At 65.4% G+C, this 655,834-nt stretch carries 586 protein-coding genes, 5 tRNA genes, 1 other RNA gene, 3 pseudogenes and 1 CRISPR repeat array; of the genes and pseudogenes, 279 read left to right on the top strand and 316 right to left on the bottom strand.

The window, feature by feature from the left end; all coding sequences use genetic code 11:
* Positions 1 to 79: 79 nt before the first annotated feature.
* The 7 genes and pseudogenes from G7Y82_RS06165 to G7Y82_RS06135 form a co-directional block, all read left to right on the top strand.
* Positions 80 to 322 (top strand): annotated as a pseudogene (locus G7Y82_RS06165) (cupin domain-containing protein); the annotation flags it as partial.
* A gap of 36 nt (positions 323 to 358) precedes the next feature.
* Positions 359 to 1,501: a glycosyltransferase family 4 protein gene (locus G7Y82_RS06160; RefSeq protein WP_168147117.1), complete on the top strand. Its 1,143-nt coding sequence runs from the start codon at positions 359 to 361 to the stop codon at positions 1,499 to 1,501.
* Between the two features lie 168 nt (positions 1,502 to 1,669).
* Positions 1,670 to 2,212: a serine O-acetyltransferase EpsC gene (epsC, locus tag G7Y82_RS21870; RefSeq protein WP_206370367.1), complete on the top strand. Its 543-nt coding sequence runs from the start codon at positions 1,670 to 1,672 to the stop codon at positions 2,210 to 2,212.
* Between the two features lie 49 nt (positions 2,213 to 2,261).
* On the top strand, positions 2,262 to 3,542 hold the full coding sequence (locus G7Y82_RS06150; RefSeq protein WP_168147116.1) for an oligosaccharide flippase family protein: 1,281 nt from the start codon (positions 2,262 to 2,264) through the stop codon (positions 3,540 to 3,542).
* Positions 3,543 to 3,867: 325 nt separating this feature from the next.
* Positions 3,868 to 5,049, top strand: coding sequence for a glycosyltransferase family 4 protein (locus G7Y82_RS06145; protein WP_168147115.1), 1,182 nt, complete (start codon positions 3,868 to 3,870; stop codon positions 5,047 to 5,049).
* Complete coding sequence (locus tag G7Y82_RS06140; RefSeq protein ID WP_168147114.1) at positions 5,046 to 5,534, top strand: LbetaH domain-containing protein; 489 nt, start codon at positions 5,046 to 5,048, stop codon at positions 5,532 to 5,534. The genes G7Y82_RS06145 and G7Y82_RS06140 overlap by 4 nt, the downstream gene beginning before the upstream one ends.
* Positions 5,535 to 5,571: 37 nt before the next feature.
* The gene (locus G7Y82_RS06135) at positions 5,572 to 6,567 is read left to right on the top strand and encodes a glycosyltransferase family 4 protein (RefSeq protein ID WP_168147113.1); all 996 of its coding nucleotides are present in this window, start codon (positions 5,572 to 5,574) and stop codon (positions 6,565 to 6,567) included.
* Here G7Y82_RS06135 and G7Y82_RS06130 read toward each other — a convergent pair.
* From G7Y82_RS06130 to yajC, 10 genes are all read right to left on the bottom strand, one after another.
* Positions 6,560 to 8,101: a hypothetical protein gene (locus tag G7Y82_RS06130; RefSeq protein WP_168147112.1), complete on the bottom strand. Its 1,542-nt coding sequence runs from the start codon at positions 8,099 to 8,101 to the stop codon at positions 6,560 to 6,562. The two genes, G7Y82_RS06135 and G7Y82_RS06130, sit on opposite strands and share 8 nt — an antisense overlap.
* Before the next feature lie 33 nt (positions 8,102 to 8,134).
* The gene (locus G7Y82_RS06125) at positions 8,135 to 9,499 is read right to left on the bottom strand and encodes an O-antigen ligase family protein (protein WP_168147111.1); all 1,365 of its coding nucleotides are present in this window, start codon (positions 9,497 to 9,499) and stop codon (positions 8,135 to 8,137) included.
* Positions 9,500 to 9,602: 103 nt separating this feature from the next.
* Entirely contained in the window at positions 9,603 to 11,864 is a 2,262-nt protein-coding gene (locus tag G7Y82_RS06120) for a polysaccharide biosynthesis tyrosine autokinase (protein WP_168147110.1), read from the bottom strand.
* Between the two features lie 438 nt (positions 11,865 to 12,302).
* Positions 12,303 to 13,805, bottom strand: coding sequence for a lipopolysaccharide biosynthesis protein (locus G7Y82_RS06115; protein ID WP_168147109.1), 1,503 nt, complete (start codon positions 13,803 to 13,805; stop codon positions 12,303 to 12,305).
* A 99-nt stretch (positions 13,806 to 13,904) separates the two neighbouring features.
* On the bottom strand, positions 13,905 to 16,157 hold the full coding sequence (locus G7Y82_RS06110) for a polysaccharide biosynthesis tyrosine autokinase (protein ID WP_168147108.1): 2,253 nt from the start codon (positions 16,155 to 16,157) through the stop codon (positions 13,905 to 13,907).
* Positions 16,158 to 16,169: 12 nt separating this feature from the next.
* Positions 16,170 to 17,276: a polysaccharide biosynthesis/export family protein gene (locus G7Y82_RS06105; protein ID WP_168147107.1), complete on the bottom strand. Its 1,107-nt coding sequence runs from the start codon at positions 17,274 to 17,276 to the stop codon at positions 16,170 to 16,172.
* Positions 17,277 to 17,375: 99 nt separating this feature from the next.
* Positions 17,376 to 18,149: a sugar transferase gene (locus G7Y82_RS06100; protein WP_168147106.1), complete on the bottom strand. Its 774-nt coding sequence runs from the start codon at positions 18,147 to 18,149 to the stop codon at positions 17,376 to 17,378.
* Positions 18,150 to 18,950: 801 nt separating this feature from the next.
* A complete protein-coding gene (secF, locus tag G7Y82_RS06095; RefSeq protein ID WP_168147105.1) occupies positions 18,951 to 19,880 on the bottom strand; it encodes a protein translocase subunit SecF in 930 nt (309 codons plus the stop codon).
* A 916-nt stretch (positions 19,881 to 20,796) separates the two neighbouring features.
* Complete coding sequence (gene secD / locus G7Y82_RS06090; RefSeq protein WP_168147104.1) at positions 20,797 to 22,650, bottom strand: protein translocase subunit SecD; 1,854 nt, start codon at positions 22,648 to 22,650, stop codon at positions 20,797 to 20,799.
* A 45-nt stretch (positions 22,651 to 22,695) separates the two neighbouring features.
* Positions 22,696 to 23,043 carry a preprotein translocase subunit YajC gene (yajC, locus tag G7Y82_RS06085; protein ID WP_366515621.1) on the bottom strand — a complete coding sequence of 116 codons (348 nt, stop codon included), beginning with the start codon at positions 23,041 to 23,043 and terminating at the stop codon, positions 22,696 to 22,698.
* Positions 23,044 to 23,220: 177 nt separating this feature from the next.
* Here yajC and G7Y82_RS06080 point away from each other — a divergent pair, with 177 nt between their 5' ends.
* Positions 23,221 to 23,592: an endonuclease domain-containing protein gene (locus G7Y82_RS06080; RefSeq protein ID WP_168147102.1), complete on the top strand. Its 372-nt coding sequence runs from the start codon at positions 23,221 to 23,223 to the stop codon at positions 23,590 to 23,592.
* Positions 23,593 to 24,368: 776 nt separating this feature from the next.
* Here G7Y82_RS06080 and G7Y82_RS06075 read toward each other — a convergent pair.
* Positions 24,369 to 25,700, bottom strand: a complete 1,332-nt coding sequence (locus G7Y82_RS06075) for a UDP-glucose dehydrogenase family protein (protein ID WP_168147101.1) — start codon at positions 25,698 to 25,700, stop codon at positions 24,369 to 24,371.
* Between the two features lie 825 nt (positions 25,701 to 26,525).
* Between G7Y82_RS06075 and G7Y82_RS06070 the strand changes: the two genes are divergently transcribed.
* The 3 genes from G7Y82_RS06070 to G7Y82_RS06060 all read left to right on the top strand — a co-directional run bounded on the left by G7Y82_RS06070 (position 26,526) and on the right by G7Y82_RS06060 (position 30,236).
* Positions 26,526 to 28,268, top strand: a complete 1,743-nt coding sequence (locus G7Y82_RS06070) for an acyl-CoA dehydrogenase family protein (RefSeq protein ID WP_168147100.1) — start codon at positions 26,526 to 26,528, stop codon at positions 28,266 to 28,268.
* 1,196 nt (positions 28,269 to 29,464) lie between these two features.
* The gene (locus tag G7Y82_RS06065; protein ID WP_168147099.1) at positions 29,465 to 29,944 is read left to right on the top strand and encodes a glutathione peroxidase; all 480 of its coding nucleotides are present in this window, start codon (positions 29,465 to 29,467) and stop codon (positions 29,942 to 29,944) included.
* Positions 29,945 to 29,948: 4 nt separating this feature from the next.
* Positions 29,949 to 30,236 carry a GIY-YIG nuclease family protein gene (locus tag G7Y82_RS06060; protein WP_168147098.1) on the top strand — a complete coding sequence of 96 codons (288 nt, stop codon included), beginning with the start codon at positions 29,949 to 29,951 and terminating at the stop codon, positions 30,234 to 30,236.
* Positions 30,237 to 30,798: 562 nt separating this feature from the next.
* On the opposite strand, the gene ypfJ is transcribed toward G7Y82_RS06060, so the two are convergent.
* On the bottom strand, positions 30,799 to 31,638 hold the full coding sequence (gene ypfJ / locus G7Y82_RS06055; RefSeq protein WP_168147097.1) for a KPN_02809 family neutral zinc metallopeptidase: 840 nt from the start codon (positions 31,636 to 31,638) through the stop codon (positions 30,799 to 30,801).
* 415 nt (positions 31,639 to 32,053) lie between these two features.
* Here ypfJ and ggpS point away from each other — a divergent pair, with 415 nt between their 5' ends.
* Together ggpS and G7Y82_RS06045 are read left to right on the top strand one after the other, a co-directional pair.
* Positions 32,054 to 34,303 (top strand): glucosylglycerol-phosphate synthase, encoded by a 2,250-nt coding sequence (ggpS, locus tag G7Y82_RS06050; protein ID WP_168147096.1) that lies wholly within the window; start codon positions 32,054 to 32,056, stop codon positions 34,301 to 34,303.
* A gap of 699 nt (positions 34,304 to 35,002) precedes the next feature.
* A complete protein-coding gene (locus G7Y82_RS06045) occupies positions 35,003 to 36,259 on the top strand; it encodes an MFS transporter (RefSeq protein WP_240954120.1) in 1,257 nt (418 codons plus the stop codon).
* Between the two features lie 482 nt (positions 36,260 to 36,741).
* Here G7Y82_RS06045 and tgt read toward each other — a convergent pair whose 3' ends face one another.
* Positions 36,742 to 37,950, bottom strand: coding sequence for a tRNA guanosine(34) transglycosylase Tgt (tgt, locus tag G7Y82_RS06040; protein ID WP_168147095.1), 1,209 nt, complete (start codon positions 37,948 to 37,950; stop codon positions 36,742 to 36,744).
* A gap of 1,075 nt (positions 37,951 to 39,025) precedes the next feature.
* Here tgt and G7Y82_RS06035 point away from each other — a divergent pair.
* Positions 39,026 to 39,640, top strand: coding sequence for a DUF2937 family protein (locus G7Y82_RS06035; protein ID WP_168147094.1), 615 nt, complete (start codon positions 39,026 to 39,028; stop codon positions 39,638 to 39,640).
* Here G7Y82_RS06035 and queA read toward each other — a convergent pair.
* The gene (queA, locus tag G7Y82_RS06030) at positions 39,630 to 40,673 is read right to left on the bottom strand and encodes a tRNA preQ1(34) S-adenosylmethionine ribosyltransferase-isomerase QueA (RefSeq protein WP_168147093.1); all 1,044 of its coding nucleotides are present in this window, start codon (positions 40,671 to 40,673) and stop codon (positions 39,630 to 39,632) included. The two genes, G7Y82_RS06035 and queA, sit on opposite strands and share 11 nt — an antisense overlap.
* 183 nt (positions 40,674 to 40,856) lie before the next feature.
* Here queA and G7Y82_RS06025 point away from each other — a divergent pair, with 183 nt between their 5' ends.
* On the top strand, positions 40,857 to 43,562 hold the full coding sequence (locus G7Y82_RS06025) for a winged helix-turn-helix domain-containing protein (protein WP_168147092.1): 2,706 nt from the start codon (positions 40,857 to 40,859) through the stop codon (positions 43,560 to 43,562).
* Between the two features lie 57 nt (positions 43,563 to 43,619).
* Here G7Y82_RS06025 and G7Y82_RS06020 read toward each other — a convergent pair whose 3' ends face one another.
* The 15 genes from G7Y82_RS06020 to G7Y82_RS05950 all read right to left on the bottom strand — a co-directional run bounded on the left by G7Y82_RS06020 (position 43,620) and on the right by G7Y82_RS05950 (position 63,664).
* Positions 43,620 to 44,801, bottom strand: a complete 1,182-nt coding sequence (locus G7Y82_RS06020) for a lipid-transfer protein (protein ID WP_168147091.1) — start codon at positions 44,799 to 44,801, stop codon at positions 43,620 to 43,622.
* 9 nt (positions 44,802 to 44,810) lie between these two features.
* The gene (locus tag G7Y82_RS06015; protein WP_168147090.1) at positions 44,811 to 45,632 is read right to left on the bottom strand and encodes an SDR family oxidoreductase; all 822 of its coding nucleotides are present in this window, start codon (positions 45,630 to 45,632) and stop codon (positions 44,811 to 44,813) included.
* A gap of 35 nt (positions 45,633 to 45,667) precedes the next feature.
* Complete coding sequence (locus tag G7Y82_RS06010) at positions 45,668 to 47,467, bottom strand: acyl-CoA dehydrogenase family protein (RefSeq protein ID WP_168147089.1); 1,800 nt, start codon at positions 47,465 to 47,467, stop codon at positions 45,668 to 45,670.
* Positions 47,468 to 47,507: 40 nt separating this feature from the next.
* Positions 47,508 to 49,532: an acetoacetate--CoA ligase gene (locus tag G7Y82_RS06005; RefSeq protein ID WP_168147088.1), complete on the bottom strand. Its 2,025-nt coding sequence runs from the start codon at positions 49,530 to 49,532 to the stop codon at positions 47,508 to 47,510.
* Between the two features lie 13 nt (positions 49,533 to 49,545).
* Positions 49,546 to 50,682, bottom strand: coding sequence for a DUF5938 domain-containing protein (locus tag G7Y82_RS06000; RefSeq protein ID WP_168147087.1), 1,137 nt, complete (start codon positions 50,680 to 50,682; stop codon positions 49,546 to 49,548).
* 45 nt (positions 50,683 to 50,727) lie between these two features.
* Positions 50,728 to 51,489 carry a glucose 1-dehydrogenase gene (locus G7Y82_RS05995; protein WP_168147086.1) on the bottom strand — a complete coding sequence of 254 codons (762 nt, stop codon included), beginning with the start codon at positions 51,487 to 51,489 and terminating at the stop codon, positions 50,728 to 50,730.
* Positions 51,490 to 51,504: 15 nt separating this feature from the next.
* Entirely contained in the window at positions 51,505 to 53,544 is a 2,040-nt protein-coding gene (locus tag G7Y82_RS05990; RefSeq protein ID WP_168147165.1) for an acetoacetate--CoA ligase, read from the bottom strand.
* A gap of 26 nt (positions 53,545 to 53,570) precedes the next feature.
* Positions 53,571 to 54,041: a DUF3237 domain-containing protein gene (locus tag G7Y82_RS05985; protein ID WP_168147085.1), complete on the bottom strand. Its 471-nt coding sequence runs from the start codon at positions 54,039 to 54,041 to the stop codon at positions 53,571 to 53,573.
* On the bottom strand, positions 54,038 to 54,958 hold the full coding sequence (locus tag G7Y82_RS05980; protein ID WP_168147084.1) for an alpha/beta hydrolase: 921 nt from the start codon (positions 54,956 to 54,958) through the stop codon (positions 54,038 to 54,040). The genes G7Y82_RS05985 and G7Y82_RS05980 overlap by 4 nt, the downstream gene beginning before the upstream one ends.
* Before the next feature lie 13 nt (positions 54,959 to 54,971).
* Positions 54,972 to 55,796 carry a hypothetical protein gene (locus G7Y82_RS05975; RefSeq protein WP_168147083.1) on the bottom strand — a complete coding sequence of 275 codons (825 nt, stop codon included), beginning with the start codon at positions 55,794 to 55,796 and terminating at the stop codon, positions 54,972 to 54,974.
* A gap of 10 nt (positions 55,797 to 55,806) precedes the next feature.
* On the bottom strand, positions 55,807 to 56,619 hold the full coding sequence (locus tag G7Y82_RS05970; protein WP_168147082.1) for a glucose 1-dehydrogenase: 813 nt from the start codon (positions 56,617 to 56,619) through the stop codon (positions 55,807 to 55,809).
* 51 nt (positions 56,620 to 56,670) lie between these two features.
* Positions 56,671 to 58,947 carry a hydantoinase B/oxoprolinase family protein gene (locus G7Y82_RS05965; protein WP_168147081.1) on the bottom strand — a complete coding sequence of 759 codons (2,277 nt, stop codon included), beginning with the start codon at positions 58,945 to 58,947 and terminating at the stop codon, positions 56,671 to 56,673.
* A 26-nt stretch (positions 58,948 to 58,973) separates the two neighbouring features.
* On the bottom strand, positions 58,974 to 61,103 hold the full coding sequence (locus G7Y82_RS05960) for a hydantoinase/oxoprolinase family protein (RefSeq protein WP_168147080.1): 2,130 nt from the start codon (positions 61,101 to 61,103) through the stop codon (positions 58,974 to 58,976).
* Between the two features lie 132 nt (positions 61,104 to 61,235).
* Entirely contained in the window at positions 61,236 to 61,673 is a 438-nt protein-coding gene (locus G7Y82_RS05955) for an acetone carboxylase subunit gamma (RefSeq protein WP_168147079.1), read from the bottom strand.
* A 20-nt stretch (positions 61,674 to 61,693) separates the two neighbouring features.
* Positions 61,694 to 63,664 (bottom strand): hydantoinase/oxoprolinase family protein, encoded by a 1,971-nt coding sequence (locus tag G7Y82_RS05950; RefSeq protein WP_168147078.1) that lies wholly within the window; start codon positions 63,662 to 63,664, stop codon positions 61,694 to 61,696.
* Between the two features lie 311 nt (positions 63,665 to 63,975).
* Between G7Y82_RS05950 and G7Y82_RS05945 the strand changes: the two genes are divergently transcribed.
* Positions 63,976 to 65,970 carry an acetoacetate--CoA ligase gene (locus tag G7Y82_RS05945; protein ID WP_168147077.1) on the top strand — a complete coding sequence of 665 codons (1,995 nt, stop codon included), beginning with the start codon at positions 63,976 to 63,978 and terminating at the stop codon, positions 65,968 to 65,970.
* Positions 65,971 to 66,032: 62 nt separating this feature from the next.
* Here the strand turns inward: G7Y82_RS05945 and G7Y82_RS05940 are convergent, their stop codons facing one another.
* The 5 genes from G7Y82_RS05940 to G7Y82_RS05920 form a co-directional block, all read right to left on the bottom strand.
* A complete protein-coding gene (locus tag G7Y82_RS05940; RefSeq protein WP_240954088.1) occupies positions 66,033 to 68,282 on the bottom strand; it encodes a hydantoinase B/oxoprolinase family protein in 2,250 nt (749 codons plus the stop codon).
* A gap of 14 nt (positions 68,283 to 68,296) precedes the next feature.
* Positions 68,297 to 70,429: a hydantoinase/oxoprolinase family protein gene (locus tag G7Y82_RS05935; RefSeq protein WP_168147076.1), complete on the bottom strand. Its 2,133-nt coding sequence runs from the start codon at positions 70,427 to 70,429 to the stop codon at positions 68,297 to 68,299.
* A 10-nt stretch (positions 70,430 to 70,439) separates the two neighbouring features.
* Positions 70,440 to 70,844, bottom strand: coding sequence for an acetone carboxylase subunit gamma (locus G7Y82_RS05930; protein WP_168147075.1), 405 nt, complete (start codon positions 70,842 to 70,844; stop codon positions 70,440 to 70,442).
* A 231-nt stretch (positions 70,845 to 71,075) separates the two neighbouring features.
* Positions 71,076 to 73,811: a LuxR C-terminal-related transcriptional regulator gene (locus G7Y82_RS21865; protein WP_168147074.1), complete on the bottom strand. Its 2,736-nt coding sequence runs from the start codon at positions 73,809 to 73,811 to the stop codon at positions 71,076 to 71,078.
* Positions 73,808 to 74,827, bottom strand: a complete 1,020-nt coding sequence (locus G7Y82_RS05920; RefSeq protein ID WP_168147073.1) for an NADP-dependent oxidoreductase — start codon at positions 74,825 to 74,827, stop codon at positions 73,808 to 73,810. The genes G7Y82_RS21865 and G7Y82_RS05920 overlap by 4 nt, the downstream gene beginning before the upstream one ends.
* 199 nt (positions 74,828 to 75,026) lie before the next feature.
* Between G7Y82_RS05920 and G7Y82_RS05915 the strand changes: the two genes are divergently transcribed.
* On the top strand, positions 75,027 to 76,205 hold the full coding sequence (locus tag G7Y82_RS05915; protein WP_168147072.1) for a lipid-transfer protein: 1,179 nt from the start codon (positions 75,027 to 75,029) through the stop codon (positions 76,203 to 76,205).
* 9 nt (positions 76,206 to 76,214) lie between these two features.
* Here G7Y82_RS05915 and G7Y82_RS05910 read toward each other — a convergent pair whose 3' ends face one another.
* The 7 genes from G7Y82_RS05910 to G7Y82_RS05880 form a co-directional block, all read right to left on the bottom strand.
* Positions 76,215 to 77,588 carry a DUF1329 domain-containing protein gene (locus G7Y82_RS05910; RefSeq protein WP_240954087.1) on the bottom strand — a complete coding sequence of 458 codons (1,374 nt, stop codon included), beginning with the start codon at positions 77,586 to 77,588 and terminating at the stop codon, positions 76,215 to 76,217.
* Between the two features lie 81 nt (positions 77,589 to 77,669).
* Entirely contained in the window at positions 77,670 to 79,730 is a 2,061-nt protein-coding gene (locus tag G7Y82_RS05905; RefSeq protein WP_168147071.1) for a DUF1302 family protein, read from the bottom strand.
* 60 nt (positions 79,731 to 79,790) lie between these two features.
* Positions 79,791 to 80,738, bottom strand: coding sequence for a WD40/YVTN/BNR-like repeat-containing protein (locus G7Y82_RS05900; protein WP_168147070.1), 948 nt, complete (start codon positions 80,736 to 80,738; stop codon positions 79,791 to 79,793).
* Between the two features lie 4 nt (positions 80,739 to 80,742).
* Positions 80,743 to 82,128, bottom strand: coding sequence for a DUF1329 domain-containing protein (locus G7Y82_RS05895; protein ID WP_168147069.1), 1,386 nt, complete (start codon positions 82,126 to 82,128; stop codon positions 80,743 to 80,745).
* A 65-nt stretch (positions 82,129 to 82,193) separates the two neighbouring features.
* Positions 82,194 to 84,638, bottom strand: a complete 2,445-nt coding sequence (locus G7Y82_RS05890) for an efflux RND transporter permease subunit (protein WP_168147068.1) — start codon at positions 84,636 to 84,638, stop codon at positions 82,194 to 82,196.
* Between the two features lie 621 nt (positions 84,639 to 85,259).
* A tRNA-Leu gene (locus G7Y82_RS05885) sits at positions 85,260 to 85,346 on the bottom strand.
* 411 nt (positions 85,347 to 85,757) lie between these two features.
* Complete coding sequence (locus tag G7Y82_RS05880) at positions 85,758 to 86,291, bottom strand: outer membrane beta-barrel protein (RefSeq protein ID WP_168147067.1); 534 nt, start codon at positions 86,289 to 86,291, stop codon at positions 85,758 to 85,760.
* A 292-nt stretch (positions 86,292 to 86,583) separates the two neighbouring features.
* On the opposite strand from G7Y82_RS05880, the gene G7Y82_RS05875 reads away from it, so the two are divergent.
* Together G7Y82_RS05875 and fdxA are read left to right on the top strand one after the other, a co-directional pair.
* Positions 86,584 to 87,180, top strand: coding sequence for an NUDIX hydrolase (locus G7Y82_RS05875; protein ID WP_206370361.1), 597 nt, complete (start codon positions 86,584 to 86,586; stop codon positions 87,178 to 87,180).
* Positions 87,181 to 87,311: 131 nt separating this feature from the next.
* Positions 87,312 to 87,635: a ferredoxin FdxA gene (fdxA, locus tag G7Y82_RS05870; protein WP_168147066.1), complete on the top strand. Its 324-nt coding sequence runs from the start codon at positions 87,312 to 87,314 to the stop codon at positions 87,633 to 87,635.
* 410 nt (positions 87,636 to 88,045) lie between these two features.
* On the opposite strand, the gene G7Y82_RS05865 is transcribed toward fdxA, so the two are convergent.
* Positions 88,046 to 91,426 (bottom strand): UvrD-helicase domain-containing protein, encoded by a 3,381-nt coding sequence (locus tag G7Y82_RS05865; protein ID WP_206370359.1) that lies wholly within the window; start codon positions 91,424 to 91,426, stop codon positions 88,046 to 88,048.
* Positions 91,423 to 94,134, bottom strand: a complete 2,712-nt coding sequence (locus G7Y82_RS21185) for a PD-(D/E)XK nuclease family protein (protein WP_206370357.1) — start codon at positions 94,132 to 94,134, stop codon at positions 91,423 to 91,425. Before G7Y82_RS21185 ends, G7Y82_RS05865 begins: the two co-directional genes overlap by 4 nt.
* 147 nt (positions 94,135 to 94,281) lie before the next feature.
* Between G7Y82_RS21185 and G7Y82_RS05860 the strand changes: the two genes are divergently transcribed.
* Genes G7Y82_RS05860 through G7Y82_RS05845 form a run of 4 tightly spaced genes read left to right on the top strand, consistent with a single transcriptional unit; the run spans position 94,282 to position 99,039 of the window.
* Entirely contained in the window at positions 94,282 to 95,799 is a 1,518-nt protein-coding gene (locus tag G7Y82_RS05860) for a TolC family protein (RefSeq protein ID WP_168147064.1), read from the top strand.
* The gene (locus G7Y82_RS05855) at positions 95,796 to 96,782 is read left to right on the top strand and encodes an HlyD family secretion protein (RefSeq protein ID WP_206370356.1); all 987 of its coding nucleotides are present in this window, start codon (positions 95,796 to 95,798) and stop codon (positions 96,780 to 96,782) included. The genes G7Y82_RS05860 and G7Y82_RS05855 overlap by 4 nt, the downstream gene beginning before the upstream one ends.
* Positions 96,779 to 97,939 carry an ABC transporter permease gene (locus tag G7Y82_RS05850; RefSeq protein WP_168147063.1) on the top strand — a complete coding sequence of 387 codons (1,161 nt, stop codon included), beginning with the start codon at positions 96,779 to 96,781 and terminating at the stop codon, positions 97,937 to 97,939. The genes G7Y82_RS05855 and G7Y82_RS05850 overlap by 4 nt, the downstream gene beginning before the upstream one ends.
* Positions 97,936 to 99,039, top strand: a complete 1,104-nt coding sequence (locus G7Y82_RS05845; RefSeq protein ID WP_168147062.1) for an ABC transporter permease — start codon at positions 97,936 to 97,938, stop codon at positions 99,037 to 99,039. Before G7Y82_RS05850 ends, G7Y82_RS05845 begins: the two co-directional genes overlap by 4 nt.
* Here the strand turns inward: G7Y82_RS05845 and G7Y82_RS05840 are convergent.
* The 5 genes from G7Y82_RS05840 to G7Y82_RS05820 all read right to left on the bottom strand — a co-directional run bounded on the left by G7Y82_RS05840 (position 99,026) and on the right by G7Y82_RS05820 (position 106,833).
* On the bottom strand, positions 99,026 to 101,383 hold the full coding sequence (locus G7Y82_RS05840; RefSeq protein WP_168147061.1) for a penicillin acylase family protein: 2,358 nt from the start codon (positions 101,381 to 101,383) through the stop codon (positions 99,026 to 99,028). The two genes, G7Y82_RS05845 and G7Y82_RS05840, sit on opposite strands and share 14 nt — an antisense overlap.
* 86 nt (positions 101,384 to 101,469) lie before the next feature.
* Positions 101,470 to 101,883: a response regulator gene (locus G7Y82_RS05835; RefSeq protein ID WP_168147060.1), complete on the bottom strand. Its 414-nt coding sequence runs from the start codon at positions 101,881 to 101,883 to the stop codon at positions 101,470 to 101,472.
* Positions 101,884 to 101,923: 40 nt separating this feature from the next.
* Entirely contained in the window at positions 101,924 to 106,066 is a 4,143-nt protein-coding gene (locus G7Y82_RS05830) for a response regulator (RefSeq protein WP_168147059.1), read from the bottom strand.
* 214 nt (positions 106,067 to 106,280) lie between these two features.
* A tRNA-Ala gene (locus G7Y82_RS05825) sits at positions 106,281 to 106,356 on the bottom strand.
* 51 nt (positions 106,357 to 106,407) lie between these two features.
* Positions 106,408 to 106,833, bottom strand: coding sequence for a secondary thiamine-phosphate synthase enzyme YjbQ (locus G7Y82_RS05820; RefSeq protein ID WP_168147058.1), 426 nt, complete (start codon positions 106,831 to 106,833; stop codon positions 106,408 to 106,410).
* A gap of 173 nt (positions 106,834 to 107,006) precedes the next feature.
* On the opposite strand from G7Y82_RS05820, the gene G7Y82_RS05815 reads away from it, so the two are divergent.
* Positions 107,007 to 107,228, top strand: coding sequence for a hypothetical protein (locus tag G7Y82_RS05815; protein ID WP_168147057.1), 222 nt, complete (start codon positions 107,007 to 107,009; stop codon positions 107,226 to 107,228).
* Between the two features lie 20 nt (positions 107,229 to 107,248).
* Here the strand turns inward: G7Y82_RS05815 and G7Y82_RS05810 are convergent, their stop codons facing one another.
* The 3 genes from G7Y82_RS05810 to G7Y82_RS05800 all read right to left on the bottom strand — a co-directional run bounded on the left by G7Y82_RS05810 (position 107,249) and on the right by G7Y82_RS05800 (position 111,029).
* Positions 107,249 to 107,983 (bottom strand): LOG family protein, encoded by a 735-nt coding sequence (locus G7Y82_RS05810; protein WP_168147056.1) that lies wholly within the window; start codon positions 107,981 to 107,983, stop codon positions 107,249 to 107,251.
* 156 nt (positions 107,984 to 108,139) lie between these two features.
* Entirely contained in the window at positions 108,140 to 110,338 is a 2,199-nt protein-coding gene (locus tag G7Y82_RS05805) for a DUF1631 family protein (RefSeq protein WP_168147055.1), read from the bottom strand.
* 127 nt (positions 110,339 to 110,465) lie between these two features.
* Positions 110,466 to 111,029, bottom strand: coding sequence for an HNH endonuclease (locus G7Y82_RS05800; protein ID WP_168147054.1), 564 nt, complete (start codon positions 111,027 to 111,029; stop codon positions 110,466 to 110,468).
* Positions 111,030 to 111,282: 253 nt separating this feature from the next.
* Here G7Y82_RS05800 and clpB point away from each other — a divergent pair, with 253 nt between their 5' ends.
* From clpB to G7Y82_RS05775, 5 genes are all read left to right on the top strand, one after another.
* Positions 111,283 to 113,883: an ATP-dependent chaperone ClpB gene (gene clpB, locus G7Y82_RS05795; protein ID WP_168147053.1), complete on the top strand. Its 2,601-nt coding sequence runs from the start codon at positions 111,283 to 111,285 to the stop codon at positions 113,881 to 113,883.
* A 211-nt stretch (positions 113,884 to 114,094) separates the two neighbouring features.
* Positions 114,095 to 116,539 (top strand): TonB-dependent receptor, encoded by a 2,445-nt coding sequence (locus G7Y82_RS05790; protein WP_168147052.1) that lies wholly within the window; start codon positions 114,095 to 114,097, stop codon positions 116,537 to 116,539.
* A gap of 90 nt (positions 116,540 to 116,629) precedes the next feature.
* Positions 116,630 to 116,872, top strand: a complete 243-nt coding sequence (locus tag G7Y82_RS05785) for a FeoA family protein (RefSeq protein ID WP_168147051.1) — start codon at positions 116,630 to 116,632, stop codon at positions 116,870 to 116,872.
* A complete protein-coding gene (gene feoB, locus G7Y82_RS05780; RefSeq protein ID WP_168147050.1) occupies positions 116,869 to 118,707 on the top strand; it encodes a ferrous iron transporter B in 1,839 nt (612 codons plus the stop codon). The genes G7Y82_RS05785 and feoB overlap by 4 nt, the downstream gene beginning before the upstream one ends.
* The gene (locus G7Y82_RS05775; protein ID WP_168146584.1) at positions 118,704 to 118,910 is read left to right on the top strand and encodes a hypothetical protein; all 207 of its coding nucleotides are present in this window, start codon (positions 118,704 to 118,706) and stop codon (positions 118,908 to 118,910) included. The genes feoB and G7Y82_RS05775 overlap by 4 nt, the downstream gene beginning before the upstream one ends.
* A gap of 233 nt (positions 118,911 to 119,143) precedes the next feature.
* Here G7Y82_RS05775 and G7Y82_RS05770 read toward each other — a convergent pair whose 3' ends face one another.
* Positions 119,144 to 120,529 carry a M20/M25/M40 family metallo-hydrolase gene (locus tag G7Y82_RS05770; RefSeq protein WP_168147049.1) on the bottom strand — a complete coding sequence of 462 codons (1,386 nt, stop codon included), beginning with the start codon at positions 120,527 to 120,529 and terminating at the stop codon, positions 119,144 to 119,146.
* Positions 120,530 to 120,674: 145 nt separating this feature from the next.
* Here G7Y82_RS05770 and mfd point away from each other — a divergent pair, with 145 nt between their 5' ends.
* From mfd to G7Y82_RS05750, 4 genes are all read left to right on the top strand, one after another.
* Positions 120,675 to 124,094: a transcription-repair coupling factor gene (mfd, locus tag G7Y82_RS05765; protein ID WP_168147048.1), complete on the top strand. Its 3,420-nt coding sequence runs from the start codon at positions 120,675 to 120,677 to the stop codon at positions 124,092 to 124,094.
* Between the two features lie 139 nt (positions 124,095 to 124,233).
* The gene (locus G7Y82_RS05760) at positions 124,234 to 124,815 is read left to right on the top strand and encodes a CsiV family protein (protein ID WP_168147047.1); all 582 of its coding nucleotides are present in this window, start codon (positions 124,234 to 124,236) and stop codon (positions 124,813 to 124,815) included.
* A complete protein-coding gene (locus G7Y82_RS05755) occupies positions 124,812 to 125,369 on the top strand; it encodes a hypothetical protein (protein WP_168147046.1) in 558 nt (185 codons plus the stop codon). Before G7Y82_RS05760 ends, G7Y82_RS05755 begins: the two co-directional genes overlap by 4 nt.
* 179 nt (positions 125,370 to 125,548) lie before the next feature.
* Positions 125,549 to 125,965 (top strand): GlcG/HbpS family heme-binding protein, encoded by a 417-nt coding sequence (locus G7Y82_RS05750; protein WP_168147045.1) that lies wholly within the window; start codon positions 125,549 to 125,551, stop codon positions 125,963 to 125,965.
* A 54-nt stretch (positions 125,966 to 126,019) separates the two neighbouring features.
* On the opposite strand, the gene G7Y82_RS05745 is transcribed toward G7Y82_RS05750, so the two are convergent.
* From G7Y82_RS05745 to cysM, 8 genes are all read right to left on the bottom strand, one after another.
* On the bottom strand, positions 126,020 to 126,763 hold the full coding sequence (locus tag G7Y82_RS05745; RefSeq protein ID WP_168147160.1) for an S-methyl-5'-thioinosine phosphorylase: 744 nt from the start codon (positions 126,761 to 126,763) through the stop codon (positions 126,020 to 126,022).
* Positions 126,764 to 126,804: 41 nt separating this feature from the next.
* The gene (locus G7Y82_RS05740; RefSeq protein WP_168147044.1) at positions 126,805 to 127,365 is read right to left on the bottom strand and encodes a hypoxanthine-guanine phosphoribosyltransferase; all 561 of its coding nucleotides are present in this window, start codon (positions 127,363 to 127,365) and stop codon (positions 126,805 to 126,807) included.
* A complete protein-coding gene (nagZ, locus tag G7Y82_RS05735) occupies positions 127,362 to 128,363 on the bottom strand; it encodes a beta-N-acetylhexosaminidase (RefSeq protein WP_240954086.1) in 1,002 nt (333 codons plus the stop codon). Before nagZ ends, G7Y82_RS05740 begins: the two co-directional genes overlap by 4 nt.
* Positions 128,347 to 128,823: a L,D-transpeptidase gene (locus G7Y82_RS05730; RefSeq protein ID WP_168147043.1), complete on the bottom strand. Its 477-nt coding sequence runs from the start codon at positions 128,821 to 128,823 to the stop codon at positions 128,347 to 128,349. The genes nagZ and G7Y82_RS05730 overlap by 17 nt, the downstream gene beginning before the upstream one ends.
* Positions 128,820 to 129,314 carry a CYTH domain-containing protein gene (locus G7Y82_RS05725; RefSeq protein WP_168147042.1) on the bottom strand — a complete coding sequence of 165 codons (495 nt, stop codon included), beginning with the start codon at positions 129,312 to 129,314 and terminating at the stop codon, positions 128,820 to 128,822. Before G7Y82_RS05725 ends, G7Y82_RS05730 begins: the two co-directional genes overlap by 4 nt.
* Positions 129,315 to 129,951: 637 nt before the next feature.
* Positions 129,952 to 131,271, bottom strand: coding sequence for a 23S rRNA (uracil(1939)-C(5))-methyltransferase RlmD (rlmD, locus tag G7Y82_RS05720; RefSeq protein ID WP_168147041.1), 1,320 nt, complete (start codon positions 131,269 to 131,271; stop codon positions 129,952 to 129,954).
* Between the two features lies 1 nt (position 131,272).
* The gene (locus tag G7Y82_RS05715) at positions 131,273 to 132,055 is read right to left on the bottom strand and encodes a 3'-5' exonuclease (protein WP_168147158.1); all 783 of its coding nucleotides are present in this window, start codon (positions 132,053 to 132,055) and stop codon (positions 131,273 to 131,275) included.
* Positions 132,056 to 132,063: 8 nt separating this feature from the next.
* Positions 132,064 to 132,954, bottom strand: coding sequence for a cysteine synthase CysM (gene cysM / locus G7Y82_RS05710; protein ID WP_206370352.1), 891 nt, complete (start codon positions 132,952 to 132,954; stop codon positions 132,064 to 132,066).
* 29 nt (positions 132,955 to 132,983) lie between these two features.
* Between cysM and G7Y82_RS05705 the strand changes: the two genes are divergently transcribed.
* The 3 genes from G7Y82_RS05705 to G7Y82_RS05695 all read left to right on the top strand — a co-directional run bounded on the left by G7Y82_RS05705 (position 132,984) and on the right by G7Y82_RS05695 (position 136,414).
* A complete protein-coding gene (locus G7Y82_RS05705) occupies positions 132,984 to 135,251 on the top strand; it encodes a hybrid sensor histidine kinase/response regulator (protein ID WP_168147040.1) in 2,268 nt (755 codons plus the stop codon).
* Positions 135,252 to 135,461: 210 nt separating this feature from the next.
* Positions 135,462 to 135,914, top strand: a complete 453-nt coding sequence (locus G7Y82_RS05700) for a PA2169 family four-helix-bundle protein (RefSeq protein WP_168147039.1) — start codon at positions 135,462 to 135,464, stop codon at positions 135,912 to 135,914.
* A gap of 23 nt (positions 135,915 to 135,937) precedes the next feature.
* On the top strand, positions 135,938 to 136,414 hold the full coding sequence (locus G7Y82_RS05695) for a pyridoxamine 5'-phosphate oxidase family protein (protein ID WP_168147038.1): 477 nt from the start codon (positions 135,938 to 135,940) through the stop codon (positions 136,412 to 136,414).
* A gap of 3 nt (positions 136,415 to 136,417) precedes the next feature.
* Here the strand turns inward: G7Y82_RS05695 and acpS are convergent, their stop codons facing one another.
* The 13 genes from acpS to rpoE all read right to left on the bottom strand — a co-directional run bounded on the left by acpS (position 136,418) and on the right by rpoE (position 147,585).
* Positions 136,418 to 136,846 (bottom strand): holo-ACP synthase, encoded by a 429-nt coding sequence (gene acpS, locus G7Y82_RS05690; RefSeq protein ID WP_168147037.1) that lies wholly within the window; start codon positions 136,844 to 136,846, stop codon positions 136,418 to 136,420.
* A gap of 37 nt (positions 136,847 to 136,883) precedes the next feature.
* Positions 136,884 to 137,633, bottom strand: coding sequence for a pyridoxine 5'-phosphate synthase (locus G7Y82_RS05685; RefSeq protein ID WP_168147036.1), 750 nt, complete (start codon positions 137,631 to 137,633; stop codon positions 136,884 to 136,886).
* A 63-nt stretch (positions 137,634 to 137,696) separates the two neighbouring features.
* Complete coding sequence (gene recO / locus G7Y82_RS05680; RefSeq protein ID WP_168147035.1) at positions 137,697 to 138,413, bottom strand: DNA repair protein RecO; 717 nt, start codon at positions 138,411 to 138,413, stop codon at positions 137,697 to 137,699.
* Between the two features lie 43 nt (positions 138,414 to 138,456).
* On the bottom strand, positions 138,457 to 139,401 hold the full coding sequence (gene era / locus G7Y82_RS05675; RefSeq protein ID WP_168147034.1) for a GTPase Era: 945 nt from the start codon (positions 139,399 to 139,401) through the stop codon (positions 138,457 to 138,459).
* 147 nt (positions 139,402 to 139,548) lie between these two features.
* Positions 139,549 to 140,232, bottom strand: coding sequence for a ribonuclease III (gene rnc / locus G7Y82_RS05670; protein WP_168147033.1), 684 nt, complete (start codon positions 140,230 to 140,232; stop codon positions 139,549 to 139,551).
* Positions 140,229 to 140,612 (bottom strand): DUF4845 domain-containing protein, encoded by a 384-nt coding sequence (locus tag G7Y82_RS05665; RefSeq protein ID WP_168147032.1) that lies wholly within the window; start codon positions 140,610 to 140,612, stop codon positions 140,229 to 140,231. Before G7Y82_RS05665 ends, rnc begins: the two co-directional genes overlap by 4 nt.
* 33 nt (positions 140,613 to 140,645) lie before the next feature.
* The gene (gene lepB / locus G7Y82_RS05660; RefSeq protein WP_168147031.1) at positions 140,646 to 141,440 is read right to left on the bottom strand and encodes a signal peptidase I; all 795 of its coding nucleotides are present in this window, start codon (positions 141,438 to 141,440) and stop codon (positions 140,646 to 140,648) included.
* Between the two features lie 27 nt (positions 141,441 to 141,467).
* Positions 141,468 to 143,273 (bottom strand): translation elongation factor 4, encoded by a 1,806-nt coding sequence (gene lepA, locus G7Y82_RS05655; RefSeq protein WP_366515616.1) that lies wholly within the window; start codon positions 143,271 to 143,273, stop codon positions 141,468 to 141,470.
* 148 nt (positions 143,274 to 143,421) lie between these two features.
* Positions 143,422 to 143,670 carry a glutaredoxin family protein gene (locus G7Y82_RS05650; RefSeq protein WP_168147029.1) on the bottom strand — a complete coding sequence of 83 codons (249 nt, stop codon included), beginning with the start codon at positions 143,668 to 143,670 and terminating at the stop codon, positions 143,422 to 143,424.
* Positions 143,671 to 143,679: 9 nt separating this feature from the next.
* Positions 143,680 to 145,179, bottom strand: coding sequence for a Do family serine endopeptidase (locus G7Y82_RS05645; protein WP_168147028.1), 1,500 nt, complete (start codon positions 145,177 to 145,179; stop codon positions 143,680 to 143,682).
* Positions 145,180 to 145,274: 95 nt separating this feature from the next.
* On the bottom strand, positions 145,275 to 146,291 hold the full coding sequence (locus tag G7Y82_RS05640) for a MucB/RseB C-terminal domain-containing protein (protein WP_168147027.1): 1,017 nt from the start codon (positions 146,289 to 146,291) through the stop codon (positions 145,275 to 145,277).
* Complete coding sequence (locus G7Y82_RS05635; protein WP_168147026.1) at positions 146,291 to 146,926, bottom strand: sigma-E factor negative regulatory protein; 636 nt, start codon at positions 146,924 to 146,926, stop codon at positions 146,291 to 146,293. Before G7Y82_RS05635 ends, G7Y82_RS05640 begins: the two co-directional genes overlap by 1 nt.
* An 83-nt stretch (positions 146,927 to 147,009) precedes the next feature.
* Positions 147,010 to 147,585 carry an RNA polymerase sigma factor RpoE gene (gene rpoE / locus G7Y82_RS05630; protein ID WP_168147025.1) on the bottom strand — a complete coding sequence of 192 codons (576 nt, stop codon included), beginning with the start codon at positions 147,583 to 147,585 and terminating at the stop codon, positions 147,010 to 147,012.
* 173 nt (positions 147,586 to 147,758) lie between these two features.
* Here rpoE and nadB point away from each other — a divergent pair, with 173 nt between their 5' ends.
* On the top strand, positions 147,759 to 149,363 hold the full coding sequence (nadB, locus tag G7Y82_RS05625) for an L-aspartate oxidase (RefSeq protein WP_168147024.1): 1,605 nt from the start codon (positions 147,759 to 147,761) through the stop codon (positions 149,361 to 149,363).
* 9 nt (positions 149,364 to 149,372) lie between these two features.
* Here the strand turns inward: nadB and G7Y82_RS05620 are convergent, their stop codons facing one another.
* The 8 genes from G7Y82_RS05620 to G7Y82_RS21180 form a co-directional block, all read right to left on the bottom strand.
* A complete protein-coding gene (locus G7Y82_RS05620) occupies positions 149,373 to 150,047 on the bottom strand; it encodes a flagellar brake protein (RefSeq protein WP_168147023.1) in 675 nt (224 codons plus the stop codon).
* A 69-nt stretch (positions 150,048 to 150,116) separates the two neighbouring features.
* A complete protein-coding gene (locus G7Y82_RS05615; RefSeq protein WP_168147022.1) occupies positions 150,117 to 150,548 on the bottom strand; it encodes a protein YgfX in 432 nt (143 codons plus the stop codon).
* 30 nt (positions 150,549 to 150,578) lie between these two features.
* On the bottom strand, positions 150,579 to 150,815 hold the full coding sequence (locus tag G7Y82_RS05610; RefSeq protein ID WP_366515615.1) for an FAD assembly factor SdhE: 237 nt from the start codon (positions 150,813 to 150,815) through the stop codon (positions 150,579 to 150,581).
* Between the two features lie 63 nt (positions 150,816 to 150,878).
* Entirely contained in the window at positions 150,879 to 151,664 is a 786-nt protein-coding gene (locus G7Y82_RS05605; RefSeq protein WP_168147020.1) for a succinate dehydrogenase iron-sulfur subunit, read from the bottom strand.
* A gap of 26 nt (positions 151,665 to 151,690) precedes the next feature.
* A complete protein-coding gene (sdhA, locus tag G7Y82_RS05600) occupies positions 151,691 to 153,484 on the bottom strand; it encodes a succinate dehydrogenase flavoprotein subunit (protein ID WP_168147019.1) in 1,794 nt (597 codons plus the stop codon).
* Between the two features lie 37 nt (positions 153,485 to 153,521).
* Complete coding sequence (gene sdhD, locus G7Y82_RS05595) at positions 153,522 to 153,917, bottom strand: succinate dehydrogenase, hydrophobic membrane anchor protein (protein ID WP_168147018.1); 396 nt, start codon at positions 153,915 to 153,917, stop codon at positions 153,522 to 153,524.
* Between the two features lie 10 nt (positions 153,918 to 153,927).
* Positions 153,928 to 154,329, bottom strand: a complete 402-nt coding sequence (gene sdhC / locus G7Y82_RS05590) for a succinate dehydrogenase, cytochrome b556 subunit (RefSeq protein ID WP_168147017.1) — start codon at positions 154,327 to 154,329, stop codon at positions 153,928 to 153,930.
* 47 nt (positions 154,330 to 154,376) lie between these two features.
* On the bottom strand, positions 154,377 to 154,658 hold the full coding sequence (locus G7Y82_RS21180) for a DUF1674 domain-containing protein (protein WP_240954085.1): 282 nt from the start codon (positions 154,656 to 154,658) through the stop codon (positions 154,377 to 154,379).
* An 8-nt stretch (positions 154,659 to 154,666) separates the two neighbouring features.
* Here G7Y82_RS21180 and ygfZ point away from each other — a divergent pair, with 8 nt between their 5' ends.
* Together ygfZ and G7Y82_RS05575 are read left to right on the top strand one after the other, a co-directional pair.
* Positions 154,667 to 155,578: a CAF17-like 4Fe-4S cluster assembly/insertion protein YgfZ gene (gene ygfZ, locus G7Y82_RS05580; RefSeq protein ID WP_168147016.1), complete on the top strand. Its 912-nt coding sequence runs from the start codon at positions 154,667 to 154,669 to the stop codon at positions 155,576 to 155,578.
* 128 nt (positions 155,579 to 155,706) lie between these two features.
* Entirely contained in the window at positions 155,707 to 157,170 is a 1,464-nt protein-coding gene (locus tag G7Y82_RS05575) for a trypsin-like serine peptidase (protein WP_168147015.1), read from the top strand.
* Here the strand turns inward: G7Y82_RS05575 and G7Y82_RS05570 are convergent.
* The gene (locus G7Y82_RS05570) at positions 157,142 to 158,755 is read right to left on the bottom strand and encodes a peptide MFS transporter (protein ID WP_206370350.1); all 1,614 of its coding nucleotides are present in this window, start codon (positions 158,753 to 158,755) and stop codon (positions 157,142 to 157,144) included. The two genes, G7Y82_RS05575 and G7Y82_RS05570, sit on opposite strands and share 29 nt — an antisense overlap.
* A gap of 250 nt (positions 158,756 to 159,005) precedes the next feature.
* Between G7Y82_RS05570 and G7Y82_RS05565 the strand changes: the two genes are divergently transcribed.
* Together G7Y82_RS05565 and G7Y82_RS05560 are read left to right on the top strand one after the other, a co-directional pair.
* Complete coding sequence (locus tag G7Y82_RS05565; RefSeq protein WP_240954084.1) at positions 159,006 to 161,012, top strand: alpha/beta hydrolase family protein; 2,007 nt, start codon at positions 159,006 to 159,008, stop codon at positions 161,010 to 161,012.
* Between the two features lie 72 nt (positions 161,013 to 161,084).
* Complete coding sequence (locus G7Y82_RS05560) at positions 161,085 to 162,800, top strand: M28 family metallopeptidase (protein ID WP_240954083.1); 1,716 nt, start codon at positions 161,085 to 161,087, stop codon at positions 162,798 to 162,800.
* A 280-nt stretch (positions 162,801 to 163,080) separates the two neighbouring features.
* Here the strand turns inward: G7Y82_RS05560 and soxR are convergent, their stop codons facing one another.
* Positions 163,081 to 163,551: a redox-sensitive transcriptional activator SoxR gene (gene soxR, locus G7Y82_RS05555; protein WP_168147013.1), complete on the bottom strand. Its 471-nt coding sequence runs from the start codon at positions 163,549 to 163,551 to the stop codon at positions 163,081 to 163,083.
* A 75-nt stretch (positions 163,552 to 163,626) separates the two neighbouring features.
* Here soxR and G7Y82_RS05550 point away from each other — a divergent pair, with 75 nt between their 5' ends.
* From G7Y82_RS05550 to G7Y82_RS05535, 4 genes are all read left to right on the top strand, one after another.
* Entirely contained in the window at positions 163,627 to 164,001 is a 375-nt protein-coding gene (locus G7Y82_RS05550) for an antibiotic biosynthesis monooxygenase family protein (RefSeq protein WP_168147012.1), read from the top strand.
* Between the two features lie 81 nt (positions 164,002 to 164,082).
* Positions 164,083 to 164,949 carry a bifunctional methylenetetrahydrofolate dehydrogenase/methenyltetrahydrofolate cyclohydrolase FolD gene (folD, locus tag G7Y82_RS05545; protein ID WP_168147011.1) on the top strand — a complete coding sequence of 289 codons (867 nt, stop codon included), beginning with the start codon at positions 164,083 to 164,085 and terminating at the stop codon, positions 164,947 to 164,949.
* A 93-nt stretch (positions 164,950 to 165,042) separates the two neighbouring features.
* A complete protein-coding gene (locus tag G7Y82_RS05540) occupies positions 165,043 to 166,230 on the top strand; it encodes an acetyl-CoA C-acyltransferase family protein (RefSeq protein ID WP_168147010.1) in 1,188 nt (395 codons plus the stop codon).
* Positions 166,231 to 166,284: 54 nt separating this feature from the next.
* Positions 166,285 to 166,764: a GNAT family N-acetyltransferase gene (locus G7Y82_RS05535; protein ID WP_168147009.1), complete on the top strand. Its 480-nt coding sequence runs from the start codon at positions 166,285 to 166,287 to the stop codon at positions 166,762 to 166,764.
* Here G7Y82_RS05535 and fliD read toward each other — a convergent pair.
* From fliD to G7Y82_RS21675, 3 genes are all read right to left on the bottom strand, one after another.
* A complete protein-coding gene (fliD, locus tag G7Y82_RS05530) occupies positions 166,761 to 168,128 on the bottom strand; it encodes a flagellar filament capping protein FliD (protein ID WP_168147008.1) in 1,368 nt (455 codons plus the stop codon). The two genes, G7Y82_RS05535 and fliD, sit on opposite strands and share 4 nt — an antisense overlap.
* A 7-nt stretch (positions 168,129 to 168,135) precedes the next feature.
* Complete coding sequence (locus G7Y82_RS05525; protein WP_168147007.1) at positions 168,136 to 168,501, bottom strand: flagellar protein FlaG; 366 nt, start codon at positions 168,499 to 168,501, stop codon at positions 168,136 to 168,138.
* Between the two features lie 138 nt (positions 168,502 to 168,639).
* On the bottom strand, positions 168,640 to 169,794 hold the full coding sequence (locus G7Y82_RS21675; protein ID WP_168147006.1) for a flagellin N-terminal helical domain-containing protein: 1,155 nt from the start codon (positions 169,792 to 169,794) through the stop codon (positions 168,640 to 168,642).
* Between the two features lie 300 nt (positions 169,795 to 170,094).
* Between G7Y82_RS21675 and G7Y82_RS05515 the strand changes: the two genes are divergently transcribed.
* The gene (locus tag G7Y82_RS05515; RefSeq protein ID WP_168147005.1) at positions 170,095 to 170,643 is read left to right on the top strand and encodes a glutathione peroxidase; all 549 of its coding nucleotides are present in this window, start codon (positions 170,095 to 170,097) and stop codon (positions 170,641 to 170,643) included.
* 16 nt (positions 170,644 to 170,659) lie between these two features.
* Here G7Y82_RS05515 and G7Y82_RS05510 read toward each other — a convergent pair whose 3' ends face one another.
* A complete protein-coding gene (locus G7Y82_RS05510; RefSeq protein WP_168147004.1) occupies positions 170,660 to 171,754 on the bottom strand; it encodes an AraC family transcriptional regulator in 1,095 nt (364 codons plus the stop codon).
* A 180-nt stretch (positions 171,755 to 171,934) separates the two neighbouring features.
* Between G7Y82_RS05510 and G7Y82_RS05505 the strand changes: the two genes are divergently transcribed.
* The 6 genes from G7Y82_RS05505 to G7Y82_RS05480 all read left to right on the top strand — a co-directional run bounded on the left by G7Y82_RS05505 (position 171,935) and on the right by G7Y82_RS05480 (position 177,965).
* Positions 171,935 to 173,053 (top strand): SGNH/GDSL hydrolase family protein, encoded by a 1,119-nt coding sequence (locus G7Y82_RS05505; protein WP_168147003.1) that lies wholly within the window; start codon positions 171,935 to 171,937, stop codon positions 173,051 to 173,053.
* Between the two features lie 19 nt (positions 173,054 to 173,072).
* Positions 173,073 to 173,783, top strand: a complete 711-nt coding sequence (locus tag G7Y82_RS05500; RefSeq protein WP_168147002.1) for an OmpW/AlkL family protein — start codon at positions 173,073 to 173,075, stop codon at positions 173,781 to 173,783.
* A gap of 193 nt (positions 173,784 to 173,976) precedes the next feature.
* A complete protein-coding gene (locus G7Y82_RS05495; RefSeq protein ID WP_168147001.1) occupies positions 173,977 to 174,468 on the top strand; it encodes a Csu type fimbrial protein in 492 nt (163 codons plus the stop codon).
* An 11-nt stretch (positions 174,469 to 174,479) separates the two neighbouring features.
* A complete protein-coding gene (locus tag G7Y82_RS05490; protein ID WP_168147000.1) occupies positions 174,480 to 175,202 on the top strand; it encodes a fimbrial biogenesis chaperone in 723 nt (240 codons plus the stop codon).
* Positions 175,171 to 177,510, top strand: a complete 2,340-nt coding sequence (locus G7Y82_RS05485; RefSeq protein ID WP_168146999.1) for a fimbria/pilus outer membrane usher protein — start codon at positions 175,171 to 175,173, stop codon at positions 177,508 to 177,510. The genes G7Y82_RS05490 and G7Y82_RS05485 overlap by 32 nt, the downstream gene beginning before the upstream one ends.
* Before the next feature lie 8 nt (positions 177,511 to 177,518).
* The gene (locus tag G7Y82_RS05480; protein WP_168146998.1) at positions 177,519 to 177,965 is read left to right on the top strand and encodes a Csu type fimbrial protein; all 447 of its coding nucleotides are present in this window, start codon (positions 177,519 to 177,521) and stop codon (positions 177,963 to 177,965) included.
* A gap of 4 nt (positions 177,966 to 177,969) precedes the next feature.
* Here G7Y82_RS05480 and flgL read toward each other — a convergent pair whose 3' ends face one another.
* The 12 genes from flgL to G7Y82_RS05420 all read right to left on the bottom strand — a co-directional run bounded on the left by flgL (position 177,970) and on the right by G7Y82_RS05420 (position 189,725).
* Complete coding sequence (flgL, locus tag G7Y82_RS05475) at positions 177,970 to 179,166, bottom strand: flagellar hook-associated protein FlgL (RefSeq protein ID WP_168146997.1); 1,197 nt, start codon at positions 179,164 to 179,166, stop codon at positions 177,970 to 177,972.
* A 2-nt stretch (positions 179,167 to 179,168) separates the two neighbouring features.
* Complete coding sequence (flgK, locus tag G7Y82_RS05470) at positions 179,169 to 181,040, bottom strand: flagellar hook-associated protein FlgK (protein ID WP_168146996.1); 1,872 nt, start codon at positions 181,038 to 181,040, stop codon at positions 179,169 to 179,171.
* 21 nt (positions 181,041 to 181,061) lie between these two features.
* A complete protein-coding gene (flgJ, locus tag G7Y82_RS05465) occupies positions 181,062 to 182,021 on the bottom strand; it encodes a flagellar assembly peptidoglycan hydrolase FlgJ (protein WP_168146995.1) in 960 nt (319 codons plus the stop codon).
* A 229-nt stretch (positions 182,022 to 182,250) separates the two neighbouring features.
* On the bottom strand, positions 182,251 to 183,390 hold the full coding sequence (locus tag G7Y82_RS05460; protein WP_206370348.1) for a flagellar basal body P-ring protein FlgI: 1,140 nt from the start codon (positions 183,388 to 183,390) through the stop codon (positions 182,251 to 182,253).
* A gap of 11 nt (positions 183,391 to 183,401) precedes the next feature.
* The gene (gene flgH, locus G7Y82_RS05455) at positions 183,402 to 184,061 is read right to left on the bottom strand and encodes a flagellar basal body L-ring protein FlgH (RefSeq protein ID WP_168146994.1); all 660 of its coding nucleotides are present in this window, start codon (positions 184,059 to 184,061) and stop codon (positions 183,402 to 183,404) included.
* 8 nt (positions 184,062 to 184,069) lie between these two features.
* Entirely contained in the window at positions 184,070 to 184,855 is a 786-nt protein-coding gene (gene flgG / locus G7Y82_RS05450) for a flagellar basal-body rod protein FlgG (protein WP_168146993.1), read from the bottom strand.
* Between the two features lie 364 nt (positions 184,856 to 185,219).
* A complete protein-coding gene (locus tag G7Y82_RS05445) occupies positions 185,220 to 185,963 on the bottom strand; it encodes a flagellar basal body rod protein FlgF (RefSeq protein ID WP_168146992.1) in 744 nt (247 codons plus the stop codon).
* Between the two features lie 51 nt (positions 185,964 to 186,014).
* Complete coding sequence (gene flgE, locus G7Y82_RS05440) at positions 186,015 to 187,229, bottom strand: flagellar hook protein FlgE (protein ID WP_168146991.1); 1,215 nt, start codon at positions 187,227 to 187,229, stop codon at positions 186,015 to 186,017.
* 12 nt (positions 187,230 to 187,241) lie between these two features.
* Complete coding sequence (locus G7Y82_RS05435; RefSeq protein ID WP_168146990.1) at positions 187,242 to 187,922, bottom strand: flagellar hook assembly protein FlgD; 681 nt, start codon at positions 187,920 to 187,922, stop codon at positions 187,242 to 187,244.
* A gap of 7 nt (positions 187,923 to 187,929) precedes the next feature.
* Positions 187,930 to 188,337 carry a flagellar basal body rod protein FlgC gene (flgC, locus tag G7Y82_RS05430; protein WP_168146989.1) on the bottom strand — a complete coding sequence of 136 codons (408 nt, stop codon included), beginning with the start codon at positions 188,335 to 188,337 and terminating at the stop codon, positions 187,930 to 187,932.
* Between the two features lie 21 nt (positions 188,338 to 188,358).
* Positions 188,359 to 188,727, bottom strand: coding sequence for a flagellar basal body rod protein FlgB (gene flgB, locus G7Y82_RS05425; protein WP_168146988.1), 369 nt, complete (start codon positions 188,725 to 188,727; stop codon positions 188,359 to 188,361).
* A 68-nt stretch (positions 188,728 to 188,795) separates the two neighbouring features.
* Positions 188,796 to 189,725, bottom strand: a complete 930-nt coding sequence (locus tag G7Y82_RS05420) for a chemotaxis protein CheV (protein ID WP_168146987.1) — start codon at positions 189,723 to 189,725, stop codon at positions 188,796 to 188,798.
* Positions 189,726 to 189,816: 91 nt separating this feature from the next.
* Here G7Y82_RS05420 and flgA point away from each other — a divergent pair, with 91 nt between their 5' ends.
* The 10 genes from flgA (at position 189,817) to G7Y82_RS05370 (ending at position 198,432) form a co-directional block, all read left to right on the top strand.
* On the top strand, positions 189,817 to 190,500 hold the full coding sequence (gene flgA / locus G7Y82_RS05415; protein ID WP_168146986.1) for a flagellar basal body P-ring formation chaperone FlgA: 684 nt from the start codon (positions 189,817 to 189,819) through the stop codon (positions 190,498 to 190,500).
* A gap of 108 nt (positions 190,501 to 190,608) precedes the next feature.
* Positions 190,609 to 190,920 (top strand): flagellar biosynthesis anti-sigma factor FlgM, encoded by a 312-nt coding sequence (flgM, locus tag G7Y82_RS05410; protein WP_168146985.1) that lies wholly within the window; start codon positions 190,609 to 190,611, stop codon positions 190,918 to 190,920.
* Complete coding sequence (locus G7Y82_RS05405; RefSeq protein ID WP_168146984.1) at positions 190,917 to 191,393, top strand: flagella synthesis protein FlgN; 477 nt, start codon at positions 190,917 to 190,919, stop codon at positions 191,391 to 191,393. The genes flgM and G7Y82_RS05405 overlap by 4 nt, the downstream gene beginning before the upstream one ends.
* An 11-nt stretch (positions 191,394 to 191,404) precedes the next feature.
* Positions 191,405 to 192,121: a flagellar brake protein gene (locus G7Y82_RS05400; protein WP_168146983.1), complete on the top strand. Its 717-nt coding sequence runs from the start codon at positions 191,405 to 191,407 to the stop codon at positions 192,119 to 192,121.
* Between the two features lie 58 nt (positions 192,122 to 192,179).
* Positions 192,180 to 192,713, top strand: coding sequence for an O-acetyl-ADP-ribose deacetylase (locus tag G7Y82_RS05395; protein WP_168146982.1), 534 nt, complete (start codon positions 192,180 to 192,182; stop codon positions 192,711 to 192,713).
* Between the two features lie 66 nt (positions 192,714 to 192,779).
* The gene (rlmKL, locus tag G7Y82_RS05390; protein ID WP_168146981.1) at positions 192,780 to 195,071 is read left to right on the top strand and encodes a bifunctional 23S rRNA (guanine(2069)-N(7))-methyltransferase RlmK/23S rRNA (guanine(2445)-N(2))-methyltransferase RlmL; all 2,292 of its coding nucleotides are present in this window, start codon (positions 192,780 to 192,782) and stop codon (positions 195,069 to 195,071) included.
* Positions 195,072 to 195,156: 85 nt separating this feature from the next.
* Positions 195,157 to 196,494 carry a sensor histidine kinase gene (locus G7Y82_RS05385; protein ID WP_168146980.1) on the top strand — a complete coding sequence of 446 codons (1,338 nt, stop codon included), beginning with the start codon at positions 195,157 to 195,159 and terminating at the stop codon, positions 196,492 to 196,494.
* Positions 196,491 to 197,438 (top strand): response regulator, encoded by a 948-nt coding sequence (locus G7Y82_RS05380; protein WP_168146979.1) that lies wholly within the window; start codon positions 196,491 to 196,493, stop codon positions 197,436 to 197,438. The genes G7Y82_RS05385 and G7Y82_RS05380 overlap by 4 nt, the downstream gene beginning before the upstream one ends.
* Before the next feature lie 121 nt (positions 197,439 to 197,559).
* Complete coding sequence (locus G7Y82_RS05375; RefSeq protein WP_168146978.1) at positions 197,560 to 197,931, top strand: hypothetical protein; 372 nt, start codon at positions 197,560 to 197,562, stop codon at positions 197,929 to 197,931.
* A gap of 93 nt (positions 197,932 to 198,024) precedes the next feature.
* A complete protein-coding gene (locus G7Y82_RS05370; protein WP_168146977.1) occupies positions 198,025 to 198,432 on the top strand; it encodes a hypothetical protein in 408 nt (135 codons plus the stop codon).
* A gap of 47 nt (positions 198,433 to 198,479) precedes the next feature.
* Here G7Y82_RS05370 and G7Y82_RS05365 read toward each other — a convergent pair whose 3' ends face one another.
* The gene (locus G7Y82_RS05365) at positions 198,480 to 200,198 is read right to left on the bottom strand and encodes an alkyl sulfatase dimerization domain-containing protein (protein ID WP_168146976.1); all 1,719 of its coding nucleotides are present in this window, start codon (positions 200,196 to 200,198) and stop codon (positions 198,480 to 198,482) included.
* Positions 200,199 to 200,313: 115 nt separating this feature from the next.
* On the opposite strand from G7Y82_RS05365, the gene G7Y82_RS05360 reads away from it, so the two are divergent.
* Together G7Y82_RS05360 and G7Y82_RS05355 are read left to right on the top strand one after the other, a co-directional pair.
* Positions 200,314 to 201,315 carry an AraC family transcriptional regulator gene (locus G7Y82_RS05360; protein ID WP_168146975.1) on the top strand — a complete coding sequence of 334 codons (1,002 nt, stop codon included), beginning with the start codon at positions 200,314 to 200,316 and terminating at the stop codon, positions 201,313 to 201,315.
* Between the two features lie 142 nt (positions 201,316 to 201,457).
* Entirely contained in the window at positions 201,458 to 203,044 is a 1,587-nt protein-coding gene (locus G7Y82_RS05355; protein WP_168146974.1) for a hypothetical protein, read from the top strand.
* A 477-nt stretch (positions 203,045 to 203,521) separates the two neighbouring features.
* On the opposite strand, the gene dcd is transcribed toward G7Y82_RS05355, so the two are convergent.
* Both dcd and G7Y82_RS05345 read right to left on the bottom strand, forming a co-directional pair.
* A complete protein-coding gene (gene dcd / locus G7Y82_RS05350; RefSeq protein WP_168146973.1) occupies positions 203,522 to 204,085 on the bottom strand; it encodes a dCTP deaminase in 564 nt (187 codons plus the stop codon).
* A 68-nt stretch (positions 204,086 to 204,153) separates the two neighbouring features.
* Entirely contained in the window at positions 204,154 to 205,107 is a 954-nt protein-coding gene (locus G7Y82_RS05345) for a glycerophosphodiester phosphodiesterase (RefSeq protein ID WP_168146972.1), read from the bottom strand.
* A gap of 177 nt (positions 205,108 to 205,284) precedes the next feature.
* Here G7Y82_RS05345 and G7Y82_RS05340 point away from each other — a divergent pair, with 177 nt between their 5' ends.
* Entirely contained in the window at positions 205,285 to 205,794 is a 510-nt protein-coding gene (locus G7Y82_RS05340) for a GNAT family N-acetyltransferase (RefSeq protein ID WP_168146971.1), read from the top strand.
* A 32-nt stretch (positions 205,795 to 205,826) separates the two neighbouring features.
* Here G7Y82_RS05340 and G7Y82_RS05335 read toward each other — a convergent pair whose 3' ends face one another.
* The 5 genes from G7Y82_RS05335 to G7Y82_RS05315 form a co-directional block, all read right to left on the bottom strand.
* Positions 205,827 to 206,078 (bottom strand): hypothetical protein, encoded by a 252-nt coding sequence (locus G7Y82_RS05335; RefSeq protein ID WP_168146970.1) that lies wholly within the window; start codon positions 206,076 to 206,078, stop codon positions 205,827 to 205,829.
* 75 nt (positions 206,079 to 206,153) lie between these two features.
* On the bottom strand, positions 206,154 to 206,651 hold the full coding sequence (locus G7Y82_RS05330) for a protein-tyrosine phosphatase family protein (RefSeq protein WP_168146969.1): 498 nt from the start codon (positions 206,649 to 206,651) through the stop codon (positions 206,154 to 206,156).
* Positions 206,652 to 206,655: 4 nt separating this feature from the next.
* Entirely contained in the window at positions 206,656 to 207,165 is a 510-nt protein-coding gene (locus G7Y82_RS05325) for a hypothetical protein (protein WP_168146968.1), read from the bottom strand.
* 163 nt (positions 207,166 to 207,328) lie between these two features.
* Positions 207,329 to 207,619, bottom strand: a complete 291-nt coding sequence (locus tag G7Y82_RS05320; protein WP_168146967.1) for a hypothetical protein — start codon at positions 207,617 to 207,619, stop codon at positions 207,329 to 207,331.
* Between the two features lie 295 nt (positions 207,620 to 207,914).
* Positions 207,915 to 208,841 carry a glycerophosphodiester phosphodiesterase gene (locus tag G7Y82_RS05315; protein ID WP_168146966.1) on the bottom strand — a complete coding sequence of 309 codons (927 nt, stop codon included), beginning with the start codon at positions 208,839 to 208,841 and terminating at the stop codon, positions 207,915 to 207,917.
* Between the two features lie 87 nt (positions 208,842 to 208,928).
* Between G7Y82_RS05315 and G7Y82_RS05310 the strand changes: the two genes are divergently transcribed.
* Entirely contained in the window at positions 208,929 to 209,528 is a 600-nt protein-coding gene (locus G7Y82_RS05310) for a nitroreductase family protein (RefSeq protein ID WP_168146965.1), read from the top strand.
* 70 nt (positions 209,529 to 209,598) lie between these two features.
* On the opposite strand, the gene G7Y82_RS05305 is transcribed toward G7Y82_RS05310, so the two are convergent.
* Positions 209,599 to 210,153 carry a flavodoxin family protein gene (locus G7Y82_RS05305; RefSeq protein WP_168146964.1) on the bottom strand — a complete coding sequence of 185 codons (555 nt, stop codon included), beginning with the start codon at positions 210,151 to 210,153 and terminating at the stop codon, positions 209,599 to 209,601.
* A gap of 150 nt (positions 210,154 to 210,303) precedes the next feature.
* Between G7Y82_RS05305 and G7Y82_RS05300 the strand changes: the two genes are divergently transcribed.
* Entirely contained in the window at positions 210,304 to 210,684 is a 381-nt protein-coding gene (locus G7Y82_RS05300) for a winged helix-turn-helix transcriptional regulator (RefSeq protein WP_168147152.1), read from the top strand.
* Between the two features lie 36 nt (positions 210,685 to 210,720).
* On the opposite strand, the gene apbC is transcribed toward G7Y82_RS05300, so the two are convergent.
* The 38 genes from apbC to G7Y82_RS05110 form a co-directional block, all read right to left on the bottom strand.
* Positions 210,721 to 211,797 carry an iron-sulfur cluster carrier protein ApbC gene (apbC, locus tag G7Y82_RS05295; protein ID WP_240954082.1) on the bottom strand — a complete coding sequence of 359 codons (1,077 nt, stop codon included), beginning with the start codon at positions 211,795 to 211,797 and terminating at the stop codon, positions 210,721 to 210,723.
* Positions 211,798 to 211,879: 82 nt separating this feature from the next.
* Positions 211,880 to 213,019: a methyl-accepting chemotaxis protein gene (locus G7Y82_RS05290; protein ID WP_240954081.1), complete on the bottom strand. Its 1,140-nt coding sequence runs from the start codon at positions 213,017 to 213,019 to the stop codon at positions 211,880 to 211,882.
* A 73-nt stretch (positions 213,020 to 213,092) separates the two neighbouring features.
* Positions 213,093 to 214,121 (bottom strand): protein-glutamate methylesterase/protein-glutamine glutaminase, encoded by a 1,029-nt coding sequence (locus G7Y82_RS05285; RefSeq protein WP_168146961.1) that lies wholly within the window; start codon positions 214,119 to 214,121, stop codon positions 213,093 to 213,095.
* Between the two features lie 10 nt (positions 214,122 to 214,131).
* The gene (cheD, locus tag G7Y82_RS05280; protein ID WP_366515614.1) at positions 214,132 to 214,725 is read right to left on the bottom strand and encodes a chemoreceptor glutamine deamidase CheD; all 594 of its coding nucleotides are present in this window, start codon (positions 214,723 to 214,725) and stop codon (positions 214,132 to 214,134) included.
* A 9-nt stretch (positions 214,726 to 214,734) separates the two neighbouring features.
* Positions 214,735 to 215,586, bottom strand: a complete 852-nt coding sequence (locus G7Y82_RS05275) for a CheR family methyltransferase (RefSeq protein ID WP_168146959.1) — start codon at positions 215,584 to 215,586, stop codon at positions 214,735 to 214,737.
* Positions 215,587 to 215,608: 22 nt separating this feature from the next.
* Entirely contained in the window at positions 215,609 to 217,882 is a 2,274-nt protein-coding gene (locus tag G7Y82_RS05270; RefSeq protein WP_168146958.1) for a methyl-accepting chemotaxis protein, read from the bottom strand.
* Between the two features lie 178 nt (positions 217,883 to 218,060).
* Positions 218,061 to 220,574, bottom strand: a complete 2,514-nt coding sequence (locus tag G7Y82_RS21670; RefSeq protein WP_206370342.1) for a methyl-accepting chemotaxis protein — start codon at positions 220,572 to 220,574, stop codon at positions 218,061 to 218,063.
* Between the two features lie 109 nt (positions 220,575 to 220,683).
* On the bottom strand, positions 220,684 to 221,178 hold the full coding sequence (locus tag G7Y82_RS05260; protein WP_168146957.1) for a chemotaxis protein CheW: 495 nt from the start codon (positions 221,176 to 221,178) through the stop codon (positions 220,684 to 220,686).
* 18 nt (positions 221,179 to 221,196) lie between these two features.
* The gene (locus G7Y82_RS05255; protein WP_168146956.1) at positions 221,197 to 223,167 is read right to left on the bottom strand and encodes a chemotaxis protein CheA; all 1,971 of its coding nucleotides are present in this window, start codon (positions 223,165 to 223,167) and stop codon (positions 221,197 to 221,199) included.
* A 13-nt stretch (positions 223,168 to 223,180) separates the two neighbouring features.
* Positions 223,181 to 223,549: a response regulator gene (locus G7Y82_RS05250; RefSeq protein ID WP_168146955.1), complete on the bottom strand. Its 369-nt coding sequence runs from the start codon at positions 223,547 to 223,549 to the stop codon at positions 223,181 to 223,183.
* Complete coding sequence (locus G7Y82_RS05245) at positions 223,546 to 223,860, bottom strand: STAS domain-containing protein (protein WP_168146954.1); 315 nt, start codon at positions 223,858 to 223,860, stop codon at positions 223,546 to 223,548. Before G7Y82_RS05245 ends, G7Y82_RS05250 begins: the two co-directional genes overlap by 4 nt.
* Before the next feature lie 236 nt (positions 223,861 to 224,096).
* A complete protein-coding gene (locus G7Y82_RS21665) occupies positions 224,097 to 226,922 on the bottom strand; it encodes a methyl-accepting chemotaxis protein (protein WP_168146953.1) in 2,826 nt (941 codons plus the stop codon).
* Positions 226,923 to 227,043: 121 nt separating this feature from the next.
* Positions 227,044 to 227,517 (bottom strand): chemotaxis protein CheW, encoded by a 474-nt coding sequence (locus G7Y82_RS05235; RefSeq protein ID WP_168146952.1) that lies wholly within the window; start codon positions 227,515 to 227,517, stop codon positions 227,044 to 227,046.
* Entirely contained in the window at positions 227,517 to 228,461 is a 945-nt protein-coding gene (gene motD / locus G7Y82_RS05230; RefSeq protein WP_168146951.1) for a flagellar motor protein MotD, read from the bottom strand. Before motD ends, G7Y82_RS05235 begins: the two co-directional genes overlap by 1 nt.
* A complete protein-coding gene (locus G7Y82_RS05225; RefSeq protein ID WP_168146950.1) occupies positions 228,445 to 229,218 on the bottom strand; it encodes a flagellar motor protein in 774 nt (257 codons plus the stop codon). Before G7Y82_RS05225 ends, motD begins: the two co-directional genes overlap by 17 nt.
* Positions 229,211 to 230,983 (bottom strand): chemotaxis protein CheA, encoded by a 1,773-nt coding sequence (locus G7Y82_RS05220; protein WP_168146949.1) that lies wholly within the window; start codon positions 230,981 to 230,983, stop codon positions 229,211 to 229,213. Before G7Y82_RS05220 ends, G7Y82_RS05225 begins: the two co-directional genes overlap by 8 nt.
* A gap of 78 nt (positions 230,984 to 231,061) precedes the next feature.
* Complete coding sequence (locus G7Y82_RS05215) at positions 231,062 to 231,730, bottom strand: protein phosphatase CheZ (protein WP_168146948.1); 669 nt, start codon at positions 231,728 to 231,730, stop codon at positions 231,062 to 231,064.
* A 10-nt stretch (positions 231,731 to 231,740) separates the two neighbouring features.
* Positions 231,741 to 232,133, bottom strand: coding sequence for a chemotaxis response regulator CheY (gene cheY, locus G7Y82_RS05210; protein ID WP_168147150.1), 393 nt, complete (start codon positions 232,131 to 232,133; stop codon positions 231,741 to 231,743).
* A gap of 86 nt (positions 232,134 to 232,219) precedes the next feature.
* The gene (locus G7Y82_RS05205; protein WP_168146947.1) at positions 232,220 to 232,954 is read right to left on the bottom strand and encodes an RNA polymerase sigma factor FliA; all 735 of its coding nucleotides are present in this window, start codon (positions 232,952 to 232,954) and stop codon (positions 232,220 to 232,222) included.
* On the bottom strand, positions 232,951 to 233,862 hold the full coding sequence (locus G7Y82_RS05200; RefSeq protein ID WP_277346243.1) for a MinD/ParA family protein: 912 nt from the start codon (positions 233,860 to 233,862) through the stop codon (positions 232,951 to 232,953). Before G7Y82_RS05200 ends, G7Y82_RS05205 begins: the two co-directional genes overlap by 4 nt.
* Positions 233,849 to 235,033 carry a flagellar biosynthesis GTPase FlhF gene (gene flhF, locus G7Y82_RS05195; RefSeq protein WP_168146946.1) on the bottom strand — a complete coding sequence of 395 codons (1,185 nt, stop codon included), beginning with the start codon at positions 235,031 to 235,033 and terminating at the stop codon, positions 233,849 to 233,851. The genes G7Y82_RS05200 and flhF overlap by 14 nt, the downstream gene beginning before the upstream one ends.
* Positions 235,034 to 235,052: 19 nt before the next feature.
* Positions 235,053 to 237,107, bottom strand: a complete 2,055-nt coding sequence (gene flhA / locus G7Y82_RS05190; RefSeq protein WP_168146945.1) for a flagellar biosynthesis protein FlhA — start codon at positions 237,105 to 237,107, stop codon at positions 235,053 to 235,055.
* Between the two features lie 63 nt (positions 237,108 to 237,170).
* Positions 237,171 to 238,307, bottom strand: a complete 1,137-nt coding sequence (gene flhB, locus G7Y82_RS05185; RefSeq protein WP_168146944.1) for a flagellar biosynthesis protein FlhB — start codon at positions 238,305 to 238,307, stop codon at positions 237,171 to 237,173.
* A 707-nt stretch (positions 238,308 to 239,014) separates the two neighbouring features.
* Positions 239,015 to 239,794: a flagellar biosynthetic protein FliR gene (gene fliR / locus G7Y82_RS05180; protein ID WP_168146943.1), complete on the bottom strand. Its 780-nt coding sequence runs from the start codon at positions 239,792 to 239,794 to the stop codon at positions 239,015 to 239,017.
* A gap of 24 nt (positions 239,795 to 239,818) precedes the next feature.
* On the bottom strand, positions 239,819 to 240,088 hold the full coding sequence (gene fliQ / locus G7Y82_RS05175; RefSeq protein WP_168146942.1) for a flagellar biosynthesis protein FliQ: 270 nt from the start codon (positions 240,086 to 240,088) through the stop codon (positions 239,819 to 239,821).
* Between the two features lie 10 nt (positions 240,089 to 240,098).
* Positions 240,099 to 240,848, bottom strand: a complete 750-nt coding sequence (gene fliP / locus G7Y82_RS05170) for a flagellar type III secretion system pore protein FliP (protein WP_168146941.1) — start codon at positions 240,846 to 240,848, stop codon at positions 240,099 to 240,101.
* 10 nt (positions 240,849 to 240,858) lie between these two features.
* Positions 240,859 to 241,311: a flagellar biosynthetic protein FliO gene (gene fliO, locus G7Y82_RS05165; protein WP_168146940.1), complete on the bottom strand. Its 453-nt coding sequence runs from the start codon at positions 241,309 to 241,311 to the stop codon at positions 240,859 to 240,861.
* A 5-nt stretch (positions 241,312 to 241,316) separates the two neighbouring features.
* Positions 241,317 to 241,682: a flagellar motor switch protein FliN gene (gene fliN, locus G7Y82_RS05160; RefSeq protein ID WP_168146939.1), complete on the bottom strand. Its 366-nt coding sequence runs from the start codon at positions 241,680 to 241,682 to the stop codon at positions 241,317 to 241,319.
* Positions 241,679 to 242,680 carry a flagellar motor switch protein FliM gene (gene fliM, locus G7Y82_RS05155; RefSeq protein WP_168146938.1) on the bottom strand — a complete coding sequence of 334 codons (1,002 nt, stop codon included), beginning with the start codon at positions 242,678 to 242,680 and terminating at the stop codon, positions 241,679 to 241,681. Before fliM ends, fliN begins: the two co-directional genes overlap by 4 nt.
* Positions 242,677 to 243,207, bottom strand: coding sequence for a flagellar basal body-associated FliL family protein (locus G7Y82_RS05150; RefSeq protein ID WP_168146937.1), 531 nt, complete (start codon positions 243,205 to 243,207; stop codon positions 242,677 to 242,679). Before G7Y82_RS05150 ends, fliM begins: the two co-directional genes overlap by 4 nt.
* Positions 243,208 to 243,342: 135 nt before the next feature.
* The gene (locus tag G7Y82_RS05145; protein ID WP_168146936.1) at positions 243,343 to 244,608 is read right to left on the bottom strand and encodes a flagellar hook-length control protein FliK; all 1,266 of its coding nucleotides are present in this window, start codon (positions 244,606 to 244,608) and stop codon (positions 243,343 to 243,345) included.
* A complete protein-coding gene (gene fliJ, locus G7Y82_RS05140; protein ID WP_168146935.1) occupies positions 244,605 to 245,018 on the bottom strand; it encodes a flagellar export protein FliJ in 414 nt (137 codons plus the stop codon). The genes G7Y82_RS05145 and fliJ overlap by 4 nt, the downstream gene beginning before the upstream one ends.
* A 60-nt stretch (positions 245,019 to 245,078) precedes the next feature.
* Positions 245,079 to 246,443, bottom strand: coding sequence for a flagellar protein export ATPase FliI (gene fliI / locus G7Y82_RS05135; protein ID WP_168146934.1), 1,365 nt, complete (start codon positions 246,441 to 246,443; stop codon positions 245,079 to 245,081).
* Positions 246,440 to 247,057, bottom strand: a complete 618-nt coding sequence (locus tag G7Y82_RS05130; protein ID WP_168146933.1) for a FliH/SctL family protein — start codon at positions 247,055 to 247,057, stop codon at positions 246,440 to 246,442. Before G7Y82_RS05130 ends, fliI begins: the two co-directional genes overlap by 4 nt.
* Positions 247,057 to 248,067 (bottom strand): flagellar motor switch protein FliG, encoded by a 1,011-nt coding sequence (gene fliG, locus G7Y82_RS05125; RefSeq protein WP_168146932.1) that lies wholly within the window; start codon positions 248,065 to 248,067, stop codon positions 247,057 to 247,059. Before fliG ends, G7Y82_RS05130 begins: the two co-directional genes overlap by 1 nt.
* A 45-nt stretch (positions 248,068 to 248,112) precedes the next feature.
* Positions 248,113 to 249,744 carry a flagellar basal-body MS-ring/collar protein FliF gene (gene fliF / locus G7Y82_RS05120; protein ID WP_168146931.1) on the bottom strand — a complete coding sequence of 544 codons (1,632 nt, stop codon included), beginning with the start codon at positions 249,742 to 249,744 and terminating at the stop codon, positions 248,113 to 248,115.
* 14 nt (positions 249,745 to 249,758) lie between these two features.
* A complete protein-coding gene (gene fliE, locus G7Y82_RS05115) occupies positions 249,759 to 250,088 on the bottom strand; it encodes a flagellar hook-basal body complex protein FliE (RefSeq protein WP_168146930.1) in 330 nt (109 codons plus the stop codon).
* 134 nt (positions 250,089 to 250,222) lie between these two features.
* The gene (locus G7Y82_RS05110; RefSeq protein ID WP_206370338.1) at positions 250,223 to 251,782 is read right to left on the bottom strand and encodes a sigma-54 interaction domain-containing protein; all 1,560 of its coding nucleotides are present in this window, start codon (positions 251,780 to 251,782) and stop codon (positions 250,223 to 250,225) included.
* Between the two features lie 323 nt (positions 251,783 to 252,105).
* On the opposite strand from G7Y82_RS05110, the gene G7Y82_RS05105 reads away from it, so the two are divergent.
* The 10 genes from G7Y82_RS05105 to G7Y82_RS05060 all read left to right on the top strand — a co-directional run bounded on the left by G7Y82_RS05105 (position 252,106) and on the right by G7Y82_RS05060 (position 260,082).
* Positions 252,106 to 253,461, top strand: a complete 1,356-nt coding sequence (locus G7Y82_RS05105; protein ID WP_168146929.1) for an OprO/OprP family phosphate-selective porin — start codon at positions 252,106 to 252,108, stop codon at positions 253,459 to 253,461.
* Positions 253,462 to 253,484: 23 nt separating this feature from the next.
* The gene (locus G7Y82_RS05100; protein WP_168146928.1) at positions 253,485 to 254,480 is read left to right on the top strand and encodes a sulfate ABC transporter substrate-binding protein; all 996 of its coding nucleotides are present in this window, start codon (positions 253,485 to 253,487) and stop codon (positions 254,478 to 254,480) included.
* A gap of 86 nt (positions 254,481 to 254,566) precedes the next feature.
* Entirely contained in the window at positions 254,567 to 254,794 is a 228-nt protein-coding gene (locus G7Y82_RS05095) for a TOBE domain-containing protein (protein WP_168146927.1), read from the top strand.
* A 1-nt stretch (position 254,795) separates the two neighbouring features.
* On the top strand, positions 254,796 to 255,419 hold the full coding sequence (locus G7Y82_RS05090) for a class II glutamine amidotransferase (RefSeq protein WP_168146926.1): 624 nt from the start codon (positions 254,796 to 254,798) through the stop codon (positions 255,417 to 255,419).
* A gap of 29 nt (positions 255,420 to 255,448) precedes the next feature.
* Positions 255,449 to 256,441: a sulfate ABC transporter substrate-binding protein gene (locus tag G7Y82_RS05085; protein WP_168146925.1), complete on the top strand. Its 993-nt coding sequence runs from the start codon at positions 255,449 to 255,451 to the stop codon at positions 256,439 to 256,441.
* Positions 256,438 to 257,289 carry a sulfate ABC transporter permease subunit CysT gene (cysT, locus tag G7Y82_RS05080; RefSeq protein WP_168146924.1) on the top strand — a complete coding sequence of 284 codons (852 nt, stop codon included), beginning with the start codon at positions 256,438 to 256,440 and terminating at the stop codon, positions 257,287 to 257,289. The genes G7Y82_RS05085 and cysT overlap by 4 nt, the downstream gene beginning before the upstream one ends.
* Positions 257,290 to 257,306: 17 nt before the next feature.
* Positions 257,307 to 258,191, top strand: coding sequence for a sulfate ABC transporter permease subunit CysW (gene cysW, locus G7Y82_RS05075; protein ID WP_168146923.1), 885 nt, complete (start codon positions 257,307 to 257,309; stop codon positions 258,189 to 258,191).
* A gap of 35 nt (positions 258,192 to 258,226) precedes the next feature.
* Entirely contained in the window at positions 258,227 to 259,348 is a 1,122-nt protein-coding gene (locus tag G7Y82_RS05070; protein ID WP_168146922.1) for a sulfate/molybdate ABC transporter ATP-binding protein, read from the top strand.
* Positions 259,349 to 259,504: 156 nt separating this feature from the next.
* Complete coding sequence (locus tag G7Y82_RS05065) at positions 259,505 to 259,870, top strand: carboxymuconolactone decarboxylase family protein (RefSeq protein WP_168146921.1); 366 nt, start codon at positions 259,505 to 259,507, stop codon at positions 259,868 to 259,870.
* Entirely contained in the window at positions 259,867 to 260,082 is a 216-nt protein-coding gene (locus tag G7Y82_RS05060) for a YgaP family membrane protein (protein WP_206370336.1), read from the top strand. Before G7Y82_RS05065 ends, G7Y82_RS05060 begins: the two co-directional genes overlap by 4 nt.
* A 106-nt stretch (positions 260,083 to 260,188) precedes the next feature.
* Here the strand turns inward: G7Y82_RS05060 and G7Y82_RS05055 are convergent, their stop codons facing one another.
* From G7Y82_RS05055 to G7Y82_RS05000, 12 genes are all read right to left on the bottom strand, one after another.
* Entirely contained in the window at positions 260,189 to 261,202 is a 1,014-nt protein-coding gene (locus G7Y82_RS05055) for a helix-turn-helix transcriptional regulator (protein ID WP_168146920.1), read from the bottom strand.
* A gap of 247 nt (positions 261,203 to 261,449) precedes the next feature.
* Positions 261,450 to 262,673 (bottom strand): 2-oxoglutarate dehydrogenase complex dihydrolipoyllysine-residue succinyltransferase, encoded by a 1,224-nt coding sequence (odhB, locus tag G7Y82_RS05050; RefSeq protein ID WP_168146919.1) that lies wholly within the window; start codon positions 262,671 to 262,673, stop codon positions 261,450 to 261,452.
* A gap of 96 nt (positions 262,674 to 262,769) precedes the next feature.
* On the bottom strand, positions 262,770 to 265,622 hold the full coding sequence (locus tag G7Y82_RS05045) for a 2-oxoglutarate dehydrogenase E1 component (RefSeq protein WP_168146918.1): 2,853 nt from the start codon (positions 265,620 to 265,622) through the stop codon (positions 262,770 to 262,772).
* Between the two features lie 81 nt (positions 265,623 to 265,703).
* Positions 265,704 to 266,606 carry a UTP--glucose-1-phosphate uridylyltransferase GalU gene (galU, locus tag G7Y82_RS05040; RefSeq protein ID WP_168146917.1) on the bottom strand — a complete coding sequence of 301 codons (903 nt, stop codon included), beginning with the start codon at positions 266,604 to 266,606 and terminating at the stop codon, positions 265,704 to 265,706.
* A 25-nt stretch (positions 266,607 to 266,631) separates the two neighbouring features.
* Positions 266,632 to 267,501, bottom strand: coding sequence for a MaoC family dehydratase (locus G7Y82_RS05035; protein ID WP_168146916.1), 870 nt, complete (start codon positions 267,499 to 267,501; stop codon positions 266,632 to 266,634).
* A gap of 68 nt (positions 267,502 to 267,569) precedes the next feature.
* Positions 267,570 to 268,802 (bottom strand): c-type cytochrome biogenesis protein CcmI, encoded by a 1,233-nt coding sequence (ccmI, locus tag G7Y82_RS05030; RefSeq protein ID WP_168146915.1) that lies wholly within the window; start codon positions 268,800 to 268,802, stop codon positions 267,570 to 267,572.
* Positions 268,799 to 269,305, bottom strand: coding sequence for a cytochrome c-type biogenesis protein (locus G7Y82_RS05025; protein ID WP_168146914.1), 507 nt, complete (start codon positions 269,303 to 269,305; stop codon positions 268,799 to 268,801). Before G7Y82_RS05025 ends, ccmI begins: the two co-directional genes overlap by 4 nt.
* Positions 269,305 to 269,826, bottom strand: coding sequence for a DsbE family thiol:disulfide interchange protein (locus G7Y82_RS05020; protein WP_168146913.1), 522 nt, complete (start codon positions 269,824 to 269,826; stop codon positions 269,305 to 269,307). The genes G7Y82_RS05025 and G7Y82_RS05020 overlap by 1 nt, the downstream gene beginning before the upstream one ends.
* The gene (locus G7Y82_RS05015; RefSeq protein ID WP_168146912.1) at positions 269,826 to 271,805 is read right to left on the bottom strand and encodes a heme lyase CcmF/NrfE family subunit; all 1,980 of its coding nucleotides are present in this window, start codon (positions 271,803 to 271,805) and stop codon (positions 269,826 to 269,828) included. The genes G7Y82_RS05020 and G7Y82_RS05015 overlap by 1 nt, the downstream gene beginning before the upstream one ends.
* Entirely contained in the window at positions 271,802 to 272,305 is a 504-nt protein-coding gene (gene ccmE, locus G7Y82_RS05010) for a cytochrome c maturation protein CcmE (protein WP_168146911.1), read from the bottom strand. The genes G7Y82_RS05015 and ccmE overlap by 4 nt, the downstream gene beginning before the upstream one ends.
* Positions 272,302 to 272,457 carry a heme exporter protein CcmD gene (gene ccmD, locus G7Y82_RS05005; protein ID WP_240954078.1) on the bottom strand — a complete coding sequence of 52 codons (156 nt, stop codon included), beginning with the start codon at positions 272,455 to 272,457 and terminating at the stop codon, positions 272,302 to 272,304. Before ccmD ends, ccmE begins: the two co-directional genes overlap by 4 nt.
* A gap of 4 nt (positions 272,458 to 272,461) precedes the next feature.
* On the bottom strand, positions 272,462 to 273,214 hold the full coding sequence (locus G7Y82_RS05000) for a heme ABC transporter permease (protein WP_168146910.1): 753 nt from the start codon (positions 273,212 to 273,214) through the stop codon (positions 272,462 to 272,464).
* Positions 273,215 to 273,579: 365 nt separating this feature from the next.
* Between G7Y82_RS05000 and G7Y82_RS04995 the strand changes: the two genes are divergently transcribed.
* Positions 273,580 to 274,647: an ABC1 kinase family protein gene (locus G7Y82_RS04995; protein WP_168146909.1), complete on the top strand. Its 1,068-nt coding sequence runs from the start codon at positions 273,580 to 273,582 to the stop codon at positions 274,645 to 274,647.
* 15 nt (positions 274,648 to 274,662) lie between these two features.
* On the opposite strand, the gene ccmB is transcribed toward G7Y82_RS04995, so the two are convergent.
* From ccmB to G7Y82_RS04970, 5 genes are all read right to left on the bottom strand, one after another.
* A complete protein-coding gene (ccmB, locus tag G7Y82_RS04990) occupies positions 274,663 to 275,328 on the bottom strand; it encodes a heme exporter protein CcmB (protein ID WP_168146908.1) in 666 nt (221 codons plus the stop codon).
* Positions 275,325 to 275,909, bottom strand: coding sequence for a heme ABC exporter ATP-binding protein CcmA (gene ccmA / locus G7Y82_RS04985; protein ID WP_168146907.1), 585 nt, complete (start codon positions 275,907 to 275,909; stop codon positions 275,325 to 275,327). The genes ccmB and ccmA overlap by 4 nt, the downstream gene beginning before the upstream one ends.
* 74 nt (positions 275,910 to 275,983) lie before the next feature.
* Positions 275,984 to 276,838, bottom strand: coding sequence for an HDOD domain-containing protein (locus G7Y82_RS21350; RefSeq protein WP_168146906.1), 855 nt, complete (start codon positions 276,836 to 276,838; stop codon positions 275,984 to 275,986).
* Between the two features lie 91 nt (positions 276,839 to 276,929).
* Positions 276,930 to 278,354: a bifunctional D-glycero-beta-D-manno-heptose-7-phosphate kinase/D-glycero-beta-D-manno-heptose 1-phosphate adenylyltransferase HldE gene (hldE, locus tag G7Y82_RS04975; RefSeq protein ID WP_366515613.1), complete on the bottom strand. Its 1,425-nt coding sequence runs from the start codon at positions 278,352 to 278,354 to the stop codon at positions 276,930 to 276,932.
* A gap of 28 nt (positions 278,355 to 278,382) precedes the next feature.
* A complete protein-coding gene (locus G7Y82_RS04970) occupies positions 278,383 to 279,306 on the bottom strand; it encodes a branched-chain amino acid transaminase (protein ID WP_168146905.1) in 924 nt (307 codons plus the stop codon).
* 156 nt (positions 279,307 to 279,462) lie between these two features.
* Here G7Y82_RS04970 and waaF point away from each other — a divergent pair, with 156 nt between their 5' ends.
* Together waaF and G7Y82_RS04960 are read left to right on the top strand one after the other, a co-directional pair.
* Positions 279,463 to 280,521, top strand: a complete 1,059-nt coding sequence (gene waaF, locus G7Y82_RS04965; protein ID WP_366515612.1) for a lipopolysaccharide heptosyltransferase II — start codon at positions 279,463 to 279,465, stop codon at positions 280,519 to 280,521.
* A 121-nt stretch (positions 280,522 to 280,642) separates the two neighbouring features.
* The gene (locus G7Y82_RS04960; RefSeq protein WP_168146904.1) at positions 280,643 to 282,145 is read left to right on the top strand and encodes an alanine/glycine:cation symporter family protein; all 1,503 of its coding nucleotides are present in this window, start codon (positions 280,643 to 280,645) and stop codon (positions 282,143 to 282,145) included.
* 255 nt (positions 282,146 to 282,400) lie between these two features.
* Here the strand turns inward: G7Y82_RS04960 and kdoO are convergent, their stop codons facing one another.
* Positions 282,401 to 283,279, bottom strand: a complete 879-nt coding sequence (gene kdoO / locus G7Y82_RS04955; protein ID WP_168146903.1) for a Kdo hydroxylase KdoO — start codon at positions 283,277 to 283,279, stop codon at positions 282,401 to 282,403.
* Positions 283,280 to 283,352: 73 nt separating this feature from the next.
* Between kdoO and G7Y82_RS04950 the strand changes: the two genes are divergently transcribed.
* The 4 genes from G7Y82_RS04950 (at position 283,353) to G7Y82_RS04935 (ending at position 287,516) form a co-directional block, all read left to right on the top strand.
* Positions 283,353 to 284,444 (top strand): glycosyltransferase family 4 protein, encoded by a 1,092-nt coding sequence (locus G7Y82_RS04950; protein ID WP_168146902.1) that lies wholly within the window; start codon positions 283,353 to 283,355, stop codon positions 284,442 to 284,444.
* Complete coding sequence (locus tag G7Y82_RS04945; RefSeq protein ID WP_168146901.1) at positions 284,441 to 285,202, top strand: polysaccharide deacetylase family protein; 762 nt, start codon at positions 284,441 to 284,443, stop codon at positions 285,200 to 285,202. Before G7Y82_RS04950 ends, G7Y82_RS04945 begins: the two co-directional genes overlap by 4 nt.
* On the top strand, positions 285,199 to 286,206 hold the full coding sequence (locus G7Y82_RS04940; RefSeq protein ID WP_168146900.1) for an NAD-dependent epimerase: 1,008 nt from the start codon (positions 285,199 to 285,201) through the stop codon (positions 286,204 to 286,206). Before G7Y82_RS04945 ends, G7Y82_RS04940 begins: the two co-directional genes overlap by 4 nt.
* A gap of 215 nt (positions 286,207 to 286,421) precedes the next feature.
* On the top strand, positions 286,422 to 287,516 hold the full coding sequence (locus tag G7Y82_RS04935) for a glycosyltransferase family 4 protein (protein WP_240954106.1): 1,095 nt from the start codon (positions 286,422 to 286,424) through the stop codon (positions 287,514 to 287,516).
* Positions 287,517 to 287,527: 11 nt separating this feature from the next.
* On the opposite strand, the gene G7Y82_RS04930 is transcribed toward G7Y82_RS04935, so the two are convergent.
* From G7Y82_RS04930 to G7Y82_RS04915, 4 genes are all read right to left on the bottom strand, one after another.
* The gene (locus G7Y82_RS04930; protein ID WP_168146898.1) at positions 287,528 to 288,634 is read right to left on the bottom strand and encodes a glycosyltransferase; all 1,107 of its coding nucleotides are present in this window, start codon (positions 288,632 to 288,634) and stop codon (positions 287,528 to 287,530) included.
* Positions 288,635 to 288,636: 2 nt separating this feature from the next.
* On the bottom strand, positions 288,637 to 289,755 hold the full coding sequence (locus tag G7Y82_RS04925) for a glycosyltransferase (protein ID WP_168146897.1): 1,119 nt from the start codon (positions 289,753 to 289,755) through the stop codon (positions 288,637 to 288,639).
* Positions 289,746 to 291,563 carry an asparagine synthase (glutamine-hydrolyzing) gene (gene asnB, locus G7Y82_RS04920; RefSeq protein WP_168146896.1) on the bottom strand — a complete coding sequence of 606 codons (1,818 nt, stop codon included), beginning with the start codon at positions 291,561 to 291,563 and terminating at the stop codon, positions 289,746 to 289,748. The genes G7Y82_RS04925 and asnB overlap by 10 nt, the downstream gene beginning before the upstream one ends.
* Positions 291,564 to 291,668: 105 nt before the next feature.
* Positions 291,669 to 292,331, bottom strand: a complete 663-nt coding sequence (locus G7Y82_RS04915) for a sulfotransferase family 2 domain-containing protein (protein ID WP_168146895.1) — start codon at positions 292,329 to 292,331, stop codon at positions 291,669 to 291,671.
* A gap of 234 nt (positions 292,332 to 292,565) precedes the next feature.
* Between G7Y82_RS04915 and G7Y82_RS04910 the strand changes: the two genes are divergently transcribed.
* Positions 292,566 to 293,486 (top strand): hypothetical protein, encoded by a 921-nt coding sequence (locus G7Y82_RS04910; RefSeq protein ID WP_168146894.1) that lies wholly within the window; start codon positions 292,566 to 292,568, stop codon positions 293,484 to 293,486.
* 19 nt (positions 293,487 to 293,505) lie between these two features.
* Here the strand turns inward: G7Y82_RS04910 and G7Y82_RS04905 are convergent, their stop codons facing one another.
* The 10 genes and pseudogenes from G7Y82_RS04905 to G7Y82_RS04865 all read right to left on the bottom strand — a co-directional run bounded on the left by G7Y82_RS04905 (position 293,506) and on the right by G7Y82_RS04865 (position 303,072).
* Complete coding sequence (locus G7Y82_RS04905) at positions 293,506 to 294,225, bottom strand: sulfotransferase family 2 domain-containing protein (RefSeq protein ID WP_168146893.1); 720 nt, start codon at positions 294,223 to 294,225, stop codon at positions 293,506 to 293,508.
* Between the two features lie 104 nt (positions 294,226 to 294,329).
* Entirely contained in the window at positions 294,330 to 294,626 is a 297-nt protein-coding gene (locus G7Y82_RS21860) for a hypothetical protein (protein ID WP_366515620.1), read from the bottom strand.
* A gap of 218 nt (positions 294,627 to 294,844) precedes the next feature.
* Positions 294,845 to 295,399 (bottom strand): annotated as a pseudogene (locus G7Y82_RS04900) (polysaccharide pyruvyl transferase family protein); the annotation flags it as partial.
* Between the two features lie 26 nt (positions 295,400 to 295,425).
* The gene (gene glnE / locus G7Y82_RS04895) at positions 295,426 to 298,239 is read right to left on the bottom strand and encodes a bifunctional [glutamate--ammonia ligase]-adenylyl-L-tyrosine phosphorylase/[glutamate--ammonia-ligase] adenylyltransferase (protein WP_168146891.1); all 2,814 of its coding nucleotides are present in this window, start codon (positions 298,237 to 298,239) and stop codon (positions 295,426 to 295,428) included.
* A gap of 9 nt (positions 298,240 to 298,248) precedes the next feature.
* Positions 298,249 to 299,781, bottom strand: a complete 1,533-nt coding sequence (locus tag G7Y82_RS04890) for an amidase (protein ID WP_206370332.1) — start codon at positions 299,779 to 299,781, stop codon at positions 298,249 to 298,251.
* A 188-nt stretch (positions 299,782 to 299,969) separates the two neighbouring features.
* Positions 299,970 to 300,323, bottom strand: a complete 354-nt coding sequence (locus G7Y82_RS04885) for a DMT family protein (RefSeq protein ID WP_168146890.1) — start codon at positions 300,321 to 300,323, stop codon at positions 299,970 to 299,972.
* An 87-nt stretch (positions 300,324 to 300,410) separates the two neighbouring features.
* Positions 300,411 to 301,046: a DUF1134 domain-containing protein gene (locus G7Y82_RS04880; RefSeq protein ID WP_168146889.1), complete on the bottom strand. Its 636-nt coding sequence runs from the start codon at positions 301,044 to 301,046 to the stop codon at positions 300,411 to 300,413.
* Positions 301,047 to 301,130: 84 nt separating this feature from the next.
* Positions 301,131 to 301,562: a tellurite resistance TerB family protein gene (locus G7Y82_RS04875; protein ID WP_168146888.1), complete on the bottom strand. Its 432-nt coding sequence runs from the start codon at positions 301,560 to 301,562 to the stop codon at positions 301,131 to 301,133.
* A 15-nt stretch (positions 301,563 to 301,577) separates the two neighbouring features.
* The gene (locus tag G7Y82_RS04870) at positions 301,578 to 302,333 is read right to left on the bottom strand and encodes a DUF6588 family protein (protein WP_168146887.1); all 756 of its coding nucleotides are present in this window, start codon (positions 302,331 to 302,333) and stop codon (positions 301,578 to 301,580) included.
* A gap of 58 nt (positions 302,334 to 302,391) precedes the next feature.
* Positions 302,392 to 303,072 carry an alpha/beta hydrolase gene (locus tag G7Y82_RS04865; RefSeq protein ID WP_168146886.1) on the bottom strand — a complete coding sequence of 227 codons (681 nt, stop codon included), beginning with the start codon at positions 303,070 to 303,072 and terminating at the stop codon, positions 302,392 to 302,394.
* A 94-nt stretch (positions 303,073 to 303,166) separates the two neighbouring features.
* On the opposite strand from G7Y82_RS04865, the gene G7Y82_RS04860 reads away from it, so the two are divergent.
* Positions 303,167 to 305,002 carry an HTTM domain-containing protein gene (locus G7Y82_RS04860; protein ID WP_168146885.1) on the top strand — a complete coding sequence of 612 codons (1,836 nt, stop codon included), beginning with the start codon at positions 303,167 to 303,169 and terminating at the stop codon, positions 305,000 to 305,002.
* A gap of 60 nt (positions 305,003 to 305,062) precedes the next feature.
* Positions 305,063 to 305,863 carry a TatD family hydrolase gene (locus G7Y82_RS04855; protein ID WP_168146884.1) on the top strand — a complete coding sequence of 267 codons (801 nt, stop codon included), beginning with the start codon at positions 305,063 to 305,065 and terminating at the stop codon, positions 305,861 to 305,863.
* Between the two features lie 70 nt (positions 305,864 to 305,933).
* Here G7Y82_RS04855 and G7Y82_RS04850 read toward each other — a convergent pair whose 3' ends face one another.
* The 3 genes from G7Y82_RS04850 to G7Y82_RS04840 form a co-directional block, all read right to left on the bottom strand.
* Positions 305,934 to 306,560 carry a peroxiredoxin gene (locus G7Y82_RS04850; RefSeq protein ID WP_168146883.1) on the bottom strand — a complete coding sequence of 209 codons (627 nt, stop codon included), beginning with the start codon at positions 306,558 to 306,560 and terminating at the stop codon, positions 305,934 to 305,936.
* A 142-nt stretch (positions 306,561 to 306,702) separates the two neighbouring features.
* The gene (locus tag G7Y82_RS04845) at positions 306,703 to 308,622 is read right to left on the bottom strand and encodes a CocE/NonD family hydrolase (RefSeq protein ID WP_168146882.1); all 1,920 of its coding nucleotides are present in this window, start codon (positions 308,620 to 308,622) and stop codon (positions 306,703 to 306,705) included.
* Positions 308,623 to 308,713: 91 nt separating this feature from the next.
* The gene (locus G7Y82_RS04840; RefSeq protein ID WP_168146881.1) at positions 308,714 to 310,084 is read right to left on the bottom strand and encodes an MATE family efflux transporter; all 1,371 of its coding nucleotides are present in this window, start codon (positions 310,082 to 310,084) and stop codon (positions 308,714 to 308,716) included.
* A gap of 162 nt (positions 310,085 to 310,246) precedes the next feature.
* Between G7Y82_RS04840 and G7Y82_RS04835 the strand changes: the two genes are divergently transcribed.
* The 8 genes from G7Y82_RS04835 (at position 310,247) to G7Y82_RS04800 (ending at position 317,213) form a co-directional block, all read left to right on the top strand.
* Entirely contained in the window at positions 310,247 to 311,560 is a 1,314-nt protein-coding gene (locus tag G7Y82_RS04835) for an Nramp family divalent metal transporter (protein ID WP_168146880.1), read from the top strand.
* Between the two features lie 53 nt (positions 311,561 to 311,613).
* A complete protein-coding gene (gene cutA / locus G7Y82_RS04830) occupies positions 311,614 to 311,934 on the top strand; it encodes a divalent-cation tolerance protein CutA (protein ID WP_168146879.1) in 321 nt (106 codons plus the stop codon).
* The gene (locus G7Y82_RS04825) at positions 311,925 to 312,374 is read left to right on the top strand and encodes a protein-disulfide reductase DsbD domain-containing protein (RefSeq protein ID WP_168146878.1); all 450 of its coding nucleotides are present in this window, start codon (positions 311,925 to 311,927) and stop codon (positions 312,372 to 312,374) included. Before cutA ends, G7Y82_RS04825 begins: the two co-directional genes overlap by 10 nt.
* A gap of 27 nt (positions 312,375 to 312,401) precedes the next feature.
* Positions 312,402 to 312,926 (top strand): redoxin domain-containing protein, encoded by a 525-nt coding sequence (locus G7Y82_RS04820; protein WP_168146877.1) that lies wholly within the window; start codon positions 312,402 to 312,404, stop codon positions 312,924 to 312,926.
* Between the two features lie 275 nt (positions 312,927 to 313,201).
* Positions 313,202 to 313,645 carry a type II 3-dehydroquinate dehydratase gene (aroQ, locus tag G7Y82_RS04815; protein ID WP_168146876.1) on the top strand — a complete coding sequence of 148 codons (444 nt, stop codon included), beginning with the start codon at positions 313,202 to 313,204 and terminating at the stop codon, positions 313,643 to 313,645.
* Between the two features lie 23 nt (positions 313,646 to 313,668).
* Complete coding sequence (gene accB / locus G7Y82_RS04810) at positions 313,669 to 314,124, top strand: acetyl-CoA carboxylase biotin carboxyl carrier protein (protein ID WP_168146875.1); 456 nt, start codon at positions 313,669 to 313,671, stop codon at positions 314,122 to 314,124.
* 48 nt (positions 314,125 to 314,172) lie between these two features.
* Positions 314,173 to 315,534: an acetyl-CoA carboxylase biotin carboxylase subunit gene (gene accC, locus G7Y82_RS04805; protein WP_168146874.1), complete on the top strand. Its 1,362-nt coding sequence runs from the start codon at positions 314,173 to 314,175 to the stop codon at positions 315,532 to 315,534.
* Positions 315,535 to 315,923: 389 nt separating this feature from the next.
* Complete coding sequence (locus G7Y82_RS04800) at positions 315,924 to 317,213, top strand: acetyl-CoA C-acetyltransferase (protein ID WP_168146873.1); 1,290 nt, start codon at positions 315,924 to 315,926, stop codon at positions 317,211 to 317,213.
* 93 nt (positions 317,214 to 317,306) lie between these two features.
* Here G7Y82_RS04800 and G7Y82_RS04795 read toward each other — a convergent pair whose 3' ends face one another.
* A complete protein-coding gene (locus G7Y82_RS04795; RefSeq protein ID WP_206370330.1) occupies positions 317,307 to 318,548 on the bottom strand; it encodes an MFS transporter in 1,242 nt (413 codons plus the stop codon).
* 280 nt (positions 318,549 to 318,828) lie between these two features.
* Between G7Y82_RS04795 and G7Y82_RS04790 the strand changes: the two genes are divergently transcribed.
* A complete protein-coding gene (locus G7Y82_RS04790; RefSeq protein ID WP_168146872.1) occupies positions 318,829 to 320,238 on the top strand; it encodes an amino acid permease in 1,410 nt (469 codons plus the stop codon).
* Between the two features lie 59 nt (positions 320,239 to 320,297).
* Positions 320,298 to 321,377, top strand: a complete 1,080-nt coding sequence (gene hemH / locus G7Y82_RS04785) for a ferrochelatase (RefSeq protein ID WP_168146871.1) — start codon at positions 320,298 to 320,300, stop codon at positions 321,375 to 321,377.
* Positions 321,378 to 321,506: 129 nt separating this feature from the next.
* On the opposite strand, the gene G7Y82_RS04780 is transcribed toward hemH, so the two are convergent.
* A complete protein-coding gene (locus G7Y82_RS04780) occupies positions 321,507 to 322,697 on the bottom strand; it encodes an OmpA family protein (protein ID WP_168146870.1) in 1,191 nt (396 codons plus the stop codon).
* Between the two features lie 206 nt (positions 322,698 to 322,903).
* Between G7Y82_RS04780 and sohB the strand changes: the two genes are divergently transcribed.
* The 8 genes from sohB to G7Y82_RS04740 all read left to right on the top strand — a co-directional run bounded on the left by sohB (position 322,904) and on the right by G7Y82_RS04740 (position 328,001).
* The gene (gene sohB / locus G7Y82_RS04775) at positions 322,904 to 323,947 is read left to right on the top strand and encodes a protease SohB (RefSeq protein WP_168146869.1); all 1,044 of its coding nucleotides are present in this window, start codon (positions 322,904 to 322,906) and stop codon (positions 323,945 to 323,947) included.
* 38 nt (positions 323,948 to 323,985) lie between these two features.
* Positions 323,986 to 324,618, top strand: coding sequence for a YbhB/YbcL family Raf kinase inhibitor-like protein (locus tag G7Y82_RS04770; protein ID WP_168146868.1), 633 nt, complete (start codon positions 323,986 to 323,988; stop codon positions 324,616 to 324,618).
* A gap of 81 nt (positions 324,619 to 324,699) precedes the next feature.
* A complete protein-coding gene (locus G7Y82_RS04765) occupies positions 324,700 to 326,139 on the top strand; it encodes a DegQ family serine endoprotease (RefSeq protein WP_168146867.1) in 1,440 nt (479 codons plus the stop codon).
* Between the two features lie 93 nt (positions 326,140 to 326,232).
* A complete protein-coding gene (locus G7Y82_RS04760; protein ID WP_168146866.1) occupies positions 326,233 to 326,421 on the top strand; it encodes a hypothetical protein in 189 nt (62 codons plus the stop codon).
* 2 nt (positions 326,422 to 326,423) lie between these two features.
* Positions 326,424 to 326,744, top strand: coding sequence for a cell division protein ZapA (locus G7Y82_RS04755; protein WP_168146865.1), 321 nt, complete (start codon positions 326,424 to 326,426; stop codon positions 326,742 to 326,744).
* A 45-nt stretch (positions 326,745 to 326,789) separates the two neighbouring features.
* Positions 326,790 to 326,972, top strand: a non-coding RNA gene (gene ssrS, locus G7Y82_RS04750) — 6S RNA.
* 7 nt (positions 326,973 to 326,979) lie between these two features.
* Complete coding sequence (locus G7Y82_RS04745; protein ID WP_168147141.1) at positions 326,980 to 327,549, top strand: 5-formyltetrahydrofolate cyclo-ligase; 570 nt, start codon at positions 326,980 to 326,982, stop codon at positions 327,547 to 327,549.
* Positions 327,534 to 328,001, top strand: a complete 468-nt coding sequence (locus tag G7Y82_RS04740) for an EVE domain-containing protein (RefSeq protein WP_168146864.1) — start codon at positions 327,534 to 327,536, stop codon at positions 327,999 to 328,001. Before G7Y82_RS04745 ends, G7Y82_RS04740 begins: the two co-directional genes overlap by 16 nt.
* 14 nt (positions 328,002 to 328,015) lie before the next feature.
* Here G7Y82_RS04740 and ilvA read toward each other — a convergent pair whose 3' ends face one another.
* A complete protein-coding gene (gene ilvA, locus G7Y82_RS04735; RefSeq protein WP_240954103.1) occupies positions 328,016 to 329,533 on the bottom strand; it encodes a threonine ammonia-lyase, biosynthetic in 1,518 nt (505 codons plus the stop codon).
* 129 nt (positions 329,534 to 329,662) lie between these two features.
* Between ilvA and proC the strand changes: the two genes are divergently transcribed.
* From proC to metW, 4 genes are read left to right on the top strand one after another with little or no spacing between them, the layout of a single operon-like run.
* Positions 329,663 to 330,496, top strand: a complete 834-nt coding sequence (gene proC, locus G7Y82_RS04730; protein ID WP_168147140.1) for a pyrroline-5-carboxylate reductase — start codon at positions 329,663 to 329,665, stop codon at positions 330,494 to 330,496.
* Positions 330,497 to 331,054: a YggT family protein gene (locus G7Y82_RS04725; RefSeq protein ID WP_168146862.1), complete on the top strand. Its 558-nt coding sequence runs from the start codon at positions 330,497 to 330,499 to the stop codon at positions 331,052 to 331,054. It abuts the gene before it with no gap.
* Positions 331,055 to 331,061: 7 nt separating this feature from the next.
* On the top strand, positions 331,062 to 332,237 hold the full coding sequence (metX, locus tag G7Y82_RS04720) for a homoserine O-succinyltransferase MetX (protein ID WP_168146861.1): 1,176 nt from the start codon (positions 331,062 to 331,064) through the stop codon (positions 332,235 to 332,237).
* Positions 332,238 to 332,239: 2 nt separating this feature from the next.
* On the top strand, positions 332,240 to 332,839 hold the full coding sequence (gene metW / locus G7Y82_RS04715; RefSeq protein WP_366515619.1) for a methionine biosynthesis protein MetW: 600 nt from the start codon (positions 332,240 to 332,242) through the stop codon (positions 332,837 to 332,839).
* Positions 332,840 to 332,868: 29 nt separating this feature from the next.
* Here metW and yihG read toward each other — a convergent pair whose 3' ends face one another.
* From yihG to G7Y82_RS04700, 3 genes are all read right to left on the bottom strand, one after another.
* Positions 332,869 to 333,783, bottom strand: coding sequence for a 1-acylglycerol-3-phosphate O-acyltransferase, YihG family (yihG, locus tag G7Y82_RS04710; RefSeq protein ID WP_168146859.1), 915 nt, complete (start codon positions 333,781 to 333,783; stop codon positions 332,869 to 332,871).
* 91 nt (positions 333,784 to 333,874) lie between these two features.
* Positions 333,875 to 334,348 carry a nuclear transport factor 2 family protein gene (locus G7Y82_RS04705; RefSeq protein WP_168146858.1) on the bottom strand — a complete coding sequence of 158 codons (474 nt, stop codon included), beginning with the start codon at positions 334,346 to 334,348 and terminating at the stop codon, positions 333,875 to 333,877.
* On the bottom strand, positions 334,345 to 334,839 hold the full coding sequence (locus G7Y82_RS04700) for a protease complex subunit PrcB family protein (protein WP_168146857.1): 495 nt from the start codon (positions 334,837 to 334,839) through the stop codon (positions 334,345 to 334,347). Before G7Y82_RS04700 ends, G7Y82_RS04705 begins: the two co-directional genes overlap by 4 nt.
* A gap of 169 nt (positions 334,840 to 335,008) precedes the next feature.
* On the opposite strand from G7Y82_RS04700, the gene G7Y82_RS04695 reads away from it, so the two are divergent.
* Positions 335,009 to 335,908 carry a DnaJ C-terminal domain-containing protein gene (locus G7Y82_RS04695; protein WP_168146856.1) on the top strand — a complete coding sequence of 300 codons (900 nt, stop codon included), beginning with the start codon at positions 335,009 to 335,011 and terminating at the stop codon, positions 335,906 to 335,908.
* A 51-nt stretch (positions 335,909 to 335,959) separates the two neighbouring features.
* On the opposite strand, the gene G7Y82_RS04690 is transcribed toward G7Y82_RS04695, so the two are convergent.
* A complete protein-coding gene (locus G7Y82_RS04690) occupies positions 335,960 to 336,985 on the bottom strand; it encodes a class 1 fructose-bisphosphatase (RefSeq protein ID WP_168146855.1) in 1,026 nt (341 codons plus the stop codon).
* 293 nt (positions 336,986 to 337,278) lie between these two features.
* Positions 337,279 to 337,409 (bottom strand) — tRNA-OTHER (locus tag G7Y82_RS04685).
* Between the two features lie 180 nt (positions 337,410 to 337,589).
* On the opposite strand from G7Y82_RS04685, the gene G7Y82_RS04680 reads away from it, so the two are divergent.
* The 38 genes from G7Y82_RS04680 (at position 337,590) to G7Y82_RS04495 (ending at position 376,137) form a co-directional block, all read left to right on the top strand.
* A complete protein-coding gene (locus G7Y82_RS04680; protein WP_168146854.1) occupies positions 337,590 to 337,871 on the top strand; it encodes a hypothetical protein in 282 nt (93 codons plus the stop codon).
* A gap of 49 nt (positions 337,872 to 337,920) precedes the next feature.
* Positions 337,921 to 338,505 (top strand): hypothetical protein, encoded by a 585-nt coding sequence (locus G7Y82_RS21175; protein ID WP_206370325.1) that lies wholly within the window; start codon positions 337,921 to 337,923, stop codon positions 338,503 to 338,505.
* A gap of 140 nt (positions 338,506 to 338,645) precedes the next feature.
* Positions 338,646 to 339,401 (top strand): phage head spike fiber domain-containing protein, encoded by a 756-nt coding sequence (locus G7Y82_RS04670; RefSeq protein WP_168146853.1) that lies wholly within the window; start codon positions 338,646 to 338,648, stop codon positions 339,399 to 339,401.
* A complete protein-coding gene (locus tag G7Y82_RS04665; protein WP_168146852.1) occupies positions 339,398 to 339,706 on the top strand; it encodes a hypothetical protein in 309 nt (102 codons plus the stop codon). Before G7Y82_RS04670 ends, G7Y82_RS04665 begins: the two co-directional genes overlap by 4 nt.
* A 47-nt stretch (positions 339,707 to 339,753) precedes the next feature.
* Positions 339,754 to 340,314 (top strand): lysozyme, encoded by a 561-nt coding sequence (locus G7Y82_RS04660; protein WP_168146851.1) that lies wholly within the window; start codon positions 339,754 to 339,756, stop codon positions 340,312 to 340,314.
* Positions 340,311 to 340,784 carry a hypothetical protein gene (locus G7Y82_RS04655; RefSeq protein WP_168146850.1) on the top strand — a complete coding sequence of 158 codons (474 nt, stop codon included), beginning with the start codon at positions 340,311 to 340,313 and terminating at the stop codon, positions 340,782 to 340,784. The genes G7Y82_RS04660 and G7Y82_RS04655 overlap by 4 nt, the downstream gene beginning before the upstream one ends.
* Before the next feature lie 104 nt (positions 340,785 to 340,888).
* Complete coding sequence (locus G7Y82_RS04650; protein WP_168146849.1) at positions 340,889 to 341,137, top strand: hypothetical protein; 249 nt, start codon at positions 340,889 to 340,891, stop codon at positions 341,135 to 341,137.
* Positions 341,134 to 341,574, top strand: a complete 441-nt coding sequence (locus tag G7Y82_RS04645; protein ID WP_168146848.1) for a hypothetical protein — start codon at positions 341,134 to 341,136, stop codon at positions 341,572 to 341,574. Before G7Y82_RS04650 ends, G7Y82_RS04645 begins: the two co-directional genes overlap by 4 nt.
* Positions 341,571 to 341,984 carry a DUF1682 domain-containing protein gene (locus G7Y82_RS04640; RefSeq protein ID WP_168146847.1) on the top strand — a complete coding sequence of 138 codons (414 nt, stop codon included), beginning with the start codon at positions 341,571 to 341,573 and terminating at the stop codon, positions 341,982 to 341,984. The genes G7Y82_RS04645 and G7Y82_RS04640 overlap by 4 nt, the downstream gene beginning before the upstream one ends.
* Positions 341,985 to 342,145: 161 nt before the next feature.
* Positions 342,146 to 342,358, top strand: a complete 213-nt coding sequence (locus G7Y82_RS04635; protein ID WP_168146846.1) for a hypothetical protein — start codon at positions 342,146 to 342,148, stop codon at positions 342,356 to 342,358.
* Positions 342,355 to 342,615: a hypothetical protein gene (locus tag G7Y82_RS04630; RefSeq protein WP_168146583.1), complete on the top strand. Its 261-nt coding sequence runs from the start codon at positions 342,355 to 342,357 to the stop codon at positions 342,613 to 342,615. Before G7Y82_RS04635 ends, G7Y82_RS04630 begins: the two co-directional genes overlap by 4 nt.
* A complete protein-coding gene (locus G7Y82_RS04625) occupies positions 342,612 to 343,334 on the top strand; it encodes a metallophosphoesterase (RefSeq protein ID WP_206370323.1) in 723 nt (240 codons plus the stop codon). Before G7Y82_RS04630 ends, G7Y82_RS04625 begins: the two co-directional genes overlap by 4 nt.
* Positions 343,331 to 343,561, top strand: coding sequence for a hypothetical protein (locus G7Y82_RS04620; protein ID WP_168146845.1), 231 nt, complete (start codon positions 343,331 to 343,333; stop codon positions 343,559 to 343,561). Before G7Y82_RS04625 ends, G7Y82_RS04620 begins: the two co-directional genes overlap by 4 nt.
* On the top strand, positions 343,558 to 343,770 hold the full coding sequence (locus G7Y82_RS04615) for a hypothetical protein (protein ID WP_168146844.1): 213 nt from the start codon (positions 343,558 to 343,560) through the stop codon (positions 343,768 to 343,770). The genes G7Y82_RS04620 and G7Y82_RS04615 overlap by 4 nt, the downstream gene beginning before the upstream one ends.
* Complete coding sequence (locus G7Y82_RS04610; RefSeq protein ID WP_206370321.1) at positions 343,767 to 344,399, top strand: putative metallopeptidase; 633 nt, start codon at positions 343,767 to 343,769, stop codon at positions 344,397 to 344,399. Before G7Y82_RS04615 ends, G7Y82_RS04610 begins: the two co-directional genes overlap by 4 nt.
* 19 nt (positions 344,400 to 344,418) lie before the next feature.
* The gene (locus G7Y82_RS04605) at positions 344,419 to 344,862 is read left to right on the top strand and encodes a DUF2280 domain-containing protein (protein WP_168146843.1); all 444 of its coding nucleotides are present in this window, start codon (positions 344,419 to 344,421) and stop codon (positions 344,860 to 344,862) included.
* Positions 344,859 to 346,262: a terminase large subunit domain-containing protein gene (locus G7Y82_RS04600; protein WP_206370319.1), complete on the top strand. Its 1,404-nt coding sequence runs from the start codon at positions 344,859 to 344,861 to the stop codon at positions 346,260 to 346,262. The genes G7Y82_RS04605 and G7Y82_RS04600 overlap by 4 nt, the downstream gene beginning before the upstream one ends.
* A 13-nt stretch (positions 346,263 to 346,275) precedes the next feature.
* The gene (locus tag G7Y82_RS21170) at positions 346,276 to 346,581 is read left to right on the top strand and encodes an Acb2/Tad1 domain-containing protein (protein ID WP_206370317.1); all 306 of its coding nucleotides are present in this window, start codon (positions 346,276 to 346,278) and stop codon (positions 346,579 to 346,581) included.
* A gap of 10 nt (positions 346,582 to 346,591) precedes the next feature.
* Positions 346,592 to 347,269, top strand: a complete 678-nt coding sequence (locus G7Y82_RS04590) for a hypothetical protein (RefSeq protein WP_168146842.1) — start codon at positions 346,592 to 346,594, stop codon at positions 347,267 to 347,269.
* The gene (locus G7Y82_RS04585) at positions 347,266 to 347,547 is read left to right on the top strand and encodes a hypothetical protein (protein WP_168146841.1); all 282 of its coding nucleotides are present in this window, start codon (positions 347,266 to 347,268) and stop codon (positions 347,545 to 347,547) included. Before G7Y82_RS04590 ends, G7Y82_RS04585 begins: the two co-directional genes overlap by 4 nt.
* 1 nt (position 347,548) lies before the next feature.
* Positions 347,549 to 349,681 (top strand): portal protein, encoded by a 2,133-nt coding sequence (locus G7Y82_RS04580; RefSeq protein ID WP_168146840.1) that lies wholly within the window; start codon positions 347,549 to 347,551, stop codon positions 349,679 to 349,681.
* Complete coding sequence (locus G7Y82_RS04575; RefSeq protein WP_168146839.1) at positions 349,678 to 349,875, top strand: hypothetical protein; 198 nt, start codon at positions 349,678 to 349,680, stop codon at positions 349,873 to 349,875. The genes G7Y82_RS04580 and G7Y82_RS04575 overlap by 4 nt, the downstream gene beginning before the upstream one ends.
* Positions 349,868 to 350,101, top strand: coding sequence for a hypothetical protein (locus tag G7Y82_RS04570; RefSeq protein WP_168146838.1), 234 nt, complete (start codon positions 349,868 to 349,870; stop codon positions 350,099 to 350,101). The genes G7Y82_RS04575 and G7Y82_RS04570 overlap by 8 nt, the downstream gene beginning before the upstream one ends.
* A 20-nt stretch (positions 350,102 to 350,121) precedes the next feature.
* The gene (locus tag G7Y82_RS04565; RefSeq protein ID WP_168146837.1) at positions 350,122 to 351,060 is read left to right on the top strand and encodes a hypothetical protein; all 939 of its coding nucleotides are present in this window, start codon (positions 350,122 to 350,124) and stop codon (positions 351,058 to 351,060) included.
* A 334-nt stretch (positions 351,061 to 351,394) separates the two neighbouring features.
* Entirely contained in the window at positions 351,395 to 352,501 is a 1,107-nt protein-coding gene (locus tag G7Y82_RS04560) for a N4-gp56 family major capsid protein (RefSeq protein WP_168146836.1), read from the top strand.
* Positions 352,502 to 352,564: 63 nt separating this feature from the next.
* Positions 352,565 to 352,996, top strand: a complete 432-nt coding sequence (locus tag G7Y82_RS04555) for a hypothetical protein (protein WP_168146835.1) — start codon at positions 352,565 to 352,567, stop codon at positions 352,994 to 352,996.
* A gap of 84 nt (positions 352,997 to 353,080) precedes the next feature.
* Positions 353,081 to 353,425, top strand: a complete 345-nt coding sequence (locus tag G7Y82_RS04550) for a hypothetical protein (RefSeq protein WP_168146834.1) — start codon at positions 353,081 to 353,083, stop codon at positions 353,423 to 353,425.
* Positions 353,426 to 353,431: 6 nt separating this feature from the next.
* Positions 353,432 to 354,085 carry a phage adaptor protein gene (locus tag G7Y82_RS04545; protein ID WP_168146833.1) on the top strand — a complete coding sequence of 218 codons (654 nt, stop codon included), beginning with the start codon at positions 353,432 to 353,434 and terminating at the stop codon, positions 354,083 to 354,085.
* Positions 354,086 to 354,131: 46 nt separating this feature from the next.
* Complete coding sequence (locus G7Y82_RS04540) at positions 354,132 to 355,394, top strand: hypothetical protein (RefSeq protein ID WP_168146832.1); 1,263 nt, start codon at positions 354,132 to 354,134, stop codon at positions 355,392 to 355,394.
* The gene (locus G7Y82_RS04535; RefSeq protein WP_168146831.1) at positions 355,391 to 355,933 is read left to right on the top strand and encodes a hypothetical protein; all 543 of its coding nucleotides are present in this window, start codon (positions 355,391 to 355,393) and stop codon (positions 355,931 to 355,933) included. Before G7Y82_RS04540 ends, G7Y82_RS04535 begins: the two co-directional genes overlap by 4 nt.
* 16 nt (positions 355,934 to 355,949) lie before the next feature.
* On the top strand, positions 355,950 to 359,078 hold the full coding sequence (locus tag G7Y82_RS04530; RefSeq protein ID WP_168146830.1) for a hypothetical protein: 3,129 nt from the start codon (positions 355,950 to 355,952) through the stop codon (positions 359,076 to 359,078).
* Positions 359,078 to 360,007, top strand: a complete 930-nt coding sequence (locus tag G7Y82_RS04525; protein ID WP_168146829.1) for a hypothetical protein — start codon at positions 359,078 to 359,080, stop codon at positions 360,005 to 360,007. The genes G7Y82_RS04530 and G7Y82_RS04525 overlap by 1 nt, the downstream gene beginning before the upstream one ends.
* Positions 360,004 to 360,504: a hypothetical protein gene (locus G7Y82_RS04520; RefSeq protein WP_168146828.1), complete on the top strand. Its 501-nt coding sequence runs from the start codon at positions 360,004 to 360,006 to the stop codon at positions 360,502 to 360,504. The genes G7Y82_RS04525 and G7Y82_RS04520 overlap by 4 nt, the downstream gene beginning before the upstream one ends.
* A 195-nt stretch (positions 360,505 to 360,699) precedes the next feature.
* Positions 360,700 to 362,172: a hypothetical protein gene (locus G7Y82_RS04515; RefSeq protein ID WP_168146827.1), complete on the top strand. Its 1,473-nt coding sequence runs from the start codon at positions 360,700 to 360,702 to the stop codon at positions 362,170 to 362,172.
* A 71-nt stretch (positions 362,173 to 362,243) separates the two neighbouring features.
* Positions 362,244 to 362,696, top strand: coding sequence for a hypothetical protein (locus G7Y82_RS04510; RefSeq protein ID WP_168146826.1), 453 nt, complete (start codon positions 362,244 to 362,246; stop codon positions 362,694 to 362,696).
* 11 nt (positions 362,697 to 362,707) lie between these two features.
* On the top strand, positions 362,708 to 364,675 hold the full coding sequence (locus G7Y82_RS04505; protein WP_168146825.1) for a coiled-coil domain-containing protein: 1,968 nt from the start codon (positions 362,708 to 362,710) through the stop codon (positions 364,673 to 364,675).
* Positions 364,676 to 364,689: 14 nt separating this feature from the next.
* Positions 364,690 to 366,240, top strand: a complete 1,551-nt coding sequence (locus tag G7Y82_RS04500) for a hypothetical protein (protein ID WP_168146824.1) — start codon at positions 364,690 to 364,692, stop codon at positions 366,238 to 366,240.
* 3 nt (positions 366,241 to 366,243) lie between these two features.
* A complete protein-coding gene (locus tag G7Y82_RS04495; protein ID WP_168146823.1) occupies positions 366,244 to 376,137 on the top strand; it encodes a PLxRFG domain-containing protein in 9,894 nt (3,297 codons plus the stop codon).
* On the opposite strand, the gene G7Y82_RS04490 is transcribed toward G7Y82_RS04495, so the two are convergent.
* From G7Y82_RS04490 to G7Y82_RS04415, 16 genes are all read right to left on the bottom strand, one after another.
* Positions 376,118 to 376,447: a hypothetical protein gene (locus tag G7Y82_RS04490; RefSeq protein WP_168146822.1), complete on the bottom strand. Its 330-nt coding sequence runs from the start codon at positions 376,445 to 376,447 to the stop codon at positions 376,118 to 376,120. The genes G7Y82_RS04495 and G7Y82_RS04490 overlap by 20 nt on opposite strands.
* Positions 376,444 to 376,926 (bottom strand): hypothetical protein, encoded by a 483-nt coding sequence (locus G7Y82_RS04485; protein WP_168146821.1) that lies wholly within the window; start codon positions 376,924 to 376,926, stop codon positions 376,444 to 376,446. Before G7Y82_RS04485 ends, G7Y82_RS04490 begins: the two co-directional genes overlap by 4 nt.
* 261 nt (positions 376,927 to 377,187) lie before the next feature.
* The gene (locus G7Y82_RS04480) at positions 377,188 to 377,427 is read right to left on the bottom strand and encodes a hypothetical protein (protein ID WP_168146820.1); all 240 of its coding nucleotides are present in this window, start codon (positions 377,425 to 377,427) and stop codon (positions 377,188 to 377,190) included.
* A gap of 29 nt (positions 377,428 to 377,456) precedes the next feature.
* Entirely contained in the window at positions 377,457 to 377,705 is a 249-nt protein-coding gene (locus G7Y82_RS04475) for a hypothetical protein (RefSeq protein WP_168146819.1), read from the bottom strand.
* A gap of 9 nt (positions 377,706 to 377,714) precedes the next feature.
* On the bottom strand, positions 377,715 to 377,921 hold the full coding sequence (locus tag G7Y82_RS04470; protein WP_168146818.1) for a hypothetical protein: 207 nt from the start codon (positions 377,919 to 377,921) through the stop codon (positions 377,715 to 377,717).
* A gap of 10 nt (positions 377,922 to 377,931) precedes the next feature.
* Positions 377,932 to 378,201: a DUF4031 domain-containing protein gene (locus G7Y82_RS04465; RefSeq protein ID WP_168147134.1), complete on the bottom strand. Its 270-nt coding sequence runs from the start codon at positions 378,199 to 378,201 to the stop codon at positions 377,932 to 377,934.
* Between the two features lie 197 nt (positions 378,202 to 378,398).
* Positions 378,399 to 378,794, bottom strand: coding sequence for a hypothetical protein (locus G7Y82_RS04460; RefSeq protein WP_168146817.1), 396 nt, complete (start codon positions 378,792 to 378,794; stop codon positions 378,399 to 378,401).
* On the bottom strand, positions 378,778 to 379,386 hold the full coding sequence (locus G7Y82_RS04455) for a recombination protein NinG (protein WP_168146816.1): 609 nt from the start codon (positions 379,384 to 379,386) through the stop codon (positions 378,778 to 378,780). Before G7Y82_RS04455 ends, G7Y82_RS04460 begins: the two co-directional genes overlap by 17 nt.
* The gene (locus G7Y82_RS04450) at positions 379,383 to 379,877 is read right to left on the bottom strand and encodes a DUF1367 family protein (protein ID WP_168146815.1); all 495 of its coding nucleotides are present in this window, start codon (positions 379,875 to 379,877) and stop codon (positions 379,383 to 379,385) included. The genes G7Y82_RS04455 and G7Y82_RS04450 overlap by 4 nt, the downstream gene beginning before the upstream one ends.
* Positions 379,874 to 380,098 carry a hypothetical protein gene (locus G7Y82_RS04445; RefSeq protein WP_168146814.1) on the bottom strand — a complete coding sequence of 75 codons (225 nt, stop codon included), beginning with the start codon at positions 380,096 to 380,098 and terminating at the stop codon, positions 379,874 to 379,876. The genes G7Y82_RS04450 and G7Y82_RS04445 overlap by 4 nt, the downstream gene beginning before the upstream one ends.
* The gene (locus tag G7Y82_RS04440; RefSeq protein ID WP_168146813.1) at positions 380,095 to 380,700 is read right to left on the bottom strand and encodes a hypothetical protein; all 606 of its coding nucleotides are present in this window, start codon (positions 380,698 to 380,700) and stop codon (positions 380,095 to 380,097) included. Before G7Y82_RS04440 ends, G7Y82_RS04445 begins: the two co-directional genes overlap by 4 nt.
* A 17-nt stretch (positions 380,701 to 380,717) precedes the next feature.
* Positions 380,718 to 381,455, bottom strand: coding sequence for an ATP-binding protein (locus G7Y82_RS04435; protein ID WP_168146812.1), 738 nt, complete (start codon positions 381,453 to 381,455; stop codon positions 380,718 to 380,720).
* Positions 381,455 to 382,282: a hypothetical protein gene (locus tag G7Y82_RS04430; protein ID WP_168146811.1), complete on the bottom strand. Its 828-nt coding sequence runs from the start codon at positions 382,280 to 382,282 to the stop codon at positions 381,455 to 381,457. Before G7Y82_RS04430 ends, G7Y82_RS04435 begins: the two co-directional genes overlap by 1 nt.
* Entirely contained in the window at positions 382,282 to 383,232 is a 951-nt protein-coding gene (locus tag G7Y82_RS04425; protein WP_168146810.1) for a phosphoadenosine phosphosulfate reductase domain-containing protein, read from the bottom strand. Before G7Y82_RS04425 ends, G7Y82_RS04430 begins: the two co-directional genes overlap by 1 nt.
* A 7-nt stretch (positions 383,233 to 383,239) precedes the next feature.
* Entirely contained in the window at positions 383,240 to 383,467 is a 228-nt protein-coding gene (locus G7Y82_RS04420; protein WP_168146809.1) for a hypothetical protein, read from the bottom strand.
* Between the two features lie 16 nt (positions 383,468 to 383,483).
* The gene (locus G7Y82_RS04415) at positions 383,484 to 383,753 is read right to left on the bottom strand and encodes a hypothetical protein (protein WP_168146808.1); all 270 of its coding nucleotides are present in this window, start codon (positions 383,751 to 383,753) and stop codon (positions 383,484 to 383,486) included.
* Positions 383,754 to 383,869: 116 nt separating this feature from the next.
* Between G7Y82_RS04415 and G7Y82_RS04410 the strand changes: the two genes are divergently transcribed.
* Together G7Y82_RS04410 and G7Y82_RS04405 are read left to right on the top strand one after the other, a co-directional pair.
* Positions 383,870 to 384,592 (top strand): LexA family protein, encoded by a 723-nt coding sequence (locus G7Y82_RS04410; protein ID WP_168146807.1) that lies wholly within the window; start codon positions 383,870 to 383,872, stop codon positions 384,590 to 384,592.
* A gap of 4 nt (positions 384,593 to 384,596) precedes the next feature.
* Entirely contained in the window at positions 384,597 to 384,734 is a 138-nt protein-coding gene (locus tag G7Y82_RS04405; protein WP_168146806.1) for a hypothetical protein, read from the top strand.
* Positions 384,735 to 384,739: 5 nt separating this feature from the next.
* Here G7Y82_RS04405 and G7Y82_RS04400 read toward each other — a convergent pair whose 3' ends face one another.
* Both G7Y82_RS04400 and G7Y82_RS04395 read right to left on the bottom strand, forming a co-directional pair.
* Entirely contained in the window at positions 384,740 to 384,988 is a 249-nt protein-coding gene (locus G7Y82_RS04400; RefSeq protein ID WP_168146805.1) for a hypothetical protein, read from the bottom strand.
* Between the two features lie 83 nt (positions 384,989 to 385,071).
* On the bottom strand, positions 385,072 to 385,755 hold the full coding sequence (locus G7Y82_RS04395) for a DUF4124 domain-containing protein (RefSeq protein WP_168146804.1): 684 nt from the start codon (positions 385,753 to 385,755) through the stop codon (positions 385,072 to 385,074).
* Positions 385,756 to 385,920: 165 nt separating this feature from the next.
* On the opposite strand from G7Y82_RS04395, the gene G7Y82_RS04390 reads away from it, so the two are divergent.
* The 19 genes from G7Y82_RS04390 (at position 385,921) to G7Y82_RS04300 (ending at position 399,358) form a co-directional block, all read left to right on the top strand.
* Positions 385,921 to 386,097, top strand: coding sequence for a hypothetical protein (locus G7Y82_RS04390; RefSeq protein WP_168146803.1), 177 nt, complete (start codon positions 385,921 to 385,923; stop codon positions 386,095 to 386,097).
* A complete protein-coding gene (locus G7Y82_RS04385) occupies positions 386,097 to 386,423 on the top strand; it encodes a hypothetical protein (RefSeq protein WP_168146802.1) in 327 nt (108 codons plus the stop codon). Before G7Y82_RS04390 ends, G7Y82_RS04385 begins: the two co-directional genes overlap by 1 nt.
* Positions 386,420 to 386,734 carry a hypothetical protein gene (locus tag G7Y82_RS04380; protein ID WP_168146801.1) on the top strand — a complete coding sequence of 105 codons (315 nt, stop codon included), beginning with the start codon at positions 386,420 to 386,422 and terminating at the stop codon, positions 386,732 to 386,734. Before G7Y82_RS04385 ends, G7Y82_RS04380 begins: the two co-directional genes overlap by 4 nt.
* Positions 386,731 to 387,534: an ERF family protein gene (locus G7Y82_RS04375; RefSeq protein ID WP_206370313.1), complete on the top strand. Its 804-nt coding sequence runs from the start codon at positions 386,731 to 386,733 to the stop codon at positions 387,532 to 387,534. The genes G7Y82_RS04380 and G7Y82_RS04375 overlap by 4 nt, the downstream gene beginning before the upstream one ends.
* On the top strand, positions 387,527 to 389,335 hold the full coding sequence (locus G7Y82_RS04370) for a YqaJ viral recombinase family protein (protein WP_168146800.1): 1,809 nt from the start codon (positions 387,527 to 387,529) through the stop codon (positions 389,333 to 389,335). The genes G7Y82_RS04375 and G7Y82_RS04370 overlap by 8 nt, the downstream gene beginning before the upstream one ends.
* Positions 389,335 to 389,730, top strand: coding sequence for a hypothetical protein (locus G7Y82_RS04365; RefSeq protein WP_168146799.1), 396 nt, complete (start codon positions 389,335 to 389,337; stop codon positions 389,728 to 389,730). Before G7Y82_RS04370 ends, G7Y82_RS04365 begins: the two co-directional genes overlap by 1 nt.
* Positions 389,730 to 390,215 carry a single-stranded DNA-binding protein gene (ssb, locus tag G7Y82_RS04360; RefSeq protein ID WP_366515611.1) on the top strand — a complete coding sequence of 162 codons (486 nt, stop codon included), beginning with the start codon at positions 389,730 to 389,732 and terminating at the stop codon, positions 390,213 to 390,215. Before G7Y82_RS04365 ends, ssb begins: the two co-directional genes overlap by 1 nt.
* Positions 390,216 to 390,316: 101 nt before the next feature.
* Positions 390,317 to 391,204, top strand: coding sequence for a recombination-associated protein RdgC (locus tag G7Y82_RS04355; protein WP_168146798.1), 888 nt, complete (start codon positions 390,317 to 390,319; stop codon positions 391,202 to 391,204).
* A gap of 2 nt (positions 391,205 to 391,206) precedes the next feature.
* The gene (locus tag G7Y82_RS04350; RefSeq protein WP_168146797.1) at positions 391,207 to 391,944 is read left to right on the top strand and encodes a hypothetical protein; all 738 of its coding nucleotides are present in this window, start codon (positions 391,207 to 391,209) and stop codon (positions 391,942 to 391,944) included.
* 25 nt (positions 391,945 to 391,969) lie between these two features.
* Positions 391,970 to 392,443 carry a pyrophosphohydrolase domain-containing protein gene (locus G7Y82_RS04345; protein WP_168146796.1) on the top strand — a complete coding sequence of 158 codons (474 nt, stop codon included), beginning with the start codon at positions 391,970 to 391,972 and terminating at the stop codon, positions 392,441 to 392,443.
* Positions 392,440 to 392,661: a KTSC domain-containing protein gene (locus G7Y82_RS04340; RefSeq protein ID WP_168146795.1), complete on the top strand. Its 222-nt coding sequence runs from the start codon at positions 392,440 to 392,442 to the stop codon at positions 392,659 to 392,661. The genes G7Y82_RS04345 and G7Y82_RS04340 overlap by 4 nt, the downstream gene beginning before the upstream one ends.
* Positions 392,658 to 392,855 (top strand): hypothetical protein, encoded by a 198-nt coding sequence (locus G7Y82_RS04335; protein WP_168146794.1) that lies wholly within the window; start codon positions 392,658 to 392,660, stop codon positions 392,853 to 392,855. Before G7Y82_RS04340 ends, G7Y82_RS04335 begins: the two co-directional genes overlap by 4 nt.
* Positions 392,848 to 394,737 (top strand): DNA cytosine methyltransferase, encoded by a 1,890-nt coding sequence (locus G7Y82_RS04330; protein ID WP_168146793.1) that lies wholly within the window; start codon positions 392,848 to 392,850, stop codon positions 394,735 to 394,737. The genes G7Y82_RS04335 and G7Y82_RS04330 overlap by 8 nt, the downstream gene beginning before the upstream one ends.
* Positions 394,734 to 395,897: a phage Gp37/Gp68 family protein gene (locus tag G7Y82_RS04325; protein WP_168146792.1), complete on the top strand. Its 1,164-nt coding sequence runs from the start codon at positions 394,734 to 394,736 to the stop codon at positions 395,895 to 395,897. The genes G7Y82_RS04330 and G7Y82_RS04325 overlap by 4 nt, the downstream gene beginning before the upstream one ends.
* Positions 395,894 to 397,141, top strand: coding sequence for a DNA-methyltransferase (locus tag G7Y82_RS04320; RefSeq protein ID WP_168146791.1), 1,248 nt, complete (start codon positions 395,894 to 395,896; stop codon positions 397,139 to 397,141). Before G7Y82_RS04325 ends, G7Y82_RS04320 begins: the two co-directional genes overlap by 4 nt.
* A complete protein-coding gene (locus G7Y82_RS04315; RefSeq protein ID WP_168146790.1) occupies positions 397,141 to 397,488 on the top strand; it encodes a zinc finger domain-containing protein in 348 nt (115 codons plus the stop codon). Before G7Y82_RS04320 ends, G7Y82_RS04315 begins: the two co-directional genes overlap by 1 nt.
* Positions 397,489 to 397,520: 32 nt before the next feature.
* The gene (locus G7Y82_RS04310; protein ID WP_168146789.1) at positions 397,521 to 398,042 is read left to right on the top strand and encodes a hypothetical protein; all 522 of its coding nucleotides are present in this window, start codon (positions 397,521 to 397,523) and stop codon (positions 398,040 to 398,042) included.
* The gene (locus G7Y82_RS04305) at positions 398,042 to 398,254 is read left to right on the top strand and encodes a DUF4224 domain-containing protein (RefSeq protein ID WP_168146788.1); all 213 of its coding nucleotides are present in this window, start codon (positions 398,042 to 398,044) and stop codon (positions 398,252 to 398,254) included. The genes G7Y82_RS04310 and G7Y82_RS04305 overlap by 1 nt, the downstream gene beginning before the upstream one ends.
* A gap of 3 nt (positions 398,255 to 398,257) precedes the next feature.
* Entirely contained in the window at positions 398,258 to 399,358 is a 1,101-nt protein-coding gene (locus tag G7Y82_RS04300; protein ID WP_206370311.1) for a site-specific integrase, read from the top strand.
* Between the two features lie 53 nt (positions 399,359 to 399,411).
* Here G7Y82_RS04300 and G7Y82_RS04295 read toward each other — a convergent pair.
* The 5 genes from G7Y82_RS04295 to alaS form a co-directional block, all read right to left on the bottom strand.
* Positions 399,412 to 399,488: transfer RNA gene (locus G7Y82_RS04295), tRNA-Arg, on the bottom strand.
* Positions 399,489 to 399,619: 131 nt separating this feature from the next.
* Positions 399,620 to 399,711 (bottom strand) — tRNA-Ser (locus G7Y82_RS04290).
* Between the two features lie 162 nt (positions 399,712 to 399,873).
* Positions 399,874 to 400,068 (bottom strand): carbon storage regulator CsrA, encoded by a 195-nt coding sequence (csrA, locus tag G7Y82_RS04285; RefSeq protein WP_168146787.1) that lies wholly within the window; start codon positions 400,066 to 400,068, stop codon positions 399,874 to 399,876.
* Positions 400,069 to 400,154: 86 nt separating this feature from the next.
* Complete coding sequence (locus G7Y82_RS04280; RefSeq protein WP_168146786.1) at positions 400,155 to 401,387, bottom strand: aspartate kinase; 1,233 nt, start codon at positions 401,385 to 401,387, stop codon at positions 400,155 to 400,157.
* 43 nt (positions 401,388 to 401,430) lie between these two features.
* Positions 401,431 to 404,079, bottom strand: a complete 2,649-nt coding sequence (alaS, locus tag G7Y82_RS04275) for an alanine--tRNA ligase (RefSeq protein WP_168147130.1) — start codon at positions 404,077 to 404,079, stop codon at positions 401,431 to 401,433.
* A gap of 158 nt (positions 404,080 to 404,237) precedes the next feature.
* Here alaS and G7Y82_RS04270 point away from each other — a divergent pair, with 158 nt between their 5' ends.
* On the top strand, positions 404,238 to 405,218 hold the full coding sequence (locus tag G7Y82_RS04270) for a patatin-like phospholipase family protein (protein ID WP_168146785.1): 981 nt from the start codon (positions 404,238 to 404,240) through the stop codon (positions 405,216 to 405,218).
* Here G7Y82_RS04270 and G7Y82_RS04265 read toward each other — a convergent pair.
* Both G7Y82_RS04265 and recA read right to left on the bottom strand, forming a co-directional pair.
* Complete coding sequence (locus G7Y82_RS04265) at positions 405,166 to 405,708, bottom strand: regulatory protein RecX (protein WP_168146784.1); 543 nt, start codon at positions 405,706 to 405,708, stop codon at positions 405,166 to 405,168. The two genes, G7Y82_RS04270 and G7Y82_RS04265, sit on opposite strands and share 53 nt — an antisense overlap.
* A complete protein-coding gene (gene recA / locus G7Y82_RS04260; protein WP_168146783.1) occupies positions 405,683 to 406,723 on the bottom strand; it encodes a recombinase RecA in 1,041 nt (346 codons plus the stop codon). The genes G7Y82_RS04265 and recA overlap by 26 nt, the downstream gene beginning before the upstream one ends.
* A 235-nt stretch (positions 406,724 to 406,958) precedes the next feature.
* On the opposite strand from recA, the gene G7Y82_RS04255 reads away from it, so the two are divergent.
* On the top strand, positions 406,959 to 408,002 hold the full coding sequence (locus tag G7Y82_RS04255; protein WP_168146782.1) for a CE1 family esterase: 1,044 nt from the start codon (positions 406,959 to 406,961) through the stop codon (positions 408,000 to 408,002).
* Positions 408,003 to 408,030: 28 nt separating this feature from the next.
* On the opposite strand, the gene thpR is transcribed toward G7Y82_RS04255, so the two are convergent.
* The 3 genes from thpR to G7Y82_RS04240 all read right to left on the bottom strand — a co-directional run bounded on the left by thpR (position 408,031) and on the right by G7Y82_RS04240 (position 410,343).
* Positions 408,031 to 408,621, bottom strand: a complete 591-nt coding sequence (gene thpR / locus G7Y82_RS04250) for an RNA 2',3'-cyclic phosphodiesterase (RefSeq protein ID WP_168146781.1) — start codon at positions 408,619 to 408,621, stop codon at positions 408,031 to 408,033.
* A 74-nt stretch (positions 408,622 to 408,695) separates the two neighbouring features.
* Positions 408,696 to 409,181: a CinA family protein gene (locus G7Y82_RS04245; protein ID WP_168146780.1), complete on the bottom strand. Its 486-nt coding sequence runs from the start codon at positions 409,179 to 409,181 to the stop codon at positions 408,696 to 408,698.
* 106 nt (positions 409,182 to 409,287) lie between these two features.
* Positions 409,288 to 410,343, bottom strand: coding sequence for a Glu/Leu/Phe/Val dehydrogenase (locus G7Y82_RS04240; protein ID WP_168146779.1), 1,056 nt, complete (start codon positions 410,341 to 410,343; stop codon positions 409,288 to 409,290).
* Positions 410,344 to 410,551: 208 nt separating this feature from the next.
* Here G7Y82_RS04240 and G7Y82_RS04235 point away from each other — a divergent pair, with 208 nt between their 5' ends.
* Positions 410,552 to 411,742: an acetyl-CoA C-acyltransferase gene (locus G7Y82_RS04235; protein WP_168146778.1), complete on the top strand. Its 1,191-nt coding sequence runs from the start codon at positions 410,552 to 410,554 to the stop codon at positions 411,740 to 411,742.
* A 60-nt stretch (positions 411,743 to 411,802) separates the two neighbouring features.
* Here the strand turns inward: G7Y82_RS04235 and G7Y82_RS04230 are convergent, their stop codons facing one another.
* On the bottom strand, positions 411,803 to 412,528 hold the full coding sequence (locus tag G7Y82_RS04230) for a hypothetical protein (protein WP_168146777.1): 726 nt from the start codon (positions 412,526 to 412,528) through the stop codon (positions 411,803 to 411,805).
* Positions 412,529 to 412,674: 146 nt separating this feature from the next.
* Positions 412,675 to 414,684, bottom strand: coding sequence for a S46 family peptidase (locus G7Y82_RS04225; protein ID WP_366515610.1), 2,010 nt, complete (start codon positions 414,682 to 414,684; stop codon positions 412,675 to 412,677).
* 220 nt (positions 414,685 to 414,904) lie between these two features.
* Between G7Y82_RS04225 and G7Y82_RS04220 the strand changes: the two genes are divergently transcribed.
* Complete coding sequence (locus G7Y82_RS04220) at positions 414,905 to 415,369, top strand: DUF4442 domain-containing protein (RefSeq protein ID WP_168146776.1); 465 nt, start codon at positions 414,905 to 414,907, stop codon at positions 415,367 to 415,369.
* Positions 415,370 to 415,386: 17 nt separating this feature from the next.
* On the opposite strand, the gene G7Y82_RS04215 is transcribed toward G7Y82_RS04220, so the two are convergent.
* Positions 415,387 to 416,478: an alpha/beta fold hydrolase gene (locus tag G7Y82_RS04215; RefSeq protein WP_168146775.1), complete on the bottom strand. Its 1,092-nt coding sequence runs from the start codon at positions 416,476 to 416,478 to the stop codon at positions 415,387 to 415,389.
* 106 nt (positions 416,479 to 416,584) lie between these two features.
* Complete coding sequence (locus G7Y82_RS04210) at positions 416,585 to 417,829, bottom strand: TCR/Tet family MFS transporter (protein WP_168146774.1); 1,245 nt, start codon at positions 417,827 to 417,829, stop codon at positions 416,585 to 416,587.
* Positions 417,830 to 417,995: 166 nt separating this feature from the next.
* Here G7Y82_RS04210 and G7Y82_RS04205 point away from each other — a divergent pair, with 166 nt between their 5' ends.
* The 4 genes from G7Y82_RS04205 to G7Y82_RS04190 all read left to right on the top strand — a co-directional run bounded on the left by G7Y82_RS04205 (position 417,996) and on the right by G7Y82_RS04190 (position 423,051).
* Positions 417,996 to 418,544 (top strand): thioesterase family protein, encoded by a 549-nt coding sequence (locus G7Y82_RS04205; RefSeq protein ID WP_168146773.1) that lies wholly within the window; start codon positions 417,996 to 417,998, stop codon positions 418,542 to 418,544.
* Positions 418,545 to 418,582: 38 nt separating this feature from the next.
* Positions 418,583 to 420,631: an NADPH-dependent 2,4-dienoyl-CoA reductase gene (locus G7Y82_RS04200; RefSeq protein ID WP_168146772.1), complete on the top strand. Its 2,049-nt coding sequence runs from the start codon at positions 418,583 to 418,585 to the stop codon at positions 420,629 to 420,631.
* Positions 420,632 to 420,718: 87 nt separating this feature from the next.
* On the top strand, positions 420,719 to 421,522 hold the full coding sequence (locus G7Y82_RS04195; protein WP_168146771.1) for a class I SAM-dependent methyltransferase: 804 nt from the start codon (positions 420,719 to 420,721) through the stop codon (positions 421,520 to 421,522).
* Positions 421,523 to 421,950: 428 nt separating this feature from the next.
* On the top strand, positions 421,951 to 423,051 hold the full coding sequence (locus G7Y82_RS04190) for a hypothetical protein (protein WP_168146770.1): 1,101 nt from the start codon (positions 421,951 to 421,953) through the stop codon (positions 423,049 to 423,051).
* Positions 423,052 to 423,299: 248 nt separating this feature from the next.
* Here the strand turns inward: G7Y82_RS04190 and G7Y82_RS04185 are convergent, their stop codons facing one another.
* Positions 423,300 to 425,117 carry an acyl-CoA dehydrogenase C-terminal domain-containing protein gene (locus G7Y82_RS04185; protein WP_168146769.1) on the bottom strand — a complete coding sequence of 606 codons (1,818 nt, stop codon included), beginning with the start codon at positions 425,115 to 425,117 and terminating at the stop codon, positions 423,300 to 423,302.
* A gap of 179 nt (positions 425,118 to 425,296) precedes the next feature.
* On the opposite strand from G7Y82_RS04185, the gene G7Y82_RS04180 reads away from it, so the two are divergent.
* From G7Y82_RS04180 to G7Y82_RS04165, 4 genes are all read left to right on the top strand, one after another.
* Entirely contained in the window at positions 425,297 to 426,139 is an 843-nt protein-coding gene (locus tag G7Y82_RS04180; RefSeq protein WP_168146768.1) for a D-hexose-6-phosphate mutarotase, read from the top strand.
* Entirely contained in the window at positions 426,136 to 426,726 is a 591-nt protein-coding gene (locus G7Y82_RS04175; protein ID WP_366515609.1) for a 2-hydroxychromene-2-carboxylate isomerase, read from the top strand. The genes G7Y82_RS04180 and G7Y82_RS04175 overlap by 4 nt, the downstream gene beginning before the upstream one ends.
* A gap of 94 nt (positions 426,727 to 426,820) precedes the next feature.
* On the top strand, positions 426,821 to 427,849 hold the full coding sequence (locus G7Y82_RS04170; protein WP_168146766.1) for an AraC family transcriptional regulator: 1,029 nt from the start codon (positions 426,821 to 426,823) through the stop codon (positions 427,847 to 427,849).
* A gap of 366 nt (positions 427,850 to 428,215) precedes the next feature.
* Positions 428,216 to 428,710, top strand: coding sequence for an REP-associated tyrosine transposase (locus G7Y82_RS04165; protein WP_206370309.1), 495 nt, complete (start codon positions 428,216 to 428,218; stop codon positions 428,708 to 428,710).
* 204 nt (positions 428,711 to 428,914) lie between these two features.
* Here G7Y82_RS04165 and G7Y82_RS04160 read toward each other — a convergent pair whose 3' ends face one another.
* From G7Y82_RS04160 to cyoA, 7 genes are read right to left on the bottom strand one after another with little or no spacing between them, the layout of a single operon-like run.
* The gene (locus G7Y82_RS04160) at positions 428,915 to 429,457 is read right to left on the bottom strand and encodes a response regulator transcription factor (protein ID WP_168146765.1); all 543 of its coding nucleotides are present in this window, start codon (positions 429,455 to 429,457) and stop codon (positions 428,915 to 428,917) included.
* Positions 429,441 to 430,766, bottom strand: coding sequence for an ATP-binding protein (locus tag G7Y82_RS04155; RefSeq protein ID WP_240954076.1), 1,326 nt, complete (start codon positions 430,764 to 430,766; stop codon positions 429,441 to 429,443). Before G7Y82_RS04155 ends, G7Y82_RS04160 begins: the two co-directional genes overlap by 17 nt.
* 33 nt (positions 430,767 to 430,799) lie before the next feature.
* Positions 430,800 to 431,558, bottom strand: coding sequence for an SURF1 family protein (locus G7Y82_RS04150; protein ID WP_168146763.1), 759 nt, complete (start codon positions 431,556 to 431,558; stop codon positions 430,800 to 430,802).
* 29 nt (positions 431,559 to 431,587) lie between these two features.
* A complete protein-coding gene (gene cyoD / locus G7Y82_RS04145; protein ID WP_168146762.1) occupies positions 431,588 to 432,007 on the bottom strand; it encodes a cytochrome o ubiquinol oxidase subunit IV in 420 nt (139 codons plus the stop codon).
* Entirely contained in the window at positions 432,004 to 432,624 is a 621-nt protein-coding gene (gene cyoC, locus G7Y82_RS04140; protein WP_168146761.1) for a cytochrome o ubiquinol oxidase subunit III, read from the bottom strand. The genes cyoD and cyoC overlap by 4 nt, the downstream gene beginning before the upstream one ends.
* Before the next feature lie 4 nt (positions 432,625 to 432,628).
* Positions 432,629 to 434,629 (bottom strand): cytochrome o ubiquinol oxidase subunit I, encoded by a 2,001-nt coding sequence (gene cyoB / locus G7Y82_RS04135; RefSeq protein WP_168146760.1) that lies wholly within the window; start codon positions 434,627 to 434,629, stop codon positions 432,629 to 432,631.
* A 39-nt stretch (positions 434,630 to 434,668) separates the two neighbouring features.
* Positions 434,669 to 435,724, bottom strand: coding sequence for a ubiquinol oxidase subunit II (gene cyoA / locus G7Y82_RS04130; protein WP_168146759.1), 1,056 nt, complete (start codon positions 435,722 to 435,724; stop codon positions 434,669 to 434,671).
* 266 nt (positions 435,725 to 435,990) lie between these two features.
* On the opposite strand from cyoA, the gene G7Y82_RS04125 reads away from it, so the two are divergent.
* Entirely contained in the window at positions 435,991 to 437,259 is a 1,269-nt protein-coding gene (locus tag G7Y82_RS04125; protein ID WP_240954074.1) for an MFS transporter, read from the top strand.
* Positions 437,260 to 437,345: 86 nt separating this feature from the next.
* Positions 437,346 to 441,569: direct repeats of the CRISPR family, unit length 32 nt; unit sequence GTTTCGATCCACGCGCCCGTGATGGGCGCGAC.
* A gap of 182 nt (positions 441,570 to 441,751) precedes the next feature.
* On the opposite strand, the gene cas2 is transcribed toward G7Y82_RS04125, so the two are convergent.
* The 10 genes from cas2 to G7Y82_RS04070 form a co-directional block, all read right to left on the bottom strand.
* Positions 441,752 to 442,042 carry a CRISPR-associated endonuclease Cas2 gene (cas2, locus tag G7Y82_RS04120; RefSeq protein WP_168146757.1) on the bottom strand — a complete coding sequence of 97 codons (291 nt, stop codon included), beginning with the start codon at positions 442,040 to 442,042 and terminating at the stop codon, positions 441,752 to 441,754.
* Between the two features lie 5 nt (positions 442,043 to 442,047).
* Positions 442,048 to 443,085: a type I-C CRISPR-associated endonuclease Cas1c gene (cas1c, locus tag G7Y82_RS04115; RefSeq protein WP_168146756.1), complete on the bottom strand. Its 1,038-nt coding sequence runs from the start codon at positions 443,083 to 443,085 to the stop codon at positions 442,048 to 442,050.
* Entirely contained in the window at positions 443,085 to 443,720 is a 636-nt protein-coding gene (gene cas4, locus G7Y82_RS04110; protein ID WP_168146755.1) for a CRISPR-associated protein Cas4, read from the bottom strand. Before cas4 ends, cas1c begins: the two co-directional genes overlap by 1 nt.
* 23 nt (positions 443,721 to 443,743) lie before the next feature.
* Complete coding sequence (cas7c, locus tag G7Y82_RS04105) at positions 443,744 to 444,634, bottom strand: type I-C CRISPR-associated protein Cas7/Csd2 (RefSeq protein WP_168146754.1); 891 nt, start codon at positions 444,632 to 444,634, stop codon at positions 443,744 to 443,746.
* Positions 444,631 to 446,445: a type I-C CRISPR-associated protein Cas8c/Csd1 gene (cas8c, locus tag G7Y82_RS04100; RefSeq protein ID WP_168146753.1), complete on the bottom strand. Its 1,815-nt coding sequence runs from the start codon at positions 446,443 to 446,445 to the stop codon at positions 444,631 to 444,633. Before cas8c ends, cas7c begins: the two co-directional genes overlap by 4 nt.
* Positions 446,442 to 447,116, bottom strand: coding sequence for a type I-C CRISPR-associated protein Cas5c (gene cas5c, locus G7Y82_RS04095; protein ID WP_168146752.1), 675 nt, complete (start codon positions 447,114 to 447,116; stop codon positions 446,442 to 446,444). The genes cas8c and cas5c overlap by 4 nt, the downstream gene beginning before the upstream one ends.
* A 331-nt stretch (positions 447,117 to 447,447) precedes the next feature.
* The gene (locus tag G7Y82_RS04085) at positions 447,448 to 449,748 is read right to left on the bottom strand and encodes a CRISPR-associated endonuclease Cas3'' (RefSeq protein WP_168146750.1); all 2,301 of its coding nucleotides are present in this window, start codon (positions 449,746 to 449,748) and stop codon (positions 447,448 to 447,450) included.
* Between the two features lie 97 nt (positions 449,749 to 449,845).
* Positions 449,846 to 450,799, bottom strand: a complete 954-nt coding sequence (locus G7Y82_RS04080; RefSeq protein ID WP_168146749.1) for a helix-turn-helix transcriptional regulator — start codon at positions 450,797 to 450,799, stop codon at positions 449,846 to 449,848.
* Between the two features lie 1,096 nt (positions 450,800 to 451,895).
* The gene (gene groL, locus G7Y82_RS04075; RefSeq protein WP_168146748.1) at positions 451,896 to 453,539 is read right to left on the bottom strand and encodes a chaperonin GroEL; all 1,644 of its coding nucleotides are present in this window, start codon (positions 453,537 to 453,539) and stop codon (positions 451,896 to 451,898) included.
* Between the two features lie 33 nt (positions 453,540 to 453,572).
* Positions 453,573 to 453,860, bottom strand: coding sequence for a co-chaperone GroES (locus G7Y82_RS04070; RefSeq protein ID WP_168146747.1), 288 nt, complete (start codon positions 453,858 to 453,860; stop codon positions 453,573 to 453,575).
* A gap of 1,273 nt (positions 453,861 to 455,133) precedes the next feature.
* Between G7Y82_RS04070 and G7Y82_RS04065 the strand changes: the two genes are divergently transcribed.
* Positions 455,134 to 455,652, top strand: a complete 519-nt coding sequence (locus G7Y82_RS04065; RefSeq protein ID WP_168146746.1) for a gamma carbonic anhydrase family protein — start codon at positions 455,134 to 455,136, stop codon at positions 455,650 to 455,652.
* Between the two features lie 132 nt (positions 455,653 to 455,784).
* Positions 455,785 to 456,450: a Slp family lipoprotein gene (locus tag G7Y82_RS04060; protein ID WP_168146745.1), complete on the top strand. Its 666-nt coding sequence runs from the start codon at positions 455,785 to 455,787 to the stop codon at positions 456,448 to 456,450.
* Positions 456,451 to 456,860: 410 nt separating this feature from the next.
* Here the strand turns inward: G7Y82_RS04060 and aceB are convergent, their stop codons facing one another.
* Positions 456,861 to 458,459 (bottom strand): malate synthase A, encoded by a 1,599-nt coding sequence (gene aceB / locus G7Y82_RS04055; RefSeq protein WP_168146744.1) that lies wholly within the window; start codon positions 458,457 to 458,459, stop codon positions 456,861 to 456,863.
* Between the two features lie 437 nt (positions 458,460 to 458,896).
* Between aceB and G7Y82_RS04050 the strand changes: the two genes are divergently transcribed.
* The 3 genes from G7Y82_RS04050 to G7Y82_RS04040 all read left to right on the top strand — a co-directional run bounded on the left by G7Y82_RS04050 (position 458,897) and on the right by G7Y82_RS04040 (position 461,029).
* A complete protein-coding gene (locus G7Y82_RS04050) occupies positions 458,897 to 459,166 on the top strand; it encodes an EF-hand domain-containing protein (RefSeq protein ID WP_168147127.1) in 270 nt (89 codons plus the stop codon).
* A gap of 92 nt (positions 459,167 to 459,258) precedes the next feature.
* On the top strand, positions 459,259 to 460,047 hold the full coding sequence (locus tag G7Y82_RS04045; protein WP_168146743.1) for a MipA/OmpV family protein: 789 nt from the start codon (positions 459,259 to 459,261) through the stop codon (positions 460,045 to 460,047).
* 61 nt (positions 460,048 to 460,108) lie between these two features.
* Positions 460,109 to 461,029, top strand: a complete 921-nt coding sequence (locus tag G7Y82_RS04040) for a LysR family transcriptional regulator (protein ID WP_168146742.1) — start codon at positions 460,109 to 460,111, stop codon at positions 461,027 to 461,029.
* A 28-nt stretch (positions 461,030 to 461,057) separates the two neighbouring features.
* On the opposite strand, the gene G7Y82_RS04035 is transcribed toward G7Y82_RS04040, so the two are convergent.
* Positions 461,058 to 461,969 (bottom strand): AraC family transcriptional regulator, encoded by a 912-nt coding sequence (locus G7Y82_RS04035; RefSeq protein WP_168146741.1) that lies wholly within the window; start codon positions 461,967 to 461,969, stop codon positions 461,058 to 461,060.
* 161 nt (positions 461,970 to 462,130) lie between these two features.
* Between G7Y82_RS04035 and G7Y82_RS04030 the strand changes: the two genes are divergently transcribed.
* A complete protein-coding gene (locus tag G7Y82_RS04030) occupies positions 462,131 to 462,964 on the top strand; it encodes an oxidoreductase (RefSeq protein ID WP_168146740.1) in 834 nt (277 codons plus the stop codon).
* Positions 462,965 to 463,022: 58 nt separating this feature from the next.
* On the opposite strand, the gene G7Y82_RS04025 is transcribed toward G7Y82_RS04030, so the two are convergent.
* Both G7Y82_RS04025 and G7Y82_RS04020 read right to left on the bottom strand, forming a co-directional pair.
* Positions 463,023 to 463,448 (bottom strand): organic hydroperoxide resistance protein, encoded by a 426-nt coding sequence (locus G7Y82_RS04025; protein ID WP_168146739.1) that lies wholly within the window; start codon positions 463,446 to 463,448, stop codon positions 463,023 to 463,025.
* 34 nt (positions 463,449 to 463,482) lie between these two features.
* Positions 463,483 to 464,475, bottom strand: a complete 993-nt coding sequence (locus tag G7Y82_RS04020; RefSeq protein ID WP_168146738.1) for an alpha/beta hydrolase — start codon at positions 464,473 to 464,475, stop codon at positions 463,483 to 463,485.
* A 188-nt stretch (positions 464,476 to 464,663) separates the two neighbouring features.
* Here G7Y82_RS04020 and G7Y82_RS04015 point away from each other — a divergent pair, with 188 nt between their 5' ends.
* The gene (locus G7Y82_RS04015; RefSeq protein WP_168146737.1) at positions 464,664 to 465,122 is read left to right on the top strand and encodes a MarR family winged helix-turn-helix transcriptional regulator; all 459 of its coding nucleotides are present in this window, start codon (positions 464,664 to 464,666) and stop codon (positions 465,120 to 465,122) included.
* A 136-nt stretch (positions 465,123 to 465,258) separates the two neighbouring features.
* On the top strand, positions 465,259 to 467,397 hold the full coding sequence (locus G7Y82_RS04010) for a PQQ-dependent dehydrogenase, methanol/ethanol family (protein WP_168146736.1): 2,139 nt from the start codon (positions 465,259 to 465,261) through the stop codon (positions 467,395 to 467,397).
* Positions 467,398 to 467,414: 17 nt separating this feature from the next.
* Here the strand turns inward: G7Y82_RS04010 and G7Y82_RS04005 are convergent, their stop codons facing one another.
* Positions 467,415 to 467,849: a hypothetical protein gene (locus G7Y82_RS04005; protein WP_168146735.1), complete on the bottom strand. Its 435-nt coding sequence runs from the start codon at positions 467,847 to 467,849 to the stop codon at positions 467,415 to 467,417.
* A gap of 84 nt (positions 467,850 to 467,933) precedes the next feature.
* Between G7Y82_RS04005 and G7Y82_RS04000 the strand changes: the two genes are divergently transcribed.
* The 5 genes from G7Y82_RS04000 (at position 467,934) to G7Y82_RS03980 (ending at position 473,212) form a co-directional block, all read left to right on the top strand.
* A complete protein-coding gene (locus tag G7Y82_RS04000; RefSeq protein ID WP_168146734.1) occupies positions 467,934 to 468,626 on the top strand; it encodes a TerC family protein in 693 nt (230 codons plus the stop codon).
* A 154-nt stretch (positions 468,627 to 468,780) separates the two neighbouring features.
* Positions 468,781 to 469,806: an alpha/beta hydrolase gene (locus G7Y82_RS03995; protein ID WP_168146733.1), complete on the top strand. Its 1,026-nt coding sequence runs from the start codon at positions 468,781 to 468,783 to the stop codon at positions 469,804 to 469,806.
* Between the two features lie 42 nt (positions 469,807 to 469,848).
* Entirely contained in the window at positions 469,849 to 471,330 is a 1,482-nt protein-coding gene (locus G7Y82_RS03990; protein ID WP_168146732.1) for a porin, read from the top strand.
* A gap of 26 nt (positions 471,331 to 471,356) precedes the next feature.
* Complete coding sequence (locus G7Y82_RS03985; protein WP_168146731.1) at positions 471,357 to 472,484, top strand: hypothetical protein; 1,128 nt, start codon at positions 471,357 to 471,359, stop codon at positions 472,482 to 472,484.
* A gap of 59 nt (positions 472,485 to 472,543) precedes the next feature.
* Positions 472,544 to 473,212 (top strand): LuxR C-terminal-related transcriptional regulator, encoded by a 669-nt coding sequence (locus G7Y82_RS03980; protein ID WP_168146730.1) that lies wholly within the window; start codon positions 472,544 to 472,546, stop codon positions 473,210 to 473,212.
* A gap of 38 nt (positions 473,213 to 473,250) precedes the next feature.
* Here the strand turns inward: G7Y82_RS03980 and G7Y82_RS03975 are convergent, their stop codons facing one another.
* Together G7Y82_RS03975 and G7Y82_RS03970 are read right to left on the bottom strand one after the other, a co-directional pair.
* The gene (locus tag G7Y82_RS03975; protein WP_168146729.1) at positions 473,251 to 473,688 is read right to left on the bottom strand and encodes a hypothetical protein; all 438 of its coding nucleotides are present in this window, start codon (positions 473,686 to 473,688) and stop codon (positions 473,251 to 473,253) included.
* Between the two features lie 102 nt (positions 473,689 to 473,790).
* The gene (locus tag G7Y82_RS03970) at positions 473,791 to 476,451 is read right to left on the bottom strand and encodes a hybrid sensor histidine kinase/response regulator (RefSeq protein ID WP_206370307.1); all 2,661 of its coding nucleotides are present in this window, start codon (positions 476,449 to 476,451) and stop codon (positions 473,791 to 473,793) included.
* A 162-nt stretch (positions 476,452 to 476,613) separates the two neighbouring features.
* On the opposite strand from G7Y82_RS03970, the gene G7Y82_RS03965 reads away from it, so the two are divergent.
* Positions 476,614 to 477,909 (top strand): dicarboxylate/amino acid:cation symporter, encoded by a 1,296-nt coding sequence (locus G7Y82_RS03965; RefSeq protein WP_168146728.1) that lies wholly within the window; start codon positions 476,614 to 476,616, stop codon positions 477,907 to 477,909.
* Between the two features lie 71 nt (positions 477,910 to 477,980).
* On the opposite strand, the gene G7Y82_RS03960 is transcribed toward G7Y82_RS03965, so the two are convergent.
* Positions 477,981 to 479,252 carry an MFS transporter gene (locus G7Y82_RS03960; protein WP_206370379.1) on the bottom strand — a complete coding sequence of 424 codons (1,272 nt, stop codon included), beginning with the start codon at positions 479,250 to 479,252 and terminating at the stop codon, positions 477,981 to 477,983.
* Between the two features lie 153 nt (positions 479,253 to 479,405).
* On the opposite strand from G7Y82_RS03960, the gene G7Y82_RS03955 reads away from it, so the two are divergent.
* Positions 479,406 to 481,703 (top strand): NADP-dependent malic enzyme, encoded by a 2,298-nt coding sequence (locus G7Y82_RS03955; RefSeq protein ID WP_168146726.1) that lies wholly within the window; start codon positions 479,406 to 479,408, stop codon positions 481,701 to 481,703.
* A 212-nt stretch (positions 481,704 to 481,915) separates the two neighbouring features.
* Here the strand turns inward: G7Y82_RS03955 and G7Y82_RS03950 are convergent, their stop codons facing one another.
* Positions 481,916 to 482,389 (bottom strand): Mpo1 family 2-hydroxy fatty acid dioxygenase, encoded by a 474-nt coding sequence (locus G7Y82_RS03950; RefSeq protein ID WP_168146725.1) that lies wholly within the window; start codon positions 482,387 to 482,389, stop codon positions 481,916 to 481,918.
* Between the two features lie 128 nt (positions 482,390 to 482,517).
* On the opposite strand from G7Y82_RS03950, the gene G7Y82_RS03945 reads away from it, so the two are divergent.
* Genes G7Y82_RS03945 through G7Y82_RS03935 form a run of 3 tightly spaced genes read left to right on the top strand, consistent with a single transcriptional unit; the run spans position 482,518 to position 484,858 of the window.
* Positions 482,518 to 483,504, top strand: coding sequence for a helix-turn-helix transcriptional regulator (locus G7Y82_RS03945; RefSeq protein ID WP_168146724.1), 987 nt, complete (start codon positions 482,518 to 482,520; stop codon positions 483,502 to 483,504).
* Entirely contained in the window at positions 483,501 to 484,511 is a 1,011-nt protein-coding gene (locus G7Y82_RS03940; RefSeq protein ID WP_168146723.1) for a DUF5924 family protein, read from the top strand. Before G7Y82_RS03945 ends, G7Y82_RS03940 begins: the two co-directional genes overlap by 4 nt.
* Positions 484,512 to 484,543: 32 nt before the next feature.
* Positions 484,544 to 484,858: a rhodanese-like domain-containing protein gene (locus tag G7Y82_RS03935; protein WP_168146722.1), complete on the top strand. Its 315-nt coding sequence runs from the start codon at positions 484,544 to 484,546 to the stop codon at positions 484,856 to 484,858.
* Between the two features lie 34 nt (positions 484,859 to 484,892).
* On the opposite strand, the gene G7Y82_RS03930 is transcribed toward G7Y82_RS03935, so the two are convergent.
* A complete protein-coding gene (locus G7Y82_RS03930) occupies positions 484,893 to 487,019 on the bottom strand; it encodes a DUF1302 domain-containing protein (protein WP_168146721.1) in 2,127 nt (708 codons plus the stop codon).
* A gap of 282 nt (positions 487,020 to 487,301) precedes the next feature.
* Here G7Y82_RS03930 and G7Y82_RS03925 point away from each other — a divergent pair, with 282 nt between their 5' ends.
* From G7Y82_RS03925 to G7Y82_RS03910, 4 genes are all read left to right on the top strand, one after another.
* Positions 487,302 to 488,717: a DUF1329 domain-containing protein gene (locus tag G7Y82_RS03925; protein ID WP_168146720.1), complete on the top strand. Its 1,416-nt coding sequence runs from the start codon at positions 487,302 to 487,304 to the stop codon at positions 488,715 to 488,717.
* A gap of 79 nt (positions 488,718 to 488,796) precedes the next feature.
* The gene (locus G7Y82_RS03920; protein ID WP_168146719.1) at positions 488,797 to 489,027 is read left to right on the top strand and encodes a hypothetical protein; all 231 of its coding nucleotides are present in this window, start codon (positions 488,797 to 488,799) and stop codon (positions 489,025 to 489,027) included.
* Positions 489,024 to 489,965: a hypothetical protein gene (locus G7Y82_RS03915; RefSeq protein WP_168146718.1), complete on the top strand. Its 942-nt coding sequence runs from the start codon at positions 489,024 to 489,026 to the stop codon at positions 489,963 to 489,965. Before G7Y82_RS03920 ends, G7Y82_RS03915 begins: the two co-directional genes overlap by 4 nt.
* Positions 489,966 to 490,013: 48 nt before the next feature.
* Complete coding sequence (locus G7Y82_RS03910) at positions 490,014 to 491,069, top strand: lysophospholipid acyltransferase family protein (protein WP_240954071.1); 1,056 nt, start codon at positions 490,014 to 490,016, stop codon at positions 491,067 to 491,069.
* Between the two features lie 6 nt (positions 491,070 to 491,075).
* Here G7Y82_RS03910 and G7Y82_RS03905 read toward each other — a convergent pair whose 3' ends face one another.
* The 3 genes from G7Y82_RS03905 to prfB all read right to left on the bottom strand — a co-directional run bounded on the left by G7Y82_RS03905 (position 491,076) and on the right by prfB (position 495,101).
* Complete coding sequence (locus G7Y82_RS03905; protein WP_168146716.1) at positions 491,076 to 492,248, bottom strand: multidrug effflux MFS transporter; 1,173 nt, start codon at positions 492,246 to 492,248, stop codon at positions 491,076 to 491,078.
* A 177-nt stretch (positions 492,249 to 492,425) separates the two neighbouring features.
* Positions 492,426 to 493,925, bottom strand: a complete 1,500-nt coding sequence (gene lysS / locus G7Y82_RS03900) for a lysine--tRNA ligase (protein WP_168146715.1) — start codon at positions 493,923 to 493,925, stop codon at positions 492,426 to 492,428.
* Between the two features lie 80 nt (positions 493,926 to 494,005).
* Positions 494,006 to 495,101, bottom strand: a protein-coding gene (prfB, locus tag G7Y82_RS03895; RefSeq protein ID WP_168146714.1) for a peptide chain release factor 2 whose coding sequence is annotated in 2 segments (ribosomal slippage) — positions 494,006 to 495,028 and positions 495,030 to 495,101 — 1,095 coding nt in all. Because the reading frame shifts where the segments join, the coding sequence is not laid out codon by codon here.
* Between the two features lie 151 nt (positions 495,102 to 495,252).
* On the opposite strand from prfB, the gene G7Y82_RS03890 reads away from it, so the two are divergent.
* The 14 genes from G7Y82_RS03890 (at position 495,253) to G7Y82_RS03825 (ending at position 512,851) form a co-directional block, all read left to right on the top strand.
* Positions 495,253 to 496,137 (top strand): outer membrane beta-barrel protein, encoded by an 885-nt coding sequence (locus G7Y82_RS03890; protein ID WP_168146713.1) that lies wholly within the window; start codon positions 495,253 to 495,255, stop codon positions 496,135 to 496,137.
* An 87-nt stretch (positions 496,138 to 496,224) separates the two neighbouring features.
* On the top strand, positions 496,225 to 496,674 hold the full coding sequence (locus G7Y82_RS03885; protein WP_168146712.1) for an acyl-CoA thioesterase: 450 nt from the start codon (positions 496,225 to 496,227) through the stop codon (positions 496,672 to 496,674).
* Positions 496,671 to 497,813, top strand: coding sequence for a zinc-dependent alcohol dehydrogenase family protein (locus G7Y82_RS03880; protein ID WP_168146711.1), 1,143 nt, complete (start codon positions 496,671 to 496,673; stop codon positions 497,811 to 497,813). The genes G7Y82_RS03885 and G7Y82_RS03880 overlap by 4 nt, the downstream gene beginning before the upstream one ends.
* A 41-nt stretch (positions 497,814 to 497,854) precedes the next feature.
* Positions 497,855 to 499,129, top strand: coding sequence for a hypothetical protein (locus G7Y82_RS03875; RefSeq protein WP_168146710.1), 1,275 nt, complete (start codon positions 497,855 to 497,857; stop codon positions 499,127 to 499,129).
* Positions 499,119 to 499,970 (top strand): hypothetical protein, encoded by an 852-nt coding sequence (locus G7Y82_RS03870; RefSeq protein WP_366515607.1) that lies wholly within the window; start codon positions 499,119 to 499,121, stop codon positions 499,968 to 499,970. The genes G7Y82_RS03875 and G7Y82_RS03870 overlap by 11 nt, the downstream gene beginning before the upstream one ends.
* 9 nt (positions 499,971 to 499,979) lie before the next feature.
* Entirely contained in the window at positions 499,980 to 502,781 is a 2,802-nt protein-coding gene (locus tag G7Y82_RS03865; RefSeq protein ID WP_168146709.1) for an AAA family ATPase, read from the top strand.
* A gap of 818 nt (positions 502,782 to 503,599) precedes the next feature.
* Positions 503,600 to 504,106 (top strand): nuclear transport factor 2 family protein, encoded by a 507-nt coding sequence (locus tag G7Y82_RS03860; RefSeq protein ID WP_168146708.1) that lies wholly within the window; start codon positions 503,600 to 503,602, stop codon positions 504,104 to 504,106.
* Between the two features lie 76 nt (positions 504,107 to 504,182).
* Positions 504,183 to 505,043: an alpha/beta fold hydrolase gene (locus tag G7Y82_RS03855; RefSeq protein ID WP_168146707.1), complete on the top strand. Its 861-nt coding sequence runs from the start codon at positions 504,183 to 504,185 to the stop codon at positions 505,041 to 505,043.
* A 19-nt stretch (positions 505,044 to 505,062) separates the two neighbouring features.
* Positions 505,063 to 505,953, top strand: coding sequence for an alpha/beta fold hydrolase (locus G7Y82_RS03850; protein ID WP_168146706.1), 891 nt, complete (start codon positions 505,063 to 505,065; stop codon positions 505,951 to 505,953).
* Positions 505,954 to 506,095: 142 nt separating this feature from the next.
* On the top strand, positions 506,096 to 508,612 hold the full coding sequence (locus G7Y82_RS03845) for a DUF1302 domain-containing protein (RefSeq protein WP_168146705.1): 2,517 nt from the start codon (positions 506,096 to 506,098) through the stop codon (positions 508,610 to 508,612).
* 337 nt (positions 508,613 to 508,949) lie between these two features.
* Positions 508,950 to 510,074 (top strand): OmpA family protein, encoded by a 1,125-nt coding sequence (locus G7Y82_RS03840; RefSeq protein WP_168146704.1) that lies wholly within the window; start codon positions 508,950 to 508,952, stop codon positions 510,072 to 510,074.
* Positions 510,075 to 510,088: 14 nt separating this feature from the next.
* Positions 510,089 to 510,937 (top strand): hypothetical protein, encoded by an 849-nt coding sequence (locus G7Y82_RS03835; RefSeq protein ID WP_168146703.1) that lies wholly within the window; start codon positions 510,089 to 510,091, stop codon positions 510,935 to 510,937.
* A 134-nt stretch (positions 510,938 to 511,071) separates the two neighbouring features.
* On the top strand, positions 511,072 to 511,920 hold the full coding sequence (locus G7Y82_RS03830; RefSeq protein ID WP_168147125.1) for a UDP-2,3-diacylglucosamine diphosphatase: 849 nt from the start codon (positions 511,072 to 511,074) through the stop codon (positions 511,918 to 511,920).
* Positions 511,921 to 511,999: 79 nt separating this feature from the next.
* On the top strand, positions 512,000 to 512,851 hold the full coding sequence (locus G7Y82_RS03825; RefSeq protein ID WP_436286661.1) for a UDP-2,3-diacylglucosamine diphosphatase: 852 nt from the start codon (positions 512,000 to 512,002) through the stop codon (positions 512,849 to 512,851).
* A gap of 82 nt (positions 512,852 to 512,933) precedes the next feature.
* Here the strand turns inward: G7Y82_RS03825 and pmbA are convergent, their stop codons facing one another.
* From pmbA to G7Y82_RS03810, 3 genes are read right to left on the bottom strand one after another with little or no spacing between them, the layout of a single operon-like run.
* Entirely contained in the window at positions 512,934 to 514,295 is a 1,362-nt protein-coding gene (pmbA, locus tag G7Y82_RS03820) for a metalloprotease PmbA (protein ID WP_206370305.1), read from the bottom strand.
* 3 nt (positions 514,296 to 514,298) lie between these two features.
* Positions 514,299 to 515,003, bottom strand: a complete 705-nt coding sequence (gene murU / locus G7Y82_RS03815; protein WP_366515606.1) for an N-acetylmuramate alpha-1-phosphate uridylyltransferase MurU — start codon at positions 515,001 to 515,003, stop codon at positions 514,299 to 514,301.
* Positions 515,000 to 515,998 (bottom strand): aminoglycoside phosphotransferase family protein, encoded by a 999-nt coding sequence (locus G7Y82_RS03810; RefSeq protein WP_168146701.1) that lies wholly within the window; start codon positions 515,996 to 515,998, stop codon positions 515,000 to 515,002. Before G7Y82_RS03810 ends, murU begins: the two co-directional genes overlap by 4 nt.
* A 116-nt stretch (positions 515,999 to 516,114) precedes the next feature.
* On the opposite strand from G7Y82_RS03810, the gene G7Y82_RS03805 reads away from it, so the two are divergent.
* From G7Y82_RS03805 to G7Y82_RS03785, 5 genes are all read left to right on the top strand, one after another.
* The gene (locus G7Y82_RS03805) at positions 516,115 to 518,358 is read left to right on the top strand and encodes an LPS-assembly protein LptD (protein WP_206370303.1); all 2,244 of its coding nucleotides are present in this window, start codon (positions 516,115 to 516,117) and stop codon (positions 518,356 to 518,358) included.
* A gap of 75 nt (positions 518,359 to 518,433) precedes the next feature.
* Positions 518,434 to 519,783 carry a peptidylprolyl isomerase gene (locus G7Y82_RS03800; protein ID WP_168146700.1) on the top strand — a complete coding sequence of 450 codons (1,350 nt, stop codon included), beginning with the start codon at positions 518,434 to 518,436 and terminating at the stop codon, positions 519,781 to 519,783.
* A gap of 30 nt (positions 519,784 to 519,813) precedes the next feature.
* A complete protein-coding gene (gene pdxA / locus G7Y82_RS03795) occupies positions 519,814 to 520,797 on the top strand; it encodes a 4-hydroxythreonine-4-phosphate dehydrogenase PdxA (protein ID WP_168146699.1) in 984 nt (327 codons plus the stop codon).
* Positions 520,794 to 521,600, top strand: a complete 807-nt coding sequence (rsmA, locus tag G7Y82_RS03790; RefSeq protein WP_168146698.1) for a 16S rRNA (adenine(1518)-N(6)/adenine(1519)-N(6))-dimethyltransferase RsmA — start codon at positions 520,794 to 520,796, stop codon at positions 521,598 to 521,600. Before pdxA ends, rsmA begins: the two co-directional genes overlap by 4 nt.
* A 54-nt stretch (positions 521,601 to 521,654) precedes the next feature.
* Positions 521,655 to 522,086 (top strand): universal stress protein, encoded by a 432-nt coding sequence (locus G7Y82_RS03785; RefSeq protein ID WP_168146697.1) that lies wholly within the window; start codon positions 521,655 to 521,657, stop codon positions 522,084 to 522,086.
* Positions 522,087 to 522,107: 21 nt separating this feature from the next.
* On the opposite strand, the gene G7Y82_RS03780 is transcribed toward G7Y82_RS03785, so the two are convergent.
* The 12 genes from G7Y82_RS03780 to G7Y82_RS21655 all read right to left on the bottom strand — a co-directional run bounded on the left by G7Y82_RS03780 (position 522,108) and on the right by G7Y82_RS21655 (position 535,023).
* Positions 522,108 to 523,055: a fatty acid desaturase family protein gene (locus G7Y82_RS03780; RefSeq protein WP_168146696.1), complete on the bottom strand. Its 948-nt coding sequence runs from the start codon at positions 523,053 to 523,055 to the stop codon at positions 522,108 to 522,110.
* Between the two features lie 222 nt (positions 523,056 to 523,277).
* Entirely contained in the window at positions 523,278 to 526,250 is a 2,973-nt protein-coding gene (locus tag G7Y82_RS03775) for a sensor domain-containing protein (RefSeq protein ID WP_168146695.1), read from the bottom strand.
* Positions 526,251 to 526,355: 105 nt separating this feature from the next.
* A complete protein-coding gene (locus G7Y82_RS03770) occupies positions 526,356 to 526,646 on the bottom strand; it encodes a DUF3613 domain-containing protein (protein ID WP_168146694.1) in 291 nt (96 codons plus the stop codon).
* Positions 526,643 to 527,302 (bottom strand): tetratricopeptide repeat protein, encoded by a 660-nt coding sequence (locus G7Y82_RS21855; RefSeq protein WP_168146693.1) that lies wholly within the window; start codon positions 527,300 to 527,302, stop codon positions 526,643 to 526,645. The genes G7Y82_RS03770 and G7Y82_RS21855 overlap by 4 nt, the downstream gene beginning before the upstream one ends.
* 28 nt (positions 527,303 to 527,330) lie before the next feature.
* Entirely contained in the window at positions 527,331 to 528,275 is a 945-nt protein-coding gene (locus G7Y82_RS03760) for a type II secretion system F family protein (protein ID WP_168146692.1), read from the bottom strand.
* A complete protein-coding gene (locus G7Y82_RS03755) occupies positions 528,275 to 529,204 on the bottom strand; it encodes a type II secretion system F family protein (RefSeq protein ID WP_168146691.1) in 930 nt (309 codons plus the stop codon). Before G7Y82_RS03755 ends, G7Y82_RS03760 begins: the two co-directional genes overlap by 1 nt.
* Positions 529,201 to 530,427 carry a TadA family conjugal transfer-associated ATPase gene (locus G7Y82_RS03750; RefSeq protein WP_168146690.1) on the bottom strand — a complete coding sequence of 409 codons (1,227 nt, stop codon included), beginning with the start codon at positions 530,425 to 530,427 and terminating at the stop codon, positions 529,201 to 529,203. The genes G7Y82_RS03755 and G7Y82_RS03750 overlap by 4 nt, the downstream gene beginning before the upstream one ends.
* Before the next feature lie 33 nt (positions 530,428 to 530,460).
* Positions 530,461 to 531,648 carry a CpaE/TadZ family protein gene (locus G7Y82_RS03745; protein ID WP_168146689.1) on the bottom strand — a complete coding sequence of 396 codons (1,188 nt, stop codon included), beginning with the start codon at positions 531,646 to 531,648 and terminating at the stop codon, positions 530,461 to 530,463.
* 57 nt (positions 531,649 to 531,705) lie between these two features.
* Entirely contained in the window at positions 531,706 to 533,082 is a 1,377-nt protein-coding gene (locus G7Y82_RS03740; protein ID WP_240954069.1) for a type II and III secretion system protein family protein, read from the bottom strand.
* Between the two features lie 13 nt (positions 533,083 to 533,095).
* Positions 533,096 to 534,055 (bottom strand): Flp pilus assembly protein CpaB, encoded by a 960-nt coding sequence (gene cpaB / locus G7Y82_RS03735; RefSeq protein ID WP_168146688.1) that lies wholly within the window; start codon positions 534,053 to 534,055, stop codon positions 533,096 to 533,098.
* Positions 534,056 to 534,363: 308 nt separating this feature from the next.
* A complete protein-coding gene (locus G7Y82_RS03730; RefSeq protein ID WP_168146687.1) occupies positions 534,364 to 534,813 on the bottom strand; it encodes a prepilin peptidase in 450 nt (149 codons plus the stop codon).
* Positions 534,814 to 534,846: 33 nt separating this feature from the next.
* On the bottom strand, positions 534,847 to 535,023 hold the full coding sequence (locus tag G7Y82_RS21655; protein ID WP_168146686.1) for a Flp family type IVb pilin: 177 nt from the start codon (positions 535,021 to 535,023) through the stop codon (positions 534,847 to 534,849).
* 353 nt (positions 535,024 to 535,376) lie between these two features.
* Here G7Y82_RS21655 and G7Y82_RS03720 point away from each other — a divergent pair, with 353 nt between their 5' ends.
* From G7Y82_RS03720 to G7Y82_RS21650, 8 genes are all read left to right on the top strand, one after another.
* A complete protein-coding gene (locus G7Y82_RS03720; protein WP_168146685.1) occupies positions 535,377 to 536,216 on the top strand; it encodes a symmetrical bis(5'-nucleosyl)-tetraphosphatase in 840 nt (279 codons plus the stop codon).
* Between the two features lie 391 nt (positions 536,217 to 536,607).
* Complete coding sequence (locus tag G7Y82_RS03715; protein ID WP_168146684.1) at positions 536,608 to 537,423, top strand: sulfatase-like hydrolase/transferase; 816 nt, start codon at positions 536,608 to 536,610, stop codon at positions 537,421 to 537,423.
* A gap of 42 nt (positions 537,424 to 537,465) precedes the next feature.
* Entirely contained in the window at positions 537,466 to 546,534 is a 9,069-nt protein-coding gene (locus G7Y82_RS03710; RefSeq protein WP_240954068.1) for a type I polyketide synthase, read from the top strand.
* The gene (locus tag G7Y82_RS03705; protein ID WP_168146683.1) at positions 546,531 to 551,399 is read left to right on the top strand and encodes a type I polyketide synthase; all 4,869 of its coding nucleotides are present in this window, start codon (positions 546,531 to 546,533) and stop codon (positions 551,397 to 551,399) included. The genes G7Y82_RS03710 and G7Y82_RS03705 overlap by 4 nt, the downstream gene beginning before the upstream one ends.
* A 43-nt stretch (positions 551,400 to 551,442) precedes the next feature.
* Positions 551,443 to 553,062, top strand: a complete 1,620-nt coding sequence (locus G7Y82_RS03700; RefSeq protein WP_168146682.1) for an alkaline phosphatase family protein — start codon at positions 551,443 to 551,445, stop codon at positions 553,060 to 553,062.
* A gap of 110 nt (positions 553,063 to 553,172) precedes the next feature.
* Positions 553,173 to 554,003: an LbetaH domain-containing protein gene (locus tag G7Y82_RS03695; RefSeq protein WP_277346234.1), complete on the top strand. Its 831-nt coding sequence runs from the start codon at positions 553,173 to 553,175 to the stop codon at positions 554,001 to 554,003.
* Positions 553,933 to 554,226, top strand: coding sequence for an acyl carrier protein (locus G7Y82_RS03690; RefSeq protein ID WP_168146680.1), 294 nt, complete (start codon positions 553,933 to 553,935; stop codon positions 554,224 to 554,226). Before G7Y82_RS03695 ends, G7Y82_RS03690 begins: the two co-directional genes overlap by 71 nt.
* A 35-nt stretch (positions 554,227 to 554,261) precedes the next feature.
* Positions 554,262 to 555,056 (top strand): CatB-related O-acetyltransferase, encoded by a 795-nt coding sequence (locus tag G7Y82_RS21650; protein WP_168146679.1) that lies wholly within the window; start codon positions 554,262 to 554,264, stop codon positions 555,054 to 555,056.
* Between the two features lie 62 nt (positions 555,057 to 555,118).
* Here the strand turns inward: G7Y82_RS21650 and G7Y82_RS03680 are convergent, their stop codons facing one another.
* Positions 555,119 to 555,955, bottom strand: a complete 837-nt coding sequence (locus tag G7Y82_RS03680) for a class I SAM-dependent methyltransferase (protein WP_168146678.1) — start codon at positions 555,953 to 555,955, stop codon at positions 555,119 to 555,121.
* A gap of 89 nt (positions 555,956 to 556,044) precedes the next feature.
* Between G7Y82_RS03680 and G7Y82_RS03675 the strand changes: the two genes are divergently transcribed.
* The 3 genes from G7Y82_RS03675 (at position 556,045) to G7Y82_RS03665 (ending at position 560,318) form a co-directional block, all read left to right on the top strand.
* Complete coding sequence (locus tag G7Y82_RS03675) at positions 556,045 to 556,875, top strand: alpha/beta fold hydrolase (RefSeq protein WP_168146677.1); 831 nt, start codon at positions 556,045 to 556,047, stop codon at positions 556,873 to 556,875.
* Between the two features lie 51 nt (positions 556,876 to 556,926).
* Positions 556,927 to 559,257: a CaiB/BaiF CoA transferase family protein gene (locus tag G7Y82_RS03670; RefSeq protein WP_168146676.1), complete on the top strand. Its 2,331-nt coding sequence runs from the start codon at positions 556,927 to 556,929 to the stop codon at positions 559,255 to 559,257.
* 89 nt (positions 559,258 to 559,346) lie between these two features.
* Positions 559,347 to 560,318 carry a CE1 family esterase gene (locus G7Y82_RS03665; RefSeq protein WP_168146675.1) on the top strand — a complete coding sequence of 324 codons (972 nt, stop codon included), beginning with the start codon at positions 559,347 to 559,349 and terminating at the stop codon, positions 560,316 to 560,318.
* Here G7Y82_RS03665 and G7Y82_RS03660 read toward each other — a convergent pair.
* The 9 genes from G7Y82_RS03660 to rluD all read right to left on the bottom strand — a co-directional run bounded on the left by G7Y82_RS03660 (position 560,309) and on the right by rluD (position 573,937).
* Positions 560,309 to 561,214 (bottom strand): sulfotransferase, encoded by a 906-nt coding sequence (locus tag G7Y82_RS03660; protein WP_168146674.1) that lies wholly within the window; start codon positions 561,212 to 561,214, stop codon positions 560,309 to 560,311. The two genes, G7Y82_RS03665 and G7Y82_RS03660, sit on opposite strands and share 10 nt — an antisense overlap.
* Positions 561,211 to 562,686 (bottom strand): hypothetical protein, encoded by a 1,476-nt coding sequence (locus G7Y82_RS03655; RefSeq protein ID WP_168146673.1) that lies wholly within the window; start codon positions 562,684 to 562,686, stop codon positions 561,211 to 561,213. The genes G7Y82_RS03660 and G7Y82_RS03655 overlap by 4 nt, the downstream gene beginning before the upstream one ends.
* Positions 562,687 to 562,792: 106 nt before the next feature.
* Positions 562,793 to 565,117: an HlyD family secretion protein gene (locus G7Y82_RS03650; protein WP_168146672.1), complete on the bottom strand. Its 2,325-nt coding sequence runs from the start codon at positions 565,115 to 565,117 to the stop codon at positions 562,793 to 562,795.
* Positions 565,118 to 565,141: 24 nt separating this feature from the next.
* Positions 565,142 to 566,515, bottom strand: a complete 1,374-nt coding sequence (locus tag G7Y82_RS03645; protein ID WP_168146671.1) for a TolC family outer membrane protein — start codon at positions 566,513 to 566,515, stop codon at positions 565,142 to 565,144.
* 248 nt (positions 566,516 to 566,763) lie between these two features.
* The gene (locus G7Y82_RS03640; protein WP_168146670.1) at positions 566,764 to 569,589 is read right to left on the bottom strand and encodes an efflux RND transporter permease subunit; all 2,826 of its coding nucleotides are present in this window, start codon (positions 569,587 to 569,589) and stop codon (positions 566,764 to 566,766) included.
* Between the two features lie 12 nt (positions 569,590 to 569,601).
* Positions 569,602 to 570,609, bottom strand: a complete 1,008-nt coding sequence (locus tag G7Y82_RS03635) for a WD40/YVTN/BNR-like repeat-containing protein (RefSeq protein WP_168146669.1) — start codon at positions 570,607 to 570,609, stop codon at positions 569,602 to 569,604.
* A 67-nt stretch (positions 570,610 to 570,676) separates the two neighbouring features.
* Positions 570,677 to 572,050 carry a DUF1329 domain-containing protein gene (locus tag G7Y82_RS03630; protein ID WP_168146668.1) on the bottom strand — a complete coding sequence of 458 codons (1,374 nt, stop codon included), beginning with the start codon at positions 572,048 to 572,050 and terminating at the stop codon, positions 570,677 to 570,679.
* 157 nt (positions 572,051 to 572,207) lie between these two features.
* Entirely contained in the window at positions 572,208 to 572,960 is a 753-nt protein-coding gene (pgeF, locus tag G7Y82_RS03625) for a peptidoglycan editing factor PgeF (RefSeq protein ID WP_168146667.1), read from the bottom strand.
* Positions 572,957 to 573,937: a 23S rRNA pseudouridine(1911/1915/1917) synthase RluD gene (gene rluD / locus G7Y82_RS03620; protein WP_168146666.1), complete on the bottom strand. Its 981-nt coding sequence runs from the start codon at positions 573,935 to 573,937 to the stop codon at positions 572,957 to 572,959. The genes pgeF and rluD overlap by 4 nt, the downstream gene beginning before the upstream one ends.
* A gap of 38 nt (positions 573,938 to 573,975) precedes the next feature.
* On the opposite strand from rluD, the gene G7Y82_RS03615 reads away from it, so the two are divergent.
* The gene (locus tag G7Y82_RS03615; RefSeq protein ID WP_168146665.1) at positions 573,976 to 574,947 is read left to right on the top strand and encodes an outer membrane protein assembly factor BamD; all 972 of its coding nucleotides are present in this window, start codon (positions 573,976 to 573,978) and stop codon (positions 574,945 to 574,947) included.
* Positions 574,948 to 575,022: 75 nt separating this feature from the next.
* Here the strand turns inward: G7Y82_RS03615 and G7Y82_RS03610 are convergent, their stop codons facing one another.
* The 3 genes from G7Y82_RS03610 to sucC form a co-directional block, all read right to left on the bottom strand.
* Positions 575,023 to 576,672 carry an NAD+ synthase gene (locus tag G7Y82_RS03610; RefSeq protein WP_168146664.1) on the bottom strand — a complete coding sequence of 550 codons (1,650 nt, stop codon included), beginning with the start codon at positions 576,670 to 576,672 and terminating at the stop codon, positions 575,023 to 575,025.
* Between the two features lie 111 nt (positions 576,673 to 576,783).
* Positions 576,784 to 577,659: a succinate--CoA ligase subunit alpha gene (gene sucD, locus G7Y82_RS03605; RefSeq protein ID WP_168146663.1), complete on the bottom strand. Its 876-nt coding sequence runs from the start codon at positions 577,657 to 577,659 to the stop codon at positions 576,784 to 576,786.
* A 3-nt stretch (positions 577,660 to 577,662) separates the two neighbouring features.
* Positions 577,663 to 578,829 carry an ADP-forming succinate--CoA ligase subunit beta gene (gene sucC, locus G7Y82_RS03600; protein WP_168146662.1) on the bottom strand — a complete coding sequence of 389 codons (1,167 nt, stop codon included), beginning with the start codon at positions 578,827 to 578,829 and terminating at the stop codon, positions 577,663 to 577,665.
* Positions 578,830 to 578,982: 153 nt separating this feature from the next.
* On the opposite strand from sucC, the gene G7Y82_RS03595 reads away from it, so the two are divergent.
* The 11 genes from G7Y82_RS03595 to G7Y82_RS03545 all read left to right on the top strand — a co-directional run bounded on the left by G7Y82_RS03595 (position 578,983) and on the right by G7Y82_RS03545 (position 588,538).
* Positions 578,983 to 579,195: a PP0621 family protein gene (locus G7Y82_RS03595; protein WP_168146661.1), complete on the top strand. Its 213-nt coding sequence runs from the start codon at positions 578,983 to 578,985 to the stop codon at positions 579,193 to 579,195.
* A gap of 10 nt (positions 579,196 to 579,205) precedes the next feature.
* The gene (locus G7Y82_RS03590) at positions 579,206 to 580,813 is read left to right on the top strand and encodes a sensor histidine kinase (RefSeq protein WP_168146660.1); all 1,608 of its coding nucleotides are present in this window, start codon (positions 579,206 to 579,208) and stop codon (positions 580,811 to 580,813) included.
* Positions 580,810 to 582,147 carry a sigma-54-dependent transcriptional regulator gene (locus G7Y82_RS03585; protein WP_168146659.1) on the top strand — a complete coding sequence of 446 codons (1,338 nt, stop codon included), beginning with the start codon at positions 580,810 to 580,812 and terminating at the stop codon, positions 582,145 to 582,147. The genes G7Y82_RS03590 and G7Y82_RS03585 overlap by 4 nt, the downstream gene beginning before the upstream one ends.
* Before the next feature lie 264 nt (positions 582,148 to 582,411).
* Positions 582,412 to 582,945: a GAF domain-containing protein gene (locus G7Y82_RS03580; RefSeq protein ID WP_168146658.1), complete on the top strand. Its 534-nt coding sequence runs from the start codon at positions 582,412 to 582,414 to the stop codon at positions 582,943 to 582,945.
* A gap of 17 nt (positions 582,946 to 582,962) precedes the next feature.
* Positions 582,963 to 583,811 (top strand): sensor histidine kinase, encoded by an 849-nt coding sequence (locus G7Y82_RS03575; protein ID WP_240954067.1) that lies wholly within the window; start codon positions 582,963 to 582,965, stop codon positions 583,809 to 583,811.
* A complete protein-coding gene (locus G7Y82_RS03570) occupies positions 583,808 to 584,452 on the top strand; it encodes a response regulator (RefSeq protein WP_168146657.1) in 645 nt (214 codons plus the stop codon). Before G7Y82_RS03575 ends, G7Y82_RS03570 begins: the two co-directional genes overlap by 4 nt.
* A gap of 207 nt (positions 584,453 to 584,659) precedes the next feature.
* On the top strand, positions 584,660 to 585,256 hold the full coding sequence (petA, locus tag G7Y82_RS03565; protein ID WP_168146656.1) for a ubiquinol-cytochrome c reductase iron-sulfur subunit: 597 nt from the start codon (positions 584,660 to 584,662) through the stop codon (positions 585,254 to 585,256).
* Positions 585,256 to 586,515: a cytochrome b gene (locus G7Y82_RS03560; RefSeq protein WP_168146655.1), complete on the top strand. Its 1,260-nt coding sequence runs from the start codon at positions 585,256 to 585,258 to the stop codon at positions 586,513 to 586,515. The genes petA and G7Y82_RS03560 overlap by 1 nt, the downstream gene beginning before the upstream one ends.
* On the top strand, positions 586,505 to 587,260 hold the full coding sequence (locus G7Y82_RS03555; protein WP_168146654.1) for a cytochrome c1: 756 nt from the start codon (positions 586,505 to 586,507) through the stop codon (positions 587,258 to 587,260). The genes G7Y82_RS03560 and G7Y82_RS03555 overlap by 11 nt, the downstream gene beginning before the upstream one ends.
* Positions 587,261 to 587,466: 206 nt before the next feature.
* Positions 587,467 to 588,111, top strand: a complete 645-nt coding sequence (locus tag G7Y82_RS03550; protein WP_168146653.1) for a glutathione S-transferase N-terminal domain-containing protein — start codon at positions 587,467 to 587,469, stop codon at positions 588,109 to 588,111.
* 16 nt (positions 588,112 to 588,127) lie between these two features.
* Entirely contained in the window at positions 588,128 to 588,538 is a 411-nt protein-coding gene (locus G7Y82_RS03545; protein WP_168146652.1) for a ClpXP protease specificity-enhancing factor, read from the top strand.
* A gap of 99 nt (positions 588,539 to 588,637) precedes the next feature.
* Here G7Y82_RS03545 and G7Y82_RS03540 read toward each other — a convergent pair whose 3' ends face one another.
* The 4 genes from G7Y82_RS03540 to G7Y82_RS03525 form a co-directional block, all read right to left on the bottom strand.
* Positions 588,638 to 590,035 carry an FAD-binding oxidoreductase gene (locus tag G7Y82_RS03540; RefSeq protein ID WP_168146651.1) on the bottom strand — a complete coding sequence of 466 codons (1,398 nt, stop codon included), beginning with the start codon at positions 590,033 to 590,035 and terminating at the stop codon, positions 588,638 to 588,640.
* Positions 590,032 to 590,631 carry a phosphoheptose isomerase gene (locus G7Y82_RS03535; RefSeq protein WP_168146650.1) on the bottom strand — a complete coding sequence of 200 codons (600 nt, stop codon included), beginning with the start codon at positions 590,629 to 590,631 and terminating at the stop codon, positions 590,032 to 590,034. Before G7Y82_RS03535 ends, G7Y82_RS03540 begins: the two co-directional genes overlap by 4 nt.
* Before the next feature lie 83 nt (positions 590,632 to 590,714).
* A complete protein-coding gene (locus tag G7Y82_RS03530) occupies positions 590,715 to 591,095 on the bottom strand; it encodes a YraN family protein (protein ID WP_436286662.1) in 381 nt (126 codons plus the stop codon).
* The gene (locus G7Y82_RS03525) at positions 591,050 to 592,246 is read right to left on the bottom strand and encodes a penicillin-binding protein activator (protein WP_168146648.1); all 1,197 of its coding nucleotides are present in this window, start codon (positions 592,244 to 592,246) and stop codon (positions 591,050 to 591,052) included. The genes G7Y82_RS03530 and G7Y82_RS03525 overlap by 46 nt, the downstream gene beginning before the upstream one ends.
* 39 nt (positions 592,247 to 592,285) lie before the next feature.
* On the opposite strand from G7Y82_RS03525, the gene rsmI reads away from it, so the two are divergent.
* Positions 592,286 to 593,143 (top strand): 16S rRNA (cytidine(1402)-2'-O)-methyltransferase, encoded by an 858-nt coding sequence (gene rsmI / locus G7Y82_RS03520; RefSeq protein WP_168146647.1) that lies wholly within the window; start codon positions 592,286 to 592,288, stop codon positions 593,141 to 593,143.
* Positions 593,144 to 593,147: 4 nt separating this feature from the next.
* On the opposite strand, the gene G7Y82_RS03515 is transcribed toward rsmI, so the two are convergent.
* The 7 genes from G7Y82_RS03515 to holA all read right to left on the bottom strand — a co-directional run bounded on the left by G7Y82_RS03515 (position 593,148) and on the right by holA (position 599,121).
* Positions 593,148 to 593,747 (bottom strand): GDYXXLXY domain-containing protein, encoded by a 600-nt coding sequence (locus tag G7Y82_RS03515; RefSeq protein WP_168146646.1) that lies wholly within the window; start codon positions 593,745 to 593,747, stop codon positions 593,148 to 593,150.
* A complete protein-coding gene (locus tag G7Y82_RS03510; protein WP_168146645.1) occupies positions 593,720 to 594,997 on the bottom strand; it encodes a DUF2157 domain-containing protein in 1,278 nt (425 codons plus the stop codon). The genes G7Y82_RS03515 and G7Y82_RS03510 overlap by 28 nt, the downstream gene beginning before the upstream one ends.
* A gap of 10 nt (positions 594,998 to 595,007) precedes the next feature.
* Positions 595,008 to 595,478: a 23S rRNA (pseudouridine(1915)-N(3))-methyltransferase RlmH gene (gene rlmH, locus G7Y82_RS03505; protein ID WP_168146644.1), complete on the bottom strand. Its 471-nt coding sequence runs from the start codon at positions 595,476 to 595,478 to the stop codon at positions 595,008 to 595,010.
* A gap of 16 nt (positions 595,479 to 595,494) precedes the next feature.
* Positions 595,495 to 596,058 (bottom strand): ribosome silencing factor, encoded by a 564-nt coding sequence (rsfS, locus tag G7Y82_RS21850; RefSeq protein WP_168146643.1) that lies wholly within the window; start codon positions 596,056 to 596,058, stop codon positions 595,495 to 595,497.
* Positions 596,042 to 596,704, bottom strand: coding sequence for a nicotinate (nicotinamide) nucleotide adenylyltransferase (gene nadD / locus G7Y82_RS03495; protein ID WP_168146642.1), 663 nt, complete (start codon positions 596,702 to 596,704; stop codon positions 596,042 to 596,044). The genes rsfS and nadD overlap by 17 nt, the downstream gene beginning before the upstream one ends.
* Positions 596,705 to 596,812: 108 nt before the next feature.
* A complete protein-coding gene (locus tag G7Y82_RS03490) occupies positions 596,813 to 598,102 on the bottom strand; it encodes a glutamate-5-semialdehyde dehydrogenase (protein WP_168146641.1) in 1,290 nt (429 codons plus the stop codon).
* Complete coding sequence (holA, locus tag G7Y82_RS03485; protein WP_168146640.1) at positions 598,099 to 599,121, bottom strand: DNA polymerase III subunit delta; 1,023 nt, start codon at positions 599,119 to 599,121, stop codon at positions 598,099 to 598,101. The genes G7Y82_RS03490 and holA overlap by 4 nt, the downstream gene beginning before the upstream one ends.
* A gap of 67 nt (positions 599,122 to 599,188) precedes the next feature.
* Here holA and coq7 point away from each other — a divergent pair, with 67 nt between their 5' ends.
* Positions 599,189 to 599,878, top strand: a complete 690-nt coding sequence (gene coq7, locus G7Y82_RS03480; RefSeq protein ID WP_206370297.1) for a 2-polyprenyl-3-methyl-6-methoxy-1,4-benzoquinone monooxygenase — start codon at positions 599,189 to 599,191, stop codon at positions 599,876 to 599,878.
* 184 nt (positions 599,879 to 600,062) lie between these two features.
* Here the strand turns inward: coq7 and speD are convergent, their stop codons facing one another.
* Positions 600,063 to 600,878, bottom strand: coding sequence for an adenosylmethionine decarboxylase (speD, locus tag G7Y82_RS03475; protein WP_168146639.1), 816 nt, complete (start codon positions 600,876 to 600,878; stop codon positions 600,063 to 600,065).
* Between the two features lie 141 nt (positions 600,879 to 601,019).
* Positions 601,020 to 601,445: an OsmC family protein gene (locus G7Y82_RS03470; protein ID WP_168146638.1), complete on the bottom strand. Its 426-nt coding sequence runs from the start codon at positions 601,443 to 601,445 to the stop codon at positions 601,020 to 601,022.
* A gap of 92 nt (positions 601,446 to 601,537) precedes the next feature.
* On the opposite strand from G7Y82_RS03470, the gene G7Y82_RS03465 reads away from it, so the two are divergent.
* Positions 601,538 to 602,179, top strand: coding sequence for a cyclic nucleotide-binding domain-containing protein (locus tag G7Y82_RS03465; RefSeq protein ID WP_168146637.1), 642 nt, complete (start codon positions 601,538 to 601,540; stop codon positions 602,177 to 602,179).
* 13 nt (positions 602,180 to 602,192) lie between these two features.
* Here the strand turns inward: G7Y82_RS03465 and trpC are convergent, their stop codons facing one another.
* The 4 genes from trpC to G7Y82_RS03445 all read right to left on the bottom strand — a co-directional run bounded on the left by trpC (position 602,193) and on the right by G7Y82_RS03445 (position 605,425).
* Positions 602,193 to 602,993, bottom strand: a complete 801-nt coding sequence (gene trpC / locus G7Y82_RS03460; RefSeq protein ID WP_168146636.1) for an indole-3-glycerol phosphate synthase TrpC — start codon at positions 602,991 to 602,993, stop codon at positions 602,193 to 602,195.
* A gap of 12 nt (positions 602,994 to 603,005) precedes the next feature.
* Positions 603,006 to 604,043, bottom strand: coding sequence for an anthranilate phosphoribosyltransferase (gene trpD, locus G7Y82_RS03455; RefSeq protein WP_168146635.1), 1,038 nt, complete (start codon positions 604,041 to 604,043; stop codon positions 603,006 to 603,008).
* Positions 604,043 to 604,624 (bottom strand): aminodeoxychorismate/anthranilate synthase component II, encoded by a 582-nt coding sequence (locus G7Y82_RS03450; RefSeq protein WP_168146634.1) that lies wholly within the window; start codon positions 604,622 to 604,624, stop codon positions 604,043 to 604,045. The genes trpD and G7Y82_RS03450 overlap by 1 nt, the downstream gene beginning before the upstream one ends.
* A 186-nt stretch (positions 604,625 to 604,810) precedes the next feature.
* Entirely contained in the window at positions 604,811 to 605,425 is a 615-nt protein-coding gene (locus G7Y82_RS03445; protein ID WP_240954065.1) for a TetR/AcrR family transcriptional regulator, read from the bottom strand.
* 145 nt (positions 605,426 to 605,570) lie between these two features.
* Here G7Y82_RS03445 and G7Y82_RS03440 point away from each other — a divergent pair, with 145 nt between their 5' ends.
* Positions 605,571 to 606,707, top strand: coding sequence for a lipid A deacylase LpxR family protein (locus tag G7Y82_RS03440; RefSeq protein ID WP_168146632.1), 1,137 nt, complete (start codon positions 605,571 to 605,573; stop codon positions 606,705 to 606,707).
* Positions 606,708 to 606,796: 89 nt separating this feature from the next.
* Here G7Y82_RS03440 and G7Y82_RS03435 read toward each other — a convergent pair whose 3' ends face one another.
* A complete protein-coding gene (locus tag G7Y82_RS03435; protein ID WP_240954064.1) occupies positions 606,797 to 607,411 on the bottom strand; it encodes a TetR/AcrR family transcriptional regulator in 615 nt (204 codons plus the stop codon).
* Between the two features lie 254 nt (positions 607,412 to 607,665).
* Between G7Y82_RS03435 and G7Y82_RS03430 the strand changes: the two genes are divergently transcribed.
* The 12 genes from G7Y82_RS03430 to G7Y82_RS03375 all read left to right on the top strand — a co-directional run bounded on the left by G7Y82_RS03430 (position 607,666) and on the right by G7Y82_RS03375 (position 620,180).
* Positions 607,666 to 608,886: an efflux RND transporter periplasmic adaptor subunit gene (locus tag G7Y82_RS03430; RefSeq protein WP_168146630.1), complete on the top strand. Its 1,221-nt coding sequence runs from the start codon at positions 607,666 to 607,668 to the stop codon at positions 608,884 to 608,886.
* A gap of 17 nt (positions 608,887 to 608,903) precedes the next feature.
* Entirely contained in the window at positions 608,904 to 612,098 is a 3,195-nt protein-coding gene (locus tag G7Y82_RS03425) for an efflux RND transporter permease subunit (protein WP_168146629.1), read from the top strand.
* Positions 612,099 to 612,112: 14 nt separating this feature from the next.
* Complete coding sequence (locus tag G7Y82_RS03420) at positions 612,113 to 612,841, top strand: SDR family oxidoreductase (RefSeq protein ID WP_168146628.1); 729 nt, start codon at positions 612,113 to 612,115, stop codon at positions 612,839 to 612,841.
* Positions 612,842 to 612,879: 38 nt separating this feature from the next.
* Positions 612,880 to 613,158, top strand: a complete 279-nt coding sequence (locus G7Y82_RS03415; protein ID WP_168146627.1) for a Rossmann-fold NAD(P)-binding domain-containing protein — start codon at positions 612,880 to 612,882, stop codon at positions 613,156 to 613,158.
* A 25-nt stretch (positions 613,159 to 613,183) separates the two neighbouring features.
* Entirely contained in the window at positions 613,184 to 613,525 is a 342-nt protein-coding gene (gene trxA, locus G7Y82_RS03410; RefSeq protein WP_168146626.1) for a thioredoxin, read from the top strand.
* A 62-nt stretch (positions 613,526 to 613,587) separates the two neighbouring features.
* A complete protein-coding gene (locus tag G7Y82_RS03405; protein WP_168146625.1) occupies positions 613,588 to 614,670 on the top strand; it encodes an alkene reductase in 1,083 nt (360 codons plus the stop codon).
* On the top strand, positions 614,667 to 616,091 hold the full coding sequence (locus G7Y82_RS03400; RefSeq protein ID WP_168146624.1) for an efflux transporter outer membrane subunit: 1,425 nt from the start codon (positions 614,667 to 614,669) through the stop codon (positions 616,089 to 616,091). The genes G7Y82_RS03405 and G7Y82_RS03400 overlap by 4 nt, the downstream gene beginning before the upstream one ends.
* Before the next feature lie 115 nt (positions 616,092 to 616,206).
* Positions 616,207 to 616,827 (top strand): glutathione S-transferase family protein, encoded by a 621-nt coding sequence (locus tag G7Y82_RS03395; protein WP_168146623.1) that lies wholly within the window; start codon positions 616,207 to 616,209, stop codon positions 616,825 to 616,827.
* 22 nt (positions 616,828 to 616,849) lie between these two features.
* A complete protein-coding gene (locus G7Y82_RS03390) occupies positions 616,850 to 617,539 on the top strand; it encodes a glutathione S-transferase N-terminal domain-containing protein (protein WP_168146622.1) in 690 nt (229 codons plus the stop codon).
* 62 nt (positions 617,540 to 617,601) lie between these two features.
* Positions 617,602 to 618,141 (top strand): hypothetical protein, encoded by a 540-nt coding sequence (locus G7Y82_RS03385; protein ID WP_168146621.1) that lies wholly within the window; start codon positions 617,602 to 617,604, stop codon positions 618,139 to 618,141.
* 129 nt (positions 618,142 to 618,270) lie between these two features.
* Complete coding sequence (locus tag G7Y82_RS03380) at positions 618,271 to 619,689, top strand: M20/M25/M40 family metallo-hydrolase (protein WP_168146620.1); 1,419 nt, start codon at positions 618,271 to 618,273, stop codon at positions 619,687 to 619,689.
* Positions 619,686 to 620,180: a MaoC family dehydratase gene (locus tag G7Y82_RS03375; protein WP_168146619.1), complete on the top strand. Its 495-nt coding sequence runs from the start codon at positions 619,686 to 619,688 to the stop codon at positions 620,178 to 620,180. The genes G7Y82_RS03380 and G7Y82_RS03375 overlap by 4 nt, the downstream gene beginning before the upstream one ends.
* Positions 620,181 to 620,379: 199 nt before the next feature.
* Here the strand turns inward: G7Y82_RS03375 and G7Y82_RS03370 are convergent, their stop codons facing one another.
* A complete protein-coding gene (locus G7Y82_RS03370) occupies positions 620,380 to 620,808 on the bottom strand; it encodes a hypothetical protein (protein ID WP_168146618.1) in 429 nt (142 codons plus the stop codon).
* Between the two features lie 163 nt (positions 620,809 to 620,971).
* Complete coding sequence (gene trpE, locus G7Y82_RS03365) at positions 620,972 to 622,408, bottom strand: anthranilate synthase component I (protein WP_168146617.1); 1,437 nt, start codon at positions 622,406 to 622,408, stop codon at positions 620,972 to 620,974.
* Between the two features lie 300 nt (positions 622,409 to 622,708).
* Between trpE and G7Y82_RS03360 the strand changes: the two genes are divergently transcribed.
* Positions 622,709 to 623,884 (top strand): MFS transporter, encoded by a 1,176-nt coding sequence (locus G7Y82_RS03360; RefSeq protein WP_168146616.1) that lies wholly within the window; start codon positions 622,709 to 622,711, stop codon positions 623,882 to 623,884.
* Positions 623,885 to 623,894: 10 nt separating this feature from the next.
* Here the strand turns inward: G7Y82_RS03360 and G7Y82_RS03355 are convergent, their stop codons facing one another.
* Positions 623,895 to 624,368 carry a hypothetical protein gene (locus G7Y82_RS03355; protein ID WP_168146615.1) on the bottom strand — a complete coding sequence of 158 codons (474 nt, stop codon included), beginning with the start codon at positions 624,366 to 624,368 and terminating at the stop codon, positions 623,895 to 623,897.
* A gap of 151 nt (positions 624,369 to 624,519) precedes the next feature.
* On the bottom strand, positions 624,520 to 625,209 hold the full coding sequence (rpe, locus tag G7Y82_RS03350; protein ID WP_168146614.1) for a ribulose-phosphate 3-epimerase: 690 nt from the start codon (positions 625,207 to 625,209) through the stop codon (positions 624,520 to 624,522).
* Between the two features lie 147 nt (positions 625,210 to 625,356).
* Here rpe and G7Y82_RS03345 point away from each other — a divergent pair, with 147 nt between their 5' ends.
* The 5 genes from G7Y82_RS03345 (at position 625,357) to G7Y82_RS03325 (ending at position 628,315) form a co-directional block, all read left to right on the top strand.
* Positions 625,357 to 626,253 carry a phosphoribosylaminoimidazolesuccinocarboxamide synthase gene (locus G7Y82_RS03345; protein WP_168146613.1) on the top strand — a complete coding sequence of 299 codons (897 nt, stop codon included), beginning with the start codon at positions 625,357 to 625,359 and terminating at the stop codon, positions 626,251 to 626,253.
* A gap of 106 nt (positions 626,254 to 626,359) precedes the next feature.
* Positions 626,360 to 626,959, top strand: coding sequence for a MarC family protein (locus G7Y82_RS03340; RefSeq protein ID WP_168146612.1), 600 nt, complete (start codon positions 626,360 to 626,362; stop codon positions 626,957 to 626,959).
* Positions 626,956 to 627,456, top strand: a complete 501-nt coding sequence (locus G7Y82_RS03335; protein WP_168146611.1) for a GNAT family N-acetyltransferase — start codon at positions 626,956 to 626,958, stop codon at positions 627,454 to 627,456. The genes G7Y82_RS03340 and G7Y82_RS03335 overlap by 4 nt, the downstream gene beginning before the upstream one ends.
* 89 nt (positions 627,457 to 627,545) lie before the next feature.
* On the top strand, positions 627,546 to 627,929 hold the full coding sequence (locus tag G7Y82_RS03330) for an MAPEG family protein (protein WP_168146610.1): 384 nt from the start codon (positions 627,546 to 627,548) through the stop codon (positions 627,927 to 627,929).
* A 14-nt stretch (positions 627,930 to 627,943) separates the two neighbouring features.
* Positions 627,944 to 628,315 (top strand): DUF6489 family protein, encoded by a 372-nt coding sequence (locus G7Y82_RS03325; RefSeq protein ID WP_168146609.1) that lies wholly within the window; start codon positions 627,944 to 627,946, stop codon positions 628,313 to 628,315.
* Positions 628,316 to 628,334: 19 nt separating this feature from the next.
* On the opposite strand, the gene G7Y82_RS03320 is transcribed toward G7Y82_RS03325, so the two are convergent.
* Together G7Y82_RS03320 and G7Y82_RS03315 are read right to left on the bottom strand one after the other, a co-directional pair.
* Positions 628,335 to 628,601: a hypothetical protein gene (locus G7Y82_RS03320; protein WP_168146608.1), complete on the bottom strand. Its 267-nt coding sequence runs from the start codon at positions 628,599 to 628,601 to the stop codon at positions 628,335 to 628,337.
* Positions 628,602 to 628,701: 100 nt separating this feature from the next.
* Complete coding sequence (locus G7Y82_RS03315; RefSeq protein WP_168146607.1) at positions 628,702 to 629,169, bottom strand: phasin family protein; 468 nt, start codon at positions 629,167 to 629,169, stop codon at positions 628,702 to 628,704.
* Between the two features lie 189 nt (positions 629,170 to 629,358).
* Here G7Y82_RS03315 and G7Y82_RS03310 point away from each other — a divergent pair, with 189 nt between their 5' ends.
* Together G7Y82_RS03310 and G7Y82_RS03305 are read left to right on the top strand one after the other, a co-directional pair.
* Positions 629,359 to 630,666 carry a YihY/virulence factor BrkB family protein gene (locus tag G7Y82_RS03310; protein WP_168146606.1) on the top strand — a complete coding sequence of 436 codons (1,308 nt, stop codon included), beginning with the start codon at positions 629,359 to 629,361 and terminating at the stop codon, positions 630,664 to 630,666.
* A 72-nt stretch (positions 630,667 to 630,738) separates the two neighbouring features.
* Complete coding sequence (locus G7Y82_RS03305; protein WP_206370295.1) at positions 630,739 to 632,418, top strand: AMP-binding protein; 1,680 nt, start codon at positions 630,739 to 630,741, stop codon at positions 632,416 to 632,418.
* A gap of 375 nt (positions 632,419 to 632,793) precedes the next feature.
* Here the strand turns inward: G7Y82_RS03305 and G7Y82_RS03300 are convergent, their stop codons facing one another.
* The 4 genes from G7Y82_RS03300 to minC form a co-directional block, all read right to left on the bottom strand.
* Positions 632,794 to 633,570: a ferredoxin--NADP reductase gene (locus G7Y82_RS03300; protein WP_168146604.1), complete on the bottom strand. Its 777-nt coding sequence runs from the start codon at positions 633,568 to 633,570 to the stop codon at positions 632,794 to 632,796.
* A gap of 157 nt (positions 633,571 to 633,727) precedes the next feature.
* The gene (minE, locus tag G7Y82_RS03295; protein ID WP_168146603.1) at positions 633,728 to 633,985 is read right to left on the bottom strand and encodes a cell division topological specificity factor MinE; all 258 of its coding nucleotides are present in this window, start codon (positions 633,983 to 633,985) and stop codon (positions 633,728 to 633,730) included.
* Positions 633,986 to 633,995: 10 nt separating this feature from the next.
* Positions 633,996 to 634,805 carry a septum site-determining protein MinD gene (gene minD, locus G7Y82_RS03290; protein ID WP_168146602.1) on the bottom strand — a complete coding sequence of 270 codons (810 nt, stop codon included), beginning with the start codon at positions 634,803 to 634,805 and terminating at the stop codon, positions 633,996 to 633,998.
* A gap of 45 nt (positions 634,806 to 634,850) precedes the next feature.
* Positions 634,851 to 635,561, bottom strand: coding sequence for a septum site-determining protein MinC (gene minC / locus G7Y82_RS03285; RefSeq protein ID WP_168146601.1), 711 nt, complete (start codon positions 635,559 to 635,561; stop codon positions 634,851 to 634,853).
* A 128-nt stretch (positions 635,562 to 635,689) separates the two neighbouring features.
* Between minC and G7Y82_RS03280 the strand changes: the two genes are divergently transcribed.
* Positions 635,690 to 637,147, top strand: coding sequence for a circularly permuted type 2 ATP-grasp protein (locus G7Y82_RS03280; RefSeq protein ID WP_168146600.1), 1,458 nt, complete (start codon positions 635,690 to 635,692; stop codon positions 637,145 to 637,147).
* Positions 637,148 to 638,143, top strand: coding sequence for an alpha-E domain-containing protein (locus tag G7Y82_RS03275; protein ID WP_168146599.1), 996 nt, complete (start codon positions 637,148 to 637,150; stop codon positions 638,141 to 638,143). It abuts the gene before it with no gap.
* Positions 638,144 to 638,166: 23 nt separating this feature from the next.
* Here the strand turns inward: G7Y82_RS03275 and G7Y82_RS03270 are convergent, their stop codons facing one another.
* Positions 638,167 to 638,946: a proteasome-type protease gene (locus tag G7Y82_RS03270; RefSeq protein ID WP_168146598.1), complete on the bottom strand. Its 780-nt coding sequence runs from the start codon at positions 638,944 to 638,946 to the stop codon at positions 638,167 to 638,169.
* Between the two features lie 68 nt (positions 638,947 to 639,014).
* On the bottom strand, positions 639,015 to 642,332 hold the full coding sequence (locus G7Y82_RS03265; RefSeq protein WP_168146597.1) for a transglutaminase family protein: 3,318 nt from the start codon (positions 642,330 to 642,332) through the stop codon (positions 639,015 to 639,017).
* Positions 642,333 to 642,567: 235 nt separating this feature from the next.
* Here G7Y82_RS03265 and gcvA point away from each other — a divergent pair, with 235 nt between their 5' ends.
* Positions 642,568 to 643,563, top strand: a complete 996-nt coding sequence (gcvA, locus tag G7Y82_RS03260) for a transcriptional regulator GcvA (RefSeq protein WP_168146596.1) — start codon at positions 642,568 to 642,570, stop codon at positions 643,561 to 643,563.
* A 13-nt stretch (positions 643,564 to 643,576) separates the two neighbouring features.
* On the opposite strand, the gene G7Y82_RS03255 is transcribed toward gcvA, so the two are convergent.
* The 4 genes from G7Y82_RS03255 to G7Y82_RS03240 all read right to left on the bottom strand — a co-directional run bounded on the left by G7Y82_RS03255 (position 643,577) and on the right by G7Y82_RS03240 (position 645,925).
* Positions 643,577 to 644,089 (bottom strand): CC0125/CC1285 family lipoprotein, encoded by a 513-nt coding sequence (locus G7Y82_RS03255; protein ID WP_168146595.1) that lies wholly within the window; start codon positions 644,087 to 644,089, stop codon positions 643,577 to 643,579.
* Positions 644,089 to 644,496 carry a hypothetical protein gene (locus G7Y82_RS03250; RefSeq protein WP_168146594.1) on the bottom strand — a complete coding sequence of 136 codons (408 nt, stop codon included), beginning with the start codon at positions 644,494 to 644,496 and terminating at the stop codon, positions 644,089 to 644,091. Before G7Y82_RS03250 ends, G7Y82_RS03255 begins: the two co-directional genes overlap by 1 nt.
* Positions 644,497 to 644,708: 212 nt before the next feature.
* Entirely contained in the window at positions 644,709 to 645,119 is a 411-nt protein-coding gene (locus tag G7Y82_RS03245) for a DUF6491 family protein (protein WP_168146593.1), read from the bottom strand.
* On the bottom strand, positions 645,116 to 645,925 hold the full coding sequence (locus tag G7Y82_RS03240) for a DUF3014 domain-containing protein (protein WP_168146592.1): 810 nt from the start codon (positions 645,923 to 645,925) through the stop codon (positions 645,116 to 645,118). Before G7Y82_RS03240 ends, G7Y82_RS03245 begins: the two co-directional genes overlap by 4 nt.
* A gap of 201 nt (positions 645,926 to 646,126) precedes the next feature.
* Here G7Y82_RS03240 and G7Y82_RS03235 point away from each other — a divergent pair, with 201 nt between their 5' ends.
* Positions 646,127 to 647,494: a cytochrome P450 gene (locus G7Y82_RS03235; RefSeq protein ID WP_366515604.1), complete on the top strand. Its 1,368-nt coding sequence runs from the start codon at positions 646,127 to 646,129 to the stop codon at positions 647,492 to 647,494.
* On the opposite strand, the gene G7Y82_RS03230 is transcribed toward G7Y82_RS03235, so the two are convergent.
* A complete protein-coding gene (locus G7Y82_RS03230; RefSeq protein ID WP_168146590.1) occupies positions 647,463 to 648,506 on the bottom strand; it encodes a lysylphosphatidylglycerol synthase domain-containing protein in 1,044 nt (347 codons plus the stop codon). The two genes, G7Y82_RS03235 and G7Y82_RS03230, sit on opposite strands and share 32 nt — an antisense overlap.
* A gap of 175 nt (positions 648,507 to 648,681) precedes the next feature.
* Here G7Y82_RS03230 and G7Y82_RS03225 point away from each other — a divergent pair, with 175 nt between their 5' ends.
* The 5 genes from G7Y82_RS03225 to G7Y82_RS03205 all read left to right on the top strand — a co-directional run bounded on the left by G7Y82_RS03225 (position 648,682) and on the right by G7Y82_RS03205 (position 654,527).
* Positions 648,682 to 649,404 (top strand): pseudouridine synthase, encoded by a 723-nt coding sequence (locus G7Y82_RS03225; protein ID WP_168146589.1) that lies wholly within the window; start codon positions 648,682 to 648,684, stop codon positions 649,402 to 649,404.
* A gap of 124 nt (positions 649,405 to 649,528) precedes the next feature.
* Positions 649,529 to 651,514 carry a DEAD/DEAH box helicase gene (locus G7Y82_RS03220; protein WP_240954062.1) on the top strand — a complete coding sequence of 662 codons (1,986 nt, stop codon included), beginning with the start codon at positions 649,529 to 649,531 and terminating at the stop codon, positions 651,512 to 651,514.
* A 20-nt stretch (positions 651,515 to 651,534) separates the two neighbouring features.
* The gene (locus G7Y82_RS03215; RefSeq protein ID WP_168146587.1) at positions 651,535 to 652,713 is read left to right on the top strand and encodes a BaiN/RdsA family NAD(P)/FAD-dependent oxidoreductase; all 1,179 of its coding nucleotides are present in this window, start codon (positions 651,535 to 651,537) and stop codon (positions 652,711 to 652,713) included.
* Between the two features lie 192 nt (positions 652,714 to 652,905).
* On the top strand, positions 652,906 to 653,952 hold the full coding sequence (locus G7Y82_RS03210; RefSeq protein WP_168146586.1) for a hypothetical protein: 1,047 nt from the start codon (positions 652,906 to 652,908) through the stop codon (positions 653,950 to 653,952).
* The gene (locus G7Y82_RS03205) at positions 653,949 to 654,527 is read left to right on the top strand and encodes a tetratricopeptide repeat protein (RefSeq protein WP_168146585.1); all 579 of its coding nucleotides are present in this window, start codon (positions 653,949 to 653,951) and stop codon (positions 654,525 to 654,527) included. The genes G7Y82_RS03210 and G7Y82_RS03205 overlap by 4 nt, the downstream gene beginning before the upstream one ends.
* Positions 654,528 to 654,860: 333 nt before the next feature.
* On the opposite strand, the pseudogene G7Y82_RS03200 reads toward G7Y82_RS03205, so the two are convergent.
* Positions 654,861 to 655,757: pseudogene (locus tag G7Y82_RS03200) on the bottom strand (IS3 family transposase); the annotation flags it as partial.
* Positions 655,758 to 655,834: the final 77 nt, after the last annotated feature.

The raw sequence follows: 655,834 nt of genomic DNA, 5'->3' as shown, positions 1-655,834 counted from the left end.
GCAGACCCCGGAAGAGGCCATGGCCCAGGAAATGGCCGATTACGCAAAACGTGTTGCTCTTGATTCTTGAGACCGCTAGCTGTCGCTGCAAATGCACCACCACCGCGCCGAGCACTGGATTGTGGTGTCCGGCACTGCACGCGTGACGTGTGAGGACAAGGTTTTCTTGATGTCCGAAGACGAGTCGACGTATATCCCACTCGGGCATAAACATCGGCTTGACAATCCCGGAAAAATGCCACTTGAGCTTATCGAGGTGCAAACCGGCAGCTATCTTGGTGAGGATGACATCGTGCGGTTTGAGGATATTTACGGACGTTGAACGCTCATTAGTTCCAGCTCACTTTTAACTGAAGCAATGACTTTAAAAGTTGCCGTTGTACACGACTGGCTTGTGACTTACGCCGGAGCGGAGAAAGTACTAGAACAAATTCTTGCGTGTTACCCGCAAGCGGATTTGTTCTCTGTCATTGATTTCCTTGACGACGCCGCGAGGGCAAAGCTTGGGGGTAAACACGCAAAGACTACTTTCATCCAGCGGCTGCCCTGGGCCAAGACAAAATACAGGACATATTTGCCGTTGATGCCGATTGCAATTGAGCAGCTTGACCTCTCCGGCTACGACGTCGTCATTTCCAGTTCGCACGCAGTTGCAAAGGGCGTCATCACGGGACCGGATCAAACGCATGTCTGTTATATCCACTCCCCGATCCGCTATGCCTGGGACTTACAGCATCAGTATCTAAAGGAATCACACCTCGAAAAGGGCGTGATGAGCATACTGGCTCGATTTATACTTCATAAAATTAGAATATGGGACATTCGCTCAGCACATGGCGTCGACGTCTTTGTCAGTAATTCAAAATTCATTAGTCGGCGCGTAAAAAAGTTTTATGGCCGAAAAAGTTCCGTTATATACCCGCCGGTTGACACAGACAATTTCACTATAGAAAAAAACAAGAAGGATTACTTTCTAACAGCATCACGGATGGTGCCGTATAAGAAGATTCCCATGATTATAGAAGCTTTCTCCCTTCTTCCTGACAAACAACTCGTTGTCATTGGTGACGGCCCAGAAATGGAAAACGTCAAGAGCAAAGCGGGCAAGAATATTCATATTCTGGGATATCAACCATTCGATGTATTGCGACAGCACATGCAGGACGCTCGTGCCTTCGTATTTGCGGCTGAAGAAGATTTCGGCATTGTCCCTGTTGAAGCTCAGGCATGCGGCACTCCCGTCATCGCATTCGGCCGAGGCGGAGCTGTCGAAACGGTTGTGACTGGAGAGCAAAACCCAACCGGCGTGCTCTTCGAAGAGCAGACGGCCGAATCCCTTGCAGCGGCTATAGAGGCTTTTGATGCGAAGCGCCTTAGTTTTCTCCCTGAAAATTGCCGGCGGAATGCTGAACGCTTCTCAATTTCCGCTTTCAAACATAACCTAATAAACGCAATTAATGAGGCGATCGCTACTCGAAGCATTAACCCAAGCTCTGACTAGCTGTCACATCCCGGAGGCTTGCATAGATGCTAGACAGCCACGGCTCGCGTAGCGACGCGCGGCGCACGCGCGAAGAACCCCCAAGGCATCATCTCGGGAAACAGCACAGCCGAAAAACCTTTATGCTCCCAGCACCAGCCATCGCCATGCCTTTTGGAGATAATATTCGTGATTATAAATAAAAAAAAACTGCGATCCCTCACAAGAATTTTTGCAAAAAAATCCTACAGATTGGTTATGTTTCCAGGAGACAAAGCTCTCACATTGCATAAGATTACCACATTTTTCCACAATGCAAAAATGAAACGATTGGCACTATTTGTCAGTCAATTTTCAAGGTTCCTCACAGGAATCGAAATTGAGCCCGGCGCCATCGTCTCCGAAAAAACTATTTTTAGTCATGGAATGGGAGCCGTGATCGGTTTTAGCTCTATCATTGGGGATAATGTGATAATCCGTCACGGAGTGACTCTAGGCGCAGGAAAAATTCGCCCACTGGATGATAGGCGAATTCATCCAAAAATCGAGAGCTTCTGCTCAATAGGTGCTGGCGCAGTCATTCTTGGCCCCATAACCATTGGCCACCATTCGGTTATTGGCGCGAACTCCGTCGTAACTAAAGATGTCGCGCCCTATTCAGTTGTAGCAGGCGTCCCTGCAAAGTTCATACGATCCGTAGAAAATCCACAGAAAATGCCATGGGCATTCTAATTAAAAATAACCAAGGATGACAAATCTTTACAGCGCCATCGGAAAGAGCATGCTATCTCGCTATGTCGTTTATGCATGCAATGCAATTTCTTTGATGGTCCTTACTCGACTATTTAACCCTGAAATATTCGGAGTCGTTGCCGCCACGCTAACGATAGTTACTTTATTCCAAATGGTTGCAGAGGGCGGACTTAGCCCCACAATTATTAATTTGCAAGATTTAGAAGTTAGAAACCGCAATGGCATCTTTGGCTTAAGCTTGTTAATCGCTGGAGCACTAGCCATAACGATGCAGCTCTTGGCGCCAGCGCTTGCCCACTTCTACAACATGCCACAAGTTCGCCAAATCGTACCCTATGTCGCCTTTGCCCTCTTCGCCAACACCGCCGCCGTACTACCGCTTGCGCAATTACAACGCCAGCAATATTTCAAGCGGATCGCACAAGCCGGAATTATCGCCGAGATCGGCTCGTTGGGCTCGACACTAACTGCCTATTTCTACCTGCCAGCGCTCCATGCCTATGCACTATATTTTCCCAGTAAAGCTGCTCTAAATTTCTTGACGAATTGGTACTACAGCAAAGAAACCGAATTCGGCCGCCCTATTCCCGGGGCTCATTTCTCAGCCATCAAGCCACTACTCAACACCACAGGATTTCAACTAGGTTTCAATTTTGTAAACTACTTTTCAAGAAACTTAGACAGCATATTAGTAGGAAAATATTTGGGGGCGAACATGCTTGGCGTTTACGATAGATCATACAGACTTATGCGCTACCCTCTACTAATTCTGACCTTCGCAATGACTCCGGCGATACAGCCTGCATTGCGAGGCATCATTCATGATAAAAATACAGTGAGTCGACTGCATCGTGATTTAGCTTTCAAGCTTTCTGTCGCAGGATCTCTAGCCGCAGTCGGTGTATATTTTTTTGCGAAATACATTGTACTAATTGCCTTCGGAAATCAATGGCTATCCGTTGTCCCCATCGTAAAATTACTAGCACTCATAATTCCAGTGCAAACAATACTTTCCACTAGCGGCAGTTTTTTCCAAGCATTTAACCGCACTGATCTGATGTTTTCTACTGGCATCACATGGACTATATTTAATGTGGCCGCCATAACCTTTGGTATATGGAAAGGAAGTTTAGAAGCGCTTTGCTGGAGCTTATTTTTTTCATTTCACGTAAATTTTCTCCAAATCTACTATATAATGCATAAAAATATACTCGAAGGTAATTATATTTTATTCTTAAAAAGCGTCTGGCCATTCATTATCACCACATCTATCCTTGCTTCTATTTCAGCAATGAACTTTTCTTTCTAATACCTTCTCGTTTGCCGGAGCGATTCATTACTCAAAACAAGGAAACGTCGACAATCTACGTCCATTATTCGCAAGGTGCACCTCTAACGTTCGTCGCGACAAACCCCGCAAGGAGACCCCAAGGTGTGCCCGCCAAGAGATAAAATGAATCATTCGCCGAATGCGCGGCGTTGACCGCCCGTAGAACTTTCCATGGCCACAAAAATTAAGTGGTCACTGTAGATCAAGTACCGCAAAGATCCGCCCGCAGGGCCAAGCAAAAATCAGCTAATCCGAAAATTATGGCCTTATCAACACAAACCTCCCGCACGGCCCCTCTAGCGACATGAAGATCGCCATCCTAAACAACCTCTATGCCCCTTATCAGAAAGGAGGGGCGGAGCTTTCCGTCGAGATGTTGGCACGCGGACTTGTCCGGCACGGCGACGATGTTTCCGTCGTCACACTGCATGAGTCTGACCGCATTACGCAGGAGGAACGAGACGGAGTGTCTGTGTGGCGCTTACCGCTCCGCAATATTTACTGGCCGTTTGGAGATACCAAGGCCACACAGACTGAGCGTCTCCGCTGGCACCTGAGCGACATATACAATCGCACGGCAGCGCGAGACATCAATGAAGTGCTGAGCGCCATCTCACCGGACATTGTCCACACCAACAATCTCTCCGGCTTCTCCGTCTCTGCTTGGAAAGCTGCCAAGCATCGAAAGATCCCTCTGGTGCACACCGCGCGCGACTACTACCTGCTACACCCGAACTCGACACTATTTACGAACGGCACCATCCAAAATGAAGCCGGATTCACGGCCAGGGCATGGTCGCTCGTAAAAAAACTGAGGTCATCACACGTCGCCCATTTTGTAGGCATCAGCCAGTACGTGGTCGATATTCATCGCCGCAACGGTTATTTCCCAACCGCAAGCACGAGTGTGATCTTCAACTCGGTCGAGATGCCGGCTGCTGCGCCTAGATCCGCGTTCGTCGCCGGCACTCAACCGACCTACGGATATATCGGCCGGCTTGATCCATCCAAAGGCCTAGGAGTGCTACTCGATGCAATACGTCAGTTCCCCACCTCGCGTCTGTTGATTGCCGGCTCCGGCAATCCAGAATACGTATCTCATCTAAAAAACAGCCCGCCGGCCAATGTGGAGTTCTTGGGACGGAAAAGCCCCACAGATTTTTTCAGTATGATCGACATTCTTATCGTACCGTCCACGTGGGCCGAGCCGCTGGGCCGCGTGGTACTCGAAGCCTATGCTCACGGGGTCCCAGTTGTCGCCTCACGCATCGGAGGCCTCGCCGACGTGGTATGGGAAGGTGAAACCGGAGTTCAATTTGAACTCACAAGCACTCACTCCTCCAAATCGCTCTCTGATGGAATTAAAAGGATTGCCGCCATGGATTTCCCGGTGATGTCGCGGCTGTGCCTTAAGCATGCAGCGCTATTCACGATTGACGCCGTGTCTCAAAGCTATCAGCGAGTGTTTCAAGAGCTCGTTGAATGACATCGACCGCCAGCCTTTCAGGGAATCCTGTGAGTAAATTCATCTCAGCAATGAGACTTAAAGGCTTTCACGCCCGGATTATTCTTTCAATCCTCTACGGCGAAAAAGTATTCCCCATTTCATTTCCGTTCAAGATATTACGGAAACTTATCAACCAGGCTATTTACCATTGCGAAATACACCCTGACTCGTTCATCTCATCCGATGCCATTCTCACACTGCGCCTACCGCATCCATTTCTTATTATCGTGCACCGAAAAGTGCAAATTGGGCGCAATGTCACCTTGTTCCATAACGTGACGCTAGGCAACAGAGAGCATGGGCACTCTGGTTACCCTATCGTGGAGGACAACGCCTACGTGGGAACGGGAGCGGTTATTTTGGGCGCGGTAACTCTCGGCCATAGCGCAACTGTCGGCGCTATGGCACTCGTCTTGTCCGACGTAAACCCAGGGCAGCGCGCTGTAGGTCTTCACCGGCGCTGATGGATGATACCAAACCTATATAACTCGCAAAAATTAGATGACAATTTTCTTCGACCAACGTTGGGACGATGCAACGGGAATTGGCCGCTTTTGTCGCGAAGTTAAACAGCGTCTGCCGGAGCTAATCGACATGCCATTAACGGGCAATCCAGCTGCTCCTGCCGATGTTCTTCGCATGACTTGGTTTATGCTGCGACAGCCTGATAGCCTTGCCATATCTCCTGGCTACAATGCGCCATTCTTTTCACTGAATAGATACGTGCTGACAGTACATGATCTAAACCACTTAGACCTTCCCGATAACTCCGATTGGCGGAAACGCCTTTATTACCGCCTCATTCTCCGTCGTGCCTGTCGCAAAGCGGCAAAGGTACTCACTGTTTCCGAATTTTCGCGCCGGCGAATCATCGACTGGGCCGGCACCTCGGAAGATCAGGTAATCTGCGTCGGCAATGGTGTGTCGGAAATTTTTCTGCAAGGGGAACAGAATGACGTCTCTCGCCCTGCGGACGATGGCTTCCTTTTTTGTGTGGGAAATCGCAAAAAGCACAAAAATGAAAAGATGGCTATCGCAGCGCTGGCTGCACTACAAGAATATCCGCGATTGCAACTGATTTTCAGTGGCTCCCCGTCTGACGAATTGCTGCGCGAAGCCGTAAGGCTTAATGTTGCCCCTCGCATCCAGTTCACGGGAAAACTAAGCGAAGAGCAGCTACGAGATTATTACTGCCGAGCCGCGGTGCTTGTATTTCCTTCGCGCTACGAAGGCTTCGGGCTGCCCGCTGTTGAAGCTATGGCAGTAGGGTGCCCAGTCATTGCCTCGAACACAACGGCGCTGGGCGAAATAGTGGGGGGGGCCGGAGCTCTTATTCTACCGGATCAGCCATGGACGTTAGTAAGTAGTTTAAAAGTAATTCTAAATTCACCAGCACGAAGAAAGGAGCTTCAGTCCCTTGGGCACGACAGAGCAAGAAAATATTCCTGGGACAATGTCGCAGGCAGAATAAAAAAAGAACTAAGCGTGATCAATTAACACGCACCAGATAAACCGGCAGCGGCCCGACCTCCTGGGATAATTTCCCATTAACATATAGCTCAGAACGTCGACCGTCCCAATCATATTTAATATATTTCCCAGCAGGAACATCGATACGCTCATTAGCTTTTTCTGCCACAGCCCCTTCTCTCCAATATGCGAATACCTTCTCGCCCGTCTCGTGAGAATAAAATTCATCAAGATGAACGCCTGTCGAGCTAACAGAACCGTTCACCCAAATCTTGCTACCGATCATTCGGAGAAAAACTGCCAACGCAGCAAGGGAGGGCTTTGGCGAAACCGCAGCGGTGATTAGACCAAAATTTTGCTCCTTACTGTTTAAGTCCCTTCCATCATCCTGCAGGTCATACCAGTTTACTAGCCTTGCCAAATCGTATTTTTTTTCCATCAAATAAAAGTGGCTCAGCGCGACTGCCTGAAAAAGTCCGCTAGGCACCGATTTATATTTTGATATGGATGGCCAGCCAATCTCAGATATCCATAAATTAAGACCATCTTGCTTCACCCTTAATAATCTTTCACTCAAAGATTTTACGTTTACATAGTCGCTAGAATCAGTGTATTTCTTATGGTGATAACCAATTTCAGGCAACTCGAACCCCATATACGGATGAATACTAACTGCGTCTACAGGCACCCGTTTCTTTTGAATGGCATCAATACAATCACCTAAAACGCCCCCTGCCACCCACCCACCACCGCATCCTATCAGACTTACATTACCCGTTTGTAACTGTCTCGCCCGATCAGCGACTATTCTCAGAACACTCAAATAATCCGAGATGGTCATGCCTTTTATATTTTGTGGCTCATTAAGAATTTCCCAGGCATAAACCTCATTCTTATATTTTTTCACCGCCTCCTCAAGAAAATCCGAAAGCAGGCCCGCTTTTTCCTGACAACTCGGGCCCCAGCTATTCCTGCACCCTCCGGAAGCTGCAGGAGTGATGGTGGCAAGAACCTTAAGCCCTTCTCTGTGCGCTTTTTCTATATATTCCGACTTTATATTTTCCGCTTTCGGCTCGTCGCCTGAGTTCCAAATAATTTGATCTCGAATACCTGAGAATCCTATAAGCCTTGCAAGGCTAATTAAATAGTCAGTTCTGCCATTTTTCCTGAGATGTGTTTGTACAAAGTATTCCTTGGAAAATGCCGCTTCCTCAAGTTTCGGCAAGACAACCAAAGCGGCATCAATACTACTTGAAGCGGTGAATATGCGGGTCTTATAGTATCCAAAGTTTTCGAACGGGAGCGAGAGCAATATTCCACAGCCACTCTTTTTGGGTTTTATTTTTTTAATCCCCATTCCTTCTTCTTGCAGAGCGGCATTAAAATAGCTTATTTCCACCCGCAAAATTTCGGTCGACTTTTCACCGCAAATTACTATGTTTTTATTTCCCGTACCTTCGCTAATTAAATCGCTATCCGCATAAGAGACAGATGCCGCTTCAGCCATCATGTGATAGGAAATAAGAATTAATACTGCCGCCGAAACGAGCGCTTTCTTCATGAATTCCGCTCCAAATCATTGATTAACGCATTGCTACTTGCTGTTGCGCAAAAGTTGAAGGGAGCGCTCGATTTGAATCCGCCTCCGTGCGAAGCACACCCCCAGAGCAGGAAAGACCCATATAAACATAGAATATGCAGGCGCAACTGATAGCAACGCCGCCATAGTAAATAAGGTTCCCGTAAAGAAGGGAGATATGTCAGGATCAATCCGCTTTGCCTTTAAAATAATCCTGAATATGTATAAGAAAAGAAGCATCATTGAAATAAAACCAACCGCCCCTAAGTCTGACATCACAGAAACATAGGAATTCTGAGGAAAAGACCCAGGCCCAAGAGTTTCGCCGAAGACTCTGATTGGAATCTTGTACTCGTATGCGTGCATAAAGAATATGCTGGCGCCCGGGCCAACACCGGATATAGGGTAGTCTTTAAATATCTCTAACCCTAAAGCTGCTGTGTACGCCCGAAACTCACCGGAATCCAAGGTTGTATCGGGGACTGCGAAAAAATTTCCAATTTTATTAACGAACGCATACTGAACCACATCCCCGAGTCCAAAATATATTACAACCATTAAACATATAGCCGCCGCAAGAACTAGAACGAACAAGCTTCTTGCTCGAGAGATCATCCCCTTTCCCCATTGAGATGAAATTAAGGCTGCAATAAAAAACCCTACCAAGGCGCTAGAAAACGTTATAAGCAGACATATCGTCGAGAATGCAATGAGGTAACGGCCCAAGGCTTTTCCGAAATATCTTCGAAAGTGATAGGTAAAAAGCAGGACCCAGCCTTGGTAGAGTACGTAAAAGCTCGGCTCTTGACTAAAACCAGACGCTCTTAGTCCATATGTCATTTTTCCGACATTCTGAAGCCAAGACGGTAGGATCTGGACAGGCGTCGGAACATGAAAGATTCCGTTAAGGACTGATGCACATATCGCATACCAACCAACGATGTGCCCCATCCAAACGATCGACTTTATTACACGCTTTTTATTTTCATATAACCACAATGACTTTGATATTTCCGTAAAAGAAATCCAACACAACGCGAAATAAAGCAAGGGCACAGCGGTAGCGGCCTCGTAGCTGTATCGGAAGTCGCCCCTATTTCCGTAAATATCGTAATAGCCATGGATGTTATGTCGCCAGCCGATCCAAAAAAAAGAGAACGATATCATTGGGGCGGCAACGAAGAAAATTAAAGAATAAAGCTCCTTTTGCCTAAAAATCGATCCGTCGTAAAAGGCCAACAAAAAAAGCGCGATTGCAAGTAGCTCGTAGACCTTGAACGACCCACCAATTCTTATTACTGGAAACTGCTGAAATCCAATGAGCGCTACGATCAGTAAAATTAGCGTAGTCCTTATGCCCACCTGTCGTGCGCTTTGCATTTTAAATTTCTTTTTATTTCAAGTATCAGCGGACATATTGACCGGTCGATGGTGCTACGCAATGACTGGCGATTTCAGCCGGCCGAAATTTTATTCTTCGTTACTACCTAACTTCGGACTTATACCTGCTTTTATATGAATAACTATACGTATTGTAGTAGCTATAACCGCCGCCAGCGGCACCAACTTGATTAAATATGACTCCTCGGATTTGGACTCCCGCCTGACGGAACCTCCGCAATGATTCATCAATACTCCGCATCGGATGCTCTCCCTCCTTTAATATTAGGAAAACACAGCCGGCTGATCGACCAATAATGCTGGCATCAGCCACGGGCAGGATGGGCGGCGTATCGATAATAACGAGGTCGTATTCATGTGAAAGCTGCTGCAGCAACGCTGTGAAGCGATCATGCATCAGCAATTCGGCGGGATTCGGGGGAGTTGTCCCATTTGCCAGCAAGGTCAGGCCCTTCACCTGTGTTGGCTTGAGTACAGCAGGCAGCTCAACGTCTCCGGCAATGTAGTCACTCAGCCCTGGTGCGGCGGCAGCACCAACGTATTTATGCAGATGACCACGTCGCAAGTCACCGTCAATTACCACGACCCTTTTCCCGCCTTGCGCCAGCACGCAAGCCAAATTGATGGACACAAATGACTTGCCGAGACCGGGTGTTGGGCCAGACAGTGCAATCAAATTATTCCCTGCTTCCAGCAGTGCAAATTGCAGAGATGTCCGCAGACTGCGCAGCGCCTCGACAGCCACATTATCTGGTTCTAGCGCAGCCAGAATATGGCTTCCTGGAGCTTTGGCGCGCGCAGCTCGAGCCAAGCGCTTCTGGCCAGCCGAGTACGGCACGGCAGCATAGGTCGAAAGCCCAAGAGCGCGCTCGATCTCATCCGGGCGATCAACGCCGCGAAACAGTGCTCGTCTCAGGAATAGCCACGCCGTACCCAGTATCAGCCCCAAGACGATGCTTAATGCCACGACCAGCGTAAACTTTGGCTTTACCGGCTTGCGGGGTGTCAACGGCTCATCAATGATGCGCACATTGCCGACGGTACCCGCCTTCGCCACTTGAAGCTGCTGACTGGAGTTCAGTAGTGTCGTATAAAGCTGTTCGTTAACCTCCAAATCCCGCATCAGGCTCAGCACTTCCTGCTGTGTCGACGGCAGTGCCTGTGAGCGTTTCTTGATGTCCGCTTCTTCTGCATCCAGGTTCTTGATCTGGGCATCGAGCGCCTGAACTACGGGGTGCTGCGCCGTAAATCGCTGCAAGGCCTGTTCTTTCTGTGCAACCAGCTGCAGTCGTTGAGTTTCCAGATCCACGGCCTGCTGCAGGATAAGATCGGTTTCCTTCGTGACGTTGACCGATCCTCGCTGCACTTGGTAGGCATTCAATTTGGCTTGCGCTGCGTCTACTCGCTCCTTGATTTCCGGCAGCTGCTGCTTCAGGAAGTTGAGTGATTGCTGCGCTTCGGCAGAGCGGCGCTGCACGTTCTGCCGTACATAAGCGTCTTCAATCTGCTGGACGACGGCAGCCACGTAAGACGGAGAGGGGCCATCCGCAGTCAAGCCAATGATGCCGGACTGCTTCCCCTGTTCAACGATCTGCAGCTGATTCCGTAGATTTCGAAGCACGTCCTCCATCGCCCATTTGACGACGACAAAGCAGGTGTCCGGGCGCGCCCTTAAATCCTGCACAAAGATCTTCAGCGGGCCGTCCGCAGTTGGTGCCTGAGCCTCCACACCGACTCGACCATCCTTGATCACAATGTTGTCGTTAGCGTCGCGCAGCACGAACCTGTCCGCACCGATCGCCGTGAGCGTGAATTTCGCATCGAGCAGTGTCGCCGGCACGTCAAACTTCGTGACAGTGATCGATTCCCCGCCCCAGGCGTAGCTTTTTAGGCCCAATAGCGGCGCAACCGGTGCCTGCGCATTGGCGTGCTTTCTTGCCACGAACTGACCGAACAATGGCAAGTATTTCGGCTGGGCGTCGATTTCCAAGTTCAGCGCCTTGATGACCGCTCCCAGCACCATCTGGCTCTGCAGAATCTGAATTTCCGATTCTGTTTCGGTTGGCGCTCCGAGCATCGCGCTCAGGGTGCCCAAGGCAGCTGCGTCCGCGGTCGGACTCTGTGAGTCCTGCTCAACCTGTACCAGGCCGATAGTCTCGTAGACGGGAGCCGCGGCAATGTAGTACAGCGCTCCAAGTACAGCGAACGCGGCGACAAAAGCCGCCAGGATGTATCGCCCCGCCCATACGGAGGCCAGAAGCTGCGCTAAATCAACCTCATCTTCATCTCTAACGGAAGCGACAGGGTCCGTATAAGCAGCTGCTGAAGAACGCTCTAGGGTCATGGACGGTTACACCGCGGGAACATTTGAGGAAACGCAGAGGGTATCGGCACTGCGCGTAAAGTTCATGTCACTTCCAAAATTTTGAAGCCTTAATTTCACAGCTACCGCCATACGCCCTGGTTGTGCAAACAATAGTGCCGGAGGGAGAGGCCGCACATACCGCCTCAAAGCCTGCACAGTCCTGCGACATACCAATACCAGCTCACTGGCCATCATCGCGCTCGCGAGGCCAACCTACGATTCGCGGAGCATCGCGAATCTCTTCTCGGCATTGACGCAATTTCGCTGCCGGGCCACTCCAGCCTCCGCCCACGTCTGGCGCTCCCGCTCATTGAACGCCTGCGAGCGAATTCGCTATTCGCATGCCGCGCAGTCCCACCCTCATCACCAGATGACGCGCAATGCTTGGCGCGCCACCGGGATCGCATTGCCCAATAGCTAGTTCGGGGCCTCAGAAGGATTTGAATCATTTTTACGTCTGGCGTCCGCGATGATCGAACGGAAGGAGCGAAGCTCCCGTCTACCTTCTGGAATCCCAGCATAGATTGCAAAGAACGAAGCCGTAAATGCCAATGCGGAAACCAAGACCTTAAGCGCCGTGGCCGTCGTATCGGAAAGCAGCGCGACACTGCCGTAGCTGATGGCACCAGCGGCCAGACTGGTACAGGCCGGCATTGCAACTGAACGGAAGAAGTCACTCACACGGACCGGCGTTCCCCTGAACAGAAGGGCAAGGGAGAAGTACAGCAATGTGTAATTCACAATGGCGTATGCATATGCGACACCGATTGCTCCCCACCTCACGCCGATTGCAAACCCCACCACGACGCACGCGGCATTGACGATGCCCCAGTAGAAATATCGTCTTGAGTATCCGCTGCTGAGCAGTACGAGGCCACGTAAGCTGGCGACCGGCTGTATAAATGCGCTCAGGGCCAATGCCTGGAAGATCGGAGCGGCCCCCATCCATTGCTCTCCAAGCGCAAGACGGATGACGATATCGGAGTTGACGGCCATATAGGTCGTTAGTGGCATCGACAGAAATGCAAGCAACGACGCGATCTTGACGAAAAATCTCCGATAAGACACCGCGTCAGCGCGCAGGCGGCTTAGCGCCGGATAAGCAACTGCATTGATCGGGGTCCGAAGATTGGCGATCGGCAGCATCAGCAACTGATAGGCCCGGCTGTACAAACCGAGCGCATCGGCACCCCATACACGCCCGATCAGGATGTTGTCGAAATTACGATGAAAGTAATTAACAATTTCAAAGCCCGTTACATGTGCTCCGAAACCAACGATGGAGCGAATTTCAGCATCCCGGCGCGGCAAGCCTGGTCGAAACCCCGATGTCACGACGTATATTGCGGATGTCACCATCGCACCTGCAATCGTGCCAATGGCCAACGCCCAATAGCCAAAGCCCGCTAGTGCCAATACACAGGAAACAATGAGCGTTGTAACAACCCCGAGCACATCTGCAGTCACCTTGCTCGAGAAACGCATCTCCCTTTGAAGAAGCGCCGAGTGCTGCGCTCCGATGCTGCTGGCAAGAAATGTCAACGACAGGACTGCAGTCACCGCGCGCAGTTCCGGGCGTCCATAGAACCAGGCGACAAGTGGTGAAGCTGCCACGACAATCAAGCTCAATACCAACCCCGCCATCACGTTCAACCAGAAGAGGTTCGTCATCTGACCGTGGGTCAGACCCGCTCTCTGGATGGATGCAGCGGAAATCCCTAGATCGCGAAAAAGATTTGCAAATGCTGTAAATGCGAGCACCATGGAAATAACGCCGAAGTCCGTCGGCGACAATAGCCGCGACAAGATCAGCGTGGATGCCACATTCGCCAATAGCGAGATCGCCTGCCCGGACAGGGTAACCATGCCGCCGCGCACGGATTTGCGCTTGATATCGGCAACTTGATCGGCTGAGTTCATCAATTCGTTAGGCGAGAGTCTGCAAGCTCTTTTCAGGGAGCGGGGCGCTTTTACAAAGCGCTCTTTTTGGCAATTTTTGAGCGCCTAAACCGGTCTTTATCAGCGGGCGACAGACCGATATTGAGAATGATACGCATCACCGGCGGCGCCGTAATAGCCGGCCTTGCCGGATCGCGCTCCAACTTGGTTGAACACCACACCACGGATTTTGACGCCCGCCTGGACCAATCGACGAGTGGACTCTTCCACCACGCGCATCGGATGCTCGCCCTCTTTCAGCACGAGCAACGTCGATCCTGCCAAACGCCCGATCACGCTCGCGTCGGTGACTGGTAACACGGGCGGGGAGTCGATGATCACGATGTCGAACTGATTCGATGCTCGCTCTATCAATTCTGAAAAGCGCTCATGAAGCAGCAATTCCGATGGGTTCGGGGGCGTGGTCCCATTCGTAATAATCGTTAGTCCATCTACCGTCGTCGATCGGGCTAAGCTGTCCCACGAGGCGTCGCTCGCAATATAGTCGCTGAGTCCGGGCACGGCCTCTTGCCCGATGTACTGGTGGAGATAGCCTCGTCGTAAATCACCGTCGATGACCACCACCCGCTTGCCACTCATAGCCAATATTGCGCCGAGATTGATCGACACGAATGACTTGCCCAGTCCCGGTGTCGGCCCGGTGAACATCAGCACGTTATTCTGAGCTTCCAAAAGGGCGAACTGCAGCGAGGTCCGCAGGCTTCGAAGAGCTTCAATCGCCACATTCTCGGGCTCCAGCGCCGCGAGAATTCCGCCGGTTCCCTTTGTCCGACGCCTGCCGATGCCCATGCGTCGCTGGACGTCGGTATAGGGGATGGCCGCATATGTCACCAACCCCAACGCTTCCTCAACCTCACTCGGCTGACTGACGCCTGTCGACACCGCCATCCGGACGAGCAAATAGCCGCAGCCAAGAAATGCCCCGAGAAACGCGCAGATCGCCATGACCAAAGCCGGCTTGGGCTTGGCCGGCTGGTCGGGGGGCAGTGGATAATCGATGATGCGAGCACTGCCGACGGTGCCGGCCTTGGTGACCTGTAGCTCCTGCGTAGAGTTCAAGAGCGCCGTGTACAGCTGCGTATTGACGTTCAGATCGCGCATCAAGCTCAGAACTTCTTGCTGCGTCGACGGCAACCCTTCTGTTCGCCTTTTTATATTGGCCTGCTCTTTCTCAATACTCTTAATTTGAGCATCCAATGCCTGAACCGCCGGATGCTCTGGGGTAAAGCGATTTAGTGCCTCTTCCCGCTGGCCGATAAGCTCTAAACGCTTGGTCTCCAGGTCCACGGACTGCTGCAGGACCAGCTCGGTTTCTTTCGTTACATTTACCGAGCCCTTCTTCATCTGATAGGCATTCAATTTGGCCTGGGCGGCATCCACTCGGCCTTTCACCTCAGGTAATTGCTTCTTCAGGAAGTCGAGAGACTGTTGCGCCTCTGCCGAATGCTGCTCAACGTTCTGGCGCACATAAACATCTTCTATGTGTTGAACGATGGACGATACGTAGTGTGGACTCGGGCCTTCAACATCTAAGCCAATCATTCCAGACTGCTTTCCTTGCTCGCTGATTTCAATGTTGTTCAGCAAACGCTTCAGGACGTCCTGGAGTCGCCAATGAATCAGATCAAACCTGGCGCCAGGATTTGCCCGCAGCTCCTGAACGAATAATGTAATCAGCTCGCCGTTCAAACGGCCCTGAACCGCTGCGCCGACTTTACCGAGCAGGACTTTTTCTCCATCTGGCCCGATCAGCTGGAACTCATCGTTCCCCAACGCGCGCAGCGTAAATGACGCCCCCTTCATGTCCGCTGGAACATCAAACTGCGTCACAACGGCCCGCTCGCCGCCCCAAGCAAAGCTGTCAAGTCCGAAAAGTGGGGCCTCGAGTTCATCACCGTCGGTCCTTTGTCTTGCCACAAAGGCGCCGAAAAAAGGGAAGTAATGGGGCTGTACATCAATCTGCAACTTAAGCTGCTCGATTACCTTGGTCAGCACCATGCGACTCTGCAGAATCTGAATTTCTGCTTCGGTCTCCATAGGTGCGCCCAGCATGGAGCCAAACGCGCCCATCGCCGGCGCAATTCCGGCATTTCCGCCGTCCTGCTCTATCTGCACGAGGCCGTCTGCCTCGAATACGGGCGCAGCGCCGATGAGATACAGCACCCCGGCCAAGCATGCCGCCGCTATGGCCACTGCCAAAATATGCTTGCCCGACCATAGCAACGACAACAGCTCGGTCAGATCGATTTCATCCGTATCGTCATCACTGCTGGAGCGCGTACGAATGGCCGACAGACGATAATCTGTATTCATCCGACGCTTCGCTCAATCAGTCAGCCTATCGATTTGATAGACCGTTGAGATTGTCGGAAGCATCTGGTTAATGACCAGATTGTATTGGGCAAATTTCGTCGCCTTCACATACACGACATCGCGCGACTGCAGGTCAAACTCGCCCGCCAGCAGGAATCCCTGCGGTGAAGACAGATCGAGGGTGTAGATCTGAGCGGGGTCACCCACTTTCACGGGGCGGCGGAACACCAACACACCGGAGTCGTTCGCGGTGGTCTGCGCCAAGCCACCCGACTTGGTCAGCGCTTCCGTCAGCGTCATCTGCTGCTGCCCCAAAGGCAGTGCTCCGCGCTTGTCGACTTGTCCCAATACAAATACCTGATCGTTGTAACTGTCCGGAACCTGGACGATGTCGCCTGCCTCCAAAAGCGGGTTGATGGCGACATGGGAGCCGGAAAGCAGCGCCGCGAGATCAATGTGATAGGTCTGACCGTCGCGAATCAGGATGGCAGTCCGCCGGCTGGCCGTTTCAGCCAATCCCCCGCGCTCGTCAATCGCTTCCAGCAACCCCTTGACCGTGTCATCGATGGTCACCGTCCCAGGGTTCTTGACCTCGCCAGTCACCTGAATCCGGTCTGCGCGAAACGCCACGACGCGCACGTCAACTTGAGGGTTCGCGATATACGTTTTGAGCTTATCCGTCAGTTCGGCACGGACCTGCTCCGCCGTTTTTCCAGCGGCTTGGATAATCCCTGCATAAGGGTAGAACATCATGCCGTCGGCAGACACGAGCTGGCCGGCCGACACAGGATCACGCGTGACTGCGCCGATCGGATTTGTGAGCTCTGGATGGTCCCACACAATGATCTGCAGCACATCACCCGGCCCGATGACATATTTCGGCGGCGGCGCGGTGACATTAGCCGGCGTCAAGTCCGCGTATTCGGGGCGGCGAGTTGCCTGCTGAGTGGCCTGCTCGAGTATGGTTTCCGGCGTTACGGGAATCACCCGGTACGGCACCGCCACGTCCGGCTGGCTATCGCCCACACTGACATTCAGGCCAGGAACCAGGATACAGCCACTCAAGAGCACCGCCATTGCCGCAAACCCGCCATGCAGCGCGACCTTCATTAAACGCATTTAAGACCTCTGGATATTCGCGATTGCCAGGCGCAGCAATACGGCCACGCTCCCCGTGGCGCATTGTACATAGTCAGTGGGGAGTGTCAGCCGAAGCAGTTAGTACGCTTTCTTATCGCCCTGCAGCGCACGCATAACCGTCAGCACAATCAGCTTCAAGTCAAGCCAGAAACTGACGTTTCGGCAGTAGAAAAGATCGAAGCGGATACGGTGGTTCATTTCTCGAACCCGGCGGGTTTCACCCCGGCAGCCCGAAACCTGCGCCAAGCCCGAAACCCCAGGCTTCACTGCCGTGCGCTGGTCATATGCGGGAATCAGGTCGCGAAACATGGCGTCAAGCTCAGCCACGTGCGGACGAGGCCCGATGACAGACATGTTGCCGAGCAACACGTTGATGAATTGCGGGACTTCGTCCAAGTTGGTGCGGCGCAGTAGATTGCCGACGCGCGTGATGCGGCTGTCCCCTTTGGACGCCTGTACGAAGCCGGCATCCGGCCGGTGCTCCATTGTCCGGAACTTCCAACAGACGAAAGTCTTGCCTTCCAGGCCGACGCGACGCTGGCGAAAGAACACGGGGCCAGCACTATCAAGTCGGATCGCTAACCCAACGAGCGGATATAGCCAACTGCCCACTAGCGTAAGGAACGTCAACGAAAAGGCGATATCGAAGACGCGCTTGCCTGCACGCTCGTAAAAACGGGGCTCCGGAAGCGGCAGAGTCCGGCCTGCTGCTCCAATAGGAATGACATTGGCATGGCCTTCCGAGCGCGACGGCATGACCTGCACTGAAGCAGCCGCCGCGGTGGGCTGGAAGCTGCGCGGCTCCGCTGCCGCGCGCACTGAAAACCGATCAACCGCCGGGCCGCCTTTCATAACCCCCTTCCCTCTCGCAGCGTCCGATGGAACGAAGCTGCAGCCTTGATGAATTGTTTGCTGGGCATACTGCTCACTTTTGGTTCAACCAGCACGCAGCGCACCGTTAATGAGCGCGCACTTTATACCGGTTCCGTCATGGTGCAAAGCAGCATGAAGCGTGCCACAGATCGTTACATTTAAATGTGACGAACTGCTCAAACGCCCAGCTTTGAGGACAGATACCGACTCGCAGCTGAATATTTGCTTCGCCATCCTTAGCAATTACCCCTACAGAGCATCTTGCCGAGCAAGGGCGCGCTGCCCCACCCCCCAAATTAGGTGCGGTTGCACCGTCAATCGGTCGCTGTCGGGCATTGACGACTTAACGGAGCAGCAAGAGGCCTAGAGAAAAGCCGGCGCAGAGGCCGGCCAAACTCGCCCAGATCGCGAAGACATAGCGGCGCTTGATCCGCCATGAGCCAGCTTCATCGTCGTAGTACCTCATCGCAATCTCCGGCATTTTCAATTTGTGAGCAAATATTGGTCCAAAAGTCAATCAGCCAATACCTATGTATCGGTAGTCCATTTTCCTCTAAGTAGGGCGGCGATTGCCTCTAAGTGAGGCGGCTGTCACATCGAAGGACAATTCGCAGGCTGGAAAGCGCAGATAAGGATGAGTTCCGCTAGAGGCTGCCGCTAAAAAGACCGCGCAGCGCTTGCACTCAGCACCAGCACGCACGCCCTCATTGAGGCCAGCAATAAAGGCCGCCGGCCAGCAGCCCCGCTGGCGGCCTCAACACGAGAGGGCGAGACTTTGGGCTACGGCAGCTCGTCGATTTCCTTTTCCTTGGGCGGCAGCATGTCTTCACGAGAAATGCCCAAGGCGACGGCGATGTTGGTCGAGACGTAGATCGACGAGTAGGTGGCGACGATGACGCCCACAATCAGTGCAACAGAGAAGCTGTGCACGGTAGAGCCGCCGAGCGTGAGCAGCGCGGTCAGCACCAGCAGGGTCGTCATGTGGGTGATGACGGAGCGCAGCAGGGTCTGGTTGACTGAGAGGTTGACCACGTCCAGCACGTCGGCGCGGCGCTCGCCGATGAGGTTTTCGCGGATGCGGTCGAAGATGACGATGGTTTCGTTGTTGGAATAACCGATCAGCGCCAGGATGGCCGCCAGGGTCGTGACGTCGAATTCGACCTGAAAGACCGACAGGAAGCCCAGCACCATCAGGGCGTCATGCACCAGCGCGGCGATCGCGCCGATCGAGAACTTCCACTGGAAGCGGAACATGATGTAGGCGGCGATGCCCATGAACGCGAACAGCAGCGCCAAGCCGCCTTTGCTGAACAGTTCGTCGCCGATTTCAGGGCCGACGAAGTCGATGCGGCGCAGCGTGATGTTGTCGTTCGACGCATGCAGGGCGTCAATGATTTGCGTGCTGACTTGCGCGGTGGTTTCCTTGCCTGCAGGAGGCAGGCGGATCAGCACGACCGACGACGCACCAAAATATTGCACGACTGCCTTGTCGTAACCCGCGTCGCCGAGATCCTTGCGCACCGTGTCGAGTTCGACTGTCTTCGGGAAACCGACTTCGACGAGCACGCCGCCGGTGAAGTCGATGCCGAAGTTGAGGCCGCGAACCGCGACCAGGACGATCGCCGCAATGGTCAGGATGGTCGACGCCGTCAGGCCCACCTTGCGCTGGGCCATGAAGTTGATCTTGGGAACACGGGCGAAGAATTTCATCGGCGGATTCAGCCAGTCAGATTCGATTGTGCTGCGTCATGGCAGCGCGTGTGGTGTGTGCGTGCCTCGATACACCGCCTGCGGCGGCACTCGGCATGAACGGGGTGGTGGAAACCGCAAGCCAAAACGGCCCAGCCGTTCTCCCCGAGTGCGGGGCTGAAAGCCCCGTGTATCGAGGGGTCCCTGAAACTGCGGGGTTCGGGCATGCCTCGAGACACCGACTGCGGCGGCACTCCGCATGAACGGGATGGTGGAAACCGCAAGCCAAACCGGCCCAGCCGTTCTCCCCGAGTGCGGGACTGAAAGCCCCGTGTATCGAGGGGCCTCTGAAGCTGCGGGCTCCGAGCGTGCCTCGATACACCGCCTGCGGTGGTACTCGGCATGAACGGGGTGGTGGAAACCGCAAGCCAAGCCAGCCCTGCCGTTCTCCCCGAGTGCGGGGCTGAAAGCCCCGTGTATCGAGGGGTCTCTGAAGCTGCGGGGTTCGGGCGTGCCTCGATATACCGCGCGTTGCACGGCACTTGGCGTGAACGGTTTGGGGCGTGCTGAAGCCGAATGACCCGGGACTCGGCGCCGCTTTCCGGCACCCACCTCCCCCAACCCCTCCCCCGCACACGGGCGGAGGGGAGTAACGCTGCAAGGCCCGCTTCGCCATCAGGGCACAGCGGAGCAGCGCCCGCGCAAAGCCCTCTCCGCCGGCGGGGCGGAGAGGGTTGGGTGAGGTGGGGTGCGTGACGCTCCGGATACGGCTGGAAGGAAGGGCGACGCTTTCCGGCGCCCACCTCCCCCAGCCCCTCCCCCCGCACGCGGGCGGAGGGGAGTTGGCTCAGCGCAAAACCCGCAGTGCCGTGGCCCTCCGCGCCGGCGAGGCGGAGATGGTTGGGCAAGGTGCGGTGCGCAGCGGACAGCATCAGGCTCACCAGATCGGCACGTTCTTCAACGGGCGCTTGGCGAAGCACAGCTGCGCCAGCGCGCGCGAACCGACGATCGCGGTGAACTGCGAGGTGATGATGCCGATCGCCAGGGTTACGGCGAAGCCCTTGACAGGGCCGGCGCCGAGCGCGAACAGCACCACCGTGCCGATCAGCACTGTGACGTTGGCGTCGGCGATGGTCAGAAACGCTCGCTCGTAGCCCGCTTCAATGGCGCTGTGCGGCTTGGCGCCGTTACGCAATTCTTCGCGAATACGTTCGTAAATCAGCACGTTGGCGTCGACCGCGATGCCCATGTGCAGGACCACGCCGGCGATGCCCGGCATCGTCAGCGTCGCCTGGATCACCGACAGCACGGCAACCAGCAGCAGCAGGTTCAGCAGCAACGCGCTGACGGCGAACAGGCCGAAAACACGGTAGTACAGCACCATGAACACGGCGACCAACGCCAGGCCCAGTGCCGCGGCGGTGAAGCCCTGACGGATGTTGTCGGCGCCCAGGCTCGGGCCCACCGTACGTTCCTCGACGATGTCGACCGGTGCGGCCAGCGCGCCGGCCTTGAGCAGCAGCGCCAGCTTGTGCGCTTCCTGGCTGGTCAGGCCGGTGGTCTGGAAGCGCTTGCCGAACACGCCGCGAATGGTCGCAACGCTGATGACTTCCTCGACCTCGCGATGCTCGCGGATCGCCTCGCCCTTGGCGTTGTAGTTGGTGACGACCTGCCGCTCCTTGAACAGCACCGCCATCGGCTTACCGACGTTCTTCTGCGTGAACTCGAACATGCGCTTGGCGGCGCCGGCATCGAGCGTGACGCTGACCGCCGGGCTGCCATCCTGGTCGACCGTCGAGGCGGCATCGACCAGATTGTCGCCGCCGGCGATGACTTCGCGCTTGAGCAGCACCGGCTGGTGCGTATCACGCATATAAAACAGCTCCGTGCCCGCCGGCACGGCGCCGGTCGCGGCGGCCGTCTGTGCGTCGCCGTCCGCGACCGCGCGGTATTCCAGCGTTGCGGTCGCGCCAAGCAGGTCCTTGACGCGCGTGGTGTCCTGCACGCCGGGCAGCTGCACGACGATGCGATTCTGCCCCTGGCGCTGCACCAACGGCTCGGCAACACCAAGCTGATTGACGCGATTACGCAACGTCGTCAGGTTCTGCTGCACGGCGAAGTCGACGATGCGCTTGGCTTCCGCATCCGACAGCTGGATCTGCAGCTCCAGCGGATTGTCCGGCGGCGTCGTCAGCTTGTACTCGGTGAATTCCTTGCTGATGGCATTGCGCGCAGCGTCCAGGCGCTCGCTGTCGGCGAACGTCAGAATGCCGGCGGTGTCCGTCTCGCGACGACCCGTATAGCGGATGTCGTCCTTGCGCAGCAGCGCCGGCACGTCCTGCAGAATGCGGTCGACAGCCTTCTTGCGCACATCGTCGATGTCGACTTCCAGCAAGAAGTGCACACCACCACGCAGATCCAGGCCGAGGTTCATTGGCTTGGCGCCGATGTCACGCAGCCAAGTCGGCGTCTTCGACGCGAGGTTGAGCGCCACGACGTAGCTCGATCCCAGCGCCTGCTTCAGCTCGTCCGCAGCCTTGAGCTGCGTATCCGAAGACGGCATGCGAACCACCCACTGGCCGCCTTCGACCTCGCTCGACTTCGGCGTCAGATCGGCAGATTTGAGCGCCGCCGCCACCTTGTCGCCAAGGTCGCTCGGCAGCGGGTCACCGTTTTCCAGTGAGATCTGCACCGACGGGTCGTCGCCGTATAGGTTCGGCGCCGCGTACACGAGGCCAAACAGCAGCGCCACGATCAGCAGCGCATATTTCCAGGTCGAATAGGGTTTCATCGTCTTTTCGGGTCCCGTTCCGCGGGAGGCCAGAGCCGGCCAGCTTTACTGCGCTTTGAGCGTGCCCTTCGGCAGCACACCGGTGACGGCCGAACGCTGCACCTTGACCTGCACGTTGTCGGCAATCTCGATGGTCATGTAGTTCTCGCCCAGACCGACAACCTTGCCGGCCATGCCGCCGGTGGTCACGACTTCGTCGCCCTTGGCAATCTTGGCCAGCATCTCGCGATGCTCGCGATTGCGCTTGCTCTGCGGACGGATCAGCAGGAAGTAGAACAGCGGGATCATCACCAGCAACGGCCAGAATGCGCCCAGAAGGCTCTGCGGCGACGTCGGGCTTGCAGCGGTGCTCGCAGCCTGCGCGAAGGCGGGGCTGATCAGGAAATCCAACACGTAGAACTCCAATACGCGGCTAACGGAGCGCGCGATTATGCCGCATGTTCCGCGCGCCCGCCGCCGGCTGAGGAAATGCCCCGGCAATCGGCGGCGGCTGACAACGACCGACATGCGTCCCCGGCGTTTCTGACAGGCGGCACCGTCACGCAGTTCCCATATCGGCAAGATGTAGCCATGGGGATCAGCAAGCAGACGGAGCGTGCACGCGTAATGCGGCGCGAGATGACCGACGCGGAAAGGCGGCTGTGGCATGCGCTGCGCGGAGCCCGGTTGCCGTGGAAAGTGAGGCGCCAGCATCCGATTGGGGCACATATCGCGGACTTCGCGATCCCGGCGCGCAAGCTGATCATCGAGGTCGACGGTGGGCAACACGGCTGGCTTCGGAGTGAAGACGAGGCACGCAGTGCCGCATTGGCTGCGCGCGGCTATCGCGTCATTCGCTTCTGGAACGATCAGGTATTGCGGGAACTCGACAGCGTCATGGAGGAAATCGGGCGGGCACTCGGCGCGGATTGCACGGGCAGTGACAACGACACGGACGGCTAACGCTTTCCGGCGCCCACCTCCCCCAGCCCCTCCCCCCGCACGCGGGCGGAGGGAGTTTGACCCGTGAGGGCCGAGACGAAAGCCGGCAACTTCGATTCCGGGACACCGTCGAAAGGCCCTTTCCGCCAGCGGCGGTGGTGAGGGTTGGGTGACATGGGGGTGTGACGTTCCGGATGCAGCCGGAAGCATCGGTCACGCTTTCCGGCGCCCACCTCCCCTGGCCCCTCCCCCCGCAAGCGGGCGGAGGGGAGTTTGACCCGCGAGGGCCGAAACGAGAGCCGGCAACTTCGATTCCGGGATGCTGTCGAAGAGCCCTCTCCGCCAGCGGGGCGGTGAGGGTTGGGTGACATGGGGGTGTGACGTTCCGGATGCAGCCGGAAGCATCCGTCACGCTTTCCGGCGCCCACCTCCCCCAGCCCCTCCCCCCGCACGCGGGCGGAGGGGAGTTTGACCCGCGAGGGCCGAAACGAGAGCCAGCAACTTCGATTCCGGGATGCCGTCGAAAAGCCCTCTCCGCCAGCGGGGCGGAGAGGGTTTGGGTGAGGTGGGGTGCATGACGTTCCGGACGCAGCCGAAAGCATCGGTCACGCTTTCCGGCACCCACCTCCCCTGGCCCCTCCCCCCACAAGCGGGCGGAGGGGAGTTTGACCCGCGAGGGCCGAAACGAGAGCCAGCAACTTCGATTCCGGGATGCCGTCGAAGAGCCCTCTCCGCCAGCGGGGCGGAGAGGGTTGGGTGAGGTGGGGTGCGCGACGCGCGAGATGCGGCCGAAAACGTCAGCCGCCGACGGTCTTGCGCCCGATCGATTCGTAATAAAAGCCCGCGTCCGCCACCGCCTTCGGCGCATAGAGGTTGCGGCCGTCGAAGATTGCCGGCGTGCGCAGCAACTTCTTGATGGCGGCGAAGTCCGGGCTGCGGAACACCGCCCACTCGGTCACGATCGCCAGCACGTCGGCGCCCTCGCAGGCCACTTCCGGCGATGGGACCAGCGCCAGATCGTCGCGCTCGCCGTAGATCGCGCGCGTGGTTTCCATCGCCACCGGGTCATGCGCGCGCACCTTGCCGCCGGCGGCCCAGATGGCCTCCATCAGTACGCGGCTCGGCGCTTCGCGCATGTCGTCGGTATTCGGCTTGAAGGCCAATCCCCACAACGCAATGGTCTTGCCGGAAAGGTCGCCCAGATAGGCCTGGATCCGGTCGAAAAGAACATGTTTCTGATGGTCGTTTGCAGCCTCGACGGCCGTCAGCACCTGCAGCGTCTGACCGTATTCGTGACCGGTGCGCACCAGGGCCTTGACGTCCTTGGGAAAACACGAGCCGCCGTAACCACAGCCGGCGTACAGAAACTGGAAGCCGATGCGCGGGTCGGAACCGATGCCACGGCGCACGCTCTCGATGTCCGCACCGACCTTCTCGGCCAGCAGCGCCAGCTCGTTCATGAAGCTGATGCGCGTCGCCAGCATGGCGTTGGCGGCGTACTTGGTCAGTTCCGCCGACTGCACGTCCATCGCCATGACGCGGTCGTGATTGCGATTGAACGGCGCGTACAGCGCGCGCATCAGCTCGAGCGGACGCGGACTGTCGGTGCCGACGATGATGCGGTCCGGGCGCATGAAGTCCTCCACCGCCGCGCCTTCCTTGAGGAATTCGGGGTTGGAGACCACGTCGTACGGCACATCGACGCCACGGCCGGCGAGCGTGGAGCCGAGCGCCTCGCGCACCTTGGCCGAGGTGCCGACCGGCACCGTCGACTTGGTGCAGACCACGCGGTAATCGGTCATGTATTGGCCAATCGTGCGCGCCACCGCCAGCACGTACTGCAGGTCGGCCGAACCGTCCTCCTGCGGCGGGGTGCCAACCGCGATGAAGATGATCTCGCCATGGGCAACGCCGTCTGCGGCGCTGGTGGTGAAATCCAAACGTCCCGCTTTTGCGTTGCGCACCAGAAGGTCGTCAACGCCCGGCTCGTAGAACGGGCAGTGACCTGCCTTCAGTGTCTCGATTTTCTTGGCGTCCACGTCTACGCAGACGACGTGATTGCCGACATCCGCAAGACAAGCGGCCGTAACGAGGCCGACGTAACCCGAACCGAAAACGGTGACTTTCATAGAACCCGAAAAATTGTCTGAGCGTATGGAGGTCCGCAGCGCCCTGCCTGCGGCGCACCGGAGTGTAGCCGATGAATTCGATCCGCAATGGGAATCGCCGCACACAAGCGAAACCCGTGCCGCACCGGATACGTTCCGTCGCCGCCATGCCTGTAGATATACAAGGAACGGTGAAGGCGACAATGACGTATGGCTCGTGCCTAACGGCGCCTACCTCTCTCGCCCCCTCCCCGCAAGCGGGCGGAGGGGAGTTGGATTGTGCGTATGAAGCGAAAGCTACCGATTGAACGCCCGGCGCGCACTACCCGAAGAGCCCTCTCCGCCAGCGGGGCGGAGAGGGTTTGGGTGAGGTGGGGTACGTGACGGTCCGGATGTGACTGGAAGGCACAACGACACCTTCCGGCACCCACCTCCCCCGGCCCCTCCCCCCGCACGCGGGCGGAGGGGAGTTGGGTTGGTGCGTACCGAGGCGGAAGCTACCAATTCAACGCTGAGTGCGCACTACCCGAAAAGCCCTCTCCGCCAGCGGGGCGGAGAGGGTTGGGTGAGGTGGGGTACGTGACGGTCCGGATGTGGCTGGAAGGCACAGCGACACCTTCCGGCGCCCACCTCCCCCAGCCCCTCCCCCTGCGAGCGGGCAGAGGGGAGTTGGATTGGCGCGCGCCGGCGCGGGAAAGGAGAGGATCGACTCGACGAACGATCCGCCCGGCTCCGCTGTGCACTCGCAAAAAACGGCAGTTCCGGTGGGCGTTTCGGCCAACCGCCGTGCGCTTGGCGCATGCTAGCCTTGGCGCCCTCAAATTCTCGAACGATCCGGACTCCACCATGGCGAGCTATCAGGCGCCCCTCAAGGAAATCAATTTCGTACTGAATCAGGTTCTCGATGCCGGCCGGCTGGCGCAGCTGCCGGGCTATGAGGACGCCACCGCCGACACCCTGACCGGGCTGATCGACGAGGCGGCCAAGCTGATCGAGAACGAGCTGGCACCGCTGAACCCGAAGTCCGACGCGCAGGGCTGCGTCTACAACGGCGACAACACGGTCAAGGTGCCGGACGGCTTCGCCGAATTCTGGAAGGCCTACGCCGAGGCCGGCTGGGTCGGCATCATGCAGAAGCAGGACTACGGCGGCGCCGGCCTGCCCTACACGCTGGGCAAGGTCATCGAAGAGCTGCTGTGCTCGGCGAACGTGGCGTTCGCGCTGTATCCGGGCCTGACGCAGGGCTGCTTCGAGGCGATCGCCGCCAACGGCTCCGACGAGCAGAAGCAGACCTACCTGCCGAAGCTGGCGACCGGCGAATGGTCGGGCACCATGTGCATGACCGAGCCGCAGGCCGGCTCCGATCTCGCCGCGGTCAAGACCAAGGCGCACCCGCAGGATGACGGCTCCTTCCTGCTCGAAGGCAGCAAGATCTTCATCACCTCCGGCGAACACGAGATGGTCGACAACATCGTCCACTTCGTCCTCGCCCGCCTGCCGGACTCGCCGCCGGGCATCAAGGGCCTGTCGACCTTCGTCGTGCCGAAGTACCTCGTCAACGCCGACGGCTCGGTCGGCGAGCGCAATCCGGTCAAGTGCGTCTCGATCGAACACAAGATGGGTATCCACGGCTCGTGCACCTGCACGATGTCGTTCGAGAACGCCAAGGGCTGGATGATCGGCGCGCCGAACACCGGCATTCAGAACATGTTCGTGATGATGAATCTGGCGCGCATCATGGTCGGCTACCAGGGCCTGGGCCAGTGCGAACTCGCCACGCAGAACGCCATCCGCTACGCGCTCGAACGCAAGCAGGGCAAGGCGTTCAACGGTGGCGACGTCATCGCCCACCACCCGGACGTGCGCCGCATGCTGCTGCAGATGAAGGCCGTCACCGAAGGCGCGCGCGTGCTCTGCTATGAGACCGCCATGCACGTCGACGCCTCGCATCAGGCGGCCGACGCCGAAGCGCGCGAGATCGCGCAGGACTGGGTCGAACTGAACACACCGCTAGTCAAGGCGTTCTGCACCGATTCGGCCGTCGAACTGGCGTCGATGGCCGTGCAGGTCTACGGCGGCCATGGCTTCATCCGCGAGCACGGCATCGAGCAGATCGTCCGCGACTCGAAGATCCTCTGCCTCTACGAAGGCACCAACGGCATCCAGGCGATGGACCTGGTGCGACGCAAGCTGATGCTGCACGGCGGCCGCCTGCCGAAGCGCTTCTTCGAAGCTGTGCGCGCCGATCTGGACGCAGCGCCGGACGTCATTGCCGAGCCGCTGGCGAAGGCCTTGGCCGAGCTCGAGTCGACGACGCGCTGGGTGCAGGAGTCGTACAAGGTCTCGCCGGACGACGCGGCGTTCGGCTGCGTGGATTTCCTGCGCGCGTTCTCGCTGACCTATCTGGGCTGGAACTGGCTGCGCATGGTGCGTGCCGCCGAGGCCGGCGGCGACGCCGGTTTCGCCGCTGCCAAGCGCGCCACCGGGCAGTTCTTCGCTACACGCATGCTGACGCAGGTGCCGGCCCTACTCGCCAATGTGCGCGCCAGCGCAACGGATTTGATGGCGATGGACGTCGCCGGGCTGTAAACGTCACCTTCGGCGGTTCGCGGTCGCGGCTGGCGCCGTTGCTGCAGTTTCGGAGAGCCGGTCAAGGACGGCACCTCGGATATCCGTTCATGTCGAGTAGGCCCGCTGGGCCGTATCGGGACACGTCGCTGTTTGACGGCGCATCGTCTCCGCTCTGCGCATCAAGGGCTCGGAGCGTGCCTCGATACACCGCGCTACGCGCGGCACTCGGCATGAACGATTGGGGGAACCTCAACACGCCCGCCCCGCCGTTCGCCCCAAGTGCCAAGCCGCAGGCTTGGTGTATCGAAGGGTTTCTGCATCTGCCGCCCATTTGAACGCGCTCCGAGAGCCGCGTGCGCCTCGACACACCGTGCTGTGCGCCGCACTCAGCATGAACGGTTTGGGGAAACCTCAACACGCCCGCCCCGCCGTTCGCCCTGAGTGCCAAGCCGCAGGCTTGGTGTATCGAAGGGTTTCTGCACCTGCCCCCCAGTTGAACGCGCTTAGAAAGCCGCGCGCGCCTCGACACACCGCGCTACGCGCGGAACTTGGCATGAGCGGTTTGGGGAAACCTCAACACCCGCCCCGCCGTTCGCCCTGAGTGCCAAGCCGCAGGCTTGGTGTATCGAAGGGTCTCTGCATCTGCCGCCCAGTTGAACGCGCTCAGAAAGCCGCGCGCGCCTCGACACACCGCGCTACGCGCGGAACTTGGCATGAGCGGTTTGGGGGAACCTCAACACACCCGCCCCGCCGTTCGCCCTGAGTGCCAAGCCGCAGGCTTGGTGTATCGAAGGGTCTCTGCACCTGCCCCCCAGTTGAACGCGCTCAAAAAGCCGCGCGTGCCTTGATACCCCGCGCTGCGCGCCGCACTCGGCATAACGGTTTGGGGAAACCTCAACACCCGCCCCGCCGTTCGCCCTGAGTGCCAAGCCGCAGGCTTGGTGTATCGAAGGGTCTCTGCATCTGCCGCCCAGTTGAACGCGCTTAGAAAGCCGCGTGCGCCTTTATATCCCGCACTGCGCGCCGCGCTTGGCATGAACGGTTTGGGTGAATCGGTTATGCCAGCGCCGCTGTCAGTGTCCGAATCACCCAATATCGAGGAGCGCGGGCCAAAGCCATTTTTGGCGGCCATCCCGTGGTCTGCCGCGCCACGAGCTCCCCGATGCCCATACGACCTGCTAGGCTCAACACCCTATTTTCCGGGGGAGACAGACATGGGCACGGTCTACGAGTTCGAAGCCAAGACCATCGACGGCGCCGCGCAGAAGCTCGACACCTATCAGGGCCAGGTGCTGCTGATCGTCAACGTCGCCAGCAAGTGCGGCTTCACGCCGCAGTACAAGGGCCTGGAAGCCTTGTGGCGCAAGTACAAAGACCAGAATTTCGCGGTACTCGGCTTTCCCTGCGACCAGTTCGGTCACCAGGAGCCGGGCGATGAAAACGAGATCAAGAATTTCTGCTCACTGACCTATGACGTCGACTTTCCGATGTTCGCGAAGATCGACGTCAACGGCGCCAACGCCCACCCGCTCTACCAGTTCCTCAAGTCCTCGGCGCCCGGCATGCTCGGCACCGAAGGCATCAAGTGGAACTTCACCAAGTTCCTGATCGGCAAGGACGGCAAGGTCGTCAAGCGCTACGGCTCGATGGATACGCCGGAAAAGATCGACAAGGACATCGCCGCGCTGCTGTAGCGACATGTTTTACGTGTACCTGCTGCGATGCGCGGACGGCGCGTACTACGCGGGGCACACGGATGATCTGCCGCGGCGCCTGGCCGAACACGAGCAGGGGACGACCCCCGGCTACACGACCATGCGACGACCGGTGACGCTGGTATTTTCACAGGAACTGCCGAGCCGCGAGGAAGCCCTCGCCGCGGAACGACAAATCAAGCGCTGGAGCCGGCGCAAGAAGGAAGCATTGATTGCCGGGGACTGGAATCTGTTGAAAGCTGCGGCTCGCAAGGACTTCAGCTGCCGCTGATCTGACAGTCGCGCGTGCCTCGATACACCGCGCTACCGCGCGGCACTCGGCATGAACGGTTTGGGGAAACCTCAACACCCCCGCTCCGCCGTTCGCCCTGGGTGCCAAGCCGCAGGCTTGGCGTATCGAAGGGTCTCCGCACCTGCCGCTAATTTGAGCGCCTTCCGGAAACCGCGCGCGTGCCTCGGTATACCGCGCCACGCGCGGCACTCGGCATCAACGGGCTGAAAACCCTCAAGCCCCCACCCCCGCCGTTCGCCCTGAGTGCCAAGCCGCAGGCTTGGTGTATCGAAGGGTTTCTGCACTTACCGCTAATTTGAGCGCCTTGCGGAAACCGCGCGCGTGCCTCGATACACCGCGCTACCGCACGGCACTCGGCATCAACGGGCTGAAAAACCTCAAGCCTCCGCCTTTGCCGTTCGCCCTGAGTGCCAGGCCGAAGGCCTGGTGTATCGAAGGATCTCCGCACCTGCAGCGACGAAAGACTCGTTCGCGTCTGGAGACACCTCACGACGCGCTGCATTCGAGAAGAGCGGGATGCTGGACGCCCCTCAAACCACTCTCAAAGCGTCTTGGCGGAAAACGTATCGCACTGCCCGATTTCGCCGGTCGCGAAGCCACGCTTGAACCAGCGCACGCGCTGCTCGGACGTGCCGTGCGTGAACGAATCCGGTACGACTTCGCCCTGCGCCTGTTGCTGCAGGCGATCGTCACCGATCGCAGTCGCGGTGCTGAGGGCTTGCTCGATGTCGCCGCGCTCCAGCCATTTATGGCGTGCCTCGGCGCGGTTGGCCCAGACCCCGGCATAGCAATCGGCCTGCAGTTCCTCGCGCACCGACAGGCCGGTAGCTCCGTTCATTGGCACACCGCGCGCCTGTTCCGACTGGGCGCGCTTGAATACGCCGGTGAGGTTCTGCACGTGATGGCCGATCTCATGGGCAATCACGTAGGCGTACGCAAAGTCGCCGCCGCCGCCGAGCCTGGCCTTCATCTCGTCGAAGAAGCTCGTATCCAGATAAACCTGCTGGTCGCTGGGGCAATAGAACGGCCCGGTCGCCGAGCTGGCGCCGCCGCAGGCGGTCTGCACGCGGCCGGAGAACAGCACCAGCTTGGGAGGCACATAGCGCACGCCCGCACGATCGAGCACGGCGGTCCAGACGTCTTCGGTCTCGCCGAGGATGGCGCGCACGAAATCGGTGGTCTCGTCGTCAGCCGCGGGCCCTTGCGATGAAGCAGGTTGCTCGAGCTGCTGAATCACGCCGAGCATCTGCAGCGGGTCTTTGCCAAACAACAGCCCCAACACGATGACGATGGCAATACCGCCGATGCCGAGTTTGATCCCGCCGCCGCCACGGCGGCCGCCCACAACGTTGTCGCTGCGCCGCGCTTCGCGCCACTTCATGCCTGCTCTTCCGGGGAATGGGTCGGCCGGCATCGTCGCCGAGCAACGGCGACACCGCAAGCGATCGATGCCCGTCAGCGCCGTTCATGTCGTAGCCAAGCGGCCGTGGCATGCTGCAATCGGGAGGGTGACGGCGTCTCGATCGCAGGATTCGCACCGTTTCAGGCATGTCGGCACTCATTTCATTTACGGGGCACTGGACTATCCCACTCAAATTCATCATTGATTATTAACGTTTATCACGTTAAGCAGATGATTTTTAAATGAAATAAATTTCTCATTTTGAATTCAAAAAAGCGCGAAAAACCGACCGTTCTGGATGGTTATTTGATGAAATACGTGAATTCTGAGAGAATACCTACTCTTGTGCCGTTGTTCCGGCGCTCAATCCACCAGACTCAAAGGAAGAAAGCGCATGTTGCTTGCCACTGATCTCGATGGCACTTTCCTCGGCGGCAATCCTGAGGACCGCCAGCGCCTTTATCAGCTTGTTAGCCGGCACCCGGACATTCGTCTCGTTTTCGTCACCGGCCGTGGCCTCGAATCAGTGCTGCCGCTGCTTTCCGATCCGGCGATTCCAACGCCCGATTTCATCATCTGCGACGTTGGCGCCACGGTCGTCGATGCCCACACCCTGCAGCCGATCCAGCCGTTACAGTCCGAAATCGTCGAAAAATGGCCGGGCGACCCCGCGATCGCCGCCGCGCTCGAGCAATTCGACCTGCAGCGCCAGGACGTCCCTCAGGAACGTCGCTATTCGTTCTATTGCGGCGAACATGACGTCAGCGACGCACTGAAGGCCGCTGTCGACGGCCTGGGGTGTGACCTGCTCTACTCGGCCGGCCTGTACCTGGACATCCTGCCGCGCGGCGTCAACAAGGGCGCAACCCTTGCCAGACTGGTGGCGACGCTCGACATCGACCCCGAGCGCGTGCTGGTGGCCGGCGACACGCTCAACGATCTGGCGATGTTCCAGCAGCACTTCAAGGGCGTCTGCGTCGGCGAATCCGAGCGCGCACTGCTCGACGCCACACGTGGCGACACCCGCGTGCTGCACGCCGAGACCCCGGGCTGCGGCGGCATTCTCGAGGCCATCACGCATTTCGGCTTCCTCGGCACAGTCGGCATCGACGCGCACGCCAATCCCGCGCAGGAAACCGGCAAGTCGGACCTGGTCATCGTCTATCACCGCCTGCCCTACGAGGAGTTCGTCGAAAACGGCAAGCTCATCCGCCGCGCGCCGACCTCGCCGAACGGCATCCTGCCGACGCTGTTGAGCTTCTTCGGCGACGGGCGCCGGGGTGCCTGGGTCGCCTGGGCCGTCGACGACCCCAAGCGCGGTCCGTTCGAGATGAACACGCCGGTCGACCTCAAGCGCTATCCGCGCCTGACCGCGGCTCGCGTACCGCTGACCAAGCAGGACGTCGACGTCTTCTACCGGCACTTCTCCAAGGAAGCGTTCTGGCCGATGCTGCATACGTTCTGGGAGCGGGCACGCTTCCGCGAGGATCACTGGCAGATCTTCTGCCGCGTCAATCGCGCGTTTGCCGAACGCACCGCGACCGAAGCAGCCGAAGGCGCAATCGTCTGGATTCACGACTACAACCTGTGGATGGTGCCGGCCTACCTGCGTGAACTGCGGCCGGACCTGAAGATTGCGTTCTTTCATCACACCTATTTCCCGTCGGCCGACGTCTTCAACGTCGTACCGTGGCGCCGCGCCATCATCGGCAGCCTGTTGCAGTGCGACTACATCGGCTTCCACATTCCGCGTCAGGTCGAGAACTTCGTCGACGTGGTACGCGGCGCGGCGCCGGTCAAGATTGTCGACCAGCAAAGCTCGGCACCGCGCTTCGTGACCTACGGCTGCGCCGTCGGCATCGAGAACTACGTCACCGAAATCGCCGTCGGCGAGCATCACATCCGTCTCGGGGCGCATCCGGTCGGCATGGATCTCGGCCGCGTCTCGGAGGCGCTGGGCAAGCCTGATGTACAGAAGCGCATGGCGGAACTGCGTGCGTCACTCAAGGGCCAGCGCCTGATCCTGTCGATCGAGCGACTCGACTACACCAAGGGCACGCTGGAAAAGCTGCTGGCCTACGAACAGCTGCTCGACGAATACCCGGAACTGGTCGGCAAGGTCACCTTGATCACGGTCTGCGTGCCGGCGGCCAAGGAGATGACGGTCTACCGCCAGCTGTCGCGGCAGATCGAGGAAGCGGTGGGCCGCATCAACGGCCGCTTTTCGCGTGTCGGCTGGACGCCGGTGCAGTTCTTCGCCCGTGCCCTGCCGTTTCACGAAGTCGTCGCCTACTACGCGATGGCCGATCTGATGTGGATCACGCCGCTGCGTGACGGCCTCAATCTGGTGGCCAAGGAGTACGTCGTCGCACAGGGTCTATCCGGCGGACGCGGGGTGTTGGTGCTGTCGGAATTCGCCGGCGCCGCCGCCGAGCTCAAGGGCGCAATCCTGACCAACCCGCACGACATCGAAGACTTGAAGAACGGGTGCTACGTCGGCCTCAACATCGGCCAGGCCGAAGCCGAGGCGCGTCTGCGCCAGCTGTTCGACATCGTTCGCCACTACGACAACCGTCGCTGGGGCGAGGACTTCCTCGACGCGGTCATGCAGCACCAGCCAACCGAAACCGCCGTCTCGGCCTGAGCATATTTCCGTCGGCGCGGCGCAAGCCGCGACCGTCGAACGCTCGGGGCAGCCGTCCCGGCTCGCGCCGCCTTCCGGCACCCGCCTCCCCCGGCCCCTCCCCCCGCAAGCGGGCGGAGGGGAGTGAAAGCATGCGCGCCCATGGCGCCATCGAAGCCCTCTCTGCCAGCGGGGCGGAGAGGATTGGGTGAGGTGGGGTGTGTGAAGTTCCGGATGCGGCTGGAAGAAAAGGTGACGCTTTCCAGCGCCCACCTCCCCCAGCCCCTCCCCCCGCAAGCGGGCGGAGGGGGCAAGGCACGTTCGTGCCCACTGCACCATCAAAGCCCTCTACGCCAGCGGGGCGGAGAGGGTTGGGTAAGGTGGGGTGCGTGAAGTTCCGGATGCGACTGCAAGAAAAGATGACGCTTTCCAGCGCCCACCTCCCCAGCCCCTCCCCCCGCAAGCGGGCGGAGGGGGCAAGGCACGTTCGTGCCCACTGCACCATCAAAGCCCTCTCCGCCAGCGGGGCGGAGAGGTTGGGTGAGGTGGGGTGCGTGAAGTTCCGGATGCGGCTGGAAGGAATCGTGACGCCTTCCGGCTCCCACCTCCCCCTGCCCTCGCCCGCGAGCGCCGACGGTCGTGGCGCTGCTCCTGCAGTCCGTGCTCGATACGCCTCGCCATTCAGGCGCTGACGCAAGAAAGCGGGCAGACTTGCACGCCATGATCGCGCACCTGTTTTCCCTGTCTTCCCTGCTGCTCGGCGTCGCCTTTCTGCTGACCGGCACCGGACTGTTCAGCACCCTGCTCGCCGTGCGTGGCGGACTCGAGGGCTTTGCCCCGAACGTGCTCGGCCTGGTGATGTCGTGCTACTTCGTCGGCTACCTGGTCGGCACGTACATCAACCCGCGCATCATCCAGCGCGTCGGCCACATCCGCGCGTTTGCGATCTTCGCCGCACTCGCTTCCAGCACGGCCGTCATTCATTCGCTGTTCGTCTCACCGCTGGCCTGGGGCGCACTGCGCGTCATCACCGGCGCCTGCATGGTCGGCCTGTACACGGTCGTCGAAAGCTGGCTCAACACCCAGGCCGCGCCGGAGCAGCGCAGCCGCGTGTTCGCGAGCTACATGGTCGTCAACTTCTCGGCGCTGACGGTCGGCCAGTTCCTGCTGGCGCTCTACCCCGTCTCCGGCTTTCAGCTGTTCGGCATCGTCGCCATCCTGCTGTCGCTGTCGTTGGTGCCGGTGGCACTGACGTCGATCGCTCAGCCGCTCCCGGTGCACACGCCGCGTCTGAGCCTGCAGGCGCTGTATCGCAAGGCGCCGGTCGGCATTGCCGGCGCGTTCGGGTCCGGACTGGCGCTCGGCGCGTTCTGGGGGCTGGGCGCCGCGGCCGCGCAACGCTTCGGCTATGCCGAGGCCGGCGTCGCCCACTTCATGTCGGTCACCATCGTCGGCGGCGCGCTGCTGCAGTGGCCGATCGGTCGCTGGTCCGATGGCAGCCTCGATCGGCGCCGCGTGCTGTTCACGATCACGGCCGGCGCGGCGATGGCAGCACTGGCTGGCGCCATCTTCGGAGCGCTCTGGCAGCCACTGTTGTTACTGGTCATGTTTGCGTTCGGCGGCATGGCGTTCGCGATCTATCCGATCAGCATCGCGCTGACCAACGACCGCCTGACCCGCGAAGAAATCCAGCAAAGTTCGAGCAGCCTGCTGCTGCTCAACGGCGTCGGCGCCGCCATCGGCCCGGCAGTCGCCGGCGTCGTGATGAGCCACCTGGGGCCGCGCGCCTTGTTCGTGCACTTCGCCGTCGTGCTCGGCGCGCTGGCCGCTTACGCGTTATGGCGGCTGTCGACCTCGCCGGAAGCGCCGGCCGCCACTGCGACCTTCCAGGCCATGCTGCGCACGACGCCGGAGGCCGAGCACATGCTGGAAGACGACGAAGAACCGCCGGTCGAACAGGGCGGGCGCACGCTGTAGCGACTAGAGCGGCACAAACCTGGTGCGTGCCTCGATACGCCGCGAGATGCGCGGCACTCGGCATGAACGAGAAGATGGGAGGCGCCACAACAATCACCCGCCGTTCGCCCCGAGTGATCGCGCCAGCGATCGTATCGAGGGGTCTCTGCACTTCCACGTGACTCGCCCCGCTCCGAGACGCTGCGTGCCTCGATACACCGCGCTACGCGCGGCACTCGGCATGAACGGCATGGGAAAACTTCGAGAGTCCCGCTTTTGCCGTTCGCCCTGAGTGCCGGCCGCCAGGCCGGTGTATCGAAGGGCCTGTCCTGAGTGCCGCCGTAGGCGGTGTATCGAAGGGCCTGTCCTGAGTACCGCCGTAGGCGGTGTATCGAAGGGTCCCTGAAGCTGCAGAGTACGGGCGTGCCTCGATGCGCCACATGAACGGAAACGCTGGAACCTGCCAGAAAACCGGTTCCGTATTTCGTAGGTGCGGCGCCGGTTCAGGGAGCTGCGACCGGCGCCGCCGTCTTCGACTTCGCCGGCGCGCCTTCCGGCGATGCGAGGAACGCCTCGGCGAATGCCGCGTAACGGCCATCGTTGATCGCGGCGCGGATGCGCTCGGTCAGCTTCAGGTAGTAATGCAGATTGTGGATGGTGTTGAGCCGTGGCCCGAGCATTTCGTCGCAGCGGTCGAGGTGATGCAGATACGCACGCGAGTAGTTGCGGCAGGTGTAACAGTCGCAGATCGGGTCGAGCGGCCGCGGATCGTCGCGGTACTTGGCGTTGCGCAGCTTGACCACGCCTTCGCTGGTGAACAGGTGGCCGTTACGCGCATTGCGCGTCGGCATCACGCAGTCGAACATGTCGATGCCACGCGCCACGCCCTGCACCAGATCACGCGGCGTGCCGACTCCCATCAGGTAGTGCGGGCGATCAGCCGGCAGTTCGCCGCCGATCGCGTCGAGCACCTTGATGCGCTCATCTTCCGGCTCGCCGACCGACAGTCCGCCGATGGCATAACCGTCGAAACCGATGTCGCGCAGGCGCTGCAAGGACTCACGCCGCAACTCGCTATGCATGCCGCCCTGGACGATACCGAACAGCGCGCCGCTGCCCAGCACCGCGGGATCGCCTTCGCCGAAGCGCTGCAGCACCGGCAGGGTCGCGCGCTCGGCCGACAATTCCTGATGACGCGTCTTGCAGCGCGCCGCCCAGCGCGCCGACAGTTCCATCGACTTGCGCGCCTGCGGCTCGGTCGCCGGATACGGCGTGCACTCGTCGAACTGCATGATGATGTCCGAGCCGAGGCCGTGTTGGACTTCGATCGAACGTTCCGGCGACAGGAAGATGCGGTCACCATTGATCGGCGACGCGAACTTCACGCCCTCCTCGGTGATCTTGCGCAGGCCGGACAGGCTCCAGACCTGGAAGCCGCCGGAATCGGTGAGGATCGGTCCGTCCCAGCGCATGAAGCCATGCAGGCTGCCGAACTGCTGCTGGATCAACTGTTCGCCCGGCCGCAGCATCAAGTGAAAGGTGTTGCCCAGGATGATGCGGCTGTGCACCTCACGCAGCTCCTCCGGCGTCACGCTCTTGACCGTGCCGTAGGTGCCGACCGGCATGAAGATGGGCGTCTCGACGACGCCGCGGGCAAAGGTCAGGCGACCGCGGCGGGCGCCGCCGTCCTGTTTGAGCAATTCGAACTTCACGAGGCAGACATCGTCGATCAGGGAGCGTCGCGTATTGTCCCACGCCACCGCCGCCGCGATCCACGACCGGCGTCCGGCCGCCGGACAAGGCGTGCGCGCTGCGACGTACTTGCGCTGCATACAGAGGGGAATAAAAGCAAGATCGTGCCCCTTGCCCCATCAAAGCCCTCGCCGCCAGCTGGGCGGACAAGGTTGGGTGAGGTGGGGGCGCGACGCTCCGGATGCGGCTGGAAGAAACAGTGACGCCTTCCGGCGCCCACCTCCCCCAGCCCCTCCCCCCGCACGCGGGCGGAGGGGAGCAAAAGCACATTTGCACCAACTGCACCATCGAAGCCCTCTCCGCCGGCGGGGCGGAGAGGGTTGGGTGAGGTGGGGTGCGTGACGTTCCGGATGCGGCTGCAAGAAAAGGTGACGCTTTCCAGCGCCCACTCCCCCAGCCCCTCCCTCCGCAAACGGGCGGAGGGGAGTCAAAGCACATTTGCGTCAACCGCGCCATCAAAGCCCTCTCCGCCAGCGGGGCGGAGAGGGTTGGGTGAGGTGGGGTGCGTGATGTCCCGGATGCTGCTGGAAGAAACAGTGACGCCTTCCGGCACCCACCTCCCCCACCCCCTCCCCCCGCACGCGGGCGGAGGGGAGCAAAAGCACATTTGCGTCAACTGCACCATCAAAGCCCTCTCCGCCAGCGGGGCGGAGAGGGTTGGGTGAGGTGGGGGCGTGACGTTCCGGATGCGGCTGGAAGAAACAGTGACGCCTTCCGGCGCCCACCTCCCCCAGCCCCTCCCCCCGCACGCGGGCGGTGGGGAGCAAAAGCACATTTGCACCAACCGCACCATCAAAGCCCGCTCCGCCAGCGGGGCGCAGAGGGTTGGGTGAGGTGGGGTGCCTGCAGATCGCGATGTCGCTGCGGCGGACCGCCGATCCTTCAGGCGCGCGCTTCGATGCCGCCCCTTCGTCGGCACCCGCGGGCGCCGTGCCCCAAGGGCCCCAACAGCCGCGATTCAGGAACACCGTGCTGGACTTGCGTATCTGCCCCGAACGCCGGCACGCTGCCGCCGTCCCGCCGAGATTTCACGCCATGAGAATGCTGCTGGGCTTGATCGACCGCCTGCTGTTCGCTGCCGGCTTCGCGCTGGCGATGCAGCTGCCGCAGTTCGTCGACGCGTACACGCAACGCTACGGCGGCTATCACCAGGCGCTGGTCGACAGCATGGCCGAATACCAGCGCAACGCCGACGAGCACTACGGTGGCGACATCGACAAACTGATCGCCGACCTGCACGCCGCACCGGCGGCGGGCATTCACGATATCGGCGACAAGCTGCAGCGCGACCGCGCGCATGAACTGGAGATGCGCAACGGCCTGCAGATCCTCGAGCACGAAACGCTAGCACGGCGTCTCGTCTATCTGGCCGGCCACCTCGATGCCGACATCGCGCGCGCCGCCTGGGCGAGCTTCCAGCCCGGCCTGCCGCTGTCGTTCGATGCGCTGTTGTGTGGCTTGGTCGGCGCGGTGCTGTTCAGCGGCCTGTTCAATCTGCTGCGCTGGCCGTTCAGTCTCTGGCGCCGCCGCAATCGGCGATCATCAATGCCTGCCGCGGCCAAACCGGCACCGGCCGCGCCACCAGCACCACCGAAGACCTACAAGCCGACGCCGAAGCCGCCGGCCGAACGCAAGGCGCCTACCCTCTGACGACGCCCGGCGCCGGCTCGATCAGCATGGCGTCGCCATAGCTGAAGAAGCGATAGCGCTGTTCGACCGCGTGGCGGTAGGCCGCCATCATCCGTTCGTAGCCACCGTAGGCGCTGACCAGCATCAGCAGCGTGCTCTCCGGCAGATGGAAATTCGTCAGCAACCGGTCGATCACGCGGAAGCGGTAGCCCGGCGTGATGAACAGCTGCGTGTCGCCGCGCATCGGCGCCAGGGTGCCTTCGCGATCCTGGGCGACAGCGGCGGCTTCGAGCGCGCGCGTCACCGTCGTGCCGACCGCGACGACACGACCGCCGCGCGCCCGCGCCGCCTCGATCTGCGTGCACAGGTTCGCATCGATCGCATAGCGCTCGCCGTGCATGCGATGCTCGGACAGATCGTCGACCCGCACCGGCTGAAAGGTTCCGGCGCCGACGTGCAGCGTCAGCGTGCCGGTATCGATCCCGCGAGCCTTCAGCGCGTCGAGCAGCGGCTGGTCGAAATGCAGGCCGGCCGTCGGCGCGGCGACCGCACCCGGCTCGCGGGCGAATACCGTCTGATAGCGCTCGGCATCGACCGCATCGGGACTGTGCTCGATGTACGGCGGCAACGGCAGACGTCCGGCGCGCTCGAGGAACGCGAGCACGCCGTCGTCGCCCTCGTAGCGCAGATGGAACAGATCGTCGTCGCGATCGAGCATCGTCAGCCGGTCATTGCCGACCTCGATCACGCTACCGGCCTTCGGCTTCTTGCTGACGCCGAGCTGCGCCAGCAGCTCGCGATCGTCGAGCACACGCTCGACGAAGATCTCGACCTGTCCGCCGGTGGGCTTGCGCCCGAAGATTCGCGCCGGAATCACGCGCGTATCGTTGAAGATCACCAGATCGCCCGGGGCCAGCAGCTGCGGCAAATCGACGATGCGCCGATCGTCGAGCCCCGCGCCGATGTGCAGCAACCGGCTGGCCGAGCGCTGCGCGTTCGGATGTTGCGCGATCAATTCGGGTGGCAGCTCGTAGCGAAAATCAGTGCGGCGCATGGCGGGACAGGAATAAGCGGCGGCCTATTGTCGCAGATGCCAGCGCGATGATCGCAGCGGGCCACAGGGCGTGCTGCATAGCAGCAGCGCAGCATGGTCGCCGTCCTACAGAAACACTGAGTCCGCCTCACTACGCTATATTCAACAAAACGATTTTCGGCGATTGGGGGAGTAGCCGAAGACATGGATGCAAACGCACATCCAAGCGAAGTGTTCACGCACAAGTTTTTCGCGCCGCCCGCCTACCCGGGCGTCATTCAACGCGACCATCTGCTCGAGCGCATGTTCCGCTCGCCGCCATACGCGGTCGTCGTCGTCCAGGCACCCGCCGGCCACGGCAAATCGACGCTGCTGCAGCAAGCCAAGACCGCCGGCGAGAGCCATGCTGCGACCGGTGCGTGGCTGAGCTTCGATGAAGCGGACAACGACATGCGCCGGTTCAGCGGCCACCTGCAGGCGCTGATCGAATCGCTGGGGCGCCAGGATGTCGCGAGTGACGAAGGCGACAGCAGTGGCCGGCGGCGGCTCGCCGATTGGGCCGCCAGCCGTCTGGCACGCTTCGACACTCCGGTCCATCTGTTTCTCGACGAATTCCAGACGCTGAGCCATCGCAACGTGCTCGCGGTGTTCCGCGAACTGCTCGACCGCCTGCCCGATAACGTCACCGTTTTCATCGGCTCTCGCGCATTGCCGGAAATCGGCCTGGCGCGGCTCGTCGTCAACAATCAGGCGCTGGTGCTGCGCGCCGACGATCTGCGCTTCTCGCCGAGCGAGGCCGAGCAGTTCTTTCACCAGGCGCAGGACCTCGGCGTCAATCGTCAGGAACTCGATGCGATCTACCGCCAGACCGAGGGCTGGCCGGCTGCACTGCAGCTGTTCCGGCTCAGCCTGTCCAGTCCATCGGTGCGCCGCACGCTCAACGAGGCCGTGGCCCCGAAGCCCCGTGAGCTGGCCGAATATCTGGCCGACAACGTCCTGACCCTGCAGCCGCCGCGCATCCAGCAGTTCCTGCGCCAGACCTCGGTGCTGACGCGCCTCTCGGCCGGCCTGTGCGATCACGTCACCGGCTGGCAGGATTCGCAGAGCATCCTGCTGTTCCTCGAACGCTCGGGCCTGTTCCTGCGCTGTCTGGACTCGGACCTGAGCTGGTTCAAATATCACACGCTGTTCTCGTCGTTTCTCGCCGAGCAGACGCGCATCGAAGAACCCGAACTGCTCGAGACCGTGCACCATCGCGCCGCCGACTGGTTCCACCGGCATGGCATGCACGAGGACGCCGTTCATCACGCGATCGCCGCGCGCGATTACGCGCTGGCCGGCGACATCATGAGCACCTGGATCGATCGCCTGATCGCCGATGCCAATCTGGCCACCGTCGAGCGCTGGTCGGATGCCTTGCCGCTCGACGAGATCGCACGGCGGCCGGCACTGGCGGTGAAGATCGCCTGGGCCCTCGTCTTCCTGCGCCGTCATCACAAGCTGCGACCGCTGATGCCGACACTGGAAGCCGCCACGTCGCAGGGCGTCGATGCCAGTGTCGTCCGCTCGATGCTGGCCATGGTCGTCGACGATGTTCCGCTCGCTTTCGACATCGTGCAGTCGGTCGAGATTCGCGATGCCAAACCGGAAGGCTTTCGCGCATTCGAACTCGGCGCGGCCGCCAACCTCGTCGGCTACCGCTCGATGGCGGCCGGCGACTTCGACGCCGAGCGCGACATGCTGCAGCTGGCGCAGGCCTACAACCGCCGTGGCGACGCCGCATTCAGCGGCGGCTATTCGGTCGCCGTGCACGGCATCAGCCTGTTGATGCAGGGACGCCTGATCGACGCGCTGGCGCTGTATCGCACCGGACTTTCCGAACAGCAGCTCGACCTCGACAAGTCGTTTGCCGCCGCTTCGCTCGCCGCCTGCTATGTGCACGCACTCTACGAATGCGACGAACTCGACCTCGCCGAGTCGATGTTCCTGCAGTTCCACGATGTCATCGCCGACGCGGTACTGCTCGACTTCCTGGCGCTCTGCTACGTCGCGATGAGCCGCATCCAGGACGCGCGCGGCCGCGGCAATCGGGCCGACGAGGTGCTCAGCGAAGCCGAGCAGCTTGCGCACAGCGCCGGCTGGCCGCGCCTGCTGCGCATCGTCGCCTGGGAGCGGGTGCGCCGCGCACTGCTCTCCGGCGAAAGCGAGCGTGCGCAGGCGCTGGCCAGCCGCATTCCCAAGCAGCCGGAGTTCTCGCTGCCGGACGGCTGGATGATCTTTTCCGAAGCCGTCGACGGCGACACCATCGGCCACTTGCGCCTCGCCGTGCACGCCGGGCAGACCGAGCTTGCGCTGCCGAAGCTCGCCGACGAGATCGCGCTGGCGCACAAGCAGCGGCGGCAGTACCGTCTGATCAAGCTGTTGCTGCTGGAAGCGCTGGCCCTGCAGCGCCGCGGCAGCGACAACACCGCGCGCCGCAGCCTGCGCCGCGCGTTGCAGCTCGCGGCGCCGGAGAACTTCGTCCGGCTGGTGCTCGACGAGGGCGCTACCCTGCTGCCGATGCTCAAGGAAGAGCACGCGGCGCTGAGCCGCGAGGCGGTCGATGACCCCTTGCTGCAACCGCTGCAGGAGTTCGTCTCGCGGTTGTTGGCAGCGGCCGGCCACGCCGCGGATCCGGCGCGGGCCGCGCCGGCGATCGGCAGCTTCCAACCGCTGGAACCGCTGACCGATCGAGAGAAGGAAATTCTCGTCTATCTCGCCAACGGCGTCTCCGACAAGGAGATGGCGCGGCGCATCTTCGTGTCCGAGAACACGGTCAAATTCCACCTCAAGAACATCTATTCCAAGCTCGCCGTCAGCAGCCGGCTGCAGGCCATCAACGCCGCACGGCAGATGGCGCTGCTACGCTGAGCGCGATCCCGCACGCCGAGCGTTTCGGCGTGCGGCGGCGAGCGGCACGTCCCGCGCTCAGTCGCGACGGTACAAGGTGACGACGCAGGCGCCGCCCAGTCCCAGATTGTGCTGCAGGGCCACGCGCGCGCCATCGACCTGCCGCGGCCCGGCTTCGCCGCGCAACTGCCAGACCAGCTCGGCACATTGCGCCAGTCCGGTCGCACCGAGCGGATGGCCTTTCGACAGCAGGCCGCCTGACGGGTTGACGACGCAGCGGCCGCCGTAGGTGTTGTCGTCGTCGGCGACGTAGCGCTCCGCCTCGCCCTCGCCGCACAGCCCCAGACCTTCGTAACTGATGATCTCGTTGGCCGTGAAGCAATCGTGCAGCTCGACGACGTCGATGTCGTCGGGGCCGATGCCGGCCGCTTCATAGACCTGCCGCGCCGCCGCGCGCGTCAGCTCGCTGCCGACCATGCGCATCATCGAGGGGGGTTCGAAGGTGCTCGGATAATCGGTCGTCATCGCCTGTGCGGCGATCGTCACCGGGCGCGCGTCGCGCAGGCGTCGCAGAAAATCGTCGGAGCAGAGGACGGCCGCAGCAGCGCCGCAGGTCGGCGGACAGCACTGCAGGCGCGTCAGCGGATCGTAGATCGTCTCCGACGCCATGACCGCTTCAACATCGAGCGGTGTGCGGAACAGCGCGTTCGGGTTGTGACGCGCGTGGCGACGCGCCTTGACGGTGATCTTGGCGAACGTCTCGCGGCTGGCGCCATAACGCTCGCGGTATTCGCGGCCGGCACCGCCGAACATCTGCGCGACCATCGGCGCGGTCGACGGCGCCTGTGTCGCATGCATGGTCGCCATGTGCCGCCCCAGAGGCGCTTCGCGATCGGCATATTTCTCGCCAAGCGCACCGCGCTCCATCTTCTCGAAACCGATCGCCAGCACGCATTCGGCGAGTCCCCCCTCGATCGCCTGGCGTGCAAGATAGAGCGCACTCGATCCCGTCGAACAATTGTTGTTGACGTTGATGACCGGCACGCCGCTCAGGCCGAGTTCGTAAACGGCGCGCTGGCCGCTCGTGGAATCGCCATAGACATAGCCCGCGTAGACCTGCTCGATGTCGTCGTAGGCAATGCCGGCATCACCCAGCGCCGTGCGGCCGGCGACGCGCGCCATCTGCGGATAATCCGGGCTGGTGCCGGGCTTGACGAACGGCGTCATGCCGACGCCGATGACGTGAACGGGACGTTTCATGGAAAGCTCTCAGGCAGAGACGAACAGGTCCAGCGCCGGCGTCGTGCCGGGCCGGGCGAGATAGGCGGAGAAATCGTCGACGCCGGCGTCGCGCAACACCGTCTCGTCGAGGCAGGCATGGCCGCTGAAGCGACGCGCTGGACGGGTCACGATGCGATACGCCGCGTCGGCCATGATCTGCGGCGTGCGGCCATCGCCGGTGCCGTCGAGGCCGTCGACCTTCAACGCCGCCGTCTCGATCAAGGTGCGCGGCCATAGCGTGTTGACGGCGATGCCGTCGTCGCGCAGTTCGGCAGCGAGTCCTCGGCCCAGCAGACTCATCGCGTACTTCGACACCGTGTACGCGGCGTGGCGCGCAAACCAGCGCGGATCGATGTCGAGCGGCGGCGCCAGCAACAACACATGCGGATTGGCGGCGCGGCGCAGGTGCGGCAGGCAGGCCTGCGTGCAGACAAACGCGCCGCGCACGTTGATGTCCATCATCAGGTCATAGCGCTTCAGCGGCGTTTCGTCGGCGCGGGTCAGGCTGATGGCACTGGCGTTGTTGACGAGGATGTCGATACCGCCGAAGTGCTCGGCGGCTCGGGCCACCGCGGCCTGCACCTGCGCCTCATCGCGGATGTCGACCTGCAGGGGCAAAGCCTCGCCGCCGGCGGCGACGATCTCGGCGGCGGCGCTGTGTATGGTGCCGGGCAGGCGCGGATCGGGCGCGGCGGTCTTGGCGGCGACGACGACGCGCGCGCCATCACGCGCGGCACGCAAGGCGATCGCCTTGCCGATGCCACGGCTCGCGCCGGTAATGAATAAGGTTTTGCCAGACAGCCCGGACATGGTGCGTGCTCCGCTAGCGATCGAAGTGGGTGGATTCAGAAAGCGCCAGCGGCCAGCGCCAGTGCGCTGTTGCCGCCGTAGATGATGACGTCGCGCAGCCCCACGGCCGGCGCCACGATGTGCTCGGCATAAAAGCGCGCGGTAATGCGCTTGGCATCGAGAAAGTCCGTGTCGCCGCCATCGCCGGCACGACGTGTCGCCGCCAGCGCGCAGCGCGCCAGCAGGCCACCGGCGACCAGCCGCGCCGCCATCTGCAGGAAGGGCACGGCCGCCGCGTAGATCGCATTGACGTTGTCGTGCTGGCGGCCCAGCATGAATTCGACGGCGTCGAGAAACGCCAGGCGCAATCGTCGCAGCGGCGCGCGGATCGCAGCGTGATCGATGCCGCCGGCAGCGGCCAGACCGTGTTCGACCCGTTCGATGCGCGCCGCCATCCGCCGCGCGATATGCCCACCGTCGCGCAGCAGCTTGCGACCGATCAGGTCATTGGCCTGGATCGCCGTGGTGCCTTCGTAGATCGGCAGGATGCGGGCATCACGGTAGTGCTGGGCGGCGCCGGTCTCCTCGATGAAACCCATGCCGCCGTGAATCTGGATGCCGAGGCTAGTGACGTCGACACACATTTCGGTCGCATAGCCCTTCAGCAGGGGTACCAGGAACTCGTAGAGCGCACGTGCCTCGCCGTCGGGGTCAAGGCCGACTTCGGCAGCGTCGGCCAGGCTGGCGGCATGAATCGCCAGCGCACGCGTGGCCTCGATGTGCGCACGCATCGTCATCAGCATGCGGCGTACGTCCGGGTGCTCGACGATGGCCACGGCGTTTGGCCGTCGACCATCGACCGGCCGTGACTGCACGCGTTCGCGCGCGTAGCGAGCGGCCTTGCGATACGCGCGCTGCGCGACCCCGATGCCCTGAACGCCGACCCGGAAACGCGCGAGGTTCATCATCACGAACATCGCCTGCAGGCCTTCATGTTCGGCGCCCAGCAGATAGGCCACCGCGCCGCGGCCACCCTGCCCTTCACCTTCACCTTCACCGAACGCGAGCGTCGCGGTGGGGCTGGCGTGAATACCGAGCTTGTGCTCGATCGACACGCAGCGCACATCGTTGCGCGCGCCGATGCGCCCCTGATCGTCGACCAGGAACTTGGGCACGACGAACAGGCTGATCCCACGCACGCCCGGCGGCGCATCGGCGGTGCGCGCCAGCACCAGGTGAATGATGTTGTCGGTCAGGTCGTGGTCGCCGTAGGTAATGAAAATCTTCTGCCCGAACAGGCGGTAGCTGCCGTCCGCCTGCAACTCCGCACGCGCCTTGAGCAAGGCCAGGTCGGACCCGGCCTGAGGCTCGGTCAGATTCATCGTGCCAGTCCATTCACCGGAGACCAGGCGCGGCACATACAAGCGACACTGCGCCGCCGATCCGGCGGTCAGCAATGCTTCGATCGCACCGTCGGTCAGCAGCGGACACAGCGCAAAGCCGAGGTTGGCGGCATTGATGATCTCGGCGCAGGCGGCCGCGGTCGTCTGCGGCAGCGCCTGACCGCCGTAGACCGCCGGGTGCTGCAGTCCCTGCCAGCCGGCATCGACGTAACGCCGATAGGCATCGCGAAAGCCGGGCGGCATCCGCACCGAGCCGTCGCGCCACTGCGCGCCCAGGCGATCGCCGTCGGCATCGAGCGTTTCAAGCTCTTCCGTCGCGAAGCGCGCGCAGGCTTCGAGGACTGCGCGCGTCGTATCGTGGTCGACATCGCTCGCGGTCAGCGTGTCGTCGTCGAGCGAGCGCAGCTCCTCGATACAGAACATCAGATCGTCGATCGGCGCGCCGTCGCTCATCGCGGCAGCTCCGCAACGTGGAGGAGATTCGGCACGCCCATCAGCCGGTCAGCATCGCGTGATTGTCGGCCCGAAAGCGGACGAACCAATCGATCGCGGTCGGATCGAGCATCGCATCGCGGCTGGCGGCCTTCTCGAGCGGCCAGCCACTCAGCAGCTTGCGCACCGGCACTTCCATCTTCTTGCCGGTCAGCGTGTAGGGAATCTTGTCGACGCGATAAAGCTGGTCGGGCACATGCCGCGGGCTGCAGTCGGCGCGCAGTTGCCCGCGAATTCGCGCCCGCATCGCCTCGTCGAGTTCCAGGCCGGCGCGCAGCTTGACGAACATCGGCATGAAAAAGCGTCCGCCGGCGAGTTCGCAGCAGACGATGATGCTGTCGATCACATCGTCGATGCGCTCGACGCTGCGATAGATCTCGGCGGTGCCGATACAGACGCCGTAACGGTTCAGCGTCGAATCGCTGCGGCCGTAGACGTAGACGCCGCCGCGGTCATTGATCTTGGTCGAATCGCCATGCCGCCAGACACCCGGCCAGGTCTGGAAATACGTGTCGTGATACCGCGCGTTGCCGGCGTCGTTCCAGAAGCGCAACGGCATCGATGGAAACGGCTTGCGCACCACCAGTTCGCCGGTCTGATCGACGACCGGCTCACCCTGCTCGTTCCAGACGTCGACGTCCATGCCGAGCAAGCGCGTCTGAATCTCGCCGGCATAGACCGGCAGGCTCGGCACCGCACCGACGAAGGCCGAGGCGATCTCCGTGCCGCCGCTCTGCGAGGTGACCCACAGATCCGGCTTCACGTCCTCGTAAAACCACGCAAAGGTTTCCGGCATGGCCGGCGAACCGGCCAGCAGGATCATGTGCAGCGCCGACAGGTCGTAGCGCTCGCACGGACGCAGGCCGGCCTTCTGCATGATCTGCGCAAAGCTCGGGCTGGTGCCGAAATGCGTCACGCGCATGCGCTCGACCAGCTTCCACAGCACCTCGGGATCGGGGCCGATCGGGCAGCCGTCGTAGAGCACGGGTGTCGCGCCCTGCAGCAGGCTGGCGAGCAGCACGTTCCACATCATCCAGCCCGACGTCGAAAAATAGAACGGCCGCGACTCCGGCGTCAGGCCGACGTGAAACGCGGTCAGCTTGCAGTGCTCGACGAGAATGCCGACGTGGCTGTGGATGACCGCCTTCGGCAGGCCCGTGGTCCCCGACGAAAACAACACCCACAGCGGATGGTCATGCGCCACATACTCGTACTCGAACTGTGCCGGCTCGGCCGTCGCCAACAAATCGGCCCAGGCCATGGCACCGGGCTGCTGCGGCGCACGCTGCGGCACCAGGTATGGAAGACAGATCACGTGCTCGACACCGCCGAGCCCGGCGACGATCTCGGCCACCTGCTCACCGCGTTCGAAATCGACGCCATCGAAGCGATAGCCGTCGACGACGAACAACAGCTTCGGCGCGATTTGCGCGAAGCGCTCGATCACCGCTCTTGAACCAAACTCCGGCGACGCTGCGGCCCAGGTCGCACCGATCGCCGTCGTCGCCAGCATCGCCACCGCCGTTTCCGGGATGTTCGGCATGTAGGCGCCGACGCAGTCGCCGGGGCCAATACCCAGCTCGCGCAGACGCGTCGCCAGTGTCCTGACCTGACGGCCCAGTTCGCCCCAGCTCAGCTCGCCGCCGTCACGCAGTTCCGATGCGTGCAGCAACGCCGGCGCGTCCGGGTGTCGGCTTTCGCGGCGCAGCAGGTGTTCGGCGTAGTTGACCCGCGCGCCTTCGAACCAGACCGCGCCCGGCATGGTCCGCGCCGCCAGCACCCGCTCGTACGGTTGCGTCGCATGCACATCGAAGTACGCCCACACCGCCGCCCAGAAGGTCTCGACCTCGTCGACCGACCAGCGCCACAGTGCGTCGTAATCGCAGAGGTCCAGGCCATGGCGTGCATTGACCCAGTGCCGGAAGCGTTCGACCGCAGCGCCGCCTACCGCGTCGGGCGGCGGCGTCCATAGCCGCTCGCCCTCCGCGATCCGCGGCGTTGACGCTGCGATGCGCACGACGCTCATCGGCGGCGGCCGTTCAGCCGAGGCTGGCCGACGCCGAGTTGACCGTCAGCTCCGGCCGCGACACCAGACCGAAGCTCTGCAAGACACCGAGCAGCTCGCGGTGACCGAAGGCCTGACAGCCGGACGCGAAGCCGTAACGCTTCGGCGGCGCCTGCAGCAGGTGATACGCGACATAGGCCTGCAACAGCCCGGTCTGCTTGTAGTTGCAGACGCCGTGAATCACGCAATGCGCATGTCCGAGCGGGCCGCTGGCGTGGACCGAATCGACCGACGTGTTGAGGCGCGGATTCTCGCGCGGCGGCATGCCGGCCTGCAGCGACGCCGCCATCGCCGACAACTCCTTCTCCGCTTCGGCCTTCGGCAGCTTCTTGATCTTCTCCTCGACGACCGACGTGATCTGCACCACGCCTTCCATCACGGTGCGCTCGAACACACCGCCCATCGCCTTGCAGGTCGCGACGCGCGGATCGTTCTTGAACCACACCGGATGCGCGGTGCCGCCCCACGGCAGCGCCATCGCCGTCGCGTGCTGGCCGGGCACCATCGCCTCGATCTTCGCGTACGGCGACCACTGCACGTACTGGTTCTGCTCGAGGTAGAAGAAGTCGGACGTGAGGATGCTGAAGATCGTCTGCGTCGACGCATAGGTCGGGAAGCCACGCCACAGTACGAGGATGTCGAGCGTATCGAGTCCCGGCGTTTCGAGGCAGAGGTTGGCGGCGATCTCGCCGGTCGTATACATCTGCGCGATGCCCGGCGTCAGCAGCAGGTTCTTGTCGGCGAACTTCTGCCCCCACTTCTCCTCGGCGTGCATCATCCAGTTCTGCTCGCCGTTGGTATCGGTGTAATGCGCGCCGGCGTTGTAACAGGCTTCGACCGCCTCGTCGCCGTACTTCATGAACGGGCCGACCATGTTGCACATGACCTTGGCGCCCTTCATCAGCTGGGTCAACGCCTCGACGCTGTGCTCGACTTCGGCGATCTCGTAGTCGGCATTCTCGATGCCCGGCACCTTGTCGAGCACTTCCTTGATGCGCTTGGCGTCACGGCCAGCGGCGATGAACGGCGTACGGTATTCGCGCAGATACTCGGCGACGAGGCGGCCGGTGTAGCCGGTGACGCCATAGATGACGACGGGTTTCTTGCTCATGCTTCTCTCCTCGGGTTTTTGTTGTTGCTTCGACGGGGTGTCGCGTCAGGCCGTCATGCCGCCGTCGACCACCAGGTCGGCGCCGGTCACGTAGCTCGCTTCATCGGATGCCAGGAACAGCACACAGCGGGCGATTTCTTCGGGCCGCGCGAAGCGGCCAAGCGGAATGCGCGACAAGGTCTTCTCCGCAAACTGCTGGGCCAGTTCGGGCGTCAGCGTCGCCAATGCGCCGCTGACCATCTGCGTGTCGGCAAAGCCGGGGCATACGGTGTTGATGCGAATGCCGTAGCCAGCGCGTGCGCAATGAATGGCGGCGGAGCGCGTGAACAGACGCACACCGCCCTTGCTGGCGTTGTAGGCCGGCAGCATCGCCTCGCCGAGCAGGCCCTCGATCGACGCCATGTTGACGATCGCCCCGCCGTGTTCCTTCATGCGCGCGATGGCCGCCTGCGTGCCGAGATAGACGCCGCTCAGATTGATGTCGAGCGTGCGCCGCCACCCTTCCAGCGTCGATTGCTCGATGTCGGCGAGCAAGCCGATGCCGGCGTTGTTGACGAGCACGTCGAGCCGCCCCCAGCGCGTGATCGCCTCATCGAGCACCGCCGGCCAGCGCGCATCGTCGGTGACGTCCTGCATCACGAACGCCGCACGCGACCCGAGCCGCGCCGCGACCGCGGCACCGGCATCGCGATCGACGTCGGTGAGCAGCACGTACGCGCCTTCTTCGAGCAGCGCCTCGGCGGCAGCGAGGCCCAGGCCACGCGCGCCACCGGTCACGATGCAGACCTTGTCCTGTACACGTCCCATGTCCTGGCCTCCCGTTCAGGCGCGCGCGGACGTCGCCGCGTTGCCACGCCAGTCGTAGTCGCGGCTGTCCTGCGCAAAGCGGACGAACCAGTCGATCGCATCCGGATTCATCATCGCGTCGCGGCTCGCCGCCTTTTCCAGCGGCCAGCCCATCAGCAGCTTGCGCACCGGGATTTCCATCTTCTTGCCGGTCAGCGTGTACGGCACCGCAGTGACGGCGTAGATCCGATCCGGCACGTGGCGAGGACTGCAGTCCTCGCGCAGCTTGGTGTTGATGCGACGCACGAGGTTCTCGTCAAGTTCGGCATCAGGCTTGAGGCGCACGAACAGCGGCATGAAGAACTTGCCGCCCGGCAACTCGCAACAGACGATGAGGCTGTCGGCGATTTCCGGTACCTGCTCGACAGCGCGATAGATCTCCGCGGTGCCGATCCGCACCCCGAAGCGATTCAGCGTCGAATCCGATCGGCCGTAGATGTAGCAGCCGCCGCGCGCATTGACCTTGATGAAATCGCCATGCCGCCAGACGCCCGGCCGGATGGTCTCCATCGCCTCGAAATACGACTCGCGATAGCGCTTGCCGCCGTCGTCGTTCCAGAACTTGATCGGCATCGACGGAAACGGCGTGGTCACGACCAGCTCGCCGACTTCGTCGATCAGCTCATGGCCATCGTCGGTCCAGGCGTGCACGTCCATCCCCAGCAAGCGCGCCTGAATCTCGCCGGCATGCACGGGCAGCGTCGGTGATGCGCCGACGAAGCCGCTGCACAACTCGGTGCCGCCGGATTGCGAGGTCACCCACAGATCCGGCTTCACGCTGCGGTAGAACCAGGCGAAGGTCTCCGGCGTCGACGGTGCGCCGGCGACAACGATCGCCTCCAGCTTCGACAGATCGAAGCGCTGCCCCGGCACCAGACCGGCCTTTTCCATCATCTGCACATAGGTCGGGCTGGCACCGAAACTGGTCGTGCCGGTGTCGGCGGCGAGCTGCCAGAGAAAGTCCGGCGACGGGTGTGCGGGGTTGCCGTCGTAAAGCACGATCCCGCTCCCGGTCAGCAGCGCCGCCAGCAGCAGGTTCCACATCATCCAGCCGGTGGTGCTGTAGAAGAACATCACCGATTTCGGACCGAGATTCAGATGAAAGTGCATCAGCTTGAGGTGCTCGACGAGCGCCCCGACGTGGCTGTGCACGATCGCCTTCGGCAGACCGGTCGTGCCCGACGAGAACACCACCCACAGCGGATGATCGTAGGCGACGTGCTCGTAGCGGAACTGCTCTGGCGAGACATCAGGACCGCTGAGCAGATCGCCCCAACGGCGCATCTGCTTCCACGACGGCGGCGGCGCGGCCGGGTCCAGGTACGGCAGCCAGACCACGGTCTGCAACGACGGCAGCGCATCGACGATGCGGCGCACCTCGGCGTCGCGCACAAAGTCCTTGCCACCGAAGCGGTAGCCGTCGGCGGCGAACAACACCTTCGGTTCGATCTGCGAGAACCGTTCGATCACGGTCTTGACGCCGAACTCCGGTGCCGCCGATGACCACACCGCGCCGATCGCGGTCGTCGCCATCATCGCGATCGCCGTTTCCGGCACGTTGGGCATGTACGACACGACACGGTCGCCGGGCTGCACGCCGAGCGCGCGCAGCTCGGTGGCGAGGATGCGCACTTGGCGGCCCAGCTCGCGCCAGCTCATCTGCGCCAGCGGGCGCGTCTCCGACAGGTGATGGAAGACGGTTGCGTCCGGCGCGATCGCCTCTTGCCGCAAAAGGTGCTCGGCGTAATTGAGGCGCGAATCCTCGAACCACTTGCAGCCGGGCATCTGATGCGTATCGAGCACCCGCGAGTACGGCACCGACGACTGCACGTCGAAGTAATCCCAGATCGTCGCCCAGAACGCCTCGGGCTCGCGCACCGACCAGTTCCACAGCGTCGCGTAATCGGACGTTTCAACCCCGCGCTGCTCGCGCAGCCAGCGCTGGTAGCGGGCGATCTGCGAGCCTTGCGCGAACTCCGCTCGCGGCGTCCACAGCAACTCGCCTTCCTGCACCATGTCGTTCTCCTCGTTCTTGGTTTCGTTCACGGCAGTGCGTAGATGTCGTAGCGGACCTCGAAGGTCTGCAGATCGGCCTCGCCGATGCCAACGCAATACAGGCGATGCAGCCACTGATAGGCGGGATGGGCACTGCGCAGGCGCGGCCCGGTGCGCAGCGTCAGGCGCGGCGGCAGCGCGCCACCCACGACGTTCTCGTAAGCCCCCTCACCGGCATCCGCGAGTCCGGCGTAGTCGATCTGGATCAAGGCGCCATCGTCGGTCTCGATCGTGCCGCGCACATCGAGCTGGCCGACACCGTCGCGACGCAAGGTGAACCAGTCCGCGCCGCTGGCGCGCAAGCGGCCGCGCAGGCGCGGCCCATCGACGCGGCCGCCGGCGATGTAGAACGTCATGCGCAGCCCTTCAGGTACCGGCCCGATCACTTCCGGCGGGGCCTGCAATTGCGCGCGCAGCGCAAACAGATGCTCGCCGCGCAGGGCGAGGCCGGCGCTCATGCGGCACTCCTCCGCGCGCCTTCATCGTTCCAGGACACCCGGCAGAACGTGGCAATCTCGGCGACCGCCACACCGGCCTCCGGCAGCAAGCCAGCCTGCAGATGGAAGTCGTGCCAGAGCCCGGGGTATTCACGCAGCGTTACCGCGACGCCGGCGGCACGCGCCTTGGCGACCAGCCGCTGGGCATCGTCGTAGATGACCTCTTCACTGCCGACGTGCACCAACAATGGCGGCAAACCGGCGAGCCCGGCGTACAACGGCGAACAGCCCGGATCGTCGGCGCGCGCCGCGCCGCGATACAGCGCCGACCAGTGCGTGCCGCAGGCCGGCGTGATCAGCGGGTCACGCGCGGCACGGGCCTGCACGCTGTCGCCGGTCAGCGCCAGATCGACCCATGGCGAGATCGTCGCAACCGCCGTCGGCAGCGCTTCGCCGCGATCGCGCAAAGCCAAGACTAGCGACAAGGCCAGACCGCCGCCTGCCGAGTCGCCGGCAACGATGATGTCGTCAGCCGACCGCCCGCCGTCGCGCAGTGCACGCCAGACCTGCAGCGCATCGTCGAGTGCGGCGGGGTACGGATGTTCGGGCGCCAGCCGATAGTCCGGCACGATCACATCGGCATCGGTCTGCAGCGCCAGGCGCACCGTGACGGTCCGGTGCGTCGCCGGCGAGCCGATCACGTAGCCGCCGCCGTGCAGATAGAGAATGCAGCGGCGCGGCCGCGCGTCGCGACGACGCAGGCGCTCACAGCGCACACCGCCAAGGTTCTGCCATTCACGTGCCGCGCCGCGCGGCAGCGGCGTGGCGCAAAGCGCCGCTGCCGACAGCGCACGCTGTACCGCAACCGGCACCCGCGGCTGCAAGGCGAGCTTCAGCGCGCGCAAGGCGTAAGGGACAATGGCGGCCTGGAGGCTCATGGTCGGTAGCCCGTCAGCGCAGCGACGCGAGGCGCTGCAGCACGGCCTCGGGCTGTGCGTCACGTGGAATGCCGGCATAGCGAAAGCCGCCGGCCGGACAGTCCGGCACCGCCGCGCCCGTCCAGAACGCCGCGGGAATCTGTTGCGCGACGTAGCGGCGCTCAACCGCCTCGGGCGCGACCACGAAGTCCAGCGACGCATCCCCCTCGCAACGCCCGGCGGGCGTTGCCATGCCGACGATCCAGCGGTAATGCGCGGCCACATTCAGGACCGGCTGACAGCACGCTAGTGACGCGGCATCGGACGGCGCGCTGTCCAGCGACTCCTGCAGCAGCAGCACGTCGATGCCGATCTCGCCGAACAGGCGCAGAAAGTCGGCGAGATAGACGGCGGCGCTGTCGACATCGTCGTCGTCGAACTCCGGCACTTCGCCATGCGCGGCGCGATAACTTTCGAGCAGCCAGCGCCGCGGCGACGGACAGGCGATCGCCAGTGGCTGCGAGGCGAAGCTCGCGCGCAGGCCGCCGGCGAGTTCGGCCAGGTGATGGCGCAGATCGTCGTCGGCCAGCAGCGTGCGCAGCGGGTAACCGACGCGCCGCTTGGCGGCCATCGCGTCGCGCAGCGTGGCATGTGCGTCGAGCCAGGCGGCCGCCACCGCGCCGAGCGGCAGTTCGACGACATCGGAACGCAGCAGGCCCTGCGCCTTGCGTTGCCAGGCGACCAGCGCCGACACGTCCAGCCACGGCGCCTGCCCACCGGCGAGCAGCGCGCCGGCGTAATCGGCGTAGTCCAGCCAGAGGGGTCGCCGCGCGGCGATCAGTTCGTCGAAGCGGTTCATGGCGTGGCGCTCAGGCCGCCGTGTAGCCGCCATCGAGCACGAGCTCGGTGCCGGTCATCCACTGCGCCGCGTCCGACGCCAGGTAGACGACGGCACTGGCCACGTCGGCCGGCTCGCCGAAGCGCCCCAGCGGATGGGCGCCCTTGATCGCACCTTCAGCCGTCGCGTAGTCCGGTGCCAGACCGAGATCGACGAAATGCTGGATGAAGTTGGTGCCCATCTCGGTGGCAACGATCGCCGGATGCACGGAGTTCACGCGGATGCCGGTACCCAGCTGCGCACATTCGACCGCGGCCGCCTTGGTCAGCAGGCGCACCGCCCCTTTCGAGGTGTGATACGCCGCATGTCCGGTGGTACCGATCAGGCCGGCCACCGACGACAGGTTGATGATCGCGCCGCCCGCGCCCTGCGGCGCGGCCATCGCCCGGATCGCGTGCTTGACGCCCAGGAAGACGCCGGACACGTTGACGTCGAGCACCTGGCGGAAGTCCTCGAGCGTGCATTGCGACAACAGCGCCGCGGTCTCGATGCCGGCGTTGTTGACGACGATGTCGAGCCGGCCCATCGCCGACTGGGCCTTGGCAACCGCCGCTTCCCACTGCGCTTCGTCGGTGACGTCGTGCACGCAGGCTTCGGCCTTGCCGCCCATCTTGCGGATCGCCGCCACCGTGGCCTTGCCGCCACCGTCGGCGACATCGCTGACCAGCACCGCGGCACCGGCCTGTGCCAGCGCCATCGCGATCTCCGCGCCGATGCCGCGCGCCGCCCCCGTAACCAGGGCCACTTTGCCGTCGAGGCGGAACCGCTTGCCATAGTCGATCATCGAATCTCTCCCCTGTTATGAATATGGTTCAGCTGTTTTTCCGGCTGCGCTTCAGCGACCGGCTGCCTGGCAGGCTTCGAGTGCGGCCTGTGCCTTGGCAAGTTGTGCCTCGAGCGAGGCGATCTGCAGGTCCTTGGGATTCGGCATGTAGAAGCCCTGCAGCTGATCGGCGTTCATCACCACCTTCAGATTGATCGCCGGGTTCTGCGCATAGATGCGGCGGTTGTCGTCCCAGCTGCCGAAATACGGCAGATCGGCCGGCGGCTCGGCCGTGACCCAGTCCTTGCAGAAGGCATCGAACGGCTTGCCGCGCTGCAGGCGCTGGCGGCGATAGTCGTCACGCATCGCACGCGTCGCGTCCTCGTCGACGACCAGCGTGCGCTCGTCGAAGACCACCTTGTAGATCTCGCGCGCCAGATCGGCCGACAGCAGATCCTCCTCGATGTCCTTCATCACCAGCGCCGGATCGCGCTCGAGCACGTCGCCGTAGCCACCGCCCGAGCCCTGGCAGATCATGTAGATCTCGCCTTCGTCGCAGAGCTCGAAGGTCATGCCCATGTCGTTGCTGCTGTACTTGCCGCCGGCGAGCGGCCGTTCGTTCATCAGCTTGAGGATGTCGAACACCTCGATCGCCTTCGGATCGCGATTGAGCGTCTCGAAGATATTGACGCCCTTGATCTTCAGCAGTTGGTAGGCCGGGCACGAATAGCCGCCGAACAGACCCTGCGCCGACGGAAACTTCGAGCCCTCGCAGCCGGTCATGAAGCCCCACATGCCGGACCCGCGCGCGGTGGCGATCTGCTCGTAGCCCATGCCGCCGCGATACTTGCCGAAGCCGACGCGATCCTTGGCCAGACGCTGGGCGCCGAGGCGGATGATCGGCGTGTCTTCCTCGTTGATCTCGTGCTCGCCGGAATCGGCCATGAAGCCGAACACCGGCGACACCGAGTGCTCGCCGTCGGCGTGGCTGCGCGCGCCCTGCCCCATGCCGTTGATGTCGCCGCAGAAGTTGCCGGTGACGTCGCCGTGCTGCGTGAGGCCGCCGTAGATGAAAGTCGCCGCCTGATCGTATTGCGAGGCGATGATCGCCGAGTAACGCCGCGGCAGGCTGTAATTGAACTTGGCCATCGGCACCGTCCACGCGACGCAGGCCTTGAACAGCGGCATCAGGCTCATGGCCTGCGGCATCTCGCCTTCGGCGTCGATGATGGAGTTCGGGTCGGTGATCACCTCGATCGGCGACAGCACCGCCATCGTGTGCGGCAGATCAGGCCAGATGTTCTGCAGCAAGCCGGTCGCCAGCGCCGCCTTGAACGACGCCAGATTGGTGTTGACCGAACGGTTCATGAACTGCGGTGCGGTGCCGCGGAAGTCGCAGATCATGCGATCGCCCTTGACGGTGATCGCGACGCTGATCTTCTGCATGCAGTTTTCGCGCAGGCTCGAATCCATGAACTGCAACACACGCGTCGTCCCGTCCGGCAGCTCGCGAATGCGGCGTCGCACTTCGGTCTCGGTGTCTTCGAGATGCATGCGCATGGTCGCGATCAAGGCCTCGCGACCGAACTGATCGAGGATGGCGATGATGCGGTCGCGCAGACGCATCACCGCATGCAGCTTGACCTTCATGTCTTCGAGCTGCAGCTTCGGGTCACGCACCGAGTTCTGCAGGAAGGTCACCAGATCGCGCTTGATCTGGAAGTTCTCGACGACCTTGAACGGCGACATCTTGATGCCTTCGTCGTACTTGCTCTCGGCCGCCGCCGGCAAGCCGCCCGGCTCGCACGCACCGTTCTCGCCTTCGTGAATCGTGCTCGACAGCCAGCAGATCAGCTCGCCCTTGTAGTAGAGCGGCATCATCATCGACTGATCGGTGTTGTGGACGCCGCCGTAGCGCGCGTCGTTGTGAATGAAGCCGTCGCCGTCCTTGACGCCGACGGTCGGGTCGCTCACCCAGTTCTTGATGATGAAACGGATCGGATAGAACGCACAGGCGGCGAACGTGATGATGCCGTGCGGCGCGATCATCGCCAGGTTGCCTTCGGCGGTATAGATCGCCGTGACCAGATCGCCCCACTTGGCACCCGGCGCCGCGCCCATCTGGTTGACCATCGTGAACGCTTCGGACAAGGCGGCGTTGATCAGCCCGCGGATGTGATGCGCCTGATGCGTGTCGAAGCCCTGCTTCAAAACCGCTTCTTCGGCGGCCGAGCGCGGCGTCACCGTGTGATCGCGCATGATCTCGGGATCGGGGCCGAGAAACATCTTGTTGTCGGCGAGAAACTTGTCGAGCAGTGCCCGCTCTTCAGCGGAGATGTTGTCGTGCATGAGGTCGTGCTCCAGCAGAATGAACGTTATTCCTTGACGAACCAGACGCCGCCCTGAGCGGCCGCGCGGTAGGTCCAGCCCGGTTCGACCAGATAGGTCGTGGCCCGCGTCGTGACGATCGCCGGCCCTTCGATGCGCGTGCCCTCGGCCAGCGCCTGATCGTCATAGACCGGCGTCGGCAGCGGCTGGTCGTGACCGACGAAGTGGCAGTCACGCTGGACGACGGGCGACGGCGGCGCGACCGTCTTGTCGCCGAGCCGCAACTTGGCGAATGCCACCTTGGGCTGCTCGACGAACGCACAGACGCGAATGGTGTTGATGCGCACGCCGGTTTCCGGCGACTGGCTGCCGGCACCGAAGCGCGCGCCATAGCTTTCGTGGAACTGATCCATCAGCTTCAGCACGTCCTTTTGCGTGTGCAGCCGGTTGAGCTCGGTGACGACCGCGGTCTGCACGCGCTGGTTGCCGTAGCGCATGTCGAGTTCGAGGCGGTAGCGAATCTGCTGCTCGTCCATGCCCTGACGCAGCAGGTCCTCACGGCCGCGCCTTTCGAGCTCTTCGACGCTGCGGTTGAAGCCGTCGTAGTCGTTGAAGAAGCCGCGCGTCGCCGGATTGAACAGCACGGTCCAGGTGCTCATCTCATGGATGTGCATCTGGTTGACGTTGGCCGCGCCGCAGGCCGAGAACGTCGACGAGAACGGCGGCGCCAGAATGCGCGACACGCCCAGGGCGTTGGCGATGCCGCAGGCATGCAGCGGGCCATTGCCGCCATACGCGAGGATCGTGAAGTCCTTGGGCTCGTAGCCGCGCGTGCGCAGTTCGGTGGCGATGCCGTTGGCCATGCCGGCGTCGACATTGCGCTTGATCAGCTTCGCGGTGTCGGCAACGCTCAGGTCGAGCTCGTCGCAAAGATGATCTTCGACCGCCTGCCTGGCGCGCTTGGGGTTCAGCGGAATGCGGCCGTTGGCGTAATTCTTCGGATCGAGATAACCGAGCAGCAAATCGGCATCGGTCACGGTCGGCTTCAGACCGCCGCGGTCATAGCAGGCCGGCCCCGGATCCGAGCCCGCCGATTCGGGGCCGAGCTCGACCGAACCGAACATGCGGTCGTAGCGTGCGATCGAGCCGCCACCGGCGCCGAGCGTGACGAGATGCACCATCGGGATCGACACCAGCCAGCGGTCGATCACCGGATTGAAGTCGTAGTGCTTGACGCCGCTTTGATCGACGATGCCGATGTCGAAGCTGGTACCGCCCATGTCGGTGGCGACGACATTGCCGAGCTCGGCGGCGGCCGCCAGATGCTCGCTCGCGGCAATGCCGGACACCGGCCCGGAGTGCACGGTCTGCAAGGCATCGGTCGAGTTCAGCTGCGCCATGCCACCGGAGTTGTGGCTGACCAGCATCGGCTTGCTGTAACCCTGTGCGCGCAGGTTCAGTTCCAGCGTGCCGAGACCGTGGTACATCGTTTGATGCAGGAACGCGTCCATGATGGTCGACGTGCCGCGCGCGTATTCGCCCTTGCGGCCAGCGACCTGATGCGACAGCAGCATCGGAATCGCGCCGAGCAGATGCGCCGGATATTCCTCGAGGAAGATTTCCCGAACCCGCAGCTCGTGCTCGGGATTGACGACGCTGTTGGTGAACATCACCACTAACGCTTCGGCACCGGCATCGACCAGCTCACGAATGCGCAGGCGCACATCGTCCTCGTCCAGCGTCCAGAACACCTGTCCCAGATAATCGATGCGCTCGCGGACCTCGCGAATCATCGGAATCGGCACGATCGGCTGCGGCCGCTTCGCATTCGGAATGTCCATCTGCTCCGGCTCGGACAAGCCCTCGCCGTAGCCACGCGCACGCGACAGCGGAATCGTGCTCTTGAAGCCGGTCGTGACCAGAACACCGATGCGGGGGCCCTTGCGCTCGATCAAGGCATTGGTGCCGAGCGTCGTCGAGTAACGCACCGAATCGACTTCCGACAGCAGCAACGACGGATCGACCTTGAGCTGTTTGCAGGCATCGCCGAGCGACTCGTTGAAACCCAGCGCCAGGTTGTGGTGCGTGGTCAGCGCCTTGCCTTCGATGTACTGGTTGTCCCAGACCACGAAGGTGTCGGTGAAGGTGCCGCCGATATCCACGGATACTCGCTTCATTTCTCTCACTCCTGGCGTGCGGCCATGGGCGGCGCACCGCTGTTGTTGTTTTTGAACGCCGGCTTCGACGTTCGGCGAAACGCGGGATGCGATCGCGTCGGATTCCGATAAGGCCTTGCCGGTGAGGCCGGCTCAGTGCTGGTGTCCGTGGTGCATTTCGGCGTGCAGCGCGCGACCGTGCTTGACCTTCTCCAGCGCGAGGTCGGGGGCGATGCTCGGCTCGGTGACTTCCTTGCGATCCTTCCACTGCAGCTTCAGCGCATCGATGTCGAACTCGATGTCGTGCAGTGGCGGATGGCCGGGCGGCAGATACTCGGCCTCGACCATGGTTCCGCACGATGCGCAGTAGTACTCGAGAATCCGGCACCACTTCGGGTCCGGCGAGTACGTGCGTTCGTAGAGCTGGGTGTCGAGCAACGGCTTGTGGATCTCGCGCGGATCGCGGTCGTAAACCAGCAGGCCGTGTTTGTAGTTCTCGCGGGCGTTGCCGTGTTCGTGACCGCAGCGCCGGCACTCCCACTTCTCGGTATCGAGATTGATGCGCAGATATTCGGTAACCAGGACTTTCATGGGGTCTGCTCCAGATCGGCTCAGCCCTGCTTCGTCAGCAGGATGTCGCCGGATGCATTGATCTCGAAACGCCAGCCGGCATCGATGCGGGCGGTGAAGAACGCGTCTTCGAGCACGCACGGGCCTTGCGCCTGAACACCGGCGGACTGCTGCTCGGTCCGGTACAGCGGCAGCGCCTGTGCCTGGCCATCGATCCGGGCCTGGCGGGTACCGTCGGCGATCGCCGCCTGCTCGGCGCTGCCGAACTGACCGGCCAGCGTCGCGCGCGCGATGATGCGGGTCGCCTTCAGCAGCAGCGACGGCTTCGCGCCTTGCGGCAGCGATGGCAGCGCATCACCGAGCAGTGGCTGCAGCTCGTCGCCGACCTGCAGCCAGGTTTCGATGCGGCAATCGGCCAGATCGAAGCCTTCGGCGAACATGCCGCGGCGGGCACGCTCCAGAAGCTGCTCGCGCGTCGCCTTCAGCGTCGCCGCGTCAGTGGCGGTGAGTGGGGCTTCGTATTCGTGGGCGATGTCGGAAAAGCCGATGCCGAACGCCGAGAACACCGCGGCCAACCCCGGAATCAGAACCTGCTTGATGCCGGCGGCCTCGGCGATGCGCGTGGCCAGGAACGGACCGCCGCCGCCAAACGCCGCGAGCGTGGTGTCCGGCGTGATCGTCGTAAACGCCTTGAGCGCGTCGGCCACCTTCTGCACCCAGGCTTGTTCCATTGCCGCCGCTGCGTCTTCGACGGACAGCTTCAGTGGTTTGGCGATGCGTTCGTCGATGGCGGCACGGGCGCGCTCCACGTCGATCTTCAGCTCACCACCGAAATAGCTGACCGGGTCGAGCAGTCCCTGCACGAGGAAGGCGTCGGTGATCGTTGCCTCGGTGCCACCGAGTCCGAAACACGCCGGACCCGGTGCGCCGCCGACGCTCTCCGGCCCGACCTTGATGCGACCGTCGACGACCGACAGGATCGACGAGCCGCCGACACCGGCGCTGGTGACGTTGCACAGCGCCAGCGACGTCGCCACGCCCTCGATCCGGCCGCGGCGATCAGTGCGCACGGCACCGGCTTCGACCAGGCTGACGTCGGTCGTTGTGCCGCCGACATCCATGCCGAGCAGGCGCTCGAAACCATAGTGTGCGGCCAGCGCCTTGGCGCCTTCGGCGCCGCCGCGCGGCCCGGACGAATAAGTCTTGATCGCGGCCGTACGCGACACGCGTGCCGAGTCGCCGTCGTTACGGAAGATCAGCAACGGGTTCTTGGTCTTGTATTCGCGCAGACGATGCTCGGCGCTGTACAGGAAGCGCTCCATCGCCGGATGCAGGAACGCATTGAACAAGGCGGTCCAGACGCGGCGCACGTCGTCGTCGTCCTGTACCACCTCATGCGAATACAGCAACGGGATGGCGCCGAGCAGATGCGGCGGAAATTTCTTCAGCAGCATCTTCTTCAGGCGCGTCTCGCCGGCATCGCGCTGCGCACCGCCGACGCCGATGACGATGCGGTTGGCACCGGCCGACGCGAGGCGATTGATGGCCTGCGTCGCCGCGACTTCCAGCGCCGCCTCGTCGGTGCCCAGATCGAGCGTCTCGACGCGCGTGCCGACCAGCCCGCCGAACACGTCGCGCTGCTGTGCGTCCTGTTGCAGCGCCGCCGCATCGAGGCCGGACAGCAGCAGACCGAGCCGTGGCCCCTTGCGCTCGACCAGCGCATTGGTGCCCTGGGTCGTCGAGTAGCGAATGTGCGCCGTGGACAACAGCAGCTTGAGCAGGTCTTCCTCGCCGTAGATCACGCGGGAAATCTTGCGCAGGCCCTCGAACAGGCACTTCGACAGATCGTAGGGCGTGGTCAGCGTCTTGGTGCGCCAGACCTGCGCGCCCTCGATCACGCAGATGTCGGTCAACGTACCGCCGTTGTCGATATTGATCAGCTTGCCGGTGCCGGACGCCGGCGCTCGGCGCGCGCGATCAGCGTCCGTTACCTCATCGAGGACGATACTCATGAACGAATCTCCAGATTGAATGCGCGGAAAACATCGACGACGCCGCGGCGGGGCACGGGCGCTCTGCTCAACATGGCCGGTTCTCCTCCGGGCGGTTGCGGATCGAAGCGATAGGCAAGGCCCTCGCTTTCTGATGTGAAACCTTATCGGGCTCCTCGCACCGGGCCGCTACCCGAGTGGGTAGTTTTCGCGCTGGTCCTCCGAACCGGGGGCATCTCCATCCCTTCGGGCGGTTGGCGCGTGGCTGGGGCGCCGTACGATCGCCGCATCAGACAGGCGGCACCGACCGCCACACCGGAGGAGCAGCCCCCATGCCGCACACCGGCCCCGCCCTGTGGCAGCCGTCGGCCGAGCGCCGCCGTGACAGCAACCTCACGCACTACCTCGCCTGGCTGAAAGCGCACGGCCACCGCTTTGACGACTACGGCACGCTGCATCGCTGGTCGGTTCAAGACCCCGAGGCCTTCTGGGCATCAATCTGGCAATATTTCGGCGTCAAGAGCCGGACTCCGTATCGGCAGGTGCTCGAAAGCCGGCAGATGCCCGGGGCACGCTGGTTTGGCGGCGCGCGCGTCAACTTCGCCGAACACCTGTTGCGGGCAGGAAGCGGTTCGCGTCCCGCATTGTGGGCGGCGAGCGAAACCCAGCCCCTGCGATCATGGTCATGGGATCGCCTGCATGCCGAGGTGCGTGCCGCAGCCACCGCCCTGCGCCGACTCGGGGTGGAACCCGGCGATCGCGTCTGCTCGTGCCTGCCGAACATCCCGGAAGCAGCGATCGCCCTTCTCGCCAGCGCCAGCATCGGCGCGATCTGGTCGAGCTGTTCACCGGATTTCGGCGCCGCGACGATCACCGACCGTTTCAGTCAGATCACGCCGAAAGTCTTGCTGACCAGCGACGGCTACCATTACGGGGGGCAAGCGCACGACCGCCGCGACAGCGTCGCTGAACTGCTGCGACGCGTCCCGAGCATCGAGCACGTCGTCCATGTCCCGGGCCTGAGCGCCACGCTGCCGGATTGGCCGGTGACGTCGCTGCTTTCGTGGCCGGCGTGGCTCGCGGCGTCCGACGGGAGCACCGACTTCGTGTTCGCCGACACCGCATTCGATGACCCGCTATGGGTCGTCTATTCATCCGGAACGACTGGCCTGCCCAAGCCGTTCGTGCACGGACACGGCGGCATCCTGATCGAGTACCTGAAGTTTCATCACCTGCATTTCGACCTCAAGCCGAGCTCGACGCTGTTCTACTTCACCACCACCGGCTGGGTCATGTGGAACATGCTGATCGCGGGCTTGCTGACCGGCAGCGCCGTCGTCCTCTACGACGGCCACCCGATGAGCCCTCGCCCGGACGTGCTCTGGAAGCTTGCGCAGGACACCGGCACGACTTTTTTTGGCGCGAGCCCTTCATACATCGGTCAGCTGCAGAAGATGGGCCTGACACCGGCGCAGGACTACGACCTGTCGCGTTTGCGCAGCATGATGCTCGGCGGCGCCCCGGTGATGCCGGAGCACATGCAGTGGTGCTACACGCATATCAACGCCGATCTGTGGCTGACCTCGCAAAGCGGCGGCACCGATGTCGCGTCGGGATTCGTCGGCGGTGTGCCGACGCAACCGGTCTATCCCGGCGAGATACAGGCCCGCTGCCTGGGCGTCGACGTCGAGTCCTACGACGACGCCGGCCAGCCATGCCTCGACGCGGTCGGTGAGCTGGTCGTCCGCCAGCCGATGCCGTCGATGCCGCTGCGCTTCTGGAATGACGACGACGCAGAGCGCTATCGCCAGTCGTACTTCACGACCTGGCCCGGTGTCTGGCGACACGGCGACTACCTGCGCATCAACGCGCGCGGCGGCTGCCAGATACTCGGCCGTTCGGATTCGACGCTGAACCGCCATGGGGTGCGCATCGGCACGGCCGAAATCTACCGAACACTGGAGTCCGTCGCCGAGATCCGCGACAGCCTGATCGTCAATCTCGACCTGCCGGGCGGCGGCTTCTTCATGCCTCTGTTCGTGGTGTTGCGCGACGACGTCACCTTGGACAGCGCCCTGCAGGCTCATATCGCCGGCTTGCTGCGCACGCAAGGTTCGCCGCGCCATGTACCGGACGCGATCGTTGCCGCACCGGCCGTACCGTATACGCTGACGGGCAAGAAGATGGAGGTTCCGGTTCGCAAACTTCTGCTCGGCGCCGAACCCGACTCGGTCGCCAGCCGCGATGCCATGGCCAACCCACAAGCGCTCGATTGGTACGTCGGCTATGCACAGCGACGTGCGACAGACCCGACCCGCAGCAGCTGAGCAGGACCTGAGAACCAGCCTGCGGCGGCACCGGGCTCGAACGCTCGGCGCCGCCGCCTCGCTCAGTCAGCCGAACCCCGTGCCGCCAGCAACTCGGCTTCGAGCTGCGCGATGCGCACATCCTTGGGATTGAGCATGAACATACTCTCGAGTCCCGACGCCGGCATCGCCACACGCTGCCCCATGGTGACCCCGTAGACCTGCTGCGGATCGGACCAACTGCCAAAAAATGGCAGGCTCGCGGGCGGTTCCGGCGCCACCCAGTCGGCGACGAATTCATCGTAAGGTCGACCGCGGGCCAGGCGCTCGCGCCGCTCGGCGGCGCGCCATTCGGCGGTGGCGGCTTCGTCCACTACATGCGTGTCGGCGTCGAAGACCACCTTGTAGATGTCGCGCGCCGTCACGTCCGAGATCAGATCCTCGGCGACATCGAGCATGACCTGCGCCGGATCGCGCTGAAGGACATCGCCATATCCGCCGCCGGCCCCCTGGCACATCATGTACAGCTCCCCCGGCGCCGCAAGCTCGAAGGTCATCCCCATGTCGTGCGTCGAATAGCTGGCACCCGGGAACGGCTGGGTGTTCATCAGTTCGACGATGTCGAAGCGAAACGCCTCCGGTGTCTCACGCATCAGATCGAAGACATTGACGCCCTTGATCTTGCACAGCGGATAGGCGGGAGACGCGTAGCCGCCGAACAGCGGCAGCGCAGACGGAAACAGCGAGCCCGAGCAGCCGGTCATGAAACCCCACAGGCCGGTGCCGCGGAACGTCGCGATCTGCTCGTAGCCAAGACCACTGCGCTGCTTTCCGAAGCCGACCCGATCCTTGGCCAGCGTGAACGCCCCCAGGCGCACGATCGGAATATCTTCCTCCATCAGCTCGATCTCACCGAGGTCGCAGTGCGCCGCGAAGGGCGGCGAAACCGAATGCTCGCCATCCCGATGGGAGCGCCCGCCCTGCCCCATGCCGTTGATGTCCGCACAAAAGTTGCCGACCTGTTCACCGTGCTGGGTCAAGCCGCCATAGATCAGCGTCGCCGGTTGATCGTATTGCGGCGCGACCATCGCCGTGTAGCGATGCGGCAGCATGTAGTTGAACTTCGCCATCGGGATGCAGGCGATGGTCATCGCCTTGAACAACGGAATCAGGCTCATCGCCTGCGGCGTCTCGAACGAACCGTTCAGCAGCGAACGCTCGTCGAACACGAACTCCAGCGGCGTGAACACCGCCATGCACTGCGGCAGATCCGGCCAGATGTTCTGCAGGTAGCCGGTAAACAGCATCGTCTTGAACGAAGCCAGATTGGTGTTGATCGAGCGATTGATGATTTCCGGCGCCGAGCCGCGCATGTCGATCGTCATGCGCTCGCCCTGAACCGTAATGGCCATATTGAGCTTGAGCAGGGCGTTCTCGCGCAGCGTCGAGTCGGCAAACGAGACGACGCGAGTGGTGCCGTCCGGCAGCTCACGAATGCGCCGCTTGACCTCCTCGACGACATCTTCGAGATTCTTGCGCAGCGTCACGATCAGCGCTTCTTCGCCGTGCTCCTCGAGAATGCGCAGCACGCGTTCGCGAAGGCGCAGAACCGAGTGCAGTTTGACCTTCATGTCCTCGTACTGCAGCTTCGGATCGCGTACCGAATTCTGCAGGAAGGTCTGCAGGTCGCGGCGGATCTGGAAGTTCTCGACGACGCGAAACGGCGGCATCTTCAAACCTTCGTCGTACTTGCTCTCGGCCGCCGCCGGCATGCCGCCGGGCTCGCAAGAGCCATTCTCCCCCTCGTGCACGGTCGCCGACAGCCAGCAGATCAGCCGCCCTTTCCAGAACAGGGGCAAGATCATCGACTGGTCGGTATTGTGGATTCCGCCATAGCGCGCATCGTTGTGAATGAAGCCGTCACCGTCGCGCACGCCGACCGTCGGGTCGTGTTCCCAATACTTTCGGATGAACTTGATCGGGTAATGGCAGCAGGCGGCGAAGCCGACCACGCCATGCGGCGCGATCATCGAAAGATCGCCACTCGCGGTAAAGATGGCCGCCACCATGTCGCCCCACTTCGCCCCCGGCGCTGCGCCCATCTGCTCGATCATGGTGTTGCCTTCGTCGAGCGCCGCGAGAATCAGGCCGCGCACCTGATTGATGCGGTGCGGATCGACCTCCCCTTCGAGCAACGCCTGCTCGCGCGCATCACGGGGGCCGATCCGATGATCCTCCATGATGGCCGGGTCCGGCGCACAAAACAGGCGGTTTTCGCTGAGAAAGCGGTCGAGCACGCCCGATTCGTCGAGCGGTGTCTGCATGTCGTTCATGTTGTTGCTCCTGTTCAGTTGTCGCGCCGCATGAACCAGACGGCGTTTTGTGCGGCGGCCTGCAGACGCCAACCCGGCTCGACCAGATAAGTCGTGGCCCGGGTCACGACAATGGCCGGACCGTCGATGCTGGTACCAACCGCCAGCGCGGCGTCGTCGTAAACCGCCGTTTCCAGGCCTTGCGCATAACCCACGAAATGGCAGGTCCGCTTCCCGACCGGATCGGGCGGGGCCAAGGTCACCGCTGCCGGCAGGATGTCGCCGAATGCGACGCCGGCATGTTCGACATAAGCGCAGACGCGAATGGTATTGACGCGGACGCCAGCCTCCGGCGCCTGACTCCCCTTGCCGAAGCGCTCGCCGTAGCGCGTGTGGAATTGCTCGATGAGGCGCAAAACGTCCTGTGACGAGTGAATGCGATGCAAGTCCGTCACCACCGCGGTCTGCACGCGCTGGTTTCCGTAGCGCATGTCGAGTTCGAGCCGGTAGCGTATGTCCGTATCGCTGAAGCCCTGACGCAGCAGATCGTCGCGACCGCGCTGCTCGAGCGCCTCGACGCTGGCATTGAAGCGCGCGTAGTCCTCGAAGAAACGCTGCTGATTGGCGTCGAACAACACGGTCCAGCTGTTCATCTCGTGAATATGCAGCTGACTCATGTTGCCGCCGCCGACCGCGGAGAACACCGATGCGAACGGCGGCGCCAGAATGCGCGACACGCCCAGCGCCCTGGCAATGCCGCAGGCGTGTAGCGGACCATTGCCGCCGTAGGCAAGGATGGTGAATGCGCTGGGCTCGTACCCGCGGGTGCGCAACTCGGTGGCGATGCCGTTGGCCATGTTCGCGTCGACGGTCTGCCGGACCAGTTTGGCCACCTCGACCTCCGACATGTCCAGTGCGTCGGCGAGATCCTCATACGCCTGGCGCGCGCGCCGAACGTTGAGTTGAATGTGACCGCCGGCGTAGTTGCCGGGATCGAGATAGCCGAGCAGCAGGTCCGCGTCGGTCACCGTCGGCGCCAGCCCGCCGCGGTCGTAGCACGCCGGCCCCGGATCGGAGCCGGCACTGTCCGGCCCGACGCGAACCGTGCTGAACATGCGATCGTAGCTGCAGATCGAACCGCCGCCGGCACCGAGCGTGACCAGGTGCACCATCGGCACACTGACCATCCAGCGCTCGATCACCGGATTGAAGTCGTAGTGTTTGACGCCACCCTCGACGACGATACCGATGTCGAAGCTGGTTCCGCCCATATCGGTGGCGACGATGTTGCCGAGCGAAGTCTGCAGTGCCAGGTGTTCGCTTGCTGCAATGCCGGACACCGGTCCGGAGTGCATGGTCTGCAGCGCATCGGTGGAGTTCAGCTGCGCCATGCCGCCGCTGTTGTGATTGACCTGCATCGGCTTTTCGTAGCCGGCGTTGCGCAGGTTCAGCTCCAGCGTGCCGAGGCCGTGATACATCACCTGATGGAGGTAGCCGTCCATGATCGTCGACATGGCGCGCACGTACTCACCCTTGCGGCCCGCGACCTGATGAGACAGCAACATCGGAATCGCACCCAGCAGATGGGCCGGATATTCCTCGAGAAAAATCTCCCGGATCCTTTGTTCGTGTGCAGGGTTGACGACGCTGTTGGCGAGCACGACGACCAGCGTCTCGGCACCCTTGTCGACGAGCTGCCGCAGCTTGAGCCGCAGATCTTCTTCATCGAGCGGCATGACGATCTGGCCATCGAAGTCGATGCGCTCGCGGACTTCGAGAATCATCGGAATCGGCACCAGCGGTTCCGGCCGCTGCGCGTTCGGCACATCCATCTGCCGCTTGTGGTCCAAACCGGTGCCGTAGCCCTTGGCGCGCGACAGCGGCACCGATGCGCGGAAGCCTGCGGTCGTCAACAAGCCCAGACGCGGTCCCTTGCGCTGGATCAGCGCATTGGTCCCGAGCGTCGTCGCATAACGCACCGAGTCGACCTGCGACAGCAACTCGCGCTCACTGATCTCCAGTTCGCGACAGGCCGACTGCAAGGCTTCATTGAAGCCCAATGCCAGGTTGTGATGGGTGGTCAGCGCCTTGCTCTCGATATAGCGTTGATCCCAGGCGACGAAGCAGTCGGTGAAAGTGCCGCCGATATCCACTGAAACACGTTTCATGGCAGTGGCCTCAGTGTGCGTGCGAGTGACCGCGGCGGCGCGGCGGTTCACTGCCCACTGGCGCTTCGATGACTTCCTCGCGATCCGCCCATTGCCGCTTCAGCGCGTCGATATCGAAGTCGATGTCGCGGACCGGCGGATGGCCGGGCGGCAGGTACTCCGTCTCGATCATCGCCCCGCACTGGGGGCAGTAGTATTCGAGGATGCGACACCACTGCGGGTGCGGCGAATAGGTGCGCTCGTATTTGCGCGGATCGAGCAAGGGTTTGTGAATCTCACGCGGATCGCGGTCGTAGACCAGCAGGCCGCGCTTGTAGTTTTCGCGCGCGCCGATCAGTGCGGTCTCGCAGTGCCGGCATTCCCACAGCTCCTGCTCCAAATCAATCCGCAGGTTTTCGGTAACAAGGACTCTCATCGGCAGCTCCCTTCTCCTCGGCTTGTTTCGCATACCGCCGTATGAATCGCGGCGGGACAGACAAACGGAGGACGCGAGCGATGACGCGCTACGCCGCAGATGCCGACGACCAGGCGTTGCCCGGCGATCTCGCAGCGCTCTCCTCCGGGTTCCGTGTATCCGGAACTGATGACGGCAGACTAGGAGGTCGGCTGCTGGCTGTGCCCACTCCAAAGGGCTGCAGCGCGTAAATCAGTCGATGATGCCGAAACGTCGCGCCAAGGCGATCGCCTGAACGCGATTCTTGATTTGCAATTTCTCGAAGATATTGCGCAGGTGCCACTTCACCGTATTGGTCGACACCGATAAACGATCTGCCAGATCCTTATTGCTGAGCCCTCGCGCGAGGAACTGCAACAGGCGACGCTCCTTCTCGCTGAGGCTGGCCATCACCGAGGCGAGATCGACGTCCGCGCCGCGCGACGGCGCGCTCGGCGCCTGCTCGCCCGCCTCGGTGAGCAATCTTTGCAAATGCTCGACAGCGGCGTCGGGGCCTTCGAGGTTCGGCAATTGTGCGAATCCGCCATAGAGCGCCTTCAGCAGCACCAGCACGGCCTGCCGCTCATCGAGAAAACTGCGTACGAATCCACCGGCAGCACCGATTTCCAGCGCCTCGAGCAGGCTGCGACGCGCCAGCCCTCCATCGCCGCCCGCCTGTTGTGCAAGCGCGAGCATCACCAGCAGTTTCAACTCGCGGCGGCGCCGATGATGATGCCGCGCACGACGCAGCTCGCTGCCCAACAGCCGCGCCGCCGGTCCGTGTTGGCCTATCGCGATCAAGTGACGTCCCCAGCTGATCGTGCAGGCTTCCGTCTCTCCGGCATGGAACAGCAGTTGGTCAGCCGGCGCATCGGTCCACATCGCCGGCAGTTCGTGCAGCCATTTGGCCGCCGCATCGTGTTCACCATCAAAGGTCGCCTGCCGCGCCAGTTCTGCGCGTGCATAGATCGTCAGCCTCCCCAGGCTGTAGCGGTAACCGAGATAGAGCACCCGCTCGATCAATTCCTCGGCTTCGGCGCGTCGCTGCTGCAGATGCGCGATACGCGCCGCCGTCAACAGCATGCCGGCGACGGCATCGACGATGGTCTGCTGTTCGGCGAGCTGGGCGTAATCGCGAATCAGCGCCTGCGCGTCGTCGATGCGGTTCTGCTCGTAGCGGCCACAAGCCAGGTAGGCGGCGATCACCGAACCGGCGCCGATGCTGCCGACACTCCGTTCTTCAGTGCGTTTGAGCGCAGCAGCCAGCCCGCGTACCGCGTCGTCGATGCGACCCTGGCCACTGAGGCTCATGCTGTAGATCGCCTCCTGATAGGCTTGCCCGAACAGGTTGCCGTCTTCGTCGTGCAGCGGCCGCGCCTGCAGTAGCAACCCACGAGCTTCGTCGTAGGCGGCTTGGCCGACCAATAACATCGCACGCGCATTGAAGGTCACCGCATAGCGGAAACCCCTTCTCTCATCCAGCTGCTCGGCGCACTCGATCGCGGTGGCGCCAAGCTCATCGATGCGATCCTGCGCGGCCAGCACGAAGAGGCGGCTGACGTTGTGTGCGCCTACGGCGTGCGAGCCGGCCTTGCTCGTGGCCAGGCGGCGGCGGTGTTGCGAAATCAATGCCTCCGCCTTGTCGAAAGCGCGACGGAAGGCGTAAGCGATCACGGCGGCGTTGACCAGCGCATCGTGCTCGATCAGCACGTCGATCGGCAGCTGATCGGCGTAGCGTTCGATCAGGCCCAGCCGTTCGTGCGCGACCAGCGTGTCGATCTGCGCCAACAGCAGAGCCGCCGCCGTCGCATGCTCGCCGGCATGCAGTGCGTGCTGGATAGCCGCTTCGCCGTGGCCGTTGGCGGCATACCATTCGGCGGTGACGCGATGCCGCCGGCGCCGTTCCTCGGGCGCGATATCGCAGTTCATGCGGCTGAGCAGAAAGCGCCGGAACAGATTGTGGAAACGCACCCAGGTCCCGTCGAGATCGGTACGGCTGAGAAACAACCCGGCGCGTTCGATTTCGGCGAGACACTCGCTGCCGTCGGCCGCGGCACCGAGATGTTCGACCAATCCGGCGCACAGCTTGTCCGGCACCGCGAGCAGCAACAGTCGCTCGCGCATGCCGGCGTCAAGCCCCCCGAAACTCTCGGCCGCAAGAAATTCGATCAGCTCCGGCGTCATGCCCTTGCTGGCCAACGCCTCGACCCGCGAACGCCTGTCTCGCCGCAAACACAGGCGGAAACCTTGGAGCGCGGCAGGCCATCCGTTGGTTCGCTCGTGGATCTCCGCGATTTCCTCCGGCTGCAAGTCCCGGAACTCGGCGAAGAACGCCATCGTCTCTGCGACGCGAAAGCAGAGATCGTCGCCCCCGAGGCTGACGACGCCGTCGCCGATCTGCATGCGCGCCAGCATCGACCTGGGGAGCGCGCGCGTCCCGATGCACAATTGCACGCCGGCAGGCAAAGCGCGTACGGCCTGCGCCAGAACACCGCCGATCTCGTTGCTCGCCGCGACTTCGAAGTTGTCGACGACGATCAACACGGGACCGCCGGCGCGGCGCAGCAGCCGCACAAAATCCTGAATGCTCGACCGTCGCGGTGCGTCGGGATCGCGCTGGCGAGGTCGCACGAGGCTGTCGGCAGCCTCACACAGCAGGCTGAGGAATTCGGCCGGATCCGCCGAGTGCGCGTCCATGCGCACCCACGCCACCTTGTCGCCGGCCGCCGCTCGAAGGTCGCAGTACTGTCGCAGCAGGACCGATTTTCCGTAGCCCGCCGGCCCCTGCACGACCACCAGCCGCGGCCGCGGCGCAACGGCGAGTTGATCGAGCAAACGACGACGATGAACCTCCGTATTGGCCGCCGGCACGGCCGCCGCGACTTCGACTGCGCGGCCGCGCCGCGCCGTCACCCGTTGGGCGCGCATCTCCCGGGGCCGGCCGCTCACGTCACCGGCTCGGCACCGATCTGCAACATGACCTTGCCTTGGTTGCCACCGCTGTACAGCAACTTCAGGGTGTCGACGGCATTCTCGAGGCCGCGCTCGATATGCAAGCGATAGTGCAAGCGCCCCTCGAGCATCCATTGGGCAAGCTTCGCCTGAAACTCCGGATAGCGCTGCGCATAGTCGAGGATCACGAAGCCTTCGACGCGCAATCTGCGCATGATGAGGTTGCGGAACATGTACGGCCCCGGTACCGGGCCACTGCTGTTGTACGTCGAGATCAGGCCGCAAATGACGACGCTGCCAAAATTCTTCATGACGGTGAGACCGGCGTCGAGCATCTCACCGCCGACGTTCTCGAAGTGCACGTCGACACCATCCGGCGCGAGTTCGCGCAAACGGGCGATGACATCCTCGGACTTGTAATCGATCGCAGCGTCATAGCCGAACTGTTCGGTCAGCGAGCGGCACTTCGCGGCACCGCCGGCGATGCCGATGGTGCGGCATCCGTGGATCCTGGCGATCTGCCCGACCAGCATGCCGACGGCGCCGGCGGCCGCCGTCACCACGACGGTATCGCCGGGCTTCGGGCGACCGATCTCCATCAGACCGACGAGCGCGGTCGGCCCCGCGACCGCAAGGATGCCAAACGCGTCGGCGAGCTTCAGGCCGGGAATCATCGGCAGCGCCTGCACGCCCTCGCCGTTGCAGATGTTGTAGTCCGCCCATGGCAGGATGCCGGCAGCCAGACTGCCCACCGCGAAATCGGGATGGCGCGATTCCACGACTTCGCCGACCGTGAAGCCGACCATCGGCGCGCCCAGCGCGACCGGTTCCATGTACAAGTCCCAGTCACCGATCCACAGGCGGTTGGTGGCATCCATCGACAGGTACACGGACCGCAGCAGGAACTCGTTGTCACGTAGCGGTGGTCGTGACTCCTCACGCAGTTGCAGGGTATCGGCCTCGATCTCCCGCGTCGGCCTTTTGTTGAAATACCAGCGGCGCATCGTACCCATGATCGCTTCTCCTCTTGTCATTTCTCGTCATCGCAGTGTCCGCCGCCTGATGAGGTCATGACCCACCCAAAAGGGTGGGTGTCATCGAGGTTCGCGCCACGTTTTCCCTCCCTCCGAGTGGGTGATCCGCCGCTGCGCGCCCCTAAGCTCGCCTCCGGCACCCGCATGCCGCTTCCATCACCACTCGGAGGAGTTCCCCATGACCCGCAGCACGCTCGTCGTCGGTGTCGGCATGACACCGTTCACCAAGCCCGGACGCTCGGCCGCCTACGATGCGATGGCAGCCAGCGCCGTGCGCCAGGCCCTGGCCGATGCGGCCCTCGACTACAGCGATGTCGAACAAGCCTATGCAGGCTATGTCTACGGCGACAGCGCCTGCGGTCAGCGCGCGCTTTACCCGCTGGGCATGACCGGCATTCCGGTGCTCAACGTCAACAACAACTGTGCGAGCGGATCGAGCGCCCTGTTTCTTGCCCGCCAGGCCGTCGCCAGCGGCGCCGCCGATTGCGTACTGGCCTTCGGCTTCGAACAGATGGCACCCGGGGCGATCGGCAACGTCTACGACGACCGTCCCAGCCCGCTCGACCGCTTCACCGAACTGGCGCAGACCCTGCATCCCGCACCCGACGCCTATATGGCACCGCATATGTTCGGCGGCGCCGGCGCCGAGTACATCGAGCGCTACGGGGCCCGGCCGGCGACGTTCGCCAAGATCGCCGTCAAGGCGCGGCGCCACGCTGAGCACAATGAACGCGCGCTGTTTCGCGAGCCGGTCAGCGTCGAGCAGGTACTCGCCTCGCCCGTCATCTTCGGGCCGATGACACGCCTGCAGTGCTGCCCGCCAACCTGCGGTGCCGCCGCTGCGATCGTCGTCTCCGAAACCTATGCGCGCCGCCGTGGCCTCGAGGGTGTGCGCATTCTGGGCCAGGCGATGGCAACCGATTTTGCCTCGACCTTCGAGGCGCGCTCGATGATCAAGGCGGTCGGTTTCGATCTGAGCGCCTCGGCGGCGGCGACGGCCTACGAGCAGGCGGGCGTCGGCCCGCAAGACATCGATGTCTGCGAGCTGCATGACTGCTTCACCGCCAACGAGTTGCTGAGCTATGAAGCCCTGGGCCTGGCGCCGACCGGCGGCGCCGAGCAGTTCATCGAGGATGGCGACAACAGCTACGGAGGTCGCGTCGTCACCAATCCGTCCGGCGGCTTGATTTCCAAGGGTCACCCGCTCGGCGCAACCGGCCTCGCACAGTGCACGGAGCTCATCGAGCAGCTACGCGGCCGCAGCGGCCGCCGTCAGGTCGATGGCGCGCGACTGGCGCTGCAGCACAACTTCGGGCTCGGCGGTGCCTGCGTGGTCACCGTCTACGGCGCGGCCTGAGCCGGCGATTCAGGCGGCGCCCAGGCGCATCAGCGCGGCGTTGGTCAGATAGCGGTCGTAAATGCCGGCATCGTTGACGCTGGTGCGATGACCGCCGGAGACGCTGCGCACCTGTTCGAGCCGCGTCATGCGCCCGGTCTGGATATCGAATGCATGGACATGCGCCCACGACCAGTACGGGTGCTTGCCGTCCATGAACGCGCGATCGCCGTCCTGATACAGCGCGTAGGCGCCGTCGAATGAGCGGTACGGCTGGCCGCGACGGTCGTACGACACCATGGCGATCGGCAACTGCGTTCGTGCGTCGAACCAGACGCGCTTCTTGCTGACCGGCGCGCGTGGAAACCCGGTCGGCTCGGCTTCGACGATGATGGCTTCGGGCACCAGCTCGACGGTCGTGTCCCAGAAGGTCTTGCCCTTGGGGCCGCCATGCGTTCCGTGCTCCCAGTTCGGATGCGAGGCGTTCCAGCCGCCGGACACGGCGGCCAGCATCGGCCCGCGGCCGACGACGCGGTAGTTGCCCCAGGTGTAGAGCGGGTCGCCCGCCGCCCAGGCGTCGGACAGATAGAGCGTCGAGCCCGGCACCAGCGGCTCGAAGCGCTGATCGGTCGGGAACTGGCGAATCCGCTTGAACGCCGGCAGGTAGCCGTACAGATCCGGGAATTGGTGCTGATCGTAGGCCCAGACGTTCAGATACGACGTGCCGCGCACCCCGTCCGGCGCAACGAAGAACACCGTCTGGAAACGCAGCTTGTCTTCGTGCCCCGGCCAATACGGCTTCGGCTCGATGCTGACGCGGCCGATCGGCGACATCTCCGCCCACGCGCACTGGTAGTCGAAGGCAGGCTCGCCGGCCGGGTCGATGTCGACTTCCTTGATCGCATACAGCGATGCGTCATGCCGCCCCCAGCTCAGCGTCAGACCGGCCATCAGTTCCAGCGCATTGGCGCTACCTGGAAACGGATGGCCGCCGATCCACGGCTTGCCCTCGCGCGTCACGACATTGCCGCGTGCATCGAACATCGCCTGACCGCGATGGCGCACCGTCGCCTCGAGGTACTCCCAGGGCGACAGGCGCATGATGTCGATCGTCGTCGGCGCCAGCGTCAACCGCCGGCCGAGCGTCGCGATCTGCGCGTACTTGATCGGCTCGAGCAAATCCTTGACCGACTCGACGTTCGACGCGTCGATCTGATCGCCAGGCTTCAGGCGACCCTTGGTGTACGCCTCGATCGACAACAGCTCGTCGGGATAGGCGCGCGTGATCTCGCCGTTCTGCGCGATCGCGTCCCACAGCGGCATCAGCACGCCCGACAGCAGCGCGCCCTGCAGGAAGCGCCGGCGCGTCCAGCCACGATGCGGGATAACGGATCGAAATGGCATCGGCTTGCGGCTCAAAAAAGAACGGCGATCGGTAACGTCACCGATCGCCGGGCCCAGATCCAAATGGGCATGGGGAGGACTTTAGAACTGGTAGCCGACGCGCAGCGTGAACTCGTCGGCGAAGTCTGCGGTCGACAGCGCGTTCTTGTTCGGGTTACCACCGAGATGTCCGTTGATGTAGCTGTAGAACGCGTCGACGGTGATTGAACCGCGCGGCTTCCACTTGATGCCGGGCTGCACGAGGATGCCGCCACGCGGGTCGTACAGCGTCGCCAGCGACACCCGATAGATATCCTGCGGGAACGGCTGCTGCAAGGCGAACACCACGTAGTTGGCGCCGCCCTTGATGCCGGTCGCCGGCGAGTTCTCGTCGCCCCCGTAACCTTTCAGCGAACGACCGAATAAATCGTCCTTGGTGCGGTGCATGTACTGCAACACCATGTACGTCGCTGGGAACGCCTGCGTGAAGCGCTGATACTTCTCCAGTACCAGCGCACCGATGGTGTTGTTCTCGCGCAGGTAGTGACTCGACAGCGACGGCGCGGTGAAGACGCGATTCGGCGTATACGAAACTTCCAGATTGATGATCAACTGATCGAGCAGCGAACCCGGTTCACCGTCGGTGACGTAACTGGCGCCAAGGCCGAACACATTCTCGGCGAAATACTCGCGGGCGATGTGTCCGCGCAGCGCCCCACCCGCGGCCATGAAGAAGGTGTCGAGCTCGTTGTAGGCCGCGTCGACACTGCCGGCCGGCGACGCGAGCAGCGCCGTTGTCGACGGCGTGAACTCATTGATCGCCGAGTTCAGACCGTCAACGGCGTTGAGCCGTGCCATACCGGCATAGTGAAACCATTCACGCGCCGAGTAGACGCCGCCGGGGGCCGCCTCGAACGGCGTCTGCGCCAACAGCTCGCCGGTGGTCTGCGTGCCGGCGGCGCCACTGTGCAGCAGGTTCTCGGCGATGCCGAACAGGTTGTCGTTCGGCAGATTCTGGTTGACGCCCGACGCCGTCCAGCGGAACACGCCGTCCGGGTTGTAGCGCCGCACCGCCATCGCCTGGAAACCCCATTGCCCAAAATTGCCCTTCAGGCGCAGGCCGTAGCTGATCTTGTCGTCGTAGCCGCCGTCGGCATAACGATCGTGCACGGTGAACTGTGTCGGAATGACGTTGTATGGCGTATTCGGATTGCCATAGATCGACGGCTGGAACTTCTGCACGTAGGCATCGGCCAGCACCGCGTCATTGAACTGGTAGCCGAGCCGCAAGCCCAGCGCCGGCACGCGCTTGTCGGAGAACTCCTCCTGCGCGTTGTCGAGGATGGAGTGGCGGCGCAGATCGAGGCCGTCGACAACGTCGAGCACGCGGAAGAAGATCGCCTGGCCCCAGGCAATCTGCTGATTGCCGAGACGCGCCGTCAGCGGGCCATGGTTGTATTCGAAGAACAGTGCCGGGAAATAGACCTGGTACTGCTTGCCGTCCCATTCCAGCGGGTTCGGCGACGAGTCGCCCTCGACGCGATACTCGAACATATTCGGCTGATGGTGATAAAGCGCCGGATCGCCGCCGGCGATACCGCCCGCCGAATTCTCCAGCGTGCCGCCGTTGATGTCGTCGTAGACCGCCGGGTCGTAGATCGCACGCAGGCGTGCGACCAGCGACAGATCACTGCTGAAGCGGATGCCGGCTTCGAGTTCGCCGCGCACGATCAGCATGTTGAAGGTGTTGTCGGTCTTCGGCACCGGCCGCGCGATCGTGTCGGTGACCGGCAGTTGGCCGTTGACAACCGGAATCGCGTCGAGCAACGGGCCAAGGCCGAGATTGGTCAGCGTCGTCGTCAGTCCGGAGTTCGGCAGAATCGGCCCGAAGCCGGTCAGCGGATCGCCGGCGTGGCGCATGACCGGCACGCCATTGAAGACGTTGCCGCCCTGGTTGTACGGATTCTCGGACCCGGTGCTGATCGCGGTCTCGGGACGGATGAAGCCGCCCAGGCTGAAATCCATGCCGCTGAACAGCGAACTGAAGAATCCGCCGTCTTCACTATCGCTTTGTGCGGCCGCCGGCGCGCTGCTGAGCGCCGAGCCGAGGCCGAACAGTGCCGCTGCCGTCAGCAACCCGGCCGAATGCTTCCTCGTGTGCATGTCTGATCCCCTCGCTTTTCAGACTTCGTTGTTTTGGCTTGCCGTACCGCCTGCTGCCGCCTAGTTGCCCAATTCGACGATGCGTCCCACCTGGCCGACGATCAGCGCCGGTCCACCGCCGACGTAGCTGACGCCCTGGTTCCAGTACGCGACCGCTTCGGGTGATTCGATGTGCTGCCAGCTGCGGCCGTCGTCGCGGCTCTCCACGAGGTCACGGATCGCCGTCATGACGACGCGTCCGTCGGGTTGAGCACTGACGCCGAGCAGGATCGCCTGCGTGCCAACGTCGATCGGCGTCCAGCTCTGGCCACCGTCCGTGGTCTTCAGCGCGGTACCGCTCTGCCCGACCGCGTAGCCGCGTCCATCCTCGAGCAGATCGATCGCGAACAGCGATGCATCACCCTTGTGCAGGACCTGCCAGTTCGTGCCGCCGTCGGTCGAGCGCAGAATCAGGCCGAACTCGCCGCACATCGTGATCACGCCGCGATCGTCGAGCTTCACGTCATACAGATGCGGGTCTTCACCGTTCTCTGTGTAGTGGGCCCACTGCGGCGCGATCGTGTGCCAATGCAGGCCACCGTCGTCGGATTTCAGCGCCGTACCGAAGGCGCCGACCGCGACCGCCTCGCCGCGATCATTGAGTGCGACGCCGAACAAGCGCTCTTGCGTCGGCGCCTCGACCGGTTGCCAGCGCCCTTCGGTATCACGGCGCACGATCGCGCCCTGCTGCCCGACGGCAATCGCCCCGCTGCTCTTGATGGCCACCCCGAGCAGCGCCTTGGGCGTTGGCGCCGGCGCCGCTGCCCAGTGTTTGCCGGCGTCATCGGACTGCAGGATTTCGCCTGCGGCTCCGACCGCGACGCCGCGGCTGCCGTCGAACGCCAGCGAAAACAGAGCCTGATGCGCCGTCCCCGAGACGATGGTCTGCACCGCGTCGGGTGCAGCCATCGCCTGCGTGGCCGGGGCCAAGGCCCCGGCGAGTGCGACGAGTAGCGTTGCGCGCTTCATGGCGTCAGGCCGTACCGAGCCGCGCGATGGCCTGGTTCGTCAGGTACTTGTTGTAGACATCCTGCGAACCTTCGCCGTAGCCACTCTGGTAGCCGCCCTTCACTTCCTTGGCCTGCACGAAGCGCGTCATACGGTTGGCCTGCACATCGTGGCTGGCCGCCGCGACCCACGACCACGCCGGATGGCCCTGCGCATCCTTGATCGTGACCTTGTCGTTCGAGTACTGCGCATAAGCCGGCTCGAAGGACTTCCAGATCGCACCGCGGCGATCGTAGGTGACATAGGCGACGTACATGCCGTTGCGCACGTCGATCCAGATGCGCTTCTTGCCCACTGGCGCACGCGGATAGCCGGTCGGTTCGGCTTCGAGCACGATGCATTCCGGCACCAACTCCATCCACACATCGTGGAAGGTCTGGTTCTTCGGGCCACCGTGCACGGTGCGTTCGTAGTTGTCGTTGTAGCCGCCCATGAAATTGCGCGGACCGATCGCACCGAGCATCGGCTTGCGCTCGATGATCTTGTAGTTCCCCCAGGTCAGCATCGGATCGCCCGCGGCCCAGGCGTCGGACAGGAAGAACGTCACGCCCGGCACCAGCGGCTCGAAGCGCTGATTGGTCGGGAACTGGCGCACGCGGCGGAAGGCCGGCAGATAGCCGTAGAGATCCGGGAACTTGCGCTGGTCGTAATACCAGGTGTTCAGGTACGAGCTGCCGGCGGTGTCCTGCGGCGACGTGAACCACACCGACTGATAGCGCAGCAGATCCTTCTTGCCGTTCCAGACCTTGCCGTCGGCACGCGCCGTGGTGTTGAGTTCGGCCCAGACGAAGTCGTACTGGTAGGCGATCGAACCGTCCGGTGCGATGTCCCAGTCGCGCACCGCGTACATCGAATAATCGTGGCGTCCCCACGACAGCGTCAGGTTCGCCATCGCTTCGACGCCGTTCTGCGGATCGGTGAACGGGTTGCCACCAATCCACGGCTCGCCGTTGTCGGTGTAGACGTTGCCCACCGAATCGAGCTTGGCGCGGCCCTTGTTCTTCAGCGTCGCTTCCAGATACGACGCCGGGAACAGCTTGGTCACGTCCTTGGTCGACTCGACGATGTTGATCTTGCGGCCCATCGTCTTGACCTGCTGATAGGCGATGGGATCGAGCAGGTCCTTGACGGCCTCGACGTTGTTGGCGGTGATCACATCGCCGGGCTTGACCTTGCCCTTGGTGTAGGCCTCGATCGACAACAGCTCATCGGGATACGCCTTGGACGCATCGCCGGCCTTGGCGATCAATGGCCAGAGGGGCGCCAGCACGCCGGCGGCGGCCACGCCCTTGATGGTCTTCTCCAGCAGCATGCGACGGCCGTAGTCGAAGTCATACTTCTTGATCCACATGTTCTCTCTCCTCGCTTACTGTCGGCGCTGCAGCGCCTGGATGATGTGCGTGCGGTGCCGTGCCCTCAGGCCGGAGCCGAGCGCAGGGGTTTGATATGGGTATCGGCGGTGGCGATCGTCGACAGGTCGACGCTTTCACCGACCAGCAGGTCCTTGCGGCCGACGAAGCGCGGCTTGAGCAGCCAGACGATCAGCGGCAGCACGATCAGGGCGAGCACCATGTTGATCAGCATGATCAAGGTCAGCAGCAGGCCCATGTCCGCCATGAATTTCAGATCGGACAGGAAGTACCACGGCAGGATGCCGATCATCATGATCGATGCCGTGAACATGATCGCCTTGCCGGTCGTGGTCAGCGCCGCAACGATGGTCGCGCCCCAGTCATGCTCCTGCGCGTGGTATTCCTCGCAGATGCGCGACAGCAGATAGATGCCGTAGTCGATACCGACGCCGATACCGATCGCCGCGACCAGCATCGAATTGACGTCGAGGCCGATGCCCATCAGATGCATCGACGACAGCAGGATCACGTTCGACAGATTGACCGGCAGCAGCAGGATGATGCCGGCCAGCAGCGAGCGGTACGCGAGGCTGCAGCCGAGCAGGATGACGATGTTGAGGCAGCCGATGATCAGCCAGTGGAAACGGTCGACCACATTGTTGACCGCCTGCTGCAGGGCGATGGTGCCGGTGCCGAGGCGAATGCGGAACGCCGAGTGATCGACGCCGACCTTGGCGATCGCACGGCGCGCTTCATCGAGCGCCGCGTCGACCGTCTCCTGCTTGTTGTCCTTGTACCAGAGCGACACCGTGCCGTTCTGCTGCTCGAAGTCGATGACGTTCGAATACGCCTTCGGGCTGCTGCCGACCATCACCGCACCGGCGGCGGCGTTGACGGCGGAATCGGTCAGATCGAGTGGCGACCATTTGGGGTTACCGCCCGAGAACAGACGATTGGCCTCCATCAGGTAGTCGCCGAACGACAGCGTCGCGCGCGGTGGATTCGGCCCGCTTTCGATCTGGGCCTGCAGCGCCTGCATCGTGCCGATGGTGTCGGCCTGGTGCGTGACGCGATTCGGGTTCTTCTGATCCTTGGCCTCGAAGATCACTTCCAGCGTATTGACGCCGGGGAAGTTGCTGTTGATCTGCGCGACCGCCTCGTTGTATTCGGAATTCGGCCACAACAGATTGCTGCCTTCGACCGGATTGCCGATCTTGATCTGCAGCGCCATGTAAACCGCCGCGACTGCGGCCACCGCAACGATCGCCGTCGTCACGCGCGCGCGGCGGCCGTAGCTCAGCGACGCGATGCCGCGCAGCAACTGCGCGAAGCGCTTGTGCACACCGCTACCGCCTTCGCGCCCGACCAGCTTTTCGATGTTCTTCGGCGGCGGCAGCACCGACAGCAGCAAGGAGATCAAAAAGGTGCCGGTCGGAATCAGCCAGATCGCCCAGAAACCGCAGAACAGCGCGAAGCGCTCCATCGCCGGAATCGGCGCGATGGCGATCAGGAAGATGCCGACGATGTCGGTGAAGATGCCGAGCACGCTCGGCACCATCATCACGCCCATGGTGATTTCGGCCGCTTTCTCGCGATCGCGCAGGTGCGCGTAGATCTCGTAGTAGCGCTCGGTGAACTGCACGCAGTGCGAGAACGAGCGTGCGATCAGCAGCAGCGGCACGATCATCAGCAGCGGCTCGATCGGCGAGTGCAGCCAGCCGACGAAGCCGAAGCCCCAGATCGCCGCGACCGCACTGGTGACGATCGGCGTGACGACGCCGACCACATTGCGCATGTACAGCGACAGCGTGAGGATCAGCGCACCCAGCGTCACGGCGAAGATGCCGAACATCTGCGATTCGTAACGATAGACCCAGCCGGTCAGCGCCGGCTGTCCCGCCAGGTAGACGTTGTGATCGGCATCGCGCGCCTGCTCGACCAGATGCTGCATGTAGTTGAACGCCTGCCCGTAATCGAGCAGCCGCTCGATGAACGTCGCGTTGATCAGCGTCGCCGTTTCGTTCTGCGAGATCAGGAAGGTGCGCGCCCCCGGCGACTTGTCGACCCGTGCGCGAAAGTCCGCAATCTCCGCCGGCGTGGTCGGCGGGTGATCTTCCATCAGCGGCCGGACATCGATACCGAACGGCGTGGCTTCCGCGTAACGCGCTTTCTCGGTGGCGATCGACAGAATCTGATCGTGATCGACGCCCGGCGCCAGATCGACGTCGCGCGTCAGCTTCCAGACCTTGGCCAGCGTCTCGGCGTTGTAGATGTCGCCGTCCTTGCGCTGGATCATCAGCGTGAAGGTCAGCGGATTGCCGAAGTTCGGATGATCCTTGTAGACCTGCACGAAGGGATCATCCTTCGGCAGCAGATCCGAGAAGATGGTCTTGAGCTCGACGTTGCGCAGGCCGACGGCAAAGAAGGCCGTGACGACGACGAAGAGCAATGCGGTGATGCCGCGATGGCGCATCACCAGCGCCGCAAGCCGGAAGCGGAAGCTTTCCATGTGTAATCCGTCTAAGCCGGCCACGCCGGCGTGATCAGAATCAGCGGGTCAGCCGGCGGCCGAGCGCTGCGTCGTCGATGGAAATGCGAGGCGTGCGACCGGATACGCGTACGAGCGCGTTCGTCATGTGATGTTCTCCTCTCATGTCGTTATGGACTGCTCGGCGGGAGGTCCCGTCTCGGCGTCTTGCCCCCGTGGGGGTCATGGCAAAGTAAATTCGGACCTGCGCGCTGGCACTACACGAACGGGTAGTTTTCGGCGGGTGGGTAGGCGGCGCGTATAGGACCGCACTGCAGCATCGAGGCGTGTCACGCGGGTGCGGGTCGACGCCCCCTACACCGCCGGTGCGGTAGCGGGGCTGTCGCCGTTGCCGGACAGCGCGCGACTGCCGATGAGGTCGAGAGCTGGCGGCGGCCCGCGCCGACCATCACGGACGGATCGGTTTGCGCTTCAAAAACGCGCGGACGCGCGGCAGCCGCCGCGTCAGACGCGGGGCGAGAAGATCGATCGTGGAGCGGAAATCGCGCTGACGCGCCGCGGCGTCGATGCCGCGAAACACTGTCGGGCGCTGCCGACAGCGCGCTGAAATCCACGGATATTGATGGGATTTCAGCGATTTATTGGTGCCGAAGGAGAGACTCGAACTCTCACGATGTCGCCATCGGCGGATTTTGAGTCCGCTGCGTCTACCGGTTCCGCCACTTCGGCGCGGGGCCGGCGATTATAGCGAGCGCGAGACATCCTACAATCCATATCTTCACCTTGCCGATAAAAAAGGCCCGCGCCAGGGCGCGGGCCAGCTTCAGGTGAGACTGCGAAGCGGTGGAGCAATCCGGACCGCCACGGCAGGATAGAGACGCGCAGGCTCAGAACCCGAGCCTGCGCGCGTCGGCGCTGACATCCGCCGCAAATAGGTGAGCCCCGGGGGGACCGGGGCTCGGGGGATCGCCGTGAGCCGGATCAGGGGTAAGCTCGCGACGACAGGGACATCGTATCGCCGCCCCCGACCCCACGCGGTCACTGCAATGCGCGACTTTGTTTCAGTCTGTATGCCCGGCTGCCACAACGAAAAAGGGCGGCCCGCAGGCCGCCCTTTTCCACTGCTCGATTGCCGGGACCTCAGATCTTGAAGTCCATGCGAATGCCAGCCTGATAGCCGTAGGTCTGCGAATCGCGGCCGGCGTAGTAGACCGTGCCGCCGCTGCTGAGGCGAATATCCGGGATGCGGCTCTTGGCGTTGACGTAGATCGGCACCTCGAAATTGAGGCCGAAGCTCATGCCGTTGAGCTTGACACTGCCGTTGTCGTTCTCGAGCTTGGTATGCGCGTAACCGATGGGCGCCGACACTTCGAGGAAATGGAACAGATTGCCGGTCGGGACGATATAGATCCCGTACATCTGGTTGGTCTCGACCTTGTCGGTGCTGTTGCCGCTTTCGTTCTTGATGCCGAAACGGCCTTCGATGCTGATCTGCTTGAACAGGCGCGTGCCGACGCGCAGCAGATAGAAGTCCGAATCGAACTGATCGCCGCCCAGCGCATTCTTCATGCTGTCCTTGGACAGGCTGCTGCGCAGGAACGCGTAGTCAACCCCGGCATAGACGTAGTGCGGCGGGCTCGTCGCATCCTGTGCCTGCGCCGTTCCCGTCACCATGCATCCGAGCGCCACGGCTGCGAGTGGCAACCAAGCAAACTTGCTGCGCATCATCTCCCCTTCTCCCCGATGTTGTACGACGCAACGCGAGCGCCGAATTTGAACTCCGTTTCGATGTTCCCCGATTTGCCGTCGCAAATCCAGTAAAGCCGTGACGTCCAGCCGTGCGCTGCAGTCACTGCGGCGGAGTCGATTTCGTGCTAAGCGAAACGCATCCGCACGCCACCCTCCGTCCGGCCGAGGCGCGCATCGGCCGCTGCCTCTATAGTGACGGCTTCAACGGCTACGACTCATGCATCCCGATATCCGCCATTGCAATGCCTGCGGGCATGCCGTCGAGTTCCGGGTTCCGGACGGCGACCACCTGCCCCGGCACATCTGCCCGCATTGCGGCCACATTCAGTACATCAACCCCAAGGTCGTGGTCGGCGTCATTCCCGAGCATGCCGACGGCCGCGTGCTGATGTGCCGCCGCAATATCGAACCGCGCCTGGGCCTGTGGACCTTCCCCGCCGGCTACATGGAGGCCAGCGAAACGACCGCGCAGGGCGCCGCGCGCGAGGCGATGGAAGAAGCGCAGGTCGACGTGCACGTCGACGGTCTGCTGATGGTCATCAACGTGCCGTACGTCAGTCAGGTCTACATGATCTACCGCGGCACCATGCGCGGCGACCACTTCGGGCCGACCTTCGAAAGCTCGGAAGTACGGCTGATGCGCGAAGACGAGATTCCGTGGGACGACATCGCCTTTCCGACGATCTGGAACGGCCTGCGGCAGTTCTTCGACGACCGCGCCAAGGGTCGCTACGAGGTTCATAGCCTGGATCTGGCGTTCCGCCGCAAGCCGCCGCTGCGCGACGAGGTCGCCGGCGACGCCGCCACGCCCTGATGTGGAGGCGCGGGCCGGGTTTGACGCAGCACGGTACGCCGAACTCCCCCGTTCTGCCGAAGTCCATAGGGCGCTTTGGTTTACACTACGCGCCCGAAATTCCCTGACCGTTTTGTAGCCGCGAGCGCATCATGACTTTCGTCGTTACCGAGAATTGCATCAAGTGCAAGTACACCGATTGTGTGGAAGTTTGCCCGGTGGACTGCTTCCACGAGGGCCCGAACTTTCTCGTGATCGACCCTGAAGAGTGCATCGACTGCACGCTCTGCGAGCCGGAATGCCCGGCCAACGCGATCTTCGCCGAGGATGACTTGCCGGCCGAGCAGGCCGACTTCAAGGAACTGAACGCCGAGCTGACCAAGCTCTGGCCGGTCATTACCGAGAAGAAGGACATGCCGGCCGACGCCAAGGAGTGGGACGGCAAACCGAACAAGCGCGAGCTGATCGAGCGCTGATTCCGCCGCTGCCGCAGGCCGAACCGAGGCGGAACGGGCAACCGTTCCGCTTTTTTCGTGGGCGACCACCCGACCAGCGCGCAATCTTCGAACACGCCCCGTAGCACGGTGCGAGTCGCGGCCTGCGAACGCTCGGCGTCACTTTCTGCACTGTCCGTAACGCCTTCCGGCGCCACATACCCCACAACAGCCCCCGCACGCAGGTGGTGGGGAGCAAAAGGCAAAGCGGCGGCGGCCCGACGAACGCTCGCGTACGGAGCGGCGCCAGCCGCGCCCGAAGCGCGCGCCGCGAGTGGCGCGGCGGCGAATGCGCCGGGCCCCAGCGGCAGGGGCGAGCCCTCTCCTCACGGGAGGAGAGGATTGGGTGAGAAGGGCCGTGCGGCGCGCACCGCCGCCGCTGGACGCCGACTTCAGACGTCCAGCGGCTGCCAGCGCTGCGCCGGATCGTCGATCAGCGGCAGATACAGCGCCGCGCGCACCGGCTCGGGGCCATAGCGGCGCAGGATGCCGGCATAGGTCGCCAGCTGCGGCTCGTAGCGGCGGCGCTCCTCGGCAAGAAAGCGCGCCAGATCGCCGCCTTCGTGGCGGCTGGTCTTGAAGTCGACGATCCAGCGCGTGCCGTCGGCATCGACAAAGCTGCGGTCGATCTTGAACTGCCGCGGCATGCCGTCCAGCACCGCGGTCAATGCCCATTCGCTGCGCGCCTCGCGGTGACCGGGGTCGAACAGCCAGCGCCCGCGTGCGTCATCGAGCAGGCTGCGCATCGCCGCCTGCACCTGCGTCGCGGCAGCGTCGCAGCGCGCGCGCGGCACGCCGGCGGCGGCCAGTTCGAGCGGCAGCCGGCGTGCCAGCCCGTCCAGGCGATCCATGTCCCAGGCCGGCAGCCCGTCACGCGCCAGTTGCTCGACCCAGCGGTGAAATACGGTGCCGGTCGCGCGCGCGACCTCGCCGGCCCAGTCGAAGCGCGGCGTACTACCGACTGCGCTTCCCTCGCGCCCGCGCAAGCCCTCGGCCGGCGGCGGCGCACGCCAGCCGTCGGTCAGGCGCCGCAGCGGCGGCGGCGCGACGCGCTCGTCTTCGTTGGTCGCCGCTGCTGCGGTCGCCGTCGGCTGCGCTGCGGCGACGGCGACATACGCCGGCGCCACCGCCGGCCACAGCCGAGACAACAGGCTGCTCGGCGCCGGCGCCTTCGGCGCGCCGTCATCGTCGAGGCCCACCGCACCGAGCAGATGCAGGCGCCGCCGCGCGCGTGTGGCGGCGACGTAGAGCAAGCGGCCGTCCTCGAAGCGCTGCTTGTCGGCTTCCAGTTGGCGGATGAAACCGTAGATCGCATCGGCCTCGTCGCCGCGCGCGTGGATCGGCCCCAGCACCAGTTGCGGCTCGCCACGCGCATCGGTGCTGCGGCTGAAGATCACCGGCGGCGAGCTGTCGCCGCGCGTCGTGCGGCCCAGACCGGGCACGATCACCGTGTCGAATTCGAGGCCCTTGGACTTGTGGATGGTCATCAGCGCCAGCCGCGCATCGGCCTGCGGATCCGGCGCCGCGCGCAGATTGCGCAGCGTCAGATCCAGGGCGTCGAGATCGTCGAGCCGCGGACCGCGGGCCTGGGCTTCGAGCTTGGCGAAGAATTGCTGCGCATCAAGCAGGTCGCGCGGCTCGCGCACCACCGCCGGACCGCCGAGCGCCAGCCACGCCGCCTCGACCCAGCGCCGCAGCGGCTTGCGGCCGCGCTGCGCAAGCGTCGCGTCGAGCACCGCCAGGGTTCGCGCCAGGCGCGCCTGGCCGTCGGCGCTGAGTGCGGCAACGCGCGCCGGATCGCGCAAGGCCTCGAGCAGCGCGCGCTCCGGCGCGAAGCCGTCACAGAGCACATGCAAATCGGCGAGCCGCAGGCCGCACCACGGCGCGCGCAGCAGCGCCAGCCAGGCGACGCGATCGGCCGGGTGCAGCAGCGCGCGGGTCAGCGCCCGCAAATCCTCGATCACCGGTCGGTTGGCGAGACTGTCGAGGTCGATCGCCTGATAGCGCAGGCCGGCCGCGCGCAGCGCCGGCATCAGCTCGTCGAGATGCGTGCGGCTGCGCACCAGTACCGCGATGCTGCCGTCCGGATCGTCGGCCCGCGCCGCCTCGATCAGCGCGACAATCTGCCACGCCTCGTCGAGCGGATCGGCCTCGAACTGCGGGTGCACGCGCACCGCCGGCTGCGCCTCGGCATCGCGCGTCGCCACCGCGGCGCTGTACGGCACGGCGCTGCGGCCGGCGTCTTCGTCAGCCGGCAACACATGGCGGAACGCGGCATTGACCCAGTCGACGATGCCGGCGCGCGAGCGGAAATTGCTCTGCAGATGCAGCGCTTCGAGCGGCAACTGTGCGATGCCGGCACGGCGCGCGCGCAGGTAGAGGCCGACGTCCGCCTCGCGGAAGCGGTAGATGCTCTGCATCGGATCGCCGACCACGAACAGCGTGCGGCCGTCGCCGGCCTGCCAGCCGGCGGTGAGCCGCTTGAGCAGTTCGTATTGTGTGACTGACGTGTCCTGGAACTCGTCGATCAGCAGATGACGGATGCGGTAGTCGAAGGCCAGCGCCAGCTCGGTCGGCGCCTGCTCGTCGCCGAGCGCGGCGACCGCCTGTCCGGCGACTTCGGCGAAGTCGACCTCGCCATGCGCGGCAAACACCAGTCGCAGCTGCGCGGCGGCCAGACGCATCACATCGAGTAGCGCCTGCAGCACCGCCCATTGCGTGTCGTCATAGACCGGTGCCGGCAGCGTGCGCAGGCGCAGCAACAACTCGAGCACCGTATCGTGCTCGGCGAGCGCCGCGATCAGTTCGAGATGCGCGTCGCGCGCCGGCCCGAACTGCGCTTTCTCGGCCTTGGTCTTGCCGGCCGGAAAGCCGCTGCGCGCATCGAGCTTCTGCCGCCAGCCGCCGGCCTTGGTCAACACCAGCTCGGCGAGCGCCAGCCAGCGCGGTAACTGCGCGGCATCGGCCGTCGGCCAGACGCCGTCACGCAGCGCATGCAGATCCAGCTCGGGCTGTGCCGCGTACAACTGCGACGACGCATGCGCGGCCGATGCCAGCCAGACCTCGCGATGCGCGGGCGCGATCGCCGCATCGGCGGCCGTCAGCGCCGCACCGACGATGGCCTGCAGCACCGCTTCGAGACGCTCGCGGCTCAGGCGGCCCTGCTCGGTCGCCAGCGACAGCCACTGATCGCGCCGTGCCAACAGCGCCACCAACTGCGCCTCGACCAGGCCGCTGCGATTGTCGAAGTGGCGCAACACGCGCAGCAGCGCATCGCGATACGGCGACTCGACCTCGATCAGATCCAGCGTCGCGCGGGCCGCCTCGCGATACAGCGGCTCGGCTTCGCCTGCGATCTGTACGCGGCCGCCGAAACCGGCGGTCAACGGCATCTGCTGGGTGATCTGCATGCACAGCGCGTCGATCGTCATCACCCGCAGGCGCTGCGGGTTGTCGTCGAGCTGCCAGCCGCGCGCGCGTGAGCGTTCGAGCACCGCGCGTGCCAGCCGCCAGGTCTGCGCCTTGTGCGCGTCAACCGGTTCGGCGCTGGTCGCGGCGTCGCGGATCGCGCGAAACACGCGCGCGCGCATCTCCGCCGCCGCCTTGCGCGTGAAGGTGATCGCCACCACTTCCTCGGGCTCGTCGACACGCGCCAGCAGCACCAGCAAGCGCTGTGTCAGCAGCTCGGTCTTACCGGAGCCGGCCGGCGCCTGGACGATGAAACTGGTCTGCGGGTCGAGCGCGCGGGCGCGCGCGGCGGCATCGGCGATCACGTCGCCACCTCCTCGCCCTCGTCGAGCGAGACCTGCTCGCGAATCCGGCAGATCGCATGCAGGCCACAGTCGCGACAGCTTTGGCGCGGATGCTTGGGCGCCACCGCCGCCCAGCCCTGGCGCACCTCGGCGGCAACGCTCGCCAGCTCGCCGCGCCAACGGCCCAGCAGCGCGTCCCAGCTTTCAGCGTCGCGGGTCAACTTGTCGTCCGTGTACGCGACGATGCCCGGACCGAAACCGTCGTCGCGGGCGATGCCTTGCAGGCCGATGTCACCGACCGTGAGGCGCGCAAAGCTCAGTGCCGCGATCTGCGGTTCACTCAGTGCGTACAACAGCAGCTGCGGATCTTCCGGCCGGCCGTCGGTCCACGGCGCGGCCTTGCGCGCGCCGGTTTTGTAGTCGAGCACGATGCGGCGACCGTCGGCATCGACGTCGATGCGGTCGGCACGCAGGCGCAGCGCCAGCCCTTCGAAGGTCGTCAGTGTTTCGTCGGCTTCAGCGGCGCCCGGTGCGCGGCTTTCCAGGCGCAACACCGTGAACGGCGCACGCTCGCGCTCGACGGCAAGCCAGGCGGTCACCAGCGCCACCAGGCGTTGCGCTTCGAGGGCGCGCATCGTCGCGCGCAGCCGCTGCGGCGCACGCGCCTGCAGGTGTTCCAGCGCCGCGTCGACCGCATCGGCGATCTGTTGCTGCAGCGCCTCGTCATCCTGCGCCAGCAAGGCCGATTGCTCGCGCCAGCTCGACCACAAGCGTTCGAGCACTTCGTGTACGAGGTTGCCGCGGTCGTAGGCTTGCAGGCCGTGCGCCGGCGCTTCGAGCGGTCGCAGTTGCAAGCGGTGCAGCGCGAAACCGCGGAACGGACAGCGCGCCTGATTGCCGAGCACGCCGGTACCGCCGCGCAGCACCTCGCCCTCACGCGGCGGTGGCCCATAGGCGTCTTCGACACGCTCGAGTTGCGCCGTCGCGGCAAGCGCCTCCCAGGCAAGAGGCAGACGTGCCACCGTCGGCGACTCGAGCTGATCGAGCCATGGCGCCAGCAGCGGACTCGGCGCGCGCTCGTTGCCGTCGGCGCTGCGCGCGTGGCTGAGCACCAAGCGGCCGCTACGGCGCCGCCAGCCGTCGAGCTGCGCCTGCGCGTACGCCAGCTCGCGCTCGGCGCTGGCGTGCGGCAGGCGTCGCGCGCGCTGCAGCGCATGCGGGATGAACGGATGCGGCCGGCTCGCGGCCGGGAAGCCTTCGTCGTCGAGGCCGGTCACCCACAGCGCATCGAACGACAGCCCCTGCGCTTCGAGCACGCCCATGACCTGTACGCGCGTATCGCCGGACTGCGGCTGGAACAGCGTGCGTTCGGCCAGCTCGCGCAAGGCGCCGACCGCTGCCGACAGCGGAATGCGGCCGAGCACGCGTTCGAGCCGCGCGAAGTCGGCCAGCAATTCCTGCCAACGCGCCAACACCTGGAATTCCTCGCTGTCGATCGCCCGCGCGCCCGGCCAGCCGGCGAGCTCGAGAAAGCGCGTGATCGCCTCGTTCCATTCGTCCGGCGTCTGCCGCCGCGTCGGCAAGGCGTCGAGCAAGGGCTGCCAGCGCGCCTGCAGGCGCGGCGGCGCCAGGCGCTGCAGCGCAGCCAGATCGAGCGGCGCGTGACCGTCGCGGCGCAGACGCGCATCGAGCACCGCGCCGTCGAGGTGGTCGTCGGCGTCGCCCCAGTCGCTGCTGCACAACAACGCGCCGAGCGCCGCCGCGTCGAGCCCGGTCGACGCCAGCTGCAGCAGATGCAGTGCCGTCTGCACCAGACCGGCCTCGGCCAGCGGCATGCCCAGCGTCAGGTTGTACGGGCGCGCCGGACTGTGCACCTCGGGCGCGTCGAACTGGGGGCACAGCAGTTCGTCGAAGATGCGCTGCACGGCTTCGCGGCGCGCGCGCAGATCCGGGACCACGACGGCGACGCGGCGTTGCGGATCGTCGCGGGTCTGCGCCAGTGCCCATTGCGCGGCGGCGCGCAGCTCCAGCTCTTGATCGTCGGCCACGGCCAACTGCGGCGTCTGTGCATCGCCGGCGTCGTCGAGCCGCTGCACGGCCACGCCGCGCGCCTGTAATGCGGCGCACCAGTCGACGATACGCGGCGTCGGTTCGTCGAAGCCGACCAGCACGACCGCCGCCGGCAGCGCGAACGCGCCGTCGCGCAGGCGGTCGAGCAATTGCGGCTCGTACAGTGCGACGTCGAGCACGCCGAGCCGGTCGAGCTGACGCCGGTAGTCGGCGGCCCATTGATTGAAACGCTCGACGTCGGCCGCGCCCTGCGCGTCGAGCGGCAAACGCAGCCGGTATTCGTGACATAGCTGCCAGGCATCGGCCGCCAGTTGCGCGGCCTCACCCGCGCGCAGCAGCGGCTGCTGCTCGCGTGTGGCGTCGACGGCCAGCCGCCACAGCACGCGCGACTCGGCGGCGCTGAGCGGTGCCGGCAGCGGCTCGGCATCCGCCGTGTCGAGGTGACGGTCGCGCCAGACATCGAACGGCAAGACTTCCGGCGTCTCCCAGACCACGGCACCGGCCGCGATGCGCGATGCGGCGAACGCGGCCAGCAAGGCCTGCGCCTGCCGCGCGCTCGCGCACAACACCAGCGGCCGCGCATCGGCCTGCGCCAGCTGCGCAAACAAGGCCTCGCGCGTGCAACTGCCGAGGTGCAAATCCGTGTCGTTCGATTCCATGCGAGTGCACAGTATCGCCGACGCTCGGGCTCAGATCGCGAGCTCTCGCCGGTTTCCGCTGCATGAGCATCGCGAATCTTGATCTACGGCAAGTCGCGAAACGGCTGCGCTGTGCAGGATGCGTGCTTTATGCAGCCGACCGGCTCGATGCCACTTTTCCGTCCGTCCCGAGCCCGATGGGGGCTTTATCTGTCGCTCGTCGCGCTGTGCGCCGGCGGCGCCGATGCCCGCGCCGCGGACGCACCGGCGGCCGCGCAGGTGCTCGACTTCGACAGCGCCGAACAAACCCTGTTGAACGTCTCCGACAGCCTCGCCGCAGCCGACGCCAGTCGCCGCGCCAGCGTGCATGCTTCGCAGGCGCTGAAGTCGCTGCGCCTGCCGACGGTGACGCTCGACGTCCAGGAGATCCGCTATCGCAAGACGCTGGACCTGCCGTTGAGCCTGCTCAACCAGGGCGTCGAATCGGTCACCAGTCAGTTCATCGACAATCTGCCCGATACCCTGTCCGGCATCGCCGGCGCCTCGCAGCAGTTGATCGAACAGATCGCCAGCCGCCTGGAAGCGCGCTACCCGGCCATCGCCGATGCAGTGCCCGACTACGCGCGGGTGCAGTACGAGGACTCGCTGCTGAGGCCGACGGTCACCGCCGCGCTGCCGCTGTTCACCGGCGGCGCGATCTCGTCGCTGCAGGACGCGGCGGCGGCACGCGTCGACCTCGCCGACGCGCAATACGATTCATCGCGCAATCTGCTCGGCTTTCGTCTCGCGCAGGTCTATTTCGGCCAGCGCCTGGCCCGGCAAATCCTTACGTTCAGCACCCAGTTACGCGACGACTTCGAGGCGCATTTCGACAACGCCGTCAAACTCGAACAGCAAGGCATGCTCAGCCATGCGCGCCGGCTGCAGGTCGAAGTCGCGCGCAACGCGGCGCTGCGCCAGTACCAGCGCGCCGACAACGACGACCGCGCAGCGACCGACGCCCTGACCCGTCTGCTGCAATCCGAACGCCCGGTCGAGGCCAGCGAACCGCTGTTCGTGCTTTACGACCCGCTGCCGCCGCTGGAGCGCTTCAGCACACCGGCGCTCGACCAGCACCCGCAGGTGCGCGAGGTCGACGCCGGCCGCCGTATCGCGCAGCAGGGCCGCCGCCTGGCGCGTTCGCGGCTGTGGCCGCAGGTCTACGCGTTCGGCGAATACAACCTCGATCGTTCCGAAGAGTTGCCGATCGAGCCGGACTGGGTGGTCGGCATCGGCCTGCGCTATACGCTGATGTCGAACGTCGACCGCGTGCAGATGGACCGCGCCGCCAACGCCAAGGCGGACGCCGCCGAGAAACTGCTGCAGAGCACCCGCAACGAACTGCTGCGGACGATTTCGCGCAGCTACGATCTGGTCGACACGGCGCGCCGCCAGTTCCTGCTGCTGCAGGTCAATATCGACGCGGCCCGAGAGAACCAGCGCGTGCAAACGCTGGCGTTCCGCGAAGGCCAGGCGACCGCCACCGACCTGATCGACGCGCAGAACGCGTTGATGCTGGCACAGACGCAGCGCGCCACCGAAGCCTACGAGTATGACGTCGCCCTCGCCGCGCTGCTGACCGCCAGCGGCCGCGGCCAGGACTTCGGCGACTATGTTCGGCGTCGCGACCGCTGGACGGTACCGTGAACGACCACGCGCGCCGCTTCCTGATCGCGGCAGCCGTCGCTGCCGCCGCGCTGTTCATCGTCGTCGGCCTGTGGCTAGCCTGGCGGCCGCCGCCCGAGCAACTGCAGGGCATGGTCGATACCGACCAGATCAACGTCGCCACCAAGCTGCCGGCGCGCGTCCTGCAGATCGACGCGCACGAAGGCGACGCCGTGCACGCCGGGCAGTTGCTGGCGACGCTGAGCAGTCCGGAAGTGGATGCCAGCCGCCTGCAGGCGCAGGCCGGCCTCAGCGGCGCGCAGGCCCTGCAGACACGCGTCGACCACGGCACACGCGCCGAGAATCGCGCGTCGCTGGCGTCGATCTGGCGCGGCGCCGAAGCAGCCGCGACACTGGCTCGCAAGACCGCGCAGCGCGCCGAGAACCTGTACCGCGAGGGCGTGATCTCCGAGCAGCGCCGCGACGAGGCGGTCGCCGCCCGCGACGTTGCCGTCGGCAATGCCGACGCGGCACGCCAGCAGTACGAAAAGGCCCAGGCCGGCGCGCGTCCGGAGGATCGGCAACTGGCCAACGCACAGGTCGACATCGCCCGCGCCGGTGTCATGGAGACCGACGCGCTGCACGACGAAACGCGTGTCAGCGCACCGATCGACGGCGAGATCGCCAAGCGCCTGATCAATACTGGCGAGCTGGCGCTGCCGGGCGTGCCGCTGTTCACGATGATCGACCTGCACCGGCTCTGGGTTTCGGTAAACCTCCGCGAGGATCAGTTCCACGCGCTGAAGATGCATCAGGTGCTGTACGGCTCGGTGCCGGCGCTCGATGTGCGGCGCGCGGCGTTCGCGGTCACCTACATCGCACCGCAGGGGGAGTTCGCGACCTGGCGCGCCACGCGACAGTCGCGCGGCTTCGACGTGCGCAGCTTCGAGGTACGCCTGCGCCCCCAACAGCCGCTCGACGGCCTACGGCCCGGCATGAGCGTGCTGTTCGACTGGCCGCAATGAATGCCGGCCGCGCGCTGCGCCTCGCCTGGCGTCAGGAAATCGCCGTCCTGCGCGCCGACCGCTGGGAACGCGTACTGCTGTGGGTCATGCCGGGCATCGCCCTGCTGTTCATGGCCTGGATGTTCGCGCGCGGCACGCTCGACAACATTCCGATCGTGGTCGTCGATCTGGACCATTCGACGTTCAGCCGCCGCTTGACGCGCGAACTCGACGCCTCGCCGCGCCTCGACGTGTGCGCCCGCACCGAGGACATGGCGCAGGCCCAGTCGCTGATCCGCCGCGGCGACGCCTGGCTGATGCTCTACATTCCGCCCGGCACCGAGGCCGCCACCCAGCGCCGCCAGCCTGCGGCGATCTTCATCGACTACAACGCGTCCTATCTGACCCTGGGCTCGAATGCGCGGCTCGGCGCGATCGAAAGCGTCGCCGCCTCGCTGACCCAACTGATCGTCGACCGCGCCCGCGAGCGCGGTCTGCCGGCCGCGCATCTGGCCGGGCCGCGCGTGCAGACGCAAATCCTGTTCAACCCGTCGATGAACTTCGAGTTCTATCTCGAATCGCTGATCGACCCGGCCATCCTGCATCTGCTGCTGAGCAGCGCCTGCATCGCCGTCGCCGGCCGCCTGCTGCGCGAGGGTCGCATGCATGGGCGTCGCTGGTCGCGGCGCGAACTCGCCGCCCGCGCCGTCGGCCGACTCACGCCTTATGTGCTCGGATTCAGTGTCTGGGGCTGCGCCTGGGTCGCATGGCTGGCCGGCTGGCGTGGCTGGCCGGTGCAGGGCAGCCTGCCACTGCTGCTGTTCGGTCAATTCCTGCTGTTCACGACGACGGCCGCCGTCGCCGCGCTGATCATCGCCGTGGTTCGCGATGTCGACACCGGCTTTTCGATTTCGACCGTCTACGGCGGCTCGGCGCTCGCCTACTCGAACGGTTCGCTGCCGGTCGATCACGGCGCCTGGTTTGCACGAGTCTGGTCGCAGGCGCTGCCGTATACGCACTACTTCCGGTTGCAGGTCGATCAATGGACGATCGGCGCGCCGAGCAGCGTGTCGCTGCCGTCGCTGTGCGTGCTGCTGCTCTATACCGCGCTGCCGCTGGGCGCCGCGGTGCTATTGCTGCATCGTCACTTCCGCCATGCGACGGCGACGGCCGCATGAGCGCGCTGGCCAGTTACCGCTCGACCTTGCGCCGCATCTTCAGCGATCGCTCGCTGATCGCGACGATGATCGTCGCGGTGCTGTTCTATTCGTTCTACTACCCGGCCGCTTACTCGCATCAGCAGGTCATCAAGATGCCGATCGTGGTCGTCGACCAGGCCAGCACGCCGCTATCGCGCGAGATCATCCGCAAGCTCGACGCCACGCGCGAACTGCAGGTCTCGTGGCGCACGACCGACTTCGTACAAGCCGAATCGCTGGTGATGCGGCACCGTGCCGAAGCCATCGTGCTGCTGCCACACAGCCTCGATGCCAGCCTGCTGCGCGGCGGCGGCGACGCGATTAGCCTCTATCTCAACGGCGCGCTATTGGTGCGCACCGAGGCGATCGGCGAGGCCATCGCCGACGTGCTGGCAGGCGTTGCCGCCGCGCATGCGCCGGGCAACGCCGCACCGGCACTGCAACTGGTGCAGCGGCCGCTGTTCAACACTTCGTCCGGCTACGCCAGCTACGTGGTGCCGGCGGTCGCCGTCATCATCCTCCAGCAGACGCTGCTGTTCGGTGTGGTCATGCTGATCGGCGGCCGCCGCCGCCAGCAGCACTGGCAGGCGACGCCTGCCGACTTCTGGGGGATGGCTGCGGCGTTCCTGACGCTGGGCTGCGCGAACGCGCTGTACTTCTACGGCTTCGCATTCTGGTTTCAGGACTTTCCGCGGGCCGGCAATCCGCCGGGCCTGCTACTGGCCATTGTGTTGTTCATGATGGCGGTCGTGGCCTTGGCGCTGCTGCTCGGCAGCCTGTTCGACCGCCGCGAGCGCTCGGTCGAAATCCTCGCCGGCACCTCGATTCCTTTTTTCTTCCTCGGCGGCGTGACCTGGCCGCTCGAGGCGATGCCGACACCGTTGGCCTGGCTGGCGCGGCTGCTGCCGTCAACGTCGGCGATGCAGGCCTTGCTCAAGCTCAACGCACAGGGGGCGCGGCTCGACGAGGTCGGTACCGACCTCGTCAATCTGGCGCTGCTGATCGTGCTCTACGGTGCGCTGGCCTACTGGCGCTTCACGCGGCGGCACCCACCGCCGGCCACGATCACGACGGCGTAAGCGTCAGCGTGTAGCGCGTCGCGCCGGGCAGGAAGGGCACGACGCGGCCGTGTACCCAGTCCTCGTGCCCCGCGCCCCAGTAAGGCGACAGCGGATGACCGCTCTGACCACCCGGCATTTCGATGATGCCGTCGGCCTCGTGTCCGGGCGCCACCACCATGCGTTCCGAGGCGCCGAACGCCGGCGCGGCGACGCGCGGCATGTTGCTGTCACCCGGCAACGGATCGGCCGGCATGCACAGCAAGCGCTTGCCGAACCACGGGATCGCCGCCGCCAGCGGCTGACAGATCTTCGCGGTATTGCGCTCGCCCCACGTGCGTTCGCTGAGCGGCCCGAGCTTGGACAACTGATCGCCGACTTCCTTGGCGGCATCCTCGAACAGCGCGTCCCAACTCTGGTAGCGGCGCGGCAGCAGATGCAGCGGCTGCTGCGTGACCAACGGCCAGGCGACACCCTCGAACTGCGGCAGCTTGGGCAGCTCGAAGCGCGCGCCGAGCGCCACCTGCGCCGGCGCCGTCAGCCCGTCTTCGATGCGCGCCAGGACCGCCAGACGCCAGGCACGAACCAGGCGATAGGACACCGCATCGACGCCGGCATGACCGGTCCAGTCGGTGGCGGCCGCGGCCAAGGTCTTCAAGGCCGGCGTGTCGGCGCGTTGGGCGGTCGATAACAACAGCTCGTGCCAGCGCTGGAGGAACAGCGCACGATCGTCGAGCTGAATCTGCAGCAAGGCCTTTTCGTCGAAACGGTCGTGGGCACGCAGATCATCGCGAATCTGTGCGGCGCGCGCACCGAGCGCATAGCCGCCGTCGCCGCTTTGCGCCACCGTCGCGGCGTCGACGACACGCGCATTGGCGGTCCACAGCCGGCTGTCGGGCGGATCGACGAGCTTCGGCGGATCGGCCGTGGTGATCGTCCACGGCGCGCAATCCGCGCCTTCGACCAAATGCTCGGGTGCGCAACCGGCGCCGCGCTGCGCGCGCGCGCCGACCCAACGCCAAGCGATGCGCCCGGACGCGTCAGCCAGCAGCAGGTTCTGCACCGGCGTGGCGATATGATCGGCAGTTGCCAGCGCTTGATCGAGGTTACCGGCCCGCGCCAGATCGACGAGCCCGAAGTTCAGCGCGCCGGGCTGATCGGCGACCCAGCGCAGCGCCAGCGCGCTACCGTCGGCCTCGTGCTCGACGATCGGCCCCCAGGCCGTGTCCTCGACATCGAGCGTCACGTCCTGACCGCCGGCGACGGCGATGCGCTCGTGATGGACGGTGACCGGCGCACAGCCGGCGGCCGGCGCACCGCCGGCGTTGCAGGGCTGCACGCGCTTGAGATCAGCGGTGTCGACGTAGCCGTTGGTGAAGCCCCAGGCGACATGGCCGTTACTGCCGACGATGACCGCCGGTACACCGGGCAGCGTGAAGCCGTTGACGTCGACCTTGCCGTCCGGCGCCGCGGCGTCCGCGTAGCGCAGGCGCGCGCGGAACCAGATGTCCGGTGCGCGCAGCCCCAGATGCATGTCATCGGCGAGGATCGCGCGGCCATCCGCCGTCAGCGCGCCACCGACCGCAAAGTTGTTGCTGCCCACCGCCGGCTGTGGCGCCTCGCGCGTGCCTTGTGGGGCGTCCGGTGACGGTAGCTGGCGCAGATCGACAGTCGCCGCATCGGGCAGGCTCGCGTCGCCGAGTGGCGCGCCAAACAGCGGCGCGTCCCAACGGCTGCCGCCATGCGTCAGCAAGGCATACAGCGCTGTCGGCAGCACCTCACGTAGATGCCAGAGCGCCAGCTCGCGCTCGTCGTCCGAATCCTGAAGGTCGAAGTACATCGCGTAACCGGCGAGCGCCGTATCTTCGATGCGCCACGGCTGCGGTTTACGGCGCAGCATCAGATAGGGCCAGGGGCGCACACGCATCGCCGCCAGACCGGCGTTGACACCGTCGGTATAAGCCTCGAGCAGTGCGCGCTGGGCGCCGGCCATCTGGTCGAGATGGGCCTCGACCAGCGCACGCAGGCGATGGCGACGATGCGCACGGTCGACATCGAGCGCACGGGCGCCGAACAGCGCCGACAGCTCGCCGGCCGACGTGCGGCGCAGCAGGTCCATCTCGAAATAGCGCTCCTGCGCATGCACATAGCCCAGCGCACGCATCGCGTCGACCTGCGACGTTGCCTCGATGGTGACGACACCATGTGCATCACGATCAAGCGTCACCGCCGCCGTCAGGCCCGGTAGCGCATGCCGGCCACTCAGCTGCGGCAGGCTGCCCCGCAAGGTGACGCCGACTGCGACGATCCCGGCGACGATCAGCAGTACCAGCGTCCAGACGCCGCGCGACAGCCATTTCCACATACGATGTTCCCCGTGTTCCCCGCCGCCGATCGCGGCATCTGTTCTGCGCCAGTCAGTCGTGCGCGACGTGCACGCCGATCACGGCATCATGAGCCGGCGATTGCACGCAGGCGCCGGGTCTGCGCACCGAGCAGCAGATGCGTCGCAACCCGTGCTCGCACCAGACTCGGCTGTACCGGCTTGGTGATGAAGTCGACCGCGCCAGCGCGTAGGCCCGCAGCCGCCTCTTCCTCAGAGCTTTGCGCCGTCACGAAGATCACCGGCGGTGCCTCGAATGCCGGCATCGCCTGCAAGCGGCGACAGGTTTCCAGACCGTCCATGCCCGGCATCATGATGTCGAGCAGCACCAGCGCCGGGCGCTCGCGCCGGCAGACGTCCAGGGCCTCGGCGCCGCCGGTCGCCATCAGCAGCACGTAGTCGTCCTTGAGGATCTGGTGCAGCACGCGAATGTTGATCGCCTCGTCGTCGACGATCAGCAGTCGCGGCGTGTCGTTTGGCATCGTGTTCGATCTCCCGGTTCGGCTGGCGATGGCCGCGGCGTCAGCACGACGCCCCCGGCGCCGTGTCGCTCTGCGGCTCTTTTTCGAGCAGTGTAACGATCGCGGCGCAGGCCTGACGCGCCGCGGTGAAGTCCATGGCCTGCAGCGCCTCGCGCAGTGCCTGGCCACGACCGGCAGCCTGTACATCGAGCGCGACCGCCAGCGCCTCGCCGCGATCGAGAGCCGCCAGGTCGTTGTGCAACAGCAAATCCAATAACTGCCGCGCCGCCGGCAGCAAAGCGTCGACCGTCATCGGCGTCAGGGTCGGCGACGGCATCATGGCCTGATCCTCGGCCGCCTGTGTCAGCTGCGCCGCCGCGAGTGGCAACAGCTCGATGACATGCGCCAGCAAGGGTGCGATCTGCTGTTGCGGCGCCGCCTGCAGCAGCTGCGCCTCCAGCACCCCGGCGGCGGTGGCCAGGTCGTCTGCGCCCAGCGTGCCGGCTACGCCCTTGAGCGTGTGCAGTTGCGCTTGCAGATCGGCCAGGTCGTGCGCCGCGGCAGCCGCACGCCACTCGTCTGCCAGCGACACGCAGCGCGCAGCGAAGCGTCCGGCTTCGCGTGCGAACAGGTCGCGATTGCCGCCAAAGCGGGCAATCGCGCCGTCAAAGCCGGTCGGCGGCGGCGCGGGCGCCGGGCCGTCGGCCACCGGATCGCCGATCTGCGCCCGCAGCAGCGCCACCAGATCGTCCAGATGAAAGGGCTTGCCGATGTGCTCGTTCATGCCGGCCGCAAGGCAGGCGGCACGATCGGCCGGCATCGCATTGGCGGTCATCGCAATGATGGGCAGAGTCCGCATGCCAAGCTCGTCGCGAATGCGACGCGTCGCGCCATAACCGTCGAGGCCGGGCATATGGACGTCCATCAGCACGGCGTCATAGCCCGGTGTCTTGCGCCGCACGGCTTCGACGCCGGCTTCTCCATCCGCGGCGACATCGACCTGCGCACCTTCGCCGGCCAGCAACTCGCGCGCCACCTGTTGGTTGGTTGGATTGTCTTCGACGACCAGGATGCGCCGACCCCGCAGGCGAGCGCCGCCGCCCTGGGTGACACGCGGACCGGCCCACGGGCCACCGTGCCCCACTCGCGCGTCGGCGACAGCGTCGAGCAACATCGAGGCGGTGATCGGTTTGACCAGAAAGCCGTCGATCAGCGAGCGACCCGCCTCGGGCTGTTGCAACATGGCTTCGCGTCCGCGCGCGGTGACCATCAGGATCAGCTGCGCCGCGTCCCGGCTCTGCTCGCGGATTTGCTCGCTGGCACGCCAGCCGTCGACGTCCGGCATGCGCCAGTCGACCAGCACCACATCGAAGTGCTCGTCGCCGGCCAGCCGCTGCAGACCCTCGGCAGCGCTGACCGCCATGTCCGCGTGCCAGCCGAGCGAGTCGACGATGCCGGCCAGAATCCGCCGCGCCGCGGCGTTGTCGTCGATGATCAGTACCCGCAAGCCATGCAACTGCGGCACCGCGGACGCCGGTACGGCGGCAGGCGCTACTGCCGCCTGCACGACCGCATCGAAGCTGAAGACGCTGCCCTGCCCTGGCGTACTGTCGACGCGGATATCGCCGCCCATCATCTGCACGAAGCGCTGGCTGATCGCCAGGCCAAGACCGGTCCCGCCGAAGCGCCGCGAGGTCGACGATTGCGCCTGCTCGAAGCCTTCGAAGATTCGCGACATCTGCTCTCCGGTCATGCCGATACCGGTATCGCGAACCGTGAAGCCAAGTCTCAGCTGGGCCTCGTCGCGCGCCAGCAGACGGGCGCTGACGATGACCTCACCGCGCTCGGTGAACTTGATGGCATTGCCGGCCAGATTGAGCAGAACCTGCTGTAGACGCAGCGCATCACCGATCACATACGGCGGCAGGTCGGGTGCGATGTCGAACAGCAACTCGACATTTTTGTCGCCAATCGTCACGCCCAGGATGACCCCAAGCTCGCGCAGCAGGTTGTCGACATAGAACGGATGCGGATCAAGCGCCAGCTTGCCGGCCTCGATCTTCGAGAAATCGAGAATGTCGTCGATGATGCCAAGCAAGGTGCGCGCCGCCGATTCGGCCTTGGCCGTGTAATCGGCTTGCGCGAAATCCAGCGGCGTTCGTGACAGCAGCTGCAACATACCGAGCACCGCGTTCATCGGCGTGCGGATCTCGTGACTCATGTTGGCGAGAAAATGGCTCTTGGCCGTCGCCGCCGCTTCGGCCAGCTCGCGCGCTGCGACCAGTTCCTGCTCGCGCCGATGCAGATCGCTGAGATCGGCGGCGAGGCTCAAATGCCCGATCAGCTCGCCATCACCGGTGCGCAGCGTGGTCACCACCAGGCGCACCGGAATGCGGCTGCCGTCCTGATGCAGATAGGTCCAGTCGCGCTCATCAGGCCCACGCTCGAACGCCCGCGCAACGATGGCCTCGAAATCCGCCGCCACTGGATGCCCCAGCTCGGCCGTCAGCTCGCGGGCACGCGCTGCCAGCTCGCCCGCGTCGTGCAGGATGACCGGGCTCTGGCGGCCAACCATCGCGTCGTGGCGATAGCCGAGCATGCGCTCCGCGGCCGGATTGAACAGCGTGATGATGCCGCCGGGGTCGGTGGCGATCACCGCAAACCCGGCATGATCGAGGATGGCGCGCTGTAGCGACGCCACGCGTTCGAGCTCGGCCGTGCGTTGCCGCACTTCCTCCTCGAGCCGGTTGTTCAGTGCGGTCAGCGCATCGCGCGCTGCGCGAGCCTCGCTGACGTCTCGGAACTGTGCCGCCACTTCGATGATCTGCCCGTCGGCATCACGCACCGGCGACAGCCGTGATTCGACCCACAGCAGCTGATCGTCACGCCCGCTGCGGCGAAACTCGCGAACCGGCACCGCTTCGCCGCGCATCAGCCGTGGAATGTCATCAAGCTCCGTGGCGCGCCGGCCATCCGGGATAATCAGTGCGTCGAGCCACTGGCCGACGGCCGCTTCGGCGGCATGGCCGAACAACTGCTCGGCACCGCGATTCCACGACAACACCTGCCCATCCGGCCGCAGGGACACGATCGCGTCGGCGCTGTGCTCGACGATCGCCGCCAGACGCCCGCGCTGCTCCAGCGCCAGCCGGCCGCGCAGCCCCGCCAGCCAGTACAGATACAAGGGCAGCAATGCCGCCAGCCCAAACAGCAGCGACCATAGCGCGGTGCGCCCTTGAGAGGCCCACAGACCGGCGGTCAACGCCGACGCCGGAACCGTCGCCACGAAGCGCAGGTAACGCGACGGATCGTCGGGGTTGCGGCGCAGGCGGACTTCCTCGGCCAGCACCGGCCCCGACCGGCTGGCGAAACGCGCCATGCCACCCACACTGCCGTCGGGCTTGAAATCGTCCTGCCAGCGATAGCGATGTCCGAGATCGAAGCCGAAGCGCCGCGCGCGATCCGGATGGACCAGGTAGTCGCCGTCCTGGTTGAGCACGTACATGGTCCCGCCCGGTGGCGCGGCTTCGGCAAACCGCTCGATGCGCTGCGTCAGATCGACATTGATGATGACGATGCCGAAGATCTTGCTATCCGCGCCGTAGACCGGAATCGAGACCCGCGCGGTCGGGCGATGCGGCACTTCGAGCGCACCGTTTTCTCGGTTCAGATTGATCGCCGAGATGAATGGCGTCTCCACGGGCTGCGCCAGAGTCTCGGTGAAGTAAGGTCGATCGCCCTTGCGCTGCAACTGGTCGTCCGGCACGACGACAATGCGCGTGCCGTCGCGCTCGACACGAACGATCTCGCGCCCGCCATCGGCGACGCCGATCATGCGTGCCTGGTAGATGTCGTCGTTGGCCGCGAGAAAGCCGGAGAAAATCTGCGCCAGGCGGGTCCGCCAGCGATTCAGCGACGACTCGCCGACCGCGTCATAGCCTTGGTTGCCGGTCGCGCGGACAATCCCCTGGATCGGCGGCGTCGACGCCAGAAAGACGATGCTCTTGCGGCGGAATTGCAGGATCTCCTCGGTCGCCGATGCCAGCTGCGACGTCGCAGTCTGCAAACGCTCCGACTCGCGTGCCTCGGCGGCGGCCATCGAGCGTACGCCGTTCTGCAGCAGCAGCACGCCGGTCAGCACTGCGATCAGCAGCACGCCAACCAGGAACAGCCGGCTCGTCAGAAACATCCGCAACGATCGCATGCAGGATTCCGTCCGAAAGCAGGGCTCACGCCCGAGATCGACCGGCGGCGCGGTTCACGGGTCACGCCGCCGGCCGTGCGCATGGTCGCATGCCGATGCTCGTGCGGCACGCCGGTGGCGGGCGTGCGGCTTCGCTTGGCGGTCGATCGGCGCCGGCGACTGCGCCAACGAAAAAACCCGGCGCCGCAAGCGGCGCCGGGTTTGGCAATTCGTGTGGTGGAGCGGATGGGGATCGAACCCACGACCTTCGCATTGCGAACGCGACGCTCTCCCAGCTGAGCTACCGCCCCACACGAGGACGCGTATTGTACTGATCGGCCGGCAAAACACCAGCGCCGATTTCAGCGCGCGCGGCGCTCGCCGTGGACCGTGACGACCACGCTGCGCCGATGCGCGTCGTGCCGATGTTCCCAGACATAGATGCCCTGCCAGGTGCCCAGCAGCAGCGCGCCGTCGCGTATCGGCACCGTCAACTCGATGCCGGCGACAAGGCTGCGGATATGTGCCGGCATGTCGTCCGGCCCCTCGTCGTCGTGGCGGTAGCGCGAGTGGCTGTCTGGCGCCAGCTCGCCGGCCCAGGTCTCGAGGTCGACACGCACGGCCGGCGCCGCGTTCTCGGTGATGCACAGCGACGCCGAGGTATGACGCAGGAACAGGTGGCACAGACCGACGTCGGTGTCGCTGGCGGCGACGGCGCGCTGCACCGCTGCGGTGATCTCGACGAAGTCACGCCCGGCCGTTTCGATTTGCAGAATCTGCTGGTCCATCGCCGCCTCCACGGCCAAGTTTGCGCAGGGTCTGCGCCATGGCCGCCAAACTTGCCTTCAAGATATTGATTGGAAAAGAGTTGTTACGACCTCTTTTCGCCGTAAAAAAAGCCTGATAAAAACGCGCGCCAAGTGGTTGTGGATTTTCCTCAGGCTCTCAAGCCGAGACAGGTATGCCGCGCAAGCCGAAGAAACAAGCCTCACAGACCGAAGCTTCCAAGAGCAACTTCGATGAGTTCGTCGACGAAGGCGACGCCATCGAGGACGACAGCATTCCGCCGGACGCGGAACTGGCTGGCGGCTCGAAGTCCCGCGACTGGCGGGACGTCGAAAAGCTCCAGGAAGAACGCCGTCTGCGCAAGCTGATCGCCGACGATCTCGACTTCGATCTATAGGCCGCCGTCGCCCGTCCGGCTCAGGCCACGGCCTTGGAGACCGGCGGGTGCGGCTGCAGTTCGCGGCTGAGAATCGCAAACGCGCCGTCGACGTCGTCGACGAAGCGGAACAGCCCGGTGTCTTCCGGTGAAATCAGCCCCCGCGCGGCAAGCCGCTCGAAATCCACCAGCCCCTCCCAGAACTCCCGTCCGTACAGCAGGATCGGGATGTTGACGACCTTGCCGGTCTGCGTGAGCGTCAGCAGCTCGAACAGCTCGTCGAGCGTGCCGAAACCGCCGGGGAAGAAGATCGCGCCGCGCGCCAGCTTGACCAGCCAGAACTTGCGCATGAAAAAGTAGTGGAACTGGTAGGCGCGCTCGTCCTCGACATACGGATTCAGGTGCTGCTCGAACGGCAGCGAGATGTTGAGGCCGACGTTGAGCGCCGGATCGACGCGGGCACCACCGCAATGCGCCGCTTCCATGATGCCAGGGCCACCGCCGGTGCAGACGTAGAAGCGCTCGGCCACCGGATGCCGTTCACGCGTCCAATCGGCCAGGCGCTCGGCCAAGGCCGCCGCTTCGGCGTACCAGTCGTGCCCATCGGTGCCGATGCCCGGCTGCAGGCGCGCCGAGCCGAAGAACGCCACCGTGTTGCGCACGCCGGTGCGGCGAAAGCGATGGTCGGGTTCGACGTACTCGCAGAGGATGCGCACCGCGCGCGCCTCCTCGCTCATCAGAAATTCTTGGTTCTTGTAGGCCTTGACCGGCTGCACGGGAACTCCTCGACGTCCGGGGCGCCCGCCCCGATTTTTGTGGATGGGCAAAACAGCGGCTGCGCCGACGGCGCAGCGCCTCGCACTCGATGAAACAGGGATCACAGCGGGGCGCTATACGGTCCGGTTAGCGGCGCCATGGCGCGCCGTCAGGCTTCAGACGCTGCCCTGCACCCATTGCAAGGCGCCGAGCGGCTCGGCCTCGAACGGCAGCGTGACGATCCGCGCCAGCGCCTGCTGCAGGTCCGGCGACGGCTCGATCGCGGCGATACGCCCGGCAGCCAGCTCGGTGGCAAAGGCCGCGGTCCGCATCTTCACGTAACGCTCTTCCATGTAATGGCCGAGCAGCAACGAATGCTGCGTCGGGTAGTAGGCCTTCACGCGAACCCAGTGACGGGTCTGCGTACCGGCTTCGATGATCGTGTACCAGGCGCCCGGCAGCAGCACGATCGACAGCAGGCCCTGCAGCTCCTGCTCGGGAGACAGGCGCGGCGGCGGCTCGACTTCCACTTCGACGGCGGTTTCCGCCTCGAGCTCGTCGAAGTCAGCCAGCCGCGGCTTGCGACGCGGCTGCAGATAGGACTCGACGAGTCCAGCGATCACGTCCTCGAGCTTGGTCTTGGTAAAGCCGACTTCCGACAGGCGGCTGCTGACGGCGGCAACGATTTCCGCCTCCTCATGCGTGCGCTCCTCTTCCGGCAACGGCGTATCGAGGCTGGCCAGCACGCGCTCAACCAGCGCCATGCTCTGTTCCCAGCTCTGACCGCCGACGCCATCGCGGATGTAATCGACGCAGAGCCGCGGACCGAAACCGGCCAACATCAGGCGCATCACGGCGGTCGGCAGCTCGCGGTCGCCGATGCGCAGCTTCAGCTCATGCGCGACCAGACGGCGAACACGCTCGACCTGCTGGCGATTGCGCGCCTGCTGCGTGATGTCCTGCTCGTGCAGGAAGCGATCAGCCTGCTCGTCGTCGACCGTCTCCTCGGCGGCTGCGGCCTTGAGCCGCGTCGGGTCGAGTTCGAACGCGCGGGCAACCTCCTCGACCAGCGCCTCGAGGTCGCGTAGCGCCTGCTCGTTAGGCGTGCTGCCCAGCTGCAGGGCCAGCTCGTAGAGGCTGTTGCTGGCGCGCCGCGCGGGATGCGCGGTGTCGGTAAAGAAATGCGGATCGCTGAGCGCGGCCTTCATCACCGGCAGCTGCAAGCGTGCCAGCAGCGGCTTGAGCGCGTCCGGCATGCGTGGATCGCTGTAGTAGCCGTCGAACATGCGCGCCACCAGCCCGACCTGCTGCGGCGGCAACCAGGCCGGCGCCCGCGGCGCCTGCCCCTTGGAATAGGACTGCAGGATTTGCGCGATGTCGTGCGTCAGCCACGCATCGTCGTAGTTCGGCGGCGGCGCAGCCGGCGGCCCGCCATAGGCCGGCGCATAGGACGGCATATAGCTGGCGAATCCGCCGGCGGGCATCGGCATCACGGAGCCGCCGCCCGGTGCTGGCGGCGGCGCGGCGCCATAACCGGCCGCGCTCCAGGCATTCGACGGCGACTGCGGCGCCATGAACTGCGCGAAGCGCCCCCCGCTGGCCCAGGCCGGTGCGGCCCCGGCGCTGCCTGGCGACGCAGCACCGAAGCGCGGGTCGCCCTCCATCGGCGGCGGCTGAGCCGACGGCATCTGCCGCTGCGTTTCGGCCCCGTCCTTGGGATCGACGCCATGCCCGGCCAACAGCTGGTTGGCGTTGGCGAACATTTCCGACATGCCGCCGACGACGACACGGTCGAACAACTTGTAGATGACCAGCTTGATCGGAAAATCGACCTGCAGGTTCTGCACCGAACGCTGGAACGCGCGAATGATGCGCGCCGGCGAAATCGCTTCCGGCGACAGCCCGCCGCCGGTCAGGTCGGCGAGCCGCGCCAGGCGACGCTGCAATTCGACCAGCTCGTGAGCATGCAGCGAGGCCGCCTTGGTTTCCATGTTGGAGACGGCGATGCGCTCTTCGAGGACGTCGCCGTCCTGTAGCGACCACTGCGACATGTCGGCGACGTCATCGAGCCTGGCACTGCCGACCGGCTCGTCGCTGATCTGTGACAGCGCATGCTCCAGCGATTCGCGAAACGCCTTGAGAATTTTCGCGCGCTGCACGCGAACGATGCGCATGGTGTCCAGATACAGACGCTGCTCGTCGTTCGACTGCGCCTTCTCGGCAGAGTCGAAGAGGATATCGTCGGCCTTCTCGAACATCGCGCGCAGCTGATCACCGAGTACGGTGACCGCCATGTCGTGCAACGCGGAAACGATAGGGTTGAAGCGCCCGGCTTCGGGTTGGTCGTTGGGCGCGTGTGGGGATGAACTGGCCATGGGGTCAGCCCACGCGCGGCGCATACGTGGCCGACGCACCGCGCCCTGCTTCGAGCGCCGATGCGCTCGCCGTCAACTGCGGGTACCGCGCGCCCCTACCCTGTGCTTGCGCCATTCTGTCCGTGAATCATTGATGCCGCTGTCGCCTGCCGGCATGTGCCTGCAGGAATTCCATTTGATCGGCAAGAATCCGTCGATTGGAGAGTATCAGGTATTCGGCGAGGTTCGGGATATACGGCACGGCCAGGAGACGCATGTTCGCTTCCTCCGGGGTACGGTCGTCCTTGCGCTGGTTGCAGGTCCGGCAGGCGGTGACACAGTTTTCCCAGGCTGATGCCCCGCCGCGCGACGCCGGCACGACATGGTCGCGGGTCAGCAGATGCGTGGCGAAGTGCGACCCGCAATACAGGCACAGATTGCGGTCGCGCTGAAACAGAGTGCGATTGGTCAGCAGCGGCACGCCGCGAACATGGCGACGTGAACGGTCGGCGACCGCGATGATCGAGCCGATTTCGCAGGTCGACTGCAGACCGGTACGGGCATTGATGCCGCCGCGGATCAGGAAGCGTTCGGCGCCGGCTTCCCAGCGCACGAGCTCGCGGGCATAGAGCGTGACCGCCGTATGCCAGTGGATCCAGGCTACCGGCATGCCGCCGGCGTCGACCTTCAGGATGGCTGGGATGGTGTCCATCGTCGTTCGCGTTGACGTATCGCAATGCACGACGCAATTGCACACTGCGAAGATGACGCTATCAGGACGATATCTTGCTGGCGCAATAACAGCAAGGCTTCTCGCTCAATCACTTAGGAGACATTGCTGGCAAAGCCGCGAAGGCCGGACACGACCCTGCCAGCGCCGCCGGCCGCTTGAAAGGCCGGCGCGCGGCCGCATTTTGCAAGCAACTTCATTCACACATTCGAGACATCAGAGGTCCACATCCGCCATGCGCATGGACAAATTGACGAGCCGCTTTCAGGAGGCCCTGGCCGACGCGCAGTCGCTGGCCGTCGGCCGCGATCATCCGGCGATCGAGCCACTGCATCTGATGCAGGCACTGCTCGACCAGGATGGCGGCTCGACGCAGCCGCTGCTGCTCAACGCCGGCGTCAACAACGATCTGCTGCGCGACAAGCTGGCGCAGGCGATCGACCGCCTGCCGAAAATCGGGCAGGCCACCGGCGAGGTCAATGTCTCGCCTGACCTGGCCAAACTGCTCAATCTCACCGACAAGCTCGCTCAGCAAAAGAAGGATCAGTTCATTTCCACCGAGCTGTTCGTACTTGCCGCCATCGACGACAAGGGCGCGCTCGGCGACGCGCTGCGTGCCGCCGGCGCGCGCAAGGAACTGCTCGACAAGGCCATCGACACGGTCCGCGGCGGCGCCAAGGTCGATTCGGCGAATGCCGAGGAAAACCGCCAGGCGCTGGAGAAGTACACCATCGACCTGACCGCCCGCGCGCAGTCCGGCAAGCTCGATCCGGTGATCGGCCGCGACGAGGAAATCCGCCGCGTGATCCAGGTGCTGAGCCGCCGCACCAAGAACAATCCGGCGCTGATCGGCGAACCTGGCGTCGGCAAGACCGCGATCGCCGAGGGCCTCGCGCAACGCATCGTCAATGGCGAAGTCCCCGAATCGCTGAAGAGCAAGCGGCTGCTGTCGCTCGATCTCGGTTCGCTGATCGCCGGCGCCAAGTTCCGCGGCGAGTTCGAGGAGCGCCTGAAGGCGGTGCTGACCGATCTCGGCAAGCAGAACGGCCGGGTCATCCTGTTCATCGACGAGATTCATACGCTGGTCGGCGCCGGCAAGGCCGAGGGCGCGATGGACGCCGGCAACATGCTCAAGCCGGCGCTGGCGCGCGGCGAGCTGCACTGCGTCGGCGCCACCACGCTCGACGAATACCGCAAGTACATCGAAAAGGATGCGGCGCTGGAGCGGCGCTTTCAGAAAGTGCTGGTCGGCGAACCGAGCGTCGAGGACACGATCGCCATCCTGCGCGGCCTCAAGGAACGTTATGAGGTCCACCACGGCGTCGACATCACCGACGGCGCGCTGGTCGCCGCGGCCAAGCTGTCGCACCGCTACATCACTGATCGCAACCTGCCGGACAAGGCCATCGACCTCGTCGACGAGGCGGCGTCACGGATTTCGATCGAGATCGACTCCAAGCCGGAAGTGCTCGACCGTCTGCATCGGCGCCTGATCCAGCTCAAGATCGAGCGCGAGGCGCTGAAGAAGGAAGACGACGAAGGCGCGAAGAAGTCGCTGGCGGCGCTCGAGGAGGAAATCGCCAAACTCGAAAAGGAATACGCCGACCTCGAAGAAAAGTGGAAGGCGGAAAAGGCTTCCGTGGCCGGCAGCGCCGGTATCAAGGAGGAGCTGGACCGCGCTCGCATCGAGCTCGAAGGCGCACGTCGCGCCGGCGATCTGGCGCGTATGGCCGAGCTGCAGTACGGCAAGATTCCGGAGCTGGAGAAGAAGCTCGAACAGGCACCGTCGAGCAGCGCCGCGCCGCAGAAATTCGAATTGCTGCGCACCAGCGTCGGCGACGACGAGATCGCCGAGATCGTCGCGCGCTGGACCGGCATCCCGGTGTCGAAGCTGCTCGAAGGCGAGCGCGACAAACTGCTGCGCATGGAGCAGGCGCTGCACGAGCGCGTGATTTCGCAGGACGAGGCGATCAGCGCCGTGTCCAACGCGATCCGCCGTTCGCGCGCCGGCCTGTCCGACCCGAACCGGCCGATCGGCTCGTTCCTATTCCTCGGCCCCACCGGCGTCGGCAAGACCGAGTTGTGCAAAGCATTGGCAAACTTCATGTTCGACACCGAGGAAGCGATGGTGCGCGTCGACATGAGCGAATTCATGGAGCGCCATTCGGTGAGCCGCCTGATCGGCGCGCCGCCGGGCTATGTCGGCTACGACGAGGGCGGCTATCTGACCGAAGCCGTGCGCCGTCGGCCGTACTCGGTGATCCTGCTCGACGAGGTCGAGAAGGCGCATCCGGAAGTCTTCAACATCCTCCTGCAGGTACTCGACGATGGGCGTCTCACCGACGGCCAGGGCCGCACCGTGGACTTCCGCAACACGGTGGTGGTGATGACGTCGAATCTCGGCAGCGCGCTGATCCAGGACATGATGAGCAAGGACGCGTCGACGCCTTCGGATTACGCCGCGATCAAGGAAGCGGTGATGGGCGTGGTCGGTCAGCATTTCCGGCCGGAATTCATCAACCGCATCGACGAGGCCGTGGTCTTCCATCCGCTGGGTTCGACGCAGATCCGCTCGATCGCCAAGATCCAGACGCAAAACGTGGTCAAGCGGCTGGCTGAGCGCGGCATCGCGGTGATGTTTGCCGACGCAGCGCTCGACAAGCTGGCCGAGACCGGCTTCGATCCGGTCTACGGCGCACGACCGCTGAAGCGGGCGATCCAGGCGCTGGTCGAAAACCCGCTGGCGCGGCTGATCCTCGACGGCCAGTTCGGCGCTGGTGATCAGATCATCGTTGACGCACGCGATGGCGAGCTGACGTTCGAGCGAGACGCCTGAACCGGACACGCGCCGACGACACGTCGCGGGCCGCGCCGCCCTTATTAAAGACGGACCTCACGTCAGGGGCGGCGCGCGTCGCGACTTTTTGTGCACCTGGATCGTCGCAACGCACATCGCCGATGCGCCAGTGCAACGTGGACGATCAGGCATTTGCAGGCCCGGACGTGGGAGGCACAATGCCGGCCACACCGTGCACGATAAAAATAAGATGGCGAATCGATTGGGACCGAAGCCGCTCGCGGCGAAACTCGCCGTGGGCGCCGTTGCCGTGCTCGGCGCTTGGCAGATAAACGCGGCGGCCGCCACCGCCAGCAACGACGATGACGCGGCCTTGCCGACCGTCCTGCCGGAAATCATCGTCACCGCGCAGAAGCTTTCACAGAATCTCGAACAGGTGCCGGTCTCGGTCGGCACCATCGATGGCGCGCTGATGCAGCAAAGCGGCGCGACCGGCTTTCCCGACCTGCAGGGCTATCTGGGCAACGTCACGCTGGCGCTGTCGCCGACCGGCGGCGACTTCTTCATTCGCGGCTTCGGCACCTTGTCGACCAATGCGGGCTTCGAGCCGTCGGTCGCAACCGTCGTTGACGGCATCTACTACGGCCGCTCGAACTTTTTGTCGGTGTTCTTCAACGACGATCAGCGCATGGAAGTGCTTCGCGGCCCACAGGGCACGCTATTCGGCAAGAACAGCACGGCCGGCGTCTTCAATCTGGTGACGCGCGCGCCCGACGCCAACACCGGCATGGGTGGCGAACTGCTGCTCGGCAGCGACCAGCGCGCCGTGCGCCCGGTCTTCAATATCGCCCTCGGCGAGCACTGGGCGGCGCGCATCGCTGGCAATTTCTCACGCGACGACGGTCTGCTGCACAACACCGATCTCGACCGCCCGGAGGTGGATACGTCGCAGAACACAATCCGCGGCCGGCTGCGCTACACCCAAGGCCCGGCGCAGATCGATCTGGGCGCTTTCTACTCGCAGCAGTGGCTCAACGCCAACAACTTCCAGCTGATCAAGGTCACCGCGCCAACCGAAGCGCTGATGCGCGACTACGATCCGCAGTTCGAGGCGAACCTGGACTTCAAGAACTCGGCGAACGTGCCGTCGCGTGGCGAAACGCATTTCGCCGGCGCCAACGCCACCGTCGACTACACGCTCGACGGCCTCGCCGGCATCGATCAGTGGAAGCTGACGTCGGTGACGGGCTGGGCCAAGCAGACCCTCGAATCGCGCGACATCGACGGCGACTTCAGCCCGGTGCCGGTGGTGCGCGACACGCTGATCAAGCCGGCGCCGTACAAGCAGTTCAGCCAGGAAGTGCGGGTCGGCGGCCACGACGACAGCATTCTCGACTTCGGCCACGGCATCGACTTCGTTATCGGCGCCTACTACTTCGACTCGACCTTCGTCTCCAACGACCAGTATCAGCTCGAGGACCTGGGCGCGGCGCTGGCCTTCCTCACCGCCGCCGAAGCCGGCAATCCGGACGGCAATCCGGTACTGCGCCTGGGTGGCGTGCCGCTGGCGCAAACCGCCTACGGCCTCGGCCAGCTCGTCGATCTGCTGCAGCCGCTGATCGACCCGGCGATCGGCTCCGAACAGGTCGCACGCGTTTCGCTCGACCAGGAAACCAGCACCGCGGCGCTGTTCGGGCAGATGGAATATTTCGTCTTCGAGGACTGGTCGGTCATTCTCGGCGGCCGCGTCGGCCACGAGCACAAGAAGGGCCACTTCACCAGCTCGCACGAAGGCGTCTTCATTCCGCTGGTCGCCGGCCAGGAAGATTTCGACTCGACGATCAACCGCAGCGAGAACGAGTTCTCGCCGAAGGCCGGCCTCAAATGGCAGCCGCGGCCGAACGCCAACGTCTATCTGACCTGGACCCGCGGCTACAAGAGTGGCGGCTTCAATGCGCTGCCGCTGAATCCCGATCATCTGGAGTTCGAACCGGAGCGTGCGACCAGCCTCGAGCTCGGCGCCAAGGCTCGTCTGCTGCAGGGCTCGCTGCGCGTCAGCGCGGCGCTGTTCGACATGCGCTTCAGCAATCTGCAGGTGTCGACCTTCGAAGCCGGCAATGGCGGCGGCGCGGCGCCGGTCTTTCTCAATGCCGCATCGGCGCGCTCGCGCGGCGGCGAACTGGAGATCAACTGGCTGGCGCCACTACGTGGCCTGGCGTTCTACGGCTCGGCCGGTTACGCCGACGCCTATTACACGCACTACCCCGACGCGCCGGCTTGTGCGGTCCCCAGCGAGTGCCCGAACACCAATTCGGACGGCACGACCCAGGATCTGTCGGGCCGCACGCTGTCGAACGCGCCGCGCTGGACCGCGGCCGCCGTGCCGTCGTTCACCACGCTGGTGCCGGGCGGCGCGCTGGCCACCTTCGCGGTCGACGTGCTGTATCGCAGCGGCCGTTATGTCGATGTCGATCTGGCGCCGGAGAAATACCAGCCGGCCACCACCGAGCTGAATGCACGCGTCGTACTCGGCTCGCGGCAGGGCAACTGGATGCTGAGCCTGGCGGCACGCAATCTGACCCAGGAAAAGATCGTCGATCAGGTACTCGACGAGCCGCTGGCCCCCGGCAATTACGCGGCGTCGCGCTCGGACCGCGGCCGCGTATTCGCGGCCAATCTGATCTTCGATATCTGAGCCGCAGACCACCGAAAGTCGGCAGCGCCGAAGCTCGCGATATGACACGCACGTGATAAGATAACGATTCTCATCTTCACGAGCGTTCTCATGCGTCTGACCGAGCTTCCGAAGCATGTCGCCGCGACGGTCACCGCCGTCGAGGAACTCGTCGCCGCCGACCCGATCACGCGTCGGCTGCGCGACCTCGGCTTCGTCGCGGGAGAGCTCGTCGAGATCGTTGCGTATGGACCGGTGCAGCGCGATCCGCTGCTCGTGCAGATCGGCTACACCCGCTTCGCGCTGCGCCGCACCGAAGCGGCCCGCGTCAGCGTCGCCCAGGAGCCGGCATGAGCGAGGCGACGCTGCGCGTCGCACTGGTTGGCAACCCCAACTGCGGCAAGACGGCGCTTTTCAACCAGCTGACCGGCAGCCGGCAGAAGGTCGCCAACTACGCCGGCGTCACTGTCGAACGCAAGGAAGGTCGCGTCTACACGCCGGCCGGTCGCATCATCCAGCTACTCGATCTGCCCGGCGCCTACAGCTTCGACGCCGCCAGTCCCGACGAAGAAATCACCCGCGACATCTGCCACGGCCGCTATCCCGGCGAGGCTGCACCGGATCTGCTGGTCTGCGTCGCCGACGCGACCAACCTGCGCCTGCACCTGCGCTTCGTGCTCGAAGTCCAGCGCCTCGGCCGGCCGATGGTCGTCGCCCTGAACATGATGGATGCGGCCCGCAAGCGCGGCGTACGCATCGACATCGACGAGTTGCAGCGCCGCCTCGGCGTGCCGGTCATCGAAACCGTCGCCGTGCGCCGTAACGGCGCCGCCGATCTGGTCGCCAAGCTCGACAGCCACGAACTGCCGCCGGCGCCGCCCGCGCTTCCGGCCGACGCCGATCTGCACATCGCCGTGCGCGAAATACTGCTGGCGACGGTGTCGATGCCGAGCCGCACCGGCCGTATCGACGACGCGCTCGATCGCATCGTGCTGCACCCGGTCGCCGGCCTGGCGATCCTCGCGGTGCTGATGTTCCTGATCTTCCAGGCGGTGTTTTCGTGGGCGACGCCGCTGACGGACGGCATCGACGCCGGCATCACCGCGCTCGGAACGCTGGTCACGCAGTCGATGCCCGAGGGCGTGCTCAAAAGCCTGCTGGTCAACGGCGTGTTCGTCGGCCTCGGCACCGTGCTGGTGTTCCTGCCGCTGATCCTGATTCTGTTCTTCTTCATCCTCGTGCTCGAGGAATCCGGCTATCTGCCGCGCGCGGCGTTCCTGCTCGACCGCATGATGTACGGCGTCGGCCTCACCGGCCGTGCGTTCATTCCGCTGCTGTCGAGCTTCGCCTGCGCGATTCCGGGCATCATGGCCACGCGCAGCATCCAGGACCCGCGCGATCGTCTGACGACGATTCTCGTCGCGCCACTGATGACCTGCTCCGCGCGGCTGCCGGTTTATGCGCTGCTGATTGCCGCGTTCATTCCGCGTGAAACCGTGTGGGGCCTGTTCAACCTGCAGGGCATCGTGCTGTTCGCGCTGTACTTCGCCGGCATCATCTCGGCGCTGATCGTCGCAGCGGTCATGAAGTACGTACGTCGCGACAAGAGCGAACACACGCTGCTGATGGAGCTGCCGTCGTACCGCCTGCCGAACCCGCGCGACGTCGCGATCGGACTGAAGGACCGCGCGATGATCTTCCTCAAGCGCGTCGGCGGCATCATCTTCACGCTGATCGTGCTGCTGTGGGTGCTGTCGAGCTTCCCCGGCGCGCCGGAGGGCGCGACGCTGCCGCCGATCGACTACAGCCTGGCCGGCATGATCGGCCACTTCCTGCAGCCGCTGTTCGCGCCGATCGGTTTCGGTTGGCAGATCTGCGTCGCACTGATTCCGGGCCTCGCCGCCCGCGAGGTCGCGGTCTCGGCGCTCGGCACCGTCTATGCGATGTCCGGCCCCACCGACACCGTCAGCCTGCAGCTCGGCCACGTCATCGCCCAACAGTGGTCGCTGGCCACGGCGCTGTCGTTGCTCGCCTGGTATGTATTCGCCCCGCAGTGCCTGTCGACGCTGGCGATCATTCGTCGCGAGACCGGCTCGTGGAAAATCGTCGCGGTCGCCGCCGGCTATCTGTTCGCACTGGCCTACGCGGCCTCATTCATCACATTTCGCATTGCAGGAGCGCTGACATGACCGTTTATCACGTCACCGAATTCCTCGTCGTCGGCGCCATCGTCGGCTACAGCGCCTGGAACCTCGCACGGCGCTTCGCACCGAAGCGCGGCAGCAGCAACGCCGGTGGCTGTTCGAGTTGCGACAGTTGCGGAAGCTGCGATACGCCAGCGCCGAAGTCCAAGCCGTCGGCCGAGCATCGCGTGCGCTTTCATCGCGGCTGAGTCCTCGAAAAGACGCAACGGCTTTTAACCGCAGATCACGCAGATTTCGCGAAAACGGTAGGACGGTTCGTCTCGCGCCTCAATGAGCACCGCGCAAGCGTGCGTGGCGATTTTCCCTTTGCCGAACAGCGGTCGCGGCTGGCGCCGCTCCTACAAAAAAGCGCACGCTCCTGCGCGAGCGGCGCCAGCCGCGACCTGATGACCCGGATCGGTGCCCTGCGACGAGCCGATGATCACGGGGCCTTTTCAACCGGCAGCTTGCCCAGATCACCCTTCCAGTTCGCCGCCAGCCACGCGGCGGTGGCGTAGACCTGCACGTTCTGACGCAGGCCGGCGTGGTCGAGATGATCGAGGGTATCGGCCGTCGAATGATGCACATCGAAGTAGCGCACCGCGTCCTGCTGCGGACCGATGGTCGGCACCCCGGCAGCCGCAGTCAGCGCGTCGACGTCCGAGCCGCCGCCCGCATCGCGCGGACCATCGTAGACGCCGAGCGGCGCCAGCTCGACGAGCAACGCCTTGCGGAAATCCTCGGCGCTGTCCGGCAGATTCGTGCCGAGGCGCCAGACCGCACCGGAGCCCAGATCGGCCTCCATCGCCAACACGTGCTTGCCGAGTTCGTCGGCATGTTCGGCAACGTAGGCGCGCGAGCCGGACGAGTGAAACTCCTCGTCGGCGAACAGCACCACGCGAATCGTGCGCTGCGGCTGGCGGGCATATTTGTTGATCGCGCGCACCGCCGACAGCACGGTCGCAACACCGGCCGCGTCATCCTCGGCGCCCGGCGTGATGTCCCAGGAGTCGAGATGCGCCCCGAGCAGCACGATCTCATCGGTCTTGCCGGGCAGCTCGCCGACCACCTGCGAGCTGTTGACGGCACCGTATTCGCGCGCATCGAGCTTGACGCGGATCGTTGCGCTACCGGTGCGCGTGATCGCCGCCAGGCGATCGGCCGCGACGTTCGACAAGGCCAGCGCCGGAATCTTCGGCGCATCGCCGTAGCGGGTCACGCCGGTGTGCGGCACGTCGTCATCGGCCGTGCCGACGGTGCGAATCAGCGCCGCGACCGCACCCTTGCGGCCCGCTTCGGCCGGCCCCTGCACGCGGATTGCGACGTCCTCGGCGTAGCCGGTGACGTCTCGCGTGCGCTGCATGTGACGGTCGATGAAAACGATGCGCCCGCGGACGCGCGACACCGGCAACGCCTGCAGTTCGGCCAGCGAGGCGACGCGCACCACCTCGCCTGCGACGCCCTGCGGCTCGGTGCCGACGCTGCCGCCGAGCGCCACCGCCGCCAGCGGCTGTTCGTCGGTGCTCGACAGTTCCAGCAACACCTCGGTCTTGCCGCGCACCCAATGCGGCAGCGTCACCGGTTCGACGTGCACGTTCTTCAGGCCGGCGGCCTGCATCGCCTGCAACGCCCAGATCACCGCCGCGTCATAGCTGGCCGAGCCGGCGAAGCGCGGGCCGATGTTGCCGACCAGCGACGCCGCGACCTGCTCGGGAAAATCGTCGTGCGCGATCTTCTGCTGCAGCTTGTGAATCGTCGCGTCACCCGCGCTCGCGACCGTGCAAACCGACAGGCCCAGCGCCAACACAACGACCGGCAGGCATTTCATCGTCAGACTCCACGACGCGCTGCGGCCGCAAAAGCCGGCGCGCCGCCATGAGATAATGGGGGATTGCTGCGCACGCGCGCAGCGCCAGCCACTATAGCCCTGCGGCGCTGCAGCGTCGTGGGGAGTTTTGCTATTTGCCGTTTTCATGAGCCTTCCGAACGCCTGTTCCGCCCTTACGCCGGCCCTGCCCGAGACCGCCGTCTCCTGGACCGGCCTGCACGGCCCGGCCGCGGCGCTGGCCACCGCCCAGCTCGCCTGCCAACGTGACCGTCTGGTCGTTGCGCTCGCCGCCGACGAACAGCACGCCTACCGCCTCGAAGCGGAGCTGCGCTTCTTCCTTGGCGACGTGCCACTGGTGCATCTGCCCGACAGCGAGGTGCTGGCCTACGATCAGTTCTCGCCGCACCAGGACGTGCTGTCGCAGCGCTTGGCCGCCCTGCACCGCCTGCCGCAGATGCGGCGTGGCGTACTGCTGACGACAGCCGACCAACTGATGCAGCGCCTGCCGCCGACCGGCTGGCTGGGCGGGCGCGCGTTCGAGATCAAGGTCGGCGACAAGCTCGATCCGCAACGCTTCCGCGAGCGGCTGATCGCCGCCGGTTATCAGTCGGTGTCCGAGGTCCAGGCGCAAGGCGAGTTCGCGGTGCGCGGCGCGCTGCTCGACCTCTACCCGATGGGCGCACCGGACGCCTATCGCATCGACCTGTTCGACGACGAGATCGAAACGATCCGCACCTTCGATCCGGAAACGCAGCGCAGCGAGGACAAGGTCGACGAAATCCGCATGCTGCCGGCACGCGAATTCCCGACCGACAAGGACGGCATCGAGACCTTCCGCAAACGCTATCGCGAATACTTCCCCGGCGATCCGTCGCGCTCGCGCATCTACAGCGAAGTCAGCAAGGGTTTGATGCCGGGCGGCATCGAATCCTGGCTGCCGCTGTTCTTTGTCGACGGCACGTCGATGCTGACCGACTACCTGCCGGAAGACGCGATCATCGTCGCCGCCGGTGAGCTGGAGCACGCGCTCGACATCGACTGGCAGCAGATCGGCGAGCGCCACGAACGCTACAGCGGCGACATCGAACGGCCGCTGATGAAACCGGACGATCTGTTCGTGGCGCCAGCGGCGGTGATGAAGGCGCTGGGCCGCTTCGCGCGCGCGACGATCGGCGGCACGCTCGAACCGCGCCTGGGCTTTGCGATCGGCACCGCACACAAGGGTGCCGACGCGGTGCGCGCGCAGCTCGCGGCGCTGTCGCCCGACGAAAAAGTGCTGTTCGTCGCCGAATCGCCGGGCCGTCGCGAGGCGCTGCTCGGCTTTCTCAAGCCGCTCGGCATCCTGCCGCGCGAACACCGCAACTGGGGCGACTTCCTCGCCGACGGCCGCCGCATCGGCATCACACTCGGTCCGTTGCAGGAAGGCTTCCGCCTCGACGCCGACCAGCTCAGCGTCATCTCCGAAGCGCAGGTTTTCGGCCAGCGTGCGCCGGCCGCCGAGGTGCGGCGCAAGAGCCGCATCCGCGATCCGGAAACCGTACTGCGCGATCTGTCGGAAATCTCGCAGGGTTCGCCGGTCGTGCACGTACAGCACGGCGTCGGCCGCTACGTCGGCCTGCAGAAGCTCGACGCCGGCGGCATCGACACCGAGTATCTGGTGCTCGAATACGCCGGTGGCGGCAAGCTCTATGTGCCGGTCACGTCGCTGAACCTGATTCACCGCTACAGCGGCACCGAACCGGAACACGCGCCGCTGCACAGCCTCGGTTCGGAACGCTGGAGCAAGGCGCAGGCCAAGGCGCGCGAAAAAGCGCAGGACGTCGCCGCCGAGCTGTTGCAGATCCAGGCGCGTCGCGCCGCCAAGCCGGGCCTGCAGCTGGAGTTCGACGACGAGGACTACCGCCGCTTCTGTGACGGCTTTCCGTTCACGCCGACCACCGACCAGCAAAAGGCGATCGACGCCGTGCTCGACGACATGCGCTCGGAAAAGACCATGGATCGCGTGGTCTGCGGCGACGTCGGCTTCGGCAAGACCGAGGTCGCGCTGCGCGCCGCGTTCGTCGCCGCGCGCGGCGGCCGGCAGGTCTGCATGCTGGCGCCGACCACGCTGCTGGTCGAACAGCACGCCAAGAATTTCGCCGACCGTTTCGCCGACTTCCCGATCCGCGTCGCCAGTCTGTCGCGCCTGCGTTCGACCAAGGAACAGAACCAGACGCTCAAGGAACTGGCCGAGGGCAAGCTCGATGTCGTCATCGGCACGCATCGCCTGCTGCAGAACGACATCAAGTTCAAGGATCTGGGCCTGGTCATCGTCGACGAGGAACATCGCTTCGGCGTGCGCCACAAGGAGCGCCTGAAGAACCTGCGCGCCGAGGTCGACCTGCTGACGCTGACCGCCACGCCGATTCCGCGCACCCTGAACATGAGCCTGGCCGGCCTGCGCGATCTGTCGATCATCGCCACGCCGCCGGCCTCGCGTGTGGCGATCAAGACCTTCGTCTCCGAATGGTCCAATCCGCTGGTCTACGAAGCCTGTCTGCGCGAGCTCAAGCGCGGCGGCCAGATCTATTTCCTGCACAACGAAGTCAAGGACATCGAGAACTTCTCGCGCAAGATCCAGGAACTGGTGCCGGAAGGCCGCGTGCGCTACGCGCACGGCCAGATGCGCGAGCGCGAACTCGAACAGGTGATGCTCGACTTCTATCACCAGCGCTTCAACATCCTGGTCTGCACGACCATCATTGAATCCGGCATCGACGTGCCGAGCGCCAACACCATCCTGATCGACCGTGCCGACCAGCTCGGCCTCGCCCAGCTGCATCAGCTGCGCGGCCGCGTCGGTCGCTCGCACCACCGCGGCTATGCCTATTTCCTGGTGCCGTCGAAGCGCGCGCTGAACGCCGACGCCGAGAAACGCCTGGAAGCGATCGAAACGCTCGGCGACCTCGGTTCCGGCTTTGCGCTGGCCACGCACGATCTGGAAATCCGCGGCGCCGGCGAGCTGCTCGGGGCCGACCAGTCCGGGCAGATCGAGGAAGTCGGCTTCACGCTGTACGCCGAGCTGCTGGCGCGCGCGGTCAAGGCCATCCAGCGCGGCAAGCTCGACGACGCGCCGTTCGGCCACGCCGAATGCGAGATCGACCTTGGTGTCGCCAGCCTGATCCCGGACACCTATATCCCGGACGTGCATGCACGCCTGACGCTATACAAGCGCATCGCCGAGGCCGCCGACGAACACGCCCTGCATGAGCTGAAAGTCGAAATGATCGACCGCTTCGGCCTGTTGCCGCCGGCCGCCGAGCGCCTGTTCGATGCCTCGGCGCTGCGCATCAGCGCGCAGGCGCTGGGCATTACCCGGCTGCGCGCCGGCGCGCGCTCGATCACCGTCGACTTCTCGGACCGCCCGAACATCGAGCCGGTGAAACTGATCAAGCTGATCCAGACCCAGCCCAAGACCTACCGGCTCGAAGGCCAGAAGCGCCTGAACTGCTACGGCAACTTCGAGTCCGCCGAGGCGCGCATCCCGGCGGCAACCTTGTTGTTGGCGACGCTCGGCGGCTCATGATGCTGGCAGCCACGCTGCGGGCTGCATTCGCTAGAATGTGGCACCGTTTTTCGCTGCAATGCAGCATGCGGTCGCCGACGGGCGCGTCTCGCCGGCGCACGCCCATGTCCGCCCCGACCGGAACCCCAGACCGGAACCGATGAGTTCGATCGCTGCTTCTTTCCGCCGCTGGCCGGCGCTGATTGCGCTGCTGCTGTCCATGACGGCACTGTCGGCGCACGCCGAAACCTATCGCATGGACCTGATCGTGTTTCTCGATCGCTATGCGCCGACCGAAGCCGGCGTCGCCGGTCAGGCCGCCGACACCGGCACCGCCATCGATCCGGGTGACGCCGCGGCCTTGCAGGCGGCCGGCATCACGGTGCTGCCCGATGCTGCCTTCGGCCTGCAAACCGAGTGGCGTCGTCTGCAGAACTCCAAGCGCTTCGAACCGCTGGTGCACCTGTCGTGGACCCAACGCGATCCGCCGAGCCGCGACGGCCCGGCCATCCATGTGCGCTGGGGCCAGCCCGGGGCCGATGGCGTGTTTCCAGTCGACGGCCGCGTCAAGCTGCTGATCCCGGAACGCTATCTGACCCTGGACACCGATCTGCTCTACAGCTCCGGCGGCCGCAGCTGGCGGCTCGACACGCGGCGTCGCATGCGCCGCGACGAGCTGCATCACCTCGACAGCGCGCGCCTCGGCATCCTCGCCCGCGTCACCAAGGCGGACGGCCCGTGACGTCGCGCCGCGCCTGGCATGGCGCTCTGCTCACCCTGATCACGGCCGGCACGCTCAGCGCCTGCAAACTCTCAGACCTGCACGTGGGCGCCAGCACCCCGCCGCTGCCGGCGCCGCCGGTCTGCACGGTCGATCTGCGGACACCGGCACCGATCCTCAACCTGCCGCTGACCGACACGCCACGAGGGCCGGCCGGTGGCGACGACATCGACATCGCGCAAATCCACACCGTCAACCAGCCGCTGGCCGATATCGGCACCTGGAACGACGAGCCGGACGGCTGGTCGGTGCTGGCGCTGACGCTGGGCTCGCGTCGCGCGCGCTCGCTGGCGGTGCGCATGCGCGACGTCAAGCTGCCGAAGCAGGCGCAGGTCTGGCTGTGCGGCACCGGCGGCGGCAAATCGCGCCAGGGGCCATACACCAATGCGCCCGAGCATGAGATCTGGACGTCGCCGGTCAACGCGCCGATCGCGCGCATCGAAGTCTGGGTACCGACCGCCGAACGGCCGCACTTCGGCGCGACCCTGACCGACGTCTACGGCGGCTACCAGTAAGCCGCGCCGCTGGCGACGGTGACGCTGACAAAGTCGTCACCCTGCGGCACAGGCCAGCTCCCTACACTATTGCGCAACGGCGCTGCCGCTCGGCAGCGTCGCATTGCTGTGCCGTGCGCATCTGGCCGGGATCCGGGTGTGCACGACGACGGTCGACTCAACCTATCCATCAAGATCCCATGCCCACGTACAAAACCCGCGCTGTCCTGTCGCTCGCCGACGCCGAGCGCATCGTTGCGGCGGCCCGCGACGAAGCGCAGCGCAACAGCTGGAACGTCGCGATCAGCGTCGTCGACGAAGGCGGCCATCCGCTGTCGTCGGTTCGCCTCGACGGCTGTGCCGCAATCGGCGCCTACATCAGCTACGAAAAAGCCCGCAGCGCCGCCATCGGACGCCGCGAAACCAAAGGTTATGAAGACATGATCAATGGCGGCCGCAACGCCTTCCTGGCGGTCGCCGACATCAGTCGCGGCCTGCTCGAAGGCGGCATCCCGGTGATCGTCGATGGCGATTGCATCGGCGCCGTCGGCGTCTCCGGCGTCAAACCGGACCAGGATGCGCAGGTCGCGCGCGCCGGACTCGGCGCCCTGGCCTGATCGTCGACGCGGCGAGCGGGCCGTTGACCGGCCCGCTCGCCCGCCTAACGACAGTTACGGCAGCGCCTGCTGCAGAACGGCACGCACCTTGGCCATGCCGGATTCGATCGACTGCGCGATCTCGGCATGGATGTCGCCGAGGCCCTGCACGCCGGCGGCCCAGTTCACCGACACCGCGAGACAGGCGTAATCGAGCCCCAGCTCGCGGGCCAGCGCTGCTTCCGGCATGCCGGTCATGCCGACCATGTCGCAGCCGTCCTGCGCCAGCCGGCGGATCTCGGCCACCGTTTCCAGACGCGGCCCCTGGGTAACGGCCAGCACGCCCTCGCCAGCCAGCGGCGTACTGCTCGCGTCGGCGGCGGCAATCAGCCGACGGCGCAGCCCGGGCGCGTACGGCTCGGTGAACTCGACGTGGTGCAGCTCGGCGCCGGCACCTCCATCCGAATAGGTGTGCGCGCGGCCCCAGGTGTAGTCGATCAGATCGGCCGGCACGGCAATGTCGCCGGGCGCGAACCATGGCGCGATACCGCCGACCGCGGCAATCGCCACGACCTGCTTGACGCCAGCCTCGCGCAGCGCCCAAAGATTGGCGCGGTAGTTGATGCAGTGCGGCGGAATCTTGTGGCCTTCACCGTGACGCGCGAGAAAGATCGCGCGCGTGCCGTAGACACGCCCATCGAGCAGCGCCGCGCTCGGCAGGCCGTATGGCGTTTCGATTTCCAGCCGCTGTTCGATTTCCAGACCCGGCCACTGGTTCATGCCGGTGCCGCCGATCACGGCGACGAGGCCGCGATCCATTGCGCTGTTGCTCATCTGCAGGTCTGCCTCGACGCGTCCGCTCACAGGCCTTTGACGGCGTAGATGGCCGGCAGTTGGCGCCAGTATTCCTTGTAGTCCATGCCGCAACCGAAGACGTAGCGGTCACCGACTTCGAGGCCGATGTATTCGGCCTGTGCGCCCGGCGCACAGCGCTCGTGGCGCTTGCGCAGCAACACTGCGACGCCCAGCGACGCCGGCTCGAACTGCGACAGCGCACTGCGGATCGCCGCCAGCGTATGGCCTTCGTCGAGGATGTCGTCGATCACCAGCACATGTCGGCCGCTGACGCGCTCCGGCTTCGGCTGCACCTTCCAGACCAGGCCGCCGCCAGTGGTCGCGCCGCGGTAACGGCTGGCATGGAAGTAGTCCATCTCGAACGGAAAATCGAGGCGACGCGTGATTTCCGCCATCGCATACAGACCGCCATTCATGACGCAGTGAAACACCGGATTGAGGCCGGCGTACTTGGCGGTGATATCGGCAGCCAGACGATCGTAGGCCGCCTGCACCGCCTCGGCGCTGTGCAGGACATCGGCCTCGGCGAGGACTTGAATGGCTTCGCTGTGCAGTTCGGTCGTCATGGGTTCGGATGCTTTGCGTAAAGTTTCTTGAGGCGCGCCGAGCCGGCGCGATCGGGTTTGAGGTCCTTGCCGAGCGCGTCGATCAGCGCGATCGTCGCCGCACGGTCGTTGCAAACCGGCAGCATGTCGCAGCCGGCTTCGAGCGCGAGCCGCGCGCGAGCCTCCATGTCGCCGACGACGGCGGCGCCGCCCATCGACAGATCGTCGCAGAACACGGCGCCCTTGAAGCCCAGCTCCTGGCGCAGCACACCGTCGATCCAGTACGACGACAGCGACGCGATCTGCGGCTCGACGTTCAGATAGCGCACATGCGCCATCATCATCGACTCGATGCCGTCGTCGATCAGCGCCTTGAACGGCGCCAGGTCGGCGCGCACGTCCTCGACGCGACGACGATCAACGGGCAGCTCCAGATGCGAATCGGCAACCACCGCGCCGTGTCCGGGGAAGTGCTTGCCGGTCGCCGCCAGCCCCTGCGCATTGAGGCCGGCGCGAAACGCGCGCGCCAGTTCGACGGTGATGCCGACCTCGTCGGAGAACGCACGATCGCCGATCACCTGGCTGACGCCGTAGTCGAGGTCGAGCACCGGCGCGAAGCACAGGTCGATGCCGAACGCCGACAGTTCGCGGCCGATGGTCTCGCCCTGGGCGCGCGCTTCGGCCAGCGCCTTGGCGGCGTTCTCGTGATAGAGGTGACCGAAACTGCGCATCGCCGGAATACGCGTGAAGCCGACGCGGAAGCGCTGCACGCGACCGCCCTCGTGATCGACGGCCATCAGCAGACGCTCGCGCGGCAACGCCAGCACGTCGTCGCAGAGCTTCTTGAGCTGCTCCGGATCGCGGTAGTTGCGCGTGAACAGGATGAAGCCACCGACCAGCGGATGGCACAGCAGCTCGCGATCCTCGGCCGTCAGTTCCTGGCCGGGGATGTCGATCATCAATGGCCCCAGCAACTTGGTGCGGGCCTTGGAAGTCGTGGTGTTATTCGTGGAGCTCAACGTCGGTCCCTGCACAAACAAGATCGAACAATTCGATGACGTCTTCGTTGCGCATGCGCACGCAACCGTGTGACGCCGGCCGACCGAGCGCTGCGACGTCGGGCGTGCCGTGGATATAGACATAGCGACGGAAGGTGTCGACGCAGCCGAGCCGGTTACGTCCGGGTTCCGTGCCGGAAAGCCAGAGGATACGCGAGAGTATCCAGTCGCGGCCCGGATACCGCGCCCCCAGTTCGGGCGACCAGACCTCGCGCGTCCAGCGTCGCCCGCGCAACACCGCACCCAGCGGCAAGCCATCGCCCACTTTGGCGCGGATACGGTGCCGGCCGCGCGGCGTGCAGCCCGAGCCCTGGATTTCGCCGGGCCCGTTGGCCGCCGTGGAAATCACGTAGTCGCGCACGCAATGCCCGCCGTCGAACAGGCGCAGGTGCTGCGTCGCGATGTCGACGTCGATCTTCATCCGCGCTCGGTTTCCGGCCAGCTCGCGTACGGATGCAGCGCCAGATAATGGTTGTAATAGCGGCGGTCATCGGTCAGTTCGCGGCCCAGCCAAGCTGGCTGCTCGAACGCCGCGTCGGCCGCCTGCAGCTCGATCTCGGCGACCACCAGGCCGGCGTTGTCGCCGACGAACTCGTCGATCTCCCAGACCGCGCCATCGTGCGCGCCGTGCGCCGGCACGTAATGGCGTGTCTTCTCGACGCGACCGACGCACAGGGTCGCCAGCAATTCACGGCAGTCGGCCGGCGGAATGTCGTACTCGTATTCGGCGCGCGCGCTGCCGACCACCGCCGCCTTGATGTTGAGCTTCGCCGCCTCGCCTTCGAGGCGCACGCGCACCGACGCCTGGCCTTCGCGCGTCAGATAGCCCTGGCGCATCTCGACGCTGTGCGTGACGTGAGCGCGCCAAACGTCGTTGGCGACGAGGAATTTGCGTTCGATTTCCAGGGGCATCAGTGAAAACTCTCGACGAAAGCGATCTTTTGTACTCGAACCTGGGCGCGATGATTGAGCCTTTTGTTTCGCGCTGCGGCGCGAGTTTCTTTTCTTAGCTTGTCCAAAGAGAAGGGACCAAGAGAAAGGGCACCCCGAGTCGGCGCCGGCTGCGCCGGCCCCCGGCCGTTTGGCCGTGCTCGGGGCACGCGCCGACGCGACATCCTGTCGCGACGTTGCTCGCCCGGCCGTCCCTGGCCAGGCGAGCCCTGCGCGCGATCGAACGGCCGGCGCCTCCTAGGGGGCCCAACGTCAAAAGCCACAGCCAAAGCGGGGCATACCGTACGGACCCGCTGTTGCTTTTGGCTGTTCCGCTTCACCGGGTCCCCTTGGGCCGCACCGAGCAGCGCAGCGAGCGCAGGGAATGGCCGGCCAGGACGGCCGGCCAAGTCGTCGTCGCGACAGGGATGTCGCGTCGGCGACGGTCCCGAGCACGCGAGCAGCGCAGGCTCGCCCGCAAAGCGGGTGCGGCCCCAGGGGTGTCCTTTCTTTTGCCTACTTTTCTTTGGACAAGCAAAGATAAAGTAGGTCGCGCCGCAGCGCGAAACAAAAGGCTCGATCAAGTGACGGCTGTCGAGGTACATGAAGCCCCTCGCCTCTAGTCCCGAACGAACAACGCCATGCTCTCGACATGACTCGTATGCGGAAACATATCCATCACCCCCGCCCGCGCCAGCCGATAACCAAACTCCTGCACCAGCATCCCCGCATCGCGCGCCAGCGTACCCGGATGGCAGGACACGTAGACGATGCGTTTCGGCTTGCGCTTGGCGATGATCGGCAGGATTTCCTTGGCGCCGGCGCGCGGCGGGTCGAGCAGCACCTTGTCGAAGTCGGGCTGCAGCCACGACTCGTCGCCGGTCGCGGTGAACAGATCGGCTTTCTCGAAACGCACGTCCAGGCCATTGCGCGCGGCGTTGTCGCGAGCGCGCTGAACCAGGCCCTTTTCGCCTTCGACGGCGAGCACCTGCGCACCGCGCCGGGCCAACGGCAACGAGAAGTTGCCGAGGCCGCAGAACAGTTCGAGCACGCGCTCGCCCGCCGTCAGGTCCAGCCAGTCGAGCGCTTGGTTGACGGTGCGCTGGCTGATCGTGCCGTTGACCTGGATGAAGTCGGTCGGCTCGAAGCGCAACGTCAGGTCGGAGCCGTCCGGCGAATACTGCAACAGCTTGGCGTCGTCGAGCGGCCGGATGCTGTCCGGACCGCCGGTCTGCAGATAGATGTCGAAACCCTCAGCCACGGCGAACGCACGCAAGGCTTCGCGATCGGCGTCGGTCGGCGGCGCCAGCACGCGAAACACCAGCGCCACGACGTCGGTCGCGCAGGCCACTTCGATCTGCGGCACCTGACGGCGGATCGACAGGGCGCCGATCAGCGCGCCGAGTTCGCGCAGCTTCTCGCCGACGCGCGCGTCGACGACGTGGCAGCGCTCCAGCGTCGCGAGAAAGCTCGATTCACGTTCACGAAAGCCGACCAGCACGCCGCCCTTCTTCGGCACGTCCTTGGCGCCGAGCCGCGCGCGACGGCGGTAGCCCCAGACATCGCCGACGATCGGCGCCGCGACCTCGTCGGGCACGACCTTGCCGCTGCGTTCGAGCTGACCGAGCATCTGCTTCTGCTTGAAGGCGATCTGCTGATCCGGCGCGAGGTGCTGCATCGAGCAGCCGCCGCAGAGGCCAAAGTGCGCGCAGCGCGGTTCGACGCGATGCGGCGAGGCGGTTTCGACGGCGACGCACTGCCCTTCGTCGAAGTCGCGCGACGTGCGTAGATACTTGAAGCGGACGCGTTCGCCCGGCAAGGCATCGGCAATGAACGTCGCCTTGCCGTCGATGCGGGCAAACCCGCGTCCCTCGTGATCGAAATCGATGATGTCGGCCGTGAATTCGCCGGCCGGCGGCAGCTTCTTCCTGCGATGCAAGTCAGTTTGTCCAGGCTGCGGAAAATTCGGACCAGTGCGCGCCGTCGGCGCCGTCGAGGAATTCGCGCACGCGTGCTTCCTCGGCCTGGTGTTGTTCGGGACTCAGGCGCCCGCGCATGCGCTCGAAGCGCAGATAGACGAGCCAGGTGTTGAGCACGTCGGTTTCGCAATACGCGCGGATGCCGGCGAGGTCGCCGTCGCGGTAGGCGTCGAAGACCTTGGAGCCGTCCATGCCGAGCTTGCCCGGGAAGCCGAGCAGGATGGCGATCTCGTTGAGCGGCGCGTTCTGCCGGCCGCTGTACATCGCCAGCACGTCCATCAGGTCGGTGTGGCGGAACTGATAGCGGCCCAGGTAGTTGTCCCACTTGGCCTCGCGATCGAAATGCCCGGTGTCCCAGTAGCGCGGCGCGACGACATCGTGCAGCAGGCCGCGGTAATGCAGCACCGGCAGGTCGAAGCCGCCGCCGTTCCACGACACGATGATCGGCCGATACTTGTCGATGCCGTCGTAGAAGCGCTGGATCAGTTCGCCTTCCTCGGCCGATTCATCGCCGATCGACCAGCACTTGAAGCTGTCGCCCTGGCGCAGCGCCACCGAGATCGCAACCACACGTTGCAGATGCCCCGGCATGAAGTCGTTACCGCGTTCGGCCAGGCGCATGCTGCGCATCGCCGACCAGACCTCGGCATCGTTCATGCCATCGAGGCCCATGATGCGGCGGCCGCCGTCGAGATCGGGAATCGTCTCGATATCGAAGACCAGCACCGGCTCGCGCCACGACATGGCAGCGGTCACGAAGGAAAGACGCCCGTCGAAATGTAGCGGTCACCGCGATCGCAGACGATGGTGACGATGGTCGCGTTCTCGACCTCGCGGCACAACTGCAACGCCGCCCACAGCGCGCCGCCGGACGACGGCCCGCAGAACAGGCCTTCCTGGGTGCCGGCCAGGCGCATCGTGTCCTCGGCGTCCTGCGACGACACTTCGATGATGCGATCGATGCGCTCGCGGTCGAAGATGGTCGGCAGATAGGCTTCCGGCCACTTGCGGATGCCCGGGATCGACGATTCGCCGTCCGGCTGCACGCCGATCACCTGCACGTTCTGGTTCTGTTCCTTGAGGAAGCGCGAGCAGCCCATGATGGTGCCGGTGGTGCCCATCGACGAGACGAAGTGCGTGATACGCCCGGCCGTGCCCTTCCAGATTTCCGGCGCCGTACCTTCGTAGTGCGCGCGCGGATTGTCGGGGTTGGCAAACTGGTCGAGCACCCGGCCCTTGCCGTCGGCTTGCATCTTCAGCGCCAGGTCGCGCGCACCTTCCATGCCCTCTTCCTTGGACACCAGGATGACCTCGGCGCCGAAGGCCTTCATCACCGCACGACGCTCGACCGACAAGTGCGCCGGCATGATCAGCACCATGCGATAACCGCGCACGGTGGCCGCCATCGCCAGGGCGATGCCGGTGTTGCCGCTGGTGGCCTCGATCAGGGTGTCGCCCGGCTTGATCTCGCCGCGCTCCTCGGCGCGGCGAATCATCGAATACGCCGGTCGGTCCTTGACCGAGCCGGCCGGATTATTGCCTTCCAGCTTCACCAGCAGCGTATTGTTGCCGATACCCGGCAGACGCTTGAGCTGGGCAAGTGGGGTATTGCCGATAAAATCGGCGAGCGTTGGGTAAGTCATCAGCGAATTTTACGCGAGGGAACCCCGGTTTGGAGCCGCACCGCCAATACAGCCTGAGGTTGCTGCCAGGAGCCTGGGCATTCATCGTCCTGGCGCTGCTGGCGGCCGCGCTGGCCGCCGGCTTGTGGCTGCCGCCACTGATGCTGCCGCATGCGATGCGGGTGATGATCGGGGCCAGCCTGTTGATCGCCATCGCGGCACTGTCTTTCGCGTTCACGCGCACCGCGCGACCGGCCTTCAGCGCGCTCGGGCTGTCGCTGCGCGATCTGGCGGCCGGCCGCCTCGAAGTCCGCGCGCCGCCCCACCTGCCGGGCCTGGCCGGCGATCTCGGCCGCGACCTCAACCGCCTGGCCCAACAATACGGCGAGCTGCGCGGCGACTTTGACGAGCGCGTCGCGCAGCAATCCGCACGACTCAAGCGCGAGCGTGACGAGTTCGCCGCGCAATGCCAGCAGCTGCGCGTCACCGCCGCCCGCGAGCAGGAGGAAATGCGCGCGCAGAGCGAGCGGCTGTCGAGCATGTCGCACGAGCTGCGCACGCCGCTGTCGGGCATCCTCGGCTACGCCGATCTGCTACGCCGCACCTCGCTCGACGCCGATCAGCTCGAACACCTGGATACGCTCGACAAGTCGGCGCGCGCGCTGCTGACGATGATCAACGACCTGCTCGACTGGAGCCGCATCGAAGCCGGTCGGCTCAAGCTCGAAGAGCTGCGCTTCGATCTCTACGACACCGTCGAAAGCACCATCGCCCTGCTCGCGCCGCTGGCCTACGAAAAGAACCTGGAGCTGGTGCGCATCGTCTATCACGACGTGCCGCGCGAGCTGCGCGGCGACAGCCAGCGCCTGCGGCAGATCCTGACCAATCTGCTGTCGAACGCCATCAAGTACACGCCCAAGGGCGCGGTCGTGCTGCGCGTAATGGGCGAGCGCGAGGAATCGGGCCGTAGCTGGCTGCGCTTCGCGGTCTCCGATACCGGCATCGGCATCGCCCCCGAGCAACGCGAGCGCCTGTTCCAGCCGTTTCGCCAGATCGGCGGCACGCAGGTCGGCAGCAGCGGTCTGGGCCTGTCGATTTCGCGCAAGCTCGCCGAGCTGATGGGCGGCGAGATCAGCCTCGAGAGCGAGCTTGGCAAGGGCTCGACATTCAGTGTCTTGCTGCCGTTCAAGCTGATCGCCGCCGCCGAATCGGCGCCGCAGGAAGACGAGCCGCTCGGCAGCCACCGCGTCTGGCTCTATGAACCGCATCAGGCGGCGCGCCTGGCGTGGATGCACTGGCTCGAATTCTGGGGCCTGACGGTCGACAGCTTCGAATCGGCCGAAGCGCTGTCCGAGGCGCTGTTCAACACCGCCGGCGAACGCCGTCCGGCGCTGGTCATGCTCGGTCTGGCGCCGCTTGACGTCGATACGCCCGTAATCCAGGAGCTGCTGCAGCGCGAACGCGGCACCACAGCGATGGTCGTGCTCGTCAACTCGGTCGCGCCGCCCTTGCTCGAACACGTGCGCCGCAGCGGCGCCAGCCTCTGCCATCCGAAGTCGGTGACGCGTCGGCGCCTGTATCAGGATCTGGCGCGACTGCTGCGCATCAATGCCGGCGCCACGCTGCCGCTCGAAGGCCAGCAAGCCTTGATCGCCGACAACAACGCCGCCAATCGCCGTTATCTGGCGATGCTGTGTACGCATCTGGGCCTGGCAACCACAGAGGTTGCCGATGGTCGCGAGGCCTTCGATCGCTGGCTCGCGCAGCGACAGCCGATCGTGCTGCTCGACGCCCACATGCCGGAGCTGGACGGCCCCGGCTGCGCCAAACGCATTCGCGAAACCGAGAAAGGCGGCGAACGCTGCCGCATTCTCGCGATCAGCGCCCACCTCGACCCCGAGGAGCGGCAGGCGTTCATCGACGCCGGCGCCGACGCGGTGCTGATCAAGCCCTTCGACGACAGCCAGCTGCTCGCGGCACTGGAACCGAGCACGCGCCGTCAGGTGCACGCCGCGGCACGACTGGCGCGCGACCCGGAGCTGCTGTCGCTGCTGCGCGAGGAGCTGCCGCTGCAGTTCGCTGAACTGCAGAAGGCCTTCGACGGCGGCAAGCTCGAAGCGGCGCGCGAGGCCGCGCATACGCTGCGCGGTACCGCAGCCTTCTATCATCTGGCGCAGCTGCGTCAGACCACCTCGGCCGTCGAAGACTGGCTGCGCAGCACCGACCGCCTGCAGGACGGCCCCACGGCGCGGCGCGCGCTCGACGGCGTGCGCCGCGCCGTCGACGAAACCCTGTCGGCGATGCAGGAAGACGCCTAAGCGCCAGCGCGGCGGCGTTGCACCTGGCGGTGCCGCGCCTGGCACCCGCATCACGCCACATTCAGTCCGCCTTCATTGCGAATTGCCGGATCGGCGCAGCGCACGAAACTTCGTGCGTCAATCTAGAGTCGTTTGAGAACACACCGGCATCGGTGGCCGCAGCGCGGCGCCGGCGTCGCCATGAACTGAACGCATCGCGAAGGAGCCGAGATGAATCGCAATCGACAACTCGTCCGTCACCTGATCGAAGTGGCCAAGGACGGTGCACGCTTTTACGACGACGCCCTGCGCCACGTCGACGATCCCAATTTGCGCGCGACCTTCGAGGAGATGGCGGTCGCCAAACGCGAGCTGATCACCGGTCTGTCGGCACGCCTGCGCAGCGACGGCGTGGCACCGCCCATGCACGGGACCGTCACCGGCGCAGTACACAAGGTCTGCACTGACGTTGCCGCGCGGCTGTCGCCGCACCGCGAGGCGCAGATTTATGTTGCACAGCTCGAACGCGTCGAACAGCGACTCGTCGATGAGGTACGCGGCGCGATCACCGACACCGACGACCCGATGGTGCGGCACACGCTGGAAGCCTATTGGCCGCGCGTCGCACAGTCGCGCACCTGCATGCGCGAGCTGAAGCACTCGATGATGGCGCTGGCCGCCTGACACACTTGCCACGGAAGACCGACATGAATGCAGCCAGACTGTGGGACCTGATCGACGACGTCGAGGTGGCGATGATGACGACCAGCGGGCCATTCGGTGAATTGATGAGCCGGCCGCTGGTTGCGGCACGCGTCGATCACGCCGACGGCACCCTGTGGTTCTTCACGTCCACGCAGTCGCCGAAAGTCGCGCAGCTGCAGCGCGAGCAGCACGTCAACCTCGCGTACGCGACGCCGGAGCGACAAATCTACGTGTCGGTCTGCGGCCTCGCCTCGCTGAGCCGCGATGCCGACGCCCTCGATCGTCTGTGGTCGCCGGCCTACCACACCTGGTTTGCCGACGGCCGCGACGATCCGCATCTGGCACTGGTCTGCGTGCGGGTCGCGAGCGCGCAGTACTGGTCGCACGACAACGGCTGGGTCGCGACCACGATCGGTGCGCAACGGGTCCTGCCGCCGGCCGCCCAGGCCGCGATCGCCGCGACCATCCCGGTCCGCTGAGGCTCAGCTGCGCGGGCTGCGCCGACGCACGGTGGTCGGCGACGGCGGCGCGCGTTCCAGCACCACGTAGGCGCTGACCATGCCGCCGTCGTCGCTGAGCGAAATGTGCGCGGCACCGATGTTCTGACGCTTCATGCGCGCCTTCATGACGCGATCGAAGACCAGCACCGGACGGCCGTTGGCCTCGCGCACGACGCCGACTTCCTTCCAGCCGATGCCGTCGAAGCCGGTGCCCAGCGCCTTGACGAAGGCTTCCTTGGCGGCCCAACACATCGCCAACGCCCGCGCGCGGTTCTTGCGCGTGCGAACCTCGCGCTGCTCCTGCGCACAGAGCAGACGCGTCAACAGCTTGTCGCCATGCTTTTCGAGCAGCTTCTCCATGCGCTCGACGCGCAGGATGTCGATGCCGATGCCGTGCAGGGCCGCCGTCATCGGGGGGCTCGTGTCCGCCGTCACGTGCGCTGGCCGTTCAGCGCCCGCGGCCATCGTCGATCGCGCGGCGCATCTCGGCAATCGCCGTCGGCAGACCCACGAACAGCGAGCGCGCCACCAGGCTGTGGCCGATGTTGAGCTCGACGACCTCGCGGATCGCCGCGATCGACCCGACGTTGTCGGTCGTCAGACCATGGCCGGCGTGAACTTCGAAACCGGCCTTGTGCGCGGCGCGCGCGAATGCCGTAATGCGACGCAATTCGAGCGCCTGCTGCGGTCCCTGGTTGTCGGCATAGCGGCCCGTGTGAATTTCCAGATGCGGCGCACCGGTGGCGATCGCCGCCTTGAGCTGACGCGCGTCGGCGTCGATGAACAAGGCCGTGGCGATACCGGCCTTGGCCAGCTGCGCACAGGCTGCAGCGACCGCGTCGAGCTGACCGGCGACATCGAGCCCGCCTTCGGTCGTCAGCTCCTCGCGCTTCTCCGGCACCAGGCAGACATACGCCGGCTTCAGGCGGCAGGCCAGCGCCACCATCTCCGGCGTCACCGCCATTTCCAGATTGATCTGTGCGCGATGGCGCTTGACCAGCGCCACGACGTCGCGATCCTGGATATGACGCCGATCCTCGCGCAGATGCACGGTAATGCTGGCAGCGCCGGCGGCCAGCGCCAGCGTGCCGGCCTCGACCGGGTCCGGATACGGCGTGCCACGCGCCTGACGCACGGTCGCGACGTGATCGACGTTGACGCCGAGACGCAGCGGCGGCTTGCTGCGTCGCGCGCTCATTCAGGGCGGCGGCGCGATGCCGCGGAAAGACGGTTCGATGCCATGCGGATGAAGTCCGGCGCTTTATGAGTCGGGGATTTTATCGGCTTTGCTGCGCATCTCGCGCAGCAGCCGCGGCGTTTCCAGCGATCGGCCGCCGAGCAGCGGCGCGATCGCATCGCGCAGCAGGCGCCGCGCGTCGCCGCGCTCGCTCGCGTTGGCGAAGTGCTCGTCGCGCAGCGCGGCAAGACTGGCGCCGGCATAACTGCCCGGCTCCGGGCCTGGCACCGGACGCGCACCGCGCTCGCCGTCGTAGCGGTAGTGCGCTTGCGGGTCGATCCCGTCCGGCAGCAACAGTCCGTAGCCGAGTTCGGCCAGCAACGTCTTCTCGAAGATACGCAGCGCGTCCTGCGCCAGTTCGGCATCGTCCGGCAGCTGCTGCAGCGCCAGCGCGTAGGCCTCGAACAACGGCGGGTGCGGGTCGGCACGCGCGACCAGACGTATCAGAAGCTCGTTGAGATACCAACCGAAGAAGACGCGCTCGCCGCTCAGCGGCAACGGCGGCCCAACCGCCTCGGCGCCTTGCAGTGTGCCCAAATCGCCGCCCCCCGCCCAGCCGAGCAACAGCGGCGTGAACGGCTGCAGTACACCGCGCAGCTTGGATTTCGGTCCCCGCGCGCCGCGTGCCACGAGGCCAACGCGACCGTATTGGCGCGTATACGCTTCGAGCAACAGGCTGCTGTCCTGGTAGGGCCGGCGGTTCAGCAAATAGGCCGGCTCCAGCGTCACGCGCTCACGCATCAGCGGCTCCGGCTAGCGGCCATCGGACCGGGTTTCGCGCGGCCTATTCGCCCGTCAGGCCGAATTGCTTGAGCGCCTTCAGGTCGTCGCTCCAGTTCTCGCGCACGCGGCACCAGAGCTTGAGAAAGACCTTGCGCCCCATCAGGCGTTCAAGATCGCGGCGCGCGGACGTGCCGACCTGCTTGAGGGTGATGCCCTCTTCGCCGATGACGATCTTCTTCTGCCCTTCGCGCTCGACCCAGATCACCGCCTCGATGCGGTCGAGCTTGCCTTCGCGCTCGAAATGCTCGACGGAAACAGTCAGCGAATACGGCAGCTCCTGGTGCAGGTTGCGCGTCAGCTTCTCGCGGACGATCTCGGACACCAAGAAGCTGTCGTCGTAGCCGACGATCTGGTCTTCCGGATACAGCGGCGGGCCGTCCGGCAAGCGCGAGAACAGCTCGCTGAGCAACGCATCGGTATTGTTGCGCTTGAGCGCCGACAGCGGCACGACGAACGCGAAATCGCGCAGGCCGGCGAGCCGCTGCAGTTCCGGCAGCAGTGCCGATTTGTCTTCGATGCGGTCGATCTTGTTGACGACCAGGCCAATCGGCACGTCGAGGCCTTCGAGACGGCGCAGCACGGCCTGATCCTCGTCACTCCAACGACGCGCCTCGATGACGAAGACCAGTAGGTCGACGTCGTGGAAGCTCGCCATCGCCTGCTCGTTCATCGCCCGATTCAGACGCCGTGTCTCGCGATGATGCAGACCCGGCGTGTCGACGAAGACGATCTGCCCATCTTCACGATTGACGACGCCCTGAATACGGTGCCGGGTGGTCTGTGGCTTGTGCGAGACGATGCTGACCTTGCGCCCAACCAGTGCATTGAGCAACGAGCTTTTACCGACGTTGGGCCGCCCGACGATCGAAACGATGCCGCTATGCACGGTAGCTCCCTGGTTCCCGCCGCCGCGGCCCAACGTCGGAAAAAGCACCGACGCGTTCATCTGCGCAAGCGCCGAGCGCTTGCGGGGCGGACCGCCCGACGATCGAAACGATGCCGCTATGCACGATGAATCCTCATGTCGCAGCGCAGCGCCCGGACGCCCGAGGCGGCGCCGTGGGCGGGTACTGCTGGGGTGGCGACGATGCGTTTATGCATGTGCCGATTGTAGGGTCTGCAGCAGCTGCTGTGCGGCGTCCTGCTCGGCACCGCGGCGGCTGCTGCCGTGCGCTTCCGAGACCTCATCGCTGTCATCGAGCCAGGCACGCACATGAAAGCGCCGGCGGTGCGGCGGGCCGCTCTCGTCGATCACCTCATAGCGCGGCAGGGGCCGCCCACGCGCTTGCAACCATTCCTGCAGCCGGGTCTTGGCGTCCTTCAGGCTGTCCGGGTCCGGCAGGTCGCTGAGCAGCGCCGAAAACAGGTGCTCGCAGACCTGCCGAGCGGCGGCGAAGCCGCCATCCAGATAAACCGCGCCCAACACCGCTTCGAAGGCGTCGGCAAGGATCGAATCGCGGCGATAGCCGCCGGATTTGAGCTCGCTCTCGCCCAGTGTCAGGACGTCGCTGAGCGACAGCTCGCGAGCCAGTCGCGCGAGCGTCTCCTCGCGAACCAGGCTGGCACGCAGACGCGACAACGCGCCCTCTTCGGCGCGCACGCGCAAGCGATACAGCAAATCGGCGATGACGAAGTTGACGAGCGCATCCCCGAGAAATTCGAGGCGCTCGTTGTTGACGTAGCCCACGCTGCGATGGGTCAGGGCCTGCCGCAGCAGCTGCGCCTCGACAAAGTGGTAGCCGAGGCGCTGTTCCAGCTGTTCGATCTCGCGCGTCAAGACGAAGCGGAACCCGTCAACGGTACGTCGTCGGAGAACTCGATGACGACATAGATGTTGTAGAACAGATGTGCCCGCGCCTCGTAGTCATAGCTCAGCGAGCGGCCACGCTCGTCGCGGACGATGCTGACGTCGCGCGGCGACAGCGTGTCGATGCTGTCGATGTCCCAGTACTTCTGCAGTTCGCGACGCAGCGAGATGACGTCGGCGCGACCATTCTCCGGGTCGGCTGCAGTCTTGTGCACGGCCGACGCGATCTTCATCTGGTTGAGGTACAGCGGCATCGTCTTGACCGCGACGATGGCGATGAATCCGATCACGGCCAGCAGGCACAGCATGCCGAACCAGCCCAGGCCTTTCTGGCGACGCATCGAATACATGGCGCTGTCCTCTCCCCGTGGATGCCCGCTAGCTTAGTGGATGCCCTTGCCGATGCGCGAGAAGACCACCCGGTCGTTCTCCGAATCCCAGGACATCCAGATCATGAAGGCCTTACCGATCAAGTTCTTCTCGGGCACCGTGCCCCAACGACGGCTGTCGTCCGAGCCGTCGCGGTTATCGCCCATCGCGAAGTACTCGCCCGGCGGCACGATGAACTCGAAGTCGTCGGCCGGACGATCAGGATTGACGAGGATCTTGTGGTCCACCTTGCCCAGGTGCTCATCCATGCGATAGACGACGCCCGGCGGCGGCAGGCCCGGCGCGGTGTAGGCACCGTCGGCATCGAGCGTCGCCGGCTCGCCGTTGATGAACAGCTGCTTGTTGCGATAGACGATGTGATCGCCGGGGATGCCGACGATGCGCTTGATGAAGTCCTTGGACGGGTCGACCGGCCAGCGGAACACCACCACGTCACCGCGCTTGGGCTCGCCCATCTTGATGAACTTGTAGTGGAACACCGGATCGCGGAAGCCGTACGCGAACTTGTTGACGAGGATGAAGTCGCCAACCAGCAGCGTCGGAATCATCGAGCCGGACGGGATGCGGAACGGCTCGGCAACGAACGAGCGCAGCATCAGCACGACGAAGATCACCGGGAAGAACGACCGGCAGAAGTCGACGAACGCGCCCGGTTTGTCGACCGCGTCGACGCCCAGACTCGCGCGGCGGCGGGGGCCGAGCCAGACCTTGTCGAGCAGCCAGACGATGCCCGTGAAGAGCGTCAGAACCGTCAGGATGACGGCAAAGTCCCACTGGATGGCGTGCATGCCGAATCCTCGAGTATGTTCGAAAGCCTATTTCTTTTTGTCGACGCCGAGCACCGCCAGGAAGGCTTCCTGCGGAATCTCGACGGAACCCACCTGCTTCATGCGCTTCTTGCCCTCTTTCTGCTTTTCGAGGAGCTTGCGCTTGCGCGACGCGTCGCCACCGTAGCACTTGGCGGTCACGTCCTTGCGCAGCGCCTTGACGGTGCTGCGCGCAATGATCTTGGCGCCGATCGCAGCCTGGATGGCGATGTCGAACATCTGCCGATGAATGACGTCCTGCATGCGCTCGCAGAGGTCACGGCCACGCGGATAGGCGTTGTCGCGGTGGACGATGGTCGCCAGCGCATCGACCTTGTCGCCGTTGACCAGCACGTCGAGCTTGACCAGATCGGCGGCCTGGAAACGCACGAATTCGTATTCGAACGACGCATAGCCGCGCGACACGCTCTTCAGGCGGTCGAAGAAGTCGAGCACGACTTCGGCCATCGGCATTTCGACTTCCATCTGCACCTGGCTGCCGAGGTAGCGCAGGTTCTTCTGCACGCCGCGCTTTTCCATGCACAGCTGCATGACGGGGCCGACGCAGCTTTGCGGCATCAGCACGCGGGCCGAAATGATCGGCTCGCGCAGCTCGTCGATCGAACCGGGCTCTGGCAGTTCAGCCGGATTATCGACCTTGACGACATCGCCGTCGGTCCTCAGCACCTCGTAGACCACCGACGGCGCCGTGGTGATCAGGTTGAGGTTGTACTCGCGCTCCAGACGCTCCTGCACGATGTCCATGTGCAGCATGCCGAGGAAGCCGACGCGAAAGCCGAAGCCCAGTGCCGTTGAATTCTCCGGCTCGAACTGCAGCGCCGAATCGTTGAGGCGCAGCTTCTGCAGCGACTCGCGGAAATCCTCGAAGTCGTCGGCGTCGACCGGGAACATGCCGGCGAACACACGCGGCTGCACGGTGCGGAAGCCCGGCAACGCTTCGAGCCCCGCCGGATTACCGGCGGCCGTCAGTGTGTCGCCGACCGGCGCGCCGAAGATGTCCTTGATGCCGGCGACGATGAAGCCCACCTCGCCGCACTGCAGCTCGTCCTTGAACAAGCGCTTCGGCGCATTGACGCCGAGCATGGTGATTTCGTGGTCGCGGCCAGTCGACATCACGCGAATCTTCTGGCCCTTCTTCACCGAGCCGCTGGTGACACGCACGAGCGAGACGACACCGAGGTAGTTGTCGAACCACGAATCGACGATCAGCGCCTGTAGCGGGCCGTCCGGGTTGCCCTTCGGCGGCGGCAGGCGCAGCACCACTTCCTCGAGCACGTCGGCAACGCCGAGGCCGGTCTTGGCCGAGACCTTCAGCGCGTCGGCCGCGGAAATGCCGATGACCTGCTCGATCTCCTCGCGCACGCGATCCGGCTCGGCGTTCTGCAAGTCGATCTTGTTGAGGACCGGAATCACCTCGAGGTTCTGGTCCAGCGCCGTGTAGCAGTTCGCCACCGACTGCGCCTCGACGCCCTGCGAGGCGTCGACCACCAGCAGCGCCCCTTCGCAGGCTTCCAGGGAGCGGCTGACCTCGTAGCTGAAGTCGACGTGTCCCGGCGTGTCGATCAGATTGAACTGATAGCGCTCGCCGTTCCTAGCCGTGTAGTGCAGCTGCACCGACTGCGCCTTGATGGTGATGCCGCGTTCGCGCTCGATCGGATTGTTGTCGAGCACCTGCGCCTGCATCTCGCGTTCTTCGAGACCACCGGTCAGCTGGATGAAACGGTCCGCGAGCGTCGACTTGCCGTGGTCGATATGCGCGATGATGCAGAAATTGCGGATGTGATCGAGACGCACGAAGAAATCAGGTCGAAAAAAGGAATTTGTGCTGCACGGTCTGCGCCGCACCAGGCGGCCGGCAGTCCGTGGAACTGAGGCCCCACCAAGCGGCACCGGCCGTGACATGGATGTCAATCAAGTCGCGCAGTATACCGTCAGGCCGCCCTCAGCTGCGCAAATTTCGCTCGAAGGCGACCGCGTCGAAGCGCCCCTCGGCCAGCACCCGACCGTCGGCAGCGAGCAGCACCGGAATCCGCTGCCCGTAGCGCATGCGCCATTCGCCGCGGCTGTCGACGTCGGCGTGCCGCAAGACCACCTCCGCGCCGACATGTTCGCGCAGCGCCGCCTCGAACTCCTCGCACAGGTGGCAGTCCTGGCGCGACAACAGCATCCAGTTCTGACCGACCTCGCTCACGCCCACACCTCAGCTGTCGTTCGACGAGCCCGGCACATCGAGCATCAGGAACAAGGGCGAGCCGCGACGCTGCACGAGGACCTGCACGGTCGCACCTGGCGTCAGTCGCGACACGACCGTGGCCAGGCGGTCCGGGCTGTCGATTTCCTGGCCGGAGATCTGCAGCAACACGTCGCCGGCTCGAATGCCGGCGCGCGCCGCCGGGCCGTTGCCGACCGACGTCACCAGCACACCGCCACTGATGACCTGGGCGTGACTGCGTTCGCTGCTGTCCATGGCGCGCACGACCAGCCCCAAGGGACCGACCGGCGGCGGCTTCGGCGCATCCTGCAACTGCTGATCGGCATCGCCGTCGGCACCCGGCGCCAGCGCGCCGACGTCGACCTTGATGGTGATGGTCTTGCCGTCACGCAGCAGCTTCAGCGTCGCCAGCTGGCCGGGGTCGGTGATACCGACCATCGGCGGCAAGGCCACCGAGTTCGGCAGTTCCTTGCCGTCGTAGCTCAGAATGATGTCGCCGGCGCGCACGCCGGAGCGCGACGCCGGGCTGTCCGGCACCACGCGCGCCACCAGCGCACCACCCGGCTTGTCCATGTGCGCCTGTTGCGCCATGTCGCGGTCGACTTCCTGGACGACGACGCCAAGCCAGCCACGCGTCACGCGGCCCTGATCCTTGAGCTGGCGCGCGACCTTGGCAACGATGTCGATCGGAATCGAGAACGACAGGCCCTGGTAGCCGCCGGACTGCGAGTAGATCTGAGAGTTCATGCCGATCACCTCGCCCGCCAGATTGAATAGCGGCCCGCCGGAATTGCCCGGGTTGATCGCCACGTCGGTCTGGATGAACGGTACGTACTGCTCGGTGATCAGCGCCCGGCCCTTGGCCGAGATGATGCCGGCGGTGACCGAATAGTCGAAGCCGAACGGCGAGCCGATCGCCAGCGCCCACTGCCCCGGCCGCAGCTTGCTGGTGTCGGCCAGCTTGACCGCCGGCAGGTCGCCGGCCTTGATCTTCAGCAGCGCGACATCGGTCGCCTCGTCGCTACCGACCACCTGCGCCGTGTACTGGCGGCGGTCGAGCAGACGCACGATCACTTCCTTGGCGTCGCGCACCACGTGGTAGTTGGTCACGATGTAGCCGTCGCCCCACAGCACGAAGCCGGAACCCAGCGACTGTGGCCCCGGCGGCAGGTCGGCCGGACCGCCATCGCCGTCGTCGCCACCGTCGTCCTGCGAGTCGTCGGGATGTTCCTGCAGGAAGCGCTTGAACCACTCCGGCGCGTCCTTCAGGTCATCGTCGCTGTTACTTTGCGTCTGCGCCGAAGCGTCGCTGACCGGCGGATCGGCCGGGACCGTGCTGATGTTGACGACCGAGGGCGACACACGCTCGACCAGATCGGCAAAGTCCGGCAGCACCGCGCCCGCAGACGCCGGATGTTCACGCTGGCAGGCAGCAAGGCTGAGCAGGAGACAGACTGCGGTGAGCCGCAGAACGGCGGCAAGCTTCATCGGGAACTCCGGCGCTACGGAGGCAGCGCGCAACTCGGCGGATTTCAACGGATTTCGCGCCGGAATTCAAACCGCCGGCGGAGCGCGGCGGTGCTTCAGTGCGGCTCGGGCGGGGCAGCGGGAGCGGTCGCGTCGATTGCCGGCGCGTCAGCGGCCTGCACGCTTTCGCCAATCTGCCGCACCGTCTCCGACGGCGCTTCACCGACCACAGTGATATGCACCGTGCCGGAAATGCGGCCATAGGCGTTGAGCGCGCCGATCTGCGAAAAACCCTGGAAGGCGGTCTGTGACGGCACACGACGCCGCGCCGTGAACACCGAAATCGCTGACAGGCCGTCCGACAGCAGCATGTGCTCGACGATGCCCTGACCGTCGGCGGTCGGCCGCACCTCGCGCATCGACACGTGATAGCCCGGCGGCAGATTGGCGATCTGCTGGTCGGCCTGGGTGTCGACCGCGAACGGCTGCGGTTCCGGCACGACGCGCGTCACCTTCTGGAACTTGCTCGGGTCGAGCTCGGTTTTCAGAGCGCTGTCCGGGATCGCCTTCGGAAACTCGATCTCCGTGAACATCAACTGTTCGAGCAAATGGTTGCCGCCTGCGATCAGGTTGACCTTGACCGGCACCGCGGTCTCGGCATCGGCCCAGATCTCGTAGCCATAGCGATACTGATCGCGCGGCGCGATCGTGATGCCACGGCACTTGCGGCCAGCGATGCGCGCCTCACCGATGTCGCGGAAATCGTAGTAGCGCGAAATCTGCGCGACGCGCTCCGGCGTCAGGCCGGGGAACAGCGCCTTGGGCGTCGGCAGTTCAAGCGTGACCTTGCGGTCCTTGGGCAGCAGGCAGATGACCTCGTTGCCCTTCTTGAGAATCTCGCGCGGCGCGCCGGTCAGCGTCTGCACGCGTTCGACTTCGCCGTCCTGCTTGCGGTAACGATGCACGACCCGCATCGTCTCCAGCCGGTCATGCGTCTGGTAGACAATGACGCCCTGGTAGTTCTGGGTGCGGGCGGCCTCGCTCATCTTGGCCAGCCAATCCGCAGGATCGGCCGCAGTTGCCGCCAGACTCCAGCCGGCGGCGAGGAGTCCGAGTGCCGCGCGATAGCGCATTACGGGTTCCCGTTGCTCGTCAGGTTGGTCGGCTCAGCAAAGGCTTCGTCGTCAGTGTGAGCCGCGAAGCGCGCGTACGACAGCGCACCGCCGACGCCGCGATCGGCGAGGCTGTTGCTGTGTTCGATCATGTAGTTGCGCAGGTCGTCGTCCATCTGCGCGGCCGGCGACTCAATGGCGCCTTCCTCGCCGGCAGCACCGCTGACCATGGCCACGTCGTGAATGCCGGACGCCTGGGTCGGCGACCCGCCGGTCGCGGCCGCGGTCAGCGCCGCGCCTTGGCCGGTCGTGCCGGCCGGGCCGAAGTTCATGCCCAGCGTCAGCGCCACGGCGGCCACCGAGGCCGCGGCAGCCAGACCACCGGTCGTACGCCAGACCACCGTGCGGCGGCGACGCGACGCCAGTTCGACCACCTTCGGGTTGGCCGCCTCGGGGGCCGCGCCGATACCGGCCATCACAGCCGCGCTGATGTCGATCTGCGTCACGCTGACGCGCTGCTGTGCGGCGCGTGCGATCTGCATCCGGCGCCAGCGCGCCTTGAGTTCCGGCTGGCGGTCCAGTTCGGCAAGCAGTGCGTCGAGCTCCCGGTCGGAGCACTCGCCGTCGTGCAGCGCGGACAGTGTTTCTTGGATCATGCCTGACACCTGGAAAATCTGAATATACCCTGAACCCTAAAAACTGGAAAAAGTTCCGTTACATCGACAAACGGTCGCCAGCGTCACTCACCCAGCAACGGCTTGAGGACCGCATCGATCGCCTCGCGGGCCCGGAAGATACGGGATCGGACCGTTCCGATCGGGCATTCCATGACCTCGGCGATTTCCTCGTAAGACAAGCCCTCGAGCTCCCGCAGCGTAATGGCGCGGCGCAGATCCGGGGGCAGCTTGGCGATCGTGTCGGCTACAGCGTTACGGATTTCCTCCGTCAACAGCGACGCTTCGGGCGTCTCCACGTCACTTAGATGCTCGGTATGGCCATACAGTTCCGCATCAGCGATATCGATATCCTGATCGGCCGGCCGGCGCGAGCGTGAGACGATGTAATTCTTGGCGGTATTGATGCCGATACGGTACAGCCAGGTGTAGAACGCCGACTGGCCGCGAAAGCCGTTGAGGGCCCGGTAGGCGCGGATGAAGGTTTCCTGGGCGACGTCCGGCGCGTCACCGTCGCCGACCAGGCGACTGACCAGTTGCACGATCTTGTGCTGGTACTTGCGCACGAGCAGCTCGAACGCGCGCTGATCGCCTTCCTGCGCGCGCACCACCAGCTGTTCGTCAGAAACCGTATCGCTCATGCGTCGACGCGGCTTCGCTCACGCGAAAAACCGCTACACTCCCACCTCGAGATCCAAGCCAGACTCTGCCCGGACATCCGCCGCGGCGGACAGCGTCGCTGCCCGGTCCGGATTGGTGCCCCGACTCGAAAACAAAGTCGCACATTGTACTCATCCGGCGCCCCGAACGCTTCATGAACGAAACCGAAGTTCTGGTCATCGGCAGCGGTGCCGCCGGCCTGTCCTGCGCGCTGCGCCTGGCCAAAGCCGGTCATCGCGTCGTCGTCGTGTCCAAGACCAGCCTCAAGTCCGGCAGCACCCTGTGGGCGCAGGGCGGCATCTCCGCCGTCATCGACGATGATGACTCGCTGGAAAACCACATCCAGGACACCTTGGTCGCCGGCGCCGGGCTGTGCCGCGAAAGCGCGGTGCGCTTCACCGTCGAAGGCGGCCCGGTCGGCATCGACTGGCTGCTCGAACAGGGCGTGGTCTTCACGCAGGAAGACGGCGAAGGCCGCGGCCGGCGCCTGCACCTGACGCGCGAAGGCGGCCACAGCCATCGCCGCGTCGTGCACGCCGCCGACGCTACCGGGCGCGCCGTCGAAACCACGCTGGCGGCACTGGCCGCCGCGCACCCGAACATTCTGATCCGCGAATACTGCAGCGCCATCGACCTGATCGTCGACCGCAAGGGCGAAACACCCGGCCGCGTGCTCGGCGCCTACCTTTACGACATTCCGCGCGGCCGGGTCAGCACCTGGGCAGCCAAGGCCGTGGTGCTGGCCTGTGGCGGCGCCAACCAGGTCTATCTGTATTCGAGCAACCCGCACGGCGCGTCCGGCGACGGCATCGCCATGGCATGGCGCGCCGGCTGCCGCATCGCCAACATGGAATTCATGCAATTCCATCCGACCACGCTGTTTCATCGCGACACGCGCAACTTCCTGATCTCGGAAGCGCTGCGCGGCGAAGGTGCGACATTGCGGCTGGTCAACCCGGACGGCAGCGCCGGCGAACGCTTCATGCCGCGCTTCGATCCGCGCGCCGAACTGGCGCCGCGCGACATCGTCGCACGCGCGATCGACCACGAAATGAAGCGCCTCGGCCTGCGTCATGTGTTTCTCGACATCACGCACAAGCCGGCCCACTTCATCGAGGAGCACTTTCCCAGCATTCACGCGCACTGTCTGGCGCTGGGCCTGGATATCCGCACGCAGCCGATTCCGGTTGTGCCGTCGGCGCACTTCACCTGCGGCGGCGTGCTGACCGACCTGAATGCGCGCACCGATGTCGACGGGCTTTACGCGATCGGCGAGGTCGCCTGCACCGGCCTGCACGGCGCCAACCGCCTGGCGTCGAATTCGCTGCTCGAATGCGTGGTGTTTGGCAAGGCCGCCGCCGAAGATCTGATCGCCAGCCTGCCAGCGCGCGAAATGCCGCAGGAACTCAAGCCTTGGGACGAAAGCCGCGTCACCGACTCCGACGAAGATGTCGTGGTCAGCCACAACTGGCTGGAACTGCGCACCTTCATGTGGGACTACGTCGGCATCGTGCGCACCACCAAGCGCCTCGAGCGCGCCCTGCACCGCGTGCAGTTGCTGGCGCGCGAGATTCAGGATTACTACGGCAACTACCGCGTCAGCGCCGACCTGATCGAACTACGCAATCTGGTGGTCTGCGCCGATTTGATCATTCGCTCGGCGCTCTCGCGCCGCGAATCGCGCGGCCTGCACTACACGCTGGACTACCCGCAGATGCTCGATCAGGTCGCGCCGACCGTCCTGCCCGGCCGCGCCTGAGCGCGCGGCTCAGCTGGCGCCGAGCCGGAACATCTGCTCGTAGACGAAGACCCGCACCGCCAGCTGCGAACTCGCGTCCAGCGCGTCGAATTCCAGGCCGTAACGATGCACGGCGCCCGATTCGTCGCCGTCGGCCGTCGCCACATTGCGGATGCGGCCGAACACCGCGATCGGCAATGCGTCCATGCGCTCGACCGGCAAGCGCGCACTGAGCCCCACCCGCTCACCGGCTTCGGCGATCGCCTCCGTGCTTTCGATCATCGCACCGCCAGCACTGAGATCGACAAGGCGCACCTCGACCGCGCGATGCTCGCTACCCGGTCGAATCACCGTCACCGTCGCCGCCAGTTGCACCGGCACGCGGTACGCCTTGCGCACGGTGACGCGGCGGAACTGGTCCGGATAACTCAGATGCAGATATGCATAGGGATGCAGGCAAACGCGCAGCACCGAACAGCTGAACGCGACCGCCTGATTGCCGGCAAAGGCCCGCGCCGTCAGCACCCGACCCTCGCGAACCACGACCAGCTTGCCGTCGGCCATCGGCGCCGTGACGATGATGCTGCCGCCAGGCAACCAGCCGATGATCTTCACGTAGTAGCGCCGGTCCAGTTCGTCCTGCGCGAACTGCAACTGCAGCGCCTCGCCGCAACTCAGCTCCAGCGTTTCCTGCGCGTCGCTCATGCGCCACACTCCCCGATCGGGTCTGGGGACAGTGTACGCGAGGCCAACCAGCTTCCGGTCTGGCCTGGCTCAGGTCGACAGCAGGCGCGCGCGCAGACGACGCAAGGGTTCCGGCGCAGCGTCGGCGGACGTGATCAGCCGCGCATAGCGGCGCCCTGACGCTTCGCTGCGGAAGTTCAGCACCAACAGGCGGCGGTGAATCACGCTGCGCCCATCGAGCGTGGCGCGCGCTTCGCGGCCGCCAACGAAGATCGTCCACTGACCATCGGCGTGCCAAATGACGCGCTCGATCGCGCGCGGCCCATAGCCGAGCGCCGGATGCCGACGCAGCCAGAACCACGAGCCCGCGAATGCGGCGACCAGCACCAGCATCGGCCAGCCGCTCGGCATCGCGAACGGCAGCAGGCCGATGCAGACGATGTGCAGCACGAAGATCAGGCGCAGCGCGCGAAACGACGGCCGCAGCTTGAGATCGACAGTCGCCGCGAATTCGCCGGCCATGCGCGTCTTGCTCGTCGGGTCGGCGACGCGTCAGCGGTAGACGCGCAACTGCTCGATGATGACGGCGTAATCGTCGGGCACCGTGTCATAGCCCATGACCCAGGCCCAGATGTCCGGATCTTCGGCCAAGGTCACCAGACGCAGGAATTCGCCCTTCTCGTCCGCCGGCGCCTCGTGGAAACGGTGCGCGTAATAGCGCTCCATCAGCACGTCGAGTTCCTTCATGCCGCGCCGCAGCAGCCAGCGCAGGCGTCCTTCATCACTCACTTCACTTCTCCGCAAACACGAAGGCGGCCTTGCGGCCGCCCTCGGGAGCTTCATCAACGAACATCAGATGACGCGTTCCACCATCATCTTCTTGGTCTCGGCAATCGCCTTGGCCGGATTCAGACCCTTGGGGCAGGTCTGCGAACAGTTCATGATGGTATGGCAGCGATACAGCTTGAACGGATCCTCGAGCGCGTCGAGACGTTCGCCGGTCGCTTCGTCGCGCGAATCGACCAGCCAGCGGTAGGCCTGCAGCAGGATCGCCGGACCGAGATAACGGTCGCCGTTCCACCAGTAGCTCGGGCAGCTCGTCGAGCAGCACGCGCAGAGGATGCACTCGTAGAGGCCGTCGAGCTTGGCGCGGTCCTCTTCGGACTGCAGACGCTCGCGCGTCGGCGCCGCCGAATCGGTCTTCAGCCACGGCTCGATCGACGCCAGCTGCGCGTAGAAGTGCGTCAGGTCCGGCACCAGATCCTTGACCACCGGCATGTGCGGCAGCGGATAGATCTTGGCGTCGCCCTTGATGTCTTCGCAGGGCTTGATGCACGCCAGCGTGTTGGTGCCGTCGATGTTCATCGCGCACGAACCGCAGATGCCTTCGCGGCACGAGCGGCGGAACGTGACCGTCGAGTCGACCTCGTTCTTGATCTTGATCAGCGCGTCGAGAACCATCGGGCCGCAGGCGGCCATGTCGATCTCGTAGCTGTCGACGCGCGGGTTGCCGCCCGCTTCCGGATCGTAGCGATAGATCTTGAAGGTCTTCACGTCCTTCGCGCCGGCCGGCGCCTTGAAGGTCTTACCGGCCTTCTTGTCGATCTTCGAGTTCTGCGGCAGAGTCAATTGAGCCATGGCTGGGATCTTCCTTAGCTGAAGGCTTAGTACTTACGAGCAACCGGCGGGATGTGCTCGACTTCGCTGTCGAGCGGCTGCATGTGCACCGGACGGAAATCAATGCTCACGTCCTTGTCGGCGGTGCGCCAGGCAAGCGTGTGCTTCATCCATTCGCCGTCGTCACGATCCTTGATGTCGTCGCGCGCATGTGCGCCGCGCGATTCCTTGCGGTTCTCGGCGCCGACGATGGTCAGCAGCGCCTGGCCGAGCAGGTTGTCGAGCTCCAGCGTCTCGACCAGGTCCGAGTTCCAGACCATGCCACGGTCCGACACCGACAGGTCGTTGTTGAAGTTGTCGATCACGCCCTTGAGCACGTCGACGCCTTCCTGCATCGTCGGGCCGTCGCGGAACACGGCGCAGTGCTTCTGCATCGTCTTCTGCATGTCGAGGCGAATCTTCGCGGTACGCGTCTCGCCCTTCGAGTTGCGGAACTTGTCGAGGCGCGCCAGCGCCTTTTCTTCGGACGTGCTGGAAATCTTCTTGTGCGCCATGCCCGGCTTGACCAGCTCGGCGGCGCGGATCGCCGCGGCGCGACCGAAGACCACGAGGTCGAGCAGCGAGTTGGAGCCGAGACGGTTGGCGCCGTGCACCGACACGCAGGCCGCTTCGCCGACCGCCATCAGGCCCGGCACGACCGAGTCCGGGTTACCGTCCTTGAGCGTGACCACTTCGCCGGTATGCAGCGTCGGGATGCCGCCCATGTTGTAGTGCACGGTCGGCACCACCGGGATCGGTTCCTTGGTGACGTCGACGCCGGCGAAGATCTTCGCCGACTCCGAGATGCCCGGCAGGCGCTGATGCAGCACTTCCGGACCGAGGTGCTCGAGGTGCAGATGAATGTGGTCGGCTTCTTCGCCGACGCCGCGGCCTTCGCGGATTTCGGTGGCCATCGCGCGGCTGACCATGTCACGCGGCGCCAGGTCCTTGACGCTCGGCGCGTAGCGCTCCATGAAGCGTTCGCCGTTCTTGTTGGTCAGGTAGCCGCCTTCACCGCGCGCGCCTTCCGTGATCAGGCAGCCCGAACCGTAGATGCCGGTCGGGTGGAACTGCACGAACTCCAGATCCTGCAGCGGCAGGCCGGCACGCAGCACCATGCCGCCACCGTCGCCGGTGCAGGTATGGGCCGAGGTCGCCGAGAAGTACGCACGGCCGTAGCCGCCGGTGGCGAGGATGACGAGGTGCGCACGGAAACGATGCAACTGGCCGGTCGCCATGTCCCACGCCAGCACGCCCTTGATCGAACCGTCGTCGTCGGTCAGCAGGTCGAGCGCGAAGTACTCGATGAAGAACTGCGCCTTGCACTTCAGCGACTGCTGATAGAGCGTGTGCAGCATGGCGTGGCCGGTACGGTCGGCGGCCGCGCAGGTGCGCTGCGCCGGCGGTCCCTTGCCGAATTCGGTGGTCATGCCGCCGAACGGACGCTGGTAGATCTTGCCTTCCGGCGTACGCGAGAACGGCACGCCGTAGTGTTCGAGCTCGATGATCGCGGGGATGGCCTCGCGCGTCATGTACTGGATGGCGTCCTGGTCGCCGAGCCAGTCCGAGCCCTTGACGGTGTCGTAGAAGTGCCAGCGCCAGTCGTCGCGGCCCATGTTCGACAGCGCGGCGGAGATACCGCCCTGCGCGGCGACGGTGTGCGAACGCGTCGGGAACAGCTTGGTGATGTTGGCGGTCTTCAGGCCGGCCTCGGCCAGGCCGAGCGTGGCGCGCAGGCCGGCGCCACCGGCGCCGACAACGATCGCGTCGTATTCGTGATGAACGATTTCGTAAGCGGACATGGGTGCGTTAATCCTGTTTTGGATGCGGCGCGGCCGATCAGGCCAGCGCGATCTTCAGCACGGCGAAGATCGCCGCGGCAGCGACGACGGCATGCAGCAGCTTCGACAGCAGCAGCAAGGTCAGACGCATCGAACCGCCGGTGTAGTCGACGATCACTTCCTGCAGACCGAGCACCGAGTGGTAGAGGGCCGTGCCGAGGAACAGCACGAGCACCACGGCGACCGACGGCGCCGACACCCAGTGACGGACCGAGAAGTAGTCGGCCGGGCCGGTGGCGAGCATCGCGATCGAGAACGCGAACCACAGCGCCAGCGGAATCAGGGCGAGCGCCGAAACGCGCTGCACCCAGAAATGATGAACGCCGTCCTTGGCCGAGCCGAGCCCGCGGGCACGGGACAGCGGGGAACGCAGATCTTCGGAAGTCTTGGCCATGATCCGCTCCTTAGGCGACGCAGGCGACCGCCCAGACAAGGACGGTCAGGATGAACGAGGAAGCCACCATCACGTAGCCGGACGCGCGCGCGGTCTTCAGTTCGAAGCCACGGCCGATGTCCCAGAACAGATGGCGGATGCCGTTGCACAGGTGATACATCAGCGCCCAGGTCCAGGCCGCCAGCAGCAGCTGCACGAACCAGCTGTGCAGCAGACCGGCAACCGGGGTGTACCACGACGGACCGCCGGCCAGCGCGATCAGCCACAGCGCCACCAGCACCGAGCCGAGCGTCAGGCCGACACCGGTCACGCGATGGATGATGCTGAGCAGCGAGGACCACTGGAACCGGTAGTACTGCCCCAGCATGAAGGGCGACAGGGGGCGACTCTGTGGCGGTGTTTTCGTACTCATTCCGGCTCCCATCGGGACGTGACGTTCGTTGTGCGCGATTGATCGTTTTAGAAATCGATGCAGCGGCCGTTCTTTTCCCAGTCGCCATAGCGTGTGGGTTCGGGTCCATCGCGGCGTCCGCCGATCTCGCGGACCGGCTCGGCAGGCGGCGGCGCGGCCTCTTCGGCCGTCGAGGCCTGTTCCCGCTTCAGCAGATCAGCCAGCGGGATGGCGTCCGACGTTGCAGACGCGGGCGGGATTTCGGTCTTGGGCGAACTCACGCTTTCGAGAAGGTCTGCGATGGGAAGAGCGGGCAATGCATCCATAATAGTGTGACAAATTTCCAGCATCCCCCGCAATGAATTCGTTGATCACCGACACCACCGAACGCGTCTGGCTACGTATCTCCGGCGCCGACGCCGAGACCTTCCTGCAGGGTCAGCTGAGCAATGACATCGGCCGCCTGAGCACGGAAAACGCTCAGATTTCTAGTTACAACAGCGCCAAAGGGCGGATGCTGGCGGTGCTGCTGCTGGTCCGCGTGCATGACGAAATCTTCATCGAATTGCCACGCGCCATCGCCGAGGCCACGCTCAAGCGCCTGAAGATGTTCGTACTGCGCTCGAAAGTGACCATCGTCCGGGCCGACGACATCGACGCCCTGGCCGTGCTCGGCGACGGCGCCGCGGATGCCTTGGCTGCGCTGGACCTGCCGGCACCTGAGGCGCCGCTGGCCTGCGCCGCCGGCGCGAACGGCCTGACCGTCGTCCGCCGTCTGGGTACGTCACCACGCTACAGCGTGCTCGGCGCGGCCGACGCTATCGCCGCGCTGCGAGCCCGGCTGCCGCCGCCGGGCCTGACGGCCGAAGGCACGCACTGGCGCCGCGCCGACATCGACGCCGGCGTGCCCGTGGTCTGGCCCGAGACCAGCGATCACTTCGTCGCGCAGATGGCCAATCTCGACCAGCTCGGCGGCATCAGCTTCGACAAGGGCTGTTACACCGGCCAAGAAATCATCGCCCGCCTGCACTATCTCGGCCAGCTCAAGCGGCGCATGTTCACCGCCCGTATTGCCGCCGCGGCGCCGGCGCCCGGCAGCGCGATCTTCGCCGACGGCGAAACCCAGGCAGCCGGCGAGATCGTCGATGCCGTCGATGATGGCGACGGCCTGTCGGTGGCGACGCTGGTCTTGCAGCTCGGCGCCCGGGAACGCCGCCTGAGCCTGGAGGGCGGCGCCGCCATCACGCTGGTCGAGAGCCCCAGCGCCTGACGCCGGCTGCGCGCGGCACCGGTCGTCCGGCCGGCAGCAACCGGCCGTCGCGCTGAGGGAAAAACGTCACGAGAATGGCGGACGAAGCCGCTACAGTGGCGATCAAATCCTGGATCGAGTCCTGACGCATGCGCCGACTGCTGCTGCTCCTGCTGGCCCTCTCGCCCTCCGCGTGGGCCTACACGCCCGATGTTTCGGACCTGGGCAACGTCGCGCTGGTGCAACTCGACGCCAAGATCGTCAAATCCGCGGTCGCCGCCGCCAAGAGCGACCCGCTGCAGTTCGCGGTCGGCGTCGGCATGAATGCGACGGCCGACAGTGGCAGCTGGGACGAGCCGGAGACCGGTACTGCGCGCTGGCGCCTGCGGGTCGCGTCGAGCGGCGCCGACTCGATGAGCTTCGCGATCAAGAACCTGCAGCTGCCGGCCGACGCCAAGCTGTATCTGTACAGCGACGGCGGCGCCGACGTGCAGGGCCCGTATACCGCGGCCGACAACGGCACGTTCTGGACGCCGATCGTGCGCAGCGACGACGCCGTGCTGGAAGCGCGCATGCCGAGCGGCGAAAAAAGCGACTTCGCACTCGACGTCACCACCGCCTATCACGCCTATCGCCCGTTCAGCAGCAAGAGCTTTTCGAGCACCAACGGCACCTCCGGCGCCTGCGAAATCGACGTCGCCTGCTCGGCCGGCGACGACTGGCGCGACGACATCCGCGCCGTCGTGCTGCTGCAGATCGCCGAAACCGGCGGCAGCTATCTGTGCTCGGGCACCCTCGTCAACAATGCCGAGCAGGACGACCGGCCGCTGATCCTCACGGCGCATCACTGCGACGTCACCGCCAGCACCGTGACGTCGACCTACGCCTATTTCAACGTCGAGCGCAGCGGCTGCGGAACTGGCAGCTATGGCTCGGTCTCGGAAAACATTCGCGGCAGCGCATTGGTGGCCGGTACCAGCGGCACGACGGTGACCGACTACACTCTGTTCCAGCTCGCTTCGACGCCGCCGAGCAGCTACAACGTCTACTACGCCGGCTGGGACGCCAGCGGCACGGCGCCGACGTCAGGCGTGACGATTCATCACCCGGCCGGTGACGACAAGAAAATCAGCACCTACAGCACCCCGGCGACTGCGCAGAACAACGTCGACTTCGGCGACTTCACCTCGAATACCTGGCAGGTCTACTGGGCGCAGGGCACGACCGAGGAAGGCTCGTCCGGATCGGGGTTGCTGAACCAGAGTCACCGTGTGGTCGGCACCCTGTCCGGCGGTTCCGGCGCCTGCGCCGCCATCGGCACCGCCAACAACGGCCAGGCCGACTACTACGCACGTCTCGATGCGGCCTGGACCGCCGCCAGCTCGACCGGCACCACACTGCAGACCGCGCTAGCCGCCGACAGCGGCTGCACGACGGTCGACGGCAAGGATCCCGGCAGTGCCGATCCCGTCGACTGCACGGGCTCGACCACCGGAGGCAGCAGCAGCAGCGATTCGGGCGGCGGTGGCGGCAGCCTCGGCCTCGGCGTACTGCCGCTGCTGCTGATCGGCCTGGCGCGAAGGTTTACTTCGCGCCGTGCATGCCGCGCTTGAGCAGCGGCGTCAGCAGCAGGATCAGCAGGCCGGCGGCGATGCCGATCTTCGCCGAGTAGACAAACAGCGCGTCGTACTTCGCCAAGGCATCGGCGACGACGATCGCGCCGTCTTCCGGCAACTGGATCGCCGACAGCTTGCCGAGCAGCGCGGCGAGCACTTCCGAGTACGCGGTGCCGAGCCACCAGGCGCCCATCATCACGCCCATGACGCTCGGCACCGACAGCTCGGTCACCGCCGCCAGGCCGATCGGCGACAGCAGCATCTCGCCCACTTCAAGCACGAAGTACGCGAGCACGAAGCACCACAGCGCCGTCATGCCGTTGGCCTGCGGATGGCGCGCGCTCCAGACCAGCACCAGGAACGCGAGGCCGGCGACGATCAGGCCCAGCGCCGACTTCATCGGCTTGCTCGGGTTGATGCCGAGCCGGTCGAGCCGCGGCCACAGCCAGGCCAGGATCGGCGCCAGCAGCAGGATGAACAGCGAACCCAGCGAGGTCAGCTGTCCGGCCGTCCACTCGTAGTGCCAGCCGAACAGATTCGTCTCGCGATTCATCACGCGATCCGAGAACAGCAGCCACGAGCCGTAGGTCTGCTCGTAGAGCGTGAAGAACACCAGGCAGCAGACGATCAGCACCAGCAACACCAGCATCTGCTGGCGCTGCACCCGATTGCAGCGAAAGATCAGAAACCACGCGATCCAGCCGAGCAGCACGACGGAGATCGCATGCATGCCCCACAACACCGCGCTCATCTGCGGCAGGCCCGGCACGTCCAGCATCAGCGAATGGCGCTGGATCAGCTGCCAGCCGACCAACACGCCGCCGAAGGTGGCGACGTAAATCCAGGTTTCGCGCGACAGGCCGGCGAGCAGACGCTCGCGCAGGCGCGGCGCATCGGGCGGCTCGGCGCGGCCGAGCAGATAGCGCTGTCCGTAGACGAAGGTCGCCAGACCGAACAGCATGCCGACACCGGCAGCACCGAAGCCGTAGCCCCAGCCGAAGGTCTCACCGAGCCAGCCGCACAGCACGCCGGAAATCACGCCACCGAGATTGACGCCGGCGTAGTAGATCGAAAAACCGGCCTCGCGCCGCGGATCCTGCTCGGCGTAGAGCTTGCCGACCAGCGTCGAAACATTGGCCTTGAGAAAGCCGACGCCGACGATGATCAGCGCCAGCGCGAAGTAGAAGACCTGCAGCGCGCGCGTGTCGCGCATCACCACGCCGTCGACGACGCGCGCCGGATGCCCTTCCACCGCCATCGCAAAATGCCCCAGGCACAGCAGCACGCCGCCGAGCAGGATGCTCTTGCGCATGCCCAGCCAGCGGTCGGCGACCAGGCCGCCGAACACCGGCGCCGCGTAGACCAGGCCGCCGTAGGCACCGATCAGGTTGTAGCCGTGATCGTCGGAAAAGCGGTGGTACTTGATCAGATACAGCAGCAGCAGCGCCTTCATGCCGTAGAACGAGAAGCGCTCCCACATCTCGGTGAAGAAGCAGACGTAGAGGCCTTTCGGGTGGCCGAGAAAATCCGTGCGCGGGAGGGCGTCGGACAGGGCGGCGTCGGTCATCGGATCCTGTTTCATGTGGTGAGCGCGGGCACGCCGCGCGACAAACCGGCCGCATCGGGCCGCGCCGCTGACGGTGGCGACAGTGTCGCTGCCGATGCTGCGCTGCGGCAGCGGGTTTTCCCTCAGTCCCCAGCGCAGCACGCGGTTTACCATGCCCGACCACCGGGTGGGACCGGGCCACGTTACAGGGACCATGATGAAACGTTTGCTCGCGGGCGCAGTGCTCGCCACGATGTCACTTTCCGCTTTCGGCGCCAGCTCGACCATGCATTCCAACAAACACGATCCGCGCGCGATCACCGCGATGGATCTCGTCACCCTCCAGCGCATTTCCGACCCGCGCCTGTCGCCGGACGGCAAGTCCGTCGCCTACACGCTGCGCAGCACCGACTACGACGCCAACAAGGGCATCACGCAGATCTGGCTGATGGATCTGGCGACGAAGCAGTCGCGGCCGATGACCAGCGGCCCGGCGTCGAGCAACAGCCCGCGCTGGGCGCCGGACGGTTCGGCCCTCTACTTCCTGTCGTCGCGCAGCGGCTCCAGCCAGGTCTGGAAGCTCGACATGCGCGGCGGCGAGGCGCAGCCGGTCACCGCGCTGCCGCTCGACGTCTCGACCTTCATGCTGGCGCCGGACGGCCAGCGCGTCGCGTTCTCGCTCGAGATCTATCCCGAGTGCCAGGGCGACATCGCCTGCAGCAAGAAGAAGTTCGACGAAGCCGCCGCGCGCAAAAGCACCGGCACGGTCTACGACCGCCTGTTCATCCGCCACTGGGATACCTGGTCGACCGGCACGCGCTCGCAGCTGTTCGCGGCCACGCTCGGCACCGACGGCAAGATCGGGGCGCCGGTGCTGCTGAGCCAGGACATCGACGGCGACGTGCCGAGCAAGCCGTTCGGCGACGACTCCGAATACACGTTCTCGCCGGACGGCAAGACCGTGGTGTTCACCGCGCGCATCGCCGGCAAGACCGAGGCCTGGAGCACCAACCTCGATCTGTGGCAGGTGCCCAGCGACGGCTCGAAGCAGCCGCAGAATCTGACCCAAGGCAACGAAGCCACCGACACCACCCCGCAGTTCTCGCCGGACGGCCGCTATCTGGCGTGGACGGCGATGAAGCGTCCGAAGTTCGAATCCGACCGTCTGGCGATCATGCTGCGCGATCTGAAGACCGGCCAGACCCGTGAAGTCGATCCGGCCTGGGACCGCTCGGCCGGCGGTGTGATGTTCTCGGCCGACGGCAAGACCCTCTACACGACCGCCGACGATCTCGGTCAGCACCGCGTGTTCGCGATCGACGTCGCCAGCGGCAACGCCACCGCGCTGACCGGCGACGGCCACATCGGCGGCTTCGACATCGTCGGCAACACCTTCGTCTACGCGCTCGACAGCCTCAACGCGCCGGCCGACCTGTACCTGACGACGCCGGGCGGCCAGAACGCGACGCGCCTCACCGACGTCAACGCCGAGCGCCTCGCCGACGTGCAGTTCGGCGACTACGAGCAGTTCAGCTTCCCCGGCTGGCACGACGAAACCGTGCACGGCTACGTGATGAAGCCGTGGAATTACGTGAAGGGCAAGAAGTATCCGATCGCCTTCATCGTCCACGGCGGCCCGCAAGGCAGCATGGGCAATGACTTCCACTATCGCTGGAACCCGGCGGTGTTCGCCGGCATGGGCTACGCCGTGGTCTTCATCGACTTCCACGGCTCGACCGGCTACGGCCAGGCGTTCACCGATTCGATCTCGCGCGACTGGGGCGGCAAGCCGCTCGAAGACCTGAAGAAGGGCTTCGCCTACGCGGTGAAGAAGTACGACTTCCTCGACGGCACCAAGGCCGCGGCGCTCGGCGCCAGCTACGGCGGTTACATGATGAACTGGATCGCCGGCAACTGGCCGGACGGCTTCAAGTGCATCGTCAACCACGACGGCGTCTTCGACAGCCGCATGATGTATTACTCGACCGAGGAACTGTGGTTCGACGAGTGGGAGCACGGCGCGCCGCAGTACGACGATCCGCAGGCCTATGAGCGCTTCAACCCGGTCGACTACGTCAAGAACTGGAAGACGCCGATGCTGATCATCCACAGCGAAAAGGACTTCCGCATCCCGGTCGAACAGGGCATCGGCGCGTTCACGGCGCTGCAGCGCCGCGGCATTGCCTCCGAGCTGCTGGTCTACCCGGACGAGAATCACTGGGTCATGAAGCCGCACAACAGCGTGCAGTGGCACGAGACCGTGCAGGCCTGGCTGAAGCGCTGGCTGAGCTGAGACGCCGATGAGGCTGCCGTACTCGCGACGCCGCCTCGGCGTCTCGCAAGCAACTCGACAGGGAGAATGACGATGTTGATGAAACCATTGCGCACTGGACTGTGCGCGTCGGCGCTGGCGGCGCTGAGCGCCTGCGCCGCGCCCGCCCCGGCTCCGGCCCCGGCGCCGCTGCTACCGACCTTCGCGCAAGCGCAGCAGGCCGAAGCGGTGATCACGCCCGATCAGATCCTGCAGCACATCAAGGTGCTGGCGTCCGACGACTTCGAAGGCCGCCTGCCCGGCACGCCGGGCGGCCGCAAGGCCGTCGCCTACATCATGGATCAGTTCAAGGCGATCGGCCTGCAGCCCGGCAACCCGGACGGCACCTATCTGCAGGACGTGCCGCTGGTCGGCATCACCGGTACGCCGGCGATGCAGATGACCGCCGGCGGCAAGGCCATCAAGCTCGATGCCGGCAGCGACTTCGTCGCCACCACCGAACGCTTCGTGCCGGAGGTCGACGTCAAGGATTCGCCGATGGTGTTCGTCGGCTATGGCGTGCAGGCGCCGGAGTATGGCTGGGACGACTACAAAGGCCTGGACGTCAAGGGCAAGACCATCGTCATGCTGATCAACGATCCGGCGATCCCGGACCCGAACGATCCCGGCCAGCTCGATCCGAAGATGTTCAAGGGCAAGGCGATGACGTACTACGGCCGCTGGACGTACAAGTACGAGATCGCCTCCAAACTCGGCGCCGCGGCGGCGATCATCATTCACGAGACCAAGCCGGCCGCCTACCCCTGGGACGTCGTCGAGCACAGCTGGACCGGCGAGCAGTTCAAGCTCGCGGCCGCCGACCAGAACATGAGCAAGGTGCCGGTCGAGTCGTGGATCACGCTGGACAAGGCGCACGAGCTGTTCAAGGACTCGGGTCTGGATTTCGACCAGCTCAAGCAGGCCGCGCTGTCACGCGACTTCAAGCCGGTGCCGCTCAAGGCCACCGCCAGCTTCGAGATCAAGAACACGGTGCGCAAGGTCTATTCGCACAACGTCGTCGCCAAACTCGAAGGCTCGGACCCGACGCTGAAAGACCAGTACATCCTCTACACCGCGCACTGGGACCACCTCGGCCGCAAGCCGTCTCTGAAGGGCGACCAAATCTTCAACGGCGCCGCCGACAATGCGTCCGGCGTTGCCGGCCTGCTGGCACTGGCCAAGGCCTACAAGGCGCTGCCGGTGGCACCGAAGCGCTCGGTACTGTTCGTCGCCGTCACTGGCGAGGAGCAAGGCCTGCTCGGTTCCAAACAGTACGCCGAACATCCGCTCTATCCGCTGACGAAGACGCTCGCCGATTTCAACATGGACGTGCTCAACACCTACGGCAAGACGCGCGACATCCAGATCGTCGGCGCCGGACAGAACGACATCGAGGAGACCTTCGCCAGGATCGCGTCCGCCGAAGGCCGCACCATCGTGCCGGACACCTCGCCGGAGAAAGGCAGCTACTACCGCTCCGATCAGTTCGAACTGGCCAAGGAAGGCTTGCCGTCGCTGTACATCAAGGCCGGTATCGACGTGATCGGCAAGCCCGAAGGCTATGGCGAAGCCAAGGCCAAGGACTACATCGCCCACGACTATCACTCGCCGTCCGACGAGATCAAGCCGGACTGGGACCTGTCGGGCGCCGCCGCCGACCTCAAGCTGCTGTTCGAAACCGGCGACACCATCGCCAACGGCAGCACCTGGCCGAAGTGGAAGGACGGCTCGGAGTTCAAGGCGATCCGCGAGCAGTCGCTCGGGCAGTAGCCCGCTTGCCGCAAGAAGCGTGGTTTCACGCGGCCCGCACCAGCGGGCCTGAACCGTCACGAGCGTCGCTCCTTTCCGGCGCCCACCTCCCCCAGCCCCTTCCCCCGCAAGCGGGCGGAGGGGAGCCAAAACACGTTCGTGCCCGCTGCACCATCAAAGCCCTCTCCGCCAGCGGGGCGGAGAGGGTTGGGTGAGGTGGGGTGCGTGATGGCCCGGATGCGGCTGGAAGAAACAGTGCCGCCTTCCGGCGCCCACCTCCCCAAGCCTCTTCCCCCGACCCTCAGTCGTCCGGCAGCGCTTCCAGCAGCCGCGCGCCGGTGCCACGCCCCGCCAGCACGTCGCCCGGATTGCGCAGCGCGCAGGCGTCGACCGACAGGCAACCGCAGCCGATGCAGCCGTCGAGCTGGTCGCGCAGACGCGTCAACTGCGTGATGCGCGCGTCGAGGTCGGCCTTCCAGCTCGCCGACAGCCGCCCCCAGTCGGCAACGGTCGGCGCGCGATCGGCCGGCAAGGTGTCCAGCGCCTGCCGGATCGTGGCCAGCGGAATGCCGAGGCGCTGCGCGACCTTGATGATCGCGATGCGGCGCAGTACGCCGCGCCGGTAACGGCGCTGGTTGCCGGCTGAGCGCTCGCTGCGGATCAGGCCGCTGCGCTCGTAGAAATGCAGGGCGGACACGGCCAGCCCGCTACGCGCGGCGATCTGGCCAACGCTGAGCATCTGCTCCGGCCGCGCGGATCCGGCTTTGGGCATGGCGACCTCTTGACCTCAAGTTTTGTTGAGGTTTTACAGTCGCACCGCCCTTTCATCAAGTCCCGGAGTCTGCGCATGTCCGCCGTGATCGCTTCCCCGCTCCTCCCGCCGCTGCTGTCGCCGGCAACACCTGCGGCTGCGGCCGCGGCCGAGCCGCTGTTCATCGTCGTCAGCGAGTTCGCCGTCGACCCTGCCCACCAACAGGCCTTCATCGACGACATGGCCGCCGCGGTCGAACGGCACTACCGCCCGCAGCCCGGCTTCGTCGCCGCCAAGCTCTACGCCAGTGACGACGGCGGTCGCCTCGTCATCGACGCGCAGTGGCGCTCGGAAGCCGCCTGGACGCAGGTGTTCCGCAACGACGACGTGCCGCCGCCGACCCGCGAAATCGTGCACCGCTACGGCGCCCAGCCGCAGAACTATCGTCTGGCGCACCGCATCGGCGGCTGAGACGCAAATGCGGCCGGCCGTCGCCCGGCGCGGCCGCATTCCCTACACTACGCACCCCCGGGATCGTCGAATGCACCAACCTTGAGCGCACAACTGATCGACGGCAAAGCCGTCGCTGCCGCCGTCCATGAACGTGTCCGCCTGGCCGTGGCCCGGCGCATCGCAGCCGGCCTGCGGCGGCCGGCACTGGCCACCGTGCTGGTCGGCGCCGATCCGGCATCGGAAATCTACGTGCGCAACAAGCGCCTGACCTGCGACAAGGTCGGCGTGCGCTCGGTGCCGATGCATTTCGACGCGACGGTCGGTGAAGCCGAGCTGCTGTCGGCGGTCGACGCGCTCAATGCCGACGACGACATCGACGGCATTCTCGTGCAGCTGCCGCTGCCGGGCCACATCAATGCGATCCGCGTCACCGAGCGCATTCGCGCCGACAAGGACGTCGACGGTTTCCACCCGTACAACATCGGTCGCCTCGCGCAGCGCATGCCGGTGCTGCGGCCGTGCACGCCGTACGGCGTGATCGAACTGCTGAAAACGATCGACGAACCGTTCAAGGGCCGCCGCGCCGTGGTCGTCGGCGCCAGCAATCATGTCGGTCGACCGATGATGCTGGAGCTGATGCTGGCCGGCGCCACCGCCACCTGCTGCCATCGTTTCACCGCCGACGTCGCCGGCGAAGTGGCGCGCGCCGACATCGTCGTCGCCGCGGTCGGCAAGCCGCGCATGGTTCAGGGCGTCTGGATCAAGCCGGGCGCGACGGTCATCGACGTCGGCATCAACCGTCTGCCCGACGGCAAGATCTGTGGCGACGTCGACTTCGACGCCGCACGCGAACGCGCCGCCTTCATCACGCCGGTGCCGGGCGGTGTCGGACCGATGACGGTGGCGATGCTGATGCACAACACCCTGCTCGCCTGCACCTCGCGCGACGGCACTGCCATCGACTGAATGGCCGAAGCGTTCAAGCACGCCGAGCGCTTCAGTCATCGCGCCGCCAGCGCCGAGTGGCCGATCATTGATTGAAAATCGCTAAGGACTGTCATGACTCAACCGGAAGTTTTCGTCGTCGCCGCCACCCGCACCGCAGTCGGCAGCTTCGGCGGCTCGCTCAAGGATGTGCCGCTCGCCGATCTGGCGACCATCGCCGTCAAGGCGGCGCTCGAACGCAGCGGCGCACCGGCCGATCAGGTCGGCCATCTGGCGATGGGCACCGTCATTCCGACCGTGCCGAGCGATGCGTATCTGAGCCGCGTCGCGGCAATCAACGCCGGCCTGCCGAAGGAAACCCCGGCGTTCAACGTCAACCGCCTGTGCGGCTCGGGCCTGCAGGCCATCGTCTCGGCGGCGCAGACCATCCTGCTCGGCGACGCCGAGATCGCGATCGGCGCCGGCGCCGAGTCGATGAGCCGCGGCGCCTATCTGCTGCCGGCCGGCCGCTGGGGCGCGCGCCTCGGCGACACGCCGATGCTCGACTTCACCAACGGCGCGCTGCACGACCCGTTCCAGAAGATCCACATGGGCATCACCGCCGAGAACGTCGCCGAGCGCTACGGCATCACGCGCGATGCGCAGGACGCGCTCGCCGCCGAAAGCCAGCGCCGCGCCGCGCAGGCGATCGCCGAAGGCCGCTTCACCGCGCAGATCACGCCGGTCGAGATCAAGACGCGCAAGGGCGTGATCACCTTCGACACCGACGAGAACGTGCGCGGCGAAACCACCGCCGAAGGCCTGGCCAAGCTCAAGCCGGTGTTCAAGAAGGACGGCGGCCTGGTCACCGCCGGCAACGCGTCCAGCCTCAACGACGGCGCGTCGGCTGTGGTGCTGGCCTCCGGCGAAGCGGTCAAGCGCCTGTCGCTGAAGCCGCTGGCACGGCTGGTCAGCTACGCGCACGCCGGTGTCGATCCGGCCTACATGGGCATCGGCCCGGTGCCGGCGACACGCGCGGCGCTGAAGCGCGCCGGCCTGACGGTCGACGCCTTCGACGTCATCGAATCGAACGAAGCGTTCGCCGCGCAGGCCTGCGCCGTCGCCAAGGAGCTGGGCTTCGATCCGGACAAGGTCAACCCGAACGGCTCCGGCATCTCGCTCGGCCATCCGGTCGGCGCCACCGGCGCGATCATCACCACCAAGGCCATCTACGAATTGCACCGCAGCGGCGGCCGTTACGGCCTGGCGACGATGTGCATCGGCGGCGGTCAGGGCATTGCCGCGATCTTCGAGCGCGTCTGAGCACCGGCCCGATAAAATGGGCGCCGGCCGTCATGGCCGGCGCCTTTTTTTGTCATGGACATCCGCCTCGACCCGCTGACCCACCCCGAACTGCTGCGCCTACTGGTCGAACATCGCCAGAGCATGTTCGCGCACTCGCCGCCGGAGAGCATTCATGCGCTCGACCTCGACGGCCTGCGGCGCCCGGACATCACGTTCTGGAGCGCCTGGGAGGGCGACACGGTGCTGGGCTGCGGCGCGCTGCGCGCGCTCGATGCGGCGCATGGCGAGATCAAGTCGATGCGCACCGCTCACGCGCATCTGCGCAAGGGCGTCGCCGCAGCGCTGCTGATGCACATGCTGGCCGAAGCCCGGCACCGGGGTTACACGCGGCTGAGCCTGGAAACCGGCACCGCCGATGCGTTCATTCCGGCCCGTACGCTGTACGCGCGCTTCGGCTTCGAAACCTGCGGACCGTTCGGCGACTACGTCGAGGACCCGTACAGCACCTTCATGACGCTGGCGATGCCGGCGCCCGACCGCGCCCTGGCTTAGGAACTGCTGCTCGACGACGCATAGGTGCCGATCGCTTCGATCTGCTTGAGCTGCGTCGTCAGAAAATCGCTGGTTGTCTGCATCGACGAAATGAGGGTATCGAGCGCGGTGAACTGCGCGCGGTAACGCGCCTCGACACTGGTCATGCGCGTATCGAGCTGATCGAACTGATCGCTGATGTCGTCGAGCCGCGACTGCAACGCATCCTGGCGGGCTTCGACCAAACCGCCATCATCGACCAGACGGCCGATCGCCGTATCAAGCTGTGCGGCCAGGCCGTCGTCGCCACCGAACAGTTTCTGCACCGAGCCGCTATCGGCGTCGAGCGCCGTGCTCAGTTTGTCGTCGTCGATCGTCAGCGTGCCGTCGGTCTCGGTGGTGATCCCCAGCTGCGACAGATACTGATAGGTGCCCGCGCCGCTGAAGCTGCCACCGACCAGATTGCGCAGGGTCGATTGCGCGCCGCGCACCATCGCGTCGCCGTTGAGCGCCGCGGCGGTGTTGCTGTCCGGGTCGTACTTGGTCAGCGCCGCCATCGTCGTCATCGCCGCGTTATAGGCGGTAACGAAAGTCTGGATCGCGCTTTTCGCGCTGCTGTTGTCGAGCGCCAGGTTCAGCGTTTCGGTCGTTCCGGCCTGCGCCTTCTGCAGATTGATCGAAACACCGTCGATCGCGTCGTCGACCGTATTCGAGCCGGAGTAGACGTCGTAGCCGTCGACGCGGATATGCGCGTCCTGCGCGGCCTGCGTTTCGGTAAACGAGATCAGCGACGAATTCACCGAAATCTGGTGATCGGTACCGGTATCGTTCGACGTCAGCAGCAGGCGTGCGCCGCCGCTCTCGTTGATGATCGTCGCCGTCACGCCGGTGTTGTTCGACGAGTCGTTGATGGCGTTCTTCAGATCGGTCAGCGTATTCGCCGAGCTGTCGAGCGTCACCGTGAACGCGCTGCTGCCCACACTGATCTGCACGTCACCGGCACCCAGCGAAGTGCTGGAGCTGGCGAATGCCGACGATGCCTGCTTGTTGGCGCGCGCCAGGTTCACGACTTCGACGTCGTAGCTGCCACGCGTCGCACTGCTGCTGGCCGTCGCCGTGAAAATCGATTCGTCGGACGAGGTCGCCGTCAGCGTCGCCAGCGTGCCGCCGCTCTGCAATGCCGCGAGCTTGCTCTGCACGTTGGCCAGTGTCGCCTTGAACGTGCCGACCGCCGACAACTGCGTCGTCAGCGTGCTCTGCTTGGTGGTCAGCCGCGTTTCGGTCGGCGAGCGTTCGGCCGACACCAGGTTGGTGATCAGCGTTTCGAGGTCGAGCCCCGAACCGACGCCGGCGTTGGTAAAGGTGGAAGTGCTGACTGTCGCCATGTTCGCCTCAAACTATGGTTTGCAACAAACCGCCCTGCCCGTTCTGCATCGCGCGTGCCAGACGCAAGGCTTCCTCGCCCGGAATCTGTCGCAGCACGGTGCCATCCTGACGATCGACGACTTCGACGATCACGCGATGCAGATCGGGATCGACGCGATAGGTCAGGTCGACGCCGGCGTTGCGCAGCTGATCGGTGACGTCGCTGAATGCGGCACGCACCTCATCGAGCGTCGCGGCATGCTCAGGCGGCTCGGCGCGCGCCTGCGCCCGGCCGCCACCCGCCATCACATCGCCGGCGGCTGATGCAACGACATCAAGGCCACGCCCCGAGGGCGCAGCCGTCGCTTCCACTGCCTTGATCAGTTCTGTCATCGCCCGACCCTCCGGGACCGATCCCGCTGCATCACGATGGATTCAATCGTTCACGTGTTGTTGCCGACGGCACGGATCTTCATCAAGCACCCATCGAATCGCGGGCGCCGGTTTTGGCCGGCGCCCGCGCCCTGCCACTTAGCCCTTCAGGAGGCTGAGCACACCCTGCGGGACCGAGTTGGCCTGCGAGAGCATCGCCGTGCCGGCCTGCTGCAGAATCTGCGCGCGGGTCATGTTGGCCGTTTCCACCGCGTAGTCGGCGTCCTGGATCCGCGAGCGGGCGGCCGACAGATTCTCCGATGTCGTCGACAGATTGCTGACCACCGACTCGAAACGGTTCTGCACCGCACCGAGGTTGGCGCGTGTCGAGTTAACCTGGGCCAGCGCGCTGTCGATCTGGTCGATCGCCAGAGACGAGCCAGCATAGGAACTCAGATCGAGCGAGGTCAGACCGGTGGTCGTGGTCGCCGTCGCCGAGCCGTCGCTGCCGCTGATGTTGAAGCCGGTGGCCGTGCCGTCATCGGTACCGGTGACCGCAATGTCGGCGCTCGACGTCAGCACGATGCGGCCGGAGTCGCTGTCGTAAGCCGCGTTGACGCCGGTGGTCGTCGAATAGTTGTTGATCGCGTCGACGACCTGGCCGATGCGCTCCTGCGTCGAGCCGGCAGCGCCGATGTTGGCGCCTACGTCGGTGCCGTTGATGATCAGCGCACCGGCGCCGACCGCGCCCAGCGCGCTGATGCCGGTGACTGCGCTCGACTGACCGGTCGCGGCCGTCACCGAGCCCAGCGCCGCGACATTGGCGTCGCCCAGCGAGGACACCGTGATCGTTTCGCCGGAGTTGGCGCCGACCTGGAACACCGCCGAGGTGAAGCTGCCGTCGATCAGCGAAACGCCGTTGAACTTGGTCTGGTTGGCGACGCGGTCGATTTCCTGCAGCAGCGACGAGGCTTCGGTCTGCAGCGCGGCGCGGTCGGTCGACGAATTGGTCGCGTTGGCCGACTGCACGGCGAGTTCGCGAACGCGCTGCAGCGAATCGGAGATCGACGACAGCGCGCCGTCGGCGGTCTGTGCGAGCGAGATCGCGTCGTTGGCGTTGCGCTGCGCCTGACCGAGGCCGGTGATCTGGCTGGTGAAGCGGCTCGAAATGGCGAGGCCGGCAGCGTCGTCCTTCGCGCTGTTGATACGCAGACCCGACGACAGGCGCTGGATCGAGGTCGACAGCGAGGACTGCGACGATTCCAGATTGCGCTGCGCGTTCAGCGACATCACGTTGGTATTAATGCCTTGCATGAATGCACTCCTGATGAGGAAGGTTAAAAGTCCGGGCCGACGCCACAGCGGCTTTCGGTCCTGCCTCAGCAGCCCGATGCCGGATTGCCGTTGCTGGACTGTTTATCGGAAGGCCGCTTACAAACTTGAGCGAATTCGCTTACACGGGATGAGCGGCGCGATGCACACCGACGAACGGTCGAAATCGGCCCTTGCGCCGTCGGTCATTTCCCTGACGCCCGCATCGCGGTGTCAGCGCGATACCATCGCCGCTGCCCACACCGCCGTAGCGCGGCCACCACTCAGAGCAAGAGGCGCGACATGTCCCAACCGGTCTACGAAATTCCCGTCACCCGCATCGATGGCAGCGCCGGCGATCTGTCGCCGTTTCGCGGCAAGGTGCTGCTGGTCGTCAATGTCGCGTCGAAGTGCGGCCTGACGCCGCAATACGAAGGACTGGAAAAGCTGTATCAGTCGCGCCACGCGCAAGGCCTCGAAGTGCTCGGCTTTCCGGCCAACAACTTCAAGGAGCAGGAACCGGGCAGCGACGCCGAGATCCAGCAGTTCTGCACACTGCAATACGACGTGCACTTTCCGCTGTTCTCGAAGATTTCGGTGCGCGGTGCCGACCAGCATCCGCTCTACGCGATGCTGACGACCACGCAGCCGGCCACGATCGGCGACGGCCCGTTCCGCGAGCGCCTCAAGGGCTATGGCATCGACACCGGCGCGCCGGGCGAGGTGCTGTGGAATTTCGAGAAGTTCCTGATCGGCCGCGACGGCCGCGTCGCCGCGCGTTTCGCGCCCGACGTGGCAGCGGAAGATCCGCGCCTGCTCGATGCGATCGACGCTGCGCTCGCGGCCGCCTGACGCATCCGCCGCCGCCTCAGGCCGGTAACGGCGAGGCGGCGGTGTCCGGCAGCAGGCGGCGGCGGTACTGCATCGGCGAGGCCGCGAACCAGCGCCGGCAGGCGCGAAAGAAATTGCTCTGATCGGCGAAGCCGAGCAGAAACGCCACATGCGCCATCGACAGCCGCGCGTCGCGCAGATAGCGCGTCGCCAGTTCGCGGCGTGTCAGATCGACCACGTCTTGATAGCGCGTGCCCTCCGCCTGCAGGCGGCGGCGCAGCGTGCGCTCGCTCATGCGCAGCGCGCCGGCAACAGCCTCGACGCTGATATCGCCATCGCTGAGCCTTCGCTGCACCTCGGAGCGGACCTGCCGCGTCACCAGATGCTGCGCCAGCCGTTCGAGCTTCTCGGCGGCAACGCGCTCATGCATCTCGCACAGCTGCGGATTGGACAGCTGCAACGGTAGTTCGAGATCGGCGCGGGCCACCGTCACCGCGGCCATCGGCGCACCGAATTGCAGCCGGCAGCCACTGACCGCGCGATACGGCGACAGATCGGCCGGCTGTGCATACGGAAACTCGACGAGCAGCGGTTCGAGCCGCTGACCGACCACCCAGCGACAAAGCTGCAGAAAGGTGCTGAACGCGTAATCGATGCGGGCGCGCGGTGCCTCATTCCAGACCCGCGGTTCGGCAACGAAGCGGTAGGCCTTGTCGCCACACTCGATACGCATCGCGTACGCGGCGCTGGCGATATCCAGATAGCGCCGCATGCGCTGCAGGCCGACACCCAGGTTCGGACACGACATCACCGTGTAGCTGACCACGTCGAACCCGGTCGGCCGCGCCAGTTCGGCGCCGACCAGTCCCAGGGCGGCGTCGCCGCCACGCGACGCCGCCAGCTGCCAGAGCCGATTGACCGCGTCGTTGGAAAAGCGCGCGTCGGCGTCGCGCAGGGCCGCCGCGTCGAGACCGGCCGCCGCGAACAACGCGCCGACATCGAGCCCGCGCGCGGCGAGCAGCGCCGCGGCGCCGCCGAGCCATGCCGACGACACCGTGACATCGGTCTCGACCCCGTCGGCGACCAGCGGTCGCGCCGCGCCGACCAGCGGCAAGTCATGTCGAGCATCCATGTTCATGGCCTCCAGGGTCAGCGAATTGGCCGTGATGGCCAGTGAGGCGGACAGGCCGCCGCCTTAGGATTCGCATCGCAATTTGTCAGAGATACGCCTGACTAATTGTAGTCTCATACTTACAAAAGCGAGCGCCGCCCTGCGACATCGCTTCCTAACCACAATTAGAGGAGCTCCCCCGTGAGAAAAATTCTCATCGCTCTGGTCCTGTCGACGCTGGCCGCCTGTGACGGCGGCGGCAACAACAGCGGCGTCACCAAGGCCGACTTCACATCGGTGCGCTCGTTCGGCGCCAGCCTGACCGACAGCGGCACCTACGGCTACAAATTCACCGTACAACCAGGCAATGGCGAAACCTTCCGCCTGTGGAACGAGCGCATCGCCGCCACCTATGGCTTCGACACCTCCTGCCCGTCCTATTCGTACGACGGCAGCAGCTTCAGCGATACCTCGCAGAGCACCGGCTGCACGAACTACGCGGTGGCCGGCTCGGTCATCAACAACTACCAGCCGGCCAGCGGCACGGTCGACGAGACCACGCCGGCATCGATCATCAAGCAGTTGACCGATGCCGCTAGCGACGGCTTCGACAAGACCGGTCTGGTCCTGGTCGGCGGCGACAGCGGCGCCAATGACGCCGCGGCGATGATCACCTACTTCCTCTACGCCGCGCAGGGCAGCACCACCTATCAGCAGTACTTCGCCGGTCGCGTGCTGAGCATCGTGCCGAGCGCCACCGCCTACCCGTACCTGTCGCAGGGCGATCTGGTCACCGCCGGCGGTCTGTACATGACAGCGCTGGCCGACAAGCTGGCGGCGGCGGTCGAAGCCGACGTACTCGACGCCGGGGTTTCCCACGTCGTCATCCAGAACGTCCTCGACGTGACCAAGACACCGCGCTTCCAGACGGTCCTGGCGAGCCTCGACACGGAGACCGCGACAACCGTCACGGAAGTCGCCGAAGGCTGGATCGAAGCCTTCAACAACGAGCTCGAAACCCAGCTCGGTGGCGACTCGCGCGTCGTCATCGTCGACTTCTACACCCACTTCAACGACGAAATGGCCGATCCGGCGCAGTACGGGCTGACCAACGTCAGCGAGCCGGTCTGCGACCTGATCGACCAGGACATCAGCACCTGCACCACGACCGATCTCGAAGCGACGATCCCCAGCGGTGAATCGAGCAGCGATTGGTGGAAGACCTATGTCTTCGCCAACGACTTCCACCCGACCCCCTACGGCCATCAGCTGTTGGCGGAAATGGTGACCGACGCCCTGTCCAAGGCCGGCTGGCTCTGATCGCGAGGAGGAAAACAACATGAAAAAGATTGCAATCGCCGCCGCCGCGGCCACTCTGCTCGCCGCCACCGCCGCCCAGGCTGACGACAGCAGCAACACCCAAACGTCGCAGAACACCGCGCAGACCGCCGGCTCCTGGCTGTTCAAGGCCGGCGTGATGTCGATCATTCCGGATGTCAGCAGCAGTGATCTGTCGTCGCCGAGCCAGCCCGGCACGCGGGTCGACGTCTCGTCGAGCAGCACCCGCCCGGCCGGCGGCATCGCCTACATGCTGACCGACAACTGGTCACTCGAAGTGCCGCTGGCGATGCCGTTCAGCTTCAACGTCAAGGGCGACGGCACGATCTCCGGCTCCGGCAAGATCGGCGACACCAAGGTCCTGCCGATGACGCTGTTCGTGCAGTACCACCTGTTCAAGCCGGACACGACGCTGCGGCCGTTCGTCGGCGTCGGCCTGACCTATGCGTACTTCTACAGCGAGACCGGCAACGGCACGCTGACCGGCCTGACCAATCCGGGCGGCGACGATTCGACCAAGCTCGACATCAAGTCCAAGTTCGCGCCGACACCACAGCTGGGTCTCGACTGGCAGATGCATAACGGCTGGTTCGCCGAAGCCATGCTGGCCAAGACCTTCCTCAAAACCAAGACCACGCTGAGCACCGGCCAGACGTTGGATATCCGCCTCGACCCGTGGACCGCGGGCGTGTTCGTCGGCTATCGCTTCTGAGCGCGAAAACCGCATGCGGCACACGAAAAAGCCGGCCCCTGGGCCGGCTTTTTCGTGTCGGGCAGCCTGCCCGATCGTCGCTGCCGTTGCGCCGTGACTTAACGACCGTTCATCCACCGGCGACCATCGCCGACCTCGGCGGGGCCTAGCCTGTGAAGGTCCGGAAAGATTCCGGATTCAGGGGAGGGGTTCCATGTTTCAGATTCGTCGGGTGTTCTGGCTGGCTCTGTTGCCGGCCGCCCTCTGCGGTCATGCGCAGGCCGCTACAACTGGCAACGTGCCGATGCAGGTCACGGCTACCGTCGTCACCAGCTGCATCGTCGTGCCGGTACCGCTGGTGTTCACCAGCGTCGATCCGACCGCCGACGCCGATGCATCGACCACCATCGCCGTCACCTGCACCGGCGGCACCGCCTACAACGTGGCGATCGACCAGGGCTCACACGGCAGCTCGGTGACGGCACGCGAGATGACGTCGGCCACGACCACCGATTCGCTCGCCTACAGCCTCTATCGCGATACGTCGCGCACGCTGAACTGGGGCACGACCAGCGGCACCGATACCCTGGCCGGAACCGGCACGGGCCTGGCGCAGACGATCCCGGTCTACGGTCGTGTCACCAGCGGCCAGTCGGCAGCGGCAGGCGTTTACACCGACAGCGTCAACGTCATCGTCAACTACTAACAGGGGTTGCCATGCGTACGCTGCTGCGCCGCTTCGGCGGCGCATGGTTGCTGCTGGCCTGCGTTTCGGCCGCAGCGGCACCGGGCGGCGTGGCGGTCTCGCCGCTGCGCCTCGATCTGAACGCGACGCAGACCAGCGCCGCGCTGACCGTCGCCAACCGTGACACGCGGCCACGCCGCTTCCAGATCGTGCTGCTGGGCTGGACGCAGGACGACCGCGGCGACCAGTTCGGGGATGCCGAGGCGCTGCTTGCCAATCCACCCCTGTTCGAGCTGGCGCCCGACGCGCAGCAGATCGTCCGTGTTGGCAACATCAAGCTGCCGCCGGCCGCGGTCGAGCAGGCGTTCCGCATCTACGTCGCCGAGATACCGGAACAAGGCGCGCTGAAGGACGGCCAGCTTAATTTCCTGTTGCGCCTCAGCGTGCCCTTGTACGTGGCCCCGTCCGCCACGGCGCATCGCGCCTGGCGCTGGTCGGCGTATCGCGACGGCAATGCCTATGTGCTGCGCGCGGACAATGACGGCAACGTCCATCAGCGGCGTGCACAACTGCACGTCGTCGATGCCGATCGCGGCACCGCGCTTGGCGATGACGCCGGTTTTCGCGACGTGCTGCCGGGCGCGCACGCGCTCTGGCGCTTTCCGGCGCAACCGCCATACGCACAGCGGTTACGCCTGACGGCCACCACCGATATCGGCACCGATGAGAGTACGGTTCCGCTCGGGACGCCGTGAGCTTGGCGCCGCGCTGCTCATCGGCCTGCTCGGGACCACACCGGTCCAGGCGGGCGATGGCTGGTTCTCGCGCGCCTGCACCCGCGCCGACGATCCATTCCCGCAGCGTGCGCAGCGCCTGCTGCTACGCGTACTCGCCAGTCCCGACGACAACGGCGCCGACTTCGTGCTGTTGCGCATGCCGGACGGCCGCTTGCTGGCACCACCCGCAGTGTTCGAGCATCTGGCGCTTGCGGCGCCGCGCACCAGCGTCTCGGCGCTCGGCGCGCGTTGGTACGCGCTCGACGACCTCGTCGAGCTGCATTACTACGTCGACGTCTGCGCGCAGACCCTGTCGATCGATGCCAGCGCACTGCGCGCCGCCGACGTGCGCAGCCTGACGCCGACACGTGACCACGCTGCGCCGTGGTCCGAGCCTGGCGCATATCTGCAAGCCGACACGCAGTATCTGCACGACCGCTCGCAGGACACGCTCAACGGCGTCATCGACAGCGGTCTGTTCGGGCCGTTCGGCGATATCCGTAACGACGTGCTCTACGACGGCCGCCGCTTCGTACGGCTCGACAGCGACTGGACGATCGACGACCCCGCACGCCTGCATCGGCTGCGTCTCGGCGACAGCATCACGCGCGGTGGCATGTTCGGCCGCGCGCTGCGCTTCGGCGGCGTGCAATGGGGCACCGAATTCTCGCTGCAACCGGACGTGGTGACCTTTCCGTTACCCAATCTCGACGGCCTGGCAACCTTGCCGAGCGCGGTCGACGTCTATGTCGACGGCAATCTGCGCGCGCACGAAAGCGTCGGCTCCGGTCCTTTCGAATTGCAGCGCGTACCGGTCATCACCGGTGCTGGCCAGATGCAACTGGTCGTCACCGACCTGCTCGGCCGCAGCAGCGTCTACCGCTACGACTTTTACGTCACGCCGCAGCTGCTGCGCGCGGGGCTCGATGACTACAGTTTCGAAGTCGGCAGCCCGCGCCTCGACTACGGCAGCGAGTCGCTGCACTACGACGTGCCGTTCGTGGCAGCAACCTGGCGCCGCGGGCTCAACGATCGCCTGACCGGCGAATTACATCTGGAAGCCAATCACCGCCGCCAGCTGGCCGGTGCCGGCGCCGCGTGGCTGCTGCCGCCGATCGGCGTCGTCAGCGGCGGGCTCGTCGCCGGCAGCGGCGACAGCCACGGCATCGGCGTACAGGCCGCGGTCGAGCACGCGGCGTCACGCTTCAGCTACGCGTTGTCGTATATCCACAATCCTGCCAGCCTGCTGCGCCTCGGCGAGGACCGACCAACGTCATTGCAGCGCTTCGTGGCGCGCGCCAGTCATCAGGTCGGCCGGCTCGGCGCCGTCAGCGTCGCCTGGCTCGATGATCGCGATGCCTTCGGCAATCGCCGCCGCGGCATCGACAGCGGCTTCAGCGCCGCGCTCAGCTACGGCGCTTCACTGACCATCGGCGCACATACCGACGTCGACAACGCCGACAACAACAGCCTCTACGCGAGCCTGACGATCAGTTTCGATCAACGTCTGGTCGGCTCGGCGACCTGGCAGCACGATGCCTCACGCGACATCGGCCGGCTCGCCGTACAGCGTGGCCGGCTCGGCGCCATCGGCTGGGACGGCAGCGCCTATCGCGAGATCGGCGACAGTACGCGCAGCGGCGCCAACGCCACCTGGACCACACCGCAAGCCATCGCACGACTCGATGCGGAGCACCGCAGCGACGACGATGCGCTGCGTCTGGGGCTACGCAGCGGCATCGTGACGCTGGGCAACGACCGCTTCTGGACGCGGCCGATCGACGGGCCGTTCGCGGTCGTCACCACCGACAGCGAGACACCGATTCGTGTCTACGACGAAAACCGCCTGAGCGGCCGTGCCGATGCCGCACACGCACTGTTGGTTCCGGACCTGCAAGCCTACGAAACGCGGCAACTGTCGGTGGCCGATGCCGATTACGCCATCGACACCCGGCTCGACGAACGCGCACGGCAGATCGTCGCACCTGGCTACGGTGGCGTGCGCGTGCGCTTCGGCATGCTGGCCGAGCGCCCGACGCGGCGCCTGCTGCTGCGCCGACAGGACGGCAGCGCGCCACCTGCCGGCAGCGCCGTCACCATCAGCGGTGCGTCGGCAAGTTTCACGGGCCTGCACGGAGAAGTACTGCTCAGCGCTGAGGCCGGTACGCACCAGCTCGACGTGCGCTGGAGCGACGGGCACTGCACGGCAACGGCCCTGCTGGCGGCCGGCGATCGACTCAGCACGCCACAACAGATCGTGACGTGCACGACGGGAGCATCACCATGAGACGGATCATGACGAAGTTGACCGCTGCGGCGCTGGCCGTCGGGATGTCACCGCAGGCCTTTGCGGTGTGTACGGTCAGCACCACACCGGTCGCGTTCGCACCCTACAACCCGCTGGACAGCAATGCCACGAACGCCGTCGGCAACATCAACCTGCTCTGCGTGTTGAGCATCGCCACGAGCTATACCATCAAGATCAGCACCGGGAGCAGCGGCAGCTACGCGTCACGGCAGCTCGTATTCGCAGGCAACACGCTTAACTACAACCTCTACACGGACTCGAATCGCACCATGGTCTGGGGTGATGGCTCCGGCGGTTCGCAAACCGTCGGTGGCACCTATCTGATATCGATCATCGACGGCAAGAACTATTCGGTCTACGCACGCATGCCGGCGCGGCAGAACGTCAGCGCCGGCATCTATGCCGACATCGTCAACGTCACCGTCGATTACTGAGCGGCTACAGGTAGTTGAACAGCGACAGACCCTGCACCTTGCTGTAGACCTGCTGCGCCGCCTGCAGCGTCGTCATCTGTAGTTGCAGCTTGGAGATCGCATCGGCGTAGTCGGTATCGCGCAGATCCGACGCGGCCGCCTGGGCGTGCTCGTTCTGTGCCGACGACACGTCAAGCGCATCGTCGATCGCGTTGAGGCGCAGGCCGATGCCGGAACGCACATCGCTGAGCCGGTCTTCGGCGCCCTGCAAGGTTCCCATCGCCTGCTGCAGGGCCGTCTGCACCTGGGCCCGCTGTGAGTCGCTGTCCTGTGGCTGCATCAGCAGGTCGGCGATCTGATCGATCATCGCAAACATGTCCTGCGACGACGACGGCGCCACCGTATAGCGGTCGCCGGCCGCGGCACTGCCGCTGAGCGTCAACGACGCGCCGCGGAACGTGATGGTGTCGCCGTCGCCGGCGCTGCCGCTCTGCACGACCGTGTTCGACGCATCGACGATCTCGTACTGATCGCTTGCCGTGAAGCGCAGCGTGTAACTGCCGCCGTCCCATTGCGAGCTGTCGCTGAGCGTTGCGCTGGTGATCGACGCGCCACCGGTGTTGGCCGACGACGCGGTCACCGCGAACGTGCCGTTGCCGGTTTTCAGGCCGAGGAACACCACGCTGCCCGGATCGTTCTGCGCGACCGTGCGCGAGCTGCCGATCTGCGCGCTGACCACGGTCTGATCACCGTGATAGTCGGCGCTGCTGCCATTCCAGGTGAACGGCGTGCTGCCATCGTCGGCGCCGCCGAACAAGTAGCGGCCCTGCCCGTCCGTGGTATTGGCCAACGCCATCAGCTGATCGCGCACCGCATACAGCTCCTTGGCGATCGACGCGCGGGTGTCCTCGGACTGCGTCGAGGTATTGGCCTCGATGGTCAATTCGCGAACGCGCTGCAACAGGCTCACGCCGCTGGCGATGGTGTCTTCGCCAAGCTGTAGCCGCTGTTGCGCGCTCTGTGCGGCCGAGGTATAGCGGGCGTTGGCGGCGACCAGTTGATCATAGCTCTGCGCCTGCGCCCAACCGGCCGGGTCGTCGGCCGCGGTCTGCCATCGTACGTTCGAGCTGAGCTGGTTCTGCGTCTTCGTCAGATCCTGCTGCGAACGCAGCATCTGCGAAATGCCCTGCTGATACTGCCATGCGGTCGATGTGCGAATCATGATCAGCCTCGCGTCGCCTGCAACAACGACTGGAAGATGGTGTTGGCGGTGGAAATCACCTGCGCCGCAGCCTGATATGCCTGCTGATAACGCAGCAGATCGGCCGCCTCCTCGTCGAGGTTGACGCCAGACACCGAATCACGTGCCGCCTCGGCCTGGGTCTTGACCGCGCTCTGCGCGTCGAGCGCGAGGCTGGCCTGCTGCGCGCGCGTCGCCGCCTTGGTGGTCAGCGCGCTCTGCGCCGCGTCGAGCGTCTCGCCACCAGCGAACAGCGCCAGCGAGCCGAGCGTGGCCAGCGCGTTGGCATTGCCGTTGTCGCTGCTGTTGGCGGCCGTCTTGGCGATGCTGAAGCTGTCGCCGGCGGCGACATCACCGGACAGCGTCAGTGACCAGCCATTGACGCTGATCGCATCGCCGGCGCTGTAGGCATAGCTGCCGCTGCCGTTGATCTGATAAGTGTTGGCGTCGGTGAACGTGATCGTCACCGCATCGGTCAGCGCCGCATTGCCGGAATCGGTGACGCTGATGTCGCCGACCGCGCTGCCGTTGCCGCTCGCCGCGCTGGCGGTCACTGCGCGTGCGGCGGCGATCTTGCTCGGATCGGTGGTCGCCAGCGACAGCTGGCTCGCCGCGTTCGCCGTCGGCTTGACCAGGAACGAGTCGCCGGCCTGGGCAGCGCCGCTGACGCTGATCGCAACGCCGCCCAGCATCAGCGGGTCGGCCGACGTGCCGCTGCCCGTCAGCGCCACCGCTGCGCCGGACTGCGCGTCGGTGGCGGTCCAGCTGGCGCCGTCGAACTTCAGCACGTAGTTGCTGCCGCTGAGCGCCGACACATCGGCGATCGCCACGTCCATCTGTGCCGTACCGGCATTCGCGGTCGCCGCGTAGGCCGTGCCGCTCGGCATCGTCAACAGATCGCCGCCCTGGTTGCCGGACAGATCGACGCCGGCGGCATTCTGCTGATTGATGGCGGCGGCAATGCCGGCGGCGAGCTTGCCGAGTTCGCTGCGCGCCGGCTCGATCACTTCGCGACGCGTATCGAGCAGGCCGCCGACCGTGCCGCCACTGAGCTGCGCCGTGATCGGCTTGCCGTTGTAAGTCACGTCGAGCGCGCCGCTGTTATAGGCGTCGCTGCTGACCCCCAGCGCGGTCGACTTGCCACCGAGCACCAGTGCCTGACCGCTGGCGGTAAAGACATTGAGACTGCCGTCGTCCTGGACGGCGGTCGTGATACCGACCTGCTCGGCAATCTGCTGGACGAGCTGGTCGCGCTGATCGAGCAGATCATTGGGCGGCTGACCGCCGGATTGCGACTGCGCGTTGATGATCTGCGTATTGAGCTTGGCCAGCGCCTCGGTGTTGGTGTTGATGCTCTCGACCGTCGTGCTCAGCGACTGATTGAGATCGCTGTTCATCGAATCGAGCTGCGACTGCAGCAGCGTCACCCGGTCGGTCAGCGTCTTCGCCGACGACAGCACGGCCTGCCGCGCCGACGTCGACGTCGGCGTACTCGACAAGGCATTGGCCGCATCGAAGAACGACTGCATCGGCGTCGACAGATTCGTCGAACTGTCCGACAGCAGCGTGTCGATCTGCGAGGCATAGGTCGAATAGACGTCGATGCGCGCATAGGCGGACGTGCTCGTCTGCAGTCGTGCATTGACCAACGAATCGGTAATGCGCTGCACCGTCGCGACGTCGACACCGGCACCGACATAGCCGCTGGCCGTGCCCTGACCGAGCTTCGACGTCAGCTCGACGCGCTGACGCGAATAGCCGGTCGTGTTCGCGTTGGCGATGTTGTGGCTGGTGGTGCTGAGCGCCGTCTGGTACGCCAGCAGCGCCGAACTACCCGTTGCGAGAATGTCGCCCATCGTTGCGCGTCCTGTCTGTACTTAGACCGAAATCTGGCGCGGGCCGGCGGCCAGCGCGAGCTGCATCGTCGGGCCATTGGCGATCGCAAGAATCTTGCGCGCATACGCCGGATCAGTGGCATAACCCGCCTTCTGCAGCCCTTGCACGAAGCGGCTGGCGCTACCGCCATGCTGCAGCGCCTCCTGATAACGCGGATTCGACTTGAGGAAATCCACGTAGTCGTCGAACGACGACGCCATCGAATCGTAAGCGCGAAAATCCGCACGTTCGCGCTGCGCAGTCCCGTCGACGACCTCGGTCGTCGTCGTCGACACCGAGTCGCCGCCCCAACGACGATCGGCCTTGATGCCGAACAGGTTGTGGCTGGACGATCCGCTGCCGTTCTTGATGCCGTGTGCCCCCCAGCCGGTTTCCAGCGCCGCCTGCGCGATCAGCACCCGCGCCGGCACGCCGAGTTCGCGCGCCGCGCGCTCGGCATGCGGCAGGATGGACTGCACGAACGATTCAGGCGTCGTCGTCTCGCCATGGTCCGTCGCGGCGGACGACGGCGGGGTCGCCGTCAGTGCGCTCGTCGCATGTTGGGCACGACCCAGCGCATAGGCGCGTCGCGCGCTCGACAGCAGATCGCTGACGCCGGACACCGACGTCGCAGTGCTGTCGTCGCCGTCTGCAGCGCCGGCTGCACTGCCGCGCAATTGCTGCACCAGCACGTCGGCCAGCCCTAGCCCCTTGCCGGACGACGACAGGTGTACCGACATCTGCTGATCGAACAGGTCCTGATAAAAACCGGTCTGGCCGCCGCCCATCACGTCGTCACCCAGCGACCCGGCGCGCATGCTCTTCAGCAGCTGTTGCGTGAACAAGGCCTCGAACTGTTGCGCCGCCTTGCGCACCGTCGACAGATCGCCGTCGCGCGCGCCGGCTCGCATCGTCTGAAACTGCGAGAAATCGGTGATCGCATCGGTGGAGCGTAGCGTCATCGCCGATCTCCAGTCGACGCAAGCGTCGCGGGCATCGTCACAACGGCAAGATGGCTTTCGCTCTCCAGACTATTGTTTCGCGCGACGGCGCGACGGGTAAAAGCACCGCCGTGGAAAGAAACGACGCCCCTGCCACCTCGGTGAAGCGCAACGGCCAGGCGCAAAGACAACGGCTGTGCCGGCACGCCGATCTGCGGTCCACTGTCCACATTGGGCATGCCGGTGGCCATCAGATCACCACCAACTCCGCGCGCAAGGCGCCCGCCTCTTTCAAGGCTTCGAGGATGGCCACCAGATCGCCCGGCGCGGCGCCGACCTGATTCACGGCCTTGACCAGATCATCGAGATTGACGCCGGTATCGAACACGAACATGTGCCCGGCGCCCTCTTGCGTGACTTCGATCTGCGAACGCGGCACCGCCACGGTCTGCCCCTCGGAGAAGGCGCCCGGCTGACTGATCTGCGGTTTTTCGGAAATCGTCACCGCCAGTGAACCGTGCGACACCGCGGCCGGCGACACGCGCACACGGCTGCCGATGACGACCGTGCCGGTGCGCGAATTGATGACGACCTTGGCGGCGGCGTCGGCCGGCGTCACCTCGACGTTTTCGACGATCGACAAAAACGTGACGCGTTGATTCGCATCCGCCGGAGCGTGAACACTGACGGTCACCGCATCTTCGGCACGCGCCATCGACGTGCCGAGCGCGGCATTGATGCTCTGCGCCATGCGCGCCGCCGTCGTGAAGTCCGGCGTGTTGAGGTTGAAATGCAGATCAGGGCTGCTGTCGAAGCCATTGGCGACCACGCGTTCGACCTGCGCCCCGTTCGGAATGCGACCGGCGCTCGGCACATTGATCGATACCCGCGAACCGTCCTTGCCGGACACGCCGAGACCACCGACCACGACATTGCCCTGCGCGATCGCATAGACCTGACCGTCGGCGCCCTTGAGGGGCGTCATCAGCAATGCGCCGCCACGCAAGGAGCCGGCGTTGCCGAGCGACGACACCGTCACGTCGATCTGCTGGCCAGGCTTGGCGAAAGCCGGCAGGTCGGCGCTGATGGCAACGGCCGCGACATTCTTCAGCTGCGGATTGACGTTGGCCGGCACCGTGATGCCGAGCTGCGCGAGCATCGACTTCAGGCTCTGCGTCGTGAACGGCGCCTGGGTCGTCTGGTCGCCAGTGCCGTCGAGACCGACGACCAGGCCGTAGCCGATCAGCGGGTTGCTGCGCACGCCCTGGACGGATGCCAGATCCTTGACGCGCTCGGCGTGTGCGAGACCCGGCACGAACATCAGCAACGCCGTCAGACAACGCGCGATACGCAGATGGCTTTGATGCTGACGCTGGAGCAGAAAGCGCATGGTCCGGGCCCTCAGAACGGAAACAGCACGGAATTGAAGAAGCGCGCCAGCCAGCCCATCGCGTTCGAATCGGCGACGGCGCCGTTGCCGGCGTAGCTGATCTTGGCGTTGGCGACACGGCTCGACGGCACGGTGCCATCGGCGGCGATGTCGATCGGCCGCACGATGCCCTGCAGCGCGACGTGCTCGCTGCCCTGATTGATCTGAATCTGCTTTTCGCCGCGCACGACCAGATTGCCGTTCGGCAGCACGCGCGTGACGATGACCGTCACCGAGCCGCTGAGCTTGTTCGATTGCGTCGACGCACCACTGCCGGTGAACGCCTGATCGGAACCGAGATCGAAGCCGAGCACGCCAGTGCCGTTGACGCTGACCGGCCGACCGAACAGCGTCGGGTTGGCGATGCTGTCCGACGTCGTCTTGGCGGTGCTGGTGTTGGCCTTCTTCTCGGCATTGGTCTGTTCGACCAGGTTGACCGTCAGCAGATCACCGACGCGGCGCGCCTTGTTGTCCTCGAACAGCGCCAGGCCGGAACCGCCGGAATAGATCGAACCGTCGCTGGCCGGTGCCGGCGCGGCTGCCGCCTCGGGCGGCACGTAAGGGTCTTCGCGCGGCGACGTGGTGGCGCACGCGGCCAGCGACAGGCAGGCGAGGATGGCAAACGAACGCATGGTCGTGCTCACAGGTTCTGCGTGACGAACTGCAGCATCTGATCGCTGGTCGAGATCGCCTTCGAATTCATCTCGTAGGCACGCTGCGTCTCGATCATGTTGACGAGTTCTTCGACGACATTGACGTTGGAGCCTTCCAGCGCGCCCTGCTGCAACGCACCGAGGCCATTCGATGCCGGAGCACCGGTCTGCGGCGAGCCGCTGGCGGCCGTCTCGGTATAGAGGTTCTCGCCCTTGGGCTGCAGGCCGGCCGGATTGATGAAGTCGGCGGTCATGATCTGCCCGACCTGCTGCGTCGAAGCGCTGCCGCTCATCTGCACGGAGACGATGCCGTCAGTGCTGATCGAAACGCTCTGCGCGCCGGTCGGGATCTGGATGCCGGGCTGTACCGGATAGCCGCTCGACGTGACGAGCTGGCCCTGGCTGTCGACCTGGAAGGTGCCGTCGCGCGTGTAGGCCATGGTGCCGTCCGGCATCTGGATCTGGAAGAAGCCGCGACCGTTGATCGCGACATCCAGTGCATTGCCGGTCTGCGCCAGATTGCCCTGCGTGAAACTCTTCTCGGTGGCGACCACGCGCACACCGGTGCCGAGCATCATGCCGGACGGCGCCTGCGTCTGCTGTGAGGTCTGCGCGCCGGGCTGACGCACCGTCTGATACAGCAGATCCTCGAACGCGGCGCGACCTTTCTTGAAGCCGGTCGTATTGACGTTGGCGAGATTGTTCGACACGACCGACATGCGCGTCTGCTGCGCATCGAGACCGGTCTTGGCGACCCAAAGTGCATTGTCCATGTGAGACCTCCGACGGAATTCCGTCCTTGTCTCGACGGGTACAAGTTCCGGACCAGCGCGGCGGTGTCGGAATCCTGTCGTTGTCGCTGCGCAGGGAAGATCGCGGTTTCGCGCCTCGGGCGACGACGAGCGGGCGTCAGCGTCGCATGAACGGTGACGTAAACGATCGCGGCTCGCGCCGCGCCTACAACTTCAACGTGTAGGAGCAACCGTGTCGTCGCGGCGGCTGCAGATCCGGACCTTGCGCGTGCCTCGATACACCGCGCTACGCGCGGCACTCGGCATGAACGGTTCGGGGAATTCGCAAAACACCTGGGGAGCGTTGTAGGAGCGACGCGAGCCGCGACCGTCACCGCCCATCTCGCTAGCCGCTGATGCGCGTCAGCGTCGACGACGCCGCTGCGTTGTCCTCAGCGGTCTTCATCAGCTTGGTCTGCAACTCGAACTGCCGCGCCAGGCTGATCATGTTGACCATGGTTTCCGGCAGGTTGACGTTGCTCGATTCGAGCGCGCCGCTGGTCACGACATTGCCGCTGGCGGGATTCAGCGCGACGCCGGGCTTGGCCCGCATCAAACCGTCGGTGCCGCGTTCGAGTTGATCGGGCGTCGCCTGCATCACTTTCAGGCGACCGACGGTGGCCAGTGATTCGGTACCGCTGCCGAGCGGCTGAACGGTGATGGTGCCGTCACCGCCGATGCTCAGATCGGCCGCCTGCGGAATCGTCACCGGACCGGCATCGCCGAGCACGGTCTGGCCAGACGCCGTGCGCAACTGGCCGTAGGCGTCGAGCTGCAGATCACCGGCCTTGGTGTAGGCCTCGCTGCCGTCGCTGGCCTGCACCGCGAGCCAGGTATCCGGCGCCATGGCCACGTCGAGATTGCGGCCGGTCTGCTGGATGTTGCCGCCGCGCGAATCCCAACCCGGCGTCTGCGCCGCCGAATTGACGCGTGTCGGCAAGCCAGGGCCGTTGACGTCCTGCGCCTGACTGGCCAGCAACTCGGCGCGAAAACCGGTCGTCGAGGCGTTGGCCAGATTGTGGTTGTTGATGGCCTGTTGGCGCAGCGTCTCGCTGGCACCGGTCATCGCAACGTAGAGCGCGCGGTCCATGGAATTCTCCGAAGCGGCCGCGCCGGTCAGGACCGGCGCGGCGTCGGCTCATTACCGAATGTTGATGATGGTCTGCGTGATCTGGTCGGCCGTCGAGATCATCTGCGCGTTCGCCTGGAAGTTGCGCTGCGCGGTGATCATGTTGACGAGCTGGGCGGTCAGATCGACGTTCGAGCCTTCGAGCGCACCGGACTGCACGCCGCCGAAGTTCGGCGAATCCGCCGCGCCGCGGATCGGCTGGCCGGCGTCGTAGGTCTCGCCCCAGGTCGAATCGCCGAGCTGCTGCAGGCCCTGCGCGTTGGGGAAGCGCGTCAGCGCGATCTGGCCGAGCGGCGTCGCCTGGCCATTCGAGTAGCGCGCCTGAACGATGCCGCCATCGGTGACCTCGACCGTCGTCAGCGACCCGGTCGTGTAGCCGTCCTGGGTCAGCGAGTTGAGGCTGAAGGTATCGCCGTACTGCGTCGAATCGGAGAGATCGAAGCTCAGGTTCATCGCCGCCGCGCCGTTGCTCGGCGTATACGCGCCCAGAGACAACTGCCCGTTGCTCGGCGTCAGCAATTCGCCGCTGTCCGAGTAGGTGACGGAGCCGCCGCCGACGTCGCTGCCGTCGACCTGCACGTGCACGTCCCAGCTGTTGGCCGTCGAACCCTTGACGAAATACATGGCCGCCTGATGCGCGGTGCCGAGCGAGTCGTAGACCGTGACCGAGCGCGTGTCGTTGTAGCTGGTCGGATCGTTGGCATCGAACGTCGTCGTGGCCGGAACGTCGTCGCTCGACGGCAGGTTGACGTTGGCATTGACCGTGGTCGTCGCGCGCGGCGCATTGGTCGTCGTCGACAGCTGCAGATCCGAGAGCTGCGAGGTGTCGAACGTACCGCTGCTGGTCGCCGGGAACACCTGCAGGCGCATGCCGGATGCATTGACGACGTAACCGTTCTCGTCGGTGCCGAACGCGCCGGCGCGCGAGTACGCGAGCGAACCGTTGTTCGACAGCGTGAAGAAGCCTTCACCGGAGATCGCCAGATCCAGCGTGTTGCCGGTGGTGTTGATGTTGCCCTGCGACATCTGCTGCGCGACGCGCGCGGTGCGCGTGCCGATACCGGTCGCCGTCGACGCCAGGCCGTAAGCGGAAATCGGGAACATGTCGGCGAACTCGGCGCGCGACGACTTGAATCCCGTGGTGTTGACGTTGGCGATGTTGTTGGCAGTGACGTTGAGGTCGGACGACGCCGCATTGAGTCCGGAAAGTGCAATCTGGAACGGCATGATGAGTACTCCTTAGAGAATTTGAGCGACGTCGGAAAGCGCGAACGCACCGAGCCCCTGCAGGTCGAGCGTCAGGCCGTCCGATGCGAGCTGGACGCTCTGTACCGTGCTCGACGCATAGGTGGTCAGCGCGGTCTGGGTATCCCCCTGGATCAGCCGTGCTTGTAACGAATAGGTGCCGGCATCGAGCGTGTTGCCGCCCGCATCCTTGCCGTCCCACGAGAAATTGACGACGCCGGCCGACTGCGTGCCGAGATCGAGCGTGCGCACGACCTGACCGCTGGCGTCGACGATGTCGACCTGGACCGTGCCACTGCTGCCGGCGGCGACAGCGCCGTCCAGCGTGCCGCCTTCAGGCAGATAGCCGGCGCTGCTGGGCACCAGCACGTTGTGGCCGACCAGCTGCGCGGCCTGCAAGGTCTGATAAGACGTCAGCGAGCTCGACAGCGACGAGAACGAATCGTTGAGCGATTCGATGCCGGACACCGTGCTGATCTGCGCGAGCTGCGCGATGAATTCGGTGTTGTCGGTGGGATTCAGCGGATTCTGATTCTGCAGCTGCGTGGTCAGCAGCTTGAGAAAGGCATCCTGCCCGAGCCCGGTGCTCGAACCGTCGGTGCTGGACTGCTGCACGGCCAGTCCCAGCGAGGCGTAGGGATTGCTGCTGTCGGAGACGGCGGAAGTCGTGGTCATGGGCAACTCACTTGCCGAGCGTCAGCGTGCGCATCGCCAGTTCCTTGGCGGTGTTCATCACGTCGACACTGGACTGATAGGAACGCGACGCGGAGATCATGTTGACCATCTCCTCGACGACGTTGACGTTCGGGGCATAGACATAGCCGTCGGCATCGGCGACCGGATTGCCGGGCTCGTAGCGCTTCTCCGGCGCAGCCTGGCTTTCCACCACGCCGAGCACCTGCACGCCGGCGCTGTCGTCGCTGCCGTTCTCGACCATGGTCTTGAATACCGGCATGCGCGCTTTGTAGACGTCGTCCGGATTGCCGGACACGGCGTCGGCGTTGGCGAGGTTGCTGGCGACGGTGTTGAGGCGCGTCGACTGCGCGCTCATCGCGCTGCCGGCAATGTCGAAGATGCGGAATGAGGACATGGTCTATCGCCTCCTTCTGGCCTATTGCCCGCTGAGCGCGCTCATCAGGCTCTTGATGCGCGCGTCGAGGAAATTGAGGCTGGCCTGATAGCGCAGCGCGGCGTCGGCGAACTGCCCTTGCTCGACCTGGGTGTCGACCGTGTTGCCGTCGACCGACGGCTGCAGGGGCACGCGATATTGCGCGTCGACCGAGCGCACGTCGGTGCCGAGCGTATTGCCCCCGCTGGCCGACGCCTGCGCGTCCTGAAGCACGGCACGAAAGTCGAGATCGCGAGCCTGATAGCCCGGCGTGTCAGCGTTGGCGATATTGGCGGCGATCAGCTCCATGCGCCGACGCTGCACTTGCAGGGCCTGCTCCTGGATTCCGAACAACGCGCTGTCGATGGCCATGGCCGACGACTCCGAATGGGTTTGCCAGCAGCTATACAAGCCATGTGCCAGCCCCTCGGAAACAGCGCTCAATGCGCGGCGATCACAGCCTCCAGCCGACCAATGACCGCCTGCGCCAGCTCATCGGAACTGAACTTCGCTATAAAGCGGTCGGCGCCGACCTTTTCGACCATCGCCGTGTTGAAGACACCGGACAGCGAGCTGTGCAACAGCACATACAGCGACTGCAGCGCCGGGTCGTGTCGGATTTCCGTCGTCAACCGATAGCCGTCCATCGTCGGCATCTCGACATCCGATATCACCATCAGCAATTGCTCGGCGAGCGGACCGTCGGCCGCCATCATCTGCAGCAGCTCCAACGCCTCGCGACCGTCGGCCGCCATCAGTGCCCCGATGCCCAGCTCGCGCAGCACGCCTTCGATCTGCGTGCGCGCCACGCGTGAATCGTCGACCACCAGCACCTTCAGACCACCGGCGTCGAGACCCGCCACCGACGCGCTGATGCGCTCGGACAGGCCGGCCGGCCCACCGAGGATTTCGGCCAGCACTTTCTCGACGTCGATGATGCCGACGTCCTGCTGCTGAAAGCGCACGACGGCCGTCAGATAAGCGTCGCGCTCGGGCGCCGGCTTGAGTTCGGCGACATCGAGATGAACGATGCGCTCGACCTGCTCGACCAGAAACGCCTGCACGCTGCGATTGAACTCGGCGACGACCAGATGCGCTGGCGCCGGCAGGGCGTCATCGTCCTCCATGCCGATCGCACGGCGCAGATCGATGACCGGCACCACGCGGCCGCGCAGATCGAGCACGCCGCGCACGTGCGGGTGCGCGCCCGGCATGTGCGTCAGCGCCGGCGACTTGATGACTTCCTGGACCTTGAACACGTTGATGCCAAAAATCTGGCGCGTGCCAAGCCGGAACAGCAACAGCGCCAGACGGTTGTGCCCCGCCAGCTGGGTGCTGATATCGATGCTTTCGAGGAGTCCGTAGGCCATGAGCTTGATATCGGCGAGACCGGCGGCGACTTGAGGGCAAGCGCAAGGTCCGTGACCTCGTCCCTGGAACAGCGCTTGCCTGCATCCCGGCATGAAGCTTTTCCGCCAGTCCTTGTTACTGCTGTCCGCGCTCGCCACGTCACTGCCGGCGCTGGCGCAGGACGCATCCGAATCACTCGATCGCATTCGTGCGGTCGCCGAGGCGGCCGTGCGCCAGTCGCTGCCGGCCAGCGCCGACGTCAGCGCCGACGGCATCGACACCCGTCTGCGCCTGCCGGCCTGCGGCACGCGCCCGCAGGCCGAATCCGGGCCGATCCGTGGGGCCGCCACCAGCGTCAATGTGCGCTGCGAAAAACCCAGCGCGTGGTCGATCTACGTACCGGTCCGCATCAAGGACATCCGCCCGGTGCTGGTGCTGACCCGCGCGGTCCAGCGCGGCGAAGCGGTGACACCGGATCTGCTGCGGCCCGAGCAACGCGACGTGGCGACGCTACCGTTCGGCTACCTGGTCGATCCCGACAAGCTCGCACAAAGCGAATTCCGCCGACCGATCGGTGCCGGCCAGGCCTTGTCGCCGACCGACGTGCAGCCGGAGCGCTGCGTGCGCCGAGGCGAACTGGTGATGCTGATCGGCCGCGCCGCCGGCATCGAGGTCCGTGCCGAGGGCAAGGCACTCGCCGACGGCGGACGCGGCAGCCGCATCCGCGTTCAGAACACCAACTCGCGGCGCATCGTCGAGGGCACCATCACCGGCCCCGGCCGCGTTGAAATGTGAAGGACATCGGCGCCGTGCAGCCGCTCGTCAAAAAAATCGCACCGCCGGCCTCAAGTTCGGTTTGGCCCTGCCGTTAATACAACAGGATCGGTATTTTCGAGCAGGACCATGACCAACAAGATCACCGGCGGCCCCGTCGACAGCTACGCTGCGCTGACGCGCACCCCGGCCACGAACGCCGCCCGCAGCGGCAACACCGGCAATGCCGGTGGCGCAGCGAGCGCACGAACCGACTCGGTGAGCCTGACGTCGGATGCGATGCTGCTGCAACAGACCGCCGATGCCGTCAGCGCCTCGGATGGTTTCGACGCCGCGCGCGTCGCCCAGGTCAGTGCCGAGCTCAGCAGCGGCACCTACAAAGTCGACCCGCAGGCCATCGCCGCCAAGATGATGAAGAGTGAATGGGAGCTCTACGGATGACTGCATCAGGTGCCCCGGCTGCCGGCCTCGCGCAGCAACTGCAAGAAAACCTGCAGGCGCAGCAGCAGTGCGCGCAAGAACTGCTCGGCCTCTTGCAGGCGGAGCGCGAAGCGCTGATCCACTCCGACGTCGCCCGCCTCGAATCGGTGACGCGAGACAAGTCGGAAGCGGCCAATGTGCTGCAGCGGCTCGGCAACAGCCTGACGCAGCTGCGCAACGCCGCACGGGCCCCATCGATGGATGGCTGGCTGGCCTCGCTGCGCAATGGCCTGCCGGCGCTGTGGAGCGAGCTGCTGGCCCTGGCCGCCAAATGCCAGGCCGCCAATCAGGACAACGCGGTGCTGCTCGGCACGCGTGAAGCCCAACTCAAACAGACGCTGCGCGCCTTCCGTCCGGCGGGCGCACCGGAAATCTACGGCCGCAGCGGTTACGCCGCACTCGGCATCGCACCGCGTCAGCTCGGCAGCGCCTAGGCTCTCCGACCATGCGCGCCTACGAAGACGATGAACTACCGTCGCCGGGCGCCATGCGCCGGATCGAAGACGGCACCGAGATCGAGACACAGCTGCGCCGGCTGTGCCGCTACAACACCCTGATTTCGATACGCCGCTCCGGCGACGACCGCTGGCTCCCCAGTTCGATCCTGCTGGTGCAGCCGATGCTGCGCCGCATCGTCATCGACGCCCTGCCAGAACAGGTGTCCGAAACCGGCACCCTGCTGCATTTGCGTACGCGCTGCGACGGGGCCGAAATCTTCTTCAGCAGTACCATCCTCGGTCGCTTGCAGCACGACGGCGGTCCGGCCCTGGCGCTGTCGATCCCACCGTCGATCCGCCTGCACGACCGGCGCGTCGTGCGCCGCGTGCCGATTCCCGGCGACGCCAAGTTGCCGCCGAGCGAAGCGACGTTGCGCAGCGCTCGTTTCCGCTTCGAGATCACGGACGTTTCGGTGTTCGGTGCCGGCGGCGTCGCCCACAATGCGCCGCATCTCGGCATCGGCGACTTGCTCGATCTGCAGATCGAACTGCCTGCCAGCCAGCTGCCGGTCCGTGCCGAAATCCGCTCGCGTGCCGCACGTGGCGGCACCGTCCGTCTCGGTCTGCGCTTCACCGACATGCGACCGCAGCATCTGGAACAGCTGACCGGCGAGCTGGCACGACTCGAACGTCAGGCGCTGCGCGCGCACAGCCCCCACGCCTGAAGATCGCGGCGGCGTCTCGCGGTTTGCGTTCGCACGGTCGCGGGCGTGCAATAACGCCGTGAACGCGCAACAACCGCCCTGCACCCTCATCGCACGACGCGTCGACATCACGACGCTGGCGGTCGATGCCATCGTCAACGCCGCCAATGAAAGCCTGCTCGGCGGTGGTGGCGTCGATGGCGCCATCCACCGCGCTGCCGGCCCCGGTCTGCTCGCCGAATGCCGAGCGCTCGGCGCTTGCCCGACCGGCGAGGCGCGCATCACCGGCGGCCACCGCCTGCCCGCCGCCTACGTCATCCATACCGTCGGCCCGGTCTGGCAGGGCGGCGGCCGCGGCGAGCCGGAGCTATTGGCGCGCTGCTACCGCAACAGCCTGTTGCTCGCCCGGCAATACGGGCTGCAGCGGATCGCGTTCCCGGCCATTTCCTGCGGCGTCTACGGCTACCCCTGGGATGCGGCAACCGTCATCGCGGTCCGCGAGGTCCGTGCATGGGCCGCGTCCAGCGGGCTGCGCGAGGTGATCTTCGCCTGCTTTTCCGACGAGATGCTGACGCGCTACGAGTCCGAACTGGCGCGGACCGACGCGCGCTGACGGCCCTCGGCACGCCGCACGACGGATGGCGGGGCGCGTCCGGGCCGGGGTCTGAGATAATGGGGAATGGAAGCCTTTCCCCTGTTTGTCACCTGCCCGCGCGGCGTCGAACCCCTGCTGGTCGCCGAGCTGAGCGCGATCGGCGCACTCGACGCCAAGGAAGCGCGCGGCGGCGTCGCGTGCCGCGCCACCACCGAAACCGCTTATCGCGCCTGTCTGTGGTCGCGGCTGGCCAGCCGCGTGCTGCTGCCGCTGCAGCGCTTCGAGCTGAGTGACGCACAGTCGATCTACGACGCCGCGCAAACCGTGGTCTGGCCGGATCTGTTCGCATCGCAGAGCCGCTTCGCCATCGAAGTCGCCGGCCGCACGCCGGGCATCGCCAACACGCACTTCGCCGGCCTGCGCCTCAAGGACGCCATCGTCGACGGCTTTCGCGCCGCCGGCCATGAGCGGCCGGACGTCGATACCGAATACCCCGACATCCGCCTGCATCTGCACCTCGACCGCGAGCACGGCACGCTGAGTCTCGACCTGGCCGGCGAGAGCCTGCACCGGCGCGGCTACCGCGCGCGCGGCGTCGAGGCGCCGCTCAAGGAAAACCTGGCGGCCGCCATCCTGGTCCGCGCCGGCTGGCCGGAGCTGATGGCCGGCGACGCGCCGCTCGTCGATCCGATGTGCGGCTCCGGCACGCTGCTGATCGAAGGTCTGTGGATGGCCGCCGACATCGCGCCGGGCATCCTGCGCCGGCGCTGGGGTTTCGAAGCCTGGCTCGATCACCAGCCGGCCACCTGGAAGCGCGTGCGCGCCGAAGCAAGCGAACGCCGCGACGTCGGACTGGCCCAGCTCGGTGTCCGCGCTTTCGGCCGCGATCTCGAACCGCGGGCCATTCAGGCCGCGCGCGCCAATGCCGAACGCGCCGGGCTGGCCGGCAAGATCCAGCTCGAGGTCGGCGACGCCATCGCCGTGCGCCCGCTCGACCCAACACCGGGGGTGATCGTCACCAACCCGCCGTACGGCGAGCGCCTGGCCACCGATGCGGAGCTGGTCAAGCTCTATTCGCTGCTCGGCGTGACGCTGGCGCAGCACTTCCGCGGCTGGCAGTTCGGCTTCTTCACCGCCCGCGACGATCTGGCGCCGCGCCTCGGCCTGCGGGCCAGCAAGATCTCGTCCCTGTACAACGGCGCCATCGCCTGCAAGATGCTGCGCTTCGAGATTCCGGGCGCCACCCCGGCACCGCGCGCCAGCGATGACGCGGCGCGTCCCGCGTCCGCCGCGGGCGACGCGACCACCGCCGTACCCGAACTCGCCGAGGACTTCGCCAACCGCCTGCGCAAGAACCTGCGCCATCTCGGCAAGTGGGCCAAGCGCGGTGGCGTCAACGCCTGGCGCGTCTACGACGCCGATCTGCCCGAGTACGCGGTGGCGGTCGATGTCTACGACACCGCCGACGGCGAGCGCCATGCGCACGTCCAGGAATACGCGGCGCCGAAAACCGTCGATCCGGCGCGTGCCGAAAAGCGCCTGCGCGGCGCGCTGGCCGGTATCGCCTCGGTGCTCGAACTGCCGCCGGCGCGTCTGCACTACAAGCTGCGCCAGTCGCAGAAAGGCACGAGCCAGTACCAGCGCCAGGGCGATGCCGAGCAGATGCACGTCGTCGTCGAGCACGGCTGCAAGCTGTATGTGAATTTCGACGATTACCTCGACACCGGCGTGTTTCTCGACCACCGGCCGATCCGCCAGCGCATCGGCGCCGAAGCCGCCGGCAAGCGCATGCTCAACCTGTTCTGCTATACCGGCGTCGCCAGCGTGCACGCCGCGGTCGGCGGCGCCGCGCAGACCGTGTCGGTCGACATGTCGAACACCTATCTCGACTGGGCACAACGCAATCTGTTGCTCAACGGCCAGCACTCGCAGCTTTACGAACGCCCGCCGCTACCGGGCACCCGGCTGGTCAAGCATGCGCTGGTGCGCGCCGACTGCATGGTCTGGCTCGAAGCGCAGGCCAAGCTGCCGTCGCCGCCGCAGTTCGACCTGATCTTCCTCGACCCGCCGACCTTCTCGAACTCGAAGAAGATGGAAGGCACGCTCGACATCCAGCGCGATCACGGCCGCATGATCCGCGACACCATGACGCTGCTGGCACCGGGCGGCACGCTGTACTTCTCGACCAACCGCCGCGGCTTCAAGCTCGACACACTGATCGAATCGCAATTCGCCGCGCAAGACATCACCGCGCAGACGCTGGCCGAAGACTTCAAGCGCCCGCCGCCGGCGCACAAGTGCTGGGCAATCCAGCGCCGCAGCGGCGGCCTGCCGGTCAGCCGCAGTGCGGCGATCGCCGGCGACGACGAGGACTAAATCCGCCGCCGCCACGCAGCCGCGCGGGGGACCGTCATCGCTTCGCCACACGGCCGTCATTTGCCGCCACTACGCTCGCGCGCCGATGAATGCCGCCGCGCCCGCCCGCCGTCCCGAAGACACGCAGAACGATCTGTCGCGCCTGCGCCTGGACGTCGCGCCGCTGTCGCCGACCGATACCGTCGACGCCGCGGCCGACGCATTTCTCGAGGCCGCCAACGAACGGTTGCTGTGCCTGCCGATCGTCGCCGGCAAGCGCGTCGTCGGCACCATCAGCCGCCACACCCTGAACAACGTCTTTTTGCGCCGTTTCGGCCGCGAGCTGTACGGCACGCGACCGGTGACGTCGCTGATGAACGGCACGCCGCTGCGGGTTGATCGCGAGGCACCTCTGGAAGACGCCGCGCGCTACGTCGCCGCCCACCTCGGCGCACCGATCACCGAAGACTTCATCATCGAGGCCGACGGCCAGTACCTCGGCATGGGCGTCGCCGTCGATTTGCTGGCGGCGCTGCAGCAGCGCATCGACGCCGCCTACGCGGCGCTGAAGGCCTCGCAGGCGCAGCTCGTGCAGTCCGAGAAGATGGCCTCGCTCGGTCAGATGGTGGCCGGCGTCGCACATGAGATCAACACGCCGCTGGGCTACGTGCGCAACAACGTCGAGATGGTCGCCAGCCTGTTCGAAGAAGCGGTGCAGACGCTCGGCGAGCATCACAAGCTGCTGCAGATGCTGACCGCGGAGGACCTGGACGAAGCGGCGCTTGGCGCACAGATCCAGCACTGCAGCGATCTCGGCGCGTCGCTCGCCGACCCGGAACTCGTCAGCGACACGCGCGCCCTGCTGCGCGACACGCTGCACGGCGCCGACACGATCAAGGATCTGGTCGTCAACCTGCGCAACTTCTCGCGGCTCGATCAGGCGCGCGTCGCCGAGGTGTCGATCCACGACTGCATCGACCAGACCCTGGTCATCGCGCACAACGCGATCAAGCACCGGCTGACCGTCATCAAGCGCTATGGCGAGGTGCCGCCGGTGCGTTGCTCGCCGTCGCAAATCAATCAGGTGCTGCTGAATCTGGTCACCAATGCCGCACAGGCGGTCGGCGACAACGGCGGCAAGCTGTTGCTGAAAACCGAGTCCGACGGCACGTGGCTGCACATCCACGTACAGGACAACGGCCGCGGCATCTCGCCCGCCCATCTCGCCAAGATCTTCGATCCGTTCTTCACGACCAAGCCGGTCGGCCAGGGCACCGGTCTGGGCCTGTCGATCTCGCAACAGATCGTGCAGGCGCACGGCGGCACCCTCCACGTCGTCTCCGAGCTGCAGCGCGGCACCAAGTTCGTGATCTCGCTGCCGCTGCAGCTCGCGACCGACGCCACCGGCGACGACGACAGCGACGCCACAGAGCACGCCGCATGAACAAACCGACCCTGCTGCTGATCGACGACGAGGAACGCATCCTGCGCTCGTTGGCGATGCTGTTCCGCGGCCGCTACGAACTGATCGCCACGACCGATCCCGGCGTTGCGCTGCGCGCCGTCACCGAGCAACGCGTGCATGTCGCGGTCAGCGACCAGCGCATGCCGATGATGAGCGGCGCCGAGCTGCTCAAGCAGGTCCGCGCACGGTCGCCGCAGACCACGCGCATCCTGCTGACCGGCTACTCGGAGCTCGACGCGGTGGTCGCCTCGGTCAACGAAGGCGAAATCTTCCGCTTCGTCAACAAACCCTGGGACGCCACCGAGCTGCGGCAGACCGTGCAGCAGGCGGCGGCCATCGCCGACTCGCTGTTCGCCGCTGGCCCGGCCGCGCCGCCGATGCCGCTGCAGACCGAGACCGGCCAGTTTGTCGCGCCGGTCGCGAATACCGCCGAAGCGATCCTGGTGCTCGATGACGACGCCGAGGTCTATCACGCCGTCCAGGACATCGTCGGCCGCTCGCAGCCGGTGGTCTGGGCACGCGACATCGACCAGGCGCTGGCGGCGCTCGAACGCGAGCCGGTCGGCGTCGTGGTCTCGGAGATCGCCGTCGCGCGACAGAGCGTCACCGGCCTGCTGAAGACGCTGAAGGCCGAGCGCCCGGAGATCGTCACCATCGTATTGACACCGTTCGCCGACGTGTCGGTGTTCATCGGTCTGATCAACCAGGGCCAGGTCTACCGTCTGCTGCCGAAGCCGCTGCGTCGCGGCGCGTTCAGCATGAGTCTGGCCAGCGCGCTGCGTCATCACCGCCTGCTGCGCAGCACGCCGACGCTGCGCGTCGCGCATGCGGTCGAGCCGGTGCGCGCGCCGGAGGAAAGCGGCGTGGCCAGCCGGGTCATGAATTTTCTCGGTCGCATGCGCCGCGCCGGCGCCACACCCTGACCGTTTCGCAGCACACGACGCTGACCGGCATCCGCACACCGATGAGTGGCGTTGCCGCCAACGTGGTCACGATTTAGCCTGAATCCGTCGTTATCGCATCGAGTCGATGCCGGGGGATTTCATGCGTTACCTGTTTGCCGCCGCCGCGGCACTGGCCTGCTGCGGCACTGCGTTTGCGGACGCGCCGGTCACCATCAGCGCCGATCATCTGCAACGTGCCAATGCGATGGCCCAGCCGTACCGGCAATGCCTCGCCGACCGCTTCGGCGACCGCTATCTGAATCTGGGCAACGACCCGATGAAGGTCATCGGCGAGGTCGAGGCCGGTTGCCAGACGCAGCTGGATACCGCGCACCGCTTCCTCAGCTCGCTGGGTTATTCCGCCGACCTGATCGATCGCGCGCTGATCGACATCAAGGCCAGAGCCGATGGCGCAGCGGTGGCCTTCGTGCATCGCATGCCGAATTACCGCTTGCCGAACTACCACTTCTGAAGTCGGCCGCCCCTCGCACGCCGGCCGGCGAGGCTGGCAAACCGCGGCAGCCGGCCTAAGATGGACGAAATTCGCAGCCACGCGAGGACCGTCATGCAGAAAGCCGCTTTGCTCGTTGCCGCCGCCATGGCCGGCCTGATCGCCGTTGCCCAGGCCGCACCGGTCGATCAGGCCCCGCAACGCGCCACCGCCGGCCCGGGCGATCAGACGTTCAAGACCACGACGCTGTCGTCGGAACCGTACGAGCCGAGCACCGAACTGCCAAAGACTGATCCGGTGCCGAACTGCCAGATCAAGATCGGTGCGCAGTGGAGCGAGATGCCGGCACAGACGCTCTACGACTGCGCCGACCTGCTCGACGAAAAGTCGCCGGCGGCGCCGAAGCCGATGAGTACGGCGTACTGGAACAGCATCTACCTGTCGGCGGACGCCAAGAATATCTATCGCGCCGATCCGAAGTCATCGGAGTGGACCGTGCTCAAGGCGCGCGGCGGGCACTGACACCGCACCGCAGCGAGCCGGCACCCGGCCGGCCCGCTGCGCCTTGATCACGACGGCTGGAACCAGCGCATGAAGCGCGCGAACTCCAGCTTGTTGCCTTTGACGACGTCGAAGTCGGTGGCGATCGTCAGCGCCGGATTGCGCAGCTGCGCGAGCATTTCCTTGAAGGTCTGCGCCGGCACGCGCACGACGATGTCGGCATCCGGCTGCAGCTCCGGCACCACCTCGCTGGCACCCCGGCGGACGATATAGGTGTAGCGCTGCTGGATATCGGTGAACTCGAAGCCGACCTTGACCGTCTTGTCGCCGCAGGCCTGCGGGTCGAGATTGACCGCCATGCCATCGAAGAAGCGTTTGACCGGCATGCTCGCCAGCGTCTGCGGTGTCGGTTTGACGATGCGCGACTTCAGCTTGTAATCGCCGGCCAGTTCACCGGCACTGACCTGATACCAGTGCCGCGCGTTCGGATTGCTTTCAGCGGCACCCAGGGCGCGCAGCGCGGCGATGCGCGCCTGGCGAACATCGCGGCGATCCGGCGCCACACGCATCGCGTAGTCGGACAATTGCAGCACCCATTGATGCTCACCGCGCGCTTCGGCGTCGGTGATCTGCTTGGCCAGCGCGTCGATGCCACCGGCCAGCGCCACCATGTGCGCCGCGGTCTGATCGGGCGGCAGCGGTTGCAAGGTCGCCGCGTCACCGTCGTACCAACCGAGCAGACCGTTGTAGATCTCGCGCACCGACCACGACACCTCGCCATAGAACGGCTGCAGGTAAGGCGAGGCGGCCAGGTGCGGCGGCAGCTTCAGCGTCGCCGCGATCTCGTCGGGCGTGTGGCCCTGGTTGATCTGGCGGATCGTCTGGTCGTAGACGTAGCGGATCGCATCGCGATAGTCGGTCAGTGCCGCTTCGATCTTGTCTTCGCCGATCAGCGGCAGCGTATGGCTCGGAATCAGCACCTGCGCGTGCAAGGCGCGCAGCTTGTCGATCGAGTCCGCCCAGACGCGCGGGTCGCGATAGCCGGTGCCGCGGATGGTGTAGAGATTCGGGAACGAGCGATAGAAGTTGTCGCCCGACAGCACGATGTGCCGGTCCGGCAGCCACATGAACAGTTGGTCGTCGGTCTCGCCCGGCGCGTGCACCAGCTCGAAGTGAATGCCGGCCACCGTGTCGTCGAGCTTGTCGTCGAAGACACGGGTCGGCGGCAACACCGCGACGGTGCTGCCTTCGTGCATGTCGACGAACGGGCCGATGCCGAGATTGATCAGCTGATCCGCTGGCAACGGCATGCCGTACATGCGCTGCGAGCGCCGCGTGATCGTGGTCTGCAACTCGATCGACGTGCGCTCCATGTTGGCGACCAGCTCACGCTGCGCGTAGACTGGGATGTCGCGGCCGCCGGCGAACACCGCACCGCCACCGACGTGATCAGGATGCGAGTGCGTGTAGACGATGGCCGCCACCGGCTTGTCGGTGATCTTGCGGAACGCCGCCAGCACCTGCTGCGCCGACTGCGCGGTTTCGGTGGTGTCGACGATGATCACGCCGGTGTCGCCGACCAGCATGATGGAATTGGCAATGCCGTAGCCGATTGCCACATAGATGCCATCGGCCGGATTCAGAACCCGCGGCTTGAAGTCGTCCGTCAGGTTTTTCAGCGCGGCCGGTGTCGGCACGGCCGTCTCGGGTGCGCTCGGTGGCGGCTTGTGGCCACACGCGGCCAGCAGCAAGGCCGCCACGGCGGCGGCGATACCGAATCGTTTCATCGTGGTCTCCTCCACGTTCGCTTTTCGCGTCAGAGGATCAGCTTAGGCGCCGCATCGCTTGCATCGATTGTCCCGTTGGGACAGTGTTTGCGCTTCACCTGTTTCCGGTCCGCTCTTGTCCAGACGCACCACCCTCGCCTCCTGGGCCGGCGCCATCGCCGCCGCGCTGCGCGCGCGCGGCTGCGCGCCGGAGCCACTGTTTGCCGCCGCCGGCCTCGACATCACGGCGACGCAGATTCCGGGCGCGCGCTTCCCGGTCGCCAGCATGACGCGCCTGTGGCAGCTCGCGGTCGCGCGCAGCGGCGATCCGGCCTTCGGCCTGCAGGTGCCGCCGCACATCCAGCCGGCGACCATGCACGTGCTCGGCCCGGCGCTGCAGGCGAGTCCGACGCTGGGCGATGCCCTGTTGCGCATGGCGCGCTACTCGCGGCTCGTCACCGATGGCGCCGGCCTGCAACTGGAACAGCACGACGATGACGTCGGTGTGGTCTTCGTCCCGCCCGGAGCACCCGTCGTCTATGCCGAGGCCGCCTTCGAGGCGTTCATGGCGGCCATCGCGCAGCTGATGCGCGTCATGGCCGGCCCGCAAGCCGTGCCGTTGCGTTGCGAACTACACCGCGCAGCGCCCAGCGATGCCAGCGTTTACGAGCGCAGCTTTGCCTGCCCGGTACAGTTCGGGCAGGCGCGCCGCCGCCTGCTCTATGCGCGGCCGTTGCTGCAGCGCCCGCTGCCGGATCGCAATCCCGCGCAGGCGCAGCAATTGGAAGCCGATGCTGCGCAGCAGCTGGCGCGCTTCGACGCGACGCCGGTGTCGCGCAGGGTTCGCGAATGGCTGGGCCAGCATCTGCCGGCCGGCGAGCCGGGCCGCGAAACCGTCGCCGCGGCCCTGCATCTGACGCCGCGCACGCTGCTGCGCCGGCTGGCCGCCGAGAACGTCCATTACAAGGCTCTGCTCAACGAGACCCGCTGCGAACTGGCGTTTGCCTATTTGCGGCAAGGGCTGGGCGGCGCGGAAATCACCTACCTGCTCGGCTTCACCGATCCGGCCAACTTCACCCGCGCGTTCCGCCGCTGGACCGGGCAGACACCGCAACAGTGGCGCGCACAGCAGACCTAAGGCAGGCATCGTCGTCGTTGCGTGACGCAGATCGCGCTATCAGGCGGCGTCACGGTTTAAAATCGCCACCGCGCCTCCCGCGGCCCCCTCCAACGCGCTTCCCCTGACCGGAAGCCCGTCCGCCCCCGACGAACCGCTCACCATGCACAGATTGACCCAGGTGCTCTGCCTGCTGGCACCGCTGCTGGTCCTGCCTCCGGCGTACGCGTCGTTCACGCTGGCCAACGACCATCCACCGCAGCCGGAAGCCGTCAGCGCCGCACGCGACGCGCTACGCGCGGCTGCCAAGCAACTGCAGGACGACCATGTCGACGGCGCCTATCAGCAAGCCGTCACGGCCATCGAGGCACCGGGCTTTTCCGGTCTGAGCGGCGACGAAAAGCACGCGGCGTGGGCGCTCGCCGGTTACGCGGCGCTGACGCTGAAGAAGATGAACGAGGCGCGCCGCTATCTCGACGAAGCGACGATCATGCCGCAGGCCAGCGCCTTCGACTGGACCACGCGGCTGCAACGGTCGTACGCCACGGCCGACTATCGCGACAGCGCCATCTGCGTCGCTGCCATCGCCCAACGCTGGCCGCAGGAGCTGGCGCAGATCAACAGCCGCGCGATTCTGCAGATCGAGCGCAAGCTGCACGCCCAGGCCAACGCCGTCCCCCAAGCCGCCACTGACGCCGACGCCGACGCCGGGAGCGACGCCGATAGCGGCGTCACCGATGTGCAGTTGCGCATGCTCGGCGCGCTGTTCGACGCGCACTGGCGGCTCGAAGAGGGCCAGCCCGACTTCCTGTGGATGGACCTCGCACTGCTGCGACTGGCGCGCGGCGACATCGACGGCGCCTCGGCGGCGGCGCTGCGCGTCGAATCGGGCGACAACGTGCTGAGCATGGTCGTCGACCGGCGCTTCGATCCTATCGTCACCGCGCACCCGCAATCTTTCGACGTGGCCAAGGCGGCGGCGGCCGGCATCGCTCTCGCGCAGAAGCGCGTCGCCGAAGACCCAGACTCGCTGGCCAAGCTCAGCGAGCTGCAGCAGCGGTTGCTGCGCATGCGCCGCTTCGACGACGTGCTGGCGAGCAGCGACGCCGTCATCCAGCGCGTCGCCCAGGGCGGCGAGAAAGCCTACCGCGACGCCGACCTGCACTACACCTGGATCCTCGACGGCCGCGCCCGCGCACTGTGGGGTCTGGGCCGCTGGAATGCATCGATCGAACAACTGCGCGCGGCCGCGCAGCGCCCGGAAGTCGGCGGCGGCGCCAACGTCAGCCAGGCCATCAACCTGGGCCATGCGCTGGCACTGCTCGGCCAGCCGGACGCCGCGCTGCAGGCCATCGCCAAGCTCGGCGGCACCAGCCCGTTCGGCCGCATGCAGGCCAACGCCGTGCGCGTGCTCGCCGCCGTCCTGCGCCACGACCCCACCACCGTCGAGCGCACGCTGGCCGAGATGCGCGAACATCGCGACGACGCCATGAGCACCTACGAATTCGCGCTGGTTCAGGCCGGCCGTCTCGACGACGCCGCGCAACTGCTGCGTGAGCGTCTGGCCGACGCGCGCTGGCGCAGCGACGCGCTGACCGACGTGCAGATCTACGCCCGCGTGCCGCAACCGCCGCTGGCCGCCGAATACGAGCGCCGCTGGCGCAGCGTCGTCGCACGGCCCGACGTGCAACAGGCCCTGAACGCCGTCGGCCGCATCGCGTCACCCGTCCTCGGCCCACCGCCCTGGTAAGCACCGTACCGCGGTACCGTCGCTCGTTCGGGATCAGGTCCGCGGCAGGGTGACGCCGCGCTGTCCCTGATACTGGCCGCAAGCGGTGCCGTGCGAGCGCCCCGGCGAGGGACCCGCGCCAGCGGGATCGCCGGCAACGCGAGTCTCGGCGCAGGACCGCGGTACCGTCGCTCGTTCGGGATCAGGTTCTCGGCAGGGTGACGCCGCGCTGTCCCTGATACTGGCCGCAAGCGGTGCCGTGCGAGCGCCCCGGCGAGGGACCCGCGCCAGCGGGATCGCCGGCAACGCGAGTCTCGGCGCAGGACCGCGGTACCGTCGCTCGTTCGGGATCAGGTTCTCGGCAGGGTGACGCCGCGCTGTCCCTGATACTGGCCACAAGCGGTGCCGTGCGAGCGACCCGGCGAGGGGCCCGCGTCAGCGGGATCGCCGGCAACGCGAGTCTCGGCGCAGGACCGCGGCACCGTCGCTCGTTCGGGATCAGGTTCTCGGCAGGGTGACGCCGCGCTGTCCCTGATACTTGCCACCGCGGTCCTTATAAGACGTCTCGCAAACCTCGTCCGACTCGTAGAACAGCATCTGCGCAACGCCTTCGTTCGCGTAGATCTTGGCCGGCAGCGGCGTGGTGTTGGAGAACTCGAGCGTCACGTGGCCTTCCCACTCCGGCTCCAGCGGCGTGACGTTGACGATGATGCCGCAGCGCGCATACGTGCTCTTGCCCAGGCACACCACCAGCGTCGAGCGCGGAATGCGGAAGTACTCGACCGTCCGCGCCAGCGCGAACGAATTCGGCGGGATGATGCAGACGTCGGACTTCACATCGACGAACGAACCCTCGTCGAAATTCTTCGGGTCGACGATCGTCGAATTGATGTTCGTGAAGATCTTGAATTCGTTGGCGCAGCGCACATCGTAGCCATAGCTCGATGTGCCGTAGCTAACGATCTTCTGGTCGTTGACGTAGCGGACCTGACCGGCTTCGTACGGTTCGATCATGCCCTGCGCCGCCATGCGGCGGATCCACTTGTCCGATTTGATGCTCACGCGACGTCCTCGTTTGTCGGCGCGCATTGTAACGGCGCCCAGCGCCGCCGGGCACGGCCACGCCGCCGTCAGGACTTGCAGACCGGGCTGTCGTCGCCGTCCAGTTCGTCGGACAGCAGCCGCTCGGCCGCCAGCCGCCCCTGCAACTGCAGCAGGCAGCCGGGGAAGTTCGTGATCAGCCCGTCGACGTCGATCGCCGACAAGGCCGTCAGCGCGTCCAGCGTATCGACCGTCCACGGCACCACCTGCTTGTCGACCGCGTGGGCCCGCTCCACGTAAGCCGCATCGACCCCAGGCAGGCTGGCCGACGGCGCGACAAACTCATGCCCGCTGCGCACCGCCTTGTTCAGCGCGCCCTGCGCGGTCGGAATCCCGGACGTGAGGTAGAGCGTGCGGATCGTCGGGTCCAGCGCCTTGACCCGGTCGATGCCGGCGGCGCTGAACGACTGCACGATGATGCGGTCCTGAATGCCGCTGGCCTGGATCAGCGGCACCAGCGCATCGGCCTCGGCGGCAGCGGCCAGCTGATCCTTCAGCTCGATCGTCACCGTCGGCCGGTAGTCGCCGTCGAACGACGCCGCGTAGGCAAACAATTCCGCCACCGTCGGCACCGTCACGCCGAGTCCGCGCGCCGGATGCGGCAAGCTGTCGTCGGCCGAGGTCGTGCCCTGCCCCGGCGAGAACCAGTAGCCGGCGTCGCAAGCCTCGACCTCGGCAAACGTCATCGCCGTGACTCGGCCTGAGCAGTCCGAGGTGCGCGACAGTGTCTCGTCGTGCAGCAGCACGAACACGCCGTCGGCGGTCTGCCAGGCGTCGGTTTCGAAATCGTCCACGCCCAGCCGCGCAGCATTGCGATAGGCCATCATCGTGTTCTCCGGCGCGTAGGCCGCACCGCCGCGATGCGCCGAGACATAAGGCCCATCGCTGAGGCCCATCGTCGCATCCGAACCGCCACCACCGCAGGCCGCCAGCCACAAGGCCAACAGCGCCAACGCGGGCCACGCCCGATTCCCTGCTCGCATCCCCGCCCCCTGATCCCAGGCCAGCCGACATCAAAGCCGGAATGGCGCAAAGGGGGCGAAACCTAGCGCAGCGAGTTTGCCGGTGCGTGACGCCGTACCGGAACGACAGAAATCCGTCAGGCGCGGCACACTGAGCGCATCCCGCCGTTCGGCCATCAACATTCATCGCCCCGCCGCATGCCGACCCCAGCCGTCATCCGCCGCGCCACCGCCGCCGACGCCGTATCGCTCTGGGACCTCCGCAGCGCCGCGATCGACCACGGATGCCGGACGCACTACGCGGGCGAACTGATCGACGCCTGGCTGGCCACGCCCATGCCGGCCAGCTTCGGGAACCGATTGGAGCGCGAACCGTTCCTGCTGGCCGTTGATCGCGACGCCATCGTCGGCTTCGCCGGGCTCAAGCTCGGCACTCGCGAGCTCGACGCCCTGTTCGTCCACCCGCAACACGCCGGTCGTGGCCACGGCCAACACTTACTACGCGAAGCCGAACAACTCGCCCGGCAACTCGGGCTGCACGAGCTCCACCTGAAGGCCTCGCTGAACGCGGTGGCGTTCTACGAGGCTGCCGGCTATCGAATAGGCGAAGCCGGCGTTCACATCACCGGCACCGGCCTGCGCATCGGCTGCCGGAACATGGACAAGCGGCTGAAGGCCGACGACGCGCCGCCGCGCGACGCTACGTGAAAGCGGTCCGCGCGCAACCCCCGACTCGAGCCCTAATCACCCGACGCCTCCATCGCCTTGCGGTATCGGTGCTCCTGCACGAACCACATGACGGCGCCGTAAAGCCCGCCAGCGCATAGCCACAGGATCGCGCACTCCGGCACCGAGAGCTTCGGGTGCGGAACGAAAAACGTCATCGCCACAAACATTGGCACGCCCCAGGCCAGAACGCCCGCCAAGCCGATGAAGCGCAGCATCCCGCCGTCGCGACGCTTCTTCCAGCGCTCGATTTCCTTGGGCTTCATTGGGGGTTCCAAATGGACGACGTCGTCACGATAACGGCGAGTCTTACGATTACAAGCGAGCCGCCGCCGTTGGCATTACCGCGCAACGATGGACCGCGAATGCTCGTGCAACCAGGCCTCTTGCTCCGCTGTGTCAGGAACCGCAACCCGGCGAGCTTTGGACACGAGCGCAAAGGCATCCTGCACGCCATAGCCACAGTGCAGCAGCACACCCGCGGCGACCAAACCGGAGCGACCAATACCTGCCCGGCAATGAATGACCAAGTCGTCCCCACTCGCAATTCGCTCTTGGGCGCGCTTCGTGATCGCGCGAAATGACGGGACGCCAGGAGGAACACCACGATCTGGAATTGGATAATGGATGAATTCGACACCGCATCCTTCACAGATATCGGCCTCTCGCGCCAACCCCAGTTCATAGGCCTCTCGGGTTTCGAGCAACGACATCACCGTTCGTATTCCCGCTGCAGCCAAGGCTGCTAATTCCGCATCCAGCCATTCCGATGCCGGCTTTGCCATGACAGCGAGCACCCCACCGCCGATACGCTCCACCTTGTAGATCTGAGGTCGCATGCATCTATGCCCGGTGTTTCATGACGCGCGTGATCGGTGCGTCGATATTGCCGGCAAGCGGATCACTGCACGCCGCCCTCGCGAGAAGCAGAGAAATGGAATGCGTCGAGACTTTAATTCGGTAGCTCGCATCCACTCGCAGCTCACCCCTGAGACCAGCGCATCGATTGCGCGGCGCTTCGATTTCAAGAAATACCAGGCCCGGCACGCTCGCATCGACGCGACTCCTCTCGGGATCGTGCGGCGATGCACGACAGCGCGCGGTTGCAGTAGCCGAGTGGCTGGGTGCCAGCGTCAATCTGACGAGGCACTCGACCGCGACACCACGGCCAAGCCGCTCGTATCTCAACAGCTTTTCGTCCGCAACGCCCACCGCCACCGTGATTGGCGCTTCACTCAAAGACACGTGCGTCAGATAAAGCAACGATTGGAAGCGCTGCCTCACGATCCGTATGTCTTTTGGCTCTGGCTTTTCGATGATCTTCGGCAGCAGATCGATTTCCAGTTCCCTCACGCCGATTTCCTGCGCGAGCCGACAAAGCTTGCATACCGCCCAATATCCGTCCGCATCGTTGCTCCGACTCACGAATACCGAAGCAAGGGGGCAAGCTCATGTTCTTTGCGCACAAAGCTGGAGTTCAGCGGCGCGAGCCAGCTCATCCGCCTGAAACGAAATATTAGAGCTCGACAACGTGAACATCACCAGCGAGCTCCCCTGAAAGTTGCTCAGCAAGAAAAACTGCATCCTGAAGGGACTCATCTGCACCATGAGAGGCGGTGAGCATGAAGTACGGATTGGACCCATCCCCCACGCACAGTTCATCAATGACTTCTTCGATTCTTGCCGCATCAACGCCAACCACGCCGACATAGCCGACCCATTCCTGCATCCATTGCGTCACGAGCCTTTCCAACTCTGGGCGATAGCCTTGCAGTGAGTGAAGAACAATTTTTCGTATGCCGGTCATTGGGCTCTGGCGGCGATTAGAAGACCGCAGAGTTTGCACATACATCAAACGTGCCACTAGGAGGTAATGTCCCCCGACATCTCGCCACCTTTTGACGTGTCAACACAGGGCGCAACTCTCGGCTGATGATGCCGAAGCGGTTCGGGGCTGTTCCAGTAGAAAAAGTGCGTTATGAGGTCTGCATCACGCTTTTCTTGCGGGCGGATCAATTGAAGCCACAAGCACCGACCGAAGGCACCCGCACATCGGCCGATCGGATCGCATGAACCGGTACCTGGATGCTCACACGCTGCGCTCAACGCCGGCACAGCGGCGCGTCCGGCTCGCCGAGTTCTTCCGGCATCAGTCGCGCCGTGGTGAGGCGGCCTTCGAGTTTCAGGAGGCAGGCTGGGAAGTTGCTGATGATGCCGTCGACGCCGTAGCCGACCATGCGCTGGACGTCGGCCTGAGTGTCGATGGTCCACGGCACGACCTTGCGGCCGGCGTCGTGGGCGACCTGGACGTAGGCGGCGTCGAAGCCGGCCATGCCGGCGTCGGGGGCGATGAAGTCGTGGCCGCCGTGTACGGCTTCGATCAAGGCCGGGCGCAGGGTGCCGGGCTCGTCGACGAGGTAGAGCGTGCGGATGCTGGGGTCGAGCTGTTTGACGCGATCAATGCCGACGCGGCTGAACGACTGGACGATGATGCGGTTCTTGATGTCGCTGTTCTGGATCAGCGGCACCAGCGCCTCGGCCTCGCGCACGGCAGCGAGCTTGTCCTTGATCTCGATCGTGACCGTCGGCCGGTAGTCGCCCTGGAACGACGCGGCGAAGGCGAACAGCTCCTTGGCGCTGGGAATGCGCGCGCCACGGCCGCGCGCCGGATGCGGCAGCGCCGGATCGGGATGCGTAACGCCCTGCCCCGGCGTGAACCACCAGCCGGCGTCACACTCACGCAATTCGGCCCAGGTCTTGGCGGTGACCGGTCCTTTGCAGTTGGTGGTGCGGCTCAGATCCTGATCGTGAATCAGCACCAGCGCGCCGTCGGCCGAGAGCCAGCTGTCGGTCTCGAAGTCGTCGACATGCAGGCGCGCCGCATTGCGAAACGCCATCATCGTGTTTTCCGGCGCGTAGGCCGCGCCGCCGCGATGGGCGGAAACGTAGGGCTGGGCGCTGGCCAGCGCCGGAACGCTCAGCAAGGCGGCGGCGAGTATCCGCATGGCGGTCACGGTGTCACGCTCCATGGACGATGCGGCACCGGCGCCGCGGCTTGCATCGTGACCGATGCGGCACGATCCTGCACTCCCCCACCCGAACCAGGAACTGCCGGCATGAGCACGACCGCCAACCACCGCAGCGCCGATCATCCGATCGATCTCGTGTTTCTCGAACGCTGGTCGCCGCGCGCGTTTGCGCCGGACGCGATCACACAAGACGAGCTGATGACGCTGTTCGAGGCAGCGCGCTGGGCACCGTCTTCATACAACTCGCAGCCGTGGCGCTTCGTTTACGCGCGCCGCGATACGCCGCACTGGGCGCGTCTGCTCGGCGTGCTCAATGAGTTCAATCAGTCGTGGGCGCAGCACGCCGCGGCGATCGCGGTGATCGCATCGAAGAAGACGATGGCGCTGCCCGGCAAGAGCGACGAGGTGCCGTCGCACAGCCATTCGTTCGACGCCGGCGCGGCCTGGGCGTCGCTGGCGCTGCAGGCGGCCAAGCTCGGCTGGCAGGCGCACGGCATGGTTGGCATCGACTTCGCGCGTGCCGCCAGCGAGTTGAAGATTCCGGACAGTTATCGCATCGAAGCAGCGTTTGCGATCGGCAAGCCCGGCGACAAGTCGCAGCTGCCGGAAGCACTGCAGGCGCGCGAAACGCCGAGCCCGCGCGAGCCGCTGGCGAAGACGGTGTTCGAAGGGGTGTTCAGCGGCTGAGCGCCGCCACGCCGTCACCCCAGCGCGCGCGACCTGCGACGCGCTGGGGTGACGAAACCGCAGGCCGTGATCAGGCCTTGAGGCGCGCCGCGATCGCGGCCACGCGCGCGGCGTACTGCTTCACCGTTTCCAGATCGCCGACGGACATCTCGTCGACACCGGCATCCGACGGCGACTGCAACAGCGCACCGAGCGAACCGCCCAGATTGTTGACGTCGCTGCGGGTCGCGGCCTTGCTGTTGGCCGGCAGCATGCCGAGGCTGACCCAGATGCCGCCGTGCTGCGACGCCAGCGTCTGCAGATAGATCAACGAGACTTGCTTGTCGCCGTTGAGGCTGGCGCTGTTGGTGAAGCCGCCGAACACCTTGTCATTCCAGGCACGCGTGAACCACTTCTTCGACGTGGCGTCGGCGAACTTCTTAAATTGCCAGGCCACCGAGCCCATATAGGTCGGCGAGCCGAAGACGATGGCGTCGGCGGCATCGAGCGCCTCCCAGTCGGCGTCGGTCACGTTGCCTTCACCGTCGATTTCGATCAGCGCCGCATCGGCGCCCTGTGCGGCCGCTTCGGCAGCGCGCTTGGTGTGACCGTAGCCCGAGAAATAGACAACAACCGTCTTTGCCATGGGAACTCCTGATGAAAGTTGGAACCTCGCGAGAGGTTGGCCAGATGGTATATTTTTGATACCAACATAAAAAGGAGTTACCTCGTGGTAACCGGTTACGAACAGGACACCGCGGTGGCCGCCGAGCCTCGCGACGACGGCGGCGCGGCGATGCCATACAGCGTGCAGGCCAAGGACTGCCCGGCACGCATGGTGTTCGACCGACTCGCCGACAAATGGTCGCTGCTGATCGTCAAGGTCTTGCGCCAGGGGCCTTGCCGCTTCAATCAGCTACGGCGCGAGATCGAGGGCATCTCGCAAAAGGCATTGAGTCAGACGCTGCAAAAGCTGGAGCGCGATGGCGTGGTCGACCGCAAGGCCTTCGCCACCGTGCCGGTGACGGTGGAATATTCGCTGACCACGCTCGGCCGCGGTTTGTCGGACCTGATCCAGCCGCTGGCGGCCTGGGCCGAGCAGCACATCGAGCAGGTGCAGCGTGCACAGCAGCGCTACGACCGGCGCCGTACAGCGCGCACCGCAAGTCACGACTGAGACGCGCTTGCCGTCCGACGCCGACGAAACAGCGCGTCAGTCGTCGCTGATTTCGATGGTCGGGAAGTCGGCGGCCGGCGTGCCGTAGGCCAGCTGCGCCGCGGCACGGCGCGCGATCTGCCGATAAGTCTGCGCGGCCTCGCCATCCGGCGCGGCAACGACGATCGGCTGGCCGTTGTCGGCCTGCTCACGTATCGGCGTCGACAGCGGCAACTGGCCGAGCAATTCCACGCCGTACTGCGCCGCCATGCGCTCGCCGCCACCCTGGCCGAAGATGTAGTCGCGATGGTCGCCGCAGTCGTACCACGCCATGTTCTCGACGATGCCGAGCACCGGCACCTCGACGCGACGGAACATCTGCAGCCCCTTCTTGGCGTCGAGCAGTGCGATCTCCTGTGGCGTGGTGACGATCACCGCACCGCTGACCGGGATGCGCTGCGACAGCGTCAGCTGGATGTCGCCGGTGCCGGGCGGCAGGTCGATGACGAGATATTCGACGTCGTCCCAGATCGTTTCATTGAGCAACTGGCCCAGCGCCTGCGTGACCATCGGACCGCGCCAGATCATCGGCTGGTCTTCGTCGACCAGATAGCCGATCGACATGGTCTGGATGCCGTGCGCCGGCACCGGATTCATGCGCTTGCCGTCCGGCGAGGTCGGCCGCGCGCTGCTGACGCCGAACATGCGCGGTTGGCTGGGGCCGTAGATGTCCGCGTCGAGCAGGCCGACACGCGCGCCTTCGGCGTGCAGCGCCAGCGCTAGGTTGGCGGCGACCGTCGATTTGCCGACGCCGCCCTTGCCGCTGGCCACCGCGATGATGTTGCGAATGCCGGGCAGCGTCTGCAGATTGGCGCGCGCGCCGTGCGTGTCGATGCGCTTGCCGATCGCCAGCTCGGCGATCAGGCCGAGTTCGGCATTGAGTTTGGCGCCGAGTTCCTGCGCCAGATCGGCACTGATGCCCTGCACCGGAAAGCCGAGTTCGATCACCACCTGCGCGGTATCGTCCTGCACCTCGGCGCGGGCCACGGCGCCGGCAGCGACCAGGCCGCGACCGATCAGCGGATGAACGTAGGAATCGAGGACGGACAGCAGTTGATCGCGGGTGACGGACATCGGCGGTGCGGACATCGAAAAGCGGGGCCGCGCAGTCTACACCCGCAGGCGATACGCCGGCCGGAGCGGCCGGCCGCCGCGCTCAGAACAGGTCGACCGTGCCCGCTTCCATCGAGACCTGCGCCACCGGCTGATGCAGCGGCTTGCGCCAGTCCTCGGCGCCGGCGGCCTTGGCCGTCGGCGTGTTGGCGTCGTTTTCGAGTTCGCTGCCGATCGCCTCGACGCGCTTGGCATGCGCGGCAGCGGTGCCGAGCGCCTGCGTCGAGATGTCCTCGAACTGCAGGCAGCGCACGGCGCGGCCGACCGCCTCGCTGATCTGGGCGCGCGCATCGGAGACCGTGCGCAGGCTGCCGGACAGACCGTCGTTGATGGCATCCACCTGGCCGAGCAACTGGCGCACCTCGTCGTGCGCACCGCTGCTCAGCGTGCTGTCGCGCGTCGCCATCTCGCCGACGGTGTCACGCACGCGGGCAATCGCGTCCTTGGACACCGAAACCAGCTTGCGGATCTGTTCGTTGAAGTTGGTGGAGCGTTCCGACAGCGAGCGCACTTCCTCGGCGACCACCGCGAAGCCGCGGCCCGCCTCGCCGGCGCGCGCGGCTTCGATGGCCGCGTTGAGCGCCAGCAGATTGGTCTGATCGGCGATCGTCTTGACGTCACCCAGCAGTTCAAAAATAGCGTCGAGGTGCTTGACCATTTCGTCGATCTGCTCGACGGTCGCAACGCTCTGGCGGCTGACGTCGGACAGCGATTCGGCCAGCCCGCGCATCAGCTCCACCGCGGTTTCGGCGAAGCGGCGCACGTCGGTGGTCGCGCCGGCCGAGCCGTCGCGGGCCAGAATGGAGGCCACCGCCTGCTCCTGCACGCGGGCATGGCGGTCCATCTCATTGAAGGCGGCGCCGAGCTGGCGCACCGCATCGTTGATCAGGCCACGGACGCGATCGACTTCCGAGGCAGCGGCCAGCGCTTCCTGCATCAGCCCGCCGCGCATCTCGCGCAGGCTGCTGGCACGGCGCTCGCTTTGCGATTCGAGCCGTGCGATGTCGAGCTGCTGCTGCTGGACACGCTGCATCTGCATCACCGCCAGCGCGCCCCAGGCAGCCGCCGCGGCCAGGCCGCTGAGCCAGACCCAGGCCCCGCCATTCGCCAGCAGCAGCACCGCGACGTGTACGACCGTCAGCGCGGCGGGTACCGCCAGCGGCTTCCACGGCAAGAAAGGCATACGGATACTCCTGATGAAAACCAAGGTCATGCTGTTCTGGTATCGGCCACGACGGAGCAGGCTTTAGCGCCGCTCAGGCCGCCGCATCGTTCAACAGCTGTTCGGCGATGGCGTCGAGCGGCAGGACGCGCTCGGCGGCGCCGAGCTTGTGCGCTGCGCCGGGCATGCCCCAGACGATGCTGCTGGCCTCGTCCTGGACCAGCGTGCGCGCGCCGGTCTCGCGCAGCGCCAGCAGGCCACGTGCGCCGTCGTCGCCCATGCCGGTCAGCACCGCGGCGGCAACGTTGGCGCCGGCGTGACGTGCCAGCGAATCGAACATCACGTCGACGCTCGGACGATGCCGGTTGACCGGCGCGCCATCCGACAAGCGGCAGACATAACGGGCGCCATCGCGCGCCACCAGCAGATGCCGGTCGCCCGGCGCAACGTAGGCATGACCCGGCACGATCGGCTGGCCGTCCTGCGCCTCGCAGACCGACATCGCCGATGTGCGATTGAGCCGCGCCGCGAACGGACCGCTGAACGCGGCCGGGATGTGTTGGGTGATGACCACCGCCGGGCCGTCCGGCGGCATGCGCTCGAGCACCTCGCGAATCGCCTCGGTGCCACCGGTCGACGCGCCGATCGCGATCAGGCGGTCGGTGGTGCGGAACGGCCGCCGCAGACGCGGCGCGACGCCCGTGCTGCTGCGTGCGTTGCGCGGCCGTGCGCGGCCGATGGTGCGCACTTTCTCGCGCAGCTGATCGGCGTAGGCATTGAGGCCGGCGCGCACATCGAGCTTGGGTTTGGTGACGAAGTCGACGGCACCGAGTTCGAGCGCCTGCAGCGTCACGTCGGCACCGGCCTCGGTCAGCGACGACACCATCAGCACCGGCATCGGGTGCAGGCGCATGAGGTTGTCGAGGAAGGTCAGGCCGTCCATGCGCGGCATTTCCACGTCCAGCGTCAACACGTCCGGATGCAGCTGCTTGATCTTGTCGCGCGCCACATACGGATCGCTGGCGACGCCGACCACCTCGATCTGCGGATCGGCCGACAGGATCTCCGTCATCAGGCCGCGGACCAGCGCCGAGTCGTCGACGATCAGCACTTTGGTTTTCATGGGACCATCCTCAGAAAAGCTCGACGGAGCCGGTAGCCGGCTTCGCGCGCAGACGGCTCAGATAACGGGTTTCGTCAGCGGCGACGCTGGCGCGTTCGGCGGCCGGCAGGCGTTTGACCAGTGCCCGGCCGGTGGCCGGAAAGAAGTGCACGCGGCGCGGCACGATGTCGCCGAGATCGCTGCCGAGCACGTTGATGCGCTCGGCCGCCAGGTAGTCGAGGACGAACTGTGCATTGCGTTCGCCGACGTTGCCGACCTTCATGCTCGGCAACACGGCGGCGCCGCCAAAGACCTTGGCCTGCAGCCGTTGCCGCGCGGCACCGCGCTTGAGCAGCTCGTTGATCAACACTTCCATTGCATAGCTGCCGTAGCGAGCCGATTCGCCGCTGGCGCCGTCGACGCCCGGCAACAGGAAATGGTTCATGCCGCCTACACGTGCCAGTGGGTCGTGCACGCACGCCGCCACGCACGAGCCGAGCAAGGTCACCAGCATCCGCGCGTCGGCGGCCACCGCGTAATCGCCGGGCAGCACCTTGGCCGCGTACGCGTCGAAACGCGAGTCGTAGTACGTCCCGGCCGGGCCGGCACGTCTGGCATCGAGCACGGCCATCGCTCAGGCCCGCCGGTAAACGGTGCGGCCACAGGGGCGCACCAGATCGGCCGCGTGGAAGAAGCTTTCCGAATGCCCGGCGAACAGCAGGCCGTCGTCGGCCAGCAAGGGCACCAGCCGCGACAACACACCGTGCTGGGTCGGCTTGTCGAAATAGATCATCACGTTGCGGCAGAAGATGCCGGTATATGCGCCTTTCAGCGGCCAGCGCGTATCGAGCAGGTTGAGCTGGCGGAAGCTCACCAGCGCACGCAGCGATTCGCTGACCCGGCACTCCCCGGCGTGTGCGCCGCTGCCGCGCAGGAAGAAGCGACGCACGCGCGCTTCGTCGAGCCGCGCAATGCGCTCCAGCGGATAGATGCCGCGCTCGCCGTGAGCGAGCACCTGCGTGTCGAGATCGGTGGCGAGAATGCGCACCGGCGGATTCAGCGTGCCGAATGCCTCGCAGGCCGCCATCGCGATCGAATACGGCTCCTCGCCGGTCGATGCCGCCGACGACCAAAGCAGCAGCGGCCGCCGCGCAGGCGTGCGCAGCAACAGCTCCTTGAGCGTGTCGAAATGATGCGCCTCGCGGAAGAACGACGTCAGATTGGTGGTCAAGGCATTGGTGAACGCCTCCCACTCCGGATCGTGGATATCGCCGAGCCGATCCAGATAGTCGGTGAACGACTTGAGGCCGAGCGCGCGCAGGCGCCGCGACAAGCGGCTGTAGACCATGTCGCGCTTGCTCGACGCCAGCGCGATGCCGGCGCGGCTGTGAATCATCGTGCAGATGCGCTCGAAGTCGCGGGCGGTGAACGCAAACTCGCGCTCGCCGCCCGCCGTCGGTACCGCTTCAGTCACCGCGCTGCTCATGGGCCTGCGCTCCGTGGCGTGATCAGAATTCGGTCCAGACGCCGTCGGCCGCAGCGGCTGGCGCGGCCGCCGGTGTCGCGCGAGCGGCCGGCTTGATTCGCGCACCGCGAGCACGGGCCGACGCTTCGACCTTGGCCTTGACCTTCGGCACCGCCTCGGCGACGACCTCGCTGTCACCTTCCCCGCCGACGGCCACCCCGTCGGCCGACTGGAGGCGGAAGCGGCTGACCGACGCCGCCAGACCGCCGGCCTGTTCCTCCAGCGAGCGTGCCGAGGCCGAGGCTTCCTCCACCAGCGCCGCGTTCTGCTGCGTCACTTCGTCCATCTGCGTGATGGTCTGGTTGACCTGTTCGATACCCTGGCTCTGTTCCTGCGATGCCGCGGTGATCTCGCCCATGATGTCGGTCACGCGCTTCACGCTGCCGACGATCTCGTCCATGGTCCGGCCGGCCTGCTCGACCAGCTTGGCGCCGTTGTCGACCCGCCCCGCCGAATCGCCGATCAGCGCCTTGATCTCCTTGGCCGCCGAGGCGCTGCGCTGTGCCAGACTGCGCACCTCGCTGGCCACCACCGCGAAGCCGCGACCCTGCTCGCCGGCACGCGCCGCTTCCACCGCCGCGTTCAGCGCCAGAATGTTGGTCTGGAAGGCGATGCCGTCGATCACACCGATGATGTCGGCGATCTTCTTGCTCGACTCGGAGATCGACGCCATCGTGCCGACCACTTCGCTGACGATCGCACCGCCCTTCACCGCCACTTCCGACGCGCCGATCGCCAGCTGGTTGGCCTGACGCGCGTTCTCCGCGTTCTGCCGCACCGTCGAGGTCAGTTCCTCCATCGACGATGCCGTCTCCTCCAGGCTCGCCGCCTGTTCTTCGGTACGCGACGACAGGTCGCTGTTGCCGGCCGCGATCTCGCGCGCCGCCGTGCTCACCGTGTCGCTCGCCACCTGTATCTCGCCGATGATCTTCGTCAGCTGTTCGGTGGTCGTGTTGATATCGCGCATCAGCTCGCCGACCTTGCCCTGGAAGTTGGTGTCGACTGTTTGCGTCAGATCGCCGCGGGCGATGGCGCCGAGTGCACGCGACGTTTCGTTCAATCCCGCTTCGGTCGATTCCATCAAGCGGTTCAGATCCTCGACCATATTGCGGAATTCGTACTGGAAGGCCTCGGCGTCGCCGCGCACGCTGAAGTCACCGACCGCGGCGGCGGCCGTCAGGCGCTTGATCTGATCGCTGATGCGGACCAGATTGTGCTTGGCCTCGTCCATGGTGTTGCAGAGCACGGCCTTCTTGCCCGGCAGGCGATCCATATCCACCGACAGATCGCCGATCGCGTAGCGCGAGACGACTTCGGCCAGGCGCATCTTCACCGCAATGTGCGAGCCGACCAGTTCGTTGAGTTGCGTCGCGATCTGCGCATACGCGCCCGGGAACGCGTCGGCCGACAAGCGATGGTCGATCTCGCCGATTTCGTGCTGGCGTGCCATCTCCTGCTGGGCTTCGGAAAAGCGCTTCAACACGCTCGTCATCGCCAGCATCGATTCCAGCAGCTTGCCGGTTTCGTCCCGCGTGGTGGCGCGCACGCGAATATCGAAGTCGCCACGAGCGACGGCATCGGCCGCCTCGACAGCCTCGCGCAGCGGTCGCGTGATCACGCGACTGATCAGCCAGCCGCCGGTCAGCGTCATCAGTAGCACCGCCAGAACACCGCCGGAGATCAGCACCACCGATCGATGGAAATTGTCCTGCGACGCTGCACCCAGCGCATTCTGCGCGGCGATATTGAAATCGATGTCCTTGCCGATCGCCGTCGCCGTCGCGCGCCGGGCCTCCTTCAACTCACCGTTGAGAATGCCCTTTGCATCGTCGTAGTGCTTGGCTTCGAGCGCGGTGCGCAGAGGACCGTCGTCGAAATAGCGCTTGGCATTGGCCTCGACATCGTCGGCAAGCTTCTGCTCCTCGCCATCCGTGACCAGCGCGCGATACGCGGCCAGCGCATCGTTGAACTCGCCGCGGGTCTTGGCCATGCGCGCGACATAGTCATCGCGCAGCGCCAGATCATTGCCGGCATGGACGATCTGGATTTGATAGATGCGGTACTCGGCCAGCGCCGTGCGCATGCTTTGCAGCCGCTGCACCGACGGCATCCAGGTGCCGAGCAGTTCCTGAACCTGATGCTCGGAATGCGTCAGACGGTACAGGGAAAAACCGCCAAGCAACGCCGTCATGACCGAGCACAGCAGACACGCCAACAGCAGCTTTCGAGCGATCGACAAATTGGCAAAGAACTTCATGCTTGTAGGTCCTGGTGAGGTGTCCCCGTCTTTCCAGCGGGTTCAGTGGAAACAACGCGAAACGGTGCAACATCGCGACCGGGCGCTATCGGGTGAGCGGCCGCCAAGGTGCGCGACGAAAGACTGCACACGACGGCCGGCAGCGGCGGGACAACAAACGGTCGCCCGTCGCGCCACATCAAAATTCAACCCAGCTTTCGTCGCCGGCGGGCAGCGAGACCGGCGTACCGTTGACCGGTTCGGTCTTCAGCGTGCGGCGTGTTGCGCGCTTGCGCCGTGGCTTGGCGGCACTGCGACGCTTCTTCGGCGCTGGCGTCTCCGGCTCCATCTGCGTGCTGACAGGAGACGCTGCGATTGACGCGTCGACGAGCGAGGGCTGCGAAGCTCCATCGGCAGCCGGCACGGCAGCATGCTCGACGGCAGGTGCAGCGACGGCGACGTTGACGTGGCCGACTTCGGCGACAGCGCGTGCAGCGACGGATTTGATTCGGAAACGGCTGACCGACGCCGCCAGACCGCCGGCCTGTTCCTCCAGCGAGCGTGCCGAGGCCGAGGCTTCCTCCACCAGTGCCGCGTTCTGCTGCGTCACTTCGTCCATCTGCGTGATGGTCTGGTTGACCTGTTCGATACCCTGGCTCTGTTCCTGCGATGCCGCGGTGATCTCGCCCATGATGTCGGTCACGCGCTTCACGCTGCCGACGATCTCGTCCATGGTCCGGCCGGCCTGCTCGACCAGCTTGGCGCCGTTGTCGACCCGCCCCGCCGAATCGCCGATCAGCGCCTTGATTTCCTTGGCCGCCGAGGCGCTGCGCTGTGCAAGGCTGCGCACCTCGCTGGCCACCACCGCGAAGCCGCGACCCTGCTCGCCGGCACGCGCCGCTTCCACCGCCGCGTTCAGCGCCAGAATGTTGGTCTGGAAGGCGATGCCGTCGATCACGCCGATGATGTCGGCGATCTTCTTGCTCGACTCGGAGATCGACGCCATCGTGCCGACCACTTCGCTGACGATCGCACCGCCCTTCACCGCCACTTCCGACGCGCCGATCGCCAGCTGGTTGGCCTGACGCGCGTTCTCCGCGTTCTGCCGCACCGTCGAGGTCAGTTCCTCCATCGACGATGCCGTCTCCTCCAGGCTCGCCGCCTGTTCTTCGGTACGCGACGACAGGTCGCTGTTGCCGGCCGCGATCTCGCGCGCCGCCGTGCTCACCGTGTCGCTCGCCACCTGTATCTCGCCGATGATCTTCGTCAGCTGTTCAACGCTGCGATTGGCATCGTCACGCAGCTGCCCGAAGGTGCCGCGGAATTCCGCGTCGATGTGCTGCGTCAGGTCGCCGTTGGCCAGCGCATTGAGAACGCGGGCCAGCTCGCGCAGGCCGGCATCGCTGCTTTCGAGCAGGCGATTGACGTTTTCGGCGAGCTGCAGAAAGAAGCCCTGCTTGTCGTCCAGCGAGACGCGGCGGCTGAAGTCCCCTTCGGCGGCCGCAGCGACGATGCCGCCCAACTCGGCCTCGACGGCCAGCTGCTCGGTACGATCGAGCCACTCGATGACCGATCCCAACCGCTGCCCATCGGCGTCGACGATCGGGTTGATCGTCAGGTCGAAGCTGCGCCCACCGATCGAAATCTGCGCGCGGTGCGTCCCTTGAAGGGCGGACAGCATCTGCTGCTGGTGTTCCGGCGCACGATGTAAATCATCGATCGAACTGCCGAGCAGGCCATCCACCGAAAAATTCGGCAGCTCGTTGCGAATCCCGGCCTCTGCCTTGCCGAGCATCTGCACGATCGACTCGTTGAGATAAATGATCTGGCGATCGTTGTCAGCGATCATCACGTTGGTACTGACCGCATCGAGACCCTGCTTGATGCGCGTCATCGCCGCAGCACGTTCACGATCGCTTTGCGCCCGCGCCCGGAGTTGTTGCTGCATCGCCCGCAAGGCCTGCATCAGCTGCGCGGTTTCGTCACGCCCACGCACCTCGATCATCGTGTCCATATCGCCTTGCGCGATTGCGTCCGCGATCTGCAGCGAACGCCGCAACGGCCGCGTGATCCCGGACGTGATCCACCATGCGAACGCCACCCCGGTCAGCAACGCCAGCGCAGCCAGTCCCATCTCGATCCCTCTCAGCTGCGCACCAGCGCGGCCGATTTCCGCACCAGCCGCATCCAGCGCGTCCGAGCGCGCATCAAGCAATGCGCGAATGCTGGCGTTATAGGCTTGCGCGTATGGCATCACCGTCGAGAAGAAGTAGGCATCGAGTTCGCCGGGGGCCGCATCGGCCAGGGCATCGATGAATTCGGTGCGCTGGTCGAGCCAGTTGCGGCGCTTCTGTGCGAGCGTTGCGTACAGGCCGCGATCCGACTCCGAGGTCATCAGCGGCGCCAGCTGGCCGAGCAAGGCCTCGCTGCGCTGCACGCCGGCCTGCGCTGACTCGATCAGGCGCTGCGTCTCGGCCTTGTCGGAAACCACCAGCAACATATTCTCGATGTCGCGCTGCTGATGGGTGTTATCTAGCAGCAGCTCGTGACTGAGCTGCATCGACACCAGATCGTGTTCACGCATCTGCCGATCCTTGGCATCGATGCGGCCCTGGAAGTACAGCGATGCGGCGACGATGCCGACGATCAACGCGAGTACGGTGCCGAAGCCCAGGCTCAGGCGCTGGCCGATTTTCATGTTGAGCAGTTGCATGCAGAACTCCGATGAGGGCGGCGCCGGGCACAGCGCCCCACTATCCCGCCCCTCCCTCGGAGCGGAACCGCAGTGAAAAAGAGGATGACGGCGGCGCAGCCGCCGCCGGTCAGGCGGCTTGTGCGACCACCGCGTTGATCAAGCCGATGTCGGCGCTGCCGAGCAGCTTCTCGATGTCGAGCAGGATCAACATGCGATCGTCACGTGTGCCGAGGCCGGTGATGAAGCGCGTGTCGATCGAACTGCCGAATTCCGGCGCCGGACGCATTTCCTCGGGGTCGAGCTCGATCACATCGGAGACGCTGTCGACCACCATGCCGACGATGCGCTTGCCGATGTTGAGGATCACCATCACGGTGAAGGCGTCGTAGTTGGCATCGCCGAGCCCGAACTTCAGGCGCAGGTCGATGACCGGCACGATGGTGCCACGCAGGTTGATGACGCCCTTCATGAAGTCGGGCGCACCCGGCATGCGGGTCACCGTGTCATAACCCCGGATCTCCTGGACCTTGAGGATGTCGACACCGTATTCCTCACCGCCGAGTGTGAACGTCAGAAATTCGGCGGTGTCGGCGGGTGTTGCGTGAACGCTTGCGGCTTCCATCGTGAAGGCTCCTGCAGATCAGGCGGCGGCTGCGCGCGTGGCGAGGCGCACGATCTCGCCGACGTCGGCGATCAGTGCGACACGGCCGTCGCCGAGTATGGTCGCGCCCGAAACGCCGGGCACACGCTTGTAGTGGGTTTCGAGACTCTTGATGACGACCTGCTGCTGGCCGACCAGCGCATCGACCTGCAGCGCCAGCTTGTGACCTTCGGCTTCGACGATGACGAGGATGGCCTCGTGTACCGGACGCGGACGCGCCGGCAGCGAGAACCAGTCATGCAACGCGACCAGCGGCACATACTCGTCGCGGACGCGTGCCACCTGCCCCTGCCCGGCCACCCGCTTGACCTGATCGGCGCTCGGCTGCAGGGATTCGATGATGGCCGGCAGCGGCAGGATGAAGACGTCATTGCCGACCGCTACCGACATGCCGTCGACGATCGCCAGCGTCAGCGGCAGACGGATCGTCACGCAGGTGCCGCGACCGGTCTGCGAGCCGATCTCGACGCGGCCGCCGAGCGATTCGATGTTGCGTTTGACGACGTCCATGCCGACGCCACGGCCCGACACGTCCGTCACCTGCGCGGCGGTCGAGAAGCCCGGCGCGAAGATCAGTTGCCAGACCTCGCTGTCGGTCATCGACGCATCGCAGGACAGTCCGCGCTCTGCGGCCTTGGCCAGAATGCGCCGCCGATCGAGGCCGGCACCATCATCGGCCACCTCGATGACGATGTGGCCGCCCTGGTGCGCGGCGCGCAGCGTCAAGGTGCCGGCCGGATCCTTGCCGGCGGCACGGCGCGCGTCCTCGCTCTCGATGCCGTGATCGAGGCTGTTGCGCACCAGATGCGTCAGCGGATCGGCGATCTTCTCGATGACGCTCTTGTCGAGTTCGGTGCTCTCGCCGATGGTCTGCAGGCGGACCTGCTTGCCGAGCCGACCGGCCAGGTCGTGCACGACGCGCGGGAAGCGCGAGAACACGGCGTCGACCGGCAGCATGCGCGTCGACATCACCGCTTCCTGCAGCAAGCGCGTGTGTCGATCGAGCTGCGCGAGCCCCTGCAACAAGGCCTCGGCGACTGCCGGATCGATATGCGACGCCTGCTGCTGCAGCATCGCCTGCGTAATCACCAGTTCGCCAACCAGATCGATCATCGCGTCGATCTTCGACGTCGACACACGAATCGACGTGGCGTCAGCGCCAGGGCGCGTCGCCGCCTTGCTCGGCGCCGCAGCGGGCAGCGCCGCGACCGGCGTGACGCTCGAGGCAGGCACGGACGCCGCCGCCAGCGCTTCGATCGTCAGATCGCACTCGTCTTCAACCCAGGCAAACAGATCGACGATCGCATCGCGCGAAACCGCACCGCGCAAGTCGATCTTCCAGGACAGACAGCATTGCTCCGGGTCCAGTGCGTCAAAAGCCGGCAGCGCCGCGTCGACCGCATCGATCTTCGCGTCACCGAGCGTCGCCAGCTCGCGCAGGATGCGCAGCGGATCGTTGCCGCTCATGAACAGGCCGGCATGAGGTGCGAAGACCATGCGCCAGCCTTCGGCAGCGTCGGCCTTGGCGGCCACCGGCGCGGCGGCCGCGCCCGCTTTTTCACCGTGCAGGCAACCGGTCAGCTCGGCATGCACGGCCTCGGTCAGCGCCGCGTCGACCGGCTGCTCGTCGCGTGCCGCGACCAGCAGCTGACGCAGGGCATCAGTGGCGCGCAGCAGCAGATCGATGTCGCTGGCATTGAGCGCCCGCCGTCCGGCGCGCATCTCATCAAGCAGCGCTTCCAGAACGTGGGTGTAGTCGGTGATGCCGGAGAACCCGAAGGTGCCGGCGCCGCCCTTGATCGAATGCGCGGCACGGAAGATACCGTTCAGCGTTTCAGCGTCCGGCTGCGCCGGATCGAGGCGCAGCAGGCCCGCCTCCATGATGTCGAGCCCTTCGAAGCTCTCTTCGAAGAAGGCCCGATGAAAGCGCTTCAGATCGATGCTGGCCATGGTCGGCGGCGCCTCAGCCCAGCACGCGCTGTACGGTCGCGACCAGCTGTTCCGGATTGAACGGCTTGACCAGCCAGCCGGTCGCGCCGGCCGCCTTGCCCTCCTGCTTCTTCTCCGGACCGGACTCGGTGGTCAGCATCAGCAGCGGCGTGAATTTGTAGCTCGGAATCTGGCGCAGCTCGCGGACCAGACTGATGCCGTCCATGCGTGGCATGTTGACGTCACACAGCACCAGTCGGTACGGCTCGCGCTGCGCCATTTCCAAGGCTTCCTGGCCGTCCGCAGCTTCGGCCACATCGAAACCGGCGTCGCGCAAGGTGAACGCCACCATCTGTCGCATCGAGGCCGAATCGTCGACCGCGAGTATCTTTTCGGCACTCATGCCTTCACTCCTTCGAAACCAAGCATCGGGGTCAGACCGAGCGCGCGCACGGCGTCGGTGAAGCTGGCACTGGCAGCAGACCATCGCGTCGCGTGACCGGCGTCCTTGCGGCTGCGGCAGAACGCCGCCAGCAATTGCAGGGCAGCCGCGTGCAATCTCGACGCCGCCGTCGCGTCGATCGTCAGCGATGCCGCATCGAGCTGTGCCGCCAAGGTCTGCTTCAGCGCCGCCACCGACTCGATACCGAGATCGGCCGGCAGCTGCAGGACGACAGCGTCTTCAGTCGGGGGAGCAGCGGAACTTGCGGACATGAACATTCCTGGTTGGCCGGCGGTGCCGGATCAGATGAGCCTCGACTCCAGTAGCGGCAAGCCGTCTCGCTTTCTTGAGCGCGGCCCGTGCCGCAGAGGGCCGCTCGGTGTGACGCTCGTCGGCCGGCGACAGCCGCTGGGGGTTCGCGGCGCCGGCACGCGGCACGTCCGCCCAAAACGACGCGGCGCGCCGCACTGCGAGAGTGCGACGCGCCGCGTTCACCTCGTCCAGCGCCTCAGAACTCGGTCCAGACATCTCCCGATGTGGCGCCGTTGACGCGCGGCTCGCGGCCGGCGTTGCGCGGCGGTGCTGCGGCGGCGCGCGGCTTGGTGGCAGCCGGTCGGCGGTTGGACTCGGCGGCTTGCGCCACCGCAGCCGGCTTCGACGTATCGCCCCCGAGCTTGAAGCGGCTGACCGATTCGGCGAGGCCGCCGGCCTGTTCTTCGAGTGCGCGGGCCGACGCTGAAGCCTCTTCGACCAGCGCCGCGTTCTGCTGTGTCACTTCGTCCATCTGCGTCACGGTCTGGTTGATCTGCTCAATGCCCTGGCTTTGCTCCTGCGAGGCCGAGGTGATCTCCCCCATGATGTCGGTGACACGTTTCACGCTGACCACGATTTCGTCCATGGTCCGCCCCGCCTGTTCGACCAGCTTGGCGCCGTTGTCGACACGGCCGGCGGCGTCACCGATCAGGGCCTTGATTTCCTTGGCCGCCGAGGCGCTGCGCTGCGCGAGATTGCGGACTTCACCGGCCACCACCGCGAAACCACGACCCTGTTCGCCGGCACGCGCCGCTTCGACGGCGGCGTTCAATGCCAGGATGTTGGTCTGGAACGCGATGCCGTCGATCACGCCGATGATGTCGGCGATCTTCTTGCTCGACTCGGAGATCGACGACATGGTCGCGACCACCTCGGCTACCACGGCGCCGCCCTTGACCGCGACGTCGGACGCGCCGATCGCGAGCTGATTGGCCTGGTAGGCGTTCTGCGCGTTCTGCTTGACCGTCGAAGTCAGCTCCTCCATCGACGACGCCGTTTCTTCGAGGCTCGCCGCCTGCTCTTCGGTGCGCGACGACAGGTCGCTGTTGCCAGCCGCAATCTCTCGTGCCGCGGTATTGATGGTGTCGGTCGCCGACTTGATCTGCGAGACGATCTCGGTCAGCTGTGCGACGGTGGTATTCGCATCGTCCTTGAGCTGACCGAAGGTGCCGCGGAATTCGGCGTCGATGCGCTGCGTCAGATCGCCGTGCGCAAGTGCATCGAACACCCGCGCCAGTTCGCGCAGGCCGGCGTCGCTGGTTTCGAGCAGGCGATTGATGTTTTCGGCCAGCTGCAGGAAGAAGCCCTGCTTGCCATCGATGGACACGCGACGGCCAAAGTCGCCGTCGGCGGCGGCGCGCACGATGCTGCTGACTTCGGCCTCGACCGCCACCTCCTCGGTGCGATCCAGCCACTCGACGACCGAGCCCAGCCGCTCGCCGTCGGCATTGATGATCGGATTCACGGTCAGCGCAAAGGTCCGGCCACCGACCTTGATCTGCGCGCGGTGCGTATCGCGCAGCGATGCCAGCATGCGCTGCTGGTGCTCCGGCGCGCGGTGGAACTGATCGATCGAGCCGCCGAGCAGCTTGCGCACATCGAAGCTCGGCAGGTCACTGCGAATCTCGGCCTCGGCCTTGCCCAGCATCTGCACGATCGACTGATTCAGGTAAATGATCTGCCGGTCGTTATTGGCGATCATCACATTGGTGTTGACGTTGTCGAGTGCGTTGCGGATGCGCAGGTTCTCGTCGGCCAGCTTCTTGTCGGCGGCGGCGCGCTCCAGATCACGATCGCGCGTGGCTTTCACGTCGTCGAGCAGGGCGTTGATCGTTTCGCACAGCGACAACACCGTGCCGGACTGACCGTCGGTCGGCAAACGCTGCGTGAGGTCTCCGCCGCGCGCCGCCACCACCACGGTCTGCGTCGCCTCGACAACCTGCTGCAGACGCGCAGCGGCTTCGACTTCGGCGGTGATGTCGCTGGCGTACTTGACCACCTTCATCGGCCGACCGGAAGCATCGAGGATGGGGTTGTACGACGCCTGGATCCAGACCTCGCGACCCTCCTTGCCGACACGGCGATAGCGTCCGGCGTCGTACTCGCCGCGGCCGAGCTTCTCCCAGAAATGCCGATAGGTCTCGCTGTCGCGTTCGGCGGCGGTCACGAACATCGAATGATGCTGGCCGCGAATCTCGTCGAGGCGATAACCCAGCGTCTTCAGGAAATTCTCGTTGGCCTGCACGATGTGGCCATCAAGCGTGAACTCGATGACCGCCTGCGCCTTGTCGATCGCCGCGAGCTGGCCTTCGTAGTCGGCCGCCTTGGCCTTCTGCGCGGTGATGTCGGTCGCGTATTTGACGACCTTCCACGGCTTGCCGTGCTCGTCGAGCACCGGGTTGTACGACGCCTGAATCCAGATCTCGCGGCCGTTCTTGCCGACGCGCTTGTACTGGCCGGCGTCATATTCACCGCGACCCAGGCGTTCCCAGAACTGCCGGTACTCGACGCTGTCGCGAACCGCCGGTTCGACGAACATCGAATGATGCTGGCCACGAATTTCAGACAGGCTGTAGCCGAGCGCGGCGAGGAAGTTGTCGTTGGCCTGCAGGATATGACCGTCCAGCGTAAATTCGATGACGGCCTGCGAGCGGTCGAGTGCCGCCATCAGGCCGTCGTATTCGCGCTGCGTGCGCGTCAGCTCGCCGTGCTGCTCGCGCATCGTGGTCAGCATCTGCTGCAGCGGCGCGGCCACCTCGCCGTGCTGCACGGCGGCATCGAAGCTGCCGCGGCCCATCGCGTCAGCCGTCTGCCGTACATCATCGACAACGCGTTGCTGACTTCGGCTCAGCACGCTGCCGGCGGTCACGCCGAACACGATGGCCGCCACCGTCAGGATGGCGATGGACCCCGCTGAAGTGCCGGCAGCCAACAACGCCGCGCCGATCAGGGCAACCAGCAGTGCCGGGCCGGCACAGAGCGCAACGGCTCGCACAGCGGTGGAACGCAGAGGCAGCACCATGGCAATTCCTCGTCTCTCGAAATGTGGGCAGCACGGAGTGGCTGACTCTCACGACAGCGGCCGCACCCTGTGCTTTTTGCACGAGGCGGAGACGAGCGGTACGAAAGGCGGGGACGGACGGTCAGCGACTCAGGAACACGCCACCGATGCCACGCATCAGCGCCGGCACATCGAGCAGCGTCAACAAACCGCCACCATGACGGGCCACGCCGGCAAAGCCATAGCGGTCGCCGTGCCGATGCAGGGTCGGCACCGGCTTGATGTCACTCGCGGCCAGCTTCGTGACTTCGCCGATGCGATCGACGAGCAAGCCGAACGGTTCGCCGTCATGGGCGACGACGACGATGCGCGAGTCAGCGGTGGCCGGCGTCATCGACAACTGCAGATGGCAGCGCAGATCGATCACCGTGACCACCTGGCCACGCAGATTGATCACGCCCGGCACGATGTCGATGCAGCCCGGCACGGCTTCGATCGGCGGCAGCCGCAACACTTCCTGTACCTGCACGATCGGCAGTCCGTAGTCCTGCCCCCCGAGCCCGAAGCAAACCCAGCGGGCCGATTCGGCCTCGACGCGACGCGTGGCGGCATCCATCACAGTCCTCCCGCGCTGACGCTGTGTGCGCCCGCGGCGGCGGCGGGTGGCGCGGGCTGGCCGGCGCCGCCCTCGGCGTCCGGAATCGCCCCGGCGACACCACGCGCATCCGGCGCGTCGCTGGCCATCACCACCACCACGACACGGCGATTGCGGTTGCGGCCGTCGGCCGTCTGGTTGTCACCGACCGGTCGGTACTGTGCAAAACCTGCAACGCTCATTCGTGTCGGGTCGACACCGGACTCCATGAACAGGTGCACGACGCTCGCGGCGCGACCGGCCGACAACTCCCAGTTCGACGGAAAGCGCGTCGTGGCGATCGGCACATCGTCGGTATAGCCTTCGATGCGCAGCGGATTCGGGAACGGCGCGAGAATCTGGGCCAGTTGCCGCAGCACCGGCGTGGCACGCTGCGAGACATCGGCGACCCCGCTCGGAAACAGGATGTCGGTACGGATCTCGATCTGCAGCCAGTGCTCGCTCTGGCGCACGGCGACGAGGTTCTTGCTGATCAAGTCCTTCATCGCGATGCGCACTTCGTCGGACATCTGCCGCAACGCGGCGCTGCCACTGCCGGCGGTCTTCTGCAGTTCACCGTCGGCGCGCTGCGCCGCTTGCTCGCCGCCCTGGCGCACGCCGGCCGGCCCTGACGCCAGCTGCGACGACTCCTGCTCGAAGCCGCGCATGTCCGGCGTGTTGAACATAGCGTCGGCCTGCGTGCCCTTTTGCGGCTTGTCGCCGATCTGGATCGGCTTGACCGACTTCGGCGGCCCGCCAAAGGCCTGCGCCAGCGAATCGGCCAGGACGCGATAGCGGCCTTCATTGACCGACGAAACCGCGTACATGACGACGAAGAACGCCAGCAGCAAGGTCAGCAGATCCCCGTATGGAATCGCCCAGGCTTCGTGATTGGCGTGTTCCTCGTGCCTATGCCGTCTGGCCACGGGGCGCCTCCGGCGTGCTGTGAAGATAGCCGCGCAGCTTGATCTCGATGTTGCGCGGATTCTCGCCCTGCGAGATGGAAATCAAGCCGTCGATCAGCATCTCGCGCACGCGCGCCTGATCGGCGACCAGCGCCTTGAGCTTGGCGGCGATCGGCAGGAAGAACAGGTTGGCCGAGCCGATGCCGTAGATCGTCGCGACGAAGGCAGCGGCGATGCCGTGCCCGAGCTTGCTCGGGTCGGCGAGATTCTTCAGCACCGCCATCAGGCCCATCACCGCACCGATGATGCCGAGCGTCGGCGCATAGATGCCCATGCCCTCGAAGACCTTGGCGCCCTGCAAGTCCTGATGCTCGCGCGTCTGCAACTCGACCTCGAGGATGTTGCGGATCACGTCCGGCTCGGAGCCGTCGACCAGTAACTGCAGGCCCTTGCGAATGAACGGATCGGACTCGGCCTCGACCTCGCCTTCCAGCGCCAGCAGGCCCTGTTTGCGGGCCACGCTGCTCCAGCCGACCACGCGCGTGATCAGCGCCTCGGTGTCCTGACGCGGCGGCGACAGCACCCACTTGGCCATCTTCATGCCGTGGAAGAACGTGCTGGTCGGCGTGTGGATGAAGATGGCCGCCAGCGTACCGATGATGACGATGGTGAATGCGGCCGGCGACAACAGCGCGCCGACGCCGGCGCCCTTGAGAATGGAGCCGCCGATCAGCGCGATCAGCGCCAGCAGGATGCCGATGACCGACAGCCTATCCATGCGCAGCATCCTCGAAGCGCAGCGCACGGGCTGCGGCGACGAGGCCGTTGAAATCGAGGATCAGGGCGATGCGGCCGTCCGGCATCACGGTCGCACCGGACACGCCGGCCAGGCCGCGCAGACTGGCGCCGAGCGGCTTGATGACGATCTCTTCGCGACCGACGACCTCGCGCACGACGAAGCCGTAGCGCTCGTCGCCGACCTGCGCGACCACCACGTGACGCGCACCGATCAAAGGCTCGGTGCCGAGCCAGCGATCGAGATGCACCAGCCGCAGCGGCGCGCCGCGCGAGTCGACCACATCCCAGTGCTCGCGCCGCTGCACGCGACGCTCATCGAGGCGGAATACGTCGGACACCGGCGCCAGCGGCAAGGCGAAGCGGCGGCCGTCGCAGCGCACGATCAGCGCCGGCAGCACCGCCAGCGTCAGCGGCACGCGAATGCGCAGCGACGTGCCCTCGCCGGGCTTGGAGTCGAGATCGACGTGGCCGTTGAGGCGCTTGATGCGCGAGCTGACGACGTCCATGCCGACGCCGCGACCGGACAGATCGGAGACTTCTTCCTTGGTGCTGAAGCCGGGCAAAAAGATCAGCTGCAGGCATTCGGCCGGCGACAAACGCTCGGCGGTTTCCGGTTCGATCAGGCCCTTCTCCAGCGCCTTGGCACGCAGGCGCTCCGGGTCGATACCGGCGCCGTCGTCACGAATGTCGATACGGATGTGGTCGCCTTCCTGAGACGCGCGCAGCAGCAAGGTGCCGGCGGCCGGCTTGCCGGCCTGCTTGCGCGTCGCCGGCGCCTCGATGCCGTGGTCGACGCTGTTGCGGACCATGTGCACCAGGGGATCGGCCAGCGCTTCGACCAGATTCTTGTCGAGCTCGGTGTCTTCGCCTTCGAGCTGCACATTGACCTGCTTGCCGAGTTGGCGGGCGATGTCCCGCGCCAGCTTGGGGAAGCGCGCGAAGACCTTGCCGATCGGCTGCATGCGCACCTGCGCCACGGTGTTCTGCAGGCTGCGCGTGATGAAATCCAGTTCGCCAATCGCGCGTGCACCGGCTTCGTCGAGATCGCCCTTGGCGACTTTCAGGCGGTTGCGCACCAGCACCAGCTCGCCGACCAGATTCATCAGCAGATCGAGTTTCTGGGTCTCGACACGGATCGTCTCGACTTCAGCCTTCGGTGCCAGAGCCGGTGCCGGCGCAGCTGCCGGCTTGGGCGCAACGGCGACCGGCGCCGACGGCTGCGGCGCCGCGGCCGCCGGCTTCTTGCCCTGCAGCTCGTCGAGCAGCGCCTCGAACTCGTCGTCGCTGATCGTGTCGCTGGCGGCGACCGCAGCCGGCGCCGCGGCGGGCGGCGGCGGCGCCTTCGGCAACGATGCGGTGCCGCCTTCGAGCAAGGCGTGCAGCTGCATCAGCAGCTCGGGCGCGGCCGCCGTCAGCGGCGAACCCATGGCCAGCTCGCCCATCATGGTCTGCGCGGCGTCGACCGCCTGCAGCACCGCATCCATCACATCGGTATCACAGGCGCGGCGCTGGTTGCGCACGGCATTGAGCACGTCTTCGGCCGCATGGCACAGCTCGACCAGCGGCGTCAGTTGCAGAAAGCCGGCGCCGCCCTTGACGGTGTGAAACGCGCGAAACACGGCGTTGAGGCACTCGGTGTCGCCCGGATCGCGCTCCAGCGCCATCAGCTGCGTGCCGAGCTGTTCGACCAGCTCGCCAGCCTCGGCCAGAAAGTCGTTGAGAATGTCGTCGTCGCCGGTGCTCATGAATGCCTCGGGCCCTTGTGGTTCTGCGGCCTCCGTGACCGGAGCGCAACCCGCGCGACGGCGACGAAGGGTCTGAAGCTAGACGCCCAGGCTGGCGAGCAGCGCGTCGGCGTCCTGCTGGCTGGTCGTGATCTGCCCCGGCATCGCGGGTCCGGCAAGACCAGTCTTCGTATCGGCTATCGGCATCGTCGCGCCAGTCTTGAGTTGGCTGGCGTGCGTGCCGAGCAGTTCCAGCAATGCCGCTTCGACATCGTCGACCAGCGTGATGATGCGCTTGATGATCTGCCCGGTAATGTCCTGGTATTCCTGCGCCATCGACAGCTGATTGAGACGCTCGCGCATCGTTTCGGCGTGATGCAGCAGCATCGCACGCGTCGGATCGTCGTCCGGCAGCGCATCGGCACCGCGGGTCACGGCGCGCGTATCGACGCGCAGCTGATCGACCAGGTCGAGCGTGCGGTGCGCGGCCTGCTCGGTCATGCGCACGACATGCTGCAAGCGGTCACGTGCGTCGGGCATGCCGTCGCCGGCGATGCGCGTCAGGCGCTCGTCGAGACGCAGATCGACAACGGCGGTATGCAGTCGTCGCGTCAGTTCGGCAACCTGCCGATAGAACGCGTGCTCGTTCTTCTGCAGCAGCTCGGCGAGCGGCGGCGGTGCATCGATGCTGCCACCCGACTCCAGCCGTGCCAGCCATGTCTTCAGCGCTTCGATCAGCGCGCCGCGATCCTCGGCCGAGGCGGACACGGGCGCGGCCTCAGGCGGTCTCGGCGATGCGCTGGAAAATCTTGTCGATCTTTTCCTTGAGCGTCGCCGCATTGAAGGGTTTAATGATGTAGCCGTTCACGCCGGCCTGCGCGGCTTCGATGATCTGCTCGCGCTGTGCTTCGGCCGTCACCATCAGCACCGGCGTCTTGCCAATGCGCTCGTCGCCGCGAATCGTGCGCAGCAGCTCGATCCCCGTCATGCCCGGCATGTTCCAGTCGGTGACGACGAAGTCGAAGCCGCCGCCCTGCAGCATCGGCCAGGCGCTCTTGCCGTCGTCGGCCTCGGCGATGTTGGTGTAGCCGAGGTCGCCGAGCAGATTGCGCACGATGCGACGCATCGTCGAAAAGTCGTCGACCACGAGGATCTTCATGTTCTTGTCCATCATTTCCGTTCCGTTTTCGGGAATTTCGAGTCGTTCAACGGGGTGCCTGCCCTGGCGGCCGACCACCTCGGTGGCTGCGGCTTTGCTCAGATAGCGGCAAGTTCATGCCAAGACTTGAGCCGCGCGCGCAGACGCAGCAATGCCTGGCCGTGAATCTGGCAGACCCGGCTCTCGCTGACCTTGAGCACGGCGCCGATCTCGCGCAGGTTCAGCTCGCGCTCGTAGTACATCGACAGCACCAGGCGCTCGCGCTCCGGCAGCTCGGTGATGGCCTGCGTGAGCTCCTGCTGGAATTCGGCATGCTGCAGGCATTGCAGCGGTCCGGCGGTATCGTCGGGCGCGTCGATGGTTTCGTCATTGTTCTCGCCCGAGTGATCGAGGCTCAGAACCTGACAGCGAGCCGCATCCTGGACGATGCTGTGGTACTCGGGCAGACCGATGTCGAGGCGTTCGGCGACCTCGTGCTCACGCGCCTCGCGGCCCGTTTCCTGCTCGATCTTGCGAATCGCTTCCTGCACCGCACGCTCGCGGCGGTGTACCGAACGCGGGGCCCAGTCGGTCTGACGCAGCTCGTCGAGCATCGCGCCGCGAATGCGGATGCCGGCGTAGGTCTCGAACGATGCGCCGCGCGTGCCACTGTAGTTGCGCGCCGCTTCGATCAGGCCGATGACGCCGGCCTGGATCAGGTCGTCGACTTCGACACTGGCCGGCAAGCGCGCCGCGAGGTGATGTGCGATCCGCTTGACCAGATCCGTGTGCTGGCGAACCAGCGCATTCTCATCCATGGGTTCACTCATCGGTCGGGCCGCGGCGGTGCTCATGCGGGTACTCCTGCTTGGGCGTCGGCGGCCACCAGCCGCTCGACAAAAAATTCCAGATTGCCGCGGGCGCCGAGCGGCAGCCCCCAGCTCGCGGCGGTCTTGGCCAGCGCGCGAAACGCCTGTGCGCTGGCCGCCGCCGGGTAGGCATCGACGACGGCACGCTGACGGCGCACCGAACGCTTCAACCAGTCGTCGTGCGGGATGAAGCCGAGGTTGTTCAGCGTCACGTCGAGGAAACGCTCGGCGACGCGGCGCAGGTTTTCGAAGATTTCGCGCGCCTCGCGCGGCGTATGGACCTGGTTGGCGAGCACATGCACACGGTGAATGCCGCGCTCGCGACTCAGCACCTTGATCAGCGCATAGGCATCGGTCAGCGACTGCGGGTCGCTGGTGACGACGACGATGACCTGCTGCGACGCGTGGCTGAAGGTGATGACGCTGTCGGCGATGCCGGCGGCGGTGTCGACGATCAGCGTGTCGAGCGGCCGCTGCAGCTCCGAGAACGCACGCACCAGGCCGACGTGCTCTGCAGACGACAGCTCGGCCATGTTGCGTTTGCCGCTCGACGCCGGCACCACCATGATGCCGGCGGGCCCATCGATGATGGTGTCATCCAGCGTGCATTCGCCGGCGATCACGTGCGACAGGTTGTAGGCCGGCTGCAAGCCGAGCATCACATCGACATTGGCCAGGCCCAGATCGCCGTCGAGCAGCATCACGCGCTTGCCGTCGAGCGCCATCGACACGGCCAGATTGACCGACACCGAGGTCTTGCCGACGCCGCCCTTGCCGCTGGTCACGGCCACCACCTGTACCGGCTTCGGCGCGCGCAGGCGACGCAGACCGGCCGCCTGACCGCCTGCCATCTCGTGCGACGACGCGCCGGGGTTCGTATCACTGTGCGACATGAACGGCTCCGAACTGCAGGGCGAGGGTCGCGTCGTCGACGCGGGCCGGATTGGTGCGTGCCATTTGCATCGCGCGCAGCACCAGCGAGTTGGCGCGACCCGGTTCGATGTCTTCCGGAACGCGCTGGCCATCGCAGGTATAGGCGACCGGCAGGCGATGGCGGATCACCGCCGACAGCACGCCGCCGATACGCAGCGTCTCGTCGAGCTTGGTGATCACGCAGGCCATCGGCCGCGCCTTGGCGTAGCGGCGAATCACGTCGTCGAGATCGGCGGCGTGGCTGTTGGCCGGCAGCGCCAGCCAGGTCTTGATGCCGGCATTGGCCATGCCCATCGCCCCGAGCTGCGACTGCAGCTTGGCATCGCGCGGGCCGATGCCGGCGGTATCGATCAGCACCAGCTTGCGATCGGCCAGCCGCGCCAGCACCAGACGCAGTTCGTCGGCGCCGGCGGCGGTCAATACCGGCACGCCGAGCAGGCGGCCGTAATTGAGCAACTGTTCCTGAGCCCCGACGCGGAAGTGGTCGGTGGTCACCAGCGCCAGATCGCGCGTGCCGTGCAGCTCCGCGTAACGCGCCGCGAGCTTGGCGATGGTGGTCGTCTTGCCGACGCCGGTCGGCCCGACCAGGGCGATCACGCCGCCTTCATGAATCAGATCGTCGCCGGCCACCGGCAGGCGCTTCGACAGCAGCGCCAGCGGCATCATCTTCGCGCGCTCGGTGTCGTGCCCCGGCGGCAGGTCGTTGATCAGCTCGCGCGCCAGGCGCGGCTCGATGCCGAGATTGATCAGCGTCTGCAGCGCGCGCAGCTTCTGCGGATTTTCGTGCATCTCGCGCCAGGCCATGCCGGCCATCTGCGTTTCGAGCATGCGGCGCATGCCCCCCAGTTCGCGGCGCAGCTGCTGCAGTTCCGGGGCCGGCGGCGCGGGCGCAGGCTCGGCCTGCGATTGGGTCGTCGTCGGTGGCGGCGGGGCTTCCGGCGGCGGCTCGGCCGGCGTGTTGCGCCGTGCGGCCTGCTGCATCAGCGCCGCGTCGTAATCGGTGGCGGCAACGACTTCGATGCCACCCGCGACACGATGGTTCGACAGGATCACCGCGTCGGGACCCTGCTCCTCCCGCACCATGCGAATCGCCTCTCGCATGTTCTTCGCCAGGAACCGTTTGATCTTCATATCAGCTCTTCGTCAAACCTCAGGCCACTGCGCCGACCATGCGGATCTGCTTGTTGTCCGGTACTTCGTCGAACGACAGCACATGCAGTCCGGGTATCGTCTGGCGCGTGAATCGGGCGAGCAGCGGACGCAGTCCGTTGGGAACCAGCAGCACCGCCGGTTGCCCGGCCTGTTCCTGCTTGCGCGTGCTGTCGCTCAATGAACGGTGCATGCGCTCGGCCAGTCCCGGCTCGATTGCCGTACCGCCGCTCTTGAGCGAGTCCTGCAGGACCTGTTCCAGCGGCGCGCCCAGCGTCAGCACCGGCAGCTCCTGCGACATCCCATTGATTTCCTGAACAATCTGCCGACCCAGCGCAACGCGCACCTGGCCGACCAATGCGACGGGATCCTGACTGCGGGTGGCGGCGTCCGCCAAAGCCTCGGCGATCACGCGCAGGTGGCGGATCGGCACGCGCTCGGCCAGCAGGTTCTGCAGCACGCGCGTGAACACCGACAGCGGCAACAGCTTCGGCACCAGGTCCTCGGCCAGCTTCGGCGCCTGCTTGGCCAGCTGCGTCACCAGCGCCTGCGCCTCGTCGTGACCGAACAGTTCGTGCGCGTGGTTCTGGATGATCTGCGACAAATGCGTGGCGACCACCGTCGAGCAGTCGACCACCGAATAGCCGAGCGTCTGCGCGTGCTCGCGCGCGCCCGGTTCGATCCACACCGCCGGCATGCCGAACGACGGATCGGTGGTCTGGATGCCGTCCAGCGTGCCGAACACGCGGCCCGGATTGAGGGCCAGATCGCGATCCGGATAGACCTGTGCCTCCGCGACCGGCACGCCATGCACCAGTAGCCGATACGTCGACGGCTGCAGTTCGAGGTTGTCGCGGATGTGCACCGGCGGAATCAGGAAACCGATGTCCTGCGTCAGCTTCTTGCGCACGCCCTTGATACGCGCCATCAGCTCGCCGCCCTGGCGCGTGTCGACCATCGGAATCAGGCGATAGCCGACTTCCAGGCCGATCGCGTCAGTACGACCGATGTCGTCCCAGCCCAGTTCGGTCGGCGCGCTCGGCGCCTGCGCCGCCGGCGGCGGCGCGGCAGCGGCTGCGCGCTGCTTCTTGGCCAGCAGCCAGGCAATGCCGCCGCAGGTGGCGGCCAGCAGCAGGAACACCAGATTCGGCATGCCCGGCACGAAGCCGATCAGTGCCAGCACCGTCGCGGCGATCGCCAGCACGCGCGGCTGGCCGAAAACCTGACCGACCACCTGCTGCGACATGTCCTGCGACTTCGACATGCGCGTGACCAGCACCGCGACACCGGTCGACAGCAGCAACGACGGCACCTGCGCGACCAGACCGTCGCCGATCGCCAGCAGCGTGTAGTTCTTCAGCGCGTCGCCGAGGCTCATGCCGTGCTGCAGGGTGCCGACCAGCAGGCCACCGATGACGTTGATGACGAGAATCATGATGCCGGCCAGCGCGTCGCCGCGGATGAACTTGCTGGCACCATCCATCGAGCCGTAGAAGTCGGCTTCCTCGCGGACCTCGTTGCGACGGTCGCGTGCTTCCTCACGCGTCATCAGGCCGGCGTTGAGGTCGGCGTCGATCGCCATCTGCTTGCCGGGCAGCGAATCGAGAATGAAGCGTGCCGACACTTCCGAGACGCGTTCGGCGCCCTTGGTGACGACCATGAAGTTGACGATCGTCAGGATCACGAAGACGACGAAGCCGACCGCGTAGTTGCCGCCGACCACGAAATCGCCGAACGCCTCGATCACATGACCGGCGGCCTGCGTGCCCTCGTGGCCGTGCAGCAGCACGACGCGCGTCGACGCCACGTTCAGCGCCAGGCGCAACAAGGTCACGAACAGCAACACCGTCGGGAACGCACTGAAGTCCATCGGCCGCAGCACGTAGATGACGCTGAGCAGGACGACGATGGCGATCGTGATGTTCAGCGTGAACATCAGGTCGAGCACTGGCGGCGCCAGCGGCACCACCATCATCGCCAACACCATCAGCAGCAGGATCGGCGCCGCCAGGCCCTTGCGTTCGACGCCACGCAGCTGTTCGAGGAATGCCTTCATGCCGCCGCTCCGGTAGCCGGCGTGGCATCAATCAGCGAATTTCGGATTTTTCGTTCTGGGCGCTCATTCATCTGGCTCCCCGTTCGGCACGTCGTCGATCCGGGGCTGCGCGGGTGGTGCAGTCCTTGTGCCAGCCGACGTGGCGGCGTATTGACGCAGCTGATAGACGTAGGTCAGCACCTGCGCAACGGCGGCGTACAGCGCGACCGGCACCTCCTGGTCGACGGACGCGCCGCGATACAGCGCACGCGCCAGCGGCGGCGCCTCGACCAGCGGCACGCGTGCGCCCTTGGCCGCTTCCCGTATCGCCAGCGCCACTTCGTCGACGCCCTTGGCGACCACGCGCGGCGCACGCATCTTCTGCGCGTCGTACTTCAGCGCCACCGCGTAATGCGTCGGGTTGACGATCACCACGTCGGCCTCCGGCACCGCGGCAATCATGCGCTTGCGCGAGCGTTCCGCCTGCAGGCGGCGCAGGCGGCCTTTCACCTCGGGGCTGCCTTCGGTCTGCTTGAACTCGTCGCGCACTTCCTGGCGCGTCATGCGCAGCCGTTTGGCGTGCGAGAACCATTGATACGGCGCGTCGATCGCGGCAATGACGATCAGACCGCCCATCAGCCAGCCGAGCGCGCTCATGCACAGGCCGACACCGCTGGCCAGGGCCGGGCCAACGTCCATGCGCGACAGCGCCAGAAACTCGTCGCGGCGACTCCACAAAAACGCCGCCCCGAGTGCACCGAGCAGCGCCGATTTACCGACACCCTTGGCCAGCTCGACCAGCGCATTGGCGGAGAACATGCGGCCCAGACCGGACAGCGGATTGATGCGCTTGGGATCGAAACGTACGGCCTTGGTCGAAAAGTTCCAGCCGCCGAGCGCCAGCGGCCCGACGATCGCCGCGACCAGTCCTGCCGCCAGCAGCGGTGCCGCGACCATGAAGCCCGCCATCACCAGCTGACCGAACCACGGCAGCATACGGCTCGGATCACCGAGCATTGCCGGATCCGGCTGCAGCGCCTGCCGGAACCACGCCGTCGCGCGCTCGGCGATGCCGCTACCGGCCGCCATCATCACCAACACCCCGGCGCCGACGACGATCGCCGTCGTCAGCTCGCGCGAGCGCGGCAGCTCGCCGCGTTCGCGGGCTTCGCGCAGACGTTTGGGGGTTGCCTGTTCGGTACGTTGTTGTTGATCGGACATCGGCGCTCAGCCTCCAAACATCAGCTCGAGCACCCAGACAGAGACCCGCTGCGACGGCAATGCGAGTCCGGCTTTTATCTCAACGCGAAATGCCTGGTTGATCTGCACGTTTCGCCCTGAAAGGCGACCTACTTCTCTTTGCTTGTGCAAAGAGAAGTAGGCAAGAGAAGGCACTCCCCGAGTCAGCGCCGGCTGCGCCGGTTTCCAGTGGTTTGGCCGTGCTCGGGGCACGCGCTGACGCGACATCCTATCGCGACGTCGCTCGCCCGGCCGTCCCTTGCCGGGAGAGCCGCTGTGCGCAACCAAACGACCGGCTCCTCCTAGGGGGGGCAACATCAAAAGCAACAGCGCCCAGCGACTCAGTGCAGCATCCCCGCTTTTGCTGTGGCTTTTCGCTGTACCGGGATCCCCTTGGGCCGCACCGAGCAGCGCAGCGAGCGCAGGGAATGGCCGGCCAGGACGGCCGGCCAAGTCGTCGTCGCGACAGGGATGTCGCGTCGGCGACGGTCCCGAGCACGTGAGCAGCGCAGGCCCGCCCGCGCAGCGGGTGCGGCCCCAGGGGTGTCGTTTCTTTTGCTTACTTTTCTTTGGACAAGCAAAGAGCGGAAGCGACCTGCGGGGGAGCTTTCGCAAGTCGCCTCGCAAGGCGAAAGGCAAGGCCAGATCAGACCTCGAAGCGAGCAAAACAAGAGGCCACCCGCTCGTCGTCACGACGCCCTCCCCACCAACGCCCCCACCGCCCGCCACCCCTCATCAAACAACAAGCCCATCTTGCCGATCATCGACGGCATCGCCAGATACAGCAGCACCAGACAGACGATCAAGGACAGCGGAAACCCGACCGCGAACAGGTTCAACGACGGCGCCGAGCGGCTGATGACACCGAGCGCGAGATTGATCGTCAGCAGCGCGACCAGTACCGGCAGCGCCAGCATCAGACCACCGGCGAACAGCGTGCCGCTGAACGTCAGCAAGCTGCCGATGCGATCCATGCCGAGCGTCGCGCCACCGACCGGCAGGTCAGTGAACGAACGCGCCAGCCATTCGATGAATTGCAGATGGCCGCCGAGCGCGAGAAACAGCAGCGTCGCGACCAGCATCAGGAACTGACCGATGACCGGCGTCGACACGCCGCGCAGCGGATCGGCAAGCGTTGCAAACGACAGGCTGGCGCTGGCCGAAATCAGCTCACCGCCGAGTGTCACCGCCTCGAAGATGATCTGCAGCGTGAAGCCGATCAGCAGGCCGATCGCGATCTCGCGCAGCAGCGTGCCCCACCAGATCGAGCTGAACAGCTGCGCGACCGGCGGCGCCGGCAACAGCGGCGCGATGACCAGGGTCAGCAGCAGTGCCAGCGCCATGCGCACTCGCGCGGTGATGCGCCCGGAGCCGAGTACCGGGGCAATCATCAGTGCCGAGCTGATCCGCGCCAAGGGCCAGATGAATTGCTGGAGCCAGGCGATCAGTTGTGCGTCGGTGATGGTCACGGCGTCGAGTCGCGGCGCGCCGGCTCAGTTGAGCATCACCGGGATGGATTCGATCAGATGCCGCGTGTATTCGACCAGCGCGTGCAGCATCCACGGACCGAGCGCGACGATCACCGCCGCGATCGCCAACAGCTTGGGAATGAAGCTCAGCGTCATTTCGTTGATCTGCGTCGCCGCCTGCACGATGCCGACGACGACGCCGACCGCGAGCGCAACGAGCAGCAACGGCGTCGCCAGTTGCAGCGTCAGCCACAGGGCTTCGCGGGCGGTGGTCATGACCGTTTCGGGCGTCATCGCGCTTGCCTCAGGCCGCGGCGTGGAACGACGCGGCGAGCATGCCCATCACCAGCGACCAGCCGTCGACCAGCACGAACAACATCAGCTTGAACGGCAACGACACCAGCATTGGCGACAGCATCATCATGCCCATGCTCATCAGCACGCTGGACACGACCAGGTCGATGATCACGAACGGAATGAACAGCAAAAAGCCGATCTGGAACGCAGTGGTCAGCTCGGAGGTCACGAACGCCGCCGCCAGCACCGGAAACGGAATGTCGTCCGGCGTCTGGTAGGCGTCCTGACCGGCGATCTTGGCAAAGGTCATCAAGTCGGTGTCGCGCACTTGCGCGAGCATGAAGCCGCGCAGCGGCTTGGCACCGGCGGCCAACGCCGGCTCGAATTCCATCTTGCCGTCCATGTACGGCTTGGCCCCTTCGTCGTAGACCTTCTGCAGCACCGGCGCCATGACGAAAAAACTCAGCAGCAGCGCCAGACCGACCAGAATCTGATTGCTCGGCGTCTGGTTGGTGCCGAGCGCCTGCCGCAGCAGGCCGAGCACGACGACGATGCGCGTGAAGGCGGTCATGCACAGCATCAACGCCGGCAGCACTGTCAGCAGCGTCATCAGCAGCAGGACCTGCACGCTGAGGCTGTACTGCGTGCCGCCGCCCGCCGCCGGCGTGGCGGTGACGCCGGGCAAGCCGGCGGCCGACGCGAACTGCGGCATCAGCACGATGGCGGCAACCGCGAGCCAGGCGAAAAGACGAAGCATCGTGTCGACCTCAGGCGGCGCGGCGGGCGCCGAGCAGTTCGCGCAACCGGTCCGCGAACGGACCTCCGACGCCAGGCGCTGGCGCCATCCGATCGGCGGCGGCGCGCAGATCAGCCTCGGCCGGCAGCGTCACGCCACCCGGAGCGCCTTCGAAGCGATGCAGCAGCGACACTTGGCCCGGAGCGACACCGACCAGGAAGTGCTCGCCAGCAATCTGCACGATGACGACGCGCTCCTTGTTACCGACGGCGACCCCACCGGTGACCTGCAACAGACCGCCGCGCGCGCCGCGCAACGTCTGCAGGCGTCGCGCCAGCCATGCCAGTGCCAGAATCAGGCCGATCACCACCGCCAGACTGCCAAGCGTGCTGGCGATACCGGCGGTCGGCGACGGGCCGTGCGGCAACGGCGTCGACACGCTGCTGGTCGTCTCGCCCACCACGGCCATCGGAAGATTCGCCACCGGACTTACTTCAGCTTGCGAATGCGTTCGGCCGGGCTGACCACATCGGTCAGGCGGATGCCGAACTTTTCGTTGACGACGACGACTTCACCATGCGCGATCAAGGTGCCGTTGGCGTAGACGTCCAGCGGCTCGCCGGCAGCACGTTCGAGTTCGACGACCGAACCCTGATTGAGCTGCAGCAGATTGCGGATGGCAATGCGCGAGCGGCCGACTTCCATCGACAGCGTCACCGGCACATCGAGAATCACGTCGAGATTGACGTCACCGCCGCCGGCCGCCGGATTGTCTTCGAGCGTCTGGAACGTGGCGCGCGTGGCCTCGCCCTTGTTTTCGCTCTTGCTGGTCAGATTGTCAGCGGTGGTGTTCATACGATCTCCCGGGCAGTCGCCGGCGTCTGCGGACGGCGGATGATTTCTTGAATACGGACGGCGTTATGGCCGTTGGCGATGCCGAAGCTGCCGCGGAACAGCGGCATGTCTTCGACGCATAGGTCGAGCGTGCGCGGCAAGGTCACCGGAATGACGTCGCCGGCCTTGAGCTGCATCAGCTGACGCAGGCTCATCGTCGTGCGCAGCAGTTCGCAGCTGGCTTCGACTTCGGTGTCGCGCAGTTGCTCGCGCAGCGTGATCGGCCAGCGCTCGTCCTTGTCGCCGCGATCGGACTGGATGCCGGCGTCGAGCAGATCGCGAATCGGTTCGAGCATCGAATACGGCATCGTCAGATGCAGATGACCACCGCCGCCTTCAAGTTCGATCTTGAACTTGCAGGCAACGACGATCTCGCTCGGCGAGACGATGTTGGCGAAGTGCGGATTGACCTCGCTGCTGAGATAGTCGAACTCGAGGCCGAGCACCGGACTCCAGGCTTCCTGAAGATCGTGAAAGACCTGGCGCAGCAACAGCTGGATCACACGCATTTCGGTCGGCGTGAATTCACGACCTTCGATCTTGGTCGGCAGACGGCCGTCGCCACCGAAGAAATTGTCGACCACCGTGAACACTAGGCGCGGCTCGAAGATGCACAGCGCGGTACCGCGCAGCGGCTTGACGCGAATCAGGTTGAGGCTGGTCGGCACGAACAGCGAATGCGTGTACTCGGAGAACTTCATCGTCTCGATACCGACGACGGTCAGCTCCGGCGAGCGCCGCAACATGTTGAACAGCGAAATCCGGAACAGGCGCGCGAAACGCTCGTTGACCATCTCCAGCGTCGGCATCCGACCGCGGACGATGCGCTCCTGCGTCGCAAAATCGAACGGCCGCGCCTCACCCGGCGCCGCCGGCGGCGGCGTGGTATCGACCTTGCCGGAGTCGACGCCGTGCAGCAGCGCGTCGATTTCGTCCTGTGACAGCAGATCGTTGCTCATTGCATGACGAAGCTGGTGAAGTAGACAGCCTCGACGAGCGGCTTGCCGGTTTCGTCGGTGAGAATCTTCTGCACCTCGCTGAGCACGCTGGCCTGCAGCTTTTCCTTGCCTTCGCGCGTGGCGATGTCGCTGGGCTGCTGCTGAGAGAAGATCAGCATCAGCGCGTTGCGAATGCGCGGCTCGTAGAGCTTGAGCGTTTCGGCGGCTTTCGGGTCGCGCGTCATCAATTGCACCTGCACCTGCAGGAAGCGCATCTGATCTGCTTCGAGGTTGACGACGAAAGCCGGATCCAGCGACACATAGTTCGGCGGCGCCTTGGCCTCGGCCTTGGCTTCTTCGCCGTGTGCGTCGCCGCCCTCGGCCGAATGCTCGGCGCCGCTGATCGCCTGGCGCATCAGGAAGAAGCTGATGCCGGCGCTGGCACCGGTCGACACGATGACGGCGATCAGGATCGGGATCAGCGGGAAGCCGGACTTCTTGCCCTTGGCTTCGGTGTTGGATTCGTCGGTGGCGGCGGCGCTGGCCATGATGTCTCGCGGCTCGTGAATGGACGAGCACTCCGAGCAAGCCCTGTTCCAGCCGTCAGCCGCCGCGAACACCGTAGGCGCGACAAAAATCCGGCGCGCGGTTTGTCGATTTCAACGAAACGGCCGTGACGGAATTCAGACGTAGGCGTCGACGAGCTTGACGCGCGTCACACGACGCCGCGACGCCGCGCTAGTGGAATCGGATTCGGCCACCGCGACGCTACCGCTGGTCGCCGCCTGACGCCCGTTCGGGACCGATCGCGCATCGACCTGCGCGCGCAGCAACTGCACACCCTGGGCACTCATCATCTCGCGCAGCTGAGGCAGTGCATCGCTGAGCAATGCGCGCGTCGCCGGATTGTCGGCACTGAACGCAACATGGGCGGTATCACCACGCATTTGCACCTGGATGCGCAGGCAACCGAGTTCGGCCGGATGCAGTTCGATCGTCGCCTGGCTCAGCTCGCCATTGGCCGCACCGTCGGCGGCCCAGACGATGCGCTCGCCCAGACTTTCGACGAACTGCGAATGCTCGGGCGGCAAGGTCATCGGCGGCGTGTGCACTGGTGGCGTCGTACTCCCCGCGTTCGGCGTCGCCGATGCCGGCGCCACGGCGGCGCTGGCAATGCCATGCGCGCTCGCGCCGGCATCGTGCGACTGCAAAGCCGACAGCATTGCATCGAAACGCGCGTCGCCCACCGGTCGTTGGCGATCGACGAACGGCGCCGCGTCAGGCTGCGCCTTATCCGCGCCGGCCGGGTCCAGATCGCCCAGCGCCGTGATTCCGTCGGCGTCCGGCACCACCGCGGCGACGGCGCCAGGCGCGGTCGCGGATGCCGGATGCGGCGCGATCGGCGGCGCGGTGGTGGCCGCCGATTCGGGCACATCCTCGGCCGGCGCCGCGGGCGCTGCACCGAACAACAGACTCAGGCTCTGCCGCAGCGACTGCAGCCAGCCCGGCGCGTCGGCGTCCTGATCCGCCGTGCCGACATCGTCCTGGGTGTCGACATCATGCGCATCGTTGGCCGCGGGGGCCTCAGCGTCCACGGGACTGCCGCCAAGCGTTGCCGAAGCCTCGTTCACGCTGTCGCTTGCCGGGGCGCGAGGGTCGGCGACGTGCTGATGGTCGGCCGCCGCCGCGGCAGAGGAGCGAGTGCCATCGGCCGCCGCGCAGGATGCACCGGGCTGCGGGTCTGCGGTCTGGGCTGGCGGCGCGGTGTTGGCCTGCACCGCGACATTCGACGATGGTCGGTCGGCAACCGCGGGGGCCGCTGCCGTCGACGCCGACGATGCACCCAATAGCGACGCGAAATCGCCGCCACGGCCAGCACTTGCCTGCTGCCGGGCGACCGGCGCCGAGTCCGCACCCGATCGCGCCGCCACCGCCAGCGCTGCGTTCAATCGACGCTCCGCAGCTGATAACGCTGCATCGCAAATTCGTCGAGCTGACGCTGCTCGCGGCGATCTTCCTCGCGGCGCTCGCGCTCCAGGTAGCAAGCCGTCAGCTGCGCCACCGTGCGGCAACCGCGCTGCTGCAGCAGCCACTGCGCACGGCATTCGTCGATCACGCGCACGGCCTGCTCGACCAGTTGCTGCTGAAAGCGCTCGGCTTCGCGCAGGCGGTCGAGGAAGGCGTGGCGATTGCGCATCAATGCCGGCGTCGCCGCCGCGCTCTGCCGTTCGTAGTCTTCACGATAGCGCCGAAGTTCTTCGAGTCGCGCTTCGCGATCGGCATGCTGGCGCTGCGCATCGACCAGCTGGCGGGCGGCCTTGTCGCGGCGCACGTCGGCCAGTGTCTGCAGGGGCTGCATGCGATCAGAAGCCTTGGGTTGCGCCATTGTTCGATCTCCGTCCGGTGATTCAAGCGCGTGTTATTTGGCACCGAGCAGCTCGGCGAGCTGGCGCTGGCTGTCGGTGAAGCTCGCGGCCGCGTTGACCGCTTGCTTGAGAAATTCCTCGATGCGCGGCCAGCGCTCGAGCGCGGCATCGACTTTCGGGTCGGCACCGCGCTGATAGGCGCCGATATTGATGAGGTCGCGGTTGCGCTGATACGCGGCGAACAGCGCGCGCAGGGTGCGCGCATGCAGCAGCTGTTCCGGCGTGACGACGTCCTGCATGACGCGCGAGATCGACGCTTCGATGTCGATGGACGGGTACAGGCCGGCATCGGCGATCGCGCGCGACAACACGATGTGGCCGTCGAGAATGCCGCGCGCGGCATCGGCGATCGGATCCTGCAGATCGTCGCCCTCGGTCAGTACCGTGTAGAACGCGGTGATCGAACCTTCGCCGTCGCGGCCATTGCCGGCACGTTCGACCAGGCCCGGCAAGCGCGCGAACACCGACGGCGGATAGCCACGCGTGGTCGGCGGCTCGCCGATCGCCAGGCCGATTTCGCGGCTGGCCTGCGCGAAGCGCGTCAGCGAATCCATCAGCAGCAACACATGACGACCCTGATCGCGGAAATGCTCGGCGATCGCCGTCGCCGTATAGGCAGCGCGCAGACGCAGCAGCGGCGAGCGGTCGGCCGGCGTGGCGACCACCACCGAGCGGCGCCGGCCTTCGGCGCCGAGGCTCTTGTCGAGGAACTCGCGCACTTCGCGACCGCGCTCGCCGATCAGGCCCACCACCACCACATCGGCCTGCGTGAAGCGCGTCATCATGCCGAGCAGCGTCGACTTGCCGACGCCGGTACCGGCGAACAGGCCGAGGCGCTGGCCGCGTCCGACCGTCAGCAGCGAATTGATCGCACGCACGCCGACGTCGAGCGGTTGCTCGACCGGCGCGCGCGCCAGCGGGTTGATGGGTGTGGCATCGAGCCGGGCGTGATGATCGGTCTTCAGACGGCCGAGATCATCGATCGGCTGGCCTTCGGCGTCGAGCACGCGGCCGAGCAGCGCATCGCCGACCGGAATGCCGGCACCGTCGCCGAGCGGATGCACGCGTGCCTGCGGCATCAAGCCGCGCATCTCGCCGGTGGGCATCAGATACGTGCGCTCGCCGGCGAAGCCGACGACTTCGGCGTCGACGCCCTGCCCGTCGGCACTGTCGACCTTGACCCGCGCGCCGATCGGCAAGCGGCAACCGACCATTTCCAGCGTCAGGCCGACCACGCGCTGCAGGCGTCCTTCGGGACGCAAATTGCTGACGCGCTCGGCGGCGTGGCGCTGACGCAGCAAATGGTCGGTCAGGCGCTGTGCGCTGGCATGGCGCCACTCGTTGGTCGTGGTGTTCATGAGGCGGCGTTCAAGGCGTCGGCGGCCAGTGCGATGCGCGTGTCGAGACGCGCGTCGAGGAAGGTCGACTCGGTCTGCACGCGGCAATCGCCGGCGGCCAGCGAGACATCGTCGAGGATGCGGAAGCGCTCGACTTCCGGCGGCGGCAACAGCGATGCCCGGGCCAGCTTGGCGTCCTCCGGATGCAGATACAGGCGCACGTCGCGCAGATCCGGCGGCAGCGCCGCCAGCGTCGTGCGCGCCAGCGCCAGCACCCGCTGCGGATCGGCCTGCAGTTCCTCGTCGAGCACGCGGCGCGCGATCGCGCACGACAGATCGACCAGCGCCCGCTCGACCTCTTCATCGAGCGACACCAGCGGCCGCGCGATCTGTTCGATCAGGCCACGCAGGCGCGCCGCCTGTCGCGTCATCTCGTCCTGGCCGGCAGCCAGTCCGTCGGCATAGCCGCGCTGCTTGCCTTCCTCGTAGGCGGCCGACTCGATGTCTTCGAGCTCCTGCGCGGTCAGCGGCTTCTCGGACGGCGCGTCGAAAACCGGGGTCTGCCAACGCGCCAGCTGCGCCTGCGGATCGGCCTGGATCTCGATCTCGGGAATCGCGTTGGCCAGTGCGTTCATCAGACGAAGGCCTCACCGCCCTTGCCGCCGAGCACGATGGTGCCCGCATCGGCGAGCCGGCGCGCCACGGCAAGAATTTCCTTCTGCGCGGCCTCGACATCGGACAGCTTGGCCGGTCCCTTGGCCTCCATGTCCTCGACCAGCATCTCGGCAGCGCGCTTCGACATGTTCTTGAGGATCTTGTCCTTGACGCGCGGGTCGGCGCCTTTCAGCGCCAGGCCCAGCGTTTCGCCGCCGATCTCGCGCAGTAGCGCCTGCATGCTGCGATCGTCGAGCGACGACAGATCGTCGAACACGAACATCAGGTCCTGGATGCGCTGGCCGAGATCGGAATCGAGTTCGCCGATCTTGCTGGTGATCGCCTGTTCCTGCGTCGAGTCCATCAGATTGAGGATGTTGGCAGCGACCTTGATGCCGCCAACGCTCGACGACTTGAGATTGCTGCCGCCGGAGAACTGCTTCTCCATGATCTCGTCGAGTTCGCGCAGCGCCTGCGGCTGAATACCGTCGAGACGCGCGATGCGCATCAGCACGTCGCTGCGCATGCGTTCCGGCAGCAGCGGCAGGATTTCGGCCGCCTGATCCGGATCGAGATAGGCGAGCACGATGGCAACGATCTGCGGATGCTCGTTGCGCACCAGGTCGGCGACCGCGCGCGTCTCCATCCACTTCAGCGCTTCCAGGCCCTTGCTGTTGCGGCCGAGCAGGATGCGATCGATCAGGCCCGAAGCCTTGTCGGCACCGAGCGCGTTGACCAGCACGCGGCGCACGTAATCGTCCGCACCGACGCCGAGCGAGGTCTGCTCATCGAGTTCGAGCACGAAGCGATCCATGACATCGGTCGCGTGTTCACGCGTGACGTTGGACAGCGACGCCATCGCCGCGCCGACTTTCTGCACGTCCTTGGCACTCATGTGCTTGAGCACCTCTGCCGCCTCGGCCTCGCCGAGCGACAGCAACAGAATCGCGGCCCGCTCGGTGCCGCTGGCCGCTGCGGCCACCTCAGCCATGACGCACCTCCGACGACGGTCCGCCAACCGCGCTCAGCATCGTGGTCATGTGCCGCTCTCCTGGCCGATCCAGCTCTTCACCACCTGGGCGACGCGCTTCGGGTCCTCGCCGACGGCCTTGCGTGCAATCTGCAGCTTTTGTTCGTACGGCGAGACCGGCGGCGGCGCGGACTCCAGCGACACGCGATCGTCGGCCAGCGCCACCGACTCGCCGGCCGGGCGACGATCCTCGACCGTGCCTTCGAGCGCGGCCGCCTGCACCGGCGCAGCCAGCAGCTGACGCAGGGCCGGGCGCAGGATGAACAGGATCAGCGCCAGCACCAGCAACACGCCGCCAGCCTGTCGTGCGATCGACAACACCTGCGGCTGCTGCCAGACCGGCAGCGCCTCGATCGGCGCGACCTGCTGCTCGACGAACGGTGCGTTCTGCACCGACACCGTGTCGCCGCGCGACGCATCGAAGCCGACCGCTTCCTTGACCAGCGCTTCGACCTTGCTCAGCTGATCGGGCGTCAGCGCTGCCATCACCGTTTTCTGGTCCTTGCCCTCGCCCTGCAGCGTCGGCACGTGATCGACGAGCACCGCCACCGACAGGCGCTTGAGGCGACCGACCGACTTGCGCGTATGGCTCAGCGTCCGATCGAGTTCGTAGGTGCGGTTTTCCTGCTTGCTCTGCGACTGCACGTCGCTGTCGGCCGACGCACGGCCCGCCAGCTGGTTCAGCGGCGGATTGGCGTTCTGCGCCGGTGGCGTATTGCTGGTCGCGCCGGGCACGCCGGTCGGGGTCTTGGTGCCGCGCTGCACGTCCTCGGAAATCTGCTCGGTGCGCACCTTGGCCGGGTCCGGGCCGTACTGCTCACGCGCTTCTTCGGTTTCCGAAAAGTCGATATCGGCAGCGACCTGAGCGTTGACGCGGCCGGCGCCCATCATCGGCGTCAGCAACTGTTCGATACGACGCGTGTAATCGGACTCGACGCGGCGCGTGTAGTCGAACTGCTCGGCGGTGCGTGCCAGCGCGCTGTCGGCGTCGTTGGTCAGCAGATGGCCGAACTGATCGATGACCGTCACGGCTTCCGGCTGCAGGCCCGGCACGCTCGATGCCACGAGGTGCACGATCGACGCCACCTGATCGGCCTCCAGCGTGCGCCCCGAATACAGCTCGACGAAGACCGACGCGCTCGGCGCATCGTTCTTGCGCGCAAAGGCGCTCGGCTTGGGAATCGCCAGATGCACGCGTGCACCGCGTATCGGCTGCAGACTGCCAATGGTGCGCGACAGTTCGGTTTCCAAGGCATGCTGATAGCGCGCCGATTCGACGAACTGACTGGTACCGAAACCCTGATCCTGCTGCATCATCTCGAAGCCTTGCGCATTGCCGTGCGGCAAGCCTTGCGCGGCAAGCTTCAGGCGCGCGTCGTAAAGCTGCGACTGCGGCACCGTGACCGTGCCGCTTTCGAGACGCATCGGAATATTGGCGCCACGCAGCACGTCGGCCACTTCCGCCGCGTCGCGGTCGCTGAGGTCGGCATAGACCGGCACATAGCCGGGCCGCTGCGACCACGACCAGATCAGCAGGCCGACCGCCACCGCGGCGGCGATCCCGGCCAGCACCGCGAGTTGGCGCAGTGCCGGAATATCCTTGAGCTGGCGAACCGCCGGCATCGACATCGTGGCCATGACTTAGCGTGTCCTCACAGCGGCATGTTCATGATGTCCTGGTACGCCGCCACCAGGCGGTTGCGTACTTCGGTCATCGCCTTGAATTGAACCTGCGCCTTGGCGCCGGCCAGCATCACGTTCGACAGCTCGACGCTCGGGTCGCCCTTGGCAAACGCGGTCTGCATGTCGACAGCCGTGTTCTGCGTCTGGCTGACCTCGCCGACCGCCGACTTCAACACCGCCGCAAAGCCACCCTGCGGCGCCTGCGCGGCGTCGGGGGCCTGCACGCGCGTCGGCGTCGCGACCTGCGATTGCAGGCTGCGGATCTGCGCGAGCACATTGCTGACATTCATCTCGTTCATTGCTGACGATCGTCGTGACGGTTTGCAGACGACGAGGCAAGTCCCGTTCCTGAAGGGCGCGTCAAGGATTCGTCACGTGGGCACGAACGCCGGATCTGTAGTCCGGCGGCGACAGGCGGCAGCGTGCGGGGGCGTCAGCGGCGAAAGCGTCGCGGATCGACGTCATGCCGACGCAGCGTCGCACGCAGCGTGCTGGGATTGACGTCCAGCAAGCGCGCCGCACCGTCGGGGCCGTCGATGCGCCCACCGCTGGTTGCGAGCGCGCGGCACAGATGTGCGGCAACGGCCTCGGCCAGCGTCGACAGCGCCGGCGTCGCCTCGCCAAGCTGCCGCTTGGCCGGCGCCGTCGGCCGCGCCACGCCCAACGCCGTTTCCAGGTCGAGCGACACGCCTTGGCCAAGTATCACGGCGCGCTCGATGACCGCCGACAATTCTCGAACGTTGCCCGGCCAGCGATAGGCCAGCAAGCGCTGCAGGTCGGCCGACCGCAACGGCGGTCGCGGCAGGCCGAGCCGGTCGGCGGCACGCTCGACGAAGTGCTGGGCGAGCAGCGCGATGTCCTCGCTGCGCTCGCGCAGCGGCGGCAGGATCAGCGGAAACACCGCGAGGCGATACCAGAGGTCCTCGCGAAAGCGGCCATCCTGCACCATGTGCGGCAGGTCGCGATGCGTCGCGGCAACCACGCGAACGTCGACGGCAACCTCGCGCTCGCTGCCGATGCGCTGGACGATGCCGTCCTGCAGGACGCGCAGCAGACGCACCTGCACCGCCGGCGTCAGCTCCCCGATTTCATCCAGGAACAGGGTGCCGCCGTCGGCACGCTCGAACCAGCCACGGCGCGCCGCCAGCGCACCGGTGAAGCTGCCCTTCTCGTGGCCGAACAATTCCGAGTCGATCAGTTCCGGCGGCACTGCACCACAGTTGACGCGTACGAACGGACCGCTCGCACGCACGGAACGCTCGTGTATCGCGCGCGCGAGCACTTCCTTGCCGGCACCGGTCTCACCGAGGATCAGCACGCTCGCGTCGGTTGGCGCGACTTGCTCGACACGTGCCATCACCTGCCGCAGGCCGCGATCGGCGCCGACGATGGTTTCCGACAGGCTGCGACGCCCGAGCCGCGTCAGCAGACTGCGCCGATCGGCCTCGGCCGAGGCGCGCAACCTGTCGATGTCGCGCAGGCGCTGTTCGTTGCACAGCGCCGTCGCGATCGGCTCGGCCGCCGCACGCAGTAGCGCGCGGGTTGCGCCGTCGAGCGTCACGCCGCGTGCTGCGGTGGCAACGAGCACACCGACGAATGGTTGCGGCGCCGGTCCCTGTCGGCCGAACAGCGGCACGGCCTCGGCGTCGCGGCCCACAGCGAAGCCGTCCAGACCGGAGAACGGCAACGGCCACGCGAAGTGCTCGGCGTGATACGACGCACTCGCCCCCGGACGCGCCCAGGCCAGAACCGCGGCAAATGCCGGCCCGGCCAAGCGCCGCATCTCGTGCGGCGCGACCGTGTTCGCATCGTGCGGCCAGCGCGCGACGCTGGAGAGCGCCCCCTGACCGCCGTCGTATTCGTCGATCCGCAGCTCGGCGAGCGCCAGCCGCGCGCCAAGCAAGCCCCCGATCACCGGCAGCGATTCGGCCAGCGTCAGGTGCTTGCCGACTTCAGCCCACAGCGCCAGCAGCGTGTCGTCGTGACGGTCCATACGGCCTTCAAATATGGTGAGTTTGTCGCGAAATAATACGTTTATTCCGTCAAATATAACGGACATATCGTCAGGTCATTTTTGAATATCTATTGATATCAGATAGATATCGAAAATTATCAAAATGGCATGAATCCTGGTCGTTTTATGCAAATTCGATCACTTTCCGATTCATGCATCGCTCGCGCCCGACTCCACCGCCCCACGTCGACACGCCCGCTCCGCCGCGGCGCGCCGCCGCCATCACCCACCACGACAACCCCGGCCGAGCGCCGCCGCCGCAGCCGGCACACCGCCCTCCATCACGCCCAGACAAGGTCCACATGAAACGCGCTTTCGCAACCCGCGGTACCCGTACGTTGTTCGCCGCCGCCAGTGGCATCGCCGGCCTCGCGCCGTTCGCCGCGCACGCCGACGAGGTCTCGCCTGCCGCACTCGATCAGCGCCTGCGGATCGTCGAGCAAAAACTCGCAGAGCCGTCGCCGCCGTCGGCGGCCACGGTCAGCGCCGGACCACGCGGTTTCACGATCGCCAGTGGCGATTACCAGCTGAGCTTGCACGCCCTGGCACAGGTCGACGGTCGCTTTTACGTCGACGATACCGATGCGCGCTTCAACGACGGCTTTCGACTGCGCCGGTTGCGGCCGACATTCGACGGCTCGCTTGGCAAGCTGATCGGCTTCCGTCTGACGCCCGAGTTCGCTGGCGACGGCTCCGGCTCGTCGGCCAGCGTCGTCGACGCTTATATCGACCTGCGCTTCTCGCCGGCGGCCAGCGTCCGCGTCGGCCGGCAGAAGGGACCGCTCGGCCTCGAACGCCTGCAGTCCTCGACCTCGCTGAGCTTCGTCGAGCGCGGCTATCCGACCGAGCTGGTGCCGAACCGCGACATCGGCGTCGCGCTGTTCGGCGAGCTGCTCGACCGCCGTGTCAGCTACACCGTCGGTCTGTTCAACGGCACGCGCGATGGTCGCGATGTCGATGGTGTCGACGCCGACGGGCGCCACGAGCTGGAGGGCCGCATATTCATCGAGCCGTTCCGCAGCACGCCGGGTGTGCTGCAGGGTCTCGGCTTCGGTATCGGCGCCAGTACCGGCACGCAGAAGTCTTCGTCGGCCGGTTCGTCGACCCTGCCGCAGTACCGCAGCCCCGGCCAGAACACGTTCTTCCAGTACGTCGCGACGGCACAGCCTGACGGCACGCACACGCGCTGGTCGCCGCAAGCCTACTGGTACTACGGCAGCGTCGGTGCGCTCGCCGAATATGCGCGCTCGAAGCAGGACGTGCGCAATACGCCGAGCGGCGGCAGCGCGACCACCGAGAGCTTCGGCAACGACGGCTACGAATTGACACTGACCTATGTGCTGACCGGAGAGAAGGCGAGCTACAAGGGCGTCGGCCAGCCACGGCACGCGGTCGGCGCCGACGGCTGGGGCGCCTGGGAAGTCGCCGCGCGCTACGGCGCCCTCGACGTCGACAACGACGTCTTTCGCGACGGCTACGCCAATGCGTCGTCGGCCGCCAGCAAGGCCAGCAGCATCGGCGTCGGCATCAACTGGTATCTGACGGCGAACGCCAAGCTGGTCCTCGACTACGACCACACGCGCTACGACGGCGGCGCCAGCAGCGGCGACCGCCAGGCCGAGAAGGCCGTCTTCACGCGTCTGCAGATTTCGTACTGACCCACAATTTTCGGGAGCCCCCAATGTTGAAACGATTCCTCGGCGCCGCCGCGCTGGCACTCGCGTTGCCGACCGCCGCCTTCGCCGCCCACTACGATCTGCTCAATGTGTCGTACGACCCGACACGCGAGCTGTATCGGGCCATCAATGCCAGGTTCATCGCCGAATACGAGGCCAAGACCGGCGACACCGTAACGATCCAGCAGTCGCACGGCGGCTCAGGAAAGCAATCGCGCGCGGTGTTCGACGGACTCGACGCCGACGTCGTCACCCTCGCGCTCGGTGGCGACATCCTGCCGCTCGTCAATCCCGGCAAGCTGATCAATCCGGACTGGGAGTCGCGCTTGCCCGACCATGCGTCGCCGTATACCTCGACCATCGTGTTCCTGGTGCGCAAGGGCAATCCCAAGCACATCAAGGACTGGGGCGATCTGGTCCGTCCCGGCATCAGCGTCATCACCCCGAACCCGAAAACCTCTGGCGGCGCGCGCTGGAATTTCCTCGCCGCCTACGCCTATGCGCTGCAGGCCAATGGCAACGACGCGGCCAAGGCACGCGCCTACCTGACGGCGCTGTTCAAAAACGTGCCCGTGCTCGACACCGGGGCACGCGGCGCAACGACGACCTTCGTCCAGCGCGGTCTCGGTGATGTACTGCTCGCCTGGGAGAACGAAGCGTTTCTCGCCAAACGCGAATTCGGCGACGACCAGTTCGAGATCGTCGTGCCGTCGATCTCGATTCTCGCCGAACCGCAGGTCGCGGTCGTCGACAAGGTCGTCGACAAGAAAGGCACGCGCAAGGTCGCCGAAGCGTACCTGCGCTATCTGTACACCGACGAAGCGCAGAACCTCATCGCGCAGAACTTCTACCGCCCGTCAAATCCGAAGATCGCCGCGCAGTACGCGAGCGTGTTTCCGAAGCTCCAACTGGTGACGATCCGCGACTTCGGCGGCTGGGCCAAGGTGCAGCCCGAATACTTCGGCGATGGCGGCGTCTTCGACCAGATCTACCGCAAGTAGTCGATCTGCCGGCCTGGGCGGGATCGACATCTGAGTCCCGCCCCTCTTTTCTCAAACCGCGCCGGGTCGCCGGCGCCAACACCACCATGACCATCGCCGCCATCAATTCACGAAATCAGTTCAAGGGTCAGGTCGTCGCCGTCCATCGAGGCTCGGTCGTCTCCGAAATCGAAGTCGAGACGGCGGCCGGCATCGTCAGCGCTGTCATCACCACCAGCTCCGTCGACCGCCTGCCGCTGCGCGTCGGCGACGACGTCCTAGCGGTCTTCAAGGCCACCGAAGTGTTGGTCGCCAAACTCAGCGAGCGCGCCTGACATGTGCCTCATCATCCATAAGCCGGCCGGCGTCGAGATCGCCGAAGAATTGCTGGCGGCCGCCGCTGCGCACAACCCCGACGGCTGGGGCCTGATGGGCTTCGATCGTAACGGTCGCACGCGCATCGAGCGTCGACGCGTCGTCGACGTCGCCGAGCTGATCGACGTCGAACACTCACTACGCGACAGCGAGTACGTCCTGCATCTGCGGCGCCAGACGCGTGGTGGCAGCGGCATCGACAACGTCCATCCGTTCAAAGTCATCGACGGTGTTTGGCTGATGCACAACGGCACGCTGAACCTGCGCACGCGCGTTCCGGGCAAGTCGGACACCTGGCATTTCGTCACCGACGTGCTCAGGCCGCTCGCACAGCGCCATGCCGGCCTGCTGAGCGACTACACCTTTGTCCAGCTGATCGAACTCGGCCTGCGCGCCGAACACAAGCTCGCTCTGCTCGACCAGCGACTGCAACGCATCGTCATCGTCAACCGTGGCCACGGCGTCGACGTCGACGGTCTGTGGCTGAGCAATACCCGCTGGCTGGATCGCGAGCTCTACCCACTCGCAAGACCGCTGCAAGCTCAAGAACAACGCCTGCATGTTCGCCAGCTGCGCTTCGCATAGATAGATTTTAGAGAGACTTCCACATTTCCATGAAATACGGATTTTTAATTCTCACGATATCGGCTCTGTTGATCAGTCGCGTCGCGCAAGCGGAGCCGTTGCTCAACGCATCCTACGACGTTGCCCGCGATTTCTATCGCCAGTTCAACCCGGCGTTCACCGCGTACTGGAAGCAGAAAACCGGCACCGACATCATCGTGCAGCAGTCGCACGGCGGCTCCAGCAAACAGGCGCGCGCGGTCATCGACGGCCTCGATGCCGACGTGCTGACCACAAACAATCCCCTTGATATCGACGCCGTCGCCGCAGCCGGCTTAGTCGGCAAGGACTGGGCACGGCGCTTCGCGCACCATGCCAGCCCGTCGTGGTCGACGATTCTGTTCCTGGTCCGCAAGGGCAACCCCAAGCACATCCACGACTGGAACGATCTGACACGCGCCGACGTGCGCGTGATCATGCCCAACCCGAAGACCTCGGGTAACGGGCGCTATAGCTATCTGGCCGCATGGCAGTACGCGCTGACCCTCCCTGGTGGCGACGACGCCACAGCCCGTCATTTCGTTGCGGCACTGCTGCACAATGTGCCGGTCTTCGACACCGGCGGTCGCGGCGCAACGACAACATTCGTGCAGCGCGGCGTTGGCGACGTGCTGCTCACCTTCGAAAACGAGCTGTTTCTGATTCGCAAGGAATTCGGCGACCAGGGCTTCGAAATCGTCGCGCCGTCGATTTCGATCCGTGCCGATAATCCGGTCGCCGTGGTCGACAAAGTCGCGACCGAAAAGGGCAACACGACACTGGCTCGGGCCTATCTCGAATATCACTATTCGCACACTGGCCAAGAGCTGCTGGCGGCGAACGGCCTGCGCCCGGCCGACGAGACCGTCCTTGCCGAGCATGCGGCTGAGTTCCCGAAGCTACGGCTATTCTCGATTGACGATTGGCCAAAAACCTACGCCAAGCATTTCGCTGACGGCGGCGTCCTCGACCAGCTCATGACGACCGAGGCGGCCGGGTCATGAGTGCAATCGCCCAGCCCCGGCGCCGATCGCGCTCGATCATCCCCGGCTTCAATCTTTCGCTAGGGTTCACGCTGCTGTACCTGAGCCTGATCGTGCTGATTCCGTTGAGCGCGATCTTCATCGAATCGGCGAAACTCGGCTGGCACGGCTTCCTCGACACCGTGCTGGCGCCGCGGGTGCTGGCCGCATTACGACTCAGCTTCGGCGCAGCGCTGATCGGCGCGACGATCAATGCGGTATTCGGAACGCTGGTCGCTTGGGTTCTGGTGCGCTATCGCTTCGCCGGAAAACGGCTATTCGATGCCCTGATCGACCTGCCATTCGCACTGCCGACAGCGGTCGCCGGCATCGCACTGACGACGCTGTACGCGACCAACGGCTGGATCGGCGCATGGCTGGCGGGTGCCGGCATCAAGGTCGCATACACACCGCTCGGCGTCATCGTCGCCTGCACCTTCATCGGTCTGCCATTCGTCGTGCGCACGGTACAGCCGGTGCTCGAAGACACCGAAAAGGAATTCGAGGAAGCTGCGGCCTCGCTCGGGGCGACACGGCTGCAAACGGTACTACGCGTCATCGTGCCGACGGTACTGCCAGCCATCGTCACTGGCTTCACCTTGGCGTTTGCACGCGCGGCCGGCGAATACGGCTCGATCATCTTCATCGCCGGCAACATGCCGATGGTCAGCGAAATCGCACCGCTGCTCATCGTCATCAAGCTCGAAGAATTCGATTATGCCGGCGCCAGTGCCGTGGCCGTGGCGATGCTCTCCTTGTCGCTGAGCTTGCTGTTGGCCATCAACGGTCTACAGCTGTGGATGCGGCGGCGCCACGGCGCGGCACGCTAGCCCATCACGAGTCGCACATGAACCTTTCGACCATCGACGCGCGCCCGACACCGAGCCGGCGCCACCCCACTGCCACCGACGAGCGACGCTGGACGCAACTCGTGTTGATCGCGATCGCCGTGCTGTTCTTGATGGGCTTCCTGTTGTTGCCGCTCATCGCCGTGTTCGATGAGGCCCTGCGCCACGGCTGGACCTTATACCGCGAGGCCATCACCTCACCCGATGCGCTGGCCGCGATTCGCCTGACGCTGCTGACGGCGGGTATCGCAGTACCGATGAATCTGCTGTTCGGCGTCGCTGCAGCGTGGGCCATCACCAAGTTCACGTTTCCCGGAAAAGCGTTGCTGGTGTCGTTGATCGACCTGCCGTTCTCGGTGTCTCCGGTCGTCGCCGGCCTGAGCTTCATCCTGATCTTCGGCCGGCACGGCTGGTTCGGCCCCTGGCTGTTCGATCATGACATTCGCATCGTGTTTGCGATGCCCGGCATCGTCATCGCCACCGTCTTCGTGACGTTTCCGTTTATCGCGCGCGAACTGATTCCGTTGATGCAGGAACAGGGCACCGACCACGAGCAGGCGGCGCTGACGCTCGGCGCCTCCGGCTGGCAGACGTTCTGGCGCGTCACGCTACCGAATATCAAATGGGGTCTGCTTTACGGCGTACTGCTGTGCACGGCGCGCGCGATGGGTGAGTTCGGCGCGGTCAGCGTCGTGTCCGGCCACATCCGTGGCGAAACCAACACGATGCCGCTGCATGTGGAAATTCTTTACAACGAATACGCCTTCTCCGCAGCGTTTGCCGTGGCCTCGCTGCTCGCCGTCTTCGCGCTCGTCACGCTGGGCCTGAAGACCTATCTCGAATGGCGCCACGGCGACGAGCTCGCCGCCACGCGCCGTCACTGACGGCTGCGCCTCACGCTCTCACCGCCCGACACACTATGGACATCCAGATCCGCAAACTGCACAAATCCTTCGGCGACTTCAACGCGCTGGCTGGCGTCGATCTCGACATCGCCTCCGGCGAGCTGATCGCCCTGCTCGGCCCGTCGGGGTCGGGCAAGACGACGCTGCTGCGCTGCATCGCCGGTCTTGAATTTCCGGACCGCGGCGAGATCCGTTTCGACGGCGAGGATGTCGCTGAACGGCCGGTGCGCGAACGCCGCGTCGGCTTCGTCTTTCAGCACTACGCCCTGTTCCGTCACATGAGCGTGCTCGACAACGTGGCCTTCGGCCTGCGCGTACGCGAACGCCGCGAGCGCCAGCCTGAAGCCCTGATCCGCCAGCGGGCGCGGGAGCTGATCGAGCTCGTGCAACTCGCGGGGCTGGAGAAGCGCTATCCGTCGCAACTGTCCGGCGGCCAGAAGCAGCGTGTCGCGCTGGCCCGCGCACTGGCCATCGAACCGCGGGTGCTGCTGCTCGACGAACCGTTCGGAGCGCTCGACGCGCGCGTGCGCAAGGATCTGCGGCAGTGGCTGCGCGAACTGCACCGGCGCACCGGCTACAGCACGCTGTTCGTCACGCACGATCAGGAGGAGGCGCTCGAACTGGCCGACCGCGTCGTCATCATGAACCACGGTGCCATCGAGCAGATCGGCAGTGTCGACGAGGTCTACGAACGGCCGGCCAGCCCGTTCGTCTTCGATTTTCTCGGCGACACCAACGTACTGCGCGCGCAGGTGCACGAACGCCGCGTGCAATTCGACGGCGCCGATATCGCCGTCCTCGATGGGCGCATCCATCCGGACGGCGCCGCTGACGTTCATGTCCGGCCGGGCGATCTGCGACTGGGCGATGGCGGCATCGGACTCGACGTCGTCGTGCAATCGCTGCAGCGCACCGGGCCGGTCGTGCGCGCCGTCGTACAGACAAGCGGCAGCAAGGCGCCGGTGCGCGTCGAGTGGCCCCATCTGCATCACGACGTCCCGGCACTGCGGCCCGGCGCGCAGCTGCGCCTGCGCCTGTTGCAATTCAGCCTTTATACGCCGCAGTCACGACCGCCCACATCATCCCTCGGCGCCCCGATCCTGATTGGCCAGGAACGCAGGCGCGACCACGCCTGACGTCCGAACGCCGCTTCGGCTTGCCGCCACGGTCGTCGTCAGACGTCATCAACCGGGCGCGCTCGATCGCCAGTGCCGGCTTCATGATCTGCGTCAATGCCGCGGACCGGCACTGGACGCACGCTAGGCGTCATTCCAGCGTCCGGAGCCGCGTCGATGCAGCCCTATCGCGAACTGACAGCCCAGGTCAGCAGCCGGCTCGGCGAGTTGCGTGCCGACATGCCGGACCTGCTCGGCGGCTTCAACAGCATGGCCCGCGCGGCGACCAAACCGGGCGCGCTCGACACCAAGAGCAAGGAGTTGATCGCCTTGGCACTCGGCGTTGCGGCCCGCTGCGATGCCTGCATCGGCTTTCACATGCGTGCGGTGCTGCATGCCGGCGCCAGCAAAACCGAGATCGAGGAAGCCCTCGGCATGGCGGTCTACATGGGCGGCGGGCCGTCGCTGATGTATGCCGCGAATGCCATGAACGCCTACGCCGAATTCACAGCGGCGCAGACCGCACAGGAGCCCCCCGCATGAACGCACTCAAGCCCTCCGTCATCACCCCGAACGTCGGCGCCATCGACAGCGCGATCCGCATCGCGGTCGGCGTGGCATTGATTCTCGGCGTCTTTACGGTCACGGCACCGTGGCGCTGGGTCGGCCTGATCGGCCTGGTGCCGTTGCTGACCGGAACCATCGGCTGGTGTCCGCTCTATGGAATGCTGGGCGTGACAACCACGCGTCACTGAGGGCAACGACTCCGCCATCCTCCGCGCATGCCGCGCCGGCTTTCGCTGGGGGACCGTGGCGCCGGTGAAGCGAGAAACGCAGACTGCGCCGCATCGGCGGCCGCGCTCAGTCCCTGCCTTTGCGGTAACCGCTCGGCGTCACACCGGCCCAACGGGAGAACGCCCGCGTGAAACTGCGTCGATCCGAAAATCCGAGCCGTTCGCTGATCGCTTCCAGGTCGAGACGCGGGTCGTCGAGGTCGCGCAGGGCAAGGCGGTAACGGATACGGTCGAGCAGTTCGCCGAAGGCTTCGCCCTCATCGCGCAGACGGCGCTGCAAGGTCCGCGGGTGCAGCCCGAGGCGCTCGGCGAGACGTTCGATGCCCTGCCCCAGCAGGCGTGGCTCGTGCTCGAACGCCGATTCGACCGCGGCGACCAGACCGGTTCGGCGCGGCATCTGCGCCAGCCGCTGCTCGACGCGGGCCTCAGCCTGCCCGTGCAGTGCCGGAAAACCGCCGCCGAGCGGACGATCGAGTAGCGCGCGCGGCAGCTCGACGGCATTGCGGGGCCGCAGGAAGACCACCGGCGCCCGGAAGAATTCGGCGTAGGCGGCGACATGCGGCGGCTGCGGATAGCGGAACTGCAACAAACTCTGGTGCTCGATGTCGTCATGGAGCATGCGCGCGAATTTCACGACCGCCGCGAAGATCGACTCGATGAAGTAGACGGCCGCCATGCCGCTGCTGCCACCGTCGACCTGCTGCAGCACCAGGCGCGCCACCACGTCCTGCTCTTCGAGGCGCACATCGATCATCGGATTGATCAGCGTGCGCACCCATTCGAAGACGCGGGTCGCGTCGCGCAGCGTCGGGCTGGTCGCCAGAAACACGCCGATGTCCGGCAGGTAGTCGAACGCAAAGGTCTCGCCGAGCACGAACGGAAAGTGCTGGCTGCGCGCACGCGCCACACACTGGATCATGACCTGCTCGAGCAGCGGCCGGCTGATCGTCGCATGCTCGAGGTGGATCAGATCGGTTTCGATGCCGAGCTCGTCGAAGACCGGCTGGATATTGAAACCACACAACGACGCGGCCTTGACCCAGTTCGGCAAGGTGATGAACGGCAACGGCTGTTCGTGCATCGGCGGCATGCCGGCGAGTATGCCGGAGGCCCGGCGTGGCCGGCATGGGCCGGCGGGTCACGGGGCGTCGGCTGCACAAACGAAAAGGGCCCGCGATGGCGGGCCCTTTCGATACAGCGCAGCGGCTTGCGTAAAGCGTCGCGAGCGAACGCAGGTCGGTCGGCGCCGAAGCACAGAAGGCGCAGCGTACATCAGTACGTGAGCATTCCGAGCACCGCCGACGGCCGAGATGCGGAGCGCAGCAGCTTTACAGCTGCAACAGCAGCTTGGCCGGATCTTCCAGGCATTCCTTGATCGTGCGCAGCGTCAGCACGGCCTCGCGGCCGTCGACGATGCGGTGATCGTAGGACATCGCCAGATACATCATCGGACGGATCACGATCTGGCCGTCGACCACGACCGGACGCTCGATGATGCCGTGCATGCCGAGGATCGCCGACTGCGGAGGATTCAGGATCGGCGTCGACATCATCGAACCGAAGATGCCGCCGTTGGTGATCGAGAACGTGCCGCCGGTGAGATCTTCCATCGTCAGCTTGTTGGCCTTGGCCCGCGTGCCGAAGTCGACGATGGCCTTTTCGATGCCGGCCAGCGACAGCTGATCGGCGTCGCGCAGGATCGGCACGACCAGGCCGCGGTCCGACGACACGGCGATGCCGATGTCGTAGTAGCCGTGATAGACGATGTCCGAGCCGTCGATCGACGCGTTGACGGCCGGGAACTTCTTCAGCGCCTCGACCGCTGCACGGACGAAGAAGCTCATGAAGCCGAGCTTGACGCCGTGCACCTTCTCGAAGTCGCCCTTGTACTTGGCGCGCAGGTCCATGACGGCCTTGAGGTCGACCTCGTTGAAGGTCGTCAGCATCGCCGTGGTGTTCTTCGCTTCGAGCAGGCGCTCGGCGATGCGCGCACGGATGCGCGTCATCGGCACGCGCTGTTCTTCGCGGGCACCCAGCGGACGCGGTGCCGGTGCCGGCGCCGCAGCCTTCGGTGCCGGGGCGGCCGCTTTCGGCGCCGCCGAGTAGTTCTTGACGTCCTCGACGGTCAGGCGACCGCCCTTGCCGCTGCCGCTGATCTGGCTGGCCGACAGGCCCAACTCGGACAGCAGCTTGCGCACGGCCGGGCTCTGGCCGTCTTCCGAGCTCATCTGCGGCGCGGCGCTGGCGGTGGCCGGGGCGGCCGCTTCGTTCTTGGCCGGCTCGGCCTTGGGCGCTTCCTTGGCCGCCGGGGCAGCGCCTTCCTCGAGGATGCCGAGCACGTCACCCGCCTGCACCGTGGCACCGGCTTCGACGCGGATTTCCTTGAGCACGCCATCCGCGATGGCCGGCACTTCGAGCATGACCTTGTCGGTTTCGAGGTCCATCAGGTTCTGCTCGCGGGAAACCGCGTCGCCAGCCTTGACGTGCCATTCAGCCACGGTGGCCGATGACACCGACTCCGGCAGGTTGGGGACTTTGATTTCTATGGCCATCTCTTGGGGTTCCTTGTTCGCCTTTTCTTGCTGTCGATAGTCTTCAATGCAATCGGGGCCGGTGTAGAACCGGCCCCGTCGCCCTTGCGGGTCTTCTTACATCTTCTTGCCGCCGGCCAGCGCTTCGCTGACGACCTCGGCCTGTTCCTTCTGATGCACCTTGAGGTAGCCAACCGCCGTGGTCGGCGAACCCTTGCGCGTCGAGTACAGCATCTGATGCTGCGGCTTCAGGTACGCCCCCATGCGGTGCTTGATCTGATACCAGGCACCCTGGTTTTCCGGCTCTTCCTGACACCAGACCACGTCCTTGGCCTTCGGATACATCGCCAGCGCCGCTTCGTAGCCCTCACGCGGGAACGGATAGAGCTGTTCGATGCGGACGATCGCGACATTGTCGAGATTGTCCTTCTGACGGGCCTGGACGAGATCGAAGTAGACCTTGCCGGAGCAGAACACGATGCGCGTGACCTTCTTCGGGTCGATCGCCTCGACTTCCTGGATGACCGGCTGGAAGCCGCCCTTGGTCAGATCGTCGAGCGTCGACACCGACAGCGGATGCCGCAACAGCGACTTCGGCGTCATCACGATCAGCGGCAGGCGCGTCGAGCGCTTCATCTGACGACGCAGCATGTGGAACATCTGCGCCGGCGTCGACGGCACGCAGACCTGCTGGTTGTTCTCGGCACACAGCTGCAGGTAGCGCTCGAGGCGCGCCGACGAATGCTCCGGACCCTGGCCTTCATAGCCATGCGGCAGGAACATCGTCAGACCGCACAGGCGACCCCACTTGGCCTGACCCGACGAGATGAACTGGTCGAACAGCACCTGCGCACCGTTGGCGAAGTCGCCGAACTGCGCTTCCCAGATCACCAGCGAGTCCGGATCGGTCGTCGAATAGCCGTACTCGAAGCCGAGCACGCCCTCTTCGGACAGCAGCGTGTCGTTGACGACGAAGCCGTACTTGTCCTTGACCAGATGACGCAGCGGCGTCAGGCGCTCGCCGGTCTTGTAGTCGTGAATCGTCGCATGACGATGGAAGAACGTACCGCGGCGCGCGTCCTGACCACACAGACGGACGTGGAAGCCGTCCTTGGCCAACGAGCCGTAGGCCATGGTCTCGGCAAAGCCCCAGTCCATCGGCAGCTCACCGGCGGCCATCTTCGCGCGGTCTTCCCAGATCTTCTTGACGCGCGGATGCAGCGTGAAGCCGTCCGGCACCGTCAGCAGCTGATCGGAGATCGCCTGCAATGCGTTCTCGGTGATGGTCGTGTCGACCGGCGTATCCCAGCCGCCTTCCTTGTACTTCGCCCAATTGACGGTGTGCTTGTTGCCGACCAGGCCGAGCGTGATGCGCGCGGTGTTCTCGCCGGCATCAAGGCCGTCGCGATAGGCCTTGACCAGCTCGTCGGCTTCGCCGTCACCGATCGCGCCTTCTTCCTGCAGCTTCTTCGCGTACAGGGTCAGCGTGGTCGGGTGCTTCTTGATGACGTCGTACATCACCGGGCTGGTGACGGACGGCTCGTCGGCCTCGTTATGACCCAGACGGCGGTAGCAGCAGACGTCGACGATGACGTCCTTGTGGAATTCGTTGCGGAAATCCATCGCCAGACGCGTGACGAAGGTCACCGCTTCCGGATCGTCGCCGTTGACGTGGAACACCGGCGCTTCGAGCATCTTCGCCAGATCCGTGCAGTAGCGCGACGTACGCGCTTCCTTGCGGCGTACCGCTTCGATCGGGTCCGGCGTGGTGAAGCCGATCTGGTTGTTGACGATGAAGTGCACCGTGCCGCCGGTCGCATAGCCCTTGGACTGCGACAGCTGCAGCGTTTCCATGACCACGCCCTGGCCGGCGAAAGCGGCGTCGCCGTGCACCAGCACCGGCACGATCTTCTGGCCGACTTCGTCTTCGCGGCGGACCTGACGCGCCTTGACCGAACCCTCGACCACCGGGTTGACGATTTCCAGATGCGACGGATTGAACGCCAGCACCAGATGCAGGCGCTTGCCGTCGACTTCGACGTCGGTCGAGAAGCCCATGTGGTACTTCACGTCACCGGCGCGCGACAGCGCGTCGACCGTGTACTTGCCCTCGAACTCGGCGAACAGTTCCTTCGGCGACTTGCCGAGGACGTTGACCAGCAAGTTGAGGCGGCCGCGGTGGGCCATGCCGATGACGATCTCCTCGACGTCACGCGCCGCACAGGCACGCAGGATTTCGTCCATCGCCGGAATCAGCGAATCGCCGCCTTCCAGCGAGAAGCGCTTCTGGCCGACGTACTTGTTGTGCAGGTAGCGCTCGAGGCCTTCGGCGGCCACCAGCTGCTTGAGCACGTCGCGCTTGCGCTCGGCCGGCAGCTTCGGCTGGAAGGCCACCGCTTCGAGGCGCTTCTGAATCCAGCGCTTTTCGCTGGTTTCAGTCAGATACATGTACTCGGCACCGATGGTGTCGGTGTACACGCTCTTGAGGATCTTGATGATCTCGCGCAGCGGCAGGCGGTCGGAACCGGCCGCCAGCGTGCCGGTGTTGAACACCGTGTCCATGTCCTCGGGACCGAGGCCGTGGAAGCCCGGATCGAGGTCGGCGATGTTGGCCGGCGGCGTCAGGTTCAGCGGGTCGAGGCGCGCCGCCTGATGGCCACGCACGCGGTAGTAGTTGATCAGTCGCAGCACGCCGGCCTGCTTCTCGGCGGCGGCGGCGTCGAAACCGGCTTCGGCGGCCACCACGCGGCGCGGTTCACGCGCCAGACGCTCGAAGCGCGCGATGACCTCGCTGTGCGGAATCTCGCGCGGCGCGTTCTGATCCTGGATCAGGCGGAAATACGCCCGCCAGCTCGGATCGACCGATTCCGGATCTTCGAGGAACTGTTCGTAAAAAGCCTCGATGTACGGCGCGTTGGCGCCGTTGATCGAGGACGATTCGATGAAGCTCTGATACTTGTTGGTCGCCATGTGTTGCCTACACTTTCACGTTCTGTTCAATGTCCATCCCGAACCCACGGCGTCCCCCAAGCGTCGTTGGCAGCGGAAGGTCTATGCCTTCCGCTTTTTTTCCTGATCGTGCCATCCCACCGTCAGATCGGAGAGATAGGCCCTGAATTCGTCCGCCAGTTCGGGATGCTTGAGGCCGAATTCAACGTTGGCACGCAGATAGCCCAGCTTCGAGCCGCAGTCATGGCGCACGCCCTCGAACTCATAAGCGAGCACGGTCTGCTCGTTGAGCATCAGGCTGATGGCGTCGGTCAGCTGAATCTCGCCGCCGGCGCCGCGCTGCGTGCGCTCGAGCAGCTTGAAGATGCGCGGCGTCAGGATGTAGCGGCCGACCACGGCGAGGTTGCTCGGCGCGTTTTCCGGCTTCGGCTTTTCGACCATCCGCTTGATTTCGGACAGACCGGGGCCGATCGGCTGGGCATCGACGATGCCGTAGCTGCCGGTTTCTTCCTGCGGCACCCGCTGCGTCGCCAGGACGCTGGTGCCGTACTGCTGGTAGACGCGATGCATCTGCGACAGGCACGGCTGCAGACGACCGTCGATGAGGTCGTCGGCGAGGATCACATAGAAGTCCTCGTCACCGACCGCCGGCCAGGCCTGCAGCACCGCATGACCGAGACCGAGCGCCTCAGCCTGACGGATGAAGATGCAGGTGACGCCCGGCGGGACGATGCCCTGCACGGTTTCGAGCAGCTTGTTCTTGCCGCGCGCGGCAAGCTCGGCTTCAAGCTCGTAGGCCTTGTCGAAGTGATCCATGATCGAATTCTTCGAACGACCGGTGATGAAGATCAGTTCCTGAGCGCCGGCACTGATGGCCTCCTGAACCGCATACTGGATCAGCGGCTTGTCGACGACCGGCAGCATTTCCTTTGCGCTGGCCTTGGTGGCCGGCAAAAAGCGGGTGCCGAGACCGGCGACCGGAAAAACTGCTTTGCGGATACGCATGAAATCTCCTGTCAGGTTGACAATTTTAACGCAGGACGCCGCTCAAATGGACCTTGTCTGAACGATTTGCGATCAGTTCGAACTCGATTCCATGGCCCTTGTCGCCGGCGCCGGCGCGGTGAGCAAATTTCAACGATGCCCGGCCGGGCAGGAACAGCGGCTGGCGGAACTGCACATCGAGCGCCGTCGGCTCACCTTCGACCCGGTCCTCGAGCAGCGCCGCGCAGTGCGCGAGCGTCCACATGCCGTGGGCGATATGCCGCTTGAAGCCGAACAGCTTGGCCGGCAGCGGGGCCAGATGAATCGGATTGAAGTCCTTGCCGACCTTGGCATAGCGGCGGCCGGTGTCGGCCGGGGCATTGATCGCGATGTATTCCGACAGCGTCGGCAGCCGCGGCGAGGCCGGCGGGCGGGCGCCCTTCTTCGGGCCCGGGATACGGAACAGGGTCGTCATGACCTCGCTCCAGACCTCGACGCCGTCGACCGTGACGCTGGTGTTGATGTCGAATTCCAGGCCGGCGCGAACCTCACGCGACTCGCCGAGGCGGACGTCGAAATCATAGGTTTCGCCGCTGCCCAGGCCACGGTGCTGGCGGATGCGGTTGCCGACGTGCACCAGACCGAGCATCGGCAGCGGGAAGCTGGGGTGCACCATCAGCTGCAGATGCAGCGCTGCCGCCATGACGTGTGGAAAGGTGATTGGCAGCGTGTGGCTGTCGGCAAAGCCGCAAACCTTGCGGTACTCGGCAAGCTGCTGCGCGGAAACGCGCACGTTCTTCACCGTCAAGCCGAGCTGCGGGAGCTTCGGCTTGCCTTTCGGCCGGCGTAAGGCCGTGGTCGCAGCCTTGAGGTAGAGCCCTTCGGCCGCGGGCATGCGGGCGAGCGTCGTGTTCATCAAATCCCCTTATTAAAACACAGAAATGGTCGCGCACCGGCGGTGAATTGCCGCTGACAGCACCAAATTCAGGGGAGCTGCCGGTCGATCACGATCTGCAGCGGGGTTGCCGCGTCGGCGCGGGCGACAGGATGACTGCCTTCGAGGTCACCGGACAGCGCCTGCGCGCCACCGCTGGACGTCAACCGGGCCGTCACGACCCAGTTCGGAAACGCCGATAGCTTCATCGCCGGCATCATCGCCAGGCTGTCGTCCAGCGTCACCGTCAACGGCAGCTTCGGGGAACTGATCTTCTGCACCGCCAGCGGCATCGGCGGACCGCTCGCGGCCTTGGCGAAGACCAGCAGCGTCATGCCCGGCTTGAGCTTGTCCTTCAGCGCGTCGGCCAGGCTGACCTCGACCGTCAGGTGCACACCGGAGGCCGGCGCCTGCGGCGAAGCGTCGGCGGCCGCTGGCAGGGTTTCGCCGGCCTTGGTCGCCAACTCCGGCAGGTGCTGGTCCAGGATGGCACGCACGTCGTCCGGCAGGCTGCGGTCATCGCGCAGCTTCAGCCAGTGCGCGTAGGTGGTCTTGAAATCGCCATCCTGCAGCGCCGCCAGGCCGCCATACCACAAGGCCTCGGCGTTGCCGGGCTCCAGTTTCAGCGCCTGCTCGAACAGCGGCCGGCCCTTCGACAGGTCGCGATTACCGTCGGCCATGCCCAGCGCCGCGCCGGCCGCGACCAGCCAGTCGGCATGGGGCTGGTCGATGGTCAGCGCGTTGGCGCGACCATAGGCCTTGGCGCCGTCGGCATAGCGCTGCAACACCACATACGAGCGGCCCAGCATCGCCCAGCCCTGCGCATCGTCGGGTTCGGCATCCAGGTGCGCCTGCAGCTTGGCGATCATGCCGTCGACCATGCGCTCCTGCGCGGCCTGCGGATCGTGACCGGCCAGTTCGATCAGCGAGAAGGTTCGCCACGAGCCGCCATACCAGTACGCCGAGGCGCTCAGCACCGCCAGCACCGCGACACCGGCCAGCGCCAGCGGCAGTCGCCGCGCCGAATGTCCGGCCTCGACCTCCGCCGCGCCGGCGTCGTCGAGCAGGCGCGCCGCCGCCTCGTCGCGCAGCTGCTGCGCGGCCTCGGCGTCGAGCGTGCCGGCGGCGACGTCGGCGTCGATCTCGGCGAGCCGCGTCCGGTAGGCGCCGACATTGGCGCTGCGCCGCCGCAGCGCGGCCGGGCTGGCGCGGCGCCACAGCGGCCGCGTCCACCACAGACCGGCGAGCGCCGCCAGCAGCGCCATCAACAAATAAAGTGTCATGCAGATCCTTTGGGCGGGTCGTCGCCGCGATCCACGCCACGCTCGGCGTCGAGCAGGCGCTGCAGCGCATCGGCGTCGACGTTCGTGGCCGGCGCCATCGCCCGGCGCGAGCGCGCGAAGCGCAGCGCCACGGCCAGCGCCACCAGCAGCACCAGAAACGGCCCGCCCCACAACAGCCAGGTCTTGGCCTTGAACGGCGGCTTATAAAGGACAAAGTCGCCGTAGCGGTCGGTCAGATAGCGCTTGATCTGCGCGTCGCTGCGGCCGGCCGCGATCTGGTCGTGCACCTGCTTGCGCAGATCGGCGGCCAACGGCGCTTGCGAATCGGCGATGGTCTCGTTCTGGCAGACCAGACAGCGCAGCTGGTGGATCAGCCCTTCGTAGCGCGCCTGCTGCGCGGCCGGCAGCGGCGCCAGCGGCAGCAGCGCGTCATCATCGACTTGCGCCGCCGCGATCGATAGCGAGCCGATGAACAACGCGACAGCCAGCAGCAGACGACGCATCACGGCTTGGCCGCCATCAGCGGCGCGACATGGTCGCGCCAGACCTGCTCGTCCATCGGGCCGATCTGCTTGTAGACGATGATGCCCTGGGCATTGAGCACGAAGGTCTCCGGCGCACCATAGACGCCCCAATCCAGGCCGGCACTGCCCTGCGGGTCAGCGACGACCGTGCGATACGGGTTGCCGTGATCTGCCAGCCAGGCGGCGCCGTCGGCATCGGTGTCCTTGTAGTCCATGCCGATGATCTCGACGCCCTGCGATGCGAGCTGCATCAGGAATGGATGCTCGACGCGGCAGGCCACGCACCAGCTGGCGAAGAAATTGACGAGCACCGGCCGGCCCTTGAGGTCGGCGCTGGTGTACGGCTGGTCCGGCTTGCCCAGCAGCTTCAGCGCGAACGCCGGCGCCGGTTTGCCGATCAGCGGGCTCGGCACCTCGCGCGGGTCGTGCTTGAGGCCGGCGGCGAACAGCACGATCAGGCCGATCAGCACCACCGCCGGAACCAGGTAGCGGAGACGCATCAGGCGGCTTCCACGCCGGCCGGCAGCGTCGCCGCCGCGCGCGACAGCCGGTAGCGGCGGTCGCTGATCGCGATCAAGCCACCGAAGGCCATCAGGAAACCGCCGATCCAGACCAGGCGCATCAGCGGCTTGTAATAAAGCCGCACGGCCCAGTCGCCGGCCGCGTTGTTCTTGTCGATCGGCTCGCCGAGCGCGACGTAGAGATCGCGCAGCGGGTTGTGGTCGACCGCCGACTCCGTCATCACCTGCCCGCTGGCCTCGTACAGACGCTTTTCCGGCGCCAGGTGGGCGACGATGCGGCCGTTGCGTTCAACATCGACTTCGCCGTGGTCGGCGCGGTAGTTCGGACCGGTGCGCGGCGTCACGCCCTTCAGCGCAAAGGTGTAGCCGCCCAGGGTCGCTGTCTCGCCGGGGCCGAGGCGCGCATCCTTCTCGATGCTGTAGATACTGGTGAAGGTGACGCCGAGCACCCAGATGCCGAGCCCGACATGGGCCAGCGTCATGCCCCAGATCGCACGCGGAATCTGCGTAATGCCGGCCACGCGATCACGCTTGGCGCGTACGCGACGGACGATCTCCTGCGCGGCGCTGACGATGATCCAGACCGCCAGCAGGCCACCGCCGATCGCGCTGATGCGCAGCGGATGACCGAGCAGCAGCGGCAACGCGATGGCGACGATGACGGCGATCGCGGCCGGCACGCGCAGGCGGCGCACCACCTCGCCGAGCTTGGCGCGCTTCCAGCCGACCGCACAGGCACAGCCGACCAGCAGCGCCAGCGGAATGGTCAGCGGCACGAACACCGCATTGAAGAACGGCGGCCCGACCGAGACCTTGCCGGCATTGATCGACTCGATCACCAACGGATACAACGTGCCGATCAGCACCGCCGCCGCCGCGGTGACGAGAAAGACATTGTTGAGCAGCAACAGCCCCTCGCGTGAGAACAGCGCGAAATCGGCCACCGACACGAACTTCGGTGCCCGCCACGCATAGAGCGTGAACGCGATGCCGAGCACGATGGCGAGGAAGCTGAGAATGAAGACGCCGCGCGCCGGATCGGTGGCGAACGCGTGGACCGAGACCAGCACGCCGGAGCGGACCAGGAAGGTGCCGAGCAAGGACAGCGCGAACGCGAGGATCGCCAGCAGCACGGTCCAGGCCTTGAGCTGACCGCGCTTTTCGGTGACGGCCAGCGAATGGATCAGCGCGGTACCGATCAGCCACGGCATGAACGAGGCGTTCTCGACCGGATCCCAGAACCACCAGCCGCCCCAACCCAGCTCGTGATAGGACCACCACGAACCGAGGGTGATACCGATGGTGAGAAACAGCCAGGCGGCGGTGGTCCACGGCCGCGTCCAGCGCGCCCACGCCGCGTCGAGCCGGCCGGAAATCAGCGAGGCAATGGCGAATGCGAACGCCACCGAGAAGCCGACATAGCCCATGTACAGCATCGGCGGATGCGTGACGAAGCCCGGATCCTGCAGCAGCGGATTCAGATCGCGGCCGTTGTCCGGCACCGGGAAGTCCAGCGTGAACGGATTCGACGTGATCAGGATGAACAGCAGAAAGCCGATCGACAGCGCGCCGAGCACCGCCAGCGCAGTGGCCACCAGATCCGGCGGCAGACGCCGGTTGAAGATCGACACCGCCGCGCTCCAGCCGCTGAGCATCAGCATCCACAGCAGCATCGAGCCCTCGTGCGCGCCCCAAACCGCGGTCGCGCGGTACATCAGCGGCAGATGCGCCTCGCTGTTGGCGGCGACATAGGCGATCGACCAATCCTTGTTGATGAACGCATAGGTCAGACAGCCATAGGCGAACAGGATCAGCAGGAACTGCGTCTGCGCGCCGGACGACGCCATCGCCATCAGGCGCGTGTCGCGACGCCGCACACCGACCGCCGGCACCAGGGTCTGCAAAACCGCGACGATCAGCGCCGCGATCAGCGCGAACTGCCCGAGTTCGGCAGTCATGAGTGCGCCGCTTGCGCTTGCGCTTGCGCTGGCATGGTGCTGTCGCCGTAGGCCGACTTGAACGGCGCGCACGAATGCATGGTACCGCCCTGAGCTTTCAGCGACTTCGCCAGATCCGGCGGCATGTAATTCTCGTCATGCTTGGCCAGCACCTGATCGGCGATGAACACACCGTGCTGGAGATGGCCGGTGGCGACGATGCCCTGCCCTTCCTTGAACAGGTCCGGCAGGATGCCGTCGTAACGCACCGGCAACGACTTCTGGCAATCGGCGAGCGTGAAGTCGACCTGCAGACCGTCACCGCGATGCACGCTGCCGGCGACGACCAGCCCGCCGAGACGTAGCTGGGCATTGTCCGAGACCTTGTGGTCGATCAGATCGGTCGGCGTGTAGAAATACATCATGTTCTTGCGGAACGCGGTAAAGCCGAACACCGCCGCAACGCCAATGCCGACGACCAGCGCGGCGACTGCCGCCATGCGTTTCTGACGCTTGTTCATTCGTCGCCCTGCGCCTCCGCAATCGCTTCGAGGGTCGCCCGCCGGCGCAGCCGCGGTGCGATCAGATTCCACAGATACACGGCCAGACCCGCCGCGAAGCTGCCCCACACATAGACGGCGTAGCCGCTCATGTTCCAGAAATCAGCAGACATCCGCTTACGCTCCGGGTTCCGTGGCCGCCGCGATTTCGCGCACCCAGCGCGTATTGCGCTCGCGCAGCAGCAGCTCGTTTTGCGTACGGCGCAACACCGCGTGCGCACTCCACAGATAAGAACCGAGCAGGCCGGCGTACAGCGGCCAGGCCATGTCGGCGGAAATGTTGGGCTTGCCGAGCTTCAGAATCGTCGAGCCCTGATGCAGGCTGTTCCACCAGACCACCGAGTAATGGACGATGGGCACGTTGACGAAGCCGACGATCGCCAGCAGCGCGCAGGCCCGTGCCGCCGTGCGCGGATCCTCGAATGCACTGTTGAGGCCGATCACGCCGAGGTAGAGAAACAGCAGGACAAGCTCGGACGTCAGGCGCGCATCCCAGACCCAGTAGGCGCCCCACATCGGCTTGCCCCAGAGCATGCCGGTAACCAGCGCCAGCGCCGTGAAGCTGGCGCCGACCGGGGCGATGGCGACCAGCACGCACTCGGCCAGCTTCATGCGCCAGATCAGCGCGACGACACCACACACCGCCATCGCCATGTACAGCGACAAGGACAGCGCCGCCGCCGGCACATGGACGTAAATGATGCGGAAAGCGTCCTTCTGCTGGTAATCGGCCGGCGCCAGCACCAAGCCGCCGAACCAGGCGAGCAGCAACAAAGCGCCGCCGAAACCGGCGCACCAGGGCGCGAGGCGCTGGGCCAGCCCGAAGAACGTCGGCGGCGAGGCAAGGCGGTGGAACCAGGTCCAGGACATCGGTAATCGTTGCGGGCGCGGCGGCTGGCTTTTTAAAACATCGTGTTGAAGCCGGATACGGAGTGCATCGGCCGACACGACGGCGAACATCCTTGAAGACTCCGGAGTATAACGAAGCAACCACGCCACGCGGCAAAACCTCCGCCTCTGCATTACGGGCCGCAATCGTCGATTGTCGGCCCCTGCGCCGAATGGCGCCGATACCCCGTCGTCGTCGCACCATGCCACCCCGTCACGACGCCGGACTTGATGAAAATCAACTCGGCCGACAGACGCCATCCGTACGCTACAGGTGTCGCAGCGGCGCGGCGCCGCTAGCGACGTTCGTCGATGCCGAGTCCAACCCCGCGAGGACCTTCAGGCGCATGCCCACTCCACCGCGCGATGCACCGCTCGAATCCCTAAAAACGCAGCCGTTCGCGCGCGACTTGGCGATGACGCGAATCGGCATGCAGGTCGGCGCGCGGCTGGCGCTGCATTCGGTGCGCAACCTGACACGCGATACCGCCTCGCGTCAGCGCGCCAACCAGGCGTTCTATCGCGAACAGGGCATGGCGCTGGCGCACCAACTCGGCCAGCTCAAGGGCGGCCTGATGAAAGCCGGACAGTTGCTGGCCCTCTACGGCGAGTACTTCCTCCCCGCCGAAGCAGTCGAGGCCCTGCAAACGCTGCAGGACAACAGTCAGCCGGTCGCCTGGGCCATCATCGAGCGGCAACTGACGCGGCAGCTCGGCAAGGCGCGCATGGCGACGCTCGACATCGACCCGCAACCGATCGGTGCCGCATCGCTGGGCCAGGTGCATCGTGCCCGGCGCCGCGGTGATGCAAACGAGCTGTGCCTGAAAGTGCTCTACCCCGGCGTCGCCGAATCGGTCGACAGCGACATGCGCACCCTGGAGCGCCTACTGGCGACCAGCCGCCTGCTGCCGCGCAGCGTCGACCCCAAGCCGATGTTCGGCGAGGTGCGACAGATGTTGCACCAGGAAATCGACTACCGCCGCGAGCGGCATTTCACCGAAATTTATGGCCGCCGCCTCGCCGGCGACACGCGCTTCGTCGTGCCGGCGGTGATCCCCGACTACTGCACGCGCGCGGTGCTGGCGGTGCGCTACGAAGCCGGCGACGACATTCACGCTGCATCGGTGCAGTCATTGCCACAGGACACACGCGACGCGCTCGCAACGGCGATGCTGGAGCTGTTCGTCCATGAGTTCTTCGAATGGGGCACGGTGCAGACCGATCCGAACTTCGGCAACTACCGCTTCCGCCGTAACGGCGATGGCCGGGTGCGGATCGTGCTGCTCGACTTCGGCGCCACACGCAGCTTCAGCAAGTCATTCGTCGACCACTACACCGCCATCATCCGTGCCGCACTGCTGCAGGATCGCGACCAGGTCATCGCCTCGGCGCTGTCGCTGCAGTACGCGTTCTGAGGGCCGCAACCGGTCTCATTCGAAGGCATTGCGCAGCGCTGCGGCCGACAGCCACGGCAAGACCGTCAGCGTCAGCATTAGCAGCGCCGCGAGAAAGAACAACGGGCCGCTGACGTCCAGCCCCTGCTGCGCAGCGCGCACGGCGCCAGCACCGAAGATCACGATCGGCACGATCAGCGGCAGCACCAGCACCGGCAGCAAGGCGCCGCCGCGCGGCAGGCCGACGGTCAGCGCCGCGACGAAGCCACCGATGAAACTCAGGCACGGCGTCCCCAATGCCAGACCCAGCACCAGTGGCCCGAACAATGCCGACGGCAGGCCGAGCATGCCACCCAGCGGCGCGGCCAGCAGCACCAGCGGCAGGCCGCTGAGCAGCCAGTGCGACAGGCTCTTCACGAACACCGCGAAGCTCAGTGAGGTTTCGCTGACGATCAACTGTTCGAGCGTGCCGTCCTCTTGATCGGCGCGATACAGGCGTTCGAGGCTGAGCAGCGCCGCGAGCAAGGCGCCGACCCAGAGGATCGCCGGCGCAAACGACGCCAACTGCGGATCGTTGGGCTTGGCGCCAAAGCTGAAAACGGTGACGACGATGACGAAGAACAGCGGCGGCATCAGCCACTCGGTCTTGGCGCGTGCGGCGAGCCGCAGCTCGCGCGCGAACAGGGCGCGCAGCGCGCTCACAGCGCCAGCTCGCGTGCAGCCAGCGGCGCCGGTAGCGGCTGGTGGCTGGTCATCAGCACCGCACCGCCGTCTTGCAAATGCTCGCCGACCAGATCGGCGAAGCGCGCGAGGCCGGCGACATCGAGTCCATCGAGCGGCTCGTCGAGCAGCCACAGCGCGCGCCGCTGCAGCAGCAGGCGCGCCAGCGCCGTGCGCCGCTTCTGCCCCGCCGACAGCATGCGACAGCTGCGCCGCCGCGCGCGCGCCGGCAGTTCGACACGATCCAGCGCCGGACCGATGGCCGACATCGGCGCGGCGTTGATGCCGCACCAGAATTGCAGATTCTCGATCGCCGACAACTGCAGGTTGAGGCCGTTGCGATGACCCAGCCAGTGCGGGCGCGCGTCTTCACGCTCGTAGCGCACCTGGCCACCGCCGGCATGGCGCAGGCCGGCCAGGGTTTCGAGCAAGGAGGTCTTGCCGACGCCATTGGCGCCACGCAGATGCAGCAGTTCGCCGGGCTGCAGTTGCAGATCGAAATCGCGCAGCAGCGCGCGGTCGCCGCGCAGGACGGAAAGCTTTTCGGCGGTCAGGAGCGGCACGCGTGCACGACGTTGAACATGAGTCGCACAAGTGTAAGCGAGCGGCGCCGTGTAGGCGCACGCCGAAGGACACGTCAGGCCGCAGGTCGGGCGCTGTCGAACAGCGAGGAATAGCCGTCCATGTTCATGACGTCGACATCGGGGCTGACATCGAGCTTGCGATACGCCGGCACTTGCGCGCGGTCGATTGCTGCATACGGCGGCTCGCGACCGGCCGAGGTCTGCAGCACGGCGACGCGCACCACGTCGGCATATTCGGCGGCGCCGTCGGAGTCGGCGTCGAACTGATGCCATTGCTGCGGCACGTCGACCAGCTCCGGCGGGAAGTGCCAGGCCTGCAGCACCATGCAGCCGATGCGCGGCGACAACACCTCGACGACGTTGTCGATCTCGGCCTCGTGGTCGAGCGAATCCTGATGCGCCTCGGCCAGGCGCAGGATCGCCAGCACGCCGATGTCATGGACCAGGCCGGCGAGCATCGCCATCTCCGGATTCAGCAGCGTGCACTGCGCCGCCAACACCTGTGCGGCCGCGGCGACTTCGGTACTGCGCTGCCAGCTCAGGCGCAGTCGCCGTTCGATCAGCGGCGCACCCCGCGCGAACATCTGCTCGATGGCCAGACCCGACACCAGCAGCCGGGTGTAGTCGAAACCGAGACGGGTAATCGCCTGACGAACATTGTCGACGCGGGTGCCGCCACGCTGCGCGGCGCTGTTGGCAACGCGGATCAGGCGCACCGCCAGCGACGCGTCCTTCTGGATTTCCTGCGCCAGCGCCGCCGCCGAAACGTCGTCGCGCTGCGCGAGCTGACGCACGTGCAAGGCGATTTCCGGCAGCGTCGGCAATACCAGCCGGTCGCGGGCCAGCGCATCGATGACAACCCGTTGGAAACGATCTTCGAGGACCATGATGAAGGCTTGAGGCGACAAGTTTTGGCTTCATCGGCCTTATCGGCCCCACCCCTTGCGACTTGAGACCGGTCGTCGGCGGTGGACGGTTGCTGCGGCGCAGCAGCGCCAATCAGCCGCGCGCGCGCGCGATCAATCCGGTCGTCGAATAGCCGTCGTGGAACGGCAACACCAGCACGCGCCCGCCATTGGCAGTCACCGCCTCGTAGCCGGCAATCTGCTCGGGCCGGTAGTCGCCGCCCTTGACCAGCAGATCCGGCAGCACGCGGCCGATCAGCCGCGCCGGCGTATCCTCGGTGAACGGCACGACGAAATCGACGCAGCGTAGCGACGCCAGCAGCGCCATGCGGTCTTCGGTCGCGTTGAGCGGCCGCTCCGGTCCTTTCAAACGTTTGACCGAGGCATCGTCGTTGACGGCGACGATCAGCAGATCGCCAAGCTCACGCGCCGCCTGCAGATAGCGCGCGTGACCGACATGCAGCACATCGAACACGCCATTGGTCATGACGATGCGCTTGCCGGCCGCGCGTGCGGCGGACACCGCGGCGAGCAGCGCCGACTCGTCGAGCACACCGCCCTGGATTGCGCGGCTGCTGAGCGCCTTGTCGAGTTCAGCCTGGGTGACGGTCGCGGTGCCGAGCTTGCCGACCACGATGCCGGCCGCGGCGTTGGCCAGCACGCAGGCGCGCGGCAACGCGACGCCCGCCGCCAGCGCCGCCGCCAGCGTCGCGATCACGGTGTCGCCGGCGCCGGTGACGTCGAACACCTCGCGCGCGGCGGTCGGCACATGCAACGGCGCTTCGCCCGGCACGACCAGCGTCATGCCGTGCTCGCTGCGCGTGATCAGCAAGGCGCCGAAATCGAGTTCGCGGCACAGTGCCTCGGCGCGAGCGACCAGTTCGGCATCGTCGCGGCAGACGCCGGCGACGGCCTCGAACTCCGACAAATTCGGCGTCAGCAGCGTCGCGCCGCGATAGCGTTGCCAGTCGTCGCCCTTGGGGTCGATCAGCACGCGCCGACCCTGCGCGCGCGCCGCGTCGATCAGCGTCGCCACATCGCGCAGCGTGCCTTTGCCGTAGTCCGACAGCACGACCACATCGTTGGCCGGCAGCGCCTGCGCATAGCGCGCCTGCAGCGCCGCCGCATTGAAGCCGTCGACCTCGCCGAACGCTTCCTCGAAGTCGAGGCGGATCAGCTGCTGGTTGCGCGACAGCACGCGCAGCTTGGTGATGGTCGGCGCGCCGGTGGTGGCGATGAAATGCGCGTCGATGCCGCGCGCGCGCGTTTCGTCGGCGAGCAGGCGCGCCGCCTCGTCCTCGCCGACCACGCCGAGCAGGCCGACCTGGGCACCGAGCGCGGCAACGTTCAGCGCTACGTTCGCCGCGCCGCCCGGCCGCGTCTCGTCACGGCGGATGCGCACCACCGGCACCGGCGCCTCGGGCGAGATGCGCGCTGTCGGCCCGGTCCAGTAGCGATCGAGCATCAGATCGCCGCAGACCAGAACGCGGGCGCTGGCGAATTCCGGCAGCAGGCTCACGACGTGTGGCGGCTCGTACGCAGCGCGATCAGATGTGGGCGAGCCACTCGGGATAGGCGTCGCTCTGGCCCGTGACCAGCGCCAGATACGCCGCCTGCAGCTTGGCCGTGATCGGACCGCGGCTGCCGCTGCCGATCGGGCGGTTGTCGAGCTCGCGAATCGGCGTCACTTCGGCGGCGGTGCCGGTGAAGAACGCTTCGTCGCAGACGTAGATTTCGTCGCGCGTGATGCGGCGCTCGACAACCTTGTAGCCCATGTCCTGCGCGAGCTGCATCACCGTGCGGCGCGTGATGCCGTCGAGAGCGCTGGTCACGTCCGGCGTGCTGATGACGCCATTGTTGACGACGAAGATGTTCTCGGCGCTGCCCTCGGCGACGAAGCCTTCCGGATCGAGCATCAGCGCTTCGTCGTAGCCGTCGCGCAGCACTTCGTTGAGCGCCATCGACGAGCCGAGGTAGTTGGCATTGGCCTTGGCGCGGCACAGCGAGGCGTTGACGTACTGGCGCTGGAACGAGCTGGTCTTGATGCGGATGCCGCGCTCCATGTTGTCGGCGCCCAGATACGCGCCCCAGGTCCACGCACCAACCATGACATGCGTCTTCAGGCCGGTGGCACGCAGGCCCATGCCTTCGCTGCCATAGAACACCATCGGCCGGATGTAGGCCGATTCGAGCTTGTTGGCGCGCAGCACTTCCTTCTGCGCCTCATTGATCTCGTCCATCGAGAACGGCATCTTCATGTCGAGGATCTTCGCCGAATTGAACAGGCGCTTGGTGTGCTCCTCGAGACGGAAGATCGCCGTGCCCTGGTCTGTCTTGTAGGCGCGAACGCCTTCGAAACAGCCAACGCCATAATGCAGCGTATAGGTCAGCACATGGGTCGTGCACTCGCGCCAGGGCTTGAGTTCACCGTCAAACCAGATAAAGCCGTCACGATCGGCAAAAGAAGTCATCGAAGGTCCTGCCAAAGCTTGAGAAGAGCGACGCCTGCGGCGCCGCCAACCGGGGGGAAAGTCCCCAATTATAGGGAATCGCCGCGGCTCGGCGGTGGCCTTGCACTGACAGCGTGCAGACCGCAGCATGCGGGCTCGCCAGATGCCGCCCGATTCGTGTCCGTCCCTGCCCCGCGCCTGAACCTGTCCGCTGCCGTCCCCGATGCGCCGCGTATCCTCATCGTGCGCCTGTCCGCGCTCGGCGACATCGTCTTCGCCAGCAGCATGCTCGATGCGCTGCGTGCGCGCTGGCCGCGGGCGCAGATCACGTGGCTCGCGCAACCGGGTTTCGCCGGCATCCTCGAGGGTGACCCCCGCGTCGATACGCTGATCCGCGCGCCGGCCGACCTGTTCGGCTCGACCAGCGCGCTGTGGCGCCTGCGCCGCATGCTGCGCGCGCAGCATTTCGACTGGGTGTTCGATGTCCAGGGCCTGTTCAAATCGCGGCTGGTGGCGTGGCTGGCGGGCGGCACACGCGTCGGCTTCGCCTCCAAGGAGCCCGGTGGCTTTTTGATGCAACACCGCCTCGACAAGGGCGGCGATGTCGCCGACATCGCGTCCGAATACCGCTACTTCGCCGAAGCCGTCAGCGGCATCGTGGCTGGCCCACCGCATCTGATCGTCGACGATGCCCGGCGCGCGGCGGTCGCCGCGCGCGCCGCCGCACTGGGCTTGACCGACGGATTCATCGCGCTGTGTCCGTTCACCACGCGGCCGCAGAAACACTGGATCGAATCGCACTGGCCCGCACTGGTCGAGCAGTTGGCCGCCGCCGGCCTCGGCCCCTGCGTGCTGTTCGGCGGGCCGGGCGATCGCGACGCTGCGGCACGTATCACCGCCGCCACCCGCGCGCCGCTGATCAACCTGGCCGGTGACACCCGACTCGCCGAGCTGCCGGCCTGGCTGGCCGCGGCGCGGCTGGTGATTGGCGTCGACACCGGCCTCACGCACATCGGCATCGCGGTCGCGACGCCGACCGTGGCGCTGTTCGGTTCGACACGGCCGTATCTACAAGGTGCGGACTCGCCGCTGACGGTGATGTACGACGCCCTGCCCTGCGCCCCGTGCCGCCGGCGGCCGACCTGCGACGGCCGTTTCGACTGCATGCGTCAGCTGACCCCGGAACGGGTGGCGGTAGCCGCCGGCAGGCTGCTCAAGGACGGCGGCGCGTCATGAAGGACCTGTCATCTGACGGCTTCTTCATCTAAGCCGCCACGAATCTTGCTTATCGTTTGCGGCCGCGCCATTCGCCCGACCGGGTAGACAGCGGCCATCACAACGCCAGGGAGAGTCACGAGTGGAAAGTTTCATCAACGCGATCGACAGCCTGATCTGGAGTCGCCCGCTGGTCGCGCTATGCCTCGGCGCCGGCCTGTATTTCTCGTTCCGGACGCGCTTCATGCAGATCCGCGAGTTCGTCGAAATGTTCCGGCTGACCGTCAAGGGTGAGAAATCGGCCGCGGGCGTCTCGTCGTTCCAGGCTCTGGCGATGTCGCTGTCGGGCCGTATCGGCATCGGCAACATCGCCGGTGTCGCCACCGCCATCGCGTTCGGCGGTCCGGGCTCGATCTTCTGGATGTGGGTCATGGGCTTTCTCGGCGCCTCGACCTCGTACGTCGAGTCGACGCTGGCCCAGATCTACAAGGTCAAGGATGCCGACGGTCGCTACCGCGGCGGCCCGGCCTACTACATCGAAAAGGCGATGGGCCTGAAGTGGTACGCGATGGCGTTTGCGATCGCGACGATCATCGCCGCCGGCTTCCTGATGCCGGGCGTGCAGGCCAATGCGATCGCCGACAGCGCCGCCAATGTCTGCGCCGGCAGCCATCTGTGCGGCGCGATGGACGGCACCTGGCTCGGCATGCCGGCCCGTGACGCCTTCAAGCTCGGCGTCGGCCTGCTCGTGGCGGTATTGCTGGCCGGCATCATCTTCGGCGGCGTCAAGCGCATCGCCAATTTCGCCGAAGTCGTCGTGCCGTTCATGGCGGCCGGCTTCATCCTGATGGCGCTGACCATCATGGTGCTCAACGCCGGCAAGGTGCCGGCCATGTTCGCGACCATCTTCAGCAGCGCCTTCGGTTCGCACGCGGCCTTCGGCGCGATGTTCGGCCTGGCCGTCGAATGGGGCGTCAAGCGCGGCATCTACGCCAACGAGGCCGGTCAGGGCACCGGTCCGCACGCCGCCGCCGCCGCCGAAGTCTCGCATCCGGCCAAGCAGGGTCTGGTGCAGGCATTCGCGATCTACTTCGACACCATGCTGGTCTGCACGTCGACCGCGTTCCTGATCCTGGCCACCGGCAAGTACAACGTCTACTCGGCCGGCGGCCCCAGCGCTCCGCCCATCTACGGCGGCCTGCCGGGCGTCGGCGAAGGCCCGGGCTATGCGCAGGCGGCCGTCGAGTCGGTGCTGCCCGGCTGGGGTGCCAGCTTCGTCGCGATCGCGCTGTTCTTCTTCGCGTTCACGACCATCATGGCCTACTACTACATGGCCGAAACCAATCTCAGCTACGTCAACGGCGATCGTCACCGTCCGCTGCCGGTGCTGATGCTGCGCCTCGGCCTGATGGCGATGATCGTGTTCGGCGCATACCGCAACGCCTCGCAGGCCTGGGCGCTTGGCGACATCGGCGTCGGCCTGATGGCCTGGCTCAACATCGTCGCCATCCTGATCCTGCACAAGCCGGCGATGATCGCACTGAAGGACTACGAAACGCAGCGCAAGGCCGGCAAGAATCCGGTGTTCGATCCGGAAGCACTGGGCATCCGCAACACCACGCTGTGGAAGCGCGACGACGCGTAACGGTAAAACCGCAGATGACGCAGATGAAGACGACACGGCATCTTCGTGTCCGCCGCGAAATCGGTGGGGCGCCAGCTTTTCTGTAAAGCAAAGCGGCCTGCTTCGTTGTCTCGGTCGGTCTGCTCCTGCAGGGGCAGACCGACCGAGACCGCCGATCAGCGAAACATCTGAACCGCAGCCGAAATCAATACGCTTTTCATCTGCGAAATCTGCGTAATCTGCGGTTCCCGCTTTTGCTTTTGCGGCACGAGCGCTCTACACCAGCGCCCGTCCGGTCACGGCTTCCAACACCTTGAGCGGCGAGCGCTCCGGGTACTGCAGGGCAGCGACCGGCACGTAGAAGGTCTGTTCGAGCATGTAGCGTCCGGACAGCACCGCATGCGAGACCTGATCGGAATAGACGATCCAGGTCTCGCCGGGCGCGAATTCCACCGGCGTCTTCGGCACCTGCGCCTGATAGGCCAGATCGGCCTTCATGCCGTCGTGCAGTTGCAGCATGTAGTGGTCGTAGCCGCTGCGCCGCGACTTGGTGATCTTGGTCGCCGCCATCAGTGCCGACTTCAAGCTGCTGGGCTTGGGCGCGCGCGGCGCGAAGCGCGCGGCAACATCGGCAAACGGCTCACCGACCCGCCAGCGACGCGGCTCGCCATGCGGATTGATGTTGTTGAACACGCGCAGCAGGCGCCGACCGTGCACCGGCGTCGCCGGAAACGCGTCGACGTGCAGGCGCGTGTCGTCATGGCGCCAGGACTTCGGTACGCGCCCGGCGATTTCCGCCGGCCGGTAGCTGGTGCGGCCATCGATCAGCTGCGCGGCGTACGGCGCGAACAAGTGCTCGATCAACGTCCGCGTCGAGCGGTGGTAGCGCCCCAGGAACCCGCGCAGCTGGGCCTCCAGCGCGGCCTCGCCGTCGGCGCCCTGCACGCGATCATTGGCCGGGTTGTAGCTGATGTTCTTGCGCGCCCCGCTGAGCAGCGTCGGCGACAGCAGCGACTGCTCGTCGGCCTGCAGCACGAACGGCAGCGGCAGGCGCAGGACGCTGCCGGCTTCCAGGGCATCGAGGGCATGCGCAGCGGTCGCCGGCGCCACCGGCGCCTGCCAGTCGGTCACAAAAATCGTTTCTATCGCGTTCATGGCGCTTACGGTGCGATGACAGGCGCCCAGTATAATGGCCGGCCCTCCCCGCCCTGATGGATGCCGTCGCCCGATGCTCAAAGTGATGCACGTCGAAGCCGGCGAAAACTTCTACGGCGGCGCGCGCCAGGTGGCCTTCCTCGTCGACGGCCTTGCGCGCCGCGGCATCGCCAACGTCGTGGTCTGCCCGCGGCGTTCGCTGACCGCACGGCGCATCGCCGAGCTGCCGGTGACACTGCGCGAAATACCGATGGCCGGCGATCTCGACCTGCCACTGCTGTTTCGCCTGCGGCGCCTGTTGCGCGACGAAAAGCCGGACCTGCTACATCTGCACAGCCGCCGTGGGCCGGAAATTCTCGGGGGCCTCGCCGGCCGCTGGCACGGCCTGCCGATCGTCTATTCGCGGCGCAACGATCATTACGAATCGCCGGCGATCACCCGCTACAAATACCGCCTCTACGACCGCGTCGTGGCGATCTCGCAGTGCATCGGCGACGTGCTCAAGGACAGCGGCGTACCACCGGCGAAAATCCGTGTCGTGCGCAGTGCCTTCACACCGGAAGCCGTGACCCCGCTGACGCGTGACGCGCTGCGTGACACCTTCGGCCTGCCGCGCGACGCCTTCGTCGTCGCCATCGTCGCGCAGCTGATCCGCCGCAAGGGCCACGCCGTGCTGCTCGACGCGATGCCGCGCCTGCTGCGCGACATTCCGAACCTGCACGTGCTGTTCTTCGGCAAGGGTGGCCTGCAGGACGAACTGCAGCAGCGCGTCGATGCGGATCAGCTAGGGGAACGCGTCAAGCTCGCCGGCTATCGAGAAGACTTGCCACAGCTGCTCGAAGGTCTGGATCTGCTCATTCATCCGGCCTTCGCCGAAGGGCTTGGCGTGTCCTTGCTGCAAGCCTCGGCCAACGGCGTGGCGATCGTCGCGTCGCGCGCCGGCGGCATTCCCGAGGCGGTGCGCGACGGCGTCAACGGCGTGCTGGTGCCGCCGCACGACGTCGACGCGCTGGCTGAAGCCATCACTGCGCTCGCGCACGACGATGTGCGCCGCCAGGCGCTCGGCGCCGCCGGCCGGCGGCTGATCGCCGACGAGTTTTCGGTCGATGCGATGGTCGAAGGCAATCTGGCGGTGTACCGCGAGCTGCTCGGTGACGCGGCGTGAACGGCGTCAGCATCTTCATGTATCACCAGGTCGGCCGCTTCGCGCCGATGCGCGATCACCGCGCGAACTATTGCGACGTCGATCGCTTCCGTTCACAGATGCGCTATCTGAAGTGGATCGGCGCGAGCGTGCTGTCGATGAGCGATGCGCTCGATGCACTGCAGGGCCGCCGCCCGCTGCCGCCGCGCGCCGTGGTGCTGAGCTTCGACGACGGCTGCGACAACTTCCACGAATACGCGCTGCCGGTGCTCGAAGCATTCGGCTATCCGGCGATCGTCTACGCCATTGCCGGCATGACCGGCGGCCAGGGCGAATGGCTGGCCGCGGTCGGCCATCCGATTCCGTCGTTGATGGACGCCGCGCGTCTGCGCGAACTGCCGGCGCGCGGCGTCGAAGTCGGCAGTCATGCCTGGAGCCACATCCGCCTCGCCGGCCAGAGCACCGAGGTGCTCGCGCACGAAATCGGAGACAGCCGCAAGCAGCTCGAAGACCTGCTCGGCCGCGCCGTCACGCATTTCTGCTACCCCTACGGTTCGCACGATCTGAACGTGCTCGACGCCACCGCCGCAGCCGGTTACACGTCGGCCGTGACCTGTCAGCGTGGTGCCGCGACCGCCGCCTTCGATCCGCTGGCGCTGCCGCGCAAAGGCATCTCGTTCGGCGACGACATGTTCGGCTTCGCCTGGAAGCTGCACGCCAAAAATCAGCCCAAGGGCACCGCGCTGCGGCGCGCGACACTGCCTGGAGCCGTCTCGTGAAAATTCTCGTCACCGGCGCCGCCGGCTTCATCGGCTTTCATACCGCGCAGCGCCTGCTCGCGCGCGGCGATGAAGTGGTCGGCATCGACAACCTCAACGACTACTACGACGTCGCGCTCAAGCAGGCGCGCGTCGCCGAACTCGAAAAGCACGCGGGCTTTCGCTTTCAGCATCTCGACTTCGCCGACCGCGACGGCATGGCCGCGCTGTTCGCACGCGAGCGCTTTCCGCGCGTCATTCACCTCGGCGCGCAGGCCGGCGTGCGCTATTCGCTGAAGAATCCGCACGCGTATGTCGACAGCAACCTGGTCGGCTTCACCAACATCCTCGAAGGCTGTCGTCATCATGACGTCGAGCACCTGACCTACGCCTCGTCGAGTTCGGTCTACGGCCTCAACACCGAGATGCCGTTCTCGGTGCATCACAACGTCGACCATCCGATCTCGCTGTACGCGGCGAGCAAGAAGGCCAACGAGTTGATGGCGCACACCTACAGCCATCTGTACGGCCTGCCGACCACCGGCCTGCGCTTCTTCACCGTCTACGGTCCATGGGGCCGGCCGGACATGGCGCTGTTCCTGTTCACACGCGCGATCCTCGAAGGCCGACCGATCGACGTCTTCAACAACGGCGACATGGAGCGCGACTTCACGTACATCGACGACATCGTCGAAGGCGTGGTGCGCACCGCCGACCTGACGGCAACGCCGAATCCGGACTGGTCCGGCGCGCATCCCGATCCGTCGAGTTCGTCAGCGCCGTACCGGCTCTACAACATCGGCAACAACCGGCCGGTGCGCCTGCTGCGCATGATCGAGGTACTCGAAGACGCGCTCGGTCGCAAGGCGCAAAAGAACTTACTGCCGCTGCAGGCCGGCGACGTGCGCAAGACCTGCGCCGACATCGATGCGCTGCATGACGCCGTCGGCTTCGCGCCGTCGACGCCGCTGGAAACCGGCATCCCGCGTTTCGTTGCCTGGTATCGCGCGCACTACGGCGTCTGAGTGCGGCGGCAACGCGCTTTTCGACGAGCCTTTTCAAAACCTGCAGTCAATACCGTCAGCGCCTCGCAAGGTGCTGCGCCGCGGGTTTGTGCGCGTGCCGTTGAGCACGCGCCTATCGCACGACGTGTTGACAGTCCCTCGACAGAACCTGTGATGAATTCGCGCCGACCGGACCGCCGCCTCGACCGTCCGGCATTCACGAAACGGTATTGGCGATGCGCATCATCCACGTTCAACACAGCCATATTCTCGGCGGCGTCGAGCGCCACGTGCTGCAGATGCTCTGCCTGCTGCGCGATGCCGGGCATGCGGTCTGTTTTGCCGGACCGCCCGACGGCTGGCTGGGCCGGCAGTGCATCGCCCAAGGCATCGAATGCCTGGACCTGGCGATGCACGGCATGTACGACCTGGCGTCGGCGCTCAAGCTGACGCGTTTCGCGCGGCGCTGGAACGCCGATTTGCTGCATGGCCATGCGCAGCGCGGCACGCGCTATGCCGTCTGGGCCGCGAAATGGAGCGGTCGGGTCGCCGTGGCAACGGCACATTCGACCAACGCCGACAGCCGCTTCGCCGGCGCACAGCGCCTGATCTGCGTTTCCGACGCGGTCCGCGACTTTCTGGTGACGCGCGGCTGGCCGCGTGCACGCCTGATCCGTATCCATGCCGGCGTCGCCGACCTGGCGGCCAACGCCCCCTCGCGCGACGACGCACGGGCCGCGCTCGGACTCAGCGATGACGCACTGGTGCTCGGCATGGTGGCGCGCTTCGTTCAGGCCAAGGGCCATGAGATCGCGGTCGACGCGCTCGCGCGCCTGCGGCACCGCGACGCGGTGCTGCTATTGGCCGGCGCCGACGACAATGCCGTCGCCGCCGCGGTCCGTGCACGCGCCGCCAAACTCGGTGTCAGCGCACGCCTGCGCTTTCTCGGTGAGTGCCGCGACGTTGCGCCCGTCTTCGCCGCGTGCGACATGGTGCTGGCGCCCTCGCATCGCGAGGCGCTGTCGCTGTCGTTGATCGAGGCCGCGGCCATGAGCCTGCCGATCGTCGCGACGCGGGTCGGCGGCATTCCCGAAGTCGTCGAACATGATGTCAACGGCCTGCTGGTCGACGACGGCGATCATGCCGCGCTGGCCGCCGCCATCGACGAACTGGCCGACGATCCGGTGCGGCAGTGGCGCCTGGGCGCCGCCGGGCGCCGTCGCTTCCAGCAGCGCTTCGGTCTGGAACCGATGCGCGAGGCGGTCGAAGGCGTCTACCGCGATGTGTTGCCGTCGATGCCGCTACCGTTGTCGAGCGGTGCACCGGCCTGAAGCACGGCGGTTCAGCGCAGCCCCATCAGCTCCAGATAGCGCCGCGCACTGGTCGTTGCCCGGTACTCGTCGACCGCCTGCTGCAGCGTCGCGGCCGGCAGCGGCGCCGTCAGCGTTGCCTGCATGGCGCTGGCCAGGCCGGCGTGATCGCCCACCGCGACCAGCGGGCCGTAGCGACCGCGATCGAGGATTTCGATGGGCCCGCTCGGGCAGTCGGTCGACACGCTCGGAATGCCCAGCGCCAGCGCTTCCGTCAGTGCGTTCGGCGAACCCTCCCAGGCCGACGACAGCACAAACAGATCGGCACGTGCGACCCACGCGTACGGATTCTTCTGAAAGCCCGCGAGCAGCACGCGATCCGCGATACCGAGTCCCTGTGCCAGCGCGGTCAGTGCGTCACGGTCCTTGCCTTCGCCAAGAATGATCAAGCGACTCGGCGTGGTCTTCTGCAGCGCGGCAAACGCGCGCAGCAGCGTCGGAAAATCCTTTTGCCGCGTCAGCCGGCCCATCCCCATGACCACCGGCAGGGTCTTGTCGCGTAGCCAATCGTGCGGCACCGGCTCGGCAGCCTGCGCATCGAGCTTGGCGGTGATGACGGGGTTGCGAATCACATGCACGCGCGACGCCGGCAAGCCGGTGACCCGCAGGGTGTCGTCCTTGACGCCGCCGGACACCGCGATGACGCCGCTGGCGCGCGGGTACAGACGCCGCATCGGCGCCACGCGCAGCCAGCGGCTGAATGCGTCCTTGCGTTCGAGCGCTGCCGACAGATTGGTGCCGAGACGAATGAACACCGGGGTGTCGACGCCGGCGCGGCGCTTGGCCTTCAGCGCGGCACGGCCGGCGCGGTCCTTGGCGACCAGCAGCGCGTCGGGCCGGACCTCACGCAGATAGCGCGCGATCTCTGCGACCGACGTCCAGGCATGCTGGGCGTCGAGCTGGCGCAGATTCACCGTCTGCGGAATGCGGGCCGCGTGCCCACCTGCCGACTTGATCGCCAGCAAGTCGACGTCGACGTCATGCGCGAACTCGGCGCACAAATTCGTCACCATGCGCTCGACGCCGCCGTCGCCGGAAAACGAGATCAGCACGCCAAGGCGTTTGCGTTGTGCGTTCATGTTCATGCCTGCGGCGGCAACCCCATCGCCGCGAGATAGTCGGTAGTGGCGGATTCGATTTCGTGCCGATGTGCGGCGGCCCTCAGCACGTCGCTGCGCCGCGGCGCATCGAGCGTGGCCGCCAGTGCATCGGCCAGTGCCGCGTCGTCGCCGATCGGCACCAAACGGCCGAGTGCGCCATCCTGCAGAAAGCTGCGGATGCCACCGGGACAGTCGGTCGATACCACCGGCGTGCCGCAAGCCAGGGACTCGGCGATCACATTGCCGAAGCCCTCCCAACGCGACGTCAGCGCAAACACCGCGGCATGCGCCATGAACGCGAACACATCGGGGCGGAAGCCCGGGAAGTCGACGTCGTCGGCGACGCCGAGTTGCGTGGCCAGCGCGCGCAGCGCGTCGAGCTGAGCGCCGCGACCGAGCAGTACCAGGCGCACGTCACGCTGCGCGCGCAGCCGTGCGAACGCGCGCACCAGCGTCGCATAGTCCTTGCGCGGCGATAGCTCGCCGACACCGAGGATCACCGGCGCTGCGCCGGGCACGAACCACGGATGCATCGGCGCCGCTGGCGTGTCGTGCAACAAGGCCGCCGGCACGATCGGGCTCGGCACCGTGTGAACCAGCTGTATCGGCAGGCCGGTGAATGCGGCCAGATCGCGGCTCGCCGCATCGCTCGGCGTCAGCACCGCACGCGCGCCGCGATACAGCACTCGCATCGATGTCCGTTGCAACCAGCGATCGAACGGCCCGCGATGCGCGAGGTCGACGGAAATCGTCGTGCCGGAACGCAGCACCAAGGCGGTCGGCGCGGCCGACAACGCGCGCGCGAACACCGCCGTGCGGTTGACCTTGTCCTTGTCAGACAACATCACCGCCGGCCGCTCACGGCGCAGATAGCGCATCAACGGCCACAGCGCCGAGTACGTGTGCGACACGCCGAGATCCATCACCCTCACGCCCGGCACATCGCCCAGATCCGGCCCGTGCTTGCGCACTTTCAGCTGGTCGACGGCATAGCCGCGCCGCGCCACCGCCGGGATCAGATTCTTCATCAGGCGGTCGACGCCGCTGTGCCCCGACGTCGCCAGAAAGAAGGCGACCCGCGGCGCGCCGCTCACAGCCATGCCAGCGGGTCCTCGTCGCTGCCCGGCACCTGGCTGCCGTCAGCCTCGATGAACAGCCGGTGCCAAATTGCGAACTGCATCAGGCTCCAGACTTCGCGGGTGACATCGTACCGGGCGTGCTCGCGCGCCAACAACTCGCGCACCGCCGACGGCTCGCACCATTGCCTGATCGCGGCGCTGGCCGGCAGCTTCTCGGCCAAGGTGTCGAGAAACGTACCACGCAGCCACTCGCCGATCGGCACGTGGAAGCCGCGCTTGTGCTGCCACAGATGATCGCGCGGCACGTAGCGTTCGGCCCAGCGCTTGACGAAGACCTTGCCGGATTTCGACGAGACCTTCAGCGCATCGGGCAGTGACAGCCCGAATTCGATGACGCGATGGTCGAGAAACGGCACGCGTCCCTCGATACTGTGTGCCATCAGCATGCGATCGGCCTTGACCAGCAGATCGTCGGGCAGATTGGTTGTCAGGTCGACGTACTGGCGGCGCTGCAGATCGGTCCAGGCCTTCGGCGTCTGCTGCCAGGCATCGACGAACGGCTGCCGATGGCGCGCCAGCGCGCCCTGCAGGGCCGGCACGAACAAGCGCTGGACCCACGCCGGATCCAGCTCGCCGCGCACGCGAAAGCCGCCGCTGCCCGGCCAGCGCAAGGCTTTGAACGTGCGCTCGAAGACATCCGGCCGATAGCGGCCGTAACCGGCGAAGGCTTCGTCGCCACCCTCGCCGCTGAAGACCACCTTCAGCTCGCTGCCGGCCGCCTCGGCGAGCGCCAGTGTCGGCAGGCTCGCGTAGTCGCGCATCAGATCGTCGGCGGCCCAGGTCATGCGCGGCAGGCGATGGAAAACCGCGCGCCGGTCGAGACGGATCGGGTGATGCTCGGCGCCGAGTTCGGCCGCGATGCGCGCCGCCGCATCGAGTTCGTCGCCCTCGTCGGTGTCCTGCCAGCCAATCGACCAGCTCTTCACCGGCTGCGTGTGCAGCCGCTTGAGCTGCGCCAGCAGCACCGCCGAATCGACACCGCCGGACAGGAACACGCCGTACGGCACGTCCGAGCGCATGTGCTCACGCATCACCTGCTCGAACAGCGGCTCCCACTCGTCCACCGCATCTTCGAAACTTCGCGCTCGCGGTGCCGGCGCTTCGGTGGCCGACCAGTAGCGATGCGTTTCGACACGCAGGTCGGCTCCGATTTTCAGCGCGGTACCGGGCATGACCCGGCGCACGCCGCGAATGACGGTGTCGGTGCCGGTCGAAAACTGGTTTTCAAAAAACTGCGCCAGCGCCGGTTCGTGCACCTGACGCTGCGGCAACAGCGGCAACAGCGCCTTCAACTCGCTGGCGTACAGCACCCGATCGGGCAGCTCGGCGACATACAGTGGCTTGATGCCGACGCGGTCGCGCACCAGCCACAGCTCGCGCCGCGCATGGTCGTAGAGCGCGTACGCATACATGCCGTGCAAGCGCTTGAAGCTGGCGGGGCCCCACTCGGCGTAGCCGTGCAGCGCGACCTCGCTGTCCGAGCCGGTCAGAAAGCGGTGGCCCAGCGCCTCCAGCTCACGCCGCAGCTCGACGAAATTGTAGATCTCGCCATTGCAGACCAGCGCATAGCGCTGCGCGGCATCGAACAACGGTTGATGGCCGCCGGCCAGGTCGATGATCGCCAGGCGCGTATGCGCAATGCCGAAGCCGTCCGAAACATAGGTGCCGCTGTCTTCCGGACCGCGATGCGTGAGCCGTCCCGCCATGCGCAGCAGCGCATCCTCGTCGACGGCGCCATCGCGGCGCACCATGCCGGCGATGCCACACATCGTCAGCGGCTCCCTGCGTCGGAGGCCGCGGCATGCACCGCGCCCGCAACGGGCTGGCCGGTAACAGCGGCATCAGCCGTGACCCGCGCGCGAAGAGCCATACACTCAGACCGGATCGAAGCGATAGCCGAGCACCTCGACGTCGCGATGGAAATAGCGGCCGACGAGTTCAGCGAGATCATCGCTGTAGTAGCTGCGATAGTCCTTGCTGCGATCGGTGGCCTGTCGCTTGTGCGGCAACGCCGGCGTCGGCACGCCGATGCGCTGACAGATCGTGTGGAAGTCGTCGTGCAGGCTCTCGTAGCGTCCGAGGAAATCGGTCAGTACCTTGCCGTGCAGGTCGACCAGGTAGTCGGTCTGCACCGTGATCGCGGTATCGAGGTGGTACTGGTAGGCACGCTCGGGGTCGAGCTTGTGGCGGGTAAACGCCTCGAAGCTCTCGTGCCCTTCAAGCAGGTGCGGGCGCTCGCGCTTCAGGTGGTGGTAGGAACTGACCTGCAGGTCCCACGGATTGCGCACGAATGCGAACTTGAACAGGCCGTCGAAGAATTCCTGCGGCAGCATTTCCTGCGCCCCGATGATCTTGGCATGCCGCGGCAGCTTGGCCGCGATGCGGTGCCCGGTCATGTGCGACAGGCGTGAGCAAATGAACTGTGCGAGGTAATAGGGGTCTTTCCATTGCAGCGACTTCAGCGCCGCACGCACGCTGGTCCCGCCGGTCTTGGCGATATGCACGTACAGGAAGTTGTGGCGGTTCGACAGGATCATGCAATGGCGGCCGGCAGGCCGAAGCGTCGGGGCATGCGCGAATTATGCCCCAGCACCGCCCCCGACCGGCGCACACAGGGCAAAACGCTTGCTTGCACGATCGCCGCCTGCCGCAACATCTGACGATCGGCCGAAACCAAGTGTTACAGACCGAGCGCTGCCGGCGAATTCGCGTGCGCATCGCACCGTTAGCCTGCCGGCATGGAGTTCAACAGCGATTCCCGCGCGGCGCCGATGCCGCCCCCCGAAAAGCCGGCGATGGCGCTGGCCGACTGCCTGTATCGCACCGCCCTGCTCTGGCGTGGTCGTGGCTGCTGGCACTGGCGCCACTACGGGCGCCACTACCGCGCCGAGGTCCGCGCCGGCGGCTGGGATGTGACCATCGAGCGCCGTCGCTACCGCCTGCGCAGCCTGTCGCACTGGCTGCCGTCCGGTCGCAACGTGCACATCGTGCTGTCCGGCCCGTCGATTTCGCGCATCGACGCCCCGGACCTGCTGCTGCAGGGCGCCCGCATCACCGTCAACGGTTCGTTCCAGATACTCGCCGATGGCGGCGTCCACTCCGATCTCTATCTGATCTCGGACGTCGGCTATGTGCGCCGCCAGTGGTCCAGCGTACAAGCCGGCATCGCCAACGCGCGGGCTCTGGCCGTGGATCACCGGGTCGCCTTGGAGCTGGCACGTCGCGACCCGGACCTCTTCGACCGCATCCCGACCTATCTCTTCGACAATCTGCAGCGACCCTATCGCCAGTCGAGCGCATGGTGGCGCCGCTTTTCACCGGCCGAGCTGGCAATGGACGGCCAGCGCTGCGCGTTCTCCAACGACGCCGACATCGGCTTTTATCCGTCACGCACCGTCGCCTTCCTCGCGCTGCAGATCGCCGCCGCACAACGACCGCGGCGCATCGTGCTGTTCGGGCTCGATCTGAGCGAAGGACGCTACTACGCCGAAGCCACGCCGGAGCGCTCGATGCTGCAGCAGGACTACGCCGAGTACATCGCGCCGGACTTTCGCTTCGCGGCCGACCTGCTGCGCAACACCAGCATCGAGGTCATCAACGCATCGCTGCAGTCGACCCTGCCCGGCGACATCCTGCCGCGCGTCGACCCCAACGAGTATCTGAAGCAACTGCCGTTCGCCGACGCTGCATGAGCGGCGTGGCGATCATCCGCTAGATTCGCGCGATACCGTCGAAGGTGTAGCCAAACGCTGCAATGTCGTCGCGGTAGTGCTGCGCGACGATTGCCCGTGTGCGCTCGTCGTAGCAGCTGCGGTAATCGCGGTGCGCCGAGGTATTGATGCGTGGCAGACTGACCTGCGGCAACTGCAGTGCATCGCAGACCTGTGCGAGATCGCGATCCAGCGTCTCGGCGCGGCAGATTTGATCGATCAAGAGCGTCGATTGCCCAGGCAGGCGCAGATACGACACCTGTGGACGGAAATGATGGCGCGCGCGAATCTCAGGCCGCGCCAAACCGTAGGCGACGAAATCGGCAAAGTCGCCATATGGCGCCAGATGCCGAGCCACCCACGCACGATCACCTGGCGAGCCGTGATCGGAGCGCAGGAAATGCCAGGCCGAGACCAGACGGTCCCACGGGTTGCGCACCACCGTGAACTTGTACACCGACGCAAAGTGCGCCGGCGAAAACATCAGCTGATATTCACGTACGCCGAGATGCGCGAACTTGTCCTGGCCGAAAATCGCACGTGCAACCGATGTGCCTGCACACTTGGGGACGTGCACAAAAATCGCGCCGCGCTGCGCGTAGGGGTGAAAGCGGCCGGCAGGGTCGCGCAGTTCGCGCCGCCGTCGCAGTACGGCACGCGGCGACCACAGTGGCGCCAGCTGCCAGCGCAGCGCATGCGGGAGACGGTAGTAGCAGGACAAGCTCGAACTCCGTGCGGTCTTCGCCGCAGCTTGAAGCAGCCACTACCGTACCCGTCGGCCGTGCGCTCCCGGGTGTCGAGATGTAACGAAATGCAGCGCGTCACTCAGCCCGAGACACCCCCCAACAGCGACTTCTGCAGAAGCGACGTGTAGATCGCTTCCACCTGTCGTTTGTGCTCGACGATGTCGCCGCTCAGCGCCGCGTGTCGGGTGCCTACTGCATCGAAGAGGCGCAGCGCCTCGTCGATCGGCGTGCCGGCCTGCAGCAGCTGCGCCCCGAAGCCACGCGCCGTTTCCCCGCGCAGGTCGTGCACGACACAAATTCCGGGTATGCCCTGCGAGGCGGCGATGCCGATGCCGTGCACGCGATGCCCGACGACGAGGTCGTAGCGTGAATAGATGTCGGCGTAATCACGCGCGTCGTACGAATAGCGCAGCGGCAGATCGCGAAACGGCGTGCGAAAAAATGGGGGAGCTCGTCGATGTAGTGCGCGACGAGCTCGAACTCGATCGACGTGCCATGCGCTGCGATCAGCCGCGCGTACAGCTCACACAGATACGCGAAGGTCGCCGGACTGATGTTGTTGCTGGTCACCGCCTGGTCGCTGCCGAAGATCAACGCCACGCGACGAATCGTCGTGCGCCGCTGGACGCGCTCGGCACTGAGAAACGCCGGGCATGGCAAATGACGAACCGGCAATGGCTGCAGGCACTCGGTGGTCAGCGGATCGCGGCAGGTGATCAGCCGGCTGCGCTGCAGAACATCCAGTTCCAGCTTCGAGAAATGCCGACGGTCGAAACGGAAGTGCCGGTTGGTACCGAGCCCGAGAAAACAGGTGGGCACGTCATGGGCTGCAATTTTTTCGTAGAGCGTGCGCACGCGCGCGCCGCGCCATTGCGGAGAACCGGCGAACACGACGGCGTCGGCAAAGCCGATATCCGTTGCGTCCTTGACCGAGTTATCGAAAAACGGTCTGGCCCGTGCTCGCAATGACTTCAGCGCGCCCAGCCCCCAGCGAGCCCGCCGTCGATGTGCCGGGCGGATCTGCGGATGACGGTTGAACAACACCGGCATGACGTCGACGCCGGCCAGCGCGAAAGCGCGGATGCAACCGCGCAGAATGAACTCGTCCCCCGGGTTCCACTGCCGTGTAGCGGAAAAAACAATCTTCATAGGAAATCGCCCCTGATGGCGACTGATTACAGATAGCGTGCGACCACCTCGCGGACCGCGGCGCGCTCCTTCTCGAAGCGCGGATACGGTGCCCGCTGCGGTGCGTTCTGCAGCGAGCGGTTGTGCGCCCAGGCGCGGTAGCTGCGATAACAGGCGATCAGCGTTTCGCAGCTCTGCGCGTCGAGCGCTCCGGCCGCGGCGAGCGCCTCGAGCTGACGCCAGTTGTCGCTCCACTGGACGATGCCAGCATCGCAGTGCGCATCGCGCAACACCAGGTACTGCGTCACGAATTCGATATCGATCAGCCCCCCCTCGCCTTGCTTGATGTCCCATAGCTCGGCGTCGCTGCGGTCGAGGCTGGCGCGCATCTTGGCGCGCATCTCGACGATGTCGTGTGCAAGTTTTTGTGGATCGCGCCGACGCACCAGGATTTCGCGGCGCAGCGCGGCAAAGTCCGCCACGAGCCAGGCCGGGCCAGCCACGCAGCGCGCCCGCGTCAGGGCCTGGTGCTCCCAGGTCCATGCCGACTCGCGCTGGTAATCGGCGAAGCTGTCGAGACTCGAGACCAGAAGACCCGAGCGACCGTTGGGCCGTAGCTCCATGTCCACTTCATAGGCACGCCCGGCCGGCGTCTGTGTCGCCAGCCAGTTGATGACACGCTGCGCGAGCCGCGCATAGAACACGCCGTTGTTGATCGCGCGTGGGCCGTCCTCGGTATCGGCATCGAGTTGGTCACAGTCGTGCAGGAACACCAGGTCCAGGTCGGAGCCGTAGCCAAGCTCGATGCCGCCGAACTTGCCGTAGGCGATGACAGCAAAACCGGCGGCGCTGCCGTCGCTACGCTGCGGGCCGCCGTATTGCGCGAGCATTTCGCGCCAGGCCAGCGTCAGCGCCGCATCGACCAACGATTCGGCGAGCCAGGTCAAACGGTCGCTGACTTGCACCAGCGGCAGCACGCCGGACAGATCGGCGGCGGCGATGCGCAGCGTCATTTCCTTCTGATAGCGGCGCAGCAAGTCCATGCCGGCTTCGGTATCGCCATCCGGCACCTCGGCAATACGCCGCGTCAGTTCATCGCGCAGACTCTCGCGCGTCGGCGGATCGTAAAGCGCGCGGCGATCGAGCAGCGAGTCGAGCAGCACCGGCGACTGTGCAATGAAATCCGTGAGCCACGGACTGGCCGCACACAGACGCATCAACTGCTCGCGCGGCTCGACGTTGTCATGCAGCAGCGCCAGATAGGTCGAGCGCCCACCGATCGCCTGCAGCACGCGCAGGGTGCGCATCAACGCCGCCTCGGGTTGCTCCTGCTGCCGGGCCAGCTCGAACAGCGCCGCGAGCAGCGCCACCATCATCGTTGTGCTGCGTTCGGACAGCGCCCGCACCAGTCGGGTATTACGCAACTCGTCGATGACGCCGGCCAGCGCTTCCGGAGCCTCGCCGAAGCCGGCCTCACGCAGTGCCGACACCGCCTCGTCACCGCTGGCCATGCCGTGCCACAACGCACGCGCCAGCTTGCTGTCCTCGCTCGCCGCCTCGCTGCCGGCGCTGCCACGCTCGCTGAACACCGCCTCGAACTGCTGTTCGACGAAGCTGCGAACCTTGGTAATACGCGCGGCAAGCTGCGACCAGTCTTCGATGTCGAGCGCTGCGCACAGCGCCGCACGCGGCACCTCGGCGGTCGGCAACGCGTGGGTCTGTTGATCACCGTACATCTGGATCGCGTTCTCGAGCCGGCGCAGAAACACGTAGGCGTCGTCCAGCCTTTGCGCGACATCGGGCTGCAGGTGTCCGGCACTGCCGAGATAGCGCAGCACCGGCCGCAGGCGGCTGTCGCGCAATGGCGCTTCGGCGCCGCCGCGCACGAGCTGAAACGACTGCACGATGAATTCGAGCTCGCGAATGCCGCCGCTACCGAGCTTGACGTTGTCTTCGGCACCACGCCGCGCGACATCCTCGGCGATCAAGCGCTTGAGATCGCGCAGGTTGCCGATCGCGTTGTAATCGAGATAGCGGCGATAGACGAACGGGCGCAATGCGCGCAACAGCGCGTGGCCACCGTCGAGATCGCCGGCCACCGGCCGCGCCTTGATCAGCGCATAGCGCTCCCACTCGCGCCCGTGCGACTGGTAGTACTCCTCGAACGCCGCATACGACACCGACAGCGCGCCGGCCGAACCGAACGGACGCAGCATCAGGTCGACGCGAAACACGAAACCATCGACCGTCACGCTCGCCAGTGATCGCTGCACATCCTGCGCGAGCCGCACGAAATATTCCTCGTTGCTCAGCGTCCGCGTACCGTCGGTCTGTCCGGCGGCGCCATGACAGAAGATCAGATCGATATCCGACGAAAAGTTGAGCTCGCGGCCGCCGAGCTTGCCCATGCCGAGCACCAGCGGGCGCACCAGCGCACCGTCGTCGTCGCGCGGCACGCCGTAGCGCTGCTGCAGCCGCGCCTCGGCGCCGGCCAACGCCGCCGCGAGGCAGGCATCCGCCAGATCGGAGAGGTCGCCGAGGGTCTCGTCGAGCGGCGCCAACTCCGCCAGATCACGGAATGCGATGCGTGCCATTTCATCGCGCCGCACCACGCGCAGCGCGCGCATCAGCGTCGCATCATCCGCGGCAGGCTGCGTTGCTGCCGCCACGCGTTGCGCCATTTGAGAGGGCGCGTATGCAGTGTCCAGCGTCACGAATGCGTCGGGGGCGTCGAGCACGCGCGCAAACGCATCGGCGGTAAACGGGCTGGCGCGGAACACGCGCGGCGCCACCGCGGCCAATGGCGGACAGCGCGCGGCAAAGCGCTCGCACAGGGCTTCCGGGCTCAGGTCGCCGTACATCGCGTCGTCTCAGATCGATGCGCGCGTGACATGCAGCGGCGGGATGCGATGAGCCCAGGGCTGGGCTTGCTCGAGCTGCGCGGCCAGGCGCAGCAACAAACCTTCGCCGCCCGGCGCGGCAACGAATTGGGTCCCCAGCGGCAGCTGATATTCGTCGCCGCGCTCGTCACGGCAGCGCGCCAGATAGGACGGCACCGACATCGCCGGCGTGCCGGTCAGATTGGCGAGCTGCGTGAACGGCACCCAGCGCAGGTTTTCCTGCACCATGTCGTCGATCAGGCGAGTCTTCAGCAACAGACCTTCGAGGCCGAGCGCGAGCAGCAAGCGCAACGCCCGCTGCTGCCAATCCGGCGTGCGGATCTGGCCGATGCGCGCCGGCAGCTGCGCCAACGCGGGCGTCAGAAACAGGTCGTAGCGCGCATGGAAATCGGCGAGCTGGCGCGCATAGTCGTTCCAGCGCAAATAGCCCTCGACATAGGTGTTCGCGCGCGTCGCGCGACCGAATGCCGCCATCGCCTGCGTGTCGAGTTCAAAGTCGCGATTGCTACAACCGGTGTGGCGCTTGACCGCGTCCATGGTCGCCGCGCAGGTGGCGAACCACATCGTCACGAAATCCTTGCCGAGCTGCAGACCGTCGAGCTGCGGTTCGGCTTCCTCGACGTGATGCCCCAGCGACTCGAGCAGGCGCGCCATCTCGCGCACCGCCTCGACCGCCTGCGGGTCGACCGCCGAGCCGATCGGCGAATGCGCGGTGAAGCCGATCTTCAGGCGGCCCGGATCGCGGCCGACTTCATCGAGATACAGCCGTTCCGGCGGCGCGATGTGAAACAGCGCGCCGTGTTCGGGGCCTTGCGTGGCATCGAGCAGCGCGGCACTGTCGCGCACCGTGCGCGTCAGCACGTGGTCGATCACCGCGCCGTGCATGCGCTCGACATAGATCGGCCCCTGCGGCGTGCGCGCACGCCCCGGCTTGAGGCCGAACAGTCCGCAGTGCGCGGCCGGAATGCGGATCGAACCGCCGCCGTCATTGGCGCCGGCGGCCGGCACGATGCCGGCGGCGACGGCCGCGGCGGCGCCGCCGCTCGAACCGCCCGGCGTGTGCGCCGGATGCCAGGGATTGCGCGTCGGCCCCCAGGCTTCCGGCTCGGTGATGCCCTTGGCGCCGAATTCGGGCGCATTGGTGCGGCCGAAGATGACCAGGCCGCTGCGCAACCAGCGCTGGGTCATCTCGGCGTGCTCGGTCGGCGCGAAACGCGGGTCCTTGAGCACGCGGGTCCCGTAGCTGGACGGCACGCCGGCGTATTCCTGGAAGATGTCCTTGATCAGAAACGGGACGCCGGCGAACGGCCCGGCCAGCGGCCCGGCGGCGCGTGCCCGCGCGATGTCGTACATCGGCGTGACGACGGCATTCAGATCGGGATGGAGCGCCTGGGCGCAGGCAATCGCGGTCTCCAGCAATTCGGCTGCCGACACCTCACCACGAGCAACCAGCTCGGCCAGCCCCATGGCATCGTGACGGGCATATTCTTCGACAGACAACATCTGAGCACTCCCCCTGTGGCATTCGCCATAGAGTAGCCGCTCCGGCGCCAGACGCCGCCCCGCGTTTCGTCAGAGTGACGTCAAGCCGGTGAAGATGAAGCATGCCGCGTGGTGTACCCACAGAACGGCAACGTCGCCGCGTTTGGACCCGGAGCGCCAGCGCCGATGAGCGTGTCTGAACTGGACCTTCAGCTTCTGAAAATGAAGTAGACGGCGCCGCACATGCACAGCGCGGCCCAAAGGTAATCGAGCTTGATCGGCTGCTTCATGTAGAAGATCAGGAACGGGACGAACACCGTCAGCGTGATCACTTCCTGCATGATCTTCAGCTGCGGCAGCGTCAGCACCGTGTAGCCGATGCGATTGGCCGGCACCTGGAACAGGTATTCGAACAGCGCGATCGACCACGACACCAGCGCCGCGACATACCAGGCCTTGCCGTGCAGGTTCTTCAGGTGCGCGTACCACGCCACTGTCATGAAGCAGTTCGACATGACCAGCAGGCCGGCAGCCTGCGCGACGACGGAAAGATTGGCTGGCATGTTCAGACCCCGATCGGTGATGCGCGATCTCGCTCGCCGCGCAATAAAAAGGCCGGCGAATCGCCGGCCTTGATGGTCATGGCATCCTCAGAGCGGGATGACCGACGCCTCGCGCGTGTAGTGCACGTAGCCGAGGCTGGCGCCGGCACGCAGCCCGACGCCGGTGCGGATCGGGGCCAGCACGATGTTGCCGCTCTTCTGGTAATTCAGGCCGACGCCGGCGACCACATAGAGGCTGCCGTCGACGGCCGGAAAGCGCTGGAACAGCTGCGTCGACGAGCGCAGGTTGTAGACCAGCGTGAAGACCTTGGAGGCATTGCCGCCGAAGTCCCAGCCGACCGACGGGCCCTGCCAATAGACCTTCTGGCTGCCACCGCCCTTGAACTGCAGCGTGCCCTTGCCGTAGCGCAGGCCGACGACGATGGCACCGCCGCCTTCGGTGCCGTAGATGTAGGCATTCGGCTGCCCGTAGTCCTTGAACGCCTTGGCGATGGCATTGGCCAGACCTTCACTGGTCGAGCCGAAGAATTTCGACGCCGCGGCGGTGACTTCTTCGGCGCTGTAAGTCGTGTCCTTGGGCGCCTGGCCGGCCTGCTCGTCGGTCTGCGACGGGGCCTGGATATCGCCGGGCTTGGCATCGCCCTGCGCCAGCGCTGCCTGTGACGTCGCCAGCCCCAGTGCCAGCGCGAGGCCGAAGCGAAGTCCAGCGCGATAAATCTTCATGATCGTGGTCCCGTTGGTGACAATTCGTGCATCGTGCACGGACGCTCTTAATCGACCCTGAACTCTGTCGCCACGCCGCCCGCTTCAGCCGCCCGCCGCCATGCGCGTGCGGATGAAATCCGCGTGCGGCACGAACAGCAGATCGGCGAGTTGGCGAATCAGCGCTTCCTCACGCGGCTCGATGCGGCCGTCGGCCAGTGCCACCTGCCACAGCCACAGCAGCAGCTCGCGCTTGCCGTCGGCATCGAGTTCGTCGTTGAGCGCGGCAACGAAACTGTGCAGCGACACGGCGGTGCCGGCGCTGTCGGCGGCGCGCTGCAGCAAGGCGTCGGTCTGTGCCGGATCCAGGCCCAGCCCGTGCGCGAGCTGCTCGCGGATCACCGCCAGCTCATCGTCACTACGCTCGAAATCGGCACGCGCCGTTTCCAGCAGCAGCACCGCCATCGCCAAGTGTCGATCGACCGCCTGTTTGGGCGGCGGCGCGAACGACGCGGTCAGTTTGCTCAGAAAACTCATGTCACCTGCGATTGATCAGAACGAAAAGCCCAGACGCAGGTTGTAGACATTGTTCTTGCCGAAATGTTCGTATTCCGGCGTCAATTCGAAAAATCCGAGCGCAATTCGTGAGCCGACGAAGAAACGCGTGGTATCGACGGATTCATCCTTGAGCGCATATTCGGCCTTGACCGAATCGCTGGGGTCGATCTGCGCCGACGCATAGCCGACGCCGATGTAAGGCGTGAGGAATGCGAAGCCTTTCGACAGCATCGCATCGACACCCCAGGAGTGGTAATCGAAGTCATCGATGCCGGTGCCGATGGTGTAGTTGGCCTCGACCGCCAGCGCCGGCTCGGCGATGCCGCCGTCGAGGATCGCGTAGCGCAGCTGGAAACCGTAGGCCGCCGCGCCGTCGCCGGTCGGCACGGTGGCATAGAACGCGCCGACGTCGAAGCCCAGCGGCAAGCCCTTGTTGATGACCGCGCCGACCATGCCGAGCTGCTTGACGTCATCGCCGGTCAGCGTGTTCCAGTCGTCCTTGTGCTGGGTCGGCGTGTAGCTGGCGATGGCGGCAATGCCGAAGCCGAGGATGCCGGTCGATTCGGCCGGCGCAACAATCTTGTAATTGAGCGTCGCGGCGACATCCTTGGCCGCGCCGTGGAACGCCTGTTGGCAGCTGTCGTCGGCCAGCAGACCGCCCTGACAGTTGATGTCCAGATCGTCCGCAAAGGCCGAGGTGGCGGGCACGAGCAGGCAGGCAGCAAGCAGCACATGGCGCATCTTCATCATTTTCCCCTCATTGTCGGGCCGTCCTGGCCCTCATTCCCGCCGGCAGGATAGCAGCGCGTCAGCCACCCGTCGCCGTATCGCCGAGCGGGTGCTCGATGAACGGCTGGACGATGTCGCCAAGGTCGGTCAGCCGGCCGTGAAAGAAGTGCCCGGCATCCGCGACCGTGACCAACTGCGGCGGCGGCTCGTAGCCGGCCAGCGCCAGCTTGGTCTCGTCGAGATCGACGACGTCGTCGGCCGTACCGTGCACGACCAGCCACGGGCACGGCGGCCGCTGCGGCTTCGGCAGGCTGTCGAAGTATTTGGCGAACGGCGGCGCGATGCTGACCTGCATCGCCGGCTTCAGGCGCGCGGCAGCATTGACGCTGACCCAGGCGCCAAACGAAAAGCCCATCAGCGCCAGCGGCCCCGGCGGCAGCTGCGCGCGCAGCCATTCGCCGAGAAACACCACGTCGTCGGTTTCGGCGCGGCCGCCGTCATGCGCGCCTTCGCTCTTGCCGACGCCGCGGAAATTGAAGCGCAGCGCATGCAAGCCCGCTTTGAGCGCAGACGACGCCAGCGTGTAGGTGACCTTGTTCGACAGCGCGCCGCCCATCAGCGGGTGCGGATGACAGACCAGCGCAAACCCCGGCCGCGCAACATCGGCCTTCGGCGCCGCCAGGTGAATTTCGATCTGACCGGCAGGCCCGGCAATCGTCGTGCTGCGGGCTTCGCCCGGCGCGGGGAGGAATTCGCTCATGAGGATCGGTGTCGACAAAAGATCGGGATATTTTGCCCCATCAGCAGAAATCCTCTTGCCAGCCGGTACAGCGAGCAGTCAGCATCCGCGTGCCATGAACGCCGCGCCGACCACCACTCCGCCCGCTCCCTTCGCCCAGCGCTACCCACGGCTTGCCGAGATGGTCGGCATCGATCTGCGCACGCTGGCGCTGTTTCGCACGGTGCTGGGCCTGGTCTTGCTGTGGTGCGTGCTCAGCTGCTTTCGCGATCTCGGCGCGTTCTGGACCGATCACGGCGTGATGCCACGCGTCTGGATGATCGAATCCGACAGCCGTTGGCGCTGGTCGCTGTATCTGATGAACGGCCAGACCTGGTTCGTCGCCATGCTGCTGATCGTACAGGCCGGCTTCGCGGCGATGCTGGCACTGGGTTGGCGCACGCGTATCGCGACGATCGCGTCGTTCGTGCTCTGGGCGTCCTTGATCAATCGCGACCCGATGGTGCTGATCGGCGGCGACCTGCTGCTGTGCTGTCTGTTGTTCTGGGCGATGTTCCTGCCGCTGGGCGCACGCTATTCGGTCGACGCGGCGCTGAGCACGAATCCGCCGCCGCAGGACCATCTGCATGTGTCGTGGGCGTCGCTGGGCCTGCTGCTGCAGGCGATGTCGGTCTACTTCTTCAGCGCCATTCTCAAATCCGGGCACGAGTGGTGGCCGGATTTCACGGCCGTCTATTACGCGCTGATGCTCGACCGCCACGCCCTGCCGCTGGGCCAGTGGCTGCTGAATTTTCCGCATCTGATGACGGCGCTGTCGGCCTTCGTGTTCTTCCTCGAACTGTTCGGTCCGATCCTGATCTTCACGCCGTATTTCCTGCGGCCGGTGCGGCTGGTCATCATGCTGGCGCTGATGACCATGCATCTGGGCTTTCTTCTCTGCCTGCAGATCGGCCACTTCCCGTTCGTCAGCTTCGCGTCGCTGACCGCGTTCGCCGGCGGCTGGCTGTGGGACGCCGCGGCGCGGCGGCGTGACGCGCGTGATGCCGGCAAGCCGCCACGGCTGTATTACGACCGCGACTGCGCGTTCTGCCTGAAGGCCTGCCTGCTGTTACGGCAACTGCTGATCGTTCCCGAGCTGCAGATCGCGCCGGCGCAGGACACGCCGCGCGCCAAGACCTTGCTCGAAGCGAATTACTCGTGGGTACTGATCGACAGCGACGAGCAGGCCCATCTGAAGTGGGCCGCATTCGCCGCGCTGGTGCGACACTCGGCCGTCTTGTTCTGGCTGGCGCCGTTGCTGCGCCTGGGCGCACTGAACAAGCCGGGCACGCTCGTCTACGACTGGGTCGGCCGCCACCGCGGCGGTTTCGGCGTCGTCAGCGCCGCGCTGTTGCCGATGCGCGAAACGCGTTTCGAAGTCTCGCGCTTCTGGTATCGCGTCGCCGGCGTCTTTACTGCGCTGGTCTTCGTCTGGAACCTGCACACCATTCACGTGCTGCCGTCGGCGAGTTATCACGCGATGACACCGATGTTCCGTGTGCTGCGCATCGACCAGCTATGGAACATGTTCGCACCCTACCCGCTCAAGGACGACGGCTGGTGGGTGTTGCCGGGCCGCCTCGGCGACGGCTCGGAGGTCGACCTGCTGCATCCGCAGCGCGGCGCGCCGGAATATCGCAAGCCGAAGAACTACGCGCTCGAACAGGAAAACATCCGCTGGCTGACCTATCGCGGCCGGCTCTGGGAAAAGCGCTACGCCGCCAATCGTCGCTGGTACGGCAATTATCTGTGCGCGCAGTGGAACGACGGCCGCAAGAAGGATGACCCGAAGCGGCTCGACAGCTTGCAGATGATCTATATGCTCGAACGCACGCCGCCGCCGGGCACGCCGACGCACGTCGAGCAGGTCGTCGTCTGGCGTCAGAACTGCGCGGCACCGAACGGACGCTGAGTTCGCCGTCGGCGTTGCCCGCGACGCCTCATTCCGCTCACCCGCTTTTTCATTCTCATCATGGAATTGATCGACATCGGCGCCAACCTCGCGCACGACAGTTTCGATGCCGACCGCGACGCCGTCCTCGAACGCGCGCGCGAAGCCGGCGTCACGCAGATCGTCATCACCGGCAGCTCGCTCGACAGCAGCCGCGCCGCCATCGCGCTGGCACAGCAATACCCGCAGCGGCTCTATGCGACCGCCGGTCTGCATCCGCACCACGCGTCCGAATGGAACGCCGAGGTCGCCGCGCAGTACCGTGATCTGGCGGCGGCGCCGGAAGTCGCGTCGCTCGGCGAATGCGGGCTCGACTACTTCCGCAACTTCTCGACGCCGGAACAACAGCGCGCCGCGTTCGCCGCGCAGCTGCGTCTGGCCGCCGACACCGGCAAGCCGCTGTTCCTGCATCAGCGCGATGCGCACGCCGACTTCGTCGCGATGCTGCGCGAGCATCGCCCGCAGCTCGGCGCCGTGGTCGTGCACTGCTTCACCGATACGCGCGACGCACTGAACGACTACCTGCCGCTGGACTGCCACATCGGCATCACCGGCTGGATCTGCGACGAGCGCCGCGGCAAGCACCTGATCGACGCCGTGCCGGACATCGCCGACGCACGCCTGATGATCGAAACCGACGCGCCGTATCTGCTGCCGCGCACGGCACCGAAAGCCGTGGTCGGCAGCAACCGTCGCAACGAACCCTGCCTGCTGCCGTGGGTGGCACGCGCCGTCGCCGCCGCACGCGGCCAGGACGAGGCCGAGGTCGCCGCCTACACCAGCGCCAACGCGCGGCGCTTCTTCGGCTTGCACGCAGCCTGAAACGAAGAAGGCACCGCATCCCGGCGGATGCGGTGCCTTCCTTGTTTCACGTCCGGCCGCTTCCTGTCGCTTACGGCTTGACGATGCGCAGGTAAGGTTTGAGCGTCTTCCAGCCCTGCGGGAACAAGGTCTTGGCTTCGTCGTCCTTGACCGCCGGCACGATGATGGCGTCGTCGCCCGGCTTCCAGTTCACCGGCGTCGCCAGCTTCTGCTTGTCGGTCAACTGCAGCGAGTCGATGACGCGCAGGATCTCGTCGAAGTTGCGGCCGGTCGACGCCGGGTAGGTCAGCGTCAGGCGGATCTTCTTGTTCGGGTCGATGATGAACACGCTGCGCACGGTCACCGTGTCGCTGGCGTTCGGGTGGATCATGTCGTAGAGGTTGGCGACCTTCTTGTCGGCGTCGGCGATCAGCGGGAAATTCAGCGCGGTGCCCTGCGTTTCCTCGATGTCCTTGCTCCAGCCGTGATGATCTTCGAGCTTGTCGACCGACAGGCCGATGGCCTTGACGTTGCGCTTGTCGAATTCCGGCTTGAGCTTGGCGGTGTAACCGAGCTCGGTCGTGCAGACCGGCGTGTAGTTCTTGGGGTGCGAGAACAGCACGCCCCAGGAACTGCCGAGCCAGTCGTGAAAATGAATCTTGCCTTCGGTGGTGTCGGCTTCGAAATCGGGTGCGATGTCGCCGAGTCTCAGGGTCATGTCAGGTCTCCGTCCGGTGGGGGAAGACCGCCATTAGGAACCGCGACGAAGACGAGTTCAAGACATATGCAAAGATCGTTTTGCACTGAAGCGCGCCCGTGCATCCGGCCGCGTGCCGCGGCGGATGCACGGGCGCCTGCGGTCACTGCACGATGGGCAGCATCACGCGTGTGGCCTCGTCGCCGCCGCGATAGACGCTTTGCGTCGCCGGCTGGTAGTCGGCAGGCCGGGCGTTGAAGATATTGCTGACGTAGGTCTGCGGATTGCGATCGTAGAGCGGGAACAGGCTCGACTGGATCTGTACGCCGATGCGATGCCCCGGCAGGAACACGTGGTCGACGTTCGGCAGCGCGAAACGATAGGTCTCGACCTTGCCCGGCGTCAGCGCCTGCGGCTTGTCGAAGCCGTGCACGTAGCGACCGCGGAAGATCTCGATGCCGATCGGCAGCTCGAAGCCGGCCATGCTCGGTTTCGAACCTTCCCGGGCCGGTTCCGGCGAGGTGTTCGGATAGATGTCGATGAGCTTGACGACCCAGTCGCTGTCGCTGCCGGACGTCGCGGCATGCAGTTCGACCGCTGGCGCGCCCATGATGTGCACCGGCTGGGTCAGCGGCTGGCCTTCGTAAGCGAGCACGTCCGGCCGGTCGGAGACGAAGCGCTGGTCGTGCACCAGCCACGGCTTCCACTGGAACGGATCGCCCATGTTGATCGGCCGCGGAATGAACGGCACCGGCTTGGCCGGATCGGACACGTAGTCGTCATGCGCCGCAGCGGCTGGTTTGTCGAAGCTGACGCGGTGATCGGCGGTCAGATACAGCGGCGTCGGCTTGCCGACCGGCCAGCGCGGCGACTCGTCCCAGTGATTGGCGCCGGTCGCATAGGTGATGGCGCCCGGCGTATGCGGGTCGGCGCCGCCCTTCAGATAGTGATCGAAGAACGGCTTCAGATACCGCGTGCGGAATTCCGCGGCGGTGTCGCCGGTGAAGGTCAATGCGCCGAGGTCGTAGCCGTAGTGATTGACGCCGGAGTGCCGCCACGGACCGATGACCAGCGTCACCGGCGCCTTGCGCAGCTTGGAGTCGACCACCGCCTTGTACACCGCCGGCCCGCCGTACGAGTCTTCCTGATCCCACTGACCGACGATCAGCATGGTCGGCACCGTCAGCGGCCGCTTCGCCATCCACTGGTCGACGGCCTGCAAGGACCAGAACGGTGTGTACGCCGGGTTCTCCATCAGCTTGCGCACGAAGGGCACATCCTCGATGCCCCACTCGCGCGCGTAGTCGCCGGCCGAGCCGGCGTTCAGATACAGGCTGTAGTCGTCGCCGACGCCATGCGGGATCGAGCCGCCGTGCCCCTTGTTCTGGCTCATGCCGACCGCGAAGTCGAAACCGCCGACGCGGAACGCGCCGTTGTGGAACCAGTCGTCACCGCGCCAGCCGTCGACCATCGGGCTCTGCGGCGCCGCCGCCTTCAGCGCCGGATGCGGATTGATCTCCGCCATCAGCGTGGTGAAGCCGAGATAGCTCGAACCGATCACACCGACCTTGCCGTTGCTTTCCGGCACGTGCTTCACCAACCAGTCGATGGTGTCGTAGGCGTCGGTCGACTCGTCGATGCCGGTGTCATTGAGCGGCCCGGCCAGCGGCCGGTTCATCACCCAGGTGCCTTCGGAATGATGCAGACCGCGGATGTCCTGGTAGACGCGGATATAGCCGTCGTCGACGAACGGCGCGTCCATTGCCGGCAGCACTTCGGTGAGCTTCTGGCTGGCGACGCGCTCGGTCGAACCCTTGGCGTCGTACGGCGTGCGCGACAGCAGGATGGGCGCGTTCTTCGTGCCCTTCTTCATGAAGATCACGGTGTAGAGCCTCACGCCGTCGCGCATTGGAATCATCTCGACGCGCTTGATGAAGTCGGCTGTCGGCCGCACTTGGTCGTAATGCTCGATCACGTCCGGCGTCATCGGCGTCACCGGCGCCGGCGTGGTCGCCGCGTAGACGCTGGCCGTGGCCAGCGTCGCCAGCAGCCAGCCGGCGCACTGCAATCCCCTGCGTTTCATCGTCGTTCCCGTTGTCGAATGTCGGCGCCCGCAGGCGCGCTCCGCGCCCGAGCATAGGCAGACCGACCGACTGCGGCAACGCGAACCGGCGTCAGCGTGCCTCGAGCGCGACCGTGGTTCGCGCGGTCTGCCGCAGGAAGCGCGCGCCGAGGCCGATGGCCGCCACCGCCAGGCCGCCGATGAAGCCGCACCAGACGCCGGCCGGACCGAGCGACGTGCGAAACGTCAGCCAGGCCGCCAGCGGCAGGCCGACGATCCAGTATGCGGTGACGGTGATGATCATCGGCACGCGCGTGTCCTTGAGCCCGCGCAACGCACCATTCGACGTCGCCTGAATGCAGTCGATGATCTGGAACAGCGCCGCATAAGACAGAAAGCCGACTGCGATATGCGCGACGGCGTCGACGTTGGTATAGAGCGCGACGATGGTGCGCGGCATCAGCAGCATCGCGCCGGCCGAGCACAGCGCGAAGCCGACCGCGATGAGAATGCCGACGCGGCCGCGCAGCGCCACCGCCGCGGCATCGCCGGCACCGGCCGCGTGGCCGATGCGCACGGTCGCCGCCATGCCGATCGACAGCGGAATCATGAACATGATCGACGCCCAGTTGATGGCGATCTGGTGCGCGGCCATGGTGTCGGCACCGAAGTGCGCGACGAACAGCGCGCCGATCTGGAACAGGCTCGCTTCGGCCGAGACGATCGCCGCGATCGGCAGGCCCAGACGCAGCACCTGCCGCGCCGGCTCGCGCCACGGCCACGGGCCGGCGCGCAACACCTGCAGCGCCCGCAGCGCCGGCGCACGGCGGTATTGCGCGGCGTAGACGAAGACCATGGTCGTGTCGGCCAGCGCCAACGCATAGCCGGCACCCTGCGGACCCAGCGCCGGCATGCCGAGTCGGCCATACATCAGCGCGTAACCGGCGACGCCGTTGACGACGAAACCGACCAGCGCCGACACCAGCGACAAGCGCGTCATGCCATGCGCGTCGGCGGCGTAGCGCTGGACGAAGTTGATGCAGATCGGCACCGGCGCCAGCGCGATCGCGATCAGATAGCCGCTGGCATAGGCGCGCGTTTCGGCGCCGACGCCGAGGATATCGAGCACCGGCACGCGCACCAGCAGGATCACCGCGCTCCACAGCAGGCCGCAGCAGACCGCCAGCACCAGCGCACCGCGCAGCAGCCGGCTGATCTCGTCCGGTCCGCGCTGCGCACCGAGCGCCTGTGCGACCAGCGGCGAGACCGCCATGAACAGGCCGGAGAAGAACACGAACAACAGGAAGAAGACATTGGCGCCGACCGCGATCGCCGCCAGCTGCGGCGCGCCGAGACGGCCGGCCAGGATGGTGTCGACGGTGCCCATGCTGACGAACGACAGCTGGGCAATGACGATGGGCCAGGCGAGCCTCAGATAGGCACGCACCTCGGCACGGATGGCGGGGAAATCGTAGTACGACATAAGCGGTGGAGGTAATCTCCCGCACAGCGGCGGGAATACAACGAAGGGCCCGTTGGCGCGGGGGGCGCATAGTCTGGGCATTTGCGTGCGCCTTTGCCAGTGCCGGCTGCGGCATCGCGCCACTCGCCGCCGATCGACACGCCGCTGCCACCGCCGCCCGATATGTTCAAACTGCCGAAGACCGCCACCGCTCCGTTCTGCCCGTCCGAAGTCCACGGCTCAGTGGCGGTCACGCCCGGTCTGTCACGGTGGAAAAAGGCGCTGGTGTTCTTCGGCCCCGGTCTGCTGGTCTCGGTCGGCTACATGGACCCGGGCAACTGGGCTACCGACATCGAGGCTGGCGCGCGCTACGGCTACGCGCTGCTGTTCGTGGTGTTGCTGGCGAGCCTCGCGGCGATGCTGCTGCAGGTGCTGAGCATGAAACTCGGCATCGCCACCGGCAAGGATCTGGCGCGCATGTCGCGCGAGCATTACGGGCGGCGCACCAATGTCTTGTTGTGGCTGCTGGCCGAGCTGGCGATCGTCGCCTGCGATCTGGCCGAGGTGCTCGGCTGTGCGCTGGCGCTGCACCTGCTGTTCGGCTGCAGCGTGTTGACCGGCGTGGTGCTGACGGCGGCGAGCACGCTGATCGTGATCGGCCTCAAGGGCAAGGGCTTCCGCAATCTGGAGGCCATCGTGCTGGCGCTGATCGGCACCATCGCACTGTGCTATTTCATCGAACTTTGGATGGCCAAGCCGGATTGGGCGGCGGTACGCGAGGGCCTGATTCCGAGCTGGCACGTCACCCAGGACCGCGACGCGATGTATCTGGCGATCGGCATCCTCGGCGCGACGGTGATGCCGCACAACCTCTATCTGCACTCGTCGATCGTGCAGACGCGTCGTATTGGCAGCGACGAAGCCGCGCGTGGCGAGGCGATTCGCTTTCTGACCTTCGACACCATCGGCTCGCTGTTTTTGGCGATGCTCGTCAACGGCGCGATCCTGGTGCTCGCCGCCAGCGCCTTCCATGGCACCGGCTATGCCGACGTCGCCAGCATCGAAGACGCCTACCGGCTGCTCGAACCGATCGTCGGCACCGCGGCGGCGGCGACGCTGTTCGGCGTGGCGCTGCTGGCCGCCGGCCAGAGCTCGACGTTCACCGGCACCATCGCCGGGCAAATCATCATGGAAGGCTTCCTCGACCTGAAGATGCCGTGCTGGCGCCGCCACATCATTACGCGCGTGCTGGCGCTGGTGCCGGCGTTGATCGGCGTCGCCATTCTCGGCGAACACTCGGTCGGTACCTTGCTGGTGCTCAGTCAGGTCGTGCTGAGTCTGCAACTGCCGTTCGCGCTGTTTCCGCTCGTGCAGTTCACCAGCCGGCGCACGATCATGGGCCGCTTCGTCAACGGCCCGCTGACCAAGCTCGTCGCCTGGACCTTGTTCGCCGCGATCAGCGCCGCCAATCTGTGGCTGCTGTCGCAATTCATCTAATGCCCCGCGTGCATGCCCCGCGGGCGGCCGGACAAACCGGGTAAGCTTTCACGATGTCCGTCTCGTCCGCCGCCATCAGCTTCGTCAGTTGTCCCCCCGCACAGGCCGAGCCCATCGCCCGCGCACTGGTCGAGCGTCGTCTGGCGGCCTGCGTCAGCGTGCTGCCCAAGCTGCAATCGATCTATCGCTGGCAGGGCGAAATCGAAAGCGCGGAAGAATCACTGCTGCTGATCAAGCACCCGGCCGAGGGCTTCTTCGCCTTGCGCGATGCCGTGCTCGAACTGCATCCCTACGAACTTCCGGAGATCGTCGCGGTCAACGTCGGCGAGGCACACACACCCTACCTCGACTGGATACTCGCTTCGTGTCGCTGATCCGCCTGACGGGCGCCGCGCTGCTGGTCGTTTCGACCGCCGCCGCCGCCAACACCCATCTGTTCGACGGCCCGGCCTCGGCCAACGACTTGCTGACCGCCGCACAGGCCTTCTCGATGCTGCCGGTCGAACGACACGGCCAGAGCCTGCACCTGAGCTGGAGCATCGCGCCGGGCTATTACCTGTACCGTCAACGCATCAAGGTCGAAACGCTGGCACCGAGTGCGGCCGGCGTCGAAGCGATTCGACTGCCGGACGGCATCGCCCATCACGACGATCATTTCGGCGACGTCGAGATCTATCGCAACGATCTGGAGGCCGACGTGCCGCTGAGCGCGACGCCGAGTGCCCCGCTACGAGTCCGCGTCACTTATCAGGGTTGCGCCGACGCCGGCGTCTGCTACCCACCGCAAACCGTGGTGCAGACGATCGCGCCGTAAGCGCTCTGCCCTTCGCTACCGAATCCCATGCGCAAGTTCGTCATCATTTTCTGTCTCGCACTGGTGGGCGCCGTCGCCGGCGGCTTCTCGTACTGGTATCTGCATTCGACGCCGAGTCAGGACGTGTCGGCGGTCGCGCCGCCGATCAATTTCCACACGCTCGACGGCAAGACCATCAGCCTGCAGAACCTGCATGGCCACTGGGTGCTGATCAACTTCTGGGCCTCGTGGTGCGCACCGTGCATGAACGAGATTCCGCATCTGGTGCAGGCGCAGTCCGACTATGCATCGCTGGGCCTGAAGATCGTCGGCCCGGCGCTCGACGAGGCCGATGCCGTGCGGCCGATGCTGACGCGCTTTCACATTAACTATCCAGTGACCGCCGACTTCACCGGCGGCGATCAGGCGATGCGTGCACTGGGCAACGATCGCGGCGCGCTGCCGTTCTCGGTGCTGATCGATCCGGACGGCTTCGTTGCCGAGCGCATTCTCGGCGGCATGAGTGCGGAGCAGCTGCAGAGCCTGTTGAACCGCCACCTCGGTAACGGCTGAACACGCATTCCCGCGCGCATCGGCGAAGCGCGTTTGCAACGCGCGACGGCAGGCCGGATTGCAGCCCCGAGGTGTGCAAATCGATGCGCCCCGACCGGCCCGATGTCGGGCGCTGGGGCGGCACGGACGAGCAAGCACGTCATTGAACGTCCGGTCAGTCAAACTGCGCCAAACTTCCTTGATCGTGTAGTCAACTTCCGTCATTTCGGCCAACCGCTTGTTTTCGCCCATCGGCAGGGGCAGAATCGCCAGACTTTGCGAACGAGAGCACACGCTTGAGTCGTCTGCTGCTGATCAACGGGCCGAATTTGAACCTGCTGGGCACACGCGAGCCCGCGGTCTATGGCCACCAGACCCTCGCCGATATCGAAGCGGCGCTGGTCGTGGAAGCGACCCGTCTGGGCCATGAGCTGCAGTGCTTCCAGAGTAATCACGAGGGAGCGCTCGTCGACCGCGTGCAACAGGCGCGCACCGAACAGGTCGACTTCATCCTCATCAATCCGGGCGCCTATACGCACACCAGCGTTGCGCTGCGCGATGCGCTGCTCGGCGTGGCGATTCCGTTCATCGAAATTCATTTGTCGAACGTCCATGCCCGCGAGGCATTCCGTCGGCATTCCTATCTTTCCGATATCGCTTTGGGCGTGATCGCTGGCTGTGGCGCGCTGGGTTACCAGCTGGCCTTGCTGTCGGCGCATCAGCGCCTTTCGCAAACCTAAAAACACTCCCCAGGAGGGAGCAAATGGATTTACGCAAGATCAAGACGTTGATCGATCTCGTCGAACAGTCCGGCATTTCCGAGCTGGAAGTTCGCGAGGGTGAGGAATCGGTCCGCATCAGCCGCCAGAGCGCGGCTGCCCCCGTCTATGCGCCACCGCCAGTTGCCGTCGCGGCGCCCGCCGCCGCGCCGGCTGCTGCGCCTGCCGCCCCGGCAGCGGCAGCCGCCGCGCCGGCCGCCGAGACCCGCCACATCGTCAAGGCGCCGATGGTCGGTACCTTCTATCGTTCGCCGTCGCCGGGCGCCAAGTCGTTCGTCGAGGTGGGGCAGACGGTCAAGGCCGGTCAGGTGCTGTGCATCATCGAAGCGATGAAGATGCTCAACCAGATCGAGGCCGACAAGTCGGGCGTGGTGGTCGAGGTGTTCGCCGACAACGAAAAGGCGGTCGAATTCGACCAGCCGCTATTCGCGATCGAATAAAGCGATGAGCGCGATCCGCATCCCCCGTCCGATCGCCCGACCGCAACCATGAAAGAAATCAAGAAAGTTCTCATTGCCAATCGCGGCGAGATTGCGTTGCGCATCCTGCGCTGCTGCCGCGAACTGGGCATCAAGACCGTCGCCGTGTACTCGACGGCCGACCGCGAGCAGAAGCACGTCGCACTGGCCGACGAGGCTGTCTGCATCGGTCCGCCGCAAGCCACGCATTCGTACCTCAACATGGCGGCGATCATCTCCGCCGCCGAGGTCACGCAGGCCGACGCCATCCACCCGGGTTACGGCTTCATGTCCGAGAACGCCGACTTCGCCGAATCGGTGGAGAAGTCCGGCTTCATCTTCATCGGCCCCAAGCCCGAAACCATCCGCCTGATGGGCAGCAAGACCAACGCCAAGGCGGCAATGATCGAAGCGGGCGTGCCCTGCGTGCCGGGCAGCGACGGCGTGCTGCCGGACGACGACGACGAGTGCATCACCATCGCCTCGCAGGTCGGCTATCCAGTGCTGATCAAGGCGGCCAGCGGCGGCGGCGGTCGCGGCATGCATGTGGTGCGCGCCGAAGACGAGCTGGTGCAAAAGGTACACCTGGCGCGCAGCGAGGCGCTGGCCGCGTTCAAGGACGGCTCCGTATTCATGGAGAAGTACCTCGAAACGCCGCGCCACATCGAGTTCCAGGTGCTGTCCGACGGACAGGGCAACGCCATCCACCTGGGCGAGCGCGACTGCTCGATGCAGCGCCGCAACCAGAAGGTGGTCGAGGAATCGCCAGCGCCGGGCATCACCGAGGAACAGCGCAACGAGATCGGCAGCCTCTGTGTCGAGGCCTGCATCCGCATCGGCTACCGCGGCGCCGGTACCTTCGAGTTCCTCTACGAAGACGGCAAGTTCTACTTCATCGAAATGAACACCCGTATCCAGGTCGAGCACCCGGTCACGGAGATGGTCACCGGCACCGATCTGATCAAGGAAATGATCCGCATCGCCGATGGCAAGCCGCTGAAGAAGAAGCAGAGCAACATCCGCATGCGCGGTCATGCCGTCGAATGCCGCATCAATGCCGAGCACGCGCGCACGTTCATTCCGTCGCCGGGCGAGATCACCAAGTACCACACGCCGGGCGGTCCGGGCGTGCGGCTCGACTCGCACTGCTACCGCGGCTATCACGTACCGCCGCATTACGACTCGATGATCGGCAAGCTCATCACCTGGGGCTCCGACCGCAAGAGCGCGATCGCGCGCATGCGCCAAGCGCTGGCGGAAATGGTGATCGAAGGCATCAACTGCAACATCCCGTTGCAGCGCCGCATCATGTCGGACGCGGTGTTCAAGGAAGGCACGCACCACATCCACTACCTCGAGAAAATGCTCGCCCAATGGGCAAACGAGGAGTGAATAAAAAAAACGCGCCTTGAATGGCGCGTTTTTTTTGCGAACGCCCGGCCAGGGAGCGTTTCCCCCGGCGAGGGGTGACTCAATGTCACCCCGAGTCAGGTAAACGCCGAGCCAGGGGCAAGATCGAGAGGTGAGGTCGTGCCGAGGATGGCAACCCCTTACCAACTTACGCCCTGACGAACGCCCGCCGCCACCGATATCAGCCGGGCACGGGGTCGCGCGCCCCGCCCCGTCGCCTGACATTGACATGCCCCAAGGTCCCGGATTCCGGGACCTTTTTCTTTGCGCGTATCGTGCGATGACGGTAGTTTGTGGCGCCGCAGCAATAGCCAGCACCGGCGTCGACTCCTAAGCTCGCCGCCAGATTTTTTTCATTGCAGGAGACGCAGATGAAACCCTACGGCCGCAAGGTGGCGATCCTCGGTGGGTCGCGCATCCCGTTCGCACGCTCGAACACCAAGTACGCGACGAAGTCGAACCAGGACATGCTGACGGCGGCACTCAAGGGCCTCGTCGACAAGTACCAGCTGCACGGCGAGCGCATCGGCGAAGTCGCCGCCGGCGCGGTGCTCAAGCACTCACGAGATTTCAACCTGTGCCGCGAGTCGGTGCTGTCGTCGGGTCTGGCGCCGGAGACGACGGCTTATGACCTGCAGATGGCCTGCGGCACGGGCCTGCAGGGCATCATCAACGTTGCCAACAAGATCGCGCTCGGCCAGATCGAATCCGGTATCGGCGGCGGCGTCGACACGACGTCGGACGCGCCGATCGCGGTCGGCGAGAAGCTGCGCAAGATCCTGCTCGAAGTGAACCGCGCGAAGACCGCCGGCCAGCGCCTCGCCGCGCTCGCCAAGTTCCGCCCGGCGATGCTCGCCCCGCAGATCCCGACCAACGGCGAGCCGCGGACGAAGATGAGTATGGGCCAGCACTGCGAAGTGATGGTCAAGGAATGGAAGATCCCGCGCGAGGCGCAGGACCTGCTCGCCTACGAATCGCACAAGAAGGCGGCGGCGGCCTACGAGGCTGGTTTCTACGACGATCTGATCGTGCCGTTCGCCGGTCTGGAGCGCGACAACAATCTGCGCCCGGACATCTCGCTGGAGAAGCTGGCGACGCTGGGCCCGGCGTTCGACCGCAAGTCCGGCAAGGGCACGCTGACGGCGGCCAACTCGACGCCGCTGACCGACGGCGCGTCGGCGGTGCTGCTGGCGTCCGACGAATGGGCGAAGGCGCACGGCCTCAAGCCGCTGGCCTACATCACGCACGCCGAGACCGCGGCCGTCGACTTCGCCGGTCACAAGCACGAGGGCCTGCTGATGGCACCGGCCTATGCCGTCGCACGCATGCTTGAACGCGCGCAGCTCAAGCTGCAGGACTTCGACTTCTACGAAATCCACGAAGCCTTCGCCGGCCAGGTGCTGTGCACGCTGAAGGCCTGGGAAGACCCGGTGTTCTGCAAGGAGAAGCTCGGGCTCGACGCACCGCTCGGCGCTATCGACCGCGCCAAGATGAACGTCAAGGGCGGCAGCCTCGCGTCCGGCCACCCGTTCGCCGCAACCGGTGGCCGCATCGTCGCGACGCTGGGCAAAATCCTGGCAGAGAACGGCGGCGGTCGCGGTCTGATCTCGATCTGCGCGGCCGGCGGCCTGGGCGTGACGGCGATCGTCGAAGCGGCCTGATCGCACGTCGCGGCAACATGAAAAGGGCCCGGCATCGCCGGGCCTTTTTGTTGCATGAAGCTGCGCCGTACCCCTCCCCCTCAGCGCCGCAGCCTACTTCGGCAGATCGAAGTTTCGCGCCTCCCGCAGCTCCGGAAACGCGCGCGCCCACAACACGGCCATCACGACCGCGCCACCGCCGCCGAGGACAACGGCCGCCACCGGGCCGATCAGCGCCGCGAGAAACCCGGATTCGGCCTCGCCAAGCTCGTTCGATGCGGACACGAACATCGTCGACACCGCGCCGACACGCCCGCGCATCTCGTCGGGGGTCGACATCTGGATCAGCGACTGCCGCACATAGACCGACAGCATGTCGGCAGCGCCCAGAACCGCGAGACAGATCAACGACAGCGGCATCATGCGCGACAGGCCGAATACCACCGTCGCCACCCCGTAGATCGCGACGGCCATCAGCATCTTCACGCCGATGTCGCTGCGCAGCGGCCGGTAGGTGAACCACAGGGCCGATACCAGTGCGCCGACGGCGGGCGCGGCGCGCAGCGCGCCGAGACCGGCAGCGCCAACGTGCAGGATGTCGCGCGCATAGATCGGCAGCATAGCGGTTGCGCCACCCAGCAGGACGGCAAACAGGTCCAGTGAGATCGCGCCGAGCACCACGCGATTGCGACGAATGTAGTGCAGCCCTTCCAGCATCTGCCGCCATGGATGCAGCTGGCGGCTCATCGCCGTCACCGCGACCGGCCGGATCAGCATCACGCAGAAGAAGGCCAGCGCGAACAGCAGTGCATCGAAGGCATAGGGCGCAAAGGGAGCCAGCGCATACAGATAGCCGCCCACCGCGGGGCCGGCGATCGCGCCGCTGCGGCTGGCGATCGCACCCAATGCGATGGCGCGCGGCAAGATCTCGCGCGGCACCAGGTTCGGGCCGAGTGCATTCTGCGCCGGTGCGTAGAACGCGCGGGCGATGCCGAGGACGATCGCGACCACGAACAGCGGCGTCAACGACATCTGCCCGGCGTGGGTCAACGTGCCCAGCGCCGCCGCGCAGATCAGCTGCGCGCCCAGGCACAGGCGCACGATCACGCGACGGTCGAGACGATCGGCCGCCCAGCCGGTGACCAGCGTCAGCGCAAATAGCGGCAAAAACTGCGCGAGTCCGATGAGCCCCAGCCACAAGGCGGCATCGCGAGGCGCCATCGACGCACGGGCAATGTCGTAGACCTGCCAGCCGATCACGACGACCATGCCGTTCTGCGCCAGCGTCGTGGCCAGGCGCGCGATCCAGAACAGACGAAAGTCGCGGAATGAAAAAGGGTGTGGGGGGTTTTGCACAGCGTGAGCCCTGGTGATTCCGGCACCGCCACCACGCGCGGAATGTATGAGCGTGGCGAGCGAAGATCGCAAATACGGACTCGCATAGCGTCCAGCCGCATAGGATAAAAGGTCGCGAGACCGCGCCGCGATCAATTTTCTGCCGATCGGCATTGATCGTCGCAGTCCTTCGCACCCAGGCCAAGCACACATCCGATCGTTGCGCCTGGGGGTCTTTCCCGTCGGGCTCTTGGCCGGCTTTGTGCATAATCGCCCGAACACTTCGGGGGAGCCCCACCGCATGAGCCTGATGCGCACTAAAGCGATTGATCCGAATGCCCATACCGGCCTGCGCCGCTGTCTGACCGCGTGGGATCTGACCTTGCTCGGCATCGGCTGCGTGATCGGTACCGGCATCTTCGTGCTGACCGGCGTCGCCGCCGCCGAGCACGCCGGCCCGGCCATCGTGCTGTCGTTCGTGCTCTCGGGATTGGCTTGCGCCTTTTCGGCACTGTGCTACGCGGAACTATCCAGTGCGATCGGCGGCAGCGGCAGCGCCTACGGCTACGCCTACGCCGGCATCGGCGAGTTCCCGGCATGGGTCATCGGCTGGCTGCTGCTGCTCGAATACACGGTGGCGACGGCGACCGTGTCGATCGGCTGGTCGGGCTACTTCGCGAAGATTCTGTCCGGCTTCTTCGGCATCGAACTGCCGGCCGAGTGGACGTCGTCGCCATCGGAGGGCGGCATCTGCAATGTGCCGGCGATCGTCATCGTCCTGGTCCTCGCGGTGCTGCTGTCGTGGGGCGTCAAGGAGTCGGCACGCTTCAACGGCGTCATGGTCGTCATCAAGCTGGCGACGATCGCGATCTTCATCGCCATCGCCGCGCCGCACATCAACACCGACAACTGGACGCCGTTCATCCCGGAGCGCGTGGTCGACGCCAACGGCCAGTCGCATTTCGGCGTGATGGGCGTAGCCACTGCCGCCGCGCTGATCTTCTTCGCCTATATCGGCTTCGACGCGGTATCGACGGCCGGCGAAGAGGCGATCAATCCGCAGCGTGACCTGCCGATCGGCATTCTGGCCTCGCTCGCCATCTGCACGCTGCTCTACATCGTCGTATCCGGCATTCTGACCGGTGTCGTGCCGTACACGCAGATCGACCTGAAGGCGCCGATTGCCGCGGCGATGGGCACGCTCGGCATCAGCTGGGCACAGGGCCTGGTTGCGACCGGCGCGATCTTCGGCATCACCACCGTCATGCTGGTGCTGTTCTACGGCCTGACGCGCATCGTCCTCGCCATGAGCCGCGACGGTCTGCTGCCGTCACCGATGGCAAGACTGCATCCGCGCACGCAAACGCCGGTGCGCCTGATCATCGGCGCCGGCGTCGTCATCGCCCTGATCGCCGGGCTGTCGCCGATCGGCAAGGTCGCCGAACTCGTCAATCTCGGCACGCTCGGCGCGTTCTTCCTGGTCTGTCTCAGCGTCATCGTCCTGCGCCGCACGCGACCGAAGATGGCGCGCCCGTTCCGCACGCCGTGGGTACCGCTGGTGCCGATCCTCGGCATGGGCTTCTGCGGTGCGCTGATGGCCAGCCTGCCGGGTCTGACCTGGATCGCGTTCTCGGTGTGGATGGTGATCGGCCTGCTGATCTACTTCCTCTACTCGCGCCATCGCAGCGCACTGGCAACGCCCACCGCCTGACGCCAACCGCTGAAAAGTGCCGCGTCGCCGCCAGGCGACGCGGCACGTATGATCGGTGGATGAATCCAACCTCCGCCAGCCTACAAACCCCGCATACCCAGCCGCAGCGCTGCGGCGTGCTGATCGCCAATCTCGGCACGCCGGACGCACCGACCGCGGATGCGATCCGCCGCTATCTCGCCGAATTCCTTGGCGATCCGCGCGTCGTCGAACTGCCGCGCGCGCTGTGGTGGCCCATTCTTTACGGCTTCATCCTGCCGTTCCGGCCGCGCAAGCTCGCGCACGCCTACGGCGCGATCTGGACCGAACAGGGCTCACCGCTACTGGCGATCGGCCGTGCGCAGCAGGCCGGCCTGCAGGCCCGTCTCGGCACCGACGTACCCGTCGCGCTGGGCATGCGCTATGGCTCGCCGTCGATCGCTTCGGCGCTCGATGAACTACTCGAACAGGGCGCACGCCGCATCGTCGTCCTGCCGCTGTACCCACAGTATTCGGCGACTACCACAACGACGGTGTTCGAAGCCGTGCTCGATCACGTGCGACCGATGCGCTGGTGGCCGGAGTTGCGCTTCGTCGACGGCTATTACGCCGCGCCCGCCTACATCGCCGCGCTGGCGGCCAGCATCCGCGCGCACTGGGATGCGCATGGCCGCGGCGAACATCTGCTGATGTCGTTCCATTCGATCCCGGTCCGCTGCCTCGAACGCGGCGATCCGTACTACTGCTTCTGCCAGAAGACCGCACGCCTGCTGGCCGCCGAGCTTGGCTTGGCGCCAGAGCAGTGGACGCTGGCGTTCCAGTCGCGCATCGGCCGCGCCAAGTGGCTGTCGCCGTACACCGACGTCGTCATCGAGCGGTTGGCACGCAGCGGCGTCAAGACCATCGACGCGATCTGCCCAGGCTTCGCGGCCGACTGCCTGGAGACGCTCGAAGAGGTGTCGCTGCGCTACGGTGAACAGTTTCGTGCCGCCGGCGGCCAAGCCTTGCGCTACATCCCGGCCCTCAACGCCAGCGATGCGCATCTCGATCTGCTGGCCGAACTGGCCAGAGCCCCCTATCAGGCATCGATGGCACCAACCCCGGTCGATCCGCAGGCCGCCGATCCGGCGCGCATCGCGATGCTGACCCGCGCCCTTTGAACGCCCGCTTCGCGGCGCCCTGATGGCGCCGCGTTGCCGTCGTCGGCCTTCAGGACTTCCGGGCCGGCCATAAAAAAACCCCCGCTGCTCGCGCAGCGGGGGTTTTTCACATCTCGACCTTCGGTCGGCTTACTCGCCGCGGGTGCGGGTTTCCGCACGGCGGTTCTGAGCACGGCCTTCCGCGGTGTCGTTCGAAGCGATCGGCTTCGACTCGCCGTAGGCGTAGGTGCTGATGCGGCCCGCTTCGACGCCCTTACGGATCAGGTAATCCTTGACGGCGTTGGCGCGGCGTTCCGACAGACCCTGGTTGTAGCCTTCGGTGCCGACCGAGTCGGTGTGACCGGAGACATCGACCTTCAGGCCCGGATACTTCTCGGAGACCTGCTCAATGACGTTGGACGCATCGTCCAGCATTTCCTTGGCGTAGTCGGACAGATTCGACTTGTCGAACTCGAAGTGCACGTCCTCGAAGCGCAGGTCCGCACCCGAGCCCGTGATCTTGAAGCGACCGGAGCCGAGCGTCGTCGGGCAGCCCTTGTCGTCGACCGCAACACCCGGCGGGGTGCCCGGGCACTGATCGATGCCATCCGGCACGCCGTCGCCATCCGAGTCGATCGGGCAGCCCTTGGCGTCAACCTTCACGCCCTTCGGGGTTCCCGGGCAGAGATCGGCGTCATCGAGCACGCCGTCGCCGTCCGAGTCCTTGACGACCGGCGCAACCGGCGCCGCTTCCGGCACGGCGCCAAGCTTGGTCACGAGACCAATCTTGATGACCGGCTCACCGAACGAGCTGACGTTGGCGTAATCGCTGTCGGTGTCGAGCCAGCGGTAGCGGGCGTCGAGGCGGATGCCGACGGTCTTGGTTTCGCCGAAATACGAGAAGAAGCCCACACCCGATTCGATGAACGGGTTGATCGAGCTGTCATGCCCGGCGTTGCCGAGCGGGTTGCGCTGTTCCTGCTTCATGCCACCGGCGCCGAGCACGACGTACGGCGAGAACGACGGATTGCGCGAGTAGAAGAACAGGCCGTCCAGCTGAGCGCCCCACTGGCGCCAGTTGTTCGCCTTCGACGAGCTTTCGCTGTTGAACTGATCCCAGTTGCCCTGGACTTCCAGGCCCCAGAACTTGTTCAGCGACCAGCCGTAGCCGAGCCACGAACCGTTGCCGTCATCTGATTTGCGGTCATGATCGGCAAACGAATATTCGTAGCCGCCATTGAAATATGGCCGGAGATCCGGCGCATCGGACTCCTGCGCGAGCACCGGCGAGGCGCCAGCAGCCAGCAAGAGTGCAAGTGCTGCACGCTGCAGTCTTTTCATCGTTAATCTCCCAACCTATTCAAAGTTGTTCCGTACAACCCCATAAAGCGCGTCAAGCCACGATAGTATAAACAAGCATTTTGCAATGCAGCACAGACGTCACAGATGTTGTGCTGCAGCACGCGCTTGCCATCCTTGGCCACAGGCAGTCATTCTGCCGCGCTATTTCGAAGTTTTCCAGCGACTTGCGTCACATTGACTGAATGATGAGTGAATTCCTCACGCAGTACGCCCTGTTCTTCGCCAAAGCCCTGACCTGGGTGATCGCCGTCGGCGGGCTGGCGATCCTGATTTTCGGCCTGGCCCGCGAAGCCCGTGGTGGCGGTGGCGCGGAGCGCCTGGACATCCGCAACCTGAACCGGCGCTATGAACGTCTGGCGGATGCGATCCGCGACGAGGTGCTCGACGAAGCCCAGCACAAGGCCCTCGAAAAGGAGCGTCAGGCCGACGAGAAAAAGCGCCGCAAGCAGGCCAAGAAGGGCCAAAGCCCGGACAAGCCGCGCGTCTACGCCCTGCAATTCCACGGTGACCTGCAAGCGTCGGCGGTCGACTCGCTGCGCGAGGAAATCAGCGCCGTGCTGCAGGTTGCGCGCCCGGGCCAGGACGAGGTCGTACTGCAACTTGAAAGCGAGGGCGGCATGGTGCACGGCTACGGACTGGCCGCCTCGCAGTTGGTACGCCTGCGCAGCGCCGGCATCGGGCTGACCGTGGCGATCGACAAGGTGGCCGCGAGCGGTGGCTACTTGATGGCCTGCGTCGCCGACCGCATCGTCGCCGCGCCGTTCGCGATCGTCGGCTCGATCGGCGTCGTCGCGCAGTTGCCGAACTTCCACCGCCTGCTGCAGCGCATGAATGTCGACTATGAACTTCATACGGCTGGCGATTTCAAACGGACGCTGACCCTGTTCGGCGAAAACACCGACGCCGGTCGCGAGAAATTCCGTGAGGAGATCGAACAGACGCATGCGCTGTTCAAACGCTTCGTCGCGGACTATCGGCCGAGCCTGGAGATCGAACGGGTGGCTACCGGCGAGCACTGGTTCGGGTCTCAGGCACTGGAGCTGGGCCTGGTCGACTTGCTGCAGACCAGCGACGATTACCTGCTTGCGCGGAGCCGGGAAGCAGACTTGCTCGGCCTGAGCTTCCGCCGCCGTCAGCGCCTCACGCAGCGCCTGTCCGAAGGACTGGTCCGGCTCGGGCTGGGCCTGCGCCGTAGCGTCGAGGAAACGGCACTGCCGCGCTGGCGCTGAACGCCGCGCACCCTCCCCCATCGAATCAGGAGCAGACCATGAAACTAACGAGCCGCAGCCTCGCCCGCACCGGCCGCATCCCGGGCCGTTGTGCCTTTGCCGTGAAGTCGCCGGCCGGCCACATCCGCCTCGGCAGCAACCGTAACCCGCAGCTGGCCTGGCGCGGTGCCCCGCAGGCGACGCGCAGCTTTGTCGTAACCTGCATCGACGCCGATGCGCCGACGGTCCCGGACCACGTCAACAAGGAAGGCGCTTCGGTCGCCGCGTCACTGCCACGTGCCGAGTTCGTGCATTGGCTGATGATCAACCTCCCGGCGGACGTCACCCAGCTCGAAGAAGGCGCTTGCAGCAATGGCGTCGTTGCACACGGCAAGGCCGCGCCCAGCGGCCCGGATGGCAGTCAGCAGGGGCAGAACGACTACACCGGCTGGTTCGCCGGCGACGACGCGATGGAAGGCCAATATCTGGGTTACGACGGCCCCTGCCCGCCGTGGAATGACGAGCGCGTGCATCGATATACCTTCGAGGTCATGGCGCTCGATGTACCGAACATCGAACTCGGCGCCGGATTTTCGGTCGCAGATTTGCGCAAGGCCGTGGACGGCCATGTGCTTGCGAAGGCGTCGATAGTCGGGGTTTACAGCCTCAATCCGGCCGTCCGGCTGCCCTGAGCCGCAAATCTGAAACTATTCGATAGGACCGCGGTCTATCCGCCGCTGCTCGTTGCAGCGAGATGACGAGAAAAATTTTTCATGTCAAAAGAATTCGCCGTAAAGCTCATCGCACCGATTGCCGTCTCGGCATCGATCCTCGTCGCGGCTTTCATCATGTCGTCGGCACCGCCGGCGGCGCGTGCCGACGTCCCGGCCACGCCGACTACGACGCAGTCGTTGCCAGTGTCCGGCGGCGTGCCCTCGCTGGCGCCGATGCTCAAGCCGGTCATGCCGGCCGTCGTCAACATCTCCGTCACCGGCGAGATGGAAGTCCACAACCCGCTGATGGACGACCCGTTCTTCCGCCGCTTCTTTGGCGACCAGGGTGACGGCGGTCAGACGCAGGAACGCGAGTTCCAGTCGGTCGGCTCGGGCGTCATTGTCGATGCTGCCAAGGGCTACGTGATCACCAACAATCACGTCGTCAAGGACGCCAAGGAAATCAAGGTTCGCCTCAACGACGACCGCGAGTTCGACGCCAAGCTGATCGGCCGCGACCCGGGCACGGACATCGCCGTGTTGCAGATCAAGGCCGACAACCTGACGGCGCTGCCGCTCGGCGACTCCGATCAGCTCCAGGTCGGTGACTTCGTCGTCGCCATCGGCTCGCCGTACAACCTGCGCCAGACCGTCACCAGTGGCATCGTTTCTGCGTTGGGCCGCACCGGCATCAGCGACGGCATCGGCGACTTCATCCAGACCGACGCGTCGATCAACCCGGGCAACTCGGGCGGCGCGCTCGTCAACCTCAAGGGCCAGCTGGTCGGCCTGCCGTCGATGATCTATTCGCAGTCGGGCGGCAACGTCGGCATCGGCTTCGCGATTCCGGTCGACCTGGTCAAGAGCATCATGGGCCAGCTGATCGAGCACGGCTCGGTCGATCGCGGCCACATCGGCATCGTCGGCGGTCAGGAGCTGACACCGGAACTGGCCAAGGCGCTCAACCTGCCGAGCAATCACGGCGCCCTGGTCGGCCGCGTGATGCCGAAGTCGCCGGCAGAGAAGGCCGGCATCAAGCCGGGCGACCTGATCATCGAAGCCAATGGCAAGCAGATCATCGACTTCGGTCAGCTGCGTAGCCTGGTCGGTCTGCTCCGCGTCGGTGACAAGGTCGACATGAAGCTGTATCGCGACGGCAAGCTGAAGACTGTCACGGTCAAGGTCGGCAAGGACGATTCGACGGCGAGCAGCGAAACGATGACCAAGGACACGGCGCCGCGTCTGGCCGGTGCGACCTTCGCGCCGCTCGACGACGACACCGCCAATGCTGCCGGTGTCGACAGCGGCGTCATCGTCAAGGACGTCAAGCAGAACTCGCCGGCCGCCCGCGCCGGGTTGCAGCCGGACGACATCATCGTCGCCGTCAACAAGCAGCCGGTCGAATCGCTGGGTCAGTTCAAGAAGATGGTGGCCGGCAAGGGAGCGCTGTTGTTGCAGATCCGCCGCGGTCCGGGAGCGCTGTTCCTGGTCCTGCAGTAAGTTCTTGCAGCCTTAGCCGCAAGCCGTAGAGGCGGCGGCCCCGGTAGACGTTCTATACTGGGGTCGCCGCCTTTTTTGTTGCCGTCAAAGCAGATGATCGAAGACGAACTCCAACAGCTCGAGGACCGCGTGCAGCGCCTGATGGCCGCCTATCGGCAGGCTCGACTCGAGGAAAAGCGCGCCCTGCAGGAACGCGATCGTCTGCTGGCGCTCAACGCCGAGCTGCGTCGGCGCATCGAAGGCATCCTCGAACGTGTCCGTTCACTCGAATCGGAGCCGTGAGCATGACCGCGACCAAGGATCCATCGGAATCGCTCAGCGTCACCGTGCGCATCATGGGCAAGGAATACAACGTTGCCTGCCCGCCCGACGAACACGAGGCGCTGGTCAAGTCGGCCGACTATCTCAACGACCGCATGACCAGTATCCGCAAGCGCGGCAAGGCGCTCGGCGCCGAGCGCATTGCCGTGATGGCGGCGCTCAACATCGCGCGCGAATTGCTCGAATTGCGCGGTGTTGACGGCGTCGCCCAGCCCGACCCGGAAACCGTACAGCGCCTGCGTCAGCTGGCCCTCGATATCGACTCGACGATGTCGCTCGAATGACGAGCGGTCAGGGTTCGGCAAGTCGCTCGTGATATTCTTGTCTCGTGTCTCCTGCGGTGTACGCGAATCGGTCTGGTACCCTTGAGCCTATTTGCAAAACCCCGGGAACCATAACCACGCCGGGCGTGCAGGCCTACCTCGCAGTGGGAAGCCCGATGGCATGGCGCGGTGCCCACTTGAGACTACGTCTCAAGGTCGAAAACCGATGACGGCACAGGCGGGAGACACCTATCTTCTGAAAAAGGCGCTGCGTCGCGAGATTCGCGCGCGGCGCCTTCGTGTTTCTGCCGCACAGCGTCGCCGCGCAGCGATCGCCGCCGCGCAATACGCACTGCAGCTGATTACCCAGCGGCGCGCCCGCCGCGTTGCCCTCTATCTCGCTTACGGCAGCGAGCTGCCCACTGCCCCACTGATTCAAAGACTGCAGCAGCACGGGCTTCGCATCGCCGTACCGCGCATCACCGCACCCGGCGTGATGCATTTCGAATGGTTGCGTGCCGGGGCGCCGATGCGCCGCAATCGCCTCGGCATCGAAGAGCCGGCGACGCGCGGATCACGCGCGCACCGCGCCGAGCTCGATGTGGTGATCCTGCCATTGGTCGGCTTCGACCTTCGTGGCAACCGCCTCGGCAATGGCGGCGGCTTCTACGATCGCTGGCTGGCGCGACCGCGCATCGCACAGCGACCGCGCTATCTCGGCTACGCTTACGCGCTGCAGCAAGCCGAGCATCTTCCCCGCGAGCCCTGGGACATCCGGCTCGACGCGATCATCACCGAACAAGGAACCCGATGGCCTACTGGCTGATGAAGTCCGAACCGGACACGTTTTCGATCGACGATCTCGAAACGCGCCCGCAGCAAACCGAGCCGTGGAATGGCGTGCGCAACTACCAGGTGCGCAACATGTTTCGCGATCAGTTCAAGGTTGGCGATCTGGCGTTCTTCTATCACTCCAACACCAAGGTGCCTGGCGTCTATGGCGTCATGAAGGTCGTCTCGACGGCCTATCCCGACCCGACGCAGTTTGATCCGAAATCGGACTACTACGACGCGAAATCCAAGCGCGAAGAGCCGCGCTGGCTGCTGGTCGACGTGCAATTCGAGCGCAAGCTCGCACAGCCGATTTCACTCGCAACGCTGCGCGCGCACGAGAAGAAACTGCACGGAATGATGCTCCTTGCACCTGGCAGCCGCCTGTCGGTGACGCCGGTCAAGCCGGCGCACTGGGACTACATCCTCAAGCTCGAGGGCAAATAACGGCGCGGTCGCCTTCAGTGCGTGCCGAGGAACAGCTGATAGGCGGGGTTGTCGGTTTCCTCGGCGTACGCATAGCCGAGCGTATCCAGCGTGCGCCGACACTGCGCCCATTCCTTCTTCGGAATCTGCAGACCGCAGAGCACGCGGCCGTTGGCGGCGCCGTGGTTGCGATAATGAAACAGCGAGATGTTCCAGCGTGAGCCGATCGCTTGCAGAAAATCGGCGAGCGCGCCGGGACGCTCCGGAAACTCGAAACGGAACAAGCGCTCGTCGGCCAGACCCGGGGCGCGACCGCCGACCATGAAGCGAATGTGCTCCTTGGCCATCTCGTCGCCGCGCAGATCGGCAACCGGATAGCCGCTGTCGCGCAGACCTTTGATCAGCGCCTCGAGCTCCTCGTTGCCACCGGCCAGTTTCAGGCCAACGAACACGTGGGCCTGCCCACCTTCGGCATAGCGGTAGTTGAACTCGGTCACCGGACGGCGACCGAGATGACGAACGAATTGCTTGTACGCACCCGGCCGCTCGGGCAGCGTAACGGCTAGCAAAGCCTCGGCGTCGTCACCCAGTTCCGCGCGCTCGGCGATGTGACGCAGGCGGTCGAAGTTGACGTTGGCGCCGGAAATGATCGCGGCCAGCGTCTTGCCGGTCACGCCGTGCTCGTGCACCCAGCGCTTCAGCCCCGCCACCGCCAGCGCACCGGCCGGCTCCGGCAAGGCGCGACGGTCGTAGAAGATGTCGCGTGTGGCGGCCGACATCTCGTCGACCGACACCAGCACCGTATCGTCGACCAAGTGGCGCGCGACGCGGAACGGCTCCTCGCCGATCTGGCGCACCGCGACGCCGTCGGCGAACAACCCAACCCGCGGCAACACCACGCGCCGACCGGCACGCAGCGCCGCCTCGAAGCAGTTCGAATCGTCGGGCTCGACGGCTATGATCTTGATCTTCGGATTCGCCGACTTGATCGCGGCGGCGACGCCCGCCAACAGGCCGCCACCGCCGACCGGCACGAATACCGCGTCGAGGTTGCCGCACTGCTGCAGCAATTCACGGCCGATCGTGCCCTGTCCGGCGATCACGTCCGGATCGTCGTAGGGGTGCACCATGGTCCAACCCTTGTCGGCGACCAGACGCTCGGCATGCTCGCGCGCGTCGTCATAAGCATCGCCGTGCAGGATCGCCTTGCCGCCCAGCGCCCTGACCGATTCGACCTTCAATGCCGGCGTCGTGCGCGGCATGACGATGTGTGCCGGAATGCCAAGCTGCTGCGCCGCCAGCGCCACGCCCTGCGCGTGATTGCCGGCCGACGCGGTCACCACGCCGCGCGCGCGCTGTTCCGGCGACAACTGCACGATCTTGTTGTAGGCGCCGCGCAGCTTGAACGAGTGCACGGACTGCTGATCCTCGCGCTTGAGCAGCACGCGGTTGTCGATACGCTGCGACAGCTTGGGCGCCGAATCGAGCGCGGAAACGCTGGCGACGTCGTAAACCTGCGCATTTTCGATGCGCGCGCGATAGTGCTCGAGCAGCTTACGAACCTGCGCGCTGCTTGCGGGGGAGGAGCGGGAACTCACGGCGGTGTCGTGCTGGGGCATCGTCTGAATGCGGGGTATCGCCTATGATAACGCGCACTCTTACACCTGCCTCGCAAGACGTATCTGATGTCAGCACAAATCGCCTTTATCGGCGGCGGCAACATGGCGGCCAGCCTGATCGGCGGCCTGATCCAGGCCGGCCACGACCCCAAGCGAATCGCAGTCGCCGAACCAAACGCGGCGCGGCGCGACTGGCTGCGCGCCCAGTTCGGCGTCGACGTTGCGGACCACGCCAGCGCAGTGCTGGACCATGCGCAGGTCGTGGTACCGGCCGTCAAACCGCAGCAAATGCACGACGTGCTCAGCGGCCTGACGCTGCCGAGCGGCTGCGTACTGGTGTCGATCGCCGCCGGCATCGAGCTGGCGACACTGCGCCGGTGGCTCGGCGACGCCGACATCTATCTGGTGCGCACCATGCCGAACACGCCGGCGCTGCTCGGCGCCGGCATCGCCGGCCTGTACGCCGACGACACGGTGCCGGCCGCCGCGCGCGATCTGGCCAGCTATGTGCTCGGCGCCGCCGGCACCTGCGTCTGGCTCGACAACGAAGCGCAGATCGAAGCCGTGACCGCCGTGTCCGGCTCCGGCCCGGCGTATTTCTTCCTGGTCACCGAAGCGATGCGCGAAGTCGGCGAAAAGCTCGGCCTGCGCGCCGACATCGCGTCGACGCTGGCGGTACAGACGTTCATCGGCGCCGCCAAGATGGCCGAAGACGGGCTTGCCAAGCAGATTGACGTCGCACAACTGCGCGCCAACGTCACGTCCAAGGGCGGCACCACCGAAGCCGCGCTGCGGCACCTCGAGAGCGCGGGCCTGCGCGCGATCTTCAACGATGCGATGCACGCCGCGGCCACCCGAAGCCGTGAGCTGGGCGCATCCCTGGCGAAGGAAACCTGAATGGGCGCGAACGCTGCCAACGCGATGCTGTTCCTGGTCACCACGCTGTTCGACCTCGCGTTGTGGATTTATCTGATGCGCGTGCTGTTGCAATGGACGCGCGCCGATTTCTACAACCCGATTTCGCAGGCGATCTGGAAGGCGACGCGCTATCCGGGCGACTGGCTGCGCCCGCACATGCCGAACATCCGCAACGTCAATCTGGCGATCCTGCTGATGCTGGCACTGCTGGCGGTGATCTACATCTACGTCGTCACCGGCATCCTCGGCTTCTCGATCGGGCTACCGTCGGCGGTCTGGTATGCAGCGCTGAAGCTGGTCGTGATGACGGTCAATCTGTACACGTTCACGATCTTCGTGCAGGCCATCCTGTCGTGGCTCGGCCCTGGCGTGAACAATCCGGCGAGCAACATCCTCTGGAGCCTCAACGAGCCGGTGCTGCGCCCGGTTCGTCGCCTGATTCCGCCGTTGTCGGGCCTCGATCTGTCGCCGCTGGTAGTCATGCTGGTGCTGCAGGTTTTCAATCGCCTGCTGCCGCTGCCCGGCGCGTTCCGCTAAGCGCTAGATGAACGCAACGGAGGCAGCCACGGCTGTCGGCTCGGTCGGCCTCGTCACCCCGCAGCGCATCGCCATCGAGCAGCCGCTGCCGCTCGATTGCGGCCGTACGCTGCCGCGCCACGAGTTGATGGTCGAGACCTACGGCACGCTCAACGCACAGCGCTCCAATGCGATCCTGATCTGCCACGCGCTGTCGGGCGACCACCACGCCGCCGGCTTCAACAGCGCGGACGACCGCAAGCCCGGCTGGTGGGACAACTGCATCGGCCCCGGCAAGCCGCTGGACACCGAGCGCTTCTTCGTCGTCGCGCTCAACAACCTCGGCGGCTGCCGCGGCTCCACTGGCCCGGCGACCATCGACCCACAGACCGGCAAGCCCTACGGCCCGGACTTCCCGCTGCTGACCGTGCGTGACTGGGTGCGCTCGCAGGCGCTGCTGACCGACCACTTCGGTATCGCGCGCTGGGCCGCCATCGTCGGCGGTTCACTCGGCGGCATGCAGGTCATGCAGTGGGCCATCGACTTTCCGGACCGGCTCGCCAACGCCGTCGTCATCGCCTCGGCGCCGCAGCTGTCGGCGCAGAACATCGCGTTCAACGAGATCGCCCGCCAGGCCATCCTCAGTGACCCGGAATTCCATGGCGGTCGTTTCTACGATCACGGCGTCGTGCCGTCGCGCGGCCTCAAGCTGGCGCGCATGCTCGGCCACATCACCTACCTGTCGGACGCGGCGATGCGCGCCAAGTTCGGCAACGACCTGAAAGCGGCGCCGACCTTCAATTTCGATGTCGAGTTCGAAGTCGAAAGCTATTTGCGCTACCAGGGCCAGTCGTTCGTCGATCGCTTCGATGCGAACACCTACTTGCTGATGACCAAGGCGCTGGACTATTTCGATCCGGCGCGCGACTTCGACGATCACCTGGAAGCGGCATTCGAACGCACGGCGGCGCGCTTCCTGGTCATCGCCTTCTCCAGCGACTGGCGCTTCTCGCCGGCGCGCTCGCGAGAGATCGTCAAGGCGTTGGTCGACGCCGGCCGCGACGTCTCCTACGCGCTGATTGAATCGCAGCTCGGTCACGACGACTTCCTGATGCCGATTCCGCACTATCACGACGTAATGCGCGGCTATCTGCATCGCATCGCCTGCGCATTCGAGGCAGCGGGCGACGGAGTGTCGGCATGAGCCTGCGCCCCGACCTTGCGCCGATCTGCGAGTGGATCAAGCCGCAGTCGCGCATCCTCGACCTCGGTTGCGGCGACGGCACGCTGCTCGACTACCTGTCGACCCATGCCGGCGTGCGCGGATACGGCCTCGAGATCGACCCGGCCAACGTCGCCCGCTGCATCGCACGCGGCATCAACGTCATCCAGGCCGACATCGACTTCGGCCTGCCGGAATTCGAGACCAATTCGTTCGACCACGTGGTGATGACGCAGGCGCTGCAGGCCCTGGAACGGCCGGACGAGGCGATCGCCGAAATCCTGCGCGTCGGCCGCACCGGCATCGTCACCTTCCCCAACTTCGGCCACTGGCGCGTGCGCCTGGGTCTGATCGCCGGCCGCATGCCGGTGACGCCGGCACTGCCGTCACGTTGGTTCGATACGCCGAATATTCACCTGTGCACGGTCGACGATTTCGAGGCTCTGTGCGCCAGCCGCGGCTGGCGCATTCTCGATCGCCATCTGCTGAGCCGCGCACATCGCGAAGGCGTCGCCAGCCGGCTGGCACCGAACCTGATGACCGAAGTGGCGATGTATCTGCTCGAAGCGCCGGCGCAGCGCTAGCACCGGCACCGGACGCAGGCCGGCGAACGCTACGCCGCCGTTGTGCGGGTTTCGGCCAGCAATTCTGCGATGCGTCGATCCTTGCGCTGCCACAGCGCGCCGATCCAGCTGTGGAAGCGCGCGCGAAATTCCGGATCGTTCTCGTAGCTGCCGTGGAACAGCTCGCTGGGCACTTCCAGCTTGCGGACTTCGATGATCACGCGGCGCATCCGGCCGCAGAGAAAATCCCAGAATCCGACCGGTCCGTCCGGATAGACGATGGTGACGTCGATCAGCGAGTGCAGGCGCTCGCCGAGCGCCGACAGCGCGAACGCGAAGCCACCCGACTTCGGTCGCAGCAGATGCTGGTACGGCGACTTCTGCCGCGCCTGCTTTGCTGGCGTGAAGCGTGTGCCTTCAAGGAAGTTCAGGATCAGCGCCGGCTGGTCGCGAAAGGCCTCGCAGGCCCGGCGCGTAGCCTCGATGTCCTTGCCTTTCAGCGCCGGATTCCTGGCGATCTGTTCCTTGGTGTGGCGCGCCATGAACGGATAGTCGAGCCCCCACCAGGCCAGGCCCAGTACCGGCACGTAGATCAGTTCGCGCTTGAGGAAGAACTTGAAAAATGGCGCGCGCGTACCGAATGCGCGAATCAGGCCGAGAATGTCATTCCAGGTCTGGTGATTCGCGCAGACCAGATACTGGCCCTTGGGGTCGATCTCGGCCTCCATGCGCACATCCCAGTCGATGCGCATCAAGGAATCCGTGATCCAGACGTTGAACAGCGCCCAGTGCTGGCAGGCCCAGGCGATGCCCGCCGAAATCAGGTGCCGGGCGCGGCTCTTCTTCGGCGTCAGCAGCTTGAGCAGGATCTGGCCGTAGACCGGCACGATCCACAGCAGCGTGTTGAGCACGAGCATCAGCGATGAAACGACGCCGAGTAGCGGCGCCGGCAACCAGTGGAGCATGGCGGTAATAGGTGTTGTTGTTGGCCGCCTGAAAGCTTAACCGCCCCCGCCGCGGACGCAAGCGCCGCGCGGCCAAGAGCGGCTGGCCACCCTACTCGTCGCTGCCGCGCGGGTGCGCCGACCAATGGATGTGGACGATCTTCCACTGCCCGTCGCGACGCTGCAGCACCATGGTTTCCGTATTGTCGATGTCGACCTTGTGATCCGCGAACGAGCCGGTCGTACGGCCCTGGCTGATCACCCACGCGGTGTTTCCGTCCGCATAGGCTTCGCGGTGCCCCAGCGTGTAGGTCGTGGTCTTCGCGAACTCGAGATCGCTGTCGAGGTGACCACCGCCGTAGACGTCGCGCGAACTCTCGGTGTAGCCCTGCTCGAAGATCGCCACGTCCGGTGCCAGCGTGTCGAGTACAGCCTGCCGATTCTGCGACGCCAGACTGGCGTGAAAGGCGGTCACCACGGCAGCCGCAGCCTGCGCGTCAGCGCTCGGCGCGCCGGCCGCCACAGCCGGACCGCTGATCAGCGCTGCCGACCACAGCAGCGCACTGCGCATCCAGCCGCGCTTCACGGCTTCACCTGAATGCGGCGCTTGCCGGACTGATCATAGAGCGCGACGCCGCTCCAGGCCGGTCCCGGCAGGCGCACCAGCACGCACGGGCTGGTTTCGACCTGCGCGACCATCGCGTCGGCGCCCGGCGTGAACAGGGTTGCGTGCAGGCGTACCACACGATCGTAGACCGGCGCCTCGGGCGCCACCACCAGACCATAGCCGGCGGTCGGCCGCTTGCCGGTCTGGATCAGCACGTAGGTTCCGGCCTGCATCGACTGATCACCGCGGATCAGCTCGACCCCGCTGGTCTGCTGCCACGCGCGCACCGCGTCAGCGCTGGCGAAAGCCTGCATGCTCATGTCGGCGCTCTGCGCGCCGCACTGCAGCGAGCGGCCGATCTCGCCGACGCGGATGGTTTCGTCGGGCCCGAACAGCGATCCGATGGTGCTGCAAGCACTCAGCAGCAGCATGCCGGCGATCAGCGCCGCACTATTTCTTGCCTTGCTCATGCCGACGATAGTAGCGGTTTTACCGCCGCTTTGACGCCCGCTTGAAAGACGCGTGGCAACCCTCATCTTTTCTGCTGGTATTGCGTTGTGACGGCCGATCACAAGAGGCTGTCCGCGCATCAGACGTCCCGCTTTCGTTTAGATTGGCGTTCGGTCACGACTACGCACAATGGAATACAAGGATTACTACAAGATTCTCGGTGTCTCGCGCTCTGCGTCGGCGGATGAGATCAAGCGTGCCTACCGCAAGCTGGCGCGTGAATTTCATCCGGACCGTAACAAGAGCGCTGGCGCCGAAGACCGGTTCAAGGAAGTCAACGAAGCCAACGAGGTCATCGGCGACCCGGAGAAGCGCAAGGCCTACGACGAGCTCGGCGCCAACTGGAAGGCTGGTCAGCAGTTCACACCGCCGCCGGGCTGGGGTGGTGGCGGCTTCAGCCGTGGCCGCTCGGCCGGCGGGTTCAGTGGCGGCGGCGCCGATTTCTCCGATTTCTTCTCGCAGCTGTTCGGCGGCATGGGTGGCATGGGTGGCATGGGTGGCAGCCGCGGCTTCCAGGACTTCGCCGGTGCCGAGGCGCCGGACACGCGCGCGCGCCTGGCCATCGCACTCGAAGACTCGTATACCGGCGCCGAGCGTCAGATCAATGTCGGCGGCCGCTCGCTGAAAGTGCGCATCCCCAAGGGCGTCACCGGCGGCCAGACGATTCGTCTTGCCGGCCAGGGCACACAGGGCGGCGACCTGCTGCTGGAAATCGAGTTCGGGCCGCACCCGCAGTTCAAGCTCGACGGCCGCGATGTCACCGTGACCGTCAACATCGCGCCGTGGGAGGCCGCGCTCGGCGGCAAGATCGAAGTTCCGACGCTGGGCGGCAAGGTCGAGCTGAACCTGCCGGCGAACAGTCGCAGCGGCCAGAAACTGCGGCTCAAGGGACGCGGTCTGCCCGGCAAAGCCGCCGGCGATCAGTTCGTCGTGATGCAGATCGTGCAGCCGCCAGCCAGCAGCGACGCCGATCGCGCGCTCTATGAGCAGATGGCCGCACACTTCACGGACTTCCAGCCTCGCGCCTAAACCGCCCAAACGAAGAAGGCCCCGCTCAGCGGGGCCTTCTTCGTTATCGCGTCACGACGATTTTGCAGCGTCGGCGTGGTACTGCGTCACACGCTCGACTTCGTTCTTCGAGCCGAGAAACACCGCGACGCGCTGATGCAGCTTGCTGGGCTCGATCTCCATGATCCGCGTCAGGCCGTCCGTCGACGCACCACCAGCCTGTTCGACGATGAAGCTCATCGGGTTTGCTTCGTACAACAGGCGCAGCTTGCCCGGCTTGTCCGGATCCTTCTTGTCCCGCGGGTAGATGAAGATGCCACCACGCGTCAGGATGCGATGCACGTCGCCGACCATCGAGGCCACCCAGCGCATGTTGAAATCCTTGCCGCGCGCGCCTTCCTTGCCGGCCAGCAGTTCGTCGATGTAATGCTGCATCGGCGGATACCAGTGCCGCTGGTTCGACATGTTGATCGCGAACTCCTTGGTGTCCGCCGGGATCTGCATGTCACGCTGGGTCAGCAGGAACGAGCCAAGCTCGCGATCCAGCGTGAAGGCATGCGTCCCGTGCCCCACCGTCAGCACCAGCATCGTGCTCGGCCCATAGACCGTATAGCCGGCCGCCACCTGCTGCGCACCGGACTGCAGGAAGTGCTTGGTTTCAAGCTTCTCCACGCCCTCCGGACAACGCAGCACCGAGAAGATCGTCCCGACGCTGATGTTGACGTCGATGTTGCTCGAACCGTCGAGCGGATCGAACAGCAACAAATACTTGCCCTTCGGGAACGCGTTCGGAATCTCGCTGAAATCGTCCATTTCCTCGGACGCACAGCCGGCCAGGTGGCCGCCCCATTCGTTGGCTTCGAGCAGGATTTCATTCGACAGCACGTCGAGCTTCTTTTGCGCTTCGCCCTGGACATTGCCGGTGCCGGCATCGCCGAGCACGCCGCCCAGTGCACCCTTGTTGACCGCGTGCGAGATCGCCTTGCAGGCACGGGCGACCACCTCGATCAGCAAACGCAGGTCGGCATTGATGTGTCCAGCCCGCTGCTCCTCGATCAGGAATCGGGTCAGGGCAATCGGTTTCTTCGCGGGGTTCATGCGGCACCGGGTTTCGTGTCGGGGGCGCTATTCTCCCGGCCCCGCAGCTGCTTTGCAAAAAGTGGTGCCCGCGCCGCTTGTCGCGCGGCATCGTTTGCCGGAAGACGGCAAAGCCCGGCCGACGCCTCGGGACAGCTTTAGAACGCTCGGCGCATTCCGAGCAGCGGCTAGAAGGATGATTCGGCACCGCGCGGATCATCGAAGCGTCGTTGTTCGTCGGAGGTTCGAATCCTTCCGTTTTGTGGCACCACAAACAAAAAAAGCTCCCGAAGGAGCTTTTTTTGTTGCTTAAATGGCGCGCCCGGAAGGATTCGAACCTCCGACCCCTTAGTTCGTAGCCAAGTGCTCAAATGTTAATTTTTAACAATAAAATCATTAACTTAATTTATCTCGCCAGTATCACAATTACCGAATAACGAGGCGCGCAAGCCATTGATTTGCATCGGCCTACAGCAGGCCAGTGATACAGCATTGACTGCGATCAGGAACAGCGATACTGGAAGAGCAGCCCTAGCACACCTGTCGGGCCGATTTCCTGCCGGCAAAGATGTCGACGTCATATCTACATGATGTCGGCTGGATGTTCAGAAGCAGGAGCCGCCCCATGCCGAGCACCGAAAACCGCCAAACCAGGAATAACACCCCCGAAAATCCGACCTTTCCCGCGCAATCGCGCGCGGCGAGGCATATTGTGGGTGTCGGCCACCGTCAGGACCGACCCATGATCCAGTACCGCATCTCTGTCGCGCTGCTACGCATTACCGACGCGCTCAACCAGCGCAGCGCACTCCCTCGTCGGCTGCGCAGGCCACTTCGGCGGTTCCGCGCGCGGCTCATCGCTGCCGTCAACGACCTCGACCCTGCCAATCGCCGCCCTGTGGCTTGACGCCCCCGCAGGCTCGCATGCTGCTGAAAATTCAGCCGGACGCGCGCAGATGACTCAGGAAATTTCGGGCCGAACCGCCGGAGGTGTGCGCAAGCCTGTGCTCGTCGACGACGACGGCAAGGTCGTCCTCTCCAACCCGGGCGGCGGCGGCAGCGGTGGCGACGCCAGCGCCGCAAATCAGCAGCTTCAGCTCGCGCAGGAGACTGCTGCTGCGACCGCCCTGGGCGCGCCGGCCGACGCGGCTGCCACCAGCGACGCCGGCACGTTCTCTCTGCTCGCCTTCGTCAAGCGAGCGCTCGCGAACTGGACGACGCTGCTCGCTCGCATCCCCGCCCTGACGAATGGCCGCTCCCCCACTGAGGTGCTGTCGGTTCCGGGGGTCGCGCGGCAGCTCGCCGCGAGCTCGGCCAGCGCCAACACGGTGCTGACCACGACCGCGCGCCGGGCCAGTCTCTACGCCCGCGGTGCCGACATCCGCTACTCGATCGGCTCGGCCGCGCAGACTGCGAGTGCCACATCGCATTTCATCGGCGCCGGCGAGCGCATCGACGTGGCGCTCCCGGCGACGCCGAACATCGCGGTAATCCGGAACGCGACGACCGATGGCACGCTTGAGGTCTCGGAACTGCTGTGAGGGCGCGCGCGAACAGGCTTCTTGCAATGGGCTCAGCGCTCAGAGCGTTCCCAACCTTCGACTTCACTGGGTCTGCACTGCCGTCAGGGGCGACGCTGACCCGTTCCAGCAGCGGATCACGCTTCAATAGCGCTGGACTGATGGTGTACGAAACGAGTGACGTTGCTCGGTTTGACTACGATCCAGGAACTCTGCAACAGCTTGGCCTGCTGATCGAACCTCAGCGGACGAACCTATATCCGTACTCGCAGGATGCGGCGCAGTGGAATCCTAGCAATATTACGATCGTCAATAATTTTTCTGTGGCCCCGGATGGGACCATCACAGGAAATAAATTGACGACCACGGCCAATTCTTCATTTGTGCGAACTGGGGCGGTAGCGGTGGCCCCGGGAAACACCTATACGCTTTCAAGTTATTACCAAAACATAGAGGCGGGGCTTGCGCGGCGGTTTTATAATGTCACCTCAGGGTCAGAATTAAGCGCTCCCGCGTTGCCTATCGTCGGCACGCCTTGGGCAAAGATTTCAAATTCTGTTTTGATACCTTCGGGGTGCACGTCAGCGTATTTTTATCCGCTCTATTTGAACCCCGGAAACGGCAATGGGCTAGAGGTCACGATGGCGCAGGTCGAGCCTGGAGCCGACGTTACCTCATACATAAAAAATCCTGGATCTTCATCGGTCACGCGTGCAGCAGACACCTGTGTGCTCACGCTCCCGAGGACTTGTGATCTTCTGGTTCAGGATCGTAATGGCGGCGAGTGGCGCAGCGGGGTTCCGGCTGGTAACTACAACTTGTTGCCCCGCAACGGCAGCGGTTACCGCGTACGCAAGGTCACCGCCTACCCGCTCGGAGTCGCCGCGACGAATCCGGACTGGGCGGTCGCCGCATGAACACGTACTGCCTCCGCAGCACCAGCCGGACGACGATCATCGATGCGTGCATCACCGCTGGCGCGCTCGTCGCAGACGGCACTCCGTCGCAGGGCATCATCTGGGACGAGATCGGTGCCATCTACGAGCCGACCGGAAACACGATCGAGACTGACGACGGGCCGGTCGACGGGATGGCGCCGCGCGCCGATGAGAACGGCACCCCGTACTGGCACGCCAACGTCTACTCGGGTGCCGCTCTCGACCTGCCGACCGAACTGCTGATCGTGCCCACGGCGCCTGTGCGCAAACTATGGGTTGAATAGCCCCTCCGCTCCTACGCTGGACTCGCAATTTCGGTGGGTGCGAGTCCATGCTTCGAGCGAGCCAATCCTGCGTTGATCTGATCCAGCACTTCGAGTCGTGCGAGCTCGAAGCGTACCCCGATCCTGGCTCGCCGCTCGGCCGCGCGTGCACCGCGCGCCATCTGCCGATGCGCGAGTACCGACAGGTGCCGAACTGGAAATCGCTCGACGGTGCGCCGTGGACGATCGGACGGGGACACACGGGCAAGGAAGTCATCCCCGGCCTGACGTGGACGCAACTGCAGGCCGACCGCCAGTTCGAAGCCGACCTGTACATCTACGAGAAGGGCGTCAACTCGCTCTTGAAGGTCGAGGTGACGCAGGCGCAGTTCGATGCCCTCGTCTCGTTCGCCTACAACTGTGGCCTCGACATCGACGATGACACGATCGCTGAAGGGCTCGGCGACTCCACGCTGCTGCGCCTGGTGAACGAGGGCAACTTCGCGGCTGCCGCCGGCGAGTTCCCGAAGTGGGACAAGTCGGGTGGTCGCGTCATTCACGGGCTTCTGGTTCGCCGGCTGTGCGAGCAGGCGCTCTTCATGGGTGAGGATTGGAGGAAGGCCGCGTGACGCTCTTCCCGTGGCTGCGGCTGATCCCGTGGATTCTCTGTCTGCTGCTCGCCGTCGGCGTTTACGCAGCGTGGCAGCGCGGCGACGCATACAGCGCGCAAGCCGACTCTGCCGAAGCACGCGTGACGGCCGCCAATCACAACACCGCGGTCGCGAACGACACGATTCGCGCCATGAAGCAGCAGCAGCAGCTCGACGACGCGCAGCTCGCCGACCGCGCAGCGCGCGACACCCGCATCAACACCGCCCTGAGCAGCGCGCAAAAGCGCATCGCCGCGCTGCAGATCGCCGCCCTCCAGAGGCCCGCCACCGATGAACCGGATTGCATCAATCAGCCTATCGGCGCTGATCTTAACGAGCTGCTCCATCAACCGGCCGACCCCGGCCCTGCCACCGGAACCCCCGCCACCGTGCACGGTGCGGGCGGATCTGCTGCAGCCGCAGCCGGTGGAGACGTGGGCCGGCAATGAGCACTCTCCTTACGCAGACGTCATCGCCTGGGCGATCGGGCTGGAAGCGCACGCGACGCGGCGCGAAGCCGACATCGCCGATATCAAAGCCAAACTCGAATCCTGTGGCGGTCGATGATCCGAATCCCGTCGCGGTCGGTGAGGCGGTGCTGCGCATCGCTGCCGGCATTCGAGATGCCGAGCGCCGGCTCGACGCCGCGTTCACTGCGGAGGCTCGATCGAAAGAGGCTCGCGCCCGAGCCGAGCAGGATCTACTCGCCGCGCAGCAGCAGCTCGCGAACTTCGTCGTCGCCCTCAAGCCCGGGCGCAACTTCCCGCTGATCCTGTCGGCGACAACGAGGGGGCAACCGTGAAATACGCCATCCGCCGGACCTGGCCATCCGCGCTCATCTTCACCGCGATCGCCGTGCTCGCCTGGGCGGCCAAGGCATTCGCCAGCGGCACGCCGTACGACGTGCTCGGCACCACCGACTCGATCTTTCAGCAGGTGATCGGCAACGGGCTGTTGGCCGCCGGCCTCTGGTATGTCCGTTGGCACTACCGCCGATACCTGCAGCAGCAGCTCGGACCGGTCGCCGAACTGCTGAAACCCCTCGTTGCCGTCGTCGATCCGCTCGTGCTGTCGATGGCCTGCCTATTCACCGTCCTCGTGCTCGTGCCGCTCTACCCTGGCGCGATCCCGCTGGTACTGGCGCTGAAGACGCTGGTCGGCGGGATCCTGTGGGTGACGGTGTTCTTCTTCTCGCGCAACCGCTCGACGATCGACAAGCTGCTCGGGCGGCCTTCATGACTCCAGAAGCCATCGTAGCTCTGCTCGGCGGCGCCGGAGGCTTCATCGCAACCCTGTTCGGGTTGTGGAAGCAGACGCGCGAGCTGCGCTCAAACGCCGCCAAGCAGGCGGTCGACATGAAGCGCGCCAAGGAAGACCAGCAGCAGGAACTCAACAAGCAGTTGGCCGACGCCCTGCTCGCCGAGCGCACCGAAGCGGAGAAGCGCCGCAAGGAAGACGCCGACGAGCGCAACCGCATTCTGGTGAAGCTCGACGAGTGCGAGAAACACCGCATGGAGGATGCGGAGCAACGTGCATCGATGCGCGTCGAACTCGCCTTCTTGAAAGGTCGAGTCGAAGGCCTGCCGGCCGCAGCCGTAATCCCCACGATCCCTCTTCCTCCCCCGCCGCCAAACGACACGACCTCATGAGCAAACAGAAGCCCAAACGCCGCGAACCCCGTCAGCGCGGCGGCGGCAACAAGCGCCGCTGGATGTAGTCCGAGCTGTGGTTTGCCCTTCTCCCCGCCCCTCATTCTGTCCTCAGTCGTCATGGGAGTGGCGACGGTTGCAAAGACCGACGAGACGAGGACATGGCCGGAAAGTTCATCACCCAGATTCAGCAGCAGCGCGTCGCTGAAGTCCTGACCGGACTCGTCGCGCAGCTCGACATGCGCGGCATGCAGTGGACGCGGGAGCACCGCGAGGGCATCGAGATCGCATATTCAGCACTCGGCGCCCCGTGCCCGTTCCGGTTCACCAACGTTCCGCCGGAACCGGCCGCCACCGAACCGGAGCAGGCGTGATCGAGACGAACGCCGCGCTCGCGAAGTGGCAGGCGGAGACCGCGCAGTTTGCTCGGATGATGTTCGATGCCTGCGAACTGCGCGCACGGGCGACAAAGCAAGGCGTTCAGTTCTGCCGCGGACCATCTCAAGAGCTGCTGGCGCTGCATCCGGAAGACATGCCGGCCTGGCTCCGCCAGAACTTCAGCGCCGAGTTCATCCGCCAGCGGCACTCGCTGGGCGCGGCCTGCCTGATCGCGATGGAGGGGATGCCGTGATCGTCCGACACTTCCCTGCCAACGCGGCTGGCCGCGATTTCGTGGTCGGCGATCTGCACGGGCACCTCGCGCTCTTCCGCCAACTGCTGCGTGAGGCTGGATTCGACCCTGCGACCGACCGCATGTTCAGCGTCGGCGACCTGATCGACCGTGGCCCTGACTCGCCGGGCTGTCTCGCGCTGCTCGATACCCCGTGGTTCTTCGCAGTGCAAGGGAACCACGAAGACTTGATGGCCAATGCCCTTGCAGGCGAGTCATCGTCGTTCGCCTGCTGGCAGGGAAATGGCGGCGACTGGGCAGCGGCGCATCCGGAGATTGCGGGCACCTATGTCGAGAAGGTCAAAGCACTACCGCTCGTCATCGCCGTAGGCGAAGGGCCGCGCCGCTTCAACGTCCTGCACGCCGAAACGTTCATGACGGATGCCGAACTGGACGCCGGCCGCTACAGCTTCAGCAACATCCAGCGTCTTCTGTGGGGCCGCAGCCTGATTCAGGGATCGGGATCGGAGCACGGCCTGCAGGTCACTGCCGCCGGCACCGCACAGCCAGGCCTGTCCGCGACCTATGTCGGTCATTCGGTCGTGCTGGAGGTCAAGCGCATCGGATCGCACGTGTTCATCGATACCGGCGCGTTTCTGCCGATGGGACGGCTGACCATGATCGAGCCCGCCAGCGGTCGAGTCTGGACCGCCTCGCACTTCGAGGCTCTAGCCGCATGAGCGCCAAGGTGAGTCCCTTCCGCCGATACAAGGTCCACGACATCCCGGAAGCGCTGAGGGTGGTCGCGAACGAGATCGAGTACGGCGACGCCCCACCGCCGCGCTGCGTGCTGGTGATTGAGCTGCCCGACGGCAACGTCGACTACCGCGCGTTCGGCGATGAGCCCTTCACCCGCGCCCACGCGATCGGCCTGTGCTTCTCGGCAGCCAAGGAGATCGCGCCATGACCGCCGCCGTCTACGACAATCCCGACACGTTCTGCCGCGAATACTGGCAAGACGGCCGTCTCATGGCGTTCGTATCGGCAAACCTGCTCCTGAAAAAGGTCCACGAAGGGCGGCTACCCGCCTTGGATGGATTCGCTTGGCGAGATGGTCGCCTGACCGGCGACTTTCTCGCAGTGGCGCCGCTCAATTCGACGCTGGGGCATCCATGACCACCACGCGTCCAACCCCACCCGACACACTCGGCCGCCTGATCGGCGATCGCGTTGTCAGCTTTACGCCGGCAACCGACATCCGCCCGTGGCTCGACGCGACGTTCTTCGACGAGTCGAGCCCACTGCACAACCCCGACCACGCCCACCTCCCCGAGTGCGACCTCGAATTCCTGTGGGCGGCCAGCGGCTTCGACAAGGGCATGCGCCGCGTCATCGGCCAAGCCGAGCAGGTCCAGTTCCAATCGGGAGGCTGGAAGCGCCGGCGACAGGAAGAGCAGTTCGAGCACTGGTTCGGCCGCGTCCCCGCCTTCGTCATCACGCTCGATTCCGAGTATTGCAGCCAATGCTCCGACGTCGAGTGGTGCGCCCTCGTCGACCACGAGCTCTACCACATCGCCCAGGCGCTCGATGCGTTCGGCGCCCCAAAGTTCGGCCGCGACGGTAAGCCGCAGTACGCCATCCGCGGGCACGACGTCGAGGAATTCATCGGCGTGGTCGCCCGCTACGGCGTGGGCCAACCCGACGGGCAGGTCGCCCGCATGGTCGAAGCTGCCAAGCGCCGGCCCTCAATCGCCCCGTTCTCTGTGGCTCACGCGTGCGGCACGTGTGTGTCACGCGTGGCCTGACTCGGAATAGACGCGAGTTATGGCTAAGAGCAAGCTCCCCGACGAGGTCAAAGCCTTCATCGTGCAGGGCCTGGCGTGCTACGACGCCCCATCTGTCGTGGCCGAGGCCGTCAAGCAGGAATTCGGCATCGTCGTCACCCGGCAGTCGGTCGAGCAGTACGACCCGAACAAGCGCGCCGGGAAGAACCTGAGCGAGAAATGGCGTGTTCTGTTCGACGCCACCCGCAAGGAGTTCAAGACCAAGACGAACGACATCCCGATCGCCAACAAGGCGGTCCGGCTGCGCACGCTGCAGCGCATGGTCGACAAGGCCGAGTCGATGAAGAACCTGCCGTTGGCTGCCCAACTGCTGAAGCAGGCAGCCGAAGAGGTCGGCGACGTCTACACGAACCGCCAGAAGGTCGACGCGAACGTGAAGTCGACGGCGCGCACGGTCATCGTGCCGGCGAAGGACGCGAAGTGAGTCAGGTCACTTCCGTGTGGGTCGATGAAGAGGTGCTTTGGCAGCCGACGCCGAAGCAGTCGATGTTGCTCGCCGCGCCCGAGTTCGAAGTGCTGTACGGCGGCGCCGCCGGCGCCGGCAAGTCCGACGCGCTACTGATCGACGCGCTCGGCCTGCAGCAGGACGCGATCGGCAAGCGCGCGTACCAGGCCATCCTGTTCCGCCGCACCTACCCCGACCTGAAAGACCTGATCGACCGGTCGCACGACATCTACCCGGCATACGGCGGCGATTACGACAAGCAGGCCCATGTCTGGAAATTCCCGAGCGGCGCGCGCATCGAGTTCGGGCACATGCAGTACGACTCGGACCGCTTCAAATACCGCGGCCGTGCCTTTCAGTACGTCGGCTGGGACGAGCTGACGCTGTTCCCAACCGACGTGCCCTACCGCTACCTGCTGTCGCGCGTGCGCACGTCTGATCCCTCGATCAAGTGCTACGTGCGCGCCACCACCAACCCGGACGGCCCAGGCTTCCGGTGGGTGAAGGACTACTGGCGCATCCAAACAGAAGGCAGCTCGACGCGCTTCGTTATCGAGGTCACGGACCCGGAAACCGGCGAGGTCACGCAGATGACGCGTCGCTTCATCGCCGCGCGCCTCAGCGACAACCCGCATCTGCGCGACAGCGGCTACCGGCAGACGTTGCTGCTGCTGACCGAGGAAGAACAGAACGCGCTGCTGCTCGGCCGCTGGGAAAGCCCGAGCATCAAGGGCGCCTACTTCGCCGAACAGATGGAAGCCGCGCGCGCCGGCGGCCGGATCCTCAACATCCCGCGCCTGCCGCATGTCCCCGTCAACACCTTCTGGGACTTGGGCTGGAACGACACCACGGCGGTCTGGTTCCACCAGCACGTCGGCATGGAGCACCGCTTCATCGACTTCATGGAAGCCAGCGGCAAGGACTTGCAGTGGTTCGCCGCCGACATCCAGAGCAAGGGCTACACGTACGGCAAGCACTATCTGCCGCACGACGCCGAGAACAAGACGCTGGCCGCCGGCGGCAAGTGCATCCGCGAGATCCTGCAGGAGCTGCTGCCCGGCCATCAGTTCGAGGTCGTGCCGCGCACCGAAAACCTCGTGGCGTCGATCAACCAGACGCGCGGCGCGCTGCCCTCCTGCTACTTCGACACCGACAAGTGTGCCGACGGCATCGCGGCGCTCGAAGCGTACCGCCGCGAGTGGGACGAGAAGCTGTCCGCCTACAAGCAGGAGCCCCTACACGATTGGGCATCGAACCCGGCCGACGCGTTCCGGCAGTTTGCCCAGGGCTACCCCTTCCTCTACGCCGGCCAGCGCAAGAAAGCGTCATGGCGCGACCGGCTCAAAGCCAAGACCCGCGGCTCAGCGATGACCGCGTAACCGGAGATTCACCATGGACCAGACCACCAGCACCCCGACCGCCGCCCCCGAAACCACCACCGCCACGCCGGCGGCACCGGCCGCGACGTTTCCGTCGACGTCCGACGCCCGCACCGTCAACAACATCACTGGTCACGACTACCGCGTGCTCAGCGACGACGAGAAGGCGGCCATGCAGAAGCTCAAGGACATGGGCCTCGAGCTGCACGAGTTCCTGACCGGGCTCGAACAGATCACCAAGACCAGCCGCGAGTTGTCGATCGCTAAGACGAAGGTCGAGGAAGCGGTCATGTGGGCTGTGAAGCACATCACTGGCTGAGGACAAGTCCATGAACAACGAACTCCCGCTGTACCAGTGCCACAAGCGCGTGCGCGCCGCGAAGATCGAGCATATCAACGTTTTCAACGAAAACGGCGACGCCGAACTGATCTGCGAAGGTGGGTATGAAACCAGCGTAGCGGGCGAATGGCTGGCACGCGTGGCGCCGCCGGGTGCTGCCCACTCACTGATCGGCGGCTACATCGTTCAGTACGGTGACGGCTACGCTTCGTGGTCGCCGGCCGCGGCCTTCGAGGACGGCTACACGCTGATCGAGCAGCCGAAGCCTGCCGAGCCTCAGCCACCGGTCCAGGCGCCACCCGTCGACCGCTCGGCGCAGCAGCTTTCGAGCGGCGAGCCGGTCGACGACGAGCACCGCATGATCAATCCGGCGACGGGCCTGCAGAAGGACTACGTCGTGCTGACAGCGGAAGAGCGCGCCAAGGGCTTCGTGCGGCCGGTCCGCAACACGTACGTGCATGTCGGCCACGGCGCCAAGTTCGACGGCCCGGTGCAGATGACGCGCGGATCTGGCTGCGGCGCCGCGACGACGATTTCGCGGGACATCGCCGAAACGTATGCCCGCGACCCGAAGTTCTACTCGGGCACGTTCTGTATCGGCTGCCGCACGCATCTGCCGCTCAGCGAGTTCGTCTGGGACGGTACGAACGAGGTCGTCGGCTCATGACGCCCGAGGTCATCCAGTCCGTCGAGAAGCTGGTCAGCACCAGCAAAGCGCACTTCTGGCACGTGCCCGGAACCACGACGACGTGCTGTGTATTGGCACTCGACGGCGGCTTTACCGTGGTCGGAAAGGTGGCAGGGCCTCCCGATCCGGACACGCGTTGCAAGCTGGCGTTTGATGACGCCGTCAACGAACTGGTCCGGCTCGAGGCATACCGGCATGCCACCGCAGGCCCGCGCATTGAGATCGCCGCGGCTACCCCGGTGATCATGACTCGTTGAAATGGCAGACGGCTCCGACACGACTCTTGCCCCCTCAGATGTGATCGCGGAAAAGCTGATCGCCGATGAGAACTGGCAGCGCTACGAATACCTGCGCGGCCGCGGGCACGACGACTACTGCCGTGAGGTACGGCGGCTCGAAGAGTACGTGCTCGGCGGCGGCAAGCAGTGGACCGAAGCGGACAAGGAAGTCCTGCGCGAACAGGGCCGTCTGCCGCTGGAATTCAACGAGATCATGCCCGCGATCAAGGCAGCCGCTGGCTACCAGATCGCGAACCGCATGGACATCTCGTTCCAGCCGCGCGGCGGCATGGCCACGCAGGAACTGGCGACGGTTCTGTCGAAGGTGGCCATGCAGGTCGCCGACAACAACGAGTACCACTGGATCGAGTCGGACGTCTTTCTTGACGGCATGATCCAGCGCCGCGGGTTCTTCGAGATCCGCATCGACTTCGACGACTCCATGCGGGGCGAGGTGCGAATCGACAACCTCGACCCGATGGACGTCATGCCCGATCCGGATGCGAAGAGCTACAGCCCGGACAAGTGGGCAGACGTCACCGTCAGCCGCTGGCTGACACTCGACGAGATCGAGCAGCGCTACGGCGCCGAGGCTCGCGCGAAAGCGGAAAGCGGATCGAACGCCCCGAGCAACAGCGCCGCCGGCGAGGCCGACTTCGGTGACGACGAAAGCTCGTCGGAGTCACGCAACAAGTTCGGCGACAAGAATTCCGGCAACTACGGCGTGTACGACGCGCTGTCGCGCGACCGGAACATGATGCGCGTACGCATCATCGATCGGCAGAAGTTCGTCTATCAGCTCGCCCAGGTCATCGTCTCGCCGGACACCGGCGACGTGCGCGTGGTCGAAGGGCTCGACCCTGAGCAGATCCAGCAGTACACGGCGAACGGCGGCATTCTCACGAAGCGCATGGCGCGGCGCGTGAAGTGGACCGTCACCACGTACGACGCGGTGCTCTTCGACGATTGGAGCCCGTATCCGTGGTTCACGATCGTCCCCTACTTCCCGTTCTTCCGCCGCGGCCAGTCCCGCGGCATGGTCGACAACGCCACCGGCCCGCAGGACGCGCTCAACAAGCTCGGATCGCAGTTCATCCACACGGTCAACTCGACGGCGAACTCCGGCTGGATGGTCGAAGAGAACTCGCTCACGAACATGACGACCGAAGAACTCGCCGAGTCCGGCGGGAAGACTGGCGTCGTGATCGAGCACAAGCGCAACCAGAAGCCCGAGAAGATCCAGCCGAACCAGATCCCGAACGGCATCGATCGCATGATCGACCGGCTGATGTCGCTGCTGAAGGAGAACACGGTTCCGGACGCGGCGCGCGGACTCGAAGGGCAGGAGAAGAGCGGCATCGCGATTCAGTCGCGACAGCACGCCGCACAGCAGCAGCTCTCCGTTGAGCTCGACAACCTGGCGCGCACCCGCAAGCTGCTGGCGGCGCGCCTGCTCTGGCTGGTTCAGACGTACTACGACGACGAGCGTCTGTTCATCATCTCGAAGCAAGACCCCGAGACCGGCGAGCCGGACGACGAAACGCTTGCAGTGAACACGCCGGACCCAGCCACCGGCGAGATCATGAACGACCTGACCATCGGTGAGTACAAGGTCGTCATCTCCGAAGTGCCGATGCAGGTGACATTCGAGAATGGCCAGTTCGAGCAGGCCATGCGGATGAAGGAAGAGGGCGTACCGATTCCGGACGACGTCATCATCCGTGCGAGCACCCTGGCCGACAAGGCAGAGATCCTGCGCCGCATGGCGGCCAGCGCCGGCAAGGCTGATCCGATGACGAAGGCCAAAACGGACCTGACGAACGCTCAGGCCCGCAAGACCGACGCCGACGCGACCGCGTCGGCAGTCGAAGCGCAGTTCAGCGCTATCCAGACTGCCCAGGTCATTGCGCAGACGCCGGCGACCGCCCCGCTTGCCGATCAGATTCTCGGTTCCGCGGGATTCGTCGATCGCGACGCCCCGCCGATCATTCCGAACGCTCCGGCCGGCATCGAGCACGTCGCCATGCCGCAGAACACGCACCCGCTGTTCCCCGCGCATCCCGAACACGCGGCCGTTGGCGCCGATGCCGGGATTGAAGGTGGCCAGCCATGAACTTCGTGACGTGCAGCACCTGCGGGCACTGGTCGCCCGACTCGATCAATCCGGCGCACGGCATGGGCTCGTGCGCGCTCGGCTGCGGCCACTGGTCACAGCAGGCCGGGCCGCACGGGCGCGCCGGGCCGCCCTACCCGCATGCGGAGCGCACCTGCGCCGAGCACACCCGACAGGAGCCGCGACATGGCTGACCCCAAGAAGAAAGGCGCGTTGAAGGTCAGCGTCGTCTCTATGCCCAAGTCCGAGAACGCGATCAGCAGCGGTCCGGACAAGTGGCAGATCGAAGAGGACATGCGCACGTTGTTGCGCGCGCAGGAAGTGCGCCGCGACCCGAAGCGCTTCAAGGCTGCAAAGAAGCTCGCGAGCGAGCGTCTGCAGGAGATGAAGGCCGCGTTTGGTAGCGCGGACTCGAAGTAACCACCAACGGGAGCCCCATCATGCCCAAGCCGAACCAGAACACCGAAGAGCAGGAAGAGCTCGAGATCGAGGAAGAACTCGAAGAGCAGGAAGAGGAACAGGAAGAGCAGGAAGAAGAAGCCGAAGACCGCGGCGACAACGCGGAACCGGAACTCAACGAGCGCAACCTCAGCGCTGTCGCTGGCGAAGAAGAGGAAGAGCAGGAAGAAGAGGAAGGCGAGCAACAGAACCGCCCTGGCTTCATCCCGAAGGGCCGCTTCGACGAGGTGAACAATAAGCTGAAGAGCGAGCAGGAAGCGCGCGTTCGCCTCGAGGAACGCCTGCGCCTGCTGGAAGAACGCGGCGGGTCGAAGAAGCAGGACGAGCCGGCCGAAGAGCAGCAGGTCGACGTGAAGGCCCTTCGACGCCAGCGCAATCAGGCGATGCTCGACGGCGACCTCGACAAGGTCGACGCACTGGACGAGCAGATTGACGCGATCGTGCTGCAGAAAGCGCTCGAGCAGGCCCGGGCCGAAGACACCGCGACGACCGTGCAGCGCGCGTTTGCCGAAGCGGTGGCTGACGTCATCGAGCAGTATCCGTATCTCGACTCACGCTCTGACGCGGCCAACGCCGACGCGATCGACTACGTCGTCGCGATGCGCAACAGCTACATGGCCAAGGGTGACTCTGCCGCGGATGCCCTGCGCAAGGCCGCTGACAAAGCCGGCAAGCTGTTCGCGCCGGCGGCGGCCGAAGAAGAAGAGAGCGATGACCAGCGGCAAAAGCAGGTGAGCATGCGCGAGCGCCTGGCGCTGAAGCGCAACGCCGAGACCGCTCGCCGGCAGCCGCCACCGATGAATGGCGGTCAGGGCAACCGTGCCACCGGTGCGAAGCTCGACCCCAAATCCCTCAGCGACGAAGAGTTCGGCAAGCTGCCTGCGAAGGTGAAGCGCGAAATGCGTGGCGACACGCTGTAACGGTGACATGGGGTTTTGCCCGCCTACACGGCGGGCTTTTTTTTGAGTTGTGGATACGACATCGCGCTGAAAGCGATGCTTTCACCACGGGTTCACTCCCGAAATGGTTGTGCGGCGGCTGGGGATTCTCCGGCCGCCACTCCCCGGCCTTCGATGAACCGGCCGTCGCTCAATCTGGCTCGCTGACTACAGCGCTCTCGCCTCGCCCACGGCGGTAAATCGGGCCGGTGTTACTCCCGTCAGCAGTTCGGCTTCTTGGCGCCGCAAGCCATGTCTCCGCGGAATTGGGCGGCGCACAGCCCGAAAGCAGCAATTCCACTTTCGGAGACTGGCAATGGCTCAGACCAATTTTGCGGCACTGACCGACAAGCAGAAGCTCGTCTGGTCGCGGGACCTCTGGCAGGCAGCGCGTGACCAGATGTTCCTCAAGAAGTTCGTCGGCTCGTCCGACGGCTCGATGATTCAGCGCATCACCGAACTCACGAAGACCGAGAAGGGCGAGCAGTGCATCTTCCAGCTCGTGGCCGACCTCGTCGACGACGGCGTGATCGGTGACAACGAGCGTGAAGGCAACGAAGAGGCGATGCAGTCCTTCGAGCAGATCATCACGATCGACCTCATCACGCACAGCGTGAAGAACAAGGGCAAGATGGCCGACCAGCGTACGGTCATCCGCTTCCGCGAGACCGCGCGCGACCGCCTGGCCTACTGGCTCGGCAACCGCCTCGATCAGCTCGGCTTCCTGACGCTGTCGGGCATCTCGTACGCCTACAACTGCGACGGCAGCCCGCGCACGTCGTCGGCGTTCGCCAATCTCGCGTTCGCGAAAGACGTCCGCGCACCGTCGAGCAAGCGTGCGCTGATGTTCGCCGGCGGTGAGTTGGTGCCGTCGAGCACCGCGTCGATCGCCGCGACCGACCGCCTGACCTACAAGGCGATCGTGAAGGCCAAGGCCTATGCGAACGAGCACTACATCCGCCCGCTGATGTCCGGCGGCAAGGAGTATTTCATCTGCATGCTGCGGCCGGGCTCGTTCGCCCAGCTCAAGCAGGATCCGGACTACATCCGCGCCGTGCAGCAGGTTGCGACGAAGTCGGGTACGGACTCGCCGTTCTTCACCGGCGGCACGGTCACGCTCGACGGGATCATTTTCCACGAGCACCGCCTCGTCTACACGACGACCGGCGCGGGCGCGGGCAACAAGTGGGGCTCGGACGGCAACGTCAACGGCACCCGCACGCTGCTGTGCGGCGCGCAGGCGATGGGCATGGCCGACCTGGGTCCGGCGGAGTGGACCGAGAAGGACTTCGACTACGGCAGCAAGCAGGGCATCAACGTCGACAAGATGTTCGGCCTGCTCAAGCCGGAGTTCTATTCGATCTACGACAAGTCGGTCGAGGACTTCGGTGCGCTGACGATCGATCACGCCGAAGGCGCGTAACCCGGAAGGGGCGCGCTTCGGTGCGCCCCTTTCACCTCCCCTGATGATGAAAGGAGCAGTTCCATGATCAAGCTGAAATCCGGCCGGCAGGAAATCGTGTCGGCCATCCTCGAAGTCTCGGCGACCGATCCGGTCGCGTACGGCACGGCCGAAGATGCCTTCGACGTACCGGCGAACGCGATCCTCGTCGGCGGCGACCTCACCGTCCTGACGCCGTGGGATAGCGGCACGACCGCGACGTTCAAGCTTGGTGATGCGGCCGACGATGACCGCTACACCGCAGCGGCGATCGACCTGAAGACCGCGGGCCGCACGGCGCTGACGCTCACTGGCTACAAGCACACGGTGAACGAGTTGCTGAAGGCGCTCTTCGCGCAGACGGGCACGGACGCGACGGTCGGTCAGTGCCGCATCCGCATCGACTACGTCGTGCAGGGCCGCGCTGCGTTCTCGCAGGGCCTCGACTCGCGCGGCCCGGGCCTGCCGGGCGCGTAACCAGGTGGGCGGGGAGCAATCCCCGCCCTTCTGTCCTTCTACGGGAGAACCACCATGAAGTTTCGTGCACCGGGCGACACGCCCATGTCCCTCGCCCTGACCAGCGGCCACACGCTCGTGATTACGCACGAGAAGGCCGGCTCCACGGTTCCGACGCACTTCCGCCGCGAGGCGATCGCCAAGGGCTGCATCCCGGTCGGGATCAGCGTCGACGACGAGAAGAAGTCGAAGAAGGCCACCGCCGCGGAGAAGCGCGCAGAACAGATCCGTGTCGCCATCGAGAAGCTGCTCGACTCCGACGACGAGGCTGCTTTCGACGAAGACGCCAAGCCGAACGTCAAGAAGCTGTCCGAAGCCGTCGGCTTCGAAGTCACGACGGTCGAGCGCGACGAAGTCTGGGCGACGCTGGAAGCGGGCCTGAAGAAGTAATCAGCGATGAAGCTGCCTGATCTGCTCACAGAACTACGGGTGCTGCTGGATGATTCAGCGGCCCCGTACCTGTGGGCGGATGAGCAGCTTGTCACCTACCTGAACGAGTCCGTAGATGAGGCCTGCATTCGCGCGTTTCTGATCTACGACGAGTCGTCCGAGCTGGCGCAGCTCACAGCCGCTGCGAACACGGCAACGGCCCCGCTCTCGAAACTCGTCATCGCTGTCGACAAGGTCTACGCCGGCGCACGCAAGCTCGAGCGCACCACGAGCGACGAGCTCGACAACGAATACGGCGGCCGCTGGCGAACGATGACCGGCCAGCCCTGCCGCTTCTACGAAGAAGAGGCGTACATCCGCCCATTCCCGACGCCGACCACCGATACCGACCTCGCGCTGTGTCTGTGGCGCCTGCCGACCGAGCCGATGTCGCTGAACGACACAGAGGCAGAACCCGAGATCAATCCGGCCTATCACCCGCTGCTGCTCGATTGGGCGGCACATCTGGCGTTCAAGCGCCGCGACGCCGACGCGAACGACCGCCAGCGCGCGGCCGATCACGCGGCGCTGTTCACCGCAAGTTTCGGCGAGCGCCCGGACGCCAACGTCCGCCGCAAGCGCCGCCTCAAGAAAGTGCCGGTCTGCCGGCCGCATTGGTAACGAGATGGCGACTGATTCGACAGTAGGCGGACGTTGGCCGGGCGGAATGAACAATACCGACGACGTGCACGAACTCGCGGCGACGCGGACGACGCCAGCGTATCTGCGAGATGCCCTGAACGTCGATATTGACCGCAACGGCAAAACCAAGCGCCGAGACGGCTACAAGCTGTTGTTCTCCGGCCGAGCGCACAGTCTTTTCGGGACCGCTGAGCTACCGTTCGGGCTCGTCGTTTTCGACGGCAACTTGTGTTGGTTCGACGAGAGTGAACCGCCACCTGTGCCACTGCTGCCTGTCGACCCCGATGCACGGATGTCGTACGAACTGGTCGGCGACCGGGTGTATTGGAGCAACGGCCTGATCCGCGGCGTCGTTCGCGCCGACAAGACCATTTACCCCTGGGGCATCGACACGCCGCCGGCGCAACCGCTGCTGACGACGTTTTCGGGCGGCTCGATGGACGGCGGCCGGTATCAGGTGGTCGTGACGTGGCTGCGCGACCTCAACGGCGATGCCGGTGAGGAATCTGGCGCCATGCGGGCAGCGACGATCGATGTCGCCGACGGCCAAGGCATTCAGCTCACCAGCATTCCGCAGCCGCTCGATCCGTCGTGCACGCTGATCCGCATCTACCAGTCGCCGCCGAACGGCGATGTGCTGTACTCGGCCGCGACAGTGCCAGTCGGCACCACCAGCTTCAGCCTCAACAAGCGGACGCTCGGCCGCCAGCTCGACACGCTGATGCTCGATCGCATGCCGCCGGGCACGATCGTGCGCCAGTATCGCGGCCGGATGTATTCGGCGCTCGGCAGCCGCGTGACCTACAGCGACCCGCTGCGGTATGGGCTGACCTCGCGCACGCGCAACTACTTCGATTTCCCCGGCCCGGTGTTGCTGCTTGAGCCGGTCGAAGATGGAATCTACGTTGGCACGGACAAGCAGACGTTCTTCTTGTCCGGTGACGATCCGCGCAGCTTCCAACTCCGGCCGATCGATCCGCACGGCACCATCGTCGGCTCGTCGTGCCGCGCGCTCGGTGATGATTTCGACCTCGACTACAAAGGCCGCGTCGCGTGCTGGTGGAACACCAACGGAAATCTCCTGCTGGGTTCGATCAGCGGCCAGATCGTGCACCTCACTCGAAAGAATTTGTCGCTTCCGCGCTACATGAGCGGCGCGTCGCTGATGCGCGAAAGCGATGGGAAGAAGCAGTTGGTGTCCTCGATGCGTCATCCACGCAACGCGGGTTTTGGTGCGGCCGATCACGCGGTCGTGCAGGTTATCCGGAACGGAGTTGTCATCCCATGAACACGAAGAATTTCGCAGCCCTACTGTGCTCCCCGGACGGCATTGCCCTTCCGGCCTCCACGCTGGCCGTCGGTGGTTACGTCGGCCTCGCGCGCAACGACGAGCCGATGGAGTGGTCGCACAATTTGGTCAGCAACGAGGGCTTGGCCGATCTGCTGAGCGTCTATCTGGCGGGTGGCACGCCGGCGACGGCATGGTACGTCGCGCCGTGGGCCAACAACGTCACCCCTGGCGCGGCATGGACGGCCGCCAATTTCGACGCGACTGCCGGCGAGTTCACTGGCTACGATGAAGCCAATCGCCCAGTATGGACCCCCGGTGAGGTCGCTGATCAGACGATCTCGAGCATCCTCAATGCGGCCACGTTCACGATCAACACGGCCGGCACGATCTATGGAGCCGCGCTGGTGTCGGCGCAGGCCAAGCAGGCAACGACCGGCAAGTTGTTCTCGGCATTCCGGTTTGCGAACAGCCGCACATTCGAGGCCGGTGACACCATGAGCATCGCCTATTTCGTGCAGGCTCAATCCAACGCGTAAGCCGGCGGAGGCGACGTTGATCACTCTCGCGCCAGACCTCAAGGCGTCAGCGCTATCCCTGCTGCAGGGATACCTGCCAACGTCGGTATGGCTGGCGCCGTATGTTCCAGAGAACTTCTCGTACAACACGGTGCCACTCGCGACTCATGATTCCGTGATCGCGTCGGATGTTGGCTATTGGACGACTCGATATTACACGCGCGACGAGGATATTACCGATGCAGTCCGGCTCCTGCCCGATCTACACGACAGTATTATCGGCGACGTCCCCATCGGCGATGTCGACTATCGGTACGGCGGGGTCGCGCCAACGCTGCCGGGCGATGCAGTGTTTCTGGCGTGCGAGGATCGATTCGGCGGCTTGGTGATGCACTACGGCTGCACCGTATCTGTCGATGGGCTGATGGCATTTCAGAACACGTATACGGCTACGGAGCATTACCCGTACGGGACCCCCAACAGGGTGGGGCACGAGTTCTATGTCGAATCGATGAACTTTGGGCTCGCGTTCGACACAGCGTACTACCAGACGCTGGATATTTCCCGATACGGGCTGAGCGCGAACCTGGGGCCGTACTGCATGCTGCGAATCTTCATCGCCTTGATGGAGAAGGATGGCGGCGCACAACGACCTCGCCTCGAGTTGTATGCCGGCGATCCCAATGGGGATCCGCTCTCCACCGATTTCGCGGACGAGCCGATTGCTGCGGTGGACTTTTTCATCCCAGCTCTTCCTTCCGGTGGCGAACTGGTCGCACTGCAATTGCTCGAACCGATGCAGTTTCAAGTGCCAGCCGATACGGATTCGCTGTGGGTGCGGATCCTGAGGCAGACTGGCGATCCTGCATTGTGGGCGCCGGTGTACCTGCGCCGGCAGTCGGACAGCTTCTACGAAGCGGGCGGCGGGGTCATCATCGATGCCGATGGCGTGTATTCGGGTGATTACCTGCGACTGGCTGACTTGCGGCTTGCTCTTCCAATCGGCGAACTCGGCAAACCGGCAACAGTCGGGTTTGCCTCCCCCGTGTTTAGCGCAAGTGAGATTGATCCGACTGCATCGCTTCTGGTCCGTCGAGAGGGCGCTCAAGCAGCATCGGTTCAGGCTACGACTGAGGACGTCACGGCGATCGCCGGCGTGCATTATGTCGCGTTCGATGCTGCGATCAGTTGGGAAGCAAACGACACTCCGATGCAGTTGCTCCCGATAACCTTGATCCCGATCGAGCTGCAGACGCTGGATTGGACTGAGCCGCCAGCCGGCTTCGGTTTGTATCCGACAACCGGCACCGGCTCGGAAGTATTGGACGGAACAGACGCTGAAGGAAACAGCGAAATCACGATGACGTGGGTGGATGGTTCGCCCCGTCGCGCAACGTACGTCTCACAACAATTCGCCGCCGGCACTCCGGAACGCCCATTTGAAATCAACTTCAAGCTCAAAGAGCGAGGCTCGCTCTTCCGCGTCGCAGTCGGATCCGGTCCCACTGATGGCAGTGCTTCTCCTTACATGACCGGCCTTGCGGTCGATGCTGGCGGTGTGTACGCCATGAACGGAGCATCACCGGTGTCGATCGATTATGAAGCCGAGCTTCTGACGATAATGGCGAAGATCGATACAGTTTCAACTGAAAGTGGCATCCAATCGGCCGCATTCGTGAAGCTAGGCATCAATGGCCGATGGGTCGGAACCGACGATCAGGCGCTTTGCGAAAATGTCGACGATGTGCCGTGGCAGGCAGTGGGGATAGGGGAGAATTACAGCCAGTTCTTCATCTGCATCTCCGGCGAGACAACATCGGATGCACCGAGCATCGATGTCGTTTACTGGCAGGGCAGCGATTCCGAATTAAGCTTCACCGTAAAGTTACACGACGCTCATCCGAAAAATCTGCTCGACGGTGAACACGTCGTCAATACTGCAATCGTCTCGATCTTTCGGAACAAACTCAGTGAGATCATTCTGCCGCCTACAGATGATGACTGCTTGAAATGGTATTCAGGCGGTGGAACACAGCTCGATGTTCCAACGAACAGCCTCGAGGTCACGACAGACATTGGCTATTCGGATAGCTTGGCTCTCACTGATGGCCTCTATATCGAAGCTGACATCGATCAAACCCTGTACCTCGCCTGCGGTTCGTTCGATAGCCCGATAAATGCGGGAATGGTTGACCTTTCAGGCGGCAAAATCGGCTTCTTCGACATCAGCTATGACCTCACCGCTGAAGCCCCTGCTCGAGTGGGCTTCCTTTACAATCAAGGAGGGCTGAAAGTCGGGGTGAACGGGCAGTGGATCAACCCCGACACCGGCGCGCTCGCTGCTGACCCCGACTCGGTTTCTTTCAAGGACATCACGGGTGGGGGCTCGAGCCAGAACTTTCTGTTCGTGCTGATCGGGCCTGCGACCTTCTATGCCGAGCAAAATCAGTTGCATCGGCCGGCCAACTCAAGCGCCTATCCATTCACGCATTTCTGCCTTGGAGATACAGGCGTCCCCGCATACTGGTGGACGGAAGTTACCGGGGCAACCCTAAGCGACAACGACTTCACCGCCACGCCGAATGGGGGCATCGACAACAATAATCGGCTTGAATCAAGTGCGCGTACGGGCAATGGCTATCCAACAGAGGGGATTTACTATGTCGAATCCGAAGTGAATCTTGGTGATGGCTACGCGACGACCTACTTCTTCGAAGCGTTCATGTATGCAAACGTTGTCTTGTGGTCGCGCGAAGAATTCGGGCTATCCGGGTATGTCGCTCTGGATTCCGGGTACTCATCAAATTTCGCCTTCCCGGATCCAAGCACGGCGCCCAGCACTGAAAGTATCCGCTTTGGTATCGTTGTCGACTTCGATAACCAGCAGTTCAAGATTGGCTTCTCCGTCAATGGGGTCATGAACTGGATCATCAATGGTGACGGAGCCAGCGACGCTACGTTCACGACGAACTACGAGTCGGCGCCATGGACTCCACGTGTCCGCTCTGACAACTCGGTATCTAATTACTTCGTATGGCTGTGGGCCGACAACAATCACCCGATCGATGAAACTCACTCATTCTCGATCATCCCGTATGCCGATGATCAGAGATACAGACCGGCAGGAGTAGAGGCTGCTCTGCCTGGCTCGAATGCGAGCGGATAATGGCGAAAGCGAATAACTACGGAACTCTCGACGTTACGTTCGCGCCATTCACGATCGCTGGGGCGATCGACGTGGTTATTCCAGCGACTGAAAAAGTGTTGCTAACGGACAACCAGGTACGCGTGCAGAGTTTCATGCACCCGTCGGCGCGTGAGAGATTTTTTCTTTTTGGCGACGAGAACGGGGGGCATTTCGTCGCGAGCGATCACTTCATCTCTGGCGGCAGCGTGACCACGAAGCTTGATGCCTCGAGCGAAGCCGAGGCACGCCCCCATTTCACAGCGGGAGCGGCAGCACATCTCGTCTACGAGCTGCAAGGATCTGTGTCTCTGGAATTGCGCGACTACATCGCTGATTTTGCTGTGGCCGCGGAACGGCTGAATACCACCGCACAAATCGCCGTACACTTGCTCGCGAGTCCGGAAGCGCGCGATCTGCTCACGCTTGTCGAGAACCTGATCGTCAAGACCGAGGCCAGCGAAAATTCTGGCGACATGGTGAGCATCGGCGATTCCCTTCTCACCTCTGTCCAGCAGATGCTGCAGGCGATCGATACGGCTGCAGTCAGCGAGAGGGCCAACGGATATGTCGGCGCGCTGCTCGGAGCCGGCGACGGCATCTCAGTTTCCGATTCGCTTCGATACGGACTACAGGCACGGATCGTGGAAGCGGTGCTGCTTGCAGCTTCGGCGGTGCGACAAGCGGCGATTCCTTTCAACGCCTTTGACACGCTCTACGCCAACGACAACGGCACTTCGTCCGCCGTCGCGCGCTTCATTGCGCGCGAGCGCTTCATCGTCAGCAATCCGCTGGCGGACAGCGATGCCGGCCGCGGCGAATACCGCGCGCCATACTATTTGTGGGGCGACGGGCGCTGGACTGCCTACTATGGCGACGGCGTATCCGGGCGTCTGGACGAGAAACCATGAGCGAAGAGACCGACGCGGTTGTTGCGACGTTCGACTGCTGGGCGGTCAACAGCGAAACGGCTGCCGCATCCCGCTACGAGAATTTCCCGTTCCATTCGATGGTCCGGATCGGCGATCACTACTACGCCACGTCTGACGAAGGCCTTTTCCGGCTCGGCGGCGACGACGACGCGGGCGCCGAGATTCACTGCATGCTAGTGACCGGCAAAACTGACTTCGGTACAGAGGCTCTGAAAAGCGTCACGCAGGCGTCGATCGGGTACAGCGCTACATCGCCCCTCCTGTTCTCCGCGATCTACAACCAGAGCGGCCAAGAAACGAGCGTTACCTATCAGGTCGATTCCGGATATGTCGGCGTGGAACGTGAGGCGCGCGTCAAGATCGGCCGCGGCGGAAGATCCCGCTACTGGCAATTCGTTATCGAGAACACGGCAGGTGGCAATTTGACGCTTGACCGGCTCGATTTCGATGTGATGCGGCTGAGCCGGCGGGTATAGTTGATGCGCGAGATGGGCCCCATCAACTTTGTCCTAGACGGCGACAAAGTGCGAGCCCAAGGATTCGTTCCAGTCGGGCGTTCGCTGCTTGGCAGAATGAAAGCCTACTTGGCAGGGGCAAGCGGTGCGAGGACGTGGTCACTCGATGATGGGGTCCGAATTCGGACGATCAGCACGGGGTCGATCGACAAGGTCATGATCTTCGCGCCGGCGCCCACACCTCAGAACGAAGAAGAGTCGAGTGGATATTACTTCGTCTATCTGTTCGGCTCATTCACGGACGAGCCTCCCCGCGTATTCGGTTGGCGCGTCGCGCGTGACACCGACAAAGCGACGTCTATTCCAGGCCTTCCTGCGGAGATACCGGGGATGTCGGTCCCATCCGGCGGCCGTGTGCGGTGCAGCGCCGATAATCACGCGCACGGCAGCGAAATTGCCGTTCTGGTGAACATCTACGCCGATAACTTCTCGACGACCAGCACACCGATCAGCTCTCATGTCGTCGTGTACCGGGCAGAGCCGACTACCGGCAGCCTGACACATGTGAGCTCGCTGACCTCAGCCGAACCGCTGTTCGATTGGGGAACAGGAGAACTGTTTTACTCGACTGGCATCTATGCCTCCCAAGCCGCGCAGAAATACATCGTGCGCAGCAACGATTTCCTGATCGACGACTACAGCACAAGTGGCCATTCTCGCCGTGCGAATCGAGCCTATCTTTTCGACGCCGACGGAAACACGCTGACCTATTTCGATGACGAAGAATCTGCCGATGGTGCGGTACGCGAGCTTTCGTACGCGATCAGCCGCGTGGGCATGAGTGCGCACCATCCGACACTGAAGGTTTTCTACACCTCATTCACCCGATATCGAACAAGCGGTGGCGGCACGACCTATTTTCGAGCGTACAGCTACACGAACCCCGGAGATCCGCCAGCCCTACTATCGGAATTCAGCTTGGATGTTGTCGATGTTTTCATGACGCCCACGGCGGTCGCTGTTTCCGAAGATGGCGGATCTCTGGTGACGCTGGTCGCGGCCCCTGGCGGATCCTGCACGTGGCATCCCCTCAATGCCGACGGCTCATTCGCCGGCGGCCATTGGTTCAATGATTTGTTGACGAACCCTCCGTTGGACCTCACCGATTCGGCGTGGCGCACGAACTATTTCGCGGTCACTCGATACGCATCTGGAAGCCCCTATTTCGAGGGCAACATCGTCACGATGAATGCGCCTGGACAGCCCGGCGTGATGGCATTCAACACGTTCACCGAGCCGATGGATTCAAACCTCCCGCTCAGCACCGGAGCTCTCAGTTTCCTGCGGCTTCGCAGCGACGACTACGCGCAGGGCATGGTCCTCAGCGGGATCGAAACCTACGACCGCCGCAAGGCCAACTCCTGTGTTCGGTTGCTGAACGGCAAGCGGTTGCTCCGCTCGGTGGGACGGCGCGCGGACCTCAGCGGCAGCAGCTACGCTTACAGCGATGTTCCTCGCTTGTTCGGCCACAAGTTCACCCATGCGGCCACGGATGCGTGGTACGTCCCCACCGAAACGGTGAAGCTCGACGTTGCGTTGGCCACCGAGAGCGATATCGGCGGCATGACGAAAACAGACCGACTGTCGGGGATCGCGATCTTCGAGCCGCTGGAAGGCATGGGCACGTAGCCCTGTCTATGGTTTGCCCGATTCCGGGGCGGCGATGCTGCTGCCTGTATCGAGCCGAGCCGGAGACTGCGGTGTCTGAGGGATTCCTGAAGTTCAAATACCGCGCAAATCAGATTGCGGACTCTCTGCGGGATGCTGTCAGCAATGCTCGGTTGAACACCATCCGTGACGCGGTCGACGCGGGCCCCGGCGCTGGGAAGCTGAGGATTTACACAAGTCCGCGCCCCGCTGCCGGGGCGGCAATCACCACGCAAACGCTGTTGGCGACCCTCACCTTTGCAGATCCGTGCGCGCCTGACGCGGCCGCTGGCATTCTGCAGTTTTCGGATCTGACGGCCGAAGCCTCGGCCCCAGGTGCTGGCACTGCGCTTTGGGCGCGCGTCACCGATTCCGACGACAACTTCGTCCTCGATCTGGGGGTCGGAGCACTTGGCAGCGGCTACGACATCGAGCTTCTGGATATTGCGGTGACGGCCGGCGACGCCGTTTCATTGAATAGCGCGCTCGCGTTCTCCAGCGAGTAAGGACGGACTGCATGTCGTGGAACCCAAACCCGCCGCCACCTGATCCGCCGGATTACGATTCGTCGCTTCCGCTGTACCAGAATACGGGCGACTTCGTCTCGTGGGGCTACCGATACATCTACTATCTCGGCAGCCAAGCGTTCGATTCCGCGAATGGTGCGCTGACGTCGCTGGCGAACATGACGTTCCCGGACGCCCCAACGGTCGATTTCCCAGACTTTCCTACGCTGGACGTATCGTTCGCGCTACCGGATGACCCGTCCCTGCCGACGATCGATACGACACTGGCGGACGTTCCCGATGCGCCGACGGTCACGCCGCCGACGATCGACGATTTACCCGACGTGCCGACCTTCGAGACGGACGAGCCCGTCATCACGTTGCCGGATGCCCCGGACCCGTTCAGCGAAACAGCGCCGGATGCGCCTAGCATTGGGTTCGACATCACGTTGCCGGATGCGCCGGATATCGCCCTGCCCGACGAGCCGGCCCTGACCTCGTCAGCGCTGCCCAATGCGCCGGATATCGCCATTCCGGAATTTACCGCGGTGCCGCCGTTGGCGCCGGCCGAATTGCCCGCTGCCTCGTTCTCGTACACCGAAGACGCCTATGTGCGCTCCCTCGACGTCAAGTCGGTGGTGCTCGACATGCTGTCGGGCAACACAGGGCTACCGGCAGCAGTCGAGCAGGCGTTATTCGATCGCGCGCGTGCCCGCGAGGACATTACAGCCAAGAAGGCCATTGAAGAAGCGATCGAGGATTGGTCAAGTCGCGGATTCTCACTGCCAGGCGGTGAAGTTGCAAAGCGCGTCGAAGCGGCGCGGCAGAACAATCAGAATCAAGCCAACACACTGAACCGCGACATCCTGACGAAGTCGTGGGATGTGAAGATCGAGTCGCTTCGGTTCGCTGTGCAGCAAGGACTGGCGTACGAGGGCCAACTCATCGACCTGCACAACCAGTCTGCCGGCCGCAAGCTGCAGGCAGCCGAGCTGACCGTGCGCCTAGCGATCGAGTATTTCAATGCCAACGTGGCGTTGTTCAATGCGCAGATCGCACAGTTCAACGCGCAGGCTGAGCTTTACCGCGCAAAGCTGCAAGAGAGCGGGCAGAAAATCGCTGTCTATCAAGGTGAGCTGCAGGCGGCACAGATCGTCGGCGAGCTGAACGTTCAGCAGGTTCAACTCTATGCCGAACTGGTGCGGGCGCAGGTCTCGCGCATCGACATCTATAAGGGCCAGATCGACGGCGTGAAGGCTGAAGTCGATCTGAAGCGTGCACAGGTTGACCAGTACAAGGCGCTCATCGACGGCTATTCCGCGAAGGTGGATGCCAAGAAGGCAGAGTTCGAGGCCTGGGGCGAACAAGCCAAGGCAGAAAGCGTGAAGGCCGACATCTACCGGTCGACCACACAAGCGTTCGCGGAGCGCGTGCGTGCGTACGGCAGCAACATCGATGCAGTGCTTGCTACGGTGCGCACTGAGTCGGACATCGAACGCCTGCGCATCGAGGGCTATCAGTCGACACTCGGCGCGGTACGCGAACGCATTGCTGCGAAGTCCCAGCAGGTGCAAGCGCAGGGCACGCTGTTCGACGCACAGGCACGTGTTTACGCATCGAAAGTGGGCGCCATCAGCGACACCGCCCGTTCGACGATCGCTGCCTATCAGGCGCAGTCCGATACGGCGCGCGGACAAGCGGCGGTTGCCATTGAGAATGCCCGCATGGTCTCCGAGAACGCAGGTCGCAACGCAAACCTCGCGATGGAAGCGCAACGCGGGATTGCGCAAGTGAGCTCGCAGGTCGCGGCTGGCGCCCTATCGGCGGTGAATGTGCACACCCAACTGTCCAGCTCCGGGAGCTATGGCGCCAGTGTCGACACTAGCGTTCGCTATTCGGTCGGAACCAATTATTCGGTCGATGGTGGGACAGCGACGGGCACTATGCCGGATCCAACCCCGCCGACCCTGCCTTACTGACGGAGCCACCAGATATGGCGATCGACGATCTTCTCTACCAGCAGGATCCGGCTCAGCGCGCCGCGCGCGCCGCGGCGACTCCGCGACCGGCGATCGACCCAAGGGCCGCATCGCAGGTTTCGCGGATGCGCGCCGCCGACAGTGCAGCCGCGCAGGCCACGCTCGACGCACAGCGGGCGCCGCCAGTGCGTACTCCGACAGGTGCGACGCAGGGGATCGAGGACGGGGTTCGCTCGTTCGGCGACAGCGCAAGTCGCGTCGCGCGCAGTCCGGCGGTCGGCGCCACCTCGCGGGCCGCCAGCCTGGCACGTGGTGCAGCACTGTCGGCGCTCCCGAGCATTGCGATCGGGTCGTCGATCGGATCTTTCGCGCGGCCGACGGAGGATTACTACAACCGGTTCGGTCTCGATCCACGGACGGTGGGCCAGAACGGGTTCAAGGATCTTGCGGCGCGCACCGGCGGCGTTATCTCCGATCTGGGGGCGTCGGTGCTCGACGCTGGCCTTGCACCGGTGAACTTCGTTCGGCAGTTCGGCGGCGCGGCGCCGCTGCAGACTTTCAGTTCGATCGTGCAGGCAAACGACAATCCGGCGCCGCGCCAAAACTCCGCCGCCCCGGGCCGCGGCACGACACCGCAGCAGCCGGTGACGACCGGCAGCTCGGCCGGCCAGCCGGCTCTTGGCCAGCAGACCGCTCGTTCTCCCGCGCAGCAGCGCAGCTCCACCCAGAACCAAGCCCCCCCTGGCGTCTACCGCCGCGGAAACACATTCAGCGATCAGCCGATCTCCCACGGCGTTCAATTCACCCCGCAGCGTGGCGGCTATGTCCAGGCCGCACCTGATGATTCGCAGCCGTCACTTACGCAGCGCTACCAGCGGCTCGCCGACGATCTGGCGGGCGCGCGCAATGTGGAACGAGCACGGCAAGCACAAGCTTTTGCGGCGAGCACCGCAGCCGAAAACCAGATTGCTGCGCGGAATCTGCTACAGAACGAGCTGCGAAATGCGCGACAGCGCGGCCTCGTGCCCGGTAGCCGCTTCGAGGCTCAGCTCATCGGCAAGCTGGCGGACATCACGGCGCAAGCACCGGACAAGGCGTTTGTCCAAACCCCGGAAGAAGAAGACGCTCTGACGACGTCCCAGCGGCAACGCCAACTACAAACCAAGCAAGCCGACCAGCAGGGCAGACAAGCCGACCAGCAAACCATCGCCGCAAATCTCGCGAATCAGGCTACCTCCCGGCAACAGCAACTGCTTTCGCAGATCGATCAGCTCCCGGGTGATGCAGATCCCTCGTTACGCCGGTCGCTCGTCGACCGCGCGCTGCTCGCACAGGGCAAGGATCCGGACGCCGGACGTTTCCAGGCCATCGAAAGCGTCGGCGGCAACGACGCGTTCCCGATCAAGACGCGCTCGCTGTACGACACGCGTACCGGCCGGGTCATCGGGGGCACCGGCGCTGTGGGTCAACAAGCTCAGCCGCCCGCAGGCTTCAAACAGATTGGCACTTCGAACGGCAAGCCGGTGTACGAGGACGCCAACGGCAAACGCATCATCGGGAACTAAGGAATGGCAGACGATTCGGCGCCAAAGGGATTTTCGGCCTTTAGCGGCACGCTCGACCCTGCGCCGTCGGGATTTACGTCATTCGATGGGGCTACGGATGAGGAAGTGAACCGCTCTCCCGTCGGGGAGATCGGCAACCAGCTCAAGGCCGGCGCGGAAGTTGAATTGCCGCAGATGATCGGGCAGGGACTGCAGTACGGCGCCCGCAAACTCAATGTGCCAGATAGCGCTGTTGCGCGCTTCGGCAAGCGCATTGCCGACGCGGCCGCCAAGCGGGGGGAACGCCCTGACTTGCAGCCGCACCCGGACGAACACAATTTCATCACCAACACACTGGCCAGTGGTGCGCGCCAGATTCCGCCGTCGATCGGCGTCATGCTGCCGCTCGCCGCAACCGCCCGCGTCGCTCCGGGCGTCGTCCCCAACTTGGCGCCCGAAATTGCGGGTGGCGTGTCTTTCGGTCTGTCTCAGGCTCAGGACACCTTCAACAAAGCCAAAGCCGCGGGGCTGTCCGATGCTGAAGCCGAGCGCGCCGCTGATCGTACGGGCTTAATCGAAGGAGCCGGCGAGACCATCGGTGGCCATTACCTTGGCAAGTTCGCAGATGTGACCGGCAAAGCGCTTGGTGGCGCCGCCAAGGGTGCAGAGCAGGGCATTCTGAAGCCTTACCTCAAGAGTCTGGCCAAGACAGCCGCTGTCGAAACCGGCACGGAAATGGGGCAGAACTATGGGGAGGCCGCCGTCGAGAAAAATGCCGGTATTGACCAGACTTCCCCTTGGGAGGCGGCGAAGGAGGCGGTTGCCCCTACGCTCGGCATGACGGCATTGCTGGCACCGTTTGGTCTGGCGGGACACGTGATGTCGTCCCGTGGGACGAAACAAGAGACCGTCGACCCGGTCGCCGCGCAGGAAATGCAGCGGCATGCGGATATCGCCGACCTCACCCAAGCCGCGCAGCAGCCGGCCGCAGGGCCGCTGACGAAAGCTGTCGGCCTCAATCCCGATGCGGCGGCGCAGGCCGGCCAGCCGGTGCTGGACGAACAGGTTCAGCCCACGAAGGGCCGCGCCAAGTCGCTCGGCGGCGAGTTCCGTGATCTGCAGAAACAGCAGCAGGCAGACGAGGATCAGCGCGCCGCGGTGAACGACGCGTACGACGGCATGATGACGTCGATGCGGATGACGCAGGCCGCCGATGCCGCCGCACGCCAGCCGCGCGCGCTGCCAGCGCCGCCGCCGGCGGCGGACGAACCGATCGACGGCGAATACCGAGAAGTCCGCGGGCCGATTCCGGCCGGTGCGCCGCCGGCGCAGCAGGCGCTCCCCTCGCCGGCTACGCAGAAGCCGGGCGGCGATCTGGTGCAGGGCGCCGATGGCCTCCGGCGGCAGACCTACGCAGAAGCGGACGCCGCGGCGGCGGCGCGTGCCCAAGCCGATGCGGTCAGCGGCCGTGCCACTGGTATCAAGGCGCCGCCGACCGAGCTGCGCAATCCGAAAGACGGCAACCCGTGGCGCTCGCACCTGGCAGCCAACGTGTTCCGCAAGAAGCTCGATGACTCCGACACGTGGGACGTGCGCCGGCTCGACAAGAACACCTACGTGCTGGCGCGCAAGCAGGAGGCCACCAATGGCGAAATCAGCACTCCCGAAATGGCTGCGGCAGGCAATGGGCGACCGAGTGCTGACGCGGCGGGAGGCGCATCAGTTCAACGCGGCACTGACAGCACCGGACAGAGTCAAGCGGGGAGGAATGGTGATCGTGCCGGAACCACTGCGCCCGTTGGCGCAGCGCCTGTATCTGTGGAACGTGCCCAGCCCCAGCCCTCACCTACACTGACGACCACCGATGGCAAACCGACCGAAGGCGCCGCCCCTGTAGCGCGGGACGTAAAAGAGCCAGCCCCAGAAGGGGCGGCCGAAGACAATTCACTGCCCGACGGCTGGACGGAGTCCTCGCCCGGCCGACTAGCAACGAATCAAGATCCCGAGCGCGGCGGAATTGTCGATCGCGCGATCAAGAGCGGAAAGTGGTTCGTCGTACCGAATAGGGACGGCATCGGCACACTCAAAGGCTTTGCAACCCGAGCCGAAGCCCTGCGTGCGCTAGACAAGGCGCTGTCCGCACCGAATGCACAACCCGAGGCGAAAGCGGCACCCGAGGAAGGGGCGGCGACAAACCCGGCAGGACAGGCCGTCACGACGCCTGCTGCGGATGCCGCCCCGACCACGGCTGCGCCGACGGAAATCCGCCGCGCCGATGGCACGCCTTTCCCTTCAAAGCTGGCCGCCGGCGCTGCCCGCGCGCGCGCTGGCCAGAAAGAAACGCACGACGTGGTGCCGGTCGACGGCGGCTATGCCCTGCGCCCGAAAGTCCTCACTTCTCCCAACGGAGCCCAGAGCAATGTTCCCACCGAAGAAAAGCAAAGCGTCACCTCCGGCAATGCCGGCCAACCGCAAGTTACCGAACCAGGCCCCGCCGTTCCCGCCGGCGCGCGCCGCGGGCGCGGCCCAGCCACCGAAGGGCAAGAAAAAGCGTCGGCAGGTGCCGCCGGCAGCGAATCAGGCAATCGGCCAGTTCTGACGCCGACCACCGACGCCGCGCACGAAACTCGCACCGGCACACAGCAACAGGCGGCGACGGCGACGGTCGTGGATGCCGCCGCGAAGAAATCCGCGACGGCCGGGTTCAATCCGCGCGAGGCGAAGGCAGCGCTGTTGAAGGAGATCGACGCGACGAAGCCAGCGGAAGATGCTGAAGCTGCGGCCACCTACGGCCAGATCATGTACGAGATGAAGGAACAGCGCCGGAAGGCCGCCGGTAACGGGGATTCGGCTAGAAAGGCGCTGCTCTGGATCACCGCGCGGGAAACCGACACCCTCCCGAAGCTGCGCGATCGCATCGGCTACGTGCGATTCAATGTACCCGGCGATGGCCGCTTCAAGGTTCTGAACACGCCCGAGAACCTGGCGGCATTCCGCAAGAAGGTCGAGAAGTCGGAAGGCTTCAAGGGCAAGGCGACGAAGGCATCCGCCGCTCCGGCACCGAACCCTGTCAAACAGCCAAAGCCGGTGCCGGCGTCACAGTCGCAGCAGGAAAGTACCGAGCCCGCCCCCACTAAAATGCGAGATAACTTCACGGTCGAACGCCTGAACCGCGACACGAATCGCATGGAGACAGTCACGTTCCAGCGCGGCGAATACGTGCGTGCCGGTAACGGGCAGCATCGTCGCCCGGAGACTGGCGAAATCGAGGGAGTTTCACATACTCGCGGCGAATTCAAACTCGGCGGTGTCTGGTACAAATTCGGCGCCGCTTACAAGACCGAACGCCCCGCGCGGCCGACGCCGACCGGCGCGCCGCTTTCAAGCGTCGTCGACGCCGTGAACGCAAAAAACGGAGAGGGGCTCACCGACGCAGATCGCGTGCCGGATGGCACACCCTTCACCCGCGCCGACACGGCGATCGAGAAGCTGCACGACGGCTCACTCAGGGTCGATGAATACAAGGCCGCGTTCGCCGGCCTCGTCGATGACCCGGCGTCAGTCAAGACTGAGTTGTCTAAGAAAACCAAGGACACCCTGCTTTCCCGTCTCAGTGGCTACGCTCAGGCGCGCTACAAGAACGACAAGAAGGCGGACATCGTTGAGGCAGTCTACGCGTCGATGCGCGACGCGTTCGCACTCGGCAAGAGTTACGGCCCGACCAGCTATTTCATGGGCCAGCGCGCCAAGTACGAAGCCGACAAGCTCAATGCCCTCAAGGCGCTGGTCAACGGCCAGACTGCCGAATCGCTGGCCGAATATGCAGCCAGCCTGAAGGCGATGCGCGACGAAGCGGCGAGCCAGCGCGAGGCAGCGCGCGAGGCAGTGAAGAACCCGAAGACGTTGGACGAGTTCAACGCTGCGATGCGCGCCAAGATCGCAGAGGGCATGCCGCTGCGCGATGCGCGCTTGACGCTCAGCACCGAGCAGCGCGCCAAATACGACCGGCTCGCGGCTGAGAAGTCGCACGCCGGTCGCGCCGATCGGAAGGACGAGCAGCGCGCGGTGCACGTCGCCGGCCAGAAGGTCGACAGCCAGATCATCGAGACGAAGCACACGCAGAAAGGTCATGACCTGTTCGTCGTACAACTCGCCGAGCGTGTGCCGCGCGAGGACTACGAAACGCTGAACGCCGGCGCGAAGAAACTCGGCGGCTACTACTCAGCATTCCGTGGCCGCGGAGCAGTGCCGGGCTTTCAGTTCCGTGAGCGCACAACCGCTGAAGCGTTCGTGAAACTCGCGAACGGCGATGCCACGCAGGCGCGGGAAGCCGCCCAGGCTCGCCGCGATGCGTTCGAAGACGACCGCTCGCAAACCGCCGTCGAGCGCCTGAACGAGATGGCTGACCGGCTCAAAGCACGCGCCGAGGAAGCGCTTTCCGTCGAGCGCAAGGCGAACACCGCGCGCCGCGCGCGTATGGCCGCCAGCGCCGAAGGTGCCGCGCGTGCCGACCAAGCGCTCGCGAAGACGATGCGGAACATTGCGCAGGCAATCGCCGACGGCCGTGCGGAGTTTCTGGATCGCGTCCGCACCAAATCGCAGGTCGAGATGCTGGAAGCGGCGCTGCGCAGCGCAAAGGGCGACGAGTTGCGCGCGAAGTACGAGAGCTACGGCGAGCAGTTGAAGAGGCAAGGACAACCGGCGACGGACGATACCGTCGAATACGCGAACTTTCCTGCCTTCACCCTGTTCCGCTCCGACCTCGCGGCGCTGGCCCGCCAGTTAGAGGAAGTCAATGGCTTCAAGCAGATCGCGCAGAAGCTCGCCAAGGTGGCCGACGACGTCAGCGCCGAGTACACGAAGTTCGCCAAGGAGAACTTCCATAAGGTCGCGCCGTTCGCGTTCAAGGACGGCACCGGCGCGATCTTCGCGAACCGCGAGGATGCCGAGCGGGCCATCAAACGGAGCGGCTTGCGCGGCAAGGCCATCGTAATGCCGCTTGGCCGCGGCAAGAACGCGATCGTCATGTCCCCTGCCGAAGCCATCGGCCGCGGGATCTGGCAAGGAGACGGCGACAAACGCATCACGCTGAAGCGGGAATTCGCAACCGAACTAGTCGACAAGCTCAAGGGCCGCCGCGACGTGCAGGCACCGTGGCAGTTCGTCGCCGCACGCGATCGACTCGCCGCGCTGTCGCGTATGGGGATCGAGACGGCGCCGGAATACCGCGCTGCACTGCGCGAACTCATCGGCCTACGCGAGCAGGCGCAGGAAGCGGATCGTGTCAAGGAACTCGAACGGTCGATGGTCGGACGCGCAAACGATGGCCTCGACTTCTTCCCGACGCCGGCGAGCGTCGCCGATGCGATGATCGATTCCGCCGGCATCCAGCCGGACATGGCGGTGCTCGAACCCTCGGCCGGCATGGGCCACATCGCTGACCGCATTCGCGCCGCCGGCGCCGAGCCGGATGTGATCGAGATTTCAGCAAACCGTCGCGAATTGCTGGAAGCCAAGGGTTACCACTTCGCCTGGGATGCCGACTTCCTGAAGTTTGAGCCGCGCAGCTCCTTCACCTACGGCGATGTATTCCAGCATACCGACGGGCGTCGAGGCGTGATGCGCGGCGGCGGTGGCATGGGTTCCGGCCGTGTGGGCTTCGTTCCAGAAGGCAAGACCGCGCGCGAATCGGAATGGGTGGATCGTGACGACCTGACCGGCGTTGAGAAGCGCGGGGTCAATAGCGGCTACGACCGCATCATCATGAATCCACCTTTCAGCGATGGCCGCGACATGCAGCATGTCCGGCATGCGTACGACCTGTTGAAGCCAGGCGGCCGCCTCGTCGCGATCATGGGCGAAGGTGCGTTCTTCCGCGACACGAAGCAGGCGCGCGAATTCCGCGACTGGCTGGTTGAGATCGGCGGCTCCGACGAGAAGTTGGCTGAAGGCACCTTCCTCGACCCGTCGCTGCCGGTGAACACCGGCGTCTCGGCGCGCATGGTGGTTATCGAGAAGCCGGCCGGAAGCACCGCGACGCCCAGCGATCCCGATTTCCGTCTCTCCCCACTCGCCGCCGCGATTCGCGCGTCGACCGTGAAGGCGATCCGTGCCGAACTCGACAACCGCTTCGGCGCCGCCGGCGTGCAGTCCCTGATCGATCGCGGAATCCTCAACGTCGTGCAGCGCGTCACCGACCTGCCGGAGAACATCCAGCGCAGCGCCGCGAAGAGCAAGGCCGATCCGCGCCGGATTCGCGGCCTGTACGACGGCTCACGGGCATTCCTCGTGGCCGACAACTCGAAGGCTGAGGATGCGACGTCGCTTCTGCTCCACGAGATCGGCGAGCACTACGGCCTGAAGGCCATGGTCGGCGACGAGAACTACGCCCGCCTGCTGAACGACGTGCGCCGCATGCGCGCCGCGCGCGAACCGGGCGTCACGAGCGCGTGGAATCGCGTCGAGCGGAATTATCGTCACCTGAAGCCGGGTGAAGATCGGTTCGTACGCGAGGTCATCGCGCACGTCGGCGAAACCGGCGATGCGCTCAATGCGTCGTGGTTCCAGCGACTCGTGCAGGCGGTGAAGCGCTTCCTCTGGTCGAAGGGCTGGCGAGTGCAGCTCAACGACAACGATCTGCGCAGCATGATCGTGGCGAGCCTGCGCCGCGTGATGAACGGCGGCGAAGCCACGGCCACTGCCACCGTCGATGCGTCGCTCGCAACCAACACCTGGCTCGAAAAAGCTGAGCGGCGCATGTCGAAGATGGTCGACGAGTGGCAGGCCGGCAAGGTGCGACCGACCGACACCGTTCTACTCGGCGACACCCCGCCGGTGCTGCGCGCGCTCGGCGCGCCGTCCGCGCAAATCGAAGTCATCGCAAGCACCCTGCAGAAGACGCAGGAGGGCAAGCACAAAGATTTCGGTATCACGCCGGAGATGCTGAAGCGCCTGCCATCGCAGCTCTACGATCCGCTCGCGGTTTTCCAATCGGAACGCGGCGATACGGGCCTCGTGGTGGTGACTGAGCTCGCGGATCGCATCGGTAATCCGGTGATCGCCGCTGTTCACATCGGAAAGCAGAGCGGCCGCGCGGTGGTGAACCGCATCGCGAGTGTCTACAGCAAGGAAAACGCCGAGAAGACTTTCAAAGCGTGGGCCGATAGCGGCCTGCTGCGCTACGTGCGAAACGACGAAGGCCCCGAACTGACTACGACCGGTCCCCTCTACTTGGGTAAGGTGGTTCAGTCAGCGCGGAGCCTCGGTACTGAATATAAGACCGCGGCAGATGTCGCGCAAGCCGATCGTCCGCTGTTCTCGCTGGCCGACGCGAACGCGCCGCAGTCGATCGCCGACGTGCGCCAGAAGCTCGGCGACTTCCTCGACACGCGCCGCACGTTCAACCGCTGGTGGCACGAGACGGTCGGCACGCAGTACCACAAGGCTCAGGTCGACAAGGATTTCGGCCGCGTGTTCAACCGCACGCAGGAATACCTCACCGATGTTTCGCGCTATGCGCTCGGTGCCGCCGATGCCGCGCAGGAAATCCTGCCGCGCTTCGAAACGTTCGGCGATCTGACCAAGTCTGGCGCGAGTCCGCGCGACCTGAAGCCGGTCGCCGATGCCATCTTCCGCGGCACGCTCGACGATCAGAAGGTCTTCACCGATGCCGAACTGCGCGACCGGTTCAAGCTGAACCCGAAGCAGGTCCGCCTGTACCGGCAGGCGCGCGCGGCGATCAACAAGAGCCTGAGCGACGTCGCGATCACTGACATGGTGAAGCTGGCACGGCCGGGCATCTCGGATGCCGTGGCGCGCCAGGCTGCCGCCGCCGACACGCTTGAAGCGGCGCGCGACATTCTCGCCGCTGCGGCGCCGGATATCGCGACGCAGTTCGATCAGAAGATCGGCCGCGTGCGTCAGCTCATGGCGGAGGGCTACGCGCCGCTGATGCGCTTCGGCGAATACTCACTGCACGTCACGAACAAGGCCGGCGAGACGGTCTACTTCGGGATGTATGAGACCGCCGGCGAGCGCAACCGCGTCGAGCGCCTGATGCGCGAGCAGTACCCGAACGACACCGTCAGCACCGGCGTCGTGAACGACGAGACCTACCAGATGTTCAAGGGCATGACACCCGAGACGCTGGAACTGTTTGCCGGCGTCACCGGCATGGATAAGGACGAGGCGTTCCAGCAATACCTGAAGCTCACCAAGAACAACCGGTCGGCGCTGAAGCGACTGATCCACCGCAAGGGCATCGAGGGCTACAACCCGGACCTGAAGCGCGTGCTCGCGCAGTTCCTGACCAGCAACGCACGGGCCGCGTCGTCGAACCTGCACATGGGCGAAATGACGAAGGCGTGGGCAGCGATCCCCAAGGACAAGGGCGACGTGCAGAAGCAGGCCGGCCGCCTGATTCAGTACATCCAGAACCCGCGCGAGGAAGCGCAGGGGCTGCGCTCGTTCCTGTTCTTCAACTTCCTCGGCGGCTCGGTCGCGTCGGCGATGGTGAACATGACCCAGCCGGTCACGATGACGCTGCCCTACCTTGCGCAGTGGGGCGCTGGCCGCGCCGGCAAGGAACTGACGGCCGGCATGCGCGTCGCCGTGCAGCGGCCGGGCGCGATCCGTGATGCCGGCCTGCGCGCGGCGATGATGCGTGCCATCAAGGACGGTACGGTCGAGCCGCACCAGATCCACGAGCTGTCTGCGGCATCCATGCGCAAAGAAGGCGATTGGGGACGCTTCGACGCCGCGCGCACCGTCGGCCGCAAGGCGCTCGTGGTGTGGGGACGCATGTTTGCGCTGGCCGAGCAGTTCAACCGCCGCTCGACGTTCGCCGCCGCGTACCAGATCGGACGCACGCTGTCGCCGGACCAGCTCGAGAAAGCCGGCGTCCCAGACGCCTACGCCTTCGCGGTGAAGGCCGTACAGGAGACCCAGGGCGTCTACAACCGCGGCAACCGGCCGAATTGGGCGCGCGGCGCCGTGGGCGCGACACTGTTCACGTTCAAGCAGTACAGCATCTCGTACCTCGAGTTCCTGAAGCGTCTGCCGCGCCAGCAGCGCGCGATGGCGCTCGGCGTGCTCTTCCTCGCCGCCGGCGCGAACGGACTGCCCGGCGCTGACGACCTCGACGACCTGATCGACACGATCGCGCAGGGCTTGGGCTTGTCGTGGAACACGAAGGAGGAACGCGCCAAGGCGATTGGCTCACTGCTGACGCCGATCTTCGGCAGTCAGGCGACCGACTTCGTGCAGAACGGTGTGTCGACGTTCCTGCCGATCGACGTGCAGGGCCGCCTCGGCATGCAGAACCTCATCCCCGGTACTGGCATCGGCTTGAAATCGCAGAAGGACAAGGGCAGAGAGATTGCAGAGGCCGTCGGCCCCATTGGTCGGCTAGCTGAAAATTACGGCAACGCCGCTGCTGGTGCGCTATCAGGAGATGTCGGTGAGACGGCTCGTAACTTGATCCCTGGAGCGCTGGAGAACATGTTGCAGGGCTATCTCATGGCGCAGCTCGGCTACTACAAAGACCAGCGCGGCCGGCGCGTCATCGACACGACCGTAGCAGACTCAGTCGCCAAGGCGATCGGCTTCAACCCCGAGAAAGTGGCGCGCGAATCTCGCGCCATGCAGGTGCAGCGACAGGACATCGAGCTCAACCGCGCGACGTCATCGGAGATCGCCGACCAGTGGGCACAGGGCATCTTCGAGCGCGATCAGGACAAGGTGAACAACGCGCGGGCGCGGCTCATGCGCTGGAACGCGCGCAACCCAGACTCGCGCATCATCATCCAGCCGTCGCAGATTCAGCGGCGCGTGAAAGAGATGCAGATGACCCGCTCGCAGCGATTCATCAAGTCGGCGCCGAAGGGGCTGCGGGAGCAGGTTACGGAAGCGGTCCGCTGACCGAACGGCCGCCGGCGGCATACGCCTTGAGCAGCGCAACGAACGCCGTCGCGCATTCGGGCTTGCCCAGATCGGACCAGTTCGATGCGCCGATCAGGCCGAACACCGCTTCGACGGTGCCCGCGGGCGTTGCCGGCCCAGGCCGCCCGGCCCGCGCGTACACGAACGCCTGAAACCCGGCGTCGCGCGAGCCCGCCATGAGCACACCGTGCGGCGAGCGCATTGGCTCCGACGTCGCCTGCATGGAACCGTGCGCATCGATGCCGGAGACGCCGACGGCTTGTGTTGGGGGCTTCGTGTTGTTCGTCATCGTCTTAAGCTGGTGTTGGGCCCCTTGTTCGCGCGGCGCAGTGCGCTGCACAACAAGATCGTTTCCGCCCGTTTGTTCCCACGGTTCGGGGCCTGGGGCCAGCAATTCCCTTTCGGTACTGCATGTGTTCGTCGTATCTGCGCGCCGTCAACTTCGATCAGACCCCAACCGTCTGGTATTTCGGCCGGCGACAGCAGTCCAGCCGGTGTCAGGAAGAATCGCCAATCCCCCATGCCGGTATCAGGAGACAACCGCCAAGGCTTTTTCCGGTCGGCCAGAAAATCGGAGCGCGAAACCTTCGCCTCTACAAGCACGCTCTCGCCGTAACGCCATCCAATCGCGTCAGGTATCTCGCCTGCGGCGCTGACCATCTCACTTATCACCACGCCGCAGCCAACGCTCTGGCGGAGCCACCGCGCGGCGCGGGTACATAGATCAGTATGCAGAGACCCAACAACGCGCTCCAGTGCGATGGTCACTCCGCTGCGCTCCGCACCCGCGCCTCAACCTGAGAGTTGGAGCGCTCTCGGAATGCCCTCGGGAACCAGTCGCAGCTTGTGCGAGCCGGGTATGTCACGCCGAAGGCTACGCAGCGTTTCAGTCCCACGCAGTCGCCGCACGTCCGGCCAGTGGGCAGTTCCATGCACGTCGTCGGCTTGCATGCCTTGTCGACGCAGCAGCCGTGCTTGTAGCGCGCTCCAACATCAGCTTCAACGCGGACGGCTACGCCGCCCGCTGGCTTATCGGTCTGCATCGGGTTTTTCCTGGGCGGCGCAGCCGCCGGTTAAGCTGGTATTAGAGCGCTTCTGATCGCGCAGCTCTTGCAGGTCTGCCATCACCGATGGGATCGCGGCAATGCAGTTGGCAACGCCGCGGTAGCGGGTCCACCGCATCGGCGCGTCGTCGTCAATGATCTGGCAGAGTGCCCAAGCAACGCGGTCTTCGGCGCTGGCTGCTTTCTCATCATACGGTTCGTACATCGTCGTCTCCTTTTTGGCCGCGCAGCGCTCTAATTTGAGTTGGGCTTCAATGCGTCGCGCGCCTCAATTTGCCACCACAGCAAGTAGTCATCCTGAGAGCGGCATGCAATCTTCTCCAGCGCCGCGCGCAGCCGCTCGATTTCAATATCCCGATGCGCCAGTTCTGCGGCGACGTCGGCTTTGCTGTGCAGGCCTTCGGCAGTCATCGCCATGACGTGCCGAAAGTAGTGGTCGGCCTGCTGGATCACGTCACGCTCTGCGTAGAGTTTTTCAGTCATTGCTCGTGCCTATTGGTCGCCATCGTCGTCCCAGCAGCTCATGTCTTCGTCCGCTGCCTCTTCCGGGTCGCCGCGCGGCCCCCAGTCTTCATCTTCGACTTCATAGGCCACCTCGGCTGCCGACTTCGCTAAGTCTTCAGACAGGCCGCCGACGTCCCTGTACCGCTTGGCGCAGCGGTCGATCCACTCAGCCTTCGTCAACGTTTGTTCGCTCATGATTTCTCCTTCAGCTCGCGTGCACTGCCTCGCGCTTCCTGCGAATCAGAAGTCCGATGTCGCGCATCGAGCACTCCACGGCACCGGCCTGCACAGCGAGCGCCCGCTTCGACATGCAGATGTCGAAGTGTTCGTAGCAGGTTCCCGCACGCTGAATCCACTTGCGCGCCACGCCGATCTGGTCGGCCATGGCTAGCAGTTCTTCGGTCGTGTCGGCGGCCATGTGGCACATCACCATCCGACCGAAAGCAGCCTTCATGTTGTCGACGTAAACGGTCATCGCTCTGCCCGCATCAGCCATGAAAGCAGCAGGCATGAGAGTCCACTCCCCGTCATCTGGAAAAGCGCAGCCCCTGCCGTCGTCCAAAAAATTGGAAACTCTCCCCGTAACCAGCCCAGCACCAGTGGAACGTCAAGCATGAAAAACACGCTGGCGATTACAAGCATCGGTCGGTTCAACGTACGCATCGCAATCTTTCACCTCCGCATTCGGTAATAGGAGTTCACCCAATCCCGCACCGTGATCCACGGCACCGGGCGCTTGAACTTGTGCTGCAGCTCCGCCGAGATTTCCTTGTAGGTGAACTCGAAGCCGCGGAGCTTTCGCGCGTACTCGACCATCTCGAACGGGTATGAGCAGGGCCGGCGCGAGCCGCGGCTCATGTAGACGACGCGCAGCTTCAGGGCGAGCTGTTCCTGCTTCACCGGCTCCGGTCGGCCGCGGCGGTGGCGCCGACGGCGCACCGCCCACAGCGACGCCATCCAGACACCGCCGGCGATATCGGCGGGAGGCCTGCTGAGCGGCAGCAGGAGCTGCACGCCCTCGACCTCGCGCGTGAACGCTTCGCGCTCTGCTTCAGCCGTGCGGCCCATGCCGCCCCCCGCGCTGCAGCTCGCGCACCTTCTGCTTGTACGTGGCCTCGAGCGCCTTCAGGTCGTCGATCGTGTATTTCCGTGGGGTCTCGTCACGTTCGATCCGCTCGACTTCGGCGACGCCAATTCGCGCGATCAACCCGCGGCGATAATCGACTGCCCGGCCGGCGCCGAACTGGTTGCAGTCCTTGCGCTGCGCATGAACGTTCATCTCTTCGAACCGCAGATGCGGCGCGCTGCCGACCGACCTGTAGTGCCCGGCGTCGTATCCGCCGCCGGTGAGCGCGCCGCCGCCCAGGGGACGGCCGCAGCAGATGCAGGGCTGGTGCTGATCGCGGAGCCGGATGAACCGGTTGAACACCACCTGCACGCGCTTGATCCAGTCGCGACGCGTGCGCAGGCGCTCCTTGGCCGCCCGATTCTCGGCGCGCACGGCTTTGAGCGCCGCCTTGCGCGCACGCGCTTCGACCTTCTGCGCTTTCTCGCGCACGAGGTCCAGCGCGCACGCCGGCTTGCAGGCGATCTGCATGCTGCTGCGCGGCTCGAAAGGTGTGCCGCAGTTCCGGCACTTCCTGATCTTGGCGGCCTTCATGATCCACTTCCCACAAGGCGAGACGCCTCTTCGATCTGCCACTGCTCGAGGTCATGCCAGTACGTGCGGATCAGGTAGTCGCAGAAGCCTTTGTAGGCGGCCTGAAACATCGTCTCGTCCATCTCGTCGAACGCAAGGCTGCGCGGCACGCGCACGATCGCTTGCATGCCGCCCTCGACCGTCACCGTGTACTCGTCGCACTCGACGCCGCTCAGCGCCTGAAGCTTCTTCAGTGCGCCGTGCGAATCGACCTTGCCGTTCTCCATCACGAACTGGTCGAAGTCGTCGAGATTGATCGCCATGTAGGTGCCCAGGCCGTGCGCTTTCTTCCACTGCGAATAATCGCGGGGCTGGCTGACGACGAGACGCACGAGCGCGTTGCGACGGATGCGTTTGCGCCGCAGGTGGTTGCGGCTGATCTGATCGGCGGCGACGAACGAGCCGTCGTCCGTCACGCGGGCATAGACCGCATCGGCTGCACGCTTGGTCACGGGACATGCCCCCACGTATAGCCGTGCAGCGCCGACCACGCCGCGTAGAAGCTGACGCCGTACTTCGCGGCCAGATCCTTGATGCCGGGGCCTTCGTGCCGGCGGCGGCCGCGGCCTTTCGGCTTCCACTCCGCGCGCATGGCCACCACCGCATCTTCGGTGAGCTTCGCGGCGCCGTTGCGGCGACCGACTGCGGGGTTCCCGAGGCTGCCGGCCCTCATGCGTGCGACTCCGCGCACTCGGCGCAGCAGGGCTTCGTCACCCACTTCCCGCAGTTCGGGCCGCGCTGGTGCTCAAGGTGCAGGCCTTCGGCCTCGAGCGCTTCCGACCACCAGCGAAACATCTGCGGCGCCGGGCAGCCGCGCGTCGATGCCCAGATGGTCAGCGCATTCGTCTCGAAGGCCTCGCGCGCGACGTTGGAGCGGAAGGCACGAATGTACTGGCGGCCGAGTTTCTTCCACTCGGTTTCGCCGAACGCAGCGTGCAGGTCCAGCACGCGCGAGCCCCAGGCGACCTTGGGCGACAGGTTCGACGTCTTCGCCGGCCGGTAGCCCAACTTCTCGATCACTCCGTTTGCCGCGGCGCGGCGCAGCGCGGCACCCCAGGCGCGACCGTCCGGCGGCGGCGCGATGATGCCGGCCGATGCGGCGACGACATCCTCCGCGAGAAAGTCGACATGCGTCTCCGCGTACGTCGCGATGAAGCGTGCCGCCTCGGCGATCCAATCCGGACTCACGCGATCGGCGTGCTCGCCGGCGCGCTGGATGCCGGTGTCTCGGCGTGCTGCGGCGGCTGCGGTGCTCAGGGGCTCTGCAGTTCCCATGTGGCTCTCCGGTGCGGTCAGCGACGCTGCGGCGGGGCGCGCCGCGATTCGCCGACGAGGTTGATCTGCACGCAGTCCTCGCGGATGCGGTCGTAGGCCCGATCGCCGATCACGGCGCGAAGCTCATTCGGTGTGAGGTTTGAAATGAGGATCGTCGGACGGGCTTCGTCGTAGCGATCGGCGATCAGGTCGTGCACGCGCCAGGTGTCGTTCTCGCCGGCGCGGCCCGCGCCGAGTTCGTCGAGCACCAGCAGCTCGGCGTCGACCAACGGCTGATGTACGGCGCGCTCGGTGACGCCACGCACGCCCCACGTCTCTGCGATCTGGCGCAAGTACCGGGGCACGGTGGTGTAGCGCGCCGCCATGCCTTGCTCGATGGCGTATCGCGCCGCAGCGCAGGCGAGATGCGTCTTGCCGGTGCCGGTATGCCCGAGCACCACCAGCGCACCCGACTTGCCGGCGCGCGCCGCGCGCAACCACGCACGGATGGCTTCGGCCTGATCAACTTCGTCGAGGTGCGCATCGGCGTAGCGCGGCGGAATGCCGACCTGCTTCAGACGGGCCGCAAAGCGCTCGGCCTCCAGCGCAACGTTCCGCAGGTGCTGGTCCTTGCGGAGCTTGTCGTCGGCGCAGCGCGGGCAGCCGGTTTGGCGGCCGGCGAAGCGGTACGACGGGTACTCGCCGTGCTGCTCGCACTTCTGCGTCGTGTGGGGGCGCATTGGCATGGCTTCGCCGAGCGAAACGATTCCGTTCATCACAGGTCTCCGTACTCGGTACCAGGGTCAGGGGTTTGCAGGCGCGAGGGGCCGGCGCGTGGCGGCGCCCTGACGCCGGCGCGGTCTTGCTCGCGCGACAGCCAGTTGTTCACGAAGCGCTGCATCCCCGACGAGGTCTTGCGCAGCTTCGGGTTTGCGTTGCACCACGCCCGCATGCGCTGCAGCGCCGCCATGACGTCGACGGCGGGATAGGTGCGTTGCCAGTCGGCGACAAGCTCGGCGGTGATGCCGTAGTCGGCGCCGGTGTTGGTCGGGAGCGTGATGACGGGGGGCGTCACTTCCAGCCGCGGCGGCTCTTCAGGGGCCAGCGAAAATTCGAGGGGGTCAAGTTCCACGTGGGACGGCGGCGAGGCCGCGTCAGCGGAGCTCGGCGCATATTCCCTTCCCTGTTCCTTTTCCTCTTCCCTTCCCTTCCCTTCCGGCAATGAAGGCTCACTGAGTTGTGGGTGAGCGCTCACGGCGTCATCCCATAGAATGGCCAAGTCCTTGATCTTGCTAGGCGTTGCGCGATTCACACGCTGATGTTCGTCAAATGAGACGATGTGCGCGTATCGGCGGCCGTCGTTTCCAGTCCCGAGCCTCAAATAGCCGATACATGCGAGCGCACTGATGCTGTCGTGAACACTCACTGAGGGCTCACGCAATGGGCAGCACTCGGCTTTCACGAGCCCGGGATGCGCATTGAAATAGCCTTCGTCATCGGCGTAATTCAGTAGCGCGGCGGCGAGCATGTGCGTCGCCTCCGGAAGGCTGGAAAGCCCCTCGTGCTTCCAAAAATCGGGCTTAACGGTGCGAATGCGCGCCACTATGCAGCCCTCTCGCACAGGCCCTGTTCGTTCGAACAACCGCCGCCGGCCTGATCATCGAAGAACATCGCGTACTGACGTCCACCACGACCGGTCTTGCTCCACTCGACAATGGTGTCGATGCGGGAGTAAGAGCCTGGGCGCTCAACATCCATCGGGTCGGTCACCGCTGGGAAGAATGTCGCGCTGCTGCGCTTGTTCGTGGTGCTGACGATTTCCTCCCATTGCCTGATGCGATCGATGTGCTCCGGGAAGCGCAGTGCGATCAATCGCAGTTCATCCTTCCGGCAGTTGATGCACGGCATGCAGCCGACACGCGTCATGCCCTGGTCATAGAGCGCGTTGCGCGCCAGGCCATGCCTGCGGTGCTGCGCCCAGACGTCGGCGACCGTCCAGCGGAAGATCGGCCGCCACAGATATGCGCCGGAATCGTCGCGGTTATAGCGCGGCTGCTTTGCGCGATTCGGCGATTCGTCGGCTCGGATGCCCAACCACTGCAGTACCGGTCCTTTGCGCAGCGCCGGTAGCACGATCTGATCGGTGATCGGCCATTGCTTGAGCTCGGCTGTGCAGAACTGCGCCATGCGGCTCGGAAAGCGGCCCTTGCTGATACATAGGTCGAGGAATGGATTACCGGTCGGCTCGTGTAGCGCTGCGGCGCGCTCGACTTTCTCTTGCGGAATTCCCTGCTTTGGCCATTCGCGCAGGATGTAGTCGCGATGACGCAGCAGGTCAGCCGAAAAATCAGCGCGCACGATCTCAACCTTGGGGCCACCAGTGCGCTCATGCAGGCACTCGACGAACTCGTACGTCGCCTCGTGCTCATTTCCGGTATCAGCGAATACCGCGTGGAAGTTGCCTTTCAGGCGTTCCAGAGCGAGCAGATACGTGGCGGTTGAGTCTTTACCGCCTGAGACGTTGATGATGTGATGCACCGTCGAGGGAGACATTCCGGCCTCACCTCGCACTGCCGAAGCGGCGCTGCTGGTTCAACCTGAGCACACCAGCCCGGCCCACACAGTGCTCGACCATGATTTCCCGGATATATGCGCTCTTCGTCATCCCGGCCGCCGATGCCAACATCTGCAGGTCATCGTCGATGGCTTCGGGCAAGCTCACTTTGGTCTCGAAGCTGCACTTCCCGAGCGGTGACGGCTCCGCGAGCGCGAACTCGACGGTTTCCATATTCACGTTCGTCGAGCTATCCATTCGCGCGCAGCGGTTCTTTTTCAGCCGCAGCCTCCAGGTGGCGTTCGTGGAAGTAGAGATAGAGCTGCTGCTCCGTCACCTTCTTCCCGAGCGCACAGCAGGCCGCGGCGAGGCGCCGGACGCTGGCGGGACGCGGGACTTTCCGGGACGAGATGAGCCCGGTTGAGATGTAGGCGACGCTCAGTTCAGCCTTGTGAGCGAGCTTGGCGCGTCCCAGGTCGTCGAGCGACGACCAGAATGCGCGGAAATCGAATGCGGCCATGTCAGACCCTGATGTCAGTCAGAGCCTTAAAAATATCTCATAGAGATTTATTTGACCAGAAGAATAGTTTCTCCGTGTTCATATCTCTTTGAGAGACATAGTGTTTTACTTTTAGGATGGAAGATATCAATGACATCCGCCGCGAGAACGGCAATCGAATTCTCACGGAAGTCTTTGGCGGTAAACGAACCCGAATGGCGGCGGCTATTGGGGTGCAGCAGTCCTACGTCTCGAAGATTTTGAACAAGGATGCGAAAGGCGCCCGCAACATCGGCGACGACTTGGCCCGGCGGATTGAAGAGGTTTCAGGTAAGCCCCGGAACTGGCTCGATCACAAGCATGGCAAAGTGGTCGACGCCATTGAGGACAAAAGCCGCATCATCGACACGACGTTCGAGGAAGTGCGCGCGTTGCCACGGGGCCGCGGTCGCATACCGATCATCAGTTGGGTGAAGGCTGGCGGCTTCTCTGACATTCACGACTACTTTCTGCCGCCAGGCGAATACGAATACATCGATACCAGCGACGATTTGCGCCCGGAAGAGGCGGTCTGTTTGCGCGTCGAGAACGACTCAATGTGGGATCCGGATAACCCACGCAGTTTTCCGCCGGGGTGCCTGATCATCGTGAAGCGCGCTGACCTGCGCGAACCTCGCAGCGGCGACTACGTGGTGGTGCGCCTCGAAAATGAATCGCAGGCCACGTTCAAGCAATTACAGGTGGACGGCGATCGCCAGTACCTGAAGCCGCTGAACAAGGAGTACCCAACGATCGAGGTCACGCGGCCGGCAACGTTCGTCGGCGTTGTGGTTGAGAAGATCCTGCGGGATCGATACTGATCGCATGGAAACGCTCTTCGAGATCGTGGTCTGCGGGGTCGGCGTCTTCGCGCTGAACTATGGCCTAGCATGGATTGCAGAGCGGATGATGAACCATCACCTTCCGGATGATGGCAATGACAAGCAAAGCCACGATCTTTGAGGCCGTCAATCTTCAGTATCAAGCCTTAGTGAAGGCTGAAATACGGCTTCCCCGAACTCCCTCAAGGCCTGCGCGTTCTTCTTATCGCCAAGGTACACGGGATCCGCAAGCATCTGCATCAGAAGTTGATCAAAAAGAAGACGCACCTTTTCCGGTTGCGGATGTGTCGCAATCATCGCTCGAACCACCGCAGTGAGACCGTAAAGCTGGGTTGAGACCAACAGCAGCGCCTCGTCGCGGCGTCCATCACTCATAGGTCATCCTCCCGTCCTACTGGGCAACGAGCGTAGAGGCGATCGCTGTGCTGCCAGCAGGGCGCGCATCCGACCCGTCACGCTCATTGGCAATTCATCTCATTGAGTTGCTGGGTGCAAATGGCCCCGTTCTGCGGACTGTAGTACCGATTGTTCCCCTTGTCGTAGAACTGCCCGCCTCCCGTCGCGCTGAAATATCCATTGTCGTTTGGGGTATATGTGTTTCCATTCGCGTCGACGAATGAATGCCGATCGCTTTCTTGCAGCGAGTCGTCTGGCGGGGATGGTGGAATATTCGCCGCACGTCGACGTCCGCCGTCTTCATCATCCCAAGTCGGTGGAGTTTCTTTCTGCCAAGTCGCTGATGAGTTTGGGAATTCAGCCCGCGGCACTGTGTGCATCCCTCGATGCGTCAGTGACCCTGCGCTGATGCGCGCACGACGCGCATCCTCTTCGTCCCTGTTGCGTTGAGCAATGGCGCTTTCTGTCATCGTGCTTTCAGCCCATTCCACGTCTTGTCGCGCACGCGCCTGACGCTTTGCGCTTCTCATGCGCTCGTAACGTTCCGTGTCCGCTGCGGCTGAGCTATCGACGGTTGCCATCCCGCCGCGACCTGTGAATGCAGCACTGACCTGTCCTTTCGCGCTCGAACATCGAGATTGCTGAAACGACATCGTGCCATTCGCGTTCTTGCACTTGTAGACCGTCTGCGCAAGTGCCTGGCTGCTCAACAACAAGCATGCACAGGCAACGATGATGCGGCTCATCTCCCCATCTCCCCCTGCAGAGATCGGCATAACCGTAGCGCCGCAACCGGCGCCGAGCAACTAAATTTCTTTAAGTCTCATATAGATACTATTTTTAGTCTCTATTTGATATTGAATTAAAAGTTTCTCATAGGCACTATTCACCCACCCAACAAGGAGGGTGCTATGTCTCTTCTGTCCCGCCTCACATCCGTTTTCCGTCGCCGCTCGGCGCGCCGCATGGCGGTCGATCGTCCGGCGCCGGCCCCGAAGTTCCCGCCCCGCCCGGTCGTCTATTGCGACCCGGACCTGCCGGCCGACGACAACCTCATGACGCGGCTGCGCCGCAATGGGGGCGTGTGATGCGCGCCCTCGAAATCAAAGGCATGCGCGTTGAGCGCGCCGGAAACGCCGTGCCGGCCGATGTCCGCATCCGCCACCAGATCAGCCCGGCTGATTACGTCGTCATCGATGGCGAGGCGAACGTGCTCAGCGATCCGCAGCCGACGTTCACCGACGCCGCGCTCGAGCTCTACCACCTGGCCGAGGTCGAGATCGTCGACGGCTTGCCGGTGTTCTCGTCCGGCGGTGCGCGTAACAGCAGCGAGGTCTGCTACGTGCGCCGCGATGACGGCTCGCTGTTCCTCCACGATCCCGAGTGCATGCACCGGCTGGGTGAGTTCGCATGAGCGTTCATCCCGTCATCAAGGCGGCGTTGAAGCCCTTCACCCCGCCCGCCGAACGTAGCGCGCCCGCCGAGCACAAGCCAACCGTGCTCGTCGACGTCGAAACGCTGACCAACCTGCGTGCAGACCTTCGCATCGAGCGCTCGCGCGCCGACGTGCTGTACCGCGCGCTCAGCGAAGTCCGCGACCACCGGCACGACCTTCAGTTCGTGAACGCGCAGCTCGTGCAGGCGGTTCGCCGCATGTGCATGGAGAACGCGCACACGCCCGATTACGTCGAGCAGGCGCTCGCCGCCGCGGAGATGATGAAGTGAGCGCCGCCATCCAGCCCGTCGCCGAAATGAAGCCGATTCGGACCGTGAAGGCTTCAGCATTCCTCCCGGCTGAACTCCTGCGCGCGGCTGTTGAGAAAGGCCACCCGCTCGAAACGATCGAGAAGTTCATGGCCTTGCAAGAGCGTTGGGAAGCTCAGCAGGCCAAGAAAGCGTTTCACGCCGCGATGGCGAAATTCCGCGCGCAGCACGTCCCCGTATTGCGGTCGCAGGCCGTCGAGCAGGGACCGTTGCGCGGGACGGCTTACGCCAAGCTCTCCGACTTCGTGAACGCCGCTACACCGGCACTGTCCGCAGCCGATCTGTCGGTGACGTGGAAGATTCTGCGCGATGAGCCGGCGTGGATTGAGGTCGCGTGCGTCATTACGCACGCCGACGGACACAGCGAACAGGTGAGCATGGGCGGCCCGCCGGATGTGGGCGGCGCAAAGAACGCAATTCAGGCCCGCGCCTCGACGGTGAGCTACCTCGAAAAGTACACCTTCAAGATGGCGACCGGCCTCGCCGAGCAGGACGACGACGATGACGGCAACGGCGGTCGCGACAACCCGCGCGCCGAACCGCAGCCCGAGCGCCAGCGCGCCGATGCCAAGCCCGAAAAGCCCGAGTACGACGCGGCTGCCTTCAAGGCAAACCTGCCAGCGTGGGAAAAGCTCGTCCAGAACAGCGAAAAGACGCCTGCTCAGATCATCGCCCGCGTGGGCCTGAAGGCCACGCTGACCGAAGAACAGCGCAAGGCGATCCACGCGCTCGCCAAACCCAAGGAGAACATCAATGCGTGAAATCCACGTCCTGCAGGGCACGCCGGAGTGGCGCACCCATCGTGCAAAAACACGCAACGCCAGCGACGCGCCGGCGATGATGGGGGTCTCGCCCTATGTCACGCGAGCTCAGCTCATCCGCCGTCAAGCGACGGGCGTTGAGGAAGAAATCGACGCCGCGACGCAGAAGCGTTTCGACCGCGGGCACGAAGTCGAGCCGGCGCTGCGCGCTCTGGCCGAGACGATGACCGGAGAAGACCTCTTCCCGGTTGTGGCCATCTCCGACGACGGCTATCTCGGCGCGTCCTTCGACGGCGTGTCGATGGACGAGGAAATCATCTTCGAAGGCAAGCAGGCCAACGCTTCGAAGATTGCAGATGTCCAGCGCAATGTGATCCCGGCCGTGGACTACTGGCAGATCGTCCAGCAGTTCGCAATCTGCGAGAAGGCGACGACGTGCGTCTACCTCGTTGGTGACGGCACCGAAAGCGGGACCGCAAGCCTCGTTATCGAACGAGACCGGGTGCAGGCTGACATCGTGAAGCTACGCGCATCGTGGGAGCAGTTCGACAAGGACGTTGCTGCGTATGTCCCCGAAACCACCACGCCGGCCGTGGTCGCTGCGGCTGTCACGGCCCTGCCCGCGGTCGCCGTGCAGGTCGACGGGCAGATCGCGGTCCGCGACAACTTCGCGCACTTTGAAACCGCGCTTCGCGACTTCATCGAAAACCGGCTGATTCGCGAGCCGAAGACCGACCAGGACTTCGCCGACCTCGACATGCAGATCAAGGCGATGAAGAACGCCGAGGTCGCGCTGGAGTCGGCCGAGACCCAGATGCTTTCGCAAATCGCGGCCATCGACACAGCGAAGCGCACCAAGGACATGCTTGCCAAGCTCGTGCGTGACAACCGGCTGATGGCCGAGAGGCTGCTGGCGAGCGAGAAAGAGCGGCGCCGTGCCGAAGCTATTGCGAGCGCGAAAGCCAAGCTTGCCGAGCACGTCAATGCGATCAATAAGACGTTCGGCAGCAAGATCCGCCTGCCCGACGTTGAGGCCGACTTCGCTGGCGTCATCAAAGGCCGCTCTTCGCTCGCGAAGATCAATGAGGCGCTGGAGACCGAACTAGCGCGCACGAAGATCGAGGCCAACCAAGCCGCCGATCGTATCCGCGTGAATCTCGAAGTGCTGCGCAACGAAGCGGCTGGTTACGAGACGCTGTTCATGGATGCGCAGAGTCTCGTGACGACGAAGGGCGAGGAAGACCTGCGCAATCTGGTGAAGGCTCGCATAGGCGAGCACCAGGCGAAGGAGCAGAAGCGACTCGATGAAGAGCGCGAACGTATCCGCCGGGAAGAGGCCGCCAGTGCCGCGGCCCAGCTCGAAGCGGACCGTAAGCGCATTGCCGAAGAAGCCGAGCGTAAGGCCCGCGAGGAAGCGGCCGCGCGACTCGCCGAAGTCGAGAAGTCGATCCCGCGCGAGCCCGCGCCGATCAGCACGCTCGGCGCCGTCAACGATCCCCCCGCAGCCGAAACCGCCCGCGCGCCGGCGGTGACGGATGCCCCCGCGCCAGCCCCCCATGGCGCAGCCCACCAGCAAGCCGGCGGCGCGCGTAAGCCGGCTGGAGCGAGGATCAAGCTCGGGGACATCAACGCGCGTATCGCGCCGCTGTCGATCAGTGCCGAAGGCTTGGCATCGCTCGGCTTCGAACCAGTCGCGACGGAGAAGAACGCGAAGCTCTACGCCGAGTCGGATTTCGTCTCGATCTGCAACGTGCTGTCGGCACGCCTGCAGCGCGCGGCTGCGATGCAGGAGGCGGCGTGATGGGCACGAAGAACAATCCAGCGCCTTGCGACTGCTACGCCAAGGCAGAACCCGACGAGCCGCTATTCGTTCTGCTCGCGCGCGACAAGCATGCCCCGACCCTTGTTTGGCTGTGGGCCACGCTGCGTGAACTCGATGGCGAGAAGAAGGAGATCGTCGACGAGGCGCGTCAGTGCGCGCTCGACATGATGGTCTGGGCGAAGGACCACAACCGCAAGGTGGTCGGCCTTGGCCAGGCGACGCTGGCCGGCGCGATGGAACTCGTGCGCACCGTGAACGGGCTCGTGAAGGAATCACGCAAGACGCAGACGGGCAACGAAGCCACCGGCTTCGAAATGATGCGCCGCTTCCTCGCCGAGACGCATTTCGAAGGCATCGACGAGGAGAAGAGCTGATGGCCCGCGGAATCAACAAAGTCATCCTGATCGGAAATCTCGGCAAGGATCCCGAGGTTCGCTACTTCCCCAGCGGCGACGCGATCGCCAACGCGACGATCGCCACGTCCGAGACGTGGAAGGACCGCGAGACCGGCGAAGCCAAGGAAGCGACGGAATGGCATAGCGTCGTATTCCCGGGAAAGCTCGGCGAGATCGCCGGGCAGTACCTGAAGAAGGGCTCCAAGGTCTACGTCGAAGGCTCGCTGCGCACGCGCAAGTGGACCGACAAGAACGGCGTCGACCGCTACATGACCGAGATCCGCGTGCGCGACTTGCAGATGCTCGACAGCCGACCGCGCGACGACGATGGCCGCGCCGCGCGTGCCGACGACTATGCCCGAGCTTCCGGCCGGGCGCCGCCGACAGCGGCCCAGCAAGCGCGACAAGCGCCGGCGGACGCCGGATACGACCAACCATTTGAGGATGACGACATTCCGTTCTAGCGGGCGCCGAGTCCCGTGCGCGCCTGCGGGTTCCTTGGCGGCGAAGGCCGGCGTCGTGAGGTGAAGGTGCACCCGGCCACCCATTCCAAACGGATAGATCAATGTTCTTCCGAAATCTACAAACCTATCGAATCGCAGGCCCGTGGACGCTCACGCCGGCGGAGCTCGAAGCGAAGCTCAGTCAGCACCCACTGCTGCCGTGCATGGGACTCAATCCGCAGAGCCGCGGCTGGGTACCGAGCGCCGCTGGCCCGCAGCTTGTCTACGGGCAGGAGCAGCAGATGCTGATCGCGCTCGGCGTCGAGCAGAAGTTGTTGCCGTCGTCGGTCGTCAAGCAAACCGTCGACGAGCGCGCCGCCGAGCTTGAGCAGCGCCAGGGCTTCAAGCCGGGGCGGAAACAGTTGCGCGACCTCAAAGAACAGGTCGTTGCCGAGTTGATCCCGCGCGCACTGCCGAAGCGTCGCTATACCCGCGCGATCATCGACCCGGTGAGCGAGAGGATCATCGTCGACTCGTCGTCGCCGGCGCGCGCTGAGGAATTGCTCGAGGTGCTGCGCGACGCGGTCGATGGGCTAAGCCTCGAGCTGCCGGAGCTGTCGCAGTCGCCCGGCGCGGCGATGACCGCCTGGCTGGCCAGCGGCGAAGCGCCGGGCGCCTTTGCGCTCGATCAGGAATGCGAGCTGCGCGGCAATGACCAGACCAAGCCAACCGTCCGCTATCTGCGCCATTCGCTGGCCACCGAAGAAATCTGCAAGCACATCAGCGAAGGCAAGCTGGCGACGCGCGTCGGCCTGCGCTGGAACGACCGCGTCAGCTTCGTGCTGACCGACAAGTTCGAGGTCAAGAAGCTCAAGTTTGAGGACATCGAACAGGCGCGCGAAGACACCGCGGCGCAGAGCCCCGAAGAGCAGTTCGACGCGGAATTCGCCTTATTCAATGGCGAGTGCCGCGCGCTGCTCTCGGCCATCACCAAAGCACTCGGAGCCTGATCATGGGGAAAGACACCTCCGGCGAAATCGCCAACATCGACCTCGACCTGTTCCGGCGCGTGAGCATGGTTCGCGCGCGCGGCGACGTTCGCTACTACTTAAACGCCGTGCTCGTGCAGCCGCATCAGGATGGCGTTCTCGCTGTGGCAAGCGATGGACACCGCCTGCTCGTCGGCCTTGACCGGCGCGGCATGTGCGCCCGCCCGATCATCGTCGACCTCTCTGCCGATGCGGCGAAGGGCGCAAAGCAAGGCGAACGCCTGTCCTTCGTTGAATCGACTGTCGGCCCGACATTCGTTCAAGCCATTCGCCGACGCCCCGATGAGATCGTCGACAAGCGCTTCGGCGTACGCAATGCAGGCGATGTAATCGACGGCCGACTCGCGAAGCTCGTCGAGGGCAAATTCCCGAACTGGGTGTCGATCATCACCCCCCGCAAGCTCGGCAAGGCGAGCGGATTCGTCGTGAATCCGGTCTACATGCGCGAAATGATGCGCGCAATGCAGTTCAGTCGCTTTTCCGGCGTCGAGGTTCTGATGACCGATGCCGGTGCCAACGGCCCAATCTTCTTTATTCCGGCACGCGCCAACGCAGACATGGAGCTCGTCGGCATCGTCATGCCGATGCTCTTCGACCGCAGCCCAGACCTGCCGTCGTGGATCGGCAACACAGTTGCCGCCGGTCACGAGAAACCTGCAAAGCAGCCAGCAGACCAGCCGGCCGGCGAAGTAACCGCGTAGCCATACCCTTCAGGAGAAGTCCCCGATGAAGAATGTAGTTCAAGACGTCGAGCGCTTCATGCGCGCCGCCGCACAGGAGACGCCGATCGGCCCGATGATGACGCCGACGGCGATGTTGTACTTCGGCAACCCCGATGACCTCGACATCGGCCCGAACGGCCCGATGATCGGCGGCCTCGTCGGCGAAGAGATCGCGGAGCTGGCCGATGCCTGGCTGCGCCGCGACGACGCGCAGATTCTCGATGGCGCGCTCGACACCATCTGGACGATCGTCGCCGGCCTGCGTGCGCTCGGCTTCCCGATTGAGGACGGCTGGGTTGAGGTTGCACGCTCGAACCTGGCGAAGATCGCTGCCGACGGCACGCTCCACCGCCGCGAAGACGGCAAGGTCATGAAGCCCGAAGGCTGGACACCGCCGGATCTGCGCGGCGTGATCGATCAGCACGGCTTCCGCGCGATCGCCGCGATGGCCCGGGCCAACGGCGAGGCGCGGTCATGATCCGCCAGCCCGTCACATCATCGAACCTGAAGTCCGTCGGCTACGACGCGAGTGCGAAGGTGCTCGAAGTCGAGTTCACGAACGGCAGCGTCTATCAGTACGACGGCGTGCCCTCAGAGACGTATTCGGCCCTGCTCGGCGCCGAATCGATCGGCAAGGCGTTCGGCACGCTGATCCGCGGCAAGTTCACGCATCGCCGCATGGAGCAGACGCAGTGAGCACGCTGCCCCGCGACACCAGCGTCTGGCTCGATCAGATCGAGCACGCGCGGCACCAACTGCTGCTGACGATCCGGTCGCGCCCGCTCGACGCTGTGGCCGGTACACGGGCTCAGCAGATCGACGACGACGTGCAGGCGCTGGTCGACGGCGTGATCGATCGGGAGACGCAGGAGGTCAAGGCCAATGGCTGACGGCAGCGGACAGTTTGCATTCGACCTGCATGAGCTGATCGTCGATAGCTTCGCCGGCGGCGGCGGGGCGTCGACTGGCATTGAGCGCGCGCTCGGCCGCTACGTCGACGTCGCAGTGAATCACGACGGCGAGGCCCTGGCCATGCACGCCGTGAATCACCCGCAGACCGAGCACATCCGGGAGGACGTGTGGAAGGTCGACCCGCGCGGCGCGATCGGATACCGACAGATCGGCCTGCTGTGGGCGTCCCCGGACTGCAAGCACTTCTCGAAGGCGAAGGGCGGGAAGCCGGTCAGCAAGCGCATTCGAGGCCTCGCTGGCGTCGTCGTGAAGTGGGCGCGGCACTGCAAGCCGCGCGTGATCATGCTGGAGAACGTCGAAGAGTTTCAGACCTGGGGGCCGCTCAAGCGCATCGACGGACAGTGGTTCCCTGATCCGGCGCGCAAGGGCGTCACGTTCGATTTGTTCGTCGCGAAGCTGCGCAGGCTCGGCTACAAGGTCGAGTGGCGCCAGCTCCGCGCATGCGACTACGGCGCGCCGACGATCCGCAAGCGCCTGTTCCTGATCGCCCGCCGCGATGGCCTGCCGATCATCTGGCCGAAGCCGACGCACGGCAAGGGCCTGATCCCGTACCGCACGGCTGCCGAGTGCATCGACTGGTCTATCCCTTGCCCGTCGATCTTCGAACGCAAGCGACCACTCGCCGAGGCAACGATGAAGCGCATCGCGCGCGGCATCATGCGCTACGTCGTCGACGCGCCGAATCCGTTCATCGTGCCGATCGCGAACTACGGCAGCGGCACACGGGTGAACAGCGCGGATGAGCCACTGACCACGGTGACGGCGAACCCGAAGGGCGGCGCACATGCGGTCGTGGTGCCCACGTTGGTCGGTGTCGGCAGCCGTGCCGGGCAGAGCCGCCCTCGCAGCATGGATGAGCCGACAGCGACCACCAAGACCAAGTACGACACGGCATTGGTCGCCGCCACGCTGATTCAGGCCGCGCATGGTGAAGGCAAAGCGGGCGGCGCACAGCGCTGGGGCAGCGGCGCCCACGATGTCGAAACCCCTGTCGGGACGATTCACGCCGGCGGCGGATCGTTCGCCGCCGTCGCCGCGCACCTGATGCACGTCACCCACCACGGGGATGAGCGAGCACACGATATGGGCGAACCAGTGCCCACCGTAACCGGCGCCCAGCGCGGCGAGCAGGCTCTGATCACCGCACACCTGATGACGAACAACACCGGGCATGCCGGCGCCGCAGCGGATACTCCCGTGCCGACGGTCGCGACTGGCGGCCATCATGCTGTCGTCGCTGCATTCCTCGCGCAGCACAACACCGAGCGAGTCGGCGTAAAGGCTGGAAAGGATGCGCGCGAACCGCTGAGCACGACATGCGCCAGCGGCAGCCACCAATCGGTCGTCACCTCGCATCTGCTGAAGTTGCGCGGTACCTGCAAGGACGGTCAGCCGATCGACGAGCCCATGCCGACCGTCACTGGTGGCGGCACCCATGCCGCGGAGGTCCGCGCCTTCCTCGTCGCCTACTACGGCAACGACAAAGACGGCCAAGGGCTCGATGAGCCGCTGCGCACGCTGCCGACGCGTGACCGCTTCGGCCTCGTCACCGTACGCGGGGAGCTCTACCAGATCGTCGACATCGGCATGCGCATGCTCACCCCGCGCGAGCTGGCCAACGCCCAGGGCTTCCCGCCGGACTACGTCATCGACCGCGGAGCTGACGGCAAGCCGCTCACGAAAACGGCGCAGGTCCGCATGATCGGAAACAGCGTCTGCCCACCGGTCGCCGAGGCGCTGGTTCGCGCCAATTTCGCGCACGAACTGGCGCCTACGCAACGCGCGAGGAAGGCGGCATGAGCGCCACGACAAAGATCGAATGGTGCGACAGCACGTTCAACCCCTGGATGGGCTGCACCAAGGTCAGCCCGGCATGCGATCACTGCTACGCCGAAGCCCGCATGGACAAACGCCTGCACCGTGTCGAATGGGGTGCGGGCAAGCCCCGCAAGCGCACCAGAGCGAAATACTGGCGCGACGTGCGAAAGATGGCTCGCCGGCAGTTCTACGAATGCGGCACATGCGGCTGGCGGGGCGACAACCCGAATACCGCCGGCGGCAGCATCACGGATGGCCTACCGTCTTGTCCCGCATGCGACAGCCTAAACATCGCTGATGCTCGCCGCCGCATCTTCGCGCTCTCGCTTGGCGACTGGCTCGACAACGAAGTGCCGATCGAATGGCTGGTCGACGCCCTCGATGTGATCCGCACGACGCCGGAGTCCGACTGGTTGCTGCTCAGCAAGAGGATCGGCAACTGGCACGCTCGCATCACGCAGGCGCACCAGCACTGCTGGCGCAGCAATTCTGAGTTGGGACTGTGGCTGCAAGAGTGGCTGGCCGGAAACCCGCCCGCGAACGTCTGGATCGGCGCCACGGTGGTCAACCAAGAAGAGGCCGATCGCGACATCCCGAAGCTGCAGCGCGTGCCGGCGGCGATCCGGTTCCTGTCGATCGAGCCGATGCTGAGCGGCGTGGACGTAAGCCGCTACATGTGGCCGGTCTGCGGCTGGTGGCAGGGTCCGTTCAACAGCTACCGCGAAGCGAAAGCTGCAGGCGCAGAGTGCGGATTGAAGCGGCAGGCGTTGGTCAGTGCGGATGCGCGGTTTCTCGACTGGATCATCGCCGGCGGCGAGTCCGGCCCGCATGCCCGGCCGATGCACCCGGATTGGCTCCGCTCGCTGCGCGACCAGAGCGCCGCTGCCGGCGTGCCGTTCCTGTTCAAGCAGTGGGGCGAATGGTACCCCTACTACGATCGCGACAACGACGATCCGGACTGGCGCAACGTTCCCAAGCTGGATAATCAAATGGGGCGCGGCGCAACGCGCTGGATCAATCTCGCCGGCGGACTCGGCTTTCATGGCGATCGCCTGATCGCGGTGCGCAATGTTGGCAAGGCCGCCGCAGGCCGCCTGCTTGATGGCCGTGAGCACAACGAGTTTCCGGCGGTGTTGGCATGAGCATCCGCATCATCACCGGAGACTGCCGCGAAGTGCTGCGTGCGCTGGAGGACGAGTCGATCGACAGCATTGTCACCGATCCTCCCTATGAGCTCGGCTTCATGGGGAAGAAGTGGGACCAAAGCGGCGTCGCGTTCGACCCGAAAACATGGCGCCAAGCGCTGCGAGTGCTCAAACCAGGCGGCCATCTACTGGCTTTCGGCGGCGCGCGAACCTACCACCGTATGGCGTCAGCCATCGAGGATGCCGGGTTTGAGATTCGCGATCAGATCATGTGGATCTACGGCAGCGGCTTTCCGAAGAACTTCGACGTGTCGAAAGCTATTGATAAAGCTGCCGGGGCTGAGCGATCAGAAATCGTCGGCAGCTATCGAGCGCGCGATCTATCGAAGTGCAGCAACAATAGGTTCGGTTCGGTAGATGCCGAAGTTTCGTCGACGATCGTTTCATCGTATGCGCCGGCCACGGCCACAGCCCTGCAATGGCAAGGCTGGGGGACTGCGCTAAAGCCTGCGCATGAACCGATCGTGGTCGCGCGCAAACCATTGTCTAGCACCGTCGCTGCGAACGTACTGGCCTATGGTACCGGCGCCCTGAACATCGACGCGTGCCGGGTCGCGGGCGAGTCCATGCCTCCGAACGCCGGCGCCGGAGGTCTGCCCCGCCGCAGCGAACACGAGCAGCGCGGCGGCGGCTTCGTCTCGCAGCCGCACCAACTCGGCCGATGGCCGGCGAATGTCTTGCACGACGGGAGCGAAGACGTTGTTTCCGCCTTCCCTGACGCGCCAGGGCAAATGGCTGATACGAGTCTCGACGCAAGTGTGCGAAAAACACAGAACGTGTACGGCGCGATGCGTAGCGGCCGCGGACCAGAGCCGTCTGCAGATAGTGCAAACGAAGGATCTGTCGGTTTCAAGATACGCCCGGGCGCGCGCCGGCTAGACGAAGGCAGCGCCGCGCGCTTCTTCTATTGCGCAAAAGCAACGACGGCCGAACGTGGCGAGGGAAATACGCACCCCACTGTAAAGCCAATCGCGCTGATGCGATGGTTGCTTCGTCTCATCACCCCACCAGGTGGAACCGCGCTCGATATGTTCGCAGGCAGTGGAACAACAGGCGTCGCTGCACAGCAAGAACAGTTCGATGCTGTGCTTATCGAGGAAGACCCAGCATACGTGGAAATTATCGTGCGCCGCCTGCGAGCCGATTCCCCTCTGCTGGCCAACATCGAGGTAGCCGCCTGATGACCTCATCCCTGCAAATCGGCCTGATCGCCTACCAAGCGACACCGAACCTCGTCTTCGTGCGGATCCCGAATGAGAAGGGCCGGTGGATGCTGACCGACCGCTGTGTCGCAGAAGTCGACTGCAGCTATTGCGGCAGCGTCGCCGGCGAACCGTGCAAGAACCGCGGCAGCTATTGGGACGGCTCGCCGCTGCGCTACCGCGCCGGCACGCATTCCGCCCGGCGCGATGGCGCGAGGAAGAAACTCGGCTGGGGATACCGGAGCGCCGGCGCCAAACCGAAACTGCGACTTCGGCCGGAAGACATCGAGGCGGCACAGTCAATCGTCGGAGACGAAGGCCAATGACGTGCGTCGCCGCCATCGCCGAGCACGGCCGCGTGTACATGCGCGCCGACTCGTGCACGCACATCGCGAACGGTCAGCATGTCGTCACGCTGCCGGAGCGCAAGATCGCGCGTACCGGGGGCTACCTGATCGGCACCGCTGGCGCCGGCCGGTGGCGGCAGCTCGTGCAGAACGTCTTCGATCCACCGCCGCGACCACCGCGGCAAGATCTGCTCAATTTCTTGGCCAGGGACTTCGCTGATGCCCTGCACTCGCTGTGCGCCGAGTACCACACGACATGGGCCACCGACGGCCGCTCATCTGCGTGCGCGGCGCTGATCGGCGTCGACGGCCGGCTGTTCGTCCTGAGCGGCGATTTCGCCGTCGTCGAGCAGCCGATCGGCTATGCCGCGATCGGCAGCGGCGGCGCCTATGCGCTCGGGGCGCTGCACGCAACCGCCAGGCGGGGACTCAATCCACGCCCCCGTCTCGACGCCGCGCTGAAGGCGGCGGCCGAGTTCTGCGCGACGGTGCGCGGCCCCTTCCGCAGTGCGAGCCTCGGGGAAGCAAGCTGATGTTCTTGACCGATGCGCAGATCGAGCGATTGACGGGCAAGAAGCAGCATGCCGCACAGGCCCGGCAACTGCAGGCGATCGGCCTGAAGTACGCGATGCGCGCTGACGGATCGTTGGTCGTGCTGGAGTCGGCCGTAGAGTCGTTGCTCAATCCGGAAGCCAAGCGCAAAGTCCGCAAAAGTCCAGAACCGAATTGGGAGGCTCTGAGCTGACCCATGCCCCCACGTAAGCGCAACACTGAAAACCGCGGCCTCCCACTTCGTTGGAAGATCCAGCACGGCGCCTACTATTACCGAGTGCCGAAGGGCGTCGAACACCTCTGGGATGGAAAGCAGTTCTTCAGACTTGGCAGCAACCTTGCGGAAGCCTACAAGACTTGGGCCGACCGACTGCAGAAGCCGGATGAGATTACAACCATCGGTGCCCTCCTGGACCGCTATGCGCTTGAAGTGATTCCAGCGAAGGCGGCAGCAAGCCAGGAATCGAATCGGTACGCGTTCAAGCAACTGCGGCCCGCGTTCGGGGAAATGCCGCTGACGCCCTTCCCGCCGAAGCTGGTCTACAAGTACGTCGACAAGCGTTCGGCGAAGATCGCCGCGCACCGCGAGGTCGAAGTGCTAAGCCACGCTTTCACCAAAGCCGTCGAGTGGGGTTTGATCGATCGTCACCCGTTCAAAGGCGAGGTGCGGCTGAAGGGCGAGAAGTCCCGGTCACGCTACGTCGAAGACTGGGAGGTTGAGGAGGCCATGAAGGTCAAGCCCATGCGCAAGCGCGGCAGCGTGCGGGCAATTCAGGCCTACATCGTCATCAAGCTCATGACCGGGATCTCGCAGGGCGACCTGCTGCGCCTACAGCCGAAGCGCGATTTCCGGGCCGATGGCATCCACGTCCTGCGCCACAAGACCAAGAACAGCTCAGGGAAGGCGACGATCTACGAATGGACCCCCGAGCTCCAGCAGGCCGTCGACATCGCCCTCGCCGCGCGTCCGGTCGACATCGCGCCGTGGCTATTCTGCACGCGCACCGGGGACGGTTACATCAACGAGGAGACCGGCAAGCCGGAGGGCTGGAAGTCCATGTGGGCGCGGTTCATGGGCCGCGTGCTCGCCGAGACGGCGGTGAAGGAGCGTTTCACAGAGCACGATCTGCGCGCCAAGGTAGCGTCGGATGCCGATACGCTGGAACGCGCTCGGGCGCTGCTGTCGCATGTTGATGACCGGATTACCAGGCGGGTCTACCGGCGCAAGCCGGAACGCGTGACGCCCCTAAATCGACCCTTCAGAGTCGGTTCGAATGATACAGGTGGCTCTGAATGATACAGACGCCCACAAAAAAGCCCTGCGCTGCAGGGCTGTTTCGTAGGGAAAAATGGCGCGCCCGGAAGGATTCGAACCTCCGACCCCTTAGTTCGTAGCCAAGTGCTCTATCCAGCTGAGCTACGGGCGCGCACTAACTGCTGTGTAATCGATCATGGTCGATTACCGAAATACTGTCCGCTTCGCCTTCGGCGCTGCGGCACGAACCCGGCGGTTTCTCGAGGATTCGAATGCCTCGCGACCTTTCGGGGTCTACAAAACTGGCGGAGTGAGAGGGATTCGAACCCTCGATACGGGATAAACCATATACGCCCTTAGCAGGGGCGCGCCTTCGTCCACTCGGCCATCACTCCGGGACTGCAAGGCCGAGCGACCGCCCGGCTCACTCTCGTGCCGGTCAGCCACCCCGGCAAGGCGCGCAATTCTAACGACCTCGATCGCGAAAGAAAAGCGAAAATTTACATCGAGGTGAAGGACGGCGTGAAGGAGGCTTCCCGCACGCCGCAAAACCACATTCAGGCGGCGGCCGAGACCTCTTCGCTGTCGCCCTCGCGCTTGATGCGCTCGAAAATTTCCTCGCGGTGCACGGCAACGTCACGTGGCGCCTTGACGCCGATCCGGACCTGGTTGCCTTTCACGCCGAGCACGGTCACGACGACATCGTCGCCGATCACCACCGTTTCACCAACACGTCGCGTCAAAATCAGCATGGGAAATCCCTCCATGGAGTCCCTGACAGTTTCTGCCCACCCCACCGGCGAAACCATCCTGACAGGTATACGGCCCCCTGTGGATATCAGGCGACAGACGGCGCCTGTTCCAGGCCGAACGCCTTGTGCAGCGTCCGAACGGCCAATTCAAGATACATCTCTTCGATCACCACGGACACCTTGATCTCCGACGTCGAGATCATGCGGATGTTGATGCCGGCACCCGCCAGCGCCGTGAACATCTTCGATGCGATGCCGGCGTGGCTGCGCATGCCGACGCCGACCAGCGACACTTTGACGATATCGGTCGCCGTATTGACGCCCTTGGCGCCCAGCTCACCAGCCAGTTTGCGGCTGATCTCCAGCGCGCGATCGAAATCGTTGCGATGCACGGTGTAGGTGAAGTCGGTCGTGCCGTCGGCACCGACGTTCTGCACGATCATGTCGACCTCGACGTTGGCGTCGCCGATCGGGCCCAGGATCGCCGCGGCAATACCCGGGCGGTCCGGCACACCGGCCACCGTCAGCTGAGCCTCGTCGCGATTGAACGCGATACCGGAGATGAGTGCGTCTTCCACAGTGCTTTCCTCAAGCGTGATCAGGGTGCCCGGGCCGTCGACGAAGGTCGACAGCACGCGCAGCGGGACCTTGTACTTGCCCGCGAATTCAACCGAGCGGATCTGCAGGACCTTGGAGCCCAGGCTCGCCAGTTCCAGCATTTCCTCGAACGTGATCTTGTCCAGGCGCCGAGCCTTGGGCTCGACGCGCGGGTCGGTCGTGTAAACGCCGTCAACGTCGGTGTAGATCTGGCATTCGTCGGCCTTCAGGGCCGCAGCAAGCGCCACGCCCGTGGTGTCTGAGCCGCCGCGACCCAGCGTCGACACGCTGCCACTGCTCTCGTCGATGCCCTGGAAGCCGGCCACGACCGGCACGATGCCGGCATCGAGGTCAGCGCGCAGGCGGCTGCCGTCGATGTCCTGAATACGCGCTTTCATGTGCGCGCTGTCGGTCTTGATCGGCACCTGCCAGCCCGTATAGGACTTGGCCGCCACGCCGCATTTTTCGAGCGACAGCGCCAACAGTGCGATCGACGCCTGCTCGCCGGTCGCGGCGATCTGATCGAATTCACGCGGGTTGCCGCGCGGCGAAATCGACTTGGCGAGCTTCAGCAGGCGATCGGTCTCGCCGGACATCGCCGAAACGACGACGACCACCTGGTGGCCTTGCTGGCGAAAGCCCGCAACCTTGCGGGCAACGTGCTCGATGCGCTCGACCGAGCCCATCGACGTGCCGCCGTACTTCTGAACGATGAGTGCCATATTGTCTTGTGGGGGATAACAGCCGTCCGTGGCGGCCGGATGCTTATTGGAGCTTGGCTTCGACCCAGGCCGGCACCGAGGCGATGGCGGCCGGCAGCGCGGCGGGTTGCGAACCGCCGGCCTGCGCCATATCCGGGCGACCGCCGCCCTTGCCGCCGACCTGCTGTGCAACGAAATTGACCAGCTCGCCGGCCTTGACCTTGGCGGTCAGGTCCGCCGTGACGCCGGCGATCAGGCTGACCTTGTCGCCAGTGGCGGTACCGAGCAGCACAATGCCGGAGCCGAGCTTGTTCTTCAGTTGATCCATCAGTGTGCGCAGGTCATTGCCGGCCACGCCGTCCAGCGTCGTCGCCAGCAGCTTGACGCCGTTGATCTCCTGCGCCTGACCCGCCAGGTCGCTGCCGGCGCTGGCCGCCAACTTGCCTTTCAGGGCCGCGATGTCCTTGTCGAGCTGCTTGCCGCGTTCGAGCAGTTGCTCGACCTTGGACTCGACATCGTCAACGCCGCCACGCACCAACTCGCCGACCCGCTTGAGGCGCGCTTCGGTCTGGCGCAGATAGCTCAGTACGTTCTCGCCGGTGATCGCCTCGACACGACGGATGCCGGCAGCAACGCCGCCTTCCGACACGATCTTGAACAGGCCGATGTCGCCGGTGCGCGAAACATGCGTGCCGCCGCACAGCTCGGTCGAGAAATTGTTCTCGCCCCGGCCCATCGCCAGCACGCGCACTTCGTCACCGTACTTTTCGCCGAACAGCGCCATCGCGCCGGCCTTGATCGCATCGTCGTACTTCATCACCTGCGCGCTGACCGGCACGTTGGCGAGCACGGCGCGATTGACGCGATCCTCGATCTCGGCGATCTCGTCGGCGGTCAGTGCCGCGTTGTGCGAAAAATCGAAACGGGTCCGCGTCTCGTCGACCAGCGAACCCTTCTGCGCCACATGCGTGCCGAGCACGTCACGCAGCGCGCGATGCAGCAGATGCGTCGCCGAGTGATTGCGCATGGTCGCCCGACGCAGGCTGTCGGTGACCTCGGCCTTGACCGTGTCGCCAAGCTTCAGCGCGCCGGCCTTCAACGTACCGTGATGGCCGAAGACGCTGCCCTTGATCTTCAGCGTGTCGCCAACCTCGAAGCGCGCATCACCCGCACTGAGCGTGCCGCGGTCGCCGACCTGACCGCCGGATTCGGCGTAGAACGGCGTGTTGTCGAGCACTACGACGCCGGATTCGCCGGCAGCCAATGCCTCGACGCTCTGGCCGTCGCGGTACAGCGCCACGACCTTGCCATCGCCGTTGAGACCGTCGTAGCCGATGAAGCAGGTGTCGTCGCCCTCATAGACGAGCGTGCCGGCGGCCTTGAAGCTGCTGGCCGCGCGCGCACGGTTGCGCTGCGCTTCCATCTCGCGCTCGTAGCCGGCCTCGTCCAGCGTCAAGCCGCGCTCGCGCGCGATGTCGGCGGTCAGATCGAACGGAAAGCCGTAGGTGTCGTAGAGCTTGAAGACGACATCGCCGGGAATGGTCTTGTCGGTCAGCTTGCCGATCGCCTCGTCGAGCAGCTTCATGCCCTTGTCGAGGGTCACCGCGAAGCTTTCTTCTTCGGTGCGGATGGTCTTTTCGAGCAGCTCGCGCTTGTCGTTGAGCTCTGGATACGCCCCGCCCATGATCTCGGCGAGCGGCGCCACCAGTTTGTAGAAAAAGGTGTCGTTCAGGCCCAGCTTGTAACCGTGGCGGATCGCACGGCGCATGATGCGACGCAGAACGTAGCCGCGGCCTTCATTGGACGGCAGCACGCCGTCGGTGATCAGGAAGCTGGTCGCGCGGATGTGATCGGCGATGACCTTCTGCGACGCATTCGCGTACGGCGCCTGGCCGGCGAGCCGGGCCACCGCGCCGATCAGATGCGCGAAGGTATCGGTGCGGTAATTGTCGTTATAGCCCTGCAGCAGCGCCGCGATGCGTTCGAGGCCCATGCCGGTGTCGACACTCGGCGCCGGCAGCGGCGCCATCGCGCCGTCGGCGCTGCGCTCGAACTGCATGAACACCACGTTCCAGATTTCGATCCAGCGATCGCCATCTTCCTCCGGCGATCCGGGCGGGCCGCCCCAGATGCCCTTGGAGCCGTCCGGGTCGTGGTCGTAGAAGATTTCGGTGCAAGGCCCGCAAGGGCCGGTGTCGCCCATCGCCCAGAAATTGTCCGAGGCATAGCGCGCGCCCTTGTTGTCGCCGATGCGCACGATGCGATCTGCCGGCACGCCGACCTCGTCGCGCCAGATGCCAAAAGCCTCGTCGTCTTCCTGATAGACGGTGACGAGCAGGCGCCCCTTGTCGATGCCCAGCCAGTCCTTGGAGGTAATGAACTCCCAGGCGTAGGCAATCGCGTCCTTCTTGAAGTAGTCGCCGAAGCTGAAGTTGCCCAGCATCTCGAAGAAGGTGTGATGGCGCGCGGTGTAGCCGACGTTCTCCAGATCGTTGTGCTTGCCGCCGGCGCGCACGCATTTCTGGGAACTGGTGGCACGCGTATACGGTCGCTTGTCCTGACCGGTGAACACGTCCTTGAACTGGACCATGCCGGCGTTCGTGAACAGCAGGGTCGGGTCGTTGCCCGGCACCAACGAGGACGAGGGCACGATCGTGTGCCCCTTGCTCTGGAAGAATTCCAGGAACTTGGCGCGCAGTTCGTTGCTGGTCATCGGCTTACTGCTCATCGGCTGAATGATCCGTGAAAAAGGGTCCGCAAAAGGGGCGATATGGTAAACAAGTGGCCACGCCGCCGCCATCGGCACGCTGTCGGGCCTGCCAATCCATCCGCCACGGCGGGCGGCCGGCGTTTGCGTAGAATCGGCACGCCATGAAGCTCCTGTCGATCCGACCCCTCGCCTTTTTGCTGCTGGCGGTTTGTGCCGCCTGCGCGACCAAACCGCCGGAACCGACGCCCGCGCCGCCAGCACCACCACCCCCACCGCCCAAGGTCGCGCTGGTCCTCGGCGGCGGCGGGGCGCGCGGTTTCGCCCACATCGGGGTGCTGAAAATGCTCGCGGCGCAGGGGCTGAAGCCCGACCTGATCGTCGGCACCAGTGCCGGCAGCGTCGCCGGCGCGCTGTATGCCGCCGGCTACAACGCCTTCGACCTGCAGGAGATGGCGTTCGCGCTCGACCGCGCGACGATCGCCGACTGGTCGATGTTCGGCAAAGGCCTGATCCGCGGCGACGCGCTCGAAAAGTTCGTCAACAAGGCCGTGCGCAACCGGCCGATCGAAGCGCTGGACATTCCGTTCGCCTGCGTCGCCACTCGCCTCGACACCGGCAAGGCGGTGCTGTTCCAGCGCGGCAATGTCGGCGCAGCGGTACGCGCCTCATCGTCAGTGCCGGGCGTCTTCGCACCGGCGGTGATCGACGGCCACGAATACGTTGACGGCGGCCTGGTGGCGCCGGTTCCGATCCAGTACGCCAAGCAACTCGGCGCCGACTTCATCATCGCCGTCGACGTCTCGACGCCGGTCAATCCGAGCGTGGAGCCAAGTGGCAAGCTCGACATTCTGATGCGCACGTTCGAGATCATGGGCCAGTCGATTCGCGCCGCCGAGCTGCCGCAGGCCGACATCGTCATTCAACCGGATCTGACCGGCATCAGTTCGAGCAATTTCGAATCGAAGCAGCAGGCCATCCTGCAAGGCGAGCGCGCGGCACTGGCGGCCATGCCGCAGATCCGCGCCAAGCTCGGCGAGCGCATGTCGCCGCACCTACCGACGACGATTCCGTTCCAGCCGGGCCTGAATCCTACGGCAGGTCCTCGAACGGCTCCGTCCACGCCTCCCCCGGCGCTCGAGTAGCCTTCAGCGCCGCGCGCACCGCGTCGGACGGAAAGCCGTGACTGGCGAGAAAGCGGTATTGTTTCTGCCAGGCCGCAGCATCGGCTGGCGGTGTGCGGAACTTGCGCGCACGCACCTCGGCACAGCGCTCGGTCCAGTCACAGTCTGCGGCCTCGATCGCCGCGCGTGCGTCGGCGTCGGTGACGCCGGCCGACGACAGTTCGGCGCGAATGCGCAGCGGACCATAGCCCTGGGCGATGCGATTGCGCACCAGCATTTCGGCATAGCGCGCGTCAGACTGCCAGCCGGCGTCCTGCATCTTCTCAACCGCCTGCCGCGCAACGTCCGACTCGGCGCCGCGACGCTGCAGCTTGTACGCCAGCTCGGCGGCCGAGTGCTCGCGTCGCGACAACAGTTTCAGCGCGCGGCCACGGGCGGCATCCGCATCGAGCGGCGCCGGCGTGGTGTCGCCGGCGCCACCACGCTTACTTGGCGGCCGCGGCTTCCGCACGGGCGGCGGCCGTGCGCTCGGCACGTTCCGGATTGATCTTGGCGCGGATCGCGTCCTCGATCTCGGTCGCGACCGCGGTGTTCTCGCGCAGGAAGTTGCGCGCGTTGTCCTTGCCCTGGCCGATCTTGTCGCCCTTGTACGAGAACCACGCGCCGGCCTTCTCGACGATGCCGTGCTCGACGCCGAGGTCGATCAGCTCGCCGAGCTTGGAGATGCCCTCGTTGTAGAGGATCTCGAAGTGCGCCTCGCGGAACGGCGGCGCCATCTTGTTCTTGACGATCTTGACGCGGGTCTCGTTGCCGATGACCTCGTCGGACTTCTTGATCGCGCCGGTGCGGCGGATGTCGAGACGCACCGACGAATAGAACTTCAGCGCGTTGCCGCCCGTGGTCGTTTCCGGCGAGCCGTACATGACGCCGATCTTCATGCGGATCTGGTTGATGAACACCACCAGGCACTTGCTGCGCGAGATGTTGCCGGTCAGCTTGCGCAGCGCCTGGCTCATCAGGCGCGCCTGCACGCCAACGATGCTGTCGCCCATCTCGCCTTCGATTTCCGCCTTCGGCACCAGCGCCGCGACCGAGTCGATGACGATGATGTCGACGCTGTTGCTGCGCACCAGCATGTCGCAGATTTCCAGCGCCTGTTCGCCGGTGTCGGGCTGCGAGATCACCAGATCCTCGACCTTGACGCCCAGCTTCTGCGCGTACTGCACATCGAGCGCGTGCTCGGCGTCGATGAACGCGGCCACGCCGCCGGCCTTCTGGCACTCGGCCACCGCGTGCAGCGTCAGCGTCGTCTTGCCCGACGATTCCGGACCGTAGATCTCGACGACACGGCCGCGCGGCAGGCCACCGATCCCCAGCGCCGTATCGAGCGTCAGCGAGCCGGTCGAGATGACCTCGACGTCGCGCAGCTGCTCGCCCGGCGTCATCTTCATGATCGCGCCCTTGCCGAACTGCTTTTCGATCTGCGAAAGCGCGGCTTCGAGGGCCTTCTTGCGGTTATCGTCCATGGCGTCGTGTTTAGCTGTCTGTTTTGGAGTCGGCATATTGTCGCGGCTCACGGGCTCATAAGCTGAGCCTGCAAGACCGTATCGGCGGGATGGCGCACATTGTCCCACAGAACGCCCGAGGCGGCGCCGAGGCGGCGGTGGATGACCGGTCGAGTGGGCAAATGCTTACGCGGCGTCAGCCTACAATCGCGCGCCATCAAAAAACAGCCGGACACCGGCGGCAGGGAATCTTCACATGCGACTTCCATACTGGCGCGCGCTGGCCGGCCTCGGCCTGCTCGGCGTCTCGTCCTGGGCCAACGCCGGCCTGCTCAGCGGGCTGCAGCAGTCGCTGGCGGCGGCACAGGCCGCACTGCAGCAGACGCGCGCGGCGATGGCCGCCTCGCTCGATCAAATGGAACAGGCCTTTGCGCTGACCCGCCTGAAGCTCGAAGGCCAGTACCTGGAACCGACGCCGGGCACGACGAGCTTCGATGAAACCATCGTCTATCAGGGCAACGGCCGCCAGTCGCTGGTGATCCGCCCGCAGGCCGACGCCAGCGCACTGGCGCCAGCCGTGATCCTGCTGCACTTTGGCTACGGCACGCCGCAAACCATGGCCAACCTGGCGCACGCCGGCCGACTCGCCGCCGAGCACGGCGCCTGGGTGATTCTGCCGACTGCCGAAAACCGGCACTGGAACGAAGACCCGTCGCTGGATAGCGGCATCGACGACGTCGGCTACATCGCGGCGGTGATCGACAGTGCGATCGCCACGCACCCGATCGACCCGACGCGCATCTACATCGCCGGCATGTCCAACGGCGGGTTCATGACCAGCCGCTTCGTCTGCGCGCATCCGGAGCGCATTGCAGCCGCCGCCCAGGTTGCCGCTTCCATGCGTAAATCCGAAGCCGCCCTGTGTCAGCCGGCGCAGGCCGTGCCGATGACCCTGATCCTCGGCACGCGCGATCCGCTGGTGCAGTACAACGCACGCTACGGCCTGTTGTCCGGACCCGATACCTTCTTGCGCTGGCAGCAGATCAACGGCTGCGATGCCGATGGCGTGCTCAGCGAGTCGATCGCCGACTCGGCGCGAGATGGCACCGCGACCACGCTCTCGCACAACGAAGTCTGCAGCTCCGGCGCGGCCGTGCAGCTCTACACCGTCAACGGCGGCGGCCACACCTGGCCGGAAGGGACCGATGCCAACGCCATGCTGCACATCGGCCGCACCTCGCATGACTTCTCGGCGACCGACGCGATGTGGGACTTCTTCAAGGACTACCGCCGCTCGTAGTGGCGAGCGTCGGGCTGGCCGCCGCCGCTCAGAACAGATCGAGCTGCGGCGGCGCCGGGATTGGCGTGGCGGTGCCGCCCTCGGGCGCCAGCAATGGCCAGCGGCCGATCACCTCATAGCGCACCGGGCGCAGATCGAGCCGGCTGCGAATCAACACGAATTCGTCGACCGCCCAGTCGATCGGCTCGATCGGCGTCGGCGGCAGGATGATCTTGGCATTGCGAGCGATCGTCAGGTGCGGCACGAAGCGCAGCCTTTCGAGCGATACCCGCGCCTGTAGCATGGCGTCGCGCAGCGCAGCGTAGAAAGCCGTCAGCCCCGGCGGCGTACTGCGCGCGGCGATCCACCACGGAATCTCGCGATTGCGGAAGGAGCCGGCGTGGTCGAGCGTCAGCGTGAACGGCGCCGCGCGCACCAGCGCCGCCGCTCGGCAAGCCGCATCTTCCTGATCACGCGGCACGTGATCGCCGAGAAACAGCAAGGTGACGTGGTAGCGCTCGGGGCTGCTCAGATAGCCGCCCGACGGCATGCGAATGTTCAACTGCCGCGCCGCCGCGTTGCAGGACGCCCGCACTGCTTCGCCAGGCCACAGTGCGAAGAAGAGACGGTTGGGTTCCATGCGAAGGGAAGTGACGGCAGTGGGGTGATGCCGCAGTTTAACGTCCCGCCTGGCAGCAGACAGCGGAGACGCGGCTAGCCGGCCTCCCGCACGCGGTACAAAAGACCTTCGAGCGCGGTCTGCGCAGTCTGTTCGCGGACACTCTCGCGCCCGCCTTCAAAGAAGAAACGGTGCGCATCCGGCGCGTGGCCGCGCTGTATCCACGCGATCCACACGGTGCCGACCGGTTTGTCGTCGCTGCCGCCGCCGGGGCCGGCGATGCCGGTCACGGCGACACCCCAATCGACCGGTGCGGCACGCAGGATGCCGCGTACCATCGCCGCCGCGCATTCGCCGCTGACGGCGCCGTGCGCATCGAGAATTTCCTCGGGCACCGCCAGCATTTCCATCTTCGCCAGATTGGAATACGTGACGAAGCCGCGCTCGAACCAGGCCGACGAGCCGGCCAGATCGGTCAGCTGCTTGGCGATCAGGCCGCCGGTACAGGACTCGGCCGTGGCCAGCCACTCGCCGCGCGCGAGCAGCGCCTCGGCGAGGCGTTCGATCAGGCGGTCACTCATGCGCGCGACTCCGTCAGGGCGAAAACTGGGGATCGCCTCCAGTCTAAGCGGACTTTCGCATCGCGCGCAGCCGCAGCGCCCAAAGACGCCGGATCGCCGAACGCCCTCAGGCCTTGCGGAAGATTTCCTCGGCCATGCGGTCGGCGATCTCGTGCGTCGGCCGCGACTCGCGTGCGGCACGCTCGAAGATCTGCGTCAAGGTCTCGCCGATGCGCTGCAGGTGCGCTTCGACGATTGGCGCGTGATAGGCCGGACCTTCGTAATAGATATCGATGATGCCGCCGGCATTGATGCAGTAGTCCGGCGCGTAGAGGATGCCGCGCTCGCTCAACGCCGCGCCGTGCACGACCGGCACCGCGAGCTGATTGTTGGCGGCGCCGGCGACGACGCGCGCCTTGATCTGCGGAATCGTCACGTCATTGAGGATGGCGCCGAGCGCGCACGGCGCGAAGACATCGACGTCCAGCGCGTGAATCTCGTCCATCGCCACCGCGGTGGCACCGAGTTCGCCGACGCAGCGCTCGACCGCCGGCGCATACAGATCCGTCACCCACAGCTGGGCACCGGCCTCGTGCAAGTGCTTGGCCAGCCGATAGCCGACATTGCCGACGCCCTGAATGGCGACCTTCAGCCCCTTGAGCTCGTCGCGGCCCAGCTGGTGGCGCACGGCGGCCTGCAGGCCGATGAACGTCCCGCGCGCCGTGGCCGGCGACGGATCGCCGGTGCGGCCGGCAGCCACCGACTTGGCGTCGGCCAGACCGCCGACGTGCCGGGTTTCCTCGGCCATGATGCGAATGTCGGCGACGCTGGTGCCGGAGTCCTCGGCCACCACATAGGCGCCGTTCATGCGCTCGACGGCGCGGCCCATCGCGCGCATCAGCGCCGGCGTCTTGTCCTGGCGCGGATCGCCGATGATCACGCTCTTGCCACCACCTTGCGGCAGGCCGGCCAGCGCCGCCTTGTAGGTCATGCCACGCGACAGACGCAGTACGTCGGTCAGTGCATCGGCTTCGCTGGCGTACGGCCACATGCGGCAGCCGCCCAGGCCCTTGCCGAGATGGGTGTTGTGCACGGCGATGATCGCGTGCAGGCCGGTCTCGGCATCATGGAAGTAGCTGACGGTCTCGTGCTGATCGAACTCGGGGTGCGAGAACAGAGCCATGGGGCGCCTCGGCGTCGGAAAACGGACGGCGATTGTAGCCATCGGGCCGCCGCCGACCACCCGTGAGCATTCCTCAGTCACGCCGCTTGCGTTGACGCGCGATCGCCTTCGACGGACAAGCCGGACGACCCGCCGCGTCCCGCGGCGGCATCGGCCGCACGTTAAAATGGCGTTCTTTTGACCGAACCCGACTCACGAGGAGCCCAACATGTCGCAAGCCACCGATCCGATCGTCATCACCGGCATCAGCCGCACGCCGATGGGCGGCATGATGGGCATGTTGTCCGGTTTCAGCGGCAACCAGCTCGGGGCGCTGGCGATCAAGGCCGCCGTCGAGCGTTCGGGCCTGGCGCCGACCGACGTGCAGGAAGTGATCATGGGCTGCGTGCTGCCGGCCGGCCAGGGCCAGGCCCCGGCGCGCCAGGCGTCGCGTGGCGCCGGGCTGCCGGATAGCGTGGTCTGCGCCACCGTCAACAAGGTCTGCGGCTCCGGCATGAAGACCATCATGATGGCGGCCGACACGATCGCCGCCGGCAATGCCGATGTCGTCGTCGCCGGCGGCATGGAGAGCATGAGCAACGCCCCTTACCTGCTGGCCAAGGCGCGCGGCGGCTACCGCTTCGGCCACGGCGAGCTGCTCGATCACATGGCGCTCGACGGCCTTGAGGACGCCTACGAAAAGCGCACGCCGATGGGCGCGTTCGCCGAACGCACTGCCGAAAAGTACGGTTTCACGCGCGAGCAGCAGGACGCGTTCGCGATCGAGTCGCTGAAGCGTGCCAAGCGCGCCAACGAAGACGGCAGCTTCGAATTCGAGATCGTGCCGGTCGACGTTACGAGCAAGAAGGGCACCGAAACGATCAGCCGCGACGAGCAGCCGTTCAAGGCCTCGCCGGAGAAGATTCCGACGCTGCGTCCGGCCTTCAAGAAGGACGGCACCGTGACCGCCGCCAACGCCAGCTCGATTTCCGACGGCGCGGCCGCGATGGTGCTGATGCGTCAGTCCGAAGCCGAGAAGCGCGGCCTCAAGCCGATCGCCAAGATCGTCGCGCAGGCCGGCGCCGCGCGCCTGCCGGCCGAATTCACCATCGCGCCGGTGCCGGCCATCGAAAAAGTGCTGGCCAAGGCCGGCTGGTCGGTGGCCGACGTCGACCTGTGGGAAATCAACGAAGCGTTCGCGATCGTGACGATGGCGGCGATGCAGGAGCACAAGCTCCCGCACGACAAGGTCAACATCAACGGCGGCGCTTGCGCGCTCGGCCACCCGATCGGCGCGTCGGGCACGCGCATCGTGACGACCCTGATCGGCGCGTTGAAGAAGACCGGCGGCAAGCGCGGCGTCGCGTCGCTGTGCATCGGCGGCGGCGAAGCAACCGCGCTGGCGATCGAGATGCTCTGAGGCGGGAACCCGCCTGTCTCGAGGGGCGGCGCCCAGCGGCGTCGCCCCTCGGAAACCGCATCAGGGGCCGATCAGCAGCTTGATGCCGATGCGGATATCGCCGAACTTGGTGTGGTCGCCATTGTTCTTGAGCTCGCTGCCGCGGTACTCGGCAAATGCGCCGAACCACGGGTTGTACGTCATCGACAGGCCGGCCAGATATTCATAGCCATTGGCGGCATCGCCATGATGGTCGGTATGAAGGTAGCCGCCCTGGCCGTAGACCTCCATCCACGCAGTGGCATCGTACTCGCCGCGTGCGTGCACCCCGACGCCACCGGAACTCTCGCCGTGGCCGAAGTCGAGATTCAGGTACTCGACGTACGGACCGCCGCGTAGCCGGCCGTGCGACATCCAGCCGCCACCCAGCCGGTATTCCTTGAAGTCGGTACTCAGGCCGTCGGCGACGTACTTGACGGCCTGATACTCGCCGCCGATGCGCATGCCGCCGCGGCCAATCGGGATCAGCGTCCGCACACCATAGCCGTCATCGTCGATGTGACCCTGGTCGGTCACCCCATCACCGTTGATGTCCGCCTTCACGCTGAGCCGTGAATTCGGCACGTAGAACAGATCGACGGCGGCCGGCTGCGGCGGATAGCGCATCACGGCGCCCGACGGCATCTCGACCGCCGGCGGCTGTTCCGGAACCGGGATCACTTTCGAATAAGGCTCCGGTGTCTGCTGGGCCCAGGCCCAGGCCGGTGCACAGAGCAGCGGCACCAGCGCATAGCAATGCTTTCTCACGCAGTCTCCCTGGCTGAATCCAACAACCCGTCGATCATAGAGACGCCGGCCACCCTGCCCGATCCCCATCCCGACCATTTGGCCGGGCACAACGACCGTTCATCCGCTGCCGGCCGGCCCCGGTCCTCTCCCGCAAGGACCGCGCCTCAGCGCCCTTCCATCTCCTTGAGCAGCGCTCCGGCGTCGTAAATCTTCGACAGCGCCTCAGCGATCGCCGCCGGGTGCACCGCGACACAGCGATTCAGACGCTCGTCGAACCAGTATGCCCCGCCGAACGAATGCTGGTTGCCGTCGAACGCCAGACCGACGATCTGCGCGTCACGATTGATGACCGGGCTGCCGGAGTTACCGCCGATGATGTCATTGGTCGTCACGAAATCGAACGGCGTCGACAGGTCGAGCTTGTCCTTCGCGGCATTCCAGGACTTTGGCAGCAGGAACGGATCGCTGCCGGTCTGCCGCGCGAACGCACCTTCCATCTGCGTATACGGCGCCACCTCGTGGCCGTCTTCGTCCCAGCCCTTCACCTCGCCGTACGACAGGCGCAGCGTGAATGTCGCGTCCGGATAGACCGACGTGCCGTACTTGTCGAAACGGACCTTGGCGATCTCCTCGGCAGCGCGCTCCTCGGGGCCATCGACATCGGCCTCCATGGTCTTGCGCACGGCCCGCGACGGCGCATCGACAGCCCGCGCAAGCTCGATGAACGGGTCCTTGGACGCTGCGATCGCCGCAGCGCCGCCATTCCAGAGCTTTTTGCGCACCGAAAGGTCGGCCAGCTCGCTGTGATCGACCAGCTCGGCCGCCAGTTGCGCCGGCGACTCCTTGCCAAGCACCAGCATTACCAGCGGATCATCGGGGCCGACCGCCTCGCGCAGCTTGGTCAGCGACCAGGTCAGCTTGGCCTTCTCGTATTCCGGATAGATCGGCGCCTTCGACATCACGCGCTGCTCGATGCGCGGCAGCGCCGAGTCCTGGTATTCCGGCAGGCGCGACGCATTGGGCTTGGCCATTTCGTCGGCGTGACGGACCAACTCGCGGGCGATGCGGAATTCGTCCGAATAAAACGCCTGCCGGCGCTCCAGCATCATGTAGCGGATGTAGTGATTGCGGCGCACCCGCTCGGCCTGCGCGACGGCCTCCCATGGCGCGTCGGACGCCGCCGCAGCACGTAGCGCCTGCTCGTCCTGCTGCTTGCGCGCGAACACCGCCGGATCGTGCAAGGCCTCGAGCTGGCCACGGTACACCTTGAGGCTGTTGGCGGTGAACGTCAGATCGGTCTGCGCCTGGCGCGCGGCTTCGGCGCCGATCCGGCTGTACTGCGCCAGCATCGCGCGTCGCTCAGCCATGTACAGCGCCATATCGATCAGCCGGTAGTCGCGCAGACCTTCGAGCTGCGCCATCGTCAGCTGGCGGTCGGTCGAACCCGGGTGGCCGGTCACCATGGTCAGCTCGCCGGGCTTGGCACCGGCCGGGTTCAGCGGAAAAAAGTCTTTGACCTTTGCCGGCTTGCCGTTCTCGTACGCACGCAGCATGCCCATGTCGAGGTTGTAGCGCGGAAAACTGAAATTGTCCGGATCACCGCCGAAGAACGCCGCGCGGTATTCCGGCCAGAACACCAGGCGCACGTCCTGGAAACGGTGATAGCGGTACAGATCGAACTTGCCGCCGTCGTAAAGCTCGACCACATCGCAGCGGGTATGCGCCGCGTCCTTGCCGGTGCAATCGGACTCGAGCTTGGCCTGGGCCGCCTGCTTGGCGTCGACGTAGTCCTCGCCCTGCTTGCCGGCCGTCGCCGCGCGGATCTGGTCGGTGACGTCGGTGATCTGCTCCAGACGGTTCAGCTCCATCGTCGGGCAGGCCACCTCCTCCTCGCGCTTGCGGGCGACGAAGCCGTCGTTGACCCAGTCCTTCTTGCCGCTCAAGTCCTGAACGCAGCTGAGCACGCAGTGCGCATTGGTCAGCACCAGGCCGTCCTTGGACACGAACGAACCGGAGCAGCCATCGGCAAGCCGCACCGAGGCCTTCATCACGTGATCGACCCACTTCGCGTCCGGCTCGAAGCCGTATTTGGCTTTCAGCTGCGCCAGCGGCAAATTGTCCAAGGTCCACATGCCCTCGGCGGCGGACGCCGTCGCGGCAAACAGGGACAGCACCAGAGCGCACCATCCGCGCGGGTCGAAAATCATCGGCATGTCTTGAAAATGATGAAAATGCTTGAAGCCTTCAGCCTACAAGCCTAAACGCCTTGCGTCTGCCGTCACAGAGAAAATTCCCCCGCCCGCGTCATCGATCATCGACGTGTGGATCGTCCGGCCAATGACCGCCGGCCACGTCCGGCGCAAGCTCGAGGCACCCCTCTTTCAGGAGCGTGCCATGCGCCCGCGTCTTTTCCGCCTGCTGATGAATGCCTATCCGCCGTACTGGTTCACCGGCATTCGCGTCGACCACATCAAGGCCGACTACAGTGAGCTCGACGTCAGCATGCCGCTGCGCTGGTACAACCGGAACGCGGTCGGCACGCAGTTCGGCGGCAGCCTGTATTCGATGACCGATCCATTTCTGATGCTGATGACGATGCAGCAGATCGGCCCTGACTACATCGTCTGGGACCAGTCCGCACAGATCGACTTCATCTCACCCGGACGCGGCACCGTCCATGCGAAGTTCCGCATGCCGCCGGACGAAATCGAACGCCTGAGGCGCGACGCGGCGGACGGCGAGGCCCTGCGCCCGCAGTACACGGTCGACATCGTCGACGGCAAAGGCCAGCTGGTGGCTCGCGTCGTGAAGACGCTGTACGTGCGCAAGAAGCGCGAAAAACCGCGCGCCAGCGGCTGAACCCGCGTCGCGTGACCTCAGCGCCGTGCGCGAGCGCCCTGGGGTCGCTTGGCCGCCTTCGGCGCAGCCGTCTTGCGCGCGGAAGCCTGCTTCGTCACCGCTGGCTTGACCGCCACCTTGCGCGCGGCTTTTTTCGCGGCGACCTTGCCGGAACCGCGCTTCTTCACGCTCGCTTTCTGCCCAGCACGGCCACCGCTCGCAGGCTTGCGGATCGTCGGTGTCGCGGCACGCGGGGCGACCTTGCGCGGCAGGGGCTTGGCGGCCGGCTCGACCGGATGGATCTGCGGCGCTTCGAGCAGCGACTGGAAGAACGGCGCGATTTGCGGCCACAGCCGGTCCGGACGCAGGCGCAGATCGAGAATCGAGCGCGCCATCAGCAGCTTGGCGTTCGGCAGCTGTACCGCCAGCGAGCGCGCGTCGCGATGCTCGTGCAACTTGTCGTTGCGATGGCCGATGATCAGCGCCGGCATTTTCATCATTCGTCGCTGCGCCAGCGTCGGCACGATCGGCCCGACCAGCACACCGTGCAGAATGGCGGCGATCACCCGCGGATCGTTCGACGCCATGTTCAGGCCGCTGGCCAGCCAGTCGAGCGGCGGCCGCGGCACGCAGGCGATCACGCGCGCGACGCGTCGATGCAGCAGCGCGCCGTAGCGGGCACTGACCAGCACCGGCGCCAGCAACAGCGCCGCCCACGGCGCCGACCATTCCATCACCGGCATTTCCAGAAACAGCGCATCGACCCGCGATGGCGCCTTGGCCGCCACCGTCAGCGCGGTGATACAACCCAGCGACACACCGCCGACCACCGCATGCGGCCAACCCAGGTGGTCAAGCAGGCCGAGCACCTGATCGGCGTAGAAATCGACGCGATGATCCTTGGGATCGGTGGTCCGGTCGCTCTGACCGTGACCGAGCAGATCGATCAATGCGACCTGAAAGCCGAGGCGCGCGATGCGCCGCGCCAGTTCGCGGTTCAACAGCGAGTCGAAAAGGATGCCGTGCACCAGCACGCAGGGTGGCGCGCCGTCCTCGCCGTGCAGCTCATAGGCGAGCCGATGACCGTGATGGCGAAACTGGCCGCTGCGCGGAGCCGGCGACATCGACATGCGGGAATCCTCGAACGCTTGCGATAAGGTCTTGCAGCATAGCCGCATGCGACCGCCGCGCGATGGCCGCGTGCGGCGCCAAGCGGGCGGCGCGGCGAATGCATTGTCAGCCGGCGCTGTCCGTCACCACGGGCGCCGCGCGCGCCGCAGCGCCGACCAACACTGCGGCCACGGCCGTCAACGCAGCCGCCAGCAGCATCGGTGCGCCCGGCCAGTGCAGCGCCGCCGGGCTGATGAAATAGGCGAAGACCTGTGTGAACGCGCCCGGCGCGAACAGCCCGGCAATGCCCATCAGGCTGGCGTTGGCGCCCTGCAGCTGGCCTTGTTCGTCGCGGCCGACGCGCGCCGTCATCAACGCCTGCAAGCCAGGGTTGACGAGACCGGCCAGCGCGAACACCGGCACCGCGGCGAGAAACCACGCGCCGCTGGGCGCCAGGCCGAAGCCGGCGAAGCCCAACACCGCGAAGCTCAGCCCGACGAGCAAGGTGCGCCGCTCGCCGAGCCGGGCAACCGTGGGTCGCACCAGCACCGCCTGCACGACGATGCTGCAGGCACCGGTCGCCGCCATCATCAGGCCCAGGGCGCGCGCGTCCCAGCCGTAGCGATAGCTCGAATACAGGATCGCCGTGCTCGGCAACACATAGTGCGCGAACTGGAACAGGAAATAGACCGTCGCCAACCCCGACAACTCTGGGTGCGAACGCAGCAGACGCAGCGCGCCGACCGGGTTGGCGCGCGCCCAGTTGAGCCGAGGCAGCCGTCGCTCGCGCGGCAGCGACTCCGGAAGCACGAAATAGCCGTAGAGCGCGTTGAGCACCGCCAGCGTCCCGGCGACGACGAACGGCAGACGCGGATCGCTGTGCCCCAGCACACCGCCGAGTGCCGGCCCGAAAATGAAGCCGATGCCGAAACCGGCGCCGAGCAGACCGTAAGCCCCGGCGCGCTTTTCGGGGGGCGTCACGTCGGCGATGTAGGCGCTGGCCATCGAAAAGCTCGACGCCGTCATGCCACTGACGATGCGGCCGACGAACAGCCAGCTCAGGGTCGGCGCCAGCGCCATGAAGATGAAGTCGATGCCGAGCCCGAAGCACGACAGCAGGATCAGAGGGCGCCGGCCGAACCGGTCCGACAGCGCGCCCAGCAGCGGCGAAAAGACGAACTGCATCGCCGCCCAGGCCATGCCGAACAGACCGTAGACGCGCGCGGCACTGACGGTGTTGCCGCCGAGAAACTGCTCGACCAGCTTCGGCAGCACCGGAATGATGATGCCGAACGCCAGCATGTCGAGCACGACGACGACAAAGATGAACAGCAGCGCGCCACGACGGGCGCCGGCCGGCATTGCAGACATCTGCATTCCCCTGGCGGCGACGGCCGCCCTCCCCGGCCGCCATTGTGCGCGCCGCCGCGGAGGCTGTCGCGCTGCCGCCACGGCACGCGGCGGGATTGTCGCCGACGCCATTGGCAGTGCCGGGGGGCTGCGCTAGGGTGCCGCAGCTTTTTCCGGGGTCCGGCCCATGATGATGCTGTTTCGCAGCCTGTGGATCTGGCTGACTTTCCGCCTGCGCGGACCGCTCGAGGTGCTCGGCGCCAGCCGCCTGTCGCTGCGGGTCTGGCCGGGCGACATCGACATGAACCTGCACATGAACAACGGCCGCTACTTCTCGGTGGCCGATCTCGGCCGCCTCGACCTCGGCCTGCGCAATCGTGTCTGGCTGCGCGCGCTGAAGCGCGGCTGGCGACCCGTGGCCGGCGATTCCGACGCGCGCTTTTCGTCATCGCTGCAGCCGTTCCAGCGTTACCAGCTGCAATCGCGCACGCTGGGCTGGGACGCCAAATGGATTTACTGCGAGCACCGCTTCGTCCGCAACGGACGCGTCTGTGCACTGGTGCTGGTCCGCTACCTGTTCATCAGCCCCGAAGGCGTGCTGCCGCCGTCGAAGGTGATGGCGCTGGGCGCCGGCGATGTGCAGACCCCGACCCTGCCGGACTGGGCGGTGCGCTGGGGTGATACCCAGGACCGCATCACCGCCACGCTCAAGGCCGAACGCGCCGCGCGCGACTAGCCGAACAAGATTTCCACTTTGCCAGCGAGGAGAATCCCTTGGCCAGCACCACGTATCCGCATCTGTTGCAGCCGCTCGACCTGGGTTTCACGACCCTGAAGAACCGCGTGCTGATGGGCTCGATGCACACCGGTCTCGAAGACCGCAAGAAGAACTTCCCAAAGCTCGCCGCCTACTTCGCCGAGCGCGCGCGCGGCGATGTCGGCCTGATGGTGACCGGCGGCTTCGCGCCCAACATCGAAGGCTGGCTGCTGCCGTTTGCCTCAAAGCTGTCGACGCACGCCGCGGCGCGTTCGCACCGCGAAGTCACCGACGCCGTGCACGCCGAAGGCGGCAAGATCGCGCTGCAGATCCTGCATGCCGGCCGCTATGGCTACTCGCCGCTGTCGGTGTCGGCGTCCAAGATCAAGTCGCCGATCACGCCGTTCGCGCCACGCGAGCTGACGACATCCGGCGTGGAGCGGCAGATTCGCGCCTTCGTGCGCGCTGGCGTGCTGGCCCGCGAAGGAGGCTACGACGGCGTCGAGGTGATGGGCTCGGAAGGCTATTTCATCAACCAGTTCCTCGCCGCCCACACCAACAAGCGCAACGACCAATGGGGCGGTTCGGCCGAGAACCGCATGCGCCTGCCGATCGAAATCGTCACGCGCATGCGCGAGGCGGTCGGCAAGGACTTCATCATCGTCTACCGCCTGTCGATGCTCGATCTCGTGCCGAACGGCCAGAGCTGGGAGGAGATCGTGCAGCTCGCCAAGGCCATCGAAAAGGCCGGCGCAACCATCATCAATACCGGCATCGGCTGGCATGAAGCACGGGTGCCGACCATCGCCACCTCGGTCCCGCGCGGCGCGTTCGCCTGGGTCACGCAGAAGCTGAAATCGGAAGTATCGATTCCGCTGTGCACGACCAATCGCATCAACGATCCGTCGGTGGCCGAACAGATCCTCGCCGACGGCCAGGCCGACATGGTCTCGATGGCGCGTCCGCTGCTCGCCGACCCGGACTTCGTGAAGAAGGCCGCGCAGGGCCGCGCCGACGAGATCAACACCTGCATCGCCTGCAACCAGGCCTGCCTCGATCACGCCTTCCAGATGAAGACCGCGAGCTGCCTGGTCAATCCGCGCGCCTGTCACGAAACCGAGCTGAACTACACGCCGGCCGCCGAGAAGAAGCGCGTCGCCGTGATTGGCGCCGGCCCGGCCGGACTGGCCGCGGCGACGGTCGCCGCCGAGCGCGGTCACGACGTCGAACTGTTCGACTCCGCCAACGAAATCGGCGGCCAGTTCAACATGGCCAAGCGCATCCCCGGCAAGGAAGAATTCCACGAGACACTGCGCTACTTCGGCCGCAAGATCGAAACGACCGGCGTCAAGCTCAAGCTCGGCAAGCGCGTCACCGCCAATGACCTGCTCGCCGGCCACTACGACGACATCGTGCTCGCCACCGGCATCACGCCGCGCGACCCGAAAATCCCCGGCCAGGACGAACAGGAAAAAACCGGCAAGGTGCTCAGCTACATCGACGTACTGCGCGACAAAAAGCCGGTCGGCCAGCGCGTTGCCGTGATCGGTGCCGGCGGTATCGGCTTCGATGTTTCCGAGTATCTCGTGCAGGATGGCCATTCGCCGACGCTGGATCTGGCCGAGTGGATGCGCGAATGGGGTGTCGCTGATCCGCAAGCCGCGCGCGGCGGCCTCGCCAAGCCCCAAATCACGCCGCCGGCACGGCAGGTCACGCTGCTGCAGCGCAAGGCCGAATCGCTCGGCAAACGGCTCGGCAAGACCACCGGCTGGATTCATCGCGCCGCGCTGAAAATGAAGAAGGTCGAGATGATCGGCGGCGTCAATTACGAAGCCATCGACGAACGCGGCCTGCTGATCAGCTACGGCGAGAAGCGCGAGAACCCGACGCTGCTCGAAGTCGACACCATTGTCCTGTGCGCCGGCCAGGTTCCGCTGCGCGAACTGCAGGAACCGCTGCAAGCCGCCGGCGCGTCCGTGCACCTGATCGGCGGCGCCGACGTCGCCGCCGAACTCGACGCCAAGCGTGCAATCGACCAGGGCTCGCGGCTCGCGGCAACGCTTTGAATCCAACGCATCTGACGGCACGCTGACGCCGTTCGCGTTTCGTTCGCGACACCGCTAATGTCGGGCTCCTGTCATCAGGAGCCCGACATGTTTCAGTCCCTGCGTTACTCCGCTGCCGCGCTGTTGTGCGGTCTCTCGCTGGCCGCACACGCCGCAGCCGATGTGCCGGCGCTCAAGTCTGCCATCGACAGTTCCGAGCGGCCGGCGGCGCTGAAGGCGCGCGACCCGTATCGCCATCCGCTGCAGACACTGGAGTTCTTCGGCATCGCACCGAACATGCACGTCGTCGAGATCTGGCCGGGCTTGACCGGTTACACCGACATCCTGGCACCTTACCTGCGTGAACACGGCGAATACATCGCAGCCCTGCCCGCATCCGAAAAGGGGCTGGCCGCATACAAGCAAAAGCTCGCGGACTCGGCGGATCTCGACAAGGTCACGATCAGCACCTTCGCGCCGCCGGCCAAAACCGAAGTCGCGCCGCCCGGCAGCGCCGATGCGGTGCTGACCTTCCGCAACGTGCACAACTGGATCAGCGGCGGCTACGACCAGGCTGCGTTCAATGCCTTCTACACCGCACTGAAACCCGGCGGTACGCTGGGCGTCGTCGAGCATCGAGCGAAGCCGGGCAGCACGCTCGAGACGATGAAGAAAAGCGGTTACGTCAACGAGGACTACGTCATCGCACTGGCGGAAAATGCCGGCTTCAAACTCGTCGCCCGCTCCAAGATCAACGACAACCCCAAGGACGACAAGGATCATCCGGCCGGTGTCTGGACCCTACCGCCGACACTCAAGCTCGGCGATCAGGATCGCGACAAGTATCTCGCGATCGGCGAGTCGGACCGCATGACGCTGAAGTTCGTGAAGCCGAAGGGCGCCGACCACTGACCCCGCTGCCGACGCGGCACGAGGTCGCGGCTCGCGCCGCGCCTACAACGTGACTGCAGGTGGACGGCGAGGCGCCGACGGTTTGTCGTTGCGCTCCGTGCTTGCCTGTAGGAGCAACTGTGTCGTCGCGGCGGCTGCAGATCCGGACCTTGCGCGTGCCTCGATACACCGCGCTACGCGCGGCACTCGGCATGAACGGTTCGGGGAATTCGCAAAACACCTGGGGAGCGTTGTAGAAGCGGCGCCAGCCGCGACCTCTGATCACACCACGCGCACAAACCGCCACAAGCGGTGCCGCGCCTGAAAGTGCGTCTGCGACGCGGCCGGCGGTGTTCGAACTGCCACGCCCCGCGTCCGCTGGAGACCGCGCTCCGTGCCATGGCACGGAGCATGCTCCACTCGTGACGGCGCTTTCAGGGGAGTGCAAGGTGGTCATTCAATCGTTTCGTCTCGGCGCCGGCCTCGCCGCCGGCTTCTTTCTTGCCGCCTGCGGCAGCGGCTCGGACGGCGGCGGTGGCCGCAGCGCCAGCGGCACGCTCGACACGCCGCAGGCCGTTCTCAAGCGCGCCTCGATGGGCCGCCTGCACGAAATCATGCGCACCCTGGTCGTGACGGACGGCAGCGCCCTGCGGATTCCGGTCGTCGCCAAGGCATCGACCAGCGACTGCAACTTCGGCGGCACCGTCGACTACGACGACCCCATCGCCGTCACCGTCACCTCGCCGTACACGAGCGAGCACACCGACGTCGCGACGCTCGAACACTTTTACGACTGCGACAGTATCGGCCCGACGGTCTACGAGGCGCAGGTGCTGGATGGCGAGATTCTCCACGCCTGCCCGCAGAGCGTCAGCAACGACGGCCTGCAGTGCGGCACCATCGCGCAGAGCGACGGCGACGCGACGATCTACTACGTGAAGTACGGGTCGGCCGACACGCCCGTCAGCGAGACGATTCGCTACAGCGACAGTTACGGCGGCATGCTCAGGAGCCAGATTCGCCACTTCGGATCCGAATATCACAGCCGCCGCGTCACAGATGCCGATGGGATCGAAGGGCAGACGCGCATCGAGGCGGCCGAGCGGCTGAACGAAATCGCGTCCCTCGCGGTCGACGGCACGCTGCAGCGACAGTACGCCTTCACCAGCGGCAGCGCAGATGCACTGGCGGATACCGAAGAAACCGTGGGCACGGCCGATCCGCAGACCGGCCATGTTCCGCACCAGCTCACGTACGACGCCAGCGAATCGTTCAGCGCCGACGGTTGCGAGCTCGGCAGCTACGATGTGCACACCGGCAGCGCCCTGCAGTTCCAGGCCTATGGCGGACTGCCGGTATCGGTTTCGGCCGGCAGCATCGAGATCACGCAGGACGGCGACACGGCCAGCGTCACGATCCATGACGACGGCTCGGTGTCGGTCGTCGACGGCCAGAGCCGCACGACGCGTTACGACGGCAGCCAGCTGCTCGCCGCGCTCGGCGATTGCGCGGCCTATTTCACCGATGAGGCGCCGATGCTCGTGCGCTGAACTTCGGCGGGCCTTGTCTGCAGGCGCGCATCGGCCGTGCCACTGTCGCGGCTTCAGATGGACGACGAGGCAACGACCGTTTGTCGTCGCGCTTCGCACTCGCCTGCAGGAGCGGCGCAAGCCGCGACTCCGCGCTTCGCAGTACGCACCGAAGCCCGCGACCGGCACCGCGCCCGTAACATCGACGACGACAAGAAAGAAAGGCGCCTCGCGGCGCCTTTCTCGATGCTCTCCTCCAGCACCGCAACTTATTCGAACACGAAGTGCTCGACCGGCAGCTTGGTCATCGAGCGGCTCGGCTTGACCATCGACACCGCATGGCCCTTGGCACGCGGCAGCAGGTGATCGAAGTAGAAGCGCGCGGTGGCGAGCTTGGCCTTGTAGAACTCCGGCGACTCGTCACCACCGTTGGCGAGCTTGTCGCTGGCCACGGCCGCCTGCAGCGCCCAGAAGTAGGCCATCGTCACGTAGCCCGAGTACATCAGGAAGTGATGGCTGGCGGCGCTGACGCTTTCGCGATCCTTACGGGCGGTGAGCATCACGCGCATCGTCAGTACGTTCCACTCGGCGGCATAGCGCGCCAGCGAGGTTGCGTAACGGCGCATCTTGGCGTTGCGCATGTGCTCGACGGAAAACTTGGCGATCAGGCTGGTGAAGTCACGCACGGCGCCGCCGCGGGTCATGATCAGCACCTTGCGGCCGAGCAGGTCCAGCGCCTGAATACCGGTCGTGCCTTCGTACAGCGTGGCGATGCGCGCATCACGCGCGATCTGCTCCATGCCGTGTTCCTTGATGTAGCCGTGGCCGCCAAACACCTGGATGCCGTGATTGGCCGCTTCGAGGCCCATTTCGGTCAGGAAGCCCTTCATGATCGGCGTCAGGAAGCCGAGCTTGTCGTCCCAGTATTTGTACTTCTTGTCGTCGCCTTCGATGATGCCGTTGGTCATGTGATCGGCATACTGCGCGGCGAAGTAGATCATCGCGCGGCCGCCTTCGGCGAAGGCCTTCTGCGTCAGCAGCATGCGGCGCACGTCGGCGTGATGAATGATCGCGTCGGCGACCTTCTCCGGCTCCTTCTTGCCACCCAGCGCGCGCATCGAGCGGCGGTCCTTGGCATAGGCCAGCGCGCCCTGGAACGACGCTTCGGCGTGGCAGACACCCTGGATCGCGGTGCCGATGCGCGCGGTGTTCATGAACGTGAACATCGCTTCGAGACCCTTGTTCGGCTCGGCGATCATCCAGCCGGTCGCCTCGTCGAAGTTGATCACCGCCGTCGCCGAGGCCTTGATGCCCATCTTGTGCTCGATGGAGCTGCACACGACGTTGTTGAACTCGCCGACCGAACCGTCGTCCGCCGGACGATGCTTGGGCACGATGAACAGCGAGATGCCGCGCGTTCCCGGCGGCGCGTCCGGCAGACGCGCGAGCACGATGTGCACGATGTTCTCGGCCAGGTCATGTTCGCCGGCGGAGATGAAGATCTTGGTGCCGGTGATCTTGTACGAGCCGTCCGGCTGCGGTTCGGCCTTGGTCTTGACCTGGCCGAGGTCGGTGCCGCACTGCGGCTCGGTCAGGCACATCGTGCCGGTCCAGGTGCCTTCGGTCAGCTTGGGCATGTACAGCGCCTTCAGCTCGTCCGACGCGTGCTGCATGACGGTGTTCATGGCGCCGAGCGACAGGCCCGGATACATGTTGAATGACCAGTTGGCCGTGCCCATCATTTCGGTCTTGAACAGACCCATCGACATCGGCATGCCCTGACCGCCGAATTCGGCCGGGTGCGACAGCCCCTGCCAGCCGCCGGCCACGTACTGCTCGTAGGCGTCCTTGAAACCCTTGGGTGTCGTCACCTTGCCGTTGTCGAAGTGGCAGCCTTCCTCGTCACCCGGCAGGTTCAGCGGCGCCAGCACTTCTTCGCACAGCTTCGCGCATTCTTCGAGGATCGCGCTGACCGTCTCCGGATCGGCATCCTTGCCGTTGCTGAGGCCGGCGTAGTGCGCCGGATAGTCGAACACTTCGTTGAGCAGGAACTTCATGTCCCGCAAAGGAGCTTTGTAGGCAGGCATGGGAGATATCACGGAGGAAATTGACGGCGCGCAGTGTGCCCCTCGTTGTGCAGCGCGGCATTGGCCAAACTGACCTTCGGCGTAGGCAGGCGCGCAGGCTGCAATGACACGCCGCTGGCGCGTTGCGCGCCGATCACGGCATGCTTTGACGTCCGTAACCCTCGACCCCGGAACGAAATATGGAGTTCAAGGCCGCTACCGCGCCGTATGCCGACGTCACGATCGACAGCGTCGACGGCGCACAGGCCACGCTCAGCCGCCACGGCGCCCACGTGGTCTCGTGGCAAGCCGCCGGTGGCGGCGAACAGCTCTATCTGAGCAGCAAGGCACAGGCCGGCGCCGGACAGGCGATCCGCGGCGGCATCCCGGTGATCTTTCCGCAGTTCGCCGCCGAGGGACCGTTGCCCAAACATGGCGTTGCGCGTACCGGTACGTGGACGCTGTCGTCGCGCGGGCGTGATGCTGACGGTCGCGGCCGTGCCATCTTCACACTCGCCGACAGCGCCGATACCCGCGCGGTCTGGCCGTATGCATTCCTTGCCGCCTTGCACGTCACGGTCGGCGGTGCGTCTCTCGACGTCGAATTGCGCATACACAACCGCGACGATGCGCCGTTCACGTTCACCGCGGCGCTGCACACCTATCTACGCGTCGACGACATCGACCATGCGCGTCTCAGCAGCCTGCAAGGGCTGCACTACCGCGATTCGGCGCACGGCAACACCGCGTGCATCGAAACCGACGACCCGCTGGCGATCGTCGGCGAGGTCGATCGCATCTACTTCGACACGCCGCCCGCGGTCGAATTGCGCGATGGCCGGCGCACGCTGCGCATCGGCCAGCGTGGCTTTACCGATCTGGTGGTCTGGAATCCCGGCGCCGAAAAAGCCGACGCCCTGACCGATCTCGACGCCGACGGCTGGCGGCAGATGCTGTGCGTCGAGGCCGCCGTCATCGGCGTCCCGGTCACGCTTGATCCCGGCGCGCAATGGAGCGCCGCACAAACGCTGGAGGTTTTGTGAGCACGCTCGATTTCTGGTTTGAATTCGGCAGCACCTACTCGTATCCGGCGGCGATGCGCATCGGCGACGCCGCGCGCGCGGCCGGCGTCACCGTGCGCTGGCAACCGTTCCTGTTGGGTCCAGTCTTCCAGTCGCAAGGCTACGCGCAGTCGCCGATCCTCGAAGTGCCGGCCAAGGCCGCCTACATGTGGCGCGATCTGGCGCGCCTGTGCGGCAAATACGGCCTGGGCTGGCAGCAACCGAGCCACTTCCCGCGCACCAGCGTGCTCGGCGCGCGCATCGCCTGCAGCTACGCCGACGCACCGTGGCTGGAAAACTTCGTGCACGCGGTCTATCGCGCCAACTTCGCCGAGGACCGCGATGTGGGCGACGAGGCCGTCATTGCCGCCTGCCTACGTACGGCCGGCCAGCAAGCCGCCGCCGTCATCGCGCATGCGACCAGCGAGGCCGAGCGCCCGAGACTGCGCGCACAGGGCGTGCGAGCAGCCGAACTGGGCCTGTTTGGCGCGCCGAGCTTCGTCGTCAATGGTGAACTGTTCTGGGGTCAGGACCGCCTGGAAGACGCCCTTGCCTGGGCACGCCGTTGAATCAGCAAAAAAAGATTGATCAAAACAGGTGACCTCGCGCTGTCATTTCGGCAAACTGTTGGCTGCACAGCCACAGGAACCGGGGCGATAGGGCATGCGCGATTCTGGGTATTTTCTGGAAGTCATCCATTCCGGCATGGTCACCGCCGGTCTGAACGTCAACGCCATTTACGAGCGGCTGGGCTATAACGCCGAGGAACTGCCCCTGCGAGAGATGCGCACCCCGCATCAGTTGCAGGCCTACTTTTGGGAAACCGTCGAGGCCGTCACCGGCGATCCGGAGATCGGCCTGCACTTGTGCCCGCACCTACCGGTGTTCCACGGCGAGGTGCTCGAATACCTGATCTTCAGCAGCGCCACGCTCGGCGAGGGCCTGGAACGCGCGCTGAAGTATCTGCGCCTGCTGTCCGATGCGCTGAACGTGCGCATCGTCACCGACGACGAAGGTGCCCGCGCGCTGATCAAGGGCACGGCGGCCGAGGCACCGCAGCTGCGTCACACCGAAATCTGCATCGTCTTCGAACTGATCCAGTTCCTGAAGAGCGTCACCGAGGGCCGCTTCGCACCACAACGCGTCGCCCTGCACTGCAGCCAGCGCGCACCGCAGGCCGAGTACGAGAAGATCTTCGGCTGCCCGGTCAGCTTCGGCGCGCCGGAAAGCGAACTGTGGTTCGACCCCGCCGTGCTCGAATACCGCTCGCCGCGCTGGGATCCGGACCTGCTCAAGCTGCATGAGGACCTGGCCGAGCGGCGCCTGTCGAAGCTGCGACGCCACGACCTCATCGAGCGCATCCAGAAGCTGTTTGCGCAGCGCCTGGAACTCGATCAGCTGACGCTGGAAGACGTCGCCGCCGAACTCGACGTGCCGACGCGGCGCCTGCGCTTCGAACTGTCGCGCGCCGGCACCAGCTTCTCCGAACTGCTCGCCGATTTCCGCTTCGCACTGGCCAAGCGCCTGCTGGCCGGCACCGAGGAGTCGATCGAGAACATCGTCTACCTGACCGGCTTCTCCGAGCCGAGCACCTTCTACCGCGCGTTCAAACGCTGGTCGAGCATGACGCCGGTGCAATACCGCGAGCAAAAGCGCTCGCACCGCCGCCTGGCGCGCGCGTCGGGGCCGTAGCGAGGCTTTCCCGGATTCCCCGGCCTGGGTGTCGCGGCTCGCGCCGCTCCTGCAAAACGCCCATCGCCCCGTAGGCGCGGCGCAAGCCGCGACCACGCGGCGCAAATCAAGCGCTGCGGATTCAGACGTCGGCCACGTCCCGCATGCAGCAGCGCTTGTGCCGCCACCCAGTGCGCGCATCGGGGCGGTAGCGAAGGTTTCCCGGATTCCGGGCCTGGGTGTCGCGGCTCGCGCCGCTCCTACAAAGCCCCGCACGCCCGTCCTGTAGGAGCAGCGCAAGCCGCGACCTACGCTTCAGGCTTACGCCGCCGGTCCCGGCCGCGAATGTGACATCGCGCAATAAAAGCCCTGCCTCGATCGCTGACCATGTCGGGCATGGATGACAAGCCCACATATCGGCCCGGGCAGCGTGCGCTGCGACGCGGTCGCGTCTCGATGCCCGGCCAGATCTACCATGTCACGATCGTCACCGACGGCCGCGCACCGCTGTTTACCGACTCAGGCCTCGCCGGCGTCGTGATGCGCCGCCTGCACGACCGCGCGTTGCTCGATGATGCGGTCGGGCTGTGCTGCGTCGTGATGCCGGATCATCTGCACTGGCTGCTGCAGCTCGGCCGTGCGGCGTCGCTGTCACAGCTCGTCGGACGCTTCAAGGCGCTGAGCGCGCGGGACGTCAATCGACGGCGCAAGGTGGAGGCCCGGGGGGTCTGGCAGCGTGGGTTTCATGATCACGCCCTGCGACGGGAGGAAAACGTCGAACAGGTCGCACGTTACATCGCCGACAACCCGCTTCGCGCCGGGCTGTGCCGATCGTTGGCGAATTACCCGTACTGGAATGCGGCGTGGGATTGGGACTTCTGAACGCCGCGGGTCGCGGCTTGCGCCGCTTCTACAAAGGCGTATGGGGCTTTTGTAGGAGCAACTGTGTCGTCGCGGCGGCTGCAGATCCGGACCTTGCGCGTGCTTCGATACACCACGCTACGCGCGGCACTCGGCATGAACGGTTCGGGGAATTCGCAAAACACCTGGGGAGCGTTGTAGGAGCAGCGCAAGCCGCGACCCAGGCTACGGGACGCCGCGCTTGCCGAGCTTGCGCGCCAGAGTGCGGCGGTGCATGCCGAGACGGCGCGCGGTTTCCGAGACGTTGAAGCCGGTTTCGGCCAGCATCTCGTGGATGCGCTCCCACTCCAGGGTCTTGATCGATGTCGGCCGTGCGGCAACCGGCACGTCGACGTCGCCGCCGCTGGGCTGCAGAAAGGCCGTTTCGATATCGTCGGTGTTCGACGGTTTGACGAGGTAGTTGCAGGCGCCGAGCTTGATGGCCTCGACGGCGGTGGCGATGCTCGCAAAGCCGGTCAAAACCACGATCAACATGTTCGGATCATGCGCGTGCAGCGCCTGTACGACCGTCAGTCCGGACGCGGCGCCGAGCTTGAGATCGACGACTGCGTGACCCGGCGTCGCCTCGGCGATCAGCGGCGCCACCTCGTCGGCATCGGCTGCCAACTGCACGCGCCAGTCGCGCCGCTCGAACGAGCGCTTCAGCGTGCGCGCGAAAGCGGCATCGTCCTCGACGATCAGCAACGAGCGTTCACGTGGCGGGTTCATCGTTTTCCTCGATCATCAGCGTCGCCAATGGCAGGCGCATCGTCACGCAGGCGCCGCCGTCGGGCCGATTCTCGACCGTCACACGCCCGCCGAACTTGCGCACGACGTTGACGACCAGAAACAGGCCCAGGCCGCCGCCGGGGCGGCCCTTGGTCGACTGATACGGCTTGCCGAACTGCGCCAGCATCTCCGGCGCAAAGCCAGGCCCGCGATCACGGACCGACAACGCCAGCATGCCGTCGATCGACGACACCGTGAAGCCGACCCAGGCCGGCGACGCGTCGAGCGCATTATCGAGCACATTGCAGATGATCTGCTTGAGTGCCGAGTCGGAGACGATGGTCGGATCGTCCTCCATGGTGTTGTCGTAATCGAAACGCTGGACCGGCCGCGTGCGCCGCCAGTCCTCGACCAGATCGTCCATGAAACCGCTCAGGGTCGTCACCATCGGCGATTCGCCGCGCGCCTCGCCGGCCGACAGCAGGATGCCGGTGACGATGGTCTTGCAGCGCCGGACCTCGGCCTGCATGTCCTCGATCTCGGCGAGGATTTCCGGATCGCGCTGAAAGGCCGGCATGCGATGCCAGTCGCCGAGGATCACCGACAGCGTGGCCAGCGGCGTGCCCAGCTCGTGCGCGGCGCCGGACGCGAGCAAGCCCATGCGCACGATGTGGTCCTCCTCCGCCGCGCGCTGGCGCAGATCGGCGAGACGCGTGTCACGCGCGCGCAGGTTGCGATTGATACGCGTCATGAACACCACCAGCAGGCCGACGTCGATGACGAAGCAGATCAGCATGCCGATGATGTGCAGCAGGAACAGCTGCCCGGTGTCGCCGCCCGGCATCTGCAGCGGCAGGTGATAGCGGGTCAGCACGGCGAAGCACACCGCGGTGATGATGACCAGCGTCCACGTCGTCCAGGCGTCGAGCAGCATCGCCGCCAGCGTCACCTGCAGCAGGTAGAGGAACACGAACGGATTGGTCGCACCGCCGCTCAGATACAGCAGCGCCGTGAGCGCTGCGACATCCAGCAGCAGCCCGGCGAACAAGGTGCCATTGCTGATCTCCGACGCGCGCCGCGGCCGGTAGAGGCTGAACAGATTCAGCACGATCAGCCCCACCACGATGGACGACATCGCGAGCAGCGGCAGTTCGACGTGGAAGACCAGGGTGACGAAGGTGATCGTCAGCACCTGGCTGACGACGGCGATCCAGCGCAGCTCGATGAGCTGCAGCATGTTCTGCTGGCCGACGGTCTCGCCGCGGGCGGCGATCAACGATCGGCCGAAGGGGTATCGGCGGGTCTGCATGGCGCGCATGCTGGACGCCTTCGCCGCGGAAGTCTATGCGGGACCGGCGGCCCCGCTGCGGCGGCGCCATTCGCCGCGCGCCAGGATGTAGGCCCAGATCAGCGTCATCAGCGCCAGGCCGTACCAGGTGATGGCGTAGACCAGATGGCTGTTATGAAACTTGACGACGGTCAGGCCGCCGACCGGCCAGCCGCTGGGGTTGGGCGTGGCGTCGGCATCGATGAAATACGGCGCTACGTCGGCCGCCTGCAGCCCGCGCGCCTGGGCGATGGCCGCCACATCGCGCGAATACCAGCGGTCTTCATCGGGCTTGTTGTGGCGCAGGAAGCCGCCCTTGGGCTCGGTCATGCGCAGCAGGCCGACGATGTGCACCGGCGCATCCGGATGCGCCGGCAAGCGCATCAGCGGATCGCGATGTTCGGTGTCGACGAAGCCGCGATTGACCAGCACGATAGAGCCGTCGGCCTGCTTGAGCGGCGTCATCACCCAGAAGCCCGGGCCACGATCGGTCACCGCCTGTACGAAGGTTTCCCGCCCGTGCAGAAAGACGCCATCGACAAAGACCTTGAGGTAGTTGTCGTCACGCTCGTTGACCTTCGCCCAGCCGTCACGTGCCGGCGCCGGTACCGGCTTGGCCGCCAGGCGGTGATCGACCCGGGAGATCAGATCCAGCTTCCAGTGCAGCCGGTGAACCTGCCAGGTGCCGAGCCAGACGAAACCGCCAAACAGAAAGACCGCGATGACGGCGAGCCCGTAAAGGCTGGCGGTCGATCGCGGCCGGTCTGCAGACATCGAAAATCTGACGTCGCGCGCGCTGCCCCTCAGGGCATGTCGTGCGCGTCGGACGCCGACATCTCGTGCATCTGCGGCATCATCAGGTGGTTCATGTGGTACATGACCCAGAACGAGCCGACGATGGTGATCAGCACCAGCACCGCCGTGAAGATCATCGCCAGCATGTTCCAGCCGCCTTCCGACGAGCTGTTCATGTGCAGGAAGTAGATGACGTGCACGACGATCTGCACCAGCGCGAACGCCAGCACCACGACGGCGGCCGTCTGGTTCGACGTCATCACGCCGCCCATGACGATCCAGAACGGGATCGCGGTCAGGATGATCGACAGCACAAAGCCGATCATGTAGCCCTTGAGCGAGCCGTGCGCCTCACCGCCATGGCCGTGGCCATGGTCGTGGCTGTGAACGTGCGGTTCGAGTTCGGTTTCGTGGTGGGCCGTGCTCATTTCAGAACTCCCATCAGATAGACGAAGGTGAAGACGCCGATCCAGATGATGTCGAGGAAGTGCCAGAACAGCGACAGGCAGCTCAGGCGGCGCGTCATCTGCTCGGTGAGACCGCTCTTCGAGGTCTGCACCATCAGCACGATCATCCACAGGATGCCGAACGAAACGTGCAGGCCGTGCGTCGCGACCAGCGCGAAGAACGACGACAGGAACGCGCTGCGCCACGGGCCGGCACCCTCGCCGATCATGTGGTGGAACTCGGTCAGCTCGATGCCGACGAAGGTGGCACCGAACAGCGCGGTGATGACCAACCAGGCGATGACCGCGCCCTTGCGGCCGCGATGCGCTTCGAGCATCGCAAAGCCGTAGGTGATCGACGACAGCAGCAGCGCCGCGGTGTTGACCGCGATCAGCGGCAGGTCGAACAGCATCTTCTGGTCCGGACCACCAGCGTAGCTGCCATTGAGCACGCCGTAGGTCGCGAACAGCACCGCGAAGATGAGGCAGTCGCTCATCAGGTACAGCCAGAAGCCGAGCAGCGTGCCGTTTTCAGTGTGATGCTCGCCGGTCACATAGAAACCGGACGGGTCGAGCGTTGGAGCGTGATGTGTCGACATAGGATCAGGCCTGCGCAAGCAGTCGGGTACGTTCGGCTTCCGTCTTCTCGACCTCGTCGGCCGGAATGTAGTAGTCACGATCGTAGTTGAACGTATGGAAGATCGCCGAGCCGATCAGGCCGACGAACGACAGCGCGGCCAGCCACCAGATGTGCCAGATCAGCGCGAAGCCGCAGACACCAGCCAGAGCCGCCAGCACGAAGCCGGTCGCCGTGTTCTTCGGCATGTGGATCGGCACGAAGCCGCTGTCCGGGCGCTGGTAGCCGCGACGCTTCATGTCGGTCCAGGCATCGATCTCGCTGATGTACGGCGTGAACGCGAAGTTGTAGACCGGCGACGGCGAGGCGGTCGACCACTCCAGCGTACGACCATCCCACGGGTCGCCCGTCGTGTCGCGCAGACGCTCGCGGTCACGGAAGCTGACGTAGATCTGCACCAGGAAGCACATGATGCCGAGGAAGATCAGGAACGCACCGAACGCAGCGATCTGGAACCAGATCTGCAGCGACGGATCGTCGAAGTGGTTCAGACGGCGGGTCACACCCATCAAGCCCAGCACATACAGCGGCGTGAACGCGAACCAGTAACCGATCACCCAGAACCAGAACGAGCACTTGCCCCAGAACGGATCGAGCTTGAAGCCCATCGACTTCGGGAACCAGTAGCTGATCGCCGCGAACGCGCCGAACACCACGCCGCCGATGATCACGTTATGGAAGTGCGCGATCAGGAACAGCGAGTTGTGCAGCGAGAAGTCGGCCGGCGGAATCGCCAGCATCACGCCCGTCATGCCGCCGACGGTGAAGGTGACCATGAACGCCACCGCCCACATCATCGGCAGTTCGAAGCGGATGCGGCCGCGGTACATCGTGAACAGCCAGTTGAACATCTTCACGCCCGTGGGAATGGAGATGATCATCGTGGTGATGCCGAAGAACGAGTTCACACTCGCACCGGAACCCATCGTGAAGAAGTGATGCAGCCAAACGATGTACGACAGGATCGTGATGACGACCGTGGCGTAGACCATCGACGTGTAGCCGAACAGGCGCTTGCCCGAGAACGTGGCAACCACTTCCGAGAACACGCCGAACATCGGCAGGATCAGGATGTAGACCTCGGGGTGACCCCAGATCCAGATCAGGTTCACGTACATCATGGCGTTGCCGCCCATGTCGTTCGTGAAGAAGTGCGTGCCGACGTAGCGGTCCAGCGACAGCAGCGCGAGCACGCCGGTCAGCACCGGGAACGCGGCAACGATCAGCACGTTGGTGCACAGCGCCGTCCACGTGAACACCGGCATCTTCATCAGCGTCATGCCCGGCGCACGCATCTTGACGATGGTGACCAGGAAGTTGACGCCGGACAGCAAGGTGCCGACACCGGCGATCTGCAGCGACCAGATGTAGTAATCGACACCGACGTCGGGACTTAATATGAGTTCCGATACCGGTGGATAGGCCAGCCAGCCGGTGCGCGCGAACTCACCGATGAACAGCGACAGCATGACCAGCACCGCGCCGACGGTGGTCATCCAGAAGCTGAAGTTGTTGAGGAACGGGAACGCGACGTCGCGCGCACCAATCTGCAGCGGCACCGCGACGTTCATCAGACCCACGACGAACGGCATCGCCACGAAGAAGATCATGATCACGCCATGCGCCGTGAAGATCTGGTCGTAGTGATGCGGCGGCAGATAGCCCATGTCACCGTTGAAGGCGATGGCCTGCTGGATACGCATCATCACCGCGTCGGAGAACCCGCGCAGCAGCATGACGATACCCAGCACCATGTACATGATGCCGATCTTCTTGTGATCGATGCTGGTGAACCACTCGGTCCAGAGGTAGCCCCACTTGCGGTAGTAGGTGATGGCCGCGAACAGCGCACCACCGATCAGGGCCACCGCCACGAACGTCCAGACCAGGATCGGCTCGTGGTACGGAATCGACTCAAGACTGAGCCGCCCGAAGATGAAACGCATGAGATCGGATTTTTCTTGCATCGGTTAATCCCGAAATACTGGCACGACGCGGTCGGTGCCTTAGTGTTGAGGCGACGCCGAGGCGTCATCGGACGAAGACGGCTGCGCCGCTTCGTCGGGCATGGGCGCTGCCATGCCAGCCATCGTCTGCTCGTGGTGCATGGCCGGCTCGGCTGCGGCCTCACCGCCTTCGTGCCCCTCTTCACCTTCAGCCTTCGGCGGCTTCAGGCTGTTGCAGGCCGGCGCGTCCGGCTGCACGCAGAGCGTCAGGATCTTGTGATACAGCTGCGGATCAACGCTGGCGAAGTACTGCACCTTATTCTGCATGCTCGGCTTTTCGAGCTGCACGTATTCGGCGTCCTGCATCGCGTCCGGGCTGGCCTTGACCTTGTTCACCCACTGCGTGAAGTCGTCAGCGCTCATGCCGTGGAACTTGAAGGTCATGCCCGCAAAGCCCGCACCGCTGTAGTTCGCCGAGAAGCCGTCGTAGACGCCCGGCTTGTTGATCACCGCGTGCAACAGCGTCTGCATGCCCGACATCGCGTAAATCTGACCGGCCAGCGACGGCACGAAGAACGAGTTCATGCCCGTCGACTCGGCGCCGGTGATCATGAACTTGATCGGCATGTCGACCGGTGCCGCCAGCTCATTGACCGTGGCGATGCCGTACTGCGGATAGATGAACAGCCACTTCCAGTTCAGCGCCACGACCTCCACTTCCAGCGTCTTGGCGCCCGGCGGCAGCGGCTTGTCGGCGGAAATGCGCTCGATCGGCCGATACGGATCAAGCTTGTGCGTGCTGATCCAGGTCAGCGCACCGAGCACGATGATGATCAGCAGCGGCGCCGACCAGACGATCAGCTCGATCAACGTCGAGTGATGCCAGTCCGGATCGTAGTCCGCCTTGGCGTTCGACGATCGATACCGCCATGCAAACCACAGCGACATGACGATGACCGGCACGACCACCAGCAGCATCAGGATCGTGCAAATGATGAGGAGGTCGCGCTGCTGAACCGCCAGGTCGCCGGACGGCTTCAGCAGCACGGCGTTGCACCCGGCCATGAGCATGACAACGGGGCTCAGGAGCAATCCTCGCAGGAGTCTGCTGGGCATGGTTAATCGAGGAGATGGTTCTTGGGGGCCAATATGGTAAACCGGTTTGGAGTTCAGCTCGATTGGACGTTTTGTCCAATTGCGCCAGCGGGAGTACAGTGCTCACCAGCGTCAAATGGTTTTGCGGTGCCGTCTCCGGCCGCGCGCCGGCGGCGGATCAGGCTTCTTAGTGACGATCATTCGAATAAGGAGAGAACTACATGCCTGTATCGCCAGCAGCAACCGCTCCGGCCGTCGGTCCAGCCGGGCACCCCGAGGCACACGTCATGGAGCAAGTCCGCCCCGGTGAGATCGCCATCGGCGTCATCATCGGGCGAGTATCTGAATTCTTTGACTTTTTTGTATTCGGCATCGCCGCGGTGCTGGTTTTCCCGCAGGTTTTCTTCCCGTTCGTCGACGCCTACACCGGCACGCTCTACTCGTTTTCCCTGTTCTCGCTGGCGTTCATCACCCGGCCGCTAGGCGCCCTGTTTGGCCGCGTCCTGCACGACTGGTACGGTCGCGGCACCAAGCTGACCTTCGCCCTGTTCATGCTCGGCACCGCCACCGCCGGCATGGCCTTCCTGCCCGGCTACACCTCGATCGGCACCGCCGCCATCGTCCTGCTCGGACTGTTCCGTGCCGCGCAAGGCGTCGCGCTCGGCGCCAGCTGGGACGGCCTGCCCTCGCTGCTGGCCCTCAACGCCCCGGAAAACCGCCGCGGCTGGTTCGCCATGATCCCGCAGCTCGGTGCCCCGATCGGCTTTCTGATCGCCGCCGGCCTGTTCGTCATGCTGGTCGCCAGCCTGTCCAGTGCCGACTTCCTCGACTGGGGCTGGCGCTATCCGTTCTACGTGGCGTTCTCGATCAACGTCGTCGCCCTGTTCGCGCGCCTGCGCCTGGTCGAAACCCCAGAGTTCACGCACCTGCTGCGCACCCGCCAGCTGATGCCGGCGCCGCTGGGGGAGATGTTCAAGCTGCAGTGGCGGCGCATCGCCCTCGGTGCCCTGGCGCCGCTGGCCTGCTTCGCACTGTTCCACCTCGTCACCGTGTTCCCGCTGTCGTGGGTGACGCTGTTCTCGCACGAGTCGGTCGTCGAATTCCTGCTCGTGCAGTGCGCCGGCGCCGCGATCGCCATCGTCACCATGATGATCTCCGGCATCTGCGCCGACCGGCTCGGCCGCCGCACCACGCTGGGCATCGGCGCCGCCCTGATCGCCATCTTCTCGATCTGCGGCATGCTGCCACTGTTCCTGACCGGCACCCGCGCCGGCGCCTACATCTTCATCCTGGCCGGCTTCGCCCTGCTCGGCTTCACCCACGCCCAGGCCTCCGGCGCCATCAACTCCAGCTTCGAACGGCGCTTCCGCTACAGCGCCGCCGTGCTGACCTCGGACTTCGCCTGGCTACTCGGCGCGGCCTTCGCCCCGCTGATCGCCCTGCTGATCACCGCCCACCTCGGCATCGGCTACGTCGGCCTCTACCTGCTGTCCGGCGCGGTCGTCACCCTGCTAGTCCTGCGCGTGAACCGCAGTTTGGAGATGAAGGACGAATAGTTCTTCCGCTCTTAGAGTACAGAGGGCGCCTTCGGGCGCCCTTTTTATATGCGGACAGCAGCCGGCCGTTCCCTCAAGCAGACCGAATTTCGGTCCACGCGCCCGTGATGGGCGCGACACGGTCTGAAGGGGCTTGGTGAGGTCCACCGGACGGTTTCGATCCACGCGCCCGTGATGGGCGCGACGCGCTGATCGACGGGCATCAGGCCGTTCTCGATGAGTTTCGATCCACGCGCCCGTGATGGGCGCGACGAATGTGCCCGAGTTGTCCATGTCACCCTTCGCAAGTTTCGATCCACGCGCCCGTGATGGGCGCGACGGGCGCGGGCGTAGCGCTGCGCCAGGCCCGGCTCGTTTCGATCCACGCGCCCGTGATGGGCGCGACATTCGACTTTTGGAGGCTGATCAATGACTGCCGAGTTTCGATCCACGCGCCCGTGATGGGCGCGACCGCTGGATCGACGCCGATCTTGCAGTACACCGGCAAGTTTCGATCCACGCGCCCGTGATGGGCGCGACCATCGCGGCGAGACCGTAGTTTGTGTGGATGGTTTGGTTTCGATCCACGCGCCCGTGATGGGCGCGACACGCAGGACGTGCTCAAGGAAGCGCTCGGAATCAAGGTTTCGATCCACGCGCCCGTGATGGGCGCGACCGAAATAATTGCAAAGATGGCGATCACGCGAAAAGTTTCGATCCACGCGCCCGTGATGGGCGCGACTCCAGATCGGCGCCGCTGAGGACGTCAACCGGCTGTGTTTCGATCCACGCGCCCGTGATGGGCGCGACTCGTTCTGGAACTGATCACGCTGTCGCGGCAGTTGTTTCGATCCACGCGCCCGTGATGGGCGCGACCGGCACCAACCTGAGGAAGTACGTTATGACGAAGTTTCGATCCACGCGCCCGTGATGGGCGCGACATGCGCGGGCTTTCCATCTCAGTACCCCTGCGCATGTTTCGATCCACGCGCCCGTGATGGGCGCGACCCGACGATGGCCATCGCGATACCGGTGATGTCCTTGTTTCGATCCACGCGCCCGTGATGGGCGCGACACAAAGGGCGGCGATACGCCATATCTGCAACAGCAGTTTCGATCCACGCGCCCGTGATGGGCGCGACTCATGCATGACGATCTGCGCGACAGATTCGGCGTGTTTCGATCCACGCGCCCGTGATGGGCGCGACCTTTAACACCCTCGCGGGCCGGGGCCGGTATCCAGTTTCGATCCACGCGCCCGTGATGGGCGCGACTGACCATGCAGCGCATCACCGCGGCCAACGCGACCGTTTCGATCCACGCGCCCGTGATGGGCGCGACGTGGCGCCACGAATGGTGTTTTCGGCGTGCGCGGGTTTCGATCCACGCGCCCGTGATGGGCGCGACCCCAACGATCGAATTTACCTGCGTCGCTCGCACAGTTTCGATCCACGCGCCCGTGATGGGCGCGACGCTTATCGTTGGGGCGACAGTGACCTGCCGATGCGGTTTCGATCCACGCGCCCGTGATGGGCGCGACAGAAAACCCCAGCCGCTAACACAAAAACGAGGCTTGTTTCGATCCACGCGCCCGTGATGGGCGCGACGATCCTCGACCGTGATGTCGAGCTTGCCGGCCGAGTTTCGATCCACGCGCCCGTGATGGGCGCGACCCTCTTCGAGACAGACCTCCTTGCCGCGCCGCCAGTTTCGATCCACGCGCCCGTGATGGGCGCGACGCATTGGTGCGCGGCATCAAAGGCGGTTATGCGGTTTCGATCCACGCGCCCGTGATGGGCGCGACACCGCCGTCCGGTTCCGGTTCCGATGTCGACGTCAGGTTTCGATCCACGCGCCCGTGATGGGCGCGACCTAACTCAGAGCTAAGCCGCGTTGCGGCCAAGGAGTTTCGATCCACGCGCCCGTGATGGGCGCGACCGTGGTCGTGCTTCAGCAACGCATGCGACAGCGAGTTTCGATCCACGCGCCCGTGATGGGCGCGACACGGCGGCGATGAGTTCTGCTGTCCGCTGAGCCGGTTTCGATCCACGCGCCCGTGATGGGCGCGACATTCGGCGAAGTGTCCGGGGTCGTCATCCCGGCCGTTTCGATCCACGCGCCCGTGATGGGCGCGACGTCGGCCGCGTCGCCATCCACGGGAGAAGGGTATGTTTCGATCCACGCGCCCGTGATGGGCGCGACGGTCGATGCGATCAGCATCCTGGTGCCGATGGGATTGTTTCGATCCACGCGCCCGTGATGGGCGCGACCGCATCACGCGCCTGGTCCGCGTCTCCCTTTGCAAGTTTCGATCCACGCGCCCGTGATGGGCGCGACAGACCACCACGATGACCTGGCTGGTGCACCAGGTGTTTCGATCCACGCGCCCGTGATGGGCGCGACACATCAGCAACCCGCCAGGCGGCGTTACGATCGTGTTTCGATCCACGCGCCCGTGATGGGCGCGACCCCGCAATCGGCCAGACGGTTGCCGATGTGATCCAGTTTCGATCCACGCGCCCGTGATGGGCGCGACCCAGAAGAACGGCAAGAGCACGTACATCAAGATCCCGTTTCGATCCACGCGCCCGTGATGGGCGCGACCTTTCTATCTCATGATCCGCAGCGGCGCGGCGGTGTCGGTTTCGATCCACGCGCCCGTGATGGGCGCGACAAGCCCTTGCTGGTGACCGACGACGACGCGATTGCGTTTCGATCCACGCGCCCGTGATGGGCGCGACTCCCGCCGCACCTGCAACACCTGATGCACTGACCTGTTTCGATCCACGCGCCCGTGATGGGCGCGACTATCAGGCGCGGTTCCAGTTCTACCGGGTCGCGCAGTTTCGATCCACGCGCCCGTGATGGGCGCGACCAGCCGTAGCGCGGGTGCGTGAGGAAATCCGGGATGTTTCGATCCACGCGCCCGTGATGGGCGCGACCGCCAAGGCGATCGACTTCCGCGGCCTGCAGAAGTTTCGATCCACGCGCCCGTGATGGGCGCGACGAAGGCGCTTGACCATCGGAATGCCGGTGGTCAGTTTCGATCCACGCGCCCGTGATGGGCGCGACTCGCATATTCGATATGTTCCGGGTCGTGCGGGTTGTTTCGATCCACGCGCCCGTGATGGGCGCGACTGTGGCCGTCGGCGCTGGAGTTGTCCGAGATCCCGTTTCGATCCACGCGCCCGTGATGGGCGCGACCAGAAGTTTCAGCAATACCTGCGCGACTGCGCCGAGTTTCGATCCACGCGCCCGTGATGGGCGCGACGAGTCCCGCCAACAATCAAAGAGGTATCGAACATGTTTCGATCCACGCGCCCGTGATGGGCGCGACCACGCCGACGCCTTCACCATCGCCAAGGTGACCGTTTCGATCCACGCGCCCGTGATGGGCGCGACAATACACGACGACCACGTCGACGCGTGGTGCGGTGTTTCGATCCACGCGCCCGTGATGGGCGCGACCGAGCATCACCGGCCCGGTGAATTCGCGGATCTGTTTCGATCCACGCGCCCGTGATGGGCGCGACGCCGATGGAGAACAGGAATGAAGGCCAGACAGACTGTTTCGATCCACGCGCCCGTGATGGGCGCGACCGGCGGCTACCAAACCGCGAGCGGCACAACTGAGGTTTCGATCCACGCGCCCGTGATGGGCGCGACGCGCGTTGCATGCTGCTGATGAGATCGAGCTGATTGTTTCGATCCACGCGCCCGTGATGGGCGCGACATGGCTTGAAGGCGGGGACGATCAAGCACGGTGTCGTTTCGATCCACGCGCCCGTGATGGGCGCGACACCGGCCCTTCCGAGACGACATCGGCGTTGTTGGTGTTTCGATCCACGCGCCCGTGATGGGCGCGACAGCCCTGCGCACCCTGCTGGAACGAACCCACAAGGTTTCGATCCACGCGCCCGTGATGGGCGCGACACCGTTGACCCGCCGCCGCTCGATGCCGAGCCGGTTTCGATCCACGCGCCCGTGATGGGCGCGACCCGCGTCCGGCTGTCGACCGCGATGCGGTGGCCGCGTTTCGATCCACGCGCCCGTGATGGGCGCGACTTGCCGGAATGGCGCTGCTGTTCTACATCAAGGGGTTTCGATCCACGCGCCCGTGATGGGCGCGACTAACATTCCTCGGTGCCCGCCTCACCCATCTGCCCGTTTCGATCCACGCGCCCGTGATGGGCGCGACCCGACCGCCGATGACTGGTCCGCCTGGAGCGAACAGTTTCGATCCACGCGCCCGTGATGGGCGCGACGCTCGTCGAGCAGCGCGCAGCTCAGCGTGTCCAGGTTTCGATCCACGCGCCCGTGATGGGCGCGACTCCGTGTGTTTAACTCATTGAACAGGCAAGCGACAACACCTCCGCTACGCGAACCTCACACCCGCGTGCAAAATTCGGCGCGACGCTTTCCTCGCGCAGCGCCGATAACTCGTGTTTTCAATTTGTTAAAGAACTGCGAACCGCTCGGAGAAATACCGGCCGCTTGGGGTTCGCGCGACCGTTCAGAAAATCAGGGGCCCGTTGAAATCAGTCGCCGGTTTGGCGCCAACGTGTTCGATGCGACGCTCCCAATTGGCGCCGAGGTAATAGAAGCGCAGGCTGTCGGCATCCGGGTCGATCGTGTCGACGAGTCTTTGCTTGAGAGCGGTCCACTGCGCAGGCTCGACTTCGATCTCAAAAACAGAAAATTGCACCCGCTGACCATAGTCCTGGCACGCCCTAGCGACGCGACGCAACCGGCGCTTACCCGCAGTATCGACCGTAGTCACGTCATAACTGACTAAAACCATCATCGACGCTACTTCCAGAGAAACGGCGGATAGGCATCGAGATCCCCGCGCAGGTGTCTTGCCAGCAACTGCGCCTGCATCAGCGGCAGCATGCCGATCGGCATTTTCTCGCCGACAAACAAATGCTGAACCTCTTCACGCTTTCTTTCCTGATAGGCGATCAGGAAATTCTTGCGCGCGTCCTCCCGCAACAGTACGACGCCGTTGTCCATGACCTGAAAATCGCGCTCACTCAACTGACGCCGGTTGACCATCGACAGCACCAGACGGTCCGCGAGAAATGCGCGGAACTCTTCCATCAGATCGAGGGCCAGACTCGGCCGACCCGGCCGGTCGCGGTGCAGAAAGCCGACCGCCGGGTCGAGGCCGACGCTTTCCAGAGCGGAGCGACAGTCATGCGTCAACAAGGTGTACGCAAAAGACAGCAGCGCATTGATCGCATCATGCGGTGGGCGCCGATTACGCCCGCCAAAATGAAAAAATTTGCCCGGAATCCGAATCAAATGATCCAGCACTCCGAAATACGCTTGCGCGGCCTCCCCTTCGAGGCCACGCATGACCTGCGTATCGGATTCGGTTCGCAGCCTAATGCCAAGACGCTCCAGTCGCCGATGCGCATGCGTAACATCGCTGAATGCGGAAGCCATCGACGCACCGTGGTCGCGCAGCGCCCGCCCTAGCACGACGCGCTGGTTGTAGAGCTTTCCAATCAGCACGTGCCGCACGATCTCCGCGCAGGCGGCCGCGTCGTCGGTGCGGCGATATTGCTCGCGCCGCAGCAGCACATTGCCGGAAACCGGCCCTTCGACCCTTGCCATGAAGCGGCCATTCGCATTCAGAAAACTGATGCAGATGCCTTGCTCCGCGCAGTAGCCGAGCAGCGGCGGAGAAACCAGCACGCGCCCGATACAGACCAGGCTTTCGAGCATGTGCACCGGCACACGCGCACGCTCTTGTTGCTCGACCTCCATCACGACGTTGGCGCCATCCTTGTGCAACCACGCGCCGTCCGTCGTCACATACAAAGTGTTGAGCTGACGCCGCATCAGTCCGGCTCCGCCGTTTGTTCATACAGCCACTGACGTACGCTCGATCGGCGCCCCAACTCGTGCGGGCGACACTGCTCGATCAACGAGCAGTGGTCACAGCGATTGGCCTCATATTCCGCTCCGGGCGTATGCCGGCGGTCGAGCATCGACCTTACCGTACGGATGGTTTGCTCGGTCAATGCACGCAGCGCCGAATCGAACACCACGCGCTTGCGCCGCCGCGTCTTGCCGTAGAACAGTGCGCCTTCCGGAACCTCCATGCCCAGCATCGCTTCCAGGCATAACGCCTGCGCGCAAAGCTGGACCTCATCGGCACGATGTGCCTTTGGCCGCCCGCGCTTGTATTCGACGGGCCGAGGGATCAGTCCGGTTTCGCCGGGGACGAATTCAACGATGTCCGCAACTCCGATGATGCCGAGTGCCGGGGCCGAAAGCGGCATCGAAGTATCCGTCCGCACCCCGTGCCTCATTTCCACGCCCGGCTGGTCCGCACGATCATGCAGCAGCCGCCCTTCCGCTGTATGGCGGCTTTCGGCCCATAGGCGCTCTACATGAATCAGCGCGCATTGCCGCGGGCAGTACAGGTAGTGCTGCAGCGCGGAGAGCGGAATCAGGTCCTCGTCCGCTTCCATCGTCTATCCCGAGGCCATCTAGCCTAGAGGTACTCCCGGACGCTCACACCCTGCGGGATCGCATCACGATCAATCGTCACACGGTAGTCCTTGAAGCCGCGTGCGGGCACATCGGCATCGGTTTCTCGCTCAAGGGAGATCGCATCGAACAGCACGTGCGATGGCGCATTCCCCATCGCGCTTTCGTGCTCGAAGATGATGAGCTTGCGCGCCGCCATCTCACCGCGCGCCGCCGAGTGGTCGTGCTCGAACATGTTCGCCAGTGCGCGCCACAAGAGCTCCAGATCTTCTGCAGAGAAGCCGGTGCGCTCCGCCAGCTTGGCCGAGACAAAACCATGTGCGCGATATAGGCCGTACGGCACGACGTGCTTGCGCCCCATCGTCCGGTTGTCGCCGCTTTGCGCGTCAGCTTCCGCTTCCGTCGTCACCGCCATGCGCGTGATCGCCACTTCCAGAGGAATAACGGGGTCCACCGACGATGCAAACGCGAGTTGCACCGGCCCGCGCACCTGTCCGGCGTTAATGCCGGTCGTCATCACCGCGCCGAAGCTGCGTACATCGAAGAAGTTCGTGCACATCCACGCCGTGATTTCGCGTGCCTTGGCCTCCTCCTTTGGCAGTTTCTTGTAGCCGTTCTTGGCGTCCGGCGGAATCTCCAACGCGTCCCAGGCTTTCTGGTGCTGATGGTTGAGGATGGCCTTTTCCTGCATGTAGATCGCGTAGCCCGGCGCCTCCTCTTTATCAAGCGCCACGAAGTTGCGGATTTTCCGTTTCAGGCTGACATCGGTCACCAGACCGCAATTGGTCTCCGGATCAAGGCGCGGGAGGTTTCCCGCATCCGGATCGCCATTCGGATTTCCGTTGACGACGTCGAACAGGTAGACGAATTCGTAGCGATGCGTAATCGCAGTCATGACAGAGCCCCTTCGGTATCAATTTCGGTTTCGGGTACCGCATCGGCGCTGCCGTTGCGTTTCGTAAAGTAAGACTGCGATTGGTGGTAATAGCCGATCGCAAAGCGCCCCTGTGCTTCGATGTGCAGGCTGCGCGGAAACTGCTCCGGCAATGCCGCGACGATCTCGCGGACATCGCGCTCCAGGTTGATGGCCTGCCCCGGCCGCTCCTTGCGCAACTTGCCGAGATGGTTCTGCGTATTGCGCAGCAGGACCGGAAAGATCGATGCCGGCGTCGCCGAAGCGGCTCCGTAATAACGATCGCGGATCGTGGCATTGACCTGCCCTCCGAGCGCACTGCGCTGTATGTATTCCAGAACCGCGAATAGCCTCCCCAGCAGATACGCGGGTTGTTTGGACGCCTTGTCGAGACTCACAGGAACCTCCTCTTCGGAATTGCGGACAGGCCGATTGCGCGACAGCACGGCCTTGCAGATGGAAATGCGGACACCGCTGACGTCGCCGTCGGCGCGCATCCGCATCAGGATGCTGGCCAGCAGGCTGGCCGGATAACGGCCGCCCGTCAGAATTGCACGTAGCAGCTCACCGGCAAGCTGCGGTGGTACATCTTCATTCTTGGCACGCCCATCGCGCGACGGCGCCGTTGCGAGAGCCAGCCGCCAGACCGATGGCGCAGATCGCCATGGCAACGGCTCGATATGCAGATCCTGTGCATGTTGGGCGATACGGCGCGCCAGATCGCCGAAGGTATCGACCAGCCAGAAACGGACCGACAGACGCGACGCATTCGGCGCCAGCCCGAGCACGTACATGCGCGTCCCTTCGGCAAGGCCCGGAACGAAATCCGACAGCGGACGCCCCTCGGCTACGCCTTCCAGAAGGCCGCGAATCTTCAGCGCCTCGCTGTCATCGCTGTCCGGCGGATTGAGCATCGCGGCGAAACTCATCTCCGCCACTCCGGCTTGGCGTTCGTCATCGGCCTCCGCCCAGAACAGCACCGTGGTATCGCCGACCGTGAGGTTCTGCCGGTGCGGCACATCGCGGCGCAGTAGATAGTTCAGAGCCGAGGTGTAGGCAAACGCCGCCTGCTCGGACACCGGCGCGTTGTCGCCCTGATGCTTGCCATACGAAGTGAACGCATCGAGGTTGAATGAAACGATCGACGCCCCGGAACTCTGCGCCCCCATGACCCCCTTGATCGCCGGATGTAGGCGGGCGATCGGAGACCGCGCGCCCGTCACCAGACAGATGGCGGGGGCCGACGCTTGCGCATCATCAGACGACGACGGCGAAAAAAGACGTTCCCGCGCAGCCTTCGCAGCGGCCCGCTCGTGGAGATACTGATGCTCGCCGTCGAGCCGGAACACAACATTGGCATCCTTCATTTCGTCCTTGAAAGAAGGCTCACAAAACTGCTCCGGTCGCCATTGACGAAGAAATCGCAAGAGCGCCAGCAACCCCGGATCGGTCGCGCCTTCGAGCGCCTGCTCGTGAAACTCGCAGAACGCCTGATGCTCCTGCTCGGTGCGCTTGCTCGTCGCACTGACACCGAGCACATAGCTGGTCTTGTCCCAGAGAAAGTTGGACTTGATGCCGACGGTGCGCTTTTCCGGCTGCGGCACCGTCATCAGCCGCGGGTATGGCTTCTTTCCGGTGGTGTCGCGGACGTCATCGACGTCGAGCACATGACCGTGTGTGTCGAGCACGATCGCGTAGCTGATCTTTTCCGGACTATAGCCATACGCGGCAATCCCCTCTGCACCGCGCTGGACCAGTCGCTGATAGTAGCGACTGAGTGACTGAAGCATCATGCCTTCACCTCGTCGCTGTTCCAAACCGGAACCTCGATCACGCCGTCAATCATTCGCGCCCGGAAGAAACGTGACGCGGCGTCGGCTGCAAAATCGATGTCGTGCAGCATCCAGCCCAGATCACGCTCGCCGGCCAGCGCGGCATCCGCTTCCGGCATCGGAGCGTCGGCTTCCAGCAACTGGAAGTGCGCCGGGAATTCGCGCACGCCCATGCACGGTGCGTGGAAATGCTGCCCCTTGCGCGCGCGACGATTGAAGATATCGAGATGCTTGCCGACATTGTCGTCCGGCCCGGCCCTCGCGGTTAGCTCGAAATGCGCGTCGATCACATAGGCTACGTCACGCAGCACCGTCGCCGCCCGCTGCTGGCGATCGTCGTCGACGCAGCTCGCCAGGCCTGCGACTTGGCCGGCTTTCATCGCCCGTGTGACGCTCGCCGGCGAAAGCTTGCCCCCGACCTCGTTGCGGCGGATCGATTCGAAACGGATCGGCTTGAGCACGTGAATCCGGTCGACGTGCCAGCGAATCGCCGGTTTCCAGTGAATCGCCTCCAGAATGCCGCGCGCGGCCGACGGCGTGATGACGTCGTAACTGACCCGCTCCACCTTCATTTCGGGACGGGTGAAGCAGGCGCGCTCGCCCCAGATCAGGAGACGGATACCAAAGCTCATGAAATCCCCCCAATGCACGTGTTCGAGGCCGACTGCCGATCTTTGTCGAATCGCGGCCAGCGGTTGTATCCGATGTCTGGGTGATTGGCGTTCCATTGCCGAATCAGTTCGACTTCCATCCGATTGACCGCCTGCTCTGTCGCGGTCGTCGACGCCCATAATTCGACGCGCCGCACTGTGAAATCCTTGCGTTGTTCGTCAGTGAAATCCCGAGCGATCAGGGCGGCATCGGCACTCCCGAAATAGTTGATGTTGTCAGTCATGTCCTTGCCGATATAAATCTTGCCGTTCGGGTACGTCACCCGGTAAACGACCGCTCTGCGCCTACCGTTCACCACAGCAGCTTCTCCGGGGGAACGTTTTGCGCATCATCGGCATTCAAACCGTAGCGCTTGTCGTAGAGATCCGAGTTGACGAGTATCACGAACTGCTCGCCCCATTTCTCCGGGGCAATCGCCTCGATCGCGCCCACCGATTGCAGGGCGACGTAGGCACGCTCCGGCACCTGCACCAGATACGGCTGCAGACGGCGTGCGATGCCACCAATCTTGTCGGCATAGCGTAAAGCCTCGACCTGTTTGCGGACTTCAGCGTCGTAAACCACGATCAGCGGTTTCTGGACCGAATCGATCATTCGGTACTTTGCCGCCAGCGTTTCCATCGGCAGGCTTTCGGCGCGGCTCGCACCGAGCATGTCGAGCAACGCGCCGGCATCGAGCTGTCGATCACCCTTCTGCCAGTAGAGCGTGCGGAAGTAGGCTTCGATCGCCGCCGGCGACAACGGATCGTCCGCGTGCCGGCGCAGAGTTTCGCGAGCCGCCTGGGCGAACTGGCCGAGTTCCGGCGGCGGCGCCCAATCGTCATTGGCCGGAGCAAAGATCAGAACCTCGCTGAGCTCTATCGGCCGCTCTCCGTTGCGGTTGCAGCGCCCGGCCGCTTGAGCCACCGAATCGAGGCCCGCTTCGGCACGCAGCACACACGGAAACGACACATCGACACCGGCCTCGATCAGCGAGGTAGCGACCAGACGACATGGCTCACCGCGCGCCAGCAACGAACGTATCTCGGCCAGCACTTCACTGCGGTGCCGCGCGCACATCAAGGTCGTCAGATGGCGGGCGCCAGGCAGATCAGCCATCGACTGATAGACGGCACGCGCATGCCTCCGGTTGTTGACGATGCATAGCACCTGCTCGCGGCCGCGCATCTCGGCGGTCAGTCTGGCATCGTCCCAAACGCCGGCGTGACGCACGCGGACCCGCGCCAGGCGGCGAAACAGCGCGCTGGGTTCGGGCGCCAGTTCGCGGACGTTTTCAAGCCCACCTTCGAATTTCGGCGCCTGCAACGCCGGCTGGGTGGCGGTGCAGAGCACGACACTACAACGGTAGTTGCGCGCCAGCTCGTCGATCGCTGCGACCGAAGGCCGCAGCAACTTCAACGGCAGAGTCTGCGCCTCGTCGAGAATCACGACACTACCGGCGATACTGTGCAGTTTTCGACATTGCGACGGCTTGGCCGCGAACAGGCTTTCGAAGAACTGCACTGCGGTCGTGACTATGATCGGCGCGTCCCAGTTCTCCATCGCCAATCGCAGTTTTTCCTGTGCCTGATATCGGTCGGGCTGGTCTTTTGGCGGTGGCGCCGCAACGAATGCGCTGTGATGCTCCAGAACGGCAGCATCTCCTAGATTCCCCAGCGCTTGGCGAAAAACCGCCGCGTTCTGCTCGACGATGCTCGTGAACGGAATCACGAAAATGACGCGGCGCAAGCCGTGGCGAATCGCATGGTCGAGCGCAAAAGCCAGTGATGCGAGCGTCTTGCCGCCGCCGGTCGGCACCGTCAATGAAAACAGGCCCGGGTCCAGCGGCGCCTTGTCTCGAACCTGCGCAAGCACTTCGGCGCGAATCGCGTTAACCGGGCTGTCGCCACGAAACCGTCCCATGTATTGCGTCAGACGCGCGCGCAGTGCTTCGAGCGTCGGCGCCGGAAAGGTTCTCGCCGACGCTCGCCCCTCGACACGGTCATAGAACGCCTCGGTGTCGAGATAGTCGGCATCGACCAAGCACGAGAACAGCATGCGCACGAGAAAAGCGAGTTGAAAAGCACCGCGTTCCGCACGTGGCTGGAATTTTTCTGGCGGAGCGATCAACTCCGGCGGCGTAATCTCCCGCGCCCAACTGGCCGCCAATGATGGCAAGCCAATACCACGGAGGCGGTCGCGCAACACTGTCCGCTCGCGCGTGCCCTGGCCTTCGACGCCGTTGGCCAGCCCGGCGTGATGGCCGGCGATCGCGTAGGCAAGCAAATGGCCAAAGACGCCGTAGCGCTCCACCGCCAGCATCGCGCCTCGCGTGGCATGGTCAACGCGAATGGCGTCGCCAGCGATACGCCTCTGAAATTCCTCCGTGTACTTTCCCAGGTCATGCAGCAAGCCCGCAGCGAAGGCCATTTCACCAGCGCCGAACGGAGCTGCGCGATCTAACGAGAGGCGGGCAACATTGATCAGATGCTCGGCGAGCGGCTGCCAAGTTGCACGGTCAGGAGATTCCGTGGAATGAGCGTAGTAAGCAGCCACGCCCGAAGGACAGCATCGCGTCTCGCTGGCCGTCTCGCCCCGCTCCCCCGCCCCCATCCCGACCTCCGACGCTGTCGATCCGAAGTCGGAGTGTGCAACGTCGAAAGCTCAAAGATTGAGCCGTGCGTCACAGTAATCGCCAAAAGTTTGCAAATTACGCGTAGCGCCGCGCCGCGGCACGCAATCTTTCAGCAACCGCGCTTCGCAGCCTCTCCGGCCCCATCACCTCCACGTCCGGCCCGTAGCGCAGGATATCGAGGATCAGTTCGCGGTCGTCGTGGTAGGGCACGGAGAGTTCGTACTGGCCGTCGGGTAGCCACTCGCCGTGCTGCAGGGGGTGCCATTGCTCAGCGGCCACCCAGCGTGCGCGTTCGGGGGTGAAGCGCAGGACGGCGGTGGCGGTCGGCACGCCGGAGAAGATGCCGTAGGAGCCGCCGAGCCGGGCATTGAGCTTTTCGGTTTCGACCGTCTGCGCCGATGCTTCCAGCGGTTCGGCGCAGCGCACACAGTCGACGGCGAAGGTACGCAGGTCGTCGGATTGGTGGCACCAGGCGTCCAGGTACCAGTTGTCACGGTAGTGAACGAGGCGTTGCGGCGAGATTTCGCGCGTGCTGAGCTTGCCGGTGGCGCGTGACTCGTAGTCGATCTTCAGACGATGACGCTGCAGGACGGCGGCGGCGATGGTGGCGAAGTGGTCGCCGGGCGGACGAGCGGCGGCGCGCAGCAAGCGGATGCGCGCCGCCTCGCCGGTGGTCAGGCCCTGCGATTCGAGGATCTGGTCGAGGCGCTTGCGCAGCGGCCCGAGGGCGTCGTCGAGCAGGCCGGGCTGGAAGGTGGCCAGCAGTTGCTGCAGCGTCAGCAGGCTCTGCAGTTCCTCACCGGAGAACCAGAAGCCCGGTAGCTCGTAGGCCTCATCGGTATAGCGGTAGCCGCGTGGCTCACGCGAGGTTTCGATCGGTGCGCCGAGTACGTCGCGCATATAGGCCAGTACGCGCTTGGTGGTCGCGCGCGAGCATTCGAGTTCTTCCATCAGCGTCTCGAATGCCACCGGATAGCGGCGGCTCTTGAGCAGGCGGTGGACGCGGTAGACGTGCTCGAACGATTTCATGACGGTTAGCGTACGTGAACGGCGGTGGCCGTGGACACTTGCTTGTGCGGGTGGGTTGGGGGCGTGTCTCGATACGGCCCTGTGGGCCTACTCGACATGAACGGGAGGTTGGGACGGCGGTTGGCAGGGGTTGGTTGGCGGGTGCCGGGCGTCGAGGTGCCGCCGCTCCCACTACCCGCTCACCCCGAGTGCGGCGTAGCCGTGTATCGAGGGGCTAGCGGGAGAGGTTCGGTGTCGTTCGGGGGCCTGAAGTTGCGGGGCGTGTCGCGATATGGCCCTGCGGGCCTACTCGACATGAACGGGGGCTGGGACGGCGGTTGGCAGGGGTTGGTTGGCGGGTGCCGGGCGTGGATGTGCAGCGGCTCCCACTACCCGCTCACCCCGAGTGCGGCGTAGCCGTGTATCGAGGGGCCGGCGGGATGAGGTTCGGTGTCGTTCGGGGGGCTGAAGTTGCGGGGCGTGTCTCGATGTGGCCCTGTGGGCCTACTCGACATGAACGGATGTTTGGGGCGGCGATTGGTTGGGTTGGCAGACGGGTGCCGGGCGTCGAGGTGCCGCGGCTCCCGCGACCCGCTCACCCCGAGTGCGGCGTAGCCGTGTATCGAGGGGCTAGCGGGATGAGGTTCGGTGTCGTTCGGGGGCGCCTGAAGTCGCGGGGCGTGTCGCGATATGGCCCTGCGGGCCTACTCGACATGAACGGGGGCTGGGACGGCGGTTGGCAGGGGTTGGTTGGCGGGTGCCGGGCGTGGATGTGCAGCGGCTCCCACTACCCGCTCACCCCGAGTGCGGCGTAGCCGTGTATCGAGGGGCCGGCGGGATGAGGGTCGGCGTCGTTCGGGGGCGCCTGAAGTTGCGGGGCGTGTCTCGATATGGCCCTGCGGGCCTACTCGACATGAACGGGAGGCTGGGACGGCGGTTGGCAGTGGTTGGTTGGCGGGATGAAGTGGCGGGTCGCGGCTTGCGCCACTCCTACAGAAAAGGGAGAAAGTCGGGGTCGCGGCTCGCGCCACTCCTGCGGGATGGAGTCGCGGGCGCAAAAAAATCGGGGCGCCCGAAGGCGCCCCGATGAGACAGCGTACGACTGCTGGGTGATTTCTTAGAAATCGCCCATGCCACCCATGCCGCCCATGCCGCCGGCCGGCATCGCCGGGGCGTCATTCTTCTGCGGCAGTTCGGCGATCATCGCTTCCGTCGTCAGCAGCAGGCCGGCCACCGAGGCGGCGTTCTGCAGCGCGAGGCGCGTGACCTTGGCCGGGTCGATGATGCCCATGTCGATCATGTCGCCGTACTCGCCGTTGCCGGCGTTGTAGCCGTACGCGGCCTTGCCTTCGGCGACCTTGTTGAGGACGACCGACGGCTCTTCACCGGCGTTGCGCACGATCTGACGCAGCGGCTCCTGGATGGCGCGCTTGAGGATGTTGACGCCGACCGTCTGGTCGTCGTTGGCACCCTTGAGCTTTTCCAGCACCTTGGCGGCGCGGACCAGCATCACGCCACCACCGGCGACGATGCCTTCCTCGACGGCCGCACGCGTGGCGTGCAGGGCGTCTTCGACGCGCGCCTTCTTTTCCTTCATCTCGACTTCGGTGGCGGCACCAACCTTGATCACGGCAACACCGCCGGAGAGCTTGGCGAGGCGCTCCTGCAGCTTTTCCTTGTCGTAGTCGCTGGTGGCCGCTTCGACCTGCGCCTTGATTTCCTTGATGCGCGAGGTGATGGCGTCCTTCTTGCCGGCGCCGTCGATGACGGTGGTGTTTTCCTTCTCGATCTGGACCTTCTTGGCGGTGCCCAGGTCTTCCAGCGTGGCCTTCTCGATCGACAGGCCCAGCTCTTCGGTGATCACCGTGCCGCCCGTGAGGATGGCGATGTCCTTGAGCATTTCCTTGCGGCGGTCACCAAAGCCCGGCGCCTTGACGGCGGCGACCTTGAGGATGCCACGCAGGTTGTTGACGACCAGGGTGGCCAGCGCTTCGCCTTCGACGTCTTCAGCAATGATCAGCAGCGGACGGCCGCTCTTGGCCACGCCTTCGAGCACCGGCAGCAGTTCGCGGATGTTGCTGACCTTCTTGTCGGTGATCAGGATCAGCGGGTTTTCCAGCTCGACCTGCTGGCTCTGCGCGTTGTTGATGAAGTACGGCGACAGGTAGCCGCGGTCGAACTGCATGCCTTCGACGACCGACAGCTCGTTCTCGAGGCCCGAACCGTCTTCGACGGTGATCACGCCTTCCTTGCCAACCTTGTCCATCGCGTCGGCGATGATGGTGCCGATCGCTTCGTCGGCGTTGGCCGAAACGGTGCCGACCTGCGCGATCGCCTTGCGATCCTTGCACGGCACGGCGTTCTTCTTGACCTCTTCGACCACGGCTTCGACGGCCTTGTCGATGCCGCGCTTGATGTCCATCGGGTCGATGCCGGCGGTGACCGACTTCAGGCCTTCGTTGACGATGGCCTGGGCCAGGACCGTGGCGGTCGTGGTGCCGTCACCGGCTTCGTCGGAGGTCTTCGAGGCGACTTCCTTGACGAGCTGGGCGCCCATGTTCTCGAACTTGTCCTTCAGCTCGATTTCCTTGGCGACCGAAACACCGTCCTTGGTGACGGTCGGCGCGCCGAACGACTTGTCGAGGACGACATTGCGGCCCTTGGGGCCGAGGGTGACCTTGACGGCGTTGGCCAGGACGTTGACGCCGGCCACCATGCGCGAACGCGCGTCATCACCAAACTTCACTTCTTTAGCTGCCATGACTCTGATTCCTCTTGAATGGGGTGATGCGGATTAGGCGAAAACCGCGATGACGTCGTCTTCGCGCATGACCAGCAGGTCTTCGCCGTCGACCTTGACCTCGGAGCCCGAGTACTTGCCGAACAGCACCTTGTCGCCAACCTTCAGGTCGAGGGCGATGGCCTTGCCGGCGTCGTCCTTCTTGCCCGGGCCGACGGCGAGGATTTCGCCCTTCACCGGCTTCTCTGCCGCGTTGTCCGGGATGATGATGCCGCCAGCCGACTTCTTCTCTTCTTCAAGACGCTTGACGATCACGCGATCGTGCAGAGGGCGAAGCTTCATAGGTGAATCTCCAAATAGGTCAATGACTTGTGTGAACCTGTGGGAAACGCCACAACCGCTTTCTAGGCACGGTGTTAGCACTCCCCGATGAAGGCTGCTAATTGTTGAGGACGACTCCGCGGGTTTCAAGGGGCAGATCCGAACTTTTTATGGCGCCTTGCCGATTCGGCTCGTGTCGATGAACCCGAGAGAGCGGATTCCGAGCCGCAGTCGCTCGGATGCAATCCGCGATGATACCCGGCCCTCCGCCGTTCGCCCCGAGTGGCCGCGTAGCGGCTATATCGAGGGGCTTCGGACCGCTCCGGGCCGCCCCGCGCGCCCGACACGTGCCTCGATACACGCCTGCGGCCGCGCTCGGCATGAACGGTGAGGTATCTCCGGGATTTTGCTTTCTGCCGTTCGCCCCGAGTGATCGCGTAGCGATCGTATCGAGGGGTTACTGCACGCGCAGCGAGCATCAGGACTCGCATCACGCCTCGCGCGTGCCTCGATACACCGCCTGCGGCGGCACTCGGCATGAACGGTGGGGTATCTCCGGGATTTTTGCTTTCTGCCGTTCACCCCGAGTGGTCGCGTAGCGATCGTATCGAGGGGTTACTGCACGCGCAGCGAGCATCAGGACTCTCATCACGCCTCGCGCGTGCCTCGATACACCGCCTGCGGCGGCACTCGGCATGAACGGTGAGAGGTACCGCCGTTCGCCCGGAGTGGCCGCGTAGCGGCTGGATCGAGGGGCCCTGGACCGCACCGGGCAACCCCACGCGCCCGGCACGTGCCTCGATACACGGCCTGCGGCCGCACTCGGCATGAACGGTGGGGCATCTCCGGGATTTTTGCTTTCTGCCGTTCGCCCCGAGTGATCGCGTAGCGATCGTATCGAGGGGTTGCCGCACGCGCAGCGAGCATTAGGACTCGCATCACGCCTCGCGCGTGCCTCGATACACCGCCTGCGGCGGCACTCGGCATGAACGGTGAGAGGTACCGCCGTTCGCCCCGAGTGGCCGCGTAGCGGCTATATCGAGGGGCTTCGGACCGCACTGGGCAACCCCACGTGCCCGGCACGTGCCTCGATACACGCCTGCGGCCGCGCTCGGCATGAACGGTGAGGGGTTGCATCATTGCGAAGCGTAACGGCGCAAAAAACCCTTGTCTCTTTAAGCACTGCCCCGCCGAGCCCGTTCGCCCGCCCTTTTTGCGGGAACGCGGGCACCGGAAAGTGTCGTCGGCATCGGCAGTGCTGCGACAATGTCTGCCCCCCAGCGAGGAGCACTTCATGATCTACCGCCTCGGCGACCGCGTCCCGCATTTCGAGGGCGAGCACTGGATCGCCCCGAACGCCACCGTCATCGGCTCGGTGCACGCCGCGCCCGGCGTCAGTGTCTGGTTCAACGTCACCATCCGCGGCGACAACGACGACATCAGCATCGGCGAGAACACCAACATCCAGGAAGGCTCGGTGCTGCATACCGACCCCGGCATCAAGCTGAGCATCGGCAGCCACTGCACGATCGGCCACATGGCGATGCTGCATGGCTGCACCATCGGCGATGGCACGCTGATCGGCATCGGCTCGGTGATCCTCAACAACGCCAGGATCGGCAAGGGCTGCATCGTCGGCGCCAACGCCCTGGTCACCGAGGGCAAGGAGTTCCCGGACCATTCGCTGATCGTCGGCTCGCCGGCCAAGGTCGTGCGCACGCTGGACGAACGCACCGCGCAGATGCTCAAGGCCCAGGCCCTGCACTATGTGCAGAACGCCAGACGTTTCAGCGAGCAGTTGCAACCGGTTTAAGCATCACCGGCGCCGCGGTTACGCGCCGTTACTGCTGAATACGCGGCCGACGCCTGTCGGCCGCCCTCGCCCCATAAGGTGTCTCCGCCCCGGCAGCGCACGGATTGCGCTGCGCAACGAATGGAGACCCCGATGGATGAAGTCTGGCATTACGCCTTGCTGATTGCCCTGCTGACGACCCTGAGCGCCTGCGCGCCCCCGGCCCTGCGCGGCGATTTCGAGGACTTGACGCCACGTCAGGTCGCCGGCGCCTCCACTCAAACCACGGCGCAGCGTGCGATGCCCGCGGAAGTCCGCTGGGGCGGGCCGATTCTGTCGATGACCAACGAGGCACAGCGCACCTGCTTCGAGGTGCTCGGCAAACCGCTGGCCGACAATGCACGGCCCATCCTCGATGACCGCGACAACGGCCGCTTCCTGACCTGCGTCGACCGCTATCTCGACCCGCAGACCTATCAGCCCGGCCGCGAGATCACCGTCACCGGCACGGTCGCCGGCGCCGAGATGCGCAGGGTCGGCGGCTATCGCTACGAATATGCCAAGCTCGATGCCGACCAGATTCACCTGTGGCCGCTCGACGCACACGCGCCGGCCACCGCCGTCACCACCGGCTTCGACCCGCTGCTCTATCCGTACTTTTATTACCCGGCGGGTGACTACTACTACCCGGTGATCTACGTGAACCGGCCCCACCCACCGCTGCCACCGCCGTTGCCGCCGGGCCTGCAGGAGGCGATCAGCGCCCATGAGGCGGTCACGCATGTCGGCTTTGTGGAACCCGCCGCGCGCCAGCGCTGAGCGTGCTGTCGGCAACCGCGTCGCCTTGCTTGTGGCGCGGGGGCTGCAGCACTGTCCGGCGAGAATAGATACGCCCACCTCCCCTAACCCCTCCCCCCGCGAGCGGGCGGAGGGGGACTGGAGCCCGCGTGCAGCGTGCGGCTTTGTAATGCTAGGGCCCGAAGTGCAAACGCCGGAGATGGTGGGCAACAAAAAGCCGCGCGGATCGCTCCGCGCGGCTTTTCACTTCAGGCTCGCAGCTAGCGCTGCTCGAAAGCCCTGTCTCTACCTGGCCCGCTGCGTTGCATCGCAGCGGGCGTTCGCAGGCTCGCAGCTAGCGCTGCTCGAAAGCCCTGTCTCTGCCTGGCCCGCTGCGTTGCACCGCAGCGGGCGTTCGCAGGCTCGCAGCTAGCGCTGCTCGAAAGCCCTGCTCACTCCATGGCTTCGTAGAGGGGGAGGGTCAGGAACTCGACGAAGTTCTCGGACAGCGACATGTCCTCGAAGATCTTCGCGGCCTGCTCGTAGGTCGCCACGTCTTCGCCGGCGGCGCTGACGGTGGCCTTCACCTTGGCCAGCTCTTCCGGAATGATCGCGCGGACCATCGCGGCGTCGACCTTGCGGCCGTCGTCGAGCTTGCCCTTGGGGCTGACCACCCACTGCCAGATCTGCGAGCGGCTGATCTCGGCAGTGGCGGCGTCTTCCATCAGGTTGTGGATCGGCACGCAGCCGTTGCCGGCCAGCCAGGCGCCCAGGTAGTGGATGCCGACGTTGATGTTGTTGCGCACGCCGGTTTCGGTGATCGGCTGCTCGGGCTGGAAGTTCATCCAGTCCTTCGGGCCGTAGGTGTCGTCGCGCTGCTTGTCCCACTGGTTCGGGCGGTCGCCCAGCACCTTCTGGAACTCTTCCTGCGCCAGCGCCACCAGACCCGGATGCGCCACCCAGCCGCCGTCGAAGCCATCACGGGCATCGCGCGCCTTGTCGTTGCGGATGCCGGCCATGGCCTTTTCGTTGGCCGCTTCGTCGCCCTTGATCGGGATCAGCGCGCTCATGCCGCCCATCGCCGGCGCGCCGCGCTTGTGGCAGGCCTTGACCAGCGCCAGCGCGTAGGCGCGCATGAACGGCACTTCCATGGTGATCGCCGCACGGTTGGCGAGGCAGAAGTCGGTGTTGCGCTTGAACTTCTTGATGCACGAGAAGATGTAGTCCCAACGACCGGCGTTGAGGCCGGCGCTGTGCTCGCGCAGTTCATAGAGGATTTCTTCGAGCTCGAAGGTGGCGAGCACGGTCTCGATCAGCACCGTCGCCTTGATCGTGCCCTGCGGCAGGCCGACGTGGTCCTGCGCCATCACGAAGATGTCGTTCCACAGGCGCGCTTCCAGATGGCTTTCCATCTTCGGCAGGTAGTAGAACGGGCCGGCACCGCGCGCGATCTGTTCCTTGGCGTTGTGGAAGAACACCAGCGCGAAGTCGAAGATGCCGCCGGACACGCGCTTGCCGTCGACCAGCACGTGCTTTTCGTCCAGATGCCAGCCGCGCGGGCGGATCTGCAGCGTCGCGATCTTGTCGGCGAGCTTGTACTCCTTGCCCTTGTCGTTGGTGAAGCTGATCTGGCGACGGATCGCGTCGTACAGATTCACCTGGCCCTGGATCTGGTTGAACCAGTTCGGGCTGTTGGAGTCCTCGAAGTCCGTCATGTACGAGTCGGCGCCCGAGTTGAACGCATTGATGATCATCTTGCGTTCGACCGGCCCGGTGATCTCGACGCGGCGGTTCTCCAGCGCCTTCGGCAGCGGCGCGACCTTCCAGTCGCCTTCACGGACCGCCTTGGTTTCCGGCAGGAAGTCCGGCAGCTCACCGGCATCGATGCGCGCCTGACGCTCGACGCGCTTGGCCAGCAGCTCCTGGCGGCGCGCTTCGAACGCGCGGTGCAGCTTGGCAGCCAGTTCCAGCGCGTCCGGCGTGAGAATTTCCTCGAAGCGCGGATGCATCGGCGCGTTGATCTGCATGCCTTCCGGCAGTTTCAGGCTCATGGTGGGCTCCATCGGGTTTCTTCTTGAGAGCGGCGATGATAGGGCGCGAGCCGGGTGACTTGAACCCACTGCGCCGAAAATCATCTTTTACTTTTAGTAAAAAATGAGAGTGTTTTTGGCCAACATTGCATTGATGACGGCGATGCAATGGCGGTGCGGCCATGTTGGCCCGCGCTTTTGTATCGGCGTGTATCCATGCGGCGCCTCAAGCCCGCGTTGCGCGCGCCCATCGTGCAATTCGAGCATCCGTCTCCGCTGGGTTCGGGCGGACGCCGGCGCTACGTCGTGCAACTCGCCGGATCGTGGCTGTCACACAACGCTACATAGCGTTCGGGCTCGGCAAACCGCTCGCAGCAGGCACTCCCTAGGCTAGCGGAATCGGTCGGCACCCTCCCCTGAACGCCGCACCGTTTCAGCCCCCAAAGGAGTCATTTGATATGCGTTATCCCCTCGTTGCCATCGCCCTCGTCGCGCCGACCATGGCATTCGCCGCCACGCCGTCGCGTGCCGAGCAGATGGCGGCCAAGCTCGACCAGCGCTTCCAGCAGGCCGACACCAATCACGACGGCAAGCTGAGCCCGGACGAAGCCAAGGCCGGCATGCCGCGCCTGGCGAAGAATTTCCAGGCGATCGACAGCAACGGCGACGGCGCCGTCACCGAAAGCGAGATCACCGCCTTCATGCAGAGCAAGGCCGCCAACCGCTGATCGGTACCGCGCTGGACTGCGGGCGCCGTGCGCGCTCACTCCCCGCCCGACGGCGCCCGCAGCCACGCCCGCCTTCACTGCCAGGATTCCTCATGCTTCGATCCCGAAATGCGCGTCTGGCGCTCGGCGCCCTGCTGGCTGTGCCGGTGTGGACCGCACACGCGCAGACGACAGACGCTCCGCACAACCGCATCGGCATCGGTGTCGCCACGATCCCGGACTATCCGGGCAGCGATGAGCGCCGCACCGTACCGCTGCCGGTGCTGAGCCTGCGCCTCGGTGATACACCGTTCTATCTCGGCAATCCGCTCGGCGGCACGCCGTTGCAAGCCGGTCTGGCCCTGCCGCTGCGGTCGCATTGGCTGTTCGGGCTGGCGCTGTCGACGCAAGTGGTTGATCCGCGCGACGCCTCGCGCGACGATCGACTGGATGACCTCGGCAATATCGACCGCACCGCGCTCGGCAGCGCCTTCATTGCCTACCGTGCGCGCCGCTTCAGCGCCACGCTGCGCAGCACCAGCGACATCGGCGGCCAGCACCAGGGCACGACCGTCGATCTGGGCCTGCGCGTCCGCCATCCGTTCGGCGCGCATTGGGTGCTGAGCACCGGCCCGAATCTGCGCTGGGCCAATGGCGAGCACATGCAGACCTATTTCGGTGTCGATCCGATCGCCCATCCCACGACCTCGCTGCCGGCCTACGACGCCGGCGCCGGCATCCAGAGCGTCGGCGGCACGGTGCAGCTCGGCTATCGGCTCGGCGACTGGACTCTCGCCGGCCTCGTCAACGGCGAGCGCCTGCAGGGCGACGCCAAGGACAGTCCCATCGTCGAGCAGCGCCACAACTTCAGCGCCGGACTGACCGCGTCGTATTCGTTCTGACGCCGGGCGGCCGGCGGGCGAGCGGTTAGACTCGGCGCACGCCCCGCCGCCGCCCGTGCGTGTGAACCCCTTACGCGAAATCGAAACCTTCATCCAGGTCGCACAGCGCGGCAGCCTGTCGGCGGCGGCGCGCGCCCTGGATCTGACGCCGGCAATGATCGGCCGCCGCATCGACGCGCTCGAGGCACGACTCGGCGTGCGCTTGTTGACGCGCACCACACGCAGCCTGACGCTGACCGCCGAGGGCGCGTCGTTTCTCGAAGACTGCCAGCGCATCGTCGAGGACCTTGCCAGCGCCGAAGCGGCCGTCAGCCGCGGCAGCATGAGTGCCAGCGGCCGCCTGCGCATCACCGCGCCGGCCGGCTTCGGTCGTCGCCACGTGGCGCCGGCCATCGCCAGCTTTCTCGACCAGCATCCGGAAGTCGACGTGTCGCTGGATTTGTCGGACCGCATCGCCGATCTCGCCAACGAAAGCGTCGACTGCGCCATCCGCGTCGGCGAACTGACCGACTCGCGCCTGGTGCGCGTGCATCTGGCCGAGAACCGTCGCGTGGTCGTCGCCAGCCCGGCGTATTTGAAGCGCCGCGGCGAGCCGACGCATCCCGACCAACTGGCCGAACACGATGCGCTGCTGCTCGGAGAAACCGGCGGCGGTGTCCGCGCTTGGAGCTTTGTCATCGATGGCGAGCCGCGCAGCGTGCGGCCGCGCGGTCGCTTCGACTGCAACGACGGCGCGATCCTGCACGAATGGGCGCTCGAAGGCCGCGGCCTGGCATGGCGCTCGCTGTGGGAAGTCAGCGACGATCTCGCTGCCGGCCGCCTGCGCGTCGTGCTGCAGGACTATGCGGCGCCGGCCAACGGCATTTACGCGCTGTTCCTCGAACGCCGCCACCTGCCCTTGCGCACGCGTCTGTTCATCGAACATCTCAAGCAGCGCTTCGGCGATCCGACGTACTGGGGCCAGCGGCCGACGCTGACCTGACGCCGCCACCGCGTGGCCGGTGCCGCGCTCAGTGTGACGAGATGAAAGCCGACGCCGCATGCGCCGGCGGCAGCGCAAAGCTCTCGCGCAGGCGCCTTGCCTCCTCGGCCGGCGGCAGACCGAACAGACGTTTGAACTCGCGATTGAACTGCGACGGGCTTTCGTAACCCACGGCATGGCTGGCGGCGGCCGCTGTCATCGCCTGGCGCACCATCAGCAAGCGCGCCTGATGCAGGCGCGCCGACTTCACGTACTGCATCGGCGCCATGCCGGTCACCGCCTTGAAGTGGCTGTGGAAGGTCGGCACGCTCATGCCCGCTTCGCCCGCCAACGCACTCAGATTCAGCGCCTGCGCGTAGGTTGCATGAATGCGCCGCAAGGCCTTGCCGATCTTGCCGAACTGCCCCTGCAAGGCCAGCGCCGCGCGCATTGCGTCGCCCTGCGCGCCGGTCAGTACCCGGAAGTACAGCTCGCGCAGCATGGCCGGGCCGAGCACGGCCGCTTCGAGCGGCTCGCTCATCGCGTCGAGAAACCGCAGCACGGACGCGCGCAGCGCAGCATCCATCGGGCTCGACATCATGCTTTGTGGCGCCGCCACTGCTTGCGCGGCACCACGCTGATCGATCTGGATCATCAGCTCGGCCGCCAGCTGAAAATCCAGATGCAGGTAGAGCGCCAGCAGCGGTCGCTCGGCCGAAGCCTCGGTTTCCATCACGAACGGCACCGGCACCGACACCGCCAGGTAATGCTGCTCGTCGTAGAGATAGACCTGGTCGCGAAAGTAGCCGCGCTTGCAGCCCTGGCAGACGATGACGATGCCGGGGTCGTAGAGCACCGGCGTGCGCGCCAGCGGCCGGTCGGAACGCAGGATGCGGACGTCCGGCAACGCGGTCAGGTTGTAGCCCTCGCGCGGCGCGAGCGTCAGCAGGCGCTCGACCATGCGCCGCTGGTCGCGCCATGGTGCGTGCCGCCCGGCCAGAGCCCCTTTCACTCTTTCTTTATTCATTCATAAGAATAGGCAATAACGACAGAATATACGGTCGTTTCACTCAATTCGATCAGAAATATGATGCAGACCCCACTGAAACCGGAGCGGTCTGTATGTCGACCTCCAAAACCCTGTTCATTACCGGCGTCAGCAGCGGCTTCGGCCGCGCCTTGGCCGAAGCCGCGCTGGCCGCCGGACATCGCGTCATCGGCACCGTGCGCCATGCCGAGGCCGCCGCCTCGTTTGAAGCCCTGAATGCCACGCGGGCGTTCGCGCGCGTGCTGGACGTCACCGACTTCGCCGCCGTCGAGCGCACCATCGCCGGCGTCGAAACCGACATCGGATCGATCGACGTGCTCGTCAACAATGCCGGCTACGGCCATGAGGGCGTGATGGAAGAATCGTCGCTGGACGACATGCGCCGGCAGTTCGACGTCAATGTGTTCGGCGCCGTCGCGGCGATGCGCGCCGTGCTGCCGTTCATGCGCCAGCGCCGGCGCGGGCACCTGCTCAACATCACCTCGATGGGCGGCTATATCACGATGCCCGGCATCACCTATTACTGCGGCAGCAAGTTCGCGCTCGAAGGCATTTCCGAGGCGCTGGGCAAGGAAGTCGCGCCGCTCGGCATCGCCGTGACGGCCGTGGCACCGGGCTCGTTCCGCACCGACTGGGCGGGCCGCTCGATGGTGCGTACACCGCGCTCGATCGCCGACTACGACGCGCTGTTCGATCCCATCCGCCAGGCGCGCGAAGAAAAGAGCGGCAAGCAGCTCGGTGATCCGCGCAAGGCGGCGCAGGCCATGCTCGCCATCATCGACAGCGACCAGCCGCCGGCGCACTTGCTGCTGGGCAGCGACGCCCTCGGCCTGGTTCGCGACAAGTTGCAAACGCTGGCCAGTGAACTCGATACCTGGGAGCCGCTCACGCGATCGACGGACGGCTGACGCACAGACGAAAACGCCCGGCGCATCCCGGCGCCGGGCGTTTTCGCAACGTGACGGATCAGACGATGGTCAGCTTCACGTCGATGTTGTTGCGCGTGGCGTTCGAGTACGGGCAGACCTGATGGGCCTGCTCGACCAGCGCTTCGGCGTCGGCGCGGGCCAGGCCCGGCAGCGCGATCGTCAGCTCGATTTCGAGGCCGAAGCCGCCTTCCGAGCGCGGGCCGATGCCGACCGTCGCCTTGACCGTGGTGTCGGCCGGCACCTTGGGGCCGCCCTGCGAGGCGACGAACTTCATCGCGCCGATGAAGCAGGCCGAGTAACCGGCGGCGAACAGCTGCTCCGGATTGTTGCCGGCACCGCCGGCGCCGCCCAGTTCCTTGGGCGTGGTCAGCTTGACGTCGAGGCTGCCGTCTTCGACGACGCTGCGGCCGTCACGACCGCCGGTGGCGGTGGCGGTGGTGCGATAGAGGACATTGGTGCTCATGGGGAGACTCCTGTTGCGGTGTGGGTAGAAAAATTCAGCGGTTCAGCGCCGCGCGCAGCGCGGTGTTGGCCTGTTCGATCGCGGCGCGGGCGGCCGGGGTTTCGGCGACGCCGTTGAGCATCACGAAATCGTGGATGGTGCCGAGGTAGCGGACCTGGGTGACCGGCACGCCGGCCTGCGCCAGCTTCGCCGCATAGGCTTCGCCTTCGTCGCGCAGCACATCGTTTTCATCGGTGATCACCAGCGCCGGCGGCAGGCCGCGCAGCTGTTCGAGCGATGCGCGCAGCGGCGAGGCGGTCGGCTCGGCGCGCTTGGCGACATCCGGCAGGTAGGCGTTCCAGAACCATTCCATCGCCGGCTTGGTCAGCCACGGGCCGTCGGCAAATTGACGGTACGAGCCGTTGTCGAAATCGGCGTCGGTGACCGGATAGAACAGCAGTTGGAAGTCGATCTTCGGGCCGCCGCGCTGCTTGGCGAGCAGCGTCATCACCGCCGCCATGTTGCCGCCGACGCTGTCGCCGGCCACCGCCAGGCGCGTGGCGTCGACCTTGAATTCGCCGGGGTGCTGGGCGACGTAGTCGAGCACCGCGTAGTCCTGCTCGATCGGCACCGGATACTGCGCTTCCGGCGAGCGGTCGTAGTCGACGAAGACCACGGCGGCCTGCGCGCCGTTGGCGATTTCGCGAATCAGGCGATCGTGCGTGTCGGGGCCACCGAGCACCCAGCCGCCGCCGTGGAAGTAGACGATCACCGGCAGCGTGCCCTGCACGCCGACCGGGCGCACGATGCGGATCTTGACCTGGCCGGTCGGGCCGACGTTGAGCACGCGGTCCTCGACGTCGGCCGGCAGCGTCGCGACCGGACCGGCCTGCGCGCCGGCCAGCACCTGACGTGCCGCCTCCGGGCTCAGCTCATAGAGCGGCTTGCCGCCCTGCGCGGCGACTGCGTCGACAAAGGCCTGCGTACCCGGTTCCACCGACGCTGCGGCTGCTTGAGCGGCCGCACTCGTTTCCTTGATGTTGTTCATGGCAATGACTCCGTTTGCATTAAGGGGCCGGGGTTGCGGGGCGTGCCGCTGCAGCGCCGGTGCAAACAAAGTTACTCGCAATTTAATTGTATACAAAATAATTATTCCGCATATCGAAATGAATTTATATGCAATTGTATTGCGCGCAATTGAATTACACTGTGAGCACCCTGCTGCGGAGGACGCGCATGAACGACTCGAACGACTTCAACGACGAGGTTCTGAAGCTGTCGAACCAGCTCTGCTTCGCCGCCTATTCGACGGCGCTGGCCTTCAACAGCGTCTACAAGCCGCTGCTCGACGGCCTGGGCCTGACCTACCCGCAATATCTGGCGATGCTGGTGCTGTGGGAGCGCGACGACCGCGCCGTGAAGGACATCGGCCAGGCCCTGCACCTCGACTCCGGCACCCTGACGCCGCTGCTCAAGCGGCTCGAAGCGGCCGGCCTCGTCGTTCGCACGCGCAGCCGCGAGGACGAGCGCCAGGTGCGCATCACGCTGACGCCGGCCGGCCGCGCACTGCGCGAGAAGGCCAAGGCGGTGCCGCCGCGCATTCTTGCCGCCTGCGACCTGTCGGCGCCGAAGATGCTGGAGCTCAAGGACCAGCTGGTGGCGCTGCGCGACCAGCTGACCGCCAGCCTCGACTAGCCGCTCGACTGCCGATCAGCGCGCTTGGCCGCGGTCGTCCGGACGGGTGACGTCCGGTCGCGGCTGCGCGGGCTAGCGTTCCCTGCATCAAGAACCGGGCGGCGCGGGGTCCGCACCGGTCGCGAGGAGAACGCGAATGAAATCGCTGCGGATCGCGGCGCACGCCGCCGGCGTGTTGCTGCTGATGGGGCTTGCGGGGTCGGCGGCCGCCGACGCCTCGGTGATCGACAATCAGGCGCTGGCCGACGACACCGACGGCACCAACTGGGCGGCCTACGGCCGCACCTTCGACGAGCAGCACTACAGCCCGCTGACGCAGATCAACACCGACAATGTCGGCCGCCTCGGCCTGGCGTGGTCGCTGGATCTCGACGACGTCTGGAACGTCTCGACCGTGCCGATCGAGGTCGACGGCGTGCTTTACGTCGCCGCCGGCTTCTCGGTCATTCACGCCATCGACGTCCGCAGCGGCAAGCTGCTGTGGAAGTACGACCCCAAGGTCCGCGACAAGATGCGCATGGCCTGGGGCATCCGCGGCATGACCTACTGGAACGGCAAGGTCTACGCCGGCGCCCAGGACGGCCGCCTGTTCGCGCTCGACGCGCACACCGGCGCGCTGGTCTGGGAGACGCTGACCACCGAGCCCGGCGACAACCGCTACATCACCGGCGCGCCGCGCGCGTTCAACGGCAAGATCATCATCGGCCACGGCGGTGCCGACTTCGGTCACGTGCGCGGCTACGTGACGGCCTACGACGCCGAGACCGGCCGGCAGGACTGGCGCTTCTGGCTGGTGCCCGGCAACCCGGCCGACGGCTTCGAGAACAAAGCCATGGAAATGGCGGCGAAGACCTGGAAGGGCCAGTGGTGGAAGTACGGCGGCGGCGGCACTGCGTGGAACGCGATCACCTACGATCCGAAGTACAACCGCATCTACATCGGCGCCGGCAACGGCGGGCCGTGGAACGCCAAGCTGCGCTCGCCGGGCGGCGGCGACAATCTGTTCCTGTGCTCGATCGTCGCGGTCGACGCCGACACCGGCGAATACGTCTGGCACTATCAGACCACGCCCGACGAAAGCTGGGACTTCACGTCGACGATGGACATCACACTGGCGACGATTGCCATCGACGGCAAGCCGCGAGACGTGATCCTGCATGCGCCGAAGAACGGATTCTTCTATGTGATCGACCGCGCGACCGGCAAGCTGATCTCGGCCGAAAAACTCGGCAAGGTGACCTGGGCCAAATACGTCGACAAGAAGACCGGCCGCCCCGTTGAAGTACCGGGCGCGCGCTACGAGGACGGCGAGGCGCTGATCTGGCCGGGCTCGGCCGGCATGCACAACTGGCCGCCGATGAGCTACAGCCCGGCCACCGGCCTGACCTATATCCCGGTGCACGAAATGGCCGGTTACTACAACGACGCCGGTCGCGATCCGAAAACCTGGACGATGAGTACCGGCGACGTGATGGGCGTCAACGGCTTCAACGAAGACGTGCCGGCCAATGCCGGCTCCAGCTCGCTGCTGGCCTGGAATCCGGTCACGCAGAAAAAGGCCTGGAGCACGCCGACGCCGGGCGCCAACAACGGCGGCACCATGGCCACCGCCGGCAATCTGGTGTTCCAGGGCCAGGCCGACGGCCAGCTCGTCGCGCATGACGCCAAGACCGGCGCCGCGCTGTGGCACTACGACATGGGCGTCGGCACCATGGCCTCGCCGATCAGCTACGAGGTCGACGGCAAGCAGTACGTGACGATTCCGGCCGGCTGGGCCGGCGGACAGATGCTGCTCGGCTCGCTGTCCGCACAGCACGGCTGGGTCGGCCGCGACCATCCGCGGCGGATCCTGACCTTCGTGCTCGACGGACAGGTCAAGCTGCCGCCGTCACCGCCGCCGTCACGACCGACGCCGCTGGCCGATGCGGATTTCCACGTCGACCCGGTGCTCGCCAAGAAGGGCGAAGCGCTCTATGGCCGCAGCTGCGTGATCTGCCACGGCGTGGCGGTAGTGGCCGGCGGCTATGCGCCGGACCTGCGCGCATCGGCGATCCCGCTGTCGAGCGCGGCGTTCACGTCGGTGGTGCGCGACGGTGGTCTGGTCACGCGCGGCATGCCACCATTCGCCGAGCTGTCCGACGACGACCTGCTGGCGCTGCAGCACTACATCCGCCAGCGCGCGCGCTACCAGCCGACGACCTGGGACAAGATCAGCAACGCCTGGCACTTCATCACGCTGATGCTGAAGATGAAGCTGAAGGCCTGGTTCGGCTAGGGCAAGCCAGATCCGCGTCAGGCTTCGGCGCGCAGCTCGCGGCGGCGGCGCACCAGCAGCACGACGCCGGCGACGGCGGCGCCGAACAGGCCCGACGCGAGCAGCATCAGGATCGCCGAGGTCGCCAGCATCGCGACCTTCTTCATGCCCGACAGCACGGTGTCGATGCTCGGCGGCGAACGCACGATCTCGACACGCACATTGGTGCGCAGACGGCCGTCCTTGCCGATCTCGTCGATGTAGACCGGCTGCGGCTCGGCCGGCGCCTGCTGCGCCTGTTGATTCTGCTGCTGGGCCGGCGGCGTCGCCGCCGGTGGCGCGTCAGGCTTTTGCTGCTGCGCCGGGGCCGGTGGCGCGGCTGCGGGCGCCTGGTCGGCGGCGAACGCAGGAGACACGAGCGCCGCGCCGAGCAGCGCGGCGGCAAAAACGACAGTGGGGCGGACAGACATCATGGCGCCATTATCGCGCCTTTGCCGGTTCCGCGGGCAGACGGGTCGCGATGCGTACAATCGCTGGACATTCCGGCTCCGTGTCTCATGCCTGCCCTGTTCCTCGACGGCGACCTCGTCGTCAAGATCCTGCAGATCATTGCGATCGACGTTCTGCTCGGCGGCGACAATGCCGTCGTCATCGCCCTGGCCTGCCGCCGCCTGGCGCCGGAGCTGCGCACCCAGGGCATCCTGTGGGGCACGCTCGGCGCCATCATCCTGCGCATCGTACTGATCAGCTTTGCGCTGGGCCTGTTGTCCTTGCCGTATCTGCGTATCGTTGGCGCGCTGCTGCTGCTGTGGATCGGCATCAAGCTGCTGCTGCCGGAGCCTGAGGACGATCACGACAAGATTCCGGCCAGCACGCATCTGCTCGGCGCGATCCGCACCATCATCATCGCCGACGCGGTGATGAGCCTGGACAACGTGGTCGCCGTGGCCGGCGCCGCCGACGGTCATGTGCTGCTCGTCGCGATCGGCATTCTGATCAGCGTGCCGATCATCGTCTGGGGCAGCAAACTGGTACTGCACCTGATGGAGCGCTATCCGGTCGTCATCACGCTCGGCGCGGCGCTGCTCGGCTGGATCGCCGGCGAAATGCCGCTCGAAGACCGGGCGTTGACGGCGCTGACCGGCGAGCTCCCCGGCTGGATTCATCTCGCCGCACCGGCACTCGGCGCCGCGTTCGTCGTCGGCGTCGGCCGTGCCGTCGCGGCCCGACGCCAGCCGCCCGGCCGCTGAGCCGGCACCGGCGGCGAGCGGCCGCCTAACTCCATGGTGTTATTTGAGGGTTGCGGGCGCTGCGGTACAACGTCGTCCCATCTTGAACCCCTTGCGCCCGCGACGGGCGGACATCGCGTCCGGCGATGCGCATAACGACCTGAGGAGAGCTGCAATGAGAAACCGACTGGGCCGGCTGGCACCATGGCTGGGCGCGCTTGCGTGCCTGTTGATGATCGGTCAGGCGTCCGCGCAGAGCGCGCAGCCGACCGTGCTGGACCTGTGGCCGGCCTCGGTGGCCGAAAACGGGCCGACCCGCGGTCCCGAGCGTGTCGGCACCGAGGGCAAGGGGCTGGGCGCCGCAATGAACATCAGCCGCGCACGCATCGAGGTCTACAAGCCGGCGCATCCGAACGGCACCGCGGTCATCATCATGGGCGGCGGCGGTTATTTCCGCATTCAGATCGCCAACGAAAGCATGCCGGTCGCGCAGTGGCTGTCGGCGCTCGGCGTGACGCCGGTGGTGCTGTACTACCGCCTGCCGGTCGACGGCTGGAAGGCCGCAGCGCCGTTCCAGGACGGCCAGCGCGCCGTGCGCGTGCTGCGTGCGCATGCCGCCGAACTCGGCATCGATCCGCACAAGATCGGCGTCATCGGCCTGTCGGCCGGTGGCAATCTGGCGGCGATCACCGAAACCCGCTTCGCCGATTCGCTCTATGAGCCGATCGACGCCGCCGACAAGCTGTCGGCGCGCCCGGACTTCGCCGGCCTGATCTACCCGGTCATCTCGCTGAAGGGCGACCTCGGCACCACGCGTTCGCGCCGTGAGCTGAACGCCACGCAGAAAGATGCCGACGATGCGTATTCGGGCGAGCTGCACGTCACCAACGACACGCCGCCGACCTTCCTCGCGCATGCCGCCGACGATCCGATCGCCAATGTCGGCCACAGCCTGGTGATGTTCAACGCGCTGAAGAGCCACAACATTCCGGTCGAGATGCACATCTTCGAAACCGGCGGCCACGGCTGGGGCCTGGGCACGCCGGGTTCGCTGGTGGCGCAGTGGCCGCGTCTGTTCGCCACCTGGGCGCGCAGCCACGGCTTCATGACGCTGACGCAGGCACCGATGCCGTTCGGCGTGCCCGCCAAGTCGCAATTCGACAGCAGCGTCCGTGATGCGGACGCCAACGAGGACCAGTAAAGGTCCCGCTGCTCCAGATTCCACGTACTGAGGAGAGGTTCGATGATTCCCTTTCGCAAGACCGTGCTCGCCGCGGTCGCCGGCGGCACCCTGCTGGTTGCCGGCACCCCGGCCTTCGCGGCCGGCCAGCCGACCAATGCCGAGCTGATGAAACTGCTGCAGCAGCAGTCCGCGCAGATCGAGGAGCTGAAGAAGCGCCTCGCCGCCGTTGAAGCCGGCAAGGACAGCGCCGCCAAGCCGGCGGATGCCGTCGCCGCGCAGGCCGCGAAGAACAACGCTGAAGTCGAAGCGGCAATCGCCGACTCCAAGCAGAGCCAGATCGATGTGCTGCAGGCGCAGGTCGCGGCCCTCGCCAGCGGCGGCGTCACCGGCGGCGGCGGCGGCGGTGACGTGCGCTGGACGCGTGGCGGCCCCGAGTTCCGCAGCACCGACGGCTTCTTCACTTTCCATCCGCGCGGCCGCCTCGGCTTCGATTATTCGACGACGCACGGCTCGTCGTATGACGACCGCAACATCGCCGGCACCGAGGCCGAAGCGCTGCGTCTGGGCGCCGAGGGCAACATCGGCGCCATGGGCTACAAGCTCGACGTCGATTTCGTCGACGGCACCACCGCGGTCAAGGACGCGTATCTGTCCTGGGACACGCGGATGTTCAGCCTGCCGGTCGAGTTCTATCTGGGTAACCACCTGAAGGACCGCAGCATCGAAGGTTCGAGCACCGAATCGCGCCTGCCGTTCATGGAGCGCAACGCGGTGGCGTCAGTTGGTGCCGGCGTCAACGGCTACTACGGCCTCGGCGGCATGGTCCGCGTCTACGGCAAGAACTGGCACATCGGCGCCAGCATCACCGGCGACGACCTCGACAACGAAGGCACCGCCAACGATTCGGTGATGTACGCGATCCGCGGCACCTACGCGCCGATCAAGACCGCCAACGGCTTCGTTCACCTCGGTGCCTGGTACTACTACGAGAACCTGGCGAACGACGTCACGTCGATCAACAACGTGCCGCGCATCGCACAGCACTTCAACGACAATCTCCGCGTGTCGTCGAGCTCGATCAGCAACCCGACGCAGGACGAGGCCTACGGCTACGAACTGGGTGGTGCCTATCACAGCTTCTGGAGCTTCGCCGAATACACCAAGCGCACCATCGACTCGGCCGATACCGACGTCAGCGACCGCACCGGCAAGTCGTGGTCGGCCGGCTGGCTGATCACCGGCGAAAAGCCGGGCTTCTCGACGCGCTCCGGCATCTGGGGCACGACCAAGGTCCTGCGCCCGGTCACGTCCGGCGGCATCGGCGCCTTCGAAGTCGCCGTGCGCCTCGACCGCTACGACTTCCGCGATCTGCCGAACGGCGGCACCGGCCGCAGCACGACGGTCGGCGTCAACTGGTACCTCAACGACTGGGCGCGCGTGATGCTCGACTACGTCGATTGGACGACCGACAACAAGGTCGGCAGCTACAAGGGCCTCGACGACGGTAATTCGATCGGCCTGCGTGCGCTGCTGTCGTTCTAAGCGCCGACTAACGGAGAGAGAACACCATGAACAAGACACATCACGACATTCCGTTTCGCGGCGCACTGACGCTGATCGCCAGCGCCTGCCTGGCGCTGTCACTGACCGGCTGCATCCAGCGTGACAAGGCCCCGGACGACAGCGGCTCGACCACCGGCGGCAGCACCACCGGTGGCGATACCGGCGGCGGTTCGAGCGGCAGCAGCTGCGCCAATCTGCCGTCGTCGACGACTTCGTACAAAGGCGGCGACACGCTCGGAGAGGAGCTGACGCTGTCGATCGACCCGAGCAGCCTCGCCTACACGATCACCATCGACGACAGCGAGCAACGCAGCGCCGGCACCCAGGTCAGCGGCACGCTGGTCGAACTGAGCGGTTGCCAGTTCACCAGCGACGAGGCCGGTGCGGTGTTCACGATCGGCGCCAACGACGCCGTCCAGGGTGGCGTGCAGACGGTCGACGGCACCAGCTTCGCGCCGCTGATCGCGTTCGGCACGACTTACAACAACGCCAGCGACCCGACCGCGTTCAACGACGTTGCCATCAAGTTCAATGTCGCCGGCGTGCAGACCACTGCCGGCACGACCAGCGGCTACGGCGGCTCGGGCCGCCTGCGTAATGCCGGCACCCTGCAGTTCTGCGTCGACAGCAGCAACGGCGGTTTCGCGACCTACGATTCGGGCTGCACCGATACCGAGAAGGGCTACATCACGTACAACGCCGATCGCGATGCGTTCGACTTCTACGAGACCGACTCGACCGGCAGTGCCGTCACCGAAGGCGGCACGCTGGCCGGATCGATGATCATCGGCATGGTCAATGACGTCGCGGTGCCGGTGCTGCTGCTGCGCACGTCGGCGACCGACTACGGCCTGCGCGTGATCACGACGCAGGAAGCCGACACCACGTCGGGCGACGCCGACGGCAGCTATCTGCTGACGACCAGCAGCGGCAGCGCCGAGGACGCCACCATGTCCGGCGCGGCGCTGACGATCGGTACCGACACCGGCACGCTGGCCTACAACACGCCGGTCAGCGGCGTGATCGAAGCCAGCGGTACGCTCGCCGGTCACCTGCTATACGCCGGCGGCGTGCTCACCTTCTCTCCGACCACGAGCGGCGCGGCCGCGTTCGAGTTCGGCGTGCAGGAGTGAGTGCATGGCTTGCATCGCGGCAACCGCTGAACCAAGGTAGCGCGGTTCCGGTTGCCGTGATGCTCGCCATGAAAATCGTCGTCGCCGACGACCACCCGCTGTTCCGCGTCGCCGTCGCGCAGGCCCTGCGCGACGTCACCGGCGGCGAGCCGCCGGTCGAAGCATCGAGCCTGCGTACGCTTGAAGAAGCGGTGCAGGCCCACGCCGACATCGACCTGGTGCTGCTCGATCTGCATATGCCGGGTGCCCGCGGTTTCTCGTCGCTGGTCTTCCTGCGCGGCGAACGCCCGGAAGTGCCAGTGATCGTCATTTCGTCGAACGACCATCCGCGCACCATCCGCCGTGCCCAGCAGTTCGGCGCGTCCGGCTTCATCCCCAAATCGACACCGGTCGAGCGCATGCTCGAAGCGGTGCGCCATGTCCTCGAAGGCGGCGTCTGGTTTCCGGCGCTGGCCGCCGAAAAGAGCGAGGACGACGCCAAGCTGGCGGCAAAACTGGCACAGCTGACGCCGCAGCAGATGCGCGTGCTGATGTGCATGGCCGACGGTCTGCTCAACAAGCAGATCGCCTACGAACTGGGCCTGGCCGAAAACACCGTCAAGGTTCACGTCACCGCGATCCTGCGCAAACTCGAATGCCACAGCCGCACCCAGGCTGCGGTACTGGTCAAGGCGCTGGAGCCGGACCCACCGCCGGAGCGCGAGACCGGCCCACAGCCCGAGGAGTAAGGCCTCGCGCGGCACCGGGGTTCGCGGCTGCGGACCGCTTATTGGTCGGGCGGCAGGTCGCTGCGCCGCAGGCTATCCGATGTCCCCCGAAAGGAGTCCCTCATTTCCCGAGCGTCCCTGCGATTCAGTTGCGCGCTCGAACGCTCGTCGAGCTGCCCGTCCCTGATCAGGGACACGCAAGACCTGCGATTGACCGCCAATTCCTCGATCAGACGGCGGTGCTGCGGATCGGTCGGCAGCGACGTCGAACCGGAGAAGTTATAGCGGCAACCGCCTTTGACCGGCATGGCCCGGTACAGATACTCGCGTTTGCGTGACCAGTGCAGTCCATCGGCGGCGAAGATCGTCGTCTTCGGATCCGTCAGAAAGGCGCGAATCTCGGGGTCGCTGGCCGCCTCGGGCTCAAGGTGCAGCGCGGCAACAGCCGCCTCGCGCGTACAACTGGCGACGGCGAGCGTAGCGACGAACAGCACCATGATCTGCCGGCATCGTGACATTGCAGCGCTCGCAGCCCGAACACGTCCAGTAGTAGCAGACGCCGGCGCGGCCGCTTGTGACTCGCGTCACAGGCCGCCACCTCAAACACCGCGGGCGACGAGTCCTGAAATCAGCGCGCGCAGCGCGGCCGGCCGAATCGGCTTGGCAAGAAACCCCCACCCGGCCTCGCGCACGCGCGCCTGCAAGGCCGCGTCGCGTTCGGCGGAGATGACGATGACCGGAATCGGCCGCCCCCAGCGCTCGAACAGCGTTGGCACGCAGTCCGGGCCGGCGACGTCGCCGAGGCGGTAGTCGAGCAGCAGGAAGTCCGGCACGGCATCGGCCGCCGCGGCGCTCAATGCGGCGTCGGCGTCGGCGTACAGCGCGACCGACGCGCCCCAGGTTTCGAGCAAGGCCCGCGTCGCCTCGCGCACGCGCGCGTCGTCGTCGAGACACCAGCCTTGCAGGCCGCGCAGCGGCGAGTCGTCATCGGCCAGCCGCACGGTGGCCGGCGTCGCCGCCAGCGCCGTCGCGTCGCCGCGTGGCACGGTCACCGAAAACACGCTGCCGCGGCCCGGCCACGACCGCAGGCCGATGGGATGGCCGAGCAGGCGCGCGATGCGCTCGACGATCGCCAGGCCCAGGCCAGCGCCGCGTTCCGATGCGTTGTGTCCGGTATCGAGACGGCGGAACTCCTCGAAGATGGCGTGGCGTTGGGCGTCCGGGATACCGATACCGCTGTCCCAGACCTCGATCCGCACCGCGTCGCCGGCGCGTCGACAGCCGAGCACGATGCGGCCCCGCGGGGTATAGCGGATCGCGTTCGACAGGAAGTTCTGCACGATGCGCCGCAGCAGGTCTTCGTCGGTGCGCACCACGGCGTGGGTCGGCACGTAGTGCAGCGACAGGCCCCGCGCCTGCGCCAGCACGCCGAATTCGCGCGCCAGGGTTTCGAGCAGGCTGCCGAGCCGCAGTTCGCGGCGGCGCACTTCGAGCGCACCGGATTCGAGGCGCGAGATATCGAGCAGTCCGGTCAGCAGCGCGTCCTGCGCCGATAAGGCCTCGTCGACGTTGTCGATCAGGGTCTGCGCTTCGTGATCGGCGTCGCGATGGCGCAAGGCAGAGATGAACATGCGCGCCGCATTGAGCGGCTGCAGCAGATCATGCACGGCGGCGGCGACGAACCGGGTCTTGTACAGATTGGCGCGCTCGGCCTCGCCCTTGGCCAGCGCCAGGTCGTGGGTCCGCGCCTCGATGCGCCGCTCCAGCGTCCCGGCTAGCGTGCGCAGGTCGCGCGCGACGTTCTTGTACTGTGTGATGTCGGCATAGCTGGTGACGAACCCGCCGCCCGGCAGCGGATTGCCGCGTATCTCCAGCACCGTGCCGTCCGGCCGTTCACGCTCGTGCAGATGCGGCGTGCCGGCACGCAGATGCTCGAGGCGGCGGCGGATCGCCTCGTCCTCGTCGCCATCGCCGAGCAGGCCGCGCTGCGCGTTGAAGCGGAACAGATCCTCGATCGGCCGGCCGACCTGCATCAGCTCCGGCGGATAGCGGAAGAATTCGACGTAGCGGCGATTCCATGCGACCAGACGCAGATCGGCGTCGATGACGCTGACGCCCTGCGGCAAATGCTCGAGGCTGGCGCTCTGCCCCAGCGCCGAACGCCGCGCCGCTTCGACGACGCCGTCCTGCGCGGTGCGCAGCGCCGCCGCGTGCTGCTTGACCATCTGCTCGAGTTCCTCGCGGCTGCGTCGGCGCAGCCGCGAAAGACGCAGGCGACTCTGCACGAACAGGGCCAGCAGCAGCACCGCCAGCCAGGCGCCGCCAGCGGCGATGCCGGCGACGCGCCCGGCCGCCAGCGCCGGCGCCGTGTCCTGCAACAGGTGCAGCGTCCAGCGTTCACCCGGCAAGGGCAGACGCTGCCAGAGCACGTCGAGATGATGACCATCAGGTCCGGCGAAGCGCAGGCGCGCCGCAGCCGAGTCGTCGGGTAGCCGGCGATCGGCGATCAGCGGCCGCAACGGCAGATCGCCGTACTGCCGGGTGCGCGCGATCTGCGAGGCATCGTCGTTGCTCAAAGTGTGCAGCTCGCGGTAGCGCCAGGCGGCGCGGTTGGCGAGAAACACGACGCCGTGCTCGTCGCTGATGAAGACGATGTCACGGCTGTCGGCCCACTGGGCTTCGAGTTCGCGCAGGTCGACCTTGATGACGACGACGCCGAGCACCGTGCCGCCGGCGCCGTGCACCGCATCGGAAATGAAATAGCCGGGGACGCCGGTGGTGGCACCGACGCCGTAGAAACTGCCGTGACCGTCGACCACCGCTTGCTGGAAATACGGGCGGAACGCGTATTGATAACCGACGTTGCTGCTCGGCAGCCGCCAGTTGCTGGCCGCGACGCTGAGGCCGCTACGGTCGATCAGCGTCAGCGTCGACGACTGCGTGACGCCGTTGACTTCCTCCAGCCGCTCATTGAGATGCGCCTGGGACGCCGCGTCGAGTGGGCTCGCCAGCGCCGCGCGCAACTGCGGATCGAGCGCCAGCACCGCGGGCAGGGTCCGATAGCGGTCGACATAGCGCCGCAACGAGTCCGCGTACAGGCGCATCTGCTCGGCGGCCTGTGCGGCGTCCTGCGCCAGCGCCCGCTGGGTGGCGACCTGGTCGCTGATGAAGGCGCAGACCAGCGCGCCGCCGACCAGCAACGCCACCTGCCCCAGCGTCTGCCGCGACGCGCGCAGCCGCGCCTTCAGCGACCAACGCATCGGCGGCCCGGGGGTGGCATTGGCATTGCGAAACGCATGCGGCATTGTCGCACCGCCGCGCCAGACCGGCGCCGGCGGTAGTCATAAGGTGTTATTGGAATGAGCACGTTGCGCTGACATCCTCAACGCTCGCCGACCCGTGGTGCTGGAGCACACGTCCTGATGAAATCGAAGGCTTCACGTTTCTATCTCCTCGTTCTGGCGGCCATCATCGCCGGCGGCTTGCTCGGCCATTTTGCGCCGAGCGTCGCTGTGCAGCTCAAACCGCTGGGCGATGGCTTCATCGCGCTGGTGAAGATGCTGATCGCACCGGTGATCTTCCTCACTGTCGTGCTCGGCGTCGCCGGTGTCGCCGACGTCAAGAAGGTCGGCCGCGTCGGCGCCAAGGCGATTCTGTACTTCGAGGTGGTCTCGACGTTCGCGCTGCTGATCGGCCTGGTGGTGGTCAACGTGCTCAAGCCGGGCGCCGGCTTCAACGTCGACCCGTCGACGCTGGACGCCTCGTCGGTCGCACACTATGCGCAGCAGGCGCACGAGCAGTCGACCGTGCAGTTCCTGATGCACATCATTCCGAAGACCTTCGTCGATGCCTTCACCGGCAATGGCGACCTGCTGCAGGTGTTGCTGCTGGCGCTGCTGTTCGGCTTTGCGCTGATGCACATCGGCGACGCCGCCAAGCCGGTGATGAACGTACTCGAAGGCCTGTCGCAGGCGTTCTTCCGCATGATCGGCATGGTCATGAAGGTGGCGCCGATCGGCGCCGGCGGCGCGATGGCGTTCACGATCGGCAAGTACGGCGTCGACAGCCTCGGCCCGCTGCTGAAGATGATGGGCTGCTTCTATCTGGCCTGCGTGCTGTTCGTGCTGATCGTGCTCGGCGCCATCGCCCGCGTCACCGGCTTTTCGATCCTGCGTTACCTGCGCTACATCCGTGACGAACTGCTGCTGGTGCTCGGCACCTCGTCGTCGGAATCGGCGCTGGTGCCGTTGATGCAGAAGCTCGAACGCCTCGGCTGCCCGAAGGCGGTGGTCGGCCTGGTCGTGCCCAGCGGCTATTCGTTCAACCTCGATGGCACCAATATCTACCTGACGCTGGCCGCGATCTTCGTCGCCCAGGCGCTCAACGTCGATTTGACGCTGACCCAGGAGATCACCCTGCTGGCGGTGGCGATGCTGACGTCCAAGGGCGCGTCCGGCGTCACCGGCGCCGGCTTCATCACCCTGGCGGCGACGCTGTCGGTGGTGCCGACCGTGCCGGTCGCCGGTCTGGCGCTGATCCTCGGCATCGACCGCTTCATGAGCGAGGCGCGCGCGATCACCAACATCATCGGCAACGGCGTCGCGACCATCGTCGTCTCGCGCTGGGAAAAGGAACTCGACGTCGAGAAATTGCGCCGCGAACTGGCGGCGCCGTCCGACGAAGTGCCGTCGGCGGTCGAACTCGACGGCACGCCGTGAACGGGTCGTGGCCGACCGCAGGGCTTCTGTAGGAGCGGCGCAAGCCGCGACCCCGGTCTTCGCAACGAGCTTCAGCTTTCGGTGATCTGCGAGTGCTGCTTCGTATCCCGCATCCCGATGTAGATCAGCAGCGAGATGGCAATGCAGATCGTCACGTACCAGGCATAGCCGTTCTCGTGACCGATCTGCTTGAACCACAGCGCGATGTATTCGGCGGTGCCGCCGAAGATCGACACCGTCAGCGCGTACGGCAGACCGACGCCGATCGCGCGAATCTCGGTCGGGAACAACTCGGCTTTGACGATGGCATTGATCGACGTGTAGCCGCTGACGATGACCAGCGCGCCCATGATCAGCCAGAACGCGCCGGCAACGGTGTGTACCGAGCGCAGCGTGGTGAGGATGGGAATCGTCAGCACGGTGCCGAGCACGCCGAACGCGATCAGGATCGGCCGGCGACCGATGCGGTCCGACAGCGCGCCGATGACCGGCTGCAGCAACATGTACAGAAACAGCGTGGCCGCCGAAATCAGCGTCGAGTCGGCCTTGCTGAAGCCGGCGCTGTTGACCAGGTATTTCTGCATGTAGGTGGTGTACGTGTAGAACGCCAGCGTGCCGCCCATGGTCAGGCCGACCACCGTCGCCAGCGCCTTCGGATGCTTGGCCAGCTCGCGCAGCAGGCTGGTCTTGCGGCGCGTACGCGCATGCTCGAAAGACTCGGTCTCCGCCATGTTGCGGCGCAACACCATGGCCACGATGGCACAGCCGGCACCGATCACGAACGGAATGCGCCAGCCCCAGGCTTCGAGCTGGGCCGGTGTCAGCAGCACGAACTGCAGCAGCATCAGCACGCCGATCGCCAGCAGCTGGCCGGAGATCAGCGTCACGTACTGGAAACTCGAATAGAAGCCGCGATGCGCGGGCGTCGCCATCTCCGACAGATAGGTCGCCGAGGTGCCGTACTCGCCGCCGAGCGACAGGCCCTGCACCAGCCGCGAGATCACCAGCAGGATGGGCGCCGCGATGCCGATGCTGCTGTAGCCGGGCGTGATGGCGATCGCCAGCGAGCCGAAGCACATCAGCCACACCGACAGCAGCAGCGCCGCACGGCGCCCGTAGCGGTCGGCATACCAGCCGAGCACCCAGCCGCCGATCGGCCGCATCAGAAAGCCAATGGCGAAAATCGCCGCCGTATTGAGCAGGCTCGCGGTCAAATCGCCTTCCGGAAAGAAGACCTTGGCGAAGTACAGCGAGAACGCCGAGTAGACGTACCAGTCGTACCACTCGACCAGGTTGCCGATCGAGCCGCTGAAGATCGAGCGGATGCGCCCGGACGCCGTCATCGGCTGCGCGATAACCGCACTGTTATCGGATTGCACACCTTCTCCCATCGTCGGACACCCTGATCCTCCCTATAATCCGGCCTCCCCCGACACCCAAGGTCTGCGGTGGTGCCGTCCGGCCGGGACACGTTACCGCAGCCAAGCCACGAACACATGCGCGATCTCAAAGCCCTACGCCAAGCCGCCCTCGATTATCACGAGTTCCCCATCCCCGGAAAGCTGGCGGTCACGCCAACCAAGCAGATGACCAACCAGAGCGATCTGGCTCTGGCCTACTCGCCGGGTGTGGCGGCGGCCTGCGAGGAGATCGTCACCGATCCGGTCAACGCCTTCCGCTACACCGCGCGCGGCAATCTCGTTGCGGTGATCTCGAACGGCACGGCCGTGCTCGGCCTCGGTGCGATCGGCCCGCTGGCGTCGAAGCCGGTGATGGAAGGCAAGGCCGTGCTGTTCAAGAAATTTGCCGGAATCGACGTCTTCGACATCGAGGTCGACGAGCGAGACCCGGACAAGCTGGTGCAGATCATCAGCGCGCTGGAACCGACCTTCGGCGGCATCAACCTCGAAGACATCAAAGCACCGGAGTGCTTCTACATCGAGCGTGAGCTGCGCAAGCGGATGAAGATTCCGGTCTTCCACGACGATCAGCATGGCACCGCCATCATCGTCGGCGCCGCCGTCACCAACGGCCTGATCGTGGTCGGCAAGAAGATCGACGAGGTCAAGGTCGTCGTCAGCGGCGCCGGCGCCGCGGCACTGGCCTGCGTCGAACTGCTGGTCGATCTCGGCGTGCCGAAGTCGAACGTCTGGCTGACCGACCTCGCCGGCGTGGTCTACGAAGGCCGTACCGAACTGATGGACCCGGACAAGGCGCAGTACGCGCAGAGCACCGACGCGCGCACGCTGGCCGAGGTGGTCGAAGGCGCCGACGTGTTCCTTGGCTTGTCGGCCGGCGGCGTGCTCAAGCCGGAAATGGTCGCCAAGATGGGCCCCAAGCCGCTGATCCTGGCGCTGGCCAACCCGAACCCGGAAATCCGCCCGGAGGATGCCAAGGCGGTGCGCGACGATGTGATCATCGCCACCGGCCGTACCGACTACCCGAACCAGGTCAACAACGTCCTGTGCTTCCCGTTCATCTTCCGCGGCGCACTCGACGTCGGCGCGACGACGATCACGCGTTCGATGGAAATCGCCGTGGTGCACGCCATCGCCGAACTCGCACGCCAGGAACAGAATGACGTGGTCGCCCAGGCCTACGGCATCGAAGACCTGTCGTTCGGGCCCGAGTATCTGATCCCCAAGCCCTTCGACCCGCGCCTGATCGTGCAGATCGCGCCGGCCGTGGCGCAGGCAGCGATGGATGCCGGCGTTGCCGCGCGACCGATCGAGGACTTCGACGCCTATCGCCAGAAGCTGCAGCAATTCGTCTATCACAGCGGCACGCTGATGAAGCCGATCTTCGCCGCTGCACGCAAGGTCGCGCCGGAAAAGAGCCGCGTGGTCTATGCCGAGGGCGAGGAAGAGCGCGTGCTGCGCGCGGTACAGATCGTCGTCGACGAAAAGCTCGCGCGGCCACTGCTGGTCGGGCGTCCGGCCGTCATCGAACACCGCATCTCGCAGTACGGCCTGCGCCTCAAGGCCGGCCAGCACTACGATGTCGTTAACCCCGAGCATGACGCGCGCTACCGCGAATATTGGCAGGCCTATCACGAGCTGATGCAGCGCCGCGGCGTCACCGCCCAGCATGCCAAGCTCGAAATGCGCCGCCGCACGACGTTGATCGCGTCGATGCTGCTGAAGAAGGGCGAAGCCGACGGCATGATCTGCGGCACGATCTCGACCACCGGCCGCCACCTCGAATTCATCGACCAGGTGATCGGCAAGCGCGAGGGCATTTGCACTTATGGTGCGATGAATGCACTGATCCTGCCGGGCCGGCAGATCTTCATCGTCGACACGCACATCAACCTCGAGCCCAGTGCCGAACAGCTCGCCGAGATCACGCTGATGGCGGCCGACGAAATCCGTCGCTTCGGCATCGAGCCGAAGGCGGCGCTGCTGTCGCACTCCAACTTCGGCTCGTCGGACGCGCCGTCGGCGGCGAAGATGCGCCGCACGCTGGAGCTGCTGCGTGAGCGCGCGCCGGGGCTGGAAGTCGACGGCGAGATGCACGCCGACTGCGCCCTCGACGAGAAGCTGCGCCGCGGCATCCTGCCGTCGACGACGCTGTCCGGCGAAGCCAACCTGCTGGTGCTGCCGAACCTCGACGCCGCCAACATCGCCTACAACCTGCTCAAGGTCGCCGCCGGCCAGAACGTCGCGATAGGCCCGATGCTGCTCGGCGCCGCCGCGCCGGTGCACATCGTCACCCCGTCGACGACGGTACGCCGTATCGTCAACATGACGGCGCTGACGGTCCTGGAAGCGAATGCCGGCAGCTCGATACGGTAAGGCTGTCTGGCAACAAAAAACGGCGCCTTCGGGCGCCGGTTTTTTTGGTACAGAGCTCAATCTCGGCACTGAAGGTTTCATCCGCCCTTGCCCTTCGCGCTGCGCACGCCGCGTGCAAGCCCGCGCAGGCCGCAAGCCCGCAGTCACCGAGCTCACCAACGAAAAAGGCCCGCGGAGATCGCGGGCTTTTTCGATTTGCAACGGATGCCGCGTCAGTGCGCTTCGGCGCGACGCCCCGTCGGCAACGCCATCTTCCGGTACGCCGCATCGAGCAGCCACAGCGGCCCGATCAGCAGGAACTGCAAATCCTTGAAGAACGACGGACGCGCCTTCTCGACATGGTGGCCGATGAACTGGCCGATCCACGCGACGACGAAAACACCGATCGCCAGCCACAGCAGATTCAGGCCCATTGCCGCATGCAGGCTGGCGATCAGCCAGTACGCAAGCAGAAACACGCCGGTCATGCCCAGCGCGAGGCGCCACGACAGACGGAAGTAGTAGAGCAGTACCAGCACGCCGACGACGGTCAGCGCATTGAGGTCGCCATGCCCCCACGGAATCACCTTCAGCGCGGCGGCGATCGCCAGCGCGATCAGCGGCACGCAAATCCAGTGCAGGAGCTTGTTGGTCGGGTTGCGGTGGCTGACGGTGTACTCATCAAGCCAGTCTTCGAGTCGTTTCATCGGCCTCTCCTTGCCGGGACGGATGTCCTTTTATTGATAGTATGCGGACGTCTGGGTGGTTTCCCGATAGTAAAAACCGCCCTGCCCTGACAGGATTTTGTTACATCTTTAGACCCGTTCAAGACGGAATGCCACAGTCCTCCCCCGCAGACGCGATCGATCCGGTCGACCGGCTTATTGCCCGGCTGTATCGCTCCGGGCTGATGATCGAGGCCTCGCAATTCCGCAGCTGGGCGCTCGCACAGCTGGCGCGGATGGTGTCCTGCGACGGGGTCCTGTGGGGCAGCGGCGTGATCGCCGAGATGAAGTTCCAGACCGTCACCGTGCACGGACTGCCCCCGGAATTCCCGCAGAAGCTGCAATCGACGATCGCGCTCAACCCGATGCTGCCGCAAATCCTGCGCAACATCGACACGCCGATCGCGATGCAGGACATTTTCCCGGACGACGAGTTTTACGCCTCCGAGCTGTATCGCGGCACCTTCGCGCCGTTTGGCATCAACCGCCTGCTGTCGACCGCACACCTGGACCGTCGCAGCGGCCTGTATTCACTGCTGACGCTGTATCGCAAGGACCGCAACGCGCCGTTCACCGATGACGACAAGCTGCGGCAGAAGCGCGCCAGCTATCACCTGTTCAATGCCTCGTCGCATTCGCTGTTCCTGCATCTGGCGCAGACCTATGCGGACCGGCCGGCGAACTCCGGCGCCGCGGTGGTCAATATCGAAGGAATCTTCCACGAGGCACAGCCGCGCTTTCTCGACATGCTCGACGAGCGCATGCCGAACCGCGAGGTCCAGCGCCTGCCGTTTCCGATGCCGGCACCGGGCACCTGCGAAACCCACGACGATCTGATGGTGCGCTGCGAATCACTCGGCGAGCTGTATCTGATCATCATCTGGCCGGCCGGCCCGCTCGACCGGCTGACGGCGCGCGAGCGCGAGATCGTCTACAGCGTTGCGCAGGGTCTGTCATTCAAGCAGGCGGCCAAGAAAATCGGCGTGGCGCCGTCGACGGTCGCCAATCATCTGTATCGCGTCTATCGCAAGCTCGGGGTCTACAGCCGGACCGAGCTCGCCGAGCTTGTGCATCCGCAGTCCACCCCGCCTCCATGAACGAGGTGCCAGCGCCGCGATCACGGCTGCTGCAGCTGTGGTCGCGCTACAAGCATTTGGTCGCGATCGGCAGTTTTGCGCTGGGCGTCGCCAGTCTGGTGCTGGTCCAGCGGCAGACCAAGGTCGCGCAGACCCTGGTGTTCATGCTGCCGCTGTCCTGGCTCGTCGCCCTGTTCGAGCCGCAATGGATGAAGCTCGCCGAGCGCGGCCGCTGGCTGCGCCACTCGCCGATCGTCGTGCGCTATCTGCTGCAGGGCCTGCATCAGGAGTCGTTCTTCTTCACGCTGCCGTTCTTTCTGGCGACGACGACCTGGACCACCGCGCAGCCGCTGTTCCTGCTACTGCTGGCCGGTTTTGCGCTGGTCTCGATGATCGACCCGCTGTACTTCGACCGCGTCGTCGTCCATCGCGGCCTGCTCTGGACCTTCCATGCCGCCGCTGGCTTCGCGACCATGCTCACCGCGGCACCGATGCTGTGGCGCATCACGACTGCGACCAGCCTGTGGCTGGCGATCGGCGCCGGCTGCGTGCTGGCAGTCCCGGCATTCGCCGCCGTGCTGCCGGGGCGCCGCTGGCTCCGCTGGCCGCTGGCAATCGCGGCCGCGGCCCTGCTCGGTGGCGCGCTGAGCCTGCTGCGCTTCGCCATCCCGCCGGCGACGCTGACGGTGCACGGCGCGCTGGTGACCGAGACCGTGGACGCCAGCGCGCGCAAGCCCGGCGCCGCGATCCACGAGATCAGCACGGCCGACCTGATCGCACATGGTCTGTATGCGTGGACGCCGATCCATGCGCCGCGCGGGCTCGCCGAACAGGTCGTACATCAGTGGTGGCATGACGGCCGACTCGTCGACAGCATCCCCATCGAGGTTCGCGGCAGCCGTGAAGACGGTTACCGAACCTGGACGCACAAACAAAGCTTCCCGGCCGACGCGCAGGGCAACTGGCAGATTCGTGTCGTCACACAGAGCGACCAGCTGATCGGCATCGTCCGCTTCAAGGTCGACTGACGCCGCGTGCCCCACCGCTCTACACTGCCGCGATGAAAATTCTCACCGTCGAACAGCTGCAGTCTCTGCGCCTGGCAGGCGCGATCACCGTCGTCGACGTGCGCGAGGCCGACGAAGTCGCCTATGCACCGCTCGATGGCGCCGTGCACATCGCCCTGCAGACGCTACCGCAGCGTCTGAGCGAACTCGATCGCCATGCCCCGCTCGCCATGCTCTGCCATCACGGCATGCGCTCGGAAATGGCCGCCCGCTTTCTCGAACAGAACGGCTACACCGACGTCGCCAATATCGTCGGCGGCATCGACGCATGGTCAGCCGTCATCGATCCCGGCGTACCGCGCTACTGACGCGGCCCGCGCTTGCCGCGAGCCGTGCCTCGACTCAGAACGAGTAGCTGAAGCTCAAGGCCAGATTGTCGCGATCGCGGCGCGTGTTCTGCCAACCGCCGCCCGTGTACCACTGATAGACGACGCGGCCGCTCAGCGACTGCGTGAAGTTGACGTCGGTTCCGGCCGCAATCTCCTTGCGCCCCTCGACAAAGTTCTGCATCGGCGACGGGGCGATGCCGTGAACGTCCCAGAAGTAGCCGAGCGTCGGCTTGAACGTCCAGCCGAACAACAGGTTGTTGTACTCACCACGCAAGGCAAAGCGCAGCCCCCACGAAAACGCATCCGCAAAGCCGGCGCGCTGCTGGGTCGGATTCAGATGCGTGGGGTCAGGCTGGCCATCCGGCGTGCCCGTGCCGTCCGCGCCCGGGCTGTAGTGCGTGCGCTGCAGGCCGGCGCCTTCCAGCTGCAGATCGCGGCGCTTGGGCATGTTCAGGATGTGCGTAAAGCCCGCCTCGGCGATGAAGATCAGCTGATCGGCGCCCAGCGTGTTCGAGAAGGCGCGAATCGCCGTCATGTCGAGCTGGCTGACGTGCAGGCGCTCATAACCGCGCACGTATTGATTGGCCACGATACGGTCGAGGCCGCGATACGACTTGATGTAGCTCGGCACCGCCTCATCGGCACTCGGGAATGTCGCGCCAAGCAACTGCGTGATGTCGCCAAGTTCGCCGTTGCCGGTCGGCAGCGCGCTGATCAGCCCGGACAAAGCGCCTGGCGTCACTGAAAAGCTCTGCGCCGGAAACGCTGGCTGCAGCGCGGTGAAGATCAGATCGGTGAGCTGCACCTGCACCGGCAGATTCGGACGATATGCGTATTCGCCAGCCAGCGACCAGCGGCCGATGTTGGTGTTGAAGCTGACGCCGAACATGTGAATGTCTTCCGGATACTCGAGCACGACGCGCGTCGTATCGAGCGGCAGGGGCTCGCCGCGCGGATCGGCGGCGCGCAGCTTCGGCAGCGGCAATGAGCCGTTGAAACCGTTGCAAGCGGTGTAGGCCGCCAGCACGTTGCTCTCGTCGCGCGTGCACGAATCGTCGGCCGCATACGCGGACGCCAACGGCAGCCGCGAGTGGTAATTCATGTAGTAGAGATCGACCTCGGTTCCGCCGTTCAACCAATCCGCGTAGTAGTTCAGGCGAATGCCGTACTGGCCACCGTTGCGCGCGCGGCCGTCGTGTACGAGCGTACGATCGGTCGAGTTGCTGATCAGGCCCAGCGGCCCGGCAAAGTGGAATTCGCCATTCGGGTCTTCGCCGAATTGACCGAGACTCTGCATCGCATAATCGCCGCCGCCGGGAATGTCGCTGTCCGAATAAAAGCTGCCGCGCGCATCCGGCTGCACCCGGCGCCAGCCGAGCTGATAGAAGACTTCGGTGGACAGGCCACTGAACAGATCGACCGAGAACAGTGCCAACGGCACCGGTTGGAAGACTTCGCTGAATTCCGATCCCGGCATGTGCAGCATGTTCGAATCCGGCGGATTGATCTGCGACAGGCTGTTGAGCGCGATGAAGGTGCTCTCGCCCCAGCGCACGACCTGATTGCCGATCGAGACCGAACCCTGCCGCTCACCCAGCGTGAACGCGTACTGCAGGTAGGCGTTGTAGAGCTTCACGCCCTCGCTGTAGCGACTTTTGATCTTGCCCGGTCGCGACGTCCGCGACGGTTGATAGGCGGTGTAGGTATGGCGCTCGTCGAAGTCGCTGTTGACCGGATCGAAGAACCCGATCGCGCTGCCGCGCAGCGTCCAGTCGTTCCAGCTCAGCGTCAGATCGGTATTGATCCGCGCGACCGCGGCGACGATGTCGTATTGCTTGTAATTGAGATCGCCGTCGTCGCCGTTGACGCCGCTGAATGCACCACGCGCGTCGACGAGACGCTGATTCGCCGTGGTATCACCGTTGAGAGAAAAGCAGTCGTCGCTCGCACACAGATCCTGTTGTCCGGGAACGCTGAGCTTGCCGACCAGATCGTTGTAATCGATCTTCTGCATGCGCATCGCGGCACCGATGCCAACCTTGTTGTTCCACGTCACGCCGACATCGCCGAATTGCCAATCAGCAGCCCAGGCGGCCGGCACACACAGCAGCAACGCGGCGCCGCATACGATCCTTGACATGCAAGTTCCTCCCTGTGATCCATGCTCTGACGGCATGTGCGGCGGACCTTAGCCACTCGCAGATCGCTCGGCATTGCCCGCGCAGTCACGGCATCTGTCATTTGGGCGAACAACACCGGCAGCGGCGGGTCGAGTGACTGTTCCGCCAGCACGTGCGTCCGCCGAGCCAAGGACGTCATCCGCGCGCCTGTCTACTTTTCCACCACCAAGCCGCGTGATGCCCGTCATCGACGACCGGCGACAACGATAGAAGGGCTGCCCCCCGGCAGCGAGGAGAGTCAGATGCGTTTCACGCGTACTGCCGCGCTTGCGGCCCTAGTGTCGTGCCTGGCCAGCGCCAGTGCCTTTGCCACGGCAACGCCGGAAGAGGCATCACATCTAGGCAAGGATCTGACGCCGGTCGGTGCGATCCAGGCCGGCAACGCCGACGGCACGATCCCGGAATGGACCGGCGCCAAGAACTTCCCGGAAGAGACCAAGCACTACACGCGCGCCCAACTCGAGGACCTGCGCAAGAATCATCCGGACGAACTGGAAGCCAAGTTCCGCGGCACGATGACGGCGGATTATCTGAAGCCGATCTTCACGATCACCGCCGCCAATATGTCGCAGTACGCCGACAAGCTCACCGAAGGCCAGAAAGCGTTGCTGAAGAAGTATCCGACGTACAAGATGAATGTTTACAAGTCGGTGCGCGCCGCTTTCTACCCCGACGCGATCTACAAGGCCACCGAGGAAAACGCGACGCGCGCCAGCCTTGAAGGGACGGACACGATCAAGAACGCCAAGCTCGGATTCCCGTTCCCGATCCCGAAATCCGGCGCCGAGGTCATCTGGAATCACAAGCTCAAGTACAAGGGTTCCGCGGCGCGGCGCTACAACAATCAGGCGATCGTGCAGCCCGACGGCAGCTACATCATTACCAAGATCATCGAGGACGTTAAATTCAAATACGCGAATCTCGATGAACCGGGCGACACCAATACGCAGAAGCTGCTCGCGTATTATCTGTCGACCGTGGTGTCGCCGCCGCGCGTTGCCGGCCAGATCACGCTGGTGCACGAAACGCTCGATCAATCGACCGGCGGTCGTGCGGCATGGATCTATTCACCGGGCCTGGGCCGCGTCAATCGCGCACCCGATGTCGGCTATGACAATCCGGCAGTCGGCACCGAGAACGAGCAGTACAACGACCAGATCGACGTCTTCAACGGCGCGCTCGATCGTTACACCTGGAAGCTCGTCGGTCGCAAGGAGATGTACATCCCGTACAACTCCTACATGATCAACTCGCCGAAGGTGAAGTACAAAGACATCCTGCATCCGCATCACATCAATCAGGATCTGGCGCGCTACGAACTGCATCGCGTCTGGGTCGTTGATGCGACGCTGCGCCCCGGCATGCGCCACAACTTTGCGCGCCGTACGTTCTACGTCGACGAGGACAGCTGGTCGATCGCCGCGGTCGATTGCTATGACGATCGTGGGCAGCTCTGGAAAGTCCAGGAAGCGCATTTGCTGACGGTGCCGTTCATCCCGACCACCACCGGCATTCCGGAACTGATTTACGACTTGCAGTCCGGTCGCTACTTCGCGACGACGCTGGCCAACGAGGACGAGGTGACGAACTGGGAAATCAAATTCCCGGATTCGTACTTCGATCCCGCCAATCTCAAGCGCAAGGCGCGCTCACGATAAACAAGAAAACAAAATATCAACGGTTGGGGATGTGACATTCGGCGGCCGCAAGGCCGCCATCTTTTATCGACAGGACCCCATGCCCGACACACGCGACGACGTGTTGCAAACCATCAGCCAGGAACTCGGCCAAGCTGCACCGGCGGGCCTGGCAGCGCTCGATGCGAAAGCGCTGGCGCAGCTGGGCGACGCCCTGCGCAATGCGCGGCGGCGACAACGACTGCAGTTGTCGGCGGCGGCCAGTAGCGCCCTGCAGCACATTCCGCTGCTGCTGCGCGCGCCCGTCAAGAAGATCCTCGGCCTGCGATGAAAGCCTTCAAAGTGCGCGCCGAAGTTGCACGGCTGTCACGCTTGCTCGACGTGCCGACCGAGCAGGCCGCGGCACTCGCCGAGCTCGACGCGGACACGCTGCGGCAGTTGCGCGAGCAGGCCACGGCAATGCTCTACGACGCACAGCGCGAATCGCTGTCGCGTGTGGCCACCGCAACACGCCTGCTGCCGGCCACCTTGGCCGCGATGCTCGCCGAACGCAGTCTCGGTCCACTGTTGTGTGCGCGCATCGCCGCCTATCTGCCGGACGACACGGCGTACGAAATTGCGCGCCGCCTGTCCGACGAGTTTCTCGTCGAGGTCTGCCTGCAGCTTGATCCGCGCCGCGCGCAGGGGGTGGTCCGCAAGTTGCCGGCCGAGCGCTGCACGGTGATTGGCCTGGCCCTGGTTCGGCGCCGCGAATATGTGACGATCGGCAGTTTCGTCGACATTCTCGACTTCGACGTCCTGGCGACGGTCCTCGCCGCACTCGACGACGCCACGCTGCTGCACGCTGGGTTCTACGCCGAAGACCGCCTGCGACTCAGCCGCATCGTTGCCGACCTGCCGCCGGCACGCTTCGAGAGCCTGATTGATGCCGCCCTGGCTGACGACGGCGCGCTATGGTCGCTGGCGCTGGCGTTGATGGCCGACCTGTTGCCGATCTGGCAGCGGCGCTTCGGGGAGTGCGCACTGCGCCGCGATCCGGGGGCGATTTCACGGATGCTCGCGCTGAGCGACGCCCTCGATCTATGGCCGGTGCTACTCGCAATCGTCGATCCGATCGACGATCCCGACTGTCTGGCACGGCTGCATGATGCGCTGCTCGACTGCCCGCCGGATCGCCTCGTGCGCCTGCGCAACGCCGCCGACGGCCACCCGACCCTCGCACGCCTTCAGGCACTGGATTGGCCGGCCGCGGTCCGCGCCCTGCTCTAGGGAGCGGCCGGCAACCGTCCAGGCCCGGCAAACGACCGCTCATGACAGATGGATTGCAGGCGGCGCACGGCTTCGTCACACTCGGGCCGAGACCGGTGTGAATCGGCAAGTTTTTACGGCACGCGGGGGCGCGTGCCTGGACGGTGTAGGCCATTGATCGTACGACTGCTTTTTGCGCTCGGCAGGCATCTGCCGTTGCGAGTGCTGCATCTTCTGGGCGATGTAATCGGGCAAGCGGCATGGAGGCTCAACCGCAAAGGGCGGCGCCTCGCCCTGCGCAATATCGAACTGTGCTACCCGCTGCTGTCGCGCACTGAGCAGCGGCGCATGGCACAGCAGGCCTTCCGCCATTACGTCAAGTCGCTGCTCGAGTATCCGCTGGTCTGGACCGGCTGCCCGCAACGCCTGCAATCGCTGATCGTCGAGATCGAGGGCCGTGAGCTGATCGACGAGGCGCTGGCGCAGGGCAAGGGCCTGATCATCGCCGCCATGCATCTCGGCGCTTTCGAGGTCGGCATCATTCCGATGTCGGCGCACTACCCGATGACGGGCATGTACAAGCCCATCAAGAATCCGCAGCTCGACGCACTGTCGCGGCATGGCCGCACACGCTTCGGAGGCAAGGTGATCCCCATCGTCAAACGTCAAGGCAAACGTGCGGTCGGCAGCGACGTGCTGCGCGCACTCAAGCGCGGCGAGATCATCTACACCATGCCGGACCGCGACCCGCCGCGCAGCCATGGGGTATTCGCACCCTATTTCGGCATCAGCACTCATTCGCCGGTGCTGATTCCGCGTCTGGTCCAAGCCACCGGCGCCCGCGTACTGATCTGTACTGGCCGGCGCCTGCCGCGTGGCCGCGGCTTCGCTGTGCGCTTCACCGAGCCGCCGGCCGGCTATGACAGTCAGGATCTTTGCGAAGCCGTCGCTGCACTCAACGCCGGCATCGAAACCAGCGTTCGCACGATGCCCGATCAGTACTGGTGGAACTACAAACGCTTCAAGCGCCGCCCGTACGGCGAATGCTGCTTCTACAACGGCAAGACGCAGGCCCAACCGCCGGCCACCGAGAAACCGGAAATCTCGACACTGCGCGCGGCCTGAAGGCGGTCAGGCTGCTGCCGGCTCCGCCGGCGCCAGCGTGCGCAACAGCAGCACCGCCACCACGCCGCAGACCGCCATGACCGCCGCCATTGCCAGTGGCGTACCGCTGTAAAGCGCTGCGGCGACCGAGCCGCTGACCGCGGCGATCGTGAATTGCAGCGTGCCGAGCAAGGCCGCTGCGATACCGGCTCGATCGCCAAACGGCGCCATCGCCGCGGCCGTGGCGTTGGGGAATGAAAAGCCGAGGCTGCCGATCGCCACGAACAACGGCGGCAACACCGTATACAGCCCGCCGATACCGGTCGCCGCCGCGATCAGCGTCAGCCCGCTGGCCGCAGCCGATGTGCGCACGGCGTAGCGCAACACGACCTGTACCGGTACCCGTCGCAGCACCAAGGCATTGAGCTGCGAGGCGACGATCAGGGCGCCGGCATTGCAGCCGAACATGATCGCGAACGCGACCGGCGTCAGCCGGTAATAGTCGATGAAGACGAAGGCCGATACCGAGATGTACGCGAACATCGCGCCCTGGGCGGTGCCGCCGGCCAGGGCATAACCCATGAAGCGCCGGTGGCGCATCATCTGCAGGTAGTGCGCCGCAACGCTACGCGGCGTGTGCGGCACCCGCTGCGCCAGGGTCTCGGGCAGCATGCGCGCCGCGATGATGATGCACAGCGTGCCGAAGATCGCCAGGAACGCGAACTCGCCCTGCCAACCGAAGGTGCGAAACACGAAGCCACCGAGCGTCGGTGCGATGATCGGCGCCACCCCCATCACCGCCGTCATCGACGACAGCACGCGCGCCATTTCCGGCCCGGAGAAACGGTCGCGCACCATGGCGCGAACCACGACCATGCCGGCGGCGCCGCCCAGTGCCTGCAAGAAGCGCAGCATCGCCAGCGTCTCGATGTTCGGCGCGTAACGGCATGCTACAGATGTCAGCGTGTAGAGAATCAGGCCCGACAGCAGCGGCCCGCGCCGTCCGAAGCGATCGGCAATCGGTCCGTAGATCAGCTGTCCGATCGCCAGTCCGACGAAGAACAGCGACAAGGTGCGCTGCACCGCCGCCGCATCGACGCCGAAATGCGTCTGCAGCGCCGGCAGACTCGGCAGGTACATGTCGATCGAAAATGGACCGATCGCGACGATCAGACCGACCGACATCACCCACAGCCGCATACCACGATCCATAAAGGTCCTTGCGTTCCGCGCACCCCGCCCCGCCGAGGAAGTCGATGGGCCGCCCCCGCGGCACCTGGTGTTGCGTCGCCGGCCATCGCCGGATCGGCTGTCCGCACGGCAACGCCGCCGGCGCGGCCGAACCCCGCCGCCGACGAGCGGCCGGCTGAAGAAACCCTAGGCTTCGGGCCGCATCTGCGGGAACAGCAACACGTCGCGAATGCTCGGCGAATCGGTCAGGAACATCACCAAGCGGTCGATGCCGATGCCGACACCGGCGGTCGGCGGCAGGCCGTATTCCAGCGCGCGGATGTAGTCGGCGTCGAAGACCATCGCTTCGTCGTCGCCGGCATCCTTGGCCGCGACCTGGGCCTTGAAGCGGCCAGCCTGATCGTCGGCGTCGTTGAGCTCGGAGAAGCCGTTGGCGACTTCGCGCCCGCCCATGAAGAACTCGAAGCGGTCGGTGACGTCCGGGTTGGCGTCGTTGCGACGCGCCAGCGGCGAGACTTCGGTCGGGTATTCAGTGATGAAGGTCGGGTCGAACAGCTTGGCCTCGACGGTCTTCTCGAAGATTTCCGTCAACAGCTTGCCGGCGCCGTAGGCCGGCTTGACGTCGGCCCCGACCTTTTTGGCGAACGCCGCCAGGTAGTCGCGATCCGATGCCTGCGCGGCGTCGAAATCGGCATTGTAGTGCTGCACCGACTCGAGCATCGTCCAGCGCTTGAACGGTTGCTCGATATCGTAGTCACGTCCCTGATAGGCGAGCTTGCCGCTGCCGTTGACGACCAGCGTCAGGTCGCGGATCAGCGTCTCGACCAGATCCATCGCGTCCTGGTAGTCGGCATAGGCCTGGTAGAACTCCAGCATCGTGAATTCGGGGTTGTGCCGCGTGCTCAGCCCCTCGTTGCGGAAGTTGCGGTTGATCTCGTAGACCTTCTCGAAGCCGCCGACGACCAGGCGCTTGAGAAACAGCTCCGGCGCGATGCGCAGGTACAGATCACGATCGAGCGCGTTGTGGTGCGTGACGAACGGCCGCGCCGTGGCGCCGCCGGGAATCGGCTGCAGCATCGGCGTTTCGACTTCGACGAAGCCCAGCGCGTCGAGGAAGTTGCGAATGAAGCGCACCGTCTGGCCGCGCTTGACGAAGGCCTGCTTGACCTCGGGATTGACGATCAGGTCGACATAGCGCTGGCGATAGCGGATCTCGGTATCGGTCAGGCCCGCCCACTTTTCCGGCAGCGGGCGGATGCCCTTGACCAGCAGCTCGACCGACTGCGCCTTGACCGACAGCTCGCCGGTGCGGGTCTTGAAGATGGTGCCGCGCACACCGACGATGTCGCCGACATCGTAGGCCTTGAATGCGTCATAGGCTTCGGCGCCGACCGCATTCTGCTGGACGAAGACCTGGATGCGGCCGGACATGTCCTGCAACTGGCCGAAGCTGGCCTTGCCCATCACGCGCTTGGCGATCATGCGCCCGGCGACCGCAAACACCTGCGTCTCGCCTTCCAGCGACGCGGCATCGCGCGCGCCGTACATGCCGTGCAAATCGTCGGCCAGTGCGTCGCGGCGGAAGGTGTTCGGATACGCATTGCCGGCGGCGCGCAGCTTGTCGAGCTTTTCGCGGCGCGCGGCAATCACATAGTTTTCGTCAGCGTGGTTCTGTTCGTCGGTCATGTTTTTCGTGGGGAGCGGCGCTGGGCGCAAGGCGACACTGCTGCCGCGTTGTCACGCCTCACACCTCACGCCTCGCGTTTTCAAAGTCCCTGCTTCAGGCTCGCCTCGATGAACGGGTCGAGGTTGCCGTCGAGCACCTTCTGCGTGTCGGCGATTTCGACGCCGGTGCGCAAATCCTTGATGCGCGACTGGTCGAGCACGTACGAGCGGATCTGGCTGCCCCACTCGATATCGCTCTTCGAATCTTCGAGCGCCTGCTTTTGCGCGTTGCGCTTCTGCATCTCGGCCTCGTACAGACGGGCCTTGAGCATCTTCATCGCACGGTCGCGGTTGGCGTGCTGGCTGCGCTCGGTCTGGCACGCGACGACGATGCCGCTCGGCACATGCTTGATGCGGATCGCCGATTCGGTCTTGTTGACGTGCTGACCGCCGGCACCCGACGAGCGATAGGTGCCGACTTCGAGGTCGGCCGGATTGATCTCGATGTCGATGTCGTCGTCGACTTCCGGCGACACGAAGACGCCGGCAAACGAGGTATGGCGACGGTTGCCCGAATCGAACGGCGACTTGCGTACCAGGCGGTGCACGCCGGTTTCAGTGCGCAACCAGCCGTAGGCGTACGAGCCCTGCACATAGATCGTCGCCGATTTGATGCCGGCGACTTCACCGTCCGACGCTTCCATCAGCTCGACCTTGAAACCACGACCTTCGGCCCAGCGCATGTACATGCGCAGCAGCATATTGGCCCAGTCCTGCGCTTCGGTGCCGCCGGAACCGGACTGCACGTCGAGATAGGCGTTGCTCTCGTCGAGCTCGCCGCTGAACATGCGGCGGAATTCCATGTCGGTCGCCATCTTCTCGAAGCGCTCGACATCCCGGCCGACTTCGTCCACCGTCGCCTGATCGCTTTCGGCTTCGGCCAGCTCGAGCAGATCGAGGGCGTCCTTCAGGCCGTTGTCGGCCGACTCGATGGTCTGCACCACATCCTCGAGCTTGGCGCGTTCGCGGCCCAGATTCTGGGCCAGCTCGGGATTGCTCCAGATTTCGCCGCGCTCGAGCTCGGCATTGACTTCAACGAGGCGATCGCGCTTCGTTTCGTAGTCAAAGATAGCCCCGCAGCGCGTCGAAACGCGCCTGCAGGGCCGTCACCTCATGGCGTAACTGATGCGCTTCCATTGCGGATGGCGTCTTGATTTGAAAAAGGTCGGCGATTATACGTTGCCGCTCAGACAATCGCTTGGTCCGCCGGGCCGCACACCGCACAAACAGGCGCTGCTATAGTCGCCGGCAGACTATCAAAAACGCATTTTGATCCTCGGGGAGAAGCATGAAGAACGTGCTCATGGTTGTGGGAACGCTGGTCGCACTCGGTCTGACCAGCAATGCTTTGGCGCAGGAGACGGAAACCTACGACCCGTCGCTCGCGCTCAACGGACGTCCGTGGTACGGCTCGGCGATGTTTTCGTACACCGACTCGGACAGCGATCGCGGCACCAAGGGCGGCCTTGGCGGCACCGTCTCGGTCGGCAAGAAAGTCACCTGGGGCCTGGCACTCGAGCTGACCGGCTTTTACTCGTCGATGGATGGCAAGGCCGACAACGGCACCACCGACCTCTACGGTTACGGCGCCAGCGCACTGTTCTTCCCGTCGCGCAAATGGGCGCCGAATGCCTACGGCATCGTGTCGCTGATGCAGGGCAAGACCAACGGCCTGCCTGGCCCGCGTCACAACTACGATTCGACGGTATTCGACGCCGGTATCGGCTATCTGCAGCCGCTGACGCCGCGCATCAAGCTGCGTATCGAGGCCCGTTACCGGACCGACGACAAGGGCAGCGAGCCGACCGGCTCCAAGGGCAAGAATTCGAACTTCGCCGAAGGCGTCTACAGCGTCGGCGTGCTGATTCCGTTCGGCCACGTCGTCACGCCGGAACCGCCGGCGAGCGAGACGCCGGCCGCCGTCGTCGACACCAGCTCGGCCGACGACGACAACGACGGCGTGCCGAACGACAAGGACCAGTGCCCCGCGTCGCCGCCGGGCGCGGTCGACGACAATGGCTGCCCGATCGACAGCGGCAGCGCTGCCGCCGCGCCGGCCGATGACGCCACGGCGCCGGCGTCAGACAGCAGCGCCCCAGCCAGCGACTGTGCGACGCCGACCGCCGGCCAGCAGGTCGACGAAAACGGCTGCGCGGTCGAGCCGGGTAAATAAGGTCATCGCGGGATTTTCGGCCCGCCGCACGCGGCGGGCCTTTTCGTTTCCGGCATCGCGCCACCCCGGTGCGCGCAGGAGTCGCACGTGAACGCATCGAGCCCGGGCCGCAGCGCCTATCCGCACTACAGCCGCATCGGCACCCGCTGGAAGGACAACGACGTCTACGGCCACGTCAATAACGTCGAGTACTACAGCTATTTCGACACCGTCATCAACGAATACCTGATCCGCCACGGTGGCCTCGACATTCATCGCGGGGCGCAAATCGGTGTCTGCGCCGAATCGCATTGCCGCTACCTCGACTCGCTGGCGTTTCCCGATCAGGTCGACGCCGGCCTGCGCGTCGCCCACCTCGGCCGCAGCAGCGTTCGTTATGAAATCGGCCTGTTCCGTGAAGGCCAGCCAACGCCTGCGGCGGAAGGCTGGTTCGTGCATGTGTTCGTCGACCGCGACAGCCGTCGGCCCGCTTCGCTGCCGGAAACGCTGCGCGCCGCCCTGCAGGTCCTGATGCCCGCTTCGGAGTCCACATCGTGAAAGTCCGTGCTGCGCTGCTGCGCGAAATGGGCCTGCCCGCGCCCTATGCCGAATCGAAACCGCTGGCGATCGAGACCCTGGAACTCGATGCGCCGGGCGCCGGCGAGCTGCTGGTCAGGATTCGCGCCGCCGGCCTGTGCCACTCCGATCTGTCGGTGATCGACGGCTCGCGGCCGCGCGTGATGCCGATGGTGCTGGGCCACGAAGCGGCCGGCGAAGTCGTCGCGGTCGGCGCCGACGTGCAGGACTTCGCACCGGGCGATCAAGTCGTCTTCGCCTTCGTGCCGGCCTGCGGACATTGCGCGTACTGCGCCGAAGGCCGCGCTGCATTGTGCGAACCGGGCGCGCGTGCCAACACCGCCGGCACGCTGCTGTCCGGCGAACGCCGCTGGCACGGGGACAGCGGCGAAACCCATCATCATCTCGGCGTGTCGGCATTCGCCGAGGCGGCGGTGGTGTCGGCACGCTCGGCGGTCAAGATTCCAGCGGATGCCGCCGGCCAGCCGCTGGACTGGACCGTCGCCGCGCTGTTCGGCTGCGCGGTGCTGACCGGCGTCGGCGCGGTCGTCAACACCGCGCGCGTCGCGCCCGGCGACAGCGTCGCGATCTTCGGCCTCGGTGGCGTCGGCCTCGCGGCGCTGCTCGGCGCCGCCGCATCCGGCGCCTATCCGATCGTCGCCGTCGACGTGCTGCCGGCCAAGCTCGACTTCGCACGCCAGCTCGGCGCCACACACACGGTGCTGGCCACCGACGCCGATGCTGTCGCACAGATCCGCGACGCCTGCGGCGGCGGCGCGCAACACGCGATCGAAACCGCCGGCTCCGAACAGGCGTTGGCGGCCGCCTACGCAGCAACGCGGCGTGGCGGCCAGACCGTCACCGCCGGCCTGCCGCATCCGTCGCGCGAATTCCGCGTGCCGGCGGTCAGCCTGGTCGCCGAGGAGCGCACCGTCAAAGGCTCGTACATGGGCTCGGCGGTGCCGGCGCGCGACCTGCCGCGCTTCGTCGCGCTCTACCGGGCGGGCAAGCTGCCGGTCGACAAGCTATTGACGCACAAGCTGAAACTGGACGAGATCAACACCGCGTTCGACCGCCTGGCGCGCGGCGAAGCGGTGCGTCAGGTGGTCGAATTCGATTGAGCGCGACGATGCCCGGACCGGCGGACCGGTAAAATCCGCCGATGCGTAACGACTCCACCGAAGACCGACTCGCCGACTGGTTCCGCTCCGGCGTCGAGCCGGCCGACGTCCCGGCCCTGCACGCGCTGAACGGCGCGCGGCCGACGATTCAGGCGCTGATCGCGCTGTTCACCGGCACCGAAGCCGCGGTGCTGATCCGCCTGCTGATCCTGCACGAGCTGGCGTCACGCGCCGAACCGTATGTGGCCGCCGGTGAGCTGCGCCAGCAGTTTCCGTACCTCGACGAGGGCAAGCTCGAACATCTGATCGGCCGTTTGCGCGTGCACGGTCTGCTGGCCTGGGATCCGGAAACCTCGCGTTACAGCGTCAGCCCGCTCGGCCGCATGGCGACTTCGGCGCTGTCGTCGCTGATGAAGTACGACGACGATGGCGGCGAGCTCGGCTATCTGGCCGCGCAGGTGGCCGGCAGCGGCGCGGTCGGCACCCTCGCCAATCCCGAGCTGCAGCATCTGCTGGCGCGGCTGCTCGAACTCAAGGACGAATTTGAACGCGCCATCCTGTCCGGCTCGGAGCTGCGCATCCGCGCCGCCGAGAGCAAGCTCGAATCGGCGTGGAGCTGGGTCGACAAGGGCAGCGACGTGCTGCACGAGATCACCGACGGCGACGCGCTCGACGGGCCGACGCATCGGCTCGCGCAGCGCATCGGCCAGGTGCAGAGCGAATTGCTACGCATGAGCGGCGCCTTCCAGCGCGCGCTCAATCAGCTCGAAAAACAGAAGGTGCACCTCGGTGCCAGCGGCCTGTCGTCGTCCGACGTCAACGCCTGGCTACGCAGCATCAGCCAGGAACGCCTGGTCGGGCTGACCGACGGCGCGGTCAGCCCGGGGCCGGACTTTGCGTTCGCGCTCGGCGACATCGCGCTCGACGTCGCCGAGTTCGAGCTGATCGACAAGCTGCGCCCGGAAAAGCTCGACGCCACGCTGCCACCGGCCAGCGAAGCCCCGCAAGGCGACGTGCACATGGAGCCGCCGGACTACATCGAGCTGGAACGCTGGCGCGACGACTTGCGCGTCGCGCCGGACGGCTGGCCACTGCACGAAGCGGTGCCGCTGCGCGACTACGAACTGTCGAGCTACCGGCTGTCGCTGCTGGCGCTGCTCGGCGACCGCGAATCGGCGTCGCTCGACGGTCCGGTCGCCGATCTGGCACGCATCGACCGCCGCGTGAAGCTCGGCGAACACATCATCAAAGTGGGACGTGACGGCGTCGCCGAAATGAGCGCCGGACACCTGGAGGCATCCCCGCGTGGAACGTGAAGTCCAAACCCTGGTGGCGCGCCTGTCCGCGCACCGCGTGCTGTCGCGCAAGGACCCGATGGTCCGCAAGGCGCTGACCGACGATCTTTTCTACAGCGCCTTGAGCGAGCGGCTGGCGGCCTGCGGCCTCGAATTCGTCGAGCATCCGTACGCCGATCACGTCGCGCTCCGCGTCAAGCGCGAATTCGAGCAGCCGGTCTTCGGCAGCGACGATGCCTGGCTGTCGAACAACCTCGAACTCAAGCGCGACCAGATCGCCCTGCTGGTGGTGCTGTGGGCGCTGCTGATCCTGCCCAAGCGGCAGCGCCAGATCGAGCGCCAGACCGAACTCGAACGCCTGCGCCAGTCGGAAATGTTCGCCGAGGCCAAACCGATCCCGACCGCCGCCGAACTCGGCATCAACGTCGCCGAGGCAACGCTGCTCGCCGACTTCGGCGAGCGCCTGGGCGGCCGCACGCGCATCAAGAATTTCGGTTTGCCGGTGCTGTCACGTCTCGGTTTCATCGAACGCCGCGACGGCCGCATCTACGAAGGGCCGTTGCTCGATCTGGTGCTCGACTACAACCGCATGGCACAGCGCATTCTCAACGGCACCTTGTCCGAACTGTTCGGCGGCGCCGCCAACGACGAGGACGACGACGAGCTGCCGCCGCCGGCCAACGACGATATCGACACCGACGCCGAGGGCGTCGAGCTTCAGGCTGATGCCGACCAGCCCCCCGACGACGCGGTCGGCGCTCAAAGCGACGGCGAGACCGCCGCCGACATCACGCTGGGCGGCAGCGCCAACGACGCCGACACGCCGGCACCCGACGCGGCCGATGCGCCGCGCGAGCACTAAGAGAACTCGATGTTCAGCTTCCACAAGATCGAAATCGTCCACTGGGACTGGTGGGAACGTTTCACGCTGCCGCTCGACGCCAACATCGTCACCGTGGTCGGCCCCAACGGTTCCGGCAAGACCACCCTGCTCGACGCCCTGCGCACGCTGCTGGCGATCAACTGCTCGCAGGGCCGCGACTACAAGCGCTACGTGCGCCGCGCCGACCGACCGTCGGCCTGGCTGCGCGCCACGGTCTCCAACCCGCGGCGCAGCAACGGCCAGCTGGCGTTCTGGCCGATCACCGACGAAACCGTCACCTTGTTCTGTCGTATCCGCAAGAAAGGTGGCGACTGGGAGCGCAGCTATGGCATCGGCGCCGGCGACGTGGCGGTCGAGGCCGCCGAAAACAGCGATGCGGTGACCTGGATCGGCGTGCGCCAGTACGAATCGCAGCTCGAAAACGCCGGCCTGACGCGCGCCATCAAACGCGTGCTGGCGCTCGATCAGGGGCATACCGACAAGCTCTGTGAATACTCGCCGCGACAGTTGCTGGACCTCGTCTTCGACGTGTTCGGCGACCAGGAAGTGCTCGACAACTACCAGAAGGCCCGCGAGGACCAGCTGGCCTGCGCCCGCGAGCTCGACGAGCTGAAGACCCAACTCGCGCGGCTGCACACGCAGTTGCAGGCGGCGGAAGCCGACGTCAATTCGTTCCGCGAATACGAACGCCTGCTCGGCGAGCTGGCCGACCTCACCGGCCAGTGGCTGCCGCGCCTGCAAATGGCCGAACTGCTCGACAGCCGCCGCGGCAGTCACGCGCACCTGCTCGGCAAGCGCCGCGACGTCCAGACCCTGAGCACGCAACTACAACAGCTGGCCGACGAGCACGCGGCACTGATTCGCGAGCGCGAGGACACCGAAGCCGCCGAAGCCGAGAGCAAGGCGCAGATGGAGACGCTGCAAAAGCGCGAGCGGCAGATCGAAAGACCGCTCGGCAAAGCACAGGCGATGCTCGAACAGCGCAAGCGCCTGCTTGATCAGGTCGCGGAACAGGCCGACGGCCTCGACACCGAAGCGGCCCTGCGCGAGCAGGAAAAGCTCGGCCGTCGGCGTTATGAACTGCAGGGGCAGATCGATGGCGTCGACCGCGAGATCGACGAGCTGCAAGGCCGTATCGCCGCGCTCGACAGCGGCCGCCGGCCGGAGCCACGCGAAGTCACGGCGTTCTCGCAGGCGCTGAACGACGCCGGCATCGCGCATCGCATGCTCGGCGACATCGTCGAGATCACCGACGACACCTGGCAGCTCGCCGTCGAATCGGTGCTGGCCGGCGTGCGCCACCTCGTGCTGCTCGAAAATCCCGCCGATCGCGGCGCCGCCTGGCGGCTCGGCGAACAGCAGCGCTATCGCCATTACGTCGTGCCCGATCGCGCGCCGGCGCCCTACCCGAAGCACGGCTCGCTGCTCGAATGCGTGCGCTTTCACGCCGATCCGCCGGTGTGGCTGGCGAAGCTGCTCGACGGCATCCAGCGCGTCGACAGCACCGAAGACGGCGCGCGCCTGCCGGAAGGCCAGTCCTGGATCACGCCGCGCGCCTACCAGCGCGAACGGCGCGGTGGCCGCGACATCAGCGTCGCCGACGTGCACTTCGGCCGCAATGCCGTGGCCGACGCGCGGCGCCGGCTCGAAGACCTGCGCGACCAGCGCGAAGGTCTACGCGAAGCGCTGGCACTGGCAACGCGCAAGCTCGCCGATGTGCAGACCGCGCTGTCCGGCGTCGACGCAACGCGCGAGATCGCCGCCCGTGCGCCCGAGTTCGAAGCCGCCGAGGCCGAGGCCGCGCGTCTCAGCGAAGAGCTCGAGGACATCAGCGCCGAACGCGCCGACGCCGCGGCGCGCTATTACGACATGTCGCAGGCCCTGCACGGCCTGACCTCGCGCCACGACCGTGCCGAGGAGGCCTTGGAAAAGACGCGGAGCCGCCAGCAGCAATTGCAATTCGAACTCGATCAGGCCCGTCGTGCCTACGCCGAGCAGGTGCTCGACTGGCGCCGCCTGCGGCGCGGCAAGCCGGCCGAATGGCGCACGCCCGCCGCGATGTCGGACGCACGTGAACACTACGAATCGAGCGGCGCCGTCGAGCGCGAGATCGAGCGCCTGCACCGGCGCAAGGATGACGGCCGCTGGAACACCGATGCCAATTGCGTGGCGATCCGCGACAAGCTCGACGCCGAGCACCATCAGCTCGAATCGCGCATTTCCGATCAGGAAGTCCATCTCGACCGCGCGCGCAGCAGCACCGATCGTGCGCGCAGTCAGTACATCGGCGTGCTGCGCGCCACGGTGCGTCGCTACGCGCAGAATCTGCGCAATCTGGGCGCGCTGGCCGGCATCGACGTCGAGGTCGATCCGCCGCAGCTGACCAATGACGATCTGACGCTGTCGCAGGCCCGGCTCGAAGTGCAGTTCAACTTCGATCAGAAGGGCATGATCGGCCTCAACGACGGCGAGGCGTCCGGCGGACAACAGGTCATGAAGTCGATGATCCTGCTGGTCGGCCTGCTGATGGACGAGGATCAGCGCGGCGGCTTCGTCTTCATCGACGAGCCGTTCGCGCATCTGGACATCTTCAACATCGACAAGGTCGGCGCCTTTTTGCAGGCGACGCGCGCGCAGTACATCGTCACCACGCCGAACACGCACAACGTCAATGTCTTCAAGCCGTCCGGCCTGACGCTGGTGACGCAGAAGAAGCGCGGCACCACCCGGTACGCGCCGCCGATCGCCTTCCTGCGCCGCGACACCGACGCGGCACCGACGCTGAACTGACGAAGCCGGCGCCTGGCGGACCTGGCGGCGCGTATCGCTCGGCAGGTCCGCTGCTTCGGCCCAGGCGGCAGGCTCGGGGTAAAAAAAAGGCCACCGGTGAGGGTGGCCCTAATAGATCCCGTGCGGGATCTGGAGGAGATCGTTTGCGGGTGGCGTCTTGCGTTGAAGACCGTCGTCACTCGCGATGGGTGTATTTAACCGCAGCTTGTTGCGTCGCAGCAATTGATCTTTTTTGGCGCTTTCGTTTAGCAAAACTAATAGTGTCGTCATTCCCCGACAGCTGCCGCAGCCAAAAAAAAAGCCACCGGGGCGGTGGCCTTAAATAGATCCCATGCGGGATCTGGAGGAGATCGTGTGCTGGCGGGGTTCATGTAGAGAACCGCGACCGCCTGCAGTGGATGTATTTAACGTCATCTTGCTGCGTCGCAGCAATTGATCTTTTTTGATGGTTAAGGTTAGAAAAACTAACTAATAGTCTTGCCGACTGTCGCCCGACAGCCACGGTCGCTTTCGAGCAAGCATTTGTTCCGCATCGAAAAATCAAAAAAAAGGCCACCGGTGAGGGTGGCCCTAATAGATCCCATGCGGGATCTGGAGGAGATCGTTTGCGGGTGGCGTCTTGCGTTCAAGACCGTCGTCACTCGCGATGGGTGTATTTAACCGCAGCTTGTTGCGTCGCAGCAATTGATCTTTTTTGGCCCCGTCGTTTAGAAAAATTCAATTGGCTCCCGGGGTAGCCGCGCAGCTCATCCATTCGGACCGGGTTGATATTCCGGGCAATGGCTACTGTGGACCCGATTCCGCCGCAAAGATTCCCTATGCCGACCGATGACCTGCACGATCTGCTGCGCCGCGTACGCCGACTCGAAGCCATCCGCGCCATCGAGCAGCTGAAGTACCGCTATCTGCGCGCCTGCGATCGCAAGGACCCCGATGCATTTCGAGACTGTTTTGTCCGCAGCGGCGCCGACATCGATTACGGACCGGTCGGCCGCTTCAACGATCGCGAGGGTCTGGTCGAGGTCTTCAGCCAGGTCGCACTCGCCCACCATGGCGACGGTTGGCTCGTGCATGACGTCCACCACGGCAAACACCCGTCGATCGAGCTGATCGATGATCAGACCGCGAGCGGCGAATGGACGCTGTGGTTCATGCAGATCAACCGCCTGGATGCCTCGGTCACGCAGGTGTCGATGGAGTACCGCGACCGCTATATCGTCGATGATGGCGAGTGGAAGATCGCCAGCACGCATGTCACGCCGATGACGACGCTGCGCGCGCCGATGGCCGAGGGCGCGTTCACCGCCTCGATTCCGTTGCGCTGAATTCGCCGCGCGCCCCGAGCACCGGCGGCGCCGGCCCGTATACTCGTGGGCTACACGCCGCCACCGACGCCCGCCTGTGCCGAGTCGCTCCGAGTTCGTTCGCATCCGAGGTCTGCGCTATCACGTCCGCCGCTGGGGCGACCCGTCACGGCCGCTGCTGATCCTGGGGCATGGATTTCTCGACGCGTCGGCCACCTTCGAGGACCTGGCGACTGAGCTGCTGGCGCATTGCCAGATCGCCGCGCCCGACTGGCGCGGCCTCGGCCATACCGAATGGCCGGCGGACGGCTACTGGTTCGCCGATTACGTCGCCGACCTCGATGCCCTCGTCGATCACTACGCCGGTGCGAGCGGCACGGTCATGCTCGCCGGACACAGCATGGGCGCGCAGGTCGTCAGCCTCTATGCCGGTTTGAGGCCAGAGCGGGTCACGCGCCTGGTCGTGCTCGATGGTTTGTTCGTGCCGAATATGTCGCCGCAGCTCGCGCCGGATCGTTACCAACGCTGGCTGACGCAGCTACGCCGACCGCTGCGCGCCAAGACCTATGCCTCTTACGAAGCACTGGCGGAGCGCGTCCGCGTTCAGCACCCGCAGTTGAGCGAGGCGCGTGCATTGTTCGTCGCGCAGGGCTGGGGCGCCGACGATGGGCGCGGTCGCGTGCGACTGCTCGCCGATCCCCGCCATCAGCTCAACATGCCGGGGCTGTTCCGCGTCGACGAGTCGATGGCGATCTGGCGCCGCGTCACCGCCCCGACCCTGATCGTCGATGCCGCCGAGTCGTTGGGCCTGAAGACCATCAGCCATGAAGAGCGCGAAGCCCGGATCGCCTGCTTCGCCCATCGCGAGCACATCACGATCGCCGACGCAGGGCACATGCTGCACTTCGACGCCCCGCGGGAAACAGCGGCCGCGATAGCCGCGTTCCTTTGCCGCTGAACGAAGCGGAACGCTCGTCATGTCTGTCGTCGTCAGTGCCTATCACGACCGCACACAAGCCTGGCAGTCCCGGGCCGGCGGCGGGCCGCTGCTGCGCGGCCGCCGCTACGACGGGCCGCCTCATACGATTCACTTCGTGCACGGCAACGGCTTCTGCGGCGGCGTCTACTGGCCACTCCTGGCAGGCCTGCTGCCGGACTACGGCTTGTTCTGTCACGACATCGAAGGCCATGGCGCCAGCGAGCCTCCACAGCACTTCTCGGGCACGCCCGCGATCATGCGCCGTATCGAGCCGGTCATCGCCGACCAGGGCCTGGCCGGTAAACCGCTGATCGGCATGGGCCATAGCTACGGCGCCGCACTGACGCTGTGCGCGGCCGCCGAAAATCCGCAGCGCTTCGGAGCGCTGGTTCTGCTCGACCCCATCCTGCTGCCGCCATTGCACTACGCGGTCACGCGCCTGTCGGCCGCCGTCGGCGGCAATCCGCTGTCGCGCGGGGCACTGCGGCGCCGCGATCGCTGGGAGTCGCGCGACGCGGTCCGTGCACGCCTGCAAGGCCGTGGCATCTATCGCGGCTGGCGCGACGACGCCTTCGAGTGCTTCGTCGAATACGCCACGCGCGACGACGCCGATGGCTCGCGGGTGCTGTGCTGCCCGAAACAAGAAGAAGCGGCGATCTTCAATCACCCGATCTACCCCTGGCGCGCGTGGCCGCACATCCACTGCCCGGTGCTGGTGATCATGGGCGCCGACAGCTACCCCTTCCTTCGGCATAGCGCGCGGCTGATCCGCAAGCGACACCCCGCCGCGCATCTGCAGGCCCAAGCCGGCGGCCACTGCTTCATGCTCGAAGACCCGGATCGCACGGCCGCCACCGTGCGCGACTTTCTAAAGTCCTGCGGGTATTGAACCCATTTGCTGAAAAAGTGCGCGTATGTGCTTCGCGTGCCATTTTTTTTGCATTGCGTCCGTGGTACGTTCGGCCATAACCATGACGTAGTCCCATCTTCGTCCTGGTAAATGCAGAATCTGGGACATCGGGGAGATAAAAATGAAGGGATGGAGGATTGCGGTCGGCGCTTCCGGGGTCGCGATCGCGATGGCAAGTGCGCCCGCATTTGCATTGAGTTTCGACATGCTCGACGGCGACATCACGGGCACTTTCAACACCACGGCCAGTCTCGGCGCCGCGATCCGCACGGAGTCGCAGTCGAAGAATCTGATCGGCAAGGCGGACCTCACCCCAGGCGGCTGCAGCGGTCAGTATCAGACCTGCCAGGGCTTGTTCCGCGATCAGGTCTACCCGTCCGAGCGCCTGGGCAGCCTGCCCGGCGCGTATGCGATGCGCACCGATGACGGCGACATCAACTACAACAAGGGCGATCTGACGCAGGCGGTCGCGAAGATCACCCAGGACTTGTCGCTGAACTGGAACAACTTCGGCGTCTATGCCCGTTGGCTGTATTTCTACGATTTCGTCAACAACGACTTCAACGAAACGCATCGCAACATCATCACGCCGCAGAACGTCGATCAGGTCGGCATCACCGGCGACCCGATCTCCAACCGCTACTTCACGCACGTCTATGGTCCGGGCGGCTACGAAAAGATCCGCCGCACCGACGGCGAGACGCTGCGCGCGGTCGGTTCCGACTTCCAGCTGCTCGATGCCAACTTCTACGGCTCGGTGCCGATCCCGTTCTGGGAAGGCCACGACCTGACGTTCAAGATCGGCCGTCAGACCGTCAACTGGGGCGAATCGACGCTGCTGGCAATCGGCAGCATCAACTCGGCCAACCCGGTCAACGCCAACAACCTCTACCGCGTCGGCACCCAGGTCGAGGAAGTGTTCACGCCGATCGGCATGGCGTTCGCCAGCTTCGAACCGTTCTACGGCGCCACCATCGAGGGCTTCTATCAGCTCGAATGGCAGCCGATCGACGCGCCGCCGCCGGGCAGCTATTTCGCCACCAACGACCTCGGCACCAACAATGCCGGCGACAGCGTCAATTTCAGCTTCGGCTCGGCGGCCGACGATCCCGAGCGCGCATTTGATGGCGACACCGCCAATACGCGCAAGGGCTATCTCGACAATCCGCTGACGTTGATCACGCCGACCACCGGCACGCTCTATCGCCAGCGCGACTGGGAGCCGAGCACGCACGGCCAGTTCGGCGTGGCGTTCAAGTACTACGCGGAAAACCTCGGCTCCGGGACCGAGTTCGGCGCGTACTTCATGAACTATCACTCGCGCCTGCCGTACATCAGCTTCTTCGCAGCGCCGACCTCGTGCAGCCACAACGCCAAGGTCGTCAACACCGTGACGTTCTTCCAGGCCTGCGGCAACATCCCGGCGGTCGCCGACGCGACCGCGCGTCAGCAGCTGCAGGCGGACTCGATCAATCTGATCGCCAATCGCCCCGGCGTGCTCGGCGACCTGGGCGCGCTGAGCAATCCGGTGGCTGCGTTGCAGACCCTCAACGGCCTGCTGCTCGGTGGCGACCCGAACGCGACGCTGTCGGATTCCGCCGAACTCGACAATCCGCGCATCGTGTTCGAGTACCCCGAGAACATCCACATGTTCGGCGCCAGCTTCAACACCTCGATCGGCGATTACTCGCTGCAGGGTGAAGTCTCGTACCGTCCGAACCAGCCGATGCAGGTTTCAATCGCCGACCTCGGCTTCGCAGCGCTGGCGCCGACGCTGACGAGCTGCGGCAACACGCAGACCTGTCAAGGAACGACCGCCGGCTACGGCTTCGCCGAAGACGGCTCGCGCACCTACTACGGCAGCAGCGACGTCGATTCGGCGCATCCGGATACCGTCAACCTGCTGGTCGGCCACCTGCCCGGCTCGGCGCGCTCGTATCCGAGCTTCGTCATTCCGTATCGCGGCGGCACCGTCGGCGAAAACCCGGGCACCGACTACTCGCAGAAGCTCGATCGTCACAACCCGGGCTATATCCGCGGTTACGAGCGGCTCGACATGTATCAGTTCGACCTCGGCTTCACGCGCGTACTCGGCAACACCGACAACTTCATCGGTGCCGACCAGATCCAGCTGGTGGGCGAAGCCGGTGCGGTATGGATTCCGGGCCTGCCGCCGCTCGACGAGCTGCAGATCGATGCGCCGGGCGTCTACACGCATGCCTCGGCGGGCGCCGACGGCAGCGGTGCGAACGGCTCGCGCCAGGCCTGCTCGACGAACAAGGCCTGCTACAACGGCCCGGACGGTCTGCGCTTCAACCCGCATCAGGCCAACCTCAAGGACTTCGTCGACAAGTTCTCGTGGGGCTACCGCCTGATCAGCATCATCAAGTACGAAAGCGTGCTGCCGTCGATCAGCCTGCAGCCGATGCTGATCTGGTCGCAGGACGTCAAGGGTACGTCGCCGGGGCCGGCAGAAAACTTCGTCGAGGGCCGCAAGTCCATGGTCGCCACGCTGGAGACGCGCTATCGCAGTGCGCTGTCGTTCACACTGGGCTATACCTGGTACTTCGGCGGCGGCGAAAACAACCTGTTACGTGATCGCGACTTCGCTCAGGCCTTTGTCCGTCTGCAGTTCTAGTCACTGTCTGACCTGTCATGTTTTGGTAAGCCCGCCTAACGGCGGGCTTTTTTTTGTGCGCTATATCACGCGCCCGGGCTAAATGTCAGATTTTTCCTACTTCCATTTGTATGTTTTTTCTTTAAATTGACAAGGGAGGGAGACAGCTTCGAATACAAACGCAGGTCGCCGACGGAGAAGACGTTCGGCCGCCGGCGTTTCGTGCGTCACGGTGGTAGCGAAGTCGCGCGATGTGGGCTGTGTTCCCAGGGTAGAGGCAAGGAAGTGTGACGCCGGCTGCATGCGCGAAGGGACGACAAGGTTGTCGGGCCGGCTCTCTCGGAACATTGGAGTTCTCATGAAAATTGCATTTGGGGTCATCAGCGCCGCAATGGTGCTGGCAGCATCCGCGGCTCACGCTCAGGATGCCGACACGTCGGCAACGCCGAGCGACGAGTCCAGCACCAGCAGCGATACCACCCTGTCGACCGAGCTCGTTTCACCGAGCTATATCGGCATTCAGGGTTTCTATCTGGACCCGGACAAGGATCGCGGCTTCGGCAATGCCGACACCAAGCACGGCGGCGGCATGGACGTGCTCTACGGCTGGCAGAGTGAAAAGCGCTGGGGTTATGAGCTCCATGGCTGGTACGAAGGCATCGAGACCGGCAAGCAGCTGCGCACCGACTTCTATAACTACGGCCTGGGCGCGGATCTGTTCTATGCGTTCGGCGACCGTACGCATTTGACGCCGTTCGTGCTGGTCGGCGGCGGCGGCACGTACAACGACATCTACCCGAACGGCGCACACGACGACGGCTTCAGCGGCTTCGTCAATGGTGGCGTCGGCGTTGTCACCGGTCCGATCACCAAGACCGGACAGATCCGCCTGCGTGCGGACGTGCGCTACGTCTACGACTTCTTCGCCGAGAACTACGGCGACATTCGCTACTCGCTCGGCATCGAAATCCCGCTGTTCAAGGAGAAGCAGGTCGAGGTCGCGGCAGCGAACACCGAACCGCAGGTCGTCAAGGTCCCGACCGGCCTGCTCGACAGCGATGGCGACGGTGTTGTCGACGACAAGGACAAGTGTCCCGATACGCCGGCCGGTTCGCGCGTCGATGGTGACGGCTGCCCGCTCGACAAGGTCATCAACCTCAAGGGCGTGACCTTCGAGTTCAACAAGACCCGTCTGCGCCCGGATGCCGAAACCATCCTCGACTGGGCCGTCGGCATCCTCAAGAAGTATCCGGACATGAAGGTTGAAGTGGCCGGCCACACCGACAACATCGGCAGCGACAGCTACAACCAGAAGCTGTCCGAGGGCCGTGCGCAGGCGGTGGTCCAGTACTTCGTCGATCACGGCGTTCCGCAGGACCAGATGACGGCCAAGGGCTATGGCGAATCCGAACCGATCGCCGACAACAGCACCGCCGACGGCCGCGAGCGTAACCGCCGCGTCGAACTTCGCATCCTGAACTGATTGGGGCTCCACACATGAATCTCTCTGACATGCTCAAGAAAACCCTGATCGCCGCCAGCATCGTGGCGGTCTTCGGACTCGCCGGCTGCGAAGCGGATGGCACCGGACAGGACAGCGGCGCCATCATCGGCGACGACGGCAGCAGCGGCGACGGCAGCGATGCCAACGGCGGCCTCGGCCCCAACGACGGGTCGGTTCCGACCGTCGTCAACGAGGACGACGATGGCGACGGCGTTGCCGAAACGCCGGTCGGCGAAGACGGCCAGGGCTTCGTCTGCAAGACCGGTGCAGCGGCCTACGGCACGGCGACCACCGAAGTCGGCAGCGGTGGCCTCGTCGGCGGCCTGCTCAACACCCTGCTCGGCGTGCTGGGCGGCGACACGCTGACGACGCTGCTCGCCAGCGTCACCGAACCGGACAACGTCATCGACGGTGATCTGTCGACGTATGCCACCTTCACGCAGACGCTCGGCGGCCTGGTCGGGCTCGACTCGGTCGATGAGTCGGTGATCTTCCCGGACTCCGTGCCGGCCGGCACGTATGCGGTCTTTGGCCTGTCGTTCCCGGCCGGCACCGTCGATGCATCGCTGCTCAACCAGATCACCGTCAGCACCTATGACGGCGACGCGTCGACGCCGCTGGAAACGGTGGACTTCACGCAGAACGCGGTCGACCTGCTCGGCGCCACGGTACTCGGTGACAAGTCGATCTTCCTCGGCATCAAGACCAAGAAGGCGTTCACGCGCGCGACGGTCTCGCTGTCGACGACGCTGCTGTCGGCCAACGTCGGTGACGCGATGTACGTGCACGAACTCTGCACGGGCGGCGACTTCGTCACCGCACCGACCGATTCGGGCACCTGATCGAGGCGGTGAAATGAACGAGGGCGCGGTGGCGACACCGCGCCCTTTTTCGTGGGCGCGGCGCAGGCGCATTCATCAAAACGTCATCACGCCGTCACATGCCAATCATCGCCATCGCCGACGATGTTCGCGTCATGAAAGCGACGACGCCACGCAAGAAGCCCCGCTCCGCCGCCGGCAGCAAGCCGCGCTACCGCACGATCTGGATCTCCGACGTGCATCTCGGCACGCCCGACTGCAAGGCCGAGCATCTCGTCGAGTTTCTCAAGCGCAATGACTGCGAGACGCTCTATCTGGTCGGCGACATCATCGACGGCTGGCGCCTACGCAGCACCTGGTTCTGGCCGCAGGAGCACACCAACGTGGTGCGCAAGATTCTGACCAAGGCCAAGCGCGGCACCCAGGTGCTCTACGTGACCGGCAACCACGACGAGTTCCTGCGCAAGTTCGTCGGCTACGAACTCGAAATCGGCAATATCCGGCTCGTCAACGAGCACGTCCACGAAACAGCGGACGGTCGTCGGCTGCTGGTCCTGCACGGTGACCTGTTCGATGTCATTACGCGCTATCACCGCTGGATCGCGCTGGCCGGCGATGCCCTCTACAACGGCACGATGCGCTTCAATCAATGGTTCAACCGTGGCCGCGCGCTGTTCGGCATGCGCTACTGGTCGCTGTCGGCCTTTGCCAAGCAGCACGTCAAGACCGCCGTCAACGTGATCTCGACGTTCGAGACTTCCCTCGCCCACGAATGCCAGCGCCGTGAACTCGACGGCGTGGTCTGCGGTCACATCCATCATGCGGAAGCGCGCGACATCGATGGTGTGACGTACTACAACTGCGGCGATTGGGTCGAAAGCTGCACGGCCCTGGCTGAGGACTTCGACGGCAAGATCCATGTCGTGCGCTGGGTCGAACTCGACCACCTCAACCGCACCGCGCCCGCGGTTGTTCCCACTCCGAAGCTGCGCGACGCCGCCTGATCCGCCACCGCGGTCACGGAGCAGGACCCAAGTCCTGCCGCCGTGCGCCAAGCCTGGCAGGAAACTTGCTGGTCAATAAATGACCGCGGCGCACGCCTCGTCGCCGGGTCGAGCGGAGACAAGGATGCGCTACCGCAGCTTATGGATTTCGGACGTCCACCTTGGACGCACCGGCTGTCAGGCCGAACTGTTGGCGGACTTTCTGCGCCACCACGACTGCGAGCGGCTCTATCTGGTCGGCGACATCATCGACGGCTGGAAGCTGCGACAGAACTGGTATTGGCCGCAATCGCACGCCAATGTCGTCCGCGAGATTCTCAGCAAGGCCGAGCTCGGCACGGTGGTGCACTACATCACCGGCAACCACGACGAGTTCATGCGTCGCTACGTCGACCATGCCATGCATTTTGGCAACATCTCGATCGCCAACGAGGCAATCCACCACACGGCTGACGGCCGCCGCCTGCTGGTGCTGCATGGCGACGCCTTCGACATGATCACGCGCTACTTCCGGCGCATCGCGATCGCCGGCGACGCCGCGTATCACGGCCTGATGCGCGCCAACATCGCGATCAACCGCGTTCGCGCACGCTTCGACAAGCCGCAGTGGTCGCTGTCGGCCTACGCCAAACACCAGGTCAAGCGTGCGGTGAATTTTGTCTCCGCGTTCGAGGACGCCGTGGCCCGTGACTGCCGTCGGCGCGGCCTCGATGGCGTGATCTGCGGGCACATCCACCACGCCGAGATGCGCAAGATTCACGGCGTGACGTATTACAACTGTGGCGATTGGGTGGAAAGCTGCACGGCGCTGGCCGAGGACATGAACGGCCGTTTCGAGATTCTGCGCTGGAACGACCTGCAGGAGTCGACGACAGCATCCGACAAGGTCACGCCAATCAAGCAGGCGCAGCGGCCCGCGAAAACCGCCTAGTTCGGAAAGCCGGCTTCGCGACATTCGCCGCGCAGCACCCTGCGGCGCTGGCGCAGCGCCAGCGACCGCTTAGTGCCCGCGCTTAGTGTCCGGCGACCGTCATGCCGTCGATCAGCACCGATCCGCTTCGCGTATTGGCGTGCACGTCGACATCGTTGCCGACGGCGATGATCTGCTTGGCCATATCAAGCAGATTGCCGGCGACCGTGAGCTCATCGACCGGATAGGCAATCTCGCCATTCTCGACCCAGAAACCCGCCGCGCCGCGCGAGTAGTCACCGGTCACGCCGTTGACGCCGTGGCCGAGCATCTCGGTAACCAAAAGGCCCTCGCCCATCTCACGCAGCATGCCGTCGAAGTCGAGCGTGCCGGGCTCGGCGATCAGGTTGAAGACACCCCCGGCATTGCCGGTCGTCTGCAGGCCAAGCTTGCGCGCCGAGTAGCTGCCGAGCAACCAGCCTTCGAGGCGGCCGCGCTCGACCAGCGTCCGGTCGCGCGTCGCCACGCCTTCGCTGTCGTGATAGGCGCTGCCGGACGCACGCAATAGGTGCGGTGCCTGGCGCAGGCTCACCAACGGCGAGAACACCTCGCTACCGAGCCGGTCGAGCAAGAAGCTGGCCTTGCGATATAGCGCACCACCGGACATCGCGCCGATGTAATGCCCCCAGAAGCCGCGCGCCAGCTCCGGCGGCAGCAGCACCCGCGCACGCCGCGTCGCCAGCTTGCGCGCGCCGAGCCGCGCGACCGTGCGCTGGCCGGCCTTGGTGCCGACGGCGTCGGGCGCCATCAGTTCCGCCGGCACGCGCGAGTTGCTGTACCAGTAGTCACGCTGCATGTCGTCACCGACACTGGCAATCACCGCGCAACTGAGGCTGTGACGGGTACCGCGCCGCGCCGCAAAAAAGCCATGCGTGTTGGCGTATGCCGAAATGCCGCGATGACTGGACACGCCGGCCCCTTCGCTGCCGGTGATACGCGCATCCACGGCCAAGGCCGCAGCCTCACAGTTGCGCGCCAGATCGACGGCGGCGTCGGCATCCACGTCCCAGGGATGGTCGAGATCCAGATCCGCGGCCGGCGGCGCCATCAACGACGCGTCAGCCAGACCATTGCACGGGTCCTCGCCCGTCGCGCCGGCGATCGCCAGCGCGGCGGCGACGGCCTGTTCGATGCCGGCATCACTCCAGTCGCCAGTCGTCGCGTGGCCTTTGCGCTGGCCGATATAGACCGTCAGGCCGAGGTCGCGGTCCTGCTGGAACTCCAGGCTCTCGACCGCACCCTGGCGCACGTTGACGTTGAGGCCACGGCTCGCCGACAGGCTGGCCTCGGCGGCACTGGCGCCGCCGGCACGAGCACGGCTCAGCGCCATGTCGAGGCGCGATTGCAGGAGTTCAGCGGCCGGCAGGTCGGCAGCGCGGGATTCGGTCGTCGTCGGCAGCGTCATGTCTCAAGCTTTGGGGACGGAGGCGGTGGATTGCAAGCGCGCGCGCAGCGCGGTCAGTCGTTCGGGCGTCCCGACGTCCGACCACAAGCCGTGATGATGGGACGCGCTGACGCGCCCTTCGCGGGCCGCGGCACGCAGCAGCGGCGCAATCGGAAAGGCCGATTCGGCGGTGCCGTCGAGCAGCCGTGGATCGATGACGGAGATGCCGCTGAAGGTCAGGCGCTGCTCGCCGGCCGGTTCGACGACGCGGCCGTCGGCGATGCTGAAATCGCCACGTGGATGGTGCTCGGGATTGTCGACCAGCACCAGATGCGCGCGCTGCGCGTCGTCCCAGTTCGCGGCACGGGCCAGCAACGCCGCCCAGTCGAGGTCGGTGTAGACATCGCCATTGACGAGCACAAACGGCGCATCGCCGAGCAGCGGCCGCGCGCGGCGCAGCGCGCCGCCGGTTTCCAGCGCCGGCCAACCCTCGTCGGACCAGGCGATGTGCAGGCCGTAGCGCTGACCATCGCCGAGCCGGTCGCGCAGTTGCGCGCCCAGCCAACCCTGGTTGATGACGACATCGCGCACGCCCGCCGCATGGAGCCCGAACAGATGATGCTCGATCAACGCGCGCCCACCGACCTCGATCAGCGGCTTGGGCATGCGGTCGCTGAGCGGCCGCATGCGCTCGCCGCGCCCGGCCGCAAGGATGAAGGCACGCGTCACGCCATCCCCAGCTCATCGAACAAGCGCAACAGCGGCGCCAGTTCCGGGTAGCGGCCGGCGACCTCGCGCACATAGCCGATGAAGCGCGGCACGTCGTCGAGATAGTGCGGTTTGCCATCGCGGTAGCAGATGCGCGCGAAAATGCCGATGACCTTCAAGTGGCGCTGCACGCCCATCCAGTCGAACTGACGAGCAAAGGTTGCGTCATCCGGCACCGGCAGGCCGGCAGCGCGGGCGCGCTCGACGTACTGTGCTCGCCAGGCGTCGACGCGGGCTGCCGGCCAGCTCAGGAAAGCATCCTTGAACAGGCAGACCACGTCGTAGGCGAGCGGTCCCTCGACCGCATCCTGAAAGTCGATGACCCCAGGATTCGGATCGGAAATCATCAAGTTGCGCGGCATGTAGTCGCGATGCACGTAAACCCGCGGCTGCGCCAGCGCCGATTCGACGAGCCGTTGCCCGACGCCGGCCAGCGCCGCGACCTGCACATCGCTCAGCGTCGTGCGCAGATGCCGGGCGACGTACCAGTCCGGGAACAGCGACAGCTCGCGCTGCAGCAGCGCCGCATCGTACGGCGGCAGCACGCCAGGGCGGCTGGCGCCCTGCCAGCGCACGAGCGCATCGATGGCATCGGACATCAGCGCGTCGGCGTTGTCGGCGTCGATGACGTGAAGGAAGGTCTGCCGGCCGAGGTCGCTGAGCAATAAATAGCCACGCTCGAGGTCCTGGGCCAGCACCTGCGGCGCATGCAGGCCGGCGTCGAGCAGCAGGCCCGAGATCTGGATGAACGGCTCACAGTTCTCGCGCTCCGGCGGTGCGTCCATGACGATCCAGCTGTGCGCGCCGTCGCGCACCCGAAAATAGCGGCGAAAGCTCGCATCCGCGGAAGCCGGCGCGAATTCGGCGTCGTGCAGTCCCAGGGTCTGGAATGCCCAATCGCGCGCGGCGCGGGCGCGCGGGTCGGTCTCGGCGGCAAATTCATGAGGGTCTGACACGGAAGTCTCGCGCTGGCGTCCATCGGAGGCGCCGGCAGCTTACCCGAAGCGCGCCGGCACTTCGACGATTGCACGGGTGGGGGCGTCCGCCGATACTTGCCGCCCATCTCCGTCGAATGCCTGCCTTGCCAGCCTTCCGCTGTCCGCGTCCCCTCCTGTTCGGTTTCAGCCTGGTCGTGGCCGCTCCGGCGATCGCGCAGAGCACGCTGTCGACTGAAAACGACTACAGCAAGGACCGGCACACCTACAGCGGCTCGTCCTGCGCACAGCTGTCGGACACCCTGCCGCCGCTGGAACCGCTGTCGGACGACAAGGTACATCTGTCGGCCGACAACGCCGATCTGGTCCGCAACGGCCTGTCGACACTGACTGGATCAGTACGAGTCCGCCGCGGCGATCAGGAAATCACGGCAAACCGCATCGACTACGACGAAGCGCAGCAGCGCTTCATCATCAACGACGAGTCAGTGTTCCGCAGCAGCCGCGCGGTCATCGACTCGCAGCACGCGCAGTTCAGCCTCAACGACGACAGCGGGCTGTTCTCGGATAATTCGTTCACCCTGCTGACGCGCGACGCGCGCGGCCACTCGGACGAGCTGAAGGTCAACGGCGACAAGACCGCGGAACTGACCGGCGCCGCGTACACGACCTGCGCGCCGGGCAACGACAGCTGGTATCTCGAAGCCAGCCATATCCACCTGGATTACGACGCAGGGGTTGGCACCGCCACCAATGCACGCCTGCGCTTTCAGGGCGTGCCGATCTTCTATTCGCCGTGGTTGCAGTTCCCGATCAACGATCAGCGCCGCAGCGGCCTGCTCTATCCGGTCCTCGCCAACACCAACAAGACCGGTTTCGACCTGCGCGAGCCGCTCTACCTGAACCTGGCGCCGAACTACGACGCCACGTTCACGCCGCGCTACATGTCCAAGCGCGGCACGCAGCTGGAACTGGCGGGCCGCTATCTGCTGTCGAACTCCGAGGGCAACCTTGGCTACCAGTATCTCGACCAGGACCGGGTCACCGACGAGCGTCGCACGTTCGCGTTCTTCAACGACCGTAGCCTGCTGTCGCCGAACCTGTCGATGGAGCTGCACTACGCCGACGTCAGCGACCCTCGCTACTTCGAGGATCTGGGCAGCGGCGGTTCCGGCAACGGTATCGACTTGAGCACCGACTCCTTCCTCGACCGTAGCGCGCGCCTGACCTACAACTCGCCGGGCGCCTACTCGCTACAGGTCCTGGTGCAGGACTATCAGAAGATCACCAGCAGCCTGACCGACGTCGAAGATCCGTACCGGCGTCTGCCGCAGGTGCTGTTCAACACGCAGACGCGCAACAGCTTCATGTACACGCGCGCCGGCATGAGCGCTGAATACAGCAACTTCGTCCGCGACGACTCGGTTCAGGGGCAGCGCTACGACGTCGATCCGTACCTGAAAATCGAGCGCGACACGATTTCCTGGTACAGCAAGGCGCAGCTCGACTATCGCTATACCGGCTACGAACTGACCGACACCGCGGCCGGCGATCCGAATGCGCCGCATCGCGCATTGCCGATCTTCAGCGCCGAATACGGCCTGCGCTTCGAGCGCATGCTGGCCGACGGCACGCCGCAGACGCTGGAGCCGCGGTTGTTCTACCTTTACGTGCCCTACCGCAACCAGAGCGATCTGCCGGTCTTCGATAGCGGCGATCCGGATTTCGACTTCACCCAGCTGTTCTCACGCAACCGCTTCTCCGGCCTCGATCGTATTTCCGACGCCAATGAAGTGGCGCTCGGCCTGACCGGCCGCCAGCTCGATCCTTCGACCGGTGCGGTCAAGGCCTCGGCATCGATCGGCCAGCTTTACCGCTTCGAGGCGCCGAAGGTCTCGCTGCCCGGCGAGGATGCGCCGAACAGCGGCGCGACCGACTTCATCGGCGAGTTCGCATACAACGTCTCGAAGAACTGGGGCACGCATTTCGTCGTGCAGTGGTCGCCGGAGCAGTCCGAATTCAGCCGCACCGGCATGGCGATACGCTACCGCGACGACTACAGCCACTACTTCGAGGCCGCCTACCGCTACCGCCGCGATCTGCTCGAAGAGGCCGACCTGACGGCGATGACGCCGATCTACCATGCCATCAGCCTCGCCAGCCGCTGGCGCTACTCGGTCAAGGACAGCCAGACGCTCGACAGCTACGTCGGCCTGCGCTACGACACCTGCTGCTACGCCGTCGATGTCGCCTATCGGCACTACATCTCGGATTCGCAAGGCAATATGAACAACGGCATCTATTTCCAGCTCGAACTCAAGGGGCTGGGCCAGATCGGCTCCGGGTTCCCGAACCTTCGGGTCGATGACGATGTCTACTGAGCCGTCCCCCGTTCCCCCGCCGGCTGAGCGATAATCCGCCGCGGCAACTCCATTTTTTCGTTTCCGGTTTCCATCATGTCGCTGCGTCCGCACCCGATGCGCCCCGTTTTCTCCTTCCTGTTCGCCCTTGCCGCGACGCTGTGCATGGTCGGCACCGCACAGGCCGAAGCGGTGCCGCTCGATCGCATTCTGGTCGTCGTCAATGACGGCACGATCCTGCAGAGCGAGCTCGACACCGCGATGGCCGACGCGCGCGACCAGATCGCCAAGCGTGGCATCACCGCCCCGCCGGACGCGGTCCTGCGCGCACAGGTGCTCAATCAGCTGATCCTGAAGAAGGTGCAGACGCAGCGCGCCGACCAGGAAGGCATCCACATCGATGATCGCGAGCTCAACGAAGTGCTGACGAACATCGCCAAGCAGAATGGCCTGACGCTGTCGGGCTTCGCCGACGCGGTTCGCGCCGACGGCCTGGACTACCTGACGGTGCGCGAGCAGATTCGCGATGAAGTGACGGTGCAGCGCCTGCGCAACAAGGAAGTCGACAGCCGTGTCGTCGTCACCGACCAGGACATCGACAATTATCTGGCCAACCAGAATGCGGACAGCGACAAGGAATATCGCCTCGCCGACATTCTGATCGCGGTGCCGGACGGCGCCACGCAGCAGATTCGCGACCAGGCCCGCGCCAAGGCCGAAGGCCTGCTCAAGCGCATCCGCGGCGGTGAGGACTTCGCACAGGTCGCGATTGCCAACTCCAACGGCCAGCAGGCGCTGCAGGGCGGCGACCTCGGCTGGCGTAAGGGTTCGGACCTGCCGTCGGTGTTCGCCAAGATCGCGGCGCAACTGAAGAAGGGCGACGTCAGCGACGTCTTCGACATGGGCAGCGGCTTCCACATCGTCAAGCTCACCGACGTCCGTGGCGCCGACAGCGAGCGCAAGACCGTCACCGAGACGCATGCGCGCCACATCCTGATCCAGACCAACGCGATCCGCGACGACAAGCAGGCCCACGAGCTTGCCGACGAGATCTACAAGCGCCTCAAGAACGGTGAAGACTTCGCGGCCCTGGCCAAGCAGTTCTCCGACGACCCGGGTTCGAAGAACAGCGGCGGCGACCTCGGCTACCAGCCGCCGGGCGTGTTCGTGCCGGAATTCCAGTCGCGCCTCGACGCGCTGAAGCCGGGCGAAATTTCCGAGCCGTTCCGTACCCAGTACGGCTGGCACGTTGCGCAGTTGATCGACCGTCGCGACCGTGACGTCACCGAAGAGCAGCGCCGCGCCAAGGCGCGCACCGCGATCGGCACCCGCAAGTCCGCCGAGGAATACGAGGTCTGGCTGCGTCGCCTGCGTAACGAGGCGTACATCGAATACCGCATTCCGTCGGATGCCGAAGCGGCCAAGCAGCTCGAACAGCAGAGCTAAGCACCGCACCCGCGGCGGCGCGGCCCCGCGATGAGCGCGTTGCCGCGCATCGTCCTGACGCCCGGCGAGCCGGCCGGCATCGGTCCTGATCTGGCATGCCGGATCGCCGCTCAGGCCTGGCCGGCCGAGGTGGTCGCGGTCGCCGACGGCGAGCTGCTGCGCGCGCGCGCGGCGATGCTGGGTCTGCCGCTGCAGCTCGAGCCGGTGCAGCTGGATGCAGTGCCGCAGGCCCGCCCTTCCGGCACGCTGGCGCTGCTAGACACACCGCTCGCCGTGCCCGCCGAAGCGGGCCGGCTCGACCCGCGCAACGCCGGCTACGTGCTCGAAACCCTGCGTCGCGCCAGCGAGCTGTGCCGCAGCGGACGCGCCGGCGCGATGGTCACTGGACCGGTGCAGAAGAGCGTCATCAACGACGCCGGCGTCGCGTTTTCCGGGCACACCGAATTTCTCGCTGCACAGTGCGGGATCGCCCTGCCGGTGATGATGCTCGTCGCTGGGACGCTGCGCGTCGCGCTGGTGACGACGCACCTGCCGCTACGCGACGTGGCCGATGCGATCAGTGCCGAGCGCCTGCAGCAGACGCTGACCATTCTTGACGCCGACTTGCGTCGCAAGTTCGGCATCGCCCGCCCTCGTATCCTGGTCTGCGGGCTCAATCCGCATGCCGGCGAGTCGGGCCATCTCGGGCGTGAGGAAATCGAAATCATCGGCCCGACACTCGATGCCGCACGCGCCGCCGGCATCGACGCACGCGGGCCCTTGCCTGCCGACACCCTGTTCACGCCGCAGTATCTGGACGCCGCCGACGCGGTGCTGGCGATGTATCACGACCAGGGTCTGCCGGTGCTCAAGCACGCCGGCTTCGGCGAAGCCGTCAACATCACGCTGGGCCTGCCGATCATCCGCACGTCGGTCGATCACGGCACCGCGCTGGACCTGGCCGGCAGTGGACGTGCCGACGCCGGCAGCCTGCGCGCCGCAATGCAACTCGCCATCGACCTGGCCTCCACATGATCGAATCCGCTCATCAGGCCAAGAAGCGCTTCGGCCAGAACTTCCTGCACGACCCGCAGGTGATCGATCGCATCATTCGCGCGATCCGGCCACAGCCCGACGACACGCTGGTCGAGATCGGCCCAGGCCTCGGCGCGCTGACCGTGCCGCTGCTCGAAAAGGCGGGTCGACTGCAGGTGGTCGAAATCGACCGCGACGTGATCCCGCGTCTGCGCACGATCTGCGCCGACCATCCCGGACTGACGATCACGCAGGCCGACGCGCTGAGTGTCGACTACCGCCAGTTTGCGCCCGCCGGCGCTCGCGTGCGCCTGGTCGGCAACCTGCCCTACAACATCTCGACGCCCTTGCTGTTTCATCTGCTGCGGCAGTCCGACGTGGTGCTCGACATGCACTTCATGCTGCAAAAGGAAGTGGTTGAGCGGATGTGCGCGGCGGCCGGCGAATCGGACTATGGGCGCCTGACCGTCGCACTCGCGGCGCGCTGCGAGGTCGCCCATCTGTTCAATGTCGGACCCGGTGCGTTCAACCCGCCACCGAAGGTCGATTCGGCGATCGTGCGCCTGCGGCCGCGGCCGCCACCGTTCACGATCGACGACCTCGATTGCTACGACCGCGTCGTCACCCAGGCCTTCGCACAGCGGCGCAAGACCTTGTCGAACACATTAAAGGGCTTGTGCGACGCAGCGACCATCGGCGCCGCCGGCATCGACCCCGGGCTACGCGCCGAACGCCTGCAGCCGGCGGATTTCGCGCGCCTTGCCAACCGGGTCCATGCCCAGCGCCGGAACGCCGAGAGTTGACGCGCCGCCGCTGCCGCCGACAATGGCAGGCAGGCTCCCAGGAGGAGACGGCAGATGACAACGTATCACCATATCCTCGTCGCGCTGGTGCTCGATCAGACCGGCCGCAAGGTTCTGCAGCGCGCCCAGGGCCTGGCCGAAAACTTCGGCGCCCGGCTGTCGGTGCTGCACGTCGTCGAGTACATCCCGATCGAAAGCGGCGAGCTGCTGATGAGCGCACCGATCGACCTGACCCAGCAGCTCGAACAGCAGTCACGCGAGCAGCTCAGGGCGCTATGTGCGGAATTCTCCATTGCACAGGATCAGATTCACACGGCGACCGGACCGGTGACGCCGCAGATCCAGCAGCTCGCCGAGGAACTGCAGATCGATCTGATCGTGCTCGGACACCAGCCACGACATGGCATCGCAGCATGGTTCCCGCACACCGAGGAATCGGTGCTGTCGCGCGCGCACTGCGACGTGCTGGCGCTGCGCGTCGGCTGATCTGATCTTTTCTCGGCGCCGCTAACCGGCGACCGGCGCGCGGCGCGAGATCACCTCGGCGCGTTTGCGCACGCGGCCGCGCTCGTCGAGGAAGTGCTTGAGGCGTGCTTCGGATTCCGGTCCGCGCCACAGCGCCTTGCCGAACACCGCGAGATAGCTGCGATCGACCAGTGCGCCGAGACCGTCGATGTCCGGCTCGATCAGACGATGCAACTCGACGAGGTTGTAGTAAGGCACACGCGGAAACACGTGATGGCCGATGTGGTAGTTGATGTTGTTCCAGAACCACGAATGCACCGGATTCGACAGCACCGTGCGCGTACCGGTCAGCTTGCCCTCGTCCCACGGCGTCTCGTAATGCTCGGCGATGAAGCGCATCGCATTGAGCAGCGAGAAGAACAGTACCGGACACAGCAGCAGCGCTACAGCCTTGCCGAGCACGCCCTCGTGGGCCGCCCAGATGAACAGCAGCGTGAACGTCACGATTTTCAGCGCCGTCTCGAACAGGTGGATGGCCCAGTTGCGCAGGCCGAACTTGCCGATCGGGTACAGCAGATTGAAGTGCAGGAAGCTCAGCGGCGCGCTGGCCGCTACGTAACCGTAAAAGAGCACGAAATCGAGCGGCCGGCGACGCCCCATCGTGAACGCGTCCGGATCCTGATACGAGCGGTTGTAGCGGTGGTGTTCGAGGTGGTCTTCCTTGAACGCCACGAACGACGCGAGCAGCGGCATCATCGCCAGAATTCCGAACGCCCAGTTCTCCCAGCGCGGCTTGAACAGGACATTGTGCGTCGCGTCGTGCATGAACGTGACCATGCCCATCTGCATGTAGCCGAGCCCGAAATACGCGAGCCAGCGCACCGCCGTGTACGGCGTGTGCCAGGCGATCAGTGCCAGCGCCACCATGATGGCAATGAACAGCCCGATCTTGGCGTGCGTATAGACCGGTCGGAACTGCATGAGACGCATCAGGTCCTCGCGCGGGACCTGCGGCCGAAGTCGAATCATCTTGTGCCACCACCAGACTGGTCCCGGCTGGGACTGCACCACCCGCGCGCTGGAGCCGGGTTAACCGCCGCGCGTGACGCCAACATCCCATGCGCGAGCGCAACGGAACGTCAAATCCCGATCATGGACACCTCGATATCCCGTCCAGCCGCCCCCGCGACCGTACGAGCCCCCCGGGCCCCTCTACAACGGTCGCACCTGGCGACCGGCAAGCCAGCCTATCATTTGTGGCGCTTCCAGTGTCTGATTGCCGACCAGATGGCAGCCGGCCCCTGCCCAGCGGTGTCCGCCCTCGCCATCGTCGGTCAGGGCGATCAACTGCAGACCGCGGTCACGCGCCGTCGCCACGGTCGCCTCGATCTGTTCCGGCGCTTCCAGATTCCGCGCCAGCAACCAGCTGACCGGTAGCGCTGCGCCGGTCGGGATCGGCAGTTTGAAGCTGCGCAAGGCCAGGCGCACCCCGCGCGCCAACAGCGCGCGCACCGCCGGATGCTGGGCCGCGGAAGCCTCATCGAGCCCGTCCGGCGTCAGCGCCAACACCACCCGGTCGCCGGGGACTTCATAGCGGTGCAGCAGGTCGTCGACATGCTGCGCGAAACTGCCGGTGCGCAGCTGCCAGCCGGAAATGTCGACGACGAACGGCAAGGTCTCGATCCCGCGTTCGCGCGCCGACAGGTGGTGCTCGCAAACATGCGTGATCTGCCACAGCTCGAGATCGCCGATCAAGCCGGCGCGGGCCCCGGCGCGCAGCAGCTCATCTTCCTCGATACGCCCGAAGCGCGGATGCTGCCAGTAGCGCCCGGCATAGACGGCAACGACGGCCGCATCGGCGGTATCGATGACCGGCGTCATCAGCAGCTGAAACTGGTTCAGGGCGACCGCCGAATGGATTTCCTGCTCGAGATCAAGCCGCCGCCGGCGATCGTCACCGATGCGGTTGGTGAAGACGCGATAGCAGCCACGCCCGGCCTGCTTGGCCTCGTACATCGCCATGTCGGCGTGCCGCAGCAGCACGTCCTCGTTGCCGTCATCGAGCGGGTGCAGCGTCAAGCCGATGCTGAGCTGGGAAACCAGATCGAAGCCCGGGATCGGCAAGGGCTGGGCAAAGCGATCGATTAGCTTCTGCGCCAGCTGCGCGGCATCTTCGGCATCGCGCAGTCCCGGCGCGACGATGACGAATTCGTCGCCGGCCAGGCGTGCGACGGTATCCGACTCCCGCACCATCGACACCAGTCGCTCGGCCGTCGCGCGCAAGACCTGGTCACCGATGTCGTGCCCGTAGGCGTCGTTGATCTGCTTGAAGCGATCAACGTCGAGGAACAGCACGGCCAGCATGCGATCACTGCGCCGCTGCGCGATCACCGCCTGATGCAGGCGATCGCGCAGCATCACGCGGTTCGGCAATCCCGTCAGCGCATCGTAGTGGGCGAGTTGTTCGAGCCGCGCCTCGCCTTCGAGCCGCTCGCTGATATCGGCCGCAATGGCCATGAACACCGGCGGCTGCTCCTCGCGAGACAGGTTCAGGCGCACCTCGACCGGATAGTTGGTGCCGTCACGGCGACGATGGCGACAACGATAGACGATGCTCTCCTGGCCACCGTCGCGCAGCTTGTCGAGGTATTCGTTGAAGCGCGTCTCGTCGAGCTCGTCGCTGATATCGAGCGGCGTCATGCGCAGCAAGGCCTCGGCGCGATATCCCAGGTTGCGGCGCGCGCCGCGATTGACCTCCAGAAACGCCAGCGACTGCGCATCGAAAATGTAGATTTCCTCGGCGGCGGCATCGAGCAGACGCCCGAGACGGCTGGCCAGATTCTCGCCCCGCAGCCGCTCGCTGATGTCGCGAACGATGACAACGTAGCCGCTCGACTGCTCAAGCTGCAGCGGTTGCACCCACAGCTCGACCGGAAAGGTCGTCGCGTCATGTCGCCAGCCCACCACTTTCGGCAAGTCGGCCGCACTCGACGACACATAGTCGGGCAAGCGCACGCCGGGGGTATTGAGGAACGGCACCGGCATCAGCTTGGCGACGGTGAAGCTCTGCAACTCCTCACGCGTGTAGCCGAACATGCGCATGGCGCGCGCATTGGCAAAGCGCACCAGGCCAGACGGGTCCGTCACCAGCACGCCTTCGTCGAGATGGTCGACGATCGCTTGCGACAGGCGCGCCTCGCGGCGCAGGCGATCGATCTCGATGGTGTGATGGGTGATGTCGCGAAACAGCATGATCGCGCCATCGACATGGGCTTCGGCATGGCGCAACAGGCTGGCCTGCAGCTCGACCGGACGACGGATGCCGTCTCGCGCCTTCAGCCAGCCCTGCTGGGTCGGGGCTTCACCGCTTTTCTGCAGGGCGGCTTCGAGGACCGTCTGCATCGGCGCGCCGTAGGCATCGACGAGATGCACGACCGAGTACGTCATACGCCCCCGTGCCGCCGCCAACGACCAACCCGTCAGGCGCTCGGCGGTGCCATTGAGATAACGCACGCGACCGTCGCGGTCGGCACTGAGGATGCCGTACTGCAGGCCATCCATGATGACGCCGCCCCGTTCGCGAAAGGCCACATCACCGGCATCGGCACTCGGCGGATTCCTTGCGTCGCGGCCGGGATCAGCGCGCACTCGCCAATCAGCGCCATGGCGACGACGGCGCAGCAGCCAGATGACCGCGGCAACGACCAGCAAGGTACAGCCGAGCAGCAGCCAGCCGGTGAGTTGCAGCTGGGCGACGGCATGATCGTGTACGGCGTCGACGGCGGACGGCGTGACGTCAAAATCGACTTGGCCGACCGTACGGCCTTCGGCATCACGAACCGGAGCGCTGCCAGCCGACGCATACAGGCGATACAGCGCGGCTGCCGCGACATGGCCGAGGCCCGCGTCGCCGTACGCCCACTCGTCGTATCGCCCAGCATGTGCGAGCAGCAAACCGCCCGGGTCGCGGACCACGACGCGAAACAACGCCGGCTCGCGCTCGAGCAGTTTGCGAACCACCGGGTTGAGTGCCGGTGTCGCTGCGGGTCGCGAGAGCACTCCGGCAAGCTCATCGCTCAGCTGCGAGCCGGTATAGGCGATCGCCGCTTGTTCCTGCAGCGCTTCGGCCTTGAGCAGGCCGGCCGCGCCGAGGATCAGAAGAATGGCGGCAAGCGCCAGCAGCAAACCAACGACCAGACGTGGTCGCTGTAATGGGCCTGCCGCCGCCGACCGCTGCACCCGCTCAGGCCCGCGCGTCCGGCGCGCCCCTCGCGTTCGAAGCCCCCCACATTACTGGCTGCTGCCGCCGCTGCTGCCGCTCTGCACGTAGGATTCGCGCGAGAACTTTTCCGGAATCGGGTGCTTGAAGCTGTTGACGTAGCGCTGGTAGACCTCGGTCGCCACCTCACCCGGCACCGGCGGCGTATTCATGACCTGCGCCGAAGGACTCTTCTGCAGGTCGAGCCAGGCGCGAGCGTCAGCGCCAATAGCGAGTTCCGGCGCGGCCGGCGTCGCCGCCGTTTCCGCGAACGCCGGGGCCGAGCACAGCAGGCCCGCACAGATCATCACGACATTCTTCATTTTCCAGCTCCTGTGCCCGCGACACGGGCCTGCATACGCTTGGCGTCGGCGCGCATACGCGCCACAACATCCGGCGGAATCGCCGCCTGATTGATGACCTGCTGCGCGCGCCGCTCGTCGCCGGTCACCAACAGCAACATCAGCAGATTGTTACGCGCCTGATCGTTCGTCGAATCGAGCTCGACCGCGGTCGACAGCTCCGGCAACGCTTCGGAATAACGACCCGCGCTCATCAGTGCGTAACCCAGATCGTTGCGCATCTTGGCGTTGGTCGGGCGGCGGCGTGCCGCCTCGCGCAGATACTGAATCGCCAGATTCATGTTGCTCGACGCATAGAGCAGGCCCAGGCCGTGATAGGCCTCGGCGGCATACTGTGTCTGCAACAAGCCACGATAAAGCGTCTGCGCGGCCGCGGTCTGCCCAAGCTGGCGACGCGCATCGGCTTCGAGATATCGAAGCTGTTCGGAATTACCGGTCGCCTGCTGTTGCTGCTGGATATGCGCTAGAGCGGCGTAGTACTGCCCCTGGTCGAGCATCTTGCGGATCAGGTCGACGTGCACCGATTTCTCGGTCGCCGCCGAATCGGCCGCCAGCTCATCGGGACTGCGTGAACCTCCGGCGCTCGCACAGCCGCCCAACAGCAGTGAAATTGACACGATGACGATAGCGCATTGCAGCGAACGATCAACGCCCATTGATGTCGCCCAAGGCTTTGATGATGCCCATGAAAGCCGGCCCCGCGACAAAAATTAGCAGCGCTGGAAAAAAGAACAGCACCATGACGACTGTCATGCGCCCCGACATATGGTTGACCTTTTCGCGCAGCTCGTATCCGCGACGCTCCTCAATCACCTCCAGCGTCTCCAGCAACGGTTCGCGCAACTCGCCGCCGTAGCGGTCAACCTGGCGCAGCACACTAAATACTGTCGACAAGTCTTCTACTGCCAACACATCCGACGTGCTTTTAAGGGTGTCGCTCAAATCAGCACCCGCCTCCACTTGCCGCAACATAACATCAAGCTCACGCCCAAGTTCAAGCAAGACCCCACCGCTCTCACGAACCATACTCTGCAGAGCCTGCCGCGTCGAAAGGCCTGATTCGAATAGCAACACCAGCAGATGGATGAACAGCGGCACTTCGCGTTGAACTCTTCCACGACGCCGCGACGCCGCGCTACGGAGAATCCACCTCGGAGCAAGAAAGCTCAAAATGGCGGCGACGATGACGGCTAGCAGTCCATGCAAAGTTCGCTGGGGTGATTCACTGAACGTCCAGTACAGCGTTACCAGAACAAAAAAGAAAACAGGCAAGACCGCCTGGAATGCGTACCAGAAGAGGCGTGCCTTCGCGCTTCTCCAGCCTGCTTGCACAAGTAGACGCGCACTTTCCCCTTCCGTATCGACCATCTGCTCGATGGCCTTACCACTGCGTGCCATGCTCTCAATCATCGGCGCACTGCCCACAGTGCCGAAATCGCGGGCTTGCGCCTGACTGAGCTGCGGATCAAGCCGCCGCCGTAACGATATTTCCTGCCGGCTGCGCACGAGCAAGTAGACAAGGGCCAGCACAGCGAGTGTGCATACCACGATGGCGGCAGCGACGATCGATGCAAAGAAAGTCGGGTTCATCAGTCGGTCTCCGTAGACTTCATCATTCGCCAGATGACGAAAACGCCCGCCACCTGAAGAATAATCGCCGTGCAGAGCAATAACCTCCCACTATGATCCGCCCAAATCTGCGTGTAATAACCCGGATTTCGCCAAATGATGAATACCACCAACAGCGTCGGAATGACCGACAACACCACAGCGGAAAAACGTGTTTCGGCAGTCAGCGCGCGTAATTCTCGAGCCGCATTCTCCCGCGTACGGATCCCGCTTATCAGGCTGCGCAAAACGTTCCGCATCGAGCCGCCGAACTTGCGGTTGATCGACGCCGCAAGTGCCATCACCTTCAAATCGCGCAGGTCATGAATTTCGGCCATCTGCATCAGCACGGCCTCCAGCGGCGCACCGAGACGCACCTGCCGACTGACATTAATAAACAGCGGCCTGATCGGTTCAGGTGCCTCACGGCTCGCAGATGACAAGGCCTCTTCAAGGGTATTGCCGGCGACTAGCACGCGAATGACGCTTTCAAGGAACGACGGAAATTGCGAGATGATTTTTATGCGCCGCCGCGCGGCCATCTGCGTGAGCACCAACCACCCGACGATGAACGCAAGCGTGATACAGGCAATCCCCGCCAGCACCCCGAAGATCAGCAAGACAACAATCGCCAGCAGCAGACCACCGAGCAGAATGCGCCGCACGGCGGCAGGCTCGAGATCGACACCAGTGCGCCAGATCAGATGGCAGCTCCAGCGCAGGATGGGATTGCGCAACTCGCGTTCGCGCTGGCTCTCGAGCAGCGCCGCGGCGGCCTCATCCTGACCGCCGAGCACGCGCAGGCGCAGGTCCGCGTCTTCCTGTCGCTCCTTGGCCGTTGCCTGCAGAACCAGGAACCCGGCGGCCGCGATCAGCAGCAATGCCACCAGCGCGACGATGACTAGACTCATGTCGTGCTCCCTCTCAGATCGAGGTGCTCGCGCCGATCCGGGTCATAGCGGAACAGCTGGCGCATGGTCAGCTCGCCGTCGGCCAAGCCGGTCAGTTCGACGACCGACATCACGCGGCGCTCGCCGCCTTTCAGACGACTCACATGCACGAGCAACTGAATGGCCGCGGCGATCTGCCCGCGGAATGTGACCTCACTGCCGGTGTAGCCGGCGAACCCGGCCAGCAATTCCAGACGATGGATCGCGTCACGCGCGGAATTCGCGTGTAGCGTCGTCATCGAACCGTCGTGACCGGTGTTCATCGCCTGCAGCATGTCGAGCACTTCGTCGCCACGTACCTCGCCGACAACAATGCGATCCGGGCGCATACGCAGCGCGTTACGGACCAGATCGCGGGCTGTGACGGCACGCTCGCCTTCGAGGTTCGGCGGCCGCGTTTCGAGGCGCACGACGTGGCCGTGCTCGAAGCGCAGCTCGGCCGCGTCTTCAACGGTGACGACACGCTCATCCTGCGGAATCCACTGCGACAGCAGGTTGAGGAATGTGGTCTTGCCGGAGCCGGTGCCGCCGACGACGATCAGGTTGGTGCGCTCGGCGACACGGCGTTGCAGATACTCGAGTTCCACTTCGCTGATCGATCCGTAGCGCAACAAATCCTCGGAGGTCAGCGGATGCTTGCGGAATTTCCGGATTGAGACGCAGGGGCCATCGAGTGCGATCGGCGGTATCACGGCATTGACGCGCGAACCGTCGGGCAAGCGCGCATCGACCATCGGCGTCGACTCATCGACACGACGACCGATCGGCGCCAGGATGCGCTGGATGACCCGCATCACGTGCGCGTTGTTGAGGAATCGCACCGGGACGCTGGACAGCTTGCCGGCGCGCTCGACGAAGACACGATCCGGGCCGTTGACGACGATATCGTTCACATCATCATCATCGATCAGTCCCTGGATCGGGCCGTAACCCATCAGCTCGTCCTTGGCGTCGCGGGCGAGCGCTTCGGATTCGCGCTGATTGATCGGCAGTCGCTGGTCGACGACATAACGCCGGATCTGCTCGAGCACGAAGCGGTCGGTCTGCTCGGCGTCCCAGCGATCGATATCGAGATTGCGCTCGTCGATCTGCTGGATCAGATGACGATGAAAATTGTTCTTGAGCTGCAGGTATTGATCCGACAGCCGGAACCGCGCCAGTTGCGCGTCAGGCGAGGTGCTCACGTTCGCACGTTCCGGCTGCCCCATGACTGGCCGCTACCCGAACAGGCGGGACAAGCCGCTCTTGTTGACGTCCATCTTCGGCTGTCCGCCGAGCAAGGCCGTGGCGACACTGCGAATATCGACGCAGAACGGTTCCTTTGGCGCGATGCTGAAGATCGGCTCACCGGCGTTCATCGCCTGAATCCGGCCGTGATGGGTACTGGCCGAGAGCCGACCGAACAGCGGCAGGTCAAGGATTTCCGCCAGATTCTCGGGCTCAAGCCCCACGCGCTTGCGGTACGAGTCGACGAGCAATGCAGTCCGGTCGAGCGGGCAGTCCTCGAGGCGCAACGCACGCAGCAGGTACTTGCTGTGCCGCGACTTGATGATCGACTGATCGGACAGCATCAGCGTCCGCTCGGACTGCTGCAGCACGGCGGAGATGCAATCCACCGGCCAGTGCGCGTCGAAGCCGACGATCACACAGCCGAACAAACCGCGCACGACCTGCAGCAGCTTGATGAAGTCGTCGAAGACGAACTGCGGACGGCCGATCAGATCCTCAGGCAGGCTCAGCACATACAGGCCGCTGGCATGACGCGAGAACGCCGTATCGATCAGGGTCTGGTCACAACGATAAACATCGTTGATCGCGTCGAGCACGCTATAAGACTGGCTGATGTTGAGAAAGATCGCCGCCGCGCCCGGTGGCGTCGCGATGTCGATGAGCAATGTCGGCTCGGACTTTGGCATCTGCTCATGGCAGGCCAGCGCCAGATGCGACGACACGAACGCAATGCCATCGAGCGGCTGCGCCGCCAGCACACTGTAGAGATGGCCTTGCCGCTGCTGCGGGCGAGCCACGGTCTGGCTGCGCCGCAGCAACTTCGACAGCAGGGCCGCAACATCGGTCTCATCACGGCGCAGCACAAAGAAATCACGCGCGCCGGCGCGCATCGCCGCCAGCACGACATCGGGATTGCTGTCAGCGCCGAGGCCGGCAACCGCGACATCCGGAATGCGCTCGACGAGGCGCTCCATCATCGAGAGACGCGCGTCGAGGTTGCTGCGCTCGAACTGGAAGAACACCGCATCGACGCGCCCCATCATCTGCACGCGTTCGATCAGATCCTCGGCATCGAGCGGCCGAATCAACGAAAACTCGGCATTGCTGCCGGCCGCATTCTCGAGCCAGCTCAGATATACCGGATCATCAGCAACGACGACGGCCTGCGTTTTCATTTGTTTTCTGTCTTGTTCTGGCAGTGCGTACTGAAAATTCTAGCGAGCACGCTCCTTTCAGCGGCTGAAGCCCGAGTCGAACTCGCCGCGCTCAAGGAAAACGTTGTAGGCCGGCCCCGGCGTCTTGGCATTGAACTGATCACCCGGCAGCTTCGGCATCGCCGTCCCCTTCGCCATCGGCCGTACCAGATGCGGGGTCACGACCATGATCAGCTCCTTGTCGGTGCGATCGAGCGTCGTCGACTTGAAGAATGCACCGAGCACCGGAATGTCGCCGAGCCAAGGGAACTTGCTGACGCTGTCGGTCAGATTGGTGCTGACCAGGCCGGAAATCACGAAGGTTTCGCCATCGCCGAGTTCAATCGTCGTGTCGGTACGACGTACTTTCAGCGCCGGAACCGCGACGCCACCAACCTCGATGCCGGCCGTGTAATCGAGGTCGCTGACTTCCGGTGCGACCTTCAACGAGATCAGGTTCTGCGACAGCACCGTCGGCGTCAGCGACAGCCGCACACCGAACTCCTTGTACTGGATGGTGATGCTGCCGTTGCTCGAGCCGCCCTGACTGACGGGGATCGGATACTCGCCACCGGCCAAATACGTCGCCGTCTGTCCGCTGGTCGCCAGCAGGCTGGGCTCGGCCAGCGTATGCGACAGCCCCTGCCCCTCGAGCATGCTGAGCAGCGCGGTGATGTTGCTGCTGGCATCGGAGACGACGATGCCGAATGCGTCGGACAGCGTACTCGTCAGCGAGCCGCTCGATACCGTGCTGGTGCTGACCTGACCCGGGCCCAGCAAGCCACCGGAGGTCTGCGACGCACCGCTGTTGTTGAGGATGAAGTTGAAGCCGTAGCGCTGCATCGTCTGCCGCGAGACTTCGGCAATCTTCACATCGGTCAGCACCTGAGTGCCGAGCTCGACATTGCTGCGATCGCTGATCGTGCCGTCCTTCGGCATTTCGGCAGCCTGGGTCGCACGGCGATGCGCCAACAGGTTCGGCAACTTGCCTTCGACGCCGCGCCCCTGTTCGATCTGCGCATCTTTCAGCTGCGGATCCTCGGTGCGCGTCTCAAGCGGGTCGGCCGGCATCTGCACCCGCACCGTGTACTGGCGTGGATCGTTCGAGCCCTTGACCCAGACGATCAGGCTGGTGATGCCGATCGCCTTGCCGTCGAGCAGCAGATCGTGGCGGTTGACGACCGTCACATCGGCCGTCTTCGGATCGCCGACGGCGACCCGCGAAACCTCAGAGCGCGAGCGCAGCAGCTTGTGCTTGCCCTTGTCGACGATCAGAACCGGGGACGTCGGCGGCGTCGCGGCCGAAGCCCCGCCGGGCATCGACTGCGCCGCCTGTGCCGCCGCGATCCCCAAGCAGGCAAGCAACGCCCCAGCGCAAATCTTCATCGTCCGTGCCTTGAAATCTTTGCAATACATGGCGCGCTCTTCCCTAGCGAGTGGTCACGGCACTACGGTCGTCGCCGCGGATGATTTCGACACGAGCCCGCGGCACCACATGCTTCGGCGGCGCCTTGATGCGCCCCAGTTCGGCCGACGTGATCACATCGTCTTCGTTCTTGGTCTTGTCCGCATCCTTGGACGCGTCCTTGGCGGCAGGCTCACCCGGCTTGGTCGGCGTGCCATCAGTCGCAGCACTCGGCGCAGCCGTTGTCGACGTCTCCGCGGCAGCCACCATCGTCGCATCCTCGTCGGCCTGGCCATGCATCGCCAGACGCAGGTCGCCAAGGCTCGCGCCTAGCATCAGCCGCGTCGTGTCCTTGTCCGGAATCGCCAGCACCGCGGTACGCTGCGGCTGGCGATGCTGCTGGTTCTTGTCGTCATCGACGCCCGCCGGGCGATCGACGACCTGCTCGAGATAAGCGAGCACCCGGACGTTCTTCAGTAGCAAGCGCGCCTGCGGCTGCTCGATGCCGTCATGACCGCCCGTACCGCGCAGATAGAGGAGTACGTCGACAATATCGCCCGGACGCAGAAATCCACCGACGGCAAGCACGTCCGTCACCGAGATCGAAACCGCCTTGTAGCCGGCCGGAATCGCGCGCGCCAGCAGGTTACCCTCACGAAAATATCGACGCGTGACCGGCGCACCCGCATCGATGTCGATCAGCGGCTGCTTGCCGACAACGTCGTCGATCGTCGTGAACGGTTCGGCCGGCTTGACCGAAACCGGCACCAGCGCCACCGCATCGCGCGCAATGGGCTTGTAAGCAGCGAGCGGCTTGACCGCGACGACCGCCAGCGTCTGCTCGGCCTTCTGCTGTTGAACCTGCTGCTGGGCAGTCTCCGACTTCTGCGCGTATTCGCGGCTCATCCGGTAGCCGATGGCGGCAAGCACGATCGCTGCCAGCACCGAGACGGCCGCAAAGATCTTCAATGCGGTACTGCTCATGCTTCTATCCCCTTCCCACCTAAGGGTGGCCTTCGCCGGACTTCAAACGCGGGCTGTCGGATTCGCGACAACGACCCACCCCGCTCGCGCCTGCATCACAACCAAACTGCCGCAACTCGGTGCTTCATCTCAGGCCAGGCCCGACACACGGCTCCGCTGAACTGCTAAGCGGGATGTCGTGACACGACCAACAGCTTCAGGAAAACCCTGACGCCTGACAAGTAGAAACCTTTCGGCATGCCCCGACGGCCAGGCCAATATCCCGGCGACTTCACCATTTTCGGAAAGCACAACCGCACCGACCTACCTCAATGCGCAGCCGCAAACAGCCACGGCCCCGAAAACATCTCGATGACAAATGCCAAAGCAAACATCGGCGCCGCCGGAAAGCGCGCCTGCCGAGGCAGCTTCATCATCAGCATGGCGACCGCCGCAACGCCCATCAACAGCGCCGCCAGCAACAGCATTTCCAAGCCTGCCCAGCCGCCGAGCAGCAAACCCATCAGTGCCGCAAGCTTGACGTCGCCAGCGCCGAGACGGCTCACGACATACCCCGGAAGCGTCAACGCAAACACCAGTCCAAACCCAACGAGGCTGCTAACCCAGCGTTGGCCCAGCAGCCCCTGGCCCTCAACGATGAGGGCCAGGACTGCGGGAACCAGGACCAATAACAACGCAACGTTGGGGACACGCCGCCGAGACCAGTCACTCCATGCAACTGCCGCCGCCCAGATCAGCAAGGTGACAGCGATCGCCATTAGCCGCTTGAGGTAAAGCGACGCTCTCTATTACTAGTTAGCCGCGCCATCCAGCGCAGTAGCCGCATTGCCGAAAAGGGTCTGCAGGCTACCGCTCATCGTGCCCAGCACCACAATGATGGCTATAGCGATCAGACCGATGATCAGCGCGTACTCAACGGCGCTGGCCCCTTCCTCGTCCCGCAGAAAATTCGTCACTTTGTCCAGCATGGCATTGCTCCTGAAAGTGTCATCCTGACTTGGCGGCTCGTCCGCGTCCGTCATCCCGTCCCCGGCCCGATCGACCGTGTACGTACTATCAAGCGCGCCTTGACGCCCGTCAAAGCTCGCCAAACCGTTGATCGGTACCGTTTATCGGCGCAGGACCGTTCATCCCCCGTGAACCGCCGCTGGTCTCCCATCAGCGATCCCCTGTCAGGATATATCCCACAACGGCTGCTGGATATCCATCATGACCCCTGAGCCGCCGGAACCCGCCTCGACCTCGTTAAACTAAGGGTTGCAACCGACAACGACGCGGGCCTTCGCCGACTGCCGGCCAGATCGAGAACACGCCAAGCACGATGTCCACCTATGTCATCGGCGATTTGCAGGGATGCTTTAGCGGTCTCGAAGCCCTGCTATCGAAAATTCGCTACCGCGCCGACCGCGACCACCTGCTGTTCGCCGGTGACCTCGTCGCCCGCGGCCCTGAGTCGCTGGAGGCGCTGCGCTTCGTTCAAGCGCTTGGGCGAGGCACGCACTGCGTGCTCGGCAATCACGACCTGAACCTGCTGGCGCTGGCGGCGCGCGGCGAACGCGGCAAGCCCGAGGACCGGCTTGACGCGATCTTCGATGCCCCCGACGCCGGCCGCCTGCTCGACTGGTTACGGCGTCAGCCGCTGGCCTGCCGCCTCCCCGAAAAAAGGGGGCTGCTGATCCACGCGGGGCTGGCGCCACAATGGACTCAGCGCCAGACACTGGCACTGGCCGGCGCAGCGCAGGCCGTCATCGCCGACGAGCAGCGCTTCGCCGCCTTTGCCGATCAGATGTACGGCAACGAACCGCGTCGCTGGTCCGATACCCTTGAGGGACCTGCGCGTACGCGCGCCGTCATCAATATCCTGACGCGCGCACGCTTCTGCACAGCGGGCGGCGACTTCGACTTCCGCTACAAACGCGGCATTGACGGTGCACCTGACGGGCTGTTGCCGTGGTTCGCCGTTCCGGGCCGGCGCTCCCGCCGCAGCACCATCGTCTTCGGCCACTGGTCGACACTTGGCCACGTGCATTGGCCCGAATACGGCGTTTACGGACTCGACACCGGCTATGTCTGGGGCGGCCGGTTGACCGCCCTGCGACTCGACGACGGAAGCGTTTTCGATGTCGCCGCAGCCCGCGCGGAAAGCCCAATTACCGGCTAGCAACTGCGCCGCCGTTCGTCCCCGACAAACGGCGAAATCTGAAATTTCCTACGAGCTTCCAGACACTTGCCGTACGAGTTTACGGCGAACTCTGCGTGAACTACGCAAGCTGCGGAAATCTCTTACAGCCGAGGGTAGTTTCCTGTGTTACCTAATATCCAGGGGTTGGGGATGCATGGAATTCTGCACGCGCCGCAGGCGTGTGCACGCGCGTTATGCACGCCTGGGAGGGCGCGGACGGCACCCGATTGCAATCGGTCTGATACGGCGTCTCGCTGCACGTCACGCGACGATTGCGTATTCCAACTCTTCTTGTCTCCTCACCTGCTCCGCGCCTGGTGCGCGGCCATACCCATCAGCCTTTCGCACTCAAGTCTTCACGATCCCCCACATGAGCAACGATCTCGTCTTCATCATCATGGACAGCTGCCGCTTCGACAGCTACAAGGCCGCCAAGACGCCGCACATGGACCGCATCGGCGCCGGTGAAGCGCGCTATGCGTACGCGTCGTGGACCAGCCCGTCGCACTACACGTATCTGATGGGCATGATCCCGCACACCAGCCCGCGCAACGTGTTCGCGTCCGAGGTCTACAAGCAGGACTTCGTGAAGTGGGTCGACCGCCTCGGCATCGACGGCCTGTCGTTCAAGAGCTTCGTGCCGCAGCTGTCGCTGCCGAAAGTGCTGCAGGATCAGGGCTACCGCACGGTCGGCCGCGTGTCGATGCCGGTGCTCAATCCGATGAGCCATCTGAACCGGCACTTCGACGATTACAAGCTGATGGCGAATCACAACGACTTCGCCGGCATGGTCAAGGAAATCGAGTTCGACGAAGACGAGCCGAGCTTCCATTTCCTCAACCTCGGCGAAACGCATTACCCGTACATGCTGGACGGCAAGTCGCTGCCGCACATCTCCGGCGTGCATGGCGTGTTCAAGCATATGGACGATGAGCTGGGCGCCGGCAAGGAAGACCAGTTCTTCGACGACGAGCAGATGCGCGATCTGCACAAGCAGCAGATCAAGACCGTCGAATACGTCGACGGCGTGCTCGACAACCTGATCGAAAAGGCGCCGAAAGGCACGCATTTCATCATCACCGCAGATCACGGCGAATGCTTCGGTGAAGGCGGCTATTTCGGCCACGGCCCCATCGTGCACGAGAAGGTGCTCGAAGTGCCGTTCCTGGAAGGCAAGAAGAAATAGCCCACGACACCCCCGCACGACGCCGGCGCTGGAGCATCCCCCATGATGGACCACAGCACTCTTACGAGCCGTTTCGACGTCATCGGCCTGCAGCCGGCCGATCTTCCGCATGCCGGCCTCGCCGTCGCCGTTGCGCGCAACGGCGGCCTCGGTTTGCTCGACCTCGAGTTCGTCCACGATGCCGCGCAGGCGGCCGCCAACTTCGCGCAGCTCTGCGCGATGCCCGATGCACGCATCGGCCTGCGCATCCACCCCGGCAGCGTCAAGCTGGCGCGCAAGCTGCTCGACGGCGCCGACGCCCGCAGCGTGACGCTGATCCTGAGCGGCAGCGACCACTACAAGAAGCTGCGCAAGGACGCCGGCGTGCGCGCCGACGATAAGGTCTGGGCGGAAATCAACGACCCGGCGCAACTCGCTGCCGCGGCCGCCTGCGACGGCATCGTCGCGCGTGGCCATGAGGCTGGCGGCTGGGTCGGCGAATACACCAGCTACATCCTGTTGCAGAAGCTGGCGGGCCGCACGACGCTGCCGCTCTACGTGCTCGGCGGCGTCGGCGTGCATTCGGCCGCCGCGGTACGCGCCGCCGGCGCGGCCGGCGTGATCTACGACGATCAGTTGCTGTTGCTCGCCGAATCGCCACTGCCGCAAACCATGCAGCTCGAACTCGGCCGCCTCAACGGTGCCGAAACCCGCCTGCTCGGCGAACTGCTCGACCATCCCTGCCGCGTCTACGCGCGGCCCGGTTCGCCATTGCTGAAAACGGCCGACGACGAACTGCGGCGCGCCGAAGGCGGCGAGTTGGCGCTCGACGACTGGCGCAGCGTCACCGCCGGCCACATCGGCTGGACGGCCGATGGCAGCACGCTGCTGCCGCTCGGTCAGGGCATCGGCCTGGCACAGGCCTTCCGCCGCCGCTACGGCAATGTCGCCAAGTTCGTGCAGGCCGTGCGCCGCGACAGCCTGCGGCAGATCCGTCAGGCCGCCGAACTGCACGTGCTCGACGAAAACGGCGCGCTGGCCAGGTCGCATGGCACGCGCTTCCCGCTCGCACAGGGGCCGATGACGCGCGTCTCCGATTCGCCGGCCTTCGCCGTCGAGGTCGCCAAGGGCGGCGCGTTGCCGTTCCTGGCGCTGGCGCTGATGCGCGGCGGCCAGGTCAAGGAGATGCTTGAACAGACCGCGGCGACGATCGGTGACCAGCCTTGGGGCGTCGGCCTGCTCGGCTTCATCCCGCATGCACTGCGCGTCGAACAATGCGAAGCGATCTGGCAGTGCAAGCCGCCGTTCGCGCTGATCGCCGGCGGCCGCCCGGATCAGGCTGCGGAATTCGAAAGCCGCGGCATCAAGACCTATATCCACGCGCCGGCGCCGGCACTGCTGAAGATGTATCTCGAACAGGGGGCCAAGCGCTTCGTGTTCGAGGGCCGCGAATGCGGCGGTCACATCGGCCCGCTGGCGAGCTTCACGCTGTGGGAGGAAATGATCGACGTGCTGCTCGAGCACGTGAAGCCGACCGAAGCCAAGGACATCCACGTGCTGTTCGCCGGCGGCGTGCACGACGCGCGCTCCGGCGCGATGGTCGCGGCGATGACCGCGCCGCTGGCGGCACGCGGCATCAAGGTCGGCGCGCTGATGGGCACCGCCTATCTGTTCACCCAGGAAATCGTCTCCAGCGGCGCGGTGGTCGCCGGCTTCCAGGAGCAGGCGCTGCTGTGCGAGCGCACCAAGAATCTCGAAACCGGCCCGGGCCATTCGACGCGCTGCGCCGACACGCAATTCGCGCACGACTTCTTCGAGCAGCGCCGCCAACTGATTCGCGAAGGCAAGAGCGCCGAGGAAATCCGCGACGTGCTCGAGGATCTCAACCTCGGGCGCCTGCGTATCGCGTCCAAGGGCGTCAATCGCGACGAGTCCGGCACCATCGTCGAGTACGGCGTCGACCGCCAGCTCAGCGACGGCATGTACATGATCGGTCAGGTGGCGACGCTGCGTCAGGCGCCGGTCGCCGTCGAAGCCTTGCACCGCGACGTCAGCGTCGGCGGCCAGGCCGCGCTCGACGCACTGCTGCCGGCCGCGCCGGTCAGCGAGCCGAAGCCGGCCAATGTCGCGATCGTCGGCATCGGCGTCGTGCTGCCGAAGGCGAACAACGCCGACGACTACTGGCACAACGTGCTGCACAAGGTCAGCGTGATTCGCGAAGCGCCGGAATCGCGCTGGGACTGGAAGCTGTTCTTCGATGAGAACCGCCAGACCCGCGACAAGGTCTATTCGAAGTGGGGCGGCTTCCTTGAAGAAATCGCCTTCGATCCGATGCGCTTCGGCATTCCGCCGAAGTCGATGAAGTCGATCGACCCCATGCAGTTGCTGGCGCTGGAAGGCGCGAGCCGCGCGCTCGACGACGCCGGCTATGCCAGCGGCGGCTTCGACCGCAACACCACGTCCGTCGTGCTCGGCTCGTCCGGTGGCGCGGGCGAACTCGGCCTGCAATACGGCCTGCGCTCGGAAATGCCGCGCTACATCGCCGACATTCCCGACGACGTGCGCGACCGCCTGCCGGAGTGGACCGAGGAATCGTTCGCCGGCGTGCTGCCGAACGTCGCCGCCGGGCGCATCACCAACCGCCTCGATTTCGGCGGCATCAACATGACCGTCGACGCCGCCTGCGCGTCGTCGCTGGCGGCGATCAACATCGCCGTCGAGGAACTCGAATCCGGACGCAGCTCGATGGTGCTGGCCGGCGGCTTCGACACCACGCAGTCGATCTACGGCTTCACCACGTTCGCCAAGACCCAGGCGCTGTCGCCGACCGGTCAACCACGTACCTTCGACGAAGGCGCCGACGGCATCGCGATCTCCGAAGGCGTGGTGATCGTCGCGCTGAAACGCCTCGCCGACGCCGAAGCGGCCGGCGACCGCATCTACGCGGTCATCAAGTCGACCGCCGGTTCCAGCGACGGCAAGGCCCTGGGCCTGACCGCACCGCGCAGCGAAGGGCAGATGCGCGCGCTCGACCGTGCCTATGCCAAGGCCGGCTTCCGGCCGACGACGCTGGGCCTGGTCGAAGCGCACGGCACCGGCACCGCGGTCGGCGACCGCGCCGAGGCGCAGACCATCACGCGCGCGCTCGCCAACGAGAACGCCGTGCCGAAGAGCGTCGCGCTGGGCTCGGTGAAGACCCTGCTCGGCCATACCAAGGCCGCCGCCGGCGTCGCCGGCCTGACCAAGGTCGCGCTGTCGCTGTACCACCGCACGCTGCCGGCGCACCACGGCGTGACCCAGCCGATCGCGCCGATCGCCGATCCGAAGTCGGCGGTCTATCTGCTGAAGAACCCGAAGCCTTGGGTCGCCTCGCCCGATCATCCGCGGCGCGGCGCATCGTCGGCGTTCGGCTTCGGCGGAACCAATTTTCACGCGGTGCTGGAGGAGTACGTCGGACACGGCGGAGGCGGTGCGGCCGGTGCCGAGCACTGGCCGCACGAGCTTTGCGTGTTCCGCGCCGCCGACATCGCGACGCTGACACGTGACGTCGAAGCGCTGTTGCCCAAGCTCGTCGAGGGCGGTCGCCTGCCGCTCGGCGAACTGGCGCTGCTGCTGGCGCGCGAAGCCGAGGCGCGCCGTGCGCAGCCGGTCAGCGCCGCCATCGTTGCCAACAGCATCACCGGCCTGGCCAGCGATCTGCAGACCTTGCTCGCGCACCTGCGCGAGGCCAAGCCGCTACCGCCGCATATCCGCCTCCAACAGACGACACCGAGCGACGCGCCGCCCGTCGCCTTCGTGTTCCCCGGTCAGGGCGCGCAATACGTCGACATGGGCCGCGAAGCGGCGCTGTATTGCGACGAAGTCCGCGAAGCCCTGGAGCTGGCCGACCGCACCCTGCGCGATACGCTGGCGCAGCCACTGTCTCATTACGTGCTGCCACCGTCGGCGTTCGACGATGACACCGAAGCCGCGCAAAAGCGCGCGCTGACCGATACGCGCGTCGCGCAACCGGCGCTGGGCGCGCTGGCGCTGGGCTACTTCAACCTCGCTCGTCGCCTCGGCCTGTCGGCCACGGCCGCTGCCGGCCACAGCTACGGCGAATACGCCGCACTGATGGCGGCCGGCGTGCTGGCGCCGAGCGACTTCCTGAAACTGTCGGCGATTCGCGGCAGCGCCATGGCCGACGCCTCGAACGGCCCGGTGGCCGGCACCATGGCCGCCGTGCAGGCGCGCCGCGAGGCCGTGCTGCCGCTGCTCGAAGGCTGCGACGGCGTGGTCGTCGCCAATCACAACGCGCCCGAACAGTGCGTCATCTCCGGCCCCAAGGCCGGCGTCGAACAGGCGGTGCAGAAGCTCGCCGCCGCACAGTTGCGCGCCGTCATGCTGCCGGTCTCCGGTGCCTTCCACACCGAGCTGGTGGCCCCGGCCAAGGCGCCGTTATCGGCAGCGATCGCCGAAACCGCGTTCAAACCGGCACAGCTCACGGCCTGGTCGAACGGCACCGCCCAGCCCTACCCAAGCAGCGCCGAGGCGATGCGCAAGCAGCTCGACAGCCACTTGCTCGGCAGCGTCGAATTCGTCTCTGAAATCGAGGCAATGTACGCCGCCGGCACGCGCGTCTTCGTCGAGCTCGGCGCCAAGAGCATCTGCTCGAACATGATCCGCCAGACCCTGGCCGGCAAGGACGCGCTGGCGATCTCGCTCGACGCCAACGGCGGCGGCTTGCGCGGCCTGCTGATCGGCCTCGCCGAGCTGTTCACCGCCGGCGTCGCCTGGCAGCCGACGGCGTTGTTCGCCGGTCGCGCGCTGGCCCTGCTCGACCGCACGCAACTCGACGCGCTGGCCCAGCCGCCGACGCTCGCCAAACACGTCTGGATGCTGTCCGGCGGTTGCGCGCGGCCGCTCAGCGATCCGGAACTGAAGGCCGGCAGCCTGCCGCCGCTGACCGCGGCGACGGCCGCGCAGCAGCGCGAGGCACGTCGTCAGGCCCTCATCGCCAGCGCCCCGCGCCCGGCCGCCACGACGGCTCCGACCGCGGCGCCGGTCGCCAGCAGCGCCGCACTGCCGTCGACGTCAACGCCGCCGGCGATGCCGGCCGTGCCGAGCGCGCTCGGCACCGATGCGATGCTGGCCTACCAGCAGACCATGCGTCAGTTCCTCGCCTTGCAGGAACGCGTGATTCAGCAGTTCCTCGGCGGCAGTGCCGGCGCTTCGATGCCGGCGATGCCGAACCTGCCGATCGCGACGCCGACGACAGCGCCCGCCGCTGCCGTTGCGGCCCCGGTCGCAGCGCCGCCGGCCGCCGCGCCGATCGTGACGCAGGCGCCGCCGGCCGCGCCGGTACCGGTGCCAATCGCGGTGCCGGTCGCTGCCTTCGACGCCAAGCGCGTGCTGCTCGACATCGTTGCCGACCGCACCGGCTATCCGCACGACATGCTGGCACTCGACGCCGACCTCGAAGCAGATCTGGGCATCGACTCGATCAAGCGCGTCGAAATCCTCGGCGCGCTGCAAAAGGCGATGCCGGCCGATGCCGGCGCCGCGATGCAATCGGCGATGGAGCGCTTCACCAAGGCCAAGAGCCTCGATGCGATTCTCGCTGAAGCCGCGCCGTTCATCGCCAGCGCCGCGCCAGCGACGGCGGCCGCGGCTGCCACCCCGGCTGCCGTGACGGCGAGTGCTCCGGCGGCGCCCGCCGCACCGGCCATCGACTTGCAGGGACTGCTGACCGGCATCGTTGCCGAACGCACCGGCTATCCGCCGGAAATGCTGGCGCTCGATGCAGATCTCGAGGCGGACCTCGGCATCGACTCGATCAAGCGCGTCGAAATCCTCGGCGCGCTGCAGAAGGCACTGCCGGCCGAGGTCGGCGCCGCGATGCAGAACGGTATGGAGCGCTTCACCAAGGCCAAGACGCTCGACACCATCCTCGCCGAAGCCAAGGCATTGATGCCATCCGGCGCCGCCGCGCTCGCACCCGCAGCGCCGAGCGTCACGGCGGCCAGCATCCCGGCCAACGTTGCGGTGGCCCCGGCCATCGACCTGCAGGCGTTGCTGACCGGCATCGTCGCCGAACGCACCGGCTATCCGCCGGAGATGCTGGCGCTCGACGCCGATCTTGAAGCGGACCTCGGCATCGACTCGATCAAACGCGTCGAAATCCTCGGCGGCCTGCAGAAGCTGCTGCCGGCCGCGCAGGCCGAAGCGATGCAGGCGCAGATGGAGCGCTTTACCAAGGCCAAGAGCCTGCAGGCCATCCTCGACGCGCACGCGGCGATCGGCGGCAGCGCGGCACCGGTGGCGGCAGCCGTCAGCCCGGCGCCGGTCGCCGTGGCGGCGCCCGCGGCCAGCAGCTTCGATGCGCGTGATGCACTGTTGACGATCGTCGCCGAACGCACCGGCTACCCGCCGGACATGCTCAGTGACGACGCCGATCTCGAAGCCGACCTCGGCATCGACTCGATCAAGCGCGTCGAGATTCTCGGCGCCTTCCAGAAGCTGCTGCCGGCCGCCACCGCCAGTGCGATGCAGTCGGCGATGGAACGCTTCACCAAGGCCAAGAGCCTGGCCGCGATCGTCGCCGCCTACCGCGAACTCGCGACGGACGCGCCGGCGACTACGGCGCCGCTTGCAACAACAGCCGCCACCCCGACGGCGCTTGCCACTGCGACGGTGGCGGCCACCATTCCGCGCTATCTGATCAAGTCGCAGCCGATGCCGTTGCCCGGCACGCGCACGGCGCTGAGCGGCCTGGTCCTGGTGATCGGCGGGCCGGCCGGGATCGTCGACGCACTGCGCACCTTGCTGCCGGCCAGCGGCGTGACGCCGGTCTTCACCGACGCCAGCGGCGCCGAGGCGCTGAACGCCGCGATCGCTGCGGCGCAGGCACAGCACGGGGACGTACGCGGCGTACTGCACCTGCACGGCCTGGTTGGCGAAGACGTGACCAGCGCCGCGCAATGGCAGGCACTCGGCGAGCGCTGCGTGCTGAGCCTGTTCCACACCGCCAAGGCATTGGAAGCGCAGCTCGACAAGCTGCATCTGATCGCCGCCACGCGGCTCGGCGGTACGCTCGGCCGCGACGCCTTCGGCAGCGGCGCGCCGCTGGCCGGCGGCGTCACCGGCCTGACCAACTGCCTGCGCCACGAATATCCGGATGCTCAGGCACGCACCGTCGACTTCGATGGCCAGAACGATCAACAGATCGCGGAAATGCTGGTCGCCGAACTACTGACGCGCGACACGCAGCCGGAGGCCGGCTACATCGGCACCGAACGCTACGGCAGCGTCACCGTTGAACAGGCGGCGACCGAGCATGCGTTCGCGCCCAAGCTCAAGCCGGAAGCCGGTTGGGTCTTGCTGGTCACCGGCGGCGCGCGCGGCATTACCGCGGAAATCCTCGAAGAACTGGCGGTGCCGGGCCTGCGCTATGTGCTGCTCGGCCGCACCGCCGAACCGGCGGCGGAAGCGGCATCGACCGCCGCATTGGCGACCGCTGCGGAGTTGCGCAAGGCGCTGCTGTCAGCGGCCATCGCCCGCGGCGAGAAGCCGAAGCCGGTCGAGATCGACCGCGCGGTGTCGCGCCTGATGGTCGATCGTGAGATTCGCGGCAACCTCGCCAAGCTGCGTGCCGAGGGCGCGGAGGTCGAGTATCTGGCCTGCGACGTCCGCGACACCGACGCCTTTGCCGCCGTCATCGACGGACTGTACGCACGGCACGGACGTATCGACGCCGTCATTCACGGCGCCGGCGTCATCGAAGACAAGCTGCTGCGCGACAAGACCGCCGAGTCGTTCGGCCGCGTGTTCGGCACCAAGCTCGATCCGGTCTACACGATGCTGGCCAAGCTCAAGCCGGATTCGCTGAAGTGGCTGTCGTTCTTCACGTCGGTCGCCGGCCGTTACGGCAATCGCGGCCAGAGTGACTACGCCTCGGCCAACGAAGCCTTGAACCGCATCGCCTGGGCCACCTCGCGCGCCTGGCCGAATACCCGCGTGTTCGCCGTCAACTGGGGCCCGTGGGATGCCGGCATGGCCAGCGAGGGCGTCAAGGCCGCGTTCCGCGAAAAGGGCATGGAGCCGATACCGGTCGCGGCCGGCCGTCGCTTCTTCGCCGACGAACTCGCCTACGGCACCAAACAGGATGTCGAGATCGTCGCCGGCTATGGCCCGTGGCGCCTGTTCGGACCGTCGGCGGACACGCCGAACGCCGACGACGCCGGCACGGACAGCGGCTACCCGCTGATCCGCGACGCGCTGCGCATGGGCCCCGGCGGCAACATGACCTTCGATCACGTCTTCACGCTCGACAGCGATCCATACCTGATCGACCACTGCATGGACGGCAAGGCCGTGGTGCCCGCCGCCGGCGCGCTCGAATACATGGCGCAGTTCGTCGGCGCCGCGTGGCCGGGCTGGTATGTGGTCGGCATGCGCGACGTGCGTCAGCTCGGCGGCATCGTGCTCGAAGGCGGCCACCGCGCCGTGCAGCTACGTGCGCGCGCCTCGTCGCACTCCGACATGCATGGCCAGACCGTCACCGTCGAGATCATCGACACGCAGCGCAAGCTGCCGCTGTATCGCGCCACCGCCGTGCTGCTGCAGCAGATTCCGGAAGCGCCGCTGGCGCAGGCTCCGGTGCTGCCGGGCGACGGCATCGCGATCGCCGCGGCCGACGCGTATCACGAGCACCTGTTCCACGGCCCGCGCTTCCAGCTGATCCAGCGCATCGACAAGCTGCATGGCGGCGGCATCGAAGTGACGGTGCAGCCGTCGCAGATCGCCAGCTTCCTCGACGGCACCGGCGGTCGTTGGGTCTTCGATCTGGGCCTGATGGACGTGCCGCCGCAGCTGGCCTTCGTCTGGGCACGCACCCAGCACGACAAGGGCGCCCTGCCCGCCGGCTTCGGCAGCGTCTCGCGCTATGGCGACGCGCCGCTGAGCGGCCCGCTGAAGCTGATCATGCGTCTCAAGCCAGCGCCGCATGAGCATGCGATCGCCTATGACGTCGACATCATCGATGCACAGGGCCGTTTGCGCATCGCCATCGTCGACGGCATGAGCACCATGAGCGCCAACCTCAACAAGCTCGCGCCGACGCACCGCGACTTCATTGCGGGGCTGCAAGCTTGAGCCAGCCGGTCGACATCGCCATCGTCGGGCTCGCGGGCGCCTATGCGGGCGCTCGCGATGCCCAGCGCTACTGGCAGAACATTCTCGACAAGGTCGACGCCGTGACCGACGCCGGGCCGCGCTGGACCGGCCCGTACTACGATCCCGACGCCAAGACCAACGACCGCATCTACACGACGCGCGGCGGCTTCCTGCACGACAGCATGGAGGTCAATCCCATCGAGTTCGGCGTGCTGCCGAGCCTTGCCGAAGGCGGCGACCCCGATCACCTGATCGCGCTCAAATATGCGCGTGACGCGCTGGCCGATGCCGGCTACGGCAGCGGCAGCCACAACGGCAATGGCCTCAAGCCGTTCGATCCGCAACGCGCCGGCGTCGTCATCGGTCGCGGCACCTACGGCAATCGCGGCATGGCCAGCGTGCTGGCGCGCGGCCTGTTCGCCGATCAGGCGATCGCCATGGCGCGTGCGCTGCGCCCGGACCTCAGCGACGCCGAGCTGCGCGAGCTGCACGATCACTTCCGTGGGCAGCTGCCGGTCTACAACGCCGACATGGTCGGCGTGCTGACACCGAACGTGATCGCCGGCCTGATCGCCAATCGCCTCAACATGATGGGGCCGAACTTCATCGTCGACGCTGCCTGTTCGTCGTCGCTGATCGCACTCGACGCCGCAGTGCGCGAACTAACCTCTGGCCGTTGCGATCTGATGCTGACCGGTGGTGTGCATTCGCAGACGCCGCCACAGCTGTACATCCAGTTCTGCCAGATTCAGGCGCTGTCGCACGGCGACATCCGCCCGTTCCAGAAAGGCGCGAACGGCATCCTGCTCGGCGAAGGCGTCGGCATGCTGGTGCTCAAGCGCCTCGCCGACGCCGAGCGCGACGGCGACCGCATCTATGCCGTCGTCAAGGGCATCGGCACCTCGTCGGACGGCCGCGCCAAGGGCCTGCTGACGCCGCGCCTCGAAGGTCAGGTGCTGGCGCTGCAGCGCGCCTACGAATCGAGCGGCATCGATCCGATGACGATCGACCTGATCGAAGCGCACGGCACCGGCACCGAAATCGGCGACCGGACCGAAATCGAGACGCTCAAGCAGATCTACAGCGGCCGCGGTACGGGTCCGCAGATCGCGGTCGGCTCGGTGAAATCGATGATCGCGCACTGTCTGCCGGCGGCCGGCAGCGCGTCGATGATCAAGATGGCGTTGGCGCTGCACCACAAGGTGCTGCCGCCGATGATCTGCGACGAACCGAACCCGGCGCTACGTCTGGGCGAGACGCCGTTCTACATCAACAACGAAACACGGCCGTGGATCCACGGCGCCGCGCATCCGCGCCGCGCGGCGGCCAACGCCTTCGGCTTCGGCGGCATCAATGCGCACGTCGTGCTCGAGGAATACGAACCGGGCCGCCGCGAACGCCGCCAGCAGGTCGCCGTGTTGCACCGGCCGACGCCGTCGGAACTCGTCACGCTCGGCGGCGACAGCATCACCGCGCTGCTGGCCAAGGTCGATCAGGCACTGCTGCACCTGCGCGCGACGCCGCCGGCGACGCTCGCCGAGGTCGCGCATGCCAGCGGTGGTCTCGCACGCGGCGCACACCGCCTGGCGATCGTCGCCGACAACGAAGCGGATCTGATCAAGAAGCTCGAGCAGGCGCGCGAAAAACTCGCACGGCCGAATCCGCAACCGTACAAGACCCGCGGCGGCGTCTACTACGGTCACGGCGACGCGCCGGGCAAGGTCTGCTTCCTCTACCCCGGCGAAGGCGGTCAGTACCCGAACATGCTCGCCGATGTCGCCGTGCATTTCCCGCCGGTGCGCGAGGCCTTCGACTTCATGGAGAAGACCGGCCTCGCCAGCGGCATGACGGCGCGCGCGCCGGTGCTGTTCCCGGCGCCGAGCGGTCTCGACGAGTCCGCGCGCAAGGCGCTCGAAGATCGCATGTATGAAATGGACGTGGCCGCCGAAAGCGTGTTCTCGGCATCGCTCGGCCTGCAGGCGCTGCTCGATGCGCTGGGCTTCGCGCCGGATGCGATGCTCGGTCACAGCACCGGCGAAAACACCGCGCTGACGGCTTGCCGCGTACGGCGCACGACGCGCCGCGAAGAAATCGCCGACTCGATCCGCACGCTGAACAAGTTGTCGCAGCAACTCGAAGCCGAAGGCCAGATCGCCGAAGGCACGCTGCTGACGCTGGGCGCGCTCAAGGCACCGATGCGCGAAGCGCTGCTGCGCGATCCCGGCGAGATGATCGTGGCGATGGACAACTGCCCGAACCAACTGGTGATGTTCGGGCCGTCAGCCGCTGCCGACGCGCTGCGCGAAAAGCTGTCCGCCGAGGGCGTGATCTGTGTGACGCTGCCGTTCGGCCGCGCCTATCACACGCCGCTGTTCAAGCCGTTCGCCGACGCCTTGCGCGAATACTTCAAGACCCTGGATTTCGGCCCCGGCCGCTGCACGCTGTACAGCGCGCGCTCGGTCGGCCGTTTTCCCAGCGAGCCGAATGCGATTCGCGAACTCGCGGCGCAGCAGTGGGAAAATCCGGTCCGCTTCACCGAAACGCTGACGCGACTCTACGAGGACGGCTATCGCGTCTTCGTCGAAGTCGGCCCGAGCGGCAACCTGACCTCGTTCGTCGGCGACACCCTGCGCGCGCACGATGATGTCGTCGCCGTTGCCTGCAACAGCCGCCGCCGCCACGGCGTCACACAGCTGCACCAGACGCTGGGCCAGCTCTACGCGGCCGGCGTCGCGTTCCAGCCCGGCGCGCTGTACAGCCATCGCGACATCGACGATCTCGATCTGATGGCGGCGCCGAAGACGGCCAAGCGTCGCGGCATCACCATCGATCTGCAGATGCCGGAACTGAGCCTGCCGGCCGATTGGGCGCCGCTGAAGCGGCGCCCGGCGGCGGCGGCCGTCGCCGAGCGGCCTGCCAATGTTGTCGAAGCAACCGCGCGCGCCAAGGTCGTGCCGATCAAGAAGCCGGCCGACACCGCGGCGGTCGCGCTCGACCCGCGCAGCGAGATGCTGCGCTCGCACTTCGCGCTGATGCAGGACTTCCTCGACAGTCAGTCGCGGGTGCTGGCGGCGATGACCGGCACCGCGCCGCTGCCACCGATGGGCAGCGCGACCAGCTTCGCGCCCAGCACCATTGCGCCGACCGCGAGCGCACCGATGCGCTATCCGCTGCTCGGCCGCGTCATCGAGCAAAGCCGCGAGCGTCTGGTCTGCGAACGTCGCCTCGACCATCGCCATGACCGGTTTCTGCAGGACCATGCGATCGGCGGCACGCCGAGCGTGCGCAACCCCGCGCTGCTGCCGCTGACGGTGGTGCCGTTCACGTTCAGCATGGAAATCCTCGCCGAGGCGGCGGCCAAGCTCGTCGACGGCGAAGGCCTGCACGTGATCGGCTTCGAGGAATCGCGCGGCAGCCGTTGGCTGGCGCTGGACGGCGACGTGCTCGACATCCGCATTCAAGTCGACCGGGGTCCGCCGCAGGACGGCGAGCAGCGCGTCGCCGGCCGCATCTTTGCGCTCGGCAAGGGCGGCCCGGCCACCGGCACTTTGGTGTTCGAATCCAGCGTCCGTCTGGCGGCGCAGTATCCGCAGCCGCCGGCGATGCGCGAATGGACATCGCCGACGTCGCAGGCGGCTGTCGCCAATCCCGATGCCGACCTGTATCGCAACGGCATGTTCCACGGCCCGCGCCTGCAAGGCGTCAAGCACATCGAACGCTGGGGCGAGCGCTCGATCGAAGCCGACATCGGCACGATCGCCACGCACGACTACTTCGACTTCACTGCCGCGCCGCGCTTCGAGTTCGACGCGGCGGCGCTCGACGCGGTCGGCGCGCTGGCCGCGTACTGGGTCACCGAGCAACACGGCTGGTCGTACAACTGCTTTCCGTTCCGCGTCGGTCGCTGCACGCTGTACGCGCCGCCGGCCGCCGCCGGCCAGTTGCTGCGCTGCCGCGCCGATACGCGCTTCGTCGGTGATACCGTGGTTGCCGCCGACTTCGATCTGGCCGGCACCGACGGCCGCTTGGCGATGCGCATCGAGCAGTGGGAAGACCGCAAGTTCCCGACGCCGCAGCGCTTCGCCGACTTCCGCCTCGATCCCCAAACCCAGCAGCTGTCACAGCCGCTGCTCGAAGGCCTGCTGCCGGACGGCATTGTCCTGCGCCGCATGCCGCCGTTCGACGAAGGCTTTCTCGATCAGGGCTTCGCGATCTGGAAGCGCGTGCTCGCGCACATGGCGCTCGACGACGCGGAGCTGCGCGCGTTCTACGCGCTGCCGGCCAGCGGTCCGCGCCGCGAGGAATGGCTGATGGGCCGCATTGCGGCCAAGGACGCCGCGCGACGCTGGGCGCAGTCGCAGGGCGTAGCGCTGGCGGCTGCTGATATCGGCGTCGACAGCGACGCACTCGGCGCCCCGCATTTGCGCATCGCCGCGCTGCCGGGGCAAGCACCGCCGTCGGTCTCGATCAGCCACAGCGCGCGCTGCGGCGTCGCGGCCATCGCACCGGCCGGAATGCGCATCGGTGTCGACTATCAGCCGCTGGCCGGCGTCGATGCCGATCGCGTCGCGATCGGTGCGCTGCACGACAGCGAACACGCGCTGCTCGCCGGGCTGAGTGGCGACGCGAAGCTGCGCACCGTCGTCGCCCTGTGGGCGGCGAAGGAAGCGGCCGCCAAGGCGGCCGGTAGCGGCCTGCAGGGCCGCCCCCAGGATTGGCACGTCATCCGCTATGTGGGTGATGCGTCGGTGGGCGCCGCTGATGTACAGCATGGCGACGCCCGCTATGTGGTGATGATTTACGTGCCGGACGGACGCGAGGTCGTCGCGCTTTGTCTGGCCTGACCTTAATGCCGTCCCTATCAATGCCGAAAACGCAGGAAACGACATGAACGCCGCACTCCCCCGCAAGACCAAGACCCTCTTCATCGGCCTCGACGGCTGCACCTTCACCGTGCTCGACGAGATGATCCGCGACATTCCGGGCACCGGCATCACGATGCCGTTCATGAAGAAGATCATGGAAAACGGTGTCCGCGCCAAGCTGCGCTCGACACCGAATCCGCTGACGCCGCCGGCCTGGACCTCGCTGATGACCGGCAAGGGCCCCGGCGAACACGGCGTCTTCGACTTCATCCGCGCCGAAGACAAGGGCGGTGAGGTTTATTGGACGCTGTACGACTCGCGCGACGTCGACTCGGAAATGATCTGGTCGATGCTGACGCGCAAGAAGATGAGCTGCGCGGCGCTGAACTTCCCGCTGACCGCGCCGCCGCCGAAGAACATCAACGGCGCCGTGATTCCCGGCTTCACCCCGGCCAAGCATCTGCGCCGCAACACGCATCCGCGCGAGCTGTTCGAGCGCCTCAAGAGCGACGTCGAAGGTTTCGATCCGAAGGAACTGGCCTGGGATTTCGAGAACGAACAGCAGGCGATGGATTCGCTGTCGCCGGAAGAAACGCACAAGTGGGTGCGCTATCACCTGCCGCGTGAGGAACAGTGGTTCCGCATTGCCGAATACGTGCTCAAGACCGACGCGCCGGACTTGATGGCGGTGATGTTCGACGGCACCGACAAGATCCAGCATCAGGCCTGGCCGTGGCTGGACCCGAACATCCTGCCGGAAAACCCGCAGGGGCACGACAAGCTGATGCGCGAAGTCGTGCTCGAGTACTTCAGCAATCTCGATCGCTACATCGAAACGCTGGTGACGCTGGCCGGCCCCGACGCGCAGGTCTTCTTCGCGTCCGACCATGGCTTTACCGCGTCGACCGAAGTGCTGCGCATCAACGCCTACCTCGAAGAACTGGGCTATCTGAAGTGGGCCGAATCCGACGGCTCGGAGATGGCGATGCGTCGCGAAGCGGCCAACTTCGCCAATCTCGACTGGAGCGGCACCACGGCGTATTGCCGCACGCCGTCGTCGAACGGCATTCACATCCGCGTCGCCGAAAAGCCGGGCGATCACGGCGTGCCGCCGGAACAGTACGACAGCTTCCGCGAAAAGCTGATCGAGGATCTGAAGAAGCTGCGCAACGAATTCGGCGAGCCGGTCGTGGTCGACGTGCTCAAGCGCGACGAATGGTTCCCGGGTCAGCACATGGACCGCGCCTGCGACCTGACGCTGGTGCTGCGCGACAACGGCTTCGTGTCGATCCGCAACCTCAAGCCGGTCGTCGTGCAGCGCCCGCATGCGGCCGGCACGCATCATCCGGACGGCATCTTCATGGCCTACGGCAACGGCATCGCCAAGGCCGGCATGGTCGATCGCCTGAAGATCGTCGACGTCACGTCGACGCTGCTCTACAGCCTCGGCACGTCGGTGCCGTCGGATCTCGAAGGCGAAGTCCCGCAGGCGTTCTTCACGCCGGAATGGTGGGCCGAACATCCGGTCAAGAAGGGTGCGAAGACGCGCCTGGAACGCGACGCCGAGAAGGCCGACGACATGGATGCCACCGAGAAGCAGAAGATGATCGAGCAGCTGCAGATGCTCGGCTACATGGAGTAGCGCTGGATCCCGGCAGCCGCATCATGCGGCTGCCGGGCAGGCCGGACGCCGGCCGACGGATCACGGTGCGCTAGATGCCGACGATCCGAAACAAGAAACAGGAGAGGGGAATGGGCAACGAAACGGTTGGAACGGCCGCGAACGTGACGAACGCGATGCTTGATCTGAAAGCGCATGGGCTGATCGCCGACGCACGCGCGTCGGTGATCGGCGCGTTCACGTATTTCAATTCAGCCGGCGTCACCAGCGCGTACCGCGCCCACTTCGGCCGCTACGCGCAGATCGCCGAATCGGTGATCGTCGGCGCACCGGAGCATCCACTCGACTGGTTCAGTACGCATCCGATCGCGTTCACGCGGCCGGCGTACATGCCCAACCTCTACCAGCTGCCGGACTTCGCACGCATGGCCCCGGACGCACAGCCGGGACCGTCGTACGTCGACACCGTACCGAGCGACACCATCATCGAGCACGAGGCGTATCTGTGTGCCGGCGTCATCGTGCGTCGCGGCGTGACCGTCGGCGCCGGTGCCGTGGTCGGCGCCGGTAGCGTCGTCACCAAGGACGTCCCGCCGTATGCCATCGTCGCCGGCTCGCCGGCGCGTGTGATCCGCATGCGCTTTTCCGATGCCATCATTGCGCGCTTTCTCAAGCTGCAGTGGTGGCGTTACGATCTGGCACCATTCAAGAACCAGATTGATTTTCGTGCCGTCGAGGCAGCGCTCGATTTCCTCGAAGCGCGTGCTGCCGACGGCCAGCTGCAGCCACTGATCCCGGACAGCTACTGCGTCACGCGCAGTGCCGACAACTTCGCGATCAAGAAGCTGCCGCAACCGCTGTTCTTCCACCACCCATTGCCACCACCCCCTCATGGCCACGAGCGACCAAATCTTTCAAAAGCTGCTGCCCCTCGTTCAGGACTTCACGCAGGACTGGGATAACGAATACGAAGGCGAGATCGGCCGCGACACCAAGCTGCTCGGCGACCTGGGCTTCGAGTCGATCGACATCATCCAGTTCATCGTTGCGGTTGAAGAAGAGCTGGGCATCAGCAAGACGCCATTCGACAAACTGCTGATGAAGGACGGCCGTTACGTCGACGATTTGTCGCTCGGGCAGATCGCCGACTTCCTCGAAGTCACCGTGCCGTCGCTGTCGCTCTGAGCGTGTCTCTCCCCCGCACGCCTGGAGCCACTGCAATGACGGAATTTCCGTTTCGTGGAGAAAATCCGCCGAACCCCGATTTCCTGCCGTACGGCTTGCTGGTCAACCAGACCAGCAAGCTGCGCGGCACGGTGCAGTACGAACGGCCGGCCTATCTGCAGGGGCATCGTCTCAAGGACTGTCAGGTCGGCGCGTTCGCGTTCTTCAACGCGGCCGGCGACACCAGCGTCTACCGCACACGGCTAGGCCGCTACTCGCAGATCGGCGAAGGCTCGGTGATCGGACCACCCGAGCATCCGACCGACTGGTTCAGCTCGCACCCCTACGCGTTCACGCGGCCGCGCTACATGCCCGGCATCTATCTGCTGCCCGATTTCGAGCGGCTGGCGCCGGGCGAACTCGAAGATCCCGGTTTCGTCGCGACGGTGCCCAACCTGACGGTGATCGGCCATGAGGCGTACATCGGGGCCGGCACCTTCATCAAGCGCGGTGTCACCATCGGCGACGGCGCCTTGATCGGCGCGCGCAGTGTCGTCACCCGAGACGTGCCGCCATATGCGGTAATGGTCGGCTCGCCGGCGCGGCTGCTACGCCTGCGCTTTGCCGAAAAATTCGTCGAACGTTTTCTGAAACTGCAGTGGTGGCGTTACGACCTGGCACCGTTCAAGCAGCGCGTCGACTTCAGCAAGGTTGAAGCCACGCTCGACTTCTTCGAAGAACGCCTCGCGCTCGGCGAACTGCAGCCACTGCGTCCGGATACCTATCAGATCAGCGTTGGCGGCGAGCGCGCCCGGATCAAGCCGCTCGACAAGCCGCTGTTCTTCGCCTGAGGGACGCCGTCTTGCTGCGGTTGTCGCCCCGCCCGCTTCGCAGCGCCTCGCAGCGCCGGGACTCAGCGCCCGCGACGCGCGACGACCAGCACGTAGTCCTCGCCGCAGTCGATGTGGTGGCGAAGATTGGCGACCGCGCGGCGCAGCTGCTCCTGCCGCTCGCCGACGACCGCGCTCGCCAGCGCTTGCAGCGCGTCGACGAAGCGCATGCGCGTCCAGTCGATGATCGATTCGATGCGGATATGGGTGAAGCCGGCCTCGCGCAGGTGGCCGGCGTAAACGTCGGCGTCATAGGCATTGGCCAGATTGTCGAGACAGATGCCGCCGTTGGGAATCGGCCGACCGCGCAGATAGGCGCGCGGATCGACGCCGCGGCGCGGAATCATGTCGGTCAGCGTCAGCGTCCCGCCCGGGACCAGCACCCGCGCCGCCTCACGCAGAAAATCGCGGCGCGTATCGAAATGGAAGGCACATTCGACGGACACCACTTTGTCGAAGCTGGCGTCCGCAAACGCCATCTTGGTCGCGTCGCCAAGCTGCAGCTCGATCCGCTCGGCGAAGCCATGTCGTGCGACGTAGCGCTGCCCTTCGTCGATGCGAATGTCCGTGACGTCGATACCGACGATCGCATCCGGCTGGCAGCGCCGCATGTACGACACGGCGCCGGCGCCGTAGCCGCAGCCGACGTCGAGCACGCGATCACCCGGTCCGAGTCCGGCGCTGCTGGCGACCAGCTGAGTCAGGGCCTCGGCGGCCTGCTCGATGGTCATGCCGTCGCGTGTCCAGTACCCGTAGTTGGCAAACGGCTGCTCACCGAACAGATCGCCACGCACGGTATGCCGCCGCCGATAGTGCTCGATCACATCCTGTGTATGCGCCGAGTAGTCCCCTGTACTCATTTCCTTTACCCCCAAGTTGGACTTGCCGGCAGCTACCGCCGCAATCCTCATCGCCAACCCCGTGTTCCCCCGAACATTAAGGCAGCAACGTGACAGACAGACCAAAGCTCGCGCATCAGCAACTCGGCGCCGGCCCCGACATCGTGCTCGTGCACGGACTCGGCGCCAATCGCGCGTTCTGGTACCCGGTCGGCACCCAGCTGGCACAACGCTACCGCGTCACGCTATATGACCTGCGCGGCCATGGCTATAGTGAAAAACCCAGCAAGGGTTATACCGCCACCGAGCAGGCCGACGACCTGCTGGATCTGCTCGATCGGCTCGGCATCGAGCGCGCTGCGCTGGTCGGCCACAGCTATGGCGGCGCCATCGCACTCGAGGCGGCGATCGCCGCCCCGCAGCGCTTCTCGCACCTCGCCCTGCTCGATACCCGCGTCCAGCGCCTGCAACCGCAGCTGCGCTTGTCCGACGTCGACCATCTGACCGCATTCGAGCAAGCCGTCGCCAAGCAGGATGGCGACGGCTGGGACGAAGAACCCGAAGTCGGCATGCGCTTTCTCGAAGCCGCCGCCCGGCACAAGGTCGCCGGCATCGAACTCGGCGTGCGCGATGCCTTCACGCCGTTTGGCGAAGGCCGTGGCGGCATTCGCGCCGCCAAGCAATGGCTGGCATTGCTCGACGGCACCAGCCTGGCCGCCGATTTCCGCACGCCGGGCGCCGACGTCGTGCAATATGCAAAACTGACAATGCCCTGTCTTTTGCAGTACGCAGGACACACCCGCGCCGGGCGCAGCGCCGATGCGCTGATGCGTTACCTGCCGGATGCACGCTTCATCGACGTGCCGCAGGCCGGGCACTTCTTTCCGGCCACGCACCCCGCTGCCGTGCTGAGTGAGTTGGACGCGTTGCTGAACCGATAGAGGGGCCGGACCACAGGCTCCCGTGAACAAGAAAGAAAGTAGGAGGAGCCGATGTCTGCACTTGCCGATCTGCGGATCGTCGAATTGAGCGGTCACGTGGCCGCGGCCATTTGCGGAAAACTGCTGGCCGGCTTTGGCGCCGACCTCACCCGGATTCCTGCACCGTCGGCGCTGGCCGGCTTCGATCATGACGCCGATACCGAGTGCTGGCTGCATGGTGCCAAGCGGCGCCTGACGCTGGACTTCGAGCAGGCGGCCGATCGCGCTGCTTTCGAGTCACGCGTCGCCGCCGCCGATGTCCTGCTCGAGGGCTGGGGTTGCGCGGTGCTGGCCGACCTGGGCTATGACGTCGCGCGGCTGCGCGCCCTGAATCCGGCGCTGATTCTGGTGCAGATCACGCCGTTCGGGCAGAACGGCCCGCAGCGGCTGCACCGCAGCAGCGACCTGACGCTCTACGCGCGCGCCGGCCTGATGCAGATCACCGGCGACGGCCGTCGCGAACCGCTCAACGCGCGCCTGCCGATGGCCGAGCTCAGTGCCGGCCTGCACGCGCTCACGGCGACGGCGATGGCGCTGCGGCGCCGCGAGCAGGACGGCCGCGGAGCGACCATCGATCTGTCCATCGTCGAGGCCGCGGCGATGAACATCGAAACCCATCTCGCCGAACACACGGCGCTCGGCAAGCTCGCGCGACGCAATGACGACGAGCACGCGATGGTGCCGTGGCGTACCTATCCGTGCGCCGACGGCCAGGCCGCCGTGGTCGGCGGCCCGATCCGGCGCTGGCTGCGCGGGGCGGCGCTGTTCGAGGCACCGGAACTGCTGGCGCCGGAACTGGCACGCATGGATCAGCGCATTGCCCAGCGCCAACGCACCGAAGCGCTGATGCAACCGTGGTTGCGGCGCCACGACAAGCGCTCGATCTTCCACGCTGGACAAGCGCAGGGCATGGCCTGGGGTTATCTGGCCTCGCTGCAGGACGTACTGGATGATCCGCAACATCGGGCCCGCGGCTTCTTCGCTCCGCGGCAGCGCGCCGACGGTGTCGCCGCGGTCCTGCCCGGCGCGCCGTTCCACGCCGCTGCGATGCCGTGGGCGGAGCCGCCGATGCCGGACGCACCCGAGCCGGACGCCGTCGTCGGCCTGGCGGCGCAAACCATGGCCGCCATCGCCCCGCAACCGGTACAGACACCGGCAGACACGCCGCTGACCGACCTGCGCGTCATCGACATGACCCATGACTGGTCGGGTCCGCACGCCGCGCGGCTGATGGCCGACTATGGCGCCGAGGTCATCAAGATCGAATATCCGCAGCGGCTCGATACCATGCGCGGCGGTTACCCGGCGCGCATCGACACGCATCCGCGCTTCTGGCAGCTGCACCGCGGCAAGCGCTCGCTGACGCTGGACCTGAAACTCGACGCGCATCGCGACGTGCTCGACCAGTTGATCCGCGACGCCGACATCGTCATCGAGAACGCACGGCCCGGCGTCTACGCGGCGCTCGGCTATGGCCACGACCGGTTGCGCACGCTCAAGCCCGACATCGTGCTGCTGTCGATGCCGGCGTTCGGCAGCAGCGGGCCGTACGCGCAGTACTGCGGCTACGGCGGCACGCTCGAAGCCCTGGGCGGCGTGCAGACGCTGACCGCCTACGACAACGCGCACCTGCCAAATCGCGTGCGCGAAGTCGACGCCATCAACGGCATGTTCGGTGCCGCCGCGGCGCTGCTCGGCCTGCTGCAGTGCGAGCGCACCGGCCACAGTCAGGCCATAGAACTGTCGCAGTTCGAAACGACGAGCTGGCTGGTCGGGCCGCTGTTCGCGGCCGCCGCCCGCGACGGCCGCGACCCGGCGCCGATCGGCAACCGCGATGCACGCTATGCACCGCAGGGCTGTTATGCGGCGGGCGGCGATGATCGCTGGCTGGTGCTGAGTGCCCGCGACGATGCCGAGTGGCGCGCGCTGGCACACCTCGTCGGCGGCGCGGCCCTGGCCGACGATCCGCGCTATGCCGATCTGGCCGGGCGCCAGCAACATCACGACGCGCTCGATGCCTTGATCACCGTATGGAGCCGAACGCAGGAGGTCGAGGCCGCAGTCGAACGCCTGCAGGCGGCCGGCGTCACCGCGGCGCTGGTGGCGACCGCCGCCGACCTCGTCGCCGACCCGCAACTGGCGGCGCGCGCGTGGTGGCAGACGGTCGATGGCCTGCGCCTGCCCGGCGTGCCGTTTCGTATCGATGGCGTCGCCCCGGCGATCCGTCATCGCGGTCCGGCACTGGGCGCCGACAATGCGGCGCTGTTCGCCGCTACCGGCCATCACGGCGACGAGCCAGACCTGCGCCCGGAGCGGCTCGGCACCTCGTATCAACCCGCCTGACGCCGGTGCCCTCCACGCAAACGGCGATGTCCGCCCTGCGCGCACGAGTCCGGGGAACGAAACGGCGCGCGCGATAGTCGGAGAAGCTGATGAGTGTTCTGAATTCCCGCACCCGACGCCGTCGCCGGCGCGCACGCGCCGCCGTGATGCTGATGCTGCTCGCCGCACTGGTCGGCGCGGTGGCCTATGCCGGCGACGACGACAGCACCGAGGTCGATCTGCAACAGGGCGATCTTGGCCGCCACTACCAGCTCTACGTCCCGCCCGGCTCCGCGCCGGCCGGCGGTCGGCCGCTGATCGTCGCGCTGCACGGCGGCCTCGGCACCGGCGCGATCATGGAAACGCAGAGCGGGCTGGACCGCATCGCCGACAGCCACAACGTCGTCATCGCCTACCCCGACGGCGTCGGCCGCGCGTGGAACGCCGGCAGCTGCTGCGGCCGACCGATGGATGAACACATCGACGACGTCGCCTTCGTCCGCCAGGTCATCACCGATGTCGAACGGCGCACGCCGATCGACCATTCGCGCGTCTACGGCACTGGCTTTTCGAACGGCGCGATGCTGCTGCATCGCATCGTCTGCGAGGCGCCCGACACGTTCACCGCCGTCGCCGCGGTATCCGGCGGCGTCATGGTGCAGGACTGCAGCACGCGGCACCCGGTGCCGGCGCTGCTGATCCAGGGCCGCGCCGACAAGCGCATTCCGTGGAACGGCGGCACTTTCCGTGGCACGTTCAGGCCGTCGATGCAGACCGTCGTCGGCGAATTCGGCCGACGCAACGGCTGCAGCAACGATGCCGACGAGATCTACGACGCCGACGGCGTGCAGTGCCACAAGCTGCAGAAGTGCGCGAGCGGTGACGGCGTCGAGTGGTGCGGCCTGCAGGGCGTCGGTCATCAGTGGCCGGGCGGCAAGACCTATCTGCGCTTCCTGCTGGGCGACAACAACGAGCGCTTCAGCGCCAGCCAGCACATCTGGACCTTCTTCTCGCAGTACCGCGGGCCGACGTCGGAAGCCGCGCCGGCAGCGGCCGGCACCAACGGCAAACCTCAGCGGTAGCCGTAGCGCTCGGCGAGCTGCAGGACTTCGGCGGCGAAGCCGCGACCGTCCGGCCGCCACGGCAGGGGCTGATCGAGCGTCGGCATGCGCGCCAGGCGTTCGGCATCGTCCGACCATGCGCCGCGCACGTCGGCCTCCAGCCCACCCGGGGCTTGATCCGGGCCGCGTCCGGCGAACCGCCATTCGGCCGGGTCGCGCAGCGTCGCCCATGACGCCGAGGCGTGCGGCAAGCCCAGCCCTCGCGCCAGCACCGTCATCGTGTCGCCGAAGTCGGTATCCAGCGCCTCGCTGATTACGCGCAGCACCCGCGCGTCACCGAGATCGCCGAGCGCGTTGTCGATGTTGCAGTTGGCACGCAGCCACGGAATCTGCGGTTCCGGCAGCGGCGGGAAGCGGCTGTAGTCGCGAAAATCCACCGGCACGAACAAGCGATCCTGCAGCCACGCCGCGAACCGGCAGCCCTGCGTCCACGGGTGGCGGACCATGTGCACGAACTGCGTGTCGTCGCGCCAGCGGCGCATGCGCTGCAATTCCATCGGCCGCAGCGGCGCCTCGGTCTCCGGCATCAACAGACGCCGCGGCGCCACCAGCGCCGCAATCTCGTCGAGTACGTCAGTCACCGGCCTGGTCGCACGCGCCGTCAGCCATTGGTGCGCCTGGGCGATCTCGGCATCACGCTGACCGCCAAAGCACAGCTCGGCGACGGTGCGATGCAGACCGTCACCATGTTCATCCTGGCTCAGCGAAAAGATTTCGAGCAGCTCGCCGACGGTGTCAGCCATGAACGCGCAAAGCTGCGGCGTCGCATAGATGTCCGGCATCGTCGACATCACGCCGGCCAGCCACGAACTGCCGCAGAACGGTGCCGCGACGATGATGATCGGCGCCGGGCTCATGGCGGCGCCACCGGATCATGATGCTGTTTGGCGCCGAGCCAGACTTCGCAGCCACCGCGCGGGTTGTGCACATACTGCCAGTCGCCCTTGCGGCGCACGGCGACGGTCGGCCCGAACGGATTGGCGGTACCGACGAACAGGCCGTGCGGGGTCGAGGCGAACGTACGTCCGCCCCAGTTGAATTTGTTGCCGAAGCCGTCACGCGTGACCGGCTCCCAATGCACGCCGTCCGGGGTGCGCCACAGCTCGAAGCCGCCGCTTTCGGCGAGCCGCTCGATACCCCAGCGATCAAGCAGCGCAAGGATGTCCGGCGGCCAGACTTCCATCGGCAGATACGGCATCAGCCCGGCCCAGGTCATGGTGCTCGCATAAAGCCAGCCGTCATGCTCCTTCATGCGCCAGACATAGCCGTTGAAGATGTTGTCGAAGCCCGGCGAGAAGCCGGACAACGGGTATTTGAGGCCCTGCGACGTCATCCGCGATTCGCCGACGATCAGATCCCAGCTGTCGTCCGGCCAGACACGAATGATCTCGGCGGCGGCCGGGCCGATCTTCGCGGCGCGGTGAAAGCCGCCGTTGACGACGCCGAGGCCGACATACAGCGCGCCCTTGAACTCGCACATCGAACCGGCGACTTCATTGTGCAGACCCCGTTCGGCGCCACGATCGAAAACCTTGCTCCATTGATATGGCGGCGTGCCGCCGCGCGTCTTCCACAGTTCGCCGCCGGTGCGCGCGTTCGCGGTACCCCCGTAGAGATGGCCGTCGAAGACCTCCATCTCGAACACCGTCGAATTGGCGCGATTGCCGAAGCCGTCGGGGCTGGTCGCGCACCAGGTGTCGCCTTCCAGATCATCGGCGGCGTAGATCACCGCTTCCGAGGCGAAGTCCTGATTGAAGCCCTTGGCCGTACCCATGGCCGTCGCACTCAGATGCACGCGGCCATTGAACGGCTGCAGGGTGCGGAACGAACGGACCGTCGGCCCGAACGGCGGGCGCTTGACCGGCCGGAATTCCTGGCCGTCCTCGGAGCGCAGCAAATCCGGCGAGTGCGCCAGATGCGTCGACCAGGTGGCGACATACAGACACGGCGCTTGATCCTGTGCGGCCTGGAACACGGTCATGCCGCGATAGCTGACATAGCTCGGCACGCCCTTGCGGCCGTTGACGCCGGTCACTGTCGGCGAGCGGAACGCCAGCCGCCAGGTCGCCGTTTCCGGCGTGTACTCCCAGATTTCGGCCTGACGCGGAATGGCGTAGACGTCCATCGGCGAGTCGATCGGCCACGGCTTGATGTCCGGCAGCGGCACCGACAGCTTGAGGCCGGCCATGCTCGCGCGCGTGGTGCCGACGTACAGGCGGCCGCGGAACCAGGCCATGCTGTGCGCGTAGTGATTCCAGCCATCGCCGAAGCCGTTGAGACAGGTCAGGCGAAAGTCGGTTTCGACGAGGGGCTGGCCCATCTCGTTCATGCGACGACTCCGGCCGTAGCCGCGGCGCTCCGCCGGCTGACGCCGGCGGCCTTGCCCTCGCCCGAACGGGCAGAGGCGCCGCGATGTCGCTGCGCGACGCTCATGCTCAGGGCAGCCAGGACCAGACCTCGACGAGCACGAAGCGCACCAGCGCGCGCGTGAACGGCACGACAGCCGGGTACCAGTGGCCCATGACCTTGGCGCTGCCGGTCATGCCCGGCAGCAGCTTGCCGTCCGGGTCCGACAGCACGACCTGCACGCGCACGATCATGCCGGACGGTGTCTTTTCCGCGCTTGGCGCGATGCTGCGCACTTGTCCTGAGAAACTCCGGTCCGGATACGCCCAGACCTTGGCCCAGGCCGTGCGTCCGTCGGCGATCTGATCGACCGACGATTCGGGCAGATCGATCTCGGCGACGCGCTGGTCGACCTGTTCGATGGTCGCCAGCTCGGCGCCGCGATCCAGATACGAACCGCGCGCGAACATCAGCTTGTCGGAGACGACGCGGCCGGCGATCGGCGCCTTGATTTCAGTGTAGTCGAGCTGTTGCTTGGCGTAGGCCAGCGACGCTTGGGCTTGCTGCACCTGCGCGGCCAGCGCGTCGATGCGTTCGGCATCGGCGCTGCTGCGCACCAAGGCCAAACGGCTCTTGGCTTCGTCGAGCGCCTTCTGATCGACATCGGCGACGCCGCGTGCGCGCTCGTAATCCTGCGCCGTCACTGAGTTGTGCTTGTAAGCGTCGGCAATGCGCGCCGCCTGCTGCGCGGAAACGTCGGCCTTCTGTTTGGCGGTCTGAACGGCGCTCTCGGCAACGGCCACTTCCTCGGCCTTGCCGCCCTTCTTGGCCAGCGCCAGATCGGCCTGCGCTTGCGCGAGCTTGGCCTCGGCGATCGCGACCTGGGCACGCTCTTCGTCGTCAGCGAGCTTGGCGATGACCTGGCCGGCGCTGACCACGTCACCTTCCTTGACCCGCACTTCACGAACGTCGCCGGCGATCAGCGCACGCACGTCGGCACGGTCGCCCGGCAACACGGTGAAGTCGCCACTCGGATCGTAGCGATACGGAATAATCGCGAAGCACGCGGCAGCGACCATCACCGCAGCCCAGCGCACGTACCAGGGCTTGCCTGGGACCTGCCCCAGATCGAGATTGCTGCCCTCGCGGGAATTGCGGAACGTCTGACTCACGATGACCCCCATGACGACCAACAGAATGACAAACGCCGGACCACGGAAATAGTCCAGCACCAGGCCCACGGTCCGCGACAACAGGAACAGGACCAGGAACAGATAGGCGATGATCAGCGCCCAATACGTCAGCAGCGTTGACGGTTCGAGCCGGCGTTGCTGGCTGATCATGCTGCGCCGGAAAAATTCGAACCACGCGGCACCGGCCTGCTCGCGCAGATCGGCGATGCCATAGTGCTGCGCCAGCAGGAAGTAGCCGTCGCGACGCACCAGCGGATTGAGGCGCAGCAGCAGCGTGAAAGTCGCGACCGCGGCGACGCCGATGCTGAACGATGCCAGCAACAGATGCGTGCGGCCGGCGAGGAACCAGACGAACACGGCGCCGATCGCCAGCGCCGCCATCGACGTCAGGCCGGCACCGACGATGCGCAGGCGTTGGGCGCGTTGCGCGCGCTCGGCGGCGCCGCCGGTATCGACGTGCAACAGCGGAATGCCGAGCATGTTGCGCATCACGCCGATCTTCGGCACGGTGCCGGTGAAGCGGCGCACGGCGGCGGCACGCGACGCGGTACCGAACAGCTCGATCAGCGCAAAGCTGATCGCCACCAGAGAGAGCGCCCGCCACGGCGACACCAGCGCCAGCAGACTGTCGGCCGCATGCTCGGCGCGATGCGCGACGCCGAAGATCGCCAGAAACGCGACAAAGCCGAACAGGCACAGCGTGGCGCCGCTTTCCAGCGGCCAGTTCAAGCGGCCACCGAACAGGATCCAAAGCCCCGGATCCAGGTGCGTGATCAGGCGCCGGCGCCGCGCGCGGTGGTCGAGCGTGACGCCGAGCAGGCCATCCATCAGGCCGGGGCCGACCAACGAGCCCGGCACCGTCGACGGCAGCATCGGCCCACGATCGGCGTGCGCGCCTTCGCGCTCGGTATCCGGCTCAATGATCGACGGCGACGGCAGCGGATCGACGATGCCGGGCGCCAGCAGGCCGTGAATCGCCAGCTTCGCCGCGAACGCTTCGAGTTGCGACGCACGCAGCCGCAGCTCCAGCGTCTGCGCGGCCTCGGCGACGATCGCGGCGGTCGTCCGCGTACCGTCGAACAGGCGCGCCAGCCGATACTCGCGCACATCCACCCACAGCGCCGGCAAGGCTTCGCGCGCACCGCGCAGTTCGACGCGTTCGCCGTGCTCACGCACGTCGGCGGCGACGAACCTGCGGTATCGGTTCGACTGAGCGTTCATCGCAAAAAACGAGGCCGCCGGCCTTTAGTGCTCGGTCGGTGGCGGCGCCACCTCCGGCCGTTCGAGCAGGCGATTGACCGTTGCCAGATCAGCCGTCAGCAGATTGCCGGACAGCTGCTTGAGGCGCATCGAATTGATGATGAATTTGTAACGCGCGGCAGCGTAGTCACGCTCCGAGGCGTAGCGCTTCTCGACCGCGTTGAGCACGTCGGTGTTGTCACGCGTGCCGGCGTTGTAGCCGGCACGCGCCGCGTCTTCGGCATCCGCGGCGGCCTGCACGGCGCGCTTCAGGGCGCTGAGTCGCTGCGTGCCGGTGGCCACCGCCAGAAAGGCGATGCGCGTCGCCAGCACCATCTTGTTGGTGGTCTCGGACTGGTCGGCTTCGGCCTTGGCTTCGAGCTCGCGGCCCTGCTTGACCGCCGAGCTGATCTGGCCACCGGTATAGAGCGGCATGGTCACGCGCACGCCGATGCTCTCGTCGGAGCTGTCGACCGCGCCGCTGACGCCACCGGTATTTTCGAGATCGTAGGCGGTGCCGACCAGGTCGACCTGCGGATAGCGCGCGCGCTGCGCGGTACGACGATGAACCTTGGCCAACTCGACCGCCGCCTGTTTCGACAGGATCGATGGATTCTCGGTCTTGGTGCGGCGAATCCACGCGCCTTCCTCGAGCGGCTGCGGTGGCTGCAGGACCAGATTGGTCGGCAACACCTTGAGTTCGGCGTACTGCTTGCCGGTCACCGATTCGAGCGTCAGCCGCGCACCGACCAGCGCGTTGTCGGCATCGACCTGATCGGCGAGTGCCAATTGATAGGCGGCCTGCGCCGTCTGCAGATCCGACTGCGTCGCCAGGCCGGCGCCGGCGCGGCCGCTGACGAGGTCGAGCTGTTCTTTCACCGCCGCCGTTTCGGCATGCGAGAACACATCCGCGTCCTTGGCCGCCAGCACCGCGAAATATTTTTCGACGACGCCGATCAGCAAGTCGTCCTGCGTGGCACCGAGCGCCAGTTCGGCCTGCTTCTGCTGCAGCTTTGCCGCATCGAGGCCCAGCAGCAGCGCCGGCTTGTACAGCGCCTGCGTCAGCTGCGCCCCATAGAAGCCGCGCGTGAAGGTGTCGCTACCGCCAGCGGTGAAGCGCGTGTCATATGACAGGCCCAGGTCGGGGATCTCGAAGTCGCCTTCGTAGTAGCCGCTCTGGTGATCGTGCCGCCAGCTGTAAGAAGCCAGCGCACCGAGCTGCGGCAGCAGCTTGCCGCGTGCCTGCGGCACCAGCTCCTTGGCAGCGTAGTAGCCGGCACGCGCCGACTCATAGCCGGGATTGAGCTCCAGTGCATCATTGCAGACCGTCAGCAGATCGACGGTGTTCGACGGCTCGTCCGCCGCGGCCCGTGCCGACATGCAGACGCCCAGAACCATCGCCAGCCCCAAGAAAGCCGGTTTCGCAGTCAACGACATCCTGTCCCACCCGTAGTCAGTGCATGCGTGACGGCGCCGTTGGCGCCGTCCCCTCCCGATCCGACAGACGGCCCGGCGCCTGTCGCGTCCGCATCATGAACAATCCGGACGATGCGCGCGAGTTTGACGCAAAAAGAAGGCCCGCAACATGCGAGCCTTCTTACAAATCACGTCATCCAATGCGCACGTGATCAGTGCCGGGGCTTGAACACCGGCTCCTCACCGGGGGCCAATTCCTTCGGCTTGATCAGGAACGAGGCGATGGCCGGCAGGATCAGAATCGCACCGAACATGTTCGCGGTGAACATGAAGACCAGCAGCTTGCCCATGTCGCGCTGGAACTGCAGCCCCGACCACAGCCAGGTCGCGACGCCGATGCCCAGCGTGATACCGGTGAACACCACCGCCTTGCCGGTCATCTTCAAGGTCTTGAAGTACGCGTCGCGCAGCTTGAAGCCGCCAGCGGCCGCGTCGGCCAGCGTCGCGTAGACATAGATGCCGTAGTCGACGCCGATACCGGCTGCGAGCGCCACGACCGGCAAGGTCGCGACCTTCATGCCGATGCCGAGGATGGTCATCACCGCGTAGGCCATGAACGACACCAGCGACAGCGGCAGCATGATCGACAGGATCGACTTCACTTCGAAGAACGACAGGAACACGCAGATCGCGATGCCGATGTAGACGATGTAGAGAATCGGCCGTTCGAGGCGGTGCACTTCCTCGTTGGTCGCCGCCATGACGCCGACGTTGCCGGACGCCAGCGCGAAGTTCACCGGACAGGCCTTGCTCATCGCCTTGAGTTCGTCCTCAGCCTTGTCGTGCTGGTCGGTCAGCTTCTTGACGGTCGGATTCTTGTTGATGTCGTCGTAGCCGATCCCCGGCTTGCTCTTGCGCAGCGCGGCAATCGCGTTTTCGAGTTCCACCTTGTCGTTGCCGACCTCACGCCGCTTGTCGAGCTTGGCGTCGCAGTACTTGGCGTTGACGTCCTTGTGCGTCTCGTAGAATTCGGCGGCGTTGGTCTTGTTGAAGTCCTTGGTCTTTTCGACGATGCGATCGAGCGTTGCCGCCGTGTGATCCTTGGTGAAGACCAGCACCGCCAGCGCCGAGCAGTCGGAGTTGAGCAGACCCGACGACGCCGGGATCGGCGTGATCGCCTGCACGATCGCGTAGCGATTGCGCGGCAGTACGCGGAACTTCGGCGCGCCTTCGGAGAACGCCGACGCGACCTGCTTGGCCGCCCACGGCAACGACATCACCGACTGCACGCCGACGGTGTTTTCCATGTGCGCGTCGAAGCGATCGATCTGCTGCATCATGTCGTAGCGGATGCAGGACTCCGGATCCATCTCGGCAATCACCTTGAAGATGTCGGTGCCGATGGTGAAGTTCTGGTTGATCATCGCCATGTCGTTGTTGAAGCGCGAATGCGGCAACAACTCCGGCACGCCGGCCTGGCTGTCGCCGACCTGCAGGCCCTCGCCCTTCCACAGACTCCAGCCAAACAGCGCCGCGGCGACCAGAATCGCGATCACCGCCGGCACCGGCCGGACCATGTTCGAAATCAGGCGCCAGAGCGGATCGAACACGCCGTCGCGACGATCCTGCTTGGCCTGGAAGGCGACCGGATCGCCGATGTCGACCCAGGTCAGCATGATCGGCATCATCACCTTGTTGGTGATGATGATCGCGGCCATGCCGAGCGTCGCGTTCAGCGCCATCTCGCGGATGATGTCGATCGGGATCAGGCCGATCAGCGCGAAGCCGACGACGTCGGTCATGATCGCCATCGTTCCGTAGATGGCCAGGCGCCGCCAGGTTTCGAGCGAGGCGTCGAAGCTGTTGCGGCGGTTCATCGTGATCTCGCCGACCCAGGCGTTGACGTACTGCACGCCATGACTGACCGACACCGCGAGAATCAGGAACGGCACCAGGATCGCGAACGGATCGAGGCCCTTGCCCATCAGCCGCAACAGGCCGAACTCCCAGATTACCGCCGTGACCGAACAGATCAGCGGCAGGATCGCGAGCTTGAGGCTGCCGACGTACAGCCACAGCAGGATCATCGTCATCACCAGCGTCAGCAGGAAGAACAGCACGACCTGCATCGTCGCGTCGATGACGTCGCCGACGACTTTGGCGAAGCCGACGATGTGCACGGTGACGTCCGGGTTGTAGTCCGGATTCTTGACCGTCTCGCTGGTCACCTCGGTGCCGCGAACGGTGATCGGCTTGCTGCCCTCGCCCTTGGGGTTCTTCACCTCGAAGGTCTGCAGTGCCAGCTTCCAGCCGTAATCGACGAAGCCTTCGCCGACTTTGGTGCCGGCCTTGAGCGGCCCGTGATCGCTCTTGAGTTTGTAGACGATCTTGGTCGGATGGGTCAGTCGGCCGCGGATCTTGTCTTCAAGCCCCTTGGCGACCTGCTCGTAATCGAGCTTGACGCCAGTGACCGGATCGACCTCGAGCAGTTCGGCGTAGATCATCGCGCCGTCCTGATTCTTGGCCACGTAGCGGCCGACGTGTCCGCCCTTGCCGACGTTGGCGCGGATCATGTCGAAGTATTTCTGCGTCGGCTGGTAGTCGGCCGGAATGACGTTGCCGCCCTTGAAGCCGCCTTCGACCACTTCGATATAGCGCACGTCCGGCGTGAAGATCGACGACACGCGCGAACGGTCGACGCCCGGCAGGAAGAACAGCTCGTCGGTCGCGGTCTTCAGCGACTTGAGAAAGGGCGCGTTGTAGATGTCACCCTTGCCCGGCTTCTGCATCAACGCGACGAGTACGGTGTTGGCGCCGCCGAATTCCGCCTGGTACTGCTTGAGTACCTTCATGTACGGATGGTCGAGCGGGATCGACTTGTCGAAACCGGCGTCACGCTTGATCTGCACCATCTGCCAGAACAGGAAGATGGTGGCGATGATCAGGATCGTCATCGTCAGCCAGCGCTTGGCGTAGATCAGCGGTTCGATCGTGCGCAGGAAGCGCTGCGTACGGGTCAGCTCATTATTCGAATTCATGATCGTGCCCGTTTATTCGCCGGAAGCCTTGCCGGCGATCGGCTGGATGCCGGATTCGCCGACGGCGATGAACTGGTCGTCGCCATACGGCACGACGTCGGAGAGCGGCGTACCCGCCGGCGAACGCAGCAGCGTCACCGTGCCGTCGGTCGCGACACGTGCGATCACGCCGTTGAGGCCGACCAGCACATCGCTGCCGTCCGGCATCGCCTTGCCGCCGAACATCGACGCCACCGTGCCCGAATCGAGCTGCTTCCACGGACCGCTGCGTGCATCGTCGGTCTCATAGATATTGCCGCGCAGGCCAAACGCCATCGCGCCCTTCTCGCCATGCGGCAAGGAGCCGAAGAACGAACCGTCGTACGGCGATTCGAGTTTCTGCCAGGTCACGCCGCTGTCGGTCGAGATCGCCATCAAGCCCTGCTCGCCGGCGATGAACAGGTCGCCATTGTTGAGCTTGGCAATCGAATTCAGATGCAGCTCGTCCTCGTCGAAGCCGTGCGTGTCGACGTCCTTCCAGGTCGCGCCGCCATCCTGGGTTTCGAGCATCAGGCCATACGCGCCGATCGCGATGCAGTGCTGCGCATCGAGCGCCAGCAGCGCCAGGATCGGCTTTTCCAGCTCGGGGTCGAAGTTCTGCAAGGCCCAGGTGCGGCCGCCGTCTTCGGTGTGGACGATCGCCGCATCGTGCCCGGCGGCCCAGCCGTGATCGGGATCGGCGAACGCGACTGTGGTCATCGTCGCGCGCGTCGGAATCTGCACCTGCGCCCAGTTCTTGCCGTCGTTCGAGACGATCACCGCGCCGCGCTCACCGACCGCCAGCAGATGCTTGCCGGTGTTGGTGATGCTGAGCAACAGCGATTCGGGCGTACGCGGCATGATCTCCGACGTCCGCGGCTTGATCAGCGGCTTGGCCGCATCGGCGCCGTCTCCGCCTTCGCTCTGCGCCCAGGCACTGCCGCCCGCCAGCAGGCCGAGCAGCAGCGCCCCGGCCGTTCTCCACGTTCTTCTGACTTTCATGAAATCCCCAACACTGACGGCGCGTCGCCGTTTGAAATTGCCAACTCTTCGGGCGTCGATCGCAGATTCATGACCGACCCCCTTCTCGCCATGGGCGCCCCCGCCGCGCGAGATCATTCGGCCCGAAGTCGCCGGTATCCAGGTTCGGATACGCCACTTCGGTCTCCTCGTTATTCAGTCCGTACACAAGATAGCGGCTGCTCTGAAGATCGTACACCGTCTGCGCGACCGGTAATTCAAACTGCCGGTCGTAAGCCATCAGCGTATGCGCCTCCTGCACCTGCCAGAGACGGTCCCGCGCGTCGTAGACGTCGACGATCCGCAGTTGCCAGCCGTCTTCGTCGACGTAGAAGCGCCGGTGCGGATAGCGGTGCGCGACACCGGGCCGCACCTTGGCGTCGACCACCCAGACCCGGCGCAGCTCATAGCGCGTGAGGTCCGGGTTCAGGTGATGCGGTCCGATCAGCGTGGAATACGACATGGCGGCGTCGTGCAAGGCATAGCTGTTGGCCGGCACGATCATCTCGCGCTTGCCGACCAGCTCCAGCTGATAGCGGTTCAGTGGGCCGAAGTAAGTGTCGAGCTGATCGTTGGTCCGCAGACCTTCGCTGCCGATCGCCGGCATGTCGAAAGCCAGACTCGGCACGTGCTGCGCGACGCGATCGCCCGGGTCGACCTGCCAGCAGCGCTTGGCAAATGCATCCGGATCCGCCGCATCGATCAGCAGCACGCCGACGCCACCCAGGTGTGCCGGCTGCTCGATCCACTGCATGCGCCGCAGCAAAATGCCGCGCGCCTTGCGCAGATCGTAGTCAGGCGCGCCGTAATCGAAATGGACCAGCTCGTGCTGTCGCGTCGACGATGCGCCGCCGTCGGCGGCGACCGTGAACTGCGTGCTGACGCGATCGGTGACCAACGGCCGCCAGCGCAGGCGGTGATTCCACAAGACCTCGGCACCGGTCGCCGGGATCGGGAACGGGACACCGGTTGCCGCATGCTTGAGGGTGTCGTCGTCGAGCACCGCGACCGGCGCGTTGCGCGCGCTCGCCGCGTAGACCGCCGGTGGATTCGAAAAGCTGCGCCGCGTCGGAAACACCCGCATGCGGAAGGTCTCGGGATACGCCGCCAGCAGCGCGCGCTGGCCGGGGCTCAGCAGCGCCGCGTACTCGTCGGCGTTGGCCGCGGTGATCGTGTAGAGCGGCCGGTCATCGGCATAGGGGTCGCAATAGCGGCCGTGCGACGCCGCGAAGCAGGGCGGCGCTGCCGTCAGCCCCCCGTTCCATGCCGGGATGGTGCCGTCGCGATTGCCGGCCACTTCGGCGCCGTACGGCGTCAGCTGCGTGCCACCGAGCGCCGCCGCGTCGACGGCCTTCGGCGATGCAGCCTCGCCCGCATGCGCGGCCGCGCTGCCGAAACAGCACGCGACGAGCAGCAGCTGCAATGACCGGAGCGTCGCCGTCTTCGTTATCGCCCAGCTTTGATTCGGCGGCGCACCCGGCCCTCTCCTCAGGGCACGGACCATCGTCGCAGTTTAGGCAGACCGGCCGCGCACCGACATCGCCGAAGCGCATGCCCCCCCGGTCATCGCGGCAAAGCTGTCAGCAGGATGCCGCTTCGGTGTCGCGCCAGATCAGCGCCGCCATGCGGCCACCGGCGGGTTCACGTCGATACGAATAAAAGCGCTGCGCATCGGCGTAAGTACAGCGCCCGCCGCCATGAACACGCGTGACGCCGACGTCCGCGAGCCGCAGACGCGCCAGTGCATACAGGTCGGCATGCCAGCGATCGCCACGGCCCGGCGTGAATGCCGACGCAGCCGTGGCCCGGTCATCGACGAACGCGGCGCGCACTTCGGGGCCAACCTCGAAATGCGCTGGCCCGATCGCGGCGCCGAGCCAGGCCATCAGACGTTCCGGCGCCTGCGGCGCACGAGCGACCGTCGCTTCGAGCACGCCGGCCGACAGGCCGCGCCAACCGGCGTGCGCGGCGCCGATCCAACGCCCGTCGTCGCTGCACAGCAACACCGGCAGACAATCAGCGGTCAACACCGCGCAGACGATGCCCGGCTGCTGGCTGACGCTGGCATCGGCGTCCGGCGGCGGCGCGCCGACTTGTCCGGCATCGACGACCCTCGTGCCGTGCACCTGACGCAGCCAGGCTGGCTCGACCGGCAGCGCCAGCGTCTCACGCAAGCGTTGGCGGTTGGCCGCCACCCGCGCCGGGTCATCCGGCGTGTTGCTGCCCAGATTGAGCGTGCCGCAATCGCCCAGCGACAGGCCGCCGCTGCGGGTGGTCTGCACGGCGTGGATGCCCGGCGGCGCCGGCCAGTCCGCGTGCAGCAGCTCGATCATTTCAATGCGCCGCTGGCATGTGCCCGCAACAGCTCGAGCAGTTCGGCGATGTCGGCCGGCGGCTCGACGGTCGCTCCGACGCGCTTGCGCGTGGTCGGATGCGTGACTTCCAGGGTGCGCGCATGCAGCGCCTGGCGCGGGAAGGCCTTGAGCTTGTCGCGCAGCAACACCGGCAGACCGCTGCCGCGCATCGGGCCGCCGTAGAGAAAGTCGCCGACGATCGGCCGACGCAGGTGCGCCAGATGCACGCGAATCTGATGCGTACGGCCGGTGTCGAGCTGCACGCGCAGATGCGTGTGCTGCGGGAAACGCTCCTGAACGCGGTAATGCGTGACGGCCGGTCGGCCATTGTCGACGACCGCCATCTTCAGGCGCTCGCGCGGGTGACGGCCGATCGGCTCGTCGACCGTGCCGCCGGCGATGAACTCGCCCTGCACCAGCGCGTCGTACTCGCGGGTGAATTCGCGGCGCGCCAACTCGTCGACCAGCGCGTGATGCGCCTTCAAGTTCAAGGCGATCACCAGCAGTCCGGAGGTGTCCTTGTCGAGACGGTGGATGATGCCGGCGCGCGGCACCGCCGCGGTCTGCGGGAAGTGGTAGAGCAGCGCGTTCTGCAGGGTGCTGGCGCGCTGGCCGGCACCGGGGTGCACGGTCAGCCCGGCTGGCTTGTTGACGATGACGATCGCCTTGTCCTGATGCACGACCTCGATCGGCAGGTCCTGCGGCTCGACCACGGTGCTCTGCTCGGGCTCGGCCTCGAGCTCCAGGCGGTCGCCGACCGTCACCGGATGCCGGGTCCGGGTCTGCGGCGCATCGTTCAGCAGCAGACGCCCGCTCTCGATCCACGACTGCAGGCGCGCCCGCGAATATTGGTCGAACAAACGCGCGCAGGCGACGTCGAGACGCGCCCCATCCAGGTTTTCGGGAACCTCTGCCTGCAAACGCAGGTCTTCGTCGTCCGGACTCGCAGTGCTCAAGTTATACTCGGCAGACGCCGCTCACGATTCATTGATTAATGAAACTCAGAATTCTCGCCGCAACCTTGCTCGTTGTCGGCCTCGTCGCCTGCAAGTCGAACCCCGACAAGGCGCCCCTGCGCAATCCGCTGAAGCCCGATGAGGTCTCTCAGCGCGAACAGCGGCTGCAGGCGCAGGCATTGTACGTGGTTGCGCGCCGCTCGCTCGACGATTCGGACTTTGGCGTCGCCATTCAGCGCTACAAGACGCTGGCACAGCGCTTCCCGTTCACCGAATACTCGATTCAGGGCCAGCTCGAGCAGGTCTATGCCGAATACCGCTCGACGAAGTGGGACGACGCGCTGACCGACGCCGACCACTTCCTGCGCGACTATCCGCGCCACGAGCACGCCGACTACGTGCAGTACCTGAAGGGCCTGATCAACTTCGACCGCGACCGCGGCCTCGAAGCAATGCTCGGCCTCGACGTGTCGAAGCGCGATATCTCCAATCTGCGCACGTCGTTTCAGGACTTCCAGCTGCTGATCCAGAAGTACCCGAAGAGCGTCTACGTCAGCGACGCACGGCTGCGCATGATCGATCTGCGCAATCGCATCGCCGACCACGACATGACCGTGGTGCGTTTCTATATGCGCCGCGGTGCCTACATCGCCGCCGCCAAGCGCGCCGAGCAGATCGTCGCCGAATACCCGGGCTCGCCGATCACCGTCGAAGCACTGGGTTCGCTGCAGCGGGCCTACAAGGCGATCGGCCTCAACGATCAGGCCGCCGACGCGGCCAAGCTGCGCCAGGCCTATCTCGATCCGTCGTCGGTGCCGAAGGCCGCCAACGACGCGGCGCCGGCACCGGCCCCCAGCGCGCCGGTGACGAGTGCACCGCCGCCGGTTGACGACGACGCGCCGCAGGGCCCGACCTCGCAGTCGTTGCCGCCGCCGGCTCAGCACGACGACAGCAGCGCCGACGCCGATCCCAACGGCAAGTCCGCTGCACTGGGCTCGAACGCGCTGTAAGCCGTCCAGTCCCGCGACACGAAAAAGCCCGGCTCGACGCCGGGCTTTTTCGTTGCAGCCCCGCGCCGAAGCGCGTCAGATGTCGCCATAGACGGCTGTCAACGGATATCGCCGCTCGCGCCCGAACGCCCGGCTGGTCACCTTCGGCCCCGGCGGCGCCTGGCGGCGCTTGTACTCGGAGCGGCGCACCAGCATCGCGACGCGACGCACCGTCGCCTCGTCGAAACCGCGCGCGACGATCTCGGCGATCGACAGCTGATTCTCGACGTATAGCTCAAGCAAAGGGTCGAGCACTTCGTACGGCGGCAGTGAATCAGAGTCCTTCTGCTCGTGGCGCAGCTCGGCACTCGGCGGGCGCGTGATGACGCGCTCGGGAATGACCGGCTTGCCGGCCGGCGCGATCGAATTGCGATAGACCGCCAGCTGGTAGACCAGGGTCTTGTAGACGTCCTTGATCGGCGCGAAACCGCCGCACATGTCGCCATACAAAGTCGAGTAGCCGACGGCCATTTCCGACTTGTTGCCGGTGGTCAGCACCACGCTGCCGAATTTGTTCGACAAGGCCATCAACAGCACGCCGCGGCTGCGCGACTGGATGTTCTCTTCGGTCAGGTCTGGCGGCCGGTCACCGAAAGTCTCGGCCAGCGTCGCGCTGAATGCCTCGAAGGCCGGTTCGATCGGCAGCACCGAATAGCGGATGCCGAGCGCCTCGGCCTCCAGGCGCGCGTCGTCGTTCGACATGCCGGCGGTGTAGCGCGACGGCAGCGACACACCCCAGACCCGGTCGGCGCCGAGCGCGTCGGCAGCAACCGCCGCGACCAGCGCCGAATCGATGCCGCCGGACAGGCCGAGCACCGCGCCCGGAAACCCGTTGCGGTTCACATAGTCGCGCACCGACTGCACGAGACCGCGGTAGACGATGGCCTCGATCGGCATCGGCGCACGCAGGGCCTCCCCTTGCCAACGGCCGTTGTCGAAGCTCAGCGCGAAAACGCCCTCATCGAACAGCGGCGCCTCGAAGGCGATGCGGCCATCACCATCGACGGCGGCCGAATCACCGTCGAACAGCACGTCATCCTGGCCGCCGACGCTGTTGACGTAGGCGATCGGCAGACCGGTCTCGGCAACGCGCGAATCGAAGACGCGCCGGCGGCCGGCGCTCTTGCCGGTGTCGAACGGCGAGGCGTTGATGTTGACCAGCAACTCGGCGCCGGCGCCCTTGGCGGCGGCGGCCGGTCCCGGCCCCCAGATGTCCTCGCAGATGCACAGCCCGATCTGCACGCCGCTCTGCTCGAACACCAGGGTCTGATGTCCGGCGCGGAAGTGGCGCCGCTCGTCGAACACACCGTAGTTCGGCAGCAGCTGCTTGCGCGTGCGTGCGATCACGCGGCCGTCGCGGATCACGTAGGCGGCGTTGTAGATCGTGCCGCCGGCCTTGCCGTCGGCGTACTCCGGTAGACCGACGATCAGCGTGATGCCGCGGACCTCGGCGAGCAGACGCTGCACGCCATCCTCGATCACGCCCGGCATCGCCGAGCGCAGCAACAGATCGTCCGGCGGATAACCGATCAGCGACAGCTCCGGCGTCGCGATCAGCTCGGCACCGAGCGTGTCGCGGGCGTGCGCGGCGGCGTCGATGATCTTCTGAACATTGCCTTCTACGTCACCGACCCAGAGGTTGAGCTGAGCGAGCGCGAGCTTGAGGGGTTTTCTTGCGTGGGCCATATGGCGGCAGAGCGTAGCGCGAAACGGGGGATTGCAGGGAAACACGACGGCAACGAAAAACGGCGGCCCTGCGGCCGCCGTTTTTCTGACGCGTCGGGTTGAACCCGGCTTTTACTTCAGCAGCGACATCATCGCCGCGCCGAGATCGGCCGGCGAACGGACGGTCTTGACGCCAGCCGCTTCGAGCGCCGCGAACTTCTCGTCCGCCGTGCCCTTGCCGCCGGCGATGATCGCGCCGGCATGGCCCATGCGCTTGCCCGGAGGCGCGGTGACGCCGGCGATGTAGGCGACGACCGGCTTCTTGACGTTGGCCTTGATGTAGGCCGCCGCTTCTTCTTCCGACGAACCGCCGATTTCGCCGACCATGATGATGCCTTCGGTCGCCGGATCCTTCTCGAACAGCTCGATCACGTCGATGAAGCCCATGCCGCGCACCGGGTCGCCGCCGATGCCGACGCAGGTCGACTGGCCGAGACCGTTCTGCGTGGTCTGGTAGACGGTTTCATAGGTCAGCGTGCCCGAACGCGAGACGACGCCGATCTTGCCCGGCTTGTGGATGTGGCCCGGCATGATGCCGATCTTGCACTCGCCCGGCGTGATCACGCCCGGGCAGTTCGGGCCCACCAGCACGGCGCCCGGATACTGCGCGCGCAGCGTGGCCTTGACCTTGATCATGTCGTTGACCGGGATGCCTTCGGTGATGCAGATGATCACCTTGATACCGGCATCGGCGGCTTCGAGGATCGCGTCCGCGGCGCCCGGCGCCGGCACGTAGATCATCGTCGCATCGGCGCCCGTTTCCTTGACCGCATCGTGCGCGGTGTTGAACACCGGCAGGTTGAGATGCTTGTTGCCACCCTTGCCCGGCGACACGCCGCCGACCATCTTGGTGCCGTAGGCAATCGCCTGTTCGGAGTGGAAGGTGCCCTGCTTGCCGGTGAAGCCCTGGCAGATGACCTTGGTGTTCTTGTCGATGAGGATGGACATGAATTAGTTACCCTGCGCGAGCTTGACGACGGTCTGGGCCGCCTCGGTGAGATCGGAAACCGGCGTGATCGCGAAACCCGATTCACGCAGCAGTGCCTGGCCCTTCTCCATGTTCGTGCCCTGCAGACGGGCGACGACCGGGAGCTTCAGGCCGGTCTGCTTGACGGCGGCGATGATGCCTTCCGCAATCAGGTCGCAGCGCACGATGCCGCCGAAGATGTTGATGAAGATCGCCTTGACTTCCGGCGAGCTGGTGATGAGCTTGAACGCTTCGGTCACCTTCTCGGCCGTGGTGCCGCCACCGACGTCGAGGAAGTTGGCCGGCTGGCCGCCGTGCAGCTTGACGATGTCCATGGTCGCCATCGCCAGGCCGGCGCCGTTGACCATGCAGCCGATGTTGCCTTCGAGGGTGACGTAGTTGAGGTCGTACTTCGAGGCCAGACGCTCACGCTCGTCTTCCTGCGAAGGATCGCGCTGCGCAGCGATTTCCTTCTGGCGGAACAGTGCGTTGTCGTCGAAGTTGAGCTTGCCGTCGAGCGCCATGATGTTGCCTTCGGCGGTGACGATCAGCGGGTTGATCTCGACCAGCGACGCGTCGCATTCGGTGAAGATCTTGTAGAGGCCGGTCAGCGTCTTGGTGAACTGCTCGACCTGTTCCTTGTTCAGGCCCAGGAAGAAGCCCAGCTCACGCGCCTGATACGGCTGCAGGCCGGCGCTCGGCGAGACGAACACGTGCTTGATGCGCTCCGGCGTCTCGTGCGCGACCTTTTCGATGTCCATGCCGCCATCCGGCGAGGCCATGAACACGATCTTTTCCTGCGTGCGGTCGACCAGCGCCGACAGATACAGCTCGCGCGCGATGTTCGACGGCTTTTCGACGTAAACCGAGTTGACCGGCAGACCCTTGGCGTCGGTCTGGATCGTCACCAGGTTCTTGCCGAGCATGTCCTTGGCGGCTTCCTCGGCAGCGTCCGGGCTGTCGACGAGCTTGACACCGCCGGCCTTGCCGCGGGCGCCAGCGTGGATCTGCGCCTTGACGACGACTTTCTCAGTGCCCAGCTGCTTGGCGGCAGCGCGCGCAGCTTCCGGGCTCGACGCGAGCAGACCTTGCGGGACCGGAATGCCGTAACGCGCAAAGAGTTCTTTTGCTTGATATTCGTGGAGGTTCATGGCCTTCTGACAGATGAGGGGCGTTAAATAGCGCGCGGCATTCTTACCTACAACGTCCGCCGGACGCAAAAAACATTGGTCGTGGCACCTCCGGTCATGGGCTGCGGGGCCGCAGCAGCGGTAGAATGGGGACGCGTTTCTGTCAAGAATTCCATGAGCCTGTTCCGCCTCCTGCTGCTCGGCGCCGCTGTCTGGCTGGTCTGGCGCTGGTTGTTTCCGCAACCGCGCCGGCCGCGCACTGCCGCCACGTCACGCCCGGCACCGCCGCCGGACTATGAGCGCATGCTGCGCTGCGCGCAGTGCGGCACGCACATGCCGGCGACCAGCCTGTCGCCCGACGGCCGCTGCGATCGCTGCGTCCGCTGAGCGGCCGCGCATGGCGGCACTCGAACGACAGGAGGTCGGCGCTGCACGCAGCGAAGACTGGCGCGTCCTCGCGATCCTCGGTCCCTACCGGCTGTTGCTGGTCGCGGTGCTGTTCTTCCTGTTCCGCTTCAACCTGGCACCGGACTATTTTCGCGATGTCTCGGTGCGTCTGTTCGTGTTTTCGTGCTTCGCGTACGCGGTCTGCGCGCTGGCCCTGCAGTTCCTGGCGCTCAACCAGCGCTTCTCGCTGACGGCGCAGGCCATCCTGCACTTTCTCGTCGACCTGGTCGCGCTCGGCCTGCTGGTCTACACCACCGGCGGCGTCGGCGGCGGCCTCGGCATTCTGTTGGTGCCACCGCTGGTCGGCTGCAGCCTGGTGCTGACGCCACGCATCGGCCTGCTGCTGGCGGCGGCGGCGACCCTGACGATCTTCGGCGAGGAAACCTTCCGCCAGCTGCACCTGCAACGCCTCGACAGCGGCGATTACTCGCAGGCCGGTCTGCTCGGCCTGATGTTCTTCGCGACCAGTCTGACCGCGGCGATGGTCGGCCTGCGCGCGCGGCGCAGCGAGGCGGTGGCGGCGCGGGTCGGCAGCGAGTTCGTCAATCTCACGCGCCTCAACGCCAATATCGTCGACGCGATGCAGGCCGGCGTGCTGGTTGTCGACGCCGCACGCCGCGTGCGCACGTCGAATGCGGCGGCACTGCGCCTGACCGATGGCGCGGCAACGATCGACAGCCATCTGCCGACCGTCATGCCCGAGCTCGACGCGGCGCTCGGCGCCTGGCGCGCCGGTGCGGCGCCGGCGCCCGTACACAGCGGTCCGCGCGAACTGCTGCCCCGTTTCACGCACCTGGGCTGGGCCGAGCAGGCGCCAGTGCTGATCATGCTCGACGACGCAGCCGCGCTGCGCGCCCAGGCACAGCAGATGAAGCTCGCCGCCCTCGGCCGCCTGTCGGCCAACATCGCCCACGAAATCCGCAACCCTTTGTCGGCCATCACCCAGGCCGGCCAGTTGCTCGCCGAGCAGTCAGGGCTCGATCCGGCCGATCGTCATCTGCTGGAAATGATCCAGCGCCACACGACGCGCATCGAGCAGATCGTGCGCAATGTCATGGACATCAGCCGCCGCGAGCCGGCACAGCGCGAGACGCTGGGCCTGCGCGACGTCCTGCTGCGCAGCGCCGCGCTGTATCACGAGAGCCACGCGCAAACGGTCAGACCGATCGAGCTCGCCGATGTGCCGCCCGGTTTGCGCGTGTCATTCGCGCCGGCGCAGTTGCAACAGGTGCTGTTCAACCTGTGGGACAACAGCTTTGATCACGGCGGCAGCGACGGGCGCGCGATCACGGTGCTGCTGCAGGCTGGCACCGAGATCACCAGCGGTCAGCCCTATCTTGACGTCAGCGACAACGGCAAAGGCCTGTCGGCGGCGCTGATCGACCAGCTGTTCGAGCCGTTTTTCACGACCCATCAGCGCGGCACAGGGCTCGGCCTTTATCTGTCGCGCGAGCTCTGCGAATACAATCAGGCCCAGCTGCGCTGCCTGCCACGTGAGCGCGGTGCCTGTTTCCGTATCGTCTTTTCCACGCCCAACCTGTCCGAAACGCCGCGATGACTGCCTCCAAAGCCGCCGTCCTCGTCGTCGACGACGAAGCCGACATCCGTGAGCTCGTCGAGATTGCGCTCGGCCGCATGAACCTGACCACGGCCGCCGCCGCCACGCTGGCCGAAGCCCGCCAGCGCCTGTCCGAACAGCCATTCGATCTGTGCATCACCGACATGCGCCTGCCGGATGGCAGCGGTGTCGAGCTGGTTGCGCAGATCAACCGCCAATATCCGCAGACGCCGGTGGCGATGATTACCGCCTACGGCAACGCTGAAGCGGCCGTCGAGAGCCTCAAGGCCGGCGCTTTCGACTTCGTCTCCAAGCCGGTCGATATCGCCGTGCTGCGCAAGCTCGTCGACAGCGCGCTGCAGTTGCGCGCGCCGGCGATGCCGCCGCAGGTCGCCGCGCAGAACCTGCTCGGCGAGCATGAAACCGTGCGCCAGCTGCGTGCGCTGATCGAACGTCTGGCACGCAGCCAGGCACCGGTACACATCGCCGGCGAATCCGGCACCGGCAAGGAACTGGTCGCACGCCTGATCCACCACCAGGGGCCGCGCGACCGCAACCCGTTCGTGCCGGTCAACTGTGGCGCGATCCCGGCCGAGTTGATGGAAAGCGAGTTCTTCGGCCATCTCAAAGGCAGCTTCACCGGCGCGCACCGCGACAAGGCCGGACTGTTTCAAGCTGCCGAGAACGGCACTCTGTTTCTCGACGAGGTCGCCGATCTGCCGCCCCATATGCAGGTCAAGCTGCTGCGCGCCCTGCAGGAGCGCGCGGTGCGGCCGGTCGGCGCCGAAACCGAGACGCCGGTCAACGTGCGCGTGATTTCCGCGACGCACAAAGACCTTGGCCAGCTCGTCGCGCAGGGCCAGTTCCGCCAGGACTTGTACTACCGGCTCAACGTCATCGAAGTGCATACGCCGCCGCTGCGCGCGCACCCATCGGACATCCCGGCACTCGCGCAGCATGTGTTGCGCCACTTGGCGCGCGACCTGGGCCTGCAGCGCCTGCCGGCACTCGACGACGCGGCGATCGACGCCCTGGTGGCGTATCCCTTCCCCGGCAATGTGCGCGAGCTGGAAAACATCCTGGAGCGCGCGGCGACACTGTCGGATGGTGAGCGCATCACCGTCGCCGACCTGCAGCTGCGCGACGCGCAACCGAGCGCCGCGCCCGCGCCGGCCGCCGGCCTCGAAGACCAGATCGAGGAAATCGAAAAGCGCGCGATTCGCGAGGCCCTGGAAAAGACGCGCTACAACAAGACGCGGGCCGCCGAGCTGCTCGGCATGTCGTTTCGCGCGCTGCGTTACCGCATCAAAAAGCTCGGCATCGACGAGGCTTGAGTATCTTCGAGAATGATTATCAACGTAATGACGTGCCTGACGAACGGCGCGTCGACCCCGCGATGAATTGCTACACTCGCACCAAGATCGAGCGCCAAAGCTCGACAGAAAGGTGGAAAGAGGAGACGTAAGTGGTGGCATGCCACTTGCGTAAAGCCAGCCTTCAGGAGAGTCCCTTTGCCCAATCGACATCGTGTGTTCGCGCTTTCGCGCGAGGCCCGGAATTTCCCCCGCGCAATGCCGCGCCGGAGACGTCCAGCCCCTTTGGAAGCTCAATCCGCCGGCATTGCCTGGGCGGCCACATCTGCAGATGACGCCGCGCTCGGCGTGCTGCAGAACACCTTGCGTTCGGCCTGCGGTGTGGTCGGCGCCCGCGGCGGCTTTGTCGTGCAATTGCGCGACGACACCGTCATCGAGATTTCCTGCGCGCACGCCCTCGCCGGCCATGCGGTGTTCGAAGCCGTGCTGGGGTCCGCCGCGGCCGCGCTGCGCTGCGCGCTGCTCGAATCGCGTCGTGGCCTGACCTGCGCACAGGGTGAGCTGCTCGAAGGCTGTAACGACGTCTCGCGACCGGCCGTCGTCAGCCTGCCGCTCGAACTCGGCACCAGCCGCCAAGGCGCAATCTGCCTGCTGCGCAGCGACACCGAGCGCGTGCTCAGCGACCTCGATTTCGAGATCCTCGACGCACTGGCCGACCAGGCCGCACTGGCGCTCGGTGCATCCTGCCAGCGCAACGCCCTGAACCGTCTCGAAGCCAGCCTCAACGCGATCGGGCCGCAGTCGCCGCACGCGCACTGACGCGGAGCCCAGCGCGTTTGCGGCCTCCGTCCTCGAATCCCGGCAACACGCTCGAACCCGGCGGCGAGCTGCCGCGCGACGACGCGGAAACCTTTCGCCAGGCGGTCCTGCGCCAGGTCCAGGAGCTGACCGCCGACAACCAGCGACTGCTGCAGTCGGTGGTGCGCAGCGAAAAACGTTTCCGCACGCTGGCCAAGTCGGTCTGGCACATCCAGGAGGAAGAGCGTCGCCGCCTGGCGCGGGATCTGCACGACGGCATCGGCCAGACCCTGACGGCCCTGGCCAATCAGCTGCAGCGCATCTCCGACGACGCCCGTGGCGTCGGTAATCTGGGGCTGAAGAATCGGGTCGACGATGCGCTCGACATCACCCGCGGTGCGCTGCATGACACGCGCGAGCTGTCGCGCCTGCTGCGACCGACGCTGCTGGACGATCTTGGACTGGATGCTGCACTAGCTTGGCTCGCACGCACTCTTTCGGAGCGCGCCGAGCTCGAAATCAGCTTTCAGTCCGAACTCGACGAGGAACGCCTGCATCCGGACGTCGAGACCCTGCTGTTCCGTATCACGCAGGAAGCCCTGACCAACGTCATCCGCCACAGCGACGCGCGCGCCGCGCACATCATCGTCAAGCACACGCCAATGCTGCTGATTCTGCGTGTCGAGGATGATGGTCACGGATTCGACGCCGCCCAGGTCGCACACGCCGAGCGCAATGCGTCGAGCTCCGGCCTGCGCGGCATGCGCGACCGCGCCGAGCTGTTCGGCGGCCGCGTCGAAATCCGCTCGGCGCCTGGGCAGGGTACAGTCGTGCAACTGACGCTCACACTCGACGGTCCGGAAACAGAGTCCGGCACATCAACATGAACCCGATTCGATTGCTGGTCGCCGACGACCACACCATTGTCCGCCAGGGCCTGGTTTCCATGCTCGAGGAGACCGGTGAATGCCAGGTCGTCGCGCAGGCCGCCGACGGCTTCGAGGCCATCTCGCTGGCCGAAAAGACCAAGCCCGACGTCGTCGTCACCGACATTTCGATGCCGCGCATGTCCGGCCTCGAAGTCGTCAAGCGCGTCCGCGCTGAAATGCCGGGGACACGCACCCTGGTGCTGACGGTGCACGAAGAAGACGAGTACGTGCTGCCGATCCTGCGCGCCGGCGCCAATGGCTTCCTCAACAAGGACACCTCGGTGTCCGAGCTGATGACGGCGATCAAATCGATTCATGCCGGCAAGCCGTACTTCGGCCCGCGCGCGACCAAGGCGCTGGCCGAGCGTCAGCATCGTTCGCGCGATCATGGCGACGATCCGTATGCGAGCCTCACCGCGCGCGAGCGCGAGGCCTTCCATCTCGTCATCCAGGGCAAGACGACGAAGGAGATCGCGCAGATTCTCGACATCGGCGTGAAGACCGCGGAGAACCACCGCGCACGCATGATGGAGAAGCTCGGCCTGCGCAACACCGCTGAGGTCGTGCGCTTCGCTGCATTGCGCGGCCTGCTGACTTAAGCCACCGGGCGCAGGCGCGCCCGATCCCCTGATGGCAACGATTGCTGCGCTGCACATGGCGCGGGCATGCCGCAACATTTACGTCCGGCGATGTGCCGCGGCTATACTCGGGTCGTTCATGCAGCAGGCCGGGGCCCGGATGCATTTCCGGAATGTGCCTGTAGCCGTTTCATAAGACGTCTTATAACGAGGAAGAGGGCTTTTGAAATGAACCAGCAAGGGGTGGACTCTGGGCGGCGCCGATTCCTGACGCTGACCACGTCCGTCGTCGGCGGCGCCGGCGTCGTTGCGGCCACCGTGCCGTTCCTGGCTTCGTGGAAACCGAGCGAACGTGCCAAGGCACTCGGCGCACCGGTCGAGGTCGACATCAGCGAAGTCCAACCCGGTCAGCTGATCGTCGTCGCCTGGCGCGGCAAGCCGACGTGGGTGTTGCGCCGCACGCCGGACATGCTCGCCAGCCTGAAGAAGGTTGATCCTTATCTGCTCGACCCCGAGTCCAAGCAGGATCAACAACCGAACTACATCAAGGGCGAGACGCGCTCGATCAAGCCGGACTATCTGGTGTTGATCGGCGTCTGTACCCACCTCGGCTGCTCGCCGGGCTTTCGCCCCGAACATCCGGCGCCGGAAATCGATCCGCACTGGCAGGGCGGTTTCTACTGCCCCTGCCACGGTTCGAAGTTCGACCTCTCCGGCCGCGTCTTCAAGGGCGTGCCGGCACCGCTGAATCTGGTCGTCCCGCCGTATCACTTCGACGGCGAGATGAAAGTCGTCGTCGGCGAAGATCCGAAAGGAGCGGCGTAATGGCGATCACTCCGAATCCGTACAAGACCACCGGCTTGCTCGGCTGGATCGATGACCGCTTCCCGCTGACCAAGCTGTGGAAGGATCACCTTTCCGAGTACTACGCACCGAAGAATTTCAACTTCTGGTACTTCTTCGGCTCACTGGCACTGCTGGTGCTCGTCAACCAGTTGCTGACCGGCATCTGGCTGGTCATGCACTACAAGCCCGACGCCGCCAAGGCCTGGGACAGCGTCGAATACATCATGCGCGACGTCCCCTGGGGCAACGTCCTGCGCTATCTGCATTCGACCGGCGCCTCGGCGTTCTTCATCGTCGTCTACCTGCACATGTTCCGCGGCATTCTCTACGGCTCGCACCGCAAGCCACGCGAACTGATCTGGTTGTTCGGCTGCCTGATCTTCCTGTGTCTGATGGCCGAGGCGTTCTGCGGCTACGTGCTGCCGTGGGGCAACATGAGCTACTGGGGCGCGCAGGTCATCATCAATCTGTTCGGCACGATCCCGGTCGTCGGTCATGACCTGGTGATCTGGATCCAGGGCGACTACATCCCGTCCGACGCCACGCTCAACCGCCTGTTCTCGCTGCACGTCATCGCCCTGCCGTTCGTGCTGGTCGGTCTGGTCGTCGCGCATCTGATCGCGTTGCACGAAGTCGGCTCGAACAATCCGGACGGCGTCGAGATCAAGAAGCACAAGGATCCGCAGACCGGCATTCCGCTCGACGGCATTCCGTTCCATCCGTACTACACGGTCAAGGATCTGGTCGGCGTCGGCGTATTCCTGATCATCTTCCTCGGCATCGTCTTCTTCGCGCCGGACGGCGGCGGCTACTTCCTCGAGAAGCCGAACTTCACGCCGGCCAACGCCCTGTCGACGCCGCCCCACATCACGCCAGCGTGGTACTTCGGCTCGTTCTACGCCATGTTGCGCGCCACGCCGTCGTTTGCCGGCACGCAGATCTGGGGCGTGCTGGTGATGTTCGGCGCGGTGATCCTGCTGTTCCTGCTGCCGTGGCTGGACCGCTCACCGGTCAAGTCGATCCGCTACAAGGGGCCGATCTTCAAGGTCGCGCTGGCGTTGTTCGCGGTGTCGTTCGTGCTGCTGAACTACTACGGCATGCAGCCGCCCAGCGTGGTCGGCAAGCTGGTCTCGCAAATCTGTACGATCCTCTACTACTTGTTCTTCCTGGCGATGCCGTTCTACTCGCGTATCGACAAGACCAAGCCCGTTCCGGAGCGCGTGACCTATGCGCACTAAGTACAGCTTCCGCGCCCTGCTCGCCGCCGCCCTGTTGCTGCTGGCCGGCCCTGCCCTCGCCGAAGGCGAGGTGCTGCCCTATCCGTTCAAGGCCGACCCGGACAACATCGCATCGGTACAGCGCGGCGCGCGCAACTTCATGAACTACTGTTCGGGCTGCCATTCGATGCGCAACCTGCGCTACAACCGGATCGGCAGCGATCTCGGCATTTCCGACGAGCTGTTGAAGGCCAAGCTGATGTTCACGACCGACAAGGTCAGTGATCACATCGTGTCGGCCATGCCGGAAGAGGCCAAGGCCTGGTTCGGCAAACAGCCGCCGGACCTCACGGTGGAAACCCGCTACCGCGGCGCCGACTGGGTCTACAACTACCTGCTGACCTTCTACGTCGATCCGAAGCGGCCGCTCGGCACCAACAACCTTGTGCTGCCGAACGCGTCGATGCCGGATGTGCTGTGGGAGCTGCAAGGCCTGCAGGTGCTCAAGGAAGGCGGTGGTGACGAACACGCCGAAGGCGGTCACGACGAACACGAAGGCCCGCAGTTCGAACTGGCGACCAAGGGCACGATGTCGCCCGACGAATATCGAGACTTCGTCGCCGACACGACCAACTTCATGGTCTATGCAGCGGAGCCGGGACGCGCGATGCGCATCTCGGTCGGCATCAAGGTCATCCTGTTCCTGCTGCTGTTCACCGTGCTCGCCTACCTGACCAAGCGCGAGTTCTGGAAGGACGTGCACTAGCAAGCTGACGCTTCAAGCACGACGGCGCCGAACCCGGGTTCGGCGCCGTTTTTGTTGGAGCCGATCTTGGCCCTGACGCTCGCTGCGGTGCCGTAACGCCACGGCAGGCGAGCCCGACTTTCGATAGCCGGCAGCGAAGCCATTTGGGAATCGCCGGCATTAGCGGTTACGCTCTCGGGGTGAACATATTTTGTCCAAACTGAGCGATGGCCATTCCCGGCAAGAGTCGTTACGTGATGGATGCGCGACCGGCGCCGCGCGCCGGCGTCACGCTGTTCTGCGCCGAGGCCCATCTGCCGAGCCGCTGGGCACGCATCGTCCTGGCCGAAAAGGATGTCGATGGCGCACGTGTCCAATCGCTCAACGCCGCAGCACCGAATCAGGACCTGTTGATCCTCAATCCGACCGGCGAGCTGCCGACGCTGATCGATCGCGACACCGTGCTGTATCCGGCGCCGATCGTCGTCGAATACCTCGACGAGCGCTATCCGCATCCCGCGCTGCTGCCGGGTGACCCGGCCTCGCGCGCCCGCGTGCGCATGATCGTCGCCCGGCTCGAGCGCGAATTCTTCCCGCTGGCAGCGACCATCAGCGCGCACTCGCCGCGTTCGCCGGAAGCCAAGGCGGCGCGCAAGCAGCTACAGGATGGCATGCTGGCGAGTACCCGGCTGTTTACCGCGCGCGGCTGGTGCCTGGGTCTCGAATACAACCTCGCCGACTGCGCCTGGGCAGCTTTGTTCGGCTCCTTCGCCGCGCTCGGGCTCAAACCGCCGGCCGATGCCAACTTCCTGCGCTATGCGGAGCGCCTGTTGGCGCGTCCCGCCGTACAATCGGTACTCCGCAGTCGATGAGTCGCAAACGCCGCTGATGTCCAAATCCCGCCGCCCCTATCTGATTCGCGCCATTCACGAATGGGCATGTGACAACGGCCACACGCCGCACTTGCTGGTCGCCGCCGATTACCCGGGTGTCGTCGTGCCGCAACAGTTCGTGCAGGACGGCCGCATCACCCTCAACATCAGTCCGATGGCCGTACAAAGCCTGGACCTGACCAGCGAGCCGATCTGGTTCTCGGCACGCTTTGGCGGTCGGCCGTTCGATGTTCAGGTTCCCAGTGGCGCGGTGCTGGCCATCTTCGCGCGCGAAAACGGCGAAGGCGTGATCTTCGGCGAAACCGAAGCGAGCGAAGCACCGGCCGACGCGGCACCGCCACCGCAGACCGATCCGGAACCGCCGAAACCGCCGAAGGGCCGCCCGAATCTGCGCGTCGTGAAGTAGACGGAGCGATCAGCCACAGTTTTCGCAGATTCATCGGGGAATGCCCATCCCGTTCTGTGGAATCTGTGAAATCTGTGGTTAAAACGCGGTTCACCCCACTCAGATGCCGGGCAGCGCCTTGCCGGGATTGAGGATCGCGTTCGGATCGAGCGTGTGCTTCAGCGCACGCATCACGTCGAGCGTGTCACCGGCGATCTCCCAGCCGACGTAGTCGCGCTTCTCGATGCCGACGCCGTGTTCGCCGGACAGCGTGCCTTCCAGATCGAGCACCAGACGGAACACTTCGGCGAGACAGGCATGTACGGCATCCATCTGCGCCGGGTCCTCGGGGTCGACGAGCAGGTTGGTGTGCATGTTGCCGTTGCCGGCGTGGCCGAAATTGACGATGCGAATGCCGTGCTTGGCCGACAGCGCGGCCAAACCCTCGACCAGATCCGGAATGCGCGTGACCGGCACGACGACGTCCTCGTTGACCTTCTTCGGCGCGATGCGCCGCAGCGACGGCGACAGCGCCTTGCGGCAAGCCCACAAGGCGTCGACCTCGTCGGCGTTGGCGGCGGCGCGCAGCTCGACCAGCCCCGCACCTTGCAGGGCCGCCGTCACCGCGCGCAGCGCGATGTCGATCGACTCCTCATTGCCGTCAACCTCGATCAACAGCAAGGCGCCGACGCCTTTGGGAATGCCGGTCGGCCGATAGGCTTCGGCGAGCTGCACGGCATCGCCGTCCATGAATTCCAGCGCGCTCGGCGTTTCCGGCTGGTTCATCACCCGCGCCACCGCGGCCGCCGCCGATTTGACGTCGGCATAGCAGGCACGCAGCGTCTTCGTGCCTTGGGGCTTGGGCAGCAGCTTCAGCGTCGCCTCGGTGATGATCGCCAGCGTGCCCTCGCTGCCGACCAACAGGCGCGTCAGGTCGTAGCCGACCACACCCTTGGTCGTCGTGCAGCCGGTCTTGATCGACGTACCGGCACCGGTGACCGCACGCAGGCCAAGCACGTTGTCGCGTGCCGTGCCGTATTTCACGGCGCGCGGCCCGCCGGCGCAGCAACCCAGATTGCCGCCGACCGTCGAGTAGCCAAGACTGGTCGGATCGGGCGCCCAGAACAAGCCGTGCGGCGCCGCCGCCTGCTGCACGTCGCCGTTGAGCGCGCCGGCCTCGCATTCGAGCAGGCGATCGCCGGGCGAGACGCGCAGGATGCGATTCATCCGCTCCAGCGACAACACCACGCCGCCGGCCACCGGCACCGTCGCGCCGGTGGTATTGGTGCCGCGGCCGCGCACGACCAGCGGCGAGGCGAATTCGTTGCAGAGCTGCACGACGGCCGCCACGTCATCGTGCGACTGCGCGAACGCCACGGCCTGCGGCAGCGCGACGCGCTTGGAATTGTCGTAACCGTAGGCAATGCACTCGGCCGGATCGTCGAGCACCCGCTCCGGCGCCAACGCCGCACGCAGGCGCGTCACGAGGGCGGGATCGAAGGCCGGCCGCGTGCTCATCGCGGAAACAGCAGCTCGTCGATAGCGTCGCACAGCGCGTGCAGGAAGACGATGTGCACTTCCTGGATGCGCGCGGTGACCGCACTGGCGGCGCGCAACTCGACATCGTCGGCACCCAGCATCCTGGCGATGGCGCCACCGTCCTTGCCGGTCAGCGCGATCACCCGCAGCCCGCGCCCGTGCGCAGCCTCGATCGCGCGAACCACGTTCGGCGAATTGCCGGACGTCGAAATCGCCAGCAACCAGTCGCCGTCGCGGCCGAGCGCCTCGACCTGCTTGGCGAACACCCGCTCGAAGCCGTAGTCGTTGCCGATCGCGGTCAGCGCCGACGTATCGACCGACAGCGCGATACCGGGCAGCCCCGGGCGCTCGCGCTCGTAACGTCCGGTCAGCTCCGCCGCGAAATGCTGCGCGTCGGCCGCCGAGCCGCCATTGCCACAGGCCAGCACCTTGTGCCCGGCATCCAGCGCCGCGGCCAGCGCGTCGGACGCGCGTCGCAGCGCCGGCAACGCCTGCGCCATCGTCGCCTGCTGCGCGGCGATGCAGGCTTCGAAATGGGCGCGCAAACGCGCTTCTGGAATGGACCGCTCAGTCATGTGAAATCGTCCGAATGCCGGCCGTTATTGTGAGCGCCGGCGCCGATTCGCGCCACGCATCGGCATGTCCTTCGCGCATGCGGTCAAAACCCGTCGAAGGCGTTTTCGATCCACTGCACGTCGCTGCCGTCATAGGCGACGACATCGAAGCGCAACGGCCGCTCGGCGTGTTGCGGATGGGCGGCGAGAAACAGTTGCGTAGCCTGCACGATGCGGCCGCGCTTGCGCGCGTCGATCGATTCGAGGGCGCCGGCATAGCGACTCGGGCTGCGCGCGCGCACTTCGACGACGACCAGCGTACTGCCGTCGCGCATCACCAGATCGAGTTCGCCGCCGCGAAAGCGGACATTGCGCGCCACCAGTTTCAGACCACGGCGTTCGAGCAGCCGCAGGGCGGCGTCCTCGGCCGCCGCGCCGTTCACGGATTCAGGGGGCTCAGGCCGCTGTCGCCGATCTGCACGCAGGACAGATCGCGGTGGATGACCGTGCCCTGCCATTCGAGCTTGCCGGTCACGCCGTCGAGCGTGTCGCCTTCGCGAATGCGGTGCTGTGCGAGACCCGCCGACAGACCATAGGCGTCGCGACCGAGCGCGAACAGCCGCGGGTTCGAGATCGGCAAGCCGTCGCTGGCGGCGCGGGCCTGCTGCAACGCCGGCGAGTCGCCGATCGTCCACGGGGCGTCGCAGAAGCGCACGCCAGCGGTGTCGGCACTGGGCTTGCCGTCATAGACCAGCGCGGTCGCGTAGACCGGCAGATCGCCAGCGCGATTGAACTTGAGCTGCGGCATCAGCATGCGCGCATCCTGGCCGCGCGCCGCGATGAAGATCATGTCGATGTCCTGACGTCGCTGCGGCTCGTACTCGCTGCTTTCGCCGAGCGCTGCGGTCAGCGCGCGGTGCCGGGCCTGGCTGGCGTCGACGCCCATCAGCGCGGCGATGATCTTCGATTGGTCGTAAGTGCCTTGATCGTAGTGTTGCTCGGCTACCACGGCGCCGCCGCCAGCGCGCAGCGTCTGATTGAATGCGTCGACGACGCGATCGCCCCAGTCGGCGCTCGGTACCAGCGCCACGGCGCGGTGCAGGCCCTGCGCCAGCGCTTCGCGCGCCGCCGAGCGCGCCTCATCTTCCGGCGACAAGCCGAACTGATAGAAGTCCGGCGGTGTCTGCGCACCGTCGTCGAGATAGTTCAGTGCCAGCACCGGCACCGCCGGCACGTCGCCGGCCAGCGCCGCGACGTCGCTCTTGCGCAGCGGACCGATGATGAAGGTCGCACCTTCACGCAGCGCCGTCTGGTAGGCGGCACGCAGGCTGCTCGGCGTCGAACCGACGTCGTAGACCCGCACGGGCGGATGCAGACTGTCGTTGAAATAGGCGCTGAAGAAACCGTCGCGCACCGAATCGGCAGTCGCCGAGAACGCGCCGCTGAGCGGCAGCAGCAGTGCCAGCTGCGCGGGCTTGGCCACCGGCTGCGGTGCCGGTGCCGTATTCGGCGGCGGCGTCTGCGCGGTGCTCGCCGGAGGCGGCGGCGCCTGGCGTTGCGGCAACTGCGAGCACGCGGCGACGAGCAAGGCCGGCAACGCGGCGATCAGCGTTTTGGGTAGCAGGGTCTTCGGCACCATAATGCGAAGTATGACACGCCCTACCCGTCTGGCCCCATGAGCATCGCCGCAAAAGTGGCGCCGGGCCACCTGTACGTCGTCGCCACGCCGATCGGCAATCTCGGCGATCTGAGTCCGCGCGCACAGGCCGTACTTGAAAGCGTCGACGCGATCTGCGCCGAAGACACCCGCACCAGCGGCCAGTTGCTGACGCACTTCGGCATCCGCAAGCCGCTGCTCGCCGTGCACGAGCACAACGAGACCGACATCTGTACGCGACTCGTCGAGCGGCTGCGCAGCGGTGAAACGCTGGCACTCATTTCCGATGCCGGCACACCGCTGATTTCCGATCCGGGCTTCGCGCTGGTGCGCGCAGTGCGAGCCGCCGAGCTGCCGGCGGTCGCCGTTCCCGGCGCGTGCGCGGCGATCGCGGCACTGTCGATCGCCGGCCTGCCGAGCGATCGCTTCGTCTTCGAAGGATTTCTGCCGGCCAAATCCGGCGCACGGCGCGAACGCCTGGGCCAGCTGGCCAGCGAGACGCGGACGCTGATCCTCTACGAATCCAGCCATCGCATCACTGATTGCGTCGCCGACATCGTCGCCGTACTCGGCGCCGACCGGCCGCTGGCGCTGGCGCGCGAACTGACCAAGCTCTACGAACAGAGCCGCAGCAGCACGGCCGGCGACATCGCCGCCTGGCTGGCGTCCGATGCCAACCACAGCCGCGGCGAGTTCGTGCTGGTGATCGGCGGTGCGCCGGCGCAGGCCGACGCCACGCTGCAGGAAGGCCAGCGCGTGCTGGGCATCCTGCTCGGCGGCGGCCTGTCGGCATCGAGCGCCGCCAAGCTCGCCGCCGAGATCAGCGGCGCACGCAAGAAGGATTTGTACGCACTGGCCGTACAGGCCGGCGACTAGCCGCTCAGCCGGACGCCTTGGCCTGCGCGTCGAGGTAGCGACGGATCGGCTGGTTGTCGATGAACAGCGATTCGAGCACCGCGTCACCGTCATGCACGCGGATCGTCACATAGGCTTCGCTGGGCGCGCCGCTGCGGTTGGCCGCGCGATAGGCGCGGTCGGCGGCGGCGGCCACCGACTCGTCGAGGTAGTAGCGATCGAACGGCAGTTGCAAGGTCGCACGGCCGCCACTGTCGACCGACGCGATCAACGCGCGCAGGTAATCGCCCCGCGCCGGCGGTGTCAGCGACGCGGCGCCAAAGCGCGCGAAGCGGTCCTTGCCGACGATCAACGGTACGTAAACCGTCGTTCCCGCCTCGACATCGCCACTGGCCGGCAGTGTCGTCTGCGCGTCGGCGAAGCGCAGTGCGATATAGCGGCCGCGAAACGCGTCGGCCGGATCGACCGGCGCGGTGCGCAGGTAGTAGCGCGTACCGTCGCGCAGCACCGATGCGCTGCGCCACGCCAGCTGCGCCGGTAGCGCCCACTGCAGGACGATGGCCGCAATCAGCAGCGCGAAGCTCCAGCGCCGCAGCTTCACGGCTGCACCCGGCGTCGCAGCCACGCGTTGGCGCCGAGAAATGCGAGACCGACGACGACGAAGGCGACGCCGCGCACGACGAACGACCAGTCGCTGCCGAAGAAGCGCAACAGCACCAGCACCGCGATCAGGGTCAGGCCACTGCTGACCGCGCGCAGCACGCGCTGCTGCAGACCGTCGGCGATCAGCACGATGCCGATCGCCAGCACATAGAGATTGAAGAACACGGCAACGCCAGTCGCCGCCGCGGCGAAGCTGCCGCCCTGCGCCAGAGCCAGCAACAGCGTCGGCAGCGCCAGCGCTGCCATCAGCCATTGCCGGCGCCACAACGCGCGTGCGGTCAGCGCCGCGCAGATCACCAGCAACGCCAGCAGTACGACACCGGCCTGCAACAGACTGCCGTCGGCATAACGCTGAAAGTCGTGGCCCTGCCAGAACGACGGGAAGGTCGCGGCCAGCGCGATCAAGGCCCAGCCCAGTTCGCCATAGGCACGCAGCGGTCGCTGCATCAGCGTCGCCAGGCCACCGGCCTCGGCGTCGATCAGGATCAGCAGCAGCGTGCAGCCGGAGAACCATAGCCAGCCGTAGTGGCGCAGCCACGGCATGGTCAGCGTCAGCGCCGCGAACAGCATCGGCACCAGCCAGCCGATCAGCAGCGTGGTGCGGATCGAACGACGCTCACGACGCCAGGCCAGCACCACGTGTGGCAGCAGGGTCGCAAACGCCAGCAACACCGCGAATGGCTGACGCTGCGCTTCGTCGGCGGCGGCAATCCAGCCGACATAGGTCCCGCCAACCAGCACCGCCAGCGCGCTGGCGTCGAGCGCGTAGACCAGCGGCGCGGCGACCAGCGCGCAGCTCAGCAGGTAGTGGTCGAGCGTGCCGCCGATCTGAAAGATCTGCGAGACCAGCGCCAGCAGCGCGGCGAATGCCAGCGCCGCGAACACGGCCGTGCTTTCGCGCCAGACCGCCGAATCCGGCCGCCGGCGCAGCGTCCAGACGCAGGCGACCTGCGCCGCCAGCAGCGGCAGCGCGGCCAGCGTCAGGCGCAGCCAGCGGCTCCACTGATCCCAGTTGTGCGCGACGATCAGGATCACGCCCAGCCCGATCAGCAGCGCGCCGAGCATGCCCGACAGGCCCAACGCCACGCTGCGGCCTTGCGCCGCTTCGGCGTAATGCGCGCGCAGGCGGCCGGCGGTCGCGGCATCGACGATGCCGGCCCGCTCCAGCTCGGGCAGCTCGTCGATCAACCAGGCGGCATGTTCCTTGGCCATCGCGCGGCGCTCAGGCGCGGTGATACGGGTGATTGGCGAGCAGGCTCCAGGCGCGGAACAACTGCTCGGCGACGAACACGCGCACCAGCGCGTGCGGCAGGGTCAGCTTCGACAAGGCCCATTTCTGCTCGGCGCGCGCCAGCACCTCCGGCGCGTGCCCGTCGGGCCCGCCGATCAACAGGCAGGTGTCGCGCCCCGATTGCATCCAGTCCTTCAATGCCGCCGACCACTCGACGCTGGTGTGCTGGCGGCCGTGCTCGTCGAGCGCGACGATCATGGCGTCGCGCGGCAAGGCCTTGAGAATCTTCTCGCCTTCCTGCTGCTTGGCGCGCGCCAGGTCGCTGTTCTTGCCGCGCTGCGCCGGCGGGATTTCGACCAGCTCCAGCCGGCACTCGTGCGGCAGGCGCGCGGCGTAATCGCGGTAGGCGGTCTCGACCCAGTCCGGCATGCGGGTGCCGACGGCAATCAGCCAGATCCGCATGCCCGTACGCGGCGGCTCAGCGCTTGGCGGACTTGCGCGGCGCGGCCTTCTTCGCCGCCGGCTTCCTGGCGGCCTTGGCCGGCGCCTTCTTCACCGCCGACTTGCTCGCCGGCTTCTTGGCCGTCTTCGCCACCTTCTTGGCGGCCGGTTTCTTGGCTGGCGCTTTTTTCGCCGCTTTCTTCGCCGCCGGCTTCTTGCGCGGCTTGGCCTCGGGCACGATCTCTTCGACTTCCTCGACGACGGTCCACAGCTTTTCGAGCTGGTAGAACGCGCGCGCCTGCGCCTGCATCACGTGCACGACGACACCGCCCAGGTCGACCAGCACCCATTCGCCCTGATCCGTGCCTTCCAGGCCCAGCGGTTGATGGCCGGCGTGCTTGGCGTCTTCGGCGACGTTCTGCGCCAGCGACTTGACGTGGCGGTTGGACGTGCCCGTGCAGATGATCATGGTGTCGGTCACCGTCGTCAGCTTCTGCACATCGAGCACGGTGATGTCCTGGCCCTTGAGATCCTCAAGAGCATTGAGCGCGAGCGTGGCGAGCGGGTCGAGCCGGGTCGCGGCCTTAGTGTTGCGTGGCATCGTTGTCCTGTGTCAGCGCCGCGATGTCGGCGGTGGTCATGGCGTTGAGTATCGCATCCGGCACCAAGCCCCGCACGGAGCGCTCCTGCAGCAGCAGGCGACGGATGCGCGTCGACGAAATATCGAGCAGCGGCATTTCCAGCGGCAGCCACAGGCCGGCCGGTTGTGCGTGCAGCATCGACGCGTCGGCGGCGCGGCGCGGCACCAGCAGTTCGGCGGTCTCGGCACTGGGCCTGGGCTCGCTGCCCGGCCGGGTGATGACGGCGACGTGCGCCAGCTCGACGATGCGCGACCAGCGGTTCCAGGTGTGGAAATGCTCAAACGCGTCGCTGCCCATCAGCAGCACCAGCGCCGCGCGCGGAAAGTCGCGACGCAGCTCCTCGAGCGTGTCGACGGTGTAGGAGATGCCCGGACGCAGGATTTCGCGGTCGTCCGGCACCAGCTCCTTTTCGCGGCGCACGGCGACACGCAGCCATTCGAGGCGGCGCTGCGGCGACACGCGCGAATCCGGGCGATGCGCGGCATGCGCGGTCGGAATCAGGCGCACCTGGCTCAGATCGAGTTTGTCGCGTGCCTCGATCGCCACGCGCAAATGGCCGTTGTGAAAGGGCGCGAACGCGCCGCCGAAAATGCCGATCGCCTTCATCGAGAGGCGGGAGGCGGGAGGCGGGAGGCGAAAGAGAAGATCCGCGGTTCGTCCTTGCGCACCTCACGCATCCCGCCTCCCACCTCGCGCCTCACGCCTGTCGCCATCTCACCGGACACTGCCGTCGCCCATCACGACCCACTTCAGCGAGGTCAGGCCTTCGAGGCCGACCGGGCCGCGTGCATGGAACTTGTCGGTACTGATGCCGACCTCGGCGCCCAGCCCGTACTCGTAGCCGTCGGCAAAGCGCGTCGACGCATTGACCATCACCGAACTCGAATCGACTTCGCGCAGGAAACGGCGCGCCAGCGTGAAGTTCTCGGTGACGATGCTGTCGGTGTGATGCGAGCCGTAGGTTTCGATGTGGTCGATCGCCGCGTCGATGCCGTCGACGATGCGCACCGCCAGGATCGGCGCCAGGTATTCGGTCCGCCAGTCTTCCTCGGTCGCCGCCTTGGCGTCCGGCAGCAGCTTGCGGGTGCGCTCGCAGCCACGCAGCTCGACACCGGCTTCGCTGTAGGTCTTGGCCAGCTGCGGCAGCAGGCGCTCGGCGATCGCGGCGTCGACCAGCAGCGTCTCCATCGTATTGCAGGTGCCGTAGCGCTGGGTCTTGGCGTTGACGCAGACGGCGATCGCCTTGTCGAGATCGGCCGTGGCTTCGACATAGACGTGGCAGATGCCGTCGAGATGCTTGATCACCGGCACCCGCGCCGCTTCCGACACCGCCGACACCAGGCCCTTGCCGCCGCGCGGAATGATGACGTCGACGTACTCCGGCATCGCCACCATCTCGGTGACGGCGCGGCGGTCGGTGATGTCGAGGATCTGGACCGCATCCTTCGGCAGACCGGCACCGACCAGCGCTCGGTCCAGGCAGCGGGCGATCGCCAGGTTCGCGCGCAGCGCCTCGGAGCCGCCGCGCAGGATGGCGGCATTGCCGGACTTCAGGCACAGCGCCGCGGCATCGGCGGTCACGTTCGGCCGCGATTCGTAGATGATGCCGACCACGCCGAGCGGCACGCGCATCTGCCCGACCTGAATGCCGGACGGGCGCATCTTCATGTTGGAGATTTCGCCGACCGGGTCCGGCAGCGATGCAACCTGACGCACACCGTCGGCCATCGCCGCGATGCGCTTCGGGTTCAGTTCGAGACGCTCGACCAGCGCGTCGTCGAGCTTGTTGTTGCGCGCCTCGCGCATGTCCTGCGCGTTGGCTTCAAGGATCGCGTCGCGCTCGTCGACGATGGCCTCGGCGAGCGCGAACAGCGCCGCATTCTTGGTGCCGGTTTCGGCGCAGGCGATCACGCGTGCGGCAGCGCGCGCGCGCTGACCGCGCTTGCGCATGTAATCGGCGATGTCGTTGGCCTTCGTCCGGACGGACCTGGCGGTGGCATTCATGGTTTGGGGGAACGCAGAGCCGCCCCACTGGCGGCAAGAATCAATGTTAGCAATTCTTCCCAGGCGGCCGCGTCCTGGCCGGTCTTGACCATCTGATCGACCTGGGCCGCGCGGCGCATCCAGTTCAGGCCGTCGGCGGGCCGCACCCTGGCCAATGCGTTCAGATACTTGGCCTGCTGGAAGCGGCGCACGCCAGCCATTTCCAGCGCGGTCGCGGCGTCGCCGACGCGAGCGCGGTGCATGGCGGCCTTGGCCAGCGAGCGCAGACACCACGTCAAAGCCCCCAGAATTTCCAGCGGCGCCAAGCCCTCCTCGCGCAGGCGCTGCAGGCTGCGCACCGCGCCCTGCGCATCGCCGTCGAGCAGGCGGTCGTTGAGATCGAAGGCCTCGAAGCGGGCGCTGTCGGCCACGGCCTGCTCCAGCGCCTCGACCGTGACCCGCTCGCCGGGGAACAACAGCTTGAGCTTTTCGATGTCCTGCGCCGCCGCCAGCAGATTGCCCTCGGTGCGCTCGGCCAGCAGCTTGATCGCGTCGGCATCGGCCTGCACGCCGGCGCTTTTCAGGCGCGCCGTCAGCCACGGCACGAACTCCTCGCTCTTGATCGGCCAGGCGTAAAGACTGGCGCCGGCGCTGTCGAGCGCGCGAAACCACGCCGACTCGCGCTGACGCTTGTCGAGCCCGCCACAGCTGATGATCAGCAAGGTATCCGGCTGCAGCTGCGCGGCCAGCGCGACCAGCGTCTTGCGGCCCTCGTCGTCGGGACTGGTGGCGATGCGCACCTCGACGATGCGCTGTGATGCAAACAAGGACAGCGCCGCGCAGGATTCGACGACACGCTGCCAGGAAAAACCGCGTTCGACGTCGAACACCTCGCGCTCGGTGAATCCGGCACGGCGTGCGGCGGCGCGAATGGCGTCGAGCGCCTCCTGCATCAGCAAGGGCTCTTCGCCGGCGACGAGATAGAGCGGCGCCAGCCCCTTGGCGAGATGCGCGGCGATCTGATTCGGTCGGAGTTGCACGAGGCGGCGATGGACGACGGACGGACCCGGCATTCTACGGGATGCCCGCGCCGCTAGAATGGGCGCCATGAGTACGCCCAAGTCCCATGTGCCGCCGCGCCCCGCCGCCGCCCCGGTCGGCCGCGAGCCGGGCCCGGTCGATCCGCTGTTGTCGATGGTCGGTCGCGGTCTGTCGCTGCTGGCCGAGCGCGGTCGCGGCGCCGGGCGCCGCAATCCCGGCGCCGCAAAGCCGGAAACCGAGCTGGCGCCGGACGAGCGCCGCCACGTCGCCGGCCTGATGCGCATCAACCACGCCGGCGAGATCGCCGCACAGGCGCTGTACCACGGCCAGGCGCTGATCGCGCGCAATCCGCAGACCCGTCAACACCTGCTCGAAGCGGCGCGTGAGGAACACGACCACCTGCGCTGGTGCGAGGAGCGCCTGCGCGAACTCGGCGACGGGCCGAGCAAACTCGAACCGCTGTGGTACGCCGGCTCGTTCGCGATCGGCGCGCTGGCCGGCCTGCGCGGCGACCGCGAGAGCCTGGGCTTCGTCCAGGAGACCGAGCACCAGGTTTCCGAGCATCTCGGTGAACATCTGGCGCAGTTGCCGGAAGCCGACGGCCGCAGCCGCGCGATCCTCGAAACGATGCGCAATGACGAGGAACGCCACGGCCAGGAAGCCGCCGACGCCGGCGGCGCGCCGGTGCCGGCGCCGGTCCGCGGCCTCATGCGCCAGGTGGCGCGCGTCATGAAGTTCGGCGCCTACCGGCTGTAGGGCTCGGGCCGGTCAAAAGCAAAAAGATGAAACCGCAGATGACGCAGATTTCACGGATTAAAACAACAAAATCAAGCTGATGCTTCTGCGAAATCTGTGAAATCTGTGGTTGATCGCGGTTTTCGACGCACAAAGAAAAAGGCCGCTCGAGAGCGGCCTTTTTCGTTCAGCGGCGTGCGCGTGTTCAGCGCGAGATGTTCATGCCGTAGAAGATTTCGCTGATTTCGTGATTGACGTTCTCACGGATCTTCTTGGCCTCGCGCGGCGGCAGCTCGGTGACGCCTTCGCCGAACAGATAGGTGTCGAGGTCCAGTTCCTTCAGGCGCATCTTGGTGTGGAAGATGAATTCCTGATAGACGTTGACGTCGATCATCTGATAGCGATTCTTGATGTCCGCGCTCAGGAAGTCCTGAATCGACTCCACCGAATGGTCGATGAAGTGCTTGGCGCCGCGCACATTGCGCGTGAAGCCGCGCACGCGGTAGTCCATCACCACGATGTCCGACTCGAACGACTTGATCAGGTAGTTCAGCGCCTTCAGCGGCGAAATCTTGCCGCAGGTCGACACATCGATGTCGGCACGGAACGTCGAAATACCGTTGTCCGGATGCGTTTCCGGATACGTGTGCACGGTGATGTGCGACTTGTCGAGATGCGCGACCACCGAGTCTTTCTCGCCTTTCTTCTTGCCGGGCGTCGGCAAGCCGTCGAGATGACCTTCCGAGATCAGCATCGTCACCGACGCGCCCTGCGGGTCGTAGTCCTGGCGGGCCACATTGAGGATGTTGGCGCCGATGATACGGGCCACCTCGGTGAGGATCGCCGTCAGACGCTCGGCGTTGTACGCCTCATCGATGTACTCGATGTATTCCTGCTGATGCTGCTTGGTACGCGCGTAGCAGATGTCGTAGATGTTGAACGACAGCGACTTCGTCAGATTGTTGAAACCCAGCAGCTTCAGCTTCGGGTTGTCGGTCCGTTTCGGCTTGGCCTTGGCCAATTCAGTACTCCAGTAGCAAAACGCCGAACGCGTCCACAAGACATTCTAGTGGCGCGGCCCTTTAAAGAAAGGCGCGGATTATGCGACAAAACGGCCGTCGTTGCGTGACAGATCCGCGACAAACCGACGACCGGTCCTCGCTCAGGCGGCCGGCTCGCGAATTTCGTAGCTGTGCTCGATCTTCACGCCGCCGCGGCCCAGCATGATCGACGCCGAGCAGTACTTCTCGGCCGACAGCTCCACCGCGCGCTTGACGTGGTTCTCGGAAAGCCCGCTGCCGACCACGACGAAGTGCATACGGATCGTCGTGAACACCTTGGGTTCGGCATCGGCGCGGTCGGCTTCCAGATCGACCCAGCAATCCTGCACGTTCTGGCGCGCCTTCTTGAGGATCAAGGTCACATCGACCGACGAGCACGCACCGACGCCCATCAGCACCAGCTCCATGGGCCTCGGGCCAAGATTTCGGCCGCCGATTTCCGCCGGTCCGTCGACGACCATCGCATGGCCGCTGCCGGACTCGGCGATGAACGAAGCGTTCTCAGACCATTTGACGCGAGCTTTCAATTCTTTCTCCACGGCAAGCCCTTTGCTTGCCCTGTGTTATTTTCGCAGCTGCCGGTGGGACGGCAAGCGCTTTTTTTGGGGGATGTACTCTGATGTCGATTTTCGACAAGCCCGCGGTCCAGGCCTTCGTGCAGCAGGCCCACAAACGCAGTTATGCGCCGAAGCATACCTTGATGCTGGCCGGCGACGCGCCGCGTTCGATCTATCTGATCCTCGAAGGCACGGTCAGCGTGATGCTCGAGGACGAGAACGGCCGCGAGATCGTCGTCGCCTATCTGGGGCCCGGTGATTTCTTCGGCGAGGTCTGCCTGTTTCCGGAGCAGCGCTCGCGTACCGCGATCGTGCGCTCGCGCACCCCGACCCTGGCCGCCGAACTCAGCTACGAAGCGTTCATGAAGTTCTACGCGAGCAATCCGGACATCATGTTCGAACTCGCGGGCCAGCTCGCCAACCGCCTGCGCGACACCACGCGCCGACTCGCCGATCTCGCCTTCCTCGACGTCGCGACGCGCATGGAGCGCACGCTCACCGAATTGACGGCCAAGCGCGAGGCGGTCGAGCACAAACGCGGCGTGTTGATCCGCACCAGCCGTCAGGAACTGGCGCGACTGGTGGGATGCTCACGCGAAATGGCCGGCCGCGTCCTGAAGAAGTTGGAAGACGACGGCATCCTGACCACGGAAGGCCGCAACATCCTGATGCTCGGCATCCACCTCAGCCGCACCGGAACCTGAACGCCGCGCGCGCTCAGCCGCCGATCAGTGCCCGCAGCGCCGCGCTCGGCTGCGGCTGACGCATCAGCGATTCGCCGACCAGAAAGCGATCGACCCCAGCGGCACGCATCCGTGCCACGTCGGCAGCACCGGCAATGCCGCTTTCGGTCACGACCGGCAGACCGGCCGGCAGACGCGGCAACAGGTCCAGCGTGGTTTCCAGGCGCGTCTCGAAACTGCGCAGATTGCGGTTGTTGATGCCCAGCAGCCAACCGTCGCCAAGCCCGGCCGCCAGCACCTGATCCAGCTCGTCGCCGTCATGAATTTCGACCAGCACATCGAGCTGCCAGGCCCGCGCCGCGTCGTACAACGCCTTGAGCCGCGCCGGCGATAGCGCCGCGGCAATCAGCAGAATGCAGTCGGCACCGATCGCCCGCGCCTCGACGACCTGCCACTCGTCGACGATGAAGTCCTTGCGAATCACCGGCAACGTGCACGCGGCGCGCGCCTGCACCAGAAATGCGTTGTGGCCCTGAAAGAACTTCTCGTCGGTCAGCACCGACAGGCAGGCCGCGCCGCCGTCGGCGTACTCACGCGCCAGCCAGGCTGGGTCGAAGTCCTCGCGAATCAGACCCTTGCTCGGCGACGCACGCTTGACCTCGGCGATCACTGCGGCCGAACCAGCCGCCGCCCTGGACTCAAGCGCAGCGATGAAGCCGCGCGGCGCGTCGGCCGCGCGCGCCAGCGCGTCGAGCGCACTGCGCGAATAACGCTGCTGCAGCAGGCCGATTTCAACGGCCTTGCGCGCGAGAATCGTATCGAGAATGTCGGACATCGGCGTTTCCGTTCAGGCCGCGGCCTTGAGCCGCTGCGTGAGCGCAATGAATTGTTCGAGACGCTGCCGCGCTGCGCCACTGGCGAGGGCCGACTTGGCCTGTGCGATACCGGCGGCCAGCGAATCGGCACGACGCGCCGCGTAGATCGCCGCGCCGGCGTTGAACGCCACGATGTCGCGCGCGACGCCCGGCGTGTCGTCCAGCGCTTCGAGCACGCGCGCCCTGGAGTCGGCGGCATCGACGACGCGCAGATTCTGGCTGCCGGCCATCGCGAAGCCGAAGTCCTCGGGATGCACCTCGTATTCGCGCACCTCGCCGTCGCGCAGTTCGCCGACCAGCGTGCCGGCGCCGAGCGTCAGCTCGTCCATGTTGTCCTTGCCCCAGACCACCATCGCGCTGCGCGCGCCCAGGCGCTGCAGCACGCGGACCTGGATGCCGACCAGATCCGGATGGAACACACCCATCAGGATGTTCGGTGCGCCGGCCGGATTGGTCAGCGGACCGAGGATGTTGAAGATGGTGCGCACGCCCATTTCCTTGCGCACCGGCGCCACCACCTTCATCGCCGGATGATGATTCGGCGCGAACATGAAGCCGACGCCGCACTCGGCGATACAGGCCGCGACCTGCGCGGGCTGCAGGTCGATCGCGGCGCCAAAGGCTTCGAGCACGTCGGCGCTGCCGGACTTGCTCGACACGCTGCGATTGCCGTGCTTGGCGATGCGGCAGCCGGCCGCGGCGGCGACGAACATCGACGCGGTCGAGATATTGAAGCTGTGCGCGCCATCGCCGCCGGTGCCGACGATGTCGACGAAATGCTCGTAGGCCGGCGTCTCGACCTGGTTCGCCAACTCGCGCATGACCTGCGCAGCGGCGGCAATCTCGCCGACGGTTTCCTTCTTGACGCGCAGGCCGGTGAGGATCGCGGCCGTCATCACCGGCGAAATCTCGCCGCGCATGATCTGCCGCATCAGATCGATCATTTCGTCGTGAAAGATCTCGCGATGTTCGATCGTGCGCTGCAAGGCTTCCTGGGGCGAGATCGGCATCAGTAGGCCTCCACGAAGTTCTTCAGCAACTGGTGGCCGTGCTCGGTGAGGATCGATTCGGGGTGAAACTGCACGCCTTCGATCGGCAGGGTCTTGTGCCGCAGCCCCATGATCTCGTCGCGCGTGCCGTCGTCGTGCTGCGTCCAGGCCGTCACCTCGAAGCAATCCGGCAGCGAGTCCTGCTCGACCACCAGCGAGTGATAACGCGTCGCCCGATACGGCGTCGGCAAGCCGCGAAACACGCCGACGTCGTGGTGATGGACCGCGCTGGTCTTGCCGTGCATGACGGTGCGCGCACGGCCGACCACGCCGCCGAAGGCCTGGCCGATCGATTGATGGCCAAGGCAGACACCGAGGATCGGGAACTGCCCTTTCAGACGGTCGATCAGCTCCAGGCAGATGCCGGCCTCGTTCGGCGTGCACGGCCCGGGGGACAGGACGATGTGATCCGGCTTCAGCGCCGCGACCTGATCGACCGTGATGCGGTCGTTGCGGTGCACCTCGACGTCGACGCCGAGCTCACCGAAGTATTGGACGAGGTTGTAGGTAAACGAATCGTAGTTATCGATCATCAGCAGCATGGCAAATTCCGGTTTGACTGGGGACCGCGCGTGGCGGTCGACGATGCGCAGGCGCGCATCCGCTGGGCGGGACAATCAGCGCCAGCGTCGCCAGGAATTCGTGTTGCGGATCATGGCCGGGATCGATGAACTCGGTTACGGGGCCGCTAGTGTAGTGGATTGCGACCGCCCCGGTACCCACCGGCGTCAATCGCCACCCGGCGCCGCCAGCTGCGCATCGAGCAGCGCGCGGACGCTGCCGGTGACACCCGCCAGCGGGGCGTCGCAGCCGCTGTCGCCGAACAGCAGATGCAGTGACGCACCGCCATCGAGCAACAGCAGCAACGCGTCACCCAGCGCCTGCGGGTCGCGCGCACCGGCCGCGGCGGCCAACGCCGTCAGGCGGCGGCGCACCTCGGCCTTGTGCGCGGCGATCAAGGCGTGGGCCGGATGCGGCGTATCGCGCAATTCGACGGCGGTATGGCTGAATGCGCTGCCGGCCCAGACGCCATCGTGGCCACGGCATGCAGCGGCCGATGCGAACAAGGCCTCGATCTGCGCGCGCGGCGCGTCCTGGTATGGAGCGACGACCGCCTCCCACCAGCGCCAGTAATCGGCCTCACGCGCCTGCAGGCATTCGACCACCAGCGCGTCCTTCGACGCAAAGCTGCGGTAGAAGCTGACCTTGTTGGTTCCGGCGCGCGTGGCGATTGCGTCGACGCCGACGGCACGAATGCCGTGCTCGCGAAACAGCTCACCGGCCGCGGCAAAAATCCGGTCGCGTACCCGCAGCGGTGCGCTGCCACCCTCCTTCCTGCCCATGCCTGCAACCCTCCGCGACCTGACGGCCGCCATCTTGACTGCGATGTTACCAGTTAGTAACCTTTACTAATTATGTTACTGAACGGTAACGAGCGCAAGAGTTCCCTGCCTTTCGATACCGGCCCTGCGATGGGAGGGGTCTGCCATGCAGATGCCGCAACGGGAGAACGGCACCCGGGAACGCCGCCAACGACACACCATCAATCGCCGCGCTTTTGCGGTGTTGCTGGCGCTCGCCAGCTTCAGCGCGGCAGCGGCCGACGCGCCACCCGGCGCACCGGTGGATGCCTGGGGCAATGAAAAGGAAGACGCCGGCTGGACGCTCTACATCGACAACGACAGCCTCACGCCCGTGCAGCGCGATGAGGACTACACCGGCGGTGTGGCAGTCACGCTGGCCGGGGCTCGGGCACGCGACGGCTGGATCACGCTCGACGGTCCGCTCGGTTTCATCGACCGCCTGTTCCTGACGCAGGCCGGCGACGATACCTTCCGCATCCACGATCTGCAGATCGGCGCCCTGGCGTTCACACCAGGCACGATCAAGGACCCACAAATCCGCCGCGGCGACCGTCCGTATGCAAGCCTGCTCTACCTCGCCAACGGCCGCAGCTACATCGGCGACGGCAAGGGACCGGTCTATCACACGAGCTTCACGATCGGCGTACTCGGCCTCAATGCCGTTGCCGAATTCCAGGATGGCTTTCACTCGATGATCGGCGCGCGCACGCCACACGGCTGGAATCACCAGATTTCCGACGGCGGCGAACCGACCTTCCGCTACACCCTGACGCGGCAGGACCGGCAGCTGGCCGGCGCCAGCGTCGCCGACACGCATTACGAGGTAAAAACCGCAGTGGCCGGCAGCGTCGGCTATCTGACTGAAGGCACGGTGGCGCTGTCGTGGCGCTGGGGCCGCATCAGCACGCCGTGGTGGGCGGGTCCGCCGGACCGGGTCGAGTACATCGCCGAACCGGCGCCGGCGACCGGCGGCGGCCAGCTCAACGGCGGCGCGCGCGAGCTCTACATCTGGGGAGGAATCAAGGCACACGCGCGGCTCTACAACGCCTTCCTGCAGGGGCAGTTCCGCGACAACGACATCGATTACGGCTACCACGACACGCGACCGCTGATCGGGGAAGCCTGGCTCGGCGTCACCGCCGAGGTCGGCGCCGGCTATCACCTGTCATGGGTGATGCGTTATCAGACATCGGAACTCAAAGCCGAGCCCGGCGACCGCTCGATGGTCTGGGGCAGCGCAGTCCTGTCACGTGACCTGTAACGCGCCTGTTCGCACTGCCGCGAGTACACAAACGAAAGGGCCGACGCACGCGTCGGCCCTTTCGTTTGCATCGCGTCAGACGTCAGACGTCAGGCGCTGGCGATCTTGGCCGCTTTCGCCCTTTTTGCCGCCGGGCGCTTGCTGGCCGGCAGATAGGCATCGAGCAGTGTGCGCACCGCCGCCAGCGTATTGGCCAGCGGTCCGTTTTGGCCGGCGAAGGTCAGACGCGTCACGGCACTGCCTTCAAGCAGCAGCATCAGCGCGTCGCCGAGTGCCTCGGGGTCGCTGGCACCGGCCTCGGCGGCCATCGCGCGGAAACGGCGCCGCACTTCGGCCTTGTATTCACGAATGACCTGATGGCCCGGATGCGTGTTCTCGCGCAGCTCGACCGCGGCATTGCTGAGCGGACAGCCGCAGGCGTCGTCGCCGCAGGATTTCGACAGCATCGATTCGAACACCGCCTCGATCTGCCGACGCGCGTCGCCGTCATAAGCGGCGATCGACGCATCCCAGCGCTCGAAGGCCTCGCTGACCTGCACGCGCAGACATTCGGCGACGAGCTCGTCCTTGGACGGGAAGCTTCGGTAGAAGCTCATCTTGTTGGTGCCGGCCTCGCAGGCGATGGCGTCAACGCCGACCGCACGGATGCCCTGTCGATAGAACAGCTCGCGAGCGGTCCGGAAAATCCGGTCCCGAACCCGCATGCCGCCCTCCGTACAGGCCGCGGCACCGCTGTTTTTCGCTTCGCTCATCACGTCTTACCTCATAGCTGACAACAAACGCTTGACAGCGCTTGTTACCGATCGGTAACGTATGCGAACTGTTACTTACCGGTAACACACATACAGCTTCAACCGTTTGGACCCCGACGTCAAGTCGGATGCCCTCGGCAGAAGTCGTTCAAGGACCCGTTGTCCGCGGCCGTCACCGCAGGCAACGCTGAATGGGAGTGACCCCGATGCCTCGTTTCCTCACGCGCATCTCCATCAGCAATTCTACGCTGAGCTGGTTGTCGCTGGGCCTGCTGGTACTGGCCGCCGCCGGCATGTCCGGCTGCGAGTCGAACGCCAACGCCGCGGCGACGCCGCCGGCACCGCAGGTGACCGTGCGCGCCGCCGTCCAGCAGAACATTGTCGACTGGGACACCTACACCGGCCGTTTCGCCGCCACGCAGCGTGTCGAGCTGCGGCCGCGCGTGGCCGGCTACATCGACCGCGTCGCCTTCGATGAAGGCTCAGTGGTCAAGCAGGGCCAGCTGTTGTTTCAGATCGATCCGCGACCATTCCAGGCGCGTCTCGATCAGGCCAAGGCCGAACTGGCCCGCGCCCAGTCGCAGCAGGAACTGGCCAAGACCGAAGCGGCCCGCGCCGAGAACCTGCTCAAGGTGCATGCCATCTCGCGCGAGGAATACGACTCGCGCGCCAGCAACCTCGGTCAGACCACGGCCAGCCTGCGCGCCGCGCAGGCGGCGGTCGAATCGGCGGCGCTGGATCTGAGCTTCACGCGCGTGACCGCACCGATCGGCGGCCGCGTCTCGCGCGCCGAAGTCACCGCCGGCAACTACGTCAGCGCCGGGCAGACGATTCTCACCTCGGTCGTCTCGGTCGATCCGATCTATGTCTATTTCGACGGCGACGAGCGCAGCTATCTGAAGTACGCGGCGCAGGCCAGCCGCGGCGAACGGCCGAGCGAGCGCGACCATGCGCTGCCGGTGTTCGTCGGTCTGGCCGACGAAAACGGCTTCCCGCATGCCGGCCGCATCGACTTCCTCGACAACGCGCTCGATCCGCAGACCGGCACGATCCGCGCTCGCGCCGTGCTGCCGAATCCGGATGGCCGCTTCACGCCGGGTCTGTTCGCCCGCGTGCAGTTGCTCGGCAGCGGCCGCCACGAGGCGACGCTGCTCGACGAGCGCGCGATCGGCACCGACCAGAGCAAGAAGTTCGTCTACGTCGTCGACGACCAGAACAAGGTCCAGTACCGCGCCGTGACGCTGGGCAGCGAACACGGTGGATTGCGCGTCGTCACCTCGGGCGTCAAGCCCGGTGAGCGCGTGATCGTCGCCGGCCTGCAGCGCGTCCGTCCTGGCGTGGTCGTCGCCACCACCGAAGAACCGGCACCCGAACCCACCGCCGACGCGCATGACGTAGCGGCCGAACGGATCGTGGCGGCCAACTGATCCCGTCGAGCTCCCGCATGAAACTCACCCACTTCTTTATCGAGCGGCCGATCTTCGCCGGCGTGCTCTCCTTCCTAGTGTTCGTCGCCGGTCTGCTCGCGATCTTCCGCCTGCCGATCTCCGAATACCCGGAAGTGGTGCCGCCGACGGTGGTCGTCACCGCGCAATACCCGGGCGCGACCGCGCAGCAGCTCGCCGACACCATCGCCACGCCGCTCGAACAGGAAATCGTCGGCGTGCAGGACATGATCTACATGAACTCGCTGGCGCAGCAGGACGGCACCCTGCAGCTGACGGTGACGTTCAAGCTCGGCACCGACATCGACCGTGCGCAGGTGCAGGTGCAGAACCGCGTGCAGCAGGCGCTGCCGCGTCTGCCTCAGGAAGTGCAGGCGGCCGGCGTGACCACGCGCAAGAGTTCGCCGAACCTGACGATGGTCGTCCACCTGTTCTCGCCGGACGGCCGTTACGACGGTCTGTATCTGCGCAACCTGGCAGTGATCCAGGTGCGCGATCAGCTCGCGCGACTGCCTGGTGCCGGCGATGTGCAGATCTTCGGTTCCGGCGACTACGCGATGCGTATCTGGCTGGACCCGCAGAAACTCGCGTCGCGCGATCTGACCGTCAACGACGTGATCGCCGCCGTGCGCGAACAGAACGTGCAGGTCGCGGCCGGCAGCGTCGGCGCGCCGCCGCTGAAGGACAGTCCGGCGTTCCAGCTGGCGATCGACGCACGCGGCCGCCTCAAGGACGCGCAGCAGTTCGGCGACATCATCATCAAGACCGGCGCCGACGGCGAAGTCACGCACCTGTCCGACGTCGCCCGCGTGCAGCTCGGCGCCGGCGAATACGCGCTGCGCTCGCTGCTCGACAATCACTCGGCCGTCGCCTTGCCGATCTTCCTGCAGCCGGGCGCCAATGCGCTCGACCTGGCGCGCGACGTGCGCGCCGAGATGGCCGAGCTGAAGAAGACCGCGTTCCCTGAAGGCGTCGACTATTCGATCGTCTACGACCCGACGGTGTTCGTCCGTCAGTCGATACACGCCGTCATAGAAACGCTGCTCGAAGCCCTGCTGCTGGTCGTGATCGTGGTAATCCTGTTCCTGCAGACCTGGCGTGCGGCGCTGATTCCGATCATCGCCGTGCCGGTCGCCATCATCGGCAGCTTCGCGGCGATGGCGGCGTTCGGTTTTTCGATCAACACGCTGACCCTGTTCGGTCTGGTGCTGGCGGTCGGCATCGTCGTCGACGACGCGATCGTCGTCGTCGAAAACATCGAGCGCGGCATCGCCGACGGTTTGACACCACGCGCCGCCGCGCACCGCTCGATGAACGAGGTCGCCGGTCCGATCATCGCAATCTCGCTGGTGTTGTGCGCGGTGTTCGTGCCGCCGGCGTTCGTCGGCGGCTTCAACGGCCAGTTCTATCAGCAGTTCGCGCTGGTCATCGCCTTCGCCGCGGTGATCTCGGCATTCAACTCGCTGACGCTGTCGCCCGCGCTCGCGGCGCTGCTGCTGCGTCCGCATGGCGCGCCGCCGGATCGCGTGCAGCGTGCCATCGACGGCGCGTTCGGCTGGCTGTTCCGACCGTTCAACCGGGTGTTCGCCAAGGGCGCCAATGGTTATCAGCGCGGCGTGCGCAAGGTGCTGCGGCTCGGCAGCATCGCGCTGATCGTCTACGTCGGTCTCATTGCGCTAACCGCCTTTGGCTTCAGCAAGGCGCCGGCCGGCTTCATTCCGGCACAGGACAAGGGCTATCTGGTCACCGTCGTGCAGCTGCCGCCGGGCTCGTCGATCGAGCGCACCGAAGCGGTGGTCAAGCGGGTCGGCGAGATCGGCATGAAGCAGGCCGGCATTTCCCACGCCGTGCAGTTCCCGGGGCTGTCGGTCAACGGCTTCACGCGTGCATCCGATGCGGCGATCGTGTTCTGGACGCTGAAGGATTTCGAGGACCGCAAGGGTCTGCGCGCACCGCAGATTGCCGCGGCGCTGAACCAGAAGCTCGGCGCCATCGATGATGCGCTGGTGCTGACCGTGTTGCCGCCGCCGATCCTCGGCCTCGGCACCGCCGGCGGCTTCAAGGCGCAGCTCGAAGATCACACCAATGCCGGTCCCGCGGCGCTGTACGACATGACGCAGACGCTGGTCAACAAGGCGCGGCAGAACCCGGCGCTGGCCGGCGTGTTCTCGACCTACGAGATCAACGCGCCACAGCTCTACGCCGACGTCGATCGCACCAAGGTCAAGCAGCTCGGCATCAATCTCGACGATGTGTTCCGCACCATGCAGGTCTACCTGGGCTCGTACTACATCAACGACTTCAACGCGTTCGGTCGTACGTTCCGTGTCATTGCACAGGCCGACGGCAATTTCCGCGAGCGGCCGCAGGATGCGCTGCTGCTGAAGACGCGCAATGCCGACGGCGAGATGGTGCCGCTGGCATCGGTGTTGTCGTTGAAGGAGAGCTTCGGTACCAATCTGGCGTCGCGCTACAACGGCTTCCCGTCGTCGGACATCAACGGCGGCCCGGCACCGGGCTACAGCTCCGGCCAGGCGATGGCGGCGCTCGAACAGGTGGCCAAGGAAACACTGCCGCCGGGTGTCGACATCGAATGGACGGATCTGGCCTTTCAGCAGCTCGGTGCGGCCAAGGCCCTGGCCATCGTGCTGCCGCTGGCAGTGCTGCTGGTGTTCCTGGTGCTCGCCGCGCAGTACGAGAGTCTGCTGCTGCCGCTGGCGGTGATCCTGATCGTGCCGATGACGATTCTGTCGGCGCTGGCCGGCATCTTCCTGATGAAGAGCGAGGTCAACATCTTCACGCAGATCGGCCTGTTCGTCCTGGTCGGCCTGGCGGCGAAGAACGCGATCCTGATCGTCGAGTTCGCACGCGAGCTGCAGGCCGGCGGTCTGTCGCCGATCGCTGCCGCGCTGGAAGCCTGCCGCCTGCGTCTGCGTCCGATTCTGATGACCTCGTTCGCCTTCATCTTCGGCGTGCTGCCGCTGATGCTGGCAACCGGCGTCGGCGCCGAGATGCGCCAGGCGATGGGCATCGCCGTGTTCTTCGGAATGATCGGCGTGACCTTCTTCGGTCTGTTCCTGACGCCGCTGTTCTACGTCGTGCTGCAGCGTTTCGCGCCGCAGCGACAGGCGACGAGCAGCGACGACACCCCGCCGGCAACGCTGCAAAGCCCCAAGCCGGCCCCTAGCCACTGACGGAGTATTTTTCGATGAGCAAGATCGCATTGATTACCGGCGGCAACCGCGGCATCGGTTTCGAGACCGCACGACAGTTGGGCGCCCAGGGCGTACACATCATCGTTGCCGCGCGACAGCTCGCTGCCGCCGAGCAGGCCGTCGCGACGCTGCAGGAGGCTGGCGTCAGCGCCGAACCGCTGCAGCTCGACGTCACCGACAGCGCGAGTGTCGCCGCCGCGGCCAAGGCCGTCGGCGAACGCCACGGCCGACTCGACATCCTCGTCAACAACGCCGGCATCGTGAAGAGCAGCGCCGATGGCCTGGCCTCGTCACAGCCGCTCGCCGACTGGCGCAGCATCTTCGAGACCAATCTGTTCGGACTCGTCGACACCACGCAGGCTTTCCTGCCGCTGCTGAAGAAGGCGCCGGCGGCGCGCATCGTCAATCTGTCGAGCCTGCTCGGTTCGATCGCCGCGCACGAAACGCCGGGATCGCAGATTTACGAATTCAAGGCGGTGCCGGCGTACAGCGCCTCGAAGAGCGCCGTCAATTCGTACACGGCACACCTGGCCTGGGAGCTGCGCGACACGCCGATCCGCGTCGTCGCCGTGCACCCGGGCTACGTGAAGACCGAGATGAATCAGGGCGGCGGCGAGCTGGAAGTCGAAGACGGCGCGCGCACCAGCGTGGCGATGGCGCTGCTCGACGACGACCGCTTCAACGGCAAGCTCGTGCACCTCGGCGAGGTGCTGCCATGGTGAGTTTCGCTTCCATTTTCTCGACCCTCGGAGATACCACGATGGACCGGATCGCACTCGTCACCGGCGCCCAGCACCCGGACGTCGTCGCGCAGGCTCGCGCGCTGGCGCTCGAAGGCCAGCACGTCGTGCTCGCTTCTACCGACTGGGGCAAGGCCGTGGAGGCCGCGCTCAGTCTGCAACTCGAAGGCCTGAGCGCCGAGGCGCTGCATCTGCAGCGCAGCGACGCCGCGGGCATCGCCGCCGCACGCCAGCACATCATCGCGCGGCGCGGCCATGTCGACGCCGTCATCGTCGACCCCCACGACGCGATCGCCTGATCGCGCCGCCAGCAGGAGTAGAACCATGAGTGAACGGATCACCGCCGTCAGCGACGGCAGCTTCGAACAGGACGTCCGCAACGCCAGCGGCGAACAGCCGGTACTGGTCGATTTCTGGGCGGAATGGTGCGGCCCGTGCCGCATGGTGGCGCCGGTCCTCGAACAGCTGGCCGCTGACCACGACGGTCGCCTGAAGATCGTCAAGCTCAACGTCGACGAGAACCCGCAGACGCCGGCCGCACTCGGCATTCGCGGCATCCCAACGCTGATGCTGTTCAAGGACGGCGAACTCGCCGCGACGCAGGTCGGCGCGGTTGCCAAATCGCAGCTCGCAGCGTTCGTCGCCCCGTATCTGGCGACGGCCTGAACGACCGTCCATGCCGGGCGCCACCCGCGCCCGGCTTCTTCCATCTCGACAGGAGCCTTCTCATGAGCACTGCCCTTTTCACGCCGTTGCAGCTCGGTGATCTGCAGCTGCCGAACCGCATCGTCATGGCGCCGCTGACGCGCGCCCGCGCGGATCGTCAGCATGTGCCGGGCTCGATGATGGCCACTCACTACGCGCAGCGCGCCAGCGCCGGCCTGCTGATCGCCGAAGCAACGCTGGTCGCCGCCGGCACCAGCGCCTACGCCACCGAACCCGGCATCTACAACGACGCCCAGGTCGACGGCTGGCGGCAGGTCACCGACGCCGTACACCATGCCGGCGGCCGCATCGCGCTGCAGGTCTTTCATCCGGGCCGCGTCAGCAAGATCGCACTCAACGATGGGGTGCAGCCGGTATCGGCGACCGATCGTGCGGTCCGCACCGAAGACGGCCAGGCGCTCGACACGCCACGCCGGCTGACCGCACAGGAACTGCCGCGCATCGTCGAGCAGTTCCGCCATGCATTCGCCAACGCGCGTCGCGCCGGCTTCGACGCCGTCGAAGTACACGGCGCGCACGGCTACCTGCTCGACCAGTTCCTGCGTGACGGCATCAACGATCGCGAAGACGACTACGGCGGCTCGCTGGAGCGCCGCGCACGCCTGTTGTTCGAGGTGGTCGACGCGGCCATCGCCGAGCTCGGCGCCGGTCGCGTCGGCGTGCGCATCTCGCCGCTGAATACATTCAACGATGCACGCGACAGCCATCCGCGTGCGCTCGTGCAGTACGTCGCCGAACAGCTGACGCAGCGCCGCGTCGCGTTCCTCGAATTGCGCCACGATCGGCACGATGCTGTCGAGGATCAGGCGCTGGCCGACATCGCGCGCCGACATTTCCACGGCACGCTGATCCGCAACGGCGGCTATGACCGCGACAGCGGCGAGGAAGCCATCCTCGACGGCAGCGCCGATGCCATCAGCTACGGTAAGCCGTTTCTCGCCAACCCCGATCTCGCCGAGCGTTTGCGCCGTCGCGCGCCGCTCGCCGAGTTCGATTACTCCCTGCTCTACACGCCCGGCCCGCGCGGCTACATCGACTACCCCGCGCACGAACCGGCCGTGCTCGACACTCCGGCACTCGCATGAATACCTTCAGACTCTCACTGATCGCCGGCGCAGCTCTGGCCCTCGCGGCCTGCACCGCAGGCCCGAACTATCAAACGCCGCAGCTGCCCGCCGCACACGCCGACGTCGACACCGCCGTCTACGACGACGCCGATCCGGCGCCGCAGTTCTGGTCGGTCTTCCACGACGACGAGCTGGATTCGCTCGAAACCCGCGCCCTCGCCGCCAACCACGACCTGCGCATCGCACTCGCCAATCTCAATCAGGCGCGGGCGCTGCGCCGTGAGACGCGGCTCGACTATCTGCCGACCGTCACCGCCAGTGCCGGCTACACGAAGTCACAGCTCAGCGCCGACCAGGAACCTGGATATACGCGCGACCAGCGCAAGAGCGAGTTGTACGACGGTCATTTCGACGCATTCTGGGAACTGGATTTCTTCGGTCGCGTGCGCCGTGAAAACGAAGCCGCCGATGCCAGCGAACAGGCGCTGACCGCCGATCTGCGTGCTGCGCAGGTCAGCGTCGCCGCCGAAGTCGCGCGCACCTACTTCGAACTGCGCGGTGCGCAGGCGCGCTATGCGGTGGCGATCGGCAATGCCGACAACCAGCGCGGCACGCTGCGCTATACCGAGGCGCGCCTGCAATACGGCCGCGGCACCGAGTTCGACGAGCAGCGCGCGCTCGCGCAGCTGACGACGACACAGGCACGCGTGCCGGACATGAAGATCGCCATCGCCAACGCCATGCATCGCTTGGCCGTGCTCTGCGGCCTGCCACCGGAGGCGCTGCAGGCGGAGCTGGCACCGGCGCAGAATCTGCCGCCGTTGCCGCGTCTGGTCCATATCGGCGAGCCGGAAGACCTGCTGCGTCGCCGTCCCGACGTCGCCGCTGCCGAACGTCGACTGGCGGCGGCCACCGCCGAGATCGGCGTCGCCACCGCCGACTATTTCCCGCGCGTCACGTTCACCGGCGAAGTCGGCTTTTCGGTCGCACATATGAGCTCGGTCGGCGACGGCGGCAGCGACATGTATGCGATCGGACCGAGCATCAGCTGGGCGGCGTTCGACCTCGGCCGTGTGCATGCGCGCGTCGCACAGCGCCGCGCCGCGGCCGAAGGCGCCGAGGCGCAGTACGAACAAGCCGTGCTGCGCGCGCTCGAGGAAACTTCGAACACGCTCAACGCCTATGGCCAGTACCGGCACAAGCTCGACCTGCTGCAGCAGAGCGCCGACGCCAGCGGCCGCGCGGTGCAGCTCGCCCGCGCGCGCTTCGAAGCCGGCGCCGCCGACTTCATCGACGTGCTCGACGCCGAGCGCAGCCAGCTCGACGCCGAGGATCAGCTCGCTCAGGCGCGCACCGACACAGCGACCTCGCTGGTCGCACTGTACAAGTCGTTGGGCGGCGGCTGGCAGGCGGACCCGGGCGTGCCGCTCAGCGGCTGAGCATCGGCCAGCCCGTCGTGATTGAAAGCGGGGCGATCGCTCGCTAGCGTTGTCGGCGGGTGCGGCGGATTTTCGGTAGCGTGCGCCCGCCGCCATTCAAGACGAGAGCGAACGAATGAAACTGATCGGCATGCTGGATTCACCCTATGTCCGCCGCGTCGCCATCTCGCTGCGCCTGCAGAACCTGGCGTTCGAGCACCAGGCGCTGTCGGTGTTCTCGACCTTCGATGCGTTCGCGGCGATCAATCCGGTGGTCAAGGCCCCGACGCTGATCACCGACGATGGCGTGGTCTTGATGGAGTCGTCGCTGATCCTCGAATACGCCGAACGGCTGGCCGCACCGGAGCGGCGGCTGACGCCAACCGACCTCGCCGCGCACGCCAGCGCACAGCGCGTCGTCGGCCTGGCGCTCGCCGCCTGCGAGAAGACCGTGCAGATCGTCTACGAACACCAACTGCGGCCGCGGGACAAGCAGCATCAGCCCTGGCTCGACCGGGTGCACGGACAGCTGGCCTCGGCCTATCGCCTGCTCGACACTGAACTGCAGCGACTGGCGCCGACGCCGTGGCTATTCGGCGCCAGGCCTCTGCAGGCCGACATCAGCAGCGCCGTGGCCTGGCACTTCACCCACAAGATGCTGCCGGGCGTCGTCGATGCCGGCGCGCATCCGGCACTGCAGGCCCTCTCGGAAGCGGCCGAAGCCAGCGACGCGTTCGTCGCCTTCCCCCACCACTGAGCGCCACCGCGCCGAGCTCCACATGATCGATCTCTATTACTGGACCACACCGAACGGGCACAAGATCACGATCTTTCTCGAAGAATCGGGGCTCGATTACCGCATCGTGCCGGTCAATATCGGCCGCGGCGATCAGTTTCAGCCCGACTTCCTGAAAGTCGCACCGAACAACCGCATCCCGGCGATCGTCGACTTGGCGCCGATCGACGGCGGCACACCGCTGCCGATCTTCGAGTCCGGCGCGATTCTGCAATACCTGGCCGAGAAGACCAGTCTGTTCCTGCCGCAGGATGTGCGCGGCCGCAGTGAGACCATGCAGTGGCTGTTCTGGCAGATGGGCGGACTCGGACCGATGGCCGGCCAGAATCATCATTTCGGCAGTTATGCGCCGGAGAAGATTCCGTACGCGATCGAACGCTACGTCAAGGAAACCAACCGCCTCTACGGCGTGCTCGACAAGCGTCTGGCCGATCGCGAATTCGTCGCCGGCGCGTACTCGATCGCCGACATGGCCATCTATCCGTGGATCGTGCCGTACGAGCGCCAGGGTCAGACGCTCGACGACTTTGCGCATCTCAAGCGCTGGTTCGCCCGCGTCGCCGCGCGCCCGGCCGTACAGCGTGCCTATGCGCTGGCCAGCACGATCAACACCGCGCCGACCGTCGACGAAGACGCCAAGCGCATTCTGTTCGGGCAAACCGCCAAGCGCTGAACCCGGCGTCTGTGTTCAGATAGACGGATACCGGCGCGAGGCCGGTCTCGCCCGGTGCACTCATGACGCTCGCCACCTTCATCTCCCCCGCCGATTTCGACCTGCTGGTCGATGCCGCCTATCACCCGGAAGCACCGACCGTCACATCGTCGGAATCGGCGCCGGGCGCCGCGCTGACTCACTTCGCCGACGCCGACGCAGTCAAGGCGCAGGCGGCGCACTGCCATGCCGCCGGCGATGTCGATCACTATGCGTTCGGGCTTTGGTATCGCGGCGCGGGCGGTACCGTGCTCGAACGGCGGATCGACTTCGACCCGCCGCGCGACGGCCACCGTTTCGGACACTCGCTCGCCGGCTGGGGACTGATACATCTGCACCTGTACTGGACGGCCGACACCCTGCAATGCCGCGTCGTCGCCCACGCGCGCGCCGCTGCCGAGAAGCGGCAGGCGCGCTACCCGGAGTTGGGCGCGATCGACGATTGGAACTGGCCACAAATCGAAAGCACGACGTTCCGACTGCAACGCCGTCTTGCATCGATGGGCCGCACCGGCCCGGTGATCCGCCGCGCCGACGTCTGGCAGCGGCCGCAACGCCCCTAGCCCCACGCCTCACCGCGCGCCGTCGCGAGCACGACGACCCGCATCGGCGTACCGCCGGCGACTGGCACATCATGGCGGCAGTCGACTAGTCTGCGGGCACACGCAAGCGCGACGGGAGAAGGGACAGCGATGATGCGCAAGATGCAGACGATGGCGGTCGCACTCGGCAGCGCGCTGCTGTGCGCGACGGCCGGCGCCGGCGCCAAAAGCGATGGCGAGGCGGCGTTCCGCGCCTTGTACAAGGAACTGATCGAAACCAATACGACGCTGTCGGTCGGCAGTTGTCGCGCCGCGGAAGACAAGATGGCGGCGCGCCTGAGAGCGGCGGGATACGGCGATGCCGACCTGCACTTCTATGCACCGGAAGACCGCCCCAAGGACGCCGCGCTGATCGCAACGCTGCCGGGCAGTGACGGCTCGCTCAAACCCATCCTGCTGCTCGCGCATATCGACGTCGTCGAGGCCAAGCGCGAAGACTGGCAGCGCGATCCGTTCACGCTGGTCGAGGAGAACGGCTATTTCTACGCGCGCGGCGCCAGCGACGACAAGGCAATGGCGTCGGTCTTCACCGACAGCATGATTCGCTACAAGCAGGAAGGCTTCGAACCGCGTCGCGGCCTGAAGCTGGCACTGACCTGCGGCGAGGAAACGCCGGAGCATTTCAACAGCGTCTACTGGCTGATCCAACATCACCCGCAGGTGCTCGACGCCGCGTTCGCGCTCAACGAAGGCGCCGGCGGCGAGCTCGACGCCCACGGCCAGCCGCGCGCGCTGCAGTTGCAGGCCGGCGAGAAGGTCTATCAGGACTACACGCTGGAAACGACCAATCCCGGCGGCCACAGTTCGCGGCCGGTACCGGACAATGCGATCTACGAGCTGTCGACGGCACTGCTGAAAGTCGGCGCCCATCAGTTCCCGATGGCGCTCAACGACGCCACGCGCGCGTACTTCACCGAGCAGGCCAAGCTCGCCGCGCCAGACGTTGCCGCCGACATGAAGGCGGTGCTCGAACACCAGGACGAGACCGCCGCGCAGCGGCTGTGGAAGCGCAACCCCGGCTGGTACAGCATGATGCGTACGACCTGCGTCGCGACCATGGTCGACGCCGGCCATGCGCCAAACGCGCTGCCACAGCGCGCCACCGCCAACGTCAACTGTCGCATCCTGCCCGGCGTGCCGCCGGAGCAGATCGAACAGGCATTGGCGGCGGCCATCGCCGATCCGGGCGTGAAGATCACCGCCGGCCACGAGCCGAGCACCGGCGTCGGCGCGCCGCCACCGCTCAACGACAAAATTCTTGGTCCGGTGCGTCAGGTCGCCGAGCAGATCTGGCCGGGCGTGGCGATCGTGCCGACGATGTCGACCGGCGCCACCGACAGCCGCTTTCTCAACGGCGTCGGCATTCCCAGCTACGGCATGTCCGGCATGTTCTTCGATGCCGAGGGCAGCCACGCGCACGGACTCGACGAGCGCATTCGCGTCAAGTCTCTGATGGACGGCCGCCGTTTCCTCTACAACGTCGTCAAGCTGTACGCGAACCAGACATGAGCACGACCACAAACACCGACCGCGCGGCACTGCCAACCCTGGGGCTGGGCTGCTACTGGCAGGATCTCAGCGTCGGCCAGCGCTTTCGTACGCTGCGCCGCACGATCACCGAAACCGACCTGATCAATTTCATTTCGACGACCGGCATGCTCGAGGCGATTTTCATCGACGCCGAGTTCGAGGGCGGCGCGATCCGCGGCCGGCCGGTGCCGGCGGCGCTGACGCAGTGCCTGATCGAAGGCCTGCTGTTCCAGTCGATGATCCAGGGCACCGGCCTGGCGCTGCTCGAAATGACGCTGAAGGCGCTGGCGCCGGTGCAGGTCGGCGACACCGTCTGGGCGACCGTCACCGTCACCGGCATCCGCCCGACGTCGAAGCACAATCGCGCCGTCATCGACAGCCAGATCGACGTCTACAACACACGCGACGAGGCGGTGCTGACGTATACCGCGAAACGCCTGCTGGCCGGCCGCGACTCGCTTTCCCCGTGATGGCGCAGGCCGCGCCACAGGACGACGGGCGCTGACAGCGCAAGCCGATTGTCGAACGCATCATTCGGCGCGCGCCCGACACGCTTGCGGAACGCGCGTCGAGCCCACGAAAAACGCCGGCCATGTCGGCCGGCGTTCGGCAAGGCCCACCGCCGATCGCAGCCTCGCAACCGGCGGCGGTGGCCGCGGTGCCAGGCCGTCAGAGGCCGGCGGCGTCGCCGCTGCCGGCCTTGTTGACGGCCAGCGACACCAGCGACATCTGCACCTGGCTGCGCAACGCGTCGATCCAGCGCGAAGGAACGGCGGCCGTCACCGTCGCCGGGAACGCATGCGGCGAATGCGTCAGCACCGGACGGGCTTCGGCCTCGTAGACCAGTGCGCCATTGGCGATGGCCACGGTGATCGAGGCATCGTGCAGACCTTCCTTGCGTACAGCGCTGATCGCATTCGGGCCGACATTGGTGACCGACCATTGTTGCTCTGATAGCGCGTGCTTGACCGTGTTGAGCGCCTGCGGCGCCGCAATGCCGTTCGGGACGTCGATCAGTTTGTCGTCGGCGTGGGCAGCGTTGAACGCCAGCAGCAGCGCCAGCACGGAAAGGGGTTTGATGAACGAGGAGGTCTTCATGATGCTCAGGGATTTCGGGGGAATGATGCGAGAACTTCGCGACTCTTAAACGAAGTTTCCGCAACATCCGGAAATACGCTGACAACATTTCCACCTGCCGCCGCGCGCGCCGCCTCTTGCCGATCGTTGACCGGCCAAACCCGGTGGCGGCCGACGGCGTGCCCTAGCCCGCGCTCGACACCGACGCCGCGGCACGCAGCATGGCCGCCGCCTTGTTCATCGTCTCGTCCCACTCGGCCTGCGGGTCGGAATCGGCGACCACACCGCCGCCGGCCTGCACATGCACCTGCCCGTCCTTGATGACGGCGGTGCGGATCGCGATCGCGGTGTCCATGTTGCCGTCCCAGCCCAGATAGCCGACCGCGCCGCCGTAGATGCCGCGCTTGACCGGCTCGACCTCGTCGATGATCTCCATCGCCCGCACCTTCGGCGCACCCGACAGGGTGCCGGCCGGGAAGGTCGCGGCCAGCGCATCGAGCGCGTCCATGCCGTCCTTGAGCCGGCCGGTGACGTTGGAGACGATGTGCATGACGTGGCTGTAGCGCTCGATCACCATCTGCTCGGTGACGCGCACGCTGCCGATCTCCGAGACCCGGCCGACGTCGTTGCGGCCGAGGTCGATCAGCATCAGGTGCTCGGCGATCTCTTTCGGGTCGGCCAGCAGTTCGGTCGCCAGCGCCGCGTCTTCCTCGGCGCTGGCGCCGCGCTTGCGCGTGCCGGCGATCGGTCGCACGGTGACCAGGCCGTTCTCGACGCGCGCCAGCACTTCCGGCGAGGCGCCGACGACGTGATGGTCGCCAAGATCCATGCAGTACAGATACGGCGATGGATTGAGGCGGCGGATCGCGCGGTACAGCTCGACCGGATCGGCCTCGAACGGCGCCGACAGACGCTGCGACGGCACCACCTGCATGCAATCGCCGGCGGCGATGTAGTCCTGCACGTGGCGAATCATCTTGCGATACGGATCGAGGCCGAAGCTCGATTCGAACGGCAGCTCCGGCACACCGGCAGCCGTCGGTGGCCGCTGCGGCAGCGACCGCGCGAGCAAGGCTTCGATCTCGTCGAGCCGCGCGCGGGCGCGGGCGATGTCGGCCTCGTCGTCGAGCGCCGCGTGGGTGACGATGGTCAGCGTCGCACGCAGGTTGTCGAAGACGACGATTTCCTCGGCGCGCATCAGCAGGATGTCCGGCACGCCGAGCGGGTCGTCCTTGACCGTACCGGCCAGACGCGGCTCGAAGTAGCGCACGCAGTCATAGCCGAAATAGCCGACCAGGCCGCCGGAGAAACGCGGCAGGCTCGGCTCCGGCCGCACCCGATGGCGCGCGGCGTAGTCGCGGATCCACGGCATCGGATCGTCGAGCGTCGCACTTTCGACGATCTCGCCGTCGCGGGTCACCGTCAGCGTCTGGCCACGCACGCGCAGCACCTCGCGCGACGGCAGACCAATGAACGAATAGCGGCCCCATTGCTCGCCGCCGACCATGGATTCGAGCAGGAACGAATAGGACTTGTGGGCGAGCTTGAGATAGGCGCCGACCGGCGTATCGAGGTCGCCGGGCAGCTCGCGCGTCAGCGCGATGCGGTTGTAGTGCGTCATGGCTTGCAGTCGGATGAAACGGGAATGGAAGGGGACGGGCGGCGCGTGGCCGCGGCGCGGATCAGCGCCATCGCCACCAGCCGCGCGGATACGCGGTCCATTGCAGGGACTGAAGCATGTTTCGACGGGTCTCGATTCAGGTCAGACGGTTCGGATCGCCGTCCGCATGACGGACCATCCGGCGCCGCACTATACGCGAACTGCGCCGACGTCGCCCCCGCATGACGGCCATGTGAAATTTGCCGTCATGGCGACGTTTCGGCGCGGCGCTCTGTTAGAGTGCGCGCGCCTCGAGTCCGCATGCTTTCCGATCCCGCCACCCGTCGCAGCATCATCCCGCTGCTGTTCAACTTCACCGGCTATTTGATCGTCGGTGTACAGCTGGCGGTGCTGCCCAGTTTCGTCCACCTGACGCTCGGTTACGGCACGTTTGTCGTCGGCCTGGTGATCGGCACGCAATATCTGGCGACGATGCTGAGCCGCGGACACGCCGGCGCCATCACCGACCGCATCGGCCCGCAGCCGGGCGCCGTCGCCGGCCTCGCCGGCAGTGTCCTGAGCTGCGCGCTGATGACGGCGGCGGCGCTGTCGACCGCGCTGCCGTGGCTGTCGCTCGGGCTGCTGTTGCTGGGCCGCATCGTGCTCGGCATCAGCGAAAGCTTCTGGGCCACCGGCAGCATCATGTGGGCGACGCGCCTTGCCGGCCCGCAGCACATGGCGCGGGCGATCTCCTGGAACGGCATTTCCAGCTACGGGGCGATGGGCATCGGTGCGCCGCTCGGTGTGGTGCTGACCGGCGCCCTGAGCCTGCAGGCAGTCGGCATCCTCGGCATGGGGCTGACGCTGCTCGTCACCTGGGCGGCGCGACGCGGTCCGCCGGTCGAGACCCGCGCCGGGCGACGCATGCCGCTCGGCCACGTGCTGACGCGGGTCTTGCCGTACGGCCTGTGCCTGGCAATGGGCGGTGCAGCATTCGGCGCGGTCGGCAGCTTCATCGTCCTGCACTTTCTGAGCCGCCACTGGGACGGTGCGGCGCTGGCGCTGAGCGCGTTCACGGTCGGGATGATCGCCGTGCGTCTGGTGTTCAACAACAGCATCAATCACCACGGCGGCTACCGCGTCGCCTTCGTCTGCTTCACGACCGAGATTGCCGGCCTGGCGCTGATCGGTCTGGCGACGACGCCGCTGATGGCGACCGTCGGTTCGGCTCTGGCCGGGCTCGGCTTCTCACTGGTCTTTCCGGCGCTGGCGGTCGAGGTCATGCGCACCATCCCGGACGAAAACCGCGGTGCGGCACTCGGCGTCTACTCGGTGTTCATCGACCTGGCAATGTGCGTGACCGGCCCGCTCGGCGGCCTGCTGGTGTTCGGCCGCGATTACCGCGACGTCTACTTCGCCGCGGCGTTGCTGTCGGCCATCGCGCTGCTGGTCACCTGGCGATTGTTCCGCCGCGCGCAGCGCGCGGCGTCGCCCTGAGTCCGGCCGGCTATGGCGCCGGCGCCGGCGTCTGCTGATAGAACATCAACGTCACCCGGCTCGGCTGCCGGCCATCGTCGGATGCCGTCGCGGAAACGTTGACGCATTGGCCGCTCGCTGCGTCGCAGGCGACATAGCCGATCAGGCCCTGCGCCTTCATGCGCTTGTCGATGTGCCAGCCATGGTTGTGGAACCAGGTTTCGTAGAACGCTTCGGCGTCGCCGACGCTGCAGGCAACGCTGACGATGGGCGCGATGCCGTCGGTTTGCAGATCGTGGCTCAGCGGCGGCAGCGGAAAGTCGCGCGGCACCCGTCGCGACAGCCGCGGCGGCCCCTCCGGCGTCGCCCCGCCATCCGCATTCCAGCCTTCGTCCTGCGCCATCTGTGCGATCGTGCGCGAAGGTGGCGCGGCATGAGCGGTCCCGACGACAAGCGCCAGTGTCGTTGCCCACAACATCGCCCTCGCCCGGCGTGCACGTTTCATCAGCCGCCCGCTCCTCCGTCGTCGACGGTCGTTCACTGCCACCACGGTAGGCAGGACCGCACAAACGGCGCCTGAACACGCCGGCGCGCGCGCCCGCGCCGCTGTGGACACCTCAGCGCCAACAATGGGGAACGCGCCGTGCCCGGCCGGCTCAGGCGGCGGCGATCGCCGCCTTCATCGCCGAGATGGTCGCCGCATAGTCCTTGGCGCCGAAGATCGCACTGCCGGCGACGAAGGTGTCGGCACCTGCGGCGGCGATCGCGGCGATGTTGTCGGTCTTCACGCCGCCGTCGATCTCCAAACGGATCTCGCGGCCCGGATGCTCGGCGACATAGGCATCGATCAACGCGCGCGCCTCGGCCAGCTTGGTCAGCGCGGCGGGGATGAAGCTCTGGCCGCCGAAGCCCGGGTTGACCGACATCAGCAGCACCATGTCGACCTTGTCCATCACGTACTTGAGCACGTCCAGCGGCGTCGCCGGATTGAACACCAGGCCGGCCTTGCAGCCGGCGGCCTTGATCGCCTGCAGGCTGCGGTCGACGTGGCGCGTCGCTTCCGGATGGAAGGTGATGTAGGTGGCGCCGGCCTTGGCGAACATCGCCGCCAGCTCGTCGACCGGCTCGACCATCAGATGCACGTCGATCGGCGCCGTGACGCCGTACTTGCGCAGCGCCTCGCAGATCGTCGGACCGAAGGTCAGGTTCGGCACGTAGTGATTGTCCATGACGTCGAAGTGGACGATGTCGGCGCCGGCCGCCAGCACGTTTTCGACCTCCTCGCCGAGACGGGCGAGATCGGCGGAGAGAATGCTGGGAGCGATCAGCGGGGCAAGCTTGGCCATCGGGGCAACCGGGGAGAGGACGGATGAGGCGGCGATTATCCCATGCCGACCGCCGTCGGGGCGCGGCCGACGGGCTGTGCGCGGCTTTACCCCCCGGTCGCGCTTCTCCACAATGCGCGCCTGCCCGTTTCCTGGCCCCGTACGCCCATGTCCGCACCCGTCTCCGCGCTCTACGAATCGACGCTGACCAGCGTGCCGCGTCTCCATCGCGGCAAGGTGCGCGACATCTACGCGCTCGGCGACGCGCACATGCTGATCGTCACCAGCGACCGCCTGTCGGCGTTCGACGTGATCCTGCCGCAGCCGATACCCGGCAAGGGCGCGGTGCTGACCGCGGTGTCGAACTTCTGGATGGCGCGTTTCGCCGACCTGCTGCCCAACCATCTGGCGCCGGACGTCAACCTCGCCGACTACCTGACGCCGGCCGAGATCGCCCAGGTCGAGGGCCGCAGCAACGTCGTGCGCAAGCTCAAGGCACTGCCGATCGAAGCGGTCGCGCGCGGCTACATCATCGGCAGCGGCTGGAAGGACTATCAGAAGACCGGCGCGGTCTGCGGCATCGCCCTGCCGGCCGGCCTGCAGCTTGCCGACAAGCTGCCGGAGCCGATCTTCACGCCGGCCGACAAGGCACCGGTCGGCCAACACGACGAGAACATCAGCTACGCCGACGTCGAGGCGCGGATCGGCGCCGAACTGGCCGCCCAGGTCCGCGACATCACCCTGCGCATCTATCGCGAGGCCTCCGAGTTCGCGCTGACGCGCGGCATCATCATCGCCGACACCAAGTTTGAATTCGGCGTCGACGAGCACGGCGCGCTGCATCTGATCGACGAGGCGCTGACGCCGGATTCGTCGCGCTTCTGGCCGGCCGATACCTATCGCCCCGGCATCAGCCCGCCGAGCTTCGACAAGCAGTTCGTGCGCGACTACCTGGAAACGCTGGACTGGGACAAGAAGGCGCCGGGGCCGACGCTGCCGGACGAGATCATCGCCAAGTCCGCCGCCAAGTACCGCGAGGCGCAGCGCCTGCTGACCGGCGCCTGAGCCGCCGCACGGCTGCCCTGCCTCACTGAGGCCCTTCCCCCGCGCGGCCGTCGCGTCGGGACGTTATCTTTGTTGCCTTGCCCGGCGCGTTCATCGCGAGATCACCATGTCGTTCATTTCCGCCGCCGTTCTGCTGTTCCTGGTCATGGACCCGCTCGGCAACGTGCCGCTGTTCCTGTCCGCCCTCAAGCATGTGCCGGCCGAACGTCAGCGCCAGGTCATCCTGCGCGAGATGCTGTTCGCGCTGGCGATCCTCATCGTCTTCCTGCTCGCCGGCGGTCATCTGCTGCGCCTGCTGGGCCTGTCGCAACCGGCACTGACCGTCGCCGGCGGCGTGATCCTGATGCTGATTGCACTGCGCATGATCTTCCCGTCGCGCGAGCACTCGCTCGAAGAAGATTCGGCGATGAGCGAACCGTTCCTGGTGCCGCTGGCGATCCCCTACGTCGCCGGCCCGTCGGCGCTGGCGACCGTGCTGCTGATGATGAGCCGCGAGCCCTCGCGCTGGCTGACCTGGATCGGCGCGGTGCTGCTGGCCTGGGGCGCCTGCCTGCCGATCATGCTGGCCAGCACCGCACTGCGTCGCGTGCTCGGTACGCGCGGCCTGACCGCCGTCGAACGCTTGATGGGGCTGCTGCTGGTGACGATCGCCGTCGAAATGATGATGGGCGGCGTGCTGCAGTTCTGGAACGCGCACAAACCGTGATCGTCCGCGCCGCCACCGAGGCCGACCTGCCGGCAATCTTCGAGATCTACGACGAGCAGGTGCTGCACGGCACCTCGACCTTCGACACCGTGCCGAAGAACGAAGCCCAGCGCCTCGAATGGTTTCACGCCAATCCCGGCGGCCGCTATCCGATCGTCGTCGCCGAGGAGGGCAGCGGCATCGCCGGCTGGGCGCGCCTTTATCAGTGGTCGCCACGGCCGGCTTACGACCGTACCGCCGAGAACGCCGTCTATGTGCGCATCGACGCGCGCGGCCGCGGCGTCGGCCGTCAGCTGCTGGCCGAATTGCTGCGCCTTGCACCCGAACACGACGTGCTGACGATCATCGCTCGCATCGTCGACGGCAACCCCGCCAGCCTGGCACTGCACGAAGCCGCCGGCTTCACGCGCATCGGCCTGATGCGCCGCGCCGGCGAGAAGCACGGCTTGGTGCTCGACGTGTGGATGCTGCAACGCGTCCTTGACGGTGACGATTGACGTAAGCCCACCGCGAAGCTGACGCCAGCGCCAAGGCGCGCCGGCAGGCTGCTGTTATGCTCGGCCTCATCGACAAGAGGGGAACCGGCATGACAACGGCCTTGTGGTGTGTTCTGGTGGCGGCGCTGCTGCCATTCGTGTTCACGATCACCGCGAAGAGCAGCAAGCGCTACAAGAACACGACACCGCGCGAATACCTCGAACAGTCCAGCGGCTGGCGCAAGCGTGCGCATTGGGTTCAGGTCAACAGCTTCGAGGCCTTCCCGCCGTTCGCGGCGGCGGTGGTCATCGCCCATGTCGTGGCCGGCCCCAGCGCCACGGCCAATCTGCTTGCGGTGCTGTTCATCGTACTGCGCGTGGTCTACGGCATCTGCTACATCGCCAATCAGGCGACGCTGCGTTCGCTGGTCTGGTTCGGCTCGATGGCCTGCGTCATCGGTCTGTTCGTCGTCGCCTCGCACGGCACCGCGTAACACGAGGACTCATCATGCAGATCAAGATCGAGATCGACGTTCGCCCCGAGGAACTGCGCCGCTTCCTCGGCCTGCCCGACGTCTCCGGGCTGCAGGAGGACATCGTCGCGTTCCTGCGCGACAAGCTCGGCGCCGCCGGCGAATTCGACGCCTCGCAGTTCGTCAAGAACAACTTCGACACGCTGCGTCGCACGCCGGCGTGGAAGCGCTTCGCCTCGCGCCTGCGCGCCGGCGAGTCTGCGGAAGAAGCCGCGGCCGGTGCCGCCGCCGAGACCGCTGCGGCCAGGAGCAAGGCCAGGCCAAAAAGCACCCGTGCGCCGCGCAAGCGCAGCCCGCGCAAGACTGCGGCGAAGCCGGCCGCGGCGCCGAGCAGCGACGCGGATTGAAACCCGTTACCGCTCGACTTCAGCGGTGCGGACGCAGATCGCTGAACAATCCGGACCAGAGTTCGCGACGCAACGCGTGATCGGCTGCCCGACGCCGCTGCGCGCGGCGCGTCAGCGCGCGCTGCTCGCGCCAGAGGCGGCGCATGCTGTGCGCGCCGGCCGCCACCCGTACCCGCTCGCCGACCGACCGCGCATGCCCCCGCGCGCTGTCGAGTTCGTGCAGCACGATCAACAACACGCCGCCGATCGCACGGTCGACATCGAGTCCTCGCCGCGGTGGCGTCATGGTCACGTTCCGGTCCCGGTAAAAACACGAAAAGGGGCCGAGTTCTCCTCGGCCCCTTTTCGTGCAAGCGTACGCAGCACGAAGGCTGCGCCGCCGGTTCTTACGCCTCGACGACCTTCTTGGCGGCCTTCTTGGCCTTGGTCGCGGTCTTCTTCACGGTCTTCTTCGCCTTGGCGACGACCGGAACTTCGCCCTGCAGCTTGGCGCTGATCGTCTCGACGCCGCTCTTGAGGGTCTTGGCCAGCTCATCGCCGGTCTTGGTCACGACCTTGACCGAATCGGTGTAGGCGGTGACGACGGTGCCCTTGCCTTCCGGGATGTAGGCAACCGGGTTGGCGGCCACGGCCTTGAAACCGTCGGTCTTGGCCTTGGTCACGCTGGCCTGCACGAGCGTCGCCAGTTCCTTGCCGGCGCCGACGTTGGTCTGCACCAGTTCCTGCACGCCATCGACGACGATGGTGTTGGCCGTCATCAGCGTGTCGACGCCCGCTTCCAGCGCCGCCTGACCACGCGTCTTGACCAGATCCGCACGGGACTTCACATCGCTCACAATCGTTTCAACGCTCATTTGCTGCACTCCACGTTTTTCAAGAAAGAAAAAAACACCCGACCCCTTTGTGCTGCAGTGCAGCAATGTTGCAGTACAGCATAATCAGTCGCGACCCGATGTCAATGCCCGGACTGCCGCGAGCCGACGAATGGCATATCCACCCTTGCGGCGCATGACCGGTCACGACCGCACTTGTATGCTCGCCCCATGAAACGCTATCTGCTGCGCCTGCGCGAACAGCTCTGGGCACACGAATCGACCGGCCGGCGACACCGCGGCATCCGCCTCGGACGCTATGCCTTCGTCATGCTCCGCGACCTGCTCGAAGGCCAGCTGACGATGCGCGCGATGAGCCTGGTCTATACGACCTTGCTGTCGATCGTGCCGCTGCTGGCCCTGGCGTTCTCGGTGCTCAAGGCATTGGGCGCACACAACGCGATCGAGCCGTTTCTCGCCGAGTTCCTCGCGCCGCTGGGGCCGCAGGCGGCGGAGCTGACACAGAAGATCGTCAGCTTCATCGAGAAGATGCAGGTCGGCGTGCTCGGCTCGCTGGGCGTGGCGCTGCTGTTCTGGTCGGCGCTGTCGTTGATCCAGAAGGTGGAAAGCGCGTTCAACTTCGTCTGGCGCATCGAGCGGCCACGGCCACTGTCGCAACGCCTCGGCGACTACTTCGCAGTGCTGACGGTCGGGCCGGTGCTGATGTTCTCGGCGGTCGGCATCACCGCCAGCGTGCTCAACTCGTCGGTGATCGCCGACCTCAAGGAATATGAGCCGTTCGGCTATCTGATCTACCTCGTCGGCCGCCTGGTGCCGTACGTGTTGATCATTTTCGTCTTCACCTTTCTCTACAACTACGTACCGAACACCCGTGTGCGCATCAAGGCGGCGCTGGTCGGCGGCATCTTCGCCGGCATCGCCTGGCAGACCGGCAGCCTCTTGTTCGCATCGTTCGTCGCCGGCGCCACCAACTACAACGCCGTCTATTCGAGCTTCGCGATCCTGATCTTCCTGCTGATCTGGATCTATGTCGGCTGGATGATTCTGCTGCTCGGCTGCCAACTGGCGTTCTACGTCCAGCATCCCGAGCAACTGCGTCAGCACCGCACGCCGAAACTGCCGAGCGGCCGTCAGTCCGAATACGTGACGCTGATGGTGATGGCGCTGACCGGGCACCGCTACGCCAGCGGCGAGCCGGCCTACACGCAGGACGAACTCGGTCACGCCATCGGCGCCGAGACCGAACACGTGCGCCGCGCCGTCGACCATCTGATCTTCAACGGCCTGCTGGTCGAGGCCGGCAAGGCCCGCACCCAGTTGCTGCCGGCCGTCGACCTCAGCGCCATCACCGTCGCACGGCTGTGGACGATCGCCCGCACCGGCAGCGGCCTACCCACTGCCCGCAATCCACTGGCGCGCGCCACACGCCAGCTGATCGACCAGGCGGAGGCCGATTTCGCCGAGCGACATGGGTCGCTCACACTGCGCGAATGGCTGCAACGCCAAGGCGAGGCCTGAACGGCGCTTCCTATAATCCGGCGCTTGGCCGCCCAGATGGCCGCCAACGCTATAACGCACAAGGAGAAGATCATGGCCAACGCAGACCTGTCGCCGGTGCCCGCCTGGTTCGGCGAATACCCGAAAGGCGTTCCGCATACCGTCGACATGCAGGCCTACGCCTCGCTGGTCGATGTGCTCGAGCAGAGCTGCAAACGCTACCGCGGCGTCGCCTTCGAGTGCATGGGCGCAACGCTGGACTACGCCGAGCTCGACCGCCAGACACAGGACTTCGCCTCGTATCTGCAGAACGTCGCCGGCCTACAGCGCGGCGATCGCGTGGCCTTGATGATGCCGAACCTGCTGCAGTACCCGGTCGCGCTGTTCGGCGTCCTGCGCGCCGGCATGGTGGTCGTCAACGTCAATCCGCTGTACACCGCCCGCGAGCTTGAACACCAGCTGCGCGACAGCGGCGCCAAGGCCATCGTCATCGTCGAGAACTTCTGCACGACCCTGCAGCAGGTCGTGGCGAAGACGCCGATCCGGCACGTCATCACCACGCAGATCGGCGACATGGAAGGCTTTCCCAAGCGCCTGCTCGTCAACTTCGCCGTCAAACGCATCAAGAAGATGGTGCCGGCCTGGAGCATTCCGGGCACCGTTGCGTTGCGCAGTGCGCTCGCGCAGGGGCGCAGCCAGCCTTACGCGCGCGTCAAGCTGACGCACGACGACATCGCCTTCCTGCAGTACACCGGCGGCACCACCGGCGTATCGAAGGGTGCCGTCCTGACGCACGGCAACTCGGTCGCCAACCTGCAGCAGATCAGCGCCTGGATGGGCCCGTTCATCGAGGACGGCAAGGACGTGGTCATCACCGCGCTGCCGCTGTACCACATCTTCGCGCTGACAGTGAACGCGCTGCTGTTCTTCAAGCACGGCTGCCGCAATGTGCTGGTCACCAATCCGCGCGACATGAAGGCGTTCTGCGAAACGCTGCGCAACAGCGGCTTCACCGTGCTGACCGGCGTCAACACCCTGTTCAATGGCCTGCTCAATGCGCCCGGCTTCGCCGATCTCGATTTCTCGAAGCTGAAGATCGCGGTGGGCGGCGGCACCGCCGTGCAGCAGGCGGTCGCCGACCAATGGCTGAAGATCACCGGCGTCGCGCTCAGCGAAGGCTACGGTCTGACCGAATGCTCACCGGTGGTCAGCTTCGCGCCGCTCGACAAGCCGGGCTGGAACGGCACCATCGGCGTACCGCTGCCGTCGACCGATGTCGCCCTGCTCGACGACGACGGCAAACCGGCGGCGCCGGGGCAGCCTGGCGAGCTGTGCGTGAAGGGTCCACAGGTCATGCAGGGCTACTGGCAGCGTCCCGAGGAAAGCGACAAGGTTTTCACCGCCGATGGCTGGCTGAAGACCGGCGACGTCGCGGTGTTCGAGGACAAGGGCTACATCCGCCTCGTCGACCGCAAGAAGGACATGATCCTGGTGTCCGGCTTCAACGTCTTCCCGAACGAGATCGAAGGCGTCGTCGCCCAGCATCCGGGCGTGCTCGAAGTCGCCTGCATCGGCGTGCCCGACGACAAGTCCGGCGAGGTCGTGAAGATCTTCGTCGTCAAGAAAGACCCGAACCTGACCGAAGCCGATCTGCGCAAGTACTGCCAGGAACAGCTGACCGGCTACAAACTGCCGCGCTACATCACCTTCCTCGACGAGCTGCCGAAGAGCAACGTCGGCAAGGTGCTGCGCAAGGAACTACGCGGCAAATAAGCCCGGGAATACCACGAAAAAAGCCCCGGCCATGCCGGGGCTTTTTGTGTCGGCGCCATACCGAGACGCTCATCGGATAAAGCTGCAACGCCGCGAGGCCCCGAAATAGGGCACACGGGCGTCGCGAGCGAAGGCAGGTCGTGTGCCGCCACCGCACAGCAAGCGCAGCGTTCAAGCTGTAGGAGCAACTGTGTCGTCGCGGCGGCTGCAGATCCGGACCTTGCGCGTGCCTCGATACACCGCGCTACGCGCGGCACTCGGCATGAACGGTTCGGGGAATTCGCAAAACACCTGGGAAGCGTTGTAGGAGCGGCGCAAGCCGCGACCGCTGCAGGCGGTGGGGTCGGTTGGAGATGGTCGCGGCTTGCGCCGCTCCTACTTCTCGACGAACGCACGCTCGATGACGTAGTCACCCGGCGTGCCGATATGCGGCGAAATCTCGAAGCCGCGCTTGTCGAGCACGTTGCACAGATCGGTCAGCAGCGACGGGCTGCCGCAGATCATCACACGGTCGTCGGTCGGGTTCATGTCCGCCAGGCCGATGTCGCGGCACAGCTTGCCGTTCTCGATCAGATCGGTGATGCGACCCTGATAGCGGAACGTTTCGCGCGTGACCGACGGGTAGTAGACCAGCTTGTCGCGGACCAGCTCGCCGAGGAATTCGTCGTTCGGCAGGTCCTCGGTGATGTAGTCGTGATAGGCCAGGTCGTTGACGTTGCGCACGCCGTGGAACAGCACGACCTTCTCGAAGCGCTCGTAAACGTCCGGATCGCGGATCAGGCTCATGAACGGCGCCAGGCCCGTGCCGGTGCCGATCAGGAACAGATTCTTGCCGGGCTTGAGATCGTCGAGCACCAGCGTACCGGTCGGCTTGCGGCTGACGATCAGCTCGTCGCCGACCTTCAGGTGCTGCAGGCGCGACGTCAGCGGGCCGTTGTCGACCTTGATGCTGAAGAACTCGAGGTTCTCATCGTAATTCGGGCTGGCGATGCTGTACGCGCGCATCAGCGGCTTGCCGTTGACCTGCAGGCCGATCATCACGAACTGGCCATTACGGAAGCGCAGCGCGGTATCGCGGGTGCAGGTGAAACTGAACAGCGTATCGTTCCAGTGACGAACCGACAGCACGGTCTCGGTGGCGAGAGCAACCATTTGACAACTATCCTGAGCGAATGAACCGTTGGGGGCGGCGAAGTGTAAGAAAAAAGCCCCGGTCCCGCACTCATGCGGACGGATGACCAGGGCCATCCGCCGCATTCGTTCTAAGCTTATTCCGCCGAGCCGGCCACGATGGGCCGCCGTTGTCGGGTCAGTCCGCTTCCGGCAGCTGGATGTTCATTTCCAGCACTTCCAGGCCGTCCTCGCGCTGCACATTGATCTGCACCGCGTCGTCCGGCACGGTCACGTACTTGCGCACCACGGACAGCAGTTCCTCGCGCAGGCGCGGCAGATAGACCGGACCGTTGGAGCGCCCGTCACGCTGATGCGCAACGACGACCTTGAGCCGCTCCTTGGCCAGCGAGGCGGTGTTCTTCGGTTCGCCACGAAAATATTTGAGCCAATCCATCGCCATCGTCTCAACCTCCGAAGATGCGGCCGAACAGACCTTTCTTCTCGGCGGTGATGAAGCGATGCGGCCTTTCCTCGCCAAGGAAGCGCGCGACGAGGTCGTCGTAGGCACGGCCGGCGTCGGTCTCCTGATTGAGGATGACCGGCGCGCCGGCATTCGACGACGACAGCACCGCCGGCGACTCCGGGATCACGCCGAGCAGCGGGATCGCGAGAATCTCGGTGACGTCGTCGATCGACAGCATTTCGCCCTTTTCGACGCGCATCGGGTTGTAGCGCGTCAGCACCAGGTGCTCCTTGACACGGCCTTCGCCCTTCTCGACGTGCTGGGTCTTGCTCGACAGCAGGCCGAGCACGCGATCCGAATCGCGGACGCTGGAGACTTCTGGATTGGTGACGACCAGCGCCTCGTCGGCGTAGTACATCGCCAGATGCGCACCACGTTCGATCCCGGCGGGTGAATCGCAGACGATGTAGTCGAATTCCTTGGCCAGTTCCTCGAGCACGCGGCCGACACCTTCCTCGGTCAGCGCGTCCTTGTCGCGGGTCTGGCTGGCGGCCAGGATGTAGAGCTTGTCGTGCGTCTTGTCCTTGATCAACGCCTGGCGCAGGTTGGCCTCGCCGTTGATCACATTGACGAAGTCGAACACCACGCGGCGCTCGCAGCCCATGATCAGATCGAGATTGCGCAGGCCGACGTCGAAATCGATGACGACGGTCTTGTGGCCGCGCATCGCCAGGCCGGTCGAGAACGACGCACTGGTCGTGGTCTTGCCGACGCCGCCCTTGCCCGAAGTCACTACGACGATTTTTGCCACGGATAATCCCTGATGAAAGTTTGAAGTCCCGGTACGCGCAAACGCTTACCAGTCCAGAGGTTCAATCTTTAGTTTGCCATCGACCAGCACGACCTGCGCGGGCTTGCCGCGCAGGTCGCCTTGCATCTGTTCGGCCACGGCGTAAACGCCGGCCACCGCGACCAGCTCGGCCTCGAAGCGCCGGCAGAAGATGCGGGCACTGGTATCGCCGCGCGCACCGGCGATCGCCCGGCCACGCAAGGTGCCGTAGAGATGGACGCAGCCGTCGGCCACCACTTCGGCGCCGGGGCTGACGGTCGAGGTCACGACCAGATCGCCGTCGGCGGCATAGATCTGCTGACCGGAGCGCACCGGATCGTTGACGACACGCGTCGGCACGCGCTGCGCCGCCACAGGCGGTGGCGGTGGGGGTGGCGGCGCAGCGGCGGCCGGGGCCGCAGGCGCCGGGCGTGAACGCGTCGCGCCGGTATCGGGCGGCAGCACCGCCAGACCAAGCTCGCGTGCCGCGTCGGCCAGCGGCCCATCGACGACGCCAAGCGGCTGCATGCCGACTTCGCGCAGCGCCGCCAGCACGCCGTCGAGCGGCAGCGGCGCGTCGGCTTCGAGCACGATCGGCATGCCGATCACGGCCTGCGGCATCTGCCGCGCGAAGTCGCGCAGTTGGGCGGTAATGGCGGCGAGGTCGGCATCGACGACGCGGGCTCGCGTCAGCGACAGCATCCGACCCTTGAATTCCAGCGCGTTGTTTGGCGTCATGAGCAGGCGAAGCAGGTTCTCGAAATTTTACACCGTTCGCCGAATCGATTCGCCGGTCGGGCCAGATTTCCCTTGGCTCGCGTTTTGCGATAAACGGGGGACAAGAATGCCCCCAAACGAACAGGCACATGGCGATCGACTGGAGCGACTACCGCTGTAAAGGATTTCACGACGAACTTTTCGTCGGGCCCGGCGCGGCGCGGCCCGCGGCGCAGCACCTGGTGGACTACCTCGGCAGCCTGAATACGACCGAGCTGGCGGAGCGGCGCCTCGCCGCCGAACTGGCGATCAAGGTGATGGGCATCACATTCACGGTCTACTCGGAGGGCCGCAATGTCGACCGCTCGTGGCCATTCGACATCATCCCGCGCACCATCGCCAAGACCGAATGGCAGAGGACCGATGCCGGCCTGCAGCAACGGGTGCGCGCGCTGAATCACTTCATTCAGGACATCTACGGTAAGCAGCAGATCGTCAAGGACGGCATTTTTCCGGCCGAGCTGCTCGCCGAATCGGCGAACTTCCGCAAGCAGTGCATCGGCATGAAGCCGCGCGGTGGCATCTGGGCCCACATCTGCGGCAGCGATCTGGTCCGCGACGTCGACGGCACCCTCTACGTGCTCGAAGACAATTTGCGCGTGCCCAGCGGCGTCAGCTACATGGTCGAGAACCGCCAGGTGACCAAGCGCGTGTTCCCTGAACTGTTCCAGACCAGCACCATCCTGCCGGTCGACGACTACCCGGCGCAGCTCTACGACATGCTGGCGTCGATGTCGCCGCGCCTCGGCGACACGCCGACGATTGCGGTGATGACGCCCGGCATCTTCAACTCGGCGTACTTCGAACACTCGTGGCTCGCGCAGCAGATGGGCGTCGAACTGGTCGAAGGCCAGGATCTGTTCGTCGGCGACGACGACTGCGTCTACATGCGCACCGTCTACGGTCCGCGCCGCGTCGACGTGATCTATCGCCGTGTCGACGATCTGTTCCTTGACCCGGAAGTCTTTCATCCGGACTCCATCCTCGGCGTGCGCGGCCTGATGCGGGCCTGGCTCAAGGGCAAGGTCGCGCTGGTCAATGCGCCGGGCGCCGGCGTCGCCGACGACAAGGTCGTCTACGCCTTCGTGCCGAAGATGATCCGTTACTATCTTGGTGAGGACGCCATTCTGCCGAACGTGCCAAGCTATCTGTGCATGTTCGACGACGACCGCAAATACGTGCTCGACCACCTCGACGAGCTGGTCGTCAAGCCGGCCAACGAATCCGGCGGCTACGGCATGATGATCGGCCCGCGCGCGTCCAAGAAGGAACGCGAGACCTTCCGCAAACTCATCACCGCCAACCCCCGCAACTACATGGCCCAGCCGACGCTGTCGCTGTCGACCGCGCCGACCATGACCGACGCCGGCGACATCGAGCCGCGTCACCTGGATCTGCGGCCGTTCATCCTGTCGCGCGCCGACAGTGTCTATGTCACCACCGGCGGCCTGACCCGCGTGGCGATGACCAAGGGCTCGCTGGTCGTCAACAGCTCGCAGGGCGGCGGCGCCAAGGACACCTGGATCGTCGACCTGGAGGCCGCGTAAATGCTCTCCCGCGTTGCCGAAAACCTGTACTGGCTGGGCCGTTACATCGTCCGCGCCGAGAACACCGCGCGCCTGATCAGCGTCCACTCGCATCTGCTGCTCGATCTGCCGCGCGGCATGACGCTGGGCTGGTCGCCGCTGATCGACATCCTCGGCGCCAACGAAGCCTTCGTCGAACGCTTCGGCGGGGACGGCGCGTTGTCGGAAGCCAATGTCGTCCGCTTCCTGATCACCGACACCGAAAACCGCAGCTCGGTCGCCGCGTCGATCGCCGCCGCCCGCGAGATCCTGCGCATCGTCCGCGACTCGACGCCGCGCGACGCCTGGGAACACCTCAACGCGACGCACCTGTTCCTGCAGGAACGCGGCGAACGCCACCTGCCGCGCGCGCAGCGCCAGACGGGTCTCGACCGGGTCATCGACACCATGCTGATGATGCGCGGCATCCTCGGCGCCAACATGAGCCACGACGTCGGCTACCAGTTCATGCGCATCGGCATGAACATCGAGCAGGCCGACATGACGACGCGCATCGTCGACGTGCGCACTGTCGACCTGATCCAGTCGAGGTCCAGCGACGAATTGCAGCCGTTCCAGCACATCCAATGGATGAGCGTGCTGCGCTCGCTGACGGCGTTGCAGGCCTATCGGCGCCACGAGAAGATCCGCGTCAGCGGCCCGGCCGTGCTGCGTTTCCTGTTGCAGGACCGCGGCTTTCCGCGCTCGGTGCTGTACGGCCTCAACGCCGTCAGCTATGCCCTGCCGCGGCTGCCGGCCTATCGCGGCAGCGAACGCTCGATCGACCGTGTGCGCGCACTGATTCAGGATGCCAACTTCGAGCGCCTGCTCGAGCGCGGCCTGCACGAATGGATCGACGAGATCCAGATCGGCATCGGCGCCATCCACGAAGCACTGACGCTCAGCTATTTCAAGCCCGGCGAGCCGCCGCCACCGGCACAGGGCAGCGGCGTACAAACGCAAACCATGACGGCCTGAAAGAGGCCGTTGTGATCACCCGCTCAGGCGGCGGGCGCCTCGTCATCGAGCAGGTTGCCCTGCACCGGCGGCGCTTCCCAGTCGAACTTCGGCAGGTTGCGGAATGACGCGGCCAGCTGCCGCCCCCAGGCATCGCGAATGCGCGCGAACAACGGCGTGTCGATATCGAGGCGCAGTTTGTGTGTGACCTGCAACGCGTCCTTCGGCACCACGGCCAGATCGATCGGCGGGCCGACCGAGATGTTCGAACGCATTGTCGAGTCGATCGACACCAGCGCGCAGCGCGCCGCATCCTCAAGCGACACTTCCGGCTTGATCACGCGGTCGAGGATCGGCTTGCCGTACTTGTGCTCGCCGATCTGCAGAAACGGCGTTTCCGGCGAGGACGCGATGCAGTTCCCTTCCGGATAAATCATGTAAATGCTCGGCTCCTCGCCCTGAATCTGGCCACCGAGAATGAAGGTCGTCCGCAGATCGACGCTGCTGTACTGTGTCTGCGACGAGACGGTCTTCTGCGCATTCACCGACAGCATGCCGACGTATTCGGCAGCGTCGTACATATAGCGCGCCAGACGCAGACTCATCGGCACGATGGGCTCGTCAAGGTCGCGGCGGATCTGCGCAATAACCGCCTGCGTGGTGGCCAGATTGCCGGCCGACAGCAACACGAACACCCGGTCGCCCGGGAATTCGAAGACATGTACCTTGTTGTAGGTACGCACGTCATCGACGCCGGCACTGGTTCGCGTATCGCCCGCGAAGATCAGGCCGTCGTTCACCTTGATGGCACAGCAGTACGTCATGTTCCGGGTCTGCCTGAGACGATGACCTTGATTAGGGGGCGCAAGTGTAGGGACGCGCGATCACGACGTCACGTGCGCCGCAGATCGAGCGTGCACGGGAAGTCGACATTCGGCGCTTCCGGTCGCAGGGCGTAGCCGCCGGGCGTATGCCCGACCGCCTCGAAACGGGCGATCCGCCGCGCCTCGGCCTCAAACGCATTGACCGGGAACGTATCGTAATTGCGGCCGGCCGGATGCGCGACATGGTAAGTGCAACCGGCCACCGCCCGCTGATTCCAGCGGTCGTAGAGATCGAAAACCAGCGGCGTGTGAGCGCCGATCGTCGGATGCAGGCAGGCGTATGGTCGCCACGCGCGGTAGCGCACCCCGGCGACGTACTCGCCGTTGGTGCCGGTCGCGCGCAGCGGCAGCTCGCGGCCGTTGCAGCTGATCGCGTAGCGCCCTGGCGTCAGATTCTTTGCCTTGACCTGCAGCCGCTCCAGCGACGAGTCGACGAAGCGCGTCGTGCCGCCGGCACCGGGCTCCTCGCCAAGCACCGGCCACGGCTCCAGCGCATGCCGGACCTCGAACTCGATGTCACCGTATTGCACCGCGCCGTGGCGCGGGAAGCGGAACTCGAAATGCGGCGCAAACCAGTCGAGGTCGAAGGCAAAGCCGGCACGGTTGAGGTCGGCGACGATCTCGGCAAGATCCCGCCAATTGTCGTGCGGCAGCATCCAGCGGTCATGCAGTGCCGTGCCCCAGCGCACCAGCGGCCGGGTGTAGGGCTCGCGCCAGAACCAGGCGATCAGTGAGCGCACCAGCAGCTGCTGGACCAGGCTCATGCGCGCGTGCGGCGGCATCTCGAAACCGCGAAATTCGACGAGGCCGAGGCGCCCGGTCGGGCTGTCCGGCGAGTACAGCTTGTCGATGCAAATCTCGGCGCGATGCGTATTGCCGGTCAAGTCGACCAGCAGGTTGCGCAAGGTCCGGTCGACGATCCACAGCGGCGCGACGGCACCCTTGGCCGGTAGCTGCGACAGCGCCAGTTCCATCTCGTAGATCTGCGTGTCGCGCGCTTCGTCGACGCGCGGATGCTGCGAGGTCGGGCCGATGAACAGGCCCGAGAACAGGTAGGACAGCGCCGGGTGGTTCTGCCAGTAGCGAACGATGCTGCCGAGCACGTCGGGCCGCCGCAGGAACGGCGAATCCTCGGTGCGCGCACCGCCGACGACGACGTGGTTGCCGCCGCCGGTACCGACCGCGCGGCCGTCGATCAGGAATTTCTCGGTCGACAGTCGCGACTGGAACGCCGCCTCGTACAGCGTCATCGTGTTGTCGCGCAGCTCGTGCCAGGAGCGCGCCGGCTGCACGTTGACCTCGATGACGCCGGGGTCCGGCGTGATCTTGAGGATCTCCAGGCGCGGATCACTGGGCGGTGCATAGCCTTCGAGGCGCACCGGCAGCTGCAGCTCGGCAGCGACGTCCTCGATCGCGGCAACCAGATCAAGGAAATCCTCAGTGCGGCCCACCGGCGGCATGAAGACATTGATCCAGCCGTCGCGCGGCTCCACCGTCAGCGCAGTGCGCACGTGCATGCCGTTGAGGAAGCGGCTGCTGGTGCGCTGCGGCGGGTGCTCCGGACGCCAGGTCTGCTCGCCCTCGCGCGGACGGCGCAGGTGCTGGCCGCGCATCTGCAGGAACGGCTGACGACGCGGATCGACGTTCGGCAGCTCGGCCGGCACCGCCAGTGGGTCGATCGGATAGCTGACCGGCACACCGCCGGCCGGCGCATGCGGCAGTGATTCGAGCGGCAGACGCAGGCCGATCGGCGAATCGCCCGGCACCAGGAACAGCTTGCCGGTGCGCAGCAGCCAGCGTTCGCTCATCCAGCGCGCGGCGGCCTGCCAGCGCTGCACCGGCAGCACAAAACCGCGCGGCGCGCCGAGACCCCGCTCGAACACCTGACTCAGCCGCGCGCGCTCCTCGGGGTCGCGCAGGCGGTTGTCGGTCGGGTCGAGATTGATCGGCAGCTTGCGCTCGCGAACCATGTAATGCAGCGCGTCTTCATACGCCTCCATCACGTTGCGCGGGTCGAGCTCCAGGCGAGCGGTCAGGCCGACCGTGAAGTCACGCGCCTGCTGCTGGGTCGGCGAGCGGCCGGCCAGCGGCTTGACCACCGGCGAGCGCCACAACGGCTGACCATCGCGGCGCCAGTACAGGGTGTAGACCCAGCGCGGCAGCGATTCGCCCGGATACCACTTGCCCTGGCCATAGGTCAGCAGCCCCTGCGGGGCATAGTGCTCGCGCAGGCGCAGCGCCAGATCGAAGGCGCGGTTGGACTTGGTCGGGCCGACCGCCGAGGTGTTCCACTCCTCGCCCTGTGGATCATCGACGGCGACGAAGGTCGGCTCGCCCCCCATCGTCAAACGCACGTCGTCGGCCTGCAGTTGCGCATCGACCTGCTCGCCGAGTGCGTCGACCGCCTGCCACTGTTCCTCGGTATACGGCTTGGTGACGCGCGGCGTCTCGAACACGCGCGATACGCGCATCTCGTGGCCGAACTCGACTTCGCAGGGGTCGACCGCGCCGGTGATCGGCGCCGCCGACGACGGTTCCGGTGTCGCACTCAGCGGAATATGGCCCTCGCCGGCGAACAGGCCAGACGTCGGGTCGAGGCCGAGCCAGCCGGCACCGGGGATATAGACCTCGGCCCAGGCGTGCAGGTCGGTAAAGTCGACATCGGTGCCGGACGGCCCTTCGAGGGGCTTGACGTCTGCCTTGAGCTGAATCAGGTAGCCGGACACGAAACGCGCGGCAAAGCCCAGATGCCGAAGGATCTGCACGAGCAGCCACGACGAGTCGCGGCACGAACCCGAGCACAGGTCCAGCGTCTGCTCCGGGGTCTGCACACCCGGCTCCATGCGGATCAGGTAGCTGATCTTCTGCTGCAGTTCGCGATTGATCGAGGCTATGAAATCGACGGTGCCAGCCGCCTCGCGCGGAATCGTCTTCAGATATTTGGCGAGCCGCGCGCCGGCCGGCTGCGGCTTCATATAGGGGCGCAGCTCGTCCTGCAGCGTCTCGTCGTACTCGAACGGAAACGCCTCGGCGTAAGACTCGACAAAGAAGTCGAATGGATTGATGACCGCGAGGTTGGCGACAAGATCGACCGTGACCTCGAACGACGTCACCGTCTCGGGGAAGACGACGCGCGCCTGCCAGTTCCCGAACGGGTCCTGCTGCCAGTTCAGGAAATGCGGCTCCGGCTCGACCTTCAGCGAATAGCTGAGCACCTGCGTGCGCGAATGCGGCGCCGGCCGCAAACGAATGAGCTGTGGCGACAGCGTCACACGCCGGTCATAACGGTAGGCCGTCTTGTGATACAGCGCAGCGTGAATGGACATGGGAGCCTGATTTCGTTCGGCGATTCTCTGGCAAAAGCAATGCCAGAGCCTGTATCAAAGCCGGGGTCTGGAGGGTGGTCATTTTGCGTATATTCGCCGATCTCGTGACGGGGTTCCTTTGCAGCGTCGTGATGATCCGTCATCATTCACGCCCTGCCGCAACGGCGTGGTGCTTGCTTCGCCGGTAGCGCCGCACCTCCATTTCTTCGATTCCGGTCACCAATCAACCGCTGTCATGCGTCTGCCGCCGCTCAACGCGCTCCGTGCCTTCGAAGCCGCCGCCCGCCACTCCAGCGTGCACAAGGCGGCACAGGAGCTTTATGTGACACCGGCGGCGATCAGCCACCAGATCAAGGCGCTGGAAGAGTATCTGGGCGTGATGCTGTTCAAGCGGACGCCACGCCGCATCACGCTGACCCCGGCCGGCGAGGCCTGCCTGCCGAAGCTGACGGCCGCCTTCGCGCAAATGGCCGACGCCGTCGCCGCCGCCCAGCAACAGATTCATACCGGCCGCGTGATGGTCAGCGTGGCCCCCGCCCTGGCCGCCAAGTGGCTGATCCCCAAGCTTGCCAAGTTTCGCGACCTGCACGGCGACATCGACCTGCGCATCTCGGCACGGCAAACCATGGTCGACCGCGTGCGCGGCGAACTCGATGCCGGCAGCAATCTGCTCGAAGGCGGCGACGTGGCGATCCGCCTCGGCGAGGGCCATTACCCGGGCCATGTCTCGCACAAGCTGTTCACGTCGTATTCGCTGCCGATCTGCAGCCCCAAGCTGCTCGAAGGCCCGACGCCGCTGCGCACGCCCGACGATCTGCGCCATCACACGCTGCTGCATTACGAAAGCGACATCGCGCTGGCCGACGTCGGTCGGCCGACCTGGGCTTCATGGTTGAAGGCTGCAGGCGTGCGCGGCATCAACACGCGCCGCGGTCCCACATTCAATCATGTCGCGCTGGCACTGCAGGCCGCCGCCGACGGACTCGGCGTGGTGCTCGGCGTGCCGATCATGGCCAGCGAGGAAATCGCCGACGGCACGTTGGTCGCGCCATTCGATCTGGCACTACCGACCGGCGGCTCGTACTACCTGCTGCATACCGAGGCCGCCGAACGCGAACCGTCGATCATGGCATTTCGCGACTGGGTGCTGTCCGAGGCACGCAGCGAACCGTGGGCAGAGCCGAAGCAGATCGGCTCGGCGCCGCTGCTCGACGGCGAAACCGGCAGTTGATGGCGCTGCAACGCTAGCCGCCCACCGCTGCCGGCCGCTGGATCAGCGGTTCAAGATTCTGGCGTACCGCGCGCGCGTCATAGGCACGGGTGTCGTCCTGCGGCTTCTTGCCCTTGGCGACGACGATATCGGCCTGCGCGGTGTATTCGATCTTGTCGCCGCTGTCGGTCGACGTGCCGACGCCGACCCCCAGCCCGCTGTGCGAACCGAATCCGAAGCCGCCGAGGCCGATGCTGAGCCCACCGCCGGATTTGGGCCGCGCACTTGTCGAGCTGTTGGTCATGCGGAAGTAATCATTGCCGGTCGACAGCGTCAGCTCGGCGGCGCGGTACAGCAGATAGTTCTCGACGGTCTGCCGCGGCGTCACGCTGCTACCGGTGAAACTGAGGTGGTAGCGGTTCGGCTCGATGCGCTGTTCGCGATAGCCGAAATCACCTTTACCGGCCAGCTGATATGGCGTGGTCGTCGCGCAGGCCGCCAGCAGCAGCGCCATCGGTAACGACAGCCATCTCCCATACTTGCTCATCACAGCTCTCCTCGAAAGGTCGGCAACCGCGCCAGCAGCGCCTGCGCCGCACGTGGCGCCCACAAGCCTGGCGCCGTAAAACAGATGGACTCATGCCCACCGGCGGCGTGAGCGGCGGCCGTCTCGACCAGACCGTCGAGCGCGCTGGCCGTACAAACCTCCGGCTCGCTTTCGTCGCGGGCATTGGACCGTCCGTAGACAAACCCGGCGGCGCCCGGGTCCGCAGCGGCCGGTGCGGCGTGGCCATGCACCACCCGCACTATGACACGCCGGCTCAGCAGTTCGACGAGCCGGGGATCGCGATGTAGCGGGTGCCCGGCGTCGACCACGTGCCGCAGCGACCGGTCGTCATGCCCCGGCAGCCGATCCAGAAGCGCCGAACAGTCCGGCGCATCAAATTGGTGCATCAATAAAAGCTGCCACAGCAGCGACCCCAGGGCGTGCCGAGCGCTACTGCACTACCACAACGTAACGTCCGGACTGCATCCTGCGCTTCGGCCACATGCCCGCGGTGCATCACGAAACGCGGCACCTTGATAGAAGCCGCCCCGCCACGGCGCATGGTTCCAGTCGCTGCCGACCCGCGACGTCACTTCATACTCGATGACGGCGCGCCGGCTCAGCTTTTCTTGATCTTGTTCAGCTTGTTGAGCTTGGTGATCGGGCACCGATCGGTAAAGCCATTGTCATGCACGATGAGCTTGTCGAACTTCGACAGCTGCGAATTGGTCGACGTGAAGCCGATGCGCATCGCGTACTCCAGGCCCTGGCACGGCGTCATCACCGTGACCATGTAATTGCGCGACGGGCCGGCGTTGAAGACCACGTGCTCGTCATCGATGCGATTCCAGCCGTCGACTTCCCACTGCATGATGCCGTCGACCTCGTCCCCGAGCTGGAACCCGCGCTCGGCCAGCTCCTGGTCCAGGGTCTTCTTCGGCTTGCCGCCGTCGGCCGGCTGCGTAGCGCAGCCGGCTGCAGCGAGGGTCAGCAACAGGGCGGTACTGATCGACAGCGTGCTGGTTTTCATTGGGGGCTTCCGGTCTTGCTGGGCTGCTTCGACCCGGCAATGACCGCAGCACGGATCTCGCGCAACTTCGCCTTGACCGTCTTTTCACCGTCCGGACCAAGGCGTATCAACATCTTCTGACCGAAGGACAGGTCTTCCAGTTCCGGATCGGCGAACTTGTAACGCACGCTGGGCTGGACCAGGCTGATCGCGCCATCGACCACCGGCGTCGCCAGCAGATGATCGAGGATGTGCACGAGACGGGTGTTGAAGTAGTGCCCGCCGTAGCCGAGGTTCTCGTAAGCGCGCTGAAACAGCGGGTAGTAGCGGAAGTAGAACGCCACCAACAGCTTGGCGTCGACCGCGCGCACCACCGCCAGATACGGCGCATACCGCTTGGCGTTGTCGGGGTTGAGCAGCAGGGTGCCGCTGTCGGGATCCTTCGACACCTCCGGCTGGCTCTTCAACGCCCGTACCGGCCACTGCGCCGGCTCCAGACCGTCACGGTCGAGGCTGTCGATGAAAGCGACCCAGCGCGCGATGATCTGGTGCGGGATCAGCAACGAATCGATCGGCGCCTTGCCGGCCAGCGATTGCAGTTCGCCGCGCACCGCGCTGTCGCTGTCGTTCAAGGCCGGCAGCGACGGGGCCTTCTGCGTGTCGTCGTCGCTGGGCGCCGGCACCGGGTACTGCGGCTCGGTCTTGGCGGCCGGTGCCGGAGGCGGCGCGGTTTGCGCAACCGGTGCCGGAGCCGGCGGTGGCTGTGACGGCGGACCGTAGTGATACCAGGCAATGGCGCCGATGCCGATGATTACGAGTATGCCCACGACAAATCCGACAGCCTTGTTCATCGATGTCACTCCTCTGGATGGGTGGCAATTTGCAGGCAGTGTCCCACGATGCGGCGCGTTCGTCTCGCCCCGCCCGCCGGCGGCCTCCCCCGCTTGGATGAGTCGGCTGTGCAGGCCCTCTGTTACAACGAATCAGACCTGAAGGCTGGCATGCCCGCCTCGTGCCAAGGACGAAACGTGACGACCGCAACACAGACCCTCGAACTTCGTGAAACGCCGGCAATCCGCGGCCTGCCCTATCTCGGCAGCGCCCTTGGCATGGCCAAGGATCCGGCGCAGTTCTTCGTGCAGTGCTACCGCAAATATGGCCCGGTCGTGCGCCTGTCGATGCTCGGCAAGCCGTATGTGCTGATCGCCGGCGTCGAAGCCGCGACCTTCATGGGCACGCGCGAAGGCAAGGACTGCCTGCGCTCCAAGGAATTCTGGTCCGGTCTGGTCGCCGAATACGGCGCCACGCGCACGCTGACCGGCGAGGATGGCGAGACGCACAAGCAACTGCGTGACGTGATGCGCAGCGGCTATTCCAAGGAATCGATCAAGGGGCGCTACAACGAGATCGTCGACATCACCGACCGCTCGTTCGAACGCGACTGGCCGATCGGCAGCATGGTGCCGGTCGTGCAGGCCATGCAGTACATGGTCACCGACCAGCTCGGCACCATCCTCACCGGTGCCGCACCGCTCGAATACGTGCAGGACATCCGCATCACCATCCTGCACATCCTCAATGTGCTGGTCACGCGCCAGCGGCCGAAATTCCTGCTCAAGCGGCCGGTCTACAAGAAGGCGAAGGCCCGCGTCGTCGAACTCGGCGAGCAGATGATCAAGGACGCCCGCGCGCGCTACGACAAGACCGCGCCCGAGGATCGCAACTTGATCGACGACATCATGGCCGCACACATCGAGCATCCGGACGTGATGCCCGCCAGCGACCTGATCGTGTCGCTGACCGGTCCCTACGTCGCCGGCCTCGACACCGTTGCCAACACCACCGCGGCGATCACCTATACCGTGCTCAAGCATCCGGACGTGCTGCGCCGCGTGCACGAGGAAGTCGACGCGCTGTTCGCCGACGGCACCATCGAAGAGGCCGATCTGCTCAAGCGCATTCCGTCGCTGCAGGGCGCCATCATGGAAACGATGCGCCTCTACCCGATCGCCGTCGCGCAGATGCGCACGGCGACGCGCGACTTCGTCTTCGAGGGCCATCAGATTCGCGAAGGCGAGATGCTCTACGTCGGCACCTCGGTGCCGCACTTCATGAGCGAGTACTGGCCGCATCCGGAAAAATTCGACATCGACCGCTACGCCAAGCCGCGCGCCGAACATCTCAAGCCCGGCGTCTACTCACCGTTCGGCCGTGGCCCGCATACCTGTCTGGGCAAGAGCCTGGCGGAAGTACAGATCGCGCTGACGATGGCACGGCTGTTCTACAAACTCGATCTCGAGCTCGAAACGCCGGACTACACCCTGAAGACCAAGACCGCGCCGACACCGGGCCCGGCGATGGATTTCAAGGTGCGCGTGAAAGGGCTTCGCCACTGACGCGTGGCTGCGGTCGCGTAGCGTTGCGCGCGGCAGCCTTGCGCTGACGCCGCTCGCGATGCGCGCCGCCGCGGCGGCCGCGCATCTCGATCCACAGATACAGCGCGATCGCGATCGCCAGCGGCCCGAAGTAATAAAAGACCCGGAACGCGAGCAGCGCCGCGATCAGGCGATGCTGCGACACGTCGCCGCCGAGCAGCGCGACGAACACGGCTTCCAGCACGCCGAGCCCGCCCGGCACATGCGTCATTGCGCCGGCGACGCTGCTCAGCAGGAACACGGCGAGCACCGTGCCGAAGCCGACCGAATCCGGCAGCAGCACCCAGATCGTCGCGGCAATCGCCAGCCAGTTCAGCGACGACGCAGCCACCTGTGTGAGCGCCAGCGGCCACGACGGCAGACTGAATTCGGTGCCTCGCAAGGTCCAGACCTTGTTCTGCGCAAACGCGCACAGCGCCAGATAGACGGCCAATAGCAGCAACAGGCCACCGCCAACCAGCTGCAGGCCGATCGTGCCGATCTCCCAGCCTTTCGGCAGCTCGACGAGGCGGCCGATGAAGACGATGCCGCCCAGCAGAAAGTAGCCACTCCAGTTGGTGATCATGCTGGTCGCGACGATGCGTGCGATGTTCTTGGCGTCGACGCCGGAACGCGAATACAAGCGATAGCGAAAGCCGACGCTGCCGATCAGCGCACCGAGGTTGAGATTGAAGGCATAGCTGACGATGGCGATCTCGAACTGGCGCAGCTTCGGCACCTGCCTGGTGTAGATGCGCGCGAACCAGTCGAAGCTGGCGTAGATCGCGTAGCTGGCCGCCGCGAACGCGGCGGCTAGCGCCAGCACCGTCCCCGGCATGTCGCGCAGCGATGTCAGCACCTTGTGCCAGTCGACCGCATGCGCCCTCGACACCACCAGCCAGACCACCAAGCCGATGAAGCCGACCGTCACCAGTCGATTCAGCCAGCTCAACCATCCGCGGCGTGTCGCCGTGCGCTTCGCGTTCCCGTCCATGGTCTCTCGCGTTGTCGTGAACCGGCACGACCGAGCGGCCGTCCTGACCGCACCCGCCGCGATGCTTCATCGTCGCGCGACGTCGTGAACGCGTGCTGAAAACCGCTGGCGCAGCGCCCGCCGCGCCATTACGATCGCGCATCGCGGACGCTCGGACCGCTTCGACAGGCCGGCCATGCGGCTGAACAAGTACATCAGTGAGACCGGACTTTGTTCGCGGCGCGAAGCCGATGCGCTGATCGCCGCCGGCCGTGTGACGATCAACGGCCAACCGGTCGAGCTCGGCCAGCAGGTCGGCGAAGGCGACAAGGTCTGCGTCGACGGCAAACCGGCGCGGGGCCGGGTGCAAGGCGCCGAACACGTCACGCGGCGCGTCTACATCGCGCTCAACAAACCGGTCGGCATCACCTGCACGACCGAGCGCCACGTCGCCGGCAACATCGTCGACTTCGTCGGCCACCGCGAGCGCATCTTTCCGATCGGCCGTCTCGACAAGGACTCCGAAGGTCTGATCCTGCTGACCAGCAATGGCGACATCGTCAACGAGATTCTGCGCACCGAAAATCGCCACGAGAAGGAATACATCGTCACCATCGACCGCCCGGTAACGGCCGAATTCGTCGCCGGCATGGCGCGCGGCGTGCGCCTGCCCACGCTCGACACGACGACGCTGCCGTGCCGCGTCGAGAAGATCGGCGGCAACACCTTCCGCATCGTGCTGACGCAGGGCCTGAACCGGCAGATCCGGCGCATGTGCGAGGTGTTCGGCTGCAAGGTCCGGCGTCTGCAGCGCGTGCGCATCATCGACCTGCGGCTCGGCACGCTGAAGCCCGGGCAGTGGCGCGACCTGACCGCCGACGAGCTGCGTCGCCTGCTGCCACAGCGCACGATCTGGTGATTTGGTGGCGCTTGCCGCTATGGTGAGCACTGTTCCGGCGGCAAACAGGTAGAATCCCGCCCCTTTTGGGACCGCCTGCCAGGTTCCGCCGGCCGCTGTCCCCAGCGGTCCACCGAGAATGTCGATGTCCGATGAATCCGCCACGCCCGTCGAAACCAGCCTGAGTTTCCGGGATCTCGCGCTGCGACCCGAGGTGCTCGCCGCGCTCGATGCGGTCGGCTACGAAACTCCCTCGCCGATCCAGGCGCAGACCATCCCGCAGCTGCTCGACGGCCATGACGTGCTCGGCATGGCGCAGACCGGCACCGGCAAGACCGCCGCCTTTGCGCTGCCGGTGCTGTCGCGCATCGAGCTGGTGAAGCGACCGCCGCAGGCCCTGGTGCTGGCGCCGACCCGCGAGCTGGCGATTCAGGTTGCCGAAGCGTTCCAGCGCTACGCCGCCAATCTGCCGGGCTTCCACGTGCTGCCGATCTACGGCGGCCAGGCCTACGGCCCACAGCTGGCGGCGCTGCGCCGCGGCCCGCAGGTCATCGTCGGCACGCCGGGCCGTATGCTCGACCATCTCAAGCGCGGCACGCTGGACCTGTCGGAAGTGCGCTATCTGGTGCTCGACGAAGCCGACGAAATGCTGAAGATGGGCTTCGTCGAAGACATCGAGGCGATCCTGCAGGCGACGCCGGACTCGCGTCAGGTGGCGCTGTTCTCGGCGACCATGCCGCCGCCGATCCGGCGCATCGCGCAGACCTATCTGCACGAGCCGGTCGAAGTGCGCATCGCGGCGAAGACCACCACCGCAGCCAATGTGCGCCAACGCTACTGGCTGGTGGCGGGCGTCAACAAGCTCGACGCGCTGACGCGCATCCTCGAGGCCGAGAGCTTCGACGGCATGATCGTCTTCGTCCGCACCAAGGCCGAGACCGTCGAACTCGCCGACCGCCTGATGGCGCGCGGCTTCACCGCCGCGGCGCTGAACGGCGACATGGAACAGAAGGCACGCGAGCGTGTGATCGCCAAGCTCAAGAGCGAGGAGATCGACATCGTCGTCGCCACCGACATCGCCGCGCGCGGCATCGACGTCGAGCGCGTCAGCCACGTCGTCAATTACGACATCCCGACCGACCCGGAATCCTATGTGCATCGCATCGGCCGCACCGGTCGCGCCGGTCGCTCGGGTGAGGCGATCCTGTTCGTCGCGCCGCGCGAGCGCCACCTGCTGCGCCTGATCGAGCGCGTCACGCGCCAACCGGTGACGCCGATGGAGCTGCCGAGCGCCGCCACCGTCAACGAGCAGCGCCTGTCGCGGTTCAAGCAGAAGATCACCGAAGCGCTGGCCGGCGACGGCCTCGACCCGTTCCGCCAATTGGTCGCCGAATACGAGCAGGAACAGGGCGTACCGGCACTGGAGATCGCCGCCGCGCTCGGCCGCCTGCTGCAGGGCGATACGCCGCTGCTGCTCGACGCCCGCCCGCCGCCACCGCCCGCCGATCCGTTCACGCGGCAGTCGTCGCCGCGCGGCAACGCGCGCCCGCGACGCGAGGACTTCGCGCCGGCCGCGTTCCGCCGCCCCGATACGCTGGCGACAACGACCGCCGAGGCCGCGCGCGAATCGCCGCGCCCGCCCAAGCGCGAGCGTCCGGCGCGCAGCGAGCCGGAAGCCGGCATGCAGACCTACCGCATCGCCGTCGGCTACGCGCATCAGGTCAAGCCGGGCAATATCGTCGGCGCCATCGCCAATGAAGCCGGGCTCGACAGCCAGCACATCGGCCGCGTCGAAATCTTCGACGACTACAGCCTCGTCGACCTGCCGGAAGGCATGCCGAAGAACATCTTCCGCGATCTGCAGAAAGTCTGGGTCTGCGGTCAGCAGTTGCGCATCGCCCCGGCCAGCGACGAAGACGCGGCAGCGCGCGCGAGCAAGCCGGTCTTCGCCAAGAAGCCGTTCGACAAGCGTCCGTCGGACAAGAAAAGCTTCGAATCCAAAGGCGGCGGCTTCAAGAAGCCAGGCTTCGTCAAGAAGGCCGACGGCAAACCGGGCTTCAAGAAGGGCGGTGGCTTTGGCAAGCCCGGCGTCGGCGGCGGCCGACCGGGCGGCAAGCCCAAGCGCGGCTGAGCCGCGCCTGATCCGCGGGCGTGGATTACGACGTCATCATCATCGGCGGCGGTGCCGCCGGTCTGATGTGCGCCGCCACCGCCGGTGCCCGCGGCCGTCGGGTCCTGGTGATCGAGCGCGCCAACCGCATCGGCAAGAAGATCCTGATGTCCGGCGGCGGACGCTGCAATTTCACCAACCTCGATGTTGCCGCGCGCCACTATCTGTCGGCCAATCCGCATTTCTGCAAGTCGGCGCTGGCGCGCTATACGCCGGCCGACTTCATCGCGCTGGTCGAACGTCACGGCATCGCCTATCACGAAAAGGAACTCGGCCAGCTGTTCTGCGACGAGTCGGCCAAGCAGATCGTGCGCCTGCTGCAGACCGAATGTGACGCCGCCGGCGTGCGCATCGAGGTCGATTGCGAAGCCACGGCGGTCGAACATGACGATGACGGATTCCGGCTGACGACCTCGAAGCTCGGTACGCTGCGTTGCGCGTCGCTGGTCGTCGCCAGCGGCGGCCTGTCGGTGCCCAGCCTCGGCGGCAGCGGCTACGGCTATCAGCTCGCCCGCCAGTTCGGCCACACCGTGCTGCCGACTCGCGCCGGTCTGGTGCCGCTGACACTCGGCGGCACACATCTCGACGACTTCGCCGAGCTGTCCGGTCTGGCCTTGCCGGCCGAAACCCGCTGCGGCAAGACGGCGTTTCGCGCCGGCCTGCTGTTCACCCATCGCGGCCTGTCCGGGCCCGCGATCCTGCAGATTTCGTCGTACTGGCACATCCGGGACGCCCTCGCCATCGACTGGCTGCCCGATCTCGACGCGCACGACTATCTCGCCGAACAGCAGCAGGCCCATCCGAACGCCGAGCTGCGCACCGCCCTGTCCGCAGTGCTGCCGACGCGCTTCGCGCAACGCCTCTGCGAGCGCTGGCTCGGCAGCAAGCCGATGAAGCAATACCGCCCCGCCGAGTTGCGCGAACTCGCCGCGCGCCTGCACGACTGGCCAATCGTCGCCAGCGGCACCGAAGGCTATCGCACCGCCGAAGTCACGCTCGGCGGCGTCGACACCCGCGAACTGTCGTCGTCGACCATGGCGTCGCGCAAGCTGCCGGGGCTGTATTTCATCGGCGAGGTCGTCGACGTGACCGGCTGGCTCGGCGGCTACAACTTCCAGTGGGCCTGGGCATCCGGCCACGCCGCCGGCGAAGTCGCCTGACGCGCCATTGGAAGACGCCGACCAACGCGGCGCTCCCAAACTACTGTTATTGATGCACTACAGGGCGTCGCTTGAGTACCGAACGCATTTGGCAATGCGCTGGGCAACTCCATCGTAGGGGCGCTCGATCAACAAGACTTCGACAACCGGCTCGACAGCCTGAGTGCGGGCGCCAAGCAGGCCTACGACAGCGTGCTGCAACGCGGCTACACGCCGCAGCAGGCGCTGACGTATGCACAGGACTATCAGGGAATTGAACAGCCGCTAGGCTCCCCATCGTCTTCGAACGCCGCGAGTTTCACGCCGTTGGCGGCAGGCGACTTTGCGACGCCGTCCATCGACGTGAACGGTCTGGTTAGCGACGTAGCGGGCTTGCAGCTCGACATTTCACCGGAAACGTTGCGGAGTAATGATGAGGTTGCGAGCTTGAATGCGGTGCAGGCGGCAGGAACTTCGATTCCATTCTCACCCGATTTGCCCTCGATGGATGGCGCGTTAATGTTTGGCGCCAAGGGGCCGGATGGAAAATTCAGCCTGCCGTCGGACAATCAAGTGGCGCGTGGCATGGCAGCTGCGGAACAGTCACGACGAGATGCTTTGTATCAGATGACAGGTGGTGCAGAGATGAGCGCCACTGTTAGCCAATGGACTTACGATCCGGTCGGCGCGGCGCTGGGCGCCACGGTCGGGGACATCGCAGCCCTAGGCACCAGTCTTTTCCGAGACGACGGCCTGACTGTGAACCCGTTCACGGGTCGAGAGCTTACGCCGGAAGAATTCTTCAACGCGAAGTTTGACCTTCTAACGATTTGCGCTGCAGAAGCGACAGCGGCACTTCGCGTGGCTGGGAATCTTCCGGAGACAGTGTCAGTTTTCCGAAAAATGTCTGCCGCTGAGGCGGCTGAGACTCTTGAAACGCTAAGTCTTCAGACGCCGATCGCAGGCGCCAATTCGAGTAAATACCTTTCCGAATCTTTGTCGAAGGTGGAGGCTTTCCAGAACAGGGGGGTGGCAGCAGATACGCGACAGGAGGTTTTGGAATTCGTCCTTAAGCGCGACGGCTATCAAGACCTCATGGCATCTTCAGTGAACCAAGTAGGGTCGAGAGGCGTCGATGCCGTAAAGTACAACTTCGAGGGGATTTCGGACCCCGCGCTGAGAAACATTGGCGTCCCTGCCTCTAAACTTGAAGAGTTTAATAACCTCATTTTGAAAATTAAGAAGCTATCAAACCCATGATGAATTCTGAGCAAGCCAAGGCCACTCGTGATTCGATCACGAGCCTCTTTGCCTCTGGGCGTATGGGCGAAGGTTTGAAGATGCTTGATGAAAAAGGCGCTGATTTGCCGGCACACGTGAGACTTGAGTGTCAAGGTAATTTGCATTTCTATCGGCGCGATCTTCAAACAGCTACTCATCGTTACGAAACGGCAATTGGCCTTGCTCCCGACTACCAAATCGCGCGGTATCATTATTTGGTTGGGACGCAGGACGAGAAGCGGCAGCAATTTGTCGATGCTTTTAAGCGGTACCAAGCGGCGATTGAAGCCGAGCCGACCTTCATCGACGCTTACGTTGAGCTAGGCGGTTTGCTCGTCAAAGTGGGGGACCTGGAGGGCGCCAGGACATGCTATCAGGATGCTGCTCGCTTGGCGCCAAACGACATTGCCAACCTGCATAATTTGAAAGCGGTGCTGAGAAAGCTTGCATCTGTCGAGCCAGCAAAATGGGAAAAGGATTTGCTTCGTGTTGAAGAAGCGTACGACCGTGCCGTGAAACTTGGGCAGGCTCTGCCTCCACAGAATCAGTGGTAGAGATCAGGGTTAATCTACTAACGCCCCGCCGACGGCGGCCGATGCGGCGAGCCAGCTGGCGGGCGAAGCGCTGGGCCTGCAGGATGGGTTTTCATGGGGTGGCGTTGCCGCGGGCGCGCTGAGCAGCGCGATCGGTAGCGGTCTGGGCGCCGTGGTCCGCGCGGGCACGCTGGGCGAACTCCTGTCGAGCGGCTATGCACAGGCCGCCACATCCAGTGCCTTGAACCAGGGCATTGGCGTGGCGCTGGGTCTACAGAGCCACTTCAGCTGGTCGGCGGTGGCCGGTGCCTCGGCGGCCGCGGCACTGGGCAACACGGAACAATTCCAGGGGTTCTACCCCGTAGTCACGGACGGTTTGGAAAGAGCTGAAAATTTCTGATCCTGCTTGGCGACTCTACGTCGCATTCTGGGGTTATGGAACCGCTCGATGTAGTGAAACAGATCGGCCTTGGCGATATCGAGCGTCGCGTATCGGGTCTTGTTGACGCGCTCGCGCTTGAGCGTACCGAAGAAGCCTTCACAGGCAGCGTTGTCGCCGCAGTGACCGACGGCGCTCATCGAGCACAGCAAGGTGTTCTGCGCCAGATAGCGTTGGTAGTCGTCACTACGAAACTGACCGCCACGATCCGAATGCAGAATCACCGACCAGCCGCCTCGGCGCTGCCAGATCGCCATCTCCACGGCACGGATCACCATCTGACGATCCTGCCGATGGTGCATCGACCAGCCGATCACCAGCTTGCTGAACAGATCGAGGACCACGCATAGATACAGTTTGCCCTCGTCGGCCGCGATCTCGGTGATGTCTGTCACCCACTTGGTTTCGGGCTCCAGCGCCGTGAAATCGCGCTCCAGCAGATTGCGCACGCCAGGTAGCGGCAGGTTGGGCTTGGCGCGCTGGCCTCGCCGTTTCTTCCGAGGCCAACCTTGCAGGCCATCGCGCGCCATCAGTCGCGCGACGCGATTCAAGCTGGCGGTTTCGCCTTCCTCGGCTAGATCCTCGTGCATCCGCGGCGCGCCCAAGATGCCGCGGCTGTCCTCGTGCAGCGCACGAATACGCGCCAGCAGCCGATTGTTATCGAGCTGGCGTGCGCTCGGCTGGCGGCCGCTCCAGCCGTAGTAGCCACTCGGCGAAACCTGAAGGCAGCGGCACATCAGGCGGATCGGAAACTCATCGCGGCAACGTTCGATCACCTGATATCTCAGGACGATCCCTTGGCGAAGAACGTCGCGGTGGGTTCAACCGGTCGTTGCAACACATTGGTTGAAATGCTCTGCGGGTGAAAGATAGCGCAGTGTCTTCCTCG

Source organism: Solimonas marina (genome assembly GCF_012241385.1).
Taxonomy (GTDB): Bacteria; Pseudomonadota; Gammaproteobacteria; order Nevskiales; family Nevskiaceae; genus Solimonas; species Solimonas marina.
Note: the sequence above shows the minus strand (reverse complement) of the source record. Positions and strands in the feature narration are given on the sequence as shown.

What these genes read in the sequence shown, in the direction of transcription:
- G7Y82_RS03540 (WP_168146651.1), bottom strand. Translation starts at nt 590,035, where the DNA reads ATGAGCACGCGGCCGGCCTTCGATCCCGCCCTCGTGACGCGCCTGCGT.
- G7Y82_RS05525 (WP_168147007.1), bottom strand. Translation starts at nt 168,501, where the DNA reads ATGACAGAACTGATCAAGGCAGTGGAAGCGACGGCTGCGCCCTCGGGG.
- fliI (WP_168146934.1), bottom strand. Translation starts at nt 246,443, where the DNA reads ATGAACACCACGACCAACGAGTGGCGCCATGCCAGCGCACAGCGCCTG.
- G7Y82_RS05275 (WP_168146959.1), bottom strand. Translation starts at nt 215,586, where the DNA reads ATGAGCAGCGCGGTGACTGAAGCGGTACCGACGGCGGGCGGCGAGCGC.
- G7Y82_RS03780 (WP_168146696.1), bottom strand. Translation starts at nt 523,055, where the DNA reads ATGCGTCTCATGCAGTTCCGACCGGTCTATACGCACGCCAAGATCGGG.
- secD (WP_168147104.1), bottom strand. Translation starts at nt 22,650, where the DNA reads ATGAAACCCTATTCGACCTGGAAATATGCGCTGCTGATCGTGGCGCTG.
- G7Y82_RS04320 (WP_168146791.1), top strand. Translation starts at nt 395,894, where the DNA reads ATGAGCATCCGCATCATCACCGGAGACTGCCGCGAAGTGCTGCGTGCG.
- G7Y82_RS04670 (WP_168146853.1), top strand. Translation starts at nt 338,646, where the DNA reads ATGGTGTACGAAACGAGTGACGTTGCTCGGTTTGACTACGATCCAGGA.
- G7Y82_RS04445 (WP_168146814.1), bottom strand. Translation starts at nt 380,098, where the DNA reads ATGAGGGCCGGCAGCCTCGGGAACCCCGCAGTCGGTCGCCGCAACGGC.
- G7Y82_RS04395 (WP_168146804.1), bottom strand. Translation starts at nt 385,755, where the DNA reads ATGAGCCGCATCATCGTTGCCTGTGCATGCTTGTTGTTGAGCAGCCAG.
- G7Y82_RS05095 (WP_168146927.1), top strand. Translation starts at nt 254,567, where the DNA reads ATGACCATCGCCGCCATCAATTCACGAAATCAGTTCAAGGGTCAGGTC.
- G7Y82_RS03660 (WP_168146674.1), bottom strand. Translation starts at nt 561,214, where the DNA reads ATGAGCCCGGCGCCGATCATCATCGTCGCGGCACCGTTCTGCGGCAGT.
- G7Y82_RS03395 (WP_168146623.1), top strand. Translation starts at nt 616,207, where the DNA reads ATGAAACTGATCGGCATGCTGGATTCACCCTATGTCCGCCGCGTCGCC.
- G7Y82_RS05915 (WP_168147072.1), top strand. Translation starts at nt 75,027, where the DNA reads ATGACCCGCAGCACGCTCGTCGTCGGTGTCGGCATGACACCGTTCACC.
- G7Y82_RS05875 (WP_206370361.1), top strand. Translation starts at nt 86,584, where the DNA reads ATGCATCCCGATATCCGCCATTGCAATGCCTGCGGGCATGCCGTCGAG.
- G7Y82_RS05000 (WP_168146910.1), bottom strand. Translation starts at nt 273,214, where the DNA reads ATGTCCTGGACCTGGTTCCACCGCCTTGCCTCGCCGCCGACGTTCTTC.
- G7Y82_RS05745 (WP_168147160.1), bottom strand. Translation starts at nt 126,763, where the DNA reads ATGGATCGCGGCCTCGTCGCCGTGATCGGCGGCACCGGCATGAACCAG.
- G7Y82_RS21650 (WP_168146679.1), top strand. Translation starts at nt 554,262, where the DNA reads ATGACGGAATTTCCGTTTCGTGGAGAAAATCCGCCGAACCCCGATTTC.
- G7Y82_RS04790 (WP_168146872.1), top strand. Translation starts at nt 318,829, where the DNA reads ATGAGCCTGATGCGCACTAAAGCGATTGATCCGAATGCCCATACCGGC.
- glnE (WP_168146891.1), bottom strand. Translation starts at nt 298,239, where the DNA reads ATGTACGGCGACCTGAGCCCGGAAGCCCTGTGCGAGCGCTTTGCCGCG.
- G7Y82_RS04065 (WP_168146746.1), top strand. Translation starts at nt 455,134, where the DNA reads ATGATCTACCGCCTCGGCGACCGCGTCCCGCATTTCGAGGGCGAGCAC.
- G7Y82_RS06060 (WP_168147098.1), top strand. Translation starts at nt 29,949, where the DNA reads ATGTTTTACGTGTACCTGCTGCGATGCGCGGACGGCGCGTACTACGCG.
- G7Y82_RS03405 (WP_168146625.1), top strand. Translation starts at nt 613,588, where the DNA reads ATGAGCACTGCCCTTTTCACGCCGTTGCAGCTCGGTGATCTGCAGCTG.
- G7Y82_RS04515 (WP_168146827.1), top strand. Translation starts at nt 360,700, where the DNA reads ATGATCTTCGCGCCGGCGCCCACACCTCAGAACGAAGAAGAGTCGAGT.
- G7Y82_RS04950 (WP_168146902.1), top strand. Translation starts at nt 283,353, where the DNA reads ATGCTCAAAGTGATGCACGTCGAAGCCGGCGAAAACTTCTACGGCGGC.
- G7Y82_RS03450 (WP_168146634.1), bottom strand. Translation starts at nt 604,624, where the DNA reads ATGCTGCTGATGATCGATAACTACGATTCGTTTACCTACAACCTCGTC.
- minE (WP_168146603.1), bottom strand. Translation starts at nt 633,985, where the DNA reads ATGGATTGGCTCAAATATTTTCGTGGCGAACCGAAGAACACCGCCTCG.
- G7Y82_RS06020 (WP_168147091.1), bottom strand. Translation starts at nt 44,801, where the DNA reads ATGAAACGTCCCGTTCACGTCATCGGCGTCGGCATGACGCCGTTCGTC.
- G7Y82_RS04340 (WP_168146795.1), top strand. Translation starts at nt 392,440, where the DNA reads ATGATCCGCCAGCCCGTCACATCATCGAACCTGAAGTCCGTCGGCTAC.
- G7Y82_RS04380 (WP_168146801.1), top strand. Translation starts at nt 386,420, where the DNA reads ATGAGCGTTCATCCCGTCATCAAGGCGGCGTTGAAGCCCTTCACCCCG.
- G7Y82_RS05955 (WP_168147079.1), bottom strand. Translation starts at nt 61,673, where the DNA reads ATGAAAGTCCTGGTTACCGAATATCTGCGCATCAATCTCGATACCGAG.
- cyoC (WP_168146761.1), bottom strand. Translation starts at nt 432,624, where the DNA reads ATGTCGACACATCACGCTCCAACGCTCGACCCGTCCGGTTTCTATGTG.
- rpoE (WP_168147025.1), bottom strand. Translation starts at nt 147,585, where the DNA reads ATGAGCGATACGGTTTCTGACGAACAGCTGGTGGTGCGCGCGCAGGAA.
- G7Y82_RS04865 (WP_168146886.1), bottom strand. Translation starts at nt 303,072, where the DNA reads ATGAGCGAATTCCTCCCCGCGCCGGGCGAAGCCCGCAGCACGACGATT.
- G7Y82_RS03435 (WP_240954064.1), bottom strand. Translation starts at nt 607,411, where the DNA reads ATGCGGGTTCGGGACCGGATTTTCCGGACCGCTCGCGAGCTGTTCTAT.
- flhF (WP_168146946.1), bottom strand. Translation starts at nt 235,033, where the DNA reads ATGAAGATCAAACGGTTCCTGGCGAAGAACATGCGAGAGGCGATTCGC.
- G7Y82_RS03740 (WP_240954069.1), bottom strand. Translation starts at nt 533,082, where the DNA reads ATGTATTGCAAAGATTTCAAGGCACGGACGATGAAGATTTGCGCTGGG.
- G7Y82_RS04585 (WP_168146841.1), top strand. Translation starts at nt 347,266, where the DNA reads ATGACGCCCGAGGTCATCCAGTCCGTCGAGAAGCTGGTCAGCACCAGC.
- G7Y82_RS05535 (WP_168147009.1), top strand. Translation starts at nt 166,285, where the DNA reads ATGGACATCCGCCTCGACCCGCTGACCCACCCCGAACTGCTGCGCCTA.
- G7Y82_RS04970 (WP_168146905.1), bottom strand. Translation starts at nt 279,306, where the DNA reads ATGACTTCTTTTGCCGATCGTGACGGCTTTATCTGGTTTGACGGTGAA.
- G7Y82_RS04060 (WP_168146745.1), top strand. Translation starts at nt 455,785, where the DNA reads ATGGATGAAGTCTGGCATTACGCCTTGCTGATTGCCCTGCTGACGACC.
- G7Y82_RS03825 (WP_436286661.1), top strand. Translation starts at nt 512,000, where the DNA reads ATGACCGCGGCGCACGCCTCGTCGCCGGGTCGAGCGGAGACAAGGATG.
- G7Y82_RS03720 (WP_168146685.1), top strand. Translation starts at nt 535,377, where the DNA reads ATGTCCACCTATGTCATCGGCGATTTGCAGGGATGCTTTAGCGGTCTC.
- G7Y82_RS21180 (WP_240954085.1), bottom strand. Translation starts at nt 154,658, where the DNA reads ATGCTGGAAATTTGTCACACTATTATGGATGCATTGCCCGCTCTTCCC.
- G7Y82_RS03275 (WP_168146599.1), top strand. Translation starts at nt 637,148, where the DNA reads ATGCTCTCCCGCGTTGCCGAAAACCTGTACTGGCTGGGCCGTTACATC.
- G7Y82_RS05480 (WP_168146998.1), top strand. Translation starts at nt 177,519, where the DNA reads ATGACGAAGTTGACCGCTGCGGCGCTGGCCGTCGGGATGTCACCGCAG.
- G7Y82_RS03975 (WP_168146729.1), bottom strand. Translation starts at nt 473,688, where the DNA reads ATGGTGCTGTTCGTCGCTACGCTCGCCGTCGCCAGTTGTACGCGCGAG.
- G7Y82_RS03595 (WP_168146661.1), top strand. Translation starts at nt 578,983, where the DNA reads ATGAGCCTGTTCCGCCTCCTGCTGCTCGGCGCCGCTGTCTGGCTGGTC.
- G7Y82_RS05640 (WP_168147027.1), bottom strand. Translation starts at nt 146,291, where the DNA reads ATGCGCTATCGCGCGGCACTCGGACTCCTCGCCGCCGGCTGGAGTCTG.
- trxA (WP_168146626.1), top strand. Translation starts at nt 613,184, where the DNA reads ATGAGTGAACGGATCACCGCCGTCAGCGACGGCAGCTTCGAACAGGAC.
- G7Y82_RS05270 (WP_168146958.1), bottom strand. Translation starts at nt 217,882, where the DNA reads ATGAAGTTCTTTGCCAATTTGTCGATCGCTCGAAAGCTGCTGTTGGCG.
- G7Y82_RS03920 (WP_168146719.1), top strand. Translation starts at nt 488,797, where the DNA reads ATGCCCGACACACGCGACGACGTGTTGCAAACCATCAGCCAGGAACTC.
- G7Y82_RS03830 (WP_168147125.1), top strand. Translation starts at nt 511,072, where the DNA reads ATGAAAGCGACGACGCCACGCAAGAAGCCCCGCTCCGCCGCCGGCAGC.
- aceB (WP_168146744.1), bottom strand. Translation starts at nt 458,459, where the DNA reads ATGAGCCTGAAACTGCCGGAAGGCATGCAGATCAACGCGCCGATGCAT.
- G7Y82_RS03670 (WP_168146676.1), top strand. Translation starts at nt 556,927, where the DNA reads ATGTCTGCACTTGCCGATCTGCGGATCGTCGAATTGAGCGGTCACGTG.
- G7Y82_RS04910 (WP_168146894.1), top strand. Translation starts at nt 292,566, where the DNA reads ATGCCGCCCCCCGAAAAGCCGGCGATGGCGCTGGCCGACTGCCTGTAT.
- secF (WP_168147105.1), bottom strand. Translation starts at nt 19,880, where the DNA reads ATGAAATTCTTCGCCCGTGTTCCCAAGATCAACTTCATGGCCCAGCGC.
- gcvA (WP_168146596.1), top strand. Translation starts at nt 642,568, where the DNA reads ATGCGTCTGCCGCCGCTCAACGCGCTCCGTGCCTTCGAAGCCGCCGCC.
- G7Y82_RS05890 (WP_168147068.1), bottom strand. Translation starts at nt 84,638, where the DNA reads ATGGAAAGCTTCCGCTTCCGGCTTGCGGCGCTGGTGATGCGCCATCGC.
- G7Y82_RS05635 (WP_168147026.1), bottom strand. Translation starts at nt 146,926, where the DNA reads ATGATCCAAGAAACACTGTCCGCGCTGCACGACGGCGAGTGCTCCGAC.
- G7Y82_RS03340 (WP_168146612.1), top strand. Translation starts at nt 626,360, where the DNA reads ATGTCGTTCATTTCCGCCGCCGTTCTGCTGTTCCTGGTCATGGACCCG.
- G7Y82_RS04010 (WP_168146736.1), top strand. Translation starts at nt 465,259, where the DNA reads ATGAAATCGCTGCGGATCGCGGCGCACGCCGCCGGCGTGTTGCTGCTG.
- G7Y82_RS03445 (WP_240954065.1), bottom strand. Translation starts at nt 605,425, where the DNA reads ATGGGCAGGAAGGAGGGTGGCAGCGCACCGCTGCGGGTACGCGACCGG.
- G7Y82_RS03635 (WP_168146669.1), bottom strand. Translation starts at nt 570,609, where the DNA reads ATGAAAGTCAGAAGAACGTGGAGAACGGCCGGGGCGCTGCTGCTCGGC.
- G7Y82_RS04525 (WP_168146829.1), top strand. Translation starts at nt 359,078, where the DNA reads ATGGCGAAAGCGAATAACTACGGAACTCTCGACGTTACGTTCGCGCCA.
- cpaB (WP_168146688.1), bottom strand. Translation starts at nt 534,055, where the DNA reads ATGAGCAGTACCGCATTGAAGATCTTTGCGGCCGTCTCGGTGCTGGCA.
- G7Y82_RS04315 (WP_168146790.1), top strand. Translation starts at nt 397,141, where the DNA reads ATGACCTCATCCCTGCAAATCGGCCTGATCGCCTACCAAGCGACACCG.
- G7Y82_RS03680 (WP_168146678.1), bottom strand. Translation starts at nt 555,955, where the DNA reads ATGAGTACAGGGGACTACTCGGCGCATACACAGGATGTGATCGAGCAC.
- G7Y82_RS03220 (WP_240954062.1), top strand. Translation starts at nt 649,529, where the DNA reads ATGTCCGATGAATCCGCCACGCCCGTCGAAACCAGCCTGAGTTTCCGG.
- G7Y82_RS04835 (WP_168146880.1), top strand. Translation starts at nt 310,247, where the DNA reads ATGTTCAAACTGCCGAAGACCGCCACCGCTCCGTTCTGCCCGTCCGAA.
- G7Y82_RS05290 (WP_240954081.1), bottom strand. Translation starts at nt 213,019, where the DNA reads ATGCCTTTCTTGCCGTGGAAGCCGCTGGCGGTACCCGCCGCGCTGACG.
- G7Y82_RS03665 (WP_168146675.1), top strand. Translation starts at nt 559,347, where the DNA reads ATGAGTGTTCTGAATTCCCGCACCCGACGCCGTCGCCGGCGCGCACGC.
- fliJ (WP_168146935.1), bottom strand. Translation starts at nt 245,018, where the DNA reads ATGCAGCCCCTGCAGACACTGGCCGACGTGCGCCGCGACAAGGCCGCC.
- apbC (WP_240954082.1), bottom strand. Translation starts at nt 211,797, where the DNA reads ATGTCCGTCACCCGCGATCAACTGCTGTCCGTCCTCGATTCCTACGTT.
- G7Y82_RS04460 (WP_168146817.1), bottom strand. Translation starts at nt 378,794, where the DNA reads ATGGGCCGCACGGCTGAAGCAGAGCGCGAAGCGTTCACGCGCGAGGTC.
- G7Y82_RS05500 (WP_168147002.1), top strand. Translation starts at nt 173,073, where the DNA reads ATGAAAAAGATTGCAATCGCCGCCGCCGCGGCCACTCTGCTCGCCGCC.
- G7Y82_RS03325 (WP_168146609.1), top strand. Translation starts at nt 627,944, where the DNA reads ATGCAGATCAAGATCGAGATCGACGTTCGCCCCGAGGAACTGCGCCGC.
- G7Y82_RS04325 (WP_168146792.1), top strand. Translation starts at nt 394,734, where the DNA reads ATGAGCGCCACGACAAAGATCGAATGGTGCGACAGCACGTTCAACCCC.
- ypfJ (WP_168147097.1), bottom strand. Translation starts at nt 31,638, where the DNA reads ATGAAGTGGCGCGAAGCGCGGCGCAGCGACAACGTTGTGGGCGGCCGC.
- G7Y82_RS03425 (WP_168146629.1), top strand. Translation starts at nt 608,904, where the DNA reads ATGAAACTCACCCACTTCTTTATCGAGCGGCCGATCTTCGCCGGCGTG.
- G7Y82_RS05685 (WP_168147036.1), bottom strand. Translation starts at nt 137,633, where the DNA reads ATGAGCGCGCGACGCAGCAAGCCGCCGCTGCGTCTCGGCGTCAACGTC.
- G7Y82_RS04305 (WP_168146788.1), top strand. Translation starts at nt 398,042, where the DNA reads ATGTTCTTGACCGATGCGCAGATCGAGCGATTGACGGGCAAGAAGCAG.
- G7Y82_RS03700 (WP_168146682.1), top strand. Translation starts at nt 551,443, where the DNA reads ATGAACGCCGCACTCCCCCGCAAGACCAAGACCCTCTTCATCGGCCTC.
- G7Y82_RS03300 (WP_168146604.1), bottom strand. Translation starts at nt 633,570, where the DNA reads ATGGTTGCTCTCGCCACCGAGACCGTGCTGTCGGTTCGTCACTGGAAC.
- G7Y82_RS05070 (WP_168146922.1), top strand. Translation starts at nt 258,227, where the DNA reads ATGGACATCCAGATCCGCAAACTGCACAAATCCTTCGGCGACTTCAAC.
- fliD (WP_168147008.1), bottom strand. Translation starts at nt 168,128, where the DNA reads ATGGCGACAGTCAGCACTTCCACCTTTACCAACGCCGGCGTCGGTTCG.
- lepB (WP_168147031.1), bottom strand. Translation starts at nt 141,440, where the DNA reads ATGCACGCCATCCAGTGGGACTTTGCCGTCATCCTGACGGTTCTGACG.
- hemH (WP_168146871.1), top strand. Translation starts at nt 320,298, where the DNA reads ATGAATCCAACCTCCGCCAGCCTACAAACCCCGCATACCCAGCCGCAG.
- G7Y82_RS03415 (WP_168146627.1), top strand. Translation starts at nt 612,880, where the DNA reads ATGGACCGGATCGCACTCGTCACCGGCGCCCAGCACCCGGACGTCGTC.
- flgG (WP_168146993.1), bottom strand. Translation starts at nt 184,855, where the DNA reads ATGGACAATGCACTTTGGGTCGCCAAGACCGGTCTCGATGCGCAGCAG.
- trpC (WP_168146636.1), bottom strand. Translation starts at nt 602,993, where the DNA reads ATGTCCGACATTCTCGATACGATTCTCGCGCGCAAGGCCGTTGAAATC.
- G7Y82_RS04565 (WP_168146837.1), top strand. Translation starts at nt 350,122, where the DNA reads ATGCCCAAGCCGAACCAGAACACCGAAGAGCAGGAAGAGCTCGAGATC.
- G7Y82_RS03420 (WP_168146628.1), top strand. Translation starts at nt 612,113, where the DNA reads ATGAGCAAGATCGCATTGATTACCGGCGGCAACCGCGGCATCGGTTTC.
- G7Y82_RS04660 (WP_168146851.1), top strand. Translation starts at nt 339,754, where the DNA reads ATGCTTCGAGCGAGCCAATCCTGCGTTGATCTGATCCAGCACTTCGAG.
- G7Y82_RS04615 (WP_168146844.1), top strand. Translation starts at nt 343,558, where the DNA reads ATGACCGCCGCCGTCTACGACAATCCCGACACGTTCTGCCGCGAATAC.
- G7Y82_RS05800 (WP_168147054.1), bottom strand. Translation starts at nt 111,029, where the DNA reads ATGGACACCATCCCAGCCATCCTGAAGGTCGACGCCGGCGGCATGCCG.
- flgB (WP_168146988.1), bottom strand. Translation starts at nt 188,727, where the DNA reads ATGGCCATCGACAGCGCGTTGTTCGGAATCCAGGAGCAGGCCCTGCAA.
- fliQ (WP_168146942.1), bottom strand. Translation starts at nt 240,088, where the DNA reads ATGACGCCCGAAACGGTCATGACCACCGCCCGCGAAGCCCTGTGGCTG.
- petA (WP_168146656.1), top strand. Translation starts at nt 584,660, where the DNA reads ATGAACCAGCAAGGGGTGGACTCTGGGCGGCGCCGATTCCTGACGCTG.
- G7Y82_RS04680 (WP_168146854.1), top strand. Translation starts at nt 337,590, where the DNA reads ATGCCGAGCACCGAAAACCGCCAAACCAGGAATAACACCCCCGAAAAT.
- G7Y82_RS03400 (WP_168146624.1), top strand. Translation starts at nt 614,667, where the DNA reads ATGAATACCTTCAGACTCTCACTGATCGCCGGCGCAGCTCTGGCCCTC.
- G7Y82_RS04695 (WP_168146856.1), top strand. Translation starts at nt 335,009, where the DNA reads ATGGAATACAAGGATTACTACAAGATTCTCGGTGTCTCGCGCTCTGCG.
- G7Y82_RS04665 (WP_168146852.1), top strand. Translation starts at nt 339,398, where the DNA reads ATGAACACGTACTGCCTCCGCAGCACCAGCCGGACGACGATCATCGAT.
- G7Y82_RS03265 (WP_168146597.1), bottom strand. Translation starts at nt 642,332, where the DNA reads ATGTCCATTCACGCTGCGCTGTATCACAAGACGGCCTACCGTTATGAC.
- G7Y82_RS05225 (WP_168146950.1), bottom strand. Translation starts at nt 229,218, where the DNA reads ATGGATAGGCTGTCGGTCATCGGCATCCTGCTGGCGCTGATCGCGCTG.
- G7Y82_RS03315 (WP_168146607.1), bottom strand. Translation starts at nt 629,169, where the DNA reads ATGAGCGTTGAAACGATTGTGAGCGATGTGAAGTCCCGTGCGGATCTG.
- G7Y82_RS03690 (WP_168146680.1), top strand. Translation starts at nt 553,933, where the DNA reads ATGGCCACGAGCGACCAAATCTTTCAAAAGCTGCTGCCCCTCGTTCAG.
- sucC (WP_168146662.1), bottom strand. Translation starts at nt 578,829, where the DNA reads ATGAACCTCCACGAATATCAAGCAAAAGAACTCTTTGCGCGTTACGGC.
- G7Y82_RS05105 (WP_168146929.1), top strand. Translation starts at nt 252,106, where the DNA reads ATGAAACGCGCTTTCGCAACCCGCGGTACCCGTACGTTGTTCGCCGCC.
- G7Y82_RS03715 (WP_168146684.1), top strand. Translation starts at nt 536,608, where the DNA reads ATGAGCAACGATCTCGTCTTCATCATCATGGACAGCTGCCGCTTCGAC.
- G7Y82_RS04165 (WP_206370309.1), top strand. Translation starts at nt 428,216, where the DNA reads ATGTCGGGCATGGATGACAAGCCCACATATCGGCCCGGGCAGCGTGCG.
- G7Y82_RS03930 (WP_168146721.1), bottom strand. Translation starts at nt 487,019, where the DNA reads ATGTCAAGGATCGTATGCGGCGCCGCGTTGCTGCTGTGTGTGCCGGCC.
- G7Y82_RS04355 (WP_168146798.1), top strand. Translation starts at nt 390,317, where the DNA reads ATGTTCTTCCGAAATCTACAAACCTATCGAATCGCAGGCCCGTGGACG.
- flhB (WP_168146944.1), bottom strand. Translation starts at nt 238,307, where the DNA reads ATGTCCGATCAACAACAACGTACCGAACAGGCAACCCCCAAACGTCTG.
- G7Y82_RS04000 (WP_168146734.1), top strand. Translation starts at nt 467,934, where the DNA reads ATGCCTGCCCTGTTCCTCGACGGCGACCTCGTCGTCAAGATCCTGCAG.
- G7Y82_RS04235 (WP_168146778.1), top strand. Translation starts at nt 410,552, where the DNA reads ATGTCGCAAGCCACCGATCCGATCGTCATCACCGGCATCAGCCGCACG.
- ssb (WP_366515611.1), top strand. Translation starts at nt 389,730, where the DNA reads ATGGCCCGCGGAATCAACAAAGTCATCCTGATCGGAAATCTCGGCAAG.
- cysT (WP_168146924.1), top strand. Translation starts at nt 256,438, where the DNA reads ATGAGTGCAATCGCCCAGCCCCGGCGCCGATCGCGCTCGATCATCCCC.
- G7Y82_RS06125 (WP_168147111.1), bottom strand. Translation starts at nt 9,499, where the DNA reads ATGCAAAGCGCACGACAGGTGGGCATAAGGACTACGCTAATTTTACTG.
- G7Y82_RS04740 (WP_168146864.1), top strand. Translation starts at nt 327,534, where the DNA reads ATGGCCTACTGGCTGATGAAGTCCGAACCGGACACGTTTTCGATCGAC.
- G7Y82_RS03950 (WP_168146725.1), bottom strand. Translation starts at nt 482,389, where the DNA reads ATGAAACGACTCGAAGACTGGCTTGATGAGTACACCGTCAGCCACCGC.
- G7Y82_RS04240 (WP_168146779.1), bottom strand. Translation starts at nt 410,343, where the DNA reads ATGGCTCTGTTCTCGCACCCCGAGTTCGATCAGCACGAGACCGTCAGC.
- G7Y82_RS04635 (WP_168146846.1), top strand. Translation starts at nt 342,146, where the DNA reads ATGGCCGGAAAGTTCATCACCCAGATTCAGCAGCAGCGCGTCGCTGAA.
- cysW (WP_168146923.1), top strand. Translation starts at nt 257,307, where the DNA reads ATGAACCTTTCGACCATCGACGCGCGCCCGACACCGAGCCGGCGCCAC.
- G7Y82_RS03550 (WP_168146653.1), top strand. Translation starts at nt 587,467, where the DNA reads ATGGCCATTCCCGGCAAGAGTCGTTACGTGATGGATGCGCGACCGGCG.
- G7Y82_RS03545 (WP_168146652.1), top strand. Translation starts at nt 588,128, where the DNA reads ATGTCCAAATCCCGCCGCCCCTATCTGATTCGCGCCATTCACGAATGG.
- G7Y82_RS04215 (WP_168146775.1), bottom strand. Translation starts at nt 416,478, where the DNA reads ATGTCGATGTCGCCGGCTCCGCGCAGCGGCCAGTTTCGCCATCACGGT.
- G7Y82_RS04050 (WP_168147127.1), top strand. Translation starts at nt 458,897, where the DNA reads ATGCGTTATCCCCTCGTTGCCATCGCCCTCGTCGCGCCGACCATGGCA.
- G7Y82_RS03390 (WP_168146622.1), top strand. Translation starts at nt 616,850, where the DNA reads ATGATCGATCTCTATTACTGGACCACACCGAACGGGCACAAGATCACG.
- G7Y82_RS06000 (WP_168147087.1), bottom strand. Translation starts at nt 50,682, where the DNA reads ATGAGCAAGAAACCCGTCGTCATCTATGGCGTCACCGGCTACACCGGC.
- G7Y82_RS05055 (WP_168146920.1), bottom strand. Translation starts at nt 261,202, where the DNA reads ATGCACGAACAGCCGTTGCCGTTCATCACCTTGCCGAACTGGGTCAAG.
- G7Y82_RS04640 (WP_168146847.1), top strand. Translation starts at nt 341,571, where the DNA reads ATGACTCCAGAAGCCATCGTAGCTCTGCTCGGCGGCGCCGGAGGCTTC.
- sohB (WP_168146869.1), top strand. Translation starts at nt 322,904, where the DNA reads ATGAGTGAATTCCTCACGCAGTACGCCCTGTTCTTCGCCAAAGCCCTG.
- G7Y82_RS21170 (WP_206370317.1), top strand. Translation starts at nt 346,276, where the DNA reads ATGGACCAGACCACCAGCACCCCGACCGCCGCCCCCGAAACCACCACC.
- feoB (WP_168147050.1), top strand. Translation starts at nt 116,869, where the DNA reads ATGAGCGAGGCGACGCTGCGCGTCGCACTGGTTGGCAACCCCAACTGC.
- G7Y82_RS04330 (WP_168146793.1), top strand. Translation starts at nt 392,848, where the DNA reads ATGGCTGACGGCAGCGGACAGTTTGCATTCGACCTGCATGAGCTGATC.
- G7Y82_RS05420 (WP_168146987.1), bottom strand. Translation starts at nt 189,725, where the DNA reads ATGGCCTACGGACTCCTCGAAAGCATCGATATCAGCACCCAGCTGGCG.
- G7Y82_RS05550 (WP_168147012.1), top strand. Translation starts at nt 163,627, where the DNA reads ATGTCCGCCGTGATCGCTTCCCCGCTCCTCCCGCCGCTGCTGTCGCCG.
- G7Y82_RS04500 (WP_168146824.1), top strand. Translation starts at nt 364,690, where the DNA reads ATGGCGATCGACGATCTTCTCTACCAGCAGGATCCGGCTCAGCGCGCC.
- G7Y82_RS21175 (WP_206370325.1), top strand. Translation starts at nt 337,921, where the DNA reads ATGACTCAGGAAATTTCGGGCCGAACCGCCGGAGGTGTGCGCAAGCCT.
- G7Y82_RS05645 (WP_168147028.1), bottom strand. Translation starts at nt 145,179, where the DNA reads ATGAAGCTTGCCGCCGTTCTGCGGCTCACCGCAGTCTGTCTCCTGCTC.
- G7Y82_RS04840 (WP_168146881.1), bottom strand. Translation starts at nt 310,084, where the DNA reads ATGTCGTACTACGATTTCCCCGCCATCCGTGCCGAGGTGCGTGCCTAT.
- ggpS (WP_168147096.1), top strand. Translation starts at nt 32,054, where the DNA reads ATGTTGCTTGCCACTGATCTCGATGGCACTTTCCTCGGCGGCAATCCT.
- G7Y82_RS05380 (WP_168146979.1), top strand. Translation starts at nt 196,491, where the DNA reads ATGAACAAACCGACCCTGCTGCTGATCGACGACGAGGAACGCATCCTG.
- G7Y82_RS03890 (WP_168146713.1), top strand. Translation starts at nt 495,253, where the DNA reads ATGAAGAACGTGCTCATGGTTGTGGGAACGCTGGTCGCACTCGGTCTG.
- G7Y82_RS05200 (WP_277346243.1), bottom strand. Translation starts at nt 233,862, where the DNA reads ATGTCGCACAGTGATACGAACCCCGGCGCGTCGTCGCACGAGATGGCA.
- G7Y82_RS21675 (WP_168147006.1), bottom strand. Translation starts at nt 169,794, where the DNA reads ATGCAAGGCATTAATACCAACGTGATGTCGCTGAACGCGCAGCGCAAT.
- G7Y82_RS05255 (WP_168146956.1), bottom strand. Translation starts at nt 223,167, where the DNA reads ATGGCCAGCATCGATCTGAAGCGCTTTCATCGGGCCTTCTTCGAAGAG.
- G7Y82_RS04405 (WP_168146806.1), top strand. Translation starts at nt 384,597, where the DNA reads ATGGAAACGCTCTTCGAGATCGTGGTCTGCGGGGTCGGCGTCTTCGCG.
- thpR (WP_168146781.1), bottom strand. Translation starts at nt 408,621, where the DNA reads ATGGAACCCAACCGTCTCTTCTTCGCACTGTGGCCTGGCGAAGCAGTG.
- G7Y82_RS04025 (WP_168146739.1), bottom strand. Translation starts at nt 463,448, where the DNA reads ATGAGCACCAATGTCCTCTATCGCACCACCGCCACCGCCACCGGCGGT.
- flgL (WP_168146997.1), bottom strand. Translation starts at nt 179,166, where the DNA reads ATGATTCGCACATCGACCGCATGGCAGTATCAGCAGGGCATTTCGCAG.
- yihG (WP_168146859.1), bottom strand. Translation starts at nt 333,783, where the DNA reads ATGCTCCACTGGTTGCCGGCGCCGCTACTCGGCGTCGTTTCATCGCTG.
- fliG (WP_168146932.1), bottom strand. Translation starts at nt 248,067, where the DNA reads ATGGCTGAGGTGGCCGCAGCGGCCAGCGGCACCGAGCGGGCCGCGATT.
- flgM (WP_168146985.1), top strand. Translation starts at nt 190,609, where the DNA reads ATGACCAACAAGATCACCGGCGGCCCCGTCGACAGCTACGCTGCGCTG.
- sucD (WP_168146663.1), bottom strand. Translation starts at nt 577,659, where the DNA reads ATGTCCATCCTCATCGACAAGAACACCAAGGTCATCTGCCAGGGCTTC.
- cyoA (WP_168146759.1), bottom strand. Translation starts at nt 435,724, where the DNA reads ATGCCCAGCAGACTCCTGCGAGGATTGCTCCTGAGCCCCGTTGTCATG.
- G7Y82_RS03370 (WP_168146618.1), bottom strand. Translation starts at nt 620,808, where the DNA reads ATGAAGACCTCCTCGTTCATCAAACCCCTTTCCGTGCTGGCGCTGCTG.
- G7Y82_RS05130 (WP_168146933.1), bottom strand. Translation starts at nt 247,057, where the DNA reads ATGAACGCACTGGCCAACGCGATTCCCGAGATCGAGATCCAGGCCGAT.
- ccmD (WP_240954078.1), bottom strand. Translation starts at nt 272,457, where the DNA reads ATGTCTGCTGATTTCTGGAACATGAGCGGCTACGCCGTCTATGTGTGG.
- G7Y82_RS05150 (WP_168146937.1), bottom strand. Translation starts at nt 243,207, where the DNA reads ATGGCCAGCGCCGCCGCCACCGACGAATCCAACACCGAAGCCAAGGGC.
- G7Y82_RS05020 (WP_168146913.1), bottom strand. Translation starts at nt 269,826, where the DNA reads ATGCGTCTCCGCTACCTGGTTCCGGCGGTGGTGCTGATCGGCCTGATC.
- G7Y82_RS05820 (WP_168147058.1), bottom strand. Translation starts at nt 106,833, where the DNA reads ATGGACCAGCAGATTCTGCAAATCGAAACGGCCGGGCGTGACTTCGTC.
- G7Y82_RS05405 (WP_168146984.1), top strand. Translation starts at nt 190,917, where the DNA reads ATGACTGCATCAGGTGCCCCGGCTGCCGGCCTCGCGCAGCAACTGCAA.
- G7Y82_RS03755 (WP_168146691.1), bottom strand. Translation starts at nt 529,204, where the DNA reads ATGAGTCTAGTCATCGTCGCGCTGGTGGCATTGCTGCTGATCGCGGCC.
- flgC (WP_168146989.1), bottom strand. Translation starts at nt 188,337, where the DNA reads ATGTCCTCATTCCGCATCTTCGACATTGCCGGCAGCGCGATGAGCGCG.
- G7Y82_RS04550 (WP_168146834.1), top strand. Translation starts at nt 353,081, where the DNA reads ATGTCCCTCGCCCTGACCAGCGGCCACACGCTCGTGATTACGCACGAG.
- ccmI (WP_168146915.1), bottom strand. Translation starts at nt 268,802, where the DNA reads ATGACACTTTATTTGTTGATGGCGCTGCTGGCGGCGCTCGCCGGTCTG.
- G7Y82_RS05790 (WP_168147052.1), top strand. Translation starts at nt 114,095, where the DNA reads ATGGCGAATCGATTGGGACCGAAGCCGCTCGCGGCGAAACTCGCCGTG.
- G7Y82_RS04160 (WP_168146765.1), bottom strand. Translation starts at nt 429,457, where the DNA reads ATGAACCCGCCACGTGAACGCTCGTTGCTGATCGTCGAGGACGATGCC.
- G7Y82_RS05250 (WP_168146955.1), bottom strand. Translation starts at nt 223,549, where the DNA reads ATGAGTGCCGAAAAGATACTCGCGGTCGACGATTCGGCCTCGATGCGA.
- cysM (WP_206370352.1), bottom strand. Translation starts at nt 132,954, where the DNA reads ATGACTTACCCAACGCTCGCCGATTTTATCGGCAATACCCCACTTGCC.
- G7Y82_RS06065 (WP_168147099.1), top strand. Translation starts at nt 29,465, where the DNA reads ATGGGCACGGTCTACGAGTTCGAAGCCAAGACCATCGACGGCGCCGCG.
- G7Y82_RS05245 (WP_168146954.1), bottom strand. Translation starts at nt 223,860, where the DNA reads ATGTCCGCAAGTTCCGCTGCTCCCCCGACTGAAGACGCTGTCGTCCTG.
- G7Y82_RS04370 (WP_168146800.1), top strand. Translation starts at nt 387,527, where the DNA reads ATGCGTGAAATCCACGTCCTGCAGGGCACGCCGGAGTGGCGCACCCAT.
- G7Y82_RS05340 (WP_168146971.1), top strand. Translation starts at nt 205,285, where the DNA reads ATGCCGACCCCAGCCGTCATCCGCCGCGCCACCGCCGCCGACGCCGTA.
- G7Y82_RS03970 (WP_206370307.1), bottom strand. Translation starts at nt 476,451, where the DNA reads ATGCGTTGGTCGCTGAAGGCGCGGCTGCGCGCGTCGCGGCAGACGCTG.
- G7Y82_RS04470 (WP_168146818.1), bottom strand. Translation starts at nt 377,921, where the DNA reads ATGAGCGAACAAACGTTGACGAAGGCTGAGTGGATCGACCGCTGCGCC.
- G7Y82_RS05840 (WP_168147061.1), bottom strand. Translation starts at nt 101,383, where the DNA reads ATGTGGAAATGGCTGTCGCGCGGCGTCTGGACGCTGGTACTGCTGATC.
- G7Y82_RS03570 (WP_168146657.1), top strand. Translation starts at nt 583,808, where the DNA reads ATGAACCCGATTCGATTGCTGGTCGCCGACGACCACACCATTGTCCGC.
- G7Y82_RS03270 (WP_168146598.1), bottom strand. Translation starts at nt 638,946, where the DNA reads ATGACGTACTGCTGTGCCATCAAGGTGAACGACGGCCTGATCTTCGCG.
- G7Y82_RS06025 (WP_168147092.1), top strand. Translation starts at nt 40,857, where the DNA reads ATGGATGCAAACGCACATCCAAGCGAAGTGTTCACGCACAAGTTTTTC.
- nadD (WP_168146642.1), bottom strand. Translation starts at nt 596,704, where the DNA reads ATGAAGGCGATCGGCATTTTCGGCGGCGCGTTCGCGCCCTTTCACAAC.
- G7Y82_RS04560 (WP_168146836.1), top strand. Translation starts at nt 351,395, where the DNA reads ATGGCTCAGACCAATTTTGCGGCACTGACCGACAAGCAGAAGCTCGTC.
- G7Y82_RS06010 (WP_168147089.1), bottom strand. Translation starts at nt 47,467, where the DNA reads ATGAGCGACGGCGCGCCGATCGACGATCTGATGTTCTGTATCGAGGAG.
- G7Y82_RS03345 (WP_168146613.1), top strand. Translation starts at nt 625,357, where the DNA reads ATGTCCGCACCCGTCTCCGCGCTCTACGAATCGACGCTGACCAGCGTG.
- G7Y82_RS04480 (WP_168146820.1), bottom strand. Translation starts at nt 377,427, where the DNA reads ATGTACGAACCGTATGATGAGAAAGCAGCCAGCGCCGAAGACCGCGTT.
- G7Y82_RS03510 (WP_168146645.1), bottom strand. Translation starts at nt 594,997, where the DNA reads ATGGCCAAGGAACATGCCGCCTGGTTGATCGACGAGCTGCCCGAGCTG.
- flgA (WP_168146986.1), top strand. Translation starts at nt 189,817, where the DNA reads ATGAAGCTTTTCCGCCAGTCCTTGTTACTGCTGTCCGCGCTCGCCACG.
- G7Y82_RS03915 (WP_168146718.1), top strand. Translation starts at nt 489,024, where the DNA reads ATGAAAGCCTTCAAAGTGCGCGCCGAAGTTGCACGGCTGTCACGCTTG.
- G7Y82_RS05315 (WP_168146966.1), bottom strand. Translation starts at nt 208,841, where the DNA reads ATGGAGCGTGACACCGTGACCGCCATGCGGATACTCGCCGCCGCCTTG.
- G7Y82_RS05985 (WP_168147085.1), bottom strand. Translation starts at nt 54,041, where the DNA reads ATGAGCGCCGGCCTCGCCCTGCGCGGCGAGCATCTGTTTGCGCTGCGC.
- G7Y82_RS05895 (WP_168147069.1), bottom strand. Translation starts at nt 82,128, where the DNA reads ATGTGGATCAAGAAGTATGACTTCGACTACGGCCGTCGCATGCTGCTG.
- G7Y82_RS04245 (WP_168146780.1), bottom strand. Translation starts at nt 409,181, where the DNA reads ATGAGTGACCGCCTGATCGAACGCCTCGCCGAGGCGCTGCTCGCGCGC.
- G7Y82_RS05345 (WP_168146972.1), bottom strand. Translation starts at nt 205,107, where the DNA reads ATGCGAGCAGGGAATCGGGCGTGGCCCGCGTTGGCGCTGTTGGCCTTG.
- G7Y82_RS03385 (WP_168146621.1), top strand. Translation starts at nt 617,602, where the DNA reads ATGACGCTCGCCACCTTCATCTCCCCCGCCGATTTCGACCTGCTGGTC.
- G7Y82_RS03945 (WP_168146724.1), top strand. Translation starts at nt 482,518, where the DNA reads ATGCCACAGTCCTCCCCCGCAGACGCGATCGATCCGGTCGACCGGCTT.
- G7Y82_RS06045 (WP_240954120.1), top strand. Translation starts at nt 35,003, where the DNA reads ATGATCGCGCACCTGTTTTCCCTGTCTTCCCTGCTGCTCGGCGTCGCC.
- G7Y82_RS03925 (WP_168146720.1), top strand. Translation starts at nt 487,302, where the DNA reads ATGCGTTTCACGCGTACTGCCGCGCTTGCGGCCCTAGTGTCGTGCCTG.
- queA (WP_168147093.1), bottom strand. Translation starts at nt 40,673, where the DNA reads ATGCGCCGCACTGATTTTCGCTACGAGCTGCCACCCGAATTGATCGCG.
- G7Y82_RS05460 (WP_206370348.1), bottom strand. Translation starts at nt 183,390, where the DNA reads ATGCGCTTTCTGCTCCAGCGTCAGCATCAAAGCCATCTGCGTATCGCG.
- G7Y82_RS05575 (WP_168147015.1), top strand. Translation starts at nt 155,707, where the DNA reads ATGCGCCGACTGCTGCTGCTCCTGCTGGCCCTCTCGCCCTCCGCGTGG.
- G7Y82_RS04725 (WP_168146862.1), top strand. Translation starts at nt 330,497, where the DNA reads ATGGGCGCGAACGCTGCCAACGCGATGCTGTTCCTGGTCACCACGCTG.
- G7Y82_RS05385 (WP_168146980.1), top strand. Translation starts at nt 195,157, where the DNA reads ATGAATGCCGCCGCGCCCGCCCGCCGTCCCGAAGACACGCAGAACGAT.
- G7Y82_RS05435 (WP_168146990.1), bottom strand. Translation starts at nt 187,922, where the DNA reads ATGACCACGACTTCCGCCGTCTCCGACAGCAGCAATCCCTACGCCTCG.
- acpS (WP_168147037.1), bottom strand. Translation starts at nt 136,846, where the DNA reads ATGACGGCGGCCCTGCACGGCATCGGCATCGACATCCTGCGCGTCGAG.
- G7Y82_RS04870 (WP_168146887.1), bottom strand. Translation starts at nt 302,333, where the DNA reads ATGATGAAGATGCGCCATGTGCTGCTTGCTGCCTGCCTGCTCGTGCCC.
- G7Y82_RS05045 (WP_168146918.1), bottom strand. Translation starts at nt 265,622, where the DNA reads ATGGCGACCAACAAGTATCAGAGCTTCATCGAATCGTCCTCGATCAAC.
- G7Y82_RS04015 (WP_168146737.1), top strand. Translation starts at nt 464,664, where the DNA reads ATGAACGACTCGAACGACTTCAACGACGAGGTTCTGAAGCTGTCGAAC.
- G7Y82_RS05310 (WP_168146965.1), top strand. Translation starts at nt 208,929, where the DNA reads ATGAGCACGACCGCCAACCACCGCAGCGCCGATCATCCGATCGATCTC.
- G7Y82_RS03990 (WP_168146732.1), top strand. Translation starts at nt 469,849, where the DNA reads ATGATTCCCTTTCGCAAGACCGTGCTCGCCGCGGTCGCCGGCGGCACC.
- odhB (WP_168146919.1), bottom strand. Translation starts at nt 262,673, where the DNA reads ATGGCCATAGAAATCAAAGTCCCCAACCTGCCGGAGTCGGTGTCATCG.
- clpB (WP_168147053.1), top strand. Translation starts at nt 111,283, where the DNA reads ATGCGCATGGACAAATTGACGAGCCGCTTTCAGGAGGCCCTGGCCGAC.
- flhA (WP_168146945.1), bottom strand. Translation starts at nt 237,107, where the DNA reads ATGAAGGCATTCCTCGAACAGCTGCGTGGCGTCGAACGCAAGGGCCTG.
- G7Y82_RS04205 (WP_168146773.1), top strand. Translation starts at nt 417,996, where the DNA reads ATGATGATGCTGTTTCGCAGCCTGTGGATCTGGCTGACTTTCCGCCTG.
- G7Y82_RS05980 (WP_168147084.1), bottom strand. Translation starts at nt 54,958, where the DNA reads ATGAGCCTCCAGGCCGCCATTGTCCCTTACGCCTTGCGCGCGCTGAAG.
- G7Y82_RS04765 (WP_168146867.1), top strand. Translation starts at nt 324,700, where the DNA reads ATGTCAAAAGAATTCGCCGTAAAGCTCATCGCACCGATTGCCGTCTCG.
- G7Y82_RS05305 (WP_168146964.1), bottom strand. Translation starts at nt 210,153, where the DNA reads ATGGCAAAGACGGTTGTTGTCTATTTCTCGGGCTACGGTCACACCAAG.
- G7Y82_RS05715 (WP_168147158.1), bottom strand. Translation starts at nt 132,055, where the DNA reads ATGTCGTGGCGCGAGCCGGTGCTGGTCTTCGATATCGAGACGATTCCC.
- G7Y82_RS03955 (WP_168146726.1), top strand. Translation starts at nt 479,406, where the DNA reads ATGCGCGATCTCAAAGCCCTACGCCAAGCCGCCCTCGATTATCACGAG.
- ccmE (WP_168146911.1), bottom strand. Translation starts at nt 272,305, where the DNA reads ATGAACAAGCGTCAGAAACGCATGGCGGCAGTCGCCGCGCTGGTCGTC.
- G7Y82_RS04455 (WP_168146816.1), bottom strand. Translation starts at nt 379,386, where the DNA reads ATGAAGGCCGCCAAGATCAGGAAGTGCCGGAACTGCGGCACACCTTTC.
- G7Y82_RS05365 (WP_168146976.1), bottom strand. Translation starts at nt 200,198, where the DNA reads ATGAAACGATTCGGTATCGCCGCCGCCGTGGCGGCCTTGCTGCTGGCC.
- G7Y82_RS04085 (WP_168146750.1), bottom strand. Translation starts at nt 449,748, where the DNA reads ATGGGGGCGGGGGAGCGGGGCGAGACGGCCAGCGAGACGCGATGCTGT.
- G7Y82_RS03710 (WP_240954068.1), top strand. Translation starts at nt 537,466, where the DNA reads ATGATGGACCACAGCACTCTTACGAGCCGTTTCGACGTCATCGGCCTG.
- G7Y82_RS06110 (WP_168147108.1), bottom strand. Translation starts at nt 16,157, where the DNA reads ATGAATACAGATTATCGTCTGTCGGCCATTCGTACGCGCTCCAGCAGT.
- G7Y82_RS03850 (WP_168146706.1), top strand. Translation starts at nt 505,063, where the DNA reads ATGTCTGTCGTCGTCAGTGCCTATCACGACCGCACACAAGCCTGGCAG.
- ygfZ (WP_168147016.1), top strand. Translation starts at nt 154,667, where the DNA reads ATGAATTCGTTGATCACCGACACCACCGAACGCGTCTGGCTACGTATC.
- G7Y82_RS04490 (WP_168146822.1), bottom strand. Translation starts at nt 376,447, where the DNA reads ATGACGAACAACACGAAGCCCCCAACACAAGCCGTCGGCGTCTCCGGC.
- G7Y82_RS06150 (WP_168147116.1), top strand. Translation starts at nt 2,262, where the DNA reads ATGCTATCTCGCTATGTCGTTTATGCATGCAATGCAATTTCTTTGATG.
- rlmH (WP_168146644.1), bottom strand. Translation starts at nt 595,478, where the DNA reads ATGCGGATCTGGCTGATTGCCGTCGGCACCCGCATGCCGGACTGGGTC.
- G7Y82_RS03205 (WP_168146585.1), top strand. Translation starts at nt 653,949, where the DNA reads ATGATGAATTCTGAGCAAGCCAAGGCCACTCGTGATTCGATCACGAGC.
- G7Y82_RS04070 (WP_168146747.1), bottom strand. Translation starts at nt 453,860, where the DNA reads ATGAAGCTTCGCCCTCTGCACGATCGCGTGATCGTCAAGCGTCTTGAA.
- G7Y82_RS03360 (WP_168146616.1), top strand. Translation starts at nt 622,709, where the DNA reads ATGCTTTCCGATCCCGCCACCCGTCGCAGCATCATCCCGCTGCTGTTC.
- G7Y82_RS06115 (WP_168147109.1), bottom strand. Translation starts at nt 13,805, where the DNA reads ATGAACTCAGCCGATCAAGTTGCCGATATCAAGCGCAAATCCGTGCGC.
- G7Y82_RS03965 (WP_168146728.1), top strand. Translation starts at nt 476,614, where the DNA reads ATGAAATCGAAGGCTTCACGTTTCTATCTCCTCGTTCTGGCGGCCATC.
- G7Y82_RS04495 (WP_168146823.1), top strand. Translation starts at nt 366,244, where the DNA reads ATGGCAGACGATTCGGCGCCAAAGGGATTTTCGGCCTTTAGCGGCACG.
- G7Y82_RS04300 (WP_206370311.1), top strand. Translation starts at nt 398,258, where the DNA reads ATGCCCCCACGTAAGCGCAACACTGAAAACCGCGGCCTCCCACTTCGT.
- G7Y82_RS04185 (WP_168146769.1), bottom strand. Translation starts at nt 425,117, where the DNA reads ATGCCTGCCTACAAAGCTCCTTTGCGGGACATGAAGTTCCTGCTCAAC.
- trpD (WP_168146635.1), bottom strand. Translation starts at nt 604,043, where the DNA reads ATGCCGATCTCGCCCCAGGAAGCCTTGCAGCGCACGATCGAACATCGC.
- G7Y82_RS04880 (WP_168146889.1), bottom strand. Translation starts at nt 301,046, where the DNA reads ATGAAGATTTATCGCGCTGGACTTCGCTTCGGCCTCGCGCTGGCACTG.
- cyoD (WP_168146762.1), bottom strand. Translation starts at nt 432,007, where the DNA reads ATGAGCACGGCCCACCACGAAACCGAACTCGAACCGCACGTTCACAGC.
- G7Y82_RS04860 (WP_168146885.1), top strand. Translation starts at nt 303,167, where the DNA reads ATGAACGCCGCGCCGACCACCACTCCGCCCGCTCCCTTCGCCCAGCGC.
- rsmA (WP_168146698.1), top strand. Translation starts at nt 520,794, where the DNA reads ATGATCGAATCCGCTCATCAGGCCAAGAAGCGCTTCGGCCAGAACTTC.
- G7Y82_RS05495 (WP_168147001.1), top strand. Translation starts at nt 173,977, where the DNA reads ATGTTTCAGATTCGTCGGGTGTTCTGGCTGGCTCTGTTGCCGGCCGCC.
- G7Y82_RS05320 (WP_168146967.1), bottom strand. Translation starts at nt 207,619, where the DNA reads ATGACCGGCATACGAAAAATTGTTCTTCACTCACTGCAAGGCTATCGC.
- G7Y82_RS03875 (WP_168146710.1), top strand. Translation starts at nt 497,855, where the DNA reads ATGCGTAACGACTCCACCGAAGACCGACTCGCCGACTGGTTCCGCTCC.
- G7Y82_RS03935 (WP_168146722.1), top strand. Translation starts at nt 484,544, where the DNA reads ATGAAAATTCTCACCGTCGAACAGCTGCAGTCTCTGCGCCTGGCAGGC.
- G7Y82_RS04255 (WP_168146782.1), top strand. Translation starts at nt 406,959, where the DNA reads ATGCGACTTCCATACTGGCGCGCGCTGGCCGGCCTCGGCCTGCTCGGC.
- G7Y82_RS04690 (WP_168146855.1), bottom strand. Translation starts at nt 336,985, where the DNA reads ATGAACCCCGCGAAGAAACCGATTGCCCTGACCCGATTCCTGATCGAG.
- G7Y82_RS21670 (WP_206370342.1), bottom strand. Translation starts at nt 220,574, where the DNA reads ATGCAACTGCTCAACATGAAAATCGGCCAGCGCCTGAGCCTGGGCTTC.
- G7Y82_RS04125 (WP_240954074.1), top strand. Translation starts at nt 435,991, where the DNA reads ATGGAGCAAGTCCGCCCCGGTGAGATCGCCATCGGCGTCATCATCGGG.
- G7Y82_RS04005 (WP_168146735.1), bottom strand. Translation starts at nt 467,849, where the DNA reads ATGATGTCTGTCCGCCCCACTGTCGTTTTTGCCGCCGCGCTGCTCGGC.
- G7Y82_RS04270 (WP_168146785.1), top strand. Translation starts at nt 404,238, where the DNA reads ATGAAGCTCCTGTCGATCCGACCCCTCGCCTTTTTGCTGCTGGCGGTT.
- G7Y82_RS06075 (WP_168147101.1), bottom strand. Translation starts at nt 25,700, where the DNA reads ATGAAAGTCACCGTTTTCGGTTCGGGTTACGTCGGCCTCGTTACGGCC.
- G7Y82_RS04700 (WP_168146857.1), bottom strand. Translation starts at nt 334,839, where the DNA reads ATGAGCAAGGCAAGAAATAGTGCGGCGCTGATCGCCGGCATGCTGCTG.
- G7Y82_RS03800 (WP_168146700.1), top strand. Translation starts at nt 518,434, where the DNA reads ATGTCGCTGCGTCCGCACCCGATGCGCCCCGTTTTCTCCTTCCTGTTC.
- alaS (WP_168147130.1), bottom strand. Translation starts at nt 404,079, where the DNA reads ATGACCAGCAACGAACTGCGCGCCAAGTTCCTGGAATTCTTCCAGAGC.
- G7Y82_RS03250 (WP_168146594.1), bottom strand. Translation starts at nt 644,496, where the DNA reads ATGCACCAATTTGATGCGCCGGACTGTTCGGCGCTTCTGGATCGGCTG.
- G7Y82_RS04885 (WP_168146890.1), bottom strand. Translation starts at nt 300,323, where the DNA reads ATGCCAGCCAATCTTTCCGTCGTCGCGCAGGCTGCCGGCCTGCTGGTC.
- G7Y82_RS05025 (WP_168146914.1), bottom strand. Translation starts at nt 269,305, where the DNA reads ATGCGTCGTCTGCTGCTGGCTGTCGCGTTGTTCATCGGCTCGCTATCG.
- fliP (WP_168146941.1), bottom strand. Translation starts at nt 240,848, where the DNA reads ATGCTTCGTCTTTTCGCCTGGCTCGCGGTTGCCGCCATCGTGCTGATG.
- G7Y82_RS04760 (WP_168146866.1), top strand. Translation starts at nt 326,233, where the DNA reads ATGATCGAAGACGAACTCCAACAGCTCGAGGACCGCGTGCAGCGCCTG.
- G7Y82_RS03615 (WP_168146665.1), top strand. Translation starts at nt 573,976, where the DNA reads ATGAAACTCAGAATTCTCGCCGCAACCTTGCTCGTTGTCGGCCTCGTC.
- G7Y82_RS04020 (WP_168146738.1), bottom strand. Translation starts at nt 464,475, where the DNA reads ATGAACAACATCAAGGAAACGAGTGCGGCCGCTCAAGCAGCCGCAGCG.
- G7Y82_RS05940 (WP_240954088.1), bottom strand. Translation starts at nt 68,282, where the DNA reads ATGAACGACATGCAGACACCGCTCGACGAATCGGGCGTGCTCGACCGC.
- flgJ (WP_168146995.1), bottom strand. Translation starts at nt 182,021, where the DNA reads ATGACGCTACGCTCCACCGATGCGATCACCGATTTCTCGCAGTTTCAG.
- G7Y82_RS04855 (WP_168146884.1), top strand. Translation starts at nt 305,063, where the DNA reads ATGGAATTGATCGACATCGGCGCCAACCTCGCGCACGACAGTTTCGAT.
- cas2 (WP_168146757.1), bottom strand. Translation starts at nt 442,042, where the DNA reads ATGATGGTTTTAGTCAGTTATGACGTGACTACGGTCGATACTGCGGGT.
- G7Y82_RS04875 (WP_168146888.1), bottom strand. Translation starts at nt 301,562, where the DNA reads ATGAGTTTTCTGAGCAAACTGACCGCGTCGTTCGCGCCGCCGCCCAAA.
- fliF (WP_168146931.1), bottom strand. Translation starts at nt 249,744, where the DNA reads ATGGCCACGATGTCGATGCCGGCGGTTCGCCAGCTCAAGGATATTCCG.
- G7Y82_RS06100 (WP_168147106.1), bottom strand. Translation starts at nt 18,149, where the DNA reads ATGAAAGGCGGCCCGGCGGTTGATCGGTTTTCAGTGCGCGCGGCAGCG.
- G7Y82_RS03310 (WP_168146606.1), top strand. Translation starts at nt 629,359, where the DNA reads ATGAAACGCTATCTGCTGCGCCTGCGCGAACAGCTCTGGGCACACGAA.
- G7Y82_RS05090 (WP_168146926.1), top strand. Translation starts at nt 254,796, where the DNA reads ATGTGCCTCATCATCCATAAGCCGGCCGGCGTCGAGATCGCCGAAGAA.
- G7Y82_RS04390 (WP_168146803.1), top strand. Translation starts at nt 385,921, where the DNA reads ATGTCTCTTCTGTCCCGCCTCACATCCGTTTTCCGTCGCCGCTCGGCG.
- G7Y82_RS04475 (WP_168146819.1), bottom strand. Translation starts at nt 377,705, where the DNA reads ATGACTGAAAAACTCTACGCAGAGCGTGACGTGATCCAGCAGGCCGAC.
- G7Y82_RS04890 (WP_206370332.1), bottom strand. Translation starts at nt 299,781, where the DNA reads ATGTTGTCTGTCGAAGAATATGCCCGTCACGATGCCATGGGGCTGGCC.
- G7Y82_RS05370 (WP_168146977.1), top strand. Translation starts at nt 198,025, where the DNA reads ATGCAGAAAGCCGCTTTGCTCGTTGCCGCCGCCATGGCCGGCCTGATC.
- accB (WP_168146875.1), top strand. Translation starts at nt 313,669, where the DNA reads ATGGATTTACGCAAGATCAAGACGTTGATCGATCTCGTCGAACAGTCC.
- G7Y82_RS03840 (WP_168146704.1), top strand. Translation starts at nt 508,950, where the DNA reads ATGAAAATTGCATTTGGGGTCATCAGCGCCGCAATGGTGCTGGCAGCA.
- G7Y82_RS05730 (WP_168147043.1), bottom strand. Translation starts at nt 128,823, where the DNA reads ATGAAGATCGACGTCGACATCGCGACGCAGCACCTGCGCCTGTTCGAC.
- G7Y82_RS03245 (WP_168146593.1), bottom strand. Translation starts at nt 645,119, where the DNA reads ATGAAAACCAGCACGCTGTCGATCAGTACCGCCCTGTTGCTGACCCTC.
- G7Y82_RS05990 (WP_168147165.1), bottom strand. Translation starts at nt 53,544, where the DNA reads ATGGTGCAGGAAGGCGAGTTGCTGTGGACGCCGCGAGCGGAGTTCGCG.
- G7Y82_RS04415 (WP_168146808.1), bottom strand. Translation starts at nt 383,753, where the DNA reads ATGGCCGCATTCGATTTCCGCGCATTCTGGTCGTCGCTCGACGACCTG.
- G7Y82_RS05900 (WP_168147070.1), bottom strand. Translation starts at nt 80,738, where the DNA reads ATGAAGCGCGCAACGCTACTCGTCGCACTCGCCGGGGCCTTGGCCCCG.
- G7Y82_RS03985 (WP_168146731.1), top strand. Translation starts at nt 471,357, where the DNA reads ATGAACAAGACACATCACGACATTCCGTTTCGCGGCGCACTGACGCTG.
- G7Y82_RS05100 (WP_168146928.1), top strand. Translation starts at nt 253,485, where the DNA reads ATGTTGAAACGATTCCTCGGCGCCGCCGCGCTGGCACTCGCGTTGCCG.
- G7Y82_RS03380 (WP_168146620.1), top strand. Translation starts at nt 618,271, where the DNA reads ATGATGCGCAAGATGCAGACGATGGCGGTCGCACTCGGCAGCGCGCTG.
- G7Y82_RS05850 (WP_168147063.1), top strand. Translation starts at nt 96,779, where the DNA reads ATGAATGCCGGCCGCGCGCTGCGCCTCGCCTGGCGTCAGGAAATCGCC.
- G7Y82_RS05235 (WP_168146952.1), bottom strand. Translation starts at nt 227,517, where the DNA reads ATGGATGCCGCCACGCGTCGCGTCGAGGCCGAATCGGCCCGCTGGGTT.
- G7Y82_RS03960 (WP_206370379.1), bottom strand. Translation starts at nt 479,252, where the DNA reads ATGACGGCGTCCGGGCGCATCCGCTCGATCTTCAGCGGCTCGATCGGC.
- G7Y82_RS05970 (WP_168147082.1), bottom strand. Translation starts at nt 56,619, where the DNA reads ATGATCGACTATGGCAAGCGGTTCCGCCTCGACGGCAAAGTGGCCCTG.
- G7Y82_RS04580 (WP_168146840.1), top strand. Translation starts at nt 347,549, where the DNA reads ATGGCAGACGGCTCCGACACGACTCTTGCCCCCTCAGATGTGATCGCG.
- G7Y82_RS06130 (WP_168147112.1), bottom strand. Translation starts at nt 8,101, where the DNA reads ATGAAGAAAGCGCTCGTTTCGGCGGCAGTATTAATTCTTATTTCCTAT.
- G7Y82_RS05725 (WP_168147042.1), bottom strand. Translation starts at nt 129,314, where the DNA reads ATGCCCCTGGAAATCGAACGCAAATTCCTCGTCGCCAACGACGTTTGG.
- G7Y82_RS04935 (WP_240954106.1), top strand. Translation starts at nt 286,422, where the DNA reads ATGCGCATCATCCACGTTCAACACAGCCATATTCTCGGCGGCGTCGAG.
- cas7c (WP_168146754.1), bottom strand. Translation starts at nt 444,634, where the DNA reads ATGACTGCGATTACGCATCGCTACGAATTCGTCTACCTGTTCGACGTC.
- G7Y82_RS03610 (WP_168146664.1), bottom strand. Translation starts at nt 576,672, where the DNA reads ATGGCCCACGCAAGAAAACCCCTCAAGCTCGCGCTCGCTCAGCTCAAC.
- G7Y82_RS03645 (WP_168146671.1), bottom strand. Translation starts at nt 566,515, where the DNA reads ATGTCGGCACGGGCCGCGGCGGACGAGCCGTCGAACACCGTCGATCTG.
- G7Y82_RS05220 (WP_168146949.1), bottom strand. Translation starts at nt 230,983, where the DNA reads ATGAGCACCGGCGACGACGACATTCTCAACGACTTTCTGGCCGAGGCT.
- G7Y82_RS03330 (WP_168146610.1), top strand. Translation starts at nt 627,546, where the DNA reads ATGACAACGGCCTTGTGGTGTGTTCTGGTGGCGGCGCTGCTGCCATTC.
- G7Y82_RS06015 (WP_168147090.1), bottom strand. Translation starts at nt 45,632, where the DNA reads ATGTCCGGGCTGTCTGGCAAAACCTTATTCATTACCGGCGCGAGCCGT.
- G7Y82_RS04800 (WP_168146873.1), top strand. Translation starts at nt 315,924, where the DNA reads ATGAAACCCTACGGCCGCAAGGTGGCGATCCTCGGTGGGTCGCGCATC.
- coq7 (WP_206370297.1), top strand. Translation starts at nt 599,189, where the DNA reads ATGAGTACGCCCAAGTCCCATGTGCCGCCGCGCCCCGCCGCCGCCCCG.
- csrA (WP_168146787.1), bottom strand. Translation starts at nt 400,068, where the DNA reads ATGCTGATTTTGACGCGACGTGTTGGTGAAACGGTGGTGATCGGCGAC.
- G7Y82_RS21665 (WP_168146953.1), bottom strand. Translation starts at nt 226,922, where the DNA reads ATGGTGCTGCCTCTGCGTTCCACCGCTGTGCGAGCCGTTGCGCTCTGT.
- G7Y82_RS05740 (WP_168147044.1), bottom strand. Translation starts at nt 127,365, where the DNA reads ATGACGACCGAACTGCACAGCGAAGCCATTCAAGTCCTCGCCGAGGCC.
- G7Y82_RS04610 (WP_206370321.1), top strand. Translation starts at nt 343,767, where the DNA reads ATGACCACCACGCGTCCAACCCCACCCGACACACTCGGCCGCCTGATC.
- G7Y82_RS05830 (WP_168147059.1), bottom strand. Translation starts at nt 106,066, where the DNA reads ATGCGATCGTTGCGGATGTTTCTGACGAGCCGGCTGTTCCTGGTTGGC.
- G7Y82_RS04080 (WP_168146749.1), bottom strand. Translation starts at nt 450,799, where the DNA reads ATGAAATCGTTCGAGCACGTCTACCGCGTCCACCGCCTGCTCAAGAGC.
- G7Y82_RS05205 (WP_168146947.1), bottom strand. Translation starts at nt 232,954, where the DNA reads ATGAGCACCGCCGCGGCCCGACCGATGAGTGAACCCATGGATGAGAAT.
- G7Y82_RS03655 (WP_168146673.1), bottom strand. Translation starts at nt 562,686, where the DNA reads ATGAACGAGATGGGCCAGCCCCTCGTCGAAACCGACTTTCGCCTGACC.
- G7Y82_RS04545 (WP_168146833.1), top strand. Translation starts at nt 353,432, where the DNA reads ATGAAGCTGCCTGATCTGCTCACAGAACTACGGGTGCTGCTGGATGAT.
- G7Y82_RS05375 (WP_168146978.1), top strand. Translation starts at nt 197,560, where the DNA reads ATGCGTTACCTGTTTGCCGCCGCCGCGGCACTGGCCTGCTGCGGCACT.
- flgK (WP_168146996.1), bottom strand. Translation starts at nt 181,040, where the DNA reads ATGGGCGACATTCTCGCAACGGGTAGTTCGGCGCTGCTGGCGTACCAG.
- G7Y82_RS04570 (WP_168146838.1), top strand. Translation starts at nt 349,868, where the DNA reads ATGGCTGACCCCAAGAAGAAAGGCGCGTTGAAGGTCAGCGTCGTCTCT.
- G7Y82_RS05515 (WP_168147005.1), top strand. Translation starts at nt 170,095, where the DNA reads ATGTCCCAACCGGTCTACGAAATTCCCGTCACCCGCATCGATGGCAGC.
- groL (WP_168146748.1), bottom strand. Translation starts at nt 453,539, where the DNA reads ATGGCAGCTAAAGAAGTGAAGTTTGGTGATGACGCGCGTTCGCGCATG.
- G7Y82_RS03535 (WP_168146650.1), bottom strand. Translation starts at nt 590,631, where the DNA reads ATGACTGAGCGGTCCATTCCAGAAGCGCGTTTGCGCGCCCATTTCGAA.
- G7Y82_RS03910 (WP_240954071.1), top strand. Translation starts at nt 490,014, where the DNA reads ATGGATTGCAGGCGGCGCACGGCTTCGTCACACTCGGGCCGAGACCGG.
- G7Y82_RS05485 (WP_168146999.1), top strand. Translation starts at nt 175,171, where the DNA reads ATGAGAGTACGGTTCCGCTCGGGACGCCGTGAGCTTGGCGCCGCGCTG.
- G7Y82_RS03490 (WP_168146641.1), bottom strand. Translation starts at nt 598,102, where the DNA reads ATGAATGCCACCGCCAGGTCCGTCCGGACGAAGGCCAACGACATCGCC.
- G7Y82_RS03785 (WP_168146697.1), top strand. Translation starts at nt 521,655, where the DNA reads ATGACAACGTATCACCATATCCTCGTCGCGCTGGTGCTCGATCAGACC.
- G7Y82_RS04345 (WP_168146796.1), top strand. Translation starts at nt 391,970, where the DNA reads ATGAAGAATGTAGTTCAAGACGTCGAGCGCTTCATGCGCGCCGCCGCA.
- G7Y82_RS04365 (WP_168146799.1), top strand. Translation starts at nt 389,335, where the DNA reads ATGGGCACGAAGAACAATCCAGCGCCTTGCGACTGCTACGCCAAGGCA.
- G7Y82_RS03465 (WP_168146637.1), top strand. Translation starts at nt 601,538, where the DNA reads ATGTCGATTTTCGACAAGCCCGCGGTCCAGGCCTTCGTGCAGCAGGCC.
- G7Y82_RS04770 (WP_168146868.1), top strand. Translation starts at nt 323,986, where the DNA reads ATGAAACTAACGAGCCGCAGCCTCGCCCGCACCGGCCGCATCCCGGGC.
- G7Y82_RS03230 (WP_168146590.1), bottom strand. Translation starts at nt 648,506, where the DNA reads ATGGACGGGAACGCGAAGCGCACGGCGACACGCCGCGGATGGTTGAGC.
- G7Y82_RS04555 (WP_168146835.1), top strand. Translation starts at nt 352,565, where the DNA reads ATGATCAAGCTGAAATCCGGCCGGCAGGAAATCGTGTCGGCCATCCTC.
- G7Y82_RS03865 (WP_168146709.1), top strand. Translation starts at nt 499,980, where the DNA reads ATGTTCAGCTTCCACAAGATCGAAATCGTCCACTGGGACTGGTGGGAA.
- G7Y82_RS05565 (WP_240954084.1), top strand. Translation starts at nt 159,006, where the DNA reads ATGCATTCCAACAAACACGATCCGCGCGCGATCACCGCGATGGATCTC.
- G7Y82_RS05085 (WP_168146925.1), top strand. Translation starts at nt 255,449, where the DNA reads ATGAAATACGGATTTTTAATTCTCACGATATCGGCTCTGTTGATCAGT.
- G7Y82_RS03280 (WP_168146600.1), top strand. Translation starts at nt 635,690, where the DNA reads ATGGCGATCGACTGGAGCGACTACCGCTGTAAAGGATTTCACGACGAA.
- fliE (WP_168146930.1), bottom strand. Translation starts at nt 250,088, where the DNA reads ATGAACGAGATGAATGTCAGCAATGTGCTCGCGCAGATCCGCAGCCTG.
- G7Y82_RS05260 (WP_168146957.1), bottom strand. Translation starts at nt 221,178, where the DNA reads ATGGAAGCCGCAAGCGTTCACGCAACACCCGCCGACACCGCCGAATTT.
- cyoB (WP_168146760.1), bottom strand. Translation starts at nt 434,629, where the DNA reads ATGCAAGAAAAATCCGATCTCATGCGTTTCATCTTCGGGCGGCTCAGT.
- G7Y82_RS04780 (WP_168146870.1), bottom strand. Translation starts at nt 322,697, where the DNA reads ATGAAAAGACTGCAGCGTGCAGCACTTGCACTCTTGCTGGCTGCTGGC.
- G7Y82_RS03995 (WP_168146733.1), top strand. Translation starts at nt 468,781, where the DNA reads ATGAGAAACCGACTGGGCCGGCTGGCACCATGGCTGGGCGCGCTTGCG.
- G7Y82_RS05815 (WP_168147057.1), top strand. Translation starts at nt 107,007, where the DNA reads ATGCCGCGCAAGCCGAAGAAACAAGCCTCACAGACCGAAGCTTCCAAG.
- G7Y82_RS04535 (WP_168146831.1), top strand. Translation starts at nt 355,391, where the DNA reads ATGAACACGAAGAATTTCGCAGCCCTACTGTGCTCCCCGGACGGCATT.
- G7Y82_RS03745 (WP_168146689.1), bottom strand. Translation starts at nt 531,648, where the DNA reads ATGAAAACGCAGGCCGTCGTCGTTGCTGATGATCCGGTATATCTGAGC.
- G7Y82_RS04150 (WP_168146763.1), bottom strand. Translation starts at nt 431,558, where the DNA reads ATGTCTGCAGACCGGCCGCGATCGACCGCCAGCCTTTACGGGCTCGCC.
- G7Y82_RS03730 (WP_168146687.1), bottom strand. Translation starts at nt 534,813, where the DNA reads ATGGCGATCGCTGTCACCTTGCTGATCTGGGCGGCGGCAGTTGCATGG.
- G7Y82_RS04820 (WP_168146877.1), top strand. Translation starts at nt 312,402, where the DNA reads ATGCGCAAGTTCGTCATCATTTTCTGTCTCGCACTGGTGGGCGCCGTC.
- G7Y82_RS04170 (WP_168146766.1), top strand. Translation starts at nt 426,821, where the DNA reads ATGCGCGATTCTGGGTATTTTCTGGAAGTCATCCATTCCGGCATGGTC.
- G7Y82_RS21655 (WP_168146686.1), bottom strand. Translation starts at nt 535,023, where the DNA reads ATGCTGGACAAAGTGACGAATTTTCTGCGGGACGAGGAAGGGGCCAGC.
- G7Y82_RS05920 (WP_168147073.1), bottom strand. Translation starts at nt 74,827, where the DNA reads ATGGGTACGATGCGCCGCTGGTATTTCAACAAAAGGCCGACGCGGGAG.
- G7Y82_RS04505 (WP_168146825.1), top strand. Translation starts at nt 362,708, where the DNA reads ATGTCGTGGAACCCAAACCCGCCGCCACCTGATCCGCCGGATTACGAT.
- G7Y82_RS05490 (WP_168147000.1), top strand. Translation starts at nt 174,480, where the DNA reads ATGCGTACGCTGCTGCGCCGCTTCGGCGGCGCATGGTTGCTGCTGGCC.
- G7Y82_RS04210 (WP_168146774.1), bottom strand. Translation starts at nt 417,829, where the DNA reads ATGTCTGCAATGCCGGCCGGCGCCCGTCGTGGCGCGCTGCTGTTCATC.
- G7Y82_RS04995 (WP_168146909.1), top strand. Translation starts at nt 273,580, where the DNA reads ATGCCCACTCCACCGCGCGATGCACCGCTCGAATCCCTAAAAACGCAG.
- metX (WP_168146861.1), top strand. Translation starts at nt 331,062, where the DNA reads ATGAACGCAACGGAGGCAGCCACGGCTGTCGGCTCGGTCGGCCTCGTC.
- G7Y82_RS06035 (WP_168147094.1), top strand. Translation starts at nt 39,026, where the DNA reads ATGAGAATGCTGCTGGGCTTGATCGACCGCCTGCTGTTCGCTGCCGGC.
- G7Y82_RS05620 (WP_168147023.1), bottom strand. Translation starts at nt 150,047, where the DNA reads ATGAGCGACGCGCAGGAAACGCTGGAGCTGAGTTGCGGCGAGGCGCTG.
- G7Y82_RS03905 (WP_168146716.1), bottom strand. Translation starts at nt 492,248, where the DNA reads ATGCGGCTGTGGGTGATGTCGGTCGGTCTGATCGTCGCGATCGGTCCA.
- G7Y82_RS05695 (WP_168147038.1), top strand. Translation starts at nt 135,938, where the DNA reads ATGAATGCAGCCAGACTGTGGGACCTGATCGACGACGTCGAGGTGGCG.
- accC (WP_168146874.1), top strand. Translation starts at nt 314,173, where the DNA reads ATGAAAGAAATCAAGAAAGTTCTCATTGCCAATCGCGGCGAGATTGCG.
- G7Y82_RS03770 (WP_168146694.1), bottom strand. Translation starts at nt 526,646, where the DNA reads ATGAAGAATGTCGTGATGATCTGTGCGGGCCTGCTGTGCTCGGCCCCG.
- G7Y82_RS05335 (WP_168146970.1), bottom strand. Translation starts at nt 206,078, where the DNA reads ATGAAGCCCAAGGAAATCGAGCGCTGGAAGAAGCGTCGCGACGGCGGG.
- galU (WP_168146917.1), bottom strand. Translation starts at nt 266,606, where the DNA reads ATGCGTATCCGCAAAGCAGTTTTTCCGGTCGCCGGTCTCGGCACCCGC.
- cutA (WP_168146879.1), top strand. Translation starts at nt 311,614, where the DNA reads ATGTCCGTCTCGTCCGCCGCCATCAGCTTCGTCAGTTGTCCCCCCGCA.
- sdhD (WP_168147018.1), bottom strand. Translation starts at nt 153,917, where the DNA reads ATGGCCAAGACTTCCGAAGATCTGCGTTCCCCGCTGTCCCGTGCCCGC.
- G7Y82_RS04915 (WP_168146895.1), bottom strand. Translation starts at nt 292,331, where the DNA reads ATGATCCTGTCGAACCGCCACAACTTCCTGTACGTGCATATCGCCAAG.
- G7Y82_RS05950 (WP_168147078.1), bottom strand. Translation starts at nt 63,664, where the DNA reads ATGAGTATCGTCCTCGATGAGGTAACGGACGCTGATCGCGCGCGCCGA.
- cas4 (WP_168146755.1), bottom strand. Translation starts at nt 443,720, where the DNA reads ATGGAAGCGGACGAGGACCTGATTCCGCTCTCCGCGCTGCAGCACTAC.
- G7Y82_RS05035 (WP_168146916.1), bottom strand. Translation starts at nt 267,501, where the DNA reads ATGAACACGACGCTCGCCCGCATGCCCGCGGCCGAAGGGCTCTACCTC.
- soxR (WP_168147013.1), bottom strand. Translation starts at nt 163,551, where the DNA reads ATGCCCAAAGCCGGATCCGCGCGGCCGGAGCAGATGCTCAGCGTTGGC.
- G7Y82_RS05905 (WP_168147071.1), bottom strand. Translation starts at nt 79,730, where the DNA reads ATGCACACGAGGAAGCATTCGGCCGGGTTGCTGACGGCAGCGGCACTG.
- G7Y82_RS04420 (WP_168146809.1), bottom strand. Translation starts at nt 383,467, where the DNA reads ATGGAAACCGTCGAGTTCGCGCTCGCGGAGCCGTCACCGCTCGGGAAG.
- G7Y82_RS05945 (WP_168147077.1), top strand. Translation starts at nt 63,976, where the DNA reads ATGCCGCACACCGGCCCCGCCCTGTGGCAGCCGTCGGCCGAGCGCCGC.
- G7Y82_RS06135 (WP_168147113.1), top strand. Translation starts at nt 5,572, where the DNA reads ATGACAATTTTCTTCGACCAACGTTGGGACGATGCAACGGGAATTGGC.
- G7Y82_RS03940 (WP_168146723.1), top strand. Translation starts at nt 483,501, where the DNA reads ATGAACGAGGTGCCAGCGCCGCGATCACGGCTGCTGCAGCTGTGGTCG.
- G7Y82_RS06070 (WP_168147100.1), top strand. Translation starts at nt 26,526, where the DNA reads ATGGCGAGCTATCAGGCGCCCCTCAAGGAAATCAATTTCGTACTGAAT.
- recO (WP_168147035.1), bottom strand. Translation starts at nt 138,413, where the DNA reads ATGCGTGAGCGCGTGACGCTGGAGCCGGCCTATTTGCTGAACCGCCGG.
- G7Y82_RS05665 (WP_168147032.1), bottom strand. Translation starts at nt 140,612, where the DNA reads ATGTATTCGATGCGTCGCCAGAAAGGCCTGGGCTGGTTCGGCATGCTG.
- G7Y82_RS04220 (WP_168146776.1), top strand. Translation starts at nt 414,905, where the DNA reads ATGCGCCCGCGTCTTTTCCGCCTGCTGATGAATGCCTATCCGCCGTAC.
- G7Y82_RS06005 (WP_168147088.1), bottom strand. Translation starts at nt 49,532, where the DNA reads ATGAGCGTCGTGCGCATCGCAGCGTCAACGCCGCGGATCGCGGAGGGC.
- G7Y82_RS06145 (WP_168147115.1), top strand. Translation starts at nt 3,868, where the DNA reads ATGAAGATCGCCATCCTAAACAACCTCTATGCCCCTTATCAGAAAGGA.
- G7Y82_RS04590 (WP_168146842.1), top strand. Translation starts at nt 346,592, where the DNA reads ATGAACAACGAACTCCCGCTGTACCAGTGCCACAAGCGCGTGCGCGCC.
- G7Y82_RS04435 (WP_168146812.1), bottom strand. Translation starts at nt 381,455, where the DNA reads ATGAACGGAATCGTTTCGCTCGGCGAAGCCATGCCAATGCGCCCCCAC.
- G7Y82_RS03355 (WP_168146615.1), bottom strand. Translation starts at nt 624,368, where the DNA reads ATGAAACGTGCACGCCGGGCGAGGGCGATGTTGTGGGCAACGACACTG.
- G7Y82_RS03695 (WP_277346234.1), top strand. Translation starts at nt 553,173, where the DNA reads ATGGGCAACGAAACGGTTGGAACGGCCGCGAACGTGACGAACGCGATG.
- G7Y82_RS03225 (WP_168146589.1), top strand. Translation starts at nt 648,682, where the DNA reads ATGCGGCTGAACAAGTACATCAGTGAGACCGGACTTTGTTCGCGGCGC.
- G7Y82_RS04520 (WP_168146828.1), top strand. Translation starts at nt 360,004, where the DNA reads ATGAGCGAAGAGACCGACGCGGTTGTTGCGACGTTCGACTGCTGGGCG.
- G7Y82_RS05785 (WP_168147051.1), top strand. Translation starts at nt 116,630, where the DNA reads ATGCGTCTGACCGAGCTTCCGAAGCATGTCGCCGCGACGGTCACCGCC.
- G7Y82_RS05960 (WP_168147080.1), bottom strand. Translation starts at nt 61,103, where the DNA reads ATGAAGCGAGTATCCGTGGATATCGGCGGCACCTTCACCGACACCTTC.
- G7Y82_RS06120 (WP_168147110.1), bottom strand. Translation starts at nt 11,864, where the DNA reads ATGACCCTAGAGCGTTCTTCAGCAGCTGCTTATACGGACCCTGTCGCT.
- G7Y82_RS03980 (WP_168146730.1), top strand. Translation starts at nt 472,544, where the DNA reads ATGCTCGCCATGAAAATCGTCGTCGCCGACGACCACCCGCTGTTCCGC.
- G7Y82_RS04400 (WP_168146805.1), bottom strand. Translation starts at nt 384,988, where the DNA reads ATGAGTGATGGACGCCGCGACGAGGCGCTGCTGTTGGTCTCAACCCAG.
- G7Y82_RS04620 (WP_168146845.1), top strand. Translation starts at nt 343,331, where the DNA reads ATGAGCGCCAAGGTGAGTCCCTTCCGCCGATACAAGGTCCACGACATC.
- G7Y82_RS04605 (WP_168146843.1), top strand. Translation starts at nt 344,419, where the DNA reads ATGGCTAAGAGCAAGCTCCCCGACGAGGTCAAAGCCTTCATCGTGCAG.
- G7Y82_RS06140 (WP_168147114.1), top strand. Translation starts at nt 5,046, where the DNA reads ATGACATCGACCGCCAGCCTTTCAGGGAATCCTGTGAGTAAATTCATC.
- nadB (WP_168147024.1), top strand. Translation starts at nt 147,759, where the DNA reads ATGAACGAAACCGAAGTTCTGGTCATCGGCAGCGGTGCCGCCGGCCTG.
- G7Y82_RS04350 (WP_168146797.1), top strand. Translation starts at nt 391,207, where the DNA reads ATGGGGAAAGACACCTCCGGCGAAATCGCCAACATCGACCTCGACCTG.
- G7Y82_RS05570 (WP_206370350.1), bottom strand. Translation starts at nt 158,755, where the DNA reads ATGAAACAGGATCCGATGACCGACGCCGCCCTGTCCGACGCCCTCCCG.
- fliM (WP_168146938.1), bottom strand. Translation starts at nt 242,680, where the DNA reads ATGAGCAACGATCTGCTGTCACAGGACGAAATCGACGCGCTGCTGCAC.
- G7Y82_RS05975 (WP_168147083.1), bottom strand. Translation starts at nt 55,796, where the DNA reads ATGAACCGCTTCGACGAACTGATCGCCGCGCGGCGACCCCTCTGGCTG.
- rlmKL (WP_168146981.1), top strand. Translation starts at nt 192,780, where the DNA reads ATGGAAGCCTTTCCCCTGTTTGTCACCTGCCCGCGCGGCGTCGAACCC.
- G7Y82_RS21185 (WP_206370357.1), bottom strand. Translation starts at nt 94,134, where the DNA reads ATGGAATCGAACGACACGGATTTGCACCTCGGCAGTTGCACGCGCGAG.
- asnB (WP_168146896.1), bottom strand. Translation starts at nt 291,563, where the DNA reads ATGTGTGGCATCGCCGGCATGGTGCGCCGCGATGGCGCCGTCGACGAG.
- rpe (WP_168146614.1), bottom strand. Translation starts at nt 625,209, where the DNA reads ATGGCCAAGCTTGCCCCGCTGATCGCTCCCAGCATTCTCTCCGCCGAT.
- G7Y82_RS03375 (WP_168146619.1), top strand. Translation starts at nt 619,686, where the DNA reads ATGAGCACGACCACAAACACCGACCGCGCGGCACTGCCAACCCTGGGG.
- G7Y82_RS04035 (WP_168146741.1), bottom strand. Translation starts at nt 461,969, where the DNA reads ATGGTCGAGCGCCTGCTGACGCTCGCGCCGCGCGAGGGCTACAACCTG.
- G7Y82_RS04575 (WP_168146839.1), top strand. Translation starts at nt 349,678, where the DNA reads ATGAACTTCGTGACGTGCAGCACCTGCGGGCACTGGTCGCCCGACTCG.
- pgeF (WP_168146667.1), bottom strand. Translation starts at nt 572,960, where the DNA reads ATGATCGAGCTGCTGCACGCGGACTGGCCGGCGCCGCCGGGCATCCAC.
- G7Y82_RS05540 (WP_168147010.1), top strand. Translation starts at nt 165,043, where the DNA reads ATGACTCAACCGGAAGTTTTCGTCGTCGCCGCCACCCGCACCGCAGTC.
- recA (WP_168146783.1), bottom strand. Translation starts at nt 406,723, where the DNA reads ATGGACGATAACCGCAAGAAGGCCCTCGAAGCCGCGCTTTCGCAGATC.
- G7Y82_RS04385 (WP_168146802.1), top strand. Translation starts at nt 386,097, where the DNA reads ATGCGCGCCCTCGAAATCAAAGGCATGCGCGTTGAGCGCGCCGGAAAC.
- G7Y82_RS05400 (WP_168146983.1), top strand. Translation starts at nt 191,405, where the DNA reads ATGCGCGCCTACGAAGACGATGAACTACCGTCGCCGGGCGCCATGCGC.
- cas1c (WP_168146756.1), bottom strand. Translation starts at nt 443,085, where the DNA reads ATGCGGCGTCAGCTCAACACTTTGTATGTGACGACGGACGGCGCGTGG.
- G7Y82_RS03860 (WP_168146708.1), top strand. Translation starts at nt 503,600, where the DNA reads ATGCCGACCGATGACCTGCACGATCTGCTGCGCCGCGTACGCCGACTC.
- G7Y82_RS05860 (WP_168147064.1), top strand. Translation starts at nt 94,282, where the DNA reads ATGCCACTTTTCCGTCCGTCCCGAGCCCGATGGGGGCTTTATCTGTCG.
- sdhA (WP_168147019.1), bottom strand. Translation starts at nt 153,484, where the DNA reads ATGTCCGCTTACGAAATCGTTCATCACGAATACGACGCGATCGTTGTC.
- trpE (WP_168146617.1), bottom strand. Translation starts at nt 622,408, where the DNA reads ATGACGCACTACAACCGCATCGCGCTGACGCGCGAGCTGCCCGGCGAC.
- G7Y82_RS05935 (WP_168147076.1), bottom strand. Translation starts at nt 70,429, where the DNA reads ATGAAACGTGTTTCAGTGGATATCGGCGGCACTTTCACCGACTGCTTC.
- G7Y82_RS03585 (WP_168146659.1), top strand. Translation starts at nt 580,810, where the DNA reads ATGACTGCCTCCAAAGCCGCCGTCCTCGTCGTCGACGACGAAGCCGAC.
- G7Y82_RS04425 (WP_168146810.1), bottom strand. Translation starts at nt 383,232, where the DNA reads ATGTCTCCCTCGACGGTGCATCACATCATCAACGTCTCAGGCGGTAAA.
- G7Y82_RS03650 (WP_168146672.1), bottom strand. Translation starts at nt 565,117, where the DNA reads ATGAACGCTCAGTCGAACCGATACCGCAGGTTCGTCGCCGCCGACGTG.
- G7Y82_RS04440 (WP_168146813.1), bottom strand. Translation starts at nt 380,700, where the DNA reads ATGGGAACTGCAGAGCCCCTGAGCACCGCAGCCGCCGCAGCACGCCGA.
- G7Y82_RS04845 (WP_168146882.1), bottom strand. Translation starts at nt 308,622, where the DNA reads ATGAAACGCAGGGGATTGCAGTGCGCCGGCTGGCTGCTGGCGACGCTG.
- G7Y82_RS03305 (WP_206370295.1), top strand. Translation starts at nt 630,739, where the DNA reads ATGGCCAACGCAGACCTGTCGCCGGTGCCCGCCTGGTTCGGCGAATAC.
- G7Y82_RS04030 (WP_168146740.1), top strand. Translation starts at nt 462,131, where the DNA reads ATGTCGACCTCCAAAACCCTGTTCATTACCGGCGTCAGCAGCGGCTTC.
- pmbA (WP_206370305.1), bottom strand. Translation starts at nt 514,295, where the DNA reads ATGACGCTGCCGACGACGACCGAATCCCGCGCTGCCGACCTGCCGGCC.
- G7Y82_RS05775 (WP_168146584.1), top strand. Translation starts at nt 118,704, where the DNA reads ATGACCGTTTATCACGTCACCGAATTCCTCGTCGTCGGCGCCATCGTC.
- G7Y82_RS05060 (WP_206370336.1), top strand. Translation starts at nt 259,867, where the DNA reads ATGAACGCACTCAAGCCCTCCGTCATCACCCCGAACGTCGGCGCCATC.
- G7Y82_RS05750 (WP_168147045.1), top strand. Translation starts at nt 125,549, where the DNA reads ATGCCCACGTACAAAACCCGCGCTGTCCTGTCGCTCGCCGACGCCGAG.
- G7Y82_RS03590 (WP_168146660.1), top strand. Translation starts at nt 579,206, where the DNA reads ATGGCGGCACTCGAACGACAGGAGGTCGGCGCTGCACGCAGCGAAGAC.
- G7Y82_RS03835 (WP_168146703.1), top strand. Translation starts at nt 510,089, where the DNA reads ATGAATCTCTCTGACATGCTCAAGAAAACCCTGATCGCCGCCAGCATC.
- rsmI (WP_168146647.1), top strand. Translation starts at nt 592,286, where the DNA reads ATGAGCATCGCCGCAAAAGTGGCGCCGGGCCACCTGTACGTCGTCGCC.
- cheY (WP_168147150.1), bottom strand. Translation starts at nt 232,133, where the DNA reads ATGGACAAGAACATGAAGATCCTCGTGGTCGACGACTTTTCGACGATG.
- G7Y82_RS03760 (WP_168146692.1), bottom strand. Translation starts at nt 528,275, where the DNA reads ATGAACCCGACTTTCTTTGCATCGATCGTCGCTGCCGCCATCGTGGTA.
- flgE (WP_168146991.1), bottom strand. Translation starts at nt 187,229, where the DNA reads ATGCCGTTCCAGATTGCACTTTCCGGACTCAATGCGGCGTCGTCCGAC.
- G7Y82_RS05805 (WP_168147055.1), bottom strand. Translation starts at nt 110,338, where the DNA reads ATGGCCAGTTCATCCCCACACGCGCCCAACGACCAACCCGAAGCCGGG.
- minC (WP_168146601.1), bottom strand. Translation starts at nt 635,561, where the DNA reads ATGACGCCAAACAACGCGCTGGAATTCAAGGGTCGGATGCTGTCGCTG.
- era (WP_168147034.1), bottom strand. Translation starts at nt 139,401, where the DNA reads ATGAACGCGTCGGTGCTTTTTCCGACGTTGGGCCGCGGCGGCGGGAAC.
- G7Y82_RS03255 (WP_168146595.1), bottom strand. Translation starts at nt 644,089, where the DNA reads ATGAGCAAGTATGGGAGATGGCTGTCGTTACCGATGGCGCTGCTGCTG.
- G7Y82_RS03805 (WP_206370303.1), top strand. Translation starts at nt 516,115, where the DNA reads ATGCCTGCCTTGCCAGCCTTCCGCTGTCCGCGTCCCCTCCTGTTCGGT.
- G7Y82_RS04155 (WP_240954076.1), bottom strand. Translation starts at nt 430,766, where the DNA reads ATGCAGACCCGCCGATACCCCTTCGGCCGATCGTTGATCGCCGCCCGC.
- G7Y82_RS04465 (WP_168147134.1), bottom strand. Translation starts at nt 378,201, where the DNA reads ATGACCGTTTACGTCGACAACATGAAGGCTGCTTTCGGTCGGATGGTG.
- rsfS (WP_168146643.1), bottom strand. Translation starts at nt 596,058, where the DNA reads ATGCCACGCAACACTAAGGCCGCGACCCGGCTCGACCCGCTCGCCACG.
- G7Y82_RS05965 (WP_168147081.1), bottom strand. Translation starts at nt 58,947, where the DNA reads ATGCACGACAACATCTCCGCTGAAGAGCGGGCACTGCTCGACAAGTTT.
- G7Y82_RS05605 (WP_168147020.1), bottom strand. Translation starts at nt 151,664, where the DNA reads ATGGCTCAATTGACTCTGCCGCAGAACTCGAAGATCGACAAGAAGGCC.
- G7Y82_RS06105 (WP_168147107.1), bottom strand. Translation starts at nt 17,276, where the DNA reads ATGCGTTTAATGAAGGTCGCGCTGCATGGCGGGTTTGCGGCAATGGCG.
- kdoO (WP_168146903.1), bottom strand. Translation starts at nt 283,279, where the DNA reads ATGAACGCGATAGAAACGATTTTTGTGACCGACTGGCAGGCGCCGGTG.
- G7Y82_RS05285 (WP_168146961.1), bottom strand. Translation starts at nt 214,121, where the DNA reads ATGAAAACCAAAGTGCTGATCGTCGACGACTCGGCGCTGGTCCGCGGC.
- G7Y82_RS03560 (WP_168146655.1), top strand. Translation starts at nt 585,256, where the DNA reads ATGGCGATCACTCCGAATCCGTACAAGACCACCGGCTTGCTCGGCTGG.
- G7Y82_RS03440 (WP_168146632.1), top strand. Translation starts at nt 605,571, where the DNA reads ATGCAGATGCCGCAACGGGAGAACGGCACCCGGGAACGCCGCCAACGA.
- G7Y82_RS05355 (WP_168146974.1), top strand. Translation starts at nt 201,458, where the DNA reads ATGCACAGATTGACCCAGGTGCTCTGCCTGCTGGCACCGCTGCTGGTC.
- G7Y82_RS06080 (WP_168147102.1), top strand. Translation starts at nt 23,221, where the DNA reads ATGGGGATCAGCAAGCAGACGGAGCGTGCACGCGTAATGCGGCGCGAG.
- G7Y82_RS05065 (WP_168146921.1), top strand. Translation starts at nt 259,505, where the DNA reads ATGCAGCCCTATCGCGAACTGACAGCCCAGGTCAGCAGCCGGCTCGGC.
- G7Y82_RS05760 (WP_168147047.1), top strand. Translation starts at nt 124,234, where the DNA reads ATGAGTTCGATCGCTGCTTCTTTCCGCCGCTGGCCGGCGCTGATTGCG.
- G7Y82_RS04045 (WP_168146743.1), top strand. Translation starts at nt 459,259, where the DNA reads ATGCTTCGATCCCGAAATGCGCGTCTGGCGCTCGGCGCCCTGCTGGCT.
- G7Y82_RS04280 (WP_168146786.1), bottom strand. Translation starts at nt 401,387, where the DNA reads ATGGCACTCATCGTTCAGAAGTACGGCGGCACGTCGATGGGCTCGGTC.
- sdhC (WP_168147017.1), bottom strand. Translation starts at nt 154,329, where the DNA reads ATGAGTACGAAAACACCGCCACAGAGTCGCCCCCTGTCGCCCTTCATG.
- mfd (WP_168147048.1), top strand. Translation starts at nt 120,675, where the DNA reads ATGAGCCTTCCGAACGCCTGTTCCGCCCTTACGCCGGCCCTGCCCGAG.
- G7Y82_RS03320 (WP_168146608.1), bottom strand. Translation starts at nt 628,601, where the DNA reads ATGACGCCACCGCGGCGAGGACTCGATGTCGACCGTGCGATCGGCGGC.
- G7Y82_RS05330 (WP_168146969.1), bottom strand. Translation starts at nt 206,651, where the DNA reads ATGCGACCTCAGATCTACAAGGTGGAGCGTATCGGCGGTGGGGTGCTC.
- G7Y82_RS03640 (WP_168146670.1), bottom strand. Translation starts at nt 569,589, where the DNA reads ATGAATTCGAATAATGAGCTGACCCGTACGCAGCGCTTCCTGCGCACG.
- G7Y82_RS05015 (WP_168146912.1), bottom strand. Translation starts at nt 271,805, where the DNA reads ATGACTGCCGAACTCGGGCAGTTCGCGCTGATCGCGGCGCTGATCGTC.
- G7Y82_RS05930 (WP_168147075.1), bottom strand. Translation starts at nt 70,844, where the DNA reads ATGAGAGTCCTTGTTACCGAAAACCTGCGGATTGATTTGGAGCAGGAG.
- G7Y82_RS05445 (WP_168146992.1), bottom strand. Translation starts at nt 185,963, where the DNA reads ATGGACCGCGCGCTCTACGTTGCGATGACCGGTGCCAGCGAGACGCTG.
- G7Y82_RS05615 (WP_168147022.1), bottom strand. Translation starts at nt 150,548, where the DNA reads ATGGCCGGCGAATTCGCGGCGACTGTCGATCTCAAGCTGCGGCCGTCG.
- G7Y82_RS03430 (WP_168146630.1), top strand. Translation starts at nt 607,666, where the DNA reads ATGCCTCGTTTCCTCACGCGCATCTCCATCAGCAATTCTACGCTGAGC.
- G7Y82_RS05995 (WP_168147086.1), bottom strand. Translation starts at nt 51,489, where the DNA reads ATGGGACGTGTACAGGACAAGGTCTGCATCGTGACCGGTGGCGCGCGT.
- G7Y82_RS04930 (WP_168146898.1), bottom strand. Translation starts at nt 288,634, where the DNA reads ATGAACGCACAACGCAAACGCCTTGGCGTGCTGATCTCGTTTTCCGGC.
- G7Y82_RS04925 (WP_168146897.1), bottom strand. Translation starts at nt 289,755, where the DNA reads ATGGCTGTGAGCGGCGCGCCGCGGGTCGCCTTCTTTCTGGCGACGTCG.
- cas8c (WP_168146753.1), bottom strand. Translation starts at nt 446,445, where the DNA reads ATGATGCTTCAGTCACTCAGTCGCTACTATCAGCGACTGGTCCAGCGC.
- flgH (WP_168146994.1), bottom strand. Translation starts at nt 184,061, where the DNA reads ATGCGTTCGTTTGCCATCCTCGCCTGCCTGTCGCTGGCCGCGTGCGCC.
- G7Y82_RS05770 (WP_168147049.1), bottom strand. Translation starts at nt 120,529, where the DNA reads ATGAAATGCCTGCCGGTCGTTGTGTTGGCGCTGGGCCTGTCGGTTTGC.
- G7Y82_RS04195 (WP_168146771.1), top strand. Translation starts at nt 420,719, where the DNA reads ATGTTTCAGTCCCTGCGTTACTCCGCTGCCGCGCTGTTGTGCGGTCTC.
- G7Y82_RS05110 (WP_206370338.1), bottom strand. Translation starts at nt 251,782, where the DNA reads ATGGACCGTCACGACGACACGCTGCTGGCGCTGTGGGCTGAAGTCGGC.
- G7Y82_RS04540 (WP_168146832.1), top strand. Translation starts at nt 354,132, where the DNA reads ATGAACAATACCGACGACGTGCACGAACTCGCGGCGACGCGGACGACG.
- G7Y82_RS04755 (WP_168146865.1), top strand. Translation starts at nt 326,424, where the DNA reads ATGACCGCGACCAAGGATCCATCGGAATCGCTCAGCGTCACCGTGCGC.
- G7Y82_RS05835 (WP_168147060.1), bottom strand. Translation starts at nt 101,883, where the DNA reads ATGCCAAACGACACGCCGCGACTGCTGATCGTCGACGACGAGGCGATC.
- G7Y82_RS05700 (WP_168147039.1), top strand. Translation starts at nt 135,462, where the DNA reads ATGAATCGCAATCGACAACTCGTCCGTCACCTGATCGAAGTGGCCAAG.
- G7Y82_RS05910 (WP_240954087.1), bottom strand. Translation starts at nt 77,588, where the DNA reads ATGCCATTTCGATCCGTTATCCCGCATCGTGGCTGGACGCGCCGGCGC.
- G7Y82_RS06160 (WP_168147117.1), top strand. Translation starts at nt 359, where the DNA reads ATGACTTTAAAAGTTGCCGTTGTACACGACTGGCTTGTGACTTACGCC.
- G7Y82_RS04180 (WP_168146768.1), top strand. Translation starts at nt 425,297, where the DNA reads ATGGAGTTCAAGGCCGCTACCGCGCCGTATGCCGACGTCACGATCGAC.
- G7Y82_RS04850 (WP_168146883.1), bottom strand. Translation starts at nt 306,560, where the DNA reads ATGACCCTGAGACTCGGCGACATCGCACCCGATTTCGAAGCCGACACC.
- pdxA (WP_168146699.1), top strand. Translation starts at nt 519,814, where the DNA reads ATGAGCGCGTTGCCGCGCATCGTCCTGACGCCCGGCGAGCCGGCCGGC.
- G7Y82_RS04410 (WP_168146807.1), top strand. Translation starts at nt 383,870, where the DNA reads ATGGAAGATATCAATGACATCCGCCGCGAGAACGGCAATCGAATTCTC.
- G7Y82_RS05560 (WP_240954083.1), top strand. Translation starts at nt 161,085, where the DNA reads ATGTTGATGAAACCATTGCGCACTGGACTGTGCGCGTCGGCGCTGGCG.
- G7Y82_RS03555 (WP_168146654.1), top strand. Translation starts at nt 586,505, where the DNA reads ATGCGCACTAAGTACAGCTTCCGCGCCCTGCTCGCCGCCGCCCTGTTG.
- G7Y82_RS05880 (WP_168147067.1), bottom strand. Translation starts at nt 86,291, where the DNA reads ATGGTGACGGGAACGGCGCAGGCACAGGATGCGACGAGCCCGCCGCAC.
- G7Y82_RS05845 (WP_168147062.1), top strand. Translation starts at nt 97,936, where the DNA reads ATGAGCGCGCTGGCCAGTTACCGCTCGACCTTGCGCCGCATCTTCAGC.
- G7Y82_RS03845 (WP_168146705.1), top strand. Translation starts at nt 506,096, where the DNA reads ATGAAGGGATGGAGGATTGCGGTCGGCGCTTCCGGGGTCGCGATCGCG.
- G7Y82_RS05300 (WP_168147152.1), top strand. Translation starts at nt 210,304, where the DNA reads ATGCCATACAGCGTGCAGGCCAAGGACTGCCCGGCACGCATGGTGTTC.
- lysS (WP_168146715.1), bottom strand. Translation starts at nt 493,925, where the DNA reads ATGACCGACGAACAGAACCACGCTGACGAAAACTATGTGATTGCCGCG.
- fdxA (WP_168147066.1), top strand. Translation starts at nt 87,312, where the DNA reads ATGACTTTCGTCGTTACCGAGAATTGCATCAAGTGCAAGTACACCGAT.
- fliN (WP_168146939.1), bottom strand. Translation starts at nt 241,682, where the DNA reads ATGAACACCACCGCTGACAATCTGACCAGCAAGAGCGAAAACAAGGGC.
- G7Y82_RS05510 (WP_168147004.1), bottom strand. Translation starts at nt 171,754, where the DNA reads ATGGATGCTCGACATGACTTGCCGCTGGTCGGCGCGGCGCGACCGCTG.
- cas5c (WP_168146752.1), bottom strand. Translation starts at nt 447,116, where the DNA reads ATGAGCTTTGGTATCCGTCTCCTGATCTGGGGCGAGCGCGCCTGCTTC.